This is a genomic window from Streptomyces hebeiensis (genome assembly GCF_052983195.1).
In genome coordinates, this window is the sequence record NZ_CM129812.1 from 2239417 (window position 1) to 3162162 (window position 922746).

Below are 922746 nucleotides of genomic sequence, written 5' to 3' on the forward strand. Positions count from 1 at the left end.
TTCCAGACGCAGTACGGCATCGACATCCCCGCCCTGCTGGCGGCCGTGGTGCTGTCCGCGCTCCCTGTCCTGCTCATCTACCTGTTCGCCCGTCGAGCCCTGGTCCAGGGGCTGATGGGCGTCGGAGGAAAGTGAACGACAACGTGACTGCCGAGCCCCGCTCCGACGCCACCGCCTCGCGTCCCTCGGAGGACACTCCCAACCCTCCGAACGCCTCGGACCTCCCGAGCTCACCGACCCCGCCGAACACCTCGGACTCCTCCGGTTCGCCGGACTCCTCGAATCCCCCGGACTCCCGCGCGTCCGCGGAGCCCGGCCTCGTCCCCTCCGAGTTGCAGGCGCGACGAGCCGCCCGGGTCGAGTACCTGATCTCCGCCATGACCCTGGAGGAGAAGCTCGCCCAGCTCTACGGCCTGTGGGCCGGCGCCTCCGCGGAGGGCGCCGAAGTCGCGCCGCACCAGCACGACATGGACCGGCCGCCCGCCCTCGACGAACTGCTGCCGAACGGCCTCGGACAGCTCACCCGCCCGTTCGGCACGGTCCCGGTCGACCCGGCGCTGGGCGCGCTGTCCCTGCTGCGCACCCAGGAGCGCATCGTCGCCTCGAACCGTTTCGGCATCCCCGCCATGGCCCACGACGAGTGCCTGGCCGGCTTCACCGCCTGGGGCGCCACGACCTACCCCGTCCCGCTGTCGTGGGGCGCGTCGTTCGACCCCGGCCTCGTACGGGAGATGGCCCGCGCGATCGGCCGCGACATGCGGTCCGTGGGGCTGCACCAGGGACTCGCTCCCGTGCTCGACGTGGTGCGCGACGCCCGCTGGGGCCGGGTCGAGGAGACCATCGGCGAGGACCCCTACCTGGTCGGCACGGTCGCCACGGCCTATGTCCAGGGTCTGGAGTCCGCCGGGATCGTCGCGACCCTCAAACACTTCGCGGGGTACTCCGCCTCGCGCGCCGGGCGCAACCTGGCCCCGGTGAGCATGGGCCCCAGGGAGCGCGCCGACGTCGTTCTGCCGCCCTTCGAGATGGCCGTACGGGAGAGCGGCGTACGGTCCGTGATGCACTCGTACACCGACACCGACGGGCTGCCCTCCGCCGCGGACGAGGGTCTGCTGACCGGTCTGCTCCGGGACACCTGGGGCTTCGAGGGCACGGTGGTCGCCGACTACTTCGGCGTCGCCTTCCTCAAGACGCTGCACCGCGTGGCCGGTGACTGGGGCGAGGCCGCCGCGGCGGCCCTCACGGCGGGAGTCGACGTCGAACTGCCGACGGTGAAGACGTACGGGCAGCCGCTGCGCGAGGCGGTCGCGGCGGGACGGCTGCCGGAGGAGACCGTGGACCGGGCGCTGCGCCGGGTGCTGACGCAGAAGGCGGAACTGGGGCTGCTGGACCCCGACTGGAGCCCGGTACCGTCCGCCCTGGCCGAGGCCGCCCCGGCCGGGACACCGCGGAACGCGACGGGGCAGGAGACGGCGCGGCAGGAAACCGCACGGGCGGCCCCGGAGCCGCGGGACCCGGCGCGGCCGGAGCGAGAGCCACGGGCCTCGGCAGGACTGGACGCGACGCGACTGCGCGGCACGATCAGCCTGGACGCGCCCGCGCACCGGGAGATCTCCCGGCGGCTGGCGGAACGGTCGGTGGTCCTGCTCCGCAACGACGGCACCCTCCCGCTGGGCCGCCCGGCCCGGATCGCGCTCGTCGGTCCGCAGGCCGAGACACCCACGGCCGTGCTGGGCTGCTACTCCTTCCCCGTGCACATCGGCGGCCTGCACCCGGACACCCCGGTGGGCATCCCGCTGCCCACGCTGCGGGAGGCACTCACGGCGGAGTTCCCCGACAGCGAGATCGTGACCGTGGCCGGTGCCGGGATCGACACCACCGACACGAGTGGTTTCGACGCGGCGGTACGCGCCGCCCGCGACGCGGACGTGGTGATCGCGGCGCTGGGCGACCGCGCGGGCATGTTCGGGCGCGGAACGAGCGGCGAGGGCTGCGACGCGGAGAGCCTCGCCCTGCCCGGCGTGCAGGGACCGTTGCTGGACGCCCTGCTCGGCACGGGGACGCCGGTGGTGGTGACACTGCTGGCGGGCCGGCCGTACGTACTGGGCGCAGCGGCGGCGGGCGGGGCGACCGGGCCGGCGGCGGGCGCGGCGGCCGCGATCGTCCAGACCTTCTTCCCCGGTCAGGAGGGCACTCCGGCCGTGGCGGGGGTGCTGAGCGGCCGTATCGACCCCTCGGGCCGGCTCCCCGTGAGCATCCCCGTACTGCCCGGCGCCCAGCCGTCCACGTATCTCGCGCCGCCCCTGGGCCGGGCGAACGACGTGTCCACCATCGACCCGACTCCGGCCTTCGCCTTCGGTCACGGCCTGACGTACACCTCCTTCGCCTGGTCCGACCTGGAGACCGACGGCGGGCTCACCACCGGCACGGACGGCGCTGTGCGGCTGTCCTTCACCGTCCGCAACACCGGGTCCCGGCCGGGCACCGAGGTGGTCCAGCTCTACCTGCACGACCCGGTGGCCTCGGTGGTCCAGCCGGTCCAGCGGCTGATCGGCTACGTACGGGTGCCCCTGGAGCCGGGCGAGCGGGTCACGGTGACGATCACCGTCCCCGCCGACCTGGCGTCCTTCACCGGTCGGGACGGCCGCCGGATCGTGGAACCCGGCGAGCTGGAGCTACGCCTGGGCGCCTCCAGCACCGACATCCGCCTCACGGCCCTGGCCGCCCTGACGGGCCCGGTCCGGCACGTCGACCACACCCGCGCACTGCACGCCCACCTCACCGTGTCGCCGCCCACCGGCGTCCCCGGCCCCGCGGACCACACCACCGACCCGCGAGCCGGCACGTGAGCCCCTGGGCCACGGGAACGGAAGAGCTGAGCGGCCCGGCCCCGTGCGCGGGCTTTCGCCTGCCTGTGGTCACTCGTACCGCCCGGGTGCCCGTTCGGGTGCGCACCTCATGCGGGTCCCATCCCGGGTGTGCAGGCTTGACCTCGCGATTCGTCTCCTCGTGAGGGTGAGAGAACATGCCGACGTACGTCGCCTTACTGAGCTGGACCGATCAAGGGGTCCGAAACTACAAGGACACCGCTGAGCGCGCCGAGGCCTTCGGCTCAGCGGCACAAGGACTCGGGGCCAGGCTCCTGAATATCTACTGGACCGTCGGCCCTTACGACCTCGTGGCCGTTGTTGAGGCGCCTGACGACGAAACCGCCACGGCAGCACTCCTGCGACTGGGCGGGGTGGGCAACGTCCGTTCCACAACGCTGCGGGCCTTCGGCCGAGAGGAAATGGAACGCGTCATCGCCAAGGCGGCCGGCTGACGACCACCACCCGGCGCAGGGCCAAGCGGCCACGCGCACAGCGGCCCCCGACCATGATCGGTCGGGGGCCCTCGTGCTGGTGGGCGCGGACGGTTTCGAACCGCCGACATCTGCTTTGTAAGAGCAGCGCTCTACCCCTGAGCTACGCACCCTCGGACGAGTCCACAGCGTACATGGCCCACGGGGCCGGGCCGCAAACCGATGGGGCAGGGGGATATCCCCACCCTGGAAAGGGTGGGTCGCCGGATCGGGGGCCGGGCCGCGGATTCGTACGGTGAGGGGCATCCGGCACAGGAACTTACGAGGGGGACGGTCACCGTGGCCACACGCCGCCGACGCATCCGTACGCTGCTCGCCGCGGGCGGGGCCGTGGTCCTCGGAGTCTGCGTCGGAGGCTGCGGCACCGCCGACGCCTCCGACGCTCCGGTCGAGAGGAAGTCGTTCGCCCTGAACGGGAAGACGCTGACGATCGACGCGGAGAACGCCGGGGTCGAACTCGTACCGGCCGATGTGGCCGAGGTGGAGGTGACCCGGCAGGTCGACGGGTGGGTGTTCATGGGGAGCGGCCCCGATGCTCGATGGGAGATGAGGAACGACACTCTCCGGCTGGGGGTCAGGTGCGGCGGCGTCGCCAGTCATTGCGCGGCGCGGCACACGGTGAAGGTGCCACGTGGGGTGGCGGTGACAGTGGCGGCGGACAACGGGGACACGACCGCCACCGGCTTCGTCACGGCGCTCAGGCTGACGTCGGACAACGGCGCCGTGACGGTCCGGGACGCACGCGGTCCGCTCAGCCTGAAGACCGAGAACGGAAAGATCTCGGCGAAGGGCGTCGCCTCGAAGAAGGTGGCCGCGACATCGGACAACGGATCGGTGCGCCTGGCGTTCACTGCCGTACCCGACCTGGTGGAGACCGTCGGCGAGAACGGCTCGGTGACGATCGAGCTGCCCACGTCGCAGGCGTCGTACGCGGTACGGGCCGCCAGCGAGAACGGCTCGGTGGACGTCGACGTTCCCACCGCGTCGAACAGCTCGCACACGGTGAAGGCCCGTACCGACAACGGAAAGATCACCGTGCGCCCCGCGAACTGACCGGCCCGTGTGTTCGTCCTTACCTGGTGGGAGAATGGACCCCGGTCGAACAGGTCGGAGGCAGTGGACCATTCGGCCACACGAGGGCGAACAGGGCACGGGAGAGGGATGTGACGGCCATACACGCGCAGCCGCAGGCGAGAGTCAAGCCGAGTGCCGTCCGTGATGTCCTCGATGTCCTCACCCTGGCGCTGCTGCCGGTGCCGCTGATCGTGACCGTCGTCCCCCACGCCTTCGCCGGCGGGGGAACGAGGCGCTGGTTCGGTGGGCGTGGGGAAAATCGACGGGCCGAGGCGCAGGCGGCGAAGGATGCCGCGGCCGCGGCATTCTACGAGCTGGACACGGCCCAGCGCGGGCTGCGGATCTCGATCGAGACGATCACGGCAGTGGACAGCTCCCCGGGGGCACGGCGCGCCGAGTCCGACTTCGCGGCGCTGGGCCGGCGGATCGACGAGGTGAGCCACCGCTACATCAGCGCCGTCGACGCCCATGACCTGGACCGGGACGACCTGGAACCATCCACCGCGGCCCGGGCCCGGAGCGAACTGGAGAAGGCCAAGGACGAGCTGAACCGGATCAAGAGCGAGCTGGACCGCTTCGAGCAAGGACTCGCTCCGCTGCTGGACAAGGCGGAGAACCAGCTGGCCCGCCTCGCGCCCGCGGTAGAACGGGCGAAACAGACGCTGCTGTCCGCGAGCAACGCGCTCGACACGGCCCGCGCGGACGGTCTGCGCGCGGACGATCTGGCCGCCCGGCTCGCGTCGCTCGGTCCCGAGCTGACCAAACTCAACGAGGGCGCGGGCCGACACGGCGTGGCCGAGACCCTCCAGCGCGCCGAGCGGGTGCAGCGCGATGCCGAATCCATACGAACCGAGGCCGAGGGGCTCCCCGAGCGCGCCCAGGAGATCGACCGGCGACTGGTGTCCCTGCGTACGCGGGCGCAGGCCCTCGCCAACCGGGCGGGCTCGGTGGAACCCGTTCTGAGCGAACTGCGCCGCCGCTTCACGGCGGCCTGCTGGCAGGACCTCCAGCAGGTCCCTGACCAGGCAGCGGCGAGCGTGCGGCAGGCGGAGGAAAAGCTCAGGGAGGCCGGCTCGGCGCGCGAGGAACAGCGCTGGGCGGACGCGACGGCGCTGCTCGGCACGGTCCGCGCCCTGCTGAACAGCACGGACGAGGCGGTCTCCGCCGCCGGTGACCGGCTGCGCCGACTCGATGACGTGGCGCAGGACCCGCGCCAGGAGATCGACCGTACCCGGTTCGCGATCCGGGACGCACAGCGGCTGGCCATGACCGGGCGCACAACCCCGGAGCCCCGCCACGCCCGCCCCTTGGACGACGCCGTGGGCCGACTGGACCGCGCCGTGGCCGCGCTGGACGGCCGCCACCCCGACTACTGGCACTTCCTGACGGAAACCGAGGCGGTGCGCACCACAGTGGCACGGGTGGTCGCGGAGATCCGCGAAGAACGCGGCTCCGGCTCCGGCTCCGGCTCCGGCTCCGGCTCCGGCTCCGGGCACCATCGCTGACGTATCCCCTGTCCCTGCCTTACCCGTTCCACTATCCAGCTTTTCCTGATTTGTCCCAGAGTCGCCCGGGGCGGATCCTGGATGCGTACCCGAGCACGTCGTGAATACCTCGTGCCGGACACACGCATGTGATGCCAAAGGAGACCGCTCATGGCCGGCCAAGCGCTCCGTCGCCCGCACCGGCGGCACGTCAAGCTCGACGAACATCTCCCACTCGATCACCACCTCAATCAGGTCTACCGTGTCGGGGCCGGTGTGATGGGTCTGATCCTGACCGTCTTCGGCATCCTCGGGCTGATCGACAAAATCGGCTTCTTCGACACCGGAGGCGCCACGGTCGCGGGCCTGAACACCAACGGCGCGCTCAGCGTGTTGTCCATCTGCGTCGGTCTGATCCTCTTCGCCGGCATGGTCGTCGGCGGAAATATCGCCTCCACCCTGAACATGGTCATCGGCGTCCTCTTCATCGCCAGCGGGTTCGTCAATCTCGCCCTGCTGGAGACCAGTTACAACTTCCTGGCCTTCCATATCCAGAACGTGCTGTTCAGCTTTGTCGTGGGCGTCCTGCTGATGTTCTTCGGGATGTACGGCAGAGTCAGCGCCACCTTGCCGCACGACAACCCGTACTGGCGGGCCCGCCATCCGGAGGCGGCGGAACGCGAGCGGCGGTTGCGGGCGCGGGGCGGTCAGGGCCGCGTGGGAGTGGGCTGATCCGTGCGGCCCACGACCTTGCCGCGTCTCCGCACGGGCCGGATAGTCTGGGCCCATGCCTCGATACGAGTACCGCTGCCGTTCCTGTGGTGACACCTTCGAGCTCAGCCGCCCGATGGCGGAGTCCTCGGACGCCGCGGCCTGCCCTGCGGGCCACGATGACACCGTGAAGCTGCTGTCCACCGTCGCCGTCGGCGGTACGGCCAAGGGCGCCGCGCCCCGACCCGCCGCGAGCGGCGGCGGTGGCGGGTGCTGCGGCGGTGGCTGCTGCGGCTGATCCCTCTCTCTTCGGCCCCTCCCGGGTGTCCAGGGTTCATGTGCCCAGATAGCGGAGCACGGCCAGAACCCGGCGGCTGTACCCACTGGACCCGCTCAGTTCGAGCTTCTCGAAGATCGCGTTGATGTGTTTCTCGACGGCGCTCTGCGAGATGTGCAGCCGCCGTGCGATGGCCGCGTTCGTATGTCCCTGTGCCATCTCCCCCAACACTTGATGTTCCCTTTCGGTGAGCCGGGACAGCGGGTCGCTGCGGTTGGAGCGGGCGAACAACTGACGTACCACCTCGGGGTCGAAGGCCGCCTGGCCGGCCGCGACCCGCTCCAGCGCGTCAAGGAACTCGTCCACCTGCACGACCCGGTCCTTGAGCAGGTATCCGACACCTTCGGACTCGTCGGTCATCAGCTCGGTGGCATAGCGCTTCTCCACATACTGCGACAGGACAAGGACCCCCACCGCCGGCCAGCGACGGCGGATCTCCAGGGCGGCGCGAAGGCCTTCGTCCGTGTGGGACGGCGGCATACGCACGTCGGCCACGACGACATCCGGAGGATCCTTCGCGACCACGGCCAGCAGTGCCTCACCGTCGGCGACGGAAGCGATCACCTCATGGCCCTCCTCTGCGAGGAGCCGCGCGAGTCCTTCCCTGAGCAGGGTCGAGTCCTCGGCAATGATCACTCGCATGGAATCTCCGCGACGACGGTGGTGGGCCCGCCCGGCGGGCTTTTGACCTGCAACAGCCCGTCCAGCGCGGCGACCCGCCTGGCCAGGCCGAGCAGTCCGCTGCCCGCCGGGTCCGCGCCACCTCTGCCGTAGTCCTTCACCCGTATCCGTAGCATGTGTGACTCCTCCGCGACCTCCACCTCGATCCGTGCGGTGCCCGCGTGCTTGACCGCGTTGGTGACACTCTCCGATACCACGAAGTATGCGACGTTCGCCGCGGCCTTCTCCGGCTCGCGACGCAGCGCGCAGCTCAGCCGCACCGGTACCGGAGACCGCTCCGCCACGGACTCCAACGCGGTTTGGAGCCCCGCCTCGTCCAGCACCGTCGGATAGACCCGCCAGGCCACTTCGCGCAACTCGGTCAGCACCGCACCGCTCTGGTCGTGCGCCTGGCGCAGCAGCTCTCTCGCCCGCGCCGGGTCGCTGCTGCGCCGGGCCCGGCCGAGCAGCATGCCCAGGGCGACCAACTGCTGCTGGACTCCGTCGTGCAGGTCCCGCTCGATGCGCCGACGCTCGTCATGGACGGCGTCCACGACGCCGGCGCGACTGGTCGCGAGCTGGACTATCCGCCGCTCCAACGCCTCCTGCTGGCTGGGGCCGAGGAAATGCCGGGCGAGCTTCCCCTCGAGGGTGGCGACGCCGAAGATCCCCTGCACGGCCAGGAAGAGCAGGAACAGTCCGCCGAAACTTCCTGCCACGACCGTCCCCGGCCTGCGTATGTCGGTGATCAGCCAGCCGTAGAAGAAGAATGTTCCGTACGCGGCGCCGATCATCACGGACAGCAGGATCACCGCGCCGAGCATCCCGAGTGTCCAGCGCACCGCGAGATACCTGAGCGCGGCGGCGGGCCCGTACGTACCCGCGACCCGCTCGCCGAACAGTGTGCGCAACCTGTGGCGCTCCAGCTCCACCAGCTTCCCCGCGCAGACGGCGAGCGGGCGTATGACCGCCTGCCTGCCACGCGGCCAGGCGAGGACGAGAAGCAGCGCGACACCCGCGAGCAAGATGAACGGCAGCTCGACAAGTGCCGAGCCCGTACCCATGAACAGACCCGCCGCGAGCCTCAGCCCGCGACGCACCACAGCTTTCATGTCCGGAAACCTAGCCGCGCCACGCGACGCGGTGCATTGCGGAAAACCGCAGTCTTCTGTGCGGTCGACCTCAATGTGCCCCCGGCCGGAAGCGCTTAGCGTGAATTGCATGATCGAGACCAGCCCAGACGCCTGGGTCAACAGCCTCATGGACCGCCTCGGAGCCCCGGGCGCGGGCATCGCCATCGCGCTGGAGAATTTGTTCCCGCCTCTGCCCAGTGAGGTGATTCTGCCCCTCGCCGGATTCGCGTCGAGCACGGGCCGGATGAACCTCTTCGCCGCTCTGCTGTGGACCACGGCCGGTTCGGTGGCAGGGGCTCTCGCGCTCTACGCCGCGGGAGCGCTGCTGGGCCGGGAGCGGACCGTCGCGATAGCGGCCCGGCTGCCGCTGGTGAAAGTGAGTGACATAGAGAAAACGGAGGCATGGTTCCAGCGGCACGGGACGAAGGCCGTGTTCTTCGGCCGGATGATCCCCATCTTCCGCAGCCTGATATCGGTTCCGGCGGGGATCGAACGGATGCCGCTGCCCGTCTTCCTCGTTCTCACGACACTCGGCAGCGCGCTGTGGAACAGCGCTTTCGTCCTGGCGGGATACGCGCTGGGGGAGAACTGGCAGGAGGTGACAGGCTATGTCTCGACGTATTCGAAGGTGGTACTGGTGGCTGCGGTGCTGGCGTTCGTGGCCTTGCTGGGCACACGGATGGTCAAGCGAGGGCGGGGGCGGCGGCGCGGATGAGGTTACGGAGGATGTGCTCCCCCGCGGCCACTCCCGTGGCCGCGACGGACTCGACGTTGGGTGCGTTCCAGCCCGCGTCGGCGAGTTCGCCGTGGCCGGGCCGCCAGGCACGGTCGGCCGCGAGGAGCAGGTCGGCGTCGAGGAGCGAGTCGCCGGCTGCGAGAGTGCGACCGGCACCAGTTCTGCGGGCGACCTCCCGCATCGCGGCACTCTTGGTGAGCGGGCGCGGTACGGCGTAGATCTTGCGCCCTTGCAGGGACACGGCCCAGCCGCGGGGCTCCGCCCACTCGGCGAGTTCCTTGACCCAGCCCTCGGGCAGCAGCGCCCGATCGACCACCAGATAAGCGAAAAGGTCCTCGGCGATCCGTTCCTTGAGAAGCCAGGCGGGGTCGGCCGTGGCGAGCAGATGAGCGCGGATTTCGCCGAGCGGAGCGCATTCGTCGCCCAGCCTGCGAATCACCTGATCGTGCCAGGATCGGTCCGACACACCGTTGACCAGCAGATGTCCGCCATTGGCACAGATCGCGTACGCGGGTGGCGGGCCGGGCAGCCGGACCCGGCCGTATTGCTCACGAGTGCGGGTGGTCGTCGGTACGAAGACGGCGTTCCGGGCCAGCAGGGCGAGCAGTCCCGCGGCCGTCTCGGTCAGATACGACAGCGGTCTGCTCTCGTACACCTCGACGCAGAGCAGGCGGGGAGCCTGGGCGTCCGGCATGGAGAGCTGGAGTGCCGCGGCCGAATAGATGAGGGTCCGATCGAGATCACTGGCGACCAGGACCGGTGAGTGGGGCGAGGAACGCGCGGGATCGGGCGCCGAGCTGACCGGAGCCGCGTCCGCGGAAACGGAGGTCGAGGCCGCGTGAGCCGGGCCCACGGGAAAAGAGGGGGTGCTCATGAAGCGGTCACCGCCTTGCCGTCCGCTCCCGTCGCGCCCCGGGTGTACCGGGGATGGATCAGGCCGACGCAGGAGTACGGAAGGCCGTCCACCTCCTCGACGGGTACCCCGCGCTGCTGGGCCAGCAGCCGGACGTGGGCGAGGTCCGCCTCGGCGCCGCGCCGGGCGAGGATCTTCCAGGGGACCCGGCGGAGCAGGACCCGGGTGGTCTCCCCCACTCCCGGCTTGACCAGGTTCACATCGTGGATGCCGTACTGCCGGCTGATCCTCTCGACCGCTGCCCAGCCCTCCCAGGTGGGCGTGCGGTCGGCCTGGAGGAGTTCCTTGACGTCGGTGTCCACGGCCTCCATGACCTCGGCGAAACGGGCCGCGACGGTGTCCAGGAAGTAGCCCGAGACGTCGGCGTCGGCGAGGTCCCGGTAGTGCTTCGCGCCATGGAAGTCCTGTGGGCCCACGAGGTCGGCCCGCAGGACGGTACGGGAGATCAGGCCGGAGACGGTCGAGTTGAGGCAGGCGGAGGGGATCAGGAAGTCGTCGCGGGTGCCATAGGTCCGTACACAGCCGCCCGGATCCGCGAGCACGGCGATCTCGGGGTTGAAGTCTTCGAACGCCGAGAGCGCCTGGCTCAGTTCCCGCGTGATGGCTCCCTTGCCGGTCCAGCCGTCGATGAAGACGACATCGGCGGGATCGTGGTGGGCGGCGAGCCAGCGCAGGGCGTTGGTGTCGATGCCCCGGCCGCGGACGATCGATATGGCGTAGTGCGGCAGGTCGAGGCCGTGCCGCCGTTGGGCCCAGCGGCGCATCAGGACGCCGACAGGGGTGCCGGCCCGGGCCAGTGACACCAGCACCGGGCGGGGCGGGCGTTCGGTCAGGACGATCTCGGTGACGGTGCCGACGGCGCGTGCGATACGGGCCGCGGACGTCTCCAGGGCGGAGGCGAAGAGCTGCTGGTACTGGGCATTGGGCTGGTATTCGACAGGAAGGGACTCCGCGTAGTGGGCACCACCGCTCTGGATGGCCTCCTCACGCTCCTCCGTGGGTGCTTCGAGCTCCACGTCGGACAGATCCTGGAGGAGCCAGCCCACGTCATCGGGCGCGTAGGAGGAGAAGGCGGGGCCACGAAGGGGCTCGGGCAGCATGGATGTTTCCTGCCGTTCGGGATCGTGCGATGAGCGGCTGTGCGAAGTCGGCGCCTCGTGCGCGGGGCCTGCGGGAGTGGGCAGATAGGAGGGCAGGACAGCGAGGAGCACCTGGGGTATGTGCTCGGCGAGCTGGGCCAGCAGGCCGCCGGGAGCGTGCAGCTCGGGGGAATCGGCCACGGAGTCGACGACCGCGACGACGGCGTCGAAGCCCGCGCCCGCGACGTTGTACGCGTACCGGTCGCCGACGCCGTCACCGTCCGGGAAGGCCGCGGTGTCGTGGGCGGGGAAAACGAGCCGGCTGCGTATCGCGTATCCGGGGTCGTCCACGGCCAGCACGGGAGAGCGGGTGGTGGTGGAGTACCGCACCTCGGCTGCGCAGGAGCCTTCCAGGGCCTCGGCGATGCGCAGGGGGGCATACATCAGCTCTTCGAAGCCGAGGACGAGAACGCGCCGGGCGTCGGTGAGGCGCTCGGCGAGTGCGGCGGCCATCCCCGGCAGCGCGGACTCCAGCCGGGCCCGGTGGGCGGGGGTGAAGCCGTGACGGCCGCCGTCCGGCAGGCCGACGGGCCAGTCGAGGGCGGCGCGCGCCACGGTGTCGTCCACCGGTCGTCTGTCCGGCACTGTCCCGGCCGGCACCGCCGCCGGTGTGGTCGCCGTACCTGTCCCGCGTCCCGGGACACGGGACTCGGGCAGCGGAACGCCCGATGGAGGGCACTCGTGCTCCGCGACGAGTGCCTGGCCCTTGGCCAGAACGCCTTCCGGCAGCCGGACCGTGCCGGTGACCAGGGTGACCAGGTCGATCCTGGCACCGATCTCGTCGGCGAACTCGGCGAGCCTGCCCTGGTCGGCCGCCGAGCGCAGGTCGGCCAGCGCGACGATCACGTACCGGGAGCGTGGATAGCGCTCGTGGAGGGCGCTGATGGTGTTGAGGACGGTGTTGCCGGTGGAGAACTCGTCGTCGACGAGGACCAGCGGGCCCTCCCCGGCGAGCAGGCCCGGATCCTCCGGGAGCAGCAGATGGGAGGTGGCATGCGAATGCGACTCCTCGAAGCCGCCCGCCCGGGCCACGCCCGGGACGGGGCGGCGCGTGGAGTGCAGGTACGGGGCGTCGCGCAACCCGTCCGCGACGGAGTGTCCGAGCCCGGTCGCGGTCTCCGCGTAACCGAGCACCACCGCCCGCGCGGCGTCGCGGCCGAGCAGCGCCCGTACCCGCTCGCCCAGTGCCACGCCCGTGCCATGGACGACACCGGGGCTCTGCGGCACATGCTTGCCCAGCACGTTCGAGACGAGGAGGTGGGCCCGTTTGGGGTTGCGTCGCAGCGCCAGGCCGAGCAGGTCGAGCAGTCGCTCGTCCCCGTCGAGTGTGACGCCCAGCCGCTCGGCGACCCATGTCCCGGACCACATCTCGTCGGGATTCTCTCTCTTGCTCGGGAGGACACCGGCATCCACCGGCGGTATGCCGGCCGTCACCGGGGGATGCCCGCGGTCAGGAGGTCCACGAAGCCGATGTCCTCGCGCGCGACGCCGAAGACCTCGGCACGCAGAAGCGTGCGTTCGGCCCAGGCTCGGTGCGGCCTGGCCTCGTTCATCTTGTTCGTGTACGCCGAGCGCAGCACGCCGCCTCCGTCTCGTTCCGGCCGCAGGATGTCCTGCGCATCGCTGAACTCCTCATGGCTGACGACCGAGAGCGCGTGGACCGGGGGGACGTGGGAGGGGTGGATGCAGGTCTTGCCCAGGAGTCCGTTGGCCCGGTCCAGGGCGATCTCACTCAGCAGCCCGTCCATGTCGTGTTCGATCAACGTCGTGCGCAGTTCCTCGGCGCTGCCTTCGAGGAAGGGACTGCGCCGCAGCTGCGGTTTGAACATGCGCTCCTGCAACCGGAAGTACTCCCAGACCGGACCGGTGATCGTGAAGCCGGTACCGTCGGCACGGCCCAGCACGTTGACCACGTCGGCGATGACTCCGGCCACGATACGCACGTCGTACGCCGTCATGTCGGGGGACCTGCGCAGTCCGTATGCCGAGCAGAAGTCGGTGACCCCCAGCCGCAGGGCGAGGACCCGGTCGCGGTACTTGTCGACGGTGGTGGCGATGCCGGTGAGGGTGGCGGTCCTGGTCTCCAGGTGCAGCAGCTCGGGCGACTCGAGGACCGGCATCGCGTACAGCTTGTGTCCGCTCACGCTCTCCGCGTCGACGAGCGCTTCCAGGAAGGGGGTACCGCGCTCCTCGGTGAACTTGGGGAGTACGAATCCGGTCAGCAGCCGGACAGCCGGGCCGAGCCGTTGTACGAGGTCGGGAATCTGCTCCGGTTCCCGGACACGGATGAACAGCAGCGGCGTCTCGGCCTCCTGCTCGGCAAGCTTCTCGAACTGTCGGACGAGGTTGATCTCGGCGTCCTCGACCTCGGCGTCATGGATGGAATCCTCCAGGCAGAGCACCATGGAGACGACCCCGCGCCGGGCGAGCTTGAGCACGTCGTCGGCGAGCCGCGGCCTGGTGGCCGGGCTGTAGAGCGTGGCCCCGAGCGCCGCCGAGAGCAGGTCGGCCGGGGAGCCGGCGTGGAAGTCACACGGCTCCTTATGGAACAAGCGCTTCCGGACAGCAGGCGAGACATGCCCGTAATGACGCATTCATAGCCCCCGTACTGCCGAAAATAGCCTGTCGGTCATGTGGCCGGTAATAGTACGTATGGACGGGTGTCAACAGTTCCCCCGGTACATGAAATTCCGGTGACCCATCGTTCACCCGGCCTGTCGGCGGGCGGCGTGGACCGGCCCCGCGTTGTCCACGCGGGCGCCGGGAGGGCAGGATGACCGGCATGACGCACGCGATGCTGAAGGGCTCGAACGTCCCCCTCGACGCCATGGCCGTACGGGCCGTGCTGCGCTGGTCCCCGGGCGCCGGGGTGCCCGACGTGGATGCCTCCGCCCTGCTGCTCGGGGCGGGCGGCCGGGTGCGCACCGACGAGGACTTCATCTTCTACAACCAGCCGCGGCACCCGTCGGGGCTGGTGCGGCGGCTGTCCAAGAAGCAGGCCGGTGACACGCTGACGGACACCGTGGAGGCCGACCTCACCTCCCTCGACGCCTCGGTCGAACAGGTGGTGCTCGCGGCTTCCTCCGACGGAGGAAGCTTCCAGCACGTGAGCGACCTGCGGATCGAGCTGTACGACGCGGGTGCGGCCGAAGGCGATCCGCTGGCCGTCTTCGACGTACGGCCCGAGACCGGTGAGGAGACCGCGATCATCTGCGGCGAGCTCTACCGGCGCGGGGAGGGCTGGAAGTTCCGCGCGGTCGGCCAGGGCTACCCGACCGGGCTGGTGGGACTGGCCACGGCCTTCGGCATCTCGGTCGACGAGAGCGAGCAGGGCACGGGCGACGACCCGGCGGAGGGTGCCGGCGTCCGGACCGAAAACGCCCGGCCCGAGGACGCCCGGACCGACGGCGCCGAGTCCGACAGCGGGCAGGCCGAGGCGGAGCGGCCCGCACCCGGGCAGCCTGTCAACGACCCCGCGGCCGTCACCTCGGCGCTCCCGGCCCCGGCTGCCGCCCGGCTGCCGCCGCCACCCGGCCGGCCGCCCGCCCAGCCGGCCGTACCGCCCGCGTACGGATACCCGCAGCCCGCGCTGCCCTCGGCGCCGCCCAGTTATGGCTATCCCCAACCGGTGTCGTCGCCCCAGCCCGCCTACGGCTATCCACAGCCGGCCGCCGCGGCGGCTCCCGCTCCGGACCCGAACTTCCGGCTGCCTCCGATGGGACCCCAGTTCGTCCGCTCCTAGGGCGTGTCGCGACAGTCCCGCCCGGCCGTTTCCGCACACGGCCGCCTCTCAGGTCTTCGTCTTGTAGCCACGCCCCCACTGGAGGCCCCAGCCGTACAGCCGGTCCAGCTCGGCCTGGAAGCCGTAGACGAACTTCACCTCGCGCCGCACGACCAGTTCGCCCTTGACCTTCTCCAGCGAGAAAACCGCGCAGGAGCGGGCCTCAGGGGCGTCCTCGTCCAGTTCGATCTCGACCCGTGGGCCGCTGCTCGGATAGAGCGTGACCATGGCGTGCGTACGGTCGAAGGCCGGCGTCTGGTCGTAGATGTAGACGAAGAACAGCAATCGCTTGATCTCGTCCTTCTGGTCGAGGTTGACGTAGACCGTCTCGCCCGAGCCCGCGCCGAACCGGTCGTCGCCGCTCAGCTTCACGTACGGCGGCCCGTTGAGGTCGCCGAGGAAGTTGCCCAACGGCTGGACGACTCCCTTCGTGCCGTCGGTCATCTCATACATGCACCCGAGGTCCAGGTCCACGTTGACCACGCCCTGCGTATGCGCCTGGACGACCTCCGGCTTGAACATCTTGAGCGGATTGCCCAGCAGCCGCCCGCTCTGCCGTCGGCGCTCGATGTCGGACGTGCGCATCTGCCAGGAGAGGTTGACCCGCAGATTGCCGGTGGCCGCGCCCTGCTTGGTGAGCGAGATCGTCGGCCGCCGCTTGGTCAGTCCTATGGCGTTCGACACGGCGTGACCCGTGTCGAATTGTGATGCCCTTCGTCCCGGCAACAGATTGTCCCAGAAGGCCATGCCCACCCCACCTCTGTCGTCAACTCGCCGTCGGTCACGGAAAACACATGTCGCGGAACACAGAACAAGGGCGGCCGAGAGGCTCGCGCCCGTCGGCCGCCCCGTTCAGAGCGTTCCCGAAAACCCCTCTGGATCACACCCCGGAGGACCGGCTCACCAGAGGCTCACCGGAGCACGCGCGTCAGACGCGCAGCGCCTCCTTGCCCTTGTCGGTGCCCTGGCCGCCTTCGTCGGCCTCCAGCGCCTTGTTACGGCGTACGGAGGCCAGGAACGAGGCGGCGATCAGCACGACTCCGACCAGGCCCGTGATCACTTCGTTGATCGAGTGCTGGATCGTGATCAGCAGGATCACGGCCAGGGCACCGATCGCGTAGTGCGCGCCGTGCTCCAGGTAGACGTAGTCGTCCAAAGTGCCCTGGCGGACCAGGTAGACCGTGAGCGAGCGGACGTACATCGCGCCGATACCCAGGCCCAGTGCCATCCAGAAGATGTGGTTCGTGATCGCGAAGGCGCCGATCACCCCGTCGAAGGAGAAGGACGCGTCCAGCACTTCCAGGTAGAGGAACAGGAAGAACGCGGCCTTGCCGGCCAGGCCGACCGCGGAGACCTGCTTGCCCTCCGCCTTGGCCTTCTCTTCCTCCTCCTGCTCGCGCTCCTCCTCCTCTTCGAGGCGGTTCTCGAAGAAGCCGGAGAGCCCGCCCACGACCAGGTAGGTGATCAGGCCCGCGACACCGGCGAGCAGCACCGTCGCCGACTTGTCCTGGTAGCCCGTGCTGGTGTGGGCGTGGGTCGCGAAGGTGAGCGCCGTCACGAGCAGGACGATCAGGGCGATGCAGACCGACAGCATGTCGACCTTGCCGAGCTTGGCCAGCGGCCGCTCCAGCCAGCTCAGCCAGGTGATCTCCCGCTCCTCGAAGATGAAGTCGAGGAAAATCATCAACAGGAACATGCCACCGAAGGCGGCGATCGCCGGGTGGGCGTCGGTGACCAGGTCCTCGTACCGGCCCGGGTCCTGCATGGCCAGCTCGACGGCCTCGATGGGGCCGACCTTGGCACTGATGGCGACGATGACGACGGGAAAGACCAGCCGCATACCGAACACGGCGATAAGAATGCCGACCGTGAGGAAGATCTTCTGCCAGAAGGCATTCATCTTCTTCAGAACGCCGGCGTTGACGACCGCGTTGTCGAAGGAGAGCGAGATCTCAAGGATCGACAGGATCAGTACGACCCCGAACGCCTCCCACCCCCACTGCCAGGCCGCGAAGGCGAGGCCGAGCGCCGTGATGGCGAACGACCAGCCGAAGGTTTTCAGGATCACGTGCCACTACCCCATCTGGTGATTAACGGGTTTTCCCCCGCGCAGCGTACAGCTTTACGAAACGTTGACCCCGAAGTCTAGAGCGATACCCCGCAGGCCCGACGCGTACCCCTGGCCCACCGCCCGGAACTTCCACTCGCCCCCGTAGCGGTACAGCTCGCCGAAGATCATCGCTGTTTCCGTGGAGGCGTCCTCGCTGAGGTCGTACCGCGCGAGTTCGTTGTTGTCGGCCTGGTCGACCACCCGGATGAACGCGTTGCTGACTTGTCCGAACGTCTGGCCGCGGGCGTCCGCGTCATGGATCGAGACGGGAAAAACGATCTTGTCGCAACCCGCCGGCACCTTGGAGAGGTCGACCAGCAGGGACTCGTCGTCACCCTCGCCCTCACCGGTCAGGTTGTCACCGGTGTGCTCGACCGAGCCGTCCGGACTCTTGAGGTTGTTGTAGAAGACGAACCACTCGTCGCCCAGCACCCGGCCCGAGGCGCACAGGAGCGCGCTGGCGTCGAGGTCGAAGTCCGCTCCGGTGGTGGAGCGCGCGTCCCAGCCGAGTCCGACCATGACCTGGGTGAGGTTCGGTGCGGCTTTGGAGAGGGAGACATTGCCTCCCTTGGCGAGTGTGACACCCATGCTGATTCCTCCCCGATGAGGTGTTGCCGTTCCGTGCCGGCCGGCCAGGACGTCGGACGCGGACAAGAACGCGCCTGACGTCCTGCCCGCCGGGCGCCCGTTCATGCCGTTCGCGGACGGTTCGTTCCCGTACCGATGCGCGTCCGGCGCCGCACGGGAGAATGTGCGGCGCCGGACGCGGACGGTCGTACAGGCGTACTGGTGGCGGCTGAGCGGAAGCGCGGCTCAGACGTTCACGCCGAAGTCCTGCGCGATACCGCGCAGGCCCGAGGCGTACCCCTGGCCGATGGCCCGGAACTTCCACTCCGCGCCGTGGCGGTACAGCTCGCCGAAGACCATCGCGGTCTCGGTCGAGGCGTCCTCGGTGAGGTCGTACCGCGCGAGCTCGTTGTTGTCGGCCTGGTTGACCACGCGGATGAACGCGTTGCGCACCTGGCCGAAGGACTGCTGGCGGCTCTCCGCCTCGTAGATCGAGACGGGGAACACGATCTTCTCGACATCGGCGGGGACCGCCGACAGATTGACCTTGATCGCCTCGTCGTCGCCCTCGCCCTCACCGGTCAGGTTGTCACCGGTGTGCTCGACCGAGCCGTCGGGGCTCTTGAGGTTGTTGAAGAAGACGAAGTTCCCGTCGGCGGCGACCTTGCCCTCGGCGTTCGTCAGCAGCGCGCTGGCGTCGAGGTCGAAGTCGCTTCCGGTGGTCGTACGGACATCCCAGCCCAGACCCACGGTCACCGCGGTCAGGTTGGGCGCGGCCTTGGTCAGCGAGACATTGCCGCCCTTGCTGAGGCTGACTCCCACGAGTCCTCCCTATGGTTTCTCGGGTCCGGCGCCCCTGGCAGGCGGCTGACGCCGCGGGCCGCGCGTCCCCTGAAGCGTTGGCATCGGATCAACGACTGGATCCTAGTGACCGGTTCCCCGTCCCTCGGCGATTTCGTCGGGACGGGGCGGTTTCCGGCGGAACACCCCCTACGAGGGGATTCCGGCGGGAACACACCCCCTTGTCAGGGTTCCGCCGGGGCCGCCCCGGTAAGACGGTTTCCGGCGGGTCGGCGGAGCCGGGGCTCAGATGGCGGCGAGCGCCTTGACGTAGTCGTCGAGATCCCGGGCGTCCGGAAGGCCGTTCACGACGGTCCAGCGGACGATGCCCTCCTTGTCGATGATGAACGTGCCGCGGACCGCGCAGCCCTTCTCCTCGTCGAAGACGCCGTACGCCCGCGACACCTCGCCGTGCGGCCAGAAGTCCGACAGCAGCGGGTACTCCAGGCCCTCCTGCTCGGCGAAGACGCGCAGCGTGTGGATGGAGTCGTTCGAAACGGCGAGGAGCTGGGTGTCGTCGTTGACGAACGAGGGCAGCTCGTCGCGCAGGGCGCACAGCTCGCCCGTGCAGACGCCGGTGAAGGCGAACGGGTAGAAGAGCAGCACCACGTTCTTCCCGTCCGCCCCCTTGAAGTCGGAGAGGCGCACGGTCCGCCCGTGGTTGTCCGTCAGCTCGAAGTCCGGGGCGGGGGTGCCGACCTCGATCGCCATGGGTGTACGTCCTTTCAGATGGCTCGGCAGTCATCAGCGGCCGGACGGCTCAACAGGGGACGCGGGCTCGACCGATGCCCGCGGCCGCCGTCCGGCGCTGTCCACCCTACGCACAGGACCCCCGCCGACCGAGGTCGGCGGGGGTCCTTCATGGCCGCCCGGTCCGTATCCACGGGCCGGGGCCGATGTTCTGGATGTCTCGCAACGCCGGGCGCGACGCCGATGACGCCCGTATCAGCGCTTGGACCTGGCCGCCTTGGGAGTGACCAGCCGACTGGCGGTCCAGTCCTTCCCCGCGCTGATGCTCTTGGTCTGGGACAGGCCCGCGGTCTGCGCGGCCTCGTTGATGTCGCTCGGTTCGACGTAGCCGTCGCGGCCCGTCTTGGGCGTGAGCAGCCACACCGCTCCACCGTCCTCGATCAAACCGATGGCGTCCACCAGCGCGTCCGTAAGGTCGCCGTCCTCGTCACGGAACCACAGCAGGACGGCGTCGGCCACGTCCTCGTAGTCCTCGTCGACGAGCTCCTGGCCGATGACGGCCTCGATGGACTCGCGGAGCTCGTGCTCGACGTCGTCGTCGTAGCCGATCTCCTGGACCACCTGTCCGGGTTCGAACCCCAGCCGTGCGGCCAGGTTGGTCCGTTCCTCCGCGTGGTCCGCGGTCGCGCTCACGGATTGCCTCCTGATCATGTTCGGGAAATGCTTCAGCCGCGCGCGTACGCGGGGCACTGGCCGTAGTCCACACGGGCGGGGCGGATCGCGCAAGTACCCGGCCGCCGAGACCGCCTAAACGGTGACGATCCGGGCCGCTTCACCGCAACTCCTGTCACTTCTGCACCACCCTCCGTGACGGAGGTCGTACACTTCCGCCTCCCTTGTCATGGTATGCCGCTTCGGCGTGCCTTCGGGGCCGGTATCTTCCGACGGAAAACGTGCGCGAGTTGGGCGTAAGGTTGCGATTTGACGGGCACGACGAGCGATGACAGGCGCGGCGAGCAGCCCGGACACGGCGGCCGGGCCCGTCCGGGGGCGGGGTTCCCAGGGGACTCCCGCTGCCCCACAGTAGAGGTCCACAGTAGAGGTGACGTATCTGTCGTCGCGGTCCACGAAGGAGGCGGCGCGGCCGCCTCGGAACGCGGAGGAGCAGTACCCCGACGGCGTGCGCCGCACCGACCGTGAGCGCGGGGCACGAGACGACCGACAGTGAAGGAACAGCGTGGCTTCCGGATCCGATCGCAACCCGATCATCATTGGCGGCCTTCCCAGCCAGGTCCCGGACTTCGACCCCGAGGAGACTCAGGAGTGGCTCGACTCGCTCGACGCCGCCGTCGACGATCGGGGGCGTGAGCGTGCCCGGTACCTGATGCTCCGGCTGATCGAACGGGCCCGTGAGAAGCGCGTGGCCGTGCCCGAGATGCGCAGCACGGACTACGTCAACACCATCGCGACCAAGGACGAGCCGTTCTTCCCCGGCAACGAGGAGATCGAACGCAAGATCCTCAACGCGACCCGCTGGAACGCGGCCGTGATGGTCTCGCGTGCTCAGCGCCCGGGGATCGGCGTCGGCGGGCACATCGCCACCTTCGCCTCGTCCGCCTCCCTGTACGACGTCGGCTTCAACCACTTCTTCCGCGGCAAGGACGACGGCGGGGGCGGCGACCAGATCTTCTTCCAGGGGCACGCCTCCCCCGGTATCTACGCCCGCGCCTTCCTGCTCGACCGGCTGAGCGAGGAGCAGCTGGACGGTTTCCGGCAGGAGAAGTCGAAGGCGCCGAACGGCCTCTCCAGCTATCCGCACCCCCGGCTGATGCCGGACTTCTGGGAGTTCCCGACCGTCTCGATGGGCCTCGGCCCCCTGGGCGCGATCTTCCAGGCCCGGATGAACCGGTACATGGAGGCGCGCGGTATCGCCGACACCTCCCGGTCGCACGTGTGGGCGTATCTGGGCGACGGCGAGATGGACGAGCCCGAGTCGCTGGGCCAGCTCTCGATCGCCGCCCGGGAGGGCCTGGACAACCTCACCTTCGTCGTCAACTGCAACCTCCAGCGCCTCGACGGCCCGGTGCGCGGCAACGGCAAGATCATCCAGGAGCTGGAGTCGCAGTTCCGCGGCGCCGGCTGGAACGTGATCAAGCTGGTCTGGGACCGCTCCTGGGACCCGCTGCTCGCCCAGGACCGGGACGGCGTGCTGGTCAACCGGCTGAACACCACGCCGGACGGGCAGTTCCAGACGTACGCCACGGAGACCGGCGCCTACATCCGCCGGCATTTCTTCGGCGACGACCACCGGCTGCGGGCCATGGTCGAGAACATGACCGACGACCAGATCCTGCACCTGGGGCGCGGCGGTCACGACCACCAGAAGGTGTACGCGGCGTACGCGGCGGCCAAGGCGCACAAGGGCCAGCCGACCGTGATACTGGCGCAGACCGTCAAGGGCTGGACGCTCGGGCCGAACTTCGAGGGCCGCAACGCGACCCACCAGATGAAGAAGCTGACCGTCGACGACCTCAAGGGGTTCCGCGACCGGCTGCACCTCCCGATCACCGACCGGCAGCTGGAGGACGGCCCGCCGCCGTACTACCACCCGGGCCGGGACTCGGAGGAGATCCAGTACATGCACGACCGCCGCAGGTCGCTGGGCGGCTATGTGCCGACCCGCGTCGTGCGGGCGAAGCCGTTGAACCTGCCCGGGGACAAGACCTACGCGGCGGTGAAGAAGGGCTCGGGCCAGCAGTCGATCGCCACCACCATGGCGTTCGTCCGACTGCTGAAGGACCTGATGCGGGACAAGGAGATCGGCAAGCGCTTCGTGCTGATCGCGCCCGACGAGTACCGGACCTTCGGAATGGACTCGTTCTTCCCGAGTGCCAAGATCTACAACCCGCTGGGCCAGCAGTACGAGGCGGTGGACCGCGAGCTGCTCCTGTCGTACAAGGAGTCGCCGACGGGCCAGATGCTGCACGACGGCATCTCCGAGGCGGGCTGTACGGCCTCGCTGATCGCGGCGGGATCGGCGTACGCGACACACGGCGAACCGCTGATCCCCGTGTACGTCTTCTACTCGATGTTCGGTTTCCAGCGGACCGGTGATCAGTTCTGGCAGATGTCCGACCAGATGGCTCGCGGATTCGTTCTGGGCGCGACCGCAGGCCGTACGACACTGACCGGTGAGGGCCTTCAGCACGCGGACGGCCATTCGCAGCTGCTGGCCTCGACCAACCCGGCGTGCGTCGCGTACGACCCCGCCTACGGCTTCGAGATCGCGCACATCGTCAAGGACGGCCTGCGCCGGATGTACGGCCATGCCGCCCCGGGCGAGGACCCGGACGTCTTCTACTACCTCACGGTCTACAACGAGCCGATCCAGCACCCCGCCGAACCGGCCGGCGTGGACGTCGAGGGCATCCTCAAGGGCATCCACCTCTTCCGCGAGGGCACCAGCGGCTCGATCCCGGCCCAGGTCATGGCGTCCGGGGTGGCCGTGCCCTGGGCGGTCGAGGCGCAGCGGATCCTCGCCGAGGAGTGGGACGTCAAGGCCGACGTGTGGTCGGCGACCTCGTGGAACGAGCTGCGGCGCGACGCCGTCGAGGTGGAGCGGTACAACCTGCTGCATCCGGAGGAGGAGCAGCGCGTCCCGTACGTCACCCGCAAGCTGTCGGGCGCGCGCGGACCGTTCGTGGCCGTATCCGACTGGATGCGGTCGGTGCCGGACCAGATCGCCCGCTGGGTCCCGGGCCCGTACCAGTCGCTGGGCGCGGACGGCTTCGGCTTCGCGGACACCCGTGGCGCGGCCCGGCGCTTCTTCCACATCGACGCGCAGTCGATCGTCCTGGGCGTGCTCACGGAGCTGGCCAAGGAAGGGAAGATCGACCGGTCGGCGCTGAAGCAGGCGGTGGACCGCTATCAGTTGCTGGACGCGTCGGCGGCGGACCCGGGCGCGGCCGGAGGCGACGCCTGACCCGCCGCGTGAACGCGCGCGCGGCTCCGGAGGGCGGCGGGACGTCAGAGGTCCCGCCGCCCTCCGGACGTTCCCGGACCCGGCGGCGCTCAGAGACCCGGCTCCGCCGGTGGTCCGGGGCCCGGGCCCCGCCGTGATCCGGGCCCCGGGCCCTGCGGTCCCGGACCTCACCTCTCCCAGACCTTGAACGCCCGTACGCGGTAAGGCGACCGCGGCAGCCACGTCCCCCCGCCGGGGTACGTCTCGAACTCCGCCGTCTCCCCGCACTCCTCCGACTGGTAGGTCGTCACCGGCCGCCCGGTGCGATTGGCCAGCGACTGGACGCTCGTGCCCTTCGGCAGCGGCACACAGCTCTCGATGTCGATGCCGGCCAGTTCGTACGTCTTCCGCGCGCCCTTGAAATCGTCCTTCTCCCAGAGGCACAGTTCCCCCGCCCCGCACTGGCCCAGGCGGACGGGCGCGGCCGCCGCGCGAACAGCCGGCGCGGACGACGCGGACGACGCGGGCGCGGCCGCCTCCGCCGCCGTGCCCGCCGTCTGCGGCAGGAGCGCTGCGACGGCCAGCGCCCCGACGGCCGTGGCCCTCCGCACACCGGTGAGCCGAAACGCGGACGTGCTCGCGGTCGCGGTCGTGGTCGCGGTCGTGGTCGCGGTCGCGGCCACAGACGAGGACGCGGCCTTGGCCGTGGACGTGGACGTGGTCATGGTCATTCGCATATGGATCTGCCCCCGTGTCGAGTCCGCCGGCACATCGGGCGACGCGCCGGTCGACCTCCAGCCTGACCTGCGAAGTAAGACCCGTGGAAGGGCTCGCCTCCCGGGCCACCCGGATAGGCGACAGCCCTGGCGGAACCTTCCGGCAGGGCCGTCTCGGCCATCGAATTGACGCCGGATCAACCGGAGGCTGACGCCAGACGCGCACTCTCCCCGCTCGTCACACCCGCGTCGACGGCCCGCTTCGTCAGCGGCGCGCCCGGAGCCACCACGACCAGACTCACGACCACGACCACGGCCACGCTCACGGCCATGACCACGGCCACAGATCCGCCACGGCCACGGCCACGGCCGCGCAGACCGGGTACCGGCACGCGACAGCAGGTCCGTACGTGTGAACCGCGACACACGGCCGTACGCGTGAACGTGGTCCCGCGCACGCGGTCCGGAGTACGGGCACACCTGGCCCCGCTCACACGCCGCCTTCCGCGCCGTACCCCGTGACGCACCGCGCAGTGTGCGGAAAATTCACACTGCGTGAGGTTACCGTCGGTCCAATCCTCCGGGGCCCGTGATCTGTCTCACCACTCCCGTTCCTCGTCGCGAGGCCCCCCGCCCGCGGCCTAGGGTTATCCCCAGTGACTTCCTTCGATTCCTCCCCCACCCTCAACGCATGGCGCGCACTCCTGGCCCTCGCCGTCGTGTTCGTCATGCTGGCATCCACCGGGTGGACCGCTGTACAGCGCACACGCGGTCCCGGAGAACCGCTGAAGGCCGCGTTGGCGGCGTGGGAGAAGGACCGCATAGGAGCGCGCCACCTCCCGGACCCGCACTCCGCGCCGAAGCGGCTCGCCGCCTTCTTCGCGTCCTTGTCACCCGTTCAGCGGGAGCGGCTCGCGACCCGCTACCCGCTCGTCGTGGGAAATCTCAACGGCGCTCCCGTCACGCTGCGGTACCGGGCCAACCGGTTGGCTCTCATGCAGGCGCGCCAGGTGGAGGAGCACCGGATGCGCGACAGCAGGCTGTCGCCGGACGGCAGACACCAGGCGGGGCGCCGGATGAACCGCTTCGAGTCCCTGCTGAGCACGGGGCGCCAGATCCTCGCGTTCAACCCGTCGGGCAAGGGCCGGGTCGCCGAGGTCTTCGGCGACCTCGACCGGGCGCGGCACGTCTCGGTCGTGGTGCCGGGCGTTGACACGAACGTACTGACGTTCGAGAAGACCGAGCGCTACTACACCGCGCCGGTGGGCATGGCCGAGTCGCTGTACTCGGCCGAGCGCGTGGCCGGGCCCGCCGCCCGCACCGCCGTCATCGCCTGGGCCGACTACACGGCCCCGGCCGGCCTCGGGGTGGACGCGGCGATCGGGAAGCTCGCCGAGGACGGTGCCGTACGCCTGGCCGCCCTCACCGCCGCGCTGCCCGGCACGTCACGCGTCTCGCTGTTCTGCCACAGCTACGGTTCCGTGGTGTGCGGGGTCGCGGCGCGCGCCCTGCCCTCCCGGGTCACGGACGTGGCGGTCGCGGGCAGCCCGGGCATGCGGGTCGAGACCGCGCGGCAGCTGCGCACCGCAGCCCACGTCTGGGCCATGCGCGACCAGAACGACTGGATCCAGGACGTGCCGTACCTGGCGGTCGGCGGGCTCGGCCACGGCGCGGACCCGGTCACCCGGGCCTTCGGCGCCCGGGTGCTCTCGGCCTCCGGGGCGGCGGGGCACGCGGGGTACTTCCAGCCGGGCACGGAGAGCCTCGACAACTTCGCGGACATCGGGGTCGGCGCGTATCGCGCGGTGACCTGCGCGGACGGCGCGACCGCGTGCCGGAGCGGGCTCGCGGTGGCCGGGGTGAGCCTGGCGGGCTGACCGCCGTCTTGCGGACCTGCCGACCGCCGCCCGGGCCGGCCGACCGCCGTCTTGCGGACCTGCCGACCGCCGCCCGGGCCGGCCGACCGCCGCCTTCGGACCTGCCGGTCACCGGCTCCGGTCCGGCCGCCCGTCGGCCCCAGGCCCTGTCGCCCGTCGGCGCCGGGCCCTGTCTCATGCGCCGGACGCGCGTAGAATTCGTACGCTTCGGCAGGGGACGTGCGGCCGCCCGCAGCCTACGATGAGGCACATGGGTGATGTGCTGGCGGGGAATCATGCCACCTGGGAGTTCGACAGCGACTCCGTGCTCATCCGTTTCGAACGGGGGGCACGGACGGGGATACGGACACCGAAGCTCTTCCAGGCGCTCGGCGAACGGCGCGTCCCCTACGAGGCGCTGTCGTCGGTGACGCTCGGCCCCGGAAAGCGCGGGACGGTGGTGCTGCGTGCCGTGCCGAGACCCGGCGCGGACCCGCTGGTCGAGGCCGCGGCCGGCCAGCTCAAGGAGAGCGTGGATCCCTACCGCCTGGTCCTGCCCGCCGACCGCGAGACGCTCGCGGAGTACTACGCGGACGAACTGCGCGCCGGCATCCGCGACGGGCGGGAACCGGCCGAGCGTTACCTGGTCGCCGCGCCCGAGGCTCCCCTCCAGTTCAAGGCGTACGACGCCAAGGCGTCGTTCGACGGGAAGAGGGTGTCCTTCCGCTGGTTCTGGACGGGCGCGTCCACGGCGAAGTGGAAGGCCGGCGACCAGGTCCTCCCGGTCGGTGAGCTGGAAGGGGTCGAGTGGCGCTCCCCCGAGCTCTTCAACGGCTACCTGCGGATGCTGCGCCGCGACGACGTCACGGGCACGGCCGCACCGGAGCCCGCACCCGCGGACCACGACCCGGCGGCCGTCGTCTTCGGCCTCGGATACGGTCCGGTGCACGAGTCACTTCCGTTCGCGGCGGCTGTCCTGGAGGCGGTCCAGGGCGCGTCGGCACGCCGGCCGCCGGCGAACCGCGCGCTCGTCGCGGCGGGTGCCGTGGCGACGGCGGCGGTACGGAGCGATCCGGCGGATGTGGCGGAGCGGATACGGCACCTGGGGGAGCTGCACCGGGCGGGGCTGGTGACGGACGAGGAGTTCTCGGCGAAGAAGGCGGAACTGCTGGCAGAGCTGTGACCAGGTCGGGTCCCGCCCCGATGACGCCGGTGTGCTCATACCTCGAGATGACGCCGGTACGCTCATACCCCGGTATGACCACGGTGCCGGTCCCCGGTATGACGTCCGCCCACCGTCCGCGCCCTACGCTGGTGCGCGCCATGCCTTCCCCGCCCACGCATCTCCGTACCGCCGCGCTCGGTACGATCCGCGCGCTGGTCACGGCGCTGCGCACGCCTGCCGAGTCCACCGAGCCGCTGTTCGCGCACGCGCCCCGGCGATGGCAGCGGGTCGCGCCGTACGTCGTGGCGTTCGGCTTCGCCGTGACGCTGCTGCCGGTCACCACCACCGTCCTCACCCAGGACTACCGGCTCGGCGGCGGCTGGTCGGGGGCCCTCGCGACCGCGCAGGCCGCGCCCTTGCTGCTCGCCGTGACCCGTCCGCTGTCCGCCTGGTGGATCGTCTTCGGCGCCGATGTGATCGGTGGGATCCTGCTCTGGGGCGCGGACGGCCTCGCGGGCCGCCCCTGGCCGTGGACCCCCATGGTGGTCGTCGGCTACCTGCTGCTGATGCTCTGTCTCGGCCTGCGGGAGTCGCGCCGTACGCTGCTCGCCGTCTGGCTGGCGACCGGACTGGCCGGGCTCTTCTTCGAACTGCTCTCACAGGACCGCAGCGACGGCAGCCATCTGCTGCTCTTCGTGCTCAGCGGGGTGTTCCTCGTCGTAGCCGCCGCGCTGCGGGAGCGCGGCGACGCCCAGCGCAAGCTGGCGGAGCAGGAGACGATCAGCGAGGCGGAACGCTCCCGGCGCACGCTCCTGGAGGAACGCGCGCGTATCGCCCGCGAGTTGCACGATGTGGTGGCGCACCACATGTCCGTGATCACCGTGCAGGCCGATTCCGCCCCGTACCGGATCGACGGCCTGCCCGGTCCGGCGCGCGAGGAGTTCGCCACGATCGCCGCGAGTGCCCGGGAGTCCCTCGCGGAGATGCGGCGGCTGCTCGCGGTGTTGCGCAGCGACGGTTCGGAGGGCGAGCGGACACCGCAGCCGGGGCTCGACCGTCTCCAGCAACTGGTGGAGGCGACGGTCCGGGCGGGGGTGCCGGCCGAGTTGTCGCTGCCCGCCGAACTGGGCTCCGTACCGCCGGCCGTGGACCTGTCCGCGTACCGCATCGTGCAGGAGGCCCTGGCCAATGTCGTACGGCACGCCTCCGGCGCGCGCACCCGGGTCTCCGTGGCCGGCGACGGCTCCTGGCTGACCGTCCTGGTCGTCAACGGGCCGGCCGCCGCGCGCACCTCACCGCTGGAGACCACGGGGACCGGTCACGGCCTGGTGGGGATGCGGGAAAGGGTCCGGCTGACCGGCGGCACACTGGACACCGGCCCGCTGCCGGACGGCGGCTTCCGGGTGGCCGCCCGGCTCCCGTTGGCCACCGGTGGCTCCGCTGTGGCCGATCCCGCCCCCGAAGCCGGTCTCCGTCCCGAAGCCGCCTTCCGTCCCGAAACCGACCGCGACCTCGACTCCGGACCCGGACCCGGACCCGGCGTCAAGGCGACCGGTGCCGGCTCCGTACCCGTTCGATCCGCCACCCCCGAACCGGAGGACACTCCTTGACGATCCGCGTGGTCATAGTCGACGACCAGGCCATGGTCCGCGCGGGCTTCGCCGCGCTGCTGTCCGCCCAGGCCGACATCGACGTGGTGGGCGAGGCGCCGGACGGCCGCCGGGGCGTGGAGGTGAGCCGTACCGTCCACCCCGACGTGGTCCTGATGGACGTCCGGATGCCGGAGATGGACGGACTGGCCGCCGCCCGCGCACTGTTGGACCCGCCGCCCGGGGTGATCCACCGCCCCAAGGTGCTGATGCTCACCACCTTCGACGTGGACGACTACGTGTACGAGGCGCTGCGCGCCGGCGCCTCCGGCTTCCTGCTGAAGGACGCGCCCCCGGCCGATCTGATCGCCGCGGTCCGGGTCGTCGCGGCCGGCGAGGCACTGCTCGCACCGTCCGTGACGCGTCGGCTGATCGCGGACTTCGCCCAGCAGCGGCCCGCCGCGCGCCGGGCCCCCGCCCAGCGCCTGCGCGGCCTCACCCCGCGCGAGACCGAGGTGCTCGAACTGATCGCGCGGGGCCTGTCCAACCAGGAGATCGCGGGGCGGCTCGTGGTCGCCGAGCAGACCGTGAAGACGCACATCGGCCGGGTGCTGGCCAAGCTCGACCTGCGGGACCGGGCGCAGGCCGTGATCTTCGCGTACGAGTCGGGGCTGGTCACCCCCGGCGACGCGCCCGCCTGAGACACGGGCCCGGCCTGCCCCGGACCGGACCGGCCCGTCCTGCCGGAAGCTCCGACCGGGCCCTCCTGCCACCGCCCCTACCTCGGTATCACCTTCCAGTTGGCTCCCCGGTGTGACGTCCTGTCGCACCCCGTCTCCGTACCTTCCGGCTCGCCACTTCTCAGGACGAGCCACACAAGGAGACGGACATGCACCGCCACAGGAGGGCCCTGGCCGCCACCGCGCTGGTGACGGCCCTGGTCGGGGGAACGGCGGGATGGGTCTCGGGGGACGCGCAGGAACCCGTCACCGGACCACCGCCCGGGAGCGCGGCATGGCGCGCGGACGGTTCGCTGGGCCGGGCGCTGCCGGACCCCGGGACCACGGAGCCGGGCGCGGTCGCCCGCTTCTTCGCCTCGCTGACGAGCGAACAGCGGGAGCGGCTGGTCCGCCGGCACCCGCTCGTCGTCGGCAATCTCGACGGCGCCCCCGTGGCGCTGCGCTACGCGGCCAACGCCCGTGCCGTACGGGCCACGCACGACCCCCGGTTCGCCGGGCTCGCGGCGCCCGGCCGGCACATCCTCGCCTTCGATCCGCGCGGCCGGGGGCAGGTCGCCGAGGTGTTCGGGGAACTGACCGCCGCCCGCCGGGTGTCCGTCGTCGTCCCCGGCTCCGACATCGACGCGGCGGGCTTCGACCGCGCGCGCGACCGGTACGGCACCCCCGCCGGCATGGCCAGGTCGCTGCGCGCGGCGACCGGGGAGCGTACGGCCGTGATCGCGTGGGCCGGTTACACCACCCCGCGCGGGATCGGGCCGGCCGCGGCCACCGGGAAGCTCGCCGAGGCCGGTGCCGGGCGCCTGGTGAGGCTCACCGAGGGGCTCGCCGCGGTCGGGGCGGAGAAACCCGTGCTGTTCTGCCACAGTTACGGCTCCGTCGTGTGCGGGCTCGCCGCCCATGAGGTGAACGCCTCGGACATCGTCGTGTTCGGCTCCCCGGGGATGCGCGCCTCCCGGGTGGCCGATCTCCGTACCGACGCGCGGGTGTGGGCGGCCAAGGACCGGGACGACTGGATCGCCAAGGTCCCGCACGTCGAGTTCGCGGGCCTCGGGCACGGCCAGGATCCGGCCGCCGCGTCCTTCGGCGCCCTCCGGGTGCCCGCCGACGACGCCCGCGGACACACCGGCTACTTCGCGCCGGGAACCGACTCGCTCCGCGCGTTCGCCGCCATCGCCCGGGGAGAAGCCGGTACGGCCCGTGCGGAGGCGGTCCGATGACGCTCGCCACGGTCGTCGCGACCATAGAGGCCCGCACGCCCGCCGGCCGTGACCGCGCCCTCGACGGCCTGCGCGCGCTCGCGCTGCTCGCCGTGCCCACCGGGCACTGGCTGCTCGGCGGCTTCACCCTGGACGGGCCCGGCACGCTGCGCAACGCGAGTCCGCTGACCGCCATGGGCGGCTTCGCGCCCCTGAGCTGGGTGCTCCAGATGCTCGGCGTCTTCTTCCTGGTCGGCGGCTACGCGTCCGTGCTCTCCTACCGCCGGAGGCCGGCCACGACCGCCGCCTGGCTTCGGCAACGCGTGGTGCGGCTGGGACGGCCGGTGCTCGGGGTGACGGCCGTATGGGCGGTGCTGCTCTCGGCCCTGTACGCGGTGGGCGTGCCCGCCACCACCCTGCGCACGGCGTCGACTCTCGTGATCCAGCCGCTGTGGTTCGTGGGGATCTACATCGTCGTCACGGCGCTGACGCCGTACTGTGTGCGCGCCGCGCGCGTGGCGGGGGCCTGGGCCGCCGCTCCCCTGCTGGGCGCGGTGGCCGTCGTCGACCTGCTGCGCTACGGCCCCTGGGCCGACGCGATGCCGTCCTGGCTGAGCGCGGCGAACCTCCTGCCGGGCTGGCTCTTCGCCTACCAGCTCGGCGTCTGCTGGGCCGAGGGAGCGCTCGGCCGGCGCACGGCCCGCGCGCTGCTGGCGGGCGGCGTGGTGCTGTTCGCGGCACTGCTGCTGGTCTTCCACTACCCGGCGTCGATGGTCGGCGTGCCCGGCGCGGTCCGCACGAACTCGCACCCGCCGTCCCTGCTGGTCCTCGCCCTCGCCGCCGCGCAGTGCGGCGCGGCGGTCCTGCTCCGGGACCGGATCGGGCGGCTGCTGGCCAGGCCCGCCGTCTGGGCACCGGTCGTGGTGGTCAACCTGTCCGCGATGACGATCCTGTGCTGGCACCAGAGCGCGATGCTCGCGGTCGCCGTGCCCGGATCGTTCCTGGGCCCGGTGGCGGGGCTGACGACCTCGCCCGACTCGCTCGGCTGGATCGTGGCCCGGCTGACCTGGCTCCCGCTGTTCGCGACCCTGCTGGTCGTGATCGGCCGGTACGCGCGCGGCTTCGACGGGCCCTGGCGCACGGGGAGCCCGGCCGCCACGGCCTGGCGAGCGGCGGCGGGGCTGCTGGCGGCGGGCTTCGGCCTCTTCGCGCTGGGGCTGGTGTGAGGCGCGGTCCCTGCCGGGTGGTGCCCCGCCGGAGCCCGGGCCCTGGGTTCGGGCCTCTGGTCCCTGGCCGGCCCCCGGTCCGGGGGTCCGGTCCGGGATTCGGGCCCCTGGCCAGGCCCCTGGTCCCGGCACCCCCGGGTCCGGGACCCGCGGGAACTCCGGGGTCCCGGACCCGGTGAATCCGGGGCCGCAGGCCCCAGAGGCGGAGGTCTACTCCCGGCTCTCCGGGGTGACGCTCATGTCGGCGTACCGGCCACCGGCCACCTGCCCCGCGATCGGCTCCAGCAGTTCCAGCTCGCTCGCGGTGAGGATCAGATGCGTCGCCCCCGTGTTCTCCTCGACCCTGCTCCGCCTGCGGGTGCCCGGGATGGGCACGACGGCCACCCCGTGCACCGCCGCCCGCTGCTGCACCCAGGCCAGCGCGACCTGGCCGAGCGTGGCGCCGCGCCCCTCGGCGATCTTGCGCACCGGCTCCAGCAGGGCGGCGTTCGCGCTCGCGTTGCTCCCGGTGAAGCGCGGCTGCGCGCGGCGGAAGTCGTCGGCGCTCAGCTCCCGGTCGGCGTGCACGAACGAACCGGTCAGGAAGCCCCGGCCGAGGGGGGAGTACGGCACGAGCCCGACCCCCAGCTCCACGGCGGCCGGCACGACGTGCCGCTCGATGTCCCGGCTGAACAGCGACCACTCCGACTGCACCGCCGTGATCGGGTGCACGCCCTGCGCGGCCCGCAGTTCGCCCGCGGTGACCTCGCTCAGCCCCAGGTACTTGACCTTGCCCTCGGTCACCAGCTCGGCCATCGCCCCGACCGTCTCCTCGATGGGGACGCCCACGTCGCGCCGGTGCATGTAGTAGAGGTCGATCTCGTCCACGCCGAGCCGCCGGAGGCTGGCCTCCACGCACTGGCGCAGGTACGGCCGGTCGTTGCGGATGATCCGCCGGGCCGGGTCGGCGGGGTCGAGGCCCAGCGAGAACTTCGTCGCCAGCACGATCTCGTCGCGGTGGGCCCGGACGAACGGCGAGATGAACTCCTCGTTGGCCCCGGACCCGTAGACGTCCGCCGTGTCGTACAGCGTGACGCCGAGTTCGAGGGCGCGCTCCAGAGTGGCCCGCGCCTCGTCGACGTCGTCCGTCGGACCGTACGCGAAGCTCATGCCCATGCAGCCGAGGCCCTGGATGCCCACCTCCGGGCCACCTGCCCCCAGGGCCACCTTCTGGATCTTTTCCGTCCTGTCGGACTTGCTGTCGCTCATGAGGTGTCAGACCCTCTCCGACGCCGTGCGGGCGTCCGCGTAAAAGCTGATCTTGTGGTCGAGTACGGCGACCGTGTCCTGGAGCTCCGCGATCCTGTTCAGCACATCACGCCTGGTCCGCTCCAGCAGCTCCTGCCGTTCCTCGAACGTCTCCTGGCCCACCCGGATCAGTTCGGCGTAGCGGACCATGTCGGCGACGGACATCCCGGTCAGCCGCAGCTTCCCGACGAAGCCGAGCCAGTCGAGGTCCCGGTTGGAGAAGCGGCGCTGGCCGGTGTGCGACCGGTCGACGTGCGGCATCAGGCCGATGCGCTCGTACCAGCGCAGGGTGTGCGCGGTGAGCCCGGTGAAGGCGGAGACCTCGCTGATCGTGTAGCGGTCCGCGCCGTCGGGGCGGGGATGGGAGCGGGGCGCCTCGGCGCAGCTGGTCACGCGATCCGTCCGTACGGGGCTGCTCTCGATCAGCGTCATGGCTTCCACGCTAGATCCTTGGAGTGCGCTCGAAGCAAGGATCCGCCACCGGAAACCGCCGGAAGGGGCGAATGCGCGCCGACCCGAGCCGGAACGAGGCCGGTACGAGGCCCGTACGAGCACGCCACCGGGCCCGTCCGCTCCCGGTCCGTGCCCCGTGGGCGGCCCAGTAGGCTCTGACGCATGCAGAGCCTGGCCCTCATCGAGAACTGGCCCGTGCCCACCGCCGCGGCCGCCGTCGTACGCGCGGACGGCCGCGTCGCGGGCCGGCACGGTCCCACGTCGCACCGCTTCCCGCTCGCCTCCGTGACCAAGCCGCTCGCCGCCTACGCGGTGCTCGTGGCGTACGAGGAGGGGGCGGTCGAGCTGGACGAGCCGGCCGGGCCCGAGGGCGCCACCGTACGGCACCTGCTCGCGCACACCAGCGGCGTGGCCTTCGACGAGCCCCGTGCCTCGAGCGCGCCCGGCACGCGCCGGCTGTACTCCAACGCCGGATTCGAGCTGCTGGGCGACCACGTCGCCAAGGCCACCGACATCCCCTTCGCCGACTACCTGCGCGAGGCCGTCCTCGAACCGCTCGGGATGACCAGCACCTCCCTGGAGGGCTCGCCCGCCAAGGACGGCGTGTCGACCGTCGACGACCTGGTGCGGTTCGCCGCCGAACTCCAGGCGCCCCGGCTGCTCGACCCGCGGACGGTGCTGGAGGCGACGACGGTGGTGCACCCGGGGCTGGCCGGGGTGCTGCCCGGCTACGGCCACCAGAAGAACAACGACTGGGGCCTCGGTCTCGAGATCCGCGACGCCAAGTCCCCGCACTGGACGGGTGCCACGTCCTCGCCGCGTACGTTCGGGCACTTCGGCCAGTCCGGCACGTTCCTGTGGGTCGACCCGGACGCGGGCGCGGCCTGCGTGGCGCTCACCGACCGGGACTTCGGCTCGTGGGCGGTCGAGGCGTGGCCGCCCTTCACGGACGCGGTGCTCGCCGAATTGCGCGCCGGCTGAGGCCGGGCCCCTCAGGGGTCCTCAGCCCGTCATCTCCCACACCAGCACCTCCGCCGCCCCCTCCGCCGTCAGCTCCGGCCCCTCCGCGTCGGTGATCCGCGCCGCGTCGCCCGGCCCCAGCCGGCGGCCGGCCGGGCCGTCGAGCCGTACCGCGCCGCGTACGACGTGGACGTACAGGAAGGGCGCGGCCGGCAGGACCGAGCGCGCGCCGTCGGCCGGCCGGCGCACGTGCAGCACCGCCCCGGCGCCGGGCACCGCGTAGGGCGTGGTGTCGGCGATGCCCCGCACGATCTCGTACGCGGGCTCGCCGCCCGTCTCCAGGGGCGCGAGCCACGTCTGCACGAAGACCAGCGGCCGGTCCCCGTCGTTGCGCTCGACGTGGCGCACCCCGTCGGCCGCGCTGAGCCGCTGCACGTCCCCCGGCCGTACGACCGTGGCGTGCCCGGCGGAGTCACGGTGGGTCAGCTCGCCCTCGACGACCCAGGTGACGATCTCCGTATGGCTGTGGGGGTGCTCGTCGAAGCCCGCGCCCGGGGCGAGCCGCTCCTCGTTGCAGGCGATCATCGCGCCGAAGCGCACGTTGTCCGGGTCGTAGAAGCGGCCGAAGGAGAAGGCGTGCAGGGACTCGATGCCGGCGGCCCGGTCGCCCCCGGCGTAGCGCCGCGCCGCTTCCTGTACGTGTCTCACAGCCCCACGCTATCCCGCGCGGTGTGCCGGGCGTCCCCCGCGGCGGACCCGCCCGCCTGGAAGGCCGGGGCCCGCCGGCCTCCCACGTGCCCCGCGGCGTCGGGCACCCACCGCCATGAGGCACCCTTGGACCCGTGCCTGAACCCTCGAACGCATCCCATCCGCACCCCGCCACGCTTCGGCGGCTGGAGCGGTCCTCCGGGCGGCTCGCCGCGAACGCCATCGCCCGGATGGACGAGACGCTGCCGTGGTACCGCGCGATGCCACCGGAGAACCGTTCCTGGATCGGGCTGGTCGCGCAGGCCGGTATCGCGGCGTTCACCGAGTGGTTCCGCCACCCCGAGGCCCCGCAGGCCATCTCCACCGACGTCTTCGGCACGGCGCCGCGCGAGCTGACGCGGGCGATCACACTGCGGCAGACCGTCGAGATGGTCCGGACCACGATCGAGGTGATGGAGGCCGCGATCGAGGAGGTCGCGGCCCCCGGCGACGAGAACGCGCTGCGCGAGGCGCTGCTCGTCTACGCGCGGGAGATCGCCTTCGCGACGGCCCAGGTGTACGCGCAGGCCGCCGAGGCCCGGGGCGCCTGGGACGCGCGGCTGGAGTCGCTGGTCGTGAACGCGGTGCTCTCCGGGGAGGCCGACGAGGGCGCGATCTCCCGGGCCGCGGCGCTCGGCTGGAACTCGCCCGAGCACGTCTGCGTCGTGCTGGGCACCGCCCCGGAGGGGGACAGCGAGCTGACGGTGGAGGCGATCCGCCGGGCCGCCCGGCACGCCAAGCTCCAGGTCCTCACCGGCGTGCTCGGCGACCGGCTGGTGGTGATCGCGGGCGGCAGCGACGACCCGCTCCGGGTCGCGAAGACCCTGATCGGACCGTACGCGGCCGGTCCGGTGGTGGCGGGGCCCGTGGTGTCCGACCTGCCGGCCGCGACGAAGTCGGCGCAGGCCGCCGCCGCCGGGCTGAAGGCGTGTGCCGCCTGGCAGGACGCGCCGCGCCCGGTGCTCGCGGACGATCTGCTGCCCGAGCGCGCGATCGCCGCCGACCCCGCGGCGCGTGATCAGTTGGTGGAGGAGATCTACAGACCGCTGGAGGAGGCGGGGTCGGCTCTGCTGGAGACACTGAGCGTCTACCTGGAGCAGGCGAGCAGTCTGGAGGGCGCGGCCCGGATGCTGTTCGTCCACCCCAACACCGTGCGCTACCGGCTCCGACGTGTGACTGACGTCACCGGCTGGTCACCCTCCGACGTCCGCTCCGCCTTCACCCTGCGCATCGCGCTGATCCTGGGGCGTCTGGCCGACGGAGATCCCCAGACCTAAACTTTTGTCGTACTCCAACAATTACCCCAGCGGTTCTTCGTCCCTGTCCCCACGGGTGCCGATGGCCGTACACAAGAGAGAGTGTGAGAGTGCTCGTACTCGTCGCTCCCGGCCAAGGCGCTCAGACGCCCGGCTTCCTGACTCCCTGGCTCGACCTGCCCGGCGCCGAAGACCGGCTCCGGGACTGGTCGGCCGCCATCGGCCTGGACCTGGTCCACTACGGTACGCGGGCCGACGCGGACGAGATCCGCGACACCGCGGTCGCCCAGCCGCTGCTCGTGGCGGCGGCCCTGCTGTCGGCCCGTCAGCTCTTCCCGGACACCGCGGACGTGGTGCGCCGGGTCGGCGTCACCGCCGGGCACAGCGTCGGCGAACTGGCCGCCACGGCGCTGGCCGGTGTGCTGACCGACGAGGCCGCCCTGGAACTCGTCCGGGCCCGTGGGCAGGCGATGGCCGAGGCCGCCGCCGTCACGGAGACCGGGATGTCGGCCCTGCTCGGCGGGGACCCGGAGGTCACGCTCCCGCACCTGGAGAGGCTCGGGCTGACGCCGGCGAATGTGAACGGCGCGGGCCAGGTCGTGGCCGCCGGCACCTTGGAGCAGCTGGCCGCGCTGGCGGACGACAAGCCCGAGGGCGTGCGCCGGGTGGTGCCGCTCAAGGTCGCCGGCGCGTTCCACACCCACCACATGAGCCCCGCCGTGGCCAAGCTGGAGGCCGCCGCCGCGCCGCTCGCCCCGGCCGACCCGGTCGTCCCGTACGTCTCGAACCGGGACGGCGAAGCCGTCCGTACGGGCGCCGATGTGGTGACACGTCTGGTCGGTCAGGTCGCCAACCCGGTGCGTTGGGACCTGTGCATGGAAACCTTCCAGAGCCGGGGCGCGACCGCGCTGCTCGAACTGTGCCCCGGCGGCACCCTGACGGGCCTCGCCAAGCGCGCCCTGCCGGGGGTGCGGACCGTGGCCCTGAAGACACCCGACGACCTCGACGCGGCCCGTGCGCTGATCGCCGAGCACTCCGCCACGGCCGAATCCGCCGCGGCTGAATAGGAGACCGGAGAGCATGTCGAAGATCAAGCCCAGCAAGGGCGCCCCGTACGCGCGCATCATGGGTGTGGGCGGCTACCGCCCGACCCGGGTCGTGCCGAACGAGGTGATCCTCGAGACGATCGACTCCTCCGACGAGTGGATCCGCTCCCGCTCCGGCATCGCGACCCGGCACTGGGCCTCCCCGGAGGAGACCGTCGCCGCGATGTCCGCCGAGGCAGCCGGCAAGGCCCTCGCCGACGCCGGGATCGCTCCCGAACAGATCGACGCGGTCGTCGTCGCCACCGTCTCGCACTTCAAGCAGACCCCGGCGGTCGCCACCGAGATCGCGGACCGGATCGGCGCGGGCAAGCCCGCCGCGTTCGACGTCTCCGCGGGCTGCGCCGGGTTCGGCTACGGACTGACGCTGGCCAAGGGCATGGTGGTCGAGGGTTCGGCCGAGCACGTCCTGGTGATCGGCGTCGAGCGGCTCTCGGACCTGACCGACCTGGCGGACCGGGCGACGGCCTTCCTGTTCGGCGACGGTGCGGGCGCGGTCGTGGTGGGCCCGGCCGAGGAGCCGATGATCGGCCCGACCGTGTGGGGCTCCGAGGGCGACAAGTCCGACACCATCACCCAGACCGTGCCGTGGGACGCGTACCGCGACGGCACGGTGGAGCGGTTCCCGGCCATCACCCAGGAAGGCCAGGCGGTGTTCCGCTGGGCCGTCTTCGAGATGGCGAAGGTCGCCCAGCAGGCACTGGACGCGGCCGGGATCAGCCCGCAAGACCTGGACGTCTTCATCCCGCACCAGGCCAATATGCGGATCATCGACTCGATGGTGAAGACTCTGAAGCTGCCGGAGAGCGTCACGGTCGCCCGGGACGTGGAGACCACCGGCAACACCTCGGCCGCCTCGATCCCGCTCGCGATGGAGCGGCTCCTGGCGACCGGACAGGCGAAGAGCGGTGACACCGCCCTCGTCATCGGCTTCGGGGCGGGTCTCGTCTACGCCGCGACGGTCGTTACCCTCCCCTAGGCACACCGCGCCGGATCTCTCCGGGAACGTGTTCCGATTCATCCCTCAGCTCAACATCGAAGGAGCGCCCCAATGGCCGCCACCCAGGAAGAGATCGTCAAGGGTCTCGCCGAGATCGTGAACGAGATCGCCGGTATCCCCGAGGAGGACGTCCAGCTGGACAAGTCCTTCACCGACGACCTGGATGTCGACTCGCTGTCCATGGTCGAGGTCGTCGTCGCCGCCGAAGAGCGCTTCGACGTCAAGATCCCCGACGACGACGTCAAGAACCTGAAGACGGTCGGCGACGCCGCCGACTACATCCTGAAGCACCAGGACTGACCGGATCGAGCGGCTGACGCCACTCGGTGGTGGCACCGTACACATTCAGCACCCCTAGACGTGGAGAAAGAATTCCAGTGAGCTCGACCAATCGCACCGTGGTCGTCACCGGTATCGGCGCAACCACACCACTGGGTGGCGACAGCGCATCGACCTGGGAAGGCCTCCTCGCGGGACGCTCCGGGGCGCGCGCCCTCGAGGGCGAACGCTTCGCCGGTCTGCCGGTCCGTATCGCCGCCACGGCGGCGGTCGACCCGGGCGATGTCCTGCCCCGACCGCTCGCCCGCAGGCTGGACCGCTCGGCGCAGTTCGCGCTGATCGCGGCCCGGGAGGCCTGGGCGGACGCCGGGTTCACCGGCAAGGCGGACGAGGACGCCTCCGTGGACGCCGACCGGGTGGGGGCCGTGATCGCCTCCGGCATCGGCGGCGTGACCACCCTGCTCGACCAGTACGACGTGCTCAAGGAGCGCGGCGAGCGCCGTGTCTCCCCGCACACCGTGCCGATGCTGATGCCCAACAGCCCCTCCGCCAACGTGAGCCTGGAGGTGGGCGCCCGCGCGGGCGCGCACACCCCGGTCTCCGCCTGCGCCTCCGGCGCCGAGGCCGTCGGCTACGCGGCGGAGATGATCCGCACCGGGCGCGCCGACGTCGTCATCACCGGCGGTACGGAAGCGGCCATCCACCCGCTGCCCATCGCCGCGTTCGCCAACATGATGGCGATGTCGAAGAACAACGACGAGCCCACGCGGGCCTCGCGCCCCTACGACAAGGCCCGGGACGGTTTCGTCCTCGGCGAGGGCGCCGGCGTCCTCGTCCTGGAGTCGGCCGAGCACGCGGCGGCGCGCGGCGCGCGCGTCTACTGCGAGATGCTGGGGCAGGGCCTGTCCTCGGACGCCCACCACATCGCGCAGCCGGAGCCGTCGGGCCGGGGCATCGCCAGGGCCCTGCAGCACCTGCTGGACGCCTCGGACCTCAAGCCCGCCGAGGTCGCGCACCTGAACGCGCACGCCACGTCGACCCCGCAGGGCGACATCGCCGAGATCAAGGCGCTGCGCCAGGTGCTGGGCGACGACCTGGACCATGTCGCGATCTCCGCCACGAAGTCGATGACGGGTCATCTGCTGGGTGGCGCGGGCGGCATCGAGACGGTGGCGACCGTGCTCGCGCTGTACCACCGCACGGCTCCGCCGACCATCAACGTGGACGACCTGGACGACGAGGTCGACGCGGACGTGGTGCGGGGAGAGGCGCGGGCGCTGCCGAGCGGCACGATCGCGGCGATCAACAACTCGTTCGGCTTCGGTGGCCACAACGTGGTGCTGGCGCTGCGGACGGTCTGACCCTCCGCACGGACGCGGGACCGCTGTCCGCCGGCCCTCTGACCGCTGGACTGAACGTAACGCCCGGCCGGGTGCTCCCCGGCCGGGCGTTACGTTTCTCCGCCGCGCGGCGCGTACCGGTCAGTGGGAATCCGGCCGGCCGTCGGTGAAGCTGGCGAAGTACGTCGCGGCCATGTCCGCGTCCCCGTGCCCCTGTTCCTCCGCTCGGCGGAACCGTTCCGCGCCCGCCGCCGCCAGATCCAGCCGTACGCCCTCGGCTTCCCCGGCCGCCACGATCAGCCGGGCGTCCTTGCCCGCCGTCGTGACCGAGAAGCTGGGCGTGTAGTCGTCCTCGAGGATCGCGTTCGCCTTGGCCCGCAGATAGCCGCAGTCCAGCCCGCCGCCCGCGACCGCCTCCAGGAAGTGGCGGGGGTCCACGCCCAGTCCCCTGGCGAGGGCCAGCGCCTCGGCGGTGCCGCCGGTGAGGGCGAGCACCCAGCTGTTGCAGACGAGCTTGAGGCGGCTGGCGGCGCCGGTGGAGCCGTCGTCGGACAACCAGACCGTGCGCTCCGCCACGGCGTCCAGGACGGAGGCCAGCGGTGCGCGCGCCGCTTCCGGGCCCGCGGCGAGGACGAGCAGCTGCCCGTTCTCGGCGGGTGCCCTGGTGCCGAGGACGGGGGCGTCCACGAACAGCAGGCCGTGCTCCCGGGCCAGGGCGGCCAGCGGCGCCACGGCCTCGATGCCGGCGGTCGTCGACTGGAGCCAGACGGTGCCGGGGCGCAGCCCGGGCCCGGCCGCCTCGATCGCGTCCAGCGCGGCGGGCCCGTCGTACAGCATGGTCAGGACGGTATCGGCGCCGGCGACGGCCTCCGCGGGCGTGTCGGCGACCGTGGCGCCGTCGGCGGCGAGCGCCTCCGCCTTGGCGCGGGTGCGGTTCCACACGCGTACGTCGTGTCCGGTGCGGCAGAGGTTGCGGGCCATCGCGGCACCCATGATGCCGGTGCCCAGGACGGCTACTGCGGGTAGGTCGGCCATGGCACCACCGTAGACGCCCCGGCCCCGCCCGCCCAGGCGGGAGCGGCCTTCTCGGTGCCCGGACCGTCAGACCACCTGGTGCAGCCAGCGGACGGGTGCGCCCTCGCCCGCGTACCGGAACGGCTCCAGCTCGTCGTCCCACGGCTTGCCCAGCAGCTTGGCGATCTCCGCCGCCAGTTCGGTCTCCCCCTGCTGGGAGCGCGCCAGCGCGGCGCGCAGCCGGTCCTCCGGTACCAGGATGTCGCCGTGCATACCGGTCACGGCGTGGAAGATGCCGAGGGCGGGGGTGGCGCTGTAGCGCTCGCCCTCGGCGGTGGCGCAGGGCTCGGCGGTCACCTCGAAGCGGAGCATCTGCCAGCCGCGCAGCGCGGAGGCGAGCTTGGCGGCGATGCCCGCCCGGCCCTGCCAGGAGACCTCGGCTCTCCAGGTGCCGGGTGCCGCCGGCTGCCGGATCCAGTCGAGCTGCACCCGCTGGCCGAGCACGCCCGCGACCGCCCACTCGATGTGCGGGCACATCGCGCGCGGTGCGGAGTGCACGTACAGAACTCCACGTGTCGTCACCGGGACCTCCAGTGTGGGACGAGGTTCGCCTTTTCCCAGCGGCCTCAGTAAACAGCATCGGGAGTAAAACTCCGCAAAAGGGACAGCATGTGACGTGATGTAATTTACCGGAGTCAAAGGAGAAGGGCGCCTCTGATTCGACGTGGAAAAGCTATCGTGCGGCAGCGACAACGGGGTGACGTACCGTCGGTCCCGAGGCCGATATGCGCGAAGCTTTCACTCGCCGGAGCGCCGCCGGACGTCCTTGCGCACTTCCGTCCGCCTCGGAGGCCGGACGACGCCCATGGGGAGGCCGTGATGCGGGAGACCCTGACGCGGGGGACCGTGATGCGGGAGACCGTGCCGGTGGAAACCGTGCGGGGCCGGAACCGCGGACGCCGGTCGCGGGCCGGCGCCGCCGCCCTGACGGCGGTGGTCCTCGCGGTGACCGGGGTGCTCGCCGGATGTGACGACGGGACGGGCACCGCCGGGAGACGTGCCACCCCCTCCCCCAGCCCCACGCCCGTGTGGGACCCCAGCCCGTCCTCGGTGGCCGCCGTCGGCGACTCGATCACCCGTGGCTTCGACGCGTGCGTGGTGCTGGCGGACTGCCCGCAGGTGTCCTGGGCGACGGGGACGGACAGCGAGGTGCGCAGCCTCGCCTACCGGCTGCTCGGCGCGCCCGCCACGAAGACGCGCACCTGGAACCACGCCGCGACCGGCGCGAAGATGGCGGACCTGCCCGCCCAGATGGCACGGGCGGCACGGAACCGGCCGGAGCTGGTGACGGTCATGGTCGGCGCGAACGACGCCTGCCAGGACACGGCACGCCGGATGACACCGGTCGAGGACTTCCGGGCGTCCTTCGAGACGGCCATGCGCACGCTGCGCGCGGGGGCGCCCAAGGCGCAGGTGTACGTGTCGAGCGTGCCGGATCTCAAGCGGCTCTGGTCGACCGGGCGCGGCAATCCGCTGGGCCGGCAGATCTGGAAGCTGGGGATCTGCGCCACGATGCTGGGCGACGCGCAGGACATGAGCGAGCGGGCGCGGAAGCGGCGCGACATGGTCTACGACCGGGTCGTGGCGTACAACGGCGTGCTGCGGGAGGTGTGCGCGAAGGACAGGCGCTGCCGGTACGACGGCGACGCGGTCTTCGACTACCGCTTCACCGGCGAGCAGCTGAGCCACTGGGACTGGTTCCATCCCAGCAAGAACGGGCAGAGCCGGCTGGCGGAGATCGCCTACCGCAATGTGACGGCGGACCGGCCACCCGGCTGACCGGACGGCCGGCGAACGGCCGGGCGGGCCTTGCGGAGAGGGTGTCGAGGGCGTGGGGCCGGCGTCCCGGGTCGCCGGCCGGGGCCCGTACCCAGGTCGGCGCGGTGCGCGTATCGTCGTGATCATGACTGTCATCAGCACCGAATCCGCCGGAACGGACCCCGAGGGCACCCCGGTCGACCGCTGGACCCTCGAACGGGCCGGGACCCGGGTGCGGTTGCTGACGTACGGCGGCATCGTGCAGTCCGTCGAGGTCCCGGACCGGACCGGGGCCGTCGCCGACGTGGTGCTCGGCTTCCCCGACCTCGCGGGCTATCTGGCGGCCCGCGGGCCGTACTTCGGGGCCTTGGTGGGCCGGTACGCGAACCGCCTCTCGGGTGCCGCCTTCGCGCTGGACGGCCGGACCCACCGGGTCTCGGCGAACGAGGGGCCGAACTGTCTGCACGGCGGGGAGCGCGGCTTCGACCAGCGGGTGTGGCACGCGGTGCGGGACGGCGACCACGGCGTCCGGCTGTCGCGGATCAGCCCGGACGGCGAGGAGGGCTTCCCCGGCCGGCTGGCGGTCTCCGTGACGTACGCGCTTGACGCGGCGGGCGGGCTGCGGATCGACTACCGGGCGGAGACGGACGCGGCGACTCCGGTCAGCCTCACCAACCACACGTACTGGAACCTCGGCGGCGCCCGCGGCGGCCGTCCGGCCACCGGGCACGAACTGCGCGTGGCGGCCGAGCGGTTCACCGAGGTGGACGACGCCCTCCTGCCCACCGGGGAGTTGCCGCCGGTCGCCGGCACGCGCTTCGACTTCCGTACGCCACGGGTCGTCGGCCCCGGCTACGACCACAACTTCGTCCTGGACGGCCGCGGGCCGGCCGCGGGAGAGGGCGGCGGACCGGCGGCGCGGCAGGTGGCGGAGGTGTACGACCCGGTGTCGGGCCGGTTCATGACCCTCACCACGACCGAGCCCGGCCTCCAGCTCTACACCGGCGACTACCTCGACGGGCAGCCGTACGGGCCGGGCGCCGGCATGGCGCTGGAGACGCAGGCGTTCCCGGACTCGCCGAACCGGCCCGGGTTCCCGGACACGGTGCTGCGACCGGGCGAGGTGTACACGTCGAGCACGACGTACGGCTTCGGCGTCCGGTAGCCGCGCCCGGCCGGTGCCCCTGGGCCGGGGCGTGGCCGTGGCAGGGCGGTGGCCGGCCCGGGCCCGCCCGCGGCTCCGGGCCGGCCGTGCGCCTCGCCGCGCCCGCGGCCCAGGCCCCCGGCCACGGCCACGGCCACGGCCACGGCCACGGCCACGGCTACGGCTGCGGCCACGGCTACGGCTGCGGCTGCGACGCCGGGTCCGGAGTCGCCGTGATCTCGATCGTGCGGCTGAGCCGGCGGTCGGCGAGGGAGTGCGCGGCCTCCACCTCGTAGCGCCCGGGCACGAGCGTGAAGGCCCCCGCCTTCTCGTCCCAGATCTCGAAAGCCCGGCGGTGCAGCGGGATCCGCAGCTCCACGGTCTCGCCGGGACCGGCCGCCACGGTGGCGAAGCCCGCCAGCCGGCGGGCCGGGCGCTCCACGGTGTCCTCCACCGGGGCCAGGTAGATCTGGACGACCTCGCGGCCCGCCCGGGCCCCGGCGTTGCGCAGCCGGACCCGCGCCTCGGTGCCGGTGGCCGTCATCGTCTCGTACTCCCAGTCGGTGTAGCCGAGGCCGTGCCCGAAGGCGTAGGCGGGGGCGGTGCCGTCGCGTTCCCAGGCCCGGTATCCGATGAACACACCCTCTTCGTAGACGAGTTCACCGTCGGTGGGGGCGGTACGGGACACGGGCGCGTCCGCCAGCGCGGCCGGCCAGGTGGTGGGCAGCCGGCCGCCGGGCTCGGCCGCGCCGAGCAGGACGTCGGCGAGCGCGGCGCCGCCCTCCTGGCCCGGGAACCAGCTGAGCAGCACCGCCGCCACGTCCTCGCGCCAGGGCAGCTCCACCGGGGAACCGGTGTTGACGACCACCACGGTGTTCGGGTTGACGTCGGCCACGGCCCGTACGAGATCGTCCTGGCGGCCCGGCAGCCGCAGGTCCACGCGGTCGAAGCCCTCGGACTCCACGCGCTCGGTGGTGGCGACCACGACGACCGCCGTACCCGCCGCACGGGCGGCCTCGACGGCCTCGGCGATCAGTTCGTCGGGGTCGCGGCGGGGGCCGAGGTGCAGCAGCGAGAGGGCGACGGCCTTGATAGGGGCGTCGGCGATCTTGTGGACGGTGGCCAGCAGGGAGATCTCCACGCTCTCGCCCGCGTCGAGCGGGACGCGGGCGCGCTCCACGGGGGCTCCGAAGAACGTTTCGAACGGGTCGGCCGCCGGGACCAGTTCCTCGGTGCCCTCGAAGCGGACCTCGCCGCCGACGGTGAGGACGAAGTCGCCCAGCCCGCGGGTGCCGAAGGTGTGCTCGCCGCTCTCCCTGGGAGTGAAACGGCCGGTCAGCTCGACGCTGTGCAGCTCCTCGTGGGTGACGCCGTCGGGCAGGTCGCTGCCGGCCCACTGCACTCGTCCGTCGGGCACCGGCGAGGTCCCGAGGACCCGCCCGTCGGCCGCGCGGCAGACGGCGGTCAGCTCGAACCCCTGGCGGGCGTCGGCGAGTTCGTCGTTGGGGTCGGCGCCGACGGCGTAGGTCAGCGCGCCCTCGGGCAGTGCCGCGGTGAGGCCGTCGAGCGGGGAGACGACGCGGCCGGGGAAGACCGTGGCCGAGCCGCCGCCGAGGATCCGGGCGTCACGGGCCGCCGCGCCGATGAGCGCGACCGTGCCCGTCCGCTCCGGGTCGACCGGGAGGGCGGGTCGGCCGGCGCGGGGCTCGTTGCGTACGAGGACGAAGGAGCGGCGGGCGATCTCGCGGGCCACCGCTCCGCCGTCGAGGGGTTCGGGGAGCGCCTCCACGGCGGGCGGGGCGCCGGCGAGCGCGCCCGTGCGGGCGGCGAGCAGCAGCACCCGGCGGACCGCGTCGTCGACGGCTGACTCGGGCACCTCGCCCGCGCGCACGGCGGCGGCGAGGGCCGGGCCGTAGACGGTGTCGGGTCCCGGCATGGCCACGTCGAGGCCGCCGAGCAGGGCGGCGACCGTGGAGCGGGCGGCCAGCCAGTCGGAGACGACGAAGCCGTCGAAGCCCCACTCGCCGCGCAGGACCTCGTTCAGGAGGTACCGGTGCTCGGTCATGGTCGAGCCGTTGACCTGGTTGTACGCGGCCATCACGCCCCAGGGCCGGGCGTTTTCGACGATGGCTTCGAAGGGGGCCAGATACAGTTCGCGCAGCGGGCGCGGGGCGACGACGTTGTCGACGGTGAAGCGGTCGGTCTCGGCGTCGTTGGCGACGAAGTGCTTGACGGTGACGCCGACCCCGCCGTCCTGGACGCCGAGGACGTAGCCGGTGCCGATCTCGCCCGTGAGGTACGGGTCCTCGCTGTACGCCTCGAAGTGCCGCCCGCCGAGCGGGGAACGGTGCAGGTTCACGGTCGGCGCGAGCAGGACGTGCACCCCCTTGCGGCGCGCCTCCTGCGCGAGCAGCCGCCCGGCGCGGCGGGCGAGCACCGGGTCCCAGGTCGCGGCGAGCGCGGTGGGCGAGGGCAGCGCGACCGACGGGTCGTCGGCGGTCCAGCGCACGCCGCGGACCCCGACGGGACCGTCGGACATGACGAGGGAAGCCAGTCCGATCTCGGGGAGCGCGGGCAGGGACCACATGTCCTGTCCGGCCAGGAGGCGGGCCTTGGTGTCGAGATCGAGTGCGCCGAGTGCGGTCTCGGCGGCGGCACGGGACCGGTCGGCCTCGGCGGACCGGTCGGCCTGCGCGGGTTCGCCGGCCCCTGCGGAGTCGTCGGCCCCGGCGGAGTCGTCGGCCCCGGCGGCCAGATCTGTGCGGGACGGAGTCGCGGGTGAGGGTGCGGAAGCGGAATCGGGTGCCACGTGGTACCTCCTCGTCGCCCAGCGGAGTGGTCATACTACCGGCGGTAGTAGCCACCGGCCGCTCCGGCATTCCCGCTGATCCTCCGTCACGTGTGCCTCTTGGACACCATGGTCGCCGGGCCGGTCCGGAGGGGATACTTCCGCCACCCGACGGAAGGAATCCCGTGAGACCCCTGAGCCCTGCCCGGTGCATACGCCCCGGCCGCCGCCCGCGCGTCCGTACAGAACTTCTCGGACTCGTCCTGCTCACCTCCGCCGCCCTGGCCGCGCCGCCGTCCTACGCCGCCGGGCGGCCGGAATCCGTGCCCCCGGCGACAACGACGTCGGCGTCGCCGACGGCCACGGGGGCCACGACCGTCTCGGCGGTCACGGCCGTCACGGTCGAGGAACAGCGCCTCGACCGGGCCGTCCCCCAGGAGATCCTGCGGCGCGGCGGCTTCGACGGCCAGGCGCCGGCCCTCGTACGGGCGTTGGCCGCCACGCGCTCCGCCGCCCAGGCCGAACGGGTCGTGGCCCGGCACGGCGCGCGGCTGTGGCAGCGCGCGGTCGACCGCGCCCAGGGCCGCGGGCCCGCGCACGGCGACCTCAGCCGGGACGACGACCGGCCGCTGTACTGGGCGCGGCTGGCGATGAGCCGGGAACTGCGTGAGTGGCAGCCGCGGTTCGCCCTGTCCGACGCCGCGCGGTCACGGCTGCTCGGCACGCTGGAGCGCACGTCGCGCGGCCAGGACTCGATGGTCTTCCCCGGGCACGCCGGGCGGGACGTCAAGCGGATCGTGGTGACCGGCTTCGACCCGTTCACGCTGGACCGCGACATCCGGATCAGCAATCCGTCGGGGGCGACGGCCCTGGCCCTGGACGGCACGGTGATCCGGACCGCCGACGGCCCGGCCCGGATCGAGGCGGCCGTGTTCCCGGTCCGCTGGGGGGACTTCGCGGACGGCACGGTCGAACGTGCCCTGCGCGGGCCGCTCTCCCGGGCCGATCTGTTCACCACGGTCAGCCAGGGCCGGGTCGGCCGGATCGACGTCGAGCGCTTCAACGGCGCCTGGCGCGGCGGGTTCGGGGACAACGAGAACGTCTCGGTGACGGGGATCGTCCCCGTCACCGACCCCGCCTCCCAGCCGCAGTGGACGACGACCAGCCTGCCGTACCGGGAGATCGTGGCGGCGGACACCGGCCGGTTCCCGGTGTACGACAACACCTCGGTGACGGAGGTGCCCGCGGGCGGGACGGCACCGGTCGTACGCCCTGACGGGCCGACGGCCGGTTCCCAGGCTCGGGCCGGGGGCGGCGGGGACTACCTGTCCAACGAGATCGCCTACCGGGCGACGCTGCTGCGCGACCGGCTGGGCCGGGACATCCCGGGCGGCCATGTGCACACGCCGGTGCTCCAGTTCGGGGCGGGGAACACCGACCCGGCGACCGGGACCGTGACCGATCCCGAGTTCGTACGGAACCGGCTGGACATCATCGCGCAGCTACGGGAGATCATCACCGTGGCGGCGGAGGCGTCGGACTGAGGCGTGCCGGGCGGTGCCGGGGCCGTCGCTCGGCAGCCCCAGGCCCCGGGTCACCAGGGCTTCGTGCCCGGTGCCCGGGGCCGGGGCGGCACCGGATGCGCCGCCTGCCCGGGTCCGGCGGCCGGCGGGGACACGGGGTGCGGGCCCGGGCCCGTACCCAGGGCGAGGGTCGCCCCCGGTTCCCGGCCCGCCGCCGGCACCGCGCCGGGCGCGCCCCGTCCCTCGTCCTCCCCCGACGGCGGCCCGGCCAGCTCGCGGGCCATCAGCGTCGCTCCCGCCACCGCGCCCGGCATCAGGAAGACCGCCACCAGCGGGACCAGGAAGGCCAGCGTCAGCGGGACGCCGAAGCCGAGCGCGAGCATCCGGCGGCCCCGCAGCAGGGTCAGCCGCTCCTTGAGGTCGACGTCGCGCCGCTGGAGCGCCACCGCCGTCAGCTCCTCCGCGAGGAAGAAACCGGACACGCAGAAGCCCAGCACGGGGACGACGGTCTGCCCGACGACCGGCAGGAAGCCGAGCGCGAAGAGCAGGATGCCGTACAGCGACACCCGGACCAGGATCCGCAGGCTGTCCCGCGCGGAGATCCACATCTCGTGCCAGAACGACCGGCCCGACTCGGGGGCCTCGCCGCCCTCGGTACGGTCGACCTCCTCCGACAGCGACTCGTAGAAGGGCTGTCCGACCAGCAGGGTCACGGCGGTGAACGTGACCACCGCCAGGAACAGGCCCAGCGCGAACACCAGCGCCGTCAGAAAGCCGCGGAAGAGACCGAGCCAGGGCGAGGACCAGCCGTCCGCGAAGGGAGTGGCCCAGGCCGTCAGGTCGTCGGCGCCGTAGAAGAGGCCGATGAGGGCCCCCGCGTACAGCACCAGCGTGATCAGGCCGGGCAACAGCCCGAAGCCGAACCACCGGCCGTGACCCACGACCCACCGCTGACCCTTCAACACGTAGCCGAAGCCCGCCCCGAAATCACGCATGCGGTTCACCCTACCGGCGCGGTGGACAGGGTCTTGCCGTCACACCGATGAACAGGTAAACCCTGCATACCGATCAAACAAGATCGCGATTCAGTCAACTTCGGTCAGCGCGGATCGATTTTGGCCTTTTCGTCATCCCTCACCCCGAGGAAGGGACGCATGGGTATATCCAGACCCGCTCTGCTCACCACCGCTGTCACGGCGGGTGCCCTGCTGCTGTCGCCCCTGCCGGCGGCGGCGCTGCCGGGACAGCCGGGGCAGCCGGGACAGGCCGCCGCTCGCCCGCACCCGGTCCGCGAGAACGGTGCCCCCGGCTCGGCGGCCACCATGTCCGGCGGGCCGGTGGCCGCCCCGGCCACGGGAACCGTCGCCCAGGACGCCGTCGGCGTCGCACCGGACGAGGAGCGCGGCTATCCCCGCCGTACGGTGGTCACCGCCCCGCCCGAGAACCCCGCCGACAAGGCGATCAAACTGGGCCTCACCCCGTACCACTCCCTCGCACCCCGCCTCAACGCCCTCCAGAAGCTGGGCGACCGGGTCAGTGTGGAGGTGACCGGCCGCTCGGCGGGCGGCCGCGAGCTGTACCTCGTCACCGTCACCGCCCCGGAGAGCCCGGGGCAGGCCCGCGAGCAGCGGCGGATGCGCGACCTGATCGAGAACTCCCCCGCGGCCGCCGCCGAGAACGGGCGCATCGCGTCGTCGTACAAGACACCGGTCTTCATCAACAACAACATCCACGGCAACGAGTGGGAGGGCACCGACGCCGCGCTGGAACTCGTCGAGGAGCTGGCGACGGCGAACGACGCCCGGACCCGTGACCTGCTCGCCACGAACCGGGTCTACCTCAACATCACCGCCAACCCGGACGGCCGCGTCGCCGGCACCCGCGCCAACTCCCAGGGCTTCGACCTCAACCGGGACTTCATCACCGGCTCGCAGCCCGAGTCGCGCGCGATCCGGCAGATCACGGTCGACAAGCAGCCCGTCGTGATGCTCGACCTGCACGGCTACGTCAACGGCACGCTGATCGAGCCGACGACCCCGCCGCACGGCGAGAACTACGAGTACGACCTCTTCCTCAAGAACTCCTACGCCAACGCCCTCGGCATGGAGAAGGCGGTCAACGACCTCGGCTACACCGCCGCCGAGGACGGTGTCGAGCCGCCCGTCATCCCCTTCCGCGACCAGCGGGAGGGCTGGGACGACTGGCCGCCGATCTTCACCCCGCAGTACGCGGCCTTCCAGGGCGCGGTCGCCGCGCACACCGTCGAGATCCCGCTGCGGGTCAACAACAACGACTACGACACACTGCCGGTGGCGGAGTTGCGGCGCCGCTCGGCGATCAACGCGGACATCGCGGGCGCGGCGATGCGGGCCACCCTCGGCCACGCGCTGGCGAACCGTACGTCGCTGATCGCCGACCAGATCGAGACCTTCCGGCGGGGCGCGGCGGGCGAGGCACAGCGGCCGGTGTCGGAGGAGACCGTGCCCGGGGTTCCGGGCATCGGTCCCGAGGACGTGTACACCACGGACTTCCCCCGCGCGTACGTGATCCCGGCCGGCGAGGGGCAACGGTCCGCGACCGCCGCCGCCCGGCTGGTGGACCACCTGGTGGCCAACGACGTGAGGGTGCGTCGCGCGAGCGCGGGATTCGAGCTGGCGGGACGCGCCTACCCGGCGGGTTCGTACGTCGTCGACATGCACCAGCCCAAGCGCGGGCTCGCCAACGTGATCCTGGACGAGGGCCGGGACATCAGCGCGGACGTCTCCACGATGTACGACATCTCGGGGTGGAGTCTCGGTCTGCTGTGGGGCGCGAGCGTCGACTCGGTCGACGAGGTCCGGGAGGAGAGCGGCGCCCTGCGTGTGCCGAGCCGTCCGGTGGTGGCCGCCGCGCCCACCGGAGCGGTGCCGGCGGGCGAGGGTCCGCTGCTGCTGCGCCTGGCCGACCCCAAGGAGCTGACCGCCCTCAACGCCCTGCTCGCGCAGGGGGTTTCCGTACGGCGCGCGGCGGACGGTTCCGCGATCGTGCCGGCCTCGGCGCGGCAGCGGGCGACCGTCCTCGCCGAGCGGTACGGCGTGGTCTTCACCGCCACGGAGGAGAAGGGGACGGCACCACTGCACCGTACCCGGGTCGCCGCCGCCGTGACGCCCGGCGAGCGGACCGCGCTGGCGGAACTGGGCTTCGAGGTGCTGCCGGTGTCGACCGCGACACTGAACGCGGGCTTCGACTGGTCGGCGGCCGATGTGCTGTACGTGTCCTCGGGCCTCCAGTACGGCGGTCTCACCCCGGCGGCCCGCACGGCGCTCGACGGCTTCCTCTCCGACGGCGGGGGCGTGGTGGCGCTCGGTTCGGCCGGGGCGGCCTTCAACACCGCCGCGGGGCTGCTCGACGCGCGGCCGGTGGCGGGCAACGCCGACGCCAACGGTGTGGTGCGGGTGACGAACGCGGGCGGTCCGGTCACGGGCGGCGCCCCGGCGCACTCGTTCGTCTACTCTCCGCGGTGGTTCACGGACCTCGGCGCGGGTGTGCGCGTCGACCAGTCGTACGGCGCCGGGAACCCGCTGGTCTCGGGCCACTGGCGCGCGAAGGAGGAGGGCGGCGGCGGTCCGTCGGACGCGGCGGGCGAGGCATCGGTCGTCAGCGGTACCTCCGCGAAGGGCTCGCCGGTGGTGCTGTTCGGTACGGAGCCGTTGTTCCGTGACCACCCGAAGGGGCTGTTCGCGCAGCTCGGCCGCGCGTTGCTGCTGGGGGCGGCGGGCTGATCGCCCGTCGTCCGCGGGGCCGTTCCGCCGCGCTCCCCCGCTGGGAGCCGCGGCGGAACGGCCCTTCCGGCGTTCCGGCCGCGTCTCGCGCCGGCCAGTGGACGGTGTGCGGCCCAGTGGGCGGTGTGCCGGTCGGCAGGCGCCGCACCGGTCGGAACGCGGGGCCTCGGTCAGTACGCGGTCGGCCAGCCCCCGGACCAGCTCAGCAGGTTGACACCGAGCTTGGGCGTGCCGTTGTCCTGGCCGTCGTAGTAGTGGTAGACGAGCAGGTCGCCGTCGCTGTCCGGCATGACCGACTGCCCGCCGGGACCGATGTAGCGGCCGTGGCTCTCCAGGACGAGTGAGCCGCCGTTGTTCATCATGTTCACACCGTTCTTGTCGGTGTAGGGACCGGTGACACTGGTGGCCCTGCCGACCTTGATCTTGTACGTGGAACCGGTACCGGCGCAGCAGGTGTCGTACGAGGCGAAGAGGTAGTAGTAGCCGTTCCGCTTGATGACGACGGGCGCCTCTACGGCCTTGGTCCCGGTGGGGCGGGAGGCGAGGCTCCGGCGGGCGGTGTCGCCCGCGTGGCCCTTGCCGGTGGCCGGGTCGATCCGGATCATCTTGATGCCGGTCCACCAGGAGCCGAAGGACAGCCACCACGTGCCGTCGTCGTCCACGAAGAGGTTGGGGTCGATGGCGTTGTAGTCGCTGCTGGGGCCGGACGCGTGGACGACGCCCTGGTCGGTCCAGCTGCCGGCCTGCCCGGTGGTCGAGGTCGCCAGTCCGATGGCGGAGGTGTTGGAGCCGAAGGAGGAGACGGCGTAGTACATCAGGTACTTGCCGCCGTGGAACGAGATGTCGGGCGCCCACGGGTCCTTGGCCGGCGAGTAGGCGGACCACCAGCCCGGCAGGGTGGTGAAGGCCGAGCGGTTGCGGCCGAAGGCGATCCGGTCGGTGGAGGTACGGGCCTGGAGCCCGTCGCCGGTGGAGTAGAGCAGGTACTGGCCGGACGAGGCGCGGATCATGGTCGGGTCGTGGACGACGATGTCGCCGGTGACGCGGCCCGGGTTGGGGTAGGCGGAGGCGGTGCCCGGGAGGAGCGCGAGGAGGACGGCGGCGGGGAGGGCGAGAAGGGGCGTTCCGCGGAAGGCGCGGGAGGTGCGGGAGGTGGGGCTCACGCGGAGTCTCCTTGACGGCGGCACGGAAGGACGGAAGGTTCGACGCGTCGACGCGTTCGACCTGCTTGACTCGACAGCAGCGTTCGGGATTTCGAACCCCGCTCGTGACTCCGAACGGGAACGTAGAAGCCGGAACGTAGAGTCGAAGCGCTTCCGCGTCAATGGCCCGCGCCGCGTCGGCGTACGCGCGCGAAAGGCCGCACCCACGGTGTCCCCGGGTGCGGCCCCTGATGCGCGCGTGACGCTTCCGCGTCCGCTCGGCCCGCCGGTCAGCCGGCCCGCCGGTCAGCCTTCGAGGGTGACGATCATCTTCCCGGTGTTCTCGCCCCGGAGAACGCCCAGGAAGGCGTCGAAGCCGTTCTCGATGCCCCGCACCGAGGTCTCGTTGTACTTGAGCTCCCCCGAGGCGAGCCAGCCCGAGACGTCCCGCACGAACCGCGGCTGGAGGGCGAAGTGGTCCCCGACCAGCATGCCCTGGAGGCGCAGGCGCTTGCCGATGACCATGGCGAGGTTGCGCGGCGCGGCGGGCGGCTCGGTCGCGTTGTACTGCGCGATCGCGCCGCAGAGCGTGGCACGGCCGTGGGGCTTGAAGGAAGAGATCGCCGCTTCCAGGTGCTCCCCGCCGACGTTGTCGAAGTAGACGTCGATCCCGTCCGGCGCCGCCTGCTTGAGCTGCTCCTTGACCGGCCCCTTCTTGTAGTTGAACGCGGCGTCGAAGCCGTACTCCTCCACGAGCAGCGCGACCTTCTCGTCCGAGCCGGCCGAACCGATCACCCGCGAGGCGCCCTTGATCCGGGCCATCTGGCCGACCTGACTGCCCACCGCACCGGCCGCACCGGAGACGAAGACCGCGTCACCCTCCTTGAAGGACGCCGTTTCGAACAGGCCGGCGTAGGCGGTCAGACCCGTCATCCCGAGCACCCCGAGGTACGCCGAGAGCGGCGCGAGCGAGGGGTCCACCTTCGTGGCCCCGTCGGCCGGCAGCTCGGCGTACTCCCGCCAGCCGAGACGGTGCAGAACGTGGTCGCCCACCGCGAAGCCCTCCGCACGCGAGGCGATGACCTCGCCGACCGCGCCGCCGTCCATCGGCTCGTCCAGCCGGAAGGGTGGCGTGTACGACTTCACGTCGTTCATCCGGCCCCGCATGTACGGATCCACCGAGAAGTGGAGATTGCGGACCAGGATCCGCCCCTCCCCCGGCTCGGACACCGGGACCTCGCGCAGGGCGACGTCTCCCGGCTCGGGCCAGCCCTGGGGGCGGGCGACGAGATGCCAGGCGCGGCCGGATGCGGGGACTGCGGTCATGGTGCGGGACCTCCTCGAAGTCATTGAATTTCATTACCTGAAACAACCATGCTCCTGAATATTTCAGGTTGTCAAGTAATGGGATACCCTGGTGTCCATGGCACCTACGCGTACGGACCCGTTGACCCTCGAAGTCGTCGGACTCATCGGCACGGTCGTGGCGCGCTACTACGCGGAGTACGAGCAGGCCGCCGCCGAGCACGCCCTCACCGGCGCGCAGGCACGCCTGCTGGGACTGCTTTCCCTGGAACCTATGCCCATGCGCCGGATCGCGCAGAAGCTCAAGTGCGAGCCGTCGAACGTCACCGGCATCGTGGACCGGCTGGAGACGCGCGGACTGGTCGAGCGCCGCCCCGATCCGGCCGACCGCCGGGTCAAGCTCGCCGCCGCGACGGACCGGGGCCTTCGGACGGCGGCGCGGCTGCGGGACGGGCTGAACTTCGCCCGGGAGCCGCTGGCCGAGCTGTCCGAGGAGGAGCGCCGTACGCTGCGCGACCTGCTCAGGCGCATGGTGGGCGACGAGGACGCGACAGCGGCGGGGTAGCGGCCGGCACGGGCGGTCAGTCGCACCACCACTGGAACCACGCGCAGGTCTCGGACGGTTCCGGCGTGGGCTCGGGGCCGGGCGTGGCGGACGGCGCCGACGGGGCCGGGGTGCCGCCCGGCGTGGCGCCACCCGGGGGTTCCGAGGGAGCGGCGGGGTCCGGCTCGGAGTCGCCCGCACCGGGCGGCGCGGGCCGGGACGCGGTCCCGGCGCCCCCGCCCGGCGAGGCAGGGGGCTCCTCGGCGGCCCCGGGGCCCGGGGCCCGGCCGGACGGCGCACCGGACGGCGTACCGGAACCGCCGTCGTCCGGGCGCGCGGAACCGCTCGCCGCCGCCCCGGACGACGGCCCGGGGCCGGGCCGGGGATCGTCCGGGTCGGCGGGCCGGCCCGTCTCCCGCGGTCCGGGGCCGCCGTCGAGGTCGACGGAGGTGTCCTCCTCCACGGAGGTGGCGCGATCGTCGCCCGGGGACTCCACGGCAAGTTCGGCGAGGCTCAGCGCGCCGACCGCGAGCACCACGCCGACGGTCGCCGTCACCGCCCGGCGGCCGCGCTTGCTGCGCGCCCGGCGCGATCCCCCCTTGCGGGGCGTCGTACGGCGGGAGGCCCGCCGGCCCGCCGTACGCTCCCGGTCCGGCGTGACGTCGTACGCGCCCGCCCCCGGCCCGTCGTCGCCGCCGTCCGTGCCGCGCTCCGGCGCGCGCTCGGCGTGCGTCCCGGCGGCCGGTTCGGGGGCCGAGGGCTCCGGCCCTCGCACGGGGGCGCCGCAGCCGGGGCAGAGCACCGCGCCGTTGAGGTAGCGGCGGCACGGGTGGCAGTAGTCCATGGGATCGGCACATTATGCGGTGCCGGACCACCCCGGGCGGACCGGGCTGTGAGGATCTTGTGTGGACCACCCGGACCCCGGCGTGTCGGCCGGTCCCACCGGGGCCGGGGCGCACCGGGGAGGATGGCGGCATGACGTCCTCCACCCCGTTCGGACCGCACGAATTCCAGCTCGTCCTCCTGCGCAGGATGGCCGACTTCCAGCCCGGTCTGGTCGACGCCGCCCGCCGTGAACTCGGCGCGTCCGTCGCCGACATGCGCGAGGCGAACCGCCGCTGGCAGGCGATGGTCCGGTCCCCGCGCGCCCGGGGCGCGCAGTCCCGCTACCGGTCCGTGCTCGGCCCGCCGGAGGGCACCGCCCGGCGGACGATCGGCGACCTGGAGTGCGAGGCGTCGTGGTGGCCGGTGCCGCTCTGGCCCGGTCTGCGTTTCGAGGTCATGGCCGCGCCGGGCGGAGCCGTATGGAACGAGTGGCTGGTCCGCGCCCCGGGGGCGGCCGGCCCCGAGCTGCGCACGGAGGCGGATCTGCGCCCCTGGTCCTGCACGGTGGAGGAGGTCGCGCGGGCCTTCCCCCCGGCGCGCCCGCTGGAGGGGACCGCGCCGACCAGGACGGGGCTGGCCTTCACGCTGCCGGACGGCGGTGCGGGCGTCGCGGAGTTCACCTGGGGCCTGTTGCAACGCTGGTCGCGGTAGGCCGGCCGGGGGAACCCGGCGGTAAGAGGGCTCGGTACCGCCGTACGGGTACGGGCGCGGCCGTACGGGTGAGCCGGGCCCCCTCCGTACGGCCCCCCACGCCCGGCGGCACGGCCACGGCGCACGGACCCCTCCGGCCACCGCCCCGGCGCCCGTCCGTCCCGCGTGGTGCGGGAGGGGCGCGGCGGCGCCGCCATACGGCCCTCCCGTTCCGGTCGGCCATTCGGGTCCGTCGCGCGCGTCGGTCGTACGATCCGACGCGACCCGGTCATGCTTTCTGACGAGCCGTCAACTCGGTACGCCCGATCGGCGTAGTCCAGCGCGCGCCGCCCACCCTCTCGACGCACGATGCGAACAGGGCCGGCGCCCGCCGGTGAACACTCCAAGCGTTCTCGGGAGACCCTGCCGTGACCGTCAGTCTTGAGCAGTTGCGCCGTTGCCACATCGCCGTCGATCTGGGAGCCGCCAGGACCCGGGTCTTTGTCAAGGGAACCGGGCTCGCCGTGGACGAGCCGAGCGCCGCGGCCGTGAACACCCGTACCGGGGCGCTGATCGCCGTGGGTGCCCTCGCCGAGCGGATGACGGGCCGTACCCCCGACTACATCCGCGTCGTCCGTCCCGTATCCGGCGGGACCGTGGTGGACATCGAAATGGCCCAGCGGATGCTGCGGCACCTCCTCGGGGACAAGCTCCGCCGCCAACTGCGGCGCAAACCCCGGCTGCGCGCCGCCGTCTCCACCCCGCACGACAGCGACCCGCTCGCGCAGCGCGCCGCGATCGAGACGTTGCTGGGCCTCGGCGCGCGCCGGGTCGAGCTGGTCGACACGCTGATCGCGGCGGCCGTCGGCTGCGGTCTGCCGGTGGAACAGCCCACCGCTTCCATGATCATCGTGTGTGGCGCGGCGACCACCCAGGTGGCGGTGCTCTCGCTGGGTTCGATCGTCACCGCCCATCGGGTACCGGTCGGCGGCAACGCCATCGACCACGCCGTGATCCAGCACCTGCGCCATCACCACGAGCTGATGCTGCCCAGCCAGTCCGTGCGCCCCCTCCAACTGGCGCTCAGGGGCACCGGTCTCACCGCGGACGGACCGTCCAGGACCGAGATCCACGGCCGGGACGTGGCCACCGGTGTCGCCCGGACGGTGATCGTGGACACCGCCGCCGTCCGGGACGCCATCTACACGCCGCTGACCTCCGTCATCGACGGGATCGGGAAGGTGCTGCGGGACTGCCCGCCGGATCTGGTGGCCGACCTCGCCGACAGCGGGATCATGCTGGTCGGCGGCAGCGCCCTGCTGCCCGGCCTCGACCAGATGCTGCACGAGGCGACGGGCATGCCCGTGGTCATCGCCGAACGCCCTGACGTGTGCACGGTCCTCGGCATGGGGGCGATGCTGGACGGCAGGATCCGGCCGATGGTGCTGGACCCGCTGGCCGACGCCCAAGGGGCGTGAAAGGGCGCGGGGAGGACCGCCCGGAGCCCGCCGAGCCCAACGAGCCGGAGGCGACGGAATCCGGGTCCGGACCGGAACGGGGGTCCGGCCCGGAGCCCGGGTCCCGCCGGGAGCCCGAGGCCGGTCAAGAGGCCGGGGCGGGCCGAGAACGCCGGTCCGCACCGGAGACGGGGGCCGGTCAAGGACCCACATCCGGACCGGAGTCCGGGGCCGGCCGGGAACCCGGCGGGGCGGCGGGCCCCCGGCCGCCCACGCTCCCGGAGGCGGAGGCGGAGACGGGCGTCGGCACGGACCTGGACATCAGTACGACGCTCCAGCACATCGTGGACAGCGCCACGGAACTGACCGGCGCCCGGCACGGGGCGCTCGGTGTGCTCGGCCCCGAGCCCGGCGGCCGGCTCACCGAAGTGTTCACGTCCGGGGTGTCCGCGACCGGCTCCGGCGAGGCCGGTCCGTCGGCGGCCCGGATCCTCGAAGAGCTGACGCACGCGCCGCACGAGCCGCACGCCCCGGGCCGCCCGCCGGGCCGGCCGTCATCGCGTTCCTTCCTCGGCACGCCGATCCGCGTCGGCGAGGAGGTCTTCGGCAGCCTCTACGTGGCGGAGCGGCGGGCCGGGGTTTTCACGAGGCGCGACGAGGACCTGCTGCGGGTGCTCGCCTCCCAGGCGGGCGTCACGATCGGCAACGCCCGGCTGTACGGAACGGCCCGGCAGCGCGAACGCTGGATCGAGGGGGCCGCCGCCGTCACCACCGCACTGCTCAGCGGCGAGGACGGGACCGACGCGCTGACGACCGTGGCGGAATCGGCGCGGGTACTGGCCGACGCGGACGCGGGCGTGGTACTCCTGCCCACCGAGGAGGGCGGCATGGAGATCGTCGCCGCCGCCACGGCCGGCTACTCCGACGACGCCGACGACATCATCGGCGCGTCCATCGCCCCCGGCTCCCCCGTACTGGTCCAACTGCTCGGCGGGGAACCCGTGTTCATCGAGGACTCGGCGACCGATCCCCGTATGACGACCCATGTGCGGTCCCGGTTCGGGCCGAGCATGATGCTGCCGCTCCAGAGCGGCGGCAAGCTGATCGGCACCCTGGCCCTGCCGCGCCGCCCGGGCGCCCGCCCGTACAGCGCGCTGGACCGGCTGCTCGCCACCAAGTTCGCCTCGCAGGCGGCTCTCGCGCTCGTCCTGGCGGACTCCCAGGCCGACCGGGAGCGGCTCGCCGTGTACGAGGACCGCGACCGGATCGCCCGCGACCTGCACGATCTGGTCGTGCAGCGGCTGTTCGCCACCGAGATGATGCTGGAGTCCACCCGGCGGCGCGCGAGCGGCCCCGAACTGGCGGAGCTGCTGGGCCGGGCGGTGGACGAGCTGGACTCCACCATCCAGGAGGTGCGGACGACGATCTTCACCCTCCAGCAGCCACCGGCCGAGGCCCCCACGAGCGTACGGGGGCAGGTGCTGCGCGAGACGGACGGCGCCGCGGTCCTGCTCGGCTTCCGGCCCTCCGTCCGGTTCAGCGGGCCCGTGGACACACTGGTGGGCGAACCCGCCGCGGCAGGACTGCTGGCCGCCCTGCGCGGCGCGCTCGCCGCCGCGCACCGGCGGGCGGCTCTGACATCGGTCGAGGTGGAGGTCGACGCGGCGGCGGAACTGCCGGACGGCCGGGACGCGGTACGGCTGGTGGTCACGGACGACGGCCTGCGCGAGGAGGACGGCGGGCGGGGCACCACGACGACGTGGGAGGCGCCGCGCTGACCGCGCCCGCCCCCGGTCCTCCCGACGGCCCCGCCCCCGGCCTTCCCCGTACTGCCGTCGTCACCGGCACACGTGGGCGGAGCGGTCGGCGCGGTTCCGGTCCCCGGCCACGGTCCCCGGCCCGGCCCCGTGCCCGAGCCGGTCGGTCACGGCTTGCGGCCCACCCCGCCGTACGCGTCGACCTCCACGCCCTCGCCCGCGTCCGGCCCGTCGGCCTCCGGGCGCCACCGCGTGACCTGGACGATGCCGGGCTCCAGCAGTTCCAGCCCGTCGAAGAAGCCCGCGATCTCGGCGACGGGGCGCACGTAGTACGGGACGGCTCCGCTCTCGTTGTACGCGTCCGACGCCGCGATCATCCCCTCGCTGGTGGCGGTGGAGTCGCTGATCACGAGGCAACTGCCCGAGGGCAGACCGGCCATGAGGCGGGAGACCAGCGTACGGGCCCGCTCGTACTCGGCGACGTGGCCGAGCGTGTTGAGGATCATCAGCGCGACGGGCTTCGAGAGGTCCAGTGTGGTCTCGGCGGCCTTGAGGATCGACTCGGGCTCGTACATGTCGGCGTCGAGGTAGTCCGTCCTGCCCTCGGGCGTGCTCGTGAGGAGGGCCCGGGCGTGCGCCAGCACCAGCGGGTCGTTGTCGACGTAGACGATCCGCGCGTCGGGCGCCACGCGCTGGGCGACCTCATGGGTGTTGTCGGCGGTGGGCAGGCCGGTGCCGATGTCCAGGAACTGCCGGATGCCCTGCTCCCGTACCAGGTGCCGGACCGCGCGTCCGAGGAAGAACCGGCTCGTACGGGCCACGTCGACCAGGCCGGGGAATATCTCCTTGATGTGGTCCCCGACCTCGCGGTCCACGTCGTAGTTGTCCTTGCCGCCGACGAAGTAGTTCCAGAAGCGCGCGGAGTGCGGCTTGCCGGTGTCGATGCGTGCCCGGACGGCGGCGCTGGTCTCGAGGCTGGAGTCGGAATCGGACACGGGGGGATGCCTCCTTGTGCGGCGGACATGTGGCGCGGGCCAGGTCCCCAACCTAGGGGAACCTTCACCCCAGGCGCACGTTTCCTCCTCGACAACCTCCCTTACCGGACCACGATGTGGCCAGGAGTCATACCCGGGGCCCTTCGGTGGCGGCGCGCCGCCACGCGGCGTCCCGCAACAGGCGCAGGCCGTTGAGGCCGACGATGACGGTGGAGCCCTCGTGCCCGAGGACACCCAGCGGGAGCGGCAGCGTGCCCACCAGGTCCCAGAGGACCAGGCCGGTGATGAACACCCCGGCGATGACCAGGTTCTGCACGACGAGCGAACGGGCGCGCCGGGAGAGGGCGACGACGGCGGGCACGGTCGCCAGTTCGTCGCGGACGATCACCGCGTCCGCGGTCTCCAGGGCGAGGTCGGAACCGGCCCGGCCCATCGCGATGCCGGTGTGCGCGGCGGCCAGGGCCGGGGCGTCGTTGACGCCGTCGCCGATCACCAGGACCTTGCGGCCCGCCCGCTCCTGCTCCGCCACGGCCGTGACCTTGTCCTCGGGCAGCAGCCCGGCGCGGACGGCCGCGGGCTCGATCCCGGTCTCGGCGGCCAGGCGAGCGGCGGCGCGCGGGTTGTCACCGGTGATCAGCATCGGCGGGTTGCCGGTGAGCGCGGTCAGGGCGGCGACGGTGGCGGCGGCGTCCGGGCGCGGCCGGTCGGCGATGCCCAGCACACCGGCGGGAACGCCGTCCAGGGTGACGAGCACGGCGGTGCGGCCGCCGTTCTCCAGTCGCTCGACGGCGGTGGCGGCCTCGTCGGACCACGCGTCGGCCGCTCCGGCCGGCGGGCGGGCGTCGGCCGCGCCCTTCAGGAGGCGGACCGGGGCGCCGACCGCGACCGTCCGGCCGTCGACGGTCGCGGTCACACCGACGCCGGGGGCGGAGGTGAAGTCCCGCGCCTCGGACAGCGTGAGGCCACGGTCGCGGGCGGCGGCCACGATCGCGCGGGCGAGGGGGTGTTCACTGGGATGTTCGGCCGCCGCCGCCAGAGTGAGCAGCGCGTCCTCGGAGAGGAGCGAGGTCTCCGTGACGGGGGCATCCCCCGTCACGGGGGCACCCTTCGCAATGGACGCGGCCTCGGTGACGGAACCGTCCCCCAGGGCAGGGGCCGTCCTCGCGACGGACGCGGCCTCGGTGAGACGTACCCCTGCGAACGGGCGCAGATCGGTGACGCGCGGGGTGCCCTCCGTAAGGGTGCCGGTCTTGTCCAGGGCGACCGCGTCCACCTGGCCGAGACGTTCCATCACCACGGCGGACTTGACCAGCACGCCGTGCCGGCCGGCGTTGGCGATCGCGGACAGCAGCGGCGGCATGGTGGCCAGGACCACCGCGCACGGCGAGGCCACGATCATGAAGGTCATCGCGCGCAGCAGCGACCCGGTCAGGTCGGCGCCGAAGGCCAACGGGACGAGGAAGACGGCGAGGGTGGCGGCGACCATCCCGATCGAGTACCGCTGCTCGACCTTCTCGATGAACAGCTGCGTGGGCGCCTTGGTCTCGGAGGCCTCCTCGACCATCTTCACGATCCGCGCGATCACCGAGTCCGAGGCATCGCGCTCGACCTTCACCCGGAGGGCACCGGTGCCGTTCAGGGTGGAGGCGAACACCTCGTCGCCCGCCTCCTTGGCCACGGGCAGGGGTTCGCCGGTGATGGTGGCCTGGTCGACCTCGCTCGCCCCGTCCAGGACCCGGCCGTCGGCGCCCACGCGCTCGCCGGGGCGGACGAGGACGATGTCGCCGACGGCCAGTTCGCCGGTGGCGACCCTCTCCTCGCCGCCGTCGTCCGTCACCCGGGTGGCGGTGGTGGGGGCGAGGTCGAGCAGGCCGCGTACCGAGTCGGCGGTGCGGGCGGTCGCGATGGCCTCCAGGGCGCCGGAGGTGGCGAAGATGACGATCAGCAGGGCGCCGTCCAGCACCTGGCCGATGGCTGCCGCGCCGAGGGCGGCGACGACCATCAGCAGATCCACGTCCAGGGTCTTGCCCCTGAGCGCCTTCAGGCCCTCCCAGCCCGGCTCCCAGCCGCCCGTGACATACGTCAGCGCGTACAGCGGACCCCAGACCCACGCCTCCGCGCCGAGCAGGTGGAACGCCAGAGCGGCCAGGAACGAGACCAGCGCGGCCGCCGCCCACCGGGCCTCCGGCAGGGCGGAGACACGGGTACGGCGTCGGGGGGCGTCCGCCCCCTGGACGGCACCGGCTCGCGCGGCCGGGCGGGTGAGCGTGGAGGACATGACGGGGGCGACCCTTCACATGTTCAGAGGGCGGACGGTTGCTGCACGGCCACCATACAGGAATTCATGAACACGCATTCATGTCTTCATACGCCCGGCCAGTGTGCGGCTCCGCGCCGGGGCCGGCCCTCGGCGGACTGCTGCTGGAGCACTTCTGGAACGGCCGCTGGCCGGACACCGCGTCGCACGTACACACGACACTCGTGCGGCCATTCGCATGAGGCGCCGGGCAGGCCCGTGACCGCGGCGCGCGGCGCGGGAATGCATGCCGCGGACACGGACTCGCGTGCCCGTTCAGCGACCGGCCCGCGCCTGTCGCAGGCGTTCCCGGCCGGAGACGAGGAGCAACGCAGATGATCGCTGTGCGACGCATCGCCGCCGCGGCAACGCTGGCCGCGCTGACCGCCGTGGCGGCGCCCATGGCCGCACCGTCCGCGCTCGCGGCGACCCCGGGCGCCAACGACGCCTCCTTCCTCAAGGCGATCCACCAGAGCAATCTGGAAGAGATCGAGTCCGGGGACAACGCGGGCAGGGACGCCAAGGCGGCGTGCACGAAGAAGGTCGGCGCCATACTGGTGCGCGACCACACGAAGCTGGACATCGGCGTCAAGGAACTGGCGGACAAGCTCGGCGTCACCCTGCCGACCGCCCCCTCCGCGGCACAGCGGAAGGCGATAGCCGCCGTGCAGGCGAAGGCGGGTACGAGCGGCTACGACGCCGCTTGGCTCAAGAACGAGGACATGGGGCACGTGGAGACGCTCAAGCTGATCGACCAGGAGGTCAGCACGGGCAGGAACCCCCAGGTCAGAGCGGTGGCACAGGCGGCTCGTCCCGTGGTGGCGAGGCATCTGGAACTGATCCGCGCCTGTGAGCGGAAGGTCTCCTGACCGTTGCTGAGACCGTAGTCAGGTCTCAGTAATCCGGACGTTTCCGCCCGGAAGGTCCGTCTCGTCACCAGAGCGTGAGGGCTTCGGCTTGAGTACGGTCTCTCGCTTCCGTCCGCCGCTGGTGCGGCAGGGTTGCACCACCTGCCCGCCCCGCCTCCGCCTTGCGGCGGGGGCGGGTGGTGCGGGTCTTCTGGTCGGCTCCACGAGGCTTCGACACCGCTTGGGTGTCCTGGTCTCCAGCCACTCCGGTACCAGTTGTTGCGGCTGCCGCGAGCGCGGCGAGGTTGAGTGCGGCGTTGTCGTCCCGGTCGATGACCAGGCCGCAGGCGTCGCACTGGTAGGTCCTCACGTGCAGCGGCAGTTTGGCTTTCACCGCGCCGCACCCGGAACAGGTCTTCGAGGAGGGGTACCAGCGGTCCGCCGCGATGGTGCGGGTGGCGTGGCGCTGGCGGGTCTTGTAGGTGAGCTGGCGGCGGATCTCCCCGAAGCCGGCGTCGGCGATCCTTCGCGCGAGACGCCGGTTGCGGAGCATCCCGGCGACGTTGAGGTCTTCGACCACGACCGTGCCGTACTCGGCCGCCACGGCGGTGGTGAGCTTGTGCAGAGCGTCCGCGCGGAGGTTGGCCACCCGGTGATGCACCTTGTTGCGGGCGGCGTTGGCCTTCTCCCACCGCTTCGACGGCTTCTGCCCGGTCCGCCGGTCGGGGCCCTGGCGTCGGGAGACGACGCGGGAGGCGCGGCGCAGCTGCTTGCGTGCACGGTCGTAGTGCCCGGGATTCGCGATGGTGCGGATCTCGCCGGTGCTGTCGGCCATGACCGCGAGGGTCTTCACCCCCAGGTCGATGCCGACCGCCACGTCCGGCCGCGCCACGCGTTCGAGGTCTTGCCTGGCCTCGGCCTGGAACGAGACGAACCAGCGTCCGTGCTCGTGCCGCACGGTCGCGGACAGGATCCGGGCCGTCCCGGCCTGAACGCGGGCGAGGAGCTTCACCGTGGGCTCGTGGGTGCGGATCGTGCCCAGCCGGGGCAGGGTGACGTGACGGCCGTCAGCGTCCACGCGGATCACGCCGGTGGTGAACCGGCAGGCAAGGCGCGCCTTGCGCTTCGACTTGAACCGCGGCGCACCCATCCGCTTGCCGCGCCGCTTGCCGTTCTTGGACTTCGCGTAGTTGTCGAACGCGGCCGACGCGTTCGCCAGGCCTGTGGAGTACGCCTCCTTGGAGTTCTCCTCCCACCAGGCGGCGAACCCCGGATCGGTTTGCTTGGCCTCGTTGAATGCCTTCCGCAGCGCGGGCAGCGACCACGGCCGCCACTGCGTCAGCCCGGCCTCGCCGATGCCGTAGGACTCCTCCGCGCGGCGCTGCCACCAGGAGGCGGTCACCCAGCCGACGGCCCAGTTGTAGGCGGCACGCGCCGCGCCGCAGTGCGAGCGCAGAGCATGCTGCTGGGTGGCGTTCGGGTCCAGTGCGAAGCGATACGCCCGCACCACGAACCCGGGCCGCGGCTGGAACTTCTTCACTCGGCGGCCTCGCCGGTCGCCACGGCTACCGCGCGGGCGGCCCGGTTCTCCGCCGCCCGCCGCCCGTACAGGCGGGCGCACATGGAGGTGAGCACCTCGGTGATGTCGCGTACCAGGTCATCGGCCGTCTCGGTGGGGTCGAGGACGACCAGGCGCCGCCCGGATGCCGACAGCGCGGCTTCCAGGTGCTCGACGCCGAACCGGGCCAACCGGTCGCGGTGCTCGACCACGATCACCGCCGACTGCGGGTCGGACAGCAGCCGGTGCAGCTTGCGGCGCCGCCCGTTCAACCCGGATCCCACCTCGGTGACGACCTCAGCGACGGCCAGGCCCAGCCCGTTCGCGCCAGACACGACCCGGGCGGCCTGCCGCTCAAGATCGGCTTTCTGGTCAACGGACGACACACGGCAGTACGCCACCACACGCCCGGACGACTGGACGGCGACCTCGTCGACCAACCACGTCCCGGACGGCGCCTGGCGAACGGAGACGGGCATCTTCCCGTCCTTCACCCACCGCCAGGCGGTCTGGTAGCTCACGCCCTGCTGACGGGCCCACTCCGAAAGCTTCACGAGACCAAGATACGTAAGACACACGACTAGGAATGACTATGAATGACTAGAAAATCTGTAGCAGCTTTCACCCCCCGCGCGGTCCGGGGACCGGGCAAGGCGGCGCCAGGACCCGGTGGGCGGCCCGCGCGGTCGTCCACCGGGCCTCGTCCCGCCACCACCGGGCGGGGCGGGGCCGGCCGGTCAGCCCGCTACTCGGCCGGTGACGGCACCGGTGCCGTCACCGGCCCCTCGGCGGCGGCTTCCACGGAGACCGCGGCGGCCGGGTCCGTGGAAGCCGCTGAAGCCGCTACCGCGGCCCGCTCCAGCGGCTTCGCGTAACAGCGGCTGAGCTCGTCGAACCGGTAGAGGCCGAACTTCACGCACGGCGTGTACCCGCTGGAGACATAGAGCGATATCGCCTCCGGCTGCTTGGTACCGGTCTCCAGGACCATCCGGGTGCGGCCCGCGGCCCGGGCGTCGTCCTCGAGAGCGGCCAGGACCAGCCGGGACAGGCCGCGGCCCCGCGCCTCCGGCACGACGTACATGCGCTTGATCTCCGCGTCGCCGTCCGCGTACCCGTGCTCGTTCTCGTCCTGGGTGCGCCAGCCGCCGGTGGCCACGGGCGCGCCCGTGGCGTCGTAGACGACGAGGTACAGACCGTACGGCGGCTCGAACATGCCGGGGTCGAGGACGGTGAGATCGCCCTCGTCACCGTAGCGCTCGGCGTACTCGAGCTGAACACGGTCGTTGAGCCGCACGGCGTCGGGGTGGTCGAAGGAGACCTGGCGAAAATCCATGCGCAATATCGTACATCTATGCATCAATGCCTCATGCGGCATGCCCGAGGTACCGCAGGTACGCGTGCAGGGCCGCGGAGGCTCCCAGCCGATTGAGGCTACGACGCCGCAGGTCCCGCGCCCGGTGGCTCAGCTCGCCGAGCACACGATCGGGGCTGCCCGCCGAACGGTACTCCCGCATGACGGCATCGATGGCCGCGAGCGGGTTGCCGCCCCGGCGCAGGAGCGCGACGACCTGCGCGGCACGCAGTTCGGCGGGAGCGTAGCGGCGGTATCCCGTGCCCGGCTCGCGGTCCGGCCGCAGCAGACCACGGGCTTCCCAGAGCCGGAGCACGGGCGGCCGCACGCCCACGGTGCGGGCGGCCTCACCGATGCGCATGCCACGGCGCGCCACGACCGGCACCGCCGCCCGCCGCTGCCCCTTGCCCGTCCCCTCACCCGCGCCTTCACCTTCACCCTCGCCCTCGCCGGCCAGCGCGGTGCTCAGCATGTCGCGCACGGCCGCCAATTCGGCACGTTCGCGGTCCAGTCGGGCATGGCTCGCGTCGAGGGCGGCCAACGCGGTCTCCAGATCCCCTTCGTGGACGGCGCGCATGACGGCGCGGGCCGTCGTCCAGCCGTGACCGGCGGCCACCTCCCGGGCCGTGGCGAGCGCCTCGGCGTGCGCGACGGTGAAGACGCGGTAGCCGTTGGCGGCGCGTTCGACCGGTGGAAGGATCCCCGTGGCCACGTAGGTACGGACCTGCTGCACCGAGATGCCCGCCGTCCGCGCGAGGTCCACGGCTCGCAGCCGACCCTCCTCACGCCCGCTCATCCCGTCTCCCCTCTCCCCCGCCCGCACCGGCCTCCGGGTACCGGACGCGCCCACCGTAGCGCCTCACCTCCGGTTGAGACTTATCGGCCATATCGCGGCGCCTACCAGCGGCGGCGTCCGCGAAAGCCTCTCAAAGCACTTGAATGAAACAATTGATACCGAACCCCGGCCGGACGGCCGAGGGGTGAACGACATCCGTGACCGGGAGGCCGCAACCATGAAGTTCCTGCTCGAAGTCCAGGTCGACCAGGGCCGGTTGGCGCAGGACCCGGAGGGCGAGCTCGGCCGCATCCTCCGGTACTGGGGCGGGAACCTCCGCCACTACTCCCTGAAGCCGGGGGACGGCTCGGCCGTCTACGACTCCGACTACCAGGAGGTCGGCCGGTGGCACATCGCCGGACCGGCCGAGACCGATCCACCCACCCCGCGCCCGGCGGCCTGAGCACGGCACCGGCCCATCCGCACCGGGGCGGGCTCACCACCGGCGTTCGAGTTCGTCCCTGGCCCGGGACATGGCGCGCAGGATGTGCTCGCGGTGCTCCCGCGTGAGCCGGACCGTGGGCACCGAGCAGCTGATGGCGTCCTCGGCGGGAGTGGCACAGCGCACGGCGAACCCGAAGCAGACGAGGCCCTCGATGTGTTCCTCGTCGTCGATGGCGTAGCCGCGCTCCCTGACCGCGTCCAGTTCCTTCCTGAGAGCGGCGTGGTCGGACACCGACCGCGGGGTGAAGACGGGAAGTTCCGCGGGGAGTTCCCGCTCCAGGTACTCCGGGGGCTGTTCCGCCAGCAGTGCCTTCCCGAGGGCGGCGGCATGCGCGGGCAGGCGTCGCCCCACCCGGCTGAAGGGCCGCAGGTAGTGACGGGATTCACGGGTGGCCAGGTAGACGATGTCCGGGCCGTCGAGCCGCGCGAAATGAATGGTCTCACCCAACTCCTCGGCGAGGGAGTCGAGTACGGGAGCGGCGAGGCCCAGCCGGGTGTCGCTGTCGAGGTATTTGGTGCCCGTGAGGAGGGCGCGGATGCCGATGCTGTAGAGGGAGCCGGAGGGGTCGGTGCGGACCCAGCCACTGGCGACCAGCGTCTGCAGCAGGGCGTAGAGACTGCTCCGGGGAACGTCGATCTGTTCGGCGAGCTCCCTCAGCCGGACGTGCTCGGAGCTGCTGTTGGCGAGCACCTCCAGCAACTGGACGGTCCGCGCGGCCGACTTCACCTCGCGCACGCCGCCCGTCACGCCGGCGGACTCGCCCTTTCCGCGCATGTGCTCTCTCCGCTGCTCGGTAGACGCGCCTGGGCCCGTCGCCCTCCCGGGCATGGACCCGTGACCACCGATTCTACGGCTCCACGGGCACGGGGCGTATGGCGACCGCGGCCACCGCGAGGCGCCCCCGCTGATTGACAGCCCCCACGGCGCCATCTACAAATGAAGACATCGACTACACATGAGGATGGCGTCCATGGTCATGACCGCTGAACGCACCGCCGACACCTCCGCCGCGTCCGTCATCTCCGCCGCGTCCGCCACTCCCACCGCCCGGTGACCGCGCGATGCGCATCATGCTCAACCACCGCATCCTGGGCAGGTTCGCCGAGCGCCTGCGGACGCTGACCGGGGAACAGCACGAGTGGCTCGACGCCTGGGACTGGCCGGCCGACCGTGTCACCGCCGCCATGGGCGAGACCGACGTGTACGTGGGCTCACGGCTCACCGAGGAGGACGCGCGGCGCGGCGCGCGGCTGCGCCTGGTCCATGTCGTCGGGGCGGGCTACGACGGCATCCCCCTGGCGGCGCTGGGACCGGACGTGAGCGTCGCCAACACCCACCACCACGGCGGCTCGATCGCCGAACACGTCCTGATGTGCGTCATGATGCTGTCCCGGAACGTCCTGACGGCCGACGCCGAACTGCGCGCCGGACGGTGGCGCAGTGTGGCCGTCGACTCCGCGCTCCCCTTCGGTGGCACCCTGCGCGGACGACGCGTGGGCGTCATCGGCTTCGGCGAGACGGGGACCGAGATCGGACGGCTGTGCCAGGCCGTCGGCCTGGGCGTACGGGCGGTGCGCCGGGATCCGGGGGCGCCGCTGCCGGCGGATCTGCGCCCCGACTGGGTGGGCGGCACCGACCGGCTCCCGGAGCTGCTGGCCGAGTCCGACGTCGTCGTGGTCACCGTTCCGCTCAGCGCCGCCACCCGCGGACTGATCGGCCGGGCCGAGCTGGCCGCGATGGGCCGGGGGGCGCTCCTCGTCAACGTCGCGCGGGGCCCCGTCGTCCAGGAGGAGGCGCTGTACGAGGCGCTGACGGCGGGCACCATCGCCGGTGCCGCCCTCGACGTGTGGTGGGCCGCGCCGCCCGACGCGCCGAGCCGTCTGCCGTTCCACACCCTGCGCAACGTGGTGATGACACCGCACAACTCCGGACACACCGAGGAGACCTTCGCGGCCCGGGCCGAGGACATCGCCGCCAACATCAACAGCCTGGCGGCGGGCCGGCCCCTGGCCAACGTCGTACGCGCCGGTCACGGGTAGGCCCGGCGACGACACACCCTCGGACGGATTAATAGGACTATTCACCCCTATGGGGCTGATGTGATGGCGCTGCCCTTTCCGATGAACGCTTCTGGGAGTGATCCATGCGTATGCGCACCGCCCTTGTCCCCGCGGCCGTGGCCCTCGCAGCCGCCGCCACCCTCGCCACCGCCGGCACCGCGGTCGCCGACGCCGAGGCCGAAGCGGTCGTCTTCGGCTCGCCCGGCGTCCTGTCCGGCAACAACGTCCAGATCCCCATCCACGTCCAGGCCAACGTCTGCGGCAACAGCATCAACCTCATCGGACTGCTCAACCCCACGGGCGGGAACATCTGCATCAACCGCTGAGCCGGCCGTTCCTTGAGTCACCCGCTTCTCCGCCGGCCCCGTGACGACCGGTTCCGCACTCCGCGGAACCCGGCCGCACGGGGCCGCGGTACTGGTCCGTTCGAGTCGCGGGGGCTCAAGACGTCCGCCGGCGCGACCAGTACGACACGTACACCCTCGAAGACGACTCGGCCGGCTCGACCGACCCGTCGCGGCGGTGCCGATCAGCGCGAAGGGATCACTGCGCGGTCAGTCCGCCGTCGACGACGTGTTCCGTCCCGCTGATGTACGACGAGTCGTCCGAGGCGAGGAAGAGGACGAGGCTCGACACCTCGTCCGCGTCGGACATACGGCGCAGCGGAACCGTTTCGGCGATACCGCCCCCGTTCTCATCGGTCGCCGCCGCCATCATGGGGGTCTTGATGTAGCCGGGGTGCACCGAGTTGACGCGGATGTTGTCGGGGCCGTACTGCACCGCGACATGCTTGGTCATGCCCCGGGAAGCGAACTTGCTGCCGACGTACGCGAGGTTCGGCGCCCCGACGATCGAGACGATGCCCGCGATGGAGGAGACGTTCACGATCGAGCCACCGCCGGCCCGGCGCATCGAGGGGATGACCGTCTTCATGCCGTAGAACTGAGAATGCTGGTTGACGGCGCAGACCTTGAGGTACTCCTCCTCTCCGAGGTCGACGGTCGGGGTGACCGGGCCGAGGATGCCCGCGTTGTTGACCAGGACGGTCACGGGGCCGAATGCCTCCTCGGTCCGCCGGTGCACGCGGCCCCAGTCCTCCAGTGACGTGACGTCGTGCCGGAGGAAGAGCGCCCGCGGGCCGAGTTCCCCGGCGACGCGCTGTCCCGCTTCCTCGTTGACGTCGGTGAGCGCGACGGAGGCGCCCTCGTCGACGAACCTGCGGGCGTGCGCTTCGCCCATGCCCTGGGCGGCCCCCGTGATGATGGCGACCTTGCCGTCGAGCTTCCCCATGGTCTGTGCCTCTCCGTGCCGACGATCAATGACGACTGCCCGTGCGAACAGGGCCGACGAGCCCTTGCCCCGACGCCGGGGCAGCCGCTCAGACAATAATGGGCCGCAGTACCGAAAATCCAGGGAGCGGTGCCGCCCGATCGTTCGGCGGCCCGCGGGGGCGTGGCTAGTGCCGCGACCGGCAGGGTTTGCCCGTCAAGGAGCGGCGTCCGGTGCGTGTGATCGCAAGGCGGCCAGAAGTCCATGTAGCGGAGCTACCTGGGCTTGTGGCCAACGCGGCGAGCGCGCGTGCCGGGCGTCGCGACGGGGCAAACGTTGCCGGGAGGGGCACTAGAATCCGTGAAATGTCATCCCAACCCGTCCGGCGCAGCCGTGGCCGCCCACGAGCCGCATCACGCGGCGAGGTGGAGAAGGTGGCGATCGACCTGATGCGGCGGCACGGCTACGACGGTGTCAGCGTGGACGCGATCGTCGAGGCGGCGGGCATCGGCCGCACCACCTTCTTCCGTTACTTCGGTACGAAGCCGGGCGTCATCTGGTACGCCTTCGACGACACCATCGCCCGGCTCGAGGCGGAACTCCGCGACGCGCCCGGGGACCTCGGAGCGATGGAGGCGGTCAGACGGGCCGTCGTCTCCTCGACACGCTCGGCCGTGTACGACAGCGATGTCTGGCTGGAGCGCTTCGATCTCCTCGACAGCAGCCCGTCCCTGCGCGTCGGCGCCTCTGAACACTGGGAGCTGTGGAAGCGGGCCATCGCCGGACATCTGGCGCGGCACACCGGCGGATCGGCCACCGACGCGACTCCCATGGCGGCGGCCGGCGCCTGCCAGGGAGTCTTCGTCGCCGAGCTACGGGGCCGGCTCAGCGGCGACGGGCGCGACGCCTTCGTCGAGCGGCTCGACCGGAGCCTGGCCCCCGTCACCGGCGTCTTGGACCAGTTGTTCCGTACCGACGGTTGAGAACGTGTGACGGGTACGCGGGCCTACCGCGGCGCGGGGGTGAACCGCACCGGCAGAGCGAGCAGTCCTCGTGACCAGATGGACGTGCGCCAGGTCAGTTCGTGGGGTTCCACGGACAGCTCCAGGTCCGGCAGTCGCTCCAGCAGGGTCTCGATCGCGGTACGGGCGATGACGTCGGCCAGCAGCGGGGCAGGATAGGGGCAGCGGTGCTCGCCGTTGCCGAAGGACAGGTGCGCCGAGTTCTCCGTGCCGACATGGCCCTCGGGCCAGATGAGCGGGTCCGTGTTCGCGGCGGCGAGGCCGAGGATCAGGCAGTCGCCCTCCCTGATGCGCTTGCCCCCGAGCTGGGTGTCCCGTACCGCCCAGCGGCCGGTGAAGTTCTGCAGGGGTGTGTCCAGCCACAGCACCTCGTTGAGCGCCTGTCCGACACTGAGCCGGCCGCCCGACACGTCCAGCGCGAACCGGTCGTCCGTCAGCAGCAGGCGCAGGCCGTTGGAGATCCAGTTGGACGTCTGCTGCTGCACGGCCGAGAGGATGGCGATCAGGTCGGCGCGGACCTCCTCGTCCGTGAGGCCGGCCGGATGCCCGAGCATCCTTGAGGTGACGTCGGGGCCGGGGCGCTCACGCTTGTCCTCGATCAGCCGCCCCACGCGCTCCACCAGACGCTGGTAGGCGGCGACCTGGTCCTCGTCGGGGGCCGTGTCCAGGGTGATCCGGAGGTCCCGTACGAGCGCGTCGGCGTCCGTGCTGTCGGCCGCCACGCCGCAGAGGTGGATGGCCGCCCGCAGGGGCAGCGCGTGCGCGTAGCCGGCGATGAGTTCCGTACGCCCGCTGCCGGCGAACATGCCGATGAGGCCCTCGGCGATCTCACCGCAGGTATGGGCGAGTTCGAACTGGTCGACGGCCTCCAGCGCGTCCGTGATCACGCCGGCCCGCCGCTGGTGCTCCGCTCCCTCGGTGAACATGACGGACGGCTGATAGCCGACGAACGGCATGAGCGGCCAGTCGTCCGGGATGTCGGACCACTGGTTCCAGCGCCGTGAGTCCCGGGCGAAGAGGTCGTCGTGGCTGGTGACGTAGCCGACCTCGGCGTAGCCGAGCACCAGCCAGGCGGGGATGTCCCCGTCGAGCAGGACCGGGGCGACCGCGCCGTGCTCGCGGCGCATCGCCCGGTACAGCTGTGCGGGCGTCTGCTGGTACTCCAGACCGCTCAGCCGCACCGCTCCCGCGTGGGCGGGGCAACCCGGGGGCGCTGTCCGGCCGGGCGCGGGGTCCGCGGGGTCGGTCATGGTGTCATCTCCCGGGCCATGGCCATGTCGTGGAGGTGGTCCACGAGGCTGATCAGCACCTTCTTGCCGGAGGCGCGGGTCCGTGCGTCGCAGTCGACCAGCGGGACGTGCTCCGGCAGTGCGAGCGCCTGGCGGATCTCCGTCAGCGAGAAGTCCATCGGGTCGTCGTCGAACCGGTTGACGGCGACGACGAAGGGGGTCTTGTGGTGTTCGAGCCGGTCGATGGCGTACCAGGAGTCGCTCATGCGGCGGGTGTCGACGAGGACGACGGCGCCGAGGGTGCCGAGGAAGAGGCGGTCCCAGAGGAACCAGAAGCGTTCCTGTCCGGGGGCGCCGAACAGGTAGAGGACCATCGTCTCGTTGAGGCTGATCCGGCCGAAGTCGAAGGCGACGGTGGTGGTGGTCTTGTGGGGCAGTCCGGCGGTCTCGTCGACTCCGACACCGGCCTGGGTCATGACCTCTTCGGTGTTGAGCGGGCGGATCTCGCTCACGGACCGGACGAGGGTGGTCTTGCCGACCCCGAAGCCGCCCACGACGACGATCTTGAGGCCGGTTTCGGCGGCGTCCGCCAGCGGAGTGCGGGTGGCGGGCAGTTCAGAGGTTGCGGAGTCCATTGAGCACCTCCTTCAAGAGGGCGGAGTCGGGAAGGTCGGCGGAGCGTGTGGGGCGGGGGTGCCTGGCGGTGATCCGGCCCGTCGCGAGGAGGTCGCCGAGCAGGATCCGGACCACCGTGATCGGCAGTTTCAGCTCGGCGGCCACCTCGACCACCGCGGTGGGGTGGCGGCACAGTTCGAGGATGCGGACGTGTTCGGACTGCATCCCCTGCGCCGGCTCGCACTCGCTCACGATGAGGGTGACCAGGTCGAAGGTGTCGTCGTCGGCCCGGCTGCGACCGCCCGTGACGGTGTACAGCCGGTCCGGAGAACCAGTGTTGACCCGAAGGCTCATGAGGGTCGGTTGCCCTGGGCGGGTGTGCGGGGTTCGGCGCGCAGGTGCTCGCCGATCTGTTCGACCAGTCCGGTCATCTGGTGGCCCACGACGCCGGGGTCGGCGCCGTCCTCGGCGATGACGGCCAGGTGTGCGCCGGAGCCGGCCTCGACGATGAAGAGGAGGCCGCCGTGGAACTCGGTCATGGAGTGGCGTACGCCGCCGGATCCGTTGCCGAATTCGACGGAGGCGCCCTGGGCGAGTGCCTGGATCCCGGAGCAGATCGCGGCGAGCTGGTCGGCCTGGTCGAGGGTGAGGTTCGGGGTCCAGCAGAGTTTCAGGCCGTCGCGCGAGAGCACGAGGGCGTGGCGGGTGCCGGGTGTGCGCTCCAACAGGCTTTCGAGGAGCCAGGTCAGGCTGTTGTCAGTGGTCTGCATGGTGTACATGGGGCTGGTGATGCCGGGAAGGGCGGTCGTCGGCCCCGTGCCTCCAATCTCACGTTCCGGGTGATGGCGCCGGGCGCCTGGCAGGTGTGGAAGAGAGCGGAGCGGCTACTCGGCCGCGGTGGCCCCGGGCGGGCCGTCGGGGGTACGCCGCGCCCGGTGGAAGGCGCCGAACTGGGCGCCGGCGTCGCGGCGCGGCCGGCCGGCCTCGTCCCCCGCTTCCGGCCGGGGACGGCCGCGGTCGGCGGCGGCCATGGTCCGGCCGGGCGGACGGACGGGCAGCCCGTTCGGCGTCGAGGTACGAGGGCCGTCGGCCGCCGCGGCGTCCTGGCCGGCGGGCGGGGCCGGCGGTGCCGACGACATGGGCGGGGCCGGCGCAACCGGGGGTTCCTGGCGGAAGGAAGGTTCCCGCGGCGGAGTGGCCGTCCGCGGGGAGAACGGTTCCTGCGGGGAAACGGCCCGCGTCACCCGGGGGGCCTGGGCTTGCGGCGGGACCGCGGGGGACGGCGCGGTGGTCTCCGGACCGACGGGGCGTCGCGGGGCCCGGGTGTGGTGCACGGGGGCGGAGTCCTGCTGCTGCGCGAGCAGTTGCGGCGGGAAGAGGACGACGACGCCGGTGCCGCCGCGCGACGACGGCCGGTAGTTGACACTGATGTGGTACTTGGCGGCCAGCCGCCCCACCACCGCCAACCCCAACCGCGTGCCCTGAAGGGCGGCGAGGTCGGTGACACGGCCCGAGACGGCCTCCTCCGCACGGCGCATCGCCGCGGCCGCCATCTTCAGACCACTGTCCTCGATCGTCACCACGATCCCGGCCGCACGCTCCTCCACATACACATGAACCTCATCGATCGGCGGCGAGAAATTAGCCGCGTTGTCCATCAACTCGGCCAGCAGATGCATCACCGGCTCCGCCGCGAACCCCGCGATCGCCGCCCTGCTCGAACAGTGCAGACGCACCCGCTGATACGCGGCGATCCGCCCCACCGCACCCCGCAGAATCGACTCCATACCGATCGGCTTGTTCCACGAACGACTCGCCCGGCCACCCATCAACAGAGCCAGCCGGTCCGTCAACAACCCCAACTGCGACGTATTGTGATCCAGCCTGAGCAGATCACCGAACACCTCCGCACCATGCCGGTCCTGCATCTCCCGCAGATCCGCCAGCATGCTCACAGCCTTCGCCTGCACCCGGCTCAACGCCTTCGCACTCGCCGCCTGCGCCGCCGCCGCCCGCCGCTCACTGACCGCCAGCTCCCTGACCACCACCTCCACCAAAGAAGCCAGCCGAGGCTCCCCGGGCACGGCCAAACCACCCAGCACACTCTCCGCCGACCCACCCGAACGCAACCCACCGATCGCATCCGGCAGCACCTTCGACACGATCAGATCCAGATCACCCGCCCCCCGCTCCAACCGCCCCAGAGCACCATCACGCTCCACCACGGCACGAGCCGCACGCCCCTCCGCATCCGCCAACTCCACGACGAACGTGTCCAGCACGCGGCGGAGTTGGGGATCGGACGGTGCCATCACCGGCGGTATCACCGGCTCGGTCCCCACCGTGCCGCCACGCTCGCGGATCCTCCGCAGGGCCGTCGGCAGCGCGACGTTCACCAAGTGCGCCGACTCGGCGCCGCTCAGCGCCAGTTGCGACCGCGCGGCCCGGGTCTCCTCCTCCGCCGCGACCGCCCCGGCCCTGACACGCCGCAGTACCAACGCGCAGGAGACGACGGCGACCGCGACGCACACCCAGGCGACGACGACCGTGGTGACCACCCAGGTACGAGCCTGGTCGGAAGCCGTCGCGGCGGCCACCCCACCGGCCACGGCGGTCACCACCAGGGCCAGGGGCACGGCCAGGGAGGCCGACCGCGAGACGCCTTTCCGGCGCGGACTGGTGGTGACAGGCGCTGACATTCCGCGGTCCCTCGTTGTGTGGAGTGCGTGCGGGGGAACAGGCTGGTGAACCTGGGGTCGGCGAACTCGGAGAAGTGTCGGGCGTCGGCGGATGCGGGCGATCTCCCGCCTACGGGGAGACGCGTACGCGGACCGCGGCAACCGCGTCCGACCCAGGGCATACACGAGCCACCCGCGGCGGGAATTTGTCTTGAAGTGACCTGCGGATCATAGCAATACGCATACAAGCCAGCGGCATTGCGTAGCCGCCCCTCCATGCTTTCTCCACCTCGGGGCCCGCACGACACCGGCAACACCGCCCCTGTCACCACAAACGCCCCAATGAAGGGCATCGTCGGGAGATCAGTCACCGCGCCGATCGCACGGTCGCGCCGAGTGGCCGACGCCGCCGACCGAGGGGGCACTACTGATTCCGGACAGTCGCCCGGGTCGGCTTCGGTACGGATGCTTCGCTCAACGGTGATACGACGGCGCCCCCTTGTCCGGGAGACGGCGCGGAACCTCAGCCCGCGCCGAACCAGCGGGCGAGTGCCGTCTTCAGCCCGCCGGGGTCCGCGCCCGCCCAGGCGACGTAGCCGTCGGGCCGGATGAGCGGTGCGGGTGCCGGGGCCGCGTCGGCGACTCCGGCCACGTGGCGCACCCGGTCGAGCCACGGCTCCACGGTGGCGGCCAGGCCGTTCCCGCCGGTGAGGTCGACAAGCACGGGGCGGGCGTCGCGCAGGAGTTCGGCGAGACGCCGCGTGCGTCCGTCGCCGGTGGTCAGGTCGAGGGGCGGCACGAACCAACCGGTGGGCGCGGCGGGGTGTGCCTCGCCCATGTCGTGGCGGACATCGGCACCCGCCATCGCGGCGGCGATCATGTGAACGTTCTCGGTGCTTCGCAGGAGTTCCGCGAAGAGCCGGCGCAGGGCGGTGATCCCGGTTCCGGGCGCCAACAGAGCGGAGGCGGCCCGGGTCTGCGTGAGCACGCGCTCGCCGGCCGCGTGGCGCTCGGTCTCATAGCTCTCCAGGAGGCCTTCCGCCGCCCACCCCCGCACCGCCGCGGCGAGTTTCCAGGCCAGGTTGGCCACGTCCTGCAACGCCGCGTTCAGCGTCGGTCCGTGGCTCACGTGCGCCGCGTCGCCGGCGAGGAAGACCCGGCCGTGGCGATAGCGGTCGGCTTGCCGGTAGTTGCGGCGGCACAGGCGGCGGAGCAGTGTGGGCGCGCCCTCGGGCGGCGGATTCAGGGGCAGGCGCACTCCGATGACCCGTTCGACGCTGTCCTCCATCTCGGTCAGTGTCATCGGCGCGCCCGGACCCGGGAAATCGCCCGCCGGACGCTCTTCCCATTCGGCCGTGTTGACGAGCGGTCGCCGCGGGTCGTGCGCGAGCAGGCTGAAGACGCCCTTCTCCGTGCGGTGGAACATCGCCGGGATCTCGCCGAGGCCGTCGATCACGACACGTCTCCCCGGCAGGAAACGGATGCGCTCGCTCGGCCCGATCAGGGCCGAGCGGTCGACGACGTCGTCGGTGCCGCCGGGGAAGCCGATTCCCGCCCGCTTGCGGATCAGGCTGTTGCCGCCGTCGCAGCCGATCGAGGTACCCGACACCGGCAGCCTCCGCGACGACGCGATCGGCTTCCTGCACAACGCCCGCGCCGGCCGCGCGCACTCGGCCCGGCCCCTCGACGGCCCGATGGACCTGGAACGGGCGCGAACGCTCGACCCCGGCTCATCGGCCGGGCGGTGCACTGGCTCGAACGAGCGATCGCGCCAGGTCCGTGCTCTCCGAAAGGGTGTCGACCGGGAGCGGCCGCGTGGCGAGAGCACCCTCGTGCAGCACGAGGAGCTGGGCGGCGAGGGTGGCCGGCCCCGAGCAGCCCGCCGCGGTGGCGAGTTCCTCGAACAGGTTCCGCAGCCAGAGCTTCTGGTTCGCGGCGATGCGGTACACGGGGTGTGAGGGGTCCGGGAGTTCGGCCAGCGCGTTGATGAACGCGCATCCGCGGGTGTTGGTCCCGCTCCAGGTCCGCAGCGCGTCGAAAGGTGCGGTGACGGCCTCGGCAGGACCGTCACTGGCGTCGACGGCGGCGCGGACGAGTGACCTCCAGCGCCGGTCGCGTTCCGCGAGGTAGGCCGCCACGAGGTGGTCCTTCGAGCCGAACTGGTTGTACAGGGTCCGCTTGGTCACGCCCGAGTGCTCGGCGATCAGATCGACGCCGACCGTTGTGATTCCGCGGTTGTAGAACAGCTCCTCGGCCGCCGCGAGGACGCGGCGGCCGGCCGGTGTCATGGGGTGCGCTTCCCGCATGGGGTGTCTCTTCACTGATCGGTGTACCGTGGCGAAAGTTCACAGACCAGTATACCTAGGAGGAGGTTCGAGCGATGGGCGTGCCCGAGACCATGCGCGCGGTACGGATCACAGAGCACGGAGGGCCGGAGGTTCTTGAGCTGACGGAGGTGACAGTGCCCACCCCGCGGGCAGGGGAGGTGCTGGTCCAGGTCGGCGCGGTAGCGCTGAACAACACCGACCTGTGGACCCGGGAGGGTGCCTACGGCCGCCCGGGAGACCCGGAGGCGCTGTCGGGCTGGCGAGGCCCGATCGCCTTCCCGCGCGTCCAGGGCGCCGACGTGGCCGGCCGGGTCGTGGCGGTCGGCGCCGACGCGGACGAGAGCCTCGTCGGCCGCCGAGTGGTCGTCGACCCGGCGGTCTACGACACCGGAGGACCGGACGCCAACCCGGTGGGCCTGATGGGGAGCGAACGCGACGGTGGCTACGCCGAGTACGTCACCGCGCCGGCGGAGCGCGTGCACGACGTCACGGAATCCCCGCTCACGGACGATCAGCTGGCGACGTTGCCGACCGCCTACGGCACGGCTCTGGGCATGATCGAGCGGGGCCGGCTGCGGGCGGGGGAGACCGTCCTGGTCTCGGGAGCGTCCGGCGGTGTCGGCGTCGCGCTGGTGCAGATCGCCCGTGCGCGCGGTGCGCGAGTGCTCGCCATCAGCAGCGGACCCAAGATCGATGCGGTGCGCGAGGCCGGCGCGCACGAAGTCATCGACCGCGCACGGGATCTCACCGAGCAGATCCGCGCTGCCGCCCCGGAAGGCATCGACGTCGCACTCGACGTCGTCGCCGGGGACTTGGTGACCGAGGGACTGCCGCTGTTGCGCGAAGGCGGCCGGTGGGTCGTCGCCGGCGCACTCGGCGGGTACGACGTGGCCTTCGACGTGCGCCGTCTCTATCTGCACAACGCGCAGGTGATCGGCTCCGCGATGCACACGCCCACGCACTTCGACCTCCTCATGGACCTGGCTCGTCGGGCCGAGATCCAGCCTGTTGTCGCCGCGACGTTCCCACTGGACCGGGCAGCTCAGGCGCAGGAAGAGCTCGCCCGCAGGGCTCACGTGGGGAAGCTCGTCATGCGCCCCGGGTCACGGGCAGCGACTGACTGAGCGTGACTTCCCGGCCATGAGCGGCCCGACGAGTCCGAGGTCCACGGGGACGAGCCGGCCTCGGCGGAGTCACGCGCTCCGGAGGCACGTGAGGATGATCACTCCGCCCCGCCCGGCGACGACGGTCATGACGAGGGGCCGGACGGGGGAAACCCGCCTTCCGCGTGACCCGGTCGGCCCTGCCGACCGCGTGTCCACTGTCTGACCACTGGATCTTGGTCTAACGTCTCAGTCGGGACCGCCGCCATGATCACGGCGGACCCAACCTTTGCGTTTCACCAGGTCAGAACGTTTTTTCGGGCGTTCGTCCCGGTGGGGCGGGTGGGACTCGAACCCACGGCCGACGGATTATGAGTCCGCTGCTCTAACCGGCTGAGCTACCGCCCCTAACGGCGCGTCGCGCACATTTGTGCGCGCCGTCTGCCGCAGCATAGCCGCTCATACGATCTCCTGCTTCGGATGGTCGGCATCGCCTGACCTTGAGGACTTCGCCGTGCCCCGCGCGGTTCCCACCGGGCCAGGGAAGAGCCGAAAGAGGGACGGCGCTCCCCCTCGTCGGGGTTGTCGGCGCGCGGCGGCGGGGGTGTCGCGGACACATTCGGGTTCCCTGTGCGGAAGGCTCCGGGCACAGGGTGCGGGCAGACGAAAAAGGGCCCTCCAGGGCCCTCTTCCCGTACCGCTCCCCCGGCTGGACTCGAACCAGCAACCCTCCGGTTAACAGCCGAATGCTCTGCCAATTGAGCTACAGGGGATCGCGCTCCCCCGACTGGACTCGAACCAGTAACCTGCCGGTTAACAGCCGGCTGCTCTGCCAATTGAGCTACAGGGGATTGTCGCGTTGCACCGAACGTACCCACCCCGGGCATCCCGGGCGGCGCACGTTCGCTGCGACACATACATTAGCGCAAGCAGGGGGGTGCTCCGCCAATCGCTTCCGGCCGGGCACCTCGGGTGATCCCGCGCGGCCACGGGGTAAGCGGACAGCAGACACGGACGGTCCGGCGGCGGCGCCGGGGGACTGACGAGCTCAGGGAAGGGTGGCAGCCATGCGGTACCGCCTCACGTTCTTCGCGGGTCTGGCCTGCGGATACGTACTCGGAACGCGTGCGGGACGCGAGCGCTACGAACAGCTGAAGAAATCGGTGCGGCAGGTCTCCCAGAACCCCGCCGTACGCAACGCCGCGGAGTCGGCCGGGCGGACCGGGCGGGAGGTCGCGGGCAAGGCGTACCACTCGGTGAGCGGGGTGGTCGGTGAGCGGGTCGGGGACAAGGTGCCGGACTCGGTCGCCCAGCGCGTGCGCTCGCTGCGCGAACGCAGCCGCAACGGTGAGGACGACTGGGGCACCAGCAACACCTGACGTGGTCGGGGCGCCGACTCGCCACGGGCGGCGCCCCCGCCGTGGCCCCGCGGAGCCGTCGTGACCGGCAGACGTGATCACGTCGCCGGTGCGGCAGAATCGGGTGCCATGGGAATAGTCGCCGGGTTGGACAGTTCGTCCGGGTTCACGCGCGTCGTCGTCTGCGACGCGGACACAGGTGCCGTGCTGCGGCAGGGCTACGCCCAGCATCCGGTCGACCCCAAGGCCACCGATGTCGACCCCCAGATGTGGCTGCTGTCCCTCGGCGAGGCCGCGACGGGCGGGCTGCTGGAGGGCGTACAGGCCATCGGCGTCTCGGCCCAGCAGCACGGCATGGTGGCGCTGGACCGCCAGGGCGACCTCGTCCGGCCGGCGCTGATCGGCAACGACAAGCGTGCGCAGGTCGCCGCCGCCGACCTGGTGGACGCGCTGGGCGGGCGGCACGCCTGGGCCGAGGCCGTCGGCTCCGTACCGCAGTCGGGTCAGCTCGTGGCCAAACTGCGCTGGCTCGCGCGGACCGAGCCGGACGCGGCGCGGCGCACCGCGCTGGTGCTCCAGCCGCACGACTGGCTGGTCTGGCAGTTGCTCGGGCGTCCGGCGCGCAGAACGACCGACCGGGGCGCGGCGTCCGGCACCGGCTACTGGTCCGCCCGTACGGGGGCCTACCGCGCCGACCTGGTGGAGCTGGCGCTCGGGCACCAGGTGGCGCTGCCCGAGGTGCTGGGGCCCGCCGACGCCGCCGGGACCACGCCGGAGGGCCTGCTGATCTCCGCGGGGACCGGTGAGACCATGGCCGCGGCCTTCGGGCTCGGCGTGGGCGTCGGGGACGCCGTCGTCTCGCTGGGGGCGTCGGGCTCGGTGATGGCCGTCCACCACGAGTCGCTGGCCGACCCCACCGGGCTGATCACCTCCTTCGCGGACGCCACCGGAATGCATCTGCCGGTGGTGCACACGCTCAACGCCGTACGGGCGCTGCGCGGCACGGCGGAACTGCTGGGGACGGACGACCTCGGTGAGCTGTCCGCGCTGGCGCTGAAGTCCACGCCCGGCTCCTCGGGCCTGGTGTTCCTGCCGTACCTGGAGGGCGAGCGCACCCCGCGGCTGCCGCACACGGCGGGCACCCTGACCGGGCTGCGGCGCGAGTCGATGAAGCCGGAGCACCTGGCGCGGGCGGCGTTCGAGGGGATGCTGTGCTCGCTCGCGGACGCGATGGACGTCCTGCGCGGCCGGGGGGTGGAGGTGCGCCGGGTGTTCCTGCTGGGGGCCGCGGCGGAGCTGCCCGCCGTCCAGGCCGTGGCCCCGGCGATCTTCGGGGCGCAGGTCGTCGTGCCGCAGCCGGCGGACTACGCGGCGATCGGCGCGGCGCGGCAGGCGGCCTGGGCGCTCGGATCCGCGCGGGGGTCCCTCTCCCCGCACACCCCGCCGGCCTGGCAGGGTGCGGCGGCGCAGGTCTTCGAGGCGGGTGACGACACGGCGGTCGGGACGGCGGTCCGGCAGCAGTACGCGTCGACGCGGGAGCAGATCCACCCGGGCGCCTTCGGTCACGGGGGCTGACCGCCCACCGCGCCCCGCACGCCGTCCTCTCGCCCTGTCTTGACCCGTCCTTGGCCGTAAAACCTTGGGGGTCGGCCGCCGCGGTGTCGCAAGATGGTGGGTCGGGACCTCCTGATCTCCGCCACTTTCGAAGCCGACCCCGAGAGACTCCGCGTGCTGCTACGACTTCTGCGAGCCCATCTCGCGCCCTACAAAAGACCCATAGCCCTGCTGGTGGTGCTCCAGCTGTTGCAGACGTGCGCCACCCTCTACCTGCCCACCCTGAACGCCGACATCATCGACCAAGGTGTCGTGAAGGGCGATTCGGGTTACATCCTGGAATTCGGCGCCGTCATGATCGCCGTCAGTCTGGTCCAGGTGCTCTGCAACATCGGCGCCGTGTACTACGGCGCGCGGACCGCCTCCGCCCTCGGCCGCGATGTCCGGGCCGCCGTCTTCGAGCGCGTGCAGAGCTTCTCCGCGCGTGAGGTGGGCCACTTCGGGGCACCGTCCCTCATCACCCGCACCACCAACGACGTCCAGCAGGTGCAGATGCTGGTCCTGATGTCGTTCACGCTGATGGTGTCCGCGCCCATCATGTGTGTCGGCGGCGTCGTCATGGCGCTCGGCCAGGACGTTCCGCTCTCCGCCGTGCTGCTCGCCGTGGTGCCGCTGCTCGGGATATCCGTGAGCCTCATCGTCAAGAAGATGCGGCCGCTGTTCAGGACGATGCAGACCCGGCTGGACACCGTCAACCGCATCCTGCGCGAACAGATCACCGGCAACCGCGTGATCCGGGCTTTCGTACGGGACGAGTACGAGAAGGGGCGGTTCGGCGAGGCCAACGCCGAGCTGACCGACGTCGCGCTGTCGACCGGCCGGCTGATGGCGCTGATGTTCCCGACCGTGATGACGGTCGTGAACCTGTCGTCGGTCGCGGTCGTCTGGTTCGGCGCGCACCGCATCGAGAGCGGCGGCATGGAGATCGGCGCGCTGACCGCGTTCCTCGCGTACCTGATGCAGATCGTGATGGCCGTGATGATGGCCACCTTCATGTTCATGATGGTGCCGCGGGCCGAGGTCTGCGCCGAGCGCATCGAGGAGGTCCTGGACACCAGCTCCAGTGTCGTCCCGCCGCGGAACCCGGTGCGGGAGCTGCGCCGCCACGGCCATCTGGAGATCAGGGGCGCGGAGTTCCGCTTCCCGGGAGCCGAGGAGCCCGTCCTGCGGGACATCTCGCTCGTGGCGCGACCCGGCGAGACGACCGCGGTCATCGGCTCGACGGGCAGCGGCAAGTCGACGCTGCTCGGACTCGTACCGCGGCTGTTCGACGCGACGGAGGGGGACGTGCTGGTCGACGGGCAGGACGTACGGGAGCTGGATCCCGCGCTGCTGGCGAAGACGGTGAGCCTGGTGCCGCAGAAGCCGTACCTCTTCTCCGGTACGGTCGCCACGAACCTGCGCTACGGCAACCCGGACGCGACCGACGAGGAACTGTGGCACGCCCTGCAGGTGGCGCAGGCACGGGAGTTCGTCGCGTCCCTGGAGGGCGGGCTGAACGCGCCCATCGCCCAGGGCGGCACCAATGTCTCCGGCGGGCAGCGGCAGCGCCTCGCGATCGCGCGCACGCTCGTGCAGCGGCCGGAGATCTATCTGTTCGACGACTCGTTCTCCGCGCTGGACTACGCGACGGACGCGGCCCTGCGGGCGGCGCTGGCGCGGGAGACCTCGGAGGCGACCGTCGTGATCGTCGCCCAGCGGGTCTCCACCATCCGTGACGCCGACCGGATCGTGGTCCTGGACGAGGGCCGGGTCGTGGGGACGGGCCGCCATCAGGAGCTGATGGCGGAGAACGAGACGTACCGGGAGATCGTCCTCTCCCAGCTGACCGAGGCGGAGGCGGCCTGATGAGCGGTCCTGGCGGACGCATGATGGCCGCGGGCCCCGCCCAGCGGTCGATGGACTTCAAGGGGTCGGGCAAGCGGCTGCTGCGGCAGCTCGCGGTGGAGAAGACGACGATCTGGTGGATGGTCGGCGCGGGCGTGCTCAGTGTCGCCCTGTCGGTCGTCGGGCCGAAGATCCTCGGCAAGGCGACGGACCTGATCTTCGCGGGTGTCATCGGCCGGCAGACGCCGGCGGGTGTCTCCAAGGAGCAGACGATCGCCGCCCTGCGGGAGGAGGGCGACAACGGCGTCGCCGATCTCCTGACCGGGGTGGACTTCACGCCCGGCCACGGCATCGACTTCGGCGCGGTGGGCGAGGTGCTGCTGCTGGTCCTGGTGATCTACATCGGGGCGGGCCTGATGATGCTGGTCTCGACCCGGCTCTCCATCCGGATCATCAACCGCACCGTGTACCGGATGCGGGAGGAGATCCAGGCGAAGCTGTCCCGGCTGCCGCTGTCGTACTTCGACGGACAGCCGCGCGGTGAGGTGCTCAGCCGCGCCACCAACGACGTCGACAACATCTCGCAGACGCTCCAGCAGACGATGGGCCAGCTCATCAACTCGGTACTGACCATCGTCGGTGTGCTGGTGATGATGTTCTGGATCTCGCCGCTGCTGGCGCTGGTGGCGCTGATCACCGTCCCGTTGTCGGTGCTCGTGGCGGCGAAGGTCGGCAAGCGCTCGCAGCCGCAGTTCGTGCGGCAGTGGAAGGTCACCGGCACGCTCAACGCGCACATCGAGGAGATGTACACCGGCCACTCGCTGGTGAAGGTCTTCGGGCGGCAGAACGAGTCGGCGGCCGCGTTCCGCGAGCAGAACGAGCAGCTGTACGAGGCGGGCTTCAAGGCGCAGTTCAACAGCGGGATCATGCAGCCGCTGATGCTGTTCGTCTCGAACCTGAACTACGTGCTGGTCGCGGTCGTCGGCGGACTGCGGGTCGCCTCGGGCTCGCTGTCGATCGGTGACGTGCAGGCGTTCATCCAGTACTCGCGCCAGTTCTCGATGCCGCTGACGCAGGTCGCGTCGATGGCGAACCTGGTGCAGTCGGGCGTGGCCTCCGCCGAGCGGATCTTCGAGCTGCTGGACGCCGTCGAGCAGGAACCCGACCCGGTGTCGGTGGAGCGGCTGCGCGCGCCGGAGGGCCGGGTGGCGCTGGAGCACGTGTCGTTCCGGTACGACCCGGAGAAGCCGCTGATCGAGGACCTGTCGCTGGCAGTGGAGCCCGGTCAGACGGTCGCGATCGTCGGTCCGACGGGCGCGGGCAAGACCACGCTGGTCAACCTGCTGATGCGGTTCTACGAGGTGTCGGGCGGCCGGATCACGCTCGACGGCGCGGACATCGCGCGGATGTCCCGCGAGGAGCTGCGCGCCGGGATCGGCATGGTGCTCCAGGACACCTGGCTGTTCGGGGGCACGATCGCGGAGAACATCGCCTACGGCGCGGCGCGCGAGGTGAGCCGGGAGGAGATCGAGGAGGCCGCGCGGGCGGCGCACGCCGACCGGTTCGTCCGTACGCTGCCGGACGGCTACGACACGGTGATCGACGACGAGGGGTCGGGCGTCAGCGCCGGGGAGAAGCAGCTGATCACGATCGCGCGGGCGTTCCTGTCCGACCCGGTGATCCTGGTGCTGGACGAGGCGACCAGCTCGGTGGACACCCGTACCGAGGTGCTGATCCAGAAGGCGATGGCGCGGCTGGCCCACGGCCGCACCAGCTTTGTGATCGCGCACCGGCTCTCCACGATCCGGGACGCGGACGTGATCCTCGTGATGGAGGACGGCTCGATCGTCGAACAGGGCTCGCACGACGAGCTGCTGACGGCGGGTGGCGCGTACGCGCGGCTGTACGCGGCGCAGTTCGCGCAGGCGGTCGCCGAGGTGGACTGAGGGCGACGGGGCCGCGCCCGTACCGGTGAGGCCCTTGCCGGTGACGCCTTTGCCGGTGACGGGCGCGAGCCGTACCCGCGTGCCCGCGCCGTATCGCCCGCGCCGCGTCCGTGGCCGCCGACGAGGCGGTACGGGCGCGGCGCGCGGCGTTGTCGGGTCCTCGGGTCCTCCCCGGGTCTTCGTGATCCTCGGGTCCGCGGGGGCGGCGGCGGGCGTCACGGCCCGCCGTTTCAGTCCAGATAGCCCCTGAGCTGGTCCGCGAAGGCATGGTCACGGAGCTTGCCGAGGGTCTTGGACTCGATCTGGCGGATGCGTTCGCGGGTCACTCCGAAGACCCTGCCGATCTCCTCCAGCGTGCGGGCCCTGCCGTCGTCCAGGCCGTACCGGAGCTGCACCACCTTGCGTTCGCGCTCGCCGAGGGTGGCGAGCACCGCCTCCAGATGCTGGCGCAGCAGCAGGAAGGCGGCCGATTCGACGGGTGACGCCGCGTCGCCGTCCTCGATGAGGTCGCCGAGCGCGACGTCCTCCTCCTCGCCCACCGGGGCGTGCAGGGAGACCGGTTCCTGGGCGAGCCGCAGCACCTCGCTGACCCGCTCCGGTGTCAGCTCCAGCTGGGCCGCGACCTCTTCGGCCGTGGGCTCGTGGCCGCGCTCCTGGAGCATCCGCCGCTGCACCCGCACGACCCGGTTGATCAGCTCGACCACGTGGACCGGCACCCGGATGGTGCGGGCCTGGTCGGCCAGGGCGCGGGACATGGCCTGGCGGATCCACCAGGTCGCGTACGTCGAGAACTTGTAGCCGCGCGTGTAGTCGAACTTCTCGACGGCCCTGATCAGGCCCAGGTTCCCCTCCTGGACCAGATCCAGCATGGTCAGTCCGCGGCCGACGTACCGCTTGGCGACGGAGACGACCAGCCGCAGGTTCGACTCGATCAGCCGGCGCTTGGCCATCCGGCCGAGGACGACGAGCCGGTCGAGGTCCAGGGCCAGGCCGGAGTCCAGGTCGGGCGTCCCGGTGAGTTTCTCCTCGGCGAAGAGGCCGGCTTCGACGCGCCGCGCCAGCTCCACCTCCTCGACCGCGGTCAGCAGCGGGATACGGCCGATCTCGCGCAGGTACTGGCGGAACAGGTCGGAGGAAGGACCTCCGGTGTCGTCACGGCCGCCCCGCCGTTCCATGGGCTCGGCGGGCCCCGGGGGCTTCGGCACGAGGGGCAGGGGCGCCACCGGGTCCTCGGTGAGGGTGCCCGCCGCGGCGAAGGGCTCCAGTGGTCCCACGGTCGGGGACGTGGCGGCCGGGGGCGCGGCGGTGGCTGGGGCGATGAGCGTCTCGGTCAGGCTCCGGGTCTGCACGGGGGGCGACCTCCAGGTGATCGCTGCCGGTTCGGGGGCCGTGCGGCAGCGGGGCGGGGGCGGCCGGGGCCGTCCTTCCGTCCCGTACACGATGAGCGGATCCGTGGGGGCGGGCGCTCTCGTGGGGTGGGACCGGCCGCGCTCCGTAGACCGGCACCGCATCCCAGTGTGGGGCACGACACAGCGTTGTCACGAGGGGCGTGCGGTGACTTTTTGAGTCCCATACGTGACCGGGTCGTTACGGAAGGAGTCGGAACCGCCCGCTATGAGAACCCGGCGGAAACATGGCGGACCATGCCGGACCACCCTGGCGCGGCGGAGTCACAGCGCAGCGGCGCCGTGGTTGCGCAGCGACTCGCCGTACTGCTGGAGCACCCACAGCTCGTTCTGCACGGCGGCCAGGTGTTCCGGGTCGCCGTGCGCGCCGGCCCGGGCCAGGGTGCTGGTGACCTCGCGGATCCGGCGGTCGACGGCGCGCAGCCGGACCTGGACGAGCTGCTGGCCCGCGTACACCTCGTCGATGGTCTTGCCGTGCAGGACCTCCACCGCCAGCTCGGTGACCATCGCGCGGACGGAGTCGTTGGGCGCGGCCTCGCGGACCCGGGAGAGGTACTCGGACGCGGAGTGCACGCCCCGCTCGGCGCCGCCGGCCTCCTCGATGGCGCGGCGCACGGCGGCGTACGGAGGGCCGGTGAACTCGTCCTCTCCGTAGGCGTCGAAGGCCGGGGAGACCAGCTCGGGGCGTTGGAGGGCGAGCTTGAGCAGCTCGCGCTCGGTGCGGTGGGCGGGGCTGCGGAGGTTGAGCGCGGGCCCGGAGGGCCGGCTCGGTGCCCCCGGCTCGTACGCCGCCCGGCCGTGCCGCTCCGGGGGCGCCGCCGGACCCCGGCCGCCCCGCTCGCGGGCCCAGCGCGCCAGCTGGCCGACGCGCTTGACCACGAACTGGGTGTCGAGGATGCCGACCATCCCGGCGAGCTGGACCGCGACCTCGTGCTGCGACGCGACGTTCTTGATCCGGGCGACGATCGGCGCGGCCTCGTCCAGCGCCGCCGCGCGGCCCGCCGGGGTCTCCAGGTCGTAGCGCGAGACGATCTGGCGGATGGCGAACTCGAAGAGGTGCGTACGGGGTTCGACCAGGTCCAGGACCGCGTCGTCTCCCTTGGCGAGGCGCAGGTCGCACGGGTCCATGCCGTCCGGCGCGATGGCGATGTAGGTCTCGGCGGCGAACTTCTGGTCGTCCTCGAACGCGCGCAGCGCGGCCTTCTGACCGGCCGCGTCCCCGTCGAAGGTGAAGATCACCTTGGCCGTTCCGTTGTCCATCAGCAGCCGGCGGAGGATCTTGATGTGGTCCCCGCCGAAGGCCGTGCCACAGGTGGCGATGGCGGTGGTGACCCCGGCGAGGTGACATGCCATCACATCGGTGTACCCCTCGACGACCACGGCGCGGCTGGCCTTCGCGATGTCCCGTTTGGCGAGGTCGACACCGTACAGCACCTGGGACTTCTTGTAGATCGCGGTCTCGGGTGTGTTCAGGTACTTCGGGCCGTTGTCGTCGTCGCGCAGCTTGCGGGCGCCGAAGCCGACCACGTCGCCCGAGATGTCGCGGATCGGCCACATCAGCCGGCCCCGGAAGCGGTCGATGGGGCCGTTGCGGCCGTCCTGGGAGAGCCCGGAGAGCACCAGCTCCTTGTCGGAGAACCCCCTGCCGCGCAGGAAGCGGGTGAGGTGGTCCCAGCCTCCCGGGCTGTATCCGACGCCGAAGTGCTCGGCCGCGGCCTGGTCGAACCCCCGCTCCGCGAGGAACGCCCGGCCGATCTCGGCCTCGGGCCCGGCGAGCTGGTCCGCGTAGAACCGGGCGGCGATCTTGTGGGCCTCCACCAGCCGGCTGCGCTCGCCACGCTGGCTCGTGGGGTTGTACCCGCCCTCTTCGTAGCGGAGGGTGATGCCCGCGCGCGCGGCGAGCCGCTCGACCGTCTCCGAGAAGGAGAGGTGGTCGAGCTTCATCACGAAGGCGATCGTGTCCCCGCCCTCCTGGCAGCCGAAGCAGTGGAAGAGGCCCTTGCTCGGACTGACCTGGAAGGAGGGGGACTTCTCGTCGTGGAAGGGGCAGAGCCCCTTGAGATTGCCGCCCCCCGCGCTGCGCAGCTGGAGGTACTCGGACACGACGGCGTCGATCGGGACCGCGTCCCGTACCGCCTTCACGTCGTCATCGTTGATCCTGCCTGCCACGCGTGAATTCTACGGGGGCGCGCCGACACCCTCGGGCGGCGAGGGGGCCGGGCGCCCTCGGGACGCGCCGGGCGTGCCCGGCCCCGTCGCGCGGGAAGCCGCGCTCCACGCCGGTCCCGCGGCCCCTCCCGGTCCCTGCGGGCCCCCGTGGCGCTCACGGTCCCCGACGGCGCGGGACGCACCGGTCCCGCGCCGTCCCGGCGGCTGCGGGGCCCCGCCCTCAGATGCCGAGCGTGCTCAGCGGCACGCCCGGGTCGGCGAGCGCGTCCAGGTCCTGCGGGGCGCCGGAGCGGATCAGTCGCTGGATGTCGCCGGTGACGTCCCACACGTTGACGTTCATCCCGGCGAGCACCCGCCGGTCCTTCAGCCAGAACGCGACGAACTCCCTCTTCCCCGCGTCCCCGCGCACCACGACCTGGTCGTACGTGCCGGGCGGGGCCCAGCCGGAGTACTCCAGGCCCAGGTCGTACTGGTCGGAGAAGAAGTACGGGATCCGGTCGTAGGTGACGTCCTGGCCGAGCATGGCGCGCGCCGCGGCCGGTCCGCCGTTGAGGGCGTTGGCCCAGTGCTCGACCCGTACCCGCGAGGCGGACAGCGCCGCTCCCCAGCCGGTCACCGGGAGGGCCGCCACGTCGCCGGCGGCGAAGACGTCCGGGTCCGAGGTGCGCAGCGCGGCGTCCACGGCGATACCGCCGCCCTGCTCGCGGGCGGCGAGCGTGAGCCCCGCCGCCTCGGCGAGAGCCGTACGGGGCGCCGCGCCGATGGCGGCGAGCACGTCGTGGGCGGGGTGCTCCTCGCCGTCGTCCGTACGGACCGCGAGGACCATGCCGTCCTGGCCCGTGATCTCGGTGAGCCGGGCGCCGAAGTGGAACCGCACGCCGTGCTCCTGGTGCACCTCGGCGAAGACCTGCCCCAGCTCCGGGCCGACGACCTGGTGGAGCGGGGTCGCCTGGGCCTCGATGACGGTCACCTCGGCGCCGTAGCCGCGGGCGGCGGCCGCGACCTCCAGGCCGATCCAGCCCGCGCCCGCGATCACCAGATGACCGTTGTCCCGGCCCAGCGCGACCAGGGTCTGGCGCAGCCGCTCCGCGTGGGCGAGCCGGCGCAGATGGTGGACGCCCGCCAGGTCGGTGCCGGGGATGTCGAGGCGGCGCGGCTCGGCGCCGGTCGCCAGCAGGAGCTTGTCGTACCGGACCGAGGCTCCGTCACCCAGGTGGACGCAGTGGTCGTCCCGGTCGACGGCGGTGACGGTCTGGCCGAGGTGCAGTTCGACGTCGGCCTGGGCGTACCAGGCACGCTCGTGCACGAAGACGCTCTCGCGGTCGTCCTTGCCGACGAGGTAGCCCTTGGACAGCGGTGGTCGTTCGTAGGGGTGGTCGAGTTCGTCGCCGATGAGGATCACCCGGCCGGTGAAGCCCTCAGCCCGAAGGGTTTCCGCGGCTTTCGCCCCGGCCAGCCCTCCGCCGACGATGACAAAGGTCTGATGCGCGTCGACCACTTGATGCCTCCTCTTCGTACTGCCGCCATCTGCGAGCGTCCCGCACGGAGCGTGATGGCGAAAGAGGGGGCGCTCCGCGGGCTGTCTCACTGCCGTGATCCGGTCTACTTTCGTACACGCGCGAGCCGGGAACGGTGAGGTGGAGAGGGCCCATGTCACCCGTCCGCCACACCGGTACGGCCCCAGAGCGTGCCGGACGCGGGGAGATCCGCTTCCTCACCGGGAGGTCCGGGTCTCACCGGGAGGCTTGGGTCTCACCGGGAGGTCCGGGTCTCACCGGGAGGTCCGGGTCCTCATGTGGTGGGGCGGCCGGTGAGCCGCGCGTGCAGCGAGCGGGCCGCCGTGTCCGTCAATGACGCGATCTGATCGACCACGACGCGTTTGCGCGCCCGGTCGTCGGCCGCCGTCTCGAACAGCGCCCGGAACTGAGGGTCGAGCCCCTCGGGCGCACGGGCGGCGAGTGTCCCGGCCAGTTCGGCCAGGACGATCCGCTGGTCGGCGCGGAGCGCCTGCTGTTCGGCCCGCTGCATGACGTAACGGTGGGCGACGGCCTTGAGGACCGCGCACTCGTGGCGGGCGGCGCGCGGAACGACCAGCTCGGCCGCGTACCGGGTGAGCGGTCCCGTACCGTACGCCCGGCGTGTGGCGGTCTCGGCGGCTTCGCAGAACCGGCCGATCAGCTGGCTGGTGGCGTCCTTGAGGCGGGCCTGGGCGACGGCGGTGCCGTCGTAGCCGTGCGGCCACCACGGCTGGGCGAGCAGCCGGTCGAGCGCGGCGGACAGTTCCGCCGGATCGGTGTCCTGGGGCACGTAACGGCCGAGCGCCACGTCCCAGACGGCACTCCGCTCGGCGGCGGAGGTCAGGGCGGCCGGGGTGATGTGGCCGGCGTGCAGGCCGTCCTCGAAGTCGTGGACCGAGTACGCGACGTCGTCGGACCAGTCCATGACCTGCGCCTCGAAGCAGGTACGGCCCACGGGCGCGCCGCTGCGGGCCCAGCCGAAGACCGGCAGGTCGTCCTCGTACACACCGAACTTCGCCGAGCCGGGCCGCGTGGGGTGCGCGCCGCGCGTCCAGGGGTACTTGGTGGCGGCGTCCAGGGCGGCGCGGGTGAGGTTGAGGCCGACGCTGACCAGGCCGTCGCCGTCCGGGGAGGGCACGAAACGTTTCGGTTCGATGCGGGTCAGCAGCCGCAGGGACTGCGCGTTGCCCTCGAACCCGCCGCAGTCCGCCGCGAATTCGGCGAGAACCCGCTCCCCGTTGTGACCGAACGGCGGATGGCCCATGTCATGGGCGAGGCAGGCGGTTTCGACCAGGTCGGGATCGCAGCCGAGCGCCGCGCCCAGCTCGCGGCCCACCTGGGCGCACTCCAGGGAGTGGGTGAGCCGGGTGCGGGGCGTGGTGTCCCACGCGGTGCTGTGGGAGCCGGGAGTGACCACCTGGGTCTTGCCCGCGAGCCGGCGCAGCGCGGCGGAGTGCAGCACGCGTGCGCGGTCGCGCTGGAAGGCCGTACGGCCGGGGCGCTTGTCCGGCTCGGGGGCCCAGCGTTCGGTGGCCGCGTCGTCGTAGGCGCGCGGAGGGTCCGTGGGGCTTGAGGGACGTGTCGGAGTGGTGCCGGAGGTGCGTGCCATGCACCGAAGGTAACCGGAGGCGGGGTTTCTCGGGCGTTACGGGGTGGTTGAAGGGCTTTTCGCGGACCTCTCGCGCGTCTTCGGGGACGTCCACGACCACGACCACGTCTCGCAGGGGCTGCTTTCAGACGGAGGTGAGGTGGTGGGTGGAGGCGGAGGCGGAGGTGGAGGCGGAGGTGAACGGGAGCGTGGACGCGGCGGCGAGCGCGTCGGGTAGGGGCGGGCCGTAGGTCCGGCGCTGCTCGTTCGGCTCGTGGGCCGCGTCCGCATGGGCCACATCCGCATGGGCCACATCCGCATGGGCCACATCCGCATGGGCCACGTGAGCATGGGCCGCGTACGGCTTCACCAGCGCCTCGTCGTAGCGGTGGAGCAGCAGGCGGGCCATCGCCGGATGCGTGCCGAGCGGGGCGGCGGCGATCCAGGGCGCGTGCGCGGTGCTGCGGGTGGCGAAGTGTCCGGGGGCCGTGAAGTACGAGGCGATCGCGGTCCGGTGGCGGCCCCGGGCGGCGAGGGCGCGCAGCGCCTCGGGAACGGTCGGCGAGGCGGCTGAGGCGTAGGCGGGCAGGACCGGAACGCCGCCGAGCCGTTCGCCGAGCAGCGCGGCGGTACGCCGGGTGTCCTCGGCGGACTGCGGGTCACGGGAGCCGGCGGCGGCGAGGACGACCCCCGCGGTACGGCGCGCGGCGGGGTCGGCGGCCAGGGCGTCCACGGGCCAGCCGGCCTCGGCCAGACGGTCGTGCAGTGCCTCGGCCAGCAGCGGGTGCGGACCGAGCGGGGCGGCGACCAGGGTGACCCGGCGGGAGGCGGAGGCGGCGGCCGGCAGGTCCTGTTTGACGTGGTAGCCACGGCTGAGGAGGAGCGGGACGAGCACGGCGGCGCCGTCCGGCGCGTCGGCTTCCAGTGTGGCGAGGGTGTCGGTGAGCAGGGGCTCGTTGAGTTCGATGTGGCCGAGCCGTACGTCGAGGCCGGGCCGGAGCGCACGGACCCGGTCGAGAAGCGCGGTGACGGTGCGCAGGGCGCGCGGGTCGCGGCTTCCGTGGGCGACGACGACGAGGCTGGGGGCACCGGGGCCGGGTACGGCTGCGGGGGCGGGCCGGTCGCTGAACATGCTCCTGCTTGTTCCCTTCCGTACGGCGAGCCCCGGGGTCGGTCACGGACGGTACTGAGCCCGGCCAGGGGCCCGGGCCGGCCGTCCGGGGCGGGCGGTGCTGGTACGGGTCCCATCCTGCCGGAACGTGGTTGCGAACCGTTGCCACCACGGTCACCAGCGGTTTTCCGGGGCCTCACAGGCGGTGCGAAGGCATTGTCAGACCCGTCACTTACCGTGATGAGCGCGGAGAAAAACAGGGAGGACGGTGAAGTCACCCGGAGGGCACCAGTGGGCGGCGCCGATCGTCGTACGGACGGAGGCGAGACCGCACGGGACCATAGGCCGGACGGGGCGGACCGAGGGCCGGGCAGAGAAGGGGAAACGGGGGCGGGGACATGTCAGGGACAGGGCTGCGGTACCGGCTGTCGCGACCGCGGCATCACCGGCCGGCGCGGCGGAGACGGGCGCTGTGGCCGGTGGGACGTGCCGGGTGGCCGCGTTTGCCGCGGCTGCCGCGCACCCGGCGGGGACAGCGGCGTGCCGTGCAGGTCGCCATGGTGGCATGCGTGCTGGGGCTGGTGCCGTCGACGTGGACGCACGCGGTGGCGGACAGCCGGGTGCGGACGATCGCGAACGTGCCGTCGCGGGACGTCGCCGTGGTCTTCGGCGCGGGGCTGCGGTCGGGGCGCCCGACGCCGTATCTCGCGCACCGGCTCGACGCGGCGGCCGAGTTGTACCGCACGGGCAAGGTGCGGGTCCTCCTGGTCACGGGGGACAACAGTCGTGAGGAGTACGACGAGCCGGACGCGATGCGGACCTATCTGGTGGAGCGCGGCGTGCCGGACGGACGGATCGTCAGTGACTACGCGGGGTTCGACAGTTGGGACTCGTGCGTCCGGGCCCGGAAGATATTCGGGGTCGAGCGAGCGGTGCTGGTGACACAGGGCTTCCACGTCCGGCGCGCGGTGGCACTCTGCGAGGCCGCGGGAGTCGCGTCGTACGGCGTCGGCGTGACCGAGCGGCACGATCTGACCTGGTACTACGGGGAAATACGGGAGTTGTTCGCCTCGGGGAAGGGCGCGGCCGAAGCCGTGTTGCGGCCGGATCCCACCTTCCTGGGCCCTCGGGAAACGGGAGTGACGCGGGCGCTGGAGGCGGACGAGGCGGATGGAACGGCTGGAGCGGATGCAACGGCTGGAACGGCTGGAACGGCTGGAACGGACAAGGCAAACGCGGTGGACGGGGCAGGCTGAGCCCGCCCCGTCGTGGTCCGGGCCGGGCTCCTGTCGTGGTCCGGGCTCCTGGTCGGTGGCCGGGCTCCGGGCCGTGGCCCGACGGGTGGCCACGGGGTGCGACGGTCATGGCGCGTCGGTCTCCTCCGTCACCCAGGACAGGTACGCCGCGCTGCCGCGCACGACGGGCGTGGCGATGATTTCGGGCACGTCGTAGTCGTGGGCGGCGGACAGGTGGGCCTCCAGCGCCTCATAACCGGCGGCCGTGGTCTTGAAGAGGATCTGCCACTCCTGAGCGGTCTCGATCGCTCCCTCCCAGCGGTAGACGGAGGTGACCGGCGCGGAGATCTGCGCGCAGGCGGCCAGCCGCGCCTCGATCGCGCCCCGGGCGAGCGCCTCGGCCTTCTCGGCGCTGTCGGCCGTGGTCAGCACGGTCAGATGCGCCGCGACGGCCGTGGCGGGGACGGGGGACTCGACGGAGGACTCGGAGGTCACGGGCAGGCTCCTTCGGGGGTGTGTCTGGCGGTTCGCGGCGGTTTGTGGGTGTGTGGCGGTGCTACTGCCGGGGGCGGACCGCGAGGGACTTGAGGCCGGGCGAGCGCCCCGTACCGGCGCGCCCGGGCGGGCAGCACCGGTGCGCCGCCGAGCCGGGCGGGCACCCCGGGACGATGGGTCGCGCGGGCGTCCCAGGCCGACGGTGCCACACACCGTACGCAGTCCCGGGGCGTCGGCGCACGGCCCGGCCGGGGCCGGCGGACCGCCGCCGCCGGATTCCCGCCCGCACTCGTCAAGCCGCGTACGGCCGCAGGGCCGTGGCCTCGCGCAGGGCCAGGCCCCACCAGGCGAGCCGGTCGAGCATCGTGGTGGCGGCCGCGTCGCAGTCGGCGGGGTCCGTGTGCCGGCCGTCCTCGTCGAAGAGCGCGCCCGCGTTGTGGAAGGAGACCGTGTCGCGGAGGGTGACGGCGTGGAGCTCGGCGAACACCTGGCGCAGGTGCTCGACAGCGCGCAGGCCCCCGGAGATTCCGCCGTAGGACACGAAGCCGACGGGCTTGGCCTGCCACTCGGCGTAGTGCCAGTCGATCAGGGACTTGAGGGCTGCGGGAAAGGAGTGGTTGTACTCGGGTGTGAGGACGACGAAGGCGTCGGCGGCGGCCAGCCGGGGCGTGACCCTGGCGAGTTCGGCCCGGGCGGCGGGGCCGGGGCGGGCGGTCGGGGCGGCCGGCAGGTCCACCTCGGCCAGGTCGATCAGCTCGGGGGTGAAGTCCGGCCGGGCGCCGACTCGGGAGAGGAACCAGTCGGCGACGACCGGGCCGAAGCGGCCCTCGCGGGTGCTCCCCAGGATGACGCCGAGCCGAAGCGGTTCGTGTCCTGCCGCCGCCGTGGACGGAGTGGACGGGATGGGAAGGGTGGAGGTGGTGCCATCGGTGAGGTTCATGCCGAGAGCGTCGTACCTCAACCTTGGTAGAGGTCAAATCGTGGTCCGGCGCCGGTGCCGTCGTACGGTGTGCGGCATGACGATCACCGCACCGCACCTGCTCGTAGAGGTCGACGGCCGGCCCGCCACGGAGACGGATCTACGGCTGCGTGCCCTGGACCCGTACGGGCACTTCACCGCCATGCAGGTCAGGAACGGACGCGTCCGGGGCCTCGCCGCGCATCTCGCCCGGCTGGACTCCGCGACCCGGGAACTCTTCGGTGCGGGGCTGGACGGCGGGCGCGTACGGGAGTCGCTGCGGCACGCGCTCGGCGAGGTGCGGGACGCCTCGGCACGGGTGTACGTGCACTGGCCGGACGGGGCGGACGAGGCGACGCTGATGGTGACGGTGGGGCCGCCCGTGGTGCCGGACGGCCGGGCCGTGAGCCTGATGTCCGTTCCGTATCAGCGGCCCGTCCCGCACATCAAGCACCTCGGCGGCTTCGCACAGATTCACTACGGCAGGCTCGCGCGCCGCGCGGGCTTCGACGGCGCGCTGCTCACCGGCCCCGGCGGGGTCGTGTCCGAGAGCGGGATCGCGAACATCGGCTTCTGGGACGGCGAGCGGGTGGTCTGGCCGGACGCGCCGGCGCTGGCGGGCATCACCATGACGCTGGTCGAGCCACTGCTGCCGGAAGCCGGGACGGCGTCCGTGCGCCGCGAGGTCACCCTGGCGGACCTGCCGCGCTACCGCGCCGCGTTCGTCACCAACTCGATCGGGATCGCCCCGGTGGCCCGGGTGGACGAGACGGTGTTCCCCGGCGACGCGGCGGCGCTGAAGACGGTGACGGAGTCGTACGAACGCGTCGCGTGGGACCAGGTCTGAGCCATCGCGCACAGGCCGGGAGTGGGGCGCCCGGGCTCCGGCTCCGGGGCGTTCTCGCCGTCGGCCCGCGTCTCGTTTCCGCCTCACCCGTTCGGCGCGGGGTCGGCGATCACGTCCTGTGGCATCCGGAAACGGCCCGTGACCTGCGGTGACGAGTTCCTGGACGCGCACCGTGCGACCGGTCGGCGGCCTACCTGACCATCCATCAGCAGGCGTGTGCGCCATGAGCCGTCTTATCTCGGAGGTGACGATCACCCCACCTTCCCCGGGAGGCTCCCTCATGCAGACCCCTGCCCGCCTGCTGACCACGACCGCACTGGCGGCCGCGTCGATAGCCCTGGCCCCCGTGAACGCCTCCGTGGCGTCCACGGGGGCGCCCACCCGCCCCGGGGACCGCGGGGATCTGGAGCTGTCGCCGCGGACCGCACGCCCCGGTGACACCGTCACCGTCAGGACGGCCGCCTGTGGCAGGAACGGGCGTGGCAGGGGGGTCGCGGAATCCGTCGGCGACGGGGAGTTCCGCCTGGCCCCCCGCAAGCGTCAGGAGACGGCCAAGCACCTGGAGACGGGCAAACCCCCGAAGGCGGACAGGCCCGCGGAGACGCGCAGGCATCCGGAGCCGGGCAAGCCCCCGGAGACGGGCAAGCACAAGGGGGAGTCGGCGGAGGGGCGGTTCCGGGTACCGCGGTACGCCCGGTCCGGCTCGTTCCGTATCCGGGTGAGGTGCGACAACGGCAGGCGGGCGGAGGGCACGCTCCGTGTGGAGCACGCCGGTCCGACCGGTCATGTCAGAACCGGTGCGGGTGGCAGTGTCGCGCCCGGCACCGCCAGGATCGCGGCGGGCACGGCCGTTCTGGCCGCGACCGCCGCCGGCGGGACCTGGCTCCTGCGCCGCCGGGCGAGCGGCGCGCAGGACAGCTGAGCGGCCGGTCTCCACGGCCCGGCCCCGCCTCCCGTCCCCGCCCCGTCACGCTTCTCACGCTGACCGGGCGGGGACCCCTCCCGACAGGACCCGCACCGCATGCACGACAGCGAGCGCACCGGCAGACGCGGCAGAGGTGACACCGATGGACACGGCGGCGGCCGCACCAGCGGCAGCTCCGGCGGCGACGGGCGCGGCAGCGGCGACAGGCGCGGCAGCGGCGGCTGCAGCGGCAGCACCGGGGCCCGCACCGGCAGGGGCGGGGCCCGCACCGGCAGGGGCGGTCTCAGCAACGGGGGCTGGCTGGTGTGTATCGCCGCCTGCGTCGGAATCTGGCTGGTGCGGACCGGCGCCGAGCCGCCGGCCCCGCCGCAGCCGTCCCCCGCCCAGGCGTTCACGACCGGTCCCGGACGTCCCACGGAGCCGGCCGCCGATCCCCTGCCGCCCTCCGCTCCCGTCCGGCTGCGCATCCCGCGGATCGCGGTGGACACCCCGCTCGTGGGGCTCGGCCTGGCGTCCGACGGCAGTCTCGACGTCCCTCCGGCGACGGACCGCAACCTCGCGGGCTGGTACCGGGACGGCACGCCTCCCGGCGCCCGGGGCACCGCTCTCGTCGCCGGCCATGTCGACACCACCCGGGGCCCCGCCGTCTTCTACTCGCTCGGCACGCTCGCAAAGGGCCACCGCATCGAGGTGACCCGACGGGACGGCAGGACGGCCGTCTTCTCGGTCGACGCGGTCGAGGTGTACGAGGCGGACGCCTTCCCCGACCGCAAGGTGTACGGCGCCGCGGAACGCGCCGAACTGCGGGTGATCACCTGCGGAGGCGGTTTCTCCACGAGGACCGGCTACCGGGGCAACGTGGTCGCCTACGCCCATCTCGTCGCCGCGCGCCCCGCGAGCGCGCCGCCCGGCAGCCCCGGCCGCGGCGCCCGCGATCCCGCCGTCCGCCACTGACGTCCCCGGGACCTCACCCGACGGGCCCTCACATCGCGGGCCTTCACACCGGCGACCCCTCACATCCCCGGTCCGGGAGCGCTGAGGGCAGCGTTCCGTACGGGAAACGGGCGCGATGCGGACGGGTAACAGCCATCGCTCAGGGTTTCGGACATGACCTGAGAACCGCGACCGGACCGCACCCACCGGCCTCGCCCCCGCCGTCCCTCTCCTCCGCCGCTTTCGCGTCCGCAGACCCACGCCCGCACCCGCACCCGCATACGCGCCGGGCCCTGTGCCCCGTGCCCCGCTCTCCCGATGGAGGCTCCCGAGATGACCGACACGTACCGGACGCCCGTCCCCACGATCGTGGTCGTCGGCCACGGCATGGTCGGCCAGCGTTTCCTGGAGGCCCTCGCCGAGCGGGACGTGACCTCGCGGGCCCGCGTGGTGGTGCTCTGCGAGGAGCCCCGCGCCGCCTACGACCGGGTGGCTCTGACCTCGTACTTCTCCGGTCGCACGCCCGACGATCTCACCCTGGCCGAGCCGGACTTCATGGCGCGCCACGGCATCGAGCTGTATCTGGACGACCCCGCCGAGACCGTCGACCGGGCCACGCGCACGGTCGTCTCGCGGGCGGGGCGCGTCTTCACCTACGACACGCTGGTGCTGGCCACGGGCTCGTACCCGTTCGTGCCGCCCGTGCCGGGCAAGGACGCCACCGGCTGTTTCGTCTACCGCACCATCGAGGACCTCCTCGCGATCGAGGAGTACGCGATGACCGCGCGCACCGGCGCGGTGGTCGGCGGCGGGCTGCTCGGGCTGGAGGCGGCGGGCGCGCTCAAGGGGCTCGGGCTCCGGACGCACATCGTGGAGTTCGCGCCGCGCCTGATGCCCGCCCAGGTGGACGAGGGCGGTGGCGCGGCCCTGCTGCGCACCATCGAGGAGATGGGGCTGACCGTCCACGCGGGTGTGGGCACGCAGGAGGTGACGACGGACGCCGGAGGCACCGTCACCGGCATGGCGCTGTCGGACGGCTCGGTCCTCGACACCGACCTCGTGGTCTTCTCCGCCGGTGTCCGGCCCAGGGACCAGCTCGCCCGCGACTGCGGGCTGCGCGTCGGCGAGCGCGGCGGCATCGCGGTCGACGAGCACTGCCGTACCTCCGACCCCGCCGTCTTCGCCATCGGCGAGTGCGCGCTGGCGGCGGACGGCAAGGTGTACGGGCTGGTGGCACCGGGCTACGAGATGGCCACGACCGTGGCGGACGTGCTCGCCGCCGGGATCTCCGCGCCGGCCGGAGCCGCCGGGATCTCGGCGGCCGGAGCGGCCGGGATCTCGGCGGCCGGAGCGGCCGGAGCGGACATGGCCGCGAGTGGGACGGACACGGCCGCGAACGCTCCGGCCACGGAGGCCGGCACAACGGGCCCGGCCGACGACGCGACCGACGCGGCCCTGGCCGGCGTACGCGGCTTCACCGGTGCCGACATGTCGACCAAGCTCAAGCTGCTGGGCGTGGACGTCGCCTCGTTCGGTGACGCGCACGGCGCGGCGCCCGGCTGTTCGAGCGTCATGTACGCGGACGCGCGCGCCGGTGTCTACAAGAAGCTGGTCGTGGATCCGGACGGCACGCTGCTCGGCGGGGTCCTCGTCGGGGACGCCGACGCCTACGGGATGCTGCGGGCGATGACCGGTTCCGTACCGCCCGTACCCGCCGAGCAGCTGGTCCTGCCGGCCGGCGCCGGCGCGGCGGTCGAGCTGGGCCCGGCCGCGCTGCCCGACGACGCCGTGATCTGCAGCTGCCACAACGTGACCAAGGGCGCGATCTGCGCCTGCTCCTCCCTCCCCGAGGTCAAGAAGTGCACCAAGGCCGGGACCGGCTGCGGAAGCTGTGTGAAGGTCATCGGCCAGCTGCTGGCGGCGAACGGCTCCGGGCCCGCCGACAAGGGACTGTGCGGCTGCTTCCCCTACACCCGCGGCGAGCTGTACGAGATCGTCCGCACCCTGCGCGTCACCTCGTACGCGACGCTGCTCGACTCCCACGGCCGGGAGGAGGCGCGCGGCGGCGACGGCTGCGAGATCTGCAAGCCGACCGTCGGTTCGATCATCGCCTCGCTCGCGCCCGTGCTGGGCGTCAGCGGCTATGTGCTGGACGGTGAACAGGCCGCCCTCCAGGACACCAACGATCACTTCCTTGCGAACATCCAGCGCAATGGATCGTATTCGATCGTTCCGCGGATCCCTGGGGGCGAGATCACGCCGGAAAAGCTCATCGTGATCGGCGAAGTGGCCCGGGACTTCGGCCTCTACACGAAGATCACGGGCGGGCAGCGGATCGACCTGTTCGGCGCCCGCGTGGATCAGCTGCCGATGATCTGGACCCGGCTGGTGGACGCGGGCTTCGAGTCGGGACACGCGTACGGGAAGTCGCTCAGGACGGTCAAGTCCTGCGTGGGGCAAACCTGGTGCCGCTACGGCGTCCAGGACTCGGTCAGGATGGCCATCGACCTGGAGCTGCGCTACCGGGGGCTGCGCTCCCCGCACAAGCTGAAGTCCGCGGTGTCGGGGTGCGCCCGGGAGTGCGCCGAGGCGCGCGGCAAGGACTTCGGGGTGATCGCCACGGCGAACGGCTGGAACCTGTACGTCGGCGGCAACGGCGGCGCCGACCCGCGCCACGCGGACCTGCTCGCGCAGGACCTGTCGGACGCGGAACTGGTGCGGCTGATCGACCGGTTCCTGATGTTCTACATCCGTACCGCCGACCGGCTGGAGCGCACCTCGGCCTGGCTGGAGCGGATCGAGGGCGGGCTCGACCACGTACGGGACGTGGTCGTCCACGACTCTCTGGGGCTCTGCGACGAGCTGGAGCGGATGATGGCCGCGCACGTGGCCGGATACCGCGACGAGTGGGCGGAAACGATCAACGACCCCGACCGGCTGCGGCGGTTCGTGTCCTTCGTGAACGCCCCGGACGCGCCGGACCCGTCGGTGAAATTCGTGCCCGAACGCGATCAGGTGAAGCCGGATCTGACATTTCTCCCGCTGGAAACGCTGGAAGGGGCGACTGCGCGATGACCGCGACGACAACATCGATGACAGATCTGGTCACGGACCGGAGGACCGACACGGAGGCCGGGAACGCCGGAGCCGCCGTGGACGCCGACACCGGGGCCCACGGCACGGGAACCGTGGAACTGCGCGTGGGCGAGGACTGGGTCACGGTGTGCGAGGTGTCCGTGCTGACCCCGGGCCGGGGCGTGGCGGCGCTCCTGCCCGACGGCCGTCAGGCGGCGGTGTTCCTGGACCGGTCGGGCCGGCCGTACGCGGTCTCCAACCAGGACCCCTTCACCGGCGCGTACGTCCTCTCGCGCGGGCTGCTGGGCAGTGCGCCCGGCACGGGGCCCTTCGTCGCCTCGCCGCTGCTGAAGCAGCGCTTCGACCTGTCGACGGGCCGGTGCCTGGACGACGACGCCGTCACCGTCCAGGTGTACGGGACGCGCATACGGGCCGGGGAGCCCGCCGCCCTGACGGCCTGACGCCGTGGTGACAGCCGTCACGGCCGCCCCACCCGGCCGTGACGGCGGCACGGGCCCCGTGCGTACCAGCCATACCGACACCGGGCATTCAGGCGTCGGTCACACGGATGCTCTACGCTCCCCCGGCGTGCGATCCCGCGGCGCCACCCGGCCCCGCGGGCGGCTCCCACACCCCTGGAGCGACCAGTGGAACGTCGCAATTTCCTGCGTGGAGCGGTCATCGGCACCTCGGCAGCCGCGTTCGGCGGCACCCTGTGGCGCGGCGCGGCCCTCGCCTCACCCGCCCAGCCCGGCACGGGCCCGTACGGAGCGCTCGGCGCGGCGGACGCCAACAGCATCCGGCTGCCCGCGGGCTTCACCAGCCAGGTGATCGCCCGGTCCGGGCAGCGGGTGCCCGGCACCTCCTACACCTGGCACAACGCCCCCGACGGCGGTGCCTGTTACCCGGACGGCACCGGCTGGATCTACGTCTCGAACTCGGAGATCAACCCCTCCGGGGGCGCGAGCGCGATCCGCTTCTCCTCGACCGGCTCGATCACCGCCGCGTACCGGATACTCTCCGGCACCCGCCAAAACTGCGCGGGCGGCAGAACACCCTGGAACACCTGGCTCTCCTGCGAGGAGGTGGACCGCGGGTACGTCTACGAGACCGACCCGTGGGGCGTGAACGCGGCCGTGCGGCGGGACGCCATGGGCCGCTTCAAGCACGAGGCCGCGGCGGCCGACCCCGTCCGCCGCACGGTCTACCTCACCGAGGACGTCCCCGACGGCTGCTTCTACCGCTTCACGCCCACCACGTGGGGCGATCTCTCCTCCGGCCGGCTGGAGGTGCTCGTCGCCGGTACCGGCACGAGCGGCCCGGTGAGCTGGGCGCCGGTCCCCGACCCGAGCGGCGCCGACACCGCGACCCGTGACCAGGTGTCCGGAGCCAAGCGCTTCAACGGCGGCGAGGGCTGTCACTACGCCGACGGCACCTGCTGGTTCACGACCAAGGGCGACAACCGGGTGTGGCAGTACAACGCCGCCGCCGGGACCATCGAACTGGCCTACGACGACTCGCTGGTGTCCGGCTCGGCACCCCTGACCGGTGTCGACAACGTCACCGGCAGCGCCTCCGGCGATCTCTTCGTCGCGGAGGACGGCGGGAACATGGAGATCTGCGTGATCACCCCCGACGACATCGTGGCTCCGTTCCTGCGGATCGGCGGCCAGTCCGGCTCGGAGATCACCGGACCGGCCTTCTCCCCCAACGGCACGCGGCTCTACTTCTCCAGCCAGCGCGGTACGGGCACGAGTTCGTCGGGGGGCATCACGTACGAGGTGACCGGCCCCTTCCGCACGTCTGCGTAGGCACCGCCGTCGCCGTACGTACCGTTCCCGTGGGCGGCGCTGCCATGGGAGGCGTTCCTGTGCGCGCCGTTCACGTTCCCCTCGCCGTTCGCGCTGCCCGCGTACGCACTGTCCGCATACGCACCGGCCCCGTCGGCGCCGCCCCGTAGCAGGGCGGCGCCCAGCGGTGTGAGCGTGTGCAGGACGGCGTTCCCGCGTCGCAGGGTGACGACGAGTCCCGACTCGCGCAGGACGCCCGCGTGCTGGCTGGCCGAGGCGAGCGACACCCCTGTCCTGCGGGCCAGTTCGCTGGTGGTGCAGCCGTGTTCGATGGCCCGCAGGACGGCCGAGCGGGTCCGCCCCACCAGCCGGCCCAGCGAGGGCCCCGGACGCTCGACGGTGGCGGGCGCGTCGGAGTGCGTGATCGGGTAGACGAGCACGGGCGGCAGCCGCGGATCCCGGTGCACGACGGCGGTGGAGCGGCAGAAGAACGAGGGCTGGAGGAGCAGCCCCCGCCCGTCCAGGCGCAGTTCGCGCTCGACCGGGTAGTCCGCCTCCAGCACCGGGGCGCGCCAGCGCAGCATCGGCGGCAGCGTGGCGAGGAGTTCGTCCGCGCCGCCGTCCAGAAGGGCCCGCCCGCGCAGGGTCCGGTCCGCTTCCGTCCTGGCCCGGATGTACGGCCAGTACGGCTCGACGGCGGCGCGGTGGTACGTGCGGAGCGCGTCGACGAGCGGGGCGAGGGCGTCCGGACCGTCGTCGAGGAGCGGCGCGAGGGTGACGGCGAGACGCCTGCCACGGCCGCCGCCCCCACGGGCCGTCCCCGCGTCCGCGTCCGCACCCGTACCGGACATGACCGGCACCGACTGGGCCAGGGCCGCCGGCCGTGGTGCCCCCGCGTCCCGGCGCGCCGCCCGGGAGCGCCCCGCGGCCAGCAGGGCGAGCTCGGCGCGGACCCGCTCGGGCGGTGTGCCCCGTACGGCCTCGAGCCCCGCCTCCAGGGCCGCCGCACGGCCCGTCGGCTCGGGTCCGTGGCCGGGTGCGGCCCGCGCGGGCGCCGGTGTCAGAAAATCCGGGAAATAGCCGCGCTGAGGAACGAGCGCGGAGAGCAGAAGTGTTTCACTTTTCAACCGGGCACGGGTTTCCCGGCGCCATTCCCCGAAGACGAGCGGGCCGCGTCGATCCCGTATTCGATGAAAGCTCAGAATCGTTTCCCACAGCGGGTCGGGTCCGGTGGCCGTCCTGAGCCCACCGAGGTCCTTATCCGTGAAATGAATACGCAGCATCCAGTCCCCACCTGTGCCTCCACCATCTCCCCGATCAATGAGTATGCATGCCATCACACCCGGTTACCACGGTGTTTCGGCCACAGTTGAAACGGGTCGCGGAGGTGGGCCCGGACCCGAAAAGCTGTACCGCGTCGGGCATGAAACCCGAGACGACCGAAAGGCGCGCGAAGGCCGTGGGGGGCTTTGCGGGCCCGGCGGCGGTCGGTGACGGTTGCGGCTCCATGTCCGGCCCGCGTAATGGGGGCGCGGCTCGTCGGGTGGGGATCCGCGAGTCGTGCCCCCGCGGTTCACGGCGCGGCCTTCCGCTCGGCGTTCCGCGTGGCCTTCCGTGCGGTTTGTCTCCGGAGCCCACGGGCGCGATGTGGCGCAATTCCGTGGAGCGCGATCGGGAAACATGTCAATGCCGACGCGTGGACGGACGCCATATTCGGTCACCGTCCCGGACCGCGCGCCCCCGCCGACGCGCCTCGTCGGCCCCACCCCCGTGGGCGGCAGACGGCGAGCGGACAGCGCGGGCCCGCGCGCACGGCTCGAAGGCGGGCGCACAGCGCGAAGGCGGGCGCCCCGCACAAGGCGCCCGCCCTTTCCGCGCCGCAGCCGCCGACCGGGGGCGGTGAGGGTCGAAGAGCCCCGCGGCGGCTCCGGTGTCCGCACGGCGCCGGGCCCCGGCGCCACCGCGAACGGTGACTCGCAGACTACCGTGCGTCGCTACCTTGCGACCGTGCGGCCGCCCGGCCCGCCTCCAGCCGCGCCACCGGGATCCGGAACGGTGAGCACGAGACGTAGTCCAGACCCACCTCGTGGAAGAAGTGCACCGAGTCCGGGTCGCCCCCGTGCTCCCCGCACACCCCCAGCTTCAGCCCCGGCCGCGTGGCCCGGCCCGCCTCGACCGCGCTCCGCACCAGCGAGCCCACTCCGTCCCGGTCGATCGTCTCGAACGGCGAGACGCCGAAGATGCCCTTCTCCAGGTAGGCGGTGAAGAAGCTCGCCTCCACGTCGTCACGCGAGAAACCCCAGACCGTCTGCGTGAGGTCGTTCGTCCCGAACGAGAAGAACTCCGCCGCCTCGGCGATCTGACCGGCCGTCAGCGCGGCCCGCGGCAGCTCGATCATCGTGCCGAGCGCCAGCTTGAGTTCCGTACCGGTGGCGTGCTCGACCTCGGCGATGACCTGCTCGGCCTCGTCCCGTACGAGTTCCAGCTCCTGGACCGTACCGACGAGCGGGATCATGATCTCGGCGCGCGGGTCGCCCTTGGCGTTCTTCCGCTCGGCGGCGGCTTCCGCGATCGCCCGCACCTGCATGGCGAACAGCCCGGGGATGACCAGGCCCAGCCGGACCCCGCGCAGTCCGAGCATCGGGTTCTGCTCGTGCAGCTTGTGCACGGCCTGGAGGAGGCGCAGGTCGTTCTCGTTGTGGTCCTTGCGGGCCTCGGCGAGCGCGACCCGTACCGACAGTTCCGTGATGTCGGGCAGGAACTCGTGCAGCGGCGGGTCCAGCAGCCGGACCGTCACCGGCAGCCCGTCCATCGCCTCGAACAACTCGATGAAGTCCTGCTTCTGGAGCGGCATCAGGGCACCCAGTGCCACCTCACGCTCCTCGTCCGTGTGGGCGAGGATCAACTTCTCGACGAGTTCGCGCCGCTCGCCGAGGAACATGTGCTCGGTGCGGCACAGCCCGATGCCCTGCGCGCCGAAGCGACGGGCGCGCAGCGCGTCCTCGGCGTTGTCGGCGTTCGCGCGCACCCTCAGCCGGCGGCGGCGGTCCGCGTACGCCATCATCCGGTGGACGGCCTCGACCAGTTCGTCCGCGTCGTCGGCGCCCGCGTGCATCCGGCCCTCGAAGTACTCCACCACGGGCGACGGGACGACGGGCACCTCACCGAGGTAGACCCGTCCGGTGGAACCGTCGATGGAGACCGTGTCGCCCTCCTCGACGACCCGCTCCCCCACCGTCAGCCGGCGCGCCTTCGTGTCGACCTCCAGTTCCTCCGCGCCGCAGACGCACGTCTTGCCCATGCCGCGCGCGACGACGGCCGCGTGCGAGGTCTTGCCGCCGCGCGAGGTCAGGATGCCCTCGGCGGCGATCATCCCTTCCAGGTCGTCGGGGTTGGTCTCGCGGCGGATGAGGATGACCTTCTCGCCGGAGCGCGACCACTTGATCGCGGTGTACGAGTCGAACACCGCCTTGCCGACGGCGGCACCCGGCGACGCGGCGATCCCGCGCCCCAGCAGCTCCCGCTCGGCCTCCTCGTCGAAGCGCGGGAACATCAACTGCGCGAGCTGCGCCCCGTTCACGCGCTGGAGCGCCTCCGCCTCGTCGATCAGCCCCTGGTCGACGAGCTGGGTCGCGATCCGGAAGGCGGCCCCGGCGGTGCGCTTGCCGACGCGCGTCTGGAGCATCCACAACTGACCGCGCTCGATGGTGAATTCGATGTCGCACAGATCCCGGTAGTGCGTCTCCAGGGTCTCCATGATGGCCAGGAGCCGGTCGTACGACGTCTTGTCGATGGTGGCCAGTTCGGCGAGCGGGACGGTGTTGCGGATGCCCGCGACGACGTCCTCGCCCTGCGCGTTCTGGAGGTAGTCGCCGTACACGCCCTGATGACCGCTCGCCGGGTCGCGCGTGAAGGCCACGCCCGTACCGGAGTCGGGGCCGAGGTTGCCGAAGACCATGGAGCAGACGGTGACGGCGGTGCCGAGGTCGCCGGGGATGCGCTCCTGACGGCGGTAGAGCTTGGCGCGGTCGGTGTTCCACGACTCGAAGACGGAACGGATCGCGAGGTCCAACTGCTCGCGCGGGTCCTGCGGGAAGTCGCGGCCCGTCTCCCGGGAGACGATCTTCTTGAACCGTTCGACCAGCTTCCTGAGGTCACCGGCCGCCAGATCCACGTCGGTGGCGGCCCCCTTGGCGCGCTTGGCCTCCTCCAGCGCGTCCTCGAAGAGGTCACCGTCGACGCCGAGCACGGTCTTGCCGAACATCTGGATGAGCCGGCGGTACGAGTCCCAGGCGAAGCGCTCGTCACCGGCCTGCTCGGCGAGACCCTCGACGGAGCCGTCGGAGAGGCCGACGTTGAGGACGGTCTCCATCATGCCGGGCATGGAGAACTTGGCCCCGGAACGCACGGAGACGAGCAGCGGGTCGTCCGCCTGACCGAGCCGCTTGCCCATCTTCCGTTCCAGGGCGTCGAGATGGGTGCTCACCTCGTCGCGCAGGGCGGGCGGTTCCGTACCGCTGTCGAGGTAGATGTTGCACGCCTCGGTGGTGATGGTGAAGCCGGGGGGCACGGGCAGCCCCAGGTTGGTCATCTCGGCGAGGTTGGCGCCTTTGCCACCGAGGAGGTGCTTGAGGTCCTTGTTGCCCTCGGTGAAGTCGTAGACGAACTTCCGTGTTCCCTCGCGCTGTCGGGACTCGTCACGCGACTCTTCACGCGCTGATCCGGAGGTGGGTACGTGAGGATCTTGGTTTTCCGACACGGTCTCGACTCCTCGACGACGCGGTGGCTGCCCTGGTGGCGAGGAACATACCCAGATCGAAGGTGAGTGGGTACGTCCACTTGCCTGTCATACGGCCTTAACCACCCGTCCGCCACCGGATCGAATGCCGGCGGCGCGGAGTTGACGTATCACGGTTCTTTCATCACTCGAAGCGGTCATGACCCAGACATGACCAACCCTGCTCACCTGAGCGCGATACTCGGCATGTGAGTTCAAGACTTGAAGGAATAAGCGGCGGCACCGCGTGCCACCACTTTCGGAAGCTCACCTCACCCACGATCCGCTCATCTGAGCAATACCTCTCTCAAGGTGGCGAGAATCACGTGGCGAGTGGGCGCCAATATGCCCGCGCGTCCCAGCATGCGGACAGGTTCGCCCGGGGTGGGGCGCCGCCAAGGCGGAGGGGACGGTCGTCACCGGGGCGGGGCACCGCCAAGAGGGGCGCCCCAGCAGAAGGGGGCGCCGCCGTCGCGCGGCTGCCCCCGTCCGGCCCCGCCCGGCCCCGTCCGCCCGCGTCCGCGCGGCTTCGCGCCCTCAGCCGCCCGAGGTGTCCAGCTCCGCGTCCGCGCCGATCCCGGCGCAGTCGTACGGGTCCTTGAGCCAGCCGTCCGGCAGCACGACCCGGTTGTTGCCCGACGTGCGTCCGCGCGGCCCGTCCGCGCCGTCCGGCCACGGCTGGCCGAGATCCAGCCCGGCCATCAGCTCGTCCAGCTCGTCGAGGGAGGAGGTGACCGCGAGCTGCTTGCGCAGCTGGGACCCGACCGAGAAGCCCTTCAGGTACCAGGCCACGTGCTTACGGAAGTCGATCACCCCACGGGCCTCGTCCCCGATCCACTCCCCCAGCAGCTCGGCGTGGCGCCGCATGACGCCGGCCACCTCGTTCAGCGTGGGCCGCACCGCCGTGCCCGTACCGCCGAAGGCCGCCACCAGGTCCGCGAAGAGCCAGGGCCGGCCGAGGCAGCCACGTCCGACGACCACGCCGTCACAGCCGGTCTCGCGCACCATCCGCAGCGCGTCGTCCGCCGACCAGATGTCGCCGTTGCCGAGCACCGGAATCTCCGGAACGTGCTCCTTGAGCCGCGCGACGGCGTCCCAGTCGGCAGTCCCGCCGTAGTGCTGCGCGGCGGTCCTGCCGTGCAGCGCGATCGCCGTCACCCCCTCGTCAACGGCGATGCGTCCGGCATCCAGATAGGTGATGTGATCGTCGTCGATGCCCTTGCGCATCTTCATCGTGACGGGCAGCGACCCGGCGTTGGAGACCGCCTCGCGCAGGATCGCCCGGAGCAGGGGCCGCTTGTACGGGAGGGCGGAGCCGCCGCCCTTGCGGGTCACCTTGGGCACGGGGCAGCCGAAGTTGAGGTCGATGTGATCGGCCAGGTCTTCGTCCACGATCATCTGGACGGCCCTGCCGACGGTGACCGGGTCCACCCCGTACAACTGGATCGAGCGCGGCGTCTCACTCGCGTCGAAGCGGATGAGCTGCATGGTCTTCTCGTTGCGCTCGACCAGTGCCCGGGTCGTGATCATCTCGCTGACGAACAGCCCCTGGCCACCACTGAAGTCCCGGCACAGCGTCCGGAACGGCGCGTTCGTGATCCCGGCCATGGGTGCGAGCACCACCGGCGGCGTGACGGTGTGCGGGCCGATGGCGAGCGGCGCGACGGGCGCGGACGTCGCGGGCGCGTCCTCGGTGGCCGACGCGGGAGCGTTCTCGGCGGCCGGCATGCGAGCGTGCTCGGTGACGGACGCGGGCGCGTGCTGGGTGACCGACGCGGGAGCGGCGGACAGCGCCGGGGCGGACGGGGCGAGTGGAGCGGTCATCCGCCCATTGTCGCGCATACCCCTACTCATTAGTTAACCGTACTATCGATACATGCCCGAGCTCAGCCACCGACGGAAGCTGCTGGTGCTGGCGATCTGCTGCATGTCGCTGCTGATCGTCAGTCTGGACAACACCGTCCTCAATGTCGCCCTGCCCTCGATGCGGGAGGAGCTGAACGCCTCCGTCTCCGGACTCCAGTGGACGATCGACGCGTACACGCTCGTCCTGGCGTCCCTGCTCATGCTCGCGGGCTCCACGGCCGACCGGATCGGCCGCCGCAAGGTGTTCATGGCCGGTCTGGTCGTCTTCACCCTCGGCTCGCTCCTCTGCTCCATCGCGCCGAACCTGGAAGCGCTGGTCGCCTTCCGGATGGTGCAGGCCGTCGGCGGTTCGATGCTCAATCCCGTCGCGATGTCAATCATCACCAACACCTTCACCGCCCCGCGCGAGCGGGCTCGCGCGATCGGCGTCTGGGGCGCCGTCGTCGGTATCTCCATGGCGGCGGGGCCGCTGATCGGCGGGCTGCTGGTGGACTCCGTGGGCTGGCGGTCGATCTTCTGGCTCAACCTCCCGGTCGGGCTCGCCGCGCTCCTGCTGACCTGGCGCTACGTGCCCGAGTCCCGTGCCCCCGAGCCCCGCCGGCCGGACCCGGTGGGCCAGTTGCTGATCATCGGTGTACTCGGCGCGCTCACCTACGCGATCATCGAGGCGCCCGCAGCCGGGGTGACCTCACCGCTCATCCTCACCTTCGCCGCCGTCGCCGCGCTCTGCCTCGTCGGCCTGCTGCTGTACGAGCCGAGGCGCGCCCAGCCGCTGATCGACCTGCGGTTCTTCCACAGCGCGCCGTTCAGTGGGGCGACCGTGATAGCGGTCTGCGCCTTCGCGGCCCTCGGCGGGTTCCTCTTCCTGAACACCCTCTACCTCCAGGAGGTACGGGGCCTGTCCGCGCTCCACGCCGGGCTCTACATGCTGCCGATGGCGGCCCTGACCTTCGTCTGCGCCCCGCTGTCGGGGCGCCTGGTCGGCAGCCGGGGCCCACGGCTCTCCCTGCTCATCCCGGGTACGGCGATGACACTGAGCGGCGTGCTGTTCGCGGCGTTCGACGCGGCGGCGACGACCTCGCTGATGTTCACCGGCTATGTCGCCTTCGGTCTGGGCTTCGGCATGGTGAACGCGCCCATCACCAACACCGCCGTCTCCGGCATGCCCCGCTCCCAGGCGGGCGTCGCGGCGGCCGTCGCCTCCACCAGCCGCCAGATCGGCCAGACGCTGGGCGTGGCGGTGATCGGCGCGGTGCTGGCGGGCGGCATCGCCTCGGCGGCGGGTCCGTCGGCAGGGGCGCGACCGGGTGCGGGAGCGGCCTCCGCCGGGTACGCCGCCGAGTTCCTGGACGCGAGTCGCCCGGCCTGGTGGATCATCACGGGCTGCGGTGCGTGCGTCCTGCTGCTCGGGGCGCTGACGAGCGGCGCCTGGGCCCGGGGCACAGCGCTGCGCACGGCGGCCCGGCTGGAACCGGCGGCTGGGGCGGCACGGGGCCGACAGGGCGCGGACACCACACCGCAAAAGCCGGTCAGCCCCTGACGCACCCGGCCCGCCCCCGTACACACAAAGTGAGTCCCGGGCGCAGCTGGCCGCCCCGGACACACTGACTCTGGCAGGCACCTGGCCAGACCCGCTGCGGGTCCGAGGACCCCCGGAGCGCCGCCCAGCTCGCGCCGCCTACCTGGCGGCCACCACCGCCGACAGTTCCTCGCGCTCCAGCACAAGGGCCTGCAACCGCTCGAGCCGGAGCCGGGACTCGTCGTCCACCGGGATGTAGCTGACCAGCCGGGGCCCGGAGGACGGCCCGGGCCAGAGGTTCGTGTGCTCCAGGGTGAGCGTGCCGACCTCGGCGTTGACGAACCGCTTGGTCCGGTCCCCGACCGGAGCGACGACCTCGTGCTGCTCCCAGATCGCGCAGAACTCGGGCGAGGCCGACCGCAGCCGGCCGAGCATCGTCTTCCAGGCCGGCTCGGCGAGGTGCTCGACCATGGCGGCCCGGAACTTGGCGGCCATGATCCGGGCCGTCTCCTGCCGATTGGCGCCGAGCGACCTGCCCCACTCCTCGTTGGTGAAGGCGAGCCACATGCAGTTGCGGTCCTCGGGCGGCAGGGCGTCGAGGTCGCACATGAGCCGCCCGTAGGTTCGGTTGTACGCGAGGATGTCGTAGCGGGAGTTCTGCACGCAGGCCGGGAACGGCTCCAGCCGCTCCAGCATCAGCCGCAGCGAGGGCGTGATCGTCGGGCACGGCGTCCCCGGCGCGGGATCGACGGCCCCGGCCAGCGCGAACAGGTGCGCCCGCTCACTGGTGTCGAGTTGCAGAGCCCGCGCGAGCGCGTCCAGCACCTGCGCGGAGACCTGAATGGGACGCGCCTGCTCCAGCCACGTGTACCAGGTCACGCCGACGGCCGAGAGCTGCGCCACCTCTTCCCGCCGCAACCCGGGCGTCCGCCGCCGCGGCCCCCGGTCCAGCCCCACCTGCTCAGGCATGATCCGCTCCCGCCGACTCCGCAGGAACGCGGCCAGCTCATGCCGCCGGATGTCACCGTCCTGCCCGGCCGTCGGCGGGCGGGACGCGGTCGTGGTACTCATACCCCCAGCCTGCCGGACGCCCGAGGCTATTTCCAGGTAGTACGACTACCAGGATCGACCCGCCTTACTACCAGGCTGACCCACCGACACTTGAGCCGGCCTATGAGCCCGAACCGCCGCCCACTCTCTGGCGCCAACGGTAAAGACTGCCGAACCTCTCACGAGAACAACAGAGCTCGACTCGGAGTGACGTGCAAGACCATTTCTAGAGACATCACCCCGGGCACAATGTTCAGGAAAAGTCGAACTGACGCAGCCCTGCTTCCAACTCCTCGCCAGTGTAGCCAGTTCGGTAAAAGAGCTCCCGTTCTCCGTATGAGGTATACGCCAGCTCACTCATGGCCTGCCACGCTCTTCCCAGATGCAGCGAAGTACGCACATCCAACGTCTCACCGGAAGCACTTCGCTCGATGAGAGGGGGCGTCACCTTAGACATCTCGAGGTCGCTTGAGAAGCGAGCGGCCGTCACGCCACCACTTCGCAGATACTCCTTCATATCACGCAGCGCATCCCATGTGATGGAGATGTCGTCGGCACAGCAGTGAATGCTCGAAAGAGTTTCCTCCCGGAGCTCCATGGCCTGATACATCAACTGCACAACAGCACGAACTCCTCCAGAGGCGAGAGTCGCCGCCCTGCTTTCGCGTGACACTTTCATGCCCCATCACCTCGAGGCATGAAAACGGCCCCCTCATTTCCGTCCTTGATCACCACCGCCTCTTACCTCTGCGCCAGTACCCGACATGCCCGCTCCCGAGGTCGTACCGCACATCAAAATTTGCCACATACCCTTCGATCGCTCCACGCGCATTTTCGAATCGAAGACAATCATTTAACTTCCCTGGTATCACATTCTAGCCACTCAACCTCCCACTGAGACTCGGAGAAGAATCCTTTCAGTGACTCGTAATCCTCCACCCAGTAATCCCCGCAACCGCGCAAAAATCCTTGATCATGCGCCATCAAGACAAGGAAGCTCGGCGGATCGTCAGGCAGTTCTTGAACCTTTACATACTTCCCGACATCATCCCCCGCCAAGATCTTACCGACTCTACCGAACTCAATCACCAGCAGCTCCAATTAACAGCGAAAAACCTTCCGTACCGGTCATTCGACCAAGGGGACATGATTGTTGACCGACGCCTTTTTCGCTCCCGGCTCGAAGATCTCGAAGTGCACATGCGGTATATCAGGCCAGTGGTTTCCTTGCAAAGAGTCAGGATCCATTCGGAACTGCCGTAGGCCATCCGCACTACGGAAAACCCCCCGGTTCTGGCCCAACTCCCGGTAACCTTCACCCAGGAATCTTTCGGCCGCATCGAGAGCTTCGTCAGCCGTCATCGGGTGATCGCTCACGATGCTTCCCTCGCCCATGCGGTCTCGCGTCTCAGTAACCGCTGAATGCTCTTCCGGACACCCATCCAGGGGCGCGAGTCCGAGTGGGTCGATCCACCTATGTGGGTTGTGGACGTACGTGGTCGGGTTGGGGGCCGGTTCGAGGCCCAGGGGGTCCGGGGTGGTGTAGCGGGCCGTCTCGGGGTCGTAGTAGCGGTGGTAGTTGTAGTGGAGCCCCGTCTCCGGGTCGAAGTACTGACCCGGGAAGCGCAGCGGGGTGTACGCCGTGCTGGTTCTGGCCCAGGTCGTCGTGCCCCAGAGCGTGGTGCGGGTGTGCCACGCGATGTCGCCCGACTCGTCGATGAGTTCCGTCGGGGTGCCGACCAGGTCCGTGGCGATGGCGAAGAACCGCGCGTCGATCTCGCGCTGCGTGGCCTCGTCAGTGAGGCGTTCGGTCTGGGCGAGCGGGGTCAGGCCCTGGTGGTCCCAGGTCAGCGTGACCGGGTGCGGGAGTTGCCCCGCGTCCGTGGTGGTCTGCTCCGCCAGGACCGTGCCGTCCCACGTGAACGTCGTACGTTCCGCCACGGTGACGCCGTCGGCGGCCAGGCGTTCCTTCGCCGTGCGACGGCCCAGCGGGTCGTAGCGGTAGCGCCAGCGCGTGCCGTCGGGGGTGGTGACGGTGGTGAGCTGGTTGTCGGCGTTGTACGTGTAGCGCCAGGTGTCCGGCTTCTTCGACAGGCGGGTCTTGGTGCGCAGCACCAGACGGCCCGCCGCGTCGTGCTCGTAGCGGTTGGCGCCCGCCCGCCGCACGCGCGTGCCCGTATAGGCGCGCTCCCCCGTCGCGTCGCCCCCGGCGTAGCGGGAGGGCCAGGTTGCGGTCGTCTGGTTGCCGGCCTCGTCGTAGGCGTACGTCTCGCTCCAGTCGGCGGCCGTGACCTCCGTGACCCGGCCGACGGGATCGAGGGCGAAGCGCTGGGCGCCGCGCAGTGAGTCGTCGAGAGCTGTGAGGTAGCCGTCGACACGGTAGGTGTAGGCGCGAGTATTGAGGGTGCGGGCGCCGGTCGACAGTCGCTGAGTGGCCAGTCGTCCCGCATCGTCCCAGGTCGAGGACAGGGTCAGGATGTCACCGAACGCACGTTCCAGCTCCCGGCCGGCCACATCACGCGTGAACTCGATGCGGTGGCCGCCGGTGGTCAGGTGGGTGTGCCTGCCGGCCGCGTCATATCCATAGGTGGTGACCCGGCCGGTCGGGGTGACGCGGCGGGTGCGGCGGCCCAGTTCGTCGTATGCGTAGGTTGTCGCGCGGCCGTCGGCGAGCTCGGTCTTTACACGGCCTCGACGGTCGTACTGGTAGACCAGCTCGCTGTCCGGACCGGTCGCCCGCAGCAGGCGGCCCGCCGGATCGTAGGCGTACGTGGTCACCTCACCCGCCGCGTCCTTGCGGATCATCTGGCCGAGCGGGTCGTACTCGTACGCGACGGTCTCGCCGAGCGGTGTCGTACGGGCTGCCAGCCGCCCCGCCGGATCGAGGGTGTAGGTGAGGGTGCGGCCGTCGAAGTCTGTCTCGGATATGAGCCTGCCGGCCGGGTCATAGGTGTACGACCAGGTCAGCCCCTGCGGGTTGGTCACCTGGGTCAGCCGCAGCTCGGCGTCGTGTGAGAACTCGTAGCGTGCGCCGTCCGGGTCGGTACGGGCGGCCATGAGATCGAAGTGGGTGTACTCGAAACGGGAGACCTGGCCGACGGCATCGGTGTGGCTGGTGCAGTTGCCCTCGCCGTCGTACGTCCATGACTCGGTCGCCCCGTCCGGGGCGGTGCGGCGCGCCAGTTCGCCGTCGGCCGTCCACTCCAGGTGGGTGACGGCACCCAGCGGGTCGGTGAGCCGCACCGGGCGGCCGAACACGTCCCGCTCGTAACGGGTGGTGCCCCCGAGCGGATCGGTGATCTCCAGCGGCAGCCCGGCCGGGTCGCAGCGCACGGTGCTGACGGCGCCCAGCGCATCGGTCACCGAAACGAGGCGGCCACGCGTGTCGTACGCGTAATGCGTGGCCTGGCCGGCCGGGTCGGTGACGGACGTACGGTTGCCGCGCTCGTCGAACTCCTGCCGCCAACGTGCGCCGTCCGGACCGATGAACTCCGTCGTCATGCCCAACGCATTGCGTCTCGTGCGGAGTTGACTGCCGTCCGGGCGGGTGACAGCGGTGACCCGCCCAGCCTTGTCATAGGTGAAAGCGGTCGTGTGACCGAGCGCGTCGGTCCGCGTCAGCACGTTGCCGCGACGGTCATAGGCGAAGCGCGTGGTGTGGCCCAGCGCGTCGGTCGTGGCCAGAACCCGGCAGCCGTCGCCGATCAGATGGCGCGTGGTATGGCCGTCCGCGGTGGTCAGCGTGGTGGTGCGATGGCCGGTGGCCGGGTCGGGCTCGCTGTAGGTGAGGGTGACCTGGAAGTGGCCGGCCTCGCCGCCCTCGGCGATGACCCGGTGCAGGTCGTCGTAGACGTAGTCGTAGCGGCGCTGGTTGGAGTCGACCCAGGCCGTCACCCGACGACGGTCGTCGTACTCGAAGGTCAGGGCGGAGCCGGACGCTTTGGTGACGGTGGTGAGGTTGCCGCCGGTGTAGCCGTACGACACGAGAGGCCGGACCGTGCGGCTGCCGTCGCCGGGATCGGCGTGGTCCGGAGCCGTGTCGGTGCCGGGTGCGAGGGAATCGTCTGTCCCGCCCCCGTCCGGCCGACCCGTGTCCGGCCGACTCTCGTGCGCACGGTTGCGGTCCACGCGATGTCCGACCCCACGACTGCCGCGCGCGTCGTCGCCCGGAAGGCCGCCGCTCGTGCCGCTCGCGTCCGTACGGCTGTCCCCTGTCCCGGCCGGCGCCGAGGCCGACCCCAGCGCCAGTCCGGTGACCCGCCCTTCGGCCACCGTCAGCACCAGGCGATAGCCCGCCGAGTGGACCAGCGCCAGCGGGGTGCCGTCAGCGGCCCGGTCGACGCTGATCGTGTGACCGTTGCGGTCGCTGATCTGGACCAGCCACGCGTCCCCGTCGCCGCCGGGTTCCGCCCCGGGCGGCGCCGTGAAGTACCGCACCAGCCCGGTGTCCGGGTCGGTGACGGTGTAGTCACCTGCCTCGTCACGGGCCAGCGTGCGACGGACCGTACCGGTCTCCGGGAGCGTGTACAGCCCCGGAACCGGGTGCGGATACGCCAGCAACCGCCCGTCATCGGTGACGTGAATGACCCCGTTCGCGTCGATCTCCAGGCGCTCGTCCACCGTCGAGGACCAGGACGGGCCGAAGAATCGGCCGACCGCGTAGCCGGACTCGACGCGCCGGGTGAAGACCAGCGGCAGCCCGCCGGGCAACACCACGTCGGTCTGCGGCAGGAACATCCGTCCCGAGGCCAGGTCCACCGGGTCGGTGCCCCCGGTTTCGCGTCGCCCGTTCGGAGGGTCGTGCGCCCCTTGCGGGGCGTCATCGAGCGCACGGCGGGCTCGCTGCGCGTCGGAGGCCAGGTCCGCCGCGTCCGCCGCCAGTCGGGTCGCCTTCACGCCGGCGCCCGCGCCACCGGTGGCAACCGTCAGCGCCAGATCGGGGATGAGCCGGCCGACGCCCTCCGACGGGTCCCTCATGAAGTCGCTGACCATCTGCCTGCCCGCGCCCCACGGGTCGTTGGCCACCGTCAACAACCCGGTCGCCGTGCTGTTCAGGGAGGTTACGTACTCCGCCGGGTGCGTGAGGTTGTACGGGTCGGTCGGGTTGACGCTCCGTACGAACGTGAGCATGCCCGCCGTACCCCTGAGGATGCCTCCCTGGACATGGTCGACCATGACGGGGATTTCCTCGAAGCCGTCCAGAGCCTGCTCGCTGTACGACGGTTTGGGCGGGGCCGTGTCCCGCGCCGCCGTCACCGCCGCGCGCGCCGTCTCGGCGGCCGAGTTCCGCTGCCGCCGGGCCTCGGCCAGGATGTCCTGCGCCTCCTCCATGCGCGCCGTGCCCGGATCGCTGAACTCGCCCGGCTTCTGGGGCCGGCAGGACGGCTCACGCTCGTCGGCCGGCAGGGCGTTGTACCGGTCGGCGGCCTGGTTGTACGAGTCGACCCGGTCGTTGTACGCGTCCCGCGCCTCCTCCGACGCCCGCGTACCCGCCTTCCACTTGTCGATCGCGGTCTGCGCCTCGCCCTGCGCCCACTCCACGGTGTCCGCGAAGGATTCCAGCGCGGCCGCCGCGTCCTCGCACGCGTCCGCCGCCTTGAACCACTTCGGCGGCTCGATCGACACCGTCTCCCGGAACGCGTCCGCCCCCTCGCCCTTGAGGGAATCCGACTCCAGCCCTCGGAGACCCTCGCCGACCTGGTTGAACGCCTCCTGGAAATCGCGAAGGTGAGAAGCGGTCGAGCGAATCTTCGACGGACTGCCATAGATCAGCTTGGTCTTGTCCTCGGTCTGCCCGAGATCCAGTTCGTCGACCTCGGCGCCCATCCGGTTCGCCAGCGAACCGGACTGCTCGCGCACCCAGTCCGCGCCGGACTGCCAGCCCACGTCGTCCAGCCGGTCGGCGGTCCACCGTCCGGCGTCCTCCACACGGTTCCCGGCCCACTCGACGCCGTCGTCGACCACGTCCTCGACGACGTCCGGGACAAAGTCGCGCCAACCCATCGCTCAGTTCCCCCCGGATTCCGGCTGCTGTGGCTGCTGGGCCCGCTCCTCGGGAGACGGCCCGTACACGTCGTCCACCGCCCGGTCGAAGGCCTCCTGATCGACCCCGAACACCTCGTTCAGAATCCGCGACTGCTGTCCGCCACGGCCTTCGGTGAGCATCGTCCGCCCGGTGTCCCGCCAGGCCTGGGTGATGTCTTCGCCGGCCTGCTCGAACGACTCCGCGCTGTAGTCCGGGTCCCACGCGTCGGGCGTGAACACCTCCCCCCAGCTCTGCTGGGCGATCTCCTCCTCGGAGGCGTGCGGATTGCCGATGAGCGCGTTGACGCCGACCTTGAAGGTGTTCTGGCGGTACTGGTCCTCCTCCCAGACCAGTCCCGCCGCCAGCCCGAGGGTCGAGGCGATGGTGTTGGCGTCCTGTATCAGCGCCCGTACGCCCCACTCCCAGCGCTCGCAGTAGTCCTCGAAGTCCGTTGCCAGTCCGTGGTGTCCGGCCTCCATGCCGGTCATCGCCAGCTCCGAGAAACCTTTGCCCAGGACCGATCCGGAGCCGGTGCCGATGTCCCGCAGCTCGGCCACCGCGCCCCGCAGGCCCTCGGTGATGCGCCGGACGCTCTCCTCATCGACCCGCAGGTCCTCCGCGTCGCCCATCAGTTACGCCTCCCCCCGCTGCCCGATGGTCTGTCCGGGCTACCCGGTCCGCCTGGCCCTGTGCGACGACGACCGCTCGACGCCGGCCTCACCGGCATCGACCGCCACCGCGTCCGGCACGATGCCCACCGTCGGCGGAAACATCATCGACCCGTCCGGATCGGCCACGTTGATGGCCACACCGGCCGGCACGCCCATCGCCGGAATGATCTCGTCCAATAGCCGCGCCCCGCGCAGCTCGGCGTACTCCCACTCGCGGCCGGTGGTCCGTCCGTCCCCGTCGTCCCGCGCCCGCGCGAATCGCGCCAGCGCGTCCTCGTCCGTGAACCCGCAGATCCAGCGAACCCCGCCGAACCGCGCGGTCCACAACCCTCCGTCGTCCACGGGCACCAGAACAAGCGCCCGCCGCAACTCCCCGATCAGGGCGCGCGGGTCCCCCGTCCCGGCCCGCCGCTCGGCGATCTGCTCCGCCAGCGCCTCCCCCGTGCTCATCTCGGCCTCCTAAGCCTCGACGATGAACCCCGTACCCTCCAGCACTGCAAGAACAAACGTCTCAGCCCTGCCGGTCAGTTCCCGGCCTTGGAAGTTGACCACCTCAAACGCGGCTGCCTCAACGGCATTTCGAGGGAAGCGGAGCAGCACGGGCCCGCTCAGGTGGGTCTACTACGCGGTGAAGTCCCCCCGGCGGACGGCTTGTACGAACGAGGCGAAGACGGAGGGGCGGAAGGTGAGGTGGGAACGCTCGGGGGTCTTGGAATCCCGGACGGGTACGACACCGGCGATACCGTCGGCGACTTCGACGCATTCCCCACCGTTGCTCTGGCTGTACGTGGAACTCCGCCAGTTCCCGTCCGGAACACGCCTGGGCTCGCTCATGAGTAGCAGTCCTTCACGATGGAGTCGATCATGCCCGCCGACTCGTCCGGTGGCGCGGCCATGGCCTTGAGCAGATCATAGGCATCGTTCGCCATCGCCACATCGCCAGTCTCCGCCAGGAGATAGCCCCGTGGGAAGCCGTCGACGTGGACCACGTCGTCTCCTTCGTCGAAGGACAGCAGACCGAACGGGCTCGCCACCATGTGGTTGAACCGATTGGTCGGCATGATCTGCACGACATGCGGAGGATTCTCAGCCAGCTGCTTAAGACGGGAGAGCTGGCTTGCCATCACCTCCTCGCTGCCCACCACATTGCGGAGGACGAACTCGTTGAGGATCAGCCACAGTCGTGGCGGCTGCTCCCGCTCCAGGATTCGCTGACGCTCTATGCGCGCCGTAACCAGGTCATCGAGATTGGCTGGCCGGCCGGCGCGCAGCACGGAACGGGCGTACCCCTCCGTCTGCACAATGCCCGGCAGCAGCAACGGGTGGAACATGCGCAACCGCGTCGCGCTCCACTCCAGCTCGACGTACGGCCGGAACCACGGCGGAAACGCGTACCGCAGGGCCAGCGGCCACAGGCGCGCGAAGCGCCCGTTGGCGTACGGGAACGTACGGTCGCACGTCTCGGCGAAGTCCAGCGACGGCACGCGGTCACCCGCCTCGATCTTCGCGACCAGTGAGTACCCGCAGCACGCCTCCTTGCCCAACTCGGCGCGCGACATACCCAGCCGTTCGCGCTCCAGTCGCACCTCCGCACCGAAGTGGGCGAGAGGCGACACGGCCGGATCGGCCGGCTCCATGGTCTCGTTTTCGACGGCCACACGAACTCCCGAACGGTCCTTGGACAGTCACCGACGTCCAGGTCAGCTGTCTGTTGCACGCGCCCGCGGAGGCCGAAGCTGAGAACACGGAAAGCGAGCGCGAGATCACGGAAGGTACATCTCCCATGCGTGAACAGGCCACCGATACGCGGACACATGACCCGGAAGAGGTGACGGCGACGATCCAGGCCGGACACTTCTGGCGGCTCGTGCCCGAGTGGGCGCCCCGGGATTTCGGGGAGCCGACGCGGGAGTTGGCGCTGCGTGTGGAGCGCGGGCTCAGGGCGTGGGCCTCATGACGCGGGACGGCGCCGCGGACAACGGCGCGGCGCGCGACAACACGGCGGAGAGCACCACCGCTCGCGCCGGCGGCAGGGCCGGGAGTTCGGCCAGGCAACGGCTGTCGTTACTGATCGCCGCGTTCGGGGTGGACGGCGCTCTCGTCGTACCGAAGGACGATCCCGGCGCCGAGGGCGCGGACCTCGCGCCAGGTGCGGCGCTCAGGTGGCCCAAGTGCCGCTGTGGCAACGCCGTGTGCCCCGACGCCGAGCCGCCGCCCACGGCCCGGACCCCCGCCGAAGAGCTGAGCGCCGTGGTCGCGGAACGGAACAGACGCAGCAGGCGCGGCGGCCTCTGACCACCGCGCCCCGCCGGTCACTCACAGACACAGACGGCCGGGCCCGCCGCTCTCGCCCCGACGGAGCGCGAACGCGGCGGACCCGGCCCCGCCGTACAGCCCGGACGCCGGACGGCCGCACCCGGCCTTCCGGCGCAACCCCCGCTTCACTTCTTCGACTACTTCTTCGACCGGTGATCCACGGCCGTGTCGGGGCCCGGCGACATGATCGACTCATGGCCGTCCTCGGAGCGCACTCGGAAGGGAGGCGTACCGTCGGGTCCCAGCACCTCCACCACCTCGACAACGCGGTCGTGGACCCCCACGACCCTGCCGTGCACCACCAGGTGATCACCCTTCTTCGCCTTCATCGCGCACTCCCTCCAGTCCGTCACCAATAGTGATCGAGAGTGTACGGAACGACACATGCAAGGCTACCGAAACGGACAAGTGTCGCTCACCCCATTGCCAGGTACCGCAAATACCAGGATAAAGAGACTCTGGTACCAGGGTGCGTGGTGCGCCATCGTCGATGAGGTGAGTAGAACATCCGCGCCTCTTGCACAGACATCCGCCGAACCGACCACCGTCGGCGCGACGCCTGCCGTCCATGACCACAAGGGGGTCGCGCTCGGCGCACTCGGGCTGTTCACCGTGTTGCTCGGGGCGGCACTCCCGCTGATCGACTTCTTCATCGTCAATGTCGCCCTGCCGACGATCGACCGCGACCTGGCCGCCGGCCCGGCGCTGCTGGAACTGGTCGTCGCCGGGTACGGGCTCTCGTACGCCGTACTCCTGGTGCTCGGCGGGCGGCTGGGGGACACGTTCGGTCGTCGGCGACTGTTCATGACCGGAATGGCCGCCTTCGGGGTCACCTCGCTCGCCTGCGGGCTCGCGCCGGACGCCTGGTCCCTGGTGGGCGCGCGAGTCGCGCAGGGCGCCTCGGCCGCGCTGATGCTGCCGCAGGTACTCGCCACGATCCAGGCCGGGACCAGCGGCCCGCGCCGCGCCAGGGCCCTGAGCCTGTACGGCGCGACGGCCGGGCTCTCGATGGTCGCGGGCCAGATCCTGGGCGGTGTCCTGGTCGCGGCCGACATCGCGGGCAGCGGCTGGCGAGCGATCTTCCTGGTGAACGTGCCGGTCGCGCTGCTGGGGCTGGTCCTGTCCGTACGTTCGGTGCCCGAGACCCGGTCCCCGGACCCCGCTCCCGTCGACATCCCCGGCACGCTGCTGCTGGGAGTCGCGCTGGTGACCCTGCTGGCCCCGCTCACCGAGGGCCGGGCCGCCGGGTGGCCGGTGTGGACCTGGATCGCGCTGGCCGCCTTCCCCGTCGCCGCGTACGCGTTCCTCCAGGTGGAACGGCGAGCCGACCGGGCGGGGAAGACCCCGCTCATACCCCCGAGCCTGTTCGCCCTGCCGTCACTGCGCCGCGGGCTCGCGATCGTCCTGCCGTTCTCGATCGGCTTCGGCGGCTTCATGTTCGTGATCGCGGTCGCGCTCCAGCAGGGGCTGGGCATGGGCGCCGTGGCGGCGGGAGTCGCCCTCGTGCCGATGGCCCTGGCGTTCTTCGCCGCCTCGCTGGCCGGTCCCCGGCTGGTGCGCCGTTACGGGAGCCTCGTCGTGACCACCGGCTCGGTCCTCCAGGCGGTCGGCGTCGCCCTGCTGGCCTTCACCGCGTGGCACGACTGGCCCTCGGTCGGGACGCTCGACCTGCTGCCGGCGGTCGCGCTGGCGGGGCTCGGGCAGGGGCTCCAACTCCCCGTGCTCGTCCGGATCGTGCTCTCCGACGTTCCGGCGGAGCGGGCCGGTGTGGGCAGTGGGGTGATGGTGACGACCCAGCAGTCCGCGCTCGCGCTGGGAGTCGCGACCCTCGGGTCCCTCTTCCTGGCCCTGGAGCCTTCGATGGGCATGCGGGACGCGCTGGCCGTCACGCTCCTGGCCCAGTTGGGCACGGTGGTCCTGACGGGACTGCTCAGTCTGCGACTGCACCGTTCGATCGCCTGAGACGAAACGACGCGGGGCGGGAACGAGGGGCGCGGAATCGAGCGCACACGGCGGGGCCCGGATCACTCGGTGATCCGGGCCCCGCCCTCTGTCTCCGCGTCAGCGACCGCACGTCGGCTTCCGTCGCCTTCCGGCGGCTTCCGCCGATGGTCGCGTCAGTCGTCAGTCACTCAGTTCTGCGAGCTTGGATCTTCCTGTGCGTCCTGACCGGCGGCCTGTGCGTCCGGACCGTCCTGGACGCTCTGGCCGTCCTGGCCCGTACCGTCGCTGCGCCCGGCAGCGCGCTCGCGCATCTTGCGCAGGAGCTCCTGCTTCTGGTCGGCGGCGGCCTTGCGGTCGGCGTTGCGGGCGCGTCCCGCACCCTGCTGGTCGGCGCGGGACAGCTTCTTGCGCTGTCCGCCCACGCCAAGGAGGTTGTTGCGGCCCTTTGCCACGGGGTTCTCCCGATGCGATGAGAAGTGATCTGCGGATTCTTCGACGAGGGGCGGACAGTGGCCGCCGCACTCTCACTCGTAGATCTGAACCTGGAAGAACATGCCGCGACGCTATCACCGCGCGGGGCGGGGCCAACACAGGTTTTTCGGCCTGACCAACAAGTATGCGATGACAGATATTGAAATCTGTCATCGCATCGTGTCATGCTTGTCGCAGGAGCTCCCGACCCACTGGTTCGTTCGGAGGTACAGACTCATGGCCACCACCCCCGCCCTCCCCACACGCGCGCTCGGCAGCGGTCCGCGGGTCTCCGCGCTGGGCCTCGGCTGCATGGGCATGTCCGCTCTGTACGGGGACGCCGACCGCGCCGAATCCATCGCCACCATCCACGCCGCCCTCGACGCGGGTATCACGCTGCTCGACACAGGCGACTTCTACGGCATGGGGCACAACGAGCTGTTGATCAACGAGGCGTTGAGCACCGCTCCCGCCGGAGCGCGCGACCGGGCCGTCCTCAGCGTGAAGTTCGGCGCGCTGCGCGACCCGGACAACGGCTGGGGCGGCTATGACGGCCGCCCGGCGGCGGTGAAGAACTTCGCCGCGTACTCCCTGGGCCGCCTCGGCGCGGACCACATCGACATCTACCGGATCGCCCGCGTCGACCCGGACGTGCCGATCGAGGAGACGGTGGGCGCGATAGCCGAGCTGGTCCAGGCCGGGTACGTCCGCCATGTCGGCCTCTCCGAGGTGGGGGCCGCGACCATCCGCCGGGCGGCCTCCGTCGCCCCGATCTCCGACCTCCAGATCGAGTACGGGCTCCTATCGCGCGGCATCGAGGCGGAGATCCTTCCGACGGTCCGCGAGCTGGGCATCGGCGTCACCGCGTACGGCGTGCTCTCGCGCGGGCTGATCAGCGGGCACTTCGCCGCCGACCGGGAACTGGCACCCGGCGACTTCCGCGCGATGAGCCCCCGCTTCCAGGGTGACAACCTCCGGCACAACCTGGCGCTGGTGGAATCGCTGCGCAAGATCGCCGAACAGAAAGGCGCCTCCGTCGCACAGACAGCCATCGCCTGGGTGCTGTCCCGCGGTGCGGACATCGTGCCCCTGATCGGTGCCCGCCGGCGGGACCGGCTGGCCGAGGCCCTCGGCGCGCTCGAGGTCACGCTCGACGCGGACGACCTCGCCGCCATCGAGCGTGCCGTGCCTGCGGGTTCGGCGGCCGGTGACCGCTATCCGGCCACGCAGATGAAGCACCTGGACAGCGAGCGCTGAGAGGGCCCGCCCGCCGCCCGCCCGGTCCGGGCTGACAGGTAGTGTCATCTGTTCCGCCCGTCGCCACGAGCCACGAAAGGTCGGACCAGGCAGATGAGCACCGAGAATCTGACCAGCGAGCGCATCCTCGAAGCCACCGAGGAAGTGCTGCGCCGGTACGGCCCGGCGAAGGCCACGGTCGTCGACGTGGCACGGCTGCTCGGCGTCAGCCATGGCAGCGTGTACCGGCACTTCCGTACGAAGGCGGCGCTGCGGGAGGCGGTCACCGCCCGGTGGCTGCGGCGCACGGAGGTGGCGTTGGCGGAGCTCACCGACGGCTCGCCCGCGCCGGGACCGGAGAAGCTGCGCGCGTGGCTGCTGGCCCTGTTCGACTCCAAGCGGCACAAGGCGGGCGACGACCCCGAGCTGTTCGCCACGTTCTCCGTGCTCATCGACGAGAGCAGCGGGGTGGTCGAGGACCATCTCGCCGAGCTGACAGGACAGCTCACCCGGATCATCGACGCGGGGGTGCGGGCGGGCGAGTTCTCGGCGGAGGACCCGGCGGAGGCGGCCGCGGCGGTCTTCGCCGCGACCGACCGGTTCCATGACCCCGCCCATGCCCCGGAGTGGCGAAGGCCCACGGTCGAGGCCGAGTTCACCGCCGTGGCCGACCTGCTGCTCCGGGGGCTTCGCCCCTGAGCCCGGGGCATGGAACCGTCCCCCTGAGCCCGGGGCACGGCCCCGCGCCGCCCCCGAGGCCGCCACCGGCCCGCCGCCGCCCCGCCGCCACCGACGCGCAGACGGCAGGCCGGCCGCGCGTCCCGCCGCCTACGCGTCGTGGACCGAGGCGTCCTGTGCGTCCGTGGCCGTGGCGCCTCGGGGAAGCAGCAACGCCGAGTCCGCGTGGAGGGTGATGTGCACCGGCGTGAACTCGGTGGCATCGGCCCGCGGTTCCGCCGTGCCGGGGTGACGGGCGTAGCGCGGGTGGGCCCCCGCGCTGATCTGCCAGCGCACCCGGTGGCCGACGGAAAAACGGTACGCGGTGGAGCTCATCGCCACGGTGACCTCGGACGGTTCCCGCTCGCCCGTCCGCAGGGGGGCCAGCCCGTCGCAGACGTTGGTGGAACGGCCTCGCCGGTCCACATCGCACAGGCGGGTGAAGACGTCGGCGTACCCGGTGTCCGTGGCGACGCGCAGCCGGGCGGAAACCGGTCCGACGACGTCCAAGGGCTCGGTCAGTGGTGGGCCGGTGAAGGTCAGGACGTCGTCGCGCAGTTCCAGTGAGCCGTTGTCGCGGGGCCCGGCGCCACGTGAGAGCAGCGGGCCTCCGACGGAGGGAGTGGGCGCGGCCGGATCGTAACGGAAGGTGGCCAGAGGCGCGGAGTCCGTGGGTGCCTGCTGGGTGAGATGCCCGCCGGGGGCGGGAAACCAGGGCTCGGTGGCCGGGGACTGCGGCCAGTCGCCGAGGTTCCGCCAGGCGTCCTCACCGCCGACGTGCACGCGCGCCCGGGTGGCGCGCAGGCCGGAGGGGTCGGCGCACAGGTGCCCGCGCAGCCAGCCGAGGCTCTCGGCGAACACCTCTGGCCATCCCTGTTGGAGGGCGGAGGTGTGCGTCCAGGGGCCGACGAGCAGGGCGGCCTCGCACCCCGCCCGCCGCAGTCGGGCGTAACTCTCGAAGGTCTGGTCGATCAGCGCGTCGTGCCAACCGGTGATCAGGCTGGTGGGCACACTCAGCCGTTCGGCGGCCGCTCCCAGGGACGCGCCGTCCCAGTATGGGTCGTCGGCGTCCGGGTGCGTCATCACGTCGTCCAGCCAGGGCACTTCCTCGCGGAGGGCGGACAGGTGCGTACCACGCAGCGGCCGGGCGGTGGTGATGGCGCGCAGCCGGCGCTGGAGGCGCAGCGTCGCCCTGGCCATGGACGCCATCCCCCGGTGCTGATGGGTCATGCCGATGCCGACGAGGAGGGCGTTCTCCAGGTGGAGCGCACCGTCCGTGTGGAACAGGGCGTAGGGGTCGTGCAGGCCGACCTGCACCACCATGGCCTTCAGCTCCGGCGGCGGGTCCAAGGCGAGCGCCCACTGCACGTAACCCAGGTAACTGGGGCCGACCGTGCCCAGTGCCCCGTTGAACCAGGGCCGCTCGCGCAGCCAGGCCACCGCGGCGCGGCCGTCGTCGGCCTCGTTGTGCCACAGGTGGAACCGCCCACCGGAGCCGCCGGTGCCACGGCAGCTCTGCAGGACCACGTGGAAGCCCTGTTCGGCGAAGAGCATGCCGTACATGGGGGACCACGGCAGACCCCGGCCGTAGGGGGAGCGCACGAGAAGGGTGGGGAAGTCGCCCTCCGCGCGCGGGAAGTAGTGATCCGTGATCAACGGACTGCCGTCGGCCGCCGGAACCACCAGTCCGGGTTCCCACCCGATGTCGTACCGGGCGGCCGGGAGGCCGCGCCAGGTCGCTCTCATCATCCGTGCGGACAGAGGCGGCTTTCCGGCGGGCGGCGTCCACGTGGTCCTCGGTACGGGGCCGTGCGGGAGCGATGACATGTGGTGTCCCCCTATTCTCGTACTGCGTACGAGAATAATAGACGCGGCGTCGGCAGATGCTTGGATGGGTGCCGTCAGGAGCCACAGCGGCCGAGCGGGAGGGCGGAGATCGTGACCAGTGGCGGTGGCGGTGGATCCGGTGTCACGAGCGTCGACCCCCAGGAACTCTGGCTACGGCCTGCCGGGCCCCGCAGAGGGCGCAAACCCGCGTTCAGCCGCGAAGCCATCACGGCGGCGGCGGTCGCCCTGGCGGACGCGGAAGGACTTGACGCGGTCACCATGCGGCGGGTCGCCTCACAGGTCGGCGCCGGTGTCATGTCGCTCTACAGCTACGCCCCCGACAAGGAGACGTTGCTGGAGCTGATGGTCGACCACGTCAGCGGCGAACCCCCGCCGCCGGCGCCCCTCACCGGTGACTGGCGCACCGACCTCAAGGCGATCGCCTGCCTTCAGCGCGCCCTCATGCTCCGGCATCCCTGGCTGCCGGCCGCCCTGGCCACCCGGCGGACGTCGGGCCCCAACACCCTGGCCTTCCTGGAACGCGCGCTGGCCGCGTTGCGGCCCACCGGCCTGGACGGTGCGGCGAAGCTCGAAGTCTTCGCCCAGCTCACCGGATTCGTGGCCGGGCACGTCGCCCACGAGATCGCACAGGCCACGGCCGCGCGATCACCCGACCGGGTCGCGGCCGAGGCACGTTACCTGGCCGCCGTCGCCGCGGACGGCCAGCACCCGGAACTCGCGGAAGCCCTCTCCGCTCCCGGTCGCCCGCTCGACCCGGAGGCCACCTTCACCCGGTTCCTCAACCGCTTGATCGACGGCCTCGACACCGGCTGATCGACGGCCCCGGCACCGCGAGGCCCCGGCGCGAGGCCCCGACAACGGCTCGGAGGCCCCCGGTCACTGATGACCGGGGGCCTCCGAGGTGCGCGCCCTGTTCCAGCGGCGGATCAGCAGCCGAGCAGACGCCCGCCCAGGTAGCTCTGGATCTGGTCCAGCGAGACGCGCTCCTGCTTCATCGTGTCGCGCTCGCGCACCGTCACCGCGTTGTCGTCGAGCGTGTCGAAGTCGACGGTGACGCAGAACGGCGTGCCGATCTCGTCCTGGCGGCGGTAGCGGCGGCCGATGGCGCCCGCGTCGTCGAACTCGATGTTCCAGTTGCGCCGCAGGTCGGCCGCGAGGCCCTTGGCCTTGGGCGAGAGCTGCGGGTTACGGGACAACGGCAGCACCGCGACCTTGACCGGCGCCAGGCGCGGGTCGAGCCGGAGCACGGTGCGCTTCTCCATGACGCCCTTGGCGTTGGGGGCCTCGTCCTCGTTGTACGCGTCGAGCAGGAAGGCGAGCATCGCCCGGCCGACACCGGCCGCCGGCTCGATGACGTACGGGGTCCAGCGCTCGCCCGCCTCCTGGTCGAAGTACGACAGGTCGTGGCCGGACGCCTTGGCGTGCGCGGAGAGGTCGTAGTCGGTGCGGTTGGCGACACCCTCCAGCTCGCCCCACTCGCTGCCGCCGAACCGGAAGCGGTACTCGATGTCGGCGGTCCGCTTCGAGTAGTGGGAGAGCTTCTCCTGCGGGTGCTCGTACCAGCGCATGTTCTCCTCACGGAGACCCAGGTCGCGGTACCAGTTCCAGCGCTGCTCCATCCAGTATTCCTGCCACTGCTCGTCCTCGCCCGGCTTGACGAAGAACTCCATCTCCATCTGCTCGAACTCGCGGGTGCGGAAGATGAAGTTGCCGGGCGTGATCTCGTTCCGGAACGACTTGCCCATCTGGGCGATACCGAACGGCGGCTTCTTCCGCGAGGTCTGCTGCACCTGCGCGAAGTTGGTGAAGATGCCCTGCGCGGTCTCGGGCCGCAGGTAGGCGACGGAGCCGGAGTCCTGCGTCGGGCCGAGGTGCGTGGCGAGCAGGCCGGAGAACTGCTTGGGCTCGGTGAACGTTCCCTTGTTGCCGCAGTTGGGGCAGTTGAGGTCGCTCAGGCCGTTCGCGGGCGCCTTGCCGTGCTTCTCCTCGTACGCCTCCTCCAGGTGGTCCGCGCGGAACCGCTTGTGACAGGAGGTGCACTCGGTGAGCGGGTCGGTGAAGGTCGCGACATGGCCGGACGCCTCCCAGACCTCGGTGGCCAGGATCACCGACGAGTCGAGACCGACGACATCCTCGCGCGAGGTGACCATGTAACGCCACCACTGGCGCTTGAGGTTCTCCTTCAGCTCGACTCCGAGCGGCCCGTAGTCCCAGGCGGCGCGCTGACCACCGTAGATCTCACTGCACGGGTAGACGAAGCCACGGCGCTTGCTCAGGTTGACGATGCTGTCGATCTTGTCGGCGGCCACGGTGCTCTCTTCATTACGACGACGAGGAAAGGCGAATGATTCAGGTTACCGGCGGCCGCACCCCCTGGATCAAATCGGTGCGGGGGAAGAGCGGTCACCGACCTTTGTTGACAACCGTTTCCAACTTTGTTGAAAATGACTGTCATGAACGCACACCGCCTTATACCCACCGCCGCCCTCGCCGGAGCCGTCTCGCTCGGACTGGTCGCACTCTCCGCCTGCGCCGCCACCGACGACTCCGGCAGGGGCGGCGGGAAGGTCGCGGTGACCGCGTCTTTCTACCCCATGCAGTTCCTGGCGGAGTCGATCGGCGGCGAACACGTCTCCGTCACCACCCTGACCAAGCCGGGCGTCGAGCCGCACGACCTGGAGCTCAAGCCGCGCCAGACCGCACAGCTCGGCGAGGCGGACGTCATCTTCTATCTACGGGGCGTCCAGCCCGCCGTGGACAAGGCCATCGCCCAGTCGGGCGTGGAGAACGTCGTCGACGCGGCCTCCCTCACCTCGCTGGAGAAGCACGGCACCGAGACCGGCGGCCACACGCACGGTGACGAGGACGGGGCCGGACACGGCGACGAGCACGCCGATGCGCACGGCGACGAGCACGGCCACGACGAGCACGGCGGGGAAGCGGACGCACTCGACGGCGCCGACCCGCACGTCTGGCTCGACCCGGTGAAGTACGCCGAGGTCGCCCAGGGCGTCGGCGCCGCCCTGGAGAAGGCAGACCCCGACCACGCCGCCGCGTACAAGAAGAACACCGAGACCCTGGTCGAGAAGCTCGGCGGGCTGGACACCGCGTTCAAGCAGGGCCTCGCCGGCACCGGCACCAAGACCTTCATCACCACTCACGCGGCCTTCGGCTACCTCGCCGAGCGCTACGGGCTGAAGCAGGAGGCCATCGCCGGGATCGACCCCGAATCGGAGCCCAGCCCGGCCCGGGTCAAGGAACTGGAGACCGTCGCGCGGCGCGACAAGGTCAACACCGTATTCTTCGAGACGCTCGCCAGCGACAAGACCGCCAAGACTCTTGCCGGGGACTCCGGACTCACCACCGACGTCCTGGATCCGCTGGAGGGAATCACCGACAAGACCAAGGGCCGTGACTACTTCGAGGTCATGCACTCCAACCTCGACGCGCTGAAGAAGGCACTCGGTGCGAAATGAACCGGCCGGCAGCAGTATCGGAGGTGCCTGAGATGGCGATTTCGGCGGAGAGCGCGCAACGGGCGGCCGCGCGACAGGACGCGACCACCAGGCCCGCGACCGGGACCGGAGCCGGCAACGGGACAGAGGCCGGGGCCGGGGCCGAGACCCGGGGCGGGGCCGACGCGGCGTCCGGCGACGGCGCCGCCGAGCGGACCCGTGCGCACGACGCCGGGGACCCCGGGAAAACCGCCGCCGCCCCCGTCATCGCCGTACGGGGCGCCACCGCCACCCTCGGCTCCCGCCCCGTGCTGCGCGGCATCGACTTCCACGTCCGGTCCGGCGAGGTCGTCGCCCTGCTCGGCGCCAACGGTTCCGGGAAGTCCACCGCCGTACGGTCCGTGATCGGGCAGATACCTCTCGCGGCCGGAGAGATATCGCTGTTCTCGACCCCGCTGCGCCGCTTCCGCGACTGGTCGCGCGTCGGTTACGTGCCGCAGCGCACCACCGCCGAGAGCGGCGTCCCCGCGACCGTCCGCGAGGTCGTCTCCGCCGGGCGGCTGTCCCGCACGCGGCTCGGGTGGCCCACCAAGGCCGACCGCGCCGCCGTCGGGCGGGCCATCGAGCTGGTCGGGCTCGCCGACCGCGCCAAGGACTCCGTGAGCGCGCTCTCCGGCGGCCAGCACCAGCGGGTGCTGATCGCCCGGGCGCTGGCCGCCGAACCCGAACTGCTGATCATGGACGAGCCGATGGCGGGCGTGGACCTGGCCAGCCAGGAGATCCTCGCGGCGACCCTGCGCGAACAGGTCGCGGCCGGCACGACCGTACTGCTCGTCCTGCACGAACTCGGCCCCCTGGAGCCGCTGATCGACCGCGCGGTGGTACTGCGCGACGGCTGTGTCACCCACGACGGCCCACCACCCCGGGCCGTCGGGCAGCACGCCCTCCCCGGCCATGACCACGTCCACCCGCACGCGGCCGGCGAGCCGCTCCGCACAGGACTGCTGACCTGACCCATGGAAATCCTCCAGACCGCCTTCATGCAGCGCGCGCTCCTCGCGGCCGTGCTGGTCGGCATCACCGCGCCCGCCGTCGGCATCTATCTCGTACAGCGCCGTCAGGCCCTGATGGGCGACGGCATCGGCCATGTCGCGATGACGGGTGTAGGCCTGGGCTTCCTGCTCTCCGCCAGCCCCGTGTGGATGGCCACGCTGGTCTCGGTCGCCGGCGCGATCACGATGGAGCTGATCAGGGCGTACGGGCGCACCCGCGGCGACATCGCGCTGGCCATGCTCTTCTACGGCGGGATGGCGGGCGGTGTGCTGCTGATCAACCTCGCGCCGAACGGCTCCAACGCCAATCTCAGCTCGTACCTCTTCGGCTCGCTGTCGACGGTCTCGCCCGCGGACGTCACGGCGATCTCCCTGCTCGCCGCGTTCGTGGTGCTCGTGACGGTCGGGCTGCGGCGGCAGTTGTTCGCGGTCAGCCAGGACGAGGAGTTCGCCCGGGTCACCGGGCTGCCGGTGCGGGCGCTGAACCTGCTGATCGCCGTCACAGCCGCGGTGACGGTCACGGTCGCGATGCGCGTGGTCGGGCTGTTGCTGGTGAGCGCGCTGATGGTGGTGCCGGTGGCGGCGGCGCAGCAGGTCAGCCGCTCCTTCGTGGTGACCTTCGTGCTCGCCGTGGTCATCGGTACGGCGGTGACCCTGGCCGGGACGGTCACCTCGTACTACCAGGACGTGCCGCCCGGCGCGACGATCGTGCTGCTGGCGATCGCCGTGTTCGTGGTGCTGACCGTGCTCGCCGCGCCGCTGGCCCGTCGCCGGGCCCGTACGGCGCGGGACACGGAGGCCGAACTCGACACGGAGGCCGAACTCCCCGGGGAACGGGAACCGGCCACCACGACTGCCACGACCGGCACCGGCGCCACAACCTGAGGCACGGGGACTACGGTGGCCGATGGGGCGCGCGGGGCGGGCGCCCCCGGAGGCGTACCCCCCGCGCGCCGGTCCGGCGACGATGTCACCGTGCGAGGTCGAGCTGGCAGAATGGCCCGTTGAAAGCGGGCAACGCCCGACGGACTCGGGCAGAGGCAAGGAGGCACCTGTGACGACTGCGCCCAGCGGTGGATCAAGCGCGGCCCCCGTGCGCGGCCGATCGACACGCCAGCGAGCCGCCGTGGCGGCGGCGCTCGACGAGGTCGAGGAGTTCCGCAGCGCGCAGGAGCTTCATGACATGCTCAAGCACCGCGGCGACTCGGTGGGCCTGACCACGGTCTACCGCACGCTCCAGTCACTGGCCGACGCCGGCGAGGTCGACGTGCTGCGGACGAACGACGGCGAGTCGGTGTACCGGCGCTGCTCGACCGGCGATCACCACCACCACCTGGTGTGCCGGGTCTGCGGCAAGGCCGTGGAGGTCGAGGGGCCCGCGGTCGAGCAGTGGGCCGAGACCGTCGCCGCACAGCACGGGTACGTCAGCGTGGCGCACACGGTCGAGATCTTCGGCACGTGCGCGGAGTGCGCGGAGGCGACGGCGACGTCCGGCAGGAACTGACGCCGAGCGCGCCCGCCCGGCCCGCGCGCCGGTCCACGCGCCGACCCGCCGGCCCGGTCCACGCGCCCGGTGTGTGGCTCGTACACGACGCTCGGGAGAACCGGTGGGGCCCGTGATCAGACGCGATCACGGGCCCCACCGGTTTCCTCGGTCGTCGCTCCGCCGTAAGCGGCTCTACGCGCCGGCGCTGCCCGCGGCCGCCCCGGTCTGCTGGTTGGGCAGGGCCCCGCCGAAGCGCCGGTCCCGGGAGGCGTACTCCAGGCACGCCCGCCACAGGTCCCGCCGGTCGAAGTCCGGCCACAGGACGTCCTGGAAGACCATCTCCGCGTAACTGCTCTGCCAGATGAGGTAGTTGGACGTGCGCTGCTCACCGCTCGGACGCAGGAACAGGTCCACGTCCGGCATGTCCGGGTAGTACAGGTACTTCGCGAACGTCTTCTCGTTGACCTTCGCCGGGTCCAGCCGGCCCGCCGCCACATCGGCGGCGAGGGCCCGCGCCGCGTCCGCGATCTCCGCGCGCCCACCGTAGTTGACGCAGAAGTAGAGCGTCATGGCGTCGTTGTCCTTGGTCTGCTCCTGCGCGACCTGGAGCTCCTGGACCACCGACTTCCACATCTTGGGCATCCGGCCGACCCAGCGGATCCGGATCCCCAGCTCGTCCATCTCGTCGCGGCGGCGCCGGATGACATCGCGGTTGAAGTTCATCAGGAAGCGCACCTCGTCCGGGGTGCGCTTCCAGTTCTCGGTGGAGAAGGCGTACAGCGACAGGTTCTTGACGCCCATCTCCAGACAGCCCTTGAGCACGTCGAGGACCACGCCCTCGCCCACTTTGTGTCCCTCGGTGCGGGGAAGGCCGCGCTCCTTGGCCCAACGGCCGTTCCCGTCCATGACGCAGGCCACGTGCTTGGGGATCAGCTCGCCGGGGATCTTCGGCGGCGTCTCACCGGAGGGGTGCGGCTCCGGCGTCCGGTACTCGCGGGTGGAGCGTCCCAGGATTCCGCGTCGTGCCATGCGCTCTTGTCTCCTCGTTCTTCTCTGCGTGTCCGGGCGAGTCGTTCTTCTCTACGTACCTGAGCGAGCGCAGGCCGCGCTCCAGATGCCAGTGCAGATAGGCGGACACCAGCCCGCTGCCCTCCCGGACGTGCCGCGCCTCGCACGCGTCCGCGGTCTCCCAGTCGCCGGTCAGCAGCGCGCTCAGCAGCCCGACGGCCTCCCCGGAGGGTACGACGCTGCCGGGCACCCGGCAGTCGACGCAAGTGACCCCGCCCGCCGAGACGGAGAAGAACCGGTTCGGGCCGGGCAGCCCGCACCTGGCACAGTCCTCGAAGCTCGGCGCGTAACCGTTGACGGCGAGGGAGCGCAGCAGGAACGCGTCCAGGATCAGATGGGGGGCGTGCTCTCCGCGGGCGAGCGTGCGCAGGCCGCCGACGAGGAGCAGGTACTGCTGGACGGCCGGCTCGCCCTCGTGGTCGGTGAAGCGCTCGGCGGTCTCCAGCATGGCGGTGCCCGCGGTGTAGCGGGCGTAGTCGGTGACGATTCCGCCACCGTACGGAGTGATGGTCTCGCTCTGGGTGCACAGCGGCAGCCCGCGTCCGACGAGTTCGCTGCCGCGCGCGAAGAACTGCACGTCGACATGCGAGAACGGCTCCAGCCGCGCGCCGAACTTGGACTTCGTACGCCGTACCCCGCGGGCGACGGCGCGGACCCTGCCATGGCCACGGGTCAGAAGCGTGATGATGCGGTCGGCCTCACCGAGCTTCTGGGTGCGCAGCACTATGCCGTCGTCCCGGAACAGACTCATAGGGGCCATTGTCCCGCACGGGCGGGGCTGGTCCTTCCCGCCGTCCTCCCGCGGTGCCGCGCCGCTCCCGTCCGGCCCCTGGCGGCCCTCCCCCGGTCCTCCCGCGCCGCCGCAGGACGTTTCCCCGTGTCCCCGCACGGCGCGCCTCCCCGCGCCGCCGCAGGACGTTTCCCCGTGTCCCCGCACGGCGCGCCTCCCCGCGCCGGACAGCCGCTGCCCTCAGGGCAGCGTCGCCGAAGCCGCCAGCAGCAGTCTCGCCGTGTCGTCCGAGCAGAGCTGGAGCTCGCCGCCGACGATGCTCAGCACCTCGCGCTCCGCCGGGCTGTACGACCCGTCGGCCAGCGCGATCCGCGCGCCCTGCAACAGGATCGACTCGCGGCCGGTGAGCGCCAGGTGCGGGGCCAGCGGCTCCAGCGCCTCGTGCAGCTCGATGGCGAGCGCCGCGCCGCACGGGCCCGGGTCCATGACGAACCGGCCGGTGTCCGCGGCGAGCGCGGCGACCAGGTCGGTGAGCCGCTCCTCCGTGCAGTCCTCGGCCCCGGCCGAGCGCACGATGCCGACGGCGGTCTCCCGGACCGTACGGGAAGTGGTGCCGCCTGCGGCGAGGACGGCGAGCGCGACCGTGTGCACGGCGTCGCGCAGCATCGCGGAGAACCGGACCGTGGTGGGGTGGTCGAGCACATCCGTGCCGAAGCGGCCGCGGCAGGCGGCGCATTCGACGACCGGCCCGGTGGCCCCCCGGGAGAGCAGCGGGATGCCGAGCACGGTGAAGCGGCGAAGGCCCGTCCGGCGGCGGTAGTTGCGGTCGCCCCCGCAGCCGGGGCAGAAGAACTCGCCGTCACCGACCGTGCTCCAGGACGTACGAATGCCGCAGAAGCGCACACGTCGGACGCTTGGACGCTTGGGCCCCTGAGCTGGCAGCACGTGGCGCACCTCCGTAACGCTCCGGCAACATTGCCGCATTGACGTGATGTTAGCCACATCGTCGAGGCGGCGTCAGCACCGCGTCGTGAGATCGCCACGACATGGCCGAACCCCGCCCTCCGCTCACGGCGGGCGGGGTTCGTGAAAAGGCGGGGTTCGTGAAGTGGCGGGGCTGGCGCGGAGACGGGGCCGGTGAAGCCCCGGGGGTCAGCGGGACGCGCGGTTGACCGCGGAGATGACCGCCTTCAGCGACGCGCGCGTGGTGTTCGCGTCGATCCCGATGCCCCAGAGCACCTGCCCGTCGATGGCGCACTCGATGTACGAGGCGGCCTGCGCACTCGCGCCCTCGCTCATCGTGTGCTCCTGGTAGTCCAGCAGCCGGGCGTCCACGCCGATCGTCGCCAGTGCCTCGAAGAACGCGGAGATCGGACCGTTGCCGGTGCCGCTCAGCACGGTCTCCTCGCCGTCCACCACGGCCCGGACGGTGAGCGTGTCCTTGCCGTCCGTGTCGGTCGTGGTCTGGCCGGAGCGCAGCTGGACGCGGCCCCAGGCGTTGTCCGGGTTGGGCAGGTACTCGTCCTGGAAGACCGACCAGATCTGGCCCGGGGTGACCTCGCCGCCCTCGGCGTCGGTCTTGGCCTGGATGATCCGCGAGAACTCGATCTGCATCCGGCGGGGCAGGTCCAGCTTGTGGTCGTTCTTCAGGACGTAGGCGATGCCGCCCTTGCCGGACTGGGAGTTGACCCGGATGACCGCCTCGTAGGAACGGCCCACGTCCATGGGGTCGATCGGCAGGTACGGCACGTCCCACACGGTCTCGTCGACCGGCTTGCCCCGCTCCGCGGCCTCGGCGATCCGCGCGTCGAAGCCCTTCTTGATGGCGTCCTGGTGGGAGCCGGAGAAGGCGGTGTAGACCAGATCGCCCGCGTAGGGGTGGCGCGGGTGGATCTCCATCTGGTTGCAGTACTCGCTCGTACGACGGATCTCGTCGATCTGCGAGAAGTCGATCTGCGGGTCGACACCCTGCGAGAACAGGTTCATCCCCAGGGTGACCAGGTCGACGTTGCCGGTGCGCTCGCCCTGCCCGAACAGGCAGCCCTCGATCCGGTCCGCACCGGCCATGATGGCCAGTTCGGCGGCGGCCACGGCCGTGCCCCGGTCGTTGTGCGGGTGCACGGACAGACAGACGTGCTCACGGCGGGACAGGTGGCGGGACATCCACTCGAAGCGGTCCGCGTGCGTGGAGGGCGTGGAACGCTCCACGGTGGCCGGCAGGTTCAGGATGATCTCGCGGCCGGCCTCGGGCTGCCAGACGTCCATGACGCCCTCGCAGACCTCCAGGGCGAAGTCCAGCTCGGTGTCGGTGAAGATCTCCGGGCTGTACTGGTAGCCGAAGGCGGTCTCGGGCCCCAGCAGCTTCTCCGCGTACTCCATCACCAGCCGCGTACCGTCCACGGCGATCTGCTTGACCTGGTCCTTCGTGCCGCGGAAGACGACCCGGCGGAAGGTGGGGGCGGTGGCGTTGTAGAGGTGGACCGTGGCACGGTGGGCGCCGCGCAGCGACTCGACGGTGCGCTCGATCAGCTCCTCGCGCGCCTGGGTCAGGACGGAGATCGTCACGTCCTCGGGGATCGCCCCCTCTTCGATGATCGACCGTACGAAGGCGAAATCGGTCTCTCCGGAGGACGGGAACCCGACCTCGATCTCCTTGTAGCCCATGCGGACCAGCAGGTCGAACATCTCCCGCTTGCGCGCCGGGGACATGGGGTCGATCAGCGCCTGGTTGCCGTCCCGCAGGTCGGTGGACAGCCAGCGGGGGGCGGCGGTGATGCGCCGGTCGGGCCAGGTGCGGTCGGGGATGTCCACGGCCTCGTACCGGCCGTACTTGTGGATCGGCATCCCGGACGGCTTCTGGGTGTGGGTCGCGTTGGTGACGGGCGTGGGGCGACCGACGGAGGCGGGAGAGGTCGAACGGTCAGACATTGCGCGGGGCTCCTCGTGTGTCCGCTGGGACGGCCGACGGGGCGGGATTACCGCAACACCAGACTCCGCGGGGAGGGGGTCGGCCTCGACTACAGGCCCTCGCCGCGGCAGCTAAGGAGAAGCAGCCCGAAACGCATGATGCGTGGCAGCCTAGCGGAGCGGCGCCGTCCGTGCGGCTCCGTATCAGCATGCGGAATCGGCCACCTATCGCGCGCAAGGGACGCGGCCGACACGTATGCGCGAAATATCAAACACACGAACAACGGCATCGAAACATCAAACAGCGACAGACCACCCGAATTCAGCAATCATGGTCGCAATCGGTGACAGAGGGACGACCGACTGCCACATTGGTTCTCATGGACGCCATCACGCCAGTCTTCTGCACCATCGTGCCGCCGCACGTCCTCGACAAGCTCTCCCAGGCCGACAACCCGGACGTGTCCGGCACCGCCCGACGCACCCTGGAGGCGGACGCCGCCCGTCGCACCCGCCGCCAGTTGCTGATGGCCTCCGGGGCCCGGCCGACCACCGCGCGCGCCGAGCGCTCCCCCGAGGCCGCGGGAAAGCCGGACCGCACCATCCACGACTGCGAGCACGGCACCACCCTGCCGGGGAAGAAGGTCCGCTCCGAGGGGCAGGAAGCGGGTCGGGACGCGACGGTCAACCGGGCGTACAGCGGCCTCGGCGCCACGTTCGAGCTGCTGCTGACGGCGTACGGACGGGACTCGCTGGACGGTGCCGGGCTGCCGCTCGTCGCGAGCGTCCACTACGACGAGAAGTACGGGAACGCCTTCTGGGACGGCGAGCAGATGGTGTTCGGAGACGGGGACGGGGAGATCTTCCTGGACTTCACGCTGCCGGTCGACGTGATCGGCCACGAGCTGACCCACGGCCTGACCCAGTACACGGCCAATCTGAGCTACTCGGGCCAGTCCGGCGCTCTGAACGAGTCGATGTCGGACGTCTTCGGCTCCCTGGTCAAGCAGTACACCCTGGACCAGACCGCCGAGCAGGCCGACTGGCTGATCGGCGAAGGCCTGCTCGCGGCGGGTGTCACGGGCGTCGCGCTGCGGTCCATGAAGGCCCCCGGCACGGCGTACGACGACGACGTGCTCGGCAAGGACCCGCAGCCCGGGACCATGGAGGACTACGTCCGCACCAACCAGGACAACGGCGGGGTGCACATCAACTCGGGGATCCCCAACCACGCGTTCTACCTGCTCGCCGAGCGGCTGGGCGGCAAGGCGTGGGAGCGGGCGGGGCAGATCTGGTTCGACGTGCTGACCGGCGGCGAGCTGGCGGTGGACGCGGACTTCGCGGACTTCGCCAGGCTGACCCTCGCGGCGGCGCGGTCCCGCTACGGATCCGGGGAGGAGCTGGAGGCGGTGACCAAGGCGTGGTCCCAGGTGGGTGTTCCCACGACGTGACCCTTCCGCGGGAGCGCGACGGGCGCGGGCGCTCATAGCGCGAGGACCCCTTAGAGGTCGCGCGGATAGGTGGGGCGGCGTCGCGTGCCGATGGGCGGCGCCCGGCGGCGTTGTCGTCGGTCATCCCCAAGGTCTCGGCTTCGCTCGACCAGGGGAGGCCCCTTCCGCTCCTGCGTCGCCTCCCTCCTCCGCCTTGCCGGACTTGCCCCTCGCCCCGCTCCTTCCTCCGCCCCACCTATCCGCGCGACCTCTTACGCCCTCGTCCGTCACGCACTAGACAGGGACCCATGCGTATCCACGTACGGCGCACAGGCGGCTTCGCCGGCATCGAGCGGGCGGCCGAGGTCGACACCGCGCCCCTGCCCGACGCCGAGGCCCGCGAGTGGCGGGCGCTGGCCGAGCGCGCGCTGGCCGACGACGGCCCCGGCGCGGACTCCGGCGGAGCCGTGCCGGACGGCTTCAGTTACGAGATCGCGGTCGACGGCCGTACGGTCCGCTGCGCCGACCCACGCCTCTCCGAGGCGCAGCGCGCCCTGGTCTCACGCGTCCTCAAGGAGGGCGCCTGAGCCAGGGGCGCCGGTGTCGGTGCCCGCCTGAAAGCCGACACCAGCACCGGCACCAGCACCGGCACCGGCGGATCAGGAGTTCCGGCCGGCGGACTCCGCCAGGGACGCGGTGGCGGCCTCCACCGTGTCCCCCGCGCCGACCGCGAAGTCCCGCAGCACGAGTTCCAGGAAGTCCCCGAGGCCGACTCCGCCGCCCAGATGGTCGGTACGCAGATAACCGGTGCGCTCCAGGTCGCTGAGTCCGTGCAGCAGGCACCACAACTGCCGTACGACCAGCCAGGAGTCCGCCTCCCTGAACCGGCCCAGGGCCATCGCCCGCACGATCGCGTCGCGTGGGACGCGCAGGACGTAGACCCCCATGTCACGGTCGGAGTCGTCGAGTTCGAAGCCCGCGAGTCCCGAGCCGCCGAACAGCACCGCGTACACGTGCGGCTCCGCGACGGCGAATTCGCGGTAGACGCGGCAGAGCGCGAACAGTTCGGCCACCGGGTCCTCGTCGTCCGTGCGCACCCTTTTCAGACGCTCCATGAAACGCGCGAACCCCTCGCGTATCACCTCGCGCACCAGCGCGGGCATGGAGCCGAAGTGCGTGTAGACGGCCATGGTCGAGGCCCCGACCTCGCGGACCAGTCGTCGTGCGCTCAGCGCTGCGGGCCCTCGCTCGGCGAGCACCCGCGCGGCCTCGTCCAGCAGTCGGCGGCGTATCGAGTTCGCGTCCGTCGAGTCGGCGCTCGAGGAGCGGCCGTCCGGACCGGGTCGTGGGGAATCTGTGGTTGACACAGGAGCAGCGTAACGCTGTTATGGTTAATAACGTCGTTATCAGCCGCGCAGGCAAGGGACGGGGGTCCGGGCCTGCGTCTCGTCGGCCGGGCCCGGACCGGAAACGGCCCGACCCGGCCGGCGAAGGTTCAGAAGCCCAGCTTCCGCAGCTGCTTGGGGTCGCGCTGCCAGTCCTTGGCGACCTTCACATGCAGATCGAGGAAGACCGGCGTGCCGAGCAGCGCCTCGATGTGCTTGCGGGACTTCGTGCCGACCTCTTTGAGCCGCTTGCCCTTCGGGCCGATGATGATGCCCTTCTGGCTGGGGCGCTCGATGTAGACGTTCGCGTGGATGTCCACCAGCGGCTTGTCCGCCGGGCGGTCCTCGCGCGGCAGCATCTCCTCCACGACGACGGCGATCGAGTGCGGCAGCTCGTCCCGTACGCCCTCGAGCGCGGCCTCCCGGATCAGCTCGGCCACCATCACCTGCTCCGGCTCGTCGGTGAGGTCGCCCTCCGGGTAGAGGGGCGGGCTCTCCGGGAGCAGCGGGACGAGCAGGTCCGCCAGCAGTCCGACCTGCTGGTCGCCGACGGCCGAGACGGGGACGATCTCCGCCCACTCCAGGCCCAGCTCCCGGCCGAGCTTGTCGATCGCGATCAGCTGTTCGGCGAGCGTCTTGGAGTCGACGAGGTCCGTCTTGGTGACGACGGCGACCTTCGGCGTCTTCTTGATCGCGGCGAGTTCCTTGGCGATGAACCGGTCACCAGGACCGAGCTTCTGGTCGGCGGGCAGGCAGAAACCGATCACGTCGACCTCTGCCCAGGTCGTGCGCACGACATCGTTCAGCCGCTCGCCGAGCAGCGTGCGCGGCTTGTGCAGGCCGGGGGTGTCGACCAGGATCAGCTGCGCCTCCGGCCGGTGCACGATGCCGCGCACCGTGTGCCGGGTGGTCTGCGGCCGGTTGGAGGTGATGGCCACCTTCTGGCCGACGAGAGCGTTCGTGAGGGTGGACTTGCCCGCGTTGGGGCGGCCGACGAAGCAGGCGAAGCCGGCCCGGTGGGGGGCTTCGGCCGTCTCGGGAAGGGAGGTACGAGCGCTCATGGCGCCCATTCTCCCCGATCGCGCGCGCGCCACCGACCAGGCGGGGGCCGTCATGGCCGCCCGGGTCGCGGCCGGACCGCGGCCGGCGCCCTGGCCGACGGCGCGGCCTGCGTCCTGATCGGTGGCGTGCTCGGCGTCGTGAAAGGTGGCGTGCTCGGCGCCGCCACGGACGCGTCAGCCGCTCCGCCGCCCAGGTCCGGCCCGTCACCGCCCGCCTCCCGGTCAGCCCGCGGGGACGGTCACCCGCAGCACCCCGTCGGGGCCCGCCACCAGGACCGGGGTCGCCGCGCCGCCCAGGTCCCGGACGGCCGCGCGGTCCTCGTCCGAGGCGCCGTCGGCGTCGGTGACGACGGCCGCGGCCTCCAGCGAGGTGGCGCCGCTCGCGACAGCCATGGCGACGGCCGTGCGCAGCGCGCTCAGCTTGAGGGAGTCCAGCTCCACGGTGCCGGCGACGTAGGTGCGCCCCGTCTCGTCCCGTACCGCCGCGCCCTCGGGCACACCGTTGCGCGCACGAGCGCTGCGGGCGAGAGTGATGATCTTGCGGTCCTCGGGGTCGAGGCCGGTGGCGGCGTCGGTGCTCTGAGTCATATGCCGAGCATAGGCAGCGCGGGCGGGGGCCCGGCGGACGGGTCGCCCCGGGACGCGGACGCTCTCCCGGGCCCTGTCAGCTCCCCCGGCCTCGTCCGCCGGAGCTCGCCAGAGCTCGTCAGATCCCGCCCGGACTCGCCGAGCCCGCCCGGACTCGCCGAGCCCGCCGGGACTCCCCCGGACTCGCCGGGGCCCCTGGGACGCAGGACCCGTCAGGGCCGGTCGAGCCGGAGCCGGTCCGCCCTCGGCAGGCCCGCCACCACCAGGTCGTACGAGTCCTCGACCAGCTCCCGCACCATCCTCGCCGGGAGCGGGCCGACCGTCACCGTGTTCCAGTGGCGCTTGTTGAGGTGCCAGCCCGGGACGATCTCCGGGTGGGTGGCGCGCAGGCGGATCGCCTCCTCCGGGTCGCATTTGAGCGAGACCTTCAGCGGGCGGTCCTCCAGCGAGCAGATCGCGAAGATCTTCCCGCCCACCCGGAACACCGTGATCCCGGGGCTGCGCGGGAACGGGGAGTCCGCGGACGTCCCGTTCAACGCCAGGCAGCACGCGGTGAGTTCGTCCGGCGTCATGACGCCGGCGCCTCCTCCCGGACCGGCTCCGCGAGGACCGTGACGATCTTGTTCCGGCGGCCGGCCGGGGACTCTGCCGTCAGGCGCAGCATGCGCCCGTCGGGCAGCTCGACCGACGCGGTGGCACCCGCGATCGGCACCCGCCCCAGCGCCTTGGCCAGCAGCCCGCCGACCGTCTCCACGTCCTCGTCGTCGTACTCGTCGAAGCCGAACAGCGCCCCGAGGTCACCGATGTCCAGCCGGGCCGTCACCCGGTAGGAGCCGTCTCCGAGCTCCGCCACCGGCGGCAGTTCGCGGTCGTACTCGTCGGTGATCTCACCGACGATCTCCTCCAGGATGTCCTCGATCGTGACGATGCCGGCCGTGCCGCCGTACTCGTCGATCACGACCGCCACATGGCTGCGCTCCTGCTGCATCTCGCGCAGCAGGTCCCCCGCGTTCTTCGTGTCGGGCACGAAGGCGGCGGGCCGCATCGCCGTGGAGACGAGGTCGGCCTCCGACTCCCGGTTGATGTGTGTCTTTCTGACCAGGTCCTTCAGATAGACGATGCCGACGATGTCGTCCTCGTTCTCCCCCGTCACCGGGATCCGGGAGAAGCCGGAGCGCAGCGCCAGCGTCAGCGCCTGACGGATCGTCTTGAAGCGCTCGATGGACACCAGGTCCGTGCGCGGGACCATCACCTCGCGTACGAGCGTGTCCCCCAACTCGAAGACGGAATGCACCATCCGGCGCTCCTCGTCCTCGATGAGGGACTCCTGCTCGGCCAGGTCGACCATCGCCCGCAGCTCCGCCTCGCTCGCGAACGGTCCCTTGCGGAAGCCCTTTCCGGGCGTGAGCGCGTTGCCGAGGAGGATCAGCAACTGCGGCACCGGGCCCATGACCCGGGCCAGCGGCAGCAGCGCGTACGCGGCGGCCGTTGCGGTGTTCAGCGGGTGCTGGCGGCCGATCGTGCGCGGTGAGACCCCCACCGCGACATAGCTGACGAGCACCATCACCCCGATCGCCACGACCAGCGCCACCCAGGTACGGGCGAACTGGCTCAGGCAGACATACGTGACCAGCACGCCCGCCGCCATCTCGCACGCGACCCGGACCAGCAGCGCCACGTTCAGATAGCGCGTCGGGTCGGAGGCGATCTGCGCCAGCTTGGCCGCGCCCCTGCGCCCAGAGCGCAGGGCCTCGGCCGCCCGGAAGCTGGTGATCCGGGCCAGGCCCGCCTCGGCGCACGCGGCCAGCCAGGCCACCACGACCAGGGCGACCGCGCCGACGATCAGCTGCGCGGTCATGAGACGGTCGGCGCGGGAGAGGGGCCGGTCAGGCCGCGCTCGGCCCGCCAGCCGTCCACGATGGCCGCCTGGAGCCCGAACATCTCGGCCCGCTCGTCCGGCTCCTCGTGGTCGTAGCCGAGGAGGTGCAGCACACCGTGGACGGTGAGCAGCTGGAGCTCCTCGTCCATGGTGTGCCGCGTCGGGGCCTCCTCGCCCTGCTTCCTGGCGACCTCGGGGCAGAGCACGATGTCACCGAGGAGACCCTGCGGGGGCTCCTCCTCGTCCTTGGCCGGCGGACGCAGCTCGTCCATCGGGAAGGACATGACATCCGTGGGCCCCGGCAGGTCCATCCACTGGATGTGCAGCTGCTCCATGGCGGCCTCGTCCACGACGATCACCGAGAGTTCGGAGAGCGGGTGGATACGCATCCGGGTGAGCGCGTAGCGCGCGACATCGAGGAGCGCCTGCTCGTCGACCTCGGTGCCGGACTCGTTGTTGACGTCGATCGACATGGTGCGCCGCTGTTCTCCAGCCTCTGTTCCAAAGGTGTGCCACGGCCCGTTCCCGGGGTGGCCCGGCCTACGACCCGTTCCGGTCGTCGTACCGCTCGTACGCGTCGACAATACGGCCGACGAGCTTGTGCCGTACCACATCCTGCGACGTCAGCCGGGAGAAGTGCACGTCCTCCACGCCCTCCAGGATCTCCTGGACCTGACGCAGACCGCTCTTCGTGCCGCCGGGCAGGTCGACCTGGGTGACGTCACCCGTGATGACGATCTTCGAGTCGAAGCCGAGCCGCGTCAGGAACATCTTCATCTGCTCGGGGCTCGTGTTCTGCGCCTCGTCGAGGATGATGAACGCGTCGTTGAGCGTTCTACCACGCATATAGGCCAGCGGCGCGACCTCGATCGTGCCCGCCGCCATCAGGCGCGGGATCGAGTCGGGGTCGAGCATGTCGTGCAGCGCGTCGTAGAGCGGGCGCAGATAGGGGTCGATCTTCTCGTAGAGCGTGCCGGGCAGGAACCCGAGCCGCTCCCCCGCCTCGACGGCCGGCCGGGTCAGGATGATCCGGTTGACCTGCTTGGCCTGGAGCGCCTGGACGGCCTTGGCCATGGCCAGGTACGTCTTGCCCGTACCGGCCGGGCCGATACCGAACGTGACCGTGTGCTTGTCGATGGAGTCGACATAGCGCTTCTGGTTGAGGGTCTTGGGGCGGATCGTCCGGCCGCGGCTCGACAGGATGTTCTGCGTGAGCACGTCGGCGGGCGTCTCGGAACCGTCCGCACCGCCGTTCTCGCTCGCCCTGAGCATGGCGATCGAACGTTCCACTGCGTCCTCCGTCATCGGCTGACCGGTGCGGAGCACCAGCATCATCTCGTCGAACAGACGCTGCACGAGCGCGACGTCCGCCGCGCTGCCACTGGCGCTGATCTCATTTCCCCGGACATGGATGTCCGCCGCCGGGAAAGCGTTCTCGATCACTCGCAGCAGGGAGTCACCGGAGCCAAGGACCGTCACCATGGGATGCTTGGCGGGAACGGTGAACCGAGCGTGTGCCTGCCCCGCTGCCGGGGTCCGGTCTGTGGGTGTCTGAGTCATGGGCCGGCTCTGTGGCCTGCACATACCTCCTGTTGAACGGTTCTCGCTGCTCGACAACCTCTCGCCTACCAGCGTACGGCGCCCCAGTGACAAGCCCCTAGGGCTTTTCCCGTGCCTCTCACCACTGTTCACCGTCGTCCCCCGCCGTTCACCGCGACGGGCATGAGCCGGCACACCCGTCGCGTCCCCCCGGGGCCGGGTCAGCCGGAGCGGCCGAAACCGATCGTCGGGACGGCCCTGCGCAGCGGCCAGGGCCGAGCCGGCGAGGGCAGCAGGTCCGCCAGGAAGGCATAGCGCCGCAGCGCCGCCGGATCCTGCTCCGAGCAGGACCGCACGTACTCCCACCAGGCCGCCACCTCGGCCCAGCCGGGCGCGGAGAGCGAGCCCCCGAACTCCTGCACCGAGAGCGCGGCGGTCAGCCCGGCGAAGGCCAGCCGGTCGGCCAGCGGCCAGCCGGCGAGCGTACCGGTGACGAAACCGGCCACGAAGACATCGCCCGCACCCGTCGGGTCCAGCGCCTCCACCCCGATCGCGGGGACCTCGGCGGTCTCGCCGGTGGCGCCGTCGACCGCGTACGCGCCCTCCGAGCCCAGCGTCACCACGGCCACCGGCACCCGGTCGGTGAGCCGCCACGCGGCGGCGCGGGGGCAGTCGGTGCGGGTGTAGCGCATGGCCTCCTCGGCGTTCGGCAGGAACGCCTCGCAGTGCTCCAGGTCGGCCAGCCCCGCCAGGTCCCAGCGGCCGGTGTCGTCCCACCCGACGTCGGCGAAGATCCGGGCTCCGCCACGGGCGGCGCCGGCGATCCACTCGTCGCGCCGGCCGGGCGCGAGCGCGGCCACGGCGGCCCGCGCGCGGGGCGGGCACTCCGGGAGCGCGCCCTCGGGCGGCGGGGCCTCGTGGCCGTGCGAGACCATGGTGCGCTCGCCCTCGTACGCCATGGAGACGGTGACCGGCGAGTGCCAGCCGGGCACCGTGCGGGACCGGCTCAGGTCGATGCCCTCGCCCTGCTCCAGCGCGTCCCAGCAGTACTCGCCGTAGTGGTCGTCCCCGAAGGCGGCGGAGAGCGACGTCCGCAGCCCCAGGCGGGCCAGGGCGGTTGCCATGTTGGCGATGCCGCCGGGGCTCGATCCCATGCCCCGGGCCCAGGACTCCGTCCCGCGCACGGGCGCCGAGTCCAGGCCGGTGAAGATGATGTCGAGGAAGACCGTGCCGGTGAGGTAGACGTCGCACGGGGGATCGTCCGGCGCGCGCAGCGCGCCGAGCGGATCGACATGGGCGATGTGGTCCTGCGGGTCTCCAGTGGGTGTGATCACGGCGGGCTCCCGGTCGCGTGCGGATCCGGACAGTCTGCCCGATCCGCGGGGCCGGGGCCGACGCCCGGACGTCCGCATCCGGGCCGCGGGGGGCGGTCGCCGGCCGTGCGGCGGCCGGCGGCGCTCACGAACCTGTCACGCGCGCGTCGTACCTGTCATACGCGCGTCACACACGCGTGCGCGCGGCGCCTCGGTCGCGACCGGTCCGGAACCCGTCCCGCCGTCAGCCGGACCGTTTCGGCAGAGGTACCCGTACGAGGTCCGCCGCGACCGTCAGTTCGCCGTCGAAGCCCGCCGCGCGCGCCTGGCGCTCGAACTCGTCCGGGTCCCCGTAACGCTGCGAGAAGTGCGTGAGCACCAGATGCCGTACGCCCGCGTCCCGCGCGGCCCGGGCCGCCTGGCCCGCGGTGAGATGACCGTGGTCGGCCGCCAGGCGTTCGTCCTCGTCCAGGAACGTCGACTCGATGACCAGCAGGTCGCAGCCCTCCGCCAGGGCGTGTACGCCGGCGCAGAGCCGGGTGTCCATGACGAACGCGAAGCGCTGGCCCCGGCGGACCTCGCTGACCTCCTCCAGTGTGACACCGTTCAGCACGCCCTCGCGCTGGAGCCGGCCGACGTCCGGTCCCTTGATGCCGTGCGCGGCGAGCCGGTCGGGGAGCATCCGGCGCCCGTCGGGTTCGGTGAGGCGGTAGCCGTACGACTCGACGGGGTGCGAGAGCCGGTGCGCCTCCAGGGTGTACGCGGGCGTGCGCGCGAGTACGCCGTCCCTCTCGACCGGTGCCTCGGTCAGCGAGGCGGTCTCGCGGTAGGCCGTCGCGTACCGCAGCCGCTCGAAGAAGCGCTGTCCGCTCGCCGGGTAGTGCGCGGTGACCGGGTGCGGTACCTGGTCGAGGTTGACGCGCTGGATGACGCCGGCCAGCCCGAGCGAGTGGTCGCCGTGGAAGTGCGTGACGCAGATCCGGTGGATGTCGTGGGCGGCCACGCCGGCGCGCAGCATCTGGCGCTGCGTGCCCTCGCCCGGATCGAAGAGCAGTCCCTCGCCGTCCCAGCGCAGCAGGTAGCCGTTGTGGTTACGGTGCCGGGTGGGCACCTGGCTCGCGGTGCCCAGCACCACCAGTTCGCGTACGGACAAGACGGCTACCCGGGAGGCCAGTTGAAGCCACGGCCGCCCAGGACATGGGCATGCGCGTGGAAGACGGTCTGGCCCGCGCCGGCGCCGGTGTTGAACACGATCCGGTAGCCCGTGCCGTCTGCCTTCTCCTGGTTCGCGACCGCGGCGGCCTCGCGCAGGACGTCGGCGGCGATCCCCGGCTCGGCCGCGGCGAGGCTGCCCGCGTCGGGATAGTGGACGCGGGGGATGACCAGGACGTGGGTCGGCGCCTGCGGGTTGATGTCGCGGAAGGCGACGGTGGTCTCCGACTCACGCACGACGGTGGCCGGCACCTCCCCGGCGACGATCTTGCAGAACAGACAGTCGGCCTGTGGTTCTCCGGCCATGCTCCCGGCCTCCTCGCTGCCGTCGATCACCGAACCTCCTCGGCCGCCCCGGCGTCGCCGAGCGACGCCCGGTGCCACCGGTGCCGGTGATCAGGATGATCCGTACGCATGCATGGTATCGGCCGCCATCAGCTTCGGCGCCGGGTCTTTGAGGGGCCCGTGCCGGGGATCGACGACCGAGGGTCCGGGCCGTCGACCGGCGACCGGCGGGTCCGTACCGCGCTCAGGACCAGCGGCCGGTGCGGGCCATGAGGACGGCCGTGGCCGCCGTGCCGGCGGTGGACGTGCGCAGAACGCTCCGGCCCAGGCGGTACGGCCTGGCGCCCGCCTGGGCGAAGGCCGTCAACTCCTCGGGGGCGACGCCGCCTTCGGGTCCCACGACCAGGACGATCGAGCCCCTGTCCGGCAGCGCCGCGGTCGCCAGCGGCTCCTCACCGCTCTCGTGCAGGACGGCCGCGAAGTCCGCCGTCGCCAGCGACGCGGCGACCTGCTTGGTCGTCATAACGTCCGTGACCTCGGGGAACCGCACCCGGCGCGACTGCTTGCCCGCCTCGCGGGCCGTCGCGCGCCATTTGGCGAGTGCCTTGGCCCCCCGGTCGCCCTTCCACTGCGTCACGCAGCGCGAGGCGGTCCACGGGACGATCGCGTCCACCCCGGTCTCCGTCATGGTCTCGACGGCGAGTTCCCCCCGGTCGCCCTTGGGCAGGGCCTGGACGACGGTGATACGCGGCGTCTCCGGCGGCTCCTCGGCGACCGTGGCCAGCTGGACCACCAGCCGGTCCTTGCCCTCCGCCGCCAGCACCACACCGTCGGCCCACCGCCCCTGACCGTCCGTCAGTACCACGTCCTCGCCCGGGCGCAGCCGCTTCACGGAGACCGCGTGCCGCCCCTCCGGCCCGTCCAGGACGAAACGGCGGCCGGTACCGGACTCGGCACCGGCACCGGCGTCGAAGCCGGCCACGACGAAAACGGGCGCGGTCACGAGATGTGGCCCAGTCCCGGCATCAACGAGGCGCGCGTCGCGTCGAGTTCACCGGCCAGGACCTCGACCAGCCGGCCGGCCGGCAGTTCACGGGCCATCCGGTGGCCCTGCCCGGCCCAGAGCGCCATCCCCTGGGGATCGCCGACCTTGGCCGCCGCCTTGCGCAGTCCCGAGGTGAGGTGGTGGACCTCCGGGTAGGCGGGCGGCGCGTACGGGCCGTGCTCGCGCATGAAGCGGTTGACGAGGCCACGGGCGGGGCGGCCGGAGAAGGCCCGGGTCAGCTCCGTCCGTACGAACAGCGGATTCGTCATCGCCTGCTTGTGCAGCACGTTGGCGCCGGACTCCGGGCACACCAGGAAGGCCGTGCCGAGCTGCGCCGCGTCCGCGCCCGCCGCGAGCACCGCCGCGATCTGACCGCCGCGCATCAGCCCGCCCGCGGCGATCAGCGGCACCTGCACGCTCTCCCTGACCAGCGGCACCAGCGAGAGCAGGCCGATCCCCGCGCCGTCGGCGTCCGGGTCGTCGCGGTGCGTGCCCTGGTGCCCGCCGGCCTCGATCCCCTGCACGCAGACGGCGTCGGCCCCGGACCACTGCGCGGTCTGGGCCTCCTCCGGGGTGGTCACCGTGACAATGGTGAACGTCCCCACCTCGGCGAAGGCGTCGAACACGGCCCGGGTCGGACACCCGAAGGTGAACGAGACGACCGGCACCGGATCGTCGAGCAGGATCGCCAGCTTGGCCTCGTAGGCGTCGTCCCGGCCGGCGTCGGGATTGCCCAGCGGGGTCTCGTACCAACTGGCCTCGTGAGCGAGCTGGTTGCTGTACACCTCGACGGCCGCGTGGTCGGCGTGGTGCGGCTGCGGCATGAACAGGTTGACGCCGAAGGGCCGGCCGGTGAGCCCCCGCAGCTGTTTGATCTCGTCGTGCATGCCGTCGGCGGTCTTGTAACCGGCGGCGAGGAAACCCAGCCCCCCGGCCCCGGACACGGCAGCGGCCAGCTGCGGACAGGAAGCGCCGCCCGCCATGGGGGCCTGCACGATCGGGTACCGGCAGAGATCGGTCAGTGCGGAGGACATGGGTGCATCGTGCCATGTCTTTTGCGACAGCTTCGAACCGGACTCGTATCAGGCTTGTGCCAAAGGTTTACGTGGTGTGCGGGGGCGTGGATCGGCGCCGGCCGGTCGGGACCGGGCAGCGGCACGGGGCGGGGCGGTGAGAGCGGGCGTACTGCCCTGCCGCACCCCCAGCCGCGCACCGCCCGGCCTGCCACCAGACCTACCGGCCGTCGAACGCGTCCTTCACACGCGAGAACAACCCCTGCCGCCCGGGCTGACAGTGCTCACCCGGGGGGCCACCCCCGGACCCCCCGGCCGCACACCCCGCCCGCACCGCCAGGCCACCAGACCTACCGGCCGTTGAACGCATCCTTCAAACGCGAGAACAACCCCTGCTGCCCAGGCTGGAACTGCCCCGTGGGCCGTTCCTCGCCGCGCAGCTTCGCCAGCTCCCGCAGCAGCCTCTCCTGCTCCGGGTCCAGCTTCGACGGCGTCATCACCTCGACGTGCACGATCAGGTCGCCCCGGCCGCCGCCCCGCAGATGGGTGATGCCGCGGCCGTGCAGCGGGATCGACTGGCCCGACTGCGTGCCCGGCCGGACGTCGATCTCCTCCACCCCGTCCAGCGTCTCCAGCGGGCACTTCGTGCCCAGCGCCGCCGCCGTCATCGGAATGGTCACCGTGCAGTGCAGATCGTCGCCGCGCCGCTGGAAGACCGGGTGCGACACCTCGTGGATCTCGACGTACAGGTCACCGGCGGGACCGCCGCCCGGGCCGACCTCGCCCTCGCCCGCGAGCTGGATGCGCGTGCCGTTGTCGACACCGGCCGGGATCTTGACCGTGAGCGTGCGGCGCGACCGGATCCGGCCGTCGCCCGCGCACTCCGGGCACGGCGTCGGCACGACCGTACCGAAGCCCTGGCACTGCGGGCACGGCCGCGAGGTCATGACCTGGCCCAGGAAGGACCGGGTGACCTGCGAGACCTCACCACGGCCGCGGCACATGTCACACGTCTGCGCCGAGGTGCCGGGCGCGGCCCCCTCGCCGGAGCAGGTGGTGCAGACCACGGCCGTGTCGACCTGGATGTCCTTGGTCGTACCGAAGGCCGCCTCGTTGAGGTCGATCTCCAGCCGGATCATCGCGTCCTGGCCGCGCCGGGTGCGCGAGCGCGGGCCGCGCTGGGACGCCGTACCGAAGAAGGCGTCCATGATGTCGGAGAAGTTGCCGAAGCCGCCGGCTCCGAAGCCGCCCGCGCCGCCCCCGCCACCGCTGCCGGAGAGCGGGTCGCCGCCGAGGTCGTAGACCTGCTTCTTCTGCGGGTCCGACAGGACCTCGTAGGCGGCGTTGATCTCCTTGAAGCGCTCCTGCGTCTTGGGATCGGGGTTGACGTCCGGGTGCAGCTCGCGGGCGAGCCGCCGGAACGCCTTCTTGATCTCGTCCTGGGACGCGTCGCGGCGTACGCCGAGTACGGCGTAGTAGTCCGTGGCCACTTACGACTCCGCCAGGATCTGTCCGACGTAACGTGCCACTGCGCGTACCGCTCCCATCGTTCCGGGGTAGTCCATGCGGGTCGGTCCGACCACGCCGAGTTTTGCGACTGCCTCGTCGCCCGAACCGTAGCCGACCGCGACGACGGACGTGGAGTTGAGGCCCTCATGGGCGTTCTCGTGCCCGATACGTACGGTCATGCCCGAGTCCTTGGCCTCGCCGAGCAGCTTGAGCAGGACGACATGTTCCTCCAGCGCCTCCAGCACCGGCCGGATGGTCAGCGGGAAGTCCTGCCCGAAGCGGGTGATGTTGGCGGTGCCGCCGATCATCAGCCGTTCCTCGGTCTCCTCGACCAGGGTCTCCAGCAGGGTCGCGAGCACCGTCGTGACCGTGCCCCGGTCCTCCGGCTCGAAGGATTCGGGCAGGTCCTGCACCAGCTGGGGGACGTCGGTGAAGCGGCGTCCGACCACCCGGCTGTTCAGCCGGGCCCGCAGGTCCGCGAGCGAGGTCTCCCCGAAGGGTCCGGGGCAGTCGATCATGCGCTGCTCGACCCGTCCGGTGTCCGTGATCAGCACCAGCATCAGCCGCGCGGGGGCCAGTGCCAGCAGCTCCACGTGGCGCACCGTCGAGCGGGTCAGCGAGGGGTACTGGACGACCGCGACCTGCCTGGTCAGCTGCGCGAGCAGCCGTACCGTACGGCCCACGACGTCGTCGAGGTCAACCGCGCCGTCCATGAAGTTCTGGATGGCCCGGCGCTCCGGCAGGGACAGGGGCTTGACCCCCGCCAGCTTGTCCACGAAGAGCCGGTAACCCTTGTCGGTCGGGATGCGCCCGGCACTGGTGTGGGGCTGGGCGATGAAGCCCTCGTCCTCCAGCACCGCCATGTCGTTGCGGACGGTGGCCGGCGAGACACCCAGGTTGTGCCGCTCCGTGAGCGCCTTGGAACCCACGGGTTCCTCGGTGCCCACATAGTCCTGGACGATGGCGCGCAGCACCTCGAGCCTGCGTTCGCTGAGCATGGCGCACACCTCCAGCTGTCGTCGCGTCCGGTCCCGGCCGCCCCGCTTCCGGGCGTCCGGCCGCCGGCCACCGGTGGTCATCGCTCACCGGGCCCGGCGCGAGGGTCCGACTGGCACTCGCTCCTTCAGAGTGCCAGAGATCCCCCGGCCAGTGTACGGCCGTGGGGTACAGCGCTGGCAAGGCGCCCGGCGACGCGGTCCCATGGCGGAGGGTGCGCAACACCGAGCCCTGTGGGTCGGGGGCGGTCAGTCGGGGTCTGTGGGTCGCGGAGCATGCCGTCCCGTGATCGGACCGGCCGTAGCCGATAGCGTCCTCGCATGAACGTCCCTTGGGAAGAGTGCGGCTGGGAACGGCTGACCCGGGCGGTCGGCCGCCGACGACTGCCGGGCTGGGACGCCACCACCGGACTGGTGGCCGGGAACGGGGCGGCCCTGCTGTACGACACGGGCTCGGCGCTCGGCGAGGGCGCCGAACTGCGGGCGCAGGCACAGCGGCTGATGGGCGGCAGACACGTGACACACATCGCACTGAGCCACCCGCACTTCGACCACGTACTGGGCACGGCGGCGTTCTCGGGGGCCGAGGTCTACGGGGCGGTGGGCGTCGCGGAACTGCTGGTACCGGCCGGGCGGGGACGGGCGGATCTGTACGAGGACGCGGTACGGGAGGGCCTGGACCCCGCGCGGGCCGCCGAGGCGGTGGACCTGCTGGTCCTGCCGCGCCACGCGGTGTCCGGAGAGCTGACGCTGGACCTGGGCGGCCGTCAGGTCCTGCTGGCGAACATCGGCCCCGGACACACCGCCCACGATCTCGCGCTCCTGGTACCGCCGGCGGGGCCGGACGAGCCGGAGGTGGTGTTCTGCGGCGACCTGGTGGAGGAGTCGGGCACCCCCCAGGCGGGCCGGGACGCGATCCCGTCCCACTGGCCGGCGGCCCTGGACCGGCTGCTGGAGCTGGGCGGCGAGGAGGCGGTGTACGTGCCGGGACACGGGTCGGTGGTGGACGCGGGGTTCGTACGGCGGCAACGGGACGAACTGGCGCGGAGATTCGGACTCGGGTGACGCACGGGAGTCACCACCGGCCGCTTATGGTCGTGCCCATGCGCAGCTACAGCCCCGATCTGACGCCCCCGTGGAAGAAGTCCGCCCCCGCACCGGAGGTGCCCGCCGAGCCCGATCTGGTGGTCGAGGAGGTGTCGACGGGCTTCTGCGGTGCGGTGATCCGCTGCGAGAAGACGGCCGAGGGGCCGACGGTCACCCTGGAGGACCGCTTCGGCAAGCACCGGGTCTTCCCTCTCGTGCCGCGCGGCTTCCTGCTGGAGGGCGAGGTCGTGACGCTGGTGCGGCCGGCGGCGGGCGCCGGCCCGGCCCGGCCGGCCCGTACGGCCTCCGGTTCCCTCGCCGTCCCGAACGCCCGGGCGCGCGTCGCACGCGCGGGCCGCATCTACGTGGAGGGCCGGCACGACGCGGAACTGGTCGAGAAGGTCTGGGGCGACGACCTGCGCGTCGAGGGCGTGGTCGTGGAGTACCTGGGCGGCGTGGACGACCTGCCGTCCCTCGTCGCAGACTTCGGCCCGGCCCCGGACGCACGGCTGGGCGTCCTGGTCGACCACCTGGTGCCGGGTACGAAGGAGTCCCGTATCGCGGCGGAGGTGACGGGCCCGGACGTCCTGGTGCTGGGGCACCCGTACATCGACGTGTGGGAGGCGGTGAAGCCGTCCTCCGTGGGCATCCGGGCGTGGCCGACGGTGCCGAAGGGGCAGGACTGGAAGACGGGGGTGTGCCGGGCGCTGGGCTGGCCCGAGAACACGGGAGCGGCCTGGCAGCACATCCTGTCGAAGGTCGGCTCCTACAAGGACCTGGAGCCGGCGCTGCTGGGAAGGGTCGAGGAGCTGATCGACTTCGTCACCGTCGGCGGCGCCGCCTGACCGCCGGAAGCGTCTCGAATTCCGAGGTGTCCAGCTTGATACCGAGCATGTCCAGGGGCACGGAATCGCCGAAGTTGGTGATCCTCTCCACCTGGTAGTCGGCGTTCTCCCCCTCACCGGCCGGCTCCGTGAGCAGCATGCAGAGCTGCTCCATCGGGTCGATGATCAAGTAGGCGGGCACCCGGCCCGCCGCGTACATCGAGCACTTCTCGCCGTAGTCCCGGTCGCCGCTGGTCCTGGAGACCACCTCCAGCACCAGAGTGACGGCCGGGGCGGGGATGAGCCGTCCGGGGCCCTCCGCCGCGCCCCGCTCCAGGACGACGAGATCCGGCTGTGGTTCGCTCTCCTCATTCGGGATGGCGATGTCCTGGGTCTGCAACCTGTCCCAGCGATCGTGCGGAATCTGGTCCTGCACCGACTGGACGATCCGGTTATGGACCCGGTCGGGCCCTGCCATCATCACGATGTCCCCCCTGAGGAGTTCCGCTTTGAAACCCTCGGGGACATCCAGGTCCTCGAAGGTCTTGGCGGCGCGCGTGATCGGTCGCTCATCCACAGCGGTCATCTCCGTGAACCTCCGCTTTCCGCCACTGTCTGGTCAGCGGCAGACTAAGCACCAGGCTATGCGGCCCCCCTCCCGAATTCGCTCAGGTTCACCCCGGCGAGTGATCAATCCACCAGGTCCCTGACGACAGCGTCCGCCAGCAGCCGTCCCCGCAGCGTCAGCACCGCCCGTCCGTCCTCGAACGCCTCCTCCGCCAGCAGTCCGTCCCCGACCGCGCGCCGCGCCGCCGCGAGGCCCTCGGGTGCCAGCAGGGACAGCTCGCATCCGGCCGACAGGCGCAGTTCGAGGAGGATGCGTTCGATGCGGCGGTCCTCCGCCGAGAGGATCTCCCGGCCCGCCCCCGGGGAACGCCCCGACGCCAGGGCCGCCGCGTACGCGCCCGGGTGCTTGACGTTCCACCAGCGGACCCCGCCGACGTGACTGTGGGCTCCCGGGCCCGCGCCCCACCAGTCGGCGCCGCGCCAGTACAGCTCGTTGTGCAGGCAACGGGCCGCCTCCGAGGTGGCCCAGTTGGACACCTCGTACCAGTGGTAGCCCGCTTCGGCGAGCGCCTCGTCCGCGATCAGGTACCGGTCCGCGTGCTCGTCGTCGTCCGTCATGGGCACCTCGCCGCGCCGGATCCGCCGCGCCAGCCCCGTGCCCTCCTCGACGATCAGCGCGTACGCCGAGATGTGGTCCGGCCCCGCGCCCACCGCCGCCGCCAGCGTCTGGCGCCAGTCGGTGTCGGTCTCGCCCGGTGTGCCGTAGATCAGGTCGAGGTTCACGTGCTCGAACCCGGCCGCGCGCGCCTCCGCCACGCAGGCCTCGGGGCGGCCGGGCGTGTGCGTGCGGTCCAGGATCTCGAGCACGTGCTGCTTCGCGCTCTGCATGCCGAAGGAGATCCGGTTGAAGCCCCCGGCCCTGAGCGCTTCCAGATACGCCGGATCAACTGATTCCGGATTGGCCTCGGTGGTGATCTCCGCGTCGTCCGCGAGCCCGAACGCGTCCCGGACCGTGTCCAGCATGCGTACGAGGTCCTCGGCCGCCAGCAGCGTCGGGGTACCGCCGCCGACGAAAACCGTGCTGACCCGTCGCGGGTCGTCGCCGAGCACCTTCCGGGCCAGCCGGATCTCGTCGGCGAGGGTCTGCGCGTAGTTGTCGCGGGAGGCGAGCACGCCGCCGGAGCCGCGCAGCTCGGTCGCCGTGTAGGTGTTGAAGTCGCAGTAGCCGCAGCGGGTCGCGCAGTACGGAACATGCAGGTAGAAGCCGAGCGGCCGGTCCGCCCCGCCCGTCAGGGCGGAGCGGGGCAACGCGCCGGTCTCGGGCATGGGCTCGCCGTCGGGCAGTGCGGAAGGCATGGTCCCAGTGTCCCGTACGCGCGGGGAAGCGGTTCGCACACCAGTGGCGGGCCGGTGCGCGGGGGACGGGCCCGCGCGGAGCGGCCGGCCCGGCCTCCGGCCCGTTCACTCCGCCTGAAACACCAGCAGTGCCAGGTCGTCCCCCGGCGGCGTGTCCGCGAACTCGTGCACGGCCCGTCGTATGCGGTCCGCCACCCCCTGCGCCGTCAGCCCCACGCACCCGGCCAGCGCCCGCGCCAGCCCGTCGCCGTCGTCCAGCAGGCGGGCGCCGGACCGGCGCTCGGTGACGCCGTCGGTGACACAGAGCAGCGTGTCGCCCCGTTCCAGGTGGAAGGTGTGGCTCTCGTACGCCACGTGCTCGACCACGCCCAGCAGCACCTGCGGCTCCGCCGCGGGCAGGACCCTGCCGTCGGGCCGCAGGAGCAGGGGCAGCGGGTGGCCGGCGCTGGCGAGGGTGCACCGTACGCCCCGGTCCCCGCCCGGCAGCGGCCTCAGCTCCCCGTACAGCAGTGACAGGAAGCGCGACTGCCTCCCGCCGCCGTCGGGCCCGGTCTGCCGGCCGGCGAGGGCGCCAGGGACGTCGTTCGGACCCGGGCGCGCGCCGGGGCTGGCGGCGGCCGCCGCGGCCACCATCAGCGACGCCGCGTCTGCGGCCTCGGTGGCGTCGTCCAGGAGCAGCCGGTTCAGGCGGTCGAGGACCGCGCCGACCCGGTAACCCTCGCGGGCGAGCAGCCGGAGCCAGGGGCGGGCGAGGCCGGTGACGACGGCCGCCTCCGGGCCGCTGCCCTGGACGTCGCCGAGCATGAAGCACCAGCGGTCACCGGGCGGGCACGGGAAGATGTCGTAGAAGTCGCCGCCCGCCAGGCCCTCGTCGCTCGGCTCGTACACGAGGGAACTGGTGACACCGGGAATCCGCGCCACCTGGCTGGGCAGCAGGCCGCGCTGGAGGACCCGGCTGATGGTGACCTGCCGGCTGTAGCGGCGGGCCGCGCCGACGGCGAGTGCGACGCGCCGCGCGAAGTCCTCGACGAGCGAGGTCACGTCGTCGGGGACGCGGTGGTGGCCGGGGCGGCCGAGCAGCAGCGTCCCCAGGGCGCGTCCGCCGACGACCAGCCGGCACGCGAGCGCGACACCCGGGCCGCCGTACGCGCCGCCGTCGCTCCCGTACGCCTCGTCGTCGCCCCCGTACGCATCGCGGTCGCCGTCACCTCCGTAGGCGCCGCCGCCCGCGTACGGGCCGTCCTCGGCCTCGGACCCGTGCCCACCCTCGCCCTCGGGCCACGGCCACGGCACGCGCACCGGACCGCCCCTCGGCGGGTCCGGCAGCCGTACCGGTTCCTTCTCGAGCGCGGCGCGCAGGGATTCGACCCGGGACTCGTCCGCGTGCCAGACCCGGGCGAGCCGGGGCGGCGCGCTCGCCTGCGCCCCCTCGCCGTCCAGCCAGACCGCGCACCACTCGGCCAGCCTGGGCACCAGCAACTGGCCGGCGAGCGCCGCGATCAGGTCCTCGTCGAGCTGGCCCGCGAGCAGTTCCGACGCCTCGGCGAGGAAGGACAGCGCGCCTCGTCCGGCCCACTCCGGGTCGTCGCGCACGGCGCGCCGGGGCGCGGGCGCCAGGATCTCCGCGGCGCGCAGCCCCCGGCGCAGGACGGGCTCGGCGCCGGGAGCAGGCCCCGTGTCCCGGCCTTCGAGCGGCAGCCGGGCCCATACGGTCTTCAGGCCGGAGCGGTAGGTGATGCCCCAGCTCTCGGCGAGGGCGGCCACCAACTGCAGTCCGCGGCCGTACTCGGGCTCCTCGATCCCCGACGGCGGCTCCCCCGCCCGGGGATCGAGGGGGTCGTTCTGTATGGCGCGCGCGGGATGGTGGTCGGACACCTCGACCACCAGCGCGGCAGGCGTGGTCTCCGCCCCCGTCGCGTCCTCGGCGGGGGCGTCGAGCCGGCAGAGCACGTCGACGGTGGTTCCGGCGTGCACCACGGCGTTGGTGACGAGTTCGTCGACGATCAGCACCGCGTCGTCCGCGAGCAGGTCGGTGCTGTGCCGCCCCGGGGAACATCCCTCGTCTCCGCGGCAGAAGGTGCAGGTGGCCAGGTAACCGAGGCTGGTCCAGTCCGCGAGTGCCGCGCGGGTGAACCGGCGGGCGGCGGACGGGGCGAGCGGGTTGCCGGGCAGACTGGTACGGGTGGTGGACCGCGCGTCCCTGCGTAACGGCATCTGCGATGCCGGGCGGTGAAGGGACTCGCGCGGAGTCGGAATGGGCCCCACTGCGGCTCCTGATCCGGTTCTGGCGATGTGCCGCTTACGATCCCGCCAGAGTGACAGACGGAAGGCGGCCATACGCGCCGAGTCATGGAAGTGGGCAGATATTGACCAAGGTTTGGTGGTAGCGCACGCCCCGGACGGCGCCCCGGTCACGAACCGTCGGACACGGTGTTCCAAAGGGGTTCGACCGCGGAGCGGGACCGGAGGCGGGACGGCGGAGCCGTGCGGTACGGGCGGAACGGTACGGGCACGGGGCGTACGCCCGACGAGCCACGGCCCGCGGCGGTACGGGCGCCGTACGGTACGAGCCGGAGGCGCCACGCACCACGGCCGGACCGGACGGACGGGACTCGCTACGCACCACGCGGTACGACGGGGAACGGCACAGGACGGAGGCAACTCACCCCGGGGCCGCACGGCACCCGACGCGCCGACGACCACCGGCCCTGCGCACGCGGCGGTACGCCCCCGGGCGACACGGACCGCGGACCGTACGCTCCGGGGGCGGCGCGAACCGATGACCCTGGCTCGTCAGGCCTCCCGCGCGCCCTCGTACATCTCCGCGATCAGGACCTCGTACTCCTGCTCGACCACTCTCCGCTTGAGCTTCAGACTCGGCGTCAGCTCGCCGTGCTCGACGTCCAGGTCGCGCGGCAGCAGCCGGAACTTCTTGATGGTCTGCCAGCGCTGGAGTCCTTCGTTGAGCCGCCGCACATAGCCGTCGACGAGTTCCACGGTCCGCCGGGAGGCGACCACCTCGGCGTACGACCTGCCCCCCAGCCCGTTCTCGGCCGCCCACTCCATGATCGCGGCCTCGTCCAGCGCGATCAGCGCCGTACAGAAGTTACGGCCCGCCCCGTGCACCAGGATGTTGGAGACGAACGGGCACACCGCCTTGAACTGGCCCTCGATCTCGGCCGGGGCGATGTACTTGCCGCCCGACGTCTTGATGAGGTCCTTCTTGCGGTCGGTGATCCGCAGATAGCCGTCGACGGACAGTTCGCCGATGTCTCCGGTGTGGAACCAGCCGTCGGGCTCCAGCACCTGCGCGGTCTGCTCGGGCAGCCCGTGGTACCCGGACATCACGCCCGGGCTGCGCAGCAGGATCTCCCCGTCGTCGGCGATCCGTACCTCCGTACCGGGCAGCGGCTTGCCGACCGTACCGGTGCGGTACGCCTCACCCGGGTTGACGAAGCTGGCCGCGCTGGTCTCCGTCAGGCCGTATCCCTCCAGGATGTGGATCCCCGCGCCGGAGAAGAAGTAGCCGATGTCGGGCGCGAGCGCCGCGGAGCCGGAGATGGCCGCACGCAGCCGGCCGCCGAACGCCTCGCGCAGCTTGGCGTACACCAGCGCGTCCGCCACCCGGTGCTTCGCGCCGAGGGCGAACGGGACGGACCGGGTGCCCGTACGGCGGAAGTTCTCCTGGGCGGCCTTGGCGTACTCGCGGGCGACGCCGGCCGCCCAGGTGAAGATCTTGTACTTGGCGGGCCCGCCCGCCCTGGCCTTGGCGGCGACCCCGTTGTAGACCTTCTCGAAGATGCGGGGCACGGCCGCCATATAGGTCGGCCGGACCACGGGCAGATTCTCGATGATCTTGTCGACCCGGCCGTCCACGGCCGTGACGTGGCCGACCGCGATCTGCCCGGAGGTGAGCACCTTGCCGAAGACGTGCGCGAGCGGCAGCCACAGGTACTGCACGTCGTCGGCGAGGACCAGGCCGGTGGCCTCGATGGCGCGGGCCATGTACGACCAGCTGTCGTGCGGCAGCCGTACGCCCTTGGGGCGGCCGGTCGTGCCGGAGGTGTAGATGACGGTGGCGAGCTGGGTGGAGGTGATGGCGCCGACCCGCTCCTTGACGATCTCCGGGTGCTCGACCAGGTACTCCGAGCCGCGCGCCTCCAGGTCGGCCAGGGAGAGCACCCAGCCCTCCGGGTCGCCCTCGGCCGGCAGCGCGTCGGCGGACTCGATCACGACGACGTGCGCGAGGTCCGGCAGCTCGGCCCGGCGCTCCCGGGCCTTGGCCAGCTGGGCGGCGTCCTCCGCGATCAGCACCCGGCTTCCGGAGTCGGCGAGGATGTACGCGGATTCCTCGGCGTTGGTGGAGGGGTAGACCGTGGTCGTGGCGGCGCCCGCGCACATCACACCGAGGTCCGCGAGGATCCATTCGACGCGGGTGGCGGCGGCGAGCGCGACCCGCTCCTCCGGCCGGACGCCGAGGGCGATGAGGCCGGCGGCGATCGTGTACACCCGCTCCGCGGCCCGCGCCCAGCTCAGCGAGCGCCACTCCGAGGGCCCCTCGCCACCGGCCGGCGGGACCGGATAGCGGTACGCCTCCCCGTCCGGCGTGGCCGCCACGCGCTCAATGAAGAGGGTCGCCACCGAGGGCGGCCGGTTCTCGATCAAGTTCTGTGTGTCGCTCACGACATCCTCCGGGACCGGCTCCGCGCTGCGTGACTGACGAGTGAATGACCCTGCCGGCAACCAACCGACCGGTAACTGACTGACGGGTACTAACTGACGGGTAACTACCACGGGTGCGCACAGACTAAGGGGCGCTCGCCCGTCGCGTAAGGGGGAAGGGCCCCCGCGCCGTGGCGCCGGGACCCTTCCCCCCGAAGACTCGTTCCCGCGTCGCTTTCTACTTCTTGCTCTTGCCGCCCGCGGCGTCGTCACTGGACAGCACGGCGATGAACGCCTCCTGCGGGACCTCCACGCTGCCGACCATCTTCATCCGCTTCTTGCCTTCCTTCTGCTTCTCCAGCAGCTTCCGCTTACGGGAGATGTCACCGCCGTAGCACTTGGCGAGCACGTCCTTGCGGATGGCGCGGATCGTCTCCCGGGCGATGACCCGGGAGCCGATGGCCGCCTGGACGGGCACCTCGAACGCCTGGCGCGGGATCAGCTCGCGCAGCTTGGCGACGAGCCGTACCCCGTAGGCGTACGCCTGGTCCCGGTGCGTGATCGCGGAGAAGGCGTCCACCTTGTCGCCGTGCAGCAGGATGTCGACCTTGACGAGGTGGGCGGTCTGCTCGCCGGTGGGCTCGTAGTCCAAGGAGGCGTACCCGCGGGTCTTGGACTTGAGCTGGTCGAAGAAGTCGAAGACGATCTCCGCGAGCGGCAGCGTGTAACGGATCTCGACGCGGTCCTCGGAGAGGTAGTCCATGCCGAGCATCGTGCCGCGCCGGCTCTGGCACAGCTCCATGATCGAGCCGATGAACTCGCTCGGGGCCAGGATCGTCGCCCGCACCACCGGTTCGTGCACCGAGTCGATCTTCCCCTCGGGGAATTCACTCGGGTTGGTGACCGTGTGCTCCTTGCCGTCCTCCATCAGCACCCGGTAGACGACGTTCGGCGCGGTGGCGATCAGGTCGAGACCGAACTCGCGCTCCAGCCGCTCGCGGATCACGTCCAGGTGCAGCAGGCCGAGGAAACCGACGCGGAAGCCGAAGCCGAGGGCCGCGGAGGTCTCCGGCTCGTAGACCAGCGCGGCGTCGTTGAGCTGGAGCTTGTCGAGGGCGTCACGCAGCTCCGGGTAGTCGGAGCCGTCCAGCGGGTAGAGGCCGGAGAACACCATCGGCTTGGGGTCCTTGTAGCCGCCCAGCGGCTCGGTGGCACCCCGGCTGAAGGTGGTGATCGTGTCACCGACCTTGGACTGGCGCACGTCCTTCACGCCCGTGATCAGATAGCCGACCTCGCCGACGCCGAGACCGTCGGCGGGGAGCATCTCCGGGGAGTTGGTGCCGATCTCCAGGAGCTCGTGGGTGGCGCCCGTGGACATCATCCGGATGCGCTCGCGCTTGTTCAGCTGGCCGTCGATCACCCGGACGTAGGTCACGACGCCCCGGTACGAGTCGTAGACCGAGTCGAAGATCATCGCGCGGGCGGGCGCGTCCTTGACGCCGACCGGCGCGGGGACGTCCGCGACCACCTTGTCCAGCAGCGCGTCCACGCCGACGCCGGTCTTCGCCGAGACCTTGAGCACGTCCTCCGGCTGACAGCCGATGAGGTTCGCCAGTTCCTCGGAGAACTTCTCCGGCTGGGCCGCCGGCAGGTCGATCTTGTTGAGCACCGGGACGATGGTGAGGTCGTTCTCCATCGCCAGGTAGAGGTTGGCGAGGGTCTGCGCCTCGATCCCCTGCGCGGCGTCCACCAGGAGGACCGTGCCCTCACAGGCGGCCAGCGAACGGGACACCTCGTAGGTGAAGTCCACGTGGCCCGGCGTGTCGATCATGTTGAGGATGTGGGTCCTGCCCTCGTCCTCCCCCGTGGTGGGCGCCCAGGGCAGCCGGACCGCCTGGGACTTGATCGTGATACCGCGTTCGCGCTCGATGTCCATCCGGTCGAGGTACTGGGCGCGCATCTGCCGCTGCTCGACGACTCCGGTCAGCTGGAGCATCCGGTCGGCGAGCGTCGACTTGCCGTGGTCGATGTGCGCGATGATGCAGAAGTTGCGGATCAGCGCCGGGTCCGTACGGCTCGGCTCGGGCACGTTGATGGGGATCGCGGGCACGCAGGGTCCTGATTCTTGAGACGCGCGGCGTCTCGTCTCGGGTCGACTCGGATCGATACGTAGGCTCCATGGTCCCATGGAGGCGGGACTGCGACCGGTTTGGGCCGGTCGCGGGGTCACTGCTAGCCTGAACAGCTGCGTCCCGTGCCGTCTCGGCCCGGGACCGGTTCGATACGACGCATCGTGAGGCACCACGTCGAGCAGACCGCGGCACACGCGACCGGCTCGGCACCACGTCAGGCACGACGAGCAGCCCAAGCATGACAAGCTCGACGGGCCCGGCGGGTGCGGCACGGCGCGATCGAAGCTGACACCAGGCTCAAACCAAAGCTGAAAAGGCTCATAACGTGGCGAACATCAAGTCCCAGATCAAGCGGAACAAGACCAACGAGAAGGCACGCCTGCGCAACAAGGCTGTCAAGTCGTCGCTCAAGACCGCGATCCGCAAGACCCGCGAGGCGGTCGCGGCGGGCGACGTCGAGAAGGCCACCGTGGCCGCTCGTGAGGCGTCCCGCAAGCTCGACAAGGCTGCCTCGAAGGGCGTCATCCACAAGAACGCCGCCGCCAACAAGAAGTCGGCGCTGGCCTCCAAGGTTGCCTCCCTCCAGGGCTGAGCGCAGTTGATCTGACCGCCGGAAGGGACTCAGCGGGCCCTCTCTACCGCTCCTGACCGGCGCCCCCGAACTCGCACGCGACAGCGTTCGCCACGCGGGTGCGAGTTCAGCAGACTGTTGATGTCACGGGCCCCGGTGCCACCCTTCCCCAGGGTGGCGCCGGGGCCCGTGGCTGTTCCGGACCAGGGGTCGGCGACGGCTCAGCGCGCGCGGCCGGAGCGGGCCGCTCGGGCGACCGTGACGACCGCCTTCTCCAGCGCGTACTCCGGATCGTCCCCGCCGCCCTTGACGCCCTCGTCGGCCTCCGCCACGGCCCGCAGCGCCACGGCCACACCGTCCGGGCTCCAGCCGCGCATCTGCTGCCGCACCCGGTCGATCTTCCATGGCGGCATGCCCAGCTCCCGGGCCAGGTCGGCGGGGCGGCCGCCCCGGGCGGAGGAGAGCTTGCCGATGGCGCGGACGCCCTGGGCGAGGGCGCTGGTGATCAGGACCGGTGCCACACCGGTGGACAGCGACCAGCGCAGCGCTTCGAGGGCCTCGGCCACCCGGCCCTCCACCGCGCGGTCTGCCACGGTGAAGCTGGACGCCTCCGCCCGGCCGGTGTAGTAGCGGCCGACGACGGCCTCGTCGATCGTGCCCTCGACGTCCGCCACGAGCTGGGAGACGGCGCTCGCCAGCTCCCGCAGGTCACTGCCGATGGAGTCGACCAGGGACTGGCACGCCTCGGGCGTGGCCGACCGGCCCAGCGCGCGGAACTCGGACCGGACGAAGGTCAGCCGCTCGGCCGGCTTGGTCGTTCTGGGACACGCGACCTCGCGCGCGCCCGCCTTCCGCGCCGCGTCCAGCAGGCCCTTGCCCTTGGCGCCTCCGGCGTGCAGGAGTACGAGGGTGATCTCCTCGACCGGGGCGCCGAGATACGCCTTGACGTCCTTGACCGAGTCGGCCGACAGGTCCTGCGCGTCGCGTACGACCACGACCTTGCGCTCGGCGAACAGCGACGGGCTGGTCAGTTCGGCGAGCGTGCCCGGCTGGAGCTGGTCGGCGGTGAGGTCGCGCACGTCCGTGTCGGCGTCGGCGGCTCGGGCCGCCGCGACCACCTGCTGCACGGCGCGATCGAGCAGCAGGTCCTCCTGCCCCACGGCGAGCGTGAGCGGGGCGAGCGGATCGTCGGTGGAAGCTTTTCTCGTGGCCATCGCCGTCCACGATCTCACGGCCCACCGACAGCCACGTCCGGCCCCGGGAACGCGCCTGGTGCCGCGCGGCACCGGTCCGCGCCGGTGGGCGGCGGCCGCCGTCCCGACGGTGAATGGCCTGGCGGCGGGCGGCCCCGCCACGCACGACCGCCGCGAGTGCGGGCGAACGCCTCCGCGGCGAACGGTCCCGCGCCAGCAGCCGGCCGACGGGCGACGGGCGACCGGAGCCACGGGGCGGGCTACGGGGCTTCCCGCCAGCCTTCCCAGTCCGCCACGAACGCGTCCAGCGCGGCCGCGTCCATCCGCGCCTCCGGGTCCTCGACCACCACCAGCCACTGGGCGTCCTCGGCGTCGTCCTCCCCGGCCAGCGCGTCCCGGACCAGCTGAGGCTCCTCGGTCACCCCGAACCGTTCGCCGAGGGCCTCCGCCACCTCCTCCGCCGCGTCACGGTCGGGCAGCACCAGCACATGTCTCACATCGCTCACGGCCGTGATTCTCCCAGCCCCGCCGACGCGTCCGGCCGGCCCGGCACCGCTCAGGCCCGGCCCGCCTTGGGCACGATCTGGATGTCGAGCTCGACCTTGATGCTGGAGCCGACCACCGCGATGCCCCGCGCCAGCATGGACTGCCAGTTGACGGTGTAGTCCTCCCGGTGCAGTTCGGTACTGGCCCGCACGGCGGCCCGCGTCTCCCCCTCCATCCCGTTGCCGATGCCGAGGTACTGCGCGTCCAGCGTGACCGTACGGGTCACACCGTGCAGGGTGAGCGCCCCGGTGATGGCCCAGTTGTTGCCGCCCCGGTGGGCGAAACGGTCGCTGTAGAACTCCAGCGTCGGATAGTTCTCCACGTCGAGGAAGTCGGCGGAGCGCAGATGGTCGTCCCGCATCCGCACGCTCGTGTCGATCGACGCGGCACCGATCACGACGTGCATCGCCGACTGCTCCATCGTCTCGCCGACGCGGATCGCCCCCGCGAAGTTGTCGAACCGGCCGTGGACCCGGGCCAGTCCGATGTGCCGGGCGATGAAGCCGATCCGCGAGTGGGCCGGTTCTATCTCCCAGTCGCCCGGCCGGGGCAGCGGGAGCGAGGGGGCTATCTGGAGGACGACGTCCCCGAGCCCCGTCGGCTGCCCGCCGTCGGTGATCCACACGTTGCCCCGGTACGGCACGAAGCTCTCGGCGGAGACGGCCAGCCGGTACTCGCCGAAGGGCACCAGCGCCACCAGCGTCCCGAACGGGTCGGTCTCACCGCTCACGATCTTGCGGCCCTTGCTGTCGTTCACCCTGAACTCGGCCTGGCCCACCGGCTCGCCGACGGGGTCGAGGACCCGGCAGGTGAGCAGGCCCGCGCCGGGTGGCACGGACAGTCCCGCGAGCGGGTTGTGTCTGTCGTGAGCGGCGGACCGTCTGCCGAGAAGGCGGCTGATCATGGCGTGCGTACCCCTGTGCGATCGGAATCGGCGTGGCCGCACACGGCAGGACTGCTCGGCGCCGAGGTAGGCACCGGATCGGACGGCGGCCCATGACGAATAGGCATTCGATCACTCTTGCCCCGTTCGAGGCAAACTACCGCCAGTAGCCCTCCTCGGGCGTTACGCACCGTTCCGGCCCCCTCTCCGGGACTACTCTCCGGGACCTTCGCCAGGGTCTCCCGGCCGTACCCGGCCCGGTGGATCGCGGGCGCCGGCCGCCGGACCGCCCCGGCCACGCGGCACCGCCCGCAGCGCGGCGCCACTGCCCGTCACCGCGATCGGGCCGTCCCTGTCCGTGCGCAGCACCGCGGCTCCCCCGGCCCGTAGCGCGGCCACGGTACGGGGAGCCGGATGCCCATAGGGATTCTTCCGGCCGGCGGAGATCAGGGCGAGCCGTGGCCTGACCGCACGCAGCAGGCCCGGGTCCTGGAAGGGCGAGCCGTGATGCGCGACCTTCAGGACGTCCACCGGGGGCAGCGCCGGATACGCGCGCGCCAGAGCCCGTTGGGCAGGTGGTTCGAGATCGCCGGGGAGGAGGAGCGTGGGCCCCCGGTCGATCCGTACGAACAGCGTGACGCTGGAATCGTTCGCCTCCGGCGGAAGGGCCCTCGGTGCCCCCGCCCCGGCCGACGGCCACAGCACCCACCAACTGAGCGGTCCGACCCGACGCCGCTCACCGGCCCCGGCCCGGACGACGGGCACCCCCGCCGCCGCGGCGGTCCTGCGGACGAACTCCGCTTGTTCCGAAGGAACGTGCGTGCCCGTCGTCTGGATCGCGCCGACGGCCCGGCCCCGCAGGGCACCGGGCAGTCCGGCGACATGGTCGGCGTGGAAATGGGTGAGCAGCAGCAACGGGACACGGGTGACGCCCAGTTCGCGCAGACAGCGGTCGGCGGCGGCCGGATCGGGCCCCACGTCCACCACCACGGCCGTCCGCTCCCCCGCCGCGAGCACCGTCGCGTCCCCCTGGCCGACGTCGCACATCGCGTACGACCACGCGGGCGGCGGCCAGCCGGTGACGAACCGGGTGACGGGCGGCGGCCGCAGGACCGCGAGCAACAGCAGCACCGCACACGCGCACGCCGCCCAGGGATGGCGCGGGACCCGTCGGACGGCCAGCAGGACGAGCACGGTCAGCGCGGCCAGCAGCAGCCCGCCCCGCCAGCCGCCCGGCCAGCCGGCCTCGGCCCCCGGCAACCCGGCCCCGGTCCTGGCGACGGTCGCGATCCAGGACGCGGGCCAGCCGGCGCACCGGGCCACCACCTCGGCCACCGGCAGCGCCAGCGGGGCCAGGGCGAGGGCCGCGAAGCCCAGGACCGTGGCCGCCGCCACCGCCGGCTCGGCCAGCAGATTGCACGGGATCGCGACGAGGCTGACCCGGGCGGCGAACACGGCCACGACGGGCGCGCACACCGCCTGCGCCGCCCCGGCCGCGGCGAGCGCCTCGGCCAGCCGGTCCGGCACCCCGCGCCGCCTCAGCGCGGCGCTCCAGCGCGGCGCGAGCGTGAGCAGCGCGCCGGTCGCCAGTACGGAGAGCAGGAAGCCGTAGCCGCGCGCCAGCCAGGGGTCGTAGAGCACCAGCAGCAGGACGGCCGCGGTCAGGGCCGGGATCAGGGACCTGCGCCGGCCGGTCCCCAGGGCGAGCAGCATGATCAGACCGCAGGCGGCCGCACGCAGCACGCTGGGCTCCGGCCGGCACACGACCACGAACGCCAGGGTGAGCGCCCCGCCGAGCAGCGCCGTGAACCGCAGGGGAATCCTCAGCCGTGGGGCGAGCCCGCGCCGCTCGGCCCGGATGGCCAGGCCCGGCGGCCCGATCAACAGGGCGAGCACGACGGTCAGGTTGCTTCCCGAAACGGCCAGCAAGTGCGTCAGGTCGGTCGCCGTGAAGGCGTCGTGCAGTTCGGGCTCCACCCGCGAGGTGTCTCCGATCACGAGGCCCGGCAACAAGGCGCGGGCGTCGGGAGCCAGCCCGTCCGTCGCCTCGCGCAGCCCCGCGCGGAGCCCGCCCGCGACGCGCTGCACACGCGTCGGCCCGCCGATCACCGACGGTGGTCCGCTCCCCGTGACCCGTAACACCGCCGCGTGGCGCTCGCCCTCGTGCCGCGGCGGCGAGAGCCGCCCCGCCAGTCGCAGCCTGGTGGACGGCAGCAGCCGCTGCCACCGCCCCGCGTGCTCCCCGGGCGTGACGACCACCAGAACGGGCGTCCGGCCGCTGGTCATGGCCCCGCCGGGCGCCCTGACCCGAGTGATCTCGGCGCCCAGCACGTACTTCCGCGGTGTCGTCCGGTCCCCGACGACCCGTGGCCGGGAGGCCCGTGGGTCGGAGGTGACCGTCAGTTCGGCGGTGACCCGGGCATACCGCTCCCCGAGGTCCGGGACCGGCCCCCTGCGGGTGTCCGCGCCGTGCAGCCCCGCGGACGCCGCCCCGGCCGCCGCGCAGAGCAGGACGCCCGCGGCCGCCACACCGGTGAGGGGCCCGCCCGCACGGGGCCGGCGGCCCGCCGTCCACGCCAGCAGGAACCCCCCGCCCGCCAGGCAGAGCAGTGTGCCGACGGCGGTCCAGCGGCCGGGTACGCCGAGGGCGACGGCCGCCGCGGCCCAGGCCGCCAGCGCCGGGGGCACCAGCCGGAGGTCGGCCGGGCCCTCCTGCCGCGGGTCGGCCGAGCCCAGGCGGTGTCCGGCCGCGGCGTGGACCAGGGGGCGCCTCATGGCCGTACGAGCGGTTGGAGGTCGGCGAACCTGCGCTCACCGATGCCGTTGACCTCGCGCAGCTCCTCCACCGACCGGAAGCCCCCGTGCCGGGCGCGGTAGTCGATGATGTGCCGCGCGAGCACCGGCCCGACCCCGGGGAGCGTGTCGAGCTGGTCCACCGTCGCGGTGCTGAGGCTCACCGGCGCCCCCGGTCCCGTACCGCCACCGCCGCCGGCGCCCACGCCCGCGGACCCTCCGGAACCGGCGCCGGCGGTACCAGAACCTCCCGGCGGTGCCGTCACACCGACGACGACCTGCTCCCCGTCGTTGAGCACCCGGGCCCGGTTGAGCCCGGTGACATCCGCGCCGGGTTCGACACCTCCGGCCGCGCGCAGCGCGTCGGCCACCCGCGATCCGGCCGGCAGCCGCAGCACGCCGGGCCGGCGCACCTCCCCGTTCACATCGACGACCACGCGCGCGCCCGCCCCCGGCGAGGCGTCCCGCCGGTCCGCCGGCATCCCGGGTGTGGCGGGGGTCGCGTCCGGGGCCGCACCGGGCGGAACGGACGCCGCCGGTGCTGTCATAGGCGACAGGTCCTCGGCGTTGACCGTCTCCGGCGCCCGCACGGCACCGGGCCGCGCGGTCCAGAAGTGGTGGACGGCGAAGACCGCCGCCGCCACCAGCACCACGGACAGCGCGCCGAGCGCTCTCGGCTCCAGACCGCACCGGAGCTGGAGCCACACCGGCATCCGCTCCCGCAGTGCCAGGCCGAGCGACTCGCGCCGCTCCCTCAGGCGCGGCATCCCACCGGCCCGGTCCGGCTTCTCCCGCCCGGCCGGCTCGTCGCCGTCCACCCCACGGGAGCTGCCCATGCGCTCGTCGCCCTCATCGCCCCGGTCGCCCCGGTCCACCGTGTGCCCGTCTCCGCGGGCACGCGCCCCGCCGCCTGCCGACGCCCCCTCGCCGCGGGCGATCACCTCGTCCTCCCGCGCGCGGGCCGACCGGTCCGGGCGACCGTCCCCTCCCCCGAGGAGGACGGGCGCCGGATCCGCCGGGCCGACGCCCGGGGCGCGGGCGAACAGGGCGTCCGCACGGCGGCGCGAGGCCGTGTCGGCCCCCGGCGGTCCCGTGCCTCCCCGCCTGCCTCGCCGCGTGGTCCCGCTCGTCCGCGCCATCCGTGCGAGCGCCGTACCGCGTGACGGCAGGCCCTGCCCCGCCCCGTGGCGGCCACGCGAACCGTGCGGCGCACGCGACCCCTTCCGGCCACCCGCGCCGAGACGGAGCGGGGCGCCGTGTCCGCGATGGCGGGCACGGCCGTCGGAACCCGGTGCACGGCCGGGACCACTGGTTACGGAGTGTGTTCGCAGCGTCATGGCTCAAGACCGTAGACATCTCCGGCCGAACCCGCCGAGCAGCCCGGATTTCCGTGGACAACTCGGCCGTTGTGGATAACTCGGTCACCCGTAAGCGTGGCCGGGCCGCCGGTGCGACGCTCTCCGAGCGGCCTCGGCGCGGTTCTCGACGCGGCCTCGGACCGGGGTCGGACCGGCCTCAGCGCGGCGAGATCACGGCTCCGAGCAAACCCGGCCCCGTGTGTGCGCCGATCACCGCGCCCACCTCGCTGACATGCAACTCCACCAGGCCCGGCACGCGCTCGCGCAACCGTTCCGCCAGCGTCGCCGCCCGTTCCGGCGCCGCGAGATGGTGCACGGCGACGTCCACCGCGCCACTGCCCGCCCGCTCCACCACGATCTCTTCCAGCCGGGCGATGGCCTTCGAGGCCGTCCGGACCTTCTCCAGCAGATCGATCCGCCCGTCGGACAGGGTGAGCAGAGGCTTCACCGCGAGCGCGGAGCCCAGCAAGGCCTGGGTCGCGCCGATACGGCCGCCCCGGCGCAGATAGTCCAGCGTGTCGACGTAGAAGTACGCGGACGTGCCCGCCGACCGCTTCTCCGCGGCGGCCACCGCCTCGTCCAGCGTGCCGCCCCCCTCGGCCACCCCGGCCGCGGCCAGCGCGCAGAAGCCCAGCGCCATCGCCACCGTGCCGGTGTCGACCACCCGCACCGGCACGGGCGCGTCCTTCGCCGCCAGCACGGCCGCGTCGTACGTTCCGGAGATCTCGGCGGACAGGTGCAGCGAGACGATTCCTGTCGCCCCGGCCCCGGCCGCCGCGCGGTACGCGGCGGCGAACATGTCGGGGCTCGGCCGGGACGTCGTCACGGAGTGCCGCTTCTGGAGCGCCTGGGCCAGCGACCGGGCCGAGATCTCCGTGCCCTCCTCCAGCGCACGGTCGCCGAGCACGACGGTCAGCGGCACCGCGGTGATGCCGTGCCGCTCGATCGCCCGGGGCGGCAGGTAGGCCGTGGAATCGGTGACGATGGCGACATGGGGGGACATGAGCGGGAGGTTACCCGTCGCCGTCCCGGCCCGGGAGTCCGACCCCGCCTCAGTGATCATTCCACGGCCTCCGCGCAAGCCGGCCCCCGGTCCGGGGCAGGGAGCCCCGACGCCCGTGCCCGGTCAGTTCGTGGCGTCCGGCCTGGAGTCGGGCCGACGCTGCGGCTGCGGCTCGGGCCGGGACCGGCCCGCGGGACGCTTCTGCCATGGGTGCGTCGCCCGCAGCCGTGGGTCGGGCGCCTCGATCGCCTGCGGACCGTCGGCCGACGTCCCACCGGGTGTTGCGCCGTCGGACGCCCGGAGGCCGGACGCCCCCGGGCCGGGGCCCGTCGGCTCGGTCCGCCGCCGTTCCTCGTACCGCTCCCCCTGCCGCTGCCGCCGTTCCTCGCCCGTCCAGGGCCCGGGCTCCGCTCCCGGCTCGGCCGCCGACGACCAGTGCCGCAGCGCCCCGGTCTCCACGTCGATCTGCGCGCTCAGAGCCGCCAGGTCGTCCTCCGCGAAGTTCCTCGCACGGTCCCGAACGGCCCAGCGCAGCGAGTCCGCCGCGTGCGTGACGCGGTCCGTGCGCTCCCGCAGCTCCGTCAGCGCCTCCGCCACCCGCGCCCGGTCCGGGTCCCGCTCCAGCTGCCGCAGCTCGTCCTCCAGCTCGAGGCCGTGCGCGCTCAGCCGCTCGAACAGTCCGATCGACTCCTTCAGGGACGCGTCCTGTGCCACCGCGGCGTGCAACGCGTCCTGCGTGGCCCGCATCGACGTCCGCAGTCTCAGCCTCAGTTGGGCGAGCTCACCCGCCGTACCCGACAGTCCGGCGCTCCTCACCCGCAGCGTGGAGTCCTCGACCGTCCGACGGGCGTTCGAGATCGTGCGGTCGACACCGCGCTTGGCCGCGCCCACCGCCTTGACCGTCGCGAACACCCCCAGCGCGACGAAGGCGACGAACAGCACCGCCATGACCAACAGGAAGACCTCCATGGACGCCCCTTCGCAGTCGGTACGCTCGGTACACCCGCCGCCGCGTCACGATCGCCCCACGACCGCGCCACCGCCGGTGCGCGGTCCGCTCGCAACCCGTCACCACCGCCGACCGGTCACCCCGACCGGCCACCGGGCGGCATCACCGCTTTCGCACGATGCCGCTTCTTCCGCTCCTTACACCGTAAACGGCACAGGCAGGTCGGGGGTTCCGCCAGAACCCCCAACCTGCCCGTAGGGGAAAGCCCTGTGCGCCGGGGAAAGCCCTTGCCCACCGACCCCGCACCGGTGACGACACACCGGTGCCGACGCCGATACCTGGGCCGACGCCGGCGGCGCCGGTACCTAGTGCCCCTCCCGGCAACGTTTGCCCCGTCGCGACGCCCGGCACGCGCGCTCGCCGCGTTGGCCACAAGCCCAGGTAGCTCCGCTACATGGACTTCTGGCCGCCTTGCGATCACACGCACCGGACGCCGCTCCTTGACGGGCAAACCTTGCCGGTCGCGGCACTAGGCCGGAACGATGTTCACCAGCTTGGGCGCCCGTACGATCACCTTCCGGATCGCCGCGCCGCCCAGGGCCGCCACCACACCGTCGTCCGCCAGCGCCAGCGCGCGCAGCTCCTCGTCCGACACCGAGGGAGAGACCTCCAGCCGCGCCTTCACCTTCCCCTTCACCTGCACCACGCACACCACGGTCTCGTCCACGACGTACGCCGGGTCCGCCACCGGGAAGTCCCGGTGCACCACCGAGTCGGTATGCCCCAGCTTGCGCCACAGCTCCTCGGCGATGTGCGGCGCCAGGGGCGCGATCAGCAGCACCAGCGGCTCGGCCACCGAACGCGGTACCGGGCCGCCCGCCTTGGTCAGGTGGTTGTTCAGCTCGGTGATCTTGGCGATGGCCGTGTTGAAGCGCAGCGCCGCCATGTCCTGCGCGACCCCGTCGATCGCCTTGTGCAGCGCGCGCAGCGTCTCCTCGCCGGGCTCGGCGTCCACGACGGTGGCCTCGCCGGTCGTCTCGTCGACCACGTTCCGCCACAGCCTCTGCAGCAGCCGGTACTGGCCGATCACCGCGCGCGTGTCCCACGGCCGCGAGACGTCCAGCGGACCCATCGCCATCTCGTACAGGCGCAGCGTGTCCGCGCCGTACTCGGCGCAGATCTCGTCCGGAGTGACGGCGTTCTTCAGGGACTTGCCCATCTTGCCCAGGACCCGGCTGACCTTCTGGCCCTGGTACCAGAACCCGCCGTCCCGCTCCTCGACCTCGGCGGCCGGTACGGCGATCCCTCGGCCGTCCCGGTAGACGTACGCCTGGATCATGCCCTGGTTGTACAGCTTGTGGAACGGCTCGGCCGAGGAGACGTACCCCAGGTCGAACAGCACCTTGGACCAGAAGCGCGCGTACAGCAGGTGCAGCACCGCGTGCTCGGCGCCGCCCACGTACAGGTCCACACCGCCGTGCGGCCGGCCCTCCCGCGGGCCCATCCAGTACCGCTCGATGTCCGGGTCGACCAGCCGCTCGCCGTTGTGCGGGTCCAGGTAACGCATCTCGTACCAGCACGAACCGGCCCAGTTCGGCATGGTGTTGGTCTCGCGGCGGTAGCGCTTGACGCCCTCGCCCCGGCCCAGGTCCAGTTCGACGTTCACCCAGTCCTCGTTGCGCGACAGGGGCGTCTCCGGCTGGGTGTCGGCGTCGTCGGGGTCGAACGTGCGCGGCGAGTAGTCGTCGACCTCGGGCAGCTCCAGGGGCAGCATCGACTCGGGCAGCGCGTGCGCGGTGCCGTCCTCGTCGTAGACGATCGGGAAGGGCTCACCCCAGTAACGCTGCCGGCTGAACAGCCAGTCCCGCAGCCGGTAGTTGACCGTGCCCTCGCCGATGCCCCGTTCGGCCAGCCATTCGGTGATCCTGGCCTTGGCGTCGGTCACGCCCAGGCCGTCCAGCGAGATCTCCGCGTTCGCCGAGTTGACGATCCGCGCGTCGTACGAGGCGAACGCGTCGTCCCACTCGGCGGGATCGGCCGAGCGCCCGTCCGAGGGCTCCACCACACAGCGGATCGGCAGCTCGAAGGCGCGCGCGAACGCGAAGTCCCGGCTGTCGTGCGCCGGTACGGCCATGATCGCGCCGGTGCCGTAGCCCATCAGGACGTAGTCCGCGATGAAGACGGGAACGGGCTCGCCGCTGACCGGGTTGGTGGCGTACGCGCCGGTGAAGACACCGGTCTTGTCCTTGGCCTCGGCCTGGCGCTCGACGTCGGACTTGGCGGCGGCCTGCTTGCGGTACGCGTCGACGGCCTCGACGGGGGTCGCGTGACCGCCGGTCCAGACCTCGTGCGTGCCCTCGGGCCAGGCGGCCGGGACGATCTTCTCGACCAGGTCGTGCTCCGGTGCCAGCACCATGTACGTCGCCCCGAACAGCGTGTCCTGACGGGTCGTGAAGACGGTGATCGAGCCCGTGTCGCCCACGGGGAAGTCGACCCGCGCGCCCTCGCTGCGCCCGATCCAGTTGCGCTGCTGCAGCTTGATGGCCTCGGGCCAGTCCAGCGCGTCCAGGTCGTTCAGCAGCCGGTCGGCGTAGGCGGTGATGCGCATGTTCCACTGGCGCAGCTTCGCCTTGAAGACGGGGAAGTTGCCGCGCTCGGAGCGGCCGTCCGCCGTGACCTCCTCGTTGGCCAGGACGGTGCCCAGCCCGGGAGCCCAGTTGACGGGTGCGTCGGAGGCGTACGCCAGCCGGTACTCGCCCAGCACGTCGGCGCGTTCTGCAGCGCTCAGCTCACTCCAGGGGCGCCCGTCAGGGGTCGCGCGCTCCCCGCTCTCGAACTGCGCCACCAGCGTCTCGATCGGGCGCGCCTTGTCGGCGTCCTCGTCGTACCAGGAGTTGAAAATCTGGACGAAGATCCACTGCGTCCACTTGTAGAAGTCGGGGTCGATCGTCGCGACGGCCCTGCGCTTGTCGTGCCCCAGACCCAGCCTGCGCAGCTGCCGCACCATGTTCGTCATGGCGTCCTCGGTGGAGACGCGGGGGTGCGTGCCGGTGGCGACGGCGTGCTGCTCGGCGGGCAGGCCGAAGGCGTCGAAACCCAGCGTGTGCAGCACGTTGTGCCCGGTCATGCGCTGGTGCCGGGCGTAGACGTCGGTGGCGATGTAGCCCAGCGGGTGGCCGACGTGCAGGCCGGAGCCGGAGGGATACGGGAACATGTCCATGACGAATTTCTTGGGCTTCGCCACCTCGGCCGCGTCACCGGCCAGGTCGCCCGTCGGGTTGGGCGCCTGATAGGTGCCGTCCGCGTCCCAGAAGTCCTGCCAGCGCGCCTCGATGTCGGCCGCCATGGCGGCGGTGTAGCGGTACGGCGCCGCCGCCTGCTCGGCGGGGGCGGCGGGATTCGTCTCGCTCATTTCCTCTGAAGCTCCATCGGTCGTCTCTGCCTGCGAATGAAAAAACCCCTCGCACAGGAGGGGAAGCCGCGCCGATTCCGACGGGTTTTCTCTGGTCCGTCGGGACTGATCAGCGCGGCTCGCTAAGCAGAAGGCGTACGGCACGCATGGCGCCAGGGTACCGCAGGGCCCGGATACGCCGCACCGGCGTATCCGCCCAAGAGCCTCCAAGGCCCGCCAAGGCCCCGAGCCCCTGGCCAACGAGCCGCCAGGCGGGACGCCACGCGAGCCGCCACACAAGACGCCACCCGGCCGAGAAGCGCCTTGACGCCGGACCGTCGACATGCCTCTCCGAAGAAGTCCCCACACCCCCCCGTTCGACAGGCCGAACAGACGACTTACCCCGCGTATCGACCCGATCCGGACCAATGAAGAGTTGGCTAACTCACCTTCCCCCGGTTAAACCCGCAAACGCAGTACCGCCTGGTATGGCTCCACTTAGCATGCGGCAACGGGACCGCTTTCCCGAGCCATTCGGAGTTGCCCCCCTATGAACCCACTAAGCAAGCTCAGCTCCTCGTCCAACCCGGAGCTGGGCAAAAGTCGCCAGGCGGCCGCCGTGGCGACCCTCGCCGCACTGGTAGTCCTCCCCGCACTCGCCATCCTGGGAGGCGACGCCTTCCAGAAATTCATCGACTTCGGCGCCGGCGTGCTGGCTCTGCTGTGTCTCTCCGGAGCCGTCGTCTGGGGGCTGATAGCCAGCGACAGGCTGTTCCTGTCGCCGCGCGACCGGCTGATCTCCCAGGCGATCCACCGGACGACGGCAGTGGGCTCGCTCGTCTTCCTGCTGCTGCACATCAGCATCAAGGTGTTCCTCGGCAAGGTGGCGCTGATCGGCGCGCTCATCCCGTTCAGCCTCGGCGTCACCGGCACCGGCGCGCTGATCGGCCTCGGGTCGTTCGCGGCGCTGATGATGGTCGTCGCCGCCCTGACCGGAGCGGCCCGCAGCGTCTTCGTGCCCACTCCCCGGTACGCCGGCCGCTGGCGCGCGATCCACATGGTGGCCTACCCCGCCTGGTGCGCCGGACTGGTCCACGGGCTGTTCGCGGGCCGGCCCGCGGCGTCCTGGGTCACCTGGCTGTACGGCCTGACCATGCTCGGTGTGGCCGCCGGCCTCTCGCTGCGGCTCCTGCCGGCCCCGACCAAGCGCCGGGTGGCCGACGTGATCCTGGCGATCACCGGAGGGTCGGGGTCCGCGCCTCCGATGGCGAACGAGGAGTCGGCCCGCCGCAATCTCGTCTCCTCGCCCCTGCCCGGCTCGGGCGGCCGCCTGCCCGGCTCGGGCGGCATCCCGTCGCAGCGCGCGGCGCGCGACCGGCAGGAGACCGCGTCGGCGCGCGAACCGGCCTTCTCGACCCAGTCCATGGGGTCGGTGTCCGGCCCGGGACGCGGCACACCGCGGATCGCCGCGCCGAACCCGCCGCTCTACGAGGCGACGCGGGCGCCCGTCGACCCCACGGCCGACACCTTCATCGCCTCCCGGGCGGATGTCCTGCCGGGCCTCGGCCCCGACCCGCTCCAGGACACGGGGACGAACCTGTCCGCCGGCTACCGCGCGGTCTCCGGCCAGGGCCAGGACAGCCGGGGCATGACGGCGCCGATGCCCGACACGGGCCCGGCCGGCGGGCCGCCGAGCGGCGAGATCCCGCTCGCCGAGCGGATCCCGATGACCGAGGAACTCCCGATCATCACGGACGACCCGCTGGGCAAGGGCGGCTCCTGGCCCACGCCGTCCCCGCCCCAGCCGGCCCAGGCGTTCGTCACCCCGCCCGCGGCGCCCGCGTACGACACCGGCGGCGTCCCCGCGTACGGCTCGGGCCCCGTCCCCCCGTACGACACCGGCCAGACACCGCGGTACGACGCGGGGGCCGGCGTCGGCGCGTACGACACCGGCGCCGTCCCCGCCTACGACCCGAACACCGCCGCGTACGGTCAGAACGCCTCGCCCCCCTACGGCGCGGGACCCGCGCCCGCGTACGACACCGGCGCCGTCCCCACGTACGGCTCGGGCCCCGTCCCCCCGTACGACACCGGCGCCGTCCCCGCCTACGACGGCCAGGCCTACCAGGCCCAGACACCCACCCCGCAGGCCCCGCCCGCCTCCCCCGCCCCATCCGTCGGAGCCGAGCCCCCGCTCGGCCCCCTCTACCAGCCGCGGGGCGGGGAGCCCTGGAACCCATCCGCAGGAGACCGACCGTGAACGCCCCGCTCCCCGATGTCCCCGAGGTCCGCGTCGTCGGCCTGCCCCAGCTGACCCAGGGGTTCGACCTGGTCGAGCGTCTCGACCTGCCCATGCACCTCAAGGTGCACGGCCCCTTGGAGGCGATGACCGGTGAACGGCTGGCACAGCTCGCCGAGCACATATCCCTGACCGGCCGCGGCGGCGCCGGGTTCCCCTTCCACAAGAAGCTGCGTTCCGTGGCCAAGGCCGCGATCCGGCGGGGGGTGCGGCCGGTCGTCGTGGTCAACGGCAGTGAGGGGGAGCCGCCCTGCCGCAAGGACACCGTCATGCTCAACCGGGCTCCGCACCTGATCCTGGACGGCGCGCTGCTGGCCGCCGAGGCCCTGGGCGCCCGCACGCTGGTGGTGGTCGTCACCCGTAACTCCACCGAGGTCTCCATCCGCGCGGCACTGGCCGAGAGGGGCCTGTCCGACCGGCGCGGCCAGCAGTTGAGAGCCCGGGTGGTACGGACTCCCGAGCGCATGGTCTCCGGCGCGGCGGGGTCCGTGATCCGCGCCGTCAACGGCGGTCCCGCACTGCCGCCGGGCCGCAGCGGGCGCTCGTCCGAGTCGGGCGTCGACGGCGCCCCGACGCTCCTGTCGAACGCCGAAACGTTCGCGCAGATCGCCGTCGCCGCCCGGGTCGGCGCCCGGCGCTACAACCACACCGGTCTCGAATCGGAACCCGGCACGGTCATGCTCACGATCTCCGGCGCGGTCGCCCGCCCCATGGTGATCGAGGCGCCCACGGGGGTGCCGCTGCCGTACGTGCTCCAGATGGCAGGCGCGCCGCCGGTGCCACAGGGCGTGCTGACCGGTGGCTACCACGGCAACTGGATGGACTCGGTGGCCGCACACGAGGCCGTGATCTCCAAGGAGTCCTTCTCGGCCTACGGCGGCGCGCTGGGCGCCGGCGCCATCCTGCCGATCGGCCCGGAGAGCTGTCCGCTGGGGGAGGCGCTGCACGTGGCCAACTGGCTGGCGGCCGAGACGGCGGGCCAGTGCGGGCCCTGCTACCGGGGGCTGCCCGCGGCGGCCGGCGGCCTCTCGGACGTCATCAACGGCGGCGGACAGGCCGCCCTGGAGGCGCTGCGCGCGGTGACCCAGGCCGTCAAGGGCCGAGGCGTGTGCCACCACCCCGACGGCTCGGCCCGCTTCTTCGCCTCGACCCTGTCGGCGTTCACGGACGATCTCGCCGCGCATGTGCTGCACGGCGGGTGCGGGCGCGAGACGTACGGCGTGCTCCCGCTGCCGGGCCCCGAGCAGGAGGAGGCGACGGAGGAGTCGATCCCGAGCGGCGAGAAGCTGGTGATCGACTGGACCCTGTGCGAGGGCCATCTGCTGTGCACGGACGTACTCCCGGAGCTGATCAGGACCGCCGCGGACGGGTTCCCGATGTTCTCCAACGCGTCGGTCCCGCAGCACCTCCAGGCGCGCGCCCAGCGCGCGGTGCGCCGCTGCCCCGAGCTGGCGCTCCGGCTGGAGCGGTCCGGCCCGCCGCGGACGCCGGAGAAGAAGCCCGCGCGGGCGGAGCTGCCCCCGGGCGGCGGCCGCAAGGCGCTGGGCTCGGGCCGGGGCTGACCCGCCGCGGTGGCCAACAACTGAAAACAGAACGGACCGGCGGGCTCCTGCGGGAGCCCGCCGGTCCGTTCGCGCCCTGCCGTCGAAAGGCAAACAGCACACCAAGGAAGCAGGAAAGCCGCACCTTACGGAGATGCGATACGAGAAAGCGGACCAACCCCGATCGGGCGGTCCGCTTCTTCATCGCACTGTCGTGCCGCTTGTGGAGCTAAGGAGAATTGAACTCCTGACCTCCTGCATGCCATGCAGGCGCTCTACCAACTGAGCTATAGCCCCTTATGGGACGCCTCTTCGGGATTCCCCTCGGCGACGTCGACAAGAGTACACGTTCTTTCGGGCCCCTCACCAATCGAATCCACTCTGCACCTATTTCGACCGATATGGTCACCGATGTGACCGTTTCCGTATCCAGAAGTACGCCGGCCGGGGGCTCACCGCCCGACACCCCGCCCGAGCCCCTGCCCGACACTCCGGCCACAGACGCACCGTTGGGACGTGCGGGACGTGCGGAGCAGGTGTCCAGGAGACGCGTTCTCGCCGCCGTGACGGCCTGTCTGGTGTCCTTCGCCGCGTTCTGGGCGGCCCAGCGGGCGGCCGGGGTCTCGATGATCGACCTGATGGTCTACCGGGCCGAGGGCCGGACGGTGCTCGACGACGGCGATCTCTACGCGATGCGCGTGACCCACGCCCATCTGCCCGCGACGTACCCGCCCTTCGCGGCCCTGCTGTTCACCGTGCTCACCCTCCCCGGCGTCCCGGTGCTCCGCGCGCTCGCCACGGCCGCGAACCTGCTGCTCCTGGTGGTGTTCGTACGGCTCTGCCTGCGCGTCGTCGTACCGCACGCCACGCGGGGCCGGGCCTGGACGGTCACGCTGTGGTCGGCCGCGCTCGCCGTCTGGTGCGAGCCGGTCTGGACGACGCTGCGCTACGGGCAGATCAATCTGCTGCTGGCGGTGGCGGTGGTGTGGGACCTCTCGCGGCGGGCGGGGCACCGCGGGGCCGGGGCCGGCATCGGCCTCGCGGCGGCGGTCAAGCTCACGCCCGCCCTGTTCGCCGCCGTGGCGCTGCTGACGGGCCTCGTACGGGCCGGGGAGGCCCTGCGGACGAGCGGCGGCCGCCGGGCCCCCGGACCCGGCGGCCCGTGGCTGCGCCTGGCCGCCACCGCGGCGGCCGTCTTCGCCGTGGCCGGCGGCGTGGGCGCCGCGGTCCTCCCCCACGACTCGCTGCGGTTCTGGACGGGCGTCCTGTTCGAGGCGGACCGGGCGGGCCGCGCGGAGGACGTCGCCAACCAGTCGCTGCGCGGCGTGCTGGCCCGGCTGCCGGACGTCGCGCACGGGGCCGGGTCCTGGACCGAGGGCCCGGCCTGGCTCTGGCCCGTCGCGGCCGCCGTGGTGGCGGCCGCGGGCCTGGCCACGGCGGTGGCGGCCGCCCGGCGCGAGGACCGCGCCGGGGCCCTCGTCTGCTGCGCCGCGACCGCGCTGCTGATCTCCCCGGTCTCCTGGTCCCACCACTGGGTGTGGTGCGTGCCGGTCGTGCTGTTCCTGGCCGTGCGCGCCGGCCCGCCGTGGGCGGTCGCGGCCGGGCTGGTCTTCTGCTCGTACGCCCTGTGGTGGCCGGTGCCCGGCACCGGCGGCCTCGGCGGGGTCCCGGGCGGCGAACCCGTCGGCGACATCGTCCGGCCGGTGCTCGCCGCCCTCTACCCGCTGACGGCCCTGGCGCTCCTGCTGTACGTCGCGCGCACGAGTCCCGGGCGCGCGTACGGGACTCAGGCCGTGGCGAACGAGTAGAACCGCTTGAGGGTGCAGTGCTCGTCCAGGAGCCGCCCGTAGATCGGCTCACCCTCCAACTCCCGGTAGGTCTCGATCGGGTCGCCCTTTATGATCAGCGCCTGTGCGCACTCCTCGCACCAGTACTGGTACTTGGGGTTGGGCGGATCCATGTCCCGGACGATGGGCGTGCCACTGCCGCACCAGTCGCATTTTCGCCTGTGCGCCCCCATGGTCAACTCCGCCTGTGGCCGCGGGCCGTGCGCGCGTGGGCAGTCCTGCCGTTGTCGCCGAGTGGGGGAGCCACGTGACCCGAGTGGCGTGAGGGGCGGTCGGGGCACCCACGCATCGCCGGTGGGACAAGCAGGTCATCGGGTTCGTCGATGCTGCTGGCGGACAATACGCACTCCCTCTCTGTCCGGTCCCTCGTCCCCGTCCGGCCGTCCGATTCTGCCACGCCGGAGCAGGCCGGTCAGCCTGAAAGGACGCACCTGGCAAGGGCCGGTACGGGAGATCGGCGCCGGTCGGCCGCCCGTGGCCCCGTCCGCTCCGGCCCGTTCGGGCACGGCGGCCCGAACACGCTTGCGGTGCACGGGCGTTGGGACTCGTCCCCTCAGGGACCCGTATCTCCGGTGGCTCCGCGTCCACGCGTCCCGGTGTCCGTGTTCCCGGTGTCACCCCGCCCCGGGTACTCCCGCGTCTCCCTGTCCCGTCTCCGCCCCGGTTCCCGGACAACAGAAATCCCGCCCCCTGTCGGGGACGGGATCCGGTGTCGCGATTGTGGAGCTAAGGAGAATTGAACTCCTGACCTCCTGCATGCCATGCAGGCGCTCTACCAACTGAGCTATAGCCCCGCGTGTTCTTCGCGCTCCGCGCTCCGCGCTGCGAACAAGAAGAACTCTAGCCTGCGACCTGCCGGAAAGCGAAATCCGCTCGGCAGGGGCGCCGGGGCCGGGGCTCAGGGGCGCCGGGGCCGGGGCTCAGTCGTCGTCGCCGAGGACCGGCTCGGGAAGCGTGCCCGCGTTGTGCTCCGTGAGCCGCCAGCCGCGCGCGCCCTCGCCGAGGACCGACCAGCAGCAGTTGGAGAGCCCGCCGAGGCCTTCCCAGTGGTGCGCCTCCAGCCCCAGCAGCCGCCCGATGGTCGTACGGATCGTGCCGCCGTGGCTGACCACGACGAGCGTGCCCTCGTCCGGCAGCTTCTCGGCGTGGCGCAGCACCACGGGCGCGGCCCGGTCGGCGACCTCGGTCTCCAGCTCGCCGCCCCCGCGCCGCACCGGCTCGCCGCGCTTCCAGGCCGCGTACTGCTCGCCGAACCGGGCGATGATCTCCTCATGGGTCAGCCCCTGCCAGGCGCCCGCGTAGGTCTCCCGGAGGGCCGCGTCGTACGCGATGTCATGGCCGGTGATCGCGGCCAGCTCACCGGCCGTGGCGGCGGCCCGCCGAAGGTCGGAGGAGATGATCGCGGCCGGCTTCAGGGAGGCCAGCAGCCGGGCCGACCTGCGGGCCTGGCCGAGCCCGGTGTCGGTGAGCTCGATGTCCGTGGTGCCCTGGAAGCGGCGCTCCAGATTCCATGCCGTCTGGCCGTGGCGCCACAGGATGATCCGGCGGCCCCTGCCCCCTTTGCTCCCGTTCAGCTCAGCTCACCGTCCGGGTCGGCGGCGGGCACGGCGGCGGCGTCGGACGCGCCGCGGGTCTTGACTGCGTCCTCGGGCAGGTCCAGCTCGGGGCAGTCCTTCCACAGCCGCTCCAGGGCGTAGAAGACCCGCTCCTCGGTGTGCTGGACGTGCACGACGATGTCGACGTAGTCGAGGAGGATCCAGCGCGCGTCCCGGTCACCCTCCCGGCGCACCGGCTTGGCGCCGAGCTCCTTCTGGAGCCGCTCCTCGATCTCGTCGACGATCGACCTGACCTGGCGGTCGTTGGGCGCGGAGGCGAGCAGGAAGGCATCGGTGATCGACAGCACGTCGCTGACGTCGTACGCGATGATGTCGTGCGCGAGCCGGTCGGCGGCCGCCTGGGCGGCGGCGTTGACGAGCTCGATGGAACGGTCGGTGGCGGTCACAGGCAGGCTTTCGTCGGCGGTCGTGGCAAACAACAGGGTCTCACGGACCACCGACAACACGCGCGGCCATTGAAACGCACCTTCGAGTCTCCGCCTCCCCCGCGAACCTGACAGCCGGCCCTAATCGACCTCGTAGTCCTGTCCCAGGACCACCGAGACGTCCGCGTTCGGTACCGCCTTGTCCTGGCGTACCGCGCTCGTCGGCAGCCCCAGCGTCTTCGCGACCTCTTCCGCCTGGGACTTCTTCGCCGCGTCGCCGTAGCTGACCCGCGATGTCGGGGCCGCGTCGTCCGTGCCCGCGTCCACGAACGCGTAGCCCGCGTTGACCAGGGAGATCCGTGCGGACTCCGCCGCGTCCTGGGCGCCGCTCGCGTTCCGCACGCCGACCCGTACGGCCGCGCCCGGTTCCGGGGCCTTGACCGAGCCGCCCAGGACGTCCTTGACGACGGTCTCCGCGGTCTTGTCACTGAGCGTGCCGGTCGGCTGGACCGGCAGGACGGACGTCCGGTAGTCGCCCACCTTCGCGTGCTCGGCGAGGTTGGCGAGCGAGGCGCCCAGGTCCTTCTCCGGCAGCGACGGGTCCAGGATCATCGCCAGCGTCTCGATGGTGACCGTCGCCGCCTCCGGGTCGTCCGACATCTTGCGCAGGACACCCTGGAGGACCTGTCCGAAGCGCTGGAGCTGTTTGGTCTCGGGCTCCTCACCGGCCCGGTACGTGGCGTAGGCCACGGCCATCCGCCCGTTGAGCGTCTCGTTCTCGCCCTTCTCGACCAGCGGGTCCTCGCCCTTCTTCGCGGCGGGGACCTCGGTGTCGGTGGTCACCTCGATCGAGCCGACCATCTCGACGAGGTTCTCCAGGTAGGGGGTGTCGAGCCGCCAGGTTCCGGTGATCTTGGTCCCGAGCAGGGAACCGATCGACTCCCGGGTGCCGTCCGAGCCGTCGTTGTCGACGGACTGGGCGAGCGTCGTGGGGGCCCCCTCCTCGTCCGCGACCGACAGGGAGTTCGGCAGCAACAGGGTCGTGCCCTGTCCGGTGGTGGCGTTGTTGACCAGCAGCGCCGTGGAGGTGCCCTTGCCCTCGGTGTTGTGCAGGTGCACCACGATCACGTCGCGCTTCTCCGGACCGGAGGCGGCACTCGCCGTCCGGTCCCCGCCCGAGGTGCCGGGCAGCATGCCCGCGTACCAGAGGTAGCCGACCCCGCCGCCCAGCGCCAGCGCCAGTACGACGGTCAGCGCCACCACCCGGCTCCGGCCGCGCCGCTTGGCCTCCTCGCGGCGCTCGGAGCGGCTCTCGGTGAACTTGAGCCAGTCGATGACGTCTTCGGACTCCTCGTTCGGCTCCTCGATGAACGAGAACTGCTCGGTGCGGTAGTCCTTGTCGGCGGTGTCTCCGGCGGTCCCAGCTCTTCCGGCGCCATGGGCGGGGTCGGTGCCCGCGGGAGCGTCCTGGCGCTCGGCCGGGTCCGCCTCCGCGCGGCGTGGCCCGGGGACGGCGGAGGCGCGCCCGGCCTCCGGTTCCGTCGCCGTCTCCGGAGCGAGCGGTTGTCGCTGCCGCTCCTCATGAGACCGCGTCTGAGTCCGCGTCTGGTTCTGTTGCGGGATGTCCCACTGCTGAGCGGACTGCTGGGCGCCCGAGGGGTCATACGTTCCGTACGGCTGCTGCTGGTCCGTGGCGTAGCCGTACGCGTCGTACGACCCGTACCCCTGCCCGCCCTGCTGCCCGCCCTGCTGCTGTGCGTACGGGTCGTGGCCGTAGTCGTGGCCGTACGCCTGCTGCTGGGGCTGCCCGTAGGCGTCGTACTGCTGCTGCTGCTGTTGTTGTTGGTGGTGCTGCTGCTCGTAAGACTGCTGCTGTTGTTGAGGGAGCTGTTGAGATTGCTGAGCCTGCTGGTACACCGGCTGCCCGTACGCGTCGTACCCGACGATCCGCGGCTGAGGATCGTACGGGCCGTACGGATCGTACGGCTGCTGCTGGTCGTTCACCCGGTGTGCCCCTCTCCGTGGCTCATGCTCCCTGGCTCACGCGCCCCGGTACAACTGCCGCTTGTCGATGTAGCGGACCACACCGTCGGGCACCAGGTACCAGACCGGATCGCCCTCGGCGACCCGCTGCCGGCAGTCCGTGGACGAGATCGCCAGCGCCGGGACCTCCACCAGCGAGACGCCGCCCTTCGGCAGCCCGTCGTCGGTCAGGTCGTGGCCCGGCCGGGTGACCCCGATGAAGTGGGCGAGCGAGAACAGTTCCTCGTGGTCCCGCCAGCTCAGGATCTGGGAGAGCGCGTCGGCTCCGGTGATGAAGAAGAGATCCGCGTCACCGTGGAGGGCCCGCAGATCCCGGAGCGTGTCGATCGTATAGGTCGGGCCCCCGCGGTCGATGTCGCTGCGGCTGACCGAGAACTGCGGGTTGGACGCCGTCGCGATGACCGTCATCAGGTACCGGTCCTCGGCCGGGGAGACCGTCCGGTGGCTCTTCTGCCACGGCTGCCCGGTCGGTACGAACACCACCTCGTCCAGGTGGAACAGGGCGGCGACCTCGCTGGCCGCCACCAGGTGCCCGTGGTGGATCGGGTCGAACGTACCGCCCATGACGCCGAGTCGGCGCTTGCCGTGGCCCGTGCCGTGCCCCGTGCCTGGTGCCGCGTCGTGATCGGACGCGGGATCTGTGGGCGTCTGCTGGTCTCCCATGCGTGCAGAGCCTACTGGCACGGGGATTCGATCCTGCCCCGGCCGTCTCGATTCCCCCGCGGCCGCTCCGGACGCCGCCCGGCGGCCGCTCAGCGGTCGCGGTTGAAGCGCGTGGTGATCCACAGCAGCAGGAGCAGGGCGAACAGGGCGCCACCGCCGGTGAGAATCGGGTTGAGGCTTTCGTGGTTGCCGCCTTCAACGCCCTCGGCGAGCGTTACCAGGCTGGCGGCGGTGCCGGAGGAGAGGCTCATTCTGCGGGCCCTTTTCGTCGGTTCGGAGCGGTGACTGCGCCCACATCGTATGCGGGCCCCTCGGGCACGCTTACGCCGACTCAGTCGTTGGGGTCGTTGTCGCGGTATCCGCGCAACAGGAACCAGGCGAGCAGGGCGGCTCCGACCAGCGAGACGACCAGCACGATCCGGATCGTGTCGCCCGGTCCCTGTTGATCAGAAGCCGCGGCGAGCAGTGTGGCGGTTTCCGGCATGTCGGTGGTGCTCCTCGGTCTTTACCGTCCGGCCGGGGCCATCACCGTCCGGCCGGGCCCGTGCTCTTTCCCTGTTGACTCACGGCCGTGGGCCCCGCTCCACGGTAGACCCAGCACCTAGGCTGGGCGCGGCAGGGGGACGAGCGAGCAGCGGACTCGTACGAACAGGGGACTTCCATGACCGATGACCGTCACGACAGCCAGGCACGGCACAACGGCGGTGAGCCGAACGGGGCGAGCGGACCGGGCAAGCCGGACGGGCCCGGGGGACCGCCGTCCTCGGGACGCGTGCCGAGCAGGCAGCGCCGGCGCTTCCCCGGCATCTCCTCACGGGCGTACGAACACCCGGCGGACCGCTCGGCGCTGGTGGCACTGCGCAAGCTGAGCGGCTTCGACACCGTCTTCAAGTCACTGAGCGCGCTGCTGCCGGAGCGGAGCCTGCGGCTGCTCTACCTCTCCGACTCCGTACGGGTCGGCGAGACGCAGTTCGCGCACCTGCACACGATGTTGCAGGACGCCTGTTACATCCTGGACCTGGAGAAGGTCCCGGCCATGTACGTGACCCAGGACCCGCGGCCCAACGCCATGTGCATCGGGCTGGACGAGCCGCTCATCGTGGTCAGCACGGGCCTGGTGGAACTGCTCGACGAGGAGGAGATGCGGGCGGTCGTCGGCCACGAGGTGGGCCATGCCCTCTCGGGTCACTCGGTCTACCGGACGATACTGCTCTTCCTCACCAGCCTCGCGGTCAAGGTCGCCTGGATCCCGCTCGGCAATGTCGCGATCATGGCGATCGTGACCGCGCTGCGCGAGTGGTTCCGCAAGTCGGAGCTGTCGGCTGACCGGGCGGGGCTGCTGGTCGGACAGGACCCGCAGGCGTCGATGCGCGGCCTGATGAAGATCGCCGGTGGCAATCACCTGCACGAGATGAACGTGGACGCGTTCCTGGAGCAGGCGGAGGAGTACGAGTCGGGCGGCGATCTGCGCGACTCCGTCCTCAAGATCCTCAACGTGCTGCCCCGCTCGCACCCCTTCACGACGGTCCGGGCCGCCGAGCTGAAGAAGTGGGCCGAGAGCCGTGACTACCAGCGGCTCATGGACGGTCATTACCCGCGCCGCGACGAGGACAAGGACACCTCGGTCACGGACTCCTTCCGTGAGTCCGCGTCGCACTACGCGGACACGGTCCGCACGAGCAAGGACCCGCTGATGAAGCTCGTCGGGGACATCGCGGGCGGGGCGGGCGACCTGGGCGGCAAGCTCCGCGACCGGTTCACGGGCGGTGGCGGTGGCGGTGGCGGTGGCGGTAAGTCCGGCGGGAACGGCACCGGCCGCGCCACGGACGACGGACAGGACACGCCACCGGCCTGACCGGCGAACCGGCCGGGTCCCCGGGTCCGGCCACCGGACGGCCGTCGGACCGGCGGCCACCGGACCGCTGAACGCCCACCTGTCGACGGGACCGCGCCACGCCGCTCGGGCGCTCACCGCTCGGGTCCGCACGCACCGCTCCGGCCCCCGCCGCCGGGGCCTACCGCGCCGGCGCCGTGGGGGTCGGCTCCGCCGCGCGGGAGAGCGTCCCGCACAGGCCGGTGCCGGACGGACCGGTCGTGTACGGGTCGGTCCCGGCCGGGTCGTCCGGTTTCGCGCGCTGCCCCTCCAGCAGGGGCCGCAGCGTGCCCGGCGGCTCGGCCGAGCAGTCCTGCGGCCCCGCCCGCGTCTCGCTGCTGAGCAGTTCCAGACTGTGCTTGGGCAGGTCCGCCATGTCGATCCGGAACCGCAGCTCCCGCCGTACGGTGAACAGCGAGGCGTCCCGTACGGGCAGCCCGTGCGCCCCGGCCGGGCGCAGGGCGTAGACGAAGAGGTGGTCCGCGGTCACCTCCAGCGTGCCGGGAGCGGTCTCCTCGTAGCGCAGCGTCCCGTGCACCCGTACCTGGCTGTCGGCCTGGGCCACCTTCCCCGGGTCGAAGCGGACGAGCCAGCCGACGGGCGCGTGGCGGCCGTCGTCGGCCGGGGCGGCGAAGCTGCTGTCGAACTGCGTCTGCTGGCCCGGATCGAGCAGCACCCGCACCGGGCGGACGGTGCGGCCCGCGAGGACGTCCGGGTCCAGCGAGGACGCCACGAGGTAGTCCTTGACGGTCGTCAGCGCGGCCGTCACCTGGCTCTCCGAGAAGTCCCCCGCGCCATGGGCGGCGGGCAGCGTGATCCCGGCCGCCCCGACCCGGAACTGGGCCGCCGGGCTGTGCGCGAAGAGGTCCTCCGGGGCTCCGCCGGGCACCGGCCCCTGGGGTGCCAGGGGGATCACCGACATCCGCGCCTGGGCCGCGCCACCGACGACGGGCGGCCGGTAGGGAGAGCGCACCCCCAGGTAGACCGCCGTACCGAAGGCGAGCACGATCACCAGGACGAGCATCAGGAACTGCCGGGGACCGTTCCTGAACACCCGGCCACGCCGGCCGCGGCGGTGCGGAGGCGGCGGGGGCGGCACCCTGCGGACGGCGTGGGCGTGGTCGCCCATGCGCTCCTTCGCGGAGTACTCCTGGAGCCGGGCAGCGCGGATGAACGATTCGTCGAAGACGACGGACCGGTATTCGTCATCGCCGCCGGGGAGCCCCTCGGGTTCCCCTTCGGGTGGGTCTCCGCGCCCTGCCATACCCTCAGAGTAGGTCGGCGGGGGCGAACGTAAACGTCGGGCCGACGGCCGGCTTCACAGGCCCCTGGGGAGCCCTCCGGGTCTCCCGCTCCGCGGCCACCATCGAGCCCTCCGGGTCTCACGGGCTCCGCGGCACCATCGAGGCCTCCGGGGCCGACGCCGCGGCGGATCCCGACGGCACCGTCTGCTCCGGCTTGTCGATCCCGGTCCGCGCGGGCTGGGGCACCCGGTCGTCCCGGCTGCCCGTCGCACCCCGGTAGACGGCCGTGAAGGCGATCGCGACCATGCCGATGCCCATCACCACGGCGAGCACCCAGGCGACGGGGCGGTGCCAGCGGGCGCTGCTGCGGTACGGGCGGAGCGTGCCGCCGTGCCGTCCGTACGGGCCCGCGCCCGCGCCGTCCGGGTCGTTGTCCAGCTCGTACGGATACTCCGGGCCGTAGGCGCCGTCCCGGCCGTACAGCTCCTCGTACCCGTCGCGGTCGGGGTCGTCCTCGGCGGCTCCCCCGCCGGCCCTCGCCCGGGCCGCCTCGGCCTCGGCACGCGCCTGGGCGGCGGCCAGCAGGCGCTCCACGGCGGAGGGTTCATGGACAGTGGCGGCCTTGACGAAGTCCTCGTCGAACACCACGGAGGCGAAGTCCTGGTCCGCGCCACCGCGGTCGTCGTCGGGCTCCCAGCCGTCGGGAAACGGCTTGCCCCCCACGTCGTCCGGCACCCCCTCAGAGTAAACCTGGGACGGGTTTTTGGGCAGGCCGAGTCCGAAGTCTCCGGAAAACGGCGCGGCCGCGCCGCCTACCGGGTGTGGCCGTCGCCCGTCACGATGTACTTCGTCGAGGTCAGCTCCGGCAGCCCCATCGGCCCGCGCGCGTGCAGCTTCTGCGTGGAGATGCCGATCTCGGCCCCGAAGCCGAACTGACCGCCGTCCGTGAAGCGCGTCGACGCGTTCACGGCCACCGTGGTGGAATCCACCAACCGGGTGAACCGGCGGGCCGCCGCCTGCGAGGTGGTGACGATCGCCTCCGTGTGCCCGGACGACCAGAGCCGGATGTGCGCGACGGCCGCGTCCAGCGAGTCCACCACCGCCGCCGCGATGTCGTACGAGAGGTACTCGGTCTCCCAGTCCTCGGCGGTGGCGGGTACGACCGTCGCCTTCGAGCCCGCCGCGTACGCCGTCACCCGCTCGTCCGCGTGCACCGTGACTCCCGCGTCCGCGAGCGCGTCCAGCGCGCGCGGCAGGAAGGCCGCCGCGACGTCCTGGTGGACGAGCAGCGTCTCGGCCGCGTTGCAGACGCTGGGCCGCTGCGCCTTGGAGTTGATCAGGATGTCGACGGCCATGTCGAGGTCGGTCTCCGCGTCCACGTACACATGGCAGTTGCCGGTGCCGGTCTCGATGACGGGAACGGTGGACCCCTCGACGACGGTACGGATCAGGGAGGCGCCGCCGCGCGGGATGAGGACGTCGACCAGGCCGCGCGCCCGCATCAGTTCCCGCACGGAGTCCCGGCCCTCGCCGGGCACCAGCTGGACGGCGTCGGCGGGCAGCCCGGCCCCGCCGACGGCGTCGCGGAGCACCCGCGCCAGCGCGGTGTTGGAGGCGGTCGCCGAGGAGGAGCCCCGCAGCAGCACGGCGTTGCCCGACTTCAGGCAGAGCGCGGCGGCGTCCACGGTGACGTTGGGGCGCGCCTCGTAGATGATCCCGACGACGCCGAGCGGCACCCGCACCTGGCGCAGGTCGATGCCGTTGGGGAGTGTCGAGCCGCGCACGACCTCGCCGACCGGGTCGGGGAGCGCCGCCACGTCCCGTACGTCGGCGGCGATGGCCCGCATGCGCTCCGGGGTGAGCGTCAGCCGGTCGACGACCGCCTCGCTCGTGCCGGCCGCACGCGCCCGTTCGACGTCCTCGGCGTTGGCCGTGACGACCTCGTGTGTACGGACCTCCAGGGCGTCGGCGATCGCCAGCAGGGCGTCGTCCTTGGCCGCGCGCGGCAGCGGAGCGATGTCGGCGGCGGCGGCGCGGGCCCGGTAGGCGGTCCTGGCGACCGGGGAGAGGTTGTCGTACGGCGAGAGCGAGGTCATGCCCGCAGGGTAGTGCGCGTCCCGCGGGCATTCCGCACGTATTCCGCACTCCGAGACACCGCGTCCGCGGGCCGTCCCGACGCGGCGCCCGGGCCGAGGGCCCCGGCGCGGCGCCCGCCGGCGCAGGGGCCACGACCGGTGGCCTCGAGGCCCCGGCCGGCGGAGTCGACGTCCCTGGCCGCCGGTCCCGGGCCCGTCGTCAGTACGGGTGGACCCCCACCGACGCCGCCGGCGGTGGCCCGTACCCCTCCGCCACCCGTTGGTGGTACGTCTCGCGGTCGATGACCTCCAGCCCCACGATCGCCCACGGCGGCAGCTTCGAGGTCGAGCGGTGCTCTCCCCAGAGTCTGAGCGCCACCGCGGCGGCGTCGTGCAGGTCCCGGGCCTCCTCCCAGTAGCGGATCTCGGCGTGATCGTTGGCGTACCGGCTGGTCAGCAGGAACGGGTGGTCGTGTGCCAGTTGCTCCAGCCCGCGCCGGACCTCGGCCAGCGGCGCCTCCGCGCCCGAGACGCTGAGCGTGACGTGCCACAGCTTCGACACCGGACGCTCGGTGGCGCGGGTGTCCGCCGCCGCCCTGGAGTCTCCCGCCGCGCGCGCGTCCGCGACCGTCCCGGTGCCCCGCACCGCCGTCACGTCCCGTACCGCCGTCGTCTCCCGGGCCGACACCGTTGTCCCCTGCGCGCCCTGCGGTGCTCGCGCCCTCCGTATGCCCTGCGGGCCGTGCGGATCGTACGGCCCGTGCGGGACGTGCGGATCGGCCACTGCCTCCCGCTGTCGCTCGCCGTCGCCGTCTTCCCCCGTCTCGACGCTGGTCAGGGCACGTTCCTCCCGCCCAGTCCTCCGAATGCGGTCGCTGCCCCCAGTCCCTCGGGGCACCGCCCCCGGGCGCGCTCGTCTCACCGGCGGCCTCCTGTTTGATGCGTCGTCGTGCTTCCCCGTCGTACCCCTTGAGACAAAGTTGACCAGTCCCGGGCAGACGATGGGGCGCTTTTGGTAAAGCTCCCCTTACAAAGGCTGGAGTTTCAGCCGTTTCAGGGGCGCGTCAGGGGTGCAGGAGGACCAGATCGTCCCTGTGTACGACCTCACGCTCGTACGCGGGGCCGAGTTCCCGCGCCAGCTCCCGGGTGGAGCGGCCGAGCAGCCGGGGCATCTCCCTGGCGTCGAAGTTGACCAGCCCGCGGGCGACGGCGCGGCCGGCGGTGTCCCGCAGTTCGACCGGGTCGCCCGCGCTGAAGTCGCCCTCCACGGCGGCGATCCCGGCGGGCAGCAGCGAGGTCCGGCGCTGGACGACGGCCCGGACGGCGCCGTCGTCCAAGGTCAGCGCGCCCTGCGGGGTGGAGGCGTGGGCCAGCCAGAGCAACCGGCCCGTCGAGCGTCGTCCGGTGCTGTGGAAGTACGTTCCGGTGTCGCGGCCCGCGAGCCCGTCGGCGGCCCGGCTCGCCGAGGTCAGGACCACCGGCACGCCGGCCGCCGCGGCGATCCCGGCCGCCTCGACCTTGGTGACCATGCCGCCGGTGCCGACACCCGCCCGCCCGGCGCTGCCGATGGCGACGCCCGCCAGGTCGTCGGGGCCGCGCACCTCGGCGATCCGGGAGGAGCCGGGCCTGCTGGGGTCGCCGTCGTAGAGCCCGTCGACGTCCGAGAGCAGGACGAGCAGGTCGGCGCGGACGAGATGGGCGACGAGTGCGGCCAGCCGGTCGTTGTCGCCGAACCGGATCTCGTCGGTGGCGACGGTGTCGTTCTCGTTGACGACGGGGAGGGCGCCCATGCCGAGGAGCTGGTCGAGGGTGCGGTAGGCGTTGCGGTAGTGGGCGCGCCGGCTGGTGTCGTCCGAGGTCAGCAGCACCTGTCCGACGCGGACTCCGTAGCGGGCGAAGGAGGCCGTGTAGCGCGCGACCAGGAGTCCCTGGCCGACACTGGCGGCGGCCTGCTGACGGGCCAGGTCGCGCGGGCGGCGGTCCAGGCCGAGCGGGGCGAGGCCGGCGGCGATGGCGCCGCTCGACACCAGCACGATCTCGCGGCCTCCGTCGCCGTCCCCCCGGCCGCTGCCCGGGCCCCCGCCCCGGACGGCGGCGAGGACGTCGACGAGGGCGTCCACACGGTCCGCGTCGAGCCCCCCGGAGGCGGTCGTGAGCGAGGACGAACCGACCTTCACGACGATCCTCCGGGCCCCTGCCACGGCCTCCTGCCGGGTCACCGCCTCCTGCCGTGCCGCTGCCACGTGCTCCGCCTGCTCTCGCTGTCCTGGCCGTACGGGCCCCCGGTCGCGGAAAGTCGCGGGACCGGGCGCCCTCCGGACACCCTCGGGCCCGGTGCGGGCCCCTCCGGGCAGGTCAGCCTACGCGAGCGCGGCTCCCGGAGGACCGCGGTTTTCACTGGCTGGGACGGCGTCGGCCGGGCGGGGCAGGGCCTGAACCGGACCGGACCCCCGGATCGGTCCGGTCCGGGGGTCCGGTACGGATCGGACCGAGGCCGGATCGTTCCGGATCGGAGCGGTCCGCGGCCGGCCGTACCGGTCTGCGGCCGGACCGGGGCCGGCACCCCCATGTCCTCGTGAACTCCGCCGTCACCGCCCCCGCAGCCCCCGGGCACGTGATCCCCGTCAAACCCACACCCCGGAGCACAACCCGCGGCCGGTGACGACCGTCTGTCAGGTGTAACAACAGTCGGGAAACATCGGGGCCACCACGGCGATAGGCTGGCGGTCATGACACGCCGATAGCACACCGACGGCGGTGACTCCCCCGCTTCAGTCCTCGGCAACCACAACGAGATGGGCCCATCAGTAATGCCAGTAAAAGTGAGCGTCGTCATTCCGGTGTACAACCCGGGCAAGTACATCGACCCGTGCATCAAGTCTTTGCTGGCGCAGACGCTGCCCGCCGAGGACTTCGAGGTTCTCTTCGTCGACGACGGCTCCACGGACGACACTCCCGACCGGCTCGACAAGCTGGCGGTCGAGCACCCCCACTTCCGGGTGATTCACATCCCCAACTCCGGCTGGCCCGGGAAACCGAGAAACATCGGCGTGGCCGAGGCGAAGGGAGAGTACGTCCAGTTCGTCGACCAGGACGACCACCTCGCCTCCGACGCGCTGCGACGGCTGTACGAGATGGGCCACCGCAACGGCTCCGACATCGTGATCGGCAAGGTCGCCTCCAATTTCCGCGGGGTGCCGCACGGTGTCTTCAAGGTCAACCGCGAGAAGTGCGACCTGAGCAACGCCCCGCTGTACGACAGCCTCACGCCGCACAAGATGTTCCGGACCGAGTTCCTGCGCGAGAACAACATCGCCTACCCCGAGGGCAAGCGGCGCCTCGAGGACCAGCTCTACATGATGGAGGCGTACTTCCCCGCCAAGGTCGTCTCGATCCTGGGGACCTACACCTGCTACTACTACTCGCGGCGTGACGACGGCCAGAACGCGGGCTCCGCGAAGATCGTGCCGTCCGGCTACTACGGCAACCTCCGCGAGGTCCTCAAGGTCGTCGTGGACAACACCGAGCCCGGCGAGTTCCGGGACCGCGTCCTCCGCCGGTTCTACCGGGTGGAGATGCTGGGCCGGCTGAGCGAGCCGGGCATCCTGAAGTTCACGCCCGAGTTCGCCGACGAGATGATCGAGGCCATCCGCCCGATCGCCGACGAGTACATGAACGACGAGGTGCACAACGGCCTCGGCGCGCTGACCCGGCTGCGCTCCACGCTCCTGCGCGCCGGTGACCGCGACGGGCTGATCGCCCTCGCGCGGTTCGCCTCGTCCGTGAAGGGCGCGGCCCACCTGGAGAAGTTCGAGTGGCAGTCCAACGGGAAGGCCCAGCTGTCGCTGTCCGTCCGGCTGGTCCAGGGCGAGGAGAAGAAGCCGCTGCGCCTGGTGCGCCGGGACGGCCGCCACTTCCTGCACCCGGCCATCACCGAGCCGTTCCTGCCCGAGGGCGAACTCCTCGACATCACCGACGAACTGGACGGTTTCAAGGGCGAGCTGTCCATCCGCAACCGCGAGACGGCCGTGGAGTGGCCCTGCCCCGTCACGTACACGACCGAGGTGGAGAAGCTCACCGTCCGGGACGGCGACGCGGCCGAGGGCGACGAGGACACGTACGAGGTCGTCCTGCGCGGCAAGGGTGAGGTCACCAGCGAGGCGGTCAAGGGCCGCGGCCGGGTCTCCAAGGGGTTCTGGGACATCTGGGTGCCGGTCCGCGGCCTCGGCCTCGTCCGCAAGGCACGGCTCGGCGCCGACCGGGACCCGTCGGTGGACGCCGACTGCCTGCCGGCGGTGCTGGGTTCGCCGGCCCGCCCGGTCATCCCGTACTTCACGGACCCGCACGGCAACCTGACGCTCGATGTCGCGGGCCGCGCCAAGAAGCTGGCCACCTACCTGGCCGACCGGCCGGTGCGGCGCATGCCCGGCCGCTCCGAGCTGCGCATGGAGGTGTTCACGACCTCCAAGTCCACCTCGTGGCCGGTGGAGTTGACGCTGACGTCGGCGGACGGCACCAAGCGGACCGCCCCCGCCACCCTGCGCCCCGACCAGGGCCGCGCCCACCTGTCCGTCCCCGCCCGGGTGCCGGACCTGCCCGCCGGCACGGCTCGGCTCGCGGTACGGCTGGACGGCGCCAAGGGAGCCGAACTGCCCCTGTGCGACGTGCCGGTGGCGGGCGGCGGGCGGCTCCAGCTCGACCGCACCGACCTGGCGGAGGTCGACGCGACGATGGTCCGTCAGATGACCTCCAGGCGTCGCCGCGCCTCGCTGCGCCGGGCGCTGCGCACCGTCGGCGGTCCCGTCGTCCGGCGGCTGCCGAAGTCCGCCCGCAAGAAGGTGCGCCGCCTCGCGGCGCGTCTGTGACGCCCGGCGCCGACGCCCGCCCCTCCTCCTCGCTCCCCCGAGCGGCACGAACAAGCACGATCAAGCACGAACAAGGACGTGATCACATGCGACAGCTCTCCGTCGAAGGCGCCTGGGTCCACGAACCGAAGGTCTTCCCGGACAGCCGTGGCAGCTTCCACGAGTGGTTCAAGGCCCCCGACTTCGTGGAGTCGACCGGCCACGCGCTGAACCTCGCCCAGGCCAACTGCTCCGTCTCCAGCCGGGGCACGCTGCGCGGCATCCACTTCGCGGACGTGCCGCCGGGCCAGGCGAAATACGTCAAGTGCGTGAGAGGGGCCGTGCTCGACGTCATCGTGGACATCCGGGTCGGCTCCCCGACCTACCGCAGATGGGACGCCGTCCGGCTGGACGACGTGGACCACCACGCCGTCTACCTCGCCGAGGGGCTCGGGCACGCCTTCGTGGCGCTGACGGACGACGCGACGGTGGTCTACCTCTGCTCCGAGGGGTACGCGCCCGAGCGCGAGCACGGCATCAACCCGCTGGACCCCGAGCTCGGCATCGAGTGGCCTGCGGGCATCACCCCGCTGCTGTCGGACAAGGACGCGGCGGCGCCGACCCTGGCGGAGGCCGAGGCCCAGGGCCTGCTCCCGTCGTACGAGGCCTGCCGCGCCTACTACGCGGAGCTGGCCGCGCGCGGCTGACCTCCGCCGGGAGGCGGCCATACGGAAGGGGCCCGGGCGACGTTCGACACGTCGCCCGGGCCCCTGCGTACGGCTCCGTACAGCCTGAGCCGAACCGCCGTCCGGCACCGTCCGGACCGGGGCGGCGGCCCCGGCCGGAACGGATCAGCCGACCACGGCCTCGATCTGCCGCCGCAGCGGCACGAACGCGGAGCGCGGCCGGCGCAGGTTCCGCGCCCGCGTCAGGCCCTGCCAGAAGCCGGCCCGCAGCAGCGCCTCGGGCTGCACCGCGTTCTTGCGGACCAGCACCTCGTCGGGCACGTCCTGCGGGTCCGGTACGACGTACTCTTCGATGATCTTGTCGTAGGCGTCCTTCAGGACCGTGCTCTCCGGGTTGGCGCCGAAGATGGCCACGACCCCGGTCGGAGCGGTGTCGACGTCGACCACCAGCAGGTCCGGGCGGAAGCGCCGCAGCACCGTCGCCACCTTGTAGACGTCCCCGGCCCAGAACTTGGTGTGCCGGTCGCGCGCCGCCTCGTCCACGTCCCTCGGCAGCATGTCGTCCAGCACGATCACGCTGGACCACCGCGAGTGCTTCTCCACGTTCATGAAGTCGCGCAGCGCGTACTCGAAGAGGTGCATGCCGTCGATGAACGACAGCTCCAGCTTCGGGTCGCCGCCGAGAAGATTGACCGGATCCCGACGTGCGAGCGCGCGGAACGGGTTGCGCCCGTTGCGCAGGTGGATCAGCGGGTCCTTGCGGGCGAAGAAGTCGTCGCTGGTCGACTTCACGAGGTGGACGTCACAACTGATGTCCGTGACGACCTTGAAGGCCGGGTCGACGGCCACCGAAGGCACCCGGGAGAGCGCCAGGCTGCGCCCGTCATTGACCCCGATCTCCAGGTAGTTGCGGGGCTTGTACACACGGTGCAGGTGGCGCAGGAAGCCGTGGCGGTCCACGTAGAGGGCCCTTCACTGAGAATCAACAACGGAGGCTTGATTCTCAGTGAACTTAGTGGGCCCCTCGACCATCCGTAAACATCTACCGGTCAGTAACAGCCACGTGTCGCCTGGCCTCCAGCTCAGCGCGGTGTGCGGTCTCCCACGGTTTACGCGGTCGGCGCCCCCGCGCCGCGCTCGGCCTTCAGCAGGGCGGGAAACGCCTCCTGAAGCGCCGCGCGCCAGTCCCGGATCGGCTCGATCCCGGCCGCCCGCCACCGCTCGTGGCCCAGCACGCTGTACGCGGGCCGGGGCGCGGGCCGGACGAACGCCTCACTGGTCGTCGGCCGGACCCGCTCGGGGTCCGCGCCGAGCAGCCGGAAGATCTCTCGTGTGAACGAGAACCAGGTGGTCTCGCCGCCGCTGGTGCCGTGGTAGATCCCGGGCGCGGCCGTGCCGTCGAGGGCCGCCCGGCCGAGCCGGACCAGCCGGTCCGCCAGGTCCCCGGTCCAGGTGGGCTGACCGCGCTGGTCGTCCACCACGTCCAGGGTGTCCTTGACGCCCTCCAGCTTGATCATCGTACGGACGAAGTTGCCGCCGCCCGCGCCGTACAACCAGGCCGTGCGCACCACGTAACCACGCTCGGGGAGCGTGTCGAGCACGGCGCGCTCCCCGGCCAGCTTCGTCCGGCCGTACGCGCCGCGCGGGGCCGGCGGGGTGTCCTCGCCGTACGGGGCCGAGGCGTCGCCCGCGAACACGTAGTCCGTCGAGACCTGGACGAGGACGGCGCCGGAGGCCGCGCACGCCTCGGCCAGGACCCGGGGGCCCGTGCCGTTGACGGCGAGCGCCTCGTCCTCCTTGGCCTCGGCGTCGTCCACGGCCGTCCAGGCGGCGCAGTTGACCACCACGGCCGGGCCGTGCTCCGCCAGGGCGGCACGTACCGAAGCGGGGTCCGTGATGTCCAGCGCGGTACGGTCCAGGCCGACCGCGTCCTCCCCGGCGGCGGCCAGCCGGGCCAGGAGGTCCTGGCCCAGCATCCCGCCGGCGCCGGTGACCAGCCAGCTGCTCACAGGGCGGCACGCTCCTTCAGCGGCTCCCACCAGGCGCGGTTGTCGCGGTACCACTGGACGGTCTCGGCCAGGCCCGTGGCGAAGTCCTTGCGCGGCTCGTAGCCCAGCTCCGTGCGGATCTTGGTGCAGTCGACGGAGTAGCGGCGGTCGTGGCCCTTGCGGTCGGTGACGTACTCGACGCTGGTGTCCCAGTCCGCCCCGCACGCCTCGAGCAGCAGCCCGGTCAGCTCCTTGTTGGACAGCTCCGTGCCGCCGCCGATGTTGTAGACCTGCCCGGCGCGGCCCTTCGTGCGGACCAGTTCGATGCCCTGGACGTGGTCGTCGATGTGCAGCCAGTCACGGACGTTGCCGCCGTCGCCGTAGAGCGGCACCTTCTTGCCGTCCAGCAGGTTCGTGATGAACAGCGGGATGACCTTCTCGGGGAAGTGGTGGTGCCCGTAGTTGTTGGAGCAGCGGGTCACCCGCACGTCCAGGCCGTGGGTGCGGTGGTAGGAGAGCGCGATCAGGTCACTGGACGCCTTTGCCGAGGAGTAGGGCGAGTTGGGCTCCAGCGGGTGGGTCTCCGGCCACGAGCCCTCGTCGATCGAGCCGTAGACCTCGTCGGTGGAGATGTGCACGAAGGTCTTGACGCCCGCGCGGTGCGCGGCGTCGATCAGCGTGTGGGTGCCCACCACGTTCGTGCGGACGAACTCCGCGCCGCCGTCGATGGAGCGGTCGACGTGCGACTCGGCGGCGAAGTGCACCACCTGGTCGTGCTCGGCCATCAGCTTGCCGACCAGCTCGGGGTCACAGATGTCGCCCTGGACGAAGGCGAAGCCGGGCCGGTCGCGCACCTCGTCGAGGTTGGCCGGGTTGCCCGCGTAGGTGAGCTTGTCGAGCACCGTGATCTCGACGTCGCCGGGCCCCTGGGGGCCCAGAACCGTACGGACGTAGTGCGAGCCGATGAAGCCGGCACCGCCGGTGACCAGGATCCTGGTGGGGCGGGAGGCGTCGGAACGAGTCATGAGGAGATCTGCACCTTGCTGTGGTCGCCGAGGACGAGTCGGTGGGCGGACGGGTTGCGGGGCGCGGGAGTGATCTCGACATCGCGGCCGATCAGCGATGCCTCCACCCGGCGCACGCCGGTGAGGGACGAGTTCCGCAGAACGATGGAGTACTCGATCTCGCTGTCCTCGATCCTGCACCCTTCGGAGACCGACGTGAAGGGGCCGATGTAGGCGTCGCTGACGACCGTGCCGGCGCCGATGATCGCGGGGCCGACGATCCGGCTGCCGGTGACCTGGGCGCCCGCCTCGATCCTGACCCGCCCTATGATCTCCGACGCCTCGTCGACGGAGCCGTCGAGGCAGGGCTCCACGGTCTCCAGCACCGAACGGTTGACCTCCAGCATGTCGGTGACGTTGCCGGTGTCCTTCCAGTACCCGGAGATGGTCGTGGAACGGACGTCCCGGCTCTGGTCGATCAGCCACTGGATGGCGTGCGTGATCTCCAGCTCACCGCGCCAGGACGGCTCGATGGAGCGCACGGCCTCGTGCACGGCCGGGGTGAAGAGGTAGACGCCGACGAGCGCCAGATCGCTCTTGGGCTGCTTGGGCTTCTCCTCCAGCGCCACCACCCGGCCGTCGCCGTCGAGTTCGGCGACGCCGAACGAGGTCGGGTTGGGGACCCTGGTCAGCAGGATCTGCGCGTCGGGCCGGTCCGCCCGGAAGGCGTCCACCAGGCCGGTGATGCCACCGACGATGAAGTTGTCCCCGAGGTACATGACGAAGTCGTCGTCACCGAGGAACTCCCGCGCGATGAGAACGGCGTGCGCCAGCCCCAGCGGGGCGTCCTGCTGGAGGTAGGTGACCTTTATCCCGAACCGGGAGCCGTCCCCGACCGCCTCGCGGATCTCGTCGGCCGTGTCGCCGACGATGACGCCGACCTCCGTGATACCCGCGTCCGCGATGGCCTCGAGACCGTAGAAGAGCACGGGCTTGTTGGCCACCGGCACGAGCTGTTTCGCGGAGGTGTGTGTGATGGGGCGCAGGCGGGTGCCCGCCCCACCGGACAGTACAAGAGCCTTCACGTTTCTCATCCCAGGAGAGTTTTCAACGCTGTCCGGGCATCGCCCGACAGTCAGACTTTACCGACGATTTCCGGCGCGGACCGCAGCCGGTCACCTCCGGCGGGTGAACTGACCGGTTCGAGGTGGCTCGGAAGGGCCGTCCACAGGAGCGCCCGGACCGTCCCCGGACCGCCCACGAGGGCTCGCGGAAGGCGCCCGGAAGGCCCTCGGCAGGCCCTCGATCGCCTTCGGGCGAACTTCTCAGGCCTTGGATCCGGTTGGCCGCGAGGCGGTGGCCGACGCCGCCGCGGCCGCCTTCGCGGTCCTCCCCCCGGCCCGGGCCCAGGCGCGGGTCAGGCCCGTACGGCGGATCCGCGCGCGCACCCGCCGGGCCACCCGCCGCGCGGGCGACCTGCGCTGCCGCACGACCTTGGGCGGGTGGATGCTCTCCAGGCCCGGCTTGCCGATCCAGTCCGGCACGGTCACCTCGAACGAGGCGTCCTTCAGTCCGCTGCCCTTCTCCCCGAAGTGGGGGAAGGCGAGGTACGGAGTCCGGTCGCGGCCCCGGTGGACCACCTCGGGTCTGGTCCCGTCCCGGACGAAGACGAGCACGTCCCGCAGCAGGTCGAACCGTCCGAGCGCGACGCACTCCAGCCGCAACCGTTCCGAGACCTTGATCAGCCGTGCCACGCCCGGTCCCCAGTAACGCCGCATCAGGGGCGCGGCCAGCTCCATCTTCTGCCGCTGGATCTCCTCAGGCTGCTTCATGAAGCCGGGCGGGAACTGCTGGAGCAGGCCGACCGTGAAGGGTCTGACCATCAGCCGGTCCCGTTCGGCGCCCGGCGGCACGATGTCCGCGATGAGCTTCATCAGCGCGCCCACGGCCTCGAAGCGCATCGTGTGGTCGCCGCTCTTGGTCACGTGCTTGCCGTCGTCACGGCCGACGAGGTAGTAGCAGGTGTAGTCGGATATCACCGAGACACCGCCGCCCCTGAGGTACGCCTCCATCGTGAAGAGGGCGTCCTCCCCGGTCCGCATCCCCTCGTCGAACCGCAGACCGAGCCGTTCGATCAGCTCGCGCCGGAACAGCTTCTGGGCGCTGAGGGTGTAGATGACCTTCGAGTTGTAGACGTCGACACGCTCGGCCGTCCGGCCCCACATCGACGACGGCGCCCCCCTGTTGACTCCCTCCACCTTGCCGAGGACCACGTCGGTGCCGGCCCGGTCGGCCATGGCCACCATGCGCTCCAGCGCCTCCGGGCCCAGGTAGTCGTCGGCGTCCAGGAAGAAGACGTACCTCCCCCTGGCCAGGGCGATGCCCACGTTGCGCGGGCCGCTCGGACCCCCCGAGTTGGCCTGTCGCACCACCTTGGTCGGGATGGCGGTCGAGGCGGCGAACTTCTCCAGATATGCCCCCGTGCCATCGGTCGAGCCGTCGTCGACGGCGATGACCTCGATACGGTGGGCCATGGTCTGCGACTCCACCGACTCCAGGCAGCGGACCAGGTAGGGCATCGCTTCGTATGCCCCGACGATCACACTCACATCAGGAACTGTCATCTCGTTCATCGAAATGACAGACAGGCACCCCCCATTGTTGGTTGTCTGATCACGATCGTCTGAATCTGTGATGCCGGTCACATAAAAGTACCGACATGTCCCGGACTGCTCCGCCCCTGCCGTCCGCGCGCCCCCGTGCGTACGTGCCCGACACGTGGTCCGCGCACGTGGTCCGCGCGCGTGGTCCGCGCACGGAAACGGCCCGGCGGTGCGCTCGGACGCGTACCGCCGGGCCGTGGGCCCTCATCGGGGCCGTGCGGGCCCTCTCCCGTCGTGTGCGTTCCGGCTCAGCCGCCCACGGGTCCCACGGGCGAGTCCAGATCGTTGTTCTCGGGCTCCGTCGGGGCGTTCTCCGAACTCTCCAGGCCCTCCTCGGCCCGCGGGCCGACCGGCGCCTGGTCGTCCGGAGCGGGCGCCTCCAGCGGCTCCACCAGACGCTGCTCCACCCCCAGGTTGCGGGCCTCCGCCTTGGCGGCCAGCGCCCGCGTGGCCGCGTTGAACCGCTCCATCGAGGTCGGCTCGTCCGGCCCCAGCAGATACCGCTTCAGCTCGGCGCGGGCCCCGGCCAGCCGGTCGGCGGCCGGATCGGCGACCGCCGCGAGCAGTTCGTCCAGTTCGGCGGCGCTGTTGGAGAGGATCACGGCGGCGCGTACGGCGGTGTTCTGCCGCTTGAACTCGGCGGCGCCCAGCTCCGCCGAGTCGGTCACCGCGTAGGGCTTCCCGCTGGCGATGAAGTCGGAGACCACGCTGGAGATGTCGGAGACCATCGCGTCCGACTCGTTGAAGCAGTCGTACAGCCGCGGCTCCGCGCCGTCGATGACCCGGTGCTCCCACCAGCCGAAGGACCGCCAGTAGGCGGCGTTCCACTCGTTCCGCAGCCGGGTCAGCTCCGCCTGGCGCGCCGGGTCGGCCTTCGACTCGCGCGACTCCTCGGCCTCGTCCCGGCCGCTGTCGGCGACGCCCGACAGCTCGGTCAGCCGCGCCTGGATCCGGTTCAGCTCCGAGCGCGCCGCGCTCATGTCCGCGCGCGAGGCCGCGGTCTCCTCGGCCCACCGGGTGTCGCCGGCCCGCTCGGCCGCGGCCTTCTCCACCATCGCCGTGATCCGGGCGTGCACGGCCTTCGCCTTGGGGCTGCGCGTACCGGTGAAGGGGTGCGGCTTGTACAGCAGCCGGACCGGGGGCTCGGCCGTCAGCAGCCGCTTGACGATGTTCTCGCCCGCCAGCAGCAGCGAGGTGTTGCCCGGGTTGTCGTCCCAGCCCTCCCAGGTGGGCGCGTACAGGATCGTGGGGATCGCGTTCTTCGGGGCGCCCGTCGCGGGCCGGATGGGCGCCAGCTGCGGCCGGCCCACCTCGACGATGTCCTCGTCCCGCACCCCGACGTCGGCCAGCGCGTAGCGGTCGCGGCCGGCCCGGCCCGCCGTCCAGACCTCGTCGTACGCCTTGCTGTAGGGGTTGACGCTGGCCAGCTTGTCGCTGTCGCCGTGGCCGATGAAGACGTGCTTCATCGTCGGGACGCGCAGCATGTGGATGTTCTTGCCGACGTTGGCCGCGTACAGCGCGACGCGCACGCTCGACAGGTCCAGGTTCATCAGGTGCACCCCGCCCGGGACGCAGAGCACCGGCACGGACGTCGGGGCCAGCTGGCTCGCGATGGCCCGCTCCCGCAACACGATCAGCGGCCGTCCGTCGATCTGGTCCATGGTCTCCAGCCACATGTTGACCTGGTACGCGGAGTCCTTGGAGCCGGAGAAGTACAGGATGACGGTCGGCCGGTAGTCGGCCAGCCACTCGTCCACGGCCGCGAGCACCTTGTCCGCGGCCGGCACCAGCCGGGCCGGGCGCAGGTACGGCAGCAGGGCGAGGATGTAGAGGACGGCGAGCGCCAGCGTCAGGCCGAGCCCCACGTAGCCGTAGAGGTTGTCCCGCGTCTGCACCGTGACGATCACGCCGGCCATGGCGAAGAGGTCCAGGTGCAGCATCTTCTCGGCGGAGCGGTGCAGCAGGCCGCGCGGCGGCGCGTCGGGGATCCGGATCCCGGTGAGGTCGATGTTGCGGGTGACCACGGGCAGCCGCCGGCGCAGCCGGAGCAGGGTGACGATCGCGCCGTGCGGTGCCTGGAGGCCGTAGAAGACGAGGACCACGACCACGGTCACGTAGAAGATCCGGTCCTCACCGAGCCCGGACCTCGCCACCATCAGTGCCATCAGCATCTGGCGGATCAGGAACCGGATCGACAGCCCGGCCCGTACCTTGGCGAGCCTGTTGACCAGATAGCTGCCGCGCTTGTGCAGGTACGTGTCCGCGAGATACGTCACGGCGGCCGCCGCGGCGAAGAGCCAGAGGTTCGGAATTATCGCGGCGAGCATGACGCACGGGAAACCCAGTCCCAGAAGAAGTGCTGCTGCCAGCTCTGATCCGCTGCCCACACGGGCCAGGCGAATGGCTGTCGAAATCACGGAATACCTGCTCCAGAGCGTGCCGGCTGTTGATATTGCGACGAGAGCGTGAAGGTCCGGGGGCCTTTCGTCCGGGTCTTTCCGAGCCGCCCCGGACGGCAGGACCCCGGCTCCACGAATTCGGGCCCCCGTGGTTCCCGCGTCTGCGGCGTCCACGGAGGCCCGTATCAAGATTGTCGAGAATTATGACACATCTTCCTGACGGTCCAGGACGGCGGCCAGTGCCTGCTCGAAGTCCGACGCCTCGGACGCGCCCCGGGTCGGGTCCTGCTGCCGTACGTCGATGACGTGTCCGGTCAGCTCGGAGAGCAGCACGTCCAGGGAGGTCCGCGCGACCGCCTCGGACGACAGCAGCGACCCCTCGGGCTCCTGGCCGAAGGCCTTGGTGCGCATCGGAGTCGCCGTACGCTCCGGGTTCACGCAGTTCACCCGGATGCCCTCGGCGGCCCACTCGTCCGACAGCGCCTGGGTGAGGTTGACCATGGCGGCCTTCGTGGACGAGTACAGGCTGTACTCGGCACGCCCGCGCGTGTAGCTGCTGGAGGTGTAGAGCAGCAGCTGGCCCTTGGTCTCCGCCAGGTACTTGTACGAGGCGCGGGCGATCTGCACCGGCGCCAGGTAGTTGACGTTCAGCGCCTCCTGGATGGTGGTGTTGTCCGTCTCGGCCAGCTTGCCGATGCGCAGGACGCCCGCCGTGTTGATCACGTAGTCGATGCGGCCCGTCTCGCCGTACGCGCGGGACAGCGCGTCGTCGACGTGCTCGGGGTTCTCCACGTGCGTGCCGGTGGTGGAACGGCCCAGCGCGTACACCGTGGCGCCGTAGGACTCGGCGAGCTTGCAGATGTCCGCGCCGATGCCGTACGACCCGCCGAAGACGACCAGGGTCTTACCGGTCAGCAGCTCGCGGTAGGCCTCGTCGGAGGACTGCTGCGGCGCGGCGGCGGACGCGAGCTGGAACAGCTTGTCGGCGATGAAGACGTCGACCGGCTGGGTGACCTTCATGTTGTACTCGTCGCCCGCGACGACGTGGATCGGCACGTCCGGCAGGTACTTGAGCACCACGGAACAGTCGTCGGTGGCCTGGAAGTTGGGGTCCCCGGCGGCGACCTCGTACGCCCTGCGGATGGTGGACAGCTTGAACGCCTGCGGGGTCTGGCCGCGCCGCAGCCGGGAGCGGTCGGGGACGTCCGTGATGAACTCGCCGTCCTCACCGTGCGTCCGGGTCACGATGATCGTGTCCGCCGACGGGATCGCCACGTCCACCGCCTGGTAGCGCTCCAGCGCGTCCACGCAGTCCTGGATCACGCGCTGCGACAGCAGCGGACGGACGGCGTCGTGGAACAGGACGTTGCGGTCCTCGCCCTCGGCCAGCCCCTCGCCCAGCGCCGCGATGGCGCGCTCGGTGGTCTCGTTGCGCGTCGCGCCGCCCTCGATGACCCGGCTGACCTTGCTGAGCCCCGCCTTCGCGACGATCTTCTCCACGTCGCCCGTGTAGCCCGGAGCCATCAGCACGATCACGTCGTCGATCGACTCGGCCTGCTCGAAGATCCACAGGGTGTGCTCGATGACCGCCTTCCCCGCGATCTTCAGCAGCTGCTTCGGGATCGACAGGCCCACGCGCTGACCGGTACCGCCTGCCAGGACGACGGCGGTGGTGCGGGGCTTCGCGGACGACGCGGAAGCGGGAGTTCCAGACACAGGACTGACCTACCTTGCGGGCTCAGAGGATGGGCCGATGGTCCCACCCGCGGCAATCGTCGTGCAAGGTGGACCACCACCGGGCGACACCGGCCCGCAACCCCTGATTCACCTGCGAAGACCTGTGAACCAACGGGACGTGGCCGGAAGTCGTACGTGAAGGACACCACAGAAGTTTCACGTCGGAGCGCGGGGGGTTTCAAATGAGAGGCTCCTGAGAGGCTACGCAAACGGGCGGCCACGGCGAAACGCCCTGACCGCCCGTGTCCGTAACGCGACCCCGGAAGAGGTGTGAAACGGTCAGAAGGGGTTGAAGTCGTCGAACTCCCGCTGCGCCTCGTCCCGCTCGGCCTCCCGCTCCCGGCGCCGCTGCACCGCCGGCCGGAGCGCTTCCATACGGTGGTCCTCGCCCCGTCGGCCCAGCATCTCGGCACCGGCCATCACCGTGGGCTCCCAGTCGAAGACCACGGCGTTGTCCTCGGCGCCGATCGCCACGCCGTCGCCCGCGCGGGCCCCGGCCTTCATCAGCTCCTCCTCGACACCGAGCCGGTTCAGCCGGTCCGCGAGGTAGCCGACGGCCTCGTCGTTGTTGAAGTCGGTCTGGCGCACCCAGCGTTCGGGCTTCTCGCCGCGCACACGGAAGAGCCCGTCGTCCTCGCGGGTGACGGTGAAGCCCGCGTCGTCCACGGCCTTGGGCCGGATGACGATCCGGGTCGCCTCCTCCCTGGGCCTGTCGGCACGGGCCTTGGCGACGATCTCGGCGAGCGCGAAGGACAGCTCCTTCAGCCCCTTGTGGGCCACCGCGGAGACCTCGAAGACGCGGTAGCCGCGCTCCAGGAGGTCGGGGCGGATCATGTCCGCGAGATCCTGGCCGTCCGGGACGTCGACCTTGTTGAGCACGACGACGCGCGGCCGGTCGTCCAGGCCGCCGTACTGCGCCAGCTCCGCCTCGATCGTGTCGAGGTCGGAGACCGGGTCCCGGTCCGGCTCCGCCGTCGCCGTGTCCAGGACGTGGACGAGCACCGAGCAGCGTTCGACGTGGCGCAGGAACTCGAGGCCCAGCCCGCGTCCCTGGCTGGCGCCCGGGATCAGGCCGGGTACGTCCGCGACGGTGTAGACGGTGGCGCCGGCCGTGACCACCCCCAGGTTGGGGACCAGCGTGGTGAACGGGTAGTCGGCGATCTTGGGCTTGGCCGCGGAGAGCACGGAGATCAGCGAGGACTTGCCGGCGCTCGGGTAACCGACGAGCGCCACGTCGGCGACGGTCTTGAGCTCCAGGACGACGTCACCCGCGTCCCCCGGCTCACCGAGCAGCGCGAAGCCGGGGGCCTTGCGGCGGGCCGAGGCCAGCGCCGCGTTGCCGAGCCCGCCCCGGCCGCCCTCGGCGGCGACATAGGTGGTGCCGTGGCCCACCAGGTCGGCGAGGACCTCACCGCGCGAGTCGAGGACGACGGTGCCGTCCGGCACCGGCAGCACCAGGTCCTGACCGTCCTTGCCGGAACGGTTGCCGCCCTCGCCGGGCTTGCCGTTGGTGGCCTTGCGGTGCGGGGAGTGGTGGTAGTCCAGCAGCGTCGTCACCGACTGGTCGACGACGAGGATCACATCGCCGCCCCGGCCGCCGTTGCCCCCGTCGGGCCCGCCGAGCGGCTTGAACTTCTCCCGGTGCACGGAGGCGCAGCCGTGGCCTCCGTTACCCGCGGCGACGTGCAGCTCGACGCGGTCCACGAAGGTGGTCATGGGGATTGCCTCCAGTACATCAGGTCCATCGGGTCCGCCCACGGCGTGTGGGCGGGGTCATACGGTCGGACGGGTCGGGGGATCGACCGGTCGGGTCCACCGGGCGGGTCGACCAGGCGGGTCCACCGGGCGGACCGCGAACGTACGAAGGGCGGACCCGCTCCCCGTCTGCCGGGAAGTGAGGTCCGCCCTCGCGGGAAACCGCTCTACGACTGCCTGGTGATCAGGCGGCCGGAACGATGTTCACGACCTTGCGGCCACGGCGGGTGCCGAACTGCACCGCACCGGCGCTCAGCGCGAACAGCGTGTCGTCGCCGCCACGGCCGACGCCGGAGCCCGGGTGGAAGTGCGTGCCGCGCTGGCGGACGATGATCTCACCGGCGTTGACGAGCTGGCCGCCGAAGCGCTTCACTCCGAGCCGCTGGGCATTCGAGTCGCGCCCGTTACGGGTGGACGATGCGCCCTTCTTGTGTGCCATGTCTCCTCAGTCCCTTACTTCGCGGCCGTCGGGATGCCGGTGACCTTGATCGCCGTGTACTGCTGACGGTGACCCTGGCGGCGGCGGTAGCCGGTCTTGTTCTTGTAGCGCAGGATGTCGATCTTGGCACCCTTGTGGTGGTCCACGACCTCGGCCGTGACCTTGATCCCGTCCAGCACCCACGGGTCGCTGGTGACGGTGTCACCGTCGACCACGAGCAGGGTCGAGAGCTCGACCGTGTCGCCAACCTTGGCAGTGGAAATCTTGTCAACCTCAACGGTGTCGCCGACAGCAACCTTGTGCTGGCGACCACCGCTGCGCACGATGGCGTACACGCGGATCTCACTCTCGCTCGGAACGGAACCCCTGATGCCAGCCGCCCGCACGGGCCGAAGCCCGCGACGGTCCGGATGAGGACGAGCGGCCTCCCCCGGATGCCGGGAGGTAGGTGCTCAGGAGTAGGCGCGCATACAGACACGCCGAGGGTCAAGACTACGATCCGCCCTCGGCGACGGTCAAACCGGCCCTGCCGGAGACGGCCCCGCGGCCGGGCTCCGGGCGCCGGGAGGCCGGGGGAAAAAACGCGGTCGCCCCGAGGGGGGCGATGGACGAAACGGGCGGTGCCCCACCCCCGGTGTTCGAGGAGTGGGGCACCGCACGCGTGCGCGGGAGGAACGATCAGCTGTCCGTCGGCGCCGTGACGCCCGCGGGCGGCTGCTGCTCCGCCGCCGCGGTCTTCTTCGCGGCCGACTTGGTGGCGGCCTTCTTGGTCGCCGACTTCGTCGTCTTCTTCGCCGTGGTCGTCTTCTTGGCCGTCGTCTTCTTCGCCGCGGTCTTCTTGGCCGTGGTCGTCTTCTTGGCGGCCGTCTTCTTCGCCGGGGCCTTCTTGGCGACCTTGCGCGTCGTCTTCCTCGCCGGGGCCGGGGCCTCCTCCGGCTCGGCGGACGGCGACTCCGACTCCGGCTCCAGGACCGGAGCCGGGTCCGACGCGGCCACGGCGGCCTCGCGCTGCTGCGCGGCGGGCACCACGACGATCGCGGCCTCCTCCGCGCCCGAGGGCGAACCGGCCGGGGCCGTGACCTTGCGGGTCACCCGGCGACGGGCACGCGGCGGGGCCGTGGGTTCCGCCGCCTCGGCGGGCGCGGCGGCCTCGGCCACCGGCTCGGGCCGGGACTCAGGGGCAGCGGGAACGACCACCTCGGCGGGCGCCTCCGCGTCCGCCGCCTTCGGCGAACCGGCCGGTGCCGACGCCTTGCGGGTCGCCCTGCGGCGCGTACGGCCCTGAGGGGCCGCCTCCGCCTCGGGCGCCTGCGCGACGACCGGCTCGGCCGCTGTCTCCGGCTCGGCCGTCGTCTCAGGCCCGGCCGGCACCGGCCGGGACTCCGGCACCACCACCGGCTGCGGCTCCGGCCGCACGGCGGGCGTCCCCGCGTCCGCCGCCTTCGGCGAACCCGCCGGGGCCGACGCCTTCCGCGAGGCCCGGCGGCGGGTACGGCCGCGAGCGGCCGCCTCCGCCTCCGCCACGCTGTTGAACAGTTCCTCGTCCGGCGCGAACTCCGGCGCGGGCAGCGCGACCGGGACCGCCGCCTCGGCGGCCACCTCGGCCTCGCTCTCGGCGACCGCGGTCTCCGGCTCAGGAGCGCTCTCCGGCCGTGCGGCGGGGACCACCGGCTCGTGCTCGTGGTCCGCGCCGGCCGCGCCACGGCCGCGCTTCTTCGAGCGCTTGCCGCCCCCGCCACCGCCCGCCGCGACCGGCTGTTCCATGTGGACGATCACGCCGCGGCCGTTGCAGTGGACGCAGGTCTCGGAGAACGACTCCAGCAGCCCCTGCCCGACCCGCTTGCGGGTCATCTGCACCAGCCCCAGCGAGGTGACCTCGGCCACCTGGTGCTTCGTACGGTCCCGGCCCAGGCACTCCAGCAGCCGCCGCAGCACGAGGTCCCGGTTCGACTCCAGCACCATGTCGATGAAGTCGATGACGACGATGCCGCCCAGGTCGCGCAGCCGCAGCTGGCGCACGATCTCCTCGGCCGCCTCCAGGTTGTTCCTGGTGACGGTCTCCTCCAGGTTGCCGCCCTGGCCGGTGAACTTGCCGGTGTTGACGTCGACCACGACCATGGCCTCGGTCTTGTCGATCACCAGCGAACCGCCGCTCGGCAGCCAGACCTTCCGGTCCAGCGCCTTCATCAGCTGCTCGTCGATGCGGTACGTCGCGAAGACGTCCACCTCGCTCGTCCAGCGCTGGAGCCGGTCGGACAGATCCGGCGCGACATGGGCGACGTAGCCGTGGATGGTCTGCCACGCCTCGTCACCGCTGACGATGACCTTCGAGAAGTCCTCGTTGAAGATGTCGCGGACGACCCGGACGGTCATGTCGGGCTCACCGTAGAGAAGGGTCGGCGCGCCGCCGTTCTTCGCCTTCTTCCTGATGTCCTCCCACTGCGCCTGCAGACGCTCCACGTCCCGCCGCAGCTCGTCCTCGCTGGCGCCCTCGGCGGCCGTACGGACGATGACGCCCGCGTCCTCGGGGACGATCTTCTTGAGGATCGTCTTCAGCCGGGCGCGCTCGGTGTCGGGCAGCTTGCGGCTGATACCGGTCATCGAGCCCTCGGGCACGTACACCAGGTACCGGCCGGGCAGCGAGACCTGGCTGGTCAGCCGGGCGCCCTTGTGGCCGATGGGGTCCTTCGTCACCTGGACGAGGACCGACTGGCCGGACTTGAGGGCGCTCTCGATCCGGCGCGGGCCGTTCGCCATGCCCAGTGCCTCGAAGTTGACCTCACCGGCGTACAGGACGGCGTTGCGTCCCTTGCCGATGTCGACGAAGGCGGCCTCCATGGACGGCAGGACGTTCTGCACCTTGCCCAGGTAGACGTTGCCGACGTAGCTGGTGGCCTGCTCCTTGTTGACGTAGTGCTCCACGAGCACGTTGTCCTCGAGGACGCCGATCTGGGTGCGCTCGCCGTTCTGGCGGACCACCATCACCCGCTCGACGGCCTCCCGGCGCGCCAGGAACTCCGCCTCGGTGATGATCGGCACCCTGCGGCGGCCCTGCTCGCGGCCCTCGCGGCGGCGCTGCTTCTTGGCCTCCAGACGAGTCGAGCCCTTGATGGACTGCACCTCGTCGGAGCCCGTGCCCGCCTCGGTGTCGCGGGCGCGACGCTCGCGCGGCTCGCGGACCTTGACGACCGTACGCTCCGGGTCGTCGCCGCCCGCCTCCGGCTCGCCCGCGGACTCCCCGCTGCGGCGGCGTCGGCGACGACGGCGACGGCTGCTGGCGGAGCCGCCGCCGGAGGCGGCCTCGTGCTCCTCCCGCCCGGCGGCGTCGTCGCCGTGGCGGCCGCCGTCGTCCTCCTGCTCGTCCTCGGACTCCTCGGCGCGGGTGCCGGACTCCTCCTGCGGCTCCTGCTCGTCCGTGCTCTCCTCCGCGTCCGCGGACTCGCCACGACGGCGGCGGCGGCCGCCACGGCGACGGCGGCGCGAGGGACGGTCCTCGTACTCGTCGGAGTCGTCGCCGTCGGCGGACCGCGTCTCGTCGGCCGCGGCCTCGGCGGCGGCCTCGGCGGGCTCCCGCACCGGTGCCGCCTCTGTTTCCTCCCGTACCGGTGCCGCCTCCGCGTGGCTCTCCGCCGGCTCGGCGGGCTCGCCGCGGCGCCGGCGCCTGCGACGGCCCGGGTTCTCCGACGCGACGGGCTCGGCCGGCACGGGGGCCTGGACCTCGTCCTCGTCCTCCTCGGCGGCCACGGCCGCGGCGGCCGCGGCGGCGGCCGTCTCCGGCGTCTGGAACATCGGCTCGGTGAAGACCGGCGCCTGGAACACGGCGACGGCCGGCCGCGCGGCGCGGCGGCGCGTGCGCTGCTCCGGCGCCTCGGCCTGCTCGGTCCCGGCGACGGGCCGCGCGGGCTCGGGCTCGGGCGTGGTCTGCGCCGCGGCGGCCTTGCGTCGCGTACGGCTGCGAGGAGCGGGCGGCTCGGCGGCCGCGACGGGCTCCTCCTCGGCGGTGAGCTGCGCGACGGAACCCGTCGCGGCGCTCTCGTCACCCGTCGTCGGCGCGCCGCTGGGCGCGGTGGCCCGCCGGGTGGCACGGCGGCGCGGACGCGGCGCGGCGGGCGCCTCGGGTGCCTCGGCGGTCTCCGCGACATCGGTGACGGCCTCGGTGGCGGCCCCGGCCTCCGGCGCGCTGCTCGTCGGCTCAGGAGCGGCCTTGGGCGCGGCGGTCTTGCGCGTGGCCCGGCGGCGCGGACGCGGCGCGGCGGGGGCATCCGTCCCGGCCGGAGCGGCGGCCTCGACGGCCTCCTCGCTCACGGCCGTACGAGCGGGTTCCACCGGCGCCACCGCCTCGGACTCGGACTCGGGCGGCGTACCGGCGGGCGCGGTCGCCTTGCGCGTCGCACGACGGCGCGGACGCGGCGCGGCAGGCGCCTCAGCCGTGGCCGCGGCTTCTGCCGCCTCCGGCTTCTCCCCCGCCTCGACGGGAGCCGGAGCCGGTGCCTCGGACGGCGTCGGCGCGCCGGCGGGCGCGGTCGCCTTACGGGTCGCCCGGCGGCGCGGACGCGGCGCGGGCACCTCGGCGGTGGCGCCGGTCGGAGCCGCAGCGTCCTGCGCGGCCGGCTCGGCGGGCGGGGCGGCCGGTGCGCCCGTCGTCTCCGCGCCGCCGTCGGCGCCGACGGGCGGGCCCGCGGGCCGGGACGCCGCGCGGCGCCTGCGGCGCGGCGGCAGCGTGTCGCTGGGAGTGTTGTTCTCTTCGTTGGTGTCCCCGGGGGTACGGGGCTCTGTGGGCTCATGCATGCGGGCGGTTCTCCCGTCACGCTCCCGGGCGCCGCGCCATGGATCCGGTCCGGCCGCGGCCCGCGCTGTGCGCGAATGCCGCCGTCCGGGGCGCGGGCGCCGCACGGGAGCTGTTATGTCCGGCTCGCCGGTTCCCTGCGCGATGTACGCACGGCCTGGCGAAAGTCTTCTGGTCAGTGCGCCGTCCGTACCCGGTGACTGCCGGGTCCCAGGGCCGCGCTACAACGACCGTCCTACGCGGAACCTGCACCTTCCGGCGCCGTCGCGGCGGCGGTCCCGGCGGCCGCGGATGCGGCGGGCCGGACTGCCTCGCGGTCGGGCGCGAGCGGGTCGGTCACCGTGCCGGACTCCTCGTCGAAGAGCCCCTGCGCCAGCCTGGTCACCGCTGCGGGGACCGGCGGCGCCAGGTCGGCCACAGCTCGGAGACCGGACAGGACGTCGTCGGGTCGTACGGCAGGCGTCACGTGCCGAACAACCAGGCGCAGTATCGCACAGGGCGTGTCCCCTGGCCTATCAGGCCGGGAACGGTCCACGTCAAGTCCGGCCACCGCGCCACGTGCGTCGAAGGTCCGCATCCCGCTTTTCGTGCGGCGCTCGACCTCGACGGATTCGGCCGCGAGGAACGCGGCCACCGCGCTCTCCGCCTCCTGACGCGCCACTCCGTCCAGCCGCAGCTCCCACACGGAAGCGGTCAGCCGGTCGGCGAGTCCCGGGGTGCGGGCCTCCACGGCGTCGACGATGTCGAGGCCGGGCGGCAGCGACTCGTCGAGCAGGTCGCGCAGCTTGTCGGGGTCGCGCGCCTCCACCAGGGCGATCTCCAGGAACTCGGCCTCGCTGCCCGTGCCGGTGGGGGCGGCATTGGCGTAGGAGACCTTCGGGTGCGGGGTGAAGCCCGCCGAGTACGCCATGGGCACCTCGGCGCGGCGCAGCGCCCGCTCGAAGGCGCGCTGGAAATCACGGTGGCTGGTGAACCGGAGGCGGCCGCGCTTGGTGTAGCGCAGTCGGATGCGCTGCACCGCCGGTGCGGGCGGCGGGCCTTCGGGCTGTCGCTTGCCCAGTGGTTCTTCTCCTCGCTGCGGGCGGCGCGCGGCTACGCACCACCCTCGGATGTGGGGCCCCGCGTCCCGGCTCGGACCCGCTGTCGCGAGTAAACCCCGGTGGCGGTTCCGCGCCGTGGACGGTTGTTGTACCACCCAGAGTACGCGTACGGCCCTCCACCGGTTCCCCAGGCTGGGGAAACCCCACGCCGGCCGCGCCCCGGGGCACCCCGCGCACGCCGCCTCGGGGCCGGCGCAGAGTCGGCGGGAGCCCGGGCGGAGGACGTCTCGGGCCATGTCCTCCGGTCCGCGGTGTGCGGTTGCCGCGCACCGCGTCGAGCCCGCCGAATCTCATGCGTCCGATCGCGCGGTCCGGGCACGCCCGGACCCGAAGACGTCGCCGACGGGATGCGCCCTACTTGTTGACCACTGTCAGCGGCAGCAGTTTCTTGCCCGTCGGACCGATCTGGATCTCCGTGTCCATCTGCGGGCACACCCCGCAGTCGAAGCACGGCGTCCAGCGGCAGTCCTCGACCTCGGTCTCGTCCAGCGCGTCCTGCCAGTCCTCCCAGAGCCAGTCCTTGTCCAGGCCCGAGTCCAGGTGGTCCCAGGGCAGGACCTCCTCGTACGTACGTTCCCGCGTCGTGTACCAGGCCACGTCCACGCCGAACTCCGGCAGCGTCTTGTCGGCGCAGGCCATCCAGCGGTCGTACGAGAAGTGCTCGCGCCAGCCGTCGAACCGGCCGCCGTCCTCGTACACCGCGCGGATGACCGCGCCCACGCGCCGGTCGCCGCGGGAGAGCAGGCCCTCCACGATGCCGGGCTTGCCGTCGTGGTAGCGGAAGCCGATCGAGCGGCCGTACTTCTTGTCGCCGCGGATCTTGTCGCGCAGCTTCTCCAGCCGGGCGTCGGTCTCCTCGGCGCTGAGCTGCGGCGCCCACTGGAACGGCGTGTGCGGCTTGGGCACGAAGCCGCCGATCGAGACCGTGCAGCGGATGTCGTTCTGGCCGGAGACCCGGCGGCCCTCGGCGATCACGTTGACCGCCATGTCCCCGATCTGGAGGACGTCCTCGTCGGTCTCCGTCGGCAGGCCGCACATGAAGTACAGCTTCACCTGGCGCCAGCCGTTGCCGTACGCCGTGGAGACCGTGCGGATCAGGTCCTCCTCCGAGACCATCTTGTTGATGACCTTGCGCATGCGCTCGGAGCCGCCCTCCGGAGCGAAGGTCAGCCCCGACCTGCGGCCGTTCCTGGTCAGCTCGTTGGCGAGGTCGACGTTGAAGGCGTCGACACGGGTGGAGGGGAGGGACAGACCGATCTTGTCCTCCTCGTACCGGTCCGCGAGCCCCTTGGCGATGTCGCCGATCTCGGTGTGGTCGGCCGAGGAGAGCGACAGCAGGCCGACCTCCTCGAAGCCGGTCGCCTTCAGCCCCTTGTCGACCATGTCGCCGATGCCGGTGATGCTGCGCTCGCGCACCGGCCGGGTGATCATGCCGGCCTGGCAGAAGCGGCAGCCGCGCGTACAGCCGCGGAAGATCTCGACGGACATCCGCTCGTGCACGGTCTCCGCGAGCGGGACGAGCGGCTGCTTCGGGTACGGCCACTCGTCGAGGTCCATGACGGTGTGCTTGGAGACGCGCCACGGCACGCCGGAGCGGTTCGGGACGACGCGGCCGATCCGGCCGTCCGGCAGGTACTCGACGTCGTAGAAGCCCGGTACGTACACCCCGCCGGTCCGCGCGAGCCGGAAGAGGATCTCCTCGCGCCCGCCGGGGGCGCCCTCCGCCTTCCAGGCCCGGATGATCTCGGTGATCTCCAGGACGGCCTGCTCGCCGTCGCCGACGACCGCGCAGTCGATGAACTCCGCGATCGGCTCGGGGTTGAACGCGGCGTGCCCGCCCGCGACCACGATGGGGTGGTCGACGGTGCGGTCCGCCGCGTTCAGCGGGATGCCGGCCAGGTCCAGGGCGGTGAGCATGTTCGTGTAGCCGAGCTCGGTGGAGAAGCTCAGGCCGAACACGTCGAAGGCGCCGACGGGGCGGTGCGAGTCGACCGTGAACTGCGGGACCCGGTGCTCGCGCATCAGCTGCTCCAGGTCCGGCCAGACGCTGTAGGTGCGCTCCGCGAGCACGCCCTCGCGTTCGTTCAGCACCTCGTACAGGATCATGACGCCCTGGTTGGGCAGGCCGACCTCGTAGGCGTCCGGGTACATCAGCGCCCAGCGAACGTCGCAGCTGTCCCAGTCCTTGACGGTGGAGTTCAGCTCACCGCCCACGTATTGGATCGGCTTCTGCACATGCGGGAGCAGAGCTTCGAGCTGTGGGAAGACCGATTCGGCAGGCATCTCGCGGACCTTCGTGAGCTGACAAGGGTGACCATCCAGCCTACCCCGACGCTCACCCGGTCAGCCCCGAACGGATCTTCCGGGCGGACGCCCGCGCCCATACCCCGGGCAGCTCCCGCTCGCTGTCGGCGGCCCGCGCCTGCTCCTGGCCGTACAGCAGTCCCCAGGTGAACGCGGACTCGCCCGCCGCGTGGGCCTTGATCGCGAGTGCGCGCAGGGCGTCCCGGGCCACGACGCTGTCCTGGTGCTCGCCCAGCAGCGTCTGTACGGCCTTCACACGCTTGGCGAACCGTTTCGCGGGCTTGCCGAGCGCGGGGCGGGCGGCCTCGGCCGCGTACCGTGCCCGTTTGGCCGCCTTGCGGGCTCCGTGCAGTGCCGCGTCGCGCTCCGGGCCGGGCGGCAGCGCCAGGGCGTGCTCGGTCCGGTCCGCCAGCTTCCCGTACGCCTTGAGGATCGCCTTGGGCAGCGCTTTGCCGGGCTTCCGGGCGGCGGCCGGGCGCAGCGGCGGATCGGCCAGGAGCGTGTCGATCGAGGTGAGCAGGGCCAGGTACCGGGGGCTGTCGAGCACGGCGAGCGTGCGTTCGCGCGATCCGGCGGACCCGGCGGCGTGCCAGGTCTGGAGCCGGGCGCTGACGGGTCCGAGGAGCAGCGGCGCGGGCAGTGCGCCGGCCCGGGCGCGCAGCCGCGCGTCGAGCACCTCGTGGTCGCGGTCGACCCCCAGCTCCGCCGCGAGCCATTTCAGCTCGTCGGCGACCGGGTCGGTGGCGGCACGGTCCAGGAGCGCGCGGTGGGTACGGAAGGTGGAGCGCATCCGTCGGGTGGCGACGCGCAGCTGGTGCACCGCGTCGGGCAGGTCCCGGCGGACGGCCGGGTCCTGGGCGACGATCGCGTCGGCCTGCGCCCGCAGATAGGCGAGCACGTGGTCACCGGCGGTGACGGGCCGGGGCCGGAACGCCGCCGGGGCCGCCGGCGTCACCGCCGCGCCCGCCGCCTCCCCCGCACCCGCTGTCTTCGCGGACCCCGTCGTCTTCGCGGACCCCGCTGTCTTCGCCGTGTCCGCCGGCGGGCCGGGGCCGTCCCCGGGGCCCGGCGCGGTCTCCGCCAGTGCCCGGGCCAGCTTCGACGGAGCGGCCGAGCGGCGCAGCCCCGCCTTGCGCAGCCGCTTGTCCACCGCGTCGAGCAGTGCGGGATCTGTACCGTCCGCCAGTTCGACCTCGATCTCGGTCCACGCGACGGCGGCGACCCGGTCGCCGAGGCGCTGGGCGCGCACGGAATCGACGCTCACCTCGGCCAGCCGGTTCCCTTCGGCGTCCAGCAGGTGGCTGACGTCGCGCGAGGAACGCAGCCGGACGACGGGGATCAGCTCGGCGTCCCGGGTGCGGGAGCGCACCAGCGCGGCCAGCCCGGCGGGGACACCGCCGGCGAGCGGCGCCCGTATCTCGTCGCGCACGTCGGCGGAGACGGGGAGCTTGAGATGCCAGCCCTCGTCGGCGCCGCCCCTTCTGCGGCGCAGGGTGACGGAGTCGGCGGCCAGACGGAGGTCGGCGGTGTCGTAGTAGACGGCGTCGAGTTCCACCACCCCGCGTACGGCGACCGACGCGACCCCGCCGACACGGGTCAGGACGCGGGTCAGGTCGGGCAGGCCGTTCGTACCCCCGGAGGCGACGGGCCCGCCCTTTCCGACGCCCTTCCCCGCACCCTTCCCGACGCTCTTCCCGGCGCCTTTTCCCGCGCTCTTCCCGGCGCCCTTTCCGGACGGCTCGGGGAGTTCGTACTTCCTCTCGACCTCTCGCTTCATGTCCGCCATGTACCCGAATCTACGTCGTGGGATCGCGCGCCGGGCGATCCCACGACATGGCGCGTACCGGAGAGCGTGGCGCCCACACGAGGGCTCAGGCCGACATCGGCCGCTGCACCCGGATCGACTGGAGCAGCCCCACCGCTATCCAGACCGCGAACATCGACGTACCGCCGTACGACACGAACGGCAGCGGCAGCCCCGCCACCGGCATGATGCCGAGCGTCATCCCGATGTTCTCGAACGACTGGAAGGCGAACCAGGCGATGATCCCCGCCGCCACGATCGTCCCGTAGAGCTCGGTCGTCTCCCGCGCGATCCGGCAGGCCCGCCACATCACGACCCCGAGCAGGAAGAGGATCAGCCCGGCCCCGAGGAAGCCCAGTTCCTCCCCCGCGACCGTGAAGACGAAGTCGGTCTGCTGCTCGGGCACGAACTGGCCGGTGGTCTGCGAGCCGTGGAAGAGCCCGGTGCCGGTCAGGCCGCCCGAGCCGATGGCGATCCGCGCCTGGTTGGTGTTGTAGCCGACACCCGCCGGATCCAGCTCCGGGTTGGCGAAGGCCGCGAACCGGTTGATCTGGTACTCGTCCAGCACCCCGAGCGCCGCGACCGCGATCGCGCCGACCACTCCGGCGCTCACCAGGCCGATGATCCAGCGGTTGGAGGCGCCGGAGGCGAGCAGCACGCCGAGCACGATGACCACCATCACCATCACCGAGCCGAGGTCCGGCATCAGCATCACGACGGCCATCGGTACCACCGCGAGCGCCAGGGACTTGGCGACCGTGCGGTGGTCGGGATAGGTCTGGTCGCCCGCGTCCACCCGGGCGGCCAGCATCATCGCCATCCCCAGGATGATGGTGACCTTCACGAACTCGGACGGCTGGAGCGAGAGCCCGGCGATCCTGAGCCAGGCGTGGGCGCCGTTGATGGTGGCGCCGAGCGGGGTCAGGACGAGGACCACCAGGACCACGGAGAGCCCGTACAGCACCGGCACCGCGCCGCGCAGCGTGCGGTGCCCCAGCCAGATGGTGCCGGCCATCAGGGCGAACCCGATGCCGGTGTTGAGGAGGTGACGAACGAGGAAGAAGTACGGGTCGCCCTCGTTGAGCTGGGTGCGGTTGCGGGTCGCCGACCACACCAGCAGCGAGCCCAGCAGCGACAGGGCCACCGCCGAGAACAGCAGCGGCCAGTCCAGTCTGCGCACCACCGAGTCGCGGGCCGCGAGTTTCGCCCAGGTCCCGCGCTCGGGACCGTATCCGGAGACCGAGAAGCCACCTGTGCCGGCCATGGCGTCAGTCCCTTCGTACGGGGGAGGCGGGCGGGCCGGCGAGCGTCTGCTCGTCCAGCGGGTCCTTCGGCGGCTCGTACGGCGCGATCTTCGGCGCGTCGATCGAACCGTCCGGCTCGATCTTGGGCAGGGCGACCTGCGGCTGGGGCATCAGGGCCTTCTTCAGGTTCTGCTCGCCCTTCGGGTTCAGGCCGTACATGGCCTCGTAGATCTTGCGCACGGCGGGCCCGGAGGCCCCGGAGCCCGTACCACCCTGGGAGATCGTCATCACGATCGTGTAGTCCTCGGTGTACGAGGCGAACCACGAGGTCGTCTGCTTGCCGTAGACCTCGGCCGTACCCGTCTTGGCGTGCATCGGGATCTTGTCCTGCGGCCAGCCGCCGAACCGCCAGGCGGCCGAGCCGCGGGTCGCGACACCCGCGAGGGCCTCGTCTATCTGGTCGCGCGTCTTCTTCGACATCGGCAGCCTGCCGTGGGACTTGGGCACGATCTGACGGACGTTCTTGCCGTCGGGGCTGACGACGGCCTTGCCCACGGTGGGGTTGTAGAGCGTGCCGCCGTTGGCGATGGCCGCGTAGATGGTCGCCATCTGGATCGGTGTGACGAGCGTGTCGCCCTGGCCGATCGAGTAGTTCACGGAGTCACCGGCGCGCATCAGGTTGCCTTCGAGGCAGCCTTCGTAGGCGAGCTGCTGGACGTAGGTGCCGCCCTTCTTGCCCTGCTTGCACCAGGCGTCCTTGTTGGCCTCCCAGTACTTCTGCTTCCACTCCCGGTCCGGGACACGGCCCGGGACCTCGTTGGGCAGGTCGATCCCGGTCTCCGCGCCCAGGCCGAACTGGTGGGCGGTCTTGTAGAACCAGTTCTTGGCGTCCTTCTTCGGCTTCATCCCGCCGTCCTTGAGCCACTCCTTGTGCGCGAGGCCGTAGTAGACGGTGTCGCAGGAGACCTCCAGGGCGCGGCCGATGGTGATGTTGCCGTAGCCCCTGGACTCGAAGTTCTTGAAGACCTGGCTGCCCACGTTGTACGAGCTGGGGCACGGGTAGTCGCCGTCGAACTCGTAGCCGGCGTTGACGGCGGCGGCGGACGAGACGACCTTGAAGATCGAGCCGGGCGCGGCCTGCGCCTGGATGGCCCGGTTCAGCAGCGGGAAGTTGGACTTCTTGCCGGTGAGCTTGGCGTAGTCCTTGGCGGAGATGCCGCCGACCCAGGAGTTGGGGTCGTAGGTGGGGTTGGAGGCCATGGCGATGACCCGGCCGGTCTTCGCCTCCATCACCACGGCGGCGCCCGCGTCCGCCTTGTAGTGCTGGTTGGTGTTGCGGTCCATCTCCTTGCGGGCGGCCTTCATCGCCTGGTTGAGCTCGTACTCGGTGACGGCCTGCACGCGCGCGTCGATGGAGGTGATCACGTTGGCGCCCGGCTGGGCGTCGTCGCTGCGCTGCTGGCCGATGACGCGGCCGAGGTTGTCGACCTCGTAGCGGGTGACGCCGGCCTTGCCGCGCAGCTCCTTGTCGTACGTGCGCTCCAGGCCGGAGCGGCCGACCTGGTCGGAGCGCAGGTACGGCGAGTCCGTGTTCTGCGCCTTGGCGATCTCGTCGTCGGTGACGGGCGAGAGGTAGCCGAGGACCTGCGCGGTGTTGGCCAGTCCGGGCGCGGGGTAGCGGCGTACGGCGGTGGGCTCGGCCGTGATGCCGGGGAAGTCCTCGGCGCGCTCCCTGATCTGGAGCGCCTGCTGGGTGGTGGCCTCGTCGGTGACCGGGATCGGCTGGTACGGCGAACCGTTCCAGCAGGGCTGCGGCGTCTTCGCGTCGCAGAGCCTGACCTTGTCCATGACGTCCTTGGGCTTCATGTCGAGGACATCGGCGAGCCGGGTCAGGACGGCCTTGCCGTCGTCGGTCATCTTCATCAGCTCGGTGCGGCTGGCGGAGACGACGAGCCGGGTCTCGTTGTCCGCGAGCGGCACGCCGCGCGAGTCGAGGATCGAGCCGCGCACGGCGGGCTGGACGACCTGCTGGACGTGGTTGTTCTTGGCCTCGTCCGTGTACTCCTGGCCGTTGCGGATCTGGAGGTACCAGAGCCGGCCGCCGAGGGTGAGCAGGAGGGAGAGGACGAGGACCTGGATGACGACGAGCCGGATCTGGACCCGGGGGGTCCGCCCGGTCTCGGGGATGTTGCTCACTGCGACCCCCCACGGGCGAGTTGGGACCTCGGGCGCGCGCCGCGCCGGTACGTACGGCCGGGCGCGCCGCCGGGCGAGGAGGCGCGCCGGGGCGGGTGGGGAGCCGGGCTCACAGTCGCTTGACCCCCTTGATCCGTCCTGCCCGTGCCGCGCGGTTCCTGGCGGCGCGCAGGCGCAGTCCGCCGCGCTGGCCGCCGATGCTCAGCCCCGTGCCCGAGGCGAGCCAGCCGGCGGCGACGTCGCCCCCACCGCCACCGCTCTGGGTCTCGGCGAGCGGATCGTTCTCCGCCTTTCTCGCCAGGGCCATGACCAGCGGAATGGTGAACGGCGCGAGGAGCAGGTCGTAGACGGCGGCGGTGAACAGCAGTCCGCCCAGTCCGACATGGCGGGCGGCGGTGTCCCCGACGAGGGCGCCGACCGCCGCGTACAGCAGGGTCGAGCCGAGCGCCGCCGCGACGACCGCGGTCATGGGGCCGAGGGCCGTGCGCATCTGGCCCTTCTCGGGCTTGGCGAGTCCCGCCAGGTAGCCGATCACGCAGAGCACCAGCGCGTACCGGCCCGCCGCGTGGTCGGCGGGCGGCGCCAGGTCGGCGAGCAGCCCGGCGCCGAACCCGATCAGCGCGCCGCTGACATGCCCGTACACGAAGGCCAGCGCGAGCACGACGAGCAGCATCAGGTCGGGGACGGCCCCGGGGAGCTGGAGCCGGGCGAGGATGGTCACCTGGACGACCAGGGCGACGACGATGAGCGTGGTCGAGAGCAGGACGCGGTTGAAGCGCATGGGAATCAGCTCTATTCCTGGTCGTCCGCTTGGCCGGTGGTGCCCGCGCCGGCGTCGGCGGTGGCGTCGGGGTCCCCGCTCGGCGCGTCCGGGTCGTCCACCGGCGCGTCGGCGTTCTCGGTGTCCGCACCGTCCTCGCCGGAGGTGAAGCCGTCGGACGGCGACGGGGTGACCGTGACGGTGACGGTCGGCGTGGGCTCGGCCTTGGGCTTGGGCGGCAGCACCGCGTCCCGCGGGTCCTCCCGGGGAGCCTCGACCACGACGCCGACGATGTCCAGCTTGGTGAAGCCCACGAAGGGACGCACGAAGACCGTTCTGGTCAGGTCGCCGCCGGAGGGGTCCACCCGGACCACTTGGCCGACCGGGACGCCGGGCACGAACGGCTTGTCCTTGCGGGAGCCGAAGGTGACCAGCCGGTCCCCCTTCTTGACCTTCGCCTTTCCGTTGAGCAACTGCACGGACAGCGGCTGGTCGCCCTGACCGGTGGCGAAGCCCAGCTCGTCGGTCTTCTCCATGCGGGTGCCGACGGTGAAGTCCGGATCGTTGGCGAGCAGGACGGTCGCGGTGTGCGGTCCGACGGTGGTGACGCGGCCCACCAGGCCGTCGCCGTTGATGACCGTCATGTCGCGCCGGATACCGTCGTTCGCGCCGATGTCGATCGTGACCGTCCAGGAGAACCCCTGCGCGGCTCCTATGGCGATGACCTCGGCGCCCTTGATCCCGTACTGGCCGGCGCCGGCCTTCGCGAGCATCTTGTCCAGCTCGCGCACCCGGCTGCGGTTGCGGTCGTCGCTGCCGAGCCGCTGTTTGAGTTCGGTGTTCTCCTTCTGGAGCGCGGCGATGCGGTTGTGCCGTTCACCCGAGTCCCGTACGGCCCCTATGGCGTTGCCGACCGGATCGACCGCGGAGGCCACACCGTTCTCCACCGGTCCCAGGACCGTCGCGGCGGCCCGCCGCGCGCCGTCGACCGGGGACCCCTCGCCCCCGCGAATGTCCACCGTGATCAGCGCGAACGCGATGGCGATCAGCAGCACCAGGAGCAAACGGCTCTCTCGTGTGTCCCTCACGTGCGGCGGCCGTGCCTTCCTCGTAGGAATGATTCTGCCTGTATGTCAACGATCCGCCGTACGCGAGGTCATGGCCTTGGATCGCGGGTCCCCCGGCCCGGCGGCCGGGGGAGGCACGCATCGGAACGACGGAGAGGGACCGCCGCTCCCGCTCGGCGGCGGGAGCGCGTCACCTCGGCCCCTCGGACCTCAGCGGCGGGGCTGCGCGTCCAGGACCTGCTGGAGCGCCTCGAACTCCTCGACACACTTGCCCGACCCGAGCGCCACGGAGTCCAGTGGGTCCTCCGCGATGTGGATGGGCATCCCGGTCTCGCGCCGCAGCCGCTCGTCCAGGCCGCGTAGCAGGGCGCCGCCGCCGGTGAGCACGATCCCACGGTCCATCACATCGCCGGACAGTTCGGGCGGGCACTTGTCGAGCGTGGTCTTCACCGCGTCGACGATGGCGTTGACCGGCTCCTCGATGGCCTTGCGGACCTCGGCCGCGGAGATCACCACGGTCTTCGGCAGGCCGGAGACCAGGTCGCGGCCGCGGATCTCGGTGTGCTCGTCCTTGTCGAGGTCATAGGCGGAACCGATGGTGATCTTGATGCTTTCCGCCGTCCGCTCACCGAGCAGGAGCGAGTACTCCTTCTTGATGTGCTGGATGATCGCGTTGTCCAGCTCGTCGCCCGCGACCCGGATGGACTGCGCGGTGACGATGCCGCCGAGCGAGATCACGGCGACCTCGGTCGTACCGCCGCCGATGTCGACCACCATGTTGCCGGTGGCCTCGTGGACGGGGAGACCGGAGCCGATGGCCGCGGCCATCGGCTCCTCGATGATGTGCACCTGGCGTGCGCCGGCCTGGGTGGACGCCTCGATCACGGCACGGCGCTCCACGCCCGTGATCCCGGAGGGCACACAGACGACGACCCGGGGACGGGCCAGATAGCGACGCTTGTGAATTTTGAGGATGAAGTAGCGCAGCATGCGCTCGGTGATCTCGAAGTCGGCGATGACGCCGTCCTTCAACGGCCGGACGGCCACGATGTTGCCCGGTGTCCGGCCGATCATCTTCTTCGCCTCGGCGCCGACCGCGAGAATGCCGCCCGTGTTGGTGTTGATGGCGACCACGGACGGCTCGTTGAGTACGATCCCCCGGCCCCTGACGTACACCAGCGTGTTGGCGGTCCCGAGGTCGACAGCCATGTCACGGCCGATGAACGACATGTTGTTCCCCATGAGGATGCGTCTGGCCTTCCCAAATCGAGCGTTGACGGCTTCTCAGGATGGCGAGGTGGGTGCTGTGGCTTTGGAGGGTTCCATCGTAGTGCCGACGGTACGGTGACGGCGCGGTGGCCCACCTCAAAAAGGGTGACGAAGTGTCCGTGCCAGGCCTTCCCGAAAGTGGCCTGGATATGCCCAAAGGCGACCGAATTCCTTCGATCGCCCCAGGTTATCAGCGCCGTTCGGCTGATGGTCGGTCAGGAAAGTCCCGGGAAGAAGATTTTCAGTTCCCGAATGGCGGACTCCTCGGAGTCCGAGGCGTGGATGAGGTTCTCCCGGACGACGGTCCCGAAGTCCCCCCGGATGGAGCCCGGGGCCGCGGCGATCGGGTCGGTCGGGCCGGCGAGCGCGCGGACTCCCTCGATGACCCGCTCCCCTTCCACCACCAGAGCGACGACGGGACCGGACGCCATGAATTCCACGAGCGGCTCGTAGAACGGACGGCCCTTGTGCTCGCCGTAGTGCTGCTCCAGGGTGTCCTGGTCGAGCGTGCGCATCTCCAGCGCGACGATGCTCCAGCCGGCCTTGCGCTCGATACGGCTGATCAGCTCGCCGATGAGCCCACGCCGGACCGTGTCAGGCTTGAGCAGGACGAGGGTGCGCTGGGTCATGGTGTGCGGCTCCTTGGGAAAACGAGTGCGGTGAGGTGAGATTACCGGGGGCGCGCGGGGCCGGGTAACCCGGATCACCACCGGGCCCCGGGGCCGGGTGAAACCGGATCACCGGCGCCCCGCCGGACCGCCCGGCAGGGGGCGCGTTCCCGGCCGCTCGCCCTGCCGCGAGGCCCGGTACCCGACCGCGCCCGGGGCCTCGCTACGCCGCCCCGCCCGGAGCCCCGGCGCCCTCCCGGTCCTCGGCCTGGGCCGCCCAGCGGGCCTTCGCCTCGTCGATCACCCGGCCGTAGTGGATCGACGCCCACCACAGCGCCGCGAAGATCGCACCGAGGACGAACATCATCGGCACCACGAAACCGCCGGCGATCAGCCCGATCTGCAGGGCCCAGCCGAGCGCGAGACCGCCGGGGCGGGTGATCATCCCGCAGAGCAGCACGGACAGCAGCATGGCGACGCCGCAGACCGTCCAGACCGTCCCCACCGACAGCTCGTCCGACTTCATGGCGACCAGTCCGGCGAAACCGATCACGAAGAATTCACCGATCAGCGTCGACGCGCAGAGCGTACGCATGGCTCTCAGCCCTTCCTCAGCAGCAGCCGGGCCTCGCCGACCGTGATCACCGAGCCGGTCACCAGCACACCGGCGCCCGCGAACTCCCCCTCGTCCTCGGCCAGAGTGATCGCCTCCTCCAGCGCGTCGTCCAGCCGCGGCTCGACCTGGACCCGTTCCTCCCCGAAGACCTCCACCGCGACCGCGGCCAGCGCGTCCGCGTCCATCGCGCGTTGGCTCGAATTCCGGGTGACGACCAGCTCCGCGCAGATGGGCTCCAGCGCTTCGAGCACCCCGCGCGCGTCCTTGCCCTCGCTCGCCCCCACCACGCCGACCAGCCGGCTGAACCCGAAGGCCTCGGTGACGGCCGCGGCGGCCGCCCGGGCCCCGGCCGGATTGTGCGCCGCGTCCAGCACCACCGTCGGCGAACGCCGCACGACCTCCAGCCGGCCCGGCGAGGACACCGCCGCGAACGCCTTGCGGACCGTGTCCACGTCCAGCGGCCTGGCATGCTCCGCGCCGATCCCGAAGAACGCCTCGACCGCCGCCAGCGCCACCGCCGCGTTGTGCGCCTGGTGCTCGCCGTACAGCGGCAGGAAGATCTGCTCGTACTCACCGCCGAGGCCGCGCAGCGTCAGCAGTTGGCCGCCGACCGCGATCTCGCGGGAGACCACCCCGAACTCCATGCCCTCACGGGCGACCGTCGCGTCCACGTCGACGGCCTTCTTCAGCATCACCTGCGCCGCGTCCACCGGCTGCTGCGCCAGGATCACCGTCGCGCCCGGCTTGATGATCCCGGCCTTCTCCCCGGCGATCTCGCCGGCCGTGGAACCGAGCCGGTCGGTGTGGTCCAGGTCGATCGGCGTGATCACGGCGACCGAGCCGTCCAGCACGTTCGTCGCGTCCCAGGTGCCGCCCATGCCGACCTCGACGACCGCGACGTCCACCGGGGCGTCGGCGAAGGCCGCGTACGCCATGCCGGTCAGCACCTCGAAGAACGACAGCCGGTACTCCTGCGCCGCGTCCACCATCTCCACGTACGGCTTGACGTCCTCGTACGTCTCGATGAACCGCTCGGCGGACACCGGGGCACCGTCCAGGCTGATCCGCTCCGTGACCGACTGGATGTGGGGGCTGGTGTAGCGGCCCGTGCGCAGCTCGAACGCGCCGAGCAGCGCCTCGATCATGCGGGCCGTCGACGTCTTGCCGTTGGTGCCGGTGATGTGGATGGAGGGATAGGCGCGCTGCGGGTCCCCCAGCACGTCCATCAGCGCGGCGATCCGCTGGACCGAGGGGTCGAGCTTCGTCTCGCCCCAGCGGCCCGCCAGCTCCTGCTCGACGGCGCGCAGCGCCCGGTCCACCTCCGGATCCTCGGGCCGGGCCGGGACGCCGTCGCCCTGGACGGGCCCGGCCTGGGCGCGCAGGGTACGGCTGCCGGCCTCGATCACCGCGAGGTCGGGGTCGCGGTCTGTCTCAGCGGCGATGATCTCCTCGAAGTCGTCGGGGCCACCGGGCTCGCCGGGCTGGTCGGAAGGACGGTGCTCGCTCACGGGGACCAGTCTACGGAGGACTGCCGACACCGGGACGAACCCCGTCCGTCCCGGATGTCCCGAGGCCGGTCGGGTACGGGACGGGACGGCCGGCGCGGACCGGCTGCCGCCGTCCGCCGGACGGGACGGCACGTCGGCGGCCGTTCGGCACGGCCCGCCCATGACTCGTCCGACACGACGCGCCCGCGGGAAACGCCGATCGCCCCGGACCACGTGGTCCGGGGCGATCGGCGTCGTACGAGCCACGCGCCCGCGTCCGGGCCGGCTGTCAGCCCTGCGGCAGGTTCGCGAGCTGCGCGGTCAGCCGCTCGATGTCCGCCTCGGCCTTGGCGAGCCGGCCGCGGATCTTGTCGACCACCTGGTCGGGAGCCTTCGCGAGGAACGCCTCGTTGCCGAGCTTCGCCGTCGCCTGCGCCTTCTCCTTCTCGGCCGCGCCGAGGTCCTTCGTCAGCCGCTTGCGCTCCGCCTCGACGTCGATCGTGCCGGACAGGTCCAGCGCCACGCTCGCGCCGGAGACCGGCAGGGTCGCCGTCGCCTGGAAGGACTCCCCCTCGGGCTGGAGGCGCAACAGCTGCCGGATGGCCGCCTCGTGCGGCGCCAGCGGCGTGCCGGACAGGTCGAGCCGGGCCGGGACCTTCTGGCCGGGCTGGAGCCCCTGGTCGGAGCGGAACCTGCGGACCTCGGTGATCACCTGCTGGAGGTGTTCGATCTCCCGCTCGGCCGCCGGGTCGCGGAAGCCGCTGTCCGCCGGCCAGTCGGCGATGACGACGGACTCCCCGCCGGTGAGCGTGGTCCACAGCGTCTCGGTGACGTACGGGACGACCGGGTGCAGGAGGCGCAGGGTGACGTCGAGGACCTCGCCGAGCACCCGCCCGGAGACCTTCGCCGGCGCGCCGCCCGCGAGGAACGCGGTCTTGGACAGCTCGACGTACCAGTCGAAGACCTCGTCCCACGCGAAGTGGAAGAGCGTGTCCGAGAGCTTCGCGAACTGGTAGTCGTCGTAGTACGCGTCGACCTCGGCGACCACGGCGTTCAGCCGGGAGAGGATCCACCGGTCGGACGCGGACATCTCGGCCGCGTCCGGCAGCTCGCCCTCGATGGTCGCGCCGTTCATCATGGCGAAGCGCGTGGCGTTCCAGATCTTGTTGGCGAAGTTGCGCGAGCCCTGGACCCAGTCCTCGCCGATCGGCACGTCGACGCCCGGGTTGGCGCCGCGGGCCAGGGTGAAGCGGACCGCGTCGGAGCCGTAGGTGTCCATCCAGTCCAGCGGATTGACCGCGTTCCCGAAGGACTTGGACATCTTCTTGCCGAACTGGTCGCGGACCATGCCGTGCAGCGCGATGGTGTGGAAGGGCGGTGTGCCGTCCATCGCGTACAGGCCGAACATCATCATCCGGGCGACCCAGAAGAAGAGGATGTCGTAGCCGGTGACCAGGACGGAGTTCGGATAGAATTTCTCCAGGCTGGGGGTCCGCTCGGGCCAGCCCAGCGTGGAGAACGGCCACAGGCCGGACGAGAACCAGGTGTCGAGGACGTCGGTGTCCTGCGTCCAGCCCTCGCCGGTCGGCGCCTCGTCGTCGGGGCCGACGCAGACGACCTCGCCGTCCGGGCCGTACCAGACGGGGATGCGGTGTCCCCACCACAGCTGTCGGGAGATGCACCAGTCCCGCAGGTTGTCGACCCAGCCGAAGTAGCGCGACTCCATCTCCTTGGGATGGATCGCGACCCGCCCGTCGCGGACGGCGTCCCCGGCGGCCTCGGCCAGCGGGCCGACCTTGACCCACCACTGCATGGACAGCCGGGGCTCGATGGTCGTCTTGCAGCGGGAGCAGTGGCCGACGGAGTGCTGGTACGGGCGCTTCTCGGCGACGATCCGGCCGTCGGCCCGCAGCGCGGCGACGATGGCGCTGCGCGCCTCCATCCGGTCCAGGCCCTCGAAGGGGCCGGGGACGGTGATGACGGCCCGCTCGTCCATGACGGTGATGTTCGGCAGGTCGTGCCGCCGGCCGATCTCGAAGTCGTTCGGGTCGTGGGCCGGGGTGACCTTGACGGCGCCCGTGCCGAACGCCGGGTCGACGTGTTCGTCGGCGACGACGGGGATGGTGCGGTCGGTGAGCGGCAGCAGGATCCGCTTGCCGACCAGGTGCCGGTAGCGCTCGTCGTCCGGGTGGACGGCGACGGCGGTGTCACCGAGCATCGTCTCGGCGCGGGTGGTCGCGACGACGACGGTGTCCTCGCCCTCGCCGTACTTCAGCGAGACCAGCTCGCCGTCGTCGTCCTGGTACTCGACCTCGATGTCGGAGATCGCGGTGAGACAGCGCGGGCACCAGTTGATGATGCGCTCGGCGCGGTAGATCAGCTCGTCGTCGAACAGCTTCTTGAAGATGGTCTGGACGGCCCGGGACAGGCCCTCGTCCATCGTGAAGCGCTCGCGCGACCAGTCCACACCGTCGCCGAGCCGCTTCATCTGCCCGGAGATCTGCCCGCCGGACTCCGCCTTCCACCGCCAGACGCGCCGGACGAACTCCTCGCGTCCCAGGTCGTGCCGGGACTTGCCCTCCTTGGCGAGCTCGCGCTCGACGACGTTCTGCGTGGCGATGCCGGCGTGGTCCATGCCGGGCTGCCACAGCGTCTCGTACCCCTGCATGCGCTTGCGGCGGGTCAGGGCGTCGATGAGGGTGTGCTCGAAGGCGTGCCCGAGGTGCAGGCTGCCGGTGACGTTGGGCGGGGGGATGACGATCGTGTAGGGCTCTTTGTCGCTCTTGGCGTCCGCCTCGAAGTAACCCCGCTCCACCCAGCGCTCGTACAGCTTCCCCTCCACCTCGGCCGGAACGTACTGGGTCGGCAGTTCGGGGATGCTGGCTGGCTGGCGCTGAGCGTTATCGGTCACGCCGGTCAGTTTAGAGGTGTCACAGCCCTGTACTGAAACGAGATGTTGCGTAACGGTCCCGCCCCCGGCGACCTCACGCTCCGGCTCTTCCGTCAGGATGTACGGAACGCATAAACATTACGAGGGGAACCAGAGTCAGATGAGCTACAACCAGCCGGGCCCGTACGGGGGGCAGCCGCCTCAGCAGCCTGGGCCGTACGGTCAGCCGCCGCAGGGGCCGCCGCAGCCCGGCTACGGTTACCCGCAGCAGCCGCCCCAGGGCGTGCCGCCGCAGGGGCCGGGTTACGGCTACCCGCAGCAGGCCCCCCAGGGCCCGTACGGCCAGCCCCCGCAGGCGCCGTACGGGCAGCAGCCTCCGCAGGGTCCGTACGGCCAGCAGCCGCCCTACGGCGGTGCCCCGTACCCGCCGCCGCAGGGGGGCGAGCCCAAGAAGAAGACCGGCCTCGTCATCGGGGCGTCCGTGGTGGCCCTCGCGGTGATCGCGGGCGGCGCGTACCTCCTCGTCGGCGGTGGCGGCGGCAGCTCGGTCGCGGACGACGGACCGCACAAGCTGACGACACCGGCGACGGTGCTGGGCGGTACGTTCAAGAAGGCCGAGGACGGCGGCAGCAGCACCTTCTCCGACGACGACCTCAAGGACGCCGCCGAGTGGGGCGTGAAGAACCCGAAGGACGTCAGCGCTTCCTACGAGTCGGGCAGCAAGGACAACCCGATGGCCCAGAAGCAGCTGTCCTTCGGCGGTGTGTACGGCGAGATCGACGACCCGGAAGCCACCGTCGACGCCATGTTCGCCTACATGAAGAAGTCGGCCGCGGAGGACAAGGACAGCGAGACCGAGGGCGAGTTCGTCGGTGAGCCCGAGGCGTTCGAGCCGGAGGGGCTGGAGGGCGCCGTCCTGAAGTGCCAGGACGTCAAGCTCACCAACAAGGAGGCCGGGTCGGGCGCGGCCGCCGGGCCCAAGGAGTTCACCATGCCGATGTGCATCTGGGGCGACCGCAGCACACTCTCCCTGGTGATGAACGTCGATGTCGCCGGCCTGGTGACCGGACAGAGCACCGCTCTCAAGGACGCGGCGGACACCGCGGCCAAGCTCCGCGGCGACGTCCGTGTGAAGCTCTGACGGCGGATCGCGGGACGTACACACGACGCGGGGGCGCCGCTACGTGTGTGCCGTTACGCCGACTTCTCGTGGCGGCCGTCGTTCTTCACGATCCTCGGCTCGCGCGGGACCAGTGTCGGGTTGACGTTGTCGCGGACGACCTCCGCCGTGATGACGACGCGGGCGACGTCCTTGCGGGAGGGCACCTCGTACATCACCGACTGGAGGACCTCCTCCAGGATCGCGCGCAGGCCGCGCGCGCCCGTGCCGCGCAGGATCGCCTGGTCGGCGATGGCCTCCAGGGCCGGGCGGTCGAAGTCCAGCTCCACACCGTCGAGTTCGAAGAGGCGCTGGTACTGCTTCACCAGCGCGTTGCGCGGCTCCACCAGGATCTGGAGCAGGGCCTCGCGGTCCAGGTTGTGGACGGAGGTGAGGACCGGGAGGCGGCCGATGAACTCGGGGATCATCCCGAACTTCACCAGGTCCTCCGGCATGACCTCCTGGAACTGGTCGCTCGCCTCGATCTCCCGCTTGGACCGGATCGTGGCACCGAAGCCGATGCCCTTGGCGCCCGCGCGCGACTCGATGATCTTCTCCAGGCCGGCGAACGCGCCGCCCACGATGAACAGCACGTTCGTCGTGTCGATCTGGATGAACTCCTGGTGCGGGTGCTTGCGTCCGCCCTGCGGCGGAACGGAGGCCGTGGTGCCCTCCAGAATCTTCAACAGGGCCTGCTGGACGCCCTCTCCGGAGACATCGCGGGTGATCGACGGGTTCTCGCTCTTGCGGGCGACCTTGTCGATCTCGTCGATGTAGATGATGCCGGTCTCGGCCTTCTTGACGTCGTAGTCGGCCGCCTGGATCAGCTTCAGCAGGATGTTCTCGACGTCCTCGCCGACATAGCCGGCTTCCGTCAGCGCCGTCGCGTCGGCGATGGCGAACGGCACGTTGAGCATGCGGGCCAGTGTCTGCGCGAGGAGCGTCTTTCCCGAGCCGGTGGGGCCCAGCAGCAGGATGTTGGACTTCGCGAGCTCGATCGCGTCCTCCCGGCCCGAGGCGCCGCCGTTCTCGCCGGCCTGAACGCGCTTGTAGTGGTTGTAGACCGCCACCGAGAGGGCCTTCTTGGCGGGCTCCTGACCGACGACGTAACCCTCGAGGAACTCGTAGATCTCACGGGGCTTGGGCAGTTCCTCCCACCGCACCTCGGAGGTCTCCGCGAGTTCTTCCTCGATGATCTCGTTGCAGAGATCGATGCACTCGTCGCAGATGTACACACCGGGCCCTGCGATGAGCTTCTTCACCTGCTTCTGGCTCTTCCCGCAGAACGAGCACTTGAGCAGGTCGCCGCCATCACCGATGCGTGCCACGAGGTGCTTCCCCTTCGCCTGGGAGCAGCTTTGGTTCAGCGGCTCCTGTGCCTCATATCCGACGGTACCTTGCCCGGGCCCGGGTTCGGGCCCCCCTTGGCGCGGTTCACATGGTCGTGCGACCCGTGCGGCCGCGCCAAGGGTGCCGGTCGTCAGGCGGCCGCTGCGGCCGTGGTGCTCTTGCGGGTCGACACGATCTGGTCGACCAGGCCGTACGCGAGCGCGGCGTCCGCCGTCAGGATCTTGTCGCGCTCGATGTCGTCGCGGACCTTCTCGATCGGCGTGGTGGAGTGCTTGGCCAGCATCTCCTCCAGCTGCGTGCGCATGCGCAGGATCTCGTTGGCCGCGATCTCCAGGTCGGAGAGCTGCTCGCGGCCGGTCTGGCTGGACGGCTGGTGGATCAGCACGCGCGCGTTCGGCAGGGCGAGGCGCTTGCCGGGGGTGCCCGCGGCGAGCAGCACCGCGGCGGCGGAGGCGGCCTGCCCCATGCACACGGTCTGGATGTCGGGCTTCACGAACTGCATCGTGTCGTAGATGGCCGTGAGGGCCGTCATCGAGCCGCCGGGGCTGTTGATGTAGATCGAGATGTCCCGGTCCGGGTCCATCGACTCCAGGCACAGCAGCTGCGCCATGACGTCGTTGGCGGACGCGTCGTCGATCTGCACCCCGAGGAAGATCACGCGCTCCTCGAACAGCTTCGCGTACGGGTCGTACTCGCGCACACCCTGCGAGGTGCGCTCGACGAAGCGGGGCACGACGTAACGGTTGTCCACCTGCGGGCCGGTGTAGAGGCCGCTCGCGGCGTTGTGGTTCATGTGGGTGTTCACCATCCTGTGGCGTTCGGTGGGCTGGACCGGCTGGTGCGGAGCGGGAACGGACGGCGATCGCGCCGCGAGAGCCGTCAGGCGCCCGTGCCGCCGCCGCCCGGAACACCCGAGGCAGCGGAGATGATCTCGTCGATGATGCCGTACTCGCGGGCCTCCTCGGCGGTGAACCAGCGGTCGCGGTCACCGTCGCGGATGATGGTCTCCTCGGTCTGGCCGGTGTGCCGTGCGGTGATCTCGGCCATGCGCTTCTTGGTACGGAGCAGCTGCTCGGCCTGGATCTTGATGTCGGAGGCGGTGCCACCGAGGCCGGCGGAGCCCTGGTGCATGAGGATGTCGGTGTGCGGCAGCGCGAAGCGCTTGCCGGCGGTGCCACCGGTCAGCAGGAACTGTCCCATGGACGCGGCGAGGCCCATACCGATGGTGACCACGTCGTTCGGGATGTACTGCATGGTGTCGTAGACGGCCATGCCGGCCGTGACGGAACCACCGGGGCTGTTGATGTAGAGAAAGATGTCCTTCTCGGGCTCGGCCGCGAGGAGGAGGAGCTGCGCCGTGATCTTGTTGGCGATGTCGTCGTCGACCTGCTGGCCGAGGAAGATGATCCGCTCTCCGAGCAGCCGGCTGTAGACCTGGTCGCCGAGGCCACCACCGAGGGACGGCTCACCGGCGGCGTAAGGCATCAGATTCGTCACGTATACACCTGCTCGTCTCTGACGGCTGCGGCCGTCTCAGCGTCTTCGTACCGGGGACGGGATACTCCCCTGCCCTCGTATTCATGGACCCTAACGCGCTGGTCGGCGGGCGCCATCCCGCTTCCGTTGCTGTTCGCTGGGAGCGCAAGGTAAGGGCTGGTACGGGGCGCCGGAGGGCGGGGCGGGGGCCGTTCAGGCGGTGTGGCCCGGACACGGTGTGGCCCGGGCGGGGTCCGGCGGACGGAGCGGGCCCCGGGCGCGGTGTCGCGTCCGGGGCCCGTCCTCGCGTTCACGGCGGTGCGACGACCGTGGTGTGTGCCGCCGCGATGCGTGTCACGGCGGTGTGTGCCACCTCGGGTGTCATCTGGGTGCGTCGCGTCGCGGTGTGTTCGGTCGCGACGCGCTCACCGCCGTCGGAGCGGGGCCGCTCAGCCCTCGTTCTTCTCGGCCTTGTCGGCCGTGCCCTCGGTGGCCCCGGCGTCGGCGGCCTCGCCCTTGTCCTCGGCCGCGGTCTCCTCGGCGGACGCCTCGGCCGTCTCACCGGCCTCGGTCTCCTCCTCGTCGTCGCTCAGGTCGACCTCGGCACCGTTGGTGTCGACGACCTTCGCGGCTTCGACGACCACGGCGAGCGCCTTGCCGCGGGCGACCTCGCCGACGAGCATCGGCACCTGGCCGCCCTCGACCACGGCCTGGGCGAACTGGTCGGGGGACATGCCGGAGGACTGCGCACGCCGCATGAGGTGCTCGGTGAGCTCCTCCTGGCTGACGTTCAGCTTCTCCTTGTTGACCAGCTCGTCCAGGATGAACTGGGTCTTGATGCCCTTGACCGCCTGCTCCTCGGTCTCGGCGTCGAACTCCTCCTGCGTCTTGCCCTGGATCTCCAGGTACTTCGCGAGGTCGAGGCCCATCTGACCGAGCTGGTGGTGCTCCAGGTTGTGCTTACGGGTGTTGATCTCGTCCGCGAGCAGCTTCTCCGGGATCGGCACCTCGGCGAGCTTCAGCAGCTCGTCCAGGACGCGCTCCTGGGCCTGCGTGGCCTGGTCGTAGCGCTTGGAGTCCTCCAGGCGCCTGCGGCTGTCGGCCTTGAGCTCCTCCAGCGTGTCGAACTCGCTTGCCAGCTGGGCGAACTCGTCGTCCAGCTCGGGCAGCTCGCGCGCGGCGACCTGGGTGACCTTGACGGAGACCTCGGCGTTCTTGCCCTCGGCCGTGCCGCCCTTGAGCTCGGAGGTGAAGGTGGCCTCGCCGCCGGCCTCCAGGCCCGTGACGGCCTCGTCGATGCCGTCGAGCAGCTCGCCCGAGCCGATGGTGTACTGCACGCCGTCGGCGACGCCGTCGGGCAGCACCTCGCCGTCGACCTTGGCCTCCAGGTCGATCGTCACGACGTCGCCCTCGGCGGCGGCGCGCTCGACCGGGTTGGTGGAGGCGAAGCGGTCCCGCAGCTGCTCCAGGGACTTCTGGATCTCCTCGTCGGTGACGTCGATCGCGTCCACGGTCACCTCGATGCCGGAGTAGTCCGGGATCTCGATGGCCGGGCGGACGTCCACCTCGGCGGTGAAGGCCAGCAGCTCGCCGTCCTTGAGCTCGGTGATGTCGACCTCGGGCTGGCCGAGGACATTGAGCTCACCCTCGTTGACCGCGTCGGTGTAGAACTTCGGGAGGGCGTCGTTGACGGCCTCCTCCAGCACCGCGCCACGCCCGAACCGCTGGTCGATGACGCGCGCCGGGACCTTGCCCTTGCGGAAGCCCTTCACCGTGACCTGCTGGTTGATCTTCTTGTACGCCGCGTCGAGGCTGTCCTTGAGCTCCTCGAAGGGCACCTCGACAGTGAGCCGAACCCGGGTCGGGTTCAGGGTCTCCACGGCGCTCTTCACGGTTGGGTCTCCTTGGTGGCTGATTCTTGGGTTCTGCCGGCCGCCGCCCAGCGGCGGCCCAGCGGATCGGCCCGGCTCTTCAGAGACTCCTCGGAACACACGGGCACGCAGCTTGCATAGTAACCGCAAGCGCTGACAGCCCCACAACGCGATCTTGACTGATGGTCGGGGTGGCCGGATTCGAACCGACGACCTTCCGCTCCCAAAGCGGACGCGCTACCAAGCTGCGCCACACCCCGTCGGTGCGACACGTAGGGTACATGCCCGCGAGCATGGCGTCGGCCCCTCTTCGAACGGTCCTCACACGGCACTCACACGCGGATGCCTCCGCGAGGGCTCGGCAGAGGGCCCGACCGGGAGCCCGACCGAGGGGCTCGACCGACGGCCCGACGCGGGGCGCCGGGGGCGGCGCCGGACGGGTGTGCGGCGCACGGCCGGGACCCGCTACGATGTGAGCCGTGCCGGGGCCGTAGCGCCTGCGGCACGCTCCGTGCGGGCGTAGCTCAATGGTAGAGCCCTAGTCTTCCAAACTAGCTACGCGGGTTCGATTCCCGTCGCCCGCTCCACATGGCTCAGGGCCAGGTCAGAGGTTCATCCTCCGGCCCGGCCCTGAATCGTTACCGATCTTTATTCAGCCCTACGTGCCCGCCCCGTGCCCGTTCGGTCCGGGATCTTGTTTCCGGGCTTGCTCAACAGCGGCGCTCACCGCGTTGCCGATCAGCCGCTCACGTTCCGCAGTAGCGTGCTGATAGATCAACGCCGCACGAGCCGTGCTGTGCCCCATCCTGGTCATCAGTTCACGCGTACTGGCGCCGGTCGCCGCCGCCAAGGTATTCCCTGTGTGCCGGAGATCATGAAAGTGCAGGCCCTTGATCCCTGCTTCCCCGCATGCCTTGCGCCAGAGCCGGTTGAAGTGGTTCCGCCGAGGAGTCGCACCCTTGGCGCCGACGAAGACCCGGCCGTCAGCACCCCGTTCAGCGTAGATCGCAAGATGCGTGGCCAGGTCCCCGGAGATCACCCCCGGAATGGCAACCGTGCGCTTCCCTGCGGCGCTCTTCGGCTCCTTGATCAGCCGAGTGCCGTTGTGCAGTTCGGCGACATTCCGACGGACTCGCAGCGTGCCCGCCCCCAGATCGAGATCCCGGCGACGGAGCCCTACCAGTTCACCCCAGCGGAGCCCTGAGAAGGCCGCCAGAAGGACGAGAGCGCGATACCGAGGCTGCATAGCCCCGGCAACCGCGTAGACCTCCTGAACGGTCGCTGTAGGCCGTTCAGGTGTCGCAGCGGAAGCCGCCCCCTTGATCCGGCACGGATTGCGGCGGATCAGCCGATCCTCTACCGCAGTCATGAGCACGGCGCGCAGGAGCGCGTACGCCTTCGCGACGGTTGACGGACCAGTTCCGGCCTCCAGCCGGGCGACACGCCAGGCCCGGACCATGGCCGGATTGATATCTGCCACCGCCACGGTGCCGAAGGTCGGCGCAAGATGGTTGCGCAGCAGCGAGCGGTACAGGTCGGCGGTTGAGGCCCCGATGCCCCGCTCAGTGATCCACGTGGCAGCGTAGACGCCAAACGCGATCTTGCCCGCGTCTGGATCGGACCAGTCACCGGCCCGCAGTTCCACCTGCCGTTCAGCCAGCCAGTCATCAGCGTCACGCTTCGTATCGAAGGTGTGCGGGGCCGGTCGGTCGATTCCATCAGGCCCGAGGTAGCGCGCCTGATACCGGCCCGATGGCAGCTTGCGCACACGGCCGAACGACCGCTTCTTTCCTGCCATCAGGCCACGCCCCGCAGATGCCGAGTCGTCGGCCGGACCGTGTTCGCCATGACGTAGGCGTCGATGACCCGCTCAGGAATACGCACGTGGCGGCCGACCTTGACGTACTCGATCCGCCGCTCTTCGATCAGTCGCCGGGCGAACCGGACACCCGTACCGAGCCGTTCGGCGACCTGTTGCACCGTTAGCAGTCGCTCAGCCACGGTCACCACTCCCCCTCTTCGTCTTCCAGGTCGGCCAGCACTTCGCGGGCCACGTCACGCTTGGTCTTGATCTCTCGGTGGATGTTGGCGGCGAGCCAGGATTCGCCGGGGGTGTGGCCGTGTCCGGCGTAGGCCCAGTGCGCGATGGTGAGGGTGGTGGCGCCGGGGTGGTCGTCGGGGTCGGGCAGGCCGAGGGCGGCGCGTTGCTGTGCGGCGCGGTAGTCGGCGCGGACCTGGCGCAGGGCTCCGAGGGTGGTGGAGTAGCGGCGGGACTTGGTGGAGAAGTGGCCACGGAAGCCGAGCATGTGGGCCCAGGCCCACAGCCGCCGGTCGGGGTAGGCGTCGTCCAGGTCTTTGCAGGCGCGGATGAGGCGGCGGGTGTGGTCGGGCAGGTCGGGGAGCTTGTCGAGTTCGGCCATCTCTCCGATGCGCCGGTCAACCGTCCCCGTCGTCTCCGCTGCCTTGGTGGCGTACTTGGCGACGTAGGAGGCCACGGCCTGTTCGGTGAGGTCTTCGCCGTCACCGAAGGCGCCGATGGGCTGGATATCGAGCTGTGTGCCCCAGCGCAGGACCCGTGACGGGTGCTCACCGGCAGCGGGCAGGGTGATTTCGGCGCGTGCGGTGGCAGCTCGCAGCGCATCGGCGAGGAGTTCGTGTGTCGCCCAGACCGGCGGTGGCGAGTCCGGACCGTCCGGACCGTCGAAGCGGATCACGGCATGGAAGTGGATCGTTCCGCGTTTCTGGTACTCGGCGACCTTGCCGTAGGAGACGCGCAGCGACTCGCGTAGTTCACGCTGGGTGATGCCGACTCGGGCAGCGAGCTCACGCGGGAGGTAGATGGTCACGTAGCGCCACAGGTGTCCGGCGTGGTTGTTCCACAGGACCGAGCCCGCGTAGTCGTAGGTGTCCGGGTCGAGGGCCGTGCCAAGTTCGGGCGCGTCCTCGGGGTGGCGGATGCCGCAGCGGCAGGGCCGGTTGCCGGGCCGGTTGTGGACCGGGCCGAAGGAGGGGGCGGTGAAGGTGGCGAAGACCCGGGGGTGATCGCGGATGGTGTGGGGGGTGCCTTTGGCGGGGTCGCCGGTGAGTCCGGCGCGGATGAGGTGGTAGGTGTCGCCCGCGTACGTCCAGGCGCAGGACGGGCAGCGGGAGGCACGGCGGTTGCCGCACGCGACGCGGAGCCGTCCACCGGGCTCGGTGTCGGTGGTGTAGGCATGGAAGACCGTGCCGGTAGCGGGATCGAGGGTCTTGGTCGAGCCGGTCAGGTGGATGGGGTCGGAGCAGCCTCCGGTGCGGCGGATCTGGTCTTGCCAGCGGTCGAAGCCGGTGGACCCGGCCACCCGCAGCACATCGCTGAGGGTGATCGGGTCCAGGCCCGCCGTGAGGGCGGTGTCACTCACTCGGGTTCTCCTTTGGCGGGTGAGCGTCGAGCCAGGCTTCCGCGCACACCTTGTGGACGGGCTTGCCCCGGTCGGAGCGGAGCGGGGTGGGCTTGCCGCAGCAGCCGCACGGCTGGTCGCCGGAGTGGTCGAAGTGCTCGGGCGAGCGCCAGTCGAGGAGCGCCATGGCGGTTACCGCCCGGCCCGGGCGAGGGCGGTGGCGGGGGCGTGGCCGGTGCCGTTGCAGCCACGGCAGGTGGCGGTGACGGTCTTGCGCTGGCCGTTGGGGGTGCGGTGGCCGGTGGTGATGGCGACGGTCGAAAATCCGTCGCAGTCGGCGCAGACGCGCAGGCTACGGGCGCGCTGGGGCATCATGGAATCTCCCTTTCGGGTCCGTTGGATCTGGAATGGGTGCAGGCGCCCGGGGCGGCGGAAACTTGGCGGTTGAGGCCGCCCCGGGGGCCGTTCAGCGGCGGCGGTTGCGGCGGCGGGGGATGGGCGGGATGGAGTCGTAGGACTCCTGTCCGGCGCGGAAGTCTCCGAGGTCGGTCACGTCCTTGTCGGTGCCGATCTCGCGCATGATCCGGTTCATGGTCCGGCGGTCCCGGTGACGGCGGGCGATCGCGTATTCGCGGCCCATCTCGACCATCCGCTCATCCCGGGCGGGAGCGTCGTTGTTCTTCCGGCTGAAGAGGCCCATGTCAGTGCTTCCCTTGCTGGTTGAGGAGCGAGCGCAGGACGACGGCGCACACCGCGACGGATACGGCGGTGATGGCGGTGGCCAGCAGCATGGAGACCAGGACCGTGCCCACGATCAGGACCACGGCGGTACCACCGGCGACGACACCGAGCACGGCGCCCGAGGTGAGCTGAACCGTCGGCCGCGCCGGGCCCGTCGGGGCGACAGGCATGGGCACCGGGGTCTGCGTGACCGGGGCGGTGGTGGTCGGCTCGTACGGGACCGGCATCGGCGCCGGGGCCGGGGGCGACTGGATGACGGGGGCGGGGGCCGGGGCAGTGTCGGGCGTGGGGTATTTCGGAGTGAGCATGGCTGTGATCTCCCGTCAGGGGTTGCAGCGGTGGGTGTTGGCGGCGAGTTCGGCGGCGGAACGGTCGAGGTAGTCGGCGGAGAAGCCGCAGCCGGGGGCGGTGCAGGCGGCGGTGTGCTTGACCCGGCCCCGTCGGTCGTTGTGGGTGCCTACCTGGACGGGCCCGATACGGACCACGTCGCGGAAGCGGTTCGGACGCGGCATGATCAGCTCTCCTGCCGGAGGCTGGCGCCGGTGAACTCGTCACGGATGCGGGCGGCTTCCGTCGGGTCGGTGGTGCGGTCGGCGGCTTCCTCGGCGAGCAGACGGGCCAGCGTCGGGCGGCCGGTCTCGGCCATCTCCCGGGCCGCGTCGAGGTAGTCGGCGGGGCGGTTGAAGTTGAGTAAAGCCATGGCGGATGTCCTTCCTGATCAGGCGAGTTGGGTGACGATCGCCGTAGCGAGCGACGGCGGGACGCCGAGGCGGGCACGCAGGGTGTCGGGGTCGATGGGGTTGCCGGTGGTGGCGCGGTGGGTGTCGGCGACCTTCCGGGCGTGGTCGAGCAGAGCCGGAGGCACCGCAGGAGCCGCAGCAGGAGCCAGAGCGGGATCGGGATCGGGTGCCGGTACGGGGTCGGCGGGTGCGGCCGGCGGGAGTTCCGGGGCCGGGTCGGCGGGAGGCTCAGGCGCGCGTTCGACGCTGAGTTCCGTCGTCTCGGGCTCCGGTTCGGGCAGCGGTTCCGGGACCGGGCGGGTTTCCGGCGTGGTCGGGGCCGGGGTGGGTTCGGTGGCGGGGGCATGGGCGAGGAGGGTGCCGCCGAAGAAGGCCAGAGCGGGCCATCCGGCGACGAGGATGCGCAGCCAGGCCGGTACGTCGTTCAGGTCGAGGAGTCCGGCGGTGGCGATGTTCGCGCCGAGCGACGCGGCCAGGGCGATCACGAACCAGATCCAGGCGGCACCAGCCGGACGGCCATCGGCCCGCAGGGTGCGCATCCGGCGCCAGGCAGCGACGAGCAGCAGATCCACGCTGACCGGGTAGGCCCACGCCTTCCAGCCGTCTTGCCCAGCGGCAGCAGCCAGGTCATGCAGGTGAGCGAAGGACAGGGCACCGGCGATCACGGCCTGAATCAGGACGGGGTCCGGATGGCGCACGGCGCGGAACATGGTGCGGAACATGAGGGGTCACCTCCTTTCGAGGCGGTTGCCGGGGCCGGGCGGTGTGTCGGGCCGCCCGGCGTCCCGGGGCGAGATCAGGACGAGGCGGCGATGCCGGTGCCGAAGCAGTCGAGACACAGGCCGTCCTGCTGGCCGACCGGCCGACGCTTACGGCCGACCCGGACCGTGACGGAGGTCTGGCCGGTCCCGCCACAGGGCTGGCACTTGGCCGGTTCGGCGGCGGGGGTGGTCTTGGTCGTGGTGCGTCGGGCAGTGGTCTTCCGGGCCATGGCGATCACGCGTTCCTTTCGCGTTTTGGGCATGGGCGGGGTAGGGACCTGGCGCGATGCGGTCGCGCCGACCGGAAGCGGGGCGGTGGTCAGTCGGTGGCGGGGACCGGCTTGACCAGCGACGGGCCGTGCGAAGCCGGGTCGGCCGGGACGGCGGGCCGGAACGGGGCCAGGCCCGGCAGCGCGGGGGTGAGGTGTGCGTACTCCCGGCAGATCGCTACAGCCTCATCCGGGGTCATCTCAGGGGTGCGGATCCGGGACCAGCCGCCGGAGGAGTCACCGGCCACCGCCACACCCGGGCGGTCCGGCGCGAGGAGCGTCACGGCCGATACGGCGTCCGGGGCGATGTCGCCCAGACCCATTTCGGCGGTCTGCTTGTCGTTGACCCGGTGCACGACACGGCCGGTGAGCTGAGCCCGGAGCATCGTCGCGCCCCTGCCCAGTTCCGAGCCGAAGCGCTGGCCGCACACCTCCAGGTAGATGCCGACCGCGCGGGACATCTGCGCCAGGCGGATCATCTGCATGACCATCCGGTCCCGGCGTTCCTCGTCCTTCTTCGCGGCGGTCAGGAACAGCTCGGCCACCTCATCCACGAGGACCACCAGCGGCACCGGCCGCACCCGCTCAGGCAGATCCCACAGGTCCGAGACCTGATACGCACTCAGCAGCCCGAACCGCTCTTCCATCTCCGCCACCAGCACATCCAGCAGACTGGACGCCTCATCCGGAGTCGTCGCCAGAGCGGACAGCCGGGGCGCGAAACGGCCCTGCTCCACACCGCGCTTACAGTCGATCCCGATCAGACCCACCGGCAGTTTCGCCAGTCCGGCGATCAGGTTGCGCTGATACATGGACTTTCCCGACTGATTCGCACCCAGCGTCAGCGCGTGGGGAACCTTGCGGTAGTCCCGCACGAACGCGGAACCGTCCTCCCGCAGCGCCACCGGGACCACCAGCCGACCCGACGGGCGCAGGCGCGGCATCCGCACCCGGGCCAGGACGTCGTAGCCGGTCATCCGCAGCTCAACGAAACCCGGTCGGGTCTCGACCACGTTCACCGAGTGCACACCCCAGGCGTGCCGCAGCCGCCCCGAGGCCGCCGCGATATCGGCAGGCTCCAGACCGGCCGGAAGCCGCAGCGTGACCACGAGCCCGGTCGAGCGGCCCCGCACCCGGCGCACCTTCGGCGGAACCGGCAGCACATCCGGCCGACGCCCCACCGTGCGCACCATGAACGCCCGCAGACGCGACGGCTGAACCGTCAGCCCGCACACATCCATCGTGGACCGGTACGTCACCGTGAACCGCCCCCACGTCACCGGCAGACCCACCAGCGACCAGAACACACGCGGCGCCCGCACCTTCGCGTACCCGAGACCACCCGCACCGGCCAGCGGTACACCGATCTCCAGCAGCGGGGACAGGTCCGTCATCGTCAGGCACCCGTCGCGATCGCGGTGGCGCGGAAGGAGATCCCGTGCCGCGTCTGGCCGTTAAACGTGTTCTCCCAGTCCCGGGCCTTGAGGCCGACGACCGACACCCGGACACCCGGGGTCAGACCCTCCGGGATGCCCGTGCTCGGAACGGTGACCTGGTAGAGGTTTCCCTCCCCCTCGTCCGAGATCAGCAGGCCCACCGTCGCGAGCTGAGCACCGGTCTCCCGGTCCACCGCGATCTCACCGGTCTGCTTGTTCACCAGCTTCGGCGTCGGCGCGGTCGCCACGAACACGACAGCGGTCGAAACATCGATCTTGAAGGACGGCATGAAAACTCCTCTGTGATCGGGAGCAGCCACCCAAGTGGCCCCTCTAGGTAGGTCCAAGTAAAACCCTTCCTATCTAGAGGAGTCAAGTCCCTATCTAGAGTCTCGTCAGCTTCGTCGGTACCCAACAGGGCAAACGACCCGTAGGCTGTCTAGATAACAGAGAGGACGAGCGCCCATGGGCAAGCAGAGCAACGCCGCCCGCAAAGCGAAGTACGAGCGAATCGCCGACGACCTAAGGGATGCGATCCGCGCAGGGGAATACGCCGACGATGGCCGACTCCCCAGTGAGAGCGACCTGATGGCCAGGTACGGAGTGGCCCGCATGACCGTCCGCCAAGCGTTGAGCGTTCTGCAGAATGAGGGCTTGACCGAGAGTCGGAAGGGCTCGGGAGTCTTCGTGTCCCCGACACCTGTGACGGGCTCCGCCCGGCTAGCTCGACTGGAGAAGCACGGCCGCATCTACTCGCCCGGGGAGACGAGCACGGATCACGTCGCCATGATTCGGAGCTGCACAGATGGTGACGTCATCGAACAGCTTGAGATCGAGCCGCACGACGAGATCGTGATCCGCCGTCGAGTGTTTCGCCAGGATGGCAAGCCGACTGTGGTGGCTCTCTCCTGTATCCACATGCGAGCCCTGGCCGTCGTCCCTGAACTCCTCGAACAGGGACAGCTCACACCCTTCTGGCAGAAGACCTACACCGAGCGCACCGGGATCGAGATCACCAGGTCGCCGGAGCGTCGTAGCGCGCGTCTGGCCAGTTCAGACGAACTTGCCGCTCTGGAGATCGACATTCCAGCCACCGCCGCCGTGCCGGTCCTAGTGCTGCATACCACCTTCCGCACTGCCGACGGCCCGATTGAAGTCTGGGAAGACGTTCATGCGCCCGGATTGTGGCAAGTCGACCGTGGGACTGAGTGAGGGCTTGTTACAGGTTTCTCTACCTCATCAAGCCCCACCCTTCGGGCGGGGAGGGGGAGGGGAGCCCGGCGGGTACTCCCGCGTGAGAGGGCCGCTACTTCCGGAACCTGCCCGAACATGGTGGCAGCACGACCAGGAGGCCCAGGCCCAGGACAACGCACAGACGGGAACGGGCGAGCAGGGAGTCCGTGGGCGCGAGGACGCCACCGGGCGGCTTGGATGTCCACGGCCGGTGGCGTCTTCGGCGGGCTCGGTGTCTCTTGCCCTTTCGGGCATCCGGCGCGGTTGGGCACTCGGCATCCGCCGCCGCTACGGGTACACACCCCACCGGCCCGCCACGCGGGCCAGCGCGGGCACGGGGACTCGGGCGCCGCTCCTGCCTCCGGCCCGCTCCGCCCGGCCCCCGGCCCCGCGCCACCAGTAGTCGCCGCAGGGTGACCCGTTTCACGCTTTGCCCCGCCCTCCACACCGCCGGACCGAGAACTGATCACCGGCCCGCCGACGACGCCCCCACCCACGACAACCCACCACCCAGGCACCCCGAACCCGGACACCAGCAGACCCGGACGCACCACGAAACCCACGTCCAACCGCCGACCACCAGCCCCAGAACCCGCAAGGCGGAGCGAAGGCAAGGGGGGAAAGTGAGGGAGAGAAGGGGGCGAGTGCGGGCCAGAACATGCCTCCGGCGGGGGCCTCAGACTCTGGGATGGGAAGGGGACCGGCCGGAGAGTGCGGGTTGAGTGTGGCTGAGGTGGAGGCTGCCATCCCGTCTGCCATCGTCCCAGGCAGAGCCGAGCAGACGCGGCCCCTGGCGTCCAGGTCGTTCGTACAGTAGCGCGCTCCACCTGGACGCCAGGAACCACGCCCGCTCCACGGTGTGTGGGACGACGGCAGACGGGATGGCAGCACGGGAGAGTGGTGGGTTGAGGTAGTGGCGAAGGTGAGGGCAGACGTGCCCGCTGCGTGCCCGACACAGAGGGAAGCGACGGGGAACCACGGGGATTGGCGGAGTCCAGGAAGCTCAGGCCCAGGTCAGAGAATCCACAGGTCAGACCGCACCCACGTACGAGATCTTCCAAACTAGCTACGCGGGTTCGATTCCCGTCGCCCGCTCCAGCGGATCCGGGCCCGGCCCGTGCGCGTACGTCTACGCCACGGACCGGGCCCGAGTCGTCCCATCGGCCGACCGGCTCGTACGGCCTACGACATCAGAAGCTGATCTGGTTGATCGTTTCCGCCAGCGAGTTGAGGAACCGTTGCACCGACGGGGCGATGTTGGTGGACGCGAGGAAGAAGCCGAAGAGGATCGCGACGATCGCGGGACCGGCCTTGAGCGAGCCCCCACGGATCAGCACCACCATGATGACCGCCAACAGAACCACCACAGACAGTGAAATGGCCACAACTGATCACACCCTCGGTCGGTCCGCTCTCGCCTGCGGCAGGAAGGCACGACTCCGGACGCCCCCCGCTCGGACCATCGTGCCACCAACGTCCGCGCAGGTGTGGGGCGGTGACGAACTATCGCCGCCGGGTTCGCGCCATCACCACGCCCGCGTGTCGTGCGCGGCGCTGCCGCGCCACACCGTACGACATATCCCGGGAACGAATACGGAAGCGAATTCGAACCACACCTTCCGAATGACGCACATCTTGTTCACAGGATATTCCGCAGGGCATTCACAGCACGGTCGACCGGCGATCACATATTCACGCCCACCCTGGCGATATGCCCCATATAACCATGATTAATTGGGGCATATCGTCCGGTGTCGGCGGATGGATTTTTGGTAAACCCCGGCCGACCGGGAAATTTTCGAATTCGGCGAGGCGCCGCTAGGGTGCCTCAAATGTTCCAGGCGCCCCATGGATACGAGACGTCTCCGCTCGCCACCGCCGAAGCCCCGGAGTCCACAGCCGCCACCACCGCCGGCGCGGTGGCCGACACGCCGACACCGGCCGGCCGGCCGACGGGTGCGGACACCGCCGACCGACCCCCGGTGTCCGGCAAGCCGGACACGAGGCGGGACCCGTTCTTCGACAACGCCAAGTTCCTGGCGATCGTCCTCGTGGCCATGGCGCACGCCTGGGAACCGGTCATGGACGGCAGCCGGGCCACCAAGGCGCTGTACATGTTCGTGTACGCCTTCCACATGCCGGCCTTCATCGTCGTCTCCGGCTACTTCTCCCGGAACTTCACCGCGAGCCCGCGCCAGATCAAGCGCCTGGTGACCGGCGTCGCCGTGCCGTACGTCGTCTTCGAGACGGCCTACTCGCTCTTCAAGCGGTACGCGGACGACACCCCCGGCCATCCGATCAGCCTGCTCGACCCCTTCTATCTCACCTGGTTCCTGGCCGCGCTGTTCATCTGGCGGCTGACCACGCCGCTGTGGCGCTCCCTGCGCCACCCGCTCGCGGTCGCGCTCGTCGTGGCCTGCCTGGCCTCGGTGAGCCCGAGCATCGGCGACGACCTCGACCTCCAGCGCACCCTCCAGTTCGCGCCGTACTTCGTGGTGGGGCTGTGCCTGAAGCCCGAGCACTTCCAGATGGTCCGGCGGCGGGAGGCGCGGCTGCTGGCGGTGCCGCTGCTCGCGGGCGCGCTGGCGTTCTCGTACTGGGCGGCGGCCGAGATGCGCAACGGGTGGTTCTACCACAGCTACAGCGCGCAGGAACTGGACAGCGCGTGGTGGGTCGGGCCGGTGATGCAGTTCGCGCTCTTCGGCTGCTCGATGCTGCTCACCGCCGCGTTCCTGGCCCTGGTGCCACGGCGGCGGACCTGGTTCACCGTGCTGGGCGCGGGCACGATCTGCGGCTACCTGCTGCACGGCTTCCTGCTCAAGGGCGCGACGTACGCCGGCGTCTTCGAGACCTACCCGTGGCTCTCGGATCCGCTCGGTGAGATCGCGCTGACCCTCGTGGCCGGCGTCGCGGTCACCGCGCTGTGCACGCCTCCCGTGCGACGGCTGCTGCGCTGCGTGACGGAACCGGACATGAACTGGGCGTTCCGGCACGACAAGACCGCTCCCGCCCGCGACTGACCCGCGGCTGAACCGCAACCGGACCTCGACCGGACCATCCGGAAACCGGCCTCCAGGGCGCCCCGCCGAACCCGGCGGGGCGCCCCTTTGCCGTGCCTCCGCCGCGTGGTCGCCGGGGCCGCCCATGACGCCGCCCGCGGGGCTCCTCGCGCGCGGGCCGGACCGCTCCGCATATCGTTTGGTAAACTAATTACTGACGATTCCTTGACGCTTTCTTTTACAAGATGATGGAGGAACGATCCCATCGGACACGCAGAGACCCTCATAGCCATGGGCGGCGCCTTCCTGGCCGCCGCCGTACTCGCCCGGCTCGGTAACAGGATCGAGCTGCCCACGATTCCCCTGTTCATGCTGGCCGGGATCCTCCTCGGCCCCCACACCCCCGGCCTCGTGCTGGTCTCCGACCCGCACGACCTGGAGATGCTGTCGGCGCTCGGCCTCGTGCTGCTGCTCTTCTACCTGGGGCTCGAGTTCCACCTGGACGACCTCAAGGAGGGCGGCCGGAAGATGGCCCTCGCCGGCGGGGCGTATCTCGCGCTCAACGTCGGCGCCGGGCTGGCCTTCGGCTTCGCGATGGGCTGGGGCACGTCCGAGGCGCTGGTGCTCGCCGGAGTGCTCGGCATCTCGTCGTCCGCGATCGTGACGAAGGTCCTGGTCGACCTCGGCCGCATCGGCAACCCGGAGACGAAACCGATCCTCGGCATCATCGTGGTCGAGGACATCTTCCTGGCCCTCTACCTGGCCGCGCTGCAACCGATCCTGTCGGGCGCGGACAGTCTCTCCGCCGCGCTGACGGACGGCGGCAAGGCGTTCGGCTTCCTGCTGCTGCTCGCGCTCGCCGCGCGGTACGGAACCCGGATCGTGGGCCGTTTCATCGCCACCAAGGACGACGAGCTGCTCGTCATCTCCTTCCTCGGCATCGCCGTCTTCGTCGCGGGTGTCTCCGAGTGGTTCGGAGTGGCGGATGCCATCGGCGCTTTCATGGTCGGTCTGATGCTGGGCGGCACGACCTCGGGCGACCGGATCCGCAAGCTCGTGCATCCGCTGCGGGACGCGTTCGGCGCGATCTTCTTCTTCGCCTTCGGTCTTTCGATCAACCCGGGCGACCTGCCGAGCGTGCTCTGGCCCGTGCTCGTGGCCGCCGTCATCACCCTGGTGATGAACGTCGCGGCGGGGCTGTCGGCCGCCAAGATCTTCGGCTTCGGGGCACTGCCCGCGGCCAACGTCTCGACCACGCTGCTGGCCCGGGGCGAGTTCGCGCTCATCCTCGCCACGATGGCGGCGGGCGCGGGCCTCGACCCACGGCTCGCGCCGTTCATCGCCGGCTATGTCCTGGTCCTGGCCGTCCTCGGCCCGCTGGCCGCCGGCCGGTCGCACTGGCTCGCCCGGATCCTGCCGGGCGGCAAGGACGGAGGCGACGGGCCCACGGGCGGTGAGCCGACGCGAGAGGCCGCCTCCACCGCATGACCGCGGCCGCCTTACCTCCGTACGACGCGCACGACGCGCGTGCCGCTCCACCGCACGGCACGCGAACAGCCGCGGCGCCCCGCTCGTCAGGCCGACGACCGGGCGCGCCGCGGCTGTCGGGGTGCGGAGGGCGGGCGGTACGGGGCCGCCGGTCAGGGTTCGCCGCCGGTCAGCGCTGGCGGCCGGTCAGGGTTCGCGGCAGATCAGCAGGAGGGCGCGGTCGTCGTTCACGTCCTTCGCCACCGCCTCGATCAGATGCCAGGCCGCGCCCTCGAACCCCGGGGCGACATAGCGGTCCGCCTCGCCGGTGAGCCGGTCGATGCCCTCGCCCAGATCCCGTCCGGGCGCCTCGACCAGGCCGTCCGTGAAGAGCATCAGCACGTCCCCCGGGCACAGCGAACCCTTGACCGGGTCGAACTGCGCGCCGTCGTACACGCCGAGCAGCGGCCCCTCGCCGGACTTCTCCTCCCAGCGCCCGCTGCCCGCGTGCAGTTGGAGGGCGGGCAGATGGCCCGCCGAGAGCAACTCGTAGTCGCCGGACTCCAGGTCGAGCACCAGGTGGATGGAGGTGGCGAAGCCCTCGTCCCAGTCCTGGCGGAGCAGATAGCCGTTGGCCGCGGGCAGGAAGTTGTGCGGGGGAAGCGAGCCCAGGAGGCCGCCGAAGGCACCGGACAGCAGCAGGGCGCGGGAGCCCGCGTCCATGCCCTTGCCGGAGACGTCGGTCAGGACGACCTCCAGGTTCCGGCCGCCGTTCGTCCGGGCCGCCACGACGAAGTCGCCGGAGAAGGACTGACCGCCGGCCGGGCGCAGGGCCATCTCCTGGTGCCAGCCCTGCGGCAGCCGGGGCAGCGCGCTCTGCACCCGAATGCGTTCACGCAGGTCGAAGAGCATCGTGCCGCCACGCCGCCAGGGCACTCCGACCCTCGCCCTGAACTGGGCGATCAGCAGCCCGAACAGCCCGCAGGCGGCCACCACCAGCACCGTGCCGGGCGTGACGCGGCCCGGCCCGTCCGGGTACGGGCCCAGGACCATGGACTCGACGATCAGCGCGGCGGCCGCCGCCGCGTACAGGCTGAGCAGGCTGGCGGGCCGCAGCAGCAGCCCGCCCGCCACGATGGGCAGGACGAGCGCGGAGGGCGCGCACCACATCGGCAGCGCGATCGTCGCCAGCGCGATGGCCGGGACCGTGAGCAGCAGTCCGGCGAGCGCGATCCAGTCGGAGCCGTCGCCACGGAAGTAGTCGACGCCCGATTTGCGCACGCTGTTGCGGACCCGGTGCAGCGTCATGCGCATCCGGGCCGAGTACGAATCCGCTCCCGCGACACCAGCCATTGCCCTTGGACTTTACCGAGCCCGAGGGGTGCCGTGCAGAGGGACCCCTGTGACATTGCGTTCGAAATCGGGTCGCTTCGTCAACGGACGCTTGATACTGATGGCATATGACCACTGAAACGCGCATTCTCGGCCGTGCCGACTGGGACCGCTGGTACGCATCGTTGGAACTCGCGTTCGGCGGAGTCACCGAGCCGCCGGAGGAACGCTCACTGTACGAGGCGCTGACGGAACACGAGCGCTCGATCGGCGTCTGGGACAGCGACCAATGCGTCGGCACGGCGGGGGCGTTCAGCTTCCGGCTCACCGTACCGGGCGGCGCGTCGGTGCCCGCGGCGGGGGTCACGATGGTGAGCGTGGCGGCGACCCACCGCAGGCGGGGACTGCTCACGTCGATGATGCGACGCCAACTGGACGACATTCGTTCGTGGGATGAACCGCTCGCTCTGTTGACGGCCTCCGAACCGGCGATCTACGGGCGGTACGGCTACGGCGCGGCGACCCAGCAGCTGTTGCTGCGGATCGACACCTCCCGGGTGCGGCTCTCCGTGCCGGACGGGAGGGGTGGCGACGGCGACGCCGACGGCACCGACGAGGTGAGCCTGCGCCTGGCGACGCCGCACGAACCGGCCGTACTCCAGGCGTGCGAGGCCGTGTACGCCGCGCACGTCGCCGGCCGGCCCGGAATGCTCGCCCGGCAGCCCGGCTGGGAGCGGCTCCCCGTGGTCGACGGGAAGCAGGAGAAGGACGGGATGTCACCCCTCCAGTGCGTCCTGGCCGAGCGGCGGGGCGAGGTGGTGGGGTTCACGCGCTACCGCGTCAAGCCGGAATGGGAGGAGGCGGGCCCCAAGGGCACGGTCCACGTGTCGGACCTCTACGGCCTCGACCCGCGGGCGTACGCGGCGCTCTGGCGTCACCTGGCCGGGATCGACCTGACGTCGGCGGTCGTGGTGCGCAACCTGCCGGTCGACGCGCCGGTCCAGCACCTGGTGTCCGACATCCGCCGGTGCGAGCCGCGGCTGCGGGACTCGCTGTACGTCCGGCTGGTGGAGCTCGGGGCCGCGCTCCAGGCCCGTACGTACCGGACGCCGGTGGACGTGGTGCTGGAGGTCGAGGACTCCTTCTGCCCCTGGAACGAGGGCCGGTGGCGGCTGTGCGGCGACCTCAAGGGCGCGTCCTGCGAGCGCACGGCCGACCAGCCCGATCTGCGGCTCTCGGTCAACGAGTTGGGCACCGCCTACCTGGGCGGGGTGTCGCTGACCGCGCTCGCGGGCGCGGGCCGGGTGCGGGAGCTGCGGCCGGGCGCGCTGGCGGAGGCGTCGACGGCGTTCGGGTCGGATGTCGCGCCGTGGCTGCCGCACGGGTTCTGATGGGGCCGGGTCCCGGTTCGGTTCCGGGGCCGGTGACAGGCACCGGGCCATGGCCTCTCAGCGTCGCTGGCAGGCGGGGCACCAGAAGAGGTTGCGGGCGGCGAGGGGCGCCGTACGGATCTCCGTGCCGCACAGGTGACACGGCATCCGTGCCCGCCGGTAGACGTAGACCTCGCCGCCGTGGTCGTCCACGCGCGGCGGGCGGCCCATGGCCTCCGGCGTGTGCTCGGGCCGGACGGTGTCGATCCGGTTGTTCCGCACGCCCTCGCGCATCAGGGCGACCAGGTCCGCCCAGATGCGCTCCCATTCGGCGCGGGTCAGGTCCCTGCCGGCCCGGTACGGGTCGATGCCGTGCCGGAAGAGGACCTCGGCGCGGTAGACGTTGCCGACACCCGCGATGACCTTCTGGTCCATCAGCAGCGCGGCGACTGTCGTACGGGACCGGGAGATCCGCGCCCACGCCTTCTCCCCGTCCTCCTCGGGGCGCAGGGGGTCCGGGCCGAGCCGGTCGTGTATCGCCTGCTTCTCGGACTCGCCGACCAGGGCGCAGGTGGTGGGGCCGCGCAGGTCGGCGTAGTGCTCGTCGTTGAGCAGCCGGAGGCGGACGGTGTCGGTGGGCGGCGGGGCCGGGGCCGTACCGAAACCGAGCTTGCCGAAGAGGCCGAGGTGGACATGGACCCAGTCGTCGGCACCGAAGCCGAGGAAGAGGTGCTTGCCGTGGGCATCGACGCCGGCGAGGACCCGGCCGTCGAGCAGCGCGGCGCTGTCGGCGAACTTGCCCTGCGGGCTGCTGACCCGGGCGGGGCGGTCGCCGAAGCGGATGAAGTGGTCCTCGGCCAGGCGGTGGATGGTATGCCCTTCGGGCACGCTGGCTTGCCTTCCTCTCTAATTGGGGCTCGGTTCGCCTCCGGGGCGCTCGCTGTGCCCATCAGCGGCCTCCGGCCGCGGGCACTGTCGACGGTCGACCGTGCTCGGCTCCTCGTTCCTCGGAGCCTCCGCCCACGCGGCGGAGCCGCATATCGAACACAGCCTCCCTTTCGACAGCGGCCGCGCCCCCTTCGGCTCACTCGCCGGCGGACGAGCCCGGCCGGGACGTCACGGGCACCCTGGCCATGCACCTCGGCGTGCGGGCACCCCGGACGTACCGGGAACCCCGGAGGCGGACGTGGCGACCCGGCCCCCGGGAGGGGGCCGGTGCCGACGCCTGCGGGCTATTCCGTGGTGCCGGCGGGCAGGGGCGGGAGGTTGCCCGTCTGCTCGTACGCCGTGAGCATGTCGATCCTGCGCGTGTGGCGCTCCTCACCCGAGTACGGGGTCTTGAGGAAGACCTCCACGAAGGAGACCAGCTCGTCGAGGGCGTGCATACGGCCGCCGACCGAGATGACGTTCGCGTTGTTGTGCTCGCGGCCCAGCGCCGCCGTCTCCTGGCTCCAGGCCAGGATCGCCCGGACGCCCTTGACCTTGTTCGCCGCGATCTGCTCGCCGTTGCCGGAGCCGCCGATCACGATGCCCAGGCTCTCCGGGTCCGCGGCCGTGCGCTCCGCCGCGCGCAGGCAGAAGGGCGGGTAGTCGTCCTGGGCGTCGTAGACGTGCGGGCCGCAGTCGACGGGCTCGTGACCCTGCTCTGTGAGCCAGGTCACCAGGTGGTTCTTCAGTTCGAAGCCGGCGTGGTCGGAGCCGAGGTAAACGCGCATGGGGCGAAGTCTGACACGTGCGGTGTGCGCGGCGCCCGGTTGGGTATCGAAGAGCGGGTCAGGATCGCGCGGCGCAGCTACCTCTTCGTGCGCAACCGCCCCCTGGGTAAAGAAACGGAATATACCCTTCCGATTTTTGGGGAGCGGGCGCTTCAATGCCGGGAACCGCCTGCGGGCGGACTCGAACGTAAGGACTCCTGCATGACCTCCGTGCTTCCTCCCGCCCCGAGCGGCGGACACCCCGCCGGGGCCGGGGATCCGCACTCCCCGGACGGGCTCCAGGCCGGTCTCAAGAACCGCCATCTGTCGATGATCGCGATCGGCGGGGTGATCGGTGCCGGGCTGTTCGTCGGTTCCAGCGCCGGTATCGCCGCCGCCGGGCCGGCCATCCTGCTCTCCTACGCCCTGGTCGGCGCCATGGTCGTACTGGTGATGCGGATGCTGGGCGAGATGGCCGCGGCCCAGCCGACCTCCGGCTCCTTCTCCGCCTACGCCGACCGGGCGCTGGGGCGCTGGGCCGGGTTCTCGATCGGCTGGCTGTACTGGTTCTTCTGGGTCGTGGTGCTGGCGGTGGAGGCGACCGCGGGCGCGCAGATCCTGGAGGGCTGGATCCCGGCCGTGCCGCAGTGGGGCTGGGCGCTGATCGTGATGGTCGTGCTGACCGCGACGAACCTGGCGTCGGTGGCGTCGTACGGCGAATTCGAGTTCTGGTTCGCCGGGATCAAGGTCGTGGCGATCGCCGGGTTCGTGGTGATAGGCCTGCTGGCCGTGTTCGGGGTGCTGCCCGGGTCGGACAACCCGGGCGCGGGTTTCGCGCACCTCACGGACACGGGCGGCTTCTTCCCGAAGGGGCCGGGAGCGATCCTCACCGGCATTCTGATGGTCGTCTTCTCGTTCATGGGCAGCGAGATCGTCACGCTCGCCGCCGGGGAGTCCGCGGATCCGCAGCGTGCCGTCTCCAAGGCGACCAACAGCGTGATCTGGCGGATCGCGGTCTTCTACCTGGGCTCGATCTTCGTCGTGCTGACGCTGCTGCCGTGGAACGACGCGTCGATCACCAAGGACGGCTCGTACGTGGCCTCGCTGAACTCGATCGGGATCCCGCACGCCGGGCAGGTCATGAACGTGATCGTCCTGACGGCCGTGCTGTCCTGTCTGAACTCCGGCCTCTACACGGCCTCCCGGATGGCCTTCTCGCTCGGGCGGCGCGGCGACGCGCCCGCCGCCTTCGCCCGGACCAACGGCCGGGGCGTGCCGCAGGCGGCGATCCTGTCGTCCGTCCTGTTCGGCTTCGTCGCCGTCTTCTTCAACTACAAGTGGCCGGACACGGTCTTCGCGTTCCTGCTGAACTCGTCGGGCGCGGTGGCGTTGTTCGTCTGGCTCGTCATCTGTTTCACCCAGCTGAGGATGCGCGGGATCATCCTGCGGGAGGCGCCGGAGAAGCTGGTCGTACGGATGTGGCTCTTCCCGTACCTGACCTGGGCGACGATCGCGATGATCTCGTTCGTGCTGGTCTACATGCTCACCGACGACGCCGGGCGCGAGCAGGTACTGCTGTCGCTGCTGGTGGCGGCTCTCGTGGTGGCGATCGCGCTGGCGCGGGAAGCGGTCCACCGGCGGCGGGACGGCGGCGCGAAGGGTGCCGCCGGGGTCTCCGCGGCCGGCGGCGCGGGCTCCGGTGAGCCGGCGCCGGGCCAGGTCGGCACCGCGCGCTCCGCCGGGCCGGAGGACCGCGTCAGCACCTGACCCGACAGCGGTGTCGGTCGCCGCGGAGGCACTGACCGCATACACGAGATGAGGCTCTTCCCTCGCGCCCGTTGTTTCCAGGGCGAGGGAAGAGCCTCGTCTCATGTACGTCCGTCAGCCACGGCGTCCGGCGAGTTTCCAGGCCGCGGGCAGCGCGCCCATCGCCAGGGCGGCCTTGAGCGCGTCCCCCAGCAGGAACGGGACCAGACCGGCGGCCACGGCGGCGCTCAGCGACATCCCGCTGCTCAGCGCCAGGTACGGGACACCGACCGCGTAGGTGACCGCCGAGCCCACGGCCATCGTCCCGGCCGTACGGAGCACGGAACGGTCGCCGCCCCGGCGGGCCAGCGCGCCCACCACCGTGGCCGCGAGCAGCATGCCCAGTACATAGCCGAAGGAGGCGCCGCCGGGGCCGGACGACCCCGCGGAGAACCAGGGCATCCCGGCCATCCCGACCACGGTGTAGACGGCCAGCGAGAGGAAGCCGCGGCGGGCGCCGAGGGCGGTGCCGACGAGCAGGGCGGCGAAGGTCTGCCCGGTGACCGGGACGGGGGAACCCGGGACGGGCACGGACACCTGTGCCGCGAGGCCGGTGAGCACGGCGCCGCCGAGGACCAGGGCGATGTCCCTCGTACGGGTGGCGGGGAGCAGATCGGCGAGGACTGCTCCGGAACGGGGGGCTGCGGCGGCAGTGGCCATGGGGACTCCGCGGTCGTGTGGGCGTTCGGACAGATCGACGGTAGCCGACGGCATCCGGGGCGAACACCGTCACTCGTCCACAAACCGGAGGTGAGGGCGTTGTCAGGGGTGTGACAAAGCCCGCGTGGCCCCCGGGGCTCGGCGGCGCGGACCCCGGGCTCGGGTGGTGCGCCCCACAGCGAACTGTTGCTGCTAGCGTGCACTTGCATAGAATGTGCAATAAGACCAGGAGGGCTCGGAGACCCATGGCCACCTACACGCTTCCTGAACTTCCGTACGACTACACGGCGCTCGAGCCGGTCATCGACCCGCAGATCGTCGAGCTGCACCATGACAAGCACCACGCGGCCTATGTGAAGGGGGCCAACGACACCCTCGAACAGCTGGCGGAGGCCCGTGACAAGGGATCGTGGGGATCGATCAACGGGCTGGAGAAGAACCTGGCGTTCCATCTCTCCGGCCACATCCTGCACTCGATCTACTGGCACAACATGACCGGTGACGGCGGCGGCGAGCCGCTGGCGGAGGACGGCGTGGGGGAGCTGGCGGACGCGATCGCCGAGTCGTTCGGATCGTTCGCCGGCTTCAAGGCCCAGCTGACCAAGGCGGCGGCGACCACCCAGGGCTCCGGCTGGGGCGTCCTCGCGTACGAGCCGGTGAGCGGGCGGCTGATCGTCGAGCAGGTCTACGACCACCAGGGCAACGTCGGCCAGGGCTCGGTCCCGATCCTGGTCTTCGACGCCTGGGAGCACGCCTTCTACCTCCAGTACAAGAACCAGAAGGTGGACTTCATCGAGGCGATGTGGCGCGTCGTCAACTGGCAGGACGTGGCCAAGCGCTACACCGCCGCGAAGCAGCGGGCGAACAATCTGCTGCTCGCCCCGTGAGTGCGTGAGCCTCCTCCGGGGGCGCCCGGCCCGGGAGGCATGGAGATCGTCCTGCTCGTGATCGTCTTCTCAACCTTCACCAGCAGGCCGGCAAGGAGAAGGACCCCCGCGAGGACGTGACTCGCGGGGGTCCTTCTGCCGTGCGCCGGGGGCGGGCGTGACCGGCCGTGATGTCGTGCGCCGGGGCCGGGCGTCGTCCCCCGGTCCGGACGCGCCGTACGCGCGGCTCAGTCGAAGCTGGGGGCCGCCGTCCTCGTGCGCTTGATCTCGTAGAAGCCGGGGATCGAGGCGACCAACAGCGTGCCGTCCCAGAGCTTCGCCGCCTCCTCGCCCTTGGGGGCGGGGGTGACGACCGGGCCGAAGAAGGCGATCTGCTCGCCGTCCGCGCCGGGGACAGCAATAACGGGCGTGCCGACCTCCTGGCCCACCTTGTCGATGCCCTCCTTGTGCGAGGCACGCAGCTCGGTGTCGTACGTGTCGGAGTCGGCGTACTCGATCAGGCCGGCGGGCAGGCCCACGTCCGCCAGGGCGCCGGCGATCGCCTCGCGGCCGCTGCCCTCGCCCCGGTTGTGGAAGCGGGTGCCGAGGGCCGTGTAGAGCGGGCCCACGATCTCGTCACCGTGGAGCTGCTGGGCGGCGACGACCACGCGCACCGGTCCCCATGCCGGGCCGCCCGGGCGCATCCTCTCCGCGTACTCCGGGGACAGGGTGTCCAGCTTGTCCTCGTTGAGCACGCCGAGGCTCATCACGTGCCAGCGCACCTCGATGTCACGGACCTTCTCCACCTCCAGCACCCAGCGGGAGGTCAGCCAGGCCCAGGGGCACAGCGGGTCGAACCAGAAGTCGACCGGGGTCTTCTCGGACATGTCTCTCCTCATCATGGCTGTAGCTCGGCACGGACCGGTACCGCCGGGGGCGACGCCGCGTCCGCCGTGACCGACGGGTCGGTCACGGCGCGTCGCACACCCGCGTAGCGGAGAACGTGCCGGGCGATCCAGGGCATTCCCGTTCCGGGTCCGGCGAATGCCACGTGTCGGTGGGGCGTGCGAGGATCGGTTCCGGTCCGCGGCCGGCCACCGGCCGGACAGGACCCAGCTGCGACGAGCCACAGAGGCCACAGAGGAGTGACCGTGCCCGGTGAGAATCTCTCCCGCGACGAGGCCCGCGAGCGGGCGGTACTGCTGTCCGTCGACGGGTACGACGTCGCCCTCGACCTGCGCTCGGCGGTCGGTGCCGGGCCGGAAGGGGACGAGCCGGAAACCGGCGGGCCGTCCGGTGAGGGGCCGGCCGGTGACCGGCCGCGCACGTTCCGCTCGGTCACGACGATCCGGTTCCGCTGCGCCGAGCCGGGGGCGTCGACCTTCGCGGACCTGATCGCGCCCGAGGTGAACGCGGTGACGCTGAACGGGGCGGAGCTGGACCCGGCCGCCGTCTTCGACGGCTCGCGGATCGCGCTGGCCGGCCTGTCGGCGGAGAACGTGCTGGTGGTGGACGCCCGGTGCGCGTACAGCCGGACCGGCGAGGGCCTGCACCGCTTCGTCGACCCCGAGGACGGCGAGGTCTACCTCTACACGCAGTACGAGCCGGCCGACGCGCGGCGGGTGTTCGCCAACTTCGAGCAGCCCGACCTGAAGGCGCCGTACACGTTCTCGGTGACCGCGCCGGACGGCTGGACGGTGCTCAGCAACGGCACCGCCGAGCGGGTCGAGCCGTCGGGCGCCGACGACGGGTGCTCGACCACGCGCTTCGCGCCGACGGAGCCGATCTCCACGTACATCACCGCCGTCGTGGCGGGGCCGTACCACTACGTGCGCGACCACTACAGCCGTGCGCTGCCGGACGGCACGACGCTGGAGATCCCGCTGGGCGCGCTCTGCCGCAAGGGGCTGGCCCGGCACTTCGACGCGGACGACGTCTTCGAGATCACCAAGCAGGGGCTGGACTTCTTCCACGACCGCTTCGACTACCCGTACCCCTTCGGGAAGTACGACCAGGCGTTCGTGCCCGAGTACAACCTGGGCGCGATGGAGAACCCGGGCCTGGTGACCTTCCGGGAGGAGTACATCTTCCGCGGCTATGTGACCCGCGCGTCCTACGAGCGCCGGGCGAACGTCATCCTGCACGAGATGGCGCACATGTGGTTCGGCGACCTGGTCACCATGGAGTGGTGGGACGACCTCTGGCTGAAGGAGTCCTTCGCGGACTTCATGGGCACGTTCTCGATGGTGGGAGCCACCCGCTTCACCGACGGCTGGACCACCTTCGCCAACAACCGCAAGGCGTGGGCCTACCGAGCCGACCAACTGCCGTCCACGCACCCGGTCACGGCCGACATCCGGGACCTGGAGGACGCCAAGCTGAACTTCGACGGGATCACCTACGCCAAGGGCGCGTCCGTGCTCAAGCAGCTGGTCGCGTACGTGGGCGAGGAGGCGTTCCTGGAAGGCGCGCGGCGCTACTTCAAGCGGCACGCGTACGGCAACACCCGACTGGACGACCTGCTCTCGGTGCTGGCGGAGACCTCCGGGCGGGACATGTCGGGCTGGGCGCGCTCCTGGCTCCAGACGGCCGGACTCAACTCCCTCACCCCGCGCGCCGCCTACGGGGCGGACGGGCGCGTCACGGAACTGGCCATCCTCCAGGAGGCGTCCGCGACCCATCCCGAACTGCGCCCCCACCGGGTCGCGGTCGGGCTCTACCGGCGCACCGCGGGCGGGGACGGACTGGCGCGGTACGCCCGTGCCGAGGTGGACGTCGACGGGGCGCGCACGGTCGTCACGGAACTGGCCGGGGCCGAGCGGCCCGACCTGATCCTGGTCAACGACGAGGACCTGACGTACTGCAAGGCGCGCTTCGACGCCGGCTCGCTGGAGACCGTGCGGTCGCACCTGGGCGACCTCGCCGACCCGCTCGCCCGCGCCCTGTGCTGGTCCGCGCTGTGGAACATGACGCGGGACGCGCTGCTGCCGGCCAGCGAGTTCATCGACACGGTGATCGCCCACGCGGGCCGGGAGACGGACGTGGGTGTGCTCCAGACGCTGCACGCCTGGGCGCGGACGGCGCTGCACCGGTACACCGCGCCCGACCGGCGGGAGCACGGCGCCCGGCTGCTGGCCGGGAGCGCGCTGGCCCGGCTGCGGGAGGCCGAGCCGGGCAGTGAGCACCAGCTGACGTGGGCCCGTTTCTTCGCCTCGGCCGCCGCGTCGGACGAGGACTTCCGGCTGCTGCGGGGCCTTCTCGACGGCACGGACAAGATCGACGGGCTCACGGTCGACCAGGAGCTGCGCTGGACCTTCCTGGAGCCGCTGGCGGCGCGCGGGCTGGCCGACGAGGCGGCGATCGCGGCGGAACTGGCCCTGGACAACACGGCGTCGGGCAAGCGCCACCAGACGCGCTGCCTGGCGGCCCGGCCGTCGGCGGCCGTCAAGGCGCAGGTCTGGGCCCAGGTCGTGGAGTCGGACGCGCTGTCGAACGCGCTGGTGGGCGCGTCGATCGCGGGCTTCGCGCAGCCGGACCAGCGGGAGCTGCTCGCGCCGTACGCCGCACGGTACTTCGAGGTGATCGAGCGGGTGTGGACGGAGCGGTCCATCCAGATCGGGATGGATGTGGTCCGGGGCATGTTCCCCGAACTCCAGGGCGACCGCTCGACGCTGGAGGCGTCGACGGCCTGGCTCGACGCCCACCCGCACGCGGCGCCGGCGCTGCGCAGGCTGGTGCTGGAAGCGACGGACGACCTGGCGCGCGTGCTGCGCGGACAGGAGTGCGACCGGGCGGCGGCGGGCTGACGGATTCCGGGTGCTCGGCGGGTGGTTCCGGCCGCCCGGGTGAGTCGGTTTTCGGCCGCCGCGCGCCGGGATCCGTTCGGCGCCGGCCGGCGCCGAACGGGCGCCACGCCGCGTACGAGCAGGTGGCAGGGGTCCGACCGGGTGAAAGATGGTTGGCCGGGCACCGGGAGGGGGATCCTGATCGGCGCTCGAACGCCCGTACTTTAGGGCGGTGTTGTCCGGTTTTGTCGACGAATTCGTAACAGGGGTTAGATGCCTGGTGAGGCTGGGGGAGATCACCGGACATGAACAACGACGCCCCCACTTCCCCCCACCCGCTCGGCGAACTCACCGGCGAGACGGGTGCGCGGGTCTACTCGCTCGCGCGGCTGCGCGAGCACGGTGTGCCGGCCGGCCGGGTCGCCGCGCGGTGCCGGCCCGGCGGCCCCTGGCAGCAACTGCTGCCGGGGGTCTACCTGTTGCACGCGGGCCTGCCGACGAGTGAGGAACGGCTGCGCGCGGTGCTGCTGTACGCGGGGCGGGCCGAACCGGCGCCTGTCCCGGCCCAGCCCTCGCCGTCCGGGGCGGACGGGGCCTGCGGGACGGCCGGGCAGGCCGGGGCCGGGGCGGCCGCTTCGGCGGGCGGGCCGGTGATGATCACGGGGCTCGCGGCGCTGGCGCTGCACGGCTTCTCGGCCACTCCCCCGCTGTCCTCGCTGCACCGGATCGACGTCCTGGTGCCGCGCACCCGGCGGCTGCGTTCCACGGGCTGCGCCCGTATCGTCCGCGCACGCGCGCTGCCCCGGCCCGAGTCCGTCGGCGGGGTGCCGGTGGCGCCGGTGGTACGTGCGGTGGCCGACGCCGTCGCGGACCTGTCGGAGGCGGGCCCGGTGGTCACGCTGCTGACGGAGGCGGTACGCGGCGGGCACTGCGAACCGGCCGCGGTGGTCCGGGAGCTGCACCAGTCAGGGCTGCTGGTGCGCCCGCACGTGGTGGCCGCGGTCGACACGCTGCTCGCGGAGGGACGGACGCTGGCCGAGGCGCGGCTGTACGAGATGGTGCGCGCCCACGGGCTGCCGGAACCGCTGTGGAACGTCGACCTGAGACTGCCGGGCGGGCCCGGCCTGGGCGCGGTGGACGCGTACTGGCCCGAGCAGGCCGTCGCGGTGGAACTGGACACCCGGGCCCCGCACCCGGGCGTCCACTCGCGTACGGAGTCCCAGGCGGGGCCGGACGACGAGGAGGCGCGGTGGTCGGCGACGGCCCGCAAGCGCGAGCACCTGGAACGCCTCGGCATCACGGTCGTCCATCTGACGCCGGCGAAGCTGCGGGAGTCGCCGGAGCAGCAGGCGACGGTGGTCCGTACGGCCCTGACGGCGGCGGAGGACCGGGACCCGGCGGCGTACGTGACGGTCCTCCCCCGGTGACCGGTGCGGCCCGGCGGCGTTCCGCGTGACCGCGCGGGGCGGGCTCCTGCCCGGCCGGGGCACGTGCCGGGCGTGGCATCTGTGCCGGTGCCGTCCGTCAGTCGCCGGGCCCGGCCTCTGGCGTCGGGGCGCGACCGGGTCGGGTGCGGCACGGGCCCGGTATGCACGGGCCGACGCCGGTCAGCGGCCGGTGGCCGGGCCCGGCCCGGTGCCGACGGCGGGACCTTCGCCGCGCCCCGCGCGGTGCCCGTCCCCCTCGCCGACGACATGTCCGACGGGCGGCCGCTCGCGCCACAGCCGCAGGGCGACGTCGACCAGCTCGACCCGGTCGAGGCCGGCGACCGCGCCGAGCGGGTGCCAGGCCGCGAGATCGGTGGAGCCACCGGTCTCGGGGCGCAGCGTGCCGCCCGTGATCCGGCCCTCGTAGACGATCCGCAGACCCTGGAAGTCGGCGGACAGGCCCAGGGCGCGCGGGTAGCGGCGGCGGACCGAGTCCAGGCCGAGCAGCGCGGTGATCTCGGCGGTGTGGCCGGTCTCCTCCTCGACCTCGCGGACCACCGTGTCGCGGGGATCCTCGCCGTGCTCCATGCCACCGCCGGGGAGCGTCCAGCGCTTGGTGCCGTCGCGCGCCACCCAGCGGGCGAGAAGGATCTGTCCGTCCTGGACGCACACGGCGTAGGCCGCCACGCGCAGCTCCTGCTTCATCCCGGTCATCCCGTGAGGGTAGTCGGCACACCGTCCCGCGGAGGCCGGAACGGCGGGACGCCGCCCCGGGACGCGGGCCCCGGGCCCGTACGGCCACGACGGAGTACGGGCCACGACGGCGCGCGGTGACCGGCTGCCGCGCCGCCGGACACGCCGAGCCGATCGTCGCACCGGGTGACGGCGACTCGCGGTGCGTGACGTCGGACGGCGGAACAGGCGGCCGTACGGGCGCGTCCGCACGGACCGTGGCGCACGCCACGGGTGTGACGCGATCCGCACCGTCCCGACCAGCGGACAATGGATTGGACAAGCGAACCCAGGACAGACACATCATGAGGGAACGCGTTCCCGGGACAGTCGCGAGTGAGGAGCCCCAGTGAAGGTCGGAATCGTCGGAGCCACCGGTCAGGTCGGCACGGTCATGCGCAGGATCCTGGCCGAGCGGGACTTCCCGGTCACCGAGCTGCGCCTCTTCGCCTCCGCCCGGTCCGCGGGGTCCACCCTCGACTGGCGGGGCGCGCCCGTCACGGTCGAGGACGCCGCCACCGCCGACTACACGGGGCTCGACATCGTGCTCTTCTCCGCGGGCGGTACCACGTCGAAGGCGCTCGCCGAGAAGGTCGCGGGACAGGGCGCCGTGGTGATCGACAACTCCTCCGCCTGGCGCCGCCACCCCGAGGTCCCGCTGGTCGTCTCCGAGGTGAACCCGCACGCGATCAAGGACCGGCCCAAGGGGATCATTGCCAACCCGAACTGCACGACGATGGCCGCGATGCCCGTCCTGCGCCCGCTGCACGAGGAGGCGGAGCTGACGGCGCTGGTCGCCACGACCTACCAGGCCGTTTCCGGCTCCGGCCTCGCCGGGGTGGCCGAGCTGCACGGGCAGGCGCAGAAGGTCGTCGCCGAGGCGGACAAGCTGACGCACGACGGCGCGGCGGTGGACTTCCCGGCACCCGCCGTCTACCAGCGCCCGATCGCGTTCAACGTGGTGCCGCTCGCGGGCTCCGTCGTGGACGATGGCCTGTTCGAGACGGACGAGGAGCAGAAGCTCCGCAACGAGTCGCGCAAGATCCTGGGGATCCCGGAGCTGAAGGTCTCCGGGACCTGTGTCCGCGTGCCGGTGTTCACGGGCCACTCGCTCCAGATCAACGCCCGCTTCGCCCGTCCCCTCGGCGTGGAGCGCGCGTACGAGCTGCTGGGGGACGCGCCGGGCGTGGAGCTGTCCGAGATCCCGACCCCGCTCCAGGCGGCGGGCAAGGACGCGTCGTACGTGGGCCGGATCCGCGCCGACGAGACGGTGGAGAACGGCCTGGCGCTGTTCGTGTCCAACGACAACCTGCGCAAGGGCGCGGCGCTGAACGCGGTGCAGATCGCCGAGCTGGTGGCGGCCGAGCTGACGGGCTGAGACGACGGCCGGCCCGGGCCTACGGGCCGGGCGACCGGCCGAAACCGCGGAGCGGGGCCTTCCGGACGCACCGGAAGGCCCCGCTCCGCGGTTTCGGCGACCGCCCGGCGACCCCCGCTGCGGCGGGATATGCCACCGCACGGAGCGATCCGCCGTGGAAGGATGACCGGAAACGTCATGAACCGAGGAGATGAAACCGGGTGCCTGGCACAAATCTGACCCGCGAGGAAGCGCAGCGTCGCGCACGCCTCCTCACCGTCGGCTCGTACGGGATCGATCTCGATCTCAGCGGCGCGCAGGAGGGCGGCACGTTCCGGTCCGTCACCACCGTCCGCTTCGAGAGCGCGGAGGCCGGGGCGGAGACCTTCATCGACCTGGTGGCGCCCACCGTGCACGAGGTCGTCCTCAACGGCACGGCGCTGGACGTCGCCGAGGTCTTCGCGAACTCGCGGATCGCGCTCAAGGAGCTGCTCGAGGGTCCGAACGAGCTGACGGTCGTCGCGGACTGCGCCTACACCAACACCGGTGAGGGGCTGCACCGCTTCGTCGACCCGGTGGACGAGCAGGCGTATCTGTACACGCAGTTCGAGGTGCCGGACGCGCGGCGCGTGTTCGCCTCGTTCGAGCAGCCGGACCTCAAGGCCACCTTCCAGTTCACCGTGCGCGCCCCCGAGGGCTGGACCGTCGTCTCCAACTCCCCGACCCCGGAACCCAGGGACAACCTCTGGGTCTTCGAGCCCACGCCGCGCATCTCGTCGTACATCACGGCGCTGATCGTCGGCCCGTACCACTCGGTGCACAGCTCCTACGAGAAGGACGGGCAGTCGGTGCCGCTGGGCATCTACTGCCGTCCCTCGCTCGCCGAGTACCTGGACTCGGACGCGATCTTCGAGGTCACTCGGCAGGGCTTCGACTGGTTCCAGGAGAAGTTCGACTACGCGTACCCCTTCGCCAAGTACGACCAGCTGTTCGTGCCGGAGTTCAACGCGGGGGCGATGGAGAACGCGGGCGCGGTGACGATCCGCGACCAGTACGTGTTCCGGTCGAAGGTGACGGACGCGGCGTACGAGACGCGGGCCGAGACGATCCTCCATGAGCTGGCCCACATGTGGTTCGGCGATCTGGTCACCATGGAGTGGTGGAACGACCTCTGGCTGAACGAGTCGTTCGCCACGTACACCTCGATCGCCTGCCAGGCGCACGCCCCCGGCTCGCGGTGGCCGCACTCGTGGACGACGTTCGCCAACTCCATGAAGACGTGGGCGTACCGCCAGGACCAGCTGCCGTCCACGCACCCGATCATGGCGGAGATCCGCGATCTGGACGATGTGCTGGTCAACTTCGACGGCATCACGTACGCGAAGGGCGCGTCGGTGCTCAAGCAGCTCGTCGCGTACGTGGGCCAGGACGAGTTCTTCCGGGGCGTGCAGGCGTACTTCAAGGCGCACGCGTACGGCAACACGCGCCTGTCCGATCTGCTGGGCGCGCTGGAGGAGACCTCCGGGCGGGACCTGAAGGTCTGGTCGAAGGCCTGGCTGGAGACGGCCGGCATCAATGTGCTGCGGCCGGAGATCGAGCTGGACGAGTCGGGCCACGTGACGTCGTTCGCGGTCCTGCAGGAGGCGCCGGCGCTGCCCGAGGGCGCGAAGGGCGCGCCCGTGCTGCGGCCGCACCGGATCGCGATCGGCCTGTACGACCTGGACGCCGGCACCGGCAAGCTGGTCCGCACGCGCCGGATCGAGCTGGACGTGGACGGCGCGCGCACGGAGGTGCCGTTCCCGTCGGACACCCCGCGCCCTGCGGTCGTCCTGCTCAACGACGACGACCTGTCGTACGCGAAGATCCGCCTCGACGACGAGTCGCTGCGGGTCGTCACCGAGCATCTCGGCGACTTCACGGAGTCGCTGCCGCGGGCCCTGTGCTGGGCGTCGGCGTGGGACATGACGCGCGACGGCGAGCTGGCCACCCGCGACTACCTGGAGCTGGTGCTCTCCGGCATCGCGAAGGAGTCGGACATCGGCGTCGTGCAGTCGCTGCAGCGGCAGGTGAAGCTGGCGCTGGACCTGTACGCGGCGCCGGACTGGCGCGAGACGGGGCTCACGCGGTGGACGGACGCGACGCTGGCGCACCTGCGCTCCGCCGAGCCGGGCGGCGACCACCAGCTGGCGTGGGCGCGGGCGTTCGCCGCGACCGCGCGCACGCCGCAGCAGCTCGACCTGTTGCAGGGGCTGCTGGACGGTACGGAGACCATCGAGGGCCTGGCCGTGGACACCGAGCTGCGCTGGGCCTTCGTCCAGCGGCTTGCGGCGACGGGGCTGCACGACGAGGAGGAGATCGCCGCCGAGTACGAGCGCGACCGGACGGCCGCGGGCGAGCGCCACGCGGCGGCGGCCCGGGCGGCACGGCCGGACAGCGCGGCCAAGGCGGAGGCGTGGGCGTCGGTGGTGGAGAGCGACAAACTGCCGAACGCGCTCCAGGAGGCGGTCATCGGCGGCTTCGTCCAGACCGACCAGCGTGAACTGCTCGCGCCGTACGCGGAGAAGTACTTCGCGGCGGTCGCGGACGTCTGGGAGTCCCGCTCGCACGAGATGGCGCAGCAGATCGCGGTCGGCCTCTACCCGGCCGTCCAGATCTCCCGGGCCACGTTGGAGGCGACGGACGCCTGGCTGGCCTCGGCGGGCCCGAACGCGGCGCTGCGCCGGCTGGTGACGGAGTCCCGCTCGGGCGTCGAGCGCGCGCTCACGGCGCAGGCGGCGGACGCGGCGGCGGGGATCGCGTAGCGCTCAGGAGGTGTCCCGGGCGGGGGTACGGGCCGCGCGGGCCCGGGTGCGTGCGGGAACTCGGGTCCGCGTGCGGGAACTCGGGTCCGCGTACGGCCCGGGTCCGCGTACGGCCCGGGTACATGTACGGCCCGGGTACATGTACGGCCGGGTACGAGCACGTACCCCCGCCCGCCCCGTGGGCCAGGCCGGGCCACGTCACGGCGCCTGCCCGCGGACACGCGAAAGCACCGCCCCGCACACCTGTGCCGGGCGGTGCCGCGAGGGCGCCGTGGGTCAGCCCTGCTGCTGGGGCTTGCGGGACTTGTCCAGGACCATCACCAGGCCGGCGATGACACCGAAGATCACCAGCGGGGCCACCACGAAGAGGCCGAGCGTCTCGACGACGCTCAGGCCCGGACCCGGGTCGTCGCCGTCGTCCCGGGTGAGCGCGAGGGCCGGGGACGACATGAGCAGCATCATCAGCGTCGTACCGGCCGCCAGGGCGCCGGCGCGCAGAGCGTTCTTCTTGTCCACGGTGCAAACGTAGCGAACGCCTACACGGGACGCGCGCGCGGGGGTGCCGTAGCGGCCGGGAACACCTCCATCAGGCGGCGCAGCCGCGGTGCGGCCGCCAGGTCCTCCAGGGTCACCGGGCGGCCCTTCGCGTCCGCGAGGGGCAGTCGCCAGTTGGGGTACTGGTCCCAGGTCCCCGGCAGGTTCTGCGGCCTGCGGTCGCCCAGCGTGTCCGGCAGCCAGATGCCGACCATGCGCGCCGGGGTGCTCAGCAGGAAGCGGTAGACCGCGCGGACCGCCTCCTCTTCCGCCCTTTCCGCCTCGTCGCCGCCGTCGCCGACGCTTCCGGTGTCGTGGGCGCCCCCGGTGTCACGGGTGCCCCCGGAGATCAGTCCCAGCCGGGTCAGGCAGGCGCGCCACTCGGCGATCTCGGCCCGGTCGTCCGCCTGTTCCCGTTCCAGCGGGCGGGTGAGCAGGCCGAGGCGGTGCCGGAGCGCCACGTGCTCGCCCGTCAGCCGGGCGGCCGTGGACGGCAGGTCGTGGGTGGTGGCGGTGGCCACACAGCCCTCGCGCCAGCTCCCGGGCGGCAGCGGCCGCCCCGTGCCCGTCCAGTCCCGCTCGAACCAGAGCACCGACGTGCCGAGCACACCGCGCCGCTCCAGCGCCTCCCGCACACCGGGTTCGACCGTGCCCAGGTCCTCCCCTATGACGGCCGCGCCCGCGCGGTGCGCCTCCAGGACGAGGACGGCGAGCATCGCCTCGGCGTCGTACCGTACGTACGTTCCCCGGGTGGGGTTCTGGCCGTCGGGCACCCACCAGAGCCGGAACAGGCCCATCACATGGTCGATCCGCAGCGCGCCCGCGTGCCGCAGCAGTCCCCGGAGCAGCCCGCGGTACGGGGCGTAGGCCGACGCCGCCAGCACGTCGGGGCGCCACGGGGGCAGGCCCCAGTCCTGGCCGTGCGCGTTGAAGGCGTCCGGCGGGGCGCCGACGGACATGCCGGCGGCGAACACGTCCCGCTGCGCCCACGCGTCCGCGCCGTCCGGATGCACGCCGACGGCCAGGTCATGGACGATGCCGACGGCCATCCCGGCGTCCTCCGCCGCCCGCGAGGCGGCGCCGAGCTGCTCGTCCGTGAGCCAGGCCAGCCGGCAGTGGAAGTCGACCCGCTCCCGCAGCTCCCGCCGGGCCGCCGCCGTCCCGGCGGAGCGCGGGTCGCGCAGCGGCTCGGGCCACTCCCCCGGGCGCGGGCCGTGCACCTCGGCGAGCGCGCACCATGTGGCGTGGTCCACCAGGGCCTGCCCCTGGGAGGCGAGGAAGTCACGGTAGGCGGCGTGGCGGCCGGGTCCGGGCGGGACGGTGGCGAGGATCTCCAGGGCCGCGCGCTTGAGCGCCCACACGGCGTCACGGTCGATGAGACCCGTACGGTCCGACGCGCCGGCCGCCGCGTCACCGGTCGCGTCCGGGGCAGCACCGGTCCCGGCGTCACCCGTCATGTGCGCCGGGGCACCGGGCGCGCGCGTCGCGCCGCCGGATCCCTCCGCCGCGCCGCCCGGCGCGTCCGTGGCCAGGACCGACTCCCGCAGCGCCGCCGCCTTCTCCGCCAGCTCGTCCAGCCGCGCCCGGTCCGCGCCGCGTACGTACGCGTACTCCGGGATCGCCTCGACGCGCACGTGGACCGGATCGGGGAAGCGCCGGGAGGAGGGCCGGTAGGGCGAGGGGTCGGTCGGCGCGCCGGGGACGGCGGCGTGCAAGGGGTTGATCTGGACGAATCCCGCGCCCAGGGCGCGGCCCGACCAGGCGGCCAGCTCGGCGAGGTCACCGAGATCGCCCATGCCCCAGGAACGGCGGGAGAGCAGTGAGTAGAGCTGGACGAGGAAGCCGTGCGTGCGGGCCGGTGGGCGGGGTACGTGGCCGGGCGCGACGATCAGCGTCACCTCTGCCGTACGGCCGTCGGGGGCGCCGGCCGCCAGCCGGTGCACGCCGAGGGGCAGCCGGGCCCACGCGGCGGCCCGCGGACCGGGTCCCGCCTGCTCCTCGGCCTCCACCGGCACCGTGGCCCCGGCCTGCGGCAGCTCCACCCGCTCGCCCTCTTCCGTCGCCACCCGGAGGGTGGACCCGGGCGGGAGCGCGGCCAGCGCCGGCGGCAGCTCGGGGGCCGTACCGTCCTGGGCGCACCACACCACCAGCGTCGGGGGCAGCAGGCGGCTCGCCAGGGCGGATTTCGCGCGGGTCAGCGCGTCCGCCACCGCTTCGGGGGTGGACGCGTCGACGCCCAGCGCGGCCAGCACCGAGACGACGGTGTCGTCGGGCACGGGCACGGTCACGCCGGGTGAGGGTTCGTAGGAGGTTGCGACACCGTGCAGCTCGGCGAGCCCGGCCAGGCCCATTCAGACTCCTGGGGACTCCGTGCCGCCGGCCGTACCGGGCGCGGTCGGCTCACTGGTCAGCGGGGCGACGTCGGCGAGCGGGGGTTCGCTGGTGAGGGGTGCGTAGTCGGCGAGGGGCGGTTCGCTGGTCAGGGGTCCCGCACCGGGGTCGGCGAGCGGAGGCTCGCTGGTCAGTGGGGCGGGACCCCTCTGTTTGGAGAGCGCGGAGAGCAGGAGCTGAGCGGATGCCGCCATGACGGCGCCTCCTTCGGACAGGGAACAGGACACCTCAGCCCTACCCAGCGGTCGCCGAGGCAGACCCGTACAGCCGGTAAACGTGTGTTGAGTCACGTTCTGTTCCCTCTTCCTTCTCTCCCTCGCGACCTTCTCTCCCTCGCGACGGCGCGAGTCATGCCTGATCGGTGGGGCTCACGCTTGAATGGTGGGGCGGATGTTGATCTCGCCGATCTCGACGTCGCCGGGCTGCTCGACGGCGAAGGCCACGGCGCCGGCCACCGCCGAGGGGGAGATGCCCATGGCGTCCATGTTCTCGCGCGTCTGTTCGCGGGCACGCGGGTCCGCCATGGAGTCGGCGAGATCGGTACGGACGTATCCCGGCGAGATGGCCGTCGTGCGCACCACGCCGTCGGTGGACTCCACGCGCAGTCCCTCGTGGACGGTGCGCACCGCGTTCTTGGTCGCGGCGTAGACGGCCATCGAGGGGTGCACGCCGGCCAGGCCGGCCACGGAAACGATGCTCACCAGGTGGCCCGCCCCTTGCTCGCGGAAGACGGGCAGCGCGGCGGCGACACCGTTGAGCATCCCGCGGAGGTTGACATCGATCATGGCCGACCAGCCTTCGGTGTCGAGGTCGGCCAGCGGGCTGATCGGGGCGATGCCGGCGTTGTTCACCAGCACGTCGATTCGGCCGTACCGGTCGACCGTGATGGCGACCAGGCGCCGCAGGTCCTCGGCCCTGGTGACGTCGATGACGCACGTGGCGGCCCGGCCTCCCGCGGCCCGGATGTCCCGCGCTATGGCGTCGACGCGCTCGCCGCGGCGCGCCGCGAGGACGACCGCGGCGCCGCGGTCGGCGAGCAGCCGAGCCGTGGCCTCGCCGATGCCGCCACTCGCTCCGGTGATGGCGACGATCTTGTCGCGAAGAGAGAGCACTGCTGCCTCCAAAGTAAAGTGGACACGTGTCCGGCGCTTGCCACCCTACCGGACACGTGTCCACTTGTCGCAGGCAGAACGCCAGGAGAGGCCATGAGCGCGCCAGAACGCCGCCCGGACGCGGCGCGGAACCGGACCCTCATCGTGGAGGCCGCCCGCGCGGCGCTCGCCGAGTCCGAACGCCCCCATCTGAACGAGATCGCCAAGCGCGCAGGGGTGGGGCAGGGCACGCTCTACCGGAACTTCCCCAGTCGCGAAGCGCTCCTCGCCGAGGTCTACCGGCGCGATGTCGAGGAGCTCGTGGCCGCCGCCTCCGCCCTGCTGGCGGAACACGAGCCCGTGGAGGCCCTGCGTCACTGGCTCGACCGGGTGATCGACTACGCCGAGATCAAGCGCGGCGTCCTGGCGGCGCTCCAGCCGGCGGCGTGGCAGGACCTCGTCGCAGACAGCCACAGCCCCATCGAAAGCGCCCTGGGGCGGCTGCTGGACGCCGGGAAGGCGGCCGGTTCCGTCCGCACGGACGTGGACGCCCACGGCGTCCTGCTGCTCATCGCCTACCTCGGCCGGCTCGACCGGAACGAGTGGAAGTCAACGGCACGGAGTCTGATGAGCGTCATCCTCGACGGCCTCCGCCGGCAGGACAGCGACGGCCGAGGCGGCGGGACGACGACAGGCAGCTGAGGGCGGCCGAGCGGGGTCCGGCCGGGGCCCCGCGGGACGGCTCAGCCGCGTCCGTCGATCCGGGCCAGCGCGTCCTCCGCTCCGTACGGCTGCAGGTACGGCAGCCACCGCGGGTCGCGGTGGCCCGTCCCGATGATCCGCCAGGCCAGTCCGGACGGCGGCGCCGGCTGGTGGTTCAGACGCCAGCCCAGCTCCCGCAGGTGCCGGTCGGCCTTGACGTGATTGCAGCGGCGGCACGCGGCCACCACGTTCTCCCATGCGTGCTGACCGCCGCGGCTGCGCGGAATGACGTGGTCGACGCTGGTGGCGACGCCACCGCAGTACATGCAGCGCCCGCCGTCCCGCGCGAAGAGCGCACGGCGGGTCAGGGGAACGGGCCCCCGGTAGGGGACCCGTACGAAACGCTTCAGCCGTACGACGCTGGGAGCCGGGATGACACGGGTCTCGCTGTGCATGAAGGCGCCGGACTCCTCGAGGCAGAGTGCCTTGTTCTCCAGGACGAGGACGAGTGCGCGGCGAAGCGGTACGACGCCGAGCGGCTCGTACGACGCGTTGAGGACCAGGACATGCGGCACGGATGCCTCCTTGTACGCCGGCGGCGCGTGGCTCGCGCCGGGACGATCTGCTCTCAGTCTCTCCTCATGCCTGGTCGAAACGCCACCACGTCCAGGTAACGGGCTCGAAGTGTTTTCGACCACATGATCGAACCGGGCGGGGGCGGCCGGCGGGCGACACGGGGCGACCGGGCGGCCGGGGCCCGGTTCCACGCGCGGGCCGGCCGGTACGGACGGGTCCCGAGCGCGGGCGCGCACGACGGGGCGCGCGGACCGGCGCACCCCGCGGCGGAGCGGCGGACCCTACGTGAGTCGCGTCTCTCGGGCCCGCTACGGGACCGGCCCGGCCCGGCTCCCCCGTTAGTGTGGTCGGGCTGCCCGGCACCCGGCCCGGCAGCCTTCTGGAGGTTGTGTCGTGTCCTGGTCCGCCCCGCTCGCCGCCGGTCCCTCGTCCGACTCCGTCACGCTCGACGAGGCGGCGGACCGGGCGGGCGACGCCGCGAGCTGGGTCGAGGAGAACTGGGCCACGTGGCTGGGCATCGGGCTGCGCATCGTGCTCATCGTGGTGATCGCCCTCGTCCTGCGCCATGTGATCCGCCGCGCCCTGACCAAGCTCATAGACCGGATGAACCGCAGTGTCCAGTCGGTCGAGGGCACCGCTCTGGGCGGCCTCCTCGTCAACGCCGAGCGCCGCCGCCAGCGCTCCGAGGCCATCGGCTCCGTGCTCCGGTCGATCGCCTCGTTCCTGATCCTGGGGACGGCGGCGCTGATGGTGCTGGGCGCGCTGAACATCAATCTGGCGCCCCTGCTGGCCTCCGCCGGTGTCGCGGGCGTGGCGATCGGTTTCGGCGCGCGCAACCTGGTGACCGACTTTCTCTCCGGTGTCTTCATGATCCTCGAGGACCAGTACGGCGTCGGCGACAACATCGACGCCGGGGTGGCCTCCGGCGAAGTGATCGAGGTCGGCCTGCGCGTCACGAAGCTGCGGGGCGACAACGGCGAGATCTGGTACGTGCGCAACGGCGAGGTGAAGCGGATCGCCAACCTCAGCCAGGGCTGGGCCACGGCCGGGGTCGATGTGGTGGTCCGGCCGACGGAGGACCTGGATCACGTCCGTACGGTCATCACCGGCGTCGCCGAGACGATGGCCAAGGACGACCCGTGGAGCGAGCGGCTGTGGGGCCCGATCGAGGTGCTCGGCCTGGATTCCGTCCTGCTGGACTCGATGACCGTGCGTCTGTCGGCGAAGACGATGCCCGGCCAGGCGCTGGGGGTGGAGCGCGAACTGCGCTGGCGGATCAAGCGCGCGTTCGACGAGGCGGGCATCCGCATCGTCGGCGGCATGACCGTGGAGGCGCCGGAGGAGGAGCCCTCGGACCCGACGGCGGGCGTCTCCGCCCCGTCCGCCCTGTCCAGCCCGACGTCCCCGCAGTCGATGGCGGCGTCCCCGATAACGCCCGCGCCGCAAGGGGCGAACCTCTCCAAGTGAACCGGGTACGCGACCGTGCCTCGACGGGTGGTCGCGTACCGACGCGTAAGGCGCCTCCGGGCGGGAACCGATCCCTCGTGTCCGGCGTATTCATGGATGGGGGACGTCGGACGCGAGGTGGGGGGAGATCGGAAGGCCGGCGCGAACGGGACTCCGCCGTAACGGAACCGGCCGGACAGCGCCGGGCCGGACAGCGAAGGGCCGGACGGGCGCCTGCCGGATCGCGCTCGGATGGGCCTAGTGCCGCAAACCTTGCCGGGAGGGGCACTGGCGGGCGGTTCGACCGCTCTGCGAGCGGAGCGGAGGCGTACGCGCGCGGACTTGGGCCCATGCGGGTAACAAGATCCAGACGGCCGGGTGTAGTTGCCGGTCTCTGCGGCCATACTGCTGACCGGGAGTTCGTCCCCCGTCGCCATCACCGGGGGCTCGTCGTCGTCGGATGACCGAGGGGGAGGTCACGTGACACATCCGCCGCATGTGCGTACCGCACCACCGTCGGCTCCGACGTATGCGCCCAGGGTGCCGCCGGGGCCACCGGGACGGACGGAACAGGGGGGCGGCCGGGGGGACCGGGAACCGCGGGGGACGCCGCCCGGGCGCCGCCCGGCGTGGCAGGAGTCCATGGAGCGGCTGCGCGCCGCGGCCACCACGGAGCCCGGCCGGCTGAGGATCATCGGCGCGGCCCTGGCACTGCTGGTCGTGGCGTTCGGGGCGGTGACGGCCTGGGAGGCCACCGACCGGTTCGGCGCGGCCGACGACGTGGTGAGACGCAGTCAGCCGCTGACCGTCGGCGCCGCGGACATCTACCGCTCCCTGGCCGACGCCGACACGGCCATGGCGAGTGCCTTCCTCTCGGGGGCCCAGGAGCCGGCCGCGTTGCGCGAGCGCTATCAGGAGGACATCGAGCGGGCCTCGCGGCTGCTGGTCGAGGCGGCCACGTACACGGAGGGTTCGAGCGATTCGGGGCGCGAGATCGCCACGCTCAACGAGGGGCTGCCCCGCTACACGGGCCTCGTCGAACGGGCCCGCGCCAACAACCGGCAGGGCCTGCCGCTGGGTGGCGCCTATCTGCGGTACGCGAACCAGCAGATGACCGAGGAACTGCTGCCCGCCGCCGAGCGGTTGTACGAGGCGGAGACGGACCGGCTGCGCCGGGACAGCGACGACGCGCGGAGCCTGCCGTACGCGGCACTGGCGCTGGGCGTGCTGGTCCTCGGCGCGCTCGCCGGCGCCCAGCGGCGCGACTACCGCCGCACGAACCGGGTCTTCAACCAGGGGCTGCTCACCGCCACCGCCGCGAGCACGGTGCTGCTGCTCTGGCTGACCGTCGGGCATACGGTCGCACGGGTCGAGCTGCACGGCGCGCAGGTGCACGGCCAGGCGTCGCTGGAGGTCCTGAACGACGCCCGGGTCAGCGCCCTCAAGGCCCGGGCGAACGAGAATCTGACCCTGGTGGCGCGGGGCGCCGTCCTCACGGACGACGGCAAGCACGACAAGTACGAGACGGACTACGCCACGAACATGGGCAGGCTCGACGCCGCGCTCGCCGAGGCCCGGAAGCTGGCGGACGACCCGGCGGGCGCGGAGCCGGTGCGGGCCGCGATCCGGTCGGTCGCGCAGTGGCGCGAGCGGCACCGCTCGGCCGGTGAGACGGACCGGGCGGGTGACTACGACGCCGCGGTGGAGAAGGTCATCGGGGGCGAAGGGTCCACGGAGCAGTCCTTCGATCAGGTGAACAAGGAGCTCGTGACGGCGCTCGCGCGGGAGCAGTCGGAGTTCGACGAGGCCGCCCGGGACGGGCTCGGCGCGCTGGCCCCGCTGGCGGTCGGGGCGGGCGTCCTGGCGGTGGTCGGCGTGCTGGGTACGGTCCTCGGCATCGGCCGCAGGCTGTCGGAGTACCGGTGAGAGGGGGCGGGATGGGGACAGTCGGAGGACTCGACCGGTCCCACGGGGGCGATTCGGCGGGCGGCCCTTCGCCGGTCCCGGCCCGCGGGCGCGGTCTCGCGGGCCGGCTCCGCGGCTGGGGCGGCGTCTCGGCCATGGCCGCGGCCTGCGCGCTGACGGCGGCGGTCACCCTGCTGCCGTTGTCCCACTCGGTCGACTCGCGCGCCGAACGGGTGACGTCAGGTCAGCGGACCGCCTCCGTCACTCGGGCCGACGACGATACGTGCGGGACGCCGGAGGCCAGTCTCCGGCCGTCCCCGGACGGCGAGGACGGGGACACCATCCGCTCGATCCGGGAGCGGCCGAACAGGAAGCTGGTCGTCGGGGTCGACCAGAACAGCTATCGCTGGGGTTACCGCGATCCGGTGACGGGCGATCTGGAGGGCTTCGACATCGACCTCGCGCGCGCCATCGCCGAGGACATACTCGGCAGCCGTGACGACGTCATCTTCCGTGCCATCCCGACCAACCAGCGCGAGGCGGCGCTGAACAACGGCACGGTCGACCTGGTCGTCAGGACCATGACCATCACCTGTGACCGGCGGCAGCGCGTCGACTTCTCCACCGCGTACTTCCAGGTGGGGCAGCAGGTGCTGGCGCCGAAAGGCTCGTCGATCACCGGCTTCGACGCGTCGCTGGCCGGCAAGCGGGTCTGCACGGCAGAGGACTCCACCGCCTACCAGGCGCTGGAGAAGGACGCGCACGGCGCGATATTCAAGGACGAGCACGACGGAACACCCGCCGACGAGGACCGGTTGACGGTGCCCAACCAGCTCGACTGCCTGGTGCGCCTGCAGTTGGGCGAGGTGGACGCGGTGGTGACGGACAACGCGCTCGCGGCCGGCCAGGCGGCCCAGGACCCGGCGGTGGAGCTGGTCGGCGAGCCGCTGCCGCCGGAGTACTACGGCGTCGCCGTGAAACTGGGCAACGATGATCTGGTACGCAGGGTGAACAAGGTGCTGGAGGGGTATCGCGCGGGTGGGGCGGACAGCCGCTGGATGCGGTCGTACGAGACCTGGCTGAAGGCGGGGCTCCCGGGGATCACGGCCCCGCCGCCCGCCCGGTACCGGAACGAATGAACGGCGACCGACAGCCGAGCGGCCGCTGACGAGCGAGCGTCGGACGACCGAACGGCGGCTGACGACGGGCGGCGGCCGAGGAACGACGGAGGACCGCGCGACGGCCGGCGGAGGGCAGCACGGCGGCGGGGTACGCCGGGAGACGGTCAGGACCAGAGCGGAGAGGTGATCGATGGGCGCCACGGGCTCCTTCCTCGACCCGATGGGAGGGCCACCGGACCCGGTGCTGGACCGGGACCAGGTGGACCGTGCTCTGGCGCGCCTCGAGGCCGAGCACGAGGCGATCGAGACCTCGCTGCTCGCCCTCCAGGACCACGCCGGCCGCAGGCTCCTCGAGGGCGCCGAGCTGACCGGGGTCACGAAGGACCGGTGGTCCGCCGCCGAACGGTCGATCTCCCTGCTGTGGACGTATTTCGACAGCTACAGCGCTGCGCTGGCCGGCGCCCGCGAGGTGCGCGCCCGGCGCCGCTGGCCCAACCACGACGACCTGGCGGAGCTGACGGAGACGCTGCGCGGGCGGAGCGTCACCGTCGCGGGCGGAGCGGGCCACGAGGTGCCGTCCCGCACGGGCCCGGCCCGGCTCTCCGAGCAGTTCACGCTCGCGGAGCTGGTCACCCGGATGAACGAGCTCTACGCGACGTCCCTGGACATGGTGGTGGCCGCCGACTCGGTCTGGTCGGCGCTGCCCGCGCGGATCGACCTGCTCTCCGCCGAGCTCCGGCGGACCCGTTCGCTGGCCCACTCCGTGGGCGTACGGCCAGGGGAACATCCGGCGGGCGACGACCTGGATTCCATCACGCACGAGTTGAGCGCGCTGCGCGAGATGGTGGTCTCGGACCCGCTGGCCTTCTGGCGGCCCGCGCCCGGCAGTTCGGCGCCGGGCGGCGGGCGCCCGGACACCGAGCGCTACGACCGGGCGGCGCGTGCGCTGGAGGACGTACGGCGCGAGATCGAGGCGGTCCTGCGGGTCCGCCAGGACTCGGAGGAGCGGCTGATGCGGCTGCGGGACGTGCTCTCGCGCGCGGACCGCACGCTCACGGAGGCGCGGTCCGCGCGCGGCGAGGTGCTGGCGAAGATCGCGGCGACGGAGGTGCCGGCGGTCAGCGGCCCGCCGACCGCCCTCCAGGAACGGCTGTCGGCCGCCGCCGAGTACCGCAGGCGCGCCCAGTGGCACCGGCTCTCGCCGCTGCTGGAGTCGCTGGAACGGGACGCCGAGGACGAACTGCTGCGGGCGCGCGAGTCGTTGACGGCGGTCACGGCCCCCCTGGCGGTCCGGGCCGAGCTGCGCGGCCGGCTCGACGCGTACAAGGCCAAGGTGGCCCGGCACGGCATGGCCGAGGACCCGCTGCTGATCGAGCGGTACGACGCGGCGCGCCGGATGCTGTGGAGCGCGCCGTGCGATCTGCGCGTGGCGGAAGCGGCGGTGCTGCGCTACCAACAGGCCGCCGCAGAGCTGCTGGTGCCGCGCGGGCCGGCGGCGGGTCCGCGGGGCGACGGGGAACGGGGAGAGCGATGAGTGCGACGGCGACGTGCCAACGCCCTGGCTGCGAGGGCTCGTACGAGGACATGGGCGGCGGTGAGCTGTACTGCGACACGTGCGGGCTCGCCCCCGTCGTGGCGTCCCGCGGGGCCCGGTCGCCGATCCCCGCCCAGGCGGGCGGCGACGGCGAGGGGTCCGGGGCGGGCGGCGGCTCGGGGCGTTCCTCGTCCCGGTCCTCCGCCGGGTCCGCGCGCTCCTTCGCGGAGGGTTCGGCCCGGAGCACGGAGAGGTCGACGTCCCGGCCGTCCTCCCGCTCCTCGACGTCCCGGCGTTCGGTCTCGGGCCGGCTGTCGCGCACCCGCTCCGGGCGGCTGTCCGGCCGCTCGGTCTCGGTGCGCAGCTCCGGCTCCTCGTCCTCCTCCGGGCTTGGCCGGCTCGGCGCCGGACTGGTCTCCGTGCCCGACGTGCCGCGCCGGGACCCGCGGTCCGCCGTGATGGAGAGCCCGGAGGTGCCGGAGCGCAAGCGGTACTGCTCGCGGTCGGACTGCGGGGCGCCGGTGGGCCGGGCGCGCGGCGGCAGGCCGGGGCGTACGGAAGGGTTCTGCACGAAGTGCGGCCATCCCTACTCGTTCGTTCCGAAGCTGCGCGCGGGCGACATCGTGCACGGGCAGTACGAGGTCGCGGGCTGTCTGGCCCACGGCGGCCTGGGCTGGATCTACCTCGCCGTCGACCGCGCCGTGTCGGACCGCTGGGTGGTCCTCAAGGGCCTGCTCGACACGGGCGACCAGGACGCGATGGAGGCGGCGATCTCCGAGCGCCGGTTCCTCGCGGAGATCGAGCACGCGAACATCGTCCGGATCTACAATTTCGTCGAACACCTGGACCAGCGCACCGGCTCCCTGGACGGCTACATCGTCATGGAGTACATAGGCGGCAAGTCGCTGAAGGAGATCGCCAACGAGCGGCGGGCACCGGACGGCAGGCGCGACCCGCTGCCCGTGGAGCAGGCCTGCGCGTACGGGATCGAGGCGCTGGAGGCGATCGGCCACCTGCACAGCCGCAACCTGCTCTACTGCGACTTCAAGGTGGACAACGCCATCCAGACGGAGGACCAGCTCAAGCTGATCGACCTCGGCGCGGTCCGCAAGATGGACGACGTCGAGTCCGCGATCTACGGGACGGTCGGCTACCAGGCGCCGGAGGTCGCCGAGACCGGCCCCTCCGTGGCCTCCGACCTGTACACGGTGGCGCGTACGCTCGCGGTCCTGACCTTCGACTTCCAGGGCTACACGAACGTGTTCGCGGACTCGCTGCCCGCGCCGGACAACATCGAGGTGTTCCGGTCGTACGAGTCCTTCTACCGGCTGCTGGTGCGGGCGACGGACCCGGACCCGGCGCGCCGGTTCTCCTCGGCCCCGGAGATGGCGGACCAGCTGACGGGGGTGTTGCGGGAGGTCGTGGCGCTCCAGACGGGCCGGCCGCGGCCCTCGCTGTCGACGCTGTTCGGCCCGGAGCTGCGGATCACGGACACGGAGCTGTTCGCGGAGCCGGCGGAAGACGTCTCGCGGCTGGGGGCGCGCGCGGGCGCGCCCGGCGCGCCGGGCCCGGACATCTCGTTCCCCGCCGCCGGCACCTCGTCCCCCGGCGGCGGGCCCTTGCCCCCGGGCGGCGGGCCCCGGTTGAGGCCACTGGACGCCGGGGCCACCGCGCTGGCCCTTCCCGTACCGACGATCGACCCGGCGGATCCGAACGCGGGCTTCCTGGCCGGGCTGATGGCCGCGGCCCCCGCCGAACTGCTCTCCGCGCTGGCCGGCGCGCCCGCCGAGTCCGTGGAGCTCGGGCTGCGCGAGCTGCGGGCGCGGCTGGAACTGGGCGAGACGGCCCCGGCCGCCGAGACGCTGGAAAGGCTGGAGGAGCGGCGCCCCGACGACTGGCGGGTGGTCTGGTACCGGGGCGTCGCCGCGCTCGCGGGCGGTGATCACGAGACCGCGGCGCTCTCCTTCGACGCGGTCTACGACGCGTTTCCCGGCGAGCCCGCGCCGAAGCTGGCCCTGGGGGTCTGTGCGGAGGTGCTCGGCCAGCTGGACAACGCGGCCGAGTACTACCGGCTCGTCTGGACGACCGACCCGAGCTATGTGAGCGCCGCGTTCGGCCTGGCGCGGGTACGGCTCGCGGCGGGCGACCGGGTGGGCGCCGTACGGACGCTGGAGTCGGTGCCCGAGTCGTCGATCCACTACACGGCGGCGCGGGTGGCGGCCGTACGGGCCAGGCTGCGCGAGCGCGACCCGCGCCCGCCGGCGGCGTCCCCGCCGTCGGCTCCGGACCCGGCGTCCGCACCGGCCGCGGCGTCCCCGTCCTCCGGCGGCGGCGCGGAACCGTCCCTGATCGAGGATCTGCTCGCGGCGGCGCACCAGGTGGCCGAGCTCCAGCGGTTCGGTCTGGACGCCGTCCGGCGTGAACGGCTGTCGACGGAGGTACTGGGCACGGCCCTGGACTGGGTACTCTCCGGTAGTCCCGGGTCACGGCCCGTGCAGGCCGCCCTGCTCGGGAGCGAACTGGACGAGCGCGGCCTCCGCTTCGGGCTGGAGCGCTCGTACCGGACGCTCGCGCGGCTCGCGCAGAGCGGCGAGGAAAGGATCGAACTGGTGGAGCGCGCAAACCGTTTCCGCCCCCGGACGTGGGTGTGATCGATGTCCCAGATGCCCGACCCGGCCGGCCGGCCGGTCTGCCCCGAGTGCGCGGAGCCGTTGGAGTCCGGCGACCTGTTCTGCGGAGCGTGCGGCCATGACCTGGCGGACCTGTGGTCCGCGTCACCGCCCGCCGGCGACCGTCCCACCCTGGTGATGAACCACACGCCCGCCGCGGCGGTCCAGTGGCCCTCCGCACCCGGTACGGAACGCGGTACGGACCGCTCCGACGCGCCCGGGCGCGCGTGCCACGCGGAGGAACTGCCGGTCCTGGAGTCGGACGGGTCATGTCTTCCGCCGCACACCGGGGACTTCGAGCTGCCCGCGCCGGCCCCGGCGGCGGCGCGGATACGGGGCGGGGAGGCCGCCGCCGTGGCGGACACGGACCCGACGCCCCCGGGCGGCACGCCGACCGACGCCCCCGGCACGGGTGGGACATCCGGCACGGACAGCACGGACAGCACGGACAGCACGGCCGACCCCGGCGGCACGGGCGGTGAGTCCGGGGGCACGGGCGACGTGCCCGGCGGGGGGGCCGCCGTCGACCCCCGTACGACCCCCCTGGTGCCCGGTTCCGTACCCGGCGGGCCGCCGGCCCCGGGTGGCGGGGCCGGCGCGAAGCTCTGTGTCGCCTGCCGCACCGGCCGGGTCGACACCGACGGGTACTGCGAGAACTGCGGGCACGCCCAGCCACGGGAACGGGATCACATGGAGCGGGAGCTGGGCTCGGTGGCGGCCGTCAGCGACCGGGGACTGCGCCACCACCGCAACGAGGACGCGTTCGCGGTGTCGTCCGCCGCCCTGCCGGACGGCTCACCCGCCGTCGTGGCCGTGGTCTGTGACGGGGTGTCGTCGGCGACCCGCCCCGACGACGCCTCGGCGGCGGCCGCCGCCTCCGCCAACGAGTCGCTGCTGGCGGGGCTGGAGCGCGGCACGCACCCCCAGCAGGCCATGCACGACGCGATCGTCGCCGCCGCCGAGGCGGTCACCTCCCTCGCCGCGTACCCGCCCAGCGCCCTGGACGAGCCGCACCGCCATCAGAACGCACCCGCCTGCACGATCGTCGGCGCGGTCGTGGCGAACGGCCTGCTGATCGTCGGCTGGATCGGCGACAGCCGGGTGTACTGGGTCCCCGACGACCGGGGCGGGCCGGCCGCCCGGCTCACCGAGGACGACTCCTGGGCCGCCCAGATGGTCGCGGCGGGCCTGATGAACGAGGCGGAGGCGTACGCGGACGCGCGCGCCCACGCGATCACGGGCTGGCTCGGCGCCGACGCCTACGAAGTGGAGCCGCACACCGCCTCGTTCAAGCCGGACCATTCCGGGGTGGTCGTGGTCTGCACGGACGGCCTGTGGAACTACGCGGAGGGCGCGGACGAGATGGCCAGGGCGCTGCCGGACGACGCTGCGGCCCGCCCGCTGCACGCGGCCCGGGTGCTGGTCGGGCACGCACTCGACGGCGGGGGCCATGACAACGTGACGGTGGCCGTGCTGCCGTTCCCCGTACCGCCGCAGGCCTCGGAATCCGCCTGCGCCACGGCATGAGCCCGCTCCGCGCCCCCCGGGCCGGTCCGGGCCGGCGGTCGGCGGCCCTCTGACGTCCTCCCCTGCCTCTTCCGCTTCCTCCTGTCCACCCGTGGCCACTCGCGGCCACGTATGACCCGTTGTGAACGCTTTTCACCTGTCTCAGTTATGTGGAGCGCCAAGGAGCCGATACAGATGGCCAACTTGTCCAAGTCGACCGCGCCGCGGTTCTCCGTCGACGTGTACCAGAACGAATACCTGCCCGAGGGCGGGCGCGAGGTCAACGCGATCGTCACGGTCACCTCCACGGGTGGCGGCACCACCGGCGGAGTTCCGCTGCCCAGCGCCTCGTCGGCGTCGGCGTCGGGGTCATCCGCCCCGTCCGCGCCGGCGGCTTCCGCAGGGCCGGGCCCGGACGCGGCCGTAGTGATCATGGTCGACTGCTCGGGCTCCATGGACTACCCGCCGACGAAGATGCGCCACGCGCGCGACGCCACGGCCGCTGCCATCGACACCCTGCGCGACGGTGTCGCCTTCGCCGTGGTCAGCGGTACGCATGTGGCCAAGGAGGTCTTCCCCGGCCAGGGCCGCCTCGCCGTCGCCGACGCCTCGACCAGGGCCGGGGCCAAGGAGGCCCTGCGGCGGCTCAGCGCGGGCGGCGGTACGGCGATCGGCACCTGGCTGCGGCTGGCCGACCGGCTGCTGGCACCGGCCGATGTCGCCATCCGGCACGGCATCCTGCTCACGGACGGCCGTAACGAGCACGAGTCGGCGGACGCGCTCAGGGCCGCGTTGGACTCCGTGTCGGGCCGTTTCACCTGCGACGCCCGGGGAGTCGGCACGGACTGGGCGGTGAAGGAGGTCACAGGCGTCGCCTCGGCGCTGCTCGGCACCGCCGACATCGTCGCGGACCCGGCCGGGCTGGCCGAGGACTTCACCCGGATGATGGAGAACGTGATGGGCAAGGAGGTCGCGGACGTCTCGCTCCGGCTCTGGACACCCGTCGGCGTGGAGATCGGTTTCGTCAAGCAGGTGGCGCCCGCGGTCGAGGAGCTGACCGGGCGGCGCACCGAGGCGGGACCGCGCGCCGGGGACTATCCGACCGGCTCCTGGGGCGACGAGTCGCGTGACTACCACGTCTGTGTCCGCGTCCCGGAGGCGGGCATCGGCCAGGAGATGCTGGCCGCCCGGGTCTCGCTGGTCCTGCCCGCCCAGGGCGGTGGAGCTCCCGAGGTGCTGTCCCACGGGCTGGTACGGGCGGTGTGGACGGACGACATGGCGGCCTCGACGGCGATCAATCCGCAGGTCGCGCACTACACGGGCCAGGCCGAACTCGCGACGGCCATCCAACAGGGGCTCGACGCCCGCAAGTCCGGGGATGTCGACGGCGCGACCGCGAAACTGGGACGAGCCGTACAGCTCGCCGCCTCGTCCGGAAACGCCGATACGGCGAAATTGCTTTCGAAGGTGGTGGACGTGGTCGACGCGGCGACAGGTACTGTGCGACTGAAGGCGAAGGTCGCGGACGCGGACGAGATGACTCTCGAGACGCGCTCGACGAAGACCGTCCGTGTGAAGAAGTAGCGTCGAGTAGCGTCACACACCGCCGCCAGGACAAGCAGTCGAAGCAGTAGTCGCAGGAGCGAGCGGCCCGCGGGCCGGACGAGGAAAGGGGGAAGCGCCGACATGCCGACCTGCCCGAACGGACACCAGTCGGGTTCCGAGGACTGGTGCGAGGTCTGCGGCCACCGCATGGCCACCGGCCCCGCCGGCGCCGTGCCGCCGCCCCCTCCCCCGCCGCCCGCGCCGGGGTACGGCTACCCGCAGGCCCCTCCCCCGGGACCGGACACCACGGCGCAGGCGGAACTGTGCCCGCAGTGCCGTACGCCCCGCGAGGCCATGGCACCGTTCTGCGAGGAGTGCCGCTGGAACTTCCTGACGAACACGGCGACGTCGTACACGCCGCTGGCACCGCAGCACCGCACGGCGCCGCCGGCCGGTTTCGGCGGTCAGGGCGGTGGTCCGGGCGGTCCCGGTGGCGCCGCCGGTCCCGGGAATCCCGTGGTGCCGCCGTCCGGGCTCAACCTGCCGCCCGGTTTCCAGGCCCAGCAGGGCCCGCCGCGCCCGCCCGACCCGTACGAGTACCAGGGCTCCCGCCCCTCCCAGCTGAACCGGCCCGCCGAGCCGCTGGGCCCCGAGCAGCCCGGACAGCCCGCGCCGGGGCCCGCGTCGGCCTCCTCGCCGTCGTCGCCCCCGTCACCGCCCGGGCAGTCCTCGCCCGCCGCGCAGCCGCCGCAGGGCCCGCACCAGCAGGGGCAGCAGCAGGGGCCACCGCCCCCGCCGCCGTACCAGCAGGGTCCGCCGCCCCCGCCCGCCTTCCAGCAGCAGTCGGCCGCGCCCCCGGCACCGCCGCGGCCCCAGTCGCCGCGGAGCGGCGGTGACGACGACTGGATGCTGTCCCCTCCGGCGCACGCCCAGGGTCCGCAGTCCCCGCCGTCTCCGGCGCCGCAGGCGCGGTTCCCGCAGCAGGGCCCCGGGCAGCAGTACCCGGGACCGGCCGCCCCGGCCGGCTGGACGGCGGTCATCGCCCCCGACCGCGAGTACTTCATGGCGATGATGACCCGCAGCGGTCCGGAGGCGACCGGGCTGAACCTGCCCGCGTACTCCCCCGAGCAGCACCTGCCGCTCTCCGGGAGCCAGGTCACGATCGGCCGCCGCAGGCACTCCACGGGCGAGTCCCCGGACATCGACCTGTCGGTGCCGCCGGAGGACCCGGGCGTCTCGCACCAGCACGCGATCCTGGTCCACCAGCCGGACGGGAGCTGGGCCGTGGTCGACCAGAACTCCACCAACGGCACGACCCTCAACGGTGGCGAGGACCCGATACAGCCCTATGTCCCCATCCCGCTGAAGGACGGCGACCGGGTGCACGTCGGCGCCTGGACGACGATCACGATCCGCAGGGGCTGAGCGCCACCGCCCGGTCGGCTGTCCGGTCAGCCGCGCTCGGAGCCGAGGGGCCATACGTACGGGCCCGCCGGATCGTCCAGCCACGCCCACTGCCGGTCGTCGGCGGCGACGGTGACGCCGAACCGTTCCCGTCCGGGGCGCGCTTCCTGCTCCCACAGGGAGAGCGCCTCGCGCGGGTCCAGGATCCCGGCGGTCAGCGTCAGCAGGAACTGCAGGAGTTCGTCCCCGCCCGCGCGGGCGGGCGGGGCGCCGGGCGGCCGGTGTCCCGGGTGCCGGGCCCCGGGCAGGCCCCGCAGGGGGACGAAGTAGGCGGCGGTGGGCAGGAAGCGCCCCTCCGCCCAGCGCCCGCGCGCTTCTTCCGGGGCGCGGGGCTGCTGACCGGAATCCTGACCGAGCCCGGGGTCGCTCCCCCGGGCGGGCCCGAGGACACTGCCCGCCACCCGCAGCGAGAGCAGTCCGCCCGCGAGCGGGACCAGGATGCGCGCGCCCGGCCTGCACTGCGCGGGCCACGCCGCCGGTACGGACGTCAGGGTGCAGGTCGCGATGATCGCGTCGTACGGGGCGCGCCCCGGGACGCCGCGCGCCCCGTCGCCGGTGACGACGGTCGGCCGGTAGCCGGCCGTGGCGAGATGCCCGCGCGCGGACTCCGTGATCTCCGGGTCGAGGTCGACGCTGGTGACCCGCTCGTCCCCGAGCCGGTGCGCCAGCAGGGCGGCGTTGTAGCCGGTGCCGGCCCCGATCTCCAGCACGCGGTCCCCGTCCCGGACCTCCAGCTCCGCGAGCATGCGCGCCATCAGGGACGGCTGGCTGCTGGACGACACCAGCTCGCCGTCACGGATCCGGGTCGCCAGCGGCGCGTCCCCGTACGCCCCGCGCAGCCATCGCCGCCGCCGTGCGGGATCGGGGTCCCCGTACCAGAGCCGGTCCCAGCCGCCCGGCCGGCTGACGAAGTAGTACGGCACGAACACATGCCGCGGCACCGCTTCGAACGCCGCGCGCCAGGCCGGATCCGCCAGTGCCCCGGCCGCCGCGATGCCCCGGACCAGCGCGGCACGGGCCTCGGCGGCGGCCGCGTCGTCCGGCGGGTACAGATCAGGGGTGTGTTCGTCACCGTGAGCGCCCATCCCTCCACTGTCCTGGGTCGGCGCCCCGGAAGCGAGCAGGCCCCGCCGCCGCGAGGTCCGCGCTCCCCGGAGGCCGGTCGGGAGTCCTAGGGCCGAGGTACTCGGCCGGGGCGTCTGAGACGATGGACGGGTGAACGAGATTCGGCGCGGCACGCTTCAGGAGCAGACCTTCTACGAGCAGGTCGGCGGCGAGGAAACCTTCCGACGCCTGGTCCACCGCTTTTACCAGGGCGTGGCGGAGGACCCGCTGCTGCGCCCCATGTACCCGGAGGAGGATCTCGGCCCCGCCGAGGAGCGCCTCGTTCTCTTCCTCATGCAGTACTGGGGCGGCCCTCGCACGTACAGCGAGAACCGCGGCCACCCCAGGCTGCGGATGCGTCACGCGCCGTTCACGGTCGACCGGGCCGCGCACGACGCGTGGTTGAGGCACATGCGGACGGCGGTCGACGAACTCGGCCTGTCCGAGGAGCACGAACGGCAGCTCTGGGACTACCTGACGTTCGCGGCGGCCTCGATGGTCAACACCCCGGACTGAACCCCCGCCGCGCCGCGCCCGAAGCGCCGCCCCCGAAGCGGCGGGCGCCGGGCCGCCGCGCGGCGGCCCGCACGCACCACTCAGGCAGGCGTGACCGTGAGGCCGCCGAGGCCCGCGCTCCGTACCGCGATCGAGCCGTAGGGCGTACGGAGCCGGAGCCAGGCGCCCGACTCCAGCAGCGTCGGCCGCTCCTCGCACCCCGCGCCCGCGGGCACCATGGCCCGGACGGGCCGCAGGAAGCCCAGCGACTGCGCCGCGTGGGCGGCGCGCAGCGGCAGACGGGTGTCGCCGAGCGTGCGGGACCATATCTCACGGCCGATCCGGTCCCGCTCCGCGCGCGTGCGCTCGTCCGGCGCGAGTCGTTCGTCGCGGGCCCGGAACTCGGCCACCGCGGCGGTCAGCGCGCCCCTGATGGCCTCCTCGTCCGGCAGCCCGGCCACCTGCCGCCAGCCGCCGCGCGGCGGCAGCACGCCCGCCCAGGGCGGGCCCGTGACGGCCGCCGGCACCACCACGCTGCCGGCGGACTCGTCCAGGGCTTCCAGCAGTTCCCCGGCGGAGACGGTGACGTCGAACTCGGGCGCCGCTGCCAGCCGGGCCGTACGGATGGCCAGCACCTCGAAGGACGGGGGCCGTCCGAACACCGCGAGCGCGCCGCCGCCGGCCTGGAGCCGGACGGCGGCGGCGCGGTCGTAGTGGATCAGCCGCGCGAGGAAGGCGCCGAGGTCGGCCGCCTCCCGCCCGTCAGCGAACTCCAGGGTCCGAACCGCCGCCGTCATGCCGCGAGCGTGTCCTTCTCGTCCGCCCGGCCGGTCCCTTCGGTCCCGTCGGCGTCCTCGGCCATGTACTCCATCAGGTACGACCGCTCCTCGGCGGTGATCCGCCGGGGCCGAGCCGCCTCGAGGTCGTAGGGCACGACGACCGTGGAGGCCCGCACGTACACCTGGTCCTCGTCCTTGATCTCGTACGCGATGGTCAGCGACGCGGCGGAGATCTTCGTCACCCAGGACTCGACGGTCACCGGCTCGTGCCGGTGGACCAGCGGACGCTTGTAGTCGATCTCGTGGCGGGCGACCACGGACCCGCCGGAGAACGACGGCGAGCCGTCCCCCGGCGCCAGCCGGAACATGAAGTCGATCCGCGCCTCCTCCAGGTAGCTGATGAAGACCGCGTTGTTGACGTGCCCGAAGGCGTCCATGTCCGACCAGCGCAGGGGGCAGCTGTAGATGTGCCGGGCCATGTCAGCCCCGGGTCAGCTTCTTGTAGGTGGTCCGGTGCGGGCGGGCGGCGTCGGCGCCGAGGCGTTCGATCTTGTTCTTCTCGTAGGACTCGAAGTTGCCCTCGAACCAGAACCACTTGGAGTCGCCCTCGTACGCCAGGATGTGCGTGGCGACGCGGTCGAGGAACCACCGGTCGTGGGAGACGACCACGGCCGCGCCCGGGAACTCCAGCAGCGCGTTCTCCAGCGAGGACAGGGTCTCGACGTCGAGGTCGTTGGTCGGCTCGTCGAGGAGGAGCAGATTGCCGCCCTGCTTGAGGGTCAGCGCCAGGTTGAGGCGGTTGCGCTCGCCTCCGGAGAGCACCCCGGCCGGCTTCTGCTGGTCCGGGCCCTTGAACCCGAACGCGGAGACGTAGGCGCGCGAGGGCATCTCGACCTGGCCGACGTTGATGTAGTCCAGCTCGTCCGAGACGACCGCCCACAGCGTCTTCTTCGGGTCGATGTTGCCGCGGCCCTGGTCGACGTAGCTGATCTTGACGGTGTCGCCGACCTTGATGGTGCCGGAGTCCGGCTCCTCGAGGCCCTGGATCATCTTGAACAGCGTGGTCTTGCCCGCGCCGTTCGGGCCGATGACCCCGACGATGCCGTTGCGCGGCAGCGTGAAGGACAGGTCGTCGATGAGGACCTTGTCGCCGAACGCCTTGGAGAGGTTCTCCACCTCGACGACGACATTGCCCAGCCGCGGCCCCGGCGGGATCTGGATCTCCTCGAAGTCCAGCTTCCGCATCTTGTCCGCCTCGGCGGCCATCTCCTCGTAGCGGGCCAGCCTGGCCTTGGACTTGGCCTGCCGCCCCTTGGCGTTGGAGCGGACCCACTCCAGCTCGTCCTTGAGCCGCTTGGCCCGCTTGGCGTCCTTCTGGCCCTCGACCTTGAGGCGGGTCTGCTTGGTCTCCAGGTACTTGGAGTAGTTGCCCTCGTAGCCGTGCAGACGGCCGCGGTCGACCTCGCAGATCCACCCGGCGACGTTGTCGAGGAAGTACCGGTCGTGGGTGACGGCGACGATGGTGCCGGGGTACTTGGCGAGGTGCTGCTCCAGCCACTGCACGGACTCGGCGTCCAGGTGGTTGGTGGGCTCGTCGAGGAGGAGCAGGTCGGGGGCTTCGAGCAGCAGCTTGCAGAGCGCGACGCGACGGCGCTCCCCACCGGACAGGTTGGTGACGGGCCAGTCGCCGGGCGGGCAGCCGAGCGCGTCCATCGCCTGTTCGAGCTGGGTGTCCAGGTCCCACGCGTTGGCGTGGTCGAGGTCCTCCTGGAGCTTGCCCATCTCCTCCATGAGGGCGTCGGAGTAGTCCGTCGCCATCAGCTCGGCCACCTCGTTGAAGCGGTTGAGCTTGCCCATGATCTCGGCAGCGCCGTCCTGGACGTTCTGCAGCACGGTCTTGGACTCGTCGAGCTCAGGCTCCTGGAGGAGCATGCCGACGGTGTACCCCGGGGTCAGGAACGCGTCGCCGTTGGACGGCTGCTCCAGACCGGCCATGATCTTCAGGATGGTGGACTTTCCCGCGCCGTTGGGTCCCACCACACCGATCTTCGCACCCGGCAAGAAGCTCTGCGTCACGTCATCGAGGATGACCTTGTCGCCGTGCGCCTTGCGCGCCTTGCGCATCGTGTAGATGTACTCAGCCAAGAGAAACCGTCCGGCAATCGAGAAGGGCCAATGTGCGGCTCCGCCGCGTGAGGGCAGATACAGCCATCTTGCCCGACCGCCGCCCCTGGGCGAAAACCCGTCTCGCCGCCCCACCTCCGAACAGCGGCTTTCACCGTCGGTTCCGGCGATTCGCCGTCACCGACGGTCGCCGCCGCGCCCGAACGCTCACACGCCGGGCGCGCGCGGTCACTCACCGTTGCCGGGCGCACGCGGTCACTCGCCGTCGGCGGGCCCGTCCGTTCCGGCAGCGTTCTTCTTCCGGAGGAGGAAGACGGCGGCACCGCCGAGCACCACCAGGGCGATCGCCAGGCCCGCTATCACCGGCGTGGCGCCGGAGGAGCCCGTCTCCGCCAGGTTGTCCCCGCCGCCGAGCGCGGACGGACCGCCCGCCGAGGCGGGGAGGGGCTGTGAGGACGCCTTCTGGGTCACCGGGCCCGCGTCACTGGTGGTCACGCAGTCCAGCACCCCCTTGAAGTTCTGGGAGAAGCCGCCCGGTCCGGTGACGGTGAAGTCGTACGCCGCGTCCTCGCCGACCGGGACGGTGACGGTCCTGGACGCACCGGCCGCCACGGTGTGCTCCTCCCCCGCCAGCTCGAACACGTACGCCTCGTCCCCCTGGTTGACGACGCTGACGTCGACACCCCCGGCCGCGCAGTTCTTCTTCGCGGTGATCGCGGGTATCGCGCCGCCGTCGGCCCAGTTGGCGCTCGCCGTGGCGGAGACCGTCGAGTCGCTGGAGCCCGCGAGGATCTGCGTCTGGCTCCTCGTCACCCCGGCGAAGGCCCGGCCGACCGGCACCGAGGTGGTCGCCTGCACGGTCAGCCGGCCGGAGGCGGCCGAGGCGTCCTCGGGGACGTCGAAGTACAGCCGCGCCCCGTCCTTGGCCGTGTCCACCGCGACGCCGTACTCGTCCGTGATCCTCACTCCGCTGGCGGCGGCGTCCACGGGGGGTGAGACCGTGACGCCGACCGCGTCCGTACGCACCGTGACGGGACCGAGCCGCTCCCCCGCCCTGCCGGAGACGGCCGCGGGCTCCAGCGTGAGCGACGCCCGGGGCTCCGCGACGTTCCGCGCGCTCTTCTCCAGCCAGTCCGCGAGCTTCTCGGCCTGCGCGTCCCGCGCCTCGACGTCGACACCGTCCGAGTACCGCCAGATCGCCACCTGGGTACCGGCCGCCGCGGTCCGCTCCGTGAGGGGGCCGGTGCCCGCGCTCTTCGCCAGGGCCGCGAGGTTGTCGACCTGCGGGTAGGAGTGCTCCAGGATCCAGCGGATCTTGCCCGCGTTCTCGTTGCCGCCGAGCGAGGTCTCGTCCCAGGAGGTCTCCACGTACGCCGCCTGGTCCTGCGTCGGGTTGTGGATGTCTATGCAGTACGTCTTGAGATTGCCGCCCCCGTCGACGGTCATCTCGAACAGTCCGGCGGGCAGTTGCTGGTCCTGGCCGTCCTCATGGAGCACGGCGTCGTCGTAGATCGTCAGCCCGTCCAGGGTGGCGGACGCGCCGCCGCCGTGCTGGGGGACCTCGTCGGCGGCGGTGGCCGTGCCGGCACCGGCCAGGGATCCCATGGCCAGCAGCCCCGAGGTGACGACCGCGGCGGCGAGCCGGGCGGCGCCCCGCCTCCGTACCGATGACACAGATATCGCAGAAAACACAGAATTCCCCTTCGGGCAAGGCCGTGTCGCGCGGGGCGCGCCGGGTGGGGATGCCTTGCCGGCAGACTCAAGTGCCCCATGAGTAGGCGTAAATCCTATGGACGGCGCGAACCACCATCGCTCGGTCGAGCCCGCGGGGGCCCGTTCCGAATCGGAATCGTTACCGACACGCCGGGGCGACCTCGGAATAGGACTGGCAATATCGACAAACCTTCACAACTGCGCGTCACCGCACGGCCGTCCGTCCGGTCGCTCACGCGAGCACCCCCACCGGCTCCACGACGGCCCCGGGAGCGCGCGCCGCGTCCACGGCCCAGCCTCCCCCGGGGCCCTGGCCCGCGCTCCGGTCCGGCTCGGGCGACCGCTCCCGCGCACGCGCCGTCGGCTCCGGAGGCCGCTCCTCCGGCCGCAGGCCCGGCCCCTCCGCCTCCCCCTGCCTGTCCGTAGCATTTTCATGACGCACAGTCAGAGCGGGAGCCGCCCTGGTCGGACGCCTGAACGCGGATGTCCCCCGGGTCAGGTCGTGGCCCGCCGCCACCGCGTCGATCTCGACGGACGTCCGCCGCTGCCCGTCCCGTTCGCCCTCGCGCACCCGCAGCCGGCCGTGCACGACGAGCGGCTCGCCGACGGAGACCGACGCGGCCAGATTCGCTCCCAGGGCCCGCCACGCCCACACGGTGTAGAAGCTCGTCGGACCGTCGGCCCAGTCGCTCCGCCGACGGTCCCAGCGACGCCCTGTCACCGCGAACCTGAACCGCGCCACCCCGCCCGTGGCCGACTCCCTGAATTCCACGCCGGTCGCGACATTGCCCACCAGCGTCACCACGGTGTCGTTCATAACTCGTCCACTCCCCCTCCGGGCCGTTGCGTTGACTGGTTCCATGCTGGCTCAAGCGGAGGAATCGGGCTGAAGCCTGTGCATTACTCGCCAGTTGTGGAAAACGTCGTCACCCGGCCGAGGAAATACGCGGAATACACTCTTGTTCCCCGGCATCCCGGACCGTACCGGCGGAGTCTGCCCTCCCCGGTCCCTGGCGTTCCCCGGTCCCTGGCGCGCCCCGGTCCCTGGCGCGCCCCGGTCCCGTTCCCCGGTCCCGTTCCCCGGTCCCTGCCGTGCTCCGCCCCACCGGCAAAAGCGCGCATCATGCATGGGAACGGGCCGGGTTCGGGGAGGATGCACGGACGATGACATCTCAGCCGATATCTCAGCCGACGGCCACGAAGCCGCCGGCGTCCGGCCCGGGGCGTGCCGGCTACGCCGCGTTCGCGCATCTGACCGCCCCCAACGCCGCCCTGTACCGGCAGGTCATGCACGCCTTCCTCGACGCGAAGGAGCGCTTCGCCGTGCACCTGCGCCCCGAGGACGTACAGGCCGCGCTGCCTGCGCCGTACCGGCCCGCGGACATGGAGACCGTGGCCAGGACGCTGGACCGGCTCGTCGAGTGGGGCAATCTGCGGGCCGATCCTGACACCGCGCGCGTCACGGCGGTGGAGGACTTCTACCGCAAGCGGTTCATCTACCAGCTCACGCGGGCCGGTGAGGCGGCCGAGGCCGCCCTGGGCACATACGACGAGGCCCTCGGGCGGCGCGGCGAACTCCAGGCGGTCGCGCTCCACGACATCGTCACCCAGCTGCGGGCCTTGCTGGTGATCGCCGCGGACGAGGAGCCCGACCCGGCCAAGGCGCACCTCGCGCTGTCCGCGCTGACGGCCCGGTTCGCCGCCCTCGCGGACAACGCCCGGGCCTTCATGGGGTCGCTCCAGCGCACCATCGACCTGCACGACGTCGAGGTGGAGGCGTTCCTCGCGTACAAGGACCGGCTGATCCAGTACCTGGAGCGGTTCATCCAGGACCTGATCACGCTCGGCGGGCGCATCGCCGGACTGATCGCGGAGCTGGACGGCACGGAGGGCCCGTCGGACTCGATGAGCTCGGCGGGGGCGGCGGGGGCGGCAGGGCTGAAGGGGAGGGCAGGGCCCGCGGGAGTGGCAGGGGTGGCGGGTGCGCGGCCCTCGTCGGAAGTCCGGTCGTGGGAGGCGGGCGGGCGGATCGATCCCCTGCTGCGGCTGGCCGCCGCCCGCGAGGCCACCGACGCCAGCCCCGAGGAGGCGGCGGACGCCGAGGCGGCGGCCTACGCCAGGTGGCGGGACCGCTGGGCGGGGCTGACCGACTGGTTCGTGTCCGGGGAGGGGCGCGAGTCGCAGGCGCGGCTGCTGCGCGGCCGGGCGCTGGGGGCGATCCCCCAGCTGCTGGCCGTCGTACGGCAGTTGAACGAGCGGCGGGCCGGGCGTTCGGACCGCTCGGCCGACTTCCGTACGCTGGCCCGCTGGTTCGCCGAGGCTCCGGACGACGCGACGCGGCACCGGCTGTGGCGGGTCGCCTTCGGGCTGCACTCCTCCCGCCATCTCACCGTGGACGCCGACACCCTCGCCGAACGCAGGGCGGAGCCGATACCGGCCGCCACCCCCTGGGCCGGGGCGAATCCGCTGCGGATCAGTCCACAGCTCCGCCGCACCGGCAGCTACGAGCGGCGCGGCAAACCCCGCCGGGTGGCGGACCGGAGCGGGGCCAGAGCCCGGCTCGCCGAGATCGCCGCACGCCAGGCACACCAGACCGCCCGGGCCCGGGCCCGGCTCGCCACCGGGGGCGAGATCCGGCTGTCGCGGCTCGGCGAGCTCGACCCCCTCGCCTTCGACCTGTTCCTGCGGCTGCTCGGCGACGCGCTGGCCACCTGGCGGCCGGGGATGACGACAACCATGACGACCAGCGGCGACGGTTCGATGGAGATCCGGCTGACGGCGCTGGACGACGGCGCGACGGCCGAGATCCGCACCCCGGGCGGGGTCTTCCGGGGCCCGGACCACCTGGTGGAGATCACCGACCTCGCCGCCGGCCGGCCGGAGCCGGCGAACCATCCCGGACCGGCCCCCGGACCGGCCCCCGGGCCGACGGACGGTCCGGGAACGGCGGCGGACGCCCTCGAAACGGCGCACCGACCGGAACGTGGCCGCGCGGAAACGGGCCGCTCGGAAACGGCCGGCGCCCCCGAAACGGCGGACCGCGTCAAGAACGAAGGAACAGCCCCATGACTACGCCCCTGGCCGAGGTCCTCGACGGCCAGCGCGCCGCAGATGTCCAGCGGGCCGCCCGCGCCCTGCTCAAGGAGCCGCTGCTGACCGCGGACGGCCCCCGCGCTGACGAGTTCCGGCTCGTGCGGCAGCACGCGACCGAACTGCGGGAGTGGTTCGAGCGCAACGCGGGCTGGTCCCTGCGCGTGGACGCGGAGGCCGCCCGGCTGCGCAAGACGCCCGGAGTGCTCTCCGATGCCACGCACCCGGCGCGCGAGGCCAGCAGGACCGCACTGCCCTTCACCCGCCGCCGCTACGTCCTGCTCTGCCTGGCACTGGCCGTTCTGGAGCGCGGCGAGGCACAGGTCGCGCTCGGCCGGCTGGCGGAACAGGTGGTGCTCGCCGCGGCGGACCCGCACCTCGCGGCGGCCGGCGTCACGTTCTCGCTGGAGCGGCGCGACGAACGCCTCGATCTCGCGGCCGTCGTGCGGCTGCTGCTGGCGCTCGGTGTCCTGCGGCGCGTGGCCGGTGACGAGGAGGCGTACGTGAACGGGGCCGGTGACGCGCTGTACGACGTGCGGCGCCGCGTGCTGGCCGGCCTCCCCGCGACCCGGCGCGGCCCCTCCATGGTCGCGGCCGAGGAAGCGGCGGACCTCAAGAGCGGGGATCAGCACGGCGATGAGCAGTACGGCAGCGGACAGCGGCACGAGCCGTACGCACAGCGACCCGGCAGGCGCGCCCGCACCGGCAGCGCCCCCCGCCCCGGCACCGACGCGGACGCCGACGCGGACGCCGAGGGCACCCGAGTCGCCCCCGTCTCCGCCGTCCCCCCGGAACGCTTCCACCAGCGGCTCGTACGCCTGACCGCCGAGACGGCGCTGGACAGCGACGAGCTGAGGTTCCGGGCGATCCGCTGGAAGCTGACCCGCTGTCTGCTGGACGATCCGGTCCTCTACTACGACGAACTCACCGACGGCGAACTGGCCTACCTGACCCGGCAGCGCGGCTTCATCACCGCGAGGATCAGCGAGCTGACCGGCCTGGTCGCCGAGGTCCGGGCCGAGGGCATCGCGATGGTCGACCCGCTGGACGACCTCACCGACGTCCGCATGCCCGAACAGGGCACCCACGGCCACATCACCCTGTTGCTCGCCGGGTATCTGGCGGCGGCCGACCGCGCGGTCGAACCGGCGGAGTTGGAGCGGCGCGTCCGTGAGCTGGCCGCGGAGCACGGCGGCTTCTGGTCGAAGGCGGCCAGGGAGCCGGGGGCGGAACCGGAACTGGTCGAGCGGGCGGTGGCGAAGCTGGTGGCGCTCGGCCTGGTGACCCGTACGGAACGAGGTGTCCTGCCGCGCCCGGCGCTCGCGCGGTACGCGGTCGGTGAGCCGGTCGTTCGTGAGCGCGGCTACCGACAGGCCCACAAGGTCACAGCTCCGGAGCCGGGGCCGGGGCCGTAGCCGGAGCCGTAGCCACTGAGAGTCACAGAGCCAGAGAGCCAGAGCGAAAGGCGATACCCCCGTTGACCGCCCTCCCCAGCCCCACGCCCGGCCGGTGGCGTCCCCTGCGCATCGGGCTCGTCGACCTCTTCCACTACGACGTGGAGGAGTTCTGGTTCCGCGACGGCCGGCTGCTGCTCCGGGGCAACAACGGCACCGGCAAGTCGAAGGTGCTGGCCCTCACCCTGCCCTTCCTGCTGGACGGCGACCTGTCGGCCCGCCGGGTCGAGCCCGACGGCGACCCGGGCAAACGGATGGAGTGGAACCTGCTGCTCGGCGGCGAGCACCCCCATCCCGAGCGGCTGGGCTACACCTGGATCGAGTTCGGGCGGCTCGACGAGGCGACGGGGCAGGCTCATTTCCGCACGCTGGTCTGCGGACTGAAGGCGGTCGGCGGGCGCGGCATCGCCCGCCACTGGTTCGCGGTCACCGAGCAGCGGATCGGCGCCGGCCTGAGTCTCCTCGACGCCACCGGGACCCCGCTGTCCCGGGACCGGTTCGCGGAGGCGGTCGGCGGGCGGGGCATGGTGTACGACACGGCGAAGGCCTACCGCAGAGCGGTCGACGAGGCGCTGTTCGGCCTGGGTGAACGCCGGTACGCGGCGCTGGTGGACCTGCTGATCCAGCTGCGCCAGCCGCAGTTGTCCAAGCGCCCCAACGAGGCGGCGTTGTCCCGCGCGCTGACGGAGGCGCTGCCGCCGCTGGACCAGGCGGTGATCGCCGACGTCGCGGAGGCGTTCCGCTCGCTGGACGAGGAGAAGGAGGAGCTGCGGGCGGCGACGGAGGCCGAGCGCGCGTCGTCGGCGTTCCTCGACCACTACCGGCGTTACGCGCGGATGGCGGCCCGGCGCAGGGCCCGGTTGCCGCGCAGCGAACACGCCCGTTACGAGCACCTCCAGCGCGAGCTGGGTGACGCACAGGCCCAGCGCCTGCACGCGATCGAGGACCGGGAGGCGGCCGAGCGGCGGATCACGGAGCTGGACGAACGGGCCACCCGGCTGGCCGCGCAGGAGGCCGCCCTGCGCGCCGGGCCCGAGATGCGTGACGCGCGCGAGCTGGACCGGGCGGCGACCGACGCAGGGCGCACGGCGCGGGAGCTGTCCCGGGTCGAGGACGACCGCCGACGGGCGGTCGAGGACCACACCAGGGCCACCGGCCGGCTCGGTACGGCGGAGAACCGGCTGGCCGCCGCCGAGCGGGCACTGGCGGAGCTCCGGGACGCCCTGCGCGAGGCCGCCGCCGCGGCCCGGCTGCCCGAGGAGCCGCGTACGCCCGACGGGACAACCACCCGGGCGCCCCACCGGACACCCGATCAGGAGACCGGCCGGACGCCCGACCAGGAGACCGACCGGACGCCTGGTGATCAGGCATCCCACCAGGAGACCGGCCAGGCATCAGGCCAGGCACCCCACCAGGTACCCGACGGGGCCTCCGAGACCGAACTCCGCCGCCGGGCACGGGAGGCGACGGACCGCAGGCTGCGCACCATCGAGCACGTGGAGACGCTGGCGACCCGCGCCGAACAGACGGAGGCCGAGCGCCGGGCCGCCCTGCGGCGCGCCGACGAGGCCGAGGAGGACGTCGCCCACACCGCGCGCCGCCGGGCGGAGGCGGCGGAACGCGTGCGCGGCGAGGCGAGCGCCTTCCTCGCCGCCGTACGGACGCACCTCACCGGCTGCGCCGAACTGGCGCTCCCCGACCTGCCCGGCCTGCTCGACGTGACGCAGGACTGGGTGCACCGGCTGGACGGCCCGAACCCGGCCCGTACGGCGGCCGACGCCGCGCACCGCGCGCTGACGGCCCGGCTGGCCGACGAGGCCGCCGTCCTGATGCAGCGGGCCTCCGTCACCCGGGAGCGGCGGGCCGGCACCCTGCGCGAGCTCACCGCTCTCGAGGAAGGGGGCCAGCGAGGCCCCGAGGCCCCCCGCACCCGCACCCCCGGGGCCAGGGAGGACGCGGTCGGCGCGCCCCTGTGGCGACTGGTCGACTTCCGTACGCAGGTCACCGCGGCGGAACGCGCGGGCCTGGAGGCCGCGCTGGAGGCGTCCGGGCTCCTCGACGCCTGGGTACGCCCCGACGGCGCCGCGATCAGCGCGGACACCCACGACGTCCTGCTCGCCCCCTCCGCAGCCGTCGGTGGTCCCAGCCTCGCCGACGCCCTCCGTCCGGCGGTCGACCACGGTGACCCGCGTGCCGTCGCCGTGGGGGAGAGCACGGTGGCGCGGGTGCTGGAGGCGATCGGGCTCTTCAGCGACGGCGGCTGGCAGAGCGGCACATGGGTGGCGGCGGACGGCCGGTTCCGGGTCGGGGAGCTGACCGGGAGCTGGGCCAAGGAGAGCGCCGAGTACGTGGGCGAGGGCGCCCGCGAGGAGGCCCGCCGGGCGAGGATCGGCGCCGCGCGGGCCGAACTCGCCGGACTGGAGGGCGAACTGGAGCACCTGACCGCCGCGCACCATACGGTGGCCGGGCGCCGGCGCGCCCTCGACGGTGAGCTCGCCGCCCTGCCCGACGACGACGCCCTCCGGCACGCCCACGCCCTGGCCTCGGCCGCGGCGGACGCGGCCCACCGGGCGGGCACCCGCCGCGGCGAACGCGCCACCGAACTGGCCGAGGCGGCCGGCAGGGCGGAGAAGGCCGCCGTGGAACTCACCACGGCGGCCGCCGACATGGACCTGCCCGCCGACCGCGCGGGCCTCGCCGCCGTACGCCAGGCCCTGGCCGACCACACCGCTCTCCTCGCGGCTCTCTGGCCCGCGCTGCGCGAACGGGGCGACGCCCTGCGAGCCGTGGCGGCCGAGCGCACCGAGGCCGGGCGGACCGACGCCCGGCTGGCGGAACTCACCGCGCGCGCCGAGGAGGCGGCCCGCGATGCCGCCGCCGCGGACGCGCGCCACGCCACCCTGCGGTCCACCGTCGGCACGGCGGTCGCCGAACTGCAGCGGCGGCTGGCGGACACCGCGCGGGAGGCCCGGGAGTGCGTGGAGGAGCAGAAGCGCGCCAGGGACGCGTACGGCGAGGCGGACCGGCGCGCCAGCCACGCCGAGGGCCGCATCGACCGGCTCGGCGAGGACGTCACCGACGCCACGGCCGCCCGGGAGCGGGCCGTCGCCGCCCTCCAGCGGTTCGAGGCGACCGGGCTGCTCGCGGTCGCCCTGCCCGAGCTGCCGGTACCGCGTACGGACGGCACGCCCTGGGCGGCCAGGCCGGCGATCACGCTGGCCCGGGCGATCGAGGCCGAACTCGCCTCGGTCGACGACTCGGACGGCGCCTGGGAGCGGGTGCAGAAGCGCCTCAGCGAGGAGTTCGGCAAGCTCCAGGACGCGCTGTCGCGGCACGGGCACACCGCCTCCGCGCACCCGGGCGAGGACGGCATGCGGGTCACGATCGTCTACCAGGGGCGGGAGCGCGCCGTACCGGAACTCGCCGGGGCGCTGGCCGCCGAGGTGGGCGAACTGACCCGCGTCCTGTCCGCCCACGAGCGCGAGGTCCTGGAGACCCACCTGATCACGGAGGTCGCCGGCACCCTCCAGGAGCTGATCGGCACCGCCGAGCGGCAGGTGCGCCTGATGAACGACGAGCTGGCGGAACGGCCGACCTCCACGGGCATGAGGCTGCGCCTGGTGTGGCGCGCCTCGCGCCAGGCCCCGCAGGGCCTCGCGCAGGCCCGGGAGCGGCTGCGCCAGTCGGCGGACGCATGGTCGCCCGACGACCGGGCCGCCGTCGGTGAGTTCCTCCAGGCGCAGATCGCGCGCCGGCAGGCCGCCGACAGCGGGGGCAGCTGGCTGGAGGACCTCACGGCGGCGCTCGACTACCGCACCTGGCACGAGTTCGGCGTCGAACGCCACCAGCACGGCAAGTGGGTCCCCGCGACCGGTCCCGCCTCGGGCGGGGAACGGGTGCTCGCCGTGTCCGTACCGTTGTTCGCCGCCGCGTCCTCCCACTACGCGAGCGCGGCCGGGGAGCACGCCCCGCGCCTGGTGACGCTGGACGAGGCGTTCGCGGGGGTGGACGACGACTCCCGGGCCAAGTGTCTGGGCCTGCTGCACGCGTTCGACCTGGACGTGGTGATGACCAGCGAGCGCGAGTGGGCCTGCTACCCGCAGGTCCCGGGGATCGCCATCGCCCAGCTCTCGCGCGTGGACGACATCCCGGCGGTCCTCGTGACCCGCTGGGAGTGGGACGGTACGAGGCGGCTGCGCGGTACGGATCCCACGCCGGTGCCGGACCAGGGTCAGGAGCGGGAGCAGGTGCACGTGCGGGCGCGGGCGCCGGGGCATGAGCCGGAGCGGGGCCCGGGTGGCACCGGGACCGGTACCGGAGCGGGAGGTCAGGAGTCGCTGTGGAGGTGAACGGCGGCGGGAACGATGGTGCGCGCGCGACACCCATGACGGCCCCGCCAGTCCCGCCAGTCCCGGCAGCTCCGACACACATAACGGGTGAATCGACCACTGCGCCGGCACCCGGCGTTGTGGTCGACACGGACCGGCTCGTGCGGCTGCTGGGCCGTCCCGAACTGTCCTGGCTCGTGGACCGGATACGGGACCGGATGGCACGCGGCCGGCCGCTCACCGGCGTCCTCACCCTGAGCGCGCCGCGACAGGCCCAGCGGGAGGCGGTGGAACGCCTGTTGGGCCGGGCGCCGCGGGGCGGTCGCTCACTGACGGTCCGCCTCGACGCGCTGGACGGGGTCCTGCGGCACTCCGGCATCAGCCCGCAGGGGCTCGCCGCCGCCGTGGTCGCTCTCACGGGCCCGGTACGGCCGCTCGCCGAAGAACGGGAGGCGGAGGACAGGGAGTGGGAGGAGGCGTACGCGCCGCTGGCCGCGCTCGGCCCCGCGTACACCGACTGGATCCGCCGGATACGCCGGGACGGGCTCGTACGGCGGCTGGCCCGTTCGCCGGGCACCGCCGGGCCGCTGCTGCGCGATACGGCGAGGGTCCTACGGGCCCTGCCGGCCGCGCCTCCGACCTCCCTGGCCGCCTTCGCCGCGCGGGTGCTGGGCCGCTCCCACGCGCTGGACGACGGTACGCCCCTGGCCACGCTGGTGCTGTCCGCGATCCGCGCGCTCGGCGGCATCCCGGACGGCACGGGAGCCGAGTGGCGCAGGGAGGCGTGGGCCTCGGCCGGCCTGCTCAAGGACGATCTCTCGTCGACGGTGCTCGTGCTCAACGTGCGCGGTACGCCCGTACTGGACGCGATGGCGGACGCGGGCGAACCGGCCGTCCTCACGCTGCGCCACCTGGCCCGCCACCTCACGGGCCCGGACCTGGGCCTGGGCCTGGGCCCGACCGAGGGTGCCCGCGCAACCGGGGGCGTACAGGTACCGGAAGACGTTCGCGTGACGGACGGCGTGCCCGTGACCGCAGACGTGTACGTGTGCGAGAACCCCGCCGTGCTCTCCGCCGCCGCCGACGCGTACGGTCCGGCCTGTCCGCCCCTGGTGTGTCTCCAGGGCCAGCCATCGGCCGCCGCGCTCGCCCTGCTGCGGCACCTGTCCCACGGGGGAGTCCACGGCGGATCCCACCGCGGAGCCACGCTCCACTACCACGGTGACTTCGACTGGGGCGGGCTGCGGATCGCCACCGCGCTGCGGCGTGCCGTGCCCTGGACGCCGTGGCGCTACGGCGCCACCGACTACCGCGCGGCCGCCGCCGCGACGCCCGGCCCCGACCGGCTGTCGGGCCCGCCCGCCGAGTCCGCCTGGGATCCCGCCCTGGCCGCCGCCCTCACCGAACTCGGCGTCCGGGTGGAGGAGGAATCGGTACTGGACGAACTGCTCGGCGACCTCGGCCGGCCGACGACACGACCGTGACGTGGGGCCCACCGTGAAACGGCGTCATCCGTTTCCGCCGGACACCGTCACGTACTGCTCCCGCACCTCCCGGTACCTCATCAGCTCCGCGGCGATCGGATCGAGCACCCGCGCCCGTCCGCACCCCGCCGCCGCCTCGCGCAGCCGCCGCTCGGCGTCCTGCCCGTACCGTCGGGCCGGCCCCCTGGCCGCGGCGCCGCAGGCCCACTCGACGAGCGGCCCGCCGACGATTCCGGCGGACATCACCAGCACGGGCGGCAGGAGCCCCGGTTCCAGGACGCCGAAGATCTGGCCGACCAGCCAGAGCGCGCCGAAGATCTGGAGCAGCGTCATCGACGCCTGGGCCAGGACGGCGGCCGGCCACCAGGCGGGCCGTGGCGGCCGGCCGTCCGGCGAGCCCGCGGGCGCCGCCGCCCTCGCCGCCAGTTCGTCCAGTGTCTCGGACAGCCCTTCGGCGCCCCGTACCGCCGCCTCGCGCACGGAGTGTGCCCACGGCGCGGGCAGCCCCGCGGACGCCTCCTCGGCCACCGTGCGCACGGCCTGCTCCACCCGCTGCCGCGCCGTCAGTTCCTCCTCCGCGACCGCCGGGGTCTTCGGGGGCCGGCCGCCGGGCACGCGGGACCGCTGGTAGAAGCGCCACAGCCGCAGCCACGGTGTCCCGCAGGCGCGACCGGCGTTCCTGCGCCATTCGCGTTCCGCCGCCTCACCCGCCGCCACCGCGCCGACGGCCCGGGCCAGCCGCTCCAGGAACTGTTCCCGGGACCGTTCCCCGAGCCCGGCCCGTCCCTCGGCGACATAGGCGGGCCGGAGCCGTGCCGCCGCCGCGTCCACGTCGGCGGAGAGCCGCCGGGCGGGGGCGGCGCGCTCCTGGACGAATCGCGCGAGCAGTTCCCGCAGCTCGCCCACGCCCTGCCCGGTCAGCGCGGACAGTCCGAACACCGTGGCTCCGGGCTCGCCGTGCTCGCCGAGGGCCATCCCGTCCTCGTCGAGCAGCCGGCGCAGGTCGTCCAGCACCTGGTCGGCGGCCTCACCGGGAAGCCGGTCGATCTGGTTGAGCACGACGAAGGTGACCTCGGCATGCCCGGCGAACGGGCGCAGATAACGCTCGTGCAGCGCCGCGTCGGCGTACTTCTCGGGATCCACGACCCAGATCACCGCGTCGACCAGCGCGAGCACCCGGTCCACCTGCTCGCGGTGGCGGGTCAGCGCCGAGTCGTGGTCGGGGAGGTCGACGAGGACCAGGCCGTGCAGTTCCTCGGCACCGTCCCCGCCCGCGAGCGGCTTGCGCCGCAGCCGCCCGGGGATGGCGAGCCGGTCGAGCAGTCCCGCGGCCCCGTCGGACCAGGTGCAGGCGATGGGGGCGGAGGTGGTGGGCCTGCGCAGGCCGGTCTCCGAGATGGGCACGCCCGCGATCGCGTTGAACAGCGTCGACTTCCCACTGCCGGTGGCCCCCGCGATGGCGACGACGGTGTGCCGTGAGGACAGCCGCTGCCGGGCGGACGCCTCGTCCAGGACCCGGCCCGCCTCGGCGAGGATGGCGCCGTCGAGGCGGGTCCTGGACAGTCCCACCAGCTCGCCGAGTGCGTCGAGACGGTCCCGCAGCGGGCCTTCGTACGTCCCGCCGATGGGCGTGTGCGCGTCGGCCCGGCCGTCACGCGGCCGCTCCGCCCGCCGCGCCCCCCCGAGGACGGCCGGGTCCCCGCCGTCGTCGGTCATGACCGCCCGCGGGGGTACGCGGCGGGCGATGAGCCCGTCGTTCCAGGAACCGATGGAGAAGGAGACGGGCTCAGGGTCGAGGGCCGCGTCGGCCGGTACAGGGCCGAATGAGGCGCCGGATCCGGGTGGGGCGCTGGATCCGGGCGAGACGCCGGACCCGGGCGAGGCGACCGGTGCGGCGGGGACGGTGGAATCGGGCGAGGCGACGGATGCGGCTGGGACCACGGGTCCGGCGGGCACGGGGCGCGCGCCGTCCTGTACGCCACCGGGTCTGCCACCGGCGCCGGAACCACCCTCCCTGCCCACGGCGGGGCGTGGCGACGCCCCCTTCGTTCCCGCCTCACGGACCTTTCCGGCCTCACGGACCTCACAGATCTCTTCGGCCCCTCCGGCATCCCCGGTCTCCGGGGTCTTCGCGCCGCCGTCATCCACGGCGGCGGAGGACGTGTGCGTCATCCGGCTCTCACCTCTCCTTCTGTACGACGGACAGCGCGGCGATCAGCTCGGCCTGTGACTCGGGGGTCACGCCGAGCGCGTCGAGGGGCGCCAGCCGCCGGTCGCGTTCCGTGTGCAGGACCCGGTCGATGTACGCGGTCACCAGCTCGCCGCCCCGGTCACGCAGTCGTACCGCCGCCCGGAGGCCGGTACGCTCCGCGAGCCGCTGCCCCGCCTGCCGCGCCCGCCGGCCGCCGAGCAGGGACGCGGCGAGCAGCGCGGCCACGGTCTCGGGGTCGGGCGCGGGCGTCCGCTCCAGCTGCCGTACCTCCTCCTCGGCCAGTTCCTCCAGAACCCGGCGCCAGCGGCGGACGGCCATCCCGACCCGTTCCGGCGACTCGCCGTCGGGCCCGGGGCCGCCGAGGACGCGGGCCGCGGCTTCGCCCCCGCAGGCCGCGGCCAGCCGCTCGTCCGCGGCGGCGACCGCGCACTGCAACAGCGCGCCGAGGCTCTCCACCAGCGAGTCCAGCAGCTCGCGCGCGGTGCTGTCCCTCGGGAAGGCCCGCCAGCGGGTCCGGGCGTCCCCGGCCAGTACGGCCCCCTGCTGGACCTGGCGGCGCACCCGCTCGCCCTCGGCCGCGTACGCCTCCTCCACCGCGCCCGTCAGGCGTACGGCGGCGGCGTACTGCGCCGAGACGGCCCCGGCGAGCTCGGGCATCCGTACCCGCAGCGAGTCCATGACGCCGGCGGCGGTCCGTACGACGGCCTGCTGGCGGGCGGCCGGGTCCTGGACGCGGTGCGCGAGCCAGGCGAACAGCGGCGCCACGGCGGTCGTGGGCAGCAGCCCGGTCCCGCCGCCGGCCGACTCGGGCAGTTCGGGAATGGTGAAGCGGGGCACGTCGCCGAGGCCCGCCCGCCGCAGCAGCGCGCCGTACTGCCGCGACACCTCGTCGATCACCTGGTGCGGCACCCGGTCGAGCACGGTGACGAGCGTGGCGTCGTACTCCTTCGCGGTACGCAGCAGGTGCCAGGGCACGGCGTCCGCGTAGCGGGAGGCGGTCGTCACCATCACCCACACGTCGGCGGCGCAGATCAACTCGGCCGCCAGCAGCCGGTTGTCCACGACGAGCGAGTCGATGTCGGGGGCGTCGAGCAGGGCCAGCCCGCGGGGCAGGGTGGCGGCGGTCTCGACGCGCAGCGCGTTCTTCTCCGCCTCCTCCGTGCCGTGCCCGCCCGCCCCCTCGGCCGCCTCGTCGTCTTCCTGCTGGGGCAGCCAGACGCGGGTGAGGTGCGGCAGTACCCGCATCCCGGCGAACCAGTGGTGGTCCTCGGGGTGGCAGACGAGAACGGGCGTCCGGGTGGTCGGCCGCAGCACCCCCGCCTCACTGACCCGCCGTCCCACAAGGGAGTTGACGAGCGTGGACTTTCCGGCCCCGGTGGACCCGCCGACGACCGCGAGGAGGGGCGCCTCGGGGTCCCTGAGCCTCGGCAGCAGATAGTCGTCGAGCTGTGCGAGCAGCTCGGTCCTGGTCTGTCGAGCACGCGGAGCCCCGGGAAGCGGCAAGGGAAGACGCACGGCCGCGACACGGTCGCGCAGTGCGGAGAGTGCGTCGATCAGCTGAGGCCGTACATCCAAGGTCACCACATGCGAAGAATGCCCAATTTTGAAGCCTTTTTGAAGCGTATGGGCACCCCTGCGCGCCGATCAAGCACACAGGACAGACGGGACGAGTGGGGCGCAGGCATAACGACTGCACAACACCCGGGGCGCCAGGGGCCAAAAGCGATGCACGAATCGCACCGGCCTGCGATTATCGGTTCGCTTCACTGAACCTCCACAACGTGCCACGCACGTGAAGCAACCGGGCCAAGGTGATCGGAGCCCTATCCTTGACCCGTCAAGGCAACGGAGCCACCATCCGGACTCCAGGCCACACAGGCACCACCGGCCCCCGTAGCTCAGTGGATAGAGCAGGCGCCTTCTAAGCGCTTGGCCGCAGGTTCGAGTCCTGCCGGGGGCGCGTCTACGCGCGATGCGAAGCCCTCCTTCGGGAGGGCTTTCTCGCAGGTCGGAGCAGGTCTCCGCGCGCTACGACCGACACGGGCCGACACCGGCGCTCAGCCTCAGCGGCGCGCGGCCCGTCGTACGTCAGCTCGCGCTGGAGATCGCGTACGAGGCGGACATCTCGGAGATGTGCACGGTGTCGCCCGGCCGCGCGCAGGTGAGCAGCTCGCGGAACTTCGGCCGCTGGAGCGGGTGGAGGCGGCTGGAGGTACCTGGGTCCTCCTCGAAGACGATCGGGTCCTCGATTCCTGCCTCGGCGAGGACGAGATCCTCACGGGCGCGGACGCCGGCCTGCTCGCCGCGGAGGGCCTGGTGCCCGGTGGCGTGCCTCCGGTCAGCCACCGGCCCGGGGTGCCGTGCCTGATCGATGCCGCGGTCGCCAACCCAGGCCGGCCCGTCTACTGCGGTGCCGGATCGGCCGACCGCACCCTCCAGATCAACTCCGCCGACCTGGCCCGCCTCCCCCGCGCCCAGGTGGGCGCCCTCTCTCGGTAGCCGTCCCACCTGCGCGCCGGGCCCACCCCTCGTCACTGCTCACACCAGCGCACCGCCCTTCGCCGGTGGCGCGGCACAGATCAGGAAGTCCCAGCTCATGGTGAAGACGGAAAGCCTTCTCGCGTTCGCCGCGATGTCCTTCGTCGTGATCGCGATTCCCGGCCCGAGCGTCCTGTTCGTCGTCGGCCGCGCCCTCGCGCACGGGCGCCGCACCGCGCTCGCCACCGTCCTGGGCAACCTCCTGGGCTGCTACGCCCTCGTCCTCGCCGTCGCACTCGGCGTCGGCGCCCTGGTCCAGAACTCGACCACCGTGTTCACCGCCGTGAAGCTGGCCGGCGCCGTGTACCTCGTCCACCTCGGTGTCCAGGCGTACCGCCACCGTGGCCGGCTGCGCGCCGGTCTGACGACCGGGGAGGGCGAACGGCGCGGTGATCTGCGCACCGTCCTGGACGGCCTGCTGGTGGGCGCCACGAACCCCAAGAGCCTGGTCTTCTTCGCCGCGGTCCTGCCACAGTTCGTGAACCACGACGCGAAGAACATCCCGTCGCAGATGATGGTCCTTGGCCTGATCCCGGCCGGGATCGGCCTGGTCTGCGACACCGTCTGGGGCCTGGGTGCCTCGGCGGCCCGAACCTGGTTCGCCGGCTCCGACCGGCGCCTGTCGGTGATCGGCGGCGCGGGCGGCATCGCGCTGATCGGCCTCGGGCTCGCCGTCGCCACCACCCGCCACTGACCCCGCTGCAACGTCCACCCCATGCCCCCGCCCGGGAGATACCGGGTGGGGGCGTATTTCGCACGCACGGCGTCGAACCCAGCGAAGGGCTTGCCCCTGCGTCTCGTCGCGCGGAGTCAGGTTCGACGTCGCTGGGCCAGGTCGCGGACTGCTCCCTGGGCGGCAACTGCCCGCACAGTTCGTGTTGGCAGCCCCCTCAAGGGGTGTCCACGCCTTCGTCAAATGCAGCCCTGTGCCGTTCGACTTCGGGGAGGTGGTCGGCGGTCCAGGCGCGCAGGATCGAGAAGGGCTCCTCAAGCGTGCGGCCCAGCGGCGTGATCCGGTACTCCACGGCAACGGGGCGTTGCGTCAGTACCCGGCGTTCGACGAGGCCGTTGCGTTCCAACCGTCGCAGTGCCTGTGTCAGCGATTTCGCGCTCTCGAGATCGTGCTGACGGGCGGGCTCGTCGACGCGGCGACTGCCGAGCGGTGGGGATGGGTGAACCGAGCTCTGCCCGCCGCGGAACCGGACGCATATGTTGAGTGGGTCGCACTGACCATCGCGACTCTGCCCGACGGTGTCCGCGCCGCGGCCACCGAAGCGATCGACGCGGCCGACGGCACGCTCGAGGACGCACTGCGCGCGGAAGACCGCCTGCTCGGCGAAACGTTCACCCCCGCGTCTGGAGAGCTCGCCCGGGCGGCACTCGCGGCCGGGGTTCACACGCGCGAGGTGGAGTTGGACATCGAAGAGGTGCTGCGCGCGAACCTCGTCCGACATTCGTAACGAGTCGCCCTGCACGGGTGCGGTGCGGAAGTTGTTCATACGGTCCGTTTGGTAATCCGGGTCGAATGACCGTACGGGCCGCCTCCAACTCCGTGCACGCGCTTGGCCGCAGGTTCGAGTCCCACCACGGGCGCGGTCACGTCATGGTCCGGTCGAATTCGGCCTGGGCGAGGGCGGGGTGGGGCAGCGCGGTCGGGCGGTCGCGGTCGCGACGGAGGCCGTCGAGGACGAGGGCGAGGTAGCGCTTCCACAGGTCGGGAGCGGTAGCGCCGCTCTGCTCGACGATCACTCCGAGCATCAGCTGGATGAGGGGGAAGTCGGTCGGTTCGATGTCGTCGCGCAGCCGGCCGGCTCGTTGGGCGCGGGCGATGACGGCACCGATGGCGGGAGTCAGACGCTCCCGCATGGCAGTGCCCCGGCCCTTGGCGCGCACACCCTCCAGCAGAACTTGGCGCAGCCCGCGATTGTCCGCGAAGTGCCGGCCGGCCAGATCGAAGAGCTGGACGAGGCCCTCCCAGGGGTCTTCGTGAGCCAGGGCCTGTTCGGCCACGTCGGCCAGGTGCTGCACGGCGCTTTCGAAGACGGCGTCGACGAGTTCGTCGCGGCTCGCGAAACGGCGATAGGCGGTGCCGACACCGACGCCCGCGTGGCGGGCGATGTCATCGAGAGTGACGTCGACGCCCCGCTCGGCGAAGACCTCCTGGGCCGCGGCGATGATCCGCTGCCTGTTGCGTTCCGCGTCCGCCCGAAGGGGGCGTGCGGGGCGGTCCCCGGAGGGCGGGGCGGGGGTGGTCCGACGGCTCATGGCTCCTACTGTACCCAGGCAAGTGGAGATCCCATCTCCACTTTGGTGCTACGGTGGATTCCGCAAGCGGAGAACACCTCTCCAATTCGTGGTCCCCGTGTCCGGAGAAGCCCGTGAGCGCCCCTCCCCAGGAAGCGAGCCCGCCGCAGGCGGACCAGGCCGTCGAACAGGCCGTCGACAAGGCCGGCAGCCGCCGCGGCCCGCCCCAGCAGGACCGCGATGCCGCACCCACTGTCCACACGTGGCCCACCCCTCCCGAATGCCGAGAGACAGGACCGTCATGAACAACACCCCGCGCGCCCTGATCGTGGGCATGGGCATCGGCGGACTGGCCGCCGCGATGCGCCTGCACGAGATCGGCTGGGAGCCCGTACTCGTGGAACGCGCCCCCGGACGCCGCCCCGCCGGGTACTTCGTCGGCCTCTTCGAGACCGGCCGCGCCACCGCGCAGCGCATGGGTGTCCTCGACGCCATCGGCAACCGGGCCGACCCCACCAGCATCACGTACGACATCGAGCGGACCGGCCGCCGCCGCCCCGGCATGGGCTACGGCGACCTGCCCGGCGGCCCCCGCCTGATACTCCGCGGCGACATCGAAGCCGCCCTCTACGAGACCGTCGCCCCAGCCACCGAGATCCGCTACGGCACCACCCCGGTCGCCATCGACGAACACCCCGACGGCGTCGACGTCACCCTGCGCGCCACCACCGGCGAGAACACCACCGAAACCACGGAGCGCTTCGACCTCGTGGTCGGCGCCGACGGCCTCCGCTCCACCGTGCGCCGCCTCGCCTTCGGCCCCGACACCGAGTTCATGCGGCCGCTGAACCACATCATCGCCGCCACCGTCATCAAGGAACCCGTACCCGGCTACCGACCCCAGGACGGTGTCGTCCTGGCCGAACCCGGCCGCTCCGTATGGACGTTCCCCTTCACCGACCACCAGCCCGGAGTGCTGTTCAACTACCGCACCGACGACGAGGACGCCCAGTTCCGCCGCCCGCCCGTCGAATCCCTGCGTGCCGCCTTCGGCCCCGAACCCACCGGGCCGGTCCTGGAACACCTCATCGACCAGTTCGAAAAGGCCGACGACCACCTCTTCGACTCCGTCCACCAGGTGGAGATGGACACCTGGCACACCGACCGCGTCCTCCTGCTCGGCGATGCCGCATGGTGCCTGACCCTCTATTCCGGCATGGGCGCCTCCACCGCCCTCGCCGGCGCCGACCTCCTCGGCACCCTGCTCCAGCGCAACCCCCACAACACCGCCCGGGCCCTGCGCGAATGGGACCAGAAGCTGCGCCCCTTCATCGCCGTCCAGCAGAAGTCCGGCCGCACGCAGGGCCTGACGATGTTCGTCCCGCAGAGCCGCCGCGACAAGGCCATGCGCACCGCCATGCAGAAGGTGCTGGGCAACCGCGTCGGCAAGAGCGTCATGAAGTCCCTGATGGCCAGGGGATTCAAGGAGAAGTCCATCGACATCGCCGCCGTCTGACCACACCGCCGTCCGACCACACCGCCCCGAAAAGCGACCGGCTGCACGCCGAAGAGACTCGGAGCGATTCACAGTCCGCGTCCGCCCTCGCGGCGGGTGCGGCGAGCGGGCCTGGGGCGCGCCGCATATGGCGCATTACGTCATGGTCGCGGTAACTCCCGTCCCACGAAACTGAATCGCCCACCACTCGTCGCTCCACTCAGCCGCAGCGGGAGACAGCATGCGTACTCGGATCACCACGGGTCTCGGTGTCACCATCCTGGCCACGGGGATGCTCCTGGCCCTTCCCGGGGCCGCCGCCCAGGCGGCCGCGGCCGCCCCCACCAGTCCGTTCGACGTCTCCGACGCGACCACGTACACGAGGGGCGTGCTGACCTGGAACGACCGGTCCGTCAACGTGACCGGGGAGCACTCGTCCCCGAGCTCGGACGACTGCCGGGCAACCTGGGTGTACACCTACGACGCCGGAGGAAACAGACTGGGCTCCAAGGGCATCGGCTTCGTGTGCGCCCGAACCGCCGCCTATGACCTCACCGTCCCCGCGGACATCGAAGGCGGGGCCGATCGGGTCATGGTCTGCCTCGACGACCGCGAACTGAACGACGTGAAGTGTGACGTGTTCTCAAGACCCTGATCCCGGCCAGGCGCGTCGGTCGACGCCGGGCCGGGCAGGGCGGAAACGGACGGGACGGCACCGGCCGGGACAGAAACGGACGGGGCGGAATCCGCCGGGGCGTTCAGCTGTAGTGGATCGTGCCGTCCTCGTCCATGGCCGGATGCATCTTCATCGGACCGTACTCGTCATGGTCCGAGGGCCGGGGCGGTTCCGGCCCGTCGGGGCCGAGGCGGACCATCCGCTCGATCCGGCAGATCCGGTACAGGGTGTCACCCACGCGCGCCTCGTCGGCCCGGCCGGCGGCCCGGAACCGCTTGGCCGCCTTCGCGTACGCGGCCTTCTCGTCGTCGCTGAACTCGTGGACGAGCGGCCAGGTCTCGGTCATCGCGTCGTAGAGCATGCGTCGCGCGTCGTGCGGGGTCGGCATGAGGGCGCCCCGGGGCCGCCAGCCGTGCTCATTGCGCTCGGCGACACCGAAACCGACCGGCAGCAGGACGACATGCGGGTGGGTCCTGGTCGCCCGTACGGATTCGGCGCGCACCGTGGCGGGAAACCGGGGCCCCGTGTACGCGAAGTCCCGCAGCGCCAGCTTCATGGCGCCCGCGATCAGGCCGTCCTCCCGGCCGGCGTCGAGGACGAAGCCCTCGTCCGGCGACGGGACGTCGCGCCGCACGCTCCAGGACGCGCCGACCGGCTCGACATCGGTGGGCCGCGGCGGCTCCAGCCCGTCGTTCCCGCTGCGCGCGAACTCCTCCCCGCGTGCCACCCGGTAGCGCACGCCGAGGACCTCCAGCTCGTCGACCGGCTCCCGTTCGAGCACCGACACCGCCGCCAGCAACTCGCGCCGCACCCCGGGGTCCTCGGTGTCGTCCTTCGCCTTGAACCACAGGTAGGAGTTCAGACTGTCCCGCGCCTGCTGGGGCATGCCGTCCGACACCCGCTTCAGCAGCCGCCACTCGGGCCCGGCCGCGGGATCCCGGACGGCGACCCCGAAGACCGGCCCTCGCAGCGCGATGTGCGGATAGCGCAGCGACGCGTCCACCGCGTCGGCCTCGGTCACCCACGCCGCTGGGTCGTCACGGCGGACCAGCCCCGCGTGGAGCGCGTCGAGTTGTCGCTTCCAGTCATTGACCATGCACGCATTGTGTCGGCCGACGTGCGGGCGCAGACTCGAAATACCGCAAGTGAGGGTGATTTCCCGCTCCTCCAGGACGGCCCCGCATGCCCTGAACTGCCGCGCAGCCCGACCGAGCCCATCCAGAGTCACCCGATGTGATGAAATTCCGCGCCGCCCGTCCGTCCAGGCGCGAGTTGGCGTCCGGTTACGCGGGAAGCTCAGCCGGCCGCCCCGCCACCCACGTGCCTGTCCGACGCGCGCTGGAGCACGCTTTCCGCGAGCTCCTTGAATGCGCGGTAGCAGGTCCGCACGTACGTCTGGGTACTGCCCAGCGCCCCGTCCGCCGCCTTGCGGCTCAACCAGTGTTCGTACGCCTTGACCGGCCGGTCGAGCCGCGTCTCGGGCCGCATGATCATGTAGCCGAGCGGCGTCATCTCGGCGGGCGGCGCGGAGATGCCCGGCGGCACCTGCGGCAGGACCACCTGCTGCCAGTTGCGCCGCCATTCGCGTAGGACAGGTCCGAGATTGCCGAGGCCCTTGAGGGAGAAGAGATCGGCAGCGTGCGGCATGAGCACGCTGTCGGCCGCGATCAGCGCGGCCCGGTTGATCGCGCCCAGGTCGGGACCGACGTCGATGAGCACGATGTCGGCCTCGACGGAGGCGGCGGCGTACTCGATGACGCGATGGAACCCGGTGGCCGTACGGATCGCCGCGATGTCCCCGGCGAACGAGTTGAACCACTCGTTCGCCAACGTGTCCTCGAAGCGGCTGAGGTCCAGACTGCCGGGGAGCAGCCAGAGCCCCGATCTCGGAGAGACGGGCTCGGCCGGCGTGACATCGCCTGTTCCCTCCAGGATCGGCCGGACGGCGTCGGCGACGGTCCTGTCCGGCCGGGCCTCCGGAAGGCGTCCTGTTCCGGACAGGGCCGCGTCGGCCACTCCCTGATCGATGAGCTCCGCGTGACGGGACCTCAGCTCCTCGACCTCGTTCTCGTCCAGGCACATGGACGTGAGATTGGCCTGCGGGTCCAGGTCCACGGCGAGGACGGTCAGTCCGAGGCGGCTGATCATGTGCGCGAGATGGTAGACGAGTGTCGTCCTGCCGACTCCCCCTCTGTTGCTGATCAGCGCGATCGAAGTCGACGTCATGGAGCCCTCCGGATGGTCACGGCCCATGACGAGTCATCGACCTGGAACTCCGCGAGCGGATTGCCGTTGCGCTCCAGGGCGGCCCGCATCCGCCCGATGCCCCGGCCGAAGCGGCTCAAGGGTGCCGGGAAGCGGGCGCGCGCCGCCCGGCGGTGTGAGGTGGCGGCGGAGGCCGGGCCCCGCCGCACGTTCCTCAACGCTCAGGCGGCCCGGGACGGCCGGGTGTGGGTGAGGGTGGCCCAGGTGCGGGTGCCGTTGCGGGCGCTGGGGGAAGCGTCGTAGCCCCAGGTGCCGCGATACGTCCGTACGAGGTCGGGTACGGCGCGGAGTGCGGCCTCGCGCCGCTGGTCGCAGACGGCGGCGAGGCGGGGGTGGGTGTGCCGGGGATGGCTGTCGTAGGCGGTGAGCCGGAGGGTGCCGTCGCGGTGGCGGATGGCGAGGTAGACGTCGTCGCCGGCGGCCGTGAAGCGGCAGGCGCAGGCCATGAGTTCGCGGACGAGGTGCATGGCGGGCCGGACGAGGCGGCCGAGCTGGTGGGATTCCAGGAGGAGTTCGGCGGTCTCGAGGGCGATGGCGGGGGTGGCGACGGCGGAGGGGAGAGTGAGGCTGTACGCGAGGTACCCGGGGTGGGGCTCGGCGGTGTCCGGGGGCGGAGGCGGGCACTGGACGAACCGCGGGGATCCCCGGTACGGCACGGGTGCGGGGACGAGCAGGTCGGGGCCGGGGTGGCTTCGGACTCGAACATGGCGAACTCCGCTCGCTGGTGAGGGTGAAGGGTCAGCCGGTCGGCACGGGCGCGCGGACCGGTGCGGCACACGGCGGCAGTGGCTCGTCTCCCTGGCGCGAGCAGACCCCTCCCAGGGCAGGAGGCTCATGGGCAGGCTCGCGCGATGCGCTTCTCGTTTGCCGTGTGTGAACGTCGCGTCACTGACGGTAGAGCAAGAAGGGGCTTAAGTTCCACCCTCGCGAGGAATTTGAGCCCCAGTTAGACCTGTAAGGTGACGCCCAGCACACTGAAGACCTGCTGACAGAAGGGACCTCGATGCCCGCACGCACAGCGCCAACTCAGCGGCAGAAGAGGCTTGGCGTCGAGGTTCGCAAGATGCGCACCGGCGCGGGAATGTCCATAGAGTTCGCCTCCGGCCTGCTCGGCGTCGACCGGGGCAAGATCTCGAACATCGAGTCCGGAGTCCGCAACATCAGCGCCGAACGACTGCGGACACTGGCTACCCACTGCGAGTGCACGGACCAGGATTACGTGTCCGCCCTGCTGGAACTCGCCGCACCCGCACAGCGGAACTGGTGGGACGAGTACCGGGGAAGGCTGTCGCCCGGGCTGCTGGACATCGCCGAGTTGGAGTGGCACTCCTCCCGGATCCACAACATGCAGACCGTCCACGTGCCGGGGCTCCTCCAGACCGAGGACTACGCGCGCAGCATCTTCACGGCAGTTCTGCCCGCCCTGTCACGCCTTGAAGTCGAGCTGCGCGTTGCCCACCGGATGGAACGGCAGCAGGTGCTGCGCCGCGAGCACCCCATTCCCTTCGTGGGGTACATCCACGAGGCGGCCCTGAGAATGCGATTCGGCGGCCCGGAGGTCTCCAAGAACCAATTGGCCACACTGGTCGAGGCATCCGAACGGGAGCACATCACCATCCGCGTGGTGCCGGTCGAACTGGGCAGCTTCCCAGGCGCCGGACAGTCCTTGTTCTACTCGGAGGGCCCCGTGCCACAACTGGACACCGCCCAGGTGGACTCCGCTCACGGCCCCGACTTCCTGCACGCCGAGCCACACCTGGCCAAGTATCGAGCCCATGTGCAGTGGATGGACGAACGCGCCCTTTCACCTGACGCCTCACGCGACATCATGCACAACCTCGCCCACGACCTCTGAAGAGGAACACCATGACCGAGATCACCTGGGAAGAGCCATTCTGCGGAGAGGGCAACAGTTGCTTCCGCATCGGCACCGACATAGATGGCAACGCGTACATAGCCGTCGCGGGCCAGGAGGACACCTACCTCACCGACACCCGCGAAGCACTCACCACCCTCATCCGCGACATCAAGGCCGGCAAGGCCGACCACCTGCTGTAACCGGTCGGGCCGCCGCGCGGAACTCGCCCTCGGGCGAGCGACAGGCCGTCGCGGCCCGCCCGCTCCGGCGCCGACCGTGGCGGGACCGCCGATCGCCCGTCGCGCGCTCCGGAGCTCTCGACGCAACACTCCACGCAAGAGGCTCGCGCATCATCCGGACTCGAGGAGGAACGTGGCGACCCTGGGCCGATGAGCCCGAGGGCCGCCGCGCTCCCCGTGTCCGCCCTCACGAGTGGGGGAGAGACGAACCCCCGGTTCCGACCCCGGCCGGCGGCTCGTCCCGTACGCTCGGCTCACCGCCTCCGCGCAATCCCCCGATCGTGTGGCCACCCACCTCACGAGTGATTCGAACGGGCCCCCTCGGCCGACTCCGCCCACGGCGCACGGCCTCCACGGCACTCTCGAACGTCTGTTCTATGATTCCCCCGGCGTCCCCCGTAACAGGCCCTTGATCAGGTCCGTTGTCCGGGCGCTTGCCCCTACCGCTCTGTGCCCAGGAGGAATCATGCGACCTGTCCCCGCTCCCCTTGCCGTGGTCGCCGGACCTCCCGCGTTCGAGTACGGCGGGGTCCCGCGCCTCCTCGCCGTCCGCCCGGTTGACGCGTCCGGCCGCCGCGCGGGGCTGGCAGCACGACCGTCACCGAGGTGGGGCGCATGAGTCACCGCCACGACACCGCCACCGCGGCACCGGCCGGATCGGCGGCATCAGGGGCATCGGCGGCGGTCGAGCCCGCCCAGCCGGGGGAATCCGCCCGGCCCCTCAGGCCCGCCCGGCCTCCCCTGCCCGCCCGGTCCGCCCTCGCCTCGCCGACCGGGCCCACCGCGCGCCCCGGCGACCACGCCGGGCCGCGACCCGCGCCACTCCCGTCCGCGCTGCGCGCCTGGGCCGAGCATGTCGTCGGTCCGCTCGCCTCCGTACGCGACGCGTCCCGTCCCCGCCGGACCTCCCGGGTGTGGGAGGTCACCGACGGACGCGACCGGCGCTTCTACCTCAAGCAGTCGCCCTCGCCGGCGTGCTACGAGCGGGAGACCTTCGGGTACCACTCCGCCGTTCCCGTCCTCGGGTACGACCGCGCTCCCCGCCTCGTCGACAGCGACGCCCGCCACCTCGCCCTGCTGCTGACCGCCGTCCCCGGTACTCCCCTCTCGCGGCTCAGCCTCGGCGCCGCCGCGCACCGGGCCGCGCACCGCCAGTTCGGTGCCCTGCTCCGGCTGCTGCACGGCACGGAGAAGCTGTCGGTCGCCACCCGGCGGGCCGCCGTGGACAGCGCCGTCCGCACGGCGACCGACGCCGAGGAACACCTCGTACGCGCCGGTGACCTGCTGTCCGAATCCCGTCGCGCGCTCGTCCGGCACGCCGCCGAGCAGCTGCGCGGACTCGCCGACCGGCTCGTTCCCGGCCATGTCCACGGCGACGCGCAGGAACGCAACGCCCTGTGGACCGGCCGGCGGCTCGCCGTCATCGGCTTCGAGCGGTCCCGGTACGCGCCGGCCGTCCAGGACTTCGTACGGCTGGCCTGCGACGCATGGCAGGGCCGCGACGACCTGCGGACCGCGTTCCTCCAGGGGTACGGCCGGTCCTTGACCGGGACCGAGCGGTACGCGCTGCCCTGCCTGGCCGCTCTGGACGCGGCGAGTTGTCTGGCGTACGGACCCGCCCATGGCGAACACGACGTCACCGCGCGCGGCCTGCGCACGCTGGACCGGCTGGAGCGGGGGGTCTTCGGATGAACGACCGTCCGACGGGACAGTCCGCCGCCGTCGCGCGGTGTGCCGTGTGCGCGGCGTACGAGGCACACGGCGTGCGGGCGGCCGAGCGGCACCGCGGCGATGTCCTCGCGCTCGACCTCCGCGACGCGTCCCGCCGCTGCTCCCCGCACAGCGACCCGCGCCGGCTGCCGGCCGAACTGGCATCCGCGATCGGGCCCGGCGGGCTGCTGCACCTCACCGTGCGGACCGACGACCTCACCCCCGAGCTGTGGGAGGACCTGCTCGTGGAGGCCGGTTTCACCGTTGACGAGATGACCACCGGCGACACCGTCAACACCGCCGACGCCACCGCCGACGCCGACATGCTCGCCGCCGGTCGTTCCGGCGGGCATCGTCTGATCCGGGCCCGGCGGCGCGACCGGCCCCCGTACCCCCGTGTCGCCGGTTCGCCCCGCGTCGGCGCCCGGCCGCCCACCGCGCACGCCATGATCGGGGTCGGCGTGATCGTGCGGGACGGCGCCGGGCGGATCCTGCTCGGTCTGCACCGCGGCGGGACGTGGGAGCTGCCGGGCGGCGCGCTGGAGCCCGGCGAATCGGTGGCCGCCGCCGCGGTGCGCGAACTCCGGGAGGAGACGGGGCTGCGCGCCCACGAGCACGATGTGACCGTCTTCGCGATGCTGCTCGACACGGCCGTCGGCGCGCCGCGGACGGACCGCCCGGACAAGGACGGCGACGCCGACGGGACCGACACCGCCCTCGCGCGCGTGACCATGGCCGCCGTCGTCACCGTGTACGACGGGGCGGTCCTGGCCGCGGAGCCCGAGCTGATCCGGCACTGGCGCTGGACCCGCGCCGACGAGCTGCCGAGCCCGCTGTTCACGCCCTCGGCGCAGGTCCTCGCGGCCTGGCGGCCGGAACTCGACATCGAGCACGGGCCCGTACACCGTCTCGACGTCATGGACCGGACGGCCCCCGGGACCGGTCCCGGCTTCGGGACCGGTCCCGGTCTCGGCCCCGGGTCCGGGACCGGTTCGGGGCCCGCTCCCGGCGCCCCGGTTCAGGGCTTCCGCGCGACGCCCGCGTAGATCGAGACCGAGGCGTCGTTCACGCCCTCCGGCAGCGCCGTCCCGTCAGGCCGCCACCGGTGCGCCACGACCACGCCCGGCTCCACGAACTCCAGGCCGTCGAAGAATCGGAGGACTTCGTCCCGGGACCGCACCTGGGCGGGTATCCCGCCCCGGTGGTACACGGCGACCACGTTCGCCCAGGTCTCCGGCTCGAAGTCCGGGGTGCAGTGGGAGAGGACGAGATAGCTGCCGGACGGCAGGGCGTCGAGCAGGGTTCGTATGATCTCGTGCGGTCCATCCTCGTCCGGCACGAAGTGCAGCAGCGCGTTGAGCGAGAGCGCGACCGGCCGGGACAGGTCCAGCGTGTCGCGCAGCCGTTCCGACTCGATGATGCTCTTCGGGTCCCGGACGTCCGCCTGGATGTACGTGGTCCGGCCCTCGGGCGTGCTGCGCATCAGGGCCTCGGCGTGCCGCAGGACGACCGGGTCGTAGTCGGCGTAGACGACCCGGGAGTCCGGGGCGGCCTCCTGGGCGATCTGGTGGAGGTTGGGACGCGTCGGAATTCCCGTACCGATGTCGAGGAACTGACGGATGCCGGCCTCACGGGCGAGGTAGCGCGTCGCCCGGTGCATGAAGTAGCGATTCGTCCGTGCGGTGATCTTGACGGTCGGATGGACCTTCTCGACGTTGGCCGCGGCCACCTCGTCGACTTCGTAGTAGTCCTTGCCCTGGAGGTAGTAGTCGTACATACGGGCGGGGTGCGGTCGGGTGGTGTCGATCTCGACGACCGACGACCGGTCGAGGTCCGTCATGCTGAGCCGTCCAATTCTGGCCGTTGCGAGGGGGGTTGGCGGAGCAGGTGGAGCTGGTGGAGCAGGTGGAGCAGGTGGAGCAGGTGGAGCAGGTGGAGCAGGTGGAGCAGGTGGAGCAGGTGGAGCAGGTGGAGCGCAGATAGATCAGGTCACACGGGTCGAGCGGAGAGGAGCCGGAACAGCCGCGACAAGCACTGCCGGCTCCAGCGGCTACCGCGGTTGGAGCGGCTCCAGCAGGAAGTCCGCGAGTCCGGCCTTCGCGCCGGTGATGAAGTCGGCCATGGCCGCGGTGGTGCAGATCAGCGTCGGCCCGGACGGGTCGGTGGACTGGCGGATCCCGACGAGCCCGCCGCCCATCCTCTTCGCCTCGACGCAACTGCCGCCGTTGGGGCCGCTCCACGGCTTCTCCCAGCCGTCGGCGCCCAGCCCCTCGGCCGGCATGCCGTTGAAAATCTCCCGCATCAGAGTTCCTTGCGTATCACTCGGAGAAAAGCTCTTGTTTCGTCAACGGGGGCCGCCCGGGCGGACATGTGGTCCAGGACTTCGAGGTAGGCGACGACATCGGAGCGCTGGTCCATGTACGCGGCACCGGTCAGCGCCTCGGTGTAGACGATGTCCGGCAGCTCGGGGATGTCGAAGCGGAAGAGGTGGAAGGGGCCGAAGGCGCCGAGGTGCGGCCCGACCGAGAAGGGCATGACCTGGAGGGTCACATTCGGCAGGTCGGTGGCCTCCAGCAGTCTGTCGACCTGCGCGCGCATCACGTCCGCGTCGCCGACGGGCCGGCGGAGGACCGCTTCCTCCATGAGGATCCACAGGGCCGGCGCGTCCGGTTTGGTGAGCAGTTCCTGCCGCTTGATCCGGAGGGCTACGCGCCGTTCCAGTTCCTGGGCGTTGCCGTGGGCGCCCACCCGCAGGACGGCCCGCGCGTAGTCCTCGGTCTGGAGGAGACCGGGCACGTAGTGGGGCTCGTACGTCCTGATCAGGCCGGCTTCGTCCTCCAGGCTGACGTAGGCGCTGAACCAGCCGGGCAGGGCGTCGCGGAAGCGGTGCCACCAGCCGGGTCTGTTGGCGTCCTTGGCGAGTTCGACGAACTCGCTCGCCTCCGGCTCGCCGACGCCGTACGTCTGGAGGAGCAGCCTGACGTACGGAAGCTTGAGGCTGACCTCCGAATTCTCCATGCGCCGAATGGTCAGCGGTGTGACGTCGAGAACCTCGGCCGCCGCCTCCCGCGTCACCTTCGCCTTCTCCCGCAGCGCGCCGAGGCGTTTTCCCAGGACGATGCGCAGGACCGTGGGGGCGGTACCCGAACGGGCCTCGTTCACGCGACCGCCTCCTTCCGCCACGTCTTCGGACAGACCTCCCGGCACGGGCTCAGGCTCAGGCTCATTCCCCGAAGTCTGACAGGAAGTTGACTCACCATCCAGGAGACCGTGAGCACTTTGAAATTATCAGAACGGTTGGTTGCGGCCTGAGCGCCTCAGCAGCATAGTGAACTCGTGGCTCACATCACGGATCACGGTGCACGCACGAAACACCAGTCACTCGCTGGTGAGTTGCAGACCCGTGCCCGCCACCTCTGGGACGCCTGGAGCGCGTCGGTGGGCGGCCCGGACCGTCCGGACCACCAACGACCACGACCCCCCGGGCACGACAGGCTCGACAGGCGCGCGAGCGTGCCGGAGCACAGCACGGTGTTCCTGCTGCCCAGCAGGCGCGAGTGCGTCGCCGACGCGCGGCAGCGACTGGAGTCCTCGCTCCGCCACCGGCGCGTGTGCGCGGACGCGTGCGACACCGCGGTGCTGGTGATCTCCGAGCTGTTCACGAACGCCGTCCTGCACACGGACAGCGCGCTGATCACGTGCGAGGTACGGGTCACGGCGGCGCATGTCCGGCTCGACGTGCACGACCAGGGCGTACGCGCCCCGCGGGAGCGGACCGCGGAGAGCACCGGCGCCGGGCTCAGCCCCCGGCGGCCCGACTCCCGCGCGGAGAACGGGCGGGGGCTGCTGCTCGTGGAGAGCCTCGCCGACGCCTGGGGGGTCGTCCCGCGCGCGGGCGGCACCGGGCGAACCGTATGGGCGACGCTGCCGCTCCCGCCCGAGCAGGCGCCGGCCACTCACACCTGAGGTCAACCGGGTCACTCCCGGCGTCGCCCGTCCCGACAAACACCTATCAGGCGCACAGAACTGGCATGGAGTCGCCACTCTCTGAACTGGCCCTTGTCACGGAACGAAGCCGTGTGCGTACATGGAGTTGCGTACGGCTCCGAGGGGATGGCGGGGGGTGGTCCACGTGGGGGATGTTCCAGGTTCTGTGCTCAACAGGTCTGCGCTGTCGGTGGACGTCGTTCGGGAGGACGTGGTGGACACGCCCCACCCTCCGGGCAGGCCCATCCGCGGTGTGCGCCAGGTGACGGCCACCCTGACCGCGCTGGTCCGCTCCGCCCGCCACGAACTGCTCATCTTCGACGATCCGGCGGGCTGCGCCAACCAGTGCGTGCCGGAGCAGTTCCTCGACTTCGCGGGCGCCTGCGTGCGGGCGGCGGGCGAGCGCGCGTGGGAGGAGGGCCGGGGGTCCGGCGGCCGGCGGCGCAGACGGCTGCCCGCGGTCTCCGTCCGACGGATCGTGCCCCGGCACGGGCTGACGGGGCTCCCGTACCCCCTGCCCCGCCAGCTTCCGGGGCGGGCACGGCAGACGGACTCGATCCCGTTCAAGATGATCCTGGTGGACCGCTCGGTGGCGGCGGTGCCCCTCGATCTCCAACTCCACTACCACGGACTGCTGCTGATCCGGGATCCGGTGGTCGTCCAGGCCCTCGTCCGTACGCACGAGATGTGGTGGGAGACGGGCGAGGACCTGCCGACGGCCGCGCTCCCGGCCCCCGGGGTGCTGCCGAGCCAGTTGCGGCCGGTGTTGGAGGCGCTGTTGGCGGGGCTGACGGACGAGACGGCGGCGACACGCCTGGGCATGTCCACCCGGACCTACAGCCGGCGGGTGGGGGACCTGCTCACCGCGCTCGGCACGACGAGCCGCTTCCGGGCAGGCGCGGAAGCGGCTCGCCGGGGCTGGATCTGACCCTCACGGCGCGACGGCGCTCAGGACACGAGGGGCCTCAAGACACGATGTCCTTGCGGGAGAAGCCCCTGAAGGCCAGGGCGAACAGCACCACCGCATAGGTCACCGAGATCGCCGCCCCCTTCACCATGCCGCCCCACTCCAGCTGCGGCTGGAGCGCGTCGGCCCAGGCGAACTGCCAGTGGGCGGGCAGGAAGTCCCGCCAGGAACCGAGCGCCGTGACGGCGTCCAGCACATTGCCGATGATCGTGAGGCCCACCGCGCCGCCGACCGCGCCCAGCGGGGCGTCGGTCCTGGTCGACAGCCAGAAGGCGAGCGCGGCGGTGACCAGTTGGGAGACGAAGATGAACGCGACCACGACGAGCAGCCGGGGCATGGCCTCGGCCGGGGCCAGGGAGCCGCCCGTCGGCAGTTCGAGCGGCCCCCAGCCGTACGCGGCCGTGCCGGCGACCAGCGCCACCAGCGGGAGCAGCAGGATCGCCCCGGCACTCATCAGGAGCGCCACCGCCAGCTTGCTCCACAGCAGCCGGATCCGGGGCACGGGAGCGGCCAGCAGGTAGCGCAGCGACGACCAGCTCGCCTCGGAGGCGACGGTGTCCCCGTGGAACAGGGCGACGGGCACGACCAGGAGGAAGCCCGCGGAGACGAAGAGACACGTGGCGGCGAAGTTGGCACCGGAGGCGGTCGCGGTGTCCATCAGGGTCACCCGCCCGTTCTCCCGTCCCTCCGGGGTGCCCCCGATGGCGAAGGCCACGATCATCACGAACGGGAGGACGGCCAGGACGCCCCCCATGGCCAGCGTCCGCCGCCGCTTCAGCTGCCGCAGCGTCTCGACCCGCAGCGGCAGGGTGCGCCGGGGACGGTAGCCGGGGGCCGATTCGGTCAGCGCGCTCATGCGGAGCCTCCTGAGATCAGAGTGAGGAACGCGTCCTCCAGGCGTCGGTGCGGCCCGACCCCCGTCAGCGGTACGTCCAGCCGGACCAGTTCGGCGATCAGGGCCTGGGTGGTCATGCCGTCGAGCCCGACGAGCAGCCCCTCGTCGGTCCGGACGGCGGAGCCGACCCCCGCCAGGCCGGCGACCTCGTCGGCCACCGCTTCCGGTACCGGCTCGGCGGTGGTGACCAGCAGGGTGTCGCCCGAGCCGGTGATCTCCTCGACCGGTCCCGCCTGCACGAGCCGCCCCCGGTCCATGACGACCAGGTGCGTACAGGACTGCTCGACCTCGGAGAGGAGGTGGCTGGAGACGATGACGGTCCTGCCGCCGGCCGCGTACTTGATCATCACGTCCCGCATCTCGCGGATCTGGGGCGGGTCGAGTCCGTTGGTCGGTTCGTCCAGGATCAGCAGGTCCGGCATGCCGAGCATGGCCTGGGCGATGGCGAGGCGCTGCCGCATGCCCTGCGAGTAGGTGCGTACGGCACGGGCGAGCGCGTCACCGAGGCCGGCGATCTCCAGGGCCTCGTCGATGCGGGAGTCCTCGGCCGGGCGGCCGGTGGCCTGCCAGTACAGCTCCAGGTTGGCCCGGCCCGACAGGTGCGGCAGGAAACCGGCGCCTTCCACGAACGCCCCGACGCGGGAGAGGACCGGCGCGCCCGGCCTGATGGCGTGTCCGAAGACCCGGATCTCGCCGGCGTCGGGCCCGATGAGCCCCATCAGCATGCGCAGGGTGGTCGTCTTGCCGGCGCCGTTCGGGCCGAGCAGGCCGAGCACCTGGCCCTTCTCGACCCGGAAGGAGAGGTCGCGGACCGCGTACCGGTCGGACGACTTGGCGTACCGCTTGGTCAGCCCGCTGATCTGGAGCGGCACTTCGGCGAGCGCGGGGTCGGGCGCGGGCGCGGCGGTGCGGCGCCGGGCGGTGAGCAGCAGCCCGGCCGCGATCACGACTCCGGCGGCCGGCAGTCCCCAGGTCCACCAGGGCAGCCCGGTGGCGCCGGTGGTGAGGGCGGGCACGGTCGGTACGGCCAGCGCGCCCGCCACGGAGACCCGGTAGTCGGCGGGGGCGGCCGGCGAGGCGTAGCCGAGGTCGGTGGCCGAGAGCACCAGCCGCAACCGGTGTCCCGGGGCGACCTGATGGTCCACGGCGGGCAGCGTGATCTCGACGGTCCTGTCCTGGCGGGCGTCCTCGACCCGTAGGGGCGTGACGAGCTGGGAGGGCAGCACCTGGCCGCGGCCGTCGGGCCCGACGTCGTAGAGCTTGGCGAAGAGGACCGCCTCACCGGTGCTGGAGCGGACCGTCGCCCGTACGGTCGGCGAGCCGGTGACGCGCAGCGAGCGGTCGAGGGGCGCCGAGTCGAAACGCGCGTACTGGCCGGGGAAGTCGAGGGAGAGTCCGACTCCGGCCGACGACAGCTGGGCGAGCCCGCCGCCCAGCCCGGGTACGGCGGAGATCGCGGGCGGCGCGCCGCCCGCGGGGTTCTCGAAGGTCTGGGCGCGGCCGGTGAGCGGGACGGATGTGGTGCCGCTCGTCAGGCCCGGGTAGCGGTCACCGCTCGCGCCGCGCAGCTGCGCCCGGCCATCGGTGGAGTCGACGCCGCCGGTCCTGCTGACCCGGAACGCGGGACCGGTGGTGGCTTCCTGCTCATCCTTGAGATGGCGGTCGAACCACTGGGTGACGCGGCTTTCGAGACGGCCGGCCTCCGGGTCCCCGCCGTCGTGCCCGCCGGCCATCCAGTCGACGTCGACGGGCGCCCCGTTGCGCTGGATCGCGCGCGCCATGGCGTCGGCGTGGCCGAGCGGGAAGAGCGAGTCGTTCTGGCCCTGGACGATCAGCGCGGGCACGTCGATCCGGTCGCCGACGGCGGACGGGCTGCGCCGCTGGAGGAGGTCACGGGCGGCGGGGTCCGGTTTCCCGGAGAGGGCGACCCGCTCGTACATGTCGCACAGTTGCTTCTCGAAGCGGGCGCAGCCGCCGCCGTTGGAGATGAAGATCCCGGCCCAGAGCTTCTTGAAGACCCCGTTCGGGAAGAGGGCGTCCGCGAGGTTCCAGTAGGTGATCAGCGGAGCGATGGCGTCGACGCGGTCGTCGTACCCGGCGGCGAGAAGCGAGACGGCCCCGCCGTAGGAGGCCCCCGTGACGCCGACGCGGGGATCGCCCTTGGCGTCCAGGCTCACCTCGGGACGTTTCGCGAGCCAGTCGATCAGCCGGGAGACGTCCTTGACCTCGTTGTCGGGGTCGTTGAGTCCGATCTTTCCGGTGGATTTCCCGAAGCCGCGGGCCGACCAGGTCAGTACCGCGTAGCCGTCGCGGGCGAGCTTCTCGGCCTGGGCCCGTACGTCGTTCTTGCTGCCGCCGAAACCGTGGCCTATGAGAACCGCGGGCCGGCGTCCGCCGCCTCCCGCGGTGAAGTACGAGGTGTCGATCCGGGCGCCGGGCATCGCCAGTGTCTGGTCCGCCCGGTGCACCGGGGGCGGCCGGTCCGAGGCGACTGCGGTCCAGGTCCCGGCGCCGACCAGTACGGCGACGGCGGCCAGGCCCGCGAGCAGGCGTGCGCGCGGCCGGGACCTGAGAGGTGTTCGGGTCTCCATGCGTGAAACCCTAAACGTGGTTCCGGCGCGCCACCGCTGTCCCCGGTCGGAACCGCGAGGCATCCTCGAGGCGTACGGGATACCGTCGCCGTACACCGGACGCGGTACGCGCCACGGTGGTCCGCGGCCGCGCCGCCGTACCCGCCGTCCGCCGCGCCGACGGCTGCCGGCCGTCGGCCGTCGGCTGCCGCGGCGAAGCCGAAGGGGGCCAACGACACATGGACACCACGATCCGTCGCGCGACGACGGTCGCAGAGCTGATGGCGGCGGGGACGCTGTTCGACGGCCCGCCGCGTATCGACTGGGCGGAGCGCTTCCTCGCGTCCCCGGGTCATCTGATGCTGATCGCCTACGCCGACGACCGGCCCGTCGGGATGGCCTCCGGTGTGGAGATGACGCACCCGGACAAGGGCACGGAGATGTGCCTGTACGAGCTGGCGGTGGCGGAGCCGTACCGGCGGGCGGGCATCGGCAGGGCGCTGGCCGAGGCGCTGGCGGCGGAGGCACGTGAGCGCGGCTGTTACGACCTGTGGGTCGGCGCGGAGGCGGGCAACGACCCGGCGCTCGCGACTTATCGGTCCGCCGGGGCGCGGGAGGAAGGCATGTGCTCGGTGCTGACCTGGGACTTCTCCGGCTGAGACGGAAGCGCTCGGCCGCGGTGGGGGGCGGCGGTCGAGAGGCGTGGGTGCCCGGGCCGGGCCGGGGACCCGGGACCCTGTCGGCCGGCCGGGGGCCCTGTCAGCCGGCTCGGGGGGACTGTGGCCCGCCCGGGGGACTGTGGTCCGCCCTGATCACTCAGGCGGCGGCCAGTTCATCAGGGCCATGTCGGCCACCCGCTGAAGGTCGTCGCGGGTCGCACCGCCGGCGGCTTGGACGGCGATGCCGTTGGCGACGGTCATGAGGTAGCGGGCGAGCAGTCCGGGATCGGTGCCGGGGGGCAGGTCGCCTTCGTCGACGGCCCGCCGGAACCGGTCACGGAGGCCGGAGGTGGCCTCCTCTCGCCAGGCGCTGAGGGTGTCCCGGGCAGGGCGTCCCGGATCGCCGGCGGCGAGGGCGCCTTGGACGCCGAGGCAACCGGCGGGGCAGTCGGGGCGGGTGGTGGCCCGGACGGAGCCGTTCAGGAACGCGGTGGCCACCTGCCGGGCGGTCGGCTCCCGCATGGCCCGGGCCCCGTACGAGGCGGGACCTTCGGTGTAACGCTCCAGGGCCTTGCGGAACAGCTCCTCCTTGTTGCCGAAGGCCGCGTACATGCTGGTGCGGGTGATGCCCATGGCGCTGGTCAGGTCGGTGAGGCTGGCGCCCTCGTAGCCCTGTTCCCAGAAGACCCGCATGGCGCGTTCGAGCGCCTCGTCGGCGTCGAATCCTCTCGGCCGACCGATCGGTGCCTTCCGCCGCGTCTCCATGTGAGCCACCCTACCCCTTCCGTACTGGACGGTGCAGATGTGCTACGGTCTTCATTCAGTACCGATCGGTATCAAATTCTGTGGAGGTCATGCACCATGGGACAGCTTGAAGGCAAGACCGCCGTCATCACCGGCGGCAGCACCGGGATCGGCCTCGCCACCGCCGTCCGGCTGGCAGCCGAAGGCGCACACGTGTTCATCACCGGCCGGCGCAAGACCGAGCTGGACGCGGCCGTGGAGACCATCGGCGCGGCCCGGGCCACCGCGGTGGCGGGTGACATCTCCGACCTCGCCGACCTGGACCGCCTCTACGACGCGGTCCGCGCCCGGGGCCGGGGCCTGGACGTGGTCTTCGCCAACGCCGCGAGCGCCTCGTTCGCGACACTGGAGCAGGTCACCGAGGAGCACTTCGACCAGACCTTCGGCGTCAACGTCCGGGGCACGCTGTTCACGGTGCGGAAGGCGCTGCCGCTGCTCAACGACGGCGCCTCGGTGATCCTGAACGCCTCGGTGCGCGCCGATGACGGTGTCGCGGCGTTCGGCACGTACGCGGCCTCCAAGGCAGCGGTCCGGTCCTTCGCCCGGACCTGGGCCAACGAGCTCAAGGACCGGAACATCCGGGTCAACGCGATCTCCCCGGGCACGATCGACACTCCCGCGCTCGACAGGATGGTGGGCGCGGAGGAAGCGCCCGCCCTCAAGGCGCGGTTCGCCGCGGGTGTCCCACTCGGCAGGATCGGGCGCGCCGACGAGGTCGCCGACGTGGTGGCCTTCCTCGCTTCCGAGCAGAGCAGCTTCATCCTCGGAGCCAACCTGTACGTCGACGGCGGCGAGAACCAGATCTGACCCCGGACGGCGGCTGTACGGTCCGCCCTGGCCGTACCGGCGCGTCACGCCGTACGGCGCGGGCCGTGCGGTGCGCGCGGTCGCCGTGCGGCGTCACACGCGTCGCAGGCGCGGCGCGAGCAGCGCCATCGTGACCATCAGCGCGGGCAGGACGAGCATGGCGACCCGCAGGTGCGCCGCCTCGGCGATCCCGCCGATCAGGGGCGGGCCCGCGAGGAAGCCCACGTACCCGACCGCCGAGACCGCCGCGATCGCGGGGCCCGGGCGCTCCGGCCTGACCCGGGCCGCGTGGCCGAAGACCACGGGAATCACCGACGCCATGCCGAGCCCGAGGAGCGCGTACCCCGCGAAGCCCGCGCCCGGGACGGGAACGGAGACCGAGACCGCTCCGCCGAGGGCGGCGACGAGGGCGCAGCCGAGGGTGAAGCGCACGGTGCCGGCACGCGCCCGGATCCGGTCGGACGAGAGCCGCCCGATGACCATCCCGGCGGAGAAGACGGCGAATCCGGCGCCTGCCGCCCCCGGGGAGGCACCGGTCACGTCGTGCAGGTAGACCGCTCCCCAGTCGTTCATGACGCCCTCCCCCATCAGCGCGCAGAAGGCGACGAGCCCGGGAACCCAGAGCGCGCCGCCGGGCAGGGCGAACAGCGGCCCCGGATCCTCGGCCGCCGCCCGCTCGTCGGGGAGCAGCGCGAGCGCCGCCACGCCCGCCGCGGCGCACAGGACCAGGGCCGTGACGGTGAAGTGCGCCGCCACCCCCACGCCCTTGGCCGCCGCCAGGGAGCCGGCCAGGGCTCCCGTGATCCCGCCGAGGCTGAACATGGCGTGGAAGCCGCCCAGGACGGCGCGGCCGTAGGCGCGCTCCACCATCACGCCCTGGGTGTTCATGGCGACGTCGACGGCCGTGTTGCCGCAGGCGAACACCGCCAGGGTGAGCGTGAGCAGCGGCAGGTTCGGGGCGAAGGCAAGGCCCGCCAGGGCGACCAGGTAGGCCGCCATGCCGGTGCACAGCACCGGGCGGCTGCCGTGGCGCGCCACCAGCCCGCCCACCAACGGCAGTCCGAGGAACGCGCCACCGCTGAGCCCGACCAGCGCCACGGCCAGTTGCCCGGCGGACAGTCCGAGGCCCTCCCGCACGGCGGGGACCCGGGCCGCCCAGGTGGCGAAGGCCGCGCCGGTGAGGAAGAAGACCGCGCACACGGCCACGCGCGCGCGTCGTGGTGGCGCGGGTGCCGGGCCCCGGTCCGGCGCGGCCACGGTCGTGACCGTGGCGCCGGCCCGAGCCCCGGACCGGCCCTCCGCCCGATCACCCCTCCGGCCCTCCGCCCGGTCCGCGGGCCGGTCCGCTGCCCGGCTGTCCTGGGCGTCCGCCTCGTTCCGCATCGAGTGGTGCGTCCTTCCGGTTGCCGACGATCTCCAGATCCCTCTGAAGTCTCGGCTCCGGCTCCGTCCGGTGTCCTGGAACCGGCCGAACGGCACACGGACGTGGGAAGGCGCGGACACGGAAGGGGGAGCGTGAAGGGTCGCCCCTTCCGTCACACGGTCAGGTCACGCGCCCCTTTCGCACGCACGCGCCCTCTTCGCACGCCCCGACGCGCGTCACGCGGCCCCGTGATCGTCGTACGCCCTGTCACGCGGCCCCTTGATCGTCGTACGCCCCGTCACGCGCCAAGCCGCGTGCGAGCGCCACGACCGCGTCGCGCTCCTCGACCAGCACCTTGTGGAACACCTCGGCGAACAGCCGCATGGTGCCCTCGTCGTTCGGCGGCCCGAGCGAGCTGAAGCTCTGGCCGAGGACCAGCCGCCGCCGGCAGATCTCCTCCGCCACCGGGTACTCCTCGGCCCGGTACCGGTGCCCTGGTCGCGCGTGACCGCAGGTCCACGGGCAGCCGCGCCCGTAACCACGCATCTCCTGGAACAGCGTCTGCGCGGGCACCGGCCGCGGCTGCCAGCGCATGATGCCGAGCCCTTCGGCGTTCACCGCGCGCTCGACGGCGTCACGGAAGGCCGCCACCGGCACGTCCGACTCGGCCAGCCCCAGCTCCTCCGGCGCGACGAGCAGGGGATAGAAGAAGTAGACGTGGGTCAGCCCGTCGGGCACCACCGGCGGCCTGATGCCCGGGACGCCCGCCAGCGCGGCGGTCAGCGCGGCGCCGTTGGCGCGCCGTACGCGCGACATCTCGGGCAGCCGGCCGAGCTGCGAGCGTGCGAAGGCGGCGGCGAGGACGTCGATCCGGTAGTTCCAGCCCATGATGCGGGCGTTGTAGTCGCGCCCCTGACCGGACAGTTCCTCTCCGAACATCAGGACCCGGCGCGCGAGCCGGTGTTCGTCGGGGTCGCGCGTCGCGAACAGCCCGCCTTCGCCGAGGGCCGACAAGCACTTCGAGCCGTTCAGACTGGCCGCGCTCAGCGTGCCGAGCGCGCCCGCCGGCCGTCCGTGGTACGTGGCGCCGTGCGCCTGCGCGGCGTCCTCGATCAGGGCCAGGCCGTGCCGGTCCGCGATCCGGCGCAGCGGATCGTACGGGGCGGGCAGGCCGTTGAGGTCCACGGCGACGATCGCGCGCGTACGGTCGGTGATCCGCTCCTCGACCCGGGCGGGATCGAGGTTGAACGTCTCGATGTCGGTGTCCACGAAGACCGGTACGGCATTGGCCTGGAGCACACAGGAGGCGGAGGCGAGAAAGGTGTCGGCGGGTACCAGCACCTCGTCGCCGGGCTCGACCCCGGCGGCGGAGACAGCCATGTGGAGGGCGGCGGTGCCGGAGTTGGCGGCGAGGACGTAGGGCATGCCGGTGAAGTCGGCCCAGGCCGCCTCCAGTTCCTCGACGGCGGCCATGGGCCAGTGCCAGGGCGTCGCCCGGTCGAGCGCGCCGAGCACGGCCGTCCGGTCCTCGTCGCGTATCCAGGGCCAGGGGGCGACGGCGCCCTCGGGGATGACAGGGCGGCCGCCGGTCAGCGCGAGCACGCCGGCACCCCGTCCGTACCGTGCGCGTCACGCCGCGCCGCACGTTCCGCCTCGTACGGTACCCCGGGCCGGGCCTCACGCCGGTCCTCGGTCCGGGCCTCGCGCACGACGGGGCGCAGCCTCCGCCCGCGTACGCGCGGCTCCCTGCGGAAGGCGGCTCGTACGGACGGGAGTTCCGGGTACGGGCCGAGCTCCGCCGCGAGCGCGGCGAGCCCCGCCTCCAGGGTGACCCGTGGCGCGAAGCCGAGCGCGGACAGCTTCGCGATGTCCGCGACCAGGGCGAAACTGTCCGCCAGGCTGCGGTCGTCTGCCTCCAGCCGGGCGGGCCGGCCCGTGGCGTCGGCGACGGCGGCGGCCAGGGCCCGCATGGACAGCTCCGTACCGCTGCCGATGTTGTAGATCTCGCCCTCCGCCCCGCGGACGGCCAGCGTGACGAGCGCGCGGCACACGTCGTGGACGTGGACGAAGTCCCGCGTCTTGCGGTCGATGTCGCCGACGACCGGGATCGGCCGTTCGTTGAGCTGCCACCGCAGGAACTGGGACACCTCGCCCCCGGCCCGGCGCGGGTCCTCCCCCGGCCCGTAGATCACGAAGGAGCGGCCGATCACGACGGGCAGCCCGGCCGTACGGTGCAGGCTGAGCAGCGCGAACTCACCGGCGAGCTTGGACGCGCCGTACGGCAGGAAGGGCCCGGTCGGGTGGCTCTCGCCGATCGGCGTGTGCACGGGGGTGCCGTACACGATGGCGGAGGAGAGGAAGACGAGGCGTGGCACGCCGAGTTCGAGGGCGGCGTTGCCCACATTGCTGGTGGCGAGCGCGTTGAGGTGGAAGTCGAGCCGGGGATTCTCGACGGAGAGGTTCCCGCTGGCGTTGCCGGCCAGGTGGAAGACGGTGTCGGCGCCTTCGAGGGCGAGCAGGGTCTCGCCGTAGTCCCGCAGGTCGGCCCGTACGTAGCGGACACCGGGCAGCGCGGCGACGTCCTGGCCGAGCGGCGCGTGATCGACGACGGTGACCTTCGTACCGGCACGCGCCAGGGCCGCGACGAGGTGACGGCCGACGAAGCCGGAGCCGCCGGTGACGACGACCTCCGCGAGATCTTCCGCCTCTTGGATGTCCGGCGGCGGCGCCGGAGAAGCTGAGGTGCCCGGTGCATGGCTCACGGCCGCTCCCCGGTAGGTGGTGTGCTCGTGCCGGTCGCGGCACTCGCCACCGACCAGCGTGACCCGAGGGCCGGGCCGTCCGGGCGGAACCCGCCTCATGGTCCGAAAACAGCGCGGGAATCGCCCGTTTCCGGCCTCGCCGGGTGGCGTTCCGGCCTCGCCGGGTGGCGGGGGCCTACGGCTCCGGGTAGTCGCTCTCCCGGGGCAACAGCGACGCGGCCTCGGCCAGTTCACTCGGCCCGCCCACGCGTACGAGCCCATGGATCCGGCGCGCGAGCGGCGTCACGTCGGTCACGGAGACGATCCACTCGTCCGCGTACCGCCGCGCGGCCTCGCCGGAGAGACCGAGCTGGAGCGAGCGGTACGGCAACGCGTTCAACCGCAGATCACGCTCCGGGTCCCACTGCACGCGCACGGGCGAGTGCCGCAACTCCCGCCGCCAGGCCTCCCGGTCGGCGTGCACGCCCGGATCGTAATGCGACAGACACGCCCGTCCGACGGCCCAGTCGAAGCCCTCCCGGCCGATCTCGACGGCGAGCACGGTCTCCTGGCCTTCCTTGGTCCCGTTGCCGAGACCGTAGTCAGGTCTCAGCATTCCGGGTATTTCTGCCCGGAAGGTCCGTCACATCACCAGAGCGTCAACGGCTCGGCTTGAGTACGGTCTCTCGTTTCTGTCTGCCGCTGGTGCGGCAGGGTTGCGCCACCTGCCCGCCCCGCGCTCGCCTTGCGGCGGGGGCGGGTGGCGCGGGTCTTCTGGTCGGCTCCACGAGGCTTCGACACCGCCGGGGCGGTGTCCTGGTCTCCGGCCACTCCGGTACCAGTTACTACGGCTGCCGCGAGAGCGGCGAGGTTGAGTGCGGCGTTGTCGTCCCGGTCGATGACCAGGTGGCAGGCGTCGCATTTGTAGGTCCGGATGTGCAGCGGCAGCTTGGCTTTCACTACGCCGCACCCGGAACAGGTCTTGGAGGAGGGGTACCAGCGGTTGGCGACCACGAGGCGGGTGGCGTGGCGCCGGCTGGTCTTGTAGGCGAGCTGGCGGCGGATCTCGCCGAATCCGGCGTCGGCGATCCGGCGGGCGAGGCGCCGGTTGCGGAGCATGCCGGCGACGTTGAGGTCTTCCACCACGACGGTGCCGTGCTCGGCGGCCACGGCGGTGGTGAGCTTGTGCAGGGCGTCTTCGCGGAGGTTCGCCACCCGGTGATGCACCTTGTTGCGGGCGGCGTTGGCCTTCTGCCACCGCTTCGACGGCTTCCGTCCGGTGCGCCGGTCCGGTCCCTGTCTGCGGGACACGATGCGGGAGGCGCGGCGCAGTCGCCTGCGCGCGGCGTCGTAGTGCCCGGGATTCGCGACGGTGCGGATTTCGCCGGTGCTGTCGGCCAGGACCGCGAGGGTCTTCACCCCGAGGTCGATCCCGACCGCCACGTCCGGCCGCGCCACGCGTTCCAGGTCGCGTTTCACCTCGGCCTGCAAGGACACGAACCAGCGTCCCCGCTCGTGGCGGACGGTCGCGGAAAGGATCCGGGCCGTCCCGGCCTGGACGCGGGCGAGGAGCCCGGCGGTGGGCTCGTGGGTGCGCAGCGTGCCCAGCCTCGGCAGCGTCACATGCCGGCCATCCCGCTCGACGCGGATCGTGCCGGTCGTGAAGCGGCAGGACAGGCGCGCCTTCCGCTTCGACTTGAAACGCGGCATACCGACTCGCTTGCCCTTGCGCTGTCCGCGCTTGGACTTCGCATAGTTGTCGAACGCGGCGGCGGCGTTCGCGAGGCCGGTGGAGTACGCCTCCTTGGAGTTGTCCTCCCACCAGGCGGCGAACCGCGGGTCGGTGTGCTTGCCTTCGTTGAACGCCTTCCGCAGGGCGGGCAGCGACCACGGCCGCCACTGCGTCAGCTGCTCCTCGACGATCCCGTACGACTCCTCGGCCTTGCGCTGCCACCACGACGCCCCGACCCAGGCGACCGCCCAGTTGTACGCGGCACGGGCGGCGCCGCAGTGCGAGCGCAGCGCGGCCTCCTGGGCGGCGTTCGGGTCCAGAGCGAACCGGAACGCCTGCACCACAAAACCGGGCTGCGCCTGGAACTTCTTCACTCGGCGGCCTCGCCGGTCGCCACGGCCACCGCGCGGGCGGCGCGGTTCTTCGCCGCCCGCCGCCCGTACAGGCGGGCGCACATAGACGTGAGCACCTCGGTGATGTCCCGCACCAGGTCGTCAGCGGTCTCAGTGGGGTCGAGGACGACCAGGCGCCGCCCGGACGCCGACAGCACGGCTTCGAGATGCTCGACGCCGAACCGGGCCAGCCGGTCACGGCGCTCGACCACGATCACCGCCGTCTGCGGGTCGGACAGTAGGCGGTGCAGCTTGCGGCGCCGTCCGTTCAGCCCCGAGCCGACCTCGGTGACGACCTCGGCGACAGCCAGGCCGAGCCCGTTCGCGCCGGCCACGACCCGGGCGGCCTGCCGCTCAAGGTCGGCCTTCTGCTCGGCGGACGACACGCGGCAGTACGCCACCACCCGCCCTGAGGTCGCAGAGACGGCCGGAGCGGGCTCAGCGACCAGCCACGTCCCGGACGGCGCCTGGCGGACCGGAACGGGCATCTTCCCGTCCTTCACCCATCGCCAGGCGGTCTGGTAGCTCACGCCCTGCTGCCGTGCCCACTCCGAAAGCTTCACAAGGCCAAGATATTCGAAATGAACGACTAGAAGTGACTATGAATGACTAGAAAATCTGTAGCAGCTTTCACCCCCATCCGCAGCAGTACATCATCCACAGGAACGACGGCTTGACCCACGTCATCCGATCCCGCTTCCACGCCGCCGGGAACCGCCCGTCGCGCGCGGCGGGAAGCCCGATGGCGGGCGGGTACGCCTGGTGGACGGTGATGGTGGACGCGGTGTGCACGGCCCGGATCCGACGCGATGAGATGTCCTGCATACGGCCACCCTGCTGCGCGGGGACCGCGTCGGGCCACCGAATAAACGTGCGGGCGGCACCGCCACGCGTCCGGACCGGTCAGGCGGACAGGCCCCCGACCCTGACCGCACCGACGAACGCCGCCCAGTCCGTCGCCCGGAAGACAAGGGCCGGACCATGCGGCACCTTGCTGTCACGGACCGGAATGCCGGAGGGGTAGCCGTCCGACACCTCGACGCAACCGCCGTCCCCGTTGTCGCTGTAACTGGACTTACGCCAGGTGACCAGTGCGGATGCGTCAGGAATCGTCATCATCTTCATACTCTTTCAGGTATCCGCGGATAAGGTCGACGGACTCATCATCCGTCAGAGCCATCGAACGCGCCAGATCGAAGAGTTCGATCAACTCGACCACCTTCTTCGGCGCATCCACCCCTTCACCGGACTTGAAGCTCTCGACCAAGGCGATCGTTCCGCCGTCCTTCAAGGTCATGAGGGTCAGGCTGCCTCCCAGCATGGGATGGGCCCCCTTGCTGAACGGCAGCACTTGCAGCGTCGTACGTGGCCGAGCGGCGGCGCACAGAAGGTGCCTCATCTGCCCTGCCATACACACGGAACCGCCCATGGGCCGCCTCAGCGCCGCTTCGTCAACGATTGCCCAGTAAGGAAATGGCTCCGAACGCTCGAAGATCCGTTGTCGGGCCATACGCACAGTGACCAGCCCGCTCAGCCCGTCCTCCGCTTCCCCGGGCAGTGATTTCCGGAACAGCGCGTGCGCGTAGCCGGGAGTCTGAAGCAGCCCGGGCACCAAGCTGCTCGTGAAGACTTGAATTCGTTCAGCCTCCGGCTCCTTCTTGAGAAATTTGCGACTGTAGTCGGCCACCAAAGAGTCGTGCGCCATCTCCAACAGATCGACCAGAACTCCATCCGTGTCGAAGAATTCATCCAGCATGTTCACCAGCGCCTCGGAGGGAAGCTGAGAACCTAATTCCACCCGCCCCAGATAACTGTGCGAGTAGCCCCCGACCCTTTCCGACAACTGCCGGAGAGACAGCCCCTTCCGCTCTCGCAGCCTGCGCACTCGCATCGCCAAGCGTAAGCGCGGTGTGAGCTTGCCGCCTTCATTGTTCAGCTCCATTACGGTCGAACCTTCTTTCGTGCTGTCGGCTGTCTCCAAAGGAGGTTTGGTGACAGTTCGGATATGTCTTCCACGGCCACCGGCCGTTGAGATTGGTGACTACTAGCGCACAAAAGAACCACCGCGCGCAAGCCCCTCCCCTGCAATCGCCGTTACCGGCACAGGGTTTGGCCAACGCTTGTGAGGAGCGTCAACATGAACAACCTCTTCTCCCGTTTCTTCGTCATGCCGCTCAACGGATTAATCCAGGAGAAGCGGCGTGCCGCACACCACGCGGCGAACGGCACCCGGTGATGCGGGAGTCCGACGGCAACCGGGCCGTCGTGCTGCGCTGGACCCGGCATCCGCGCTGCGTGAGCCTCGCGCGTCTGGAGTTGCGCAAGGCGCTCGCCGAGTGGGGGTTGTCGGCGCTGGAGGACTCGGCCGTGCTGGTCCTCTCGGAACTGCTCACCAACGCGGCTCGGCACGCACGGGTCTCGCCGGGGCGGCGGATCGAGACGCGTTACCTGCCGGTCCCCGACGGTCTCCGTATCGAGGTGCACGACGCATCCGCCGAACGCCCCGTGCGACGTACACCGGACGAGGACGCGTGTGACGGGCGGGGGCTGATGCTGGTGGCCGCGCTCGCCGACGCGTGGGGCGCCGACGACAGGGACGGGCCGGGCAAGGTCGTGTGGGCGACGCTGTCCCTTCCGGACGCCGTCCCGTGAACCGACGGTGACCCGTGACGACGTGCCGGAACGGGGGCCTGGTGGCCAACGCCCCGTGTGCATGGGCGCGTTGGCCGTACGCGGTCACGCCGCCGGATTGTCAGTGGGGCCCGGTAGCTTCCTCACATCGGCGGAACCGCGCTGCGCGGCCTTCTGTCGGTCACCACTGGACGACACCTTGAGGAACAGAGATGGAACCGGTCTTCGCGGACTTCTCCACCACCCCGGCCCGACTGTCGAACGCCGTCGTCGGCCACCACCGGTGCGGGGTCGCCCCCTCACACCTCGCGCTGGGCGCGGGCGGTTACGTCAAGCTCGACTTCTCGACGGGCCGGGAGGAGAAGAGCTTCGAGGCCGTCGTCACCGTGACGGCCCTCGGCGCGAGCGTCCCCATGGACGTCCTGCTCAACGGCGCGCTGGTGGCGGAGCGGCTCGCGGTGCCCGCGGCGTACGGGGTGTCCGGGGGCGAGGGCCGGGACGTGTCCCAGGAGACCGTCCTGTCGGTTCCCGAGGGCGTGCTGACGCCGGGCGACAACATCCTGACCATACGCTGCCCCGCCGACGAGGAGGGGATCCTGCGGCTGACCGCGGTCACCGTGGACCCGGCCCGGGACAGCGGTGGGGCGCGGCGCGCGCTGGAGGCCAGGGCGAGCCGCCGGTCGGTCTTCGCGTTCAGCACCGAGCGGCGCGCGCCGGGCACGACCGCCTGGCAGCCCGCGCCCCGGCTGCTCGTCCACCTCGACCGGGGCGACCGGGCCGTCCCGGCGCACCTCGGCTGGCGTACGGCCGACGGTGCGGAGGCGGCGATCGGGCTCCGCGAGGACCTGTCCGGCTTCCACGGGCACTACCGGGCCGCCGACGGCGCCATGGGCGAGTTCCGTGGCGCCCTCGCGGACCGCTGGGCCTACCCCGAGGGCACCGCCGGCGCGCCGCTGCACCGGTTCTCCACGGAGGAGGGCCGGGACGGCGACTGGCGCCCGGCCGGGGAGCTGCGGCTGCTGCTCGACGACGGCGGTGCACCGGTGGAGCGGGTGTCCTGGAGCGACCGGCGCGGCAACGCGGCCTCGGTGACCGTGCGCGCCGCCGACGCCGAGCCGGGCGGACCGGGCGGACCGGGCGGACCGGGCGGACCGGCCGGTTCGGGCGGACCCGCACCGACCACCGTCGACGAACTGCTCGACATCACCGACACGGTCACCGACGTCGAGGCGAGCGACGAGTTCGAGATGATGGGCGAGGTCGCGAGCAACCTGCTCCGCAAGGCTCACAACAAGTGGCTGGCGCACGACGACACCCCCGAGCTGGACTTCACCCTCCGGCAGCCTGCCGCCGTCGTGGGGTACCAGCTGACCTCGGCCAACGACTTCCCGGACCGGGACCCGCGGGCCTGGGACCTCCAGGGCTCGCACGACGGCAGTACGTGGACGACGCTGGACTCCCGCTCGGGCGAGCGCTTCAAACACCGCCACGAGACGAAGGACTTCACCTTCGCCAACGCCACGGCCTACCGCCGCTACCGCCTGCTCGTCACGCGGAACGGCGGCTCGAACGAGACCCAGCTCTCCCGGGTCCAGTTCTTCACCCGCGGCGGCGCGGCGACCGACTCCGCCGACGCCCCCGCGTCCGACTTCATCGGCTACTACGCGCCGGCCGGCGGCTCGCCCGTCGGATACCGGGGTACGACCGTGCCCGGCCCCGAGTCCGACGCGGGGCAGCAGCCGGGCGGGCCGCGTGAGCAGCTGCTCGCCGGGGAGCTGGGCGAGACGGCCCAGGGCCTGGACAACGCGGCCCGGCTCATAGGCAAGCTGGCGGAGTACCTGCGGACCGACGCGTCCGCCGCGGGCCGCCGGGGCGACTGACGGCACGTCTCAGGACAGCACCAGCTCCGGCTCGTACATCTCCAGCCAGAGCGCCAGATCCAGCGCACGCTCCAGACCGCGCCTCGACGCCGTCGTGACCTGGGGGCTCTCCCGTTCCGCCAGTCGCCGCAGGGCCGCCGGGTCCACCAGGTCGAAGACGGGGTGGGCGGGACGCGCCAGCAGGTCCTTGGCGTGGTTCTGGAGCGCGATCGCGTACTTCGGGTCCTGCGTCGTCGGGTACGGGCTCTTGACCCGGTCGTACACCGACTTCGGCAGTACGTCCGCCGTCGCCTCGCGCAGCAGGCTCTTCTCCCGGCCGTCGAAGGACTTGAGCGACCACGGCGCGTTGTACACGTACTCGACCAGCCGGTGGTCGCAGAAGGGGACCCGGACCTCCAGGCCCACCGCCATGCTCATGCGGTCCTTGCGGTCCAGCAGGATGCGGACGAAGCGCGTCAGGTGCAGATGGGAGATCACGCGCATGCGGTACTCGAAGTCGCTCTCGCCGCCGAGCCGTTCGACGCCGGCGACCGCCGTGGCGTAGCTGTCGCGCAGGAAGGAGGGGATGTCCAGGGCCGTGTTCAGCTCGGGGCGCAGGACCTCCGCCTCGTCGACGTACCTCTCGTACTGCACCAGCCAGGGGAACGTCCGCGCCCGCCGCGCCTCCTCGTCGAAGAACTGGAGGTACCCGCCGAAGACCTCGTCCGCCGACTCACCGGACAGCGCGACCGTCGAGTGCTCCCGGATCGCCCGGAAGAGCAGGTACAGCGACGCGTCCATGTCGCCGAGACCCATCGGGATGTCCCGGGCCCTGATCACCCTGGCGCGGACCGACGGATCGGCCAGCGCGTCGGTGTCCAGGACGATGTCCTGGTGGTCCGTGCCGGCGGTCTTCGCCACGTCGTGCACGAACGGCGCGTCCGGGGTCGTACGGAGCCGGTCCGCGACGAAGTGCTCCGCCTGCCCCACGAAGTCGACGGCGAAGCTGCGGACCCGCTCCCCCGTGAGGGCCAGCTGACGCGCCGCCAGCGCGGTCAGCGCGGAGGAGTCGAGGCCGCCGGACAGGAGAACACAGCGGGGTACGTCGGCGACGAGCTGGCGGCGCACGATGTCGTCCAGCAGGGTGCGGACCCGGGCCACCGAGGCGTCCCGGTCGTCGCCGTGCGGCCGGGTCTCCAGCGACCAGTAGACGCTCCGGCGCGGGCCGTGCCGGTCCACGGTCACCACCGTCCCCGGCTCGACCTCGCGCATGCCGTCCCACACGGCGTGTCCGGGTGTCTTGACGAAGGCCGCCAGCTCGCGCAGCCCGTCCAGCGCGACCCGTGGCCGGGCGAGCGGGTGGGCGAGGATCGCCTTGGGCTCGGAGCCGAACAGGACGCCGTCACCGGTCGGGTGGTAGTAGAGCGGTTTGATGCCCATCCGGTCGCGGACCATCACCAGTTTCTGGTCCCGGCCGTCCCAGACGGCGAAGGCGTACATGCCGTTGAGCCGCTCGGCGACGGACTCGCCCCACTCCAGGTAGCCGTGGAGCACCACCTCGGTGTCGGAGTCGGTGGTGAACCGGTGTCCCCGGCCGGTCAGTTCGCGGCGCAGCTCGGCGAAGTTGTACGTCTCCCCCGAGTAGACGAGCGCGAGCGGGCCGCGCGGCGTCCCGAGCGTCATCGGCTGGCGTCCGCCGGGCAGGTCGATGATGGCCAGGCGGCGGTGCCCGAGCCCGGCGGGGCCGTCGGCCCAGGTACCGGAGTCGTCCGGGCCCCGGCAGGACATCGTCTCCGTCATCGCGTCCAGGGTCGCGGACGCGGTACGCGGGTCACGGCCGAAGGAGAGGTCGAAGGAGACCCAGCCGGTGATGCCGCACATCTTTGTCCTCCTGCCTCCGGTCCGGCCGGGCCACCGGAGCGAATCAGTCACGGCCGGCGACCTGGGCACCGGCGCGACGCGTACGACTGCGTCCGGTCAACGCGTGCGTCGTGCCGTCGGTCACGGGGTCGGGTGAATCCGCCCGTCGGTGGCCGGTCGTTTCGGGACACGACGAACGGCGGCGGACACGACGAACGGCGGCGGCCCGTACGACGTCAGGTCGTCGTACGGGCCGCCGCCGCTCAGCAGTGCCGCTGTCCCTCGCCAGTGCCGCCGCCGCTCGCCAGTGCCGCGTCAGCCCGGGCTTCCCCGGTCGGTGGCCCGGCTGCCGGGCCCATGGGCCGTGGGCTCTCGGCCGCGGGCCCGTGGCCCCGTCAGTGGTTGCGCGGGAATCCCAGGTCCACGCCCGCCGGTGCCTCCGAGGGGTCCGGCCAGCGGGTGGTGACGACCTTGCCGCGCGTGTAGAAGTGCACCCCGTCGTTGCCGTAGATGTGGTGGTCGCCGAAGAGCGAGTCCTTCCAGCCGCCGAAGGAGTGGTAGCCGACGGGCACCGGGATCGGCACGTTCACCCCGACCATCCCTGCCTCGACCTCCAGCTGGAAGCGGCGGGCCGCACCGCCGTCGCGGGTGAAGACGGCCGTGCCGTTGCCGTACGGCGAGGCGTTGATCAGGGCCACCCCGTCCTCGTACGTCGCGGCGCGCAGCACGACCAGCACCGGGCCGAAGATCTCGTCGCGGTACGCGTCGGAATCCGTGGAGACCTTGTCGAGCAGGGACAGGCCGATCCAGTGGCCGTCCTCGTAGCCCTCGACCGTGTGTCCCGTACCGTCCAGGACGACCTCGGCGCCCTGGGCCGCCGCGCCCGTGACGTAGGAGGCGACCTTGTCGCGGTGGGCCTTGGTGATCAGCGGGCCCATCTCGGACTCCGGGTCGGTGCCGGGACCGATCCTGATCTTCTCGGCGCGCTCGCGGATCTTGGCGACCAGTTCGTCCCCCGTCGACCCCACGGCGACGACGGCCGAGATGGCCATGCAGCGCTCACCGGCCGACCCGTACGCGGCCGAGACCGCCGCGTCCGCCGCCGCGTCGAGGTCCGCGTCGGGCAGGACCAGCATGTGGTTCTTGGCGCCGCCGAGCGCCTGGACGCGCTTGCCGTGGGCGGTGGCCGTCGCGTGGATGTGGCGGGCGACGGGGGTCGATCCGACGAACGAGACCGCGGCCACGTCCGGGTGCGCGAGCAGCGTGTCCACCGCGACCTTGTCGCCGTGCACGACGTTGAGCACGCCGTCGGGCAGCCCTGCCTCGGCCGCCAGTTCCGCCAGCAGGTTGGCCGCCGACGGGTCCTTCTCGCTGGGCTTGAGCACGAAGGTGTTGCCGCAGGCGATGGCCAGCGGGAACATCCACATCGGCACCATCGCCGGGAAGTTGAACGGCGTGATGCCCGCGACCACGCCGAGCGGCTGCCGGATCGCCGCGACATCCACCCGGCCGGCGACCTGCGTGGACAGCTCGCCCTTGAGCTGGGTGGTGATCCCGCAGGCCAGCTCGACGATCTCCAGCCCGCGCGCGACCTCGCCGAGCGCGTCGGAGTGCACCTTGCCGTGCTCCGCCGTAATCAGCGCGGCGATGTCGTCACGGCGCGTGTCGAGCAGCGCGCGGTAGCGGAAGAGGACGGCGGTGCGCTGGGCGAGGGACGAGGTCCGCCAGGTGGTGTACGCGGCCTTCGCGGCGGCGACCGCGCTGTCCACCTCCTCGGCGGAGGCCAGCGCGACCTGGGTGGTGACGGCGCCGGTGGCCGGGTCGGTGACCGGGCCCCAGTCGCCCGACGTGCCCTCGACGGTCTTGCCGCCGATCCAGTGGTGGACGGTCTTCATCGCGTACTCCCTCACAGGTGACCCTCACAGATGACGGCGCCGGGCGGCGGCGTGGCGGTCGTAGTCCGTACGAGCCCTGACGGCGGACGCGCGGGTCGCCGTCCCGGCCACGGGAACATCCCACCACGCCTGCGCCTGCGGGACCCCCGGCCCGGTGTCGCCCGTCCCTGTCTCCACGTAAACACAGGTGGCTTCCCGGGCGGCCCGCGCCCGGGCCAGTGCTTCGCGCAGGTCACGGACCGTCTTGGCGCGGATCACCCGCATTCCGAGAGAGGCGGCGTTGGCGGCGAGGTCCACGGGCAGCGGGTCGCCGGTGTACGTGGCGTCCTCGGCCCGGAACCGGTAGGCCGTGCCGAAGCGCTCCGCGCCCACCGCCTCGGAGAGGCCGCCGATGGAGGCGTAGCCGTGGTTCTGGAGGATCACGACCTTCAGGGGCAGCCGCTCCTGGACGGCGGTGACGATCTCCGTGGGGTTCATCAGGTAGGTGCCGTCCCCGACGAAGGCCCAGACCGGCCGCTCGGGGGCCGCGAGCAGCACTCCGAGGGCCGCCGGGATCTCGTATCCCATGCAGGAGTAGCCGTATTCGACGTGGTACTGGTCGCGCGAGCGGGCCCGCCACAGCTTGTGCAGGTCGCCGGGGAGCGAACCGGCCGCGTTGATGACGATGTCCTCGCCGGTGGCCAGCGCGTCGAGCGCGCCGAGGACCTGCGCCTGGGTCGGCGGTCGCAGTTCGTCTTCCGCGTCGAAGGCCGCCTGGACGCGCTGCTCCCAGCGTTCCTTGGCCGCGCGGAACTCGGCTTCGTACGAGGCGGGGACGCGGTACGGCGACGGCTCTCCGTCCTCGAGCCGCTCACCGACCTCACCCCTGCCGCCGGCCGGCCCGGCCAGGGCGGCGAGCAGCCCCTCCAGGGCCGTACGGGCGTCGGCCACCAGCGGGTGGGCCGCGAGCTTGTGGGCGTCGAAGCCGGTGACGTTCAGGTTCAGGAAGCGGACTTCCGGGTTCTGGAAGAGGGTGGCGGACGCGGTGGAGAAGTCCGACCAGCGGGTGCCGACGCCGATGACCAGGTCGGCTGTCCTGGCCAGTTCGTCGGCCGTGGCCGTGCCGGTGTGACCGACGCCGCCGACGTCACAGGGGTGGTCATGGCGCAGGGAGCCCTTGCCCGCCTGGGTGGCGGCCACGGGGATGCCCGTCGCGTCGGCGAACGCGGCCAGTACGTCCTCCGCCCCGCTGTAGCGCACCCCTCCGCCCGCGACCAGCAGCGGGCGCCGGGCGGCCCGTACCAGCGTGACGGCCTCGGCCAGTTCCTCCGGGTCCGGTGCCTGACGGCGGATCCGCCAGACGCGCTCGGCGAAGAACTCCTCCGGCCAGTCGTACGCCTCGGCCTGGACGTCCTGGGGCAGCGCGAGGGTGACGGCGCCCGTCTCGGCGGGGTCGGTGAGCACCCGCATCGCGGCGAGCGCGGCGGGGATCAGCGCCTCGGGGCGGGTGACGCGGTCGAAGTACACCGACACGGGGCGCAGGGCGTCGTTGACGGAGACATCGCCGGCCGAGGGGACTTCGAGCTGTTGGAGGACGGGGTCGGCGGGCCGGGTGGCGAAGACGTCTCCGGGGAGCAGCAGGACCGGGAGTCGGTTGATGGTCGCGAGGGCGGCTCCGGTGACGAGGTTGGTGGCGCCCGGGCCGATGGAGGTGGTCACGGCGTGGGCGGAGAGGCGGTTGCTCTGGCGGGCGTACCCGACGGCGGCGTGCACCATGGCCTGTTCGTTGCGTCCCTGCAAGTACCGCATGTCCGCCCGGGACTCGACAAGGGCCTGTCCTACACCCGCCACGTTGCCGTGGCCGAAGATGCCCCAAGTGGCGTTGATCAAACGCCGGCGACGGCCGTCCCGCTCCGTGAACTGGCGGGCGAGGAAGGCGATCAGAGCCTGGGCGACGGTGAGGCGCCGGGTGTGCGGGCGGGCGCCGGCGCGCGCGTCTTCGCCGGTGCGCGGGGCAGCCTCCGGGGGCGGGTCTTCGCCGAGGCCCGGGGCATCGCCGGCGCGCGCGTCCTCGCCGGGGTACGGGGTCGTGGTCATCGCGCGTCCTCCCCGGCCGCGGGGCCCGGGCCCGTCCCGTACAGCGGCAGACGGGGATCCACCGGGAGGTCCGGCCAGGTGTCCCTGATCCAGCCGTGGTCGGGGTGGTCGCTGATCAGCCACTCCCGCTTCTCGCCGGGGCCCGCCATCACGTTGAGGTAGTACATGTCCCGGCCGGGCGGGGCGATCGCCGGGCCGTGCCAGCCGTCCGGGATGAGGACCGTGTCGCCCGTACGGACCTCGGTGAGCACGTCCGTGCCGCCGCGTCGGGAGGGCGAGACACGCTGGTAGCCGACCCCGTCGCGGTCGATCTCGAAGTAGTAGATCTCCTCCAGCTCCGACTCGGCCCCCGGGATGTGCTCGTCGTGCTTGTGCGGCGGATAGGAGGACCAGTTGCCGCCGGGGGTGATGACCTCGACGGCGAGCAGCCGGTCGCAGGCGAAGCCGTCGGGCATGGCGAAGTTGTTGACCTGGCGCGAACAGACGCCCGCGCCGCGCAGCAGGACGGGAACCTCCGGCGCGGGGCCGTAGCGAGCGGGGAGTCGTCGCTCGCACTTCGCTCCTGCCAGGGCGAAGCGGCCTCCAGCGCCGGAGGCGATCTGTGCGTGGGCGTCGCGGGGCACATAGGCGAAGTCGGTCGCTCCGCCGAACACGCTTCGCCTGCCCAGCAGTTCGAAGAACTCGCCTTCCGTGTGCACCGTACAACCGCCCTCGAGGGGCAGGACGATCCACTCGCTGTTTCCGGTCGCCAGCGTGTGGCTGCCGCCGGGCGGGAGTTCGAGAACGCGCAGGCTGCTGTAGGCCCAGCCGGCCCGCTCGGGGTCGATGTCGAGGGCGTACGGGCCACGGGCACCGCTCCCGGCGGGCACGTAGCGGTCGTGCGGCCCGGAGGCCGGGGCGCCGGGCCCGGCCGGCCGGCCCGGTCCGCTCGGTTCATGGACGGTCGTCATGCTCTCTCCCCTACCCTTCACAGCAGTCCCACGGCCGTGTCGACGGCTCCGGCCACGTCACCGTCGGCCGGATAGAGCAGCGAGCGCCCCACCACCAGCCCCTGGACGGTGGGCAGTCGCAGCGCCTTGCGCCACCTCTCGTACGCGCCCTGCTGGTCACCCCCCGTCTCGCCGCCCAGCAGGACGGCGGGCAGCGTCGAGGTCTCCAGCACCCGCGCCATGTCGTCGGGATCCTCGGTGACGGGCAGCTTCAGCCAGGTGTACGCGGAGGTGCCGCCCAGCCCGGAGGCGATGGCTATCGACCGTGTGACGGCCTCGGCGCTCAGGTCCGTGACGAGCCGTCCGTCGGCCCGGCGGCAGATGAACGGCTCGACGAAGACCGGCAGCCGCAGCGCCGCCATGGCGTCGACGGCCCGGGCGGCGGAGTGCAGGGTGGTCAGCGAGCCGGGGTCCGCGTAGTCGACGCGGAGCAGCAGCTTGCCCGCGTCGAACCGGAGCCGGTCGAGGTCGTCGGGGCGGTGCCCCGTGAAGCGGTCGTCCAGTTCGAAGGCCGCGCCCGCGAGGCCACCGCGGTTCATGGAGCCCACGACGACGCGGTCCTCCAGGGCACCCAGGAGCAGCAGGTCGTCGAGGATGTCGGCGCTGGCCAGCACGCCGTCGACACCGGGGCGCGACAGGGCCAGACACAGCCGCTCCAGCAGCTCCTGACGGTTGGCCATGGCGGACCGGCTGTTCCCGACCGCGAGCGCGCCCCGGGCCGGGTGGTCGGCGGCGATGATCATCAGACGGCCGGCGGGGCGCAGCAGGGGCCGCCGGACCCGGCGGGCGGCGGCCTCGGCGACGGCTTCCGGGTGGTGCGCGCGCAGCCGGACGAGCTCGGTGACATCGACGCGGGTCACGCTCCGGCCTCCTGGGCGGGTCCGGCGGCCGGGGAGGTGGCCGCGGGCGCGGCCGAAGGGTCCGCCGCGGCAGTCGGCCCGGCGGCCGGGGGCGGCGCCGCCGAACGGGTCGGCTCCTGGGCTGTTTGCCGCTCCTGATCCGGTCGCTGATCCGGTCGCTGGTCCGGTCGCTGATCCGGGACCGGGCCGCCCGCGACGACCTGGCCGACCTCGTCGTCGTACGGCATGGCGGAGGAGCAGGCCAGCCTGGCGGCGACGATCGCGCCCGCCGCGTTGGCGTACCGCATGACCCGTGTCAGTTCCCAGCCCGCCAGCAGCCCGTGGCACAGCGCGCCCCCGAAGGCGTCTCCCGCGCCCAGCCCGTTGACGACCTCGACGGGGACGGGCGGGACCTCGGCGCGGGTGCCGTCCCGGTGGACGGCGAGGACGCCCTTCGGTCCCTGTTTGACGACGGCCAGTTCGGCCCCGGCGTCGAGGAGGGCCCGCGCCGCGCCGTCCGGATCCCGCTCCCCCACGGCGACCTCGCACTCGTCGAGATTGCCGACGGCGACGGTGGCGTAGCGCAGCGCCTCCGCGTAGTGGGCGCGGGCGGCGGGACCGGCGTCGTCCCAGAACATCGGCCGCCAGTCGAGGTCGAAGACGGTGGTGCCCCGGCGATCCCGGGCCCGGAGCGCGGCCAGCGTGGCGGAGCGGCTGGGCTCGGCGCACAGCCCCGTCCCCGTCATCCAGAAGACGCGGGCCGCCCTGATCGCGTCCAGGTCCAGCTCGTCCGGGTGAATCTCCAGGTCCGGCGCCTTGGGCTGCCGGTAGAAGTAGAGCGGGAAGTCGTCCGGCGGGAAGACCTCGCAGAAGGTCACCGGCGTCGGGTACGCGTCGACCGGGGTCACCCAGTGGTCGTCCACCCCGAATTCCCGGAGCGCCTGGTGGAGGTAGTCCCCGAACGGGTCGCGTCCGGTGCGGGTGATGACCGCCGCGCGCCGGCCCAGCCGGGCCGCGGCGACCGCCACGTTCGTCGCGGAACCGCCGAGGAACTTCCCGAAGGCGTCGACCTGCGCCAGCGGGACCCCGGTGCGCAGCGGGTAGAGATCGACCCCGATCCGGCCCATGGTGATGACGTCGTGCGCAGGCATGCAGGCCCCTTCGTTCGACCCTTCGGTGCGACGGCCATTGCCAGGTTTAGTGCTCCCGGCGGAACCCTGTCAACGTTTTGTCCTTACATTCGGACCAAGGCCTTGACACCTTTTCCGCGGGGCCGGAAAGCTGGTCGGCATGACCTCCTCCGCACCCTCGCAGAACCGCATCCGGGTCGGATCGGCCCCCGACTCCTGGGGGGTGTGGTTTCCCGACGATCCGCGCCAGGTGCCCTGGCGGCGTTTCCTCGACGAGGTCGCCGAGGCGGGCTACGAGTGGATCGAGCTCGGCCCGTACGGGTATCTGCCGTCGGATCCCGCCCGGTTGGGCGAGGAGACCGCCCGGCGCGGGCTCAAGGTGTCGGCCGGGACGGTCTTCACCGGGCTCCACCGCGGGCCCGCCGTCTGGGAGGAGACCTGGGCGCACGTCTCGGACATCGCCGCGCTCACCCGGGCGATGGGCGCGGACCACCTGGTCGTCATCCCCTCGTTCTGGCGCGACGACAAGACCGGGAAGGTCCTGGAGGACCGCACGCTCACGCCGGACCAATGGCGCGATCTGACCTCATCGACCGAGCGTCTCGGCCGGGAGGTGCGGGACCGGTACGGGCTGCGGGTCGTCGTCCATCCGCACGCCGACACCCACATCGACACGGAGGAGAACGTCAGCCGTTTCCTCGACGCGACCGACCCTTCCCTGGTCTCGCTCTGTCTGGACACCGGCCACTACGCCTACTGCGGCGGTGACAGCGTCAAGCTGATCGAGACGTACGGCGAGCGGATCGGCTACCTCCATCTGAAGCAGGTGGACCCGGAGATCCTGGCCGACGTCGTCGCGAACGAGGTGCCCTTCGGGCCCGCCGTGGGGCGCGGGGTGATGTGCGAGCCGCCGGCCGGTGTACCGGCGCTGGAGCCGGTACTGGCGGCGGCCCGGCGGCTGGACGTCGACCTCTTCGCCATCGTCGAGCAGGACATGTACCCCTGCCCGCCGGACAAGCCCTTCCCGATCGCCGAACGTACGCGCCGCTTCCTGCGTGGCTGCGGAGTCTGACGGCGGACACGCGATCGCGTCGCTCGTCTCGACCGACGGGCCCGGTCCCGGACCGCCCCGAGGACCACCCGCCTCCGACTCCGCCCTCTACGCCGTCGCCCCCCTGTTCCGCTCGCCCTTGCTCACCTCTTGCTCCGCGCCCCCGACTCCAGTTCCTTGCCCGGTCCGGACGTTCCTTCCGATCCCTCCGGCCCGTCCGAGCCCTGCTGCCCGTCGGACGTCCCACTCGTCTCCGCCCCTCGGCCGTCGGCCTGGTGATGACGCTCCTCCGCCCTCGGGGCGGACTCGCCCTCGCTCAGCCCGAACCGGACGTGGAACCGGCGCAACGGGCCCGGCGCCCACCAGGTCGCCCTGCCGGTCAGCTTCATCACCGCGGGAACCAGCAGACTGCGCACCACCATCGCGTCCATGAGCACGGCCAGTGTGATGCCGAGCCCCAGCAGCTTCGTGCTGGTCACCCGCGAGGTGCCGATGGCCACCATGACCACCGCCAGGAGCAGGGCGGCCGCGGTGATCAGCCCTCCGGTGCGCTGGAGCCCGAACGACACCGATCGCTCGTGGTCACCGCTGCGGTCGTACTCCTCCTTGATCCGGGAGAGCAGGAAGACCCCGTAGTCCATGGAGAGCCCGAAGGCCACACAGAACATCACGACCGGCAGCGTCGTCTCTATGTCCCCCGTGGCGGTGAAGGCGAGCGGACCGGAGAGGTGGCCGTCCTGGAAGACCCAGACCACCGCCCCGAACATCGCGGTCAGGCTGAGGGCGTTGAGCACGACCGCCTGGATCGGTATCAGCACGCTGCCGGTGAGCAGGAAGACCAGGAACAACGTCGCCACCACGATGAGGGCCAGGGCCAGCAGCAGCCGATCCCCTATCGCTTCCTTGGAGTCGACCAGGACCGCTGCCGTACCGGTGACCGAGGTGTCGAACTCCGCCGGCTCCGCACGGATCCCCCGGACCAGGTCCTGGGCCTCCTCGCTCACGGCCTCCCCCCTGGGCAGCACCGTGAAGTACGCGTGCCCGCCCTCACCGGGGACGGGGCCGTCGGCCCTCGCCACCCCGGGAAGGGCGGCTATCCGGTCGCGGTAGTCGGCGTACTCGGCGGGCGTCGCATCGCCTTTCGTGAGCACCTGGAGGCCACCACTGGGGTTGCCCGGGAAGTTGTCGCGGATCTCCTGCTGGACGACCCGGGACTCGGCGCTCGACGGCAGCTGCCGGTCGTCGGCCGTGCCGAACTTGACGCCCAGGAAGGGCGTCCCGAGCAGTACCAGGCCGGCCGTGGTGGCGAGGGCGAAGAGCGGGGCCCTGCGCATCACCAGCGCGGCCGTGCGCCCCCACCTGGCGCCGGGCTCCACGGCACCGGACGCCGCCTCGGCGCCGGAACTGCCGTCGCCGACCGCCCCGCCCGCACCGGTGCCCTCACGGCCCTTGCCTCGCCCGCGGCGCAGCAGACGCCGAAGGTCCAGGGCATTGACCCGGTGGCCCAGCAGCATGAGCGCGGCGGGCAGCAGGACCAGCGCGGCGGCGGCCGCGAGCAACACCACCGCGATGCCGGCATAGGCGAAGGAACGCAGGAAGTACTGAGGGAAGACCATCATGGCGGCCAGCGACACCGCCACGGTCAGCGCGGAGAACAGCACCGTACGCCCGGCGGTGCGCAGCGTGGTGCCGACGGCCGCTCTCACCTCGGCGCCCCCGGCCAGCTCCTCGCGGAAGCGGCGCACGATGAACAGGGCGTAGTCGATGGCCAGCCCCAGGCCCAGGGCAGTCGTCAGGTTCTGGGCGAAGATCGAGACCTCGGTGAGCTCGGTGAGCCCGCGCAGCACCGCGTCGGTCCCCAGGATGGCGACGACACCGAGCCCCAGCGGCAGCAGGGCGGCGACCGCGCTGCCGAAGACCATCACCAGCAGCACCAGCGTCACGGGCAGGGCGACCAGCTCGGCCCGCAGCAGGTCCTCCTGGATCGTGGTCTGCACCTCGTGCCGGATGGCGACGGGACCGCCGAACGAGACCTCCACCGGCCCCCGCTCGCCGCGGAAGGCGGGCGCTATCCGGTCCAGGGTCGCGGCGGCGGTCTTCTCGTCCCCCTCGAGCCGCGCGACGACGAGCGCTTGCCGCCCGTCCTCGGCGCGCAGCGAGGGTGCCCGGGTCTGCCAGTACGACCCGACGCCGGTGATGCCCTTCTCCGCCGCCAGCCGCTCGGTGATCCTCTTCGCCTCGGCGGCCACGGCGGGTTCGTCCACGCCGCGGGTCCCGCTGTCGACGAGCAGCAGCAGATTCGGCTGGGAAGCGGGGAACTCCCGCTCCAGCGCCTTGGTCGCATAGGTCGACTCGGCGTCCGGATCCTCCCAGCCGCCGCTGCTCAGCCGGTCCCCGACGCCGCCTCCCGCGAACACGGCGAGCACCGTGATCACCAGCGCGGCCAGCAAGGTCAGCCTCGGACGCGCGGTGACGAAACGGGTCCACCCGCCGAGCGGCGGCGCCGTGTTGACTTCGGACATGGTGCGGTGTCCCCTTCACCGTGACCCATGTCTCCGCACGGGTCGGCCAGTACCCATAGACTGAAAATACGAGCCCCCACTCGCAATACAAGAATGCGAGTGACCTCTCGCATTTGTCAACTGATCCAGGAAAGCCGGGGGATTGATATGCCGGAGGCGAACAGCGACGACGCCGAGGGCACGCGACGGAAGGCTCCGGACCCCGCCGCCGCGACCGCGCGACCGCGCCGCCGCCAGGCGCGCGGCGAGCGTCGCATCGCCCAGATCCTCGACGCCGCGGCCACCGTGTTCTCCACCGCCGGCTACACGGGCGCGAGCACCAACGCCATCGCCCGCGAGGCGGGCATCTCCCCCGGCACGCTCTACCAGTTCTTTCCCAACAAGGAGGCCATCGCCGTCGAGCTGGGCGATCAGCTGCTGCGACGCTGGCGCGCCACCTACGGCCGGGCGCTCACGCCCGCCCACCTCGAACTGCCCCTGGAGGAGCTGCTGGAAGCGGTCCTGGACCCGTTGATCCGGTTCAACCACGAGAACCCGGCGTTCGGCGTCCTCATGCACGGCCCCGACATTCCCGGAAAGATCGCGATGGACCACGCGGACCTGCACTCGTCCCTGCTCTCCCAGGTCGAGGGGATCCTGAGCGGCCACCTCTCGGAAGCCTCGCCGGCCGAGGTCTCCCGGATCGCCCGGCTCGCCTTCGCCACCTTCAAGGCCGGACTCGACCTGACCCTGTCCGTCGAGCCGGACGAGCGTGACGCGTACATCACCGAGTTGAAGACCCTCCTCTTCCGCTACCTGCAGCCGCTCGTAGAGGACTGCCGGGCGCGACCCGCCTCCTAGGCTTCGGTTTTATACCCCCTGGGGGTAAAGTCGAATCCGAGGTTCGGCGCCACCGGGTCCCCGCGACCCTCCGGCGCCCCACAGCCCTCCCCAGCAACGCCCGAAGAGGAGATCGCCATGACCGCCGAGACGCAGCCCGAGACCACCGACCGGACCACCTCCCCCGACCAGGTCACCACCGTCTACCGTGTCACCGGCATGACCTGCGGACACTGCGAAGGCGCCGTCGCCGGCGAGATCTCCGGGATCGCGGGCGTGACCTCCGTGCAGGCCGTCGCCGCCACCGGAGAGGTCACCGTCGTCTCCAAGGCCCCGCTGGACGAGACCGCCGTGCGCGCCGCCGTGGACGAGGCGGGTTACGAGCTGGCCGCGTCGGCCTGAGCCGCCCCGCGCCCCGCCGGTTACCAACTCTTTGCATCGAAGAGCCTTCACATGAACCACAAGACCTTCACAAAGAGATCTAGATCACATAGATTGATGGGTAACCATGAGGACAGCTCGCGAGTCTAAGAGGACGATGCCAGAGAACGTCTTGGGGGACGTTCAGCGGCATGTCAGGGGATGTCTTGGGGGACATCCCGGACAAGCGATTGGCCGGGGCACGTGCACCGGGGAGCTTTGAGCGGCCCTCCCGTACGTACCCCGGTCCGACCGCGCGAGTAGCCGTTGCTGGTTACGGCAGACGCCCGGCCCGGATCCCGTGGGGGGAATCCGCTCCGGGGATATGGAAAGCGCCCCGCTCGCCGACCCGTGGGGGGATCGGCGGCGGGGCGCTTTTCGGTGGCCCGGAAGCTCCGGAGGTGCTCACAGACCCGGGGCGCTCGGAGACCCGGGGGCTCTCAGCGGGGCTCAGAGGTGCTCAGAGGTGGTCAGCGACCCTCCACCGGAACGAAGTCACGCAGGACCTCGCCGGTGTAGATCTGGCGCGGACGCCCGATGCGGGAGCCGGGCTCCTTGATCATCTCGTGCCACTGGGCGATCCAGCCGGGCAGCCGGCCGAGCGCGAACAGCACGGTGAACATCTCGGTCGGGAAACCCATGGCCCGGTAGATCAGCCCCGTGTAGAAGTCCACGTTCGGGTAGAGCTTGCGCTCGACGAAGTAGTCGTCGGCCAGCGCGTGCTCCTCCAGCTTGAGCGCGATGTCGAGCAGCTCGTCGGACTTGCCGAGCGCCGAGAGGACATCGTGCGCCGCCGCCTTGATGATCTTCGCCCGGGGGTCGAAGTTCTTGTAGACGCGGTGCCCGAAGCCCATCAGCTTGACGCCGTCCTCCTTGTTCTTCACCTTGCGGATGAAGGAGTCGACATCGCCGCCGGACGCCTGGATGCCCTCGAGCATCTCCAGCACCGACTGGTTGGCACCACCGTGCAGCGGGCCCCACAGGGCGCTGATGCCGGCGGAGATCGAGGCGAACATGTTCGCCTGCGAGGAGCCGACCAGGCGCACGGTGGAGGTCGAACAGTTCTGCTCGTGGTCCGCGTGCAGGATCAGCAGCTTGTCCAGCGCCGAGACCACGACCGGGTCCGGCACGTACTCCTGCGCCGGGACCGAGAAGGTCATCCGCAGGAAGTTCTCGACGTACCCGAGGTCGTTGCGCGGGTAGACGAAGGGGTGGCCGATCGACTTCTTGTACGCGTACGCGGCGATCGTGGGCAGCTTGGCCAGCAGCCGGATCGTGGACAGGTTGCGCTGCGTCTCGTCGAACGGGTTGTGGCTGTCCTGGTAGAAGGTCGACAGCGCGCTGACCACGGAGGACAGCATCGCCATCGGATGGGCGTCACGCGGGAACCCGTCGTAGAACCGCTTGACGTCCTCGTGCAGCAGCGTGTGCTGGGTGATCTCGTTCTTGAACGCGGCGAGCTCGTCGACCGTCGGCAGTTCGCCATTGATCAGCAGATACGCCACTTCGAGGAAGCTGGACCGCTCGGCCAGCTGCTCGATCGGATAGCCGCGGTAGCGGAGGATGCCCTGCTCGCCGTCCAGATAGGTGATCGCGGACTTGTAGGCGGCGGTATTGCCGTATCCGCTGTCCAGAGTCACCAGACCGGTCTGAGAACGGAGCTTCCCGATGTCGAAGCCCGTGTCACCGACGGTGCTGTCGATCACCGGGTAGGTGTACTCGCCGTCGCCGTACCGCAGAACTACCGCGTTGTCGCGTTTCTCGCTCACGTCATCCCTCACCGACGTAGTGCCTCTTCTTCGAGGTGCCCTGACTGTCTCTACCATCCCCCATTTGGCTCAGGAGAGTGCACTCGGGGTCGGCCATTTGGCCTTTTGGCGGCACTCAGTGCCGCCAGCCTGCCCATCCTGCCCCCTTCGCCCCGGGTTACGAAAGCCCGCATCACCGTTTCCTCCCAGGCTCGCACCCCGCCGGGCCCTCCGCCCCTGCTCCCCGGACGGCCCCGGACGGCCACAGGCGGCCCCGTTCGACCCCGTGCGGCGCTCGCGCTCAGCCCGCGGCGCCCAGACGGTGGGCCAGCGCCGTACAGCGTCTGCCCGCGGAAACCGTCCGTACCGCCTGCCCGATGGCCTTGCGGGAACCGACGAGGACGACGAGCTTCTTCGCGCGGGTGACGGCCGTGTACAGCAGGTTGCGCTGGAGCATCATCCACGCGCCCGTCGTCACCGGAATGACCACGGCCGGGTACTCGCTGCCCTGCGACCGGTGGATCGTCACCGCGTACGCGTGCGCCAGCTCGTCCAGCTCGTCGAAGTCGTACGCCACCTCCTCGTCCTCGTCCGTCCGCACCGTCAGCCGCTGCTCGTCCATGTCGAGGGAGGTCACCACCCCCACCGTGCCGTTGAAGACCCCGTTCTCCCCCTTCTCGTAGTTGTTCCTGATCTGGGTGACCTTGTCCCCCACCCGGAAGACCCGGCCGCCGACCCGCTTCTCCGGGAGGTCCGGCCGCGCGGGCGTGACGGCCTGCTGGAGCAGCCCGTTGAGCGCGCCCGCGCCGGCCGGGCCCCGGTGCATCGGCGCCAGGACCTGCACGTCCCGGCGCGGGTCCAGGCCGAACTTCGCGGGGATCCGGCGCGCCGCCACATCGACCGTGACCCGGCCCGCGTCCTCGGTCTCCTCCTCCACGAAGTGGAAGAAGTCGGCGAGGCCCTGAGTGAGGGGATGCTGCCCGGAGTTGATGCGGTGCGCGTTCGTGACCACGCCCGACTGCTGCGCCTGCCGGAAGATCCGCGTCAGCCGGACCCTCGGCACGGGGCCGCCCTCGGCGAGCAGATCGCGCAGCACCTCGCCGGCGCCCACCGAGGGCAGCTGGTCGACGTCCCCCACCAGCAGCAGGTGCGCTCCGGGCGCCACCGCCTTCACCAGCTTGTTGGCCAGCAGCAGGTCCAGCATCGACGCCTCGTCCACCACCACCAGGTCCGCGTCCAACGGCCGGTCCCGGTCGTACGCGGCGTCCCCGCCCGGTTTGAGCTCCAGCAGCCGGTGCACGGTCGACGCCTCGGCACCGGTCAGCTCCGCCAGCCGCTTGGCCGCCCGCCCGGTCGGGGCCGCCAGCACCACCTTGGCCTTCTTGGCCCGCGCCAGCTCGACGATCGAGCGGACCGTGAAGGACTTGCCGCAGCCCGGGCCGCCGGTCAGGACCGCCACCTTCTCGCTGAGCGCCAGCCGCACCGCCTGCTCCTGCTCGGGCGCCAGCTCCGCGCCCGTACGCCCCGCGAGCCAGGTCAGCGCCCGGTCCCAGGCCACGTCGCGGAAGGCCGGCATGCGGTCCTCGCCGGTCCGCAGCAGCCGCAGCAACTGGCCGGAGAGGGACACCTCGGCGCGGTGGAACGGCACCAGGTAGACCGCGGTGACCGGATCACCGCCCTCCGGATCGGGCACCTTCTCCCGGACGACCCCCTCCTCCTCGCCCGCCAGTTCGGCCAGGCACTCGATGACCAGGCCCGTGTCCACCGCGAGCAGCTTCACCGCGTCCGCGATCAGCCGCTCCTCCGGCAGATAGCAGTGGCCCTGGTCCGTGGACTGCGACAGCGCGTACTGAAGACCCGCCTTGACGCGCTCCGGGCTGTCGTGCGGTATGCCGACGGCCTGCGCGATCCGGTCCGCCGTCAGGAAGCCGATGCCCCAGACGTCCGCCGCCAGGCGGTAGGGCTCGTTCCGCACGACCGAGATGGAGGCGTCCCCGTACTTCTTGTAGATCCGCACCGCGATGGAGGTGGAGACCCCCACGCCCTGGAGGAAGAGCATGACCTCCTTGATCGCCTTTTGCTCCTCCCAGGCGGCGGCGATCCGCTTCGTCCGCTTGGGGCCGAGGCCCGGGACCTCGACGAGCCTTCCGGGCTCCTTCTCGATGATGTCCAGCGTGTCCAGGCCGAAATGTCCGGTGATCCGGTCCGCGAACACCGGTCCGATGCCCTTGATCAGGCCCGAGCCGAGATAGCGGCGGATGCCCTGGATCGTGGCCGGCAGGACCGTCGTGTAGTTCTCGCACATGAACTGCTTGCCGTACTGCGGGTGCGAGCCCCAGCGGCCCTCCATGCGCAGGGACTCGCCCGGCTGCGCGCCGAGCAGCGAGCCGACCACGGTGAGGAGGTCGCCGCCGCGTCCGGTGTCGACACGGGCGACCGTGTAGCCGTTCTCCTCGTTGGCGTACGTGATCCGCTCGAGGACCGCTTCGAGGACCGCTGGATTGGACATGACCCGACGCTACCTCCCGGCTCCGACAGCCCGTCGCCCCTGTGGACAACGCGGCGTCCGGCCCGGACGCCGCCGCACCGCCGTCGCGAGCAGCGCGGCCGCCGCGCACAGCGCGCCCGACCCCGCCCATACCGGGTCGTACGACCCGAACGTGTCCCGTACGACCCCGCCGGCGCCCGCCATGAGTCCGGCCCCGACCTGGTGCGCGGCGCTGACCCAGCCGAAGACGATCGCGCTGTCGTCGCCGTGGAACTCCCGGCAGAGCGCGATCACCGGCGGGACCGTCGCCACGTCGAGGAGCCCGAAGAACACCGCGAACAGCACCAGCGGCGCCCGGACCGTGGCGCTCATCAGAAACGGCAGCACCACCAGCGAGACACCCCGCAGCACGAAGTAGCCCGCGAGCAGCCGCCGGGGATCGAACCGGTCGGTCAGCCAGCCGGAGCCCACCGTGCCCGCCACGTTGAACACGCCGATCAGCGCGAGGACCGAGGACGCCGCGGTCGCGGGCATGCCGTGGTCGTGCGCGGCGGGCGTGAAGCTGCTCCACATGACGCCGTTGGTCGAGGCACCGCACACGGCGAAGACGCCGGCGAGCAGCCAGAAACCGCGCGTACGCGCCGCGTCCAGCAGGACGCGCACGGTGCGCCGCGCCGCGCCGCGCGCGGGGGCCGGGTGGGCGGCGTCCTCCTCGTCCCCGTCCTCGGCGCCGTACGGCCGCGACCCGGCACCGCACGGCCGCGTCCGTTCCTCGGCACCGTACGGACGTGTCCCCGCGTCGGCCGGACGGTCCGCCATCAGCAGCCTGACGGGCGGGAGCAGGAGGAGCGCGGCGAGCGCCACCGCCATCAGCGCCGGGCGCCAGCCGTGGCGTTCGACCACCCAGGAGAGCACCGGAAGGAACGCGAACTGCCCGAACACCCCGGCGGCGGTGAGCACTCCGGTGACCAGGCCACGCCGCCGTACGAACCAGCGCTGGGCGACGACCGCGGCGAACGTCGTCGCCAGCGCGCCGCTGCCGAGCCCGACCAGCAGTCCCCAGCTGAGGACGAACTGCCAGGGGGCCGTCATGACGGTGGTCAGCAGGCCGCCCGCGGCGAGGCAGGCGAGCGCGGCCGGCACGGTCCGTCGCGTGCCGAAACGATCCATCAGCGCCGCCGCGAACGGAGCCGTCAGCCCGTAGAGCACCATGTTGAGCGAGACCGCGATCCCGATCGTGGAGCGCGACCAGCCGAAGGCTCCGTGCAGGGGATCGACCAGGGCTCCGGAGAGGGTGCTGAAGCTTCCCGCGGCGACGATCACCAAGGTCGCGGCGAGGGCGACCCACCAGGCGCGGTGCACCCGCGCGACGCGCCCTCGAGGGCCGTGTCCGCCAGGGCCGTCCACCCCGCGTGGGCGTGTCCCGGGCAGAGACGTTTCCGCGGTGGCCGCCTCCGTCGTGCGCGTCCCGCCTGTTGATCGCGTCGATCCCATGCACTCGACAGTGCGCCCGTCGGTTCGGCTGTTCGAGTTGCCCGACAGCCAGGACGGGAAAGAATCGGGCCATGGCAGCTTCTCGTCGTTCTCACGGTCCTCGCCATCTCGGTCATCCCGGCCGTCCCGGCCGTCCAGGTTCCCACCGCGTCGCCGTGCTCGTCCGCCCCGGCCTGCTCCAGATGGAGCTGGGGATCGTGCACCAACTGTTCGGCAAGGCCGTGTCCGCTTCGGGAGCGCCGCTGTACACCGTGCTGACCTGCACGCTCTCCCCCGGGGCGATACGTACCGACGCGGATGTCACCGTCAATGTGGCGCACGGCCCCGAGGTGCTGGCCGAGGCGGACACGGTGATCGTGCCGACCTCGGACGAGGACTACACGCCGGGCGACGGACGGCTCGACGCGCCCCTCGCCGCCGCGCTGGGGCTGATCAGGCCCGGCACACGGATCGCGTCCATCTGCACGGGTTCGTTCGTCCTGGCCGCCGCCGGACTGCTCAAGGGCCGGCGGGCCACGACCCACTGGCAGTCCTGTGATCAGTTCCGCGCGCTGCACCCCGATGTGCTGCTCGATCCCGACGTCCTCTATACGGAGGACGGCCATGTGCTCACCTCCGCGGGCGTGGCCTCCGGGATCGATCTGTGCCTGCACATGATCAGGAGCGACCACGGGGTGGCGGTCGCCAACGCCGTGGCCCGTACGACCGTCGTGCCCCCGCACCGGGACGGCGGCCAGGCCCAGTACATCCGCCGCCCGGTCGCCGAGCCGACGGTCTCCTCGACCCGCAGGGCGCGCGCCTGGGCCGTGGACAACCTCGACCGTCCGCTGCCGCTACGGGAGTTGGCCGCACTGGAGTCCATGAGCGTACGGACGTTCACACGCCGCTTCCGTGAGGAGATGGGGCTCTCACCGGCCCAATGGCTGATACGCCAGCGCGTCGAACGGGCCCGCCAGCTTCTGGAGGAGAGCGACCTCCCTGTCGACCGGGTGGCGGCCAACTCCGGTTTCGGTACGGCGGTGTCGCTCCGGCACCACCTCCAGGAGGCCACGGGGGTGACCCCGACGGCGTACAGGAGGACGTTCCGGGGCCCGGGAGAGGCCGACCGGGAGGCGGCCGGATGACAGCCGGCCGCCCTCGTCGGCGTTACCTCGGAAGGAGGCCGCCCTGCGACGCATGCGTCACCACGTGCGTCACCACGTGCGTCACCACACGTATGTCACCGCACATGCGTCACAACGCGCGCGTCACAACGCGTGTCTCACGTACCGCCGCACCACCTCCTGGAGCAGCCTCACGCCGTCCCCCTGCCACAGCCGCTCGTTGAACAGCTCCACCTCGATCGGCCCGTCGTAGCCCGCGGCCTCCACCCGTTCGCGCCAGGTCCGCAGGTCGACCGAGCCGTCGCCGAGCTGGCCGCGGCCGTTCAGGACGCCCTCGGGAAGAGGCGTGGTCCAGTCGGCCAGTTGGAAGGAGAAGATGCGCTCCCCCGCGCGGGCGACGGCCGCCGGCGCGCGGTCGTCCCACCAGATGTGGTAGGTGTCCACGACGACCCCGACCTGGTCGGCGGGGAAGCGTTCGGCCAGCTCCAGGGCCTGGTCGAGGGTCGAGACCACGCAGCGGTCCGAGGCGAACATCGGGTGCAGCGGTTCGATCGCCAGGCGCACACCGCGGTCGCCCGCGTACGGAGCCAGCTCGGCCAACGCGTCGGCGATGCTCTCACGGGCCGCCGCGAGGTCCTTGCTCCCCTCCGGAAGACCCCCGGAGACCATCACGACGGTGTCCGTGCCGAGCGCCACCGCCTCGTCGACGGCCGCGCGGTTGTCGGCCAGCGCGGCGGCCCGCAGCTCCGGGTCCGTCGCGGTCAGGAAGCCGCCCCGGCAGAGGGTGGTGACCGCGAGGCCGGCGTCCCGCACGAGCTTCGCCGCGGCCTCGACGCCGTACGCCTGGACCGGTTCGCGCCACAGGCCGACGCCGGGCACTCCGAGGCGTACGCATGCCTCGGTCAGCTCCGGCAGGGACAGTTGTCTGACCGTCATCTGGTTGATGCTGAAGCGGGCGAGGTCGCCCGGGGCAACCGGCGCTTCCGCGCCATGGTCACCGTCACCGTCCACGCTCGTCCCCCGGACCGCGTCCGCGTTCCCGTTCGTATCCGTATTCGTGTCCATGTCCGAGCCCGTGTCCGTCACTGGTCCACCCCGTACACCCTGAGCAGGGACGCCATCCGGGCCTCGGCCATCACGGGATCGGGGAACAGACCGAGCCCGTCCGCCAGTTCGTACGCCCGCGCCAGATGCGGCAGCGAACGCGCCGACTGCAGACCGCCGACCATGGCGAAGTGGTCCTGGTGGCCGGCCAGCCAGGCGAGCAGGACGACGCCCGTCTTGTAGAAGCGTGTCGGCGCCTGGAAGAGATGGCGGGACAGTTCGACGGTCGGGTCGAGCAGGTCGCGGAAGCCCGCGACGTCGCCGGTGTCCAGGAGCCGGACGGCCTGCGCGGCCAGTGGCCCCAGAGGATCGAAGATGCCGAGGAGGGCATGGCTGAAACCGCGTTCGTCCCCCGCGATCAGCTCGGGATAGTTGAAGTCGTCCCCCGTGTAGCAGCGCACGCCGTCGGGAAGCCTGCGACGCAGTTCGACCTCGCGCCGGGCGTCCAGCAGGGAGATCTTGATGCCGTCGACCTTGTCCGGGTGGTCGGAGATGACCTGGAGGAAGGTGTCGGTGGCGGCGTCCAGGTCCGCACTGCCCCAGTACCCCTCGAGGGCGGGGTCGAACATCGGACCGAGCCAGTGCAGGACGACCGGTTCCGCCGCCTGGCGCAGCAGGTGCGCGTACACGTCGGAAAAGTCGTCCGGTGTCTTCGCGGCCGCCGCGAGGGCCCGCGAGGCCATCAGGATGGCCTGCGATCCGGTCTCCTCGACGAGCGCCAACTGCTCCTCGTAGGCGGCGCGTACGGTCCCCAGGTCGTGCGGTCCCGGCGCGAGCTGGTCGGTTCCCACGCCGCACGCGATGCGTCCGCCGACGGCTTCGGCCTCGGCGGCGGACCGCCGGATCAGCTCGGCCGCGCCCGCCCAGTCCAGGCCCATGCCGCGCTGCGCGGTGTCCATGGCCTCGGCCACCCCGAGCCCGTGCGACCAGAGATGACGGCGGAAGGCGAGCGTGGTGTCCCAGTCGACGGCGGCCGGCCCGTCCGGGCTGACATCGGCGTAGGGGTCGGCGACGACATGGGCCGCGGAGAAGACCGTACGGGAGGCGAGAGGCGGACCGGCCGTCGATCCGTTTGTCGAGCCGTTTGTCGAGCCGACCACCGAGCCGCTCGACGCCGTGCCGACGGGGGCGCTCGCCGCCGTATCCCTCAGAAACGCGGCCGGTTCCGAGCGGGGGACGTATGTCCTGAATCCGCCATCGGCGGACGGGAGTCGCAGGGTCACAGGGTCAGCTCCGGTACGTCGAAGCGGCGGCCCTCCACCGACGACCGCGTGCCCAGCTCGGCGAGCTGGACGCCGCGCGCGCCCGCGAGCAGGTCCCAGTGGTACGGCGTGTCCAGCGCGACATGGCGCAGGAACAGCTCCCACTGCGCCTTGAAACCGTTGTCGAACTCGGTGTTGTCCGGGACCTCCTGCCACTGCTCGCGGAACGACTCGGTGGCGGGCAGGTCCGGGTTCCACACCGGCTTCGGCGTGGCGCTGCGGTGCTGCACCCGGCAGCGGCGCAGCCCCGCGACGGCCGAGCCGTGCGTGCCGTCGACCTGGAACTCGACCAGTTCGTCGCGGTTGACGCGGACCGCCCAGGAGGAGTTGATCTGCGCGACGGCCCCGCCGGCCAGTTCGAAGATCCCGTACGCGGCGTCGTCGGCGGTCGCCGCGTACGGCTCGCCCCGCTCGTCCCAGCGCCGCGGGATGTGCGTGGTGATGTGCGCCTGAACGCTGGTGACGCGTCCGAACAGCTCGTGCAGGACGTACTCCCAGTGCGGGAACATGTCGACGGTGATGCCGCCACCGTCCTCCGCGCGGTAGTTCCAGGAGGGGCGCTGCGCCTCCTGCCAGTCCCCCTCGAAGACCCAGTAGCCGAACTCCCCCCGTACGGAGAGGATCTCGCCGAAGAAACCGCCGTCGATGAGGCGCTTCAGCTTGAGCAGGCCCGGCAGGAAGATCTTGTCCTGAACCACACCGTGCTTGATCCCGGCGGCATCGGCGAGTCTGGCCAGGTCGAGGGCGCCGTCGAGGTCGGTCGCCGTCGGCTTCTCGGTGTAGACGTGCTTGCCCGCGGCGATCGCCTTCTTGATCGCCTCCACCCGGGCGGAGGTGACCTGGGCGTCGAAGTAGATGTCGACCGTCTCGTCCGCCAGAACGGCGTCCAGGTCGGTGGACCATTCGGTCAGACCGTGCCGTCCCGCCATCTCTTCGAGCGCGTGTTCCCGCCGGCCGACGAGGACGGGCTCGGGCCACAGCACCTCACCGTCCCCGAGGTCCAGTCCGCCCTGCTCGCGGATCGCGAGGACGGAGCGGACCAGATGCTGCCGGTACCCCATCCGCCCCGTGACGCCGTTCATGGCGATCCGCACTGTCCTGCGTGTCACGAAGTTCCCTCCATAGAGCCGTAGCAAGCGCTTTCTACGGGGGAAAACGCTAGCCTGCGACAGCGGCCGGTACAAGGGGCCGGACCTGATCTCACCCGGAGGAGAGCGATGACAGTCACACTGTCGGACGTGGCAGCCCGCGCCCGGGTGTCGCCCGCGACGGTTTCCCGCGTGCTGAACGGCAACTACCCGGTCGCCGCCGCCACCCGCGAACGCGTGCTCCGGGCGGTGGACGAACTGGACTACGTGCTGAACGGGCCCGCCAGTTCGCTCGCCGCCGCCACCTCCGACCTGGTGGGCATCCTCGTCAACGACATCGCGGACCCGTTCTTCGGGATCATGGCGGGAGCGGCCCAGACCGAGATCGGCGGGCAGGAGGGACCGGTCGCCCCCGAGAGCGGACGGCAGGGCTCCGGAGCGGCGGGCCCGGCGGGCGGTACAGCGGGCACGGCAGGCGCGACGGGCGGCACGGCAAGCGCGACCGGCGGCACGGCAAGCGCGACCGGCGGCGCGGCGGGCACTACGGCGGGCACCGTAGGCGCGGCAGGCCCGGTCGGCGCCGGCCGGGCGGCCGGGCGGGCCGGAAGCGAGAAACTGGCCGTCGTCTGCAACACGGGCGGCTCGCCCGAGCGCGAGCTGACCTACCTGACCCTGCTCCAGCGCCAGCGTGCGGCGGCGGTCGTGCTCACCGGAGGCGCGCTGGAGGACCCCGGCCACATCGAGGCGATGACCACGAAGCTGGCGAAACTCGCGGACGCGGGGACGCGCGTGGTGCTCTGCGGCCGGCCGCCGCTGCCGGGCAGTGACGCGGCCGTGGCGGCGCTGGCCTTCGACAACCGGGGCGGCGCACGGCGGCTGACGGAGCATCTGCTCGCGCTCGGCCACCGCAGGATCGGTTACGTGGCGGGCCCGGCGGAGCGTACGACGACCCGGCACCGGCTGGAGGGCCACCGCGAGGCCCTGGCGGCGGCGGGCGTCCCGGAGGCGCGGGACGCGCAGGGGCGGCCGCTCACGGTGCACGGTCCGTACACCCGCGACGCCGGCTACACGGCGACGCTGGAACTGCTGAGCCGGGCCCCGGAGCTGACGGCCGTGGTCGCCGCGAACGACACGGTGGCGCTGGGAGCGTGTGCGGCGGTGCGCGAACGGGGGCTGCGGATCCCGGCGGACATCTCGGTGGCGGGCTTCGACGACCTGCCGTTCTCGGTGGACGCGGTGCCCGCGCTGACGACCGTACGGCTGCCGCTGCACGAGGCGGGGGCGCGCGCCGGGCGGCTGGCGATGGGGACGGAGGCGCCGCCGCCGGGCGGCGTGGCGACGATCGGGGCGGAGCTCAAGGCGCGGGAGTCCACGGCGGCGCCTCGGAAGGCGTGACCGGCGGGTCCGTACGTGGTGCGCGTGGCGCACCCGCCACGCCTAGTGCCGCGACCGGCAAGGTTTGCCCGTCAAGGAGCGGCGTCCGGTGCGTGTGATCGCAAGGCGGGCAGAAGTCCATGTAGCGGAGCTACCTGGGCTTGTGGCCAACGCGGCGAGCGCGCGTGCCGGGCGTCGCGACGGGGCAAACGTTGCCGGGAGGGGCACTTAGGACGGAGGTAGGCGCCCGGCGCGCGTGGGGCACGACGACGTGCTTGGCACGCGTCGGGCCGGGTACCCACGTGGCGGGCGGTCGGGCGCGGCACGTCCCGGCAGGGTATGGGATCACGTCGCGCCGCCCTCTTCCCTCCCGGGCCCTCGCTCAGAAAGGATCTGCGCCATGAAATTCGCCTTTTCCACCCTCGGAGTCCCCGGCCTGCCCGTCCCCGAGGTCGTCGCGCTCGCGACCGCGACCGGTTACCAGGGCGTCGAGCTGCGCGGCCATCCCGAGGAGCCCGTGCACCCGGGCATCGGAACGGCCGAGCGTGCCGCCGTCGTGGACGAGTTCCGGCGGGCGGGCGTCGAGATCCTCACCGTCGCCGGATACGTACGGGTGGCGAAGGCGGAGGAGGACGTGGACGAGGAGGCGCTGCGCGCGGAGTTGCAGGAGCTGCTGTGGCTCGCCCGGGACCTCGGCGCGCCGAACGTACGGGTGTTCCCGGGCGGCGGCGACCAGGATCCGGCCCACGCGGACGCGGTGGCGGCGCGCCGGCTGGGCGCGGCGGCGGAGCTGGCGGCGGACTTCGGCGTACGGATCCTGCTGGAGACGCACGACTCGCACCGGACGGGCGTGGCGGCGGCCCGGGTGCTGGGCCCGGTGGGACACCCACAGGTGGGGGCGTTGTGGGACGTGATGCACACGTGGCTCGGGGGCGAGGACCCGGTCACCACGCACGCGGTGCTGTCGCCGCACCTGGGCTACGTCCAGGTGAAGGACATCGCCTCGGCGGAGGACAGGACACCGCTGGCCCTGGGGGCGGGCGTGCTGCCCCTGGGCGAGTGCCTGGCGCTGCTGGACGACGACAGCTGGGTGTGCTGGGAGTACGAGAAGCGCTGGTACCCGCAGGCGCGCGAGCTGCCGGAGCAGTTGGCGCCCGGCAGGGAACACTTGGAGGGCCTGATCGCCGCGTACCGCTGAGACGCGGGGTGCCCGCACCTGGGCGCGGGGGCGGGCGCGGCCCCGCGCCCGCCCTTCAGGAGTGGCCTGCTCCTCCCGCCTGAGCCGTGGCGGCCTCCCGCTCCCGGCCTCCAGGTCCCTCGGCCTGTTCCCGCGCGCCCTTCCCCTTCGACCGGACACTCCACGACGTAAGCGACCTGAGTGACGTGAGCGATGTGAGCGCCACGCCCCCGACCACCAGGGCCGCCGCGCAGCAGCGCAGCGGGCCGACAGGTTCGTCCAGGAACAGCGCCGCCGACGACATCCCGAAGACCGGGACGAGCAGGGAGAACGGGGCCACGGACGAGGCGGGGTGGCGCCGGAGCAGCCAGCCCCACGCGCCGAAGCCGAAGACGGTCGTGACCCAGGCGACGTAGAGGACCACCCCCGCTCCCGTCAGGTCGATCCCCCTGACCGCGGCGGCGTCGGCGTCCGGCCCCTCGAACGCAAGGGAGAGACCGAGCAGCGGCAGCACGGGCACGACCGACACCCACACCATGAAGTTCAGGGCGTCCGGCGGGGACGCCTTACGGGTGAGGACGTTCGAGACTCCCCAGCAGGCCGCGGCGGCGATGACCAGTGCGAACGCGGCCGATGATCCGGACGCCCCCTCGTCCGCCGCCGCGAGCGCGATGCCCGCGAGCGCGACGCCCATGCCCAGCAGCCGCTTCCCGCCCGGCCGTTCGCGCAGTACGACCGCCGCGAAGAGTGCCGTGAACACGGCCTGTATCTGGAGGACGAGCGACGACAGACCGGCGTCCATGCCACGGTCCATGCCGATGAAGAGCAGGCCGAACTTGGCCACGCCGAGCGCCAGGCCCACCCCGATCACCCACTTCCAGGCGACCTTCGGCCGCCCCACGAAGAAGACGGCCGGCACGGCGGCGACGAGGAACCGCAGCGCGGAGAACAGCAGCGGCGGGAAGTGGCCGAGTCCCACCTCGATGACGACGAAGTTCACCCCCCAGACGGCGGCGACGGCAACGGCGAGAGCCTTGTGTGTGGCGCGCATACGGAGAGCATCAGCGACCGCGACCGTGTAGCACCAGCGCCGACTTCTTCATGATGCAATTGAGCATTGCTTAATCGCACTGAAGGAGGGGCTGACCGTGCTCGACCTGGCCCGGCTGCGCGCGCTGCACGCCGTCTCCGTCCACGGCTCCGTCGCCGCGGCGGCCGCGGCGCTCGGCTACACCCCGTCCGCCGTGTCGCAGCAGATCACCAAGCTGGAGCGGGAGACCCGTACGACCCTGCTGGAGCGGCGCGGCCGCGGGGTGGCCCTCACCGACGAGGCCCGCCACCTCGCCACCACGGCGGAGGAACTGCTCGCCATCGTCGAGCGCGCCGAGACCACTCTGGAGGAGCGCCGGGGGCAGCCCACCGGCCGGCTGGTGGTCGGGGCCTTCGCGTCCTCCGCCCGGGGGCTGCTCCCCGGAGTACTGGCCGAGCTGGCCGGGCTGCACCCCACGCTGGACATCCGGCTCAGGGAAATCGATCCGCACCTGTCCGTGGACCTGGTGGCCCGGGGAGTGATCGACCTGGCCGTCGCCCACGACTGGGACATCGCCCCGCTGCCCGCCCCCGAGGGCGTCGAGCAGGCGGTCATCGGGGACGACCTGTGCGACGTGCTCGTCCCGGCCGGGCACCCGTTCGCCGCGCGGTCGCGCGTGCGGCGGGAGGACCTGCCGGGGCAGCGCTGGATCTGCCAGCCGCCCGGCACGGTCTGTCACGACTGGCTGGTGCGCACGCTGCGCGCGGCCGGCTGCGTACCCGACCTCGCCCATCAGGCCGAGGAGAACCACACCCAACTGGCGCTGGTGGCGGCGGGCCTCGGCATCGCCATGATCCCGCGCCTGGGGCGGGGACCGCTGCCCGAGGGGGTGCACGCCGTCGCCCTCGATCCGGTGCCGATGCGCCGGCTGTACGCCCTGTGGCGTACGGGCGCGGCACGGCGCCCGGCCGTGACGGCCACGGTGGAGACGCTCCGGCGGCACTGGCCGGCGGTGGCGACGGCGGAGACACAGGCGCCGGCGTAGCCCGCACTGTCCCCGTCGCGCTGTCCCTGTCGCACGACGCCTCGGCGCGTCGGCGGTCATCCCTTGACTGGCACTTACTTTCCTTATATGCGTGGGGCTTTGGAAGTTTTCTTCACTTCCCTCGCGGCGCACGGCCGGAAGGAGCACCAGTGCACGACCGGACCATCCCCAGACGCACCCTCCTCAGCGCGACCGCCGTAGCAGCGGCGGCGGTCGCCGTCACCGCCGTCCCCGCTCCCGCGTCCGCCCTCTCCACAGTCGGCCCCACCGATGCCGCCGGTGCCGCGCGACGGGACCGCCTCCGCCGGCTCGTCTCGCGTATGAGCCTCCAGGAGAAGGTCGGCCAGGTCTTCGTCATGCGGGTGTACGGGCACTCCGCCACCGCCCCCGACCAGGCCGACATCGACGCCAACCTCGCCGAGATCGGTGTCCGCACCGCCGCGGAGCTGGTGGAGAAGTACCACGTCGGCGGCATCATCTACTTCGCCTGGGCGCACAACACCCGCGACCCGCACCAGATCGCCGGCCTCTCCAACGGCATCCAGAAGGCGGGCCTCGCCCAGCCCACCCCCGTACCGCTGCTGATCGCCACCGACCAGGAGCACGGCATCGTCGCGCGCGTCGGCAAGCCGGCCACGCTGCTGCCGGGCGCGATGGCGCTCGGCGCGTCCCGCTCACCCGCGGACGCGCGCGAGGCGGCGCGGATCGCCGGGGCCGAGCTGGCCGCCATGGGCATCAACCAGAACTACGCCCCGGTCGCGGACGTCAACGTCAACCCGGCCAACCCCGTCATCGGCGTACGGTCCTTCGGCGCCGATCCACAGGCCGTCGCCGACCGGGTGGCCGCCCAGGTCAAGGGCTACCAGGGCGCGGGAATCGCCACCGCGGCCAAGCACTTCCCCGGGCACGGCGACACCAAGGACGACAGCCACTACTCGCTCCCGACCATCCATCACACCCGTGAGCAGTGGACGGAGCTGGACGCGCCGCCGTTCCGGGCCGCGATCGCCGCCGGCATCACCTCGGTCATGACCGCGCACATCGTCGTCCCGGCGCTCGACCCCGACGAGGACCCGGCCACGCTCTCGCACCCCATCGTCACGGGCGTCCTGCGGGAACAACTCGGCTACGACGGGGTCGTGACCACCGACTCGCTGAGGATGGAGGGCGTCCGCGAGAAGTACGGCGACGACCGCGTGCCCGTCCTCGCCCTCAAGGCGGGCGTCGACCAACTGCTCGACCCGCCCGACCTGTCACTCGCCTGGAACGCGGTGCTGACGGCGGTCAGATCCGGCGAGATCAGCGAGAAGCGGCTGGACGAATCGGTTCTGCGCATCCTCGAACTGAAGGACCGGCTCGGCCTGTTCCGCCATCCGCCCTATGTCTCCCGGACGGGCGTGGACCGGGTCGTCGGCATCCGCGCGCACCTCACCGCCGCCGACCGGATCGCCGACGCGACCACCACCCTCCTGGTCAACGAGGGCAATCTGCTGCCCCTGAGCCGGCGGCGGGAGAAGAAGGTGCTGGTCGTCGGTGCCGACCCGGCCTCGCCCTCCGGGACGACCGGGCCGCCGACCACCGTCCTCGCCAAGGCGCTGACCGAACTGGGCTTCAGCGCGACCGCGCGGTCCACCGGTACGGCGCCGACCGCCGCCGGGATCGACGAGGCGGTCGCCGCGGCGCGCGGCACGGACGCGGTGGTCGTGGCCACGTACAACGTCTCGACGGCCAGTTCGCAGCGCACGCTGGTGAACGCGCTGGTCGCGAGCGGGGTGCCGGTGATCACGGTCGCCGTCCGCAACCCGTACGACATCGCGCACCTGCCCGGCGTCCGGGCGTCCCTGGCCACGTACTCCTGGACCGATGTCGAACTGCGCGCCGCCGCCCGGGTGATCGCCGGCCGGACCCGGCCCCGGGGGCGGCTGCCCGTACCCGTCCAGCGCGCGGACGATCCCGCGCGGGTGCTGTACCCGACCGGGCACGGGCTCGGCTACCGCTCGTAGCGGCGCGTGGAGCCGGGCTCCCGGCGCATGGCGCCGGGGTCAGGCTCCGCCCCCCGCTTCCCGCGCGTTACGGCCTCAGCGTCTGACGCCGCTCCAGCTTCTGCCGGTCGAGCTGGGCGTCGAACGGTGACAGCGGCTTCGCCTTCGTCGCGTCCTTCCGCACGGCCTCCGGCGCCACGCCCGCCCAGGCCAGGATGCGGGCCGTCGCCTTCGCCTGCTGGTCCGGCACCAGGCCCGCCACGTTGGCGCCGTGGTTGGCGCCCGGCGCGACGTACACGTGGCTGTCGCGCGCGCCGTGCCCGAGCCGGAAGGGCTCCGCGCCCCACGGGTCGTTCTGCCCGTACACGAACATCATCTGGTTCGCGTGCCGGCGGACCCAGTTGTCGATGTCCCGCATCGCCGACGGCTCGAAGCGCATCGCGATGTCGCGCGGCACGAAGTTGCGCGGCGGCTGGTAGCCGTACCGGCTCAGATTGCCCAGGTGCGGCAGCTTGATCGTGGGCGCGCCGAGCTGGGTGCCCGCCTGGTAGTAGTACGGCTGGTAGGTGGCCAGGCCCTGGTCGGTGTACGCGGAGAAGCCCGAGACCGTGTCGACGCTGTCGTAGATCTCCTGGTCGGAGGCGGTGGCGGCGGCCGGGATGCCGTCGCAGTCGGCGAGCAGGCTGTACTGCCAGAAGCCCCAGACGTAGTCGAGCACCGTGGCCTCGTAGGCCTTGTCGAGCGAACCGATGGTGGTGAACGTCGCGCCGTTGGCGTCCGCCCACTCCTGGAACTTCCTCTCCAGCGGCGCGCGCCGGACCAGCGCCTCGCGCTGCACCGCGTTCAGCCGGTCGCGGCACTCCTTGGTGCCGACGCGCTCGAAGAACCGGTCGTACGCCGAGTCCTCGTGGTTCACCACGTCGTTGGGCGCGACGTACGCGACGACGCCGTCCATGTCGTCCGGGTAGAAGCGCTCGAAGTAGGTGGCGGTCATACCACCCTTCGAGCCGCCCGTGGCCAGCCACTTCTTGGAGTAGACGCGCTTCAGCGCGGTGAATATCCGGTGCTGGTCACTGGCCGCCTGCCAGATGGTCAGCTTCGACCAGTCGGCCGGCTGCGGGCGCGACGGGGTGAAGAAGCGGTACTCCATGGAGACCTGGTTGCCGTCGACGATCCGGGTCGGCTCGCTGCGGCTCGGGTTGGTGGAGACGTTGTAGCCTCCCGTGAAGAAGACCGTGGGACGGCTGGTGTCCTTGTGCAGCAGCGTGACGCGCTGCTCGAACGTCCCCTTGGCCGGGTGCCGGTGGTCCACCGGCTGGGTGTACGTCAGGACGAAGTAGCGGTACCCCTCGTACGGTTTCTCCTGGACGAGTTTCATCCCCGGGATGGCGAGGATCCGGTCCTTGATGTCGGTGGTGTCGGTGCCCCCACCGGACTCGGCGGCGGTGGCCGCACCGGCCGTGGCGACCGTGCCTATCACCAGCACGAACGACAACAGCCATCTCAGCGCCTTGCGCATTCACACTCCCCTGTGTTCATGACAGACGCCGCGAACCTAGCCCGGTCGGGACCCCGCCGCCACCCCTGACCGCCCTTCGGCCCCATGAACCGCCACGTCACATACGCGGCGGCACCGCGTCAGCACAGGATCCATCCCGTCGAGCCGCCCTTCCCGGACACGGCCCCCGAGGCCCGTACGCACCGGTTGAGGGCGTGCACCGTGACCGGGCCCGCCTGCCGGGTGAACGTCCCCTGGTCCACCACCGGCGAGGCACCGCGCGCCTGGAGACTGACCGACATCGTCCGCTTCGCCCCCGGCTTCTTGGCCACGGTGATCGCGCAGGCGTAGTCGCGGTTCTTGAAGACGCGCAGCTCACCGGTGGCGAAGCGCACCGTCTGCTGCGGGCGCCCGGAGCAGACGGACATCGCCTCGGCACCGCTCTGCCCCGGACCGGCCAGTACCAGGGCGCCGGCGGTGAGAGGCAGCAGGAGGCCGTACGTCACGCTTCGCGTGACGCCGTGGGCGGGGCCGCCGGTCGTGCGGCTGCCGGTCCCGGCGCGACTGAACACGTGTGCTTCCTTCTCCTACGGTCAGTTGGGCATACGCGTGCGCGCACACGTGGACACGCGGACACGCGGACACGCGGGACACGAAGGCGCACGCCTGTACGACGCGCGGGGCCCCGGAATCGGTTGCGCCGAGGCCCCGGCCGACGAGGCCGCGTCGGGGCAACGGGGACCACGCGGTCGTTCCGCGGCCCGACGGCCCGACGGCCTGGTGGCCTGGTGACCGCGGTCACCAGGCCACCGGACTCACGACACGGCCGCCGGCGCCTCGCACAGTTCGTCGGCGGGCCGCGCCTCGCCGACGAAGCTCCGCCACAGCGCGGCGTACCGGCCGTCCAGCGCGAGCAGTTCGTCGTGCGTGCCGTCCTCCACGACCCGGCCGTGGTCCAGGACGACCACCCGGTCCGCGCGTGCCGCCGTCGTCAGCCGGTGCGCGACGATCAGAGTCGTGCGCGCGTCGGCGCTCGGTGACGGGTGGACGGTACGGCGGCCGGTCAGCCGGTCGGTGGCCTGGTTGACCAGCGCCTCGCTCGCCAGGTCCAGGGCCGCCGTGGCCTCGTCGAGCAGCAGGATGTCCGGGTTCACCAGCTCGGCCCTGGCCAGGGCTATCAGCTGGCGCTGGCCGGCGGAGAGGTTACGGCCGCGCTCGGTCACCTCGTGCAGGTAGCCGCCGTCCAGCGTGGCGATCATGTCGTGGGCACCGACCGCGCGGGCGGCGGCCTCCACCTCGGCGTCGCTCGCCTCCGGGCGGCCGTACGCGATGGCGTCCCGTACCGTACCGGCGAACAGGTACGCCTCCTGCGGGACGACGCCGAGCCGGCGCCGGTAGGAGGTCAGGTCCATCGCGCGCAGGTCGGTGCCGTCGACCGCGACCCGGCCCCGCGAGGGGTCGTAGAACCGGGCGACCAGCTTGACCAGGGTGGACTTCCCGGCACCGGTCTCTCCGACGAAGGCGACGGTCTGACCTGCCGGTATCCGCAGGTCGACGCCGGTGAGAGCGGCCTCGGCGCGCTCGTTCGCAGCGGGCGGTTCCGCGCGCGCCGTCGCGTCGGACGCACCGGGGGCCTCCTCGGCCCGGTAGGCGAAGTGCACGTCCTCGAACGTGATCTCGCCGCGCAGCGACAGCACGTCCACCGGCTCCCGGGGAGTGGCCGTCGAGGTCGGCTCGCGCAGCAGTTCCTGGATGCGGCCCAGGGAGACGGTCGCCTGCTGGTAGCCGTCGAAGACCTGCGAGAGCTGCTGCACGGGGGCGAAGAACAGGTCGATGTAGAGGAGGTACGCGACGAGCGCGCCGGTGGTCAGCGTCCCGGCCTCCACCCGGCCTGCGCCGACGATCAGCACGGCCGCCGCGGCCACGGAGGACAGCAGCTGGACGAAGGGGAAGTACACCGAGATCAGCCACTGGCCGCGCACCCGGGCCGCGCGGTAGTGGGCGCTGCGGCCGGTGAAGCGCTCGACGCCGTCCTTCTCGCGCCCGAACGCCTGCACGATCCGCAGCCCCGACACCGACTCCTGGAGATCGGCGTTGACCGCGCTGATGCGCTCGCGCGCCAGCTCGTACGCCCGTACGCTCCGGCGCCGGAAGACGACCGTGCCCAGGATCAGCACGGGCAGCGTCGCGAAGACCACGAGGGCCAGTTCGACATCGATCACGAGCAGGGCGACGAGGATGCCGAAGAAGGTGACGACGGAGACGAAGGCGGTGACGAGACCGGTCTGGAGGAAGGTCGACAGTGCGTCCACGTCGGTCGTCATCCTGGTCATGATGCGACCGGTCAGCTCGCGCTCGTAGTAGTCGAGTCCGAGCCGCTGGAGCTGGGCGAAGATCTTGAGCCGGAGCGCGTAGAGGATCCGTTCACCGGTCCGGCCGGTCCTGCGGGTCTCGCCCGTCTGCGCGGCCCACTGGACCAGCACGACCAGCAGACCGAGCGAGGCCGCCGCCCATACAGCACCGAGGGCGAGCCGTTCCACGCCCTGGTCGATGCCGTGCCGGATGAGCACCGGGAGCAGCAGGCCCATGCCCGCGTCCACGGCGACCAGCGCGAGGGCGCCGAGCAGGGGCAGTCCGAACCCGCGCAGGAGGCGGCGCAGTCCGTACGACTCCTCGGCCGCGACGGCGCGGGCCTCGTCCACGGCGGGGGTGTCGGTGGCCGGGGGCAGGGCCGCCACCTGGGCGAGCAGTTCGGGGGTGGCACCGGCGGTGGCGTCGAGCGCGGCGGGGTCGCGGGGGTCGGCGGAAGCTCCGTCCCGTACCCACAGGGCGGGGGTGACACCGCGCTCGGCGTCGAACTCGGCGTCGATCTCGGCCAGGAGCGCGCGGCCGTCCTCCAGGGCCCTCCCGGGCGGGGCCTCGCACGCTCGGCCGGCCCCGGCGGCATCGGGCGTCGAGCTCTCCGCCTTCGCGCTCTCCGCCTTCGCGCTGTCGGTCTTCGCACTGTCGGTCTTCGAGGTACCGGTCCTGGTGGCCTCCGCTCCGGCGGCCTCGACTCCGGCGGCCGCATCCGCTTCTTCGGCTTCTTCGGCTCCGGCAGCCACGCCGGGTCCGCCGGTTTCGTCGGACGCGTCCGAGGCGTCGGGCTCCGTGATCAGCCGTCGGTAGAGGACGGACCGTTCCTGCAACTCCTCGTGGGTGCCGATGTCGGTGAGCCGGCCGCCGTCGAGTACGGCGATACGGTCGGCGAGGCCGAGGGTGGAGCGGCGGTGGGCGATGAGCAGGGTCGTACGTCCGGCCATCACCGAGCGCAGCGCCTCGTGGATCTCGTGCTCCACCCGGGCGTCGACGGCCGAGGTGGCGTCGTCGAGGACGAGCAGCCGGGGGTCCGTGAGGATGGCGCGGGCCAGGGCGATGCGCTGGCGCTGGCCACCGGAGAGCGTGAGCCCCTGCTCGCCGACCTTGGTGTCGTAACCGGCGGGCAGCTCGCTGATGAAGCCGTGGGCCTGGGCGGCCCGGGTCGCGCGCAGGATCTCCTCTTCGGTGGCGTCCGGCTTGCCGTAGGCGATGTTGGCGCGGACGGTGTCGGAGAAGAGGAAGCTGTCCTCCGGTACGAGCCCGATCGCGGCGCGCAGCGAGGAGAAGGTCAGTTCCCGCACGTCATGACCGCCGACGAGAACCGCACCGCGCGTCACGTCGTAGAAGCGCGGCAGCAGGAGGGAGAGGGTGGACTTGCCGCTTCCGGAGGAGCCGACGACGGCGACGGTCTCCCCGGGCCGTATCTCCAGGGACAGGCCGTCGAGCACGGGGCGTCCGCCCGCGTAACCGAACGAGACGTCGTCGAACTCGACCGACGCCTCGGCGTCCGCCGGAAGTTCCTTCGTGCCGTCCTGGAGCGTGGGCTCGGTGTCGATCAGTTCCAGTACGCGTTCGACGCCGGCCCGTGCCTGCTGGCCCACGGTGAGGACCATGGCGAGCATGCGGACGGGGCCGACGAGCTGGGCCAGATAGGCGGAGAAGGCGACGAAGGTGCCGAGGCTGATCTGCCCCCGGGTGGCCAGCCAGCCGCCGAGTGCCAGCATGGCGACCTGGCCGAGCGCGGGGACCGCCTGGAGCGCGGGGGTGTAGCGGGAGTTCAGCCGTACGGTGCGCAGGCGCGCGGCGAACAGCGCGCGGCCGACCTCGCGGAGCTTGCCGGTCTCCTGTTCCTCCTGGCCGAAGCCCTTGACGACGCGGACTCCGGACACGGCCCCGTCGACGACACCCGCGACGGCGGCCGCCTGGGACTGGGCGTACCAGGTGGCCGGGTGCAGCCTGGCCCGGCTGCGGCGGGCGATGTACCAGACGGCCGGCGCGACGGCCAGGGCGACCAGGGTCAGCGGCGGCGACAGCCAGGCCATGATCACAAGTGAGACGAGGAACAGCAGGACGTTGCCGATGGTCATCGGCAGCATGAAGAGCAGGCCCTGGATCAGCTGGAGGTCGCTGGTGGCGCGGCCGATGACCTGGCCGGTGGACAGGGCGTCCTGGCGTCGTCCGTCGAGGCGGGTGATCGTGCCGTACATCTCCGTACGGAGATCGTGCTGGACGTCGAGCGCGAGCCGGCCGCCGTAGTAGCGCCGTACGAAGGTCAGGGCGTAGACGACGAGCGCGGCGAGCAGCAGGAGGCCGGTCCAGACCGCGAGGGAGCGCTCGCCGGTGCCGATCACGTCGTCGATGACGACCTTGGTGATCAGCGGGACGAGGGCCATGACGGCCATCCCGCCGAGCGAGGAGCCGAGCGCGAGCAGCACGTCGCGCCGGTGGCGCCACGCGTATCCGCTCAGCCGCCGGGCCCAGCCCTGCGGGGCGTCCACCGCCACCGCCGTGCCCGGTGGCGTCGAGCCTGGTGCTGTCGAACCAGGCGCCGTCGAACCACGCGCCGTGGAGTCCGCCCCCGCCGCGGCTCCGGCGTCGGCCGCCGCTCCCGCTCCCGTATCCGCGCCCGCATCCGCCACTGCAGTCTCCCGATCCCCCGGCTTACCGTCCTGACCTGCCGAAAGACACCAACGCGGGCCGGGGCGGATTTCATCCCGCCGTAACGTTCGACGGCCGAAGACCGGTCGGGAGACCTAGGCCGGACGTGGACGGGAACGAGGCCGTCGCCGCGCGGGACCTAGTGTGATGCGCCAGAAATCCTGATGGTTAGTTCTGCTCTGTTTTCGGGGCGGTGGTTCCGACCTTGGTGAGGTAGTCGGCGAGGGATTTGAGGATCTCGTCGGCTGTCTTGGTCCAGGTGAAGGGGCGCGGTTTCTCGTTCCAGGTGTCGATCCACGCGGTGATGTCGTTCTCCAGTGCCTTCACGGAGGTGTGGACGCCGCGGCGGATGAGCTTGTCGGTCAGCAGGCCGAACCACCGCTCGACCTGGTTCATCCAGGAGGAGCCGGTGGGGGTGAAATGGACGTGGAAGCGGGGGTGTTTGCCGAGCCACGTCCTGATCTCGGCAGTGTTGTGGGTGGCGTAGTTGTCACAGACGAGGTGCACGTCGAGCCCGGCGGGCACCGCCTTGTCGATCCGGATCAGGAACTTCTTGAACTCGATCGCCCGGTGGCGGCGGTGAAGTGCCGATATGACGGTGCCGTCGGCGATGTTGAAGGCTGCGAACAGGCTGGTGATGCCGTGCCGCAGGTAGTCGTGGGTGCGGCGTTCGGGCATGCCCGGCATCATCGGCAGCACTGGCTGGGAGCGGTCCAGCGCCTGGATCTGGCTCTTCTCGTCCACGCAGAGCACGACCGCCTTCTCGGGCGGGTGGTGGTACAGGCCGACAACGTCGACGACCTTGGCGACGAACTGCGGATCGGTGGACAGCTTGAAGGAGTCCTGCAGGTGAGGCTTGAGGTCGAACCGCTTCCAGATCCGCCCGATCGTCGACTTCGACAGGCCGGTGCGCTGGGCCATCGAGGCCCGTGACCAGTGCGTGTCCCGGCCCGGGAGCGACTCCAGGGTGGCCACGACGACCTCCTCGACCTGGTCGAGGAGGATCGAGGCGGCCGGCCCGAGCGCGGCTCGTCCTGCAGGCCATCGAGGCGTTTCGCGATGAACCGGGCCCGCCAGCGGTCCACGGTTGACCTGTCGATACCGAGGTCGGCCGCGGCCTGCTGGTTCGTCCCGCCCTCCGCGCAGCGCAGCACGATCTTGGCCCGTAACGCGAGGAACTGGGCGGTCTTCGCCTGCCGGGCCCACTGCTGCAGCTGCCTGCGCTCAGCATCGTCGAGGATCAGATCGGCCTTCGGCCGGCCGACCCAGCCGGCGTCCTCAAGCCCCGCCATCCGCTCTGCGGCGAAAGCACGACGCCACTTGCCGACCGTCTTGGCCTGGACACCGACGAGCCGCGCGACACCCGCGTTCGACATGCCGTCAGCACACGCCAGGATGATGCGGGCCTTCTCGGCCGAGCGCCGGTGCGGCATCTTCGTCCGGCGCACCAACTCGGCGCGCTCAGCCTCGGACAACGTGACCGCCACAGCAGAAGGCCCCGAATGCGACATGCCAACAGGGTACTTACTAACCATCAGGATTTCTGGCGCATCACACTAGGACCATGGCAACGAGGCGGCCGCGGTGAGGTCCTTGTGGACGGCTCGGGAGACGGCCTCGATCGTGTTGACGCCGTCCTGCATCGTGTTGTTGTTCTGCGTGAGCACGCTGATGCGGTAGTCGTGGCCCTTGCCGGTGAAGGCGCCGATGCTGTGGACACGCCAGCCCTGGGTATCACGCTGGAGCCAGCCGTTCTTCAGCTCGGTGGTGGCCGAGGAGGGCGCTCCGGCCGGGACGCCCCAGCGCTGGGACGGGATGACCTTGTGCATCCGGTCCAGGATGAAGGCCCGCGACGCGTCGGTGAGCACCCGGTTCCTGTCGGTGATCAGAGACAGCAGCCGCTGCTCGTCACCGGCGGTGATCTGGGTGAGGCCCCAGTAGCCGTCCGCGCCCGGAGTGGTGCGGGTCATCCCCGCGGCCTTCAGGAAACCGTTGACCTTCGCCGCGCCCAGTTGCTTCCACAGCTTGGTCGTCGCGGCGTTGTCCGACTTGGTGATCATGGCCGTGGCGAGACCGGTCTCACGCTTGGTGAGCGGGCGGCTCGTCTTCTGCGCGTCCCAGAGCAGGGTCGCGAGGACGGTCACCTTGACCACGCTGGCGGAGTCGTACCGCTGCGTGCCCCGCAGCGCGCAGGTGGTGCCGGTGGTGCGGTCGTCGAACGCGATCGCGGTCGTGGACGTGCGGTTCTCGAGCGCCGCGTTGATGTCCTTGCTCAGCTTCGCGGCGAGGCCTGCCTTGCCCGAGGTACACGAAACGCCCGGCACGGCGGTCGTCGCCGAGGCGGGCGTGGCGCCCGTGACCAGCGACAGGATGACGCCGCCGAGCAGGGCGGCCGAGAGCGGGGCCCGGGAGCGCCGGGGTATTCGGTGGTGAGTCAACGGTGGTTTCCCGCCCTTTTCGCGTCGGAAGGCGCACTTCTCGCCGTGCGCCGGGAGCCATGATGCATATACGTACGCTTCGGCGATATGGCTCGGCACACACTCGGCGCACTCCCGGCACACCAGTCGCTCGCGCCGGGACGGACCGGCAGGGCCGGTGCCGACGGGCTGGGGCGGGCGGCGGCGGGCAGGGCGGACGGCTCTGGACACCCTTGCGAACGCCCGGGTAACTTTTCCCTGAGCAAGCGCTTAATCGTCCTGTTCGCCCGTCGCGAAGGAGCCCTCCGCCGTGCGCCGTACTGTGTACAACGAGGACCACGAGGCGTTCCGGGAGACCCTCCGCGCCTTCATCGAGGCCGAGGTCGTCCCCGTCCACGAGGAGTGGTACGCGGCGGGCCGAGTGCCGCGCGACTTCTACCACGCCCTGGGGGACCTGGGGATATTCGGGATCGAGGTGCCCGAGCAGTACGGCGGCGCCGGGCAGGAGTCCTTCAAGTTCCAGGCCGTCCTGTCCGAGGAGTGCGCCCGTGCGGGCGTCTCCTTCGGCGGCTCCAGCGTGCATGTCGCACTCTGCCTGCCGTACCTGAAGGCGTACGCCACGGAGGAGCAGAAGAAGCGCTGGCTCCCCGACTTCGTCAGTGGCCGGTGCATGTTCGCGATCGCCATGACGGAGCCGGGCACCGGTTCCGACCTGGCCGGCATGAGGACCACGGCCCGGCTCTCGGAGGACGGCACGCACTACGTCCTCAACGGCGCCAAGACGTTCATCACCGGCGGCGTCCACGCGGACCGCGTCATCGTCTGCGCGCGGACCGCCGCGGCGACGGCCGAGGACCGCCGCTTCGGCATCTCGCTGCTGGTCGTGGACACGAGGTCCGAGGGGTACGCGGTCGGCCGCAAGCTCGACAAGCTCGGCCTGCGGACCTCCGACACCGCCGAGCTGTCGTTCACCGACGTCAGGGTTCCGGTCGAGGACCTGCTCGGCGAGGAGAACAAGGGCTTCTCCTACCTCGGCCAGAACCTGCCGCGGGAACGCCTCGGCATCGCCGTCGGCGCCTACGCGCAGGCCGCCGCCGCGGTGCGGTTCGCCCAGGATTACGTCCAGGAGCGCACCGTCTTCGGCAAGCCGGTCGCCGCCTTCCAGAACACCAAGTTCGAGTTGGCCGCCTGCAAGGCCGAGGTGGACGCGGCGGAGGCCGTCGTCGACCGCGCGCTGGAGGCCCACGACCTGGGCGAGCTGACCGCCGCGGAGGCCGCGTCCGCGAAGCTGTTCACCACCGAGGTCGCGCACCGGGTCATCGACCGGTGCCTCCAGCTGCACGGCGGCTACGGCTATATGAACGAGTACCCGATCGCCCGGCTGTACGCGGACAACCGGGTCAACCGGATCTACGGCGGGACCAGCGAGGTCATGAAGATGATCATCGCCAAGTCCATGGGGCTCTGAGCCGCCCCGCGAGTCCCCGAGTCCACGAGTTCGTTCCGGACATCCCTCCGAACGCGGTGAGCGAGGCGCTGGACACATATGAGTGAGGCCCTGGACACCCTGCTCGGCCTGCTCGACCTGGAGCCGGTCGAGCAGGACGTCTTCCGTGGCAGCGGCCGCTTCGGCGTCGTCCCGCGCGTCTTCGGCGGACAGGTCGCGGCACAGGCGCTGGTGGCGGCGGGCCGTACGGTGCCCGAGGACCGCACGCCCCACTCCCTGCACGCGTACTTCCTGCGCCTCGGCGACCCCGGCGCGCCGATCGAGTACACCGTCGACCGCGTCCGGAACGGGCGGTCCTTCGCCACCCGGCAGGTCGTCGCGACGCAGCAAGGCCGGCGGATCTTCCATCTGACGGCCTCCTTCCAGCGCGCCGAGGAAGGGCTGGAGCACCAGGAGGAGATGCCGGCGGCACCGGACCCCGAGACGCTGCCGACGGCCGCGGAGGCATTGCCGCGGTACGCGGACCGGTTCGCGGATCCGCGCCTGGCCGACCGGGTGCTCCAGGCGTGGTCGGCGGTCGACCTCCGGTATGTGACGGAGCCGCCGTACGGCACGGCGGGACGGCCGCGCGAGCCGCGTTCGCAGGTGTGGTTCCGTACCGCGGGAAAGCTGCCGGACGATCCGCTGCTGCACGCGAGCGTGGCGACGTACATCTCCGACATGACGCTGCTGGACCCGGTCCTGCTGGCGCACGGCAGGGGCGGCTGGGCGGTGGGGGACGTGGTCGGCGCGAGCCTGGACCACGCGATGTGGTTCCACCGCCCCTTCCGGGCGGACGAGTGGCTGCTGTACGACCAGCGGTCGCCGTCGTCCGCGGGTGGCCGCGCGTTCGCTCAGGCGCGGATCTTCACCCAGAACGGCGAGTCGGCGATCTCGGTGGCGCAGGAGGGCGTGGTCCGGGTGCCGCGCGGCTGAGGACGGCGGAACGCCTTACCGCCGTACCACCGGGGGAGGCGTCTGGCGGGTCAGATCAGCCCCGCCGCGTTCAGCAGATAGGCCGTCATCGGGTCGTAGAAGCGCGGGTCCATGACGTGGTCGTCCAGGGGGACGGTCACCTGGAGCGTGCCCTCCGCCTCGGCGAGGAACAGCGCCGGGTCGTTGCAGTCCGCGTACCCCATGGAGTCCAGCCCTCGCTGGCCCGCGCAGCCCGCCCAGCCGTGGTCCGCCACCACCAGGTCCGGTTGGGGTCTGCCCTCGCGCTCCAGGCCGTCGAGGATCGCCCGCATGGGCTCCGGGGAGTGCGTGTGCCACAGCGTCGCGCCGCGCTCCAGCACCGCCACGTCGGCGAACTGGAAGACCATGCCCTCGTCGGCCATCAGTCCGCCCGGGATCCGTACGATCTCGCAGCCCGCGGCCCGCAGGGCGTCGGCGGTCTGCCGGTGGACGTCCAGCAGCCCGCCCGGGTGGCCGGTCGCGAACAGCACGCGCTGCCGCCCCTCGGCGGCCTTGCGCAGCCGGGCGGCCATCCGCTCCAGCGCGTCGACGGTCAGTTCGGGGTCGATGGTGTCCTGCCCCGCCCGGTGCTCCGGGTCGTCGCTGACACCGCACCGCTCGGCCATCACGGCGAGCACGTCCTGCTCGTCGGTCCAGCGGTCGCCCAGCTCCAGCCCGAGCCAGTAGTGGCGGTCGCCGTTGGCGAGCTTGCGGTAATGGGAGAGGTTGTTGTCGCGGGGCGTGGCGACGTCCCCGGCGATGCGCGTGCGGACGAGATGGTCGACGAGGGCGGCGCGGCTGGGTATCGGCATGCGCCCATTGTGCCGTCAGTCGCTCGCCCGCCACCGCCCAGTGGTGTGCGACGCCGGCTCCGCCGCACGGCGTGCGCGGCCGATGACGCGGCGGCGGGGTGGCGGGCGGGTCACACCGATGACTCACCGTCCGAGGCACCCGAGACATCCGAGGCACCCGAGACATCCGATACGTTCGATACGTTCGAGATGCCCGGGACATCCGAGGCGCCCGAGGTGTCGGATGCCTCGAAGCCCTCGAAGCCCTCGAAGCCCTCGGAGCCCTCGGAGCCCTCGTGGACACCGAGGGGCGCGTGGCCCACGACCCCTTCGCGGGCACCCCGGTCCACGGATCCCGTGCGGGCGGCCCGGCCGGCGGCCCCCTCATGCCCGCCACGCACCTCCTCGTGCGGGCGGTGGCTCTCGTGACCGTCCCCGCCCAGGGACGCGAACGCGCCATGGGCGAGCCGGCGCAGCAGGGCCTCCGTCGCCTCGCGGCCGACCGGCCCGCCGCCGTACGAGCCGAGGTGCGGCGTCGAGTTCAGCAGCCCGAACACGGCGTGGACCGCGCCGCGCGCCTGCGCCTCCGGCACGCGCGGGTACAGCTCCCGTACGACCTCGACCCACAGCTCCACGTACTGCCGCTGGAGCTGGCGCACCAGCTTGCGGTCGCTCTCCCGCAGGCGGTCGAGCTCCCGGTCGTGGAGGGTGATGAGCGGACGGTCGTCCAGGGCGAAGTCGATGTGTCCGTCGATCAGCGAGGCCAGAACGGCGGCCGGGTCGCCCTGAGCGGCACCGCGCACCCGCTTCCTGCCGCCGTCCAGCAGCCGGCCGCTGATTCCGACGAGCAGCTCGGCGAGCATCGCGTCCTTGCCGGCGAAGTGGCGATACAGCCCCGGGCCGCTGATACCCACGGCGGCCCCTATCTCGTCCACCCCGACGCCGTGGAAGCCGCGCTCGGCGAAGAGACGGGCGGCCTGCTTGAGGATCTGCTCGCGGCGGGTCGGAGCGGCGGTCCTGGTGCTCATGGGAAATCATTCTAGACAGAGGTGTTAGTGGTCGTTAACCTGGACAGGAAGTTAACGACCACTAACAGCGTGGCCCGCGCGGCTCGTGCGGGACGGGTGCGGACGACTCGATCGCGGGACGAGAGAGACGACACAGGGGAGCCACGAGCGATGCAGCAGGCACCGGTGCTGACCAGCGCCGCGGATCCGGCGTCCGCGGCCTGGCGGGCCAACGAGGAAGCGCACGAGGAACTGGCAGCCGAGCTGCGCGGCCGGCTCGCCGCCGCCCGGCTCGGCGGGGGCGAGAAGGCCCGTGCCCGGCACACCGCGCGCGGCAAGCTGCTGCCGCGCGACCGGGTGGACACACTCCTCGACCCCGGCTCGCCCTTCCTGGAGCTGGCGCCGCTCGCGGCCGAGGGGATGTACGGCGGGGCGGCCCCGGCCGCCGGGGTCATCGCCGGGATCGGCCGGGTCAGCGGCCGTGAGGTGGTGATCGTCGCCAACGACGCCACGGTCAAGGGCGGTACGTACTACCCGATGACGGTGAAGAAGCATCTGCGCGCCCAGGAGGTGGCCCTGGAGAACAGGCTCCCCTGCCTGTATCTGGTGGATTCGGGCGGCGCCTTCCTGCCGATGCAGGACGAGGTCTTCCCGGACCGGGAGCACTTCGGCCGGATCTTCTACAACCAGGCCAGGATGTCCGGCGCCGGCATCCCGCAGATCGCGGCCGTGCTCGGGTCGTGCACGGCCGGCGGGGCGTACGTCCCCGCGATGAGCGACGAGGCGGTGATCGTCCGGGGTCAGGGGACGATCTTCCTCGGCGGTCCGCCGCTGGTGAAGGCCGCGACCGGCGAGGTCGTCACGGCGGAGGAGCTGGGCGGCGGCGAGGTCCACGCCCGGACGTCCGGGGTCACGGACCATCTCGCGGAGGACGACGCGCACGCCCTGCGGATCGTGCGGACCATCGTCTCCACCCTCCCCGCCCGTGGGGAGCTCCCCTGGCCGGTCGAGCCGGTCGAGGAGCCCAAGGCCGATCCGGCCGGGCTGTACGGGGCGGTGCCGGTGGACCCCCGCACGCCGTACGACGTCCGGGAGATCATCGCCCGGCTGACCGACGGGTCGCGGTTCGCCGAGTTCAAGGCCGAGTTCGGGACGACGCTGGTCACCGGCTTCGCGCGGATCCACGGCCATCCGGTGGGGATCGTCGCCAACAACGGCATCCTGTTCTCAGAATCCGCCCAGAAGGGGGCGCATTTCATCGAGTTGTGCGACCAGCGCTCCATCCCGCTGCTCTTCCTCCAGAACGTTTCCGGATTCATGGTCGGCCGTGACTACGAGGCGGGCGGGATCGCCAAGCACGGCGCGAAGATGGTGACGGCCGTGGCCTGCGCACGGGTGCCGAAGCTGACGGTCGTGGTCGGCGGCTCGTACGGGGCGGGCAACTATTCGATGTGCGGCCGGGCCTATTCGCCGCGCTTCCTGTGGATGTGGCCCAACGCCAAGATCTCGGTGATGGGCGGCGAGCAGGCCGCCTCCGTCCTGGCGACCGTCAAGCGCGACCAGTTGGAGGGCCGCGGCGAGGAGTGGACGGCCGAGGACGAGGAGTCCTTCAAGGCCCCGATCCGCGCCCAGTACGAGACGCAGGGGAACGCCTATTACGCGACGGCCCGCCTGTGGGACGACGGGGTGATCGATCCGCTGGAGACCCGGCAGGTCGTGGGGCTGGCGCTGACGGCCTGCGCCAACGCGCCACTGGGTGAGCCCGGTTTCGGCGTCTTCCGGATGTGAGGCGGTCGTCACCGATGAACGGAACGCGGGTGCCGGCTGTGCAGGCGGGACCGATCGAGGGAGCGGAAGAGGGAAGGTGGGCATGTTCGACACGGTTCTGATCGCCAACCGGGGCGAGATCGCGGTCCGCGTCATCCGCACGCTGCGCGCCCTCGGTGTGCGCTCGGTCGCGGTGTTCAGCGACGCGGACGCGGACGCCCGGCATGTCCGGGAGGCCGACACCGCGGTCCGCATCGGCCCGGCGGCGGCAGCGGAGAGCTATCTCTCGGCCGACCGGCTGCTGGCCGCCGCCGTGCGCACCGGCGCGCAGGCGATCCATCCGGGCTACGGCTTCCTCGCGGAGAACGCGGCGTTCGCGCGGGCCTGCGCGGACGCGGGACTGGTCTTCATCGGACCGCCCGCCCCCGCCGTGGAGCTGATGGGTGACAAGATCCGGGCCAAGGAGACGGTGCGCGCGGCCGGCGTCCCGGTCGTCCCGGGGTCCTCGGGCAGTGGTCTCATCGACGGGGAACTGGCCCGCGCCGCGGCCGAGATCGGCATGCCGGTGCTGCTGAAACCCTCGGCGGGCGGTGGCGGCAAGGGCATGCGGCTGGTGCGCGCGGAGGCGGCGCTCGCGGAGGAGATCGCGGCGGCCCGGCGGGAGGCGCGGTCCTCCTTCGGGGACGACACGCTCCTGGTGGAGCGCTGGGTGGACCGGCCGCGCCACATCGAGATCCAGGTCCTGGCGGACACCCACGGGAACGTGGTGCACCTGGGAGAGCGGGAGTGCTCGCTCCAGCGCCGCCACCAGAAGATCATCGAGGAGGCGCCGTCCGTCCTGCTGGACGAGGCGACCCGCGCGGCGATGGGCGCGGCGGCGGTGCGGGCGGCCCGATCGTGCGGATACACGGGCGCGGGCACGGTCGAGTTCATCGTCCCCGGCGACGACCCGGCGTCCTATTTCTTCATGGAGATGAACACCCGCCTCCAGGTGGAACACCCGGTCACGGAGCTGGTGGTGTCCCTGGCGGGGGCGCCCGGTCTCGACCTGGTGGAGTGGCAGCTGCGGGTCGCTTCCGGCGAGGCGCTGCCCTTCGGACAGGACGACATCGCCCTCACGGGCCACGCGGTGGAGGCGCGCCTGTGCGCGGAGGATCCCGCCCGCGGTTTCCTCCCCTCCGGGGGGACGGTGCTGAGGCTGCGTGAGCCGCGGGGTGTCGGCGTACGGACGGACTCGGGCCTCGTCGAGGGCGCGGCGGTCGGCAGTGCGTACGACCCGATGCTGGCCAAGGTCATCGCGCACGGCCCGGACCGCGCCACGGCCCTGCGCCGGCTGCGCGCCGCGCTCGCGGAGACGGTCACGCTCGGCGTCCCGACGAACGCCGGTTTCCTGCGCCGCCTGCTGGCTCATCCGTCCGTGGCCGCGGGCGACCTCGACACCGGCCTGGTGGAGCGCGAGGCGGACACGCTGGTCCCCGGGGAGGTCCCGCCGGAGGTGTACGTGGCGGCGGCGTTGCTGCGCCGGGCGGCGGCTTCCGGCGCGGTGGGCGGGCGCGGGGCCCGTGGTCCGGCGGAGCCGTCCGACGCGGCGCGGCGCTGGGTCGATCCGTTCTCCGTGCCCAGCGGCTGGCGGCTCGGCGGGGAGCCCGCCTGGACCGTCCACCACGCGCGCGTGCCCGGGCACGATCCCGTGACGGTCCGGTTGCGCGGCGGCGCGGCGGACGCCGAGGTCCGGATCGACGGCGGCCCGGCCGTCCCCGCCCGTCTCCTGCGCACGGGCCCGGCGGACGTGACCGTCGAGTGGGACGGCCTCACCCATGCCTTCGCTTACATGCCGGGGCCGGAGGGCGTGTGGCTGGGCCGGGACGGCGACAGCTGGGACGTACGGGACCACGATCCGGTGGCGGACGCCCTGCGGACGGCCGCCGGGGCGGGCGGTGTGGACGCCCTGACCGCGCCCATGCCCGGCACCGTCACCGTCGTCAAGGTGGCTGTCGGGGACGAGGTCACGGCCGGTCAGAGCCTGCTCGTCGTGGAGGCGATGAAGATGGAACACGTCATCTCCGCGCCGCACGCGGGCGTCGTGACCGAACTGGACGTCACTCCCGGCACCACCGTCGCCATGGACCAGATACTGGCGGCCGTCGCACCCACCGCCGACCACGCCCCCACCGCCGAACCTGCCACCGCCACCGCATCTGCCCCTGCCCCTGAAGCTGCCGCTGCCGCTGCCGCTGCCGCTGCCGCCGAGAGTGCCCCCGGCGCCGACCGTGCCCCGGCCGCCGAGGGCGCGCTCACACCCGTCGTGCCGCACGCGGACTCGCGGGAGGACCCGAGCCCGCGGAAGGAGGAGTCATGACCGCCGGACTGCCCATGGCCGTCCCCGAGCAGGAACTGCCGCCCCGGATCCGGATCCACGAGGTGGGCGCCCGCGACGGCCTGCAGAACGAGAGGACCGTCGTACCCACCGAGGTCAAGTCCGAGTTCATCCACCGGCTCGCGCACGCCGGGCTGACCACGATCGAGGCGACCAGCCTCGTACGCCCCGACCGGGTGCCCCAGCTGGCCGACGCCGAGCAGCTGTTCCCGCTGCTCGGCGACCTGAAGGGCGTCGCGCTGCCCGTGCTCGTGCCGAACGGGCGCGGGCTGGAGCGCGCCATGGCCCTCGGCGTCCGCCGGATCGCCGTGTTCGCCAGCGCCACCGAATCCTTCGCCAAGGCCAATCTCAACCGGACCGTGGACGAATCGCTGGCCATGTTCGCGCCGGTCGTCGCCCGCGCCCGCGAGGACCGCATGCACGTACGCGGTTATCTGTCCATGTGCTTCGGCGACCCCTGGGAGGGCCCCGTTCCCATCCACCAGGTGGTGCGGATCGCCAAGGCACTGCTGGATCTCGGCTGTGACGAGCTGAGCATCGGCGACACGATCGGTGTGGCCACTCCCGGTCATGTGCAGACCCTCCTGTCCGAGCTGAACGAGGAGGGTGTGCCGACCAATGCCCTCGGGGTGCACTTCCACGACACCTACGGCCAGGCACTCGCCAACACCCTCGCCGCGCTCCAGCACGGCGTGACCACCGTGGACTCCTCGGCGGGCGGCCTCGGCGGCTGCCCGTTCGCCAAGAGCGCGACCGGAAACCTCGCCACCGAAGACCTCGTGTGGATGCTCGACGGCCTCGGTGTGGAAACCGGTGTCGACCTCGGCCGGCTCACCGCCACCAGCGTCTGGCTGGCCGACCAGCTGGGCCGCCCCAGCCCCTCACGTACCGTCACCGCCCTCTCCCACAAGGAGTGACGCACCGATGTCCCTGGACCACCGGCTCTCCGCAGAGCACGAAGAACTGCGCCGCACGGTCGAGGAGTTCGCCCACGAGGTCGTGGCTCCCAAGATCGGCGACCTCTACGAGCGGCATGAATTCCCGTACGAGATCGTGCGGGAGATGGGCCGGATGGGCCTGTTCGGGCTGCCCTTCCCCGAGGAGTACGGGGGCATGGGCGGTGACTATCTCGCACTGGGGATCGCCCTGGAGGAGCTGGCCCGGGTCGACTCCTCCGTGGCGATCACCCTGGAGGCCGGGGTCTCCCTGGGTGCCATGCCCGTCTTCCGCTTCGGCACGGAGGAGCAGAAGCGCACGTGGCTGCCGCCCCTGTGCGCCGGCGAGATGCTGGGCGCGTTCGGGCTGACCGAGCCGGACGGCGGCTCGGACGCGGCCGGTACGCGTACGACAGCCGTCCGGGACGGCGACGAGTGGGTGATCAACGGCAGCAAGTGCTTCATCACCAACTCGGGGACGGACATCACCGGACTGGTCACGGTGACCGCCGTCACGGGCCGCCGGGAGGACGGACACCCGGAGATCTCCGCGATCATCGTGCCCTCGGGCACCCCCGGTTTCACGGTGGCGGCCCCGTACTCGAAGGTGGGGTGGAACGCGTCGGACACCCGCGAGCTGTCCTTCTCCGATGTGCGGGTGCCGGTCGCGAACCTGCTCGGCGAGGAGGGCCGCGGATACGCCCAGTTCCTGCGCATCCTCGACGAGGGGCGGATCGCGATCTCCGCGCTGGCGACCGGGCTGGCCCAGGGATGCGTGGACGAGTCGGTGGCGTACGCGAAGGAGCGGCACGCCTTCGGCCGGCCCATCGCGGCCAACCAGGCCATCCAGTTCAAGATCGCCGACATGGAGATGCGCGCGCACATGGCGCGGGTCGGCTGGCGGGACGCGGCCTCGCGGCTCACCCGCGGTGAGCCGTTCAAGAAGGAGGCGGCGCTGGCGAAGCTGTACTCGTCGACGGTCGCCGTGGACAACGCGCGGGAAGCCACCCAGATCCATGGCGGCTACGGCTTCATGAACGAGTATCCGGTCGCCCGCATGTGGCGGGACTCCAAGATCCTGGAGATCGGCGAGGGGACGAGCGAGGTCCAGCGGATGCTGATCGCGCGGGAGCTCGGTCTGACGAGCTGACAGGCCCGGAGCCGCGCGACAGATAGGTTAGGCTAACCTACCTTTGCCATCGCTGCCCTCCGAAGAAGGTGAGCCGACCCCATGACGACGGCCATGGCCGCCCCGTTCCGCTTCTTCTCCCTTCAGGTCGTCAGGACGCGGCGGGTCAGCCCGTCCATGATCCGCGTCACCTTCGGGGGCGAGGACCTCGCCGGCTTCGCCGCCGGGGGCCGCGACCAGAGCCTGTCGCTGTTCCTCCCCCACCCCGGCCAGAGCGAGCCCGTCGTCCCGGTCGAGCACGGCGACGGATGGTGGGCCGCCTGGCGGGCGCTGCCGGACGGCACACGGGCCGTGATGCGCTCGTACACCCTGCGGGAACAGCGCCGGGACCCCGACGAGGCCGACATCGACTTCGCCCTGCACGCCGACGGCGGACCCGCCAGCCGCTGGGCGGGGCGGGCCGAGCCGGGCGACCGGGTACTGGTCCTCGGACCGGCCGTCGAGGACAACACGGCCGTCCGCTTCCGGCCGCCGGCCGATGCCGACTCCGTCCTGATCTGGGCCGACGAGACCGCCCTCCCCGCGGCCTCCGCGATTCTCGAATGGCTCCCCTCCGGCATGCGGGCCGACGTCTGGCTGGAAGTGCCGCGCGGTGGCGACCGACAGCCCCTGCGCACCGCCGCGGATGCCCGGATCACCTGGCTGGTCCGGGAGGAGGGCGCGCCCGCCGCGCTCGACGCGATCCGGGCCGCCGAGCCGCGCGGCAGCGCGCCGTACGCCTGGATCGCCGGCGAGTCGGGAACCGTCAAGGCTCTGCGCCGCCACCTGGTGCGCGAGCGAGGACTGGACCGGCGCCGGGTCACCTTCGTCGGCTACTGGCGACGCGGGCTGTGCGAGGAGCAGTTGCGGGAGGAGGCGACAAGGGCAACGGCGTAGACGGCGAGCACCCGCGCCCCGGTCGCCGCCACGGCGGCGACCCGGTCCGCGCGAGAGGGAACGCCGGGACCGGACCACACCGGGAGAGGGAACTGACGGGTCGCCACATTGGCTCATTTAGTTAGGTTAGGCTAACCTAACTTCGTCAACCTCACCCCCGGGAGGAACCCGTATGCGTGCGCACCTGCTCAACGACGCCACGGCGGAGCGCTACCGGCGTTCCGTCACCGAAGGAGTCGAGCGGGTGGCGGCGAAACTGACCTCGATCAGAAAGCCGTTCACCGGAGCGACGCCGGACACCCTGGCACCGCTGGTGTCCACCGTCGATCTGGACCGCCCGCTCGGTGACACCTCGGCCGCGCTCGACGAGCTGGAGGAGGTCTACCTGCGGGACGCCGTCTACTTCCACCACCCCCGTTACCTCGCCCACCTCAACTGCCCGGTCGTCATCCCGGCCGTGGTCGGTGAGGCCGTGCTCTCCGCCGTCAACTCCTCCCTCGACACCTGGGACCAGAGCGCCGGGGGCACCCTGATAGAACGCCGGCTGATCGACTGGACCGTCGGCCGCATCGGACTCGGCGCGTCCGCCGACGGAGTGTTCACCAGCGGCGGTACGCAGTCCAACCTCCAGGCCCTGCTGCTCGCCCGCGAGGAGGCCAAAACCGACGAGCCGGCGAAACTGCGCGTCCTCGCCTCCGAGTGCGGCCACTTCAGCGTCGAGAAGTCGGCGACCCTGCTGGGCCTGGGCCCCGACGCCGTGGTCTCCGTCCCCTGTGACCGCGACAAGCGCATGCGGACCGTAGCCCTGGCCGCCGAGCTGGCACGCTGCCGGGACGAGGGCCTGACCCCGATGGCCGTGGTCGCCACCGCCGGCACCACGGACTTCGGTTCCATCGACCCGCTGCCGGAGATCGCCGCCCTGTGCGCGCAGTACGGCGTCTGGCTGCACGTGGACGCGGCCTACGGCTGCGGACTGCTCGCCTCCACCACCCGCCGCACGCTCCTCGACGGCATCGAGCACGCCGACTCCGTCACCGTCGACTACCACAAGTCCTTCTTCCAGCCGGTCAGCTCCTCGGCCGTGCTGGTACGGGACCGGGCCACGCTGCGCCACGCCACCTACCACGCGGACTACCTCAACCCCCGCCGGACGGTCGAGGAGCGCATCCCCAACCAGGTCGACAAATCCCTCCAGACCACCCGCCGTTTCGACGCCCTCAAACTGTGGATGACCCTGCGCGTCATGGGCGCCGACGGCATCGGCGAGCTCTTCGACGAGGTCTGCGACCTGGCGGCCGAGGGCTGGGAGCTGCTCGCCGCCGACCCGCGCTTCGACGTCGTCGTACGCCCCAGCCTCTCCACGCTCGTCTTCCGCTACATCCCCGAGCGCGTCACGGTCCCGGCGCTGATCGACCGGGCCAACCTGCACGCGCGCAAGGCGCTGTTCGCCTCCGGTGAGGCCGTCGTGGCAGGTACGTCCGTGAACGGCCGCCAGTACCTCAAATTCACCCTCCTCAACCCCGAGACCACCGTGCGGGACGTCTCCGCCGTGCTCGATCTGATCGCCGGCCACGCCGAGCAGTACCTGGGAGAGAACCTTGTCCACGCGTCCTGAGCGCCCCGTACCCCTCGCGCGCCCCCAACGTCCCGACCCCCGTGAAGACGCCGCCCCGAACGCCGGCCCGAGCGCGGGCCCGGACGGCGGCCCGGACGGCGGCCCGAGCGGCGCGTACGACTTCATCGGCATCGGACTCGGCCCCTTCAATCTCGGCCTCGCCTGCCTGACCGAGCCCATACCCGGACTGAGAGGGATCTTCCTGGAGTCCAAACCGGACTTCGACTGGCACTCGGGGATGTTCCTCGACGGCGCCCACCTCCAGACGCCGTTCCTCTCCGACCTGGTCACCCTGGCCGACCCGACCTCCCCGTACTCCTTCCTCAACTACCTGAAAGCGTCCGGACGGCTGTACTCGTTCTACATCCGCGAGAACTTCTATCCCCTGCGCACCGAGTACAACGACTACTGCCGCTGGGCCGCCGCCCGGCTGTCCTCCGTCCGCTTCGGCCGGACGGTGACCTCGGTCTCGTACGAGGAGCACACCGAGCTGTACGCCGTCCGCACCGGGAACGGCGAGACCTACCGAGCCCGTCACCTCGTACTGGGCACCGGCACCCCGCCCTACGTCCCGGAGTCGTGCCGGGGCCTCGGCGGCGACGTGCTGCACAACTCGCGCTATCTGGAAGGGAAAGCCGCTCTCCAGGCCAAGGAGTCGATCACGATCGTCGGCAGCGGGCAGAGCGCCGCGGAGATCTACCACGACCTGCTCTCCGAGATCGACACGCACGGCTACCGGCTCAACTGGGTCACCCGCTCCCCGCGCTTCTTCCCGCTCGAATACACCAAGCTCACGCTGGAGATGACCTCTCCGGAGTACGTCGACTACTTCCACGCGCTGCCGGAGACGACCCGCTACCGGCTGGAGTCGGAGCAGAAGAACCTGTTCAAGGGCATCGACTCGGCCCTGATCAACGAGATCTTCGACCTGCTCTACCGGAAGAACCTGAACGGTCCCGTGCCCACGCGGCTGCTGGCCAACACGGCCCTGGTGTCCGCCACGTACGAGGAGCCCGCGCCCGAGGGGAGCACGGCCGACGGCAGGAACGGGGACGGGGACAGGAACAGGAACAGGAACGGGGACAGGAACGGGAACGGGAACGGGAACGTCAGCGGGACATACACCCTCGGGCTGCGCCAGGAGGAGCAGGGACGCGACTTCTCGCTCGCGACACAGGGGCTGGTCCTCGCCACCGGCTACCGGTACGTCGCCCCCGAGTTCCTGGCGCCCGTGGAAGGCCGGATCCGCCGGGACGGGCAGGGCCGGTTCGACGTGGCCCGCAACTACAGCATCGACACCACCGGGCGCGGGATCTTCCTCCAGAACGCCGCCGTGCACACGCACAGCGTCACCTCCCCCGACCTGGGGATGGGCCCGTACCGCAACGCGTACATCATCCAGGAGCTGCTGGGACGGGCGTACTACCCGATCGAGAAGTCCATCGCGTTCCAGGACTTCGCGGCCCCGGAAGGCACGGCCGTATGAGCGAGCGCACCGGCGAGATCATCTTCTCGCGCACCGACGAACGGCTCGGCCTCTTCGAGGTGCGCCCCGTCGACCCGATCGCCGACGCCGAGCTGCTGCACAGCTGGGTCACGCACCCCAGGGCGGCCTTCTGGCTGATGCAGGGCGCCACGCCGACCGATGTCGAGCGGGAGTACATGGCGATCGCGGCGGCCGGCGACCACGACGCCTTCATCGGGCTGCACCAGGGCCGGCCGGCCTTCCTGATCGAGCGGTACGACCCGGCCGAGGTGGAGCTGAAGGGTCTGTACGACGCGCTGCCGGGCGACATCGGCATGCACTTCCTGGTGGCCCCCGTCGCCGCCGGTGAACGGCTGCACGGCTTCACCCTGGCCGTGATCACCACGGTGATGGAGCTGCTGTTCGACGACCCGTCGGTACGGCGGGTGGTGGTCGAGCCGGACGTCCGCAACACCTCCGTGCACGCGCTGAACGAGGCCGTCGGCTTCCGGATCGTGGAGAGGATCGCGAAACCGGAGAAGGACGCGTACCTCAGCGAATGCACCCGCGAGATGTTCCGGGCGGCGTCGGCGGACGCACGACCGGCCACGCGACCAGCCGCGCAAGGAGTCACCCGATGAGCCCGATGAGTCCGGCGAGCACCACCGGCCGGTCCCCCGACATCACCGCGAGCGTCTCCCACCTGACCCCGGACCTCTGGGACCGGGCGGGACGGCTGCTCATCCGCAAAGCCCTCGCGGAGTTCTCGCACGAGCGCCTGCTGACGCCCGAGCCGCTGGGCGGGGGCCGCTACCGGGTGCTCACTGACGCCGAGGACGTCGAGTACCGCTTCACCGCGCGGCGGTTCGCCCTGGAGCACTGGCAGGTCTCCGCCGACTCCGTCCGGCGCTTCCGCGCCGACGACGGCACCGAACTCCCGCTGGATCCGCTGGAATTCTTCATCGAGCTGCGCGGCGCGCTCGGGCTGTCCGCCGAGGTGCTGCCCGTGTACCTGGAGGAGATCTCCTCCACCCTCGCGGGCACGGCGTACAAACTCACCAAGAAGCCGGTGTCCTCCGCCGAGCTGGCCACCGCCGGCTTCCAGGAGATCGAGACCGGGATGACCGAGGGCCACCCCTGCTTCGTCGCCAACAACGGCCGGCTCGGGTTCGGCGTGGACGAGTACCGCGCGTACGCCCCCGAGGCGGCGCGGCCCGTCCGGCTGGTCTGGCTCGCGGCCCGCCGGGACCGGGCCACCTTCAGCGTGGGCGCCGGGCTCGACTACGCCTCCCTGATCGGCGGGGAGCTGCCGGCCGCCACGCGTGAGCGGTTCGACGGGGTCCTGCGCGGCCAGGGGCTGGACCCGGACGACTACCTCCTGATCCCGGTGCACCCCTGGCAGTGGTGGAACAAACTGTCCGTCACCTTCGCCGCCGAACTGGCACAGCGGCACCTGGTCTGCGTGGGCGAGGGCGAGGACGCGTACCTGGCCCAGCAGTCGATCCGTACGTTCTTCAACACGAGCGCCCCGGCCAAGCACTACGTCAAGACCGCTCTCTCCGTCCTCAACATGGGCTTCACACGCGGGCTCTCCGCCGCGTACATGGAGGCGACCCCGGCCATCAACGACTGGCTCGCGGGGCTGGTCGAGAGCGACGAGCGGCTGCGCGCGGCCCGCTTCTCGATCATCCGGGAGCGGGCGGCGGTCGGCTACCACCACCGCCAGTACGAGGCGGCCACCGCCAAGGGCTCCCCGTACCTGAAAATGCTGGCCGCGCTCTGGCGGGAGAGCCCGGTGCCCTCGCTCCGGGGCCGGGAGCGGCTCGCCACCATGGCGTCACTGCTGCACACCGACCGCGACGGCGCGTCCCTCGCGGGCGCGCTGATCGCCGAGTCGGGGCTGGCGCCGGCCGACTGGCTGCGCCGCTACCTGGACGTGTACCTGGTGCCCGTGCTGCACACGTTCTTCGCGTACGACCTGGTGTTCATGCCGCACGGCGAGAACGTGATCCTCGTCCTGGAGGACGGGGTCGTCAAGCGGACGATCTTCAAGGACATCGCCGAGGAGATCGCGGTGATGGACCCGCACGCCGTCCTGCCCCCGGCGGTGGAACGGATCCGCGTGGACGTGCCGGAGGACAAGAAGGCGCTGTCGATCTTCACCGACGTCTTCGACTGCTTCCTCCGCTTCCTGAGCGCGTCGCTGGTCTCGGAGGGGGTGCTGGACGAGGAGACCTTCTGGCGAACGGTGGCGGACCGCGTCCACGCCTACCAGGACTCGGTGCCCGAACTGGCCGACAAGTTCCGGCAGTACGACCTCTTCACCGAGGAGTTCGCGCATTCCTGCCTGAACCGGCTCCAGTTGCGTGACAACAAGCAGATGGTCGACCTCCAGGACCCGGCGGGCGGTCTCCAGTTCGCGGGAACGCTGGAGAACCCGATCGCGCCGTTCGCGGCACGGACGGAACAGATGTACGGGATGTAACGGACGCGAGAGGAACCGAGATCCCCAGCGGGCGGGCGCCGCGGGTGCGGCAGCACCCGCGGCGACCGCCCATACGCGTCACTCGTCGCCGGACCCGGCCCCGCTCCCGGCCCCGCTCCCGGTGGGCCACGGCACCAGTGGTGAGCGGTAGTAGTCGATCCCGAGCGCCGTCATCCGCGGCCCCTGGGCCGCCAGTCGGCTCCGGTACCCCTCCCAGCCGTGGCCGGCGGCTGGCGACCAGCCCAGTTCCGCGATACCGGGCAGCCGGGGGAAGGCCATGGACTCGAGCTGGTCACTCGTCGCCAGTGTCTCGGTCCACAGCGGTGCCTCGACGCCGAGCACGGCGTCCTCGGGCACTCCGGCGTCCGCCAGATAGGTGGCCGGGTTCCAGTCGTACGACCGGTCCACCTCGGTGTAGCCGGCCCACGCCTGCCCCAGTGCGGTGTTCTTGTCGTACTTCATGTCCAGGTATGCACGGTCCGCCGGGGACAGGATCAGCCGCGTCCCCTTCTTCGCCGCGGCCGCGACCTGCGCGCGCTCGGCGGCGCCCGTGGCGTCGTAGCCCCAGTACTGGGCCACGGCTCCCTCGGCCGGCGTCGCCCCGGTCAGCTGGTGCCAGCCGACGACCGTCTTGCCGTACTTCGCCACGGCGGCCTGGGCGCGTTCCATGAAGGCGACGTAGTCGGCGTGGCTGGTCGCGTGCGCCTCGTCACCGCCGATGTGCAGGTACCGCCCGGGGGTGAGCGCGGCCAGCTCGCGCACGACGTCGTCCACGAAGTCGTACGTCACCTCCTTCGACGCGCACAGCGAGCTGAATCCGACGGCCGTGCCCGTGTAGAGCGGGGGCGCGACACCGTCGCAGTTCAGCTCGGCGTACGAGGCGAGCGCGGCGTTGGTGTGGCCGGGCATGTCGATCTCCGGGACCACCTCCAGGTGGCGGGACGCGGCATAGCTCACGAGTGCGCGGTACTGGGCCTTGGTGTAGTGGCCGCCGGGCCCGCCGCCGACCTGGGTGGAGCCGCCGTACGTGGCCAGCCGCGGCCAGGAGTCGATCGCGATCCGCCAGCCCTGGTCGTCGGAGAGGTGCAGGTGCAGCTTGTTGATCTTGTAGAGCGCGAGCTGGTCGATGTAGCGCTTGACCTGGTCCACCGTGAGGAAGTGCCGGGAGACGTCCAGCATCGCGCCCCGGTAGGCGTAGCGCGGGGTGTCGAGGATGGTGCCGCCGGCGATCCGCCAGGGGCCGGGCTGCGGGGAGCGCCGCTCGACCGAGGCGGGGAGCAGCTGGCGCAGGGTCTGTACGCCGTGGAAGAGCCCGGCGGGCGCGCGGGCGGTGAGGGTGACGCCGCCGGGCCCTGACTCCAGCCGGTAGCCCTCCCGGCCCAGGTCCCGGCCGTCCTTCCCGGCGCGCGAGGCGATCCGCAGCCGGATGCCCTGGCCGCCGGGGCGGTCGGTGACCGGCAGGGCGTAGCCGGTGGCGGGTCGCAACAGCCCGGCCAGGTAGGACGCGACACCGCGTTCCTCGCGGCTGTCGGCCAGGATCCGGGTCCGCGCGCTCAGGGCATACGGCGCGCCGCCCGGCCGGACCTCGGCGGGAGCGGGGACGACCTGGCCGAGCGGGCGGGCGGCGGAGGTGCCGGTGGAGGAGGCCGAGGAGGCGGCTGAGGAGGCGGCTGAGGAGGCGGCTGAGGAGGCGGCGAGGGCGGTACCGGATCCGGTTCCGGTACCGGCGCGGCTGCCGTCGCCGTTGCCGGAACCGGTGGAGCCGCGCTCCGGTGCGGCCGCCACGCCGGACGCGACCGCCGCGACGACCAGCAGGAGCGAACCGAACAGACGGGGCAGGGTGCCACGAGGTCTCACAAGGTTTCCCTTCGACGGACGCTGATGGGCACTTTCGACGGGTACTACGGGTACTCACGTGCGGTGCCGGTCGACGCCCGCGGTGTCGGTCGAGGATGCTCGCGGTTCCGGACGTCACGCGCGCCGACGGGCGAACGAACTGTCCCATGGGACCCGGGCGGCCCGTTCGTGGTCAAGGTGTAGACCAATTCCCACGGAATGCCGGACGCCGGCGGTCCGGTGAAACAATCCCCGCATGGCGGAAATCCTCCAGAAGGACGGCACCTGGACCTTCGACGGCGAGACGGTCCGCATCGTGCCGGGCAACGACAAGGGTGTGAGCCTGCTCCGCAGGACGCTCGGTGAAATCGCCGTACCGTTGGGAGCGTTGGCAGGGATCTCGTTCGAGCCGGGCCGCAGGTCCGGTCGGCTGCGGCTGCGCCTGCGGGACGGCGCCGATCCGCTGCTGGCGATCACGGGCGGCCGGCTGGACGGCGGCTCCGACCCGTACCGGCTGACCGTGGAGAACAGCCGCGCGGGCGTCGCCGAGTACCTCGTGGACGAGGTGCGCAACGCGCTGCTGCTCGACCAGGTCCCCGCCGGGCCCACGGACCGCTATCTGCTGCCGGGGCCCGCCCTGCCGATCACCGTGGGAGCGGGCGACGGGACGGTCGGGTTCGACGGCGAGCGGATCCGGCTGGAGTGGAACTGGAAGACGGAGAGCGCCAAGGCCTCCGGTGGTCCGAGGACCCTCGCGCTCGGCGACGTGGAAGCCGTGGAGTGGCTGCCCAGCGCGGGGCTGGAGAACGGCTATCTGCGGTTCCTCGTGACGCGGGCACCCGCGTCGACCCCGCCGAAGTACGACCCGAACGCCGTGGAGCTGTGGGGCTTCAAGAAGGACCCGCTGGTGGCGCTCGTGGGTGCGGCGGTGGTGGCGCGGCTGCCGCACCCGTACGGGACGGGCTCGACACCGGTCACGGGCGCCGACGGCACCCGCCCGGGGCTCGGCACGGCCCCGGGGACGGCGGGCGGCACCACCGGACACGCCACGGCCGCCACGGGCGCCGCCGCCGTGCCCGGCACCGCGACGGCGGGGACCCGCGCGGCAGCGCCCGGGACGCGCCGGCCGGGCGACGGGACCGCCGGGCCCCACACGCTCGCAGGTACAGGCACAGGCACAGGGACAGGGATGGGCGCGAGTACGGGCGCGGGCAGCGCCACCGTCGCCGGGCAGCAGGCCGGAGCGCCCGCCGCGTCCGGAACCACCGGGTACGAGACGACCGGAGCGCCGTCGGCCGAGGCCCTCGCGGGCGCGAAGACATCCCCGGCCAAACCACCGGCCGACTCGGCCGCGGCCGCCACCCCCGCCCCCACCGGCGGGGACGACCCCGACGCACTGCTGCGCCGTCTGCGGGAGCTCGGCGAACTGCACCAGGCGGGGATCCTGACCGCCGAGGAGTTCAGCGCGGCCAAGCAGGCCGTGCTGCGCCGGCTCTGACCGCTCCGACCCCCCTCGCACCGACCGCCGCTCGGCCCTCCGTCGCTCGGCTCTTCTGCCCCGCCGCTCGGCCCGCCGCGCCTCGGCCGTACCCTCCCTCCTCTCACCGAAACCTCACTCGGCTCTCATCCACCCCCGAAAAGAGGCACCTCCTGCCCGATTCCGGGCAGATTTCTTGCAAACCGCCCCGCGTACCCGCAATATCAACGGGTGCTCGAACGCCGCGCGTCCCACGACGACCTCATCGACCATCTGGTCCGCAGCACCTCGCTCCAGCGAGGTGAGGCCGCCCGGGTGGTGCTCGACGTACTGGCGTACTTCGACGAGACGACCGAGGAGTTCGTCCGCCGCCGCCACCGGGAGATGCAGTCGGGCGGCGGCACGAACGCGGAGATCTTCGAGCGGATCGCGGCCGAGCTGCCGCACCGGGCGGTGGCGCCTCCGGAGCTCACGATCCGGCAGCTGCGCCGGATCGTCTACGGCTGATCCGCGCGGCGCGCTCACCGGCCGGGCACACAACGTTCATCGCGAGGAGTAGGACCATATGTGCGGAATCGTCGGATACATCGGCAAGCGTGACGTGGCTCCGCTGCTGCTGGAGGGCCTGCAGCGGCTGGAGTACCGCGGGTACGACTCCGCCGGCCTGGTGATCACCGGAAAACCGGCCTCGGGCAAGACATCGGCCACGCTCAAGATGGTCAAGGCCAAGGGCCGCGTCCGCGATCTGGAGGCCCGGGTCCCCAAGCGCTTCGCGGGCACCACCGGCATCGCGCACACCCGCTGGGCCACCCACGGCGCCCCGAGCGACGAGAACGCCCATCCTCACATGGACCCCGAGGGCAAGGTCGCCCTCGTCCACAACGGGATCATCGACAACGCCGACGAGCTCCGGACCAAGCTCGTGTCGGACGGCGTGGTGTTCCTCTCGGAGACCGACACCGAGGTCGTCACCCATCTCATCGCCCGCTCCCATGCCCCCACGCTGGAGGAGAAGGTCCGGCAGGCCGTCCGCACGATCGAGGGCACGTACGGCATCGCCGTGATGCACGCCGACTTCCCGGACCGCATCGTCGTCGCCCGCAACGGCTCGCCGGTCGTGCTCGGGATCGGCGAGAAGGAGATGTTCGTCGCCTCCGACGTGGCCGCGCTGGTATCCCACACGCGCCAGGTCGTCACGCTCGACGACGGTGAGATGGCGACGCTGAAGGCCGACGACTTCCGGACGTACACGACGGAGGGCTCCCGCACCTCGGCCACGCCGACCACCGTGGAGTGGGAGGCCGAGTCGTACGACATGGGCGGCCACGACACGTACATGCACAAGGAGATCTCGGAGCAGGCGGACGCCGTGGACCGGGTACTCCGTGGCCGGATCGACGACCGGTTCTCCACCGTGCACCTGGGCGGTCTCAACCTGGACGCCCGGGAGGCGCGCGGGGTGCGCCGGGTCAAGATCCTCGGCTGCGGCACCTCGTACCACGCGGGCCTGATCGGCGCGCAGCTGATCGAGGAGCTGGCGCGGATCCCCGCCGACGCCGAGCCGGCCTCCGAGTTCCGCTACCGCAACCCGGTCGTGGACCCGGACACGCTCTACGTGGCGGTCTCGCAGTCCGGTGAGACGTACGACGTGCTCGCGGCGGTGCAGGAGCTGAAGCGCAAGGGCGCGCGGGTCCTGGGCGTGGTCAACGTCGTCGGCTCGGCGATCGCGCGGGAGACGGACGGCGGCGTGTACGTGCACGCGGGCCCGGAGGTCTGCGTGGTGTCCACCAAGTGCTTCACCAACACCGTGGTCTCGTTCGCGCTGCTGGCCCTGCACCTGGGCCGGATCCGCGACCTGTCGGTGGCGGACGGCAAGCGGATCATCGAGGGGCTGCGGAAGCTGCCCGCGCAGATCTCCGAGATCCTGGCGTCGGAGGACGACATCGCGAAGCTGGCGCAGGAGTACGCCGGCGCCAACTCGATGATGTTCATCGGCCGGGTGCGCGGCTATCCGGTGGCGCTGGAGGCGTCGCTGAAGCTGAAGGAGATCTCGTACATCCACGCCGAGGCGTACCCGGCCTCGGAGCTGAAGCACGGCCCCCTCGCGCTGATCGAGCCGGCGCTGCCGACCGTGGCGATCGTCCCGGACGACGAGTTGCTGGAGAAGAACCGCGCGGCGCTGGAGGAGATCAAGGCCCGCAGCGGCCCGATCCTGGCGGTGGCGCACGCGCCGCAGGAGAAGGCGGACCACACGATCGTGGTGCCGAAGAACGAGACCGAACTGGACTCGATCCTGATGGGCATCCCGCTCCAGCTCCTCGCCTACCACACGGCGTTGGCACTGGGCCGGGACATCGACAAGCCCCGCAACCTGGCGAAGTCCGTGACCGTCGAGTAGTCGAGCAGTCGGGTAGTCGGGCAACGGATCGCCGTCGGCCTTCCCGGTGGATGTCCACCGGGAAGGCCGACGGCCGTTACGCCGCGGCTGTCACACGCAGGCCGTCACGCCCCGGCCGTCACGCCCCGGCCGTCACGCCCCGGCCGTCACGCCCTGGGCGGCGGCACGCCGGCGCGGCAGCGGCAGGGGCCAGTCGGCGAGTGCGGCGGTCGCCCCGTACCAGGAACAGAGCCCCGCCATGGCCGCGAACCAGCCACCCGCCCGGACGGCGCCCCCGCTGCCGGCGAACTGACCGACGGCGAGCAGCAGCAGGGCCACGGCGAACAGTCCGTAGACACACTGGACGACGGGCCCGGCCGCCGCGGAACCGGCGGTCAGGCTGACCACCAGCAGCGCCCACAGGACCAGGAAGAGACCCGCCGCCTGCGGGGACATCCGGTGCCCCACACCGGTGCCCCAGGTGAACCAGAAGGCGCCGAGCGCCGCGAAGGCCGTGCCCGCGAACGCGTCACCCGCGCGGAACTGGAACAGCCCCGCGACGAAGAGCCCGATCCCGCCGAGGTACAGCGCGAGGGGCACCGCCGCGACCGCCGTCACACCGTGTATGACGCCGGTGTGACCGATTCCGAAGGCGAGCAGGGTCAGTCCGAGGGCGAGATGGCCGAGCACCCACGTCGATGTGGCGCTTCCCCCGGAGACGGCACGGTCCACGGCGGGCTCCCTTCCTGATGTGCGGTCACGTTGTGTCCCAGCGACGGGGTTCGTACCCGCGGCGGGCACGTGATGCACCGCTCCCACGAGTGAATTCCCGCCGCTGACGATGGAGTTGACATGTACTCAGGAAATGAAGCCGGGCCCGAGGACCCGGAGAAGCCGGACGGCGCGGCGTGCCGTGCGGGCCCCGCGGAACCCCTACGGGATCACTACGACGGGGCGCTGCGCGCGGCGTGCGAGGCGTCCGGCCACCGAGCCGAAGATGCGCCCGACGACGCCGCTCGTGGAGCCGACGACGATCGCGTCCGCCGAGTACTCCTGGCCGACCTCTTCGAGCTCGTGGCAGATGTCGCCGCCGCGCTCGACCAGGATCCAGGGCACCTCGGCGAGATAGTCGGCGCAGGCCAGTTCCAGGCCGAGAACCTCGGTGCGATGGTCGGGAACGTCGACGAACACCGGGGGCTCGCAGCCCGCCCAGACGGTGGTCGGCAGCCGGTTGGCGACATGGACGATGATCAGACCGGAGCCGAGGCGCTTCGCCATGCCGATGGCGTACGCCAGGGCCCGTTCACTGGAGGTCGAGCCGTCGAAGCCGACCACCACTCCGTGCCGGAAGGCGGGATCGCAGGAGGCGCGCCTCTGCTCCGCCGCTCGCAGGCCCGACAGGGAGTCGGCTACCCGTTTGCGGTCTGCGGGTTCAGGGATTTCGTGACCGGCCATTGGCGTCTCGGCGAGGGAAGTCCTTTGATGAAGGAGGACAACTGGCGTGACGGGCGGAGCTGTGTCCGGGAATCATCTTCCCAAGCCCATACCCCAAAGGGTACGGCGACACTCCTCTCATGCCCAGAGACAGCTGCCCCACACGCGGCGTTCCAGGGAGCATGCACGAGGCCGCCCCGTATGGCAATGCCGGTTGGCAACTACAGCTGTCCCATGGCCGCCGCACGAGCCGTGCGACGGCCGCGCCGCCGCCCGCCGGGTGCCCGCCGCCGGTCACGCGGCCGTCCCTCACCGGTCACTCGAAGCGCTTTGACCACATGCGCCTCAGCGCCCCGCGCATGGAGGCGGAACAGCGGCGGCCGGAGTGGAGCCCGGCGCGAAAAGGGGCGCGAGCGGGCGGCCCGGCCAGGCGCCGCCGAGGGCCGCTCCGGCCGTCCCGATGGCCGCGTCGAGGCCGCTCCGGCCCAGCCCGGCTCCGGGGACCACGCCCGGCCGCGAGGGGCGCGGGCGCGGGCGCGCCGGGGCGCGTAGTCCCGCTCCGGGACGGACGTCCGCCCCGGGCACGAGACCCGGCGCGGGCCACCCCAGGACACTCTCGGAGCCATCGACGCGAGGGGCCGGGCGCGGACGGGGGCCGGCAGGGCCTCTCCGCGCCCCTGGACGCCCGGACCTCCCCGCCCCCTCCCCCGGAGCCCGGCGGGTGCCCGGAGGCCCGCCAGAGACTCCGTACGGGCCGCGCACGGCCCTGACGGCCCCACCGGCCGGCGCGGGAGGGGCACCAGGGCGTGCACAGGCTCGCGAAACCGCCCCCCCGGCCCGGAAAGGCCCAGCGCCGGCCGCACCCCGTCCCGGCCCCGTACGGTCACCGGACACCGGACACCGACCGGCCCCGTACCGCCCCTCCGTTCCGCCGAAACGAACCGGCCCCATGAAGCGCCGATCATTGGTCCTGACCACTCGCCGAAGCCACTATGGCCCGGGATCTCGCCCCCACCTCGGGCACTGCGCTACGCGCGGGCGCGCGATGGGGGGCGCGTATGCGCGGAACGTACGGAACGTCCGGAAGCCGGCGGTCGCAGAACCGGCCCTGGCCGGACCCGGCCAGACCCGGGGCGCGCACCGGGGCGCGCATACGGCAAAGTAGTGCGCCGGGGGATTTTGAGCGTCACACAAACGCACCCATCACTTTTCAGCCAACTTCCCTCGGGGGGAGAACCGTTGGTGAAATGGCCTGTCAACCCCCTTGCCACCAGCGAAGAAAGGACCAACACGGCCGTCCGCACCCTACGGGGACGGGCCATGCCTGCGAGGCCCACTTCCACTCGGGGCCCACGAGTGGAACGCTTCGTGATCGAATGCTTCGCGCCAAGTTGCCTTGTCGACATAGCGGCGGATGGAGAACTTGTCACGCCGACACCACGGAACACAGTAGATTCGATCATGAGTATCGAAGGCTGGGGACCCGTGCAAAACCGAGGGGAATCGTGCAGGAGCGAGAGGCCCGACAAGAACGGGGAGACGCGAACACCGAGGGGGGCTTAGCGCCATGAGCCAGGACTCCACTGCCGCACCGGAGTCAGGACGGAAACTGTCCGGGCGTCGCCGCCGGGAAGTTGTCGCCGTGCTGCTTTTCAGCGGCGGCCCCATCTTCGAGAGCTCCATCCCGCTCTCCGTGTTCGGAATCGACCGCCAGGACGCCGGCGTTCCCCGCTACCGCCTGCTCGTCTGCGCCGGGGAGGACGGACCGCTGCGTACCACCGGCGGGCTCGAACTCAGCGCGCCGTACGGGCTGGAGGCGATCAGCAGGGCGGGCACGGTGGTCGTACCGGCGTGGCGGTCGATCACATCACCACCACCACCGGAGGCGCTGGACGCTCTGCGCCGGGCGCATGAGGAGGGCGCGAGGATCGTCGGGCTGTGCACCGGCGCGTTCGTGCTCGCCGCGGCCGGCCTGCTCGACGGCCGGCCTGCCACCACCCACTGGATGTACGCGCCGACGCTGGCCAAGCGTTATCCGTCCGTCCACGTGGATCCGAGGGAGCTCTTCGTCGACGACGGCGATGTGCTCACCTCGGCCGGCACAGCGGCCGGAATCGATCTGTGCCTGCACATAGTCCGGACGGACCACGGCGCGGAGGCCGCGGGCGCGCTCGCCCGCAGGCTGGTCGTACCACCGCGCCGCAGCGGCGGGCAGGAGCGCTATCTGGACAGGTCTTTACCAGAGGAAATCGGCTCCGACCCGCTCGCGGAGGTCGTGGCCTGGGCGCTGGAGCATCTGCACGAGCAATTCGACGTGGAGACGCTGGCGGCCCGCGCGTACATGAGCCGTCGCACCTTCGACCGGCGGTTCAGGTCGCTCACCGGGAGCGCGCCGCTCCAGTGGCTGATCACCCAGCGGGTGCTCCAGGCACAGCGGCTGCTGGAGACCTCCGACTACTCGGTGGACGAGGTCGCTGGCCGCTGCGGCTTCCGCTCACCGGTGGCGCTGCGCGGGCACTTCCGCCGGCAGCTCGGGTCCTCGCCCGCGGCGTACAGGTCCGCCTACCGGGCCCGGCGCCCGCAGGGCGACCCGATGCCACCGGGGGTGATGGAGTCGGTCGTACCGGCCCAGGCGTCCGTGCACTCCCGGCGGACGGCGGCGGCCTCCAGCCCGTCCGGCGGGGCCTCGGCCTCGTCGACGGTGCCGGACCACGGCAAGCTGGGGACCGACATGTACGCAACAGGTCCCGGCCGTCCTGGCCTGCCCGGTCAACGGAGCGCCCCGTAGGGTAAGCCGTATGAACGATCGAATGGTGTGGATCGACTGTGAGATGACCGGGCTCTCGCTGACGGACGACGCGCTCATCGAGGTGGCCGCGCTGGTCACCGACTCGGAGCTGAACGTGCTCGGCGAGGGCGTGGACATCGTGATCCGCCCGCCGGACGCGGCGCTGGCGACGATGCCCGAGGTGGTGCGGCAGATGCACACCGCCTCGGGCCTCCTCGACGAGCTGGCCGGCGGCACCACCCTGGCCCTCGCCGAGGAGCAGCTCCTGACGTACGTACGTGAGCACGTCAAAGAGCCCGGCAAGGCGCCGCTGTGCGGCAACACGGTCGGTACGGACCGCGGCTTCCTGCTCCGGGACATGCCGGAGCTGGAGGCGCACCTCCACTACCGCATCGTCGACGTCTCCTCGATCAAGGAGCTGGCTCGCCGCTGGTACCCGCGGGCCTACTACAACAGCCCGGAGAAGAGCGGCAACCACCGCGCGCTGGCGGACATCCGCGAGTCCATCGCGGAGCTGCGCTACTACCGGGAGGCGGTCTTCGTCCCCCAGCCGGGCCCGGACTCGGACGCGGCCCGGCAGATCGCGGCGAAGCACGTCCTGCGCGCGGAATGAGCCCGGTGCGGCCGCGGAGCGGGTACGGGAACGGCCCCGCCCGCGCCGCGTCCCCCGAGGCCGCCCGGCCCCCGCACCGCCCCGGGTAACGAGGGAGCGAGCACCCTCGCGGACCCTGTACACTTTTTCTCGGCCGGTCGGAAGAAGGACCGGTCGTGGTGGGTATAGCTCAGCTGGTAGAGCACCTGGTTGTGGTCCAGGATGTCGCGGGTTCGAGTCCCGTTACTCACCCTTGGTGATCAAGGCCCGACCTGCGGAAAGCAGGTCGGGCCTTCGTCGTCCCAAAATTTTGGGAACACGACGGGAACACAAACGCCCTCCGGCAGCCGTATCTTCCCCTCATGGCAAGCATCGTGGAACGACCCAAGAAGGACGGCACGGTCACCTATCAGGTCAAGTGGCGGCAGGACGGGCAATGGCAGACAGAGAACTTCGGCGACCCCGGCCCAGCCGCCCAGTTCAAGAACCTCGTCGAGGCACACGGCGGCCAGTGGCCCCACGGCTGGGTCCGCGGGAAAGGGTTCGTTGAGGAAGAGGCCGTCCCCGGCGACGTCCCGTTCGATGCCTGGGCCACACGCTACGTGGACCGCCTGACCGGCATCGAGAAACGGACCCGCGAGGACTACCACCGGGACATCCGCATCCACCTCTCTCTCCTCCGGCACGTCACTCCACAGGGACAGATGGTGCCGGCCACAATCGGCAACCTCACCCAGGACGACATCACCGACTGGGTCCGCGCCGAGGAGAAGGGCGAAAGGGACCCGGACGCCCCCACAAAGTGGCTCAGACGGCCGGCGGACCCGAAGAGCATCGCGAACCGGCACGGGTTGCTGTTCTGTATCGTCCAGGCCGCTCTCGACGCCACGCCCCAACTCCGCACAACGAACTGCTGCAAGAAGACCCGGCTCCCCCGCACAGACGACCACGTCGACGAGGAGATGACCTTCCTGGAGCGGGACGAGTACCAGCGAATCGCCGCAGAGATCCGCGATCCGGACGCGCGGGCACTCGCTGACTGGCTCGTCGGAACCGGCATGCGCTGGGGTGAGGCCACCGCACTTCAGGTCCGCGACCTCAACCTCAACTCCGACCGGCCGACCGCGTCCATTCAGCGGGCGTGGAAGAAGGCGGAGGTGGGCAGCCCCGGCGGCGCGTTCTATCTGGGGGCCCCGAAGACCAAGAAGGCTCGGCGGCTGGTGGCCCTGTCTCCGACGCAGGTGAGCATGGTCCGGGAGCTGGTCGCAGGACGGGCGCCGACCGACTTCGTGTTCCGCGCGGCCATGGGCGGCGAGTGGCGGCACGCGAATTACTACAACCGGAAGTGGAAACCCGCGGTCGCGGCGGCCGTCGCGAAGGGGCTACCGAAGAAGCCGCGGATCCACGACCTGCGGCACACGCAGGTGGCGTGGCTGATCGCGGCGAACGTGCCGCTCCCGGCAATCCAGATGCGGCTCGGACACGAGTCCATCTCCACGACGGTCGACCGCTACGGACATCTGGTCCGGGCGCTCGATGACGAGATCACAGCGGCTGTCGAGGCGGCGTTCGGCGCGTCAGCCCCGGTTACGAGGCTGCGCGCCGTGGCCACCGCTTAGGAGGCGTGACTGAACTGGGACGGTCCCCCGGCGGGGCCGCCCCAGTTCTGTTCCCAGAGCCTCTTCTTGGTGATGTAGCTGGTGTACTCGTTCAGCTCGGATCTGCACTTAGGGGTCATCTCGCCCACGACCACAAGCCAGATCATCTCGCCATCGCGTTCAGCCACTGCCACGGATCGGCCGCCTGGCAAGGAGGGGACGAACTCGAATCGCGCAGTGGCCGGCGCCTTCGCCGTGCCGTCGTCGTCGTGTGATGCCATCGATCCCCCTTGTGTGGGTAACGCCCCCTCGATCACTTGTTCGATCGAGGGGCTATTGCCTTCCATCGCCCCCCAGGCGGATCACCGACGATGCCACACGAGTCACCGTGTGACCAGACTTAACCTATGAGTCACAGAAAGTAGCATTCGTGGCCATTGCTACTGACCATCTCGCGAACGACTGAATGTTTGCGCGAACGCAATGAGCTGCGCCCGCTGCTCATCCGACATCTCGGCCAGCTCTGCCACCTGCGCCCGCTCCTCTTCGGACATCTCTCCGAGACGAGCCACGAGGAGGCGGGTCCGCCGATCTTCACTCCATACCTCGGAGACGGACTCGGGCTCCATCTCCAAGAACTGCGCAGCGACGGCCTCTTGAACGGTGCGCCGCGGGAGGGAGAGACCGGCAGCGAGGGCGCGAATCTGGATCGGAGTCGGGACGTCGATCGGCAACCCCTTCTCCACTTTGTTGATCCATCCGAACTTGGCCTGCTCGCCGGTGACGGGATCGACAGATCGCTTCTCCAGCTCGCGCAGACTGATCGCCAGAGCGGCGCGGCGGTCTCGGACGAGATCACCGAAGTCGGTTCGCTGCTGCTCAGCCATGGTCGCCATCCTGTCCACTCGCTCCCCATCGCTCACCGTGATGTCTATGTGACTGATCAGGAGTGCCGAGCCTTTCCCCTGATCAGAGGCTCGCCCTGTTCACGCGCCCCGACAGAGTGTCTACGGTAACGGCCATTGAGCGGTAGTGCCTCACGGGGGTATGGCCGATTCCACGCTCATGTTCACGCCCATAGACAACACGTCTACGGGCATGTACGGTTGGGCTTGTTCATGGAAACGCACACTCTGTCTATGGGGGTGAATGTGCGTAGTAATGAGGACTCCTACTTGCTGGTAAGCCGCGACCTGCTGGTCCTGCTGATGGAGCGAACCGGCGACGGGTCGAAGATCTCTATCAGGGAGCTGGCGGAAGAGGTCGGCGTCCACCCCAGCAAGATCGGCCATCTCCGCACAGGAGAGCAGAAGACCGCCGGTCGGGCAGTCGCTGTAGGAATCGCGAATCGGCTGGGAGTCGACGAACTGGTCCTCTGGGCCCCGATCGGGCGCACCGTGGCTGCGCCTCCCGAGGCGCCGGCCATCTCGGAGGCCGCCGCGTGAAGCGCCACACCTACCCGGAAGCTGCCGAGCAGCTCCGCGTGGAGGAGTCGTGGTTGCGGCGGCACATCAAGCGCCTGCCGCACTCGAAGAAGGGCCGCGTCGTGACGTTCTCCGATGCCGACCTGGAGCGCATCGACCAGATGTTTCACCACGAGCCGACGACGGGGCCTTTGGCTATTGCCCAGCTGGCTCCTGCCGGGGTCACGTCGCATCCGCTGGCGCATCTGAAGCCGCTGCCGACGCGGCGCAGCGCCTGATCTCACAAAGCGGGGCCGCCCGGACCGGGCCTGGTCCATGGCAGCCCCTCGGCAATCCACCCACACAAGAAGGAAGTGGATCACTTGAGTACACAGACTATCCGCCCCACGGATCTGCCCGCCGGTCACCGGCGGACGGTCCGGGTGGCGGTTCCGATGCCGAGGGCGACCTCGGTGGCGAGCACGTTCCGGATCGCGGCGCGGATCATCGCGGCGAATGGGCACCACCAGGGTGACTACTTTCCGGACCCGTTCGACCGGCGGCTGAAGACCGCGCACGAGCTGCGTCCCATGTCGATCGTCGCCGCGATCCGCTGCGCGGCGACTGGCAGCCCGAGGCGGTACAACTCGCTGTCCGAGGCCGCAATCAAGGTGCTGGCCAGCCGCTTGGAGGTGGAGGGCGAGCCCCCGTGGAGCGACGCCCCCCGCTGGCTTGAGAACCACGTCGATTGCTGGGGTGACGTGCCGGGGCGTTCGGCTGAGTCGGTTGTGTGCGTGCTGGAGGCGGCTGGGGACGCGTCGGAGGTGGCGGCATGAGTGCCTCGCGTGTGTCGGCGGCTGCGGGTGTGGTGCGCGCGGCGATGGAGCAGGGTCGGCGGACGGCTGCGGGGATCTCGGTGGCGTTGGAGTCGGCGGGGTTGTTGCAGTCGCCGGAGTCGGCGGCCGAGCTGACCGCGCTGCGGGCGCAGGTGGCGGCGGTGCGCGCCTTCGCGACCAGTCACGAGTACCGGTGGCTGCACGAACTCCTCGACGGACAGGCGGGGTACACGTACACCGCACCCGGCCCGGACGCTGAGGCCGAGCCCTACGTGTCACGGATCCTCCCTCGCCGGGACGCGGTCTGTGCTTGTGGGCACACCGGGCTGGACCACCACCACGGCGGCACAAAGTGCTGGGCTCACCTGCCGATGAGCCTCGGTGACCCCATCCGGATCTGCGAGTGCGCCAAGTTCTCCGAGGCGCCGGCCGTCGTGCCGGAGCCCGCGCCGCTGGTGGTGTACCGGGCGTCGCACGACTCGATCGACATGGGCATCTACACCACCCGCGAGGCCGCCCGCGAGCACTGCGAGGCGTACGTCCGCCGCGAGGAACCGGAGGGGAGCATCCTCCACCTCTCGTGGTGGACCGAGGACGTCGCCGACGACGAGGCGACCTACGAGCTGCACGTCACTCCGGCGGCCGTCGGCAGCACCATCCGGGCCACCGGCTACGTCGTGACGCCGCTGACGGTCGCCTCCGCGTACGACCCGGACGCGGAGGAGTGATGGACACCGTGATCCTCATCATCGCCGCCGCCTGCCTCACCTGGGGCCTCGGCTGCGCCGCCCTCGTCGTCGTGCTGGACGACCACCACCCCATCGACCGCCTGCACCAGCTGCTCCGCCACCTCGGAGGCCACCGTGGCTGACCACACGCCCGTTGACGGGCCCCACCGCATCCACATCCGCCGCACCCCCTCCGGGGTCGAGATGGACTCCAGCCACTTCATCGCCAGCCTTCTCGTCGCACTCGCCCGCGACTTCGACGAGGACGAGCAGGGCGTCGCCGAGGAGCTGCGCGAGATCGCCGCGCTCGACCGGTCCGCCCGGCACCAGGGCCCGGACTCTCACGCCACCCACGAACGCGACGCCCAGGTGGACGCGCTGCTCGATTCGCTCGGCGGCGGCAGTCAGTTGGTCTACGGGCCGCAGGTGGCCGCTCTGGCACGGTCTCTGCTGGCTGCGGGGCAGGTCGTTGCGGTCCCGACGCAGCGTGAGGCAGGTGCCGCATGAACGCCCGTGAACGCCTGGCAGCCATGATCCGCACCAACCCGGGCAGCATGACGGTCTGGTCGACGGTGGAGGCCAGCACCGCTCTGGACGCCTACCGCGACGAGGTGCTGGCCGAGGCCGCCGAGACGCTGGAGGCGCGCGGCTACCGCCTCCTGGGCGACATGGTCCGCAGCATCGTCACCGCCGGGCCGGAGGAGAAGGCCAGCGCCAGCACGGCGCCGACGGCCACTCCCCCCGCCCTCGAAGCCCGCCTCGCGCAGCTCCTCGACACCATCCGCACCCGCCTCGGCAAGTGGAGCACCGGCGTCGTGATGGAAGTCCGCCGGTCCACCGGCGGGCCCACGCAGCGCGGCACCGCCCGCCGGGACCTCGCCGAGCTGCACCGGCGCGGGCACCTCACCCAGCACGGCGCAGGAGACGGCCGCTACTACACCCTCACCCGAAAGAACGACCGCCCCCGCGAGACCGAGACGGGCGTGGCCGACGGCGAGATCCAGTTCGTCGGCTTCCCCCCGCTCACCCTCTCCCGCTGGACCCTCACCCAACTCGCCCCGGACTACTACGGCAAGACGTACATGCAGATCGGCGGCTGGCTCCCCAAGAGCCACCCCGCCGAACACAGGCCGGGCGGGACCGCGCAGATGACGTACGCCCACCTCCACGGCCACGCCATCCCCCGCGACCTCACCGTCCAGGTCGAGACCAAGGGCTACGGCACTCCCGGCCGCTTCATGAAGATCCAGTGGCGGAAGGACAACGCCTGATGCAGAAGACCGCGCTGGCCGGGGCTTCGGCCCCGGCCGCCGGCCGCCGGGTCACCCCCACCGGCCGCCTCATCCTCCCCGCCGACGCCGACCGCGAGAAGTGGCTCACCGCCCGCCGCTCCGGCCTCGGCTCCAGCGACATCGCCGCCATCCTCGGCATCAGCCGCCACGGCAACGCGCTCAGCGTCTGGCACGACAAGACCGGCGGGCTCCCGCTGGAGTCCGACGACAGCGAACCCGCCCTCTGGGGCCGCGCGTTCGAGGACACCGTGGCCCGCGAGTGGGCCCGCCGCAACCGCAGCGTGGTCCGCCGCGTCGGCCTCGTCGCGAACATCTCGCGGCCCTGGCAGATGTGCACCCTCGACCGGCGCGTCCTGGAGTGCCCCCTCGCCGACGGCCGCGAACGCTGCGCCGTCGAGATCAAATGCCGCGCCGCGTTCAAGGCAGGCCAGTGGCGCACAGGCGTCCCGGACGACGTCCTCGCACAGACCCTGTGGCAGGCCGACGTCTGCGGCTACGACCACATCCACGTCGGCTGCCTGATCGGCGGCAACGACTACCGCCAGTTCGTCGTACGGACGGCCGACCACCAGCAGTTGATCGAAGACCTGCGCGCCGCCGGAGCCCGAGCCTGGCAGCAGATCCTCGACCGGCGCCCGCCCGTCCTCCCCGCCGACGCGGACCCGGACGTCCTCCTCGATCTGTACGAGCAGCTCCACCCGCACCGCGCGGGCGCCGTCGACCTGACCCGCGACGGCGACGCGCAGGACGCCCTCGCCGACTACCTCGACGCGGGCAACGACGAGCGCGAAGCCAAGGCCCGGAAGAAGGCCGCGCTCACCACGATGCTCGCCGCGCTCGGCGGCGCCGACTCCGCGATCGTCCTGGACCGGCCGCTCTACAGCTACGACGAGACCAGCCGGACCCACGTCGACACGGCCCGGCTCGCGGAGCGCTGGCCCGACGCCTACGCCGACTGCGTCGAGGACCGCGTCTCGCGCCGCCTGAACATCCCCCGCGCCATCCGTGAGGAGCACAACGCATGAGCACGCTGACCGAGCGGGCGGCGGCTGCGGCCGGCCGCACCGACACCGCCGACGTACCGTTCGACCCGCCGCCGGCCGCCGTCTACCCGCAGGACGCCGCCTCGGCGCCGGACCCGATGGCGGACTACGAGCCGGGCGACGACGACCCCGAGATGGTGCCCGTCCACATCGCCTGGCTCCGCGTCCGCAAGGACGTCCGCGCCATCGCCAAGGGCGAGCAGTACAACGGCGGCGGCACCCGCTTCAACTTCCGCGGCGTCGACACCGTCGTCAACACCTTCGGACCGGTCACGCTGCGGCACGGCATCAACATCTTCCCCGTCGGCATCGACGCGGAGCACCGGGACACCACCACGTCCAAGGGCAACAAGATGCGCGAGTGCACCGTCACCGTCTCGTGGATGGTCATGGGCCCCAAGGGCGACACCCTGCCCGCGCTGCTGAAGACGCGAGGCGAGGCCCTCGACTCCGCCGACAAGGGCACCGCGAAGGCACAGTCCGTGGCGCTGCGCGTGCTGCTGCTGACCGGCGGCCTCACCCCGACGCACGACAAGGACCCGGACGCCTCGCACATCGAGCGCGGTGAGGCCCCGGTCCGCCCGGCGGTCCAGTACCTCGACGAGATCACCCACCCGCAGACCAGCGCCGGGCGGCTGCGGCAGATCCACTACGAGCTGGGCTCGACGCGTCAGCTCGGAACGCTGGTCACGAACGAGATCGGTGAGGAAGAGCAGATCGGCGCGATGGTCGTGCGGATCGGCAAGGAACGCGCCGCCGGGGCTGACCAGTGATCCCCACTCTGCGTATCGATCCGCCCGTCGCGGTTCCCGTCCTGGCTCCGGCCGGGGCGGGGGCGCGGCCCCTCGTCATCGGCCTCGACCGGTAGCACGATGACTCTCACCTTCACCGACATCTTCTGCGGCGCTGGCGGCTCCTCCACCGGACTCGTCGCCGCTGGCCTCGAACTCCGGCTCGCCGCGAACCACTGGCAGCGCGCCATCGAGACTCACGCCGCGAACCACCGCAACGCCGACCACCTCTGCGCCGACGTCAACAACTACGACATGCGGCGCCTGCCCAAGACCGATGTCCTCTGGGCATCCCCGATCTGCACCGAGCTAAGCCCCGCAGGCGGACGCCGCCGACGGACCACCGCCGGGCCCGGACAGGTCGCCCTGGAGGAGTTCGGGCCGATCAGCGCAGGCGCCTTCGACCGCACCCGAGCCACGTTCTGGGACGTCATCCGCGCTACCGAGGTCCACCGGTACAAGGCGGTCCTGGTCGAGAACGTCATGGAGGCCGCCAGCTGGGAGCTGTTTGACATCTGGCTCGCCGGGATGCGCACCCTCGGCTACAACATCCAGTTCGTGTCCCTGTCCTCCGCGCACGCCGGAGACGAGGACGGCAACGACCCCGCCCCGCAGTGGCGGGACCGGATCTACATCGTCTGTACCCGTGTGGGCATCCCGCTGCCCGACGTGCAGCCCCGCCCGCGGGCCTGGTGCCCGGTGTGCGAGGAGACCGTCACCGCCTTCCAGTCCTGGAAGAAGGACGGCCAGCGCCTCGGCAAGTACGGGCAGCAGTACGTGTATCGCTGCCCCAACGGGCCGCGATGCCGCCACGCGATCGTCGAGCCATACGTCCGCCCGGCCGCCTCGATCATCGACTGGTCGAACCTCGGAGTGCGCATCGGCGACCGCGAGACGCACGGCCTGCGCCCGCTCGCGGCGAACACCGTCACCCGCATCCGCAAGGGCCTCGATCTGCTCGGCGACCGCCGCATGGTCCTCACCGTCAACCACGGAGGGCACGACGGCCGGGCCTTCCCCGCCGACTCCGGGCCGCTCCCGGCGCGCACCGCGAAGATCGGGGACGCGGTCCTCGTCCCGTCGGGCGGCACCTGGAACACGACGTGCACGACGACGGCTGAGCCGATGCGCACTCGCATGGCGAACCCGAAGGGCTTCGAAGCTCTGGTGACGCCGCCGCCAGCCGACGACTCGTTCATCGTCACCCTGCGCCGCCACTCCAGCGCCCGCCCCGTCGCGGCCCCGATGGACACGGTCACCGGGCAGGGGCGACACCACTGGCTGGTCGTCCCGTACCGCAACGCGGCGACGAAGACGACCGGCGAGCCGCTGCACACTCTGGGCACCGTCGACTCGGCGGCGATCGCCTCACCGGCGCCCGCGCTGGAGGACTGCCACTACCGGATGATCCAGCCGCGCGAGCAGCTCCTCGCGCAGCGCTTCCCGGACGACTACATCGTCCTCGGCACCAAGGGCGAGCAGACCATGCAGGCCGGGAACGCGGTGTCCTGCAACGTCGCGCAGTGGCTCGGCCGTCGAGTGGCCGCGGTGCTCTCGTGACCTCCCGCATTCGCCGCCGCGCCCCGCCGGAGGACTACGTACCCGGGGCCCTCCTCGACTGGACGGACGGCTCCATCCACTGGTCCGGCCGCGAACTGCCCTGCCGCTACTGCGGGAAGGACACGCCGCTCCGCGACTCGAAGCGGTCCCCGGCACACAAGGTCTGCGCCGAGACCGCGCTCGCCATCCAGGCCGCCGAGGCAGCCGCGGCCTACCAGAACGGACACCTGTGACGCCCTGCGGCTCGCGTGAAACATCGCGGATCGATCCGCTAAGGCCAAGCATCACGCGGCTGAACTGCGGAAACGGGCACACACCTCGCCGACTCAAGATCGTGAAACCAATTTCAAGATTCAACTTGTCGGTGCCAGGTCGCTAATAGGAACTACGACCCCGCTCCACCGTCCGGGGCGGCCGGCCCCGAGCCCCGCCCCGGACGAGACACCGCAGCACCCGCACCTCCGAAGGAAGCGCACATGCCCTGGGTCCGCTTGGACGACAGATTCCCCTCGCACCGAAAGGTCGCGCTGCTGTCCGATCGCGCCTTTCGGCTGTACATCTCCGCCCTCTGCTGGTCCTCCGAGAACCTCACGGAAGGCCGCATCCTCGACCGCGAACTCCCCCTCGTGTCCCGCGTCCGCGGCCCGAAGTCCGCCGCCGCCGAGCTGGAGACCGCCGGACTGTGGGACCGGGCCAAAGACGGGTGGGAGATCCACGACTACCTGGAGTACAACCCGGACCGGGCACGGGTGCAGGCGGACCGCTCGGCGAACGCGGCTCGGCAGAAGGCGTTCCGCGACCGTAAGAAGGCCGAACGCGAAGCCGCCCGTAACGCTGAACGTAACGGCACCCGTAACGGCGTTACGGATCGGCCCGAAAACGAGCCCGGCAACACGACGGCGACACGAAACGAGCACGACGGCGACACGAACGCGACTCGAAGCGACCAGACAAACCCACAGTCACCGCAGGTCAACGAGATCCGTAACGGCGTTAGTAACGGCGCCCCGTCCCCATCCCCGTCCCAGGTTCCTCCTACGGAGGAACCACCTCCCCCTCCCCCCTCCACAAAAACGACCGGAAGCGACGTGGTCCCGGCATCGGGGATGAAGGAAATCCAACCCCTCATCGAGGCCATGAAGGCCCACGGCATGACCGTCTCCTGGCCCCTCCAGACCACCGAGTGGATCGACGTCCGCGACGCCATCCGCCGCGCCGGCATCCCCGCCCTCGTCGAACACGCCGCCCGCGTCTGGCAAGCCGCCCGCACCCCGCCCTACAGCGCCCGCTACTTCCTCCGCGGCTGGACCGGCCTCCAAAACGCCCCCACCTACACCGGCCCCCGCGCCATCGCAGGCCCCCCGTCCCCCGCCCAGAGCTACCTCGCCGACATGCAGGCCATCGCCGCCGAACTCCGCGCCACAGAAGGAGGCCAGTCATGAACCCGTCCGAAGTGCCCCAGCTCCTCGCCGAGATCGCCCTCGCAGACCCCCGAGTCCGCCGCGACGACGCCATCGAACGCCGCGCACAGATCCACATGTGGGCCGGCATCCTCGCCGCGGTGCCGTACGACTTCGCCGTCACGGCCGCGCAGCAGCACTACGCCAAGTCGAACTGGCCGATCCTCCCCGCCGACATCGCCACCCGCTGGCAGGCCACCGTGCGCGACCGCATGGACCGCCACACCGGCACGTTCGAGCCCACCGCGCACCCCCACGTGGACCCGGACGACATCCCCGGTTATCAGCAGGCGCTCCGCGCCGAGCGCCACGCGGTCGCCACCGGCCACGCCGAGCCCGTCGAACTTCGCGAACTCACCGCGGGCCCGGCCGCCGCCGATGTTCAGGCACGCCTCGACCGGATCGGCCGGTACGTCCCGGACCACGTCCGCGACTCGCTCACCGCCTACCGGCCCGTGCGCGCCGAACGCGAACTCGCCGCCCGCGAGGGACGACCGGACCCCCTCGACGTCGCATGCGCCTGGTGCCGCGCCCCCGAAGGCCAGCCCTGCCGCGACACCCGCACCAACCCCAAGGGCGGCCCCGTACGCACCCGCACACGCCGCACCGCGCACCCCTCCCGCGTCGACGCCGCCACCGCCGCCGCGAACGCCCGGAACGCCGCATGAGCCACATGCCGCAGGCCGCCATCACCACCATCGCCGCCGCCCTCGACGACTACCGCGACCAGATCCCCGCCGAACAGCAGACGCCCGACGGCGCCGCGGCCCACGTCGCCGCATACCTCCTCGCCAGCGGCTGGGGACTCCACATCACCGACGCGACCAACGCCGCCTGAACATCCGCCCGGAGCCACGCATGACCACCCGCGCGCCCAACACGCAGCCCGGCCGCTACGACTGGCACAACCAAGCCGCCTGCCGCGATCACCCGAACCTCTTCTTTCCCGACTCCGGCGGATACCACAACGCCCGCCCCCTCTGCGCCCCCTGCCCCGTCCGAGACCGCTGCCTCACCCAAGCCATGACCGCCGAGAACGGCCTCCCCACACCCTTCCGACACGGCATGTGGGGCGGCCTCACCCCCGAGGAACGCCACCAGCGGGACCGCGTCCGCACCCGCCAGGCCGAGACTCCGCAGCAGGAGAACGCCGCGCCCAAGATCCGCACCGGCGGCAAGCCCCTCGCTCCCTGCGGCACCCGATACGCCTACGAACGCCACGTCCGCCGCGGAGAGCACATCGACATCGACTGCCTCGACGCCTACGACGACTACCGGGCCAGCCGGCGCATCAACGCCGCCGCGTAGGGCCGGTGCTCGAGTGCGCACCCCCTACGCAGATCGTTAGCCAAACTAACGAATTGCGATGGGCCACACACACCGAACCACCCCAACACCCCCACGCGAGCCCCGCAAGCCGCCCTGTGCGCCTCCGGAGTCAACGAACGAGGAATCCCGCCCCAGGCCCCTGGCGGGCCGCCTACGGGCCGCACAGAGTCACCAACCGCACCACGGAAGAGGAGACATGACCGACACGCCGCTTACCGATCAGCAGCTCGCCGAGATCGGCACCCGAGCCGCCCACCTCTACGAGTTCGTGACCCTGCCCGCCGAGGCCGACCAGCTCGCCGGGGCGGACGTGCCCGCGTTGCTCGTGGAGGTCCGTCGGCTCCAGCACCAGAAGAAGTTCCTGCTCGGGCAGCTCAAGGAGAAGGACGCCGCGTCCGGCGACGGCGGTCGCGCCCTGGCCGAGTTCCTAGGCGCCGAGCCCGACCTGGCGGCCGCCGACAACCCCACCTTGCTGCGCTGGGGCCTGAACGACGTCCTGTGGGGCGACGACGACAGTGTCACCGTCATGATGTCCGGGCCGGCCGGTGAGCCGTACTGGCTGGAGCTGGACCCGGAGCGCGCCGCCGTGCTCCGCGAGGACCTCGCCGGGCCGCCTGCCGAGGAGACGCACGTCGTCGCCGACGGCAGCGACACCCCGGAGCACGTGGACGACTGCCCCGGCTGCGCCACCGCCCCGTGACACGCCACGCGCCCGCCCCGTTCGACCCGGGGCGGGCGCCCACCCACCGTACCCACCACCAGGAGAGGAACATCGTGAAGTCCCCCGTCCCATACTTCGGATCCAAGCAGCGCGTCGCCGACTGGATCGTCAACCTGCTGCCCGACCACGGGCACTACGTCGAGCCGTTCGCCGGCGGTCTGTCAGTCCTCCTCGCCAAGGGCCCATCCCGGATGGAGACAGTCAACGACCTCGACGGCGACCTGATGACGTTCTGGCGCGTCCTCCGCGACCGTCCCACCGAACTCGTTCGGGCATGCGCGCTCACCCCGCACTCCCGCGCCGAGCTCACCGCAACCTGGGAACCGACGGACGACGAACTTGAGCTGGCGCGCCGAATCTGGTGCCGCCTTGCTCAGGGGCGTTCCGGGACTCTCCGCAACACCGGCTGGCGGCACTACATCGATCCGGCCGGTTCGGTCACATCGATGCCCGGCTACCTCGAGGCCTACGTCAGTCGTCTCGCCACCGCGGCAGAGCGTCTGCATCGGGTCTCGCTGGAGTACCTGCCCGCGTTGACGCTGATCGGGAAGTACGGGGCTCAGCCGGACGTGCTGCTGTACGTGGACCCGCCGTACCTCGGCACGGCCCGCGGCTGGGGCAACAACTACCGCTGCGAGATGAAGACCGAGGCCGAGCACCGGGAGCTGGCGGCCGCGCTCGCCGACTGCGCCGCCGCAGTGGTCCTGTCTGGCTACGACAGCCCGCTGTACGCCGAGCTGTACGACGGCTGGCACCGCTACACCCGGCGGACCATGACCGGCAATGCCACCGCGGCGAAGAACCGCACCGAGGTGTTGTGGGCGAACCGCCGGCTCGGCAACCAGCTCGACCTCCTCAGCCTCGCCGACGCCGGATGACCACCTGTTCGACGGCCGCCCGCTGCTGCACCTATCAGCGGCGGGCGGCCCACCCCGACCCTTCCACACCACCCTGGAGAAGACCATGAACCTCGGTGACTTGATCACCACCCTGGAAGCCGCCAGCCCCGACCAGCCCGTCGCGCACGGCTTCGGCAACCCGCACTCCTACCGCGGCGACTACATGGACCTCGCCTTCGAGCCCGTTGACGACACGACGGTGGGCGCCATGCTCGCCGCGGCCCGGTCCGCTGTGGACGCCACATTCCAGGGCTGGAAGGGCGGCGACTTCACGATGAGCACCGACACCTGGTGCTGGCTGTCCATGCAGGGCGACGTGTCCGGGGAGTCGATCAGCCCGCAGACGCTGGCGTGGATGCTGCACACCCCAGAGCCTGCCGCCGGAGCGCTTGCCGACCGTGCCGCCCTCCGCGACCGCATCGCCGAGGCGCCCGCCGGCTGGATCGACGGGCACCCTCAGCTGGAGGCCATCGCCGCCGCCGTGTGGGAGCAGTGCGGGCGTAGCGACAGCGGCGCATGCGTCGAGGACGACCCGCGCACCATCGCCGCTGTGGCGGCGGCCACGATCCGTACCGGCGGCGGGCAGACCGAGCCCGGTGCCGACCGGGCCGCGATCCTCCGCGAGGCCGCCGACCGGCTGTGGTCGTTGGCGAACCGGACCACCGAGCGCGGCGCGGGAGTCCTGTGGGCGGCCGACCAGCTGCGCCGCATGGCCGCCGAGGCGCAGCAGCCCGAAGCCGAGGCAACCGTTGACCGGGCCGCCGTGCTGCTGTGGGGGGCCGACCAGATCGACGCCGCGACCCGGCAGGCGAAGGCGGACGGCGTGCTGGAGTCGGACAAGTTCCGGCCGTGCCGCGACGCATCCGCTCAGCTTCGCGCCCTGGCCGGCTGTGCCGCCTGCGAGGCCGGGATCGAGCACGACGTGCACTGCCCGATTCCTGAGACGCACAACTGGGGCTGCGGCTGCCCCACCGATCCGGTGCCCGCCGACGGGCCGAGCCCCATGGCCGCCGAGGCGCGCGGGACTCGGTGCGCGCACTGTGGGCTGGAGATCGAGGACCGGGGCGACCCCGGGTTCGGTACGTATACGCCGCGTTGGGTCCACGTCCCCGGCGGCTACACCGTCTGCTACCCGCAGCAGGGCGGCGACGGCTCCCGGGCCGAGCCCGCCGCGTCTGCTGTCCGGGCCGCGCCCGAGACGGAGGCGTGACCATGGCCGCCGAACTCCCCGACCAGTTGACCGCCTACCTCGTCGCCCGCGAGCAGCAGCGCGCCGACCGCGTCACCGCCTTCCTCGACAGCCTCACCGACTACGAACGCGGACTCATCCACGACGCCGCCGTCATGGGCTACGTCCAGGGCCTCATGCGGGACCGCAGTGAGGGCGCACCAAAGGACTCACAGACGATGGCCCTGGTCATCGACGCGTGCTTCGCCTTCGCGGACCTGTACCCGACGGTGAACGCCGAGCTGGAGGACCGGCGTCAGACCGTCGAGTACTTCGTCCAGCGCGCCACCCAGCCCGACGGCACCTGGAAGCAGTGCAGCAGCACGTCCACCGATCCGGGATTCGTTGTCGAACGGCTGGCCGCGCGCCGGGGGATTCACCCGGACGTCGAGTTCAGGATCGCTCGGCGCACCACCCGCGTGATCGTCGACACCGTGCGGACCAAGGAGACGTGACCGTCGCCGTGGCCCGTCTGCTCGCCGCCGCCATACCGCTGCTGCTCATCGGCGCAGCGGCGGTACTGGCCGGGCTCCTGCTCTCCGACCAGCGGCGCGCCCGCCGCGTGGAGGCCGCGCTCACCGAACGCCGGGCCCGGCCGCCGTGCGTGCCGGCCGCCACGCTCCTTGACGAGCTGGCTTTGCTGCGGTCCGCAATTCGGGGCGCGTGCTGCCCCGGCTGGTGGACGGCTGGCCGCTACACCCACCACCCCGACTGCACCGCCGCCGGGTGATCCCGGCCCCACCATGAGGAGCCCCCGCATGCTGAGCGCGATTCTGCACCGCTTCCGGCACCACCACCGATCCGACCGAGCCCGCCTCCGGAGGCCCGTCTGCCGCTGCGGACGCGCCCACCCCGGGCCGCGCCGCGTCTGCCGCCGCCGCGCCTGACCGTCCCGTTCTGTGGCTGGCGGTCAACTGCCGCCAGCCACCAACCCAACCTGGAGAACCCCGTGTCGTACCCGAACCTGCTCACCCCGGAAGACATGCTCACCACCGCGAAGGAACGGCTGAACATCCCGACGATCGTCTGCATCTGCGGCAGCACCCGCTTCATGACGGAGATGGCCGAAGCCGACCTGGAAGAGACCGCGGCCGGCCGGATCGTCGTCCGCCCCGGCGTCAACATGAAGACCGAGCACCCACTGTGGGCCGACCCGGTCGAAGCCGAAGCACTCAAGGTACGGCTCGACGAACTGCACCGGGCGAAGATCCGGTTGGCCAGCGAGGTCCTCGTCGTCGGGGACTACATCGGCACCTCCACCACGGCCGAGATCCGATACGCGCGGTCGATCGGCCTGCCCGTCCGGTTCACCCACCCCGACGTCGACCCCGACGGCACTCCGGCAGCACAGGAGGCATCGTGAGCATCTACGCCAGCATCGAAGGCATCGGCGACCACGGCGACCCCGAACACCTCGGAAAGCTCTGGACGTACAAGGGCAGCCACCTCACCCCCGGCCACGACGATCCCCGCGACGGCAGTATCGGACTCGCCGTCATCCCCTCCCACATCACGGCCGACGGCCGCGACGACCAGCCCGCGGACGGTACCCCCTGGCCGTGGCTGCGGATCTCCCTGCACGTACCCGTGGACGTGTTCGGCGGCGATCCGTGCGCCCTCATCGACCCCGCACAGGCCCGCTTCCTGGCCGGCCAGCTCACCGCGTGGGCCGACCGCGTTGACCCCGGCCCCGAGGATCAGCAGTGACGACGCCCGACACCCCGCCGACCTGCCAATGGTGCGGCAGGCCCGTCCAAGGCGAACCCACCTGGTGGGACGGGAAACCGCAATGCCGCAACCCATTCACCTGCGACAAACGCATCAAGGAGAACTGATGCCCGACCTCCGTGCCTCCCTCACCCAGGCCCTCGGCTGGCACATCGCCGGACGCCTCGTCACACCCGAACAGCAGACCACCACCCGCAACGCGTTCCAGACCATCGCCACCGCCACGGACCAAAACACCGCCCGCGCGTGGCTGGTCGGCCTCAACCCGCTACTCGGCAACGTGTCCCCCATCTCCGCAATCCGCGCCGGCCGCCATACCGCCACCCTGACCGCCGCCGAGCACTACGCCCGCCGCACCAACATCACCGGGGAGCAGCACGATGTCCCCTGAAGAAGAGATCGCTCACCTGGAAGCGCTCTTCGAAGCGCCCGCCTACTGGCGCTGCGCTCACTGCGGCGATCCCATCACCGGAACCGGCTACACGTGGATAGGCCCCCTCCGTCAGCCCGGAGAGAGCATCTGGGACCAGCGCCGATACCACCTCAACCGGCCCGAGTGCCGCCAGGCTGGGGAGGGCACGACCACCACTACGGAGGAGACCGACCGTGCCTGACCCCGCTGACACGGCCGTCACCACCACCGACGGCCCCTCGAAGACACCCACCGATACGCGGCCGCGCCACACGGTCGACACGATCACCGAAGAACAGCTGGCCGACTTGTACGACAAGCTGGACGCCGCCGAATGGGCGGGCAGCCTCTGGTACCGGCGCGCAGAGAAGGCGCGGCGTCGAGCCGACCGCGCCGAGGCCGAACTGGACCGGCTTCACGACGCCGAGTCCGCCCTGGAGGCCCGAGTGCGCGAGCTGGAGCAGCTACTGGCCGAATCGGACGCCGAGACAGCGGAACTCGCGGACCACTCCGACCGAACGTGCGAGGCCGTAGCCGCCCGTGATCAGGCAGAGGCCACCATCGAGCGGGTGCAGCAGGCGTGCCACGACCTCCCGTACGAGCACGCGCGCCGCATCCTCACAGCCCTCAACGGCTGACGACGCAGCACAGACGCCCGTCACCCCACCCCAGGGCGACGGGCGTCGTCACGCCCAGACGGCTACAGCGACGGGTACCGGCTCACCTTCGACACCTTGCAGGTCACCTTCTCCTCCACCTTGTCCAACGACTGAGCCTTTTCCTTCGTCTTCTGCCCGGCCGCGACGTCGTTCGTGGCCGCCAGCGCGGACGCCAGGCGCGTGCCGTCGCCGTCTACGAACTCGATGGAGACGATGTAGTTCGCCTTCTCCCCGGTCGAGTTGACAATCTCGATATCGGCCGCCGGCCACTTCGTGAACTCATCCACCGAGCACTCGGTGATCTTCACGTCCGCCTCCGGCTCCCCCTCCGCCGGCTTCTTCTCCTCCACTGGCGCCGGATCCGCCGCAGGCTCCTCGCCTTTTGACTTCTCGGCAACCGCGTCCGGCTTCTTCGCCGCCGGCGCCTCGTCACCACCGCCGCTGGACGCGACCGCCCCGACGATGAGCAGCAGCACAAGCCCGCCCACCACCGACAGGGTGACGATCAGGGCGGCGCTCGTCTTCTTCTTCGGTGGGGGCGGCGGGCCCCACGGTCCCGGCTGCTGCCACGCACCCGGCTGTGGTGGCTGCCCCCACGGCTGTTGCGGCTGCTGTGGCGGTGGATACCCATTCGACACGATGACCCCCCTGGTCTGGAATGTGCCGCTCACCGTATGGCCGGACGACGCGCGGCCACCAGCGTCGTCGCACATCCGTTACGTGCCGCTCCTGGTCAGGCATGGACGCCGAGAGCCGTGTCCGGCCGGCACAGGGGGCACGGCCGGACGCCGTGCTCCACGAGGCCAGTGACGGCCTGGTCCCGGGTGAGCGGCTGCACATGCCGGCCGCGCATCGCGCAGTCCCCGACATGGATCGCGATCGGGGAGCGGGCGCCGTCGATGCCGCGCTGGACCACCCAGGCCGGAGGTGGCGGGGGCGGCCGTCGCGCGGCCTCCTCCGCCGCCCGGCCCTCTTCCTGCGCGATCCACCGCCGGGTGCGCTCCAGGTCCTGGAGCTGGACACGCTCCAGGAATCGGAGCGCCACGAGGCGCGGGGAATCGGTCACGCGTTCGAGTCTAGGCGGATGTCGACATTCCCCCCACACACACCCCACACCGGCCGATACCGTCCAGCCGTGCCCTTCATCTACCGCTGCGACAACTGCCGACTCGCCAGTCACCCCCACTCCACCGAGCCCGACGCGGCGCACGACCGCGACAGGCATAGAGCCATCGCCCATCACGGCCTCATCCCCGAGGACTCCATCACCGAGCACCCCGGCCTGATCCGCAGCGTGATCAGTTCCGTCGTCGCCGACCTGGCGAACTCGACATCCCAGCGCTCCGAGCAGCCACAGCACTGGCAGCAGATCCAGAAGACGGACTACTTCCGCCAGGCAGCCATCCTGCTGGGTGCCGGATTCGTCGTGCTCGTCTTGCTCTCGATGCTGTTTCGCACGGGACGATGACCCTCCCTGGCTACTCGTCCACCGGCTTCTTCGGGCGACTCCTACCCGACCCTGAGTAGCCCTTTGCGATGTCCTGCACCGTGCTGAAGTTGACCCCCAGCTCGGCGGCGACTGACCGGAGCGACGCACCGTCGCGCGCAAGCAGCTCCTTCACCGCGGCCTGCCGCGCTTCCTTCATGCGCTTGTTCTGACCCGGGAGCCCCTTCAGCACGGCCCCCAGGGCGCGGGCCCGCTCTACTGGGTCCGGGATTCGCTCCAGCGCCTCCATGGCCTCGAACACCCGCTGCGCCTCCTCGCTCACACCCGAGCCCTTCATCTGGGCGGGCCACTAGCCAGAGTGTAGGGGGTTCCCCTACAGTGGCGGAAGGTAGCCCGCGCTGCTGATGCAAAACGGCCCCGGCCGGAGTCGCCACTCCGTATGGCCGGGGCCGGACCCACCCACAACCGTGACGAAGGAGCAGGTCCGCCATGGATCGTATCCGCGCTTCCTCTGTACTGGCAGCCCCCACCCCGGCCACATCGGCCACCGTCCACGAGCGGTGCGACGTCTGTCGCCTGGCCCCGTGCCGCTGCGAGGCCGACCTCCGCACTCTCGTGCGTACCGCGGCCACCCGCCCGCTGGAAGCTCTCGACTCCGCGGCCGTCTCCGTAATCCTGCGCGCCGTCGCCAACCGCCTCGACGCCCTGAACCCGCACACCCGGATCACCCGGGGCCCGCTGCGCACCGAGGTCCAGCTGAGCGTCTGGGACTGGCACGGCACCTACAGCAACGCGGTCGTCGGCCGGGACATCACTACCGTCCTCGCCGCCATCGTCGACCTGCCGCTCACCGGGACGCGCGCCGACTACGCGCAGGCCCTGCGCACGCACCTTGGGGCGGTGACCGTCTGATGGCCAAGCCCAAGGGCATCACCATCACCGAGGCCGCCCGCCGTCACGCCGCCGCGCAGGCCGCCATGCGAGCCGAGGCAGAGCGCCGCCGCGCCGCGCAGGCCGACGCGGACGCCCGCGCGGCCGGTAGTAACGCGGCAGGTGCTCAATGAGCCAGACATCCGCCGCTCCCGCGCGCCAGCTCCTGACCGGCACGGTTCAGCTCGGCCGTGAGCGCCAGGCCCAGCGCGCTCAGGACGCCCGCGACTACGCCGACACCAAGGCCGGCCGCCGCGCGAACTCCAACCGCGTCCCCGGCCTCGGCTGAGTCCGGTCTGACCGCTGCCTCCCCCGCCCGTCCGCCAACTGCGGCGTACGGGCGGGGTCGCAGGGAGCCGTCCAGCCGGACCGGACCGACACCGACCCACCCGGAGCCCCACATGCTCGCCCGCTACCGCGCCCGCCTCCGGCACCGCCGCCTCATGGTTGCCGCCGCGCACCTCGTCCGCAGCGCCACCCGCGAAACCGGACAGCCGCACCCCGCCGACCTGATCGCCCTCGCCTTCGGCCGGCGCCTGACCCTCGACGCCGCCGAGGCGCAGCGCTATCTGGACGCTGTCCGCGCCGAGCGCGGCCACCGCATCACCCACGAGGAGGGGACGCGTTGACCAGCAAGGACATCATGTCCGGACAGTCCGCCGGGCACCCGGACGCCGTGTCCGGACCGTCTGTCCGGACCGCCGGGCAGCGCCTGCCCGGCATCCGCTACCGCACCAAGACCAGCCAGCGCACCGTCCCGCACACCGTGAACGGCAAGACCCGAATGATCGAGGAGGACTACGACGCCCTGGTCCCCGTCCCGCCTCGCGACTGGGACCACACCGTCACCACCGCGGTCACCATCGCCGCCGCCCTCCTGGTCGCCGTCGCCGTCGTCTGGTCGATCGCCAGCATCGGTGACCTCCTCGCCCGCGCCGTCGTCGCCCCGATCGCCTACCTGGCCGCCAGCGCATTCGCCCTCGCCTGGGTGACCTGCATGGCCCTGGAATGGCTCGCCCGCTACGACGCCGCGCGCGCCGCCGGTCCCCGCACCGCGGGGAACTGGGCGCTGGCCGTCGACATGGCGGCCGTCGCCACCCACGGCTGGGTCAAGGAGGACCTCTACGTCGGCCTTGCCGCAGCCGCAGTCTCCGGCGTCGCGAAAGCGATGTGGACCGTCGTGATGCGGCATCAGGCCCGGCCGCTGCCCGAGCGGACCGCGAAGTGGCTGCTCCACGAAGAGGCGGAGATCGCGGCCCGCCTCGCCCTCGCCGGACAGCTCCGCACGCTCGCCCGCGCCGAGGCACAGGCCGCCGTCTACGCCCCGCTGCCCGCCGCGGACACCCGGCCGGACACCACCGGGGCGGACACGGACACGCTGTCCGGACGCCATGTCCGTACTGTGCATGCCGCTGTCCGCGCCGCGTCCGCCTCCATGCCCGACGCCGCCCCCGAGGACATCGTGGCGCAGCTCGCCGCCGCCGGGATCACCACCGACGAGGACACCGTCCGTACTGTCCTCGGCCCGGACACGAACAGCGCGGACACGACGGACAGCAGGTCACAGCCCCGCGTCCGCTCCATCGCGCCACGCGGACAGTCCGTCGCGGACAGCGTCCGGACAGCACTCGCGTCCGGCATCACGGCCCCGGACGCCGTCCTCGCGTACGTCCGCGGACTCCACGGACAGACCACCTCGGCGGACACCGTCGCCCGGACACGCCGCCGCGTCGAGACGGAGATGGCGTCATGACCGCCGAGCAGCAGGGGCCGGACGAGCGTCGGATCGCGCACTTCCTCCGTCAGCACGGCGTCGGCCCCGACGCCGACCCCCAGCCGACCATCCCCCCGCGCCCGGACCACGAACCGGACCCGGTGGCCGAGGACTGGTGGGCCGTCACCGACCAGCCCGCGCCCGCACCGGAGCCGGAACGCGCCCCCGTACTCGTCCCCAGCCGGATCCTCCGCCCCGGCGAGCCGATGCCCGGCCAGGCCCCGGCGCCGCGCACCCAGCCCGCACCGGCCCCGCCTCCACCGCCCCGCCCGCCGGCACCTCCAGCGCCCGCGGTCCCTGACGACTGGTGGTGGCGCCGCCCGGCCCCGCCCGCGCCGCCCGCGGTCATCCCGCCGATGGACATCCACATCCACATCGACCCCTCAGCCTGGCTCCCGGCAGTGCCGGAGCCGGAGCCCGGGCCGCCCTGGTGGATCCGCTGGCGCCCCGGCTACCAGACCGCATGCATCATCGCCGGCCTCCCGCTCACCGGCTGGTGGTCCGACGCCCTGGCCGCCGTCCGCGACAACGCCGGCCTCACCGGCGCCTGGGTCCTCGCCGCGATCCCCCTCGGCATCACGGCCATGGCGGACAACGTGTACCGGATCGCCGCCGCAGCCGCGCACGAGGACCTGTGGCCGCCGAAAATCCGGGCGTTCTCAGCCCGGACGCTGCTGTGGTCCACCACCCTCGCCACCGGCCTCGCCCTCCCCCTCACCACGATCGTCTACTGGATCACCGGAGTACCCACATGAACACCACCACCGTCCAGCTGGCGGCCGGCGTAGGCGACATGACCAGCTACACCCTCACCAGCGCCGGACTCGCCCTCGGCATCGGCCTCCTGACCGTCGAACACGTCACCTGGTGGCGCGGCGGCAAGGGCAAGAGCAAGGACGACGACGGCGGTGGAAAGGCCAAGGACCCGCAGGAGCTGATCCCGACCTGGTTCGGCGTCGCCTTCGGCACCCTGATGGTCGCCTGCCCGGCCGGACTCCTCGGCTACGCCTCCGGCGTCCTGCGCTGGGGCGGCAACGGCATCGGCGGCACGGTCATGTCGTGGGCCACCGGCGTCGACCCACAGACCGTCAGCAACGCCTCCGCCCCGCGCCTCGACCACGGCGGCGCCCTCGTCGTCACCGCCCTGGTCATCACCCTGTTCCTGCTCCGCAAGAAGTTCCCCAAGCCCACCAAGGGCAAGTTCAAGAAGGGCCTGTTCGTCGGCGTCCTCCTCGCCATCGGCACCGGAATCTTCGCGATCATCGGTGACCTGGTCGTCCCCGGGGCCAACGAACTGGGCGCCTGGGCGCTCTCCTCGATCGTCAAGGGCGACCTCGGAGCGCTGGTATGAGCGACCAGACCACGGCCCAGTGGCTCCGCACGGCCGCCGAGCGGATCGCCCGCGGCTCCACCCGACTCTGCCTCGTCTACGCCCGCCGCACCGCCTTGAAGACCCGCGCCAAGGGCACCGCGTGGTGGAACGCGATCAGGACGTGGCTCGGCGAAGCCTCCGGGCTCGCCTGGCTCTTCCGCGTGGTGCTCCTCGTCCTGGCAGCCCTGCTCCTCCGGAAGATCGCCCTCACGATCGTCGTCAGCCTCGCCCACCGGGCCGACGGCGCCCGCTGGCTCCTGTGGCCCCTCGCCGCCGTCTGGATCATCGCCGCCTACCGGGTCGGCTCACCCGACTGGGAACCGCCCGCCGACGACGACCAGGAGCAGGAGCCCGAGTCCGACGCGGCCGAGGAGACCGACGAGCAGCCCGCGGCGCCGGCCACCGAGCCCGCCCCCGAACGACCCGCGGAGCCCCTGCTGCCCAACATCCAGGACCTCCGCGAAGCCCTCGCCCGGGTCGGCACACCGCACGCCCACATCACCGCTCTCGCCGACGACATCGGCACCACCCCGGAGCGCGTCCGCGAGGCCCTGACCAAGTGGCAGATCCCCGTGGAAGCGGTCCGGATGCGCGGCCGGGGATCCTCCACCGGCATCCGAGGCGACCGCTACCCAGCCCCTCCCCCCGGCCAGGGACCCCCTTCTGACGGTGTTGTTGCCGCAGGTCAGCCCGCCAACAACAACGACAACAACATCCCGACCGTGACCCGCCGAGAGGGGATGTTGATCATCACTGACCCTGCCGACAGCCACCGCCACCACACCCTGACGAAGGACTGACATGCCCTCACGCCCCGCCGCATTCGCCGCCCTCTACGCCCTCTCCCGCGTCTCAGCCGACGTCGCCGATCACTGGATCCAGACCCACCGGCAGGCCGTCACCAAAGCGGAGCCCGGCCCGGCCGGCCGCCGCGCGTGCGCCGCGCACGTCGCCTCCTACGTCGGCACCCAGGCCGCCGCCGTAGGTGCTGGTGCCTGGCTGCTCGGCATCCGCATCACGCCCGGCCGCGCCGCCACCGCGCTCGCCATCTCCGCCGTGACGCACTACGTGGCGGACCGCCGCACGCCCGTACGCCGCCTTGCCGAAGCCATCGGCAAGACGGGCTTCTACGAGCTGGGCGGACCCCTCGGCGGCGCCTACCTGCTGGACCAGGGAGTCCATCACGCGGCCGAGGCGGTGGCGGTGGCGATCCTCGCGACCGGCACACCCCGCGGCTGACGGCTGCCCGATCCGCCCGGCACGACCGGGCGGTGAGGAGAGCCGGGACAGCCCCGGACCACCTACCAGAAAGGCCCCACGATGACCCAGCAGACCGACGCCCCGCAGGGCTCGCACCACTTCGTGCTCACCGTCCAAAAGCCCATCGGGCCCGGCGCCTACGCGATCGCCGACTTCTCCGGCTGGATCAACCTGCCTTCCGGCTCCACTCGCCACGACGCCTTCAAGGCGATCCGCGAGGAGCACGCCCGCCGGAACCCGGACACGGAGGGCGGCACCGTCCTCTTCTTCTCCCTCGAGCGCAACCAGCTCTGACTCAGTCCCGGGGCGGCCGACGCTTGCCGGCCTCCGACCGCCCCGGGCCCCATCCCCACTCAGGAGACAGAACCGCCATCATGGCACTCAAGCAACCCCGCCCCCAGCCCGACGATCCGCGCCTCCGTGGCCACGAGACCACCTACAGCGCCAGCCGCGGCGGCTGGGTGAAGCCCACACCGAAGCCCACACCCGGCACACCGAAGAAGGGATGACCGGCCATGGCCAAGATCAACCGCACTGCCGCCGAACACGTCCACTACGCCACCGACCCCCGCATCCGGCACCTCGCCGAAGCAGCCTGGCGACTGAAGACCGGCGGCACCCGCACCGACTGGCTGATGCTGGGGAAGGACAATCCCGAGGCACTGATCGCGGCGGCCCGCGACTGGGTGCGGGCCGCCGTCGCCTCCGGGCTGCTCCCCGCACCCAGCAGCGCCCCCGGCTGGAAGGCCGACGCCTGGCAGGCCGCCGACGCCGACTGAACGGCTGTCATACCCCCGCCGTAGCCTGACGGCATCCCATCCGCGCTACTGGCTGCGGCGCTGCTGGATCCGAGGCCCCGCCACACGGTGGGGCCTCACCCATACCCCGACTACCACGAAGGACGCATGCGCCTCGCACCTCACCAGCAGATCATCCTCTGCCTCGCCGCCAACGGGCACACGGATACCGAGATCGGCGCGCTGCTCGGCACCGGGGCCGCCGCCGTCTCTCGGCACCTCACCGTCGTCTACCGCACCCTCGGCGCCACAAACCGCGCGCACGCGGTCGCGCTCGGCTTCGCAAGCGGTGAGCTGAAGACCACGGATTTCCAGCCGACCGGCACGTAGCGGCCCCGGCTGCGAGGCTTGCTGTGGTGTCTCAGGAGATTGGTTACGGCTGAACCTCGTTCATCGCGCGGGGTAGTAGACGGCGCACGATCGCCCCCGCACGAGATCTCTTGACAGCCCTGTCCTCCTGTGCCATCAACCGGAAAACGTTAGGGTTCCTGGGACACATCGCCTGCGGGGGGGATATGAAGTGATCGAGTCGGAACGGCCAGTCCAGACACGAGCACGTCACGCGCGCATCCAGGGGAACGGCAAGGAGGTGACCCCATGAGTTTCCCCGTCGACCTGACTGCCGCCCTGACCGGCGCATCAGTAGCCCAGCTCCACAACTGGCGGCGCACCAACCTTCTGGAACCGGAAGTACAGGGCAACCCCGTGCGCTATTCCTTCCGGGACGTCGTAGCTCTCCGCACGTTCGTCGCGCTCCGGAGAGACGTCCCTCTCCAGCGAATCCGGAAGGCAATGGCGCAGCTGCGGGAATGGGACCTCACCGAGCACCCCGCCGCCTACACCCTGGTCACCGAAGGCGCCTCTGTGTTCCGCGTGGAAGACGAACGCGCGATAGACCTGGTACGACGCCCGGGCCAGGAAGTCCTGCTGAGCCTCGCCGACGCCTTCCGCCCGTTCGAGAACATGCAAGGCCGGCAGGTGGTCGACTTCAAGCGGCCACGGCCACGCCTGGAAGTCGAAGCACAACGGCTCGGAGGCTGGCCCACCATCCAGGGAACCCGCGTCCCCTACGACTCAGTCGCCAAGCTGATCGTCGGCGGCGTCGACCCTGACGATGTCCACCGCTTCTACCCCAGCGTTGACTCCCGCAGCGCCCACGACGCGGCCGACTTCCATCAGGAAGTCATCCAGATCGGCGGTCGCGCAGCGTGAGATTCTTCCTGGACGAAAACGAGACCCCGACCATCCTCGACCCACTGCGCGGGGTCTTCTACGACCACGAGTTCCGCTCTGCCGACCAAGAACTCCTGCGGGGCACTCTCGACCCGGAGCTCATTCGAGAGATCAGCTCTCGCGGCTTCGACGCCATCATGACCCAGGACCGGAACCAGCTCAGCAACCGCGAGGAACGCGCGGCGCTGATCGAAACCGGCCTCCACTGGATCGGACACCACCAACCCGACGCCGTCGGCGTCCTCTACATCGTGAACTCGGCAGCGGCCTACCTGTCAGCCATGCCTCACATCATCAAAGAGATCAGCACCGCCTCCGGCGCCCATTCCTTCCACATACGCAACCTGCCGCTGCAAGCCGAGCAACGCGTGAAGAAGAACCTGCTGAAGCTGTAGACAGCACCGTTCGACAGGCGCCGAAGAAGCAACCCGCACCCGATCCGGCCGAGCCCTCGCCGTCACCCCTGTCGGTGAGGGCTCCCCCATACCCATCCGTACGACCGCCGCGCTGCGCCACCATGAGCGCATGACCGAGCCCTCCCACACTGTCGACGTCCAGCTCCATGGCGGCCCCCTTGACGGCTCCACCGCCCCCGTCGACCCGACCGACCCGGACCCGTGGACCGCGATCGTCTCTGACGGCTGCGCCCATCCCGGCGGCCGGAGCCTCTACGCCCCGGACGACGCCGGCGTCTGGCGCTGGGTCAGGGACATCCCCTGGGACGCCATGTGATCAGGTTCCGCACGAGTGGTGACACCAGTCACCACCGGGCGTACTGTCACAACCCCGGCGGGCGGCGAAGGCCGCATTCCCCCCGCTCTGCGGTGCCTCCCGTACCGCCGCCCCCGGACCCGTGGCCCTGCCGGAGCACCCCCTACGGCGGGGCCACGGCGCGTCTGCCGGATTGACTCACCCCCGATTTTTTGAACACGTTCAGTTACCCTCAGCCGCACGTGTGCAGCAAAGGGGGCAACCGTGGCAGAACCCATGTCCGCCGCCGCCATACTCGTCGCCCTCCGCGCCGAGGGCGTGAGGGTGGTCGAGGTAGGCAACTGGCGTACCCACAACCGCAACGCGAAGGGCCCGTGGGGCCCGGTGAACGGGTCGATCGTCCACCACACCGTCACCAAGGGCACCGCGAACACGGTCGCCATAGTCCGCGACGGGTACAGCTCCCTGCCGGGCCCCCTCTGCCACGGCATGATCGCCAAAGACGGCACCGCGCACATGGTCGGCTGGGGCCGAACCAACCACGCCGGAGGAGGCGACCCAGCCGTTCTCGCTCGGGTCGTTGCCGAGGACTACGGCACGCGGCCCCCGGCCCCGGCCAAAGGCAACGCGACCGGTACCGACGGCAACCGGCATTTCTACGGCTGGGAGTGCGAGAACCTCGGCAACGGGCGCGACCCGTGGCCCGGCGCCCAGTACGACGCAATCGTCCGCGTACAGGCCGCGATCTGCCGCGCACACGGCTGGACCGCGAAGTCGGTCATCGGGCACCTCGAATGGTCCTCCGACAAGATCGACCCTCGCGGCATCTCCATGCCCACCCTCCGCGCCGACGTCGCCGAACGGCTGAAGCACCCAGCGTCCTGGTCCCCCGGGAAGCCGAGCCCCACCCCTCCGCCGAAGGAGACGCCCGTGACGACCACCGACGACCGCGTCCGCTCCCTCCACACGAACCTGATGGGCATCGGCTCCCTCACCGAGATCAACGGCCAGGGCGACCGCGTGCAGCACGCCGCCGGCTACTACCTCGCCCACATCGAACGCGACACCACCACACTCCAGGCCCAGCTGAACCGGGTCGAGGCCAAGCTCGACCAGCTGATCGCCGCCCTGCCGAAGGAGAGCTGACCATGGCCGAGTTCCCGCCGCTGCCCGACACACAGACCGTCATCAAGGACGTCCAGACCTACGCGCGCGACCTGGCCGAACGCGTCCTCAGCACAGCCCTCCAGGCCGGCATCGCCGGAATCGTCGTCAGCCAGCCCCTGGACGGCTCCATGTGGTACGCCGCCCTCTCCGGCGGCGTCGGCGCCGGGCTCGCGCTCCTCAAGGGCCTCGCCGCCCGGGGCCGTGACGTCACCAACAGCGCGTCCCTCGCCAAGGGCGTGTAGATGAGCACGCCCACCCCGCAGGACCCGTCCGCGCCCACGGTGTACGAGCTGATCCGCACCCAGGGCCTCCAGCTCACGAACCTCACCAACGTGGTGGCCTCGCTGGAGGCGAAGGTCGTGACGCAGGAGCAGCGGGCCACGGACAACCAGCTGGTCGGGCAGCGAATCGAGCGGGTCGAGCAGGACATCAAAGCGGAGCGCGAGCGCGGGCTGACGAACCGCCGGATCGCGTGGACGTCGTTCGGTGCCCCGCTGCTGGTCGCGTTTCTGCTGTGGGCTGTGGGCGCGTTCACGGTGGGCTCCGGCGGCGGATCGTAGAAGGGGGTGCGTCATGGGTGATGTGGATCCGTGGCTGCGGCAGGAGGACGAGTCGAGCCAGGCGTACGAGGCATTCGCCGCGTACCGGGACCTCGGCCCGGAGGGGCGGACGCTGGCTGAGACCGCGCGCGCCGTGGGCAAGTCGATGGGGCTCATGAAGAGGTGGAGCTTCACCCACGGCTGGGTGGAGCGCGCTCGCGCGTACGACCAGCACATCGCCGGAGTGACGACCGAGACGTACGCGGAGATGGTCCGCAAGGTGACCGCGCAGCAGTCGGCCCTCACCGACAAGCTGTTCACCCGCCTCGACCGCAACCTTGACCTCATGCCCGAGGGGACCAACCCGCCGAAGGCGTGGACCGACGCTTTCGCCGCTGCCGCACGGGCCCGTACGACGCTCCTCGACTACAACAAGCCCGACGCGCCCAAGAACACCGAACTCGCCGAGAAGATCTCCAGCATCCTCGACAAACTGGGAGTCGAGGAATGACGTCACGCGCGGAGATCGCGGCATGGCCGGTCAAGGCACAGGAAGACCTCCTCGCGCGCCTCGAAGCAGCCCTTCAGGACAAGCAGCGCGGCAAGGTGCCCTGGCTGTGCGACCGCCCCCACTGCGACGGCCGACCCCACCCCGGCCGCCAAGGCGCCCACGCCCGCACCGTCCAACGGCCCCCCGACGGGAACACCTGGGACACGTGGCTGCTCCTCGCCGGCCGTGGTTTCGGGAAGACGCGGACCGGCGCCGAGTGGGTGTGGCGCATGGCCAAGAAGTACGAGCGCGGTGCGCTGATCGGCCCGACCGCCGCCGACACCCGGGACATCCTGGTGGAGGGGGAGTCAGGGATCCTTGCGTGCGCACCGGCCCGCTTCCGGCCGCTGTACGAGCCGTCGAAACGCCGCGTCACCTACCCAAACGGGGCGATCCAGACTCTGTATTCGGCTGACGAGCCGGACCGTCTGCGTGGCCCGCAGCACCACTACGCGTGGATGGACGAGCTGGCTGCGTGGCGACGCCTCCGTGCTACCTGGGACATGGCCCAGATGGGCATGCGCCTCGGCGACCACCCCCGCGTCTGCATCACCACCACCCCGCGCCCGCTGCCGGTCATCAAGGAACTGCTGAAAGACCCGTCCACGCACGTGGTCCGCGGATCCACGTACGACAACTTGCACAACCTCGCGCCCACCTTTCAGCGCGCGGTCGTTGCCAAGTACGAGGGCACCATGCTCGGCCGGCAGGAACTCGACGCGGAAGTCCTCGACGACATGCCCGGCGCGCTCGTCGCCCGGACGGTCATCGAGGCCGGACGAGTGGACACCGCCCCGCCGCTCGAACTGATCGTCGTCGGCATGGACCCCGCAGGCACCGGTGCCGGGGACGAGACCGGACTCGTTGCGGCAGGCCGCGGTACCGATGGCGTCGACTACGTCCTGCGGGACGCGTCCCGGAAGATGTCGCCCCGTGACGCCGCACGCCGCGCCTGGGGGCTCGTGGACGAGGTGTCAGCCGACGCCCTGGTGTACGAGGACAACCTTGGGAAGCAGTGGGTGGAGCAGGTTCTGAAGGATGCGTGGAAGGAGATGCACGGCTCCACGCCGCATCCGCCGCTGCGCCGGGTTACCGCGACGGTCGGGAAGAAGCTGCGGGCGCAGCCGGTGGCGATGCGGTACGAGCAGCAGCGGGTCCGGCACGTCGGCGTGCATGGCGAGCTGGAGGACCAGCTGTCGACGTGGATCCCGGAGGACAACCCGCAGTCGCCGGACCGGATCGACGCGATGGTCCACGCCGTGACGCACCTGATGCGACGCGACCGGGCCCGCATGGTCCTCGCGTCGCCGCACACCGCTACGGGGGGACGATGACCATGGACGCGCTCGCATTGGTGCTGGCGGCGCTGGCAACCGCTCGCATCACCCGTCTGATCACCGCTGACCGTCTCACTAAGGCCCCGCGTACCGCCGTCGTCGTGTGGACGACCAACCGGGCGATCCGCCGCGGGCGGGATGAGTCGCTGTTGGCGTACCTCGTGACGTGCTCGTGGTGCGCCTCCGTGTACGTCGGGGCGGTGATGGGCGCGGCGTGGTGGGCATGGGGCGAGCAGCGCTGGTTCGCGGCCGGCGCCGCGGCGCTGGCGTTCAGCTACATTGCGGGCTGGCTCGCGGCGCGAGAGGCCGGTGAGTGATGGCTCTGCTCAAGCGCCGTAAGAGCACGGAGGAGCGCGGCACGAAGCCCAGGGTGGTCCTCGCCGCAGCCGTGCCGGTCACGGGTCCGGACGCCCGGGATGCGTGGAGCGCGCGGCAGGGAGACACCGCCTGGCAGCGGGAGGCGTGGTACCACTACGACGCGTGCGGCGAGCTGCGCTCGGCCGTCACCTGGATCGCCAACGCCGTTTCACGGGCCGAGCTGTACGCCGCCGAGGTCGACCCGGCGACCGGCATGCCGACCGGTCCGACGGACAACGCGCAGGCGCGGGCCGCCGTGAACGCGGCACTCGGCGGCCCCGCGCGGCGCGCCCAGCTCCAGTACACGATGGCCGTCAACTGGCAGATCCCCGGCGAGGTCTTCGTCCTCGTCCGGCCCGGAGCCCCTGCACGCCGCGGGGAGGCTGGCCCGGACGAGTGGGTCACCCTGTCGGGCACGGAGGTCGACTACTCCGGCGCCCGCTGGTCGTACAAGGACCCCATGACCGGGGTCAAAAAGGACCTTGCCCCGGACGACCTGCTGATGCGTGTGTGGTCGCCGCATCCGCGTATCCAGTACCACGCGGACTCGGCCGTACGGCCGGCGCTGCCTGTGCTGCGGGAGATCGAGAAGGCGTCGCAGAACATCGCCGCCCGCCTTGACAGCAGGCTCGCGGGCAATGGGGTGCTGTTCATGCCCGAAGAGGTCGACTTCCCGGAGCAGGAATCCGGCGCTACCGGTGCCGAGGGCTTCATGGAGTACCTGGCCTCCATCATGGCGAAGTCCATGCAGGCCCCGGGGACGGCTGCGGCACAGGTCCCGATCACTGCCACGCTGCCTGGCGAACTCGTGGAGAAGATCAAGCATCTGGATCTGTCTACCGCCTTTGACGCGTCGGTGGTCGCGCTGCGCGGTGACGGGATCCGGCGGCTCGCTGAGTCCTTGGACATGCCGAATGAAGTCGCGACCGGATCGACCGGGGACGCGAACCACTGGGGCGCGTGGCAGGTGGAGGAGTCCACCTACAAGATCTACATCGAGCCCCTGCTGGACAGGATCGCGGACGCCCTCACGCAGCACTGGTTCCAGCCCACCCTCACGCGCATGGGCGTCGCCGCCCCGGAGACGTACCGGCTGGCCTGGAACACCAGCGAGATCATCAACCGGCCGAACCGCACCGAAGACCTCAAGTGGCTCCACGACCACGAACTGATCAGCGACGACGCGATGCGGGCCGAGGTCGGCGTGAGCGCAGACGACCGCCCCGACGATGACGAGGTGCAGCTGCGCCGTCTGGTGCGGGCGGTCTCCGCTGCTCCTACGCTCGCGGCGGACCCGGCGGTGGCCGAGCGGGTCTTCGGGTTCGAACTCAGCGCGGGACCCGGGCAGATCGACGGCGGTCAGGGGCAGCCGGAGGAGTCTGCTGCGCCCGAGCGGGGCCCGCGCGCGCTGCCCGCCACGCAGAACGACCAGCCGCCCGCGCTCGCCTCGTCTGCCGCCCCTGCGGTGCCGGATGGGCTGGTGGCCGCCGCTGAACTCGTCGTATTCGATGCTCTCTCCCGCGCGGGCGGGCGCCTCCTCAAGGCCCCACTGCGGGGGAAGTTCGGCCACGTCCCGAAGCACGAGCTGTACCGGTCCATCCCCTTCGAGGGCAGCGACATCCCCCGCCTCCTCGAAGGATCGTTCCAGTTCGTCGGCCACGTCGCCTCCGCGTTCGCCATGGACGCCGGCGACCTGGAAAAGGACGTACGGGACTACACCACCATCCTGCTGTGTGAGCAGGGCCCGCACGACCGCGAGCGCCTGCGTCGCGCCCTGATCGACGGAGCACAGTGAGTACGCCGCCGGAGGACGAGAACCTGCCCGCGCGGCTGCGCGCGCAGGCGATCGTCCGCGACGGCGAGCAGCGGATAGGCCGCGCCTGGTGGCGGTCGCTGACCCGGTTCCTGGACCGCGTCCGGCCCGCCGTCGCACCGCCGGACGGCCCGCTGGACCCATCCCGGGTGTCCGACTCCCAGCAGTTCTGGACGAACGAGGTCAACGTCCAGGTCGTACCCGAGATCCGCAACGTGCTGCGCCGCGCCTGGCGCCGGGTCACCAGCGCAGGCGAGCCGCTCACAGACCCGTACGTCGCGGACTACCTGAACGACGCGGGCAACCGCCTCGTGCGCGTACCGGACGAGGTGTACGCCCGGATCGTCGCCACGATTGAGCGCAGCATCCGCGACGGCCGACCGATCCCGGACGTCACGGCGGAGGTGCAGCAGATCCTGACCGCGTCCGGGTCGGAGCTGTGGCCCGGCCGGGCGCGGACGGTGGCCCGTACGGAAACGATGGGCGCGGTCAACGCCGGCGTCTTCCGCAGTGCGCAGCTGGACGCGGAGGCGCGGGGGGACTTCGCGCCGATGAAGGTGTGGCTCGCGACCGAGGACCAGCGGACCCGGCCGTCGCACCGCGCAGCGGACGGCCAGCGCACGCTTCTGGGCTCCCCGTTCGAGGTGGGCGGCGCCCGGCTTCTGTTCCCGGGGGATCCGCGTGGCCCGGCGCAGGAGGTCATTCAGTGCCGGTGCACGCTGCTGCCCGTGGTCCTCGGCGAAACGCTCGACTGGACCGACCGACAGATGGCGAGGAGCCGATGAGCGACACCCTGACCGCTGCGGCGAACATGAGCGGCGCGATCATCGCGTTCCTGCCCGCCGACCCCGACACCCTCACCGTGCCCGATGGCGACCCGGCCGAGCAGCTGCACGTGACCCTGCTGTACCTGACCGACGACAGCACTGAGTTGGGCGAGGAGCAGCGGACGTTCATCCGCCAGGCGCTCGCGAAGGTCGCGCCGGACGGTCCGGTCGAGGCAACCGTCACGGCGGTGCAGGGCCTCGGTGACGACGATCCGCAGGCGATCGTGCTCATGCTCGACTCGCTGGAACTCCAGACGATGCGGGAGACCGTCAAGGCCGCGCTGGCCGACGACATCCCGGTGCCGGAGGACCGCTTCCCCGAGTACCTCCCGCACCTGACCGTCGGCTACGGCATCGACCCCGACCAACTCGCGGACCGGGTCGGCACCACGGTCACCCTCGACCGGCTGGCCGCGATGTACGGGGCCGACCGAGACGAGATCCCCCTGACTGCCGCAGCGTCCCCGGTGGTCGCGTGCGCTGAGAGGAGCATGATGCCCAGACGCTGGACCGCTGTCCTCGCGCGGATCGGGGTCCCCACCGGGGACGGCCGGATCCTCGCCCCCGGGGCGATCACCTCCCGGGACCTTCCCCTCCCGCTGTCCTGGCAGCGCCAGAGCGCCGATGGCCACTGGGGCTCAGTCGTGGTGGGCCGGATCGAGTCCATCTCCATCACGGACGACATCGTGACCGCGTCCGGGTCGCTGCTGTCCGAGGACGGCTGGCAGGTCATCGAGCACCTTGAGGCTGGCGTCATCGGTCCGAGCGTGGACCTGGACGATCTGGAGTACGTACTCGATGACCAGGACCGGGCGGTCATCACTCGCGGGAGGATCGCGGGAGCAACCCTCGTGGCCATCCCCGCGTTCGCGGACGTCTCAATCACCCTCCAACCTCTGCCCGCGCCGCCCGTGGCAGCCGAGCCCGTATGGGATGACTACGACGAGCCGGTTCGGGCAGCGTATGACCCTGCCTACGCGGCGCAGCTCGCATCGTTCGCGGCAATCCACACAGAGCAGCCGACACTCGCCGAGGTGCTGCCGCCGCTCAACTGGTTCACAAACCCCCGCCTGCCCGCGCTCACCCCACTCACCGTGACCGCCGACGGCCGCATCTACGGGCACGTCGCAGGCTGGGACTCCTGCCACGTCGGACTGCCCGGCTGCGTCACCCCGCCCGCCAGCCAGACCGGGTACAGCTACTTCATGGTCGGGGAGCAGCGCACCGCCGACGGGACCACCGTGCCCGTGGGAACGCTCACCGTCGGCGGCGGCCACGCGGACCCTCAACTCGGGTTCCGGGCGGCGGCCGAGCACTACGACGACCTGGGGGCGGCCGTGGCCCGAGTGTTCGCCGGTGAGGACGAACACGGCATCTGGGTGGCCGGGTGGATGCTGCCGAGCGCAGACCCGCTGAGGGTGGAGCAGTTCAAGGCGAGCCCGGTGTCCGGGGATTGGCGGCGGATCGGCGGCTCTCTGGAGCTGATCGCCGTCTGCTCGGTGAACACGCCCGGCTTCCCGATTCCGCGCGCAAGGGTGGGCTTCGCGAACCGGGCGCAGCGGGCACTGATCGGCGTCTTCGGCCCGATGCGCGGCTCCGTGGTCCAGGGTGAAGCGCCACCGCCCGTGCCGGCCGACAACCCCTCAGCAGACGCCCCGGACAGTACGGAGGCCCGCGCCAGGTGGGCGCGCGCCATGTGGAACGAAAGGAACTGATCATGGCCTGTGGAACCTGCGGCCGAGCCGCGTCCAACGTCGACTACGAGGTCAAGACCAACGACGGCAAAACCACCACCGTGGCCAGCATCGCCGAGGCCCGCATCCTCATCGCCCAGGGCGGCGGAGGCACATACAAGGCCGTCCCCAAGAAGTAAACGGGGACACCTCCCCACAACAGCGCCACACGCGCTACCCTGTGCACAGCCTTACGGGTGCTGAGCTGTGAGCCGGCCCGGAGACGTGACGAACCCTTCACCGATCCGCGCCGACTCCCCTCAGGAGCAGCACCATGGCCGACGAGCCGACCCCCGAAACCCCGCAGCCGTTCGACGCGAGCACGCTCAACGACGAGGCCCTGTATGCCGAGTACGGGCGCATCCGCGAGCGCGGCGCCGAACTCTCCGCCAAGACGGACCTCACCGACGCCGAGATCACCGAGTTCACCGCCCTCGGAGACCGCGTCGACATCGTCCGCACCGAGATCGAGACCCGCCAGGCCCGCGCCGCCGAACTGGCCGCCCGCCGCGAGACCTTCGGCGCACTCCCCGACCTCACCCCGCCGGCCGCACCGGAGACACCGGCCGCACCCGAGTCGCCCGCCGCGGCTGCTCCGGAGACACCGGCCCCGGCGCCGGCCGCAGTTCCGTCCGTTGCCGAACTGGGTGCGCAGCCGCCGGAGCCGCCGGTCGTCCTCGGCCGCGAGCGCCGGGAGTTCTCCATCATCCTCACGTCCGACGGTGCTGCGTCCGTCGGGAAGCGCTACGGGGAGGAGGTCACCGTTGCGGACGTCTCCAACGCCGTCGCCAAGTCGTTCAGCTCGTACGGGCGTGCCGGCGGCGGACAGTCGTCGAAGAGGACGCTCGCCCAGTTCACCCGCGACCGTGGCGCCGACTTCCAGCTCGGGAACGGCGAAGAGGCCGACTACACCGCGATCGAGCGGGCCCGGGCAGAGTCGCGTCTCGACGGCGGCTCGCTCCTCAAAGCGTGGTCTTCCCAAGTGACCGAGGAGGCCAACAGCCTCACCGCGGCGGCCGGGTGGTGTGCGCCCAGCGAGAACCTTTACGACGTGTGCGGCCTCTGGAGCATGGACGGCATCCTCGACCTGCCGACCCTCACCGCCACCCGCGGCGGCTTCAACTACGCCAGCAACCAGCCGACCTACGCCGACCTCCAGGCATCCACGAGCTTCAGCGTGCTGACCGAAGCACAGGTCATCGCGGACACCGCGAAGAACTGCGCGGAGATCCCCTGCCCCACCTTCACGGACGCCCGCCTCGACGTGGCCGTCTCCTGCATCACCGCCAGCTTCATGCAGATGGCCGGATATCCGGAGTGGGTCAACAACTACGTCGACGGACTCCTCACCAACCACGCCCACAAACTCAACGGGAACATCATCGCCCGCATCGCCACCAAGGCCGGTGCCGCAGTCGTGATCCCCGCTCAGGGCGCCACCCCGGCACCCGGCTCGGGCCCGGACTCGTCCGCGACGGCGTCTCTGCTGGCGGCGGTGGAGCTGGCCGCAACGGACATGCGGTACCGGGAGCGCATGCCGTTCTCGCAGACGTTCGAGGTGGTCCTGCCGCAGTGGTCGCTGGCGCAGATCCGCGCAGACCTCTCCCGCCGCAACGGCTACCCGAACGATCCGTTCGCCGTCACGAACCAGATGATCGCCGGATGGTTCGCGACGCGGAACATCCGGCCGCAGTTCGTCTACGACTTCCAGGACGCCTACGCCACCACCCCGGCAACCGGCCTCCCCGGCGGCACCACGGCCCTCACCGCGCTCCCGACCACCGTGAACTTCCTGATCTACCCGGCCGGGGCCGTCGTCCTCGCCCGACAGGACGTCGTCACCCTCTCCTCCGTGTACGACGCGGCGAACCTCCAGCAGAACCTCTACACCCGCCTCTTCAGCGAGGAGGGCTTCCAGACCATCTACCCGTGCGGCTCCGTACGCCAGTACACCGCCCAGCTCTGCCCGTCCGGCGCGACCGGCGCCCAGGTCTGGACGTCGTGCGCCGCCCCGGCCGCAGCCGCCTGACCCTCCCCCTGACCGGCGGCCGGGCTTGTCCCTGGCCCGGCCGCCACTCACCCCGGAAGGGAGGGACACATGGCCATCCTCACCAACCCCCAGTTGGTCGAAGCGCCACCGCCCGGCCGCCTGCGGTACGGCGTTTTCACCGCCGCCCGCGTGAGCGACGATCTCGACCCGCGCACCGTCAGCGCCGGGTTCGCGCACGCGGCGGAGGACTGCGGAGTCGCCCGCCTGTATGACGCGAACTGCGACACCAACCCGGTGAAGGTCTTCGACGAGGGCCTCGGCTACGTGGAGGGCGCGCCGTACTGGGTGTACGCCACCCACAAGTGCGGCAGCGTGGGCCGCACGCCGCAGGAGATCGAGCGGACCGTACGGCGGAAACTCGCCGGAGCCGAGCAGACGGCGGTCGAAGCCGCGATCTGGGGCGGCACCTCCCCGCCCGTCGACCCGGCGTTGACCGCCACGGCCGGAGTCGTCACCGTCACTCCGGACGGCCCGGGCGCGGGCGCGGCGATCGCCGCGCTGGAGGAGTCGTTTTACGGCGCGTACGGCTACGTCGGCACCATCCACATCAACACGAGAGCGTACGCGGCCATCACGTACGCCGAGCTGATCAGCGACACGCCGTCGGCAGGGGTCCTCACCACGCCGATCGGCTCGCTGTGGTCGATCGGCGGCGGGTACGACGTGACCGGCCCGTCCGGCGCCGCCCCGGATGCCGGTTCGGTGTGGGCGTTCATGACGCCGCCGGTGTGGATCCGGCGCATGCAGCAGCCGATCGTGCCGGACGTCGTTCAGACGATGGACCGCATCCACAACCAGTACATGGCGCTCGCGGAGCGCGTGTACGCGCACACGTGGGCGTGCGACATCGTGCACGCCGTGCAGGTGCCCGTCGCCGCCCCGGCGACCACCACCATCCCGAACGCGTGACCCCCATGGAGACGCTGATGAGCGAGTACAGCCGGGTGGTCCCGCCGCCCGGAGAAGTGAATGACACGGCCCGGCTGTTGCTGGAGCTGGCCGACGACCCGCAGGACGTCCGCACAGTGGCGGGCGGCAAGGAGTTCGTCGTGCCGGCCGCGGTGGCGGACGCCTACCACGACAAGGTCGCCCCGGCGCCGCGCCGTACGACCACGAACAAGAAGGGCGGCGGCGCCTGATGCCCGCGATCTGTGGAAGCTACGCCCGCGGCAAGGCGATGCGGCTGACGCGCCTGGACGAGTGCGGTACCCCGGTGCCGGGCCCGACCAGCACTCTGGTGAGCAAGGGGTTCGTGTCGGTCGGGATGACGCCGAACTACCAGGACCCGGAGGAGATCACCCAGCCCGATGCGAACGGTGACCTCTGCATTGACGACCAGGGGCGCCCGGCGCTGCGTTGGGTCGACTTGACGATGGTGCTCTGCAACATCGACCCGGAGGCGATCTCCATCATCACCGGGAACCCGCTGGTGGTGAACGACGCCACCCCGACGCCATCGTCCGTGGGCTGGCGGCTCGACTCCGAACTCACCGGCACCGCGAACTTCGCGCTGGAGGTGTGGTCCGGGAAAACGGGCCAGTCCTGCGGCACCGGCGGCCTCCAGTACGGGTACTGGTTGTGGCCGTTCGTCGTCCAGGCCCGGATCGGTGAGGCCACGATCGCGAATGCGGCGCTGACGCTGACGCTGACCGCGCGCACCAGCACCGGATCCGGCTGGGGCGTCGGCCCGTACGACGTCATTGCGTCCGCCGTGACGCCGTTCCCAGAGGGGCCGCTGCTCACCCCCATCGGGCCGTCCCAGCACCAGCATTTCGAGGTGACCACCGTCGCCCCGCCCACGCCCGCCTGCGGCGCGACCCCGCTGCCCGCAGCCGCCTGATCTTCGGGCCCGCCGTATCGATCCCCCGGCGGCGGGCCCGGACCAACCACCAACAGGGAGCTGTGGATGCCCGCATGCGACTGGACGATCGACACGTCGTGCTGCCCCGCGTGGGACGGCTACGGCGCGCCGGTCCGGGCTGCTGCCACGGCGTGGGCGACGGGCATCCTCGACAGCCTCACGGGCCACCAGTTCGGGCAGTGCCCCGTGACCGTCCGCCCCTGCAACCCGGGCTGTGCGGGCGGCGGCGGGTACATGACGTATCCGGTCGCTCTGGACGGCGTGGTCGGGGCCGGCATGCCGTGGATGGTGCCGTACGTCGACGGCGCCGGGGTGTGGCGGAACTGCGCGTGCGGCGCGGCGTGCACGTGCGGCGCGCGCTGCGAGGTGCCGCTGCCGGGCCCGGTCGCCGAGGTGATCGAGGTCCGAGTCGACGGCCTCGTTCTGGACCCGGCCGCGTACCGGGTCGACAGCGGACGGCTGCTGGTCCGTACGGACGGCGAGTGCTGGCCTCGCTGCCAGGACATGGGGCTCCCCCTCGATGCCGAGGGGACATGGTCGGTGACGTACCGGCGCGGTCTCCCGCTCCCGCCTGCGGGCGCGATCGCGGCCGGGGAGTTGGCGTGCGAGTTCGCGAAGGCGTGCGCGGGGGACGCCTCGTGTGCGCTGCCGCAGCAACTTCAGTCCCTGTCCCGGCAGGGCATCAACGTCCAGGTCATGGACCCACAGGCGGTACTCGCCGACGGACTGACCGGCATCGCGAATGTCGACCTGTGGATCCGCTCCGTCAACCCGGCCGGGAAACGGCAACGCAGCCGCGTCTACTCGCCCGACGTCCCGGCCACGAGGTGGGTCTCATGAGCTTCCCCGGCAACCTCGCACAGCAGCTCCTCACCTGCTTCCACGCCGAGCTGGACGCCGGCCCCGCGCCGATCCCGGCCGACAAGGTCTGTTTGCGTGCGGGCGAAACGATCCCGCTCTCGGCCGGCACAGCGGAGAACGAAGCGTGCGGCACGGCGTGGGTGCGCGTCGTCGGAATCGCGCCCGCCCAGGTCCTCATCCCGGGCGGCGCGGACTCCGAACCGAACTGCGCGGCATCCGCGTGGCAGGTCGAGCTGGAGATGGCCGCGGTCCGGTGCCTGCCGTACGGGACGGTCGCCGCGGGCCCGTCGTGCGACGAGTGGACGGCGGCGGCGCTGCTCATGGACGCAGACGCCGCAGCCATGCGGCGGGCCTTGTGCTGCTTCACACCGATCGTGAACGACAACTTCCCCGTGGCCGCGGCGGCTCCGGGGCCGTGGGTACCGCGCGGGCCGGAAGGCGGCGCGCTGTGGTCCACGCAGAGCGTGCTGGTGACCCTCGACTGCTCGGAGTGCTGAGAGATGACACGCAAGAAGACCCCCGCGCCCGGGCGCCGGGCCGAGGTCACGGTCCTCGTCTCGTTCAACGGCATGGTCGCCGGGGACACCGCGACGGTGGACGTGAACGAGCGGGTGCAGGGCTGGATCAACGCGGGACTCGCGCGCGAGGTGAACGGTGGCACGAGTACGGCTCGACCGGGCAGCGCTGAACCGAACGATCCGGGGAGCAAACCGCAGGGAGCTGGAGACAGCGGGCAGGCAGCTCCTCAACCGGGCCCGGATCCTGACACCGGTTGATACCGGCCGCCTCCGCGCCTCCCTCCGGATGGAGTTCCGCCGCACATTCACGCTCCGCCCGATGGTGACCGTCGGTACGGACGTGGAGTACGCGCCGTGGGTCAACGACGGCACGCCCCCGCACATCATCCGGCCCCGCCGAGCACAGGCCCTGCGCTTCGTAGTCGGCGGCCGGGTCGTGTACGCGAAGGTCGTCCACCACCCCGGCACCCGCGCCCGCCCCTTCCTCGACCAAGCGCTACGAGAGACAGCCGCAGCACGCGGATATTCGTTCAGACAGGGATGACACACCATGAACACGCTGGACATCGCCACGACGATCGGGGACGGCGCCTCCGCTGCTCCGTCCGTTCCGCAGCCGAACCGGGTCGAGCTGCCCCTCAACTTCACCTTCGCTGGTAAGACGCTGCGCGGGAAGCGCGTCACCGAGGGCCAGTTCGTCGCGATCACCATGGCCAAGGAAGACGGCGGGGCCGCCATCGTCTCCGCGATGCGGACCGTCCTCCGCGCGGCCGTCGGCGAGGCCAACTGGAAGTGGATGAACGAACAGCTCCTCCTCGGCGCCGTGGAGTTCTCCGAGCTGGTCGACGTCCTCCACCAGCTCGCCGGGCAGTCCAGTGACTGACCCTCTCGCCGTGATCTCCCGCAGCCCCGTCACCGTCCAAGTGGCAGAGCACCTAGTCACGGTCCCGTACCGGACCGCGGGCGCGTGGCTGACGGCGCTGGCCGACTCCCGGCCCTCGCTGGCGCTGATGCGGGTGGCGGACGAGACCGGCCGGGCGTGGCTGCTCGGTCAGCTCGCTACCGGGCACCTCGCCCTGGACGAGGCGGCGCAGGGCTCGTACGCCGCGCTCACGGCGGTGGGCGGCCGACCGTGGTGGGAGACGTACCGGCTCCTCACCCTCGGCGCGGAGCCGTCCGTACTGGGCCATCTTCTGCTCGCCGGAGTCGATCCGTGGGCCCGGTCGGCGGGCGAGTGGTGCGCGGCGGTCTACACGCTGATCACCCGGAACGCGAAGGAAGAGGACGTTTTCAAGGTCGATTCACAGCTTGCTGTGCCGCCGGCCGGGTTCGAGGACTCGTGGGACGAGGGCGACGACTTCGACGCGATGGTCGAAGCCGCCCGCAACATGCCCGGCATGGCCTGACGAGGGAGGTGAAGCAGCATGGCATCGGAGGCTGAAGTTGACCTCATCATCAACGCGACCCGGGCGCTCCCCGAGCTGGAACGCGACCTCGACCGCATCATCACCATCGCCGAGAACGGCGCCCCCGATGTCGACGTCCAGGCCGCCCTCGACCTGACCCAGAGCGTCGACCGCCTGAACCGCGACCTCGACCGCGCCGTCACCGCGGCGGCGGCCGGCGCGGACGACATCGACCTCGATGCCGTCCTCAACCAGCAGAACACCCTCCGGCGGCTCAGGTCCGACCTGAACCGGGTCACCCAAGCCGCTACCTCCGGGAACGCCGTCGACCCGCTGACGCTCCAGGGTGTCCTCGACGGGCCCGAGACGCTGCGAACCGTCCGGAGCGAACTCCAGCGCGTCGTGGCCGTGGCGCAGGCCACGACACCGGACATCACGATCGACGTGGAGGTGGACGACGCGTCGCTACGCCAGGCCGAGGACTCCACCAACCGGCTCGCACGCTCTGCGCTCGGTGCTGTGGGCGCGGTCGGCGGCTTCGGAACGACGCTCGGGACGGCGGGCGCTGCGGCCGGCACGGCGGCGCCGCTGATCGCGAGCGTCGTCACGGCGGTGGAGCAGCTGCTGCCCGCGGCGGCGTTGGCGACGACCGGCATGCTGGCGATCCAGTCCGCCTCTGGCGCGGTGAAGCTGGCCATGATCGGCGTATCCGATGCAATCGAGGCGGCCTTCGACCCGGAGGCCAAGCCGGAGGACCTGGCCAAGGCACTGGAGAAACTGGCCCCGGAAGCCCGCAAGTTCGTGACCGAACTGAACAGCATGCGCGGCGCCCTCAAAGACATCCAGCAGGAGGTCCAGAACAGATTCTTCGACGGGTTCAGCGGCAAGCTGAAGGAGCTGAGCACCTCCGTCCTTCCGAACGTCCGGAAGTCGCTGAATTCCTCAGCCGACTCCCTCAACAACATGGCGATCGGGGCCGCGAACGCCGCCATCAAGCTGAGTAAGGACGGCACCCTCGGTATTGCCCTCAAGGGGGCCAATCAGGGGCTCCGGAATTTGGAGAAAACACCGGGTCTGGTGGTCACAGCGTTCGGGCAGCTGGCCGCTGCTGCTGCCCCTGCCTTCGACCGTGTCACCGAGGCGGTGGCCCGAGTCGCGGACGAGGTCTCGAAGAAGCTGACCAAGGCATTTGAGTCAGGGGCGCTAGAGAAGGCGATCGACGGTGCTGTCGACGCGATCGCTCAGCTTGGCCGGATCGCCGGGAACGTCTTCACGATCGTCGGCAACGTGATGTCCGCGGCCGGGGAGCAGGGTGACGGTCTGTTCGGCACTCTGGAGAAGATCACAGGCGCTCTGGCTCTTGCGACTTCCAGCGAGGGCTTTCAGCGTGCTATTGGTGCACTGACCGACACCATGGGCACGCTTGCGACGAACATTGCACCGCTGCTGATCAAGGCGCTGGCAATCCTGGGGCCAGTGATTGAGGAGCTTGCCCCGCCGGTACAGCATTTGATCGATGTCCTCGGTGGATCACTCGGGGAGGTCCTGGATGCCCTCGGGCCGGTCCTGGTGACGCTTGCCGAGTCCTTCGGGAAAATGCTTCCCGTCCTGGAACCTTTTATCGAGCTAGCCGGGGAACTCCTTGCGGACATCCTGCCCTCCCTTAATCCTCTCTTCGAGACCCTGGGGAACATTTTCGAGGAGATGGCGCCATTCGCTCAGCAAGTCGCGGATAATCTGGGCGTTCAACTGACGCCGGTCCTTGAGAAGCTGCCCGGCATCTTGGAGGAAGTGCTCCCGTTTTTCACCGAGCTTGCGGAGCGGCTTTTCCCGCTCCTCACGGACACACTTGACGAACTGGGCCCATCCCTGTCAGACCTCGCCACCGCCCTCGGGGAGCTGCTCGTCGAACTCACACCGTTGATCGTGAAGTGGCTCGAACTTCAAATCATGTTTGTCGACCGGATACTGCCCATAATCGAGGACGTGATCTCGTTCCTCGTGAGACTCGTCAACTTCGGCCTCCAACTCCTCACCCGCTTCCTCGACAGGTATGTCATTCCGGGGTTGAAAACGACAGCGGCGCTACTCAGCGGCGACTTCTCAGGAGCCGTGGAATACGCCAAAGTAATCTTGGTGAACTTTGTCGAAGACGCAGGAAGGGCCCTTGTCTCCCTTCGACAGAAAGCGGCAGACGCCGTTCTCCGAATGGCCAGCGACATCATCGGCAACGCGCGCCGCATGGCGCAGGGATTCATCGACGCTACCGTCCGCATGATCAATGAGGCGGTTCGCCGCATCCGGGGACTCCCGGGCCAGATCCGCAGTGCGCTGCCGGGCGCCGGGCAGATCCTCATCGGGATCGGGCAGGCCATCATCCGCGGCCTCATCACCGGCATCAACTCCATGATCCCGAGCCTGATCAACACGCTGGGCAGCATCACCTCCCGCCTCCCCGACTGGAAGGGCCCGGAGGACCTCGACCGGCGCATCCTCATCCCCGCCGGCCGGTCCATCATGGACGGCTTCATGAAGGGCATCGCCGACTCCGTGCCTGCGCTGGAGCGGCAGCTTGGCGGGATCACCCTCGCTGTGCCCGCGATGGTCACACCAGGCGCAGCGGACTTCGGGTTCCGGGGCGTCCTGACTCCGCAAGCCCCGACGGTGTACGTGTCCATCGGCAACGAGGCCGTCGACCGGTACGTCACGACCCGCGTCGACAGCAGCCTGCGCACCCGTGACCGTGAACTCGCCCAGGGGGTACGCCGATGAGTAACCCGTACGTCCACGTGCGCATCGCCTACGGCGGCACCACCGGAACCCAGACCACCTGCGACGTCTACCGCTCCACCGTCGGCGCGTCCGGGCCGTGGGACTTCCTGGAGACCATCCCGCTCCTCGCGCAGACCGCGCACTACTACGACACCGGCGCCCCGCTCGGCGTCGACTTCTGGTATCGGGCCGTCGGGCACCCCGGGACGGAGGCCACGCAGACGCTAATCGCCGGACCGATCCAGCTCGAACAGCCCCCGTCGGTGTGGGTGAAGGACCCGCTCAGGCCGTGGGCCGATCTCGAGATGGACTTCTGCGGCACGGGCCCGCAGGCGCACGATGCGTGCGGCACACCGTCCCCTGAGCTGGTGTGGGTCGGCCTCGGCGAAATCACGCGGGACGACGACGTGACGCTGCTGCCCATCACCGGCTCCGAGACGCCGGCCACCGTGTTCGCGCGCCGAAAGAACCATGAGGGGAGCTTCCAGTTCCTCACCCGGACCCTGGCCGCTAAAGAGAAGGCGTACGACCTGCTGACGTACGGCGGCCCGCTCCTGCTCCAGCTCCCGCCCGTGTACGGGCAGGGCGACATCTACGTCCAGCCCGGCCAGGTCAAGGAGGCCCGGCTCGGGGACGATCAGCGGCGCCCGTACCGGCTGTGGACCGTCCCCTACACCGTCGTCGCCGCACCGGTCGGCCCGAAGCAGGGCACAGCGTGCGCGAACTGGTGCGCCGTGAAGGCCGCCTACCCGACCTTCGGGGACATGGTCGCGGCCGGAGGCACCTGGGACGACGTCGCCTCCGAGCAACTGCTGTGCGGCAGCCCGGACGACCAGGGCGGCTACGGAGACGGCCTGTACGGCGACGGACCATACGGAGAGTGAGACGTGAGCATCACCCAGCCGACCATCGGCGCCCCTGCATGGGGCCCGCCACTCAACGCCGCAGTCGCGCAGCTTGCTTACAGCGGCTTCAACCCGAACGACCACGGCCTGATCACGTGGGCCTACGACCCGGTCCAGGCGTCCGGCGTGTCCGCTCCCGCGTCCGGCACCATCCGCCTGGTCAAGTTGCCCCAGCTTGTCCAGGCAGAGACCATCACGTCGGTGGCGCTGGAGGTCGGCACCGCCGCCACGGGCGGGGTAGCCGGGCAGAACTTCGTCGGCCTGTACACAGCGGCCGGCACCCGGGTCGCCCAGTCCGCCGATTGCACCACCGCCCTCGCCACCACCGGCAACAAGGTCATCCCGCTCACCAGTCCGTACGTGGCCAGCCCCGGCCGGTACTACGTCGCGATCCTCACCAACGCCACCACGCCGCCGGCACTCGCGCTGTGCGCCTCGAACTCGGTGACCGCCCCGAACTTCGGTCTGGCCGTCGCCGCGGCCCGCTTCGCGAACGGGCCAACCGCGCAGACAACACTGCCCGCGACGATCACCATGTCCGGCATCACGCCGTCCCTTCAGTGCACGTGGGTGGGGGTGGCCTGACGTGTGGCCGCGGTCCGTGCTGTACGGGCAGGCTCTGGCGCGCCCGCATCAGCTCGCGGTGCACGTGACGTCCACGGACATCAACGGCGTACCGCTGACCCGGGACACGGCGGGGGCGCCGGTGGTGCGGGATCTGCCGTTCAGCACGGGCTCGGTGTCTGCAAAGATCACCAACCGGGTGACGCGCTCCACAACGCTCAGCTTCGCCGAGAGCTGGTGGCCGACCGGCCCGGACCATCCTCTGTCCTCGGAGTGGGCCGTCCTCCACATCACCGGCGGCCTGAAGTACGGCAACGGCAACGAGGAACTGTTCCCGCTGTTCGTCGGCCGGGTGCAGGACGTGGAACGGGACGACGACGGCACCGTGACCGTACGGGCCGACGATCTCGCCGCCGACGTCATCGGCTACCCGTTCGAGCAACTGTGGAGCGTACGCAACCCGAACTCGTGCCTCGCTGAGATCCGCGCCATCATCCTCGACGCGCTGCCGCAGGCGACGTTCACCGACGGCAACGTGACCGACGCGCCCGTTCCCGGGTCGCTGACGTTCGACGACGACCGCGGGAAGGCCCTGGACGACCTGGCCGACGCGCTCGGAGCCCGCTGGTACGCCCTCGGCAACGGCTCGTTCACCGTGCGCGCGTCGCCGTACGCGGGCGCCGGGGACGACCCGGACGTCACGATCGCGGACGGCCCGGACGGGCTGCTGTCGACGGCCCGGATCCACTCGACGCGGGACGGAGTCACCAACTCGGTGACGGTGCTGTCCGAGCGGGCGGACGGAACGAGCCCCGTGCGGTCCACGAGCCGCGACACCGTGAGCAGCAGCCCGACCCGGTTCGGCGGCCTGTTCGGCCGGACCGGCCAGGTCATCAAGGTGCAAACGCCCCTCACTCAGTCGCAGGCCAAAACCCTCAGCGACGCCGAGCTGCGCGCTGGGGTGGCGCTGGCCCAGCAGTGGGACATCACGTGCGTCCCCGACTACTCCCTCGAACCCGCCGACGTCGCCCGCGTGCAGAGCCGCGGCCTCAGCTCGGTGCAGGTGATCGACACGATCACCTACCCGCTCACCACGGGCGGCGCGCAGAGCATCGGCGGCCGGGCCCTCGTGCCCGCGACCATCACCACCGGATAAGGGGACAGAGCATGGACCAGACCCTGAACAGGCACTATCCGTACCCCGAGTGCGACCCACCGGTGCAGAAGGACGCGAGCGACATCATCCAGCTCGCCCAGCTCGCGACCGCCATCAACGACGACGTCCAGCAGCTCAGCGACACCATCGAGGCGCAGATCGCCTACCCGCCCTCCGGCCGCATGGACATGACCGGATTCGCCACCACCAGCAGCGAATTTGTCGTCACCTACACCACATCCGCGTGGACCACCCGCGCCGGACTCACCGACACAGGCCGCGGCGGCTTCGTGGTGCAGCAGCCTGGTTGGTATCTGATCACCGGGTTCATCGCGGGCCCCGCTCTGCACATGCGGACGCGCCTCGTCGTCAATGGGACGCAGCGCGGCGTGTGGCAGGGCTACAGCCGCCCGGTCACCGGCATCGCCAACCAGGCACAGGAGCTGAAGACCACGATCTTCCTGGATGCCGGGGACTTCCTGACCAACGTGGTCCGGCACGCCACCGCCGGATCGGTCACGTTCGAAGGGCAGCTGGCGGTCGTCAGCATGGTGTCCGGTGCCTAACACCACAGCCCAGATCCTCGCCGCAGCGGCGCGGCCTGCTGCCCAGCTCCGCACGGGCGAGGTAACGGACGCGACCCCGAACAGCGTGGCCGTGAATGTCGGCGGGACGACGATCACGGCCGGGTTCGACAAGCGGAACCCGGTACGGACCGGCGAGCTGGTGGCTCTGCTGGAGCAGGGCGGAACCTGGCTCGTCCTGTACGCGCTCGCCGGCGCGGCCTCGAACGAGATCATCAACCCGTCGTTCAACGACGGCCTCGACCACTGGACGGCGTACGACGTCACCGGCTCCACCACTTGGACGCCCGTCGGCCCGGGCCCGGGCGGACCGGACGGCGACTGGTACGTGACCGCGCTGACCGAGGACGCTGCTGCGGAGTCGTACCTGTACTCCGACCCGATCGGCGTGACCGCAGGCGACGTGTACAGCGTGTCCGCGTACGTCTGGGGCTCGTACGCCGGGGACGCCGCCCAGGACGCCGACGCGTCCCTGCTCGCGCTGTGGTTCGCCAACGCCACGGACCTCTACCCGACCACGTCCTCGGCCAACATCACGATCGCGTCCCTCCTCGACGTCCCCAGCCCGCCGCCGTTCTCCACCCTCTCCGGGACCGTCACCGCCCCGGTCACCGGCTACATGCGGATCGCCCTGCGCTCCGTGATCAGCACCACCGGATCCCTCGGATGGGATCTGATCGTCGCCAGAGAGGTCAACTGAATGCCCGCCAACACCACCCGCGGATACCCGTACCCCGTCTACGGCGACACCCAGAACTTCCCGGCCCAGATCCAGTCGCTCGCCCAGGCCATCAACAGCGATATGCAGGTCCTGGCCGACGCGGAACTCGCCACGCTCAACCAGCCGACCGTCCGGCTCACCTCGACCACGGCCCAGACGGCGACCGTCGGCGCGTACACGACCGTGTCGTGGGCGCCGGGGCCACCGAACTACAGCAATGCCGGCATGTGGAACTCGGCGTCCCCGACGATCATCCAGTTCACGCAGCCCGGCGTGTACCTCGTGTCGGCACGGCTGGACCTGCCTGCGTCCGGCACGGCAACCGAGGTCGGGACCTACACCCTCTTCGGCACAACAGGGCTGTACGGGCCCAACCCGGCTCGGCAGACGCTCCGGATGCAGCAGACGTCACCCACGCGCCCGGACCTGACGTGCATCTACCTGGTACCGACCGCAGGCGAAACCCTCAGCGTGTTCTTCCGCCACGACAAGGCGACCACCTTCAACATCGGCGCCCGCAACCTCCAGGCCACCCGCATCAGCACTGCGATTGGACTCCCGTAATGGTCATCCCCGTACCCCCCGACGACGACCAGCCGACCGAGCCCCGGCCCGGCGACCCAGTGGACCCCGTGGTGCCTCCCGGGCCTCCTCCGACCGGCGTACCGATCCCGCCGGACGACAACGCACCGCCCCCTCCCGACCCGGAACCCGAGCCCGAGCCGGACCCGAATGCGCCGCCCGTGGACTGGGGAGGGCCCGCCTGATGCCCGCATCCACGCCGCGGGGCTACCCGTACAGCGTCAACTCCGACCCAGCCGACATCCCCGCCGCGACGGAGGCGCTCGCGAAGGCCGTCGACGCGGATGTTCAGTCGCTGTACGACGCGGCGGCCCCGCGGCCGGCGGCGAAGGCGTGGGCGACGACTCCGCAGAAGGTCATCAACGTGGTGAGCGGCACTGGCTACTCGATGCGGTTCGAGACGTTCCAGTTCAATACCGGGGCGTGTGTGCTGGGTGGCGGCTCGTCGGTGATTCCGCAGTTGCCGGGGTTCTGGTGGGTGATGGGCTCCCTGTCCGTTCCGAAACCCAGCGGGACGGTGGTGCCGACGCACGTGGGGGTGGTGTTGTACCTGAACAACTCGAGCATCCTCGGTCGGGCCGGGGTGAACGGTACGACGCTGGCGGCGGACGTGTCGTCGGAGGTGGTCGCGTCGGCCGGGGCGTACTGCAACGGCAGCACGGACTTCTTCACGCTGGGCTTCGAGGTGGCGGCGCCGTCAACGGTGCCGACGTACACGCTGCTCACCAGGTCACTGACGCTCATCCGCATGACCCAGAGCTGACGCTACGCTGCGGCGTCCTCCCGCGCCCTGGCGGGAGGAACGCCCTCACTGTGCCTGGACTACGCGTCCGGGGCGTGCCGGACGTGCTTCTTGAGCGCCATCTCCACCTGGGTACGGCTCTGTCCAGTCGCCTCGGCGTGTGCTGTGATGGCGGCCTGGACGGCCTGTGCCGTGGGCACGGTGAGCGCGCCGGCCTGCTGCTCGGCCCAGGAGCGTCTCTCAAGCTCGATCAGTTCGTCGGTGAGTTCGATTGCCACGGCCGGATAGTACGGCCCCACAGGCCAGCGCCCCTGTCCTCTACGGAGGGCAGGGGCGCTTTCGCGTGTCCGCCCGGAGCCGACCGGGCGTACCGTTCTGAGTGTCAGCGCAGAACGGAGCCAAGTATGCCCGAGCCCACCGACATTCACATCGGCGCGCGCATGGCGGCCCGCCGAAAACTGGCCGGTTACACCCAGCAGCAACTCGCCGATCACGCGCACCTCTCCCTGGGCACGATCCGAAAAGTGGAGCGCGGCGAGCGCCAGCCCACGCCGAGCGTCCTCACAGGCGTTGCCCGCGTCCTGCATGTCACCGTGGAAGATCTCACCGGGCAGCCGTACCGCCAGCTACCGCAGGACGAAGAGGTACACGCGCCCATCACCGAGGTGCGGACCGCGTTGAGGCACTGGGATTTGCCCGGCGATTGGTTCACCCAGCCCCGTCCCTTGTCTGAGCTGCACGCCGATCTCAAGACAGCCACCGAGCACCGAGTTCACGGACGACTCACTCGACTCGGCAGCGTCCTCCCCGCACTCCTGGAGGAGCTGACTGCGTCCGTGCACCTGCGCACGGGCAAGGAGAAGCGCCAGGCGGCCCGGTTGCTGACGCTCGCCTACGACCTGGCGCATACGCTCACCTACCGGCTTGGGTATCCGGATCTGCGGGGCCAGGTGGAGGACCGCCTACGGTGGTCTGCCAGCCTCGCCGGGGACCCTCTGCTGGTCGCGCTGGCCGAGTACAAGCGGGTCGAAACGTTCAAATCCGCGCATGAGTACAGCGCCGGGCTGCGCGTGCTGCAAGCAGCTCGGGAGCGCGTGGCCGAAGAGGGCCGTGGCCGGGGTACTGAGTGGGTGACGGTCCTCGGCGGCATGCGTCTGCGGGAGGTCACCCTCGCGTCGCGCTGCCGCGACGAGGCAGCCACCGACCACCACCTGGAGCAGGCGCGCGCGCTCCTTGACCAACTGCCAGAGGCGGCAGATCGGCGGCACCACAGCGTCGTCTTCGGCCAGGGCAACGTCGCCATCCACGAGATCCAGGCTCGCCTCGAACTCCAGCAGGCGACGGAGGCCGACGAGGTGATCGGCCGGAACAAGACGCTGCCGAAGTCGGTACCGCCGACCCGAGTGAGCGCCTACCACATCAACGTCGCCCGCGTGCACATCGCTGCCGACCGGCGTGAGGATGCGCTGAAGCATCTCCAGCGGGCACGCAAGGCCGCGCCGCAGGTGACCAGGTACAAGCCGATGGCCCGGGATGCCGCCCTGCTGCTCACGATGAAGTACCGGCGGACGACCGAAGAGCTGCGGTCGTTGAGTACCTGGTTCGGGCTGGAATAGCCAGGCTGACGCGCCGACAGAAGTACCCCAGCTTGGGGTACTTCCGGTCTTGCCTGCCCTGAAGCATGTGACGTGAGACATAGCCGTCACATGGAGCCGACCATGAGCGCTGCACCAGCACCCGCCACCGAGGCGATCCAGGCCGCCCTCGACCGCGCCACGGACCTTGGCCGGGCCACCGGAACGATAGAGCAGCTCCAGACGCTCGCAGACGAACTGCGCGGCCACGTCCGCGCCCTGCTCCCCGCAGCCCAGGCGCACGCGGACAGGCTGTGGAAGGGCAGCCGGGAGTGGTACCTGCTCGTGTCCCGGATCGGCAACGCGCGACGGGCCACAGAGACCAGGACTGCCCCGGCCGGGGTGCTGGAAGCGCACGTACGCGTGCAGCTGCTCGCGATGGACTGCCGCTGGCTCCTGTCGGAGTACGGCTCAGCCCCGGCCCCGAGGGCCGATACGTGATCGCGGTCCGGCTCCGCCTTCCCGGCCCGCCCGAGTACCACCTCGGCCCGTGCTTCATCTGCCGTCGCTCGGGGTTGAGCACGATCCGGATCGGCACGATGTCGAGCCCCGGCGGACCGGGCCATCGGGCCGCCGAGACGCCGCTGTTCGTCTGCCGGGGCTGCCTGGGGGACCTGATGCTCATGCACCACACCGCCCACGCATCCCCGGCCCGGCCCTACGTGCCCGCCGGCCACCCCCACTGACTGGAGGACCTGATGCTCTGCGCCCGCTGCGATCAGCCGATCGCACCCCAGGATGTCGACCGCTGCACCGTGGAGACCGGGTCGGCCGCCGCTCCCGACGTGGTCCTCCACCGAAGCGTGTGCCCGCGGCCGGACTGGGAGCCTCGCCGGGCGCCGGTGCCGCGCCCCTGGTGATCTCCCGCGTGCCGCCACAGCAGCGCACGCGGGTCACGGCCGGGGCCGTGCATCATCCCCGGTGGGCGTCGGCCGGGGCCCCTCTTCCCGCACCAGGTGGGAGAGGGGCACGCCGATGGCGTCGGCGATACGGATCAGGGTGTCGAGCAGCGGACTGCTGTGCCCCTGCTCGATCCGGCTGTACTGCCCCAGCGTGATGCCAGCACGAAGGGCCAGGCGTTCCTGAGTCAGGTTCGCATGGAGGCGGGCGGCGCGAAGTTGGTCTCCGATCTCCCGGCGACGGGCGAGCACTCGCTCGGTGGGGCGGGGAGATGGCACCCGCCCACGTTCGCCGCCTGAAGATCAGTTGTCTTCACGATGCATCACGAATTGTTTGATCTTGAGAGACGGGGGTACACCCACCCCGCCCAGTACGGCCCTCCAAGCTCCGCCCCCCAGGCGAGTGCAGGAGTGGCCGAGCAGCGCCCCCGCCCGAAGGCGGGGGCGCTCTCGCGTTCCCGCTTTGCGGGTAGCGAGTTTGCTACTCATCCAGCCAGGGCTTAGGCGATCTCCAATAAGCCTTGTTCCCACGGGAACAAGCCCCGGGATCCGAGGGCATGCAGCATCATCCAGCGTCATCGAACTGCGCCGAATTGCCCTGGTATTTCGCATCGCCGCAGGTCACAATATGCCAAAGGAACTGGTTCGAGTCCCGTTACTCACCCTTGGTGATCGCCCCCGTGGCCGCGAGAGCGGCGCGGGGGCGATCGCGTTCCAGGGCACCACGGGCCGACGGCCGACGGCCGACGGCCGCCCCGCCTCGGTTGCCGACGGGGCCGTGCACCGCACCGCCGACCGCCTTCGCCCTCGTACGCTCTCTCGCGTCAGCCGTTGCGCCGAGCGCCTCTCCGCGCACACCAGCCCGGCCCACGGCATCGCCGGACACCGGGCACAGGGGCACGGCGGGGAGGCCGTCGGCGGGGGCCGCCGACGGGCCGGGGCGGCGCTCCGGGCGTCAGGACGGCTCCCGCATCAGGACGACTCCCGTACCACCAGTTCCGTCGGGAGCACCAGGCTCCGCCGGGCCGGCTCGGCCGCTTCCGCGCGGGCGGCGATGTCCGCGAGGACCAGGTGGGCCATCGCGCGGCCCATGTCCTCTATCGGCTGGCGGACGCTGGTCAGCGGCGGGTCCATGTGGTGCGCTATCGCCGAGTCGTCGAAGCCGACCAGCGCCACGTCGTCCGGGACGCGGCGGCCCGCCGCGCGGAGGGTCTGGCGGGCGCCCGCCGCCATGACGTCGGAGGCGGCGAAGACGGCGTCCACGTCCGGCCGGCGGTCCAGGAGGTCGCGCATGGCGCGGCGGCCGCCCTCCTCGGTGAAGTCGGCGATCTCCGTCAGGGAGTCGTCCGGGGCGCGGCCCGCCTCGGCGAGGGCCCGGCGGTAGCCGTCGAGGCGGCAGGCGGCGCCGTAGACGTCCAGCCGGCCGGTGATCGTGGCGATCGCCGTACGGCCCCGGGCGAGCAGGTGCGCGACCGCCGTGCGGGCGCCCTCCGCGTTGTCGGAGTCGACCGAGAGCAGGGGTTCGGCCGCCGAGCGGCGGCCACTGATGACCGTGGGGATGCCGAGCTGGGTCAGCAGTTCGGGCAGCGGGTCGTCGGCGTGGACCGAGACCAGCAGCACCCCGTCCGCGCGGTGCGCGGCCAGGTACTGGGCCAGCCGGCGGCGTTCGCGCTCGCCGCCCGCGAAGGTGAGCAGCAGTTGCATCCCGCTGTCCGACAGCGCCGCCCCGACGCCCCGGACGATGTCGGAGAAGTACGGTTCCGCGAAGAACCGTGTCTCGGACTCCGGTACCACCAGGGCGATCGCGTCGGCACGGTTGGCGGCGAGCGCGCGGGCCGCCCTGTTGGGTACGTATCCCAGTTCGGCCACCGCGGCCTCGACCGCCGCCCGGGTCGCCGCGCTCACCCGGGGCGAGCCGTTGATCACCCGGGAGACCGTGCCCCGGCCGACGCCCGCCCGGGCGGCCACCTCTTCGAGCGTGGGCAGCTTCCCGCCGCGCGGACGCAGTCCTCGCGCCACCATCCCTACCTCCCCCATCGCACTCGCGGACCCGGTGGGCCCGGCGCGCCGTTCGGACACCGTGCCGCCGGAACGGCGGCGCCGGACCGTGTCGTACGGGCACGGCGCCACGCGACCGAATCCGGCCACACGGACGAGCTTATTCCGCTCCCCCCGTGCGCCGTTCACCCTCCACCGTCGACCCACAGTCGTAAATCCAACAAACAGATAACCGACTCTTCTCCGGTCGTCAGGTCCCTTGACACCCCATCAGCGACCGGCGACCCTTCAAGACATCACTTATGGGAGCGCTCCCACCCGTAGTTACCCCTACATGCCCCGCACACTTCCCGACCGTACTGTCCCCTGATCAACGATGGGGAAAACGGCCGCAGTTGGCCGAAGCGGTACGTCGGTGCCTCAGGAGGTCGTCATGCGCACACGTATCCGTTCGCCACGCCGGGTGGCGGTCCTCGCGACCGTCGCCGCGCTCGGGGCCGGCCTGCTGGCCGGCTGCGCCGACGACGGTGATTCCTCGGGCCCCTCCGGTGGCACCGACGCAGGCGGCAAGACGAAGATCACGGTCGGTGTCTTCGGCGCCTTCGGCCTCAAGGAGGCCGGCCTTTACGACGAGTACATGAAACTGCACAAGAACATCGTCATCGAGCAGACGTCCATCGAGCGCAGTGAGAACTACCGCCCCCAGTTGCTCACCCACCTCGCCAGTGGCAGCGGGCTGGCCGACATCCAGGCCATCGAGGTCAACTACGTCGCCGAGATCACCGAGACCCAGGGGGACAAGCTGGTCGACCTCGGCAAGGCCGAGGGGGTGAAGAAGGACAACTTCCTGCCGTGGAAGTGGGCGCAGGGCACCACCAAGGCCGGCAAGACCGTCGGGCTCGGCACCGACGTCGGCCCCACCGGCATCTGTTACCGCAAGGACTACTTCGAGCAGGCCGGGCTGCCCACCGACCGGGAGGCCGTCGGCAAGCTGTGGGCCGGCGACTGGCAGAAGTACCTGGAGGTGGGCAAGCAGTTCAAGTCCAAGAACATCAAGGGCGCCACCTTCGTGGACGCGGCGTCCGGTGTGATGAACGCGATGCTGGGCAGTAGCGCCGAGCGCTTCTACGACAAGGACGGCAAGCTCGTCTACAAGACGAACCCGGCCGTGCGCGACGCCTGGGACACCGCCGCGGCCTTCTCCGAGGCCGGACTGACCAGCAAGGTGCAGCAGTTCACCCCGCCCTGGGACCAGGCGTTCGCCAACGGCCGCTTCGCCACCGTCACCTGCCCGCCCTGGATGCTCGGCTACATCCAGGACAAGGCCGGCGACGCGGGCAAGGACAAGTGGGACGTCGCCCCCGCGCCCAAGCCCGGCAACTGGGGCGGCTCCTTCCTCTCCGTGCCCGAGGCGGGCAAGAACAAGGAGGAGGCCGTCAAGCTGGCGGTCTGGCTGACCGCCCCCGAGCAGCAGGCCAAGCTGTTCGAGAAGCGCGGCAGCTTCCCCAGCGCGCAGGCCGTCTACTCGCTGCCCCAGGTCTCCGGCGCCAAGCACCCGTACTTCGCGAACGCGCCGATCGGGCAGATCTTCACGGACGCGGCCAAGGGAGTGCCGGTCCAGCCCGTCGGCCCTGGCGACCTGGTGATCTCGCAGAACATCAGCGACGTCGGCATGCTCCAGGTGGACCAGAAGGGCGTCTCCTCCGAGGACGGCTGGAAGGCCGCGACCAAGGCCATCGACAACGCGCTGGACAAGTGACCGATGACCAGCAGTGACGCACGTATCGCCGCGCCCGCCCGGAAGGGGGGCGCGGCCCTCCCCCGGGCCGGGAGCCCGGCCGGGCGCGGCGCGGCGCCCGGCGGCGCCCCCGACCCGCGCGAGGACCGCCGCCGGGCCCGGCGCAGCCGCTGGTACCGCCGCGATGTGCGGTGGAGCCCCTACGCCTTCATCGCGCCGTTCTTCGTCTTCTTCCTGGCCTTCGGCCTCTTCCCGCTGCTCTACACCGGCTGGGCCTCGCTGCACCGGGTGGAGCTGACGGCCCCCACGGACATGGAGTGGGTGGGCCTGAAGAACTTCGCCCGGCTGATGGGTGACGACTTCTTCTGGAACGCGCTGAAGAACACCGTCACCATCGGGCTGCTGTCCACCGTGCCCCAGCTGCTGATAGCGCTGGGTGTGGCGCACCTGCTCAACTACAAGCTGCGCGGCTCGATGTTCTTCCGGGTCGCCGTGCTCACGCCGTACGCCACCTCGGTGGCCGCGGCGGCCCTGGTCTTCGTGCTCCTGTTCGGCCGTGACTACGGGATGATCAACTGGGCGCTGGGGCTCGTGGGCATCGATCCCGTCGACTGGCAGAACGGCACCCTGAGTTCGCAGATCGCCGTCTCGACGATCGTCATCTGGCGCTGGACCGGCTACAACGCGCTGATCTACCTGGCGGCGATGCAGGCGATCCCGGCCGATCTGTACGAGTCGGCGGCGCTGGACGGGGCGTCACGCTGGCAGCAGTTCGTCCATGTGACGATCCCGTCGCTGCGGCCCACGATCCTGTTCACGGTGGTGGTCTCGACCATTGGCGCCACCCAGCTCTTCGGAGAACCGCTGCTGTTCAACGGCAACGCGGGCGCGACGGGCGGCGGGGACCACCAGTTCCAGACGCTCGGGCTCTACCTGTACGAGCAGGGCTGGGTGAACCTGCACCTCGGCCGGGCCTCCGCGATCGCCTGGACGATGTTCCTGATCCTGCTGATCATCGGCGCGGTGAACTGGCTCGTCGGCCGCCGTCTCCGCAAGAACGCGTAAGGAGCGCTGAGGAGAGATGGCGACGACTTCACACTCGGCCGCACTCGCCGAACCCGTGACCACCGGTGCCCAGGGGCCCGTGGGCAAGTCCGGCGGCGGGAAGAAGAAGGGAGCCGGCCGGCAGTTGCACGCCGGGCGGTTCACCTACGCCGTGCTGATCGTCTTCACGATCGGTTCCCTGTTCCCGCTGGTCTGGACGGCGATAGCGGCCTCCAGGAACAACACCAGACTGGCCCAGACCCCGCCGCCGTTCTGGTTCGGCGGAAACCTCTTCAAGAACCTCGAGATCGCCTGGACCGACGCCAACATGGGCAGCGCGCTGCTCAACACGACGATCGTCGCCGGGTCGATCGCCCTGGGCACGGTGCTGTTCTCGACCCTGGCCGGCTTCGCCTTCGCCAAGCTGCGCTTCCGGTTCAAGAACCTGCTGTTGCTGCTGGTGATCGGCACGATGATGGTGCCGCCGCAGCTCAGCGTCGTACCGCTGTACATGCTGGTCGCCGAACTGGAGTGGACCGACCAGCTCCAGGCCGTCATCCTGCCCACCCTGGTCAGCGCGTTCGGTGTGTTCTTCATGCGCCAGTACCTGATCGGGGCGCTGCCCTCCGAGCTGGTCGAGGCGGCCCGGGTGGACGGCGCGAGCAGTCTGCGCGTCGTCTGGCACGTGGTGTTCCCGGCGGCGCGGCCCGCGATGGCCGTGCTGGGCATGCTCACGTTCGTGATGGCCTGGAACGACTTCTTCTGGCCGATCATCGCGCTCACCCAGAACGGCAGCCCCACCGTGCAGGTGGCGCTCACCGGCCTCGGCCGCGGTTACATCCCGGACCAGTCGGTGATCATGGCCGGGGCGCTGCTGGGCACGCTGCCCCTGCTGATCGCGTTCGTACTGTTCGGCAAGCACATCGTGGGCGGCATCATGCAGGGCGCGGTCAAGGGCTGACCCCATGGCCGCCGAAGGGCTCGGTCCGGGCCCGTAACACCGGGCCGGGCCCGCGACGCCCGGCCGGGTCCGTAAGCCCGGCCGGGTCCGTAAGCCCGGTCGGGCCCGTAGCCGCACGGGCGCTCTCGGGCGGCGCCCGGCCGAGGGCCCGGCCCACCCCCGGCCGGGCGCCGCGCCCCTCGCCACCGTCGCACCACCCCACCCCCCATCCCTCCGGTCAACAGGAGCTGCACCATGTCCGACACCTTTCCGCCCGGCTTCCTGTGGGGCACCGCGACCGCCGCGTACCAGATCGAGGGCGCGGTACGGGAGAACGGCCGTACCCCCTCCATCTGGGACGTCTTCAGCCATACACCGGGAAAGACCGAGAACGGCGACACCGGTGACACCGCCGTCGACCACTTCCACCGCCGGGCCGAGGACGTCCGGCTGATGGCCGACCTCGACGTGAACGCCTACCGGTTCTCCGTCTCCTGGCCCCGCGTCCAGCCCACCGGGCGGGGACCGGCCGTCCAGCGCGGCCTCGACTTCTACCGCGAACTCGTCGACGACCTCCTCGACCACGGCATCGAGCCCGTCCTCACCCTCTACCACTGGGACCTCCCGCAGGAGCTGGAGTCCGCGGGCGGCTGGCCGGCCCGCGAGACCGCCCAGCGCTTCGCGGAGTACGCGCGGCTGGTCGGGGAGGCGCTGGGCGACCGCGTGACGCGCTGGACCACCCTCAACGAGCCGTGGTGCAGCGCCTTCCTGGGCTACGCCTCCGGGGTGCACGCCCCCGGCCGTACGGACCCGGTCGCCGCCCTGCGCGCCGCCCACCACCTCAACCTCGGCCACGGTCTGGCCACGCAGGCGCTGCGCTCCGTGCTCCCGGCGCGCGGCCAGGTGTCGGTGAGCCTGAACCCGTCCGCCGTGCGCACCCTGACCAACTCGCCGGAGGACCTGGACGCCAAGCGGCGCGTCGACGCCCTGTCGAGCCGGATCTTCACCGGCCCGATGCTGACCGGCGCGTACCCCAAGGACCTCTTCGCGGACACCGCCCGCCTCACCGACTGGTCCTTCGTGCAGGACGGCGACACGGCGACGATCCGCCAGCCGCTGGACTCGCTGGGCATCAACTACTACCAGCCGACCGTGGTCTCGGCCGCGACCGGCGAGGGCGGCGCCCGGCACGACGGCAGCGACGGCCACGGCGCCAGCGAGCACTCCCCCTGGCCCGGCGCCGACTCCCACGTCGCCTTCCACCCGGCGCCGGGCGAACTCACCGACATGGGGTGGTCGGTGGATCCGAGCGGGCTGTACGACCTGCTCATGCGGTACACGCGCGAGGCGCCCGGCCTGCCGTTGATGATCACCGAGAACGGTGCCGCGTACCCGGACAAGCCGGCCGCCGACGGCTCGGTCCACGACCCGGACCGGATCCGCTACCTGCACGGCCACGTCTCGGCGGTACGGCGCGCGATCGCGGACGGGGCCGACGTCCGGGGCTACTTCCTCTGGTCGCTGCTCGACAACTTCGAGTGGGCGTACGGCTACGGCAAGCGCTTCGGCGCGGTGCACGTGGACTACGAGACGCTGCGCCGCACACCGAAGTCGAGTGCGCTGTGGTACGCGCGGCTGGCCGCTACGGGAGTGATCCCCGAGGTGCCGATCGGCTGAGCCGATCGCCTGATCGCCCGGGCGGATCGCGAGCGGGGCACCGGTGCCGGGGAGGCACAGGTGCCGGGAGGGGCATTAGTCCCGGGAGGGGCACAAGGCCGGGCCGGGGAGGGGAGGGCCGGGCCGGGTGTCCCGCGCGAAGCGGACCGTTCGGGAGAGCTTCCGCCCCGGCCGGGTGGGGGGAATGTGAGACCGGCCGGGACGGGAGCGAGGGGCCGAGCGAGCAGCCCGTGTGACCTCACGTTAGCCCTTCCGACCCGGGCCGCACTCGGACAAAGCGGCTGTTCCGGGCGGGAGTTGATGTTTTATGGCGCTCTTAAGGAGCCCATCGGAATCGTTTAATGAACGCCCGCCGACGGCCCCGCCGACGCAGCCGGTGGCCGGGCCTTCCGTCCGGGCCGCGCCACCCGTCGAGCCCGATCCAGATCCGTACCTCGGTGCCCCCGAGCACCGAACGCCCGATCCGTACGTCCCCGCCGGTCGACTCGGCCACCCGGCGCACGATGTCGAGGCCGAGCCCGGTCGACCCCTCCTTGTCACCGCTGTTACCGCGCTCCAGCGCGGCACGTGGGTCGGCGATGCCGCCGCCCGCGTCCGAGACCAGCACGATCACCGCGTCCTCGGCGTTGTGCACGTCGACGGAGAAAGCCGTGCCCTCGGGTGTGTGGCGGAAGACATTGCCGAGCAACGCGTCGAGCGCGGCGGCCAGTTCGGCCCGGGCGACCGGAATGCGCACCGGTCGGCCGACGCCCGCGACGCGTACCGTACGGCCCTCGTCCTCGGCCAGCGCGGACCAGAAGTCCATCCGCTCCCGGACCACCTCCGAGACGTCGCAGCCGGCGCCCGGTCCGGGCGCGGCCGTCTGGGGCTTGGCCTCCCGGGCGGTGCGGATGATCGTGTCGACCTCCCGCTCCAGCTGCTCGACGGCGGCCCTGGTCTGCTCGGCGGCCGGGCCGTCGCCGAGCGAGGCGGCGTTGAGCCGCAGCACGGTGAGCGGGGTGCGCAGGCGGTGCGACAGGTCCGCGGCGAGTTCGCGTTCGTTCGCGAGGAGCTGGACGACCTGGTCGGCCATGGAGTTGAACGCGACCGCCGCGGAACGCAGTTCGGCGGGGCCTTCCTCGGGCACCCGGGCACCGAGCTTGCCCTCGCCGAGGGCGTGCGCGGCGCCCGCGAGCCGCTGGGCCGGCTCGACCATCCGTACGCCGAGCCGGTCGGCGACGGCGACCGAACCGACGATCAGCGCCACCCCGACGCCCGCGAGCACCAGCCAGGCGGTGGTGACGCCGTTGGTGACCTCGTTCTCGGGTACGAACATCTCCACGACGGCGATCCGGCCGGAGCCGAGCGCCGTCGGCTGGAGCACCGCGGAACCGCCCGCCACCTCGGCCAGCGAGGCCCGGCCCAGCCGCCGCACGTCGCGCACGTCCCGCTCGGCCGCCCGGCCGCGGCCGATGTGGAGGGACGGGCCGACCCGGTCGTCGAGCCGGTCATCCGGTCCGTCGCCCGGTCCGTCGCTCTCCCCGCCACCCGGCCCGTCGCCCGGCTCGTCGCCCGGCTCATCGCCCGGCTCGTCGGCGGCCGGGAGGTGCACCGCCATCCGCCCGGCGGAACCCGTGGAGGCGATGGCCCGTTCCAGCTCGTCGCGGTCGGTGGTGATGGAGAGAGTGGGACCGATGGCGGCGGCCTGGCGCTCGGCCTTGGTGAGGGCCCGGTCCCTGGCCATCTCCTTGACGACGAGACCGAGGGGGAAGGCGAAGGCCACGACGACCATGACGGTGGCCGCCAGGGCCACCTTGACCACGGCCCATCTCATACGGCGGGCCCGCCGGCCGAAGGCGGGAACGGCGCCGGGGACGGGGACTGCCCCGCGGGCGGCTCCGGCGGGGGCGGCTCCAGCTTCACCCCGACACCGCGCAGCGTGTGCAGGTAGCGCGGACTGGCCGCCGTCTCCCCGAGCTTGCGCCGCAGCCAGGACAGGTGGACGTCGATGGTCTGGTCGTCACCGTACGACTGCTGCCACACCTCGGCGAGCAGTTCCTTGCGCGGTACGACGACGCCGGGCCGCCCCGCCAGGAACGCCAGCAGGTCGAACTCGCGCCGGGTCAGCTCCAGGGCCACGCCGTCCAGTTCGGCCTGGCGGCGCAGCGGGTCGACGGCGAGTCCGCCGACCCGGATGACGCGTGCGTGCGAGGCGCTCTCGGCGGCGCCGCGCGCCCGCCGCAGGACCGCCGCCATCCTGGCCGACAGGTGTTCCACCGAGAACGGCTTGACCAGATAGTCGTCCGCCCCGTCGTTGAGCAGCCGTACGATCTCCGTCTCGTCGTCCCGCGCGGTGGCGATGATCACGGGCACGTCCGTGATGCCGCGCAGCATCTTCAGCGCCTCCGCCCCGTCCAGATCGGGCAGCCCGAGGTCGAGGATCACCACGTCGAACGGGACGTGCGCGACCTCGCGCAGGGCCTCCAGGGCGGTGCCGACACTCCGTACGGTGTGCGACGCCTCGGTCAAGTGCCTGATGAGGGCGGAGCGCACGAACTGGTCGTCCTCGACCACGAGCACACTGGGCATGGGCGGCACCGTACGCCATCCGGCCGTTCCGCGGGGTCCGTGGGACAGCGGAGGCGCGGGTGGTGCACTATGGCCCCGATGCGCACTGGACTCGTACACGCTCTGGCATGGACGCTCGCCACGGGCGCTGCGGTCACGCTGTCGTGGTGGGGGGTCCACACGGTGATGTCCGGCACGGCGTACGATCCGCCGCGCGCGCTTCCGCTCCCGTCGGCGGCCGAGGTGAGCCCCATGGCCTCCTCGACGCACCGCCCGGAGAGCCCGGCACCGACCGCGCGCCCGCCGGGCCCCTCGGCGTCCGCGGCCGACCGGCGGAACGACGACGCCGACAACCGCCCGCCCCGATCGCCGAGTTCGTCGGCGCGGGCTTCGGAGAACCCGCCGCCCGACCGCCCGGACGAGGAGCCGGGCGCGGCCTCCGCGCAGGGCGGCGCCGACGGCGAGGTGAAGAGTTACGAGGTCGAGGGCGGGCGGGTCGTCTTCGACATCGGGGAGACGTCGGCGGAACTGGTCTCGGCGACGCCGGAGGCGGGCTGGCAGATGCAGGTGTGGACACAACCGGCCTGGATCCGGGTGACGTTCACCCGGGACGGCCGGGAGGTGTCGGTGTTCTGCACGTGGAACGGGCATCCGCCGATGGTGCAGTTCGACGAGCGCTGAGCCCGTCGTCCCCGCGCCCGACGTCGTCCCCGCGCCCGGCGTCGTCCTCCGCGAGCAACGCGTGCAAGCGTCGCAGGACGTCGAGCTGGGCCTCGTTGTAGAACTCGACCAATGACTGCACGACAACCGACTGGGTGACCGCCCCACTCCGACGGGAGGAAGCCGCCAGGTCACTCAGGACCGGATGGTCCTCCCGCTGTTTGCGGACTTCGGGCGCGAGGCGTCGCGCGAGCTGCCGCCGCACGTCCTCGGGCGCGTCCGCGGGGAGGGTCTCGAACCGCGCGCCGACATCGCTGCGAGGCTCCGAGAACTGCTTCTGGAGCGCGGACATCGCCGAGGGGGTGAGAATGCTGGAGTACGCCACCAAGAAGGATCGCTGTCCCTCCGGCAGGCCGTCGGCGAGTGCCTCGAAGTCCGCCGGCAGGTCGATCGAGCCCCGGTTGTCCAGGACCGCCGCCAGTTCCCGTCGCATCCGCTGCTGACGTTCGATGCTCGCCGCGAGTTCCGCGTCCAGGGCGCGCAGGATTTCCTCCGCCCTCTCGTCGGCGGCCTCGACCGCGGGGACGTCGGACAGCGGCAGGCCGAGGTCGACCAGCCTGCGGATGCGCAGCAGGCGGACCAGGTGCGTGACGCCGTACCTCTTGTAGCCGTTGGCCGCTCGTTCCGGCTCGTCCAGCAAGCCGATCTTGTGATAGTGCCGGACGGTTTTCAGTGTCGTGCCGGCGAGTTCGGCCAGCTCACTCGTGCTCCACGCCACCGGCGGGCCCTTTCCTGGGGTGCTCCGTTCCTCGTCACCGTCGGTGTCCCGCCGCCGGTCGGCCGGCGGGCTCGGCTCCGGGAAGGGGATCCATTCAAGACCATGCCCCTGGGGCATGGTCAACCCACGGCCGCGCCGGTCCACTTACGCGGGCGGGACCGTGTTGACCATGCCCTCGGGGCACGGAGTGAGATGGCGACGACCACAACCGTGAGACGGGGATGCGGAGACGTGACATGAAACGACAACACGGTATTGGCCGGAGCTCGGTCCTGGCGGTCGTCCTCGGCCTCGGCCTCGGCGGCTCGCTGCTCGCGCCGCCCGCCGTGGCGGACGGGCCGCGGGCACCGCAGGTGCGGTGGGGCGCCTGTCCCGAGGACGTGGTGGCCGAAGCCGCACCGACGACCCTGCAGTGCGGCACCGTGTCCGTGCCGGTGGACTACGCCGACCCCGGGGGCGCCCGGATCGACCTCATGATCTCCCGGCTGGCCCGCACGGACCCGGACGAGCGGCGCGGCATACTCATGCTCAACCCGGGCGGTCCCGGCGGGTCGGGGCTGGCGCTGTCGGCGCAACTGGTGTCCCTGGGCCTGCCCAGCAGCGTCACCGACAGGTACGACGTGATCGGGATGGACACCCGCGGCATCGGGCACTCGGCACCGGTGAGCTGCGGGTTCACGGACGACAGCCCCTACATCGCCAACGTTCCGCCCTACGCGGTCGACGACGCGGCGGTCACCGCGCGGGCGAAGGTCGCCGAGCAGGTGGCCGAGCAGTGCGCGCGCCATGACCACGACGGCCGGCTGCGCCAGATGACGACGGCGAACACCGCCCGCGACCTGGACCGGATCCGGGCCGCGCTCGGCGAGGAGAAGACCAGCTACCTGGGCTACTCCTACGGCACGGCACTGGGCGCCGCCTACGCGTCGATGTTCCCCGGGCGCTCCGACCGGATCGTGCTCGACAGCAACATCGGTGACACCCACCTCGACCGCGACGGCATGCGCCGCTACGCCCTGGGCGTGGAGCAGACGTTCCCCGCCTTCGCGAAGTGGGCGGCCGCACGGCACGACGACTATGGCCTGGGCCGCACTCCCGCGGAGGTCCGCGCGACCTACTTCGCCCTCGCCGAGCGGCTCGACAAGGCTCCGACGGAGGGCTTCGACGGCGGCCTGTTCCGCCAGCTCACTTTCGCCTTCCTGTTCAACGAGGCGCAGTACCCCAAGCTGGCCGAGCAGTGGCGGGCGCTGAACAGCGGCGACGACGCGGCGCTGCGCCGCCTGCGGTCGGAGAACGCCACGGCGAGCGGGGCGCCGTCACCGGCCGACAACCCCTTGTCGGTGTTCGCGTCCGTGACCTGCAACGACGTCGAGTGGCCCGAGGACGTCGACACCTATCGGCGGGGTGTCGCCGAGGACCGCGAGCGCTACCCCCTGTTCGGCGCCGCCGCCGCCAACATCACGCCCTGCGCCTTCTGGACGAAGGCCGAGCGACCGGTCGCGATCAACGACGACGGACCGCGGAACGTGCTGATCGTGCAGAACCTGCGCGACCCGGCGACACCGCACGAGGGCGGGAAGCTGCTGCGTCAGAAGTTCAGGGACCGGTCCCGGCTGCTCAGCGTCGACGCCAGCGGACACGGCGCCTACGTCATCAGCGGCAACCCCTGCGCGTTGAACACCACCACGCGCTTCCTCGTCGAGGGAAAGATGCCCGAAAAGGACACGCTCTGTTCCGCGTCCTGACCAGCTGACCAGCTGACCGTCCGGCGGAGCGGACAGTGCCCGGCCACGTCCGCTCCGCCGGACGTATGCGGCTCAGTCGAACGCGCCGGCCGGAGGCGCGGGGGACGCCTTCGCGGTCGCGTCCCGTACGGCGACGGCGCCCCCGGTGAAGTCGGCGAGCGCCCGGCCGTGTTCGACGCGGCCCGGGTGCGGATCGCCCGCGACGCGGCGGGTGAGCTCGGCCACGGGCAGCTCCCGGTCCGAGGCGACCAGCACCGCGTTGCCGAAGCGCCGGCCGCGCAGCACGGCCGGGTCGGCGACGAGCGCGAGCCGTTCGAAGGCGGTGCCCGCGGTGGCGACCTGTCCGCGCAGGTGGCCGAGGGGCGGCCCGTCGGCCAGGTTGGCGGCGTACCAGCCGTCCGGGGTCAGGGCCCGTCGTACGTCGTCCAGGAATTCGGCGCTGGTGAGGTGCGCGGGGGTGCGGGCGCCGTCGAAGACGTCGGCGATCACCAGGTCCGCCCAGCCGTCCGGCACCTTGGCCAGCCCGACGCGGGCATCGGTGGACCGGACGCGGATGCGCGCGTCGGCGGCCGGGGGCAGCCACTCCCGTACGAACCGGACGAGCCCCGCGTCCACCTCCACCACCTGCTGGGTCGAACGGGGCCGGGTGGCCGCGACGTACCGGGCCAGGGTGAACGCCCCGCCGCCGAGGTGGACGACGCGCAGCGGCCGGCGGGCGGGGGCCAGCAGGTCGACGACATGGCCGAGCCGGCGCTGGTAGGCGAACGAGAGGTGGGCGGGGTCGTCGAGGTCGACGTGCGACTGCGGCGCCCCGTCGACGAGCAGCGTCCAGGCCCGGCGCCGGTCGGGGTCGGGTATGAGCTGGGCGACGCCGGTGTCGACGTCCTGGGCCGCGGTGGGGGCGGCGCGGCGGGTGTTCTTGGCCACGGTGCCATTATCCGGGGGCGGGAGCCGTGCCCGGTGCGGGCGGTTCGCGTCCCGGCCTCCCGACACCGGCCTCCCGGCACCGGTTCCTCACCTCGGTTCCGGCGTCGGTCCCTGTACCGGGTACCGGCCCCCTACCGGCGGCCCTCATGGCACCCGTCCGCCGCCTCGATCAGCCTCGCCGCCTCCCCCAACGCCTCCCTCAGCATCGCCGGATCCGTCACCCTCCCCGCCGTCTCGGGCGGCAGCAACCAGCACGAGCGCACCCACAGGCCCCGGCCGTTCATCCGGGTGCAGTCGCTGCCCGGGAGGTCCCAGGCCGCCGCCGTGCCCGGGGGGACCAGGAAGCCGACGGTGTCACAGAGGTCGTCGAGCAGGACGGGGCCGACCTCGGGGGTGGCGGCGCGGCGGAGGATGTCGACGGCTTCCAGGCCCTGCCGGACGGGAACGGTCACCAGATCACAGGGTTCCTCGTCGTCCGCCCGCGCGGGACCCGCCTCCCGGCCCGGCGCGTGCCGGTCCGTCGGCCGTGCGGCACGGCCGCCTTCCGCCCCGGCCTCCGACTCCGACTCCAACTGCAACTCCAACAAGGGGACCCTCCTCGTCGAGCACGGACGCGTTGAAACGACAGACGCGTTGAAACCTGCGGAGACACGGTCGAGCGGCGTCTCCGCACGGTTCAACGGCGGGGCGGCGTCAACGGCTACGGCGGCACGCCGCCGCAAAGGATGGCAGTTCATGGCAGATCGCGGGTGAGATATCCGGTTTTGTGGGCAAACCCTGGGTAAACGACTCGTCACACCCGGTACGTTCGTGCCCGCCGGAACAACGGCTGTACCAGGAGAGGGCTCTCGGCCATGGCGTCGTCTCGGTCAGTTCCCAATCTCGCCTTCCGTCGGCTGCGCGCCCAGCGGTCGCCGGGGGAGTTCGCCGCCGCCGTGCGCAGGGCCGCGCGGGAGATCGGTGAGCAAGTCGCCTGCGACGCACGTTATATCGGACGGGTGGAAGCAGGCGAGATCCGCTGTCCCAACTACGCGTACGAACGGGTCTTCCTGCACATGTTTCCCGGACTGACCCTGAGGGACCTGGGTTTCCTGCCACGGGAGCAGGTACGCGGCAGAGCCGCCCGTACCCCTGCCCCTGCCCCGATCCAGGCGACGGCCTCGGCCTCGGCCGTGGATCCGGCAACAGCCCCGGCCGGGGGCCCCGCGACCGCCCTGGCCATGACCCCGGCGACGAACCACACCGGCGACACCAGCGAGGAGAGCGACGTGTTGCGTCGCGCATTCATGACGACCGGCCCCGCCGCCGTGGCGGCCGTGTCCCTGGGCCTCGGCGGATCCGCCGAGGCCGCCGTTCCCGGCCCCCGCGAGGCGGGCTCACGGCGGGTCGGCGAGGCCGAGGTCAGCGCCGTCGAGGAGGCCGTACGGCGGATCCGGCTGCTCGACGACCGGCACGGTGCCGACGGGCTCTACCGGCAGGCGGCCCAGCCGCTGCGCGCCGCGTACGCACTGCTGGACGCGGGCACCCCCACCCGCCGGTCCACCGCCGAGCGGCTGCACACCGGCGCCGGCGAGCTGTCCATCTCGGTCGGCTGGCTCGCCCACGACTCCGGCCGGTTCGACGACGCGCGCTCCCACTACGCCGAGGCGCTCGCGACGGCGCGCGTCGCGAACGACCCGGCGGTCGAGGCACACGCCTTCGCCAACACCTCGTTCCTGGCCCGGGATTCGGGCCGGTACCGGGAAGCGGTACGCGCCGCCCAGGCGGGACTGCGCGCCGCCGCGCAGCTCGGCTCGTCCCGGCTGCTGGCGCTGCTCTCCCTGCGGGAGGCCGCCGGCTGGGCCGAGGCCGGCGACCGGGCGGGCTGCGAACGGACGCTGACCCGGGCCGTCGCGTACTTCGACCGGGGCCCGTCGGACGCGGATCCCGAGTGGATGTCCTTCTTCGGCGAACCCGAACTGGAGGCGCAGAAAGCGCTCTGCCACGCCGCGCTCGGCGACGCGCGGCGGGCGGCCCGCCACGTGTACCGGGCCACCGCCCTCCAGGACCCGCACTTCGCCCGCAACCTCGCGCTCTACCGCGCCGAGCTGGCCACGAACCTGGCCCGCGCGGGCGCCCCGGACGAGGCGGCGGCGGCCGGGCACCAGGCGCTGGACCTGCTGGACCAGGTGCAGTCGTCGCGCATCCACACGCGGCTCGCGGCGACGGTGCGCGCGCTGCTGCCGCAGCGGCGGCTGCCGGAGGTGGCGACGTTCCTGGAGCGGCACGCCGCGACGGACCCGCGCGCGTGACCACGCGCGTACACGCACAGCCGGACACGCGGAGGCCGGACGCGCGTCATCCGGAGACGCACGAAGCGGTACGGCGGAAGGGCGGTACGGCGGGGCCGCCGGCGGTCGGCGGTCTGCCGTCGGACTGCCGGTCAGCGGCCGGCGGCCGGCGGTCAGCTGTCAGCTGTCAGCGGCCTGCGGCCGGCCGTCAGACCTCCAGGTGCGCCGTGTCGTTCCACACCTCGATGGCCGGGCTCCCGTACGCCCAGCCCAGGACCGACAGCGACGTGGGCGCCAGCCGGATGCGCGCCGCGAAGGAAATGTCCTCGCCCAGCCAGCGCGCGCCGATCGCGCGCAGGATGTGGCCGTGCGCGAAGACCAGGGCGTCCCGGTCCGCCGATCGCGCCCAGGCGACGACCTCGTCCGCGCGCGCGGAGACCTCCGCCAGGCTCTCGCCGTCCGGGACGCCGTCCCGCCAGATGAACCAGTCCGGCCGGTCCGCCGTGATCTGCGTCGGTGTCATGCCCTCGTACGCGCCGTAGTCGAACTCCATCAGCGCGTCCCACGCGTCCGCGCGCTCCCCGAAGCCCGCCAGCGCACAGGTCTCGCTCGCGCGCGCCAGCGGGCTGGTGCGGATCTCCGCGTAGGGGAGCCCTGACCAGGGAGCGCGGTGCAGCCGCTCCCCGAGCAGCTTGGCGCCCCGGCGGCCCTCCTCGAGCAACGGTATGTCCGTCCTGCCGGTGTGCTGTCCGGACAGCGACCAGGCGGTCTGGCCGTGCCGGGCGAGCAGGATGCGCGGTGCCATGGAGGGCTCTCCCTGAAAGTTCACAACTGATGCCGCCCCATCATCGCGCACCTGAACGAAGGCCGGCCTTTCGGGGGCAACCGCGGGCGGAATCCCGGCGTCCCACTCTCCGTCCGGCCGATGCTGTCGAACGGGTGTCCCGGAGACACCCGGGCGAAGGCCCCGAGGACGTACGCCGTACGGTTGAACGTCGGCCCAAAGCTGTATGAACTCACGATGGAGACCGCCCGGATGCCGTTGCCGTACAGCGCCAGCGCCGCCGCCAGCCCCACGCCGACCGCGGGACACCGGCCGCGCTGGTGGGCGGAGCTGCCGCTGGTTCTCGTGATCTACGCCGCGTACTCGGCGGTCCGCCTGCTGGCCGGCGGGGACGTGTCGACGGCCGTCGAGCACGGTCTGGCGATCCTGCGCGTGGAGCAGGCGCTGTTCCTCAATCTGGAGCACCCGCTCAACCGGCTGTTCACGAGCACCCCGGCCATCGGAATACCCGCCGACTTCCTCTACGCGGCGCTCCACTACGTGGTCACCCCGGGCATCCTCGTCTGGCTGTTCCGCCGCCGGCCGGACGTCTACCGGAGCGCCCGCGTCTGGATCCTGTGCGCCACGGTCCTCGGCCTGGTCGGTTTCGTCCTCATGCCGACGTGCCCGCCCCGGCTGCTGGCCGCGGAGCACGGCTTCGTCGACACGATGGCGCAGTACAGCGCGTACGGGTGGTGGGGCAGCGAGGCGAGCGCCCCGCGCGGTCTCGGTGGGATGACCAACCAGTACGCGGCGATGCCGAGCCTGCACGTCGGCTGGGCGGTGTGGTGCGGCGTCATGATGTGGCGGTACGCCCGCACGCCGCCGGTGAAGTGGCTGGGGGTGGTCTATCCGCTGGTCATCACGGTGGTGGTGATGGGGACGGCGAACCACTACTTCCTGGACGCGGTGGGCGGTGCCGCGGTGGTGGTGCTCGGAGGGCTGCTGGTCAAGCCCGTGACGCGGGCCGCCGACCGCCTCCGGGGAGCACGCGTACGCGAGCGGCGCGCACGGTCCGAGGGGCGGCTCCCCGACGCGCTCGGCGCCGCTCCCGAACCCGGCGCGGCGCCGGTGACCGCGCCGTTCCCGACCCGTCCCGCCGCCATTGTCAGCGGCGGATGCGAGACTTCGGCGGGTGAGCGATTCCCTGGGCAGCGGACCCGCGCCGGCACCCCCACCGGCACCGGCGGCACGGCCGGTGCCGGAGCCGAGGACGCCGTCGGCGCCCCTTCCGCAGACGACACTCCGGCGACGGCTCGCTGAGCTGCGCGGACCGACCCTCGCGCCGCATCCCCTCGATGCCCGCGCGCTGGCGGCCCTCGCGGCCAACCCGGGCTGCCGACGACGGGCGCTGCTGGACAGCGCCGGGGTCGACAAGGGGGCGCTCGCGTCGGCGCTGGGCGCGCCGACGCCGTTCGGACAGTCCCAGTTCGCCTTCATGCGGGGGAACGCGTTCGAGGCCAGGGTGAAGGCCGACGGCGGTACGGAACTGCTGCGGCTGCTGGTGGAGCGGCTCGGCGGCACGGAGCCGCCGCCCGGGCCCGGCGCCGCCGCCACCCCCGATCTGTCGGCGTCCGGGCCGGAGGGGCGGGTGGCCCGTACGGCCCTGGCGTTGCGCGAGGCCACCGGGTCCGGGGGCTGGACGCTGCTGGACCATCCCCTGCTGGCGCTGGAGGTGGCGGGCTCGCCCGCGTATCTGGAGCCGGACGCGGTGGTGGTGCGCCCGGACGGGCGGTGGACGGTCGTGGAGATCAAGTCCTTCCCGATGATCGACGGCTCGGCCGACCCGTCGAAGGTGGGCGCGGCGGCGCGGCAGGCGGCGGTGTACGTGCTGGCCCTGGAGCGGGTCGCCGCGCGCACGGCGGGCGCGGAGGTGGCCGACCGGGTGCTGCTGGTCTGTCCGAAGGACTTCTCGAACCTGCCGACCGCGTCGCTCGTGGACGTGCGCAAACAGCTCTCCGTGACGCGTCGGCAGCTGGCGCGGCTGACCCGCATCGAGGACATCGCGGACACGGTCCCGGAGGGCACGACCTTCGACCTGGAGCGCTGCTCGGGCGACGAGCTGACGGCGGCGGTCGACTCCGTCTCCGCCTCCTACGCGCCGGAGTGCCTGGCGGCCTGCGAGCTGGCCTTCCACTGTCGCGCCCGGTCCCGGGAGGCGGACGCGGTGGAGGCGCTGGGCCGGGGCGTACGGGGCGAGCTGGGCGGCCTGACGACGGTCGCGTCGGTGCTGGCGGCGGCCCACGGGGAGTCGGGGGACCCCCGGGACCCGACGGTGGCGGCGCTGCGCAGGGCGGCGGAGCTGCGGGCGGAGGCACTGGCGAGCAGCGCGGCGGTGGCCCCCGGGCGCACCGGAGGAGGGGACGGCCGGGACGGTCCGGGGCCGGCCGGGAGCCTCTCCGCGTGCGGGGCCGCGTCGACGGACGGGACCATGCCGTCCGGCGCGACCACCAGCACTCGCTCTCGCGCCGGCACCGGTGAAGCGGCCGCGACCGGCCACGGCCACGGCCGGTCCGCCCCGGCCCGGACGGAGTCCTGATGTCGTTGATCAGCACGCTCGCCCGGATGGAGGCCGTCGCGGGCGGCAGCGCGCAGCCGCTGGCCACGGTCCGGCACCGGCGGATCTCCGACCGGCCCCTCGTGTTCGTACCGCTGACGACGGCCGGCGAGGCCGGGGCACCCCTCGGGGCGCTCGTCGGGACCGAGCGGGACGCCCCGCGGCTGCTGACGGTCGCCCAGCCCCGCGACCGGGATCTGCGGTTCGCGTTCCTCGGCGAGCTGGCCGAGGCCGTCCTGCCGTACCTCGACGAGTACGCCGACGCCGTGGAGCCGGCCGAGCGGTCCGAGGCGGACCCGGAGACCGGCAAGCGCGTCAAGGTCACGGTCGAGCTGTGCGCGGACGCGCCGCAGATCGTCGTGCCCAGCCGGCCGGGGGTCGACTTCGTCCGGCTGCTGGGGCGTTCGATGCGGTTCCGGCGCACGGCGGAGGAGGACCCCGACGCCGCGTACCCCGCCCCGCCCCGCGTCCCCCTGCTCGGCCGCTGGCTGACGCACTACGGCGAGCGCGCCCGGGTGCCCGGTTCCTCGCTGCTGGTCGCGGCGACCGACCTGCTGAACCGGCACTGGGCGACCGGCCAGTCGAGCCTGGAGGACCAGCACCTCGGCGCGCTGCTCGCCTGGATCGACCCGCCGGGGTCGCTCAGCGGCGCCGACGCGGCGCTCCACGCGGAGCTGGACCGGGACCCTGCCGGTCAGTTGGTGTGCCCGCCGGCCGGACCGGCGACGGACCCGGCGTTCGACAACAAGCTGCTCGCCCCGGCCGTCGAGGCGTACGACCGCGCCCGCCAGGCCCTCGCCGCGGCGGAGGACGGGCCCCGGGCGGAGGAGCGGCTCGCCCGGCTCACCGCCGCCGAGCGCGCGATCCGCGCCCTGCTCGCGGACGTCATGCGGCCCACCTGGGACTCGGTCTGGCACGCCCTCGACCTGCTGCGGGAGCTGCCGGAGGGCGGACGGGTCACCGACCGCTGGACCCGCGACCGCTGGTCGTTCACCGGGCACCGCGACCGGGTGCGGGCCGGGGAGCCACCGCAGCCCCGCCGCGACGACGCGGTGACCGCCGCGCAGAAGCTCGCCTCGCGGGAGAGCGCCCAGAGCCAGTTGGAGGCGCAGGAGGCACTGGACGATCCGCTGGTGCTCGCGGGCCGCAGGCTGTCCGGCGAGGCGTTCCTGAGCGAGGTGACGGAGGTGGTGATGGCGTACAGCGAGAGCAGGCGCCCGAGCCCCCGCCCCCTGGTCACCGTCCGCACCGACGACCGGCCGCAGCTGGGCGAGGGCGTGAAGGTGTACCGCTCGCTGGACGGCAAACCGCAGTCCGCCGAGTTCGTGCGGTACGAGGAGGACGGCTCGCCGGTGCTGCGGCTGACCGACCGCATGGGCCGGGCCAAGGATCCCGCGCCCGGCTCGGTGCCGGAGAAGGGCGACCGGATCGCCTGGACGCTGTTCGAGCACGACCAGCGCGGCGGGCCGAAGCTGCCGGACCCCGAGGACACGCCCTGGACCCATGGCGGCCCGCCGGGGGCGGACGGGTCGCCGGGCGTCGGCGCGCCGGACGACTCGGGGGCGGCGCCCGGTTCGTACGGCCGCACGGGGACCGACGCGGCCGTCGGCCCCGACCCCATGACCGAGGAGGACTTCCTTTGACCGCGCCCGCCACTCACGGCCCCGACCCCGCGGGCCGGCCGGCCGACGGTCCGAACGCCGGCGCCCCGTCGGCCGGCAGTCGGTCATCCGGCCGCCGGTCACCCGGCGACCTCGGGTTCGACATCGCCACCGGCCCCGCGGACGCGGCCGCCGGCTTCGACCCCGGGGCCGCCGCCGGCCGGGCCACCGACGCGATCCTGCGCGACACCCTCCACGGCCCGCACCGCGGCGTCGTCGTGGACTCCCCGCCCGGCGCGGGCAAGTCGACGCTCGTCGTGCGGGCGGCGCGCGAACTGGCCGCGGCCGGGCGGCCGCTCATGGTCGTCGCGCAGACCAACGCGCAGGTGGACGACCTCGTCGTGCGGCTCGCCGAGAAGGACCCGGAGCTGCCCGTCGGCCGACTGCACAGCAACGACCCCGATCCCTACGACAAAATGCTCGACGACCTGCCGAACGTCCGCAAGTCCGCGAAGGCCGCCGACCTGGCCGGGCTCGACATCGTCATCTCGACGGCCGCGAAGTGGGCGCACGTCCAGGGCGTCGAGCCGTGGAGCCACGCGATCGTGGACGAGGCGTACCAGATGCGCTCGGACGCGCTGCTCGCGGTCGCCGGGCTCTTCGAGCGCGCGCTGTTCGTCGGCGACCCCGGCCAGCTGGACCCGTTCAGCGTGGTCGGCGCGGACCAGTGGGCGGGGCTGTCGTACGACCCCTCGGCGAGCGCCGTGTCCACGCTCCTCGCGCACAACCCGGACCTCCCCCAGCACCGGCTGCCGGTCTCCTGGCGGCTGCCCGCGTCGGCGGCGCCGCTGGTGTCGGACGCGTTCTACCCCTACACGCCCTTCCGCAGCGGTACGGCGCACGGCGAGCGGACCCTCGCCTTCGGCGTGCCGTCCGACGGCTCGGGTCCCGACCGGGTGCTGGACGAGGCGGCGGAGTCGGGCTGGGGCCTGCTGGAGCTGCCCGCCCGCCGTACGCCCCGGACGGACCCCGAGGCGGTACGGGCCGTGGCCCTGGTCGTGCGGCGGCTGCTCGACCGGGGCGCGGCGGCGACCAGCGAGCGCTCCTCCGGCCCGCGGCCGGTGACGGCCGACCGGATCGCCGTCGGCACGGCCCACCGCGACCAGGCGGCGGCGGTCCGGGCGGCGCTCGCGGAACTGGGCGTGAGCGGGGTCGCCGTGGACACGGCGAACCGGCTCCAGGGCCGGGAGTTCGACGTCACCGTCGTGCTCCACCCGTTGTCCGGGCGGCCGGACGCGACGGCGTTCCACCTGGAGACGGGACGGCTGTGCGTCCTCGCCTCCCGGCACCGGCACGCCTGCGTCGTGGTGTGCCGGGCCGGCGTGTCGGACCTGCTGGACGAGCATCCCTCGACGGAGCCCGTCCAGCTCGGGGTCACGGTCAAATTCCCGGACGGCTGGGAGGCGAACCACGCGGTGCTGGCGAGGCTGTCGGAGCACCGGGTGAGCTGGCAGCCGTAGGCGGTACGAGCCGCCCCGGGCCCGGGGCGGCTCGTACCGCTACTCGCCTTCGTAGGCCGCGCGGAGGGCCGCGATGTCGAACTTGCCCATCGTCATCATCGTCTCCGTGGCCCGCCTCGCCTTCTCCGGGTCCGCGTCGGCGATCATGTCGATGAGCGCCTCCGGGACGACTTGCCAGGACACGCCGTACTTGTCCTTGAGCCAGCCGCACGGGCCCTCCTCGCCGTCCTCGCTGAGCGCGGACCAGTAGTGGTCCACCTCGTCCTGGTCGGCGCAGCGGATCTGGAACGAGACGGCCTCGTTGAACGTGAACTCCGGACCGCCGTTCAGCCCGACGAACTTCTGCCCGTTGATCTCGAACTCCACGACCATGACGGAGCCGACGGCCCCGGGCCCGGCCTCGTTGTAACGGGTGACGCGGCCGAGCCGGGAGTTCTTGAAGATCGAGATGTAGTGGTTCGCCGCTTCTTCCGCCTGTCCGTCGAACCAGAGACAGGTGGTGAATCCTTCGGTGACCATCGGTACCTCCGTCAGCCGTTGTCGTTGTCACGGGTGCAGCGGGGCGCGGGCGCGCTTCCTGCCACTGTCGACCGGTGCGGGCCCGGAAACTCATCGGTGGCCGCGGGCGTCCGCGGTGTCCACTTCCCGGGAACGCCCCGCCCCCGCACGCCCCGCGCCCCTCGCGCCCCGCGCGCACGCCGGGGACCGCACGCCCGAAGGCCCCCTTGCGGCGGGCGGGAGAATGGAAGGTGGCCCAAGTCGGCCGGTACGCGCACGAACAGCACGAGAGCACGAGCAGGAGGACACACACATGGCGGATCCCGAGCGGAGCGAGCGGCGGCTCAGGCCCGCGCCGCTGCTCTTCGAGCCCTCGGAGGCGGTCGCCGACCCCGAGCACTTCTTCGACCTCGAATCGATCGAGGAGCCCGCGGAGCTGCTGGCCAGGGCGACCGAGCTGACGCTCGCGTTCCGGGCGGCGACCGACCGGGCCGTCGAGTTCCAGGCCGTCGCCGCCGCCCAGCTCGCCGATCCGCGCCGCTTCGACCGGCTCACGACCGCGGACATCGCGCGACGCGCGGAATGGACCGAGGACTATGCCAAGAAGATGGTCGAGTTCGGCCGGGACCTGCTGCGGGGCAACGGCTTGGCCGACGTCTAGGGCGTGTTGCGAAAGCAGCGCCCCTCCCGGCAACACGACCGGTGAGGTCCGCCCGTCGAGGAGCGGCGCCGGTTACCCGGTCGGCGGCCTGGGCCGGACACCGTACCCGGATGGCATATGCCGAGGGCGGGGCAGGTTACTCCCTCTCGCCCCGGTCTGCCGTGCTTTCCCCGAAGCACCGGGAGAGGAACCCTCCCTCCCGGTACACCTGACGTCATGAGCGCATGGCCACGAGATGAAGACCCGTTGAGCCCAGGAGCCGGCGACGACGCGTGCCGCGCCGGTCTCCTCGGCGCCCCGTGGGAGGCGGCCCGGCACCTGACCGCGCGTGTCACCCCGGCGGGCGCGGACTGGCTCGCGTCCGCCGGTCCGGCTCCCGGCGCCACGCTCTCCGGCTGGGCCGCCCGTCCCCGCACGCCCGGCGTCCTGCCCTGCGGTACGGCCTTCGACGTGGTGAGCGCGCCCGCGGTCTTCGGCCGGCGCATGCTGGACCACCTGTGGTTCGACGGTCCGGGCTCCGGCCCGGTCGCCACGCACCGCGGCCGCACGCTGCTCTTCGCCACGCCCGGCACCGCCCAGCGACTGCCGTCCCTGCTCTCCTGGGAGGAGTGGGGCGGCTCGGGTCACGGGGGACGCGACAACGCCCTGCCGGCGCTGCTGTGCCATGGCACGGGCGACGCCGTGACCGTACCGCCGCTCGCGCCCGGCGCCCCGTCGGGGCCGTGCTGGGTGGTGGCACCCGACGTCCGCCACCCCTGGCTGCCCGGACCGGACGTGCTGCTCTGGGCCTGTGTACGGGCGGCCCGCGCCCGGAGCGGAGCACATGGAGAGCGCGAAGAACGGGGCCCGCGCGGCGACCGGAGCCCGGGCCGCGGTACGAGCCCGGCCGGACCGACGGCCTCCACCGGCCCCGTACCGCGCCCGGCCACGCCTCCCGCGCACTCACCCGTGCCCCCGTCCGCGGGGCCGGGCCGGACCGCGTACCCCTCCCCCACGTGGCGGACGACACAGCTCCGGGCCCGGTGACCACCCCTCCGCCCGCTGCCACGGTCACCGCTCCGACCAGCGGGAACGCCCCCGGTTCCGGCCTGCGGACAGCGATTTTCCTCCATGCCGATCCGGGTGCTAATGTCTACGACGTCAGCAGGCGCCGCTAGCTCAGTTGGTTAGAGCAGCTGACTCTTAATCAGCGGGTCCGGGGTTCGAGTCCCTGGCGGCGCACAGACGAAGGGGAACCCCCTCGCACACGCGAGGGGGTTCCCCTTTTTCGGTCACCCTCGCTTTCCGGTCACCCTCGCCGTTTGGTGGCGCGCACGACCACGTCGTGGAGGGGGACCGCCCGGCCCCCGCCGCCGGTGAGCGTGCGGCGGTGCTCTTCGGCGGTGACGACCTCCCACTCCGTGCCGTCCACGCGCGCGGTGATGGCCGCGGACGTGACCGACGCTTCGGCAGGAGGGTGGTGCCCGTGCTCGGCGGCGGAATCCGGGGCGTGCGGGGTGGACTCCGGGGTGTGCAGGTGCCCCACGATGAGCAGCGTGCCGCCGGGAGCCACCCAGCCGGCGATGCGGTCGTAGAAGTCCAGCTGGGGCATCGCCGGGTGGGCGTAGTGGGTCATGACCAGGTCGAACCGCGTGTCCGGGTGCCAGACGCCCAGGTCCGCCGCCACCCACCGCACACGCTCGGAGGCCCCGCTCACCGCCGCCCGCCGGGCAGCGTGCGCGAGGGCCTCGGACGAGATGTCGGCCGCGGTGACGTCCCAGCCGTGGGAGGCGAGCCAGATCGCCTCGGCACCGGCACCGCACCCCGCGTCCAGCGCCGTGCCCGGTGTCAGGCCGCTGACCTCACGGGCGAGGTACGGGTTCGGCGGGTTGCCGCCCGTCGATCCCGGGCCCTCGGCTCGCCTCTCCTGCCAGTGCCGCTCCCAGAAGTCCTTGTCGAAGCCGTGCGCCACAGGTCGTCCTCCGTCGTCCGTCGTCCATGTGTGTCCGCGTGTCCGCGTGTCCGCGTGTCCGTGCGTCCGCGTGTCCGTGCGTCCGTGCGTCCGCGTGTCCCTGCGTCCGTGCGTTCCCCGGTGCGTTCTCGATGGTGCTGACGGGGAAGGCGGATACGCAAACGTCGTTGCCGAATGGCAAAATGGCCGGATGGACGAAGCCATCGACCGCACTCTTGACGCTGTCGGAGCGAGGCTGAAACGTCTTCGGACGCGTCGGAACGTCACGCTGGCCGACCTCGCGGCGGCGACCGGCATCTCCATCAGCACCTTGTCCCGGCTCGAGGCGGGGCTGCGTCGTCCCACGCTGGAGCAGCTGCTCCCGCTCGCCCGCGCCCACGGGGTCACACTCGACGAGCTCGTCGACGCGCCGCGCACCGGCGACCCCCGCGTCAACCTGCGTCCCATCCCCTGCGGCGACGGCTCGGTCGTCCTGCCGCTGACCCGCAGACCCGGCGGGATCCAGGCCTACAAGTTCGTCCTCCCGGCCGGAAGCGACGGCGCCGAACCCGACCCGCGCACCCACGAGGGCTACGACTGGGTCTATGTCCTCAACGGAACGCTCCGCCTCGTACTCGGGGAACACGACCTGGTGCTCGAACCCGGGGAGGCCGCGGAGTTCGACACGCGCACCCCCCACTGGTTCGGGGCCGCCGGCGCCGGTCCCGTCGAGTTCCTGAGCCTCATCGGCAAACAGGGCGAACGCGCGCACGTCCGCGTGGCACCGAGGCGGGGCCGGGCCGAGCGGTGAAGCCCGGGGGCGCCGCCGGCCCGCCCCTCACACGCCCGGCGTGATCTTGACCGTCCAGGCGCCCGCCGGCGTACGGTCCGAGACCTCCACCCGCGTCCCTTCTCCCGGCCGCTCCCCCGGCACCGTGAACGTCTCGCCCACCCCCAGCGGCGCGTCCGCCAGCGGCGGGTACACCGACCGGTCCCAGCAGGCCCGGCTGCCCGGGTGGGTGTCCACCACCTCGACCGGACCGCCGCCCGACGGCACCCGGCCCCGCACCCGGTAGATCAGGACACCCTCCTTGCAGGTGTGGAGATCGTTGCCGGTCGCGGCGCGCGCCTCGACGGCGAGGGCCGTGTCCTCGCCGGTCCTGACGACCGCCAGCCTCGTGCCCGTACGCCGGCCGGCGACGGGCGGCGCGGCCACCGGCTCCAGGGTGAGCAGGCTCGTGCCGGACGCCGCCACGCACCGCACCTGTCGCCGGTCCAGCCAGCCCAGCTTCCACTTGTGCCAGGCGAGGAGATCGGGCGCCATCCCGAACTGGCTGCCCATCACGTCCCAGTCCCCGACGTAGGTGTCCCAGTCCCCCTTGCCGTCGGTCGGCCGGTGGTAGAGGTCGGGCAGGTCGAAGATGTGCCCCGTCTCGTGGGCCAGCACGTTGCGGTCCGGCGGATGGCGCTCGAAGACGGTGACGACGCGCCGGATGTCCGTCCCGTCCGCCCGCATCGGCCGGTCGAAGTTGACGACCTTGGTGGCGTCGGAGTCGACACCCGGCGCGTCCGGGTCGGCCACCAGGTACACGAGGTCGTAGCGGGAGAAGTCGACCGAGGGGTCGGCGGCGGCCAGCGCGTCGCGCAGATAGGCCGTGCGCCGGGCCGGCTCCCAGTCGCGGCGCATCCCGTAGGCGGTGGACGCGCGCGGCATCGGCAGCCATCGGAGCTGTGGGTGGGGGTGAAGGGTGAAGGCCCCGTACGACGCCCGCTCGTAGAACCGGCTGGTGGCCGGGAAGTGGTCGGCCACCAGCTCGGCCGGGTCGGACCGGGGCGTCGAGTCGGGGAAGGAGAGGAAGATCATGACGGCGTCGAGGGAACGGACCGGGCGCGGATAGGCCCTGTTCCAGGTGGTGAGGCCGAGGGAGTGGTGGGCGGCGGTACGGGGCAGGGCGCACGGCCCCTCGGAGGTCGCCTCCGCGGCGGGCCCCGCCACCAGGGAGGTGGCGGCGAACGCCAGGAGGGAGGTGACGGCGGCGGCGAACCGGCGTGGACGCGGGCGTTCCGCCCCGCCGCCCGGTGGCGTACGGCCGGGCGGCAGCACGCCGCCGGGCGGCCGGGCGGTCGGCACCACGCCCCCGAACGGCTGCGGACGCTCCACATCGACCTCCGGCCAGGGAATGGGGGGACACCTTCCCCACCCTGTGCACCGGGGCTGTGAACCGTCCTGTTTTGGCGCCCCATCCAGGTGAGACTCCCGCCTCACACCCGTGCCCGCGCCCGCGCCCGCGCTCCACACATACAGGACATGTCACAACCGGTCTAAAGCGAATAATCTCAGGCCACGGTCGCGCAGAAACGTTCGCGCGGTGACCGCCGCCACCGGCTACGGGCCTGTTCCGGGGGCGGAGCTGGAACGGCCGCCCGGCCTCCCTCTATGATCGGCACACTTTCTCCAGCCGACCGACACCCCCATGTACGACACGACTGCACCGCGGGAGCGATCCGTGAGCGGAACCTCCGAAGGACCGCATCCTGCGACGGTCGCCACGTCCGGCACCGTGGAACCGCCGGCCGTCCCGTCCCCACCCCCGACCGCGCCGGACGCCGGCTCGTTCCCGGAACGTCATGTCACCGGCACGACCGCCGCCGAGTCGCACGACTACCGCGCCGCCTTCCGGACCGCCCAGCTCGCCATGGCCGTACTCGACCGCGAGGGCACGGTCCTGGGCGCCAACGAGGCGTTCGGCGCGCTCCTCGGCGCCGAACCCGGCACACTGATCGAACAGGACGCGGCCGACCTCGTCGACCTCGCCTCCGACCGCCGCACCTGGCACGCCTACCGCGCGGTCCTCGACAGCCGCCGCGCGCGCTTCCGCTGCACGCGCCGCCTCAAGCACACCGACGGGCGCACGCTCTGGGCCGAGGTCACCGTCTCACCGCTGCCGGAGAGCGGCACGGTGCTGCTGTCCATCGCGGACATCAGCGACCGGCGCGACCTCCAGGCGCGGCTGCGCCACCTCCAGATGCACGACCCGGTGACGCGGCTGCCCAACCGCACGCTGTTCTTCGAACGGCTCACGGCGGCACTGGAGGGCACGTCGTACGAGCGTGGCCGGACCTACGACCGCGGCCTGGCCTACGAGCGCGGCCGGGCCTACGAGCGCGGCCTGCCGTACGGTGAGCAGCACCACGGCGAGGGGCCCTACGGCCATGGCGCGTACGGCGACAGCAGACCGTACGAGGCCGACAGACCGCACGAGGCGGACAGGTCCCACGCCGACAGCGGACCGTACGGGGGCGGCACACCCCGCGGCACGAGACCGTACGACCCCGCCCACGCGCACGCCGATACCGACGCCGAGGCCGACGTGTACGGTCCCGGCCACGGCGGAACGGGGCGGATCGGCCTCTGCTACCTCGACCTCGACGGCTTCAAGGCCATCAACGACACCCTTGGCCATCGCACCGGGGACCAGCTCCTGGCCGCCGTCGCCACCCGGCTCACCGAGTGCGCCGACCACGACGGATACACCCGCAGCGGCGGCCATCTGGTCGCCCGGCTCGGCGGCGACGAATTCGCGATCCTCGTCGAGGACTCCACCGGCACGGAACAGCTCGCGGGGCTGGCCCGTTCCGTCCTGGCCGCGCTCCAGCGGCCGTTCGACCTGGGCGGGCAGCGGCTCGCCGTCTCCGCCTCCATCGGTGTCGTGGAGCGGGCCGTGGCCGGCACCACCCCGACGGGTCTGATGCAGGCCGCCGACACCACGCTGTACTGGGCGAAGGCGGACGGCAAGGCCCGCTGGACCCTGTTCGACCCGGAGCGCAACGCCCACCGGATGACCCGTCAGGCGCTCACCTCGACGCTGCGGCCGGCGGTGGAGCGCGAGGAGTTCACGCTCCAGTACCAGCCGCTGGTGGGGATGGCCGACGGGGTCGTACGAGGGGTGGAGGCGCTGGTGCGCTGGAACCACCCGCAGTTCGGCACGCTGTCGCCGAATCGGTTCATCGGCATCGCGGAGGAGGACGGTTCGATCGTCCCGCTCGGGCGGTGGGTGCTCCGGACGGCATGCCGTCAGGCGCGGCAGTGGCAGCGCGACCACCCGGACACCAAACCGCTGTTCGTGAGCGTCAATGTGGCCGTGCGGCAGGTCTGGGACTCCGACCTGGTCGCGGACGTCGCCGAGATCCTGGCGGAGACCGGGCTCGCGCCGTACCTGCTGCAACTGGAGCTGACGGAGTCGGCCGTGATGGGCTCGGCGGGCCGTCCGCTCCAGGCGCTCCAGGCCCTGAGCGACATGGGCGTACGGATCGCGATCGACGACTTCGGCACCGGCTACTCGAACCTCGCCTACCTCAGCAGGCTGCCGGTCTCGGTCCTCAAGCTGGACGGTTCGTTCGTGCGGGGCTTCCGTTACGACGAGGGGGTCCACCCGAGCCCGGCCGACGAGACGATCGTGGAGGCGATGGTCCAGCTGGCGCACCGGCTGGGGCTGACGGTCACGGCGGAGGGCGTGGAGACCTCCGGGCAGGCGTCGCGACTCCAGCGGATCGGCTGCGACACCGGGCAGGGGTGGCTGTTCTCGCGCCCCGTGGCGCCGGAGCGGATCGCCGAGATGATCGCGGCGCGCCGGCCGAACGTCTGAGCGCCCGTGAGCGCCCGCTCAGACGCCCGGCCGGGCGTGTGCGGTTCGGCGTGGGTTGCCCCGGCGTGCGTCAGAGGCCGTAACGGCTCTTCAGGTGGCGCCAGAAGTCGCGGTACATCCACTGGTCGAACTCGGTGATGCGGTCGGCGGTCCCGGCCTGCATGAGGAAGCCGCCGACACCGGTCGGCGTCCAGTCGTAGAAGTCGTCCAGCCCGTAGGTGTGCCCTATCTCGTGCAGGAGGATGTGGATGTTGTCCTGGTTGCGCGCGCCGAGCATGTACTCACTGCCGACCCGCTGTCCCCAGTCTCCGCCCGCCCCGCCGCCGAAGCCCTTGGTCAGCCACAGCGACTGGTCGTAGTGGCGGGCCGCGCCGCCGGGGCACTTGGAGTAGTTGCCGTCCTGGTGGAAGAACCGCCCGCAGTCGGGCGCGCACTGCGGTGCGCCCTCGCCGATGATGTTCGTGTAGATGTCGACCGAGTTGTCGGTCCACTGGAGCGTGGAGCGGTCCCTGACCGCCCAGCCGACGATCTTGACCGGGACCGTGGCGTACGGGAAGCCCTCGAAGCCGGCGACCGAGTCGATCCACTTCTTGGACTGCCGCTGGAGGGCGGTGTGGATCTCGTCCCGCATCTGGGCGGTGACCGGCTGGTCGCTGTCCCAGCGGACGCAGTAGTTGAGGGTGCCCCTGTTGGCCATCACCTGGTCCCAGCCGTAGTTCTTGAAGCCGTACAGGTTGGGGTACGTCGACTCGACGTGCCGCCAGACCTGGTCCAGCGGCTGGACCAGATTGCTCGGCGGGTTCCAGGCGGCGGCCACGGCCGGGGCGCCGGAGGCGGCGGTGCCCGTAGTGGTGGCGGTGGCGGCCGGCACGGCGAGGGCGGGCCCGCTGAACCCGATCAGGGAGAGGGCCCCGGCCGCGACGGCGATCACCGCGGAGCGGAGTGGGGTTGAGAACATGGCGGCTCTTCCTCCTGTGAGTGGGGGGGTACGGAGCCGACGTCGGCCCGTGGAGCAGTCCTCGGTCCGCCGCGCTGTCACGCTGTCACGCCGTCACGCCGTCACGCCGGCTCACATCCCCTTGTCTCCGCCGCGCTCCCAAAGGTTGCCCCGCGCCCGCGAAATCTCCCGGCGGCGAAGCCGGGCGGGGGGCTACTGTGCTCGGTCATGACCGATCCTTCCTACCTCCGCACCACCAGGGCGGGCTACGACGCCATCGCCGTCGAGTACGCCGAGACCTTCGGCCGGGCGCTGGAGGCCGACACCTGGGGGCGGGCGATGCTCGGTGCCTTCGCCGAACTCGTGATCGCCGACGGCTCCGGCCCGGTCGCCGACCTCGGCTGCGGCCCCGGCCGGCTGACGCCGAACCTGAACGAGCTCGGCCTGGACGTCTTCGGCGTCGACCTGTCACCCGCCATGATCGAGGTGGCCCGGAGCGCCCACCCGCACCTGCGGTTCGAGGTGGGGTCGATGGCCGCCCTGGACATCGCGGACGGAGCGCTCGGCGGCATCGTCGCCTGGTACTCGATCATCCACACCCCACCGGAGGACGTCCACGAGCTGTTCGACGAGTTCCACCGGGTACTGGCCCCGGGCGGCCGCCTGCTGCTCGCCTTCCAGGTGGGCGACGGGATCTTCCACCTGCCCACGGCCTTCGACAAGCGGACAGACCTCGACTACCACCGCTGGATGCCCGACCGGCTCGCGGAGCCGCTGGAGAAGGCCGGGTTCGAGATCGGCGCCCGGCTGGAGCGCGCCCGCGAGAGCGGAGAGCGGACCCCCCAGGCATACCTCTTGGCCCGCAGGCCGGCCACGCGTCCGGACGATGCCGAAGGCGCCTCCTCCTGATCCTCACGCCTCACGCCTCACGCCTCGCCTCTCGCGTCGCGTCGTACGGGTACGGGCGCCCCGCCCGTACCCGCCGGGCCCGACCGGCCCGGCCCTCAGACCAGGCGCCTGATCTCGCCCCGTACCCGGTAGAAGCCGGCCTGGGCCGGGTGCAGGGCGTCCACGACATAGCGGGTGCCCGCCTCGCGTATCGCCCGCGGGAACTGGACGTTCCACGTCGGCTCGTAGCCCTCCGAGACCACGTGCACGCGCAGTCGCCCGCCGTCCTGGATACATTCCACGACCACCCCGCCGGCCGCGTCGGAAGAGACCGACGACACCGACGAGACCGCTTGCACGGTCGTGGCCGGGGTGTATGTGGGCAGCGCCGCCGTCGACTTGATGTCCATGGGCACCGGGACCGAGCCCTGCTCCGCCGCCCGGATCGCGGCGTCGCTCGCGTCCACGCACAGCAGCGCGCCGGACGTGGTGACCATGTACAGCTTCTCGTCCAGGTACTGCATGGACAGCGCCGAGCCGTCGCCCGTGCCCAGCTTCCACAGCCGGGTCCCGTCCGCCGCGAAGCAGTAGACCGAGGAGGAGCTGTCCCCGGCGAAGACGAAACGGCCGTCCGGCGCCGTCGCGCAGGAGTACACGGGGGCGTCGCAGCCGTACGTCGCCTCGATGGTGCCCCTCGTCTTCGACAGCCGCTGGACGACGTGGTTGGACGTGCCCGCGTACACCGAGTCGTCCTCCTGCCAGCCGAACAGCACCGCGCCCTTGGTCCGGGTGTGCCACAACTCCGCCGAGCCGCCCGCCTCGTAGGCCGTCACGCCCTGGTGGTGCCCGTGGTAGACCGCCCTGCCGTCCGCCCGCACCATCCAGGCGTACTGTCCCGTCGACTTGCGCGCCCACTGGTGCTCGTCCTCGTGGTCGATGACCGTGAGACCGCCGCCGTGGTCGGACACGTTCAGCACGCCCTCGTGGATGTCCAGCCAGAAGATGTCGACATCCGCCGCGATGTCGTAGGCGGCGTGCGGCAGTTTGGACGACAGGTCGTACACCTTGCCGTCGTCACACCCCGCGTAGATCCAGAAGTCGTCCGCCACCAGGCACTTGACGCCGTCCGGGAGCTGGTAGCGGGCCAGGACCTCGCCGCCGTGGCTCAGCGTGTAGACGTCCCCGTCCTGGTTGCCCACCCAGCAGCGGTCCTCGTCGATGTGGATGCCGAACGCCGCGGATCCCGTCCGGAACCGCCAGAGCACGGGCGCGGCACGGCGGGCCGTGGACGGCGCCGAGGTGACCTGGCGGCGGGTCACCGGACGGGCCGCCCGCTGCCCCTGGACCGCCGGGGCGTAACCCTTGCGGACCTTCTCGCCGATCTTCTTCCGCGCCGCCGCCTGCGCCTTGGCGACGGTAGGGAAGGACGAGACCTGGGTCTGACCGCCCGCGCCGATCCGCCCGTAGCGCACCGAGACGACCGTCCCCTCCACGGTCACCTCGTAGAACTTGTGCGCCCCGCCGCCCTCCTGGGACAGCTCCAGGTACGTCGTCGCACGCGTCATGACAGACCTCTCCCTGTTCCGGGAGCGGCTTTCCGTCCGCGCCGCCTCCCACTACGAACACGCTAGGAGACGGCACTGACAATCGGCCTCGGACGGGCGCGGAAGTGGAGCCCCTGGCCCCGGGGCTCAGCCCTCCGTCGGCAGGCCGTACGCGTCGGCGATCAGGTCGTAGCTGCGTACGCGCAGGTCACCGCTGTGCGCGTTGGCCGTGATCATCAACTCGTCGGCTCCGGTGCGCTTCTGAAGGTCGTTCAGGCCGTCCCGTACCGCGTCCGGTGTGCCGTGGACGATGTTGCCGAGCCACGAGTCCACGAACTCCCGCTCCATCGGGCTGAACCGGTACGCCTCGGTCTCCTCCGGCGTGGGGACCAGCCCCGGGCGGCCCGTGCGCAGCCGCACCATCGACAGCGCCCCGGTCATCACCTGCCTCCGGGCCTCGTTCTCGTCCTCGCAGGCCAGCGCCGCGACACCGATCAGGGCGTAGGGGGCGTCGAGCACCGAGGAGGGCCGGAAGGAATCGCGGTAGAGATCCAGCGCCGGGATGGTGTTCTGCGCGGAGAAGTGGTGGGCGAACGCGAACGGCAGCCCCAGCATGCCGGCCAGCCGCGCGCTGAAACCGGACGAGCCGAGCAGCCACACCGGCGGCCGGCCGGTGGGCCCCTGGACCGGTCCGGGCACCGCGTGGATACGGGAGTACGGGTGCGCGTCGGGGAAGTCGTCGTCCAGGAAGCGGATCAGCTCGGCGAGTTGCTCGGGGAAGTCGTCGGCGCCCTCGTTCAGCCGGTCCGTACGCCGCAGGGCGGCGGCCGTCGCGCCGTCGGTGCCGGGCGCGCGGCCCAGTCCGAGGTCGATCCGGCCCGGCGCCAGCGCCTCCAGCGTGCCGAACTGCTCGGCGATCACCAACGGCGCGTGGTTGGGCAGCATCACGCCGCCCGAACCGAGCCGGATGCGGTCGGTGTGGGCGGCGAGGTGGGAGAGGATCACGGCCGGGGAGGACGAGCCGACCCCGGGCATGGAGTGGTGCTCGGCGATCCAGTGCCGCTGGTAGCCGCGGCGTTCCGCGAGCCGCGCGAGGGCGACGCTGGTGCGCAGGGCGTGGCCGGCGGTGGAGCCGCTGCCCACCGTGACCAGGTCCAGTACGGACAGGGGAACGGGAGCGGAGCCGTACGCGGTGCCCCGGATCCCGTCCGTCGCCTCGGTCGTCGCGTCGGTCGCCCGGCCGGTCGCCGGGTCGGCGGTGGTTCGGCCCGCCCCGTCCGGAGCGGCCCGCCCGGTCCGCCCGGCCGGATCCGCCGCCGTGTCCGTGTCCGGATGCGCGCCCGTCGCTCCTCGGCTCTCGTCGTCCACCGGTCAAACCCTCCCGCGTATGGCGTCACGTGTCGCCACGGCCAACAGGAGGGCATCTCCGGTTATTCCCCGCCGCCACTCACCAACGGCACTCGGCCACGGGGCCCCGTCCACCGCGCATCACGGACGGCGGGTGTCACGGACGGCGGGTGTCACGGACGGCGGGTGTCACGGACGGCGCGCGAACAGCGTGCCCAGCTTCGGCGTCCACGCGCGCCGCTCCGCCAGCCTCAGCCCTTCCCAGACCGTCACCTGGTTCGCCGTGAGGACCGGCTTGCCCAGCTCCTCCTCCAGCGCCGGCAGGTACGCCGCCGTGTGCAGGGCCGTGTCCGGCATCAGCACGGCCTCCGCGTCCGGATGGTCTCCCGCTCGGGCCAGCGCGCGCACCTGGTCCCACTCCCAGGTGCCCACCTCGGCGGCGGTGATGATCCCGCTCGCCCGGTCCGCGACGACCTCGATGCCCGCCTCCTTGAGGAAGGCGACGAAGTGGGCCGTGACATCCTCCGGATAGGTCGCGGCGACGGCCACCCGCCGGGCGCCCAGCGCCTGCGCGGCGTGGGCGAAGGCGAACGACGTGCTCGACGCCGGCAGTCCCGCCGCCAGGGCCAGGGCACGCGTCTGCGCGTGCGCGCCCTCCCATCCGTAGACGAAGCTGCCGCTGGTGCAGGCCCAGACGACGGACTCGGCACCGGCCAGCCGGAGCTCCTCCACCCCCGCCGCGAGCCGTGCGTCCGCGCCCATCTCGAGGAGCGCGTCGACGCGGTGGGCGTCCTCCCCGATGTCCGTGTGGACCACCTGCAGCCTGATGTCGCTGCCGAAGAGCATTTCCATGCGCGGGTAGTCGTCCTCGGCGGAGTGTCCGGGGTAGAGGAAGCCGACGGTGGTCATGTCCATCCTTCCGTGTCGTCCGGCAACGGTGGCGGCTCTTCCGCCGAAGACTCCGACGTCGCCCGGTCCTGCCGTCCCGGTCCCTGTCCCGGGCCGTGCCCCGCGCCCTGCCCCGGAGGGAGCGGGCCGAGGGGGACCACGGGCGTGACCGGCCCGCCGGGGAGCACCGGCGGGAGGGCCCGCACCCACGGCAGCGGTTCGAACGGCGGGCGGGCGTCATCCGACGGAGGGGGACCGACCGGCGGCACCGGTCCGGCCGGCGGATTCAGTCCGGCCGCCGACGGGGCGGCCGGCCCGACCGCGCCCATCGGATCGACCGTACCGGCCGGATCGACCGTGCCGACCGCTCCGGCCGGCGGATCGGCGGCTCCGTACGGTTCCGCCGGGCCGAACGGCTCGCCCGCTCCCAGCGCCTCCCCGGTCCCGAAGGTGTCTCCGGTCCCGAACGTGTCCCCGGACCCGAACACCTCGACCGCCGCCAGGGGCTCGAACGACTCCACGGGCCCCAGGGACTCCACCGGGACGACCGCGTCGATCGTCTCCATGGCGTCGAGGGCGTCGAGCCGGCCGTCCGCCATGATCCGGTCGTCGGCCATGATCCGCTCGTCCACGACCCGGTCGTCGTCCGCCAGCAGCGGCTCCACCGAAGGTCCGGGCAGCACGGGCAGCACCGGCGGCACCGGCAGCACCTCGCTCGCGAGCGGCCGGTCGAGCAGCAGTCCCTGGTAGGGACCGACCGCGTGAGCCCCGAGCCTGCGCAGCGCCGCCCACATCGTCACCTGATTGGCGGACAGCACCGGCATCCTCAGCTCGGCCTCCAATTGCGGGATCGCGTCGTACGTCGGCAGGTTCGTACAGCTGATGAAGAGCGCGTCGGCCGCCCCGACGACGGCCTGCCGCGCCATGTCCACGACCGAGCGGTACGGCACCTTCCAGATGTGCCGGGTCAGCCCCAGAAAAGCGCGACCCGTGACCGTTACCCCCACTTCCGCCAGGTACTCCTCCAGTGACTGGGTGACCGACTCCGTATAGGGCGTCACCAGCGCGATCCGGCTCGCGCCCAGCTCCTCCAGGGCCTCGACCAGCGCCCCCGACGTGGTCACCGACGGGACCTCGCCGGCCCGGGTCATGGCCTCGCACATGGCCCGCTCACCGGCCGCTCCGCCGACGAAACTCCCCGATGTGCAGGCGTACGCGATGACCTCCGGCTCGGACGCCCCCAGTGCCCGCACGGCCTCGCCCAGGGTTTCGTGCTCGCTGACCAGCCGCGCCAGGTCGAGGGAGACCTCGACCGGCACAAAAGGGGTCCGCGTCACGCGCAGCGAGATTTCGTCGGGCACCCACCGCCACAATTCGCGGTCGAGTGCGAAATCGAACGGAGCGACCACGCCGACACCACGCTGCGGCTGCGGCCCGCCCAGAAAGGAGACTTCCATGTCTTGCCCCCTAATCAAGCCCTTGTTGACGACGGTAGGAGCCAGGTGCGAGCGTGGTCAATCGGCCCATCTCATGTTGCACGGAATTTGCCTCCGGGAAATGCCGGGGCATCGTCGTACCAAGGGATTCGCCCCGGGCCCGATCGGATACCGGCCCCGGGAGTGGCCTGATCGAACCGGCGGACCCACCCGGCCCGGCCCGGTCCCCGCGGCCCGGCCTCCGGCGGGCTCAGCCCCGGCAGAAGGGTGTCCCCCATGCCTGAACCGTCCTCATCATCCGTGTCGTCCGCGTCATCCGTGCCGCCCGTGCCCACGCTCCTCGTCCTGAACGCGGATCCGCCGCCCCGGCTCGGCCGGCTCACCGGCCGCGCCCATGTCCGGTACGCCGACGAGAGCACCCTCGCCGCGCAACTCCCCTCCGCCGACGCCCTGCTGGTCTGGGACTTCACCTCCGACGCGGTACGCGACGCCTGGCCGGGGCCCGGCCCCCGGCCCCGCTGGGTGCACACGGCGAGCGCGGGGGTGGACCGGCTGCTCTGTCCCGAACTGATCCGCTCCGACACCGTCGTGACCAATGCCCGGGGCGTTTTCGAGGAGCCCATCGCCGAATACGTGGCGGGTCTGGTCCTCGCCATGGCGAAGGACCTTCCCGGCACCCTGGAGCTGCAGCGCCAGCGCCGGTGGCGGCACCGCGAAGGGCTGCGGGTCGCGGGCAGCCGGGCGGTCGTCGTCGGCGCGGGACCCATCGGCCGGGCCATCGCCGCCACGCTGCGCGCGCTGGACGTGACGGTCGCCGTCACGGGCCGTACCGCCCGCCCGGGGGTGCACGCGGCCGATCAGCTGGACCAGTTGCTGACCCGCGCCGACTGGGTGATCTGCGCGGCTCCGCTCACCGGCGCGACGCGCGGGATGTTCGACGCGCGGCTCTTCGGACTGATGCAGCCGTCCGCGCGTTTCGTCAATGTGGGCCGCGGCCAGCTCGTCGTCGAGCCGGATCTGATCGAGGCGCTCACCAAGAGGTGGATCGCGGGAGCGGCCCTCGACGTCTTTGAATCGGAACCTCTGGATCCGGAAAGCCGCCTGTGGGACGTGCCGAGTTTGATCATTTCTCCGCACATGAGTGGCGACACGATCGGCTGGCGTGACCGGCTGGGCGAACAATTCGTCGACCTGTATGAACTTTGGGCAGCTGGAAAGCCCCTTCCGAACGTGGTCGACAAGAAACGTGGGTACGTGCCCATGCATGACTGATCACATGCGGCGCCCCATGACTGATCAACCCATGAGTGATCACACGTCCCCCGCCGGACCGGCCGACCCGGCAGGCCCGGCCGGCCTGGCCGGCCTGGCCGGCCTCACCGCGCGGCAGCTCCTGGCCGGCTACAAGAGAGGGGATTTCTCCCCCGTCGACGCGGCCCGCGCCGTTCTGGAGCGGATCGAGGCGGTGCAGCCACTGGTCAACGCCTTCGTACGTGTCGACTCCGAGGCTGCGCTGGCGCAGGCCGAGGCGTCGGCGCGGCGGTGGCGCGCGAACGAGCCACGGGGACTGCTGGACGGGGTGCCGGTGTCGGTGAAGGACCTCTTCCTCCAGCGCGGCGGCCCCACGCTGCGGGGCTCCAGGACCATCTCGCCCGAAGGTGCCTGGGACGAGGACGCGCCGGCCGTGGCGCGGCTGCGCGAGCACGGCGCCGTGCTCGTGGGCAAGACGACCACCCCGGAGTTCGGCTGGAAGGGGGTCACGGACTCACCGCTGGACGGGGTGACGCGCAATCCGTACGACCTGTCCCGGACCTCGGGCGGGTCCAGCGGCGGCAGCGCGGCGGCGGTGGCGCTCGGCGCGGCGCCGCTGTCGATCGGGACGGACGGCGGGGGCTCGGTCCGTATCCCGGCCTCCTTCTGCGGCATCTTCGGTCTCAAACCCACGTACGGGCGCGTACCGCTGTATCCGTCCAGCCCGTTCGGCACGCTGGCGCACGCCGGTCCCATGACGCGGGACGCGGCGGACGCCGCCCTGTTGCTGGACGTGATCAGCGGCGCGGACCGGCGCGACTGGTCCCAGCTGGCCCCCGCGCCGGCGGTCACGGCAGCGCTCACCGCGGCCCCGGGGGACGCCGGCGCGCTGGTCAAGGGGGTGCGGGTGGCGTACTCCCCCTCCTTCGGCGGCCAGGTGGCGGTCCGCCCCGCGGTGGCCGCGGCGGTGCGGCGCACGGCGGAGCGGCTGGCGGAGCTCGGCGCGTACGTCGAGGAGGCCGACCCGGACATCACGGACCGGGTGGAGGCCTTCCACACCCTGTGGTTCAGCGGCGCGGCCCGGGTGGTGCAGCCGCTCGGGGCGCGGGCGCGGAAGCTGCTCGACCCGGGGCTGCGGGAGATCGTGGCGGCGGGCGAGCGCTACAGCGCGCTGGACTACCTGGCGGCCGTGGACGCGCGGATGGAGCTGGGCCGGCGCCTCGGCCGCTTCCACGAGTCCTACGACCTGCTGGTCACGCCGACGCTGCCGATCACGGCGTTCGAGGCGGGCGCGGAGGTCCCGCGGGGGTCGGGGTACCGGCGCTGGACGGGCTGGACGCCGTTCACGTACCCCTTCAACCTGACGCAGCAGCCCGCGGCGACCGTGCCGTGCGGGGTGGACGAGGCAGGGCTGCCGATCGGGGCGCAACTGATCGCGGCGCGCCATGCCGATGTCCTGGTGATGCGGGCGGCCCACGCGCTCTACGAGTCGGGGGCGGCCCAGGTCCCGCCCCCGACGGGAGGCTGACGTAACACCCAGGAGGGCACCGCGCCGGGGCCCGCTCGACGGGCAGCCCCATGACGGCGGCCCCGGCTCCCACTCGTCCACGCCTACGGCTACAGCTACGGCTAGTGCCCCTCCCGGCACTAGTGCCGCGACCGGCAAGGTTTGCCCGTCAAGGAGCGGCGTCCGGTGCGTGTGATCGCAAGGCGGGCAGAAGTCCATGTAGCGGAGCTACCTGGGCTTGTGGCCAACGCGGCGAGCGCGCGTGCCGGGCGTCGCGACGGGGCAAACGTTGCCGGGAGGGGCACTAGGCCCGACGGAAGCTGAGCGTCTCCCCCACCGCGCCCGCGCGCCAGAGGTCCTGGCACGCGTCGGCCATCTCCTGCAGCCCCTCGACCACCGAGCCCCAGACGATGCCGGGGATCCACCCCATGTCGCCGTTGATCAGCAGGTTGTTCCGCTCGTAGAAGAGGGCGAGGTCCACGACCGTGCGCCGGCCGCGCACGGCCTTCTCCTCGTAGCCGTACGACGCCGTGCCCAGCTCTGTCTCGGAGAAGGTGAAGTAGCACAGGTCCCCCGGGATGGGGGTCACGGTCGGGTTCTCCAGCGGAGGCTCCTCGGCCGCGAAGGCCGGGAACAGCGCGTAGATCTCGTTGCGGGCGTATTTGGCGTGGTAGACGTCCGAACCCAGTGGCAGCGCCTCCCACACCGCCGAGCAGGTGACCGGAGCCCGGTCCTCGAGGAGTTTCGCGGTACAGCTCACGCCGCGCTTGTCCAGTGACACAGTCACGAATCGGTCGGTCATCTCCTCATGGTCCTCGTCTGGCGCGATGCGTCAAGGGAGCGCAGGATCAGGAATGTGCCGGGCCGCACCCACGTCAAGGCCCACGCGGAAGATCGGCTCGAAATGATGGGCATAAGACGCGTGGAGTCGGGTAGCCGCGCGCCCATGGCTCCACCACCAGGGCACTACAAGAGAAGAACGAAGAACCAGCCGAATACGCCGACCACCTCACATGCGCGAAGCATCCCGAATCGCCTCATGGGCAGACGCTCTCTGCTCCTGGGCACGGCCGCGCTGGGCGCCGCGGGGGCGCTCGGCGCCGCCGGCTGCGGCCGGGTCCCCTCCGGCGACACGCTCGCCCGCCTCAAGTCACAGCGCACCGTGCGGCTCGGCATCGCGGGCGAGGTCCCCTACGGGTACATCAACGACCAGGGCGAGTTCACCGGCGAGGCCGTGGAGCTCGCCAAAGTGATCTTCAAGCGCCTGGGCATCGGCTCCGTGCAGCCCGTGGCCACCGACTTCTCCTCCCTCATACCCGGCCTGAACTCGCAGCAGTTCGACGTCGTCTCCGCCGGGATGTACATCAACGAAGAGCGCTGCCGGCAGGTCATATTCGCCGACCCCGAGTACCAGATGCTCGACTCGTTCATCGTGCGCAAGGGCAACCCGAAGGGGCTCCACTCCTACCAGGACGTGGTGCGCACCAAGGCGAAGATCGCCACCGGGACCGGCTACGCGGAGATCGACTACGCCATCGCGGCCGGCGTCCCCGAGAAGGAGCTGGTGATCCTCCAGGATCCCGTCGCCGGCCTGAACGCCGTCGAGTCCGGCCGCGTCGACGTCTTCGCCGGTACGGCGCTCACCAGCCGCAACGTGGTGAAGAACAGCCGCAGGGCCGAGGCCACCAAGCCGTTCGCGCCGATCGTGGACGGCAAGAAGAAGATCGACGGCGGCGGTTTCGCGTTCCGGCCCACCGACACCGGCCTGCGGGACGCCTTCAACGCCGAGATCCACAAGATGAAGAAGAACGGCGAGCTCTTCCGCATCCTCCGGCCGTTCGGCTTCACCAAGGCCGAGATGACCACCCTCACCGCAGAGGAGCTGTGTAAATGACAGCGGGCCTCTGGACACACTGGGTGCTCCCCGGCATCTGGATCACCCTGCAACTCACCCTGTACAGCGCCGCCCTGGCCACCGCCGTCGCCTTCACCGTGGGCATGGCCCGCACCCATCGCTCGCGCGTCGTCCGCTTCCTCGCGGGCTTCTACACCGAGGTCTTCCGGGGCACCTCGGCGCTGGTGCTGATGTTCTGGCTGTTCTTCGTGCTGCCGAGCCTGTTCGGCTGGGCGCTGGTCCCGATGTGGGCGGCCGTCCTGGCGCTGGGTCTGTCGTACGGGGCGTACGGCGCCGAGGTCGTGCGCGGGGCGCTCAATTCCGTGGCCCCGGCCCAGCGCGAGGCCGGGATCGCCCTGAACTTCACCCGCTGGCAGCAGATGCGGCTGATCCTGCTGCCGCAGGCGGTGCCGGAGATGATCCCGCCGTTCAGCAACCTCCTCATCGAGCTGCTGAAGGGCACCGCGCTGGTCTCCCTGCTCGGGGTGGCCGACGTGTCGTTCGCCGCGTACCTGGTGCGCCTGGCCACCCAGGAAAGCGCGCAGATCTACTCGGTGACCCTGGTGATCTATTTCGTGATCGCCTTCGTCCTCGCCCGTGGAATGCGGGCCGTGGAACGCAGGACCAAGGCGGGTATCGGTATCACCGCGACTCCTGGGGGTGCCCGGTGAAAACCTGGGACTGGTCCGCCGTCGCGGACTTCATGCCGCGTTTCCTGGACGGCCTGCTCGTCACCCTCCAAGTGCTGGTGCTCGGCTCGCTCCTCTCCTTCACCCTCGGATTGGTCTGGGCCATCGGGTTCCGGGCGCCGACGCGTTTCATCCGCTGGCCGGTACACGCCGTCACCGAATTCATCCGGAACACGCCGCTGCTGGTGCAGCTGTTCTTCTTCTTTTTCGTCCTCCCCGAGTTCGGTGTGCAGTTCTCGGCGCTGACGACGGGCACGATCGCCATCGGCGTGCACTATTCGACGTACACCGCTCAGGTCTACCGGGCCGGTATCGAGGCGGTGCCGCCCGGCCAGTGGGAGGCGGCCACGGCGCTCAGTCTGCCGACCGGCCGGACCTGGACGGCGGTGATCCTGCCGCAGGCGATCCGGCGGATCGTCCCGGCGCTGGGCAACTATGTGATCTCGATGCTGAAGGACACTCCGCTCCTCGCCGGGATCAGCGTGCTGGAAATGCTCCAGCAGTCGCGACTGGAGAGCGCGGCCACCTTCCAGTACACGGAGCCGCTGACCGTGGTCGGTGTCGCTTTCATCCTCATCGCCTATCCGGCTTCCCTTCTCATGCGAGCCCTGGAGCGTCGTCTTGTCCGCTGACACCACACCACCGAAGCCCGCGGGAGAACCGGCCGCGAAGCACCTCCCGGACGGTGAGCTGATCCGATTCGACAGAGTGACGAAGCGGTTCGGGAAGAACACCGTCCTGGACAACCTCTGTTTCTCGGCCAGGCCCGGAAAACACGTCACCCTGATCGGCCCGTCCGGCTCCGGGAAGACGACGATCCTCCGGCTGCTGATGACCCTCGTGACACCGGACGAGGGCACCATCACCATCGACGGGGAGAACCTCTACCCCGCCGACAGAAGGCACGTGCGCGAAGTGCGCAAGAACATCGGCATGGTGTTCCAGCAGTTCAATCTCTTCCCGAACATGAACGTCCTGCGCAACATCACCGAGGCGCCGGTCCGGGTCCTCGGACTCAGCCGGGACGAGGCGGAGGAGCGCGGCCGGGAACTGCTCGACATGGTCGGTCTCGGCGACCGCTGCGCCGCCAAGCCCACCCAGCTCTCGGGCGGCCAGCAGCAGCGGGTCGCCATCGCGCGGGCGCTGGCGATGCGGCCGCGGATCCTGCTGCTGGACGAGGTCACCTCGGCGCTGGACCCCGAGCTGGTCGCCGGGGTGCTCGACGTGCTCAGGGACATCGCCCACACCACGGACATCACCATGCTCTGCGTGACACACGAGATGAATTTCGCCCGTGACATCTCGGACGACGTCCTCATGTTCGACTCCGGAAAGGTGATCGAGTCCGGCCCGCCGGAGAAGATCTTCACCGACCCGGAACAGGAACGTACCCGCGAATTCCTGAGCGCGGTGCTCTGACCTCCCCATACCGCGAAGTAGTGTGCCGCTGGCATATGCCAGCGCGATGCGGCCCAGCGTGCGGCGCCGGGCCGCATCGTCTTCGCCGCCCGACGACCACCCCGCGAACGGCCCATGACGGTTATCGTGGGCTCAAGCTTGCGGTCACAACCTGCTGGGGGGAACCGTGGTGCTGAAGCCGGATTCGACGGCGCCGTTCCACTCGGCGCGTCATGTCCTGCGCGTTCTGGAAGCCGTGTCCAAACACGGCGGCGGGGTCACCGAGGCACGGATCTCCCGGGAGAGCGGACTGCCCGCCGCCCATCTCTCGCCCCTGCTCACCACGCTCCGCCGCGAGGGGTACGTGGAGCGGCTGGCGGACGGGGCGTACGTGGCGGGCGACTCCCTGGCCCTGCTGAGCTCCGGCGCCGCGGGTCGGCAGGCTCTCGCGGCCAGGCTGGAGACCACGCTGCACGAGCTGCGCGACTCGGTCGGCGCCGCCGTCTACCTCAGCCGCTACATCGACGGCGAGATCAAGGTGACCCAGATCGCGGACAGCCCGCTGACCCCCGCGGTCAACGAGTACGTGGACTTCCGCTCCACGGCCCACGCGAGCGCGATCGGCAAATGCCTGCTGTTCCAGCTGGACCGGAACGGCCGCCGGGACCACCTGGCCCGCCACAAGATCGCCCGGTTCACCTCCCGGACGATCACCAGCGAACGTCTGCTGCTGTCCCGGCTGGACAGCCAGCCGCCGACGGTGCCCGTGCTCGACCTCCAGGAGTACGCGGTGGGGACGGTGTGCGCGGCGGTTCCGCTGACCGCCGGGGCGGCGGTCGGCTGCCTCGCGCTCTCGCTCCCGGTCGAGCACGCGCACCGGCTCCGCGCGGCGGCGGAGACCCTCCACCGGCGGGCCGCGCCGATGGCGCTCTCGCTGACGTTGTAGGGGCTCGCGGGGGTGCTCGGGACCACCGGCCCGGCGGCGGTCCCGAGCACCCCCGCGAGCCGGGTATGATTTTCCAGTCAGCAGGCGCCGCTAGCTCAGTTGGTTAGAGCAGCTGACTCTTAATCAGCGGGTCCGGGGTTCGAGTCCCTGGCGGCGCACGTTCGATCATAGAGCTGACCTGGGCGTTCTCGGTTTCCGAGAACGCCCTTCGGCGTATGGTGAGCCCGTACGGGACAGGTGCGGGCCCGCGGGGGGGGCGGGGCGCCGGCTCGGGATCAGTACGGATTGCCGGCGTGCGTGAGAGTCGTCCAGGCGTTGAAGTAGTTGTCCGTACCGGACGGCCGGTGCGCCTCGTTGTACTTCCGGGTGTTGGTCATGGCGATGCCGAGGCGGTTGTGGAGCGCGTTGAAGCCGACCTCCGTGACCCGGTCGAGGCCCTTCTTGACGGAGCCGCCGCCCAGCCAGGACGGCACGGCGGTGCCGTTCTCGTAGGAGGTGTGGAAGCCCGGCGCGTGGCGCAGCCGCTCCCGGATCTTCGGATAGAGGTCCTGGCCCTGGATGCGGCTGGTCTCCGCGACGTCGACGATGGAGGCGAGGCCCCAGCCGGTGTGCCCGACGTCGCGGCAGGTCTCCTGGGCCAGGCCGTCGGTGAAGGTGCTCTGGCCCTGCCAGTACTTGATGATCTCGGCGCTGGTGTCGATGCCGCTGCCCGCGGGCGGCTCGGGCAGGTCGCCGTCGCCCGTCAGGTAGACGTACACCGGGACCCGGGCGAGGAACGTGCTGACCGCCTTGTCGTAGGCGGCACGGTCCTCGATGAAGACCGAGATGCCGATGGCCGCCTCGGTCATGACCAGTTCCCAGTTGCCGTTCTTGGTCGCCGTGCTCACCTCGACGGCGCCCGGCGGGCGACCGCGTCCTGACGAACCGGGGCGTACCGACCGTACGGCGGCCGGTCACACAGATGTTGCCATGAGTGCGGCACGACGCCCGCGGAGAGCGCCGTGCCGGTTACGCGTGGGCCGCGGGAGGGCCCTGGGGTCCGCCCGACGGAGCCGGGGGGCCTTCTTCAAGCCGGCGAGCCGTCACAGGACCGGGCGTGACCGGTTGCCGTACGAGCGGCTCATACGGGCGGCTCAGGTGACGGACCGCGAGCCGTCCACCATCGGGGTCACACCGAAGATGTCCACCGCGTGGTAGTACGTCCACGCCGTCGCGTCGCAGGACGCCTTCGAAGCGCCGGAGTAGGCCGAGCACACCCGCTTCAGGTCGGCGTAGAAGGCGGAGTCCAGGCGTGCTTTGTTCGCGTCGAACTGGCCGGCCGCCTTGTAGTTGCGGTAGCCGAAGTCGTGGCGCGCGCAGGCGGTCTGGAAGGGGAAGCCGAAGGGGTTGTCCGGGGAGGAGGAGCAGTAGTCCGTGGACCAGTCGAAGCCGTAGGCGGTCCAGGCTCCCTGGTTGCCGCGGGCGGCGAGCCAGGTGTTGTAGCTGGCGGCCGACTCCTGCGTCCAGTTGCTGAGGACCTGCGGCTTGTCGGCGGGGGCGGCCGCCGCCTGACTTGCCGTCAGGAGTGTGGCGGGCAGGGCGAGTATCGCGGCGGCGAGCGGAATTGCCAGGCGTCTGCGCATGACGGAACAGCCTCCGTGAGGTTGGTGGGGGGAGACGCTCGGGCCCGGGGCGGCCGGAGCGTCCTCAGCGTGAACTGCCTTGCTGTCGCTGGGGTCTACGCGCGATGACCGGTACGGAAATGGTCCCCCACATCCCGGCACCGACAAACCTTTTAGACGCGAACACGCCTACGAAAAACCTCAGTTGGCGGCCGACATGTGGTAGAGCGACGCACATCTGCCGCGTATCTTCACCGCTCACACCTGGGCGCTCGACACGGAAAGGGTGTACGGGGCGGGGCGGCACGTACGAGGGACGACCAGGGACGCCAGGGGGACGTCCGGGGCGCCCGGGAGGACATACGGGCAAGGGCGGAAATCGGCCCCGGGCCCAAGAGGACCCGGGGCCGATCGCGGCCGGACCGTACGCCCCCGGAAGGGACGTTCGCGTTCGGGCCGAGTGTGGCTTTGGCCCGCACGGCGACGCTCAGCCGCTGAGCGCGGCGGCCACGGAGAGGAGTACGGCGAAGAGGACGAGGTCCACGATGCCGAGGACGATCCCCGCCTTGGCGAGGCCGGCCTTCCCGCCGGAGGGCGGCGCCTGCTTCTGCCCGAACATGCCCAAGAGGATCGCGATCGGCCCCAGGATCGCGGGAAAGGCGAACAGCCCCACGATTCCGCTGGCCAGAGAGGCGATCGACAGGCCGTTCGCGCGGGACCGAGAGGTCGAGGCCGTGGAGGAGTTGCCGTAACCGAGCATCCGATTCTCCCGAATCTCGTTCATGTCGCTTCATTTCTCGTCATGTTCACTTGTGAACTCTCTTCTGCCCGCGATGAGGAAGACCACTCGGCGGGACGACGAGCCGCGGAACGACAAGCGGCGGAACGGCAGACGGCGCGCCGAGCCGGGAGGGGCTCGGCGCGCCGGCGGGACGCGGTGGCCCCCGGGCGGCGTGGCGCGGCGGTGCCACGCCGCCCGGGGCTCAGACGTCAGAACTGGACGTCGGAGCAGGAGTAGAAGGCGTTCGACGTGTCGGCGATCGTCCACACCGCCACGATCACGTGCCGGCCCGAACGCGACGGCAGCGTGCCCGAGTGCGAGAGCGTCGCCGGCGGCTGTGCGTTGTTGTACGGCACGGTCAGGAACGGCTGGGTGTCCAGGGACGCACGGGTGATCTTCTGGGACGGGTTCCACCCGCTCTTGGTGAGGTAGTACTTGAAGTCACTGGTGGCGTGGCGGGCGGTGAACTGCCAGCGGAACGAGAAGTTCTGGCCGCTCGACACCTTCGTCGTGGGCCAGCCCGTGCCACCGCGCGGGTCGTCGAGCTGGCTGAACCGGCTGTTGCCTCCGGCGCAGATCTGCCCGTCCGCGGGACCTCCGGCCGGGAAGCCCTTGGGCCCCTCGACGCTCTGGGGCTCCCACTGGATGTCGCCGCAGTTGGTCACCGTGCCGTTGGCACAGAGCTTCTGCCGGCTCAGGGGTGAGTCGGTGTAGCCATGGCTGCTCGCACTTCCGGTGGCGAGCAGGGAGGCGCCCGCCACGGCGAGGCCGACGACGGCCGCGCCCATCTTCTTTCGCATGCTTCGCTCCAGAGAACGTGGGGAGTTCGGTGAGCTGTGTGGTGCACGCGTGCGGGGGAACCCCGGGGGTGGCGGCGCTGCGGTCTAGACCAAGTCCCAGACTATGGCCAACGGTTAGGCATGTCCATAACAAGCGCACAAGCGGTCCGAAGCCGGTCACGCGGGCTCACCGGCCGGTCACACGGGCTCACCGGCTCCCTGCCGCCCGGTGTAGAAGGCGATGGTCAGGTCCCTCACCAGTGCCTTGCGCTCGTAGTCGTCCAGTTCGACCAGCCCACGGGAGGTCAGCCGGCCCACGGTGTCGTCCACCGCGTCCACCACCGAGGTCAGCACGCTGTCGCGGTGTTCGGCGTCGATGGCGGCGATCCGGCGCCGCTGCATCACGGCGGCGAGCTCAGGCGCGTACTCGATACGCGTCGGCTGCGCCGAGAAGACGTCGATGCCGACGGGTCTGCACTCGGCCGCCAGGATCCGGGACAGCTCCGCACCGAGCCGCTCGGCGTCGCGCAGCGTCGCCGCGTCCGAGTGGAAGGCGTCGGCGGGCAGTTGGGAGAGCACCCGCGCGAGCGCCGCCTCCACCTGCTCGCGCAGGTACTCCTCGTGGTCCTCGACCCCCAGGACCGCTCGCACGGTGTCCCGCACCCGCCAGACGACGAGGACGACCACCCGCAGCGCGGTGCCGTTCGCGTCGACGGCGGGCATGGGCTCGCTGCGCCAGTGCCGCAGCCGTACGTCCACCAGGTGGCGCAGCAGCAACGGGCTCATCCACACCAGCCCCGTACGGCGCACGCTGCCCCGGTAGCCACCGAAGAGCGTCAGCACCCATGCCTGTCCCACCTCGCCCCGCGCGAGGCCGCCGAACGTGAGGAGCAGCAGGATCGCTCCGAGCCCGAGCAGACTCCACTGCGCGGGGCCGAAGCCGTGGTACGGCCGGGCGGGCAGACGCAGCGCGTCGGCGACGACGCCGGGGACGGCACCGGTCCACCAGAGCACGGCCGCGCAGCCGAGCAGGACGAACACCCCGGCGCACACGGCGAGCACCCCGGGCAGCACGGGCCCCGGCCGCTCGGCCAGTCCGGAGTCCACGACCGGCACGCCGCGCGCCGAGCCGGAGCGGGGCGCGGCGGGTCGCGGGGAAGCGGGGCCCGGAGGGGTGGAGCGCGGGGAGTCGGGGCGGGAGGCCGTGCGCGGGGAGGCACCCGCGGGGGCCGTCGCCCGCTGCCCCCGAGACGCTTCCCTCCCCCGGTCGTCGCCACCGCCCGGGCCGCCCTCGCCACGCACGCCGCGCCCTTGTGCGCCACGGCCTTCCGCGCCCTGACCCGGTGCACCGTCGCGGCGTCGACCGGCTCCCGGGGGAACGTCGTCGCGGAAGAGGAGGTGAACGGGGATCTCCTGGGTGGACCCCGCCACGATGAGGGGACCGCGCCGCGCCGTCTTCTCCCCGCCGGGGGGCGGGGCGTCGGTGCCGGCCGACGGGTGCTGCCGGGGGGACGGCTGAGGGGACGGCTGGGGCACGGACCCTCGTGAACCGTCCGGTCCCCGGGCCTCCTGGGCAGCGGAGCCCCCCACGATCGGAGTGCCCTCCAGGGCAACGGTGTCCGCGCCGGTGGCCTCGGGCCCGGATTCGGGTTCGGGGACGGGCCCGCGCTCGGAAACGGGTCCGGGTTCGGGGACGGGTCCGGCGACCTCCGCTTCGGCGGCCTCGTTCCGGGCGAAGCCGTCCCTCGCCTCCGATGCCTGCCCGGAGGCGGGTCCGCCACGATCGGCGTCGCCCCGGTCCGGCCCCGACACCGGCCCCGGCACCGGCACCGCAGGACCGCCGCCGCCCTGTCTGCCCGATTCGCCGGCCGGACGACCCTCACGGCCCGAGTCGCTGTCCGAGCCGGGCCCGGCGCCCGGGCCGGCGGCGCCCGGACCTGGTGCCGCGTCGGCCGTCTCGCGGTCGTCTCGGCCGGCACCCCCGGCCTCGTACGGCACCACCCGCACGTCCCCGTACGGGGCGGGCCCGGCGGCAGGCCGTTTCACCTGCCGGACGGGGCGCGCGCCACGGGCCGCGTACGCGTAGTCGGTCGGGGCGGGCACGGGCCGGGTGCCCGTTTCGTCGCCCGGCTGCGGGGCCGTCGTCGTCATCCTTGCCTCCGTCATGCGAAGAGTCGCCGCCAGGTGTGGGGGCCGGGGTAGCCGTCGGCGTCTGAACCGCGCCAGCCCTGCGCGCGCTGGAAGTCCCGGACGTTGCGCCGGTCGGCCTCGGTCCAGCGCCTCCCCGGGCCGACGGCGTAGTGCCTGCCGAAGCCCTTCCTCACGAGTTGCTCACCGAGCTGTTCGACGTGCGTGCTCGCCCGGCCGGGCCGGAAATGGCCGGCCCCGGGGAAGCCGGGTGCCGGGTGCGCGCCCTGGCCGTTCCCCCGCTCGGCCGGCTCGGCGGCCGGGATGTCCTTGCCCAGCCCGTTCACCAGGTACAGCCAGGTCGTCGGGCCCGGCAGACCGTCCGCGTCGGAGCCGCGCCAGCCCTGCGCGCGCTGGAACGCCTCCGTCGCCCGCCGGTCCGACTCGCTCCAGCGCGGCCCCGGGCCGACCTCGTAGAAGCGCTTCCCGCCGCGCTTGACGAGCATCTCGCCGAGCTGGGTCACGTACGCCTTGTTCGCGCCCGGCCCGAAGAACTCCTCGCCGGGGAAGACGGTCGGTACGCCCTCGCCGGGGTTCTTGCCGTCGGGGTCCGCGACGACGCCCCTGTAGCGGTACGGCACGTAAGAGTCGGAGTTGCTCCAGTACGCCATGGGCGTCGCCTGGGCACGCGCGTGCGGCTTGGTCTGCTCGTACGCCAGGTAGTAGGAGTGCGTGTAGTCGGCCCAACCGCCGAAGAGCGTGACGTGCGACCCCTTGGTCGGATTCTCCGGGTTGTGGAAGAGCAGCATGTCCCCGGGCTGGAGTTCCTCCCGCTCGATCCGTTCGCCGAACGTGGCGAGGCTGCCCGTCCATTCGTTGCTGCCGAGGTTCCAGGCCATGGAGACATATCCGGAGCAGTCCTGGCGGTACCCGTCGGACCAGTACTTCTCCATGCTGTACGGCACCTCGGCGTTCACCCACACCTTGGCCCGGCTGATGATCTCCGCGCGGGTGATCTTGTTGGTCTCGGCCTCGTGGGGACCGGAGTCGGGGCGGGGCCCTGGCAGGGGCCGGCCGTAGAGGGGAGCGCTGTCGCCCTGCGGGCTCGTCGGCCCCTGGTCGCCGGGCGGTGAGTCAGGACCGGCATCACCGGCATCACCGACGGCACCGACGGCACCGACGGCGTCGGCTCGGGCGGCGCCGGAGACACCGTCGGCTCGGGCGACGTCGGCCTCCACCGCCGCGGCCGCTCCCGCCGCGCCCGCCGCGCCGAGCGCGACCCCCGCCGCCGTGACCGCGACCAGCGCACGCCGGGCGCCGTGCGCGGCCCGGTGACCGCCCGCGCTCACCGGCAGCCCTCTGACCAGCTCGCGCCGCCGCCGCCCGCACCCGGCACAGGGGCAGTCGGGAGCCGGCTCGTACTCCTCGAAGACCGGGACGGCCATACGATCCTCTCCACAAAAAATCGGCATTGTCACACAAGATCGAACGAAGCGCATTTTTACGTATCAAAGGGACGAAAGGACAATGCGACAGGCCGCAGCTACCACCAATTGGTCGGAGGCACCCTCGCCGGTCGGGTAAAGTTGTCCAGGTCAGCAGGCGCCGCTAGCTCAGTTGGTTAGAGCAGCTGACTCTTAATCAGCGGGTCCGGGGTTCGAGTCCCTGGCGGCGCACGCACCGCGAAGAAGCCCTCTCACTCCATGTGAGAGGGCTTCTCTCGTGTCCGACGACCCGGTGCGCGCGCCCGCCGGCCCCACGCACCCCCGAGCACACTCCACACACCCCCGCCGTACGTCATCACAGGATCGCCATGACCCTCACAGACACCGCGCGACCGCCAAAGCATCCGTCACACCGGCCGCTCAAAACACCCAAACAGCCGGTAAACGTCCTTTTTCTTCCTTGCGATCCCGGCAGCGGTCGGACAACCTAAGCTGAGCCCATTGACCCAATGGGGCATGCGGTCCGAACAGTTGGACGCGATGCGAGGGGATGTCCCCATGGTCGTCAGGTGGGGCAGGGGGACCCGGTTCACGCATAGCGGCCGTCCGCGGCCTCATGCAACCGGATGGCCGCTGTCCGCCATCTCCATGAGGACGGCGCTCGCAAGGGACGCCGTCCGGGCCGACGGCCGAGGGGTCATCCGGGCGGAAACGATCGATTCAGTCAGCACGCCGCTCGCGTGCGTGCAGGGGGATGGACATGACGTCTACGCCAGACGGCGCCCGGCAGGACAGTGATGTCACCCGGACCACCCAGCTCCGGATTCCCTCCCAGCTGAGAAACGCCGCGCAGCGGCAGCGGACCCGCGCACAGGCCCCCCTGCCCAAGTACGACTACGAGCACTACAGCCGGCTCGCCGGCCCGCTCACCCAGCCCGACCCGGCCGAGCCGTACACGGTGCGGTACCGCTCGCTGCTCTCCCAGGAGACACACCGGATACGCGCCGCGCTGCTCCTCGGAGCGGCGCCGCTGCTCTCGCTCGGCCTCTTCGTCTGGCTGATGCAGCCCCAGCACTGGACCGAGCGCGACCCGAACCTCAAGAACGACACGCTCCTCGTCCTCGACGTCATCATGCTCGTCTCCATCGGACTGATCGAGCTGTTCCGCACGATGAACGTCCTGTCGAACGCGCACGCGACGCTCGTCGCGCGCGACCCCATACCCGTCGTACCCGAGAACGGGACCCGGGTCGCCTTCCTCACCTCCTTCGTGCCGGGCAAGGAGCCCCTGGAGATGGTGACGAAGACGCTGGAGGCGGCGGTACGGATCCGGCACCGCGGCGTGATGCACGTATGGCTGCTGGACGAGGGCGACGACCCGGCGGTGAAGGCGGTCTGCGCCCGCCTCGGCGTACGCCACTTCTCCCGCAAGGGCATAGCGAAGTGGAACCAGCCCAAGGGCGCGCACCGGGCCAAGACCAAGCACGGCAACTACAACGCCTGGCTGGAGGCGCACGGCGGCGACTACGACTACTTCGCCTCCGTCGACACCGACCACGTACCGCTGCCCAACTACCTGGAGCGGATGCTGGGTTACTTCCGCGACCCGGACGTCGGTTTCGTCATCGGCCCGCAGGTCTACGGCAACTACGACACGTTCGTCACGAAGGCCGCCGAGTCGCAGCAGTTCCTCTTCCACGCCCTGATCCAGCGCGCGGGCAACCGCTACGGCGCACCCATGTTCGTCGGCACGAGCAACGCCGTCCGGATCTCCGCGCTCAAGCAGATCGGCGGTCTGTACGACTCCATCACCGAGGACATGGCGACGGGTTTCGAGATGCACCGTCACCGCAACCCGGCGACGGGCAACAAGTGGCGCTCCGTCTACACCCCGGACGTACTGGCCGTGGGCGAGGGCCCGAGCGCCTGGACGGACTTCTTCACCCAGCAGCTGCGCTGGTCGCGGGGCACGTACGAGACGATCCTCAAGCAGTACTGGAAGGGCTTCACCACGCTGCCGCCCGGCAAGCTCTTCAACTACACGATGATGATCATCTTCTACCCGATGTCGGCCCTCAACTGGATCCTCGCGGCGCTGAGCTGCGCGCTGTTCCTGGGCATGGGCGCCTCGGGTGTGCAGATCGACCCGGCGATCTGGATGATGCTGTACGGGAACGCCTCGGCCCTCCAGATCGGCCTCTACATCTGGAACCGCCGGCACAACGTCTCACCGCACGAGCCGGAGGGCTCCGGCGGCCTGGCGGGGATGGCGATGTCCGCGATGTCCGCGCCGCTGTACGCCCGTTCGCTGACGGACTCCGTCCTGCGCCGCAAGAGCTCCTTCGTGGTGACGCCGAAGGGCGACTCGTCCAGCCCGGACACCCTCTTCGGCACGTTCCGCATCCATCTGTTCTTCATCCTGGTCTTCGGCGGTTCGCTGGTCGCGTCCTTCGTGTTCGGCCACGACCACCCGGCGATGATCACGTGGGCGACGCTCGCCATGCTGATCACGGCCGCGCCGATCCTCATCTGGCGCTGGGGGATGCGCCAGGAGAAGAAGAACAACAAGCGGAAGCGGGGCGCGCACCGGGGCGGTGGTACGGGGACGCAGCCCGGCGCCATGGCGACGCCGCGGGCAGCGCAGGCGCAACAGACCCAGCAGCTCCCCCAGCCCCAGCAGTTCCAGCCGGCCCCGTCGGCCCAGCAGGCCCAGCAGGCCCAGCAGGCCCAGCAGGCCCAGCAGGCCCAGCAGCCTACGCAGTTGCAGCAGACCCAGCGCTTCGGGACGACTCAACCGCTTCCGCGGGCGCCGGGGGCCGACCCGGCGGCGGACTCCTTCGTCGACCCGATGGCGGGAGTGCCGCTGAGCGTCCCGTACCGCAAGCCGGCCGCGCGGACGGCCCGCCCGATGACCGACTCGACGGCCGGTCCCGCCGCCGGACGCGCCCGGCACGCGGCACCCGACGATCCCGATCAGACAGCCCAGATTTCCCTTGGGGGACCTAAGCAATGAGCGCCATTCCCGTCCGGCAGAACCACCGCAGGAACCGTGCGCGCCGGCTCGCGATCGGCGCCGCGGTCGTGGTCGCGGTGGCGGGGATGAACGGGCCCGCGCTCTACCGGTTCAGCTCGGAGCAGTACCACGAGTACAAGATCAACCGCCCGGACTACAAGGCGGCGAACGGCCACTGGGGCTTCCTGGACGTACCGGCGAAGTTCAAGATCAACTCGATCCACGCCTCGCTGCTGCACACCGGCAAGGTGCTGCTGATAGCCGGCTCCGGGAACAACCAGAAGAACTTCGACGCGGGCAAGTTCGAGTCGATCCTCTGGGACCCCAAGGACAACTCGTACAAGATGATCCCGACGCCCAAGGACATGTTCTGCTCCGGGCACACCCAGCTCCCTGACGGGAACCTGCTGGTGGCGGGCGGTACGAAGCGGTACGAGAAGCTCAAGGGCGACGTCACCAAGGCCGGCGGCCTGATGATCGTCCACAACGAGGACCCGGACAAGCCGATCACGCTGCCCGCGGGCACGATGTTCACCGGCAAGGAGAACGGCAAGACGTTCGTCTCCAAGGACCCGGTGCTCGTGGAGAAGGCGAAGAAGGTCTTCGATCCGGCCACGGGCGCGTTCCTGCGTACGGAGCCGGGCCTCGGCCGGATCTACGTGGAGGCCCGCAAGTCGGGCGCGCGGTACGAGACCGGCACGGAGGACAACTACCGCGTGCACGGCATGAAGGGCTCCGACGCCCGGAACGTCTACGGCATCGCACAGAAACTGGCACTCGACAAGAAGGACTTCCAGGGCATCAGGGACGCCTTCGAGTTCGACCCGGTGGCGGAGAAGTACATCAAGGTCGACCCGATGAACGAGGCGCGCTGGTACCCGACGCTGACCACGCTCGAGGACGGCAAGGTGCTGGCGCTGTCCGGGCTGGACGAGATCGGCCAGATCGTGCCCGGCAAGGACGAGATCTACGACCCGGAGACGAAGAAGTGGGAGTACACCGGGATCATCCGGAAGTTCCCCACATATCCCGCGATCTTCCTGATGGACAACGGGAAGCTCTTCTACAGCGGGTCCAACGCGGGGTACGGTCCGGCCGACGTCGGCCGTGACCCGGGCGTCTGGGACCTGGAGACCAACAAGTTCGACAAGATCCCGGGCCTGAGCGACGCGGACCAGATGGAGACCTCGGCGACGGTGATGCTGCCGCCCGCGCAGGACCAGAAGTTCATGGTCATCGGCGGCGGCGGGGTCGGCGAGTCGAAGAAGTCCAGCGAGAAGTCCCGGCTGGTGGACCTCAAGGACGCCGATCCGCGCTTCGAGGACGGCCCGGCCCTCGACAAGGGCACCCGCTACCCGAGCGCGTCGCTGATGCCCGACGACAGCCTGCTCGTCACGGGCGGCTCCGAGGACTACCGGGGCCGCGGCGGCACGGACATCCTCCAGGCCCGGCTGTACGACCCGAAGTCCGACACCTACAAGCGCGTGGCCGACCCGGCGGTGGGCCGCAACTACCACTCGGGCTCGGTCCTGCTCCCGGACGGCCGCGTCATGATCTTCGGCTCCGACCCCCTGTTCTCGGACAAGGCCAACACCAAGCCGGGCACCTTCGAGCAGCGCATCGAGATCTACACCCCGCCCTACCTCTTCCGCGACGAGCGCCCGGAGCTGACGGACGGCCCGAAGGAGATCGAGCGGGGCGGCTCGGCGGTCTTCAAGACGAAGGACGCGGCGTCCATCAAGACGGCCAAGCTGATGCGCCCGAGCGCGGTCACCCACGTCACGGACGTCGAACAGCGCTCCATCGCGCTCGACATGAAGAAGACGGCGGAGGGCATCGAGGTCACCGTCCCGGAGAACAGCGCGCTGGTGCCGTCGGGCTGGTACATGCTCTTCGTGACGGACGACAAGGGAACACCGTCGGAGGCGGTCTGGGTGGACGTGCCGTAACCACGTGCTCCCGCACACCCGGGACCCGACGGCAGCCGCCAGGACCTCGGCGGCGGCCGTCGGGCCCCGGCGTCGGTCAGGACCCGACCGGGTTGAGGTAGGTCGCCGGGTGGGTGGCGGCGTCCTGCTTGAGGATCTGGCCGCCGAACGGCCACTTCAGGGTGAAGTGCTCCGTCTCGTTCGGCGGGGTGACCAGGAACGTCGCCGGAACGAACTTCTCCTTCTGCGGCGTGGACCTGGCCACCGGGAGCAGGGTGACGCTGAAGTCCACCGTGTCACCCTGCTCCAGCGTGAACTTCACGGGCTTCTGGGAGGAGCGCGCCAGCGACCAGGTGCCGTCGGTCTTCTGAGCGCCGACCATGTCGACACCGGCGAAGCCGGACAGGGTGCAGGTGCGCTCGCTCTTGTTGGTGAACCAGATGTACGCCTGGGTCTGGTTCTCGCTCTGCCCCATCTCCGGCGCCGCGTCCCCGCCCGTGGCGAAGCCGGCCTTCAGGTCGGCGGTGTGGCAGCGGGTCGGCTCGGCCTTGGCGGGGGCGGCCGAGGCCGGGACGGCGGTGGCGGCGGTACCGGCGACGACGACGGCCGCGAGAGCCACGGCGGTCAGCTTGCTCTTCATGACGTTTCGGGTTCCCCTCGAATGCGAAGCGGCGCGCGAGGTCGGTGCGCGCCTACGCACGTGAAGATGCGCGATGGCCGGAGGAGGTTCGGTGCGCGGGAGGATCTTTTTCCGACCACGCCACCTCCAACCGCGCCTCCCGGCGACGTCCGCTCCCAGCGGCGTACGCTCCCGGCGACCGGCCAACGGGCGGTCCGGCGGGCGCGGTCCGGCGCGTCAGCCCCGCGGCAGCGCGTCGGCCACGACGATCTGGGACGGGGCGATCTCGGCCCGCCCGTCCCCGATGTCCCACAGGGTGTTCTGCAGCAGCCGGGCGAGGGTCCAGCCGGCCGCACGTTCACGGTCCAGTTCCAGTACCTCGGTCAGCAGGTCGAACCGGCGCCTGACCACCCGCGGGGCGTCCCCGGTCGCCCCGCTCTCCCCCCAGCCGGTGTCCAGGGCGGGCCACAGGTCGAAACCCGGGTCGCCGGCCAGTGGTTCCGGATCGATGGCCAGCCAGGGCTCACGTTCGGCGGCCAGCACGTTCCCGTAGTGCAGATCCCAGTGCAGCAACCGTTCTCCAGGGTCTCCGACCAGTTCGGCGACGGCCGACGCCCAGCCACTCAGCCGCCGCCGGTCCTCCCGGTCACGCAACGCGCCCAGAGCGTGGGGCACTTCCCTCAGCATGTCGTCGGCGACATCGCCCAGACCGCGCAACCCCGGGGGCGCCGGAACGGAGTGCAGCCGGGCCAGCAGCCCGGCCAGGACGCTCATGGCCGTGTCATCGTCGTCGAGGGAGGCCAGGGTGCGCGCGCCGTCGAGACGCTCCAGCAGCATGGCGCCGCCCCCCGGATCGTGGTCGAGCAGCCGGACCATGCCGTTGCCGTTCCAGGTGCGCAGTCCGAGCAGGGCGGCCGCGGTCTCCTCCCGGGGCATCTGGAGCCTCAGCGCGGCCCGGGTGCCGTCCGCACGGACCACCGGCACCACGAGGGATGCCTCACCGGAACCGATGCCGCCCTCTCTCCTGAGCTGCCATCGGTCGAGGAACTCCGCGACCAGCCCGGGCAGCGCGGCGACCCAGGCCCGCTCCGGCTCACCGCCGTTCACGGTGTACGAGGCGGCCAAGCTGTCAGGAACGACGATGACTTCGCCGGACACGCTCATAGACGGATCTTCCTCCAGAAGGCGGTGGAGGCGCCCCACCGCGGCCGGCCGCAGGGGTCCGGACGGCCCGCCGGACGGCCCTACTTCGCGTTGCGGGCCAGGTCCAGCGCGTAACTCTCGTACCACTCCCCCGCCTTGGGGCCGCCCTTGCAGGTGCCGTCCGACTCTCCGGGGCGTTTGATCCACAGATACGCCTTGACCAGCGGGTCGCCGGTCTTCGTCGTCGGCCGTTCGCCCAGGGCGCGGCCCGGGGGGTTGCACCAGCGTTCGCTCGGATCGCCTTCGGTGGTCGGGCCGTTGCCGTTGCGGCTGGTGTCGATGACGAACGGCTTGCCGCCGACCTTCGCGGAGAGGCGCTTGCCGAAGTCCTTGCTCGCGTCGGTCGGGTAGAAGTTGGACACGTTGACGGAGAAGCCGTCGGCGTCGGCGATGCCCGCCCACTGGAGCGGTTCGAAGAGCGCGTCGGGGCTCTGCCAGCCCGCGTTGCCCGCGTCCAGGTAGACCGTGGTGGCCGGCTGCTGCTTGAGGCGCTTGATGGCGCCCTTGAGCAGGTCGTACCGCTCTTCGTGGTACTCGTCCGGCGTGCAGCCGTCCACCAGGTGCAGTACGGCGTCAGGCTCCAGGACCACCGTCGCGGGCCGGTCTCCGATGCCCTTGGCGACCTCGTCGATCCAGGCGCGGTACGCGTCGCCGTCGGCGGCACCGCCCTTGGAGAACTGGCCGCAGTCGCGGTGCGGGATGTTGTAGAGGACGAACAGCGCTTCCCGGTCGGCCTTCGCCGCCGCTTCCGTGAAGCCCTTGGCCTGCTCCTGGGCGTTCTCCGGGGTGATCCACTCGGCGACCGGCTGTTCGGCGATCTTCCTGATCAGCGCGGCGTTCTCGGCGTTCTCGCCACCGTCTCCGCCCTCGTACGCGGCGACCTGGCGGGCGGCGGTGCCGTCGGGGTTGACCCAGTACGGATCCTCCGCCTTGGGCCGCTGGCCGAGCGACGGCGACTTCCCGCCCTTGTCGTCGCCCTCTCCGTCACCGCCCGAGGAACAGCCCGTCGCCAGCAGCACGGCGGCCGTCGCGGCGGCCGTCGCCACGAGCCGGACCCGACCGGCTCCGGAGTAACTGCCGTACATCCAATCCCCCTTGATGCGCCACACCCCCGGCGCCTCGCCTCGCCTCACCTTGATCCCCCTGATCGGAGATCGAACCACCGACCGGATCAATCCTGGCACACGGTCTCCGGCCGTCAGGGCCATTCCGGTGGTGCGCGATCTCCGTATGCCGGCGCTCCGGGCCGCGTCGGGGTCATCAGCCGTCGCGTGGTGCGCGCACGCCCGTCAGGTACGCCGACACGACCACGTTCGCCGTGTACGTCTTCGCCTTCCGGTCGAACGTTCCGCCACAGGTGATCAGCCGCAGCTCGGCCCGGGACGCCACCCGGGGCCCGTACACCTCGTGCGCGTCGAAGCGGTCGCGGGGAACGACCCGTACGTCCTCGACCGTGAACTCCGCGAGCGAGCCGTCCGCCCGGGTCACCTGGATCCGCCCGCCCGGCCGCGCGCCGCTGAGACCGTAGAAGACGGCCGGTCCCGTGTCCGTGTCCACGTGGCCGACGAGGAGGGCGACGCCCTCGGCGCCGGGGGCGACACCGTCTCCGTACCAGCCGACCGCGCCCGGCCGTGCGTACGGGGGCGGGTCGACCGCCCCGGCGCGGTCCAGCCCGCGTGCCTCGACCGGTGCCGCGACGCCCAGCGACGGGACGGCCACCCGCAGCGGGCGCGCGGCGGGCAGCGGGGTGTGGGGCGGGGGCAGCGGCGTGCCGGGCCGAGGACTTACGGCGGCGACGCCGCTGGTGGCAGGCGATAAACCGCTCGTGGCGGGCCAGAAACCGCTCGTGGCGGGCGAGGAACCGCTCGTGATGGACGAGGCGACGACGGCCATCGGGCCTTCGCCCGCGTCACGGCTCGCGAGGCCCAGTGCCAGAAGCAGGACGGCACCCGCCATCCCGACCGACCGCCGGCCGACGCCCGTTCCGGCCCGGGGCGGGCGCGAGGGGCGCACTGCTTCCGAGCGTATGGGTATGGCCGGGTCCGGCGACGCGCTGTCCGCCGACGGGCCCGCGGAGCCCGTCGGCGGTCCGGCGAGGCGGCGCCGGGCAATCCCCCGTGCGACGCCCCGGGAGAAGCGCCGGGCGAGCCCCCGGGAGGCCACTCGGGCGAACGCCCGGGCGGCCTCCCGGGACGACCCGTACCCGGCGGATCCCCGAGGAGTGCCGGAGGCCGCCGGGGCCACCGGGGCCCCGGCGAGCCCGTGCGCCCCGGAGGGCAGCCCGCCGGACATCTCAGTCCGTGTCCCGCGCGGCCGGTCCGGCCGCCCGGCGCTGCCGCCGTACGCTCCTGAACGCCACGGCGACCGCCGCCACCCCCGTCAGCACCAGGCCGATCACGGCGTGCCGCGTCCCCGGGCCGCCCGTCGCGGCGCTGCCCCGCGCCTGGGCCGACATGGTGGCGGAGGTGTCCGCGTTGGTGAGGGCTCCGGAGTCGCTGGAGTCCGCGACGCCCGCCTCGTCGTCGTGGCGGTCCGCGGTGGACTTCGCCGTACCGCCGCCCCCGGCCCGTACCGGAGCCGTGGGACTCGCGTGGGCCTCGGGCCGGGCGGCGGCGCGGCGTACGACCTCGAACGTGCCGGAGCCGGAGCGGACCCGGCCGCCGCCGCAGCTGATGACGATCTCGTGCTGCCCGGGAGTCACCGAGGACCTGAGCCTGGCGAGACCGGTCAGCGGGATCTTGTACTTCGGGTTCCTGGCCAGTTCCTCCTGGTCCCGGATCCAGTCCTCGCCGTAGGCACGGGGGGCGAGATCCACGTCGGCCACGAAGGCGTCGGACCTGGCGACGGCCGAGGTGCCCGCGCAGCCCGATGCCCGGATCTCGATCCGCTGCCCCGGGGCGGCGCTGGACGGGATGACCATGACGGTGACCGGGTCGGCGGCCCGGGCGATGGCCTCGGCGGTGGCGGTTCCGAGAACAGGCGTGCTCACCAGTACGGTGACGGCCGTCGCGGCACGCAGAGCGAGCAAGGATGGACGCATGGTGAACCTCCTTGAAGAAGAGACTCACCCACCCGGCGCATTTCCGCATCCGCAGCGGTCGGCGGCGCCTCGCGGCCGTACGCGCCGCGCCAAGCGTCACCGCATCGGAGCCGCCGTCCTCGGACCCGCCGCGCCCCGGCTTCGGACCGCCCCGCGACCGGGCCCGGATTGGCCCCGCGACCGGGCCTGCATTGCCCCCACGACCGGCCGTGCCCCGGGCGGTGTCCGTCCCCCGCTGGCGCGCTCAGACGCGGTCGACGAGATCCGCGATCGAATCGACGACCGTTGAGGGCCGGAAGGGGTACCTCTCGATGTCGGGCCGCGTCGTGACCCCCGTGAGCACGAGGAAGGTCTCCATCCCCGCCTCCAGTCCCGCCAGGACGTCCGTGTCCATCCGGTCACCGATCATCGCGCTGGTCTCGGAGTGCGCGCCGATCGCGTTCAGGCCCGTCCGCATCATGAGCGGGTTCGGCTTGCCCGCGAAGTAGGGCTCCTTGCCGGTGGCCTTCGTGATCAGCGCGGCGACGGCCCCGGTGGCGGGCAGCGGCCCCTCGGTGGACGGGCCGGTGGAGTCGGGGTTGGTGCAGATGAACCTGGCGCCCCCGTTGATCAGCCGGATCGCCCTGGTCAGCGCCTCGAAGCTATACGTACGAGTCTCTCCGAGCACCACGTAATCCGGCTCGTGGTCGGTCAGGACGTAACCGATGTCGTGCAGGGCGGTGGTCATCCCGGCCTCGCCGATGACGTACGCCGTGCCGCCGGGCCGCTGGTCGTCCAGGAACTTCGCGGTGGCCAGCGCCGATGTCCAGATGTTCTCCACCGGCACATCGAGGCCCATCCGGGCGAGGCGGGCCTGGAGGTCGCGCGGGGTGTAGATGGAGTTGTTGGTGAGGACCAGGAAGGGCCGCCCCGACTCCCGCAGCCGTTTGATGAATTCGGCGGCGCCGGGGATCGGCACCCCTTCGTGGATGAGGACACCGTCCATGTCGGTGAGCCAGGATTCGATCGGCTTGCGCTCTGCCACTGGACTGTTCTCCGCTCTGCGGTGGCCAAAACTGGACGGTCCGACGCCGCCCAGCGTAACGAGGGCGGCGAGCAGGCGGGAGGGGCGGCCATCACGGCTCGGGCACGGCGGAGTGCGCCCGGGCGAACGCGTGACACCAAAGGCCGCGGGAGGGCGGCGTCGGGCCCGGGGCGTCGGGCCCGGGTGGTCGTCAGGCCCGGCCGGTGCGCAGGCGCAGCATGCCCGCGGCCAGTACGGCCCCGGCAGTGGCCAGCGCCAGCGCCGCGACGGCGCGGCCGAGGAGGTCACCGGAGACGGCGGATCCGGCGAGGACGAAGACGGCTGACGAGCCGCCACGGGGCCGGTGCCGCTCCGGCCGGACGGCCGGTACCGGGTCCGCGTGGTCGTGAGCAACGGTGTCACCGGCGTCACCCGAGTGACCGGCATGGCCCTCCCGGCCGGCGTGACCCCCGCGACCGGGGTCACCGGCTCCGCCGCCGTACCGTTCGGTCCGGTCGTAGCCGTCGGCGTGCTCGGTGTCGTCGGCGTATCTGCCGCCCGGACCGCTCCTACCGACGCCGAAGCGGTACGTGCCCGACTCCCCGACCCACTCTCCGTCGTCCCCGCGCCGCTGTACGGTCGCGGCGGTGGCCACGACCTCGTTCCGGGGAGTGCCCCGGGTGAAGGCCAGCCGCACGCGTACGGTCACGGTCCGGCCCGGCGGTACGGCGAATCCGGGGGATCCGTCGTCCAGTACCCCGACGATCTCGTCGTGATCGGTCCTCTCCAGGGAGAGGGACCGCCATCCCTTGTCCTCACGGGCTTCCAGGGTGACCTGGGAGGTGGTCAGCGTCCGCTCGCGGTCGACCAGGACGACGACGGGATGGATGTCCTCACAGGCGTGCCGGGTGGTGTTGGTGAGGTCGAGGTACCAGATCCCCGGGGCGCCTCCGGGCGAGTATGACGAAGGACCGCCGTGGACATGGGCCGAGATCGGAAAGTCCTCGCCGGTGGACCGCGCCCCCTTGCCGCACACCTGCCGCCGCTCGGACGGGGAGCCGAGCGCGGACACGGGTACGGACACGGGCGCGAGTACGGGTGCGGGCGCGTGTCGTGCGGAAGTCACGGGGGCAGCGAGGGACACGGGGACCACGGCGGCCGAGGCGACCGCGGCGACCGCGGCGACGGCGCCACTGGCGGCGACCGCACGGGCGGGGCCTTGACGCGGTCGCGTGACTGGCACAAGGGGCATGTGAACGGCCTTCGTCGAGCTGGTGACGGACTGTCGCGTACGAAGCGGCCACCGGACCGTCGGCGTCCGGACGGCCGGCGTCGGGCCGACGCTGCCATGCCGGGCCCGGCCGTACCGGGCGGCAGGGCCCTGTGCCCCCGTAAGTCATACGAACAGCGTCGGCGCGCCCGCCTGTCCGGCGCACCGACGCGTACACCGCACCGCCCGACGCGACGAACCGCCCGACGCGACGCGCCGCCGACACGCCGCGTACGCCACAATCAGCCCGACGCCACCGGCGTCAGCGCCTTCCCCGGCTGCCCTCGGCCCGTCCGAACACCGGCGCGAGGACGAGTTGCGCCGCACCCTCCGCGACCGGACGCGCGCCGCCGCCGGCGGCGGCCACCTGGACCGACGCGCACCGGGCGCGTTCGGCGACGACGGCGGCCACCCCCCGCACGAAACGCTCCTCGTGCGCGGTGACCGTACGGCCGCCGAGCAGGATCCGGTCGATGTCGAGCAGCCCGATGAGGTTCGCCGCCCCGGCCCCGAGCACCCGGGCCGCCCCGGCGAGATCGCCGCGCGCGACGGCGGCCAGGCAGATGGCCTCGATACAGCCACGATTGCCGCAGTCGCAGGCGGGCCCGTCCAAGTGGATGACCTGGTGCCCGAACTCGCCCGCGCCGGTGCGCGCGCCCCGGTGCAGCTCGCCGTCTATGACGAGGCCCGCGCCCAGCCCCGTACCGAGGTGGAGGTACGCGAACGTGTCGGCGGGACCGCGCAGGGCGAGGCCGAGCGCGGCGGCGTTGGTGTCCTTGTCGAGGACGACGGGGAGGCCGAGGCGGGCGGCGAGGGTGTCGCGCAGCGGCACACCGTTCCACTGCGGGAAGCCGGTCACCCGCCGGGGTACGCCGGTGGTGTGGTCGAGCGGGCCGGGCATGGCGACCCCGACGCCGAGGAGCCCGTCCCCGCTTGCCGTCGGCGCGTCGCCACGCACCGCCCGCGCGTCCCCGCGTACCGCCCGCGCCTCGGTACGTACCGCCCGCGCGTCCCCGCGTACCGCCGCCGCCTGCTCGACCACCGCCGCGATCACCCGGTCCGTCCCCGCGCCGAGGTCGAGCGGCACCGACCGGGCGGCGACCGGGGTACCGGCCAGGTCCACCAGAACCGCCGTCAGTTCGTCCCGGTCCAGGTGGACCCCCACGGCCTGCGCCGCGGACGGCACCAGCCGCAGGACGGTCCTGGGCTTTCCCCCGGTCGAGGCGCGGTGGCCGGCCTCCGCCACCAGGCCGTCCGCCCGCAGCCTGGCGGTGATCTTGCTGACGGCCTGGGGGGTGAGACCGGCGTGCTCGGCGAGTTCGAGGCGGCTTATGCCGGCTTCGCCCGCCGTACGGAGCAGGTCGAGGACGAGGGCCGCGTTGGGCCCGCGCGGTACGGCGGGGCGGGGGGCCACAGCAGTCGGAACCACGGCAGCCGGGTCACCCACGCCCCTGCGACCGCCCCCGCCCCCGCCCCCGCTGTCGCCCTCGACACTTCCGTCACCCTTGTTCACACCGGCCATTGTGCCTCTACCTTGCACTTTGGAAACGGCGTTGCTTAAGTGACTCCATGACTGGCAATGACACGGGCAACGGCACTCCCTCGCGCGTCGGGCTGATCGGATACGGCCTCGCGGGTTCCGTATTCCACGCCCCACTGATCGCCGCCACCGCGGGGCTCGCCCTCGACACCGTCGTCACCACCGCCCCCGAGCGCCGGGAGCAGGCGCGCGCCGAGTTCCCCGACGTGCGGTTCGCCGCGTCCCCGGAGGAGCTGTGGGAGCGCACCGGCGAACTCGACCTGATCGTCGTCGCCTCCCCCAACAAGACCCACGTCCCGCTCGCGACCGCCGCCCTGGAAGCCGGTCTGCCGGTGGTCGTGGACAAGCCGGTCGCGGGCAGTTCGGCCGAGGCGCGGGCGCTGGCCGCGCTCGCCGACGAGCGGGGGCTCCTGCTCTCCGTCTTCCACAACCGCCGCTGGGACAACGACTTCCGTACCCTCGCCCGCCTCGTCAAGGGCGGCGAGCTGGGCGACGTACAGCGTTTCGAGTCCCGCTTCGAGCGGTGGCGGCCCCGGCTCAAGGGCGGCTGGCGCGAGTCGGGCGCGACGGAGGAGATCGGGGGGCTCCTGTACGACCTGGGCAGTCATGTGGTCGACCAGGCGCTGGTGCTGTTCGGGCCGGCCGCGACGGTGTACGCGGAGATGGACGTACGCCGCCCCGGCGCCGAGGCCGACGACGACACCTTCATCGCGCTCACACACACCAATGGTGTCCGCTCCCACCTCTACGTCAGCGCCACCACGGCCCAACTCGGCCCGCGTTTCCGGGTGCTGGGGTCGGAGGCGGGCTACGTGAAGTACGGCCTCGACCCGCAGGAGGCCGATCTGCGCGACGGCAAACGGCCGGGTACGGGAGCGGGGGGCTGGGGAGTGGAGCCGGAGTCGCTGTGGGGGCGGTACGGCGCGGGCCAGTCGCCGCTGACCGGTGGCGGCCACCCGGTGGAGAGCGAGCCGGGCGACTACCCGGCGTACTACGCGGCCGTCGCCGCCGCGCTGCGCGAGGGCACGGCCCCGCCGGTGACGGCGTACGAGGCGGCTGCGACGCTGGACGTCCTGGAGGCGGCGCGGCGCTCGGCCCGGGAGGGCGGGGCGGTCAGCCTGGCGGACGGCCCCGCCACCGGATGAGGCCGGGCCCGCTGGAAACCGCCGCGTGAGGCGGGCTCGGCCACCGGATAAAGCGGGCTCGGCCACCGGATGAGGCGGGCTCGGCTACCGGATGAGGCCGGGCCCCGGGACCGGATCCGCGTGCTCGGCGCACAGGCATCCGACGCCCGGCTCGATCCACTCCCGGCCGGCCCATTCGGGATGCCGTTCGATCAGCAACGCCCGGACCTCGGCGACGATCTCGTCCCGGCCCATCGCGGAGTCACGCCGCCGCCAGGTCTCGTCGCGCAGTTCGCGCAGGTAGTCGCGGACGCCGACCAGCACCTCCGTACCGCCGAGGTCGCCGTGGCCGGGCACCACCACCCGGGGACCGGCGGCGGCCAGCCGGTCCGTCACCGCGAGCCAGCGCACGCCGGAGACGTCCGTGTCGTACGGCGGGAACCACGGGAAGATGGCGAACTGTCCGGTCTCGGCCAGGTCCCCGGTGAACAGCACGCCGGCGTCCGGTACCTCGACCACCTGGTCGCCCTTCGTGTGGCCCCGGCCGGTGGGCCGCAGCCGTACGGCCCGGCCGCCGAGGTCCAGGTCGTACGCGTCGTCGTAGACCACATCGGGGACTGGTATCCGGACGTCCTCGAGGCGGCGGGCGACCGGCCCGCCGAAGCCCCGGAACATCTCCAGGTAGCCGGCTCCCTTCGTCTTCAGGTCGTCCGCCTGCGCGCGGTTGACCAGGTACGTGGCCCTTCCCGCGAACGCCCGTGCGCCGAACGCGTGCTCGGGGTGGAAGTGCGTCGTGGTCAGGTACAGCCGACGGCCCTTCGCCACCTCGGTCGCGAAGGCGAGGACCTGCTCGGCGTTGGCGTTGCCGATGCCCGTCTCGACGACCAGTACGGCCTCCGTACCGCCGATGACACCGATGTTGGGTACCAGACCGACCCGGTGGTTCGGGATCACCAGCAGTTCGGAGGCGATCTCCTCGGCGTCGGCGACCCGCACGGCCGGGTCGGCCATCGGCCCGTCGATCACCGGCCTGCCGGCCGTCGGTCCCTCGCTCCTCGATCCACCGGCCGTCGATCCACCTGCGATCGATCCACCGGCCATCGATCCACCGGCCATCGGCCCGTCGGTCGTCGGCCCGTCGGTCGTCGGCCCGTCGGACACCGGTCGATTGCCCAACGGCCCATTGCCCACCGGCCCGTCGCTCATCAGCTCGTCGTTCATGCTCCTATTCCACCGCCCGGTCGACGCGGCCGTCCAAGACCGATCGAGTGGGGCCGATACCGCACGGGTATCGTCCGCGTTCATGGAGCTACGCACGCTGCGTTATTTCGTGGCCGTCGCCGAGGAACTCCACTTCGGCCGGGCCGCCACCCGGCTGCACATGAGCCAGCCACCGCTGAGCCGGGCGATCAAACGGCTGGAGACCGACGTCGGCGCCGCGCTGCTGCACCGCTCCGCCGCGGGCGTCACGCTCACCCCGGCCGGGGCGACGCTGCTGGAAGAGGCGCGCGGCCTGCTCGCCCGCGCCGACCGGGTGGGCGCGCGGGTGGCCGCCGCGGCCGGCGCCTCGGCCATCGCCGTCGGCATCCTGGGCGACGGCTCCGACCTGGGCGCGACGCGGCTCGCCGCCGCGTACCGCCGGCACCATCCGGACGTCGAGGTCCACGTCCGCGAGACCGACCTGACCGATCCGACGTGCGGGCTGCGCGCCGGACGGGTCGATGTCGCCCTGACCCGCGGGCCGTTCGACGAGACCGGCCTGACGGTGCGCGAGCTGCGCGTCGACCCGGTGGGCGCGGTGCTGCGGGCCGACGATCCGCTGGCCGGCCGCGACCACCTGGAGCCGGCCGACCTGATCCACCGGCCCTGGTTCCGGTTCCCGGACGGCACCGACCCGGCCTGGCAGTCGTACTGGAACGGCGGCGAGCCCCGCGAGGGCCCGGTGGTACGCGCCGTCCAGGAGTGCCGGCAGGCCGTGCTCTGGAACGGCACGGTCGGCATGACCCCCCTCGGGCACGAACCACCCGAGGGGCTGACCGTGGTGCCGGTTGTCGGCATGCCACCGAGCCGGGTGGTCGTGGCGTGGAACCAGGGCGACGCGAACCCGCTGATCGGATCGTTCGTCCGGATCGCGACGGCCGCCTACCGCGACTGAGCGTCAGCGCCCCGGGGCGCGCGTGACGCCCGCGGCGGAGCGGTGCAGCAGCGCGGCGCGCTCTCGGTCAGCGCCGGCACTTCCGTGGCGGAGCGGCGCCCGCGACCGGCCGTCACCGCCCCCTACGCGTCCGCGAAGACCTGCCGCTGCCGGCCCAGTCCTCCGATCTCCAGCTCCACCACGTCTCCCGCCCGGAGGAACGGCTTCGGCTCCGGCTTGCCCAGGGCGACCCCGGCCGGTGTCCCCGTGTTGATGACGTCGCCCGGGTACAGCGTCATGAACTGGCTGACGTACCGCACCAGTTCCCCCACCCCGAAGATCTGCCGCGCGGTGGTCCCGTCCTGCTGGAGTTCGCCGTTGACCCACAGCCTGAGCGACAGCGCCTGCGGGTCGGGCACCTCGTCAGCCGTCACCAGCCACGGCCCCAACGGGTTGAACGTCTCGCAGTTCTTGCCCTTGTCCCACGTACCGCCGCGCTCGATCTGGAACTCGCGCTCGGAGACGTCGTGCGAGATGGCGTACCCGCCGACATGCGCCAGGCCCTCTTCGACCGAGTCCAGGTAGCGGGCGGTGCGCCCGATGACGACGGCGAGTTCGACCTCCCAGTCGGTCTTCACGCTGCCGCGCGGCACGAGGACGGTGTCCTCGGGCCCGACCACCGTGTCCGGCGCCTTGAAGAAGATGATCGGCTCGGTGGGGATCTCCGCGCCGGTCTCGGCCGCGTGGTCGTGGTAGTTCAGCCCGATGCACACGATCTTGCCGATCCGGCCGAGCGGCGGCCCGACGCGCGGCCCGCCGGTTCCGTCCGGACCTCCGGTGTCGAGCACGGGCAGTTCGCCGGAGGCGGCGGCCGAAGCGATCCGGTCGAGTGCGGACGGGTCTGCGAGCAGCGCCCCGTCGATGTCCGTGACCAGGCCCGACAGGTCGCGCAGGGTCGTACCGTCCGGGTCGAGGAGCGCGGGGCGTTCCGCGCCCGCCGCACCGACACGCAGCAACTTCATGGTCCGTCTCCGTCCGGTCGGGCTGTCTCGGGTTCTCTCGGGCTGTCAGGGGAGGTACGGGGCGGGGCCACCGACCCCCGGGACTCGGCTGATCCTCCAAGACATCGGATCACTCTGCAAGACCCGGTTCACGTACTGGACCGAAGCGCGCGGCCGCCACCCGCGCGCCCCGCGGTTCCACACGCCGCCCCGGCCGCCCACATCTCCCGGTAGAGGAAGTACCGCTCGACGGCCGCCCAGGTCGTACTCGTCACCATGTACAGCCCGGCGGCCAGCGGCACCACGGCCACGGTGAGCAGCGTCCCGAACGACATCAGCGGCATCACCTTCGTCATCGCGCCCATGCCGGGCAGCGGCCGGCCGTCGGGCCCCTCCGGAGCCGCGGGCGTCGGCGCGGCGGCCATCTGCCGCTTCGTCATACGGAACGAGAAGGTGGCGACGGCGGCGACGATCGCGAAGAGGGCCACGTACACCAGCCCCGCGCCCGTGAACACCCCGTCCCGCGTGAGCGCGTCCGCCCAGCGGTGGCCGAGCGGCGCGGCGAAGAGGGAGTGGCCGAGCAGTTCGTTGGGTTCGCCGCCGATCTCGCGGCTGGAGAAGAGGTGGTACATGAGGAAGAACGCCGGAATCTGCGCCAGGCTGGGCAGGCAGCCCGCCAGGGGCGAGACGTTCTCCTTGGCGTGCAGTTCCATGAGCGCCTTCCGCATGCGCTCGGGGTCCTTGCCGTGCTTCTCGCGCAACTCGGCGATCTGCGGCGCGAGCCTCGTACGGGCCTTCTGGCCGCGGGCCGCCGCACGGGACAGCGGATGGACGGCGAGCCGTACGCAGGCGGTGAAGAGGATGATCGCCGCGGCGGCCGAGCCTGCGTGGAAGAGCGGCTGGAGCAGGTCGGCCAGGCCCCCGACCAGGGTGGCGAAGGCGGACATCAAAGCGGACATGGTGGCGGAGCCCTCCGTGGGGTCTCGTCGTGCCGGTGAGGGATACGGCGTATGACAGACCCGCGAGGGGCGGGCAGGGCTGCGACGTGTCGGGGGGCGTCTCACCTCGTACGAGGCTCGTACGAGGCCGGAGTACCGGACACCAGAGCGCGACCAGCTCCGGACCTCAGAACCGGACCCGGAACCCGAACGCGGACCCCAGGCTCAGGCCCAAGCCCGGGCCCGGAACCCGAACCTGGCCCCGGCCTCCGGCCCCCGGGAACTCGCGGGGGCGAGCGCAGCGCCTGACCGGCCTACGCGGCCGTCGGCGACGTACGGCCCGGGGCTCGCGGCCGGGTACGGCCCGCCGCGTCGGGATCCCGTTGCGGCAGGAAGGCGGTGCGTTGCTCGCGGTCGCGGATCGCCGTCCGTACCCGGTGCGGCGGGTGCGCGGGCACCGAGCGCGCGCTGATGACGGCGCAGACGGCGAGCGCGCTGCCCACGGCGGCGGTCGCGGCGAGCGCGACGGTGGCGGAGAGGAGGCCCGCGTCGACGAGCAGGACTTCGGTGAGGAGGAAGAGCAGGAGCCCGGCGGGGCGCAGCGGTCGCGACGAACGCAGTGCGTTGCGGACCATGCGTCTCCCCTTCCTGTGGCTCCCTCGGGCGCTTATCGCCCTCATTCACCGGACCCGGGCATCGGCGCCGGACCCACGGCCATCGTACGGCGTCGCGCGCCGACGGGACCCGGGCAGACGACAGTCACGCGATCACGCGAACCCTGCCCCCTCCTCGGTGACGAAGTGTGCCTGTCCGAATGGGACCTCGCTCAGCTGAAGGTCCGAGAAAAGCAGTTGGTGTATCCGTGGTGCACGACAGCGTGATCGAAGGTCTCGTCCGACATCTGCTCGAGTACGGCGGTATCCGTGCCCGCCCTTCTACCTCACCCGGCGAGACCTTCAATAACGAGATTCACGGTGTTGGACGCCGTTGCCTCAAAGATCGCCCGGACAAGTCCTAGTCGTTCTGCTCCGCGGTGATGTCGCCTTTCGCCTTGGCGGTGCGAAGGATCTGCTCACCTTTCCCCTTCATCGTCACCCGCACTGAGCCGCCGCTCTTCACGCCCCGGACGTCCTGGCGCCGGGGCGGCGAACCGGGCCCGGGGGGCGTTTCCTCCGACCGCGCATGCCATATGGCGAGGGCCGCCGAGATCACCAGGAGCACTGCCGCGCAAGCGCCCCACGCGACGGACCAGTTCTGCGTCAGCATGCCGGTGGCGACGTTCACCGCTCCCGCGAGAACGACCGACCCTCCAACCGCCCAAGCCCGCATCGTATTCATGGCCACAGCCTCCCCGTACGCTCCCTGTGAAGCCATCAATTCACTACCATTGTCCCTCAGTTGAGCTTTCGGGGGAACCGCATGCGGAGAATGCTCCAGCAGGTGAAGTGGAGCCTGGTCCGGGGTGACATAAACCTCTCCATGGGCGTGTTCGACGGCCCGGATGAGCGAAGAGTCCTGGACCGGGCGGTGGCCCAACTGCGCAAGGACGTGCTGGCCAAGGTCCGGCTGACGGTGGCCCGGATGCGCCTGGAGCAGCCGGCCACCATCGAGGTGCCGTGGCGGGGCTGTGCACGGCCTCTGCAGCCGGCACGGCAGGTGCTGGGCGTCGATCCGCTGGAACTCGTGGGCACGGTCAGTGAGATCGCGAAGGCCTGCAGAGGTCTGCCCCGTCACCAGATGGTGGCTCTGGGCAACCCGGGCACGGGCAAGACCATCCTCGCTGTCCGGCTCGTGCACGACATGGCCGACCATCCGGAGCCCGGAGATCCGGTCCCGGTACTCATGTCCTTGTCGTCGTGGCGGCCGGCCGTCCCGATGCGCGAATGGATACTCCGCCAGATACGGCAGGCCAGTCCTCACCTCACGGACCAACAGAGATTCGGCACGGACGCGGCGGCGGACCTCTTCGACGCCTGCCGGGTGATGCCCGTGCTGGACGGCCTCGACGAGCTCCCCGACCAGCTGCGCTCCGACGCGGTCCGTGCCATCGACGCGGCCGTTCACCGTGGCTGTTGGCTGCTGGTCACCTGTCGGGCCACCGAGTACGAGACCGCACACGAGACCGGGGCACACCTCACCCGTGCCGCGGTGGTGGAGCTCGACGAAGTGAAGGCCGAGTTGGCGATCGGCTACCTCGAGCAGGCGAAAGTGGCCAGTGACAGCCGTTGGACCCCTGTCTTCGAGGCGATGCGCCGCGACCCGGGCTGCGCCCTGTCCCGCACACTGACGTCACCCCTGATGCTGCACCTCGCGCAGACCGCGTACGACGCGAAATCCACGGATCCCGGTGAACTGTTGTCCCAAGAGGCGTATCCCTCCCGGGAAGCCATCGAGGACGAGCTGCTGAAGCGCTACCTGCCCGCCGTCTACACCAAGGACCCGCCCAGCCGCTATCCGGCGGAACCGGCGATGCGTTACCTGCGGCTCATAGCACGCCAGATGCGCCGGGACCGCACGGTCGACTTCGCCTGGTGGCAGATCAACGCCCGGATCACCGGTCCCCTCGTAGGCCTGATGTACGGGGCGGTGTGGGGCGCTCTTCTGTATGCCCTGTTCGGTCCGGCCATCGGAGTCGCCGCCGGGCTCCTCACGGCAGCCACGAGCTTCGCCGCTCACCAGTTCGTCAGAGCCGACCTCAAGCAGGTGTTCGTACCCAAGGAAGGGGTGCACGGGCCGGGGCGTCTGGCCCGCCATTACGCGCGTGTGGGCGCCGCCTCGGCTCTGCTGGCGGGCGCTGTCACGGGGGTCGGCGTCGGGCTGTGGATGTCGGACGCGCTGGGAGCGGGCCTCCCGTTGTCGGCGTCCTACGGGGCAGTCGTCGGGGCGCTGTCAGGTTGTGCCGTCATGCTCGGTTCGGCATCGGGATCGTACGCGATCAGCCGGTACTGGTTCTGGCTGACCGGCAGACTCCCCCGAAAGCCCTTGTCGTTCCTCGACGACGCCCGCGAACTCGGCGTGCTGCGGCAGACCGGCGCGGTGCACCAGTTCCGCCACGAACGCCTTCTCAGCCAACTGGGCGGCGCCACGGCTCAGGACCCGGGCCGTTCGGTGCACGGCAAGTGGGCCGCCAAGTGGCTCCGCTGGAGACCGGTGCTGCCCACCTTCGCCAGTCTGGCCCAAGTCGGAGCTTCTCTGGCCGCGCTGCTGTTCATCGCGGCGGTACTCGCCGACAGCACGCGGCTGGAGTTGACCTACCGCTCCGGGGACAGACCGGCCCCCGTCCTGGCCTCGACCGGCTGCGCGGCCGGCACTCCGTGCAGACCGCCAACCATCTGGATGTGGGAGGTGCCCCTGGGGTCGACCCGGCACACGGACTGGATGCCGACGCTGTCGCGTCAATCCTCCTTCACCGGTTGGGGAGGTTTCTTCAATGCCTCCGGCTGTGAGGGGGGCCGGGTACAGGTGACTTTGACGCTGGCCGGCGAGCCGCCGGCCCGGTTCACCCTCGGCAACGACAGTGTGGTCGGCCCCGGCACCGACCTCGACCGGCCCGCCTCGCCCGGAAGCCGGCCGTCCTCGCTCACCTTGCGCAGGCTGGACGACCGCCCGTGCTCCCTCCGCGTCGAGTGGCAGAGCCCGGGCCTCGTGGTGGACGGCCTTCAGATCGCCCGGGATCGCCTCGGCATCGCATTCGAGGGCCGTTCGACGCCGGGACGATAAACGACAGGCTTCCCGTCATCGGGCGGTGTCGTCGCCCTCCAGCGCGGTACGAGTACGGCGCGGGGCCGGTACGCGCCGCCGTGCTCGCCGCGCGCGCGTCCCGTACACCCCGTAGGTCCCGTACGTCCCGTACATCCCGTACATCACCACCAGCGCGACCCCGAGGTTGGCCGCGAGCGCGACGATCCCGGCGTTCACTCCCCAGACCGGGTCCCGTCCCGTGAAGACCAGCGCGCACACCACCGCCACCCCCACCACGAGACCGCTCAGCCCGGCCGCCAGGGTGAAGCGCTTCCACATCAGCCCGAGCAGCACCAGGGGAAGCAGCTGCGCCATCCCCTCGTACGAGATGAGGGACAGCCGTACGAGCGTGGTGGGCGCCGCGTACGTCAGGATCAGCGCGACCGCTCCCGCGACCACGACGACCACCTGTGCGGCGCCCTTCTGCCGGACCTCCCGGACCTCCCGGACCTCCCGGGCCGGCCGCGCCTCCCCGGCCCGCCGACGCGACAGCAACGGGAACACGCTGCGCCCCCACATCGTGCCGATGACCAGCATGAAGACGGCCATCGGAACGATCGACGAGAGCGCCGCCGCCACGCCCACGACCCCGACGGCCCAGGCGGGCAGCGAGTCGACGACGAGTTCGAAGAGCGCGAGGTTCGAGCCGGCCCCGGTCAGGCCCGGGACGACGAAAAGGGCGGCCAGCCCGAGGAACATGGGGACGAAGAGCAGCACGTTGTAGGCGGGCAGCCAGATGGCGTTGCGGCGCAGCGCGTCGGCGTCGCGGGCGCCCAGGTAGCCGGCGACGGTCGTCGGGAAGATCACCACGGTGAGCGCGTTGAGCAGGGAGGTCGTCACGTACCACGCCCCGCCCAGCCCGCTGCCCCCAGCGCCGGAACCGCTTGTTCCACCACTCCCGCCCGGCAGGGTCAGCCACTCGCGCTTCTCCGCGACGAGCCGGTCGAGGAACGGCCCGTACCCGTCGAAGTAGTGCAGCGGTACGTACACGGCGAGGAACGCCAGCGTGCCGATCACCAGGACGTCCTTGAGCACGGACACCCACGCGCTGCCGCGCAACCCGCTGACCACGACGAATCCGGTGGTGACGGCGAAGGCGGCGAAGTAGGCCCAGTTCAGGCTGATCGCGCCGTACGAGATCGTCGAGACGACGACGCCCATGCCGGTGATCTGGAGCTGGATGTAGGGGAGGAGGAAGACGGTCGCCAGGACCGCCACCGCCGCACCGAGCCAGGGCCGGCCGTAGCGGTGGGCGAGGATGTCCGTCAGGCCCACGAGGTCGTGGCGGCGGGCGTACTCCCACAGCAAGGGGCCGACCAGGTAGCCGACGGCGTAGCCGCACGACATGTACGCGACCACGTAGAGGACGGGCGCGCCGTGGTTGTAGCCCCAGCCCGCGGCGCCCAGATAGCTGAAGCTCGTGTAGCTCTCGCCCGCCATCAGCACCCAGATGAGGACCGCGCCGAGGCTGCGCCCGCCCACGGACCACTCGGTGAGCCCGCCTCCGCCGCCGCCCCGGCCGCGTACGGCGAGCAGTCCGAGGACGACGGTCAGCACCATGAAGGCGACGAAGACGCCGGTGGCGACGACGGCGTTCACTCGCCCTCACCGTTCCTCATCAGTCGCCGGTCGCCGCGCCAGGCGAGCCAGACGGCGAACGGCGTGACCACGGTCGCCCCGAGCGTCCACACGAAGAAGAACGGCAGCCCGAGGACGACCGGATCCACCCGGTTCACCCAGGGCACCGCCCCCAGGAAGAGCACGAACGGAACCAGCAGCCAGAGCAGATGCGGACGCGGTCTGAACACCCGAAGACCTTACGGGACCCCGTACGGACCAGGCCCGGCGCATCCCCTCCGCCCCCGCCCCGTACAGCAGTACGGTGTGCACCATGCGCCCCGACATGCCTGCCGACCACACCACGGAAGCCGAGCGCCTGCTGCGCACGGCGGACCAGTACCCCGAGGACCACGAGCCCCTGCTGCTGCGGGCCGCGGCCCATCTGGAACTGGCCGGCGACCGCGACCGCGCGGCCGGCCTCTACGACACCCTGCTGGCGTCGTCGCCCGACCACCCCCACCTGGTGAAGGCGCTCAAGGCGGCCAACCTGTGGGAGTACGGTCACGACGCCGAGGCCCGCGCGATCATCGACGGCCTGCGCGCGGCGGCCCCGCTGGACCCGGCGCCCTGGGAGATCGTCGCGGAGACCCTGGAGTCGCACGACGAGCTGGAGGCGGCGCACGACGCGTTCACCGCGGCGCTCAACCTGCTCCTCACCCCGGGCGAGGACGTCCCGTACCCGACGCACGCCCTGCTGATCGGCCGCCACCGGGTCCGCCGGCTGCTCGGTCTGGCCCACGACGACTGGGACGGCCTGGCCGACCAGGTCAACCGCGCCCCGGTCACCCTGGACGAGCTGCACGACCCGAAACGCCTGTGGGCCCTCGGCTCCGACAACCCCGCCGAGCTCCGGGCCGAGATCACCCGGCTCCGCGCCGAACTGGGCTCCTACCGCTCCGCCCTCTCCCGCCCCTTCCCGGTCGCGGTCCTGCACTGGCCGGCGGCGGAACTGGCCGAACTCGTCGCCGCGTACCCGCCCCTCGCCGCCGAGTACCCCTCCCACGAGGCCCACCTGACCCAGCTGGAAGCCTCCCTCCGCGACCTCTCCGCCACCGGCACCCCCAACCTGGGCATCGTCACGGCCACGGTCCCCTCCTACGAAGCCTTCGCGGCCTCGGAGCAGTCCGCCCCCACCAACACCACCCTGCTCCCCGAATACGCCACCACCCTCGCCGCCCGAGGCCGAGCCACCCCCTGGCCCCCGGCCCGCAACGCCACCTGCTGGTGCGCCTCGACGAAGCCCTACGGCGCCTGCCACGGGGCGGGATAACCGGCGGCCACGGGCAGCTTTACCCCACCATCTTCCATTCCACCGCCCGAGGGGACCCGCGCCATTCGTCGCCTTCTTTCCATATAGACGCGATGCCTCGGTGCTCCAAGTAGTCGGCGTAGACCCCCACGTCTTCACTGAAGAGGCCTAGAAGATGAGGCTCACGCCGCCTCTTCTCGCGGTACAGGAAATGGCTGTACTCGTAAAGCTGCCCGACGGCCTGTCGCACGGCCTCCGTCGGGTTCCCCCTTCGTACGACCTTCGCTTCCACCAGCCATTCATCACTCGTGGCGGGATTTTGGCCATCGCGGTGCAGCACAAGGTCTTTGGGGTGGACGGACCTGGTCGTAGGCACGTACCCCCGAGACACGACATGGAGCCCGAAGGTCTTGATGAGCGCCTCATGATGGCGCCTCTTCACTTGCTGCTGTGCCTGAATGTTCGCGATGTAGTCCGAGCTGTCCTTGGGGCGGAAGCCCGCGAGCGGGTCGTCTTCTAGCGCCGCACGGTCATCAGGGGCGTAACTCACCTCGATGTCGCCAGGACTGTCCTCATCCCACCACAAGCTCTCGGCCACGGCTGTCCTCTTGAGTAGATCCGCCGCGTGGAACAAGTCTTCCTGAAGAACCGGTTCTTTGGGCAACTCGCCCGTCTCATAAGGGCGGGCGATGACGCTCGCGGCTTCGTACGCCCTCGGTCGATCGGCGTGATGGCGAAGCGCGGGCTCGTCGACCCATCCGGTCCTTCTTTGGGCGTCCGTCCACCGACGAAGCCGTCGTGCCTTCCGCCGAAGGTGTTCTTGCCTCGCCAGACCCCGGCCAAGTCGATCTTCTAGATGGGTAATGCCTTGCTGGAGAGTGAGCGTCACTGTCTGGAGGTCTGCGCTAAAGATGTACGCCAAGTACAGGCCCTTGCCGGGTTCCTCATTGATCTTCGTGTCGAACACGCCGATCCACGGGGTCGCGGCGGCCGAAGCCTGCCCGCCATATCCCTTCACGGTGTAACCAGTCGGTAGCGGCAAGTCGGTCCGTTGCGCGACTCCACGCAACACCTGCTGTCCCGCTACCTCCCTCTTCGTCCCCTCGCTCGCGTCATAGGTCCCGGCAATCTCCAGCAGCAGGTCACGTATACCCATGGAGCAACGCTAGGACAGGGCACCTGATCAGCGAACACGTTTAACGGTGTGTCGTGCGACGCACGGGCACGCAAGGGGTATGCCATCCAACCGGCGCCCATCTCGGCGCCAGTGCCCCATGGGACTTACCCCCCTCATCCTCCACCCTCGAAGCGCGCCTGGGCGCGCTCCAGCGCCTCGTCCGGGTCGCAGCCGTGAGCCCGGAGCCAGTGCAGGATGTCGGCGATGACGTCAATCGTGGCCTGTTGGGCTACCTCACTGCTCAACCGGTCGTGCCGATAAGGCGCTGGGGCGTCCCAACCGCAATAGAGCGTCAGCACTGCCTCCGCTCTCGCGACTTGAGGGCTCGCGACGTGGCCGTCGTGCGCGGTCAGGGCGGTGGCCAGTTCGCACCATGTGATCTTCGAGCCTCCGCGAAGGATCACACCCCACCGCTCTGCCACGGCGTCCACGATCGACATGCCCCTGCCTCGTTCCGCCTCGTCGGCGGCTGAGAGGAGCGTGGGAAGGGCTCGCGTGTCTCGGTCGCTCACCTCAAGACGAAGGCGCGTGCCTCTCATCGAGAAAGCCAAGGTCGTCGGCGTCCCGGCGCCCACGTGCGTGATGACGTTGGTGACCAACTCCGTCACACACAGCTGCGCTGCGTCCACCAGTTCCGGCAATCCCCAGTGATCGAGGTGCATCCGTACGACCCGTCGCAGCCCGGCGACTTCGCGCGCTTCCGCGAGGAAAGGGATGACCCACGGCTTGCGCCACATGCACCCCACCACATCTGCGGTCATGAACCTCACCTCCGTGACAATATGCGCACGAATCGTTACGCATAGCGAAGAGAATGGCATTCGCTCATCCCGTTATGCAATGTGCACAGCGGGATTCCCTCCAATGAGTGATTGGCGAGCCGCAGCCCCTCCGGTGGGATGGGGCCGTCGTTACGGATGCGAGGAGTTGAAGTGGCCGGATCCCCTACAGCGCGACGCCGTCGGCTGGCGATCGAGCTCAAGAAGTTGCGTGAGGAACATGCGCTGACCTGCAATCAGGTCGGCAAGGAACTCGATTGGAGCGGTTCAAAGGTCAACCGAATGGAGACGGGTCAGGGCCGCGTCCAGCCGTCGGACGTCGAAGCCCTGTGCCGCTTCTATGGCACGTCCGACGAGCTACGCGAGCTGTTGAAGTCTCTCGCCAAGCAATCAAAGACCAAGGGGTGGTGGCACGCCCACGGCGACGCCGTCCCTTCGTGGTTCTCCGTGTACGTGGGCCTCGAACAGGCCGCCGCCAGTCTGCGCACCTACCAGGGGGAGTTCATTCCGGGGCTGCTGCAGACGCCCGAGTACGCCACCGAACTCAGCCGCGCCACACCGGACCAGAACCCGGAGGAGATTCCACGGCTCGTGGACGTACGGATGCGCCGCCAACAGTTGCTGACCGAGGCAAACGCACCCGACTTCTGGGCCGTGGTGCATCAGAGCGTGCTCATGAGAGTCATCGGCAACCACCAGGTGATGACAGCCCAGCTCGAACGTATGCTGAAAATGGCGGAGTTGCGGACGGTGACCGTGCAAGTCCTGTCGTTCGACGCCGGTGCGTACCCAACCACCGGACCGTTCACCGTGCTCGGCTTCCCCGAGCAGGAAGATCCCGACGTGGTGTACCGAGAAGGGCTGACCGACTCGGTCTATCTGGAGCTTCCAACCGAGGTGGCCGTGTACACGAAAGCCTTCGACCAGCTCAGAGCGCTCGCCCTGAGTCCCCAGCGGTCAGCGACGCTGATCCGTTCAGTCTTGGAGGAACACGCCCGATGACCCAGTCACCCACCGGCCCTCAGTGGCGGAAGAGCAGCTACAGCAACGGTGCCGGTGGCGAGTGCGTCGAAGTGGCGGATCTTGAGACGGCCGGCGTCGCCCTCCGCGACTCGAAGCAACCACAGGGACCTCTCATAACCGTGCGGCACCACGTTTGGTCCGGCTTCCTCTCCGGGCTCCGCCACGGTACCCAGCTCGCTGCCACCAGTAGGCCGTAGTGATGTCCATTTCACTCCGGGAGCGTGGGAGGCACTGGTGATGCAATTTCCGCAGCCTGCAGAGGGGCTTGACTGGTTCAAGTCCGCTTACAGCGGCGGCAACACGACCGAGTGCGTGGAGGCCGCGTATCACCAGGCGGGCACGGCCGTGCGCGACTCCAAGGACCCGTCCGGTCCCTGGCTCGTCTTCCCTGGCGAGGCCTGGACCGGTTTCCTCGCAACGTTGAAGGACTAAAAGACCTCCGGCCCTTGCGGACCGCGTCCGCCCTCTCGCGCCGCAGAACCGTAACCACCTTCCCGAAGGTACGCGGCCTCAGCCCGGTGAACGGGGCTATCCAGGACGGCTCCGACGCCGTGATCACACCAGCCACATCAAGATCATCCCAGTTGCCGACACTGCCCCATGTCCTCGATGCTGTGTGCTCGGCAAGCAAGGAGGGCACATGGGGCTGGTTCTTTTCCCGGGCGACGGAGACAACAGCAGCCCGGATGTCTCCTGGTCCTACAGCGGCTTTGCCGCGTTCCGGCGGCGTCTGGCCGAGACCGAGGGGTTCGTCCTCTCCGAGATGTGGGGCTTCGGCGGCGAGCGCCCGTGGAACGAGGTGTCCACCGCTCTGGAGCCACTTCTCGATCATCCAGATGACGGGGGTGACGACCTCTCACCTGCCGAGTGCGCGTCGATTCTGGTCCGGCTGGAGGCGATCACCGACCAGTGGGCACGGGAGGAAGGTGACCATCTCCTCCAGCAGCACGTCGAGGACGCCCGCCAGCTGGCGGGCGTCCTGCGGCTCTGCACCGAAAAGGACGTCCCGCTGGCCTTCCTCTGAAGCCCACCAACCAGAAATCCACTTACGGGACACCCCTTACCGGACGAACGTCGTGGTTTCCGCCTATTGAGCGACCGAGGATGAACTGGCCGTTTCACGGAAGCGCTTGGGCGAGGCTGGGGAACCGAGTTGGCGGTCAGCCGCCCTGGTAGATCGTGGTGCACAGCAGCGTGGCACCGTCGTCCACCAGCCAGGCCCAGTAGCGGGTCTGATCGCCCGCCGCCTGGGAGCAGTTGTTCGCGTTTGCGCCCGCCGGGGCGCGATAGACGCCTGTGATGTGCATGATCTGGTTGTACGGGACGGGCACCGGCTCGCGTCGGCAGGCCACAGCCGTCATCATGCCGAGGGAGATCGAGTCGCCTGACTGCTGGCCGAGCATGCAGTAGGTGGCGTGGTAGATGCGGGTAAGGCAGAGTTTCGTGGTGTTGCCGGTGGTGGCGGACTGGTAGCTCCAGTACGACTTCCCGTAACTGGTGGGGCAGGCCGTGTTGGTGGCGGTCACTCGGACCAGCGCCTGCTCGTCGGCACAGGACACGGGCTCCGGCGGAACATCAACGCTCCAGTCGATGCTGGTGGTGCCCCCGCGGCCCGTGTCGTATACCGCCAGGCAATCGCCGACCGAGATGGCTTTGAGTGCCCCTTCGGTGGGATCCGAAGAGGGTGTCGACAGATCGCGTTTGGACTCGTCATCGTTCCCCGCGTTCCCCGCCCTGGCGCCAGGGATATCGGGGGTGCGCACGGCCGACGAAGGCGTGTACGGGCTTGGGCTGGAACTGGATGGGGGCGAGTCGCCCAACAGGTTCTTCAGCTCCGCCGCGTTGCTCACGCCCAGCCAGGCCAAGATCGACAGCACGGATGCGATTCCCCCGACCAGTGTCCAAAACTTGGCTATAGAATGATCATTGGATGCGCCTGCCACAATGCCCTCCCCCGCAGAGGCTCAGAGGATATTAACTTTTTGGCGCCGCTGAGGGTTAAAATCCGGTTATTCCGCCCCTGTCGGCTACCCCCACGCAGATCCAGCACCTCGCGGATTGCCATCCGGCCAGATCATCCGTTCCTCCGAATCGGTCATGCGCTGAGGACCGGACTAGCTAAGCATGATCGAGATCAATCACCGCTGGCCCGAAAGAACACAGTTTCCCGCATCCAGTTCCGCCTCGAAGCATCTCTGGGCGCGGTCCAGTGCCTCGTCCGGGTCGCAGCCGTGGGCTCGGAGCCAGTGGAGGAGGTCGACGACCACGCCGATCGCGGCCTCCCGGGCCACCTCCACGCTCAATCGGTCGTGTTGATAAGACGCGAGGGGCCCTCGACGCGAATAGAGCGTCAGCAGGGCTTCGGATCTGAGTACTTCGGCTCGGTCGGTGTGACCGTCATGCGAGGTCAGCTCCGTGGCCAGCTCGCACCACGTGACTTTCGAGTCCCCACGCAGAATCACGCCCCACCGTACCGCTGTGGCGTCCACCAGTGACAGGCCTCGCCCTCCCTCCGCCTCGTCGGTGGCGGCAAGCAGCGTGGGGACGGCTCGGGTGTCCGGGTCGCTCACTTCAAGTCGTAGGTGTGTGTCGTTCATCGACACAGCCAGCGTGGTCGGCGTGCCGGCTCCCACGTGCGTAATGACGTTGGTGACCAACTCCGTCACACACAGCTGCGCCGCGTCCACCAGTTCCGGCAAGCCCCAGACGTTGAGGTGCATCCGTACGACACGTCGCACGCCGGCGAGCTCCTTGGCCTCGGCCAGGAAGGGCAGATCCCATTCCTTCCTGGGAACACTGAATCGACACTCGCCCACTCTAACCACCCCTATCACGCGAGCCCAGTTGCCCTATGCAGCCGGTCGCATTCATAGAGTGACAGTGAGAGTTGCAAAATGGAACTCTCACCGCTCGCTCTCGGATGCACGCGGAGTTGGTGCGCGCCCCCGGCGTGCGCTGTGTTGCTGGATCAGACCGGCAGCGTGCACGCTCTGGAGGATCAACGCGAAGGGCCACGGGCATGGCTGTCGGACCAACAACACGCAGGCGCCAACTCGGCGCGGACCTCCGTCGCTTGCGTGAGAAGAAGGGCCTCACTCTTGAGGAGGCAGGGGACTCTGTCGGCATTTCCAAAGCGACTCTGAGCAGGTATGAGACGAAGGAAGGAGCCGTCAAGTGGCCGGTGGTGGACGCGCTTTGCCGTGAGTATGGGGCCACCGATCAGGAGCGGTCGGCACTGGTCGAGTTGGCGAAGGGGGCCAAGATCCGCGGCTGGTGGCACTCACTGGCCGATCCGATCCCCGAGTCCATGAACCTCATGCTCACCCTGGAGGACGAGGCGGTACGCGAGGACCACTACGCCTCCGTGTACGTGCCGGGGCTCCTCCAGACCCGGGCCTACGCGGAGGCGGTGCACCGCGCGTCGGAGATGCGCTGTGACAAGCACGAACTCACGCACATGGTCGACATTCGTATGAAGCGACAGGAGTTGTTGGACAGGGCGCAACCACCGCACCTCTGGGCCGTGATCGACGAGGCGGTCGTGCGCCGGAAAGTCGGGGGCCCGGATGTCATGCGTGAGCAGTTGCGTTATCTGCTCACGCGGACGCAGGAACCACACATCACCTTTCAGGTGCTGCCGTTCGACGCCGGAGCCCATGCCGCGGCAGTCGGCAGCTTCGTCGTTCTCGGCGGGCCGACCCCCGAACTCGACGTCGTGTACGTGGACATCCTCGGCGGAGGGCTGTTCATGGAGAAGCCGCCGGAACTCGACCGCTATAGGTTGGCGTTCGAGTATCTGCGCGCACAGGCGTTGGGCATCGAAGCGTCCGTCGCGCTCGTGAATCGGGTCTGCGAGGAGCTGTAGTGCGTGACAAAGAAGCACGGTGGTACAAGTCGTCGCACAGTGGTGGGAGCGGCACCGAGTGCGTCGAGGTCGCCGCGTTGGTGGGTCGTACGGCCATACGGGACTCCAAGGATCCAGGCGGGGGGCTGATCGCCGTTCCGCGTGATGTCTGGCAGGGGTTCGTCGGGGCTCTACGACAGGGGCGACTCACTGAGCCCGGCCATGGATAGCTGAACGCCGGGGCGGGTCAGACGTAGGGGCGGACGATGATGTTGGGGCGGGGGCGGGAGGGGGCCTGGGCGAGTTTGGTGCGGAGGGCCGCCACCAGTACGGCGGGGTGGTCGCGGATCAGGGCCGGGCAGGCCGTGACCACGTCCACTCCGTGGGCCTCCAGGCGCAGGCGGCGGCGGAGGGTGGCGCGGTATTCGGCGACGCCCAGGTGGTATTCCTCCGAGTCGACTTCCAGGGCGACGCCCGCGAACGGCCAGTAGGCGTCCGGGCGGGCCAGGAAAATGCCGGTGGGGGTCCGCAGGGTGGGGTTCCACAGGGGGTGGGGGAGGCCGGCGGTGCGGAGGGTGTCTCTGGCCTGGCCCTCGGCGATCGAGTGGACGCCGGCGCGGAGGTCGTCCAGGACGGTGCGGACCGCCGGGTTGCGCAGGGCGTGGGAGGCGCGGAGTTCGGCGCGGAGGTCTTCCGGGTGGCAGCTGGTGCGCTGGACCGTGCTCGTGAGGAGGGCGCGCAGGCGTTCGGTCGACGGCTCGTGGGCCGCGAAGTCGGACGCCGCGCGGACCGGGCGTACGCAGGGGATGCCCTCCACCAGCAGGGTGGGCGGCCAGCGGGTGGTGCGGCGCGGGCGTACGTACGCCGCGTCGCGCAGGCCGCGGTGCGCGCCGACCAGGATGTCGGCGTGGTGGGTGCCCGCGCCCCGTACGCCGTACAGGGCCAGTGCCGCCTCGCCGGTCAGGACGGCCGTCGTACCGGACAGGGGGGCCGGGTCGGCCGCCGCGTAGAGGACGGCGGCCAGCAGCCGCTGGCGCGGGTCGGGGGCTCCTGTCTGTATCAGGACCACGCCCGGGAGCAGGCGCTGCCACGGCCCGGCCGGTGCGCAGCGGCGCGCGGTGGTGCTGGGGGCCAGGCCGGTGGCGCGCAGTTGGCGGGTTGTCGCCAGGCGCAGCTGCGTACGGGAGAGGTGGGCGACGGCCGCGTCCGCGGCGGTGGCGCGAGGCATGGGTACGTGCTGCCCCGCCCCGGGCCCGAACCGGACATCCGCCGGCGGGCTGTGACAATCTCTTGCGTCCTCCGTTGCGTTGACGCAGCCCCTCCACGCCAGTGACCGCCGCGAACCTGGTTACGCTCGATCCCGTCCAGAACGGTGAAAGGCGGAAAAGATGACAGCGGAGTTGCGGATTCCGGCGGAGGCCGTGGCGGCCGGCGGGCTCGTCGGCGGGTACGCCGTCGCCCGGTGGACGAAGAAGCGTCCCCTCGGCGGGGTCGCGCTGGCCGCCGCCGGGGCCGTCGCCGCACGGCAGTGGTACGTGGCCGGCGGGACGAAGGCCGCGGTCGGGCTGAGCGCCGGGTACGTCGCCGCGTTCGCCGGGTCGCACCCCCTCGCCAAGAAAATCGGCGCCTGGCCTGCCGTTTTCGGCGTGGCCGGCGGCGTCGCCGCCGCCTCGTGGGCGGTCACCCGCCGCGCCGGACGCCGCACCGGGACCGCTGCCGGAAGCTGCGCCCGAAGCTGAGCCGAAAAATATTTTCGGGGAGCTTGAACACGGCCGCCGTACCCGCCGTACTTGTGGGCACTCCCCCATGGTGGCTGGGCGCGTGAACGGACGACAGGGTCCGCGTCACGCGCCCAGCACTCTTTTCGACCGTCACGTGTCACCGCACGGTCACCGAACCCGGCCCGCCCGGACCACCGCGTCGCCCGCGCCCCGTACCGGCGGCCGTAGCGCGTGCGTACCGCGTACCGCTCGCACCGCCCGTACCGCGTGCCGCCCGTACCGCGTACCGCTCGTGCCGCTCGTAGCGCCCGTAGCGCCCGTACGCGTCGGTCCCCCGCGCCCGCCGCGTCAGCCGCCCAGCGCGTGCGACACCGTGTAGATCACCAGTCCCGCCAGCGCGCCCACCACCGTGCCGTTGATCCGGATGAACTGGAGGTCCCGGCCGATGTGCGCCTCGATCTTCTTCGAGGTGTCGTCCGCGTCCCAGCTCGCCACCGTGTCCGAGATCAGCGACGTGATCTCGCTCCGGTACGTCGACACGACATACGCCGCCGCGTCCTCGATCCAGCCCTCCAGCTTCCCCTGGAGCCGCTCGTCCGTCGCCAGCCGCCTGCCCAGGGACAGCAGGGACGCGCGCGCCCGCAGCCGCAGTTCGCTGCGCTCGTCCTCCGCCGCCGCCATGATCATCGACCGTACGGAGGACCAGGCCGAGGCGATGACGTCCTGCACCTCCGGCCGGGCCAGCAGCTCCGACTTCAGGCGTTCGACACGCGCCCGGGTGTCCGTGTCCGACTGGAGGTCGGCGGCGAAGTCCCGCAGGAAACGGTCGATCGCGCCCCGCGCCGGGTGCTCCGGCATGTCGCGCATCTCCACGACGAAACGCAGCAGTTCCCGGTAGACCCGGTGGCCGACCTTGCGGTCGACGAAGCGCGGCGTCCAGCCCGGCGCGCCGCCCTGGACCGCGTCCGTGATCGACTCCTCGTGCTTGACCAGCCAGTCGTGCGCACGGGCGCAGATCAGATCGACGGCGCGGTGATGGGCGCCCTCCGCGACGACCTGGTCCAGGGTCTTGCCCAGTCCGGGCGCGATCTCCGCCGCGTTCGCACGGCGGGTGATCGCCTCGCCGACCACCGCCTGCACGTCCGAGTCCCGCAGGACCGTCAGCGCCCCGCGCAACGCCGTGGACAGCTCGGCGGTGACCCGGTCGGCATGGGCGGGGTCGGCCAGCCAGGTGCCCAGCCGGGCGCCGATCCCGAGGCCGCCGAGCCGGGCCCGTACGACCTCGGGCGACAGGAAGTTCTCCCCGACGAACGCGCCGAGGGACGCGCCCAGCTGGTCCTTCTTGTTCGGGATGATCGCCGTGTGCGGGATGGGTACGCCCAGTGGGTGCCGGAACAGCGCCGTCACCGCGAACCAGTCGGCCAGCGCGCCGACCATGCCCGCCTCGGCCGCCGCCGCGACATAGCCGGGCCAGCCCTCCACCCCGGAGTTCTTCGCCCAGGTGGCCAGCACGTAGATCACGGCGACGAGCCCCAGCAGGGCGGTGGCGGTCGTCTTCATCCGGCGGACGCCGCGCCGCTTCTCTTCGTCGGCGGCCGTGTACGAGAACGATCCCAGGCCCAGGGGCCCGCCGCCCGAGCCCTTGCCCATGCCCTTGCCCGTGAGCCCGGCCGAAGGCCCGGGCCCGGCCCCGCCCGCACGTCCGGGCCCGTCCGCACGTCCGGCCCCGTCCGCGCGTCCGGCCCCGCCCGCACGTCCGGCCCCGCCCGAGGGATGCGCGGGCCGCGCGGCAGGCGCCCTGTCTTCCGGTTCTTCCGGTTTATCCGGACCCGTACGTTCCATCCGCTCCGCCCGTTCGCCTGCGCGTCCCAGCCCAAACCCACCCGTACTCATTCTCTCTGTCCTCAGTTACTCCCGGGGCGCACGTCGAGTTCCCGGGTGATGCCGGATGATGTGTTCAGAACGTCGGTGTGAGGGAGACACGGGGGCCATGGCCAGATATCGCGCTTTCGCTCTGTTCGGGGGGCTTGTGTGCGTCGTGGCACTGGTGTGCGCGACGATAGTCGGCGGCGTCGGGCTGCTGGGCGGCGGCTCCGGGCCCGGCTCGGCCTCGTCGTTCTGGAACAGCCCGCTCTGGAGTGCCTCCCCCGACAACGACCAGGACGGCCGGGGCGGCCAGAACGGTCAGGGCGGCCGGAACGGCTCGAGCGGCGGTCCGGGCGGCGGCCAGGACGGCGCGCCCACCGGGACCGGTGACCGCGACCCGGCCCGCGATCCGGCCCGTAACCCCGTGGGCGCCGCCGAGCCCGCCTCCGCCGGCGCCTGGGTCGGCACCTGGGCCGCCGCGCCCGCCGGTGTCGAACCGAGGGCACCTATCGGCCACCCCGGCAGCACCATCCGCAACGTCGTGCACACCAGCATCGGCGGCACCAGCGTCCGGGTCACCCTCTCCAACCTCTACAGCCCCAGGGCTTTGCTGATCGGCCATGCCTCGGTCGCCGTCGGCGACGGGAACGGGGGCGCCCAGGCCGCCGAGGGGACGATGCGGCGGCTGACCTTCGGCCGGAACCAGGCCGTGACCATTCCGGCCGGCGGCCAGATCGTCAGCGACCCGGTCCGGCTGCGGGTGCCGTACGACAGCGATCTGCTGGTCACGCTGCACACCCCGGCGGCCGGTGGCCCGGTCACGTACCACCCGCACGCGGCGCAGACCTCGTACATGGCCGTCGGCGACCGTACGGAGGACCCCGCCGGCGCCTCGTACGCCCCGTCCTCCCGCGTCTGGCGCTACCTCACCGCCGTCGACGTCCTCAACCGCGACGCGCGCGGCGCGGTCGTCACGTTCGGCGACTCCATCACCGACGGCGTCGGCTCGACCCCCGACACGAACCGCCGCTGGCCCGACGTCCTCGCCGACCGCCTGCGCGACCAGCACATCGGCGTGCTCAACGAGGGCATCGGCGGGAACCAGGTCCTCGGCGACGGCACGCGCGCCCGGGCCGGCTCCAGCGGCATCTCGCGCTTCCAGCGCGACGTCCTGGACCGGTCGGGCGCCAAGGTCGTCGTCATCGACCTCGGCATCAACGACATCCTGCGCGGCCGCGAGACCGACCCCACCAGGATCACGAACGGCCTGAAGAACCTGACCCGGCAGGCGCACGCCCGTGGCCTGCGCGTCGTCGGCTCGACCCTGACGCCGTTCGGCGCGCACCGGGGGTACAACGAGGTGACCGAGTCCGTACGCGAGAGGGTCAACGAGGAGATCCGGTCGGGCCGGGTCTTCGACGCGGTCGTGGACTTCGACCGCGTGATCCGCGACCCGTACGCGCCGGACCGGATCCGGCCGCTGTACGACGCCGGGGACGGCCTGCACCCGAGTGACGCGGGCTACCGGGCGATGGGCCGCCACCTCAGCCTCCAGACCCTGACCGGAAAGATCCAGGCCCAGCTGTGACATCCCCGTACGGCCGTACTCCCGCTTCGTCCGGGCCCGCTCCGGCGCCCTCCGCGCCCGCGCCCGCTCCCGCTCCGTCCGGCGGCCCCCGCGTCCTCGTCGTCCGCAACTCGGACCGGAGCGGCCCCGGGCGCCTCCTCCCCTGGTGGGAGGAGAGGGGCCTGACCGTGGTGGAGGTCCCCGGCGCCTCGACTCCCGCCTCCCCGGCCGGCTACGACGCCGTCGTCCTGCTCGGCGGCGGCTTCCTGCCCGACGCCGACGACCACGCGCCCTGGCTGCCGGCCGAACGCGAACTCGCGCGGCGGGCGGTGGCCGACGGGGTTCCGCTCCTCGGCATCTGCCTCGGCGCCCAGGTGCTGGCGCTGGCGACGGGCGGTACGGTACGCGGCGCGTACGGCCGCCCGGAGCGCGGCTCCCGCACCGTGTCGCTGAATCCGGCAGCCGCCGAGGACGCGCTGTTCGCCGGCCTGCCCGGTGAGTTCCGGGTCATCCAGAACCACCGCGACCAGATCACCGCGCTGCCGCCCGGCGCCGCCCTGCTCGCCGGGAGCGCGGCCTGTCCCGTTCAGGGATTCCGGGTGGGGAGGCGGGCCTGGGGCGTGCAGTTCCACCCGGAGGCCGGTGCGGACCGCCTGGCCGGCTGGGACGAGGCGGCCCTGGCCGACGCCGGTCTGGATCTACGGGCGCTACGGGCCGAGGCCGAGCGTGCCGAGCCGGAGTCCGCGCGGAGCACGCGACGCCTGGCGGTCAACTTCGCCGAGGTCGTACGGCGGAACGCCCGCGCGGACCCGGATCTCGTCCCGGCCGTGGGCGGCTCGTGAGCGGGCCACGCCCCGCCGTACCGCAACGCGCCGTACCTCGCCTCGCCTCGGCAGGACGCGCCTCGCCCCGCGACGGCACGCCTCGCGACGATGCCGCCAGGACGCGCTCCTCGGTCCCGCGCAACCGGTCCGTCCGGGTCCGCCGCCCTACTCGTCGCGCCGCTCCCCCCGGTCCGCCTTCTTCTCCAGCCTCAGCCGCTTCCGCTCCTCCTTGAGCCGGCGCTTCTCCGACTCCCTGAGCTTGCGCTCCACACCGACCCCGCCCATCAGCGCGAACCCCGTGATGACCACCCTCGGTGCCCCCGGCGCCACCTCGCTCCGTACGTCCCCCGCCTCGCCGAAACCGCCCATGAGGCCGAAGCCCCTGACCTCGACGTCCAGGTCGTGCGGCACGGTCACATGGACCCCGCCCATCAGGGCGAAGCAGCGGATCACGACTTCACGGCCCTCGAAGCTCGCCTCGCGCAGATCGATCTCGCCGCCCGCCTGGAAGACAGCCGCCGTGAACATACGGCCGACCGTCCACCTCCCCCTGCGGCGGAACCCGCTCCAGAACGCGAACGCGCCCTTCGACGTCGCCGGGCCCTGGCCCACGCGGTCCGCCCAGCCGCCGTCGGCCCCGCGCTCGGAAACCGCCGCGCCGGACGCCGCCACGGCCGCCGCGCCGGAAGCCGCCACGGCCGCCCCGGGCGTCAGCAGGGTCCCCGGCTCCGGCAGGTCCCGTACCAGTGGCACCAACTCGCCATGAGTGCGCGCCTTGAACGCGGCCTCCAAGCGCTCGTCGAACTCCACCATGTCGAGCCGGCCCTCGGCCAGGGCCTCCCGCAGCCGTTCCGCCACCTGCTCGCGCTCGGCGTCGGACGCCCGTGTCTCCGACCGCACGTCCGACCGCACGTCCGGGTGCGTCTCCGGGCGCTTCGCGGGGCGCGTCTCCGGGCTCATGTCAGGCCGCCCCCCGGGCGGTTCGCTCGTCATACGGGCAGACTAGCCATCCGTTCCCACGCAGTCACACGGTCGATCGACCGGCGTACATCGTGGCGATGACCGTCTCGATATCCGGTTCCCGCACCGACAGGTCCATCAGCGGGAAGTCCGCCGCGATCCGCGCGACCAGCGGAGCCGCGGACTCCGCCGCCGGGAACGCCAGCCACTGCCGCGGCCCCTCCACCCGTACCACCCGCGTGCCGGGCAGCCCGATCGGCGGCAGCTCGCGCTCCAGATCGACCACGAGGGTCCGCTCGCTCCGGCCCACCTCGTGCAGCCCGGCCGGCGCACCGTCGTACAGCAGCCTGCCGTGGTCGATCACCATCACCCTGCGGCAGAGCTGTTCGATGTCGGTCAGGTCGTGCGTCGTCAGCAGCACCGTCGTGCCGCGCTCCGCGTTCAGGTCCCGCAGGAACTCCCTGACCTTCGCCTTGGAGATCACGTCGAGGCCGATGGTCGGTTCGTCCAGGTAGAGCACCTCGGGATCGTGCAGCAGGGCCGCCGCGATGTCGCCCCGCATCCGCTGGCCCAGCGAGAGCTGACGTACGGGTACGTCGAGCAGCTCGGCGAGATCGAGCAGTTCGACGCAGCGGTCCAGGTTGGCCCGGAAGCGCGCGTCGGGGACCCGGTACATCCGGTGCATCAGGCGGTACGAGTCGATCAGCGGCAGGTCCCACCAGAGCGTGGTGCGCTGGCCGAAGACGACGCCTATGCGCCGCGCCAGCCTCGTGCGCTCACGGGACGGGTCGATGCCCGCGACCCGCAGCCGGCCGCCGCTCGGCGTCAGGATGCCGGTGAGCATCTTGATGGTGGTGGACTTGCCCGCGCCGTTGGGGCCGATGTATCCGACCATCTCGCCGCGCGGCACCCGGAAGCTGATGCCGTCGACCGCCCGTACCTGGTGTTTCTCCCGGCGCAGCAGGCCCGCCCTGCGCCGGACGTCGAAGACCTTCTCCAGGCCGTCGAGTTCGATGAAGCGGGCGTCCGCGTCGTCGCTCTCGTCCCAGCTCACTGCCAACTGTCCCCTCTTCTTCCCTCGTCACCACTCGCGTCACCACGCGTCTCCACTCGGCGTCGCCGTCGACCTCACCCCACCGCCGTGTCCGCCTAACTCCCCGTACTGCGGTACGCCCTGAGCCCCGTACGCCACGCCAGCCCCGCCAGCGCACAGCACCCCGCCGCCACCACCGGCGGCAGGAACGCGACCGCGACCGGCAGGTCCAACGGGTACTCCCGCCCCAGGACGTACAGCGCCGGGAGCCAGTTGACGAACGCGAGCGGCACCAGGAAGGTCACCCCGCGCAGCAGGTCCTGCGCGAAGACCGTCGGCGGGTACTGGAGCAGGGTCGTACCGCCGTACGTGAACGAGTTCTGCACCTCCGACGCGTCCTGCGCCCAGAACTGGAACGCCGCGCCCACCACGAACACCGCCGCGAAGATCGCCGCCCCGCTCAGCACCATCATCGGCACCATCAGCACCCGGAGGACCGTCCAGTCGACGTCCACCGACGCCACCGCGTACCCCAGCACCAGCAGTCCCTGTGTGATCCGGCCGAGGCGGCGCAGCGCGAACCGGTCGGCGGCCACCTGGGCGAGGACGGGGACGGGCCGCAGCAGCAGCGTGTCGAGGGTGCCGTCCCGCACCCGGCGGCCCAGCCGGTCCATCGAGCCGAGCACCAGGTCGGTGAGGCCGAAGGCGGTGGCGGAGGTGCCGTACAGGAAGGCGACCTCGGGCAGCGAGTAGCCGCCCAGCGTGTCCACATGACTGAACATCAGCAGGATCGCCACGAAATCGAGGGCGGACCCCGCGAAGTTGCCGAACGCGGTCATCACGAAGGAGCCCCGGTAGGCCATCGTGGACCGCACCCACATCGCGACGATCAGGCCGTACGCGCGCAGACCGTCCCGCAGGGCCGCGCCCCGGGACGACCGCGGAACCCACCGGTCCGGACCCCGGCGCGGCAACCTCGCGTCGGTCACGGCGGTCGCGGCGGTCTCCTCGGCCACCTCGGACTCCTCAGCCACCCTGGACCACCACCCTCCGCGTCGCGACCGTCTGCACCAGCCGGCCGGCCCCCAGCAGCGCCAGCGCCCAGCACGCCTGGAACGCGTACGCCCCGGCCAGTTCCCACCCCGCGAGCCGGCCGAGGAGGACGTCCGCCGGGATCTGGAGCAGCGAGCACCAGGGCAGCGCCCGCGCCACCTCGCCCAGCGCACCGGGGAACACGTTCAGGGGCAGCAGCAGCCCGGAGAAGAACGACCCCGCCAGCCAGCTGACCTGCGCCGCCCCCGCCCCGTCCATCAGCCAGAACGCGGAGAGCGCCACCAGGAAACGGATCGCGAAGCTGACCACCACGCCGAGCGCCACGGCCACCAGGAACGCCGCCCAGACCAGCGGGCTCGCCGGCAGCGAGAGGTCGAAGACCAGCGCGCCGCACGCCAGCGGCACGATCCCCCGGCCGAGCAGGTGGAACACCGCCCGGCCGAGGTCGCTCGCCAGCCACCAGAGCTGGAGATCGGCGGGCCGGTAGAGATCGACGGCGATCGCGCCGGTACGGATCCGCTCGATCAGCTCGTCCTCGAAACCGCCGCCCATCAGGACGCAGGTCATCAGCAGCGCCTGGCTGATCCACACATAGGTGACCGCCTGGGAGAGGTCGTAGCCGCCGAGTCGGGGACGCTCGTCCCACAGGGCGATGTACGTGTACGCCACGATGAAGCCGAAGACCGTGTTGGTGAACGCGCCCGCCAGCGTGGCCACCCGGTACGTCGCGTAGCGCCGGAACCCGCCCGCGGCCACCGCCGCGTACAGCCGCGGCGCCCCGCTCACCCCGCAACCCCCCTCACGCCCACTGACCACCCCTCCTGTCCGCGCCAAAGCGGCCGACCATAGCCGACACCGGTCACTCCGCGCTATTGAATATCCGCGTCCGGTGGCCACCGCCGCTCCATGTCCCGGTCCCGCCGCGGCGCCTTCCCGCGCCGTCGCGCTCCGCCCGAGCCCGTCCGCGCCCCGACACACCCCGGCCACGCCCCGGCGGCGCTCCCCCGTACGGCGTCAGATCTGCCCCGCTCCGGCAGCATTTCGTCGATAGGAACAGCGTTTCTTGGCTCTTGTAGGTGAATCACCTGATACGACACCCGTTATGCCGGAGAGCGACGAGCCACAGAGCCAAGGGGCCCCAGCGGACCCCGACCAGGCTGACCAGGCTGACCAGCCCGGCAGTACGGCAGAGGCGGACGCAGAGGCAGACGCAGACCCGGACCGTGCGACCGGCGCGGACGGAACCAAGCGGTTGAAGAAGCGCGAGCGGCCCCGGCGCACCGGCTGGCACCGGCTCGTCCCCACCTGGCGCGTGACGCTGTGTGCCTTCCTGGTCGGCGGACTCGCCCTCGTCGCCGGCTTCGTCGTGGGCTACAAGGTCGTCGACATTCCCGCGGCCAACGTCGCGGCCACCGCGCAGTCGAACGTCTACCTCTACCGGGACGGCACCCACATCGCCCGGGACGGCGAGATCAACCGCGAGAACGTCAGGCTCGTCCAGGTCCCCGACACCGTCCAGCACGCCGTGCTCGCGGCCGAGGACCGCGGCTTCTACAACGAGCCCGCCGTCGACCCCCAGGGCATGATCCGCGCCGCCTGGAACACCGCCATGGGAAAGGGCACCCAGGGCGGCTCGACCATCACCCAGCAATACGTCAAGAACTACTACCTGGGCCAGGAACAGACCATCGTCCGCAAGACGAAGGAATTCTTCATCGCGATCAAGCTGAACCGCGAGGTCAGCAAGGAACGCATTCTCCAGGGATATCTGAACACCAGTTACTTCGGCCGCAACGCGTACGGAATCCAGGCCGCCGCCCAGGCGTACTACGGCAAGGACGTCGAGGATCTCACCACCGCCGAGGGCGCGTACCTGGCGTCGCTCCTGAACGCCCCCAGCGAGTTCGACGTCGTCGTCCACCCCGAGAACCGGCAGTCCGCCGTCGCCCGCTGGAACTACGTCCTCGACGGCATGGTCACGGAGAACTGGCTCACCCCCGCCGAACGGGCCGTCCAGGAATTCCCCGTACCCGGAAAGATCAAGCACACGACCGTCGGCCTCTCCGGCCAGCGGGGCTATGTCGTCAAGGTCGTCGAGCACTATCTCCTCAGCCACGGAATCCTCGACGAGAAGACGCTGGCGCGCGGCGGTTACCGGATCACCACCACCCTGGAGCGGAAGAAGCAGGACGCCCTCGGCCGGGCCGTCAAGGACCAGGTCATCTCGCAACTCGACAGCGGACGTCCGCCCGACCGCAACGTCCGGGTCGGCGGCACCTCCATCGATCCGCGTACCGGCCGGGTCGTCGCCATGTACGGCGGCATCGACTACACCAAGCAGTTCGTCAACAACGCCACCCGACGCGACTACCAGGTCGGCTCCACCTTCAAGCCCTTCGTCCTCGCCGCGGCCGTCCAGCACGGCGCCCGGACCCTGGACGGCCGGCGCGTCACCCCCAACACCATGTACGACGGCACCAACGAGCGCATGGTCGAGGGCCGCGACGGCCCCACCGACTACTCCCCGGCCAACGAGGACGAGAAGGACTACGGCTCGATCACCGTACGGGAGGCCACCGACAAGTCCGTCAACGCCGTCTACGCGCAGCTGGCGCAGGACGTCGGCCCCGCCCTGGTCAGGGACACCGCCATCGCCCTCGGCATCCCCCCGGCCACCCCCGATCTCACCGCCTCCCCCTCCATCGCGCTCGGCCCCGCGACGGCGAGCGTGCTGGACATGGCGCAGGCGTACGCGACCCTCGCCAACCACGGCGAGCGCGTCCCGTACACCCTGGTCGCGAAGATCACCCGAAACGGTACGTCCGTCCCCCTGCCCGACCGCCCGGCCACCCGGGCCATCAGCCGTGAGGCCGCCGACACCACCACCTCGGTGCTCCAGGGCGTCGTCCGCGGCGGCACCGGCACCGCGGCCGGGGCGGCGGGCCGGCCGGCCGCGGGCAAGACGGGCACGGCGGAGGACGACAAGGCGGCGTGGTTCGCCGGATACACCCCCGAACTGGCCACCGTGGTCTCGCTGATGGGCGCCGACCCCGAGACCGCCCAGCAGAAGCCGCTGTACGGGGCGCTCGGCCAGGCCAGGATCAACGGCGGCGGGCCGCCCGCTCAGATCTGGGGCCAGTACACGGCCGCCGCGCTGCGCGGCACCGCCGTACAGGACTTCGACCTGCGGCTGGCACCGGGCGCGGAGGAGTCGGCGTCGCCGGACCCGGAGCGGTCGGGCGCGTCCCGCTCGCCCGGCGCCTCGGGCTCCCCCGGCCCGTCGGAACAGGGCCGCACGGAGGAGGACGGGACGACCGGCGGCCGGACGGACGGCGGCGACACCGGGGAAGGCGGGAACGGCGGCCACCCGGGTACGGGCGGCGTCGGCGACAGCGGCGGTGACGACCGCGGCGGTCCGGACCCGTTCCCCGAGGGGCGGGGCCCGGACGGGAACCCGGGGCGGCCACCTGGCGAGGGCCCGCGGGACGACGGCCGGCCACGCAGACCCCATGAGAAGGGCGGGGGCGGCGGGACGACGAGTGCCGACACCGACGACGACGCCGACAGCGACGCCGACGGGACGGCCGGTGGCAACGGCAGCGGCGAAGTCAAGGGCACCGGCGGTTCGGGAAGCGGCAAGAGCGGCGGCAAGGCAAGCGGCTCGGCCGAGTCGGCGACCGCGCGGACGCCGGAGGCGACGGCCTCGGACACCTGACGGCGGCCGCCGGCCGGGCCGCCCGGGCGACTCGGGCGGCCCGGCCGGCTCCCGTGGCCCGGGCAGCTCTCGCCGCTCCCGTCGCCCGGCAGGCTCCCGCCGTTCCGGGTCAGTGCCCCGACGTCGCCTTCAGACCCACCACGGCCACCAGCAGCAGACAGACGAAGAAGACACGGGCGGCCGTCACCGGCTCCCCCAGCACCGCCATGCCCAGCACCGCCGCGCCGGCCGCGCCGATCCCGACCCACACCCCGTAGGCCGTACCGATCGGCAACGACTTCGCGGCCTGTGCCAGCAACACCATGCTCGCGACGATCCCGGCGGCCGTGAACACGCTCGGCCACAGCCGGGTGAACCCCTCGGTGTACTTCATCCCGATCGACCAGCCGACCTCCAGCAGACCGGCGACGATCAGCAGAACCCAGGCCATGACGCAACCTCCGACGCGATACGCGGACAGCGGATGCGTCGTCTTGTCGCTTCACCCGGTACGGCGCGTCTCGTCGGGGGTCCCCATGCTACACAGGCCGGTGGAGGCGGCTACCGACCGCACCGGCAGCCACCGACCGGCCCGGACAGGCACCGACAGCTACGGGAACGGCCACGGGAGCGGGGCTACGGGAGTGGTCCGGGAGTGGCTGCGGGCCGGCTACAGGTAGAGGCCCGTGGAGTCCTCGGACCCCTCGAAGCGGTCCGCCGCCACCGCGTGCAGGTCCCGCTCGCGCATCAGCACGTAGGCCACCCCGCGCACCTCGACCTCGGCACGGTCCTCGGGGTCGTACAGCACCCGGTCCCCGGGCTCCACCGTGCGTACGTTCTGCCCCACCGCGACCACCTCGGCCCAGGCCAGCCGCCGGCCGACCGCCGCCGTCGCGGGGATGACGATGCCGCCGGACGAACGCCGCTCGCCCTCCGGGATGTCCGTCCTGACCAGTACGCGGTCGTGAAGCATCCGGATGGGCAGTTTGTCGTGGGTGTTCTCGCTCACGTCTCAGAACCTACCTGCCCGCGCGTGGCCCGTACGCCTCAGGGGTCACCGAACGCCCGCCCGGGAACGGGCCTCCCGGCCCGCCGGGCGACCACCGCAGGCCGTCCGCCGCCGACCGACCAGCGCCCGACCGGCCACCGCCGGGCGCGTCAGCCCCGGCGCCGCCTGGTCGACACCACCATCAGCCCCACCAGTCCGATCGCCACCAGCGCAACCGGAACCAGCCGCTCCATCCGGGGCCCGCCGTCCGCCCCGACGAACTGCGTCCGCACCCCGGACAGTGTCCGGTTCACGGCGACGTACGCGCGCCCCGCGGTCTGGTCCACCCGCGAGGCCACCCGCGCCTTCGCGTCCCCGACGATCGTCTTCGGGTGGACGCGCACACCGATCTCGTCGAGCGTCTCGGCGAGCTGATCGCGCCGGCGGACGATGTCCGCCTCGATCTGCGCCGGGGTCCTGGAATCCGACACCGCGCTGCCTCCGTGGTCGTGTCCGATTGTCGATGGTGATGCTCCAGGAGCAGTCTGTCAGCTCCGCCGTCACCGCACCCGACGGCACCCCCGATTACGCTCGGCCCGTAGGCCCTGTCCGGCCGACCCACCCACGTGACCGACGACGAGGAGACCCGAAAACCATGAGCGAGCGACTCCAGCCCGGCGACACCGCCCCCGCCTTCACCCTGCCCGACGCGGACGGCCGCGATGTCTCGCTCGCGGACCACAAGGGACGCAAGGTCATCGTCTACTTCTACCCGGCGGCGCTCACTCCCGGGTGCACCAAGCAGGCCTGCGACTTCACCGACAACCTCGACCTGCTGGCCGAGGCGGGCTACGACGTCATCGGGGTGTCGCCGGACAAGCCCGAGAAGCTGGCCACGTTCCGTGAGCGGGAGAACCTGAAGGTCACGCTGGTGGGAGATCCCTCCAAGGAGGTGCTGACCGCGTACGGCGCCTTCGGGGAGAAGACGATGTACGGCAGGACCGTGACCGGGGTGATCCGCTCGACGATCGTCGTGGACGAGGACGGCAAGGTCGAGCGCGCCCTCTACAACGTGCGGGCCACCGGTCATGTCGCGAAGATCATCAAGGACCTCGGCATCTGAGCCCCGCCCCCGGGGGAGAGGGCCCGCGGGCGACCTCGGGTCCGCCTCGCCCCCGCGGCGGACCCGGGCCCGACGCCGTACGTGGCCCCCGGTGTCCGGACCCACCGTCACCCACCGTCGCCACCCGCAGGAGGGCATGACCGGGGTCACACTTCCAGAGAGCTCTGGTTTGCGAACGCCACGATCGCGCAGAAGCTCCCATTGAAGTGTTCCGCCACCCGAGAAAGGACCACGCCATGGCCGGCCAGGAGCATGACGAGGTGGCCGACCCCGCCGCGGTCAAGCGCCATCCCACCCTCTTCCGCACGATCAGACAGCGCAAGAACCCCAAACTGCGCCGGTCCGACATCACCATCACCGACGAGCGCGCGGTCAAGCGGGCCGTGAAGGCCGCCTCCCTGGGTAACGCCATGGAGTGGTTCGACTTCGGCATCTACAGCTATCTGGCCGTCACGATCGGCCATGTCTTCTTCCCGTCCGGAAACCCCACGGCCGAGCTGCTCTCCTCCTTCGCGACCTTCGCGGTCGCGTTCCTCGTACGGCCGCTCGGCGGCATGGTCTTCGGCCCCATGGGCGACAAGATCGGCCGCAAGAAGGTCCTCGCCCTGACGATGATCATGATGGCGGTCGGCACCTTCGCCATCGGCCTGATCCCCTCGTACGCCACGATCGGCTTCTGGGCCCCGGCGCTGCTGATCCTCTTCCGGCTGGTCCAGGGCTTCTCCACCGGCGGCGAGTACGGCGGGGCGTCCACCTTCATCGCCGAGTACGCCCCGGACAAGCGCCGCGGCTTCTTCGGCAGCTTCCTGGAGTTCGGCACGCTGGCGGGCTACGTCGGCGCGGCCGGTCTGGTCACCGCGCTCACCGCGGCGCTCGGCGCGGACACGATGGAGGCATGGGGCTGGCGGGTGCCGTTCCTGGTCGCGGGCCCGCTGGGGCTGGTCGGCCTGTACCTGCGGCTACGGCTCGACGAGACGCCGGCCTTCCAGAAGCTGGAGGCGGAGAGCGCCCGCGCCTCGGAGGCCGCGGACGCGGTGGAGGTCACCACCCGGGAGGACCTGGCCAAGATCTTCCGCACGTACTGGCCCGCGCTGATCCTGTGCATCGCCCTGGTGGGCGCGTACAACATCACCGACTACATGCTGCTGTCGTACATGCCGACCTACCTCTCCGACGAGCTCGGCTACAGCCCGACCCACGGCCTGATGATCCTGCTGGTGGTCATGGTCTTCCTGATGCTGATCATCAACCAGGTGGGCCGGCTCAACGACCGCTACGGCCGCAAGCCGCTGCTGATGGCCGGCATGCTCGGGTTCCTCTTCCTCTCCCTGCCGTCCTTCCTCCTGATAGGCGAGGGCAGCGTCGTGGCCATCACGGCGGGCCTGCTGATGATGGGGCTGTCCCTGGTCTGCCTGCTGGGCACGATGTCGGCGGCGCTCCCCGCGCTGTTCCCCACGGAGGTCCGCTACGGCTCGCTGTCCGTGGGCTACAACGTCGCCGTCTCCCTCTTCGGCGGCACCACCCCCTTCGTGATCACGGCTCTGATCGACGTGGCCGGCAGCAACCTGATGCCCGCGTACTACGCGATGGCGGCGGCGCTGGTGGGCGTGATCGCGGTGGCGTGCATGAAGGAGACGGCGCGACAGCCGCTGGAGGGCTCGCCGCCGTCGGTGGGGACGGAGGAGGAAGCCGTGGAACTGATCCAGTCCCAGACCCCGGAACCCAAGTTCTGACCCCTCGGATCCGCCCGGCGACGTCCCGCACCGCGAAAGAAGCGGTGCGGGACGTTCCGCTTCTCGTCGCTTTCCGGACGTGACCGCTCGATATGCGGTTCGTTACCCAGTGCGAGACCGCGAGGCCGAGGCCGAGGCCGTCAAGGAACGGCGGTCCGAGGGGGAACGATGACAGTGGAACGCGCCCGGCAGGCCCAGGATCGCGCTGCCGAGGAATCCGGCGGCGACCCGACGGGCGAGGAACGTCTGGCCGCGGCCGTCGCCCAGGCACGCACCTGGGCGGACCTGATGCGGCGGCTCGGGCTGGGGGAGAGCGGCGGGCGGCGGCGGGCGCTCCAGCGGCAGGTTGCCGAACGAGGGCTGGACACCAGCCACTTCAAGCAGGGCAGTCCATGGCGGAAGTACCCGGACGAGGCGATAGCCGCGGCCGTCGCGACGTCCACGACTCTGCGCGAGGTCGTCCTCAAGCTGGGCGCCACGCCGGCCACGGGCACGATGTCGCACATCGCCCGGCGTATCGCGGCGGCCGGGATCGACGTGGGCCATTTCCCGGGAATGGCTCGCTCACGGCTCGATCTGCCGTTCACGGCCGCCGAACTGACGGCCGCCGCCGCTTCCGCCCGGAGCATCCGTGGCGTGGCACGGGCACTCGGCGTGCCCGACGACGGCCGCTCCCGTGCCACCCTCGGCCGGATGCTCAAGGAACACGGCGTCGACACCACGCATTTCCGTAACGCGCGGTTGGCGATCCCGGAGGCGGCGCTGCGTGCGGCAGTGCCGACCGCCTCCAGTTAAGCCGACGTCATGCGTGCCCTCGGACTCCCCGTGAACGACACGAACCATCGGCGCGTCCGGCGGCGAGTGGGGCAACTCGGCCTCGATACCCGTCACTTCAAGCGGCGCCCGTGGGGGCCGGTCCGCGCGCGCCCCTCGGCACCTGCGGCACGGCGCACCCTCGTCGAACTGCCCGAGGGTTCCCCGCGTACCAACCGTGCCCGCCTCCATCGCGCCCTGCGGGAGATCGGCGTCCCCTACCGCTGCGCGTCCTGCGGCAACACCGGCGAATGGCTCGGGCATCCGATGACCCTGCAGATCGACCATATGAACGGAGACTGGCGCGACAACCGGGCCGAGAATCTGCGGTACCTGTGCCCGAACTGCCACGCGCTCACGGACACGTGGTGCCGGAGCCGACGGAGTGAGCGCCGGACAAGCGTGGAGGACTCGGCCACAGACGACTACCGGCCGCCGGCCCGGTAGCATGGCACGCGGCTCGCGGCGGTGGCGCAACGGCTGACGCAGCAGACTTAGGATCTGTGGCCCTTGATCGGGCTTGAGGGTTCGAATCCCTTCCGCCGCACACTAATGGCCTGCGAATCAAAGGAATGATTTGCAGGCCATTGCGCTGTCGGCTCCTTGATCGTCAGCCCAGGAGCTCCCGGATCACCGGGACCAGGGCGCGGAACGCCTTGCCCCGGTGGCTGATCGCGTTCTTCTCCGCGGGGGACAGTTCCGCGCAGGTGCGGGTCTCCCCCATGGGCTGGAGGATCGGGTCGTAGCCGAAGCCGTTCGTGCCCGACGGGGCCGTGCGGAGGGTGCCTTCGAGGCGGCCCTCGACCACGCGTTCCGTGCCGTCCGGGAGGGCGAGGGCCGCCGCGCAGGCGAAGTGGGCCGAGCGGTGGGGCGGGGCGATGTCGCCGAGCTGGGCCAGCAGGAGGTCGAGGTTGGCCCGGTCGTCGCCGTGGCTGCCCGCCCAGCGGGCGGAGAAGATGCCGGGGGCACCGTTCAGGACGTCCACGCACAGGCCCGAGTCGTCGGCGACGGCGGGCAGGCCGGTGGCGGCGGCCAGGGCGTGCGCCTTGAGCAGCGCGTTCTCGGCGAAGGTGACACCGGTCTCCTTCACGTCCGGGACGTCGGGGTAGGCCGCCGCGCCGACGAGGTCGTGGGGCAGGCCGGCGTCGGCGAGGATGGCCTCGAGTTCGGTGATCTTCCCGGCGTTACGGGTGGCGAGGATCAAGCGGGTCATGCGTCCCAGTATCGGCCCCGGGGCAGGGTTCCCCGCGCGCGGGTGCCCCGGAGGCGGCCGGGGCCGGGCACCCGGCCCGGTCCCTACGCCCGCACGCGCCCGTATCGAACGGACCGGCGGGTCCGTGCCGGGCGCCGCCCGCTCAGGACGACGCCGAGTCCAGCGCGGCCCGCTGGAGCTTCTCCAGATCCGCGCAGCCCGCCGTGGCGAGGTCGAGCAGCGCGTTCAGCTCCTCGCGGTCGAACGGCTCGGCCTCCGCCGTGCCCTGGACCTCGACGAAGCGGCCGTCGCCGGTGCACACGACGTTCATGTCGGTCTCGGCCCGCACGTCCTCCTCGTAGCAGAGGTCGAGCAGCGGCGTACCCGCCACGATGCCTACGCTGACGGCCGCGACGGTGTCGGTCAGGGGCCGGCGGCCGGGCCTGACGATCTTCTTGGTCCGGGCCCAGGCGACCGCGTCGGCGAGGGCGACGTACGCGCCGGTGATGGCGGCGGTGCGGGTGCCGCCGTCGGCCTGGAGGACGTCGCAGTCGAGCACGACGGTGTTCTCGCCGAGTGCCTTGTAGTCGATCACGGCGCGCAGGGACCGGCCGATGAGGCGGCTGATCTCGTGCGTACGGCCGCCGATCTTGCCGCGTACGGACTCGCGGTCGCCACGGGTGTTGGTGGAGCGGGGCAGCATCGCGTACTCGGCGGTGACCCAGCCTTCGCCGCTGCCCTTGCGCCAGCGGGGTACGCCTTCGGTGACGGAGGCGGTGCACAGGACTCTGGTGTCACCGAAGGAGATGAGGACGGAGCCCTCGGCGTGCTTGCTCCAGCCGCGTTCGATGGAGACGGGGCGGAGCTGTTCGGGGGTGCGGCCGTCGATTCGAGACATGGGCACGAGCCTATCGGGACAGCGTGGAGGGGCTCGGTCCGGTCGTCCGGACCGAGCCCCTCCACGTTCCCGGCGCGCACCACCGGGCGCGTTCCGCGTCCCCGCGCGCGGTCGCTCACTCGGTCACATCATGTCCTCGATCTCGGCGGCGAGCGGGTCGGCGTCCGTGCCGATGACGACCTGGACCGCGGTGCCCATCTTGACGACGCCGTGCGCCCCGGCCGCCTTCAGGGCGGCCTCGTCGACGAGGGAGGAGTCGACGACCTCGGTGCGGAGACGGGTGATGCAGCCCTCGACCTCTTCGATGTTGTCGAGCCCGCCGAGCGCGGCGACGATCTTCTCGGCTTTGGTGGCGTCCTTGGTGGCCATGTCTGTCTCCCTGACTCTCGGCGGCTCTGTGACCCACGATCCGACCCGGTACGGTCCGATTTGCCACCGTAACGCACGGTTGGACCAACTTCACAGGCATGCCGCCGGAGCATGGCGAATGATGACAGCAGTGCGGCCCCCCGGTCGCCGGCCAGGACGCGGGACCGGCCCACGGTCCGTAGCCCGTAGCCCGTACGGGAGGACGCCGATGAGTGCCGACAGCGCGGCAGCGGCACAGCCGCCGGAGCCGGCCGGGGCGTCAGGGGCGGCGGGGCCGCGCCCGAAGCCCTGGAACGGACTGCTGCGGGGGCTGCAGAAGATCGGGCGCAGCCTGCAACTGCCGGTGGCCGTACTGCCCGCGGCCGGACTGCTGATCAGCCTCGGGAGCCTCTTCTCCGCCTACTTGCACGGCCCGTTCTGGGACAAGACGGCGAAGGTGTTCGTCCAGGGCGGCACGGCGGTGCTGGACGGGGCGTTCGGGCTGCCCCTGCTGTTCGCCATCGGCGTCGCGATCGGTTTCGCCAAGAAGGCGGACGGGTCGACCGCGCTGGCCGTCGTCGTCGGGTTCCTCGTCTACCACAACGTGCTCGCGGCCTTCCCGGTCGGCGGTTCGGTCACCAAGGCGACCCCGAACGGCGTCCCGCAGAATCCGGGGGTCTTCGGCGGCATCCTGATCGGGCTGCTCACGGCCGTCGTCTGGCAGCGCTTCCACCGTACGAGACTGGTCGACTGGCTCGGCTTCTTCAACGGCCGGCGGCTGGTGCCGATCCTGATGGCCTTCATCTGTGTCGTGCTGGGCGTGGCCTTCGGGCTGCTGTGGCAGCCGGTCGGCGACGGGCTGACCTGGTGCGGGAAGCAGCTGATCAGTCTGGGCGCCTGGGGAGCGGGAATCTTCGGGGTCGCCAACCGGCTGCTCCTTCCGGTCGGAATGCACCAGTTCCTGAACACGTTCTTCTGGTTTCAGGCCGGTTCGTACACCAAGCCGGACGGAACGGTCGTCCAGGGCGACCTGACCCGGTTCTTCGCGGGGGATCCCTCGGCGGGCCAGTTCATGTCCGGTTTCTTCCCCATCATGATGTTCGGCCTGCCCGCCGCCGCGCTCGCCATCACCCACTGCGCCCGGCCGCGGCACCGCAAGCGGATCGCCGGGCTGATGCTCTCGCTGGCGCTGACCTCGTTCGTGACGGGGGTGACCGAGCCGCTGGAGTTCTCCTTCCTGTTCGCGGCCCCCTTGCTGTACGGGGCGCACGCGCTGCTGACGGGGGTGTCGATGGCGGTCACCTGGGCGCTGGGGGTGCACGCGGGGTTCAGCTTCTCGGCGGGGCTGATCGACTACGTGGTCAACTGGCACCTCGACACCAAGCCCTGGCTGATCATTCCGATCGGCCTGTGCTTCGCCGTCGTGTACTACGTGGTGTTCAGGTTCGCGATCCTGCTGTTCGACATTCCCACGCCGGGGCGCGAACCGGAGAGCCTGGAGGAGGAGGGCGAACAGCAGAACGTCAAGACGTGAAGCGCGGGCGTGGCGGCGCGTGGCGGGCGGGCCGTTGTCGGCCCCGGCCGCCCGCCCGCCCCCGCTCCGCGTACTGCCGTACGGCGTGGTGCGCGTCGTACAAACGCGGTGCTGACGCCCCGTCAGATCTCGTACACCGCACCGGGAACGGCCAGTTCCGCCGGTCCCCGGAAGACGGCACGGGCGTCGGCCAGATTCCGCTCCGCGTCCGTCCACGGCGGAATGTGCGTCAGCACCAGCCGCCGGGCCCCCGCCCGCGCCGCGTGCGCACCGGCCTCGCGGCCGTTCAGGTGGAGGCCCGCGATGTCCTCCTTGCCGTACGTGTACGCCGCCTCGCACAGGAAGAGGTCCGTGTCCCGGGCGAGTTCGACGAGCGGGTCACAGACCCCGGTGTCACCCGAGTAGGTGAGGGACCGCCCACCGTGTTCGATCCGGATGGCGAACGTCTCCACGGGGTGGGCGACGCGCTCCGTACGGACCGACAGCGGACCGATACGGAACGAACCCGCCTCCAGCGTACGGAAGTCGAACACCTCGCTCATCGACTTGTCCGAGGGCGTGTCCGCGTAGGCGGTGGTCAGCCGCTGTTCGGTGCCCTCGGGGCCGTAGACGGGGATGGCGTCGCAGCGACCGCCGTCGAAACGGTAGTAGCGGGCGACGAAGTACCCGCACATGTCGATGCAGTGGTCCGCGTGGAGATGGCTGAGGAAGATGGCGTCGAGGTCGTAAAGACCGATGTGTCGCTGCAACTCGCCGAGGGCGCCATTGCCCATGTCGAGCAGCAGCCGGAAGCCGTCGGCCTCTACGAGGTAGCTGGAGCAGGCCGAGCCCACGGAGGGGAACGAGCCCGAGCAGCCGACGACGGTGAGCTTCATTGAGCGTGAACCTCCGTGGCAGGGACGGGGGACGGCGGTGCGGGGCGGGGCGGGGCCGTGCGGGCGGAGCGGGGCGGCGTGGTGGTGTTGTGCGGTTTGTCGAGCGTAAAGCGCGAAAGGGCGGGCCGCTCCTTCAGGGCGGGCCGTTGTGGGCGAACTCACCTGGGCTGTCACCGGTTCGGGGGCGGTTCGCCTCCGGCGGGGGTACGGGGTGCGGGTGCCGCCTGTGGCGGGCTGGTCCCCGGCCCCGCCCCTTCCCGCAACCGGGGCGGGGCCCCGGACCCTCGTTGCGGGGGCTTCGCCCCCGAGCCCCTTGGCGCCGGCTTCGCGGCGGGCGCCTCCGTGTGTGGTGCGGGGCGGTGGTCGTGTGCGGGTTGTCGCCGGGGGCCGTTCCGGGGCTCGTGTCCGGAGGCCCCGGGCCCCGGCACCCTCACCGGCCGGCTCCGCACCCCCCGCCGGAGGCGACCCCGCACCCCGGCCGGAAGGCGATCACGCCCAGAGCTGGCCCTGCAGCGCCTCGATCGCCTCGTCCGTCGTCCCCGCCGTGTACACGCCCGTCGACAGGTACTTCCAGCCACCGTCCGCCACCACGAACACGATGTCCGCGCTCTCGCCCGCCTTCAGCGCCTTCTTGCCGACCCCGATCGCCGCGTGCAGCGCCGCGCCCGTCGAGATGCCGGCGAAGATTCCTTCCCGCTGGAGGAGTTCGCGGGTGCGGGTCACCGCGTCCGCCGAGCCGACCGAGAAGCGAGTGGTCAGCACGGACTCGTCGTACAGCTCGGGGACGAAGCCCTCGTCGAGGTTGCGCAGGCCGTAGACCAGGTCGTCATAGCGCGGCTCGGCGGCGACGATCTTGATGTCGGGCTTGTGTTCGCGCAGGTAGCGGCCCACGCCCATGAGCGTGCCCGTGGTGCCGAGGCCCGCCACGAAGTGGGTGACGGAGGGGAGGTCCGCCAGGATCTCGGGGCCGGTCGTGGCGTAATGGGCGCCCGCGTTGTCCGGGTTGCCGTACTGGTAGAGCATCACCCACGAGGGATTCTCGGCCGCCAGCTCCTTGGCGACCCGCACGGCCGTGTTGGAGCCGCCCGCCGCGGGGGACGAGATGATCTCCGCGCCCCACATGGCGAGCAGGTCGCGCCGTTCCCGCGAGGTGTTCTCCGGCATGACGCACACGATGCGGTAGCCCTTGAGCTTGGCCGCCATGGCGAGCGAGATGCCGGTGTTGCCGCTGGTGGGCTCCAGGATCGTGCTGCCCGGGGTGAGCCGCCCGTCCTTCTCGGCCTGCTCGACCATGTGGAGGGCGGGCCGGTCCTTGACCGAGCCGGTCGGGTTGCGGTCCTCCAGCTTGGCCCAGACGCGCACGTCCGCCGACGGGGACAGCCGTGGGAGCCGTACCAGGGGGGTGTTGCCGACCGCCGCCAGCGGGGAGTCGTACCGCATCAGACCGCGATCGTCCCGTGCGCGCCGCCGGCCACGGCCGGCAGGATGGTGACGCTGTCGCCGTCGGCGACCTTCGTGGAGATGCCGTCGAGGAAGCGGACGTCCTCGTCGTTGAGGTAGACGTTCACGAAGCGGCGGAGTTCGTCGCCCTTCGCCGGGTCGATGAGGCGCTCCCGGATGCCGGCGTGCCGGGTCTCGAGGTCGGCGAACAGCTCGGAGAGGGTCGTTCCGGTCCCCTCGACGGCCTTGGCGCCGCCCGTGTAGGTGCGGAGGATGGTCGGGATGCGGACCTCGATGGCCATGGCGTGGACTCCTGTCGGGAGATGGCGTGCAGGGCGCGCGGCTCGGACCCCCGCGCGAGGGGGTGGTGCGGACACGCGGATACGGCGATCTGCGCTCGGGGCCGTCGGTCAGCCGGAGCCGGCCTAGGCGGCGAGGCGGACGGGACGGGCCGGACAGATGGCGCTGGCGAGGCGGCACAGGTCGACGTGCAACCGCGCCACGAGCAGCGGGGTGCTCGGCGTCTTGTCGCTCACGTCGAAGGGAACCATGCGGTCATCGTATCGATTCCCGATCCGCGCCCCAGCATGCGATCCCATCTCGTGGACGGTTCCGGATCGGCATGTGGACGACGGGGTCGCGGGCACGGTGGCGGGAGGACACCCGGGCGGCGCGGTCAGACGATCTCGACGTCCTCCTCGGTGACCTCGCCGTCCACGATCCGGTACGAACGGAACTGGAAGGAGCCCGCGCCGTCGGTGTCGGCGGTGGAGACCAGGACGTAGTGGGCGCCCGGCTCGTTGGCATAGCTGATGTCCGTACGGGACGGGTACGCCTCGGTCGCCGTGTGCGAGTGGTAGATGATCACCGGCTCCTCGTCCCGGTCGTCCATCTCGCGGTAGAGCTTGAGCAGATCGGCCGAGTCGAACTCGTAGAACGTGGGCGAGCGGGCCGCGTTGAGCATGGGGATGAACCGCTCGGCCCGTCCGCTGCCGGCCGGGCCCGCGACCACGCCGCACGCCTCGTCGGGGTGGTCGGCGCGCGCGTGCGCGACGATCTGGTCGTGCAGGTCCTGGGTGATTTCGAGCATGGGACGAGGATACGAGGATCCGACGACAGGCAGGCCGGCCTCCGGAGCCGGGAGCCGGATCCGGAGGCCGTGGCGGAGGTGCGGAAGGGTACGAGGCGGCTCGGCGGGGGCCGCTGAGCACCAGCACGGACCCGGCGCCCGTCCCGGCACGGCCGGGACGGGCGGTGTGGGGTCCCGGCCTGCCGAGTCCCTCAGCCGACCGACGCGGGAGCCTTCTCGTCCTGCTCGTCGTCCACTGCCGACTTCCGCTCGCGGACGGACTCCAGGAAGGCGTTGAGTTCTCGTTTGACCACCGGGGCGAGCAGGTACAGCCCGATGATGTTGAAGACGGAGAGCAGGAAGAGCGCCGCGTCCGCCATGTCGATGAGCGTCGAGAGCGTCAGCAGCGATCCGGTGACCGCGAAGACGGCGTAGATCGCCTTGAAGACGGTCTCACTGGCCCGGCTGCGGCCGAAGAGGTACGACCACGCCTTGAGGCCGTAGTAGCCCCAGGTGAGCACGGTGGAGAAGGCGAACAGCAGGACCGCCACGGTCAGCACGTAGGGGAACCACGGCAGGACGGTCTCGAAGGCGTCCGAAGTGATGGTGACACCGCCGATGTCCTCGCCGGCCCGGGCCTCGGCCCAGCTGGCCGGGTTGGCGATGACGATCGTCAGCGCGGTCATGGTGCAGATGACGACGGTGTCGATGAACGGTTCGAGGAGTGCGACCAGCCCCTCGCTCGCGGGGTGCTTGGTCTTCACCGCGGAGTGCGCGATCGGGGCGGAGCCGAGACCGGCCTCGTTGGAGAAGGCCGCCCGCCGGAAGCCGACGATCAGCGCGCCGATGATGCCGCCGGCGACGCCTTCGGGGTTGAACGCTCCCTCGACGATCGTGGCGACGGCGGAGGGCAGGGCGCTGATGTTGACCAGGATGACGACCAGGCAGGCCACGATGTAGAGGCCCGCCATGGCCGGGACCAGTCGGCTGGTGACCGAGGCGATCGAGCGGATCCCGCCGAGCAGGACGAGGCCGGTGAGCGCGGCGATCAGCAGGCCGAAGAGGATCGCGCCCGCGGAGGAGCCGACGAAGCCGTCCTCGCCGCCGGTGACGGCCGCGAGCTGCTCGTAGCTCTGGTTGACCTGGAGCAGGTTGCCGCCGAAGAGGCCGAAGAAAAGGATCATCACGGAGGCCAGGCCGGCGAGGATCTTGCCGAGCGTCGCCCCGCGGGCGCCGAAGCGGTCGGCGAGTCCCTTCGGGAGGTAGTGCATCGGTCCACCGGAGACGGTTCCGTCGGCGTGGACCTCGCGGTACTTCACACCGAGGGTGACCTCGACGAACTTGGTGGCCATGCCGAGCAGGCCGCAGAGGATCATCCAGAAGGTCGCGCCCGGGCCTCCGATGCTGACGGCGACGGCGACACCGGCGATGTTGCCGAGGCCGACCGTGCCGGAGACCGCCGCGGTGAGGGCCTGGAAGTGGTTCACCTCCCCGGCCGCCCCCTTCTCGTCGTACTTCCCGCGCACCACGTCGAGGGCGAGCTTGAACTTGCGCACCTGGAGCAGTCCGAACCAGGTGGTGAACACCAGCCCGGCTATCACGAGCCAGGCGACGATGAGGGGGAGATCGGTGCCCGCGACGGGGACGGTGTAGAAGACGACCTCGGTCAGCCAGGTGGCTACGGGTTCGAAGAAGGCGCTGACTTTCGCGTCGACGGTCTCGGTCATGGATTCCAGTGACATCTGGCTACCTCATGGCACGGGCTTGCCGCGCGCGTGGCGCGGCGAGCGCGGATTCGGACTGGAGTGAACGCCGTTGTCCGATCGGCGAGCGAAGGCGACCTGGTCCACGGACTTGGACCGGACGGGTGCCCTGGTGGTGCGCGGCGGCGGTCTGCCGGCCTTTCGCCGCCCGGCCTGGGGTGGTGCCGGTCGCGGAGTGTGCAGTCTTACCCAGAGATCCTGGAGAGCGGAAGCGGGGCGAGAAGCCGCCAAACCACGAAAAAGCCGCCGTTACCCGAAAGGGCGTGGCGGCTGGTGACTTCATCGTTATACCGATTTGAGGGCCTGCTGAGCAAACGGCGGGAGACCGCGGGGCGGCTGTCGGGGAAATGTCCGGGTGGCGGACCGGGCCCCGGACCGTGCGCGTGAGATTCCGCGTGGGCGGTTCTCGGCGGTCCGGGGCGTTCCGGCCTCGTCGGCATCGTCAGCGGCGCGGATGCGCGGCGTGTCACCGCGAGCGCCACGCGTCTTTCATCCGCGCACGCGCTGCTTCCGCGCCGCGCCCGCGACGACCGGCCCCCGCGCCTGCCCCGGGTCGTTCCGCTTCAGGAACTGCCAGCCGATCAGCAGACCGACCGCCCACACGGCGCCGACGTACAGGCAGACCCGCGCCTCCTGGTCGTAGGCGATCATGCCGGTGACGCCGGTCAGGAAGGCGACCGCGACCCAGCTGAAGACGCTGCCGCCGGGGGCCGGGAAGGACGAGGCCGGGAGGCGGCCCGCCCGCACGCCGCGCCGGTAGCGGATATGGCTGACGAGGATCATCATCCAGGTCCAGATGCCGCAGACCGTGGCCACGGAGGTCACATAGCCGAACGCCTTCTCCGGCACGATGTAGTTGAGCACCACGCCGATACCCATCAGCACCACGGAGACGGTGATGCCGAGCGCCGGCGTCTTGCGGACGTTGAGCCGGCCGAGCGCCTGCGGGGCCTGCCCGTTCGCGGCGAGGTCGCGCAGCATCCGGCCGGTGGAGTACATGCCGGAGTTGCAGGACGAGAGCGCCGCGGTCAGGACGACGAAGTTGACGATGCCCGCCGCGAGCGGGATGCCCATCTTCTCGAAGGTGTAGACGAAGGGGCTGGTGCCCGCCGAGAACTCGGTCCACTTGACCACGGCGAGGATCACGGTCAGCGCGCCGACGTAGAAGACGATGATGCGCCAGGGCAGCGTGTTGATGGCCTTGGGGAGCGTCTTCTCGGGGTTCTCGGACTCGCCCGCGGTGACGCCGACGAGTTCGACGGCGAGGTAGGCGAACATCACGCCCTGGAGGGTCATCAGGCTGGAGCCGATACCCGTCGGGAAGAACCCCTCGTGGGCCCAGAGGTTCGAGGCCCGCGCCGTCTCACCGGCGTCGGAGAAGCCGAGGGTGAGCACGCCGAGCCCGATGACGATCATGCCGATGATCGCGGTTACCTTGACCATCGAGAACCAGAACTCGACCTCACCGAAGATCTTCACCGAGATCAGGTTGACGCCGAAGAGCACCACGAGGAAGACGAGGGCGCTGACCCACTGCGGGATCTGCGGGAACCAGAAGTGGATGTAGATGGCGGCCGCGGTCAGCTCCGCCATGCCGGTGACCACCCACATCAGCCAGTACGTCCACCCCGTGGCGAAGCCCATGAACGGGCCGAGGAACTCGCGGGCGTACTCCGCGAAGGAGCCCGAGACCGGCCGGTACAGGAGCAGCTCACCGAGCGCCCGCATGATGAAGAAGATCATGACGCCGGCGAGGGCGTACATGAGGATGATGCTGGGCCCCGCCTTGGCGATGTTCGCCCCGGCACCCATGAACAGGCCGACGCCGATGGCACCGCCGATCGCGATCATCTGGACCTGGCGGCTGCCGAGCCCTCGCTCGTAGCCCTCCTCGGCCGGGCCGCCCGGCGGTCCGCCGCGGGCGCCGGTCGTCCCGCCCGTGGGCCTGTCGCCGCCGTATGTGTCGACCTGCGGAGAGGTCATGGTCCTGCGCCCTTTCTCCACGCCGATCCGAGCCGCTTGCCGGCCGCGGATCGGTTGCTGATCCCCCCGGACTGGTTGGAGTGCGACCGGCGGTCGGCCGGCGTGAACACCCCCGGGGACAGGGGTGGAGCCCCCGGGGGATCGAGAAGATTTATCACGCCGGGCGCGCGCACCTCGTCGCACAACCGTGTCACAGGACACACGAAGAAGCGGAAAAAACGCCCCGCCAGGTGACAAACCTCACCAAAGTGGTGACGGGATCGTTATCGGGAATTGAGCCTCCGCTGAGCGGACGCGGGGGGCGGCGGAGCCGCCGTGGACCAGCCGGGCGCCGTTGTCCCCGCCCCGGGCATCCCCGTCCCGGCCGTGCGGGCTCCGGTGGCCCGGGCACGGGCGCGCCGCGGCCCGGGCGCACTGCGGCCCTGAGGGAGAGCGCTCCGGTGGGTCGGGCGTGAGGGGCTTCGACGCGCCGGCTCAGGGCATCAGCGTCTCGACCAGCGTCTCCTGGAGCGCGCCCAGCCAGAGGTAGGCCATCACCATCGGCTTGCGCGGGTCGGAGTCCGGCAGCCGGTACAGCTCGCCGCCCTCGTCCTCGTCCGAGACGTCCAGGCGGGTGCCGATCGTCAGCCGCAGGTCGTTGAGCGCGCCGAGCCAGTGCAGGCAGTCCTCCGGGGTCAGCTTCAGGACGGCGCCGCCCTCGCCCACCGTGCTGAGCGAGTCGAGGGTACGGACCATGGCCAGGCCGTCCTCGCGCTTGCGGCCGCGCAGGTCGTTCTCCGTGAACCGGCGGAACTCCGCCGAATACCCCCGCAGTTCCTCGTCGTCCTCGTCCGGCGCGTCCGGGTCGCCGTAGGCGTCCGGGAACAGCCGGGCCAGCGCCGGGTCGCTCGGCGGCTCGCTCGGCCCCTCCGCGAAGAGCGCGGCCAGCGGGTCCTCGCCCTGGGCAGGCTCTTCGCCCGGTCCGATCAGCTCCAGCAGTTGCACGGCCAGGGAGCGCAGGATCGAGACCTCGACCTCGTCGAGCGCGACGGCCGCCCCGCCGCCCGGGATCGCTTCGAAGTACCCGGCCATCAGACGCGGTCCTGGGAGAGGGTGGCCCAGAGCCCGAAGCCGTGCATCGCCTGCACGTCGCGCTCCATCTCCTCCCGGCTGCCGCTGGAGACGACAGCGCGGCCCTTGTGGTGGACGTCCAGCATCAGCCTGTGCGCCTTGTCCTTGGGGTAGCCGAAATAGGTCTGGAACACGTACGCGACGTAACTCATGAGATTGACCGGATCGTTGTGGACGATCGTCACCCATGGCACATCGGGTTCGGGGACGGCGAAGGTCTCCTCGGCCGATTCGGGGCGTTCGATCTCAGTCGGAGCAACACTCACGGTGCGGGATGACCTTCTTCTCTGCCGGGGGGCGTGCGGACATGGCCGGGATCTGTGACCGGGACCTGCCATGAGTCTGCCGGGACCGGCGTCGCGCACGCCGTATCGGGACCGCCGGCTTCGCGCGCGCCGGTTTCACAGCCTCACATGACCATGCTGCCACCCACGGGGCCCTGCCGCACAAACGGCTTTGCGAAATCGTCAGACTGACGAGTATGCGGGGTAGCATCGTCGTATGAACACTGCGGACCAGGGCCTGGGGCTGCCGGGAGAAAAAGCGCTCGAAGGGCGTCCCCAGAGCGGAGCTGGACTACCAGAAGGAGAAGCGCGCGAAGCGCATCCTCAGAAGGGTGGTGGTGGCGGGCTACCGGTGGACGTGCCGTCGACCGCGCTGTTCACCGACCAGTACGAGCTGACGATGGTTCGTGCGGCGCTTCAGGCCGGTACCGCCGACCGGCGTTCCGTCTTCGAGGTCTTCACCCGGCGGCTGCCCGAGGGGCGCCGGTACGGGGTCGTGGCGGGCACCGGCCGCGTGCTGGACGCCGTGGAGAACTTCCGCTTCGACGCGGACGTCCTGCGGTTCCTGCGGGAGCGGGAGATCGTGGACGAACGGACCCTGGACTGGCTGGCGTCGTACCGCTTCCGCGGAGACATATGGGGCTATCCGGAGGGCGAGGTGTACTTCCCCGGCTCGCCGATCCTGCGTGTGGAGGGCTCCTTCGCGGAGTGCGTGCTGCTGGAGACCGTGATCCTGTCGATCCTCAACCACGACTCGGCGATCGCGGCGGCGGCCTCCCGGATGTCGTCCGCCGCGGGTGGCCGCGGCCTGATCGAGATGGGCGCGCGCCGTACGCACGAGCTGTCCGCGGTCGCCGCCGCCCGCGCCGCGTACGTGGGAGGCTTCGACACGACCTCGGACCTGGCGGCCGGCTTCCGCTACGACATCCCCACGGTGGGGACGAGCGCGCACGCCTTCACCCTGCTGCACGACAGCGAGCGCGACGCGTTCCGGGCGCAGGTGGACTCGCTGGGGCGCGGGACGACGCTGCTGGTCGACACGTACGACGTCGCCGAGGCGGTCCGCGCGGCCGTCGAGATCGCCGGGCCCGAGCTGGGCGCGGTCCGGATCGACTCCGGCGACCTGCTGCTGGTCGCCCACCGGGTACGGCAGCAGCTGGACGAGCTGGGCGCGGTGAACACCAAGATCGTGGTGACCTCGGACCTGGACGAGTACGCCATCGCCTCGCTGGCGGCGGCGCCGGTGGACGCGTACGGGGTCGGCACCCAGCTGGTCACCGGCAGCGGGCACCCGACCTGCGCCATGGTCTACAAGATCGTCGCCCGGGCCCGGTCGGCGGACCCGAAGGCGCCCCTCCTGCCGGTGGCCAAGAAGTCGATGGGCGCGAAGACGTCGATGGGCGGCCGCAAGTGGGCCGCCCGGCGGACGGACGCGGAGGGGACGGCCGAGGCGGAGGTGATCGGCACCGGCGCCGTACCGCCGGAGCTGCTGGACCGGCAGCTGCTGGTGCAGCTGGTCAAGGGCGGCGAGGTGGTGGCGCGCGAGTCGCTGGACACCGTCCGCGAGCGGCACATCGCGGCGCGGGCGCGGCTTCCGTTGTCGGCGACGCAGCTGTCGCGGGGGGAGCCGGTGCTCCCGACGGAGTACGTGCGGGGAACGGAGGCCGCCCGGGAATGACCTTCGGTCTCCCGGACCTCCCGGACCTCCCGGACCTCTCGGGCCTCTCGGGCCTACCTACCGGCCGCCCCGGCCTCTCCTGCTTCCCCGCCCGCCTGGAATGGCCGCGCGGGCACGTGTGAGAACCGGGTAAGCGTGAGATACGTGTGTACGTATGAAGGACGAGGGACGCGGTACGAGATACGAGTGCCGTACCCCCTCCCGCAAGGCGGCCGGATTCCTTACCCTCACCTTCACGTCTGTCCGCGTCCGCACTGCTCGTACGCCTCCAGCTCCCCGCCGCCCCGTCTCTCCCCGTCTCTCTTCTCGTAGCCCGTCCCCCCATCTCGAAGGACTACCGCCATGCACCGCGCATTGATCGTCGTCGACGTTCAGAACGACTTCTGTGAAGGCGGCAGCCTCGCGGTGAGCGGGGGCGCGGACGTCGCCGCCGCGATCACCGATCTGGTCGGCCAGGCGAGCGCCGGCTACCGGCACGTGGTCGCCACCCGCGACCACCACATCGACCCGGGCGACCACTTCGCGGTACCGCCGGCCGTCCCGGACTTCGTCCACTCCTGGCCGGTGCACTGCGTCGCCGGTACGGAGGGCGTGGGCTTCCACCCCAACTTCGCGCCCGCGGTCGCCTCGGGCGGGATCAACGCGGTCTTCGACAAGGGCGCGTACTCGGCGGCCTACAGCGGCTTCGAGGGCACCGACGAGAACGGCGTCGGCCTCGCCGACTGGCTCCGGGCGCGCGAGGTCACGGAGGTCGACGTGGTGGGCATCGCCACGGACCACTGCGTCCGCGCCACGGCCCTGGACGCGGCCCGCGAGGGCTTCACGACGACGGTGCTGCTGGAGCTGACGGCGGGGGTGAGCCCGGAGACCACGGAGCGCGCCCTGGGCGAGCTGCGGGATGCGGGGGTACGGCTGACCGGCAAGCCGGTGGTGTGAGGGCTCCCCCCTTTTTCAGGGCTCGGTTTGTGAGGTACGAGCAAACCGAGCACGGTCGACCGTCGACAGTGCCCGCGGCCGGAGGCCGCTGATGGGTACAGCGAGCGCCCCGGAGGCGAACCGAGCCCTCAGAAAGAAGGGGTCGCCCTGATCGGCTGCCAGAGCTGGGCCAGCGCGTCCGGGCCCGTGCGGCGCCACAGCACGCCGTCCGGGTGGTGCAGGACCGCGGTGATCTCGTCCGGTGTCGGCGGGTCCGCGTTGCCCCTCAGGTAGACCGCCCGCAGACCCAGGTTCCGCAGCCGGGTCAGGGCGCGGGCCCGGTTCGCGGCGTGGACCAGGACCCGGACCGTACCGCCGTCGGCGGCCGGGCTGGGCATGGTCAGTGCCACCACCACCGTGCCGCTGGGGAGTCTGCTGAAGCCTCCGCCCGCCATGGGTTCCCACACCTCCCGTAAGACCCCGTGTCAATAAGAGTTCGTAGGACGCACCTAAACACGAACGGCCGCCGCCCGCTAGAGGGCGACGGCCGATCACGCTTGTGACCTGCGATTACCTTCGGTTACTTACCGGAGGGTCCCACCTTGACCGTCATCGTCAGCCCGTCCAGCGGCTGACTGATGATGCTGATCTTGGTGTTGGTGTCAGTAACCCTGACGCTCGCGGTCTTGTTCTCCTCGCTCCAGTACGTGCCCTTGCGGTCGTCGAAGACCGGCACGCCCAGCTGCGGCGCGACGCGCGTCGGCTGGTCCGCCTTGTGCAGCGTGAAGCCCTTGGTCGGCCACCAGCTGAACGCCGAGTCGTGCGCCTGGACGCGGTTGCGCATCAGCGTGCCGTCCGCCCACTTGAGCGGCTTGGCGTGGGCGTCGATCGGCAGGATCAGACCCTGACCCGGGTGCCGGCTGGTGTTGTTGTCGACCTGCGAGGTGTCCCACTGCCAGATCAGCAGACCGGGCTGGTACGCGTAGTGCTCGACCTTGTTGTCGTTCGGCGCGGTGAAGCCGAAGTTGTACGGGCCGGTCCGCAGGGTCGTGTCGTACGAGACGTACTGGCGGTTCTCCGCGATGTAGTACTGCTCGTAGTCCTCGGTGAAGGACTCCCCGATCCGCGAGAAGCCGTTCGCGGTCCAGCCCGCGTCGTCGCCCTCGGCGCCGTCGGTGAACACCGGCGCGCCGTCGGCGGTCAGGCTGATCCCGTCCGCCGTGAAGCCCTTGCCGGCCACGCCGCCGTCCGTCTGGTAGCGGAAGCGGAGGTCGAACTTCTGGCCCGCGTAGGCGTCCAGCGGGTACACCAGCTTCTGGTGCGTGCCCGAGACGTCGGTCAGCGCCGGCTTGTCGGCGGCGTCGCGCGTGATGGCCTTGCCGTTCGCCGTACCGTCCAGCGGCGTCCAGTTGGCGCCGCCGTCCGTGGACACCTCGGCGTAGAGGTAGTCGTAGTTCGCCTCGATGTCCCACCAGCCCTGGAGCTCCAGCGCGGCGGCGGACCTGCCCGTCAGGTCGACCGGCCGGGTCAGGGTGTTCTTGAGGTCGTCACCCATGCCGCTCCACCACTGCCGGGTGCCCTCGGCGGGCTTCACCACGGTCGTGGTCTGCTGCTTCTTGGGCAGTTCGACGATGAGCGCCTGCGGGTTCTTCGTGTTGTACTCCGAGACGCCCAGCTTGTGCGTGGAGTTCGTCGCGGCCTTGGCGGTGGTGTAGTCCAGCCAGCCGAGCTGGAGCTTGTCCCACGCGGTCATGTCGCCGGGCAGGTCGCCGATCTCGTTGCGGCCGGTGCCGAGCCAGGAGCCGGACGACATCAGGGTCCAGAAGCCGGTGGAGTTCTCGCCGCCCGCGGTGTCGTACAGGTCGGGCAGGCCCAGGTCGTGGCCGTACTCGTGGGCGAAGACCCCGAGCCCGCCGTTCTCCGGCTGCATGGTGTAGTCGCCGACCCAGATGCCCGTGTCGCCGATCTGGGTGCCGCCCGCCTTGTTGTCCGCGGGGCCGGAGCTGCCGGCGCTCGTACCGTACGCGTACCAGCGGTGCGCCCACAGGGCGTCCTCGCCCTGGACGCCGCCGCCGGCCGACTCGTCCTCGCCCGCGTGGACGATCTGGAAGTGGTCGATGTAGCCGTCGGGCTCGTTGAAGTCGCCGTCGTTGTCGAAGTCGTAGCGGTCCCACTGGTCGTACTGGGCGAGGTCCGCCTTGATCTGGGCGTCGCTCCTGCCCCGCGCCTTCTGGTCCGCGACCCAGGCGTTGACGCCGTCGCGCACCAGGTCCCAGGCGTTGGCGCAGGTCGAGCTTCCGCAGTAGTTGGAGCCGTAACGGGCCTCGTTCCACTGGACCTTGACCCAGTCGGAGACCTCGCCGTCGACCGAGTAACGCCCGGAGGACGTCTTCTCGTAGTAGGTCTTCAGCGACTCCTTCTTCTTGCCCTTGGCGTCCTTGCCCTCGCCGAAGTACAAGTCCTGGAAGTGCCGCTGGTTGTAGTCGGCCTGCCAGGCGGTGGAGTTGTCCACCTTGCGGTCGGGCTCGGCTATCTGGTTGTGCAGCGGACCGGGGTCGCCGCCGTACTTCTCGACGGGCGGCTGCGGGCCGTCGGGCCCGTCCGGGTCGTACATCGTGGTGTCGTCGACCTGGTCGCCGAACTCGACGAGGATGGTGAAGATCTTGTCGGTCTTCTCCCGGCCCAGCTCGACGTACTTCTTGCCGCCGAGCTTGACGACCTGCGAGCCGCCGCGCTTCTCCGGCTTGGCGTCCCCGGATATGACCTGCTTCAGCGCGGCCTCGCGCTGCTGCTCCTGCTGCTTGCTGAACGGACCTTCCAGGTCGTGCTCGACACGGCCCTCCTGGGGCGCCGGGTCACGGCGCTCGACGCTCGACGGGCCGGAGGCGGGATTGTCCTGCGCCTGGGCCGAGGTGGTGAAGGCCGAGGCGGTCGCGGCGGTCGCGGCCAGGGCCACGAGCGCGGCCGAGGCGCGTCTCGCACGTCGGTTTCTGATCACTTGGTGTTGTCCTCCCCGGCGCATACGGTCCGCGGACCAGGGAGTAGGGGATCCGCGCGCGTATGCGCGTCATCAGTGACGACATTCGACCGGAGTCGCCGGAGAAAAAACAGTCCTTGACTTGAACTGGTCAACTGCACTATGCGCCCACGGAGCTTCACTATCCGGGCATGGCGAATTTCGGACAACAGGCGCATGAAATCGGCCGATTGGCGGGCGGGGTGATTCGATGCGCCCCCCGTGCAACGGGGGTGGTGGACGGCCGACGCATACGTCGCATTCCGTCGGGGCATCCAGCGTCGTAGAGTCGGCTGACAGTGCGACCGAGTTGCGAACTACGCGTCCGATCACGCGAGACAGCCCGGGACACCCGGATACCCCCCGCATAGGCACCACAGGCCCCATAGGCACCATTGACCCGGGAAATCCCCGAGTCGCCCCCGAGAGCCACCCCCGACTTTCCATGCCCCGAGGGACGGATTTCCGCCATGCCGCGTCCGACTGCCGCACAGATCGCCTACGGCTCCGCCACCGTCGTCTGCTCCACCCTCGTCATCCTGTTGCTCTCCGGTACGACCACCGGTATCGGCATCGCGATGACGGGCATCGCCGCACTCGCACTGGGCCTCCTGGTCACCATGGTGCTCACGCTGCCGGGCAGGTCGCCGGCGCGGAGCGCGGCGTACGGACGCCGTGGCGCCGCACAGACGGAGGCCAGGGACATCCGGGTGCCCGGGCAGCGGGTCGGCGCGAGCGGCGAGGGCGTGCCGGCCGAGCAGCGGCACTCGCTGCGCCGCTGAGGCGTAGCGGGACGGCTGCCGCCTGCTTCCGCTTCCAGGGGCCGCAGCGTCTCCAGGGGCCGTAGTGCCTCTAGGGGCCGTAGTGCCTCTAGGGGCCGTAGTCCTGTCCCTGTCCGGGGCGGGCCGCCCGGCCCTGTCCCTGGTCCTGGTCCGTCGTCACCACGACCGTCCGCGCGGCCTTGTCGTGCAGCCCCTGCCGGTACGGTCTGCTGCCCGCGATCGACACGATGATGATGAACCACCAGACGCAGAAGCAGCACACCAGCGCCGGCACCCAGAGCACGAGCGCCCGCACCAGCGAGGAGCCGGTGTCCGGCACCGACCCGTCGTTGAGCATCGCGGTACGCAGACTGAGCCAGCGCTTGCCGAGCGTCTGGCCGTACTTCCGCGTCACGAGGGTGTCGTAGCCGACGAACGCGACGACCGAGATCAGCGACCACAGCCATTGGCGGCCGGTGTTCACCTGGGCGGAGAAGTCGTTCCAGGTCCCGCTCGAGCCGCTGTTCGGCGTCGCTGTCCAGCCGCCGCCGGCGAAGGTCGAGATGAGCGCCAGCGGGATGAAGATGATCAACGCGTCGATCAGCCGGGCCAGGAAGCGCTTGCCGAACGGCGCGAGGGGTGGCATCCCGGCCAGCGGGTCCTCGCCGTACCGGCCGCCGCCGAAGGCCCCGGAGTCGTACGGTCCCGAGCCGTACGGTCCAGAGGCGGGCGGCGGGTGGTCGCCGCCGTACGGGGCACCGTAGGGGGAGCCGGGCGGCGGACCCGGCGGGGGCCCGGGCGGCGGCTCTGGCGGGGTGGCCTCCGAGCCCGGCGGGCCGGAAGAGCCGGGCGGGCCTGCGGGACCCGCCGGGCCGGCCTCTCCGGGAGGCTCGGGCGGGGGACCGCCGCCCGGTGAACCCCCCGGCCCCGGACGCTCGTCCGGCTGCCGGGGCGGCCGGGGTCTCTTGAGGAACGGATCGTCCTCGGGCGGTTCACCGGGCGGCGGCTGATCATTGCTCATGGGGGCAGTGCACCGTGCCGGTCGTGGCCCCGCACCCGGCGTGCCGCCGTTCGGAGGAACACGGGCCCGGGCCGCCCAGCCGACCGCCCCGGCCGCCCGGTCGGCTCGCTGCCGCGGGGGCGGCGCGAAAGCCCCGCACGGTGCACGGAGGCTCCGAACGGAGCCTCCGTGTCATGTCCTCAGCGCGAGCCCGCCACAAAGGTGTGGGCCGTCTTGTCGTGCCAGCACTGCCGCCAGGGGCGGTCGAAGAGGCACCACAGCACGTTGAGGACACCGACGGCGAGGACCCCGAGCACGCTGTACACCAGCCAGCGGCGCAGCGCGGCGCCGAACGGCGGGGGTTCATGGGTCTCGATGTCGCGCACCTCGAGGCCGCACAGCTTCTTGCCCAGGGTGCGGCCCCACCGGGCGGTCGGCAGCGCCTCGTACAGCGCCCCGACGATCAGCAGCGCGGCGAGCACCGCGCCGAGATAGGCGCCCGTCGTGGCGTCCAGCAGCCAGACGGTGACGGTCTGACCGGTCTGCCGGGCCGCCTCCACCTTGTCGTCGACATGGGTGAGCGCCCGGCCGGCCAGAGGGACCGCGACGGCACCGACGACCGCGCCCAGTACGGCGCTGTCGATCAGCCGGGCCGCGAACCGCCTGCCGAGTCCCGCGGGCCTGGCCGCCGCCTGGGCCTGGGCGTGGCGGAGGAACGGGTCGTCGGCGGGCGGCTTCCACGGCAGGACGGCCTGGTCGCCGCCGTCGCGCGGAAGCGGCTGCTGGGCCCAGGACGTGGCGCCGCCACCCGCTCCGGAGCTGATGACAGTGTTCGGCACGCCGGCCGACGGGAGCGGGCCCTCCGGCGGCTGAGGTTGCTGGGGCTGCTGGATCCGCGGGGGCTGCTGAGTCTGTGGTTGTGTCTGGGGCTGAGGTTGTGCCTGGGGTTGGGCCGATGGCGCGGTGATCGGCTCGACCCGACCGGGAAGTTGGGGCTTCGGCCTGGTGGGCGGCGGGGGCAGCGCCCGTGCCCCGGCGGCGCCCTGGCTCAGCGCGCGGATCGTCATCGTGCCCTCGGACGCGCCCGGGCGCCCGGACGCGGCTTCCTCGTCCTTGGCACGGCGGGCGGCACGCAGCGCGCGGATGGCGACCGTGCTGTCGACGGGCGGCCGGTCGCCGTCGCGCGGGGCGGGCATCAGCGCCGCCCCGGCCGGCGGCTCCTGGCCGTCGGGGCCGGGCCGGCCGGTCCCGGACGCGGCCCCCGTGGCCGTACCGGCGCCCGGTCCTGCTCCGGTGCCCGGCCCGACACCGCGTCGCATCGCGCGGATCGCGACCGTACCGTCCGTGGGCGGCGGGTCGTCCGGCGAGCCGGGCCCGAGGCCCCGTACACCGGGCAGGGCGCCACCGGTCGGGTCGCCCTCCCCGTCCCGCGCGCCGGGGGCCCGAGCCGGATCCACGGGGGCCGGGGCGGGCGCGGGCACCCGGGGGTCGGGGCCGTGCGCTCCCCACGAGACCCGGGCGTCGCGCTCGTCCCCGAAGCCGCCCTGCCGCGAGACATCGGCCTGCCACGCTGACGCCGGCTCCTGGGACTCCCGCCGGGGATCCCGGGCCGGCTCCTCGTCCAGGAAGACCGGACCCGTCTCGTCGACGGCGGGCCGGTCCGGGACCGCCGGTGTCCCGGGCCCCGCCTCGTCGCCCGGGGGCGCGGGCCGGCTCGTGCCGGGCACCCAGGCGGCACCGTTCCAGTACCGGACATATCCCGGGATGGACGGGTCTGGGTAGAACCCTTCCCTGGGTACGTTTCCACCGTCACCAGGAGGAGTAGCCACTGACCCCAACTCCGTTCACTCACACCTTGATCGGACATGTCCTCGGGCTGCGCCTCGCATCGCCCCGCGCGGCGCCTGACGGGGCGTGCCGCCGCTTGTCCATGGAAGACAGTAACGAAGAACACGGATACCTGAGGAAGAGGACCGGTGGACAGGACCGTGTTCGAGCGGCAGACCGAAGACGTCGAGGCGAAGCGTAAGGCTGTGGGGTGGAATCTCTTCGCCAGGGTGCGCGAAGAGTCGCACGCCAGTACCTACAAGAAGCGATTGATCCCCACAAAAGTCAACCGTCGCGGTCCCGGCTCGCCCATCAGGGTCGCACGCACCCCCATCAGGGTGGCGCGCGTCCTCGTACAGGCGCGCCCGCCCGTACCCGCTGGTCGGGGCCGTCCCGGGCGGCGTCCCTCGTACCGGCCCCCACGAACCGGCCCGCACCGGCACACGCCGGTCCGGGCGCCGTCGACGTCCGCCCGCGGGCACCTGCCGACGCTTACGAAAAATTCACCTGCCGGAAGTCGCGGAAGTCGCGTCATAGGCGGGCCCTTCCGCTCTCTCATCCGGTACGGCCCCGTCATCGGGCCCTCGCCAGGAAAAGCGCCGGGAAAGCGCAGGGGAAAGGAAGTGCCGTTCATGGACACCGTGGTGGAACGCGAACTGGAGCTGAATCTGGTGCTGTCACCGGAGTACAGCGTCCCCGTCCCGGCCCGGCTGACCTACCGCACGGACGATCCGTACGCCGTGCGCGTCACCTTCCACATCGGCTCGGACAGCCCCGTGGAGTGGGCCTTCGCCCGTGAACTTCTGGTGGAGGGAGTGTTCAGGCCGTGCGGGCAGGGGGACGTGCGCGTCTGGCCGACGAAGGCGGACGGGCGGAGCGTGCTGTGTTTCGCGCTCAGTTCGCCCGACGGGGACGCCTTGCTGGAGGCGCCCTCGGACGCGGTGTACGCGTGGGTCGAGCGGACGCTGCGGATCGTGCCGCCGGGAACGGAGGCGGCGCGGCTCGGGCTGGACGGCGAACTGGCCGACCTGCTGGCCCCGACCCCCTCGGACGACCCGCGGTCGCGAGGTCAGTGGCCGTCGGACGAGTCGCGCGAGGGCGAGGCGTAGTCGGCCGGCCGGGCCCGGGCGGCCGGGGGTCCGGCGGTCGGGACTCGGGCGTACTGGCGGCACCTGTCCCGGTCAGAAGAGCTTTCCCGGGTTGAGCAGGCCCAGCGGGTCGAACGTCCGCTTGATGCCGCGCTGCAACTCCAGCCCCACCGGGCCAAGTTCGCGGGACAGCCACTCCTTCTTCAGGACACCGACCCCGTGTTCGCCGGTGATCGTGCCGCCCAGTTCCAGGCCGAGCGCCATGATCTCGTCGAACGACGTACGGGCCCGCCGGGACTCGTCGGGGTCGGCCGGGTCGAAGCAGACGACCGGGTGGGTGTTGCCGTCGCCCGCGTGCGCGCAGACGCCGATGGTCAGACCGTGCTTGTCCGCGATGGCGGCCGTGCCGTCGAGCATCGCCCCGAGGCGCGTGCGGGGGACGCAGACGTCGTCGATCATCGTGGCCGACCGGACGGTTTCCAGCGCGGGCAGGGCGAGCCGGCGCGCCTCGAGGAGCAGCTCCGACTCCGCCGGATCCTCCGCGGGGACGACCTCGGTGGCGCCGGCGGCGGCGCAGAGGTCACCGACGGCGGCGAGGTCGGGTGCGGGGTCGGGGGTGTCGAAGGCGGCGAGCAGCAGGGCCTCGGTGGTGTCGGGAAGCCCCATGTTCGCCATGGCGTTGACGGCGCGGACCGTCGTACGGTCCATCAGTTCGAGCAACGAGGGGGTGTGACCGCGCTCCATGATGCGGCAGACGGCGTCGCAGGCGTCCGCCGCGGAGCCGAACTCGGCCGCGACGACGAGGGACCGCGGTGGCTTGGGCCGGAGTGCGAGGACGGCCTTGACGACGATGCCGAGGCTGCCCTCGGAGCCGACGAAGAGCCGCGTCAGGTCGTAGCCGGCGACGCCCTTGGCCGTGCGGCGACCGGTGGTCAGGAGGCGGCCGTCGGCGAGGACGACGTCGAGGCCGAGGACGTACTCGGCGGTGACGCCGTACTTCACGCAGCACAGGCCGCCGGACGCCGTGCCGATGTTGCCGCCGATGGTGCACATCTCCCAGCTGGAGGGGTCGGGCGGGTAGTACAGGCCCAGTTCGCCGACGGCGCGGGAGAGCGTGGCGTTGACGACGCCCGGTTCGACGACGGCGATGCGGTCGACCGGGTTGATCTCCAGGATCCGGTCCATCTTGGTCAGGGAGAGGACGACGCACCCGTCCGAGGCGTTCGCGGCGCCGGACAGCCCCGTACGGGCGCCCTGCGGGACGACGGGGACGCGGAGCGCGGTCGCCGTGCGCATGACGTGCTGGACGTGCTCCACCGTGCGCGGCAGCACGACCGCGACGGGCGCGCCCGCGGCGCAGAAGCTCGCCATGTCGTTGGCGTACGAGGCCATGACGTCGGGGTCGGTGAGCAGGGCCTCGGAGGGGAGCCCGGACCGCAACCGCGCGAGGAGATCGTCCATGAGCCCAGAGTCGCACCCGGGGCCATCGGTGTGAACCCGTCTGCGACCCGTTCCGACACACACGGTGTACTGATCATATTGACGCACAGTAATCACCATGGATGCGACGGACGTCGTGGATGCGGCGGAGAGGGACCTGAACGGCCGTCTCGGGCGGTCCGGGCAGGCCAGGAAGACGTTGCTGGCCGCCGGGTTGGGAGCGGTGCTGGTGGGGGGCGCGGCGCTCTTCGCACCGGAGGAGGGCGCGCGCCCGGAGCGTGCGCCGTCGTCGGACGTACGGGCCGTGGGCCCCGGCGGGCGCAGCGCGGTACAGGAGCTGGGCGCGCTCATCCGCGACCGGGAGGCCCATGTGCGCGCGCACCCGGAGGACGCGCGGGCGTGGGCGGTGCTCGGCTCGGCGTACGTGGCACGCGGGGCGGCGCGGGCGGACTCGGCGTACTTCCCGAAGGCCGAACGGGCGCTGCGGCGGGCGCTGGACGGTCCGCGTGCCGCGGGGGCCGCGGGGTCTTCTGGTTCTGCGGGTTCCGCCGGTTCCGCCGGTGCCGTGGGTTCCGTGGGTTCCGTCGACGCGACGGAGAAGCCGGCCGGGCCGAACGGGGCGGCCGAGCGTGGTGAGGACGCCAAGCCCCGGGAGCGGGGCGGCGCGGGCGGCCCGGCCGCCGTACCGGCGGAGGCGCTGCGGGAGGGACTGGCCGGGCTCGCCTCCCTGGCCGGCGCGCGGCACGACTACGCCACCGCCAAGCGCTGGGGCGAGACGCTGCGCGCGCGGCAGCCCCGGCTGTGGACGTCGTACGCGGTGCTGGTCGACGCGTACACCGGCCTCGGTGACCACCGGGCGGCCGGCCGGGCACTGGACGAGCTGACGAAGCTGCGCTCGGGCGCCCCGGTGCTCCTGCGCACGGCGCGGGTCTTCCGTGACCGGGGCTGGCGCGAGGACGCGGAGGCCAAGGCGGACGAGGCCGCCGCCCGTGCCGGTTCGCCCGCCGAGAAGGCGGCGGCCCTGCGTCTGCTCGGCGAACTGGCCTGGGAACGGGGCGAACCGGCCGTGTCCCTGGCCCACTACGACGCGGCGCTCGCCACCGTCCACGACGAGCCGGCGGCCCGGGCCGGACGGGCGCGGGCGCTGGCCGCGCTGGGCAGGACGGCCGAGGCGTACACCGACTACCTGGGCGCGCTGGACCGGCTGCCGAGCCCGGAGATCATGCTGGAACTGGGCGAGTTGTACGACTCGGAGCGGCTGGACGGGGACGCGCGGACGCAGTACGCGCGGCTGCGCGCGCAGGCGGCGCGGGCGCGACGCGACGGCGTGAACGAGGAGTTGGTCCTCGCCCGCTACGAGGCGGACCACGGTGACGCCCGGTCGGCGGTCCGGCGGCTGCGCGGCGAGTGGGACCACGGCCGCCGGAGCCTGGCGGTGGCGGACGCGCTGGGCTGGGCGCTGTACCGGGCGGGCGAGACGAAGGAGGCGCTGGCGTACGCCAAGAGGGCGACGGGGCAGGGGACGCGCAGTGCGCTGTACGCGTACCACCGGGGCGAGATCGAGCGGGCGCTCGGGATGCGGAGCGCGGCGCGGCTGCACCTGGAGGAGGCGCTGCGGACGAATCCGCACTTCTCGCCGCTGTTGGCGCCGAGGGCGCGGGAGGGGTTGCGGGGGTAGGGGTTGGCCTCCCGGCGGGGTCGCCTCCGGCGGGGGCGCGGTGCGGGTGCGGGGTGCGGTGCCGTCCGGCGGTGGGTGGTGCGGGGGCCGGGGCCTCCGGAGGTACATGTCCGGACGGCATGCTGTGCTTTCTGGGGGACACCCCCAGGCCCCCGTACGACGCGCGTCGGGCGGACGTGCGATGGCGGGCGGTCGTCGCGCGTCACACATCACGCTTTAGTGTCCGGACACGCACCTCCTGCGACCCCGGCCCCCTCCCGCCGGTGGTCGCCTGCGGGCCGCCGGGTCGTCCGGGCCGGCCGGTGGGGTGTGGGTGCCGCTGGCCGACTGCGGGCCGTAGGTCGTCCCGGCCGGTTGGTGGCGGGTGCTGAAGGGGGTCTGTGTGGCGCGCGACGTCCGCCCGCACCCCACGCGCCCGCACCGGGCCGGAGGCCCCCCGCCGCGCAGCCGGCGCGACGGGGGCTCGGGGGCGAAGCCCCCGCAACGGGGGTCCGGGGCCCCGCCCCGGTTGTGGGAAGGGGCGGGGAGGGGAACAGCCCGCCGCAGGCGCACCCCGCGCCCCCGGCACCCTCAGAGGTTGCCCCGGCGCTCCTGCTCCCTCTCGATCGCTTCGAACAGGGCCTTGAAGTTCCCCTTGCCGAACCCCATGGACCCGTGCCTCTCGATCATCTCGAAGAACACCGTCGGCCGGTCCTGCACGGGCTTGGTGAAGATCTGGAGCAGGTAGCCGTCCTCGTCCCGGTCCACCAGGATCTTCAGCTCGCGCAACGTCTCGACCGGCACCCGGGTCTCGCCCGCCCACTCCCCCAGGGTGTCGTAGTACGAGTCGGGCGTGTCCAGGAACTGCACGCCCGCCGCGCGCATCGCCCGGACCGACGCGACGATGTCGTTCGTGGCGAGCGCGATGTGCTGGACTCCGGCCTCGCCGTAGAACTCCAGGTACTCGTCGATCTGGGACTTCTTCTTGGCGACGGCGGGTTCGTTGATGGGGAACTTGACCTTCAGCGTGCCGTCCGCGACGACCTTCGACATCAGCGCCGAGTATTCGGTGGCGATGTCGTCGCCGACGAACTCCTTCATGTTCGTGAAGCCCATGACCCGGTGGTAGAAGTCCACCCACTCGTTCATGCGGCCCAGTTCGACGTTGCCCACGCAGTGGTCGATGGCCTGGAAGACGCGCTTGGCCGGGGGTGCCACGATCGGCTCCGCGGGGGCGAAGCCCGGCAGGTAGGGGCCGTCGTAGCCGGAGCGTTCGACCAGGGTGTGGCGGGTCTTGCCGTACGTGCCGATCGCGGCGAGCACGACCGTGCCGTGCTCGTCCTTGAGCTCGTACGGCTCCTGGATGCCGCGCGCGCCGTGCTCGGTGGCGTAGGCGTACGCCGCGCGGGCGTCCGGCACCTCGATCGCGAGGTCGATGACGCCGTCGCCGTGGGCGGCGACATGCTCGGCGAGGAAGGTGCCCCACTCGGTGGACGGTTTGATGACGGACGTGAGGACGAAACGGGCGGAGCCGTTGGTGAGCACGTAACTCGCGGTCTCCCGGCTGCCGTTCTCCGGTCCGGAGTAGGCGACGAGCTTCATGCCGAAGGCCGTGGAGTAGTAGTGCGCGGCCTGCTTGGCGTTGCCGACGGCGAAGACGACCGCGTCCATTCCCTTGACCGGGAACGGGTCGGCCTCGCGCGCGGTGTCGGGAGCGCTGCCGAGGTGCGTCGAGGTGTGCGTCGAGGTGTCAGCCATGAACTCAGCGTCCCGCCGGTCCGCAAGGTGCGCAACAGATGGCGCTGTCACTGGGCATGTTGCCCAGTCGAATGCCAGAATGACCGGACTATGTGCACAGGGTGACCACGGTTTGTCGTCGGCCCGCCGATGGCGGGAAGCGGCCGGGAAGGGGAAGGGATACGGCATGGGCAGGGGCGCGGGCGCGGACACGGGTATCGACGGACTGGACGGCCGGCTCATCGTGCTGCTGGCGCGCGAGCCGCGGATCGGCGTGCTGGAGGCGTCGCGCCGGCTCGGCGTGGCGCGCGGGACCGTACAGGCGCGGCTCGACCGGCTCCAGTCGGGCGGGGTGATCCGGGGCTTCGGCCCGACGGTCGATCCGGCCGCCCTCGGGTATCCCGTCACGGCCTTCGCGACGCTGGAGATCAAGCAGGGGCAGGGCGCGGACGTACGGGAACACCTCAGCGGCGTCCCCGAGGTGCTCGAACTGCACACCACCACCGGCGAGGGCGACATGCTCTGCCGGCTCGTCGCCCGCTCCAACGCGGACCTCCAGCGGGTGATCGACCGGGTCGTCGGCTTCGACGGCATCGTCCGGGCGGCCACGGCCATCGTGATGGAGAACCCCGTACCGCTGCGGATCATCCCGCTGGTCGAGCAGGCGGCGGCCGAGGGCGCCGACGGCCGGGGGTGACGCGCGGGCCACGCGAGTCTCCGGGCTCCGCGGTACGCCCGGCGGAACGGTCCCGCGGCCCCGCGGGCGTCGCACGTCCCCGCGGCCGTGCGGGCGTCTCCCGAGCGGCGGCTCAGCAGGCCGGGACCTCGCCGCCCTTCTCCAGTGCCCGCAGCGACGAGACCGTGCCCTTGAGCGTCTCGACCGGGATCAGCCGCATCCCCTCCGGCAGTTCGGCCTGCGCGTCCGCGCACTCCGCCTTGGGTACGAGGAAGACGGTCGCCCCGTCCCGGCCGGCCGCCTGCGTCTTGAGGGAGACACCGCCCACCGGGCCGACCGTGCCGTCGGCGCTGATCGTGCCCGTACCGGCGATGGAGCGGCCACCGGTCAGTTCGCCGCCCGAACCGTCGCCCTCGATCTTGTCGACGATGCCGAGGGCGAAGAGCAGCCCGGCGCTGGGCCCCCCGATGTCCGCGAGGTGCAGCTTGACGTCGACCTCTCGCGGGCTCCTGCCCAGATAGCCGAGGGCGGCCCGGGTCGCGGAGTCCTGCGACTGGACCATGTCGCGGATGTTGTGCTTCTCGATCTGCCGGTCGGTCTGGCCCGAGGGGTAGACGGCGTCGTGCGGGAGCACGGCCCGGTCCGTCCGGAACCACGCCTCGACCACATCGCCGAAGTCGACCTTCGTGGAAGGGCCGGTCGCCACGATCGTCGTCATCCGCAGCTGGCCCTTGGTCGTCCGCTCGGGCACCCCTTTGACGGAGACGATCGGCTTGCCCTGGTCCTTGCCGAGGACGTTGACGGTCGACCCGGGCTGCGCCACGGCGTACGGCAGCGGCGCGGCGCCGACGAGCGCGAACAGGACGGCGATGGGCAGGGCGCAGAGGGCGAGGACGCCGGGGCGGGAGAGACGAGAAGACACGGGTGTCAATCTATCTTCCGGGCGGATGCACCGGTCGGGCCGTCCGCCCGACTCCGCCCGCCCTCCGCCGGTCCTTCACCAGGCCTTCCGTTCCGGGGCACGACGCTCAGGGGTACGAGCTCGGGGTCCGGCTCCGGCGGCGGCTTCCGGCGTCCGGCTCACCGCAGCGCGTCCGACACCTCCCGGGCCGCGTCGACCACGCGCGGCCCGACCCGTTCCGGTACGGAGTCCGCGAGCATCACCACGCCCACGCTCCCCTCGATCCCCGTCACGCCCACCAGGGCCGCCGCCGCGCCGCTGGCGCCCGCCTCCAGCTCTCCGTGCGTGAGCGTGCAGTGCGGCTCGGCCTGGGCGCTCCGGCGGGCGGCGAGGATCGCCTTGCCTGCGGCGCCCCGGTCCAGGGGGTGGCGGAAACCGGCCCGGTAGGCGACGTGGTAGTCGGTCCAGGTCGGCTCCACCACGGCGACCGCCAGGGCCTCCGCCCCGTCCACCAGCGTCAGGTGCGCCGTGGCCCCTATGTCCTCGGCCAGCGCGCGCAGGGCGGGCAGGGCCGCTTCCCGTACGAGCGGATGCACCTGGCGGCCCAGGCGCAGCACCCCGAGGCCGACCCTGGCCCGGCCGCCCAGGTCGCGGCGGACCAGGGCGTGTTGTTCCAGGGTCGCGAGCAGGCGGTAGACGACGGTCCGGTTGACACCGAGCTTGGCGGACAGCTCGGTGACGGTCAGGCCGTGGTCGGTGTCGGCGAGCAGTTTCAGGACACGTAGTCCCCGGTCCAGCGTCTGGGAGGTCTCCGCGGTCACGACGCCCTCTCCTTCGGATGCTTCGGAGTGAGTGACGACGGCACTCTCACGAAGTCCATGGCGATTGCCACGGAGCGTTTACCTTGTGTGCCGGGAGAGTAGCGATACGCACCGCTCAGTGGAAGTCCTCGTCCAGAATCCGGTCAGAGCGGCGCACCAGTCATCATTCATCGCCAGAAACGCACCCGAAGCGGGATGGAGTGGCGACATGGGCGACTTCTTCTGATCATTCGCCGTATGCCGGGCGCCCTGGGGTGGCCGGGAGCGTCGCAGGAGTGCCCGAGGCGCGGGTGGGGTCCGTTCGGGGCCGCCCGAAGGCACCGGAGGCCGCCGCCGGTTCGGTCCGCGGCCACTCCCGTACGACGGCCCCGCCGACAACTCGTACGGCTTCTCGCCGATACCTCCACCGCTTCACCGCATGCGGAACGACTCATACAGCCGATACCCGTCGGTCGGCGAGCGGATGGGGGCGCCAGGGGCCGCCGCGTCCCAGCCCCCGGCCCCGGCCCCGGTCGCCGGCGGGCTCCCTGGTCCCGGTCACCGCATCCGGGTCGCCCACTCCTGCACCTTCGCGATGCGTTCGCGAATCTGTCCGGCCGTCGCCTCCGCGCTCGGCGGGCCGCCGCACACCCGGCGCAGCTCCGTGTGGATCACGCCGTGCGGCTTGCCGCTCTGGTGGACGTACGCGCCGACCATCGTGTTCAGCTGCTTGCGCAGTTCGAGCAGTTCCTTGTGCGAGACCACCGGGCGCCGCTCGGCCGGCAGTTCGAGCAGGTCCGCCTCGGCGTCGGGCTTCTTGCGGCTGTGCGCGATCTGGCGGGCCTGCCGCTTCTGGAGCAGCAACTGCACCTGGTCGGGTTCGAGCAGACCCGGGATGCCGAGGTAGTCCTGCTCCTCCTCGCTGCCGGGGTGCGCCTGCATGCCGAACTCGGCGCCGTCGTAGAGGACCCGGTCGAAGACGGCGTCGGACTCCAGCGCCTCGAACGGCAGCATGTCCTGTTCGCCGGTGTCTTCATCCTGCTGCTTCTCGGCCTCCGCCATCTCCTTCTCGGACTCCGCGTACGGGTCCTCCTCGCCGCCCTCCTTCTTCGGCTTGTCGAGGACGTGGTCGCGCTCCACCTCCATCTCGTTGGCGAAGCCCAGGAGGTTGGGGATGGTGGGCAGGAACACCGAAGCCGTCTCGCCACGCCGCCTGGACCGTACGAAACGGCCCACCGCCTGCGCGAAGAACAGCGGGGTCGAGATCGTCGTCGCGTACACACCCACGGCGAGGCGGGGCACGTCGACGCCTTCCGACACCATGCGGACCGCGACCATCCAGCGGTCGTCGCTCCGACTGAAGTCGTCGATGCGCTGCGAGGCGCCCGCGTCGTCGGAGAGGACGACGGTGGCCTTCGTGCCGGTGATCTCGCGGATCAGCTTGGCGTACGCGCGGGCCGAGTCCTGGTCGGTCGCGATGACCAGGCCGCCGGCGTCAGGGATGCCCTTGCGGACCTCGGTGAGGCGCTGGTCGGCGGCGCGCAGCACGTTCGGCATCCAGTCGCCGCGCGGGTCGAGCGCCGTGCGCCACGCCTGCGAGACCGCGTCCTTGGTCATGGGTTCGCCGAGCCGGGCGGCGATCTCGTCACCGGCCTTGGTGCGCCAGCGCATGTTGCCGCTGTAGCTGAGGAAGATGACGGGCCGGACGACGCCGTCGCCGAGGGCGTTGCCGTATCCGTACGTGTAGTCGGCGGCGGAGCGGCGGATGCCGTCGTTCCCCTCCTCGTACGCGACGAAGGGGATGGGGTTGGTGTCGGACCGGAACGGCGTACCGGTCAGCGCGAGCCGCCGGGTGGCGGGTTCGAACGCCTCCAGGCACGCCTCGCCCCAGGACTTGGAGTCGCCCGCGTGGTGGATCTCGTCGAGGATGACGAGGGTCTTGCGCTGCTCGCAGCGGTTGCGGTGCAGCATGGGCCGGACACCGACGCCCGCGTAGGTGAGGGCGACGCCGTCGTACTCCTTGCTCAGCGGGCCGGCGCTGTACTCGGGATCGAGCTTGATCCCGATCCGCGCGGCGGCCTCCGCCCACTGCTTCTTCAGGTGCTCGGTCGGCGCGACGACGGTCACCTGCTGGACGACGTGGTGGTGCAGCAGCCATGAGGCGAGCGTCAGGGCGAAGGTCGTCTTCCCGGCTCCGGGGGTCGCGACGGCGAGGAAGTCACGGGGCTGCTGCTCGAGGTAGCGGCCGAGTGCGCCTTCCTGCCAGGCGCGCAGCTTGTTGGCGGTGCCCCAGGGCGCGCGGTTGGGGAAGGCGGGCGACAGATGGTGCGAGGAGGCGGCGGTGGTAGTCACGGTCTCCGGTTCGAACACGTTGGGTGGCTGGGCTACGTACGACAACCGGGCCACCCTACCGGGGGCCCGGTCGCTTCCTGGCCCGAACGGGGGACTGCGCGAACGACTGCGACAGCGGTCACACTGTCAGCGCGCGAGCAGTTCCCGGAGCGCGTCGGAGATCGTTTTCACCTCTTCGGTCCGCCCGGTGGCGACGCCGATGACCAGGCGTTCGGCCGCGTCGATGTCGGGACGCAGGTGCACGTCGTTGATGGCCAGGAAAGTGACGCACGAGAGCCATGCCGTGCGCTTGTTGCCGTCGAAGAAGGGGTGGTTGACGGCCAGGGACTGGAGGAGGGCCGCCGCCTTGTCGAGGACGTCCGGGTATGCCTCTTCCCCGAACATCGCGGCCGACGGCCGGTGCACCGCCGACTCCAGGAGCCCGGCGTCCCTGAGCACCACCTGCATGTCGTCACACGCGTGCGCGGCGATGGCCAGGACGTCCTCGGCCGACAGATAGACACAGGTCACTTGAGCCGCTCCATCAGCTCGCCCCACTTGGCGGCCTGCTCTTTGGCCGTCTTCCTGACCATGGCCTCGTGCGCGGTCCTGGCCAGATAGTCGTCCACGGCCTGCAGCAGTATCGCGTGCATGCTCGTCCCCTCCTGCTCGGCGCGCTGCTTGAGGGCTTCGGTCTGGTCGTCACGAAGACGCAGGTTCATAGCCATACCAAAACGGTACCACCCCGGTGGGGCCAGAGTGGTACCACTCATCGCGGCCGTATCCGGACCGCCACCCACACCCCCGCCAGCGCCACCGCCGCCATCGGCAGGAACACCGCGGCGAAAGCCGCCGGGTGGGAGCCCGTGGCGGCCGCGGTCGCGCCGGCCGCGGCGGTGGCCGTGGCCGCGTGGCCGCCCGCCGCGCCGCCGCCCAGGGCCGCGAAGGCCGCGCCGCCCGCCGCCAGCAGCAGGACGTTCGAGAGCCCGTCGGAGATCTGGAGCGCGGCGGAGTTCGTGCCCGCCTCCTCCGGCGCCGAGAGCTTCAGCAGCAGCACGCTGGTCGAGGCGATCACCGCGCCCATCCCCAGGCAGCCCACGCCCCAGGCGACCGCCACGATCCACACGGGCACGGCCTCGAACAGCACGCTCGGCGCGGTCGCGATGGCCACCGCGACCAGCACCATGCCACCGGCCATCAGCCGCTCCCGGTACGGTTCCAGGCGCGGCCGGGACTGTACGTACGAGCCGAACGCCCACGTCGCGCCGCCCGCCGCGAGCGAGAGCCCGGCCAGCGTCGGCGACAGGCCGCGCTCGGTGACGAGCATCAGGGGGACGAAGCTCTCGGCCGCCACGAACGCCCCGGCGGCGACCCCGCGCAGCAGCACCACGGACGGCAGCCCGCGGGCCGAGCGCCAGGTGCCGGCCGGGAGCAGCCCGAGCACGGCGGGGACCAGCAGGGCGGCGCCCGCGGCGGCCGGGGCGAGGGAGAGCCAGCGCAGCTCCTGGCCCGCGTACTGCAGGAGCCCCGCGCCCACCGAGATCCCGAGCGCGAGCCGGATCCTGCGCCGGTCGAAGGCGACGGGCGGCGCGGCGGGGTCGGCCGGCCCGGCGGCTCGGCGGCGTATCGCGGGCAGCGCGAGCGCGAGCGGCGGTACGACGAGTACCGGGATGCCGATGAAGACCCAGCGCCAGCCGATGTGTTCGGTGACGGTACCGGCGGCGAGCGGCCCGACGACGGAGGGCACCACCCACGCCGCGGCGAACGAGGCCATGATCGCGGGCCGCAGGCGTTCCGGGTAGGCGCGGCTGACGACCACGTACAGCGCCACGATGACGAGCCCGCCGCCGAGCCCCTGCACGGCGCGGCCCAGGATGAACGGCCACATGCCGACGGCGGTGCCCGAGAGCAGGAGCCCGGCGCCGAAGGCGCTGATGCCGGTGGCGAGCGGCGCGAGCGGACCACTGCGGTCGGCCCACTGACCGGCGAGGACCATGGCGAAGAGGCTGGTGGTGAAGTACGCCGAGAAGGCGAAGGCGTACAGCGCGACACCGTCCAGCTCCCGCGCGGCCACCGGCATGGCGGTGCCCACGGCGGTCGCCTCGAAGGCGATGAGCAGGACGACGGAGACGATGCCGACGCTCAGGGCCCGGTGCTCCGGCCCCAGCACGCCGGTGGGCCGGGAGGTGGGACCCCCTGCCGGGACGGGCGCTGCGGGCTTCAGGGGCCCGACCGGTGCGGGTGGTTCGGCGGTGGCGGCTTCGGCGTCGCCTGGCTCCAGGGCGGTCATGGGCTCAGCGTAAGAGTCGTCATGGGGTTTCGGCCCTGTCGCGGGGTGGATCACGGCTGGTCCGTTGGTCGTACGACCGGACCGGGAGCCGGGCGAACCGGGGGGAATCGAGGGAATCGGGGAACCGTGAACGGCGTATGGCAGTCGCGTTGCACGCCGTCCGGAACCCTTGGCCGTGCTGCGGGACCCGCGTACGGTCATGAGCAGTGGAGGACAGCGACGGCCGTGTGCCCGAGTGGTTCAGGGGCTCGCCTGCAAAGCGAGTTACGCGGGTTCGATTCCCGCCACGGCCTCCACGTACGAAGCGGCCGCTTCCCGGGTCAGGTTCCGGGGCGGCCGCTTCGTCGCGTGCGGGAGTACGGCGCGTGCGGGGGTACGGCGCGTGCGGCGCGCACGGCTCGGCGGCACGCACGGCTCGGCGGCACGCACGGCTCGGCGGCCGGGGGCCGGGGGCCTTTGGCGGGGTGGTCCGCGTCACGCCGGGCCGCCCCGCCTCAAGGTCGTACGGCTGGGTCTCAGGCCGTGCAGCCCCGCTTCTCGAGGACCTGCGGGAGGTACGCCTCCAGGAAACGGGTCAGCGCCCGCCGTCGGTCGGCCGTGTCCTCGGGCGTCTTCGTCGCGAGGTCCGCCTCCAGGACGAACTTCCGCTTCTGCGGGTCGGCCGGGCAGGCGACGACCGTGAGCGCGCCCTTGTCAGCGATCCGCGCGTCGTCGCCGATGCCGGCCGGCTGCGGGTTCCCCAGCCCGATCAGGGCGTGCTCGTTCACCTTGACCGGATCCGTGTCGGCGGGCACCACGTCGGCCCGTACGTACAGCACCTGCCGGGAGTCCACCGACAGCCGGCAGCTCCGGCTCCCCTGCCCCAGATCGTTCTCCTTCTGTTCGATCGCGTCACCGTCCGGGAGCAGGGGGGAGAGCCTGCCGGTGTCCGCGGGCACGCCGCAGAGTTCGGCGGGGACCTCGTACCCCCGGGCGCCGGAGCAACCGGCCGTCGCTCCCAGGAGGAGCGCGCCCAGGGTGAAGACGGCCGCGGTGTGCCGAACGCGTCGGGGCCGTATCACTGGGATCACTGGGATCACTCGCATCACTGGCATCACTGGTCTCCCGCGAGACCTTGTGCGCGGTCGTTGCCGGCGAAGGCCGCCTCGTTGATCTCCTGCGTCAGCGTGTACCGGTTGTTGGTGTGACCCGGGTTGGCGGCGGACCACTGGTCCGCCAGCGCCTGCAACTGGTTCTCGCGGGCGGTGAAGGTCTTGCCGTTCTCCCGCTGGGTCTCCTGGTTGATCCTGTCCTGTTCGTCGAGCTGCCACTGGTAGGCGAGCGCGTCGACGCCGCGCTGGGCGGCGTCGCCGACCACCGGGATGAAGTTCACGGCACCACCGAAGCCGTGGTACGCCCACTTCGCGTCCCAGGACGGATCCTCCTTGTCCGTCTTGAGCGCCTGGTAGCGGGCCTCCTCCAGGAACCCGACCGTGGCTCCGGCCCGTTGCAGCGTTTCCTTCGGGTCGCTCGGTTTGTCCGCGTGGATGTCCCGGACCATTTCCTGGTTGAGACCGTCGTTGAGGATGCCGTAGGCGTTCTGGTCACGGGAGACCTGCTTGGTGACCTCCATCAGGTGGTGGCGGTCGAGCAGCCTTGGGTCGTTGGCGTCGTCGGCCTGCGAGCTGGCGGTGTGGTGGGTCTCGTCGCCGTAGTTGACGAGCACGGCGGCCATGTCGTCGCGCATCTCCGACGGGAAGTCGTCGCCGGCCTCGGAGAGGAAACGGAGCGAGCGGTCGAGGGCCTCGCGGTTCTGCGGGCTGTGCGGCACGGGGCGGGCGTCCGGGTCATTGGGGTTGACGCCGGTGGTGGCGGCGACAAGTGCCTTGCCGGTGGCCTCCCGCGCGTGGTTGGCGTCGCCGTCGTCCAGCGGCGTGTCCTCGATGACCTCCCGGTCCTTCAGGACGTACTGCGCGTTGTCCTGCGGCTGAGTGGTGTTGAAGAACTGCGTGGACGCCTCCGGGCTGTTGGAGAGCGCGCTCATGAATCCCGTCATGGGATCACGGCCGAACTCCTCCCCCATGAAGTTCATCTTCGGCATCGAAGGACCGCCGAGACCCGCCACCCAGTAGTGGGAGGGGATCTTCATGTCCTTCTCGGTCTTGACGAGCGCGTTCCCGTACTTGTTCAGGAACTCGTCGTTGTAGTCGCCCACCCGCATGAGGTTGCTCATGATCTGGAAGCCGTAGACGTTCGCGCCGCGCGTCTGGATGCGCTCCTCGCCCAGCCGCACCATGTCGTCCTGCCAGCGCTGCATGGCGGGGCTGTCCGACTGCGTGGCGCCCGCGAGCGTCATGCTGAGGTTCTGCTGGAAGTCGCCGAGCTGCTCGCGGCGGGCACGCTGGAGGTCGCCGCCGTCGGAGGGGTCCGACAGGTCCGCCCAGAAATCGAGCAGACCGCGCGGGCCGAGGGTCGTCGCGAACCGCTCCTGGAAGAGGGGGTCGTCCCGATACTGGGCCAGGTCGCGGTTGAGCGCGTCGAACTCCTCGGGGGACATGTCGTCCCCCTTGTTCTTGATGAGGTTCGCGTACCGCTCGGCGTCCTTGATCGCCTTGGCCGCCGCGTCGCGGTCCGCGTACGAGGCGTCCGAGAAGCCGTACGGCGACTGCGTGACGATGGCGACCAGCGCGTCCGACGCCGTCCTGTCGCTCTCCGTCGCACCCTGGAGGATGCGCTGGACCTCATCGCGCAGGTTCTCCGCGTCCTCGGGGGTGTGGTCGGGCACCTCGGTGCCCTCGGCGGCCCGGTCGGGGTGGATGTTCATCGTCACGGTGAAACCGCCGTCGCCCGTACCGACGACCGTGAGGTTCTTCTTGAGGCCGTTCTCGATGGCGGTGCCGAGCCTGTCCTTGTAGTCGACGAGCTCGTCGTGCGTGTCGCGCAGGATGTTGCGGATGGTGGTCGCCTCGGTCACCGCGTCGGCGAACTCCGTGGCCGTCTTCAGGATGAAGCTCTTGGTGACGGTCGCGTTGACGCCTTCCCAGTTGGCCTTCTTGGCGGCACCGTCGAGCTGGGTCCTCGCGTCCTCCTTCAGCTCCTCCAACTTGGTGATCATGGTGGTCCAGTCGCCGACGGCGGTGCTGAGCTTGGAGAAATTGGCGTGCCGGAGCGCGTCGAGTTCCATCAGTGCCTGGTCCCTTCCGCGAAGCCCTGGTCCAGTTCGGCGTAGCGGAACCGGGTCGCGATGTAGTACTCGTCCTCCGCGTGCGCGTTCTCCGTGTAGTCCAGGTGGTTGGAGATGTGGGCACAGGCTTCGAGCAGGGTGTCGACCTGCGTCTTCCATGTGTCGGTCACGGTCGAGAGCGCCGTGCCGAGGGCGAAGTCCGGCTTCAGCGAGGTCGCGGCCTCGTAGCTGGTCTGCTTGGCGTGATCGCCGTCCGTGTCCAGCCGCTGGTACAGCTTGAACGCCTCGTCGCCGATCGCCGCCAGATCGGACTGGGTGACCTTCAGGTCCCCTTCCGGGATCGGGCCCGTGGGCCCCCCGTCCAGTTGGTTGAGCCGCGTCTGAGATGTCGCCTGTTCGGCCGCGGCACTCTTGGCCTGAGACCATTCCTGGTCGAATGACACGCTTTCCCCCGTGCTTCACCGAACTCGGCCACCCCGGCTACGGCGAGCCGTCGGGCCGGTCGGAACTCTCGGACCTGTCACACCTGTCACAAAGAACACCGGCCGGAGACGTTCCACGGCGGCCCCGCCCGGCTGCCGACGCCCTCGGACGTCTCCGCCCTCGAACCTCACCAACACGCGCGGACTCGCGCTCGCTCAACGCCCCCGTTACCTGTTGCCGCCCGGGCCCCTGAAGGCGGTGGCCACGGTCGACGGCGCCGACTTTACGGGCCCACAGGTTGCGTGAGCAACGCCCCGCGAACGCCGTCCGCCTCTTGATACACACCCGTCACGGCGAGGCGGCGCGGCCGGGCCCGGAGTGGGGGCCGGAGTGGCGCCTTCTGAGCGGTGCCCCGACCCGGCGGGCGCGCGGACACGGGGCCGCGGTTTCCGCGATGCCCCGGGCTCGGTTCGGTACGCCTCTGAAGGCCGGTTCCGTACGGCGTCTTGCGACTTGCGGCCTGCGGATCGCGGCTTGCGGCTTGCGGCTTGCGGCTTGCGGCTTGCGGCTTGCGGGAAGGGAACCGTGACTTCGCCATCGCCGCGTGACCGCTGACGGCACTGCCGGGTCTCCTGAGCACGGTACGCGGCTCAGGCCCGGCTCCGGCGTGACCGAGCGCGTCGAGCGCAACGCTGGACGCCAGAGACTCACCCGCGCCGAGAACGTATGACGGGTACGGCAACGGCCGCACCGAGCACGACCGCGGCACCGACACCCACGCCGATCCACAGACCGGCGCCGCCGCCCTCGTCAGCCTCGGCGGCGGCCGTCGAGGGCGCCGCCTGGGCGTCGTTGTCCCCGGCCGCAGCCGACGATGACGCCGACGCCTCGGCCTCGGCCAGATCGGGCAGCGGATACTCGTCCGCGGGCCCGGGATCACCGGGCGTCGTGAGCGCACGCAGCGGCCGGACGGCACCGTAGCCGACGTAGTCGTTCCGCTTGACGCCGTCGGTGGGGCCGCTGACGGTGTTGAGCATGACCCGGAGGACCTGGTTGTTGGTCCAGTCCGGATGCTTGGACCAGATCAGAGCGGCGCTGGCGGAGGCGATGGCGGTGGCGTCGCTGGTGCCGTGGGACGTGCACAGTCCGGTCGTACCGCCGCAGGCGTGAACCATCTCCTCGCCGGGGGCGGAGATGTCCACCTGGGGCCCGTACTGCGACTCCTTGGTCTTCTTTCCGTCCTTGCTCAAGGCTCCGACGCCGACGACGCCAGGGGTGCTGGCCGGGTAAACCGGTGTTGACACACCGTCGTTCCCCGTGCCCGCGAAGATCAAGGCCCCCTTGCGCAAGGCATAGCGCACCGCTTCCGTCATTTGAGGTGAGCCCTCGTACGTCCTGATGGACATATTGATGACTTTGGCACCGGAGTCAGCGGCGTATCGGATGGCAGTCGGGACTGATGCGTTGAACCGCTTGACGCCGTCCGCCTGACTTTCGTTACTGCTGGACCCAGGAACTCGAACGGGCAGGATCTTTACTTCCGGGGCAAGACCGAAAGCGCCCTCGCCACCACTGCTTTCGCCCGTACCAGCGATCAGCCCCGCCATCCCCGTGCCATGACCGTCATAGTCGATGTGTTCATCACCGGCATCCTCCGTAGCCAGGTCTTTTCCTTTCAGGACCTGGCCACGCAAATCAGGAATCGTATCGTCGACCCCGCTGTCGATCACCGCAACAGTAACCCCACGCCCCTTAGTGATTTTCCAGATTTCGTCCGCCTTCATGGCATCCAGATGCCATTGCTGGGAGCGGATGGAATCTGCATAGGCCGGGGCCGTGACGCTGGCCGCCAGCAGAGCCCCCAACGCAGCAAGGAAAATCACCGAGCTTCGGCCCATCCAGGGGTTGCTGGCGCGCATACGCTTGTTCACACCGCTTTCTGCGAGATCAGTCGATAACCGGCGGCACAATGCGCCGACCGCTCCGCTGCCAGGTCTCCTCGTCCTCCACGAGGTAGTCCGGCCGTTCGCCTGACGCCTCGTCCCGACGTTCGGACTTCTTGCCTGGCCGCCGCGGAGTCGCTCCGCCGCGCACCAGGCCCGTGCCACCGGGGGTGAAAGCGCGGCCACCGGTGAGTCCGGACTGCTGGGCACGCCCCCCAACGACGCCCCCGGTCTCCCCGGCGAGCCGGCGTCCAGTCATGCCACCTTGCCCGGACCCTCCGCCCAGACCACTACCCGCACCGTGCGCCATCGGCGGACGACCGTGTACGCCCCCCTCGCCGCCGACAACCGTTCCGCGCGGGAGAACTCCGGACTGCACAGAACCAGACGGGACGGGACGACCGCCGGTGATTCCTCGTTCAGTCGGCGCTCGACCAGTAGGACCGGCATTAGGCCCTCCCTGTCCGAACAGCGACGGAAGGCGCGCGCTTCCAGTAGAGCGTCCACCGCCCGGAACGCTCGATGAGGGAAGCCCTCCCCTCCCGAACGTCGGTGCCACAAGCACAGGACCCTCTGCTTTACCGACGACTGGCGGAACGTTGGGGGTGGCGGTAGGCGCAGTTGTCGGCGGCTGTGTGTCAACACTGGCGATCTCAGTCGCCACCGGAACCTCCGGCCGCGCGACGTGAGCAGGAGACAATGAGTCCACGTGCACCACAGGAGTCACCGCACCCTCGGCACCGCCCCCTCTGTCCATCGTGTGCGTCCTTCCCTCACCGCCGCCCATACTGCTGCGACTGCCGACAACCGCGATAGGGGCCCGGTCCTGAGAGCTGTTGATGCCGTCCGTCCCACCCGGCACGAACTCCGTCGGCGGCGGCTGAAACGTCGGCACCTCCAGCTTGCCCATCTGCGTCTGCGAGTGCTCGTACACGTTCGCGAGCCTTCGCATCTGAGTCGCCGCCTCCAGGCGGTTCCGCTCCGCGTCCGTCGCCAACGTCGACGACGACCTGCCGATCACCAGGTCCGAATCCGGGTCGTTGGGCGCGTTCAAGGCCGCCGCCAGGTTCGCCTTGGCCCCCGCGGTATCACGCGGTATCGCGCTCTGCGCCTCGGCGATCGCGTTCGAGGCGTGGCTCAGCCATTGCGAGGCGCCGTCGCTGTACTCCGCCAGCCGGAACGTCGCGCTCGCCAGGCTCGCGCTCCATTCGATGAACGCCTTGTAGCCCTCTCCTTGCCACTCCACCCGCTCGGGACGGGCCTTGAGCTGCTCCGCGATCTCGCGGATCTCGCCGGCCGCCGCGCTCAGCGTGTCAGCGGCTCCCTGCACCGCCCCGCTGTCGGCTCGGTCGAGCCAGGAAAGCATGTCCTCGTGCGACATGTCCTCGAAGGGGGTCGAGCCGCCCCCGCTGCGGTTCTGCTGGTCCATTCACCTACCCCGTCCGTCTTCGCGCCCCTCGACGTAATCGTCGCACCGCCCGACGCGCCACCACCACTGTGGAAACCCGCATACCGCGTACCGCTACGGGAACCGTCGACCGATTACGCGAACCCGCCGACCCCGGCCGTACCGGCGTCACCCGGGCTCGACCCGTCGGCGCGCTCGCTGGGCTGGGTGGGCTCGTTGGGCTCGTTCTGCGGTTTGTTCGCGTTCGCCACAGTCTCCGGAGGGTGCGGATCGCGCCGCGGATCGTAGTGTTCCTCGGCGTTCTGGTAGATCATCCGCATGCGCCGACGGATATCGTCGTCGAGTTGGCCGAAACCGTCCTTCGACGCCACGACCGCGATCCCCATGCCCTCCAGGGAGTTCGACAGCAGCCCGGACAACTGCTTCAGCTGGTCGATGACCGTCTGGTACGACGTGAACAGGCCCGCCGCCTCGGTCCAGGCGCCCCCTCCACCGCCGAACTGTCCACGTTCCAGCGGCTCGGCGGCCACCTTCTTCCGGCCCGCCGGTGAACCCTCGAGCTTGGTGATCAGCTCATCCACCCGGTTCTTGAACGAACGCATCGACTCCGGGTCGTAGACCACCGAAGTCGCCACAGGGCTGTTCACCCTGCGCTCGATTTCCTCCGGGCTCAGCGGCCCCGACGACCAGCCCCAGCCACCACCCGCGATCGACATGGTCTCCCCCCACGCACCAGCACATCGACCCCTTACCTTAACGACCTCGGATACGGCCGTTGACCTCTTATGACACCGATGCGCACGGTCCCAGCCGCCAACCCTCTTCCGCGTGCGGCCCGCATGCGCCGACCCGCGTGCGCAGGCCGAACGAGCGCCTCCCCGGTGGTTCCGTATCCGGGCCTGGATCCGGGCTGCCTCGGCCCCGGCTGGTGCCACCGGCCGACTCACACAGGGCACGGCTCAGCTGGTGAAGCCCTGTGAGCCAGGTCCCTGGGGGTGGGCGGGAGGAGTCTGCGGCGGCGAGCCGGGGTGGTGAGGCGAGCCGTCGTAGGGCGGATACGGCGGGTTGGTCTGCTGGTGCTGGTAGGGCTGGTGTTGGTAGGGCTGGTGTTGGTAGGGCTGCTGCTGGTACGGGGAGAAGGGCGGGGCCGTCGGCTGTTGCGACGAGAGCGCGGCCCTGCGGCGGGAGCGGACTACAGCCACCGCGACAGCTCCGCCGATGAGCAGAGCCGCGCCAACGCCGAGCCCGATCCACAGCCCTGTGCCACCGCCTTCGTCGGAAGCGGCTGCCTCCGCGGGATTCTCCTCGTCGGTGCTGGAATCGCCTGCCGCCTCGGAGGCGTTGGGTGACGGCGATGCGGCAGCCGCCTCCTTGAGGTCGGGGAGCGGATACTCACCGGCCGGTCCTGGGTCCCCCGGATTAGTCAGTGCGAGGAGGGGACGTACAGCGCCGTAACCGACCTGGTCGCTTCGCCTGTCGCCACCCTTGACGCCGCTGGCGGTGTTGAGCATGACGCGCAGCACCTGATTGTTGGTCCAGTCGGGGTGCTTGGACCAGATGAGGGCGGCGGAGGCGGAAGCGAGGGCGGTGGCAGAGCTCGTGCCGCTTCCTTCACAGAGCTGCGTACCGCCCGTACAAGCGTTGGTGATTTCCTCGCCGGGTGCGGAGAGGTCCACTTGAGGCCCATATTGGGACTGGCTCAGTCGCGCGGCTTTCCTATCCAGCCCACCAACGCCGACTACGCCCGGCGTGCCCGCCGGGTATTCGACCTCGTTCCGCGTGTCGCCACTGTTGCCGACAGCCGCGAAGATCAGCTTGTTCTTTCCAAGAGCGTACTTTACCGCTGCAGCGAGTTCAGGAGAGTCACCCCTATTGTTACCCACCGAAACATTAATAACCTTCGCCTCCGAATCCGCAGCGAAACGGATGGCCTTGCTCATTGCTCCCGCGTACGTCTCCTTGGCACCCTCGCCGCCCCACCTCTCCTTGGCGTACTGGACCCGAACGGGAAGGATCTTGCTTCCCGGCGCCAGTCCGTAGGAGCCTTGCACCGGCCCGCGTTTCCCTGTCCCCGCGATAAGAGCGGCCATCCCTGTACCGTGGTTGTCGATGTCCCGGTGCTCGTCACCCTCCAGGCGTGAAAAATCCTTTCCATCAAGCACTTGCCCTTGAAGATCAGGGATTGCGTCGTCGACACCAGAGTCGAGGACGGCGACGGTAACCCCGCGCCCCGTACTGATCTTCCAGATCTCGTCGGCTTGCATGGCGTCCAGGTGCCACTGCTGTTCTCGCACCGTCTCGGCATGAGCGGGAGTTGCTCCGACCGCCAGCAACACCAACCCCAGAGCGGCCGACGCAGCGGCCCTTGCAGCTGTCGACCGCTCGGAGTTGATGCGCATTTTCCCCTCAAGCCAATTCATACGAGATCAGTCGACAACAGGCGGCACGATCCGCCGGTTGCCCTGCTGCCAGGTCTCCTCGTCCTCGACCAGGTAGTCGGGACGCTCTCCACTCTGCTCTTCCTCGTCATGGGCGCGTACCGGCCCACGCCCACCGCGAATCAGACCAGAACCACCTGGGGTGAACGCACGCCCCGGGTTCGCCCCCGGCCGCTGGTTCCGCCCACCGACGACGCCGCCGCTCTCCGAAGCCAGCCGCCGCCCGCCGGTGAGGCCGCCCTGACTCGCACTGCCCCCGCCCGCTCCGGGCATCCCCGGCGTCATGCCTCGGCCCATAGGCGCACGCCCTTGGGACGTTTCGCCCCCGACAACGGTGCCTCGCGGGATCCCGCCTGCGGGCTTTCCCGAGTTGGGCGGCACCGGACGGCCGCCGACGATGCCTGTCTCCCGGCCCGCCGGCGCGCGCAGATTCCCTCCGCCCCCTGGAACAACCGGACCCCGTCCTCCAGTCACCGGACGCACGTTGCCCGTAAGGCCGGGCACCGACGGAGGCTGAGAGCCCCTGAACGTGGGCGGTATCAATCCGGGAACCGGCGGCGTGGTGTCCTGCTTGCCAATCGGCTGGCCGGTCACCGGCGTTATAGGCGTCGTTGTGGGCGCCTCCGGAAGCGGGGCCAAGCTGTCGATTTCCATGGAGACCGGCGTTCGACTCGGGATGGTCGCCCCGCCTCCTCCGCTGGCGACGCCATCCATCTCACCAGACACCACGTAATCGCCGCTCGAGCCACCGGCACCGGCCCGGCTCGCATAGGCCGCAACGCCCCCTGAGCCGGACGAAGAACCACCGTAGGTCTTTCCCGGCTGGGACTTGTAGGCCTCAGACTGACGCCAGTCGTCGCCCAAGTACATGGCCGGAGGCGGAAACGTCGGCACCGGCTCCTTGTTGACCTGGTTGGCCGACAGCACATACGTCTGCGCCAACTTGCGCAACTGCCGCGCGGCCTCCGCTCGCGTCGCGTCGATCGACGCCTGGGCGCTCGTCATGTCCGCCCTCGACGTCGTGGCCACCGTCCGCGCGTCAGTGTCCTTCTTCCCGGGCCCCGTGGTGGCCGCGGTGTAGTTCTCCCTCGCGGTCCGCAGGGATTCCTCGGCTTCCTCCGTCTCGGACGCCGGAGGCATGTTCAGATGGGCCTCGGCGATCGCCTGCGTGACCTGAGTCATCCACTTGCTGGCGTTCTGTGTGTAACTGGCCAGGTTGATCGTGGCGTTGGCGGTCTGGTCGCCCCATTCACGGAAGCTCTGACCGGCATCGCCCTCCCACCTCAGGATCGAGACACGCGTCTTGAGGTCTTCGCCGATCTCGCTGATCTTCTGGGCCGCCTTCTCCAGCTTCTCGGCGAGCGCCATCGCCGTTTCCTTGCTGGCGGGCGACAGCAGAGCCCGCAGCTCCGCGTGTGTCATCGAGTCGAAAGGTGTGTCTCCGGGCGTTCCGCCGGTCTGCTCACCCATGTCTCATTCCCCCGTCACTGACCGTCCGGTGACTCGTAGCCACCGCTGTTGCCGCCCCCGTCGGCCCGCTGGGCCCGCGTCTCCGAGTCTTCCTCACCACGCCGGGGCTCGTTCCTGGTCGGATCGCGGTCCCTGTCGTAGTGCTCCGTGATCTCGGCGTTCAGCGTACGCATCCGCCGTCGGATGTCCTCGTCGAGACTGTCGTAGTCCTGTCCCGAAGCGCGCACGGCGAGGTACATGCTCTCTATTTGCAGCCCCAGGACCTTCGAGAGGTTCTCCAGCTCGGTGTGAACCGTGTCGTACGCCGTGTACAGGAAGTCCGCTTCCTGGAATCCCGCGCCTCCGAGCTGGGACCGCTTCAGGCGGTCCTCGCCCACCCTGTCCGGAGCCGCCGGCGACTCCTTGAACTCGGTCAGCAGTTCATCGACCCGCTTCTTGAAGGACTCCAGTTCACCGGCCTCGTAGATGAGGTCCTGAACGGCGCTGACCGCGCCGAGGATCCCTCCCCAGAGTCCGCCCACCCCGTTGTTCTCCGCCACAGCTGCCTCCCCGTTACGCTCATGGCTGCCGAGGCAAGCTTAACGAGCGCCTCCGACACACCACACCCCCAGGCTGGCACGCGCGACGGGGATCGCACCACTACGAATTCGGTACCGCCACCGCCGCCTGCGGGCGGATCGGGAGGCGGCTGACCGGGCGGCCCGTCGCGGCGCGGACCGCTGAGGCCACGGCCGCCGGGGAGGCCACCACCGGGGCCGCGCTGGCGGGTTTGGCGCCGAAGGGGGCCACCACGTCGCGTTCCTCGATGAGTTTGACGATGCGGATGTCCGGGGCGTCCAGCGCGGTCGGCAGGGCGTAGCCCGTGAGGTCCGGGCGGCGGATCAGGCCGCGGGTGGTGCGGAGGTTCTCCGTGAGGGCCGTGCCGATGCCCTGGGTGACGCCCGCCTCGATACGGGTCGCGAGCTGGGCGGGGTTCAGGATCCGGCCGACGTCCTGGGCCACGGCCATCTCGACCACGCGCACCGAGCCGAGCTCGATGTCGACGTCGACGACCGCTCGGATCGCGCAGAAGGCGAGACCCACGAAGGCGTCGCCCTGACCCGACTCGTCCAGGGGCTCGGTGGGGTGGGGGCGGCACTGGGCCGTCGCCCACAGTTCCTTGCCGTCCATCGCCTCCGTCACCGTCGTGGACAGCACGCCGTCGTACGAGGTGATCTTGCCGTCGGTGATCTGGAGCAGCTCCGTGGACATGCCGAACTTGTGGGCCAGCGGCTGGAGCAGCTGCGTACGGACCATCTTGGCCGCCCGCTCCACCGCCCCGCCCGAGACCCAGGTGTGCCGGCCGTGGGCCGCCGGGCCCGCCGGGGGCTGGTCCGTGTCGACCGGGGCGACGTGGACCTCTTCGATGCCCAGGGTCTCCTGGACGATCTGCCGGGCCAGCGTGGTGAATCCCTGTCCCGTCTCGACGGCCGCGCAGATGACCGTGGCCACGCCGTCGTGCACCTTCACCGTGGCCGTGGAGACCTCGTCCGCGCCCTCGGCGCCGAGCATGTGGACCATGCCGATCCCGTAGCCGACGCCGCGCCGGACAGCGCCCGGTTCGCCCGCGCCCTCCGGGCCGCCGGGCAGCAGCCAGGCCTCTTCCGGGGTGTCCTTGGGCAGCGGCGGCAACGGGTGTTCCCGAACGGCCTGGAGCAGTTCCGCCACCGGCGCCGGGCAGGTCACCGTCTGGCTGGTGGGCAGGATGTCGCCGGTGGCCAGGACGTTGCGGAGCCGCAGTTCGGCCGGGTCGAGGCCCAGCTTGGCGGCCAGTTTGTCCATCTGGCCCTCGTACGCCGCGCACACCTGCATCGCGCCCTCGCCCCGCACATGGCCGGACGGCGGGTTGTTGGTGCGTACGGCCCAGCCCTCGATGAAGGCGTGCGGTACGACATAGGGGCCGCACGCGAAGGACACCGCCGCCGCGAGCGATTCCGCCGAGTCGTCCGCGTACGCGCCCGCGTCCAGCAGGATCTGGGCCTCGACCTTCACCAGCCGGCCCTCGGTGTCCGCGTGGTGGCGGTAGCGCAGCAGGGTCGGGTGGCGGTGCGCGTGGCCCAGGAAGGACTCCTCCCGGGTCGCGGCCAGCTTGACCGGGCAGCCCGTGCGCATCGCGAGCAGTCCGAGCGGGATCTGGAAGCCGGGGTCCTCCCGGTCGCCCGTCGCGCCCGGGACCCCGGTGACGACGATCTTGACCCGCTCGGGGTCCAGCCCGAAGCAGGCGGCGGCCAGGTCGCGGTCGGTGTGCGGGTCGGTGGAGGCGGTGTAGATCTCCACCCCGCCGTCCGGTCTCGGCACCGCGAGCGCTGCCTCGGCGCCGATGGGCGCCGGGTCCTGACGCCCGATGCGGTAGAGGCCCTCGACCACCACCTCGCCGGTGGCAGCCGGGTCGCCGTAGCTCAGTGGGATGTGCCGGATCAGGTTCCCCTCGGGGTGCAGCGGCTCGGCCGCGAACGCCTTCTCCGGGTCCGTCACCGGCTCCAGCACGTCGTACTCGACGGCGATCGCCGCCGCCGCCAGGCGGGCCGTGTCGGGGTGGTCGGCGGCGACCGCCGCGATGGCCTCGCCGTGGTGCCGTACGAGCTCGGCGGCGAACACCGGGCGGTCCGCGATCCGCCGCCCGTACGACGGGTCGCCGGGCACGTCCTCGTGCGTGACGACCGCTCGGACGCCGGGCATGCCCGCCGCCGCCGCCGTGTCGATCGAGACGATCCGGGCGTGCGGGTGCGGGGAGCGCAGGACCGCCGCCCACAGCAGGCCCTCGGCCCACAGGTCGGACGCGTACGGGAACGTGCCCTCGGTCTTCGCGCGCGCGTCGGCCGGGGCCAGGGACGCGCCGAGTCCGTGCGCGGGCGCCTCCTGTTCGGGGCCGGCCGGCGTGGGGGCCTCGGTGGCCACGTCGTTGCTCACGCCATGCCTCCGTCGGGCGAGTGCGGGGGCTGGACGCTGCCGGCCCCTGGGGGTGCCTGGTGCGGGATCCGTGCTTCCTCGGGGGCCGCGGCGGCGGCCTCCGCGCTCGCCGTGCGTTCGGCGACGACTTCGCTCACCGCGTCGAGGACGCCCCGGTAGCCGGAGCAGCGGCACAGGTTGCCGCAGAGCGCCTGACGGGTTTCCAGTTCGCTGGGGGCGTGGTTGCCCTCCAGCAGGTCGTGGACGGTCATGGCCATGCCCGGGATGCAGAAGCCGCACTGCACCGCGCCGCACTTGGCCAGGGCGCGCTGGACGTCGGACGGTTCGCCGTCGACGGCCAGGCCCTCGACCGTACGGACCTCGGAACCGGCGGCCGTGGCGGCGGGTACGAGGCAGGAGGCGACCAGCCGGCCGTCCACCTGGACGTTGCACGCGCCGCACTCGCCCTGTGAGCAGCCGTCCTTGGCTCCCGCGAGGCCGAGCCGCTCGCGGAGCACGTACAGCAGCGACTCGCCGATCCAGGCGTCCGTGACGGGCCGGTCGGTGCCGTTGACGCGCAGCACGTACGAGCCGGAGGGGTGTTCCACGCTGTCGCCGCTGGTGGTCAGCGGGGCGGGGTCGAACCCGGCCGCGGCCGCCGGGCCCGCGGTGTCCGGAACGGATGTGTCCGGAACGGATGTGTCCGGAGCGGACGCGTCAGGAGCGGGGGCTTCCACCGGGGCGCCGCCCGGAGCGGGCTCCTCCGGCACGGCGGCTCCCGGCGCGGCCGGGTCCTGGCCGGGCACCGGGGGCGCGGGGACGTCGGCGCCGGCCGTTTCGGACGCGGCCACCTCGGGAGCGGTGCCCGACACCGCCTCGTGCGGCACGGCCTCGTGCGGCACCGCCTCGTGGGTCACGGCTTCCCGCGGCGCGTCCTCCTGCGGGCCGTGTGCCGGTTCCGCCTCGGCCGGGGCCCCCGGCCCGTACGCGAACTCCTGCCCCGGCACCGGCGCGGGGCCGGGCCCGTGCCCGTACTCCTGGTCCGGTACGAGACCGGGAAGGGGCACGGAACCGGTCTCCGGCCCCGGGCCGCCGTCCGCTCCCGCACCCGGTACGTACGGCTGCTGGTCCGCGCCGGTTCCGTACGGGTCCGACCACGGCTCGGCGGTACTCCCGGGAAGCGTGGCCGCCGGGCCGCCGCCCCACTGGGCGGCCAGGACCGAGGTGCTGAACTCCCCCGACTCGTCCGGGAGGTCGCCCTGGGCGACCGGGATCGTCCACCGGCCGGTCAGGTCGGAGCCGCCCTCCGTACCGCCACCGGCCGGCGGGCCGCCGCCGTCCGTACCCGGGCCGCCGGCCAGGCCCGGATCGCCGACCGGGCCCGGCTCGTCGGCCGCGACGTTCCACTGGCCCGTTCCCTGCGTTCCCTGCGGGCCGTAGCCGCCCATCGCCTGCGGATCCGGCCATTGCGCGCCGCCCTCCCCGGCCGCCGGGGGCTGCGCCACCCAGCCGCCTCCGTAGGACGGACCGGCCCCGGCCGACGGGTCGACGGCCGACGGGTCCACCGTCGGCGTCGTGATGTGCGGCGGTACGTAGCCGTGTCCGGGGGCGGCCAGCGGCGCGTCGTAGGTGTCCTCCGGAGGCAGCTGTACGAACGCGGTCGCCTCCGCGTCGTAATCGCCGCCGTGCGGGATCGGCTGCCAGCCGCCGTGCCCCTCGGGAATGCCGGGCGTGCCCGGTTCGCCGTGGGGGCCGGGCCCCTGCCCCGCGCCCGAGCCGGAGTTCTCATTGGTGGTCACGACAGCGCCCTCCCCAGTGCTCGTCGGGCCAGCGCGGCGACGGTGCGCCGCAGGTGCAGTACGGCCGGCGACGGCGGGGGGACCTCCGTCCCGTCCGCCGGTGGCGGCGGGTCCGGGATACAGGCGGCCGCGACGTACTCCCCGAACGCGGCGAGGGCCTCCGGCGCCAGTCCCCGCACGCCGTCCCAGTCGATCAGCGAGGCGATCCAGCGCTCCGCGTCCAGCGGGCGCAGGGGCATCGGCGCGATGGCCCCGACCGCGCAGCGCACCCCGCGCCGCGCCGGGTCGAGCACGACGGCGACGGACGCGGTGGCCCGGCCGGGGCCGGTGCGTCCGGTCGCCTTGAGGAAGACCTGCGGGGCGTGCAGTAGCGGTACCCGTACGAAGCCGATCAGTTCGGCGGGGGCCAGCATCTCGCGACCCGCCAGCAGATGGGAGACGGGGACCTCGCGGCGCGCGCCGCCGGGGCCCGCGACGACAAGGTCGGCCTCCAGGGCGGCCAGGACGGGCAGCGCGTCACCGGTGGGCGCGGCGCTGGCGATGTTGCCGCCGAGCGTGCCCGCGTTACGGATCTGGGGCGGGCCGGCCGCGCGCGCGGACGCGGCGAGCGCGGGGATGAGGGCGGCGAAGTCGGGCCTGCCCATGCGCGCGTGGGTCAGTCCGGCACCGAGTACGGCGTGGCCGTCCTGGTAGTGCCAGCCGCGCAGCTCGCTGATGCGGCCGAGGCCGACGAGTCCTGCGGGCCGCAGGAGGCCCTTGTTGACGGCCGCCATCAGATCGGTGCCGCCCGCGACGGGCACGGCGGCGGGCATCGCGGTGAGCGCCGCCACGGCCTCGTCCAGCGAGGCCGGAAGCGTCACGGAGTGCGCCGTCTGCGGTGCGTGCGTGGTCAACCCAGCTGCCCCTTTCCGGTGTCCCGGTGTCCCGCCTGTGTTGCCGTACCGTACGTGCTCACAGCCCGGACGTGGCAACTCTGGCACATCTTCCGGGCCGTCCGACGCGAGGGTCCACGAAGGACGCATCCGTCCCCCACCAGGAGGAAGGTCCGTTTTCGCACCCCTTACCCGTCACATACGGAATGCCACACTTCGCCGCTCCTCATGCGACTTATCCCTACCGATTACCAAGATCGCGGGGGTTCACGCGTCCGGGAGGGAACCGGGATTTCGGCCAGGAGCGAACCTGGGCCCCGGCCAGGAGCGTTGAGAGGGAGCCACGGGCGGGAGCCGCGGGCCGGAGCCACTGCCCCGTGCCCCGTGCCCCGCGTGCCCCGTGCCCCGGGTCAGGACGCACGGGTGGGGCCCTGAACGCGGGCACAGGGCCGGTGGCCGTGGGCGGGGCTCGTGGCCGCGCCCACGGACCGGCCCGCGGAGTAGGGCTCCGGGCCGGACTCACACGTTCGGGGGCGGCCCTTCGATCGGGCGTCCGAGGCCGGCGTCGTTCCCGTCGGGGGCCGGCCTGCGCTGCCACGGCAACGGGCCGCCGGGCGGCCGGTATTCGACCCCGAGTGCGTCGAGGCGCCGGTAGTGCTCGGCCATGCGCTGCTCGAAATCGGCGAAGTCCCGCTCGGCCGGGGCGGGCAGGGCGGACCAGGCGACCTCGGCGAAGGCGGCCAGGCGCGGGAAGACCTGGTAGTCGACGCGGGAACGGTCCTGCATCACCTCGGTCCAGACGTTGGCCTGGGCGCCCAGGACGTGTGCCGCCTCCGCCTCGGTGAGCTCCGGGGGCACGGGTTCGAAGCGGTAGACGTCCTCCAGCGTGCGGACGTAACCGATGGGCATCGGCTCGCCGGGGCCGGCCGCCTGCCGGTGGTCCAGGTAAACCTGCTGTTCCGGGCACATGACGACGTCATGTCCCGCCCGTGCGGCGGCGATTCCGCCCGCGTAGCCGCGCCAGGACGAGACGGCGGCGCCCGGCTCCAGGGCACCGGCCCGCGACCCGGTCCCGTCGCCCGGGCCGCCCTCCAGGATCTCGTCCCAGCCGATCAGCCGCCGGCCGCGCGCCGCGAGCCAGCGGTCGAAGTGCCGGACGAACCAGTACTGGAGCTCGTCCTCGCCGGACAGGCCCAGCTCCTGGATCCGGGCCTGGGCGACGGCGGACTCCTTCCACTGGCCCTTCGGGCACTCGTCGCCGCCGATGTGGACGAAAGGGGAAGGGAAGAGTCCGAGGACTTCCTCGAAGACCTCCTCGTAGAACCGAAGGGTGTTGTCAGTGGGGGCGAGTAGGTTTTCGCTGACGCCCCAGGTGTCCCAGACGGTGAGGGAGGACGTGTCGATGACATCACGGTTGCCGAGTTCCGGATACGCGGCGATGGCCGCCTGCGAATGCCCCGGGATCTCGATTTCGGGGACGACGGTGATATGCCGCTCGGCGGCGTACGCGACGATCTCGCGGATGTCGTCCTGGGTGTAGTAACCGCCGTGCGGCTTCTCGTCCCAGAGGTCCGAGGCGCGGTGCCCCCATTTGGTGCGCGGACGCCAGGCCCCGATGCCGGTCAGTCGGGGCCGGCTCTTGATCTCGACGCGCCAGCCCTGGTCGTCGGTGAGGTGGAAATGAAGGACGTTCAGCTTGTGGGCGGCGAGCAGGTCCAGATAGCGCAGGACGCCGTCCTTGGGCATGAAGTGGCGCGCCACGTCGAGCATCATGCCCCGCCAGCCGAAGCGGGGCGCGTCCTCGATGACCCCGGTCGGCACGGACCAGGCGCGTCCGGGGTCGATCGGGGCCACGCGGTAGGCGTCCGGGCCGAGCATCTGGCGGAAGGTCTGCGCCGCCCAGAAGACGCCGGCCGCGCTGCCGCCGGCCATCTGGACCGTGTGGTCGTCGACGGTGAGGCGGTAGCCCTCGCCGCCCAGTTCGCGGGCGACGTCAGGGCTGATGGACAGCGCGATCCGGTTGTCGCCGCCGGCGGCCTCCGGGAAGGGGAGACCGGTGGCGCCCCCGATGGCCGCGCGGAACCACCGGGCGACGCCTTCCGTTCCGGGGCCCGTCTCGACGGCCGTATCGCCGTCGATCGGGAAGCCGTCCGCGGCGCGCGGCGCCGGCCAGGTGTGCCGGGGGTCGGGAATCAGGTCCATGAGGTCCATCACGTCCGTTCTTGTCCGTTCTCGTCTCTCGTCCTTGACAGGTCTTTCGTGCAGCGCCGCCGATATTCGGCGCCGGACCCCCGGTCCGCCGGTCTTTCCGGGGCTGTCCTGCCTTCCGGTGTGTCCCGCCTTCCGAGTCTGTCCCGCCCGTCCGTTCGCGGCGTGCGAGGAGACGGTCAGGACCCTCAGTCCTTGACGGCGCCGCCCAGCCCGGAGACCAGACGCCGCTGTACGAGCACGAAGAAAACCAGGACCGGAAGGGTCATCACGGTGGACGCGGCCATGATTCCGCCCCAGTCGTTCTCGTCCGGTTTGAAGAAGACCAGCAGCGCCATGGGAAGCGTCGACTGCGAGGTGTCGCTGACGATGAAGGACTTGGCGAAGAGGAAGTCGTTCCACGTCGAGATGAAGGAGAAGACGCTCGTCGCGACGAGTCCCGGAAAGACCAGCGGGAAAAGGATCTGCCACAGGAAGCGCGTCCGGCTCGCCCCGTCGATGGCGGCGGCCTCCTGAAGTGCCTCGGGGACGGCCTTGACGAATCCCCGGAGCATCCAGATGGCGAAGGGCAGCGAGAACGCGAGGTGCGGCAGGACGAGCGAGCCGAGTGTATTGAGCAGCCCGGCGTCCCGCATCAGGAAGAACAGCGGGATCGTCAACGCCTCGACGGGCACCATCTGCGCGAAGAGGAACATCACGAGCAGGGTCGTCCGGAATCGGAAGCGGAAGCGGGTGACGGCCGTCGCCGCGAGAAACGCGATCAGGGCGGAGCCGACGACCACCGCGCCCGCCACGAACAGGCTGTTGAGGAAGTAGCGTCCGAATTCCTGCTGTTCGAAGACGCGACGGAAGGAGTCCAGGGACGGGGAGAGGGTCCAGGGCCGGGCCTCGGCCGACTGGATCTCGCCCTGGGGCTTGACGGCGGACAGCACCATCCAGTACAGGGGAAAGGCCACGATCACGGCGATGACCAGGGCGGATGCCTCGGCCAGCAGGCGCCGTGGGCGGCGGACACCCAGGCGGGACAGGTTCATGCTCACAGTTCCTCCCCCCGGCGTCGCAGCAGCCGCAGATGGACGAGCGTGATCGAGAGCAGGATCAGCAGCATGACCACGCCGATCGCCGAGCCCAGGCTGTACTGGGAGGAAGCGAATGCCTTCTGGTAGGCGTAGACATTGAGCACGAGATTCTGCCCGGCGATTCCGCCACCGTTCGTCATGACATAGATCTGAGTGAAGATCTTGAAGTCCCAGATGACCGACTGGATCGTGACGACCAGCAGAATGGGCCGCAGCAGGGGCGCGGTGACCGACCGCCAGGTCCGCCACGGGGACGCGCCGTCGAGCGCGGCGGCCTCGATCACCTCGCCGGGGATCGCCTTGATGCCCGCGTAGACGGTCACCATCACGAACGGGAAGGAACACCAGACGACTTCGAACAGGACGAGCGTAAACGCGCTGTAGCGCCCGTACGTCCAGGAGAAGTCGCCCAGTCCGAGCAGCCGGTTGACGGGTCCGTGGTCCGGGTCGAAGAGGAACACCCAGACAGTGGACCCGGTGATGGCGGGGGTGGCCCAGGCGCCGAGGGCCGCGAGCATCAACGCGAGCCGGGGCACGGCCCGTACGCGCGTCAGCAGCACGGCGAGCGCACAGCCCACGACGAGCGTGGCGACGACGCATGCCGCGGCGAACAGCACGGTCGCCAGCAGGACCTGCCAGAACTGCTCGTCCCTGAAGAGCGCGGCATAGTTGCCGAAGCCCTGGAAGCTGGTCGGCCGGCCGCCGCTGACCTGCGCCTGGGTGTATTCCAGGAACGAGATCAGGCCGAGTTGGTAGACCGGGTAGACCAGCAGACCGCCGAGCACGACCAGAGCGGGCGCGAGATAGAGCCATGGCGTCCACCCGCTCCGCCGCACGCTCCCGGCCGCCCCTCGCCGACGGCCCGGTATGCCCCCGGCCGCCCCTCGCCGACGGCCCGGCACGGCGCCGCCGCCCGGTGCGGCCCCGGCACCCTCCAGGGCTCCCGTACGCGTCACGGCTGCGGCCCTCGTACCCGCGGTCGCGCTCACCGCACTCTCCGCGCCCACCGCCCTCAGCCCGCCGCCGCGAACGCCGCGTCCATCTTCCTCGCCGCGTCGCCCGACGCCGCCGCCACGTCCTTACGGCCGCTCACGATCTCCTGGAACATCGTCGGCAGGACCAGCGACGCGTCGATCTGTGCCCAGCCGGGCGACGCCGGGACGAACCTGGCCCCGGCCTCCAGCGTCTCGACGAACGGCTTGACGTAGGGCTGTTTCCGCGCCGCCTCCGCCCGTACGTCCGTGAACGTCGGCAGGAAGCCCATCGCGTCGAAGAGCTTCGCCTGGGTCTCCTTGCCCGCGAAGGACTTCATCAGCTCCACCGCGAGCGTCCGGTGCGAACTGCTCCTGAGCACACCGATGTTGTTGCCGCCCGCGAAGGCCGGTGCCACCGAGCCCTCGGCGACCCCCGGCAGCGGCACCACCGCGTAGTCGCCCTTCACCGCGCCCGCCTCGACCGCCGCATGGCTGAAGTCCCCGCCGATCGCCATCGCGGCCTTCCCGGAAGCGAACGCCGTGACCGTCGCGTTGCCGCCCATGGAGGCGCACTTCGCGGCCGGGCAGTTGTCGTCGCCGAAGAGCGACGCGTACGCCTCGATGCCCTTGCGGGCGGCCGGACTGTCGACGGCGGCCCGGTACGTGCCTCCGTCGCGCTCGGCGAGATCACCGCCGTGCGCCCAGACGAAGGGCAACGCGCCATAGGTGTAGGCGCCACCGACCGCGAGCCCGTACAGCCCGGGCTTCGCCCGGTGGATCTTCTTCGCCGCGGCGATCAGCTCGGCCTGACTCCTGGGGGCCTTGATGCCGAGTTCCCGGAAGACGTCCGTCCGGTAGTACAGCGCCCGGACACCGACGAAGAGCGGCGCCCCGTAGACCTTGCCGTCCACCGTGACGGACTGCCGGGCGGTCGCGTCGGTGTCCTTCGTCTCGCTCCAGGCGTCGAACTCGGCGGTGACGTCGGCGAGTCCGCCGTCCCGTACGTAGCCGGCGGTGTCGGTGTTGCCGTACTCGATCAGGTCCGGGGCGCTCCCGGGGTCGTTGAAGGCGGCCTTCACCCGCTGGGCGCGGGTCTCCACGGGGATGTACTCGATGTCGACGTCCGTCCCCGCGTGCTTCTCGCGGAAGGCCGCGACCGCGGCGTCGACGACCTGTTCCTTGGGGCCGTTGCCGACCTCCTGGAAGAGCCAGACGCGCAGCGTCCCGCTCTTGTCGTCCTTCGTCGCGCTGGTGTCGGAGGTCCGGGGCGCACAGGCGGTGGCAGTGAGGCCCGCGAGCAGCAACAGGGCCGCCGCCGGGCCGCCGAGACGGGCAGAGAGCTTGGGCCGAAGCTTCATCCTGATCCCTACGAGTCGGCGTTGCGCGATACGCAACGGGCGTTCCGTGCTGCACAACTCGCAGGAGGTTAAGCGCGGCCGGAGCCTGCCGACAAGTGGTCTCGACCAATCCGTGACCGCGGGACCGGTCACCGCACATGACAGACGGCCCCTCGGGGCGCACGGGATTCCGCGCGCCCCGAGGGGCCGTCCACCACACGCATACGCGACAACCGCGGCATCCACCCCGTCGGCGACGGCCGCCGAGCCCGCCGGACCGCCACAAGCGACGCGGCACCGTCACAAGCGACGCGGCGTCACTTCTTGTCCTTGCCGCCCTTGTCCTTGTCCCCACCGGGGCCCATGGACTCGTAGATCTCCTTGCACATCGGGCAGACCGGGTACTTCTTGGGGTCGCGCCCCGGTACCCAGACCTTCCCGCACAGTGCCACCACGGGAGTGCCGTCGAGGGCACTCGCCATGATCTTGTCCTTCTGGACGTAGTGGGCGAAGCGCTCGTGGTCGCCGTCGCCGTGCGACACCTCCGGTGTCGGCTCCACGAGGGTGCCCGTACCTGCCCCGCGCTCGGGCTCAAGAGTGCTCATAGCTGCCAAGGGTACCTACGCCCGGCCCGTCCCCGCGGCTCCGGGACCCGTGCCCCGGAGCCGCTTCGCCCGAGGTCCCGCCCCGACACGCCCCGCGGCCACGGGGATCCCGCGCGCCGGCCGGTCAGTTGAGCGACGGATCGTCCGGGTATGTGGCCACCATGGCCAGTTTTCCGCGCTGCCTGCGCAGCACCGCCCGCCACAGCCCCTCCGGCCGCGGCGACGACACGTCACCCGGTTCCGACTCGACCACGTACCACGCGCCTTCACGCAGCTCGGACTCCAGCTGCCCGGGGCCCCAGCCCGCGTACCCGGCGAAGATCCGCAGCGAGCCCAGGGCCCGCGCGATCAGTTCCGGCGGGGTGTCCAGGTCGACCAGGCCGATCGCGCCGTGCACCCGGCGCCAGCCGAGCGGTCCGTCACCGCCCGGGATGACGGCGAGGCCGAGCGCGGAGTCCAGCGAGACCGGGCCGCCCTGGAAGACCACCCCGGGCTCCCCGGCCAACTCCCCCCAGGGCGCCAGGATCTCGCCGACGTCCACCGGGGTGGGCCGGTTCAGGACCACGCCGAGCGACCCCTCGCCGTCGTGATCGAGCAGAAGGACCACCGCGCGCGCGAAATTGGGGTCGGCGAGAGCGGGGGTCGCGACGAGCAGCCGCCCTGTGAGCGAGGACACCTCGGTCATGCGAGACATGATCCCGCATATTCGTCCGCCGCGGGACACGCCCGCCACACTCGACGGGAACGCAGCTCAGCGCGGCCCCGCGACGACGGCCGCGCCGGACCCCCGCCCGCCGGACGCGTCACTGTGAGCGACCGCTCGGGAACGCTGCGCCGCCATGCGAGAACCGTCACCGTTCCACCCCTCCCGGGCCCTACGGGACAGGGGCCCGGGCCCCTTACCCTTTTCCTTGGCCACCTGCCCGCCCACTCCGGAACGCGAGATTCATGACCGGCACAGACGATGTAATGCTTGTCCACGGCGGAACCCCGCTGGAGGGCGAGATCCGCGTCCGCGGTGCGAAGAACCTGGTGCCGAAGGCCATGGTCGCCGCGCTCCTCGGCAGCGGCCCCAGCCGGCTGCGCAACGTGCCCGACATCCGTGACGTACGGGTCGTCCGGGGACTGCTCCAGCTGCACGGCGTGACCGTACGCCCCGGTGACGAGCCGGGCGAGCTGGTCCTCGACCCGACGCACGTCGAGAGCGCCAACGTCGCCGACATCGACGCGCACGCGGGCTCGTCGCGCATTCCGATCCTCTTCTGCGGTCCGCTGCTGCACCGGCTCGGCCACGCCTTCATCCCCGGCCTCGGCGGCTGCGACATCGGCGGCCGGCCGATCGACTTCCACTTCGACGTGTTGCGGCAGTTCGGCGCGACGATCGAGAAGCGGGCGGACGGCCAGTACCTGGAAGCCCCGCGCGGGCTGCGGGGCACCAAGATCCGGCTGCCGTACCCGTCCGTCGGCTCGACGGAACAGGTGCTGCTGACGGCCGTGCTGGCCGACGGTGTCACCGAGTTGTCGAACGCGGCGGTGGAGCCGGAGATCGAGGACCTGATCTGCGTGCTCCAGAAGATGGGCGCGATCATCTCCATGGACACCGACCGGACCATCCGGATCACCGGTGTCGACCGGCTCGACGGCTACACGCACCGGGCCCTGCCGGACCGGCTGGAGGCGGCGTCCTGGGCGTCGGCCGCGCTGGCCACCGAGGGCAACATCTACGTGCGCGGCGCGCAGCAGCGCTCGATGATGACGTTCCTCAACACCTACCGCAAGGTCGGCGGCGCCTTCGAGATCGACGACGAGGGCATCCGCTTCTGGCACCCGGGCGGCTCGCTCAACGCCATCGCGCTGGAGACGGACGTGCACCCCGGCTTCCAGACCGACTGGCAGCAGCCGCTGGTGGTGGCCCTGACTCAGGCGTCCGGCCTGTCCATCGTGCACGAGACGGTGTACGAGTCGAGGCTCGGCTTCACGTCCGCGCTCAACCAGATGGGCGCGCACATCCAGCTCTACCGGGAGTGCCTCGGCGGCTCCGACTGCCGCTTCGGACAGCGCAACTTCCTGCACTCGGCGGTGGTCTCGGGCCCCACCCGCCTCCAGGGCTCCGATCTGGTCATCCCCGACCTGCGGGGCGGTTTCTCGTACCTGATCGCGGCGCTGGCGGCGCAGGGCACCTCCCGGGTGCACGGCATCGACCTGATCAACCGCGGCTACGAGAACTTCATGGAGAAGCTCGTGGAGCTGGGCGCGAAGGTCGAGCTGCCGGGCGGCACACCGCTGTGACCGGTACGCCGTGGGGCTCCGGCGCGCGCCGGAGCCCCACGGCGTACGTGTACGCGTACGTGCGGGTGACGCGGTGTACGTGGCTGCGCCCCCGGGCGCGACGGGCGTGACAGACACGACGGGCGCGACGGGCTCGACGGACACACCGACACCGGCACGCACCAAGGGCGGCCACCCGATCCGGGTGGCCGCCCCTGTACGTGGTGTCTTACTTGCCCTTGGCAGCTTCCTTGAGCTTGGAGCCCGCGGAGACCTTCACGCTGTAGCCGGCCGGGATCTGGATGGGGTCGCCGGTCTGCGGGTTACGAGCGGTGCGAGCGGCACGGTGGGTGCGCTCGAAGGTCAGGAAGCCGGGGATGGTGACCTTCTCGTCGCCCTTCGCGACGACCTCGCCGACGGTCTCGGCGAGCGCGGCCAGCACGGCGTCGGCGTCCTTGCGGGTCACCTCGGCACGGTCGGCCAGGGCGGCCACCAGCTCACTGCGGTTCATGTTGTTACTCCCGTGTTCTTCTTGCCTGTGAGGCGTGAGATCGAAGCCGATGCTGCCAGGGCCCTCGGACAGTCCCCGGACCCGGGTCTGCTGACAGACCCTCGCGCCCGAATACGCATCCTGCCCCCACCAGCGGCGGGAAAGCCAATCCGGCACCCTCCGGAGTCACACGAAAAGCGCCACCGCCTCGTCGTCGTGACGTTCCGTCGCCCCGGTGGGACTCCTCGGAGCCCGGGGTCCCGAGCCCTGAACCCCTTCGGAGGCCCTGAAAACCTCGCCGGACCGGCGGGGGCTCTTGGTTCCCGCCACCCTAAAGGGGGTCGCGGGGCCCCGCGAATCGCGACGCGCCGGGCATAAAAGCCGCGTACGGCACGCCGGCGGGACGCCGTGGCCCCGGCCGGGCGGGCCGGGGCACGGTGTGAACACACCGCGTCGCGCACCGTCGATCACCTGGACCGGCCCGCGCGCCCCGCGGACGTGTCACACACGCGACACCTGCCCGCCCCCGCCCACACCACACTCCCGCCTCGCAGGTGGCCGAGCATTGTGGCGGAACACACTCACACCGGGGCCGGGAGTGGGACTCACCACACTGCGCCGTCCCCACTCCCGTGACCGGCCTCGTGGCCCGTGGCCGCCAACCCGGCCCAGGACCGGCCTCGCGACCCGTGGGCAGGCGCCGCAGGGCGACGTCAGCCGTGCGTGCCGGCGTCCGCGACCGTCGCGCCGGCCGCCTTGGCGGCGTCCCGCACCGCGCCCGCCACCGCGCCCGCGACCTTGTCGTTGAAGACCGAGGGAACGATGTAGTTCGGGTTCAGCTCGTCCTCCGTGACGACGTCCGCGAGGGCGGCGGCCGCGGCCAGCATCATCTCCGTGTTGACCGTCCGGGACTGGGCGTCCAGCAGGCCGCGGAAGACGCCGGGGAAGACCAGCACGTTGTTGATCTGGTTGGGGAAGTCGGAGCGGCCGGTGGCCACGACGGCGGCCGTCTCGCGCGCGACGGCCGGGTCCACCTCCGGGTCCGGGTTCGCGAGCGCGAACACGATCGCGCCGTCCGCCATCGCGGCGACGTCGTCGCCGTCCAGCACGTTCGGGGCCGAGACGCCGATGAAGACGTCCGCGCCGACCACGGCCTCCTTCAGGGTGCCGGTGATGCCCTCGGGGTTGGTGTTGTCGGCGATCCAGCGCAGCGCGGACTCCGGGGCGGCGTCGACCAGGTCCGCGCGGCCCGCGTGCACCACTCCGTGGATGTCGGCGACGACGGCGTGCTTGACGCCCGCGGCGATGAGCAGCTTGAGAATGGCCGTACCGGCGGCGCCCGCGCCGGACATGACGACCCGTACGTCCTCGGTGGCCTTGCCCACCACGCGCAGCGCGTTGGTCAGGGCGGCGAGCACCACGATCGCCGTGCCATGCTGGTCGTCGTGGAAGACCGGGATGTCCAGGGCCTCCCGCAGGCGGGCCTCGATCTCGAAGCAGCGGGGCGCGGAGATGTCCTCCAGGTTGATGCCCGCGAAGCCCGGCGCGATGGCCTTGACGATCTCGACGATGGCGTCCGTGTCCTGGGTGTCCAGGCAGAGCGGCCAGGCGTCGATGCCCGCGAAACGCTTGAACAGGGCCGCCTTGCCCTCCATGACGGGCAGAGCCGCCTTGGGGCCGATGTTCCCCAGGCCCAGCACGGCGGAACCGTCCGTGACGACCGCGACCGAGTTGCGCTTGATGGTCAGGCGGCGGGCGTCCTCGGGGTTCTGCGCGATCGCCGTGCAGACGCGGGCGACACCCGGCGTGTAGACCATCGAGAGGTCGTCACGGTTGCGGATGGGATGTTTGGACTGCATCTCGATCTTGCCGCCGAGGTGCATCAGGAACGTACGGTCGGAGACCTTGCCGAGGATGACGCCCTCGATACCGCGCAGCCGCTCCACGATCTCGTCCGCGTGGGCGGTCGAACTCGCGGCGATCGTGACGTCGATCCGGAGTTTCTCGTGGCCGGAGGCGGTCACGTCGAGGCCGGTGACGGAGCCGCCGGAGGACTCCACGGCCGTGGTCAGCTGCGAGACCGCGGTACCGCTCGCGGGCACCTCCAGCCTGACCGTCATCGAGTACGAGACGCTGGGCGCCGTTGCCATGACCGTGTTCCTCTACTTTCCTCAAGCCTTATTGCCGCCCCGCCCGGTCGACGCCCGGCGGCGCCTACCGATGGTCGCACCTACCGGCGGGTAGCAGGTAAAGGCCAGGGCCTCGGGAAAGTGTTTTCCATCATATGAGATGCCGGGGTGGCGAAATCGGGGGGAGCGGCGCCGCCCGCGACACGAGCAACCGCCCGCCCCGGCACAAACGAGCGGGTCCTCATCCGTGAGGGATGAGGACCCGCTCGCTTCACGATGGCGACACCGACCCGCCATGCTCGCCTCGCGGCAAGTGGTCGCTCTGAGCGACGATGGTTGGGCCCGGGGGCTTGGATCGGGCCGGTGCCACACCCAGGCTAACAAACCACTCCGGTAAGCGATTCCCCCACCACGGGTTGACTTGCGGTCAATCACCGTGGCACGAGCGGGTCAATCGCGGAGCAGGTCCGGTACGCCGTGCGCGTCGGGCTCGTCCCGGTCCGCCGCGATGACCGTGAGCGCCTGCGTCGCCCGGGTGAGGGCCACGTACAGCACCCGCAGCCCGGCCGGGGACTCGTCGGCGATCTCGGCCGGGGACACCACGACCGTCGCGTCGTACTCCAGCCCCTTGGCCTCGAGGCTGCCGAGCGCCACCACCCGGTCACCGAGGCCGGACAGCCAGCGGGCCGCCTGTGCGCGCCGGTTCATCGCCACGACGACGCCGACGGTGCCGTCCACCTGCTCCAGCAGCCGCCCGGCCTCGGCGCGCACCGCCTCGGCCAGTCCCTCGGCCGGGCTCTCCGCCGGACCGCCGGCCGGGCCCTGGCCGGACCGGCGCCCACGGGCCCGGCCGCGCCCGGTTCCGGCCGACCGGCCGCCGTCCGCTCCGCGCCCGCCTTCGGTCCCGCGCCCGCCGTCGGGCCCACGGCTCCCGGCGGTCCCGCGTGCGCCTTCGCCGCCCCGGCCGCCGCCTTCCACGACGCGGAAGACCGGCCGTACCCCCGTGGAACGCACCGCCTTCGGGGACCGAGCCCCCGGCATCGCCAGCGCCAGGACCCGCGCGGCCAGTTCGGCGACCTCGGCCGGGTTGCGGTAGTTCACGGTCAGCGTGAAGCGGCGGCGCGGGCGGGTGCCGAGCGCCTCGTCGCGCGCGTGGGCCGCCTCGTCCGGGTCCGACCAGGAGGACTGCGCCGGGTCCCCGACGACCGTCCAGGTGGCGTGCCGGCCCCGGCGGCCGACCATCCGCCACTGCATGGGCGTCAGGTCCTGGGCCTCGTCCACGATGACGTGCGCGTACTCCGTACGCTCCGCCGCCAGCCGCTCCGCGCGCTCGCGCTGGGTCTCCTCGCGCCGCGGCATCAGCTCCTCCAGCCCGGTCAGCTGGTCCAGCGGATCCGCCTCCCGGCGCTTCCTGGGCCTGGGCGGCGCGCCGAGCACGGTCTCCAACTCGTCCAGGAGCGCCACGTCGTGCACGGACAGCGGGCCGGAGCCGTCGGCGCCCAGCCGTTTGAGGGACCGGGCGAGCCTGCGGGTCTCGCCCTGGTTGAGGACCCGCCGGGACCAGCGGGCCAGCCGCCGCTCGTCGGCCATCGCCGCGAGCACCCCGCGCGGGGTCAGTTCGGGCCACCAGGCGTCCAGGAACTCCTGGAAGGCATCCTCCGAGGTCACGTCGTCGTCGAAGCCCGAGCGCAGTTCGGCGGCGAGTTCGGCGTCGCCCGTCGCCGTGTACGAGTCGGCGCGCGCGGCGGCTCCCGACCGCGCCCAGAGGGCGTCCAGCAGCAGTCTTCGCGCCCGTGGCCTGAGCAGGTTGATGGGCGCGGTGCCGCCGAGCGCGGTCCGGCGGATCCGGTCCAGTTCGTCGGCCTCCAGCTCCAGCCGGCGGCCGAACGCGACCACCCGCAGGCGATCGGTCCGTACCGCCCCGACGGGCACGTCACCGTCGGCACCGGAGCCCGCACCCACGCCCACGCCCATGCCCATGCCCATGCCCATGCCCATGCCCATGCCCGAGCCTGGTCCCTGGTCCGCGGGTACGTCGTCCCCGAAGGCGAGCTGCCCGGTGAGCTGTCCGGCCGGGGCGGCGGGCCGCTTCCTCGCCCCCCGCGTCGCCCCCGTACCGGCCGGGGCCCCCGCGGCCTGCTCCAGCGCTCCCCTGGCGGCCTTGCGCAGCACCTTCGACATCCGCGCGGAGCCCTTGACGCGGGCCACGGCCGGTTCGTCGTACACCGTGGCGTCCGCGCCGTCCACCAGCGACCCGATCGCCCGGATCGCGACCTGTCCCTCCTCGCCCAGCGAGGGCAGCACGCCCTCGGTGTACGCCACGAGGAGCGGCGTCGGCGAGACGATCAGGATGCCGCCCGCGTAACGCCGCCGGTCCTGGTAGAGCAGGTACGCGGCACGGTGCAGCGCGACCGCCGTCTTGCCCGTGCCGGGGCCGCCCGACACCTCGGTGACGGAGGCGGCCGGCGCCCGGATCACCAGGTCCTGCTCCGCCTGGATGGAGGAGACGATGTCCCGCATGGTGTGGCCGCGCGCCTGGCCGAGCGCGGCCATCAGCGCGCCGTCGCCGATGACGGCCAGCGGGGCGCCGTCCAGTGCCGCGGTCAGCTCGGGGCGCAGCAGGTCGTCCTCGACCCCGAGGACCCGGCGGCCCTTGGAGCGGATGACCCGGCGGCGTACGACCCGCCCCGGATCGACCGGGGTGGAGCGGTAGAAGGGCGCGGCGGCGGGGGCGCGCCAGTCGATGACCAGCGGCGCGTAGTCGGAGTCCAGGACGCCGATGCGGCCGATGTGCAGGCTCTCGGCGATGTCGGCGGTGTTGTCGGCCCGGATGGCGTCGTCCGCGGGTTCGACCGAGGTGTACGCCCCGTCCGGGCCCTTCTCGCCGTCCTTGCCGAGCAGCAGGTCGATCCGCCCGAAGAGGAAGTCCTCGAACTCGTTGTTCAGCCGGTTGAGGTGGATTCCGGCCCGGAAGACCTGGGCGTCCCGCTCGGCGAGGGCGCCGGGCGTGCCGACCTGGCCCCGCTGGGCGGCGTCGTGCATCAGGAACTCCGCCTCGTCGATCTTCTCCTCGAGGCGGCGGTACACCTGGTCCAGATGGAGCTGCTCGACCTCGATCTCGCGCTCGCGGACCGATTCGTGCGGCGTGAGGCGCACGGGTTCGGCCCCCGTCACACGCAGGGGTTCCGCCCCCGTCACGCGCACGGCGCCGTCGGGCTCCGTCACGCGCACGGCGCCGTCGGGCTCCGTCACGCGCACGGCGCCGTCGGGCTCCGTCGCGCGCACGGGGTCACGATCGCGAACGCGACCGGAATCGCCGGCGGCATCACGAGCGGCGTCACGACCGGGGGCAACGCCGGGGTCGGGACGCGGGTCGTGGCCGGAATCGGGACGCGGATCGCGTCCGGAGTCGCACGCGCGACCGACGGCCGGTCCTGCGGGTGCTACGGGTCCAGCGGAATCAACAGCGGCATCCTGCGCGGCCACCGAGGCCCCCTTCATGACGTGCGTCGGGCAGCCGTCAACCGTACGCGAAGGGGGCGGGTCTGTCAGGCGTCACGCTCAGGCGTCGATCTCCACCAGCCGCTTGCCGTCGAACGCGCGCACCTCGAAGTGATCGATGTCCGCCTTGCTCATGGCCGTGCCGCCCTGGACGTAGAGGGGCTTCTTGCCCTCCTCGTGCGTGCTGCCGGGGATGCCGTACCCCCACTTGGGCACCGACCACGTGGTGACGACCTCCTCTTCACCACTGCTGGAGACGGCGATCAGGCTGCATTTCTGCGGTCCCGTGACATTGCTCAGCTCCAGGGCCGTGAACGTGCCCCACGCCTTCTCCTCCATGCCGACGGTCCCGCTGACGTTGGTCGACGGGTCGGTCGCCGAGACCTTGTCCTCCATGGCCTTCAGCTCGGCGGCCGGATCCACCGTGCGCGGCGACGCCAGGTTGCTCGACCCGCTGTCGGAGCCGGTCGTGGCGACCACGGTGGCGACGGGGCCTCCGATGATCAGCGCCGCCGCGGCCGCGACGAGGTAGAACCCGCGCCGCTTGCGCTTGGCGCGCTTCACGGCGACCTCGTCGACCAGCCGGTCGAACATCTGCGGGCCCGGCTGTACGGACACGGCGGGCGTCGGCACCTGGCGCAGCGGGGTGACGGACGCCATCGGCGCGGTCGACCCGGGCGAGAGGGGTGATCCCGGCGGCGCGAGCGAGCCGAAGGGGTCGGGGTTGTCGGCGAGGAGAGCCAGCATCGGCTCCATCCCCGAGAACTCCTCCAGATGGACAGCACACACGTGGCAGCCGGCCAGATGCGCCTCGAAGGCGGTGGCCTCGGCCTCGTCGAGAATTCCGAGAACGTACGCACCGACGGCCTCATGCACCGTACTGTCGTCGCCCAGTCCGTAATTCCGCTCGTGTGTGGTCATGCCGAGATCCCCCTCTCCTCCAGCGCGAGCTTCATCGAACGCAACGCATAGAACACGCGTGATCGTACGGTTCCGCTGGGTATGCCGAGCTTCTCGGCCGCTTCGTTCACCGTACGTCCCTTGAAGTACGTCTCTACGAGCACTTCCCTGTGGGCAGGGGTCAAATCATCCAGTGCATCAGAGAGCGTCATCAGCCACAACGCCTTGTCGATCTCGTCCTCCGCGGGCATGACCTCCAGCGGCGACGGGTCAACCTCCTGCGGCCGGGCCTGCCGGCTTCGGTGACCGTCGATGACGATGCGCCGGGCGACCGTCACCAGCCAGGGTCGGACAGAGCCGGTCGCACGGTTGAGCTGACCGGCGTTCTTCCAGGCACGGATGAGCGTCTCCTGCACGACGTCCTCGGCACGTTGGCGGTCACCCGCGACGAGGCGAAGGACATAGGCGAGCAGAGGTCCGGCGTGTTCCCGGTAGAGGGCGCGCATCAACTCCTCGTCGGCGACGGGGATGTTGGTGCGCTGTGCCTCGTTCCGGTGTCGGGCCCGGCGAGGTCGGTCATCGGCCACGGCCGCATCCTTGCGCACCTGAACCTCCCGGTCGACACCTTGTTGGCTGCTTCTCCCTCATCACTACGGACGTGCGCCGGAGGCCACTCAACGAGCCGGGAAAAAGTTTCAAGATCTTTTACGGGGCCCGGGAGGGCGGCATGGGCTGGTCCGCCCCGATCCGGAACCTGTGTCAGATCAATGCAGACTCCATGGAGATACTGTCCGGTAGCCGCGTAGAAACCGTGCAGACTTGGCTGAAAATCGCTCAACGGCCTTACATAAAGAGAGGGTTCGGCCGCCCCGCTCAGGGGTACCTACTGTCCTCCTCGCACCAAAGCTCTGGGAATAACGGCGATTCGCACCGATTCGCCGAGATGTACGGGCGCCCATGGCGCGTGCCCGCATACGGAACGGACTACCCAACTTGCCCGTCAGGCACGCGTGAGGGCCGCGCGACGTCGATGTCTGGCCACCCGCTCGCGGTTGCCGCACACCTCACTGGAGCACCAACGGCGGCGCCGCCCGCGGGAGGTGTCCAGGTAGACCCGGCGGCAGCTGTCACCCTCGCACTGCCGCAGCCGCGCCCGCGCGGCCGGATCGGTGAGCAGTTCCACGGCGTCCCGCGCCACGACCGCCAGGAGCGCGGCGCACTCGGGCTCGGCGTCGAGCGCCCGTACGAGCGTGCCGTCCGCCCTCCGTACGGCCCGGAGCGCCGGCGGCGCCCCGGCGGCCAGCGCGTTGACCCTGGCCAGGGCGGCGGTGGCGGCTCTCGACGGCCGGCCGTCGAGCTCGGCGCGCAACTCGGCGCGCACGAGTTCCCCGAGACGGCCCCTCAGCTCGGCGAAGGCCCGCACCCAGCGGGCGTCGACGGCCGTGAGCGGCGTCCCTTCCGGTACCAGCCCGGCACCGACGAGCCACTGGGCCAGCGGTACGGCGCCGTCGATCCGCTCCTGTCTTCCCGCGACCGGTTCGCCGGTCGCCAGGAGATCCAGGCAGACGCGCCCGGAGTCGAACCGCCATACGTACGAGCCCGTACCCGTCGTCATGTCCCTGCCACCACCCTGGTCGCCGGTGGGTGCCGCGCTTGTCGGTCCTCCCAGCGTGCCCGTCCGGCGGCGTGGACGTAACCCCCTCGGTCGGCCAGGGCCGCGGACACCGGGTGGACCGCTGACGCGGGTACGGCTCACACCACCGCGGCGAACGCGGGTACGGCTCGCGGAGTCGTGTGCTCACACGTCCGCGTACTTGGAGTCCGCCGACGGGTCCAGGGCGAGCCGGTAGCCGCGCTTGACCACCGTGTGGATCAGCTTGGGCGCCCCCAGCGCGGTCCGCAGCCGGGCCATCGCCGTCTCCACCGCGTGCTCGTCACGGCCGGCGCCCGGCAGTACCCGCAACAGCTCCGCCCGCGACACCACCCACCCGGGGCGCCTGCTCAGCGCGTGCAGCAGCGCCATCCCGGCGGGCGGCACGGGCCGCAGGTCGCCGTCGACCAGGACGGCATGGCCGCGGATCTCCACCCGGTGCCCGGCCACCGGGAGCGTACGGGCACGGGCCGGCAGCTCCGCGCACAGCACCTGGACGAGCGGCCCGAGGCGGAAGCGCTCCGGCTGGAGCGTGTCGATGCCGTGCGCCTGGAGCGGCAGCGCGGTGACCGGCCCGACGCAGGCGGCCAGTACGTCGTGGTGCAGGGCGGCGAGCAGGTCCGGCAGCTGTCCGCGCTCCTCGGCCCGGGAGAGCAGCGAGGCGGCGGCGGGCGCGCTGGTGAAGGTGACGGCGTCCACGGTGCGTGCGACGGTCGCGTCGATGAGCCGGTCGACGGGAGCGAGGTCCTCCGGGGGCATCCACCGGTAGACGGGCACGACGACCACGTCGGCGCCCCCTTCCTCCAGTGCCTCGACGAAGCCGGGCAGGGGTTCGCCGTGCAGCTGCAGCGCGACCCGGCGGCCCTCGACGCCCTGCGCCAGCAGCCGGTCGAGCACCTCGGCCATCGACTCGGAGGACGGTGACCAGGACTCCGTGAGCCCGGCGGCGCGGATGGCGCCCTTGACCTTGGGGCCGCGGGCCAGCAGCTCGACACCGCGCAGGGTGGACAGGAGGGCCTCGCCGTGGCCCCAGCCGTCGGCGGCCTCGACCCAGCCGCGGAAGCCGATCGCCGTGGTCGCCACGACCACGTCGGGGACGTGGTCGATCAGCTCCTTGGTGGCGGTGAGCAGCTCCGTGTCGTCCGCGAGCTGCACGATGCGCAGCGCGGGCGCGTGGACGACGGAGCCGCCGCGCCGCTGGAGCAGCGCGCCGAGCTCGTCGGCCCGCCGGGCGGCGGTGACCCCGATCGTGAAACCGGCGAGGGGGCCGTGCGGTGGCGAGCCGTGCCGCTCGGCACCGTGCCGCTCGGCGCCGGTTCGCTCGGCGCCGGGTTGCCCGGGGCCGGTTCGCTGGTCGTCCATGCCCGCTCCTCCCTGTCGCTACGTCTGCCGGCTTCCCGTTACCCGTGACGACGTTCCCGTGATGACTTCCCCGTGACCGTTTCCGTTGACCGTTTCCGGTGCCCATTTCTGGTGACAACGGACGTGACGACCGAGCCTGTCAACAACAGATGACGGACTCGGTTCGCTGTCATTTCCCGGCCGTTACGTATACGTACACCACTACCGCATCACCACGTCGGGCCGCGTCGGGGCGGCGGGGCGGGGGCAGGAGCGGCGAACGGTGCTCCCGGCATCCCACCTGCTCCACCCCGCTCCCGCCGGCTCACACCTCGGCGTAGCTGAGCCGGGCCTCCGACTGCTCCGTCACGGCGTCCTCCCGTGTCGCCTCCCGCGCCGTGCGGCGAAGGTATACCGCCCACGTCAGGGTGAAACAGACGGCGTAGAACGCCAGGAAGACGACGAAGGCCGCGGTCCCGGTGCCCGCGCTCTGGAAGGACTGCCGGAAGGCGAGGTTGATGGCGAGCCCGCCGAGCGCGCCGACGGCCCCGATGAGCCCCATGGACGCCCCGGACAGCCGGCGCCCGTACGCGGCCGCTGCCTCGCCCGCCATCCCCTTCCGCAGCGCCTTCGCCTGGAAGATGCCGGGGATCATCTTGTAGGTGGAGCCGTTGCCGAGACCGGTGAGCAGGAACAGCGCGACGAACCCGACGAGGAAGACGCCCATCGACTCGATCAGGGAGGCGTAGATCACGACGGCGGTGGCGACGGCCATGGCGGCGAAGTTCCACAGCGTGATCCGCGCCCCGCCGTACTGGTCGGCGAGCTTGCCCCCGACCGGCCGGACGAGCGAACCGAGCAGCGGTCCGATGAACGTCAGGGACGCCGCCTGCAGGGGGGTGCGGCCGAACTGGGTCTGGAGGACCAGGCCGAAGGCGAAGCTGTACCCGATGAACGAACCGAACGTCCCTATATAGAGGACGGCCATGATCCAGGTGTGCCGGTCGCGCACGGCCTCGGCCGCCGCACCCGTGTCGTTCTTCACCGGCGCCAGGTTGTCCATGAACAGGGCCGCGCACACGGCCGCGGCGATGATCAGCGGGATGTACACGCCGAGCACGATCCGCGGGTGCGCGGCGCCCGCGGTGCCGATCACCAGCAGCCCGATCAGCTGCACGACGGGTACCCCGATGTTCCCGCCGCCGGCGTTCAGCCCGAGGGCCCAGCCCTTCTTCCGCAGCGGGAAGAAGGAGTTGATGTTGGTCATGGAGGAGGCGAAGTTGCCGCCGCCGACCCCGGTGAGCGCCGAGACGACCATGAAGGTGGTGTACGAGGTCCCCGGCTCCATCACGGCGAAGGCGGCTGCGGTCGGCACGAGCAGCAGCAGCGCGCTGATCACCGTCCAGTTCCGCCCGCCGAAGCGCGCCACGGCGAAGGTGTACGGCACGCGGGCGATAGAGCCGACCAGGGTGGCCATGCCGATCAGGAAGAACTTCCCGGCCGGGTCGATGCCGTACTCGGGGCCCATGAACAGGACCATGACCGACCACAGGGTCCAGATGGAGAACCCGATGTGTTCGGAGAGTACGGAGAAGAACAGGTTGCGCCGTGCGATCCGCTCGCCGGTGTCGCGCCAGAAGGTCTCGTCCTCCGGGTCCCACCGCTCGATCCAGCGGCCCCCTTTACGTGCTGCCGTGGCGGTGGTGGTGGTCGGGGCAGTCATCACGCCTCCCGGACGGGGATCGGTTGGTGGTCCCGACCGTAGGTACGTCGCGTTTCACCGCCGTGCCTCACGAGGTGACCGGAAGGCAACCTTGCTCTCACCCGCTCGCGCCGCGTGCTGTGAGCGGGCCGCGCCGGCGCCGCCGGCCCCGGCGCGGCCCGGACACGGCCCCGGGTACGCCGTACGGCCTTCTGACATCGATGTCAGAAGGCCGAAATCGGTGACGTGCGGGAGATCGGACGGAGGAACCGCGATCAGACGGAGGAACCGCTGACGACCGGCGCCCCGAGCGGCAGGATCTCCCGCTCGAAGAACTCCTGGAAGGGTTCGGCCCTGCCGTAGAGGGTGTCGAATCCGGCCGAGGTCTCCGCGATCAGCGCCGGGTCGGTGTACCGGCGCGCCCCGTCCGCGTTCCCGTCGTCGTCGTACACCACCTCGTACATGGCCCGGTCCCCGAGGATCACCACTTCGGGTACGGGTCCGGTCCGCTCGATGTCCGCGATCCGCCGGGCGTCCATCACCCGGACGGGATCACCCAGCTCCTGGCGCAGCCGGAGCACATGGAATTCCCATTGCACATAGGGGGTCACCGGGAATTCCACCACCCGAAGGCGGCGCTGCGTGATTCCGAGGTCCGCCACCTCCGCCAATTGCCGGGTATAGATCTCGCGCTTCTCCTCGATGAGCGAGAGCGCGTTTTCCCATTCCCCGGCGGCGAACGCCTCCCAGCTCGGGAATCCGCGTTCCTTGAATTGCTGGCCGCGTTCCAGTTTGTTCAGGTACCGGATTCCGCTCCGGAAGATCCGGTAGAAGTCCTCATGGTAGCTCGGCCGGTCGAGTCGGTTAGATACGCCTTGGGCGAAGGAATCAAACACCGGGGATGTCCGGCTTCGCCGCGATCAGCATGTTCCTGGGAATGACCACGAGCCGCTCGTCGAGGCCGATCGAGACGCCCGCGGGCAGGTTCCTGCCGAGGGAATCGGTGAGATCCCGGCCGATCACCGCCACGTCCCCGTTCTCCAGCTCCCAGATGTCGGGGCAGTCGGGGGTGTCGGTCGTGTGGCCTAATTCCTGTGGAGATTTTCCCAACCGCTTCTTGAATCCCGTCGCCGGATCAGCTTCCCATGGCCTGGCCATAGCGTCTCCTGTCGCCGAATATTGTTCGACGGCACCTTATCATTCGACGCCCGCCGGACCCCTGCTCGTCGACCAACTCTGTCCAAAACAGTCCGCAATCCGACGCGGAATGACGGAATCTCCCTCTGCGTCGCGCCAGGAGAATGCCTCCTTGCCACACAGGGCTCAAGAGTGTATCAATATTTGATCAGGAAAAGATCGTACCGCCCACCTCGCCACTCGCCTCATTATCGGATCTACATACACGCGAGAGGCGTACACGGGAGAGGTGACGGACGGCGACACAGTACGGGGGAGCTGGGGCTGTGGATCCGGAAATCAGTTCACTCGCGCAGGGCGCGGGAGCCACATTGGTCACGCTGATGGTCACCGACGCCTGGGAGCGCGCCCGCGAGGGTGTCACCCGGCTCTGGCGCCACGTCCAGCCCGAGCGGGCCGATTCCGTCGCCGCGGAGCTGGAGGTCAGCCGGGAGGACGTACTGGCCGCGCACGCCGCCGACGACCGGCAGAGCATGGACGAGCTGCGCGCCCAGTGGCAGGGCCGGCTGCGGCGGCTGCTCGTCGCCCACCCCGAGGCGGCGGAGGAACTGCGCCGGCTGCTCGACGCGATCGATCCGGCGTCGGCCGGCGCCGCCCCGACGGTCACCCAGCACGCGACGGCCTCCGGGCAGGCCCGGGTCTACCAGGCGGGACGAGACCAGCACATCACCGAGCGATGACGACAGGCGGCGCGACCGACGGCGGCGGCGCGACGAACGGCCACGGCGGCGCGATGGACGGCCGCGCCGCGAACGACGGCCGCGTCTACCAGGCGTCCGGCGACCAGCACATCACCGAGCACCATCATTACGGGTACCGGCCCGGCGACCGCGCCGACGGCGGGCACCCCGACAGCGCCGACCGCGCCGACAGCCGCTCCGGCGCGCGCTTCGACGGGCGGTTCGACGACCGCGATCGGCACCCGGCGGCCCCCGACTCCGTCCGCCGCCCGGCCGTCGGCCGCGCCCCGGTCGTCCTGCGCGACCGTGCCGAGGTGCTGGCGCGCCTGCGGGAGAGCGTCGCGCCGGGCCGGGGTGACGAGGTCTACGTCCTGCACGGCATGGGCGGCTGCGGCAAGACGGCCGTCGCCTCCGCGTTCTTCGAGTACGCCACCGCCGGGGGAGCCCGCGTCGGCCTGTGGGTCAACGCCTCCGACCGGGCGAGCCTGCGCGCGGGCATGCTCGCGGTGGCGGCCGACCGGGGAGCCGGCGACGGCGAACTGCTGGCCGCCCGCAACGGCTACCGGTCGGCCGCCGACCTGGTCTGGGAACGCCTCGACCACTCCCCCGAGCCCTGGCTGCTGGTGCTCGACAACGCCGACGACCCGGCGATCCTGCGCGACGGCAGCTGGCTGCGCGGCAGCCCGCGCGGCACGGTCGTGGTCACGACCCGCAGATCGGCGGCGCGCTGGTGGCCGGGCGCGGAGTTGCAGCACGTCGGCGTACTGCCCCGGGAGGACGCCGCGCGCGTCCTGTGCGACCTGGCGCCGCACAGCGGCACACCGGCCCAGGCGGCCGAGATCGCGGACCGGCTGGGCCGACTGCCGCTGGCACTCACGCTCGCGGGCGGCTTCCTCTCCCACCAAGTGATCGACCCGTGGACCATGGACGCCTACGGGCGCCGGCTGGACGAGGGCGAGCGGGTCGCGCTCATCGATCAAGGAGCTGACGCATTGGCCGACGAGGACCCCCGGCAGCTGGTCGGCCGGACCTGGCAACTGACCCTGGACGCCTTCGAGACCAACGGCCTGCCCGAAGCGGCCGTGCTGCTGCGGCTGCTGGCACGGCTGGCCCCCGAGCCACTGCCGCTGTCGCTGCTGGGCCGCCCGGAGATCGGCGACGTACTGCCGCGCGCCCGGGCCGAGACGGCGCTGCGGGCGCTGCTCGACCACTCGCTCACCGAACGGGTCGACATCGGCGTGCGCTGCGTGCGGAGCCATGGCGTCCTGCTCGACAGCGTGGCCGCCGCGACGCCGCCCGCGCTCCGCGGCACGCTGGACGCGACGGCGGCCCGGCTCCTCGACGCGGCCGTACCGGCCCGGCCGGACGCCGGTCCGTACGACCCCGTGCTACGCCTCCTCGCGCCCCATGTCCTGGCCCTGCTGCGCCGGGTCACGGAGCCGTCCGCGGCGGCCTGCGTACTGGCCGTCGCGACCCGGCTGGCCGTCGCGCTGCACCGCACCGGCGACTACCCCTCCGCCGAGGAGACGGCCCACGCCGCGGCCGACCTCGGCGGCAGCGGGCTCGGCGCGGAACACCGTCTCGTGCTGGCGGCCCGGTCGAGGCAGGGCCGGGCCCTCTTCCGGCTCGGCAGGTACGCGGAGGCCGAGAGCCTGCTGAGCCGGATCCGCGCCACCCAGGAACGGCTGTTCGGCCCGGAGGACCCGGACACGCTGGACAGCTGCCACGGCCTCCAGCTCGTCCTCGTCAACCTCGGCCGCCGGGACGAGGCCCTCGCCCTCCTGCGCACCACGGCAGCGGCCCGCCACCGGACGCTGGGCCCCGAGCACCCGCTGACCCTGCGCTCCCGTTCCAGCCTGCTGACGATGCTGACCGCCGCCGAACTGGCCACGGCGGAGGGCCGGTCGCTGCTGTCCCTGCCCGACGAGTGCCGGCGCCACCTCGGCCCCGACCACACGGTCACGCTGGGGGCCCGGCACAACCACGCGTGGGCGCTGTACGTCCTGGGCCGGCACGAGGCGGCCGAGGAGGAGATCCAGCACGTCACCGCGGCCTACCGCGACCGCTTCGGCCCCGACTACCCCATCGCGCTCGCGGCCCAGCAACTGCTCGCCCGCACCCGGTCGGCACTCGGCCGGACGGACTCGGGGATCGAGTTGATGACGGATGTCGTCGCCCGCCGCGCCCACGCGCTCGGCCCCGACCACCCTTTCACCGCCGCGAGCCGCCGGCTGCTGGACGAACTCACCGCCCACTGACGCCCGCCACCCGCTCGGGGCCGGCGGCGCGTCAGCCGTGGGCGCCCGGCGCGCTCCTCGCGGCGGACGTACGCGCTACCGCGCCCGTCGGTAGCTGCTGCCGTCGCGCGGGCGTTCCAGCAGGCCCGCCACGACCAGGTAGCGGCGCAGGGCCGCGCAGTCGTCGTGCACCGCGCGCAGCGCGTCGTCGACCTCGCGCCCGGTATAGGCGCGGTCCCGCTCGAAGAGCGTCTCCGTGAGGTGGACGAGCAACTGCTCGCGGCGGGCCGGTCGGCGGGGGATCACGGTCAGCCGGCCGCCGGAGAACGGATCGGCCACCCCGCGCGCACCCGCGGTCGCGTTGTCGGACATGGCCGGAAGCCTCACGCACCGGCCCGCCGCCCGGCAACGGATTTTGCCGGGCGGCGGGCGGCGGCGGGCGGCGGCGGACCGGTCGACGCGGGCGCGGGATCAGCCGTGTGCCGGCCCGCCCCGGCGGGCACCGGTCCCGGCGGGCTTCGTGCCGTTCGGCCACAGGCGTGGTTTCCGCTTGGCCGCGACGTCCTCGACCCAGCCCATCGCGAGGATCATCAGCGCCAGCAGCGGGAAGACCAGGATCAGGCTCAACGTCGAGTAGGCCGCGTCCAGTTGGGCGGAGAAGGCGTCGATGCCCGGGATGTTCCAGAGCTGGTCGACGATCGGGACCGTGGCCATGATCAGGAGGTTGTGCCAGAGATAGATCGTCACGGCCCGGTTGTTGGCGAGCGTGATCACGGAGTCGTACCGCGCCAGCCGGCCCGGCAGTTCCTTCCAGGACGGGCTGTACTGGAGCAGGATCATGCAGAAGCCGAGGGACCAGGTCGCCTGGGCGAGCGGGATCTCGTCCAGGTTCCAGCCCTCCTCGGTGAGGTGGCCCGAGGCCCACCACAGGGCGAAGGCCATCGTGAAGAACGCCACGGAGACCGTCACATAGCGCGGGACCTTCTCGAACAGGCCGTCGTTGTACGCGAAACCCAGCACCCAGCACGCGCCGTAGACCGCGAAGTCGGTCAGCGCCCGGCCCGCCTCGCCGGGTATCTCCACCAGTCCCGTGCCGATGACCGCCGTCAGCGCGACCGGAAACGCCAGCGTCGCCCAGGGCAGCCTGCGGAAGGCCCACAGCAGCAGCGGCGAGGCGAGCACGAACCACAGGTACGCGCGGATGTACCAGAGCGGACCCGCCGCCTGGTCGGCCCAGGTGGAGTCCAGCAGACCGCCCGGCGAACCGCTCTCCCACGGGTACGGCGGGGCCCCGACCGGGACGAGGTAGTTGGCCACCTTGGCCCACCCCCAAGCCCCCTCGTCCGCGCCCGGCTGCCAGCCCATCACGAACATCAGCGGCACGACGACCGCCGCGAACGCCCACATCGGCGGCAGCAGCCTGCGCAGCCGCCCGCGGATGACGCTCCACGGCGGGCGCTTCGACAGCGACCTGGCCATCAGCGACCCGGCCAGCGCGAACATCACGCCCATGGACGGGAAGAGGATGGTCAGCCACGCCCAGCCGAAGACGTGGTACACCACGACCCGCACCAGCGCGACGGCCCGCAGCAGATCCAGGTAGCGGTCCCGGCCACCGGTACGCGCGGGAGCGGGGGCGGCAGCCCGTGCGGGGTCCGGAACGGACTCCGCCGCGCCGGCCACGCCCGCGCCCGCCGGATCCGGGTTGTCCGAACCGCCCGCACCCGCCGTCGACGGGCCGAACGGGTCGAGAGGTCGCGTACTCATCCGACCGGCCTCCGATCGACGTCCGCGTCCCGCCGCCGCTGCGTCGGGATCGACCCCGGTGCCTCCACCGCGCCCGTACGGCGCAGCTTCTGCCAGCGCAGCCGGCCACCGGTGAGCGCCGTGATCCAGGACTGGAGCAGCACCACGTACATGAGCTGCCGGTAGAGGATCTGCTGGAGGGGCAGCGAGATCAGATGCGTCATGCGCTCCTTGTCGAGCCGGAAGGCGTACATCGCGCACACCGCCTGGAGCGTCAGTACGCCGAGCCATGCCACGACCGTCTTCTGCGTCGGGCCGAAGACCAGCCCGTACAGCAGGAACACGTCGATCAGCGGGGCCAGCAGGGGCGCCAGCACCATGAACAGCGAGACCAGCGGCAGCCCGACCCGGCCGAAGCGCCCCGAGGGGCCGCGTTCGACGAGGGCGCGGCGGTGCTTCCAGATCGCCTGCATCGTGCCGTAGCTCCAGCGGTACCGCTGGGACCACAGCTGCTGGACGGACTCCGGCGCCTCGGTCCAGGCGCGGGCGCGCTCGGCGTAGACGACCTCCCAGCCGTCGCGGTGCATCGCCATGGTGATGTCGGTGTCCTCGGCGAGGGTGTCCTCGCTCATCCCGCCGACCCGCTCCAGCGCCTGCCGCCGGAAGGCCCCGACCGCGCCGGGGATGGTCGGCATGCAGCGCAGGACGTCGTACATCCGGCGGTCCAGGTTGAAGCCCATCACGTACTCGATGTGCTGCCAGGCGCCGATGAGGGTGTCGCGGTTGCCGACCTTGGCGTTGCCCGCGACCGCGCCCACGCGCGGGTCGCCGAAGGGCTGCACCAGCTCGCGCACCGTGGACGGTTCGAAGACGGTGTCGCCGTCCATCATCACGATCAGGTCGTACCGGGCGTGCGCGATGCCGTTGTTGAGCGCGGCCGGCTTGCCGCTGTTCTGCTGGCGCACGACACGGACGTTCGGCAGCCACAGCTCCTCGACGATGTCCGCCGTCCCGTCCGACGAGCCGTCGTCGATGACGATGACCTCGATCGGATGGTCGCTCGCCATCAGGGAGCGCACCGTGTTGGCTATGCACTCGCGCTCGTTGTACGCGGGGACCAGCACCGTCACCGGTTCGGTCACGGGCGCGCCCCAGCTGAAGTCCCGCCGGCGCACCTTGCGGGCGTGCAGGAACGAGAGCAGCAGCATCAGGCCGAACCGGCCCATGACGAGCACCCCGATCACGGCGAGCCCGCCGACCAGCACGCCGGTGAGGTCCTCGGAGAGGGTGACGGCCGCGATCCACGCCTTGCCCTTCCACAGGTCCGCGCCCGCGACCTCGGTGTGGGCGCTGGGGGCGCCCAGGGCCTCGGTGAGGTTGCTGAAGGCGTATCCCCGCTTCTGCATGTCCGGCAGGAAGCGGTCCAGGGCCTCGACCGTCTGCGCGCGGTTGCCGCCCGAGTCGTGCATCAGCACGATCGAGCCCTTGGTGCCCTCGGGCGTGGCCCGCCGGATGATCTCGTCGACGCCGGGACGCTTCCAGTCCTCGCTGTCCGTGTGGTTGAGCACGGTGATGTAGCCGAGGCTGCCGATGTACTGCGTGACCGGCCAGGACTTGTTGTCCATGGCGGACGAGAAGGAGGAGTACGGCGGTCGGAAGAGCGAGGTCCGCACTCCGGCCGCGCCCGCGAGGACCAGCTGGTTCTGCGACAGCTCCCAGTCGATGCGCTCCTTGGTCTGGTACGCGAGGTCGGGGTGGTTGAAGGTGTGCAGGCCGACCTCGTGGCCCTCGTCCACCATCCGCCTGACCAGGTCCGGGTAACGGGAGGCCATGGTGCCCGTGACGAAGAAGACCCCGTGCGCGTTGTACTGCTTGAGCTTGTCGAGGACCTTGGGGGTCCACTCGGGGTCGGGGCCGTCGTCGAACGTGATGACCAGCTTGTGGTCGGGGATCGTCAGCGCGCGCGCGTCGCCGGAGCCGCGCGCGTCGATGACCGGGCCGCCCTTGAGGATCCGTTCGGGCACCTGGTCGGTGGCGGCCGGGGGGCGGATGCGGTGGTCGGCCAGGATCTCGCTGTGCACGTATCCGCGCAGCATCAGCATGGCGAGCAGTGCGACGAGGATGAGGGAGGGCAGCAGGTACCGCATGGGGAGCCGACGCCGTTTCACCCGCTGCGCGGACGCTTTGCGCCGGGCCGCCTTCCGGCCGCCCGTCGGCGGGACGGGTGTGCCTGTCTGCGAGGGGAAGGACATGTCCGCGCGTGTGCCGGAGGCAGCCCTGCCGGCCCCATGTCTGCCGGCCCCATGTCTGCCGGGCACCGGCCCGTCTCCGTCGTCGCGCCGACGGGCGCCTCTTCCGGTGGGGGTCATCTACTGTGCGCCTTCCGCGGCCAGGGCCTGGTTGTTCAGCTGTGGTGGCGATGTCTGCACGGGGTCGCCCGATTCGCCCGGATCCGGACTGTTCGACGGGGACGGCGGCGGCGACGGGTCACCGTCGCCCGTTCCGCCGGGCCCCGCGTCCGGGTCGCCGCCGGGCGGGGGTGACGTGTCGGAGCCGGGCTTCTCCTCCCCCGCCCCGGGCGGCGGAGCGTCCGGGGCGGTCGGGCCGCCCGCCCCGGAGTCCGGCTGCCGGTCGGGGCCGGGGGTGACGCCGCCGGTGGACTCCCGCGCGACCTCGCCGCCCGCCGCCGGGTCCGTCGCGGAGGGCGAGGCGTCCGGGGCGCCGGGCGACCCGGAGAGGGAGGCGCCGACCGTGGGCGCGGGCTGTATCTCCACGGTCTCCGACCTGCCCTTTTCCTCGGCGAGACCGGGTATCGGAAGCCAGGGCGCGCTGGAGTTTCCGCCGAGCAGGGTGCCTATCACCGTCATGGCGTAACCGGCGCAGGCGAGGGTGATGACCCAGCCGGCCCGCCGGAATTTCTTGCTCCGGCGACCGCTGGCGTCGACGAAGACCGGGCCGTCGACGTCCCCGGGGGCGGCGGCCGGTGGTGCCGCACCGATCTCGACCCGCTGCTCGTCCCCGTTCCGCGGCTCGTCCCTGTTCCCCGGCTCACTCCCGACCCGCTGCTCGCGCCGCGACCCGTCGCCCACCGTCGGCAGGGGACGCGTCCGGTCGGGCAGGCCGGAGCGGAGACGCCCCCGGACATCCAGTTCCACGGTGACGTCATTCGGCTCATGCGCATGCCCACCACGGGCGTCTTCAGGCCAATTGTCCACAGGTGTACGCACATCCCCCACCACTTAATGACATGGGCGCACGCATGAACGGCTGGTTACTCCACCGGTCAGGTTCCCCAACCCGAACCGGCCGCCCCCCTGTCACTCCGCACCCGGGAGATGAATGTAGCGCACGCCGTTGACAGCCGAGTTCCGCTTCACGAGTTGCCGTACGCCCTCCCGGGGGCCGTGGTAGGGAGCAGGCTCCCCGGAGTAAGGACCAACCGGCCCTCCTGTTCAGCCAGTTCGCCGGCCGCCGTACGCAGCGCGATCAGTCCTGGATGACCGCTTCCCGTGCGCCGCTCCAGGGGCACCGGCGAGAACGGTACGGGGTCGGCCGGCGGGCCGGCACTGTGTCGGGCATCACCGGGAACTCCACGACGGTCGGCAGCGAATTGCGGTGGTTCGCCACCACTCGCCGGAATTCCGCGGCCCCCACCGCCATGGGCGCCGGTGGCGCGATCTCGATACCCCCCGGGCGAAGCCGCCGTACCACGTGGACCCCCGCGTTTCAGCGCGAACGTGAGCCGCACGTGAGCCGCACACGACGAAGGTCCCGCAGCCACCAGGGCTGCGGGACCTTCGCTCACATGGGAATTGTGGAGATGGCGGGAATCGAACCCGCGTCCAACGGTGCGGAACCAGGGCTTCTCCGAGCGCAGTCCGCTGCGATTTTCTCGGCCCCGGAGATCACACGGACAAGTCTCCGACGGGCTCAGTCACTGTTTGGTTTCCCTGTACACCCCGTGACCGGGCGTACAGGTTTAGTTCCCTGGCTGATGCCAGGATCCGGGTCGGGAACAGCCCCGGGCTGACACTCCGCAGAGTCTTCGCTAGCTGCTAATTAGGCAGCGAGGGCGAAGGCGGAGGAATCGCGCTTGGAATTGGCGATTATTGTTTGCGACATATGGTTAACGAGATCATTGCCGCTTCCTCGGCTCGCTTCCCCTGCTTCGACATCCGCTGTCGAAACCGATCATCCCCATGTTGATTTTTCAAATATGCCCGGTGCGCCCGGGCACGCACACCCGCTGTGAGGTGCGAGTCCATCGTACGTGAACAACGCACGACGATGCCAGCCTATTTCCGCGCGGCCGTCCCCGCCGACGGGGCCGGACGGAACGGTCCCGAGCGGCCGCGGTCGGGCCCGCGCTCAGGCCCGCTGCCGCCGCCGCACCGCCGAGATCGCCCGCTCCGCCTCGCGCCGGTCCTGCTTCTCCCGCAGCGTCTGGCGCTTGTCGTACTCCTTCTTGCCCTTCGCCAGCGCGATCTCGACCTTGGCCCGGCCGTCCTTGAAGTACAGGGCGAGCGGCACGATCGTGTGACCCGTCTCCTGCGACTTGGACTCCAGCTTGTCGATCTCCAGCCGGTGCATCAGCAGCTTCCGCTTGCGCCGGGCGCTGTGGTTGGTCCAGGTCCCCTGGCTGTACTCGGGCACGTGCACGTTGTGCAGCCATGCCTCGTGCCCGTCGATCTGCACGAAACCGTCCACCAGCGAGGCGCGTCCCTGGCGCAGGGACTTCACCTCCGTGCCCATCAGCACGAGACCGCACTCGTATGTGTCGAGAATGTGGTAGTCGTGCCGTGCCTTCTTGTTCTGCGCGATGAGTTTGCGCCCTTTTTCCTTCGCCATAGTCCCGCCATTTTCGCACCCCGGCGCAACTTCTTTTCACCGGTCGGCCCGGGGCACCCGGCGCTCACCTCACGGTGTGACGCCGAGACCGCCGAGCACCGTCCTGGCGTGCTCCTGCACGCCCTCCCTGACCGCGAGGTCGGGGGTGACGCCCCGGCCGTCCACAGCGTGACCGGCCGGCGTGCGGTAATGGCCGACGGTCAGCTCGGCCACCGAGCCGTCCGCGAGCTTGCTGGGCATCTGGACCGAGCCCTTGCCGAAGGTGCGCGAGCCGACGGTCACCGCCCGTCCCCGGTCCTGGAGGGCGCCGGTGAGCAGTTCGGCGGCGCTCATCGTGCCGCCGTCGACCAGGACGACCAGGGGCCGGCCGGTGTCCCCGCCGGGCCTCGCGTACAGGGCGCGCTGCTCCCCGCCCACGTCGTACGTGGCGACCAGCCCGCCGTCGAGGAAGGCGGAGGCCGCCTCGACGGCCTCGGACACCAGCCCGCCGCCGTTGCCCCGCAGGTCGAGCACGACACCGGTGCCCTCGGGGGCGTCGCGGACCACGTCCCGGACCCGCTCGCCCGTGCCCCGTGTGAACGCCTCGACCCTGATGCGCAGCGCCCCGCCCTCGATCCTGCCGACGGAGACGGATTCGGTGCTCAGCCGGGCCCGGCGCAGGCTCTCGGTCCAGCGCCGGCCGTCCCGCTCCAGACCGACCCGGACGAGGGTGCCGGCGGCGGCCTCGGAGCCCGGGCCGTCGCCCGTTCCGGCGCCGGGGACGACCTCGCCCCTCAGCAGCGCCATGACCTCCGTGACGGGCCTCTTCGCGACGCTCGCGCCGTCCACGGTCCTGATGGTGTCCCCCGGCCCGATGCCGGACCTGGCCGCGGGACCGCCGGGCTGCACCCGGGTCACTTCCACGAGCCCGCCGGGGGTGCGCCTGCCCCAGAGCCCGACACCGGTGTACTCGCCGTCGAGGGCCTGCTCGAACTCCTCGTACTCCTTCTTGTCGTACACCGCGCCCCAGCGGTCGCCGCTGCGGCTGACGACCTCCTCGGCCGCCTCCGTGGGGGACTTGCCCTCCGCCAGGGCCTTGGCCGCGGCTCTGGTGACCTCCTCGGGGACGGCCGTCCCCGAGCCCGGGCCCGTACCGTCACGGCCGCCGACGCCCGCCCTCGAGGCGGCGTTCGCGCGCTCGGCGGAGGCGTCCTCCTCCTGGGGCAGGGAGTTCGTCGCCGCGCCCGTGGCGAGCACGCTCGCGAAGACCAACGTCAGAACCGCCCCGCGGCCCAGCGCCTGGGCCCTGCCCCTCGGTCTTCGCGGGCCCCGCGCCGGACAACGGGGCCGTTCGTGCGACTCTGAGCCCGCCATGGCGCCGAGTCTAGGACAACGGGGGCCTTACGGACGGTGCTTGTGGCCCCTCGCACCGGGCGGGACTTGTCACACCCGGAGGTACTTGCGCAGCGCCAGGAAGGCCGCCAGAGCGGGCATCAGCAGACCGATGACGATCACGAGCGGAAGCTTGGTCAGCACCGCGTCCCAGCCGATGAAGTTGACCAACTGCATCTTGTCGGCGAGGGCGAATCCGTTGTCGATGATGAAGTAGCGGCCCAGGAGCAGGAAGACGCAGGCCACGACGCCGCCGATCAGCCCGGCCACCGCCGCCTCCAGGATGAACGGCATCTGGATGTAGAAGCTGGACGCGCCGACGAGCCGCATGATCCCGGTCTCACGCCGACGGCTGAACGCGGACACGCGCACGGTGTTGACGATGAGCATCAACGCGATCACGAGCATCAGGCCCATCACGAGCAGCGCCGCGATGTTCATGCTCCGCATCAGGTTGAAGAGGTTCTCCAGGATGTCCCGCTGGTCCTGGACCGACTCGACGCCGTCCCGGCCCTCGAAGGCGGTGGCCACCACCTTGTACTTCTCGGGGTCCTTGAGCTTGACCCGGAAGGACTCCGGCATCTGGTCCGGGGTGATCGTGGCGGCGATGGGCGAGTCGCCGTACCGCTCCTTGTAGTGCTTGTACGCCTCGTCGGACGTCTCGTGGTGGACGGTCTCGACGATGTCCGACATCTTGTCGAGGTCGGCCTCGATCTCCTTCTTCTGCTCGCCGGTGACGGCACCCTTCGCGCACTTGGGCGTGGTCGTCGCGTCGGTCTTGTTGCAGAGGTAGATGGAGACGTTGACCTTGTCGTACCAGTACCCCTTCATCGCGTTGACCTGGTCGCTCACCAGCAGCGCGGCGCCGAACAGGGCGAGCGAGAGGGCCACGGAGACGACGACCGCGAAGGTCATCGTGAGGTTTCGGCGGAGACCGACGCCGATCTCCGACAGGACGAACTGGGCGCGCATGGCGTCCTTTCAGCTTTCAGCTTTCCGCTTCTGATTCAGCTTTGATGCTCGACGCAGGGCGCTCGCGCATCGCGCACCCGGTGCGCACGCGGTACGCGGCCCATGCCCGCCGCGGTGCGGCTCAGTGCTGGTAGCCGTAGACGCCGCGGGCCTGGTCACGCACCAGCCGGCCCTTCTCGAGCTCGATCACGCGCTTGCGCATCTGGTCGACGATGTTCTGGTCGTGGGTCGCCATCACCACGGTCGTGCCCGTACGGTTGATGCGGTCCAGCAGCTTCATGATGCCGACGGAGGTCTGCGGGTCGAGGTTGCCCGTCGGCTCGTCCGCGATCAGCAGCATCGGCCGGTTGACGAACGCCCGCGCGATCGCGACGCGCTGCTGCTCACCGCCGGACAGTTCGCCGGGCATCCGGTCCTCCTTGCCGCCGAGGCCGACGAGGTCGAGGACCTGGGGGACGGACTTGCGGGTCTCGCCGCGGGACTTGCCGATGACCTCCTGGGCGAACGCCACGTTCTCCGCGACGGTCTTGTTCGGCAGCAGCCGGAAGTCCTGGAAGACCGTGCCGAGCTGGCGGCGCATCTGCGGCACCTTCCAGTTGGACAGCCGGGCGAGATCCTTGCCGAGGACGTGCACAATGCCATGACTGGCACGTTCCTCACGGAGGAGAAGTCTCAGGAAGGTCGACTTCCCGGAACCGGACGAGCCGACCAGGAAGACGAACTCCCCCTTCTCTACTTCGAGGGAGACGTCGCGCAGGGCGGGACGGTTCTGCTTCGGATAGGTCTTGGAGACGTTGTCGAATCGGATCACGGGGGCACCAGGGTCGGCCGGGAGTAGGTGAGCGAGACCTTACGCGAAGCGGAGAGGGCCGCGCAGTCGGCGTCCGCGGTTACCGCCCGGGCACGGGACCGGCTTGGGCGTTTTGTCATGGATACGGTACGGGCTCCCGCGGAGGCGCCCGTGGCGGGATCCGGACGGCCGCGCCGAAAGCGCGGGGAACTGGCACAGTGGAGGAGGGAACCGTCGTGTTTCCCGGAGCGTTGAGCGGAGTGACAGTGCCCCTGACAGCACTGAGAGGACTGCCGGTACTGACAGGATCGGCAGGACCGACCGGACCGACAGCTCCGCCGCGCGGTGAGGAGGAAAGCGCATGACCTATGACCGATTGGTGTGCGCCAACTGCGCGGGGCCGGTCACCGAGGGCAGGTGCCGGGTGTGCCGGGCCCACCGGGAGCGGCTGCAGCAGCAGGGCCCCCTGGGCTCCCTGAGCCCGGTGGCGCTGCTGACGCTGGTGGTGCTGCTCGTGGCGGCGGTGGCGCTGGTGGCGGCGCACCAGCCCGCCTGAGACGCGGCAACGCGAAGGGCCCGGACGCTCATGGCGTCCGGGCCCTTCGCGCGACTGACTTCGCGCGGCCGGCTCGCCGCGCCTCACCGCGTCACCCCAGGGGCCGCCGCGTACCTAGGCGCGGGAAGCACCTAGTGCCGCGACCGGCAAGGTTTGCCCGTCAAGGAGCGGCGTCCGGTGCGTGTGATCGCAAGGCGGGCAGAAGTCCATGTAGCGGAGCTACCTGGGCTTGTGGCCAACGCGGCGAGCGCGCGTGCCGGGCGTCGCGACGGGGCAAACGTTGCCGGGAGGGGCACTAGGTACGCGGGGCACCCGGCGTACGTCGTCAGGCGGCGGTACGGCCACCGCCCACCAGACGGGGCAGCATACGGAAGCCGATGCCACCGGCGATCATCGTGGCGGCACCGATGAGCAGGAACGTGGTCGTGTCGCCGGCACCGGTCTCGGCCAGCTCCTCCTTGCCCACGCTCTGCTCGACCGGCTTGGAGCCGGCGCTGTCGGTGCCGGTGTTGTCGGCGCACTCGGCACCGTCGAGGTCGACGGTGCAGGTGCCCGCGCCCTCGTCGTCCGAGCCGTTGCCGCCGGGGGCGCCGCCGCCGTTCTCACCCGGGGTGTTCGGGGCCGGGGCGGACGGGTCCGCGGGGTCCGACGGACCGGTCGGCGGGTCCGACGGGTCGGTGGGGTCCGTAGGCGGGTCGGACGGGTCGGTGGGCGGGTCCGACGGGTCGGTCGGGTCCGTGGGCGGCTCCTCCGGCTCGGTCGGCGGCTCCTCCGGCTCCGTGGGCGGCTCCTCCGGCTCGGTCGGCGGCTCCTCCGGCTCGGTGGGCGGCTCCTCCGGGTCGGTCGGCGGCTCCGGGATGTCGGTGGGCGGGTCCGTCGGGTCCTCGTCGCCGAGGGAAACGTTCACGCCGACGATGCCCAGATCGATGTCGGTGGCCGAAGCGGCACCCGCGGCGGTCAGGGAAGCGCCCGCGGCGATCACGGCACCGGCCGCGAGCCGTGCGACGCGGATCCGCGTCTTCTTGGTCATCTGCCTGCTACCCCCAGTAGCTGATACGTCATTGGCGTAGCGTCCGGGGCTGCGGCCGCTGGGGGTCATGTGTCTCGCCGCCCCCGGTTTCACGCGCCCCTCGCATACGCATGCCGCGTCAGCTTTGCCATTTTTTGTATATGCGTCAAGGTCGTTGCGCGTGCGATGACCGTTATGGAGTTAGTTGTCCATCGTGCGGGGATGCAACTGTGACATAAAAGGGAACTGCCGCCCGACGGACGGCAGTTCCCTTGTCGACAAAGCGTGTTTCTACTTGTCCTGCTGCTTGCGCCAGCGAATTCCGGCTTCGAGGAATCCGTCGATCTCCCCGTCGAGCACGCTCTGCGGATTGCCGACTTCGAACTCCGTCCGCAGGTCCTTGACCATCTGGTAGGGGTGCAGGACGTACGAACGCATCTGGTTGCCCCAGGAGTTGCCGCCGTCGCCCTTGAGCGCGTCCATCTTCGCCTGCTCCTCCTGGCGGCGGCGTTCGAGCAGCTTCGCCTGGAGGACGTTCATGGCGCTCGCCTTGTTCTGGATCTGGGAGCGCTCGTTCTGGCAGGAGACCACGATGCCGGTGGGGAGGTGGGTGATGCGGACCGCGGAGTCGGTGGTGTTGACACCCTGCCCGCCGGGGCCCGAGGCGCGGTAGACGTCCACGCGCAGCTCGGACTCGTCGATCTCGACATGGTCGCTGGACTCGACGACCGGGAGCACCTCGACACCCGCGAAGGACGTCTGGCGGCGGCCCTGGTTGTCGAAGGGCGAGATACGGACGAGCCGGTGGGTGCCCTGCTCGACGGAGAGCGTCCCGTACGCGTACGGCGCCTTGACGACGAAGGTGGTCGACTTGATGCCGGCCTCTTCCGCGTACGACGTCTCGTAGACCTCCGTGCCGTAGCCGTGGCGCTCGGCCCAGCGCAGGTACATGCGCTGGAGCTGCTCGGCGAAGTCCGCCGCGTCGATGCCGCCGGCCTCGGCGCGGACGTTGACGAGCGCCTCGCGCTCGTCGTACTCACCGGACAGGAGGGTACGGACCTCCATCTCGTCCAGCGCCTTGCGCACCGCCTCCAGCTCGGTCTCGGCCTCGGCCCGGGTGTCCGAGTCGTCCTCGGCCTCCGCCAGCTCGAACAGCACTTCCAGGTCGTCGATACGCCCGCGCAGCGCCTCCGCCTTACGGACCTCGGCCTGGAGGTGCGAGAGCCGGCTGGTGATCTTCTGCGCGGCCTCCGGGTCGTCCCACAGGGACGGGGCCGCGGCCTGCTCCTCCAGCACGGCGATGTCGGCCCTCAGCTTGTCGAGGTCGAGGACGGCCTCGATCGACCCCATGGTCGAGGAGAGGGACTTCAGCTCTTCGGATACATCGACGACTGCCACGGGTCCAGCGTAACGGCTGAGAGCCGAAACCCACCCCGGGCTCCTTTGTGAGGGCTCGGTTCGCCTCCGGGGGCGCTCGCCGCATCCATCAGCGACCTCCGGCCGCGGGCCCTGTCGACGGTCGACCGTGCTCGGCTCACTCGCCGGCAGACGTGGCTACCCCGGACGTATCGGCACCCCGGGGAGGCGGACGTGGATACCCGGGACGTCAACTGGCACCGGAGCCCGGCACCCGGCCGGGACTACGGCGACGTCGTCCGCACCGTCTCCCCCGGTGTTTCCTCCCCGCCCTCGCTCGTCGCCAGCCAGCCGCCCACTCCCACCGCCGCGACGAGCAGCACCGCCGCCGCCCCCAGGGTGATCCGCCGTTTACGCACCGCGCCCGCCTTGTTGCGCGCCGAGCCCGGTCGGCGCTGGCCCGGTGCGCGCGGGGCGCGGGCGGTGCCGCGGGCGCCGCCCGCCAGCTCGTCGGGGGCGGGGACGCGCATGCTCGTGTGCGTGTCCCGGTTGCCGTCGGGCGCAGCGCCCGGCACCAGCGGGACCGCGCCCCGGCGGCGCGGCTCCTGCGGCGCGGGCGCGCCGGGCTCCTCGGGCTGCTGCTCGGTGGGCTCCGTCTCCGGTTCGTCCACCTCCAGCGGCGGGATCCCGGCCAGCGTCGGCAGCAGCTCCCGCAGCCGCGCCGCCAGCTCGGAGGCGCGCAGCCGGGAGGCCGGGGCCTTGGCCAGACACTGGAGGAGGAGCTGCCACAGCTCCTCGGGAATGCCGGGCAGGGGCACCACGGACTCGGTGACGTGCCGGCGCAGTACGGCTCCGGGGTGGCCGCCGCCGAACGGGGTGAACCCGGCGAGCAGCTCGTACAGGACCGTGGCCAGCGCGTAGATGTCGACGGCCGCGCGCGGCGGCAGCCCCTCGACGATCTCCGGCGCGAGGTAGTCGGGCGTGCCGATGATCCTGGTGGCCTTGGTGCGCCGGGGGGTGTCGATCAGCTTGGCCACACCGAAGTCGGTGAGCAGCGCGGGGTGCGCGCCGCCGGGGCCGAGCGGGCCCTCCATGTCGAGCAGGATGTTCTCGGGCTTGACGTCGCGGTGCACGACACCGGCGGCGTGCGCGGCCGCGAGGCCGTCGGCGACGTCGGCGATGATCGCGACGGCCGCCTCGGGGGCGAGCCGGCGTTCACGGTCGAGCCGGGTCCGCAGGTCCGTACCGCGTACCAGCTCCATGACGAGTGCCAGGTCGTTGCCGTCCACGACCAGATCCCGGACGCCGACCACCCGGGGGTGGTCGAGCCCCAGCAGGGCGGTGCGCTCCTGGACGAACCGGCCGACCAGTTCCTGGTCCGACGCGAGGTCCTCGCGCAACAGCTTGATGGCGACCGGGCCCTCGGGCCCCTCGCCGAGCCACACCGTGCCGGCGCTGCCCCGCCCCAGGATCTGATGGGCGGTGTACCGGCTGCCGATATTCCGTGCCAAGACTGCTCCCTCAGCGGCTGGCGTTGCCCATCAACGTACGTGGGTGACGGGGTGTTCCGTGCCCAGGTTGGCACCGCCCCTCACATACGCGGGGTGAAAGTGATGATCCGGGGCCGCCCCGGACCGGGACGGACCGTCCGCGAACGGATGCCCGTGACGGACGGGGCCGACCGGAGCGAAAGGCCCGGGCGGAGAGACCGGACCGGCTACTCCTGACCGGCTGCTCCCGGCCGGGCGGTCCGGGCCGGCTGCTCCGGACCGGCCGAAGCGTGCCGCGGGTCGGACCGGGGCGTCTGAAGCGGCCCGTCCGGCCGGTGCCGGGGGGTCCGTCCGGCCCTCTGATGCCTGCTCCGCCCCCGGCCCGGGCAGGCCCGGACCCGCCTCGCTCCCCGTTCGTCTACAAGTTGCTCCCCGCGTCCGTCAACTGCGAGATCCAGTCCGTCACCGTGGAGATCGCGTCGCCGATCGCGTCCCAGTAGCCCTTGCCTTGAGCGACCCAGTCCTGGAGCGGGGTGAGCTCCCAGATCAGCCAGCCCGCGACGACGAGCAGGATGATCGTGAACAGGCATCCCTTGAGGCAGCCGAGGCCCGGGATCCGCATCGGGTTCGCGCTGCGCTGCCGGGGCGGGCGCGGTTCGCGCGGCGGGCGTGGTTCACGTGCCGGGCGCGGCTCCGGCCGCTGGGGCTGGGGTGGCGGCTGGGCCGGGGCGTACTGCTGTTGCTGCGGAGGTGCGTACTGCTGCGGGGGCGGCGCGGCGTACTGCTGCGGCGGGGGCGCGTAGCGCTGCTGCGGCTGCTGCTGCCGGGGCCCGGCGGGCGGGTGGGGGGCGGGCTGCCGCTGCGGACGGCGCCGCAGCGGGTCCTCGCTCGGGTCGAGGTACTGGACCTGCGTCTGCTCGTTGCGGTCCCGGACGCCCTGGAGCTGGGACTGCCAGGGGTGGTTGGGGTCCCCGGGACCCCGCGGTCCGTCCTGGCCCGGCGGTACGGGCGGCATGACCGCGGTCGGGTCGGCGCCCTGCCCCGGGGCGCCGGGGCCCCCGGGCCCGCCCGTGGCGGGCAGGACGCTGGTCGCCGCGCTCGGGTCGTACGAGCCGGCGCCCGCGCCCGTCGGCAGGACCTGCGTCGGGTCCGCGGCGCCCGGTGCGCCCGGGGTGTCCGGCACCGGCGCGGGCGCCGGGTCCGGAGCGAGGAGCGCGGCCACGCCCAGCGCCGCGTCGACCTGGGCGGGCGTGGAGTGCACCCCGACCCCGTCGGCGACGGTCCGCAGGGCGCGGGCCAGGTTCTCGGCGCTCGGCCGCTCGTCCGGGTTCTTGCGCAGGCACCGCTCGATGACCGTCCACAGCGGCTCGGGCACGGTGGAGGGGCGGCGGGGCTCCTCGCTGAGGTGGCGCTGGAGCACTTCGAGGGCGGTCGAGCCGGCGAACGGCGGCCGTCCCGTGACCAGTTCGTACAGCAGGATGCCCGCGCCGTAGATGTCGACGGCGGAGGTCTGCGGGCGGCCCTCGGCGGACTCCGGTGCCACGTAGGCGGGCGTCCCGACGAACTCGTGGGTACGGGTCAGGCCGGGGGAGTCGGCAAGGCGCGCGATGCCGAAGTCGGTGAGCATCGGGTGCAGTTGCTCACCGTCGGTCCGCAACAGGACGTTGGCGGGCTTGAGATCGCGGTGGACGACGCCGTCGGCGTGGCTGGCGGCCAGCGCGTCCGCGATCTGGGCGGTCAGCAGGGCCGCGGCGACCGGGCTGAACGGGCCGTTCTCGCGCAGGTAGCGGTGCAGGTCCGGACCGTCGACCAGGTCCATGACGAGCGCGAGCAGATCACCCTCGACGACCAGGTCGCGGGTGCGGACGATATTGGGGTGGGTGAGGCGGAGCAGGACGGAGCGCTCCCGCAGGAAGCGCATCACCACATCCGGGTCGTTCGCCAGCTCCTCCTTGAGGACCTTGATCGCTACGGTCTCGCCGGGCCGGCCCGCCACGGCCGCCTCGGCTCCCGCGGTCTCGCGCTGGCTGGCGCGCCAGACGGTGCCCGTGGCGCCGCGTCCGAGCGGCTCGTCGAGCAGGTACTTGCTGCCTACCGGCCGCACGTCATGCGCTCCCTGCTGATCGGGGATCTTCTCGTCGTCCCGGGTGCCGGGTCTCCGGCCCACTGTAAACCGGCCGGGACCGGGGTGGTGGCGACGCGGGCCGACGGCTGCCGCCCCGGCACGTGTCCGCCACGGTTCCTCTGCCGTCCTTCTGCCGTCCCTCGCCGTTCCTCCGTCGGTTCCGTCCTCTGTCACGCCTCGGTCCGGCCGGTTCACGGTCGTTCCCGGCCATTCCTGGATGAGCGCGGTTCAGAAAACCGCCCGACGAACATTGACAAACACCGACAAACACCTGCAATGCATTGCCGAACATTGCACGGTTCGGTCGTCTTCCGACGGGGGTCCGATCGCCATCGGACCAGGCTCGGACGGCAGGCCCGGGCCCCGTTGGCAGGAAAGACGTCTCCGCTGTACGGATGGTTGCCGATCGGCCTCTTGTCGAGCGCCCGAGAACATCACAGACGATCCAAAACAGCACCGAAGCATCGCCCAAGCAGGCACTTTTGCGCCAACAGCGGACCATTCAAGATCACTTGTAGCTGGTCGCCGGGCGTGTTGTCAGTGGCAGGTGCGAAGATGCCCCCAGCACGTGGGGTGTGGAGCGGGGGGAACCGCGCCCCGTCCGTGCCGACAAGTACCGGGCGACGCGTCCGTGCGTGGTGGGGGGCATCACAGAGCATGGCCCCCTGCTGGGCACCCCGCGCAGAAGGGACCGCTGACGGCGATGCAGATCCGGCTGACCGTCCTCGCGCCGCGCAGCGGCCATGCCGGCACGCGCGCGTGCGACGTGCTCGTCACCGCCCCCGCCGGGACGGCGCTCGCCGCTGTCGCCTCCGGCCTCGCCACGGCCGCCGCCGGGCCCGACGCCTCGGGCGGGGTGGTGCTGTACTCGGGCCGTGAGCGGCTCGACGCCCAGCGCTGCGCCCTCGGCGAGCCCCCGCTGATCGACGGCGCGGTGCTCTCCCTCCAGGTGGCCGGGGAGGACGACGTGCCCGTCGACGACGTGCCGGCCCAGCTCCATGTGGTCGCGGGCCCGGACGCGGGCGGGGTGCACCTGCTGCACGGCGGGCGGGTCAGGATCGGCCGGTCCGCCGACGCCGACGTGCCGCTGGACGATCCGGACGTGTCACGGCTGCACTGCGCGGTGACGGTCGGCGACGACGGCCGCGTCTCCGTGGCGGACCTCGGCTCCACGAACGGGACGACGCTGGAGGGTGCCCGCGTCGGTGAGCGGCCGGTCCGGCTCGCCCCCGGCGCGCTGCTGCGGCTCGGGGAGTCCGCGCTGCGCCTGACGACCGGTGGCCGGCGGCCCGCGCTCCCCACCACGCCGGACGGCGAGGGCCATCTGCGCGTCGCGCGCCCCGGCCCGGACGGCTCCGCCGGCCCGGACGGCACGGGGCAGGCCGCGTACGGGACCACGGCCGGAGCCACCGGCCCCGGCGACCCCGTAGCGCCCGGGACGGGCCCCGCCCCGGGCGACGAGGCCGGGCCTTTCGGGCCGGCCGGCCCGACGGGCGCGACGGGTCGTACGGACGCCCCGGGACGCTCAGGATCCCCGTCCCCAGGGCATGGCCCCGATCACGGCCACGGCCCCCGGCAGGACCACGGGCAGGACGGCTACGGGTACGGGCAGGACTCCGCCGACATGGCACAGGCCTCCCGGACCGCCCGCGGCGGCGCCGGTCCCCGGGCGGCCGGCCCGCCGTACGGGGGCCCCGGCACCGACACCCCTACGGTGAGAGTGCGGCACTCGGGCGCGGGCGGCTCCGGCACGACCCGGAATCAGGGCCAGAGCCAGAGCCAGGGCCAGGGCGAGGGCCGCACGCTCCAGGCCTACGGCCCCCGGCCCTCCAGCCCGATCCCCGGCCGGTCGCCAGGACCGCAGTACGGCGGCCCGCGCTACGGCAGCCCGCCGGGTGCCCCGCGCGTGCCCGACCCGCGCGGCTCCGACACGCACGTGGGCCGTGCGGACGGCGCGGACGGCACCCGGTGGCAGGCGGACGGCGCGCCGGGGGCCGACGGTCCCCGCGCCCACAGCCGCACGGCCGACGCGCCCGCCCCAGGTCTGCCCGACCCCCGCGCGTCCGACCCGCACGCGTCCGACCCGCAGGCGTCCCGTACGCCGGGCTCCCACGTGCCCGGACAGCCCACGGCCGACGACGGCGCTCCCCACTCCCGTACGCCGGACTCCCGCACGTCCGACGCCCGTACGCCCTCCGGCCCGTCCTCCGGCTCCCGTACCGACGTCCGTACACCCGACGCCCGTACGCCCGGATCACGGCGGCAGGGCACGCCCGCCCGTGGCACCGAAGTCCCCGCCGCCGTCGCCGCGGAAGCCTCCGGGCGGCGCAGGAGCGGCGGCATAGGTGCCTGGGCCCGGCGGCTGGCCGGCGGGCGCGACGGGGAGACGGCACGGTCCGTCCCCGGTCCCCGCGGCGCCGACGGTGCCACCGGCACCGCCCACCGCGCGGACACCTGGCCCGACCCGGCGGAGGTGCTGCTCACCGCCCTCGGCCCCGGCACCCGCCTGTGGGAGCGCGACAGCCACCACCCCGAGGCGCTCGTCGCCCGGCTGGGCACGGCCGACCGCCCCGTCGGCGGCGGCCCGGAGGGAAAGGGCCCACTGCCCGCCGTGCCGGTCACCGTCGGTTTCCGGGAGGCCGGTTCGCTCGGTCTGGCGGGGCCCAGGGAACGGCTCACGGGGCTCGCCCGGTGGACCGTGGCCCAGCTCGCCGCGCTGCACTCGCCCGCCGACCTGGAGATCGTGCTGATCGGCGCGGACCGGACGCGCGCCGTGGAGGCCAGGTGCCAGGACTGGGGCTGGCTGGGCTGGCTGCCGCACGTACGGCCCGCCCACGGCCAGGACTGCCGGCTGCTGCTCGCCTACGACCGGGACCAGGCCGCCGCCAGGACCGCCGAGCTGACGCGCCGCCTCGACACCGGTCCGCTCGGCCCGGGCTGGGCGTCCGCCGGGCCCGAGGAGATCGCCGAGGCCGCCGCCCGCCACGACGGGCCGCGCACGCTGGTGATCGTGGACGGCGACCCCGGCACGGCCGCGCTGCGCGAGGCGACGGCGCGGCTGGCCGCGGCCGGGTCCGCCGCCGGGATCCATCTCCTCTGCCTCGCCGAGACCCCGGCGGCCTCGCCGTCCTCGCCGGTCGCGGCGACCTACGAGGAGGCCTGCGCGGCCTCGCTGCCCTTCCGTGAGTGCGGGGCCGTGGCGCTGCTGAGCGGCGACGTGGCCACGGCGCTGCGGCTGTTGCGCACGGCGGTGGGCCGGCCCGCGGGCCATGGCACGGTCGCGGTCGTGGACGCGGTGTCCCCGGCCTGGGCGGACCGTTTCGGACGGGCGCTGGCGCCGCTGCGCGCGTCCGTCGCCGGCGGCCGGGGCAGACCCGCCGCCGCGCTGCCCCGGACGGCCCGGCTGCTCGACGAGCTGGGCCTGGCGCGGGCGACTCCCGCTTCGCTGATGGCCCGCTGGGCGTCCGCGGCCGACGGCGCCGGCGACTGCACGGCCGTCCTCGGTGCCGGGCCGCACGGCCCGGTGGGGGTCGACCTGACGGAGGAGGGCCCGCATCTGCTGATCGAGGGCCCGAGGGGCAGCGGCCGTACGGAACTGCTGCGGTCCGTCGCCGCCTCCCTGGCCGCCGCCGCCCGGCCGGACCGGCTGGCGCTGCTGCTGGTCGACGGTGCCGGGGGCGAACGCGGCGAGGGCCTGGCCGCCGCCACCGAACTGCCGCATGTGACGGACCACCTCGTGGCCTCCGACCCGGTCAGGATGCGCGCCTTCGCCCAGGCCCTGGGGGCCGAGCTGAAGCGGCGCGCCGAGCTGCTGGGGCGACTGGACTTCGCCGAGTGGCACACCCGGCGGGAGGCGGCGGAGCGAATGTCCGGCCGGCGTCCGCCGAGCGTCACGAGCGCCGAGGGACAGCGGCCTCCCCGGCGGACCGAACCGTACACACCCGAGCCGCGTGCGGCCGAGCAGCGTACGACCGAGCAGCGTACGACCGAGCAGCGTGCGGCCGCTTCGCGTACAGCCGAGTCGTTCTCGCCGGAGTCGCGCACCGCCGATCCGCGTACCGCCGATCCGCGCACATTCGATCCGCGCCCGGCCGAATCACGTACAGCCGGTCCGCGCACAGCCGAATCCCGCGCAGCCGATCCGTACATCGCCGAGTCCCGTACGAACGCCACCGCCGCCATGGACCGGCCGCGCGCCGGCCACGCGCCCGACCCGCGGTCCGGCTTCGCCCCCCGCTCCGACCTCGACTCCCGGACCCGGGGCACGCTCCGGCTGCGGACCACACCGGCCCGGGCGGACCGGACCGGTTCCGGTGTCCCGCAGCCCGGTGCGTCACGGGAGAGCGCGGGCCAGGCCCGTACGGACCGGACCGGCCGCGCGGACCAGGGCCGGGGCCGCTCCGAGCAGCGTCCCGAGCCGTACCCCCCGTCCGGTCCCGAGTACCGCCCCGAAGGGCGCGCCGAGGGATCCGGGCGGCCGGCGCCCTCCGTCGAGCCCTCTTTCGAGCCCTCCGCCGAACCCGCCACCGGGCCCGCGGCCCTGCCCCGGCTCGTCGTGCTCGTCGACGACCTCGACGCCCTGGTCGCACCCGCGCTCGGCAGCCCCGGCCGGCCCGCGGCCGGTTCCGTCGTCCGGGCGCTGGAGGCCGTGGCCCGCGACGGCGAGCGGCTCGGTGTGCACCTGGTGGCGACCTCGGCCCGCCCGGACCGTACGGTCGACACGGAACTGGCCCAGAGCGCGCGACTGCGGATCGTGCTGGACATACCCCCGGTCGCGCCCGCGCCGGACGAACCGGCCCCGGGCCGGGGCCGGCTGGGCCATCCCGACGGCCGGGTCACCCCCTTCCAGGGCGGCCGGGTCACCGGCCGCATCCCGCGTACGGCGACGCTGCGGCCCACGGTCGTGGTGCTGGAGTGGGAGCGGATGGGCGACCCGCCGGCCCGCCGGCCGGTCAGGGAGCTCGGCAACGGCCCGACGGATCTCGCCCTGCTCGCCAGCGCGCTGGAACGGGCGGCGCGTTCGGTCGAGGCCGTCCCAGCCGCCCCACTGACCTCGGTCCACCTTTGAGAGGTCCCTGGTCCCGCCGATAACACCCCCGGTCAGGACGTATGTCCCCGGGCCACATCACGAGCCCATCACGATCAACGAGTTGTGGCCCGGAGCGGTATTGCGGCCCCCGGCCCCCCGGCGTAGGACTGTGCCACGGGACGGGAGCAGCGCCGCTACGTCGACGGCCGCGCGGCCGGTCCCGCATGCGTAGATCCGTACGCACACGGGAGAGAACGGGACAGTGATGCGCACAACTCGCGGAGCAGACGCACCTTGTGGTGCCGGCGGAACCGCCGCGCCTGACATACGCACGCACGGCGCACCTCGCGGGTCCGGCCGGTCCGGCCGGTCCGGCACCCGACGGGCCGCCGTGGCCCTCGCCGCCACCGCCGCCCTCGCGCTCTCCGGCTGCGGCGGCGGCTCGGACGACGACAAGGGGGCGAAGGCCTCGGGCGACGGCGCCGAGAAGCCCGCGGTCACGGTCCAGCTGCCCAAGCTGACGGGCGAGACCGTGCAGGTCGCGGCCGTCTGGACCGGTCCGGAACAGGCCAACTTCACCAAGGTCCTCGACGAGTTCGAGAAGCGCACGGGCGCGAAGGTCACCTTCGTCCCCGCCCAGGACCCGATCGTCAACTTCCTCGGTACGAAGATCGCCGGGGGCAGCCCGCCCGATGTGGCGATGCTGCCGCAGGTGGGCGCGATCCAGCAGGCCGTGGCGAAGAAGTGGGCCAAGCCCGCGGGCGCCGAGGCCAAGGCCCAGCTCGCCAAGAACTACAGCAAGGGCTGGCAGGACCTGGGCGCGGTCGACGGCACGCAGTACGGCGTGTACTTCAAGGCCGCCAACAAGTCCCTGGTCTGGTACAACACCGCCGCGTTCGACAACGCGGGCGCGTCGGTTCCGAAGACCTGGCAGGAGTTTCTGTCGACCGCCGAGACGATCTCCGCCTCGGGCGTCACCCCCGTCTCGGTCGGCGGCGCGGACGGCTGGACCCTCACCGACTGGTTCGAGAACATCTACCTCTCCCAGGCGGGTCCGGAGAAGTACGACCAGCTCGCCCGGCACGAGATCAAGTGGACCGACCCCTCCGTGAAGGAGGCGCTCACCACGCTCGGCCAGCTCTTCGGCAAGCCCAACCTGATCGCGGGCGGCGCGGACGGCGCGCTCCAGACGGAGTTCCCCGCGTCCGTCACCCAGACGTTCACCGGCGGCGACCAGCCGAAGGGGGCGATGGTCTTCGAAGGGGACTTCGTCGGCGTCAACATCGCGGAGACCGACGCGAAGATAGGTGAGGACGCGAAGGTCTTCCCCTTCCCGGCGGTGGGCGGCGACTCGCCGGTCGTGACGGGCGGCGACGCGGCCGTGGCGCTGAAGGACACCAAGGGCGCGCAGGCGCTGCTGACGTTCCTGGCCTCCACGGACGCGGCTCACATCTGGGCCGAGGCGGGCGGCTTCGTCTCGCCGAACAAGTCCCTGGACACCGCCGCGTACCCGAACGACGTCCAGCGCGACATCGCCGAGGCGCTGATCGCCGCGGGCGACGACTTCCGCTTCGACATGTCGGACCAGATGCCGCAGTCGTTCGGCGGCACGCCCGGCAAGGGTGAGTGGAAGGCGCTCCAGGACTTCCTGAAGAACCCGAAGGACGTGGCGGGCGCCCAGCGGCAGCTGGAGTCGGCCGCGGCCAAGGCGTACCAGAGCTGACGGCGATGAAATCGACGGCCACGGGGGGCGCCGCCGCGCCGGTGCCCCCCGCCTCCGCCTCCGCCCCCGCTCCGGACCGGGACACGCCCCCGAACGCGCGCAAGAGCGTGACGGGTACGCGGAAACTGATCGCCGCCGGCTTCCTGCTGCCCGCCCTGGTGCTGCTGGGCGCGCTCGTGGTCTACCCGATCGGGTACTCGGTCTACCGGTCCTTCTTCGACAAGTCGGGGGACTCCTTCGCCGGACTCGGCAACTACGTCGAGATCTTCACCGACGACACCATCCTCACGGCGGTGCGGAACAACGCGATCTGGGTCGTGGTGGCGCCCACCGTCGCCACCGCGCTCGGCCTGATCTTCGCCGTCCTCACCGAACGGGTCCGCTGGGGCACGGCGTTCAAGCTGATCGTCTTCATGCCCATGGCGATCTCGATGCTCGCCGCGGGCATCATCTTCCGGCTGGTGTACGAGCAGGACCCGAACCGGGGCGTCGCCAACGCGGTCTGGGTGGGCGTGCACGACACGTTCAACGAGTCGGCCGGCTTCCCCAAGGCCCGTCCCCTGCCGGTGCATCCGCTGAAACCGGGCGGCGGCGGCTCGTTCGTCACCAAGGAGCCCGTACGCGCGGGCGCACCGGCCCAGTTGCCGCTGGTGGGCGTCGCTCCGGCGAAGATGCCGTCGGACGCGCGGCCGGCCGCCGCGGCGAAGCCCGCCGACGGCGAGGTCACCGGCACGGCCTGGCTGGACTTCACCCGGGGCGGCGGCGGCAGACCCAATGTCGTCGACCCCGAGGAACTGGGCCTCAAGGGCATCAAGGTGGAGGCCGTCAAGGACGGCAAGGTGGTGGCCTCGGCGACCGCGGCGGCCGACGGAACGTTCAGCCTGCCGGCGGCGGCCGACGGGGCACAGCTGCGGCTGCCTGCGACGAACTTCCGGGAGCCGTACAACGGCGTGGACTGGCTCGGCCCGACGTTCGTCACCCCCGCCATCATCGGCAGTTACGTGTGGATGTGGGCCGGCTTCGCGATGGTGCTGATCGCGGCCGGTCTGGCGGGTGTGCCGCGCGAGCTCATGGAAGCCGCCCGGGTGGACGGTGCCAACGAGTGGCAGGTCTTCCGCCGGGTGACCGTTCCCCTGCTGGCGCCGGTGCTCGCGGTCGTGATGGTCACGCTGATGATCAATGTGCTCAAGATCTTCGACCTGGTCTTCATCATCGCGCCGGGCTCCTCCCAGGACGACGCGAACGTGCTGGCGCTCCAGCTCTACCGCTCGTCGTTCGGCACGGACGCGGACCTGGGGGTCGGCAGCGCGATCGCCGTCCTGCTGCTCCTGCTGGTGATCCCGGTGATGTTGTTCAACGTGCGGCGCATGCGAAGGGAGACCCGCCGATGAGCACGGACGTGTACGACGGTGGGGTCCCGGCGGGATCCGGGAAGGGCGGCGCGGACGCCTCGACGGGCGGCGCGTCCTCGAAGGGAACGGCGTCCGCGCCGGGGACCGGGCCGGGAGCCGGGCCGGGGACCGGACCGGGGTCCCGGCCGTCCCTCGGCAGCCGGCTCGTGGCGAGCGCGAGCGGCGGGGCGCTGCGGATCTTCCTGATCCTCGTCGCGCTGTTCTGGCTGATGCCGACGATCGGCCTGCTGCTGTCCTCGCTGCGCGACTCCTCCGACATCGCGGCGAGCGGCTGGTGGGAGATCTTCACCGCGCCCGCCCAGCTCACCACGGAGAACTACGCGCGGCTCCTGGACAACGAGGTCATCACCGGCTCCCTGCTCTCCTCGGTCACGATCACCGTCCCGGCGACGGTCCTGGTCGTGGTGATCGGCTCGCTCGCCGGTTACGCCTTCGCCTGGATGGACTTCCCCGGCCGCGACTGGTGGTTCCTGGTGGTGGTGGGGCTGCTGGTGGTGCCCGTGCAGGTGGCGCTGGTGCCGGTGTCGAAGCTGTTCGGTGCCATCGGCATCTTCGAGACGACCTTCGGCGTGGTCCTCTTCCATGTCGCCTTCGGCCTGCCCTTCGCGATCTTCCTGCTGCGGAACTTCTTCGCGGAGATCCCGAGGGAGCTGCTGGAGGCGGCCCGGCTCGACGGCGCGGGCGAGATACGGCTGTTCACGCGGGTGGTGCTGCCGCTCGGCGGACCCGCGATCGCCTCGCTGGGGATCTTCCAGTTCCTGTGGGTCTGGAACGACATGCTGGTCGCGCTGATCTTCGCGGACTCCAAGAGCCCGCCGATCACCGTGGCGCTCCAGCAGCAGGTACGGCAGTTCGGCAACAACATCGACGTCATGGCGCCGGGCGCCTTTGTGTCGATGGTGATTCCCCTGGTCGTGTTCTTCGCGTTCCAGCGGCAGTTCGTGACGGGAGTGATGGCGGGAGCCGTCAAGTAGCGCCGCGCCACGGACGCGCCAAGGGGGCCGGCCCACGGGACTGATGTCCACGGGGCCGGCCCTTCCTCCGTGCTCAGTCGCGCGTGAGCGCCGCGACCGCCGAGGCCGCCAGATCGTCCAGGTACCCCTGGGGCAGGCCGGACCGCACCACCACCAGCCGCCAGTAGAGCGGACCGATCACCAGGTCCAGCGCCCGGTCCGCGTCCGTGCCCGCGGGCAGTTCTCCCCGCTCGACCGCCTCGCGGACGATCACCGCGGCGATGCCACGCTGCCCGTCCAGCAGCGCCGCCCTGATCGCCTCGGAGATCTCCGGCTGCCGGGCCGCCTCCACCAGCAGGTCCGGGATGACCCGCGAGGCCACCGGGTGACGCAGCGCGTGCGCGGCCACCTCGAGCAGGGCGCGCACATCGCCGTACAGCGAACCGGTGGCGGGGGCGGGCAGCCCCTGCGCGGCGAAGGCGGAGACCAGGTCGAGTACGAGCGCCAGCTTGGACTTCCAGCGCCGGTAGACGGCGGTCTTGCCGACCCCGGCCCGGCGCGCGATGCCCTCGATGGACATCCGGGCGAAGCCGACCGCGGCCAGTTCCTCGAAGACGGCGGCCCGGATGGCGTCGGTCACGTCCTCCCGGAGAACGGCCGCCCCGGCAGGGGTACGGCGCGGGGTGCGCGAACCCGGCGTACGGGAGCCGCCCGGCGTGCGGGAAGCGCCCGGCGTGCGCGAGCGTGACGCCTCGTTCGTACGGGCCCCCGGCGCGCCTCCTGCTCCGGCTCCCGTCCCGGGCGCGGCCGGCGCGGCTGTCTCGCGGTCGGTGCCGCGCACGTTGTCACGCGAGTCGTCACGCGCGTTCTCGCCGTCGGTGCTCATCGCCCCGAGCATAGCGGACGTCCACGTGACGACGAGACGGTTGCGTTGCGACGCTCTCCGTCCTACCTTTGGCGTTGCGACGATACGGATCCGTCCCGTCGTCGAGCCGCTCCCGCCCTCTCCGCGAAAGCGATCCGCCGTGAGCCAGACAGCCGCACCGTCCCCACCATCCTCAGCGCCCCCACCGGCTTCCAAGGCACCGGAGACCGTCACCGGACCCGCCGTCACCGGGGTCACGGTCACCGGGCCCGCCGTCATCCGGCCCGCCGCCACCGAGGACCTGAGCGCCCTCGCCGCCCGGCACGGACTCACCGTGAGCGGCGCCCGTCCCTCGGTGCCCGCCTATGTCCGCCGGCTCTGGTCGCGGCGTCACTTCATCACCGCGTTCGCCACCGCCCGGCTGACCGCCCAGTACAGCCAGGCGAAGCTGGGCCAGGTCTGGCAGCTGATGACCCCGCTGCTGAACGCGACGGTCTACTACTTCATCTTCGGCCTGCTCCTGGACACAAAGAACGGCGTGCCGGACTTCGTGCCGTTCCTGGTCACGGGTGTCTTCATCTGGACGTACACCTCCAACTCGGTCACCGCGGGCACCCGCGCGATCTCCGGCAACCTCGGCCTCGTCCGGGCGCTGCACTTCCCGCGCGCCGCACTGCCCATCGCCCTGGCCCTGCAACAGCTCCAGCAGCTGCTGTTCTCGATGGGCGCGCTGGTGGTGATCCTGTTCTGCTTCGGCGTCCATCCGGAGTTCAGCTGGCTGCTCGCCCTGCCCGCCCTGGCCCTCCAGTCGCTGTTCAACACCGGGCTGTCGATGGTCTTCGCCCGGCTGGCCGCGAAGACCCCGGACATCTCCCAGCTGATGCCGTTCGTCCTGCGTACCTGGATGTACGTGTCGGGCGTCATGTGGAGCCTCGACAAGCTCGCGGGCAGCGACCGGCTGCCGCACGCGGTGGTCACGGCCCTCCAGTACAACCCGGCCGCCGTCTACATCGACCTGATGCGCTTCGCGCTCATCGACAGCTTCACCGGCGCCCAACTCCCGCCGCACGTCTGGGCGGTCGCGCTCGGCTGGGCGGTGCTCGCCGGGGTCGGCGGGTTCCTGTTCTTCTGGGAGGCGGAGGAGGAGTACGGACGTGGCTGAGCACAGGACGGACAGCACCGGACGCGGGACGGACACGACTGGGCGCGGTACGGACACGGCCGAACGCACGGGCACGGCCGATCCCGTCCCCACCGTCGTCGTCGACGGTGTCCACATCACCTACACCGTCCATGGCTCCCGGGGCGGCAAGGGCAGCGCCACCTCCGCGCTCAGCCGGCTCGTCTCGCGGCGGCGCGCCGTCCCCGGGGCGCGCCGGGTGCGCGCCGTACGCGGCGTGAGCTTCGCCGCGTACAAGGGCGAGGCGATCGGACTGATCGGCTCCAACGGCTCCGGCAAGTCGACTCTTCTCAAGGCGATCGCGGGGCTCCTGCCCCCGACGGAGGGCCAGGTCTTCACCCGGGGCCAGCCGTCGCTCCTCGGTGTCAACGCCGCGTTGATGAACGACCTGACCGGCGAGCGCAACGTCATCCTGGGCGGACTGGCGATGGGCATGACGCGGGAGCAGGTCCGCGACCGCTACGCGGAGATCGTCGACTTCTCCGGCATCAACGAGAAGGGGGACTTCATCACGCTGCCGATGCGGACGTACTCCTCCGGTATGGCCGCCCGGCTGCGCTTCTCGATCGCGGCGGCCAAGAGCCATGACGTCCTGCTGATCGACGAGGCGCTGTCCACCGGTGACGCGAGGTTCCAGCGCCGCAGCAAGGAACGGATCGCCGCGCTGCGCGAGGAGGCCGGCACCGTCTTCCTCGTCAGCCACAGCAACAAGTCGATCCTCGAAACCTGTGACCGGGCGCTGTGGCTGGAGTCGGGCACGCTGCGGATGGACGGCCCGGCGCGGGAGGTCGTCGCCGCGTACGAGCGCTCCACGGGCGGCAGGAAGAAGTAGCGCCACGGCACCGGCCGCGCGAGGGCGGCCCGAAGGGAGAGGGAGGGGCGCCCGGCTCACCGTACGAGCCGGGCGCCCCTCCCTCATCCCCCGCCGGTCAGCGGTGCGTGCGCAGCAGCGTCCGCATCGTGCGCATCGCCACCGACAGGTTCGCCAGGTCGAACGAGTCCGAGCCCTGGATCTCCTCCAGCGTGGCCCGCGAACGGCCCAGGATCGCCGCGTTCTTCCGCTCCCACGCCGCGAACCGCTCCTCCGGCGTCGCGTTCCCGTCGCCCACGGTCAGGACGTCCGAGGTCAGCCCGGCGTGCGCCGCGTACAGGTCCTCCCGGATCGAGGCCCGGGCCATCGACTGCCAGCGGTCGGCGCGCGGCAGCTCGATGATCCGGTCCATCAGCTTGCTGATCCTCAGCCGGTCACCGAGGTCGTAGTACACCTCGGCGACGGACAGCGGGTCCGCCCCCGTACGGTCCGCGATGGCGACGATGTCCAGCGCCGGGAAGACGGACGAGAACCCGGCCACCCGCGTGGCGAGCTCCTCCGGGACGCCCGCCTCCGTCAGCTCCGCCCGGATCCGCTCGTACCACTCGAGCTCGGGGCCGCGCAGCAGCGTGGGCAGCTTGTCCCAGACCCGCTCCACGCCCTCCGAGAAGAACTCGATGGTCTCCGCGATCTGCAGCGGCTGCGGCCTGTTGCCGAGGAGCCAGCGCGTGCCGCGCTCGACCAGCCGGCGCGAGTGCAGCCTGATCCTGGTCTGGACGTCGGCCGGGACCCGGTTGTCCAGCGCCTCCACCGCGTCCCAGACGGCACCCAGACCGAAGATCTCCCGGCCCACGGTCTGCGCCCGGACGATCTCCTCGACCGATGCGCCGGTCTCCTCGCGCAGCCGGTGCAGGAAGGTCGTACCGCCCGTGTTCACCGTGTCGTTGACCAGGACCGTCGTCACGATCTCGCGGCGCAGCGCGTGCTGGTCGATCCGCTCGGGGTACTGCTCGCGCAGCTCCTCGGGGAAGTACGCGTCCAGCAGCTTGCGCAGGTAGGGGTCGTCGGGGAGGTCCGTGCGGATCAGCTCGTCCGCCACCGTGATCTTGGTGTACGCGAACAGGACGGCCAGCTCGGGCTGCGAGAGGCCCTTCCCCGCGTTCAGCAGCTCGCGGATCTGCCGGTCGGTCGGCAGGAACTCCAGTTCCCGGTCCAGGTGGCCGTCCCGCTCCAGCCTGCGCATGAAGCGCTGGTGCGCGTGGAGGAGCGAGGGCGCCTGGGAGGCGGCGTTGGCGAGCGCGGTGTTCTGCGCGTAGTTGTTGCGCAGGACCAGCCGGCCGACCTCGTCGGTCATCCGGGCGAGCAGCTTGTTGCGCTGCTTGACCGTCAGATCGCCCTCCGTGACCAGGCCGTTGAGCAGGATCTTGATGTTCACCTCGTGGTCGGAGGTGTCCACGCCGGCGCTGTTGTCGATGGCGTCGGTGTTCACCTTGCCGCCGGAGCCGCCGGCCCCGCGCCGGGCGAACTCGATCCGGCCGAGCTGGGTCAGCCCCAGGTTGCCGCCCTCGCCGACGACCTTGGCGCGCAGGTCCTCGCCGTTGACGCGGATCGCGTCGTTGGCCTTGTCGCCGACGTCGGCGTGCGTCTCCGTGGACGCCTTGACGTACGTACCGATCCCGCCGTTCCACAGCAGGTCCACCGGCGCCTGGAGGATGGCCTTCATCAGCTCCGCCGGCGTCAGCTTGGTGACACCCGCCGGAATGCCGAGCGCCTGGCGCACCTGCGCGTTGACCGGGATGGACTTGGCCGTACGGGGGTGGATGCCGCCGCCCTGCGAGAGCAGCGAGGTGTTGTAGTCGGCCCAGGAGGAACGCGGCAGCGCGAACATGCGGCGCCGCTCGGCGTACGAGGTGGCCGCGTCCGGGCGCGGGTCGAGGAAGATGTGCCGGTGGTCGAAGGCCGCGACCAGCCGGATGTGCTCGGAGAGCAGCATGCCGTTGCCGAACACGTCACCGGACATGTCGCCCACGCCGACGACCGTGAAGTCCTGGGTCTGGGTGTCGTGCCCCAGCTCCCTGAAGTGCCGCTTGACGGACTCCCAGGCGCCCCGGGCCGTGATGCCCATGCCCTTGTGGTCGTAGCCGGCGCTGCCGCCGGAGGCGAAGGCGTCGCCCAGCCAGAAGCCGTAACCGACCGCGACCTCGTTGGCGATGTCGGAGAAGCTCGCGGTGCCCTTGTCGGCCGCGACGACCAGGTACGTGTCGTCCTCGTCGTGCCGCACCACGTCGGCCGGCGGCACGACCTCGCCCCCGACCATGTTGTCGGTGATGTCGAGCAGCGCCGAGATGAACATCTTGTACGCGGCGATGCCCTCGGCGAGCCAGGCGTCCCGGTCGGCGGCCGGGTCGGGCAGCTGCTTGGCGACGAAGCCGCCCTTGGCGCCGACCGGCACGATCACGGTGTTCTTCACCATCTGTGCCTTGACCAGGCCGAGGATCTCCGTGCGGAAGTCCTCCCGCCGGTCCGACCAGCGCAGGCCGCCGCGGGCGACCTTGCCGAAGCGCAGGTGGACACCCTCCACCCGCGGGGAGTACACCCAGATCTCGTACGCGGGCCGGGGCGCGGGCAGATCGGGGATGGCCTGCGGGTCGAACTTCATCGACACGTAGCCGTGGTGCTCGCCGCTGCCCGCCCGCTGGAAGAAGTTGGTGCGCAGGGTGGCCTTGATGAGGGTGAGGAACGACCGCAGGATCCGGTCCTCGTCCAGGCTCGCGACCTGGTCCAGGGCCCCGTCCAGCTCCTCCAGCATGGCCTCGGTCAGCTCCGTGCCGGCGCGCTGCCGGCCCGGCGACATCCTGGCCTCGAACAGCGAGACCAGCAGTCGCGTGGTGTGGACGTTGTTACGGAGGGTGTCCTCCATGTAGTCCTGGCTGAACGTCGAGCCGGACTGGCGCAGGTACTTGGCGTACGCGCGCAGCACCATCGCCTGGCGCCAGGTCAGCCCGGCGCGCAGAACGAGGGAGTTGAAGCCGTCGTTCTCCGCGGCCCCGGTCCAGACGGCGGCGAACGCGTCCTGGAAGCGCTCGCGGTCGTCGTCCGTCAGGTAGTCGCCCGCGGACGACCCGCTGCCAGGGGGCATCCGCAGCCCGAAGTCGTAGATCCAGGCGTGCGTACGGTCCGAGCAGCGCAGTTCGTACGGGCGCTCGTCGACGACCTCGACGCCGAGGCGCTGGAGCACGGGCAGCACGGCGGACAGCGAGACCTGCTCGCCCGTGCGGTAGATCTTGAAGCGGCGCACGCCGGGACCGGCGTCGACCGGCTCGTACAGGGAGAGCGAGAAGTCCTCGCCCTCCTCGTTGAGCTTCTCCAGGTGGGCGAGGTCGGCGACCGCCGCGCGCGGGGAGTGGTCCGCCTTGTACCCCTCGGGGAAGGCGTTGCCGTAGCGGCGCAGCAGTTCGGCGGCCCGCTCCTCACCGCATTCGGCGTTCAGCGCCTCACCGAAGGCGTCGGCCCAGGAGCGCGCGGCCGCCACCAGCCGGGCCTCGATGCGGTCCGCGTCGGCGTCCGTGAGCGTGGCCAGTTCGGTGCCGCGCGGCACCCGGATCACGAAGTGGAGCCGGGAGAGAATCGATTCCGTGTTCCAGGCGGTGAAGTCGACGCTCGTGCCGCCGAGTTCCTCCTTGAGGATGTCGACCAGCCGCAGCCGGACCGCGGTCGTGTAGCGGTCGCGCGGCAGGTAGACGAGGGCGGAGTAGTAGCGCCCGTACTCGTCCTGGCGCAGGTAGAGCCGCAGCCTGCGGCGCTCCTGGAGGTAGAGCACGCTGGTGGCGATCGAGCGGAGCCGGTCGACGGGCGTCTGGAACAGCTCGTCGCGCGGGTAGGTCTCCAGGATCTGGAGCAGGTCGCGGCCGTCGTGGCTGTTGGGCGAGAAGCCCGCGCCCTCCAGCACCTCGGCGACCTTGCGCCGGATGACCGGCACCCGGCGGACGGACTCGGTGTACGCGGCCGAGGAGAACAGCCCGAGGAACCGCCGTTCCCCGACGACGTTGCCCTTCTCGTCGAACTTCTTCACCCCGACGTAGTCGAGGTAGCTGGGCCGGTGGACGGTGGCACGGCTGTTGGCCTTGGTGAGGATGAGGAGCTTGTGCTCCCGGGCCTTGGCGCGGGCGTCGGCGGGCAGCCGGCTGAACGACGGGCTGACCGGGTGGTCCTCGTCCTCGTCGTGCTTGGGGTCGGAGCGCAGGATGCCGAGGCCGGTACCGGGCACGGCGGCCAGCACATCGCCGTCCGTCAGCTCGTACTCGCGGTAACCGAGGAAGGTGAAGTGGTCCGCCGCAAGCCAGCGCAGCAGTTCGCGGGCCTCGTAGACCTCCTGCTCGCGCAGGTCGTCGGCGATCGGCTCGGCGGGCAGCTCGTCGGCGATGCGCAGAGCCGCCCCGCGCATCTTCTCCCAGTCCTCGACGGTCTCGCGGACGTCGGACAGGACACGCAGCAGGTCGGAGGTCATCTGTTGGAGATCGCCGCGGTCGCTCTCGCGGTCGATCTCGACATGGATCCAGGACTCGGTGAGCGCGTCGTGCGGACGCGGCGCGGCCCCGTCCGCGCCGTTCCCCTTGCCGCTGTCGGCCTTGGCCCTCTTGCCGCCCTTGCCGGCCTTGCTGCCTTTGCCGGCCCCGTCGGCCTCATCGGCCTCACCCGTGCGCACGGCCTCGCCGGCGCGCCGGGCCTCGCCGCCGCCGGGAAGCACCTCGATCAGCTTGCCCGTGACGTCACGGCGCACGACGACCTGCGGGTGGATCACGACATGGATGCCCCGGCCCTGGCGGGAGAGCTCGTTGGTGACGGAGTCCACGAGGAACGGCATGTCGTCGGTGACGACCTCGACCACCGTGTGGCTGCACGTCCAGCCGTTCTCCTCGACGGTCGGGGTGTGCACCCGGACGTTCGCCGTGCCCTGCGGGCGGTGCGCCGCCAGCCGGTGATGGGACTGCGCCGCGCCGAAGACGTCCACGGGGTCACGGCCGACCAGGTCCTCGGGGGCGGTGTGCAGGTAGTAGCGCTGGAGGTACGCCAGAAGGGTGTCGGTGTCCTGACCGGGTGCGCCGCCCATGTGGCCGGAACCGGCGGGCCCGGCCGTGGCGGCCCGGTCCGTCCGAGAGACTCCCCCTGGTCCCCCGGTTCCCCCCACAGGGCTGTTCTCAGCGACCCGGGCCGCCTGTTCGAGCAGCTCGGCCTTGGCTTCGTCCAGCTTGGTCTGCATGTCCTCTGGCTCCTGTCGCGCGCCATTGCGTGACGTAGGTGAAGGAAGCGACACAACGCCACGACGCGGGGTCTCCGCTCGGATTCGACGTTAGGCCGCGATGAGCGATTCCCGGGGTCTTATTGGCCAATTTTGACAGCCTGCCCAGGTCATGGCCCCGTATTTCCGGCCGTCGGGGCCCCGGAATGCCGGACCGGTCGACGAGGGCCGAAGAGACGGGTCCACGGGGATCAGCGATCGCCCGGCGGCGGTGGCGCGCCGGGCGCAGGCCGGGGGCTCCGCTGCCCCCACGGCGTATCGCGCTGATCACGGGGCCAGGCTATCTCTCCGGGCCGGGGGCCCGACATGAGCCGTACGGGTGCGGGAACCCGGCCGTTCCGTTGGGCGCGCTGGCCAGTAACCCCGTGCGACACGCGTCCGACACACGCGCGGGTGTGACCAACCTCTCGCAGATGGGCAGGGTCGGGACGAGACTGGTCGGCAGGAGGACGGACCGCCCGCCCGAGACGCTTCATGTGCCGACATGTCCCGCCACACATCTACTCACCTGCTCACCGCACTCTTCACCGGGAGCCGTCATGGCAGCCAAGGTCCTGATCGTCACCGGCGACGCCGCCGAATCCCTCGAAGTCCTCTACCCCTACCAGCGGCTGCGCGAGGAGGGGTACGAGGTCCATGTCGCGGCCCCGTCCCGCAAGAAGCTCCGGTTCGTGGTCCACGACTTCGAGCCGGGCTTCGACACGTACACCGAGAAGCCGGGCTACACCCTCCCCGCCGACCTGGCCTTCGCGGAGGTCGAACCGGCGCAGTACGCGGCCGTCGTCATCCCGGGCGGCCGCGCCCCCGAATACCTCCGGGCCGACCCGGAGCTCCGCAAGATCCTCAAGTCCTTCTTCGACGCCGACAAACCGGTCGCCCAGATCTGCCACGGTCCGCTCCTGACCGCCGCGGTCGGCGAACTGGCCGGCCGCCGCGTCACGGCCTACCCGGCCCTGGAGATCGACATGCAGTCGGCCGGCGCCACCTACCAGGACGCCGAAGCGGTGGTCGACGGCACTCTGGTCTCCTCCCGCGCCTGGCCGGACCACCCCGCGTGGATGCGCGAGTTCCTGAAGGTCCTCCGGCAGAAGGCCCCGCTGCCCCAGCCCTGATTCCTGAGCGGCGGGATTCCCGAGCGGCGGGGCCGTCTGCGCCGGCCCCGCACCTCAGGGGTCCTTTCACCATGCCCGTCCGGGGCGCACGCTCATAGTCGAAGGCCCCCTCAGCCCACCAGCCCCCGCGCCATGTCCACCGCCTCCCCCAGCGTGTCCACCACCGGCACCCCCACCGCTTCCAGGCTCTTCCGGCTGTGCGAACCGCCCGTGTAGAGCACCGCCCGCGCCCCCACGTGCGCCGCCGCCACCGCGTCGTCGACCGCGTCGCCGATCACCACGGTCCGCTCGGCGGATATCGCGCCCCCCGCCGCCAGCGCGGCCAGATGGCGCTCCATGTGCTCCGCCTTGCTGCCCCCGGACGGCCCCGTTCGCCCGTCGACCCGGACGAAGTGCTCCTCGATCCCGTACCCCCGCACGACCGGCACCAGCTCCTCGTGCCCGTACATGCTCAGCAGCGACTGGCTGCCGCCGTCCAGCCGCCACCGCGCCAGGAGCTCCCGGACCCCCGCCGTCAGTCCGCACACCGTCCGCCGCGCGATGTAGTGCCGGTGGAAGCACTCGTCCATGACGACCCACTCGGCGTCCGTCGGCAGCCGCCCCATCAGCCGCTCGTAGAAGACGGGCACCGGTACGCAGTACAGCTCGCGGTACCGGTCGAGGGTGATCGGCTCCAGGCCCATCTCCGCGAACGCCGCGTTCGTCGCGCCGATGACGGCCTGGATGTCATCGAGAATCGTGCCGTTCCAGTCCCAGACCAGATGCGTGCTCTGCTTCCCCATGCCGAAAACCGTACCGGCAGGGTCCGACAACGCCCCGGCCGAGCGCTCCGAACGCCGCACACGGCGGGACCGCCATCGCGTCGACGCGCCGCCCCCCGGGGTTGGAGCGGGCGGGGCCGGGCCCGCTCCGGCCGTCAGCCGATCAGCCCCGGAATCTCCTGCACCCCGTACCAGAGCAGCTCGTGGTCCTCCGCTCCGTCCACCGTGAACCGCGCGTCGTCGTCCCCGTGGTCCGCCGCCCCCAGCGCCGCCGCCGCGGCGGCGACGTCCGCCTCAGCCTCGTCGGAGTCGACGTGCACCGCAGCCGCCTTCGACAGGGCGACGGGGGACGCGATCCGCACCTCGCCGAGACCCGCGCCGTCCGGGTCCCCCGGCCCCCGGTCGGGGTCCGCGACCGCCTCGCGGTCCGGCACGTCCGCGGCGACGACCACCCGGCGGCGCCCGGTACCGGGGTCGGCCGCGAGCAGCCGCAGCGACGCGGCGGCCGCCCGGTTCAGCGCCGCGTACTCCAGCTCCTCGATGTCGTCGGAGACGTACCACTCCCGGAGCCCGGGGGTCACGGCGTACGCGGTCAGCGGGCCCGGTCCCAGCTCCCCCGCCGTGTGCGCCTCCGCGAGACGGGACAGGGTCAGGGGAACGTAGACGCGCATGATCAAGCCACTTTCGTCGTCCGGAAGAGCGTCTAAGGATACGTCCGGGGTGTCCCTCTTCGGAGTGACGCTCCACCGCCCTCGGGCGTCCACCCCGTGCCGCCCTCCGCCGGCGCATCGCACCGCTCCCTGCCTGGACACGGGCCCCGCGTTCATCCGGATAGGTGACCCCACGGCAGCCCGGCCACACGGGGCGCGGCCCTTGCGGCCGTCTGTCGGCACACCGTAAAAGATGCCCCACCACAAGTTACTGCCCGGTATCGCGGCCGGGCCGGCAGAACGGGGGCGATCTGCATGAGCACGACCGATTCCACCACTCCCCGCGACACCACGAGAGACCGCGCGGCGGCCAGGACCATCGCCGGTACGAGTACGACGGCACCCGGCGGCGCACCCGGCACAGCACCGCGTCCGGTCTCCACCCGGTCGGCCGGGCCACGGGCCGCCATCGCCCGGCCGGCGACCGGGCCACGCGCCACCGCCAGGCCGCCCGGCCGCCGCGACCAGCGCGGGCCCGGCACCGTACGGCCGCGGCGGCGCCCGCACGGCCCACCGCCGCACGAGCTCTTCGCCGAGCGCCTGCTGGCCGTCCTCAGCGGCCTGCGCCCCGTCCACTGGATGCTCGGCCAGACCATCGGCTCGGCGTACGAACAGCTCGTCCGGCTCGCTCCCGGCACCCCGCTCAGGGCCCGCGGCGCGGTGCCCGTGATCCGTACCTGCCGGGGCTTCCAGCCCCGGCCCGGCGTGATCGAGGCCGCTGCCAGCGTCGCGGCGGGCGAGCAGGTCCGCGCCATGGCGTTCCGGCTGGAGCGGGGCACCGATCTGCGCTGGCGCTGCGCCGCCGTCGAACTGGGCGGCGACCGCGTTCCGGCCCGCGCCGACGCCTGACCGTCCGCACCAAGCGGGCCCGCGGCAGGCGGCACCGCACGCGTACGGGCCGGGACCCGCGCATTCCACGCGCGTCCCGGCCCGTACCACCGGCCCGTACCCGAACCACCGGCCCGTACCCGAACCGAATGACACTCCAACCGGACGACATCAAACGACGACGAGGCCCGGTGACAAGACCGACGACCGGACGGAAGAAGGACGGATGACACGACGGATGCCGGACACCCCTGGCCCGGCCCCGGCCGTAGCGGACCTACTTCTTACGGCGCCGCCCGCCGCTCGCGCCCTTCTGCGCCTTGCGCCGCTCCGCACGCGTCATCCCGTCCGACGAGGACCGCGCGGGCCCCTCCGTGCTCTGGAAGTCGCCCTCGACGACACCGCCCTCACCGTCCACCGTGGGAGCGGAGAAGTGCAGCCGGTCCGGCCGCTGCGGGGCGTCCAGTCCCTTGGCGCGGATCTCCGGCCGGGCAGCGGCACCCGCCGGTACCGCGTCCTCCTTGGCGAGCGAGGGGCGCTCGGCCTCGTCCTGCACCGGGACCTCCTCGACCTGCTGCTCGACCTGGACCTCCAGGTTGAACAGGTAGCCGACGGACTCCTCCTTGATGCCCTCCATCATGGCGTTGAACATGTCGAAGCCCTCGCGCTGGTACTCGACCAGCGGGTCCTTCTGCGCCATGGCGCGCAGACCGATGCCCTCCTGGAGGTAGTCCATCTCGTAGAGGTGCTCGCGCCACTTGCGGTCCAGGACGGACAGCACGACCCGGCGCTCCAGCTCACGCATGATGTCCGAGCCGAGCTGCTTCTCGCGCTCCTCGTACTGCTCGTGGATGTCGTCCTTGACGGACTCGGCGATGAACTCGGCGGTGATACCCGCCCGGTCCCCGGTCGCCTCCTCCAGCTCCTCGACGGTGACCTTCACCGGATAGAGCTGCTTGAACGCGCCCCACAGCCGGTCCAGGTCCCACTCCTCGGCGAAGCCCTCGACGGTCTCGGCCTGGATGTACGCGTCGATCGTGTCGTCCATGAAGTGACGCACCTGCTCGTGCAGGTCCTCGCCCTCCAGCACACGCCGGCGCTCGCCGTAGATGACCTCACGCTGGCGGTTGAGGACCTCGTCGTACTTCAGGACGTTCTTACGGGTCTCGAAGTTCTGCTGCTCGACCTGCGACTGGGCGGAGGCGATGGCGCGCGTCACCATCTTGTTCTCGATCGGGACGTCGTCCGGCACGTTCGCCATGGACATCACGCGCTCGACCATCTGCGCCTTGAACAGCCGCATCAGGTCGTCACCGAGCGACAGGTAGAAGCGGGACTCGCCCGGGTCGCCCTGACGCCCGGAGCGGCCGCGCAGCTGGTTGTCGATGCGGCGCGACTCGTGCCGCTCGGTGCCCAGGACGTAGAGCCCGCCGAGGGCCTTGACCTCCTCGAACTCCGCCTTGACCGCCTGCTCGGCCTTCTCCAGCGCGGCGGGCAGGGCGGCGGCCCACTCCTCCACGTGCTCGACGGGGTCCAGGCCGCGCTGGCGCAGCTCCGCCTCCGCCAGGTCGTCCGGGTTGCCGCCGAGCTTGATGTCCGTACCGCGTCCGGCCATGTTCGTGGCGACCGTGACGGCGCCCTTGCGGCCGGCCTGGGCGACGATCGTCGCCTCCCGGTCGTGCTGCTTGGCGTTGAGCACCTCGTGCTGCACACCGCGCTTGTTGAGCTGCTGCGAGAGGTACTCGGACTTCTCGACCGAGGTCGTGCCGACCAGGATCGGCTGACCCTTCTCGTGCTTCTCCACGATGTCGTCCACGACCGCCGCGAACTTGGCGACCTCGGTCCGGTAGATCAGGTCGGACTGGTCCATGCGCACCATGGGCCGGTTCGTCGGGATCGGCACGACGCCCAGCTTGTAGATCTGGTGGAACTCGGCGGCCTCCGTCATGGCCGTACCGGTCATGCCGGAGAGCTTGCCGTAGAGGCGGAAGAAGTTCTGGAGGGTGATCGTGGCGAGGGTCTGGTTCTCGTCCTTGATGTCCACCCCTTCCTTCGCCTCGATCGCCTGGTGCATGCCCTCGTTGTAGCGGCGGCCGGCGAGGATACGGCCGGTGTGCTCGTCGACGATCATGACTTCGCCGTCGATGACGACGTAGTCCTTGTCCTTCTTGAACAGTTCCTTGGCCTTGATGGCGTTGTTCAGATAACCGACGAGCGGGGTGTTCACCGACTCGTACAGGTTGTCGATGCCCAGCCAGTCCTCGACCTTGGAGACACCGGACTCGTGGATGCCGACCGTGCGCTTCTTCTCGTCGACCTCGTAGTCGCCGGTCTCCTCGATGCCCTTGAGCGGGTTGCCCGCCTCGCCCTTGGTCAGCCGCGTGACGAGCTTGGCGAAGTCCCCGTACCACTTCGTGGCCTGGTCGGCGGGGCCGGAGATGATCAGCGGCGTACGCGCCTCGTCCACGAGGATCGAGTCGACCTCGTCCACGATCGCGTAGTTGTGGCCGCGCTGCACGAGCTCTTCCTGGGACCACGCCATGTTGTCGCGCAGGTAGTCGAAACCGAACTCGTTGTTCGTACCGTACGTGATGTCGCAGCCGTACTGCTCGCGGCGCTGCGCGGGCGACATGTTGGCCAGGATGCAGCCGACCGTCAGCCCCAGGAACTTGTGGACGCGCCCCATCAGCTCGGAGTCGCGCTCCGCCAGGTAGTCGTTCACCGTGATCAGGTGCACGCCCTTGCCGGACAGCGCGTTCAGGTAGGCGGGCAGCGTGCCGACGAGGGTCTTGCCCTCGCCGGTCTTCATCTCGGCGACATAACCGAGGTGCAGCGCCGCACCGCCCATCAGCTGCACGTCGTAGTGGCGCTGGCCCAGGACGCGCTTGGCCGCCTCACGGACGGTCGCGAACGCTTCGGGGAGCAGGTCGTCCAGGCTCTCACCGTCGGCGTACCGTTCCTTGTACTCGGCGGTGAGTGCCTTCAACTCGGCGTCGGAGAGGGAGACGAAATCCTCTTCGATGGAGTTGACCTGGTCCGCGATGCGGTGCAGTTTGCGCAGGATCTTGCCTTCGCCTGCACGCATGAGCTTGTTGAAGACGGACACTGAGGTTGGTCTCCTTGCCGGTCGGGCCTGGCACGTGGGTGGTTGCGGACACGGGCGCGGGCACGGCAGGCGGGCCCCACCGCACCGGCCATCGTAAGCGAGGACATGGCCACGCCGGGAGGGCCGCCACCGAGCGAGCCCGCTGTCACCCACAAGGACAACGCGCGGAACCCCCGGAAGGTGCCGGTGGCCGGGGAAAAGCACTCGTGACGCCGGAATCCGGTCGGCAGAATCCGTTCATGGAGCCTCTCACACTCACCACCGAGCGCCTGCTGCTGCGCCCGCCCGTGGCCTCGGACGTCGATGCCATCCACGCGGCGTGCCAGGACCCCGCCATCCAGCGCTGGACCACCGTCCCTTCCCCGTACGAGCGGGGACACGCGGAGGACTTCGTCGGCCGGATGGTCCCGGACGGCTGGCGCGACGACACGGAGTACGCGCTCGTCGTACAACTCCGTGCCGGCGGGCCGGTGATCGCGGCGCTCAGCCTGCACCACCCCCGGTCCCGGACCTGGGAGATCGGCTACTGGACCGCCAGGGAGCACCGGGGTCGCGGCTATATGACGGAGGCCGTGACGGCGATGTGCCGTTTCGCCTTCACCCGGCTGGGCGCGGTACGGGTCGAATGGCGCGCCGAGGCCGGCAACACGGCTTCGCGCGCCCTCGCGGAGAAGGCGGGCTTCGTGGTGGAGGGGATCCTGCGCGGCGGACTGCTCAACAAGAACACGCTGCGTGACTGCTGGATCGGCGGACTGCTCCCCTCGGACCTCGGTCTGCCGGCCCCCTGGCCGTACCTGCCCGCCCCGGACCGGGAGCGGTCCGCCGAACCGAACGATGCTGAGTGACGACCGCGTCGCATTGTGTCCGGCTCGCGTCGCATGTGTCCGCCCCGACCGGCACCGACCGGCACCGACCGGCACCGACGGACGGTCCGGGACGGGCCTGGGACGGACCCGCTGTCAGTGGCGCCGTCTATCGTGCGGTCCATGACGACTGTGCCTCCCGCCACCGCCGAGCTGTCCGCCGACGAAGCCCGCCGTATCGCGCTGCGCGCCCAGGGATTCCTCGGCGCCCCGGACCGGCGGGGCGGAGTGCGCGGGGTGCTGCGTCACCTCGGCGCGGTCCAGCTCGACACGATCTCGGTGCTCGCCCGGTCGCACGAGCTGATCCCGTACGCGCGGCTGGGCGCCGTCGGCCGCAAGGCGGTCGAGGACGCGTACTGGACACCGCCCGCCGACGGCACAGCACCGCCCCGGCCGCACGCCTTCGAGTACTGGTCGCACGCGGCCTGCATCCTGCCGGTCGAGGAGTGGCCCTACTTCGCGTTCCGCCGACGCGCCTACCGGGCCCGCCCGCACTGGTACCACGAGCTGGCGGACGGCGCGTACGACGCCGTGATCAAGCAGCTGCGCGCGGAAGGTCCGCTGACCGCCACGGAACTGGGCGGCGCGAAGAACGGCGGACCCTGGTGGGACTGGTCCGAGGCGAAGGTCGCCGTCGAGCGCGCGCTGATGTACGGCGAGGTCGTGTGCACGGGGCGGCGCGGCTGGAAGCGCGTCTACGACCTCGCCGAGCGGGCCGTCCCGGCCGAGTTGCTGCACGACGACCTCGACGACACCGAGTGCCTGCGCCGGCTCGTAGGGCTCGCGGGCCAGGCCCTCGGTGTGGGGACCCGCGCCGACATAGCCGACTACCACCGCCTCAAGGGGGAGCAGGTCGACGCGGTGATCTCCGCATCGGGGCTGGTACCCGTGACCGTCCAGGGGTGGGGGAAGCCGGCCTGGGCCGACCCGGAGGCGCTGGCGACCGTCCCGCGTGGCCGGCACCGCACGACCCTGCTGTCCCCCTTCGACTCCCTCATCTGGGAGCGGGCCCGTACGGAGCGGATCTTCGGCTTCACGCACCGGCTGGAGGCGTACGTGCCCAAACCCAAGCGGGTGTACGGCTACTTCGCGATGCCGCTGCTGTCCGGCGGCCGGCTGCTGGGCCGGGTCGACCCGGCCCGCGAGGGCACCACCCTGGTGGCGAAGCAGGTGTCGCTGACCGGGCCGAAGGCCGTGCGCCCCATGGCCCGCGCGCTCCGCGAGGCGGCGGAGTGGGTGGGCTGCTCGGACGTACGGGTGGACCGGATCGACGCCCCGGAACTGCGCGCGCCCCTGGTCGAGGAACTCACCTCGCTCTGAAAGCCCGAGGGAACAGTCGTCCGCCGAATTCGGCTCGAGCGACTGCCGTCATTCGCGAATGCCGCTACTCACGGGGACCGTCATTCGCGGGGACCGTCAGCGGATCTCCAGGATCTTCTCGCGCATCGCGTAGACGACGGCCTCCATCCTGGAGTGCAGCTGGAGCTTCTCCAGGATGTTGCGGACATGGTTCTTGACGGTGTTCTCGGAGATGAACAACTCCTTGGCGATGTCACGGTTGTTCATCCCCGTGGCCACCAGCTTGAGCACCTCCAGCTCCCGGTCGGTCAAGCGCGGGGCGGGGACGAGCCTGCGCTCGTCCGTGCGCTGGATCATCGACTTGAACTCGGTGAGCAGCTTGGCGGCCATGGACGGACTGATCTGTGACTGCCCGTCGGCCACCGCACGGATCGCGGTGGACACCTCGTCGGTGGAGATCTCCTTCAGGAGGTAGCCGGTGGCGCCCGCCTTGATCGCGTCGTAGAGATCGGCCTCCTCGTCGCTGATCGTCAGCATGATGATTTTCGCGCTGGGTGCCACCTCCTTGATGGAGGTGCATGCCTCGATGCCACCGCGCTTGGGCATCCGGACATCCATCAGCACGATGTCCGGCAGCAGGTCCGCGGCCTTGTCCACCGCCTCCGCGCCGTCCCCGGCCTCCCCGACGACCTGGATGTCCTCCTCCTGCGCGAGAACGATCTCGAGCCCGCGCCGGAAGAGCGCGTGATCGTCCACCACCAGGACCCGGATCGGCTCCTTGCGGGAACCGTCCCGCCCGTCCTGGTCCCGCTCGGCATCGGACCGGGCACCGCCGAACGTCCCGTCGGCACCGTCCGCGCGCTGCACCGGTCCGAAGCTGTTCATCGTTCCTCCCCCTGGAGGCCGGGGCCCGAAGGTCATGAGTACTGCCCAACCGCAGTACTCGGGCGAGCCGTTGGCGTGCGCCCCCATGATTTCATGCCGCGAGGGGGAGCGGTGATCCTTGGGGAGAACAGGACGGGCCCCGAAGCGCGCGGGAGCATTCGGGGCACGCGTCCGAGCACGGCTCTCAGCCGCCGAGAGCGCCTCCGGCCCCGCCGGCCTCCGAATCGGCCAGGGGGTCCGTACGGAGGTGGATGACGCCGTAGTCGTAGGCATGGCGCCGGTAGACGACGCTCGGTTCCTTGGTGTCGGAGTCGATGAACAGATAGAAGTCGTGACCGACCAGCTCCATCTCGTAGAGCGCCTGGTCGAGGGTCATGGGCGCGGCGACGTGGTTCTTCTCACGGACCACCAGCGGCCCTTCGCCCTGGACCCGGAGCGAGCCGATCATCGTGGTGGGTACGGCGGCCTCGTCGGGCTGCGGCTCGGGGCTCGCGCCGTTCGCGTTCAACTGGGCCACGCCAGGAACGACATCGGGTACCTCGGCCGCCGACAGCCGCCCGTTTCCACGGCGGTTGTGGCGCTTCTCGTGCTGCTTGCGCAGCCGGGCCTCCAACTTGCCCGTGGCGAGATCGAGTGCCGCGTACGGATCGGCCGCCGCCGCCTCCGCACGGATCACGGGGCCGCGGGAGCGGAGCGTGATCTCCACTCGGTCGCACCGGTCGGCCTGCCGCGGGTTGTGCTCCTTGGACACCTCGACGTCGAGGCTGATCACCTTGCCGTCGAGCTTCTGGATCTTCTCCAGCTTCAGCTTCTCGGCCACGTGCTTGCGGAACCGCTCGGGCACCTCGGTCTTGCGGCCCTTGACGACGATGTCCACGCAGAACTCCGTTCCCGGATCACTCCGCCTCATCGCGGAGTTACTCCCTGTTGCACCAGACCCCAGTCATCTCCGGGGCTTCGGACTTGGCGACTTTCACCTCCTCCTCCCCCGTCGGCAGGCTCCTCATCCCCACGAATTTCGAGGTCTGAAAACGCCGAAGGCAACACCACCGCATTCCACGGGTCACAACATTCCGCCACTCCTCATAACTGAACATAGCCCTCTCGGGCCCGTGCCGACACCCGCTACCGGCACGTACCTCTGTTCAGCTGTTTTCTTCCCTCTCCACTTGGAACGATGCAAGATCCAGGTCAGTTCCGGTTGATTTCGAAGGAGAGCGCCGGCGCCGCCACGACCGCCGCGCTCACCTGTACGCGGGCGGACATCGCCGCCCCGGGCAGCGCCGCCCCGGCAACCTTCCCGGCGACCGCCGGCGAGACGGACGAGGCCACCGGCACCATCGCGGCGCGCAGGGCCCGCGCCGCCTCGGCGAGCGAGGCACCGGTCGTCATGAGGTCGTCCACCAGCACGACCCGGCCGGCCGCCAGCAACCGCGCGCCGCCGACGGGCACCTCCAGCGCGCCGGACAGGTTCACCGCCCGCTGGCGCGCGCCGAGGCCCGACTGGTCCGCCACCGCACGTCGCTGTCTGAGCACCGGCAGCACCCGCCCCGGCCGCCCCGCGCGCCGCAGCTCGGCCGCCGCGGCCAGCGCGATCCGCCGTGCCGCGTCATGACCACGCGCCCCGACCGCGCGCCGGGTGGACGGCACCGGGACCAGCAGCAGCGGCCCCACGCCCGTACCCGGCGGTACGGCCGCCTGCACCGCACCGGCCAGCGCCCGCCCCAGCGGGGCCGCCAGCCCGAGCGCCCCACGCTCCTTGTGCGCCAGCAGCACGGCCCGTACGGCGTCCTCGTACGGCGCGGCCGCGTGGACCACCGGCAGCCCCGCGGGCTCCGGCGCCGGGCGCACCCGGCCCGCCCACGTCCCGTACAGCGCACGACCGCAGTCGTCGCACAACGGTGTCCTGGGACTGCCACAGCCGCCACAGACGGCCGGCAGCACCAGGCCGGTGATCTCCCGCCACCACCCGCGCATGCCAGACACTGTGCCAACGACCGGGCGCCCCGGCCACCCCCTGTGGACAACTTCCCCGGGCGGACAGACCGGGGAGGGTCACGGAACCGACTGCCGAAAGGCATCGGCGGACCGTGGCCGGACAAGGCCGACGAGCCGGAACGCCGCAGGCCGGCGGGGACGAACCCGGTCAGCCGGGCCGGCCGGCACGATCCCCGTCGGCCGGGCCGGCCGGTGGCGGGGACAGTTCCGGTCAGCCCGGATACACCGGTGACGAACCCGTCTCGACCATGGTCTGCCAGTTCGCCCCGCTGGGCAGCCGTACGATCCCGGCGTCCTGGGAATCCGCCACCAGCGGCTGGTTCTCGTCATCCCCCGCCGCGATCGCCGTCACCTGGTTCACGCCGGGCAGCACACCGGACGCCGACGTGGACCCGTCGGTCTGTATGTAGCGCACCTGCTGCACCCCGCCGGCCTCCTTGCCGACCACGACCAGTCGGCTCGGCCCGGCCCACGACATGGCGGTCACCGTCTCCATCTGCGGCGCCGCCGATTGCAGCTCCGCCACCGAGACCACGGGGTCGGTGGCGTCGGCATGCCGCTCCACGCGCCCGATCTGCAGCATGGTACGCCCGTCCTTCGACAGCTGCAGCGCGATCCGCACGCCGTCCGCCGACACCCGCAGCCCCTCGATGCGCGCACCGTCCAGACCCTCGACGGTGACGGTCTGCGGCGTCCCCTTGCCGCCGGCGAATCGCAGCAGGCGCGGCTCGTCGGGGTTCCGGTCCGCGACCCACAGATCGCCGCGCCCGTCCCAGCTGGGTGCCGTCAGCCGGTCGTCCGGCCCGGTGCCATGACTGGACACCAGCGGGTCGCCCAGCTCGCTGTCCGAGAGGATCGACGACACGTACAGCGACTTGCCGTCCCCGGTCACCCCCGCCGCGCGCCTCTCGTCACGCGCCACCCCGACCGCGCCGAGCTTCACGGTCCCGTCGCCGAGCGGCCCGGCCACCGGCGTCGGGCTGCCTGGCTCCTCGTTACCCGCCCGCAGGAGGGCCAGCCGTCCGAGTTCGTCCACGTAGTACGGATCGTCGCCGCGCCCCGTACCACGGTCGGCGGCGAACTCCTCGGCCTGGTCCCCGCTGAGCACACAGAGCGAGGATCCGTCGGCCAGCAGCTCGACCTGCCCGACAGGGGTGGCGGTGAGGTCCCGCAGGGTGAACAGCAGCTGCGCCGCCATCTTCCGGCACTGGGTCCGCCCCGCTTTGGCCGCCTTGCCGTTCAGCGGCACCTTGAGCGCGTTGCGGTCGTCGAACTCCAGCGTTCTGGTGTCCTTCTCCAGCCCCGTGCCCTGGGGGAAGGCCGACTCGACAACCGGCTTCAACCAGTTCGTCGGACCGTCGAGGAGCACCTTCACCGCCTGGGTGACGGGATCCATCCGCGTGGTGGGATCTATCCGCTGCCGGATGTAGACGGGGTCGGCGACGAGCGAGTTCTGCCCCGAGGCGAAGTAGTACTTGTTCACGGAACGGTAGTTCCGCTGGAAGTCCGACTCCCCGAGCACGAGCCCCTGCGGCAGGCTGTCTATCCGCCATTCCTTCTTGCCGTCCGCCACGGTCTGCTGCACGAGGTGGATGGCCTGGTTGTACGTCGCGGGCTCCGCCGGGTGGTAGACGTGGGAGGCGTCCACATCGGCGATCCGGTCGCCGTACAGCGGGTACGTGAGGCCCGGGCCCTGACCACTGGCCGGTTCCTTGGGGCCCGCGGGGTCCGGGGCGGTGCGCAGCACCGTCGTACCGGCCCCCGGCTCCCAGTAGTCCGACGCCGACTTCGTCAGATACTTCCTGGCCATCGCGAAATCCGGGTCGTCACTGGTCATGGCCTCGAGGAAGCCGTTGACGATCTCGTCGGGCTCCGCCTTCTCACGGGGCGGCACGGCATAGACCCGGACCTGCGACTCGCCCGCCGGTGACGCCTTGACCGGCTCCACCTCGCCGCTGTCCGGGACCGAGCCGCAACCGCTCAGCAGCAGCCCCAGCGTTCCCAGCAGCACCGCCGGCGCAGTGGAACGCCGCCTCCGGCCCAGGCCGTACCTACGACCGCGGTCAGCGCCCACGTACCGTGTCCTCCCGATCCGGCGCCCCGTGCCGCTCGTGCTTCTCACGCTTCTCGTCGTCCGTCCCGCTCGCCGCCGTGTCCCGGCCCTCCGGACCGCTCTGCCCGGAGGAATCGCCCGAACGCCGCCCCGACGAGTTCGTGTGGCGCTCCGCGGAGGGGCGCGGCACCACCCGGGCACCGCTGCCGGGCAACGCCGCCGGATCCACGGCCGTCGCCGCGGCCGCGCCGACGGCCGGAGAGGCGGCGCCCGGCAGTACGGGCCGGTCGGGCCGTGGCTGGGCGGGCACACTCGACAGCCGCTGGCCGCCTTCCTTGCGCTCCGGGGCGCCCGCGCGCTCGCGGTTGCGCCGGGAGTCCTCGGGCTCCAGCGGTATGGGCGAGCCGCGCAGCGCCTCGTCCGCCGTACGGGGCAGGGTAAGCCGGAACTGGGAGCCCCCGCCGGGCTCGCCCCAGGCCTGCAGCCAGCCGCCGTGCAGCCGCGCGTCCTCCACGGCGATCGACAGCCCGAGCCCGGTGCCTCCGGTGGTACGCGCCCGGGCGGGATCGGCCCGCCAGAAGCGGTTGAAGACCCGGGTGGCCTCGCCGGGCTTGAGCCCCACCCCGTAGTCGCGCACGGCCACCGCGACCGCCCCGCCCGCCGCACCCATCCGCACGACGACGTCGCGGCCCTCACCGTGCTCGACGGCGTTCACGACCAGGTTGCGCAGCACCCGCTCGACCCGGCGGGCGTCGGCCTCCGCGACCACCGGCTGATCGTCCCCGACGACCCGGATCCGGCTGCCCTTGCGCTCGGCCAGCGGCTCGGCGCCGCCGATCACCCGCCGTACCACGTCCCGCAGGTCTATCGGCTCGGCCTCCAGCGCCGCCGCCCCCGCGTCGAACCGGCTGATCTCCAGCAGGTCCGACAGGAGCGACTCGAAACGGTCGAGCTGGTCCCCGAGCAGCTCCGCCGACCGCGCCGTCACCGGATCGAAGTCACCGCGTGCCTCGTGGATGACGTCGGCGGCCATCCGTACGGTCGTCAGCGGCGTGCGCAGTTCGTGCGAGACGTCGGAGACGAAGCGCCGCTGCATCCGGGAGAGCTCCTCCAGCTGCTGGATCTTGAGCTGGAGGTTCTGCGCCATCTTGTTGAACGCTTCACCGAGCCGGGCGATGTCGTCCTCGCCGGTGACCTTCATCCGCTCCTGGAGCCGGCCGGTCGAGAGCCGCTCCGCGATCCCGGCGGCCATCCGTACGGGCGTCACGACCTGCCGCACCACCAGCCAGGCGATGGCCCCGAGCAGGACGACGACGAACAGCCCCGCCGTCGCGATCGTCCCGTTGACCAGGTTGAGCGACTGCTGCTCCTGGGTCAGCGGGAAGAGGTAGTAGAGCTCGTAGGCGTTGCCGTCGATGTCGTTCAGCCGCTTGCCGATGATCAGCCCCGGCTCCGGCTCACGGACCTCGGTCGCACCGGTATAACTGATCTTGGCGTACGTCTGGTACACCCCGGTGCCCTGGGCCACCGCACTCCGCAGATCGGCGGGAACGCTGGAGAAATCCACCCCGCCCGAGACCCGGGGCGCCCTGCTCGTGGAGGCCACGTCCTGCGTGTCCGTGCTCAGCGCCACCACGTTGAACGCCCCGGGGCCGCCACTGGCGAGCTGTTCCACCAGGTCGGACCGCCAGTTGACCGAGTTCTGCGTCTTCCCGCCGCCCGAGTCGCCGTCGCGGCCACCGATCGCGGCCGGCGCGTCGGCCTTCTCCTTCGCCACGGTGAACCCACCGGCCGCCTGGCTCTGTGCCGCCTTCTCCTTGGCCTCGAGCAGGCCGTTGCGCACCTGCCCGATGACAACGATCCCCAGCAACAGCACCACGCCGAGCGACATCAGCAGCGTGGTCACGACCACCCGCAACTGGATGTTGCGCCGCCACAACCGGACGGCCGGCAGCAGCGGGCGCCTCACCCAGCGCACCAGCAGCCGCAGCACCGGCCCGCCCGGCGAGCCGTCCTGGAGCAACCGACCGCTGCGCACCAGCCGGGCGAACCACACGAACGCACGCCCCGGCCCGGCGGCCCGCCCCATGCGACCCCCTTGCTTCCCGGACTTGGTCGCAGCGCCGCCGCCGGTCATGTCAGCTCGGTCCTGCCTTGTACCCGACACCGCGGACGGTCACCACGATCTCCGGCCGCTCGGGATCCTTCTCGACCTTGGACCGCAGCCGCTGGACATGCACATTGACCAGCCGGGTGTCCGCGGCGTGCCGGTAGCCCCACACCTGCTCCAGGAGCACCTCACGGGTGAACACCTGCCACGGCTTGCGCGCCAGCGCCACCAGCAGATCGAACTCCAGCGGGGTCAGGGCGATGGACTGCCCGTCCCGCTTCACCGAGTGCCCCGCGACATCGATGACCAGGTCACCTATGACCAGTTGTTCCGGCGCGGGCTCCTCCGACCTGCGCAGCCGCGCCCTGATCCGGGCCACCAGTTCCTTGGGCTTGAACGGCTTGACGATGTAGTCGTCGGCGCCGGACTCCAGGCCGACCACCACATCGACCGTGTCGCTCTTGGCTGTCAGCATGACGACCGGAACCCCGGACTCGGCCCTGATGAGCCGGCACACCTCGATACCGTCCCGTCCGGGCAGCATGAGATCCAGCAGCACCAGATCCGGCTTCGTCTCCCGGAAGGCGGCCAGCGCCTTGTCCCCGTCCGCTACGAACGAGGGCTCGAAACCTTCACCACGGAGCACAATCCCGAGCATCTCGGCCAGTGCGGTGTCGTCATCGACGACAAGGACACGTCCCTTCATACCGACATCATCCCATTAGCTCATCGTTACCTTGGCGTGACCTGACACACAGCTGCGCGATCCCGTCCCTGGTCACCGGGGACAGCACGCCACGTTCGGTGACGACGGCCGTCACCAGTTCCGGGGGTGTGATGTCGAAAGCCGGGTTGTACGCCTGCGATCCCAACGGCGCCACCGGCACCCCGCCTCCCTTCTCCGCTCCCGCCACCGCCGCCTGCGGCACCATGAGCTCCGTCACCTCCTGTCCCGGCCGCTGTTCCACCTCGATCGCCGCGCCGTCCGGCGTGTCCAGGTCAACCGTCGTGGTCGGGGCGACCACGACGAACGGCACATGGTGGTACTTGGCCAGCACGGCCAGCGGATAACTCCCCACCTTGTTGGCCACCGAGCCATCGGCGGCGATCCGGTCCGCCCCTATCAGGACGGCGTCCACCTCCCCCGCCGCGAACAGCGAGCCGGCGGCATTGTCCGTGAGCACCGTGTACGCCATCCCGCTACGGGCCGCCTCGTACGCCGTCAGCCGGGCGCCCTGGAGCAGGGGACGGGTCTCGTCCACCCACAGGCGCCGCAGCCGGCCGGCCCGGTGGGCGGACAGCGCCACGGCGAACGCGGTGCCCTCCCCACCCGAGACGAGCGCTCCGGTGTTGCAGTGCGTCAGGATCCGGTGGCCGCCACCCGGCAGCAGCTCATCGAGGAGACTAAGCCCAAGGGCCGCCATCCGCGCACTGGCCTCCGCATCCTCCCGGTGCAACGCCCTCGCCTCAGCCAGCGCGGCGGCCGCCGCCCGCGCCAGGTCCGCGTCCGCTCCCAGAGCGGCCCGGTAGGCGTCCCTCGCCCGCCGCACCCCGTAACCGAGGTTCACCGCGGTGGGCCGCGCCCCTGCCAACTGCTCCGCCGCGTCCTCCACGTCGTAGCCGCGTACGGCGGCGAGTGCCACCCCGTACGCGCCGGCGATGCCCAGCAAGGGCGCTCCCCGCACCGCCAGCTCCCGGATCGCCCGCACCAGCGCGGGCACATCGGTGCAGACCCGTTCGGCTTCCTCGCCAGGAAGCCTGGTCTGGTCGAGAAGTGCCAGGACGGGCCCTTCCGGCGGCTCGTCCCAGCGGATCGAAGGCAGCATGGACGGCTCCGCGCCGACCGCGATTCGTGCGCTCTGCTCAGACATCCGCTCAGTCTGCCCGCTGCCACACGGACAATGAAGGTCAGCGCGACGGCGAGTAGGAGACCAAGAAGGAGACGCAGCCCCCGGTCCACCGGAACGCGGCGCGTGGCACGATGGCAACCGGGCCGCCGCCCCACCCCGCGGCAAGGCACCGACGAAACGCCGGCTCGCCGAGCCGGCCCCGCAGAGAAGCCACGAGGTGGACGACCGTGAACGACACTCCGGGCTGGGCCTCGCCCGGATCCGCCCCGTCCGACGGCCAGGACGCCACCGTGCCCCGGCCCTCCGAGCCCGCCGATGGCGGCGGCGCCTCTTCGAAGTGGTCCGCCGCCCAGCCGCCGGCCGGTCAGTGGTCGCCGCCCAGCGGCCCCGACGGCACCCCTGCCCCCGCGCCCGGACCGGCCGCGGGCTGGGGCGGCCCGTCCCACACCAGCGGGCCCGGCCACAACGGACCGCACCACGGCTGGGGAGCGCCCCCCGCCGCCAAGCCCGGCGTGATCCCGCTCCGCCCGCTCGGTATCGGTGAGATTCTGGATGGCGCCGTCTCCACCCTGCGCGCCCACTGGCGCGCGGTGCTCAGCGTCACCCTCGTGGTCGCCGTCGTCTCCCAGATCGGCGACATCCTCGTCCAGCGCTACCTCCTGCCCGCGCCGGTAGAGGTCGACCCGAACGCGAGCCCGTCGGAAGCCCTCGACCAGGCGGCCGACTCCGCCAAGGCGAGCCTGGTCGCGCTGGCCCCCTCGCTGGCCATCACGCTGATCGGCACCCTCTTCACCACGGCGGTCCTCACCGTGGTGATCAGCCGCTCGGTGCTCGGACGCCCCGTCACCCTCTCCGACGCCTGGCGCGAGGCCCGGCCCCGTCTTCCCCAACTCCTCGGTCTCACACTGCTGTTGCCACTGATCAGCGTGGCCATCACCATGGTCGGCATCGGCCCCGGACTGTTGATCGGATCGGCCGGGGGCGTCGCCCTCGCCTTCCTCGGGGGCACGGCCGCCGTCGTCGTGGCCATCTGGCTGATGATCCGTTTCAGCCTCGCCTCCCCCGCGCTCATGCTGGAGCGCCAGGGCGTCATCGCCTCCATGCGCCGGTCCGCCAAACTGGTGCACAACGCCTGGTGGCGCGTCTTCGGCGTCCAGGCCATCACCCTCCTGCTGACCTTCCTCGTCTCCCTGGTCATCGGCATCCCCTTCGGGATCATCGCCATGGCGGTGGACGGTGACGGTCTCGGCGGACTGCTCTCCGGCAGCAGCCCGGAATTCGGCTGGCCGTACCTGATCATCAGCGGCATCGGCGCGGTCATCGCGTCGGCGATCACCTACCCGATCTCCGCCGGCGTGATCGCCCTGCTCTACGTGGACCAGCGCATCCGCCGCGAGGCTCTCGACCTGGAACTGGCCCGGGCCGCGGGCGTCCCCGGTTACGGACCCGACCGTCCCGGCCACGGTCCGACCGGAGGCTGATGCGGTGTTCACCCCGGGGGGAGCCATGGCGCGAAGGCTGATCCGCGTCAGCGACGACATACCGCTCGACACACCCCGGGTTCCCGCCCGCGAGGCGGCGGAACGCGAGCTGACCAAGCCGATGTACCACGAGAACGACCCCAACCTCCTCCGGCGTGCGATCGACCGCTTCTGGGAATGGGTCGGTGAACTCTTCGACTCCGCCTCCGGCATCGCTCCCGGCGGCCCACTCGGCCTCCTGGTCATCGCCGCACTCGTCGTGGCTCTCGGCGCGGCGCTCTGGTGGCGTCTGGGCACCCCCCGCCGACCGGCCGGGCGGCGGACGGAGCTCTTCGACCAGGCCCCCCGCAGCGCGGCGGAACACCGCGCCGCCGCCGACACCCACGCCGCCACCGGCCGCTGGGCCCAGGCGGTCCAGGAGCGAATGCGCGCCATCGTCCGCTCCCTGGAGGAGCGTGCCTTGCTCGACCCGCGCCCTGGCCGCACCGCCGACGAAGCCGCGTCCGAAGCCGGCCGCGCACTCCCCGACCACGCGGACCGACTGCGCGCCGCCGCCGGGGAATTCGGTGCCATCACGTACGGAGGCCGTGCCGCCGACGAACGGACGTACCTGCGCCTGCGAGACCTCGACGTCGACCTGGAACGAGCCACACCGCGACTGAGCACCGTGTCCGGAGGAATCGCCACGTGACCTCCGCCACCAGTCCCACCTCGCTCGCCCGCACCCCCCGCCAGATCTGGACCCGGGGCCGCGGCCTGCTCGTCGCCTTCCTCATCCTGCTGACGGCCGGAATCACGATGGCCGCCCTCCGCTCCGGAGACCAGCACGGCCGTCTCGACCCGCGCTCCGCCGACCGGTACGGCAGCCGCGCCGCCGCCGAACTGCTCAAGAGCAGGGGGGTCTCGGTCGACATCGCCGGCACATTGGACGAGGCCACCGCCGCTGCGGGCCCCAACACCACACTGCTGGTCACCGATCCGGACCTGCTCACCCCCCGCCAACAGCGCACCCTGCACGCCGCGACTGCCCCCTCGGGCGGCCGGACCATCCTGCTCGGCGCCGGCGCCCCTTCCATCAGCGAGCTGGCCCCCGGTGTCCGTACCGACCTCCCCGCCCCGGTCGGCGTTCTGTCCCCCGAATGCTCCCTGCCCGCCGCCCAACGGGCCGGGAAGGCCGAACTCGGCGGCGAACGGTACGTCACACGGCTCGCCGGTGCCGACGCCTGCTACCGGAACGACGGCGCGCCGACCCTGCTCAGAATCCAGCACCCCGCGCCCGCCGCGGACAACGGCTCCGGCACGGAATCCGGCGACACCGTCCTGCTCGGCTCGCCGGACCTGCTGTACAACGACCGTCTCGACGAACAGGGCAACGCCTCCCTCGCCCTGCAACTCCTCGGCTCCCGACCTCATCTCGTCTGGTACCTCCCCTCGTTGACTGACGCCTCCGCGATCGAAGGCGGTGACGGCGGTGGGAACAGCGGCGAGAGCCGCTTCCTCGAACTCATTCCGTCCGGCTGGCTCTGGGGCGCCTTCCAGCTCTTCCTGGCAGCCGTACTCGCCGCGGTCTGGCGCGCACGCCGACTCGGCCCCCTCGTACCCGAACGGCTCCCCGTCGCCATCAGGGCATCGGAGTCGGCCGAGGGCCGCGCCCGTCTCTACCGCAAGACGAACGCGCGCGACCGCGCCGCCACGGTCCTGCGCTCGGCCGCCCGCGACCGTCTCGCCTCCCTCCTGGCAGTGCCTCCCACCGAGGCCCACCGCCCCGACGCCCTGCTCCCGGCGCTCTCCGCCCGACTCCCCACCACCGAGAGGGACCTGAGCGACGTGCTCTTCGGCCCGACGCCGTCCGACGACGCCGCCCTCATCAGCCTGGTGGACCAACTCGACGCCCTCGAAAGAGAGGTACGCACCTCATGACCGCCCCGACCACACAGCCCGCTGAGAACTCGGACGACGCCCGTGCTTCCCTGGAGGCGCTGCGTACCGAGATCGCCAAGGCGGTGGTCGGCCAGGACCCCGCCGTCACCGGGCTCGTCGTCGCTCTTCTCTGCCGTGGCCACGTTCTCCTCGAAGGAATCCCCGGTGTCGCCAAGACCCTTCTGGTGCGGGCTCTCGCCGCGTCTCTCGAACTCGACACGAAGCGCGTCCAGTTCACGCCGGACCTGATGCCCGGCGACATCACCGGATCCCTCGTCTACGACGCCAGGACCGCCGAGTTCTCCTTCCAGCCCGGCCCCGTGTTCACCCATCTCCTGCTGGCCGACGAAATCAACCGCACGCCGCCCAAGACACAGTCAGCGCTTCTCGAAGCGATGGAGGAACGGCAGGTCACGGTCGACGGCACGCCGCGCTCGCTACCCGACCCGTTCCTGGTCGCCGCCACCCAGAACCCGGTCGAGTACGAGGGCACTTACCCCCTTCCCGAAGCCCAGCTCGACCGCTTCCTCCTCAAACTGACCGTGCCCCTGCCCACCCGCGAAGACGAGATCAATGTGCTGACGCGGCATGCCGAAGGCTTCAACCCACGCGATCTTCAGGCAGCGGGGGTACGGCCCGTCGCGGGGCCCGCCGACCTGGAATCCGCACGCGCGGCCGTCGCGCGCACCTCTGTCTCGCCCGAGATCGCGGGCTATGTCGTCGATATCTGCCGTGCCACTCGTGAATCCCCCTCGCTCACTCTCGGCGTCTCACCGCGAGGCGCCACCGCCCTGCTCTCCACCGCGCGCGCCTGGGCCTGGCTCACCGGTCGCGACTATGTCATCCCCGACGACGTGAAGGCGCTGGCGCTCCCCACCCTCCGCCACCGCGTCCACCTGCGCCCCGAGGCCGAGATGGAAGGAGTCACCGCGGACTCCGTCATCACCGCGATACTCGCCCATGTCCCCGTTCCGCGCTGATGCGGTGAACGACCATGGCCCTCACCGGACGCACCGCGCTTCTCGCCGCTCTTGGCACTCTCCCCGTCGGCATCCTCGACCCCAGCTGGGTCGGGCTCCTTGCCGTCAACGCCCCGCTCGCCCTAGCAATTCTGTACGACTACGCCTTGGCCGCACCAGTCCGAAAGCTCCGATTCACCCGAAGCGGTGACACGTCAGTTCGACTGGGTGACGAGGCCGAGGTCCACCTCACCGTCACCAATACGTCGAGCCGACCGCTGCGCGCCCAGCTCCGTGACGCCTGGCCCCCCAGCAGCTGGCCGACCCCGGCCCAGCAGGCTCCCCAGGCTCATCAGGCCTCGTCCCGGCACAAGACGACCGTGCCCGCCGGAGAACGCCGCAGGATCACCACGCTCCTCCGTCCCACGCGCCGTGGCGACCGGCACGCGGCACGCGTCACGGTCCGCTCGTTCGGACCGCTGGGCTTGGCGGCCCGGCAAGGCAGCCACGATGTGCCCTGGACCGTGCGGGTCCTGCCACCGTTCACCAGCCGTAAGCACCTGCCGTCCAAACTCGCCCGACTTCGCGAGCTCGACGGCCGTACGAGCGTGCTGACACGCGGCGAGGGAACAGAGTTCGACAGTCTGCGGGATTACGTGCCGGGCGACGACACACGCAGCATCGACTGGCGGGCCACGGCGCGCCAGTCCGGTCTCGCCGTACGGACCTGGCGCCCCGAACGCGACCGCCACATCCTGGTCGTGCTCGACACCGGCCGCACCTCAGCCGGACGGGTCGGCGACGTGCCACGCCTCGACGCGGCCATGGACGCCACGCTTCTCCTCACCGCTCTCGCCACCCGCGCCGGCGACCGAGTGGACCTCCTCGCCTACGACCGGCGCATCCGCGCCCACGTCCAGGGCCGTTCGGCGAGCGATGTGCTGCCCGCCATGGTCAACGCGTTCGCCCCGCTCGAACCGGCGCTGATCGAGACGGACGCCCGCGGCCTCGGCGCGACCACGCTCGGACACGCGCGGCGCCGATCGCTCGTCGTCCTTCTCACAAGTCTCGAGGCGGCTCCCGTCGAGGAGGGGCTGCTGCCTGTCCTTCCGCGACTCACCCAGCGCCACACCGTCCTGGTCGCCTCGGTCGCCGACCCCTACATCGAGGAAATGAGCGCGGGACGAGGCACAGTGGACGCCGTCTACGGGGCAGCGGCAGGGGCACAAGCACAGAGTCAGCGGCGCCGGACGGCAGAACAGTTGCAGCGCCACGGAGTCACCGTCGTGGACACCGTTCCGGACAAGCTCGCTCCTGCCCTGGCTGACGCATATCTCGCACTCAAAGCTGCCGGGCGCCTCTGAGGGTTACGTGGAACCGCCGACGGCTGACGTGCACCCGGCGCAGCCCACGGCGTGATCAACAGAGGTGGCGTCCAACTACTGCCCTCTGGAAAGAAGCAGCCGGACGGCCGGCGGAAGCGTCGCCGGGACGGGGTTCGCCTGGAACGACTGGATCATCAGGGCCGCGAAGCGACGCGACGCCGCCACCCTCATCTCGGGTGACTCGGCGCGAATGCCTTCGTTCGCCATCAGCGCCAAGCTGATGTCCTCCAGTACGAAATCCCGCCGCAACAGCCCCGCTACCTTCGCACGTCGCACCAGCTCGAGCAGCAGTCGCAGCGTGCGATCGCGGTCCGCGGCGAAGTCAGCCGCTTGCGGAAGCTCCGAGGTGAACGCGCGGGCGAAGCCTCGGTCGAGGGCGTGCATCTCCATGAGCTTCTCGATCACCAGACAGAACCCGTCCCACGGGTCGGCCGCCGACACCCCTTCCTCCACGATCGCGGAGCAACTGGCCATCTGCTCGGCGAAAGCCTCGCTCAGCAGCACTTCTTTGGTATGGAAGTGCCTGTAGACGGTTGCGACACCGACCTCAGCGCGCCGGGCGATCTCCCGGATCGGCACATCGAGACCCTCAGCGGCGAAGGCCAGGCGGGCGACCGCGAGGATACGCGCACGATTGTCGCGGGCGTCCGACCGTAGCTTCGCTACCACTTGTGTCGTCACCTCTCTCACTTTAGCCAAACGGACGGGGTGCTCCGTTACCGTCGGTCCGCATGAGAGCCGTTCAATTCACCGAGTACGGTCCGCCCAACGTTGTTCACGTCGCCGAGATGGAGGCTCCGAACGCCGGACGGAACGAGGTCCGTATCGCCGTAAGAGCATCCGGCGTGTCACCCGGCGAGATGCGCATTCGCTCCGGGGCGCTACGTGACGTGGTGCCCATGACGTTCCCGTATCGGACCGGATTCGACGCCGCGGGTGTCGCGGACCAGGTCGGCGACGACGTCACAGGCGTGGCCATGGGCGACGAGGTGTTCGGTATGACCAGTCCGGTCGCGCGTGGAGCCAATGCCGACTTCGCGGTCCTGACCGCCTGGGCGCCCAAGCCGGCCGGGTGGAGTTGGGAGGAAGCGGGCGGCGCGGCAGGCGGCGTCGAGACCGCCACACGGGTCCTCGACCGACTCTCCGTCGGCGTCGGGCACACCGTGCTGGTGCAGGGCGCCGCCGGTGGGGTGGGCACCATCGCCGTCCAGCTCGCGGTCGCCCGCGGCGCCACCGTCATCGGTACGGCGAGCCAGCACAACCACGACTTCCTTCGTTCCCTCGGAGCAGAGCCGACGACGTACGGGACGGGTCTCGTCGAAAGGATCCGCGCGATGGCACCGGCCGGGGTGGACGCGGTGTTCGACTGTGCCGGAGGATCGCTGCCGGACCTCGTCGCCATTGCCGGCGGCACAGCGCGTGTGGTGACGATCGCCGACCTCAACGCGGCGGCCCACGGCGTGCACTTGTCCCACGGAACACCGGCCGACGAAACGAGCGCGGCGGTGGGAATTCTCGCCGACCCGCTGGCCCTGCACGGCCTCACGAACGCGGTCAGGCTCGCAGGCGAGGGCCGACTACGGGTGCCGATCGCTGCGGCCTTCCCTCTCACAGAGGCTGCGGCGGCGCATGAACTCAGCGAGAGCCGCCACGCGCGCGGAAAGATTGTTCTGGTGCACTGATCGGGCAGGATGTCGGCCGACGAGCCGGGTACCGTGCCGTCCCGTGAACGCAGGTATGCCCCGTATTGAAGAAACCTGGTTTCTTCAATACGGGGCATACCCACAACAATTGTTCGGCGGCGTCCTACTCTCCCACAGGGTCCCCCCTGCAGTACCATCGGCGCTGAAAGGCTTAGCTTCCGGGTTCGGAATGTAACCGGGCGTTTCCCTCACGCAATAACCACCGAAACACTATGAAGATAACAACCACCGGAAAACAACACGGCCGTTCGTTACTTCAGAACTAACACAGTGGACGCGAGCAACTGAGGACAAGCCCTCGGCCTATTAGTACCGGTCAACTCCACCAGTCACCTGGCTTCCATATCCGGCCTATCAACCCAGTCGTCTACTGGGAGCCTTACCCCCTCAAGGAGGTGGGAGTCCTCATCTCGAAGCAGGCTTCCCGCTTAGATGCTTTCAGCGGTTATCCCTCCCGAACGTAGCCAACCAGCCATGCCCTTGGCAGAACAACTGGCACACCAGAGGTTCGTCCGTCCCGGTCCTCTCGTACTAGGGACAGCCCTTCTCAAGACTCCTACGCGCACAGCGGATAGGGACCGAACTGTCTCACGACGTTCTAAACCCAGCTCGCGTACCGCTTTAATGGGCGAACAGCCCAACCCTTGGGACCGACTCCAGCCCCAGGATGCGACGAGCCGACATCGAGGTGCCAAACCATCCCGTCGATATGGACTCTTGGGGAAGATCAGCCTGTTATCCCCGGGGTACCTTTTATCCGTTGAGCGACGGCGCTTCCACAAGCCACCGCCGGATCACTAGTCCCGACTTTCGTCCCTGCTCGACCCGTCAGTCTCACAGTCAAGCTCCCTTGTGCACTTACACTCAACACCTGATTACCAACCAGGCTGAGGGAACCTTTGGGCGCCTCCGTTACCCTTTAGGAGGCAACCGCCCCAGTTAAACTACCCATCAGACACTGTCCCTGATCCGGATCACGGACCCAGGTTAGACATCCAGCACGACCAGAGTGGTATTTCAACAACGACTCCACCCATACTGGCGTACGGGCTTCACAGTCTCCCACCTATCCTACACAAGCCGAACCGAACACCAATATCAAACTGTAGTAAAGGTCCCGGGGTCTTTCCGTCCTGCTGCGCGAAACGAGCATCTTTACTCGTACTGCAATTTCACCGGGCCTATGGTTGAGACAGCCGAGAAGTCGTTACGCCATTCGTGCAGGTCGGAACTTACCCGACAAGGAATTTCGCTACCTTAGGATGGTTATAGTTACCACCGCCGTTTACTGGCGCTTAAGTTCTCAGCTTCGCCAACCCGAAAGTCAGCTAACCGGTCCCCTTAACGTTCCAGCACCGGGCAGGCGTCAGTCCGTATACATCGCCTTACGGCTTCGCACGGACCTGTGTTTTTAGTAAACAGTCGCTTCTCGCTGGTCTCTGCGGCCACCCCAAGCTCACACCGTAAAGATGATCACCCGGAATGGCCCCCCTTCTCCCGAAGTTACGGGGGCATTTTGCCGAGTTCCTTAACCATAGTTCACCCGAACGCCTCGGTATTCTCTACCAGACCACCTGAGTCGGTTTCGGGTACGGGCCGCCATGAAACTCGCTAGAGGCTTTTCTCGACAGCATAGGATCATCCACTTCACCACAATCGGCTCGGCATCAGGTCTCAGACACATGCACGACGGATTTACCTACCGTGCGTCCTACACCCTTACCCCGGGACAACCACCGCCCGGGCTGGACTACCTTCCTGCGTCACCCCATCACTTACCTACTACCACCTTGGTTCGACGGCTCCACCACTCCCCTCAACTCCGAAGAGATCAGGGCGGCTTCACGGCCTTAGCATTAATGGATTCGATACTGGGCGCTTCAAAGCGGGTACCGGAATATCAACCGGTTATCCATCGACTACGCCTGTCGGCCTCGCCTTAGGTCCCGACTTACCCTGGGCAGATCAGCTTGACCCAGGAACCCTTAGTCAATCGGCGCACACGTTTCCCACGTGTGAATCGCTACTCATGCCTGCATTCTCACTCGTGAACCATCCACCACTACCTTCCAGCATGGCTTCACCCGGCACACGACGCTCCCCTACCCATCACAGTCCCCGTTAGGAGTATGTACTGCAATGACACGACTTCGGCGGTACGCTTGAGCCCCGCTACATTGTCGGCGCGGAATCACTTGACCAGTGAGCTATTACGCACTCTTTCAAGGATGGCTGCTTCTAAGCCAACCTCCTGGTTGTCTCTGCGACTCCACATCCTTTCCCACTTAGCGTACGCTTAGGGGCCTTAGTCGATGCTCTGGGCTGTTTCCCTCTCGACCATGGAGCTTATCCCCCACAGTCTCACTGCCGCGCTCTCACTTACCGGCATTCGGAGTTTGGCTAAGGTCAGTAACCCGGTAGGGCCCATCGCCTATCCAGTGCTCTACCTCCGGCAAGAAACACACGACGCTGCACCTAAATGCATTTCGGGGAGAACCAGCTATCACGGAGTTTGATTGGCCTTTCACCCCTAACCACAGGTCATCCCCCAGGTTTTCAACCCTGGTGGGTTCGGTCCTCCACGAAGTCTTACCTCCGCTTCAACCTGCCCATGGCTAGATCACTCCGCTTCGGGTCTTGAGCGCGCTACTAAAATCGCCCTATTCGGACTCGCTTTCGCTACGGCTCCCCCACACGGGTTAACCTCGCAACACACCGCAAACTCGCAGGCTCATTCTTCAAAAGGCACGCAGTCACGACGCACCAAGCAAGCTCGATGCGCGACGCTCCCACGGCTTGTAGGCACACGGTTTCAGGTACTATTTCACTCCGCTCCCGCGGTACTTTTCACCATTCCCTCACGGTACTATCCGCTATCGGTCACCAGGGAATATTTAGGCTTAGCGGGTGGTCCCGCCAGATTCACACAGGATTTCTCGGGCCCTATGCTACTTGGGAAACGCACAAGCAAGCCGTACAGATTTCAGCTACGGGGGTCTTACCCTCTACGCCGGGCCTTTCGCATGCCCTTCGCCTACCCATACGGTTTCTGACTCACCGACCGGCCGGCAGACCGATCAAGCACGCTCCCACAACCCCACATACGCAACCCCTGCCGGGTCTCACACGTATACGGTTTAGCCTCATCCAGTTTCGCTCGCCACTACTCCCGGAATCACGGTTGTTTTCTCTTCCTGAGGGTACTGAGATGTTTCACTTCCCCTCGTTCCCTCCACACTGCCTATGAGTTCAGCAGCGGGTGACAGCCCATGACGACTGCCGGGTTTCCCCATTCGGACACCCCCGGATCACAGCTCGGTTGACAGCTCCCCGGGGCCTATCGCGGCCTCCCACGTCCTTCATCGGTTCCTGGTGCCAAGGCATCCACCGTGCGCCCTTAAAAACTTGGCCACAGATGCTCGCGTCCACTGTGCAGTTCTCAAACAACGACCAGCCACCCGTCACACACCACCCACAAGCGATGCTTCACCGGGACCGGCAAACTGAAGGACAACCACAACGGCCGCACCCTCAGACACCCAACAGCGCGCCCGACACAACCGGCCACGATCCCCACGTTCCACGCCGAAGCAGTACTAGTGAACATCCCAACCGACCATGCCGAATAGTCAACGTTCCACCCATGAGCAAACCACCGTCGAACACTCGCCGACGTAGTGGCCCTGGATTCCCCCGAAGAGGAACCGAGATGCTCCTTAGAAAGGAGGTGATCCAGCCGCACCTTCCGGTACGGCTACCTTGTTACGACTTCGTCCCAATCGCCAGTCCCACCTTCGACAGCTCCCTCCCCACAAGGGGGTTGGGCCACCGGCTTCGGGTGTTACCGACTTTCGTGACGTGACGGGCGGTGTGTACAAGGCCCGGGAACGTATTCACCGCAGCAATGCTGATCTGCGATTACTAGCGACTCCGACTTCATGGGGTCGAGTTGCAGACCCCAATCCGAACTGAGACCGGCTTTTTGAGATTCGCTCCACCTCACGGCATCGCAGCTCATTGTACCGGCCATTGTAGCACGTGTGCAGCCCAAGACATAAGGGGCATGATGACTTGACGTCGTCCCCACCTTCCTCCGAGTTGACCCCGGCGGTCTCCCGTGAGTCCCCAGCACCACAAGGGCCTGCTGGCAACACGGGACAAGGGTTGCGCTCGTTGCGGGACTTAACCCAACATCTCACGACACGAGCTGACGACAGCCATGCACCACCTGTACACCGACCACAAGGGGGACCCTGTCTCCAGGGTTTTCCGGCGTATGTCAAGCCTTGGTAAGGTTCTTCGCGTTGCGTCGAATTAAGCCACATGCTCCGCCGCTTGTGCGGGCCCCCGTCAATTCCTTTGAGTTTTAGCCTTGCGGCCGTACTCCCCAGGCGGGGAACTTAATGCGTTAGCTGCGGCACGGACGACGTGGAATGTCGCCCACACCTAGTTCCCAACGTTTACGGCGTGGACTACCAGGGTATCTAATCCTGTTCGCTCCCCACGCTTTCGCTCCTCAGCGTCAGTATCGGCCCAGAGATCCGCCTTCGCCACCGGTGTTCCTCCTGATATCTGCGCATTTCACCGCTACACCAGGAATTCCGATCTCCCCTACCGAACTCTAGCCTGCCCGTATCGACTGCAGACCCGGGGTTAAGCCCCGGGCTTTCACAACCGACGCGACAAGCCGCCTACGAGCTCTTTACGCCCAATAATTCCGGACAACGCTTGCGCCCTACGTATTACCGCGGCTGCTGGCACGTAGTTAGCCGGCGCTTCTTCTGCAGGTACCGTCACTCACGCTTCTTCCCTGCTGAAAGAGGTTTACAACCCGAAGGCCGTCATCCCTCACGCGGCGTCGCTGCATCAGGCTTCCGCCCATTGTGCAATATTCCCCACTGCTGCCTCCCGTAGGAGTCTGGGCCGTGTCTCAGTCCCAGTGTGGCCGGTCGCCCTCTCAGGCCGGCTACCCGTCGTCGCCTTGGTAGGCCATCACCCCACCAACAAGCTGATAGGCCGCGGGCTCATCCTGCACCGCCGGAGCTTTCAACCCTCCCCCATGCGAGGAAAAGTGATATCCGGTATTAGACCCCGTTTCCAGGGCTTGTCCCAGAGTGCAGGGCAGATTGCCCACGTGTTACTCACCCGTTCGCCACTAATCCACCCCGAAAGGCTTCATCGTTCGACTTGCATGTGTTAAGCACGCCGCCAGCGTTCGTCCTGAGCCAGGATCAAACTCTCCGTGAATGCTTCACCGGTCATCCGGTTCACACACACGAGAGCGGAACCGTCGGCCGGAATAAGACCGGACGGTCCACAGCATCCTCGCTGTGTTGTGTTTCAAAGGAACCTCAACCCAACCCCAAAGTCGGGGAAGGTCGGGGTATCAACATATCTGGCGTTGACTTTTGGCACGCTGTTGAGTTCTCAAGGAACGGACGCTTCCTTCGTACTCACCCTCTCGGGCTTTCCTCCGGGCGCTTCCCTTCGGTATTTCGTGTCTCCGACTCTATCAGACTCTTTCGTGTCCGATTCCCCGTCGGAGCGGGGTTTCGCTTTCCAGTTCTCCGCTTTCGCGTTTCCCTTTCCGGCGGTTCCGACTCTATCAGAAAGATTTCGCGCCGATCGCATCGGCGTTCATCATCTGAATGTCGAATCGAAGAGTGCTCCTGGGAATTCAATTCCCATCCGGAGCGAAGTAGATCTTAAGCAGCAGGCCCGGAGCTTGTCCAGCTCCCGAGGCAACCGTTCAAATCTACCTCCCCACTCGGACCGTGTCAACGGTCTTTGTGAGGCGAAGAGGAGACTAACAGGTCGAGGACGCCCGACGCACATCAGGCCGCGACGGGCAGCTCGGCGCTTCGGTCGGCGTCCTGGACGTCGCCGATGTCGCCGGCTCGCGCCGCTCGGCCGCCGAGGACATAGACGTATGTCAGAAAGACCATCTCCGCGGCGACGCCAATGCTGATCCGCGCCCATGTGGGGAGGCCGGACGGGGTGACGAAGCCTTCGATCAGGCCGGACACGAAGAGCACCAGCGCCAGGCCGATGGCTATGCCGAGGGCGGCTCGGCCCTGCCGGGCCAGGGCGGTGCGGCGGCTGTAGGGGCCCGGGTCGATCAAGGTCCAGCCGAGGCGGAGTCCCGTACCCGCCGCGACGAAGACCGCCGTCAGTTCGAGCAGGCCGTGCGGGAGGATCAGACCGAGGAAGATGTCCAGGCGCCCGGCCGAGGACATCAGGCCGATGCCCACACCCAGGTTGAGCACGTTGATGAAGAGGATCCAGATCACCGGGAGGCAGAAGAAGGCCCCCAGGACCAGGCACATGGCTGCCGCCTGGGCGTTGTTCGTCCAGACCTGGGCCGCGAAGGAGGCCGCGGGATGGCTCGAGTAGTACGTCTCGTACTCGCCGCCCGGCCGGGTCATCTGCCGGAGATCTTCCGGGGCTCCTATCGCCGACTGGACCTCTGGATGGGCCCCGATCCACCAGCCGATGATCGCGGCGAGGAGGGTGGAAAGAAGCGCTGTCGGTATCCACCAACGGCGGGATCCGTAGACCGCCGCCGGGAAACCCGCTGTGAGGAAGCGGGCGGCGTCGTGCCAGGTGGCACGGCGAGTGCCGGTGACCGTCGCCCGAGCACGAGCCACGAGTTGAGTGAGACGCGTGGTGAGCGTGGGATCAGGAGCGCTGGACTGGATCAGGGAGAGGTGCGTCGCGGTGCGCTGGTAGAGGGCCACCAATTCGTCGGCCTCGGCCCCGTTGAGCCTGCGGCCGCGGCGCAGGAGCTGGTCCAGGCGGTCCCACTCCGCCCGGTGGGCTGTCACGAAGACATCGAGATCCATGGTCGCTGCTGCTCCAGGGCCGGGGATGGTCGGTTCATTGTCGGTTCGTATGTCTGCCGGTCCATACTCACGCGGCACGCTGCGGGCCAGCTTGGCAGACTGAGGGATTCGTGGGGCCGGGAAGGTACGAGGACGGGGCGAAGGGCGGGGGTACCGGTGAAGGATCTTGTAACGGGCGACGCGGTCGTGCTGGGGTTGCGCCCGGCGAAGCTGCCGAGCCGCGCGCTGGCGCTGGTGATCGACCTCGTGGTGGCGTGGACGGCCTATCTGCTGGTGTCGGTCGCGGTGGTGCTCTCGTCGGGCGCGCTGGACGAGGCGGCGGTCACCGCGCTCGGCATCGCCTCGTTCCTGCTGGTGCTGGTGGGCGGGCCGATAGCGGTGGAGACGCTCAGCCACGGGCGGTCGCTGGGGAAGCTGGCCTGTGGCCTGCGAGTCGTACGCGACGACGGGGGTCCCATACGGTTCCGGCACGCGCTCGTGCGCGGTGCGGTCGGAGTGGTGGAGATCCTGATGTCGTTCGGGGTCGTCGGGTGCATCGCGTCGCTGGTCTCGGCGCGGGGCCGGCGGGTCGGGGACGTCTTCGCAGGGACGCTGGTCGTGCGGGAGCGGGTACCGGCCGGGCGGTCCGCCACGGTTCCACCGCCTCCGCCGTGGCTCGTGGGACGGTTCGCGGAACTGGATCTGTCGGGTGTGCCCGACGGCCTGTGGCTCGACATACGGCAGTACCTGACGCGGATGGATCAGCTGGACGCCGGGGTCGGCCTGGGGATGGCCGAGCGGCTCGCGGACGAACTGGCGGAGCGCACCGGAACGCCCGCGCCCCAGGAGGTGCCCGCGGCCGCGTATCTGGCGGCAGTGGTACACGAACGGCAGGCGCGGGACGCCCGGCGGGCCTTCGGCGGACCGGGCGGCTCTTCCGGCGGCGTCGTCGGCGACGGTGGTTTTCCTCATGACGCTTCCCGTGCCCCGGTGCCCGCGGTTCCCACTCCCGCCGCCGCCACGGGTGACGGGCCGACAGGCTCCTCGGCCTCGTCCCGTCCCTCTGCGACGTCTTCCTCCGCTCCTCAGTCCTCTCCCTCTTCTCCCTCTTCGTCTCCGCCGTCGCCGACCGGTTTCGCCCCGCCCGCGTAGTGCGACGGGACGTCGGGAAAGGCCGACGGCGGTGACTCCAGGTCTTCGAGCTCGATGCCGGGAGCCGCGAGTACCACGTCCCCCGCGATGTGAACCGTGTGCCGCTCACCCGTGTCCAGGGCGCTGACCTGGTACTCGTCCACGGTCAAGGGGCCGTTGTCAGTGGCGTGCGCTTCACTGTTCACCAGGGCCCAGGACTGATCGAGAGTGCGGGGGGCGAGGACCGGATCCGTGAAGGCCACGAGGCGGACGCGGGTCGCGGGGGAACCGGGGGTGAGACGGAGGAGACGGGAGATCGCGACGAGGAAGGCGGGGGACGTTCCGGTGAAGGCGTGAGCGCGGACATTGCCTTCGGTGGCGTGGGCGCCGGTGGGGTCGGTACGGACCCAGGTGACGCCGTCGAGGGCAGCTCCGCGGACCTGCCAGCCGGCAGCGTGCAGTTCAACGCGGATCGGGCGGCCGAGCTCGTCGAGGGCCAGATCGACGGAGCCCGCGTGGTCGCCGGAGGGGGCGGTGATCTGGGAGACATAGCGCCAGCCGGAAGGGCCGGGCGCGCAGTGGAAGTGTTCGTCACCGAGAGGGGTGTGATCGTGCGGATCATGAAGCGAATAACGGCCGCGGGGCATGGGGGCTTTCAGGTCCTTCGGGTCCTCGGCGACTGACACCTGCGACGCTCTCACACGCCGTACACCTCGGCGAACCCCGGCGTGCGCCGGTACACGCCGGTGTTCGCCGGCTGCGGTCGGCACGGGCCGACCGCGACGGCGCTCGATGTCGGCCCTGCTGACCAACCCCCCGGGCCTCCCGGGCCCGCGAGCCGGGCTCGGGAGGGTGGTCACACACGGGACAGGCCCCCGACACGGGGGTGCGGGGGCCTGTCCTGTCCGGCGTCGGCCGGTCAGCGTGATGAGCCTGATGAGCGACGCTACGTGATCAGTAGCGGTAGTGGTCCGGCTTGAAGGGGCCCTCCACCGGGACGCCGATGTACGCGGCCTGCTCCGGGCGGAGAGTCGTGAGCTTCACGCCGAGGGCGTCGAGGTGAAGGCGGGCGACCTTCTCGTCCAGGTGCTTGGGGAGCACGTAGACGTTGGTCGGGTACTCCTCCGGCTTGGTGAAGAGCTCGATCTGGGCCAGCGTCTGGTCCGCGAACGAGTTCGACATCACGAAGGAGGGGTGACCGGTCGCGTTGCCCAGGTTCAGCAGGCGTCCCTCGGAGAGGACGATGATCACCTTGCCGTCGGGGAAGGTCCAGGTGTGCACCTGGGGCTTGACCTCGTCCTTGACGATGCCGTCGATCTTCGCCAGGCCGGCCATGTCGATCTCGTTGTCGAAGTGGCCGATGTTGCCCACGATCGCCTGGTGCTTCATCTTGGCCATGTCCGAGGCCATGATGATGTCCTTGTTGCCGGTCGTGGTGACGAAGATGTCGGCGATGCCCACGACATCGTCGAGCGTGGCGACCTGGTAGCCGTCCATCGCCGCCTGGAGGGCGCAGATGGGGTCGATCTCGGTGATGATCACGCGGGCACCCTGGCCGCGCAGGGACTCCGCGCACCCCTTGCCGACGTCGCCGTAGCCGCAGACCACCGCGACCTTGCCGCCGATGAGCACGTCGGTGGCGCGGTTGATGCCGTCGACCAGGGAGTGGCGGCAGCCGTACTTGTTGTCGAACTTGGACTTGGTGACCGCGTCGTTGACGTTGATCGCCGGGAAGAGGAGGGTGCCGTCACGCTGCATCTCGTACAGGCGGTGGACACCGGTGGTGGTCTCTTCGGTGACGCCGCGGATCTCGGACGCGAGGCGGGTCCACTTCTGCGGGTTCTCGGAGAGGGTGCGGTTCAGCAGGGTGAGGATCTGGCCGTACTCCTCGCTGTCCGCCGTGGCCGGGTCGGGGGCCTCGCCGGCCTTCTCGAACTCCACGCCCTTGTGGACCAGGAGGGTGGCGTCGCCGCCGTCGTCCAGGATCATGTTCGGGCCGCCGGTGGGGCTGTCCGGCCAGGTCAGCGCCTGCTCCGTGCACCACCAGTACTCCTCCAGCGTCTCGCCCTTCCAGGCGAAGACCGGGACGCCCTGGGGGTTGTCCGAGGTGCCGGTCGGGCCGACCGCGATGGCGGCGGCGGCGTGGTCCTGGGTGGAGAAGATGTTGCAGGACGCCCAGCGGACCTCGGCGCCGAGCGCGGTGAGGGTCTCGATGAGGACCGCGGTCTGGACCGTCATGTGCAGGGAGCCGGTGATGCGGGCACCGGCGAGCGGCTGCGCCGCCGCGTACTCCTTGCGGATGGACATCAGACCGGGCATCTCGTGCTCGGCGAGGGTGATTTCCTTGCGGCCGAACTCGGCGAGCGAGAGGTCGGCGACCTTGAAGTCCTGTCGGTTGGCGACAGTCGTCATAACGAGCTGCTCCTCGTGAATCGGGTCGAGGGTGGGTTACGTCGGCTGGCTCTGCGGCGGCGGGCATACGAATGCCCGGGCACTCGCGGCGCAGTCCGTCGTGGCCCTCTCTCCCTCGGCCGGTCCGCGCGGAGCGGGCCGCCCGACCGCCATCAGCAGCGACGTCTGGCTCTGTCACGAATCTACACCGATCGCTCCCGCCGCCCACAGCCGATGTCCCAATCGCCGTCGTGAACAGCGTCGGAAGGGCTGGTTCGAGAGTGTCCGGGTGTCAGTGGGCCGTGTCCGGGGTGGCCGTGTCCGACATGACCGCGCCCGGAGTGGCCGCGTCCTGGCCGCCGGAGGTCTTGCCCGGGTTGGTACCGGCCGCGGCGGCCGACTCGCTGTAGATGTCCGGTTCCAGGTAGATGACGCGGGCGATCGGGACGGCCTCGCGGATCCTGGCCTCGGCGGCGTTGATCGCGTTGGCGACCTCGACGGCGGTGTCGTCGTGCTCGACCGCGATCTTTGCGGCGACGAGCAACTCCTCCGGGCCGAGGTGGAGCGTGCGCATGTGGATGATGCCGGTCACGACATCGCCGTCCACGAGCGCGGCCTTGATCTTCTCGACCTCTTCCACGCCCGCGGCCTCGCCGAGGAGCAGGGACTTGGTCTCGGCCGCCAGGACGACGGCGATGAGGATGAGGAGAACGCCGATGCAGAGCGTGCCGATGCCGTCCCAGATGCCGTTGCCGGTGCCCAGCGCGAGGCCGACGCCGGCGAGGGCGAGGACGAGGCCGATCAGCGCGCCGAGGTCCTCCAGGAGCACGACGGGGAGCTCGGGAGCCTTGGCCCGGCGGATGAACTCCTTCCAGGAGAGCGCGCCGCGCAGGGCGTTCGACTCCTTGATCGCCGTACGGAAGGAGATGCCCTCGGCGATGATCGCGAAGACGAGCACCCCGACCGGCCAGTACCAGGCCTCGATCTCGTGCGGATGCTTGATCTTCTCGTAACCCTCGTAGACGGCGAACATGCCGCCGACGGAGAAGAGCACGATGGAGACGAGGAAGGCGTAGATGTAGCGCTCGCGGCCGTAGCCGAAGGGGTGCTGCGGGGTCGCTTCGCGCTTGGCCCGCTTTCCGCCGAGGAGGAGCAGCCCCTGGTTGCCGGAGTCGGCGAGGGAGTGCACGCTCTCGGCGAGCATGGACGACGAACCGCTGAAGAGGAACGCCACGAACTTAGCTACCGCGATCGCGAGATTGGCGCCGAGCGCCGCCACGATCGCCTTGGTTCCGCCTGACGCGCTCATGGGTGGGTGACGTCCCTTCCTCTGTCCTGTCGCTGGTCGCCGCCGGCCCGGCCGGGGAGGCCCGGCCGCGTCGTGGCCCCGGTACGGCGGGACATTGTTGCAGCTTCCTGCGGGAACGGTTTTTCGGTCCGCCTCAGACCACGACGGTCGCCCGGAAAATCGTTCCTGTCCCGGACAGTTCGGTCGTCTCGCCCGCCGGGACGAAGACGGCACCGCCCGGCGCGAGGCCCAGGCCGTTCGTCCGGGGCGCACCGGCCGTGCAGAGCAGGATCTGCGGGCCGGCGGTTGTCAGGTCGCGGGGGTCTGCGCCCGGCGCGAGGACGTAGCGGGAGAGCCGGAATTCGTCGATGGGCGTCTCGTACACCTCTTCCCCTGTGCCGGACGCCTCCGGGCGGAGGATGTTCGGCTCGGTCGTCTCGAAGCGCACGATACGGAGCAGTTCGGGCACGTCCACGTGCTTGGGCGTGAGCCCACAGCGCAGCACGTTGTCCGAGTTCGCCATGATCTCGACGCCGAGGCCGTTGAGGTAGGCGTGCGGGACGCCCGCGCCCAGGAAGAGCGCTTCCCCGGGCTGGAGTCGTACGTGGTTGAGCAGCATGGCGGCGATCACCCCGGGATCGCCGGGGTAGTGGTGCGCGATCGTGGCGTACGGCTCGTAGGCGCCGCCGAGCCGGCCGGCCGCGGCGGCGGCCTCGGTGACGGTGGCGGCCATCTCGGCCGGGTCCGCGGTGAGGACGGCCGTCAGCACCTCGCGCAGCGCGGCCTCCTCGGGGTGGGCACGCAGGAGGTCGGCGTACGGCTCGAGGGAGTCGACCGCCAGCCCGGCGAGCAGATCGGCCGCCTGCTCGGGGGCGCGGAAGCCGCACAGCCCGTCGAACGGGGTGAGCGCGCAGATCAGTTCGGGCTTGTGGTTGGCGTCCTTGTAGTTGCGGTGCGGGGCGTCGGTGGGGACGCCCTGTCGCTCCTCCCGCTCGTAGCCCTCCCGCGCCTGGGCGAGGTCGGGATGCACCTGGAGCGAGAGCGGGGAGCCGGCGGCGAGGAGCTTGAGCAGGAAGGGCAGGCGCGGCCCGAACTTCCGGACCGCCGCCGCGCCGAGTTCCGCTTCCGGGTCCGCGTCGATGACGGCGGAGAGCGACTGCTCGCCGGAACCGGGGCTGTTGCCTGTACCGGTGACCGTGCGCGTGCCTGTGCCTGCGTCGGTGCTCGTGCTCGTGCCTGCGTCGGTGCTCGTGCTCGTGCCGCGGTCGAGACGGGAGGGAGCGCCGGGGTGGGCGCCCAGCCACATCTCGGCCTGCGGCTCACCGGTGGGAGCGACACCGAGCAGCTCAGGGATGGCGGTCGTGGAACCCCACGCGTAGGGGCGCACGGTGTTGGAGAGGCGGTCCATGGGGTGAGCTTTCTCGTACGTGGTGACGTGACGGCGCCGAACTCATGTCATGCGGGCGCGTTCCCGGCGAGAGCCAGGTAAACGGTGGCGAAATCGGTGACGGCGAGCAGTTCGGCGAGGGCTTCCAGTTCGGCGCCGTCCTCGGGTTCCAGTTCGCTGATGCCGGTGCCGTGGCCGAGCGCGAGGTCGCGGGCGGCGGGAGCGGCGGTCAGCCCGCCGACGGGGCGGTCCCGGAGCAGTACGACGCGGGGGCGCGGACGGCCGGGGTCCTCGACCCTGTCGCGGAAGAAGTCGTCCAGGTCCGTGCCGCCGGTGACGTCCGCGGCGAGCAGGGCGCTGTGGGCCGGGAGCGCGTCGGGCAGTTCGGCGGCGAGGGCGGCTCGCCCGGTCAGTTCGGCCAGGGCGGCGGCGAACCGGCGGCCGGCGGAGGCCGCTGCCGTGCCCTCCGTCCAGATCAGGGGCAGGCTTTCGGCGAGTTCGGCGGCGAGGGTCTTGGCCGGGTTGCTGTACGTCGCGACGGCCGGGCCACAGCGCTCGGCGACGCTGTCGAGCCGGTCGGCGACCTTCTGGAGGGTCTCGGGGGGCGCGGTGAGGAGGCCTGCGCGGTCGAGGAGCGCGAGGAGGGGGACGAGCAGGGACCAGAACGCGCCGGACCCGACAGCGGTCGGGGTGTCCGCGCGCTCGGCACCGGCCGCTGCTCCGTGCTCGGCGCCGGCGTTGTTCTCGGGTCGGCCGCCGGAGTCGGCCCCGGGGCCGGACCCGGGGCCGGACCCGGATTCGCTTCCGGGTTCGGCCCCGGTCCCGTTGCCGGACTCGCTTCCGGGCTCTCCCGCGGGGTCGTTCCCGGTCGGGCCGTCGGCTTCGGTGTCGTTCCCGGACCGCTCGGACCGCTCAGGCCGTCCGTGGCGTTCCCGGCCTTCGTAGCGTTCGTTGAGGGGCGGGGCCATGGGAACGGTGAGGCCGTGCGCGTTGCCGACCGCCTCGACCAGCGGAGACGTGCGCGGGGCGACGGCCACGACCGTGCAACCACGGCGGTACGCCTGCTCGGCGAGGAGCGCGAGGGACGGTTCGCTGCCGTCGGTGGTGGCGATCAGGAGCAGATCGACGGGCCCGGCCCAACCGGGCAATGCCCAGCGCAGGGCACCGGCGGCGGGTGCGACCCCGGTGGGGCTCAGCCGGACGACGGGCGCGGCGGCGCCGGCGAGGGCGCCGAGGAGGTCGGCGACGGCGGTCGCGGCGGTACCCGAGCCCGCGATCAGCACGGCGCGTGGGCGGCCCTCGGGCGCGAGCCCGCCGACACCGGCCTCGGCGGTGTTCCGCAGGGCGGTGCGCACCCGGGCCCCGGCCTCGGCGGCGTCGCGCAGCAGCCCGCGGCGGTCGGCACGGGCCAGTGCGTCGGGGGCATCGAGCAGCGACTCGTCGAGCATGGGGACGGTCTCCTCGGGATCGCCGGGGCGTGGCGTGGCGTGTGGACGTACGGCGGGGGTCGGTCCCGTGACGCGGAGTGCGTGGCGCACGGTCGGCGGCGGCGCGTACCGACGCCGGGCGTAACCGGCACTGACCGACGTCACCGGTCGACGTCACTGGCCGGCACCGCCGGCGGGCACCATCGGCTCGTTTCGCCGGCCGGCGGGCGGCCGGAGCGTCGCTTACGCGGGGCGGCGGGCCTCGTCGACGAGGAGGACCGGGATGTCGTCCCGGACCGGGTACGCCAGGCCGCAATCCTCGCCGGTGCAGACCAGTTCCGGCGTGTCGGCCGTCGTACTGTCGCTGAGCGGGGCGTGGCAGGCCGGGCAGGCGAGGATCTCCAGGAGGCCGGCTTCGAGCGGCATGGGTGGGGGGTCCCTTCGGGCGGGGTGGGGCGGATCGATCGGGTGGAGTCAGGGTACCGCCGTCCGTCCGGGGTGCCCGCGTGCCGTCCGGGGTGCCCGCGTGCGGTTGCGGCGGGTGCGCGGTTGCCCGCGGCGCGTTTCCCCCTGCTCCCGCCGCCTGCCCGGAACCGGGGTGCCCGGGCCAGGACGCGCCGGGGAACCGCGGAGGGGCTGGGAGAGTGAGCGGTGCGGGGGTGCGCCGGTAGCCGGTGCGGGAAGCCCGCGGCGCCCGTTTCCCCTGTCCCGCCCGCATTCCCGGGGGGAACCGCGGCTGCACCCCGCCGTGGGCTTGGGGATCCTGGGGCGCGTTGCGCGCCGTACGGGGGCGCGCCTGTTCGGCTTCGTCGGCCTCGTCGGCTTCGTCGGCTTCGTGGCGCCCGGTCCTGGCTACGCCGACCCGCGCTCCGGTCATGGTCGGCGCGACGCCGGCTCTCGTATGCCGCCCGCGCCGCGTACCCCGGAGTCTCGGTCCGGCACGGCCCGCCCCGGCCCGGCCCGGCTACGCGCGGATCAGGCCCAGCACCTCGTCCCTGATCTCCTCCATCGTCGCCTCGTCCCGCGCCTCCACGTTCAGTCTCAGCAGCGGTTCCGTGTTCGACGGGCGCACGTTGAACCACCAGTCGGCCGCCGTCACCGTCAGACCGTCCAGTTCGTCGAACGTCACGCCCTCGCGCGCCGCGAACGCCTCGCGGATCGCCGCCGTGCGCCCCGTCTGGTCGACGACCGTGGAGTTGATCTCGCCGGAGCCCGCGTAGCGGTCGTACGCGGCGACCAGGGCGGAGAGCGGCCGCGGCTGCGTGCCCAGTGCGGCCAGGACATGGAGGGCGGCGAGCATGCCCGTGTCCGCGTTCCAGAAGTCGCGGAAGTAGTAGTGCGCCGAGTGCTCGCCCCCGAAGACGGCGCCCGTCTCGGCCATCTCCTGCTTGATGAAGGAGTGGCCGACGCGAGTACGGACGGGTGTCCCCCCGTGTTCCTCGACCACCTCCGGCACCGACCAGGACGTGATCAGGTTGTGGATGACCGTGCCGCCCGGGTGCTTGGCCAGCTCGCGCGCCGCCACCAGCGCGGTGATCGCCGACGGGGAGACGCCCTCGCCGCGCTCGTCCACGACGAAGCAGCGGTCCGCGTCGCCGTCGAAGGCCAGGCCCAGGTCGGCGCCCTCGGCCCGGACGCGGGCCTGGAGGTCCACCAGGTTCTTCGGGTCCAGCGGGTTGGCCTCGTGGTTCGGGAACGTACCGTCCAGTTCGAAGTACAGTGGTACGACCTCAAGCGGCAGCCCCGCGAACACCGTGGGGACCGTGTGCCCGCCCATGCCGTTGCCCGCGTCCACGACGACCTTCAGCGGGCGGATCGCGGACAGGTCGACCAGCGACAGCAGGTATTCCGCGTAGTCGTCCAGCAGGTCGCGCTTCGTGAGCGTGCCCGGCCGCGTCACCGAGGGCGGAGCGCCCTCCTCCAGCCGTCGCTCGACCAGCGCGCGGATCTCCGCCAGCCCCGTGTCCCGGCCGACGGGCGCCGCGCCGGCCCGGCACATCTTGATGCCGTTGTACCGGGCCGGGTTGTGCGACGCGGTGAACATCGCGCCCGGCACGCCCAGCCTCCCCGACGCGTAGTACAGCTGATCCGTCGAGCACAGGCCGATGATCGTCGCGTGCGCGCCGCGCGCGACCGCGCCCCGGGCGAAGGCCGACGCCAGCCCGGGCGACGACGGCCGCATGTCGTGCCCGATGACGATCGCCTCCGCCCGGGTGACCTCGACGAACGCCGCTCCGAACAGCTCGGCGAGCCGGTCGTCCAGCTGATCGGGGTACACCCCGCGCACGTCGTACGCCTTCACCAGCTGCGACAGATCAGCCACCGGTACCCCCTGCAGAACTCGGACGACGAGCCCACGCTACCCGCGCCGGCCCGGCAGCCGCGCATCGGACAGGGCAGGCACGTACGCCTCACGGAAGCATCCAGCCCAGCACCGCCGTACTCTGTCCCACCACCACCAGGCACATCACCAGCAGCAACCCCGCACTCCACGGCAGCACCTTCCGCAGCAGATCGCCCTCCCTGCCCGCGAGTCCCACCGCCGCACACGCGATCGTCAGGTTCTGCGGCGAGATCATCTTGCCCAGCACGCCCCCGGAACTGTTCGCCGCCGCCAGCAGCTCCGGCGAGAGCCCCGACTGCTGTGCCGCCGTGACCTGGAGGGCCCCGAACAGCGCGTTCGCCGAGGTGTCGGAACCGGACACCGCGACACCGAACCACCCCAGGATCGGTGACAGGAACGCCAGTCCCGCGCCCGCCGCCGCCACGGAGTGACCGATCGTGGCGGCCTGTCCTGACAGGTTCATCACATACGCGAGGGCGAGCACCGAGGTGACGGTGAGGATCGCGTACCGCAGTTCGTGGACGGTCGCCGCCCACTCCCGTAGCGCGTCCCCCGCGCGCACGCCGAGCAGCACCGCCGTGCACACGCCCGCGAGCAGCACGAGCGTGCCGCCCGTCGCCAGCAGTGGCAGGGAGAAGACATTGGCGCCCACCGGCTTCCCCTGCGCGTCGGCCACCGCCAGGAACGGCCAGTCGAAGACCCGCGTGGCCCGCGCCAGCAGGTCCTTGACCGGTGGGATCTGCGCGAGGGAGAAGATCACCACGATCAGGCCGTACGGCGCGTAGGCCCGCAGCACGTCCCGGCGCGGATCGTCCCGGTCCAGGTCCTCGCTGCGTACGCCCGTGAGCACCGACGTCCGTACCGGTTCGGCCGCGGGCCGCCGCGCCGAGGGGACCGCGACCAGGGCCGCCGCGCCCGCCAGCGCCGCGCCGATGTCGGCGAGTTGGGCGGAGACGTAGTTGGCGGCGGCGAACTGGGCCGCCGCGAAGGCCACTCCACACACCAGCGCGGGCACCCAGGTCTCGCGCAGGCCCCGCCGGCCGTCGACCAGACCGACCAGGACGAGCGGTACGACCAGTGCCAGCAGCGGCGTCTGACGCCCGACGACCGACGCGACGGTGTCCAGGGGCAGCCCGGTGACCTGAGCGAGCGTCACCACCGGTGTGCCCATCGCGCCGAAGGCCACCGGCGCGGTGTTGGCCACGAGCGAGACGAGGGCCGCCTTGACCGGGTCGAAGCCGAGCGCCACCAGCATCACGGAGCAGATGGCGACCGGCGCGCCGAATCCGGCGAGGGCCTCGAGCAGCGCGCCGAAGCAGAAGGCGATGACGAGCGCCTGGACGCGGGGATCGTCGGCCAGCCTCCCGAACGAGCGCCGCAGGACGTCGAAGTGCCGGGTGCGCAGCGTCATCCGGTACACCCACAGGGCGTTGACGACGATCCACATGATGGGGAAGAGGCCGAAGAGCACCCCTTGCGCGCCGGCCGAGAGCGTCTGGCCGAGCGGCATTCCGAAGACGAACAGGCCGACGAGCACGGCCACGGCGAGGCCGATGAGCCCCGCGAGATGCGCTTTCATGCGGACGGCACCGAGCAGGACGAGCACGGTGGCCAGGGGCAGAGCGGCGACGAGGGCGGAGAGGGCCAGCGAGTCGGCGACGGGTTCCAGTTGCTGTACGAACACGACAGACCTCCGGATTCCGCGATACGGAAACTGATCTCCCACGGATGGAAGGAATGGTCGTGTCCGCGCCAGGCCCGGTCAATGCCTCGTGCACGACCCGTGACACCGGGACGCGCTCCTCGGGACTCACACGCGCGTTACGCGCGACGCGCGCGCGACAGGTACGCGATTACGTGCGAGGCGCGCGTCAAGCGCGTCGATTCCGGCGGTCAGGACTCCGGCGAGCGCAGCACTCTCAGATGACCCCGGCGCCCGACCTCCATCGGGTCCGCGCCCCGCGCTCCCTTGCCCCCGGCCTCGGCCGCGCGTTCCTGGGGGCGGGCCGCTTCCCGTACGGCGTTGGCCAGCGCTTCGAGATCGTCACCGCTGGGACGGGCCGGGGCCGAGCCGTCCGTGAGCCGGACGACCTCCCAGCCGCGGGGCGCGGTCAGCCGCTCGCTGTGCTCCGCGCACAGGTCGTAGCAGTGAGGCTCGGCGTAGGTGGCGAGCGGGCCGAGTACCGCCGTCGAGTCGGCATAGACGTACGTCAGTGTCGCGACGGCAGGGCGGCCGCAGGCGGTGCGCGAACAGCGACGTACAGGGCTCACGATGTTGGACGGTACCGCACTCTTGAGCGGGCCGCGACGACTCTCCCCCCGGCCACTCCCCCGTGTCGCATGCTCACGGGCCTCTCGCGGTGGCCGGAAACAACTGGCCTGACCTGCACGGGAAGAGGGGTGACAGGTCGGCGACAGCCCGTAACACAGCTACGACTTGGGACAAATCACATCAGCGAAGGCGAGCGTGATGATCACACCGACCTATGGAAATGAGCCTGACTTTCGTTGGAATGATCAATATGCGACATGCTGATCGAGCCGACGGTGACGGCGATCGGCGCTGCCGTCGGAGGGCTACCCTGCGTCAGTGATGGACAGTCCAGTGCCGCCCCGCCCGATCGAGCCCCGGCCGCGTCACCGCGACCGCCACGGCCGCGGGATGCGGGGTCCCGTGGCACCGCCGCAGGTGCCGCTCTCGGTCAGCCGCTCGGAATCGTTCCGCGATCTCGTACGGGATTCCGTCGAACGGCTGGAGCACCGCTGGCCACAACTCGCCGAGGTCGACTTCATGGTCATGGACGTGCCGAATCCGCAGGACGACTCCGTGCCGCTCGGCAGCTCGGTGCCCGCGGACAAGGACCACCCCGCGCGGATCCTGGTCTACCGGCGGCCCATCGAGATCCGGGCGAAGAGCCGGGACGACTGCGCGATGCTCGTGCACGAGGTGGTGGTCGAGCAGGTGGCGGAACTGCTGGGGCTGGCGCCGGAGTCCGTCGACCCGCGCTACGGCCAGGACTGAGGCGACCGACCCCGGCCGGGCCCGGTCGTCCCGGCCCTGGCCGCTTCCGGTCCTGGCCGGTACCAGCCCTGGCCGCTTCGGGCCTGACCGCTCGGGTCCCGACCGTCTCAGTCCTGACCGCCCAGGATCGACAGATCCTCCCTGGCCTTCGGTACGAACACCGTTCCCCGGTCGTCCGGCAGCGTCTGCACCGTGAACATCGGCACACCGTCCTCCGGAAGCTCCAGCATGCGCGCCGCGTGCACCGGGCCGCCCGACTGCGGCTCCACCGTCAGCGCGTACGAGCCCTTCAGCCCGGCCGGCACCGGCGGCGTGACGGCCAGCGTCGTGCCGCCCTTGACCGTGTACGTCTCCTCGGCCGGCTCGCCGCCGTCGCTCCCCGCCGACGCCGTGACCTTGACCTTCGCCGTCTCTCCCGGCGCGGTCAGCGAGAGAGTCGAACCCTTGGCCCTGTTGTCGGCCACGGTCGCCCGTGACTCGATCTTCCCCGTCGCCGGGATGAACGCCAGCTCCTGCTTGTCGCCCTTGCCCCTGACCACACGCAGCGCCGCGGTCACCGGGGTCGCACGGGAGCCCGCGGGGCTGAGGAGCAGCGATCCCGCCTGGCCCCGCGTCACGCTGCCCAGGTCGAGGGCCGCGGTCATCCCGGACTTGACGTGCAGCGTCTCGTTCCCGGCCGGGATGATCGTGCCGTCGGCGCCCACCAACTGCACCTTCAGTTCGGCGTCGTCCGCACCCGGTGCGAACGCCACCACCCGGACGTCGGTGGCGTCCGCCGGGATGCCGGGCAGCACCACCCGGGCCGCCGGGTCGGCGGCGGCGGCCAGCCAGTCGCTGCCCCCGCCGTCGTCCGACGCGCGTACGGCGGCCCCGACCCGTCCGCTGCGGGTGGCGACCCGCACGGTCAGGTTGTCGGCGGCCTCGCCCGTCAGTGTGGAGAGCAGCACCGGGACGCTCGACCTCGCCGGGACCGGAATGCCTTCCCCCGACTCGGCTTTGAGGAGGCCGTCCTTCCCGTACAGCTCGACGTCGACGACCGCCGCGCTGTCGTCGGGGTTGGTGAGGTGCACGTAGTCCTGCCGGCTCTTCTGCGTGCTCGCGCCGGGGAACCAGAACTCCGTGTCGGGCGCCGCGCAGCTCACGCCCAGCACTCCCCGCCCGCCGCCCACCGGGACGGTGGTGGTCTGCTGCGCGGTCCAGCCGGGGGCGAAGCGGCCGGTGGCGGTGCCCACGAGAGCGGGGGCCTCGGCGCCGCTCGCCTCGGCCGAGACCGGCGTACCGGGGTCCTTGAGCGTCAGGAACGACTTGCCCTGCTCTCCGCCCTTCTCGGCGTCCTTCCCCGAGCCCTTCCCGCCGTCCTTCCCGCCGTCCTCCTCCTCGTTCTTCCCGTCGTCCTTCGGCTTGTCGTTGTCCACCAACGTGACCGTGGACTCGCGCAGTTCGGCCGCACCGTCCGTCCCGGCGTCCTTCGTGCCCGCGGGGGTGACGGACGTGTACGTCGTCTCCGCGACGTCCGAGACGCTCGGGGCCGGGCAGAGGAGGCTGCTGCGCTCCACGGGCCGCGGCAGCACCTGTGCCGTCGCCGTCGGCTCCGCGCCGTCCGGGCCGGACATCGAGGCGACGCCGGTGACGGCGGCGAGGGCCGTGGCGACCGCGATGAGGGAGAGGGTCGTACGGTTCACTGGTTGCTGCTCCCGTCCGGGCGCTGATGCCGGTCGTTCTGGGTGCCGTCGGCGTGGGGCTGCGGCTGCTGCCGGCCGTAGCCATAGGGGTCGTACGAGCCGTCCTGCGCGTACTGACCGCTCTGGTAGCCGGCGTCCTGATAGCCCGCGCCCTGGTAGTCGGCGCTCTGGTAGTCGGCGCCTTGGTACCCGCTGTCCTGGTACGCGCCCTCCTGGTACGTGCCGTTCCGGTACGCGCCGTCCGGCTGGTAGCCCGGGTCCGTGCCCTGCGTGGGGTACGGCACGGGCGGGGCCTGATAGGGGTCGTAGGACTGCTGCTCGTACTGACCCGGCACCTGCCCCTGTGCTTGTGCCTGTACCTGTGCCTGTGCCTGGTCCGGCACCTGGCCGTCGCCGTACTGCCCCGCGCCGTGGCCCGCTCCCGCGCCCTGGTACCGCTCGTCCGGCTGGGAGCCCTGTCCGTACTCGGCTTCCGCGTACGCCGGCGCGTCCCACTCGGCGTATGTGCCCTGTCGTGGCACGGTCCCGTAGGCCGGCCGCCCCTGCTCGCCGTCGGCCGTCGCTCCGGCGTCCGCGACCGTGCCCGCGACGGCACCCGCGCCCGTGGAAGCGTGCGCGTCGGCCGCCTGTGTCCCGGCCGCGTGCGCCTGCGCCTGCGCCTCCGCCTCGGCCGCCGCCCGCAGCCTGCGTGCCCGGCGGCCGTCGCCCGTCATCGCGTCCGCCGTGGCGAGGCCGTCCTCCTCCGGCAGGTCGTCGTCGATCTCCCGGCGCCGCCCCGGCAGGGCCAGCACCAGCAGGACGAGCGCGAGCAGGCCCTGCGCCCAGATCCACGCCGTGTGCGTGATCGGGTCCTCGTATGTGAGGGCCAGCCGGCCGCCCTTGGCCGGCAGTTCGAAGCCCTGGGCCCAGCCGTCGACGATCTTCTTCGTCAGCGGCTCGCCGTCCAGCGTGGCCTGCCAGCCGTCGGCCGCCCGGTCCGCGATCCGCAGCACGCGGCCCTCCGCGCCCGCCGGGACCGTCGCGTGCGCCTCGACCGGCTCCGAGGCGACGGCCAGCGGCTCGCCGGCGCCCTTGCCGTCGACGATGACGGCCCGCGCGACCTGCCGGTCCACGCGCCACAGCGCGCTGCCGTCGACCTGGCTCAGCCGGGTCAGGCCGGGGGTGGCGTCCAGCACGCGGCTGGTCTCGCGCGGCGAGCCCTCCCGTACGAGCACGTAGCGGATCGCGAACCCGCTCAGCTGATCGGTCTGGTCGGCGCCGGAACCGGCCACGAGGTTCGCGACGACCTTGTCCAGCCGGGCGTCACCGCCGCCGGCCGCCGCCAGCTCCGCGTCGCCGAGCCGCCCGCCTGAGCCACGGACCAGGGAGTACGAGACCTCCGCCGGTGACGTGCCGCCCAGGACCAGCGTGCGCGGCTGGTCGCGGGTGACGCTCTCCGCGGCGACGAACGCCGGGACCTGCACCGGGTCGCGGCGCTCCAGCGGGCCCGCGGCGCCGCTGATCATCCAGCCGAAGGCGGCCAGCAGCGGTGCGAGGCCCGCGGCGACCGCGATCAGTACGGCCACGGGCTGGCGCCAGCCGAAGCTCTGCGCGGCGACCCGGATCCGGGCACCGTCGGCGCCGAGGACGGCGGCGGCGATCAGGGCGCCGCCCTGGACGAGCGTGGCGGGCCCCGCCCAGCCGGAGTTGTTGGACAGGACTGCGAAGACCAGTCCGACGAGCGCGACGGACCAGGCGGTGAGAATCGCGAACCGCCGCTCGCCGCGCAGCAGCGCCGCCAGCGCGGCCAGCACGATCCCGGCCATCAGCAGACCGCCGACCGCCTTGGGGCCGCCGGGGCTGATGCCGAGCAGATCGAGCGCGGAGGCCGATCCCGTACCGAACTCCAGCCCCGCCTCACGGAAGAGCGCCGCCGGGTCGGTCAGCAGGGACAGCGACCAGGGCGCGAGCAGCAGGACGGGCGTGAGCAGCGCGGCGAGGACACGCGGTCCGTATCCGCCGAGGTCACCGCGGCGCAGCGCGAGGACTCCGATGCCGAACACCACCGCCATCGGCCAGACGACCGGCGTGAAGGCCATCGTGAACGTCAGCAGGAAGGCGTACGCCCAGGTGCCGCGCCAGCTTCCGCGCGCCTCGGCGTCCGCGCCGGCGCGCAGCGCGTACGCGGCGACGGCCGCCCGGGCGAGCAGCGGCAGCACGACGGCGAGAACGGCCGTGCCCAGCCGCCCGGTCGCGAGCGCGCCGGTCGCGGCGGGCAGGAAGGCGTACGCGACGCTCGCCCAGGCCCGCAGCAGCCGGGAGGGGATGAGGGGGCGGGAGGCGAAGTACGCGGTGGCTCCGGCCAGCGGCACGGAGCAGACGAGCAGCAGGGTCAGCGCGAACCCGGTGGAGCCGAGGAACAGCGCGGAGAGCGCGGCCAGCAGCGCGAGATAGGGCGGCGCGTTCTCGGTGTTCCCGGTACCGACGGGGTGCCAGCCGTCCGCGTAGCGCGACCAGAGGTCGGAGACGTCGGCGGGCGCGGGCAGCAGCGCGCCGCCCGCCAGCGCGCCCCCGCCGAGCAGCCCCCGGCAGGCGACGAGCGAGACCAGGAGCAGGAGCGCGAAGAGGACGGGCCCCGGCTTGCGCGCCAGCTTCTTCAGCCGGCCGAACTGCTCGACCTCCAGGAAGTCCGCCTCGTCGCCGCCCGGCCCCGACTCGACCGCGCCGTGCCGGGATCCGCCCGAGTCGGCGTCGGAGTCGGAGCCGAAGCTCGCGGTGATCTGTTCGACGGTGGCGCGGACCGTGGCACCGAACGGCGGGAAGAGGGGCCGCAGCTCGGCCGCCTCGACCACGCCCTTGCCCCGTCGTTTCCGCGCGGCCAGCACGCGCCCCGGCCGCAGCAGCGTGCCGAAGAGTCCCATCACCTCGTCGACGGCCTGGCCGGGCGCCTTGCCGACCAGGTAGGCGAGGGTGCGCAGCAGAGTGCCGACGGTGAGCCGCAGCAGGACGTACGGGAGGACGGCGGCCCGCGCGTTGACGAGCATGGTGTAGACGGCGCCGGCCTTGTCCACGCGGTGCGGGTTGACCACGGAGCGCCCGGCGCAGTCGACCGTACGGCGCTCCCGGGCGGCGGCCTCGGCGTGCCGCAGGACCGCGTCGGGGGCGACGAGCACCCGGTGGCCGGCGGCGTGCGCGCGCCAGCACAGGTCGACGTCGTCGCGCATCAGCGGCAGCCGGCGGTCGAACCCGCCGAGTTCCTCCCACACGTCGCGCCGGACGAGCATGCCGGCGCTGGAGACGGACAGGACGCTGCGAACTTGGTCGTGCTGGCCCTGGTCCTGCTCGCGCCGGTCGAGGCCGGTCCAGCGGCGGCCGCTGTTGGCGATGGAGACGCCGACCTCCAGCAGCTGCTTGCGGTCGTACCAGCCGCGCAGCTTGGGCCCGATGACGGCGGCGTACTCGTCGGAGTCGGCGACGCGCAGCAGTTCGAGGAGGGCCTCCGGCTCCGGCGAGCAGTCGTCGTGGAGGAACCACAGCCACTGCACGGGTTCGCCGTGCGGCAGCTCCGGCATCTCGTACGCCTCGTCGTGCCAGGTCCTGGTGACGGGGTCCCAGCCGCTGGGCCGCTTCAGGTACGGCAGGTCGTCGGGCGTGAGGACGGGGGCGGTACGGACGGCCTCGTCCACCGCCGTACCGAATCCGGACCGCCGCGCGAGGTGCAGGACGCGGTCGTCACCGAGCGCCTCCGTGAGCAGCCGGGCGGAGTCGTCGGCGCTGCCGGTGTCGGCTGCCATGACGTTCTGGACGGGACGTTCCTGGCCCAGCAGCCCGGCGAGGGCGTCGGGCAGCCAGCGCGCGCCGTCGTGGGAGACGAGGACCGCGGTCACGACGTGCCGCGGGAACTCGGGGGCGGTGGCGGGAACGAACGCGGCTGTGGTGGCGGACATCGGTGTAACGGGCCCTCCGGCCGGGGGTCGCCCCGATGGGGCGTCGGAGCGTCTGGGACGGGGCCCCACATTAACGGCTGGCAGCACGGCGGTCCGCCGCCCGCGGGGAAGCCGCGGGCGGCGGACCGTTCATTAGGTACGAGGTTGTGACGTTTGGCCGGGCGTTCGGCCTCGGCGGTCGGTGGTGACGGCCTGCCGTGACAGCCGGACGCCGGCGGCCGGGCCGTGGCGGCGGGACGCTGATGGAGAGTCATGTCACGCGGTGAACACCGCGCCGGGACATGACGGGCCGGGCACGACGGGCCGGATATGACAAGCCGGGCGTGCCGGACCGGACGCGGCGTGCGGGCCCCTGACGGCACCGGCACGGCTCGCGCCCTCAGATCGCCGCCTTCTTCAGGCGGCGGCGCTCGCGCTCCGACAGCCCGCCCCAGATACCGAATCGCTCGTCATTGGCAAGGGCATATTCAAGGCATTCGGAGCGGACCTCACAGGCAAGGCACACCTTCTTGGCCTCGCGAGTGGAACCGCCCTTCTCGGGAAAGAAGGACTCCGGGTCGGTCTGGGCGCACAAGGCGCGCTCCTGCCAGCCGAGTTCCTCTTCCGCGTCCTCGACCAGCAGTTGCTGGAACAGCTCGGTCATGTGCGCCCCTCGTCTGTCTTTTGCGTCCCCGTGATGGTGGCCGCTTCCGATTTCGGCCGAACGACACGAGTGAAATTACAAGTGTGCGCTCTGGGCCGGTCAAGCCGAGATCTGCTATTGGGCCCGGTATTCACTCTGCGGAACCAAGGCTATGCGGAAAGTGTTCAAATCACCAAAAAGTTGACACATGCCACCGGCCTGCCCGCAACCGCCTCCCTTTTCACCCAGGAGCCGGGCAACTCCCACCAAGCTCCTCCAAGCCCTTCAGGACTGATGAAGCTTCACCAAGAGCCTCATCAGGCCCCTACAAACCCCATCAAGCCCCTGCCAAGCGGCGTGAAGTCCCACCAAGGGAGACGACACGGCTTCCGGCGGTGTTGCCGGTCCGCACGCGAAGCGATCGGAATCACAGCCGCAAACCCGCGCCCGGGCGTGCGGCGCGGCGCACGGAGGTGGAGAGGTGCACGAAGAGGTGAACGAGCACGGTCGCGGGCCCATGTCTCCCCCGTCAGGCGTGAGCAAACCTTTCTCCACCTGCCGTAACCGGGAAAGGTGAAACATTTCACACATATCAGTCATCAAGTTGACACCACCGACGGGACTCGCCACCTTGGTGTCATGCCAGCGAACCCCGCGCACCCAGCGACCCACGTCGTCCGTGGCTTCCGCAGCGCTGTACAGGCTCGCTGTCGCTGTTCCAGCTGTTCCGGCTGTTGACGCGGCCGGACCCCGGTCGGCCTTCGCCCGTGTCGTGACCGTCGCGATCCCCTCCCCTGTCGGTTGTCGCGCTGTTGTCGCGCCAGGACCTGGCGCCGCTCCACCGGTCACCGCCGCGCACCGTCCATCACGGCTGATCCGCTGATCCGACCGGTCCGCCCACAGGCCGGCCACTGATCCACCGGCCGCCGACCCCGCCGGATCACGCGCCCGCGCACCCGCGCACCCGCGCACCACGCCTACCGGTCCCCGCGGGCCACCGACTTCCGGCTCATCCGCCCCCGCGCGCCATGCGCCGCCCGTCGGCGACGCCCCGCACACCCTTCTGCCGAGGAACCACCGCACCCGATGAACAGCGACAACGACCTTCAGATCGCCGGCGACCTGCTCGAGGTCCAGCACCTGCTCCAGCCCGCCCGGGAGCACCCGGTCACGGTGGCCGAGTTCGTGGGCCTGGCCCGCTCCATCGCCGCCGACCGCGCGCAGTGGGCGCCGCTCGTCCAGTACGACGCCACGAGCCGCTGGTACCACCGGCTGCGTACGGGTCCCGGCTACGAGGTGTGGCTGCTGTCGTGGGTACCCGGCCAGGGCACCGGGACGCACGACCACGGGCGGTCCTCCGGAGTGCTGACCGTGCTCGCCGGTGAACTGACGGAGCGTTCGGAAAATAATTCGGAAAGGCTTTCGAAGAAGCATTCGGTGAAAGGCACGGAAGAAGGGGCCAGGCGGCATTCCGCGAAATCCGCCGGTGAGACGGAAGGCACCGAAGAGCGTTCCGGAGCATTTCCCGGGGTGCGCCCCGAGGGCCGTCCGAAGAGCCGGAGCCATGTCCTCACTCCGGGCGCGCAACGGGTGTTCGCGCCGGGTTACGTACACGAAGTCGTCAATGACTCGATCGAACCGGCCGTGAGTCTGCACATCTACTACCCGGGTCTGACCGAGATGCCGATGCACTCGGCCCGCTGCGCCCCGACGGCTCAGGACGTCCTGCCGGCGCGCTGACTCCCGGCCGCCCGCCGGCCCCTCGTCGACCACCGCCCCCGACGATCAGCCTCCGGCTGACACCCCCACCCGTCGCCCGACCACCGCCCCCCGACGATCAGCCTCCGGCTGACACACTGTTCTTTATGCGCATTGTGGTTCTGGCCGGCGGTATCGGCGGCGCCCGTTTCCTGCGTGGCCTCAAGCGGGCCGCGCCGGACGCGGACGTCACGGTGATCGGCAACACCGGTGACGACATCCATCTGTTCGGGCTGAAGGTCTGTCCCGACCTCGACACCGTGATGTACACCCTCGGCGGTGGCATCGACGAGGAGCAGGGCTGGGGGCGTACCGACGAGACGTTCCAGGTCAAGGCGGAGCTCGCGGCGTACGGTGTCGGGCCCGAGTGGTTCGGCCTCGGCGACCGCGACTTCGCCACCCATATCGTCCGTACGCAGATGCTCGGCGCCGGCTATCCGCTGAGCGCGGTCACCGAAGCGCTCTGCGCCCGCTGGAAGCCGGGCGTACGGCTGCTGCCGATGTCCGACGACCGCGTCGAGACGCATGTCGCGGTCGACGTGGACGGCGAGCGCAAGGCCGTGCACTTCCAGGAGTACTGGGTGCGGATGCGGGCCTCCGTGGCCGCCCGGGCGATCGTCCCGGTGGGCGCCGAGCAGGCCAAGCCCGCCCCGGGGGTGCTGGAGGCGGTCGCCGCCGCCGACGTGATCCTCTTCCCGCCGTCGAACCCGGTCGTCAGCATCGGCACGATCCTGGCCGTGCCGGGCATCCGGGAGGCCATCGCCGACGCGGGCGTGCCGGTCGTGGGGCTGTCCCCCATCGTCGGGGGCGCGCCCGTGCGCGGGATGGCGGACAAGGTGCTCGCCGCGATCGGCGTGGAGGCGACGGCCTCGGCCGTGGCGCTGCACTACGGTTCCGGGCTGCTGGACGGCTGGCTGGTCGACACCGTCGACGCGGGCGCCGTGGCGGAGATCGAGCGTGCGGGGATCCGCAGCCGGGCCGTGCCGCTGATGATGACGGACCTGGGCGCCGCCGCCGGGATGGCCCGAGAGGCGCTGGCGCTGGCCGAGGAGGTACGGGCATGACGGTGCCGCCGCCTTCCGTGCCCCAGCCCGCCGCGCCGGTCTCCTCGTCGGCCTCGTCGGCCTCGTCGGTCCCACCGGCGTCGCCGCCCGCGCCGGTGCCTCCGGTCCCCTCCTCGTCCCCGTCCCCGGCCCCGTCCGCGTCGCCTTCGTCCGCGTACCACGTGCGGGCGCTGCCGGGGCTGCCGGAGGTCGGGCCGGGCGACGACCTCGCGAAGCTGATCGCGGCGGCCGGTCCTGGCCTGCTGGACGGTGACGTACTGCTCGTCACCTCGAAGATCGTCTCCAAGGCCGAGGGCCGGATCGTCGAGGCGGCCGACCGCGAGGCGGCGATCGACGCGGAGACGGTACGGGTCGTGGCGCGGCGGGGCCCGCTCCGGATCGTCGAGAACCGCCAGGGCCTGGTGATGGCGGCGGCCGGGGTGGACGCCTCCAACACCGCGCCCGGCACCGTCCTGCTGCTGCCCGAGGACCCCGACGCCTCGGCGCGGGCGATCCGGGCCGGCCTGCGGGAGGCCCTCGGGGTCGACGTCGGGGTGATCGTCACGGACACCTTCGGGCGGCCGTGGCGCAACGGGCTGACCGACGTGGCGATCGGCGCGGCCGGGGTACGGGTCCTGGCGGACCTGCGCGGCGGGACGGACGCGCACGGGAACCCGCTGAGCGCGACCGTCGTCGCGACGGCCGACGAGCTGGCCGCGGCCGGCGACCTGGTGAAGGGCAAGGCGGAGGGGCTGCCGGTCGCGGTGGTCAGCGGCCTGGCGCACCTGGTCGGGGACGGCGGCGGTGACGGAGCCGAGGGGGACGGCCAGGACGGCGACGGCGGGGCGGAGGGCACGGCGGACGTCGGCGCCCGCGCCCTGGTGCGGTCCGCCGCGGACGACATGTTCCGGCTCGGCACCTCGGAGGCGGTACGGGAGGCGGTCACCGGACGCCGTACCGTCCGCGCGTTCACGGACGAGCCGGTCGACCCCGGCGCGGTCCGCCGGGCGGTCGCGGCGGCGATCACGGCCCCGGCCCCGCACCACACGACACCCTGGCGGTTCGTCCTCCTGGAGTCCGCCGAGTCCCGTACGCGGCTGCTGGACGCCATGCGCGACGCGTGGGTGGCGGACCTGCGCCGGGACGGCAAGTCGGAGGAGTCGATCGCGCGCCGCGTCCAGCGCGGGGACGTCCTGCGCAACGCGCCGTACCTGGTGGTCCCGTGCCTGGTCATGGACGGCTCGCACACCTACGGCGACGCGCGACGCGACGCGGCGGAACGCGAGATGTTCGTGGTCGCGGCGGGCGCGGGCGTCCAGAACTTCCTGGTCGCGCTGGCGGGCGAACGGCTCGGCTCGGCGTGGGTCTCCTCCACGATGTTCTGCCGGGACGTCGTACGGGACGTGCTGGACCTGCCGGCGGACTGGGACCCGATGGGCGCGGTGGCGGTCGGCCACGCGGCGGCTCCGCCGAAGGACCGGCCGGCGCGGGCGGCGGAGGCGTTCGTCGAGGTGCGGTGACGCCTCCGGCGCGGAACGGGGCCCGGCGCTGTGACGGGACGTTCAGTGCGTGAGGGGGCGTCGGTACGGGGCGGGCTGCCGGGGCGCCACCGTACCGCCGAGGGCTGCGACTCGGTACGGCACGCCGCCCGGCCACCGCGTCCCGTGGTTCCCGCGCCGAAAGCCGGCGGCGCGGCGGCCTTCCGCTGTGGTGAGCTGGCTCCGTGGAAGCCATATGGACCAGTGTCGTAGCGGTCGGGGGCACGCTCATGGGTGCCGTGATGACGCACGTCTTCCAGCGCCTCGCGGCCCGGCGCGGTGAGCTGTTCGCCCGGTCGGAAGCGCTCCGGCAGGAGCGGATGGCCACGTACAGCTCGTTCGCCGCGGCGGTGGAGGACTACCGCCACGGGCAGGCGGGCCGCTGGTACAGCATGCGGGAGGACCCGGCCGGGGCCGCCTTCGTCGCCGCGCGCGACGAGGCGCACCGGCTGCGCACGGCGACGCGGCAGGTGCTCTACCGCGTCAAGCTGCTGACCGACGACCGGGACGTGGTCCTCGCGGCCGAGCGGGCGTACGCGTGCACGCGGGACGTGTCGACGGCTCAGGACCAGGCGGAGCGGGACACGCTGGACGCCCGCGCGCGGGAGGCGATCGACGCGTTCGTGTCCCGGGCCTCGTCCCTGGTCCGCTGAACCGGCCACGCCTCGTCGGCCGGCGAGGCGTCTCTTGCGTCAGCGGTTGCGATGAGGGCCGGCCCGCACGCATGACCATGTGGCTACAGGCGGGCGATGTTCCGGACCGGCATGCGCGGGGCGCGGCGGGGCGGGGTGTGGCCGCTGAGCAGGATCAGGCGGGTGGCCCGGTGGCGCTGGCCCTCGTACGGGGCGAGCAGTTCCAGCATCGCCGCGTCGTCCGCGTCCCGGTCGCCCGCGAGCGCGTGGCCGACGATGCCGGGCAGGTGGAGGTCGCCGACGGTGACGGCGTCGGGGGCGCCGTTGGAGCGCTGCACGACCTCGGCGGCGGTCCAGGGGCCGATGCCGGGGATCAGTTCCAGCCGGGCGGCGGCCCGCTCGGGCTCCATCGCCGCCGCCTCCTCCAGCCGGCGGGCGACGCGTACCGCGCGCAGGATCGTGGCGGAGCGCTTGGCGTCCACGCCGGCCTTGTGCCACTCCCAGGAGGGAATCAGCGCCCAGGTCCGCGCGTCGGGCACGACGTACAGCTGTTCCCCGCTGTCGAGGGCGGGGCCTGGCGCGGGGTCCCCGTACTTCCGTACGAGCAGCCGCCAGGCGCGGTACGCCTCGACCGTGGTGACCTTCTGCTCCAGGACGGACGGGATCAGCGACTCCATGACCAGCCCCGTACGGCACAGCCGCAGGCCGGGGCGGCGACGCTGGGCGGCGGCGAGGAGGCGGTGGCGCGGGGCGAACGCGGCGGGGTCGTCCGCGCCGCCGAGCAGCTCCGGCAGCCGCTCCAGCTGCCACCCGGCGCCGGGGCCCCACGCCTCGGCGGTCACGGTCCCGTCGTACGGGGTGAGGCGCAGCGCGCAGGGCCCGTCGGGCGTCCGGCAGGTCCGTCGTACGGTGCCGTCGGGCAGCGCGCGGAAGGTGGGGTCGCCGGGGCCCCGGCGGAGCGGGCCGAGCACGAGCCCGAGGTCGTACGGGCCGGGGGGCGGGGTCCAGCGCCGCGTGCCGGCGGGCGCGCCGGGTGTGGTGCGGGGCGCGGCACCGGGTGCGGTGCGGGGACGCGGGGTGAATCGGCCTGCCACGGGGTGAGGTCCTCGTCGGGGTCGGGGGCACCTCTGAGGGTATGACGCGGGTGCGGGTGTCGCTGCGCGGGTGCATGCGAGGTGCGGTCCGGCCGGGGGTGGGTGCGGGGGCCGGGGCCTCCGGAGGTACGTGTCCGGACGGCACCACACCCCACACGCCCCGGAGGGACCCCGCCGGCAGGCGGCTACGCGTCCGAGGAGAAACGTACCGCCCCCGCCGGCAGCCGCGCGTCGCACCACACCCGTACCCCCTCGCGCAGTTCGTTGTCCGCGCCGACCACCGCCCCGTCCCCGACGACCGCCCCCGTCAGCACCGCGCGCTCCCCCACCCGGGCCCCCGCGCCGATCAGGGAGTCCGTGACCACCGCGCCCGGCTCCACGACCGCGCCGGCCAGGACCGTGCTGCCCGCCACCCGGGCGCCCTCGGCGATCAGCGCGCCCTCGCCGACCACCGTGCCGCCGGTGAGCTTCGCGTCGGGCGCGACCTTCGCCGTGGGGAGCACCAGGTACTCGCCGCACGGGCCGGGCACCGCCGGGGACGGAGCGCGGCCCAGGACCAGGTCGGCGGAGCCCCGTACGAACGCCTGCGGGGTGCCCAGGTCCAGCCAGTACGTGGAGTCGACCATCCCCTGGAGGTGCGCCCCGGCGGCCAGCAGGCCCGGGAAGGTCTCCCGCTCCACCGAGACGGGGCGGCCCGCGGGGATCGAGTCGATCACCGAGCGCCGGAACACGTACGCCCCCGCGTTGATCTGGTCGGTGACTATCTCCTCGGGCGTCTGCGGCTTCTCCAGGAACGCCGTCACCCGCCCGTCCGCGTCCGTCGGCACCAGCCCGAACGCCCTCGGGTCGGGCACCCGCGTCAGGTGCAGGGAGACGTCCGCGCCCGACTCCGTGTGCGTCGCCACGAGCGCCTGGATGTCGAGTCCCGTCAGGATGTCGCCGTTGAAGATGAGCACCGGTTCGTCGGGGCCGGAGCGCAGCCGGGAGGCGACGTTCCGGATGGCGCCGCCGGTGCCGAGCGGGTCCCGTTCGGTGACGTACTCCAGGTGCAGGCCGAGCGACGAGCCGTCGCCGAAGTACGGCTCGAAGACCTCGGCGAGGTACGACGTCGCGAGCACGATGTGTTCGACGCCCGCCGCGCGCGCCCGTGCCAGCTGGTGGGTGAGGAACGGCACGCCGGCCGCGGGGACCATCGGCTTGGGAGTGTGCACCGTGAGCGGCCGCAGCCGGGTGCCCTTGCCGCCGACCAGGAGAATCGCTTCTGTCACCGTGTCGTCTCTGCTTCCTGCCGGGGCCGGCGCTTCATACATGCACACATTCGTCCATGCATAGGTACATGCTTCCGACCGATCTTCGCAGCCCGTACGGTCGCCCGCGCCCGGCACACCGTGTCGTACCACGACGTATCGCCGCGTCGTATCACCGTGGCGGGCGACACCGCCCCGGTCAGCGACGGCCCTGGTAACGGGCCGACGAGGTCCGTGTCGTGCCGAGCTTCGCGTAGAGCCGACGCCCGGGACACTCGGTGACGTATCCGTCCCGGTGCCCGGAGATGGCGTGGAGCCCGACTTTCTTGCCGTACGTGTACTTGTTGCTCCCCTTGGAGGTCAGCCGCGCCTTTCCGCGCGGATTGATGCCATGGAGGCCGAGCTTCCACGCGGTGAGCCGGGCGAGCGCGGTCGTCGCCGCCGCCGGTGGCCTCGTCGCGTTGTAGCTTCCGAGAACGGCGATGCCCGTGCTGCTGGAATTGAAACCGAGGGTATGGGCACCCATCACCGGCTTCGCCACGCCACCCGCGCGGCCTTCGTAGATGTTCCCGCACTTGTCGATGGCGAAGTTGTAGCCGATGTCGCGCCAGCCGCTGCTCTTGACGTGGTAGCGGTAGATACCGCGCAGGACGGAGGGCGCCTGTCGGCACGTGTAGTTGTTGCCCGTACCGCTGTGGTGGACGAAGGCCGCCTTGACCGTCTTCGTGTAGCGGAACCGCCTCTCGCGCAGCCGCTCGTCCGCGCCCCAGCCCCGGCGGGTGATGATGCGGGGGCGCGGGCCGATGTACGGCTTCCTCGTCGTCGCCCCGGGCGCCCCGGCCCCCTCGGCCGCCTCCGTCTCCTCCCCGTACTCCGCGAGGTTCTCCTCCGTCTCCTCCTTCGACAGCTCCGTGATCTCGGTGGCTCCGAGGTCGGCGAACTCCGCGTTGACCGCCGAACTGGCCGCCTCCTCCACGGTCATGGCCGCCTGCTGGACGGCATCGGCACCGGTTCCGGTCCCGGCTGCGGTGCCGGCCGCGGTGCCCCCGGGCGCTCCCGTCGTGAGCCCGCTCGTCACAGCGGACGAGCCGGACGCCGGCCCGGACGACGACGAACCGGCCGGCGCCACGGTCTGCGCACCGGCCGCCGTCCCGGCCCCTGCCTGCGCCGGTCCGTCCGTCACCGGGTCACCGCCCGGGTCGACCAGCTCCAGCCGCAGTCCGCGCGGCAGCAGCGCCCGGGCGGGGGTCTCCGTCGCCGTACCGCCCGGCTCGTCGACGGCCCGTACGCGGATCTCCACACCGTCCGACTCGCCCACCCACAACGGGTCGGTGAAGCCCCGTACGGTCCCGGCGTCGCGCTCCGTGGTGCCCCGGTCGGCGCCGTGCTCATGGCCGTGTGCCGACAGTTCCCGCCAGTCGGACCAGTCGTGCGAGCGGAGCGCCCGGGTACGGACCCGGACCGAGCCGCGCAGTTCCTCGTCGGCGTCGTCCCAGACGACTCCGAGGAGGGAGAAGGGGTGGACGGCGCGGCGGGCCAGCCCCCGTTCCGCGCCGCCGCCCGCCGACCGGTCCGAGGCGCGCGCCGGCAGCGGCAGCGACTCGGTGGAACCCGGGAGGGCCGAGGGCCCCTGGCGTACGCGGTGGGCCGGGGACGAGGTGTGCGTGAGCTGCGCGGCGGACGCGGACACGGCGCGCGGCGCGGCGGCGGCACCCGGCGGTACGGACAGGGGGAGGACCAGCGCCGCACCGCACGCGACACCGATCGGGGAGACGAGAGAAGAACGCATGGACCGATCCTGGCGACGACGGCCCCGGCCCGCCCGTCGGGCGTCCGCCGACAGAACTGACGGTGCGTCGGCCGGGCGAGTGGACCGCGTCACCGGTACGGCGGCGGCCCGCCGCCCGCGCCACGTACCCTTTCCCGCGTGAACGCCACCGACCGCGCCCCCGCCGACCTGCTGCGATCCGCCCTCACCGCGGACCCGGCCCGCCCCTTGATCACTTTCTACGACGATGCCACCGGTGAGCGCGTCGAATTGTCCGTGGCGACCTTCGCCAATTGGGTGGCCAAGACCGCCAACCTGCTTCAGGGAGACCTGTCCGCCGAGCCCGGTGACCGGCTCGCGCTGCTGCTGCCCGCGCACTGGCAGAGCGCCGTGTGGCTGCTGGCCTGTTCCTCGGTCGGCGTGGCCGTGGACATCGGCGGCGACCCGGCCGCGGCCGACCTCGTCGTCAGCGGTCCTGACACCCTGGACGCGGCGCGCGCGTGCCGGGGCGAGCGGGTGGCGCTCGCGCTCAGGCCGCTGGGCGGACGGTTCCCCGAGGCTCCCGTGGGCTTCGCGGACTACGCGGTGGAGGTGCCCGGCCAGGGCGACCGCTTCGCGCCGTACGCACCCGTCGACCCGGACGAGCCGGCCCTCTCCGTCGACGGTACGGAACTGACGGCGGCCCAACTCGTCGACCGGGCGCGCGGGGACGCCGTGGAACGCGGGCTCACGCCCGGTTCCCGGCTGCTGTCGGGGCTCTCGTACCGGAGCTGGGAGGGGCTGTCCGCCGGGCTGTTCGCCCCGCTCGCGGCGGGTGGGTCCGTGGTGCTCTGCCGAAACCTGGAGAAGCTGGCCCCGGAGGCGCTGGAACAGCGGGTCACGGACGAACGAGTGACCCACCGCGTCGTGTGACCCGGCACGGTGTGTGACCCGGCGCGGTGTGTGACCCGGCGCGGTGTGTGACCCAGCGCGGTTCGGTCCACCGGGCCCTGTGCCCCACCGCACGGTGTGACCGGCCGCACGGCGTGACCGGCCGGGCCGTCGACCACAACCGCACAACGGGCGTGCGCGACGGCACGTGAACGGCACACCGTCCATGCGGCCCGTATCCGTTCGACATCGGCCGGTAACCGGCTTGACCCAAGGCCGTCTCAACACCCGTACAGGATCGGAGAAACTCACAACTCCCGGCACAACCAAGCACGGTGCTCACCCGTCTACCTCTGCGACCGGCAGCCCAGTGCGTTGCCGACAGCCTTGAAGGATGGACACAGACGTGACCGACAGTGCCGGCAGCGCACCGGCCGCGCCGGAGGGCCCGCCCGGCGACGGGCCAACGCCCCGGACGCCCGGCCCTGACGACAAAAGCCCTGCGGAGAGCGCCGACAACGATGCCGACGGGCACGCCGGCGAGCACCAGCCCGACCGTTCCCCTTCACCCACTGACGGTCCCACTGGCAGACCCGCCGGCAGTCCCGCTGACAGCCCTGCCGACGATCCCGCCGACGACGCCGACGACACCACCGACCTCCCCACGCCCCACCCCGTCCCGAGAAAGCGCCGCTGGCTGCGCTGGGCCGCGCTCGGCGCGTCGGTCGCCGTCCTCGCCGTCGCCGGCACCGGCTGGTGGTTCTACCGCTCGCTCGACGCCAACATCACCACCGACACCTCCGCCGCCGCCGAACTGCGCGCGTACGAGAAGGAGCGCCCCACCCCCGTCTCCCTCGAAGCCCGGAACATCCTGCTCATAGGCTCCGACAGCCGGGCCGGCGCGGGCAACGGCAAGTACGGCCGCGACGACGGCGGTTCGCAGCGATCCGACACCACCATCCTGCTCCACCTCGCGGCCGACCGGCAGAGTGTGACCGCCGTCTCCCTGCCCCGTGACCTGATGGTGGACACACCGAGCTGCCGCGCGGCGGACGGATCCCGGACAGAGGCACGGTTCGCCCAGTTCAACTGGGCCTTCGAGACCGGCGGCGCGGCCTGCACGATACGTACGGTCGAGAAGCTCACGGGCATACGCGTGGACCACCACATGGTGATCGACTTCCAGGGCTTCAAGGACGTGGTCGACGCGGTGGGCGGCGTCGACGTCTGCCTGGCGGAACCGGTCGACGACAGGGCCTCCAAGCTCGAACTCCCGGCCGGCCCGCAGAGGCTCGACGGCGAGCAGGCCCTGGGGTTCGTACGCGTCCGTCACGGCATCGGCGACGGCAGCGACACCGAGCGCATGCAACGGCAGCAGAGCTTCCTCGGCTCCCTGTTCAAGAAGGTGAGCGGCAATGGCGTGCTGCTGAATCCGGCCGAGTTGTACCCGGTGCTCGACGCGGCGACGAAGTCGCTCACCACCGACCCGGGGCTGGGGTCGCTCACCGACCTCTACGAGCTGGCGCGCTCCCTCCAGAGCGTGCCGACGGAGAAGGTGCAGTTCCTGACCGCGCCCCGGCAGCCGTACAGCGCGGACCCGAACCGCGACGAACTCGTACAGCCGGACGCGGACGAGTTGTTCGAGCGCTTGCGCGAGGACCGGCCCGTCACGGTCGAAACGGCGGAATCCGCCGGGGACTCCGAAGCCGGGGGCTCCCGGGAAACTCCGGCGCCCACGGGGACCGCGGCCGGGAGAAAAGACTCGAATGAAGATCATGAAAGCGTCGAAGAAAACATCGAAGAACGCACGAACGGTGAAGGCCGTGAAGGCCGTGGAGCAGGCAAGGACGATTCCGGCCACACCGCCGGGTCCACCGACGCCATGACGGGCTCCGCTCCGGACCCGACGTACACGGGAACGAACGCGTCGCTCGGGATGTGTGGGTAAACAGTGGCCAAACAGAGACCTTCGGTCTATGACGATTGGGCGGATTGCCCGCTTGTAAGTCTCGTGGAATTTGTCACTGGCGTACCTGAACGCTGAACTGGGCGGATAGTGTGGCGCGATCCGGTGCAGCCGGCCGCGTAGGTCGCGCACTCATGGATCGAATGAACCGGGCGTCTTCCGGGGGGAGACGCCCGCGTGGCACCGACGGAGGATCAGGCAACCGTGGATGCGCATAGCCGTGGGCAGGCGGACGAGATCGACCCCGCCGACCAGTGGGTGCTCAACCCGCAGACCGGTAACTACGAGCTGCGACTGGACCACTCCAATGGGCAGCAGACCTCCGTCCCGAGAGACACCGGATCCGGCCCGGGCGCGCCCGGAAGAGGTGCCCCGGCGCGGGACGACGCGCCGGGCGACGTGCCGGACGAGGGTCGCGGGAGCGGTGCCGCGTCGGCGTCCGACGCGGGCCGATCGGGTGCGCGCGGCGGCCGCGCGGCCGACAAGAAGGCCACGGCCCGCGCGGACGTGCCCGGCCAGCGCAGCCGCCGGGCGGGCAAGGGCCCGGCGGACACCGCCGCCGCGGCCGGGCGCGGCCGGTCCTCCCGCAAGCGCAAGCAGCAGAAGTCGGGCAAGAAGAAGGCGCTGATGTGGACGGGCGGCGCGCTGGCGTTCGTGCTCGTCGCCGGCGGCACCGGCGCGTACTTCGTCTACCAGCACTTCAACGGCAACATCGACACGATCGACGTCGCGGGCGCGGGCAGCGGCGGGTTCAAGAAGGACCAGCCGATCAACATACTGGTGATCGGCACGGACAAGCGGACGGGCAAGGGCAACGAGGGGTACGGCGACGCCGGGAGCGAGGGCCACGCCGACACGAACATCCTGTTCCACGTGTCCAAGGACCGTACGAACGCCACGGCGCTCTCCATCCCGCGCGACCTGATCACCGACATCCCCGACTGTGAGACGAAGAACAAGGACGGCTCCACGACGTCCATCCCGGGGACGCTGGGCACGCGGTTCAACGTCAGCCTCGGCCAGGACGGCCGGGACCCCGGCTGCACGATGCGCACGGTCAAGGAGATCACCGGGCTGACGGTCGATCACTTCATGATGGCCGACTTCAACGCGGTCAAGGAGATGTCCACGGCGGTCGGCGGGGTGAAGGTGTGCGTCGCCAAGGACGTCGACGACCCCAAGTCGCACCTGAAGCTCAGCAAGGGAGAACACGTCATCCAGGGCGAACAGGCCCTCGCCTTCGTACGGACGCGGCACGCGTTCGGCAACGAGAGCGACCTCAGCCGGATCGAGACGCAGCAGCAGTTCCTCAGCTCGATGATCCGTCAGATGCAGTCCAGTGAGACCCTCACCAGCCCCAGCAAGCTCTGGAAGGTGGCGGAGGCGGCGACCAACGCGCTCACGGTCGACAGCGGCATCGGCACCATCGAGAAGCTGAGCGAGCTGGGCAGGGAACTCGCGTCCGTCGACCCGAAGAACATCACGTTCACGACGCTGCCGGTGCTCGACAACCCGGCCGAGGAGGTCAAGGCCACGGTCGTCCTCAACGAGGCCAAGGCCAGGCCGCTCTTCTCGATGATGCAGAACGACATCTCCCTCACCGAGGTGAAGAAGAAGGAGTCGGCGCAGGAGGCGGCGGCCAAGAAGCAGCAGCAGGCGCTGCTGAAGGGGCCCAAGGCGGCCCCGGCCGACGTACGGGTGGACGTGTACAACGGTGGCGGGCCGCAGGGCGCGGCGCAGGAGACCCTGAACTGGCTCCAGAACGACCAGGGCGCCCTGAAGTCCACCAACAAGGGCAACTCCCCCGACCCCGACCAGCCGAAGACGACACTGGAGTACGGGGCGAACCAGGCCGACCAGGCGCGTGCCCTCGCGGAGATGATGGGCCTGCCCGGGAGCGCGCTGAAGCCGGGCACGGAGGACGCCGAGGGGCTGGCGGCGATGACCCTGGTCCTCGGCAAGGACTTCAAGGGCGCCGGGGTGCCCATCACCGGAGCGGCGAAGGCGCCGGACGGTGTGCAGAAAGTGGCAGCGGACAAACAGGTCTGCGCCAAGTGACCTAGTGCCGCGACCGGCAAGGTTTGCCCGTCAAGGAGCGGCGTCCGGTGCGTGTGATCGCAAGGCGGCCGGAAGTCCATGTAGCGGAGCTACCTGGGCTTTTGGCCAACGCGGCGAGCGCGCGTGCCGGACGCCGCGACGGGGCAAACGTTGCCGGGAGGGGCACTAGGAGCGGCTGGGGCCTTTCGTTCGGACGGGCGATGTCCGAACGAAAGGCCCCAGCCGCTCCGGGTCGTACGGCCTGCCTGACACAGGGGGAACGCGGTGCGTCGAGGCGGTGCGAAGCGCGAGGGAGAGCACGAAAGCGCTCGACAGACCCGTGATGCGGGTGGGGACAACAGCTTGTACGAGAAGCACGGGAAGCGCGTGAAGCATGAGGAGAAGGTGCCGGGGCCACGCGAGGCGGCCGACGGCACGGAGCGCGCGTCGGCCGCCGGGGCGGCGGGCGCGGGCGACGGCCCGGAGGGGCCGGACGACCGGGAGAACGAGCCGAAGGTCCTGGCCACGGCGGGCGGTGGCCGGTGGGTGCGGGAGGCACCGGGCGACGGCGGGCCGGAGCGTGAGGCCGGCGGCGCGAAGGGGGCCGACAGCGCCAAGAGTGCCGGCGGTGCAAAGGGCGCCGGCGATCCCCGGGCCGCGGGTGGCCGGGCCGCCGTCGCCCAGGGTGCCGGCACTGACGGAGCCGACGGCGTCGGCGGCGGTGAGGCACCGGGGCGTACGACGCGCTCCCGGCGCCCCCTGCGGGTACTGCGCTGGGCCTCCGCCGTACTGGCCCTGCTCATACTCGGGACGGCCGGCGCGGCCTATGTCTACATCAGGCACCTCAACGGCAACCTCCGCAGCGGCGAGCGCAGCAACGGCGCCAGCGGTGTGCACAAGCCCGTCGCCAACTCGGCCGGCCAGACCCCGCTGAACATCCTGCTGCTCGGCTCGGACAGCCGGGCCAAGGCGGAGAACGTGAAGCTCGGCGGCAGCAGGGACACCGCCGGCAACCCGCCGCTCGCGGACGTCCAGATGCTGCTCCACGTCTCCGCCGACCGGAAGAACGCCTCGGTCGTGAGCATCCCCCGGGACACCCGGGTCGACATCCCGGAGTGCGAGGACGCCAGGACGGGCGAGGTCTTCCCCGAGACCAACACCATCATCAACGAGACGCTGGCGCGCGGCGGCCCCGGCTGCACCCTGAGCACCTGGGAGAAACTGACCGGCGTCTACATCGACCACTGGATGACGATCGACTTCTCCGGTGTGGTGCAGATGGCGGACGCGATAGGCGGCGTCGAGGTGTGCGTCACGGACAACATCTGGGACCGGCCGCTGCCCGGCGTGCCCGGCGGCTCCGGCCTCAAGCTCACGAAGGGGTCGCACCAGATCCAGGGCGAGCAGGCGTTGCAGTGGCTGCGCACCCGCCACGCCTTCTACAGCGATCTCGGCCGCGCCAAGGCGCAGCACATGTACCTGAACTCGATGCTCCGCGAGCTGAAGTCGCAGAGCGTCTTCACCGACACGCCCCGGCTGACGGGTCTGGCGGAGGCCGCGACCGAGTCGCTGGAGGTCTCGGAGGAGATCGGTACGGTCAACAAGCTGTTCGACCTGGCCATGCAGCTCAAGGACGTGCCGACCAATCGCATCACCATGACCACGATGCCCACGGTGGCCGACCCGCGGGACCCCAACCACCTCGTCGAGGCGGAGGACGCCGGCACGATGTGGGCGATGCTCCGCGACGATGTGGCGTTCGACAGCAACGGAAAGCCCACGGAGGACTCGAAGGGCTCGGAGGACTCGAAGGGCTCGGAGGACTCGGAGGACTCGGAGGACTCGGACAAGGCCTCGGGGTCGGAGAAGGCCGCCGGTTCGGACAGGCCGGCCGAAGCGGCGGGGCCCGCCGTGAAGGACCCGGCCTCGGACCCCGCCAATACCGGTGTGCTCGTACGGAACGGCACCGGCGACGCGCAGGCGGCCCCGGTCGGCGGCCGTGCCTCCGTCGTCGTCCAGGCCCTCGTGGCCAAGGGCTACGCCTTGGCGCAGGCCGACGCGACCATGACCCCGCGGGAGAAGACCGAGGTCGGCTACCCGAGCGCGGACATGGAGGGCGCCGCGCAGGCGGTGGCCACGGCGCTCGGTATACCGCTGAACCAGGTGAAGCGGTCCACGGACGTGTCCGGGGTGACCGTGGTCGTGGGCGCCGACTGGCGCGACGGAACGTCGTACCCGAAGCCGAAGACCCCCAAGGCGGGCGGCCTGCCGGAGGCGGCGGACGCGATCAACGGCTCCGAGAAGGACGCCTGCATGGACGTGTACGAGTCGTACCGCTGGTGATGACGAGCGCACGCACGCGGGCGTGTGCGACGCGTGGTGCGTAAGACCTAGGAGAGGCGCCCGTGGCCGGGTGAACGACCCGGCCACGGGCGCCTCTTCGTCATGACGACTGCCGACTGCCGACTGTCCGTTGTCCGTTGTCGGCTGTCGGCTGTCGGCTCGTCAGGCGTCGGGCAGGCAGGCCGTCAGGTCGTTCCCGTCGCCCCGACGTTGTCGTCCTGCTGCCGGGCGGCCGGCCGGCGGCTGGCGATGACCTTCTTCGCCAGTGAGCGCGGGCTCGTCAGGAAGCCGAACCCCCACGACATGTGCATGGTCGCCAGCGCCACCGGGATCTGGAGCCGCGCCTTCAGCGGCAGCCCCCTGCCCGCGGGTACGGAACCGGCGACGATCGCCGCCAGATAGCCGCCCGGTACGACCAGCCCCCACGGAGTGACCAGGACGCCGGCCACCAGACCCGCCGTGATGGCGCAGACCGCCGCCGGCGGGGCGAGGTACCGGAGGTTGATCGAGCCCGCGTGGTAGCGGGCGACGACATGGCGCCAGCGCCCGTAGTCCTTGTACTGCTTGGCCAGCGCCCGTACCGAGGGGCGGGGTCGGTACTGGACGCGCAGTTCGGGCGAGAACCAGACCGCTCCGCCCGACTCACGGATGCGGAAGTTCAACTCCCAGTCCTGGGCCCGGATGAACTCCTCGTTGTAGCCGTCCAGCCGCTCCAGCGCCGCGCGCCGGAACACGCCCAGGTACACGGTCTCGGCGGGCCCGGCCCGGCCTCCGGTGTGGAAGGCCGCGTTGCCCACGCCGATCTTCGAGGTCATGGCGGCGGCGACCGCGTGCTCCCAGTCGTTCTCGCCCTCGGCGTGCATGATGCCGCCGACGTTCTCGGCGCCCGTCTCCTCCAGCAGGCGGACGGCGGTGGCGATGTAGTTCGGCGAGAGCATGCCGTGGCCGTCGACCCGGACGACCACGGGGTACCTGGACGCCTTGATCGCCGCGTTCAGCGCGGCGGGGGTGCGGCCGGTGGGATTGGGCACGGTACGGACCCGGGCGCGCTCGCTCGACGCGGTCTCCCGTACCAGTTCCGCGGCGATCTCGTCGGTGCGGTCCGTGGACGGCCCGAGGGCGATCACCACCTCCATCTCGCCGTCGTACTCCTGCTCCAGGATGTGCCGGACGGAGTTCCTCAGATGACGTTCCTCATTGAGCACCGGCATGATCACGGAGACCGCGGGGGGCAGGGCAGGCATGTGGTCCTTCTGGGGTCCTTCGGGCCCGGGTCCGGCCTCGGCCGGGCCGCGTACCGACGGCGTGCTCACGGCTGCGTGCGGCGTACCGACGCGTACGGGGCGCCCGGGCCATGACCGGATTCGGGAGACGGCGCTGGCCCGGCCACGTTACCGCGAACGGGGGAACGCGACGCGCCCCGCCCGGGTGGCAGCCCCGGGTCACTGATCATATGGGCCTACCGTGCTGGCGATTCCCACTGTCCGCAGCCTCTCGGCTCCCCCAACGTCCGTAGCCCCTCGGCGTCCGTACTCACCCAACGTCCGTAGCCCCTCGGCGTCCGTGCGGAGGCCCCGTCACCGCGGAGGTCCCGCCGTGCCCACACCGCCTCGCCCGGACAGCCGTGCGGTGCCCCCGCCCACGGCTCCCGCACGGCCCCGGACCGGGACCAGGAGCCGGCGGCGGGGCGGCCCCCGGGGGGCTCGGCCGCGCTGGGGCACCCGGCTGGTGACAACCCTGTCCGTCCTGGTGCTGGGCGCCGGCGGCATCGGCCACGCCGTCGTGACCAGCCTGGACACGGAGATCGGCCGGGTCGACCCGTTCAAGGACATGAAGAACCGCCCCGACGCGGGCCACGGCCTGAACATCCTCCTCGTGGGCACCGACGGCCGCGACAAGATCACCGAGGAGCAGCGGCGGACCTACCGGCTCGGTGGCGAGCCCTGCAACTGCACGGACACGATCATGCTCGTCCACCTCTCGGAGGACGGGCGGCGCGCGAGCGTGGTGAGCGTCCCCCGGGACAGCTACGCGGAACTGCCGGAACACACCGACACCACCACCGGCGAGCACCACAAGCCCCACCCGGTGAAGATCAACGCGGCCTACGCCGAGGGCGGGCCGAGCCTCACGGTCCGGACCGTGGAGCGGATGACCGGGGTCAAGATCAGCCACTACCTGGAGATCGACTTCGCGAACTTCATGAAGACGGTGGACGCGGTGGGCGGCGTGGACATCTGCACCCCGCAGCCGCTCAAGGACACCTACACCGGTCTCGCGCTGGCTCCGGGCACGCACCGGCTGAACGGCGGCCAGGCGCTCCAGTACGTACGGTCCCGCCACCTCGACAACGCCGCCGACCTGGGCCGGATGCGCCGCCAGCAGCGGTTCGTGGCGGCTCTGATCAGCCGGGCGACCTCCAGCGGAGTGCTGCTGAACCCGGTGAGGTTCCAGGAGGTCGCCGCCACGGTGCTGGGCTCGGTACGGGCCGACGCCGGATTCGGCATGCGGCAGATGCTCGCCGTGAACGAGGCGATGCGCGGTTTCTCCCCGTCCTCGTCGGAGTTCACGTCCGTGCCGCTGGCGCCCGCCGAGATCCCGGTGCCCGGTGGCGGTACGGCGCTGACCTGGGACCCGGTGAAGTCGAAGGAGCTGTTCGACGCCGTGCGCGAGGACAAGCCGCTGGCTCCGGAGCCGCCTTCCGACGGCGACGAGGGGAACCCCGACGGAGACGCCGAGGGACGCGTCGAGGACAGCGCCAAGGACGCCAAGGGCGGGAAGGTGGTCGAGGTCCGGCCGCAGGACATCCGGGTGCAGGTCTACAACGGCACGCCGACGGACGGTCTCGGCCGGCGCGTGGACGACGCGCTGCGCGCCACGGGCTTCCGCACGACCGGGGCTCCGCTGGGCTCGGACGGACCCGACGTACGCCGGACGGTCGTCATGTACGACCCGCGTTGGGACCGCTCCGCGAAGTCCCTGGCGGCCGCGCTCCCGGGCAGTGAGCTGCGCCCCGTCCCCCAGCAGGGCCCGACGCTGAAGGTGCTGGCGGGATCCGACTACCGAGCGGTGACGCCCGTTCGCGCTCAGAATGCGTCCAAGGGCGCGTTCGAAGCGATGACCGGGGACCAGGCCGTGTGTCCCTGAACACTCACGGCACTGCCATGGCACGTGCCGCGGAACGGCGGGACGGCCGCGGGACGGCGGCCCGTCCCGGCCACGGGGTCCCGGGTCCACCACTCGCGACGGACGCAGACCTACGTCCACGTATGGAGGTGCTCAGAAGGTGAGCGGAGACCGAGAGCAGGACATGTCCCCCGGGGCCGCCACGCCACGGACCGCCACGCCGCGAACGCACACGCGAGGAACGGACGCACGGAACACCGGCGCGGGGAAAGCGGGCGGCCCGCGAACCGGGGTACTCGCCGGGACACCGCGGGCCGGCACACCGGAGGCCGAGGCGACGCCGACCGGCGCAGCCGCCGGGGCACCGCGGCGCCGACTGCTGGCCGCCGCCGCGTTCGCGCCGCTGCTGGCCGGGGTGGGCATGGCCGGAACGGGACTGGCCGGGCCGGGCACGGCCACCGCCCACGCCGACACCCGGCGCGGCGGCGGCCCGGTCCCCCCGGACCACTCCGGGCACCCGCCCGGCCCGGACCACTCCGGGCACGGACGCCCCCTCAAGCCGGTCAGGACCAAGGCGGGCGACTGGGACCACGTCGTCAAGGCGCTGGGGCTCTCCGGCGGCCCCAGCATGGTGCGCGGCGAGTTCCTCCACGCCCGCTTCCCGCGCACCGACCTGGACGTCGTCTCGTACGGCGTCAAGGTGTCCCCGGGACTGGCCCTCGGCTCGCACGTGGCCTTCGTGCGCTACGAGGACGGCTCCACGCTGATCATGGGGGACCTGGTCTGCGCGGAGAACGAGCTCCAGCGGGTGTCCGACGCGCTGTTCGCGCACCACATCGAGATGACCGCGCTGCACAAGCACCTGCTCGCCCACTCCCCCGACGTGTGGTGGATCCACGTCCACGCGCACGGCCACGACGCGGTGGCGCTGGCCCGCGGTGTACGCGCGGCCATCGACCGTACGGCCACCCCGGTGCCCCAGCCGCGCCCCCGGAGCCTGGAGAATCCGCCGCTCGACCTGGACACCCGGCGGATCGACGCCGCGCTGGGCGGAAAGGGCTCCAACGACGGCGGTCTCTACAAGGTCGTCTTCCACCGCCGCGAGACGATCGTCGACCGCGGCATGGAACTGCCCCAGGGCCTCGGTGCGTCCACGGCGTTCAACATGCAGCTCCTGGGCGGCGGCCGGGTCGCGCTCAGCGGTGACTTCGTCATGGTGGCGGACGAGGTCCCGAACGTCCTCGCCCGGCTGCGGCGGGGGAAGATCAACCTCGTCGAACTGCACAACCACGGTCTGTCGGAGGAGCCCCGGCTGTTCTTCACGCACATCTGGGCCGTGGGCGACGGGGTCAGGATCGCCAGGGCGCTGCGCCCGGCGCTGGACGCCACCCGCGTCACACCGGGCGGTCAGGGCGGGGGCGACTGAGGGCCCGGAGCGCCCGGGAGGCGGTACCGGGGCCGGGTGCCGCCTCCCGCCGTCTCACCCGAACGGCCGTCCGCGACGCCGCACGGTCACGCGCGCCGGCGCACGGTCACCCGCGCCGCCGCACGGTCACGCGTCCCACCCGGAGCGGCTACCTGCCCCACCCGTACGGTCACGTGTCCCACCCCGTACGACCACCCGTCCCACCCGTTCGGCCGCCTCCGACCAGGTGAATGCATCAGATTCGCAACAGGGCCGACCCGATTTCCCATGACCCCTGTATGGCGTACGAGCGGGCCCGGCACACTGGTGCGCATGAATGATTGGCCCGACGGATGGACCGGCGACCGCGGTGAGCGGCGCGACCGCTACGGACGCGGCAGTGGGGGCGCCCAGCCCGAGGGCGCGCGCGTGATGCCCCATGTGCAGTCACGCGGCGTGCCCCGGCAGGCGCAGGGGTACGCCCCCGGCCCGGGTGCCGGGCCGCCGCCCGGTGCCGGCCCCGATCCGGCGTACAACACGGGCCAGGTCTACGGCTCCCCCTCCGGCGGTGGCCCGGGCGACGGCGGCTACCGCCGGGCCGGCGCCATGGGCCCGACGCGGCCCGCGCCCGACTGGGGACGCCGGATCAAGCTGGGCGCGCTCACGCTGGTGATCGTGATACTCGGCGTCTCCATCGGCACGTACTTCTGGGCCGACGGAAAGCTCAACCGGGAGGTCGACCTCTCCAAGGTCATCGAGCGCCCGGCGCAGGGCGACGGCACGAACTACCTGATCGTCGGCTCGGACAGCCGTGAGGGCATGACCGACGAGCAGAAGAAGCAGCTCCACACGGGTTCGGCCGAGGGCAAGCGCACGGACTCGATGATGATCCTGCACGACGGCTCGAACGGCCCGACGCTGATCTCCCTGCCGCGCGACTCGAACGTGACGATCCCCTCGTTCAAGGGGTCGGACTCCGGCAAGGTCTACCCGAACACGGGCCGGCAGACCAAGCTGAACGCGGCGTACGCGGAGGACGGACCGGAGCTGCTGGTCCGCACCGTCGAGTTCAACACCGGCCTGCACATCGACCACTACGTGGAGATCGGCTTCGCCGGCTTCGCCAACATCGTGGACGCGATCGGCGGCGTGGAGATCGACATCCCGAAGGCGTTCAAGGACAAGAAGTCCGGGGCGGACTTCCAGGCGGGCAAGCAGACCCTGGACGGCGAGCAGTCGCTGGCGTTCGTGCGGACGCGGTACGCGTTCGCGGGCAGTGACCTGGACCGTACGAAGAACCAGCAGAAGTTCCTGGCGGCCCTGGCCTCCCAGACGGCGACGCCGGGCACGATCCTCAACCCGTTCAAGCTCTACCCGACGATGGGCGCGGGCCTGGACACGCTGATCGTGGACAAGGACATGTCGCTGTGGTCGCTGGGCCAGATGTTCTTCGCGATGAAGGGCGTCACGGGCGGCGAGGGGAAGTCCATGAACATGCCGATCTCGGGCAGCGTGGGCGGCAACCTCGTGTGGGACAAGGAGAAGGTCAAGCAGCTGGTGAACCAGCTCAACAACGACGAGAAGGTCACGGTCTCCGGCGACTGATGGACACCTCCGAGCCGCGCCACGAGCCGGACCACGACGAGCCGCTCCGCGACGAGCCGGACCACGAGCTGATCGAGGCGGCGGCGGCCGTCGCGCGGACCCGCGCCCGCGGCGACCGCCACACGATGGCGGCGGCCGCCCGCGCGGCGGACGGCCGGATCATCACGGGCCTGAACGCCTACCACTTCACCGGTGGCCCGTGCGCGGAACTGGTCGTCCTGGGCGCGGCGGCGGCCCAGGGGGCGTACGAGCTGACGACGATGGTCGCCGTGGGCGACCGCGACCGGGGCGTCGTGTCGCCGTGCGGGCGCTGCCGCCAGGTCCTGCTGGACTACTTCCCGGGCATACGGGTGATCGTGCCCGCGGCCGACGGGCCGCGGGCGGTGGCCGTCGGGGACCTGCTCCCGGAGAGCTACGTCTGGGCGGACCACGCGGACTGAGGGGCGGACCCGCTGAGGAACGAACGGTCGGCCGACCATGCGCGGGCGCCGGGTGAGTACGACTCACCCGGCGCCCGCGCGTTCGCCCGACGCCCCGTCCGGGGGCCCGTACGACGGGCCCGTACGACGGGGGCCGTACGGCTGACGCGGTCCGGAGGCTGACGCCTGCCGCTGCCCCGCACGATCGATCTGTGCGACGAACTCGTACGGGCCGGCCCGTACCGCCGCGCCGACCGCCACAGGAGTCGGGTCAGGGCCGTCAGGCGATCCGCGGCGGCGTCGTCTCGCCCTGCGCCGCGCCCGCGGTCCCCTGGGCCGGCAGCGGCTCACCGGAGCCGGCCGATCCTCCGCCACGGCGGATGAGGAAGACCGCGCCTGCCGCCAGGACGGACGCCGTCGCGAGGCTGTACAGGCCACCGTTCGTACTGCCGGTGGTGTCCTTGAGGTAGCCGAAGAGCGTGGGCGAGACGAAACCGCCGAGGTTGCCCAGGGAGTTCACGATCGCCAGTCCGGCCGCAGCGATCTTGAAGTCCAGGCCGGCCTGCGCCATCGGCCAGAACACGGTCGCGGCGCACTTTCCGCCGATCGCGGCCAGCGTGATGGCCAGCAGCCCGAACCACGGCGAGCCGAGCGTGGCCAGGAAGGCGCCGACCGCCGACAGGATGAGGGCGGCCACGAGGTACGGGCGGCGGTCCGGCGCGCCGTCGGCGAAGTGGCTGACCGTGTACATGGCGATCACGGCGCAGATCCACGGGATGGCGGACAGCAGGCCGATCTGGAAGGGCGAGAGCCCGCCGATCTCCGCGACCAGGGTCGGCAGCCAGAAGGTGATCGCGTAGCCGGTGAGCGCCATGGCGAAGAAGACACCGGTCAGCAGGGCGACCTGGGGATGGACCAGCAGCTTGAGCTTCGAGACCTTGGGCGCGCGGTCGCGGGCCTGTTCGTCCCGCGCGACCGCCGCGCTGAGCGCGTCCTTCTCCTCCTGGGTGAGCCAGCGGGCGTCCTGGATGCGGGAGACCAGGAAGAAGCCCGCCACGATGCCGACCACGATGGAGAAGACGCCCTCCAGACCGAACATCCAGCGCCATCCGGCGATGCCGGCGACGCCGTGCATCTCCAGCAGCGCGCCCGTGATCGGCCCGGTCACGATGTAGGCGGTGGCGGATCCGCCCAGGAAGATCGCGCTCGCCCTGCCACGGCTGGAGTCCGGCAGCCACTTGGTGAAGTAGAGGAGCACGCCGGGGAAGAAGCCGGCCTCGGCGACACCGAGGAGGAACCGCAGGATGTAGAAGACCGTGACGTTGTGGATGAAGGACATCGCCACGATCACCGTGCCCCAGGTGATCATGATGCGGGTGAGCCAGACCCGGGCGCCGTAACGTTCCATCAGCATGTTGCTGGGGACTTCGAAGAGGGCGTACCCGATGAAGAACAGGCCGGCACCGAGGCCGTAGGCGGTGGCGCTGACACCGATGTCGGCCTTCAGGTCCGCCTGGACGAATCCCACGTTCGTCCGGTCCATCTGGTTGACCACCAGCATCAGGACCAGGAGGGGCAGCATGCGGCGGAGGAACTTGCCGACTGCGCGGCTCTCCGCGTCCGGCTCGCTCTGGCTCGCCGGGCGCTTCCTGGGAAGCTGCGGGACCATCTTTGTCTCCCACTGTGAATTGCCGTGAAGGTGTGACCGGCCGTCCCCGGTGCCCCACGCTGTCGACCGCGTCGGCCGGACTCCACCTGCCGGGCTCGGGGGCCGCACCGCACGGGGGCCGCACCACACCGGGGCCGCACCCGCAGGCCGCGACAGACATCCAGTCGTACACGTATGTGAACCAATTTCACACGTGTGGTCACGTTACGGAGGCGTGTCCTCCGGGTCAATGACTTGCTCACGGAATCTCATCAGCCGGTGCGGGAGGGCGCCGGGGCGGGCCATCTGCCGCCCGACCAGGATTGACGCACCGTCCGACGGGACTTAGGTTGGCGCCTCGTACACAGGTGCACATGCAAGTCACATGTATGAACGGAACCTTATGCTTGACGGAGTGTTGTTCTTTCCGGTCACCCCCTTCGGCGCCGACGGCGGTCCGAACCTCCCGGTCCTGAAGGAGCACGTACGGGCCGGGGTGGCCGCCGGTGCCGGAGCCGTCTTCCCCGCCTGTGGAACCGGCGAGTTCCACGCTCTGTCGCCCCAGGAGCACGCGGACGTCGTACGTGCCGCGGTCGAGGCCACCGACGGGGCCGTACCGGTCTTCGCCGGTGCGGGCGGCGCGCTGCCCAGCGCCGTGGCCGGCGCCGCCGCGGCGCGCGAGGCCGGGGCCGACGGCCTGCTCCTGCTGCCGCCCTACCTGGTCACCGCGCCGCAGGACGGGCTGGTGGAGTACACCCGTCAGGTGGCGGACGCCGCCGGGCTCCCGCTCATCGTCTACAACCGCGCCAACGCCCGGTTCGGCCTGGACGCCGCGGTGCGGGTCGCCGCCCTCGACAACGTCGTCGGATTCAAGGACGGTGTCGGCGACATCGAGACGCTGTCCCGCACCGTGGTGGCGATCCGCCAGTCGCTGCGCGAGAGCGGCAAGCGGTTCCAGTTCTTCAACGGGCTGCCCACCGCGGAGGCGTCCGTACCCGCCTACCGGGCCGCCGGCGTTCCGCTGTACTCGTCGGCCGTCTTCAGCTTCGCCCCCGAGATCTCGCTGGCCTTCCACCGGGCCGTGACCACCGGGGACGACGCACGGGTCGAGGAGCTCCAGGCGGGCTTCTTCCACCCGCTGGTGGAGCTGCGGAACAAGCTCCCGGGATACGCGGTCTCGCTGGTCAAGGCGGGCGCCCGACTGCGCGGCCTGGACGCCGGGCCGGTCCGCGCCCCGCTGACCGACCCCACCCCGGAAGACCTCGACGCCCTCTCCTCGCTCCTGGAGCGCGGACTCGACCTCGCAGGGAAGGCCTGACCATGACCGCCGAACGGCTGCGCATCTCCTCCGTCACCATCACCCCGGTCGCGTTCCGGGACCCGCCGCTGCTCAATTCCGTAGGCGTCCACGAGCCGTACGCGCTGCGCGCGATCGTCGAGGTGCACACCGACGGGGGGCTCACCGGGCTCGGCGAGACGTACGCCGACGCCAAGCACCTGGAACGGCTGAACGCCGTGGCCGAGGACATCGTGGGGCTCGACGTCTACGCGACCGAGGAACTGCACCGGCGCGTCGGCGCGGTCGTGGCGCGCGTCGGCGGCGACGGCGGGACCGGACTGACCGGGATGGTCACCACGAGCAGCACGGTCGACCGCGTGCAGTCCCCGTTCGAGGTCGCGCTGCTGGACATCCAGGGACAGGCGTCCGGCCGGCCCGTCTCCGACCTGCTGGGCGGAGCGGTACGGCCCTCGGTTCCGTTCAGCGCCTACCTGTTCTACAAGTGGGCCGCCCATCCGGGCGCTGAGCCGGACGCGTGGGGAGCGGCGCTGGACCCGGAAGGCGTCGTGGCCCAGGCCCGGCGGATGGTCGACGCGTACGGATTCACCGCGATCAAGCTCAAGGGCGGGGTCCTGCCGCCCGAGGAGGAGGTGGAGGCGATCCGGGCGCTGCGCGCGGAGTTCCCGGACCACCCCCTGCGGCTCGACCCGAACGCCGCCTGGTCGGTGCCCACGTCCATCGAGGTCGGCCGGGCGCTGGACGGGGTGCTGGAGTACCTGGAGGACCCGACGCCGGGCATCGAGGGCATGGCGGCCGTCGCGCGCGAGGTGTCGATGCCGCTGGCAACGAACATGTGCGTCGTCGCCTTCGACGAGATCAAGCCGTCCGTCGCGGTGGACGCCGTCCAGGTCATCCTCTCCGACCACCACTACTGGGGCGGCCTGCGCCGTTCCAAGCTCCTCTCCGGGATCTGCGACACGTTCGGCATGGGACTGTCCATGCACTCGAACTCGCACCTGGGAGTCAGCCTCGCGGCGATGGTCCACCTGGCGGCGGCCACGCCCAACCTCACCTACGCGTGCGACACGCACTGGCCGTGGAAGACCGAGGACGTCATCGAGCCCGGCGTACTGGAGTTCAAGGACGGCTCGGTGACGGCCCCCACCACCCCCGGCCTCGGCGTCACGCTCGACCGCGACGCGCTGGGGACCCTGCACGAGCAGTACCTGTCCTGCGGCTTGCGCGACCGGGACGACACGGGCTACATGCGCAGCATCAACCCGACGTACCGGGTGGCGATTCCGCGCTGGTAGGCCTTCGCTCACCCTGCGACGTCAAAGGTGCGGCGGTGCCCGACGCCGGCAGGCACGGCGCTGGAGTACCCCCGCCCCGCCGCACGGAAAAGGCCAGGTTCGTCTGGCGCCCGCCCCCGAAACCGCTCGGTTCGGGGGCGGCTGCCTGTGTGCCCACCACCCGGACCGCACGGGCCGTACTGACCACCCATGTGGGAAATCAGCGTGTCCGGGTCCGTTCGAGACTTCCGGTCGGGCGGCAAATCTGTGCGGCCCGACGTTCGGTGGCCAGCCGGTCCGGTGCCGGGACACCGTGGTGTGCGTCGGAGCCGTCGTCGCTCCGTCGTCCGCTGCATCGATCCCGTGAGGAGACAGTATGCGTTCGAAGATCGCTGCCGGTTTCGGCGCCTTGAGCATGGCCGTCGGGATGGTCGTCGCCCTTCCCGCATTGCCCGTCGCCGCAGCAGCGCCCGGCTACCACCTCAAGTGGGGCCAGACCTGGTCGAAGGGAACCGTGACGTTCAACAACCGGTCGGTGGCCGTGGTCGGGCAGCAGAAGTCCGTGAGCAAGAACGACTGCCGGCGGACCTACGCCTCCGCCCACGCCGCCAACGGCAAGGAACTGGGCTACGCCATCACGCCATGGGTCTGCGGCACGACGGCGAAGTACAGTCTCAACGTACCCGCGAACGTGCGCGGCGGGGCCGCCTACGTCAGGGTCCACTTCCAGGACCACGCAGCCAACACGGTGGCCCGCGCAACAGTCCGCAAGCCCTGACACGCACGTGAGGGCCCGGGCTTGCCGCCTGCGAGGAGTAGTGCCTCGTCCCGGACTCCGGGCTTTGGGCAGCCGTGCGAGTGCGGGTCGCCTGAGGTTGGCCTCCGACGGCCGGGCACCCGACGCCCGGCGGGGATGCTTCCCCAGCATTTCCCCGTGACCACCTGCACGGGGGGCGCCGCCATCGCTGGTCAGTCCAGGGATGAGACCGCGTCCGCAATGAGGGCGCGGGCTGCCGCTCCCCGTGTGGCCTGCTGCGAGAGACGTTCGAAGGCACGGGCGTACAGCTCGACCTGGCTGGGCTGTGTGAGCGTGGACGCCGCGTCCAGGGTGTCCGCGTGCACCCTTCGGTCATCGAAGATCGTGAAGGTCGGCATGGGCCACACGGCCCGTTGTTGCGCGAACGGGACTATGCCCACGGCGACGTTCTGAAAGTCCATGACGCCAAGCAGCGCCGCCATGGTTTCGGCGCTGCACAGCCGGTATCGCAACACCGACTCTTCCAGCACGAAGGAGAACCGGCGCCCGCCCTTGCTCAGCACCTCGTTCCGCCGTATCCGGGCTGCCACTGCCTCGCTCACGTCGTCCGGCGTCCCTCGGAAATCCGCGATGGAGGACAGCAGCGCGGAGGCGTACCCCGCCGTTTGAAGGAAGCCAGGGATCACATCGGATACGTAGACGCGGAAGGTCTTGGTCTGTTGGTACAGGTCGCCGGTGCTTTCTTGCAGGCGCCGGAGGCCGGTGCGCTGAAGCCGTCTCCACTCCACATGTGCTTCGGCGGACTGCCTGTTGGCCGCGATCAGGTCGGGGGCCTGGTCGTCAGCGGCGCAGGCTCGACACCACGCTCGGATGTCGGCATCGGAGGGGGGCGTCTTGGCGTTCTCGATCCGGGATGACTTCGACTCCGACCAGCCGCACCTGACTGCCAGCTCCCGCCCACTGATCCCCGCGTCCTTCCGGATCTCCCGCAGACGGCCGGCGAGTTCTTCACGGGCTCTTTGGACGGGTGTCCGACTGCAACGTCTTCTTGCGGCGGCATCCCGAGGGCCACTGATGGTCACGGCTGAGGACATCGACAAACGGGTCGAGGATGCGCCGGAGGGAGTCGGCATCCTGCGTGACGAGATCCCGGATTATGAGGACCCGGCCGAGCCACCCCGGGAGCGCCGCAAGCGGCCGACCGCATTCATCTGGCCGGAGCATGGCGGCAAGAAGTGGCCAGGTCCTGTCCGGTCGATCTTCGTGCAGGCTCTCGCCCCGGCCCGCCCCTTGACGGGGTGCTGTCCTGGGAAGTGAGGGCAACCGCTTCGGCCCCAGGGAAGCCGAAGCACTCAAATCCCCGCCCCGACCGTTTCGGCAACAAGAAGGGCCGGCGGTCGGGGCGCGGTTCCACGACGGCGCGGGCTGCTTCCGTGCCGCCTCGGTGTTCGACCGGAAGGAGCGCGCAAAAATGGGTAAGAAGAACGAGGACGACTGGGACCCGTACGCCAACCAGGACCAGGCGACTGATCCCGAAACTCGCGTCTCGCAGAACGGGGACGTGCACAGCAGCATGGCCGACGACGAGGACCGCGAAGGGAAGTAACGCCCGTGATCCACGGCGAGAACCTGGCGAAGGACCTGCGGCGTGACCACGGCTTCATTCACGTCGGACGCACCAGGGACGGTAAGGCCGTGGTCATGCGCAAGCGCGACAAGTGGACCGTGGTCCCCCTGCGCTGGCTCACTGAAGACGCCGTGAACACCATCAAGGTTCAGGCCGGGGTCAGCCTCGTGTGAGTCGGCGAACGAAGGAACGCCCCCGCTTGAATTCGCCGAATCGGCGAGGGCCTTCCTGGTCCTGTCAGCCCAGGATTTCCCCCGGCACGACGCCCTTGACCGGCCCAGAACGGCCCCCGACGGACAGAAGCCGATCACCGCTCACGGACGGCTGAAGGCAACGCGCTGACCTGCGAAAATCGCTCTACGGCAGGTTCCTCGCCATCACGATCCGCTGGACCTGGTTCGTGCCCTCATAAATCTGGGTGATCTTCGCGTCGCGCATCATCCGTTCCAGCGGGTAGTCGCGCGTGTAGCCGTAGCCGCCGAGCAGTTGGACCGCGTCCGTGGTGATCTCCATGGCCGCGTCCGAGGCGTAGCACTTGGCCGCGGCGCCGAAGAAGGTCAGGTCCTCCTTGCCGGCGCCCAGGTGGACGCGCTCGGACCTGGCGGCGGCCGCGTAGGTGAGCTGGCGGGCCGCTTCCAGCTTCATCGCCATGTCGGCCAGCATGAACTGCACGCCCTGGAAGTCGCCGATCGGCTTGCCGAACTGCTTGCGCTCCTGGACATAGCCCGTGGCGTAGTCGAGCGCGCCCTGCGCGATGCCGACGGCCTGCGCGGCGATGGTGACGCGGGTGTGGTCGAGGGTCTTCATCGCCGTGGCGAAGCCCGTGCCCTCCTCGCCGATCAGACGGTCGGCGGGGACGCGGACGTTGTCCAGGTAGACCTCCCGGGTCGGGGAGCCCTTGATGCCGAGCTTCTTCTCCGGCGCGCCGAAGGACACGCCCTCGTCGGACTTCTCGACGACGAACGCGCTGATGCCCTTGGTGCGCTTGTCCGGGTCGGTGACGGCCATGACCGTGTAGTACTCGGAGACCCCGGCGTTGGTGATCCAGCGCTTCACACCGTTGAGGACGTACGCGTCGCCGTCCCGGACCGCCCTCGTCCTCATCCCGCCCGCGTCCGAGCCGGCGTCCGGCTCCGAGAGGCAGTACGAGAACATCGCGTCGCCCTTGGCCAGCGGCCCCAGGTACTTCTTCTTCAGCTCCTCGCCGCCGGAGAGGATCACGGGCAGCGACCCGAGCTTGTTCACGGCGGGGATCAGCGAGGACGACGCGCAGACCCGCGCCACCTCCTCGATCACGATCACCGTGGCCAGCGCGTCGGCACCGGCGCCGCCGTACTGCTCGGGGACGTGGATGGCGTGCAGGTCCGCGCCGACCAGCGCGTCCAGTGCCTCCTGCGGGAAGCGGGTCTCCTCGTCCACGGCCGCGGCGTACGGCGCGATCTTCGCCTCGGCGAGCGCGCGCACGGTCTCGCGGAGCATGTCGTGCTCCTCGGACGGGCGGAACAGATCGAAATCAGCCGAACCTGCCACGGTCTCTCACTCCCCAGACTGCCAACAGACTGCTAACTACCGTTAAGTAACCAAAGCTTAGAGCGCCGTACCGCCATGCGAACAGTGCGGGCGGGTGAGCTTGCCGACAGCCGCCCCGGAAACCCGGCCGGTGGCCTGCCCCGTCCCACCGCGTGCGCACCGGACCCGGCGCGTACGCGATGCACACCGCGCACGCCGGGTACGCCCGTACGCCCGGTACTCCCGTACGCCGCGTCCACCGCGGTACCTGCCCCTGCGACGCCCCTGCCACACGCGGCTATGCTCGGGCCGCGCGCCCGGGGACGCCGGCCGCGCGGCAGCACCACCCGTACACGTCTCCCTGGAGCACCGCATGGCCCTCAAGATCACAGTGATCGGCACCGGTTACCTCGGCGCCACCCACGCCGCGGCCATGGCGGAGCTGGGGTTCGAAGTCCTCGGCCTCGATGTGGTCCCAGAGAAGATCAAGATGCTGTCCACGGGCCAGGTCCCCATGTACGAGCCCGGCCTCGAGGAACTGCTGCGCAAGCATGTCGCCGGAATCGAGGGATCGAGCGGCCGGCTGCGCTTCACCATGGACTTCGCGGAGGCCGCCGACTTCGGCGACGTGCACTTCGTCTGCGTGAACACCCCGCAGAAGCACGGCGAGTACGCCTGCGACATGAGTTACGTCGACTCCGCCGTCGAAAGCCTCGCCGAGCACCTGTCGAAGCCCGCGCTCGTCGTCGGCAAGTCCACGGTCCCCGTGGGCAGCGCGGAACGCCTGGCGGCCCGGATCGACGAACTGGCGCCCGCGCGCGGCGAGGTGGAACTGGCCTGGAACCCGGAGTTCCTGCGCGAGGGCTTCGCCGTGCACGACACCCTGCACCCGGACCGGATCGTCGTCGGCGTGCGCGGCGAGCGCGCCGAGCGGCTGCTGCGCGAGGTGTACGCGGGGCCGATCGCCGGGGGATCGCCGTTCGTGGTGACGGACTTCCCGACCGCCGAGCTGGTGAAGACGTCCGCGAACTCCTTCCTCGCCACCAAGATCTCGTTCATCAACGCGATGGCCGAGGTCTGCGAGGCGGCCGGCGGAGACGTCGTGAAGCTGGCGGAGGCGCTGGGGTACGACGAGCGCATCGGGCCGAAGTTCCTGCGCGCCGGGATCGGCTTCGGCGGCGGCTGCCTGCCCAAGGACATCCGGGCGTTCATGGCCCGGGCGGGCGAACTCGGCGCCGACCAGGCGCTGACCTTCCTGCGCGAGGTCGACTCGATCAACATGCGCCGCCGCGGCCACATGGTGGAGCTGGCGCGGGAGGCGGTGGACGGGGACTCGTCGTTCCTCGGCAAGCGGGTGGCGGTACTGGGCGCGACCTTCAAGCCCGACTCGGACGACGTACGGGACTCGCCCGCGCTCAACGTCGCCGGACAGATCCACCTCCAGGGCGGCCAGGTCACGGTGTACGACCCGAAGGGCATGGAGAACGCGAAGCTGCTCTTCCCGACGCTGCGGTACGCGGAGTCGGCCCTGGAGGCGGTACGGGGCGCGGATGTGGTCCTGCACCTGACCGAGTGGCGCGAGTTCCGCGAGCTGGACCCGGTAGTCCTGGGCGAGGCGGCGGCGCGCCGCCTGATCCTGGACGGCCGCAACGCGCTGGACGCGGAGCGGTGGCGGGCGGCGGGATGGACATACCGCGCGATGGGCCGGCCGCTTTTCTAGGGGCTCGGTCCGCCTCCGGGGGCGCCTGATACGTCGGCTTCCTGCTGTCCGCCTCCCGGATTCCCGCCTCCCGGGTTCCTGATACGCCCGGGTGCCCACGTCCGCCTCCTGGGGTGCCCGTGTTGTCCCGGGTGCCCACGTCCGCCGGCGAGTGAGCCGAAGGGGCGCGCCGCTGTCGAAAGGGAGAGCGCGCGGAGGTTTGTGAGGTACGAGCAAACCGAGCACCGGTCGACCGTCGACAGTGGCATGAAGCGCCCCGGAGGCGAACCGAGCCCTCAAAAGAGGCCGCGCGCGGCGGTCGCCGGGACGACCCGGGTCACGTCGGAGGTTTCCCGGGCCCGTAACTCCACCCGCGCCCCGGAGGCGAACCGCGCCCCTAAAAAGAGCCGCCGCCGTCCAGTTCCGTCAGCGTCGCCCTCGACGGGCCCCGTTCCGTCTGGAGCCCTCGGGCGACGTCCTCCGCCGCGCCCAGTACCCGTACCGCGTTCCCCCACGTCAGCTTCGCGATGTCCGGCCTCGACCACTTCCGGGCGAGGAGTTCCGCGATCAGGTTCGGGTAGCCCGAGACGTCCTCCAGCCCCGCCGGGGTGAACGCCGTGCCGTCGTAGTCGCCGCCGATGCCGATGTGGTCGACGCCCGCCGCCTCGCGCATGTGGTCCAGGTGGTCGGCGACCGTGGCCACCGTCGCACGCGGGCGCGGGTGCGCTTCTTCGAAGGCGCGGTGGACCGCCATGCCCTCGGGCGTGGTGTCCAGGTGGTGCAGGCCGTGCGCCCGCATGTTCTCGTCCGCCGCGACCGTCCAGGCCACCGCCGCGGGCAGGACGAACTTCGGTACGAACGTGACCATCGCGACGCCCCCGTTCGCCGGCAGCCGCTCCAGCACGTCGTCGGGAATGTTGCGCGGATGGTCGCAGACCGCCCGCGCGGAGGAGTGCGAGAAGATCACCGGCGCGTCGGTCGCGTCCAGTGCGTCCCGCATCGTCGTGGCGGCCACGTGCGAGAGGTCGACGAGCATGCCGATCCGGTTCATCTCCCGCACGACCTCGCGGCCGAAGGCCGACAGCCCGCCCACGCCCGGCTCGTCCGTCGCCGAGTCCGCCCAGGCGATGTTGTCGTTGTGAGTGAGCGTCATGTAACGCACGCCCAGCGTGTGGAAGGCCCGGAGCGTGGCGAGCGAGTTATTGATGGAGTGGCCGCCCTCGGCGCCCATCAGTGAGGCGATCCGGCCCTCACGGCGGGCGCGCTCCATGTCGTCCGCCGTCAGCGCCCGCGCCAGGTCGTCCGGGTAGCGCTCCAGCAGCCGGGCGACCACGTCGATCTGCTCCAGCGTGGCGCTGACGGCGTCGTCCCCGGCCTGGTCCGACCGGACGTACACCGACCAGAACTGCGCCCCGACGCCACCGCGCCGCAGCCGGGCGATGTCCGTGTGGAGCCGGCCCGTCAGGTCGTGCGCGATGTCCAGCCGGTCGAGGTCGTAGCGGACGTGCTCGCGCAGCGCCCACGGCAGGTCGTTGTGGCCGTCGACCACCGGATGGCCGGCGAGCAGCTCACGCGCCTGCTCCAGATACACGGAGGAGGCGCGGTGCTCCGCCACGCCGTCCGTCTCCACGCCCGTCATGGTGGCCGCCCTCGTCTCGGTCCCGCTGTCCGTCCCGCTCTCGGCGCCTGTCCTGCTTTCGACGCCTGAGCCGGTCCCGCTGCCCGCGCCGGTTCCGCCGCCTGGCTCGGTCCCGCCTGTCGCGGCGCCGCCCGTCACTTGCCGAATCCGAAGTGCTCCGCGCCCTCGACCTTGGCCCGCAGCCGCTTGCCCTTCTCCGTCGCCTGGTCGTTCAGCTCCTGCTGGAAGACCCGCATCCGTTCCCGCAGCTCCGGGTCGTGGGCCGCGAGAACACGTGCCGCCAGCAGGCCCGCGTTCCGCGCCCCGCCCACGGAGACCGTGGCCACCGGCACCCCGGCCGGCATCTGGACGATGGACAGCAGCGAGTCCATCCCGTCCAGGTATTTCAGGGGTACGGGGACGCCGATCACCGGCAGCGGGGTCACCGAGGCCAGCATGCCCGGCAGGTGCGCGGCGCCGCCCGCGCCCGCGATGACCACCTTGAGGCCACGGTCCGCGGCCTGCTCCCCGTACGCGATCATCTCGCGCGGCATCCGGTGCGCGGAGACGACGTCGATCTCGTACGGCACCTCGAACTCGTCCAGCGCCTTGGCCGCGGCCTCCATGACCGGCCAGTCGGAGTCCGAGCCCATCACGATGCCGACGTGGGGGCCTCCGGCCTGGTCGGCGGTGGGTCCGGAAGGCGTGCCGGCCGGTGCGGGGGGTGTCATTCGGTGATCGTCCCTCGGAGGTAGTCGGCGGCGTGGCGAGCGCGTGCCAGCACGTCGTCCAGGTCGTCGCCGTAGGTGTTGACATGCCCCACCTTGCGGCCGGGTTTCACGTCCTTGCCGTACATGTGGATCTTCAACCGCGGGTCCCGCGCCATGCAGTGCAGGTAGGCCGGGTACATGTCGGGGAAGTCGCCGCCGAGGACGTTGCACATGACCGTCCAGGGCTCGCGGGGGCGCGGGTCGCCGAGCGGCAGGTCGAGCACGGCCCGTACGTGGTTGGCGAACTGGGAGGTGACCGCGCCGTCCTGGGTCCAGTGCCCGGAGTTGTGCGGCCGCATCGCCAGTTCGTTGACGAGTATCCGGCCGTCGGGCGTCTCGAACAGCTCGACGGCGAGATGACCGACGACGCCCAGTTCGGCCGCGATCCGCAGCGCCAGCCGCTGCGCCTCGCCCGCCAGCTCGTCGGGCAGTCCCGGCGCGGGCGCGATCACCGTGTCGCAGACCCCGTCGACCTGCCGCGATTCGACCACCGGATAGGCGACGGCCTGCCCGTGCGTCGAGCGGACGACGTTGGCGGCCAGCTCCCGGACGAAGTCGACCTTCTCCTCGGCGAGCACGGGCACCCCGGCCCGGAACGGCTCCTCGGCGTCCTCCCGGGACCGTACGAACCACACGCCCTTGCCGTCGTAGCCGCCGCGCACGGTCTTGAGGATCACGGGGAACCCGCCCACCTCGTCGGCGAAGGCGACGGCGTCGGCCGGATCGGCCACGATGCGATGGCGCGGGCAGGGTGCGCCGAGCGCGGTCAGCCGGGCCCGCATCACGCCCTTGTCATGGGCGTGGACGAGGGCGTCCGGACCTGGCCGGACGGGGATGCCCTCCGCCTCCAGGGCGCGCAGATGTTCGACCGGGACGTGCTCGTGATCGAACGTGATCACATCGCAGCCCCGCGCGAAGGCGCGCAGTGTGGCCAGGTCGCGATAGTCCCCGACCACGACATCGTTCACCACCTGGGCCGCCGAGTCCTGGGGGGTGTCACTGAGGAGCTTGAATCTGAGGCCGAGGGGGATGCCCGCCTCGTGGGTCATACGGGCGAGCTGACCGCCGCCGACCATGCCGACTACCGGGAACGTCACGTGCCCAGGGTATAGGCCGCCCGTGAGGGACGAGTGGGGCGCCTTGGGAGGCGCGTTTCGGTCACAACCGATCGCACGTCTATCACGTTCCGTATCTCCGCTGATCACACAGGCCGCCGTCCGGCCTACAGACCTGTCCCCGGGCGAGCGGGTGACCCCCTGGTTAGCATGGCGCGTACGGACCACCGACCGGACGGGGCTGAACGGGCACATGAGCGAACGGGGCGCACTCCGCGCGCGACTGGACCGGCTCGTACGCGAGGTGGTCAAGTTCGGCGCGGTGGGCGGCGCGGGGCTGCTGGTCAACCTCCTGGTCTTCAACCTCGTACGGCACGTGACCGAGCTGCCGGTCGTGCGGGCCAGCGTGCTGGCCACCGTCGTCGCGATCGCCTTCAACTACCTGGGGTTCCGCTACTTCACCTACCGGGACCGGGACAAGTCCCGCCGCACCAAGGAGCTGACGCTCTTCCTGCTGTTCAGCGTGGCCGGCCTGGTGATCGAAAACGGGGTCCTCTACACGGCGACGTACGGGTTCGGCTGGGACACCCCGCTCCAGAGCAACGTGTTCAAGTTCCTCGGCATCGGAGTGGCGACGTTGTTCCGGTTCTGGTCCTACCGCAGCTGGGTCTTTCGGGCCCTGCCCGCGGAGATCGGTACCACCGCCTCGCCGCGCGTGCACGGATCGGACGCCGCCGTGGACCTGGAGGACCTGGACGCTGCCGCGGACAGGGGCCCGGGCCCGAAAACGGGCCGGGGGGCGGCGGGCCGGGACGCGGAGCGCGCCCAGCGCCACCGCATACGCCGCTGAAGCGGGCACCCGCCCCGCCCCGCCCCGCACACCGCCGACACCGACGCCGCAGCGCACCGTGCGAGCCCGTACGCCGGTCGCACGGGCCCGACCACCTGACCCGCGCCCCGGCCCCGTACGCCGACACCGACACCGACACCGCAGCGCACCGTGCCGGAGGCGGCGCGCGCCGGTCAGCGGACCGGTGAGCCCGTGTCGCCGCCGTGCGTCTTCTTGTGCGGCCGGGCCTGCCTGCTGAGGAACAGCGCGAAGACCGCCGGCTTCTGCTGGAGCAGCTCCAGCCGCCCGCCGTCCGCCTCGGCCAGGTCCCGGGCCACGGCCAGGCCGATCCCGGTCGAGTTGCGCCCGCTGATCGTCCGCTCGAAGATCCGCGCCCCGAGGTCCGGCGGTACGCCCGGCCCCTCGTCCGCCACCTCGACGACCGCCTGGTTGCCGGTCACCCGGGTGCGCAGGGCGACCGTGCCGCCCCCGTGCATCAGCGAGTTCTCGATCAGCGCCGCCAGCACCTGGGCCACCGCGCCCGGGGTGCCGACGGCCCGCATGCCGTGCCTGCCCGAGCAGACGAGGGCGCGCCCGGCGCTGCGGTAGGCCGGGCGCCACTCCTCCAGCTGCTGCTTGACGACCTCGTCCAGGTCGAAGGCGACGGCGGAGCCGGTACGCGGGTCGCGGGCGTTGGTGAGCAGCCGTTCGACCACATCGGTCAGCCGCTCCACCTGCGTCAGCGCGACCATCGCCTCCTCCTTGACCGTGTCCAGGTCGTCGGTCGCGGAGATCTCCTCCAGCCTCATGGACAGCGCGGTCAGCGGGGTACGGAGCTGGTGCGAGGCGTCCGCGGCCAGCCGGCGTTCGGCGGTGAGCATGCGCGCGATCCGCTCGGCGCTGGCGTCGAGGACGTCGGCGACCCGGTCCAGCTCGGGCACCGAGTACCGCTTGTGCCGTGGCCGGGGGTCACCGGAGCCCAGTCGCTCGGCGGTCTCCGCGAGGTCGGTGAGCGGCGACGCCAGCTTGTTGGCCTGGCGCACGGCGAGCAGTACGGCGGCGATGACGGCGAGCAGCGCGACCATCCCGATGATCAGCAGCGTGCGGCCGACCTCCCCGTTGACGGAGGAGCGGGGCTCCTCGACGACGACGGTCTCCCCCTCCTCGCCCTTGGCGGTGCCCCGGATGACGCTGCCGGAGGGGCGGGTGCCGATCTCGACGGGGTGCCGCCCCGGGATGTCGATTCGGGCGTACCGCTTCTCGCCGACCTGCTGGGTCAGTACGCGCGCGGTGATGTGATCGCCGCCGATCAGCCGGCTGTCGACGATGCTGACCAGGCGCAGCGCCTCGGAGTCCACGCTCTCCTGGGCGCTGCTGCTGATCGTGCGGGTCTCGACCAGGACGAGCGACAGCCCGAAGACGGCGATGACGACGAGGACCACGGCGAGGGTGGACTGGATCAGACGACGGCGCAAGGTGCCCTCCGTGCGGGGTGACGCGACGGCGGGACACCGTCGTACCCGAACCTAGCGCCCCTCCCCTGTCCGGGTGGTTCCGAGCCTAAGGGGTCCTCATGCCGCGACCGGCCGGTCCGCGCGCGTCCGTCTTCGCACGTCGGCGGGGCCTCACCGCCCGGACCCCGCCGGGCTCAGCTCTTCTCGAACCGGAACCCGACGCCCCGCACCGTCGCGATGTACCGCGGGTTCGCCGCGTCGTCACCGAGCTTCTTGCGCAGCCAGGAGATGTGCATGTCGAGGGTCTTGGTCGACGACCACCACGTCGTGTCCCACACCTCACGCATCAGCTGGTCCCGGGTGACGACCCGGCCCGCGTCCCGCACCAGCACCCGCAGCAGGTCGAACTCCTTGGCCGTCAGCTGGAGTTCCTCCTCGCCCATCCACGCCCGGTGCGACTCGACGTCGATCCGCACCCCGTGCGTCGCGGGGGCCGGGCCCGGGTCGGCCGCGCCGCGGCGCAGCAGCGCCCGTACGCGTGCCAGCAGCTCCGCCAGCCGGAACGGCTTCGTCACGTAGTCGTCGGCACCGGCGTCCAGCCCGACGACGGTGTCCACCTCGTCGGCGCGCGCGGTCAGGACCAGGATCGGGATGGTGTGGCCCTCGGCGCGCAGCCGCCGGGCCACCTCGAGGCCGTCCATGCCGGGCAGCCCCAGGTCGAGCACGACCAGATCGACTCCGCCCTGGAGGCCGGCGTCCAGCGCGGTCGGACCGTCTTCGCGAACCTCGACCTCGTAACCCTCCCGACGCAGGGCGCGGGCCAGCGGCTCCGAGATGGAAGCGTCGTCCTCGGCGAGCAGTACACGGGTCATGGGGTGATGGTAGACCGCATGGGACGGCCTTCGGGCAGCCCTGGAAAGCACCCGCAGGTCCATCGGCTCATCTGATGATTCACCTTCGAATTGGGTGACCGGTTCCCTCAGAACCTGTGATCCATCTCTCAAGCCGTCTATGTACCGCTCTGTCATGGAGTATGGTGGCTGAACGCCTGTAGTACCACTAGAGGACCTTTGGCCACCGAGCGTCCGCTCGGCACCAAAGGTCTCTTTTCTGCGCTGGAACGGAACCTCATGTTCCGCTCTCTTCCCCCACAACGGGCGCGGTCACGCCCACGAGGCACGGCCGACGAGCACGGTCCGCCGGGAACAGCCCACCGAGGACGAACGGCTCGCCGGGCACGGCATTCGTGGCGGTCGCTCACGAGGCGCCGCGTCCCGAGCAAGCAAGGATCGACCATGGCGTCCAGCCTGACGAAGGACTCGTCCAGCGCCCCCGCGGCGCCCGAGAAGACCTTCTTCGGCCACCCCCGCGGACTGGCCCCCCTCTTCATGACCGAGATGTGGGAGCGCTTCAGCTACTACGGCATGAGAGCGCTGCTCACCATCTACCTGCTCTCCGGCGGCCCCGACGCCTCGAAGGGCCTCCAGGCCGGCGGCCTCGGGATGGACCTGGCCACCACCACGGCCATCTACGCCATCTACCTGTCCATGGTCTACCTGCTGACCATGCCGGGCGGCTGGCTGGGCGACCGGGTCTGGGGCCCGCGCAAGACGGTGACGATCGCGGCCGTCGTGATCATGCTGGGCCATCTGACCCTGGCACTGCCGGGCTCGGGCAGCTTCTTCGCCGGTCTGGCCCTGGTGGCGGCCGGCTCCGGACTGTTGAAGGCGAACATCTCCACGATGGTCGGCCAGCTCTACGACGGCCCGAACGACCCGCGCCGCGACGGCGGCTTCACCGTCTTCTACATGGGCATCAACATCGGCGCCTTCTTCGCCCCGCTGGTCATCGGCACGGTCGGCGAGGCGTACAACTGGCACCTCGGCTTCGCGCTCGCCGCCGTCGGCATGGCCATCGGCCTCGTCTCGTTCCTGCTGGGCACGAAGCACCTGAGCCCGGAGAGCAGCCGCGTCCCCACCCCGCTGACCCGCCAGGAGCGCACCACCTGGCTGCGCAAGGGCCTGGTGTGGCTGCTGGTCGCGGTCGTCTTCTACGGCATCGTCGGCCTCACCGGCCACTTCACCCTCAACTGGGCGATGATCCCGCTCACGATCGCGGGTCTGCTGATCCCCGCCGCCGTTCTGGCCCGGATCAAGAGCGACAAGAGTCTCTCCGGCGGCGAGCAGAGCAGGGTGTCGGCGTACGTCTGGCTCTTCGTCGCCGCGGCCGCCTTCTGGATGATCTACGACCAGGCCGGCTCCACGGTCCAGGCGTTCGGGACGACGAAGGCCGCGCCCGAGCTGTTCGGATTCGGCTTCCCGTCCTCCTGGTACCAGTCGCTGAACCCTGTCTTCATCATGGCGCTGGCCCCGGTCTTCGCCTGGATCTGGCTGTGGCTGAACCGGCACGGGAAGGAGCCCGGCACGGTCGTGAAGTTCGCCGCGGGGCTGTTCTTCATCGGCGTGTCGTTCTTCTTCTTCCTGATCCCGCTGGCCATGTCGGCGAGCGGGACCCTGGTCAGTCCCATGTGGCTGGTGGGCATCTACCTGATCCAGACCGTCGGCGAACTGTGCCTCTCGCCCGTGGGCCTGTCGGTGACGACGAAGATGGCGCCGCGGAAGTACGCGAGCCAGATGATGGGCGTCTGGTTCCTGGCGGTCACGGCGGGCGACTCGGTCACCGGTCTGCTCTCGATCGGCGGTGTCGACCTGAGCCGGACGGGCGTGGTGGCCCTGGAAGCGGTGCTCGCGGTGCTCGCCGGGGGCGCGATCCACATGTACCGGCGGAGGGTGCGGGAGCTGATGGGCGACGTCCGCTGAGGGCCTGGGACATCCACTGAGGTACCGGCCCTCGACCCGGTCCGCGCGCCGGCCCGGACATGGCCCCGGCCGCGTCGGGTCGGGTCGGTACGGGTCGGTACGCACGCCTGCGCCCGGCCGCGTCGGGTCGGTCCGTACGCGCCTGGGTCCCTACGCGCCCGGGCCCGGCGGCGTCAGGTCGGTACGCGACGCCCGTACCGTACGCACCGCCTCGCGCGCACGGCCGCACCGCGCTACACCGGCGCGGCCAGCTCCGCCCAGACCGTCTTGCCCGTGGCGCCGGTCCTGTGCACGACCCCCCAGTCCAGGCAGAGCCGCTGCACGATGAACATGCCGTGCCCGCCGGGCCGGCCCGCGCGGTGCGGCGTGCGCGGCGCCGGCCGGCCCGTGCCCCGGTCCGTGACCTCCACCCGCAGCACTTTGGCGGCGCAGGAGACGAGCAGTCCGTCCGGGCCGTCCGCGTGCAGGCAGGCGTTGGTGACCAGCTCGGAGACGACCAGCAGGACGTCCTCGGCCGCCGCCCGCCGATCCGCGTTCGCCGCGGGCAGCCAGCCCCAGTCGTAGAGCGCCTGGCGGGTGAAGTCGCGGGCCAGCGGAACGACGCCGCTGGCGCCGGACAGCGCGAGCGTCCGCGTCCGCCCGCCGGACGGCGCGGCGGTCGGCCCGGCGTCGTCCGGCTCGGGGCCGAGGTCGCCCGGCCGGGGCTGCCGGGTGGTGCTCATCAGCGCTTCACCTCACCGATTCACCAGTGTGCGAGTTCGTCAGTGCCACGTTCGTCCATACCGTCAATACAGAGAGTGCAGGGTCCTGTGCGACCTGCCGGGGGTCTTCTGCCCGTCCGCACCGTGACAACACCCACATCAGGCGACCGGAAGTGGTGACACAGGCAACACAAGGGGCGCCAGAGCCGCACAACGGGGCTCCGACGCCGCGGCCCGCAGGCCGGTTCACTCGGCCAAGGCGTCCTCTACGGAGTCATGGACGGTGAAGACCGCGTCCGCTCCGGTGATCTCGAAGACCCGCGCCACCACGGGCAGCATCCCGGCCAGGTGCACCCCTCCCCCGGCGGCGTCCGCCTTCAGGCGCGCCCCGAGCAGAACGTTGAGTCCGGTGGAATCGCAGAACTCCAGCTGCGAGCAGTCGATCACCAGGCGTGACCGACCCTGTTCGAGCGCTTCGTCCAGGGGCACCCGCAGCAACTCCGCCGTGTGGTGATCCAACTCACCGGCCGCTGTCACTACCTCGCTCAGGCCCTCGGTCCGAACCCCGACCCGAAGCCGGCCTCGGTTCGTGCTGCCGACCGTCTGGCGGTCCATGCCCGTCCCTCTTCGCCGTGTCGTTGGCCGTATGCCAGTGCTGATGTCTCGGCGTCATCACGGATGGATGACGCCGCTCGAACATTACGCCCTTCGAACGCGCGCCGGTACCCGAAGTCCCCCGCAATATGGACATATCGAACAATTAACACTTGCAACTGTCCCGGCCGACCGGGTAGGGCTAGTAGAGACCGCACCCGACACGGCCGGCTTTGGAGGCGCCGCACACCGCAGCAACGCGTATTGGCTTCGGCAGCCATATGCCGAGAACGATGGAGGACACCATGTCACCCCGGCTCGACGAGACGCGTACCCCGTTCGCGACGTCGACAACTCCAGCCACGGATTCCGTGACCGACCTCACAGCGTCGGCCCCGGCCCCGGCTCCGCAGGCCCTGTTCACCGCCTCGGGAAGCGCCGTGATGGCCGCCGCGCACGCCGACAGCGCTCCGCACGCCTACGAGGACCCCGGCGAAAGCCGGCTGGAGGGTCTGGAAGACCTGCCCGAGATCCCGCCCTACGACGAGGTGGGCGCGGTGGACGCCCGGGCGCTGTCGAAGACTCTCTTCGCGCGGCTGGAATCGCTCGAAGAGGGCACGCACGAGTACGCGTACGTCCGCAACACGCTGGTCGAGCTGAATCTCGCGCTGGTGAAGTTCGCCGCCGGCCGGTTCCGCTCCCGCAGCGAGCCGATGGAGGACATCGTCCAGGTCGGCACGATCGGCCTGATCAAGGCCATCGACCGGTTCGAGCTGAGCCGCGGCGTCGAGTTCCCCACCTTCGCGATGCCGACGATCATCGGTGAGATCAAGCGATTCTTCCGTGACACCTCCTGGTCGGTGCGCGTCCCGCGCAGGCTCCAGGAACTCCGCCTCGACCTCGCCAAGGCCGGTGACGAACTGGCCCAGCAGCTGGACCGCGCCCCCACCGTCGGCGAACTCGCCCACCGGCTCGGCCTCACCAAGGACGAGGTCGTCGAGGGGATGGTGGCGAGCAACGCCTACAGCGCCAGCTCCCTGGACGCGCAGCCGGAGGACGACGACACCGAGGGCGCGCTCGCGGACCGGATCGGCTACGAGGACCACGGCATCGAGGGCATCGAGTACGTGGAGTCCCTGAAGCCGCTGATCGCCGGCCTGCCGTCGCGGGACCGCAAGATCCTCTCGCTGCGCTTCGTGGCCAACATGACCCAGTCGGAGATCGGCGAAGAGCTCAACATCTCGCAGATGCATGTCTCGCGCCTGCTCTCCCGCACCCTCACCCGGCTCAGAAAGGGTCTGACGCTGGAGGAGTGAGCGCGACGCGGGCGACAGGCGCGGGCGCTGTGCGCTGTGCGCGCGACGAGCGGGGCTCCCCGAACCGTTGAACACGGCGGGGAGCCCCGCTCGTCGCGTCCGCGCGCGCTCTCTTGCGTCCGCTGTCGCGTTCAGCGCCCCTCAGCACACACGACAGCACGGGCGACCGACGCGCGAAGCGAGACTCTGATCACAGCGGCGGCCGCGCGCATCAGGTGGGCGGCGCGCGTGCCGATAGAGACAGGGAGGGGGACCGACACCGGAAGGAGCTGGGTATGGCCGTCGAAGAGAGCGCCATCGTCAAGGAGTTGAACCACTACCTGCTTGACCACCCCGACGAAACAGCGGTGATGACACCGCTGTTCGACGCGATGCTCGACCACTCCCGGCTCGGGCACTGCTTCCACGACGGCAACTGCCCGGTGGTCAAGGCGGGGGCGATCCTGATCGACGAGCGGGGCCGCGCGCTCGCGCTGCGGCACGAGGACGCCTGGGGGTTCGCCGAGGACGCCCCGAGCGCGGCGGACGAATCGCTCAGCCGTACCGCCGTGCGCGTTCTGGAGGAGTTCGCGGGGGTCCACGACGTGTGGATGATCCCCGGTACGGAGAGCCCCGTCCTGGTGGACACCTCGCGGGCGGCGCCCGAGGACGGTCCGCGTACGCGGTACGGCTTCCGCTATCTCATCCGGGCGCACTCCAGCGTGCTGCTGCCCGGCGGCACGGTGGCGTCCCGCGCCCGCTGGATCCCGCTGGACGAGGTCGGGCCGCCCGTGCTGCGCGCCCGGTTGAAGGACCGGCTGGCGGTGGCGAGATGAGCCACGGGGCGGCGACGGGGCTCGCGGTGCGCGGGGCGAGTGAGGCGCGGTGAGGCATGTGGGACGCGCCTCACACGTGGGGGTCTTACACGGGGGCCTTACGTGGGGGGCGCGTCGCACGCGGGCCCGGGTCGGCCGAGCAGCGCGGCGCGTTCCCTGAGCAGGTCACGCTCGCGCTCGTTACGGGTCAGGGCCGCGGCCCGTTCGAACTCGCCGCCGGCCGCCTCCGTACGGCCCAGCCGCGCCAGCAGGTCGCCGCGCACGCTGGGCAGCAGGTGGTACGAGGCGAGCGCGGGCTCGTCGGCCAGGGCGTCCACGAGTGCGAGGCCGGCCGCCGGGCCCTCGGCCATGGACACGGCGACCGCGCGGTTGAGTTCGACCACCGGGGAGGGCGTGAGCGCGGCGAGGCGCGCGTACAGGGCGGCGATCGCGGGCCAGTCGGTCTCCTCGTACGTCACCGCCCGCGCGTGACAGGCGGCGATCGCGGCCTGGAGGGCGTACGGACCGGGCGCGCCGCCGAGTGCCCGGGCGCGGGTGAGGGCGTCGAAGCCCCGGCGGATGAGGAGGTGGTTCCAGCGGGCCCGGTTCTGGTCGGCGAGCAGCACCGGTTCGCCGCCCGGGCCGGTACGGGCGGGGGTGCGGGACGCCTGGAGCTCCAGCAGGGCGGCCAGCGCGTGCGCTTCCGGCTCGTCGGGCATCAGTCCGCTCAGTACCCGGGCCAGCCGCAGCGCGTCCTCGCACAGACCGGGGCGCAGCAGGTCGTCACCGGCGGTGGCGGCGTACCCCTCGTTGAAGATCAGGTAGATCACGTCGAGGACCGAGGCCAGCCGCCGCTCGCGCTCGTCCCCGTAGGGCACCTCGAACGGCACGCCCGCCTTGGCCAGGCCGCGCTTCGCCCGCACGATGCGCTGGGCGACCGTCGCCTCCGGCACGAGGAAGGCGCGGGCGATCTCGCCGGTGGTGAGCCCGCCGAGGAGGCGGAGAGTGAGGGCGGTACGGGCCTCGGCGGAGAGGACCGGGTGGCAGGCGGTGAAGATGAGGCGCAGGAGGTCGTCGTCGATGGCGTCGACGGCATCGGGGCCGGTCGCGAGCGCGTCGGCGCCCGGCGCCTCGTCCTCCAGTGTGCGGCCGACCTCGGCGAGCTTGCGGGCGTAGGTCTCCCGGCGGCGTACGAGATCGACGGCGCGGTGCTTGGCGGTGGCCATGAGCCAGGCCCCCGGTTTGTCGGGGACTCCTGACTCCGGCCACTGCTCCAGCGCGGCCACGAGGGCGTCCTGGGCCAGCTCCTCGGCGATGCCGACGTCACGGACGATCCGGGTGACGGCGGCGATGATCTTCGCCGATTCGATCCGGAACACCGCTTCGACCGCGCTGTCCGCCGGGCTGCCCGTCGGGTGGTCCGCAGCGCTGTTCGTTCTCACGGCCACCCATCAGAACACCGGGTACGGGCGACCGCAAACGATCCGGACGATCAGCCCTCGACGACCTCGCGGACCTCGACGGTGAGGTCGAACTCGTCCCCGTGCAGCTCGGCGAACCGCCGGGACCACTCGACGGCCTCGGCCAGGTCCTTGGCCTGGACGAGCGAGTACCCGCCGACGACCTCCTTGGACTCGGCGAACGGGCCGTCGACGACGGTGGTCCTCCCACCGGCGTGCCGGACCCTGGCCCCCTCGGAGGTCGGCTTGAGCCCGGCGTTGTCGAGCATGGCACCGGCCTTGGTCATCTCCTCCAGCAGCGCGCTCATGCGCTCCATCAGCTCGGGGGTGGGACCGCAGGCGGGGGCGGTGTCCTCATTGACACGGATCACGGAGAGAAAGCGAGGCATGGTGAGCTCCTTCGTGGCGTTCAGCGTTCACAGCGTCCGTGACGCTCTTCGGGTCGTGGCGGCGGGGGCTGTTCCCCGCCGCTCACCCTTACGTCGAACGGGAGACGCCGAAATCGACAGGCGCCGGAAATTTTCTTTCGGGGGAATTCTCGCGAAACCTTGAGAACCCGCGCCCCATGTGCCCCAGCATCCTGCTGGGGCACCCGATACCCGCGTAGCCTGGCGACAGAGACAGGGAGGACAGCGATGAGCGCCGACCCCATCACCGAGCCGGTGGCCGATCCGGAGCAGGACCCCATCGATCTACTGATCGCGTTCGAGGAGGCGTCCCGTACGCCGATTCGACCCGAGTACTTCGAGGGGATGGTGGTCGTGCCACCGCAGCCGGACGACAACCACAACGACGGCGCCGCAGAGCTGTACTTCCAACTGCGCACGGCGGGCATCCGGCTGGCCGGCATGGGCAACGGCTACCGAATCGGGCTGTGGGACGACCGCTCCCGCTCCCTGGCCATCCCGGACTTCTACGTGCAGAGGCGTCGGCCGACCGAGATGGACGAGGCGTACCGCAAGGCGCACAAAGGCTGGTACCCGGTCGACCTCCTCGCCCTCGTCGGCGAGGTCACCTCAAGCAACCACGAGACGGACACCGGGCCCAAGTACCGCAGTTACGCGTCCGCCGGCGTCCCGGTGTACGTCCTCGTCCACCGCCAGGAGGGCAGGGCGTACGCGTTCTCCGACCCGGTGCCGGGTGACGATCCCCCCACCGCGCGTTACGCGACCAAGGTCGAGGTGGAACTGGGCCGTCGGCTGCCGCTGCCCGAGCCGTATCCGTCACTCGACACGTCGGTACTGCTGGACGACTGAGCGCGGACCGCGACACCCACACCGGACCGGCGGACCGATGTCCAGGAACAGCGCGAGCCGCCAGGGGCCTCCGCGGCCGGTGTCGCGCGGCCCAGCGCCGCGAGGCCGAATCGGTCAGAGACTCTCGAACGGAGGAATGATCCGCACCACAACGATCAGCCGCGCCCTCGGTCCGGCCAGGAAGTAGAACCAACCGCCCGCGGCGTCCATACGACGCAGCCCTCCCGGTCGCGGGCCCTCGCCGAGTTCGGTGACGTCCGCTTCGATGTCCGCGAGGTCGACGAGTTGGCCGGCGAGGCGCTCGACCTCGGCGACGACCGAGTCAGGAATGCCACCCGCCACATGAGCACGATCCGGGTCATACTCCCAGCGCCACCGTTCCCCTCAAGACCGGTCCTGGGCAAGCGCCTCGCGGGCGGCGTCGAGGATGCGTCCCAGTTCGGCGGCTGCCGCGCGTACCTGTGCCGCGTCGCCCACCTCCACCAAGCCCTCCAGCTCCCGGAACCGCGTGGCGAGCCGCGGCTGGCGCTGAATCTGGACGTAGAGCGCCCACTGCGTGGTGAAACGTCGCAGGGGCGCGCGGTCCGAACCGAGCCGAGCCTGGTCCGCTGCCTGGTCCAGCTCGCGAGTGAAGGACGGAAGCGCGGCAGGAGCGATCTGCGCCACCGCTTGGCGTAGTGCCGTGACCGTCGCCGGAGGCTGCGGAATCAGGGGCTGCTCGGAAGCGGTGGCAGTCATGGCTTCTCCCATGGGTGGGATTCTGGACCGTACGGTCAGCCTACCGAGCGGGGTTCGGGGGCGGGCCACCCGAACGAGTGGTCACTGCCCCTGGGCCGTGTCTACGGCAGCTGCCCCGCCCCCCTTCCGGTCTGCGAGCGGACGTGCAGCGCGCTCAGGGCGGGCGCCAGTTCGTCCGGTCCAAGCGGTTCGCCCGGCAGCGGGTGGGCGTCGGTCGCGCGCAGGGCGTCCAGGAAGAGCGCGAGCTGGCGCCGCCAGGAGCCGGGGGCCGCGGCCTCCGCTGCCGGTGCCGCGCGGCCCAGCGCCGCGAGGCCGAACAGCAGGTCCTCCACGGAGACGTCGGCCCGTGCGGTGCCCTCCGCGCGGCAGCGCGCCAGCAGCGCGGAGATCGTCCCGGCGTTGTGCACGTGCAGCCGCGCCAGCGAGGGGACGCCCGGCAACGGCGTCGTCATCAGGTCCGTCACGCCCCGGTCGGTGGCCAGCCCCTCGAAGATCCGCTCCAGATAACCGGTCAGTCCCTCCCACGCGTCCGCTGCCGCGCGGGCCCGCTCCCCCGCCTCGACGGTGGCCGTCAGCTGGTCCTGGAAGACCGCTTCGATCAGCGCGGCCCGGTCCGGGAAGCGCCGGTAGAGCGTGGCGTTGCCGACGTCGGCGCGGCGGGCGATCACGTCGAGGGGCGCTTCCACGCCCTGCTCCGCGTAGACCTCGCGGGCGGCGGCGAGGATCCGCTCCCGGTTGAGCTGTGCGTCCTTTCTCACGCCCGTACGGTACCGCAACCGAGGACCACTCCCCGGTTGCTGTTACAGTCATGAACACGAAGTGGGGACATCTCCCCGCTTGTTTGCCGGTGCTGCCGTCGCTGTCAGTGCCGTGTCACCGCTGTCACTGCTGTCAGTGCCGGCAGCTCCGGCGACACCGGCCTCGACCGATCCGTCATCCCTGGGGGACCCATGTCCACGGAATCCGCCGTCGATCTCGTCACCGACCCGGTCGCCTTCAACTCCGACCCCTATCCCCGCTACGAGGAGCTGCGCGCCGACGGTGGCGTGCGGTGGATCCGTACGCCGAACGGCGCCACCCAGTGGTTCGTGTTCGACGCCGAGACCGTCCGCGCCGCCCTCACCGATCCCCGCCTCCGCAACGACATCCGGCACTCGGCCACCTGGAAGAGCGACGGCGGCTACGCCGTGGGCCGCAACATGCTCCAGACCGACCCGCCCGACCACACCCGGCTGCGCCGTCTCGTCGCCCGCGAGTTCACGGGGCAGCGCGTCCAGGCGCTGCGGCCCCGCGTGCGGGAGATCACCGACGCGCTGCTCGACACGATGGCCCCGGCCGGGCGCGCCGACCTGGTCGACGCGTTCGCCTTCCCGTTGCCGATCACCGTCATCTGCGAGCTGCTGGGAGTGCCCGGCCGGGACCGCGATTCCTTCCGGGACTGGTCCACCGAGATCGTCGCCGCCACTGATCCGGAGGCGGCGGCAGCGGCTCAGCAGCAGATGACCGTCTATCTGACCGGACTCATCGAGGACAAGCGACGGCGCGCCGAGCGGGCGAGTGCGGGTCCGGGTGCGAGTACGGAGACGGAGACGGGGGGTGGTCCCACCACGGCGAAGGACCCCGGCGAGGACCCCGCCGGCGGGCACGACCTCCTGTACGACCTGGTCCGCGCGGCCGGCCAGGACGACGACGCGCTCTCGCCCGAGGAACTCATCGGCATGGCCTTCCTGCTGCTCGTCGCCGGGTACGAGACGACGGTCAACCTGATCTCCAGCGCCGTCCACCTCCTGCTGCGCCACCCCGAGCAGCTCGCCGCGCTGCGCGCCGACTGGACGCTGCTGGAGGGCGCGGTCGAGGAGGCCCTGCGCTACGAACCGCCCGCGCCGGCCACCTCGTACCGCTACGCAGCCGAGTCCCTCACCCTCGGCGGGGCCGAGGTGGCGAAGGGCGACTCCGTGGTGCTGTCCATCGCCGGGGCGAACCGCGACTCCGCCCGGTTCTCCGACCCGGGGCGCTTCGACATCCGCCGCGACCCCGCCGACACCCGGAGCCACCTCTCCTTCGGGCACGGCGTCCACCACTGCCTGGGCGCTCCGCTGGCCCGCCTGGAGGCCACGGTCGCGCTGCGCGCGCTGCTGGAACGCTGCCCGGACCTCGCCCTGGACCACGCGGCGGGAACGTCTCCCGACGACCCGGCCAACGCGCCCGACTGGCGTCCGAGCATGCTGCGCGGGCTGCGCCGGCTGCCGGTGCGCTGGTAGCCGCGCTCTCGCCTACGAGTCGGGGTTCGTGGTCCCCGGGGCCGGCCGAGCGCCGGGGGAGCCGAGCGACTCGAAACGCCAGCGGTGCACCGGACGGGCGATCAGGTCCGGGGCCGGTTCCGGGAGTTCGGGCACGTCCGCGTCGTACGGGGCGTCCCACCAGGTGATGACGAGGACCCGGTCCCCGGGGGCGCGCAGGAGTTCCGCGCGCTGTGGGCCCCCGGGGGCCGCCGGCAGGTCGGACGACCGCGCGCGGGCCCACTCCAGCAGTTCCGTGCCGCGGCCGGGGGCGGCCTTGGCCTCCCACATCAGCGCGACCTGAGCAGCGGACGCGGCCGGCGGGACTGGCATGGTGGTCGCCCTCTCACGCGTCATGAGTACAGGTTGTCCTTGCTCAGCTCGTGCAGGTGGTCGTGATCGTGACCGTGGTCGTGACCGTGGTCGTGGTCGTGGGGCTCCGACGACTCATCCGGCACGGACGACGCACCCGGCACGTGCGACACGGTCACCGGGAGCGACGAGTCCGCCGACAGCTCCCAGTCCGACGCCGATCTGCCGCGCGCGACCATCTCCGCGCCCAGCGCCGCCACCATCGCGCCGTTGTCCGTGCACAGTCCCGGGCGCGGCACGCGCAGCCTGATGCCCGCCCGCTCACAGCGTTCCTCGGCGAGCGCGCGCAGCCGGGAGTTCGCCGCGACCCCGCCGCCGATCATCAGGTGGTCGACCCCCTCGTCCACACAGGCGCGGACCGCCTTCCTGGTCAGGACGTCGACCACCGCCTCCTGGAAGGACGCGGCCACGTCACGTACGGGCACCTCCTCGCCCGCGTTCCGCTTCGCCTCGATCCAGCGGGCCACGGCCGTCTTCAGGCCGGAGAAGGAGAAGTCGTACGGCGCGTCACGCGGCCCGGTCAGTCCGCGCGGGAACGCGATCGCCTCCGGGTCGCCCTCGCGCGCCAGCCGGTCGATGACCGGGCCGCCGGGGAAGCCCAGGTGCAGCACGCGCGCGATCTTGTCGAACGCCTCGCCCGCCGCGTCGTCGATCGTCGCGCCCAGCGGCCGAACGTCGGCGGTGATGTCCGGCGCGAGCAGCAGCGAGGAGTGCCCGCCGCTGACCAGCAGGGCCATGGTCGGCTCGGGCAGCCGGCCGTGTTCGAGCTGGTCGACGCAGATGTGGGAGGCCAGGTGGTTCACGCCGTACAGCGGTTTACCGAGGGCGTACGCGTACGTCTTCGCCGCCGACACGCCCACCAGCAGCGCGCCCGCGAGCCCCGGCCCCGCCGTCACGGCGATCCCGTCCAGGTCACGGGCGCTGACCCCGGCCTCCTTCAGCGCGCGCTCGATGGTCGGCACCATCGCCTCCAGGTGCGCGCGGGAGGCGACCTCCGGCACCACACCGCCGAAGCGCGCGTGCTCGTCGACGCTCGACGCGACGGCATCGGCGAGCAGGGTCGTACCGCGCACGACGCCGACGCCCGTCTCGTCGCAGGAGGTCTCGATACCGAGGACGAGGGGTTCGTCAGCCATTGATCTCAATTCCTTGCATCCGGAGGCGCATGACGAGGGCGTCGACGTTGCCCGGCTGGTAGTAGCCCCGGCGGAAGCCGATGGGCTCGAAACCGAAGCGTTCGTACAGCCGCTGCGCCCGTTTGTTGTCGACCCGCACTTCGAGCAGAACCTCTTCGCACTCGAAGGCGGTGGCGTGCTGGAGCAGTTCGGTCAGGAGGCGGGCGCCGAGACCGGTGCCCCAGAGGTCGGGGGCGGCGGCGATGGTCTGGACGTCACCGAGACCGCCGGACGCGGCGAGGCCGGCGTACCCGACGATCCGGCGCCGGGCCGTCCGGCCCGGCTCGTCGGCGGGCTCCTCCGGCGGCTCGCCCTCCGGGCGCCCGCGGGACAGCTCGGCCACCACGTAACGGCGGGACGCCCCCGGACCGCGCGCGTGTGCCAGCTCCGACCAGAACATGCCGGGCGACCAGGCGTCCTCGGGGAACAGCTCGCGTTCGAGCGTGAGCACCGGTTCGATGTCCCACCAGCGCATCTCGCGCAGGACGACGGCGCCGGGGGCGGCCGGGCCGGGCGGGCCGAGGCGGGAGCCGACGGCCTCCGGGCCGGTGCCGGGGCCTCCGGTGCCGGGGTGGGCGGGGTGGGCCGGCTCGCGCGTCACTTCGGCGTGACCACCTTGTAGTTCTTGGGCACCTGCGCGTCCGGGCGGCGCAGGTAGAGGGGCAGCGCGGGCGGGAACTCCGCGTCCGCCGCGATCCTCTCCACCGCCAGCGACGCGAGCGCGGCGGCCGACTGGTGCTCGGGGCCGCGCGCGTCCGGGAAGGTGTCCGGGTAGAGCAGCGCCCCCGCGCCGACGGCAGGGCGGCCCGCGACCCGCTCGGCGATGTCGGCGGGGCGGTCCACGGCCGGGTCGGTGAGGCGCGTGCGGGCATCGGCGTAGAGCGCCCAGTACACCTCCTTGCGGCGGGCGTCGGTCGCCACGACGAACGGCCCGTCGATCCCGGCCCCCGAGGCTCCCGGGCCGCCCGTGCCCGCCGCGTACGCCAGCCCGTCGAGCGTGCACAGTCCGCGCACCGGCACCCCGAGGGCCGACCCGAAGGTGAGCGCGGTGGCCAGCCCCACCCGCAGGCCCGTGTACGGTCCTGGCCCGATGCCGACGACGAGGTCCGTCACGGCGGCCGGTTTCACCCCGGCGGCGGCCAGGACCCGGTCCACGGCGGGCAGCAGCAGTTCCCCGTGGCGGCGGGCGTCGACCTGACTCTCGGCGGCCAGGACGGATTCGCCGTCGTGGAGGGCGACGGTGACGGCGGGGGTGGCGGTATCAACGGCGAGCAGAAGCACGCAAACAGCCTACGGCTCCCCGGGGGCGGGGCACGGCGCCCGGCCCCGTCACCCGGCTGCTGCTAACGTCACCACGGAGTCATACGTACGAGAGGTGGATCAAGGTGTCCAGGAGCAGCTCGGGAATCGTGGCCGGGCTCACCGCGGCGGCTGTCGCCGCGGTCTGTTTCCTCGCCTACCAGGCGTCGGCGAACGTCCCCGACACCCTCGGGAAGCCCTCCAAGCCCCGTACGACGGGCTCTCCCTCCGGGGCCGCCGGCGCCCCCGCCCAGCCGAAGAAGGACCCGCTGGCCCTGCCCGCGGAGTCCGGCACCGGCGAGCGGGTCGTCTACGCGCTGGCCGACCGGCGGGTCTGGCTGGTGGACGCCGCGGAGAAGGTGACCCGCACCTTCGAGGTCATGCCGAGCACGGTCAGCCCGCCGCCCGGAACGTACGCGGTGACCTCTCGGTCGGGATCGGTCACGGGTTCGGACGGGGTGCGGATCGAGCACGTCGTCCGGTTCACGAGCGTGGACAACGTCGTGATCGGGTTCAGCGCGGCCGTGGACGGCACGCTCACCAGCCCGAACCCGAACCTGAAGACGGGCGGGATCCGGATGAAGGTCGGCGACGGCAACGCGATGTGGACCTTCGCGACGGTGGGCGCGAAGATCGTCGTGATCCCCTGATCCCCTGATCCGCTGATCCCCTGATCCCGTAGGACCGGGCGCGCGATCCCCGGACGGGCACAGTTCGGGGCCCCCTCAGGCGGCGGGCCGTCGTTCCTCACGCTCCGAGGGCCCGGCGCCCTCTTCGAGCTCTTCTTCCTCCCGCCGCTCCTGCTGCTCCCGCTGCTCGTGCGGCGGGGTCGACACGGCCGATGCCGCCGCACAGGACGCCAGCAGATCGCTCATGGACACGGACGAGGGCGACGGCGCGGACGGCGGGGACTGCGGACGCGCTTCGCTTTCCGGCGTCGGCATGGTGCCTCCTGTGGCTCCGGGGGCAGGCATGGTTAGGTAGACCTAACCAAGTCTCTCCACCATGTGACCACGCGCGGCACGGCGCGCGCAACATTTTGCCGACATCTTGTCGGAACGTACGGAACACGTGGCCGTATCCATGGCGGTGTCCATGGCGCGGTCGTTCGATCCCGAAGGCGCTGATCAGCGCGCCATCTCAGCAGCCCGCGCTTCCCGGGTCAGCGCGTCAGCGCGTCAGCGCGGCCAGGTCCGCGTGCGCCCAGCGCTCGCCGACCCCCGTCAGCGTGACGGTGCGGCGCTCGTCGGCCTCCGCCCCCGCCCCGTCCACCGTTCCCCCGCCCGTCCCGACGACCCGGTGGATGACCACGTGCAGCCGGTCGTCCGACAGCTCCTCGACCCTGCCCTCGCCCCACTCCACGACCACCACCGAGTCCGGCAGCGAGACGTCGAGATCCAGGTCCTCCATCTCGTCCAGCCCGCCGCCGAGCCGGTACGCGTCGACGTGGACCAGTGGCGGACCGCCGGCCAGGGAGGGGTGGACGCGGGCGATCACGAATGTGGGGGACGTGACCGCGCCCCGGACACCGAGCCCCTCGCCGAGGCCCCGCGTCAGGGTCGTCTTGCCGGCGCCCAGCTCGCCCGTGAGCATCACCAGGTCGCCGGGGCGCAGCAGGGCGGCGAGCCGGCGGCCCAGCTCCGTCATGCGCTCGGGGGATTCCACGGTGAGCCGGGCGGTGGCACCGGGCGTGCTCTCGCCAGTGCCGTCGTCCGTGCCGTCGCCCGTGCCGTCGTCCGTGCCGTCATCCGTGCCGTCATCCGTGCCGTCGTCCGTGCCGTCGTCCGTGCGGCCCGAAGGGTCACGGCGGTCCGAGTGCTCCTCGCGGTCCTGGTATTCGGGGCCGTCCGGGAGCTCGGGGCCGTCCGGGAACTCGGGGCGGGCGGCGCGGGCGTCAGCCGCCGGGCTGTGCGGTGTTTCCATGCGTGCCAACGTTAGTCTCCGCCGGCACCGCGCCCACCCGGGCCAGCAGGTCCGCGAGCCGGTCCGTGACCGTCTCGGGGTGCTCCAGCATCACCAGGTGACCCGCGTCCGGGACCAGCACCAGCTCCGCGTCGGGCAGCAGGTCCCCGATGGCCTCGCTGTGCGAGCTGGGGGTGACGAGGTCCTTCTCCCCCGCCAGCACGAGCGCCGGGGTCTCCAGGAAGACGGAGAGCGCCCCGGCCTTGTCGTGCTCGTCGAAGGCGGGGTAGAACTCGGCGACGACGTCGATCGGGGTGCTCTCGATGAGCCGCTCGGCGAACCGCGCGACGGCCGGGTCCACGTCCTTCGAGCTGAACGAGTACCGCTTGATCAGCCCCGCGAACAGGTCGGCGGTGGCCCGGCGCCCGCGCTCGACCAGGTCGGCCTGCGAGCCGAGCGCTCTGAGGACGCCGGGAAGCACCCTGCGTATCGCGTTCACGCCCGCGAGCGGGAGGCCGTAGTTGACCTCCCCCAGCCTGCCGCTGCTGGTGCCGACCAGGGCGACGCCGACGACCCGGTCCCGCACCAGCTCGGGGTACCGGTCGGCGAGCGCCATCACCGTCATCCCGCCCATGGAGTGGCCGACCAGCACCAGCGGACCCTCCGGGGCCGCCGTGTCGATGACCGCCTTGAGGTCGCGGCCGAGCTGGTCGATGGAGACGGGAACGGCGTCGGCGCCGCGCTGGGCGGCCCCCCGGCCGGACCGGCCATGGCTGCGCTGGTCCCAGTGGACCGTACGGACGAGTCCACGCAGCGCGGCGCGCTGGAAGTGCCAGGAGTCCTGGTTGAGGCAGTAGCCGTGGCTGAAGACGACGGTGACGGGGGCGGGAGGCTTGCGGCCGAAGAGGCGCCGTCGGCGGAAGCCGGGCGCGGCACCGGGCGCTGCGACACCTCCGGGGTCGCCGGTGGCCCCTCCGGCCCCCGCGGCCGCGTCCGCGCCGTCGATCTCATCGGTCGCATCGATCCCGTCGGTCGCATCGATCCCGTCGATCTCGTCGACTTCGTAGTACAGCTCCGTGCCGTCGTCGGCGATCGCGCGGCCGGGAGTGCCGCGCAGGGCGCCGTACGGTCCCGAGGCGTCCAGCGCGAGCCGGGCCCTGCGGCGCGTGCCGCGGCTGACGGTCAGCCTCTCTATCGCGACGCCGGCCGCGGCCCCGGCGGCGATCACGCCTATCGCGGCACCGGCGAGGCCCGCACGGCGCCAGACGCCCGCGGCCGAGCCCGCTGCCGCCGCCGTGGACACCGCTGTGGACGCCGCCGCGGCGGCCGTCCGGGCCGCCGCGTCCCCCGCCGCGCTGTTCTCGCTCACCGTGCGCTCCTCGTCGTCCTTGTCATCCTCGTCGTCCTCGGGTCCCCGCTCTGCTCTGCCGTGCCGGGCTGTGCCGGGCTGTGCCGGGCTGTGCCGTGCCGCGGACTACTCGGACGCCTGCCCGTCCCGCGCCTCCCGCTCGTTCAGATGAACGCGGGGGACCCGGGAGCCGATCCGCGTGACGATCTCGTACGCGATCGTGTCGGCGGCCTCGGCCCAGTCCTGGGCGGTCGGCTCCCCGTGGTCGCCGGGGCCGAAGAGGACGGCGCGCGCCCCCGCCTCCGGGGTGTCCCCGGCGAGGTCCACGACGAACTGGTCCATGGCCACCCGTCCGGCCACCCGCCGCCGTACCCCGTCGACGAGAACGGGTCCCCGGCCGGAGGCATGGCGGGGCACGCCGTCGGCGTAGCCGAGCGGGATCAGGCCGAGGGTCGTCGCGTGCGGGGTGCGGTACTGGTGGCCGTAGCCGACGCCGTGGCCACCGGGCACCCGCTTCACGAGGGCGACGGAGGCGGCGAGGGTCATCACGGGCCGCAGCCCGAGGTCCCGGGAGGTGCCGATCTCCGGGCTGGGCGAGATCCCGTACGTCGCGATGCCGGCGCGTACGAGGTCGAAGTGCGATTCGGGGACCGTGAGGGCCGCCGCGGAGTTGGCGATGTGCCGGACCTCGGGCCGTACTCCCTCCTTCTCCGCGTGCGTCACCATCTCGTGGAACAGGTCCAGCTGGGCGGCGATGGAGGGGTGGCCGGGCTCGTCGGCGCAGGCGAAGTGCGACCAGAGGCCGGTGACGGTGGCCTCGCCCGCGGCCTCGGCGGCGAGGGCGGCGGCGACGAGTTCCGGCCAGTCGGCGGGCTGGCAGCCGTTGCGGCCCAGTCCGGTGTCGGCCTTGAGGTGGATCCTGGCGGGCCGCCCGGCGGCGCGTGCGGCGGCGGTGACCTCGCGCAGGGCCCACAGGGCGCTGACGGACATGTCGAGGTCGGCCTCGACACCCTCGCGCCAGGGGTCGCCCGGCGTCCACAGCCAGCACATGATCCGGCCTGGGACACCGGCGGCGCGCAGGGCCAGGGCCTCGTGCGGCGTGGCGGTCCCGAGCCAGGTGGCGCCGGCCTCACGGGCGGCCCGGGCGACGGGCAGCATGCCGTGGCCGTACGCGTCGGACTTCACGACGGCCATGAGCGCGGCGCCGCCCGCGCGTGCGCGCAGGGTCCGCACATTGCCCCGCAGGGCGTCGAGATCGACCTCGGCGCGCGCCCGGAGGGTCGCCGACGTCTCATTTCTTCCGGTCATCGGGCCCAGTGTCTCAGAGGGCCCGACGCCGCCGGGCGGACGCCGAGCCGGTGCCTGGCGCGCGCGGGGCGGGCACGGACGCGGACACCGGTGTGCGCGGGGCGCGTTCCCCCAGCGCGCGCCGGTCCGCCGGAGGGGCCCGGAACCGCCCCCGCCCCGACACGGTCCGGGTGGTCCGGGGCATCCGGTGGCCGGGCTCCGCCCCGACGGTCCGGGCCCGCCCGGCGGCCCGGCGGTCCGGCGGCCGGCCGGCCCGGTCCCGGTCCCCGGTCCCGGTCCCCGGTCCCCGGTCCCCTCAGAGCTTGCGCAGCGACAGGCGGCGGACCTTGTGGTCCGGGCCCTTGCGCAGGACCAGCGTCGCCCTGCTGCGCGTGGGCGCCACGTTCTCCAGCAGGTTCGGCCGGTTGACGGAGTGCCACATCGTGCGCGCGTACTCCAGCGCCTCCTCCTCCGAGACCTCGGTGTACTTACGGAAGTACGAGGTGGGGTCGCGGAACGCCGTCCGGCGCAGCTGCCGGAAACGGCCCAGGTACCAGGACTCGATGTCCTCGGTCCGCGCGTCCACGTAGACGCTGAAGTCGAAGTGGTCCGCCAGCCCGATCCGCGTCCTGCCGTCCTTCCCCGGCAGCGCGGGCTGGAGGACGTTGAGGCCCTCCACGATGAGGATGTCCGGCCGCCGTACGGTGAGCACCTCGCCCGGCACGATGTCATACGTCAGGTGGGAGTAGACGGGCGCCGTGACCTCGTCCTTGCCGGCCTTGACGGCAGCGACGAACCGGGTCAGCGCCCGGCGGTCGTACGACTCGGGGAACCCCTTGCGCGCCATCAGCCCGCGCGCCTTCAGCTCGGCCATCGGCAGGAGGAAGCCGTCCGTGGTGACGAGTTCGACCCGGGGGTGCTCGGGCCAGCGCGCCAGCAGTTCCCGCAGCAGCCGGGCCACGGTGGACTTGCCGACGGCCACGCTCCCGGCGACGCCTATGACGAACGGCGTGCCGCGCTGGGCACCGTGCCCGCCGCCCGCGTCGCCGAGGAACGTGTTGAGCGCGCCGCGCAACCCGGCCGTGGCCTGGACGTACAGGTTCAACAGCCGGGAGAGTGGCAGGTAGACGTCCCGTACCTCGTCCAGGTCGATGACGTCCCCGAGACCGCGCAGCCGCTCGACCTCCTCGGCGGTCAGCGGCAGCGGGGTCTTCTCGCGCAGCGCGCTCCATTCGGCACGGCTGAGATCGAGGTACGGGGTCGGCCCATGGTCGCCCCTGTGGGAGTGGGCGCCTCGTGGCAGCGTAGTGATCACATCACCATTGTCGTGCGCACGGGGACAATTCCGGACGGTCCCGCACGGTGGGCTGGATCACGTCCACCGGCCACCGGCCGCCCCTCGCCGGCCACCAGCCACCGGCCACCGGCCACCGGCACCAACGACCGCGGCGCGGTCCCGAACACGCGGCCCCGGGCCCGGCCCCGGCCCCGGACACATGGTCCTCGGCCCGCTGCACACGGCTTCCGCCCGGTCACACGGCTCGGCCCGGGCCGCGGCCTCCGGCCCGGTCACGCCGTCTTGGGGCCCGTGATGGCCTTTCCGTCTGCCGTGTAGGGCCAGACGTTGGGCTCGCAGCCGTGCATGCCCTTGATCTGCTGCATCATCACCGGCGCGGGCGAGCCCTCTCCCGGGCAGGTCTCGTGGCCGTGGCCGAGGAAGTGGCCGACCTCGTGATTGATGATCAGCGCGCGGTAGGAGGGCACGTCGTCGGCGTAGACGGGCGTGGCGAGCAGCCAGCGTTTGAGGTTCACCATCACGTGCCGGCCGACGTTGCAGTTGACCTCGCCGCCGGTGTCCAGGCCGTACTTCCCGCAGATGTCGTCGACGGTGCCGGGCGTCGCGATCTGTACGACGAAGTCGGGCGTTCCGGACGAGACGCGCCGGAAGCCGGAGGTGCCGTCCGTGGTCCAGCCGCGCTTGTCGGCGAGGATCGCGTCCACCTCCTCGGCCGCCTCGGCGGCGGACACGTCGAGGCCGTCCTCGACCATGACCTGGTAGGTCAGGATCCTCCCGGCGCCGACCGGCTTCCCCGCGCCGGACGCGGTGGTGAAGGAGCCCGGCCCCGTGACGGGTATGTCGTCCTCCTTCTCCTTCCCCTTCGCGTTCCCCGGCTCCTCGTCGTCGGACGAGGACCCGGACGCGGTGGGGGACGCGTCGGCCGGCGCGGGCGTGTCCCACGGGCTCGGGGCGGCCTCGACCGAGGGCGCGGAGGCGGACGGCCGCGCTTCGGCGTCCACCGCCCGGCTGCCGGCGCCGGCCCGCGAGGTGCCTTCGCTGTCGCTCGCCCCCATGCCCTGGAAGACGACGACGGCCAGCACCAGCACGCCCAGCGCCACGCCTCCCATCAACAGCGGCACCTTGGGCCCCGTGCCGGAACGGCGGGAGCGGGAGCGAGAGCTGGAACGAACTGCTTTCTCGGCGCGGTGTCGACGGGAGCCGGAGGTGCGGTGGTTCATAACAGCCGACAGTGAAGTGATCATGTGATGAAACGTGGACCATCACATAACGAATCGATAACCGCGCCGCCCTCGTGTGGAGTCCGCACGGGGTCGACAAGCGGTCGACGGGATGCCGGGCGCCGTCGTGTGACGGTGCTCTCAAGCCCGGCCGGAACGACCCGGAAGCCATCACTCCGCCCGCGTGCTCTGCGGATACTGTGCACATGCCACGTGTCCTGCTCATCGAAGACGACCCCGCCGTACGCGAGGGTGTACGTCTCGGCCTGCGCCGCCAGGGGCACGACGTGACCGCCGTCCCGACGGGCGAGGAGGGGCTGGAACGGCTCCGGTCGTTCCGTCCCGACGTGGTGCTGCTGGACCTGATGCTGCCCGGGATGAACGGTCTGGACGTGTGCCGGAAGATCCGCTCGACCGACCAGGTGCCCATCATCATGGCGACGGCACGCGGCGACGACATGGACATCATCGTCGGTCTGGCGGCCGGGGCGGACGACTACGTGGTCAAGCCGGTGCAGGCACGCGTCCTGGAGGCCCGGATACGGGCCGTGCTGCGCAGGATGACGACGCCCGCCGGTGCCGTCGGGCCGAGGATCGAGACGTACGGCGACCTCACCATCGACCGGACGGGGCTGGAGATCAGCCTCCGCGGGGAGCCGGTCGTCCTGGCCCTCTCCGAGATGCGGCTGCTGCTGACGCTCTCGGCGTCCCCGGGGCAGGTGCTGAGCCGGCAGCAACTCCTCGAAGCGGTCTGGGAGCACGGGTACCACGGGGACATCCGCCTGGTCGACGCGTGTGTGAAACGACTGCGGCTGAAGATGTCCGAACCGCCCGGGGACCCGCGTTACATACAGACGGTGCGTGGCTTCGGCTACCGGTTCCGGTCGCTGTGAGGCTCCCGCGCCTTCGTGTCCCGCGCCTGCGTGTCCCCCGCCTGCGTGTCCCCCGCCTCCGGGGGCTGCGCGTGCGGCTCGTCGTCGCCTCCACCCTCGTCGCCGTGGCCGGCACGCTGACGACGGGCGCGCTGACCTTCCGGGAGGCGCGTACGGGCGTCCTCCAGCAGAGCCAGGACACCGTCGTCAAACAGTTCCGCGACCACGTCAACACGCTCGCCCCCGCCCTCACCCTGCCACCCACCCAGGGGCAACTGGACGGCCTCGCCACCGATGTGGCGCGCGTCGGCCGCTCGCAGGGCTGGCGCGTGCTGGCCGTCTACGGCGACACACGCGCCCCCGTGCCCTCCGACTACTCCTTCGCCGCCGTCAGTCCGGAACTGCGCGAGGCGGTCGCCACCCGGCGCGCCACCGTGTTCCAGCGGGTCACCACCGGCACCGGGTCCGGCACGGTCTCCGAACTGGTCGTCGGCATGCCGGTCACGTACGCCGGTCCGGGCGGCACCTCGGCCGCGCTGTCGGGGCTCAGTGTCTTCCTGGTCGTGTCGCAGAACGCCGAACAGGCTTACGTGGACGCGCTGGTGGCCGCCGTCGAGCGGGCCGTCGTGCCCGCGCTCGTCCTGGCCATCGTCATCGCCCTGCTCGCCGCGCGCGGTGTGCTGCGGCCGGTGCGGGAGCTGCGGAGGGCCGCCGGAAGCATGGCGGAGGGCCGGTTCGACACCCGGCTCGCGGTCAACGGCTCGGACGAACTGGCCGACCTGTCCCGTACGTTCAACGAGACCGCCTCCGCGCTGGACCGGTCCGTGGCGGAGCTGCGCCGGATGGAGGCCCGGGCGCGCGCGTTCGCCGCCGACGTCTCGCACGAGCTGCGGACCCCGCTGGCGGCGATGGCGGCGGTCACCGACGTCCTCGACGAGGACGCGGCCGGGCTGGACCCGGACACCGCCACCGCCGTGCGGCTGATCAGCCAGGAGACCACGAAGCTGGCCCGGCTGGTGGACGACCTCATGGAGATCTCGCGGTTCGACGCCGGTGCGGCCGGACTCCAGCTGGACGACATCGACCTGGCCGAGTCCCTGCTCCGCACGCTGGCCTCCCGGGGCTGGTCGGAGCGCGTGGCGACCGAGCTGCCGCCGCCCGGCACGCTGCGCTGGCGCGCGGACCCGCGTCGCCTGGACGTGGTGGTCGCCAACCTGGTCGCCAACGCGTTCCGGCACGGGGCTCCGCCCGTACGACTGCGTCTCACCACGGTGCCGGCCCCGGCGGCGGGTACCCGCGCCCGGGCCGTGATCGAGGTGACGGACAGCGGCCCGGGCATCCCGGACGCCGTGTCCCCGCATGTCTTCGAACGCTTCTACAAGTCGGACAGCGCCCGGACGCGCACGGAGGGCAGCGGCCTCGGCCTCGCCATCGCCGCGGAGAACGTACGGCTGCACGGAGGCACCGTGCGTGCGGCGAACGGACCGGGGGGCGGAGCCGTGTTCACGGTGGAGCTGCCGTGGCCGGCGGCCGGCCGTGACGACCTGCCGCCGGCGAAGGGAACCGGGGAGCGCCCATGACGTCCGCATACGCCACGCGCCCCACGCACGCCCCGCCCACGCTCCCACCCGGAACCGCACCCCGGTCCGCACCCCGGGCCGCATCCGTCGGGAACAGCCGCGCCCGGGCCGTCGCCGTCCTGCTCGCCCTCGTACCGTTCCTGCTCGCCGGCTGCCGGATCCCCGCCACCGGTGTCGTGGAGACCGGCGCTCCGGCGACCGGGCTGCGCCCCGTGACCTGGCTCTACTTCGTCAGGGGCGGCGCGCTGTACCCGGTGGGCCGGCCCGCCGGACTCACGCGCGACGGCACGGACAGCCGCGGGGCCGGCGTCCAGACGGCCGTCACCCTGCTCCTGCGGGGGCCGGCGTCCGCGACGGGGGCCGACGTGGCCACCGAACTGCCGCCGGACGCCGGACCTCCCCGGACCGTTGTCAAGGCCGGCGCACCGGGGGAGTCCGGGGAGATCGTCATCGGACTCCTGGGAAGCGAGAAGCCGCTCGGCGACCTCGCGGCGGCCCAGCTCGCGTGCACGGCGGCGGCGGCCCGGGCACTGGAGACCCGGGCGAGCAACACCGAGCCGTTCCCGGTGACCCTCACCACGCCCCAGGGCCGGCGGACCCTCACGGCGGACGCCACCCTGTGCCCCGCCCCCGCGGAAGAGGCCACGCTGTTCCCCGAGGTGTCATCCACGCCGGTGCCCGCCCCGGGAGGAGGGCCCGCCGTCGCGGACCGGCCGCGCTGACGGGAGAGGCCCGCGGGGGCTCGTGGCGCGATGGCCGTGGTACCGCTGCCCCGCCGCGCGTTCTGGAACGATGTGTCCGGCGGCCGGGAACGGCCGGGAACAGCCGGGAAGGGATCCATATGTGCGGAATCGTGGGTTACGTCGGCGGACAGTCGGCGCTTGATGTGGTCGTCGCGGGCCTGAAGCGGCTGGAGTACCGGGGCTACGACTCGGCCGGGGTCGCGGTCCTCGCCGACGGCGGCCTCGCCGCGGCGAAGAAGGCGGGCAAGCTCGTCAATCTGGAGAAGGCGCTGAAGGACCGCCCGCTGCCGAGCGGTTCCACCGCGATCGGGCACACCAGGTGGGCCACGCACGGCGGCCCGACCGACGCCAACGCCCATCCCCACCTCGACAACGCCGGGCGGGTGGCCGTCGTCCACAACGGGATCATCGAGAACTTCGCCGTGCTCCGCGCCGAGCTGGCGGGCCGCGGTCACGACCTGGACTCGGAGACCGACACCGAGGTCGTCTCCCACCTGCTCGCCGAGTCGTTCTCCTCCTGCGGCGACCTCGCGGAGTCGATGCGGCAGGTCTGCCGCCGGCTGGAGGGCGCCTTCACCCTCGTCGCCGTGCACGCGGACGAGCCGGACGTCGTCGTCGGCGCGCGCCGCAACTCTCCGCTGGTGGTGGGGGTCGGCGAGGGCGAGTCGTTCCTCGCGTCGGACGTCGCGGCCTTCATCGCCCACACGCGCTCCGCGATCGAGCTGGGCCAGGACCAGGTGGTCGAGGCGCGCCGGGACGGCGTCGTCGTCACCGACTTCGACGGCGCGCCGGCCGAGGTGCGCGAGTACCACGTGGACTGGGACGCGTCGGCCGCCGAGAAGGGCGGCTACGACTACTTCATGCTCAAGGAGATCGCCGAGCAGCCGAAGGCCGTCGCGGACACCCTCCTCGGCCGGATCGACGCCGAGGGCGCCCTGACGCTGGACGAGGTGCGCATCCCCCACTCCGTGCTGCGCGAGGCCGACAAGGTCGTCATCGTCGCCTGCGGCACGGCCTTCCACGCCGGGCTGATCGCCAAGTACGCCATCGAGCACTGGACGCGGATGCCCTGCGAGGTGGAGCTGGCGAGCGAGTTCCGCTACCGCGACCCGATCCTGGACCCGCGCACGCTGGTGATCGCCATCTCGCAGTCCGGCGAGACCATGGACACGCTGATGGCGCTGCGGCACGCCCGCGAGCAGGGGGCGAAGGTGCTGGCCATCTGCAACACCAACGGCTCGACGATCCCGCGCGAGTCGGACGCCGTCCTCTACACGCACGCGGGCCCCGAGGTCGCCGTCGCGTCGACCAAGGCGTTCCTGACCCAGCTGGTGGCCTGCTACCTGGTCGCGCTCTACCTGGGCCAGCTGCGCGGCACGAAGTGGGGCGACGAGATCCGGGCCGTCATCCGGGACCTGTCGCGGATCGCGGGCGAGGTGGAGCGCGTGCTGGAGACGATGGAGCCGGTACGGGCGCTGGCGCGCACGCTCGCGGACAAGCGGACGGTGCTGTTCCTGGGCCGGCACGTGGGGTACCCGGTGGCCCTGGAGGGCGCGCTCAAGCTCAAGGAGCTGGCGTACATGCACGCGGAGGGGTTCGCGGCGGGCGAGCTGAAGCACGGTCCGATCGCGCTGATCGAGGAGGACCTGCCGGTGGTGGTCGTCGTACCGTCGCCGCGCGGGCGCTCGGTCCTGCACGGCAAGATCGTCTCCAACATCCAGGAGATCCGGGCCAGGGGCGCGCGGACGATCGTGATCGCGGAGGAGGGGGACGAGGCGGTGGTGCCGTACGCGGACCATCTGGTCCGTATCCCGGCGACGCCGACGCTGCTCCAGCCGCTGGTCGCCACGGTGCCGTTGCAGGTGTTCGCGTGCGAGCTGGCGACGGCGCGGGGCAACGAGGTGGACCAGCCGAGGAACCTGGCGAAGTCCGTGACGGTGGAGTGAGACGGGGAGCGTTGTTGTGATCATCGGGGTGGGGATCGACGTGGCCGAGATCGACCGGTTCGGGGAGTCGCTGCGGCGCACTCCTCAGCTGGCCGACCGGCTGTTCTCCGCGGGGGAGCTGCGGCTGCCCAGCGGGGAGCGGCGCGGAACGGCCTCCCTGGCGGCGCGGTTCGCCGCCAAGGAAGCCGTGGCCAAGGCACTCGGCGCGCCCGGCGGGCTGCACTGGACGGACGCCGAGGTGTACGTCGAGGACAGCGGCCGGCCGCGGCTGCGGGTACGGGGGACGGTGGCGGCGCGCGCCGCGGAGCTGGGCGTACGGCACTGGCACGTCTCGCTCAGCCATGACGCGGGGGTGGCGTCGGCGGTGGTGATCGCGGAGGGTTGAGGCGCGGGCGGCCCCGGCGTACCCGGCCCGGAAGCTGGCCCGCGCAGCCGGGCTGACGAGCTTGACGAGCAGACGAGCGAACCGCAGGGAAAGGGCTGGACCGTATGCGTACCGCGTACCGCGTGGAGACCGTGAGGAACGCCGAGCGGGAGCTGATGGCCCGGCTGCCGGAGGGCACGCTGATGCGGCGCGCCGCCGCCGGGCTCGCCGCGACCTGCGCCGGCCTGCTGCGTGACCGGCGGGGGCGGGTGTCCGGGGCGCGGGTCGTCCTGCTCGTCGGCAGCGGCGACAACGGGGGTGACGCCCTGTACGCCGGGGCGCTGCTGGCGGGCCGCTCGGCCCGGGTCTCGGTGGTGCGGCTCGCGCCCGCCCGTACGCACGGGGCCGGACTGGCCGCGCTGCTCGACGCGGGCGGCCGGATCGCCGACGGCACCGACGCCCCCGCGGACGCGGACGGCACCGGCGACGCCGACGCGGTCCTGGCCGGCGCCGATCTGGTGCTGGACGGCATCACCGGTATCGGCGGGCACGGCGGGCTGCGGCCGGAGGCGGTGCCGCTGGTACGGGCGGCGCGGGCGTCGGGCGCGGTGGTCGTGGCCGTCGATCTGCCGAGCGGGGTGACGGCGGACAGCGGCGAGGTGGCGGGCGAGGCGGTGCGCGCGGACGTCACGGTCACGTTCGGCACGTACAAACCGGGACTGCTGATCGACCCGGCGCGCGAACACGCCGGTGCCCTGCGGCTGGTGGACATCGGCCTCGGCCCGCTGCTGCCGCCCGTACCGGACCTGGAGGTGCTCCAGCACGCGGACGTGGCGCGGCTGCTGCCGGAGCCGACGGGCGAGAGCGACAAGTACCGGCGGGGCGTGATCGGCATCGTCGCGGGCTCCGCCCGCTACCCGGGCGCGGCGGTGCTCGCGGTGGCGGGCGCGCTGCGCGGGGGCGCGGGGGCCGTGCGGTACGTGGGCCCCGGCGGGGACGCGGTGATCGCGCGCTTCCCGGAGACCCTGGTGCACGAGGGCCCGCCGTCGAAGGCGGGCCGGGTCCAGGCCTGGGCCGTGGGTCCGGGCCTCGGCGACGAGCCGGGCACGGCCGAGCCCCTGGCCTCGGACGTCCTGGCCTCGGACGTGCCGGTCCTGGTGGACGCGGACGGCCTGCGGCTGCTGGACGCGGCGACGGTACGCGCCCGCAGCGCCCCGACCCTGCTCACCCCGCACGCGGGCGAGGCGGCGGCGCTGCTGGGCGTCCCCCGGGAGGAGGTCGAGGCGGGCCGGCTGGCGGCCGTACGCGAACTCGCCTCGCGGTACGGCGCGACGGTGCTGCTGAAGGGCTCGACGACGCTGATCGCCACCCCGGACCCGACGGCCCCGGTCCGGGCGAACCCCACGGGCACGCCCTGGCTGGCGACGGCGGGCAGCGGCGACATCCTCTCCGGCCTCGCCGGCTCCCTCCTGGCCACCGGCCTGCCCACCCACGACGCCGCCGCGGCCGCGGCCTACCTGCACGGCCTCGCCGCCCGCCTGAAGTCCCGGGGCGCCCCGGTCTCGGCCCTGGACGTCGCGGACGGCCTGCCGGCGGCCTGGCGGAACGTACGCGGCGAGGCGTAGCGGCGTACGGTCGGGACGACGCGGACGGTGGCGCACGAGGAACAGGTGGCCGTAGCAGGCATCACCGCTCTGGCCGTCGCCTTCGCCGAGGCCGCCCTTCTGAACTTCCCCCTGAGCTTCGCCGTCGCCCGCAACCTGATCGGCTGCCTGAGTGTCGGCCTTCTCGTCCGATACGGCAGCAACGCCCAGTCCAGCGCGGTGGCCGTTGCGGCGATCCCTGCCGTATGCGGATTGATCGGGACAGGACCGGGCGGCCGCCCCTATCCGCGGATGTGGCCCGCGCATCCACGCGAGTCCGTGATCACCGCCGTCGCTCTGTCAGGGCTGCGGCGGGCGACTCTTGCGTCGGCAGTTGCGTTCTACGCGCTGTTCCAGGCCAAGGACACGGGACTCACAGGCCATGAACGGGCCGGTCCCTCCAGCCGTCCGGCCGGGGCCGAGCCGAGGCCCCGCCCGGGGCTCCTGGAGCGTACGGGCCCGGTCAGGGACGGGGCAGCGGCAGGCCGGGCATCTGCGGGTGGCGCAGGTGCTGCCCGCCGTCGTACACGTGCAGGGTGAAGGTCTCCGGCCCCGGGGTGCCGACCGCGTCGTAGGCGTCCAGGACGCGCTCGATCCTGCCCGGTGCGCCGATCCCGCCTTCACCGTGACGTGCACGTGCACGCCCGCCGTCCGCTGTGCCTGCGGCCACTGCTACCACGAACGGCAGTCGTCGCCGTGCCGCTCCAGTAGTCGGGTCAAGGGGGTACCGAGTTCCAAGGAGCAAACGTACGGTACGTCACACGCGCTCAGCTGGGTGCGAACAGCGTGAACAGTTTCTCGACGACCTCCGCGGGAGCGGCATCCTTGGTCCCCGAGTTGTAGGGCGGCTGCGGGGCGTACTCGATGAGGAGTTGCACCGCCTGCGCCACATCGTCGCCCGCGATCAGACCGGCCAGGGTCAGGGCCATGTCGATCCCCGCCGAGACGCCCGCCGCGGTCGCGTAGTGGCCGTCGATGACAACCCGCTCGTCGGTCGGCGTCACACCGAACTCGGCGAGTTGCTCCAGCGCGCCCCAGTGGCTCGTCGCCCGACGGCCGGCGAGGATTCCGGCGGCGGCGAAAATCAGGGATCCCGTGCAGACGGACGTCATCCAGGTGGAGGACCGGTCGACCGACCGCAGCCATGTGTGCAGGGCTCCGTCGGCCATCTGGTCCGCCTGGCCCGGACCGCCGCCGACGATCACCACGTCCGGGTTCGGCACCTCGGCGAGCTGTGCGACGACGTTGATCGACAGGCTGCCCAGATCGTTGCGGACCAGGCCCGGGTTCTCGGCGACGAAGACGACCTCGGTGTCCGGCAGGCGACCCAGCACCTCGTAGGGCCCGATGACATCCAGCGCGGTGAAGTCGGGATAGAGGACGATCGCGATCTGCATGAAGGGGTTCCTTCGATTGTTCCGGACATTGCGGTCACAATTCCGATCAGTTGCTGCACCACCGAGCGTAGAAGCAACCCCTCGTGACGCCTATGTCATGCAGACCAACAAATCTGCCATGCGACGGGGCGGGACCTCCCGCGGGACGGCGCCTCTGGGCAGGAGGTCGGGGCTGAGCTACCGGGGGTCGGGGCCGAGTGTCGACGGCTTGCCGAAACCGCGGCGGTACTCCGTGGGCGAGACATCGAGTTCCCGCAGGAACGCACGACGCATCGCTTCCGGCGACCCGTATCCGCAGCGGCGAGCGATACCGGTCACGCCGTCGCGAGTGTCCGTCAGCGCGCGCTGCGCGGCCTCCAGACGGACAAGATCCACGAACCGGCCCGGGGTGACCCCCACCTCCTCGACGAACGCACGGGCGAACTGACGGGGAGACAGACCGGCGCGCTGCGCCAGCGCGGGAACAGAAAGGTCGGAGGCCAGGTTGGCAGCGGCCCAGTACTGAACCTCACGCAGCGGATCGGAGCGGGCCGTCTGCGCCGAGAGCTGGGCGCTGAACTGCGCCTGGTTCCCCGGCCGGCGGACGAAGACCACCAGCAGCCGAGCGATCTCGTCAGCCACCGCACGCCCGTAGTCCTCCTCGACCAGGGCGATGGCGAGGTCGATGCCGGTCGTCACGCCCGCCGACGTGGAGATCGTGCCGTCCCGGACGAAGATCGGGTTCGGATCGACCATCACCTGGGGGAACCTGCCCGCGAAGGAGTCACAGGCTTCCCAGTGCGTCGTGGCCCGGCGGCCGTCGAGCAGCCCGGCCTGCGCCAGCAGATAGGCCCCGGTGCACACTGATACGACACGTCGCACATCAGGGCCACGCTCGCGCAGCCAGGTCACAAGCCCGCTGCCGACGTCCCCCACGCCCGGCCCACCGGGCACGAGCAGGATGTCCGGGTTCTCCGCATCGGCCAGATCCAGATCGGGAACCAGCCGCAGGCCCCCGGCGGACCGTACGGTCGCGCCACCGAGCGAGGCGGTGCGGACGACGTAGGGGGGCGTGCCCTCACTTCCGGTGTAGCGGGCCGCCACCGAGAACACGTCCACAGGACCGGCGATATCGAGGGGCTGCACACCGTCGAACAGGACGACGAGAACGGACTGGGTTCGCACCCCGGCCATACTCGCCGCGCGCACCTCGTCCATCACACCGCCGGGTCAGTGGGCCTTCGCGGTGGGGCAGCCTTCCGCCCGCACACCGCCACCCACGATGGCACAGCCCACACGACACGGGAGCCGCGAGGACGCCGCGCGCTACGTGAGGATTCTCCCCCACCCGTCCGGGAACCGCGAGGCACTGCCAGACGACTTCCTTCACGCATCGGACGTCCGTCACAGGCGGCCTGACCAGCACCCCAACACGCCTGACACACATGATGAGTCATCGGCACCACACCGGCCGGCCCCCCGGACGCCTTCATCGACCTGGCCGAAGAGGTCCGCGACGTCCTCGCCTCGTCCAGCATCGGCGCCTGGCAAGACGCCGGCGAGGACAGCCCCTCGGGCCCCTATCAGTAGTGGTAGCGCGCCTGGACGATGATCAGCTCGCCGTCGGCCGGTTTGTACACGAGCCGGTGCGTATCGTCGATCCTCCGGGACCAGTAGCCCGAGAGGTCGCCCTTCAGGGGCTCGGGCTTACCGATGCCCTTGAAGGGGTCACGCCTGGTGTCGTCGATCAGCTTGTTGACGCGCTTGACCATCTTGCGGTCGTTCTCGGCCCAGTAGGTGTAGTCCTCCCAGGCGTGCGACGTGAACGAGATCTTCACTCACGCCCCGCGTCGGGGTCGATCAACCCGCGCGGCCGAGCCTCGCCGGCCTCGGCCTCGGCGATGGAGTCGAGCAGGCGGCGAGCGTTTTTGGGAGAGCGCAGGAGGTGCATCGTCTCCATCCAGGAGCTGAAGTCCTCTTCGGACATCAGAACGGCGTTCCCCTTGCGGGAAGTGATGTGAACCGGCGCGTGATCCTCGTTGACCTGCTCGATCAGCGGGAACAGGTTCTGGCGCGCTTCACTCGCGGTGATGGACATGATCGCTGCCTCCTTCCATGACTCTCGACTTGTACAAGTTATCGTACGAGTGTGGAAGCGTCCACTGATCATCGCCACCGCGCGGCTCCGCCGGGCACCGGCCCGTCGACGGAAACGGACGTCGGGCGAACGGCGCCGCCGAGCCCTGGCATACGGTCAGACCTCGACGACGCGTACGCCACCGCCGCACAGCACTTCCAGGTCCTCGGGGTCCGAGGTGAGAACGACCGCCGGCCGCTGGGCGTGCGACGCGGTAGCCGCGACCACGGCGTCAATGGCGTACTTCGGTCTGCCTCTGCACGGCCGCGTCGACGTAGGCGCTGAAACCGCGCTTTCCGACCCGGGCCCGTACGGCGGAGATGTTCCCGGCGTGCAGACTCACGGAAACGTTCGCGGTCGGCCCTCCGCCCACACCGAAGCTCGTGTCATCGCTCATACCGCGATTCTCATGGACGAAGTCGCAGAACGGGCCGGGCAGCACTGCCCGGCCCTGCCCGTGCGGGACCGGCCCCGCCCGCACGGGACCGTCCCGCCGCGTCAGCCCAGCGCCGACTTCACCGCGTCCGCCAGCCGGCCCGCCACCGCGCGGGCCTGTTCGATGTCGGCCGCCTCGACCATCACCCGGACCAGCGGCTCCGTGCCCGACGGGCGGAGCAGGACGCGGCCGGTCGTGCCCAGGTCGCTCTCCGCCTCCGCGACCGCCGCGGTCAGCTCCGCGGACGTGTTCACCCGGGACCTGTCGACGTCCGGCACGTTGATCAGCACCTGCGGCAGCCGCCGCATCACGCCCGCCAGGTCGGCCAGCGAACGGCCGGTGGCGGCCACGCGGGCCGCGAGCATCAGGCCCGTCAGGGTGCCGTCGCCGGTCGTGGCGTGGTCCAGCACGATGACGTGGCCCGACTGCTCCCCGCCCAGGGCGTAGCCGTGCTCCTTCATCGACTCCAGTACGTAACGGTCGCCGACCGCCGTCTCCACCAGGTGGATGCCCTCGCGCTCCATCGCCGTCTTGAAACCCAGGTTGGACATCACCGTCGCGACGACCGCGTTGCCGCGCAGCGTGCCCGCCTCGCGCATCGCCAGGGCCAGTACGGCGAGGATCTGGTCGCCGTCGATCTCCTCGCCCGCGCCGTCCACGGCCAGGCAGCGGTCCGCGTCGCCGTCGTGGGCGATGCCGAAGTCCGCGCCGTGCTCGACCACGGCGGCCTTGAGGTGGTCCAGGTGGGTGGAGCCGTAGCCGTCGTTGATGTTCAGGCCGTCCGGCTCGGCCCCGATCGTGATGACCTCGGCGCCGGCCCGCGCGAACGCCTCCGGCGAGACCCGGGCCGCCGCGCCGTGCGCCTCGTCCAGGACGACCTTCAGCCCGTCCAGCCGGTTCGGCAGCACCCCGATCAGGTGTGCCACGTACTGATCGAAACCTTCGTCGTACGTACGGACTCGGCCCACGCCCGCCCCGGTCGGCCGCTCCCACGGCTCGCCCGTGCGGTGCTGCTCGTACAGGGTCTCGATCCTGTCCTCCAGTTCGTCGGCGAGTTTGTGCCCGCCGCGCGCGAAGAACTTGATCCCGTTGTCGGGCATGGCGTTGTGGCTCGCGGAGAGCATCACCCCGAGGTCCGCCCCCAGCACGCCGGTGAGGTAGGCCACGGCCGGGGTGGGCAGCACGCCGACCCGCAGGACGTCCACGCCCGCGCTGGCCAGCCCCGCCACCACCGCGGCCTCCAGGAACTCGCCCGAGGCGCGCGGATCTCGTCCGACCACCGCCGTGGGCCGGTGCCCCTCGAACGTCCCCACCTCGGCGAGCACATGCGCCGCCGCGACCGACAGCCCGAGCGCCAGCTCCGCCGTCAGGTCGGCGTTGGCCACGCCGCGCACGCCGTCCGTACCGAAGAGTCGTCCCACAGCTCTCCCTCCGAAAAACAGCTCGGAGCACATACCGCTCCGAGCGAAAATGCTCCGAAAATGAAAACCCTTGAGCGCTTAATGCTGTTATACGCCCGAGTAACCAAGAAAACGAACGCCCCGGCAGCACGGAGTGCCGCCGGGGCGAACGGGTGCCGTAAGAGGCCGGATGGCCCGTTGGACCATATGGCCTGTGCGGACCATGTGGTCCGGACCATGCGGTCCGTGCGGGCCGTACGGCCCATGGGGCCGTAAAGCCTGTACGTACGGCCAGCGAGCGATACCGCCGGGGTGGGTAATACCCCGGTGGATTTAGCGCTTGCTGTACTGCGGCGCCTTGCGGGCCTTCTTCAGACCGGCCTTCTTGCGCTCGACCGCGCGGTCGTCGCGGCTCAGGAAGCCGGCCTTCTTCAGCGCGGGGCGGTTGTTGTCCACGTCCGCCTCGTTCAGCGCGCGGGCCACGCCCAGGCGCAGCGCGCCGGCCTGGCCGGAGACGCCGCCGCCGGAGATGCGGGCGATGACGTCGTAGCGGTTGTCGAGCTCGAGCACCTTGAAGGGCTCGTTGACTTCCTGCTGGTGCACCTTGTTGGGGAAGTAGTCCTCAAGGGTGCGACCGTTGATCTTCCACTTGCCGGTGCCCGGGACGATCCGGACACGGGCGATCGCGTTCTTCCGGCGGCCCAGGCCGGCGGCCGGCTGCGGGTCGCCGAAGCGGGACGCCAGGGACTCGGAGGTGTACTCGCCCTCGACGGGCGCCTCGGACTCGAACGTCGTCACCTCGGCGAAGTTCTCTTCGCCCTCGACGGGGGTCTCAACAGTGGTCTCGGCCACGATGCTCCTCAGATTTCTTTTCGTCTTAGGGGATGGCCGGGATTACTGCGCGACCTGGGTGATCTCGAACGGGACCGGCTGCTGAGCGCCGTGCGGGTGCTGGTCACCCGCGTAGACCTTCAGCTTCGAGAGCATCTGACGGCCCAGGGAGTTCTTCGGGAGCATGCCCTTGACGGCCTTCTCGACGGCCTTCTCGGGGCTCTTCGCAAGCAGCTCGTCGTAGCGGACGGAGCGCAGACCACCCGGGTAACCGGAGTGGCGGTACGCCATCTTCTGGGTCCGCTTGTTGCCGGACAGGTGCACCTTGTCGGCGTTGATGATGACGACGAAGTCACCGGTGTCGACGTGGGGCGCGTAGATCGGCTTGTGCTTGCCCCGGAGAAGGGTTGCGGCGGTGGTCGCCAGACGGCCCAGGACGATGTCCTGCGCGTCGATGATGTGCCACTGGCGCGTCACATCGCCGGGCTTGGGGCTGTACGTACGCACGGTCGTAGCCTTCGCTTCTTCAGTATTGGGGTCTCCCCCCAGCCCGGCAGGGCTCGGGGGACGGGTCCTGACAAGGCCACCCGAACGATCACAACAGCCCTGGCAGACGTACGGGGACGCAAACCGTTTCCTGCCGCTGGTCATCGGACCGGTGGACCGGCGTAAGGGCCCTTCGCGTGAGAACGAACCAAGCCAATACGCATAACGAACCAGCAGAATACCGTCGGGCACGTCGGCGGGTCAAAACGGCCCCGGCCCGGGAACCGGCGGCGGGCCCGGGCCCGCCGCGCGGGCGCGACTCCGGCCACGCGCCGGCGCGACTCCGGCCACGGAAGGTTACACGCGATTACGAACGGTTACGAGCCCGACGCCTCCTACCGCTCGCGCACCACCCTCCGCTCGTCCCACACCGGCTCCGTCGCCTCCCGGACCACCCCGTCCGAGCCGAACACCAGATACCGGTCGAACGAACGAGCGAACCAGCGGTCGTGCGTCACCGCGAGGACCGTCCCCTCGTACGCCTCCAGGCCGTCCTGCAACGCCTCCGCCGACTCCAGGTCCAGGTTGTCCGTCGGCTCGTCCAGCAGCAGCGCCGTCGTGCCCGCCAGCTCCAGCAGCAGGATCTGGAACCGGGCCTGCTGCCCGCCCGACAGCTTGTCGAAGCGCTGGTCGCCCTGGCCCGCCAGCTCGTACCGGCGCAGCGCGCTCATCGCGGCGCCCCGGTCCCGGGCGTGCTCGGTCCAGAGGATGTCCACCAGCGCCCGGCCCAGCAGTTCCGGGTGGGCGTGCGTCTGCGCGAAGTGTCCGGGTACCACCCGCGCGCCCAGCTTCCACGCCCCGGTATGGGCGACGTCCTCCCCCGCCAGCAGCCGCAGGAAGTGCGACTTCCCCGAGCCGTTCGAGCCCAGCACCGCCACCCGCTCGCCGTAGAAGATCTCCAGCGAGAACGGCTTCATCAGGCCGGTCAGCTCCAGATCCACGCAGGTCACGGCCCGTACGCCGGTACGGCCACCGCGCAGCCGCATGGTGATCTCCTGCTCGCGCGGCGGCTCCGGCGGCGGGCCCGCCTCCTCGAACTTGCGCAGCCGGGTCTGCGCCGCCGCGTACCGCGACGCCATCTCGTGGCTGACCGAGGCCGCCTGCCGCAGGTCCAGCACCAGCCGCTTGAGCTGCGCGTGCTTCTCCTCCCAGCGCCGCTTCAGCTCCTCGAACCGGGCGAACCGCTCCCGGCGCGCCTCGTGGTACGTACGGAACCCGCCACCGTGCACCCACACGTCCGATCCGGCGGGGCCCGGCTCCACGCTGACGATCTTCTCGGCGGCGCCGGCCAGCAGCTCCCGGTCGTGCGAGATGAACAGGACCGTCTTACGGGTCTGGCGCAGCCGCTCCTCCAGCCACCGCTTGCCGGGGACGTCCAGATAGTTGTCCGGCTCGTCCAGCAGCAGCACCTCGTCCGGCCCGCGCAGCAGCGCCTCCAGCACCAGCCGCTTCTGCTCACCGCCGCTCAGCGTGCGCACCTGGCGCCACTGGGCCTTCTCGTACGGGACGCCGAGCGCCGCCGTCGTGCACATGTCCCAGAGCGTCTCGGCCTCGTAGCCGCGCGCCTCGGCCCAGTCGCTGAGCGCCTGCGCGTACGCCATCTGCGCGGCCTCGTCGTCGACCGTCATGATCGCGTGCTCGGCCTCGTCCACGGCGGCCGCGGCCTCGCGCAGTCGCGGCTGTGCGACGGAGACCAGCAGGTCGCGGACCGTGCGCTCGTCCCGTACCGACCCCACGAACTGGGGCATCACCCCGAGCCCGCCGCTGACCGTGACCGTGCCGCCGTGCGGGCGCAACTCCCCCGCGATCAGCCGCAGCAATGTCGTCTTGCCCGCGCCGTTGGCCCCGACGAGCGCGACGACGGAGCCCTCTCCGACCCGGAACGAGGCATCGGCGAGCAGCACCCTCCCGTCGGGCAGGTAGTACTCCAGGTGCGCGGCCTCCACATGTCCCATGCCCGCATTGTGGGGGCGACAGGGCCGTGGCGCCCAACCGGTTTCCTCTCCCATGGGGCGCGGGGCACGCCCCGGCGGCCTTAAACTGCGCGGCATGAGCTTTGGGCAAGGGGGGCCCTCCTGGGGCGGCCCCGGTTCTCCAGGAGATGACCCGTACGGACCGGGCCCCTACGGCCGGCAGACTTCCTACGGGCAGCGGGATCCTTCCTACGGGCAGCAGGATCCTTACGGCCAGGACCCGTTCACCTCGCGCGACACCTACGAACCGCGCGATGCGCACAACACCCCGGACTGGGCCGCGATGGCCGACGCCACCGCGCAACGCACCCGCCGCAAGCGCTGGATGCTGATCGGCGGCGGCGCGCTCGCGACCGTCACCGTCGCCGCGATCGTGGCCACCGCCGTGGTGTCCACGAACGAGGGCGGCAAGAACCGGGCCACCGGCGCGAACGGCGGCGAACTGCCCACGGCGGGCGAGGTACTGCCCGACGAGAGCGGCGCCTCCGGGCCCGCCTTCCCCTCCGCCGACCCGCTTCCCCCGCCGAACCCGAAGGACTTCGTCTCCAGCGCGGACAAGGACAGGGCCCCGATCGGTGCCCACACGCTCTACCCCGGCCGGAAGCTCACCATGGGCGGGCGCGCCTACGACAAGGGCCCGACGACGACCACCACCAACTGCGCGGCGGCCGCCCAGGGTTCGCTCGGCTCCATCCTCGCCGCCAACAGCTGCGACGAGGTCATACGCGCCACGTACAGCAAGGACGGGGTCGCCGTCACCGTCGGAGTCGCGCTCTTCCCCCAGGAGGCGCAGGCGCTGAAGGCCAAGGACCAGGCGAACGGCGGCATCGCCTCCCTGTCCGGCGAGGGCGTGCCGACCTTCTGCCGGGCGCCCTCGGTCTGCCGCAGGACCACCAACTCCTACGGCCGGTACGTGTACTTCACGGTGGCCGGCTGGACCAGCGGCAGGAACGTCACGACCTCGGACAAGCCGGTCTTCACGGCCGGTGACGACCTCGCCGAGTTCACGTTCCGTCAGATCGTGGCCCGCGGCGAGGCGCAGGCGTCCGCGGCGGCGACGGCTCCGGTGAGCCGGTAGCGGCCACGGGCGGGGCGTCGGCCGCGACGGCCCGCGCGGAGGAGCCGTACGCGGAAGCGGCATACGCCGATACGCCGAAAGGCACGCGCGGGACCGTACCGCCCCCACCCGGGGCCGGGCCTGCGGCCGGTCAGCAGCAGCCCGGTCCCGGCCCGCCGCCCAGCGTCCGCTTGTTGCGCGCCTCCCGGTTGCGCGCCGCCAGCAGGTCGTCCGCCGGGTAGCCGACCTCCTCCAGCGTCAGCCCGTGCGGCCGTACGACGTGGACCGCCGAGTCCCGCACCCCCGCCGCCAGCACCTTCGCCGGCCAGTCCACCGGCCGGTGCCCGTCCCCCACGAACAGCAGCGCGCCGACCAGCGAGCGCACCATGTTGTGGCAGAAGGCGTCGGCCCGCACGGTCGCGGTGATCACCCCGTGCGCGTCCCGCTCCCACTCCAGCCGCTGGAGCGTGCGGATGGTCGTGGCACCGTCGCGCTTCTTGCAGTACGCCGCGAAGTCGTGCTCCCCGAGCAGCCCCGCCGACGCCGCGTTCATGGCCGCGACGTCCAGCGGCCAGTCGTGCCAGAGCACGTGGCCGCGCAGCAGCGGGTCGACCCCGCCCGGCTGGTCCACCACCCGGTACGCGTAGCGCCGCCAGACGGCCGAGAACCGGGCGTCGAAGCCCGCCGGTGCCTCGGCGACGCGCCAGACGCGTACGTCGTGGCCCAGCCGCCCCGCGAGCCGCCTCAGCAGCTTCTCGCGGTGCTCGGCCCAGACGTCCTCGGGCAGGTCGACGTGGGCCACCTGGCCGCGCGCGTGCACACCCGCGTCGGTGCGGCCCGCGACGGTCAGCTCGTAGCGGCGCGAGGACCGCGTCACCGTACGCAGCGCGTCCTCGATCTCCCCCTGGACCGTGCGCCGGCTGGTCTGCCGGGCCCAGCCGGAGAAGTCCCTGCCGTCGTAGCCGAGGTCCAGCCGCACCCGGACGTGCCCGGCCGCCGGGCCGTGAACGCCGACGTTCACCTCGTGCACCTCGTCCACCTCGTGGCTCCTTTCACGGCGAAACGGGCCCGCCCCCGTGAGGGAGCGGGCCCGTCCGTCAGCCGTCGGTTCGATACCGGTCAGGCGTCCTGGAACGCTCAGGCGTCCTTGGACCCGGCCGCGTCCTTGGCGTCCTCGGCGTCGGCCTTCGCCTCGGCCGGAGCGGCGTCCTCGACGGTCTCGGCCGGAGCCTCGTCCTTCTTGAGGGCGTCTTCCTTGACCGCGCGCTTCGTCGCGGCCTCGGCCTCACCGGTGGCCTGCTGGGCCACGGTCAGGGCCTCGACCAGCTCGATGACCGCCATCGGGGCGTTGTCGCCGCGACGGTTGCCGATCTTGGTGATGCGCGTGTAACCACCGGGGCGGTTCTCGTAGCGCGGAGCGATCTCGGTGAAGAGCGTGTGCACGACGCTCTTGTCCGTGATCGACCGCAGCACCTGGCGACGGTTGTGGATGTCGCCCTTCTTCGCCTTGGTGATGAAGCGCTCCGCGACGGGGCGCAGGCGGCGGGCCTTCGCCTCGGTCGTGGTGATGCGACCGTGCTCGAAGAGCGCCTTCGCGAGGTTCGCGAGGAGCAGCTTCTCGTGCGCGGCGCCGCCGCCCAGACGGGCACCCTTGGTGGGCTTCGGCATGGGTGTGACTCCTTCGTATCTGCACCGGCCGTATCAGGTACCGGTGTCAGTTCCCGGACGGGCGATTACCCGACGGAACCCGGAGCTGACGCTCCGGAGGTGTTTCAGTACTGCTCGGTCTCCACGAAGCCCGCGTCCGCGTCGTCGTCCGCGCCGAACGCGTCCGCCGCGGCCGTGGGGTCGAATCCGGGCGGGCTGTCCTTGAGCGCCAGGCCCATGCCGGCCAGCTTCGCCTTGACCTCGTCGATCGACTTCGCACCGAAGTTGCGGATGTCGAGCAGGTCGGCCTCGGAACGCGCCACCAGCTCACCCACGGAGTGGATGCCCTCGCGCTTGAGGCAGTTGTACGAGCGGACCGTGAGCTCCAGCTCCTCGATCGGCAGCGCCAGGTCGGCGGCGAGCGCGGCGTCCGTCGGCGACGGGCCCATGTCGATGCCCTCGGCGTCGATGTTGAGCTCGCGCGCCAGACCGAACAGCTCGACCAGCGTCTTGCCCGCGGACGCCATGGCGTCGCGCGGCCGCATGGCCTGCTTGGTCTCGACGTCGACGATCAGCTTGTCGAAGTCGGTGCGCTGCTCGACACGGGTCGCCTCGACCTTGTACGTGACCTTGAGCACCGGGGAGTAGATGGAGTCGACCGGGATACGGCCGATCTCCTGGCCCACCTGCTTGTTCTGGACGGCGGAGACATAGCCGCGACCGCGCTCGACGGTCAGCTCCATCTCCAGCTTGCCCTTGCCGTTCAGGGTGGCGAGGACGAGGTCCGGGTTGTGGACCTCGACGCCGGCCGGCGGGGCGATGTCGGCGGCGGTGACCAGACCCGGGCCCTGCTTGCGCAGGTACATCACGACCGGCTCGTCGTGCTCCGAGGAGACGACCAGCTGCTTGATGTTGAGGATCAGGTCGGTGACGTCCTCCTTGACGCCCGGCACGGTGGTGAACTCGTGCAGGACCCCGTCGATCCGGATGCTGGTGACGGCGGCACCGGGGATCGAGGAGAGGAGCGTACGGCGGAGAGAGTTGCCGAGCGTGTAGCCGAAGCCGGGCTCCAGCGGCTCGATCACGAACCGGGAGCGGTATTCGTCGACGACCTCTTCGGTCAACGACGGACGCTGAGCGATAAGCATGGTGCGGTCCTCCAGTCTTGGCACCCGCTATTTGATGCCAACGGAAACAAGGGTACGGGCGGCACGGCACCGAAGCGCCGAGCCGCCCGCGAGCCGTTCCCCTCCGGCCAGGAAGGGGGCGGCGGAGTCGGACGCGGCGGCGCTTCGGCGGCCGGCACCCGTACTGCGGTCATGTGGGGGACGACCCCCACACCCCCAGCCGGACACCCCGCCGAAGCGGGCCGGACGTCAGACGCGGCGGCGCTTCGGCGGCCGGCACCCGTTGTGCGGGGTGGGGGTGACGTCCTGGATCGAGCCCACCTCCAGGCCGGTGGCCTGGAGCGAGCGGATCGCGGTCTCACGGCCGGAGCCGGGACCCTTGACGAAGACGTCGACCTTGCGCATGCCGTGCTCCTGCGCGCGGCGGGCGGCCGACTCGGCGGCCATCTGCGCGGCGAAGGGGGTGGACTTGCGCGAGCCCTTGAAGCCGACGTGGCCGGCCGAGGCCCAGGAGATCACGTTGCCCGTGGGGTCGGTGATCGAGACGATCGTGTTGTTGAACGTGCTCTTGATGTGGGCGTGCCCGTGAGCGACGTTCTTCTTTTCCTTGCGGCGCACCTTCTTGGCTGCGCCCTGACGGCCCTTAGGAGGCATGTCTTTACTCCTGCGTGGAGGTGGTCGGTCCTACAGCGAAGACCGCTGGTGGCGTGTCGCTGAGGACTACTTCTTGCCCGGCTTCTTCTTACCGGCGATGGCGCGACGCGGACCCTTGCGGGTACGGGCGTTCGTGCTGGTGCGCTGACCGTGCACCGGCAGGCCGCGGCGGTGACGCAGACCCTGGTAGCAGCCGATCTCGACCTTGCGGCGGATGTCGGCGGCGATCTCGCGACGGAGGTCACCCTCGGTCTTGAGGTTCGCGTCCACGTACTCGCGGATCTTGACGAGGTCTTCCTCGGCGAGGTCGCGGACCCGGGTGTTCGGGTTCACGCCGGTGGCGGCGAGGGTCTCCTTGGACCGGGTGCGCCCGATACCGAAGACGTAGGTGAGGGCGACCTCGACGCGCTTGTCGCGCGGGAGGTCAACGCCTGCGAGGCGTGCCATTCATGGCTCCTGGGATTGATTCGGAGGTCTTCCGCAGTCTCTGTCCCGGGGACCGTGCCGGGCGCCCGAAGCGTGAACGGGACGGGACCGGTGGCCCGGGTCTCCGGCCTCCGCCGGAGGTGTCGACCGCCGGTGTACGGCTGTCGGACACTGCGTATTTACGATGTTGCTCGCGTCGCGCGAAGTTCTGCTGAAGGCAGGCGGTACGTGCGTCAGCCCTGGCGCTGCTTGTGGCGCAGGTTGTCGCAGATGACCATGACCCGGCCGTGGCGGCGGATCACCTTGCACTTGTCGCAGATCTTCTTGACGCTCGGCTTGACCTTCATGGGATTGAGGTTCTCCGGGTCAGTGCGGACGCCCCCCGCGAGGGGACGTCGGCAAGATCTACTTGTATCGGTAGACGATCCGGCCACGCGTCAGGTCGTACGGAGAGAGCTCCACCACGACCCGGTCATCGGGGAGGATCCGGATGTAGTGCATCCGCATCTTGCCGCTGATGTGCGCGAGGACCTTGTGACCGTTCTGGAGCTCCACCTTGAACATGGCGTTCGGGAGGGACTCGATCACGGTGCCCTCAATTTCGATGGCACCTTGCTTCTTGGCCACGCTTCGCCCTTCGAATCGGCTACCTTGATCGACTCCGGCAGCCGCATACGGACATACGGGTACACCAGAACCGACGCGTCAGTCTACGGCAGCACACTCGAAAAGACGAATCAGGGAAGTGTGCCCAGCGCGGTAGATCCTTATGCGGACGACTCCCGGCATGCGGACGACTCTCCCGGCCCGGTACGCCGGCGGGGCGCGCCCTAGGCCAGCGGGTCCGGCGCCGCCGTCACGCCCAGCTCCGCCAGCCTGGCCCTGCCGCCGTCCGGCGCGGTGAGCACCAGCGGGCCCTCCTCCGTGAGTGCCACTGAATGCTCCCAGTGCGAGGACCAGGAGCCGTCGGTCGTGACGACCGTCCACTCGTCCGCCAGCACCTTCGTCTTCGCCGTACCGAGCGAGATCATGGGCTCGATGGCCAGGCAGAGGCCCGGGACCAGGCGCGGGCCCTTGCCGCGCTTGCGGGTGACGTAGTTCAGCAGGTGCGGGTCCATGTGCATCTGGGAGCCGATGCCGTGGCCGCCGTACTCCTCGATGATCCCGTACTTGCCGCCGCCCGGGCGCGGCTGGCGGCGGACGTACGTCTCGATGGCACGGGAGACGTCCACCAGCCGGTTGCCGCCCCGCATGGCCGCGATGCCGGCCCACATCGACTCCTCGGTCACCCGGGACAGCTCGACCAGTTCCGGGGCGTGGCCGGAGCCGACGAACGCGGTGAAGGCCGCGTCGCCGTGCCAGCCGTCGATGATGGCGCCGGCGTCGACGGAGATGATGTCGCCGTCCTTGAGCACCGTCTCGTCGTCCGGGATGCCGTGCACGACGACCTCGTTGACCGAGGTGCAGATGGTCGCGGGGAAGCCGCCGTAGCCGAGGAAGTTCGGCTTCGCGCCGTGGTCGGCCAGCACCTTGCGGGCGACCTGGTCCAGGTCCCTGGTGGTGGCGCCCGGCACGGCGGCCTCCGCGGTGGCCGCGTGCACGGCGGCGACGACCAGTCCCGCCTCGCGCATCTTCGCGATCTGCTCGGGAGTCTTGATCTCCACCATGCCCATGTCTGTGCCTTCCACCTTCTACGGCGACCAGGACGCCCCGGTAGGGCGTCACGCTTTGGCCAAGACTACGGCCGTGACGCCTGTCGAGGCGTCACGGCCGTAGTCGTTCGTACGCGGATGCTTCGCGCGTGCGCCGCCGGGCCCCCGGCCCCGCGGCTCCTTACTTCTGCTGCGCGGTCCCGGCCCGCTCCAGCGCCGCCATCGCGCGCTCGGTCACCTCGGTGACCTTGCCGAGCGCGGAGATGGTGACCACCAAGCCCTGGGCCTTGTAGTGGTCGATGATCGGCTCGGTCTGCGTGTGGTAGACCTCCAGCCGGGTCCGTACGGTCGCCTCGGAGTCGTCGTCCCGCTGGTACAGCTCACCGCCGCAGACGTCGCAGACGCCCGGCTCCTTGGGCGGGCTGTACGACTCGTGGAAGACGTGCGCGCTGTTCTTCCGGCAGATGCGGCGGCCCGCGATCCGCTTGACGACCTCGTCCTCGGGGACCTCCAGGTCGAGCACCGCGTCCAGGTGCACACCGTCGGCGGCCAGCGCCCGGTCCAGCGCCTCGGCCTGCGAGACGTTGCGCGGGAAGCCGTCCAGGAGGAAGCCGTTCTCCGCGTCGGGCTGGGCCATACGGTCCTGCGCCATCGCGATGGTGACCTCGTCGGGCACCAGGTTCCCGGCGTCCATGTACGCCTTCGCCTGCTTGCCGAGGGGCGTTCCCTGGCTGATGTTGGCGCGGAAGAGGTCACCCGTGGAGATGTGCGGGATCGACAGGTTCTTGGCGAGGTACGCGGCCTGCGTTCCCTTGCCGGCACCGGGCGGTCCGACGAGGACGATTCGCATCAGCGGAGGAACCCTTCATAGTTGCGCTGCTGAAGCTGGCTCTCGATCTGCTTCACGGTCTCCAGACCCACACCCACGATGATCAGGATGCTCGTCCCGCCGAACGGGAAGTTCTGGTTCGCACCGCCGAAGCCCGCCAACGCCATCGTCGGGACAAGAGCGATCAGCCCCAGGTACAGCGAGCCCGGCCAAGTGATCCTGTTGAGCACGTAGCTCAGGTACTCGGCGGTCGGCCGACCTGCCCGGATACCCGGGATGAAGCCACCATACTTCTTCATGTTGTCCGCGACTTCTTCGGGGTTGAACGAGATGGCCACGTAGAAGAACGCGAAGAAAACGATCAGGAGGAAGTACGAGGCGATGTAGTACGGGTGATCGCCCTTGACGAAGTGCGCCTCGATCCAGGTCTTCCAGCCGGCGTTCGTGTTGGAGAACTGCGCGACCAGGGCCGGGATGTAGAGCAGGGACGACGCGAAGATGACCGGGATCACACCCGCCTGGTTGACCTTGAGCGGGATGTAGGTCGAGGTGCCGCCGTAGGAGCGGCGGCCGATCATGCGCTTCGCGTACTGGACGGGGATCCTGCGCTGGGCCTGCTCGACGAAGACCACCAGCGCCACCATGACGAAGCCGATCAGGATGACCGTGCCGAACTCGATCCAGCCCTTGGCGAGCGTGCCGCTCTGCTTGATGGCCCACAGGGCGCCGGGGAAGCCGGCCGCGATCGAGATGAACATCAGGATGGACATGCCGTTGCCGATGCCGCGGTCGGTGATCAGCTCACCGAGCCACATGACGGCCGCGGTGCCCGCGGTCATGGTGATCACCATGGTGACGGTGACGAAGATCGACTGGTCGGGGACGATCTCCGAGGCCACCGGGCAGCCACTGAACAGCGCGCCGCTGCGGGCGGTGGCGACCAGGCCGGTGCCCTGGAGCACCGCGAGGGCCACCGTCAGGTAACGGGTGTACTGGGTGATCTTGGCCTGGCCGGACTGCCCCTCCTTCTTGAGGGCCTCCAGTCGCGGGATGACCACGGTCAGCAGCTGGAGGATGATGCTCGCGGTGATGTACGGCATGATGCCGAGCGCGAAGATCGTGATCTGGAGCAGCGCCCCGCCGCTGAACATGTTCACGAGGCCGAACAGGCTGTTGTTGCCCTTCTGGGCCGCGTCGACACAGATCTGGACGTTCTCGTAACTCACACCGGGGACCGGGACATGCGCCCCGAGCCGGTAGAGCACGATGATGCCCAGCGTGAAGAGCAGCTTCTTGCGCAGGTCGGGCGTCTTGAACGCCCGGGCGAACGCGGTGAGCACGGTGCCTCCTGCGACCCCCGCGCTGTCGCGTCAGAGGTGACGGTCTTGAGGTTCGACGGATACGGAACAAGCGGAACCGCGCGGCGAAACCTTGCGGACGCGCCGCGCGGCGGGGGTCCGGGGGCGAACCCCCGGTCCGGAGGCGAGCCTCCGGCTTCATTACAGCAACAATGCACGCCACCTTACCGGCGACAGTGCCCCCCTAGGAACGACCAACCGGGGATGCCCCGATTGAGAGGCATCCCCGGTCGGATGTTCAAGCCATCGAGTTGTCTCAGACGAGCTCGGTGACGGTACCGCCGGCGGCGGTGATCTTCTCCTTGGCGGAGCCGGACACGGCGTCGACCGACACCTGCACCGCGACGGAGATCTCGCCCTGGCCCAGGACCTTGACGAGGCTGTTCTTGCGCACCGCGCCCTTGGCGACCAGGTCGGCCACCGTGACCTCGCCCCCTTCGGGGTAGAGGCTCGCGAGCTTGTCCAGGTTCACCACCTGGTACTCGGTGCGGAACGGGTTCTTGAAGCCCTTGAGCTTCGGGAGCCGCATGTGGAGGGGCATCTGCCCACCCTCGAAGCGCTCCGGAACCTGGTAACGGGCCTTGGTGCCCTTAGTGCCACGACCTGCGGTCTTACCCTTGGACGCCTCACCACGACCGACACGGGTCTTGGCGGTCTTGGCGCCCGGGGCAGGACGGAGGTTGTGGACGCGCAGCGGCTTGCTCTCCGCCATGTCAGTCGACCTCCTCAACCGTCACGAGGTGGCGGACGGTGTGCACCATGCCGCGGAACTCGGGGCGGTCCTCCTTGACAACCACGTCGTCGACCCTCTTCAGGCCGAGCGTCCGCAGGGTGTCGCGGTGGTTCTGCTTGCTGCCGATGTACGACTTCGTCTGCGTGATCTTGAGGCGGGCCATTACGCACCCGCTCCCGCACGCGCACGGAGCAGTGCCGCGGGGGCCACGTCCTCCAGCGGCAGACCGCGGCGGGCCGCGATCTCCTCGGGACGCTGGAGACCCCGGAGGGCCTCGACCGTCGCGTGCACGATGTTGATCGCGTTGTCCGAGCCGAGCGACTTCGACAGGATGTCGTGCACGCCCGCGCACTCGAGCACGGCACGCACCGGGCCACCGGCGATGACGCCGGTACCGGGGGAAGCCGGCTTGAGCAGGACGACGCCCGCGGCCTTCTCGCCCTGGATCGGGTGCGGGATGGTGCCCTGGATACGCGGCACCTTGAAGAAGTGCTTCTTGGCCTCCTCAACGCCCTTGGCGATGGCGGCCGGCACCTCCTTCGCCTTGCCGTACCCGACACCCACGGTGCCGTCACCGTCGCCCACCACGACCAGCGCGGTGAAGCTGAAGCGACGACCACCCTTCACGACCTTGGCGACGCGGTTGATCGCGACGACGCGCTCGACGTAAGCGGTCTTCTCGGCGGCAGCGCCACCGTCGCGACCCTTCCGGTCCCGCCGCTCGCCGCCACCGGCGCCGCTGCCGCGGCGCTGGGGTCCAGCCATTGGATTTACCTCTCTCTGTTACGTCCGCTGTGCGTGGGAGCCGGGACTAGAACTTCAGCCCGGCTTCGCGGGCGGCGTCAGCCAGAGCGGCAATCCGCCCTGCGTACTGGTTACCACCGCGGTCGAACACGACGGCCTCGACGCCCGCCGCCTTGGCACGCTCGGCGACCAGGGAGCCGACCTGCTTGGCCTGGGCGCTCTTGTCGCCCTCGCCACCGCGGATCGAGGTGTCCAGGGTGGACGCCGACGCGAGCGTGTGGCCCGCGATGTCGTCGATGACCTGGGCGACCATGTGGCGGTTCGAGCGCGTCACGACCAGACGAGGCCGCTCCGGCGTACCCGAGACCTTCTTGCGGACGCGGATGTGACGGCGCTTGATGGCAGCGGCCTTGTAGGCCTTGCCCTTGGCAATCTTCACACCGTATGCCATGGCTTACTTACCCGCCTTTCCGACCTTGCGGCGGATGACCTCGCCGGCGTACTTGACACCCTTGGCCTTGTACGGGTCGGGCTTCCGCAGCTTGCGGATGTTCGCGGCGACCTCGCCGACCTTCTGCTTGTCGATGCCCTCGACCGAGAACTTCGTGGGCGACTCGACCTTGAAGGAGATGCCCTCGGGGGCCTCGACCAGGATCGGGTGGCTGTAGCCCAGGGAGAACTCCAGGTTGGAGCCCTTGGCCTGGACGCGGTAACCGACACCGCTGATCTCGAGTGCCTTCGTGTATCCCGTGGTCACGCCGGTGATCATGTTCGCCACCAGCGTGCGGGACAGGCCGTGCAGGGCCTTGTTCTGACGCTCGTCGTTCGGGCGGGAGACCTTGAGCAGGCCGTCCTCGTCCTTGGAGACCTCGATCGGCGCGGCGACGGTGTGCGAGAGGGAACCCTTGGGGCCCTTCACCGCGACCGTGCGGCCGTCGATGGTGACGTCCACACCAGCGGGAACCTGGATGGGGAGCTTGCCGATTCGCGACATGAGCTTTTCCTCCGTTCCCGACTACCAGACGTAGGCGAGGACTTCCCCACCTACGCCCTTCTTCTGAGCCTGCTGGCCGGTCAGGAGACCGTGGGACGTGGAGATGATCGCCACGCCCAGGCCGCCGAGGACCTTCGGCAGGTTGGTGGACTTCGCGTACACGCGCAGACCCGGCTTCGAGATGCGCTTGATGCCGGCGATCGAGCGCTCGCGGTTCGGGCCGAACTTCAGCTCGAGGGTGAGGTTCTTGCCGACCTCGGCGTCCTCGACCTTCCAGCCGGTGATGAAGCCCTCCTGCTGGAGGATCTCCGCGATGTGCGACTTGATCTTGCTGTGCGGCATCACGACCTCGTCGTGGTACGCCGAGTTCGCGTTGCGCAGACGCGTGAGCATGTCTGCGATGGGATCAGTCATGGTCATGAATTGGCCTTCGGCCTCTCTCGCCGGGGTTTCCTGTATGCGCCGTCCTTCTCCCCGAATCAGGTCGGGACGGGTGCGGCGCGGGGACCTACGGCGTAGTAAGTCGTCACGGGCGGCGGGCGCCCAACCCCCCAAGCCTAAGCCATGGGGAGGTGGGCTTCCGCCAACCCGGAATTGCTTACCGAGAGCGTCCGGTGATTCCCGTGGGAACGGGAATTACCAGGAGCTCTTGGTCACGCCCGGCAGCTCACCACGGTGCGCCATCTCGCGGAGGCACACGCGGCACAGGCCGAACTTGCGGTAGACGGAGTGGGGCCGGCCGCAGCGCTGGCAGCGGGTGTAACCGCGCACACCGAACTTCGGCTTGCGGGCGGCCTTAGCGATCAGAGCCTTCTTCGCCACGGTCAGTTCTCCTTGAACGGGAAGCCGAGGTGACGAAGGAGGGCACGACCCTCGTCGTCGTTGGTCGCCGTGGTGACCACGGTGATGTCCATGCCCCGGACCCGGTCGATCTTGTCCTGGTCGATCTCGTGGAACATGACCTGCTCCGTGAGACCGAACGTGTAGTTGCCACGGCCGTCGAACTGCTTCGGGGACAGGCCGCGGAAGTCACGGATACGCGGCAGCGCGAGCGACAGCGTACGGTCCAGGAACTCCCACATGCGGTCACCGCGGAGGGTGACGTGGCAGCCGATCGGCTGCCCCTCGCGCAGCTTGAACTGCGCGATGGACTTCCGGGCCTTGGTGACGGACGGCTTCTGGCCGGTGATCTGGGTGAGGTCCTTGATGGCACCCTCGATCAGCTTCGAGTCGCGGGCGGCGTCGCCCACACCCATGTTGACCACGATCTTGACGAGGCCGGGGGTCTGCATGACGTTCTCGTACTTGAACTCGTCACGCAGCTTGCCCGCGATCTCCTCGCGGTAGCGCAGCTTGAGCCGCGGCGCGTTGGTGGTGGCAGTCATCAGATGTCCTCACCGGTCCGCTTGGCAACGCGGATCTTGTTGCCCTCGTCGTCGAAACGGTAGCCGACGCGCGTGACGACCTTCTTGCCGTCCTTCTCCACGACCAGCGACACGTTGCTGACGTGGATCGGGGCCTCGGTGGTCACGATGCCGCCCGTCTGCGAGCCGCGAGCCGTCTGACCGGCCTTCGTGTGCTTCTTGACCCGGTTGACACCCTCGACGAGGACACGGTCCTTGGCCGGGTAGGCCACGATGACCTTGCCCTGCTTGCCCTTGTCCTTACCGGTGATGACCTGGACCAGGTCGCCCTTCTTGATCTTCATGCTTACAGCACCTCCGGCGCGAGCGAGATGATCTTCATGAACTTCTTCTCGCGCAGCTCACGGCCCACCGGGCCGAAGATACGGGTGCCGCGAGGGTCGCCGTCGTTCTTCAGAATGACGGCGGCGTTCTCGTCGAAGCGGATGTACGAGCCGTCCGGACGGCGGCGCTCCTTGACGGTGCGAACGATGACGGCCTTGACGACGTCACCCTTCTTCACGTTGCCACCGGGGATCGCGTCCTTCACGGTGGCGACGATGACGTCACCGATACCCGCGTAGCGGCGACCCGAGCCACCGAGAACACGGATGGTGAGAATTTCCTTCGCACCCGTGTTGTCGGCGACGCGCAGTCGCGACTCCTGCTGGATCACGTCTATCTCCTGATCGTCTGCCGGTTCCCGGCGGGGGTCCGGGAGTCGACTAGCGGAGCTAGTGACTCGCGGGCCCCCACCGAGCCTGGCGGAACTGATGCCGGTCGGTGCCCCGTTGGCAGACCGGCAGGGGGGTTACTTGGCCTTCTCGAGGATCTCGACGATGCGCCACCGCTTGGTGGCGGACAGCGGCCGGGTCTCCATCAGGAGGACGCGGTCGCCGACGCCGGCGGCGTTCTGCTCGTCGTGCGCCTTGAGCTTGTTCGTACGGCGGATGACCTTGCCGTACAGCGCGTGCTTGACGCGGTCCTCGACGGCGACGACGACGGTCTTGTCCATCTTGTCGCTGACGACCAGGCCCTCACGGGTCTTGCGGAAGCCGCGGTCAGTCTTCGTGGTCTCAGTCACGTTGCTCTCGCTCATCAGGCGCTCTCCACCGTCTCGATGCCCAGCTCGCGCTCACGCATCAGGGTGTAGATCCGCGCGATGTCCTTCCGGACGGCCTTCAGCCGACCGTGGTTCTCGAGCTGGCCGGTCGCCGCCTGGAAGCGGAGGTTGAACAGCTCTTCCTTGGCCTCGCGGAGCTTGGCGACAAGCTCCTCGTTGCCCAGCTCGCGGAGTTCGGACGCCTTGGTCACGGCCGCCATCACGACTCACCTGCCTCGCGCCGAACGATCCGGCACTTCATCGGAAGCTTGTGAGCAGCGCGGGTAAGCGCCTCACGCGCAATCTTCTCGTTCGGGTAGGACAGCTCGAACATCACCCGGCCGGGCTTGACGTTCGCGATCCACCACTCGGGGGAACCCTTACCGGAACCCATGCGGGTCTCGGCGGGCTTCTTGGTGAGCGGACGGTCCGGGTAGATGTTGATCCAGACCTTGCCGCCACGCTTGATGTGACGGGTCATCGCGATACGCGCGGCCTCGATCTGGCGGTTCGTCACGTACGCCGGGGTCAGCGCCTGGATGCCGTACTCGCCGAACGAAACCTGCGTACCACCCTTGGACATACCGGTCCGCTTCGGGTGGTGCTGCTTGCGGTGCTTGACCCTACGGGGGATCAGCATGTCGGTCAGGCCTCCGTTCCGCCGGTAGAAGAGGACGTCGCCTCGGCGGCCGGAGCAGCGGTGGCCTCGGCCTTGGGGGCCTCGGTCTGCTGGCTCTGCTGCGGCTTGCGGCCGCGGCCACGCTCGCCACCACGGCCACCGCGGCCGGCGGGACGGTCGCTGCCGCCGCCACGGGCCGGACGGTTGCCGGCGCGGGCCGCGGCGTTCTCGGCACGCACCTCGGCGATGTTCTTGACGTCGCCCTTGTAGATCCAGACCTTCACGCCGATGCGGCCGAAGGTCGTCTTGGCCTCGAAGAAGCCGTAGTCGACGTTCGCGCGGAGCGTGTGCAGGGGCACGCGGCCCTCGCGGTAGAACTCCGAGCGGGACATCTCGGCGCCGCCGAGACGGCCACCGCACTGGATCTTGATGCCCTTGGCGCCGGCCTTCATCGTCGACTGCATGCTCTTGCGCATGGCGCGACGGAAGGAGACGCGGGAGGACAGCTGCTCGGCGACGGCCTGGGCCACCAGCTGGGCGTCCACCTCGGGGTTCTTGACCTCGAGGATGTTCAGCTGGACCTGCTTGCCGGTGAGCTTCTCCAGCTCGCCGCGGATGCGGTCGGCCTCGGCGCCGCGGCGGCCGATGACGATGCCCGGACGCGCGGTGTGGATGTCCACGCGGACGCGGTCGCGGGTGCGCTCGATCTCCACCTTGGAGATGCCGGCCCGCTCCATGCCCTTCGTCATCATGCGACGAATGGCGACGTCTTCCTTGACGTAGTCCTTGTACAGCTTGTCGGCGTACCAGCGGGACTTGAAGTCCGTGGTGACACCGAGCCGGAACCCGTGCGGGTTAACCTTCTGGCCCATTACCGGGTTCCTTCCTTGCTGCTGACGACCACGGTGATGTGGCTGGTCCGCTTACGGATCCGGTAGGCACGGCCCTGGGCGCGCGGCCGGAACCGCTTCAGGGTCGGGCCCTCGTCCACGTACGCCTCGCTGATGACCAGCGAAGAGGCGTCCGTGTGGTCGTAGTTGTGCGCGGCGTTGGCGATGGCGCTGTCCAGCACCTTGCCGACGGGCACGCTCGCGGCCTGCGGGGCGAAACGCAGGACCGCCTGAGCCTCCGTGGCGTCCATGCCACGGATGAGGTCCACCACGCGGCGGGCCTTCATGGGCGTGACGCGGATGTACCGCGCCTGGGCCCTGGCTTCCATGGTTGTCCCTTCGGTGTGAGTCATAGTCGTTTCCACCCCGCTTAGCGGCGCTTCGACTTCCGGTCGTCCTTGACGTGGCCGCGGAAGGTGCGAGTCGGCGAGAACTCGCCGAGCTTGTGGCCGACCATGGACTCGGTGATGAACACCGGGACATGGATCTTGCCGTTGTGCACCGCGATCGTGTGGCCCAGCATGGCCGGGACGATCATCGAGCGACGGGACCAGGTCTTGATGACGTTCTTGGTGCCGGCTTCGTTCTGGACATCCACCTTCTTGATCAGGTGGTCGTCGACGAAGGGCCCCTTCTTGAGACTGCGCGGCATCTGAACCCGCTCCTAGCGCTTCTTGTTCGTCTTGCGGCGGCGGACGATGTACTTGTTGCTCGCCTTCTTGGGAGAACGCGTACGACCCTCCTTCTGACCCCAGGGCGAGACCGGGTGGCGACCACCGGAGGTCTTGCCCTCACCACCACCGTGCGGGTGGTCGACCGGGTTCATGGCGACACCGCGGACGGAGGGGCGGACGCCCTTCCACCGCATGCGGCCGGCCTTGCCCCAGTTGATGTTCGACTGCTCGGCGTTGCCGACCTCGCCGATGGTGGCGCGGCAGCGGACGTCGACCAGGCGGATCTCACCCGACGGCATGCGGAGGTGGGCCATGGAGCCCTCCTTCGCCAGCAGCTGCACGGAGGCACCCGCGGAGCGGGCGAACTTCGCGCCGCCGCCGGGCCGCAGCTCGATGGCGTGGATGGTCGTACCCACCGGGATGTTGCGCAGCGCCAGGTTGTTGCCGGGCTTGATGTCGGCCGTGGGGCCGTTCTCCACCCGGTCGCCCTGGCCGAGGCCGCGCGGCGCGATGATGTAGCGCTTCTCGCCGTCCGCGTAGTGCAGGAGCGCGATGCGCGCGGTGCGGTTCGGGTCGTACTCGATGTGCGCGACCTTGGCCGGCACGCCGTCCTTGTCGTGACGACGGAAGTCGATCACGCGGTAGGCGCGCTTGTGGCCGCCACCCTGGTGGCGCATGGTCACACGACCGGCGTTGTTACGGCCGCCCTTGCTGTGCAGGGGACGGACCAGCGACTTCTCCGGCGTGGACCGCGTGATCTCGACAAAGTCGGCGACGCTGGACCCACGACGGCCCGGAGTCGTCGGCTTGTACTTGCGGATACCCATTTCTCAGTCCTCGGAATATTCCGGACTTCTGAACGAACCGATCTCCGGTTAGGAGGTCGGGCCGCCGAAGATGTCGATACGGTCGCCCTCGGCGAGGGTCACGATGGCGCGCTTGGTGTTGGCGCGCTTGCCGAAACCGGTGCGGGTGCGCTTGCGCTTGCCCTGCCGGTTCAGCGTGTTGACCCCGGTGACCTTGACCGAGAAGACCGCCTGGACGGCCTCCTTGATCTGGGTCTTGTTCGCGCGCGGGTCGACGACGAACGTGTACTTGTTCTCGTCGAGCAGCGCGTAGCTCTTCTCCGAGACGACCGGCTTGACGAGGATGTCGCGCGGGTCCGCCAGCGTCTTGCTCAGCGGCGTCTCGACGGCCGGGCCGGGACCGCGGCGGGCCTTCGCGGCGCGCGCGGCCTTGGCGGCCTTGGCGGCCTTCGGGGCGATGCTCGGGTGTCGCGTAGCCATCAGGCCTCGCTCCCTTCAGTCTCAGCGGCCTTGGAGGGGCCAGACACGAAGGACTCGAAGGCGGCCTTGGTGAAGACCACGTCCTCGGAACGCATCACGTCGTACGTGTTCAGCTGGCCCGGCGCCAGGATGTGCACCTGGGGCAGGTTGCGGGCGGACAGCCACGCGGCCTCATCGGTCCGCTCGGCGACCAGGAGCAGGTTCTTGCGCTCGCTGATCTTGCCGAACAGGGTCTTGGCGGCCTTGGTGGAGATCTCGCCCTCGACCACGCCGGAGACGACGTGGATGCGCGAGTGGCGGGCCCGGTCGGTGAGGGCACCGCGCAGGGCGGCGGCCTTCATCTTCTTCGGGGTCCGCTGCGAGTAGTCACGCGGCACGGGGCCGTGGACAACGCCACCGCCGGCGAACTGCGGCGCGCGGGTCGAACCCTGGCGGGCGCGGCCGGTGCCCTTCTGGCGGTACGGCTTCTTGCCACCGCCACGGACCTCGCCGCGGGTCTTGGTCTTGTGCGTGCCCTGTCGGGCAGCGGCCAGCTGGGCGACGACGACCTGGTGGATCAGCGGGATGCTGACCTTCGCGTCGAAGATCTCCGCGGGGAGCTCGACGGTCCCGGCCTTGTCGCCTGCCGGCGAAAGGATGTCAATGGTGCTCATCGTTACCTCAGGCCCCCTTGGCCGCGGTACGGACCAGGACGAGGCCGCCGTTCGGACCAGGAACCGCGCCCTTGATCAGGAGCAGCCCCTTCTCCGCGTCAACGGCGTGAACGGTCAGGTTCTGGGTGGTGACCCGCTCGTTGCCCATGCGGCCCGCCATGCGGAGGCCCTTGAACACACGGCCCGGGGTGGCGCAGCCACCGATGGAGCCGGGGGAGCGGTGCTTGCGCTGGGTGCCGTGGCCGGCGCCGAGGCCCTTGAAGTTGTGACGCTTCATGACACCGGCGAAGCCCTTGCCCTTGCTCTTGCCCGTGACGTCGACCTTGACGCCGGACTCGAACACCTCGGCGGTGACCTCCTGGCCGAGCGTGTACTCGGACGCGTCGGAGGTGCGGAGCTCCACCAGGTGGCGGCGGGGGGTCACGTCGGCCTTGGCGAAGTGGCCCTTCAGGGGCTTGTTCACCTTGCGCGGGTCGATCTCGCCGAAGGCGATCTGGACCGACTCGTAGCCGTCGGAGTCGTTCGTACGGACCTGGGTCACGACGCAGGGACCGGCCTTGACCACGGTGACCGGGACGACACGGTTGTTCTCGTCCCAGACCTGGGTCATGCCGAGCTTCTCGCCCAGGACACCCTTGATCTGCTTAGCCATCTCTTCCGCGCCTCTCAGAGCTTGATCTCGATGTCGACGCCGGCCGGAAGGTCCAGGCGCATCAACGAGTCAACGGTCTTGGGCGTCGGGTCGAGGATGTCGATCAGGCGCTTGTGCGTGCGCATCTCGAAGTGCTCGCGCGAGTCCTTGTACTTGTGCGGCGACTTGATGACGCAGTACACGTTCTTCTCTGTGGGCAGCGGCACCGGGCCCGCGACCGACGCACCAGTGCGGGTCACCGTCTCGACGATCTTCTTCGCCGAGGAGTCGATGACCTCGTGGTCGTAGGCCTTGAGCCGGATGCGGATCTTCTGTCCCGCCATGGCTGCTTCGTAGTCCTGTCTCTCGTAACGCTCTGGAGCCCGCTGGGGCGCGATCCTCGCGGACCGCCACTGCTCCGACCCACGCGGTCGGGCGTGTCGCATCCCCTCCACGGAAATTTCCCGAAGGATTTCCCAACCGAGGGGGTACGGCACTGCCGCCGCGGGCCGGGGGCACAACACCCACCGGGAGCCTGGCCGGCACCCCGCTGACGCTTCCCGGAAGATTCCCGTACGTCCGCCCCAGCGCTGCCCCACAAGGCAGTTGGCGCGACGAGTACTGTGGGACTCGCTTCCGGTCCCCCCGGCGGGAGGCGCGCAGCATCGGCACTCAACCGAGCAACCTGAACAGTGTGCCACAGGCCGCCTGGCCATGGCCAATCGCGGCCCGACAGCGTACCCCACGGGGGACGACGCCAATCCTGGGCGCCGCGCGGGGCGGCGCGATCGCGCCGGACGGGGCGGTGGACTCGGCGTGACGCCGGAGGCCGCTGGTCCGCACGGAGAGTTCCGCACGGAGAGTTTCGTTACGCTGAGCACAGTCTCCCAGGTCGCCCCCGCAGCGCAGCCGCTGACCGAGAACTCAGAGAGGAGTCAGGGCCATGACGCTCGCCCCGGATCACGCACGACGTGACGCCCTCCAGTACCGGGTAATGCGCGAGATCGTCGATCAGATACAGGACAGCGTCCCGGGGAAGCTGGAGATCACCAAGGAAGGAATCGTTCACGACCTGATGTCGCCGGGGGCCCGCACGAGCTGACGGCGGCCCGCGTCAGCCGCCGGCTGGAACAGGTCATGCCGGACGACCTGCTCGCGCATACGGGCACGCCGGACGTGGAGGACCCCCACGAGGGGGTCATGCGTCACCCGGACGTCATGGTGATCGCGGAAGCCGACATGGAAGTCGAGGGCTCTTTCGACCCCCGCGCGCTGCTCGCCGCCGTGGAGATCGTGTCGCGTTCCAACCCGGACAACGACTGGGTGAGCAAGATGCGTGACTACCCGCTTCTCGGTGTCCCGGTGTACGTGATCTTCGATCCGCGCACCGGAACGGGGGCCGTCATGTCCGACATCCACCCGACCCCGGACGGCCCCCGATACGCGACACGAAAGGACTTCGTGTACGGCGAGGAGGTCACGATCGGCGAGTGGACGATCCCGACGGACCGGCTGCCTCGCTATTCCTGAGCGGTGTACGCGACGTACGACACCCGCGTTCATCGGGACCAGATCCTTCCCCGAAGCCCAGGGGGCGCTCTCGAGGGCCGGAGCGACGAGGACGCGGCTGGACACATTCGGCGGCTACGTGGCCGTGGACTGACCCGCTGAGCGACGCCGAGCGGTTCCAGGCCCGGGCCGCTTTTCATGGTGTCCGTCCTTGTTCCGTCACAGCCGCGCTGCGGTGCTGCCCCCGATCTGGCGTACGCCAGCGGTCGCCGTCGAGAATCGGCGGATGTCCACCGCAGCACAGACCTCCTCGACACCCCAGCCCTCCCCCGCGCCACAGCCCTCCTCCGCACCACAGCTCTCGCTCACGCCCGGACAGCCCGACCTCTACCCGGCGTGGCTGCGCGGCAGCCGCCCGTACCCGCCCGGAGAGCAGGCCGCGGCCGAGCGCGCGGCCGAGGAACTCATGGCGTACGTACGCGACGAGTGGGCCTCGAAGCGCAAGGTTCCGGACCGGAGCCAGGTCAAGTACTTCGCCGACCTCGACGCCCGCGTGCGGGACCTGCCCCCGTCTCATCTCCCCTACTTCTGGGACGCCATCAGCCACCGGTACGAGAACTGGCACGCGACCGGCGCCTACCGCCGCGCCCGTGCCGCCGAGCGCGAGCACCACCTGCCCGTGGACGCCGACTACCTGGTCGCCAACGCCCTGTTCCTCACCGGCCGGGCGGGATTGTGGGGCGACGAGCAGGCCACGCATCTGCGGTGGCTCCAGGAGGAGTTCGAGCCGGCCCGGGCGCACGCGGAGACGGTCCGTTTCCTCACCGCCACCGCCGCCCACAACTACCTGGAGCCTCCGGAGAACCTGGCCGGGCTGATCCGGGACTGCGCCGGAGCGGCCGGTTTCGGCCTGGAGGAGGACGCCCGGCTGCTCGGCATCGCCCTGACCGGTCAAGCCACTTGGCGTGCCACGACGCCCCTGCTCACGGACGCCGCCGAGGTGTTCGCGCGGGCGCGGCCGGACGAGGAGACACAGCGGCGGCTGCTCGGCGTCTATCCGGGCGGCAACAGCGGTGCCGGCGGCAAGCCGATGCTGACGATCCTCAAGAACAGCGGCGCCTTCGACGCGATGGCCGACGGCAGGGTGACTCCGAAGAACGGCTGCGCGGGGTGGCTGACCGGGTTCGTGAAGTACTTCACGTATTACATGACCAAGGACGGCCGCCTGAAGACCCGGGTCATGCCGCCCCAGCTCTACCCGCTGCTCAAGCGCCTCGCCGAGCGGCTGAGGGCCGAAGGCGTGCCGGTGCGCGTGCACTACGCCGACTCCGACGGCTCCGGAAAACGCCTCGACGCGCGGCTCGCCGAGACCTGTCTGGAGCTGGGCATCCCGCTGGAGGACCCGGGCCCGGGCGGATATCTGGTCGTCCCGCCGCGCCGCAAGGACGAGTACGCGCGGCTCCGCGCGGACCCGGTACTGGGGCCGAGGGTGGCGGCCGTCGACTTCCGGCCCGGCAGTTGGGGCAAGCTGGCCTGAGCCGGCCGGACCCCCCTCCGCCTTCCCGCTCCGGTCCGCCGTGCGCGACGACCGCCGTGCGCGACGACCGCGGTGCGCGACGACCGGCACCCGCGACGGCCGACGCCTCCGAGCGGCCCCTTCGCCGGCGCGTGCCCCGGTCCCAACGACAGGCCGCACTACCGCTCGGTGTCGCGGCCGCTCCGCGGGGCCAGGAGCAGCGGCAGGTAGACGTCGTCGACGATTTCGGTGATGACGTCGTCCGCGATGGGGGCCCCGTGCAGCAGGAAGTGGTTGCGCAGCAGGTCGACCGCGACGGTGGCGCGTCGCGATTCCGGCAGCCACGCTTCGATCTCACCCCGGTCGACACCGCGTCGCAGCGCCTGCTTGATGGCACCGGGGCCGGCGGTGCCCACCTTCTCGCGGATCGCACGGGCGAAATCGGGGTTGCGCACGAACTCCGGCAGCAGGCCGCGCAGTACGTCGCCGCGCGGGCCGGCCAGTTGGCCGGAGATCAGGCGCAGCGCGGCGAGGACATCGGTGCGCAGGGCACCGGTGTCCGGCAGGTCGGCGTCGGACGCGTCGCGGATCGCGCAGGCGTCGACGACGAGCTCGGCGAGCCCGGGCCACCGCCGGTAGAGCGTGGCCTTGCCGGTCCGGGCCCGGGCGGCCACCCGTTCCATGGTGAGACGGGCGTAGCCGACCTCCGCGAGCTCCTCGATCGTCGCGGCCAGGATGGCCTCCTCCAGCTCCTGGCCGCGGCGGCGCGGGCCTCTTCGGTGATCGGCGGTCATGTCGCCGGTCGTGCGGACCGGCTGGTCGGCGTCGGGTGGAGGCATGCTCTCTCGGCCAATCTCCAAGTGCCCGTTGTGTTCGTCGGGGGCGCCAGCCTAGCCTCAAGTTAGAGAACTGGTCGTTCTTTAAACCTCGACGAATGCGAGGCTCCCATGACCGAATCGGTGGCGACACCCACGCCGGACGCTCCCGCTTACCCCAGCGATCGCACCTGTCCGTACCAGCCGCCCGAGTCCTACGAGCGCCTGCGGCGGACCGGGGACGCGCTGCGGCGGATCACCCTCTACGACGGCCGCCGGGCCTGGGTGGCGACCAACCACGAGACGGCTCGGAAGCTGCTGGCCGACCCGCGGCTGTCGTCCGACCGGACCCGGGACGACTTCCCACTCACCTCGGCACGGGCGAAGGGAATCACGAAGAAGCGGCCGGGCTTCATCAGCCTGGACCCGCCCGAGCACGGCTACCGGCGGCGCATGACCATCAGCGCGTTCACGGTGCGCCGCATCAAGGCCATGCGGCCCGAGATCGAGCGGATCGTGCACGGCTTCCTGGACGAGATGATCGCCGCCGGACCACCCGCCGACCTCGTCAGCCGGTTCTCGCTGCCCGTGCCGTCCCTGGTGATCTGCCGACTCCTCGGGGTGCCCTACGCCGACCACGAGTTCTTCCAGGACGCCAGCGGCAGGCTGCTCCGGTCGACGACGGGGGCCGAGGCGCGGGCCGCGCGGGACGACCTGGAGACCTACCTGGACGGTCTCGTCCGCGAGCTGGAGCGCGAGCCCCGGCCCGGACTGCTGGGCACCATGATCACCGAGCAGCTGGCGAAGGGGGCGATCGACCGCGAGGACCTGGTGTCGACCGCGATGCTCATGCTGGTCGCCGGGCACGAGACGACCGCGTCGATGGCCTCGCTCGGCGTCATCACGTTACTGGACCACCCCGACCAGCTCGCCGCCCTGCGGTCCGACCCCTCGCTCGTCCCCGGCGCGGTGGAGGAGCTGCTGCGCTATCTGGCGATCGCCGACGTGGCCGGCGCCCGCGTCGCCACGGCGGACATCGAGGTCGACGGGCAGACCGTCCGCGCGGGAGAGGGGGTGTTCATCAACGGCTCGATCGCCAACCGAGACGGCGCGGCCTTCGAGCACCCGGACGCCTTCGACGTGCGGCGCGACGCGCGGCACCATCTCTCGTTCGGTTACGGGGTGCACCAGTGCCTCGGCCAGAACCTGGCCCGCCTGGAGCTGGAGATCATGCTCACGGCACTGTTCGACCGGCTGCCGACCCTGCGGCTGGCGGTCCCGGTCGATCAGCTCACGCTGCGGCCGGGAACGACGATCCAGGGTGTCGACGAGCTTCCGGTGACGTGGTGAGCGGGCGAGCCGACGGGACGGAAGGAACAACGGCGGAAGGAGCAGCGATCGTGCGGGTGACGGTGAACCAGGAGGTGTGCGTGGGCGCCGGAATGTGCGCGCTCACGGCGCCGCGGGTGTTCGACCAGGACGAGGCCGGAGTGGTGACCCTCCTGGTCGCCGAGCCGGGGGACGAGGAGGCCCGTTCCACGGCGCGCGAGGCCGGCACCCTTTGCCCGTCCGGCGCGGTGCGGATCATCGAGTAGGCCGCCGTCCTGCCGCCCGCGGCACGCGGCCGCCCAGCCGGCCGGCGTGGACCGCGCGTGCGCCCGCCCCTTCAGGGGCGGGCGCGTTTTGACGTGGCCCTGTGACGGTCGGTACCGAAGGCGCCGGCGCCCACGTACTGATCCTCGGCGCACCGCGCAGGTCGTTGACCGCCCGCGGGTTCCAGCGCCCGGACCACTGTGCCCTGGCCCCCGGGCCGGCGCCCGGGGGCGGGTCCCGGCGCCCAGTCGGCGCGGCCCGATGGTCCGGGCCTCAGCGCCAGTCGCCCGTCGCCCAGGCCACCAGACGGGCGCGGGGCGTCCCGTCGCACGGCACGATCGCTTCGGTGTGGACGACCTCGGCGGTGACGACCTGCCGTGCGCCGTACCGCGCACCCGGTTCACCGGACCTGGTCAGGCGCGGCGGGCCGTGGTGATGATCTCCGGGCTGTCGGCGGTCAGCGGGCCGCGGTTCCAGTCCCCGTACTGCTCCGCCACCGCCAGCCCCGCCTCCGCCAGGAACCCCGACAGCGCCTCCGGGCCGAGGAACCGCAGCGTGCTGTCGCTGCGCAGCGGACCGTCCCAGGCCGGGCAGGCGTAGGTGTGCGTGAACGAGACGTACTCGCCCTCCACCGGCCGGAGAACCTCGCACCTGCCGTCCACCACCGCGCCGTCCGCGTCCACCACCCGGCCCGAATAGCGCACGTGCCAGTCCTCCCACTCCCGAGCGAGCGGGTTGCGCGTCTCGAAGACGAAGGCACCCTGATCGCTCAGCGCCGCCGCGATCGCCGACAGCGCGACGCGCAGTTCGTCGTCGCCGAGGAGCACCTGGAACGCGTGGCCCGTCATCACCACCAGGTCGAACTCACGGTCCCAGGCCGGTGCCGTGGTCAGATCGCCGAGGAGCCATTCGACGTCGGGGTGCTCCCGCGCCACCGTCAGCATTCCCTCGGCCGGGTCCAGCCCGCACAGCCGGCCGGTGTGGCCGTCCTCGCGGGCCCTGCGCAGCAGCGCGCCCGTTCCGCATCCCACGTCCAGCACCGACCGCGCGGACATGACCAGCGGCAGGTAGAACGCGAAGTCGTCGCGGTCGTCCCAGGGAGCGTGGAGGTCGTACAGGGCCGCGAGCCGGGCATCGGAGAAGAGTCGGTCGACCATGGCCGTCAGCTTGCCGGACCCGGCCCGTCCGGGGCGATCGCTTTTCGCGGCATACGTCGGCGTCGAGTTGGCCTGATGGCGCGGTAGGTGAGCCGGAAAGCCGCTGGGAAAGCCAGAGGCTCGTGAGGATTCTTGGTCCAGACCATCCTCGCCCTGGTGGGTCGCCGGGGGCCCTGAACGCAACAACGGACACAACACCCGGCCCGCGCCCCCGCCCCCGAAGCCGCTCCGGCAACCGCACCGCGCCACGACGAGCCGCGCCACGACGAAAAGGGCCCGTACGACCGAAGTCGTACGGGCCCTTCCCGTGTTTTCCGTCAGCGGCTCCGAGGAGCCACCAGGTCGGACCGGATCGCGTCGGACCGGATCGTCTCCGATCCGATCGCGCCCGGCCGGACCAAGATCGGCAATTACTTGTTGATCTTGGTGACCTGGCCGGCGCCCACGGTCCGGCCACCCTCACGGATGGCGAACTTCAGGCCCTCCTCCATGGCGACGGGCTGGATCAGCTCGACGCTCATGACGGTGTTGTCGCCCGGCATGACCATCTCGGTGCCCTCGGGGAGGGTCACGACGCCGGTCACGTCCGTGGTACGGAAGTAGAACTGCGGGCGGTAGTTGTTGAAGAAGGGGGTGTGACGGCCACCCTCGTCCTTCGACAGGATGTACGCCTGGGCCTCGAACGAGGTGTGCGGCGTGACCGAGCCCGGCTTGATGATGACCTGGCCGCGCTCGACGTCCTCGCGCTTGATGCCACGGAGGAGCAGACCGACGTTCTCACCGGCCTGGCCCTCGTCGAGCAGCTTGCGGAACATCTCGATGCCGGTGACCGTGGTGGTGGTCTTCTCGGTCTTGATGCCGATGATGTCGACGGTCTCGTTGACCTTGAGGACACCACGCTCGATACGGCCGGTGACGACGGTGCCACGACCGGTGATCGTGAAGACGTCCTCGATCGGCATCAGGAACGGCTTGTCGACGTCACGCTCGGGCTGCGGGATGGACTCGTCGACGGCCTTCATCAGGTCGAGGACGGTCTTGCCCCACTCGGCGTCGCCCTCGAGGGCCTTGAGCGCGGAGACCTTGACGACCGGCAGGTCGTCGCCCGGGAACTCGTACTCGGTGAGGAGCTCACGGACCTCGAGCTCGACGAGCTCCAGGATCTCCTCGTCGTCCACCATGTCGGCCTTGTTCAGGGCGACCACGATGTACGGCACGCCGACCTGGCGGGCCAGGAGCACGTGCTCCTTGGTCTGCGGCATCGGGCCGTCGGTGGCGGCGACCACGAGGATGGCGCCGTCCATCTGCGCGGCACCCGTGATCATGTTCTTGATGTAGTCCGCGTGACCCGGGCAGTCGACGTGCGCGTAGTGACGCGACTCCGTCTGGTACTCGACGTGCGCGATGGAGATGGTGATACCGCGCTGGCGCTCCTCAGGAGCCTTGTCGATCTGGTCGAAGGCCGAGGCCTCGTTCAGGTCCGGGTACGCGTCGTGCAGCACCTTGGTAATGGCGGCCGTGAGGGTCGTCTTACCGTGGTCGATGTGACCGATGGTGCCGATGTTGACGTGCGGCTTAGTCCGCTCGAACTTCGCCTTCGCCACTGGGGTCCTCCTGTGGAGTGGTTCTGTACGCCTTACTCATCGGCGCCAGGTGATCTTTGCTGGGATGCCGGGGCCCGGGGCGCTCTCCGCTGATCCCTCCGGATCTCTCCCGAGGGGGCGGGAACGCCCACGGACCTGCCGGTGACAAGCCTAAAGCGTGAACTCGGTGGAGTTACTCGCCCTTGGCCTTCGCGATGATCTCCTCGGCGACGTTCCGGGGAACCTCGGCGTAGGAGTCGAACTGCATCGAGTAGCTTGCGCGACCCGAGGTCTTGCTGCGGAGGTCTCCGACGTAGCCGAACATCTCCGACAGCGGTACGAGGCCCCGGACGACCTTGGCGCCCGCCCGGTCCTCCATGGCCTCGATCTGGCCACGGCGGGAGTTGATGTCGCCGATCACATCGCCCATGTAGTCCTCGGGCGTGGTGACCTCGACGGCCATCATCGGCTCGAGGAGCACGGGGCTGGCCTTGCGCGCGGCCTCCTTGAACGCCTGCGAACCGGCGATCTTGAAGGCGAGCTCGGAGGAGTCGACCTCGTGGTACGCGCCGTCGATCAGCGTGATGCGCACGCCGGTCATCTCGTAGCCGGCCAGGATGCCGAACTGCATGGCCTCCTGCGCACCGGCGTCCACCGAAGGGATGTACTCCTTCGGGATACGGCCACCGGTGACCTTGTTCACGAACTCGTACGAGGCGTCGCCACCCTCGATCGGCTCGATCGCGATCTGCACCTTGGCGAACTGGCCGGTGCCACCGGTCTGCTTCTTGTGCGTGTAGTCCACGCGCTCGACGGCCTTGCGGATCGTCTCGCGGTAGGCGACCTGCGGCTTGCCGACGTTCGCCTCGACGCGGAACTCGCGCTTCATGCGGTCGACCAGCACCTCGAGGTGGAGCTCGCCCATACCGCCGATGACGGTCTGGCCGGTCTCCTCGTTCGTGTGCACCTGGAAGGAGGGGTCCTCCTCCGCGAGCCGCTGGATGGCGACACCCAGCTTCTCCTGGTCACCCTTGGACTTGGGCTCGATCGCGACCTCGATGACCGGCGCCGGGAAGTCCATGGACTCCAGGATCACCGGGTTCTTCTCGTCGCACAGCGTCTCACCGGTGGTGGTCTGCTTCAGGCCCATGACGGCGACGATGTCGCCGGCGCCCACCGAGTCGATCTCCTCACGCTTGTTCGCGTGCATGCGGTAGATCTTGCCGATGCGCTCCTTGCGGCCCTTCACGGAGTTCAGCACGGCGGTGCCGGACTCCAGGCGGCCGGAGTACACGCGGACGAAGGTGAGCTTGCCGAGGTGCGGGTCGCTCATGATCTTGAACGCCAGCGCCGCGAGCGGCTCGTCCTCGGACGGCTTGCGGGTGACGACCTCCTCCGGGTCGCTCACCGCGTGGCCGTTGATGCCCTCGACGTCCAGCGGCGTGGGCAGGTAGCGCACGACGGCGTCGAGCAGGGGCTGGACGCCCTTGTTCTTGAACGCCGTGCCGCAGAACACGGGGGTGACCGTCGTGCCGTCGCTCTTGCCGGACGCGATGGTGATACGGCGGATCGCCGCGTAGAGCTGCTCCACGGAAGGCTCCTGGCCCTCCAGGTACAGCTCCATGAGCTCGTCGTCGTTCTCGGCGACGGTCTCCAGCAGCTTGCCGCGCCACTCCTCGGCGGCCTCGGTGTGCGTGGCCGGGATGTCGACGGTGTCGTACATCTCGCCCTTGGCGGCCTCGGCGGACCAGACGAGCGCCTTCATCGTCACCAGGTCGACGACGCCCTCGAAGTTGGCCTCGGCGCCGATCGGGAGCTGCATGACGATCGGGGTCGCGCCGAGGCGGTCCTTGATCATGTCGACACAGCGGTGGAACTCGGCGCCGGTGCGGTCGAGCTTGTTGACGAAGCAGATGCGCGGCACGCCATAACGGTCGGCCTGGCGCCACACCGTCTCGGACTGCGGCTCCACACCGGCGACACCGTCGAACACGGTGACGGCACCGTCGAGGACGCGGAGCGAACGCTCCACCTCGACCGTGAAGTCCACGTGGCCCGGGGTGTCGATGATGTTGATGGTGTGGTCGACGCCTTCGAGCGGCCAGTGGCAGGTCGTCGCGGCGGACGTGATCGTGATGCCGCGCTCCTGCTCCTGCTCCATCCAGTCCATCGTGGCAGCGCCGTCGTGGACCTCACCGATCTTGTAGCTCACACCGGTGTAAAACAGGATGCGCTCGGTGGTCGTCGTCTTGCCCGCGTCGATGTGGGCCATGATCCCGATGTTGCGGACCTTGGCCAGGTCAAGCGAAGTGGTGGCCATATGGCTCAGTCTTCTCTCGGTCTCGATGTGGGGTAGCGACTACCAGCGGTAGTGCGCGAAGGCCTTGTTGGACTCGGCCATCTTGTGCGTGTCCTCACGCTTCTTGACCGAGGCGCCGAGACCGTTGGAGGCGTCGAGCAGCTCGTTCATGAGGCGTTCGGTCATGGTCTTCTCACGGCGGGCGCGGGAGTACCCGACGACCCAGCGCAGCGCGAGGGTGGCGGCGCGACCGGGCTTGACCTCGATCGGCACCTGGTAGGTGGCGCCACCGACACGGCGGGACTTGACCTCGAGGGTCGGCTTGACGTTCTCCAGCGCGCGCTTCAGCGTGATGACCGGGTCGTTGCCCGTCTTCTCACGCAGACCCTCCATGGCGCCGTACACGATCCGCTCGGCGGTGGAACGCTTGCCGTTGAGGAGGATCTTGTTGATCAGCGACGTGACAAGAGGAGAACCGTAGACCGGGTCGATGATGACCGGGCGCTTCGGGGCGGGGCCCTTACGAGGCATTCTTACTTCTCCTTCTTGGCGCCGTAGCGGCTGCGGGCCTGCTTGCGGTTCTTGACACCCTGGGTGTCGAGCGAACCGCGGATGATCTTGTAACGAACACCGGGCAGGTCCTTCACACGGCCACCACGCACGAGCACGATGGAGTGCTCCTGAAGGTTGTGTCCCTCACCCGGGATGTAGGCCGTGACCTCGATGCCGCTGGTCAGACGCACACGCGCGACCTTACGGAGGGCCGAGTTCGGCTTCTTCGGGGTGGTGGTGAACACGCGCGTGCAGACGCCCCGGCGCTGGGGGGAACCCTCGAGCGCGGGCGTCTTGTTCTTCTCGACCTTGTCCTGCCGGCCCTTGCGGACCAGCTGCTGGATCGTAGGCACTACTTCTCCGGTTTCTGTGTGCCGTCAGTAAAACTAACCTGGAACGTCACCGACCCACGCGGTCGGGTGTGTCGAATACTGCGGTGACCTCGCGGGTAGCGAAGAAGACGCAGATCACGGTGGCCGGTACGCGAACCCCTCATGCGGCTGAAGACACGCACGGGAGCCCAGGCACACCCCAGGCACAAGGTCTGAGCGTACCTACCGCACCGACTCCGGTCAAAACAAATGCCCCGCTCCCGACACGCCGGACACCGCGCCACCGGGCCGGGCGCCGGCGGACGGGCTCCCCACCAGGTCAGGGATCCGAGGCCGGCCGGGTCGGCGGTCGGCGCGGGCCAGGCGGCACCCCTCGGCGGGACCCAGAGCGTGGACGGGGCCAGGAAACGCGATCCGGGCGGGCCACGCCGTCTGACGTCCGGCGCACCCACGGGCGGCCCCGGACACACACCGGGCCGCAGACGGCCCCGTACGTACGCCGAAGAGCGGCCGGACACGCCGGAGGGCGGCCACCCCGTACGAGATGACCGCCCTCCGGTTCCTCACGCCTTACTGGTTGTACGGACCGTAGTCGTAGTCCTCCAGCGGAACGGCCTGGCCGGAGCCCGTGCCGAACGGCGAGTAGTCGATGTCGTCGTAGCCGACGGCCGAGTACATCGCGGCCTTGGCCTCCTCGGTCGGCTCGACCCGGATGTTGCGGTAGCGGGACAGGCCCGTACCGGCCGGGATGAGCTTACCGATGATGACGTTCTCCTTGAGGCCGATCAGGGAGTCCGACTTGGCGTTGATCGCCGCGTCGGTCAGGACCCTGGTCGTCTCCTGGAAGGACGCCGCCGACAGCCACGACTCGGTGGCCAGCGACGCCTTGGTGATACCCATCAGCTGCGGACGGCCGGAGGCCGGGTGGCCGCCTTCCGTGACCACACGACGGTTCTCGGTCTCGAACTTCGAGCGCTCGACCAGCTCGCCCGGCAGCAGCTCCGCGTCGCCGGACTCGATGATCGTCACCCGGCGCAGCATCTGCCGGATGATGATCTCGATGTGCTTGTCGTGGATCGACACACCCTGCGAGTTGTAGACCTTCTGGACCTCGCCGACCAGGTGGACCTGGACCGCGCGCTGACCGAGGATCCGCAGCACGTCGTGCGGGTTGGTGGCACCCATGGTGAGCTTCTGGCCCACCTCGACGTGGTCGCCCTCGCGCACCTGGACCTTGGCACGCTTGGAGATCGGGAACGCCGTCTCGTCGCTGCCGTCGTCCGGGGTGACGACGATCTTCTTGGTCTTCTCCGTCTCCTCGATCCGGACGCGGCCGGCCGCCTCCGAGATCGGCGCGACACCCTTGGGCGTACGGGCCTCGAAGAGCTCGACGACACGGGGCAGACCCTGGGTGATGTCGTCACCGGCCACACCACCGGTGTGGAAGGTACGCATCGTCAGCTGGGTGCCGGGCTCACCGATGGACTGGGCGGCGATGATGCCGACCGCCTCACCGATGTCGACCAGCTTGCCGGTGGCCAGCGAGCGGCCGTAGCAGAAGGCGCAGGTGCCCACCGCGGACTCGCAGGTCAGGACCGAGCGGGTCTTGACCTCCTCGACCCCGGCGCCCACCAGCGCGTCGATCAGGACGTCGCCCAGGTCGACATTGGCCGGCGCGATGACCTTGCCGTCCACGACGACGTCCTCGGCGAGCATCCGCGCGTACACGGAGGTCTCGACGTCGTCCGCCTTGCGCAGCACACCGTCGGCGCCGCGCTCGGCGATCCGCAGCTTCAGACCGCGCTCGGTGCCGCAGTCCTCCTCGCGGATGATCACGTCCTGCGAGACGTCCACCAGACGACGGGTCAGGTAACCCGAGTCGGCGGTACGCAGGGCGGTGTCGGCCAGACCCTTACGGGCACCGTGCGTGGCGATGAAGTACTCCAGCACGGACAGGCCCTCGCGGAAGGACGCCTTGATCGGACGCGGGATCGTCTCGTTCTTGGCGTTCGACACCAGACCACGCATACCGGCGATCTGACGCATCTGCATCATGTTTCCGCGCGCGCCCGAGTTCACCATCATGGAGACCGGGTTGGTCTTCGGGAAGTTCGCGTTCATCGCCTCGGAGACCTCGTTGGTCGCCTTGGTCCAGATCGCGATGAGCTCCTGGGTGCGCTCGTCCTTGGTGATCAGACCGCGCTCGTACTGCTTCTGGACCTTGTCGTCCTGCGCCTCGTAGCCCTGGACGATCGCCTTCTTCGCCTCGGGCACGATGATGTCCGAGATGGCGACGGTGACGCCGGAGCGGGTGGCCCAGAAGAAGCCGGCCGCCTTCAGGTTGTCGAGCGTCGCCGCCACGATGACCTTGGGGTAGCGCTCGGCCAGGTCGTTGACGATCTCGGAGAGCTGCTTCTTGCCCACCGTGTAGTCGACGAACGGGTAGTCCTCGGGCAGCAGCTCGTTGAAGAGCGCGCGGCCCAGCGTCGTCCGCAGCCGGAACGGGTCGCCCGGCTGCCACGGCGCGGCGGCGGGGTCGGCCTCGAACTCGTCGGAGGCCGGCGGGGTCCAGCCGCGCGGCGGGATGGTGCCCACCGGGAAGCGGATGTCGACCTTCGCCTGGAGCGAGAGCTCCCGGTTGTCGAAGGCCATGGTCGCCTCGGCGGTGGAGCCGAAGGACCGGCCCGCGCCGATGACCTCGCGCTCCTCCTCGTCGGTGGTGAGGAAGAACAGGCCGAGCACCATGTCCTGGGTGGGCATGGTGACCGGACGGCCGTCGGCCGGCTTGAGGATGTTGTTCGAGGAGAGCATCAGGATGCGCGCCTCGGCCTGGGCCTCCGCCGACAGCGGCAGGTGGACGGCCATCTGGTCACCGTCGAAGTCCGCGTTGAACGCGGTGCACACGAGCGGGTGGATCTGGATGGCCTTGCCCTCGACGAGCTGCGGCTCGAACGCCTGGATACCCAGCCGGTGCAGGGTGGGCGCGCGGTTGAGCAGCACGGGGTGCTCGGCGATGACCTCTTCGAGCACGTCGTACACGACCGTGCGGCCGCGCTCGACCATGCGCTTCGCCGACTTGATGTTCTGCGCGTGGTTCAGGTCCACCAGGCGCTTCATCACGAACGGCTTGAACAGCTCCAGCGCCATCGCCTTGGGCAGACCGCACTGGTGCAGCTTGAGCTGCGGGCCGACGACGATCACGGAACGGGCCGAGTAGTCGACGCGCTTGCCGAGCAGGTTCTGCCGGAAGCGGCCCTGCTTGCCCTTGAGCATGTCGCTCAGGGACTTCAGCGGGCGGTTGCCCGGACCGGTGACCGGACGGCCGCGGCGGCCGTTGTCGAACAGCGCGTCGACGGCCTCCTGGAGCATCCGCTTCTCGTTGTTCACGATGATCTCGGGGGCACCGAGGTCGAGCAGACGCTTGAGCCGGTTGTTCCGGTTGATCACACGGCGGTACAGGTCGTTCAGGTCGGAGGTCGCGAAGCGGCCACCGTCCAGCTGCACCATCGGACGCAGGTCCGGCGGGATGACCGGCACGCAGTCCAGCACCATGCCCTTGGGGCTGTTGCTGGTCTGGAGGAACGCGGAGACGACCTTGAGGCGCTTGAGCGCCCGGGTCTTCTTCTGGCCCTTGCCGGTACGGATGATCTCGCGGAGGCGCTCGGCCTCCTCGTCCAGGTCGAAGGACTCCAGGCGCTTCTGCAGCGCGGCGGCGCCCATCGAACCGTCGAAGTACGTGCCGAAGCGGTCACGCAGCTCGCGGTAGAGGAGCTCGTCGCCCTCCAGGTCCTGGACCTTCAGGTTCTTGAAGCGGTTCCACACCTCGTCGAGGCGGTCGATCTCGCGCTGCGCGCGGTCGCGGAGCTGCTTCATCTCGCGCTCGGCGCCCTCGCGCACCTTGCGGCGCACATCGGCCTTGGCGCCCTCGGCCTCCAGCTCGGCCAGGTCGGTCTCGAGCTTCTTGGCGCGGGCCTCCAGGTCGGCGTCGCGGCGGTTCTCGATCTGCTGGCGCTCGACGGAGACGTGCGCCTCCAGCGAGGGCAGGTCGCGCGTGCGGCGCTCCTCGTCCACGTACGTGATCATGTACGCGGCGAAGTAGATGACCTTCTCCAGGTCCTTCGGCGCCAGGTCCAGCAGGTAGCCCAGCCGGGACGGGACGCCCTTGAAGTACCAGATGTGGGTGACGGGCGCGGCCAGCTCGATGTGGCCCATCCGCTCACGGCGCACCTTGGCGCGGGTGACCTCGACACCGCAGCGCTCGCAGATGATGCCCTTGAAGCGGACACGCTTGTACTTGCCGCAGTAGCACTCCCAGTCCCGGGTGGGACCGAAGATCTTCTCGCAGAAGAGTCCGTCCTTCTCGGGCTTGAGCGTGCGGTAGTTGATGGTCTCGGGCTTCTTGACCTCGCCGTGCGACCAGGTCCGGATGTCGTCCGCGGTGGCCAGGCCGATCCGCAGCTCGTCGAAGAAGTTGACGTCGAGCACTTGTCGTCAATCCCTCTTTCGGGGGTTCGAGCCCCTCGCCTCAGCGATTGGATTGGGGCACTTCATCAATGGTCTGAACGGGTCCGGGGAGAGCCGGCCGGACACGGGGTCCGGCCGGCGAACCCGTCAGACCTCTTCGACGCTGCTCGGCTCGCGCCGGGACAGGTCGATACCGAGCTCCTCCGCCGCGCGGAAGACATCCTCGTCCGTGTCGCGCATCTCGATGGACATGCCGTCCGAGGACAGCACCTCCACGTTGAGGCAGAGCGACTGCATCTCCTTGATGAGCACCTTGAAGGACTCGGGGATGCCGGGCTCGGGGATGTTCTCGCCCTTGACGATGGCCTCGTACACCTTCACGCGGCCGGTCACGTCGTCGGACTTGATCGTCAGCAGCTCCTGCAGGGCGTAGGCGGCGCCGTACGCCTCCAGCGCCCACACCTCCATCTCACCGAAGCGCTGACCGCCGAACTGCGCCTTACCACCCAGCGGCTGCTGGGTGATCATGGAGTACGGACCGGTCGAGCGGGCGTGCAGCTTGTCGTCGACCAGGTGGTGGAGCTTGAGGATGTACATGTACCCGACCGAGATCGGGTCCGGGAACGGCTCACCGGAGCGGCCGTCGAACAGCCGCGCCTTGCCGGACGGCAGCACCATGCGGTTGCCGTCGCGGTTGGGGACGGTGTGCTCCAGCAGACCGGCCAGCTCGTCCTCGCGGGCGCCGTCGAAGACCGGCGTCGCCACGTTCGTACGCGGCTCGACCTGGTCCGCGCCGATGCCCTGGAGCCGCTCGGCCCACTCGTCCGCGAGGCCGGAGACGTCCCAGCCCTGACTGGCGAGCCAGCCGAGGTGGATCTCCAGAACCTGTCCCGGGTTCATCCGGGACGGGACGCCCAGCGGGTTGAGGATGATGTCGACGGGGGTGCCGTCCTCCAGGAACGGCATGTCCTCGATCGGCAGGATCTTGGAGATGACGCCCTTGTTGCCGTGGCGGCCGGCGAGCTTGTCACCGTCGGTGATCTTGCGCTTCTGCGCGACGTACACGCGCACCAGCTGGTTCACACCGGGGGGCAGCTCGTCGCCCTCCTCACGGTCGAAGACGCGCACGCCGATGACCTTGCCGGTCTCGCCGTGCGGCACCTTCAGCGAGGTGTCACGGACCTCACGGGCCTTCTCACCGAAGATCGCGCGGAGCAGGCGCTCCTCCGGGGTCAGCTCGGTCTCGCCCTTGGGGGTGACCTTGCCGACCAGGATGTCGCCGGCGACGACCTCGGCACCGATGCGGATGATGCCGCGCTCGTCGAGGTCCGCGAGGACCTCCTCGGAGACGTTCGGGATGTCGCGGGTGATCTCCTCGGGGCCGAGCTTGGTGTCCCGGGCGTCGACCTCGTGCTCCTCGATGTGGATCGAGGAGAGGACGTCGTCCTGGACCAGCCGCTGGCTGAGGATGATCGCGTCTTCGTAGTTGTGGCCCTCCCACGGCATGAACGCCACGAGGAGGTTCTTGCCGAGCGCCATCTCACCCTGCTGGGTGGCCGGCCCGTCGGCGAGGACCTGGCCCTCGATCACCCGGTCGCCCTCGTTGACGATGACCTTCTGGTTGACCGAGGTGCCCTGGTTCGAGCGGGAGAACTTGGCGATGCGGTACGTGGTGTACGTGCCGTCGTCGTTGGCGACGGTGATGTAGTCCGCGGAGACCTCCTGGACCACACCCTCCTTCTCCGCCTTGATGACGTCACCGGCGTCGACCGCGCAGCGGTACTCCATGCCGGTGCCGACCAGCGGCGCCTCGGACGTGATCAGCGGCACGGCCTGGCGCATCATGTTCGCGCCCATGAGGGCGCGGTTGGCGTCGTCGTGCTCCAGGAACGGGATCATGGCGGTCGCGACCGACACCATCTGGCGCGGCGAGACGTCCATGTAGTCGACGTCCGTGGCGGGCACGTAGTCGACCTCGCCGCCACGGCGGCGCACCAGGACCCGGCTCTCGGTCAGGCGCAGGTCGTCGGAGAGGGTCGCGTTCGCCTGGGCGATGACGAACCTGTCCTCCTCGTCGGCGGTCAGGTAGTCCACCTCGTCGGTGACCTGGCCGTCGGTGACCTTGCGGTAGGGCGTCTCCACGAAGCCGAACGCGTTGACCCGGCCGTACGACGCGAGCGAGCCGATCAGACCGATGTTCGGGCCTTCGGGCGTCTCGATCGGACACATGCGGCCGTAGTGCGACGGGTGCACGTCACGGACCTCGAAGCCGGCCCGCTCACGGGACAGACCGCCCGGGCCCAGCGCCGACAGGCGGCGCTTGTGGGTCAGACCCGACAGCGGGTTGTTCTGGTCCATGAACTGGGACAGCTGGCTGGTGCCGAAGAACTCCTTGATGGAGGCGACGACCGGCCGGATGTTGATCAGGGTCTGCGGCGTGATCGCCTCGACGTCCTGGGTCGTCATGCGCTCGCGCACGACGCGCTCCATCCGGGCCAGACCCGTGCGGACCTGGTTCTGGATGAGCTCGCCGACGTTGCGCAGACGGCGGTTGCCGAAGTGGTCGATGTCGTCGGTCTCGACGACGATCTGCGTGCCGCTCTCGCCGACCGTCTCGGTCTCGCCGGCGTGCAGCTTGACCAGGTACTTGATGGTGGCGATGACGTCGTCGGTGGTGAGCACGCCGGCGTCCAGCGGCTCGTCCGCGCCGAGCTTCTTGTTGACCTTGTAGCGGCCGACCTTCGCCAGGTCGTAGCGCTTGGGGTTGAAGTAGAGGTTCTCCAGCAGCGTCTGGGCGGCCTCGCGCGTGGGGGGCTCGCCCGGACGGAGCTTGCGGTAGATGTCGAGCAGCGCGTCGTCCTGGCCCTGGGTGTGGTCCTTCTCCAGGGTGGCGCGCATGGACTCGTACTCGCCGAACTCCTCAAGGATCTGCTCGGTCGTCCAGCCGAGTGCCTTGAGGAGGACGGTCACGGACTGCTTGCGCTTGCGGTCGATGCGCACACCGACCATGTCGCGCTTGTCGATCTCCATCTCCAGCCAGGCACCCCGGGACGGGATGATCTTGGCGGAGTAGATGTCCTTGTCGGACGTCTTGTCGATCGAGGAGTCGAAGTAGACACCCGGCGAACGGACCAGCTGCGACACCACGACACGCTCGGTGCCGTTGATGACGAAGGTGCCCTTGTTGGTCATGAGCGGGAAGTCGCCCATGAAGACCGTCTGGGACTTGATCTCGCCGGTCTCGTTGTTGGTGAACTCGGCCGTGACGAAGAGCGGCGCGGCGAAGGTGAAGTCGCGCTCCTTGCACTCGTCGATCGAGTTCTTCGGCGGCTCGAAGCGGTGGTCGCGGAAGGTCAGCGACATCGACCCGGAGAAGTCCTCGATCGGGGAGATCTCCTCGAAGATCTCCTCCAGACCGGACTTCCTGGGGACGTCCTGCCCGTTCTCCAGAGCCGCCTCGACACGAGCCTTCCAAGCGGCGTTGCCGAGCAGCCAGTCGAAGCTCTCGGTCTGCAGAGCAAGGAGGTTCGGAACCTCAAGGGGCTCTTTGATCTTTGCAAAGGAGATGCGCAGCGGGGCGGTGCTGGCACCGTTGTTCGTATTCGCGGTCGAGGCGTTGCGCGAGGCGGCCAAGAGGGGGTCCTTCCGAGGGCTCGGACTCACTACGCGCGTACCGGTCCCAGGCCGGGCACGGAGGGAGAAAGCCCAGTTCAGGGCCTTTCACTCACCGATACTCTTGCGAGGGGGTGCCCCTGGTGACGGGCAGGGGGCAGCTAACAGGCAGCGCAAAGGGACAGTGTAGCCACTTGGCACACTGATGTCCAGAGCGGGTTTTCCGACGCCCTCGTTTGTCCCAGCACCCTTGTCTCAACCGCGGTCAACCTCGCGTCCCCTGACGCACATCGATACTGCCCTCTTCGCCGCCGATCCATGCCTCGAATCCGGATCGATGTGACGACGCGTCCTGAGAATCGCGCGCTACGTGCGGTTCGTCAAGGCCCCCCACCCCATACGGAACCTCACCCGGGTGTGCGGACACAGCGATGATCACGATACTCGCCGCACGCCGAAGAGCAAGGCACCCCCCTCGGGAACGCGGAAGGGCGACCACCCGGCTGGGTGATCGCCCTTCGCGTCAACGCTGCGCCCGAGGGCGCCGGGACCGGCTCGTTCCGCCCGCGGGCGGCCGGTGGCGGTCCCGGAAGAGGTCCTGGGACCTCAACGGGTCACTTGACCTCGACGGAGGCGCCGGCGCCCTTGAGGGACTCGGCGGCCTTGTCGGCGGCCTCCTTGGCGACCTTCTCGAGAACGGGCTTCGGGGCGCCGTCCACGAGGTCCTTGGCCTCCTTCAGACCCAGGGAGGTCAGCTCACGCACGACCTTGATGACCTGGATCTTCTTGTCGCCGGCAGCCGTGAGGACGACGTCGAACTCGTCCTGCTCCGGAGCGGCCTCCTCGGCCGGGCCGGCCGGGCCCGCGACGGCGACGGCGGCCGGGGCGGCGGCGGTGACGTCGAACTTCTCCTCGAAGGCCTTCACGAAGCCGGAGAGCTCGAGAAGGGTCATCTCCTCGAACTGCGCGAGCAGGTCTTCCTGGCTGAGCTTCGCCATGATGGCGGTCCTTCCACTAATTCGGCTGGTGCCGGTATGTACAGTTCGGCGGGCGACTGCCTGACGGCATGACCGCGAGGGTCTGCCCGCTGCGACCGAGCGCGAGCGTGATTACTCGGCGTCGGCCTCGGCGGGAGCCGACGCGTCGGCACCGCCCTGCTCTTCCTTCTTGGCGCGAAGCGCTTCCGCGGTGCGGACGAACTTCGACGGAAGCGCCTGGAAGAGCGCCGCAGCCTGCGACTGCTTGCCCTTCATGGCACCGGCCAGCTTGGAAAGCAGAACCTCACGGGACTCGAGGTCCGCAAGCTTCTTGATCTCGTCGGCGCTCAGCGCCTTGCCGTCAAGGACACCGCCCTTGATGACGAGATTCGGGTTCTCCTTGGCGAAGTCACGAAGACCCTTGGCCGACTCCACCGGGTCACCGGTGACGAAGGCAACAGCGGTCGGACCCTCGAACAGGTCGTCCAGCGTGTTGATCCCGGCCTCGTTGGCCGCGATCTTGGTCAGCGTGTTCTTCACCACGGCGTACTGGGCGTTCCCACCGAGCGAACGACGCAGATCCCTGATCTGCGCCACGGTGAGACCCCGGTACTCGGTCAGCACGGCGGCGTTCGAGTCGCGGAACTTGTCCGTGAGCTCGGCCACCGCGGCAGCCTTGTCGGGCCTTGCCATGAGCATCGGCCTCCTTCCGGGTGATGAGGACCGCGAGGAAGGGGCTGGACAACGCAAAACGCCCCGAGCGCGGGCGCACGGGGCATAACTCGACCGAACGGAATCCGGGAGCTTTCCACAGTCACCTGCGCAGGACGTCCGCATCGAGCGGATCCTTCGGCCACCGCACCCTCGTACGAGTACACGGCAACGACCAGCGGTCTTTGGCTTCTGGAGGAGATTACGTCAAGGGGTCTCCGGCAGGCAAATCCGGCCCCCGCGCCACCACGGAGGCCGGGCCGGGGCCGGACCGGCGGCCGTCAGGCGGCGCCGTCCTCCTCCATCATCTCGGCGAGGTCCACCGTCTCGGCGGCGGGCGGGGCCGTGATCTCCACCGGCTTGTTGTAGTCCCCGAAGACCACCGTCACGTCGAGCGGCCCGCTCGGGGTCGTGCTCCGCATGCGGAACTGCTTGGTGTGGTCGCTGCCGTCGATCCACATGTCCATGGTCATCTTGTCGATGCCCATGTCCGCGTACGCCTTGAGCCCCTTCTCCTGGCGCTCCTTCGTCTTGGCGTCCGTCCCCTTCAGCGCCGCGCGCATGTCGTCCAGGGTGGCCGTGCCCGTGTAGTGCGTCGTCCTGACGCCCGCCACGGTCTCCTCGCCGACCTTCTCCAGGTCCTCGGCCGCGGTCATCGAGGCGGACTGGTCGGCCGGGTTCTGGTCGGCCTGGCCTGCGAGCGCGCCGAGAGGGTTGTCCTTCCCCTCCCCCAGCGCCTCCATCGGGAACTTGATCCAGCTCTTGCCGTCCATCTCCTTGGCGGCCTCGTCGCCGCCGTTGAGGTACATGCCGTCGGACGTGAGCCGGACCTCGATCGCCTGCTTTTCCCCCGCGACCTCGACGTCCATCGTCATCCGCATGGCAAGCGGCTTCAGGCTCATCGCGGCGTCGCCGTTGAACGTGCCCTGGCCCGGGACCTGCCCCTTCATCGTGTACGACATCGAGGTGATCTTCTTGCCGTTGTCCGCGGCCTTCTTGACCGCCGCGACCGGCGACATGTCCACGGCCTGCGCGGGCTTCTCCGCCTTCGGCTCGGACTTGTCCGCCGACGCCGAACACGCAGCCGTACCGCACAGGAGCAGGCTCGTCAGCCCGGCCACCGCGATCTTCCCGTACATCTTGTTCATGATCCCCCCCAAGGGTCCACACAAGTAGCTCAGATGTGCGATGACTGTACAGCCACCCTGTGACAACCCTGTGCGTACCGGCTCCGGCGGGCCTCTCGGACGAACACGACAAGCCGGTCCTCCCACCCGAGGGTTCGGGCGCGAGGACCGGCTTGTCGTGACGCGGCTGACCCGCGGCGGCCGTCAGCCTCAGACGGCGGCCGGGTCCTCCTCGACGAGGAGGTTGCGGGTGCGGTTGGCGTCCAGCGGGATGCCGGGGCCCATCGTCGTCGTCAGGGTCGCCTTCTTGATGTAGCGGCCCTTGGCGGCGGACGGCTTGAGACGGAGGATCTCCTCCAGCGCCGCGGCGTAGTTCTCCACCAGCTTGGTCTCGTCGAAGGAGACCTTGCCGATGATGAAGTGCAGGTTCGAGTGCTTGTCGACCCGGAACTCGATCTTGCCGCCCTTGATGTCCGTCACGGCCTTGGTGACGTCCGGGGTGACCGTGCCGGTCTTCGGGTTCGGCATCAGACCACGCGGGCCGAGGACACGGCCGAGACGGCCGACCTTGCCCATGAGGTCCGGGGTGGCGACGACGGCGTCGAAGTCCAGACGGCCCTTCGAAACCTCGTCGATGAGCTCGTCGGCACCGACGATGTCGGCGCCCGCGGCACGCGCGGCCTCGGCACGGTCACCGGTCGCGAAGACCAGGACCCGGGCGGTCTTGCCGGTGCCGTGCGGAAGGTTCACGGTGCCGCGCACCATCTGGTCGGCCTTGCGCGGGTCGACACCCAGACGCAGGGCGACCTCGACGGTGCCGTCGAACTTGGAAACGGTGGTGTCCTTGGCGAGACGGACGGCCTCGAGCGGGGCGTACGCGCGCTCCCGGTCGATCTTCGCGTCCGCGCCGCGGAGAGCCTTGCTGCGCTTCACTTCTTCTCCTGGGTTTTCTGCAGGTGTGGAGTTCGTGGTCCGGGCCGCGCATGGCCCTGCCACTGGGGTGCCCGGCTGGGTCAGCCCTCGATCGTGACGCCCAGCGAACGGGCGGTGCCGGCGATGATCTTCTCGGCGGCGTCCAGGTCGTTCGCGTTCAGGTCGGGCATCTTGGTCGTGGCGATCTCGCGCACCTGGTCACGGGTGATCTTCGCGACCTTCGTGGTGTGAGGGGTGCCGGAGCCCTTGGCCACGCCCGCGGCCTTGAGGATCAGCTTGGCGGCCGGCGGAGTCTTCGTGATGAAGGTGAAGGAGCGGTCCTCGTAGACCGTGATCTCCACCGGCACGACCGTGCCACGCTGCGACTCGGTCGCGGCGTTGTAGGCCTTGCAGAACTCCATGATGTTGACGCCGTGCTGACCCAGCGCGGGACCGACCGGCGGAGCCGGGTTGGCCGCGCCGGCCTGGATCTGGAGCTTGATGAGCCCCGTGACCTTCTTCTTCTTGGGAGGCATGTGTTCTCTCCGGGTCCTGGTGAGAGTATTCAGCCGACCACCCGGTCATCCGGATGGAGGCATACCGCACAACGATAACGGGTAGAGGTGTGCGGTTAAAAACCGACAGGTCAGACAGGCACTCGGCCTGTCCGACCCGGTCGGAATGTGCTCGGGAGCCGTTCGGCGTCCGTACAGCCGGAGCGGGCCGGAGCGATGTGCGCTCCGGCCCGCTCCGGCGTGCTCAGTTTTTCTGGATCTGGTCGAAGCTCAGCTCGACCGGGGTCTCCCGGCCGAAGATCTCGACCAGGCCCTTGACCTTCTTCGAGTCGGCGTTGATCTCGTTGATCGTCGCCTGGAGCGTCGCGAACGGGCCGTCCGTGACGGTGACCGAGTCGCCCACCTCGAAGTCCAGCACCTGGACCTCGACCTTGCGGGCCGGAGCCGGCTTGCCCTCGGCCTCCGCGGCCTCACGGGCGGCCTTCTCCTCGGCCTCCGGGGCGAGCATCTTGACGATCTCGTCCAGGGTCAGCGGATACGGGTCGTAGGCGTTGCCCACGAAGCCGGTGACACCGGGGGTGTTGCGGACGACGCCCCAGGACTCGTTCGTCAGGTCCATGCGCACCAGGACATAGCCCGGGAGCTTGTTCTGGCGAACGTTCTTCCGCTCGCCGTTCTTGATCTGGACGATCTCTTCCTCGGGGACCTCGGCCTGGTAGATGAACTCCTCGACGTTCAGCGAGACGGCGCGCTGCTCCAGGTTGGCCTTCACGCGCTTCTCATAGCCCGCGTAGGTGTGGATGACGTACCACTCGCCGGGCAGACCACGCAGTTCCTCACGGAGGGCGGCGATCGGGTCGACCGGGGCCTCGGGCTCCTCGGCGGCGGGCTCCTCGGCCTGCTCGTCGTCGGTCGCCTCCGCTTCCCCCGCCGCGCCGGCCGCGGCCTCTTCGGCCGGCTCACCCGCGGCGTCGTCAGCGGATTCGGCCCGGTCTGGCTCGACAGCGTCCGCCGCCTCGACGATGTCGGTCTCGTCCTTGGCGGACTCCACCGACTCGCCGGCGTCGTTCAGTTTCGGGTCAGACACGGTGGCTGCTTCTTCCTGGCTCAATGGGTGGAACACGCGAAAGGGGCGCCGAGCGGGGCGCCCTCCGCGGGATCAGCCGAAGACGTACTTGATCGCTTGCTGGAAGCCATAGTCAATCACGGTCACCAGACCGATCATGATGACAACGAAGACGATCACCACGGTGGTGTACGTCGTCAGCTGACTGCGAGTCGGCCAGACGACCTTGCGCAGCTCGGCGACGATCTGACGGTAGAAGAGCGCGAGGCGGCCCAGCGGGCCCTTCTTTCCGCGCTTGCCGCCCTTGCGGGTCTTCTTCGACTCGGCGGACTCATCGTCGGCATCAGGCTTGTCGATGGAGCCCACGGCGTCCGTCACGCTCTCTCACCTGATTCCGGGTCGTGGCCGTGCCGCGCCCGGGGGAGCCGCACGGCGGTGCAATGACTGTACGTACATGCGCACACATCCTGGCGGTGTGTGTAGCAGGGCCGGAGGGACTTGAACCCCCAACCGCTGGTTTTGGAGACCAGTGCTCTACCAATTGAGCTACGACCCTTTGCGTTTTCCCCAACCTACCGCATCCGACCGGACGCACGGCGTGCGCGGTACGGACCGACTGCTGAAGGCCAACGACGAGTGAGTGTACGTGGTCGTGGCGCCCGCGTCGAACAGCATTCCTCCACGAGTCCCCCGCCGCTCGCCCCCGCTCCCTTCCCCCGCCGGGGGAGCGGCTCGTAAGGCCGACGCGCGAAACGTATGTGCCGTTCATGTTTCGGGTCTGGGAACATGGGCCGCATGAGCGCTGCAATCCCACCCACCGAGCGCCGGGTCTCCGCCCGGGTCGGCGCGATCTCCGAGTCCGCGACCCTCGCCGTGGACGCCAAGGCCAAGGCCCTGAAGGCCGCCGGGCGTCCGGTGATCGTCTTCGGTACGGGCGAGCCCGACTTCCCCACCCCCGACTACATCGTCGACGCGGCCGTGGAAGCGTGCCGCCTCCCCAAGTTCCACCGCTACACGCCGGCCGGCGGGCTCCCCGAGCTCAAGGCCGCCATCGTGGCCAAGACGCTGCGCGACTCGGCGTACGAGATCGACACCTCGCAGGTCCTGGTGACCAACGGCGGCAAGCAGGCGATCTACGAGGCGTTCGCGGCGATCCTGGACCCGGGCGACGAGGTCATCGTCCCGGCCCCGTACTGGACCACCTACCCCGAGTCGATCCGGCTGGCCGGCGGTGTCCCGGTAGAGGTGGTGGCCGACGAGACGACCGGCTACCGCGTCTCCGTCGAGCAGCTGGAGGCGGCCCGCACCGAGCGCACGAAGGCCGTGCTCTTCGTGTCGCCGTCCAACCCGACCGGCGCCGTCTACAGCGAGGCCGACACGGAGGCCATCGGGCGCTGGGCCGTCGAGCACGGGCTGTGGGTGATGACGGACGAGATCTACGAGCACCTCGTCTACGGCGACGCCACCTTCACCTCGCTGCCCGCGATCCTGCCCGAGCTGCGGGACAAGTGCGTCGTGATCAACGGGGTCGCCAAGACCTACGCCATGACCGGCTGGCGGGTGGGCTGGCTCATCGGTCCCAAGGACGTCGTCAAGGCCGCGACGAACCTCCAGTCGCACGCCACGTCCAACGTCTCGAACGTCGCGCAGGCCGCGGCGCTCGCCGCCATCTCCGGTGACCTGGAGGCCGTGGCGGAGATGCGCACCGCCTTCGACCGGCGCCGCCGGACCATCGTGCGGATGCTGAACGAGATCGACGGCGTGGTCTGCCCGGAGCCCGAGGGCGCGTTCTACGCGTACCCCTCGGTGAAGGCGCTGCTCGGCAAGGAGATCCGCGGCAGGCGCCCGGAGACCTCGGTCGAGCTGGCCGCGCTGATCCTGGACGAGGTCGAGGTCGCCGTCGTCCCGGGTGAGGCGTTCGGCACACCGGGCTACCTGCGGCTGTCGTACGCGCTCGGGGACGAGGACCTGGTCGAGGGCATCGGCCGGATCCAGAAGCTGCTGGCCGAGGCCAAGGACTGAGCCGGGGCGCCGCCGCGCGCGAAGCGGCGCCGCACGTGCGAACGGGCTCCCTGCCACTCGGCCGGGGGCCCGTTCGCGTACTCGGACAAGATCTCGATCAAGCCCTCGATCGATGGAACGGGATGCCGGACGGCCCGGTGATACGGCAGGATCCTGGGATGGAGAGCACCACCCCGGAGAGCACCCCCCGCCGCGACACGCGGCTCAGCGAGCCCCGGCCCGGCGGGACCGGCCCCCGTACAACAGATCCCCGTGACGCGGGCCCCCGCGATGTGAGCACCCTGCCGAAGGCCCACCTGCACCTGCACTTCACCGGTTCGATGCGGTCGGCGACCCTGCTCGAACTCGCCGACAAGTACGGCGTCCACCTGCCCGACGCGCTGACCGGCGGCGAACCGCCCAAGCTGCGCGCCACCGACGAGCGCGGCTGGTTCCGCTTCCAGCGGCTGTACGACATCGCCCGGTCCTGCCTGCGCACGCCGGAGGACATCCAGCGGCTGGTGCGCGAGGCCGCCGAGGAGGACGTGCGGGACGGCTCCGGCTGGCTGGAGATCCAGGTCGACCCCACGTCGTACGCGCCCCACCTGGGCGGCCTGATCCCCGCCCTGGAGATCATCCTGGACGCCGTGGACGCCGCTTCCGCGGAGACCGGCCTCGGGATGCGCGTGGTGGTCGCGGCGAACCGCATGAAACACCCGCTGGACGCCAGGACACTGGCCCGGCTGGCGGTGCGCTACGCGGACCGCGGCGTCGTCGGGTTCGGGCTCTCCAACGACGAACGGCGCGGCATGGCGCGGGACTTCGACCGCGCGTTCGCCATCGCCCGGCACGGCGGCCTGCTGGCCGCGCCGCACGGCGGCGAGCTGACCGGCCCTTCCTCCGTAAGGGACTGCCTGGACGACCTGCGCGCGGCCAGGATCGGGCACGGCGTACGCGCGGCCGAAGACCCCCGGCTGCTCCACCGGCTCGCGGAACGCGGGGTGACCTGCGAGGTCTGCCCGTCCTCCAACGTCGCGCTGGGGGTCTACGAGAAGCCGGAGGACGTGCCACTGCGCACGCTGTTCGAGGCGGGCGTCCCGATGGCGCTGGGCGCGGACGACCCGCTGCTCTTCGGTTCCCGGCTGGCCGCCCAGTACGAGCTGGCCCGGCTCCACCACGGCTTCACCGACGAGGAGCTGGCCGAGCTGGCCCGCCAGTCGGTCCGGGCCTCGGCGGCGTCGGCCGACGTACGGCAGAGGCTGCTGGCGGGCGTCGACGCCTGGCTGGCCGGCTGACGGCGGTCCCGGGGCGGCTTCGGAAGGCGCGGCCTCAGAGGCTGACGCCGACCGTCACCGGCTCGTTGACCAGGGTGACCCCGAACGCCTCGCGGACCCCGGTGACCACCTCGCGGGCGAGGGCCAGCAGGTCCTCGGTGGTCGCCTCGCCCCGGTTGGTGAGGGCGAGGGTGTGCTTGGTGGAGATACGGGCCGGGCCCGAGCCGTACCCCTTGGTGAAGCCGGCCTTGTCGATCAGCCAGGCGGCGGAGGTCTTCGTGCGCCCGTCCTCCGCCGGGTACGCGGGCGGCGCCACGCCGTCACCGAGCCGCGCGTGGACGCGGGCCAGGAAGTCCGCGTACTCCTCGGCGCCGAGGACCGGGTTGGTGAAGAACGAGCCGGCGGACCACGTGTCGTGGTCGTCGGGGTCCAGCACCATGCCCTTGCCGGCGCGCAGGGCCAGGACGGTCTCCCGGACGGTGGCGAGGGGAGCGCGGTCGCCGGGCCCGACACCGAGGGCGCGGGCGGTCTCGGCGTACCTGACGGGCGCGGAGAGCCCGCCCGCGTCCTCCAGCGCGAAGCGCACGGAGAGCACGACCCAGCGCTCCGGATGGGCCTTGAAGCGGCTGTGGCGGTAGGAGAAACCGCAGTCGGCGTTCGGGATGGTGACTCTCTCGCGGGTGGCGCGGTCGTAGGCGACGACCTCGGTGATTGTGCCGGCCACCTCCTGGCCGTACGCACCGACGTTCTGGATCGGGGTGGCACCGGCCGAGCCGGGGACGCCCGCGAGGCACTCGATACCCGCGAGGCCCGCCTCGACGGCCCGGGCGACGGCGTCGCTCCAGACCTCGCCCGCCGCCAGTTCGAGCGAGGTGCCGTCGAGCGTGCAGCCCCGGGTGGCGATGCGCAGGGCGGTGCCGTCGAAGCCCTTGTCCCCGATGACCAGGTTGCTGCCGCCGCCGATGATCAGCAGGGGTGTCCCTGCGTCGTCGGCCTCGCGTACGGCGGCGATCACCTCGTCGTCGGTGGTGGCCGTGACGAGGCGGGCGGCGGGGCCGCCGAGGCGGAAGGTGGTCAGGGGGGCGAGTGGGGCGTCGTGGAGTTCCTGCACGGGCACAAGAGTACGGTCAGGGCGGACCGCCCGTTCCCGGGGCGCGACGGGGCGCGGCGGTCAGCCGAGCCGGACGACCGCGCGGGACATGCCGAGCACCTTCTGTCCGGCGCTCATGGCGGTCAGGTCCACCCGTACCCGGCGGTCGTCGAGTTTGGCGCCGACCTTGGCGCTGACCTCGACCACCGCGCCCTCGTCGTCGTTCGGCACGACGACGGGCTTGGTGAAGCGCACGCCGTACTCGACGACGGCGCCCGGGTCGCCCACCCAGTCGGTCACCACCCGGATCGCCTCGGCCATGGTGAACATGCCGTGCGCGATGACGTCGGGGAGACCGACCTCCTTGGCGAACTTCTCGTTCCAGTGGATCGGGTTGAAGTCCCCGGACGCGCCCGCGTACCGCACCAGCGTCGCGCGCGTGACCGGGAACGTGCCCGCCGGCAGCTCCGTACCGACCTCGACCTCGTCGTAACCGATCTTCGCGGCCATGGTCCTCACGCCTCCTCGGCGGCGCGCGCCACCAGCTTGGTCCAGGCGGTCACGACGTGCTCGCCCGCCTCGTCGCGCACCTCGCCCCGGACGTCGATGATGTCGTTCCCCGCGAGGGACTTGATGGCCTCGATGGTCGAGGTGACCGTCAGCCGGTCCCCCGCCCGTACGGGACGCGAGTAGGCGAACTTCTGGTCACCGTGCACCACGCGGCTGTAGTCCAGGCCCAGTCGCGGGTCGGCGATCACATCGCGGGCGGCCTTGAAGGTGATCGCGAACACGAAGGTGGGCGGTGCGATCAGATCGCAGTGCCCGAGCGCCTTGGCAGCCTCCGGGTCGAGGTACGCCGGATTCGCGTCGCCGACCGCCTCGGCGAACTCCCGGATCTTCTCCCGGCCGACCTCGTACGGCGCGGTGGGCGGATAGCTCCGCCCCACGAAGGACTGATCGAGCGCCATGACTCGCTCCCTCCTGTGTCGAACTGTGTCGGACTGTGTCGCGTGTCGCGTGTCGCGTCTGTGTGGGACCGCACGCGATCCGACCACGACGGACCAGGACAAACGACGCGAGGCCGTCCCCCAGCGGGGACGGCCTCGCAGACGAGCCTGGTTCAGCGCGTTTCGCGGTGCGCGGTGTGCGAGTTGCAGCGCGGGCAGTGCTTCTTCATCTCAAGACGGTCCGGGTTGTTGCGCCGGTTCTTCTTGGTGATGTAGTTCCGCTCCTTGCACTCCACGCAGGCCAGCGTGATCTTCGGGCGGACGTCGGTGGCAGCCACGTGAGTGCTCCTTGACGGACGGATGGACGGATGAACGCATAAAAGAGTAGCCGATCGAAGGACCGACCCCACAATCGGCTACCGTGTGTAGCGGTGACCGGACTTGAACCGGTGACACAGCGATTATGAGCCGCTTGCTCTACCGACTGAGCTACACCGCTTCGATGCTGGATCACCTCGCCCGAAGGCGAGGATCACCGAACATCTGAGCCCCAATACGGAATCGAACCGTAGACCTTCTCCTTACCATGGAGACGCTCTGCCGACTGAGCTATTGGGGCGAGCGATGAAGACATTACACGGTTGCTCGCCACTAGCCCAAATCCGTTTACGCGAATCCGTTTGGGACGGCCGGCTCGGTGATCCGGCCGCCCCGCGCCCAGAACCGCCCGGGGTCTGCTCGGGGGCGGCCCACGGGCCGCCCGGGGACTGTCCGAGCTCCGCTCAGGGACGGCCGAGGGGGCGCCCCCGGGCAGCGCCCGGACAGCCCGTGGGCCGTCCGGGTACGCGCCCGCCCGCACACCTCTCGCACCCACCTGTACGTACGCGTCTCCTGTCCACCCGTGCGTACACCTCTCGTACCCACCCGTACGGCATTCGTGGCCTCGCCGGTACGACTATTGCGCTCTTCCACGACGCTCGGCGGAGCCGCGCCTAATCTCGATTCACGCTGTGCGATCCGCACGCGGAAGTCTTGAGCAGGAGCGGGATGCCCGACAGCCAGCCGCAGCCGCCCGGTGGTGCCGCCGACACCACCGCGCTCGTTCTCTGCGGGGCCCGACTCACCGACGGCAGGACGGTGGACGTACGGCTCAGCGGGGGCCGGATCGAAGCCGTCGGCACGGCGGGCAGCCTCGGCGCCCAGGGCGCCCGGGTCGACCTCGGCGGATACCTGCTGCTGCCCGCCCCCGCGGAACCGCACGCGCACAGCGACACCGCGCTGACCGCCCTGTCCTCCCCGCCCGCCCCGCACACCGGGGAGACCGCGCCGGGCTCCCCGGGCGGACAGGGCGCCGGGCAGTGCGGCGCCGGGCCCGTCCCGTACGGGCCCGAGGACGTACGGCGCCGGGCCACCGAGGCCGCCCTGCTCCAACTGGGACACGGGGCGACCGCGCTGCGCTCCCACGTACGGATCGGGGACGCGCAGGAACTCGTCCGGATGGAGGCGGTGCTCCAGGCGCGGCGCTCGCTGCGCGGGCTCGGCGACCTGGCGGCCGTCGCCGTGCCGCGGCTGCTGACCGGGCTCGCCGGGGCCGACGGGCTCGCGATGCTGCGGGACGCGGTGAAGATGGGCGCGGGCGCGGTGGGCGGCCGGCCCGACCTGGATCCGGACCCGGCCGGCTTCGCGGAGGCGGTGCTGGAGGTCGCGGCAGAGCACGGCTGCCCCGTCGACCTGCACACGGACGGTGACGACCCGGCGCGGCTGGCCCGGCTCGCGGCGATGGTGGGCGGCCTGCGGCAGCACGTGACGCTCGGGCCGTGCGGGGGGCTGGCCCGGCTCCCGGCCGAGGTGGCCGCCCGGGCCGCGGACCAGCTCGCGGCGGCCGGGGTGACGGTGGTCTGCCTGCCGCAGGGCGGCTGCGGCGGGGTGGATGAACGGGGCGTCGCGCCCGTGGGGCTGCTGCGGGCGGCCGGCGTACGGGTCGCGGCGGGCAGCGGGGCGCTGCGCGACGTCTCGAACCCCGTGGGGCGCGGCGACCCGCTGGAGGCCGCGTACCTGCTGGCCGCGCAGTCCGGACTGTCCCCGGACGAGGCGTACGGCGCGGTGAGCGCGGTGGCACGGGCGGCGATGGGGCTGCCGGAGGTGCGGGTGGAGGCCGGTTTCCCCGCCGAACTGCTCGCCGTCCGGGGCGAGGAGCTGGCGGGCGCGCTGTCCCTCGCGTACAGCAGGATCGTCATCCACCGGGGGCGGGTGGTCGCGCGGACGAGCGCGGTACGGGAGTACTGCGACCCGGCGGCGGTCTCCCTGGAGGTCCCGCGCCAGGGTCGCTCCGACTTCGGACAACCGGGCCAGCCTGGTCAGCCGGGACAACCGGGGCCGCCGGGCCCGTGAGCGCGGGACGGGCGGCCGGAAGCCGGTGCGCACGGTGCGCGCACACGCTCGGGGACGTACGGTCGGGACCATGCGCATTGTCATTGCCGGAGGACATGGCCAGATCGCGTTGCGGCTGGAGCGCCTGCTCACCGCGCGCGGCGACGAGGTGGCGGGCATCATCCGCAACCCCGAACAGGCGGACGAGCTACGGGCGTCGGGTGCGGAACCCGTCGTCCTGGACCTGGAATCGGCCTCGGTCGACGAGGTGGCCGCGGTACTGGAGGGGGCGGACGCCGCGGTCTTCGCGGCGGGCGCCGGCCCGGGGAGCGGGGCGGCCCGCAAGGAGACGGTGGACCGTGGCGCGGCGGTCCTGTTCGCGGACGCCGCGGAACGCGCCGGCGTGCGCCGCCACGTCGTGGTCTCGTCGATGGGTGCCGACCCCGACCACCAGGGCGACGAGGTCTTCGACGCCTATCAGCGCGCCAAGGGCGAGGCGGACGCGTACGTACGCTCCAGGGCAGCACTGGACTGGACGATCCTGCGCCCGGGCATGCTGACGAACGACGCGGGCACGGGTCTGGTCCGGCTCGCGGGGTCGACGGGCCGCGGCCCGGTCCCCCGGGACGACGTGGCGGCGGTCCTGGCCGAACTGCTGGACACCCCGGCCACGGCGGGACTGACCCTGGAGCTGATCGCCGGCCCGGACCCGGTCGCGGACGCCACGAAGGCGGCAGCGGGCACCGCCTGAAAACCGGGGCGGATCGGTCGGACCGGCAGGATCGACGGACCGCGCGGACCGCGCGGACCGCGCGGACCGGTCGGTCGGATCGGCCGGATCGGTCGGATCGGTCGGATCGGTCGGATCGGTCGGATCGGTCGGATCGGTCGGATCCTGAACGCACACGAAGACGGCCCCTGTTCCACGTCGTTCGTGGAACAGGGGCCGTCTTTGTCGCGTGGCGGCGCCAGGATTCGAACCTGGGTAGGCTAAGCCGACGGATTTACAGACCACTCGCGATCAAGCGTCGGCACCCGTTCTGACCTGCGGTGGAGCACCTGGAGTGCGCCAGGTACGGCCGCGCCGTCCGCGTGTCGTCCTGATCTTGGTTTCCGGGGCAGAACCGAAGAGGGGAAGTCGCCCCCGGCTCCTGCGACCTTCAAGGGTCGGCTTACGCCGACGGGCTGTAACACGAGGGAGTGTTACAGCTCATCTCTGACCGGACGCACCGGACACCTGCTGTTCCAGCTGTCCGGTGCGTTTCCCCAGGTCAGCGTCTTAAGCGGACAGTCGGACAGCTGGTACACCCCATGGGCGACGCTCCATGGGACTCTTGAGCATGTCAACGGAGAGCGGAGTGAGGGGAAGCGCGTGCCGCAGCAGATCAGCCCTCGGGGGACCTTCCTGGCGGTTGCCGACGCGTTGAAAGCCACGATCGCGAATGACAGGGAACTGACAGAGCTGCCGACGATCGCGACCGTCATGAGTGACCACGGCGTGTCCCGGGGCGTCGTGATCCGGGCCTTTGACGTGCTCGTGAAGGAAGGGCGTGCGGAGAAGGTCCGTGGCGGCCGCCATCGCGTGGTCAGGCACGGGCAGCACGTCGACCGCCGGCCGTTGGCCGAGCGTCTCGTGGACGTGTTCGAGGCTGACGCGCTTGAGGTCGGTGAGCCGTTCCCGAGCGCGTCGGACCTGAGCCAGCGCTTCGGTGTCTCGCGCCCGACCGTGGGCAAGGCTCTGGACAAGCTGGAAGCCGCCGGACTGCTGACAGAAGCACGGCAGGGCAAGCCGCGGACCGTGCGGGCCCTGCCGCCCGATCGAGAGGAGCGTTCCGAACCGTGAGCGCCACTGGATTGACCGAGTGGGCCTACCCCCTCGCTGAGTCTCTGCTGTCCGAACCACTCCCCCGCCGCTGGGCTCACTCCCGGGGAGTGGCCGAGCGGGCCCGGTCCCTCGCGCCGATCCTGGGAGCGGACGCCGAGCTGATGGAGGCCGCCGCAGTACTCCACGACATCGGTTACGCACCGGACGTGGCCAAGACGGGCTTTCACCCCCTGGACGGCGCGCGGTACCTCCGCGACGTCGCCCAAGCTGACAAGCGCGTCGTCTGCCTTGTCGCGCACCATTCGTGCGCGTGGATGGAAGCAGAGGCACGGGGGCTACGAGCTGAGCTTGAGGGGGAATTCCCCCGTGAGCACTCCGACCTCAATGACGCGCTGTGCTTCTGCGACATGAACACGACGCCGGACGGTACGCCGACGAATCCGGTCGACCGGGTGAACGAGATTGCCGGTCGATACGGCGCGGACAGCCTCATCGGGACGTTCATCCGCCGAGCCGAGCCGGAAATCCTCGCGAGTACGGCGCGAGTGCTCGAACGCCTCGCGGACGTCAAGCGTCAGCCGATATAGGGCGCCGCCCGGGTCGTGTCCATGGCGTGCTCGATCCTGAGTCGCATGGTGGGGTGGATGTCGTACTCCAACAGGTCCGCCGGTGAGATCCAGCGGACCTGAGTCGTTTCGTCACTCGTACGGACTTCCCCACCGACCGGCCGAGCCCGAAAACAGATGCTGAACTGCTGACGCACTTCGCCGTCGCTGTACGCCATCACGTGTCCGGGGTCGGTGTAGATCCCGGACACGTCGACGACTTCCGCCTTGATGCCGGTCTCTTCCCACACCTCACGCACCACGGTGTCACTGATCGACTCGCCGACGTCGTGACCGCCACCGGGCAGTGCCCAGCGGCCGTTGTCGGAACGCTGGATCACCAGGATCTCGCCCGCGTCGTTCTGTACGAACGCCACGACGGAGGGCACCACGGAGTTGGCCGGCGGTGCGGCGGGGTCGTGGAGGTAGTCGACGCGTGTCATGTTCAAGCTCCCGTGATGTCGTGACCGGTGACCGGTCGTGCGCTTCCCCAGGTCTGTTCGATGCTATTCGCGTACGTGTCGAACAGCCCGCCGCCTGGAAGTCGCCGCAGATGGAGGACGGGCGCCATGTACGCCCCGACGCCGTAGACGTGCGTGTTGACGAGCATTTCGTCATCGGACCGAAAGAGGGAGTTGTAGAGCGTCGCGTCATGCAGCCGAAAGCCGATGCTCGGGTGGCTTTCGAACAGTGGGCGGTAGTTCACCAAGGCGTTCCGGATCTTTCCGTCCATGATCCGGTGCCCCTCGTCTATGCCCCGCTGCCGAACCGCAGCGCAGTCAGGTTCGCCCAACAGGATTCGAACCTGAACCTCGCTCTCCGTCTTCTCCTTGAGGAGGTTGTGGAACAACGGGTCCTCGGAGAGCCACAGGCCCGAGTAGACCAGCACATCAAGGTAGTTCTCCGCGCGCGAGTACAACTCGCGCCACAGGCCGGGCGGAACCATGTGGCGGTGCGGGTAGACGGTCACGATCTCCGCCTTGCTCAGGTCCGACGCCGTTTCGACGGCTCGGTCGTCGTCCCACAGCGTCGTAACGTCGACCTTGAGCCGTGACGCCGTCGCGTACTGATGACGCCGGTACGGCACCTTCCCCTGTGTGATCCAACGCTCGACCGTCTTCGGAGCGACCTTGATCGCTTCGGCCAGGTCTTGCACGGTCATGCCCTGAGCCAGCAGAGCTGACCGCAACCGCTCGTTGGACATCGCTACCCCCACGGGACGTCTAGGGACCTCTTGGCCATAGCCAGGTCCTCTCGACCGTAGTCAGATGACTTCGAGCTGTCCAAGCATTGGGTGACCAACGCCCCTCACCTGCGGCGATTCTGATGGAGCGCCAAGAAGTCACCGGCGCGAAGCCAAGAGGTTCCGTCGATCGACTTGACGAGGATCGATGTAGGACCTGTAATACAGGTACCGCTTCGGCGGTGCCCGCACCCGGAGGATTCCTGCCGCATCCGCGGCAAGGGACGAAGGCAGTGCCAGCTACTTGAGAACTCAACAGAGTGCAACTGATTGGCGGGGAACGACCCGCCCCCGCGACGGCCGGGTGACGACCGTCGACCAACTTCCGCAGCGTCTTCGACGCTTCGGCCGGTTGCCTGATCCACCCGGACGCGTGCCGGGTGGTGAGGGGGAGCCGGAAAGCTTCGCGCTCCACAGAGCAGAACGGCCCCGACCGGCGGTGCAACGCCGGTCGGGGCCTGAGACCACACCGCCTACTTACCTAGGAGGGCGATCCTGTGAGGGATCGTATCGACGTACAGGCCGTGTCCGCTCAGGCGGACGCCGAAAAGCCCCCGCTGCCCGTCCGCAAGCCGGGAGCGACCAATCCCCCCACCCCTCGCGCGGCCGTCTCCGCGCGGCTGGCCGGGTGATCGCGTTGACCGAGGCCGAACGCGAAGAGCTGGCCCGCAAGGTCGCGGAAGCCAACCGCCGTAGCCACAACAACGCCGGAAAGAACGGCTGACGCTCAACCGCCCCGGCATCCATGCCGCGAGGGCGCCCGATCGGATCGGGCCCGGGGCACTCCACCCACGAACGGCGCGCGACCCCGGTGCGGGAACACCGGGGCCGCGGTTCGGGCCGTTCCACCTGCAAGGGAGAGCACGACCCATGAAATACATCGTGGCTGGTCATACAGCCGTTACGGCCGAGGAGTTCGTAGAACTGGCGCTCGGTACCCCGCTGGATCTCTGGCTCGGCCCCGAGGAAGGAGAGACCGAGACGGAACGTGCCGCGCGTCTGGACGCGGCCCGAGACATCCTCGCGGACGACCCCGGCTTGGTCGACCGCGTGAGCCAGGTCGCCGCCGAAGCGATCGAGGCGTTCGCCCCGGACCTGTTCAACGTCGCCCCGCTGCCCCGGACCACTGCGCGGCGCTGGGAGCTCCAGAGGGGAGAGGCCGCGTGAGCGCGCTCGACAAGAACCTCACGGCCGCTCACGCGGAAGTGAAGGCCGAGATCGCCCGGACCGACACCAAGACGGCCCTGCTGCTTGCGTTCGTCGGTGCGCTGCTGGCCGGTGTCTGGTCGGTCGCCTCTGATGTCCGTCTGCCGGTGGCCGCGTACGTGGTCGGCGGGCTCGGCGTGGTGCTGTTGCTCGCCGCGGCGGCACTGCTGCTGCGGGCGGTCCGCCCGAACCTGGGCGGCCGGCGGCCGTTCGGGTTCCCGCGGTGGGCCATGCTCACCGCTGACGAGATCAGCGCGGACCTGTCGGAGGACACCCGGGCCCAGGACATCGCCGGCCTGTCCCGTCTCGCTGTGCGGAAGTTCTCGAACCTCCGTCGGGCGGTCGACCTGACCGGGCTCGCCGGCGTTCTGCTGGTCGTCGCGGCTGTGATCGGGATCGGGGGTGCGCTGTGACGTGCACGCTGTATGACCTGTCGGTCCCGCTGCGGGCGCTGCGGTTGCTCGCTGTGGAGTTCGCGCATCTGCCGGCGCCGTCGGTGGCGGTGTCGACCGTGTACCCGGACCTGTTGGACCTGTCGTTCCATGACGGCGGGTTCGCCTCGTTCGAGGCGTGGCGTGAGGCGCTGGGGATCGACCCGAGCGAGGTTGTTCACCGCGTTCAGGGGGCCGGGCGGACCGGGGTGCTGGATGTTCACGGCGTGTTCGCCGGGGCCCGTCTGCGCCTGACCGGCTACACCCGGATCGCGTCGGGAACGAGCGTTCCGGCGGGTGCGGGGGCGGTCTCGTGAACGCTGTTCAGGTCCGTTCAGCGGAGCGGGCGCTGTCGGTCGGGACGTGGCTGATCGTGGCCGGCGCGATGCTCTACTCCGTCCTCACCGTGACCCCGCTCATGGCCCGGCACACGGCCGAGGAGTGGGCGTGGACGGCCCCGATCCTGCCCCTCGTGGTCGACGCGGCCGTCGTCATCGTGGTCCGCCTTGACTCCGTGCTGGCCCGGCTGGGCGGGCACGGCGGACGGTGGCCGGTGGTGCTGCGGTGGATGACCGGCGCCATGACCCTCGCTCTCAACGTCGCGGACAGCGCGCTGAAGAAAGACCTGGTCGGGGTGGCCGTGCACGCGGTCGCGCCCCTGCTGCTCATCGTCACCGCAGAAACCGGACTCGCCTACCGCCGCGCCATCGCGGCGGCCGTCGCACGACTGGACGCCGAACAGCGCGCCGAACGCGAAGCGCGCGAGGAAGCGGCCCGGCAACGGCAGGAGCGGGCCGAGCGACGGGAGCGGGAGGAACGCGAGCACGCGGCGCAGTTGCTGCGTGAACAGCGTGAACATGAGGCCCGTCTGGCCCGTGAGCAGACCGAACGCGAGGAAGCCGCCCGCCGTGCCGAACGGCAGGAGCAGCAAGCGCGGGAGCGTGCGGAGCGGGAGGGCCGTGAACGCCGTGAACGCGAGCGTGAACAGCAACAGCGCGAGCGTGAACGCCTCGAACGAGAGGCTGCACAGCGGAGCGAGCGGGAGCAGCGGGAGCGGGCGGAGCGGGAGCGCCGTGAACGCGCCGCGCTGCTCACCGGCGGGCCGGTGAACGAGAAGCTGCCCGAGGACCGGGCGCGCCGGATCGTGCACGCGGCGTTCAGTGAGGGTCTGTCGGTGCGGGCCGCCGCCGAGCTGTGCGGCTGGTCGGTCGGCTGGGTGTCCGCCCGCTACCAGGACCACCGCGACGGCGCCGGACTCGTCCTCGAAGGCGCGTCGTCGTGACCGCCCTGCCGGTGTACGGGTGGCGGCTCGCCCCGGATGGCTACGCCACCCGCCGGCAGCTCCGCGCCGCCGGGCTCCGCCCCGGCGGGCAGGACGTCGCGGCGGAACTCCAGCGGCCCCGCCGCTCGCGCGGGCCGCTGGTCGCCTACCTCTACCGCGTCGACCACGCGAAACCCGTCCGTCCGATGACACCGGCCCGGTGGCAGGCACTCGCCAAGGCCAACACCGCCCGGCGCACGTGCCCGGAGTGCGGGCGCGATGCCGGATACGTCATCCCCGCCTCGCTCGGCATGTGTGTGCCGTGCGCTGACTCAACCATCATCACCGCTGCCTGACACGACTGGAGAACGAACAGTGAGCAGTCAGACCGAGCAGACCGCCGCCCCGGCCGTCCGGAGGCAGGGCACGCACCACTACGTGCTCACCCTCGACCTTCCCGGCCGCGTGGCCGGTACCTGGTACGGCACCTACACCCCGGCCCCGGGCGCCACCCGGCACGACGTGTTCATGGCCCTGCAAGAGCAGGCGCGCAGGGACAACCCGGAGTTGGCCAGGGCCAACGTCGTGTTCTTCGCCCTTGAGCGCAACGGGATCTGACCTGCACCAGCCCATGAGCAAGGCCCGGACGCAGTGCTTTGGCCGGCCAGCGTCCGGGCCTCTGACCTCCCGAAGGGAGTGCACAACAGCATGACGGATACCACCATCGCTCCGGTAGCGGGCCCTGAGGCCCCGCCGGAGGCCACACCGCCCGCGGTCGAGCAGCAGACCGCCCCGCCGGCGCCCGCCGATGTGGAGCACACGCCGGGCGGGTGGCCGGTCGTTCCCCTCGCGGTGACCGGCACGAACGCCACCACGTCGCTGCTGTCCGCCGCTGCTCTGGTCGGCGGACCGGCCGCGCTCGCGGTCGCCGCCACCGGGGCGGTCGTTCTCGGCACCGCCGCCGCGGCGGCCCGTCACCGCCGCGCCCGGCGCGGCAAGCCGAAGACCGGCCGCACGGCCCGTACCGGTATCCGCGCCGGTTCCGGCGCCAGGTCGGCAACAGCCGGACGCATCCGGCAGGGTGCGGGCCGGGTGCCATCGCAGCGCAACGGAAGCGCCGGCGTCATCAAGTCCCCCGGCCGCGGCAGGAGGAAAGCGGCCGGGAGTGCGGCCGGTTCCTCCCTGTCCGCGGCCCGGTCGGGTGGGCTGAACCGCGGCCGTCGCGCCGCGTCCACGTCTGCCTCTGCGGGTGCGGAGCGTGGGCGAATGGGGCAGGTCAAGGCGTTGCGGGAGGCGGCCCGGCAGTCGCCGCCGTCGCGGGCCGCCCGTCGTAGCGAGACCAGTGGCGCGCGTCGTGCGGTCGCCGATGCGCGTCGGCAGGCCAGGGCCGACCGGCGGCACGCGGCTCAGGTCCGTAAGGGGCCGGTCGGTCGTGCCGTGGGTGCGGCGGCCGGACGTGTCGGCCGGGCTTGGGGTGCGGCCCGGGAGCGTGCCCGCAAGGGGCGTGACCAGCGGGCGGCCGGGCAGGTCACCGCGCAGCGCGATCAGGTGCGTAAGGCCCCGGCTCGGAAGCGGGCGCGCAAGGCGTTGCGGCGTTCGGCCGCGCGGTTCCAGGGTCGCCGTCTGCTGGCGGCTCTGCTGGCCGGGGTCTTCGGGCTGGTTGGTCTGATCAGTTCTCCGCTCGGCCGGAAGCTCGGTCTGCCGTGGCTGGTGCATCCCGGCCGCCGTCTCTACGCCCGGCTGATGCGCGCCGCCGACGCGGAGCGTACGGCGCGGGATGAGGCCATTCGCGCCGCGTTGCAGGACGACGAAGCCGCCGTCGACGCCGAAGCGGCCAAGGACGGCACCGAGGAGATCGGGGACACGGCCGAGCGGCCGGCCGGTGTCGTCCCCGCAGCGCCCACCAGCAGCGAGAGCAGTGAGGGAGAGATCGTGTCCGGTTTCCGGTTCGAGGAGTACGCGGCGGAGATGGAAGGCGCGGCGGGCGGCTACGACCCCGAGAACGCCATGGAGATCCTGGCCATGGTCGAAGGGCTCCCCGCCGCGCTGACCAGCGTGGCGAACGTGATGCGGATCCTCGCGGAGCGGGCCGACGGTGAGTTCCCGCTGGAGAAGGACGTCGCGAACGGCTTCAACGACATCTTCGGCGCGCTCATGTCGGCCGTCGCGGTCGCTGAGGACATGGGCCCGCTGTTCCGCCGCGTGCATGAGCAGGACATCGCCCGCCACGAGGACCCGCGCAACGGGACCGAGGCCGAGAAGGGATGGAACGTCTGACCATGACCACCAACACCGCCACCAAGACGGGGCCGGTGTGGGACTGGGCGGCCGGTCACGGACCCGTGACCGGCGCTCTGTCCGCCACCACCGGAGCCCTGGCCGTCGCCACCACCGGCGCCGCGGCCGGCATGCCGCCCGGCTGGGCGCTCGCGGCCGGCGCGGCCGGCGCGATCGGCCACACCGCCACCAGCCTTCGCGACCGCCTTTCGGCCCGCACGATCGGTATGCGCGCCGCGTCCTGGCTCCTGGGGGCGGGGTGGACGACGTGGGCCATGACCACCGGCCCGCTGACCTGGGCCGCCCTCGGATCTCTCGCCACTCTCGGGATCGGGATGGGCGCTGCCGCTCGCGCCACTCTGCTGCGTGAAGAGGCGCGCGAGCTGGAGGCCATCGCCGCTGCGGAACGGCAGGTCGCCCGAGAGCTCTCCGCGGAGCGACGGGCCATCGCTGCCGAGTGGGCGGACCGGATCCAGCGGGTGTGCGGGATCACCGTGCGCGTGCTCGCGGTCGAGCAGTGGCCGACCGGCACCGGGTTCACCATCGACGCCGAACTCCCGCCCGGCGGCACCACCTACGACAAGATCGCGCGGGAATCCGCACGCCTCTCCGCAGATGCGCGTCTGCCGCACGGGTGCACCGCGCTCGCCTCTCAGGGCATCGACCAGGGGCGCGTCCTGGTGGACGTGACCACGGTGAACGTGCTCGCGGCAGAGGTCACCTACCCCGCCGACTACGGGCCTCTGTCCCTGCACACGGGCATCCCGTGGGGACTGCGGACGAACGCGGACGAGATCCGCACCTATCTGCGCGAGCAGTGCGCGTTGGTCGTCGGTCCGACCGGTTCGGGCAAGACGAACATGGTCCACACGATCCTTGCCGGGTTCGCCCGTGCCACGGACGTGCTCACGTGGGTGATCGACCTGAACGCCGGGTCGGCCGGCCTGCCCTGGGTCCGCCCCGCTCTCGACAGCAGCGGGCAGACCACCGAGGGGATGCGGCCCGGCGTGGATTGGCTTGCCGCCTCGCACGAGGAAGCCGCGATGATGCTCGACGCGGCGGTGCGGATCGCCAAGCACCGGAAAATGGCCTACCAGGACCTCATGTCGCAGGCGAACACGGACCTCCTGCCGATCAGCGACCGCATCCCGCAAATCATGATCGTGATCGATGAGGGTGCGGAGATCCTGACCGCCATCGACCGGCCGTCCAAAGCGCTGGCCGCGAAGATCCTGGAAGTGATCCGGATCGCCCGTGCCATGGGTGTCCGCACCGTCCTGACCGCACTCGGCGCCACCGGGGCCGTGCTCGGGAACCTGATGCTCCGCCGGGAAGCGAAGGTACGTGTCGCCCTGACCGGTGGCGAGACCGAGGGCATGGACCTGGGCAAGCAGTTCCCCGGCTCCCGCGGACTGCGCGTCGACCAAGCCCCCTACAAAGGCGCCGGCTTCATGGGCACCCCCGAGTCCCCCGCCGCGCTGTTCAAGTCCTGGCGAATCCTGCCGAACCAGATCCGCGACATCGTCGCCGCCACCTCCGACCGGCACCCCACTCTCGACGCCACATCGAGCAAGGCGGCCGGACCCGACTACGCACGACGCTGGGACACCACCCGCACCGCATGGATGCGCGACAACGACACCGCAACCGACGAACGGCCCGCCACCGGGGCACCCGCCAGGCCGGGCGGACTCAACCTCTCCGCACTCCGCGACAGCGGCACCCCGCCGGCCGCCGACGACCCGGACGCGGACGCACTCGCCCACGCGTTCATGGCCCAGATCGACGCGCAGTTCGGCACGACGACCGAACCGTCCCCGCCCACGGACGCGGCCGGGGACGACCGGCCCGCGGGCCTGAACCTCTCCGCGCTCCGCGACGCCAACGAGGACAACGCCGCCCGGCAAGCCGCGCTTGCCCTGCTGCTCGCCGCCGGGCCTGAGGGAACCGGTGCGTCCGCGATCGCCCGCGCTCTCGCCGACGAACACGGCACCACCCGGCAGACCGTCGTCGGGTGGCTCAAGGCATGGGCCGAGGACGGCACCGCTGTTCGGGTCGGCACGGGCACCAAGACCCGTTACGTCCACCACCGCCACACCCCCGTCAACCCGCCTGAGGACTGACCTCCTGTCGCTTGTCGCCCCGGGCCCGAGAAAGGCCACAGACGGCCCCCTGAGAGCCGAAAACGGCTTGTGACCTGCAAGGCGACAAGCGACAAGACAAGACAAGCGACAAGCCGCACGACAAGCCAGACGACAAGCGACACGACAAGCCGACGCCGGGCAGCACCCCACATCCAGGGTGCTGCCCGGCGCCGTTGAGGGGAGCCCCTTGTGCACTCCGAGACCCCGTACGAGATCACCACCATCCCCACGACACCGACCGCGCCCCGGGCCGAAATGCTGCCGCACGAGATCCCGCCCGGCGTCCAACTCGTCACCCTGCCCGGCGGTGCACGCACGCTCGCCTACACCCACCCCACCGCCCCGGCAGCACCCGCGCCCGCGTCGGCCGCACAGCCGATCCCCACATGGGCCAAGACCACGGCTCTGCTCGTGCCCACCACCGGCGCCGGCATCGCCACCGCCGGAATCGGACTCTCCTACGCCGCACCAGGACTGATCGCCATGAGCCAAGCCCTCTGGTCCGCCGTCGCCCTCATCGCCACAAGCGCCGGAGCCGTCGCCGTACTCCTCTGGGCCGCCCGCACCCGCACCACCAAGACTCCGCCCACGCAGATCACCCAGCACATCACCGCCACCGGCCTCTTCGGCCGCGCCAACGGCACCATCAATCACTGAGGAGTTGCTGTGGCCCTGACCGTCTCGCTTGTCGCGCTGTTCGGACTCGTTCTGTTCTTCCTGGTCCGCTCCCGCAGCCTCACCGTCGGCTCCGCGTTCGTCGCCGCTGGATTCGGGTTCTTCCTCGCCTCCACCGGCGCCGCCGACCCCCTCAACAACTTCGCCGCCGCCGTCATCGACGCCATCCACAACCTGTAGAGGAGACGACCGCCACGATGCGACTCCGCATCCGCGTCACCGACTGGCCCGCCACCGGCCGCCGCCGACGCACCCTTATCCTCACCGACACGCCCCGCCCCGACTGCCGCAACTGCGAAGGCTACGGCGGCATCGAGCACGACTACGGCGACTACGAGACCGGCGAGTACGCCGGAACCGAGTGGGAGCCCTGCCCCTGCTGGAACGAGAGCCGCCGCTGGACCCTGCTGCCCCTGCCGCGTCTGCCCCGGTGGCTGCGGCGCCGCAGCCACGTCCCCGACCCGTGGGCCGCCAACGGCTACAGCGACGAACCGCCGTTCTGACCAACCCGGGGCGCCCGCTCCGTCTCGCCAAAGATTCGCGGGCGCCCCGGCCCATCCCCCGTCCCTACACAGACAGGAGACACCTCAGAATGCCCCAAGCTCACCGTTCCTCGCTGCTCTCTGCGGCCCTGAGCGCCGCCGAACGCGGCTGGGCCGTCTTTCCCCTCGTCCCCGGTGACAAGCGCCCCGCACTCCACAGCGAGCGTCGCTGTCCGGGCACCGGGGCCTGCGTCGGCGGGCACCGGATGCCGGAACAGCGCGCCACCACCGACCCCGCGCGTATCGCCCGGTGCTGGGATCACGCGCCGTACAACATCGGCGTTGCCGCTGGCCCGTCCGGGCTGGTCGTGGTGGACCTCGATGTCCCCAAGGGGCCGGACGACCTCCCGCCGGCCGACGGGGACACCCCGGGGACCCGCGACGGGAGCGGGGTGTTCGCCGCGCTCTGCGGCCGTCACGGTCAGGAGTACCCCGGCGACACGTACACCGTGCGCTCGGTCAGCGGCGGGACACACCTGTACTACGCGGCCCCGGACGGCATCGAGCTGCGCAACACGGCGGGCAAGCTCGGGTGGAAGGTCGACACCCGCGCGCACGGCGGGTATGTCGTCGGCGCGGGCAGCGTCCTCTCCGGCAAGTCCGCTTCGTACACGGCCGTGCACGAGGCGCCCGTTGCGCCACTGCCCGGATGGCTGGCGGACCTGCTTCGGCCCGCGCCGCTGCCGCCGCAGAAGCCCGTCACGGTGGCGCTCGCCGCCGACCGGCGGGGCAAGTGGCTGCAAGCCGCCGTCAACGGTGAGTTGGAACGCGTCGCCACCTCTCCGGCTCACGAGCACAACAACGCGCTCTACCTCGCGTCCGTCGCGCTCGGGCAGCTCGTTGCCGGGGGTGCGTTGGCTGAGGGAGAGGTGATCGGCTGGCTCACCGATGCCGCGCTCCGGGTGGGGCAGAAAGAGCCTGAGGCCCGACGGACCGTCGCGTCCGGTCTGCGAGCCGGGGCCCGGCGCCCCCGGGCGGTGGCAGCGTGAGCGCCAGCCCGATTCCCCCGCTTCACCTGTACTCCGTCCCCAGCGGCCCCCAGCCTTCCCCCGACGCACCTCCCGTACGGGAGCGGCCCCGGACGGCTTGGACCGCTGATCAGCTCATGGCGACCGAGTTCCCCGAGCCCAAGTGGGCCGTCCCCGGCATCCTGGCCGAAGGCGTCAGCCTCTTGGCCGGTCCGCCCAAGGTCGGCAAGTCCTGGCTCTCCTTGGGGCTCGGTCTCTCCGTGGCCGCCGGAGGGCAGGCGTTCGACTCCGTCCCGGTCGACGGCGGACCGGTGCTCTACCTCGCGTTGGAGGACACCCCGCGCCGTCTCCAGACCCGTATGGGCAAGCTCTTGGGCGGTCAGCCCGCGCCGGCCGGGCTCACCCTCGTGACCGAGTGCCCGCCGTTCCCCCAGGGTGGCAGCGAAGCCATCGCTCAATGGCTTGAGCGCAACCCGGATGCCCGCATGGTCGTGATCGACGTGTTCGCCAAGATGCGCGGGCAGGCACCACAAGGCGTGTCCGCCTATGACGCGGATTACGTCGCCGTCGGCTACGCCAAGCGCATCGCGGATCACTACGGCATCGCCGTCGTCCTGGTGCACCACGTCCGCAAGGCGGGCTCCGAGGACTTCCTGACAGAGGTCTCCGGGACGAACGGCATCGCGGGCGCGGCGGACGCCACTCTCGTGCTCAAGCGGGCCCGTGGGCAGGCGGACGGCATCCTGCACGTCACCGGACGCGACGTGAACGAGGCCGAGTACGCGCTTCAGTTCCAGGAAGCTTCCGGGGCCTGGCAGCTACTCGACGGCCCCGCGTCCGACCACACCATCGGAGACACCCGCGCCGCCATCCTGCGGTACGTGCGGGCCCACCCGGGCGCCCGGCCCCGCGACATCGCGGAAGCCATGCCCAAGACGGACCCCGACACCGTGCGCCGGACGTGCGCGCGCATGGCCGACGCCGGGCAACTCGCCAAGGGCGGCGGTCGGTACTACCCGGACACCGACAGCCGGACACAGGCCACCCCCGACGTGTCCTAACTGTCCGACTGTCCGCTTCTCTCGCCTGACCAGCAGGAACGGGCCGGACATGCGTAGCCGGAGGTGTCCGGCCTGTCCGGTCCGAAGAACGACAACGCCATAGAGGTGGAGGCCCAACGCTGACCACGACCGCCCGCCGTCGACGCCAGCCCGCCGACGAGTGGCTGCCCCTGACCGTGGTGCTCGAAGAGATCGGCATCACCCGCGCCACCTGGTACCGGTGGCGCAACCGTGGCTACGGCCCGGAGGTTCGCCGACTCCCGAACGGACATCTGCGCGTCCGCCGCAGCGCGCTTGACGCCTTCCTCAACGAACTGGAGTTTGTGTGACCGAGTGGAGTTACACGGTCCGTATCTGGGCCATTCGAGAGCGGTCGTACCGCAAGCCGTTCCAGCTCCGATGGCAGGTCGGCCACCGGCCGCACTCCGAGTCCTTCCTGACAAAGGGGCTGGCCGAGAGCCGACGCGCTCAGCTCATCACGGCGAGTCGAGCCGGTGAGCCGTTCGACGTCGACAGCGGATTTCCCAAGTCCATGGTCCAGAAGGAGAAAGACATTCCCTGGTACCAGCACGCCCGGAACTACATCGAGATGAAGTGGGACCAGGCGCCGGCCACCACCCGCAAGAACCTGGCCGAAGCGATGGCGACGGTGACGCCGATCCTGGTCAAGGACACCAAGGGCATGGCCGATCCGCGCGCCGTCCGTACCGCGCTCTACAGCTGGGCGTTCAACGTGAACCGCTGGGACCAGGAACCGCCCCCGGAGGTGAAGGCCGTACTGGCGTGGTTCGAGCGGAAGTCGTTGCCGACATCGGCACTCGCCCAGCGGATGCTGGTGCGCAAGGCGTTGAACGCCTGCACCAAGCGGATGGACGGGAAGACGTCCGCGGGCTCCGTCATCGCGCGTAAGCGCGCCATCTTTCACCAGGCGCTCGGCTACGCGGTGGACGCCGAACTCCTCACCGAGAACCCCATCCCGGGTCTGCGCTGGAAAGCGCCGGAACGGGCCGAGGAAGAGGTGGACCCCGAGTGCGTGCCCGATCCGGAGCTGTCGGAGCAGCTGCTTGCCGCTGTCCGCGCCCAGGGGCCGCGCGGGCGGCACCTTGAAGCGTTCTTCGGCTGCATCCTGTACGCCGCCTCACGGCCCGGGGAAACGGTCGGCCTGGAACGGTCGGACTTCCACCTCCCCCGGCAAGGGTGGGGGAAGGTCTGGCTCCGGGAGAGCCGACCGCGCGCCGGTTCCCCGTGGACGGACTCCGGTGAGGCTCACGACCGTAAGGGGCTCAAGCACAGGCCCCGGAAGGCGGTCCGGCCCGTCCCCATTCCGCCCCGGTTGGTGGCTCTCCTCCGGTGGCACATCACCGTGCACGGCGTGGCCCCGGACGGCCGTCTGTTCCGTACGGCACGGGGCGGCATGGTGCAGGAGAGCGGCTACGGCGAAGTGTGGGCGCGCGCCCGCCGCACGGTCCTGTCTCCGGTCGACCAGAAGACGAAGCTGGCCAAGCGGCCGTATGACCTTCGCCATACGGCTGTGTCCACGTGGCTCAGCGCGGGAGTCGAGCCGCAGATCGTGGCCGAGCGAGCCGGACACAGCGTCGGCGTGCTGTTCCGGGTGTACGCGAAGTTCCTCAAGGGCGGAGAGGAAGCCGCCAACGCGAAGATCTCGGAGCGGCTGAGGCAAGGTCGCTCGGCCACTCCCTGAGCGCTCTGTCGCAGGTCAGCGCGGAAAATCCCGTCCACGCCCCGTCCACACCCACTGGTAGAGAGCGAGATCGAACGAGACAGAGTGAGACAGCGGGCCCCACCGGGCTCGTACGAGAAAGCGGCCCCTGCCCTGCGTTTCCGCAGATCAGGGGCCGCTTTTGTCGCGTGGCGGCGCCAGGATTCGAACCTGGGTAGGCTAAGCCGACGGATTTACAGTCCGCTCCCATTGGCCACTCGGGCACACCGCCATGGGATGTCGCTGCCGGTGAGAGGCCCGCCGTGGGCGGTGCTCCGTGGCAACGACGTAAACGATACCCGATGCCCGGGGGTGCTCCGCCACCCGGTTGATCAGCGCCCGGGGCGGGCGCGGGTGACTAGGCTTTACGCCAGCGACCGGCGGTGTCGGTCGTGGAGCGAGCACGTGATGAGCACCCCGTCAGCCCCCGATGCAAGGAGCCACAGGACATGGCCGACTCCAGTTTCGACATCGTCTCGAAGGTCGAGCGGCAGGAGGTCGACAACGCCCTCAACCAGGCGGCGAAGGAGATCTCGCAGCGTTACGACTTCAAGAACGTCGGCGCCTCGATCAGCTGGTCCGGCGAGAAGATCCTGATGCAGGCGAACTCGGAGGAGCGGGTCACCGCGATCCTCGACGTCTTCCAGTCCAAGCTGATCAAGCGGGGAATCTCACTCAAGGCGCTGGACGCGGGCGAGCCTCAGCTGTCCGGCAAGGAGTACAAGATCTTCGCCTCGATCGAGGAGGGCATCTCCCAGGAGAACGCCAAGAAAGTGGCGAAGATCATCCGGGACGAGGGCCCCAAGGGCGTCAAGGCCCAGGTGCAGGGCGACGAGCTGCGGGTCAGCTCCAAGAGCCGGGACGACCTCCAGGCCGTGATCGCGCTGCTGAAGGGGCAGGACTTCGAATTCGCGCTGCAGTTCGTGAACTACCGGTGACGTCGTTGAACCGCCGCTGACACGGTGGGGGCGGTGAGGGGACGGCCGTCGGACCGGTCGAGCGGGTGCGGGTCCACTCGGGGGCGCTCAGGAACGGGGCTGCTCGGAGCCGCTCGAAGCCGTTCCGGGATCGCGCGGACCGTCGTCGGCTCAGCGGGACCGCGAGTGGCCGAAGAGCAGCCGGTAGACGACGAGCAGGACGAACGCCCCACCGATCGCCGCGAGCCAGGTGGCTCCGTCGAAGAAGTCGTTGTTGATCGGGCGGTCGAGCCAGCGTGCCGAGATCCAGCCACCGACGAAGGCGCCCGCGATGCCTATGAGTGTCGTACCGATCAGCCCGCCGGGGTCCTTTCCGGGGAGCAGGATCTTGGCAGCCGCCCCGGCGAGGAGTCCGAGAATGATCCACCCGATGATGCTCACGCCTTGAACCTGCCTTCCATGTGCTGTTCGCCGTGCATTTCGTACTGAGTTGTCCACCAAGACGCCGAAGACGTGGTCCGTGGTTGCGGACACCGCCGCGAACCGCTCGTTTTCCGCTTCCGGGAGCTGGGTCCGATACTGGTCGTGAGCAGCGACAACGGGCGGACACGCGGGAGGCACGTGCTCATGAAGCTCATCGAACTGATCCTCAACATCCTCTGGCTGGTGCTCTGCGGGATCTGGATGGCCCTCGGGTATGTGGTCGCGGCGATCATCTGCTTCGTACTGATCGTGACCATTCCGTTCGGGATCGCTTCTCTCCGGATCGCGGGCTACGTTCTCTGGCCCTTCGGACGTACGACCGTCGAACGGCCGGGTGCCGGCGCCCCCTCCTTCCTCGGCAATGTGATCTGGCTGATCTTCGCCGGGTGGTGGCTGGCGCTCGGGCACCTGCTTACCAGCATTCCCCTTTTCCTGTCGATCATCGGGATCCCCTTCGGCTGGGCGAACCTGAAGCTGATCCCGATCTCGCTGATGCCCCTGGGACGGGATGTCGTGGCGACGGACGAGCGTTTCGGGGCCCGCTGAGTTCGGGGGCCCGCTGAGTTCGGGGGCCCGCTGAGTTCGGGGGCCCGCTGAGTTCGGGGGCCCGCTGAGTTCGGGGGTCCGCTGAGTTTCGGGACCCGCTGCCCGAACAGGTCCGACGACCAGGCCCGAGGTGGCCGGTCAGGGCCTGCGGCCGGCCATCTGCTCGAGCCGCGCGATCCGCTCGGCCATCGGCGGGTGCGTCGAGAACAGCTTCGACAGGCCCTGCCCGGGACGGAACGGGTTGGCGATCATCAGATGACTCGCCGTCTCCAGCCTCGGCTCGGGGGGCAACGGCAACTGCTTCGTACCGGCGTCGAGTTTGCGCAGCGCGCTCGCCAGGGCCAGTGGGTCGCCCGTGATCTGTGCGCCCGAGGCATCCGCCTCGTACTCCCGCGAACGGCTCACCGCGAGTTGGATGACCGAGGCCGCGAGCGGCCCCAGGAGCATGATCAGCAGCATGCCGAAGGGGCCGGGACCGTCATCGTTGTCGGAGCGGCCCACGGGGATCAGCCAGGCGAAGTTCACCAGGAACATCACCACGGAGGCGAGGGCCCCGGCGACCGACGAGATCAGGATGTCCCGGTTGTAGACATGGCTGAGCTCATGCCCCAGGACTCCGCGCAGCTCCCGCTCGTCCAGGATCTGGAGGATGCCCTCCGTACAGCAGACGGCCGCGTTGCGCGGGTTGCGGCCCGTCGCGAAGGCGTTGGGCGCCTGGGTCGGCGAGATGTACAACCGGGGCATGGGCTGACGCGCGGCCGTCGACAGTTCGCGGACGATCCGGTACAGCTGTGGCGCCTCGAACTCGCTGACGGGGCGCGCGCGCATGGCGCGCAGGGCGAGCTTGTCGCTGTTCCAGTAGGCGTACGCGTTCGTGCCGATCGCCACGACGAGCGCGAGGATCAGGCCTGTACGGCCGAAGAAACTGCCGATCGCGATGATGAGCGCGGACAGTCCGCCCAGTAGGACGGCGGTCTTCAGCCCGTTGTGCCGGCGGTGCACGGTACGCCCTCCAAATGGTGCGGCAGGGGAACCCGCTACTGACGCTGCTCCACTCCTCAAGTGGACCCTTCCGTACAGGTCAACGCGAGGCGGACGGTTCGGGTTCCCCGGCGCGTCCGGGCAGGGGGGTGCGCCGTCCGGGTGGCGGTACGGGCAGGCGGTGCCGCCGGACGGTACGAGTGCGGGTCGCCGCGGCGTCCTTACGGATGTCGCGTCGGGCGCGCCGCCCTCATGGGCGTCTCAGAAGAGACTCGTGTTCGCGAACCGCAGCACCAGTTGCGGAGCTCCGGACAGGGCGAGACCCGCGACGGCGGTCAGGGCGATGGCGATCGTGACCGGTATGGGGGTGGGGGTCGTGATGGATGCCGGAGTCGGTGCCGGTGCCGGAGTCGGCGTCGTCGTGGGAACCGGGGTCGCGGGAGAGGGCGCGACGCCTTCCTCCGCGGGCTGGAAGAGGACCGCCGTCCACCGGAGGTAGTAGTACAGCGCGATCACCACATTGACGGCCATGACGACGGCCAGCCAGCCGAGTCCCGCGTCGACGGCGGTCGAGAAGACCGTCACCTTGGCGAACAGACCGACGATCCCCGGGGGCAGCCCGGCCAGGCAGAGCAGGAAGAAGCCGAGGGCCAGGGCGGCGAGCGGCCGGCGGGCGTAGAGGCCCCGGTAGTCGGAGAGGCGGTTCAGCGGCTTCGTACGGGCCACCAGGGCGGCGACGGCGAAGGCGCCGAGGTTGACGACGGCGTACATGAGGGCGTACGCGACGGTGGAACCGATCCGTTCGCCGCCGAGGCCGCCGGCGCCGGCTCCGGTGCCGTACGCGGCGGCGGCGATCGGTACGAGGAGATACCCCGCCTGGGCCACGGACGACCAGGCGAGCAGTCGTACCGCGCTCCGCGCGCGCGTGGCCGACTGCCGGAGCGCACCGGCGTTCCCCACGGTCATCGTGAGCGCCGCGAGGACCGCGAGGACCGGGCCCCACACGTCGCCGTACGAGGGGAACGCGACGACGGCCACCAGGATGAGGCCGGAGAAGCCGACCGCCTTGCTGACCACCGAGAGGTACGCGGCGATGGGCAGGGGCGCGCCCACATAGGTGTCGGGGACCCAGAAGTGGAACGGCGCGGCCGCCATCTTGAAGGCGAAGCCGATGAGGGTGAGCACCACGCCCACCGCGGCGAGGGTGGTCAGCGGGCCGGGCACCTCGCCCAGCCGGCCGGCGATCCGGCCGAGGTGGAGGGTGCCGGTCGTGGCGTACACGAAGCTCACGCCCAGCAGCGTCACGGCCGTCGCCGTGACGGAGGACAGGAAGAACTTGAGCGCGGCCTCCGAGGAGCGCCGGTCCCCGCGCCGCAGCCCGACCAGCGCGAACGCGGGCAGGGAGGCGACCTCCAGGGCGACGACGAGGGTGGCGAGGTCGCGCGAGGCGGGCAGCAGGGCGGCGCCCGCCGCGGAGGCGAGCAGCAGGAACCAGTACTCGCCCGCGGGGAGTTTCCGGCTCTCGTGGAGCGAGATCAGCGCGGTGAGCAGCGCCCCGCCCAGGACGAGCAGTTGGATGACCAGGGTGAAGCGGTCGGCGGTGTAGCTGCACGCGCCGGCGTCGGTGGTGAGGCAGAAGGTCGAGCGGTCGTCGCCGCGCAGCGGTACGAGCGTGATCAGCGCGGCGAGGAGCCCTGCGATCGCCGCGCCGCCGAGGAGGGGCTTGCGCCGGTCCGGTACGAAGAGGTCGGCCACGAGCACGACGAGCGCGGTGACGGCCGTGAGGGTGGGCGGCGCGACGGCGAGCCAGTCGATGGACTGGACGAGACCGGCGGCGGTGTCGGCCGTGCCGCTCGCGACGGTCGCGTAGGCGTCGTAGACGCTGCCGGGGGCGGCGTGCACGCTGTACGCGGCTTGCGCGGCTTGCGCGCCGTGCCCGACGGCGTGCGCGGCGCTCGCGGCGCTCTGCGCGGCGCTTTCTGCGACCACGGTCACGACTTGCCTCCTGCGAGGAGCTTCTGCACGGCGGGGTCGGTGAGTCCGAGGAGGGCCGCGGGCCAGAGCCCGGCGAGAACGGTCAGCGCGGCGAGGGGTGTCCACGCGGCGAACTCGTAGTTCCGTACGTCGGGCAGGTGCGGGGCTTCCCGCGCCTGCGCGCCCATGCACACCCGGCGTACGACGATCAGCAGGTACGCGGCGGTGAGCAGGGTGCCGAAGGCGGCGATCACCATGAAGGTGAGGAAGGCGGGGCGGCTGAGCCCGGCCGCGGGGCGGAAGGCGCCGAACATCGCGAGCATCTCGCCCCAGAACCCGGCGAGGCCCGGCAGGCCGAGGGAGGCCACGGCGGCGAAGGCGAGCAGCCCGCCCAGGCGCGGGGCCCGGCCGTAGAGCGCGGCGCCGGTCACGCCGGCGAGCGTGTCGAGGTCGGCCGTGCCGTACCGGTCCTTGACGCCTCCGACGACGAAGAACAGCAGGCCGGTGATCAGGCCGTGGGCGATGTTGGCGAACAGCGCGCCGTTGACGCCGGTCGGGGTCATGGTCGCGATGCCGAGCAGTACGAAGCCCATGTGGCCGACGGAGGAGTAGGCGATCAGGCGCTTGAGGTCGCCGCCCGCGCCCTCCTTGGCGAGGGCGAGGCAGGCGAGGGAGCCGTAGATGATGCCGCTGACGGCGAGGGCCGCGAGGTAGGGCGCGAAGGTCCGCATGCCGTCGGGGGCGATGGGCAGAACGATACGGACGAATCCGTACGTACCCATCTTGAGCAGCACACCGGCGAGGAGCACGGAGCCGATGGTCGGCGCGGCGGTGTGGGCGTCCGGCAGCCAGCTGTGCAGCGGCCACATCGGGGTCTTCACCGCGAGCCCGAGTCCGATCGCCAGAACGGCGATGACCTGCACGGACGTGGTCAGGCCCCGGCCGTTGTCAGTGGCGAGTGCCACCATGTCGAATGTGCCCGCTTCGAGCCCGATGAGGAGCAGGCCGAGCAGCATGACCACGGAGCCGAGCAGCGTGTAGAGGATGAATTTCCAGGCGGCGGCCTGCCGTCCGCCGGTCACTCCTTCCGAGCCGCCCCAGCGGGCGATCAGGAAGTACATCGGGATCAGCACCATCTCGAAGGCCAGGAAGAAGAGCAGCAGGTCGAGGACGGCGAAGGTGGCGAGCATGCCGGACTCGAGGAGGAGCAGCAGGGCGACGAATGCCTTGGACGAGGGGCCGTCCGCCGGTGTGGGGGCGTCCGTCGTCGCGGAACCGGCCGTCGTCGCGGGGCCGTCTGCCGGTGTGGCGTCGTTCGGCGTGGGCGCGTGCCGCCGGCGGTCCCGCTGCTTGAAGTAGGCGTACAGCGCGCAGAGGAAGGTCAGCAGGGCGGTCAGGACGAGAAGGGGGAGGGAGATGCCGTCGATGCCGAGGTGGATCCGTACGTCCAGGGCGGGGATCCAGCTGATGTCCGTCGTGGCCTGGATCCTCGACGGGTGGTCGCGGTCGAAGCCGAGGGCCAGGACGATCGCGGCGGCGAGGACCGCGCCGGTCACCGTCACACCGTGGCGGAGCACGGCCTGGTCGGGGCCGGTGCCGCGCAGTCCGGGCGGGGCCGGCAGGAGCGCCGCCACGGCACCGACGAGCGGTCCGACGACGATCAACGCGAGGAGGAGCTGCATCACGGATTCACTGATATCGATCACGGCTCACGCTCCGGCGGCGACGAGGACGGCGGCGATCGCCAGGACGACGGAGCCGGCGAGCAGGGCGCTGAGGTAGGTCTGCACGTTGCCGGTCTGGGCCCGGCGTACGGCGGCGCCGAGCCGGCGGGTTCCGGTGCCCGCGCCGCGTACGTACGTGTCGACGACCTCGCGGTCGAGGAAACGGACCAGCTCGGCCGCCGCCGACACGGGTCGTACGAACAGGTGGTGGTACAGGGCGTCGAGGTGGAAGCCGGCCGCGGCGTGGCGGTGCAGCGGGCCGAGCAGCAGCCGCCCGGGGTCCGCTGGGTCGGGGGCGGCGGCGATGTTGCCGTAGGCGGGGGTGTGGGTCTCGATGGCTTCCGCCTCGGAGAGCGCGGGCTCGGCGTCGGGGTGGGCGGCGACGGCCCCGAGGGGGGTGCGGGCGGCCAGCGCCGTGGTGTGCCGCCAGCAGCCGTAGGTGACCAGTCCGCCGACGAGGGCGGCACCGGTGCCGAGGACGGAGGTGGTGAGGTTCGGCGCGAGGTCGCGGCCGTCGAACCAGCCGGCGAGCCGGCCGACCGTCAGGCCGAGACCGAGGGAGGGGATGGCCAGCAGCCACAGGACCGCGTTCATCGACAGGGGCTGCTTGCCGTGGTCCGGGGCCTCCTCGCCCCGGCCCCGGAAGGCGAGCAGCCACAGGCGGGTCGCGTAGGCGGCCGTGAGGAGGGCGGTGACCAGACCGGCGAGCAGAACCGTCCAGCCGGCGGCGCCGGGCGCCGTGGCCGAGCCGTCGAGTGCGGTGTGCTCGGCGGCGACGAGGACGGACTCCTTGGAGAAGAAGCCGGCGAAGGGCGGGATGGCGGCGAGCGCGAGCAGACCGACCGTCATCGTCCAGTAGGCGTCCGGGATGCGCCGGACCAGGCCGTGCGTCCGGGACATGGCGGCGAGCGAGTTGGTGCCCGCGGCGTGGATGATCACGCCGGCGCCGAGGAAGAGGAGGGCCTTGAACGCACCGTGCGAGATGAGGTGGAAGACGGCGGCGCCGCGGTCCCCGACGGCCAGGGCGCCGGACATGTAGCCGAGCTGGCCGATGGTCGAGTAGGCGAGCACGCGTTTGATGTCGTCCTGGGCGATGGCGGCCAGCGCCGAGCCGACCATGGTGATCGCGGCCAGCACGGCCAGGACGGTCAGCGCGGCCGTCGAGGCCGCGAACACGGGGAGGAGACGGGCCACGAAGTAGATACCGGCCGCGACCATGGTCGCGGCGTGGATCAGCGCGGAGACGGGGGTGGGGCCCGCCATCGCGTCGGGCAGCCAGGTGTGCAGCGGGAACTGGGCCGACTTGCCGACCACTCCCGCGAGCAGCAGCAGCGCGACGAGGGTGGGGTTGCCGAGACCGCCGTCCGCGACGGTCCGCAGGACCCCGTCGATCCGGAACGTGCCGGCGTCGGCGGCGAGCGCGAACAGGCCGATCAGGAAGGGGACGTCACCGAGCTTGGTGACCAGGAACGCCTTGAGAGAGGCGGCGCGGGCCTCGGGCGTCTCCCAGTAGTGGCCGACGAGGAAGTACGAGCAGATGCCCATGATCTCCCAGCCGACCAGCAGCACCATCAGGTCGCCGGAGTAGACGACGAGCAGCATCGCGGAGGTGAAGAGGGACACGAGCGCCGCGTACGAGGGGTAGCGCGGGTCGCCGCGCAGGTAGCCCGTCGAGTAGATCTGCACGCACGAGGCGACGACGCCGACGAGGACGGCGACCAGGGCTGCGAAGCCGTCGATGTACAGGGCGAGGTCGATGGGGACCGAGCCGGTGGGCGTGAGCTGGGTGGCGGCCTCCAGCGGCGCCTTCCCGGCACCGGCGCCGCCGCCTTGGCGTATGGCCACGACGACGGCGAGCACGGTCGCCGCGAGCGTGGGCAGGACGGCCAGAGGGCGTACGAATCCGGGCGCGGTCCGGCCCAGCAGCAGCCCGGCGGCGGCGCCCAGGAACGGCAGGAGGGGGACGAGGACGGCGAGGGTCGTGGTCGTCACGCGGTGGCCTCGGCCTTCTCGTCCTTGGGCGCGGGTGCGGCGGTCGGGTCGTCCGGGGAGGTGTCGTCGTCCGGGCTCTCGGCGTTGTCGCGGAGCCGGTCGACGTCGGAGGTGCCGCGGTTGCGGTAGACCATCAGGACGATGGCCAGGCCGATGCCGATCTCGGCCGCGGCGATGGCGATGACGAAGAGGGTGAGCGCCTGGCCGGCGTGGAGCGTGTCGCGGAGCCAGACGTCGAAGGCGACCAGGTTCAGGTTGACGGCGTTGAGCATCAGCTCGACGGACATCAGGACGAGGATCGCGTTGCGGCGCGCGAGCACCCCGTACAGCCCGGTGGCGAACAGGAGGGCCGCGAGGACGGCGGGATAGGCGAGATGCATCAGCGCTGCCGCTCCTTGTCGCTGCCGTGGTCGCCGCCGCGGGCGCCGCCGCCGTGGTCGTGGTCGCCGTCGGAAGCGCCGCGCTTGCGGGAGAGGACGACGGCGCCGACCAGGGCGGCCAGGAGGAGGACGGACAGGGCCTCGAAGGGCAGTACCCAGTTCTGGAACAGCATCCGCCCGGTGACCTCGGTGGAGCCCTGGGCGGGGCCGCCGAGGTCGATCCAGGTCGTGCGGAAGGCGTCGACGACCACCCAGACGAGGGCGGCGGCCGCGGCGACGGCCACCGCCAGCGCGGCCGGGCGGTTGCCGGAATCGGCGTCGGGGGAGCGGCCGATGGGCGCTTTGGTCAGCATGAGTCCGAACAGCAGGAGGACCACCACGGAACCGAGATAGATCAGGACCTGTACCCAGGCGATGAACTCGGCGGTCAGCAGGAGGTATTCGACGGCCAGGCCGCCGAGCGCCACGACCAGCCAGAGGGCCGCGTGCACGAGTTTCCGGGTGGTGACGGTGACGAGGGCCGCGCCGAAGGTGACGAGGCCGACGAGCACGAAGGCGATCTCGACACCGGTCGGCGACAGGAATCCGGGACCGGCCGCCGGGGCCGCCGAGTGCGTGCTTGTCGCGGTGGCCGCGGTCGCCGCTGTGGCCACGGTCGCTGCGAAGGTCACTCGCCGCCCTCCTGTTCCGGCTCGCGCCCCGGAGCCTGTGCCTGCTCCCGCCGCTGCGCGGCCGCGAGTTTCTCGGCCTTCTCGGCCGCCTTGCGCGCGGCGCCGATCTCTTTCGGCTCCTCCGCTCCCGGGTCCAGGGCGGGCGGCTCGGGCACCGTCCACATCCACTCGCGGAGCTTGTCCCGCTCGTGGGTGAGTTCGCGGATGTCGGTCTCCGCGTACTCGAACTCCGGCGACCAGAACAGCGCGTCGAATGGACAGACCTCGATGCAGATACCGCAGTACATGCAGAGCGAGAAGTCGATGGCGAACCGGTCGAGGACGTTGCGGCTGCGCTCGCGGCCGCCGGGGGCCGCGGCGGGGACCGTCTCCTTGTGGGAGTCGATGTAGATGCACCAGTCGGGGCACTCACGGGCGCAGAGCATGCAGACCGTGCAGTTCTCCTCGAACAGCCCGATGACCCCGCGGGTACGGGGCGGGAGCTCGGGCAGGGCCTCCGGGTACTGGTGGGTGACGGACTTCCTCGTCATCGTCCGCAGGGTGACGGCCAGGCCCTTGGCCAGGCCGGAGCCGGGAATCGAAGGCATTTAAGCGATCGCCACCTTCACGATGCCGGTGAGCGCGATCTGCGCGAGTGCGAGGGGGATGAGGGTGGTCCAGGCGAGTTTCTGCAACTGGTCCTCGCGCAGCCGCGGGTAGCTCACCCGCAGCCAGATGACGACGAACGCGAGGACGGCGGTCTTGAGCAGTGTCCAGACCCAGCCGAGCCCGTCGGCGCCGAACGGGCCGTGCCAGCCGCCCAGGAAGAGGACGGTCGTCAGCCCGCACAGGACGACGATGCCCGCGTACTCGGCGAGCAGGAACAGCGCGAAGCGCAGTCCGGTGTACTCGGTGTACGCACCGAAGATGATCTCGGAATCGGCGACCGGCATGTCGAAGGGAGGGCGCTGGAGTTCGGCGAGACCGGCCACGAAGAAGACGAGGGCGCCGACGATCTGCCAGGGCAGCCACCACCACTCGAAGGCGTCGACGATGCCGGGCAGCGAGACGGTGCCGGCCGCCATGGCCACGGAGGCGGCGGCGAGCAGCATCGGCAGTTCGTACGCGAGGAGTTGCGCGGCCGTACGCAGACCGCCGAGGAGGGAGAACTTGTTGGCCGAGGCCCACCCCGCCATCAGCGATCCGAGCACACCGACGCCCATCACGGCGAGCACGAAGAAGATGCCGGCGTCGACGACCTGACCGACCGCTCCCTCGCCGGGGCCGATCGGGATGGCGACCAGGACCAGGAGGTACGGCAGGAGGGCCACGGCCGGGGCCAGTTGGAAGATCCGGCGGTCGGCCTCGGCCGGGACCACGTCCTCCTTCTGGACGAACTTCACGCCGTCGGCGACGAGCTGGGCCCAGCCGTGGAAGCCGCCCGCGTGCATGGGGCCGAGGCGGCCCTGCATGTGGGCCATGACCTTGTGTTCGGTCTGCCCCACGACCAGGGGGACGACCAGGAACACGGCGAAGACGACCACCAGCCGGAGGGCGACGTCGAGTGCGTCGTTCACGCGTCTCCTTCGGGACCTTCGGGGCGGTCACGGTCGGGTCGATCGCTCTGCGAGCCGTTCTCGGGGCTGTCCGTCTGCGGGTCACTTGCCCCCGGGCCGTCGGTCCTCGGGCTGTCCGTGCGCGGACCGTCGGTCCGCCGACCGTCCCGCTCGGGCCGGTCCGCGAAGGCCGGACGGGGACTGTGCCAGGGCGCGTCGGACGAGGAGGGCGGCGCCTTCCTGGCGGTGTCGGGGGGCTCGGCGGTCCCAGCGGACTCGGCAGTCGCGGCGGGCTCGGCGGTCCCGGCGGTGCCTGTGGTCCCGGTGGGCTCGGGAGCCCCGCCAGGGCCGACGGGCCCTGTGGTGGTCCCGTCCGGGGAGACATCCCGCGTTTTCCGGGTTCCCCTTGCCTCTCCGGTCTCCCGGACCTCACCTGCCTCCCGCCTCCCCGGCGCTCCTTCGGCGGGTCGCGCGGCGGCTTCCTCGGCAGAAGGCCCGCTGTCCGTCGCCGGCTCGTCCCGTTCGGGCCGTACGCCCGTCCCGGACGGTGCTCCCGTCGCGGCGCGGCCGGGGGCTCCCGTCGCGGCGCGGCTGCCGGCCGAGCCCTCGGACGCGCTGCGCGTCCGGCGGGCGGGGCGCTCGCCGGCGGCTCCCGCCGCCCGGCCGGCAGCGCCGCCGCCTGCCCGGGCACCGCGCGCGGGACGGGCCGGGGCCGGGGGGAGCTGCCCCTTGAGGGGGCCCCACTCGTTCGGGTCGGGGACCCCGGGCGGGAGCATCTGGCGGCGCTTGGGCCCACCGTGCTCGGACTCCCCCGGCTCCTTGGCACCCGGCCAGGCCTTGGCGACCCGCGCCGCGAGGACGAAGTCCTTGCGCAGCGGATGCCCCTCGAACTCCTCGGGGAGCAGCAGGGGAGCGAGATGAGGGTGCCCGGTGAAAGAGACGCCGAACATCTCGTGCGTCTCCCGTTCGTGCCAGGCGGCACCCGCGTAGACGTGCACGGCGGAGGGCAGGACGGCCGCGTCGTGCGGCACGGTCGTACGGACCAGCAGCCCGCGCACCGTACCGCCGGCCAGGGCGACGACATGGGCGCAGACGCGGAAGCCCGTGCCCGGTTCGTCGACGGCGCTCAGCCAGTCGAAATAGACGCAGCCCAGCCGGTCGCGGGCGGTTTCGAGGGCGGCGAGCCACGACGCCGCGGGGACGTCGACCGTCAGCAGGCCGTAGGCCGACTCGGCCGAGGCGCCCTCGCCGAAGATCTCGGCGGCGGCGTCCGGCAGCCGGTCGTACCCGCCGTACGGCTCCTTCGGCGCCTGCGGCTCGTGCCGTGCCCGCGATTCCTGCGGTTCCTGCGGATGCTTCGGCTCCTGCTCGCCGTTCGCGGTCATGGCGTGTCCCCCTCGCCGGGCGTCGGCGGGGCGGCGACCAGGCCGCTGCGCAGGGCGTCGACCGGGGTACGGGCGCCCTGCTGGGCGTACCGCTCGCCGAGCGACTCGCGGGCGATCTTCTCCTGGAGCTTGAGGATGCCCTGGAGCAGCGCCTCGGGGCGGGGCGGGCAACCCGGCACGTACACGTCAACCGGGATGATCTGGTCGACGCCCTTCGTCACGGAGTAGGAGTCCCAGTACGGTCCGCCGCAGTTGGAGCAGGCGCCGAAGGAGATCACGTACTTGGGCTCGGGCATCTGCTCGTACAGCCGCTTGACGGCGGGGGCCATCTTGTCCGTGACCGTGCCGGACACGACCATCAGGTCGGCCTGGCGCGGACCGGGCGCGAAGGGGATCACGCCGAGCCGCATGAAGTCGTGGCGGGCCATGGAGGCGGCGATGAACTCGATGGCGCAGCAGGCGAGCCCGAAGTTGAAGACCCACAGGCTGTAGCGGCGGCCCCAGTTCAGGACCACCTTCATGGGCTCGGGGGCCAGCCGGGAGAGCACGCCGAGGCGCCTCGGCTCCGGCAGCGGTGCGCCCGTCGGCTCGGGCGGCGACTCGGGAGCGGGGGTCACGTCCATTCCAGGACGCCCTTCTTCCATGCGTAGAGCAGTCCTACGGCGAGAAAGCCGAGGAAGACGAACATCTCGACCAGGGTCGTCGCACCGTACCCGGGGGCGGCGAAGACGGTGGCCCACGGGAAGAGGAAGACCGAGTCGACTGCGAAGATCACGTAGAGGAACGCGTAGACGTAGTAGCGGACCTGGGTGTGTGCCCAGCCCTCGCCCACGGGGTCCACGCCGCATTCGTACGTGAGCATCTTCTCCGGCGTCGGCACCACCGGCCGCAGCAGTCGGCCGGCTCCGAAGGCCACGGCGACGAACAGCACACCGACGACCGCGAGCAGACCGACCACCGAATAGCTCTGGAAGTACTCCGACGCGAGAACGGTCGGTTGCGACACGTCCGCCCCTCGCTCCCTGACTCCGTAGCGCTTCTTCAACGATCTGTACTCACGGAGTCTAGGCCCTGCCAAGGGGGGCCCGGGCAGGGCCGTCTCCCCGGGAGGTCAGGCGGGGCCCAGGCCGGGCTCGGACAGGACTCGGGTGGGACTCGGGGGGACTCGGGTGGAGCTCGGGTGGAGCTCGGGTGGGGTTATCCCCACCGGGCCGCACCCAGCACCCCCATGGCTCGCGTCGGGGGAGCCGGGCACGCTTGGTTCCCATGACAGCGAGAAGCGGCTCCCCCGGCGGCGCCCCCACGAACTCCATCGGCTTCCCCACGGGTTCCGCCGACTCCCCCACGGGCCCCGCCGGATCCCCCGGGGACGACGACCGGCCGCCGCCCGTCCGTCCCGCGTACGCCCCGCAGACGTGGCGGGAGATCGGGTATCTCCTGCTGAACCTGCCGTACGTGGTGGTGGGGTTCGTCCACGCGGTGTGCGCGACCGCGCTGGGGGTCGCGCTGTCGGTGACGGTGATCGGGGTGCCGCTGCTCGTGCTCGGCCTCGCGGGGGCACGGGGACTCGGCCGGGCGGAACGCGCCCGGGCCCGGGCGCTGCTGGGTGTACGGATCGACGAGCCGAGCCCGCTGATCGGGCGCAAGGGGGGCCACCGCCCACAGGGACCGCTGAACCGGCTGTGGACCGGTCTGAAGGATCCGGTGGCGTGGCGGACGGTGCTGTTCTCGTTCATGCGGCTGCCGTGGGGAGTCGTGACGTTCGTCGTGACGCTGGTGGGCCTGCTCGTGTTCTGGCCGGTCCTGCCCTACGTGGCGCGTGCGCTCGCGAACGCCGACCGGGCGATGGTGCGCGGGCTGCTGTCCCCGTCGGACGAGCTGGAACGGCGCATCGCCGAGCTGGAGTCGGACCGGGGCGTGGTGGTCGACACGGCGGCGGCCGACCTGCGCCGGATCGAACGGGACCTGCACGACGGCGCCCAGGCCCGGCTGGTGGCCCTGGCCATGGGGCTCGGCCTGGCGAAGGAGAAACTGCTGGAAGACCCGGAGGCGGCCGCCGGCATGGTCGACGAGGCCCACGGCGAGGTGAAACTGGCTCTTCAGGAGCTGCGCGACCTGGCGCGCGGCATCCACCCGGCCGTCCTGACGGACCGGGGTCTGGACGCGGCGCTGTCCGCCGTCGCCTCACGCTGCACGGTTCCAGTCGTGGTGAGCGTCGACCTGCCGGAGCGGCCGGCCGAGGCGATCGAGGGCATCGCCTACTTCACGGTCTCCGAGCTGCTCCAGAACGTCAGCAAGCACAGCGCGGCGCGTGCCGCGTCCGTGGATGTGTGGCGGACGGACGACCGGCTGCTGATCCAGGTACGGGACGACGGGCGCGGCGGCGCCCGGCCGGCCGGCGGTACGGGCATGGCGGGGCTGGCGGAGCGGCTCGGCGCGGTCGACGGGCTGTTCGTCTGCGACTCGCCGCCCGGCGGGCCGACGGTGGTCACGGCGGAGCTGCCGTGGCGGCGGCGCCCGGGGGCGTGAGGCGGCACCCGGTCTTCCGCCGGGGGTGGGGAAAACCCGAACGAAAGAGTGAGAACGACCTCATGGCGCGGGGTCCGCGGGCCCGGAAGCATGGGGGACCTGGGCGGGAGTCCACCCGCTTCTCCCCCTTCCTCTCATTTCCTCCCGCTTCTTCCCGCTTCTCCTCAGTCCCCTTTCCGCTCTTCTCCCCACTCCCGCATCCAGGCAGAACGGACCTCACGATGGCCACGGACACCCACCTGAACGGGTACGACGGCAGGTATGACCGAACGTACGACAGGAACGACGGGGAGTATGCCGGTAACCGCAGCGACTCGTACGGCGGCGGGTACGGCGCGGCTCGAGGGCGGCGCCATGTCCTTCCCCCGGCACTGCGCGCGCCGGTCGAGGGGCGCACCTGGCGGGCGTTCGGCCATCTGCTGCTGAGCCTGCCGATCAGCGTGCTGATGTTCGTCTACGCCGTCACCATGTTCTCGCTCGCCGCTGGGCTGCTCGTCACGTTCCTCGGCGTCCCGGTCCTCGCCGCGGCCCTGGCCGGCTGCCGTGGTTTCGGTGTGCTGGAGCGGGCCCGGGCCCGGGCGCTGCTGGGGCTGAGGATGACGGAACCGGCTCCGGTCAGGGGGCGCAAGAGCGGGCTGCTGCCCTGGGTGGGCGCGGTCCTCAAGAGCGGGGTGTCCTGGCGCCACCTCCTCTACGCGGTGCTGCACATGCCCTGGGCGGTCTTCGCCTTCGTCGTCTCCCTGACGCTCTCGGCCGCGGGCTGGTCGCTGCTCCTCTATCCGCTGTGGCAGTGGGTTTTCCCCCGCTATCTCGGTCAGGACGGTATCGCCCTGTACAGCGACGGCAGGGGGAACGGCCTCCTTCTCGACACCCCGTTCGAGATAGCCGCCACCAGCGCGATCGGGCTGGTGCTCGTCCTCCTCTCCTCATGGGTGATCCGGGGCCTGGCGAGCGTGGACCGGCTGCTGATCGCCGGGCTGCTCGGGCCGTCCCCGCTGGCGGCCAGGGTCTCGGAGCTGGAGTCGGACCGGGGTGTGGTCGTGGACACGGCGGCGGCGGACCTGCGCCGGATAGAACGGAAGCTGCACGACGGCGCCCAGGCCCGGCTGGCTGCCCTGGCCGTGGATCTGGGGCAGGCGAAGGAGAAGCTGCCGACGGACCCGGAGGCCGCGGCGCGCATGGTCGGCGAGGCGCACGGCGAGGTGAAGACCGCGCTGCGGGAGCTGCGCGACCTGGCACGGGGGATCCACCCGGCGGTGCTCACCGACCGCGGCCTGGACGCGGCGCTGTCCGCTGTCGCCTCACGCTCCGAGGTCCCGGTGACCATGGAGGTCGAACTGCCCTCCCGTCCCGCCCCGGCGATCGAGGGCATCGCCTACTTCACGGTCCGCGAGCTGCTCCGGGACATCGGCGAGCGCGCCCGGGCCACCCGGGTCACCCGGGCCACCGTGGATGTGTGGCGGGCGTCGGACCGGCTGATGCTCCAGGTCACGGACGACGGCAGGGGCGGTGCCGACCGGACGGCGACCGGGGGGCCGACCGGCCTGGCGGAGCGGCTGGACGCGGTGGACGGGATCCTCGTGACCGACTCCCCGGCCGACGGACCGACGAGGGTGACGGTGGAGCTGCCCTGGCGGACCTGAGCCCCGCGGCGCGCGTCGGCCCCATGCGCACCGGCCCGGCCTGCCCGCCCCCGTACGGCTCCGGGGCCGCCCCGCCCTCTGCCCGGGCATGGGAGCGGTCCGGATGCTGGGATGCTGTGGGAGGGGTGGGATTTCGCTCGCCCCTCCAGGGGCGGACAGATCTCAGCCAGGGGGCTTCGACGTCGTGAACGACAAGGTACGGGTGGTCATCGCCGAGGACTCCGTGCTGCTGCGGGAGGGCCTGACCCGGTTGCTGACCGACCGGGGGCACGACGTGGTCGCCGGGGTGGGGGACGGGGACGCGCTGGTGAAGACGGTCGGTGACCTGGCGGCCCAAGGGGCCCTGCCGGACGTGGTGGTCGCGGACGTACGGATGCCGCCGACGCACACCGACGAGGGGGTGCGCGCGGCTGTGCGGCTGCGCCGGGACCATCCGGGGGTCGGGGTGCTGGTCCTGTCGCAGTACGTGGAGGAGCGGTACGCGACGGAGCTGCTGGCCGGCAGCAGCAGAGGGGTGGGCTACCTGCTCAAGGACCGGGTGGCGGAGGTCCGGGAGTTCGTGGACGCGGTGGTACGGGTCGCCTCGGGCGGGACCGCGCTGGACCCGGAGGTGGTGGCCCAGTTGCTGGGGCGCAGCCGGAAGCAGGACGCGCTGGCCGGGCTGACCGCCCGGGAACGGGAGGTGCTCGGCCTGATGGCGGAGGGACGGACGAACTCGGCGATCGCCCGGCAGCTGGTCGTCAGTGACGGCGCGGTGGAGAAGCACATCAGCAATATCTTCCAGAAGCTCGGCCTCTCCCCCAGCGACGGCGACCACCGCCGGGTGCTGGCGGTGCTGACGTACCTGCGCAACTGAGGCGGGATCGCCACGGACCCCTGGCCCGGGGACATCGGCCCCGGAAGCGCGGGCCTCGGAGCCGCGGGCCCCGGAACACCGCACCGTGGCCCGCTGTTCTGGAACCACTGGACCTAGTGCCCCTCCCGGCAACGTTTGCCCCGTCGCGACGCCCGGCACGCGCGCTCGCCGCGTTGGCCAAAAGCCCAGGTAGCTCCGCTACATGGACTTCCGGCCGCCTTGCGATCACACGCACCGGACGCCGCTCCTTGACGGGCAAACCTTGCCGGTCGCGGCACTAGAACTAAAGGATGAGGTGCGGCGAACGACACCGGAAGCGGCCGAAGGGCAGGCAAGGCATGACAAACTGGCACATCAGATTGTCTCAAAACGGCGTCCACCATATGGTCCCTCCAGGGAAGGTGACCCTTACCGACGTAGGGTGGCCTCCGGGACTGCCCGGTGGCCGGCCAGTTCCGAGCCGTCGCCTCCAGGGAGGTCCAGTTCAGTGACCAGCCAGGTCAGTAGCCCAGCCGAGCACGCCGACGAGGCCGACGGCGCCCGTGAGAACGGCGGCGCCGTCGGGGAGCAGCGTGCCCCGCGCTCCGGATCCGCGCCCCGCGCGTCTCACACGTCCCCCGCCTCTCCCCGTTCTCGCACGGACCACGGACCCGCGCCCCGGGACGACTCGGGCGCCGTCCCGGACGGGAGCGAACGCGGCGAGAGCACGCGCGGCGAGGGGGAGAGCGAGAAGGCGGTCCGCCGTCTGGACCGGGTCATCATCCGCTTCGCGGGCGACTCGGGCGACGGGATGCAGCTGACGGGCGACCGGTTCACCTCGGAGACGGCGTCGTTCGGGAACGACCTGTCGACGCTGCCGAACTTCCCGGCCGAGATCCGCGCGCCCGCCGGCACCCTGCCGGGAGTGTCCTCGTTCCAGCTGCACTTCGCCGACCACGACATCCTCACGCCCGGTGACGCGCCCAATGTCCTCGTCGCGATGAACCCGGCCGCGCTGAAGGCCAACATCGGCGACGTACCGCGCGGCGCCGAGATCATCGTGAACACCGACGAGTTCACCAAGCGGCCGATGGCCAAGGTGGGATATCTCACCTCGCCGCTGGAGGACGGCTCGCTGGACGGGTACCAGGTGCACCCGGTGCCGCTGACCACGCTCACGATCGAGGCGCTGAAGGAGTTCGGCCTCTCCCGCAAGGAGGCCGAGCGCTCGAAGAACATGTTCGCGCTCGGGCTGCTGTCGTGGATGTACAACCGGCCGACCGAGGGCACCGAGAGGTTCCTGCGCGCCAAGTTCGCCAAGAAGCCGCAGATCGCCGAGGCGAACGTGACCGCCTTCCGGGCGGGCTGGAACTTCGGCGAGACCACCGAGGACTTCGCCGTCAGCTACGAGGTCGCCCCGGCGGACAGCGCGTTCCCGACCGGTACGTACCGCAACATCTCCGGCAACCTGGCGCTCTCGTACGGCCTGGTCGCGGCCGGCCACCAGGCGGACCTGCCGCTCTACCTGGGCTCGTACCCGATCACCCCGGCCTCGGACATCCTGCACGAGCTGTCCCGGCACAAGAACTTCGGCGTACGGACCTTCCAGGCCGAGGACGAGATCGCCGCCATCGGCGCCGCGCTGGGCGCGGCCTTCGGCGGTGCCCTCGCCGTGACCACCACATCCGGTCCCGGAGTGGCGCTCAAGTCCGAGACGATCGGCCTGGCCGTCTCCCTGGAGCTGCCGCTGCTGATCGTCGGCATCCAGCGCGGCGGCCCCTCCACCGGGCTGCCGACCAAGACCGAGCAGGCGGACCTGCTCCAGGCGATGTACGGGCGCAACGGCGAGGCACCGGTGCCGGTGGTCGCGCCGCAGACCCCGGCCGACTGCTTCGACGCCGCGCTCGAGGCCGCGCGGATCGCGCTGACGTACCGTACGCCGGTCTTCCTGCTCTCCGACGGCTACCTCGCCAACGGCTCCGAGCCCTGGCGGATCCCGGAGCCCGCGGAACTGCCCGACCTGCGTGTCCCGTTCGCCACCGGGCCCAACCACGAGCTGCCGGACGGCACAGAGGCGTTCTGGCCGTACAAGCGCGACCCCGAGACGCTGGCGCGCCCCTGGGCGGTGCCCGGCACGCCCGGTCTGGAACACCGCATCGGCGGCATCGAGAAGCAGGACGGCACGGGCAACATCTCCTACGACCCGGCCAACCACGACTTCATGGTGCGCACGCGCCAGGCCAAGGTGGACGGCATCCAGGTGCCGGACCTGGTCGTCGACGACCCCGACGGCGCGCGCACCCTGGTGCTGGGCTGGGGCTCCACGTACGGGCCGATCACCGCGGCCGTCCGCCGGCTGCGCAAGAACGGCACGGCGATCGCGCAGGCCCATCTGCGTCACCTCAACCCCTTCCCGCGCAACCTGGGGGAGATCCTGAAGCGCTACGACAAGGTCGTGGTGCCGGAGATGAACCTCGGCCAGCTCGCCACGCTGCTGAGGGCCGAGTACCTGGTCGACGCCCACTCGTACAACCAGGTCAACGGAATGCCGTTCAAGGCCGAGCAGCTCGCCACGGCTCTCAAGGAGGCCATCGATGTCTGACGCGATCGACGCGAACGAGCTGCTGACGCTGGTCCCCAAGGCCCAGGCCAAGCAGTCCATGAAGGACTTCAAGTCGGACCAGGAGGTCCGCTGGTGCCCCGGCTGCGGTGACTACGCGGTGCTGGCCGCGGTCCAGGGCTTCATGCCCGAACTGGGCCTGGCCAAGGAGAACATCGTCTTCGTCTCCGGCATCGGCTGCTCCTCCCGCTTCCCGTACTACATGAACACCTACGGGATGCACTCCATCCACGGCCGGGCGCCCGCCATCGCCACGGGTCTGGCGACCTCGCGCCGCGACCTGTCCGTCTGGGTGGTCACCGGTGACGGCGACGCGCTCTCCATCGGCGGCAACCACCTGATCCACGCGCTCCGGCGAAACGTCAACCTGAAGATCCTGCTGTTCAACAACCGGATCTACGGGCTGACGAAGGGCCAGTACTCCCCGACCTCCGAGGTTGGGAAGATCACCAAGTCCACGCCGATGGGCTCGCTGGACGCGCCGTTCAACCCGGTGTCGCTGGCCATCGGCGCGGAGGCGTCGTTCGTGGCCCGTACGGTCGACTCCGACCGCAAGCACCTCACGGAGGTGCTGCGCCGGGCCGCCGCCCACCCCGGCACCGCCCTGGTGGAGATCTATCAGAACTGCAACATCTTCAACGACGGCGCCTTCGAGGCCCTGAAGGACAAGGAGCGTGCGGAGGAGGCCGTGATCCGGCTGGAGCACGGGCAGCCGATCCGCTTCGGCGCGGACGGTTCGAAGGGTGTCGTCCGGAATCCCGCGACCGGCGACCTGGAGGTCGTGACCGTCACGGCGGAGAACGAGTCGCGGATCCTCGTGCACGACGCGCACACGGCCAGTCCGACGACGGCGTTCGCGCTGTCCCGCCTCGCGGACCCGGACACACTGCACCACACGCCCATCGGCGTGCTGCGCGACGTGGAGCGCCCCGTCTACGACACGTTGATGAGCGACCAGTTGGACACGGCCGTGGAGCGGCAGGGCAAGGGTGACCTGGCCAAGCTGCTGGCCGGCGGCGACACGTGGACGGTCGTCGGCTAGATCGTCGGCCGGACCGGAGGCCGGACCCACTGGCGGGCCGGCGCGGCCGGGTCGTCCGGACCGGTACGCCGGCCGGCCCGCAGGTCGGGCAACCGTGGCCCGGGCCTCTCAGGAGGTCCGGGCTTCGTCGTACCCCCGGCGGGCCTCGGACACCTCGTCCATCCGCCGTTCCACCCAGCGCGCCAGACCCCACACCTGTTCGCCGGCCTCGCGGCCCAGCTCGGTCAGCGAGTAGTCCACGCGCGGCGGGATGACGGCCTGGGCGTCGCGGCGGACGAAACCGTCACGCTCCAGGGTCCGGAGCGTCTGCGCGAGCATCTTCTCGCTGACCCCGCCGACCGTGCGCCGCAGTTCGCTGAACCGGTAGGAGCGTTCCAGGAGTGCGGCGAGGACGAGGACGCCCCAGCGGCTGGTCACGTGCTCCAGCACCAGCCGGGAGGGGCACATCGACTGGTTGACGTCCGGCGCGGACATCTTGCTTACGCTCATACCAGTACCTTACTTCAAAGTGGGCACTTTCCTTTGGTTAGCGCGCTCCCTAGGGTGAGCATCAGAGCGATACGAATCGTACGAACTGGAGCACCTCCCCATGAGCATCGTTGTCACCGGAGCCACCGGACACCTGGGCCGGCTGGTCGTCGAAGCCCTGCTGGCCGCCGCCGTGCCCGCCGAAGGCATCGTGGCCGTCGTCCGGAACGAGGAGAAGGCCGCGCCCCTCGCGGCGCGCGGTGTCCGGCTGCGAGTGGCGGACTACAACGCCCCGCAGACGCTGGCACCAGCGTTCCGGGCCGGCGACCGCGTGCTGCTGGTCTCCGGCAGCGAGGTCGGCCGGCGCGTGCCGCAGCACACGGCGGTCGTCGAGGCGGCCAAGGCCGCGGGCGTGGCACAGCTCGCGTACACGGGGGTGCTGGGCGGTCCCGACGCCGACTTCAAGCTGGCCGACGAGCACAAGGTGACGGAGCGGCTGATCCTGGACTCCGGGCTGCCGTACACCTTCCTGCGCAACGGCTGGTACACCGAGAACTACACCGAGAACCTCGGGCCGGTGCTGGCGCACGACGCCGTCGTCGCGAGCGCGGGCGAGGGCCGGATCGCCTCCGCCGCCCGGGTGGACTATGCCGAGGCGGCGGCCGCCGTCCTGACGGGTGAGGGCCACCTGAACAAGGCGTACGAGCTGAGCGGCGACACGGCATGGTCCTTCGCGGAGTACGCGGCGGAGCTCACGCGCCGGACCGGCCGGACCATCGCTTACAACGACGTGCCGGCCGAGACGCTGCTCTCCGTCCTCACCGGCGCGGGGGTGCCCGCGCCCATGGCCGAGATCCTGGTGGACGTGGACAAGGCGATCGAGCGCGGGCTGCTCGCCGCGACGCCGGGCGACCTGGCCCGGCTGATCGGCAGGCCGACCACCCCGCTCGCCGAGACGGTGACCGAGGCCCTCGCTTCGTGACCCCCTCCCCCGCGGAACCGCCGGACTCCCCGGAACACCCATGAACCGCCGGTCCGTTCGTCCATGGTCATGACCGTATGGCGATACGGGCATGACACCCCGCCCGGCCCGGCGTTACCGTCAGCGGTATCGCCGGGCCGGGCACGGGCCACGGCACACGCAGGGGGAGGACCAGTGGGAGGGCGAGGGCCGGTGCAGGCGGACACCGAGCGGCGGGCGGACACGGAGCGGCGGGCGGGACTGCTGTACGGGATCGGCGCCTACGGCATGTGGGGGCTGGTCCCGCTCTTCTGGCCGCTGCTGGAACCGGCCGGGGCGATGGAGATCCTCGCCCACCGGATGGTCTGGTCGCTGGCACTGGTGGCCCTGTGGCTGCTGGTGCTGCGCCGCTGGGGCTGGATCCGCGCACTGCTGCGGGAGCCGCGCAAGCTGGCGCTCATCGCGGTGGCGGCCTCCGTCATCACCGTCAACTGGGGTCTCTACATCTGGGCGGTCAACGCCGGGCGGGTCGTCGAGGCGTCGTTGGGCTACTTCATCAACCCTCTGGTGACCATCGCCCTGGGCGTCCTGCTGCTCAAGGAGCGGCTGCGGCCGGCCCAGTGGGCGGCGGTCCTCGTCGGTGGCGCGGCGGTGGTGGTGCTGGCCGTCGGGTACGGGCGCCCGCCGTGGATCTCCTTGGTGCTGGCCTTCTCGTTCGCGACGTACGGCCTGGTCAAGAAGAAGGTCAACATCGGCGGCCTGGAGTCCCTGGCGGCGGAGACGGCGGTCCTGTTCCTGCCCGCGCTCGGCTATCTGGTGTGGCTGAGCGCCACGGGCGGGGCCACGGTCGGCTCGGAGGGCGCCGGCCATGTGGCGCTGCTCGCGTCGACGGGCCTGATCACCGCGCTGCCGCTGGTCTGCTTCGGCGCGGCGGCGATCCGCGTACCGCTGTCGACCCTGGGCCTCCTCCAGTACCTGGCCCCGGTCTTCCAGTTCCTGCTGGGCATCCTCTACTTCCACGAGGCGATGCCCCCGGAGCGGTGGGCCGGCTTCTCGCTCGTCTGGCTGGCGCTGACTCTCCTGACGGCCGACGCGCTGCGAACGGCCCGGCGTACGAGGGCCCAGGCGCTACGGCTGGCGGCCTCGGCGGCACGGGCGACACCGGCCACCGAGGTCCCCCCGGTCCGTACGGACGGGCCGGACCTGCCGGGTGCGCGCGCCCCGCGGGCCGGAGCGGCGGAGTCCGCGTCCCCCGAGACCCGCGAACCGGCCGGCTGAGACGGAACCGCCCGCTCCACCGGAGCGGCGGGCCGGGCGTATCCGTTGCACCCCTCTCGCCCGGCTAGTACAAGTGTTCCCATGCCTCTGCACTGGAAACTCGTCATCGACGCCAACGACCCCCACAGCCAGGCCGACTTCTGGGCAACGGCACTCGGGTACGTCGTCGAGGACAACAGCGCCCTCGTCGACCGGCTGCTGGCGCTCGGCCAGGTGCCGGCCGCCGCCACCGTGGAATCACACGGCCGGCGTGCCTTTCGTGATCTGATCGCCGTCCGTCATCCGGACGATCCCTACGACGAGACCAGCGGTACGGGGCTCGGCCGCCGCATCCTCTTCCAGCGGGTACCGGAGCGAAAGACGGCCACCTCCGCGAAGAACCGGCTGCACATCGACGTGCACAGCGGCCCCGGAGGCCGTGTCGCCGAGGTCGAGCGTCTGGAGGGGCTCGGTGCGACCGTGGTGCGCCAGGTCAAGGAGCACGGGGGCGAGTGGACACTCATGCTCGACCCCGAACGGAACGAGTTCTGCGTGGCGTAGCCGCCCGTCCCTCGGGCCGCCTGTCCCCCGGCCCGCCTGCCCCCGGGCCTCCCGGGCCACCCGTCCCTCCAGGCCGGCCGCCTGCCCCCGGGCCTCCCGGCCCCCGCGCCGCCGCCGGGGGAACTCCCGTGTCCCGTTCGCGCTCTTGACGTCAGCTCGGCGGAGCACTGACCATTCAGCGCGCGCAACGCTCAAACGCGCCCCACCACGCGACAACCGCTCCACGCGCCCCACGGCCCGACCGTCGTGGGGCGTCCCGCACTTCCGTCCTGTCCCCGTTCGGAATCCGGAGCCCCCACATGAGACATTCCGTCCCCGGTCGCATACCCGCCCGTCAGGCGAGACTGACGGCCGCCGTCGGCCTCGCTCTCACCGGACTGCTGGCCGGTGCCGCGCCTGCCGCCACGGCGGCGCCCGCCCCCCTGGCGCCCGCACCCGCGGCCGCGGCGCCCGCGCCCGCTCCGGCGGCGCGCGTCCTCGCCGCTCCCGACATCCCGCTCGCCAACGTCAAGGCGCACCTGACGCAGCTGTCGTCGATCGCCGCGGCCAACGGCGGCAACCGTGCCCATGGCCGCGCCGGCTATCTCGCGTCCCTGAACTACGTCAAGGGCAAGCTGGACGCGGCGGGCTTCACCACCACCGTCCAGCAGTTCACCTCGGGCGGCGCCACGGGCTACAACCTGATCGCCGACTGGCCGGGGGGCGACACCGACCAGGTCATCATGGCCGGCTCCCACCTGGACTCGGTCACGGCGGGCGCCGGTATCAACGACAACGGTTCCGGTTCGGCCGCCCTCCTGGAGAACGCGCTCGCCGTCTCCCGCGCCAAGCTCGCGCCGGCCAAACACCTCCGTTTCGCCTGGTGGGGCGCGGAGGAGCTGGGGCTGGTGGGCTCGCGGTACTACGTCAACAACCTGTCCTCCGCGAACCGCGCCCGCGTCAGCGGCTATCTGAACTTCGACATGATCGGCAGCCCGAACCCCGGCTACTTCGTCTACGACGACGATCCCACGATCGAGCAGACGTTCAAGGACTACTACGCGGGCCTCGGCGTCGCGACGGAGATCGAAACGGAGGGCGACGGCCGCTCCGACCACGCCCCGTTCAAGAACGTGGGCATACCGGTCGGCGGGCTGTTCAGCGGCGCCGACTACATCAAGACCGCCGCGCAGGCGCAGAAGTGGGGCGGCACCTCCGGGCGGGCCTTCGACAGCTGCTACCACCGCTCCTGCGACACCACGTCGAACATCAACGACACGGCGCTCGACCGCAACAGCGACGCGATCGCCTACGCGCTCTGGGAGCTGTCGGCGTAGTCACGAACCCCCGCGCGGCGCAGGCCCGCACACCGGCACGCCCGCGTGCGCGGTGTACGTACGCGTACACCGCGCACGCGGGCGGTCCCGTGACCGACGGCGCACCCGACGGCCCCGGCGGCCCAGACGCCGACGGTCACGACGTGATGTCCTTCGTCGTGAAGCGCGCCCACGCGGCCGACCCGAACACCGCCACGTAGAGCCCCTGAAGTCCCAGGTTCCTGCCGATCTCCTCCCAGTGGACCGGCTCGCGCAGCAGGTCCGCGAACGAGAGCCAGTAGTGCGGGAAGAGGTACGGCTGGATCGCGTGCAACTGCGGGATCGTGTCCACGATCTGCGCGGTGATCACCACGCCCACCGTGGCCGCCATCGCGGCGATCCCACTGCCGGTCAGGGTGGAGACGAACAGGCCGAGGGCGGCGACGCCGGCCAGGGAGGCCGCGACGATCACCGCGATCAGCGCGGCCCGCATCAGCCCCTCGGCGAACGATATCCGGGTCCCCGAGATGGTCGTGACCTCTCCCAGCGGGAAGAGCAGTGCCCCGACGGCCAGCGCGGAGGCCGCCACCACGAGCGTCGCGGCCAGGCAGAAGGCCAGGCTGGAGACGAACTTGGCGAGCAGCAGCCGCGTCCGCCCCGCCGGTGCCACCAGCAGGTAGCGCAGCGTCCCGCCGCCGGCCTCGCCCGCGACCGCGTCACCCGCGATGACGCCGACCGCCATCGGCAGGAAGACGGGCAGGGTCGCGGCGAGGGCGGCGAAGACCAGGAACAGGCCGTTGTTGGTGACCTGGGTGAGGAAGGCGGGGCCACCGCCACCCGTCATGCCGTGGCCGCCGCCCCCGGTCCCGCCGGCTCCCCCGGCCCCTCCGCCACCGCCCGTCTCGATCCGTACGGCGATGCCGATGAGGACCGGTACGGCCGCGAGGACGGCCAGCAGGGCGGCCGTGCGCCGGCGGCGGAAGGTGATGGTCAGCTCGGAACGGACGAGTGCCGGCGTCCACCAAGGCCGCCGCGCCCGGACCGGGGCACCGGCCTCACGACCGGTACCCACGTCACGACCGCCGCCCGCCCCGGGGCCCGCACCCGCCTGGCCCGCACCCACCTGGGGGTCCGCGCCCGCCTCGGGGTCCACGCCAACGCTCTCCTCCGCTCCCCGCCCCGCCGCGGCGGCAGGGGGCTCAGCCCGCGACATCGAAGCCCTCCCCCGTCAGCGCGACGAAGGCGTCCTCCAGGGAAACCCGCTCGACGCCGAACGCCCGTACCCGTACCCCGGCGCGGACGAGGGCGGCGTTGAGATCGGCCGGATCCACGGACGCCGCCCCGCCTGCCGCACCCGCCCCGTCGACCGTCCCTGCCGTGACTGTCGTGCCTGCCGTGCCTTCCGTGCCTGCCGCCCCCGTGGTGGCCGCCGTACCCGCCTCCGTGGCCGCCATGTCCCCCGTGGGGAGCCGGCCGCTCACCCTGTCCCCCGCCACGCTCACGTCCGTCACCCCGTGCCCCGCCAGCACCCGGACCGCCTCGCCCGTGTCCGGCGTCGTGACCGCGAGACGGCCGCGGGCCCCGGCCGCCAGCTCGGCGACCGTCCCCTGAGTGATCAGCCGTCCCCGGGTCATCACCGCGACGTGCGTACACACCTGCTCGATCTCGTCGAGGAGGTGCGAGGAGAGGAAAACGGTCGTGCCCTCCGCCGCCAGCTCCCGCACCAGCGCCCTGATCTCCCGCATGCCCTGCGGGTCTAGTCCGTTGGTCGGCTCGTCCAGCACCAGCAGCCGGCGCGGGCGCAGCAGCGCCGACGCCAGGCCGAGCCGCTGTTTCATGCCGAGGGAGTACGCCCTGGCCTTCTTCCCCGCCGCCGGGGCCAGCCCCACCCGGTCCAGCGCCGCTGCCACCCGCGCGGTACGCGTCCGGGGGTCGGCCGTCGGGTCGGCGGAGTCGTACCGCAGGAGGTTGTCCCGGCCCGACAGGTACCCGTACAGCGCGGGGCCCTCGATCAGCGCCCCCACCTCGGGCAGGACGGCGCGCCCCGCGCCGGGCATCGGCCGGCCGAGGAGCCCGACCGAACCGGCCGTCGGCGCGATCAGGCCCAGCAGCATCCGGATCGTGGTGGTCTTTCCCGATCCATTGGGCCCGAGGAAGCCGAAGACGCTGCCGGCGGGCACGGCGAGGTCGAGGCGGTCGACCGCGGGCCGACCGCCCCGGTAGCGCTTGGTCAGACCGCGCGTCTCGATCACGGCGCCGTCGCCCGCCGCGAGCCCTTCGTGTGCGTGCGTACCCGGTCCGGCACCCACGGCCCGTCCTCCCCTCGACGTCCGTCCCGCTCCTCGTCGTCCGTCATCGACCGCGGAGCCCCGTTTCCTGAACGGACCGGCGCCGGTCAGCGTTCCGCCCCGCCGCACACGAGGTGCGACGGGGCGGCTCGTTCCCGCGCCGGTTCGGCGTTCCGCGTCGGTTCGGCGTTCCGCGTCGGTTCGGCGTTCCGCGCTCCGCGGCGGTTCCGCGGCGGTCCTGCCTCAGTCCGGCGTCACTTCGCCTCGTTGGCGGCCTTGAGCAGCGCCTCCTTCGTCACCGCGCCCGCGTAGACCGTGCCGTCGTCCGTCACCAGGGCGTTGACGATCCGGGTCTCGAAGACCGTCCCCGAACCGAACTTTCCGTCGACCCGGTTGCCCAGCGAGCCCAGCAGCTTCTCGGCGTCCGCCGGCATGCCTTCCGGCTTCGCCGACTTCGCCTGCTTCTCCGCCTTCTCGGACTGCGCGCCCGCATGGCTGCCCGCGCCCTCGCCCAGGACGTAGACCGCGGTCCAGCCCTCGCCGATGACCTTCATGCCGCCCTGGCCGTCATGGTCACCGCCGGGCAGCAGCGGCAGACCCTGCGGGCCGCGCGGGCCCTGGGGGGCCTTCCGGGGCTCCTGCCCGGACTTCTCGCCCTCCGTCACCTTCGTGCCCTTGGGCGGAGTGAAGTCGAAGGCCGAGGCGGCGGGCTTGGCGAAGTCCACGTCGGTGAACCCGACGTCGAGCACGGCCTTGCCACCGCTGCTGGGCGCCAGCGTGAACTTGAGCGGGGTGCCGGTCTCGGAGTCGACCGCGACCTTGATCGAACCGACCGTCGAGCCCGACTGCTTGGGCTTGATCAACAGCTGGTACGCGTCCCGCCCGGCGACCCGCGAGGTGCCGTCGACCGTCACGGAGGTCGTGTCACCGACCGCCTTCAGCGCCTGCTCGGCAAAGTCCTGGGGAGTCGCCGGGAGCTCGTCGTGCGACGCGCCCCCGCCCTTGTGCCCGCCCTTGTCCGCGCCGTCCTTCGACGCCGCGGAGGACCCCGGGGACTTCGCGTGGTAGGCCTCGTTGGAGGCGCTGTCGTACGCCCAGACCTCGTCGCCGTTGTGGATCAGGCTGTACTCGGCGGCGTCGTCCACGATCGAGAGGCGCTGCTTCTCGGCGCCGTCCACCGCGACGCGCAGTGTGTGCGAGCCCGAGCTGAGTTCCGCCAGCTTGGCGGCAGGGTCCGCGGCGGAGCCGTCCCCCTGGCCGCCCCCGCCGCCCTTGAGGGCGGGCGAACCGCCCATCATGTCGCCGAGGCCCGCCAGCGACGGAAGACCCAGGTCCGTGGTGATCTTCACCGAGCCCGAGAGCCGCTCGGTGTCCGAGGCCGCCATCTTCTCGATGAGCTGCTGTGCGCTGATCTTCGGCAGATCGGGGTCGCCGGTGGCGGCGAGTGCCGGGACGAGCCCGATGGTCGCCGCAGCCACGCCCGCCACCGCGACGGGAACCGCGTAGCGCGTCGCCTTGCGGCGGAGCGCGCCGGGCTCCCTGTCCTCCTCCGTGGCCTGTGCGCTGTCGTTCGGTGCCATGTGTGCCCTACCTCCGTGGTCGGCGGCTTCCGTCCGTTGCCCGCGTCCACCCCGCGCCGCCAGTCTCACCTGAATTGGTAAGGAGTGGTGTTGACCATCTGACCAAATCAGCCGTCTGTAGGCGTCAGCCCCCGGGAGCAACTTCCCGTACTGCTCTGGGATGACGTACGGGCCCGGACCCTGAGATGTACAGCGGCGGACGGCCGTCAACTCACACGGCCAATGCACACGGCCGACCCGTACGGCCGACCCGTACGACCGCCCCCGGTCGCGCGCACGTCGGGCGGGAGTCGAAACTGTCAGGGACCCGTCAGCCACACAGCGGACGCCTGGGCCGCCTCACCCGGCCCGGTGCACCACCGCGTCGCACAGCTCCTCCAGCGCCCGCTTCGCGTCGCACTCCGGCAGCGGCGCCAGCATCGCCCGTGCCGCCTCGGCGTACCGCACGGTCTCCCGTCTCGCCCGCTCCAGCGCCGGGTGCGCGCGCAGCAGGCGGAGCGCCTCCGCGTGCCGCGCGTCGTCCGCCAGGTCGCCCGCCAGCAGTTCGACCAGTGCCAGGTCCTCCGGGCGCCGGTGGGCCTCGGCCTCGGCGCGCAGCAGCAGCACCGGCAGCGTCGGGATCCCCTCGCGCAGATCCGTGCCGGGCGTCTTGCCGGACTCGTGCGAATCGCTCGCGATGTCCAGGACGTCGTCGGCGAGCTGGAAGGCGATGCCGAGCCGTTCCCCGTACTGCGTGAGGATGTCCACGACCGCCTCGTCCGCACCGGACACCATCGCGCCGAACCGGCCCGAGACGGCCACCAGCGAACCGGTCTTGCCACCGAGCACGTCCATGTAGTGCTCGACCGGATCGCGTCCGTCACGCGGCCCCGCCGTCTCCAGGATCTGGCCTGTGACCAGCCGTTCGAACGCCTGCGCCTGGACCCGGACGGCCTCGGGGCCCAGATCCGCCAGGATGTGCGAGGCGCGGGCGAACAGGAAATCACCCGTGAGGACGGCCACCGAGTTGCCCCAGCGGGCGTTGGCGCTGTCCACACCGCGACGGACCTCCGCCTCGTCCATCACGTCGTCGTGGTAGAGCGTCGCCAGGTGCGTCAGCTCCACGACGACGGCCGCCGGGACCACGCCCGGCGCGTCCGGATCACCGAACTGCGCCGCGAGGATCACCAGCAGCGGCCTGAAGCGCTTGCCGCCGGCCCGCACCAGATGCTGAGCGGCCTCCGTGATGAAGGGCACATCGCTCTTGGTGGCGTCGAGCAGGCCCGCCTCCACGGCCGCCAACCCCGCCTGGACATCGGCCTCAAGAGCCTGGTCCCGCACGCTCAGCCCGAACGGCCCCACGACGGTCACGAGAGGTACTCCTGTCTGCTGACGATCACACGGATTGTCGATGTGTCGTTGTCATCACTCAAGTCAGCGTATCCGGTCCCCTTTCGATCACCATGGGCGCCTTCCCGGAGGTCCCGGTATGTTCGTGATCGGCCGTACGCCCCGCAGCGGCCGTTTTGACCGGCGGCCTGGAACGACGACCGGTACGGAACCGAACACGGAGAGGCAACACCCGCGCCTCCGTCTCCCTCGCCTCCTTCCCCTTCCCTTGCCCGCGCGCCCCTACGCTCCCCTCCCGCCCCTCTGTACGCGTATCTGGCGGCCCGTCACGGACGAGCCGAGTCGGCGGACGGCGTGACGGTGATCAACTGACTGGCGGCGCGGCCCCGGACCCCTCGAAAACCCCCAGGTACATCCGCCACGCCGACGTAACGTGTCCTCATCGACCTGGAAAGCGAGGCGCACCGTATGCCCGAGCAGAGCCCGCTCGAAACGGCCGAAGGCGATCCCTTCGGACCGCACAACCTGCCGTACGGCGTCTTCTCCACCGCCGACGAGCCGGACCGGCGCCGCGTCGGGGTCCGCATCGGCGACCATGTGCTCGACGCCGGCGCCGCGGCCCTCGCGCTGGGCTCCCCGTACGCCGCGCTGCTGGCGCGGCCCGGTCTCGACGCGCTGATGGGCGCCGGGCGCACGGCCTGGCGGGACGTCCGGCGCGCCCTGACCGCATGGGTCACCGTCCCCGCGCACCGGCCGGACATAGAGCCGCTCCTGCATCCCCTCGCCACGGTGACCTCGCACCTGCCGTACGAGGTCGCCGACTACGTCGACTTCTACGCGAGCGAGCACCACGCCACCAACGTCGGCCGCATCTTCCGCCCCGACGGGGCCGCACTCACGCCCAACTGGAAGCATCTGCCGATCGGTTACCACGGCCGGGCGGGCACCGTCGTCGTCTCCGGTACGGACGTGGTGCGCCCCTCGGGCCAGCGCAAGGCGCAGGCCGATCCCGCGCCCGTCTTCGGGCCCTCCGTCAAGCTCGACATCGAGGCGGAGGTCGGCTTCGTGGTCGGTGCGCCGTCCCGGCAGGGCGTGCCCGTGCCCCAGTCCGCCTTCCGCGACCATGTCTTCGGGCTCTGTCTGCTCAACGACTGGTCGGCGCGTGACCTCCAGGCCTGGGAGTACGTCCCGCTCGGCCCGTTCCTGGGCAAGTCCTTCGCCACGTCCGTCTCCGCCTGGGTGACCCCGCTGGAGGCCCTGGACGAGGCCCGGGTGGCGCCCCCGGCCCGCACCGAACCGCTCCTCCCCTATCTGGACGACTCCGACGAGGAGGAGCCGGGCGGCTTCGACCTGCGGATCTCGGTGTCGCTCAACGGGCAGGTGATCTCCGAGCCGCCGTTCGCCGGCATGTACTGGACGGCCGCGCAGCAGCTGGCCCACATGACGGTGAACGGCGCCTCGCTGCGTACGGGAGACCTCTTCGCGTCCGGCACGGTCAGCGGCCCGGAGCGCGGTGAACGCGGCTCCCTGCTGGAACTGACCTGGAACGGCACCGAGCCCCTCGACCTGCCCGGCGGCGCGAGGACGTTCCTGGAGGACGGCGACGAGATCACCCTGACCGCCTGGGCCCCGGGCCCGGACGGTGTCCGCGTGGGCCTGGGCGAGGTGAGCGGGCGGATCGTGCCCGCGTGAGCCGTCGCCCTCGCCGCCACCGCCGTCGGGCGCGTCAACGCCACGTGATCCGATCACTCGTTCGCATGGGTTTTATCCCGTATCCGGCGGTTACGCTGGGTTTACTCGCGAGACTCCGTCACATGGGAGCACTAATGAGCGTCGACCCCGAGGCAACCCAGCCCGATGCCTCCATTCCCAGGTGGCCGATCCCGCCCGCGGGCGGTTGGACAGCCGATCACCTGGACCAGCTTCCGGACCTGCCTCCGCACACGGAGCTGATCGACGGGAGCCTTGTTTTCGTGAGTCCGCAGACGTTTTTCCATGAGGAGGCGGTCGACTTCTTCAAGTGGCAGCTCAAGTCCGTCGCACCTTCGGACCTGCTCGTTCTCCGCGAGTTCACCATCGACATCGACGAGCAGAACCGACCGGAACCGGATGTCATCCTCTGTGACGCGAAGGTTCTGCTCGCACACGAGCAGACCCGGATTCCGGCCGAGACCGTGCTGCTTGCCGTCGAAGTGGTCTCCAGGGATTCAATCTCCCGCGATCGGATGAGCAAGCCGCTCAAATACGCTCGGGCCAGGATCCAGCATTACTGGCGGGTGGAGAACGACGGAACCGGCAATGCCGTGGTCTACGTCTTCGAGCTGGAGCCGGCCACGGGTGTCTACGTCGCCACCGGCATCTTCCGCGACCGTATGAAGGTCTCGTCCCCCCTACCGATGGACCTGGACCTCACAGCGATCATGCCGCGCCCGGACTTCACAGACGACCTGTAGGCCCCAGACGCAATCGGTGTCCGGCCCTTCCCCCGGGGTGCCGGACACCGACCGCGTCCGCGAGCGTGGGCCCACACCACGGCCCGCTACGGCTACGGCTACCGCACGAAGCCTCCCGCCTGCCCCGCCAGGTCCAGGAAGTACTGCGGCGCCACTCCCAGCACCAGCGTGACCACGACGCCCACGCCGATCGCCGCCGTCGTCAGCGCCGACGGCACCGCGACCGTCGGGCCCTCCGGCTTCGGCTCGCTGAAGAACATCAGCACGATCACCCGGATGTAGAAGAACGCCGCGATGGCCGAGGCGATCACACCGACCACCACCAGCACGCCCGCGCCGCCGTCCGCCGCCGCCTTGAAGACCGCGAACTTGCCGGAGAAGCCGGAGGTGAGCGGGATACCGGCGAAGGCGAGCAGGAAGACCGCGAAGACCGCCGCCACCAGCGGCGAACGGCGGCCGAGGCCGGCCCACTTGGACAGGTGCGTCGCCTCGCCGCCCGCGTCCCGCACCAGCGTGACGACCGCGAACGCGCCGATCGTCACGAAGGAGTACGCCGCCAGGTAGAAGAGGACGGACGAGACCCCGTCGGGCGTCGCCGCGATCACGCCCGCCAGGATGAACCCGGCGTGCGCGATCGAGGAGTACGCCAGGAGCCGCTTGATGTCCGTCTGGGTGATCGCGACGATCGCGCCGCCGAGCATGGTGACGATGACCACCGCCCACATCACCGGCCGCCAGTCCCAGCGCAGCCCCGGCAGGACGACGTACAGCAGCCGGAGCAGCGCGCCGAAGGCCGCCACCTTGGTCGCCGCGGCCATGAAGCCGGTGACCGGGGTGGGCGCGCCCTGGTAGACGTCCGGGGTCCACATGTGGAAGGGCACCGCGCCGACCTTGAACAGCAGGCCCATCAGGATCAGGGCGGCACCGATCAGCAGCAGCGCGTCATTGCCCATGGTGTCGGCGAGCGCCGGGTCGACGCTCTGCACCGAGCCGCCGATGACCTCGGCGATCCGGGCGTACGAGACCGAGCCCGCGTACCCGTACAGCAGGGCGATCCCGAACAGCAGGAACGCGGAGGAGAACGCGCCCAGCAGGAAGTACTTGACCGCGGCCTCCTGCGACATCAGCCGCTTGCGGCGGGCCAGCGCGCACAGGAGGTAGAGCGGGAGCGAGAGGACCTCCAGCGCGATGAAGAGCGTCAGCAGGTCGTTGGCCGCCGGGAAGACCAGCATGCCGGCCACCGCGAACAGGGCGAGCGGGAAGACCTCGGTGGTGGTCAGACCGGCCTTGACGGCGGCCTTCTCCCCTTCGCCGCCGGGTACGGCCGCGGCCTGCGCGACGAACGAGTCGACGCGGTTGCCGTGCGCCTCCGGGTCGAGCCGGCGCTCGGCGAAGGTGAACACGGCGACGATCGACGCCAGCAGGATCGTGCCCTGGAGGAAGAGCGTCGGGCCGTCCATGGCGATGGCGCCCATCGCGGCGATGTGCTTCTTCGTCGTGCCGTACCCGCCGGCCGCGAGGGCGACCACCGCGGCGAAGGCGGCGGCCAGCGCCACGACGGAGAGGAACAGCTGTGCGTGGTACCGCCCCTTCCGGGGCACGAACGCCTCGACCAGGATCCCCAGGACTGCGGCGCCCACCACGATCAGTACGGGTGCCAGCTGGGCGTATTCGATGGTCGGGGCCGGGATCCTGTCGATGGCCGGCACTCCAGGGGCGTCTGGGGCCGCCGTCGTTGTCCACAGGCTGTGGACGGCTGTCACACTCACCGGGCGGCCTCCACCTCGGGCTTGGGGTCGGTCTTCTGCACGTCGGACAGCGTGTGCTCGACCGCCGGATCGACGATCTGGGTGAGCGGCTTGGGATAGACCCCCAGGAACAGGAGCAGCGCGATCAGCGGGGCGACCACCACCAGCTCCCTGACCCTCAGGTCCGGCATGGTCCTGATCTCGGCCTTCACCGGGCCCGTCATCGTGCGCTGGTAGAGGACCAGGACGTAGAGCGCCGCGAGCACTATCCCGAGGGTGGCGATGATGCCGATCACCGGATACCTGCTGAACGTGCCGACCAGGACCAGGAATTCACTCACGAACGGAGAGAGCCCCGGCAGCGAGAGCGTGGCGAGACCGCCGATCAGGAACGTGCCCGCGAGCACCGGCGCCACCTTCTGCACCCCGCCGTAGTCCGCGATCAGACGCGAGCCGCGCCGGCTGATCAGGAAGCCCGCCACCAGCATCAGCGCCGCCGTCGAGATCCCGTGGTTGATCATGTAGAGCGTGGCGCCGGACTGGCCCTGGCTGGTCATCGCGAAGATGCCCATGATGATGAAGCCGAAGTGCGAGATCGACGCATAGGCGATCAGACGCTTCATGTCGCGCTGGCCGACCGCGAGCAGCGCCCCGTACACGATGCTGATCAGCGCCAGCACGAGGATCGCCGGCGTGGCCCACTTCGACGCCTCGGGAAACAGCTGGAGGCAGAAGCGCAGCATCGCGAACGTGCCGACCTTGTCGACCACCGCCGTGATCAGGACCGCGACGGGCGCGGTGGCCTCGCCCATCGCGTTGGGCAGCCAAGTGTGCAGCGGCCACAGCGGGGCCTTCACGGCGAACGCGAAGAAGAAGCCGAGGAACAGCAGCCGCTCCGTGTTCGTCGCCATCGACAGGGACCCGTTCGCCCGCGCCTCGGCGATCTCGGTGAGAGAGAAGGTGCCGGCGACGACATAGAGGCCGATGACGGCGGCCAGCATGATCAGGCCGCCGGCCAGGTTGTAGAGCAGGAACTTCACGGCCGCGTACGACCGTTGGGTGGCCGCCGCCTCGTCCCCGCCGCCCGCCGCTTCGGCGGCGAACTGAGCGGGTGCCGCCCGGTCCCCGAAGCCGCCGATGAGGAAGTACATCGGGATGAGCATGGCTTCGAAGAGGATGTAGAAGAGGAAGACGTCGGTGGCCTCGAAGGAGAGGATCACCATCGCCTCGACCGCGAGGATCAGCGCGAAGAAACCCTGGGTGGGCCGCCAGCGGCGATTGGGTCGTGCGTCTTCCAGCGGGTCGGCGTCGTGCCAGCCCGCCAGGATCACGAACGGGACCAGAAGGGCGGTCAGCGCGAGCAGCGACACCCCGATGCCGTCCACGCCCAGTTCGTAACGCACCCCGAACTCCGCGATCCAGGCATGCGATTCGGTGAGCTGGTAGCGGGCGCCGCCGGGCTCGAAGCGCGCCAGCGCGACGACGGCCAGCGCGAGCGTGCCCAGCGAGAACGACAGCGCCAGCCATTTGGCCGCGGTGCGCCGGGCGGCCGGAACGGCCGCCGTGGCGATCGCGCCGAGCGCGGGCAGGGCCGCCGTCGCCGTCAGGAGAGGGAAGGACATCTCGGTCTCACACCGCCCTCATCAGCAGGGTCGCGGCAATCAGCACCGCCGTACCTCCGAACATCGTGACCGCGTAGGAGCGGGCGTAGCCGTTCTGGAGCTTGCGCAGCCGGCCGGAGAGCCCGCCGAACGACGCCGCCGTACCGTTGACGACACCGTCGACCAGGGTGTGGTCGACATAGACCAGGGAGCGGGTGAGGTGCTCGCCGCCGCGCACCAGGACCACATGGTTGAAGTCGTCCTGGAGCAGATCCCGGCGGGCGGCACGGGTGAGCAGCGAGCCGCGCGGCGCGGTCACCGGCACCGGGGCGCGTCCGTACATCAGCCAGGCCACGGCCACACCGATCACCAGCGCCACGACCGTGGCGGTGGTGACGGCCGCCGCGCTGATCGGCGGGTGTCCGTGCGCATAACCGGTGACGGGCTCCAGCCACCGTACGAAGCTGTCGCCGAAGGAGAAGAGCCCGCCGGCGAAGACCGAGCCGAAGGCCAGGACCACCATGGGGATGGTCATGGACTTCGGGGACTCGTGCGGATGCGGCTCCGCGTGCCGGCCGCGCTCCTCGGCCGCGGGCTCGGCGCTCGGCTCGGCGGGGGAGGCGGTCTCCCGGCCGCGCCAGCGCTCCTCGCCGAAGAACGTCATCAGCATCACGCGCGTCATGTAGAACGCGGTGATCGCCGCGCCCAGGAGGGCGACGCCGCCGAGGATCCAGCCTTCCGTCCCGCCCTTGGCGAAGGCCGCCTCGATGATCTTGTCCTTGGAGAAGAACCCGGAGAGACCGGGGAGGCCGATGATCGCCAGGTAGCCGAGGCCGAAGGTGACGAACGTGACGGGCATGTACTTCCGCAGGCCGCCGTACTTGCGCATGTCGACCTCGTCGTTCATGCCGTGCATGACGGAACCGGCGCCGAGGAAGAGCCCGGCCTTGAAGAAGCCGTGCGTCACCAGGTGCATGATCGCGAAGACATAGCCGATCGGGCCGAGGCCCGCCGCCAGGATCATGTAGCCGATCTGCGACATCGTCGATCCGGCGAGCGCCTTCTTGATGTCGTCCTTCGCGCAACCGACGATCGCACCGAACAGGAGGGTGACGGCGCCGACCACCACGACCACGAGCTGTGCGTCCGGCGCCCCGTTGAAGATCGCTCCGGACCGGGTGATCAGATAGACGCCGGCCGTCACCATCGTCGCCGCGTGGATCAGGGCGGAGACCGGGGTCGGGCCCTCCATCGCGTCTCCGAGCCAGGACTGGAGCGGCACCTGGGCCGACTTGCCGCAGGCGGCCAGCAGCAGCATCAGGCCGATCGCCGTCAGTTTGCCCTCCGACGCGTCACCCGCCGCTCCCAGCACCGGGCCGAAGGTGAAGGTCCCGAACGTGGTGAACATCAGCATGATCGCGATCGACAGGCCCAGGTCGCCGACGCGGTTGACCAGGAACGCCTTCTTCGCGGCCGTGGCCGCGCTGGGCTTGTGCTGCCAGAAGCCGATGAGCAGGTACGAGGCGAGACCGACGCCCTCCCAGCCCATGTACAGCAGGAGGTAGTTGTCGGCGAGGACCAGCAGCAGCATCGCCGCCAGGAACAGGTTCAGGTAGCCGAAGAAGCGGCGACGCCGCTCGTCGTGCTCCATGTACCCGATCGAGTAGATGTGGATCAGGGTGCCCACACCGGTGATCAGCAGGACGAACGTCATCGACAACTGGTCGAGCTGGAAGGCGATGTCCGCCCGGAAGCTCTCGACGGGGATCCAGCTGAACAGGTGCTGGTGCAGCGTACGGTCCTCGGCACCCCTGCCGAGCAGATCGGCGAAGAGCAGCACGCCGATCACGAAGGAGGCCCCGGCCAGGACCGTGCCGATCCAGTGGCCGGCACGGTCGAGCCGGCGGCCGCCGCAGAGCAGGACGGCGGCTCCGAGCAAGGGCGCCGCGATGAGCGGCGCGATCAGATTCTCCACGATTCAGCGCCCCTCAGAGCTTCATCAGGCTGGCGTCGTCGACCGAGGCCGAATGGCGGGCACGGAACACGGACACGATGATCGCGAGTCCGACGACGACCTCCGCAGCGGCGACGACCATCGTGAAGAACGCGATGATCTGGCCGTCGAGATTGCCGTGCATCCGGGCGAAGGTGACGAACGCGAGGTTGCACGCGTTGAGCATCAGCTCGACGCACATGAACAGCACGATCGCGTTGCGCCGGATCAGCACCCCGGCGGCGCCGATGGTGAAGAGCAGGGACGCGAGATAGAGGTAGTAGACCGGGTTCATCGCTTGATCTCCTCCCCCTTGTCCCGGACCGGACCGCCGACCGAACCGCCGCCCTGACCGCCGCCCGGACGACCCGCACCGCCGCCCGCGCCGCCGGCGCGGCCGAGCCGCTCACTGGAGCGCTGCTCCAGTGCCCGCAGGTCCGCGATGGCCTCGTTCGACACGTCGCGGATCTGACCGCGGTCCTTCAGCGTCTTGTTGACCGTCAGCTCGGAGGGCGTGCCGTCGGGGAGCAGGCCCGCGATGTCCACCGCGTTGTGCCGGGCGTAGACACCGGGAGCCGGCAGCGGCGGCAGCTGGACGCCGGCGCGGACGCGCTCCTGCGCCAACTCGCGCTGTGTCTTGAGCCGTTCGGTGCGCTCGCGGTGGGTGAGCACCATCGCGCCGACGGCCGCCGTGATCAGCAGGGCGCCGGTGATCTCGAAGGCGAACACGTACTTCGTGAAGATCAGGGCGGCCAGGCCCTGCACGTTCCCGCCCGCGTTGGCCTGGCCCAGCCCGTTGAAGGAGTTCAGCGAGGCATGGCCGATGCCGGCGATCAGCAGCACGCCGAAGCCGACCCCGCACAGGGCCGCCAGCCAGCGCTGGCCTTTGAGCGTCTCCTTGAGGGAGTCGGCGGCGGTGACACCGACCAGCATCACGACGAAGAGGAACAGCATCATGATCGCGCCGGTGTAGACGACGACCTGGACGACGCCCAGGAAATACGCCCCGTTGGCCAGATAGAAAACGGCCAGGACGATCATCGTCCCGGCCAGGCACAGCGCGCTGTGCACGGCTCGCTTCATCAGGATCGTGCCGAGCGCGCCGAGGACGGCGACCGTCCCGAGGATCCAGAACTGCACGGCCTCCCCGGTCGAGGTCGTGGACACCGCGACGGAGGTGAGGGACGAGGTGAGGGATGAATGGAAGGAGGTGGAGAGAGACGAGGAAAGAGAGGAGGGGGCGGCAGCCGTGGGGGCGGCGGCGGACGAGGCCGCCGCCGCCAACGAGCCCGCGAGCGCGATCATTTACCGGCCACCTTCCGCGACGCGGGCTCCTCGGAGCCGAAGTCCGAAGCACCCTCCTGCGGCTTCTCACCCTTGGTGGCCGTCTGCCGGACCGTGCCGGGAGCGGCCTCCGTGATCAGGCCCCGGTAGTAGTCCTGCTCGTCCATGCCCGGGTAGATCGCGTGCGGCGAGTCGACCATGCCGTCCTCCAGGCCCGCGAGCAGCTCCTCCTTGGTGTAGATGAGGTTCTCGCGGGAGCTGTCGGCCAGCTCGAAGTCGTTGGTCATCGTCAGCGCCCGGGTCGGGCACGCCTCGATGCACAGGCCGCAGAGGATGCAGCGCGCGTAATTGATCTGGTACACACGGCCGTACCGCTCTCCCGGGGAGTAGCGCTCCTCGTCCGTGTTGTCCGCGCCCTCCACGTAGATTGCGTCGGCCGGGCACGCCCAGGCGCACAGCTCACAGCCGATGCACTTCTCCAGGCCGTCCGGATGCCGGTTCAGCTGATGCCGGCCGTGGAAGCGGGGAGCCGTCACCTTCTGCTGCTCCGGATACTGCTCGGTCAGCCGCTTCTTGAACATGGCCTTGAAGGTCACGCCGAAGCCGGCCACCGGATTCCGGGGGGCGCGAGGTTCCTCGCGCGAAGAATCAGACACCGTCAGCCTCCTTTCCGTCACTCTCGGTACCGTCACTCACAGTATTGCCCCCGCCACTGACAATCAGCTCCCGGTCCCCGCGCGGGCGCCTGCGCGGTACGGGCGGCAGGCTCTGCCCGGGCAGCGGCGGCACGGGGAACCCGCCCGCCATCGGGTCGAAGGCCGGTGGCTCGGGCTCCCGCGCGGCCGCGGCCTTGTCCTGCTTGTCGCGGAAGATGTCGACGACGAAGGAGAGCAGCAGCAGCGTGATGACCGCGCCGGCCACGTACAGCACGATCGTCTGGAAGTCGTAGTTCTCGTTCCGCAGCGCGCGTACGGTCGCGACGAGCATCAGCCAGACCACCGAGACCGGGATCAGGACCTTCCAGCCGAGCTTCATCAGCTGGTCGTAGCGCACGCGCGGCAGTGTGCCGCGCAGCCAGATGAAGAAGAAGAGGAGCAGCTGCACCTTGAGGACGAACCAGAGCATCGGCCACCAGCCGTGGTTCGCGCCCTCCCAGAAGGTGGAGACCGGCCACGGGGCGCGCCAGCCGCCGAGGAAGAGCGTGGTCGCGACGGCCGAGACGGTGACCATGTTGACGTACTCGGCGAGCATGAACATCGCGAACTTGATGGACGAGTACTCGGTGTTGAAGCCGCCGACCAGGTCGCCCTCGGACTCCGGCATGTCGAAGGGCGCGCGGTTCGTCTCGCCGACCATCGTGACGATGTAGAGGACGAAGGAGACGGGCAGCAGCAGGATGTACCAGCGGTCCGCCTGCGCCTCGACGATCGCGGAGGTGGACATCGAGCCGGAGTAGAGGAAGACGGAGGCGAAGGCGGCGCCCATGGCGATCTCGTACGAGATCATCTGCGCGCACGAGCGGAGGCCGCCGAGCAGCGGGTACGTCGATCCGGACGACCAGCCGGCGAGGACGATGCCGTAGATCCCGACGGAGGCGACCGCGAGGATGTAGAGCATCGCGATCGGCAGGTCGGTGAGCTGCATCGTGGTGCGCTGCCCGAAGATCGAGACCTCGTTGTTCGCCGGGCCGAACGGGATCACGGCGATCGCCATGAAGGCCGGTACGGCGGCGACGATCGGCGCCAGGATGTAGACGACCTTGTCCGCGCGCTTGACGACGACGTCTTCCTTGAGCATCAGTTTGACGCCGTCGGCGAGCGACTGGAGCAGCCCCCAGGGGCCGTGCCGGTTGGGGCCGATGCGCAACTGCATCCAGGCGACGACCTTGCGCTCCCACACGATGGCGAAGAGCACGGTCACCATCAGGAACGCGAAGCAGAACACGGCCTTGACGGCCACGAGCCACCAGGGGTCGCGGCCGAACATCGACAGGTCCTCGGCGGCGAGCACGGTCCCCGGGGCCGCCGCGAGTCGATCGAGGGCGGTCATGCGCGCACCTCCGGTGCCGGGTGGGGCCGGTAGCCCGGCCGGACGACAGATACACACACCGTGCGGTGGCCACGCGCGACGTGGTGGTCACACGCGACGTTGTGGTCACACGCGACTTTGTGGTCACACGCGATGCCGCTGTCACACGCGGCTCGGTAGTCACGGACGTCGGTCATGGCCGCGCCTCCGGTTCCGCGTCGGACGAACCGGCGGCCTCGGACGAACCGGCAGCCGTGGGCGGTACGGCGCCGTCCGCCGGGGCGGCCGGTTCCGCCGGGCCGACGCGGACCACGTCCCCCGGGCGCGCGCCCGTGTCCGCCTGGACCCCGCCGCCGCGCGAGTTCAGCGGCAGCCAGACCACCCGGTCCGGCATCTCGGTCACCCGCAGCGGCAGCGTCACCGTGCCCGCCGGGCCGGTCACCGCCAGCTCGTCGCCGTCCTTGACGCCCGTGTCGGCGGCCGTCGCCGCGGAGAGCCGGGCGAGCGCCGCGTGGCGGGTGCCCGCCAGCGCCTCGTCGCCGTCCTGCAGGCGCCCCTGGTCCAGCAGCAGCCGGTGGCCCGCGAGGACCGCCTCGCCGGTGCCGGGCCTCGGCAACGGAACGGCCACCTCCAGCGGTTCGGCGGCCCGGGGGCCGTCCCAGCGGCCCAGCCGGTCCACCTCCGCCCGTACCGCCGCCACGTCCGGCAGCGCGAAGTGCGTGTCCAGCTCGTCCGCCAGCATGTGCAGCACCCGGGCGTCGGCGGGCGCGACCGGCCGCGTCATCTGCTCCGGCTTCAGCGCCGCCTCGAACGGCCGCGCCCTGCCCTCCCAGTTGAGGAAGGTGCCCGGCTTCTCCACGACCGCCGCCACCGGGAAGACCACGTCCGCCCGCTCGGTGACCTCGCTCGGCCGCAGTTCCAGGGAGACCAGGAAGCCGACCGAGTCCAGCGCGGCCCGCGCCGCCGCCGAGTCCGGCAGGTCCGCGACCTCCACGCCCGCGACGACCAGCGCGGCCAGCTCGCCGGTCGCGGCGGCGGCCAGGATCTGGCCGGTGTCCCGCCCGTGCCGCTGCGGCAGCTCCCGTACGCCCCAGAGCGCCGCGACCTCCTCGCGGGCCCGCGGGTCGGTGGCCGGCCGGCCGCCGGGCAGCAGCGACGGGAGCGCGCCCGCCTCCACCGCGCCGCGCTCACCGGCCCGGCGCGGGATCCACACCAGCCGCGCGCCGGTCGCGGTGGCGGCCCGTGCCGCCGCCGTCAGGCCGCCCGGCACCGTCGCCAGCCGCTCGCCGACGGCGATCACCGCGCCCGGCTCGCGCAGGGCCCGCGCGGCCCTGGCCACGTCGTCGTCGCCGGTCGGACCCGCGCCGGAGGCCAGGGCGTCCAGCCACTCCGTCTCGGTGCCGGGCGCGGCGGGCAGCAGCGTGCCCCCGGCCTTCTCGAGGCCCCGGGTCGCGTACGGGGCGACCGCGAACGTCCGCTGTCCGTGCTTGCGCCACGCCTTGCGCAGCCGCAGGAAGACGCCGGGCGCCTCCTCCTCCGACTCCAGCCCCACGAGCAGCACGGCCGGTGCCTTGCCCAGCGAGGTGTATGTGACGCCCGTGCCGTCCAGGTCGTGGCCCCGGCCCGCCACGTGCGCCGCCAGGAACTCCGTCTCCTCGCCGCTGTGCGGCCGGGCGCGGAAGTCGACGTCGTTCGTCCCGAGGGCGACGCGGGCGAACTTGGCGTACGCGTACGCGTCCTCGACGGTCAGCCGGCCGCCCGCGAGCACCCCGGCCCGGCCGCGCGCGTCCGCCAGGCCGGCCGCCGCGGCCTCGAGCGCCTCGGGCCAGCTCGCCGGTTCCAGGACACCGTCCGCGTTCCGTACGAGCGGGGTCGTCAGCCGGTCCGGCCGCTGGGCGTAGCGGAACGCGAACCTCCCCTTGTCGCACAGCCATTCCTCGTTGACCTCGGGGTCGTTCGCCGCCAGCCGCCGCATCACCTTGCCGCGCCGGTGGTCCGTACGGGTCGCGCAGCCGCCCGCGCAGTGCTCGCAGACGCCCGGCGAGGACACCAGGTCGAAGGGGCGGGAGCGGAAGCGGTACGCCGCCGAGGTCAGCGCGCCGACCGGGCAGATCTGGATCGTGTTGCCGGAGAAGTACGACTCGAACGGGTCGCCCTCGCCGGTGCCGACCTGCTGGAGCGCGCCCCGCTCGACCAGCTCGATCATCGGGTCGCCCGCGATCTGCTGGGAGAAGCGGGTGCAGCGGGCGCACAGCACGCACCGCTCGCGGTCGAGCAGTACCTGGGTGGAGATCGGCACGGGCTTGGCGAACGTCCGCTTGTGGCCCTCGAAGCGGGTGTCCGGGTCGCCGACCTGCATCGCCTGGTTCTGCAGCGGGCACTCCCCTCCCTTGTCGCAGACCGGGCAGTCCAGCGGGTGGTTGATGAGCAGCAGCTCCATCACCCCGCGCTGCGCCTTCTCGGCGACCGGCGAGGTCAGCTGCGACTTGACGACCATGCCGTCGGTGCAGGTGATGGTGCAGGAGGCCATCGGCTTGCGCTGGCCCTCCACCTCGACGATGCACTGGCGGCAGGCGCCGGCCGGGTCGAGGAGCGGGTGGTCGCAGAAGCGCGGGATCTCGATGCCGAGCTGCTCGGCGGCGCGGATCACCAGCGTCCCCTTGGGGACCGAGATCTCGATGCCGTCGATCGTCAGCGTGACCAGGTCCTCGGGCGGCACCGCGGCCTCGCCGCCGCCGGAGGTGGCGGATGTGGTGACGGTGGTCATGCGTTCACCTCCAGGTGCGGGTTCTGGTCGGCCCAGAGCGTGGACTTCGCGGGGTCGAACGGGCAGCCCCGGCCGGTGATGTGCTGCTCGTACTCCTCGCGGAAGTACTTCAGGGAGGAGAAGATGGGAGACGCCGCGCCGTCGCCGAGCGCGCAGAACGACTTGCCGTTGATGTTGTCGGCGATGTCGTTCAGCTTGTCGAGGTCGGACATCCGCCCCTTGCCCGCCTCAATGTCGCGCAGCAACTGCACGAGCCAGTACGTCCCCTCACGGCAGGGCGTGCACTTGCCGCAGGACTCGTGGGCGTAGAACTCGGTCCAGCGGGTGACGGCCCGGACCACGCAGGTCGTCTCGTCGAAGCACTGGAGCGCCTTCGTGCCGAGCATGGAGCCGGCGGCACCCACGCCCTCGTAGTCCAGCGGCACGTCGAGGTGTTCGTCGGTGAACATGGGGGTCGAGGAGCCGCCCGGCGTCCAGAACTTGAGCCGGTGGCCCGCCCGCATCCCGCCGCTCATGTCGAGCAGTTGGCGCAGGGTGATGCCGAGCGGGGCCTCGTACTGGCCGGGGCTCGTGACATGGCCGCTGAGCGAGTAGAGCGTGAAGCCGGGGGACTTCTCGCTGCCCATCGACTTGAACCACTCCTTGCCCCGGTTCAGGATCGCGGGAACCGACGCGATGGACTCGACGTTGTTCACCACGGTGGGGCAGGCGTACAGGCCCGCCACCGCCGGGAAGGGAGGACGCAGCCGGGGCTGTCCGCGACGGCCCTCCAGGGAGTCCAGCAGCGCGGTCTCCTCGCCGCAGATGTACGCGCCCGCGCCCGCGTGCACGACGACGTCGAGGTCGAGCCCGCTGCCGAGGATGTTCGTGCCGAGGTACCCCGCCGCGTACGCCTCGCGCACGGCCTCGTGCAGCCTGCGCAGCACGGGGACGACCTCGCCGCGCAGGTAGATGAAGGCCTGGCGCGAGCGGATCGCGTAGCAGGCGATCACGATTCCCTCGATGAGGGAGTGCGGGTTGGCGAAGAGAAGGGGGATGTCCTTGCAGGTGCCGGGTTCCGATTCGTCCGCGTTGACGACGAGATAGTGCGGCTTGCCGTCGCCTTGCGGGATGAACTGCCACTTCATCCCGGTGGGGAAGCCCGCGCCGCCGCGGCCGCGCAGTCCGGCGTCCTTGACGTAGGCGATGAGGTCGTCGGGCGCCATCGCCAGCGCCTTGCGCAGTCCCTCGTACCCGTCGTGGCGCTCGTAGGTGGCCAGCGTCCAGGGCTCGGGCTCGTCCCAGAAGGCGGACAGGACGGGCGAGAGGAGCTTCTCGGGGCTGGTGCCGTTCTCGTCGAGCTCGGGTGCCATGGTCATCACTCCCCCTCCTCGGCTGCGGGGCCCCCGCGGTCGGCGCGACCGTCCGGACCGGCGGGATCGGTGGTATCGGCGTGATCCGTGCGCTTGGTGGGGCCCGCGGGATGGGCCGGGTCGGAGGCCGATGTCGGCTGGGGCGCGTCGTGCGAGCTGAGGTGTTCGGCACCGGGCTGCGGCTCGGCCGCCCGGGGCGGGCGGGCGTCCCGCGGCCGGACCACGCGCGGCTGGGACCGCTCCCCCTTGGCCAGCCGCAGCCCGGTCAGCGACGCGGGCCCCGCGCCGCCGGTGGCCTCGACCGCGCCGGGGCGCTCGTCCGGGAAGCCGGCGAGGATGCGCGCCGTCTCCTTGTATGTGCACAGGGGCGCTCCCCGCGTCGGCCGTACGGTACGGCCCGCGCGCAGGTCGTCGACGAGCCGCTTGGCGGACTCGGGCGTCTGGTTGTCGAAGAACTCCCAGTTGATCATCACCACGGGCGCGAAGTCGCAGGCGGCGTTGCACTCGATGTGCTCGAGGGTGACCTTGCCGTCCTCGGTCGTGTCGTTGTTGCCGACACCGAGGTGTTCCCGCAGTTCCTCGAAGATGGCGTCGCCGCCCATCACGGCGCAGAGCGTGTTGGTGCAGACGCCGACCTGGTAGTCGCCGCCCGGCCGGCGCCGGTACATGGAGTAGAAGGTGGCGACCGCGGTGACCTCGGCGGTGGTCAGGCCGAGGTGGTCGGCGCAGAAGGCCATGCCCGTGCGGGAGACGTGGCCTTCCTCGGACTGGACGAGGTGCAGCAGCGGGAGCAGCGCGGAGCGGCTGTCCGGATAGCGGGCGATGATCTCCCTCGCGTCCGCGTCGAGCCTGGCCCGTACCTCGGCCGGGTACTCGGGGGCGGGGAGCTGCGGCATCCCCAGGCTGACCCCGGCGCTCGTACCGGCGCCGGCGCCGGTGGCCGCGGCGCCGGTGCCGGAGTCGGGTCCGGCCTGGGAACGGTGCGGTGTGGCGGTCACCGGTCGACGCCTCCCATCACGGGGTCGATGGACGCGACGGCGACGATGACGTCGGCGACCTGGCCGCCCTCGCACATCGCCGCCATGGCCTGGAGATTGGTGAAGGACGGATCGCGGAAGTGGACCCGGTAGGGGCGGGTGCCGCCGTCGGAGACGACGTGCGCGCCGAGTTCGCCCTTGGGCGACTCGACGGCCGCGTACGCCTGGCCCGGCGGGACCCGGAAGCCTTCCGTCACCAGCTTGAAGTGGTGGATGAGGGCCTCCATGGACGTGCCCATGATGTTCTTGATGTGGTCGAGCGAGTTGCCGAGGCCGTCCGGGCCGAGCGCGAGCTGCGCGGGCCAGGCGATCTTCTTGTCCGCGACCATCACGGGCCCCGGCTCCAGCCGGTCCAGGCACTGCTCGACGATCCGCAGCGACTGGCGCATCTCCTCCAGGCGGATGAGGAAGCGGCCGTACGCGTCGCAGGTGTCGGCGGTCGGAACGTCGAAGTCGAAGGTCTCGTAGCCGCAGTACGGGTCGCTCTTGCGCAGGTCGTGCGGGAGGCCGGTGGAGCGCAGGATCGGCCCGGTGGCGCCCAGCGCCATGCAGCCGGCCAGGTCGAGGTAGCCGACGTCCTGCATGCGCGCCTTGAAGATCGGGTTTCCGGTGGCGAGCTTGTCGTACTCCGGGAGGTTGGCGCGCAGGGTCTTCAGCAGCTCGCGGAGGTGGTCGACGGCGCCCGGGGGCAGGTCCTGGGCGAGTCCGCCGGGCCGGATGAACGCGTGGTTCATCCGCAGGCCGGTGATCAGTTCGTAGGCGTCGAGGATCAGTTCGCGGTCCCGGAAGCCGTAGATCATGATCGTGGTCGCGCCCAGCTCCATTCCGCCGGTGGCGATGCAGACCAGGTGCGAGGAGAGCCGGTTCAGCTCCATCAGCAGGACGCGCAGGAGCGTGGCGCGGTCCGGGACGTCGTCCTGGACACCGAGCAGCTTCTCCACGCCCAGGCAGTACGCCGTCTCGTTGAAGAACGACGTCAGGTAGTCCATGCGCGTGACGAAGGTGGTGCCCTGAGTCCAGTTGCGGAATTCGAGGTTCTTCTCGATCCCGGTGTGCAGGTAGCCGATGCCGCAGCGGGCCTCGGTGACGGTCTCGCCGTCGATCTCCAGGATCAGCCGGAGCACCCCGTGGGTGGACGGGTGCTGGGGACCCATGTTGACGACGATGCGCTCGTCGTCGGCCTTGGCCGCGGACCGGACCACCTCGTCCCAGTCGCCGCCGGTGACCGTGTAGACGGTGCCTTCGGTCGTCGTACGGGCAGCCCCCGAACCAGCTGCTGCCGATCCGCCGTCCGACGGGGTTCCCCGCTGTCCGTGGGAGGAGTGCGGTGCGTGAGGAGCAGACATCAGGAGTACGACCTCCGCTGGTCCGGAGCCGGGATCTGGGCGCCCTTGTACTCGACGGGGATGCCGCCGAGGGGGTAGTCCTTGCGCTGCGGGAAGCCCTGCCAGTCGTCCGGCATCATGATTCGGGTCAGGGCCGGGTGTCCGTCGAAGATCAGGCCGAAGAAGTCGTACGTCTCGCGCTCGTGCCAGTCGTTGGTCGGATAGACCTCGACCAGGGACGGGACGTGCGGGTCGGCGTCCGGCGCGGAGACCTCCAGGCGGATCAGCCGGCCGTGGGTGAGCGACCGCAGGTGGTAGACGGCGTGCAGCTCGCGGCCCTGGTCGCCGGGGAAGTGGACGCCAGAGACGCCCGTGCAGAGCTCGAAGCGCAGCGCGGGGTCGTCCCGCAGCGTCCGCGCGACCCGGACCAGGTGCTCGCGGGCGATGTGGAAGGTGAGTTCGCCGCGGTCGACGACCGTCTTCTCGATGGCGTTCCCGGGGACGAGCCCCTGTTCCTCCAGCGCGCCCTCGAGCTCGTCGGCGATCTCGTCGAAGACGCCGCCGGGCCCGCCGTACGGGCGGCTGGAAGCGCCCGGCAGGCTCACCGTGCGGACGAGCCCGCCGTAACCGGTGGTGTCGCCGCCGTTGTTGGCGCCGAACATCCCCTTCTGCACGCGGATGACATCGCCGGTGTCGCCGCGCGCCGCGGGCAGGTCGGTGCCCCCGGCGCCCTGTTCGCCGTTACCGGTCCGTCGCTCGTCGGTCACCGCAGCAGCCCCTTCATCTCGATCGTCGGGAGCGCCTTGAGGGCCGCCTCCTCCGCCTCGCGGGCCGCCTCCTCCGCGTTGACCCCGAGCTTGGAACCCTGGATCTTCTGGTGGAGCTTGAGGATGGCGTCCATCAGCATCTCGGGACGTGGTGGACAACCGGGAAGATAGATGTCGACGGGGACAATATGGTCCACGCCCTGAACAATCGCGTAATTGTTGAACATCCCGCCCGATGATGCGCAAACCCCCATGGAGATCACCCACTTGGGGCTGGGCATCTGGTCATAGACCTGCCGCAGCACGGGCGCCATCTTCTGGCTCACCCGGCCGGCCACGATCATCAGGTCGGCCTGGCGCGGCGAACCGCGGAAGACCTCCATGCCGAACCGCGCCAGGTCGTACCGCCCCGCGCCGGTCGTCATCATCTCGATGGCGCAGCAGGCGAGGCCGAAGGTCGCGGGAAAGACGGACGACTTGCGCACCCACCCCGCGGCCTGTTCGACGGTGGTCAGCAGGAAACCGCTCGGCAGCTTCTCTTCGAGTCCCATTGGTGGCCCTCAGCCCCTCTAGCCCTCTAGTAGCCCTCTTGGTAGCCCTGTTGCGGCCCTTGGTGGCCCGCTAGTCCCATTCCAGACCGCCGCGCCGCCATACATACGCATAAGCGACAAAGACGGTGAGCACGAAGAGCAGCATCTCCACGAGCCCGAAGATCCCCAGGGAGTCGAAGCTCACGGCCCAGGGATAGAGGAAGACGATCTCGATATCGAAGATGATGAAGAGCATCGCCGTCAGGTAGTACTTGATGGGGAAACGACCGCCCCCGGCAGGCGTCGGCGTGGGCTCGATGCCGCACTCGTACGCCTCGAGCTTGGCCCGGTTGTACCGCCTCGGGCCGATCAGCGTGGCCATGACCACGGAGAAGATCGCAAACCCAGCCCCGAGGGCGCCGAGCACGAGGATGGGCGCGTAGGCGTTCACGATCCTCAGCTCCTTCCAGTCGTCGTTGACCGTTGGACCGCGCCGGGTCGTTCCCATGGGCCCGCACCGACGGATCACCGAAGATCACATACATGTGAGGCAGTTCACAAGCCCGACTGCCCCGCATCCTATGCCCGTCGCCATGTGATCTGCGACACGGGGTACAGCAACGTCTTTGTGATCTCCACCACCCGGCGAACGATCATGAAGTCGGATGAGCGGCGATCTTTGTACGCGAAGCGTCCTGATGATCACCATCCGTGACATTCGGACGCGTTACCCCTGGTCAAGACGGGGTTGCTATATCAAGCGTTGCACGCTACAGCCAAATTTGCGATGGACCTGGAGAAGGTGATAAAGGCCGTGGCCGCACGGCCGTCCCGAGCGCCCCGGCGGCCCGCCGGGACACCCCCGTACCCCTCGGCCCGCCTCGCACGGATCGACCGATGCGGACATGTGCACGCATTCACGAGCAACCGGGCCACCATGATCCATTCCGGCGGTCGAGCACCCGGAGAACCCGTGCTCACAGACCATGCACACCGTGATCATTCGGACTGCCGAACAGTAACCATCCTGTGACCTGTGCCACTCACTCCGATCCGCCGAGGAAGCGGGCTTGGCCATGAGTGTGGAGGGATGGTAGGCGGCGGGCAATTCGGACCTTTATCGGAAAGACTCTGATCACAGCCGTGATCACGCATGCCCGGTTTGACCGTTACGGCGTCAATAAAGGCCCCGGGGCGCCGGTTTCGAGGCTTCCGCGCGCAACTGTGGCGCAACACACCTTCCTTGACGAGAACCATGCACGGCCTGATAGCGGTTGACCCATGTCCCACACCGCTCACATACGCAGCCACCGGAAGCCCCGCCGCAGCGCGCCGAAGACCGCGCTCCGTGCCGGAGTCGCCAGTGGCGTTCTCAGCACCATCGCGGTCGCCGGTGCCGCCGGAACGGCAAGCGCCGAGCCGGTGACCGAGACCATCGAAATGCCCACGCTCACCTCCGGTTTCGCCGGCACCGTCGCGCAGTCCGCCGACGCCACCCAGCGGGCCGCCAGCAACTTCGACGTCCGCGCCCAGCAGGACGCCGCCGCCGAGAAGGCCGCCAAGGCCGCCAAGAAGGCCAAGGCCGAGGCGGACCGCAAGGCCGAGGCCGAGCGGAAGGAGGCCGAGGCCCGCGCCAAGGCCGCCGCCGCCGAGCGCGCCTCCCGCGCGGCCGAGCGCACGGCGCTCGCCACACCGGCCTCCGACTCCGGTTCGTCCGACTCGTCCTCGTCCTCCTCCTCTTCGTCGTCCGGTTCCTCGGCGTCCTCTGCCGTCTCGCAGGCCACCGGCTCGGCCGCGGCCGTGATCGCCTTCGCCCAGGCGCAGGTCGGCGACGCGTACGTGCTGGGCTCCACGGGCCCCAACGCCTGGGACTGCTCGGGCCTGGTGGGCGCGGCGTACAAGCAGATCGGCGTCGACCTCCCGCGCGTCTCGCAGGACCAGTCGACGGCCGGTACGCAGGTCTCCCTGGACAACCTCCAGCCCGGCGACATCCTCTACTGGGGCAGCGCGGGCAGCGCGTACCACACCGCGATCTACATCGGCGACGGAAAGTTCGTGGGCGCCCAGAACCCCAGCACCGGCGTGGTGGAGCGGTCCCTGGACTACGACCCGCCGACCGGCGCCGTCCGCGTGCTCTGACAGCCGTACGTACGGACACGGGCCCCGCGCGGGGCACAGGACCCGCATCCCGGGAGAACACGGGGTGCGGGTCCTCGTCGTGCCGGACCGGCCCGAGGCGATTGGTCGAAACCTCCGGCACACCATGCTTCACACCGGTAGCGTCAGTCACAGCGCTGACCGCCCGATCGAGTGACGCGTCGAGTGATGCCCGGTCAACTGTTTCTGGGTATGAACCAGGTGGACCGGTCAGTATCGGACGGGCCAGGTGTCCCCACCCGTCTGGCCAGGAAGCAGGCACGACCCATGACCGTCAAAGGCATTGACGTCTCGTCCTACCAAAGCTCGGCCTACAGCACGAGCGGTCTCTCGTTCGTGTTCGTGAAGGCCACCGAAGGCACGTCGTACATCAACCCCAAGATGGTCGCGCAGGCCGCCCGCGCGCGATCCGCCGGACTTGTCGTCGGCTTTTATCACTTTCTCCGGCCCGGCAGCATGAGGGACCAGGCCCGGTATTTCGTGGAGGAATGCGCCAGCATTCATGGCGATCCCTTGTTCGGCGACTGGGAGGACGAAGGCGTCTCCAATGCCCAGAAGGACGCGTTCCTGGCCGAGGTGAAGCGTCTGCGGGGAGACACTCACCGGGTCGGGCTCTATTGCAGCCGCTACTACTGGCTGAACCGCGACACCACGAGCAACGCGGGCGACGCGCTCTGGATCGCGGATTACGTGGATGCCGGAAAGCCCCGCATCAAGGCGAAGTGGACGTTCCACCAGTACACCGACAGCCCGGTCGACACGAATGTGGGCGCGTTCGAGGACCGGGCCGCGCTGCGGAAGTGGGCGGACAAGTAGTCACGGGGGAGACAAGTGGTCACGGGGGAACGGCGCGGGTGCGCGTCCCGCCTTCGGTCGGCGCCCGCGCGGCTGCCTCACGCCTTCGGTGCCACCTTCGACAGGCCGTTGATGATGCGGTCCATCGCGTCGCCACCGGTCGGGTCCGTCAGGTTCGCCAGCATCTTCAGCGTGAACTTCATCAGCAGCGGATGCGTCAGGCCGCGCTCCGTCGCCAGCTTCATGATCTTGGGGTTGCCGATGAGCTTCACGAAGGCCCGGCCGAGCGTGTAGTAACCGCCGTAGGTGTCCTTGAGCACCTTCGGGTAGTGCCGGAGAGCCAGTTCGCGCTGCGTGGGGGTGGCGCGGGCATGGGCCTGGACGATGACGTCGGCGGCGATCTGCCCCGACTCCATCGCGTACGCGATGCCCTCGCCGTTGAACGGGTTGACCAGGCCGCCCGCGTCACCGACCAGCAGCAGCCCCTTGGTGTAGTGCGGCTGCCGGTTGAACGCCATCGGCAGCGCGGCGCCCCGGATGGGCATCGTCATGTTGTCGGGCGTGTAGCCCCACTCCTCGGGCATCGACGCGCACCACGCCTTGAGCACCTCGCGCCAGTCCAGCTCCTTGAAGGAGTTGGAGGTGTTCAGGACGCCCAGGCCGACGTTCGACGTCCCGTCGCCCATGCCGAAGATCCAGCCGTAGCCCGGCAGCAGCCGGTCCTCGCCGGGGCCGCGCCGGTCCCACAGCTCCAGCCAGGACTCCAGGTAGTCGTCGTCGTGGCGGGGCGAGGTGAAGTACGTACGGACCGCCACGCCCATGGGACGGTCCTCGCGGCGGTGCAGTCCCATCGCGAGCGACAGCCGCGTGGAGTTGCCGTCGGCCGCGACGACGAGCGGCGCGTGGAAGGTGACCGGTGTCTTCTCCTCGCCCAGCCTGGCGTGGACGCCGGTGATCCGGCCCGTACGGTCGTCGGTGATCGGGGCGCCGACGTTGCACCGCTCGTACAGCCGCGCGCCCGCCTTCTGCGCCTGCCGCGCCAGCCGCTCGTCGAAGTCGTCCCGCTTGCGCACCAGCCCGTAGTCCGGATAGGCGGCCAGGTCCGGCCAGTCCAGCTGGAGCCGCACCCCGCCGCCGATGATCCGCAGGCCCTTGTTGCGCAGCCAGCCGGCCTCCTCGGAGATGTCGATGCCCATCGCCACCAGCTGCTTCGTCGCGCGCGGGGTGAGGCCGTCGCCGCACACCTTCTCGCGCGGGAACGCCGTCTTCTCCAGCAGCAGCACGTCCAGTCCGGCCTTGGCGAGGTAGTACGCCGTGGTCGAGCCCGCCGGGCCCGCTCCGACGACGATCACGTCCGCGGTGTTCTCGGAGGGCGTCTCGCTCACGGCGGATCTCCCGAAGATTCGAAATGGCGTACCGAGCGGCACTGGACATGGGCAGTCTATGGGGGCGCGCCGAACTCCCAGTGAAGGGCTGCCCCATGACCGAGCCGAACGAGCCGACCGAGCCGCTGCCCACCGTCCGTCTCCGCGTCCCCACCGAGGAGGACGCCTACGCCTGGCACCGGGTGTTCGACGACCCCGACGTGATGGAGTTCCACGGCGGGAAGCCGGCGGAGCTGTCGGTGTACGAGGAGCTGACCGCCCGGCAGCGCAGACACGACGCCGAGCGCGGCTTCTGCTTCTGGACCATGCTGGACGAGGACGACGAGGTGATCGGCTTCACGGGCGCGCAGCCCTGGCCGCACGAGACGTCGGGACCGGTCGGCGAGATCGAGATCGGCTGGCGACTGGGCCGCGCGCACTGGGGCCGTGGCTACGCGACGGCCGCCGCGCGGACCACACTGGAACGGGTCCGGGCGGCGGGCGTCGAACGGATCGTGGCCATGGTGAACTCCCGCAACGAGCGCTCGATCGCGGTCACGCGCCGACTGGGCATGGAACTGGCGACGACGTATCCGATCCCCTCGACGGGGGAGACGGCGCACTGCTTCCGTCTGACGCTCTGACGCGGCCCGGCGGCGGCGCGTCTCTTGTGTCGTCAGGCGCGTACACCGCGGTGCAGGGCCACGATTCCGCCCGTCAGATCGCGCCACGCCACCTTCGACCAGCCCGCGTCCTGGAGCCGGGCCGCCAGCGCGGGCTGGTCGGGCCAGGCGCGGATCGACTCGGCGAGGTAGACGTACGCCTCCGGGTTCGAGGAGACCGCCCGCGCGGCCGGCGGCAGCGCGCGCATCAGGTACTCGCTGTAGACCGTCCGCAGCGGCGCCCACGTCGGGTGGGAGAACTCACAGATCACGATCCGTCCGCCCGGCTTCGTCACCCGGTACAGCTCGCGCAACGCGCGATCCGTGTCCTGGACGTTGCGCAGGCCGAACGAGATCGTCACCGCGTCGAACACCTGGTCCGCGAACGGCAGCCTCGTCCCGTCGCCCGCCGTGAACGGCATCCAGGGGTGCCGCCTCTTGCCCTCCCGCAGCATGCCGAGCGAGAAGTCGCACGGCACCACATAGGCGCCGGTCGCGGCGAACGGCTGCGAGGACGTGGCCGTCCCGGCGGCCAGGTCGAGGACCTTCTCCGCCGGGCGTGCGGCGACCGCCCTGGCGACCTCCTTGCGCCACAGCCGGGCCTGGCCGAGCGAGAGCACATCGTTGGTGAGGTCGTACTTCGCCGCCACGTCGTCGAACATCGAGGCGACTTCGTGCGGCTGCTTTTCCAGGGATGCTCGGGTCACCCGGCCATTGTGGCAGGGCGGGCGGCGGACCTTCCGGGC

General features: G+C 71.4%; 820 protein-coding genes, 19 tRNA genes, 3 rRNA genes, 1 other RNA gene, 11 pseudogenes and 1 riboswitch (1 of these 855 only partly in view). Of the genes and pseudogenes, 359 read left to right on the forward strand and 495 right to left on the reverse strand.

The window, feature by feature from the left end; genetic code table 11:
• The 3 genes from ACU6P3_RS09525 to ACU6P3_RS09535 form a co-directional block, all read left to right on the forward strand.
• Nucleotides 1-135, forward strand: partial view of a carbohydrate ABC transporter permease gene (locus tag ACU6P3_RS09525; protein ID WP_447196746.1) — the 3' end only. It extends 723 nt beyond the left edge of the window; the window shows 135 of its 858 coding nt (coding positions 724-858); the start codon falls outside the window, past its left edge; the stop codon is at nt 133-135.
• Between the two features lie 242 nt (nt 136-377).
• Entirely contained in the window at nt 378-2849 is a 2472-nt protein-coding gene (locus tag ACU6P3_RS09530; RefSeq protein ID WP_447197824.1) for a beta-xylosidase/alpha-l-arabinosidase, read from the forward strand.
• A 176-nt stretch (nt 2850-3025) separates the two neighbouring features.
• The gene (locus ACU6P3_RS09535; protein WP_447196747.1) at nt 3026-3322 is read left to right on the forward strand and encodes a GYD domain-containing protein; all 297 of its coding nucleotides are present in this window, start codon (nt 3026-3028) and stop codon (nt 3320-3322) included.
• Between the two features lie 77 nt (nt 3323-3399).
• Here ACU6P3_RS09535 and ACU6P3_RS09540 read toward each other — a convergent pair.
• Nucleotides 3400-3474: transfer RNA gene (locus ACU6P3_RS09540), tRNA-Val, on the reverse strand.
• Between the two features lie 166 nt (nt 3475-3640).
• Between ACU6P3_RS09540 and ACU6P3_RS09545 the strand changes: the two genes are divergently transcribed.
• The 4 genes from ACU6P3_RS09545 (at nt 3641) to ACU6P3_RS09560 (ending at nt 6928) form a co-directional block, all read left to right on the forward strand.
• Nucleotides 3641-4414, forward strand: a complete 774-nt coding sequence (locus tag ACU6P3_RS09545) for a DUF4097 family beta strand repeat-containing protein (RefSeq protein ID WP_447196748.1) — start codon at nt 3641-3643, stop codon at nt 4412-4414.
• Nucleotides 4415-4524: 110 nt separating this feature from the next.
• Nucleotides 4525-5940, forward strand: coding sequence for a coiled-coil domain-containing protein (locus tag ACU6P3_RS09550; protein WP_447196749.1), 1416 nt, complete (start codon nt 4525-4527; stop codon nt 5938-5940).
• A gap of 150 nt (nt 5941-6090) precedes the next feature.
• Complete coding sequence (locus ACU6P3_RS09555; RefSeq protein ID WP_037802901.1) at nt 6091-6651, forward strand: DUF4383 domain-containing protein; 561 nt, start codon at nt 6091-6093, stop codon at nt 6649-6651.
• 55 nt (nt 6652-6706) lie between these two features.
• Nucleotides 6707-6928 carry an FmdB family zinc ribbon protein gene (locus ACU6P3_RS09560; RefSeq protein WP_447196750.1) on the forward strand — a complete coding sequence of 74 codons (222 nt, stop codon included), beginning with the start codon at nt 6707-6709 and terminating at the stop codon, nt 6926-6928.
• 36 nt (nt 6929-6964) lie between these two features.
• Here ACU6P3_RS09560 and ACU6P3_RS09565 read toward each other — a convergent pair whose 3' ends face one another.
• Both ACU6P3_RS09565 and ACU6P3_RS09570 read right to left on the reverse strand, forming a co-directional pair.
• Nucleotides 6965-7609, reverse strand: a complete 645-nt coding sequence (locus ACU6P3_RS09565; protein ID WP_344275651.1) for a response regulator transcription factor — start codon at nt 7607-7609, stop codon at nt 6965-6967.
• Complete coding sequence (locus ACU6P3_RS09570; RefSeq protein WP_447196751.1) at nt 7600-8739, reverse strand: sensor histidine kinase; 1140 nt, start codon at nt 8737-8739, stop codon at nt 7600-7602. The genes ACU6P3_RS09565 and ACU6P3_RS09570 overlap by 10 nt, the downstream gene beginning before the upstream one ends.
• Nucleotides 8740-8848: 109 nt before the next feature.
• On the opposite strand from ACU6P3_RS09570, the gene ACU6P3_RS09575 reads away from it, so the two are divergent.
• Nucleotides 8849-9475, forward strand: coding sequence for a DedA family protein (locus tag ACU6P3_RS09575; RefSeq protein ID WP_447196752.1), 627 nt, complete (start codon nt 8849-8851; stop codon nt 9473-9475).
• Here ACU6P3_RS09575 and ACU6P3_RS09580 read toward each other — a convergent pair.
• The 3 genes from ACU6P3_RS09580 to ACU6P3_RS09590 form a co-directional block, all read right to left on the reverse strand.
• Complete coding sequence (locus tag ACU6P3_RS09580; RefSeq protein WP_447196753.1) at nt 9444-10370, reverse strand: HAD family hydrolase; 927 nt, start codon at nt 10368-10370, stop codon at nt 9444-9446. The two genes, ACU6P3_RS09575 and ACU6P3_RS09580, sit on opposite strands and share 32 nt — an antisense overlap.
• Nucleotides 10367-12916, reverse strand: coding sequence for a phosphoribosyltransferase (locus ACU6P3_RS09585; RefSeq protein ID WP_447197825.1), 2550 nt, complete (start codon nt 12914-12916; stop codon nt 10367-10369). Before ACU6P3_RS09585 ends, ACU6P3_RS09580 begins: the two co-directional genes overlap by 4 nt.
• 62 nt (nt 12917-12978) lie before the next feature.
• Nucleotides 12979-14142 (reverse strand): HpcH/HpaI aldolase/citrate lyase family protein, encoded by a 1164-nt coding sequence (locus ACU6P3_RS09590; protein ID WP_447196754.1) that lies wholly within the window; start codon nt 14140-14142, stop codon nt 12979-12981.
• A 188-nt stretch (nt 14143-14330) separates the two neighbouring features.
• Between ACU6P3_RS09590 and ACU6P3_RS09595 the strand changes: the two genes are divergently transcribed.
• Entirely contained in the window at nt 14331-15290 is a 960-nt protein-coding gene (locus tag ACU6P3_RS09595) for a TerD family protein (protein ID WP_447196755.1), read from the forward strand.
• 48 nt (nt 15291-15338) lie between these two features.
• Here the strand turns inward: ACU6P3_RS09595 and ACU6P3_RS09600 are convergent, their stop codons facing one another.
• From ACU6P3_RS09600 to ACU6P3_RS09625, 6 genes are all read right to left on the reverse strand, one after another.
• Nucleotides 15339-16076: a TerD family protein gene (locus tag ACU6P3_RS09600; RefSeq protein WP_447196756.1), complete on the reverse strand. Its 738-nt coding sequence runs from the start codon at nt 16074-16076 to the stop codon at nt 15339-15341.
• 181 nt (nt 16077-16257) lie between these two features.
• Nucleotides 16258-17397: a DUF475 domain-containing protein gene (locus tag ACU6P3_RS09605; RefSeq protein WP_447196757.1), complete on the reverse strand. Its 1140-nt coding sequence runs from the start codon at nt 17395-17397 to the stop codon at nt 16258-16260.
• A gap of 54 nt (nt 17398-17451) precedes the next feature.
• Nucleotides 17452-18027, reverse strand: coding sequence for a TerD family protein (locus tag ACU6P3_RS09610; RefSeq protein ID WP_344275674.1), 576 nt, complete (start codon nt 18025-18027; stop codon nt 17452-17454).
• Nucleotides 18028-18252: 225 nt separating this feature from the next.
• On the reverse strand, nt 18253-18828 hold the full coding sequence (locus ACU6P3_RS09615) for a TerD family protein (RefSeq protein ID WP_030746703.1): 576 nt from the start codon (nt 18826-18828) through the stop codon (nt 18253-18255).
• 264 nt (nt 18829-19092) lie between these two features.
• Nucleotides 19093-19557: a peroxiredoxin gene (locus tag ACU6P3_RS09620; protein ID WP_344275679.1), complete on the reverse strand. Its 465-nt coding sequence runs from the start codon at nt 19555-19557 to the stop codon at nt 19093-19095.
• Nucleotides 19558-19791: 234 nt separating this feature from the next.
• The gene (locus ACU6P3_RS09625) at nt 19792-20229 is read right to left on the reverse strand and encodes a DUF3052 domain-containing protein (protein ID WP_030746709.1); all 438 of its coding nucleotides are present in this window, start codon (nt 20227-20229) and stop codon (nt 19792-19794) included.
• 544 nt (nt 20230-20773) lie between these two features.
• On the opposite strand from ACU6P3_RS09625, the gene aceE reads away from it, so the two are divergent.
• Nucleotides 20774-23518 carry a pyruvate dehydrogenase (acetyl-transferring), homodimeric type gene (gene aceE, locus ACU6P3_RS09630; RefSeq protein ID WP_447196758.1) on the forward strand — a complete coding sequence of 915 codons (2745 nt, stop codon included), beginning with the start codon at nt 20774-20776 and terminating at the stop codon, nt 23516-23518.
• Between the two features lie 167 nt (nt 23519-23685).
• Here the strand turns inward: aceE and ACU6P3_RS09635 are convergent, their stop codons facing one another.
• The gene (locus ACU6P3_RS09635; RefSeq protein ID WP_447196759.1) at nt 23686-24222 is read right to left on the reverse strand and encodes a peptidase inhibitor family I36 protein; all 537 of its coding nucleotides are present in this window, start codon (nt 24220-24222) and stop codon (nt 23686-23688) included.
• Nucleotides 24223-24410: 188 nt separating this feature from the next.
• A complete protein-coding gene (locus tag ACU6P3_RS09640; RefSeq protein WP_447196760.1) occupies nt 24411-24545 on the reverse strand; it encodes a hypothetical protein in 135 nt (44 codons plus the stop codon).
• A gap of 324 nt (nt 24546-24869) precedes the next feature.
• Between ACU6P3_RS09640 and ACU6P3_RS09645 the strand changes: the two genes are divergently transcribed.
• From ACU6P3_RS09645 to ACU6P3_RS09670, 6 genes are all read left to right on the forward strand, one after another.
• A complete protein-coding gene (locus ACU6P3_RS09645) occupies nt 24870-26090 on the forward strand; it encodes an alpha/beta hydrolase (protein WP_447196761.1) in 1221 nt (406 codons plus the stop codon).
• Nucleotides 26091-26340: 250 nt separating this feature from the next.
• The gene (locus tag ACU6P3_RS09650) at nt 26341-27252 is read left to right on the forward strand and encodes a DUF4429 domain-containing protein (RefSeq protein ID WP_447196762.1); all 912 of its coding nucleotides are present in this window, start codon (nt 26341-26343) and stop codon (nt 27250-27252) included.
• A 140-nt stretch (nt 27253-27392) separates the two neighbouring features.
• Complete coding sequence (locus ACU6P3_RS09655; RefSeq protein WP_447196763.1) at nt 27393-28844, forward strand: sensor histidine kinase; 1452 nt, start codon at nt 27393-27395, stop codon at nt 28842-28844.
• The gene (locus tag ACU6P3_RS09660; RefSeq protein WP_447196764.1) at nt 28841-29524 is read left to right on the forward strand and encodes a response regulator; all 684 of its coding nucleotides are present in this window, start codon (nt 28841-28843) and stop codon (nt 29522-29524) included. The genes ACU6P3_RS09655 and ACU6P3_RS09660 overlap by 4 nt, the downstream gene beginning before the upstream one ends.
• Nucleotides 29525-29712: 188 nt before the next feature.
• Nucleotides 29713-30780 (forward strand): alpha/beta hydrolase, encoded by a 1068-nt coding sequence (locus tag ACU6P3_RS09665; protein ID WP_447196765.1) that lies wholly within the window; start codon nt 29713-29715, stop codon nt 30778-30780.
• On the forward strand, nt 30777-31985 hold the full coding sequence (locus tag ACU6P3_RS09670) for an acyltransferase family protein (protein WP_447196766.1): 1209 nt from the start codon (nt 30777-30779) through the stop codon (nt 31983-31985). The genes ACU6P3_RS09665 and ACU6P3_RS09670 overlap by 4 nt, the downstream gene beginning before the upstream one ends.
• Before the next feature lie 210 nt (nt 31986-32195).
• Here ACU6P3_RS09670 and ACU6P3_RS09675 read toward each other — a convergent pair whose 3' ends face one another.
• Nucleotides 32196-33233, reverse strand: coding sequence for an aldo/keto reductase (locus ACU6P3_RS09675; RefSeq protein WP_447196767.1), 1038 nt, complete (start codon nt 33231-33233; stop codon nt 32196-32198).
• A gap of 6 nt (nt 33234-33239) precedes the next feature.
• Nucleotides 33240-33704 carry a MerR family transcriptional regulator gene (locus tag ACU6P3_RS09680; protein WP_447197826.1) on the reverse strand — a complete coding sequence of 155 codons (465 nt, stop codon included), beginning with the start codon at nt 33702-33704 and terminating at the stop codon, nt 33240-33242.
• Nucleotides 33705-33887: 183 nt separating this feature from the next.
• Here ACU6P3_RS09680 and ACU6P3_RS09685 point away from each other — a divergent pair, with 183 nt between their 5' ends.
• Entirely contained in the window at nt 33888-34706 is an 819-nt protein-coding gene (locus ACU6P3_RS09685; RefSeq protein WP_447196768.1) for a serine hydrolase domain-containing protein, read from the forward strand.
• A 21-nt stretch (nt 34707-34727) separates the two neighbouring features.
• On the opposite strand, the gene ACU6P3_RS09690 is transcribed toward ACU6P3_RS09685, so the two are convergent.
• A complete protein-coding gene (locus ACU6P3_RS09690; RefSeq protein ID WP_447196769.1) occupies nt 34728-35393 on the reverse strand; it encodes a pirin family protein in 666 nt (221 codons plus the stop codon).
• Between the two features lie 134 nt (nt 35394-35527).
• On the opposite strand from ACU6P3_RS09690, the gene ACU6P3_RS09695 reads away from it, so the two are divergent.
• From ACU6P3_RS09695 to fabF, 5 genes are all read left to right on the forward strand, one after another.
• The gene (locus ACU6P3_RS09695; RefSeq protein ID WP_030746746.1) at nt 35528-36709 is read left to right on the forward strand and encodes a PucR family transcriptional regulator; all 1182 of its coding nucleotides are present in this window, start codon (nt 35528-35530) and stop codon (nt 36707-36709) included.
• 89 nt (nt 36710-36798) lie between these two features.
• A complete protein-coding gene (locus ACU6P3_RS09700) occupies nt 36799-37755 on the forward strand; it encodes an ACP S-malonyltransferase (protein WP_030746749.1) in 957 nt (318 codons plus the stop codon).
• A 13-nt stretch (nt 37756-37768) separates the two neighbouring features.
• Nucleotides 37769-38770: a ketoacyl-ACP synthase III gene (locus ACU6P3_RS09705; RefSeq protein WP_344275724.1), complete on the forward strand. Its 1002-nt coding sequence runs from the start codon at nt 37769-37771 to the stop codon at nt 38768-38770.
• A 72-nt stretch (nt 38771-38842) separates the two neighbouring features.
• Entirely contained in the window at nt 38843-39091 is a 249-nt protein-coding gene (locus ACU6P3_RS09710) for an acyl carrier protein (protein WP_030746754.1), read from the forward strand.
• 77 nt (nt 39092-39168) lie between these two features.
• A complete protein-coding gene (fabF, locus tag ACU6P3_RS09715) occupies nt 39169-40431 on the forward strand; it encodes a beta-ketoacyl-ACP synthase II (RefSeq protein WP_352088743.1) in 1263 nt (420 codons plus the stop codon).
• A 120-nt stretch (nt 40432-40551) separates the two neighbouring features.
• Here the strand turns inward: fabF and ACU6P3_RS09720 are convergent, their stop codons facing one another.
• Complete coding sequence (locus ACU6P3_RS09720) at nt 40552-41445, reverse strand: NAD(P)-dependent oxidoreductase (protein ID WP_447196770.1); 894 nt, start codon at nt 41443-41445, stop codon at nt 40552-40554.
• 66 nt (nt 41446-41511) lie between these two features.
• On the reverse strand, nt 41512-42006 hold the full coding sequence (locus ACU6P3_RS09725; protein ID WP_447196771.1) for a DUF3145 domain-containing protein: 495 nt from the start codon (nt 42004-42006) through the stop codon (nt 41512-41514).
• A gap of 327 nt (nt 42007-42333) precedes the next feature.
• Here ACU6P3_RS09725 and ACU6P3_RS09730 point away from each other — a divergent pair, with 327 nt between their 5' ends.
• Entirely contained in the window at nt 42334-43263 is a 930-nt protein-coding gene (locus tag ACU6P3_RS09730) for an SGNH/GDSL hydrolase family protein (protein WP_051765049.1), read from the forward strand.
• Nucleotides 43264-43387: 124 nt separating this feature from the next.
• Nucleotides 43388-44407 carry an aldose epimerase family protein gene (locus ACU6P3_RS09735; RefSeq protein WP_447196772.1) on the forward strand — a complete coding sequence of 340 codons (1020 nt, stop codon included), beginning with the start codon at nt 43388-43390 and terminating at the stop codon, nt 44405-44407.
• A gap of 175 nt (nt 44408-44582) precedes the next feature.
• Here the strand turns inward: ACU6P3_RS09735 and ACU6P3_RS09740 are convergent, their stop codons facing one another.
• Nucleotides 44583-47141, reverse strand: coding sequence for a beta-glucosidase family protein (locus ACU6P3_RS09740; protein ID WP_447197827.1), 2559 nt, complete (start codon nt 47139-47141; stop codon nt 44583-44585).
• A gap of 227 nt (nt 47142-47368) precedes the next feature.
• Here ACU6P3_RS09740 and ACU6P3_RS09745 point away from each other — a divergent pair, with 227 nt between their 5' ends.
• The gene (locus ACU6P3_RS09745) at nt 47369-48718 is read left to right on the forward strand and encodes a pyroglutamyl-peptidase I (protein WP_447197828.1); all 1350 of its coding nucleotides are present in this window, start codon (nt 47369-47371) and stop codon (nt 48716-48718) included.
• A 50-nt stretch (nt 48719-48768) separates the two neighbouring features.
• On the opposite strand, the gene ACU6P3_RS09750 is transcribed toward ACU6P3_RS09745, so the two are convergent.
• Complete coding sequence (locus ACU6P3_RS09750) at nt 48769-49692, reverse strand: EI24 domain-containing protein (protein ID WP_447196773.1); 924 nt, start codon at nt 49690-49692, stop codon at nt 48769-48771.
• 159 nt (nt 49693-49851) lie between these two features.
• Between ACU6P3_RS09750 and ACU6P3_RS09755 the strand changes: the two genes are divergently transcribed.
• Complete coding sequence (locus ACU6P3_RS09755) at nt 49852-52458, forward strand: M14 family zinc carboxypeptidase (protein ID WP_447196774.1); 2607 nt, start codon at nt 49852-49854, stop codon at nt 52456-52458.
• A 170-nt stretch (nt 52459-52628) separates the two neighbouring features.
• On the opposite strand, the gene ACU6P3_RS09760 is transcribed toward ACU6P3_RS09755, so the two are convergent.
• On the reverse strand, nt 52629-53621 hold the full coding sequence (locus ACU6P3_RS09760; RefSeq protein ID WP_447196775.1) for an arabinan endo-1,5-alpha-L-arabinosidase: 993 nt from the start codon (nt 53619-53621) through the stop codon (nt 52629-52631).
• 285 nt (nt 53622-53906) lie between these two features.
• A complete protein-coding gene (locus tag ACU6P3_RS09765; RefSeq protein WP_447196776.1) occupies nt 53907-54926 on the reverse strand; it encodes an NADP-dependent oxidoreductase in 1020 nt (339 codons plus the stop codon).
• A gap of 97 nt (nt 54927-55023) precedes the next feature.
• Between ACU6P3_RS09765 and ACU6P3_RS09770 the strand changes: the two genes are divergently transcribed.
• On the forward strand, nt 55024-55470 hold the full coding sequence (locus ACU6P3_RS09770) for a MarR family winged helix-turn-helix transcriptional regulator (RefSeq protein WP_344275757.1): 447 nt from the start codon (nt 55024-55026) through the stop codon (nt 55468-55470).
• Between the two features lie 16 nt (nt 55471-55486).
• Here the strand turns inward: ACU6P3_RS09770 and ACU6P3_RS09775 are convergent, their stop codons facing one another.
• Nucleotides 55487-56293: an SCO2400 family protein gene (locus tag ACU6P3_RS09775; protein WP_447196777.1), complete on the reverse strand. Its 807-nt coding sequence runs from the start codon at nt 56291-56293 to the stop codon at nt 55487-55489.
• A gap of 131 nt (nt 56294-56424) precedes the next feature.
• On the opposite strand from ACU6P3_RS09775, the gene ACU6P3_RS09780 reads away from it, so the two are divergent.
• The 3 genes from ACU6P3_RS09780 (at nt 56425) to ACU6P3_RS09790 (ending at nt 60199) form a co-directional block, all read left to right on the forward strand.
• Entirely contained in the window at nt 56425-56985 is a 561-nt protein-coding gene (locus ACU6P3_RS09780) for a hypothetical protein (protein WP_447196778.1), read from the forward strand.
• Between the two features lie 407 nt (nt 56986-57392).
• Nucleotides 57393-58442 (forward strand): rod shape-determining protein, encoded by a 1050-nt coding sequence (locus tag ACU6P3_RS09785; RefSeq protein ID WP_447196779.1) that lies wholly within the window; start codon nt 57393-57395, stop codon nt 58440-58442.
• Nucleotides 58439-60199 (forward strand): GAF domain-containing protein, encoded by a 1761-nt coding sequence (locus tag ACU6P3_RS09790; protein ID WP_447196780.1) that lies wholly within the window; start codon nt 58439-58441, stop codon nt 60197-60199. Before ACU6P3_RS09785 ends, ACU6P3_RS09790 begins: the two co-directional genes overlap by 4 nt.
• A gap of 146 nt (nt 60200-60345) precedes the next feature.
• Here the strand turns inward: ACU6P3_RS09790 and ACU6P3_RS09795 are convergent, their stop codons facing one another.
• Both ACU6P3_RS09795 and ACU6P3_RS09800 read right to left on the reverse strand, forming a co-directional pair.
• Nucleotides 60346-61173 carry an SAM-dependent methyltransferase gene (locus tag ACU6P3_RS09795; RefSeq protein WP_447196781.1) on the reverse strand — a complete coding sequence of 276 codons (828 nt, stop codon included), beginning with the start codon at nt 61171-61173 and terminating at the stop codon, nt 60346-60348.
• 127 nt (nt 61174-61300) lie between these two features.
• Nucleotides 61301-63451, reverse strand: a complete 2151-nt coding sequence (locus ACU6P3_RS09800; RefSeq protein WP_447196782.1) for an HAD-IC family P-type ATPase — start codon at nt 63449-63451, stop codon at nt 61301-61303.
• 353 nt (nt 63452-63804) lie between these two features.
• Between ACU6P3_RS09800 and ACU6P3_RS09805 the strand changes: the two genes are divergently transcribed.
• Nucleotides 63805-64338 (forward strand): DUF4142 domain-containing protein, encoded by a 534-nt coding sequence (locus tag ACU6P3_RS09805; RefSeq protein WP_447196783.1) that lies wholly within the window; start codon nt 63805-63807, stop codon nt 64336-64338.
• Between the two features lie 64 nt (nt 64339-64402).
• On the opposite strand, the gene tnpB (ACU6P3_RS09810) is transcribed toward ACU6P3_RS09805, so the two are convergent.
• The 4 genes from tnpB (ACU6P3_RS09810) to ACU6P3_RS09825 all read right to left on the reverse strand — a co-directional run bounded on the left by tnpB (ACU6P3_RS09810) (nt 64403) and on the right by ACU6P3_RS09825 (nt 68022).
• Nucleotides 64403-65857 (reverse strand): IS607 family element RNA-guided endonuclease TnpB, encoded by a 1455-nt coding sequence (gene tnpB, locus ACU6P3_RS09810; protein WP_447196784.1) that lies wholly within the window; start codon nt 65855-65857, stop codon nt 64403-64405.
• Entirely contained in the window at nt 65854-66429 is a 576-nt protein-coding gene (locus ACU6P3_RS09815; RefSeq protein WP_447195660.1) for an IS607 family transposase, read from the reverse strand. The genes tnpB (ACU6P3_RS09810) and ACU6P3_RS09815 overlap by 4 nt, the downstream gene beginning before the upstream one ends.
• A 191-nt stretch (nt 66430-66620) precedes the next feature.
• Nucleotides 66621-67208, reverse strand: a complete 588-nt coding sequence (locus ACU6P3_RS09820; protein WP_447196785.1) for a GNAT family N-acetyltransferase — start codon at nt 67206-67208, stop codon at nt 66621-66623.
• A 31-nt stretch (nt 67209-67239) separates the two neighbouring features.
• Entirely contained in the window at nt 67240-68022 is a 783-nt protein-coding gene (locus ACU6P3_RS09825) for a MerR family transcriptional regulator (RefSeq protein ID WP_447196786.1), read from the reverse strand.
• 217 nt (nt 68023-68239) lie between these two features.
• Here ACU6P3_RS09825 and ACU6P3_RS09830 point away from each other — a divergent pair, with 217 nt between their 5' ends.
• Nucleotides 68240-68464 carry a hypothetical protein gene (locus tag ACU6P3_RS09830; protein ID WP_447197829.1) on the forward strand — a complete coding sequence of 75 codons (225 nt, stop codon included), beginning with the start codon at nt 68240-68242 and terminating at the stop codon, nt 68462-68464.
• A gap of 33 nt (nt 68465-68497) precedes the next feature.
• On the opposite strand, the gene ACU6P3_RS09835 is transcribed toward ACU6P3_RS09830, so the two are convergent.
• Nucleotides 68498-69280, reverse strand: a complete 783-nt coding sequence (locus tag ACU6P3_RS09835) for an IclR family transcriptional regulator (RefSeq protein ID WP_447196787.1) — start codon at nt 69278-69280, stop codon at nt 68498-68500.
• A gap of 287 nt (nt 69281-69567) precedes the next feature.
• Here ACU6P3_RS09835 and ACU6P3_RS09840 point away from each other — a divergent pair, with 287 nt between their 5' ends.
• Together ACU6P3_RS09840 and ACU6P3_RS09845 are read left to right on the forward strand one after the other, a co-directional pair.
• Nucleotides 69568-70545 (forward strand): 2-hydroxyacid dehydrogenase, encoded by a 978-nt coding sequence (locus ACU6P3_RS09840; RefSeq protein ID WP_447196788.1) that lies wholly within the window; start codon nt 69568-69570, stop codon nt 70543-70545.
• Between the two features lie 104 nt (nt 70546-70649).
• A complete protein-coding gene (locus ACU6P3_RS09845) occupies nt 70650-70892 on the forward strand; it encodes a chaplin (protein WP_447196789.1) in 243 nt (80 codons plus the stop codon).
• 217 nt (nt 70893-71109) lie between these two features.
• Here the strand turns inward: ACU6P3_RS09845 and ACU6P3_RS09850 are convergent, their stop codons facing one another.
• Entirely contained in the window at nt 71110-71856 is a 747-nt protein-coding gene (locus ACU6P3_RS09850) for an SDR family NAD(P)-dependent oxidoreductase (protein ID WP_447196790.1), read from the reverse strand.
• 344 nt (nt 71857-72200) lie between these two features.
• On the opposite strand from ACU6P3_RS09850, the gene ACU6P3_RS09855 reads away from it, so the two are divergent.
• On the forward strand, nt 72201-72818 hold the full coding sequence (locus ACU6P3_RS09855) for an acyl-CoA-like ligand-binding transcription factor (protein ID WP_447196791.1): 618 nt from the start codon (nt 72201-72203) through the stop codon (nt 72816-72818).
• 23 nt (nt 72819-72841) lie between these two features.
• Here ACU6P3_RS09855 and ACU6P3_RS09860 read toward each other — a convergent pair whose 3' ends face one another.
• The 7 genes from ACU6P3_RS09860 to ACU6P3_RS09890 form a co-directional block, all read right to left on the reverse strand.
• Complete coding sequence (locus ACU6P3_RS09860) at nt 72842-74107, reverse strand: cytochrome P450 (RefSeq protein ID WP_447196792.1); 1266 nt, start codon at nt 74105-74107, stop codon at nt 72842-72844.
• The gene (locus ACU6P3_RS09865) at nt 74104-74721 is read right to left on the reverse strand and encodes a GTP-binding protein (protein ID WP_447196793.1); all 618 of its coding nucleotides are present in this window, start codon (nt 74719-74721) and stop codon (nt 74104-74106) included. The genes ACU6P3_RS09860 and ACU6P3_RS09865 overlap by 4 nt, the downstream gene beginning before the upstream one ends.
• The gene (locus ACU6P3_RS09870; protein ID WP_344276729.1) at nt 74702-75055 is read right to left on the reverse strand and encodes a DUF742 domain-containing protein; all 354 of its coding nucleotides are present in this window, start codon (nt 75053-75055) and stop codon (nt 74702-74704) included. The genes ACU6P3_RS09865 and ACU6P3_RS09870 overlap by 20 nt, the downstream gene beginning before the upstream one ends.
• Nucleotides 75052-75471 carry a roadblock/LC7 domain-containing protein gene (locus ACU6P3_RS09875; RefSeq protein ID WP_447196794.1) on the reverse strand — a complete coding sequence of 140 codons (420 nt, stop codon included), beginning with the start codon at nt 75469-75471 and terminating at the stop codon, nt 75052-75054. Before ACU6P3_RS09875 ends, ACU6P3_RS09870 begins: the two co-directional genes overlap by 4 nt.
• 114 nt (nt 75472-75585) lie before the next feature.
• Nucleotides 75586-77400 (reverse strand): ATP-binding protein, encoded by a 1815-nt coding sequence (locus tag ACU6P3_RS09880; protein WP_447196795.1) that lies wholly within the window; start codon nt 77398-77400, stop codon nt 75586-75588.
• A 502-nt stretch (nt 77401-77902) separates the two neighbouring features.
• Entirely contained in the window at nt 77903-78988 is a 1086-nt protein-coding gene (locus ACU6P3_RS09885) for an FAD-dependent monooxygenase (RefSeq protein WP_447196796.1), read from the reverse strand.
• Nucleotides 78989-79109: 121 nt separating this feature from the next.
• On the reverse strand, nt 79110-79685 hold the full coding sequence (locus ACU6P3_RS09890) for a TetR/AcrR family transcriptional regulator (RefSeq protein ID WP_447196797.1): 576 nt from the start codon (nt 79683-79685) through the stop codon (nt 79110-79112).
• Between the two features lie 74 nt (nt 79686-79759).
• Between ACU6P3_RS09890 and ACU6P3_RS09895 the strand changes: the two genes are divergently transcribed.
• The gene (locus ACU6P3_RS09895) at nt 79760-80830 is read left to right on the forward strand and encodes a zinc-binding dehydrogenase (protein WP_447196798.1); all 1071 of its coding nucleotides are present in this window, start codon (nt 79760-79762) and stop codon (nt 80828-80830) included.
• Between the two features lie 313 nt (nt 80831-81143).
• Here the strand turns inward: ACU6P3_RS09895 and ACU6P3_RS09900 are convergent.
• The 3 genes from ACU6P3_RS09900 to ACU6P3_RS09910 all read right to left on the reverse strand — a co-directional run bounded on the left by ACU6P3_RS09900 (nt 81144) and on the right by ACU6P3_RS09910 (nt 81660).
• A tRNA-Ile gene (locus ACU6P3_RS09900) sits at nt 81144-81217 on the reverse strand.
• A 292-nt stretch (nt 81218-81509) separates the two neighbouring features.
• Nucleotides 81510-81582 (reverse strand) — tRNA-Asn (locus tag ACU6P3_RS09905).
• 5 nt (nt 81583-81587) lie between these two features.
• Nucleotides 81588-81660 (reverse strand) — tRNA-Asn (locus ACU6P3_RS09910).
• A gap of 216 nt (nt 81661-81876) precedes the next feature.
• Between ACU6P3_RS09910 and ACU6P3_RS09915 the strand changes: the two genes are divergently transcribed.
• The 4 genes from ACU6P3_RS09915 to ACU6P3_RS09930 all read left to right on the forward strand — a co-directional run bounded on the left by ACU6P3_RS09915 (nt 81877) and on the right by ACU6P3_RS09930 (nt 87554).
• A complete protein-coding gene (locus tag ACU6P3_RS09915; RefSeq protein ID WP_030754762.1) occupies nt 81877-82188 on the forward strand; it encodes a hypothetical protein in 312 nt (103 codons plus the stop codon).
• A gap of 108 nt (nt 82189-82296) precedes the next feature.
• Nucleotides 82297-83742, forward strand: coding sequence for an FGGY family carbohydrate kinase (locus ACU6P3_RS09920; protein ID WP_447196799.1), 1446 nt, complete (start codon nt 82297-82299; stop codon nt 83740-83742).
• Nucleotides 83743-83895: 153 nt separating this feature from the next.
• On the forward strand, nt 83896-85629 hold the full coding sequence (locus ACU6P3_RS09925; protein WP_447197830.1) for an ABC transporter ATP-binding protein: 1734 nt from the start codon (nt 83896-83898) through the stop codon (nt 85627-85629).
• Nucleotides 85629-87554, forward strand: coding sequence for an ABC transporter ATP-binding protein (locus ACU6P3_RS09930; protein WP_447196800.1), 1926 nt, complete (start codon nt 85629-85631; stop codon nt 87552-87554). Before ACU6P3_RS09925 ends, ACU6P3_RS09930 begins: the two co-directional genes overlap by 1 nt.
• A 230-nt stretch (nt 87555-87784) precedes the next feature.
• On the opposite strand, the gene ACU6P3_RS09935 is transcribed toward ACU6P3_RS09930, so the two are convergent.
• From ACU6P3_RS09935 to ACU6P3_RS09955, 5 genes and pseudogenes are all read right to left on the reverse strand, one after another.
• Nucleotides 87785-88903, reverse strand: coding sequence for an RNA polymerase sigma factor (locus ACU6P3_RS09935; RefSeq protein ID WP_447196801.1), 1119 nt, complete (start codon nt 88901-88903; stop codon nt 87785-87787).
• 321 nt (nt 88904-89224) lie between these two features.
• Entirely contained in the window at nt 89225-91129 is a 1905-nt protein-coding gene (dnaG, locus tag ACU6P3_RS09940; protein ID WP_447196802.1) for a DNA primase, read from the reverse strand.
• A 220-nt stretch (nt 91130-91349) separates the two neighbouring features.
• Nucleotides 91350-92627, reverse strand: a complete 1278-nt coding sequence (locus ACU6P3_RS09945; RefSeq protein WP_447196803.1) for an NAD(P)/FAD-dependent oxidoreductase — start codon at nt 92625-92627, stop codon at nt 91350-91352.
• 293 nt (nt 92628-92920) lie between these two features.
• Nucleotides 92921-94255, reverse strand: a complete 1335-nt coding sequence (locus ACU6P3_RS09950; RefSeq protein WP_447196804.1) for a deoxyguanosinetriphosphate triphosphohydrolase — start codon at nt 94253-94255, stop codon at nt 92921-92923.
• Nucleotides 94256-94586: 331 nt separating this feature from the next.
• Nucleotides 94587-95366: pseudogene (locus ACU6P3_RS09955) on the reverse strand (sirohydrochlorin chelatase); the annotation flags it as partial.
• A gap of 377 nt (nt 95367-95743) precedes the next feature.
• On the opposite strand from ACU6P3_RS09955, the gene ACU6P3_RS09960 reads away from it, so the two are divergent.
• Complete coding sequence (locus tag ACU6P3_RS09960; RefSeq protein WP_447196805.1) at nt 95744-96601, forward strand: SanA/YdcF family protein; 858 nt, start codon at nt 95744-95746, stop codon at nt 96599-96601.
• A 105-nt stretch (nt 96602-96706) separates the two neighbouring features.
• On the opposite strand, the gene cutA is transcribed toward ACU6P3_RS09960, so the two are convergent.
• On the reverse strand, nt 96707-97075 hold the full coding sequence (gene cutA, locus ACU6P3_RS09965; RefSeq protein ID WP_447196806.1) for a divalent-cation tolerance protein CutA: 369 nt from the start codon (nt 97073-97075) through the stop codon (nt 96707-96709).
• 292 nt (nt 97076-97367) lie between these two features.
• Entirely contained in the window at nt 97368-98015 is a 648-nt protein-coding gene (locus tag ACU6P3_RS09970) for an NADPH-dependent FMN reductase (protein ID WP_447196807.1), read from the reverse strand.
• A gap of 76 nt (nt 98016-98091) precedes the next feature.
• Between ACU6P3_RS09970 and ACU6P3_RS09975 the strand changes: the two genes are divergently transcribed.
• The 6 genes from ACU6P3_RS09975 (at nt 98092) to ACU6P3_RS10000 (ending at nt 105624) form a co-directional block, all read left to right on the forward strand.
• The gene (locus tag ACU6P3_RS09975; protein WP_447196808.1) at nt 98092-98880 is read left to right on the forward strand and encodes an aminotransferase class IV; all 789 of its coding nucleotides are present in this window, start codon (nt 98092-98094) and stop codon (nt 98878-98880) included.
• 280 nt (nt 98881-99160) lie between these two features.
• Nucleotides 99161-99802: a hypothetical protein gene (locus tag ACU6P3_RS09980; protein WP_447196809.1), complete on the forward strand. Its 642-nt coding sequence runs from the start codon at nt 99161-99163 to the stop codon at nt 99800-99802.
• A gap of 303 nt (nt 99803-100105) precedes the next feature.
• Nucleotides 100106-100759, forward strand: coding sequence for a class F sortase (locus ACU6P3_RS09985; protein WP_447197831.1), 654 nt, complete (start codon nt 100106-100108; stop codon nt 100757-100759).
• Between the two features lie 312 nt (nt 100760-101071).
• Complete coding sequence (gene nirB, locus ACU6P3_RS09990) at nt 101072-103813, forward strand: nitrite reductase large subunit NirB (protein WP_447196810.1); 2742 nt, start codon at nt 101072-101074, stop codon at nt 103811-103813.
• Nucleotides 103810-104274: a nitrite reductase small subunit NirD gene (gene nirD / locus ACU6P3_RS09995; protein ID WP_447196811.1), complete on the forward strand. Its 465-nt coding sequence runs from the start codon at nt 103810-103812 to the stop codon at nt 104272-104274. The genes nirB and nirD overlap by 4 nt, the downstream gene beginning before the upstream one ends.
• 186 nt (nt 104275-104460) lie before the next feature.
• Nucleotides 104461-105624, forward strand: a complete 1164-nt coding sequence (locus ACU6P3_RS10000) for an alkaline phosphatase PhoX (RefSeq protein ID WP_447196812.1) — start codon at nt 104461-104463, stop codon at nt 105622-105624.
• 134 nt (nt 105625-105758) lie between these two features.
• Here the strand turns inward: ACU6P3_RS10000 and ACU6P3_RS10005 are convergent.
• The 3 genes and pseudogenes from ACU6P3_RS10005 to dusB form a co-directional block, all read right to left on the reverse strand.
• Nucleotides 105759-106886 (reverse strand): annotated as a pseudogene (locus ACU6P3_RS10005) (ArsR/SmtB family transcription factor); the annotation flags it as partial.
• A gap of 698 nt (nt 106887-107584) precedes the next feature.
• Nucleotides 107585-110362 carry a pyruvate, phosphate dikinase gene (gene ppdK / locus ACU6P3_RS10010; protein ID WP_447196813.1) on the reverse strand — a complete coding sequence of 926 codons (2778 nt, stop codon included), beginning with the start codon at nt 110360-110362 and terminating at the stop codon, nt 107585-107587.
• 555 nt (nt 110363-110917) lie between these two features.
• The gene (gene dusB, locus ACU6P3_RS10015; RefSeq protein ID WP_447197832.1) at nt 110918-112108 is read right to left on the reverse strand and encodes a tRNA dihydrouridine synthase DusB; all 1191 of its coding nucleotides are present in this window, start codon (nt 112106-112108) and stop codon (nt 110918-110920) included.
• A 148-nt stretch (nt 112109-112256) separates the two neighbouring features.
• Between dusB and ACU6P3_RS10020 the strand changes: the two genes are divergently transcribed.
• Nucleotides 112257-113786, forward strand: a complete 1530-nt coding sequence (locus tag ACU6P3_RS10020) for an MFS transporter (RefSeq protein ID WP_447196814.1) — start codon at nt 112257-112259, stop codon at nt 113784-113786.
• Between the two features lie 138 nt (nt 113787-113924).
• Here ACU6P3_RS10020 and ACU6P3_RS10025 read toward each other — a convergent pair whose 3' ends face one another.
• The 8 genes from ACU6P3_RS10025 to ACU6P3_RS10060 form a co-directional block, all read right to left on the reverse strand.
• Nucleotides 113925-114836 (reverse strand): helix-turn-helix transcriptional regulator, encoded by a 912-nt coding sequence (locus tag ACU6P3_RS10025; RefSeq protein ID WP_447196815.1) that lies wholly within the window; start codon nt 114834-114836, stop codon nt 113925-113927.
• 232 nt (nt 114837-115068) lie between these two features.
• On the reverse strand, nt 115069-115494 hold the full coding sequence (locus tag ACU6P3_RS10030; RefSeq protein ID WP_447196816.1) for a hypothetical protein: 426 nt from the start codon (nt 115492-115494) through the stop codon (nt 115069-115071).
• 170 nt (nt 115495-115664) lie between these two features.
• Nucleotides 115665-115916: a hypothetical protein gene (locus ACU6P3_RS10035; RefSeq protein ID WP_344275367.1), complete on the reverse strand. Its 252-nt coding sequence runs from the start codon at nt 115914-115916 to the stop codon at nt 115665-115667.
• 27 nt (nt 115917-115943) lie between these two features.
• Nucleotides 115944-120818 (reverse strand): putative T7SS-secreted protein, encoded by a 4875-nt coding sequence (locus ACU6P3_RS10040; RefSeq protein WP_447196817.1) that lies wholly within the window; start codon nt 120816-120818, stop codon nt 115944-115946.
• 3 nt (nt 120819-120821) lie between these two features.
• Complete coding sequence (locus ACU6P3_RS10045) at nt 120822-121469, reverse strand: hypothetical protein (RefSeq protein ID WP_447196818.1); 648 nt, start codon at nt 121467-121469, stop codon at nt 120822-120824.
• Nucleotides 121470-121508: 39 nt separating this feature from the next.
• Nucleotides 121509-121961 carry a hypothetical protein gene (locus tag ACU6P3_RS10050; protein WP_447196819.1) on the reverse strand — a complete coding sequence of 151 codons (453 nt, stop codon included), beginning with the start codon at nt 121959-121961 and terminating at the stop codon, nt 121509-121511.
• Nucleotides 121962-122132: 171 nt separating this feature from the next.
• A complete protein-coding gene (locus tag ACU6P3_RS10055; RefSeq protein WP_447196820.1) occupies nt 122133-122345 on the reverse strand; it encodes a DUF397 domain-containing protein in 213 nt (70 codons plus the stop codon).
• Nucleotides 122342-123169 (reverse strand): helix-turn-helix domain-containing protein, encoded by an 828-nt coding sequence (locus ACU6P3_RS10060; protein WP_447196821.1) that lies wholly within the window; start codon nt 123167-123169, stop codon nt 122342-122344. The genes ACU6P3_RS10055 and ACU6P3_RS10060 overlap by 4 nt, the downstream gene beginning before the upstream one ends.
• 125 nt (nt 123170-123294) lie before the next feature.
• Between ACU6P3_RS10060 and ACU6P3_RS10065 the strand changes: the two genes are divergently transcribed.
• Both ACU6P3_RS10065 and ACU6P3_RS10070 read left to right on the forward strand, forming a co-directional pair.
• A complete protein-coding gene (locus ACU6P3_RS10065) occupies nt 123295-123468 on the forward strand; it encodes a hypothetical protein (protein WP_447196822.1) in 174 nt (57 codons plus the stop codon).
• Nucleotides 123465-123806 carry a hypothetical protein gene (locus tag ACU6P3_RS10070; protein ID WP_447196823.1) on the forward strand — a complete coding sequence of 114 codons (342 nt, stop codon included), beginning with the start codon at nt 123465-123467 and terminating at the stop codon, nt 123804-123806. Before ACU6P3_RS10065 ends, ACU6P3_RS10070 begins: the two co-directional genes overlap by 4 nt.
• Nucleotides 123807-123964: 158 nt before the next feature.
• Here ACU6P3_RS10070 and ACU6P3_RS10075 read toward each other — a convergent pair whose 3' ends face one another.
• The gene (locus ACU6P3_RS10075; protein WP_030754706.1) at nt 123965-124156 is read right to left on the reverse strand and encodes a DUF1918 domain-containing protein; all 192 of its coding nucleotides are present in this window, start codon (nt 124154-124156) and stop codon (nt 123965-123967) included.
• Between the two features lie 274 nt (nt 124157-124430).
• Between ACU6P3_RS10075 and ACU6P3_RS10080 the strand changes: the two genes are divergently transcribed.
• Entirely contained in the window at nt 124431-125789 is a 1359-nt protein-coding gene (locus tag ACU6P3_RS10080; protein WP_447197833.1) for an MFS transporter, read from the forward strand.
• A gap of 170 nt (nt 125790-125959) precedes the next feature.
• Here the strand turns inward: ACU6P3_RS10080 and ACU6P3_RS10085 are convergent, their stop codons facing one another.
• Entirely contained in the window at nt 125960-126223 is a 264-nt protein-coding gene (locus tag ACU6P3_RS10085; RefSeq protein ID WP_447196824.1) for a DUF6243 family protein, read from the reverse strand.
• Nucleotides 126224-126479: 256 nt separating this feature from the next.
• On the opposite strand from ACU6P3_RS10085, the gene ACU6P3_RS10090 reads away from it, so the two are divergent.
• A complete protein-coding gene (locus ACU6P3_RS10090) occupies nt 126480-127499 on the forward strand; it encodes an aldo/keto reductase (RefSeq protein WP_447196825.1) in 1020 nt (339 codons plus the stop codon).
• A 93-nt stretch (nt 127500-127592) separates the two neighbouring features.
• On the forward strand, nt 127593-128177 hold the full coding sequence (locus ACU6P3_RS10095; protein ID WP_352087244.1) for a TetR/AcrR family transcriptional regulator: 585 nt from the start codon (nt 127593-127595) through the stop codon (nt 128175-128177).
• 129 nt (nt 128178-128306) lie between these two features.
• On the opposite strand, the gene ACU6P3_RS10100 is transcribed toward ACU6P3_RS10095, so the two are convergent.
• Nucleotides 128307-130022, reverse strand: coding sequence for a CocE/NonD family hydrolase (locus ACU6P3_RS10100; protein WP_447196826.1), 1716 nt, complete (start codon nt 130020-130022; stop codon nt 128307-128309).
• Nucleotides 130023-130133: 111 nt separating this feature from the next.
• Between ACU6P3_RS10100 and ACU6P3_RS10105 the strand changes: the two genes are divergently transcribed.
• On the forward strand, nt 130134-130856 hold the full coding sequence (locus ACU6P3_RS10105) for a TetR/AcrR family transcriptional regulator C-terminal domain-containing protein (protein ID WP_447196827.1): 723 nt from the start codon (nt 130134-130136) through the stop codon (nt 130854-130856).
• 113 nt (nt 130857-130969) lie between these two features.
• Here ACU6P3_RS10105 and ACU6P3_RS10110 read toward each other — a convergent pair whose 3' ends face one another.
• A complete protein-coding gene (locus tag ACU6P3_RS10110) occupies nt 130970-132352 on the reverse strand; it encodes a glycine--tRNA ligase (protein WP_030754687.1) in 1383 nt (460 codons plus the stop codon).
• A gap of 144 nt (nt 132353-132496) precedes the next feature.
• On the opposite strand from ACU6P3_RS10110, the gene ACU6P3_RS10115 reads away from it, so the two are divergent.
• From ACU6P3_RS10115 to ACU6P3_RS10130, 4 genes are all read left to right on the forward strand, one after another.
• On the forward strand, nt 132497-133519 hold the full coding sequence (locus ACU6P3_RS10115) for a metal ABC transporter substrate-binding protein (protein ID WP_447196828.1): 1023 nt from the start codon (nt 132497-132499) through the stop codon (nt 133517-133519).
• Between the two features lie 32 nt (nt 133520-133551).
• On the forward strand, nt 133552-134511 hold the full coding sequence (locus ACU6P3_RS10120; protein ID WP_447196829.1) for a metal ABC transporter ATP-binding protein: 960 nt from the start codon (nt 133552-133554) through the stop codon (nt 134509-134511).
• A 3-nt stretch (nt 134512-134514) separates the two neighbouring features.
• A complete protein-coding gene (locus ACU6P3_RS10125) occupies nt 134515-135435 on the forward strand; it encodes a metal ABC transporter permease (RefSeq protein ID WP_447196830.1) in 921 nt (306 codons plus the stop codon).
• A 169-nt stretch (nt 135436-135604) separates the two neighbouring features.
• Nucleotides 135605-136054 (forward strand): Fur family transcriptional regulator, encoded by a 450-nt coding sequence (locus ACU6P3_RS10130; protein ID WP_447196831.1) that lies wholly within the window; start codon nt 135605-135607, stop codon nt 136052-136054.
• Between the two features lie 174 nt (nt 136055-136228).
• On the opposite strand, the gene ACU6P3_RS10135 is transcribed toward ACU6P3_RS10130, so the two are convergent.
• The 4 genes from ACU6P3_RS10135 to leuA form a co-directional block, all read right to left on the reverse strand.
• On the reverse strand, nt 136229-137065 hold the full coding sequence (locus tag ACU6P3_RS10135) for an isoprenyl transferase (RefSeq protein WP_447196832.1): 837 nt from the start codon (nt 137063-137065) through the stop codon (nt 136229-136231).
• Nucleotides 136995-137855: a DNA repair protein RecO gene (gene recO, locus ACU6P3_RS10140; protein ID WP_447196833.1), complete on the reverse strand. Its 861-nt coding sequence runs from the start codon at nt 137853-137855 to the stop codon at nt 136995-136997. The genes ACU6P3_RS10135 and recO overlap by 71 nt, the downstream gene beginning before the upstream one ends.
• 219 nt (nt 137856-138074) lie before the next feature.
• Nucleotides 138075-138779: a TerB family tellurite resistance protein gene (locus tag ACU6P3_RS10145; RefSeq protein ID WP_447196834.1), complete on the reverse strand. Its 705-nt coding sequence runs from the start codon at nt 138777-138779 to the stop codon at nt 138075-138077.
• A 207-nt stretch (nt 138780-138986) separates the two neighbouring features.
• Complete coding sequence (gene leuA, locus ACU6P3_RS10150) at nt 138987-140762, reverse strand: 2-isopropylmalate synthase (RefSeq protein WP_447196835.1); 1776 nt, start codon at nt 140760-140762, stop codon at nt 138987-138989.
• Nucleotides 140763-141121: 359 nt separating this feature from the next.
• Between leuA and ACU6P3_RS10155 the strand changes: the two genes are divergently transcribed.
• Both ACU6P3_RS10155 and ACU6P3_RS10160 read left to right on the forward strand, forming a co-directional pair.
• Nucleotides 141122-142192 carry a M4 family metallopeptidase gene (locus tag ACU6P3_RS10155; protein WP_447196836.1) on the forward strand — a complete coding sequence of 357 codons (1071 nt, stop codon included), beginning with the start codon at nt 141122-141124 and terminating at the stop codon, nt 142190-142192.
• A 287-nt stretch (nt 142193-142479) separates the two neighbouring features.
• A complete protein-coding gene (locus tag ACU6P3_RS10160) occupies nt 142480-142758 on the forward strand; it encodes a protealysin inhibitor emfourin (protein WP_447196837.1) in 279 nt (92 codons plus the stop codon).
• A 72-nt stretch (nt 142759-142830) separates the two neighbouring features.
• Here the strand turns inward: ACU6P3_RS10160 and ACU6P3_RS10165 are convergent, their stop codons facing one another.
• The 14 genes from ACU6P3_RS10165 to hrcA form a co-directional block, all read right to left on the reverse strand.
• Nucleotides 142831-143538 (reverse strand): TetR/AcrR family transcriptional regulator, encoded by a 708-nt coding sequence (locus tag ACU6P3_RS10165; RefSeq protein ID WP_447196838.1) that lies wholly within the window; start codon nt 143536-143538, stop codon nt 142831-142833.
• Nucleotides 143539-143666: 128 nt separating this feature from the next.
• Complete coding sequence (era, locus tag ACU6P3_RS10170) at nt 143667-144617, reverse strand: GTPase Era (RefSeq protein WP_030754663.1); 951 nt, start codon at nt 144615-144617, stop codon at nt 143667-143669.
• A gap of 222 nt (nt 144618-144839) precedes the next feature.
• Complete coding sequence (locus ACU6P3_RS10175; protein ID WP_030754661.1) at nt 144840-145205, reverse strand: cytidine deaminase-like protein; 366 nt, start codon at nt 145203-145205, stop codon at nt 144840-144842.
• Between the two features lie 212 nt (nt 145206-145417).
• On the reverse strand, nt 145418-145777 hold the full coding sequence (locus ACU6P3_RS10180) for an MmcQ/YjbR family DNA-binding protein (RefSeq protein WP_447196839.1): 360 nt from the start codon (nt 145775-145777) through the stop codon (nt 145418-145420).
• On the reverse strand, nt 145774-147063 hold the full coding sequence (locus tag ACU6P3_RS10185; RefSeq protein ID WP_447196840.1) for a hemolysin family protein: 1290 nt from the start codon (nt 147061-147063) through the stop codon (nt 145774-145776). Before ACU6P3_RS10185 ends, ACU6P3_RS10180 begins: the two co-directional genes overlap by 4 nt.
• On the reverse strand, nt 147060-147557 hold the full coding sequence (ybeY, locus tag ACU6P3_RS10190) for an rRNA maturation RNase YbeY (RefSeq protein ID WP_030754655.1): 498 nt from the start codon (nt 147555-147557) through the stop codon (nt 147060-147062). The genes ACU6P3_RS10185 and ybeY overlap by 4 nt, the downstream gene beginning before the upstream one ends.
• Nucleotides 147558-147624: 67 nt before the next feature.
• Nucleotides 147625-148644, reverse strand: a complete 1020-nt coding sequence (locus ACU6P3_RS10195; RefSeq protein WP_344275444.1) for a PhoH family protein — start codon at nt 148642-148644, stop codon at nt 147625-147627.
• A 200-nt stretch (nt 148645-148844) separates the two neighbouring features.
• Nucleotides 148845-149954: a carbohydrate kinase family protein gene (locus ACU6P3_RS10200; RefSeq protein WP_234314958.1), complete on the reverse strand. Its 1110-nt coding sequence runs from the start codon at nt 149952-149954 to the stop codon at nt 148845-148847.
• 226 nt (nt 149955-150180) lie between these two features.
• Complete coding sequence (locus ACU6P3_RS10205) at nt 150181-151089, reverse strand: ribonuclease Z (RefSeq protein WP_447196841.1); 909 nt, start codon at nt 151087-151089, stop codon at nt 150181-150183.
• Nucleotides 151090-151094: 5 nt separating this feature from the next.
• Entirely contained in the window at nt 151095-151454 is a 360-nt protein-coding gene (locus ACU6P3_RS10210; protein WP_030754647.1) for a histidine triad nucleotide-binding protein, read from the reverse strand.
• A gap of 223 nt (nt 151455-151677) precedes the next feature.
• Entirely contained in the window at nt 151678-152436 is a 759-nt protein-coding gene (locus ACU6P3_RS10215) for a 16S rRNA (uracil(1498)-N(3))-methyltransferase (RefSeq protein WP_447196842.1), read from the reverse strand.
• Nucleotides 152433-153512, reverse strand: a complete 1080-nt coding sequence (locus ACU6P3_RS10220; protein ID WP_447196843.1) for a nitronate monooxygenase — start codon at nt 153510-153512, stop codon at nt 152433-152435. Before ACU6P3_RS10220 ends, ACU6P3_RS10215 begins: the two co-directional genes overlap by 4 nt.
• 329 nt (nt 153513-153841) lie before the next feature.
• Complete coding sequence (gene dnaJ / locus ACU6P3_RS10225; RefSeq protein ID WP_030754641.1) at nt 153842-154981, reverse strand: molecular chaperone DnaJ; 1140 nt, start codon at nt 154979-154981, stop codon at nt 153842-153844.
• Nucleotides 154982-155998, reverse strand: a complete 1017-nt coding sequence (gene hrcA, locus ACU6P3_RS10230) for a heat-inducible transcriptional repressor HrcA (RefSeq protein WP_447196844.1) — start codon at nt 155996-155998, stop codon at nt 154982-154984.
• Between the two features lie 318 nt (nt 155999-156316).
• Here hrcA and ACU6P3_RS10235 point away from each other — a divergent pair, with 318 nt between their 5' ends.
• The gene (locus tag ACU6P3_RS10235) at nt 156317-157060 is read left to right on the forward strand and encodes an MBL fold metallo-hydrolase (RefSeq protein WP_447196845.1); all 744 of its coding nucleotides are present in this window, start codon (nt 156317-156319) and stop codon (nt 157058-157060) included.
• Between the two features lie 38 nt (nt 157061-157098).
• Nucleotides 157099-157926, forward strand: a complete 828-nt coding sequence (locus tag ACU6P3_RS10240) for a DUF3097 domain-containing protein (RefSeq protein ID WP_447196846.1) — start codon at nt 157099-157101, stop codon at nt 157924-157926.
• Here ACU6P3_RS10240 and ACU6P3_RS10245 read toward each other — a convergent pair.
• The 5 genes from ACU6P3_RS10245 to lepA form a co-directional block, all read right to left on the reverse strand.
• Entirely contained in the window at nt 157904-158491 is a 588-nt protein-coding gene (locus ACU6P3_RS10245) for a Uma2 family endonuclease (protein ID WP_447196847.1), read from the reverse strand. The two genes, ACU6P3_RS10240 and ACU6P3_RS10245, sit on opposite strands and share 23 nt — an antisense overlap.
• Before the next feature lie 104 nt (nt 158492-158595).
• Nucleotides 158596-159828 (reverse strand): radical SAM family heme chaperone HemW, encoded by a 1233-nt coding sequence (gene hemW, locus ACU6P3_RS10250; RefSeq protein WP_447196848.1) that lies wholly within the window; start codon nt 159826-159828, stop codon nt 158596-158598.
• Between the two features lie 105 nt (nt 159829-159933).
• On the reverse strand, nt 159934-162042 hold the full coding sequence (locus tag ACU6P3_RS10255; protein ID WP_447196849.1) for a SpoIIE family protein phosphatase: 2109 nt from the start codon (nt 162040-162042) through the stop codon (nt 159934-159936).
• A 579-nt stretch (nt 162043-162621) separates the two neighbouring features.
• On the reverse strand, nt 162622-164511 hold the full coding sequence (locus ACU6P3_RS10260) for an AMP-dependent synthetase/ligase (RefSeq protein ID WP_447196850.1): 1890 nt from the start codon (nt 164509-164511) through the stop codon (nt 162622-162624).
• 217 nt (nt 164512-164728) lie between these two features.
• Nucleotides 164729-166600 carry a translation elongation factor 4 gene (gene lepA, locus ACU6P3_RS10265; RefSeq protein ID WP_447196851.1) on the reverse strand — a complete coding sequence of 624 codons (1872 nt, stop codon included), beginning with the start codon at nt 166598-166600 and terminating at the stop codon, nt 164729-164731.
• A gap of 347 nt (nt 166601-166947) precedes the next feature.
• Here lepA and rpsT point away from each other — a divergent pair, with 347 nt between their 5' ends.
• Complete coding sequence (gene rpsT / locus ACU6P3_RS10270; RefSeq protein WP_344275478.1) at nt 166948-167214, forward strand: 30S ribosomal protein S20; 267 nt, start codon at nt 166948-166950, stop codon at nt 167212-167214.
• Between the two features lie 200 nt (nt 167215-167414).
• On the opposite strand, the gene holA is transcribed toward rpsT, so the two are convergent.
• From holA to leuS, 8 genes are all read right to left on the reverse strand, one after another.
• Nucleotides 167415-168407 (reverse strand): DNA polymerase III subunit delta, encoded by a 993-nt coding sequence (gene holA, locus ACU6P3_RS10275; RefSeq protein ID WP_447196852.1) that lies wholly within the window; start codon nt 168405-168407, stop codon nt 167415-167417.
• 239 nt (nt 168408-168646) lie between these two features.
• A complete protein-coding gene (locus ACU6P3_RS10280; protein WP_344275484.1) occupies nt 168647-168892 on the reverse strand; it encodes a hypothetical protein in 246 nt (81 codons plus the stop codon).
• Nucleotides 168893-168942: 50 nt separating this feature from the next.
• Nucleotides 168943-169836, reverse strand: a complete 894-nt coding sequence (locus tag ACU6P3_RS10285; protein ID WP_447196853.1) for a YceI family protein — start codon at nt 169834-169836, stop codon at nt 168943-168945.
• Nucleotides 169837-170028: 192 nt separating this feature from the next.
• Complete coding sequence (locus tag ACU6P3_RS10290; protein ID WP_447196854.1) at nt 170029-172590, reverse strand: ComEC/Rec2 family competence protein; 2562 nt, start codon at nt 172588-172590, stop codon at nt 170029-170031.
• Nucleotides 172587-173444 (reverse strand): ComEA family DNA-binding protein, encoded by an 858-nt coding sequence (locus ACU6P3_RS10295; RefSeq protein WP_447196855.1) that lies wholly within the window; start codon nt 173442-173444, stop codon nt 172587-172589. The genes ACU6P3_RS10290 and ACU6P3_RS10295 overlap by 4 nt, the downstream gene beginning before the upstream one ends.
• A 679-nt stretch (nt 173445-174123) precedes the next feature.
• Entirely contained in the window at nt 174124-174969 is an 846-nt protein-coding gene (locus ACU6P3_RS10300; protein WP_447196856.1) for a DegV family protein, read from the reverse strand.
• A gap of 123 nt (nt 174970-175092) precedes the next feature.
• On the reverse strand, nt 175093-175938 hold the full coding sequence (locus tag ACU6P3_RS10305; RefSeq protein WP_447196857.1) for a hypothetical protein: 846 nt from the start codon (nt 175936-175938) through the stop codon (nt 175093-175095).
• Between the two features lie 509 nt (nt 175939-176447).
• On the reverse strand, nt 176448-179330 hold the full coding sequence (gene leuS, locus ACU6P3_RS10310; RefSeq protein WP_447196858.1) for a leucine--tRNA ligase: 2883 nt from the start codon (nt 179328-179330) through the stop codon (nt 176448-176450).
• Between the two features lie 529 nt (nt 179331-179859).
• Between leuS and ACU6P3_RS10315 the strand changes: the two genes are divergently transcribed.
• Together ACU6P3_RS10315 and ACU6P3_RS10320 are read left to right on the forward strand one after the other, a co-directional pair.
• Nucleotides 179860-181569: a ferric reductase-like transmembrane domain-containing protein gene (locus tag ACU6P3_RS10315; protein WP_447196859.1), complete on the forward strand. Its 1710-nt coding sequence runs from the start codon at nt 179860-179862 to the stop codon at nt 181567-181569.
• Nucleotides 181566-183170 (forward strand): NADH-ubiquinone oxidoreductase-F iron-sulfur binding region domain-containing protein, encoded by a 1605-nt coding sequence (locus tag ACU6P3_RS10320; protein ID WP_447196860.1) that lies wholly within the window; start codon nt 181566-181568, stop codon nt 183168-183170. Before ACU6P3_RS10315 ends, ACU6P3_RS10320 begins: the two co-directional genes overlap by 4 nt.
• 203 nt (nt 183171-183373) lie before the next feature.
• Here the strand turns inward: ACU6P3_RS10320 and ACU6P3_RS10325 are convergent.
• Nucleotides 183374-183446 (reverse strand) — tRNA-Ala (locus ACU6P3_RS10325).
• Between the two features lie 239 nt (nt 183447-183685).
• Here ACU6P3_RS10325 and ACU6P3_RS10330 point away from each other — a divergent pair.
• Nucleotides 183686-184957, forward strand: a complete 1272-nt coding sequence (locus tag ACU6P3_RS10330) for a glycosyltransferase 87 family protein (protein WP_447196861.1) — start codon at nt 183686-183688, stop codon at nt 184955-184957.
• On the opposite strand, the gene ACU6P3_RS10335 is transcribed toward ACU6P3_RS10330, so the two are convergent.
• From ACU6P3_RS10335 to ACU6P3_RS10370, 8 genes are all read right to left on the reverse strand, one after another.
• Nucleotides 184936-185169 carry a hypothetical protein gene (locus ACU6P3_RS10335; RefSeq protein ID WP_447196862.1) on the reverse strand — a complete coding sequence of 78 codons (234 nt, stop codon included), beginning with the start codon at nt 185167-185169 and terminating at the stop codon, nt 184936-184938. The genes ACU6P3_RS10330 and ACU6P3_RS10335 overlap by 22 nt on opposite strands.
• A gap of 548 nt (nt 185170-185717) precedes the next feature.
• Nucleotides 185718-185790, reverse strand: a tRNA-Ala gene (locus ACU6P3_RS10340).
• A gap of 126 nt (nt 185791-185916) precedes the next feature.
• On the reverse strand, nt 185917-186570 hold the full coding sequence (locus tag ACU6P3_RS10345; RefSeq protein WP_447197834.1) for a histidine phosphatase family protein: 654 nt from the start codon (nt 186568-186570) through the stop codon (nt 185917-185919).
• Nucleotides 186567-186998, reverse strand: coding sequence for a ribosome silencing factor (gene rsfS / locus ACU6P3_RS10350; protein WP_030748048.1), 432 nt, complete (start codon nt 186996-186998; stop codon nt 186567-186569). Before rsfS ends, ACU6P3_RS10345 begins: the two co-directional genes overlap by 4 nt.
• Nucleotides 186999-187118: 120 nt before the next feature.
• Nucleotides 187119-188981, reverse strand: coding sequence for an LCP family protein (locus ACU6P3_RS10355; protein ID WP_447196863.1), 1863 nt, complete (start codon nt 188979-188981; stop codon nt 187119-187121).
• Nucleotides 188982-189017: 36 nt separating this feature from the next.
• The gene (gene nadD / locus ACU6P3_RS10360) at nt 189018-189683 is read right to left on the reverse strand and encodes a nicotinate-nucleotide adenylyltransferase (protein WP_447196864.1); all 666 of its coding nucleotides are present in this window, start codon (nt 189681-189683) and stop codon (nt 189018-189020) included.
• A gap of 89 nt (nt 189684-189772) precedes the next feature.
• Nucleotides 189773-189934 (reverse strand): hypothetical protein, encoded by a 162-nt coding sequence (locus tag ACU6P3_RS10365; protein WP_344283563.1) that lies wholly within the window; start codon nt 189932-189934, stop codon nt 189773-189775.
• Nucleotides 189935-190014: 80 nt separating this feature from the next.
• Nucleotides 190015-190167 (reverse strand): hypothetical protein, encoded by a 153-nt coding sequence (locus ACU6P3_RS10370; protein WP_344283566.1) that lies wholly within the window; start codon nt 190165-190167, stop codon nt 190015-190017.
• A gap of 177 nt (nt 190168-190344) precedes the next feature.
• Between ACU6P3_RS10370 and ACU6P3_RS10375 the strand changes: the two genes are divergently transcribed.
• The gene (locus ACU6P3_RS10375; RefSeq protein ID WP_447196865.1) at nt 190345-191538 is read left to right on the forward strand and encodes a M48 family metallopeptidase; all 1194 of its coding nucleotides are present in this window, start codon (nt 190345-190347) and stop codon (nt 191536-191538) included.
• A gap of 160 nt (nt 191539-191698) precedes the next feature.
• Here ACU6P3_RS10375 and ACU6P3_RS10380 read toward each other — a convergent pair whose 3' ends face one another.
• The 5 genes from ACU6P3_RS10380 to proB all read right to left on the reverse strand — a co-directional run bounded on the left by ACU6P3_RS10380 (nt 191699) and on the right by proB (nt 197076).
• Nucleotides 191699-192820 carry an SCO2583 family membrane protein gene (locus tag ACU6P3_RS10380; RefSeq protein ID WP_447196866.1) on the reverse strand — a complete coding sequence of 374 codons (1122 nt, stop codon included), beginning with the start codon at nt 192818-192820 and terminating at the stop codon, nt 191699-191701.
• A gap of 118 nt (nt 192821-192938) precedes the next feature.
• Nucleotides 192939-193535 carry an SCO2584 family spore wall biosynthesis protein gene (locus ACU6P3_RS10385; protein WP_447196867.1) on the reverse strand — a complete coding sequence of 199 codons (597 nt, stop codon included), beginning with the start codon at nt 193533-193535 and terminating at the stop codon, nt 192939-192941.
• Between the two features lie 77 nt (nt 193536-193612).
• On the reverse strand, nt 193613-194896 hold the full coding sequence (locus ACU6P3_RS10390; protein WP_447196868.1) for a glutamate-5-semialdehyde dehydrogenase: 1284 nt from the start codon (nt 194894-194896) through the stop codon (nt 193613-193615).
• Between the two features lie 199 nt (nt 194897-195095).
• Nucleotides 195096-195605 carry a DUF8830 family protein gene (locus ACU6P3_RS10395; RefSeq protein ID WP_447197835.1) on the reverse strand — a complete coding sequence of 170 codons (510 nt, stop codon included), beginning with the start codon at nt 195603-195605 and terminating at the stop codon, nt 195096-195098.
• 334 nt (nt 195606-195939) lie between these two features.
• A complete protein-coding gene (proB, locus tag ACU6P3_RS10400) occupies nt 195940-197076 on the reverse strand; it encodes a glutamate 5-kinase (RefSeq protein WP_447197836.1) in 1137 nt (378 codons plus the stop codon).
• A 621-nt stretch (nt 197077-197697) separates the two neighbouring features.
• Here proB and ACU6P3_RS10405 point away from each other — a divergent pair.
• Nucleotides 197698-199740 carry a glycosyltransferase family 2 protein gene (locus ACU6P3_RS10405; protein ID WP_447196869.1) on the forward strand — a complete coding sequence of 681 codons (2043 nt, stop codon included), beginning with the start codon at nt 197698-197700 and terminating at the stop codon, nt 199738-199740.
• 86 nt (nt 199741-199826) lie between these two features.
• Nucleotides 199827-200426 (forward strand): dTDP-4-dehydrorhamnose 3,5-epimerase, encoded by a 600-nt coding sequence (gene rfbC, locus ACU6P3_RS10410; RefSeq protein ID WP_447196870.1) that lies wholly within the window; start codon nt 199827-199829, stop codon nt 200424-200426.
• Between the two features lie 144 nt (nt 200427-200570).
• Here the strand turns inward: rfbC and ACU6P3_RS10415 are convergent, their stop codons facing one another.
• From ACU6P3_RS10415 to ACU6P3_RS10525, 23 genes are all read right to left on the reverse strand, one after another.
• A complete protein-coding gene (locus ACU6P3_RS10415; protein ID WP_030748088.1) occupies nt 200571-201365 on the reverse strand; it encodes a methyltransferase type 11 in 795 nt (264 codons plus the stop codon).
• Between the two features lie 149 nt (nt 201366-201514).
• On the reverse strand, nt 201515-202381 hold the full coding sequence (gene rfbD, locus ACU6P3_RS10420) for a dTDP-4-dehydrorhamnose reductase (RefSeq protein WP_425574211.1): 867 nt from the start codon (nt 202379-202381) through the stop codon (nt 201515-201517).
• 29 nt (nt 202382-202410) lie between these two features.
• On the reverse strand, nt 202411-203418 hold the full coding sequence (rfbB, locus tag ACU6P3_RS10425; protein WP_030748093.1) for a dTDP-glucose 4,6-dehydratase: 1008 nt from the start codon (nt 203416-203418) through the stop codon (nt 202411-202413).
• A complete protein-coding gene (locus tag ACU6P3_RS10430) occupies nt 203415-204482 on the reverse strand; it encodes a glucose-1-phosphate thymidylyltransferase (protein ID WP_030748096.1) in 1068 nt (355 codons plus the stop codon). The genes rfbB and ACU6P3_RS10430 overlap by 4 nt, the downstream gene beginning before the upstream one ends.
• 240 nt (nt 204483-204722) lie before the next feature.
• Entirely contained in the window at nt 204723-206030 is a 1308-nt protein-coding gene (locus tag ACU6P3_RS10435; protein WP_447196871.1) for a glycosyltransferase family 2 protein, read from the reverse strand.
• Nucleotides 206031-206308: 278 nt separating this feature from the next.
• A complete protein-coding gene (locus ACU6P3_RS10440; RefSeq protein WP_447196872.1) occupies nt 206309-208477 on the reverse strand; it encodes a CDP-glycerol glycerophosphotransferase family protein in 2169 nt (722 codons plus the stop codon).
• A 183-nt stretch (nt 208478-208660) separates the two neighbouring features.
• Nucleotides 208661-210175: an SDR family NAD(P)-dependent oxidoreductase gene (locus tag ACU6P3_RS10445; protein ID WP_447196873.1), complete on the reverse strand. Its 1515-nt coding sequence runs from the start codon at nt 210173-210175 to the stop codon at nt 208661-208663.
• Between the two features lie 300 nt (nt 210176-210475).
• A complete protein-coding gene (gene obgE, locus ACU6P3_RS10450) occupies nt 210476-211912 on the reverse strand; it encodes a GTPase ObgE (RefSeq protein ID WP_447196874.1) in 1437 nt (478 codons plus the stop codon).
• A 223-nt stretch (nt 211913-212135) separates the two neighbouring features.
• Nucleotides 212136-212390 (reverse strand): 50S ribosomal protein L27, encoded by a 255-nt coding sequence (gene rpmA, locus ACU6P3_RS10455; protein WP_030748109.1) that lies wholly within the window; start codon nt 212388-212390, stop codon nt 212136-212138.
• 14 nt (nt 212391-212404) lie between these two features.
• Complete coding sequence (gene rplU / locus ACU6P3_RS10460; protein WP_030748110.1) at nt 212405-212725, reverse strand: 50S ribosomal protein L21; 321 nt, start codon at nt 212723-212725, stop codon at nt 212405-212407.
• 343 nt (nt 212726-213068) lie between these two features.
• A complete protein-coding gene (locus ACU6P3_RS10465; RefSeq protein WP_447196875.1) occupies nt 213069-217178 on the reverse strand; it encodes an Rne/Rng family ribonuclease in 4110 nt (1369 codons plus the stop codon).
• 233 nt (nt 217179-217411) lie between these two features.
• Nucleotides 217412-218194, reverse strand: a complete 783-nt coding sequence (locus ACU6P3_RS10470; RefSeq protein ID WP_447196876.1) for a TIGR03936 family radical SAM-associated protein — start codon at nt 218192-218194, stop codon at nt 217412-217414.
• 436 nt (nt 218195-218630) lie between these two features.
• The gene (locus ACU6P3_RS10475; protein WP_447196877.1) at nt 218631-220559 is read right to left on the reverse strand and encodes a TIGR03960 family B12-binding radical SAM protein; all 1929 of its coding nucleotides are present in this window, start codon (nt 220557-220559) and stop codon (nt 218631-218633) included.
• Between the two features lie 52 nt (nt 220560-220611).
• Entirely contained in the window at nt 220612-222366 is a 1755-nt protein-coding gene (locus ACU6P3_RS10480) for a CYTH and CHAD domain-containing protein (RefSeq protein ID WP_447196878.1), read from the reverse strand.
• Nucleotides 222367-222451: 85 nt separating this feature from the next.
• Nucleotides 222452-223648 (reverse strand): rod shape-determining protein RodA, encoded by a 1197-nt coding sequence (gene rodA, locus ACU6P3_RS10485; RefSeq protein WP_344277218.1) that lies wholly within the window; start codon nt 223646-223648, stop codon nt 222452-222454.
• Nucleotides 223649-223652: 4 nt separating this feature from the next.
• Nucleotides 223653-225824, reverse strand: a complete 2172-nt coding sequence (gene mrdA / locus ACU6P3_RS10490) for a penicillin-binding protein 2 (RefSeq protein WP_447196879.1) — start codon at nt 225822-225824, stop codon at nt 223653-223655.
• 109 nt (nt 225825-225933) lie between these two features.
• Nucleotides 225934-226605, reverse strand: coding sequence for a rod shape-determining protein MreD (mreD, locus tag ACU6P3_RS10495; protein ID WP_447196880.1), 672 nt, complete (start codon nt 226603-226605; stop codon nt 225934-225936).
• An 11-nt stretch (nt 226606-226616) separates the two neighbouring features.
• A complete protein-coding gene (mreC, locus tag ACU6P3_RS10500; RefSeq protein WP_447196881.1) occupies nt 226617-227672 on the reverse strand; it encodes a rod shape-determining protein MreC in 1056 nt (351 codons plus the stop codon).
• 189 nt (nt 227673-227861) lie between these two features.
• A complete protein-coding gene (locus ACU6P3_RS10505) occupies nt 227862-228881 on the reverse strand; it encodes a rod shape-determining protein (protein WP_030352375.1) in 1020 nt (339 codons plus the stop codon).
• A 254-nt stretch (nt 228882-229135) separates the two neighbouring features.
• Entirely contained in the window at nt 229136-229549 is a 414-nt protein-coding gene (gene ndk / locus ACU6P3_RS10510; RefSeq protein ID WP_030748132.1) for a nucleoside-diphosphate kinase, read from the reverse strand.
• A gap of 202 nt (nt 229550-229751) precedes the next feature.
• Nucleotides 229752-230123, reverse strand: a complete 372-nt coding sequence (locus tag ACU6P3_RS10515) for a DUF4233 domain-containing protein (protein ID WP_447196882.1) — start codon at nt 230121-230123, stop codon at nt 229752-229754.
• Between the two features lie 5 nt (nt 230124-230128).
• Nucleotides 230129-231652 carry a bifunctional tetrahydrofolate synthase/dihydrofolate synthase gene (folC, locus tag ACU6P3_RS10520; protein WP_447196883.1) on the reverse strand — a complete coding sequence of 508 codons (1524 nt, stop codon included), beginning with the start codon at nt 231650-231652 and terminating at the stop codon, nt 230129-230131.
• A 268-nt stretch (nt 231653-231920) separates the two neighbouring features.
• A complete protein-coding gene (locus ACU6P3_RS10525; protein ID WP_447196884.1) occupies nt 231921-234542 on the reverse strand; it encodes a valine--tRNA ligase in 2622 nt (873 codons plus the stop codon).
• Between the two features lie 139 nt (nt 234543-234681).
• Here ACU6P3_RS10525 and ACU6P3_RS10530 point away from each other — a divergent pair, with 139 nt between their 5' ends.
• Nucleotides 234682-235662 (forward strand): hypothetical protein, encoded by a 981-nt coding sequence (locus ACU6P3_RS10530; RefSeq protein WP_447196885.1) that lies wholly within the window; start codon nt 234682-234684, stop codon nt 235660-235662.
• Between the two features lie 53 nt (nt 235663-235715).
• Here the strand turns inward: ACU6P3_RS10530 and clpX are convergent, their stop codons facing one another.
• The 5 genes from clpX to ACU6P3_RS10555 form a co-directional block, all read right to left on the reverse strand.
• The gene (clpX, locus tag ACU6P3_RS10535; RefSeq protein ID WP_030748146.1) at nt 235716-237008 is read right to left on the reverse strand and encodes an ATP-dependent Clp protease ATP-binding subunit ClpX; all 1293 of its coding nucleotides are present in this window, start codon (nt 237006-237008) and stop codon (nt 235716-235718) included.
• 152 nt (nt 237009-237160) lie between these two features.
• Nucleotides 237161-237838 carry an ATP-dependent Clp protease proteolytic subunit gene (locus ACU6P3_RS10540; protein ID WP_030748148.1) on the reverse strand — a complete coding sequence of 226 codons (678 nt, stop codon included), beginning with the start codon at nt 237836-237838 and terminating at the stop codon, nt 237161-237163.
• Between the two features lie 71 nt (nt 237839-237909).
• Nucleotides 237910-238515, reverse strand: a complete 606-nt coding sequence (locus ACU6P3_RS10545) for an ATP-dependent Clp protease proteolytic subunit (RefSeq protein WP_030748149.1) — start codon at nt 238513-238515, stop codon at nt 237910-237912.
• Between the two features lie 440 nt (nt 238516-238955).
• Entirely contained in the window at nt 238956-240398 is a 1443-nt protein-coding gene (gene tig, locus ACU6P3_RS10550; protein ID WP_447196886.1) for a trigger factor, read from the reverse strand.
• Nucleotides 240399-240560: 162 nt separating this feature from the next.
• Nucleotides 240561-240637 (reverse strand) — tRNA-Pro (locus ACU6P3_RS10555).
• A gap of 253 nt (nt 240638-240890) precedes the next feature.
• Between ACU6P3_RS10555 and ACU6P3_RS10560 the strand changes: the two genes are divergently transcribed.
• Nucleotides 240891-240964 (forward strand) — tRNA-Gly (locus ACU6P3_RS10560).
• Nucleotides 240965-241035: 71 nt separating this feature from the next.
• On the opposite strand, the gene ACU6P3_RS10565 is transcribed toward ACU6P3_RS10560, so the two are convergent.
• From ACU6P3_RS10565 to ACU6P3_RS10625, 13 genes are all read right to left on the reverse strand, one after another.
• Nucleotides 241036-242175, reverse strand: a complete 1140-nt coding sequence (locus tag ACU6P3_RS10565; protein ID WP_447196887.1) for a tyrosine-type recombinase/integrase — start codon at nt 242173-242175, stop codon at nt 241036-241038.
• Nucleotides 242175-242384, reverse strand: coding sequence for an excisionase family DNA-binding protein (locus ACU6P3_RS10570; protein WP_447196888.1), 210 nt, complete (start codon nt 242382-242384; stop codon nt 242175-242177). Before ACU6P3_RS10570 ends, ACU6P3_RS10565 begins: the two co-directional genes overlap by 1 nt.
• A complete protein-coding gene (gene repSA, locus ACU6P3_RS10575) occupies nt 242381-243775 on the reverse strand; it encodes a replication initiator protein RepSA (protein ID WP_447196889.1) in 1395 nt (464 codons plus the stop codon). The genes ACU6P3_RS10570 and repSA overlap by 4 nt, the downstream gene beginning before the upstream one ends.
• Nucleotides 243768-243941 carry a hypothetical protein gene (locus ACU6P3_RS10580; protein ID WP_447196890.1) on the reverse strand — a complete coding sequence of 58 codons (174 nt, stop codon included), beginning with the start codon at nt 243939-243941 and terminating at the stop codon, nt 243768-243770. The genes repSA and ACU6P3_RS10580 overlap by 8 nt, the downstream gene beginning before the upstream one ends.
• 5 nt (nt 243942-243946) lie before the next feature.
• The gene (locus tag ACU6P3_RS10585; protein ID WP_447196891.1) at nt 243947-244129 is read right to left on the reverse strand and encodes a hypothetical protein; all 183 of its coding nucleotides are present in this window, start codon (nt 244127-244129) and stop codon (nt 243947-243949) included.
• A 91-nt stretch (nt 244130-244220) separates the two neighbouring features.
• Nucleotides 244221-244454, reverse strand: coding sequence for a hypothetical protein (locus ACU6P3_RS10590; protein WP_447196892.1), 234 nt, complete (start codon nt 244452-244454; stop codon nt 244221-244223).
• A gap of 1 nt (nt 244455) precedes the next feature.
• Nucleotides 244456-244803, reverse strand: a complete 348-nt coding sequence (locus ACU6P3_RS10595) for a SpdD protein (protein WP_447196893.1) — start codon at nt 244801-244803, stop codon at nt 244456-244458.
• Between the two features lie 15 nt (nt 244804-244818).
• On the reverse strand, nt 244819-245007 hold the full coding sequence (locus tag ACU6P3_RS10600; protein WP_447196894.1) for a mobile element transfer protein: 189 nt from the start codon (nt 245005-245007) through the stop codon (nt 244819-244821).
• A 2-nt stretch (nt 245008-245009) separates the two neighbouring features.
• Nucleotides 245010-245195 (reverse strand): hypothetical protein, encoded by a 186-nt coding sequence (locus ACU6P3_RS10605; RefSeq protein WP_447196895.1) that lies wholly within the window; start codon nt 245193-245195, stop codon nt 245010-245012.
• Nucleotides 245196-245213: 18 nt separating this feature from the next.
• Nucleotides 245214-245957, reverse strand: coding sequence for a DUF2637 domain-containing protein (locus tag ACU6P3_RS10610; RefSeq protein ID WP_447196896.1), 744 nt, complete (start codon nt 245955-245957; stop codon nt 245214-245216).
• 74 nt (nt 245958-246031) lie between these two features.
• Complete coding sequence (locus ACU6P3_RS10615) at nt 246032-246259, reverse strand: hypothetical protein (RefSeq protein WP_447196897.1); 228 nt, start codon at nt 246257-246259, stop codon at nt 246032-246034.
• 56 nt (nt 246260-246315) lie between these two features.
• Complete coding sequence (locus tag ACU6P3_RS10620; protein WP_447196898.1) at nt 246316-247659, reverse strand: FtsK/SpoIIIE domain-containing protein; 1344 nt, start codon at nt 247657-247659, stop codon at nt 246316-246318.
• Nucleotides 247660-247661: 2 nt separating this feature from the next.
• Entirely contained in the window at nt 247662-247991 is a 330-nt protein-coding gene (locus ACU6P3_RS10625) for an SCO3933 family regulatory protein (RefSeq protein WP_447196899.1), read from the reverse strand.
• Between the two features lie 175 nt (nt 247992-248166).
• Here ACU6P3_RS10625 and ACU6P3_RS10630 point away from each other — a divergent pair, with 175 nt between their 5' ends.
• Nucleotides 248167-248913 (forward strand): GntR family transcriptional regulator, encoded by a 747-nt coding sequence (locus ACU6P3_RS10630; protein ID WP_447196900.1) that lies wholly within the window; start codon nt 248167-248169, stop codon nt 248911-248913.
• Nucleotides 248914-250124: 1211 nt separating this feature from the next.
• Here the strand turns inward: ACU6P3_RS10630 and ACU6P3_RS10635 are convergent.
• Nucleotides 250125-250319, reverse strand: coding sequence for a hypothetical protein (locus ACU6P3_RS10635; RefSeq protein WP_030748154.1), 195 nt, complete (start codon nt 250317-250319; stop codon nt 250125-250127).
• 447 nt (nt 250320-250766) lie between these two features.
• Here ACU6P3_RS10635 and ACU6P3_RS10640 point away from each other — a divergent pair, with 447 nt between their 5' ends.
• Together ACU6P3_RS10640 and ACU6P3_RS10645 are read left to right on the forward strand one after the other, a co-directional pair.
• Complete coding sequence (locus ACU6P3_RS10640; protein WP_447196901.1) at nt 250767-251954, forward strand: acyltransferase family protein; 1188 nt, start codon at nt 250767-250769, stop codon at nt 251952-251954.
• Nucleotides 251955-252224: 270 nt separating this feature from the next.
• A complete protein-coding gene (locus ACU6P3_RS10645) occupies nt 252225-253421 on the forward strand; it encodes a cation:proton antiporter (protein ID WP_447196902.1) in 1197 nt (398 codons plus the stop codon).
• 186 nt (nt 253422-253607) lie between these two features.
• Here ACU6P3_RS10645 and ACU6P3_RS10650 read toward each other — a convergent pair whose 3' ends face one another.
• The gene (locus tag ACU6P3_RS10650; protein WP_447196903.1) at nt 253608-254753 is read right to left on the reverse strand and encodes a PP2C family protein-serine/threonine phosphatase; all 1146 of its coding nucleotides are present in this window, start codon (nt 254751-254753) and stop codon (nt 253608-253610) included.
• A gap of 107 nt (nt 254754-254860) precedes the next feature.
• On the opposite strand from ACU6P3_RS10650, the gene ACU6P3_RS10655 reads away from it, so the two are divergent.
• Nucleotides 254861-256123 (forward strand): GNAT family N-acetyltransferase, encoded by a 1263-nt coding sequence (locus ACU6P3_RS10655; RefSeq protein WP_447196904.1) that lies wholly within the window; start codon nt 254861-254863, stop codon nt 256121-256123.
• A gap of 57 nt (nt 256124-256180) precedes the next feature.
• Here the strand turns inward: ACU6P3_RS10655 and ACU6P3_RS10660 are convergent, their stop codons facing one another.
• Both ACU6P3_RS10660 and ACU6P3_RS10665 read right to left on the reverse strand, forming a co-directional pair.
• On the reverse strand, nt 256181-256990 hold the full coding sequence (locus ACU6P3_RS10660) for an Fpg/Nei family DNA glycosylase (RefSeq protein WP_447196905.1): 810 nt from the start codon (nt 256988-256990) through the stop codon (nt 256181-256183).
• 344 nt (nt 256991-257334) lie between these two features.
• Nucleotides 257335-257817, reverse strand: coding sequence for a ribose-5-phosphate isomerase (locus ACU6P3_RS10665; protein ID WP_447196906.1), 483 nt, complete (start codon nt 257815-257817; stop codon nt 257335-257337).
• Between the two features lie 309 nt (nt 257818-258126).
• Here ACU6P3_RS10665 and ACU6P3_RS10670 point away from each other — a divergent pair, with 309 nt between their 5' ends.
• Entirely contained in the window at nt 258127-259563 is a 1437-nt protein-coding gene (locus ACU6P3_RS10670; protein ID WP_447197837.1) for an amino acid permease, read from the forward strand.
• A 114-nt stretch (nt 259564-259677) separates the two neighbouring features.
• Here the strand turns inward: ACU6P3_RS10670 and ACU6P3_RS10675 are convergent, their stop codons facing one another.
• Complete coding sequence (locus tag ACU6P3_RS10675; protein ID WP_030748178.1) at nt 259678-260262, reverse strand: biotin transporter BioY; 585 nt, start codon at nt 260260-260262, stop codon at nt 259678-259680.
• Between the two features lie 245 nt (nt 260263-260507).
• Between ACU6P3_RS10675 and ACU6P3_RS10680 the strand changes: the two genes are divergently transcribed.
• Nucleotides 260508-261149, forward strand: coding sequence for a superoxide dismutase (locus tag ACU6P3_RS10680; protein WP_344277254.1), 642 nt, complete (start codon nt 260508-260510; stop codon nt 261147-261149).
• A 227-nt stretch (nt 261150-261376) separates the two neighbouring features.
• On the opposite strand, the gene ACU6P3_RS10685 is transcribed toward ACU6P3_RS10680, so the two are convergent.
• Nucleotides 261377-262015, reverse strand: coding sequence for a mycothiol-dependent nitroreductase Rv2466c family protein (locus ACU6P3_RS10685; RefSeq protein ID WP_447196907.1), 639 nt, complete (start codon nt 262013-262015; stop codon nt 261377-261379).
• A 264-nt stretch (nt 262016-262279) separates the two neighbouring features.
• Here ACU6P3_RS10685 and pepN (ACU6P3_RS10690) point away from each other — a divergent pair, with 264 nt between their 5' ends.
• Together pepN (ACU6P3_RS10690) and ACU6P3_RS10695 are read left to right on the forward strand one after the other, a co-directional pair.
• The gene (gene pepN, locus ACU6P3_RS10690; protein ID WP_447196908.1) at nt 262280-264934 is read left to right on the forward strand and encodes an aminopeptidase N; all 2655 of its coding nucleotides are present in this window, start codon (nt 262280-262282) and stop codon (nt 264932-264934) included.
• Nucleotides 264935-265218: 284 nt separating this feature from the next.
• The gene (locus ACU6P3_RS10695; RefSeq protein ID WP_447196909.1) at nt 265219-266340 is read left to right on the forward strand and encodes a hypothetical protein; all 1122 of its coding nucleotides are present in this window, start codon (nt 265219-265221) and stop codon (nt 266338-266340) included.
• Nucleotides 266341-266520: 180 nt separating this feature from the next.
• Here the strand turns inward: ACU6P3_RS10695 and ACU6P3_RS10700 are convergent, their stop codons facing one another.
• Nucleotides 266521-267045 (reverse strand): NUDIX hydrolase, encoded by a 525-nt coding sequence (locus ACU6P3_RS10700; protein WP_447197838.1) that lies wholly within the window; start codon nt 267043-267045, stop codon nt 266521-266523.
• Between the two features lie 376 nt (nt 267046-267421).
• Here ACU6P3_RS10700 and ACU6P3_RS10705 point away from each other — a divergent pair, with 376 nt between their 5' ends.
• A complete protein-coding gene (locus tag ACU6P3_RS10705) occupies nt 267422-268450 on the forward strand; it encodes an aspartate-semialdehyde dehydrogenase (protein ID WP_447196910.1) in 1029 nt (342 codons plus the stop codon).
• A gap of 200 nt (nt 268451-268650) precedes the next feature.
• Nucleotides 268651-271230, forward strand: a complete 2580-nt coding sequence (pepN, locus tag ACU6P3_RS10710) for an aminopeptidase N (RefSeq protein ID WP_447196911.1) — start codon at nt 268651-268653, stop codon at nt 271228-271230.
• A 276-nt stretch (nt 271231-271506) separates the two neighbouring features.
• Here pepN (ACU6P3_RS10710) and ACU6P3_RS10715 read toward each other — a convergent pair whose 3' ends face one another.
• The 4 genes from ACU6P3_RS10715 to ACU6P3_RS10730 form a co-directional block, all read right to left on the reverse strand.
• Entirely contained in the window at nt 271507-271746 is a 240-nt protein-coding gene (locus ACU6P3_RS10715; protein ID WP_344277272.1) for a hypothetical protein, read from the reverse strand.
• Nucleotides 271747-271766: 20 nt separating this feature from the next.
• Entirely contained in the window at nt 271767-274115 is a 2349-nt protein-coding gene (gene malQ, locus ACU6P3_RS10720; protein WP_447196912.1) for a 4-alpha-glucanotransferase, read from the reverse strand.
• Nucleotides 274116-274349 carry a hypothetical protein gene (locus tag ACU6P3_RS10725; protein ID WP_030748210.1) on the reverse strand — a complete coding sequence of 78 codons (234 nt, stop codon included), beginning with the start codon at nt 274347-274349 and terminating at the stop codon, nt 274116-274118. It abuts the gene before it with no gap.
• A 174-nt stretch (nt 274350-274523) separates the two neighbouring features.
• The gene (locus ACU6P3_RS10730) at nt 274524-275267 is read right to left on the reverse strand and encodes an SDR family oxidoreductase (RefSeq protein ID WP_447196913.1); all 744 of its coding nucleotides are present in this window, start codon (nt 275265-275267) and stop codon (nt 274524-274526) included.
• 93 nt (nt 275268-275360) lie between these two features.
• On the opposite strand from ACU6P3_RS10730, the gene ACU6P3_RS10735 reads away from it, so the two are divergent.
• Nucleotides 275361-275948, forward strand: a complete 588-nt coding sequence (locus ACU6P3_RS10735; protein ID WP_447196914.1) for a TetR/AcrR family transcriptional regulator — start codon at nt 275361-275363, stop codon at nt 275946-275948.
• Between the two features lie 41 nt (nt 275949-275989).
• Here ACU6P3_RS10735 and ACU6P3_RS10740 read toward each other — a convergent pair whose 3' ends face one another.
• Entirely contained in the window at nt 275990-276523 is a 534-nt protein-coding gene (locus tag ACU6P3_RS10740) for an HNH endonuclease (RefSeq protein ID WP_030748217.1), read from the reverse strand.
• Nucleotides 276524-276917: 394 nt separating this feature from the next.
• Between ACU6P3_RS10740 and ACU6P3_RS10745 the strand changes: the two genes are divergently transcribed.
• The 8 genes from ACU6P3_RS10745 to ACU6P3_RS10780 all read left to right on the forward strand — a co-directional run bounded on the left by ACU6P3_RS10745 (nt 276918) and on the right by ACU6P3_RS10780 (nt 289675).
• Entirely contained in the window at nt 276918-277991 is a 1074-nt protein-coding gene (locus ACU6P3_RS10745) for a mechanosensitive ion channel family protein (RefSeq protein ID WP_447196915.1), read from the forward strand.
• 459 nt (nt 277992-278450) lie between these two features.
• Nucleotides 278451-279896, forward strand: a complete 1446-nt coding sequence (locus tag ACU6P3_RS10750) for a GlnX family signal transduction membrane protein (protein ID WP_447196916.1) — start codon at nt 278451-278453, stop codon at nt 279894-279896.
• Between the two features lie 134 nt (nt 279897-280030).
• Nucleotides 280031-281014 carry a glutamate ABC transporter substrate-binding protein gene (locus ACU6P3_RS10755; RefSeq protein WP_447197839.1) on the forward strand — a complete coding sequence of 328 codons (984 nt, stop codon included), beginning with the start codon at nt 280031-280033 and terminating at the stop codon, nt 281012-281014.
• Nucleotides 281015-281186: 172 nt separating this feature from the next.
• Nucleotides 281187-282530, forward strand: coding sequence for a coiled-coil domain-containing protein (locus tag ACU6P3_RS10760; RefSeq protein WP_447196917.1), 1344 nt, complete (start codon nt 281187-281189; stop codon nt 282528-282530).
• Nucleotides 282527-285181, forward strand: a complete 2655-nt coding sequence (locus ACU6P3_RS10765; RefSeq protein ID WP_447196918.1) for a serine/threonine-protein kinase — start codon at nt 282527-282529, stop codon at nt 285179-285181. The genes ACU6P3_RS10760 and ACU6P3_RS10765 overlap by 4 nt, the downstream gene beginning before the upstream one ends.
• 3 nt (nt 285182-285184) lie before the next feature.
• Nucleotides 285185-286726, forward strand: coding sequence for a PP2C family protein-serine/threonine phosphatase (locus ACU6P3_RS10770; protein WP_447196919.1), 1542 nt, complete (start codon nt 285185-285187; stop codon nt 286724-286726).
• A gap of 174 nt (nt 286727-286900) precedes the next feature.
• Entirely contained in the window at nt 286901-288289 is a 1389-nt protein-coding gene (locus ACU6P3_RS10775; RefSeq protein ID WP_447196920.1) for a vWA domain-containing protein, read from the forward strand.
• 102 nt (nt 288290-288391) lie between these two features.
• Nucleotides 288392-289675, forward strand: a complete 1284-nt coding sequence (locus ACU6P3_RS10780) for an FHA domain-containing protein (protein ID WP_447196921.1) — start codon at nt 288392-288394, stop codon at nt 289673-289675.
• Between the two features lie 26 nt (nt 289676-289701).
• On the opposite strand, the gene ACU6P3_RS10785 is transcribed toward ACU6P3_RS10780, so the two are convergent.
• Entirely contained in the window at nt 289702-290799 is a 1098-nt protein-coding gene (locus tag ACU6P3_RS10785) for a methyltransferase domain-containing protein (RefSeq protein WP_447196922.1), read from the reverse strand.
• Nucleotides 290800-290929: 130 nt separating this feature from the next.
• Between ACU6P3_RS10785 and ACU6P3_RS10790 the strand changes: the two genes are divergently transcribed.
• Complete coding sequence (locus tag ACU6P3_RS10790; RefSeq protein ID WP_447196923.1) at nt 290930-291334, forward strand: globin; 405 nt, start codon at nt 290930-290932, stop codon at nt 291332-291334.
• An 80-nt stretch (nt 291335-291414) separates the two neighbouring features.
• On the opposite strand, the gene ACU6P3_RS10795 is transcribed toward ACU6P3_RS10790, so the two are convergent.
• The 5 genes from ACU6P3_RS10795 to ACU6P3_RS10815 all read right to left on the reverse strand — a co-directional run bounded on the left by ACU6P3_RS10795 (nt 291415) and on the right by ACU6P3_RS10815 (nt 296746).
• Nucleotides 291415-292110, reverse strand: a complete 696-nt coding sequence (locus tag ACU6P3_RS10795) for a DUF8010 domain-containing protein (RefSeq protein WP_447196924.1) — start codon at nt 292108-292110, stop codon at nt 291415-291417.
• Nucleotides 292107-292571 carry an acyl-CoA thioesterase gene (locus ACU6P3_RS10800; protein WP_447196925.1) on the reverse strand — a complete coding sequence of 155 codons (465 nt, stop codon included), beginning with the start codon at nt 292569-292571 and terminating at the stop codon, nt 292107-292109. Before ACU6P3_RS10800 ends, ACU6P3_RS10795 begins: the two co-directional genes overlap by 4 nt.
• A gap of 1 nt (nt 292572) precedes the next feature.
• Nucleotides 292573-294237 (reverse strand): energy-dependent translational throttle protein EttA, encoded by a 1665-nt coding sequence (gene ettA, locus ACU6P3_RS10805; protein WP_447196926.1) that lies wholly within the window; start codon nt 294235-294237, stop codon nt 292573-292575.
• A 234-nt stretch (nt 294238-294471) separates the two neighbouring features.
• Nucleotides 294472-295896 carry a Cys-Gln thioester bond-forming surface protein gene (locus ACU6P3_RS10810; RefSeq protein ID WP_447197840.1) on the reverse strand — a complete coding sequence of 475 codons (1425 nt, stop codon included), beginning with the start codon at nt 295894-295896 and terminating at the stop codon, nt 294472-294474.
• Between the two features lie 265 nt (nt 295897-296161).
• On the reverse strand, nt 296162-296746 hold the full coding sequence (locus ACU6P3_RS10815) for a single-stranded DNA-binding protein (protein WP_447196927.1): 585 nt from the start codon (nt 296744-296746) through the stop codon (nt 296162-296164).
• A 347-nt stretch (nt 296747-297093) separates the two neighbouring features.
• On the opposite strand from ACU6P3_RS10815, the gene ACU6P3_RS10820 reads away from it, so the two are divergent.
• From ACU6P3_RS10820 to ACU6P3_RS10835, 4 genes are all read left to right on the forward strand, one after another.
• A complete protein-coding gene (locus tag ACU6P3_RS10820) occupies nt 297094-298998 on the forward strand; it encodes a TIGR02677 family protein (RefSeq protein WP_447196928.1) in 1905 nt (634 codons plus the stop codon).
• On the forward strand, nt 298995-300434 hold the full coding sequence (locus tag ACU6P3_RS10825) for a TIGR02678 family protein (protein WP_447196929.1): 1440 nt from the start codon (nt 298995-298997) through the stop codon (nt 300432-300434). Before ACU6P3_RS10820 ends, ACU6P3_RS10825 begins: the two co-directional genes overlap by 4 nt.
• A 62-nt stretch (nt 300435-300496) precedes the next feature.
• Entirely contained in the window at nt 300497-304822 is a 4326-nt protein-coding gene (locus ACU6P3_RS10830) for a TIGR02680 family protein (protein ID WP_447196930.1), read from the forward strand.
• Between the two features lie 119 nt (nt 304823-304941).
• Nucleotides 304942-306285, forward strand: coding sequence for a TIGR02679 domain-containing protein (locus tag ACU6P3_RS10835; RefSeq protein WP_447196931.1), 1344 nt, complete (start codon nt 304942-304944; stop codon nt 306283-306285).
• Nucleotides 306286-306309: 24 nt separating this feature from the next.
• Here ACU6P3_RS10835 and ACU6P3_RS10840 read toward each other — a convergent pair whose 3' ends face one another.
• Both ACU6P3_RS10840 and ACU6P3_RS10845 read right to left on the reverse strand, forming a co-directional pair.
• Nucleotides 306310-308457 carry a YfjP family GTPase gene (locus tag ACU6P3_RS10840; RefSeq protein WP_447196932.1) on the reverse strand — a complete coding sequence of 716 codons (2148 nt, stop codon included), beginning with the start codon at nt 308455-308457 and terminating at the stop codon, nt 306310-306312.
• Nucleotides 308458-308464: 7 nt separating this feature from the next.
• The gene (locus ACU6P3_RS10845; RefSeq protein WP_447197841.1) at nt 308465-310072 is read right to left on the reverse strand and encodes a dynamin family protein; all 1608 of its coding nucleotides are present in this window, start codon (nt 310070-310072) and stop codon (nt 308465-308467) included.
• 312 nt (nt 310073-310384) lie between these two features.
• Between ACU6P3_RS10845 and ACU6P3_RS10850 the strand changes: the two genes are divergently transcribed.
• Nucleotides 310385-310457: transfer RNA gene (locus ACU6P3_RS10850), tRNA-Arg, on the forward strand.
• 128 nt (nt 310458-310585) lie between these two features.
• Here the strand turns inward: ACU6P3_RS10850 and ACU6P3_RS10855 are convergent.
• Nucleotides 310586-310843 carry a recombinase family protein gene (locus ACU6P3_RS10855; RefSeq protein WP_447198204.1) on the reverse strand — a complete coding sequence of 86 codons (258 nt, stop codon included), beginning with the start codon at nt 310841-310843 and terminating at the stop codon, nt 310586-310588.
• On the opposite strand from ACU6P3_RS10855, the gene ACU6P3_RS10860 reads away from it, so the two are divergent.
• Entirely contained in the window at nt 310826-310996 is a 171-nt protein-coding gene (locus ACU6P3_RS10860; RefSeq protein WP_514414743.1) for a YbaK/EbsC family protein, read from the forward strand. The two genes, ACU6P3_RS10855 and ACU6P3_RS10860, sit on opposite strands and share 18 nt — an antisense overlap.
• Before the next feature lie 97 nt (nt 310997-311093).
• Nucleotides 311094-311729, forward strand: coding sequence for a LysE family translocator (locus ACU6P3_RS10865; RefSeq protein WP_447196933.1), 636 nt, complete (start codon nt 311094-311096; stop codon nt 311727-311729).
• A 196-nt stretch (nt 311730-311925) separates the two neighbouring features.
• Here ACU6P3_RS10865 and ACU6P3_RS10870 read toward each other — a convergent pair whose 3' ends face one another.
• Both ACU6P3_RS10870 and ACU6P3_RS10875 read right to left on the reverse strand, forming a co-directional pair.
• The gene (locus ACU6P3_RS10870; protein ID WP_447196934.1) at nt 311926-312534 is read right to left on the reverse strand and encodes a winged helix-turn-helix transcriptional regulator; all 609 of its coding nucleotides are present in this window, start codon (nt 312532-312534) and stop codon (nt 311926-311928) included.
• Nucleotides 312535-312631: 97 nt separating this feature from the next.
• A complete protein-coding gene (locus ACU6P3_RS10875) occupies nt 312632-313300 on the reverse strand; it encodes a TetR/AcrR family transcriptional regulator (RefSeq protein WP_447196935.1) in 669 nt (222 codons plus the stop codon).
• A 280-nt stretch (nt 313301-313580) separates the two neighbouring features.
• On the opposite strand from ACU6P3_RS10875, the gene ACU6P3_RS10880 reads away from it, so the two are divergent.
• Entirely contained in the window at nt 313581-314795 is a 1215-nt protein-coding gene (locus ACU6P3_RS10880; protein ID WP_447196936.1) for an FAD-dependent monooxygenase, read from the forward strand.
• 220 nt (nt 314796-315015) lie between these two features.
• Nucleotides 315016-315429 carry a hypothetical protein gene (locus ACU6P3_RS10885; RefSeq protein ID WP_447196937.1) on the forward strand — a complete coding sequence of 138 codons (414 nt, stop codon included), beginning with the start codon at nt 315016-315018 and terminating at the stop codon, nt 315427-315429.
• A gap of 103 nt (nt 315430-315532) precedes the next feature.
• On the opposite strand, the gene ACU6P3_RS10890 is transcribed toward ACU6P3_RS10885, so the two are convergent.
• The 3 genes from ACU6P3_RS10890 to ACU6P3_RS10900 form a co-directional block, all read right to left on the reverse strand.
• Nucleotides 315533-316546 (reverse strand): DUF5954 family protein, encoded by a 1014-nt coding sequence (locus ACU6P3_RS10890; protein ID WP_447196938.1) that lies wholly within the window; start codon nt 316544-316546, stop codon nt 315533-315535.
• A gap of 200 nt (nt 316547-316746) precedes the next feature.
• Entirely contained in the window at nt 316747-317676 is a 930-nt protein-coding gene (locus ACU6P3_RS10895) for a ParA family protein (RefSeq protein WP_447196939.1), read from the reverse strand.
• A gap of 200 nt (nt 317677-317876) precedes the next feature.
• Nucleotides 317877-318371 carry an ATP-binding protein gene (locus ACU6P3_RS10900; RefSeq protein WP_447196940.1) on the reverse strand — a complete coding sequence of 165 codons (495 nt, stop codon included), beginning with the start codon at nt 318369-318371 and terminating at the stop codon, nt 317877-317879.
• A 347-nt stretch (nt 318372-318718) separates the two neighbouring features.
• Between ACU6P3_RS10900 and ACU6P3_RS10905 the strand changes: the two genes are divergently transcribed.
• The 4 genes from ACU6P3_RS10905 (at nt 318719) to ACU6P3_RS10920 (ending at nt 322568) form a co-directional block, all read left to right on the forward strand.
• Complete coding sequence (locus tag ACU6P3_RS10905) at nt 318719-319570, forward strand: helix-turn-helix domain-containing protein (protein WP_447196941.1); 852 nt, start codon at nt 318719-318721, stop codon at nt 319568-319570.
• A gap of 11 nt (nt 319571-319581) precedes the next feature.
• A complete protein-coding gene (locus ACU6P3_RS10910; protein ID WP_447196942.1) occupies nt 319582-319773 on the forward strand; it encodes a hypothetical protein in 192 nt (63 codons plus the stop codon).
• Between the two features lie 654 nt (nt 319774-320427).
• Entirely contained in the window at nt 320428-321504 is a 1077-nt protein-coding gene (locus ACU6P3_RS10915) for a phosphotransferase (RefSeq protein WP_447196943.1), read from the forward strand.
• Complete coding sequence (locus tag ACU6P3_RS10920; RefSeq protein WP_447196944.1) at nt 321501-322568, forward strand: nucleotide triphosphate diphosphatase NUDT15; 1068 nt, start codon at nt 321501-321503, stop codon at nt 322566-322568. Before ACU6P3_RS10915 ends, ACU6P3_RS10920 begins: the two co-directional genes overlap by 4 nt.
• Here ACU6P3_RS10920 and ACU6P3_RS10925 read toward each other — a convergent pair.
• The 3 genes from ACU6P3_RS10925 to ACU6P3_RS10935 all read right to left on the reverse strand — a co-directional run bounded on the left by ACU6P3_RS10925 (nt 322541) and on the right by ACU6P3_RS10935 (nt 324684).
• Nucleotides 322541-323362 (reverse strand): SAM-dependent methyltransferase, encoded by an 822-nt coding sequence (locus ACU6P3_RS10925; RefSeq protein ID WP_447196945.1) that lies wholly within the window; start codon nt 323360-323362, stop codon nt 322541-322543. The genes ACU6P3_RS10920 and ACU6P3_RS10925 overlap by 28 nt on opposite strands.
• 210 nt (nt 323363-323572) lie before the next feature.
• Nucleotides 323573-323824 carry a DUF397 domain-containing protein gene (locus ACU6P3_RS10930; protein ID WP_447196946.1) on the reverse strand — a complete coding sequence of 84 codons (252 nt, stop codon included), beginning with the start codon at nt 323822-323824 and terminating at the stop codon, nt 323573-323575.
• Nucleotides 323824-324684 carry a Sco1979 family transcriptional regulator gene (locus tag ACU6P3_RS10935; RefSeq protein ID WP_447196947.1) on the reverse strand — a complete coding sequence of 287 codons (861 nt, stop codon included), beginning with the start codon at nt 324682-324684 and terminating at the stop codon, nt 323824-323826. Before ACU6P3_RS10935 ends, ACU6P3_RS10930 begins: the two co-directional genes overlap by 1 nt.
• Nucleotides 324685-325035: 351 nt before the next feature.
• On the opposite strand from ACU6P3_RS10935, the gene ACU6P3_RS10940 reads away from it, so the two are divergent.
• Both ACU6P3_RS10940 and ACU6P3_RS10945 read left to right on the forward strand, forming a co-directional pair.
• The gene (locus ACU6P3_RS10940) at nt 325036-325488 is read left to right on the forward strand and encodes an ATP-binding protein (RefSeq protein ID WP_447196948.1); all 453 of its coding nucleotides are present in this window, start codon (nt 325036-325038) and stop codon (nt 325486-325488) included.
• Between the two features lie 187 nt (nt 325489-325675).
• Nucleotides 325676-326437 (forward strand): helix-turn-helix transcriptional regulator, encoded by a 762-nt coding sequence (locus ACU6P3_RS10945; protein ID WP_447196949.1) that lies wholly within the window; start codon nt 325676-325678, stop codon nt 326435-326437.
• Nucleotides 326438-326474: 37 nt separating this feature from the next.
• On the opposite strand, the gene ACU6P3_RS10950 is transcribed toward ACU6P3_RS10945, so the two are convergent.
• The gene (locus tag ACU6P3_RS10950) at nt 326475-327332 is read right to left on the reverse strand and encodes an ABC transporter permease (RefSeq protein ID WP_447196950.1); all 858 of its coding nucleotides are present in this window, start codon (nt 327330-327332) and stop codon (nt 326475-326477) included.
• A complete protein-coding gene (locus tag ACU6P3_RS10955) occupies nt 327329-329962 on the reverse strand; it encodes an alpha/beta fold hydrolase (protein WP_447196951.1) in 2634 nt (877 codons plus the stop codon). Before ACU6P3_RS10955 ends, ACU6P3_RS10950 begins: the two co-directional genes overlap by 4 nt.
• Nucleotides 329963-330180: 218 nt before the next feature.
• Here ACU6P3_RS10955 and ACU6P3_RS10960 point away from each other — a divergent pair, with 218 nt between their 5' ends.
• Nucleotides 330181-330600: a GNAT family N-acetyltransferase gene (locus ACU6P3_RS10960; protein ID WP_447196952.1), complete on the forward strand. Its 420-nt coding sequence runs from the start codon at nt 330181-330183 to the stop codon at nt 330598-330600.
• A 153-nt stretch (nt 330601-330753) separates the two neighbouring features.
• On the opposite strand, the gene ACU6P3_RS10965 is transcribed toward ACU6P3_RS10960, so the two are convergent.
• On the reverse strand, nt 330754-331365 hold the full coding sequence (locus ACU6P3_RS10965) for a TetR/AcrR family transcriptional regulator (RefSeq protein ID WP_447196953.1): 612 nt from the start codon (nt 331363-331365) through the stop codon (nt 330754-330756).
• Between the two features lie 96 nt (nt 331366-331461).
• On the opposite strand from ACU6P3_RS10965, the gene ACU6P3_RS10970 reads away from it, so the two are divergent.
• Nucleotides 331462-332211 carry an SDR family NAD(P)-dependent oxidoreductase gene (locus ACU6P3_RS10970; RefSeq protein ID WP_447196954.1) on the forward strand — a complete coding sequence of 250 codons (750 nt, stop codon included), beginning with the start codon at nt 331462-331464 and terminating at the stop codon, nt 332209-332211.
• A gap of 93 nt (nt 332212-332304) precedes the next feature.
• On the opposite strand, the gene ACU6P3_RS10975 is transcribed toward ACU6P3_RS10970, so the two are convergent.
• The 9 genes and pseudogenes from ACU6P3_RS10975 to ACU6P3_RS11015 form a co-directional block, all read right to left on the reverse strand.
• Complete coding sequence (locus ACU6P3_RS10975; RefSeq protein ID WP_447196955.1) at nt 332305-333468, reverse strand: MFS transporter; 1164 nt, start codon at nt 333466-333468, stop codon at nt 332305-332307.
• A 373-nt stretch (nt 333469-333841) separates the two neighbouring features.
• A complete protein-coding gene (locus ACU6P3_RS10980; protein ID WP_447196956.1) occupies nt 333842-335176 on the reverse strand; it encodes a DegT/DnrJ/EryC1/StrS family aminotransferase in 1335 nt (444 codons plus the stop codon).
• Nucleotides 335164-336336, reverse strand: coding sequence for an NAD-dependent epimerase/dehydratase family protein (locus ACU6P3_RS10985; protein ID WP_447196957.1), 1173 nt, complete (start codon nt 336334-336336; stop codon nt 335164-335166). The genes ACU6P3_RS10980 and ACU6P3_RS10985 overlap by 13 nt, the downstream gene beginning before the upstream one ends.
• A 175-nt stretch (nt 336337-336511) precedes the next feature.
• Nucleotides 336512-336910: pseudogene (locus ACU6P3_RS10990) on the reverse strand (DUF4291 family protein); the annotation flags it as partial.
• Nucleotides 336911-336963: 53 nt separating this feature from the next.
• Nucleotides 336964-338421 (reverse strand): IS607 family element RNA-guided endonuclease TnpB, encoded by a 1458-nt coding sequence (tnpB, locus tag ACU6P3_RS10995; RefSeq protein ID WP_447196958.1) that lies wholly within the window; start codon nt 338419-338421, stop codon nt 336964-336966.
• Nucleotides 338418-339002, reverse strand: a complete 585-nt coding sequence (locus tag ACU6P3_RS11000) for an IS607 family transposase (protein WP_447196959.1) — start codon at nt 339000-339002, stop codon at nt 338418-338420. Before ACU6P3_RS11000 ends, tnpB (ACU6P3_RS10995) begins: the two co-directional genes overlap by 4 nt.
• Before the next feature lie 70 nt (nt 339003-339072).
• A pseudogene (locus ACU6P3_RS11005) lies at nt 339073-339264 on the reverse strand (DUF4291 family protein); the annotation flags it as partial.
• 78 nt (nt 339265-339342) lie between these two features.
• Nucleotides 339343-339558, reverse strand: a complete 216-nt coding sequence (locus ACU6P3_RS11010; protein WP_447196960.1) for a DUF397 domain-containing protein — start codon at nt 339556-339558, stop codon at nt 339343-339345.
• A complete protein-coding gene (locus ACU6P3_RS11015; RefSeq protein ID WP_447196961.1) occupies nt 339542-340381 on the reverse strand; it encodes a helix-turn-helix domain-containing protein in 840 nt (279 codons plus the stop codon). Before ACU6P3_RS11015 ends, ACU6P3_RS11010 begins: the two co-directional genes overlap by 17 nt.
• A 293-nt stretch (nt 340382-340674) precedes the next feature.
• Between ACU6P3_RS11015 and ACU6P3_RS11020 the strand changes: the two genes are divergently transcribed.
• Nucleotides 340675-341091, forward strand: a complete 417-nt coding sequence (locus tag ACU6P3_RS11020) for an ATP-binding protein (RefSeq protein ID WP_447196962.1) — start codon at nt 340675-340677, stop codon at nt 341089-341091.
• 191 nt (nt 341092-341282) lie between these two features.
• Entirely contained in the window at nt 341283-342950 is a 1668-nt protein-coding gene (locus ACU6P3_RS11025) for a discoidin domain-containing protein (protein ID WP_447196963.1), read from the forward strand.
• A 9-nt stretch (nt 342951-342959) separates the two neighbouring features.
• Here the strand turns inward: ACU6P3_RS11025 and asnB are convergent, their stop codons facing one another.
• The 6 genes from asnB to iolC form a co-directional block, all read right to left on the reverse strand.
• Nucleotides 342960-344810, reverse strand: coding sequence for an asparagine synthase (glutamine-hydrolyzing) (gene asnB, locus ACU6P3_RS11030; RefSeq protein ID WP_447196964.1), 1851 nt, complete (start codon nt 344808-344810; stop codon nt 342960-342962).
• Nucleotides 344811-345184: 374 nt separating this feature from the next.
• Nucleotides 345185-346684 carry a CoA-acylating methylmalonate-semialdehyde dehydrogenase gene (locus tag ACU6P3_RS11035; protein WP_447196965.1) on the reverse strand — a complete coding sequence of 500 codons (1500 nt, stop codon included), beginning with the start codon at nt 346682-346684 and terminating at the stop codon, nt 345185-345187.
• Between the two features lie 24 nt (nt 346685-346708).
• Nucleotides 346709-348760, reverse strand: a complete 2052-nt coding sequence (gene iolD / locus ACU6P3_RS11040; RefSeq protein ID WP_447196966.1) for a 3D-(3,5/4)-trihydroxycyclohexane-1,2-dione acylhydrolase (decyclizing) — start codon at nt 348758-348760, stop codon at nt 346709-346711.
• Nucleotides 348757-349710, reverse strand: coding sequence for a 5-deoxy-glucuronate isomerase (iolB, locus tag ACU6P3_RS11045; protein WP_447196967.1), 954 nt, complete (start codon nt 349708-349710; stop codon nt 348757-348759). Before iolB ends, iolD begins: the two co-directional genes overlap by 4 nt.
• Before the next feature lie 17 nt (nt 349711-349727).
• Nucleotides 349728-350609: a Cgl0159 family (beta/alpha)8-fold protein gene (locus ACU6P3_RS11050; RefSeq protein WP_447196968.1), complete on the reverse strand. Its 882-nt coding sequence runs from the start codon at nt 350607-350609 to the stop codon at nt 349728-349730.
• Nucleotides 350606-351739: a 5-dehydro-2-deoxygluconokinase gene (gene iolC / locus ACU6P3_RS11055; protein WP_447196969.1), complete on the reverse strand. Its 1134-nt coding sequence runs from the start codon at nt 351737-351739 to the stop codon at nt 350606-350608. The genes ACU6P3_RS11050 and iolC overlap by 4 nt, the downstream gene beginning before the upstream one ends.
• Before the next feature lie 139 nt (nt 351740-351878).
• On the opposite strand from iolC, the gene ACU6P3_RS11060 reads away from it, so the two are divergent.
• On the forward strand, nt 351879-352790 hold the full coding sequence (locus ACU6P3_RS11060) for a sugar phosphate isomerase/epimerase family protein (RefSeq protein WP_447196970.1): 912 nt from the start codon (nt 351879-351881) through the stop codon (nt 352788-352790).
• Nucleotides 352791-352912: 122 nt separating this feature from the next.
• Here the strand turns inward: ACU6P3_RS11060 and ACU6P3_RS11065 are convergent, their stop codons facing one another.
• Nucleotides 352913-355291: an MMPL family transporter gene (locus ACU6P3_RS11065; protein ID WP_447196971.1), complete on the reverse strand. Its 2379-nt coding sequence runs from the start codon at nt 355289-355291 to the stop codon at nt 352913-352915.
• A gap of 147 nt (nt 355292-355438) precedes the next feature.
• Here ACU6P3_RS11065 and ACU6P3_RS11070 point away from each other — a divergent pair, with 147 nt between their 5' ends.
• Nucleotides 355439-356131, forward strand: coding sequence for a TetR/AcrR family transcriptional regulator (locus ACU6P3_RS11070; protein WP_447197843.1), 693 nt, complete (start codon nt 355439-355441; stop codon nt 356129-356131).
• Nucleotides 356132-356248: 117 nt separating this feature from the next.
• Nucleotides 356249-356512 (forward strand): heavy-metal-associated domain-containing protein, encoded by a 264-nt coding sequence (locus ACU6P3_RS11075; RefSeq protein ID WP_447196972.1) that lies wholly within the window; start codon nt 356249-356251, stop codon nt 356510-356512.
• A gap of 488 nt (nt 356513-357000) precedes the next feature.
• On the opposite strand, the gene ACU6P3_RS11080 is transcribed toward ACU6P3_RS11075, so the two are convergent.
• From ACU6P3_RS11080 to ACU6P3_RS11090, 3 genes are all read right to left on the reverse strand, one after another.
• Entirely contained in the window at nt 357001-358299 is a 1299-nt protein-coding gene (locus ACU6P3_RS11080) for a citrate synthase (protein ID WP_030748413.1), read from the reverse strand.
• A gap of 280 nt (nt 358300-358579) precedes the next feature.
• Nucleotides 358580-360787 carry an SF1B family DNA helicase RecD2 gene (gene recD2 / locus ACU6P3_RS11085; protein WP_447196973.1) on the reverse strand — a complete coding sequence of 736 codons (2208 nt, stop codon included), beginning with the start codon at nt 360785-360787 and terminating at the stop codon, nt 358580-358582.
• A 9-nt stretch (nt 360788-360796) separates the two neighbouring features.
• Entirely contained in the window at nt 360797-362260 is a 1464-nt protein-coding gene (locus ACU6P3_RS11090) for an MFS transporter (RefSeq protein ID WP_447196974.1), read from the reverse strand.
• Nucleotides 362261-362331: 71 nt separating this feature from the next.
• On the opposite strand from ACU6P3_RS11090, the gene ACU6P3_RS11095 reads away from it, so the two are divergent.
• Nucleotides 362332-363384: a GlxA family transcriptional regulator gene (locus tag ACU6P3_RS11095; protein ID WP_447196975.1), complete on the forward strand. Its 1053-nt coding sequence runs from the start codon at nt 362332-362334 to the stop codon at nt 363382-363384.
• 123 nt (nt 363385-363507) lie between these two features.
• Here ACU6P3_RS11095 and ACU6P3_RS11100 read toward each other — a convergent pair whose 3' ends face one another.
• The 3 genes from ACU6P3_RS11100 to ACU6P3_RS11110 all read right to left on the reverse strand — a co-directional run bounded on the left by ACU6P3_RS11100 (nt 363508) and on the right by ACU6P3_RS11110 (nt 366838).
• Nucleotides 363508-364299: a sugar phosphate isomerase/epimerase family protein gene (locus ACU6P3_RS11100; RefSeq protein ID WP_447197844.1), complete on the reverse strand. Its 792-nt coding sequence runs from the start codon at nt 364297-364299 to the stop codon at nt 363508-363510.
• Nucleotides 364300-364445: 146 nt separating this feature from the next.
• A complete protein-coding gene (locus ACU6P3_RS11105) occupies nt 364446-365690 on the reverse strand; it encodes a dihydrodipicolinate synthase family protein (RefSeq protein ID WP_447196976.1) in 1245 nt (414 codons plus the stop codon).
• A complete protein-coding gene (locus ACU6P3_RS11110; protein WP_447196977.1) occupies nt 365687-366838 on the reverse strand; it encodes a Gfo/Idh/MocA family protein in 1152 nt (383 codons plus the stop codon). Before ACU6P3_RS11110 ends, ACU6P3_RS11105 begins: the two co-directional genes overlap by 4 nt.
• A gap of 108 nt (nt 366839-366946) precedes the next feature.
• On the opposite strand from ACU6P3_RS11110, the gene ACU6P3_RS11115 reads away from it, so the two are divergent.
• Nucleotides 366947-368212, forward strand: coding sequence for a LacI family DNA-binding transcriptional regulator (locus tag ACU6P3_RS11115; protein ID WP_447196978.1), 1266 nt, complete (start codon nt 366947-366949; stop codon nt 368210-368212).
• A gap of 379 nt (nt 368213-368591) precedes the next feature.
• The gene (locus ACU6P3_RS11120) at nt 368592-369389 is read left to right on the forward strand and encodes a sugar phosphate isomerase/epimerase family protein (RefSeq protein ID WP_352084899.1); all 798 of its coding nucleotides are present in this window, start codon (nt 368592-368594) and stop codon (nt 369387-369389) included.
• 55 nt (nt 369390-369444) lie between these two features.
• Here the strand turns inward: ACU6P3_RS11120 and ACU6P3_RS11125 are convergent, their stop codons facing one another.
• A complete protein-coding gene (locus tag ACU6P3_RS11125; RefSeq protein ID WP_447196979.1) occupies nt 369445-370419 on the reverse strand; it encodes an EamA family transporter in 975 nt (324 codons plus the stop codon).
• 97 nt (nt 370420-370516) lie between these two features.
• Between ACU6P3_RS11125 and ACU6P3_RS11130 the strand changes: the two genes are divergently transcribed.
• Together ACU6P3_RS11130 and ACU6P3_RS11135 are read left to right on the forward strand one after the other, a co-directional pair.
• Nucleotides 370517-371443 carry a LysR family transcriptional regulator gene (locus ACU6P3_RS11130; protein ID WP_447196980.1) on the forward strand — a complete coding sequence of 309 codons (927 nt, stop codon included), beginning with the start codon at nt 370517-370519 and terminating at the stop codon, nt 371441-371443.
• A 149-nt stretch (nt 371444-371592) separates the two neighbouring features.
• The gene (locus ACU6P3_RS11135) at nt 371593-373446 is read left to right on the forward strand and encodes a glycoside hydrolase family 3 protein (RefSeq protein WP_447196981.1); all 1854 of its coding nucleotides are present in this window, start codon (nt 371593-371595) and stop codon (nt 373444-373446) included.
• A gap of 67 nt (nt 373447-373513) precedes the next feature.
• Here ACU6P3_RS11135 and ACU6P3_RS11140 read toward each other — a convergent pair whose 3' ends face one another.
• The 5 genes and pseudogenes from ACU6P3_RS11140 to ACU6P3_RS11160 form a co-directional block, all read right to left on the reverse strand.
• Complete coding sequence (locus ACU6P3_RS11140; RefSeq protein WP_447196982.1) at nt 373514-374944, reverse strand: S28 family serine protease; 1431 nt, start codon at nt 374942-374944, stop codon at nt 373514-373516.
• 119 nt (nt 374945-375063) lie between these two features.
• A complete protein-coding gene (locus ACU6P3_RS11145; RefSeq protein WP_447197845.1) occupies nt 375064-375429 on the reverse strand; it encodes a hypothetical protein in 366 nt (121 codons plus the stop codon).
• 309 nt (nt 375430-375738) lie between these two features.
• The gene (locus ACU6P3_RS11150; protein ID WP_447197846.1) at nt 375739-379779 is read right to left on the reverse strand and encodes an ABC transporter ATP-binding protein; all 4041 of its coding nucleotides are present in this window, start codon (nt 379777-379779) and stop codon (nt 375739-375741) included.
• Between the two features lie 328 nt (nt 379780-380107).
• Nucleotides 380108-381426: pseudogene (locus ACU6P3_RS11155) on the reverse strand (IS630 family transposase).
• Nucleotides 381427-381495: 69 nt separating this feature from the next.
• The gene (locus ACU6P3_RS11160; protein ID WP_447196983.1) at nt 381496-382377 is read right to left on the reverse strand and encodes a serine hydrolase; all 882 of its coding nucleotides are present in this window, start codon (nt 382375-382377) and stop codon (nt 381496-381498) included.
• A gap of 289 nt (nt 382378-382666) precedes the next feature.
• Between ACU6P3_RS11160 and ACU6P3_RS11165 the strand changes: the two genes are divergently transcribed.
• Entirely contained in the window at nt 382667-383824 is a 1158-nt protein-coding gene (locus ACU6P3_RS11165; RefSeq protein ID WP_447196984.1) for an acyl-CoA dehydrogenase family protein, read from the forward strand.
• Nucleotides 383825-383902: 78 nt separating this feature from the next.
• On the forward strand, nt 383903-384778 hold the full coding sequence (locus ACU6P3_RS11170) for an acyl-CoA thioesterase (RefSeq protein WP_447196985.1): 876 nt from the start codon (nt 383903-383905) through the stop codon (nt 384776-384778).
• Between the two features lie 50 nt (nt 384779-384828).
• On the opposite strand, the gene ACU6P3_RS11175 is transcribed toward ACU6P3_RS11170, so the two are convergent.
• Both ACU6P3_RS11175 and ACU6P3_RS11180 read right to left on the reverse strand, forming a co-directional pair.
• Nucleotides 384829-385608, reverse strand: a complete 780-nt coding sequence (locus ACU6P3_RS11175) for a phosphatase (RefSeq protein ID WP_447196986.1) — start codon at nt 385606-385608, stop codon at nt 384829-384831.
• Nucleotides 385609-386027: 419 nt separating this feature from the next.
• A pseudogene (locus ACU6P3_RS11180) lies at nt 386028-386615 on the reverse strand (SACE_7040 family transcriptional regulator); the annotation flags it as partial.
• A 150-nt stretch (nt 386616-386765) separates the two neighbouring features.
• Here ACU6P3_RS11180 and ACU6P3_RS11185 point away from each other — a divergent pair.
• The 9 genes from ACU6P3_RS11185 to ACU6P3_RS11225 all read left to right on the forward strand — a co-directional run bounded on the left by ACU6P3_RS11185 (nt 386766) and on the right by ACU6P3_RS11225 (nt 399303).
• Nucleotides 386766-388382 (forward strand): carboxyl transferase domain-containing protein, encoded by a 1617-nt coding sequence (locus ACU6P3_RS11185; RefSeq protein WP_447196987.1) that lies wholly within the window; start codon nt 386766-386768, stop codon nt 388380-388382.
• Between the two features lie 82 nt (nt 388383-388464).
• Nucleotides 388465-390720, forward strand: coding sequence for an acetyl/propionyl/methylcrotonyl-CoA carboxylase subunit alpha (locus ACU6P3_RS11190; protein ID WP_447196988.1), 2256 nt, complete (start codon nt 388465-388467; stop codon nt 390718-390720).
• Nucleotides 390717-391655: a hydroxymethylglutaryl-CoA lyase gene (locus ACU6P3_RS11195; RefSeq protein WP_447196989.1), complete on the forward strand. Its 939-nt coding sequence runs from the start codon at nt 390717-390719 to the stop codon at nt 391653-391655. Before ACU6P3_RS11190 ends, ACU6P3_RS11195 begins: the two co-directional genes overlap by 4 nt.
• A gap of 7 nt (nt 391656-391662) precedes the next feature.
• Entirely contained in the window at nt 391663-392823 is a 1161-nt protein-coding gene (locus tag ACU6P3_RS11200) for an acyl-CoA dehydrogenase family protein (RefSeq protein WP_447196990.1), read from the forward strand.
• Between the two features lie 81 nt (nt 392824-392904).
• The gene (locus ACU6P3_RS11205) at nt 392905-393738 is read left to right on the forward strand and encodes a siderophore-interacting protein (RefSeq protein ID WP_447196991.1); all 834 of its coding nucleotides are present in this window, start codon (nt 392905-392907) and stop codon (nt 393736-393738) included.
• A gap of 172 nt (nt 393739-393910) precedes the next feature.
• Nucleotides 393911-395353, forward strand: a complete 1443-nt coding sequence (locus tag ACU6P3_RS11210; protein ID WP_447196992.1) for a pyridoxal phosphate-dependent decarboxylase family protein — start codon at nt 393911-393913, stop codon at nt 395351-395353.
• A 124-nt stretch (nt 395354-395477) separates the two neighbouring features.
• Nucleotides 395478-396839: a lysine N(6)-hydroxylase/L-ornithine N(5)-oxygenase family protein gene (locus ACU6P3_RS11215; RefSeq protein ID WP_447197847.1), complete on the forward strand. Its 1362-nt coding sequence runs from the start codon at nt 395478-395480 to the stop codon at nt 396837-396839.
• Nucleotides 396836-397459 carry a GNAT family N-acetyltransferase gene (locus tag ACU6P3_RS11220; protein WP_447196993.1) on the forward strand — a complete coding sequence of 208 codons (624 nt, stop codon included), beginning with the start codon at nt 396836-396838 and terminating at the stop codon, nt 397457-397459. Before ACU6P3_RS11215 ends, ACU6P3_RS11220 begins: the two co-directional genes overlap by 4 nt.
• A gap of 5 nt (nt 397460-397464) precedes the next feature.
• Entirely contained in the window at nt 397465-399303 is a 1839-nt protein-coding gene (locus tag ACU6P3_RS11225) for an IucA/IucC family protein (RefSeq protein WP_447197848.1), read from the forward strand.
• Between the two features lie 78 nt (nt 399304-399381).
• Here ACU6P3_RS11225 and ACU6P3_RS11230 read toward each other — a convergent pair whose 3' ends face one another.
• A complete protein-coding gene (locus tag ACU6P3_RS11230) occupies nt 399382-401160 on the reverse strand; it encodes a beta-N-acetylhexosaminidase (RefSeq protein ID WP_447196994.1) in 1779 nt (592 codons plus the stop codon).
• 235 nt (nt 401161-401395) lie between these two features.
• Here ACU6P3_RS11230 and ACU6P3_RS11235 point away from each other — a divergent pair, with 235 nt between their 5' ends.
• The 3 genes from ACU6P3_RS11235 to glmS (ACU6P3_RS11245) all read left to right on the forward strand — a co-directional run bounded on the left by ACU6P3_RS11235 (nt 401396) and on the right by glmS (ACU6P3_RS11245) (nt 405014).
• Entirely contained in the window at nt 401396-402637 is a 1242-nt protein-coding gene (locus ACU6P3_RS11235) for a DUF4429 domain-containing protein (protein ID WP_447196995.1), read from the forward strand.
• 210 nt (nt 402638-402847) lie between these two features.
• On the forward strand, nt 402848-403123 hold the full coding sequence (locus ACU6P3_RS11240; RefSeq protein ID WP_447196996.1) for a hypothetical protein: 276 nt from the start codon (nt 402848-402850) through the stop codon (nt 403121-403123).
• A 58-nt stretch (nt 403124-403181) separates the two neighbouring features.
• Nucleotides 403182-405014: a glutamine--fructose-6-phosphate transaminase (isomerizing) gene (gene glmS / locus ACU6P3_RS11245; RefSeq protein WP_447196997.1), complete on the forward strand. Its 1833-nt coding sequence runs from the start codon at nt 403182-403184 to the stop codon at nt 405012-405014.
• Between the two features lie 132 nt (nt 405015-405146).
• Here glmS (ACU6P3_RS11245) and ACU6P3_RS11250 read toward each other — a convergent pair whose 3' ends face one another.
• Nucleotides 405147-405725 carry an acetate uptake transporter gene (locus tag ACU6P3_RS11250; RefSeq protein ID WP_447196998.1) on the reverse strand — a complete coding sequence of 193 codons (579 nt, stop codon included), beginning with the start codon at nt 405723-405725 and terminating at the stop codon, nt 405147-405149.
• Between the two features lie 201 nt (nt 405726-405926).
• On the reverse strand, nt 405927-406448 hold the full coding sequence (locus ACU6P3_RS11255) for a universal stress protein (RefSeq protein ID WP_447196999.1): 522 nt from the start codon (nt 406446-406448) through the stop codon (nt 405927-405929).
• A gap of 1546 nt (nt 406449-407994) precedes the next feature.
• On the opposite strand from ACU6P3_RS11255, the gene ACU6P3_RS11260 reads away from it, so the two are divergent.
• The 4 genes from ACU6P3_RS11260 to ACU6P3_RS11275 all read left to right on the forward strand — a co-directional run bounded on the left by ACU6P3_RS11260 (nt 407995) and on the right by ACU6P3_RS11275 (nt 411426).
• On the forward strand, nt 407995-409215 hold the full coding sequence (locus ACU6P3_RS11260; protein ID WP_030748508.1) for a GlxA family transcriptional regulator: 1221 nt from the start codon (nt 407995-407997) through the stop codon (nt 409213-409215).
• A gap of 10 nt (nt 409216-409225) precedes the next feature.
• On the forward strand, nt 409226-409828 hold the full coding sequence (orn, locus tag ACU6P3_RS11265) for an oligoribonuclease (RefSeq protein ID WP_030748509.1): 603 nt from the start codon (nt 409226-409228) through the stop codon (nt 409826-409828).
• 158 nt (nt 409829-409986) lie between these two features.
• Nucleotides 409987-410059, forward strand: a tRNA-His gene (locus ACU6P3_RS11270).
• A 110-nt stretch (nt 410060-410169) separates the two neighbouring features.
• Nucleotides 410170-411426: a tyrosine-type recombinase/integrase gene (locus ACU6P3_RS11275; RefSeq protein WP_447197000.1), complete on the forward strand. Its 1257-nt coding sequence runs from the start codon at nt 410170-410172 to the stop codon at nt 411424-411426.
• Here ACU6P3_RS11275 and ACU6P3_RS11280 read toward each other — a convergent pair.
• Nucleotides 411423-411572, reverse strand: a complete 150-nt coding sequence (locus ACU6P3_RS11280) for a hypothetical protein (RefSeq protein ID WP_447197001.1) — start codon at nt 411570-411572, stop codon at nt 411423-411425. The genes ACU6P3_RS11275 and ACU6P3_RS11280 overlap by 4 nt on opposite strands.
• A gap of 273 nt (nt 411573-411845) precedes the next feature.
• On the reverse strand, nt 411846-412292 hold the full coding sequence (locus ACU6P3_RS11285) for an XRE family transcriptional regulator (RefSeq protein ID WP_447197002.1): 447 nt from the start codon (nt 412290-412292) through the stop codon (nt 411846-411848).
• 288 nt (nt 412293-412580) lie between these two features.
• On the opposite strand from ACU6P3_RS11285, the gene ACU6P3_RS11290 reads away from it, so the two are divergent.
• From ACU6P3_RS11290 to ACU6P3_RS11410, 25 genes are all read left to right on the forward strand, one after another.
• Complete coding sequence (locus ACU6P3_RS11290) at nt 412581-412850, forward strand: helix-turn-helix domain-containing protein (protein WP_447197003.1); 270 nt, start codon at nt 412581-412583, stop codon at nt 412848-412850.
• Nucleotides 412847-413107 (forward strand): helix-turn-helix domain-containing protein, encoded by a 261-nt coding sequence (locus ACU6P3_RS11295; protein WP_447197004.1) that lies wholly within the window; start codon nt 412847-412849, stop codon nt 413105-413107. The genes ACU6P3_RS11290 and ACU6P3_RS11295 overlap by 4 nt, the downstream gene beginning before the upstream one ends.
• 84 nt (nt 413108-413191) lie before the next feature.
• The gene (locus tag ACU6P3_RS11300; protein ID WP_447197005.1) at nt 413192-413644 is read left to right on the forward strand and encodes a DUF6197 family protein; all 453 of its coding nucleotides are present in this window, start codon (nt 413192-413194) and stop codon (nt 413642-413644) included.
• Nucleotides 413641-414372, forward strand: a complete 732-nt coding sequence (locus tag ACU6P3_RS11305) for a hypothetical protein (RefSeq protein WP_447197006.1) — start codon at nt 413641-413643, stop codon at nt 414370-414372. The genes ACU6P3_RS11300 and ACU6P3_RS11305 overlap by 4 nt, the downstream gene beginning before the upstream one ends.
• On the forward strand, nt 414372-414515 hold the full coding sequence (locus ACU6P3_RS11310; protein ID WP_447197007.1) for a hypothetical protein: 144 nt from the start codon (nt 414372-414374) through the stop codon (nt 414513-414515). Before ACU6P3_RS11305 ends, ACU6P3_RS11310 begins: the two co-directional genes overlap by 1 nt.
• Nucleotides 414508-414879: a hypothetical protein gene (locus ACU6P3_RS11315; protein WP_447197008.1), complete on the forward strand. Its 372-nt coding sequence runs from the start codon at nt 414508-414510 to the stop codon at nt 414877-414879. Before ACU6P3_RS11310 ends, ACU6P3_RS11315 begins: the two co-directional genes overlap by 8 nt.
• Nucleotides 414876-415643, forward strand: a complete 768-nt coding sequence (locus ACU6P3_RS11320) for a hypothetical protein (RefSeq protein ID WP_447197009.1) — start codon at nt 414876-414878, stop codon at nt 415641-415643. Before ACU6P3_RS11315 ends, ACU6P3_RS11320 begins: the two co-directional genes overlap by 4 nt.
• Nucleotides 415643-416689 (forward strand): YqaJ viral recombinase family nuclease, encoded by a 1047-nt coding sequence (locus tag ACU6P3_RS11325; protein WP_447197010.1) that lies wholly within the window; start codon nt 415643-415645, stop codon nt 416687-416689. Before ACU6P3_RS11320 ends, ACU6P3_RS11325 begins: the two co-directional genes overlap by 1 nt.
• Nucleotides 416686-417480 (forward strand): ERF family protein, encoded by a 795-nt coding sequence (locus tag ACU6P3_RS11330; protein WP_447197011.1) that lies wholly within the window; start codon nt 416686-416688, stop codon nt 417478-417480. Before ACU6P3_RS11325 ends, ACU6P3_RS11330 begins: the two co-directional genes overlap by 4 nt.
• A gap of 99 nt (nt 417481-417579) precedes the next feature.
• On the forward strand, nt 417580-419058 hold the full coding sequence (locus tag ACU6P3_RS11335; protein ID WP_447197012.1) for a DNA cytosine methyltransferase: 1479 nt from the start codon (nt 417580-417582) through the stop codon (nt 419056-419058).
• Nucleotides 419055-419291, forward strand: a complete 237-nt coding sequence (locus ACU6P3_RS11340; RefSeq protein ID WP_447197013.1) for a hypothetical protein — start codon at nt 419055-419057, stop codon at nt 419289-419291. The genes ACU6P3_RS11335 and ACU6P3_RS11340 overlap by 4 nt, the downstream gene beginning before the upstream one ends.
• Before the next feature lie 243 nt (nt 419292-419534).
• Nucleotides 419535-420500, forward strand: a complete 966-nt coding sequence (locus ACU6P3_RS11345) for a hypothetical protein (protein WP_447197014.1) — start codon at nt 419535-419537, stop codon at nt 420498-420500.
• Nucleotides 420497-421186, forward strand: coding sequence for a zinc finger domain-containing protein (locus ACU6P3_RS11350; RefSeq protein ID WP_447197015.1), 690 nt, complete (start codon nt 420497-420499; stop codon nt 421184-421186). Before ACU6P3_RS11345 ends, ACU6P3_RS11350 begins: the two co-directional genes overlap by 4 nt.
• Nucleotides 421183-421356, forward strand: coding sequence for a hypothetical protein (locus tag ACU6P3_RS11355; protein ID WP_447197016.1), 174 nt, complete (start codon nt 421183-421185; stop codon nt 421354-421356). Before ACU6P3_RS11350 ends, ACU6P3_RS11355 begins: the two co-directional genes overlap by 4 nt.
• A gap of 20 nt (nt 421357-421376) precedes the next feature.
• Entirely contained in the window at nt 421377-421826 is a 450-nt protein-coding gene (locus tag ACU6P3_RS11360; protein ID WP_447197017.1) for a WhiB family transcriptional regulator, read from the forward strand.
• Between the two features lie 217 nt (nt 421827-422043).
• Nucleotides 422044-422547: a hypothetical protein gene (locus tag ACU6P3_RS11365; RefSeq protein ID WP_447197018.1), complete on the forward strand. Its 504-nt coding sequence runs from the start codon at nt 422044-422046 to the stop codon at nt 422545-422547.
• Nucleotides 422548-422621: 74 nt separating this feature from the next.
• On the forward strand, nt 422622-423446 hold the full coding sequence (locus ACU6P3_RS11370; protein ID WP_447197019.1) for a DNA adenine methylase: 825 nt from the start codon (nt 422622-422624) through the stop codon (nt 423444-423446).
• An 85-nt stretch (nt 423447-423531) separates the two neighbouring features.
• On the forward strand, nt 423532-424677 hold the full coding sequence (locus tag ACU6P3_RS11375; protein WP_447197020.1) for a hypothetical protein: 1146 nt from the start codon (nt 423532-423534) through the stop codon (nt 424675-424677).
• A 2-nt stretch (nt 424678-424679) separates the two neighbouring features.
• Nucleotides 424680-425150 carry a hypothetical protein gene (locus ACU6P3_RS11380; protein ID WP_447197021.1) on the forward strand — a complete coding sequence of 157 codons (471 nt, stop codon included), beginning with the start codon at nt 424680-424682 and terminating at the stop codon, nt 425148-425150.
• Entirely contained in the window at nt 425147-425425 is a 279-nt protein-coding gene (locus tag ACU6P3_RS11385) for a hypothetical protein (protein ID WP_447197022.1), read from the forward strand. Before ACU6P3_RS11380 ends, ACU6P3_RS11385 begins: the two co-directional genes overlap by 4 nt.
• Before the next feature lie 219 nt (nt 425426-425644).
• The gene (locus ACU6P3_RS11390) at nt 425645-426058 is read left to right on the forward strand and encodes a hypothetical protein (RefSeq protein ID WP_447197023.1); all 414 of its coding nucleotides are present in this window, start codon (nt 425645-425647) and stop codon (nt 426056-426058) included.
• Complete coding sequence (locus ACU6P3_RS11395) at nt 426055-426402, forward strand: hypothetical protein (RefSeq protein WP_447197024.1); 348 nt, start codon at nt 426055-426057, stop codon at nt 426400-426402. Before ACU6P3_RS11390 ends, ACU6P3_RS11395 begins: the two co-directional genes overlap by 4 nt.
• 127 nt (nt 426403-426529) lie before the next feature.
• On the forward strand, nt 426530-426814 hold the full coding sequence (locus ACU6P3_RS11400) for a hypothetical protein (RefSeq protein WP_447197025.1): 285 nt from the start codon (nt 426530-426532) through the stop codon (nt 426812-426814).
• Nucleotides 426804-427037 (forward strand): hypothetical protein, encoded by a 234-nt coding sequence (locus ACU6P3_RS11405; protein ID WP_447197026.1) that lies wholly within the window; start codon nt 426804-426806, stop codon nt 427035-427037. Before ACU6P3_RS11400 ends, ACU6P3_RS11405 begins: the two co-directional genes overlap by 11 nt.
• Nucleotides 427030-427473, forward strand: a complete 444-nt coding sequence (locus ACU6P3_RS11410; protein WP_447197027.1) for a hypothetical protein — start codon at nt 427030-427032, stop codon at nt 427471-427473. The genes ACU6P3_RS11405 and ACU6P3_RS11410 overlap by 8 nt, the downstream gene beginning before the upstream one ends.
• Nucleotides 427474-427535: 62 nt before the next feature.
• Here the strand turns inward: ACU6P3_RS11410 and ACU6P3_RS11415 are convergent, their stop codons facing one another.
• Both ACU6P3_RS11415 and ACU6P3_RS11420 read right to left on the reverse strand, forming a co-directional pair.
• Entirely contained in the window at nt 427536-428207 is a 672-nt protein-coding gene (locus ACU6P3_RS11415) for an FxLYD domain-containing protein (RefSeq protein WP_447197028.1), read from the reverse strand.
• Nucleotides 428208-428227: 20 nt separating this feature from the next.
• Entirely contained in the window at nt 428228-428560 is a 333-nt protein-coding gene (locus ACU6P3_RS11420) for a DUF6233 domain-containing protein (RefSeq protein WP_447197029.1), read from the reverse strand.
• Between the two features lie 69 nt (nt 428561-428629).
• On the opposite strand from ACU6P3_RS11420, the gene ACU6P3_RS11425 reads away from it, so the two are divergent.
• Nucleotides 428630-428962: a hypothetical protein gene (locus ACU6P3_RS11425; RefSeq protein WP_447197030.1), complete on the forward strand. Its 333-nt coding sequence runs from the start codon at nt 428630-428632 to the stop codon at nt 428960-428962.
• 10 nt (nt 428963-428972) lie between these two features.
• On the opposite strand, the gene ACU6P3_RS11430 is transcribed toward ACU6P3_RS11425, so the two are convergent.
• Nucleotides 428973-429263 (reverse strand): helix-turn-helix domain-containing protein, encoded by a 291-nt coding sequence (locus ACU6P3_RS11430; RefSeq protein WP_447197031.1) that lies wholly within the window; start codon nt 429261-429263, stop codon nt 428973-428975.
• Between the two features lie 167 nt (nt 429264-429430).
• Between ACU6P3_RS11430 and ACU6P3_RS11435 the strand changes: the two genes are divergently transcribed.
• The 44 genes from ACU6P3_RS11435 to ACU6P3_RS11655 all read left to right on the forward strand — a co-directional run bounded on the left by ACU6P3_RS11435 (nt 429431) and on the right by ACU6P3_RS11655 (nt 460084).
• Nucleotides 429431-429853 (forward strand): hypothetical protein, encoded by a 423-nt coding sequence (locus ACU6P3_RS11435; protein WP_447197032.1) that lies wholly within the window; start codon nt 429431-429433, stop codon nt 429851-429853.
• Nucleotides 429853-430005, forward strand: coding sequence for a hypothetical protein (locus ACU6P3_RS11440; protein WP_447197033.1), 153 nt, complete (start codon nt 429853-429855; stop codon nt 430003-430005). The genes ACU6P3_RS11435 and ACU6P3_RS11440 overlap by 1 nt, the downstream gene beginning before the upstream one ends.
• The gene (locus ACU6P3_RS11445) at nt 430002-430160 is read left to right on the forward strand and encodes a hypothetical protein (RefSeq protein ID WP_447197034.1); all 159 of its coding nucleotides are present in this window, start codon (nt 430002-430004) and stop codon (nt 430158-430160) included. The genes ACU6P3_RS11440 and ACU6P3_RS11445 overlap by 4 nt, the downstream gene beginning before the upstream one ends.
• A 112-nt stretch (nt 430161-430272) precedes the next feature.
• A complete protein-coding gene (locus ACU6P3_RS11450; RefSeq protein WP_447197035.1) occupies nt 430273-430500 on the forward strand; it encodes a hypothetical protein in 228 nt (75 codons plus the stop codon).
• Entirely contained in the window at nt 430497-431624 is a 1128-nt protein-coding gene (locus ACU6P3_RS11455; protein WP_447197036.1) for a protein transporter Sec31, read from the forward strand. The genes ACU6P3_RS11450 and ACU6P3_RS11455 overlap by 4 nt, the downstream gene beginning before the upstream one ends.
• Nucleotides 431621-432400 carry a hypothetical protein gene (locus tag ACU6P3_RS11460; protein ID WP_447197037.1) on the forward strand — a complete coding sequence of 260 codons (780 nt, stop codon included), beginning with the start codon at nt 431621-431623 and terminating at the stop codon, nt 432398-432400. Before ACU6P3_RS11455 ends, ACU6P3_RS11460 begins: the two co-directional genes overlap by 4 nt.
• Complete coding sequence (locus ACU6P3_RS11465) at nt 432397-432996, forward strand: hypothetical protein (protein ID WP_447197038.1); 600 nt, start codon at nt 432397-432399, stop codon at nt 432994-432996. The genes ACU6P3_RS11460 and ACU6P3_RS11465 overlap by 4 nt, the downstream gene beginning before the upstream one ends.
• The gene (locus tag ACU6P3_RS11470) at nt 432993-433817 is read left to right on the forward strand and encodes a hypothetical protein (protein ID WP_447197039.1); all 825 of its coding nucleotides are present in this window, start codon (nt 432993-432995) and stop codon (nt 433815-433817) included. The genes ACU6P3_RS11465 and ACU6P3_RS11470 overlap by 4 nt, the downstream gene beginning before the upstream one ends.
• Nucleotide 433818: 1 nt before the next feature.
• Nucleotides 433819-434256, forward strand: coding sequence for a transcriptional regulator (locus ACU6P3_RS11475; protein ID WP_447197040.1), 438 nt, complete (start codon nt 433819-433821; stop codon nt 434254-434256).
• An 81-nt stretch (nt 434257-434337) separates the two neighbouring features.
• Nucleotides 434338-434571 carry a hypothetical protein gene (locus ACU6P3_RS11480; RefSeq protein WP_447197041.1) on the forward strand — a complete coding sequence of 78 codons (234 nt, stop codon included), beginning with the start codon at nt 434338-434340 and terminating at the stop codon, nt 434569-434571.
• 80 nt (nt 434572-434651) lie between these two features.
• Nucleotides 434652-434786, forward strand: coding sequence for a hypothetical protein (locus tag ACU6P3_RS11485; protein ID WP_447197042.1), 135 nt, complete (start codon nt 434652-434654; stop codon nt 434784-434786).
• A gap of 6 nt (nt 434787-434792) precedes the next feature.
• Nucleotides 434793-435056 carry a hypothetical protein gene (locus ACU6P3_RS11490; RefSeq protein ID WP_447197043.1) on the forward strand — a complete coding sequence of 88 codons (264 nt, stop codon included), beginning with the start codon at nt 434793-434795 and terminating at the stop codon, nt 435054-435056.
• Nucleotides 435057-435182: 126 nt separating this feature from the next.
• Nucleotides 435183-435404 (forward strand): helix-turn-helix domain-containing protein, encoded by a 222-nt coding sequence (locus tag ACU6P3_RS11495; protein ID WP_447197044.1) that lies wholly within the window; start codon nt 435183-435185, stop codon nt 435402-435404.
• Between the two features lie 267 nt (nt 435405-435671).
• Nucleotides 435672-436286, forward strand: coding sequence for a DUF433 domain-containing protein (locus ACU6P3_RS11500; RefSeq protein WP_447197045.1), 615 nt, complete (start codon nt 435672-435674; stop codon nt 436284-436286).
• Nucleotides 436283-436702 carry a PIN-like domain-containing protein gene (locus ACU6P3_RS11505; RefSeq protein ID WP_447197046.1) on the forward strand — a complete coding sequence of 140 codons (420 nt, stop codon included), beginning with the start codon at nt 436283-436285 and terminating at the stop codon, nt 436700-436702. The genes ACU6P3_RS11500 and ACU6P3_RS11505 overlap by 4 nt, the downstream gene beginning before the upstream one ends.
• 130 nt (nt 436703-436832) lie before the next feature.
• Entirely contained in the window at nt 436833-437039 is a 207-nt protein-coding gene (locus ACU6P3_RS11510) for a Rossmann-fold NAD(P)-binding domain-containing protein (protein ID WP_447197047.1), read from the forward strand.
• A gap of 243 nt (nt 437040-437282) precedes the next feature.
• A complete protein-coding gene (locus ACU6P3_RS11515) occupies nt 437283-438164 on the forward strand; it encodes an N-acetylmuramoyl-L-alanine amidase (RefSeq protein WP_447197048.1) in 882 nt (293 codons plus the stop codon).
• Between the two features lie 2 nt (nt 438165-438166).
• Entirely contained in the window at nt 438167-438427 is a 261-nt protein-coding gene (locus ACU6P3_RS11520) for a hypothetical protein (RefSeq protein WP_447197049.1), read from the forward strand.
• Nucleotides 438428-438745, forward strand: coding sequence for a hypothetical protein (locus tag ACU6P3_RS11525; protein WP_447197050.1), 318 nt, complete (start codon nt 438428-438430; stop codon nt 438743-438745). It abuts the gene before it with no gap.
• 13 nt (nt 438746-438758) lie between these two features.
• Nucleotides 438759-439235 (forward strand): hypothetical protein, encoded by a 477-nt coding sequence (locus tag ACU6P3_RS11530; RefSeq protein ID WP_447197051.1) that lies wholly within the window; start codon nt 438759-438761, stop codon nt 439233-439235.
• Nucleotides 439232-440608 carry a terminase large subunit domain-containing protein gene (locus ACU6P3_RS11535; RefSeq protein ID WP_447197052.1) on the forward strand — a complete coding sequence of 459 codons (1377 nt, stop codon included), beginning with the start codon at nt 439232-439234 and terminating at the stop codon, nt 440606-440608. Before ACU6P3_RS11530 ends, ACU6P3_RS11535 begins: the two co-directional genes overlap by 4 nt.
• Nucleotides 440605-440928 (forward strand): hypothetical protein, encoded by a 324-nt coding sequence (locus ACU6P3_RS11540; protein ID WP_447197053.1) that lies wholly within the window; start codon nt 440605-440607, stop codon nt 440926-440928. Before ACU6P3_RS11535 ends, ACU6P3_RS11540 begins: the two co-directional genes overlap by 4 nt.
• On the forward strand, nt 440928-442763 hold the full coding sequence (locus tag ACU6P3_RS11545) for a hypothetical protein (protein ID WP_447197054.1): 1836 nt from the start codon (nt 440928-440930) through the stop codon (nt 442761-442763). Before ACU6P3_RS11540 ends, ACU6P3_RS11545 begins: the two co-directional genes overlap by 1 nt.
• Nucleotides 442760-443566 (forward strand): phage minor head protein, encoded by an 807-nt coding sequence (locus ACU6P3_RS11550; RefSeq protein ID WP_447197055.1) that lies wholly within the window; start codon nt 442760-442762, stop codon nt 443564-443566. The genes ACU6P3_RS11545 and ACU6P3_RS11550 overlap by 4 nt, the downstream gene beginning before the upstream one ends.
• On the forward strand, nt 443563-445323 hold the full coding sequence (locus tag ACU6P3_RS11555) for a 2'-5' RNA ligase family protein (protein ID WP_447197056.1): 1761 nt from the start codon (nt 443563-443565) through the stop codon (nt 445321-445323). The genes ACU6P3_RS11550 and ACU6P3_RS11555 overlap by 4 nt, the downstream gene beginning before the upstream one ends.
• A 2-nt stretch (nt 445324-445325) precedes the next feature.
• A complete protein-coding gene (locus ACU6P3_RS11560) occupies nt 445326-445481 on the forward strand; it encodes a hypothetical protein (protein ID WP_447197057.1) in 156 nt (51 codons plus the stop codon).
• A 134-nt stretch (nt 445482-445615) separates the two neighbouring features.
• Entirely contained in the window at nt 445616-447370 is a 1755-nt protein-coding gene (locus ACU6P3_RS11565) for a major capsid protein (RefSeq protein WP_447197058.1), read from the forward strand.
• Nucleotides 447371-447439: 69 nt separating this feature from the next.
• Entirely contained in the window at nt 447440-448300 is an 861-nt protein-coding gene (locus ACU6P3_RS11570) for a hypothetical protein (RefSeq protein ID WP_447197059.1), read from the forward strand.
• A gap of 17 nt (nt 448301-448317) precedes the next feature.
• Nucleotides 448318-448530: a hypothetical protein gene (locus ACU6P3_RS11575; protein WP_447197060.1), complete on the forward strand. Its 213-nt coding sequence runs from the start codon at nt 448318-448320 to the stop codon at nt 448528-448530.
• Nucleotides 448530-449231 carry a hypothetical protein gene (locus ACU6P3_RS11580; protein WP_447197061.1) on the forward strand — a complete coding sequence of 234 codons (702 nt, stop codon included), beginning with the start codon at nt 448530-448532 and terminating at the stop codon, nt 449229-449231. The genes ACU6P3_RS11575 and ACU6P3_RS11580 overlap by 1 nt, the downstream gene beginning before the upstream one ends.
• Nucleotides 449232-449297: 66 nt before the next feature.
• Nucleotides 449298-450092, forward strand: a complete 795-nt coding sequence (locus ACU6P3_RS11585) for a hypothetical protein (RefSeq protein WP_447197062.1) — start codon at nt 449298-449300, stop codon at nt 450090-450092.
• Nucleotides 450089-450610, forward strand: coding sequence for a hypothetical protein (locus ACU6P3_RS11590; protein ID WP_447197063.1), 522 nt, complete (start codon nt 450089-450091; stop codon nt 450608-450610). The genes ACU6P3_RS11585 and ACU6P3_RS11590 overlap by 4 nt, the downstream gene beginning before the upstream one ends.
• 3 nt (nt 450611-450613) lie before the next feature.
• Complete coding sequence (locus tag ACU6P3_RS11595; RefSeq protein WP_447198205.1) at nt 450614-450889, forward strand: hypothetical protein; 276 nt, start codon at nt 450614-450616, stop codon at nt 450887-450889.
• The gene (locus tag ACU6P3_RS11605; RefSeq protein ID WP_514414745.1) at nt 450834-451175 is read left to right on the forward strand and encodes an HK97 gp10 family phage protein; all 342 of its coding nucleotides are present in this window, start codon (nt 450834-450836) and stop codon (nt 451173-451175) included. Before ACU6P3_RS11595 ends, ACU6P3_RS11605 begins: the two co-directional genes overlap by 56 nt.
• Before the next feature lie 6 nt (nt 451176-451181).
• Nucleotides 451182-451514: a hypothetical protein gene (locus tag ACU6P3_RS11610; protein ID WP_447197064.1), complete on the forward strand. Its 333-nt coding sequence runs from the start codon at nt 451182-451184 to the stop codon at nt 451512-451514.
• Nucleotides 451515-451524: 10 nt separating this feature from the next.
• Nucleotides 451525-452037, forward strand: coding sequence for a hypothetical protein (locus tag ACU6P3_RS11615; RefSeq protein ID WP_447197065.1), 513 nt, complete (start codon nt 451525-451527; stop codon nt 452035-452037).
• A gap of 18 nt (nt 452038-452055) precedes the next feature.
• Nucleotides 452056-454809 (forward strand): phage tail protein, encoded by a 2754-nt coding sequence (locus ACU6P3_RS11620; protein ID WP_447197066.1) that lies wholly within the window; start codon nt 452056-452058, stop codon nt 454807-454809.
• Nucleotides 454806-455693 carry a hypothetical protein gene (locus ACU6P3_RS11625; RefSeq protein ID WP_447197067.1) on the forward strand — a complete coding sequence of 296 codons (888 nt, stop codon included), beginning with the start codon at nt 454806-454808 and terminating at the stop codon, nt 455691-455693. Before ACU6P3_RS11620 ends, ACU6P3_RS11625 begins: the two co-directional genes overlap by 4 nt.
• A gap of 3 nt (nt 455694-455696) precedes the next feature.
• Nucleotides 455697-456299, forward strand: coding sequence for a hypothetical protein (locus ACU6P3_RS11630; RefSeq protein WP_447197068.1), 603 nt, complete (start codon nt 455697-455699; stop codon nt 456297-456299).
• Between the two features lies 1 nt (nt 456300).
• Nucleotides 456301-457434 (forward strand): DUF5047 domain-containing protein, encoded by a 1134-nt coding sequence (locus ACU6P3_RS11635; RefSeq protein WP_447197069.1) that lies wholly within the window; start codon nt 456301-456303, stop codon nt 457432-457434.
• A gap of 11 nt (nt 457435-457445) precedes the next feature.
• Nucleotides 457446-458000: a hypothetical protein gene (locus ACU6P3_RS11640; RefSeq protein WP_447197070.1), complete on the forward strand. Its 555-nt coding sequence runs from the start codon at nt 457446-457448 to the stop codon at nt 457998-458000.
• On the forward strand, nt 457993-458718 hold the full coding sequence (locus ACU6P3_RS11645) for a hypothetical protein (RefSeq protein WP_447197071.1): 726 nt from the start codon (nt 457993-457995) through the stop codon (nt 458716-458718). The genes ACU6P3_RS11640 and ACU6P3_RS11645 overlap by 8 nt, the downstream gene beginning before the upstream one ends.
• Nucleotides 458719-459303 (forward strand): hypothetical protein, encoded by a 585-nt coding sequence (locus ACU6P3_RS11650; protein WP_447197072.1) that lies wholly within the window; start codon nt 458719-458721, stop codon nt 459301-459303.
• A gap of 202 nt (nt 459304-459505) precedes the next feature.
• Nucleotides 459506-460084 carry a hypothetical protein gene (locus ACU6P3_RS11655; protein WP_447197073.1) on the forward strand — a complete coding sequence of 193 codons (579 nt, stop codon included), beginning with the start codon at nt 459506-459508 and terminating at the stop codon, nt 460082-460084.
• Between the two features lie 59 nt (nt 460085-460143).
• On the opposite strand, the gene ACU6P3_RS11660 is transcribed toward ACU6P3_RS11655, so the two are convergent.
• Nucleotides 460144-460341, reverse strand: a complete 198-nt coding sequence (locus ACU6P3_RS11660; RefSeq protein WP_447197074.1) for a hypothetical protein — start codon at nt 460339-460341, stop codon at nt 460144-460146.
• A 126-nt stretch (nt 460342-460467) separates the two neighbouring features.
• On the opposite strand from ACU6P3_RS11660, the gene ACU6P3_RS11665 reads away from it, so the two are divergent.
• The 3 genes from ACU6P3_RS11665 to ACU6P3_RS11675 all read left to right on the forward strand — a co-directional run bounded on the left by ACU6P3_RS11665 (nt 460468) and on the right by ACU6P3_RS11675 (nt 462383).
• Nucleotides 460468-461679 (forward strand): helix-turn-helix domain-containing protein, encoded by a 1212-nt coding sequence (locus ACU6P3_RS11665; RefSeq protein ID WP_447197075.1) that lies wholly within the window; start codon nt 460468-460470, stop codon nt 461677-461679.
• Nucleotides 461680-461781: 102 nt separating this feature from the next.
• The gene (locus ACU6P3_RS11670) at nt 461782-462138 is read left to right on the forward strand and encodes a DUF6415 family natural product biosynthesis protein (protein WP_447197076.1); all 357 of its coding nucleotides are present in this window, start codon (nt 461782-461784) and stop codon (nt 462136-462138) included.
• A complete protein-coding gene (locus tag ACU6P3_RS11675; RefSeq protein WP_447197077.1) occupies nt 462135-462383 on the forward strand; it encodes a hypothetical protein in 249 nt (82 codons plus the stop codon). The genes ACU6P3_RS11670 and ACU6P3_RS11675 overlap by 4 nt, the downstream gene beginning before the upstream one ends.
• Nucleotides 462384-462590: 207 nt before the next feature.
• Here ACU6P3_RS11675 and relB read toward each other — a convergent pair whose 3' ends face one another.
• Nucleotides 462591-462875 (reverse strand): type II toxin-antitoxin system RelB family anti-toxin, encoded by a 285-nt coding sequence (gene relB, locus ACU6P3_RS11680; protein ID WP_447197078.1) that lies wholly within the window; start codon nt 462873-462875, stop codon nt 462591-462593.
• A 693-nt stretch (nt 462876-463568) separates the two neighbouring features.
• Nucleotides 463569-464618: a LacI family DNA-binding transcriptional regulator gene (locus tag ACU6P3_RS11685; RefSeq protein WP_447197079.1), complete on the reverse strand. Its 1050-nt coding sequence runs from the start codon at nt 464616-464618 to the stop codon at nt 463569-463571.
• A gap of 409 nt (nt 464619-465027) precedes the next feature.
• Between ACU6P3_RS11685 and ACU6P3_RS11690 the strand changes: the two genes are divergently transcribed.
• The 4 genes from ACU6P3_RS11690 to ACU6P3_RS11705 all read left to right on the forward strand — a co-directional run bounded on the left by ACU6P3_RS11690 (nt 465028) and on the right by ACU6P3_RS11705 (nt 469993).
• Complete coding sequence (locus ACU6P3_RS11690; protein ID WP_447197080.1) at nt 465028-466353, forward strand: ABC transporter substrate-binding protein; 1326 nt, start codon at nt 465028-465030, stop codon at nt 466351-466353.
• A gap of 3 nt (nt 466354-466356) precedes the next feature.
• On the forward strand, nt 466357-467397 hold the full coding sequence (locus ACU6P3_RS11695) for a carbohydrate ABC transporter permease (protein ID WP_447197081.1): 1041 nt from the start codon (nt 466357-466359) through the stop codon (nt 467395-467397).
• Nucleotides 467398-467413: 16 nt separating this feature from the next.
• Nucleotides 467414-468337 (forward strand): carbohydrate ABC transporter permease, encoded by a 924-nt coding sequence (locus ACU6P3_RS11700; protein ID WP_447197082.1) that lies wholly within the window; start codon nt 467414-467416, stop codon nt 468335-468337.
• Between the two features lie 234 nt (nt 468338-468571).
• Nucleotides 468572-469993: a glycoside hydrolase family 1 protein gene (locus ACU6P3_RS11705; protein ID WP_447197083.1), complete on the forward strand. Its 1422-nt coding sequence runs from the start codon at nt 468572-468574 to the stop codon at nt 469991-469993.
• Nucleotides 469994-470309: 316 nt separating this feature from the next.
• On the opposite strand, the gene ACU6P3_RS11710 is transcribed toward ACU6P3_RS11705, so the two are convergent.
• Entirely contained in the window at nt 470310-471806 is a 1497-nt protein-coding gene (locus ACU6P3_RS11710) for a HAMP domain-containing sensor histidine kinase (RefSeq protein ID WP_447197084.1), read from the reverse strand.
• Nucleotides 471803-472561, reverse strand: coding sequence for a response regulator transcription factor (locus tag ACU6P3_RS11715; RefSeq protein WP_447197085.1), 759 nt, complete (start codon nt 472559-472561; stop codon nt 471803-471805). The genes ACU6P3_RS11710 and ACU6P3_RS11715 overlap by 4 nt, the downstream gene beginning before the upstream one ends.
• A 78-nt stretch (nt 472562-472639) precedes the next feature.
• On the opposite strand from ACU6P3_RS11715, the gene ACU6P3_RS11720 reads away from it, so the two are divergent.
• Complete coding sequence (locus tag ACU6P3_RS11720) at nt 472640-473221, forward strand: hypothetical protein (RefSeq protein WP_447197086.1); 582 nt, start codon at nt 472640-472642, stop codon at nt 473219-473221.
• Here the strand turns inward: ACU6P3_RS11720 and ACU6P3_RS11725 are convergent.
• Nucleotides 473142-473978, reverse strand: a complete 837-nt coding sequence (locus tag ACU6P3_RS11725; protein WP_447197849.1) for a helix-turn-helix domain-containing protein — start codon at nt 473976-473978, stop codon at nt 473142-473144. The two genes, ACU6P3_RS11720 and ACU6P3_RS11725, sit on opposite strands and share 80 nt — an antisense overlap.
• A 236-nt stretch (nt 473979-474214) precedes the next feature.
• Here ACU6P3_RS11725 and ACU6P3_RS11730 point away from each other — a divergent pair, with 236 nt between their 5' ends.
• Nucleotides 474215-475723 (forward strand): alpha/beta hydrolase, encoded by a 1509-nt coding sequence (locus ACU6P3_RS11730; protein WP_447197087.1) that lies wholly within the window; start codon nt 474215-474217, stop codon nt 475721-475723.
• Between the two features lie 72 nt (nt 475724-475795).
• Here the strand turns inward: ACU6P3_RS11730 and ACU6P3_RS11735 are convergent, their stop codons facing one another.
• Nucleotides 475796-476650: a spermidine synthase gene (locus ACU6P3_RS11735; RefSeq protein WP_447197088.1), complete on the reverse strand. Its 855-nt coding sequence runs from the start codon at nt 476648-476650 to the stop codon at nt 475796-475798.
• 131 nt (nt 476651-476781) lie between these two features.
• Nucleotides 476782-477228 (reverse strand): hypothetical protein, encoded by a 447-nt coding sequence (locus tag ACU6P3_RS11740; RefSeq protein WP_447197850.1) that lies wholly within the window; start codon nt 477226-477228, stop codon nt 476782-476784.
• A 276-nt stretch (nt 477229-477504) separates the two neighbouring features.
• Between ACU6P3_RS11740 and ACU6P3_RS11745 the strand changes: the two genes are divergently transcribed.
• The gene (locus ACU6P3_RS11745; protein WP_447197089.1) at nt 477505-478941 is read left to right on the forward strand and encodes an NsdA family TPR-like regulatory protein; all 1437 of its coding nucleotides are present in this window, start codon (nt 477505-477507) and stop codon (nt 478939-478941) included.
• Nucleotides 478942-479128: 187 nt separating this feature from the next.
• On the opposite strand, the gene ACU6P3_RS11750 is transcribed toward ACU6P3_RS11745, so the two are convergent.
• Nucleotides 479129-479725: a histidine phosphatase family protein gene (locus ACU6P3_RS11750; RefSeq protein ID WP_447197090.1), complete on the reverse strand. Its 597-nt coding sequence runs from the start codon at nt 479723-479725 to the stop codon at nt 479129-479131.
• 216 nt (nt 479726-479941) lie between these two features.
• Here ACU6P3_RS11750 and ACU6P3_RS11755 point away from each other — a divergent pair, with 216 nt between their 5' ends.
• From ACU6P3_RS11755 to ACU6P3_RS11770, 4 genes are all read left to right on the forward strand, one after another.
• Nucleotides 479942-481006 (forward strand): phosphatase PAP2 family protein, encoded by a 1065-nt coding sequence (locus ACU6P3_RS11755; protein WP_447197091.1) that lies wholly within the window; start codon nt 479942-479944, stop codon nt 481004-481006.
• The gene (locus ACU6P3_RS11760) at nt 480891-482282 is read left to right on the forward strand and encodes a hypothetical protein (RefSeq protein WP_447197851.1); all 1392 of its coding nucleotides are present in this window, start codon (nt 480891-480893) and stop codon (nt 482280-482282) included. The genes ACU6P3_RS11755 and ACU6P3_RS11760 overlap by 116 nt, the downstream gene beginning before the upstream one ends.
• Entirely contained in the window at nt 482282-483943 is a 1662-nt protein-coding gene (locus ACU6P3_RS11765; RefSeq protein WP_447197092.1) for a hypothetical protein, read from the forward strand. The genes ACU6P3_RS11760 and ACU6P3_RS11765 overlap by 1 nt, the downstream gene beginning before the upstream one ends.
• A 122-nt stretch (nt 483944-484065) precedes the next feature.
• On the forward strand, nt 484066-485421 hold the full coding sequence (locus ACU6P3_RS11770; RefSeq protein WP_447197852.1) for an AAA family ATPase: 1356 nt from the start codon (nt 484066-484068) through the stop codon (nt 485419-485421).
• 39 nt (nt 485422-485460) lie between these two features.
• Here the strand turns inward: ACU6P3_RS11770 and ACU6P3_RS11775 are convergent, their stop codons facing one another.
• Nucleotides 485461-485940, reverse strand: a complete 480-nt coding sequence (locus ACU6P3_RS11775; protein ID WP_447197093.1) for a VOC family protein — start codon at nt 485938-485940, stop codon at nt 485461-485463.
• Between the two features lie 292 nt (nt 485941-486232).
• On the opposite strand from ACU6P3_RS11775, the gene ACU6P3_RS11780 reads away from it, so the two are divergent.
• The 3 genes and pseudogenes from ACU6P3_RS11780 to ACU6P3_RS11790 all read left to right on the forward strand — a co-directional run bounded on the left by ACU6P3_RS11780 (nt 486233) and on the right by ACU6P3_RS11790 (nt 487801).
• Nucleotides 486233-486580 carry a DUF8844 domain-containing protein gene (locus ACU6P3_RS11780; RefSeq protein ID WP_447197094.1) on the forward strand — a complete coding sequence of 116 codons (348 nt, stop codon included), beginning with the start codon at nt 486233-486235 and terminating at the stop codon, nt 486578-486580.
• Between the two features lie 216 nt (nt 486581-486796).
• A pseudogene (locus tag ACU6P3_RS11785) lies at nt 486797-487441 on the forward strand (hypothetical protein); the annotation flags it as partial.
• A 286-nt stretch (nt 487442-487727) separates the two neighbouring features.
• Nucleotides 487728-487801: transfer RNA gene (locus tag ACU6P3_RS11790), tRNA-Lys, on the forward strand.
• Nucleotides 487802-487868: 67 nt separating this feature from the next.
• On the opposite strand, the gene ACU6P3_RS11795 is transcribed toward ACU6P3_RS11790, so the two are convergent.
• Complete coding sequence (locus ACU6P3_RS11795; RefSeq protein ID WP_447197095.1) at nt 487869-488531, reverse strand: class I SAM-dependent methyltransferase; 663 nt, start codon at nt 488529-488531, stop codon at nt 487869-487871.
• 190 nt (nt 488532-488721) lie between these two features.
• Here ACU6P3_RS11795 and ACU6P3_RS11800 point away from each other — a divergent pair, with 190 nt between their 5' ends.
• Nucleotides 488722-489321, forward strand: a complete 600-nt coding sequence (locus tag ACU6P3_RS11800) for a helix-turn-helix domain-containing protein (protein WP_447197096.1) — start codon at nt 488722-488724, stop codon at nt 489319-489321.
• A gap of 27 nt (nt 489322-489348) precedes the next feature.
• On the opposite strand, the gene ACU6P3_RS11805 is transcribed toward ACU6P3_RS11800, so the two are convergent.
• Nucleotides 489349-490641 (reverse strand): M6 family metalloprotease domain-containing protein, encoded by a 1293-nt coding sequence (locus ACU6P3_RS11805; protein ID WP_447197853.1) that lies wholly within the window; start codon nt 490639-490641, stop codon nt 489349-489351.
• Nucleotides 490642-491017: 376 nt separating this feature from the next.
• Here ACU6P3_RS11805 and ACU6P3_RS11810 point away from each other — a divergent pair, with 376 nt between their 5' ends.
• Complete coding sequence (locus ACU6P3_RS11810) at nt 491018-493156, forward strand: putative bifunctional diguanylate cyclase/phosphodiesterase (protein ID WP_447197097.1); 2139 nt, start codon at nt 491018-491020, stop codon at nt 493154-493156.
• A gap of 70 nt (nt 493157-493226) precedes the next feature.
• Here the strand turns inward: ACU6P3_RS11810 and ACU6P3_RS11815 are convergent, their stop codons facing one another.
• Nucleotides 493227-494114 carry a hypothetical protein gene (locus ACU6P3_RS11815; RefSeq protein ID WP_447197098.1) on the reverse strand — a complete coding sequence of 296 codons (888 nt, stop codon included), beginning with the start codon at nt 494112-494114 and terminating at the stop codon, nt 493227-493229.
• Between the two features lie 207 nt (nt 494115-494321).
• Here ACU6P3_RS11815 and ACU6P3_RS11820 point away from each other — a divergent pair, with 207 nt between their 5' ends.
• A complete protein-coding gene (locus ACU6P3_RS11820; RefSeq protein ID WP_447197099.1) occupies nt 494322-495002 on the forward strand; it encodes a class I SAM-dependent DNA methyltransferase in 681 nt (226 codons plus the stop codon).
• Nucleotides 495003-495097: 95 nt separating this feature from the next.
• Here ACU6P3_RS11820 and ACU6P3_RS11825 read toward each other — a convergent pair whose 3' ends face one another.
• From ACU6P3_RS11825 to ACU6P3_RS11840, 4 genes and pseudogenes are all read right to left on the reverse strand, one after another.
• Nucleotides 495098-496546 carry a WGR domain-containing protein gene (locus tag ACU6P3_RS11825; protein ID WP_447197100.1) on the reverse strand — a complete coding sequence of 483 codons (1449 nt, stop codon included), beginning with the start codon at nt 496544-496546 and terminating at the stop codon, nt 495098-495100.
• A gap of 126 nt (nt 496547-496672) precedes the next feature.
• Entirely contained in the window at nt 496673-497728 is a 1056-nt protein-coding gene (locus tag ACU6P3_RS11830; protein WP_447197854.1) for an LLM class flavin-dependent oxidoreductase, read from the reverse strand.
• A 333-nt stretch (nt 497729-498061) separates the two neighbouring features.
• Nucleotides 498062-498781: a maleate cis-trans isomerase family protein gene (locus ACU6P3_RS11835; RefSeq protein WP_447197101.1), complete on the reverse strand. Its 720-nt coding sequence runs from the start codon at nt 498779-498781 to the stop codon at nt 498062-498064.
• A 653-nt stretch (nt 498782-499434) separates the two neighbouring features.
• A pseudogene (locus ACU6P3_RS11840) lies at nt 499435-500217 on the reverse strand (maleate cis-trans isomerase family protein); the annotation flags it as partial.
• Between the two features lie 255 nt (nt 500218-500472).
• Here ACU6P3_RS11840 and ACU6P3_RS11845 point away from each other — a divergent pair.
• Entirely contained in the window at nt 500473-501468 is a 996-nt protein-coding gene (locus ACU6P3_RS11845; protein ID WP_447197102.1) for a D-2-hydroxyacid dehydrogenase, read from the forward strand.
• A gap of 16 nt (nt 501469-501484) precedes the next feature.
• Nucleotides 501485-502975: an amidase gene (locus ACU6P3_RS11850; protein WP_447197103.1), complete on the forward strand. Its 1491-nt coding sequence runs from the start codon at nt 501485-501487 to the stop codon at nt 502973-502975.
• Between the two features lie 283 nt (nt 502976-503258).
• On the opposite strand, the gene ACU6P3_RS11855 is transcribed toward ACU6P3_RS11850, so the two are convergent.
• Complete coding sequence (locus tag ACU6P3_RS11855; RefSeq protein WP_447197104.1) at nt 503259-503756, reverse strand: DUF3830 family protein; 498 nt, start codon at nt 503754-503756, stop codon at nt 503259-503261.
• A gap of 237 nt (nt 503757-503993) precedes the next feature.
• On the opposite strand from ACU6P3_RS11855, the gene ehuB reads away from it, so the two are divergent.
• The 6 genes from ehuB (at nt 503994) to ACU6P3_RS11885 (ending at nt 508039) form a co-directional block, all read left to right on the forward strand.
• Nucleotides 503994-504848: an ectoine/hydroxyectoine ABC transporter substrate-binding protein EhuB gene (gene ehuB / locus ACU6P3_RS11860; protein ID WP_447197105.1), complete on the forward strand. Its 855-nt coding sequence runs from the start codon at nt 503994-503996 to the stop codon at nt 504846-504848.
• On the forward strand, nt 504845-505519 hold the full coding sequence (gene ehuC, locus ACU6P3_RS11865) for an ectoine/hydroxyectoine ABC transporter permease subunit EhuC (protein ID WP_447197106.1): 675 nt from the start codon (nt 504845-504847) through the stop codon (nt 505517-505519). Before ehuB ends, ehuC begins: the two co-directional genes overlap by 4 nt.
• 32 nt (nt 505520-505551) lie before the next feature.
• Nucleotides 505552-506169, forward strand: a complete 618-nt coding sequence (gene ehuD / locus ACU6P3_RS11870) for an ectoine/hydroxyectoine ABC transporter permease subunit EhuD (protein WP_344283672.1) — start codon at nt 505552-505554, stop codon at nt 506167-506169.
• A complete protein-coding gene (gene ehuA, locus ACU6P3_RS11875; protein ID WP_447197107.1) occupies nt 506159-506956 on the forward strand; it encodes an ectoine/hydroxyectoine ABC transporter ATP-binding protein EhuA in 798 nt (265 codons plus the stop codon). Before ehuD ends, ehuA begins: the two co-directional genes overlap by 11 nt.
• 166 nt (nt 506957-507122) lie before the next feature.
• Nucleotides 507123-507881, forward strand: coding sequence for an IclR family transcriptional regulator (locus tag ACU6P3_RS11880; protein ID WP_447197108.1), 759 nt, complete (start codon nt 507123-507125; stop codon nt 507879-507881).
• Between the two features lie 84 nt (nt 507882-507965).
• Nucleotides 507966-508039: transfer RNA gene (locus ACU6P3_RS11885), tRNA-Lys, on the forward strand.
• A 117-nt stretch (nt 508040-508156) separates the two neighbouring features.
• Here the strand turns inward: ACU6P3_RS11885 and ACU6P3_RS11890 are convergent.
• From ACU6P3_RS11890 to ACU6P3_RS11915, 6 genes and pseudogenes are all read right to left on the reverse strand, one after another.
• Nucleotides 508157-508756: pseudogene (locus ACU6P3_RS11890) on the reverse strand (alginate lyase family protein); the annotation flags it as partial.
• A gap of 258 nt (nt 508757-509014) precedes the next feature.
• Nucleotides 509015-509503 carry a phospholipase gene (locus ACU6P3_RS11895; RefSeq protein ID WP_447197109.1) on the reverse strand — a complete coding sequence of 163 codons (489 nt, stop codon included), beginning with the start codon at nt 509501-509503 and terminating at the stop codon, nt 509015-509017.
• A 466-nt stretch (nt 509504-509969) separates the two neighbouring features.
• Entirely contained in the window at nt 509970-510266 is a 297-nt protein-coding gene (locus ACU6P3_RS11900) for a DUF4190 domain-containing protein (RefSeq protein WP_344283622.1), read from the reverse strand.
• A gap of 206 nt (nt 510267-510472) precedes the next feature.
• Nucleotides 510473-511063 carry a lytic polysaccharide monooxygenase auxiliary activity family 9 protein gene (locus ACU6P3_RS11905; protein WP_030748644.1) on the reverse strand — a complete coding sequence of 197 codons (591 nt, stop codon included), beginning with the start codon at nt 511061-511063 and terminating at the stop codon, nt 510473-510475.
• Between the two features lie 177 nt (nt 511064-511240).
• Entirely contained in the window at nt 511241-513193 is a 1953-nt protein-coding gene (locus ACU6P3_RS11910) for an SPFH domain-containing protein (RefSeq protein WP_447197110.1), read from the reverse strand.
• An 11-nt stretch (nt 513194-513204) separates the two neighbouring features.
• On the reverse strand, nt 513205-514614 hold the full coding sequence (locus tag ACU6P3_RS11915) for a peptidoglycan-binding protein (RefSeq protein ID WP_447197111.1): 1410 nt from the start codon (nt 514612-514614) through the stop codon (nt 513205-513207).
• A gap of 157 nt (nt 514615-514771) precedes the next feature.
• Between ACU6P3_RS11915 and ACU6P3_RS11920 the strand changes: the two genes are divergently transcribed.
• The 3 genes from ACU6P3_RS11920 to glxA all read left to right on the forward strand — a co-directional run bounded on the left by ACU6P3_RS11920 (nt 514772) and on the right by glxA (nt 519576).
• Nucleotides 514772-514845: transfer RNA gene (locus tag ACU6P3_RS11920), tRNA-Lys, on the forward strand.
• A gap of 529 nt (nt 514846-515374) precedes the next feature.
• Nucleotides 515375-517627 carry a glycosyltransferase family 2 protein gene (locus ACU6P3_RS11925; RefSeq protein ID WP_447197112.1) on the forward strand — a complete coding sequence of 751 codons (2253 nt, stop codon included), beginning with the start codon at nt 515375-515377 and terminating at the stop codon, nt 517625-517627.
• Entirely contained in the window at nt 517624-519576 is a 1953-nt protein-coding gene (gene glxA / locus ACU6P3_RS11930) for a radical copper oxidase GlxA (RefSeq protein ID WP_447197113.1), read from the forward strand. Before ACU6P3_RS11925 ends, glxA begins: the two co-directional genes overlap by 4 nt.
• A gap of 76 nt (nt 519577-519652) precedes the next feature.
• On the opposite strand, the gene ACU6P3_RS11935 is transcribed toward glxA, so the two are convergent.
• From ACU6P3_RS11935 to ACU6P3_RS11970, 8 genes are all read right to left on the reverse strand, one after another.
• On the reverse strand, nt 519653-520195 hold the full coding sequence (locus ACU6P3_RS11935) for a DUF4232 domain-containing protein (RefSeq protein WP_447197114.1): 543 nt from the start codon (nt 520193-520195) through the stop codon (nt 519653-519655).
• Nucleotides 520196-520411: 216 nt separating this feature from the next.
• Nucleotides 520412-521338 carry an aminoglycoside phosphotransferase family protein gene (locus ACU6P3_RS11940; RefSeq protein WP_447197115.1) on the reverse strand — a complete coding sequence of 309 codons (927 nt, stop codon included), beginning with the start codon at nt 521336-521338 and terminating at the stop codon, nt 520412-520414.
• A gap of 80 nt (nt 521339-521418) precedes the next feature.
• Entirely contained in the window at nt 521419-522462 is a 1044-nt protein-coding gene (locus ACU6P3_RS11945; protein ID WP_447197855.1) for a glycoside hydrolase family 6 protein, read from the reverse strand.
• A 175-nt stretch (nt 522463-522637) separates the two neighbouring features.
• On the reverse strand, nt 522638-523333 hold the full coding sequence (locus tag ACU6P3_RS11950; protein WP_447197856.1) for a class F sortase: 696 nt from the start codon (nt 523331-523333) through the stop codon (nt 522638-522640).
• A gap of 337 nt (nt 523334-523670) precedes the next feature.
• Nucleotides 523671-524417 carry a hypothetical protein gene (locus ACU6P3_RS11955; RefSeq protein ID WP_447197116.1) on the reverse strand — a complete coding sequence of 249 codons (747 nt, stop codon included), beginning with the start codon at nt 524415-524417 and terminating at the stop codon, nt 523671-523673.
• Nucleotides 524418-524661: 244 nt separating this feature from the next.
• The gene (locus ACU6P3_RS11960; protein ID WP_447197117.1) at nt 524662-525441 is read right to left on the reverse strand and encodes an HAD-IIA family hydrolase; all 780 of its coding nucleotides are present in this window, start codon (nt 525439-525441) and stop codon (nt 524662-524664) included.
• Between the two features lie 190 nt (nt 525442-525631).
• Nucleotides 525632-526504, reverse strand: coding sequence for a cell wall protein (locus tag ACU6P3_RS11965; RefSeq protein WP_447197118.1), 873 nt, complete (start codon nt 526502-526504; stop codon nt 525632-525634).
• 448 nt (nt 526505-526952) lie between these two features.
• A complete protein-coding gene (locus ACU6P3_RS11970) occupies nt 526953-528212 on the reverse strand; it encodes an ROK family transcriptional regulator (protein WP_447197119.1) in 1260 nt (419 codons plus the stop codon).
• Nucleotides 528213-528259: 47 nt separating this feature from the next.
• Here ACU6P3_RS11970 and ACU6P3_RS11975 point away from each other — a divergent pair, with 47 nt between their 5' ends.
• Nucleotides 528260-529375: a Gfo/Idh/MocA family protein gene (locus tag ACU6P3_RS11975; protein WP_447197120.1), complete on the forward strand. Its 1116-nt coding sequence runs from the start codon at nt 528260-528262 to the stop codon at nt 529373-529375.
• Between the two features lie 84 nt (nt 529376-529459).
• Here ACU6P3_RS11975 and ACU6P3_RS11980 read toward each other — a convergent pair whose 3' ends face one another.
• On the reverse strand, nt 529460-530575 hold the full coding sequence (locus tag ACU6P3_RS11980; protein ID WP_447197121.1) for an MBL fold metallo-hydrolase: 1116 nt from the start codon (nt 530573-530575) through the stop codon (nt 529460-529462).
• Between the two features lie 82 nt (nt 530576-530657).
• Here ACU6P3_RS11980 and ACU6P3_RS11985 point away from each other — a divergent pair, with 82 nt between their 5' ends.
• Nucleotides 530658-531509, forward strand: coding sequence for a LysR family transcriptional regulator (locus ACU6P3_RS11985; RefSeq protein ID WP_447197122.1), 852 nt, complete (start codon nt 530658-530660; stop codon nt 531507-531509).
• Nucleotides 531510-531631: 122 nt separating this feature from the next.
• Here the strand turns inward: ACU6P3_RS11985 and ACU6P3_RS11990 are convergent, their stop codons facing one another.
• The 4 genes from ACU6P3_RS11990 to ACU6P3_RS12005 form a co-directional block, all read right to left on the reverse strand.
• Nucleotides 531632-532510, reverse strand: a complete 879-nt coding sequence (locus ACU6P3_RS11990; RefSeq protein WP_447197123.1) for a fumarylacetoacetate hydrolase family protein — start codon at nt 532508-532510, stop codon at nt 531632-531634.
• A 128-nt stretch (nt 532511-532638) separates the two neighbouring features.
• Nucleotides 532639-533448 (reverse strand): YidC/Oxa1 family membrane protein insertase, encoded by an 810-nt coding sequence (locus tag ACU6P3_RS11995; RefSeq protein WP_447197124.1) that lies wholly within the window; start codon nt 533446-533448, stop codon nt 532639-532641.
• Between the two features lie 293 nt (nt 533449-533741).
• Nucleotides 533742-534062, reverse strand: coding sequence for a DUF6412 domain-containing protein (locus ACU6P3_RS12000; protein WP_447197125.1), 321 nt, complete (start codon nt 534060-534062; stop codon nt 533742-533744).
• A gap of 379 nt (nt 534063-534441) precedes the next feature.
• Nucleotides 534442-534711, reverse strand: coding sequence for a hypothetical protein (locus ACU6P3_RS12005; protein WP_447197126.1), 270 nt, complete (start codon nt 534709-534711; stop codon nt 534442-534444).
• Between the two features lie 135 nt (nt 534712-534846).
• On the opposite strand from ACU6P3_RS12005, the gene ACU6P3_RS12010 reads away from it, so the two are divergent.
• Nucleotides 534847-537147, forward strand: coding sequence for an NACHT domain-containing protein (locus tag ACU6P3_RS12010; protein ID WP_447197127.1), 2301 nt, complete (start codon nt 534847-534849; stop codon nt 537145-537147).
• A gap of 15 nt (nt 537148-537162) precedes the next feature.
• On the opposite strand, the gene ACU6P3_RS12015 is transcribed toward ACU6P3_RS12010, so the two are convergent.
• Both ACU6P3_RS12015 and ACU6P3_RS12020 read right to left on the reverse strand, forming a co-directional pair.
• Entirely contained in the window at nt 537163-538767 is a 1605-nt protein-coding gene (locus ACU6P3_RS12015) for a sodium:solute symporter family protein (RefSeq protein ID WP_447197128.1), read from the reverse strand.
• Nucleotides 538764-538976, reverse strand: coding sequence for a DUF3311 domain-containing protein (locus tag ACU6P3_RS12020; protein WP_447197129.1), 213 nt, complete (start codon nt 538974-538976; stop codon nt 538764-538766). The genes ACU6P3_RS12015 and ACU6P3_RS12020 overlap by 4 nt, the downstream gene beginning before the upstream one ends.
• Before the next feature lie 83 nt (nt 538977-539059).
• On the opposite strand from ACU6P3_RS12020, the gene ACU6P3_RS12025 reads away from it, so the two are divergent.
• Nucleotides 539060-540058, forward strand: a complete 999-nt coding sequence (locus ACU6P3_RS12025) for a tetratricopeptide repeat protein (RefSeq protein ID WP_447197130.1) — start codon at nt 539060-539062, stop codon at nt 540056-540058.
• 19 nt (nt 540059-540077) lie between these two features.
• Here ACU6P3_RS12025 and ACU6P3_RS12030 read toward each other — a convergent pair whose 3' ends face one another.
• Together ACU6P3_RS12030 and ACU6P3_RS12035 are read right to left on the reverse strand one after the other, a co-directional pair.
• A complete protein-coding gene (locus tag ACU6P3_RS12030; protein WP_447197131.1) occupies nt 540078-541193 on the reverse strand; it encodes an MrcB family domain-containing protein in 1116 nt (371 codons plus the stop codon).
• Between the two features lie 134 nt (nt 541194-541327).
• The gene (locus ACU6P3_RS12035; protein WP_447197132.1) at nt 541328-541975 is read right to left on the reverse strand and encodes an ATP-binding protein; all 648 of its coding nucleotides are present in this window, start codon (nt 541973-541975) and stop codon (nt 541328-541330) included.
• 171 nt (nt 541976-542146) lie between these two features.
• Between ACU6P3_RS12035 and ACU6P3_RS12040 the strand changes: the two genes are divergently transcribed.
• The 3 genes from ACU6P3_RS12040 to ACU6P3_RS12050 are packed head-to-tail and all read left to right on the forward strand — an operon-like array spanning nt 542147 to nt 543448.
• The gene (locus ACU6P3_RS12040; protein WP_447197133.1) at nt 542147-542995 is read left to right on the forward strand and encodes a helix-turn-helix domain-containing protein; all 849 of its coding nucleotides are present in this window, start codon (nt 542147-542149) and stop codon (nt 542993-542995) included.
• Nucleotides 542992-543213 carry a DUF397 domain-containing protein gene (locus tag ACU6P3_RS12045; protein ID WP_447197134.1) on the forward strand — a complete coding sequence of 74 codons (222 nt, stop codon included), beginning with the start codon at nt 542992-542994 and terminating at the stop codon, nt 543211-543213. Before ACU6P3_RS12040 ends, ACU6P3_RS12045 begins: the two co-directional genes overlap by 4 nt.
• Nucleotides 543214-543253: 40 nt before the next feature.
• Nucleotides 543254-543448: a DUF397 domain-containing protein gene (locus ACU6P3_RS12050; protein ID WP_447197135.1), complete on the forward strand. Its 195-nt coding sequence runs from the start codon at nt 543254-543256 to the stop codon at nt 543446-543448.
• 7 nt (nt 543449-543455) lie between these two features.
• On the opposite strand, the pseudogene ACU6P3_RS12055 reads toward ACU6P3_RS12050, so the two are convergent.
• Nucleotides 543456-543584, reverse strand: a pseudogene (locus ACU6P3_RS12055) (IS5/IS1182 family transposase); the annotation flags it as partial.
• Between the two features lie 72 nt (nt 543585-543656).
• Between ACU6P3_RS12055 and ACU6P3_RS12060 the strand changes: the two are divergent.
• Nucleotides 543657-544040 carry a hypothetical protein gene (locus ACU6P3_RS12060; protein ID WP_447197136.1) on the forward strand — a complete coding sequence of 128 codons (384 nt, stop codon included), beginning with the start codon at nt 543657-543659 and terminating at the stop codon, nt 544038-544040.
• A 136-nt stretch (nt 544041-544176) separates the two neighbouring features.
• On the opposite strand, the gene ACU6P3_RS12065 is transcribed toward ACU6P3_RS12060, so the two are convergent.
• Nucleotides 544177-544893 carry an LppU/SCO3897 family protein gene (locus tag ACU6P3_RS12065; RefSeq protein ID WP_447197137.1) on the reverse strand — a complete coding sequence of 239 codons (717 nt, stop codon included), beginning with the start codon at nt 544891-544893 and terminating at the stop codon, nt 544177-544179.
• 261 nt (nt 544894-545154) lie between these two features.
• A complete protein-coding gene (locus ACU6P3_RS12070; RefSeq protein ID WP_447197138.1) occupies nt 545155-545850 on the reverse strand; it encodes an ATP-binding protein in 696 nt (231 codons plus the stop codon).
• Between the two features lie 185 nt (nt 545851-546035).
• Here ACU6P3_RS12070 and ACU6P3_RS12075 point away from each other — a divergent pair, with 185 nt between their 5' ends.
• A complete protein-coding gene (locus ACU6P3_RS12075; RefSeq protein ID WP_344277862.1) occupies nt 546036-546881 on the forward strand; it encodes a helix-turn-helix domain-containing protein in 846 nt (281 codons plus the stop codon).
• Nucleotides 546881-547090, forward strand: a complete 210-nt coding sequence (locus tag ACU6P3_RS12080) for a DUF397 domain-containing protein (RefSeq protein ID WP_447197139.1) — start codon at nt 546881-546883, stop codon at nt 547088-547090. The genes ACU6P3_RS12075 and ACU6P3_RS12080 overlap by 1 nt, the downstream gene beginning before the upstream one ends.
• A gap of 17 nt (nt 547091-547107) precedes the next feature.
• On the opposite strand, the gene ACU6P3_RS12085 is transcribed toward ACU6P3_RS12080, so the two are convergent.
• Complete coding sequence (locus ACU6P3_RS12085) at nt 547108-548088, reverse strand: hypothetical protein (RefSeq protein ID WP_447197140.1); 981 nt, start codon at nt 548086-548088, stop codon at nt 547108-547110.
• Between the two features lie 160 nt (nt 548089-548248).
• On the opposite strand from ACU6P3_RS12085, the gene ACU6P3_RS12090 reads away from it, so the two are divergent.
• Nucleotides 548249-548599, forward strand: coding sequence for a hypothetical protein (locus ACU6P3_RS12090; RefSeq protein WP_447197141.1), 351 nt, complete (start codon nt 548249-548251; stop codon nt 548597-548599).
• 330 nt (nt 548600-548929) lie between these two features.
• Here the strand turns inward: ACU6P3_RS12090 and ACU6P3_RS12095 are convergent, their stop codons facing one another.
• The gene (locus ACU6P3_RS12095; protein WP_447197142.1) at nt 548930-550231 is read right to left on the reverse strand and encodes a DUF445 domain-containing protein; all 1302 of its coding nucleotides are present in this window, start codon (nt 550229-550231) and stop codon (nt 548930-548932) included.
• A gap of 340 nt (nt 550232-550571) precedes the next feature.
• Between ACU6P3_RS12095 and ACU6P3_RS12100 the strand changes: the two genes are divergently transcribed.
• On the forward strand, nt 550572-552035 hold the full coding sequence (locus tag ACU6P3_RS12100) for an SGNH/GDSL hydrolase family protein (protein WP_447197143.1): 1464 nt from the start codon (nt 550572-550574) through the stop codon (nt 552033-552035).
• A gap of 167 nt (nt 552036-552202) precedes the next feature.
• Nucleotides 552203-552856, forward strand: a complete 654-nt coding sequence (locus ACU6P3_RS12105) for a type 1 glutamine amidotransferase (RefSeq protein ID WP_447197144.1) — start codon at nt 552203-552205, stop codon at nt 552854-552856.
• Nucleotides 552857-553003: 147 nt separating this feature from the next.
• Here ACU6P3_RS12105 and ACU6P3_RS12110 read toward each other — a convergent pair whose 3' ends face one another.
• The 4 genes from ACU6P3_RS12110 to ACU6P3_RS12125 form a co-directional block, all read right to left on the reverse strand.
• Nucleotides 553004-553750, reverse strand: a complete 747-nt coding sequence (locus tag ACU6P3_RS12110; protein ID WP_447197857.1) for a DUF1707 SHOCT-like domain-containing protein — start codon at nt 553748-553750, stop codon at nt 553004-553006.
• A gap of 112 nt (nt 553751-553862) precedes the next feature.
• Nucleotides 553863-554858: an ABC transporter ATP-binding protein gene (locus ACU6P3_RS12115; protein ID WP_447197145.1), complete on the reverse strand. Its 996-nt coding sequence runs from the start codon at nt 554856-554858 to the stop codon at nt 553863-553865.
• 89 nt (nt 554859-554947) lie between these two features.
• Nucleotides 554948-555805 carry an ABC transporter permease gene (locus tag ACU6P3_RS12120; protein WP_447197858.1) on the reverse strand — a complete coding sequence of 286 codons (858 nt, stop codon included), beginning with the start codon at nt 555803-555805 and terminating at the stop codon, nt 554948-554950.
• A 52-nt stretch (nt 555806-555857) separates the two neighbouring features.
• Nucleotides 555858-556670 (reverse strand): ABC transporter permease, encoded by an 813-nt coding sequence (locus ACU6P3_RS12125; RefSeq protein ID WP_447197146.1) that lies wholly within the window; start codon nt 556668-556670, stop codon nt 555858-555860.
• A gap of 316 nt (nt 556671-556986) precedes the next feature.
• On the opposite strand from ACU6P3_RS12125, the gene ACU6P3_RS12130 reads away from it, so the two are divergent.
• Nucleotides 556987-559599, forward strand: a complete 2613-nt coding sequence (locus tag ACU6P3_RS12130; protein WP_447197147.1) for a transglycosylase domain-containing protein — start codon at nt 556987-556989, stop codon at nt 559597-559599.
• 109 nt (nt 559600-559708) lie between these two features.
• Here the strand turns inward: ACU6P3_RS12130 and ACU6P3_RS12135 are convergent, their stop codons facing one another.
• The 3 genes from ACU6P3_RS12135 to ACU6P3_RS12145 form a co-directional block, all read right to left on the reverse strand.
• Nucleotides 559709-560029, reverse strand: a complete 321-nt coding sequence (locus ACU6P3_RS12135; RefSeq protein ID WP_447197148.1) for a DMT family transporter — start codon at nt 560027-560029, stop codon at nt 559709-559711.
• A gap of 32 nt (nt 560030-560061) precedes the next feature.
• Nucleotides 560062-560131, reverse strand: a riboswitch (guanidine-III (ykkC-III) riboswitch).
• 117 nt (nt 560132-560248) lie between these two features.
• Nucleotides 560249-560551, reverse strand: a complete 303-nt coding sequence (locus tag ACU6P3_RS12140; RefSeq protein ID WP_046506547.1) for a GroES family chaperonin — start codon at nt 560549-560551, stop codon at nt 560249-560251.
• 185 nt (nt 560552-560736) lie between these two features.
• Nucleotides 560737-561057 carry a DUF3618 domain-containing protein gene (locus ACU6P3_RS12145; protein ID WP_447197149.1) on the reverse strand — a complete coding sequence of 107 codons (321 nt, stop codon included), beginning with the start codon at nt 561055-561057 and terminating at the stop codon, nt 560737-560739.
• Nucleotides 561058-561221: 164 nt separating this feature from the next.
• Between ACU6P3_RS12145 and bcp the strand changes: the two genes are divergently transcribed.
• From bcp to ACU6P3_RS12170, 4 genes are all read left to right on the forward strand, one after another.
• Nucleotides 561222-561689, forward strand: a complete 468-nt coding sequence (gene bcp / locus ACU6P3_RS12150; protein ID WP_030748795.1) for a thioredoxin-dependent thiol peroxidase — start codon at nt 561222-561224, stop codon at nt 561687-561689.
• A gap of 236 nt (nt 561690-561925) precedes the next feature.
• Nucleotides 561926-563422 (forward strand): glycine betaine/L-proline transporter ProP, encoded by a 1497-nt coding sequence (gene proP / locus ACU6P3_RS12155; protein ID WP_447197150.1) that lies wholly within the window; start codon nt 561926-561928, stop codon nt 563420-563422.
• 168 nt (nt 563423-563590) lie between these two features.
• On the forward strand, nt 563591-564217 hold the full coding sequence (locus ACU6P3_RS12160) for a hypothetical protein (RefSeq protein ID WP_447197151.1): 627 nt from the start codon (nt 563591-563593) through the stop codon (nt 564215-564217).
• Between the two features lie 480 nt (nt 564218-564697).
• Nucleotides 564698-564782 (forward strand) — tRNA-Leu (locus tag ACU6P3_RS12170).
• Between the two features lie 63 nt (nt 564783-564845).
• Here the strand turns inward: ACU6P3_RS12170 and rdgB are convergent.
• The 3 genes from rdgB to ACU6P3_RS12185 form a co-directional block, all read right to left on the reverse strand.
• A complete protein-coding gene (gene rdgB / locus ACU6P3_RS12175) occupies nt 564846-565448 on the reverse strand; it encodes an RdgB/HAM1 family non-canonical purine NTP pyrophosphatase (RefSeq protein ID WP_447197152.1) in 603 nt (200 codons plus the stop codon).
• A 142-nt stretch (nt 565449-565590) separates the two neighbouring features.
• On the reverse strand, nt 565591-566325 hold the full coding sequence (rph, locus tag ACU6P3_RS12180; protein ID WP_447197153.1) for a ribonuclease PH: 735 nt from the start codon (nt 566323-566325) through the stop codon (nt 565591-565593).
• Between the two features lie 123 nt (nt 566326-566448).
• Nucleotides 566449-566694, reverse strand: coding sequence for a PTS sugar transporter subunit IIB (locus ACU6P3_RS12185; RefSeq protein ID WP_030748808.1), 246 nt, complete (start codon nt 566692-566694; stop codon nt 566449-566451).
• Between the two features lie 208 nt (nt 566695-566902).
• Between ACU6P3_RS12185 and ACU6P3_RS12190 the strand changes: the two genes are divergently transcribed.
• Complete coding sequence (locus tag ACU6P3_RS12190) at nt 566903-568207, forward strand: PTS transporter subunit EIIC (RefSeq protein WP_447197154.1); 1305 nt, start codon at nt 566903-566905, stop codon at nt 568205-568207.
• A gap of 122 nt (nt 568208-568329) precedes the next feature.
• Here ACU6P3_RS12190 and ACU6P3_RS12195 read toward each other — a convergent pair whose 3' ends face one another.
• From ACU6P3_RS12195 to clpS, 9 genes are all read right to left on the reverse strand, one after another.
• Nucleotides 568330-569082 (reverse strand): MBL fold metallo-hydrolase, encoded by a 753-nt coding sequence (locus ACU6P3_RS12195; protein WP_447197155.1) that lies wholly within the window; start codon nt 569080-569082, stop codon nt 568330-568332.
• A 489-nt stretch (nt 569083-569571) separates the two neighbouring features.
• Nucleotides 569572-570522 (reverse strand): PLP-dependent cysteine synthase family protein, encoded by a 951-nt coding sequence (locus ACU6P3_RS12200; protein ID WP_447197156.1) that lies wholly within the window; start codon nt 570520-570522, stop codon nt 569572-569574.
• Nucleotides 570522-570824, reverse strand: a complete 303-nt coding sequence (locus ACU6P3_RS12205; protein ID WP_030748821.1) for a MoaD/ThiS family protein — start codon at nt 570822-570824, stop codon at nt 570522-570524. The genes ACU6P3_RS12200 and ACU6P3_RS12205 overlap by 1 nt, the downstream gene beginning before the upstream one ends.
• 123 nt (nt 570825-570947) lie before the next feature.
• Nucleotides 570948-571073, reverse strand: a complete 126-nt coding sequence (locus ACU6P3_RS12210; RefSeq protein WP_344277798.1) for a putative leader peptide — start codon at nt 571071-571073, stop codon at nt 570948-570950.
• A gap of 125 nt (nt 571074-571198) precedes the next feature.
• On the reverse strand, nt 571199-571612 hold the full coding sequence (locus ACU6P3_RS12215) for a M67 family metallopeptidase (RefSeq protein ID WP_030748824.1): 414 nt from the start codon (nt 571610-571612) through the stop codon (nt 571199-571201).
• A gap of 191 nt (nt 571613-571803) precedes the next feature.
• Complete coding sequence (locus ACU6P3_RS12220; RefSeq protein WP_447197157.1) at nt 571804-573333, reverse strand: alanine/glycine:cation symporter family protein; 1530 nt, start codon at nt 573331-573333, stop codon at nt 571804-571806.
• 510 nt (nt 573334-573843) lie between these two features.
• Entirely contained in the window at nt 573844-575337 is a 1494-nt protein-coding gene (locus ACU6P3_RS12225) for an amino acid permease (protein ID WP_447197158.1), read from the reverse strand.
• 474 nt (nt 575338-575811) lie between these two features.
• Nucleotides 575812-576408, reverse strand: coding sequence for a DUF2017 domain-containing protein (locus ACU6P3_RS12230; protein WP_447197159.1), 597 nt, complete (start codon nt 576406-576408; stop codon nt 575812-575814).
• The gene (clpS, locus tag ACU6P3_RS12235) at nt 576408-576713 is read right to left on the reverse strand and encodes an ATP-dependent Clp protease adapter ClpS (protein WP_030748833.1); all 306 of its coding nucleotides are present in this window, start codon (nt 576711-576713) and stop codon (nt 576408-576410) included. Before clpS ends, ACU6P3_RS12230 begins: the two co-directional genes overlap by 1 nt.
• A 235-nt stretch (nt 576714-576948) precedes the next feature.
• Between clpS and ACU6P3_RS12240 the strand changes: the two genes are divergently transcribed.
• Together ACU6P3_RS12240 and ACU6P3_RS12245 are read left to right on the forward strand one after the other, a co-directional pair.
• A complete protein-coding gene (locus tag ACU6P3_RS12240) occupies nt 576949-578409 on the forward strand; it encodes a nicotinate phosphoribosyltransferase (protein WP_447197160.1) in 1461 nt (486 codons plus the stop codon).
• Nucleotides 578410-578751: 342 nt separating this feature from the next.
• Entirely contained in the window at nt 578752-579345 is a 594-nt protein-coding gene (locus ACU6P3_RS12245; protein WP_447197161.1) for a nicotinamidase, read from the forward strand.
• 128 nt (nt 579346-579473) lie between these two features.
• Here the strand turns inward: ACU6P3_RS12245 and ACU6P3_RS12250 are convergent, their stop codons facing one another.
• Nucleotides 579474-579779, reverse strand: a complete 306-nt coding sequence (locus ACU6P3_RS12250; protein ID WP_447197162.1) for a hypothetical protein — start codon at nt 579777-579779, stop codon at nt 579474-579476.
• 125 nt (nt 579780-579904) lie between these two features.
• Nucleotides 579905-582322 (reverse strand): immune inhibitor A domain-containing protein, encoded by a 2418-nt coding sequence (locus ACU6P3_RS12255; RefSeq protein ID WP_447197163.1) that lies wholly within the window; start codon nt 582320-582322, stop codon nt 579905-579907.
• 488 nt (nt 582323-582810) lie between these two features.
• Between ACU6P3_RS12255 and ACU6P3_RS12260 the strand changes: the two genes are divergently transcribed.
• Nucleotides 582811-583122, forward strand: coding sequence for a hypothetical protein (locus ACU6P3_RS12260; RefSeq protein ID WP_447197164.1), 312 nt, complete (start codon nt 582811-582813; stop codon nt 583120-583122).
• Nucleotides 583123-583210: 88 nt separating this feature from the next.
• Here ACU6P3_RS12260 and ACU6P3_RS12265 read toward each other — a convergent pair whose 3' ends face one another.
• Complete coding sequence (locus tag ACU6P3_RS12265; protein ID WP_447197165.1) at nt 583211-584122, reverse strand: RDD family protein; 912 nt, start codon at nt 584120-584122, stop codon at nt 583211-583213.
• Between the two features lie 179 nt (nt 584123-584301).
• Nucleotides 584302-585930 (reverse strand): RDD family protein, encoded by a 1629-nt coding sequence (locus tag ACU6P3_RS12270; protein ID WP_447197166.1) that lies wholly within the window; start codon nt 585928-585930, stop codon nt 584302-584304.
• A gap of 630 nt (nt 585931-586560) precedes the next feature.
• Between ACU6P3_RS12270 and ACU6P3_RS12275 the strand changes: the two genes are divergently transcribed.
• Nucleotides 586561-587037: an SsgA family sporulation/cell division regulator gene (locus ACU6P3_RS12275; protein WP_447197167.1), complete on the forward strand. Its 477-nt coding sequence runs from the start codon at nt 586561-586563 to the stop codon at nt 587035-587037.
• A 72-nt stretch (nt 587038-587109) separates the two neighbouring features.
• On the opposite strand, the gene ACU6P3_RS12280 is transcribed toward ACU6P3_RS12275, so the two are convergent.
• Complete coding sequence (locus tag ACU6P3_RS12280; RefSeq protein ID WP_447197168.1) at nt 587110-588477, reverse strand: FAD-binding oxidoreductase; 1368 nt, start codon at nt 588475-588477, stop codon at nt 587110-587112.
• A gap of 97 nt (nt 588478-588574) precedes the next feature.
• Between ACU6P3_RS12280 and ACU6P3_RS12285 the strand changes: the two genes are divergently transcribed.
• Nucleotides 588575-590134: a tetratricopeptide repeat protein gene (locus ACU6P3_RS12285; protein WP_447197169.1), complete on the forward strand. Its 1560-nt coding sequence runs from the start codon at nt 588575-588577 to the stop codon at nt 590132-590134.
• Nucleotides 590135-590704: 570 nt separating this feature from the next.
• On the opposite strand, the gene hppD is transcribed toward ACU6P3_RS12285, so the two are convergent.
• The gene (gene hppD, locus ACU6P3_RS12290; RefSeq protein ID WP_447197170.1) at nt 590705-591871 is read right to left on the reverse strand and encodes a 4-hydroxyphenylpyruvate dioxygenase; all 1167 of its coding nucleotides are present in this window, start codon (nt 591869-591871) and stop codon (nt 590705-590707) included.
• Between the two features lie 166 nt (nt 591872-592037).
• On the opposite strand from hppD, the gene ACU6P3_RS12295 reads away from it, so the two are divergent.
• Nucleotides 592038-592547 carry an Lrp/AsnC family transcriptional regulator gene (locus ACU6P3_RS12295; protein WP_447197171.1) on the forward strand — a complete coding sequence of 170 codons (510 nt, stop codon included), beginning with the start codon at nt 592038-592040 and terminating at the stop codon, nt 592545-592547.
• 112 nt (nt 592548-592659) lie between these two features.
• Here the strand turns inward: ACU6P3_RS12295 and ACU6P3_RS12300 are convergent, their stop codons facing one another.
• The 6 genes from ACU6P3_RS12300 to ACU6P3_RS12325 all read right to left on the reverse strand — a co-directional run bounded on the left by ACU6P3_RS12300 (nt 592660) and on the right by ACU6P3_RS12325 (nt 598848).
• Nucleotides 592660-593448, reverse strand: a complete 789-nt coding sequence (locus ACU6P3_RS12300; protein ID WP_447197172.1) for a S16 family serine protease — start codon at nt 593446-593448, stop codon at nt 592660-592662.
• A gap of 158 nt (nt 593449-593606) precedes the next feature.
• Nucleotides 593607-594248, reverse strand: a complete 642-nt coding sequence (locus ACU6P3_RS12305) for an IclR family transcriptional regulator (RefSeq protein WP_447197173.1) — start codon at nt 594246-594248, stop codon at nt 593607-593609.
• A 537-nt stretch (nt 594249-594785) separates the two neighbouring features.
• A complete protein-coding gene (locus ACU6P3_RS12310) occupies nt 594786-596579 on the reverse strand; it encodes a DEAD/DEAH box helicase (protein WP_447197174.1) in 1794 nt (597 codons plus the stop codon).
• A 126-nt stretch (nt 596580-596705) separates the two neighbouring features.
• On the reverse strand, nt 596706-597089 hold the full coding sequence (locus ACU6P3_RS12315) for a type II toxin-antitoxin system death-on-curing family toxin (RefSeq protein ID WP_447197175.1): 384 nt from the start codon (nt 597087-597089) through the stop codon (nt 596706-596708).
• A complete protein-coding gene (locus tag ACU6P3_RS12320) occupies nt 597086-597286 on the reverse strand; it encodes a ribbon-helix-helix protein, CopG family (RefSeq protein ID WP_447197176.1) in 201 nt (66 codons plus the stop codon). Before ACU6P3_RS12320 ends, ACU6P3_RS12315 begins: the two co-directional genes overlap by 4 nt.
• 41 nt (nt 597287-597327) lie before the next feature.
• Nucleotides 597328-598848, reverse strand: coding sequence for an MFS transporter (locus tag ACU6P3_RS12325; protein WP_447197177.1), 1521 nt, complete (start codon nt 598846-598848; stop codon nt 597328-597330).
• Between the two features lie 221 nt (nt 598849-599069).
• On the opposite strand from ACU6P3_RS12325, the gene ACU6P3_RS12330 reads away from it, so the two are divergent.
• Nucleotides 599070-599144, forward strand: a tRNA-Cys gene (locus tag ACU6P3_RS12330).
• A 219-nt stretch (nt 599145-599363) separates the two neighbouring features.
• Here the strand turns inward: ACU6P3_RS12330 and ACU6P3_RS12335 are convergent.
• From ACU6P3_RS12335 to ACU6P3_RS12420, 18 genes are all read right to left on the reverse strand, one after another.
• On the reverse strand, nt 599364-599909 hold the full coding sequence (locus ACU6P3_RS12335) for a hypothetical protein (RefSeq protein ID WP_447197178.1): 546 nt from the start codon (nt 599907-599909) through the stop codon (nt 599364-599366).
• 32 nt (nt 599910-599941) lie between these two features.
• A complete protein-coding gene (locus ACU6P3_RS12340) occupies nt 599942-602011 on the reverse strand; it encodes a hypothetical protein (RefSeq protein WP_447197179.1) in 2070 nt (689 codons plus the stop codon).
• Nucleotides 602011-602454 (reverse strand): hypothetical protein, encoded by a 444-nt coding sequence (locus tag ACU6P3_RS12345; protein ID WP_447197180.1) that lies wholly within the window; start codon nt 602452-602454, stop codon nt 602011-602013. Before ACU6P3_RS12345 ends, ACU6P3_RS12340 begins: the two co-directional genes overlap by 1 nt.
• Before the next feature lie 687 nt (nt 602455-603141).
• On the reverse strand, nt 603142-604365 hold the full coding sequence (mycP, locus tag ACU6P3_RS12350) for a type VII secretion-associated serine protease mycosin (protein ID WP_447197181.1): 1224 nt from the start codon (nt 604363-604365) through the stop codon (nt 603142-603144).
• Between the two features lie 16 nt (nt 604366-604381).
• On the reverse strand, nt 604382-605806 hold the full coding sequence (locus ACU6P3_RS12355; RefSeq protein ID WP_447197182.1) for a WXG100 family type VII secretion target: 1425 nt from the start codon (nt 605804-605806) through the stop codon (nt 604382-604384).
• A gap of 113 nt (nt 605807-605919) precedes the next feature.
• Entirely contained in the window at nt 605920-606501 is a 582-nt protein-coding gene (locus tag ACU6P3_RS12360; RefSeq protein ID WP_158712335.1) for a DUF2563 family protein, read from the reverse strand.
• Between the two features lie 243 nt (nt 606502-606744).
• Nucleotides 606745-608205, reverse strand: coding sequence for a type VII secretion-associated serine protease mycosin (mycP, locus tag ACU6P3_RS12365; RefSeq protein ID WP_447197183.1), 1461 nt, complete (start codon nt 608203-608205; stop codon nt 606745-606747).
• A 6-nt stretch (nt 608206-608211) separates the two neighbouring features.
• Nucleotides 608212-609693, reverse strand: coding sequence for a WXG100 family type VII secretion target (locus ACU6P3_RS12370; protein ID WP_447197184.1), 1482 nt, complete (start codon nt 609691-609693; stop codon nt 608212-608214).
• A 14-nt stretch (nt 609694-609707) separates the two neighbouring features.
• Nucleotides 609708-610232 carry a DUF2563 family protein gene (locus tag ACU6P3_RS12375; RefSeq protein WP_447197185.1) on the reverse strand — a complete coding sequence of 175 codons (525 nt, stop codon included), beginning with the start codon at nt 610230-610232 and terminating at the stop codon, nt 609708-609710.
• Between the two features lie 100 nt (nt 610233-610332).
• Nucleotides 610333-612642, reverse strand: coding sequence for a xanthine dehydrogenase family protein molybdopterin-binding subunit (locus ACU6P3_RS12380; protein WP_447197186.1), 2310 nt, complete (start codon nt 612640-612642; stop codon nt 610333-610335).
• Nucleotides 612639-614420 (reverse strand): (2Fe-2S)-binding protein, encoded by a 1782-nt coding sequence (locus tag ACU6P3_RS12385; RefSeq protein WP_447197187.1) that lies wholly within the window; start codon nt 614418-614420, stop codon nt 612639-612641. Before ACU6P3_RS12385 ends, ACU6P3_RS12380 begins: the two co-directional genes overlap by 4 nt.
• Entirely contained in the window at nt 614417-615313 is an 897-nt protein-coding gene (locus ACU6P3_RS12390; protein ID WP_344280987.1) for an FAD binding domain-containing protein, read from the reverse strand. Before ACU6P3_RS12390 ends, ACU6P3_RS12385 begins: the two co-directional genes overlap by 4 nt.
• A 498-nt stretch (nt 615314-615811) precedes the next feature.
• Nucleotides 615812-617494, reverse strand: coding sequence for a beta-N-acetylhexosaminidase (locus ACU6P3_RS12395; protein WP_447197860.1), 1683 nt, complete (start codon nt 617492-617494; stop codon nt 615812-615814).
• Nucleotides 617495-617688: 194 nt separating this feature from the next.
• Nucleotides 617689-618534 carry a carbohydrate ABC transporter permease gene (locus ACU6P3_RS12400; protein ID WP_447197188.1) on the reverse strand — a complete coding sequence of 282 codons (846 nt, stop codon included), beginning with the start codon at nt 618532-618534 and terminating at the stop codon, nt 617689-617691.
• A 2-nt stretch (nt 618535-618536) separates the two neighbouring features.
• Entirely contained in the window at nt 618537-619481 is a 945-nt protein-coding gene (locus ACU6P3_RS12405; RefSeq protein ID WP_447197861.1) for a carbohydrate ABC transporter permease, read from the reverse strand.
• A 110-nt stretch (nt 619482-619591) separates the two neighbouring features.
• Nucleotides 619592-620911 carry an extracellular solute-binding protein gene (locus ACU6P3_RS12410; RefSeq protein WP_447197189.1) on the reverse strand — a complete coding sequence of 440 codons (1320 nt, stop codon included), beginning with the start codon at nt 620909-620911 and terminating at the stop codon, nt 619592-619594.
• A gap of 296 nt (nt 620912-621207) precedes the next feature.
• Nucleotides 621208-621495 (reverse strand): DUF3039 domain-containing protein, encoded by a 288-nt coding sequence (locus tag ACU6P3_RS12415; RefSeq protein ID WP_030748932.1) that lies wholly within the window; start codon nt 621493-621495, stop codon nt 621208-621210.
• Nucleotides 621496-621619: 124 nt separating this feature from the next.
• Nucleotides 621620-622180, reverse strand: coding sequence for a YqgE/AlgH family protein (locus tag ACU6P3_RS12420; protein ID WP_344280997.1), 561 nt, complete (start codon nt 622178-622180; stop codon nt 621620-621622).
• 263 nt (nt 622181-622443) lie between these two features.
• On the opposite strand from ACU6P3_RS12420, the gene murA reads away from it, so the two are divergent.
• Nucleotides 622444-623784, forward strand: a complete 1341-nt coding sequence (murA, locus tag ACU6P3_RS12425; RefSeq protein ID WP_344280999.1) for a UDP-N-acetylglucosamine 1-carboxyvinyltransferase — start codon at nt 622444-622446, stop codon at nt 623782-623784.
• Between the two features lie 208 nt (nt 623785-623992).
• Here murA and ACU6P3_RS12430 read toward each other — a convergent pair whose 3' ends face one another.
• From ACU6P3_RS12430 to ACU6P3_RS12475, 10 genes are all read right to left on the reverse strand, one after another.
• Nucleotides 623993-624274, reverse strand: a complete 282-nt coding sequence (locus ACU6P3_RS12430; RefSeq protein ID WP_004571953.1) for an HU family DNA-binding protein — start codon at nt 624272-624274, stop codon at nt 623993-623995.
• Between the two features lie 692 nt (nt 624275-624966).
• Nucleotides 624967-626403 carry an NAD-dependent malic enzyme gene (locus ACU6P3_RS12435; protein WP_447197190.1) on the reverse strand — a complete coding sequence of 479 codons (1437 nt, stop codon included), beginning with the start codon at nt 626401-626403 and terminating at the stop codon, nt 624967-624969.
• Between the two features lie 429 nt (nt 626404-626832).
• A complete protein-coding gene (locus ACU6P3_RS12440; protein WP_447197862.1) occupies nt 626833-629538 on the reverse strand; it encodes a HelD family protein in 2706 nt (901 codons plus the stop codon).
• A 405-nt stretch (nt 629539-629943) separates the two neighbouring features.
• Nucleotides 629944-630804, reverse strand: coding sequence for an anti-sigma factor family protein (locus ACU6P3_RS12445; protein WP_447197191.1), 861 nt, complete (start codon nt 630802-630804; stop codon nt 629944-629946).
• Nucleotides 630801-631388: a sigma-70 family RNA polymerase sigma factor gene (locus ACU6P3_RS12450; RefSeq protein WP_030748950.1), complete on the reverse strand. Its 588-nt coding sequence runs from the start codon at nt 631386-631388 to the stop codon at nt 630801-630803. Before ACU6P3_RS12450 ends, ACU6P3_RS12445 begins: the two co-directional genes overlap by 4 nt.
• A gap of 395 nt (nt 631389-631783) precedes the next feature.
• Nucleotides 631784-632398, reverse strand: coding sequence for a CGNR zinc finger domain-containing protein (locus ACU6P3_RS12455; RefSeq protein WP_447197192.1), 615 nt, complete (start codon nt 632396-632398; stop codon nt 631784-631786).
• A gap of 183 nt (nt 632399-632581) precedes the next feature.
• Nucleotides 632582-633796, reverse strand: coding sequence for a uroporphyrinogen-III synthase (locus ACU6P3_RS12460; RefSeq protein ID WP_447197193.1), 1215 nt, complete (start codon nt 633794-633796; stop codon nt 632582-632584).
• Between the two features lie 304 nt (nt 633797-634100).
• A complete protein-coding gene (locus tag ACU6P3_RS12465; RefSeq protein WP_447197194.1) occupies nt 634101-635498 on the reverse strand; it encodes a nitrate/nitrite transporter in 1398 nt (465 codons plus the stop codon).
• A 254-nt stretch (nt 635499-635752) separates the two neighbouring features.
• Complete coding sequence (locus ACU6P3_RS12470; RefSeq protein WP_447197195.1) at nt 635753-636373, reverse strand: DUF6879 family protein; 621 nt, start codon at nt 636371-636373, stop codon at nt 635753-635755.
• Nucleotides 636366-636635, reverse strand: coding sequence for a hypothetical protein (locus ACU6P3_RS12475; protein ID WP_447197196.1), 270 nt, complete (start codon nt 636633-636635; stop codon nt 636366-636368). Before ACU6P3_RS12475 ends, ACU6P3_RS12470 begins: the two co-directional genes overlap by 8 nt.
• 305 nt (nt 636636-636940) lie before the next feature.
• Between ACU6P3_RS12475 and ACU6P3_RS12480 the strand changes: the two genes are divergently transcribed.
• Both ACU6P3_RS12480 and ACU6P3_RS12485 read left to right on the forward strand, forming a co-directional pair.
• Nucleotides 636941-637354 carry a hypothetical protein gene (locus ACU6P3_RS12480; RefSeq protein WP_344281026.1) on the forward strand — a complete coding sequence of 138 codons (414 nt, stop codon included), beginning with the start codon at nt 636941-636943 and terminating at the stop codon, nt 637352-637354.
• Entirely contained in the window at nt 637351-639612 is a 2262-nt protein-coding gene (locus ACU6P3_RS12485; protein ID WP_447197197.1) for a tetratricopeptide repeat protein, read from the forward strand. Before ACU6P3_RS12480 ends, ACU6P3_RS12485 begins: the two co-directional genes overlap by 4 nt.
• A 75-nt stretch (nt 639613-639687) precedes the next feature.
• On the opposite strand, the gene ACU6P3_RS12490 is transcribed toward ACU6P3_RS12485, so the two are convergent.
• From ACU6P3_RS12490 to ftsE, 9 genes are all read right to left on the reverse strand, one after another.
• Nucleotides 639688-639963, reverse strand: a complete 276-nt coding sequence (locus ACU6P3_RS12490; RefSeq protein ID WP_447197198.1) for a DUF2087 domain-containing protein — start codon at nt 639961-639963, stop codon at nt 639688-639690.
• Nucleotides 639964-640062: 99 nt separating this feature from the next.
• Nucleotides 640063-641358 (reverse strand): acyltransferase family protein, encoded by a 1296-nt coding sequence (locus ACU6P3_RS12495; RefSeq protein WP_447197199.1) that lies wholly within the window; start codon nt 641356-641358, stop codon nt 640063-640065.
• Nucleotides 641355-643484 carry a bifunctional polysaccharide deacetylase/glycosyltransferase family 2 protein gene (locus ACU6P3_RS12500; RefSeq protein ID WP_447197863.1) on the reverse strand — a complete coding sequence of 710 codons (2130 nt, stop codon included), beginning with the start codon at nt 643482-643484 and terminating at the stop codon, nt 641355-641357. Before ACU6P3_RS12500 ends, ACU6P3_RS12495 begins: the two co-directional genes overlap by 4 nt.
• A 222-nt stretch (nt 643485-643706) precedes the next feature.
• Complete coding sequence (locus ACU6P3_RS12505) at nt 643707-644492, reverse strand: hypothetical protein (RefSeq protein ID WP_447197200.1); 786 nt, start codon at nt 644490-644492, stop codon at nt 643707-643709.
• A 657-nt stretch (nt 644493-645149) separates the two neighbouring features.
• Nucleotides 645150-645536, reverse strand: a transfer-messenger RNA (tmRNA) gene (ssrA, locus tag ACU6P3_RS12510).
• A 169-nt stretch (nt 645537-645705) separates the two neighbouring features.
• Nucleotides 645706-646185 carry an SsrA-binding protein SmpB gene (gene smpB / locus ACU6P3_RS12515; protein WP_030748991.1) on the reverse strand — a complete coding sequence of 160 codons (480 nt, stop codon included), beginning with the start codon at nt 646183-646185 and terminating at the stop codon, nt 645706-645708.
• Between the two features lie 69 nt (nt 646186-646254).
• Nucleotides 646255-647538, reverse strand: coding sequence for a S41 family peptidase (locus tag ACU6P3_RS12520; protein ID WP_447197201.1), 1284 nt, complete (start codon nt 647536-647538; stop codon nt 646255-646257).
• Nucleotides 647539-647607: 69 nt separating this feature from the next.
• Nucleotides 647608-648528, reverse strand: a complete 921-nt coding sequence (ftsX, locus tag ACU6P3_RS12525; protein ID WP_447197202.1) for a permease-like cell division protein FtsX — start codon at nt 648526-648528, stop codon at nt 647608-647610.
• Nucleotides 648529-648649: 121 nt separating this feature from the next.
• A complete protein-coding gene (gene ftsE / locus ACU6P3_RS12530) occupies nt 648650-649339 on the reverse strand; it encodes a cell division ATP-binding protein FtsE (RefSeq protein ID WP_344285411.1) in 690 nt (229 codons plus the stop codon).
• A 340-nt stretch (nt 649340-649679) separates the two neighbouring features.
• On the opposite strand from ftsE, the gene ACU6P3_RS12535 reads away from it, so the two are divergent.
• The gene (locus tag ACU6P3_RS12535; RefSeq protein ID WP_447197203.1) at nt 649680-649874 is read left to right on the forward strand and encodes a hypothetical protein; all 195 of its coding nucleotides are present in this window, start codon (nt 649680-649682) and stop codon (nt 649872-649874) included.
• A 325-nt stretch (nt 649875-650199) separates the two neighbouring features.
• Here ACU6P3_RS12535 and ACU6P3_RS12540 read toward each other — a convergent pair whose 3' ends face one another.
• From ACU6P3_RS12540 to ACU6P3_RS12555, 4 genes are all read right to left on the reverse strand, one after another.
• Nucleotides 650200-650904: a hypothetical protein gene (locus ACU6P3_RS12540; protein ID WP_447197204.1), complete on the reverse strand. Its 705-nt coding sequence runs from the start codon at nt 650902-650904 to the stop codon at nt 650200-650202.
• Nucleotides 650905-651174: 270 nt separating this feature from the next.
• Nucleotides 651175-652281, reverse strand: a complete 1107-nt coding sequence (gene prfB / locus ACU6P3_RS12545) for a peptide chain release factor 2 (RefSeq protein ID WP_344276533.1) — start codon at nt 652279-652281, stop codon at nt 651175-651177.
• A gap of 242 nt (nt 652282-652523) precedes the next feature.
• A complete protein-coding gene (locus ACU6P3_RS12550) occupies nt 652524-653750 on the reverse strand; it encodes a serine/threonine-protein kinase (protein ID WP_447197205.1) in 1227 nt (408 codons plus the stop codon).
• Between the two features lie 397 nt (nt 653751-654147).
• Nucleotides 654148-655833, reverse strand: a complete 1686-nt coding sequence (locus ACU6P3_RS12555) for a serine/threonine-protein kinase (RefSeq protein WP_447197206.1) — start codon at nt 655831-655833, stop codon at nt 654148-654150.
• A 724-nt stretch (nt 655834-656557) separates the two neighbouring features.
• Between ACU6P3_RS12555 and ACU6P3_RS12560 the strand changes: the two genes are divergently transcribed.
• From ACU6P3_RS12560 to ACU6P3_RS12575, 4 genes are all read left to right on the forward strand, one after another.
• Entirely contained in the window at nt 656558-660922 is a 4365-nt protein-coding gene (locus tag ACU6P3_RS12560) for an FHA domain-containing protein (RefSeq protein WP_447197207.1), read from the forward strand.
• A gap of 226 nt (nt 660923-661148) precedes the next feature.
• Nucleotides 661149-662606, forward strand: coding sequence for an ABC transporter substrate-binding protein (locus tag ACU6P3_RS12565; RefSeq protein WP_447197208.1), 1458 nt, complete (start codon nt 661149-661151; stop codon nt 662604-662606).
• 5 nt (nt 662607-662611) lie between these two features.
• Complete coding sequence (locus ACU6P3_RS12570) at nt 662612-663997, forward strand: carbohydrate ABC transporter permease (protein ID WP_447197209.1); 1386 nt, start codon at nt 662612-662614, stop codon at nt 663995-663997.
• Entirely contained in the window at nt 663994-664992 is a 999-nt protein-coding gene (locus ACU6P3_RS12575) for a carbohydrate ABC transporter permease (RefSeq protein WP_447197210.1), read from the forward strand. The genes ACU6P3_RS12570 and ACU6P3_RS12575 overlap by 4 nt, the downstream gene beginning before the upstream one ends.
• Nucleotides 664993-665065: 73 nt before the next feature.
• On the opposite strand, the gene ACU6P3_RS12580 is transcribed toward ACU6P3_RS12575, so the two are convergent.
• Nucleotides 665066-665812: a TetR/AcrR family transcriptional regulator gene (locus ACU6P3_RS12580; protein WP_447197864.1), complete on the reverse strand. Its 747-nt coding sequence runs from the start codon at nt 665810-665812 to the stop codon at nt 665066-665068.
• A 301-nt stretch (nt 665813-666113) separates the two neighbouring features.
• Here ACU6P3_RS12580 and ACU6P3_RS12585 point away from each other — a divergent pair, with 301 nt between their 5' ends.
• A complete protein-coding gene (locus tag ACU6P3_RS12585; RefSeq protein WP_447197865.1) occupies nt 666114-666998 on the forward strand; it encodes an ABC transporter permease in 885 nt (294 codons plus the stop codon).
• Between the two features lie 115 nt (nt 666999-667113).
• The gene (locus ACU6P3_RS12590; RefSeq protein WP_447197866.1) at nt 667114-667848 is read left to right on the forward strand and encodes an ABC transporter ATP-binding protein; all 735 of its coding nucleotides are present in this window, start codon (nt 667114-667116) and stop codon (nt 667846-667848) included.
• Nucleotides 667849-667945: 97 nt separating this feature from the next.
• Here ACU6P3_RS12590 and ACU6P3_RS12595 read toward each other — a convergent pair whose 3' ends face one another.
• Nucleotides 667946-673087, reverse strand: a complete 5142-nt coding sequence (locus tag ACU6P3_RS12595; RefSeq protein ID WP_447197211.1) for an NAD-glutamate dehydrogenase — start codon at nt 673085-673087, stop codon at nt 667946-667948.
• A 578-nt stretch (nt 673088-673665) separates the two neighbouring features.
• On the opposite strand from ACU6P3_RS12595, the gene ACU6P3_RS12600 reads away from it, so the two are divergent.
• Entirely contained in the window at nt 673666-674238 is a 573-nt protein-coding gene (locus ACU6P3_RS12600) for a DJ-1/PfpI family protein (protein WP_447197212.1), read from the forward strand.
• A gap of 110 nt (nt 674239-674348) precedes the next feature.
• Here ACU6P3_RS12600 and ACU6P3_RS12605 read toward each other — a convergent pair whose 3' ends face one another.
• A complete protein-coding gene (locus ACU6P3_RS12605) occupies nt 674349-675020 on the reverse strand; it encodes an HAD family hydrolase (RefSeq protein ID WP_352088916.1) in 672 nt (223 codons plus the stop codon).
• Between the two features lie 134 nt (nt 675021-675154).
• Nucleotides 675155-675670, reverse strand: coding sequence for a DUF6912 family protein (locus ACU6P3_RS12610; protein WP_030749038.1), 516 nt, complete (start codon nt 675668-675670; stop codon nt 675155-675157).
• 447 nt (nt 675671-676117) lie between these two features.
• On the opposite strand from ACU6P3_RS12610, the gene ACU6P3_RS12615 reads away from it, so the two are divergent.
• Nucleotides 676118-676558, forward strand: a complete 441-nt coding sequence (locus ACU6P3_RS12615) for an Rv3235 family protein (RefSeq protein ID WP_447197867.1) — start codon at nt 676118-676120, stop codon at nt 676556-676558.
• 256 nt (nt 676559-676814) lie between these two features.
• Here ACU6P3_RS12615 and secA read toward each other — a convergent pair whose 3' ends face one another.
• Complete coding sequence (gene secA, locus ACU6P3_RS12620; RefSeq protein ID WP_344284180.1) at nt 676815-679643, reverse strand: preprotein translocase subunit SecA; 2829 nt, start codon at nt 679641-679643, stop codon at nt 676815-676817.
• Between the two features lie 239 nt (nt 679644-679882).
• Here secA and ACU6P3_RS12625 point away from each other — a divergent pair, with 239 nt between their 5' ends.
• Nucleotides 679883-680488: a GNAT family N-acetyltransferase gene (locus tag ACU6P3_RS12625; protein WP_447197213.1), complete on the forward strand. Its 606-nt coding sequence runs from the start codon at nt 679883-679885 to the stop codon at nt 680486-680488.
• 141 nt (nt 680489-680629) lie between these two features.
• The gene (locus tag ACU6P3_RS12630) at nt 680630-681826 is read left to right on the forward strand and encodes a winged helix-turn-helix domain-containing protein (protein WP_447197214.1); all 1197 of its coding nucleotides are present in this window, start codon (nt 680630-680632) and stop codon (nt 681824-681826) included.
• A gap of 96 nt (nt 681827-681922) precedes the next feature.
• Here the strand turns inward: ACU6P3_RS12630 and ACU6P3_RS12635 are convergent, their stop codons facing one another.
• From ACU6P3_RS12635 to mtnA, 7 genes are all read right to left on the reverse strand, one after another.
• The gene (locus ACU6P3_RS12635) at nt 681923-682690 is read right to left on the reverse strand and encodes a response regulator (RefSeq protein WP_030749053.1); all 768 of its coding nucleotides are present in this window, start codon (nt 682688-682690) and stop codon (nt 681923-681925) included.
• A 184-nt stretch (nt 682691-682874) separates the two neighbouring features.
• Nucleotides 682875-683567 carry a ribosome hibernation-promoting factor, HPF/YfiA family gene (gene hpf, locus ACU6P3_RS12640; RefSeq protein ID WP_425574220.1) on the reverse strand — a complete coding sequence of 231 codons (693 nt, stop codon included), beginning with the start codon at nt 683565-683567 and terminating at the stop codon, nt 682875-682877.
• Nucleotides 683568-683881: 314 nt separating this feature from the next.
• A complete protein-coding gene (locus ACU6P3_RS12645; protein ID WP_447197215.1) occupies nt 683882-684667 on the reverse strand; it encodes a ComF family protein in 786 nt (261 codons plus the stop codon).
• 232 nt (nt 684668-684899) lie between these two features.
• On the reverse strand, nt 684900-686762 hold the full coding sequence (locus tag ACU6P3_RS12650) for an LpqB family beta-propeller domain-containing protein (protein WP_447197216.1): 1863 nt from the start codon (nt 686760-686762) through the stop codon (nt 684900-684902).
• Nucleotides 686752-688878, reverse strand: a complete 2127-nt coding sequence (gene mtrB, locus ACU6P3_RS12655) for an MtrAB system histidine kinase MtrB (RefSeq protein WP_447197217.1) — start codon at nt 688876-688878, stop codon at nt 686752-686754. Before mtrB ends, ACU6P3_RS12650 begins: the two co-directional genes overlap by 11 nt.
• A 1-nt stretch (nt 688879) precedes the next feature.
• Nucleotides 688880-689557, reverse strand: a complete 678-nt coding sequence (gene mtrA / locus ACU6P3_RS12660) for a two-component system response regulator MtrA (protein WP_030749068.1) — start codon at nt 689555-689557, stop codon at nt 688880-688882.
• Between the two features lie 7 nt (nt 689558-689564).
• Complete coding sequence (mtnA, locus tag ACU6P3_RS12665; RefSeq protein ID WP_447197218.1) at nt 689565-690722, reverse strand: S-methyl-5-thioribose-1-phosphate isomerase; 1158 nt, start codon at nt 690720-690722, stop codon at nt 689565-689567.
• A 206-nt stretch (nt 690723-690928) separates the two neighbouring features.
• Here mtnA and ACU6P3_RS12670 point away from each other — a divergent pair, with 206 nt between their 5' ends.
• From ACU6P3_RS12670 to ACU6P3_RS12690, 5 genes are read left to right on the forward strand one after another with little or no spacing between them, the layout of a single operon-like run.
• Entirely contained in the window at nt 690929-692182 is a 1254-nt protein-coding gene (locus tag ACU6P3_RS12670; protein WP_447197219.1) for a DUF7847 domain-containing protein, read from the forward strand.
• Nucleotides 692183-692207: 25 nt separating this feature from the next.
• Nucleotides 692208-692873 (forward strand): DUF4129 domain-containing protein, encoded by a 666-nt coding sequence (locus ACU6P3_RS12675; protein ID WP_447197220.1) that lies wholly within the window; start codon nt 692208-692210, stop codon nt 692871-692873.
• Nucleotides 692870-694102 (forward strand): DUF4350 domain-containing protein, encoded by a 1233-nt coding sequence (locus ACU6P3_RS12680; RefSeq protein WP_447197221.1) that lies wholly within the window; start codon nt 692870-692872, stop codon nt 694100-694102. The genes ACU6P3_RS12675 and ACU6P3_RS12680 overlap by 4 nt, the downstream gene beginning before the upstream one ends.
• On the forward strand, nt 694099-695082 hold the full coding sequence (locus ACU6P3_RS12685) for an AAA family ATPase (protein ID WP_447197222.1): 984 nt from the start codon (nt 694099-694101) through the stop codon (nt 695080-695082). The genes ACU6P3_RS12680 and ACU6P3_RS12685 overlap by 4 nt, the downstream gene beginning before the upstream one ends.
• Before the next feature lie 14 nt (nt 695083-695096).
• Nucleotides 695097-696425, forward strand: a complete 1329-nt coding sequence (locus ACU6P3_RS12690; protein ID WP_447197223.1) for a DUF58 domain-containing protein — start codon at nt 695097-695099, stop codon at nt 696423-696425.
• Nucleotides 696426-696500: 75 nt separating this feature from the next.
• Here ACU6P3_RS12690 and ACU6P3_RS12695 read toward each other — a convergent pair whose 3' ends face one another.
• Nucleotides 696501-697127 (reverse strand): TetR/AcrR family transcriptional regulator, encoded by a 627-nt coding sequence (locus tag ACU6P3_RS12695; RefSeq protein WP_447197224.1) that lies wholly within the window; start codon nt 697125-697127, stop codon nt 696501-696503.
• Nucleotides 697128-697177: 50 nt separating this feature from the next.
• Between ACU6P3_RS12695 and ACU6P3_RS12700 the strand changes: the two genes are divergently transcribed.
• A complete protein-coding gene (locus ACU6P3_RS12700; protein WP_447197225.1) occupies nt 697178-698128 on the forward strand; it encodes an NADP-dependent oxidoreductase in 951 nt (316 codons plus the stop codon).
• Between the two features lie 111 nt (nt 698129-698239).
• On the opposite strand, the gene rrf is transcribed toward ACU6P3_RS12700, so the two are convergent.
• The 4 genes from rrf to ACU6P3_RS12720 form a co-directional block, all read right to left on the reverse strand.
• Nucleotides 698240-698356, reverse strand: a 5S ribosomal RNA gene (gene rrf / locus ACU6P3_RS12705).
• A gap of 79 nt (nt 698357-698435) precedes the next feature.
• A 23S ribosomal RNA gene (locus ACU6P3_RS12710) occupies nt 698436-701560 on the reverse strand.
• 309 nt (nt 701561-701869) lie between these two features.
• Nucleotides 701870-703396, reverse strand: a 16S ribosomal RNA gene (locus tag ACU6P3_RS12715).
• Together the 16S, 23S and 5S rRNA genes form the textbook arrangement of a ribosomal RNA operon.
• A 587-nt stretch (nt 703397-703983) precedes the next feature.
• Nucleotides 703984-704991, reverse strand: coding sequence for a stage II sporulation protein M (locus ACU6P3_RS12720; RefSeq protein ID WP_447197226.1), 1008 nt, complete (start codon nt 704989-704991; stop codon nt 703984-703986).
• 156 nt (nt 704992-705147) lie between these two features.
• On the opposite strand from ACU6P3_RS12720, the gene ACU6P3_RS12725 reads away from it, so the two are divergent.
• Nucleotides 705148-706122, forward strand: a complete 975-nt coding sequence (locus ACU6P3_RS12725) for an RDD family protein (RefSeq protein WP_447197227.1) — start codon at nt 705148-705150, stop codon at nt 706120-706122.
• Here the strand turns inward: ACU6P3_RS12725 and ACU6P3_RS12730 are convergent.
• The 9 genes from ACU6P3_RS12730 to ACU6P3_RS12770 form a co-directional block, all read right to left on the reverse strand.
• Nucleotides 706056-706748, reverse strand: coding sequence for a hypothetical protein (locus tag ACU6P3_RS12730; RefSeq protein ID WP_447197868.1), 693 nt, complete (start codon nt 706746-706748; stop codon nt 706056-706058). The two genes, ACU6P3_RS12725 and ACU6P3_RS12730, sit on opposite strands and share 67 nt — an antisense overlap.
• 307 nt (nt 706749-707055) lie before the next feature.
• Nucleotides 707056-708513 (reverse strand): adenosylhomocysteinase, encoded by a 1458-nt coding sequence (gene ahcY / locus ACU6P3_RS12735; RefSeq protein ID WP_030742429.1) that lies wholly within the window; start codon nt 708511-708513, stop codon nt 707056-707058.
• A gap of 271 nt (nt 708514-708784) precedes the next feature.
• On the reverse strand, nt 708785-709801 hold the full coding sequence (locus ACU6P3_RS12740) for a cation diffusion facilitator family transporter (protein ID WP_447197228.1): 1017 nt from the start codon (nt 709799-709801) through the stop codon (nt 708785-708787).
• Between the two features lie 133 nt (nt 709802-709934).
• Nucleotides 709935-711188, reverse strand: coding sequence for a mannose-6-phosphate isomerase, class I (gene manA, locus ACU6P3_RS12745; RefSeq protein WP_447197229.1), 1254 nt, complete (start codon nt 711186-711188; stop codon nt 709935-709937).
• Between the two features lie 47 nt (nt 711189-711235).
• The gene (locus tag ACU6P3_RS12750; RefSeq protein ID WP_447197230.1) at nt 711236-712615 is read right to left on the reverse strand and encodes an SIS domain-containing protein; all 1380 of its coding nucleotides are present in this window, start codon (nt 712613-712615) and stop codon (nt 711236-711238) included.
• A gap of 222 nt (nt 712616-712837) precedes the next feature.
• The gene (locus tag ACU6P3_RS12755) at nt 712838-713020 is read right to left on the reverse strand and encodes a Trm112 family protein (protein ID WP_447197231.1); all 183 of its coding nucleotides are present in this window, start codon (nt 713018-713020) and stop codon (nt 712838-712840) included.
• Between the two features lie 538 nt (nt 713021-713558).
• On the reverse strand, nt 713559-714917 hold the full coding sequence (locus tag ACU6P3_RS12760) for a phosphomannomutase/phosphoglucomutase (RefSeq protein WP_447197232.1): 1359 nt from the start codon (nt 714915-714917) through the stop codon (nt 713559-713561).
• 88 nt (nt 714918-715005) lie between these two features.
• Nucleotides 715006-716622 carry an L-lactate permease gene (locus ACU6P3_RS12765; protein ID WP_447197233.1) on the reverse strand — a complete coding sequence of 539 codons (1617 nt, stop codon included), beginning with the start codon at nt 716620-716622 and terminating at the stop codon, nt 715006-715008.
• Between the two features lie 209 nt (nt 716623-716831).
• A complete protein-coding gene (locus ACU6P3_RS12770) occupies nt 716832-717209 on the reverse strand; it encodes a DUF3499 domain-containing protein (protein WP_352088766.1) in 378 nt (125 codons plus the stop codon).
• A gap of 322 nt (nt 717210-717531) precedes the next feature.
• Between ACU6P3_RS12770 and ACU6P3_RS12775 the strand changes: the two genes are divergently transcribed.
• The gene (locus tag ACU6P3_RS12775; RefSeq protein ID WP_344283853.1) at nt 717532-717960 is read left to right on the forward strand and encodes a metallopeptidase family protein; all 429 of its coding nucleotides are present in this window, start codon (nt 717532-717534) and stop codon (nt 717958-717960) included.
• Between the two features lie 107 nt (nt 717961-718067).
• On the opposite strand, the gene ACU6P3_RS12780 is transcribed toward ACU6P3_RS12775, so the two are convergent.
• From ACU6P3_RS12780 to ACU6P3_RS12790, 3 genes are all read right to left on the reverse strand, one after another.
• Nucleotides 718068-719642, reverse strand: coding sequence for a DUF5719 family protein (locus tag ACU6P3_RS12780; RefSeq protein WP_447197234.1), 1575 nt, complete (start codon nt 719640-719642; stop codon nt 718068-718070).
• Entirely contained in the window at nt 719639-723568 is a 3930-nt protein-coding gene (locus ACU6P3_RS12785) for a glycosyltransferase (protein ID WP_447197235.1), read from the reverse strand. The genes ACU6P3_RS12780 and ACU6P3_RS12785 overlap by 4 nt, the downstream gene beginning before the upstream one ends.
• A 379-nt stretch (nt 723569-723947) precedes the next feature.
• On the reverse strand, nt 723948-724211 hold the full coding sequence (locus tag ACU6P3_RS12790; RefSeq protein WP_030742398.1) for a WhiB family transcriptional regulator: 264 nt from the start codon (nt 724209-724211) through the stop codon (nt 723948-723950).
• Nucleotides 724212-725276: 1065 nt separating this feature from the next.
• Between ACU6P3_RS12790 and ACU6P3_RS12795 the strand changes: the two genes are divergently transcribed.
• From ACU6P3_RS12795 to kilB, 4 genes are all read left to right on the forward strand, one after another.
• On the forward strand, nt 725277-725930 hold the full coding sequence (locus ACU6P3_RS12795; protein WP_447197236.1) for a cysteine dioxygenase: 654 nt from the start codon (nt 725277-725279) through the stop codon (nt 725928-725930).
• A 125-nt stretch (nt 725931-726055) separates the two neighbouring features.
• A complete protein-coding gene (cofD, locus tag ACU6P3_RS12800) occupies nt 726056-727012 on the forward strand; it encodes a 2-phospho-L-lactate transferase (RefSeq protein WP_447197237.1) in 957 nt (318 codons plus the stop codon).
• Nucleotides 727009-728511: a coenzyme F420-0:L-glutamate ligase gene (locus ACU6P3_RS12805; RefSeq protein ID WP_447197238.1), complete on the forward strand. Its 1503-nt coding sequence runs from the start codon at nt 727009-727011 to the stop codon at nt 728509-728511. Before cofD ends, ACU6P3_RS12805 begins: the two co-directional genes overlap by 4 nt.
• A gap of 203 nt (nt 728512-728714) precedes the next feature.
• Nucleotides 728715-729182, forward strand: coding sequence for a plasmid transfer protein KilB (gene kilB, locus ACU6P3_RS12810; protein WP_352088772.1), 468 nt, complete (start codon nt 728715-728717; stop codon nt 729180-729182).
• 83 nt (nt 729183-729265) lie between these two features.
• On the opposite strand, the gene ACU6P3_RS12815 is transcribed toward kilB, so the two are convergent.
• The 3 genes from ACU6P3_RS12815 to ACU6P3_RS12825 all read right to left on the reverse strand — a co-directional run bounded on the left by ACU6P3_RS12815 (nt 729266) and on the right by ACU6P3_RS12825 (nt 733291).
• Nucleotides 729266-730255 (reverse strand): DNA-3-methyladenine glycosylase family protein, encoded by a 990-nt coding sequence (locus ACU6P3_RS12815; RefSeq protein WP_447197239.1) that lies wholly within the window; start codon nt 730253-730255, stop codon nt 729266-729268.
• A 185-nt stretch (nt 730256-730440) separates the two neighbouring features.
• Entirely contained in the window at nt 730441-731523 is a 1083-nt protein-coding gene (manB, locus tag ACU6P3_RS12820; RefSeq protein ID WP_030742386.1) for a mannose-1-phosphate guanylyltransferase, read from the reverse strand.
• 178 nt (nt 731524-731701) lie between these two features.
• Nucleotides 731702-733291: a peptidoglycan recognition protein family protein gene (locus tag ACU6P3_RS12825; protein WP_447197240.1), complete on the reverse strand. Its 1590-nt coding sequence runs from the start codon at nt 733289-733291 to the stop codon at nt 731702-731704.
• A gap of 138 nt (nt 733292-733429) precedes the next feature.
• Between ACU6P3_RS12825 and ACU6P3_RS12830 the strand changes: the two genes are divergently transcribed.
• From ACU6P3_RS12830 to ACU6P3_RS12845, 4 genes are all read left to right on the forward strand, one after another.
• Nucleotides 733430-734182, forward strand: coding sequence for a TIGR03089 family protein (locus tag ACU6P3_RS12830; RefSeq protein WP_447197241.1), 753 nt, complete (start codon nt 733430-733432; stop codon nt 734180-734182).
• A gap of 352 nt (nt 734183-734534) precedes the next feature.
• Nucleotides 734535-736088 carry an LCP family protein gene (locus tag ACU6P3_RS12835; protein WP_447197242.1) on the forward strand — a complete coding sequence of 518 codons (1554 nt, stop codon included), beginning with the start codon at nt 734535-734537 and terminating at the stop codon, nt 736086-736088.
• Nucleotides 736089-736310: 222 nt separating this feature from the next.
• A complete protein-coding gene (locus ACU6P3_RS12840) occupies nt 736311-738164 on the forward strand; it encodes an LCP family protein (protein WP_447197243.1) in 1854 nt (617 codons plus the stop codon).
• Nucleotides 738165-738911: 747 nt separating this feature from the next.
• A complete protein-coding gene (locus ACU6P3_RS12845) occupies nt 738912-740486 on the forward strand; it encodes an LCP family protein (RefSeq protein ID WP_447197869.1) in 1575 nt (524 codons plus the stop codon).
• Nucleotides 740487-740671: 185 nt separating this feature from the next.
• Here the strand turns inward: ACU6P3_RS12845 and ACU6P3_RS12850 are convergent, their stop codons facing one another.
• Entirely contained in the window at nt 740672-741730 is a 1059-nt protein-coding gene (locus ACU6P3_RS12850; RefSeq protein ID WP_447197244.1) for a glycosyltransferase family 2 protein, read from the reverse strand.
• Nucleotides 741731-742082: 352 nt separating this feature from the next.
• Between ACU6P3_RS12850 and ACU6P3_RS12855 the strand changes: the two genes are divergently transcribed.
• From ACU6P3_RS12855 to ACU6P3_RS12870, 4 genes are all read left to right on the forward strand, one after another.
• On the forward strand, nt 742083-743633 hold the full coding sequence (locus tag ACU6P3_RS12855) for an LCP family protein (RefSeq protein WP_447197245.1): 1551 nt from the start codon (nt 742083-742085) through the stop codon (nt 743631-743633).
• Between the two features lie 139 nt (nt 743634-743772).
• Nucleotides 743773-745038: a DUF1259 domain-containing protein gene (locus ACU6P3_RS12860; RefSeq protein WP_447197246.1), complete on the forward strand. Its 1266-nt coding sequence runs from the start codon at nt 743773-743775 to the stop codon at nt 745036-745038.
• Nucleotides 745039-745350: 312 nt separating this feature from the next.
• Nucleotides 745351-746622: an LCP family protein gene (locus ACU6P3_RS12865; RefSeq protein WP_447197247.1), complete on the forward strand. Its 1272-nt coding sequence runs from the start codon at nt 745351-745353 to the stop codon at nt 746620-746622.
• The gene (locus tag ACU6P3_RS12870) at nt 746622-747062 is read left to right on the forward strand and encodes a cytidine deaminase family protein (protein ID WP_447197248.1); all 441 of its coding nucleotides are present in this window, start codon (nt 746622-746624) and stop codon (nt 747060-747062) included. The genes ACU6P3_RS12865 and ACU6P3_RS12870 overlap by 1 nt, the downstream gene beginning before the upstream one ends.
• Before the next feature lie 259 nt (nt 747063-747321).
• On the opposite strand, the gene ACU6P3_RS12875 is transcribed toward ACU6P3_RS12870, so the two are convergent.
• Complete coding sequence (locus ACU6P3_RS12875; RefSeq protein WP_447197249.1) at nt 747322-748710, reverse strand: MFS transporter; 1389 nt, start codon at nt 748708-748710, stop codon at nt 747322-747324.
• Nucleotides 748711-749074: 364 nt separating this feature from the next.
• On the opposite strand from ACU6P3_RS12875, the gene ACU6P3_RS12880 reads away from it, so the two are divergent.
• From ACU6P3_RS12880 to ACU6P3_RS12890, 3 genes are all read left to right on the forward strand, one after another.
• Nucleotides 749075-750007, forward strand: coding sequence for a 5-dehydro-4-deoxyglucarate dehydratase (locus ACU6P3_RS12880; RefSeq protein WP_447197250.1), 933 nt, complete (start codon nt 749075-749077; stop codon nt 750005-750007).
• A gap of 2 nt (nt 750008-750009) precedes the next feature.
• Nucleotides 750010-751281, forward strand: a complete 1272-nt coding sequence (locus tag ACU6P3_RS12885; protein ID WP_447197251.1) for a glucarate dehydratase family protein — start codon at nt 750010-750012, stop codon at nt 751279-751281.
• Between the two features lie 355 nt (nt 751282-751636).
• A complete protein-coding gene (locus ACU6P3_RS12890) occupies nt 751637-752038 on the forward strand; it encodes a hypothetical protein (RefSeq protein WP_447197252.1) in 402 nt (133 codons plus the stop codon).
• 191 nt (nt 752039-752229) lie between these two features.
• Here ACU6P3_RS12890 and ACU6P3_RS12895 read toward each other — a convergent pair whose 3' ends face one another.
• Entirely contained in the window at nt 752230-753099 is an 870-nt protein-coding gene (locus ACU6P3_RS12895; RefSeq protein WP_447197253.1) for a helix-turn-helix domain-containing protein, read from the reverse strand.
• 389 nt (nt 753100-753488) lie between these two features.
• Between ACU6P3_RS12895 and ACU6P3_RS12900 the strand changes: the two genes are divergently transcribed.
• A complete protein-coding gene (locus tag ACU6P3_RS12900; protein ID WP_447197254.1) occupies nt 753489-753623 on the forward strand; it encodes a hypothetical protein in 135 nt (44 codons plus the stop codon).
• A 5-nt stretch (nt 753624-753628) separates the two neighbouring features.
• Nucleotides 753629-753817, forward strand: a complete 189-nt coding sequence (locus tag ACU6P3_RS12905; RefSeq protein ID WP_447197255.1) for a hypothetical protein — start codon at nt 753629-753631, stop codon at nt 753815-753817.
• Nucleotides 753818-754001: 184 nt separating this feature from the next.
• Here ACU6P3_RS12905 and ACU6P3_RS12910 read toward each other — a convergent pair whose 3' ends face one another.
• A complete protein-coding gene (locus ACU6P3_RS12910; RefSeq protein WP_447197256.1) occupies nt 754002-755174 on the reverse strand; it encodes an acyl-CoA dehydrogenase family protein in 1173 nt (390 codons plus the stop codon).
• Between the two features lie 352 nt (nt 755175-755526).
• Here ACU6P3_RS12910 and ACU6P3_RS12915 point away from each other — a divergent pair, with 352 nt between their 5' ends.
• Nucleotides 755527-756873, forward strand: coding sequence for a UDP-glucose dehydrogenase family protein (locus ACU6P3_RS12915; RefSeq protein ID WP_447197257.1), 1347 nt, complete (start codon nt 755527-755529; stop codon nt 756871-756873).
• Between the two features lie 376 nt (nt 756874-757249).
• Here ACU6P3_RS12915 and ACU6P3_RS12920 read toward each other — a convergent pair whose 3' ends face one another.
• The 3 genes from ACU6P3_RS12920 to ACU6P3_RS12930 form a co-directional block, all read right to left on the reverse strand.
• Nucleotides 757250-758482, reverse strand: coding sequence for a dipeptidase (locus ACU6P3_RS12920; protein WP_447197258.1), 1233 nt, complete (start codon nt 758480-758482; stop codon nt 757250-757252).
• A gap of 143 nt (nt 758483-758625) precedes the next feature.
• A complete protein-coding gene (gene purE, locus ACU6P3_RS12925; RefSeq protein ID WP_447197259.1) occupies nt 758626-759201 on the reverse strand; it encodes a 5-(carboxyamino)imidazole ribonucleotide mutase in 576 nt (191 codons plus the stop codon).
• A complete protein-coding gene (locus tag ACU6P3_RS12930) occupies nt 759198-760409 on the reverse strand; it encodes a 5-(carboxyamino)imidazole ribonucleotide synthase (protein ID WP_447197870.1) in 1212 nt (403 codons plus the stop codon). Before ACU6P3_RS12930 ends, purE begins: the two co-directional genes overlap by 4 nt.
• 139 nt (nt 760410-760548) lie before the next feature.
• Here ACU6P3_RS12930 and ACU6P3_RS12935 point away from each other — a divergent pair, with 139 nt between their 5' ends.
• Entirely contained in the window at nt 760549-761145 is a 597-nt protein-coding gene (locus ACU6P3_RS12935) for a GtrA family protein (protein WP_447197260.1), read from the forward strand.
• Between the two features lie 173 nt (nt 761146-761318).
• On the opposite strand, the gene ACU6P3_RS12940 is transcribed toward ACU6P3_RS12935, so the two are convergent.
• Together ACU6P3_RS12940 and ACU6P3_RS12945 are read right to left on the reverse strand one after the other, a co-directional pair.
• Nucleotides 761319-762599 (reverse strand): sensor histidine kinase, encoded by a 1281-nt coding sequence (locus ACU6P3_RS12940; protein ID WP_447197261.1) that lies wholly within the window; start codon nt 762597-762599, stop codon nt 761319-761321.
• A gap of 173 nt (nt 762600-762772) precedes the next feature.
• On the reverse strand, nt 762773-763450 hold the full coding sequence (locus ACU6P3_RS12945; protein WP_030742328.1) for a response regulator transcription factor: 678 nt from the start codon (nt 763448-763450) through the stop codon (nt 762773-762775).
• 423 nt (nt 763451-763873) lie between these two features.
• Here ACU6P3_RS12945 and ACU6P3_RS12950 point away from each other — a divergent pair, with 423 nt between their 5' ends.
• Nucleotides 763874-765397, forward strand: coding sequence for a peptide MFS transporter (locus ACU6P3_RS12950; protein WP_447197262.1), 1524 nt, complete (start codon nt 763874-763876; stop codon nt 765395-765397).
• 233 nt (nt 765398-765630) lie between these two features.
• Here the strand turns inward: ACU6P3_RS12950 and ACU6P3_RS12955 are convergent, their stop codons facing one another.
• Complete coding sequence (locus ACU6P3_RS12955; protein ID WP_344282486.1) at nt 765631-766119, reverse strand: ATP-binding protein; 489 nt, start codon at nt 766117-766119, stop codon at nt 765631-765633.
• Between the two features lie 225 nt (nt 766120-766344).
• Nucleotides 766345-766713: an STAS domain-containing protein gene (locus tag ACU6P3_RS12960; RefSeq protein WP_344282483.1), complete on the reverse strand. Its 369-nt coding sequence runs from the start codon at nt 766711-766713 to the stop codon at nt 766345-766347.
• Nucleotides 766714-766985: 272 nt separating this feature from the next.
• Between ACU6P3_RS12960 and ACU6P3_RS12965 the strand changes: the two genes are divergently transcribed.
• Nucleotides 766986-768008 (forward strand): RNA polymerase sigma factor SigF, encoded by a 1023-nt coding sequence (locus tag ACU6P3_RS12965; protein ID WP_447197263.1) that lies wholly within the window; start codon nt 766986-766988, stop codon nt 768006-768008.
• A gap of 275 nt (nt 768009-768283) precedes the next feature.
• Nucleotides 768284-768823 (forward strand): NUDIX hydrolase, encoded by a 540-nt coding sequence (locus ACU6P3_RS12970; protein ID WP_447197264.1) that lies wholly within the window; start codon nt 768284-768286, stop codon nt 768821-768823.
• Nucleotides 768824-768921: 98 nt separating this feature from the next.
• Here ACU6P3_RS12970 and ACU6P3_RS12975 read toward each other — a convergent pair whose 3' ends face one another.
• Together ACU6P3_RS12975 and ACU6P3_RS12980 are read right to left on the reverse strand one after the other, a co-directional pair.
• Nucleotides 768922-770244: an RNA polymerase sigma factor gene (locus ACU6P3_RS12975; protein WP_447197265.1), complete on the reverse strand. Its 1323-nt coding sequence runs from the start codon at nt 770242-770244 to the stop codon at nt 768922-768924.
• Nucleotides 770245-770294: 50 nt separating this feature from the next.
• The gene (locus ACU6P3_RS12980) at nt 770295-770651 is read right to left on the reverse strand and encodes a YciI family protein (protein ID WP_447197266.1); all 357 of its coding nucleotides are present in this window, start codon (nt 770649-770651) and stop codon (nt 770295-770297) included.
• Between the two features lie 246 nt (nt 770652-770897).
• Between ACU6P3_RS12980 and ACU6P3_RS12985 the strand changes: the two genes are divergently transcribed.
• A complete protein-coding gene (locus tag ACU6P3_RS12985; RefSeq protein WP_447197267.1) occupies nt 770898-771518 on the forward strand; it encodes a Uma2 family endonuclease in 621 nt (206 codons plus the stop codon).
• A 114-nt stretch (nt 771519-771632) separates the two neighbouring features.
• Here ACU6P3_RS12985 and ACU6P3_RS12990 read toward each other — a convergent pair whose 3' ends face one another.
• The 3 genes from ACU6P3_RS12990 to ACU6P3_RS13000 all read right to left on the reverse strand — a co-directional run bounded on the left by ACU6P3_RS12990 (nt 771633) and on the right by ACU6P3_RS13000 (nt 773014).
• Nucleotides 771633-771860 carry a hypothetical protein gene (locus ACU6P3_RS12990; protein WP_447197268.1) on the reverse strand — a complete coding sequence of 76 codons (228 nt, stop codon included), beginning with the start codon at nt 771858-771860 and terminating at the stop codon, nt 771633-771635.
• A 42-nt stretch (nt 771861-771902) separates the two neighbouring features.
• On the reverse strand, nt 771903-772256 hold the full coding sequence (locus ACU6P3_RS12995) for a hypothetical protein (protein ID WP_447197871.1): 354 nt from the start codon (nt 772254-772256) through the stop codon (nt 771903-771905).
• Between the two features lie 101 nt (nt 772257-772357).
• Nucleotides 772358-773014, reverse strand: coding sequence for a TetR/AcrR family transcriptional regulator (locus ACU6P3_RS13000; RefSeq protein ID WP_447197269.1), 657 nt, complete (start codon nt 773012-773014; stop codon nt 772358-772360).
• 192 nt (nt 773015-773206) lie between these two features.
• Here ACU6P3_RS13000 and ACU6P3_RS13005 point away from each other — a divergent pair, with 192 nt between their 5' ends.
• A complete protein-coding gene (locus ACU6P3_RS13005) occupies nt 773207-774517 on the forward strand; it encodes a cytochrome P450 family protein (RefSeq protein WP_447197270.1) in 1311 nt (436 codons plus the stop codon).
• A 12-nt stretch (nt 774518-774529) separates the two neighbouring features.
• Here ACU6P3_RS13005 and ACU6P3_RS13010 read toward each other — a convergent pair whose 3' ends face one another.
• The 4 genes from ACU6P3_RS13010 to tsaB all read right to left on the reverse strand — a co-directional run bounded on the left by ACU6P3_RS13010 (nt 774530) and on the right by tsaB (nt 777363).
• Entirely contained in the window at nt 774530-774868 is a 339-nt protein-coding gene (locus ACU6P3_RS13010; RefSeq protein WP_447197872.1) for an ABM domain-containing protein, read from the reverse strand.
• Nucleotides 774869-774888: 20 nt separating this feature from the next.
• A complete protein-coding gene (tsaD, locus tag ACU6P3_RS13015) occupies nt 774889-776043 on the reverse strand; it encodes a tRNA (adenosine(37)-N6)-threonylcarbamoyltransferase complex transferase subunit TsaD (RefSeq protein WP_447197271.1) in 1155 nt (384 codons plus the stop codon).
• Nucleotides 776036-776557 carry a GNAT family N-acetyltransferase gene (locus tag ACU6P3_RS13020; protein WP_447197873.1) on the reverse strand — a complete coding sequence of 174 codons (522 nt, stop codon included), beginning with the start codon at nt 776555-776557 and terminating at the stop codon, nt 776036-776038. Before ACU6P3_RS13020 ends, tsaD begins: the two co-directional genes overlap by 8 nt.
• Before the next feature lie 122 nt (nt 776558-776679).
• Complete coding sequence (gene tsaB / locus ACU6P3_RS13025; RefSeq protein WP_447197272.1) at nt 776680-777363, reverse strand: tRNA (adenosine(37)-N6)-threonylcarbamoyltransferase complex dimerization subunit type 1 TsaB; 684 nt, start codon at nt 777361-777363, stop codon at nt 776680-776682.
• Between the two features lie 104 nt (nt 777364-777467).
• Here tsaB and ACU6P3_RS13030 point away from each other — a divergent pair, with 104 nt between their 5' ends.
• A complete protein-coding gene (locus ACU6P3_RS13030) occupies nt 777468-778031 on the forward strand; it encodes a hypothetical protein (protein ID WP_447197273.1) in 564 nt (187 codons plus the stop codon).
• Nucleotides 778032-778106: 75 nt separating this feature from the next.
• On the opposite strand, the gene ACU6P3_RS13035 is transcribed toward ACU6P3_RS13030, so the two are convergent.
• From ACU6P3_RS13035 to ACU6P3_RS13060, 6 genes are all read right to left on the reverse strand, one after another.
• Nucleotides 778107-778325, reverse strand: coding sequence for a hypothetical protein (locus ACU6P3_RS13035; protein ID WP_447197274.1), 219 nt, complete (start codon nt 778323-778325; stop codon nt 778107-778109).
• A 226-nt stretch (nt 778326-778551) separates the two neighbouring features.
• Entirely contained in the window at nt 778552-779046 is a 495-nt protein-coding gene (gene tsaE / locus ACU6P3_RS13040; RefSeq protein WP_447197874.1) for a tRNA (adenosine(37)-N6)-threonylcarbamoyltransferase complex ATPase subunit type 1 TsaE, read from the reverse strand.
• Between the two features lie 229 nt (nt 779047-779275).
• The gene (locus ACU6P3_RS13045) at nt 779276-780652 is read right to left on the reverse strand and encodes an alpha/beta fold hydrolase (RefSeq protein ID WP_447197275.1); all 1377 of its coding nucleotides are present in this window, start codon (nt 780650-780652) and stop codon (nt 779276-779278) included.
• A 105-nt stretch (nt 780653-780757) separates the two neighbouring features.
• Nucleotides 780758-781939 (reverse strand): alanine racemase, encoded by a 1182-nt coding sequence (alr, locus tag ACU6P3_RS13050; protein ID WP_447197276.1) that lies wholly within the window; start codon nt 781937-781939, stop codon nt 780758-780760.
• Nucleotides 781940-782234: 295 nt separating this feature from the next.
• Nucleotides 782235-783230, reverse strand: coding sequence for a type I pantothenate kinase (gene coaA / locus ACU6P3_RS13055; protein ID WP_447197875.1), 996 nt, complete (start codon nt 783228-783230; stop codon nt 782235-782237).
• A 257-nt stretch (nt 783231-783487) separates the two neighbouring features.
• A complete protein-coding gene (locus tag ACU6P3_RS13060; protein ID WP_447197876.1) occupies nt 783488-784324 on the reverse strand; it encodes a DUF3152 domain-containing protein in 837 nt (278 codons plus the stop codon).
• Between the two features lie 317 nt (nt 784325-784641).
• Here ACU6P3_RS13060 and ACU6P3_RS13065 point away from each other — a divergent pair, with 317 nt between their 5' ends.
• From ACU6P3_RS13065 to ACU6P3_RS13090, 6 genes are all read left to right on the forward strand, one after another.
• Nucleotides 784642-785328, forward strand: a complete 687-nt coding sequence (locus tag ACU6P3_RS13065; RefSeq protein ID WP_447197277.1) for a response regulator — start codon at nt 784642-784644, stop codon at nt 785326-785328.
• Nucleotides 785329-785399: 71 nt separating this feature from the next.
• A complete protein-coding gene (locus ACU6P3_RS13070; RefSeq protein WP_447197278.1) occupies nt 785400-786887 on the forward strand; it encodes an ATP-binding protein in 1488 nt (495 codons plus the stop codon).
• Nucleotides 786884-787609: a hypothetical protein gene (locus ACU6P3_RS13075; RefSeq protein WP_447197279.1), complete on the forward strand. Its 726-nt coding sequence runs from the start codon at nt 786884-786886 to the stop codon at nt 787607-787609. The genes ACU6P3_RS13070 and ACU6P3_RS13075 overlap by 4 nt, the downstream gene beginning before the upstream one ends.
• Before the next feature lie 119 nt (nt 787610-787728).
• On the forward strand, nt 787729-789576 hold the full coding sequence (gene glmS / locus ACU6P3_RS13080) for a glutamine--fructose-6-phosphate transaminase (isomerizing) (protein WP_447197280.1): 1848 nt from the start codon (nt 787729-787731) through the stop codon (nt 789574-789576).
• 16 nt (nt 789577-789592) lie between these two features.
• Entirely contained in the window at nt 789593-789961 is a 369-nt protein-coding gene (locus tag ACU6P3_RS13085; protein WP_344276939.1) for a holo-ACP synthase, read from the forward strand.
• 104 nt (nt 789962-790065) lie between these two features.
• The gene (locus ACU6P3_RS13090) at nt 790066-791565 is read left to right on the forward strand and encodes an NAD(P)H-hydrate dehydratase (RefSeq protein WP_447197281.1); all 1500 of its coding nucleotides are present in this window, start codon (nt 790066-790068) and stop codon (nt 791563-791565) included.
• Between the two features lie 481 nt (nt 791566-792046).
• Here ACU6P3_RS13090 and ACU6P3_RS13095 read toward each other — a convergent pair whose 3' ends face one another.
• The 10 genes from ACU6P3_RS13095 to ACU6P3_RS13140 form a co-directional block, all read right to left on the reverse strand.
• On the reverse strand, nt 792047-792253 hold the full coding sequence (locus tag ACU6P3_RS13095) for a hypothetical protein (RefSeq protein WP_447197282.1): 207 nt from the start codon (nt 792251-792253) through the stop codon (nt 792047-792049).
• Between the two features lie 97 nt (nt 792254-792350).
• The gene (locus ACU6P3_RS13100) at nt 792351-792980 is read right to left on the reverse strand and encodes a DJ-1/PfpI family protein (protein ID WP_447197283.1); all 630 of its coding nucleotides are present in this window, start codon (nt 792978-792980) and stop codon (nt 792351-792353) included.
• Between the two features lie 177 nt (nt 792981-793157).
• Nucleotides 793158-794144: a GlxA family transcriptional regulator gene (locus ACU6P3_RS13105; protein ID WP_447197284.1), complete on the reverse strand. Its 987-nt coding sequence runs from the start codon at nt 794142-794144 to the stop codon at nt 793158-793160.
• Nucleotides 794145-794542: 398 nt separating this feature from the next.
• Complete coding sequence (locus ACU6P3_RS13110; RefSeq protein WP_447197285.1) at nt 794543-794797, reverse strand: Txe/YoeB family addiction module toxin; 255 nt, start codon at nt 794795-794797, stop codon at nt 794543-794545.
• The gene (locus ACU6P3_RS13115; protein ID WP_447197286.1) at nt 794794-795057 is read right to left on the reverse strand and encodes a type II toxin-antitoxin system Phd/YefM family antitoxin; all 264 of its coding nucleotides are present in this window, start codon (nt 795055-795057) and stop codon (nt 794794-794796) included. Before ACU6P3_RS13115 ends, ACU6P3_RS13110 begins: the two co-directional genes overlap by 4 nt.
• Nucleotides 795058-795328: 271 nt before the next feature.
• Nucleotides 795329-795493, reverse strand: coding sequence for a hypothetical protein (locus ACU6P3_RS13120; RefSeq protein WP_447197287.1), 165 nt, complete (start codon nt 795491-795493; stop codon nt 795329-795331).
• A 101-nt stretch (nt 795494-795594) separates the two neighbouring features.
• Nucleotides 795595-796953 carry a phosphoglucosamine mutase gene (gene glmM, locus ACU6P3_RS13125; protein WP_447197288.1) on the reverse strand — a complete coding sequence of 453 codons (1359 nt, stop codon included), beginning with the start codon at nt 796951-796953 and terminating at the stop codon, nt 795595-795597.
• A 312-nt stretch (nt 796954-797265) separates the two neighbouring features.
• Nucleotides 797266-797784 carry a 30S ribosomal protein S9 gene (gene rpsI, locus ACU6P3_RS13130; protein ID WP_030742242.1) on the reverse strand — a complete coding sequence of 173 codons (519 nt, stop codon included), beginning with the start codon at nt 797782-797784 and terminating at the stop codon, nt 797266-797268.
• Nucleotides 797785-797826: 42 nt separating this feature from the next.
• Nucleotides 797827-798270 carry a 50S ribosomal protein L13 gene (rplM, locus tag ACU6P3_RS13135; RefSeq protein ID WP_030742240.1) on the reverse strand — a complete coding sequence of 148 codons (444 nt, stop codon included), beginning with the start codon at nt 798268-798270 and terminating at the stop codon, nt 797827-797829.
• 374 nt (nt 798271-798644) lie between these two features.
• Complete coding sequence (locus tag ACU6P3_RS13140) at nt 798645-800264, reverse strand: ABC-F family ATP-binding cassette domain-containing protein (RefSeq protein WP_447197289.1); 1620 nt, start codon at nt 800262-800264, stop codon at nt 798645-798647.
• A gap of 94 nt (nt 800265-800358) precedes the next feature.
• Here ACU6P3_RS13140 and ACU6P3_RS13145 point away from each other — a divergent pair, with 94 nt between their 5' ends.
• Entirely contained in the window at nt 800359-801360 is a 1002-nt protein-coding gene (locus ACU6P3_RS13145) for a hypothetical protein (RefSeq protein WP_447197290.1), read from the forward strand.
• A gap of 130 nt (nt 801361-801490) precedes the next feature.
• Here the strand turns inward: ACU6P3_RS13145 and truA are convergent, their stop codons facing one another.
• The 31 genes from truA to rpsJ all read right to left on the reverse strand — a co-directional run bounded on the left by truA (nt 801491) and on the right by rpsJ (nt 819105).
• Nucleotides 801491-802378 (reverse strand): tRNA pseudouridine(38-40) synthase TruA, encoded by an 888-nt coding sequence (gene truA / locus ACU6P3_RS13150; RefSeq protein ID WP_447197291.1) that lies wholly within the window; start codon nt 802376-802378, stop codon nt 801491-801493.
• A 98-nt stretch (nt 802379-802476) separates the two neighbouring features.
• On the reverse strand, nt 802477-803007 hold the full coding sequence (rplQ, locus tag ACU6P3_RS13155) for a 50S ribosomal protein L17 (RefSeq protein WP_447197292.1): 531 nt from the start codon (nt 803005-803007) through the stop codon (nt 802477-802479).
• Between the two features lie 104 nt (nt 803008-803111).
• The gene (locus ACU6P3_RS13160) at nt 803112-804134 is read right to left on the reverse strand and encodes a DNA-directed RNA polymerase subunit alpha (RefSeq protein ID WP_003956430.1); all 1023 of its coding nucleotides are present in this window, start codon (nt 804132-804134) and stop codon (nt 803112-803114) included.
• Between the two features lie 228 nt (nt 804135-804362).
• A complete protein-coding gene (rpsK, locus tag ACU6P3_RS13165; RefSeq protein ID WP_003948617.1) occupies nt 804363-804767 on the reverse strand; it encodes a 30S ribosomal protein S11 in 405 nt (134 codons plus the stop codon).
• 66 nt (nt 804768-804833) lie between these two features.
• Nucleotides 804834-805214, reverse strand: a complete 381-nt coding sequence (gene rpsM / locus ACU6P3_RS13170) for a 30S ribosomal protein S13 (RefSeq protein ID WP_447197293.1) — start codon at nt 805212-805214, stop codon at nt 804834-804836.
• 212 nt (nt 805215-805426) lie between these two features.
• A complete protein-coding gene (gene rpmJ / locus ACU6P3_RS13175; RefSeq protein ID WP_003956441.1) occupies nt 805427-805540 on the reverse strand; it encodes a 50S ribosomal protein L36 in 114 nt (37 codons plus the stop codon).
• Between the two features lie 58 nt (nt 805541-805598).
• On the reverse strand, nt 805599-805820 hold the full coding sequence (infA, locus tag ACU6P3_RS13180; RefSeq protein WP_003956442.1) for a translation initiation factor IF-1: 222 nt from the start codon (nt 805818-805820) through the stop codon (nt 805599-805601).
• 203 nt (nt 805821-806023) lie between these two features.
• A complete protein-coding gene (gene map / locus ACU6P3_RS13185; RefSeq protein WP_447197877.1) occupies nt 806024-806860 on the reverse strand; it encodes a type I methionyl aminopeptidase in 837 nt (278 codons plus the stop codon).
• A 166-nt stretch (nt 806861-807026) separates the two neighbouring features.
• Nucleotides 807027-807695 carry an adenylate kinase gene (locus tag ACU6P3_RS13190; protein WP_447197294.1) on the reverse strand — a complete coding sequence of 223 codons (669 nt, stop codon included), beginning with the start codon at nt 807693-807695 and terminating at the stop codon, nt 807027-807029.
• Complete coding sequence (secY, locus tag ACU6P3_RS13195; protein ID WP_030742226.1) at nt 807695-809014, reverse strand: preprotein translocase subunit SecY; 1320 nt, start codon at nt 809012-809014, stop codon at nt 807695-807697. The genes ACU6P3_RS13190 and secY overlap by 1 nt, the downstream gene beginning before the upstream one ends.
• 274 nt (nt 809015-809288) lie before the next feature.
• Nucleotides 809289-809744, reverse strand: coding sequence for a 50S ribosomal protein L15 (rplO, locus tag ACU6P3_RS13200; protein WP_344276900.1), 456 nt, complete (start codon nt 809742-809744; stop codon nt 809289-809291).
• A 1-nt stretch (nt 809745) separates the two neighbouring features.
• Nucleotides 809746-809928, reverse strand: a complete 183-nt coding sequence (gene rpmD, locus ACU6P3_RS13205) for a 50S ribosomal protein L30 (RefSeq protein WP_030742219.1) — start codon at nt 809926-809928, stop codon at nt 809746-809748.
• The gene (rpsE, locus tag ACU6P3_RS13210; protein WP_030742217.1) at nt 809928-810530 is read right to left on the reverse strand and encodes a 30S ribosomal protein S5; all 603 of its coding nucleotides are present in this window, start codon (nt 810528-810530) and stop codon (nt 809928-809930) included. The genes rpmD and rpsE overlap by 1 nt, the downstream gene beginning before the upstream one ends.
• Nucleotides 810531-810576: 46 nt before the next feature.
• Nucleotides 810577-810960, reverse strand: a complete 384-nt coding sequence (gene rplR, locus ACU6P3_RS13215) for a 50S ribosomal protein L18 (RefSeq protein WP_030742215.1) — start codon at nt 810958-810960, stop codon at nt 810577-810579.
• Nucleotides 810961-810963: 3 nt separating this feature from the next.
• Nucleotides 810964-811503 carry a 50S ribosomal protein L6 gene (gene rplF, locus ACU6P3_RS13220; RefSeq protein WP_030742213.1) on the reverse strand — a complete coding sequence of 180 codons (540 nt, stop codon included), beginning with the start codon at nt 811501-811503 and terminating at the stop codon, nt 810964-810966.
• A 21-nt stretch (nt 811504-811524) separates the two neighbouring features.
• Nucleotides 811525-811923 carry a 30S ribosomal protein S8 gene (rpsH, locus tag ACU6P3_RS13225; protein WP_030742212.1) on the reverse strand — a complete coding sequence of 133 codons (399 nt, stop codon included), beginning with the start codon at nt 811921-811923 and terminating at the stop codon, nt 811525-811527.
• 216 nt (nt 811924-812139) lie between these two features.
• On the reverse strand, nt 812140-812325 hold the full coding sequence (locus ACU6P3_RS13230) for a type Z 30S ribosomal protein S14 (RefSeq protein WP_003948630.1): 186 nt from the start codon (nt 812323-812325) through the stop codon (nt 812140-812142).
• Between the two features lie 2 nt (nt 812326-812327).
• The gene (rplE, locus tag ACU6P3_RS13235) at nt 812328-812888 is read right to left on the reverse strand and encodes a 50S ribosomal protein L5 (RefSeq protein WP_030742209.1); all 561 of its coding nucleotides are present in this window, start codon (nt 812886-812888) and stop codon (nt 812328-812330) included.
• Nucleotides 812888-813211 carry a 50S ribosomal protein L24 gene (gene rplX / locus ACU6P3_RS13240; protein WP_447197295.1) on the reverse strand — a complete coding sequence of 108 codons (324 nt, stop codon included), beginning with the start codon at nt 813209-813211 and terminating at the stop codon, nt 812888-812890. The genes rplE and rplX overlap by 1 nt, the downstream gene beginning before the upstream one ends.
• Before the next feature lie 2 nt (nt 813212-813213).
• Nucleotides 813214-813582 (reverse strand): 50S ribosomal protein L14, encoded by a 369-nt coding sequence (gene rplN / locus ACU6P3_RS13245; RefSeq protein ID WP_003974257.1) that lies wholly within the window; start codon nt 813580-813582, stop codon nt 813214-813216.
• Nucleotides 813583-813717: 135 nt separating this feature from the next.
• Complete coding sequence (rpsQ, locus tag ACU6P3_RS13250) at nt 813718-814005, reverse strand: 30S ribosomal protein S17 (RefSeq protein ID WP_030742204.1); 288 nt, start codon at nt 814003-814005, stop codon at nt 813718-813720.
• Nucleotides 814005-814229: a 50S ribosomal protein L29 gene (gene rpmC / locus ACU6P3_RS13255; protein ID WP_344276888.1), complete on the reverse strand. Its 225-nt coding sequence runs from the start codon at nt 814227-814229 to the stop codon at nt 814005-814007. Before rpmC ends, rpsQ begins: the two co-directional genes overlap by 1 nt.
• Nucleotides 814229-814648 (reverse strand): 50S ribosomal protein L16, encoded by a 420-nt coding sequence (gene rplP / locus ACU6P3_RS13260; protein ID WP_030742201.1) that lies wholly within the window; start codon nt 814646-814648, stop codon nt 814229-814231. Before rplP ends, rpmC begins: the two co-directional genes overlap by 1 nt.
• 5 nt (nt 814649-814653) lie before the next feature.
• Entirely contained in the window at nt 814654-815499 is an 846-nt protein-coding gene (gene rpsC, locus ACU6P3_RS13265; RefSeq protein WP_030742200.1) for a 30S ribosomal protein S3, read from the reverse strand.
• On the reverse strand, nt 815499-815846 hold the full coding sequence (gene rplV, locus ACU6P3_RS13270; protein ID WP_004571827.1) for a 50S ribosomal protein L22: 348 nt from the start codon (nt 815844-815846) through the stop codon (nt 815499-815501). The genes rpsC and rplV overlap by 1 nt, the downstream gene beginning before the upstream one ends.
• 41 nt (nt 815847-815887) lie before the next feature.
• Nucleotides 815888-816169 carry a 30S ribosomal protein S19 gene (gene rpsS, locus ACU6P3_RS13275; protein ID WP_030742199.1) on the reverse strand — a complete coding sequence of 94 codons (282 nt, stop codon included), beginning with the start codon at nt 816167-816169 and terminating at the stop codon, nt 815888-815890.
• Between the two features lie 12 nt (nt 816170-816181).
• Nucleotides 816182-817018 carry a 50S ribosomal protein L2 gene (gene rplB / locus ACU6P3_RS13280; protein ID WP_030742198.1) on the reverse strand — a complete coding sequence of 279 codons (837 nt, stop codon included), beginning with the start codon at nt 817016-817018 and terminating at the stop codon, nt 816182-816184.
• A 48-nt stretch (nt 817019-817066) separates the two neighbouring features.
• Nucleotides 817067-817477, reverse strand: coding sequence for a 50S ribosomal protein L23 (gene rplW, locus ACU6P3_RS13285; protein WP_344276881.1), 411 nt, complete (start codon nt 817475-817477; stop codon nt 817067-817069).
• The gene (gene rplD, locus ACU6P3_RS13290; RefSeq protein ID WP_030742194.1) at nt 817477-818130 is read right to left on the reverse strand and encodes a 50S ribosomal protein L4; all 654 of its coding nucleotides are present in this window, start codon (nt 818128-818130) and stop codon (nt 817477-817479) included. Before rplD ends, rplW begins: the two co-directional genes overlap by 1 nt.
• 7 nt (nt 818131-818137) lie before the next feature.
• Nucleotides 818138-818782 (reverse strand): 50S ribosomal protein L3, encoded by a 645-nt coding sequence (gene rplC, locus ACU6P3_RS13295; protein ID WP_030742192.1) that lies wholly within the window; start codon nt 818780-818782, stop codon nt 818138-818140.
• Between the two features lie 14 nt (nt 818783-818796).
• Nucleotides 818797-819105, reverse strand: a complete 309-nt coding sequence (gene rpsJ, locus ACU6P3_RS13300) for a 30S ribosomal protein S10 (protein ID WP_003948644.1) — start codon at nt 819103-819105, stop codon at nt 818797-818799.
• 599 nt (nt 819106-819704) lie between these two features.
• Between rpsJ and ACU6P3_RS13305 the strand changes: the two are divergent.
• Together ACU6P3_RS13305 and ACU6P3_RS13310 are read left to right on the forward strand one after the other, a co-directional pair.
• Nucleotides 819705-820291: pseudogene (locus tag ACU6P3_RS13305) on the forward strand (Uma2 family endonuclease).
• 265 nt (nt 820292-820556) lie between these two features.
• Complete coding sequence (locus ACU6P3_RS13310) at nt 820557-821807, forward strand: hypothetical protein (RefSeq protein WP_447197296.1); 1251 nt, start codon at nt 820557-820559, stop codon at nt 821805-821807.
• A 158-nt stretch (nt 821808-821965) separates the two neighbouring features.
• Here ACU6P3_RS13310 and ACU6P3_RS13315 read toward each other — a convergent pair whose 3' ends face one another.
• Nucleotides 821966-822625, reverse strand: coding sequence for a TetR/AcrR family transcriptional regulator (locus ACU6P3_RS13315; protein WP_447197297.1), 660 nt, complete (start codon nt 822623-822625; stop codon nt 821966-821968).
• A 108-nt stretch (nt 822626-822733) separates the two neighbouring features.
• Here ACU6P3_RS13315 and ACU6P3_RS13320 point away from each other — a divergent pair, with 108 nt between their 5' ends.
• Both ACU6P3_RS13320 and ACU6P3_RS13325 read left to right on the forward strand, forming a co-directional pair.
• A complete protein-coding gene (locus ACU6P3_RS13320) occupies nt 822734-823951 on the forward strand; it encodes a cytochrome P450 (RefSeq protein WP_447197298.1) in 1218 nt (405 codons plus the stop codon).
• A 50-nt stretch (nt 823952-824001) separates the two neighbouring features.
• Entirely contained in the window at nt 824002-824196 is a 195-nt protein-coding gene (locus ACU6P3_RS13325) for a ferredoxin (RefSeq protein ID WP_447197299.1), read from the forward strand.
• Between the two features lie 411 nt (nt 824197-824607).
• On the opposite strand, the gene ACU6P3_RS13330 is transcribed toward ACU6P3_RS13325, so the two are convergent.
• From ACU6P3_RS13330 to ACU6P3_RS13400, 15 genes are all read right to left on the reverse strand, one after another.
• Entirely contained in the window at nt 824608-825351 is a 744-nt protein-coding gene (locus tag ACU6P3_RS13330; RefSeq protein WP_447197300.1) for a class I SAM-dependent methyltransferase, read from the reverse strand.
• A 410-nt stretch (nt 825352-825761) separates the two neighbouring features.
• Entirely contained in the window at nt 825762-826955 is a 1194-nt protein-coding gene (tuf, locus tag ACU6P3_RS13335; RefSeq protein ID WP_030742167.1) for an elongation factor Tu, read from the reverse strand.
• 172 nt (nt 826956-827127) lie between these two features.
• Complete coding sequence (gene fusA / locus ACU6P3_RS13340; RefSeq protein ID WP_030742165.1) at nt 827128-829254, reverse strand: elongation factor G; 2127 nt, start codon at nt 829252-829254, stop codon at nt 827128-827130.
• Between the two features lie 39 nt (nt 829255-829293).
• A complete protein-coding gene (gene rpsG / locus ACU6P3_RS13345; RefSeq protein ID WP_030742163.1) occupies nt 829294-829764 on the reverse strand; it encodes a 30S ribosomal protein S7 in 471 nt (156 codons plus the stop codon).
• A 2-nt stretch (nt 829765-829766) separates the two neighbouring features.
• Nucleotides 829767-830138, reverse strand: a complete 372-nt coding sequence (gene rpsL, locus ACU6P3_RS13350; RefSeq protein WP_003948652.1) for a 30S ribosomal protein S12 — start codon at nt 830136-830138, stop codon at nt 829767-829769.
• Between the two features lie 549 nt (nt 830139-830687).
• Entirely contained in the window at nt 830688-834602 is a 3915-nt protein-coding gene (locus ACU6P3_RS13355) for a DNA-directed RNA polymerase subunit beta' (protein WP_030742161.1), read from the reverse strand.
• Nucleotides 834603-834728: 126 nt separating this feature from the next.
• The gene (gene rpoB, locus ACU6P3_RS13360) at nt 834729-838214 is read right to left on the reverse strand and encodes a DNA-directed RNA polymerase subunit beta (RefSeq protein WP_447197301.1); all 3486 of its coding nucleotides are present in this window, start codon (nt 838212-838214) and stop codon (nt 834729-834731) included.
• A gap of 593 nt (nt 838215-838807) precedes the next feature.
• On the reverse strand, nt 838808-839191 hold the full coding sequence (gene rplL, locus ACU6P3_RS13365; RefSeq protein ID WP_030742158.1) for a 50S ribosomal protein L7/L12: 384 nt from the start codon (nt 839189-839191) through the stop codon (nt 838808-838810).
• Between the two features lie 111 nt (nt 839192-839302).
• Complete coding sequence (rplJ, locus tag ACU6P3_RS13370) at nt 839303-839863, reverse strand: 50S ribosomal protein L10 (protein WP_344276846.1); 561 nt, start codon at nt 839861-839863, stop codon at nt 839303-839305.
• A gap of 299 nt (nt 839864-840162) precedes the next feature.
• Complete coding sequence (locus ACU6P3_RS13375; protein WP_514414746.1) at nt 840163-841020, reverse strand: SCO4651 family lipoprotein; 858 nt, start codon at nt 841018-841020, stop codon at nt 840163-840165.
• 198 nt (nt 841021-841218) lie between these two features.
• Nucleotides 841219-841941: a 50S ribosomal protein L1 gene (rplA, locus tag ACU6P3_RS13380; protein ID WP_030742152.1), complete on the reverse strand. Its 723-nt coding sequence runs from the start codon at nt 841939-841941 to the stop codon at nt 841219-841221.
• Nucleotides 841942-842021: 80 nt separating this feature from the next.
• Nucleotides 842022-842456 carry a 50S ribosomal protein L11 gene (gene rplK, locus ACU6P3_RS13385; RefSeq protein WP_030742150.1) on the reverse strand — a complete coding sequence of 145 codons (435 nt, stop codon included), beginning with the start codon at nt 842454-842456 and terminating at the stop codon, nt 842022-842024.
• Nucleotides 842457-842679: 223 nt separating this feature from the next.
• The gene (gene nusG, locus ACU6P3_RS13390) at nt 842680-843522 is read right to left on the reverse strand and encodes a transcription termination/antitermination protein NusG (RefSeq protein WP_447197303.1); all 843 of its coding nucleotides are present in this window, start codon (nt 843520-843522) and stop codon (nt 842680-842682) included.
• 72 nt (nt 843523-843594) lie between these two features.
• Nucleotides 843595-843879, reverse strand: a complete 285-nt coding sequence (gene secE, locus ACU6P3_RS13395; protein WP_030742145.1) for a preprotein translocase subunit SecE — start codon at nt 843877-843879, stop codon at nt 843595-843597.
• Between the two features lie 105 nt (nt 843880-843984).
• Nucleotides 843985-844057, reverse strand: a tRNA-Trp gene (locus ACU6P3_RS13400).
• Between the two features lie 239 nt (nt 844058-844296).
• Between ACU6P3_RS13400 and ACU6P3_RS13405 the strand changes: the two genes are divergently transcribed.
• Both ACU6P3_RS13405 and ACU6P3_RS13410 read left to right on the forward strand, forming a co-directional pair.
• Nucleotides 844297-845523, forward strand: a complete 1227-nt coding sequence (locus ACU6P3_RS13405) for a pyridoxal phosphate-dependent aminotransferase (protein ID WP_030742142.1) — start codon at nt 844297-844299, stop codon at nt 845521-845523.
• 158 nt (nt 845524-845681) lie between these two features.
• Nucleotides 845682-846797 (forward strand): adenosine deaminase, encoded by a 1116-nt coding sequence (locus ACU6P3_RS13410; RefSeq protein WP_447197304.1) that lies wholly within the window; start codon nt 845682-845684, stop codon nt 846795-846797.
• A 34-nt stretch (nt 846798-846831) separates the two neighbouring features.
• Here the strand turns inward: ACU6P3_RS13410 and ACU6P3_RS13415 are convergent, their stop codons facing one another.
• From ACU6P3_RS13415 to ACU6P3_RS13440, 6 genes are all read right to left on the reverse strand, one after another.
• Nucleotides 846832-847887: a UDP-N-acetylmuramate dehydrogenase gene (locus ACU6P3_RS13415; protein ID WP_447197305.1), complete on the reverse strand. Its 1056-nt coding sequence runs from the start codon at nt 847885-847887 to the stop codon at nt 846832-846834.
• Between the two features lie 60 nt (nt 847888-847947).
• Nucleotides 847948-848376 carry a MaoC family dehydratase gene (locus ACU6P3_RS13420; RefSeq protein WP_447197306.1) on the reverse strand — a complete coding sequence of 143 codons (429 nt, stop codon included), beginning with the start codon at nt 848374-848376 and terminating at the stop codon, nt 847948-847950.
• 5 nt (nt 848377-848381) lie between these two features.
• Nucleotides 848382-848834 carry an FAS1-like dehydratase domain-containing protein gene (locus ACU6P3_RS13425; RefSeq protein WP_447197307.1) on the reverse strand — a complete coding sequence of 151 codons (453 nt, stop codon included), beginning with the start codon at nt 848832-848834 and terminating at the stop codon, nt 848382-848384.
• A 152-nt stretch (nt 848835-848986) separates the two neighbouring features.
• Nucleotides 848987-849151, reverse strand: a complete 165-nt coding sequence (gene rpmG, locus ACU6P3_RS13430; protein WP_003956487.1) for a 50S ribosomal protein L33 — start codon at nt 849149-849151, stop codon at nt 848987-848989.
• Nucleotides 849152-849239: 88 nt separating this feature from the next.
• Nucleotides 849240-849312: transfer RNA gene (locus ACU6P3_RS13435), tRNA-Met, on the reverse strand.
• Between the two features lie 47 nt (nt 849313-849359).
• A tRNA-Thr gene (locus tag ACU6P3_RS13440) sits at nt 849360-849432 on the reverse strand.
• A 428-nt stretch (nt 849433-849860) separates the two neighbouring features.
• Between ACU6P3_RS13440 and ACU6P3_RS13445 the strand changes: the two genes are divergently transcribed.
• From ACU6P3_RS13445 to ACU6P3_RS13460, 4 genes are all read left to right on the forward strand, one after another.
• Entirely contained in the window at nt 849861-851204 is a 1344-nt protein-coding gene (locus ACU6P3_RS13445; protein ID WP_447197308.1) for an amidohydrolase family protein, read from the forward strand.
• A gap of 70 nt (nt 851205-851274) precedes the next feature.
• Nucleotides 851275-851934, forward strand: a complete 660-nt coding sequence (locus tag ACU6P3_RS13450) for an SDR family oxidoreductase (RefSeq protein ID WP_447197309.1) — start codon at nt 851275-851277, stop codon at nt 851932-851934.
• A 621-nt stretch (nt 851935-852555) separates the two neighbouring features.
• Complete coding sequence (locus ACU6P3_RS13455) at nt 852556-853026, forward strand: GntR family transcriptional regulator (RefSeq protein WP_447197310.1); 471 nt, start codon at nt 852556-852558, stop codon at nt 853024-853026.
• Nucleotides 853023-853595: an HD domain-containing protein gene (locus tag ACU6P3_RS13460; protein ID WP_447197311.1), complete on the forward strand. Its 573-nt coding sequence runs from the start codon at nt 853023-853025 to the stop codon at nt 853593-853595. Before ACU6P3_RS13455 ends, ACU6P3_RS13460 begins: the two co-directional genes overlap by 4 nt.
• Here ACU6P3_RS13460 and ACU6P3_RS13465 read toward each other — a convergent pair.
• Together ACU6P3_RS13465 and ACU6P3_RS13470 are read right to left on the reverse strand one after the other, a co-directional pair.
• Nucleotides 853583-854056 (reverse strand): NUDIX domain-containing protein, encoded by a 474-nt coding sequence (locus ACU6P3_RS13465; RefSeq protein ID WP_447197312.1) that lies wholly within the window; start codon nt 854054-854056, stop codon nt 853583-853585. The genes ACU6P3_RS13460 and ACU6P3_RS13465 overlap by 13 nt on opposite strands.
• Before the next feature lie 2 nt (nt 854057-854058).
• Nucleotides 854059-854817 carry a helix-turn-helix domain-containing protein gene (locus ACU6P3_RS13470; protein ID WP_447197313.1) on the reverse strand — a complete coding sequence of 253 codons (759 nt, stop codon included), beginning with the start codon at nt 854815-854817 and terminating at the stop codon, nt 854059-854061.
• A 536-nt stretch (nt 854818-855353) separates the two neighbouring features.
• Between ACU6P3_RS13470 and ACU6P3_RS13475 the strand changes: the two genes are divergently transcribed.
• From ACU6P3_RS13475 to ACU6P3_RS13550, 16 genes are all read left to right on the forward strand, one after another.
• Nucleotides 855354-855488 carry a hypothetical protein gene (locus ACU6P3_RS13475; protein WP_447197314.1) on the forward strand — a complete coding sequence of 45 codons (135 nt, stop codon included), beginning with the start codon at nt 855354-855356 and terminating at the stop codon, nt 855486-855488.
• Between the two features lie 238 nt (nt 855489-855726).
• Nucleotides 855727-856023 carry a hypothetical protein gene (locus ACU6P3_RS13480; RefSeq protein ID WP_447197315.1) on the forward strand — a complete coding sequence of 99 codons (297 nt, stop codon included), beginning with the start codon at nt 855727-855729 and terminating at the stop codon, nt 856021-856023.
• Complete coding sequence (locus ACU6P3_RS13485) at nt 856020-856475, forward strand: Pycsar system effector family protein (protein ID WP_447197316.1); 456 nt, start codon at nt 856020-856022, stop codon at nt 856473-856475. The genes ACU6P3_RS13480 and ACU6P3_RS13485 overlap by 4 nt, the downstream gene beginning before the upstream one ends.
• Nucleotides 856472-856810 (forward strand): hypothetical protein, encoded by a 339-nt coding sequence (locus ACU6P3_RS13490; RefSeq protein WP_447197317.1) that lies wholly within the window; start codon nt 856472-856474, stop codon nt 856808-856810. Before ACU6P3_RS13485 ends, ACU6P3_RS13490 begins: the two co-directional genes overlap by 4 nt.
• Nucleotides 856807-857775 carry a DUF2637 domain-containing protein gene (locus ACU6P3_RS13495; RefSeq protein WP_447197318.1) on the forward strand — a complete coding sequence of 323 codons (969 nt, stop codon included), beginning with the start codon at nt 856807-856809 and terminating at the stop codon, nt 857773-857775. The genes ACU6P3_RS13490 and ACU6P3_RS13495 overlap by 4 nt, the downstream gene beginning before the upstream one ends.
• Nucleotides 857772-858110 (forward strand): RRQRL motif-containing zinc-binding protein, encoded by a 339-nt coding sequence (locus ACU6P3_RS13500; protein WP_447197319.1) that lies wholly within the window; start codon nt 857772-857774, stop codon nt 858108-858110. Before ACU6P3_RS13495 ends, ACU6P3_RS13500 begins: the two co-directional genes overlap by 4 nt.
• A 19-nt stretch (nt 858111-858129) precedes the next feature.
• A complete protein-coding gene (locus ACU6P3_RS13505; RefSeq protein ID WP_447197320.1) occupies nt 858130-858372 on the forward strand; it encodes a hypothetical protein in 243 nt (80 codons plus the stop codon).
• Between the two features lie 90 nt (nt 858373-858462).
• Complete coding sequence (locus ACU6P3_RS13510) at nt 858463-860031, forward strand: hypothetical protein (RefSeq protein WP_447197321.1); 1569 nt, start codon at nt 858463-858465, stop codon at nt 860029-860031.
• A 2-nt stretch (nt 860032-860033) separates the two neighbouring features.
• Complete coding sequence (locus ACU6P3_RS13515) at nt 860034-862154, forward strand: hypothetical protein (protein ID WP_447197322.1); 2121 nt, start codon at nt 860034-860036, stop codon at nt 862152-862154.
• 210 nt (nt 862155-862364) lie between these two features.
• Nucleotides 862365-862832, forward strand: coding sequence for a hypothetical protein (locus ACU6P3_RS13520; RefSeq protein ID WP_447197323.1), 468 nt, complete (start codon nt 862365-862367; stop codon nt 862830-862832).
• Between the two features lie 9 nt (nt 862833-862841).
• A complete protein-coding gene (locus tag ACU6P3_RS13525) occupies nt 862842-863030 on the forward strand; it encodes a hypothetical protein (protein WP_030751652.1) in 189 nt (62 codons plus the stop codon).
• Nucleotides 863031-863047: 17 nt separating this feature from the next.
• Nucleotides 863048-863353, forward strand: coding sequence for a hypothetical protein (locus tag ACU6P3_RS13530; RefSeq protein ID WP_447197324.1), 306 nt, complete (start codon nt 863048-863050; stop codon nt 863351-863353).
• An 89-nt stretch (nt 863354-863442) separates the two neighbouring features.
• On the forward strand, nt 863443-864381 hold the full coding sequence (locus tag ACU6P3_RS13535; protein ID WP_447197325.1) for a bifunctional DNA primase/polymerase: 939 nt from the start codon (nt 863443-863445) through the stop codon (nt 864379-864381).
• A complete protein-coding gene (locus ACU6P3_RS13540; RefSeq protein ID WP_447197326.1) occupies nt 864378-865421 on the forward strand; it encodes an AAA family ATPase in 1044 nt (347 codons plus the stop codon). The genes ACU6P3_RS13535 and ACU6P3_RS13540 overlap by 4 nt, the downstream gene beginning before the upstream one ends.
• A 179-nt stretch (nt 865422-865600) precedes the next feature.
• Complete coding sequence (locus ACU6P3_RS13545) at nt 865601-865750, forward strand: helix-turn-helix transcriptional regulator (RefSeq protein WP_447197327.1); 150 nt, start codon at nt 865601-865603, stop codon at nt 865748-865750.
• Nucleotides 865747-867123 carry a tyrosine-type recombinase/integrase gene (locus ACU6P3_RS13550; RefSeq protein ID WP_447197328.1) on the forward strand — a complete coding sequence of 459 codons (1377 nt, stop codon included), beginning with the start codon at nt 865747-865749 and terminating at the stop codon, nt 867121-867123. Before ACU6P3_RS13545 ends, ACU6P3_RS13550 begins: the two co-directional genes overlap by 4 nt.
• Nucleotides 867124-867291: 168 nt before the next feature.
• On the opposite strand, the gene ACU6P3_RS13555 is transcribed toward ACU6P3_RS13550, so the two are convergent.
• A tRNA-Tyr gene (locus ACU6P3_RS13555) sits at nt 867292-867373 on the reverse strand.
• Nucleotides 867374-867590: 217 nt separating this feature from the next.
• Here ACU6P3_RS13555 and ACU6P3_RS13560 point away from each other — a divergent pair.
• Nucleotides 867591-868079, forward strand: a complete 489-nt coding sequence (locus tag ACU6P3_RS13560; RefSeq protein ID WP_030742131.1) for a YajQ family cyclic di-GMP-binding protein — start codon at nt 867591-867593, stop codon at nt 868077-868079.
• A 150-nt stretch (nt 868080-868229) separates the two neighbouring features.
• Here ACU6P3_RS13560 and ACU6P3_RS13565 read toward each other — a convergent pair whose 3' ends face one another.
• Entirely contained in the window at nt 868230-868499 is a 270-nt protein-coding gene (locus tag ACU6P3_RS13565) for a GlsB/YeaQ/YmgE family stress response membrane protein (protein WP_030742127.1), read from the reverse strand.
• Between the two features lie 186 nt (nt 868500-868685).
• On the opposite strand from ACU6P3_RS13565, the gene ACU6P3_RS13570 reads away from it, so the two are divergent.
• On the forward strand, nt 868686-869087 hold the full coding sequence (locus ACU6P3_RS13570) for a YccF domain-containing protein (RefSeq protein ID WP_447197329.1): 402 nt from the start codon (nt 868686-868688) through the stop codon (nt 869085-869087).
• Between the two features lie 138 nt (nt 869088-869225).
• Here ACU6P3_RS13570 and htpX read toward each other — a convergent pair whose 3' ends face one another.
• From htpX to ACU6P3_RS13625, 11 genes are all read right to left on the reverse strand, one after another.
• Complete coding sequence (htpX, locus tag ACU6P3_RS13575; protein ID WP_447197330.1) at nt 869226-870089, reverse strand: zinc metalloprotease HtpX; 864 nt, start codon at nt 870087-870089, stop codon at nt 869226-869228.
• 240 nt (nt 870090-870329) lie between these two features.
• Nucleotides 870330-871883: an NADH-quinone oxidoreductase subunit N gene (locus ACU6P3_RS13580; protein ID WP_447197878.1), complete on the reverse strand. Its 1554-nt coding sequence runs from the start codon at nt 871881-871883 to the stop codon at nt 870330-870332.
• A 176-nt stretch (nt 871884-872059) separates the two neighbouring features.
• Nucleotides 872060-873724: an NADH-quinone oxidoreductase subunit M gene (locus ACU6P3_RS13585; RefSeq protein WP_447197879.1), complete on the reverse strand. Its 1665-nt coding sequence runs from the start codon at nt 873722-873724 to the stop codon at nt 872060-872062.
• Between the two features lie 27 nt (nt 873725-873751).
• Complete coding sequence (locus ACU6P3_RS13590; protein WP_447197331.1) at nt 873752-875758, reverse strand: NADH-quinone oxidoreductase subunit 5 family protein; 2007 nt, start codon at nt 875756-875758, stop codon at nt 873752-873754.
• Entirely contained in the window at nt 875755-876138 is a 384-nt protein-coding gene (nuoK, locus tag ACU6P3_RS13595) for an NADH-quinone oxidoreductase subunit NuoK (RefSeq protein WP_447197332.1), read from the reverse strand. Before nuoK (ACU6P3_RS13595) ends, ACU6P3_RS13590 begins: the two co-directional genes overlap by 4 nt.
• Nucleotides 876138-876809: an NADH-quinone oxidoreductase subunit J family protein gene (locus ACU6P3_RS13600; RefSeq protein WP_447197333.1), complete on the reverse strand. Its 672-nt coding sequence runs from the start codon at nt 876807-876809 to the stop codon at nt 876138-876140. Before ACU6P3_RS13600 ends, nuoK (ACU6P3_RS13595) begins: the two co-directional genes overlap by 1 nt.
• Complete coding sequence (locus ACU6P3_RS13605; RefSeq protein WP_447197334.1) at nt 876806-877396, reverse strand: NuoI/complex I 23 kDa subunit family protein; 591 nt, start codon at nt 877394-877396, stop codon at nt 876806-876808. Before ACU6P3_RS13605 ends, ACU6P3_RS13600 begins: the two co-directional genes overlap by 4 nt.
• On the reverse strand, nt 877397-878365 hold the full coding sequence (locus tag ACU6P3_RS13610; protein ID WP_447197335.1) for a complex I subunit 1/NuoH family protein: 969 nt from the start codon (nt 878363-878365) through the stop codon (nt 877397-877399). It abuts the gene before it with no gap.
• The gene (locus ACU6P3_RS13615) at nt 878362-879729 is read right to left on the reverse strand and encodes an NADH-quinone oxidoreductase subunit C (RefSeq protein WP_447197336.1); all 1368 of its coding nucleotides are present in this window, start codon (nt 879727-879729) and stop codon (nt 878362-878364) included. Before ACU6P3_RS13615 ends, ACU6P3_RS13610 begins: the two co-directional genes overlap by 4 nt.
• Nucleotides 879726-880352, reverse strand: a complete 627-nt coding sequence (locus ACU6P3_RS13620) for an NADH-quinone oxidoreductase subunit B (RefSeq protein ID WP_447197337.1) — start codon at nt 880350-880352, stop codon at nt 879726-879728. Before ACU6P3_RS13620 ends, ACU6P3_RS13615 begins: the two co-directional genes overlap by 4 nt.
• On the reverse strand, nt 880343-880774 hold the full coding sequence (locus ACU6P3_RS13625; protein WP_037802254.1) for an NADH-quinone oxidoreductase subunit A: 432 nt from the start codon (nt 880772-880774) through the stop codon (nt 880343-880345). The genes ACU6P3_RS13620 and ACU6P3_RS13625 overlap by 10 nt, the downstream gene beginning before the upstream one ends.
• Nucleotides 880775-880995: 221 nt before the next feature.
• On the opposite strand from ACU6P3_RS13625, the gene abrC1 reads away from it, so the two are divergent.
• The 5 genes from abrC1 (at nt 880996) to ACU6P3_RS13650 (ending at nt 888398) form a co-directional block, all read left to right on the forward strand.
• Entirely contained in the window at nt 880996-882258 is a 1263-nt protein-coding gene (abrC1, locus tag ACU6P3_RS13630; RefSeq protein ID WP_447197338.1) for a sensor histidine kinase AbrC1, read from the forward strand.
• 221 nt (nt 882259-882479) lie between these two features.
• Complete coding sequence (locus ACU6P3_RS13635; RefSeq protein ID WP_447197339.1) at nt 882480-883901, forward strand: sensor histidine kinase; 1422 nt, start codon at nt 882480-882482, stop codon at nt 883899-883901.
• A 184-nt stretch (nt 883902-884085) separates the two neighbouring features.
• A complete protein-coding gene (gene abrC3, locus ACU6P3_RS13640) occupies nt 884086-884757 on the forward strand; it encodes a response regulator AbrC3 (protein WP_344269611.1) in 672 nt (223 codons plus the stop codon).
• 487 nt (nt 884758-885244) lie between these two features.
• On the forward strand, nt 885245-887338 hold the full coding sequence (locus ACU6P3_RS13645) for a 2-oxoacid:acceptor oxidoreductase subunit alpha (RefSeq protein ID WP_447197340.1): 2094 nt from the start codon (nt 885245-885247) through the stop codon (nt 887336-887338).
• On the forward strand, nt 887331-888398 hold the full coding sequence (locus ACU6P3_RS13650) for a 2-oxoacid:ferredoxin oxidoreductase subunit beta (protein WP_447197341.1): 1068 nt from the start codon (nt 887331-887333) through the stop codon (nt 888396-888398). Before ACU6P3_RS13645 ends, ACU6P3_RS13650 begins: the two co-directional genes overlap by 8 nt.
• Before the next feature lie 108 nt (nt 888399-888506).
• Here the strand turns inward: ACU6P3_RS13650 and ACU6P3_RS13655 are convergent, their stop codons facing one another.
• Nucleotides 888507-888887: a winged helix-turn-helix transcriptional regulator gene (locus ACU6P3_RS13655; protein WP_447197342.1), complete on the reverse strand. Its 381-nt coding sequence runs from the start codon at nt 888885-888887 to the stop codon at nt 888507-888509.
• Nucleotides 888888-888987: 100 nt separating this feature from the next.
• On the opposite strand from ACU6P3_RS13655, the gene ACU6P3_RS13660 reads away from it, so the two are divergent.
• The 4 genes from ACU6P3_RS13660 to ACU6P3_RS13675 all read left to right on the forward strand — a co-directional run bounded on the left by ACU6P3_RS13660 (nt 888988) and on the right by ACU6P3_RS13675 (nt 892961).
• Complete coding sequence (locus tag ACU6P3_RS13660; RefSeq protein WP_447197343.1) at nt 888988-889848, forward strand: SDR family oxidoreductase; 861 nt, start codon at nt 888988-888990, stop codon at nt 889846-889848.
• A gap of 267 nt (nt 889849-890115) precedes the next feature.
• Nucleotides 890116-891105: an EamA family transporter RarD gene (gene rarD / locus ACU6P3_RS13665; protein WP_447197880.1), complete on the forward strand. Its 990-nt coding sequence runs from the start codon at nt 890116-890118 to the stop codon at nt 891103-891105.
• Between the two features lie 81 nt (nt 891106-891186).
• Nucleotides 891187-891645, forward strand: coding sequence for a VOC family protein (locus ACU6P3_RS13670; RefSeq protein ID WP_447197344.1), 459 nt, complete (start codon nt 891187-891189; stop codon nt 891643-891645).
• Nucleotides 891646-891944: 299 nt separating this feature from the next.
• Nucleotides 891945-892961: a M28 family metallopeptidase gene (locus ACU6P3_RS13675; RefSeq protein WP_447197345.1), complete on the forward strand. Its 1017-nt coding sequence runs from the start codon at nt 891945-891947 to the stop codon at nt 892959-892961.
• Nucleotides 892962-893097: 136 nt separating this feature from the next.
• Here ACU6P3_RS13675 and ACU6P3_RS13680 read toward each other — a convergent pair whose 3' ends face one another.
• From ACU6P3_RS13680 to ACU6P3_RS13695, 4 genes are all read right to left on the reverse strand, one after another.
• Nucleotides 893098-894153 (reverse strand): ABC transporter permease, encoded by a 1056-nt coding sequence (locus tag ACU6P3_RS13680; RefSeq protein WP_447197346.1) that lies wholly within the window; start codon nt 894151-894153, stop codon nt 893098-893100.
• Nucleotides 894140-895249 carry an ABC transporter ATP-binding protein gene (locus ACU6P3_RS13685; protein WP_447197347.1) on the reverse strand — a complete coding sequence of 370 codons (1110 nt, stop codon included), beginning with the start codon at nt 895247-895249 and terminating at the stop codon, nt 894140-894142. The genes ACU6P3_RS13680 and ACU6P3_RS13685 overlap by 14 nt, the downstream gene beginning before the upstream one ends.
• Before the next feature lie 233 nt (nt 895250-895482).
• On the reverse strand, nt 895483-896808 hold the full coding sequence (locus ACU6P3_RS13690; protein ID WP_447197348.1) for a LolA family protein: 1326 nt from the start codon (nt 896806-896808) through the stop codon (nt 895483-895485).
• 339 nt (nt 896809-897147) lie between these two features.
• Entirely contained in the window at nt 897148-898158 is a 1011-nt protein-coding gene (locus ACU6P3_RS13695; RefSeq protein ID WP_030742080.1) for a polyprenyl synthetase family protein, read from the reverse strand.
• Between the two features lie 447 nt (nt 898159-898605).
• Here ACU6P3_RS13695 and fahA point away from each other — a divergent pair, with 447 nt between their 5' ends.
• Both fahA and ACU6P3_RS13705 read left to right on the forward strand, forming a co-directional pair.
• Nucleotides 898606-899829 carry a fumarylacetoacetase gene (gene fahA, locus ACU6P3_RS13700; RefSeq protein WP_447197349.1) on the forward strand — a complete coding sequence of 408 codons (1224 nt, stop codon included), beginning with the start codon at nt 898606-898608 and terminating at the stop codon, nt 899827-899829.
• 134 nt (nt 899830-899963) lie between these two features.
• On the forward strand, nt 899964-900590 hold the full coding sequence (locus ACU6P3_RS13705; protein WP_030742076.1) for a Uma2 family endonuclease: 627 nt from the start codon (nt 899964-899966) through the stop codon (nt 900588-900590).
• 98 nt (nt 900591-900688) lie between these two features.
• Here the strand turns inward: ACU6P3_RS13705 and nuoN are convergent, their stop codons facing one another.
• The 14 genes from nuoN to ACU6P3_RS13775 all read right to left on the reverse strand — a co-directional run bounded on the left by nuoN (nt 900689) and on the right by ACU6P3_RS13775 (nt 917473).
• The gene (nuoN, locus tag ACU6P3_RS13710; RefSeq protein ID WP_447197350.1) at nt 900689-902359 is read right to left on the reverse strand and encodes an NADH-quinone oxidoreductase subunit NuoN; all 1671 of its coding nucleotides are present in this window, start codon (nt 902357-902359) and stop codon (nt 900689-900691) included.
• On the reverse strand, nt 902356-903960 hold the full coding sequence (locus ACU6P3_RS13715) for an NADH-quinone oxidoreductase subunit M (RefSeq protein ID WP_447197351.1): 1605 nt from the start codon (nt 903958-903960) through the stop codon (nt 902356-902358). The genes nuoN and ACU6P3_RS13715 overlap by 4 nt, the downstream gene beginning before the upstream one ends.
• Before the next feature lie 7 nt (nt 903961-903967).
• Nucleotides 903968-905914, reverse strand: coding sequence for an NADH-quinone oxidoreductase subunit L (gene nuoL, locus ACU6P3_RS13720; protein WP_447197352.1), 1947 nt, complete (start codon nt 905912-905914; stop codon nt 903968-903970).
• Nucleotides 905915-905927: 13 nt separating this feature from the next.
• On the reverse strand, nt 905928-906227 hold the full coding sequence (nuoK, locus tag ACU6P3_RS13725; protein WP_447197353.1) for an NADH-quinone oxidoreductase subunit NuoK: 300 nt from the start codon (nt 906225-906227) through the stop codon (nt 905928-905930).
• Nucleotides 906224-907237 (reverse strand): NADH-quinone oxidoreductase subunit J, encoded by a 1014-nt coding sequence (locus tag ACU6P3_RS13730; RefSeq protein ID WP_447197354.1) that lies wholly within the window; start codon nt 907235-907237, stop codon nt 906224-906226. Before ACU6P3_RS13730 ends, nuoK (ACU6P3_RS13725) begins: the two co-directional genes overlap by 4 nt.
• Entirely contained in the window at nt 907234-907872 is a 639-nt protein-coding gene (gene nuoI, locus ACU6P3_RS13735) for an NADH-quinone oxidoreductase subunit NuoI (RefSeq protein ID WP_447197355.1), read from the reverse strand. Before nuoI ends, ACU6P3_RS13730 begins: the two co-directional genes overlap by 4 nt.
• Entirely contained in the window at nt 907865-909265 is a 1401-nt protein-coding gene (gene nuoH, locus ACU6P3_RS13740; protein WP_030742062.1) for an NADH-quinone oxidoreductase subunit NuoH, read from the reverse strand. Before nuoH ends, nuoI begins: the two co-directional genes overlap by 8 nt.
• 172 nt (nt 909266-909437) lie before the next feature.
• Nucleotides 909438-912011, reverse strand: a complete 2574-nt coding sequence (locus ACU6P3_RS13745) for an NADH-quinone oxidoreductase subunit G (protein WP_447197356.1) — start codon at nt 912009-912011, stop codon at nt 909438-909440.
• A complete protein-coding gene (gene nuoF, locus ACU6P3_RS13750) occupies nt 912008-913369 on the reverse strand; it encodes an NADH-quinone oxidoreductase subunit NuoF (RefSeq protein WP_447197357.1) in 1362 nt (453 codons plus the stop codon). The genes ACU6P3_RS13745 and nuoF overlap by 4 nt, the downstream gene beginning before the upstream one ends.
• Nucleotides 913369-914259: an NADH-quinone oxidoreductase subunit NuoE gene (gene nuoE / locus ACU6P3_RS13755; protein ID WP_447197881.1), complete on the reverse strand. Its 891-nt coding sequence runs from the start codon at nt 914257-914259 to the stop codon at nt 913369-913371. The genes nuoF and nuoE overlap by 1 nt, the downstream gene beginning before the upstream one ends.
• A 98-nt stretch (nt 914260-914357) precedes the next feature.
• Nucleotides 914358-915746 carry an NADH-quinone oxidoreductase subunit D gene (locus tag ACU6P3_RS13760; RefSeq protein ID WP_447197358.1) on the reverse strand — a complete coding sequence of 463 codons (1389 nt, stop codon included), beginning with the start codon at nt 915744-915746 and terminating at the stop codon, nt 914358-914360.
• Nucleotides 915746-916492, reverse strand: a complete 747-nt coding sequence (locus ACU6P3_RS13765; RefSeq protein WP_425573904.1) for an NADH-quinone oxidoreductase subunit C — start codon at nt 916490-916492, stop codon at nt 915746-915748. Before ACU6P3_RS13765 ends, ACU6P3_RS13760 begins: the two co-directional genes overlap by 1 nt.
• Nucleotides 916489-917043: a NuoB/complex I 20 kDa subunit family protein gene (locus ACU6P3_RS13770; protein ID WP_030742049.1), complete on the reverse strand. Its 555-nt coding sequence runs from the start codon at nt 917041-917043 to the stop codon at nt 916489-916491. Before ACU6P3_RS13770 ends, ACU6P3_RS13765 begins: the two co-directional genes overlap by 4 nt.
• Nucleotides 917044-917113: 70 nt before the next feature.
• Nucleotides 917114-917473 carry an NADH-quinone oxidoreductase subunit A gene (locus ACU6P3_RS13775; protein ID WP_030742046.1) on the reverse strand — a complete coding sequence of 120 codons (360 nt, stop codon included), beginning with the start codon at nt 917471-917473 and terminating at the stop codon, nt 917114-917116.
• 830 nt (nt 917474-918303) lie between these two features.
• Here ACU6P3_RS13775 and ACU6P3_RS13780 point away from each other — a divergent pair.
• Both ACU6P3_RS13780 and ACU6P3_RS13785 read left to right on the forward strand, forming a co-directional pair.
• Complete coding sequence (locus ACU6P3_RS13780) at nt 918304-919161, forward strand: C40 family peptidase (RefSeq protein WP_447197359.1); 858 nt, start codon at nt 918304-918306, stop codon at nt 919159-919161.
• Between the two features lie 285 nt (nt 919162-919446).
• Nucleotides 919447-919995 (forward strand): glycoside hydrolase family 25 protein, encoded by a 549-nt coding sequence (locus ACU6P3_RS13785; RefSeq protein WP_030742041.1) that lies wholly within the window; start codon nt 919447-919449, stop codon nt 919993-919995.
• Nucleotides 919996-920072: 77 nt separating this feature from the next.
• On the opposite strand, the gene ACU6P3_RS13790 is transcribed toward ACU6P3_RS13785, so the two are convergent.
• Nucleotides 920073-921359 carry a geranylgeranyl reductase family protein gene (locus ACU6P3_RS13790; RefSeq protein ID WP_344269538.1) on the reverse strand — a complete coding sequence of 429 codons (1287 nt, stop codon included), beginning with the start codon at nt 921357-921359 and terminating at the stop codon, nt 920073-920075.
• Nucleotides 921360-921454: 95 nt separating this feature from the next.
• Here ACU6P3_RS13790 and ACU6P3_RS13795 point away from each other — a divergent pair, with 95 nt between their 5' ends.
• Nucleotides 921455-921982: a GNAT family N-acetyltransferase gene (locus ACU6P3_RS13795; protein WP_447197360.1), complete on the forward strand. Its 528-nt coding sequence runs from the start codon at nt 921455-921457 to the stop codon at nt 921980-921982.
• A 32-nt stretch (nt 921983-922014) separates the two neighbouring features.
• Here the strand turns inward: ACU6P3_RS13795 and ACU6P3_RS13800 are convergent, their stop codons facing one another.
• Nucleotides 922015-922707 carry a demethylmenaquinone methyltransferase gene (locus ACU6P3_RS13800; protein ID WP_447197361.1) on the reverse strand — a complete coding sequence of 231 codons (693 nt, stop codon included), beginning with the start codon at nt 922705-922707 and terminating at the stop codon, nt 922015-922017.
• Nucleotides 922708-922746 lie beyond the last annotated feature (39 nt).

Bases quoted from the DNA above. Each gene is read 5' to 3' on its own strand.
- ACU6P3_RS09530 (WP_447197824.1), top strand. From the start codon at position 378: ATGACCCTGGAGGAGAAGCTCGCCCAGCTCTACGGCCTGTGGGCCGGC.
- ACU6P3_RS09535 (WP_447196747.1), top strand. From the start codon at position 3,026: ATGCCGACGTACGTCGCCTTACTGAGCTGGACCGATCAAGGGGTCCGA.
- ACU6P3_RS09555 (WP_037802901.1), top strand. From the start codon at position 6,091: ATGGCCGGCCAAGCGCTCCGTCGCCCGCACCGGCGGCACGTCAAGCTC.
- ACU6P3_RS09560 (WP_447196750.1), top strand. From the start codon at position 6,707: ATGCCTCGATACGAGTACCGCTGCCGTTCCTGTGGTGACACCTTCGAG.
- ACU6P3_RS09565 (WP_344275651.1), bottom strand. From the start codon at position 7,609: ATGCGAGTGATCATTGCCGAGGACTCGACCCTGCTCAGGGAAGGACTC.
- ACU6P3_RS09570 (WP_447196751.1), bottom strand. From the start codon at position 8,739: ATGAAAGCTGTGGTGCGTCGCGGGCTGAGGCTCGCGGCGGGTCTGTTC.
- ACU6P3_RS09575 (WP_447196752.1), top strand. From the start codon at position 8,849: ATGATCGAGACCAGCCCAGACGCCTGGGTCAACAGCCTCATGGACCGC.
- ACU6P3_RS09580 (WP_447196753.1), bottom strand. From the start codon at position 10,370: ATGAGCACCCCCTCTTTTCCCGTGGGCCCGGCTCACGCGGCCTCGACC.
- ACU6P3_RS09585 (WP_447197825.1), bottom strand. From the start codon at position 12,916: ATGTGGTCCGGGACATGGGTCGCCGAGCGGCTGGGCGTCACACTCGAC.
- ACU6P3_RS09590 (WP_447196754.1), bottom strand. From the start codon at position 14,142: ATGCGTCATTACGGGCATGTCTCGCCTGCTGTCCGGAAGCGCTTGTTC.
- ACU6P3_RS09595 (WP_447196755.1), top strand. From the start codon at position 14,331: ATGACGCACGCGATGCTGAAGGGCTCGAACGTCCCCCTCGACGCCATG.
- ACU6P3_RS09600 (WP_447196756.1), bottom strand. From the start codon at position 16,076: ATGGCCTTCTGGGACAATCTGTTGCCGGGACGAAGGGCATCACAATTC.
- ACU6P3_RS09610 (WP_344275674.1), bottom strand. From the start codon at position 18,027: ATGGGTGTCACACTCGCCAAGGGAGGCAATGTCTCCCTCTCCAAAGCC.
- ACU6P3_RS09620 (WP_344275679.1), bottom strand. From the start codon at position 19,557: ATGGCGATCGAGGTCGGCACCCCCGCCCCGGACTTCGAGCTGACGGAC.
- ACU6P3_RS09635 (WP_447196759.1), bottom strand. From the start codon at position 24,222: ATGACCACGTCCACGTCCACGGCCAAGGCCGCGTCCTCGTCTGTGGCC.
- ACU6P3_RS09640 (WP_447196760.1), bottom strand. From the start codon at position 24,545: ATGGCCGTGAGCGTGGCCGTGGTCGTGGTCGTGAGTCTGGTCGTGGTG.
- ACU6P3_RS09650 (WP_447196762.1), top strand. From the start codon at position 26,341: ATGGGTGATGTGCTGGCGGGGAATCATGCCACCTGGGAGTTCGACAGC.
- ACU6P3_RS09655 (WP_447196763.1), top strand. From the start codon at position 27,393: ATGCCTTCCCCGCCCACGCATCTCCGTACCGCCGCGCTCGGTACGATC.
- ACU6P3_RS09665 (WP_447196765.1), top strand. From the start codon at position 29,713: ATGCACCGCCACAGGAGGGCCCTGGCCGCCACCGCGCTGGTGACGGCC.
- ACU6P3_RS09670 (WP_447196766.1), top strand. From the start codon at position 30,777: ATGACGCTCGCCACGGTCGTCGCGACCATAGAGGCCCGCACGCCCGCC.
- ACU6P3_RS09675 (WP_447196767.1), bottom strand. From the start codon at position 33,233: ATGAGCGACAGCAAGTCCGACAGGACGGAAAAGATCCAGAAGGTGGCC.
- ACU6P3_RS09680 (WP_447197826.1), bottom strand. From the start codon at position 33,704: ATGACGCTGATCGAGAGCAGCCCCGTACGGACGGATCGCGTGACCAGC.
- ACU6P3_RS09685 (WP_447196768.1), top strand. From the start codon at position 33,888: ATGCAGAGCCTGGCCCTCATCGAGAACTGGCCCGTGCCCACCGCCGCG.
- ACU6P3_RS09705 (WP_344275724.1), top strand. From the start codon at position 37,769: ATGTCGAAGATCAAGCCCAGCAAGGGCGCCCCGTACGCGCGCATCATG.
- ACU6P3_RS09710 (WP_030746754.1), top strand. From the start codon at position 38,843: ATGGCCGCCACCCAGGAAGAGATCGTCAAGGGTCTCGCCGAGATCGTG.
- ACU6P3_RS09720 (WP_447196770.1), bottom strand. From the start codon at position 41,445: ATGGCCGACCTACCCGCAGTAGCCGTCCTGGGCACCGGCATCATGGGT.
- ACU6P3_RS09730 (WP_051765049.1), top strand. From the start codon at position 42,334: ATGCGGGAGACCGTGCCGGTGGAAACCGTGCGGGGCCGGAACCGCGGA.
- ACU6P3_RS09735 (WP_447196772.1), top strand. From the start codon at position 43,388: ATGACTGTCATCAGCACCGAATCCGCCGGAACGGACCCCGAGGGCACC.
- ACU6P3_RS09750 (WP_447196773.1), bottom strand. From the start codon at position 49,692: ATGCGTGATTTCGGGGCGGGCTTCGGCTACGTGTTGAAGGGTCAGCGG.
- ACU6P3_RS09755 (WP_447196774.1), top strand. From the start codon at position 49,852: ATGGGTATATCCAGACCCGCTCTGCTCACCACCGCTGTCACGGCGGGT.
- ACU6P3_RS09765 (WP_447196776.1), bottom strand. From the start codon at position 54,926: ATGACCGCAGTCCCCGCATCCGGCCGCGCCTGGCATCTCGTCGCCCGC.
- ACU6P3_RS09770 (WP_344275757.1), top strand. From the start codon at position 55,024: ATGGCACCTACGCGTACGGACCCGTTGACCCTCGAAGTCGTCGGACTC.
- ACU6P3_RS09775 (WP_447196777.1), bottom strand. From the start codon at position 56,293: ATGGACTACTGCCACCCGTGCCGCCGCTACCTCAACGGCGCGGTGCTC.
- ACU6P3_RS09780 (WP_447196778.1), top strand. From the start codon at position 56,425: ATGACGTCCTCCACCCCGTTCGGACCGCACGAATTCCAGCTCGTCCTC.
- ACU6P3_RS09800 (WP_447196782.1), bottom strand. From the start codon at position 63,451: ATGTCCTCCACGCTCACCCGCCCGGCCGCGCGAGCCGGTGCCGTCCAG.
- ACU6P3_RS09805 (WP_447196783.1), top strand. From the start codon at position 63,805: ATGATCGCTGTGCGACGCATCGCCGCCGCGGCAACGCTGGCCGCGCTG.
- ACU6P3_RS09820 (WP_447196785.1), bottom strand. From the start codon at position 67,208: ATGGATTTTCGCCAGGTCTCCTTCGACCACCCCGACGCCGTGCGGCTC.
- ACU6P3_RS09825 (WP_447196786.1), bottom strand. From the start codon at position 68,022: ATGAGCGGGCGTGAGGAGGGTCGGCTGCGAGCCGTGGACCTCGCGCGG.
- ACU6P3_RS09830 (WP_447197829.1), top strand. From the start codon at position 68,240: ATGAAGTTCCTGCTCGAAGTCCAGGTCGACCAGGGCCGGTTGGCGCAG.
- ACU6P3_RS09835 (WP_447196787.1), bottom strand. From the start codon at position 69,280: ATGCGCGGAAAGGGCGAGTCCGCCGGCGTGACGGGCGGCGTGCGCGAG.
- ACU6P3_RS09840 (WP_447196788.1), top strand. From the start codon at position 69,568: ATGCGCATCATGCTCAACCACCGCATCCTGGGCAGGTTCGCCGAGCGC.
- ACU6P3_RS09845 (WP_447196789.1), top strand. From the start codon at position 70,650: ATGCGTATGCGCACCGCCCTTGTCCCCGCGGCCGTGGCCCTCGCAGCC.
- ACU6P3_RS09850 (WP_447196790.1), bottom strand. From the start codon at position 71,856: ATGGGGAAGCTCGACGGCAAGGTCGCCATCATCACGGGGGCCGCCCAG.
- ACU6P3_RS09855 (WP_447196791.1), top strand. From the start codon at position 72,201: ATGTCATCCCAACCCGTCCGGCGCAGCCGTGGCCGCCCACGAGCCGCA.
- ACU6P3_RS09860 (WP_447196792.1), bottom strand. From the start codon at position 74,107: ATGACCGACCCCGCGGACCCCGCGCCCGGCCGGACAGCGCCCCCGGGT.
- ACU6P3_RS09865 (WP_447196793.1), bottom strand. From the start codon at position 74,721: ATGGACTCCGCAACCTCTGAACTGCCCGCCACCCGCACTCCGCTGGCG.
- ACU6P3_RS09870 (WP_344276729.1), bottom strand. From the start codon at position 75,055: ATGAGCCTTCGGGTCAACACTGGTTCTCCGGACCGGCTGTACACCGTC.
- ACU6P3_RS09875 (WP_447196794.1), bottom strand. From the start codon at position 75,471: ATGCAGACCACTGACAACAGCCTGACCTGGCTCCTCGAAAGCCTGTTG.
- ACU6P3_RS09880 (WP_447196795.1), bottom strand. From the start codon at position 77,400: ATGTCAGCGCCTGTCACCACCAGTCCGCGCCGGAAAGGCGTCTCGCGG.
- ACU6P3_RS09890 (WP_447196797.1), bottom strand. From the start codon at position 79,685: ATGCGGGAAGCGCACCCCATGACACCGGCCGGCCGCCGCGTCCTCGCG.
- ACU6P3_RS09895 (WP_447196798.1), top strand. From the start codon at position 79,760: ATGGGCGTGCCCGAGACCATGCGCGCGGTACGGATCACAGAGCACGGA.
- ACU6P3_RS09915 (WP_030754762.1), top strand. From the start codon at position 81,877: ATGCGGTACCGCCTCACGTTCTTCGCGGGTCTGGCCTGCGGATACGTA.
- ACU6P3_RS09920 (WP_447196799.1), top strand. From the start codon at position 82,297: ATGGGAATAGTCGCCGGGTTGGACAGTTCGTCCGGGTTCACGCGCGTC.
- ACU6P3_RS09930 (WP_447196800.1), top strand. From the start codon at position 85,629: ATGAGCGGTCCTGGCGGACGCATGATGGCCGCGGGCCCCGCCCAGCGG.
- ACU6P3_RS09950 (WP_447196804.1), bottom strand. From the start codon at position 94,255: ATGGCACGCACCTCCGGCACCACTCCGACACGTCCCTCAAGCCCCACG.
- ACU6P3_RS09960 (WP_447196805.1), top strand. From the start codon at position 95,744: ATGTCAGGGACAGGGCTGCGGTACCGGCTGTCGCGACCGCGGCATCAC.
- ACU6P3_RS09970 (WP_447196807.1), bottom strand. From the start codon at position 98,015: ATGAACCTCACCGATGGCACCACCTCCACCCTTCCCATCCCGTCCACT.
- ACU6P3_RS09975 (WP_447196808.1), top strand. From the start codon at position 98,092: ATGACGATCACCGCACCGCACCTGCTCGTAGAGGTCGACGGCCGGCCC.
- ACU6P3_RS09980 (WP_447196809.1), top strand. From the start codon at position 99,161: ATGCAGACCCCTGCCCGCCTGCTGACCACGACCGCACTGGCGGCCGCG.
- nirB (WP_447196810.1), top strand. From the start codon at position 101,072: ATGACCGACACGTACCGGACGCCCGTCCCCACGATCGTGGTCGTCGGC.
- nirD (WP_447196811.1), top strand. From the start codon at position 103,810: ATGACCGCGACGACAACATCGATGACAGATCTGGTCACGGACCGGAGG.
- dusB (WP_447197832.1), bottom strand. From the start codon at position 112,108: ATGCCGGCCGCCGAGAACGCTCCCGCGTCGGCCACCGAGGACGCGCCC.
- ACU6P3_RS10020 (WP_447196814.1), top strand. From the start codon at position 112,257: ATGCCCGAGCTCAGCCACCGACGGAAGCTGCTGGTGCTGGCGATCTGC.
- ACU6P3_RS10025 (WP_447196815.1), bottom strand. From the start codon at position 114,836: ATGAGTACCACGACCGCGTCCCGCCCGCCGACGGCCGGGCAGGACGGT.
- ACU6P3_RS10030 (WP_447196816.1), bottom strand. From the start codon at position 115,494: ATGAAAGTGTCACGCGAAAGCAGGGCGGCGACTCTCGCCTCTGGAGGA.
- ACU6P3_RS10040 (WP_447196817.1), bottom strand. From the start codon at position 120,818: ATGGGTTGGCGCGACTTTGTCCCGGACGTCGTCGAGGACGTGGTCGAC.
- ACU6P3_RS10045 (WP_447196818.1), bottom strand. From the start codon at position 121,469: ATGGGCGACGCGGAGGACCTGCGGGTCGATGAGGAGAGCGTCCGGCGC.
- ACU6P3_RS10050 (WP_447196819.1), bottom strand. From the start codon at position 121,961: ATGAGCACGGGGGAGGCGCTGGCGGAGCAGATCGCCGAGCGGCGGGCC.
- ACU6P3_RS10055 (WP_447196820.1), bottom strand. From the start codon at position 122,345: ATGAGCGAGCCCAGGCGTGTTCCGGACGGGAACTGGCGGAGTTCCACG.
- ACU6P3_RS10065 (WP_447196822.1), top strand. From the start codon at position 123,295: ATGCGTGAACAGGCCACCGATACGCGGACACATGACCCGGAAGAGGTG.
- ACU6P3_RS10070 (WP_447196823.1), top strand. From the start codon at position 123,465: ATGACGCGGGACGGCGCCGCGGACAACGGCGCGGCGCGCGACAACACG.
- ACU6P3_RS10075 (WP_030754706.1), bottom strand. From the start codon at position 124,156: ATGAAGGCGAAGAAGGGTGATCACCTGGTGGTGCACGGCAGGGTCGTG.
- ACU6P3_RS10090 (WP_447196825.1), top strand. From the start codon at position 126,480: ATGGCCACCACCCCCGCCCTCCCCACACGCGCGCTCGGCAGCGGTCCG.
- ACU6P3_RS10095 (WP_352087244.1), top strand. From the start codon at position 127,593: ATGAGCACCGAGAATCTGACCAGCGAGCGCATCCTCGAAGCCACCGAG.
- ACU6P3_RS10100 (WP_447196826.1), bottom strand. From the start codon at position 130,022: ATGTCATCGCTCCCGCACGGCCCCGTACCGAGGACCACGTGGACGCCG.
- ACU6P3_RS10115 (WP_447196828.1), top strand. From the start codon at position 132,497: ATGAACGCACACCGCCTTATACCCACCGCCGCCCTCGCCGGAGCCGTC.
- ACU6P3_RS10120 (WP_447196829.1), top strand. From the start codon at position 133,552: ATGGCGATTTCGGCGGAGAGCGCGCAACGGGCGGCCGCGCGACAGGAC.
- ACU6P3_RS10125 (WP_447196830.1), top strand. From the start codon at position 134,515: ATGGAAATCCTCCAGACCGCCTTCATGCAGCGCGCGCTCCTCGCGGCC.
- ACU6P3_RS10135 (WP_447196832.1), bottom strand. From the start codon at position 137,065: ATGGCACGACGCGGAATCCTGGGACGCTCCACCCGCGAGTACCGGACG.
- recO (WP_447196833.1), bottom strand. From the start codon at position 137,855: ATGAGTCTGTTCCGGGACGACGGCATAGTGCTGCGCACCCAGAAGCTC.
- leuA (WP_447196835.1), bottom strand. From the start codon at position 140,762: ATGTCTGACCGTTCGACCTCTCCCGCCTCCGTCGGTCGCCCCACGCCC.
- ACU6P3_RS10155 (WP_447196836.1), top strand. From the start codon at position 141,122: ATGGACGCCATCACGCCAGTCTTCTGCACCATCGTGCCGCCGCACGTC.
- ACU6P3_RS10160 (WP_447196837.1), top strand. From the start codon at position 142,480: ATGCGTATCCACGTACGGCGCACAGGCGGCTTCGCCGGCATCGAGCGG.
- era (WP_030754663.1), bottom strand. From the start codon at position 144,617: ATGAGCGCTCGTACCTCCCTTCCCGAGACGGCCGAAGCCCCCCACCGG.
- ACU6P3_RS10175 (WP_030754661.1), bottom strand. From the start codon at position 145,205: ATGACTCAGAGCACCGACGCCGCCACCGGCCTCGACCCCGAGGACCGC.
- ACU6P3_RS10180 (WP_447196839.1), bottom strand. From the start codon at position 145,777: ATGACGCCGGACGAACTCACCGCGTGCTGCCTGGCGTTGAACGGGACG.
- ACU6P3_RS10185 (WP_447196840.1), bottom strand. From the start codon at position 147,063: ATGACCGCGCAGCTGATCGTCGGCGCGGTCGCCCTGGTCGTGGTGGCC.
- ybeY (WP_030754655.1), bottom strand. From the start codon at position 147,557: ATGTCGATCGACGTCAACAACGAGTCCGGCACCGAGGTCGACGAGCAG.
- ACU6P3_RS10195 (WP_344275444.1), bottom strand. From the start codon at position 148,644: ATGACTCAGACACCCACAGACCGGACCCCGGCAGCGGGGCAGGCACAC.
- ACU6P3_RS10210 (WP_030754647.1), bottom strand. From the start codon at position 151,454: ATGGCCGGAGAACCACAGGCCGACTGTCTGTTCTGCAAGATCGTCGCC.
- ACU6P3_RS10220 (WP_447196843.1), bottom strand. From the start codon at position 153,512: ATGTCCTCCGCACTGACCGATCTCTGCCGGTACCCGATCGTGCAGGCC.
- hrcA (WP_447196844.1), bottom strand. From the start codon at position 155,998: ATGCTCAGCGAACGCAGGCTCGAGGTGCTGCGCGCCATCGTCCAGGAC.
- ACU6P3_RS10235 (WP_447196845.1), top strand. From the start codon at position 156,317: ATGAACGTCCCTTGGGAAGAGTGCGGCTGGGAACGGCTGACCCGGGCG.
- ACU6P3_RS10240 (WP_447196846.1), top strand. From the start codon at position 157,099: ATGCGCAGCTACAGCCCCGATCTGACGCCCCCGTGGAAGAAGTCCGCC.
- ACU6P3_RS10245 (WP_447196847.1), bottom strand. From the start codon at position 158,491: ATGACCGCTGTGGATGAGCGACCGATCACGCGCGCCGCCAAGACCTTC.
- hemW (WP_447196848.1), bottom strand. From the start codon at position 159,828: ATGCCTTCCGCACTGCCCGACGGCGAGCCCATGCCCGAGACCGGCGCG.
- ACU6P3_RS10255 (WP_447196849.1), bottom strand. From the start codon at position 162,042: ATGCCGTTACGCAGGGACGCGCGGTCCACCACCCGTACCAGTCTGCCC.
- holA (WP_447196852.1), bottom strand. From the start codon at position 168,407: ATGGCCACGAGAAAAGCTTCCACCGACGATCCGCTCGCCCCGCTCACG.
- ACU6P3_RS10285 (WP_447196853.1), bottom strand. From the start codon at position 169,836: ATGATCAGCCGCCTTCTCGGCAGACGGTCCGCCGCTCACGACAGACAC.
- ACU6P3_RS10290 (WP_447196854.1), bottom strand. From the start codon at position 172,590: ATGAGGCGCCCCCTGGTCCACGCCGCGGCCGGACACCGCCTGGGCTCG.
- ACU6P3_RS10295 (WP_447196855.1), bottom strand. From the start codon at position 173,444: ATGGGCAGCTCCCGTGGGGTGGACGGCGACGAGCCGGCCGGGCGGGAG.
- ACU6P3_RS10300 (WP_447196856.1), bottom strand. From the start codon at position 174,969: ATGTCCCCCCATGTCGCCATCGTCACCGATTCCACGGCCTACCTGCCG.
- ACU6P3_RS10305 (WP_447196857.1), bottom strand. From the start codon at position 175,938: ATGGAGGTCTTCCTGTTGGTCATGGCGGTGCTGTTCGTCGCCTTCGTC.
- leuS (WP_447196858.1), bottom strand. From the start codon at position 179,330: ATGAGCGAGACGAATCCCGCCGCCCCCGCCGAGCAGGCGGCGGCGCCG.
- ACU6P3_RS10315 (WP_447196859.1), top strand. From the start codon at position 179,860: ATGAACCCACTAAGCAAGCTCAGCTCCTCGTCCAACCCGGAGCTGGGC.
- ACU6P3_RS10335 (WP_447196862.1), bottom strand. From the start codon at position 185,169: ATGGGGGCGCACAGGCGAAAATGCGACTGGTGCGGCAGTGGCACGCCC.
- nadD (WP_447196864.1), bottom strand. From the start codon at position 189,683: ATGGGAGACCAGCAGACGCCCACAGATCCCGCGTCCGATCACGACGCG.
- ACU6P3_RS10365 (WP_344283563.1), bottom strand. From the start codon at position 189,934: ATGAGCCTCTCCTCCGGCACCGCCGCCAGCCTGGTAACGCTCGCCGAG.
- ACU6P3_RS10370 (WP_344283566.1), bottom strand. From the start codon at position 190,167: ATGCCGGAAACCGCCACACTGCTCGCCGCGGCTTCTGATCAACAGGGA.
- ACU6P3_RS10375 (WP_447196865.1), top strand. From the start codon at position 190,345: ATGACCGATGACCGTCACGACAGCCAGGCACGGCACAACGGCGGTGAG.
- ACU6P3_RS10380 (WP_447196866.1), bottom strand. From the start codon at position 192,820: ATGGCAGGGCGCGGAGACCCACCCGAAGGGGAACCCGAGGGGCTCCCC.
- ACU6P3_RS10390 (WP_447196868.1), bottom strand. From the start codon at position 194,896: ATGACCTCGCTCTCGCCGTACGACAACCTCTCCCCGGTCGCCAGGACC.
- rfbC (WP_447196870.1), top strand. From the start codon at position 199,827: ATGCGACAGCTCTCCGTCGAAGGCGCCTGGGTCCACGAACCGAAGGTC.
- rfbD (WP_425574211.1), bottom strand. From the start codon at position 202,381: ATGCTGGGCCAGGACCTCCTGGCCCGGCTGGCCGCCGCCGGGGAGGAC.
- rfbB (WP_030748093.1), bottom strand. From the start codon at position 203,418: ATGACTCGTTCCGACGCCTCCCGCCCCACCAGGATCCTGGTCACCGGC.
- ACU6P3_RS10435 (WP_447196871.1), bottom strand. From the start codon at position 206,030: ATGAACGAGATGACAGTTCCTGATGTGAGTGTGATCGTCGGGGCATAC.
- obgE (WP_447196874.1), bottom strand. From the start codon at position 211,912: ATGACCACCTTCGTGGACCGCGTCGAGCTGCACGTCGCCGCGGGTAAC.
- rpmA (WP_030748109.1), bottom strand. From the start codon at position 212,390: ATGGCACACAAGAAGGGCGCATCGTCCACCCGTAACGGGCGCGACTCG.
- ACU6P3_RS10465 (WP_447196875.1), bottom strand. From the start codon at position 217,178: ATGCATGAGCCCACAGAGCCCCGTACCCCCGGGGACACCAACGAAGAG.
- ACU6P3_RS10475 (WP_447196877.1), bottom strand. From the start codon at position 220,559: ATGCCTGCCGAATCGGTCTTCCCACAGCTCGAAGCTCTGCTCCCGCAT.
- ACU6P3_RS10480 (WP_447196878.1), bottom strand. From the start codon at position 222,366: ATGGCGGACATGAAGCGAGAGGTCGAGAGGAAGTACGAACTCCCCGAG.
- rodA (WP_344277218.1), bottom strand. From the start codon at position 223,648: ATGGCCGGCACAGGTGGCTTCTCGGTCTCCGGATACGGTCCCGAGCGC.
- mreD (WP_447196880.1), bottom strand. From the start codon at position 226,605: ATGCGCTTCAACCGCGTCCTGCTCTCGACCACGCTCATCGTCGTCGCC.
- ACU6P3_RS10505 (WP_030352375.1), bottom strand. From the start codon at position 228,881: ATGTCGTTCATCGGCCGTGACATGGCTGTCGACCTCGGGACCGCCAAC.
- ndk (WP_030748132.1), bottom strand. From the start codon at position 229,549: ATGACCCAGCGCACCCTCGTCCTGCTCAAGCCTGACACGGTCCGGCGT.
- ACU6P3_RS10515 (WP_447196882.1), bottom strand. From the start codon at position 230,123: ATGCGTACGCTCTGCGCGTCGACGCTGATCGGTGAATTCTTCGTGATC.
- ACU6P3_RS10530 (WP_447196885.1), top strand. From the start codon at position 234,682: ATGAGCTACAACCAGCCGGGCCCGTACGGGGGGCAGCCGCCTCAGCAG.
- ACU6P3_RS10540 (WP_030748148.1), bottom strand. From the start codon at position 237,838: ATGGTGAACACCCACATGAACCACAACGCCGCGAGCGGCCTCTACACC.
- ACU6P3_RS10545 (WP_030748149.1), bottom strand. From the start codon at position 238,515: ATGCCTTACGCCGCCGGTGAGCCGTCCCTCGGTGGTGGCCTCGGCGAC.
- ACU6P3_RS10565 (WP_447196887.1), bottom strand. From the start codon at position 242,175: ATGGCAGGAAAGAAGCGGTCGTTCGGCCGTGTGCGCAAGCTGCCATCG.
- ACU6P3_RS10580 (WP_447196890.1), bottom strand. From the start codon at position 243,941: ATGGCGCTCCTCGACTGGCGCTCGCCCGAGCACTTCGACCACTCCGGC.
- ACU6P3_RS10585 (WP_447196891.1), bottom strand. From the start codon at position 244,129: ATGATGCCCCAGCGCGCCCGTAGCCTGCGCGTCTGCGCCGACTGCGAC.
- ACU6P3_RS10590 (WP_447196892.1), bottom strand. From the start codon at position 244,454: ATGGGCCTCTTCAGCCGGAAGAACAACGACGCTCCCGCCCGGGATGAG.
- ACU6P3_RS10595 (WP_447196893.1), bottom strand. From the start codon at position 244,803: ATGCTCACTCCGAAATACCCCACGCCCGACACTGCCCCGGCCCCCGCC.
- ACU6P3_RS10600 (WP_447196894.1), bottom strand. From the start codon at position 245,007: ATGCCGCGTCCGAACCGCTTCCGCGACGTGGTCCGTATCGGGCCCGTC.
- ACU6P3_RS10605 (WP_447196895.1), bottom strand. From the start codon at position 245,195: ATGGCTTTACTCAACTTCAACCGCCCCGCCGACTACCTCGACGCGGCC.
- ACU6P3_RS10610 (WP_447196896.1), bottom strand. From the start codon at position 245,957: ATGTTCCGCACCATGTTCCGCGCCGTGCGCCATCCGGACCCCGTCCTG.
- ACU6P3_RS10615 (WP_447196897.1), bottom strand. From the start codon at position 246,259: ATGCCCAAAACGCGAAAGGAACGCGTGATCGCCATGGCCCGGAAGACC.
- ACU6P3_RS10620 (WP_447196898.1), bottom strand. From the start codon at position 247,659: ATGACGGACCTGTCCCCGCTGCTGGAGATCGGTGTACCGCTGGCCGGT.
- ACU6P3_RS10625 (WP_447196899.1), bottom strand. From the start codon at position 247,991: ATGCCGTCCTTCAAGATCGATGTTTCGACCGCTGTCGTGTTCGTGGCG.
- ACU6P3_RS10630 (WP_447196900.1), top strand. From the start codon at position 248,167: ATGGGCAAGCAGAGCAACGCCGCCCGCAAAGCGAAGTACGAGCGAATC.
- ACU6P3_RS10640 (WP_447196901.1), top strand. From the start codon at position 250,767: ATGTTCCAGGCGCCCCATGGATACGAGACGTCTCCGCTCGCCACCGCC.
- ACU6P3_RS10645 (WP_447196902.1), top strand. From the start codon at position 252,225: ATGGGCGGCGCCTTCCTGGCCGCCGCCGTACTCGCCCGGCTCGGTAAC.
- ACU6P3_RS10650 (WP_447196903.1), bottom strand. From the start codon at position 254,753: ATGGCTGGTGTCGCGGGAGCGGATTCGTACTCGGCCCGGATGCGCATG.
- ACU6P3_RS10655 (WP_447196904.1), top strand. From the start codon at position 254,861: ATGACCACTGAAACGCGCATTCTCGGCCGTGCCGACTGGGACCGCTGG.
- ACU6P3_RS10665 (WP_447196906.1), bottom strand. From the start codon at position 257,817: ATGCGCGTTTACCTCGGCTCCGACCACGCCGGCTTCGAACTGAAGAAC.
- ACU6P3_RS10670 (WP_447197837.1), top strand. From the start codon at position 258,127: ATGATCGCGATCGGCGGGGTGATCGGTGCCGGGCTGTTCGTCGGTTCC.
- ACU6P3_RS10675 (WP_030748178.1), bottom strand. From the start codon at position 260,262: ATGGCCACTGCCGCCGCAGCCCCCCGTTCCGGAGCAGTCCTCGCCGAT.
- ACU6P3_RS10680 (WP_344277254.1), top strand. From the start codon at position 260,508: ATGGCCACCTACACGCTTCCTGAACTTCCGTACGACTACACGGCGCTC.
- ACU6P3_RS10685 (WP_447196907.1), bottom strand. From the start codon at position 262,015: ATGTCCGAGAAGACCCCGGTCGACTTCTGGTTCGACCCGCTGTGCCCC.
- ACU6P3_RS10695 (WP_447196909.1), top strand. From the start codon at position 265,219: ATGAACAACGACGCCCCCACTTCCCCCCACCCGCTCGGCGAACTCACC.
- ACU6P3_RS10700 (WP_447197838.1), bottom strand. From the start codon at position 267,045: ATGAAGCAGGAGCTGCGCGTGGCGGCCTACGCCGTGTGCGTCCAGGAC.
- malQ (WP_447196912.1), bottom strand. From the start codon at position 274,115: ATGGGCCTGGCCGGGCTCGCCGAGCTGCACGGTGTCGCAACCTCCTAC.
- ACU6P3_RS10725 (WP_030748210.1), bottom strand. From the start codon at position 274,349: ATGGCGGCATCCGCTCAGCTCCTGCTCTCCGCGCTCTCCAAACAGAGG.
- ACU6P3_RS10735 (WP_447196914.1), top strand. From the start codon at position 275,361: ATGAGCGCGCCAGAACGCCGCCCGGACGCGGCGCGGAACCGGACCCTC.
- ACU6P3_RS10755 (WP_447197839.1), top strand. From the start codon at position 280,031: ATGGCCGCGGCCTGCGCGCTGACGGCGGCGGTCACCCTGCTGCCGTTG.
- ACU6P3_RS10760 (WP_447196917.1), top strand. From the start codon at position 281,187: ATGGGCGCCACGGGCTCCTTCCTCGACCCGATGGGAGGGCCACCGGAC.
- ACU6P3_RS10765 (WP_447196918.1), top strand. From the start codon at position 282,527: ATGAGTGCGACGGCGACGTGCCAACGCCCTGGCTGCGAGGGCTCGTAC.
- ACU6P3_RS10770 (WP_447196919.1), top strand. From the start codon at position 285,185: ATGTCCCAGATGCCCGACCCGGCCGGCCGGCCGGTCTGCCCCGAGTGC.
- ACU6P3_RS10775 (WP_447196920.1), top strand. From the start codon at position 286,901: ATGGCCAACTTGTCCAAGTCGACCGCGCCGCGGTTCTCCGTCGACGTG.
- ACU6P3_RS10780 (WP_447196921.1), top strand. From the start codon at position 288,392: ATGCCGACCTGCCCGAACGGACACCAGTCGGGTTCCGAGGACTGGTGC.
- ACU6P3_RS10785 (WP_447196922.1), bottom strand. From the start codon at position 290,799: ATGGGCGCTCACGGTGACGAACACACCCCTGATCTGTACCCGCCGGAC.
- ACU6P3_RS10795 (WP_447196924.1), bottom strand. From the start codon at position 292,110: ATGACGGCGGCGGTTCGGACCCTGGAGTTCGCTGACGGGCGGGAGGCG.
- ACU6P3_RS10800 (WP_447196925.1), bottom strand. From the start codon at position 292,571: ATGGCCCGGCACATCTACAGCTGCCCCCTGCGCTGGTCGGACATGGAC.
- ACU6P3_RS10815 (WP_447196927.1), bottom strand. From the start codon at position 296,746: ATGAACGACACCGTGGTGACGCTGGTGGGCAATGTCGCGACCGGCGTG.
- ACU6P3_RS10820 (WP_447196928.1), top strand. From the start codon at position 297,094: ATGACATCTCAGCCGATATCTCAGCCGACGGCCACGAAGCCGCCGGCG.
- ACU6P3_RS10825 (WP_447196929.1), top strand. From the start codon at position 298,995: ATGACTACGCCCCTGGCCGAGGTCCTCGACGGCCAGCGCGCCGCAGAT.
- ACU6P3_RS10840 (WP_447196932.1), bottom strand. From the start codon at position 308,457: ATGACGCACACGTCCTCCGCCGCCGTGGATGACGGCGGCGCGAAGACC.
- ACU6P3_RS10865 (WP_447196933.1), top strand. From the start codon at position 311,094: ATGGTGAAGACGGAAAGCCTTCTCGCGTTCGCCGCGATGTCCTTCGTC.
- ACU6P3_RS10870 (WP_447196934.1), bottom strand. From the start codon at position 312,534: ATGAACAACTTCCGCACCGCACCCGTGCAGGGCGACTCGTTACGAATG.
- ACU6P3_RS10875 (WP_447196935.1), bottom strand. From the start codon at position 313,300: ATGAGCCGTCGGACCACCCCCGCCCCGCCCTCCGGGGACCGCCCCGCA.
- ACU6P3_RS10880 (WP_447196936.1), top strand. From the start codon at position 313,581: ATGAACAACACCCCGCGCGCCCTGATCGTGGGCATGGGCATCGGCGGA.
- ACU6P3_RS10885 (WP_447196937.1), top strand. From the start codon at position 315,016: ATGCGTACTCGGATCACCACGGGTCTCGGTGTCACCATCCTGGCCACG.
- ACU6P3_RS10890 (WP_447196938.1), bottom strand. From the start codon at position 316,546: ATGGTCAATGACTGGAAGCGACAACTCGACGCGCTCCACGCGGGGCTG.
- ACU6P3_RS10895 (WP_447196939.1), bottom strand. From the start codon at position 317,676: ATGACGTCGACTTCGATCGCGCTGATCAGCAACAGAGGGGGAGTCGGC.
- ACU6P3_RS10905 (WP_447196941.1), top strand. From the start codon at position 318,719: ATGCCCGCACGCACAGCGCCAACTCAGCGGCAGAAGAGGCTTGGCGTC.
- ACU6P3_RS10910 (WP_447196942.1), top strand. From the start codon at position 319,582: ATGACCGAGATCACCTGGGAAGAGCCATTCTGCGGAGAGGGCAACAGT.
- ACU6P3_RS10915 (WP_447196943.1), top strand. From the start codon at position 320,428: ATGAGTCACCGCCACGACACCGCCACCGCGGCACCGGCCGGATCGGCG.
- ACU6P3_RS10920 (WP_447196944.1), top strand. From the start codon at position 321,501: ATGAACGACCGTCCGACGGGACAGTCCGCCGCCGTCGCGCGGTGTGCC.
- ACU6P3_RS10925 (WP_447196945.1), bottom strand. From the start codon at position 323,362: ATGACGGACCTCGACCGGTCGTCGGTCGTCGAGATCGACACCACCCGA.
- ACU6P3_RS10930 (WP_447196946.1), bottom strand. From the start codon at position 323,824: ATGCGGGAGATTTTCAACGGCATGCCGGCCGAGGGGCTGGGCGCCGAC.
- ACU6P3_RS10950 (WP_447196950.1), bottom strand. From the start codon at position 327,332: ATGAGCGCGCTGACCGAATCGGCCCCCGGCTACCGTCCCCGGCGCACC.
- ACU6P3_RS10955 (WP_447196951.1), bottom strand. From the start codon at position 329,962: ATGGAGACCCGAACACCTCTCAGGTCCCGGCCGCGCGCACGCCTGCTC.
- ACU6P3_RS10960 (WP_447196952.1), top strand. From the start codon at position 330,181: ATGGACACCACGATCCGTCGCGCGACGACGGTCGCAGAGCTGATGGCG.
- ACU6P3_RS10965 (WP_447196953.1), bottom strand. From the start codon at position 331,365: ATGGAGACGCGGCGGAAGGCACCGATCGGTCGGCCGAGAGGATTCGAC.
- ACU6P3_RS10970 (WP_447196954.1), top strand. From the start codon at position 331,462: ATGGGACAGCTTGAAGGCAAGACCGCCGTCATCACCGGCGGCAGCACC.
- ACU6P3_RS11010 (WP_447196960.1), bottom strand. From the start codon at position 339,558: ATGATGACGATTCCTGACGCATCCGCACTGGTCACCTGGCGTAAGTCC.
- ACU6P3_RS11015 (WP_447196961.1), bottom strand. From the start codon at position 340,381: ATGGAGCTGAACAATGAAGGCGGCAAGCTCACACCGCGCTTACGCTTG.
- ACU6P3_RS11020 (WP_447196962.1), top strand. From the start codon at position 340,675: ATGCGGGAGTCCGACGGCAACCGGGCCGTCGTGCTGCGCTGGACCCGG.
- ACU6P3_RS11025 (WP_447196963.1), top strand. From the start codon at position 341,283: ATGGAACCGGTCTTCGCGGACTTCTCCACCACCCCGGCCCGACTGTCG.
- asnB (WP_447196964.1), bottom strand. From the start codon at position 344,810: ATGTGCGGCATCACCGGCTGGGTCTCCTTCGACCTCTCCTTCGGCCGT.
- ACU6P3_RS11035 (WP_447196965.1), bottom strand. From the start codon at position 346,684: ATGAAGACCGTCCACCACTGGATCGGCGGCAAGACCGTCGAGGGCACG.
- iolD (WP_447196966.1), bottom strand. From the start codon at position 348,760: ATGACCACGACCCCGTACCCCGGCGAGGACGCGCGCGCCGGCGATGCC.
- iolB (WP_447196967.1), bottom strand. From the start codon at position 349,710: ATGACGACCGTCCATGAACCGAGCGGACCGGGCCGGCCGGCCGGGCCC.
- iolC (WP_447196969.1), bottom strand. From the start codon at position 351,739: ATGCCTGCGCACGACGTCATCACCATGGGCCGGATCGGGGTCGATCTC.
- ACU6P3_RS11060 (WP_447196970.1), top strand. From the start codon at position 351,879: ATGACCTCCTCCGCACCCTCGCAGAACCGCATCCGGGTCGGATCGGCC.
- ACU6P3_RS11065 (WP_447196971.1), bottom strand. From the start codon at position 355,291: ATGTCCGAAGTCAACACGGCGCCGCCGCTCGGCGGGTGGACCCGTTTC.
- ACU6P3_RS11070 (WP_447197843.1), top strand. From the start codon at position 355,439: ATGCCGGAGGCGAACAGCGACGACGCCGAGGGCACGCGACGGAAGGCT.
- ACU6P3_RS11075 (WP_447196972.1), top strand. From the start codon at position 356,249: ATGACCGCCGAGACGCAGCCCGAGACCACCGACCGGACCACCTCCCCC.
- recD2 (WP_447196973.1), bottom strand. From the start codon at position 360,787: ATGTCCAATCCAGCGGTCCTCGAAGCGGTCCTCGAGCGGATCACGTAC.
- ACU6P3_RS11090 (WP_447196974.1), bottom strand. From the start codon at position 362,260: ATGGGATCGACGCGATCAACAGGCGGGACGCGCACGACGGAGGCGGCC.
- ACU6P3_RS11095 (WP_447196975.1), top strand. From the start codon at position 362,332: ATGGCAGCTTCTCGTCGTTCTCACGGTCCTCGCCATCTCGGTCATCCC.
- ACU6P3_RS11100 (WP_447197844.1), bottom strand. From the start codon at position 364,299: ATGACGGTCAGACAACTGTCCCTGCCGGAGCTGACCGAGGCATGCGTA.
- ACU6P3_RS11115 (WP_447196978.1), top strand. From the start codon at position 366,947: ATGACAGTCACACTGTCGGACGTGGCAGCCCGCGCCCGGGTGTCGCCC.
- ACU6P3_RS11120 (WP_352084899.1), top strand. From the start codon at position 368,592: ATGAAATTCGCCTTTTCCACCCTCGGAGTCCCCGGCCTGCCCGTCCCC.
- ACU6P3_RS11125 (WP_447196979.1), bottom strand. From the start codon at position 370,419: ATGCGCGCCACACACAAGGCTCTCGCCGTTGCCGTCGCCGCCGTCTGG.
- ACU6P3_RS11140 (WP_447196982.1), bottom strand. From the start codon at position 374,944: ATGCGCAAGGCGCTGAGATGGCTGTTGTCGTTCGTGCTGGTGATAGGC.
- ACU6P3_RS11170 (WP_447196985.1), top strand. From the start codon at position 383,903: ATGAGTGAGGCCCTGGACACCCTGCTCGGCCTGCTCGACCTGGAGCCG.
- ACU6P3_RS11175 (WP_447196986.1), bottom strand. From the start codon at position 385,608: ATGCCGATACCCAGCCGCGCCGCCCTCGTCGACCATCTCGTCCGCACG.
- ACU6P3_RS11185 (WP_447196987.1), top strand. From the start codon at position 386,766: ATGCAGCAGGCACCGGTGCTGACCAGCGCCGCGGATCCGGCGTCCGCG.
- ACU6P3_RS11190 (WP_447196988.1), top strand. From the start codon at position 388,465: ATGTTCGACACGGTTCTGATCGCCAACCGGGGCGAGATCGCGGTCCGC.
- ACU6P3_RS11195 (WP_447196989.1), top strand. From the start codon at position 390,717: ATGACCGCCGGACTGCCCATGGCCGTCCCCGAGCAGGAACTGCCGCCC.
- ACU6P3_RS11200 (WP_447196990.1), top strand. From the start codon at position 391,663: ATGTCCCTGGACCACCGGCTCTCCGCAGAGCACGAAGAACTGCGCCGC.
- ACU6P3_RS11205 (WP_447196991.1), top strand. From the start codon at position 392,905: ATGACGACGGCCATGGCCGCCCCGTTCCGCTTCTTCTCCCTTCAGGTC.
- ACU6P3_RS11210 (WP_447196992.1), top strand. From the start codon at position 393,911: ATGCGTGCGCACCTGCTCAACGACGCCACGGCGGAGCGCTACCGGCGT.
- ACU6P3_RS11220 (WP_447196993.1), top strand. From the start codon at position 396,836: ATGAGCGAGCGCACCGGCGAGATCATCTTCTCGCGCACCGACGAACGG.
- ACU6P3_RS11225 (WP_447197848.1), top strand. From the start codon at position 397,465: ATGAGTCCGGCGAGCACCACCGGCCGGTCCCCCGACATCACCGCGAGC.
- ACU6P3_RS11235 (WP_447196995.1), top strand. From the start codon at position 401,396: ATGGCGGAAATCCTCCAGAAGGACGGCACCTGGACCTTCGACGGCGAG.
- glmS (WP_447196997.1), top strand. From the start codon at position 403,182: ATGTGCGGAATCGTCGGATACATCGGCAAGCGTGACGTGGCTCCGCTG.
- ACU6P3_RS11255 (WP_447196999.1), bottom strand. From the start codon at position 406,448: ATGGCCGGTCACGAAATCCCTGAACCCGCAGACCGCAAACGGGTAGCC.
- ACU6P3_RS11260 (WP_030748508.1), top strand. From the start codon at position 407,995: ATGAGCCAGGACTCCACTGCCGCACCGGAGTCAGGACGGAAACTGTCC.
- orn (WP_030748509.1), top strand. From the start codon at position 409,226: ATGAACGATCGAATGGTGTGGATCGACTGTGAGATGACCGGGCTCTCG.
- ACU6P3_RS11275 (WP_447197000.1), top strand. From the start codon at position 410,170: ATGGCAAGCATCGTGGAACGACCCAAGAAGGACGGCACGGTCACCTAT.
- ACU6P3_RS11280 (WP_447197001.1), bottom strand. From the start codon at position 411,572: ATGATCTGGCTTGTGGTCGTGGGCGAGATGACCCCTAAGTGCAGATCC.
- ACU6P3_RS11285 (WP_447197002.1), bottom strand. From the start codon at position 412,292: ATGGCTGAGCAGCAGCGAACCGACTTCGGTGATCTCGTCCGAGACCGC.
- ACU6P3_RS11305 (WP_447197006.1), top strand. From the start codon at position 413,641: ATGAGTGCCTCGCGTGTGTCGGCGGCTGCGGGTGTGGTGCGCGCGGCG.
- ACU6P3_RS11310 (WP_447197007.1), top strand. From the start codon at position 414,372: ATGGACACCGTGATCCTCATCATCGCCGCCGCCTGCCTCACCTGGGGC.
- ACU6P3_RS11320 (WP_447197009.1), top strand. From the start codon at position 414,876: ATGAACGCCCGTGAACGCCTGGCAGCCATGATCCGCACCAACCCGGGC.
- ACU6P3_RS11325 (WP_447197010.1), top strand. From the start codon at position 415,643: ATGCAGAAGACCGCGCTGGCCGGGGCTTCGGCCCCGGCCGCCGGCCGC.
- ACU6P3_RS11330 (WP_447197011.1), top strand. From the start codon at position 416,686: ATGAGCACGCTGACCGAGCGGGCGGCGGCTGCGGCCGGCCGCACCGAC.
- ACU6P3_RS11335 (WP_447197012.1), top strand. From the start codon at position 417,580: ATGACTCTCACCTTCACCGACATCTTCTGCGGCGCTGGCGGCTCCTCC.
- ACU6P3_RS11345 (WP_447197014.1), top strand. From the start codon at position 419,535: ATGCCCTGGGTCCGCTTGGACGACAGATTCCCCTCGCACCGAAAGGTC.
- ACU6P3_RS11350 (WP_447197015.1), top strand. From the start codon at position 420,497: ATGAACCCGTCCGAAGTGCCCCAGCTCCTCGCCGAGATCGCCCTCGCA.
- ACU6P3_RS11355 (WP_447197016.1), top strand. From the start codon at position 421,183: ATGAGCCACATGCCGCAGGCCGCCATCACCACCATCGCCGCCGCCCTC.
- ACU6P3_RS11360 (WP_447197017.1), top strand. From the start codon at position 421,377: ATGACCACCCGCGCGCCCAACACGCAGCCCGGCCGCTACGACTGGCAC.
- ACU6P3_RS11365 (WP_447197018.1), top strand. From the start codon at position 422,044: ATGACCGACACGCCGCTTACCGATCAGCAGCTCGCCGAGATCGGCACC.
- ACU6P3_RS11375 (WP_447197020.1), top strand. From the start codon at position 423,532: ATGAACCTCGGTGACTTGATCACCACCCTGGAAGCCGCCAGCCCCGAC.
- ACU6P3_RS11380 (WP_447197021.1), top strand. From the start codon at position 424,680: ATGGCCGCCGAACTCCCCGACCAGTTGACCGCCTACCTCGTCGCCCGC.
- ACU6P3_RS11400 (WP_447197025.1), top strand. From the start codon at position 426,530: ATGCCCGACCTCCGTGCCTCCCTCACCCAGGCCCTCGGCTGGCACATC.
- ACU6P3_RS11405 (WP_447197026.1), top strand. From the start codon at position 426,804: ATGTCCCCTGAAGAAGAGATCGCTCACCTGGAAGCGCTCTTCGAAGCG.
- ACU6P3_RS11415 (WP_447197028.1), bottom strand. From the start codon at position 428,207: ATGTGCGACGACGCTGGTGGCCGCGCGTCGTCCGGCCATACGGTGAGC.
- ACU6P3_RS11435 (WP_447197032.1), top strand. From the start codon at position 429,431: ATGGATCGTATCCGCGCTTCCTCTGTACTGGCAGCCCCCACCCCGGCC.
- ACU6P3_RS11440 (WP_447197033.1), top strand. From the start codon at position 429,853: ATGGCCAAGCCCAAGGGCATCACCATCACCGAGGCCGCCCGCCGTCAC.
- ACU6P3_RS11445 (WP_447197034.1), top strand. From the start codon at position 430,002: ATGAGCCAGACATCCGCCGCTCCCGCGCGCCAGCTCCTGACCGGCACG.
- ACU6P3_RS11450 (WP_447197035.1), top strand. From the start codon at position 430,273: ATGCTCGCCCGCTACCGCGCCCGCCTCCGGCACCGCCGCCTCATGGTT.
- ACU6P3_RS11460 (WP_447197037.1), top strand. From the start codon at position 431,621: ATGACCGCCGAGCAGCAGGGGCCGGACGAGCGTCGGATCGCGCACTTC.
- ACU6P3_RS11465 (WP_447197038.1), top strand. From the start codon at position 432,397: ATGAACACCACCACCGTCCAGCTGGCGGCCGGCGTAGGCGACATGACC.
- ACU6P3_RS11470 (WP_447197039.1), top strand. From the start codon at position 432,993: ATGAGCGACCAGACCACGGCCCAGTGGCTCCGCACGGCCGCCGAGCGG.
- ACU6P3_RS11475 (WP_447197040.1), top strand. From the start codon at position 433,819: ATGCCCTCACGCCCCGCCGCATTCGCCGCCCTCTACGCCCTCTCCCGC.
- ACU6P3_RS11480 (WP_447197041.1), top strand. From the start codon at position 434,338: ATGACCCAGCAGACCGACGCCCCGCAGGGCTCGCACCACTTCGTGCTC.
- ACU6P3_RS11485 (WP_447197042.1), top strand. From the start codon at position 434,652: ATGGCACTCAAGCAACCCCGCCCCCAGCCCGACGATCCGCGCCTCCGT.
- ACU6P3_RS11490 (WP_447197043.1), top strand. From the start codon at position 434,793: ATGGCCAAGATCAACCGCACTGCCGCCGAACACGTCCACTACGCCACC.
- ACU6P3_RS11495 (WP_447197044.1), top strand. From the start codon at position 435,183: ATGCGCCTCGCACCTCACCAGCAGATCATCCTCTGCCTCGCCGCCAAC.
- ACU6P3_RS11500 (WP_447197045.1), top strand. From the start codon at position 435,672: ATGAGTTTCCCCGTCGACCTGACTGCCGCCCTGACCGGCGCATCAGTA.
- ACU6P3_RS11510 (WP_447197047.1), top strand. From the start codon at position 436,833: ATGACCGAGCCCTCCCACACTGTCGACGTCCAGCTCCATGGCGGCCCC.
- ACU6P3_RS11520 (WP_447197049.1), top strand. From the start codon at position 438,167: ATGGCCGAGTTCCCGCCGCTGCCCGACACACAGACCGTCATCAAGGAC.
- ACU6P3_RS11525 (WP_447197050.1), top strand. From the start codon at position 438,428: ATGAGCACGCCCACCCCGCAGGACCCGTCCGCGCCCACGGTGTACGAG.
- ACU6P3_RS11530 (WP_447197051.1), top strand. From the start codon at position 438,759: ATGGGTGATGTGGATCCGTGGCTGCGGCAGGAGGACGAGTCGAGCCAG.
- ACU6P3_RS11535 (WP_447197052.1), top strand. From the start codon at position 439,232: ATGACGTCACGCGCGGAGATCGCGGCATGGCCGGTCAAGGCACAGGAA.
- ACU6P3_RS11540 (WP_447197053.1), top strand. From the start codon at position 440,605: ATGACCATGGACGCGCTCGCATTGGTGCTGGCGGCGCTGGCAACCGCT.
- ACU6P3_RS11545 (WP_447197054.1), top strand. From the start codon at position 440,928: ATGGCTCTGCTCAAGCGCCGTAAGAGCACGGAGGAGCGCGGCACGAAG.
- ACU6P3_RS11555 (WP_447197056.1), top strand. From the start codon at position 443,563: ATGAGCGACACCCTGACCGCTGCGGCGAACATGAGCGGCGCGATCATC.
- ACU6P3_RS11560 (WP_447197057.1), top strand. From the start codon at position 445,326: ATGGCCTGTGGAACCTGCGGCCGAGCCGCGTCCAACGTCGACTACGAG.
- ACU6P3_RS11565 (WP_447197058.1), top strand. From the start codon at position 445,616: ATGGCCGACGAGCCGACCCCCGAAACCCCGCAGCCGTTCGACGCGAGC.
- ACU6P3_RS11570 (WP_447197059.1), top strand. From the start codon at position 447,440: ATGGCCATCCTCACCAACCCCCAGTTGGTCGAAGCGCCACCGCCCGGC.
- ACU6P3_RS11575 (WP_447197060.1), top strand. From the start codon at position 448,318: ATGAGCGAGTACAGCCGGGTGGTCCCGCCGCCCGGAGAAGTGAATGAC.
- ACU6P3_RS11580 (WP_447197061.1), top strand. From the start codon at position 448,530: ATGCCCGCGATCTGTGGAAGCTACGCCCGCGGCAAGGCGATGCGGCTG.
- ACU6P3_RS11585 (WP_447197062.1), top strand. From the start codon at position 449,298: ATGCCCGCATGCGACTGGACGATCGACACGTCGTGCTGCCCCGCGTGG.
- ACU6P3_RS11590 (WP_447197063.1), top strand. From the start codon at position 450,089: ATGAGCTTCCCCGGCAACCTCGCACAGCAGCTCCTCACCTGCTTCCAC.
- ACU6P3_RS11595 (WP_447198205.1), top strand. From the start codon at position 450,614: ATGACACGCAAGAAGACCCCCGCGCCCGGGCGCCGGGCCGAGGTCACG.
- ACU6P3_RS11610 (WP_447197064.1), top strand. From the start codon at position 451,182: ATGAACACGCTGGACATCGCCACGACGATCGGGGACGGCGCCTCCGCT.
- ACU6P3_RS11620 (WP_447197066.1), top strand. From the start codon at position 452,056: ATGGCATCGGAGGCTGAAGTTGACCTCATCATCAACGCGACCCGGGCG.
- ACU6P3_RS11625 (WP_447197067.1), top strand. From the start codon at position 454,806: ATGAGTAACCCGTACGTCCACGTGCGCATCGCCTACGGCGGCACCACC.
- ACU6P3_RS11640 (WP_447197070.1), top strand. From the start codon at position 457,446: ATGGACCAGACCCTGAACAGGCACTATCCGTACCCCGAGTGCGACCCA.
- ACU6P3_RS11650 (WP_447197072.1), top strand. From the start codon at position 458,719: ATGCCCGCCAACACCACCCGCGGATACCCGTACCCCGTCTACGGCGAC.
- ACU6P3_RS11655 (WP_447197073.1), top strand. From the start codon at position 459,506: ATGCCCGCATCCACGCCGCGGGGCTACCCGTACAGCGTCAACTCCGAC.
- ACU6P3_RS11665 (WP_447197075.1), top strand. From the start codon at position 460,468: ATGCCCGAGCCCACCGACATTCACATCGGCGCGCGCATGGCGGCCCGC.
- ACU6P3_RS11670 (WP_447197076.1), top strand. From the start codon at position 461,782: ATGAGCGCTGCACCAGCACCCGCCACCGAGGCGATCCAGGCCGCCCTC.
- ACU6P3_RS11685 (WP_447197079.1), bottom strand. From the start codon at position 464,618: ATGGTGGCGCGAGGACTGCGTCCGCGCGGCGGGAAGCTGCCCACGCTC.
- ACU6P3_RS11690 (WP_447197080.1), top strand. From the start codon at position 465,028: ATGCGCACACGTATCCGTTCGCCACGCCGGGTGGCGGTCCTCGCGACC.
- ACU6P3_RS11695 (WP_447197081.1), top strand. From the start codon at position 466,357: ATGACCAGCAGTGACGCACGTATCGCCGCGCCCGCCCGGAAGGGGGGC.
- ACU6P3_RS11700 (WP_447197082.1), top strand. From the start codon at position 467,414: ATGGCGACGACTTCACACTCGGCCGCACTCGCCGAACCCGTGACCACC.
- ACU6P3_RS11705 (WP_447197083.1), top strand. From the start codon at position 468,572: ATGTCCGACACCTTTCCGCCCGGCTTCCTGTGGGGCACCGCGACCGCC.
- ACU6P3_RS11710 (WP_447197084.1), bottom strand. From the start codon at position 471,806: ATGAGATGGGCCGTGGTCAAGGTGGCCCTGGCGGCCACCGTCATGGTC.
- ACU6P3_RS11715 (WP_447197085.1), bottom strand. From the start codon at position 472,561: ATGCCCAGTGTGCTCGTGGTCGAGGACGACCAGTTCGTGCGCTCCGCC.
- ACU6P3_RS11720 (WP_447197086.1), top strand. From the start codon at position 472,640: ATGCGCACTGGACTCGTACACGCTCTGGCATGGACGCTCGCCACGGGC.
- ACU6P3_RS11730 (WP_447197087.1), top strand. From the start codon at position 474,215: ATGAAACGACAACACGGTATTGGCCGGAGCTCGGTCCTGGCGGTCGTC.
- ACU6P3_RS11745 (WP_447197089.1), top strand. From the start codon at position 477,505: ATGGCGTCGTCTCGGTCAGTTCCCAATCTCGCCTTCCGTCGGCTGCGC.
- ACU6P3_RS11750 (WP_447197090.1), bottom strand. From the start codon at position 479,725: ATGGCACCGCGCATCCTGCTCGCCCGGCACGGCCAGACCGCCTGGTCG.
- ACU6P3_RS11755 (WP_447197091.1), top strand. From the start codon at position 479,942: ATGGAGACCGCCCGGATGCCGTTGCCGTACAGCGCCAGCGCCGCCGCC.
- ACU6P3_RS11765 (WP_447197092.1), top strand. From the start codon at position 482,282: ATGTCGTTGATCAGCACGCTCGCCCGGATGGAGGCCGTCGCGGGCGGC.
- ACU6P3_RS11775 (WP_447197093.1), bottom strand. From the start codon at position 485,940: ATGGTCACCGAAGGATTCACCACCTGTCTCTGGTTCGACGGACAGGCG.
- ACU6P3_RS11780 (WP_447197094.1), top strand. From the start codon at position 486,233: ATGGCGGATCCCGAGCGGAGCGAGCGGCGGCTCAGGCCCGCGCCGCTG.
- ACU6P3_RS11800 (WP_447197096.1), top strand. From the start codon at position 488,722: ATGGACGAAGCCATCGACCGCACTCTTGACGCTGTCGGAGCGAGGCTG.
- ACU6P3_RS11815 (WP_447197098.1), bottom strand. From the start codon at position 494,114: ATGTTCTCAACCCCACTCCGCTCCGCGGTGATCGCCGTCGCGGCCGGG.
- ACU6P3_RS11820 (WP_447197099.1), top strand. From the start codon at position 494,322: ATGACCGATCCTTCCTACCTCCGCACCACCAGGGCGGGCTACGACGCC.
- ACU6P3_RS11825 (WP_447197100.1), bottom strand. From the start codon at position 496,546: ATGACGCGTGCGACGACGTACCTGGAGCTGTCCCAGGAGGGCGGCGGG.
- ACU6P3_RS11835 (WP_447197101.1), bottom strand. From the start codon at position 498,781: ATGACCACCGTCGGCTTCCTCTACCCCGGACACTCCGCCGAGGACGAC.
- ACU6P3_RS11845 (WP_447197102.1), top strand. From the start codon at position 500,473: ATGCCTGAACCGTCCTCATCATCCGTGTCGTCCGCGTCATCCGTGCCG.
- ACU6P3_RS11850 (WP_447197103.1), top strand. From the start codon at position 501,485: ATGACTGATCAACCCATGAGTGATCACACGTCCCCCGCCGGACCGGCC.
- ACU6P3_RS11855 (WP_447197104.1), bottom strand. From the start codon at position 503,756: ATGACCGACCGATTCGTGACTGTGTCACTGGACAAGCGCGGCGTGAGC.
- ehuB (WP_447197105.1), top strand. From the start codon at position 503,994: ATGGGCAGACGCTCTCTGCTCCTGGGCACGGCCGCGCTGGGCGCCGCG.
- ehuC (WP_447197106.1), top strand. From the start codon at position 504,845: ATGACAGCGGGCCTCTGGACACACTGGGTGCTCCCCGGCATCTGGATC.
- ehuD (WP_344283672.1), top strand. From the start codon at position 505,552: ATGCCGCGTTTCCTGGACGGCCTGCTCGTCACCCTCCAAGTGCTGGTG.
- ACU6P3_RS11895 (WP_447197109.1), bottom strand. From the start codon at position 509,503: ATGCGCAGACGCCTGGCAATTCCGCTCGCCGCCGCGATACTCGCCCTG.
- ACU6P3_RS11900 (WP_344283622.1), bottom strand. From the start codon at position 510,266: ATGAACGAGATTCGGGAGAATCGGATGCTCGGTTACGGCAACTCCTCC.
- ACU6P3_RS11905 (WP_030748644.1), bottom strand. From the start codon at position 511,063: ATGCGAAAGAAGATGGGCGCGGCCGTCGTCGGCCTCGCCGTGGCGGGC.
- ACU6P3_RS11910 (WP_447197110.1), bottom strand. From the start codon at position 513,193: ATGACGACGACGGCCCCGCAGCCGGGCGACGAAACGGGCACCCGGCCC.
- ACU6P3_RS11915 (WP_447197111.1), bottom strand. From the start codon at position 514,614: ATGGCCGTCCCGGTCTTCGAGGAGTACGAGCCGGCTCCCGACTGCCCC.
- ACU6P3_RS11925 (WP_447197112.1), top strand. From the start codon at position 515,375: ATGACGTCTACGCCAGACGGCGCCCGGCAGGACAGTGATGTCACCCGG.
- glxA (WP_447197113.1), top strand. From the start codon at position 517,624: ATGAGCGCCATTCCCGTCCGGCAGAACCACCGCAGGAACCGTGCGCGC.
- ACU6P3_RS11935 (WP_447197114.1), bottom strand. From the start codon at position 520,195: ATGAAGAGCAAGCTGACCGCCGTGGCTCTCGCGGCCGTCGTCGTCGCC.
- ACU6P3_RS11940 (WP_447197115.1), bottom strand. From the start codon at position 521,338: ATGAGCGTGTCCGGCGAAGTCATCGTCGTTCCTGACAGCTTGGCCGCC.
- ACU6P3_RS11945 (WP_447197855.1), bottom strand. From the start codon at position 522,462: ATGTACGGCAGTTACTCCGGAGCCGGTCGGGTCCGGCTCGTGGCGACG.
- ACU6P3_RS11950 (WP_447197856.1), bottom strand. From the start codon at position 523,333: ATGGCGGGTGCCGTCCTGCTTCTGGCACTGGGCCTCGCGAGCCGTGAC.
- ACU6P3_RS11955 (WP_447197116.1), bottom strand. From the start codon at position 524,417: ATGCGTCCATCCTTGCTCGCTCTGCGTGCCGCGACGGCCGTCACCGTA.
- ACU6P3_RS11970 (WP_447197119.1), bottom strand. From the start codon at position 528,212: ATGGCCGGTGTGAACAAGGGTGACGGAAGTGTCGAGGGCGACAGCGGG.
- ACU6P3_RS11975 (WP_447197120.1), top strand. From the start codon at position 528,260: ATGACTGGCAATGACACGGGCAACGGCACTCCCTCGCGCGTCGGGCTG.
- ACU6P3_RS11980 (WP_447197121.1), bottom strand. From the start codon at position 530,575: ATGAACGACGAGCTGATGAGCGACGGGCCGGTGGGCAATGGGCCGTTG.
- ACU6P3_RS11985 (WP_447197122.1), top strand. From the start codon at position 530,658: ATGGAGCTACGCACGCTGCGTTATTTCGTGGCCGTCGCCGAGGAACTC.
- ACU6P3_RS11990 (WP_447197123.1), bottom strand. From the start codon at position 532,510: ATGAAGTTGCTGCGTGTCGGTGCGGCGGGCGCGGAACGCCCCGCGCTC.
- ACU6P3_RS11995 (WP_447197124.1), bottom strand. From the start codon at position 533,448: ATGTCCGCTTTGATGTCCGCCTTCGCCACCCTGGTCGGGGGCCTGGCC.
- ACU6P3_RS12000 (WP_447197125.1), bottom strand. From the start codon at position 534,062: ATGGTCCGCAACGCACTGCGTTCGTCGCGACCGCTGCGCCCCGCCGGG.
- ACU6P3_RS12010 (WP_447197127.1), top strand. From the start codon at position 534,847: ATGCGGAGAATGCTCCAGCAGGTGAAGTGGAGCCTGGTCCGGGGTGAC.
- ACU6P3_RS12025 (WP_447197130.1), top strand. From the start codon at position 539,060: ATGCGCCCCGACATGCCTGCCGACCACACCACGGAAGCCGAGCGCCTG.
- ACU6P3_RS12030 (WP_447197131.1), bottom strand. From the start codon at position 541,193: ATGGGTATACGTGACCTGCTGCTGGAGATTGCCGGGACCTATGACGCG.
- ACU6P3_RS12035 (WP_447197132.1), bottom strand. From the start codon at position 541,975: ATGACCGCAGATGTGGTGGGGTGCATGTGGCGCAAGCCGTGGGTCATC.
- ACU6P3_RS12045 (WP_447197134.1), top strand. From the start codon at position 542,992: ATGACCCAGTCACCCACCGGCCCTCAGTGGCGGAAGAGCAGCTACAGC.
- ACU6P3_RS12050 (WP_447197135.1), top strand. From the start codon at position 543,254: ATGCAATTTCCGCAGCCTGCAGAGGGGCTTGACTGGTTCAAGTCCGCT.
- ACU6P3_RS12060 (WP_447197136.1), top strand. From the start codon at position 543,657: ATGGGGCTGGTTCTTTTCCCGGGCGACGGAGACAACAGCAGCCCGGAT.
- ACU6P3_RS12075 (WP_344277862.1), top strand. From the start codon at position 546,036: ATGGCTGTCGGACCAACAACACGCAGGCGCCAACTCGGCGCGGACCTC.
- ACU6P3_RS12085 (WP_447197140.1), bottom strand. From the start codon at position 548,088: ATGCCTCGCGCCACCGCCGCGGACGCGGCCGTCGCCCACCTCTCCCGT.
- ACU6P3_RS12090 (WP_447197141.1), top strand. From the start codon at position 548,249: ATGACAGCGGAGTTGCGGATTCCGGCGGAGGCCGTGGCGGCCGGCGGG.
- ACU6P3_RS12095 (WP_447197142.1), bottom strand. From the start codon at position 550,231: ATGGGCAAGGGCTCGGGCGGCGGGCCCCTGGGCCTGGGATCGTTCTCG.
- ACU6P3_RS12100 (WP_447197143.1), top strand. From the start codon at position 550,572: ATGGCCAGATATCGCGCTTTCGCTCTGTTCGGGGGGCTTGTGTGCGTC.
- ACU6P3_RS12130 (WP_447197147.1), top strand. From the start codon at position 556,987: ATGCCGGAGAGCGACGAGCCACAGAGCCAAGGGGCCCCAGCGGACCCC.
- ACU6P3_RS12135 (WP_447197148.1), bottom strand. From the start codon at position 560,029: ATGGCCTGGGTTCTGCTGATCGTCGCCGGTCTGCTGGAGGTCGGCTGG.
- ACU6P3_RS12140 (WP_046506547.1), bottom strand. From the start codon at position 560,551: ATGCTTCACGACCGCGTACTGGTCAGGACGGACATCCCGGAGGGCGAG.
- bcp (WP_030748795.1), top strand. From the start codon at position 561,222: ATGAGCGAGCGACTCCAGCCCGGCGACACCGCCCCCGCCTTCACCCTG.
- proP (WP_447197150.1), top strand. From the start codon at position 561,926: ATGGCCGGCCAGGAGCATGACGAGGTGGCCGACCCCGCCGCGGTCAAG.
- ACU6P3_RS12160 (WP_447197151.1), top strand. From the start codon at position 563,591: ATGACAGTGGAACGCGCCCGGCAGGCCCAGGATCGCGCTGCCGAGGAA.
- rdgB (WP_447197152.1), bottom strand. From the start codon at position 565,448: ATGACCCGCTTGATCCTCGCCACCCGTAACGCCGGGAAGATCACCGAA.
- rph (WP_447197153.1), bottom strand. From the start codon at position 566,325: ATGTCTCGAATCGACGGCCGCACCCCCGAACAGCTCCGCCCCGTCTCC.
- ACU6P3_RS12185 (WP_030748808.1), bottom strand. From the start codon at position 566,694: ATGGCCACCAAGGACGCCACCAAAGCCGAGAAGATCGTCGCCGCGCTC.
- ACU6P3_RS12190 (WP_447197154.1), top strand. From the start codon at position 566,903: ATGAGTGCCGACAGCGCGGCAGCGGCACAGCCGCCGGAGCCGGCCGGG.
- ACU6P3_RS12195 (WP_447197155.1), bottom strand. From the start codon at position 569,082: ATGAAGCTCACCGTCGTCGGCTGCTCGGGCTCGTTCCCCTCCGTGGGC.
- ACU6P3_RS12200 (WP_447197156.1), bottom strand. From the start codon at position 570,522: ATGCGGTACGACTCCCCGCTGGCGGCGGTCGGCAACACCCCCCTGGTA.
- ACU6P3_RS12205 (WP_030748821.1), bottom strand. From the start codon at position 570,824: ATGGCCATCGAGGTCCGCATCCCGACCATCCTCCGCACCTACACGGGC.
- ACU6P3_RS12210 (WP_344277798.1), bottom strand. From the start codon at position 571,073: ATGGTTCCCTTCGACGTGAGCGACAAGACGCCGAGCACCCCGCTGCTC.
- ACU6P3_RS12215 (WP_030748824.1), bottom strand. From the start codon at position 571,612: ATGCTCGAAATCACCCAGGACCTGCACGACCAGATCGTCGCGCACGCG.
- ACU6P3_RS12220 (WP_447197157.1), bottom strand. From the start codon at position 573,333: ATGTCACTGGAATCCATGACCGAGACCGTCGACGCGAAAGTCAGCGCC.
- ACU6P3_RS12225 (WP_447197158.1), bottom strand. From the start codon at position 575,337: ATGACCTCTCCGCAGGTCGACACATACGGCGGCGACAGGCCCACGGGC.
- ACU6P3_RS12230 (WP_447197159.1), bottom strand. From the start codon at position 576,408: ATGGCCGGGTACTTCGAAGCGATCCCGGGCGGCGGGGCGGCCGTCGCG.
- ACU6P3_RS12240 (WP_447197160.1), top strand. From the start codon at position 576,949: ATGAACACTGCGGACCAGGGCCTGGGGCTGCCGGGAGAAAAAGCGCTC.
- ACU6P3_RS12245 (WP_447197161.1), top strand. From the start codon at position 578,752: ATGCACCGCGCATTGATCGTCGTCGACGTTCAGAACGACTTCTGTGAA.
- ACU6P3_RS12250 (WP_447197162.1), bottom strand. From the start codon at position 579,779: ATGGCGGGCGGAGGCTTCAGCAGACTCCCCAGCGGCACGGTGGTGGTG.
- ACU6P3_RS12260 (WP_447197164.1), top strand. From the start codon at position 582,811: ATGCCGCGTCCGACTGCCGCACAGATCGCCTACGGCTCCGCCACCGTC.
- ACU6P3_RS12265 (WP_447197165.1), bottom strand. From the start codon at position 584,122: ATGAGCAATGATCAGCCGCCGCCCGGTGAACCGCCCGAGGACGATCCG.
- ACU6P3_RS12275 (WP_447197167.1), top strand. From the start codon at position 586,561: ATGGACACCGTGGTGGAACGCGAACTGGAGCTGAATCTGGTGCTGTCA.
- ACU6P3_RS12280 (WP_447197168.1), bottom strand. From the start codon at position 588,477: ATGGACGATCTCCTCGCGCGGTTGCGGTCCGGGCTCCCCTCCGAGGCC.
- ACU6P3_RS12285 (WP_447197169.1), top strand. From the start codon at position 588,575: ATGGATGCGACGGACGTCGTGGATGCGGCGGAGAGGGACCTGAACGGC.
- hppD (WP_447197170.1), bottom strand. From the start codon at position 591,871: ATGGCTGACACCTCGACGCACACCTCGACGCACCTCGGCAGCGCTCCC.
- ACU6P3_RS12295 (WP_447197171.1), top strand. From the start codon at position 592,038: ATGGGCAGGGGCGCGGGCGCGGACACGGGTATCGACGGACTGGACGGC.
- ACU6P3_RS12320 (WP_447197176.1), bottom strand. From the start codon at position 597,286: ATGGCTATGAACCTGCGTCTTCGTGACGACCAGACCGAAGCCCTCAAG.
- ACU6P3_RS12325 (WP_447197177.1), bottom strand. From the start codon at position 598,848: ATGACCGCCCTGGAGCCAGGCGACGCCGAAGCCGCCACCGCCGAACCA.
- ACU6P3_RS12340 (WP_447197179.1), bottom strand. From the start codon at position 602,011: ATGGAACTCGACGCGCTCCGGCACGCCAATTTCTCCAAGCTCAGCACC.
- ACU6P3_RS12355 (WP_447197182.1), bottom strand. From the start codon at position 605,806: ATGGACCAGCAGAACCGCAGCGGGGGCGGCTCGACCCCCTTCGAGGAC.
- ACU6P3_RS12360 (WP_158712335.1), bottom strand. From the start codon at position 606,501: ATGTCGATCGCGGGTGGTGGCTGGGGCTGGTCGTCGGGGCCGCTGAGC.
- mycP (WP_447197183.1), bottom strand. From the start codon at position 608,205: ATGAATTGGCTTGAGGGGAAAATGCGCATCAACTCCGAGCGGTCGACA.
- ACU6P3_RS12370 (WP_447197184.1), bottom strand. From the start codon at position 609,693: ATGGGTGAGCAGACCGGCGGAACGCCCGGAGACACACCTTTCGACTCG.
- ACU6P3_RS12395 (WP_447197860.1), bottom strand. From the start codon at position 617,494: ATGGACCTGATTCCCGACCCCCGGCACACCTGGCCGGCGCCGCGCGCC.
- ACU6P3_RS12400 (WP_447197188.1), bottom strand. From the start codon at position 618,534: ATGAACCTGTCCCGCCTGGGTGTCCGCCGCCCACGGCGCCTGCTGGCC.
- ACU6P3_RS12410 (WP_447197189.1), bottom strand. From the start codon at position 620,911: ATGAAGCTTCGGCCCAAGCTCTCTGCCCGTCTCGGCGGCCCGGCGGCG.
- ACU6P3_RS12415 (WP_030748932.1), bottom strand. From the start codon at position 621,495: ATGAGCACTCTTGAGCCCGAGCGCGGGGCAGGTACGGGCACCCTCGTG.
- ACU6P3_RS12420 (WP_344280997.1), bottom strand. From the start codon at position 622,180: ATGACCGAGGTGTCCTCGCTCACAGGGCGGCTGCTCGTCGCGACCCCC.
- murA (WP_344280999.1), top strand. From the start codon at position 622,444: ATGACCGGCACAGACGATGTAATGCTTGTCCACGGCGGAACCCCGCTG.
- ACU6P3_RS12430 (WP_004571953.1), bottom strand. From the start codon at position 624,274: ATGAACCGCAGTGAGCTGGTGGCCGCCCTGGCCGACCGTGCCGAGGTG.
- ACU6P3_RS12435 (WP_447197190.1), bottom strand. From the start codon at position 626,403: ATGGCAACGGCGCCCAGCGTCTCGTACTCGATGACGGTCAGGCTGGAG.
- ACU6P3_RS12445 (WP_447197191.1), bottom strand. From the start codon at position 630,804: ATGACCACACACGAGCGGAATTACGGACTGGGCGACGACAGTACGGTG.
- ACU6P3_RS12455 (WP_447197192.1), bottom strand. From the start codon at position 632,398: ATGACGACGGGTACGGGCTCGTACGTATGGCGGTTCGACTCCGGGCGC.
- ACU6P3_RS12460 (WP_447197193.1), bottom strand. From the start codon at position 633,796: ATGGACGACCAGCGAACCGGCCCCGGGCAACCCGGCGCCGAGCGAACC.
- ACU6P3_RS12465 (WP_447197194.1), bottom strand. From the start codon at position 635,498: ATGACTGCCCCGACCACCACCACCGCCACGGCAGCACGTAAAGGGGGC.
- ACU6P3_RS12475 (WP_447197196.1), bottom strand. From the start codon at position 636,635: ATGGCCAGGCCATGGGAAGCTGATCCGGCGACGGGATTCAAGAAGCGG.
- ACU6P3_RS12485 (WP_447197197.1), top strand. From the start codon at position 637,351: ATGACGACAGGCGGCGCGACCGACGGCGGCGGCGCGACGAACGGCCAC.
- ACU6P3_RS12490 (WP_447197198.1), bottom strand. From the start codon at position 639,963: ATGTCCGACAACGCGACCGCGGGTGCGCGCGGGGTGGCCGATCCGTTC.
- ACU6P3_RS12495 (WP_447197199.1), bottom strand. From the start codon at position 641,358: ATGAGTACGCGACCTCTCGACCCGTTCGGCCCGTCGACGGCGGGTGCG.
- ACU6P3_RS12500 (WP_447197863.1), bottom strand. From the start codon at position 643,484: ATGCGGTACCTGCTGCCCTCCCTCATCCTCGTCGCACTGCTCGCCATG.
- smpB (WP_030748991.1), bottom strand. From the start codon at position 646,185: ATGGCGAAGGAAAAAGGGCGCAAACTCATCGCGCAGAACAAGAAGGCA.
- ACU6P3_RS12520 (WP_447197201.1), bottom strand. From the start codon at position 647,538: ATGGCGGGCTCAGAGTCGCACGAACGGCCCCGTTGTCCGGCGCGGGGC.
- ftsX (WP_447197202.1), bottom strand. From the start codon at position 648,528: ATGCGCGCCCAGTTCGTCCTGTCGGAGATCGGCGTCGGTCTCCGCCGA.
- ACU6P3_RS12535 (WP_447197203.1), top strand. From the start codon at position 649,680: ATGACCTATGACCGATTGGTGTGCGCCAACTGCGCGGGGCCGGTCACC.
- ACU6P3_RS12540 (WP_447197204.1), bottom strand. From the start codon at position 650,904: ATGACCAAGAAGACGCGGATCCGCGTCGCACGGCTCGCGGCCGGTGCC.
- ACU6P3_RS12560 (WP_447197207.1), top strand. From the start codon at position 656,558: ATGCAGATCCGGCTGACCGTCCTCGCGCCGCGCAGCGGCCATGCCGGC.
- ACU6P3_RS12565 (WP_447197208.1), top strand. From the start codon at position 661,149: ATGCGCACAACTCGCGGAGCAGACGCACCTTGTGGTGCCGGCGGAACC.
- ACU6P3_RS12570 (WP_447197209.1), top strand. From the start codon at position 662,612: ATGAAATCGACGGCCACGGGGGGCGCCGCCGCGCCGGTGCCCCCCGCC.
- ACU6P3_RS12575 (WP_447197210.1), top strand. From the start codon at position 663,994: ATGAGCACGGACGTGTACGACGGTGGGGTCCCGGCGGGATCCGGGAAG.
- ACU6P3_RS12595 (WP_447197211.1), bottom strand. From the start codon at position 673,087: ATGCAGACCAAGCTGGACGAAGCCAAGGCCGAGCTGCTCGAACAGGCG.
- ACU6P3_RS12600 (WP_447197212.1), top strand. From the start codon at position 673,666: ATGGCAGCCAAGGTCCTGATCGTCACCGGCGACGCCGCCGAATCCCTC.
- ACU6P3_RS12605 (WP_352088916.1), bottom strand. From the start codon at position 675,020: ATGGGGAAGCAGAGCACGCATCTGGTCTGGGACTGGAACGGCACGATT.
- ACU6P3_RS12610 (WP_030749038.1), bottom strand. From the start codon at position 675,670: ATGCGCGTCTACGTTCCCCTGACCCTGTCCCGTCTCGCGGAGGCGCAC.
- ACU6P3_RS12625 (WP_447197213.1), top strand. From the start codon at position 679,883: ATGGAGCCTCTCACACTCACCACCGAGCGCCTGCTGCTGCGCCCGCCC.
- ACU6P3_RS12630 (WP_447197214.1), top strand. From the start codon at position 680,630: ATGACGACTGTGCCTCCCGCCACCGCCGAGCTGTCCGCCGACGAAGCC.
- ACU6P3_RS12635 (WP_030749053.1), bottom strand. From the start codon at position 682,690: ATGAACAGCTTCGGACCGGTGCAGCGCGCGGACGGTGCCGACGGGACG.
- ACU6P3_RS12645 (WP_447197215.1), bottom strand. From the start codon at position 684,667: ATGCGCGGGTGGTGGCGGGAGATCACCGGCCTGGTGCTGCCGGCCGTC.
- mtrB (WP_447197217.1), bottom strand. From the start codon at position 688,878: ATGACCGGCGGCGGCGCTGCGACCAAGTCCGGGAAGCAAGGGGGTCGC.
- mtrA (WP_030749068.1), bottom strand. From the start codon at position 689,557: ATGAAGGGACGTGTCCTTGTCGTCGATGACGACACCGCACTGGCCGAG.
- mtnA (WP_447197218.1), bottom strand. From the start codon at position 690,722: ATGTCTGAGCAGAGCGCACGAATCGCGGTCGGCGCGGAGCCGTCCATG.
- ACU6P3_RS12675 (WP_447197220.1), top strand. From the start codon at position 692,208: ATGGCGCGAAGGCTGATCCGCGTCAGCGACGACATACCGCTCGACACA.
- ACU6P3_RS12685 (WP_447197222.1), top strand. From the start codon at position 694,099: ATGACCGCCCCGACCACACAGCCCGCTGAGAACTCGGACGACGCCCGT.
- ACU6P3_RS12690 (WP_447197223.1), top strand. From the start codon at position 695,097: ATGGCCCTCACCGGACGCACCGCGCTTCTCGCCGCTCTTGGCACTCTC.
- ACU6P3_RS12700 (WP_447197225.1), top strand. From the start codon at position 697,178: ATGAGAGCCGTTCAATTCACCGAGTACGGTCCGCCCAACGTTGTTCAC.
- ACU6P3_RS12720 (WP_447197226.1), bottom strand. From the start codon at position 704,991: ATGGATCTCGATGTCTTCGTGACAGCCCACCGGGCGGAGTGGGACCGC.
- ACU6P3_RS12730 (WP_447197868.1), bottom strand. From the start codon at position 706,748: ATGCCCCGCGGCCGTTATTCGCTTCATGATCCGCACGATCACACCCCT.
- ahcY (WP_030742429.1), bottom strand. From the start codon at position 708,513: ATGACGACTGTCGCCAACCGACAGGACTTCAAGGTCGCCGACCTCTCG.
- ACU6P3_RS12740 (WP_447197228.1), bottom strand. From the start codon at position 709,801: ATGAGCGCGTCAGGCGGAACCAAGGCGATCGTGGCGGCGCTCGGCGCC.
- manA (WP_447197229.1), bottom strand. From the start codon at position 711,188: ATGGACCGCCTCTCCAACACCGTGCGCCCCTACGCGTGGGGTTCCACG.
- ACU6P3_RS12750 (WP_447197230.1), bottom strand. From the start codon at position 712,615: ATGCTCGACGAGTCGCTGCTCGATGCCCCCGACGCACTGGCCCGTGCC.
- ACU6P3_RS12755 (WP_447197231.1), bottom strand. From the start codon at position 713,020: ATGCCGCTCGAAGCCGGCCTCCTGGAGATCCTCGCCTGCCCGGCCTGC.
- ACU6P3_RS12775 (WP_344283853.1), top strand. From the start codon at position 717,532: ATGGACAGTCCAGTGCCGCCCCGCCCGATCGAGCCCCGGCCGCGTCAC.
- ACU6P3_RS12785 (WP_447197235.1), bottom strand. From the start codon at position 723,568: ATGTCCGCCACCACAGCCGCGTTCGTTCCCGCCACCGCCCCCGAGTTC.
- ACU6P3_RS12790 (WP_030742398.1), bottom strand. From the start codon at position 724,211: ATGACCGAGCTGTTCCAGCAACTGCTGGTCGAGGACGCGGAAGAGGAA.
- ACU6P3_RS12795 (WP_447197236.1), top strand. From the start codon at position 725,277: ATGAACAGCGACAACGACCTTCAGATCGCCGGCGACCTGCTCGAGGTC.
- cofD (WP_447197237.1), top strand. From the start codon at position 726,056: ATGCGCATTGTGGTTCTGGCCGGCGGTATCGGCGGCGCCCGTTTCCTG.
- ACU6P3_RS12805 (WP_447197238.1), top strand. From the start codon at position 727,009: ATGACGGTGCCGCCGCCTTCCGTGCCCCAGCCCGCCGCGCCGGTCTCC.
- ACU6P3_RS12825 (WP_447197240.1), bottom strand. From the start codon at position 733,291: ATGCGTTCTTCTCTCGTCTCCCCGATCGGTGTCGCGTGCGGTGCGGCG.
- ACU6P3_RS12835 (WP_447197242.1), top strand. From the start codon at position 734,535: ATGGACACAGACGTGACCGACAGTGCCGGCAGCGCACCGGCCGCGCCG.
- ACU6P3_RS12850 (WP_447197244.1), bottom strand. From the start codon at position 741,730: ATGCCTGCCCTGCCCCCCGCGGTCTCCGTGATCATGCCGGTGCTCAAT.
- ACU6P3_RS12865 (WP_447197247.1), top strand. From the start codon at position 745,351: ATGAATGATTGGCCCGACGGATGGACCGGCGACCGCGGTGAGCGGCGC.
- ACU6P3_RS12870 (WP_447197248.1), top strand. From the start codon at position 746,622: ATGGACACCTCCGAGCCGCGCCACGAGCCGGACCACGACGAGCCGCTC.
- ACU6P3_RS12875 (WP_447197249.1), bottom strand. From the start codon at position 748,710: ATGGTCCCGCAGCTTCCCAGGAAGCGCCCGGCGAGCCAGAGCGAGCCG.
- ACU6P3_RS12880 (WP_447197250.1), top strand. From the start codon at position 749,075: ATGTATGAACGGAACCTTATGCTTGACGGAGTGTTGTTCTTTCCGGTC.
- ACU6P3_RS12885 (WP_447197251.1), top strand. From the start codon at position 750,010: ATGACCGCCGAACGGCTGCGCATCTCCTCCGTCACCATCACCCCGGTC.
- ACU6P3_RS12890 (WP_447197252.1), top strand. From the start codon at position 751,637: ATGCGTTCGAAGATCGCTGCCGGTTTCGGCGCCTTGAGCATGGCCGTC.
- ACU6P3_RS12900 (WP_447197254.1), top strand. From the start codon at position 753,489: ATGGGTAAGAAGAACGAGGACGACTGGGACCCGTACGCCAACCAGGAC.
- ACU6P3_RS12915 (WP_447197257.1), top strand. From the start codon at position 755,527: ATGGCCCTCAAGATCACAGTGATCGGCACCGGTTACCTCGGCGCCACC.
- purE (WP_447197259.1), bottom strand. From the start codon at position 759,201: ATGACACCCCCCGCACCGGCCGGCACGCCTTCCGGACCCACCGCCGAC.
- ACU6P3_RS12935 (WP_447197260.1), top strand. From the start codon at position 760,549: ATGAGCGAACGGGGCGCACTCCGCGCGCGACTGGACCGGCTCGTACGC.
- ACU6P3_RS12945 (WP_030742328.1), bottom strand. From the start codon at position 763,450: ATGACCCGTGTACTGCTCGCCGAGGACGACGCTTCCATCTCGGAGCCG.
- ACU6P3_RS12950 (WP_447197262.1), top strand. From the start codon at position 763,874: ATGGCGTCCAGCCTGACGAAGGACTCGTCCAGCGCCCCCGCGGCGCCC.
- ACU6P3_RS12955 (WP_344282486.1), bottom strand. From the start codon at position 766,119: ATGAGCACCACCCGGCAGCCCCGGCCGGGCGACCTCGGCCCCGAGCCG.
- ACU6P3_RS12960 (WP_344282483.1), bottom strand. From the start codon at position 766,713: ATGGACCGCCAGACGGTCGGCAGCACGAACCGAGGCCGGCTTCGGGTC.
- ACU6P3_RS12965 (WP_447197263.1), top strand. From the start codon at position 766,986: ATGGAGGACACCATGTCACCCCGGCTCGACGAGACGCGTACCCCGTTC.
- ACU6P3_RS12970 (WP_447197264.1), top strand. From the start codon at position 768,284: ATGGCCGTCGAAGAGAGCGCCATCGTCAAGGAGTTGAACCACTACCTG.
- ACU6P3_RS12980 (WP_447197266.1), bottom strand. From the start codon at position 770,651: ATGCCTCGCTTTCTCTCCGTGATCCGTGTCAATGAGGACACCGCCCCC.
- ACU6P3_RS12985 (WP_447197267.1), top strand. From the start codon at position 770,898: ATGAGCGCCGACCCCATCACCGAGCCGGTGGCCGATCCGGAGCAGGAC.
- ACU6P3_RS12995 (WP_447197871.1), bottom strand. From the start codon at position 772,256: ATGACTGCCACCGCTTCCGAGCAGCCCCTGATTCCGCAGCCTCCGGCG.
- ACU6P3_RS13005 (WP_447197270.1), top strand. From the start codon at position 773,207: ATGTCCACGGAATCCGCCGTCGATCTCGTCACCGACCCGGTCGCCTTC.
- ACU6P3_RS13010 (WP_447197872.1), bottom strand. From the start codon at position 774,868: ATGCCAGTCCCGCCGGCCGCGTCCGCTGCTCAGGTCGCGCTGATGTGG.
- tsaD (WP_447197271.1), bottom strand. From the start codon at position 776,043: ATGGCTGACGAACCCCTCGTCCTCGGTATCGAGACCTCCTGCGACGAG.
- ACU6P3_RS13020 (WP_447197873.1), bottom strand. From the start codon at position 776,557: ATGCGCTGGTGGGACATCGAACCGGTGCTCACGCTCGAACGCGAGCTG.
- ACU6P3_RS13035 (WP_447197274.1), bottom strand. From the start codon at position 778,325: ATGCCGACGCCGGAAAGCGAAGCGCGTCCGCAGTCCCCGCCGTCCGCG.
- alr (WP_447197276.1), bottom strand. From the start codon at position 781,939: ATGACCGGAAGAAATGAGACGTCGGCGACCCTCCGGGCGCGCGCCGAG.
- ACU6P3_RS13060 (WP_447197876.1), bottom strand. From the start codon at position 784,324: ATGGGAGGCGTGGCGCTGGGCGTGCTGGTGCTGGCCGTCGTCGTCTTC.
- ACU6P3_RS13065 (WP_447197277.1), top strand. From the start codon at position 784,642: ATGCCACGTGTCCTGCTCATCGAAGACGACCCCGCCGTACGCGAGGGT.
- ACU6P3_RS13075 (WP_447197279.1), top strand. From the start codon at position 786,884: ATGACGTCCGCATACGCCACGCGCCCCACGCACGCCCCGCCCACGCTC.
- glmS (WP_447197280.1), top strand. From the start codon at position 787,729: ATGTGCGGAATCGTGGGTTACGTCGGCGGACAGTCGGCGCTTGATGTG.
- ACU6P3_RS13090 (WP_447197281.1), top strand. From the start codon at position 790,066: ATGCGTACCGCGTACCGCGTGGAGACCGTGAGGAACGCCGAGCGGGAG.
- ACU6P3_RS13100 (WP_447197283.1), bottom strand. From the start codon at position 792,980: ATGCAGATCGCGATCGTCCTCTATCCCGACTTCACCGCGCTGGATGTC.
- ACU6P3_RS13115 (WP_447197286.1), bottom strand. From the start codon at position 795,057: ATGTCCATCACCGCGAGTGAAGCGCGCCAGAACCTGTTCCCGCTGATC.
- ACU6P3_RS13120 (WP_447197287.1), bottom strand. From the start codon at position 795,493: ATGAGCGATGACACGAGCTTCGGTGTGGGCGGAGGGCCGACCGCGAAC.
- ACU6P3_RS13140 (WP_447197289.1), bottom strand. From the start codon at position 800,264: ATGGGACATGTGGAGGCCGCGCACCTGGAGTACTACCTGCCCGACGGG.
- ACU6P3_RS13145 (WP_447197290.1), top strand. From the start codon at position 800,359: ATGAGCTTTGGGCAAGGGGGGCCCTCCTGGGGCGGCCCCGGTTCTCCA.
- rplQ (WP_447197292.1), bottom strand. From the start codon at position 803,007: ATGCCGAAGCCCACCAAGGGTGCCCGTCTGGGCGGCGGCGCCGCGCAC.
- ACU6P3_RS13160 (WP_003956430.1), bottom strand. From the start codon at position 804,134: ATGCTTATCGCTCAGCGTCCGTCGTTGACCGAAGAGGTCGTCGACGAA.
- rpsK (WP_003948617.1), bottom strand. From the start codon at position 804,767: ATGCCTCCTAAGGGCCGTCAGGGCGCAGCCAAGAAGGTGCGCCGCAAG.
- rpsM (WP_447197293.1), bottom strand. From the start codon at position 805,214: ATGGCACGCCTCGCAGGCGTTGACCTCCCGCGCGACAAGCGCGTCGAG.
- rpmJ (WP_003956441.1), bottom strand. From the start codon at position 805,540: ATGAAGGTCAAGCCGAGCGTCAAGAAGATCTGCGACAAGTGCAAGGTG.
- map (WP_447197877.1), bottom strand. From the start codon at position 806,860: ATGGTGGAGATCAAGACTCCCGAGCAGATCGCGAAGATGCGCGAGGCG.
- ACU6P3_RS13190 (WP_447197294.1), bottom strand. From the start codon at position 807,695: ATGCGAATCGTCCTCGTCGGACCGCCCGGTGCCGGCAAGGGAACGCAG.
- rplO (WP_344276900.1), bottom strand. From the start codon at position 809,744: ATGGCGGAGAGCAAGCCGCTGCGCGTCCACAACCTCCGTCCTGCCCCG.
- rpmD (WP_030742219.1), bottom strand. From the start codon at position 809,928: ATGGCCCGCCTCAAGATCACGCAGACGAAGTCGTACATCGGCAGCAAG.
- rpsE (WP_030742217.1), bottom strand. From the start codon at position 810,530: ATGGCTGGACCCCAGCGCCGCGGCAGCGGCGCCGGTGGCGGCGAGCGG.
- rplR (WP_030742215.1), bottom strand. From the start codon at position 810,960: ATGGCATACGGTGTGAAGATTGCCAAGGGCAAGGCCTACAAGGCCGCT.
- rplF (WP_030742213.1), bottom strand. From the start codon at position 811,503: ATGTCGCGAATCGGCAAGCTCCCCATCCAGGTTCCCGCTGGTGTGGAC.
- rpsH (WP_030742212.1), bottom strand. From the start codon at position 811,923: ATGACCATGACTGATCCCATCGCAGACATGCTCACGCGTCTGCGCAAC.
- rplE (WP_030742209.1), bottom strand. From the start codon at position 812,888: ATGACTGCCACCACCAACGCGCCGCGGCTCAAGCTGCGCTACCGCGAG.
- rplX (WP_447197295.1), bottom strand. From the start codon at position 813,211: ATGAAGATCAAGAAGGGCGACCTGGTCCAGGTCATCACCGGTAAGGAC.
- rpsQ (WP_030742204.1), bottom strand. From the start codon at position 814,005: ATGAGCGAGAGCAACGTGACTGAGACCACGAAGACTGACCGCGGCTTC.
- rpmC (WP_344276888.1), bottom strand. From the start codon at position 814,229: ATGGCGGCCGTGACCAAGGCGTCCGAACTCCGCGAGCTGGGCAACGAG.
- rplP (WP_030742201.1), bottom strand. From the start codon at position 814,648: ATGCTGATCCCCCGTAGGGTCAAGCACCGCAAGCAGCACCACCCGAAG.
- rpsC (WP_030742200.1), bottom strand. From the start codon at position 815,499: ATGGGCCAGAAGGTTAACCCGCACGGGTTCCGGCTCGGTGTCACCACG.
- rplV (WP_004571827.1), bottom strand. From the start codon at position 815,846: ATGGAAGCCAGGGCCCAGGCGCGGTACATCCGCGTCACGCCCATGAAG.
- rpsS (WP_030742199.1), bottom strand. From the start codon at position 816,169: ATGCCGCGCAGTCTCAAGAAGGGGCCCTTCGTCGACGACCACCTGATC.
- rplB (WP_030742198.1), bottom strand. From the start codon at position 817,018: ATGGGTATCCGCAAGTACAAGCCGACGACTCCGGGCCGTCGTGGGTCC.
- rplW (WP_344276881.1), bottom strand. From the start codon at position 817,477: ATGGCTACGCGACACCCGAGCATCGCCCCGAAGGCCGCCAAGGCCGCC.
- rplD (WP_030742194.1), bottom strand. From the start codon at position 818,130: ATGAGCACCATTGACATCCTTTCGCCGGCAGGCGACAAGGCCGGGACC.
- rplC (WP_030742192.1), bottom strand. From the start codon at position 818,782: ATGGCTAAGCAGATCAAGGGTGTCCTGGGCGAGAAGCTCGGCATGACC.
- rpsJ (WP_003948644.1), bottom strand. From the start codon at position 819,105: ATGGCGGGACAGAAGATCCGCATCCGGCTCAAGGCCTACGACCACGAG.
- ACU6P3_RS13310 (WP_447197296.1), top strand. From the start codon at position 820,557: ATGTCCACCGCAGCACAGACCTCCTCGACACCCCAGCCCTCCCCCGCG.
- ACU6P3_RS13315 (WP_447197297.1), bottom strand. From the start codon at position 822,625: ATGCCTCCACCCGACGCCGACCAGCCGGTCCGCACGACCGGCGACATG.
- ACU6P3_RS13320 (WP_447197298.1), top strand. From the start codon at position 822,734: ATGACCGAATCGGTGGCGACACCCACGCCGGACGCTCCCGCTTACCCC.
- ACU6P3_RS13330 (WP_447197300.1), bottom strand. From the start codon at position 825,351: ATGGTCGACCGACTCTTCTCCGATGCCCGGCTCGCGGCCCTGTACGAC.
- fusA (WP_030742165.1), bottom strand. From the start codon at position 829,254: ATGGCCACCACTTCGCTTGACCTGGCCAAGGTCCGCAACATCGGGATC.
- rpsG (WP_030742163.1), bottom strand. From the start codon at position 829,764: ATGCCTCGTAAGGGCCCCGCCCCGAAGCGCCCGGTCATCATCGACCCG.
- rplL (WP_030742158.1), bottom strand. From the start codon at position 839,191: ATGGCGAAGCTCAGCCAGGAAGACCTGCTCGCGCAGTTCGAGGAGATG.
- rplJ (WP_344276846.1), bottom strand. From the start codon at position 839,863: ATGGCAAGGCCCGACAAGGCTGCCGCGGTGGCCGAGCTCACGGACAAG.
- ACU6P3_RS13375 (WP_514414746.1), bottom strand. From the start codon at position 841,020: ATGTACGGGAAGATCGCGGTGGCCGGGCTGACGAGCCTGCTCCTGTGC.
- rplK (WP_030742150.1), bottom strand. From the start codon at position 842,456: ATGCCTCCCAAGAAGAAGAAGGTCACGGGGCTCATCAAGCTCCAGATC.
- ACU6P3_RS13405 (WP_030742142.1), top strand. From the start codon at position 844,297: ATGAGCGCTGCAATCCCACCCACCGAGCGCCGGGTCTCCGCCCGGGTC.
- ACU6P3_RS13410 (WP_447197304.1), top strand. From the start codon at position 845,682: ATGGAGAGCACCACCCCGGAGAGCACCCCCCGCCGCGACACGCGGCTC.
- ACU6P3_RS13420 (WP_447197306.1), bottom strand. From the start codon at position 848,376: ATGGCCGCGAAGATCGGTTACGACGAGGTCGAGGTCGGTACGGAGCTG.
- ACU6P3_RS13425 (WP_447197307.1), bottom strand. From the start codon at position 848,834: ATGGCGCTCGATCAGTCCTTCGTGGGGCGGAGCTATCCGCCCACCGCG.
- ACU6P3_RS13445 (WP_447197308.1), top strand. From the start codon at position 849,861: ATGCCCGACAGCCAGCCGCAGCCGCCCGGTGGTGCCGCCGACACCACC.
- ACU6P3_RS13450 (WP_447197309.1), top strand. From the start codon at position 851,275: ATGCGCATTGTCATTGCCGGAGGACATGGCCAGATCGCGTTGCGGCTG.
- ACU6P3_RS13465 (WP_447197312.1), bottom strand. From the start codon at position 854,056: ATGACACGCGTCGACTACCTCCACGACCCCGCCGCACCGCCGGCCAAC.
- ACU6P3_RS13470 (WP_447197313.1), bottom strand. From the start codon at position 854,817: ATGTCCAACGAGCGGTTGCGGTCAGCTCTGCTGGCTCAGGGCATGACC.
- ACU6P3_RS13480 (WP_447197315.1), top strand. From the start codon at position 855,727: ATGAAATACATCGTGGCTGGTCATACAGCCGTTACGGCCGAGGAGTTC.
- ACU6P3_RS13510 (WP_447197321.1), top strand. From the start codon at position 858,463: ATGACGGATACCACCATCGCTCCGGTAGCGGGCCCTGAGGCCCCGCCG.
- ACU6P3_RS13515 (WP_447197322.1), top strand. From the start codon at position 860,034: ATGACCACCAACACCGCCACCAAGACGGGGCCGGTGTGGGACTGGGCG.
- ACU6P3_RS13530 (WP_447197324.1), top strand. From the start codon at position 863,048: ATGCGACTCCGCATCCGCGTCACCGACTGGCCCGCCACCGGCCGCCGC.
- ACU6P3_RS13535 (WP_447197325.1), top strand. From the start codon at position 863,443: ATGCCCCAAGCTCACCGTTCCTCGCTGCTCTCTGCGGCCCTGAGCGCC.
- ACU6P3_RS13560 (WP_030742131.1), top strand. From the start codon at position 867,591: ATGGCCGACTCCAGTTTCGACATCGTCTCGAAGGTCGAGCGGCAGGAG.
- ACU6P3_RS13570 (WP_447197329.1), top strand. From the start codon at position 868,686: ATGAAGCTCATCGAACTGATCCTCAACATCCTCTGGCTGGTGCTCTGC.
- ACU6P3_RS13585 (WP_447197879.1), bottom strand. From the start codon at position 873,724: ATGCAGCTCCTCCTCGCGTTGATCGTCGTCGGACCGCTCGTCGGTGCC.
- nuoK (WP_447197332.1), bottom strand. From the start codon at position 876,138: ATGCATCTCGCCTATCCCGCCGTCCTCGCGGCCCTCCTGTTCGCCACC.
- ACU6P3_RS13605 (WP_447197334.1), bottom strand. From the start codon at position 877,396: ATGCCTTCGATTCCCGGCTCCGGCCTGGCCAAGGGCCTGGCCGTCACC.
- ACU6P3_RS13615 (WP_447197336.1), bottom strand. From the start codon at position 879,729: ATGACCGCGAACGGCGAGCAGGAGCCGAAGCATCCGCAGGAACCGCAG.
- ACU6P3_RS13620 (WP_447197337.1), bottom strand. From the start codon at position 880,352: ATGGACGTGACCCCCGCTCCCGAGTCGCCGCCCGAGCCGACGGGCGCA.
- abrC1 (WP_447197338.1), top strand. From the start codon at position 880,996: ATGACAGCGAGAAGCGGCTCCCCCGGCGGCGCCCCCACGAACTCCATC.
- ACU6P3_RS13635 (WP_447197339.1), top strand. From the start codon at position 882,480: ATGGCCACGGACACCCACCTGAACGGGTACGACGGCAGGTATGACCGA.
- ACU6P3_RS13650 (WP_447197341.1), top strand. From the start codon at position 887,331: ATGTCTGACGCGATCGACGCGAACGAGCTGCTGACGCTGGTCCCCAAG.
- ACU6P3_RS13655 (WP_447197342.1), bottom strand. From the start codon at position 888,887: ATGAGCGTAAGCAAGATGTCCGCGCCGGACGTCAACCAGTCGATGTGC.
- ACU6P3_RS13660 (WP_447197343.1), top strand. From the start codon at position 888,988: ATGAGCATCGTTGTCACCGGAGCCACCGGACACCTGGGCCGGCTGGTC.
- rarD (WP_447197880.1), top strand. From the start codon at position 890,116: ATGTGGGGGCTGGTCCCGCTCTTCTGGCCGCTGCTGGAACCGGCCGGG.
- ACU6P3_RS13670 (WP_447197344.1), top strand. From the start codon at position 891,187: ATGCCTCTGCACTGGAAACTCGTCATCGACGCCAACGACCCCCACAGC.
- ACU6P3_RS13675 (WP_447197345.1), top strand. From the start codon at position 891,945: ATGAGACATTCCGTCCCCGGTCGCATACCCGCCCGTCAGGCGAGACTG.
- ACU6P3_RS13680 (WP_447197346.1), bottom strand. From the start codon at position 894,153: ATGTCGCGGGCTGAGCCCCCTGCCGCCGCGGCGGGGCGGGGAGCGGAG.
- ACU6P3_RS13690 (WP_447197348.1), bottom strand. From the start codon at position 896,808: ATGGCACCGAACGACAGCGCACAGGCCACGGAGGAGGACAGGGAGCCC.
- fahA (WP_447197349.1), top strand. From the start codon at position 898,606: ATGCCCGAGCAGAGCCCGCTCGAAACGGCCGAAGGCGATCCCTTCGGA.
- ACU6P3_RS13705 (WP_030742076.1), top strand. From the start codon at position 899,964: ATGAGCGTCGACCCCGAGGCAACCCAGCCCGATGCCTCCATTCCCAGG.
- ACU6P3_RS13715 (WP_447197351.1), bottom strand. From the start codon at position 903,960: ATGTCCTTCCCTCTCCTGACGGCGACGGCGGCCCTGCCCGCGCTCGGC.
- nuoK (WP_447197353.1), bottom strand. From the start codon at position 906,227: ATGAACCCGGTCTACTACCTCTATCTCGCGTCCCTGCTCTTCACCATC.
- ACU6P3_RS13730 (WP_447197354.1), bottom strand. From the start codon at position 907,237: ATGATCGCGCTCGCGGGCTCGTTGGCGGCGGCGGCCTCGTCCGCCGCC.
- nuoH (WP_030742062.1), bottom strand. From the start codon at position 909,265: ATGACCGCCCTCGATCGACTCGCGGCGGCCCCGGGGACCGTGCTCGCC.
- ACU6P3_RS13745 (WP_447197356.1), bottom strand. From the start codon at position 912,011: ATGACCACCGTCACCACATCCGCCACCTCCGGCGGCGGCGAGGCCGCG.
- nuoF (WP_447197357.1), bottom strand. From the start codon at position 913,369: ATGACCATGGCACCCGAGCTCGACGAGAACGGCACCAGCCCCGAGAAG.
- nuoE (WP_447197881.1), bottom strand. From the start codon at position 914,259: ATGCCGCAGCTCCCCGCCCCCGAGTACCCGGCCGAGGTACGGGCCAGG.
- ACU6P3_RS13760 (WP_447197358.1), bottom strand. From the start codon at position 915,746: ATGTCTGCTCCTCACGCACCGCACTCCTCCCACGGACAGCGGGGAACC.
- ACU6P3_RS13770 (WP_030742049.1), bottom strand. From the start codon at position 917,043: ATGGGACTCGAAGAGAAGCTGCCGAGCGGTTTCCTGCTGACCACCGTC.
- ACU6P3_RS13780 (WP_447197359.1), top strand. From the start codon at position 918,304: ATGTCCCACACCGCTCACATACGCAGCCACCGGAAGCCCCGCCGCAGC.
- ACU6P3_RS13785 (WP_030742041.1), top strand. From the start codon at position 919,447: ATGACCGTCAAAGGCATTGACGTCTCGTCCTACCAAAGCTCGGCCTAC.
- ACU6P3_RS13795 (WP_447197360.1), top strand. From the start codon at position 921,455: ATGACCGAGCCGAACGAGCCGACCGAGCCGCTGCCCACCGTCCGTCTC.